General features: G+C 59.2%; 833 protein-coding genes, 27 tRNA genes, 1 other RNA gene, 27 pseudogenes and 5 riboswitches (2 of these 893 running past the window's edge). Of the genes and pseudogenes, 499 read left to right on the top strand and 389 right to left on the bottom strand.

Annotation, left to right across the window (positions count from 1 at the left end):
- A protein-coding gene (locus tag WE862_RS20645; RefSeq protein ID WP_042029882.1) for a 3-phenylpropionate MFS transporter crosses the window boundary here: on the top strand, positions 1-1110 show its 3' portion. Its footprint begins 45 nt before the window's first position; 1110 of the gene's 1155 nt are visible here — the last part of the coding sequence; its start codon lies off the left edge, out of view; the stop codon is at positions 1108-1110.
- Between the two features lie 77 nt (positions 1111-1187).
- Here WE862_RS20645 and WE862_RS20640 read toward each other — a convergent pair whose 3' ends face one another.
- The 3 genes from WE862_RS20640 to WE862_RS20630 are packed head-to-tail and all read right to left on the bottom strand — an operon-like array spanning position 1188 to position 3177.
- Positions 1188-2405: a hypothetical protein gene (locus tag WE862_RS20640; RefSeq protein WP_042029881.1), complete on the bottom strand. Its 1218-nt coding sequence runs from the start codon at positions 2403-2405 to the stop codon at positions 1188-1190.
- A gap of 6 nt (positions 2406-2411) precedes the next feature.
- Positions 2412-2621, bottom strand: a complete 210-nt coding sequence (locus WE862_RS20635; RefSeq protein WP_033112641.1) for a helix-turn-helix domain-containing protein — start codon at positions 2619-2621, stop codon at positions 2412-2414.
- A gap of 7 nt (positions 2622-2628) precedes the next feature.
- Complete coding sequence (locus WE862_RS20630) at positions 2629-3177, bottom strand: DUF2975 domain-containing protein (protein ID WP_041210868.1); 549 nt, start codon at positions 3175-3177, stop codon at positions 2629-2631.
- A gap of 217 nt (positions 3178-3394) precedes the next feature.
- On the opposite strand from WE862_RS20630, the pseudogene WE862_RS20625 reads away from it, so the two are divergent.
- From WE862_RS20625 to WE862_RS20585, 9 genes and pseudogenes are all read left to right on the top strand, one after another.
- Positions 3395-6868: pseudogene (locus WE862_RS20625) on the top strand (NahK/ErcS family hybrid sensor histidine kinase/response regulator).
- 201 nt (positions 6869-7069) lie between these two features.
- Positions 7070-7157: riboswitch (cyclic di-GMP riboswitch) on the top strand.
- A gap of 106 nt (positions 7158-7263) precedes the next feature.
- The gene (locus tag WE862_RS20620; protein WP_042029877.1) at positions 7264-9858 is read left to right on the top strand and encodes a glycosyl hydrolase family 18 protein; all 2595 of its coding nucleotides are present in this window, start codon (positions 7264-7266) and stop codon (positions 9856-9858) included.
- A 72-nt stretch (positions 9859-9930) separates the two neighbouring features.
- On the top strand, positions 9931-12915 hold the full coding sequence (locus tag WE862_RS20615) for a M66 family metalloprotease (protein ID WP_269780156.1): 2985 nt from the start codon (positions 9931-9933) through the stop codon (positions 12913-12915).
- Between the two features lie 79 nt (positions 12916-12994).
- A complete protein-coding gene (locus tag WE862_RS20610) occupies positions 12995-14911 on the top strand; it encodes a glycoside hydrolase family 19 protein (protein WP_042029876.1) in 1917 nt (638 codons plus the stop codon).
- Positions 14912-15646: 735 nt separating this feature from the next.
- Positions 15647-15722: transfer RNA gene (locus WE862_RS20605), tRNA-Ala, on the top strand.
- A gap of 28 nt (positions 15723-15750) precedes the next feature.
- Positions 15751-15826: transfer RNA gene (locus WE862_RS20600), tRNA-Ala, on the top strand.
- A gap of 63 nt (positions 15827-15889) precedes the next feature.
- Positions 15890-15965 (top strand) — tRNA-Ala (locus tag WE862_RS20595).
- Between the two features lie 48 nt (positions 15966-16013).
- Positions 16014-16089: transfer RNA gene (locus WE862_RS20590), tRNA-Ala, on the top strand.
- A 33-nt stretch (positions 16090-16122) separates the two neighbouring features.
- Positions 16123-16198, top strand: a tRNA-Ala gene (locus WE862_RS20585).
- Between the two features lie 168 nt (positions 16199-16366).
- On the opposite strand, the gene WE862_RS20580 is transcribed toward WE862_RS20585, so the two are convergent.
- The gene (locus WE862_RS20580; RefSeq protein ID WP_042029875.1) at positions 16367-18553 is read right to left on the bottom strand and encodes an ExeM/NucH family extracellular endonuclease; all 2187 of its coding nucleotides are present in this window, start codon (positions 18551-18553) and stop codon (positions 16367-16369) included.
- 295 nt (positions 18554-18848) lie between these two features.
- A riboswitch (cyclic di-GMP riboswitch) is annotated at positions 18849-18937 on the top strand.
- 116 nt (positions 18938-19053) lie between these two features.
- On the opposite strand from WE862_RS20580, the gene WE862_RS20575 reads away from it, so the two are divergent.
- Together WE862_RS20575 and WE862_RS20570 are read left to right on the top strand one after the other, a co-directional pair.
- Positions 19054-22023, top strand: coding sequence for a glycosyl hydrolase family 18 protein (locus tag WE862_RS20575; protein WP_339058671.1), 2970 nt, complete (start codon positions 19054-19056; stop codon positions 22021-22023).
- A gap of 197 nt (positions 22024-22220) precedes the next feature.
- Complete coding sequence (locus tag WE862_RS20570; RefSeq protein WP_033112748.1) at positions 22221-23165, top strand: chemotaxis protein CheV; 945 nt, start codon at positions 22221-22223, stop codon at positions 23163-23165.
- Between the two features lie 94 nt (positions 23166-23259).
- On the opposite strand, the gene WE862_RS20565 is transcribed toward WE862_RS20570, so the two are convergent.
- A complete protein-coding gene (locus tag WE862_RS20565) occupies positions 23260-23871 on the bottom strand; it encodes an arylesterase (protein WP_042029874.1) in 612 nt (203 codons plus the stop codon).
- A 56-nt stretch (positions 23872-23927) separates the two neighbouring features.
- Here WE862_RS20565 and WE862_RS20560 point away from each other — a divergent pair, with 56 nt between their 5' ends.
- Both WE862_RS20560 and WE862_RS20555 read left to right on the top strand, forming a co-directional pair.
- The gene (locus tag WE862_RS20560) at positions 23928-24623 is read left to right on the top strand and encodes an ABC transporter ATP-binding protein (protein WP_042029872.1); all 696 of its coding nucleotides are present in this window, start codon (positions 23928-23930) and stop codon (positions 24621-24623) included.
- A 36-nt stretch (positions 24624-24659) separates the two neighbouring features.
- A complete protein-coding gene (locus WE862_RS20555; protein WP_339058670.1) occupies positions 24660-27107 on the top strand; it encodes an ABC transporter permease in 2448 nt (815 codons plus the stop codon).
- 90 nt (positions 27108-27197) lie between these two features.
- Here WE862_RS20555 and WE862_RS20550 read toward each other — a convergent pair whose 3' ends face one another.
- The gene (locus tag WE862_RS20550) at positions 27198-28103 is read right to left on the bottom strand and encodes a TIGR01777 family oxidoreductase (RefSeq protein WP_042029870.1); all 906 of its coding nucleotides are present in this window, start codon (positions 28101-28103) and stop codon (positions 27198-27200) included.
- Positions 28104-28369: 266 nt separating this feature from the next.
- On the opposite strand from WE862_RS20550, the gene WE862_RS20545 reads away from it, so the two are divergent.
- On the top strand, positions 28370-29902 hold the full coding sequence (locus WE862_RS20545) for an EAL domain-containing protein (protein WP_042029869.1): 1533 nt from the start codon (positions 28370-28372) through the stop codon (positions 29900-29902).
- Between the two features lie 77 nt (positions 29903-29979).
- Here WE862_RS20545 and WE862_RS20540 read toward each other — a convergent pair whose 3' ends face one another.
- Entirely contained in the window at positions 29980-31161 is a 1182-nt protein-coding gene (locus WE862_RS20540) for a PLP-dependent aminotransferase family protein (RefSeq protein ID WP_042029868.1), read from the bottom strand.
- 350 nt (positions 31162-31511) lie between these two features.
- Here WE862_RS20540 and trmB point away from each other — a divergent pair, with 350 nt between their 5' ends.
- From trmB to WE862_RS20510, 6 genes are all read left to right on the top strand, one after another.
- Positions 31512-32225, top strand: coding sequence for a tRNA (guanosine(46)-N7)-methyltransferase TrmB (gene trmB, locus WE862_RS20535; protein ID WP_042029866.1), 714 nt, complete (start codon positions 31512-31514; stop codon positions 32223-32225).
- Between the two features lie 48 nt (positions 32226-32273).
- On the top strand, positions 32274-32606 hold the full coding sequence (locus WE862_RS20530; RefSeq protein WP_033112740.1) for a YggL family protein: 333 nt from the start codon (positions 32274-32276) through the stop codon (positions 32604-32606).
- Between the two features lie 131 nt (positions 32607-32737).
- Complete coding sequence (glsB, locus tag WE862_RS20525; RefSeq protein ID WP_033112739.1) at positions 32738-33658, top strand: glutaminase B; 921 nt, start codon at positions 32738-32740, stop codon at positions 33656-33658.
- A 29-nt stretch (positions 33659-33687) separates the two neighbouring features.
- On the top strand, positions 33688-34980 hold the full coding sequence (locus WE862_RS20520) for a sulfurtransferase (protein ID WP_042029865.1): 1293 nt from the start codon (positions 33688-33690) through the stop codon (positions 34978-34980).
- Positions 34981-35181: 201 nt separating this feature from the next.
- Positions 35182-35391, top strand: coding sequence for a YgdI/YgdR family lipoprotein (locus WE862_RS20515; protein ID WP_033112737.1), 210 nt, complete (start codon positions 35182-35184; stop codon positions 35389-35391).
- Between the two features lie 173 nt (positions 35392-35564).
- Positions 35565-35966 (top strand): DUF2541 family protein, encoded by a 402-nt coding sequence (locus WE862_RS20510; RefSeq protein WP_033112736.1) that lies wholly within the window; start codon positions 35565-35567, stop codon positions 35964-35966.
- Positions 35967-36056: 90 nt separating this feature from the next.
- Here the strand turns inward: WE862_RS20510 and mog are convergent, their stop codons facing one another.
- Positions 36057-36587 (bottom strand): molybdopterin adenylyltransferase, encoded by a 531-nt coding sequence (mog, locus tag WE862_RS20505; protein WP_042029864.1) that lies wholly within the window; start codon positions 36585-36587, stop codon positions 36057-36059.
- 402 nt (positions 36588-36989) lie between these two features.
- Between mog and WE862_RS20500 the strand changes: the two genes are divergently transcribed.
- From WE862_RS20500 to folA, 4 genes are all read left to right on the top strand, one after another.
- On the top strand, positions 36990-37325 hold the full coding sequence (locus WE862_RS20500) for a DUF3135 domain-containing protein (RefSeq protein ID WP_042029863.1): 336 nt from the start codon (positions 36990-36992) through the stop codon (positions 37323-37325).
- Between the two features lie 233 nt (positions 37326-37558).
- Positions 37559-38356, top strand: a complete 798-nt coding sequence (locus tag WE862_RS20495; RefSeq protein WP_042029862.1) for a threonine/serine exporter family protein — start codon at positions 37559-37561, stop codon at positions 38354-38356.
- On the top strand, positions 38353-38820 hold the full coding sequence (locus WE862_RS20490) for a threonine/serine exporter family protein (protein WP_042029861.1): 468 nt from the start codon (positions 38353-38355) through the stop codon (positions 38818-38820). Before WE862_RS20495 ends, WE862_RS20490 begins: the two co-directional genes overlap by 4 nt.
- Before the next feature lie 18 nt (positions 38821-38838).
- Positions 38839-39330, top strand: coding sequence for a type 3 dihydrofolate reductase (gene folA / locus WE862_RS20485; protein WP_042029858.1), 492 nt, complete (start codon positions 38839-38841; stop codon positions 39328-39330).
- Positions 39331-39386: 56 nt separating this feature from the next.
- On the opposite strand, the gene WE862_RS20480 is transcribed toward folA, so the two are convergent.
- From WE862_RS20480 to prfB, 5 genes are all read right to left on the bottom strand, one after another.
- Positions 39387-40148: a phosphoadenylyl-sulfate reductase gene (locus WE862_RS20480; protein WP_198493564.1), complete on the bottom strand. Its 762-nt coding sequence runs from the start codon at positions 40146-40148 to the stop codon at positions 39387-39389.
- 6 nt (positions 40149-40154) lie between these two features.
- Positions 40155-41879 carry an assimilatory sulfite reductase (NADPH) hemoprotein subunit gene (cysI, locus tag WE862_RS20475; RefSeq protein ID WP_042029855.1) on the bottom strand — a complete coding sequence of 575 codons (1725 nt, stop codon included), beginning with the start codon at positions 41877-41879 and terminating at the stop codon, positions 40155-40157.
- Positions 41879-43669, bottom strand: coding sequence for an assimilatory sulfite reductase (NADPH) flavoprotein subunit (locus tag WE862_RS20470; RefSeq protein WP_042029852.1), 1791 nt, complete (start codon positions 43667-43669; stop codon positions 41879-41881). The genes cysI and WE862_RS20470 overlap by 1 nt, the downstream gene beginning before the upstream one ends.
- Before the next feature lie 197 nt (positions 43670-43866).
- A complete protein-coding gene (gene lysS / locus WE862_RS20465; protein WP_033112728.1) occupies positions 43867-45402 on the bottom strand; it encodes a lysine--tRNA ligase in 1536 nt (511 codons plus the stop codon).
- 16 nt (positions 45403-45418) lie between these two features.
- Positions 45419-46517 (bottom strand): peptide chain release factor 2 gene (gene prfB, locus WE862_RS20460; RefSeq protein WP_339058669.1). Its coding sequence is split into 2 segments (ribosomal slippage): positions 45419-46441 and positions 46443-46517, totalling 1098 coding nucleotides; the frame shifts between segments, so codons are not numbered across the junction.
- A 255-nt stretch (positions 46518-46772) separates the two neighbouring features.
- Here prfB and WE862_RS20455 point away from each other — a divergent pair.
- A complete protein-coding gene (locus tag WE862_RS20455) occupies positions 46773-48644 on the top strand; it encodes a methyl-accepting chemotaxis protein (protein ID WP_042029851.1) in 1872 nt (623 codons plus the stop codon).
- A 199-nt stretch (positions 48645-48843) separates the two neighbouring features.
- Here WE862_RS20455 and gltS read toward each other — a convergent pair whose 3' ends face one another.
- Positions 48844-50043, bottom strand: coding sequence for a sodium/glutamate symporter (gene gltS / locus WE862_RS20450; protein WP_042029850.1), 1200 nt, complete (start codon positions 50041-50043; stop codon positions 48844-48846).
- 441 nt (positions 50044-50484) lie between these two features.
- Between gltS and ansA the strand changes: the two genes are divergently transcribed.
- On the top strand, positions 50485-51492 hold the full coding sequence (gene ansA, locus WE862_RS20445) for an asparaginase (RefSeq protein WP_005354141.1): 1008 nt from the start codon (positions 50485-50487) through the stop codon (positions 51490-51492).
- Between the two features lie 235 nt (positions 51493-51727).
- Here ansA and WE862_RS20440 read toward each other — a convergent pair whose 3' ends face one another.
- Positions 51728-52021 carry a YeaC family protein gene (locus tag WE862_RS20440; protein ID WP_011707127.1) on the bottom strand — a complete coding sequence of 98 codons (294 nt, stop codon included), beginning with the start codon at positions 52019-52021 and terminating at the stop codon, positions 51728-51730.
- Between the two features lie 40 nt (positions 52022-52061).
- The gene (locus tag WE862_RS20435) at positions 52062-53495 is read right to left on the bottom strand and encodes a glyceraldehyde-3-phosphate dehydrogenase (protein ID WP_042029848.1); all 1434 of its coding nucleotides are present in this window, start codon (positions 53493-53495) and stop codon (positions 52062-52064) included.
- A 211-nt stretch (positions 53496-53706) separates the two neighbouring features.
- On the opposite strand from WE862_RS20435, the gene WE862_RS20430 reads away from it, so the two are divergent.
- Both WE862_RS20430 and WE862_RS20425 read left to right on the top strand, forming a co-directional pair.
- A complete protein-coding gene (locus WE862_RS20430) occupies positions 53707-54507 on the top strand; it encodes a DUF2989 domain-containing protein (protein WP_042029847.1) in 801 nt (266 codons plus the stop codon).
- Positions 54508-54514: 7 nt separating this feature from the next.
- Positions 54515-55075 (top strand): NUDIX domain-containing protein, encoded by a 561-nt coding sequence (locus tag WE862_RS20425; RefSeq protein WP_156128647.1) that lies wholly within the window; start codon positions 54515-54517, stop codon positions 55073-55075.
- A 393-nt stretch (positions 55076-55468) separates the two neighbouring features.
- Here WE862_RS20425 and lipA read toward each other — a convergent pair whose 3' ends face one another.
- The 14 genes from lipA to leuS all read right to left on the bottom strand — a co-directional run bounded on the left by lipA (position 55469) and on the right by leuS (position 69902).
- Entirely contained in the window at positions 55469-56434 is a 966-nt protein-coding gene (gene lipA / locus WE862_RS20420; RefSeq protein WP_041209955.1) for a lipoyl synthase, read from the bottom strand.
- Positions 56431-57108 carry a lipoyl(octanoyl) transferase LipB gene (gene lipB / locus WE862_RS20415; RefSeq protein WP_042029845.1) on the bottom strand — a complete coding sequence of 226 codons (678 nt, stop codon included), beginning with the start codon at positions 57106-57108 and terminating at the stop codon, positions 56431-56433. Before lipB ends, lipA begins: the two co-directional genes overlap by 4 nt.
- A 63-nt stretch (positions 57109-57171) precedes the next feature.
- Positions 57172-57435, bottom strand: coding sequence for a DUF493 family protein YbeD (ybeD, locus tag WE862_RS20410; RefSeq protein WP_005348100.1), 264 nt, complete (start codon positions 57433-57435; stop codon positions 57172-57174).
- A gap of 282 nt (positions 57436-57717) precedes the next feature.
- The gene (locus WE862_RS20405; protein WP_339058668.1) at positions 57718-58914 is read right to left on the bottom strand and encodes a D-alanyl-D-alanine carboxypeptidase family protein; all 1197 of its coding nucleotides are present in this window, start codon (positions 58912-58914) and stop codon (positions 57718-57720) included.
- Positions 58915-59101: 187 nt separating this feature from the next.
- Positions 59102-60079, bottom strand: coding sequence for a septal ring lytic transglycosylase RlpA family protein (locus tag WE862_RS20400; RefSeq protein ID WP_042029844.1), 978 nt, complete (start codon positions 60077-60079; stop codon positions 59102-59104).
- Complete coding sequence (gene mltB, locus WE862_RS20395; protein WP_339058667.1) at positions 60018-61019, bottom strand: lytic murein transglycosylase B; 1002 nt, start codon at positions 61017-61019, stop codon at positions 60018-60020. Before mltB ends, WE862_RS20400 begins: the two co-directional genes overlap by 62 nt.
- Positions 61019-62122: a rod shape-determining protein RodA gene (rodA, locus tag WE862_RS20390; RefSeq protein WP_042029841.1), complete on the bottom strand. Its 1104-nt coding sequence runs from the start codon at positions 62120-62122 to the stop codon at positions 61019-61021. The genes mltB and rodA overlap by 1 nt, the downstream gene beginning before the upstream one ends.
- The gene (gene mrdA / locus WE862_RS20385; protein WP_041209959.1) at positions 62115-64037 is read right to left on the bottom strand and encodes a penicillin-binding protein 2; all 1923 of its coding nucleotides are present in this window, start codon (positions 64035-64037) and stop codon (positions 62115-62117) included. Before mrdA ends, rodA begins: the two co-directional genes overlap by 8 nt.
- Positions 64038-64136: 99 nt before the next feature.
- On the bottom strand, positions 64137-64604 hold the full coding sequence (rlmH, locus tag WE862_RS20380; protein WP_005335166.1) for a 23S rRNA (pseudouridine(1915)-N(3))-methyltransferase RlmH: 468 nt from the start codon (positions 64602-64604) through the stop codon (positions 64137-64139).
- A gap of 21 nt (positions 64605-64625) precedes the next feature.
- Positions 64626-64967: a ribosome silencing factor gene (gene rsfS, locus WE862_RS20375; RefSeq protein ID WP_033112713.1), complete on the bottom strand. Its 342-nt coding sequence runs from the start codon at positions 64965-64967 to the stop codon at positions 64626-64628.
- Between the two features lie 97 nt (positions 64968-65064).
- Positions 65065-65715 (bottom strand): nicotinate-nucleotide adenylyltransferase, encoded by a 651-nt coding sequence (nadD, locus tag WE862_RS20370; RefSeq protein WP_041209960.1) that lies wholly within the window; start codon positions 65713-65715, stop codon positions 65065-65067.
- Positions 65709-66746, bottom strand: a complete 1038-nt coding sequence (gene holA / locus WE862_RS20365; protein WP_042029835.1) for a DNA polymerase III subunit delta — start codon at positions 66744-66746, stop codon at positions 65709-65711. The genes nadD and holA overlap by 7 nt, the downstream gene beginning before the upstream one ends.
- Entirely contained in the window at positions 66746-67228 is a 483-nt protein-coding gene (gene lptE / locus WE862_RS20360) for an LPS assembly lipoprotein LptE (protein WP_033112710.1), read from the bottom strand. The genes holA and lptE overlap by 1 nt, the downstream gene beginning before the upstream one ends.
- Positions 67229-67325: 97 nt before the next feature.
- Positions 67326-69902: a leucine--tRNA ligase gene (gene leuS, locus WE862_RS20355; protein WP_042029834.1), complete on the bottom strand. Its 2577-nt coding sequence runs from the start codon at positions 69900-69902 to the stop codon at positions 67326-67328.
- A gap of 145 nt (positions 69903-70047) precedes the next feature.
- On the opposite strand from leuS, the gene WE862_RS20350 reads away from it, so the two are divergent.
- Together WE862_RS20350 and WE862_RS20345 are read left to right on the top strand one after the other, a co-directional pair.
- A complete protein-coding gene (locus WE862_RS20350; RefSeq protein ID WP_042029833.1) occupies positions 70048-70542 on the top strand; it encodes a zinc ribbon-containing protein in 495 nt (164 codons plus the stop codon).
- Between the two features lie 158 nt (positions 70543-70700).
- On the top strand, positions 70701-71822 hold the full coding sequence (locus WE862_RS20345; protein WP_042029831.1) for an AAA family ATPase: 1122 nt from the start codon (positions 70701-70703) through the stop codon (positions 71820-71822).
- A gap of 83 nt (positions 71823-71905) precedes the next feature.
- Here the strand turns inward: WE862_RS20345 and WE862_RS20340 are convergent, their stop codons facing one another.
- From WE862_RS20340 to fldB, 3 genes are all read right to left on the bottom strand, one after another.
- On the bottom strand, positions 71906-73246 hold the full coding sequence (locus WE862_RS20340) for a TldD/PmbA family protein (RefSeq protein ID WP_042029830.1): 1341 nt from the start codon (positions 73244-73246) through the stop codon (positions 71906-71908).
- Positions 73246-74646 carry a TldD/PmbA family protein gene (locus WE862_RS20335; RefSeq protein ID WP_339058666.1) on the bottom strand — a complete coding sequence of 467 codons (1401 nt, stop codon included), beginning with the start codon at positions 74644-74646 and terminating at the stop codon, positions 73246-73248. Before WE862_RS20335 ends, WE862_RS20340 begins: the two co-directional genes overlap by 1 nt.
- A 243-nt stretch (positions 74647-74889) precedes the next feature.
- Positions 74890-75408, bottom strand: coding sequence for a flavodoxin FldB (gene fldB / locus WE862_RS20330; RefSeq protein ID WP_033112705.1), 519 nt, complete (start codon positions 75406-75408; stop codon positions 74890-74892).
- A gap of 217 nt (positions 75409-75625) precedes the next feature.
- Between fldB and xerD the strand changes: the two genes are divergently transcribed.
- Positions 75626-76525: a site-specific tyrosine recombinase XerD gene (gene xerD / locus WE862_RS20325; protein ID WP_042029828.1), complete on the top strand. Its 900-nt coding sequence runs from the start codon at positions 75626-75628 to the stop codon at positions 76523-76525.
- Here the strand turns inward: xerD and WE862_RS20320 are convergent.
- The gene (locus tag WE862_RS20320; protein WP_042029891.1) at positions 76522-78057 is read right to left on the bottom strand and encodes a sensor domain-containing diguanylate cyclase; all 1536 of its coding nucleotides are present in this window, start codon (positions 78055-78057) and stop codon (positions 76522-76524) included. The genes xerD and WE862_RS20320 overlap by 4 nt on opposite strands.
- A gap of 89 nt (positions 78058-78146) precedes the next feature.
- Positions 78147-78557 (bottom strand): large-conductance mechanosensitive channel protein MscL, encoded by a 411-nt coding sequence (gene mscL, locus WE862_RS20315; protein WP_033112703.1) that lies wholly within the window; start codon positions 78555-78557, stop codon positions 78147-78149.
- 318 nt (positions 78558-78875) lie between these two features.
- Between mscL and WE862_RS20310 the strand changes: the two genes are divergently transcribed.
- The 4 genes from WE862_RS20310 (at position 78876) to nqrE (ending at position 82645) form a co-directional block, all read left to right on the top strand.
- The gene (locus WE862_RS20310) at positions 78876-79523 is read left to right on the top strand and encodes a disulfide isomerase DsbC N-terminal domain-containing protein (RefSeq protein WP_042029826.1); all 648 of its coding nucleotides are present in this window, start codon (positions 78876-78878) and stop codon (positions 79521-79523) included.
- The gene (gene recJ / locus WE862_RS20305) at positions 79489-81219 is read left to right on the top strand and encodes a single-stranded-DNA-specific exonuclease RecJ (RefSeq protein ID WP_042029825.1); all 1731 of its coding nucleotides are present in this window, start codon (positions 79489-79491) and stop codon (positions 81217-81219) included. The genes WE862_RS20310 and recJ overlap by 35 nt, the downstream gene beginning before the upstream one ends.
- 262 nt (positions 81220-81481) lie before the next feature.
- Positions 81482-81892, top strand: coding sequence for a hypothetical protein (locus tag WE862_RS20300; protein ID WP_042029823.1), 411 nt, complete (start codon positions 81482-81484; stop codon positions 81890-81892).
- A 153-nt stretch (positions 81893-82045) separates the two neighbouring features.
- Positions 82046-82645, top strand: coding sequence for an NADH:ubiquinone reductase (Na(+)-transporting) subunit E (gene nqrE, locus WE862_RS20295; protein WP_042029821.1), 600 nt, complete (start codon positions 82046-82048; stop codon positions 82643-82645).
- Positions 82646-82705: 60 nt separating this feature from the next.
- Here the strand turns inward: nqrE and lnt are convergent, their stop codons facing one another.
- From lnt to miaB, 5 genes are all read right to left on the bottom strand, one after another.
- Complete coding sequence (gene lnt, locus WE862_RS20290) at positions 82706-84250, bottom strand: apolipoprotein N-acyltransferase (protein WP_042029820.1); 1545 nt, start codon at positions 84248-84250, stop codon at positions 82706-82708.
- 140 nt (positions 84251-84390) lie between these two features.
- Positions 84391-85275: a CNNM family magnesium/cobalt transport protein CorC gene (corC, locus tag WE862_RS20285; protein WP_033112698.1), complete on the bottom strand. Its 885-nt coding sequence runs from the start codon at positions 85273-85275 to the stop codon at positions 84391-84393.
- A 99-nt stretch (positions 85276-85374) separates the two neighbouring features.
- Positions 85375-85839, bottom strand: a complete 465-nt coding sequence (ybeY, locus tag WE862_RS20280; RefSeq protein WP_041209973.1) for an rRNA maturation RNase YbeY — start codon at positions 85837-85839, stop codon at positions 85375-85377.
- Positions 85836-86885, bottom strand: coding sequence for a PhoH family protein (locus tag WE862_RS20275; protein WP_042029819.1), 1050 nt, complete (start codon positions 86883-86885; stop codon positions 85836-85838). The genes ybeY and WE862_RS20275 overlap by 4 nt, the downstream gene beginning before the upstream one ends.
- Positions 86886-86939: 54 nt before the next feature.
- Positions 86940-88373 (bottom strand): tRNA (N6-isopentenyl adenosine(37)-C2)-methylthiotransferase MiaB, encoded by a 1434-nt coding sequence (gene miaB, locus WE862_RS20270; protein WP_033112695.1) that lies wholly within the window; start codon positions 88371-88373, stop codon positions 86940-86942.
- Positions 88374-88640: 267 nt separating this feature from the next.
- Here miaB and WE862_RS20265 point away from each other — a divergent pair, with 267 nt between their 5' ends.
- From WE862_RS20265 to WE862_RS20250, 4 genes and pseudogenes are all read left to right on the top strand, one after another.
- Positions 88641-89804, top strand: a complete 1164-nt coding sequence (locus WE862_RS20265) for an FAD-dependent oxidoreductase (RefSeq protein ID WP_042029818.1) — start codon at positions 88641-88643, stop codon at positions 89802-89804.
- A 144-nt stretch (positions 89805-89948) separates the two neighbouring features.
- The gene (locus WE862_RS20260; protein ID WP_042029817.1) at positions 89949-90515 is read left to right on the top strand and encodes an isochorismatase family cysteine hydrolase; all 567 of its coding nucleotides are present in this window, start codon (positions 89949-89951) and stop codon (positions 90513-90515) included.
- Between the two features lie 188 nt (positions 90516-90703).
- Positions 90704-90841 (top strand): annotated as a pseudogene (locus tag WE862_RS20255) (excalibur calcium-binding domain-containing protein); the annotation flags it as partial.
- A 197-nt stretch (positions 90842-91038) separates the two neighbouring features.
- Positions 91039-91977, top strand: coding sequence for a sensor domain-containing diguanylate cyclase (locus WE862_RS20250; protein ID WP_042029816.1), 939 nt, complete (start codon positions 91039-91041; stop codon positions 91975-91977).
- An 88-nt stretch (positions 91978-92065) separates the two neighbouring features.
- Here WE862_RS20250 and WE862_RS20245 read toward each other — a convergent pair whose 3' ends face one another.
- Entirely contained in the window at positions 92066-92974 is a 909-nt protein-coding gene (locus tag WE862_RS20245; protein ID WP_042029813.1) for a LysR family transcriptional regulator, read from the bottom strand.
- 115 nt (positions 92975-93089) lie between these two features.
- Here WE862_RS20245 and WE862_RS20240 point away from each other — a divergent pair, with 115 nt between their 5' ends.
- Entirely contained in the window at positions 93090-93335 is a 246-nt protein-coding gene (locus WE862_RS20240) for a hypothetical protein (RefSeq protein WP_042029812.1), read from the top strand.
- Positions 93332-94021 carry an HAD-IA family hydrolase gene (locus WE862_RS20235; protein ID WP_404800997.1) on the top strand — a complete coding sequence of 230 codons (690 nt, stop codon included), beginning with the start codon at positions 93332-93334 and terminating at the stop codon, positions 94019-94021. Before WE862_RS20240 ends, WE862_RS20235 begins: the two co-directional genes overlap by 4 nt.
- 82 nt (positions 94022-94103) lie before the next feature.
- Here the strand turns inward: WE862_RS20235 and WE862_RS20230 are convergent, their stop codons facing one another.
- The 4 genes from WE862_RS20230 to WE862_RS20215 all read right to left on the bottom strand — a co-directional run bounded on the left by WE862_RS20230 (position 94104) and on the right by WE862_RS20215 (position 99040).
- Complete coding sequence (locus WE862_RS20230) at positions 94104-94706, bottom strand: nitroreductase family protein (protein WP_005348028.1); 603 nt, start codon at positions 94704-94706, stop codon at positions 94104-94106.
- Between the two features lie 184 nt (positions 94707-94890).
- On the bottom strand, positions 94891-96252 hold the full coding sequence (dcuC, locus tag WE862_RS20225) for a C4-dicarboxylate transporter DcuC (protein ID WP_042029811.1): 1362 nt from the start codon (positions 96250-96252) through the stop codon (positions 94891-94893).
- 54 nt (positions 96253-96306) lie between these two features.
- Complete coding sequence (gene rihC / locus WE862_RS20220) at positions 96307-97224, bottom strand: ribonucleoside hydrolase RihC (protein ID WP_225628339.1); 918 nt, start codon at positions 97222-97224, stop codon at positions 96307-96309.
- A 16-nt stretch (positions 97225-97240) separates the two neighbouring features.
- The gene (locus WE862_RS20215; protein WP_042029809.1) at positions 97241-99040 is read right to left on the bottom strand and encodes an adenine deaminase; all 1800 of its coding nucleotides are present in this window, start codon (positions 99038-99040) and stop codon (positions 97241-97243) included.
- 136 nt (positions 99041-99176) lie between these two features.
- Here WE862_RS20215 and WE862_RS20210 point away from each other — a divergent pair, with 136 nt between their 5' ends.
- Complete coding sequence (locus tag WE862_RS20210; RefSeq protein WP_042029808.1) at positions 99177-100118, top strand: LysR family transcriptional regulator; 942 nt, start codon at positions 99177-99179, stop codon at positions 100116-100118.
- 268 nt (positions 100119-100386) lie between these two features.
- The gene (locus WE862_RS20205) at positions 100387-100863 is read left to right on the top strand and encodes a YMGG-like glycine zipper-containing protein (RefSeq protein ID WP_042029807.1); all 477 of its coding nucleotides are present in this window, start codon (positions 100387-100389) and stop codon (positions 100861-100863) included.
- A gap of 66 nt (positions 100864-100929) precedes the next feature.
- On the opposite strand, the gene WE862_RS20200 is transcribed toward WE862_RS20205, so the two are convergent.
- The 5 genes from WE862_RS20200 to WE862_RS20180 all read right to left on the bottom strand — a co-directional run bounded on the left by WE862_RS20200 (position 100930) and on the right by WE862_RS20180 (position 105877).
- Complete coding sequence (locus WE862_RS20200; protein WP_042029806.1) at positions 100930-101886, bottom strand: D-2-hydroxyacid dehydrogenase; 957 nt, start codon at positions 101884-101886, stop codon at positions 100930-100932.
- A 131-nt stretch (positions 101887-102017) separates the two neighbouring features.
- Entirely contained in the window at positions 102018-102782 is a 765-nt protein-coding gene (locus tag WE862_RS20195; protein ID WP_042029805.1) for a DUF3530 family protein, read from the bottom strand.
- 134 nt (positions 102783-102916) lie between these two features.
- Entirely contained in the window at positions 102917-103483 is a 567-nt protein-coding gene (gene efp, locus WE862_RS20190; protein ID WP_005335100.1) for an elongation factor P, read from the bottom strand.
- Between the two features lie 45 nt (positions 103484-103528).
- Entirely contained in the window at positions 103529-104737 is a 1209-nt protein-coding gene (gene earP / locus WE862_RS20185) for an elongation factor P maturation arginine rhamnosyltransferase EarP (RefSeq protein ID WP_042029804.1), read from the bottom strand.
- Between the two features lie 96 nt (positions 104738-104833).
- Positions 104834-105877 (bottom strand): GMP reductase, encoded by a 1044-nt coding sequence (locus WE862_RS20180; RefSeq protein ID WP_005348017.1) that lies wholly within the window; start codon positions 105875-105877, stop codon positions 104834-104836.
- 395 nt (positions 105878-106272) lie between these two features.
- On the opposite strand from WE862_RS20180, the gene WE862_RS20175 reads away from it, so the two are divergent.
- Positions 106273-106767 carry an ATP-dependent zinc protease gene (locus WE862_RS20175; RefSeq protein ID WP_042029803.1) on the top strand — a complete coding sequence of 165 codons (495 nt, stop codon included), beginning with the start codon at positions 106273-106275 and terminating at the stop codon, positions 106765-106767.
- Between the two features lie 38 nt (positions 106768-106805).
- Here WE862_RS20175 and WE862_RS20170 read toward each other — a convergent pair.
- The 7 genes and pseudogenes from WE862_RS20170 to WE862_RS20140 form a co-directional block, all read right to left on the bottom strand.
- Positions 106806-108242, bottom strand: a pseudogene (locus WE862_RS20170) (ATP-binding protein).
- Entirely contained in the window at positions 108239-108925 is a 687-nt protein-coding gene (locus WE862_RS20165) for a response regulator (protein WP_033112677.1), read from the bottom strand. Before WE862_RS20165 ends, WE862_RS20170 begins: the two are co-directional and overlap by 4 nt.
- Positions 108926-109008: 83 nt before the next feature.
- Positions 109009-109641 carry a tetratricopeptide repeat protein gene (locus tag WE862_RS20160; RefSeq protein WP_042029801.1) on the bottom strand — a complete coding sequence of 211 codons (633 nt, stop codon included), beginning with the start codon at positions 109639-109641 and terminating at the stop codon, positions 109009-109011.
- Position 109642: 1 nt separating this feature from the next.
- Entirely contained in the window at positions 109643-110503 is an 861-nt protein-coding gene (locus WE862_RS20155; RefSeq protein ID WP_042029800.1) for an SDR family oxidoreductase, read from the bottom strand.
- Between the two features lie 18 nt (positions 110504-110521).
- A complete protein-coding gene (locus tag WE862_RS20150; RefSeq protein ID WP_042029799.1) occupies positions 110522-111175 on the bottom strand; it encodes a TenA family transcriptional regulator in 654 nt (217 codons plus the stop codon).
- Positions 111172-112650 (bottom strand): AMP-dependent synthetase/ligase, encoded by a 1479-nt coding sequence (locus tag WE862_RS20145; RefSeq protein ID WP_042029798.1) that lies wholly within the window; start codon positions 112648-112650, stop codon positions 111172-111174. Before WE862_RS20145 ends, WE862_RS20150 begins: the two co-directional genes overlap by 4 nt.
- Positions 112647-113318, bottom strand: coding sequence for a thermostable hemolysin (locus WE862_RS20140; protein ID WP_042029796.1), 672 nt, complete (start codon positions 113316-113318; stop codon positions 112647-112649). The genes WE862_RS20145 and WE862_RS20140 overlap by 4 nt, the downstream gene beginning before the upstream one ends.
- Before the next feature lie 133 nt (positions 113319-113451).
- Between WE862_RS20140 and WE862_RS20135 the strand changes: the two genes are divergently transcribed.
- Positions 113452-114099: a class I SAM-dependent methyltransferase gene (locus tag WE862_RS20135; RefSeq protein ID WP_042029794.1), complete on the top strand. Its 648-nt coding sequence runs from the start codon at positions 113452-113454 to the stop codon at positions 114097-114099.
- A 31-nt stretch (positions 114100-114130) separates the two neighbouring features.
- Here WE862_RS20135 and WE862_RS20130 read toward each other — a convergent pair whose 3' ends face one another.
- Complete coding sequence (locus tag WE862_RS20130; RefSeq protein WP_042029792.1) at positions 114131-115519, bottom strand: NAD(P)/FAD-dependent oxidoreductase; 1389 nt, start codon at positions 115517-115519, stop codon at positions 114131-114133.
- Between the two features lie 14 nt (positions 115520-115533).
- Positions 115534-116469 (bottom strand): ABC transporter six-transmembrane domain-containing protein, encoded by a 936-nt coding sequence (locus WE862_RS20125; RefSeq protein WP_042029790.1) that lies wholly within the window; start codon positions 116467-116469, stop codon positions 115534-115536.
- Between the two features lie 107 nt (positions 116470-116576).
- On the opposite strand from WE862_RS20125, the gene WE862_RS20120 reads away from it, so the two are divergent.
- The 3 genes from WE862_RS20120 (at position 116577) to WE862_RS20110 (ending at position 119346) form a co-directional block, all read left to right on the top strand.
- Positions 116577-117170, top strand: coding sequence for a TetR/AcrR family transcriptional regulator (locus WE862_RS20120; protein ID WP_042029789.1), 594 nt, complete (start codon positions 116577-116579; stop codon positions 117168-117170).
- 87 nt (positions 117171-117257) lie between these two features.
- On the top strand, positions 117258-118505 hold the full coding sequence (locus tag WE862_RS20115; RefSeq protein ID WP_042029787.1) for a winged helix-turn-helix domain-containing protein: 1248 nt from the start codon (positions 117258-117260) through the stop codon (positions 118503-118505).
- Positions 118506-118554: 49 nt separating this feature from the next.
- Positions 118555-119346, top strand: coding sequence for a substrate-binding periplasmic protein (locus WE862_RS20110; RefSeq protein WP_042029786.1), 792 nt, complete (start codon positions 118555-118557; stop codon positions 119344-119346).
- Between the two features lie 92 nt (positions 119347-119438).
- Here the strand turns inward: WE862_RS20110 and WE862_RS20105 are convergent, their stop codons facing one another.
- The 10 genes and pseudogenes from WE862_RS20105 to mscM form a co-directional block, all read right to left on the bottom strand.
- Positions 119439-120563, bottom strand: coding sequence for a M20 family metallopeptidase (locus tag WE862_RS20105; RefSeq protein ID WP_042029784.1), 1125 nt, complete (start codon positions 120561-120563; stop codon positions 119439-119441).
- Positions 120564-120589: 26 nt separating this feature from the next.
- Positions 120590-121057 carry a YjiG family protein gene (locus tag WE862_RS20100; protein WP_041210001.1) on the bottom strand — a complete coding sequence of 156 codons (468 nt, stop codon included), beginning with the start codon at positions 121055-121057 and terminating at the stop codon, positions 120590-120592.
- Entirely contained in the window at positions 121054-121785 is a 732-nt protein-coding gene (locus WE862_RS20095; protein WP_042029783.1) for a nucleoside recognition domain-containing protein, read from the bottom strand. The genes WE862_RS20100 and WE862_RS20095 overlap by 4 nt, the downstream gene beginning before the upstream one ends.
- 255 nt (positions 121786-122040) lie before the next feature.
- The gene (gene frdD / locus WE862_RS20090) at positions 122041-122397 is read right to left on the bottom strand and encodes a fumarate reductase subunit FrdD (RefSeq protein ID WP_005347976.1); all 357 of its coding nucleotides are present in this window, start codon (positions 122395-122397) and stop codon (positions 122041-122043) included.
- A 10-nt stretch (positions 122398-122407) separates the two neighbouring features.
- Complete coding sequence (locus WE862_RS20085; protein WP_033112664.1) at positions 122408-122806, bottom strand: fumarate reductase; 399 nt, start codon at positions 122804-122806, stop codon at positions 122408-122410.
- A gap of 16 nt (positions 122807-122822) precedes the next feature.
- Positions 122823-123558, bottom strand: a pseudogene (locus tag WE862_RS20080) (succinate dehydrogenase/fumarate reductase iron-sulfur subunit).
- On the bottom strand, positions 123551-125335 hold the full coding sequence (gene frdA, locus WE862_RS20075; protein WP_041210004.1) for a fumarate reductase (quinol) flavoprotein subunit: 1785 nt from the start codon (positions 125333-125335) through the stop codon (positions 123551-123553). Before frdA ends, WE862_RS20080 begins: the two are co-directional and overlap by 8 nt.
- Positions 125336-125845: 510 nt before the next feature.
- A complete protein-coding gene (locus WE862_RS20070) occupies positions 125846-127723 on the bottom strand; it encodes a methyl-accepting chemotaxis protein (protein ID WP_042029782.1) in 1878 nt (625 codons plus the stop codon).
- Between the two features lie 153 nt (positions 127724-127876).
- Positions 127877-128560, bottom strand: a complete 684-nt coding sequence (locus WE862_RS20065) for a glycerophosphodiester phosphodiesterase (RefSeq protein WP_042029781.1) — start codon at positions 128558-128560, stop codon at positions 127877-127879.
- A 26-nt stretch (positions 128561-128586) separates the two neighbouring features.
- Complete coding sequence (mscM, locus tag WE862_RS20060) at positions 128587-131868, bottom strand: miniconductance mechanosensitive channel MscM (RefSeq protein ID WP_042029780.1); 3282 nt, start codon at positions 131866-131868, stop codon at positions 128587-128589.
- Positions 131869-132023: 155 nt separating this feature from the next.
- Here mscM and WE862_RS20055 point away from each other — a divergent pair, with 155 nt between their 5' ends.
- The gene (locus tag WE862_RS20055; protein ID WP_042029778.1) at positions 132024-133358 is read left to right on the top strand and encodes an MATE family efflux transporter; all 1335 of its coding nucleotides are present in this window, start codon (positions 132024-132026) and stop codon (positions 133356-133358) included.
- A 56-nt stretch (positions 133359-133414) separates the two neighbouring features.
- Here the strand turns inward: WE862_RS20055 and WE862_RS20050 are convergent, their stop codons facing one another.
- Positions 133415-134236 (bottom strand): peptidoglycan DD-metalloendopeptidase family protein, encoded by an 822-nt coding sequence (locus tag WE862_RS20050; RefSeq protein WP_042029777.1) that lies wholly within the window; start codon positions 134234-134236, stop codon positions 133415-133417.
- Positions 134237-134499: 263 nt separating this feature from the next.
- On the opposite strand from WE862_RS20050, the gene WE862_RS20045 reads away from it, so the two are divergent.
- Positions 134500-135276, top strand: coding sequence for a BPSS1780 family membrane protein (locus WE862_RS20045; RefSeq protein WP_042029776.1), 777 nt, complete (start codon positions 134500-134502; stop codon positions 135274-135276).
- A gap of 65 nt (positions 135277-135341) precedes the next feature.
- On the opposite strand, the gene WE862_RS20040 is transcribed toward WE862_RS20045, so the two are convergent.
- Positions 135342-136241 (bottom strand): LysR family transcriptional regulator, encoded by a 900-nt coding sequence (locus tag WE862_RS20040; protein WP_041210011.1) that lies wholly within the window; start codon positions 136239-136241, stop codon positions 135342-135344.
- 123 nt (positions 136242-136364) lie between these two features.
- On the opposite strand from WE862_RS20040, the pseudogene WE862_RS20035 reads away from it, so the two are divergent.
- From WE862_RS20035 to oxyR, 4 genes and pseudogenes are all read left to right on the top strand, one after another.
- Positions 136365-137224, top strand: a pseudogene (locus WE862_RS20035) (Vmh family MBL fold metallo-hydrolase).
- A 78-nt stretch (positions 137225-137302) separates the two neighbouring features.
- Entirely contained in the window at positions 137303-137941 is a 639-nt protein-coding gene (locus tag WE862_RS20030; RefSeq protein WP_042029775.1) for a DsbA family protein, read from the top strand.
- Positions 137942-138112: 171 nt separating this feature from the next.
- Positions 138113-139753 (top strand): methyl-accepting chemotaxis protein, encoded by a 1641-nt coding sequence (locus WE862_RS20025; protein ID WP_042029773.1) that lies wholly within the window; start codon positions 138113-138115, stop codon positions 139751-139753.
- 151 nt (positions 139754-139904) lie between these two features.
- Positions 139905-140804, top strand: coding sequence for a DNA-binding transcriptional regulator OxyR (oxyR, locus tag WE862_RS20020; RefSeq protein WP_042029771.1), 900 nt, complete (start codon positions 139905-139907; stop codon positions 140802-140804).
- 49 nt (positions 140805-140853) lie between these two features.
- Here oxyR and WE862_RS20015 read toward each other — a convergent pair whose 3' ends face one another.
- Positions 140854-143313 (bottom strand): penicillin-binding protein 1A, encoded by a 2460-nt coding sequence (locus tag WE862_RS20015; RefSeq protein ID WP_042029770.1) that lies wholly within the window; start codon positions 143311-143313, stop codon positions 140854-140856.
- 298 nt (positions 143314-143611) lie between these two features.
- On the opposite strand from WE862_RS20015, the gene tapM reads away from it, so the two are divergent.
- The 19 genes and pseudogenes from tapM to WE862_RS19920 all read left to right on the top strand — a co-directional run bounded on the left by tapM (position 143612) and on the right by WE862_RS19920 (position 161907).
- The gene (tapM, locus tag WE862_RS20010) at positions 143612-144676 is read left to right on the top strand and encodes a PilM family type IVa pilus assembly protein TapM (RefSeq protein WP_042029769.1); all 1065 of its coding nucleotides are present in this window, start codon (positions 143612-143614) and stop codon (positions 144674-144676) included.
- Positions 144664-145242 carry a PilN family type IV pilus biogenesis protein TapN gene (gene tapN / locus WE862_RS20005; protein ID WP_042029768.1) on the top strand — a complete coding sequence of 193 codons (579 nt, stop codon included), beginning with the start codon at positions 144664-144666 and terminating at the stop codon, positions 145240-145242. Before tapM ends, tapN begins: the two co-directional genes overlap by 13 nt.
- A complete protein-coding gene (tapO, locus tag WE862_RS20000) occupies positions 145239-145835 on the top strand; it encodes a PilO family type IV pilus biogenesis protein TapO (protein WP_033112649.1) in 597 nt (198 codons plus the stop codon). Before tapN ends, tapO begins: the two co-directional genes overlap by 4 nt.
- Positions 145835-146368 carry a pilus assembly protein PilP gene (locus tag WE862_RS19995; protein WP_042029767.1) on the top strand — a complete coding sequence of 178 codons (534 nt, stop codon included), beginning with the start codon at positions 145835-145837 and terminating at the stop codon, positions 146366-146368. The genes tapO and WE862_RS19995 overlap by 1 nt, the downstream gene beginning before the upstream one ends.
- A 16-nt stretch (positions 146369-146384) precedes the next feature.
- Positions 146385-148595: a type IV pilus secretin PilQ gene (locus tag WE862_RS19990; protein WP_042029766.1), complete on the top strand. Its 2211-nt coding sequence runs from the start codon at positions 146385-146387 to the stop codon at positions 148593-148595.
- A 191-nt stretch (positions 148596-148786) separates the two neighbouring features.
- On the top strand, positions 148787-149305 hold the full coding sequence (gene aroK / locus WE862_RS19985) for a shikimate kinase AroK (protein WP_033113859.1): 519 nt from the start codon (positions 148787-148789) through the stop codon (positions 149303-149305).
- Positions 149306-149319: 14 nt separating this feature from the next.
- Complete coding sequence (aroB, locus tag WE862_RS19980; protein ID WP_042029765.1) at positions 149320-150399, top strand: 3-dehydroquinate synthase; 1080 nt, start codon at positions 149320-149322, stop codon at positions 150397-150399.
- Positions 150392-151972 (top strand): SPOR domain-containing protein, encoded by a 1581-nt coding sequence (locus WE862_RS19975; protein ID WP_042029764.1) that lies wholly within the window; start codon positions 150392-150394, stop codon positions 151970-151972. The genes aroB and WE862_RS19975 overlap by 8 nt, the downstream gene beginning before the upstream one ends.
- A 70-nt stretch (positions 151973-152042) precedes the next feature.
- Positions 152043-152915, top strand: coding sequence for a Dam family site-specific DNA-(adenine-N6)-methyltransferase (locus tag WE862_RS19970; protein WP_033113856.1), 873 nt, complete (start codon positions 152043-152045; stop codon positions 152913-152915).
- A gap of 163 nt (positions 152916-153078) precedes the next feature.
- Positions 153079-153753: a ribulose-phosphate 3-epimerase gene (rpe, locus tag WE862_RS19965; protein ID WP_041210023.1), complete on the top strand. Its 675-nt coding sequence runs from the start codon at positions 153079-153081 to the stop codon at positions 153751-153753.
- Positions 153740-154409 (top strand): annotated as a pseudogene (locus WE862_RS19960) (phosphoglycolate phosphatase). Before rpe ends, WE862_RS19960 begins: the two are co-directional and overlap by 14 nt.
- Before the next feature lie 42 nt (positions 154410-154451).
- The gene (gene trpS, locus WE862_RS19955) at positions 154452-155456 is read left to right on the top strand and encodes a tryptophan--tRNA ligase (protein WP_042029761.1); all 1005 of its coding nucleotides are present in this window, start codon (positions 154452-154454) and stop codon (positions 155454-155456) included.
- A 119-nt stretch (positions 155457-155575) separates the two neighbouring features.
- Complete coding sequence (locus WE862_RS19950) at positions 155576-155791, top strand: hypothetical protein (RefSeq protein ID WP_019446358.1); 216 nt, start codon at positions 155576-155578, stop codon at positions 155789-155791.
- Between the two features lie 21 nt (positions 155792-155812).
- Positions 155813-156394 (top strand): aminodeoxychorismate synthase component II, encoded by a 582-nt coding sequence (locus WE862_RS19945; RefSeq protein ID WP_042029759.1) that lies wholly within the window; start codon positions 155813-155815, stop codon positions 156392-156394.
- Positions 156395-156670: 276 nt separating this feature from the next.
- Positions 156671-157888, top strand: a complete 1218-nt coding sequence (locus WE862_RS19940; protein ID WP_041210025.1) for an aspartate aminotransferase family protein — start codon at positions 156671-156673, stop codon at positions 157886-157888.
- Between the two features lie 75 nt (positions 157889-157963).
- Entirely contained in the window at positions 157964-158983 is a 1020-nt protein-coding gene (gene astA, locus WE862_RS19935; protein ID WP_019446361.1) for an arginine N-succinyltransferase, read from the top strand.
- A gap of 72 nt (positions 158984-159055) precedes the next feature.
- Positions 159056-160525, top strand: coding sequence for a succinylglutamate-semialdehyde dehydrogenase (gene astD, locus WE862_RS19930; protein ID WP_042029757.1), 1470 nt, complete (start codon positions 159056-159058; stop codon positions 160523-160525).
- Between the two features lie 64 nt (positions 160526-160589).
- Positions 160590-161387: a DUF1338 domain-containing protein gene (locus WE862_RS19925; RefSeq protein WP_042029756.1), complete on the top strand. Its 798-nt coding sequence runs from the start codon at positions 160590-160592 to the stop codon at positions 161385-161387.
- A 262-nt stretch (positions 161388-161649) separates the two neighbouring features.
- Positions 161650-161907, top strand: a complete 258-nt coding sequence (locus WE862_RS19920) for a hypothetical protein (protein ID WP_042029754.1) — start codon at positions 161650-161652, stop codon at positions 161905-161907.
- Between the two features lie 110 nt (positions 161908-162017).
- Here WE862_RS19920 and WE862_RS19915 read toward each other — a convergent pair whose 3' ends face one another.
- Positions 162018-162614 carry an HAD family hydrolase gene (locus tag WE862_RS19915; protein WP_041210029.1) on the bottom strand — a complete coding sequence of 199 codons (597 nt, stop codon included), beginning with the start codon at positions 162612-162614 and terminating at the stop codon, positions 162018-162020.
- Positions 162615-162785: 171 nt separating this feature from the next.
- On the opposite strand from WE862_RS19915, the gene WE862_RS19910 reads away from it, so the two are divergent.
- A complete protein-coding gene (locus WE862_RS19910) occupies positions 162786-164150 on the top strand; it encodes an MDR family MFS transporter (RefSeq protein ID WP_042029753.1) in 1365 nt (454 codons plus the stop codon).
- Positions 164151-164261: 111 nt separating this feature from the next.
- On the opposite strand, the gene nifJ is transcribed toward WE862_RS19910, so the two are convergent.
- From nifJ to pnuC, 8 genes are all read right to left on the bottom strand, one after another.
- Positions 164262-167807, bottom strand: a complete 3546-nt coding sequence (nifJ, locus tag WE862_RS19905; RefSeq protein ID WP_198493476.1) for a pyruvate:ferredoxin (flavodoxin) oxidoreductase — start codon at positions 167805-167807, stop codon at positions 164262-164264.
- 228 nt (positions 167808-168035) lie between these two features.
- Positions 168036-169676: an alpha-glucosidase gene (locus tag WE862_RS19900; protein WP_042030036.1), complete on the bottom strand. Its 1641-nt coding sequence runs from the start codon at positions 169674-169676 to the stop codon at positions 168036-168038.
- Between the two features lie 200 nt (positions 169677-169876).
- The gene (locus WE862_RS19895; RefSeq protein WP_042030037.1) at positions 169877-170257 is read right to left on the bottom strand and encodes a DUF1622 domain-containing protein; all 381 of its coding nucleotides are present in this window, start codon (positions 170255-170257) and stop codon (positions 169877-169879) included.
- 61 nt (positions 170258-170318) lie between these two features.
- Positions 170319-171239, bottom strand: a complete 921-nt coding sequence (locus tag WE862_RS19890; RefSeq protein ID WP_042030038.1) for an alpha/beta hydrolase — start codon at positions 171237-171239, stop codon at positions 170319-170321.
- Between the two features lie 87 nt (positions 171240-171326).
- The gene (gene yqfB, locus WE862_RS19885; RefSeq protein ID WP_042030039.1) at positions 171327-171647 is read right to left on the bottom strand and encodes a N(4)-acetylcytidine aminohydrolase; all 321 of its coding nucleotides are present in this window, start codon (positions 171645-171647) and stop codon (positions 171327-171329) included.
- Between the two features lie 43 nt (positions 171648-171690).
- Complete coding sequence (locus WE862_RS19880; protein ID WP_042030041.1) at positions 171691-172362, bottom strand: Crp/Fnr family transcriptional regulator; 672 nt, start codon at positions 172360-172362, stop codon at positions 171691-171693.
- Positions 172363-172466: 104 nt separating this feature from the next.
- The gene (locus tag WE862_RS19875) at positions 172467-173192 is read right to left on the bottom strand and encodes a nucleoside phosphorylase (RefSeq protein ID WP_042030042.1); all 726 of its coding nucleotides are present in this window, start codon (positions 173190-173192) and stop codon (positions 172467-172469) included.
- A gap of 3 nt (positions 173193-173195) precedes the next feature.
- Positions 173196-173912, bottom strand: coding sequence for a nicotinamide riboside transporter PnuC (gene pnuC / locus WE862_RS19870; protein WP_042030044.1), 717 nt, complete (start codon positions 173910-173912; stop codon positions 173196-173198).
- 259 nt (positions 173913-174171) lie between these two features.
- Here pnuC and WE862_RS19865 point away from each other — a divergent pair, with 259 nt between their 5' ends.
- Positions 174172-176004 (top strand): SLC13 family permease, encoded by a 1833-nt coding sequence (locus WE862_RS19865; RefSeq protein ID WP_042030045.1) that lies wholly within the window; start codon positions 174172-174174, stop codon positions 176002-176004.
- A 175-nt stretch (positions 176005-176179) separates the two neighbouring features.
- On the opposite strand, the gene WE862_RS19860 is transcribed toward WE862_RS19865, so the two are convergent.
- The 8 genes from WE862_RS19860 to WE862_RS19825 all read right to left on the bottom strand — a co-directional run bounded on the left by WE862_RS19860 (position 176180) and on the right by WE862_RS19825 (position 177013).
- A tRNA-Leu gene (locus WE862_RS19860) sits at positions 176180-176263 on the bottom strand.
- Positions 176264-176270: 7 nt separating this feature from the next.
- Positions 176271-176347 (bottom strand) — tRNA-Met (locus WE862_RS19855).
- A gap of 37 nt (positions 176348-176384) precedes the next feature.
- A tRNA-Gln gene (locus tag WE862_RS19850) sits at positions 176385-176459 on the bottom strand.
- A gap of 46 nt (positions 176460-176505) precedes the next feature.
- Positions 176506-176582, bottom strand: a tRNA-Met gene (locus WE862_RS19845).
- Between the two features lie 38 nt (positions 176583-176620).
- Positions 176621-176695, bottom strand: a tRNA-Gln gene (locus tag WE862_RS19840).
- Positions 176696-176737: 42 nt separating this feature from the next.
- Positions 176738-176812 (bottom strand) — tRNA-Gln (locus WE862_RS19835).
- Positions 176813-176853: 41 nt separating this feature from the next.
- Positions 176854-176928, bottom strand: a tRNA-Gln gene (locus WE862_RS19830).
- Positions 176929-176936: 8 nt separating this feature from the next.
- A tRNA-Met gene (locus WE862_RS19825) sits at positions 176937-177013 on the bottom strand.
- Between the two features lie 631 nt (positions 177014-177644).
- On the opposite strand from WE862_RS19825, the gene WE862_RS19820 reads away from it, so the two are divergent.
- The 6 genes from WE862_RS19820 (at position 177645) to WE862_RS19795 (ending at position 184061) form a co-directional block, all read left to right on the top strand.
- Positions 177645-178568, top strand: a complete 924-nt coding sequence (locus WE862_RS19820; RefSeq protein ID WP_033115308.1) for a LysR family transcriptional regulator — start codon at positions 177645-177647, stop codon at positions 178566-178568.
- A gap of 135 nt (positions 178569-178703) precedes the next feature.
- Complete coding sequence (locus WE862_RS19815) at positions 178704-179831, top strand: ABC transporter substrate-binding protein (RefSeq protein WP_033115309.1); 1128 nt, start codon at positions 178704-178706, stop codon at positions 179829-179831.
- A 44-nt stretch (positions 179832-179875) separates the two neighbouring features.
- Positions 179876-180874 (top strand): ABC transporter ATP-binding protein, encoded by a 999-nt coding sequence (locus WE862_RS19810; protein ID WP_041210697.1) that lies wholly within the window; start codon positions 179876-179878, stop codon positions 180872-180874.
- Positions 180871-181824 (top strand): ABC transporter permease, encoded by a 954-nt coding sequence (locus WE862_RS19805; RefSeq protein ID WP_041210698.1) that lies wholly within the window; start codon positions 180871-180873, stop codon positions 181822-181824. Before WE862_RS19810 ends, WE862_RS19805 begins: the two co-directional genes overlap by 4 nt.
- A complete protein-coding gene (locus WE862_RS19800; RefSeq protein WP_033115312.1) occupies positions 181814-182611 on the top strand; it encodes an ABC transporter permease in 798 nt (265 codons plus the stop codon). The genes WE862_RS19805 and WE862_RS19800 overlap by 11 nt, the downstream gene beginning before the upstream one ends.
- Before the next feature lie 19 nt (positions 182612-182630).
- Positions 182631-184061: a gamma-aminobutyraldehyde dehydrogenase gene (locus tag WE862_RS19795; protein WP_042030047.1), complete on the top strand. Its 1431-nt coding sequence runs from the start codon at positions 182631-182633 to the stop codon at positions 184059-184061.
- 125 nt (positions 184062-184186) lie between these two features.
- Here the strand turns inward: WE862_RS19795 and ychF are convergent, their stop codons facing one another.
- From ychF to lolB, 7 genes and pseudogenes are all read right to left on the bottom strand, one after another.
- On the bottom strand, positions 184187-185278 hold the full coding sequence (ychF, locus tag WE862_RS19790; protein WP_033115314.1) for a redox-regulated ATPase YchF: 1092 nt from the start codon (positions 185276-185278) through the stop codon (positions 184187-184189).
- A 61-nt stretch (positions 185279-185339) separates the two neighbouring features.
- Positions 185340-185930 (bottom strand): aminoacyl-tRNA hydrolase, encoded by a 591-nt coding sequence (gene pth, locus WE862_RS19785; RefSeq protein ID WP_033115315.1) that lies wholly within the window; start codon positions 185928-185930, stop codon positions 185340-185342.
- Positions 185931-186123: 193 nt separating this feature from the next.
- The gene (locus WE862_RS19780) at positions 186124-188112 is read right to left on the bottom strand and encodes a bifunctional metallophosphatase/5'-nucleotidase (RefSeq protein WP_042030049.1); all 1989 of its coding nucleotides are present in this window, start codon (positions 188110-188112) and stop codon (positions 186124-186126) included.
- Positions 188113-188213: 101 nt separating this feature from the next.
- The gene (locus tag WE862_RS19775; RefSeq protein WP_005343846.1) at positions 188214-189161 is read right to left on the bottom strand and encodes a ribose-phosphate pyrophosphokinase; all 948 of its coding nucleotides are present in this window, start codon (positions 189159-189161) and stop codon (positions 188214-188216) included.
- 187 nt (positions 189162-189348) lie between these two features.
- Positions 189349-189423 (bottom strand) — tRNA-Gln (locus tag WE862_RS19770).
- A pseudogene (gene ispE, locus WE862_RS19765) lies at positions 189403-190273 on the bottom strand (4-(cytidine 5'-diphospho)-2-C-methyl-D-erythritol kinase). Before ispE ends, WE862_RS19770 begins: the two are co-directional and overlap by 21 nt.
- A complete protein-coding gene (lolB, locus tag WE862_RS19760; RefSeq protein WP_042030052.1) occupies positions 190273-190851 on the bottom strand; it encodes a lipoprotein insertase outer membrane protein LolB in 579 nt (192 codons plus the stop codon). Before lolB ends, ispE begins: the two are co-directional and overlap by 1 nt.
- A 126-nt stretch (positions 190852-190977) precedes the next feature.
- Between lolB and hemA the strand changes: the two genes are divergently transcribed.
- From hemA to WE862_RS19725, 7 genes are all read left to right on the top strand, one after another.
- The gene (gene hemA / locus WE862_RS19755; RefSeq protein ID WP_042030053.1) at positions 190978-192234 is read left to right on the top strand and encodes a glutamyl-tRNA reductase; all 1257 of its coding nucleotides are present in this window, start codon (positions 190978-190980) and stop codon (positions 192232-192234) included.
- A 56-nt stretch (positions 192235-192290) separates the two neighbouring features.
- Positions 192291-193379: a peptide chain release factor 1 gene (gene prfA / locus WE862_RS19750; RefSeq protein ID WP_033115320.1), complete on the top strand. Its 1089-nt coding sequence runs from the start codon at positions 192291-192293 to the stop codon at positions 193377-193379.
- Between the two features lie 61 nt (positions 193380-193440).
- The gene (prmC, locus tag WE862_RS19745) at positions 193441-194280 is read left to right on the top strand and encodes a peptide chain release factor N(5)-glutamine methyltransferase (protein WP_042030054.1); all 840 of its coding nucleotides are present in this window, start codon (positions 193441-193443) and stop codon (positions 194278-194280) included.
- A gap of 57 nt (positions 194281-194337) precedes the next feature.
- A complete protein-coding gene (locus WE862_RS19740) occupies positions 194338-194727 on the top strand; it encodes a SirB2 family protein (protein WP_081849396.1) in 390 nt (129 codons plus the stop codon).
- Positions 194728-194739: 12 nt separating this feature from the next.
- The gene (locus tag WE862_RS19735) at positions 194740-195540 is read left to right on the top strand and encodes a SirB1 family protein (RefSeq protein WP_042030055.1); all 801 of its coding nucleotides are present in this window, start codon (positions 194740-194742) and stop codon (positions 195538-195540) included.
- Between the two features lie 104 nt (positions 195541-195644).
- The gene (gene kdsA / locus WE862_RS19730) at positions 195645-196499 is read left to right on the top strand and encodes a 3-deoxy-8-phosphooctulonate synthase (RefSeq protein ID WP_041210704.1); all 855 of its coding nucleotides are present in this window, start codon (positions 195645-195647) and stop codon (positions 196497-196499) included.
- Positions 196500-196847: 348 nt separating this feature from the next.
- Positions 196848-198128, top strand: coding sequence for a dicarboxylate/amino acid:cation symporter (locus WE862_RS19725; protein WP_041210705.1), 1281 nt, complete (start codon positions 196848-196850; stop codon positions 198126-198128).
- 99 nt (positions 198129-198227) lie between these two features.
- Here the strand turns inward: WE862_RS19725 and grcA are convergent, their stop codons facing one another.
- The gene (grcA, locus tag WE862_RS19720; RefSeq protein ID WP_033115325.1) at positions 198228-198608 is read right to left on the bottom strand and encodes an autonomous glycyl radical cofactor GrcA; all 381 of its coding nucleotides are present in this window, start codon (positions 198606-198608) and stop codon (positions 198228-198230) included.
- A 379-nt stretch (positions 198609-198987) separates the two neighbouring features.
- Between grcA and WE862_RS19715 the strand changes: the two genes are divergently transcribed.
- From WE862_RS19715 to WE862_RS19705, 3 genes are all read left to right on the top strand, one after another.
- On the top strand, positions 198988-199728 hold the full coding sequence (locus WE862_RS19715; protein WP_042030057.1) for a substrate-binding periplasmic protein: 741 nt from the start codon (positions 198988-198990) through the stop codon (positions 199726-199728).
- A gap of 69 nt (positions 199729-199797) precedes the next feature.
- Complete coding sequence (ung, locus tag WE862_RS19710) at positions 199798-200475, top strand: uracil-DNA glycosylase (protein ID WP_041210707.1); 678 nt, start codon at positions 199798-199800, stop codon at positions 200473-200475.
- 72 nt (positions 200476-200547) lie between these two features.
- Complete coding sequence (locus WE862_RS19705) at positions 200548-201099, top strand: hemerythrin domain-containing protein (protein ID WP_033115328.1); 552 nt, start codon at positions 200548-200550, stop codon at positions 201097-201099.
- 85 nt (positions 201100-201184) lie between these two features.
- On the opposite strand, the gene ygjK is transcribed toward WE862_RS19705, so the two are convergent.
- The 4 genes from ygjK to WE862_RS19685 all read right to left on the bottom strand — a co-directional run bounded on the left by ygjK (position 201185) and on the right by WE862_RS19685 (position 206666).
- Positions 201185-203665, bottom strand: a complete 2481-nt coding sequence (ygjK, locus tag WE862_RS19700) for an alpha-glucosidase (protein ID WP_042030058.1) — start codon at positions 203663-203665, stop codon at positions 201185-201187.
- Between the two features lie 195 nt (positions 203666-203860).
- Entirely contained in the window at positions 203861-204661 is an 801-nt protein-coding gene (locus WE862_RS19695) for an AraC family transcriptional regulator (protein ID WP_042030059.1), read from the bottom strand.
- Positions 204662-204671: 10 nt separating this feature from the next.
- Positions 204672-205208 (bottom strand): YbhB/YbcL family Raf kinase inhibitor-like protein, encoded by a 537-nt coding sequence (locus WE862_RS19690; protein ID WP_042030061.1) that lies wholly within the window; start codon positions 205206-205208, stop codon positions 204672-204674.
- 201 nt (positions 205209-205409) lie between these two features.
- Positions 205410-206666: an adenylosuccinate synthetase gene (locus tag WE862_RS19685; RefSeq protein WP_033115332.1), complete on the bottom strand. Its 1257-nt coding sequence runs from the start codon at positions 206664-206666 to the stop codon at positions 205410-205412.
- Between the two features lie 172 nt (positions 206667-206838).
- Between WE862_RS19685 and WE862_RS19680 the strand changes: the two genes are divergently transcribed.
- The gene (locus tag WE862_RS19680; protein WP_042030063.1) at positions 206839-207765 is read left to right on the top strand and encodes a LysR family transcriptional regulator; all 927 of its coding nucleotides are present in this window, start codon (positions 206839-206841) and stop codon (positions 207763-207765) included.
- 73 nt (positions 207766-207838) lie between these two features.
- Here the strand turns inward: WE862_RS19680 and WE862_RS19675 are convergent, their stop codons facing one another.
- Both WE862_RS19675 and WE862_RS19670 read right to left on the bottom strand, forming a co-directional pair.
- Entirely contained in the window at positions 207839-209116 is a 1278-nt protein-coding gene (locus WE862_RS19675; RefSeq protein ID WP_042030064.1) for a TAXI family TRAP transporter solute-binding subunit, read from the bottom strand.
- Between the two features lie 60 nt (positions 209117-209176).
- A complete protein-coding gene (locus tag WE862_RS19670; protein WP_042030066.1) occupies positions 209177-210322 on the bottom strand; it encodes a MalY/PatB family protein in 1146 nt (381 codons plus the stop codon).
- Between the two features lie 186 nt (positions 210323-210508).
- Between WE862_RS19670 and WE862_RS19665 the strand changes: the two genes are divergently transcribed.
- Complete coding sequence (locus WE862_RS19665) at positions 210509-211681, top strand: MFS transporter (RefSeq protein ID WP_042030068.1); 1173 nt, start codon at positions 210509-210511, stop codon at positions 211679-211681.
- Positions 211682-211698: 17 nt separating this feature from the next.
- Here the strand turns inward: WE862_RS19665 and WE862_RS19660 are convergent, their stop codons facing one another.
- Both WE862_RS19660 and WE862_RS19655 read right to left on the bottom strand, forming a co-directional pair.
- Entirely contained in the window at positions 211699-212598 is a 900-nt protein-coding gene (locus WE862_RS19660; RefSeq protein ID WP_041210717.1) for a LysR family transcriptional regulator, read from the bottom strand.
- 130 nt (positions 212599-212728) lie between these two features.
- Positions 212729-213484: a YciK family oxidoreductase gene (locus tag WE862_RS19655; protein ID WP_042030069.1), complete on the bottom strand. Its 756-nt coding sequence runs from the start codon at positions 213482-213484 to the stop codon at positions 212729-212731.
- 221 nt (positions 213485-213705) lie between these two features.
- Here WE862_RS19655 and sohB point away from each other — a divergent pair, with 221 nt between their 5' ends.
- Positions 213706-214713, top strand: a complete 1008-nt coding sequence (gene sohB, locus WE862_RS19650) for a protease SohB (RefSeq protein ID WP_042030070.1) — start codon at positions 213706-213708, stop codon at positions 214711-214713.
- Between the two features lie 202 nt (positions 214714-214915).
- Positions 214916-216139: an MFS transporter gene (locus tag WE862_RS19645; RefSeq protein ID WP_042030072.1), complete on the top strand. Its 1224-nt coding sequence runs from the start codon at positions 214916-214918 to the stop codon at positions 216137-216139.
- Positions 216140-216143: 4 nt separating this feature from the next.
- On the opposite strand, the gene WE862_RS19640 is transcribed toward WE862_RS19645, so the two are convergent.
- Both WE862_RS19640 and WE862_RS19635 read right to left on the bottom strand, forming a co-directional pair.
- Positions 216144-217226, bottom strand: coding sequence for a protoglobin domain-containing protein (locus WE862_RS19640; RefSeq protein ID WP_042030073.1), 1083 nt, complete (start codon positions 217224-217226; stop codon positions 216144-216146).
- Positions 217227-217386: 160 nt separating this feature from the next.
- Positions 217387-217740, bottom strand: coding sequence for a DsrE/DsrF/TusD sulfur relay family protein (locus WE862_RS19635; RefSeq protein WP_041210722.1), 354 nt, complete (start codon positions 217738-217740; stop codon positions 217387-217389).
- A 158-nt stretch (positions 217741-217898) separates the two neighbouring features.
- Here WE862_RS19635 and WE862_RS19630 point away from each other — a divergent pair, with 158 nt between their 5' ends.
- A complete protein-coding gene (locus tag WE862_RS19630; RefSeq protein WP_042030074.1) occupies positions 217899-218294 on the top strand; it encodes a DUF1090 domain-containing protein in 396 nt (131 codons plus the stop codon).
- Positions 218295-218348: 54 nt separating this feature from the next.
- Here the strand turns inward: WE862_RS19630 and WE862_RS19625 are convergent, their stop codons facing one another.
- From WE862_RS19625 to WE862_RS19610, 4 genes are all read right to left on the bottom strand, one after another.
- Positions 218349-218597, bottom strand: coding sequence for a YfhL family 4Fe-4S dicluster ferredoxin (locus WE862_RS19625; protein WP_041210724.1), 249 nt, complete (start codon positions 218595-218597; stop codon positions 218349-218351).
- Position 218598: 1 nt separating this feature from the next.
- Positions 218599-219963, bottom strand: a complete 1365-nt coding sequence (gene yegQ, locus WE862_RS19620) for a tRNA 5-hydroxyuridine modification protein YegQ (protein ID WP_042030075.1) — start codon at positions 219961-219963, stop codon at positions 218599-218601.
- A gap of 226 nt (positions 219964-220189) precedes the next feature.
- Positions 220190-220924 (bottom strand): EAL domain-containing protein, encoded by a 735-nt coding sequence (locus tag WE862_RS19615; RefSeq protein ID WP_042030076.1) that lies wholly within the window; start codon positions 220922-220924, stop codon positions 220190-220192.
- A gap of 654 nt (positions 220925-221578) precedes the next feature.
- A complete protein-coding gene (locus WE862_RS19610) occupies positions 221579-222217 on the bottom strand; it encodes a response regulator (RefSeq protein WP_042030077.1) in 639 nt (212 codons plus the stop codon).
- 122 nt (positions 222218-222339) lie between these two features.
- Between WE862_RS19610 and WE862_RS19605 the strand changes: the two genes are divergently transcribed.
- Positions 222340-225747 carry a transporter substrate-binding domain-containing protein gene (locus WE862_RS19605; protein WP_042030078.1) on the top strand — a complete coding sequence of 1136 codons (3408 nt, stop codon included), beginning with the start codon at positions 222340-222342 and terminating at the stop codon, positions 225745-225747.
- Positions 225748-225756: 9 nt separating this feature from the next.
- Here the strand turns inward: WE862_RS19605 and WE862_RS19600 are convergent, their stop codons facing one another.
- From WE862_RS19600 to astB, 5 genes are all read right to left on the bottom strand, one after another.
- A complete protein-coding gene (locus tag WE862_RS19600) occupies positions 225757-226041 on the bottom strand; it encodes a hypothetical protein (RefSeq protein WP_042030079.1) in 285 nt (94 codons plus the stop codon).
- Positions 226042-226179: 138 nt separating this feature from the next.
- A tRNA-Tyr gene (locus WE862_RS19595) sits at positions 226180-226264 on the bottom strand.
- A 31-nt stretch (positions 226265-226295) separates the two neighbouring features.
- A tRNA-Tyr gene (locus WE862_RS19590) sits at positions 226296-226380 on the bottom strand.
- A 31-nt stretch (positions 226381-226411) separates the two neighbouring features.
- A tRNA-Tyr gene (locus WE862_RS19585) sits at positions 226412-226496 on the bottom strand.
- Between the two features lie 261 nt (positions 226497-226757).
- The gene (astB, locus tag WE862_RS19580) at positions 226758-228095 is read right to left on the bottom strand and encodes an N-succinylarginine dihydrolase (RefSeq protein WP_042029404.1); all 1338 of its coding nucleotides are present in this window, start codon (positions 228093-228095) and stop codon (positions 226758-226760) included.
- Between the two features lie 344 nt (positions 228096-228439).
- Between astB and topA the strand changes: the two genes are divergently transcribed.
- Entirely contained in the window at positions 228440-231061 is a 2622-nt protein-coding gene (topA, locus tag WE862_RS19575) for a type I DNA topoisomerase (protein ID WP_042029403.1), read from the top strand.
- 97 nt (positions 231062-231158) lie between these two features.
- Entirely contained in the window at positions 231159-231323 is a 165-nt protein-coding gene (locus tag WE862_RS19570) for a hypothetical protein (protein ID WP_339058665.1), read from the top strand.
- 40 nt (positions 231324-231363) lie between these two features.
- Here WE862_RS19570 and WE862_RS19565 read toward each other — a convergent pair whose 3' ends face one another.
- The 10 genes from WE862_RS19565 to WE862_RS19520 all read right to left on the bottom strand — a co-directional run bounded on the left by WE862_RS19565 (position 231364) and on the right by WE862_RS19520 (position 245993).
- The gene (locus tag WE862_RS19565; RefSeq protein ID WP_042029407.1) at positions 231364-231708 is read right to left on the bottom strand and encodes an MGMT family protein; all 345 of its coding nucleotides are present in this window, start codon (positions 231706-231708) and stop codon (positions 231364-231366) included.
- Positions 231709-231864: 156 nt separating this feature from the next.
- Complete coding sequence (locus tag WE862_RS19560; protein ID WP_042029402.1) at positions 231865-233730, bottom strand: beta-N-acetylhexosaminidase; 1866 nt, start codon at positions 233728-233730, stop codon at positions 231865-231867.
- Entirely contained in the window at positions 233715-234587 is an 873-nt protein-coding gene (locus tag WE862_RS19555; protein WP_042029401.1) for a BadF/BadG/BcrA/BcrD ATPase family protein, read from the bottom strand. The genes WE862_RS19560 and WE862_RS19555 overlap by 16 nt, the downstream gene beginning before the upstream one ends.
- Positions 234580-236295 (bottom strand): glycoside hydrolase family 9 protein, encoded by a 1716-nt coding sequence (locus WE862_RS19550; protein ID WP_042029399.1) that lies wholly within the window; start codon positions 236293-236295, stop codon positions 234580-234582. Before WE862_RS19550 ends, WE862_RS19555 begins: the two co-directional genes overlap by 8 nt.
- A 114-nt stretch (positions 236296-236409) precedes the next feature.
- On the bottom strand, positions 236410-237402 hold the full coding sequence (locus WE862_RS19545; RefSeq protein WP_042029397.1) for an ABC transporter ATP-binding protein: 993 nt from the start codon (positions 237400-237402) through the stop codon (positions 236410-236412).
- A gap of 11 nt (positions 237403-237413) precedes the next feature.
- A complete protein-coding gene (locus WE862_RS19540) occupies positions 237414-238433 on the bottom strand; it encodes an ABC transporter ATP-binding protein (RefSeq protein WP_042029396.1) in 1020 nt (339 codons plus the stop codon).
- Positions 238430-239350 carry an ABC transporter permease gene (locus WE862_RS19535; protein ID WP_041208962.1) on the bottom strand — a complete coding sequence of 307 codons (921 nt, stop codon included), beginning with the start codon at positions 239348-239350 and terminating at the stop codon, positions 238430-238432. Before WE862_RS19535 ends, WE862_RS19540 begins: the two co-directional genes overlap by 4 nt.
- 1 nt (position 239351) lies before the next feature.
- Entirely contained in the window at positions 239352-240335 is a 984-nt protein-coding gene (locus tag WE862_RS19530) for an ABC transporter permease (protein ID WP_033115357.1), read from the bottom strand.
- A gap of 119 nt (positions 240336-240454) precedes the next feature.
- A complete protein-coding gene (locus WE862_RS19525) occupies positions 240455-242140 on the bottom strand; it encodes an ABC transporter substrate-binding protein (protein ID WP_041208961.1) in 1686 nt (561 codons plus the stop codon).
- A 415-nt stretch (positions 242141-242555) separates the two neighbouring features.
- Entirely contained in the window at positions 242556-245993 is a 3438-nt protein-coding gene (locus tag WE862_RS19520) for an ATP-binding protein (RefSeq protein WP_042029395.1), read from the bottom strand.
- 249 nt (positions 245994-246242) lie between these two features.
- Between WE862_RS19520 and WE862_RS19515 the strand changes: the two genes are divergently transcribed.
- Positions 246243-246318: transfer RNA gene (locus tag WE862_RS19515), tRNA-Gly, on the top strand.
- 57 nt (positions 246319-246375) lie between these two features.
- Positions 246376-246449: transfer RNA gene (locus WE862_RS19510), tRNA-Cys, on the top strand.
- Between the two features lie 36 nt (positions 246450-246485).
- Here WE862_RS19510 and WE862_RS19505 read toward each other — a convergent pair.
- Positions 246486-246779, bottom strand: a complete 294-nt coding sequence (locus tag WE862_RS19505; protein ID WP_042029394.1) for a hypothetical protein — start codon at positions 246777-246779, stop codon at positions 246486-246488.
- A gap of 211 nt (positions 246780-246990) precedes the next feature.
- Here WE862_RS19505 and WE862_RS19500 point away from each other — a divergent pair, with 211 nt between their 5' ends.
- The 5 genes from WE862_RS19500 (at position 246991) to WE862_RS19480 (ending at position 251485) form a co-directional block, all read left to right on the top strand.
- Positions 246991-247191, top strand: coding sequence for a YbfA family protein (locus WE862_RS19500; RefSeq protein WP_005334863.1), 201 nt, complete (start codon positions 246991-246993; stop codon positions 247189-247191).
- 184 nt (positions 247192-247375) lie between these two features.
- Complete coding sequence (locus WE862_RS19495; protein ID WP_042029393.1) at positions 247376-247843, top strand: GNAT family N-acetyltransferase; 468 nt, start codon at positions 247376-247378, stop codon at positions 247841-247843.
- Between the two features lie 170 nt (positions 247844-248013).
- Entirely contained in the window at positions 248014-249309 is a 1296-nt protein-coding gene (locus WE862_RS19490) for a methyl-accepting chemotaxis protein (RefSeq protein WP_042029392.1), read from the top strand.
- A 160-nt stretch (positions 249310-249469) separates the two neighbouring features.
- Positions 249470-250024 (top strand): DUF3332 domain-containing protein, encoded by a 555-nt coding sequence (locus WE862_RS19485; RefSeq protein ID WP_042029390.1) that lies wholly within the window; start codon positions 249470-249472, stop codon positions 250022-250024.
- Positions 250025-250111: 87 nt separating this feature from the next.
- Positions 250112-251485: an HD-GYP domain-containing protein gene (locus WE862_RS19480; protein WP_042029389.1), complete on the top strand. Its 1374-nt coding sequence runs from the start codon at positions 250112-250114 to the stop codon at positions 251483-251485.
- A 76-nt stretch (positions 251486-251561) separates the two neighbouring features.
- Here WE862_RS19480 and WE862_RS19475 read toward each other — a convergent pair whose 3' ends face one another.
- The 6 genes from WE862_RS19475 to WE862_RS19450 all read right to left on the bottom strand — a co-directional run bounded on the left by WE862_RS19475 (position 251562) and on the right by WE862_RS19450 (position 257351).
- On the bottom strand, positions 251562-252620 hold the full coding sequence (locus WE862_RS19475) for an FUSC family protein (RefSeq protein WP_042029388.1): 1059 nt from the start codon (positions 252618-252620) through the stop codon (positions 251562-251564).
- Positions 252621-252681: 61 nt separating this feature from the next.
- The gene (locus tag WE862_RS19470) at positions 252682-254427 is read right to left on the bottom strand and encodes a bifunctional molybdopterin-guanine dinucleotide biosynthesis adaptor protein MobB/molybdopterin molybdotransferase MoeA (RefSeq protein WP_042029387.1); all 1746 of its coding nucleotides are present in this window, start codon (positions 254425-254427) and stop codon (positions 252682-252684) included.
- Positions 254424-255059 (bottom strand): molybdenum cofactor guanylyltransferase MobA, encoded by a 636-nt coding sequence (gene mobA / locus WE862_RS19465; RefSeq protein WP_042029385.1) that lies wholly within the window; start codon positions 255057-255059, stop codon positions 254424-254426. Before mobA ends, WE862_RS19470 begins: the two co-directional genes overlap by 4 nt.
- Entirely contained in the window at positions 255031-255726 is a 696-nt protein-coding gene (locus tag WE862_RS19460; RefSeq protein ID WP_042029383.1) for an energy-coupling factor ABC transporter ATP-binding protein, read from the bottom strand. The genes mobA and WE862_RS19460 overlap by 29 nt, the downstream gene beginning before the upstream one ends.
- 28 nt (positions 255727-255754) lie before the next feature.
- The gene (locus WE862_RS19455) at positions 255755-256456 is read right to left on the bottom strand and encodes an ABC transporter permease (RefSeq protein ID WP_104014170.1); all 702 of its coding nucleotides are present in this window, start codon (positions 256454-256456) and stop codon (positions 255755-255757) included.
- A gap of 64 nt (positions 256457-256520) precedes the next feature.
- The gene (locus WE862_RS19450; protein ID WP_042029382.1) at positions 256521-257351 is read right to left on the bottom strand and encodes a substrate-binding domain-containing protein; all 831 of its coding nucleotides are present in this window, start codon (positions 257349-257351) and stop codon (positions 256521-256523) included.
- Positions 257352-257602: 251 nt separating this feature from the next.
- Between WE862_RS19450 and WE862_RS19445 the strand changes: the two genes are divergently transcribed.
- The gene (locus WE862_RS19445) at positions 257603-258958 is read left to right on the top strand and encodes a sigma-54-dependent transcriptional regulator (RefSeq protein ID WP_198493477.1); all 1356 of its coding nucleotides are present in this window, start codon (positions 257603-257605) and stop codon (positions 258956-258958) included.
- A gap of 26 nt (positions 258959-258984) precedes the next feature.
- The gene (locus WE862_RS19440; protein WP_198493566.1) at positions 258985-261099 is read left to right on the top strand and encodes a sensor histidine kinase; all 2115 of its coding nucleotides are present in this window, start codon (positions 258985-258987) and stop codon (positions 261097-261099) included.
- Positions 261100-261490: 391 nt separating this feature from the next.
- On the opposite strand, the gene WE862_RS19435 is transcribed toward WE862_RS19440, so the two are convergent.
- Both WE862_RS19435 and WE862_RS19430 read right to left on the bottom strand, forming a co-directional pair.
- On the bottom strand, positions 261491-262357 hold the full coding sequence (locus tag WE862_RS19435; RefSeq protein WP_081849330.1) for a helix-turn-helix transcriptional regulator: 867 nt from the start codon (positions 262355-262357) through the stop codon (positions 261491-261493).
- Between the two features lie 15 nt (positions 262358-262372).
- On the bottom strand, positions 262373-263230 hold the full coding sequence (locus tag WE862_RS19430; RefSeq protein WP_198493478.1) for a formate dehydrogenase accessory sulfurtransferase FdhD: 858 nt from the start codon (positions 263228-263230) through the stop codon (positions 262373-262375).
- A gap of 210 nt (positions 263231-263440) precedes the next feature.
- Here WE862_RS19430 and WE862_RS19425 point away from each other — a divergent pair, with 210 nt between their 5' ends.
- The 10 genes from WE862_RS19425 (at position 263441) to WE862_RS19380 (ending at position 273536) form a co-directional block, all read left to right on the top strand.
- Positions 263441-264001 (top strand): hypothetical protein, encoded by a 561-nt coding sequence (locus WE862_RS19425; RefSeq protein ID WP_156128734.1) that lies wholly within the window; start codon positions 263441-263443, stop codon positions 263999-264001.
- A gap of 61 nt (positions 264002-264062) precedes the next feature.
- Positions 264063-264713, top strand: a complete 651-nt coding sequence (locus tag WE862_RS19420) for a hypothetical protein (protein WP_042031594.1) — start codon at positions 264063-264065, stop codon at positions 264711-264713.
- Positions 264714-265095: 382 nt separating this feature from the next.
- On the top strand, positions 265096-265662 hold the full coding sequence (locus tag WE862_RS19415) for a DUF3305 domain-containing protein (RefSeq protein WP_198493479.1): 567 nt from the start codon (positions 265096-265098) through the stop codon (positions 265660-265662).
- Entirely contained in the window at positions 265655-266254 is a 600-nt protein-coding gene (locus WE862_RS19410) for a DUF3306 domain-containing protein (RefSeq protein WP_042031590.1), read from the top strand. Before WE862_RS19415 ends, WE862_RS19410 begins: the two co-directional genes overlap by 8 nt.
- A gap of 103 nt (positions 266255-266357) precedes the next feature.
- Positions 266358-268103 carry a 4Fe-4S binding protein gene (locus WE862_RS19405; RefSeq protein ID WP_198493480.1) on the top strand — a complete coding sequence of 582 codons (1746 nt, stop codon included), beginning with the start codon at positions 266358-266360 and terminating at the stop codon, positions 268101-268103.
- Between the two features lie 9 nt (positions 268104-268112).
- Positions 268113-268730 (top strand): TorD/DmsD family molecular chaperone, encoded by a 618-nt coding sequence (locus WE862_RS19400; RefSeq protein ID WP_042031587.1) that lies wholly within the window; start codon positions 268113-268115, stop codon positions 268728-268730.
- A 100-nt stretch (positions 268731-268830) separates the two neighbouring features.
- Positions 268831-269034 carry a transcriptional initiation protein Tat gene (locus WE862_RS19395; protein ID WP_005347650.1) on the top strand — a complete coding sequence of 68 codons (204 nt, stop codon included), beginning with the start codon at positions 268831-268833 and terminating at the stop codon, positions 269032-269034.
- A gap of 23 nt (positions 269035-269057) precedes the next feature.
- Entirely contained in the window at positions 269058-271934 is a 2877-nt protein-coding gene (locus tag WE862_RS19390) for a formate dehydrogenase subunit alpha (RefSeq protein WP_042031586.1), read from the top strand.
- 4 nt (positions 271935-271938) lie between these two features.
- Positions 271939-272568, top strand: a complete 630-nt coding sequence (gene fdh3B, locus WE862_RS19385) for a formate dehydrogenase FDH3 subunit beta (protein WP_042031585.1) — start codon at positions 271939-271941, stop codon at positions 272566-272568.
- On the top strand, positions 272565-273536 hold the full coding sequence (locus WE862_RS19380; protein WP_042031584.1) for a formate dehydrogenase subunit gamma: 972 nt from the start codon (positions 272565-272567) through the stop codon (positions 273534-273536). The genes fdh3B and WE862_RS19380 overlap by 4 nt, the downstream gene beginning before the upstream one ends.
- A 73-nt stretch (positions 273537-273609) precedes the next feature.
- Here the strand turns inward: WE862_RS19380 and WE862_RS19375 are convergent, their stop codons facing one another.
- Positions 273610-274758 carry a hybrid sensor histidine kinase/response regulator gene (locus WE862_RS19375; protein ID WP_042031582.1) on the bottom strand — a complete coding sequence of 383 codons (1149 nt, stop codon included), beginning with the start codon at positions 274756-274758 and terminating at the stop codon, positions 273610-273612.
- A gap of 246 nt (positions 274759-275004) precedes the next feature.
- Here WE862_RS19375 and WE862_RS19370 point away from each other — a divergent pair, with 246 nt between their 5' ends.
- The gene (locus WE862_RS19370; RefSeq protein ID WP_042031581.1) at positions 275005-276720 is read left to right on the top strand and encodes an NAD-dependent malic enzyme; all 1716 of its coding nucleotides are present in this window, start codon (positions 275005-275007) and stop codon (positions 276718-276720) included.
- An 84-nt stretch (positions 276721-276804) separates the two neighbouring features.
- On the opposite strand, the gene WE862_RS19365 is transcribed toward WE862_RS19370, so the two are convergent.
- Entirely contained in the window at positions 276805-277146 is a 342-nt protein-coding gene (locus WE862_RS19365; RefSeq protein WP_042031580.1) for an RT0821/Lpp0805 family surface protein, read from the bottom strand.
- A complete protein-coding gene (locus tag WE862_RS19360) occupies positions 277143-278420 on the bottom strand; it encodes a hypothetical protein (RefSeq protein ID WP_225628342.1) in 1278 nt (425 codons plus the stop codon). The genes WE862_RS19365 and WE862_RS19360 overlap by 4 nt, the downstream gene beginning before the upstream one ends.
- A gap of 304 nt (positions 278421-278724) precedes the next feature.
- Between WE862_RS19360 and WE862_RS19355 the strand changes: the two genes are divergently transcribed.
- The 5 genes from WE862_RS19355 (at position 278725) to WE862_RS19335 (ending at position 284362) form a co-directional block, all read left to right on the top strand.
- Complete coding sequence (locus WE862_RS19355) at positions 278725-279963, top strand: uracil-xanthine permease family protein (protein ID WP_042031576.1); 1239 nt, start codon at positions 278725-278727, stop codon at positions 279961-279963.
- Between the two features lie 533 nt (positions 279964-280496).
- Complete coding sequence (locus WE862_RS19350) at positions 280497-281228, top strand: substrate-binding periplasmic protein (RefSeq protein ID WP_042031631.1); 732 nt, start codon at positions 280497-280499, stop codon at positions 281226-281228.
- A gap of 40 nt (positions 281229-281268) precedes the next feature.
- On the top strand, positions 281269-282795 hold the full coding sequence (locus tag WE862_RS19345; protein ID WP_339058664.1) for a methyl-accepting chemotaxis protein: 1527 nt from the start codon (positions 281269-281271) through the stop codon (positions 282793-282795).
- Between the two features lie 258 nt (positions 282796-283053).
- Positions 283054-283854, top strand: a complete 801-nt coding sequence (locus WE862_RS19340) for a winged helix-turn-helix domain-containing protein (protein WP_082035470.1) — start codon at positions 283054-283056, stop codon at positions 283852-283854.
- A gap of 10 nt (positions 283855-283864) precedes the next feature.
- On the top strand, positions 283865-284362 hold the full coding sequence (locus WE862_RS19335) for a hypothetical protein (protein ID WP_042031573.1): 498 nt from the start codon (positions 283865-283867) through the stop codon (positions 284360-284362).
- Here the strand turns inward: WE862_RS19335 and WE862_RS19330 are convergent.
- Positions 284359-284775, bottom strand: coding sequence for a GNAT family N-acetyltransferase (locus WE862_RS19330; protein WP_082035469.1), 417 nt, complete (start codon positions 284773-284775; stop codon positions 284359-284361). The two genes, WE862_RS19335 and WE862_RS19330, sit on opposite strands and share 4 nt — an antisense overlap.
- Before the next feature lie 158 nt (positions 284776-284933).
- On the opposite strand from WE862_RS19330, the gene WE862_RS19325 reads away from it, so the two are divergent.
- Positions 284934-285434, top strand: coding sequence for an SRPBCC family protein (locus tag WE862_RS19325; RefSeq protein WP_041208927.1), 501 nt, complete (start codon positions 284934-284936; stop codon positions 285432-285434).
- Positions 285435-285630: 196 nt separating this feature from the next.
- On the opposite strand, the gene glk is transcribed toward WE862_RS19325, so the two are convergent.
- Positions 285631-286647, bottom strand: a complete 1017-nt coding sequence (gene glk, locus WE862_RS19320) for a glucokinase (protein WP_082035468.1) — start codon at positions 286645-286647, stop codon at positions 285631-285633.
- A 293-nt stretch (positions 286648-286940) separates the two neighbouring features.
- Between glk and WE862_RS19315 the strand changes: the two genes are divergently transcribed.
- From WE862_RS19315 to WE862_RS19110, 42 genes and pseudogenes are all read left to right on the top strand, one after another.
- On the top strand, positions 286941-287798 hold the full coding sequence (locus WE862_RS19315) for a MurR/RpiR family transcriptional regulator (RefSeq protein ID WP_005347620.1): 858 nt from the start codon (positions 286941-286943) through the stop codon (positions 287796-287798).
- A gap of 162 nt (positions 287799-287960) precedes the next feature.
- On the top strand, positions 287961-289400 hold the full coding sequence (gene pyk, locus WE862_RS19310) for a pyruvate kinase (protein WP_033114470.1): 1440 nt from the start codon (positions 287961-287963) through the stop codon (positions 289398-289400).
- Positions 289401-289610: 210 nt separating this feature from the next.
- On the top strand, positions 289611-290387 hold the full coding sequence (gene befA / locus WE862_RS19305) for a beta cell expansion factor BefA (RefSeq protein ID WP_042031571.1): 777 nt from the start codon (positions 289611-289613) through the stop codon (positions 290385-290387).
- A gap of 165 nt (positions 290388-290552) precedes the next feature.
- Positions 290553-290870: a flagellar hook-basal body complex protein FliE gene (gene fliE / locus WE862_RS19300; RefSeq protein ID WP_042031570.1), complete on the top strand. Its 318-nt coding sequence runs from the start codon at positions 290553-290555 to the stop codon at positions 290868-290870.
- A gap of 62 nt (positions 290871-290932) precedes the next feature.
- Entirely contained in the window at positions 290933-292636 is a 1704-nt protein-coding gene (gene fliF, locus WE862_RS19295) for a flagellar basal-body MS-ring/collar protein FliF (protein ID WP_042031569.1), read from the top strand.
- Entirely contained in the window at positions 292629-293690 is a 1062-nt protein-coding gene (gene fliG, locus WE862_RS19290; protein WP_033114465.1) for a flagellar motor switch protein FliG, read from the top strand. Before fliF ends, fliG begins: the two co-directional genes overlap by 8 nt.
- Positions 293691-293759: 69 nt before the next feature.
- Positions 293760-294575: a flagellar assembly protein FliH gene (gene fliH / locus WE862_RS19285; protein WP_042031568.1), complete on the top strand. Its 816-nt coding sequence runs from the start codon at positions 293760-293762 to the stop codon at positions 294573-294575.
- A gap of 52 nt (positions 294576-294627) precedes the next feature.
- Positions 294628-295959, top strand: coding sequence for a flagellar protein export ATPase FliI (fliI, locus tag WE862_RS19280; RefSeq protein ID WP_042031567.1), 1332 nt, complete (start codon positions 294628-294630; stop codon positions 295957-295959).
- A 27-nt stretch (positions 295960-295986) separates the two neighbouring features.
- Positions 295987-296427, top strand: a complete 441-nt coding sequence (gene fliJ, locus WE862_RS19275; RefSeq protein WP_033114462.1) for a flagellar export protein FliJ — start codon at positions 295987-295989, stop codon at positions 296425-296427.
- A 67-nt stretch (positions 296428-296494) separates the two neighbouring features.
- Positions 296495-298378, top strand: a complete 1884-nt coding sequence (locus tag WE862_RS19270) for a flagellar hook-length control protein FliK (RefSeq protein ID WP_042031566.1) — start codon at positions 296495-296497, stop codon at positions 298376-298378.
- A gap of 57 nt (positions 298379-298435) precedes the next feature.
- Positions 298436-298951 (top strand): flagellar basal body-associated protein FliL, encoded by a 516-nt coding sequence (gene fliL / locus WE862_RS19265; RefSeq protein WP_042031565.1) that lies wholly within the window; start codon positions 298436-298438, stop codon positions 298949-298951.
- 7 nt (positions 298952-298958) lie between these two features.
- Complete coding sequence (gene fliM / locus WE862_RS19260) at positions 298959-300029, top strand: flagellar motor switch protein FliM (RefSeq protein ID WP_041208918.1); 1071 nt, start codon at positions 298959-298961, stop codon at positions 300027-300029.
- A 50-nt stretch (positions 300030-300079) separates the two neighbouring features.
- The gene (gene fliN / locus WE862_RS19255; protein ID WP_005298791.1) at positions 300080-300472 is read left to right on the top strand and encodes a flagellar motor switch protein FliN; all 393 of its coding nucleotides are present in this window, start codon (positions 300080-300082) and stop codon (positions 300470-300472) included.
- A complete protein-coding gene (fliO, locus tag WE862_RS19250) occupies positions 300469-300852 on the top strand; it encodes a flagellar biosynthetic protein FliO (RefSeq protein WP_042031564.1) in 384 nt (127 codons plus the stop codon). The genes fliN and fliO overlap by 4 nt, the downstream gene beginning before the upstream one ends.
- Positions 300839-301600, top strand: a complete 762-nt coding sequence (gene fliP, locus WE862_RS19245; protein ID WP_041208916.1) for a flagellar type III secretion system pore protein FliP — start codon at positions 300839-300841, stop codon at positions 301598-301600. Before fliO ends, fliP begins: the two co-directional genes overlap by 14 nt.
- Positions 301601-301623: 23 nt before the next feature.
- Positions 301624-301893, top strand: coding sequence for a flagellar biosynthesis protein FliQ (gene fliQ, locus WE862_RS19240; protein ID WP_033114455.1), 270 nt, complete (start codon positions 301624-301626; stop codon positions 301891-301893).
- Positions 301890-302687 (top strand): flagellar biosynthetic protein FliR, encoded by a 798-nt coding sequence (fliR, locus tag WE862_RS19235; RefSeq protein ID WP_033114454.1) that lies wholly within the window; start codon positions 301890-301892, stop codon positions 302685-302687. The genes fliQ and fliR overlap by 4 nt, the downstream gene beginning before the upstream one ends.
- Positions 302680-303810: a flagellar biosynthesis protein FlhB gene (gene flhB / locus WE862_RS19230; RefSeq protein WP_033114453.1), complete on the top strand. Its 1131-nt coding sequence runs from the start codon at positions 302680-302682 to the stop codon at positions 303808-303810. The genes fliR and flhB overlap by 8 nt, the downstream gene beginning before the upstream one ends.
- Before the next feature lie 107 nt (positions 303811-303917).
- On the top strand, positions 303918-306023 hold the full coding sequence (gene flhA, locus WE862_RS19225) for a flagellar biosynthesis protein FlhA (RefSeq protein WP_042031563.1): 2106 nt from the start codon (positions 303918-303920) through the stop codon (positions 306021-306023).
- Between the two features lie 16 nt (positions 306024-306039).
- The gene (gene flhF / locus WE862_RS19220) at positions 306040-307461 is read left to right on the top strand and encodes a flagellar biosynthesis protein FlhF (protein WP_042031562.1); all 1422 of its coding nucleotides are present in this window, start codon (positions 306040-306042) and stop codon (positions 307459-307461) included.
- 34 nt (positions 307462-307495) lie between these two features.
- The gene (locus WE862_RS19215; RefSeq protein WP_370689164.1) at positions 307496-308338 is read left to right on the top strand and encodes a MinD/ParA family protein; all 843 of its coding nucleotides are present in this window, start codon (positions 307496-307498) and stop codon (positions 308336-308338) included.
- On the top strand, positions 308331-309050 hold the full coding sequence (locus tag WE862_RS19210; protein ID WP_042031561.1) for an RNA polymerase sigma factor FliA: 720 nt from the start codon (positions 308331-308333) through the stop codon (positions 309048-309050). The genes WE862_RS19215 and WE862_RS19210 overlap by 8 nt, the downstream gene beginning before the upstream one ends.
- Positions 309051-309161: 111 nt before the next feature.
- A complete protein-coding gene (gene cheY, locus WE862_RS19205) occupies positions 309162-309545 on the top strand; it encodes a chemotaxis response regulator CheY (RefSeq protein ID WP_010634617.1) in 384 nt (127 codons plus the stop codon).
- A gap of 12 nt (positions 309546-309557) precedes the next feature.
- Complete coding sequence (locus WE862_RS19200; protein WP_033114448.1) at positions 309558-310298, top strand: protein phosphatase CheZ; 741 nt, start codon at positions 309558-309560, stop codon at positions 310296-310298.
- Between the two features lie 11 nt (positions 310299-310309).
- Positions 310310-312517 carry a chemotaxis protein CheA gene (locus WE862_RS19195; protein ID WP_042031560.1) on the top strand — a complete coding sequence of 736 codons (2208 nt, stop codon included), beginning with the start codon at positions 310310-310312 and terminating at the stop codon, positions 312515-312517.
- 32 nt (positions 312518-312549) lie between these two features.
- A complete protein-coding gene (locus tag WE862_RS19190) occupies positions 312550-313665 on the top strand; it encodes a protein-glutamate methylesterase/protein-glutamine glutaminase (protein WP_042031558.1) in 1116 nt (371 codons plus the stop codon).
- Between the two features lie 2 nt (positions 313666-313667).
- The gene (locus WE862_RS19185) at positions 313668-314405 is read left to right on the top strand and encodes a flagellar motor protein (protein WP_041208907.1); all 738 of its coding nucleotides are present in this window, start codon (positions 313668-313670) and stop codon (positions 314403-314405) included.
- Between the two features lie 2 nt (positions 314406-314407).
- Positions 314408-315325 (top strand): flagellar motor protein MotB, encoded by a 918-nt coding sequence (locus tag WE862_RS19180; RefSeq protein ID WP_042031557.1) that lies wholly within the window; start codon positions 314408-314410, stop codon positions 315323-315325.
- A gap of 4 nt (positions 315326-315329) precedes the next feature.
- Positions 315330-316124, top strand: a complete 795-nt coding sequence (locus WE862_RS19175) for a ParA family protein (RefSeq protein WP_033114443.1) — start codon at positions 315330-315332, stop codon at positions 316122-316124.
- Positions 316121-316993: a chemotaxis protein CheW gene (locus tag WE862_RS19170; RefSeq protein ID WP_042031556.1), complete on the top strand. Its 873-nt coding sequence runs from the start codon at positions 316121-316123 to the stop codon at positions 316991-316993. Before WE862_RS19175 ends, WE862_RS19170 begins: the two co-directional genes overlap by 4 nt.
- A 69-nt stretch (positions 316994-317062) precedes the next feature.
- The gene (locus WE862_RS19165) at positions 317063-317551 is read left to right on the top strand and encodes a chemotaxis protein CheW (protein ID WP_033114441.1); all 489 of its coding nucleotides are present in this window, start codon (positions 317063-317065) and stop codon (positions 317549-317551) included.
- Positions 317552-317569: 18 nt separating this feature from the next.
- Positions 317570-317956, top strand: a complete 387-nt coding sequence (locus tag WE862_RS19160) for a DUF2802 domain-containing protein (protein WP_104014990.1) — start codon at positions 317570-317572, stop codon at positions 317954-317956.
- Positions 317957-318149: 193 nt separating this feature from the next.
- Positions 318150-318785 (top strand): cytochrome c biogenesis heme-transporting ATPase CcmA, encoded by a 636-nt coding sequence (ccmA, locus tag WE862_RS19155; protein WP_042031554.1) that lies wholly within the window; start codon positions 318150-318152, stop codon positions 318783-318785.
- 4 nt (positions 318786-318789) lie between these two features.
- On the top strand, positions 318790-319458 hold the full coding sequence (gene ccmB, locus WE862_RS19150) for a heme exporter protein CcmB (RefSeq protein WP_042031553.1): 669 nt from the start codon (positions 318790-318792) through the stop codon (positions 319456-319458).
- Between the two features lie 168 nt (positions 319459-319626).
- Positions 319627-320367: a heme ABC transporter permease gene (locus WE862_RS19145; RefSeq protein WP_041208901.1), complete on the top strand. Its 741-nt coding sequence runs from the start codon at positions 319627-319629 to the stop codon at positions 320365-320367.
- A 2-nt stretch (positions 320368-320369) separates the two neighbouring features.
- On the top strand, positions 320370-320576 hold the full coding sequence (gene ccmD / locus WE862_RS19140; RefSeq protein ID WP_042031551.1) for a heme exporter protein CcmD: 207 nt from the start codon (positions 320370-320372) through the stop codon (positions 320574-320576).
- The gene (ccmE, locus tag WE862_RS19135) at positions 320573-321064 is read left to right on the top strand and encodes a cytochrome c maturation protein CcmE (RefSeq protein ID WP_033114435.1); all 492 of its coding nucleotides are present in this window, start codon (positions 320573-320575) and stop codon (positions 321062-321064) included. Before ccmD ends, ccmE begins: the two co-directional genes overlap by 4 nt.
- Positions 321061-323016: pseudogene (locus tag WE862_RS19130) on the top strand (heme lyase CcmF/NrfE family subunit). Before ccmE ends, WE862_RS19130 begins: the two are co-directional and overlap by 4 nt.
- Positions 323013-323543: a DsbE family thiol:disulfide interchange protein gene (locus tag WE862_RS19125; RefSeq protein ID WP_042031549.1), complete on the top strand. Its 531-nt coding sequence runs from the start codon at positions 323013-323015 to the stop codon at positions 323541-323543. The pseudogene WE862_RS19130 and the gene WE862_RS19125 overlap by 4 nt, the downstream one beginning before the upstream one ends.
- Positions 323544-323554: 11 nt before the next feature.
- Positions 323555-324034 (top strand): cytochrome c-type biogenesis protein, encoded by a 480-nt coding sequence (locus WE862_RS19120; protein WP_042031630.1) that lies wholly within the window; start codon positions 323555-323557, stop codon positions 324032-324034.
- Positions 324031-325299: a c-type cytochrome biogenesis protein CcmI gene (gene ccmI / locus WE862_RS19115; protein WP_042031548.1), complete on the top strand. Its 1269-nt coding sequence runs from the start codon at positions 324031-324033 to the stop codon at positions 325297-325299. Before WE862_RS19120 ends, ccmI begins: the two co-directional genes overlap by 4 nt.
- Before the next feature lie 85 nt (positions 325300-325384).
- Complete coding sequence (locus WE862_RS19110) at positions 325385-326200, top strand: MlaA family lipoprotein (protein WP_042031547.1); 816 nt, start codon at positions 325385-325387, stop codon at positions 326198-326200.
- Between the two features lie 124 nt (positions 326201-326324).
- On the opposite strand, the gene sodB is transcribed toward WE862_RS19110, so the two are convergent.
- Positions 326325-326909, bottom strand: coding sequence for a superoxide dismutase [Fe] (gene sodB / locus WE862_RS19105; protein ID WP_005331469.1), 585 nt, complete (start codon positions 326907-326909; stop codon positions 326325-326327).
- 287 nt (positions 326910-327196) lie between these two features.
- Here sodB and WE862_RS19100 point away from each other — a divergent pair, with 287 nt between their 5' ends.
- The 6 genes from WE862_RS19100 (at position 327197) to WE862_RS19075 (ending at position 334461) form a co-directional block, all read left to right on the top strand.
- Positions 327197-327541, top strand: a complete 345-nt coding sequence (locus WE862_RS19100) for a Grx4 family monothiol glutaredoxin (protein WP_005353650.1) — start codon at positions 327197-327199, stop codon at positions 327539-327541.
- A gap of 359 nt (positions 327542-327900) precedes the next feature.
- Positions 327901-328905: a bifunctional threonine ammonia-lyase/L-serine ammonia-lyase TdcB gene (gene tdcB / locus WE862_RS19095; RefSeq protein WP_041208895.1), complete on the top strand. Its 1005-nt coding sequence runs from the start codon at positions 327901-327903 to the stop codon at positions 328903-328905.
- Between the two features lie 11 nt (positions 328906-328916).
- Positions 328917-330248, top strand: a complete 1332-nt coding sequence (gene tdcC, locus WE862_RS19090; RefSeq protein ID WP_042031545.1) for a threonine/serine transporter TdcC — start codon at positions 328917-328919, stop codon at positions 330246-330248.
- Positions 330249-330454: 206 nt separating this feature from the next.
- Positions 330455-331663, top strand: coding sequence for a propionate kinase (tdcD, locus tag WE862_RS19085; protein ID WP_042031542.1), 1209 nt, complete (start codon positions 330455-330457; stop codon positions 331661-331663).
- Positions 331664-331707: 44 nt separating this feature from the next.
- Positions 331708-334002 (top strand): formate C-acetyltransferase, encoded by a 2295-nt coding sequence (gene pflB, locus WE862_RS19080; protein WP_042031540.1) that lies wholly within the window; start codon positions 331708-331710, stop codon positions 334000-334002.
- A 69-nt stretch (positions 334003-334071) separates the two neighbouring features.
- The gene (locus WE862_RS19075) at positions 334072-334461 is read left to right on the top strand and encodes a RidA family protein (protein WP_042031539.1); all 390 of its coding nucleotides are present in this window, start codon (positions 334072-334074) and stop codon (positions 334459-334461) included.
- 105 nt (positions 334462-334566) lie between these two features.
- Here WE862_RS19075 and WE862_RS19070 read toward each other — a convergent pair whose 3' ends face one another.
- Positions 334567-335778: an RsmB/NOP family class I SAM-dependent RNA methyltransferase gene (locus WE862_RS19070; protein WP_042031537.1), complete on the bottom strand. Its 1212-nt coding sequence runs from the start codon at positions 335776-335778 to the stop codon at positions 334567-334569.
- A 171-nt stretch (positions 335779-335949) separates the two neighbouring features.
- On the opposite strand from WE862_RS19070, the gene WE862_RS19065 reads away from it, so the two are divergent.
- The 6 genes from WE862_RS19065 to WE862_RS19040 all read left to right on the top strand — a co-directional run bounded on the left by WE862_RS19065 (position 335950) and on the right by WE862_RS19040 (position 341829).
- Positions 335950-337926 carry a reprolysin-like metallopeptidase gene (locus tag WE862_RS19065; protein WP_042031536.1) on the top strand — a complete coding sequence of 659 codons (1977 nt, stop codon included), beginning with the start codon at positions 335950-335952 and terminating at the stop codon, positions 337924-337926.
- On the top strand, positions 337917-338234 hold the full coding sequence (locus WE862_RS19060) for a hypothetical protein (RefSeq protein ID WP_042031629.1): 318 nt from the start codon (positions 337917-337919) through the stop codon (positions 338232-338234). The genes WE862_RS19065 and WE862_RS19060 overlap by 10 nt, the downstream gene beginning before the upstream one ends.
- Before the next feature lie 144 nt (positions 338235-338378).
- Complete coding sequence (gene pdxH, locus WE862_RS19055) at positions 338379-339017, top strand: pyridoxamine 5'-phosphate oxidase (RefSeq protein ID WP_041208889.1); 639 nt, start codon at positions 338379-338381, stop codon at positions 339015-339017.
- 36 nt (positions 339018-339053) lie between these two features.
- Entirely contained in the window at positions 339054-339668 is a 615-nt protein-coding gene (locus WE862_RS19050; protein WP_042031535.1) for a glutathione S-transferase family protein, read from the top strand.
- Positions 339668-341272, top strand: a complete 1605-nt coding sequence (locus WE862_RS19045) for a GNAT family N-acetyltransferase (protein WP_042031534.1) — start codon at positions 339668-339670, stop codon at positions 341270-341272. The genes WE862_RS19050 and WE862_RS19045 overlap by 1 nt, the downstream gene beginning before the upstream one ends.
- A 32-nt stretch (positions 341273-341304) precedes the next feature.
- Positions 341305-341829 (top strand): GNAT family N-acetyltransferase, encoded by a 525-nt coding sequence (locus WE862_RS19040; protein ID WP_042031533.1) that lies wholly within the window; start codon positions 341305-341307, stop codon positions 341827-341829.
- Positions 341830-341880: 51 nt separating this feature from the next.
- Here WE862_RS19040 and WE862_RS19035 read toward each other — a convergent pair whose 3' ends face one another.
- The 4 genes from WE862_RS19035 to WE862_RS19020 form a co-directional block, all read right to left on the bottom strand.
- On the bottom strand, positions 341881-342300 hold the full coding sequence (locus WE862_RS19035) for a hypothetical protein (protein ID WP_042031532.1): 420 nt from the start codon (positions 342298-342300) through the stop codon (positions 341881-341883).
- Positions 342301-342502: 202 nt separating this feature from the next.
- Positions 342503-343447: a PfkB family carbohydrate kinase gene (locus WE862_RS19030; RefSeq protein WP_042031531.1), complete on the bottom strand. Its 945-nt coding sequence runs from the start codon at positions 343445-343447 to the stop codon at positions 342503-342505.
- A gap of 1 nt (position 343448) precedes the next feature.
- The gene (locus tag WE862_RS19025; protein WP_042031530.1) at positions 343449-344831 is read right to left on the bottom strand and encodes a purine-cytosine permease family protein; all 1383 of its coding nucleotides are present in this window, start codon (positions 344829-344831) and stop codon (positions 343449-343451) included.
- A gap of 2 nt (positions 344832-344833) precedes the next feature.
- Positions 344834-345856, bottom strand: coding sequence for an ADP-ribosylglycohydrolase family protein (locus WE862_RS19020; protein WP_042031529.1), 1023 nt, complete (start codon positions 345854-345856; stop codon positions 344834-344836).
- A 152-nt stretch (positions 345857-346008) separates the two neighbouring features.
- On the opposite strand from WE862_RS19020, the gene WE862_RS19015 reads away from it, so the two are divergent.
- Entirely contained in the window at positions 346009-346767 is a 759-nt protein-coding gene (locus WE862_RS19015; RefSeq protein WP_042031528.1) for a GntR family transcriptional regulator, read from the top strand.
- 67 nt (positions 346768-346834) lie between these two features.
- Here WE862_RS19015 and WE862_RS19010 read toward each other — a convergent pair whose 3' ends face one another.
- The 13 genes and pseudogenes from WE862_RS19010 to WE862_RS18950 form a co-directional block, all read right to left on the bottom strand.
- The gene (locus WE862_RS19010; protein WP_042031527.1) at positions 346835-347965 is read right to left on the bottom strand and encodes a cupin domain-containing protein; all 1131 of its coding nucleotides are present in this window, start codon (positions 347963-347965) and stop codon (positions 346835-346837) included.
- 165 nt (positions 347966-348130) lie between these two features.
- Positions 348131-349501 (bottom strand): adenylosuccinate lyase, encoded by a 1371-nt coding sequence (gene purB, locus WE862_RS19005; protein ID WP_042031526.1) that lies wholly within the window; start codon positions 349499-349501, stop codon positions 348131-348133.
- Positions 349502-349625: 124 nt separating this feature from the next.
- Positions 349626-350240, bottom strand: coding sequence for a high frequency lysogenization protein HflD (gene hflD, locus WE862_RS19000; protein WP_041208876.1), 615 nt, complete (start codon positions 350238-350240; stop codon positions 349626-349628).
- 23 nt (positions 350241-350263) lie between these two features.
- The gene (gene mnmA, locus WE862_RS18995; protein ID WP_005353619.1) at positions 350264-351370 is read right to left on the bottom strand and encodes a tRNA 2-thiouridine(34) synthase MnmA; all 1107 of its coding nucleotides are present in this window, start codon (positions 351368-351370) and stop codon (positions 350264-350266) included.
- A gap of 150 nt (positions 351371-351520) precedes the next feature.
- Entirely contained in the window at positions 351521-352024 is a 504-nt protein-coding gene (locus WE862_RS18990) for an NUDIX hydrolase (RefSeq protein WP_005344044.1), read from the bottom strand.
- A gap of 95 nt (positions 352025-352119) precedes the next feature.
- Positions 352120-352998 carry a 23S rRNA pseudouridine(2457) synthase RluE gene (rluE, locus tag WE862_RS18985; RefSeq protein WP_042031524.1) on the bottom strand — a complete coding sequence of 293 codons (879 nt, stop codon included), beginning with the start codon at positions 352996-352998 and terminating at the stop codon, positions 352120-352122.
- A gap of 118 nt (positions 352999-353116) precedes the next feature.
- Complete coding sequence (locus WE862_RS18980) at positions 353117-353884, bottom strand: PTS sugar transporter subunit IIA (protein WP_042031523.1); 768 nt, start codon at positions 353882-353884, stop codon at positions 353117-353119.
- Complete coding sequence (locus WE862_RS18975; protein ID WP_042031522.1) at positions 353884-354189, bottom strand: PTS fructose transporter subunit IIB; 306 nt, start codon at positions 354187-354189, stop codon at positions 353884-353886. Before WE862_RS18975 ends, WE862_RS18980 begins: the two co-directional genes overlap by 1 nt.
- Positions 354190-354395: 206 nt before the next feature.
- Positions 354396-355803 (bottom strand): annotated as a pseudogene (gene uhpT, locus WE862_RS18970) (hexose-6-phosphate:phosphate antiporter).
- A gap of 516 nt (positions 355804-356319) precedes the next feature.
- Positions 356320-358230: a PTS fructose transporter subunit IIABC gene (locus WE862_RS18965; RefSeq protein WP_042031521.1), complete on the bottom strand. Its 1911-nt coding sequence runs from the start codon at positions 358228-358230 to the stop codon at positions 356320-356322.
- A gap of 634 nt (positions 358231-358864) precedes the next feature.
- Entirely contained in the window at positions 358865-359641 is a 777-nt protein-coding gene (locus tag WE862_RS18960) for a phosphotransferase family protein (protein ID WP_042031520.1), read from the bottom strand.
- An 11-nt stretch (positions 359642-359652) separates the two neighbouring features.
- On the bottom strand, positions 359653-360168 hold the full coding sequence (locus tag WE862_RS18955) for an ATPase AAA (protein WP_042031518.1): 516 nt from the start codon (positions 360166-360168) through the stop codon (positions 359653-359655).
- Positions 360169-360273: 105 nt separating this feature from the next.
- On the bottom strand, positions 360274-360990 hold the full coding sequence (locus tag WE862_RS18950; RefSeq protein ID WP_042031517.1) for a sugar isomerase domain-containing protein: 717 nt from the start codon (positions 360988-360990) through the stop codon (positions 360274-360276).
- Between the two features lie 36 nt (positions 360991-361026).
- Between WE862_RS18950 and WE862_RS18945 the strand changes: the two genes are divergently transcribed.
- Positions 361027-361179 (top strand): hypothetical protein, encoded by a 153-nt coding sequence (locus WE862_RS18945; RefSeq protein ID WP_156128731.1) that lies wholly within the window; start codon positions 361027-361029, stop codon positions 361177-361179.
- A gap of 130 nt (positions 361180-361309) precedes the next feature.
- Here WE862_RS18945 and WE862_RS18940 read toward each other — a convergent pair whose 3' ends face one another.
- Both WE862_RS18940 and WE862_RS18935 read right to left on the bottom strand, forming a co-directional pair.
- A complete protein-coding gene (locus tag WE862_RS18940) occupies positions 361310-361573 on the bottom strand; it encodes a hypothetical protein (RefSeq protein ID WP_005334591.1) in 264 nt (87 codons plus the stop codon).
- A gap of 121 nt (positions 361574-361694) precedes the next feature.
- Positions 361695-362732, bottom strand: a complete 1038-nt coding sequence (locus WE862_RS18935; protein WP_042031516.1) for a Mal regulon transcriptional regulator MalI — start codon at positions 362730-362732, stop codon at positions 361695-361697.
- A 280-nt stretch (positions 362733-363012) separates the two neighbouring features.
- Between WE862_RS18935 and malX the strand changes: the two genes are divergently transcribed.
- Both malX and WE862_RS18925 read left to right on the top strand, forming a co-directional pair.
- The gene (gene malX / locus WE862_RS18930; RefSeq protein WP_042031514.1) at positions 363013-364584 is read left to right on the top strand and encodes a maltose/glucose-specific PTS transporter subunit IIBC; all 1572 of its coding nucleotides are present in this window, start codon (positions 363013-363015) and stop codon (positions 364582-364584) included.
- Positions 364585-364671: 87 nt separating this feature from the next.
- Positions 364672-365862 (top strand): MalY/PatB family protein, encoded by a 1191-nt coding sequence (locus WE862_RS18925; protein WP_042031513.1) that lies wholly within the window; start codon positions 364672-364674, stop codon positions 365860-365862.
- 13 nt (positions 365863-365875) lie between these two features.
- Here WE862_RS18925 and WE862_RS18920 read toward each other — a convergent pair whose 3' ends face one another.
- The 12 genes from WE862_RS18920 to ascN form a co-directional block, all read right to left on the bottom strand.
- Positions 365876-366325, bottom strand: a complete 450-nt coding sequence (locus WE862_RS18920; protein ID WP_339058663.1) for a DUF3142 domain-containing protein — start codon at positions 366323-366325, stop codon at positions 365876-365878.
- Positions 366326-366586: 261 nt separating this feature from the next.
- The gene (locus WE862_RS18915) at positions 366587-368719 is read right to left on the bottom strand and encodes a hypothetical protein (RefSeq protein ID WP_156128730.1); all 2133 of its coding nucleotides are present in this window, start codon (positions 368717-368719) and stop codon (positions 366587-366589) included.
- A gap of 208 nt (positions 368720-368927) precedes the next feature.
- Positions 368928-370109, bottom strand: a complete 1182-nt coding sequence (locus tag WE862_RS18910; RefSeq protein WP_052448118.1) for an anthrax toxin lethal factor-related metalloendopeptidase — start codon at positions 370107-370109, stop codon at positions 368928-368930.
- A 3-nt stretch (positions 370110-370112) separates the two neighbouring features.
- Positions 370113-370541 (bottom strand): type III secretion system chaperone, encoded by a 429-nt coding sequence (locus WE862_RS18905; RefSeq protein WP_042031510.1) that lies wholly within the window; start codon positions 370539-370541, stop codon positions 370113-370115.
- A gap of 116 nt (positions 370542-370657) precedes the next feature.
- Positions 370658-371716: a SctU family type III secretion system export apparatus subunit AscU gene (ascU, locus tag WE862_RS18900; RefSeq protein WP_042031509.1), complete on the bottom strand. Its 1059-nt coding sequence runs from the start codon at positions 371714-371716 to the stop codon at positions 370658-370660.
- The gene (gene sctT / locus WE862_RS18895) at positions 371713-372501 is read right to left on the bottom strand and encodes a type III secretion system export apparatus subunit SctT (RefSeq protein WP_042031508.1); all 789 of its coding nucleotides are present in this window, start codon (positions 372499-372501) and stop codon (positions 371713-371715) included. Before sctT ends, ascU begins: the two co-directional genes overlap by 4 nt.
- Positions 372498-372764 (bottom strand): SctS family type III secretion system export apparatus subunit AscS, encoded by a 267-nt coding sequence (gene ascS, locus WE862_RS18890; RefSeq protein ID WP_033113185.1) that lies wholly within the window; start codon positions 372762-372764, stop codon positions 372498-372500. Before ascS ends, sctT begins: the two co-directional genes overlap by 4 nt.
- Before the next feature lies 1 nt (position 372765).
- Positions 372766-373419: a SctR family type III secretion system export apparatus subunit AscR gene (ascR, locus tag WE862_RS18885; protein WP_029302711.1), complete on the bottom strand. Its 654-nt coding sequence runs from the start codon at positions 373417-373419 to the stop codon at positions 372766-372768.
- Positions 373416-374342, bottom strand: coding sequence for a type III secretion system cytoplasmic ring protein SctQ (gene sctQ / locus WE862_RS18880; RefSeq protein ID WP_042031507.1), 927 nt, complete (start codon positions 374340-374342; stop codon positions 373416-373418). The genes ascR and sctQ overlap by 4 nt, the downstream gene beginning before the upstream one ends.
- Positions 374339-375592 (bottom strand): type III secretion system needle length determinant, encoded by a 1254-nt coding sequence (locus WE862_RS18875; RefSeq protein ID WP_225628350.1) that lies wholly within the window; start codon positions 375590-375592, stop codon positions 374339-374341. Before WE862_RS18875 ends, sctQ begins: the two co-directional genes overlap by 4 nt.
- Positions 375593-375598: 6 nt before the next feature.
- Positions 375599-376060, bottom strand: coding sequence for a type III secretion system stalk subunit SctO (gene sctO / locus WE862_RS18870; protein ID WP_042031506.1), 462 nt, complete (start codon positions 376058-376060; stop codon positions 375599-375601).
- The gene (gene ascN, locus WE862_RS18865; protein WP_033113180.1) at positions 376057-377379 is read right to left on the bottom strand and encodes a SctN family type III secretion system ATPase AscN; all 1323 of its coding nucleotides are present in this window, start codon (positions 377377-377379) and stop codon (positions 376057-376059) included. The genes sctO and ascN overlap by 4 nt, the downstream gene beginning before the upstream one ends.
- Before the next feature lie 191 nt (positions 377380-377570).
- On the opposite strand from ascN, the gene sctW reads away from it, so the two are divergent.
- The 30 genes and pseudogenes from sctW to WE862_RS18715 all read left to right on the top strand — a co-directional run bounded on the left by sctW (position 377571) and on the right by WE862_RS18715 (position 399106).
- Positions 377571-378449, top strand: a complete 879-nt coding sequence (gene sctW / locus WE862_RS18860; RefSeq protein WP_042031505.1) for a type III secretion system gatekeeper subunit SctW — start codon at positions 377571-377573, stop codon at positions 378447-378449.
- Positions 378430-378711, top strand: coding sequence for a TyeA family type III secretion system gatekeeper subunit (locus WE862_RS18855; RefSeq protein ID WP_033113178.1), 282 nt, complete (start codon positions 378430-378432; stop codon positions 378709-378711). Before sctW ends, WE862_RS18855 begins: the two co-directional genes overlap by 20 nt.
- Positions 378708-379079, top strand: coding sequence for a SycN family type III secretion system chaperone Acr2 (acr2, locus tag WE862_RS18850; RefSeq protein ID WP_042031504.1), 372 nt, complete (start codon positions 378708-378710; stop codon positions 379077-379079). The genes WE862_RS18855 and acr2 overlap by 4 nt, the downstream gene beginning before the upstream one ends.
- On the top strand, positions 379076-379441 hold the full coding sequence (gene ascX, locus WE862_RS18845) for a type III secretion system protein AscX (protein ID WP_042031502.1): 366 nt from the start codon (positions 379076-379078) through the stop codon (positions 379439-379441). The genes acr2 and ascX overlap by 4 nt, the downstream gene beginning before the upstream one ends.
- A gap of 2 nt (positions 379442-379443) precedes the next feature.
- On the top strand, positions 379444-379788 hold the full coding sequence (gene ascY, locus WE862_RS18840; protein WP_042031500.1) for a type III secretion system chaperone AscY: 345 nt from the start codon (positions 379444-379446) through the stop codon (positions 379786-379788).
- Positions 379721-381886: a SctV family type III secretion system export apparatus subunit AscV gene (gene ascV / locus WE862_RS18835; RefSeq protein ID WP_269780157.1), complete on the top strand. Its 2166-nt coding sequence runs from the start codon at positions 379721-379723 to the stop codon at positions 381884-381886. The genes ascY and ascV overlap by 68 nt, the downstream gene beginning before the upstream one ends.
- Positions 381883-382323, top strand: a pseudogene (locus tag WE862_RS18830) (LcrR family type III secretion system chaperone). The gene ascV and the pseudogene WE862_RS18830 overlap by 4 nt, the downstream one beginning before the upstream one ends.
- 36 nt (positions 382324-382359) lie before the next feature.
- Complete coding sequence (locus WE862_RS18825) at positions 382360-382647, top strand: type III secretion protein (RefSeq protein WP_269319547.1); 288 nt, start codon at positions 382360-382362, stop codon at positions 382645-382647.
- 9 nt (positions 382648-382656) lie between these two features.
- Entirely contained in the window at positions 382657-383517 is an 861-nt protein-coding gene (locus tag WE862_RS18820) for a virulence-associated V antigen (RefSeq protein WP_339058662.1), read from the top strand.
- Positions 383518-383526: 9 nt separating this feature from the next.
- Complete coding sequence (locus WE862_RS18815) at positions 383527-384030, top strand: SycD/LcrH family type III secretion system chaperone (RefSeq protein ID WP_042031494.1); 504 nt, start codon at positions 383527-383529, stop codon at positions 384028-384030.
- Positions 384011-385183 (top strand): type III secretion system translocon subunit AopB, encoded by a 1173-nt coding sequence (gene aopB, locus WE862_RS18810; protein WP_041208848.1) that lies wholly within the window; start codon positions 384011-384013, stop codon positions 385181-385183. The genes WE862_RS18815 and aopB overlap by 20 nt, the downstream gene beginning before the upstream one ends.
- Before the next feature lie 12 nt (positions 385184-385195).
- Positions 385196-386086, top strand: a complete 891-nt coding sequence (locus WE862_RS18805; protein WP_042031493.1) for a YopD family type III secretion system translocon subunit — start codon at positions 385196-385198, stop codon at positions 386084-386086.
- A gap of 134 nt (positions 386087-386220) precedes the next feature.
- A complete protein-coding gene (locus WE862_RS18800; RefSeq protein WP_033113167.1) occupies positions 386221-386664 on the top strand; it encodes a type III secretion system chaperone in 444 nt (147 codons plus the stop codon).
- Positions 386665-386666: 2 nt separating this feature from the next.
- Positions 386667-386900: a T3SS regulon translocated regulator ExsE family protein gene (locus WE862_RS18795; RefSeq protein WP_033113166.1), complete on the top strand. Its 234-nt coding sequence runs from the start codon at positions 386667-386669 to the stop codon at positions 386898-386900.
- The gene (locus tag WE862_RS18790; RefSeq protein WP_042031492.1) at positions 386897-387295 is read left to right on the top strand and encodes a YscW family type III secretion system pilotin; all 399 of its coding nucleotides are present in this window, start codon (positions 386897-386899) and stop codon (positions 387293-387295) included. The genes WE862_RS18795 and WE862_RS18790 overlap by 4 nt, the downstream gene beginning before the upstream one ends.
- Before the next feature lie 344 nt (positions 387296-387639).
- Positions 387640-388455 carry a helix-turn-helix transcriptional regulator gene (locus tag WE862_RS18785; protein ID WP_042031490.1) on the top strand — a complete coding sequence of 272 codons (816 nt, stop codon included), beginning with the start codon at positions 387640-387642 and terminating at the stop codon, positions 388453-388455.
- A 120-nt stretch (positions 388456-388575) separates the two neighbouring features.
- Entirely contained in the window at positions 388576-389391 is an 816-nt protein-coding gene (locus WE862_RS18780; protein ID WP_042031488.1) for a T3SS regulon anti-activator ExsD domain-containing protein, read from the top strand.
- Between the two features lie 15 nt (positions 389392-389406).
- Entirely contained in the window at positions 389407-389832 is a 426-nt protein-coding gene (locus tag WE862_RS18775; protein ID WP_042031486.1) for a YscB family type III secretion system chaperone, read from the top strand.
- Positions 389805-391658 carry a type III secretion system outer membrane ring subunit SctC gene (gene sctC / locus WE862_RS18770; protein WP_167334750.1) on the top strand — a complete coding sequence of 618 codons (1854 nt, stop codon included), beginning with the start codon at positions 389805-389807 and terminating at the stop codon, positions 391656-391658. Before WE862_RS18775 ends, sctC begins: the two co-directional genes overlap by 28 nt.
- Entirely contained in the window at positions 391655-392956 is a 1302-nt protein-coding gene (sctD, locus tag WE862_RS18765; protein ID WP_042031626.1) for a type III secretion system inner membrane ring subunit SctD, read from the top strand. The genes sctC and sctD overlap by 4 nt, the downstream gene beginning before the upstream one ends.
- On the top strand, positions 392919-393122 hold the full coding sequence (locus WE862_RS18760) for an EscE/YscE/SsaE family type III secretion system needle protein co-chaperone (protein WP_033113160.1): 204 nt from the start codon (positions 392919-392921) through the stop codon (positions 393120-393122). Before sctD ends, WE862_RS18760 begins: the two co-directional genes overlap by 38 nt.
- Before the next feature lie 3 nt (positions 393123-393125).
- Positions 393126-393374, top strand: coding sequence for a type III secretion system needle filament subunit SctF (gene sctF, locus WE862_RS18755; protein ID WP_042031485.1), 249 nt, complete (start codon positions 393126-393128; stop codon positions 393372-393374).
- A 2-nt stretch (positions 393375-393376) separates the two neighbouring features.
- Complete coding sequence (locus WE862_RS18750) at positions 393377-393727, top strand: YscG family type III secretion system chaperone (protein ID WP_042031484.1); 351 nt, start codon at positions 393377-393379, stop codon at positions 393725-393727.
- On the top strand, positions 393724-394275 hold the full coding sequence (locus tag WE862_RS18745) for a YopR family T3SS polymerization control protein (RefSeq protein WP_339058661.1): 552 nt from the start codon (positions 393724-393726) through the stop codon (positions 394273-394275). Before WE862_RS18750 ends, WE862_RS18745 begins: the two co-directional genes overlap by 4 nt.
- Entirely contained in the window at positions 394275-394613 is a 339-nt protein-coding gene (gene sctI, locus WE862_RS18740; protein WP_033113156.1) for a type III secretion system inner rod subunit SctI, read from the top strand. The genes WE862_RS18745 and sctI overlap by 1 nt, the downstream gene beginning before the upstream one ends.
- A gap of 6 nt (positions 394614-394619) precedes the next feature.
- On the top strand, positions 394620-395357 hold the full coding sequence (gene sctJ, locus WE862_RS18735; protein ID WP_185430698.1) for a type III secretion system inner membrane ring lipoprotein SctJ: 738 nt from the start codon (positions 394620-394622) through the stop codon (positions 395355-395357).
- Positions 395357-395983, top strand: a complete 627-nt coding sequence (locus tag WE862_RS18730; RefSeq protein WP_042031482.1) for a Yop proteins translocation protein K — start codon at positions 395357-395359, stop codon at positions 395981-395983. Before sctJ ends, WE862_RS18730 begins: the two co-directional genes overlap by 1 nt.
- Positions 395962-396600, top strand: a complete 639-nt coding sequence (locus WE862_RS18725; RefSeq protein ID WP_042031481.1) for an HrpE/YscL family type III secretion apparatus protein — start codon at positions 395962-395964, stop codon at positions 396598-396600. The genes WE862_RS18730 and WE862_RS18725 overlap by 22 nt, the downstream gene beginning before the upstream one ends.
- Before the next feature lie 95 nt (positions 396601-396695).
- Entirely contained in the window at positions 396696-398705 is a 2010-nt protein-coding gene (locus WE862_RS18720; protein WP_082035465.1) for a patatin-like phospholipase family protein, read from the top strand.
- Between the two features lie 2 nt (positions 398706-398707).
- Entirely contained in the window at positions 398708-399106 is a 399-nt protein-coding gene (locus WE862_RS18715) for a hypothetical protein (RefSeq protein WP_033113152.1), read from the top strand.
- 141 nt (positions 399107-399247) lie between these two features.
- On the opposite strand, the gene ruvC is transcribed toward WE862_RS18715, so the two are convergent.
- From ruvC to WE862_RS18700, 3 genes are all read right to left on the bottom strand, one after another.
- Positions 399248-399769 carry a crossover junction endodeoxyribonuclease RuvC gene (gene ruvC / locus WE862_RS18710; protein ID WP_041208829.1) on the bottom strand — a complete coding sequence of 174 codons (522 nt, stop codon included), beginning with the start codon at positions 399767-399769 and terminating at the stop codon, positions 399248-399250.
- Between the two features lie 145 nt (positions 399770-399914).
- Positions 399915-402239 (bottom strand): acyl-CoA dehydrogenase, encoded by a 2325-nt coding sequence (locus tag WE862_RS18705; protein ID WP_042031480.1) that lies wholly within the window; start codon positions 402237-402239, stop codon positions 399915-399917.
- A gap of 48 nt (positions 402240-402287) precedes the next feature.
- A complete protein-coding gene (locus WE862_RS18700; RefSeq protein ID WP_041208826.1) occupies positions 402288-402941 on the bottom strand; it encodes a TetR/AcrR family transcriptional regulator in 654 nt (217 codons plus the stop codon).
- A gap of 473 nt (positions 402942-403414) precedes the next feature.
- Here WE862_RS18700 and WE862_RS18695 point away from each other — a divergent pair, with 473 nt between their 5' ends.
- Positions 403415-404155: a phosphatase gene (locus WE862_RS18695; protein WP_042031479.1), complete on the top strand. Its 741-nt coding sequence runs from the start codon at positions 403415-403417 to the stop codon at positions 404153-404155.
- Positions 404156-404244: 89 nt separating this feature from the next.
- Positions 404245-404320, top strand: a tRNA-Thr gene (locus WE862_RS18690).
- A 157-nt stretch (positions 404321-404477) separates the two neighbouring features.
- Here the strand turns inward: WE862_RS18690 and fdhF are convergent.
- Together fdhF and WE862_RS18680 are read right to left on the bottom strand one after the other, a co-directional pair.
- Positions 404478-408668, bottom strand: coding sequence for a formate dehydrogenase subunit alpha (fdhF, locus tag WE862_RS18685; RefSeq protein ID WP_339058660.1), 4191 nt, complete (start codon positions 408666-408668; stop codon positions 404478-404480).
- 428 nt (positions 408669-409096) lie between these two features.
- Entirely contained in the window at positions 409097-410302 is a 1206-nt protein-coding gene (locus tag WE862_RS18680) for an ROK family transcriptional regulator (protein ID WP_042031477.1), read from the bottom strand.
- Positions 410303-410421: 119 nt separating this feature from the next.
- Here WE862_RS18680 and WE862_RS18675 point away from each other — a divergent pair, with 119 nt between their 5' ends.
- The 3 genes from WE862_RS18675 (at position 410422) to WE862_RS18665 (ending at position 416111) form a co-directional block, all read left to right on the top strand.
- Positions 410422-413709: a DUF5107 domain-containing protein gene (locus WE862_RS18675; RefSeq protein ID WP_042031476.1), complete on the top strand. Its 3288-nt coding sequence runs from the start codon at positions 410422-410424 to the stop codon at positions 413707-413709.
- 72 nt (positions 413710-413781) lie between these two features.
- On the top strand, positions 413782-415236 hold the full coding sequence (locus WE862_RS18670; protein ID WP_042031475.1) for a sugar porter family MFS transporter: 1455 nt from the start codon (positions 413782-413784) through the stop codon (positions 415234-415236).
- A complete protein-coding gene (locus tag WE862_RS18665) occupies positions 415233-416111 on the top strand; it encodes an aldose 1-epimerase (protein WP_042031474.1) in 879 nt (292 codons plus the stop codon). The genes WE862_RS18670 and WE862_RS18665 overlap by 4 nt, the downstream gene beginning before the upstream one ends.
- 155 nt (positions 416112-416266) lie before the next feature.
- On the opposite strand, the gene WE862_RS18660 is transcribed toward WE862_RS18665, so the two are convergent.
- The 22 genes from WE862_RS18660 to WE862_RS18555 all read right to left on the bottom strand — a co-directional run bounded on the left by WE862_RS18660 (position 416267) and on the right by WE862_RS18555 (position 429963).
- Entirely contained in the window at positions 416267-417442 is a 1176-nt protein-coding gene (locus WE862_RS18660; protein WP_042031473.1) for a site-specific integrase, read from the bottom strand.
- Positions 417409-417606 (bottom strand): hypothetical protein, encoded by a 198-nt coding sequence (locus WE862_RS18655; RefSeq protein ID WP_017411491.1) that lies wholly within the window; start codon positions 417604-417606, stop codon positions 417409-417411. The genes WE862_RS18660 and WE862_RS18655 overlap by 34 nt, the downstream gene beginning before the upstream one ends.
- Complete coding sequence (locus tag WE862_RS18650; RefSeq protein WP_042031472.1) at positions 417599-418039, bottom strand: hypothetical protein; 441 nt, start codon at positions 418037-418039, stop codon at positions 417599-417601. The genes WE862_RS18655 and WE862_RS18650 overlap by 8 nt, the downstream gene beginning before the upstream one ends.
- Positions 418040-418249: 210 nt before the next feature.
- Positions 418250-418504: a hypothetical protein gene (locus tag WE862_RS18645; protein WP_042031471.1), complete on the bottom strand. Its 255-nt coding sequence runs from the start codon at positions 418502-418504 to the stop codon at positions 418250-418252.
- 88 nt (positions 418505-418592) lie between these two features.
- Positions 418593-418898 carry a DUF4406 domain-containing protein gene (locus WE862_RS18640; RefSeq protein WP_042031470.1) on the bottom strand — a complete coding sequence of 102 codons (306 nt, stop codon included), beginning with the start codon at positions 418896-418898 and terminating at the stop codon, positions 418593-418595.
- 2 nt (positions 418899-418900) lie between these two features.
- Positions 418901-419119 (bottom strand): hypothetical protein, encoded by a 219-nt coding sequence (locus WE862_RS18635; protein ID WP_042031469.1) that lies wholly within the window; start codon positions 419117-419119, stop codon positions 418901-418903.
- Positions 419113-419331, bottom strand: a complete 219-nt coding sequence (locus tag WE862_RS18630; protein ID WP_042031468.1) for a hypothetical protein — start codon at positions 419329-419331, stop codon at positions 419113-419115. Before WE862_RS18630 ends, WE862_RS18635 begins: the two co-directional genes overlap by 7 nt.
- Positions 419295-420143 (bottom strand): zinc finger-like domain-containing protein, encoded by an 849-nt coding sequence (locus WE862_RS18625; RefSeq protein WP_052448116.1) that lies wholly within the window; start codon positions 420141-420143, stop codon positions 419295-419297. Before WE862_RS18625 ends, WE862_RS18630 begins: the two co-directional genes overlap by 37 nt.
- Complete coding sequence (locus WE862_RS18620; protein ID WP_042031466.1) at positions 420140-420751, bottom strand: hypothetical protein; 612 nt, start codon at positions 420749-420751, stop codon at positions 420140-420142. Before WE862_RS18620 ends, WE862_RS18625 begins: the two co-directional genes overlap by 4 nt.
- The gene (locus WE862_RS18615) at positions 420748-421263 is read right to left on the bottom strand and encodes a hypothetical protein (protein WP_042031465.1); all 516 of its coding nucleotides are present in this window, start codon (positions 421261-421263) and stop codon (positions 420748-420750) included. The genes WE862_RS18620 and WE862_RS18615 overlap by 4 nt, the downstream gene beginning before the upstream one ends.
- Complete coding sequence (gene rdgC / locus WE862_RS18610; RefSeq protein WP_042031464.1) at positions 421260-422171, bottom strand: recombination-associated protein RdgC; 912 nt, start codon at positions 422169-422171, stop codon at positions 421260-421262. Before rdgC ends, WE862_RS18615 begins: the two co-directional genes overlap by 4 nt.
- A gap of 22 nt (positions 422172-422193) precedes the next feature.
- Positions 422194-422370 carry a hypothetical protein gene (locus WE862_RS18605; protein WP_162852131.1) on the bottom strand — a complete coding sequence of 59 codons (177 nt, stop codon included), beginning with the start codon at positions 422368-422370 and terminating at the stop codon, positions 422194-422196.
- A 58-nt stretch (positions 422371-422428) separates the two neighbouring features.
- Complete coding sequence (locus WE862_RS18600) at positions 422429-423031, bottom strand: DNA N-6-adenine-methyltransferase (protein ID WP_042031463.1); 603 nt, start codon at positions 423029-423031, stop codon at positions 422429-422431.
- Complete coding sequence (locus tag WE862_RS18595) at positions 423015-423347, bottom strand: hypothetical protein (RefSeq protein ID WP_042031462.1); 333 nt, start codon at positions 423345-423347, stop codon at positions 423015-423017. The genes WE862_RS18600 and WE862_RS18595 overlap by 17 nt, the downstream gene beginning before the upstream one ends.
- Positions 423344-424564, bottom strand: a complete 1221-nt coding sequence (locus WE862_RS18590; protein ID WP_042031461.1) for a hypothetical protein — start codon at positions 424562-424564, stop codon at positions 423344-423346. The genes WE862_RS18595 and WE862_RS18590 overlap by 4 nt, the downstream gene beginning before the upstream one ends.
- 50 nt (positions 424565-424614) lie before the next feature.
- Positions 424615-424773, bottom strand: a complete 159-nt coding sequence (locus WE862_RS18585; RefSeq protein ID WP_156128729.1) for a hypothetical protein — start codon at positions 424771-424773, stop codon at positions 424615-424617.
- A 369-nt stretch (positions 424774-425142) separates the two neighbouring features.
- Positions 425143-426189: a RecT family recombinase gene (locus WE862_RS18580; RefSeq protein WP_042031460.1), complete on the bottom strand. Its 1047-nt coding sequence runs from the start codon at positions 426187-426189 to the stop codon at positions 425143-425145.
- Between the two features lie 11 nt (positions 426190-426200).
- A complete protein-coding gene (locus tag WE862_RS18575; protein ID WP_042031459.1) occupies positions 426201-427610 on the bottom strand; it encodes a PD-(D/E)XK nuclease-like domain-containing protein in 1410 nt (469 codons plus the stop codon).
- A gap of 69 nt (positions 427611-427679) precedes the next feature.
- Positions 427680-427871, bottom strand: coding sequence for a PA3496 family putative envelope integrity protein (locus tag WE862_RS18570; protein ID WP_042031458.1), 192 nt, complete (start codon positions 427869-427871; stop codon positions 427680-427682).
- A gap of 306 nt (positions 427872-428177) precedes the next feature.
- A complete protein-coding gene (locus WE862_RS18565) occupies positions 428178-428429 on the bottom strand; it encodes a hypothetical protein (RefSeq protein WP_042031457.1) in 252 nt (83 codons plus the stop codon).
- Positions 428430-428638: 209 nt separating this feature from the next.
- Positions 428639-428715: transfer RNA gene (locus tag WE862_RS18560), tRNA-Pro, on the bottom strand.
- 537 nt (positions 428716-429252) lie between these two features.
- Entirely contained in the window at positions 429253-429963 is a 711-nt protein-coding gene (locus WE862_RS18555) for a helix-turn-helix domain-containing protein (protein ID WP_225628355.1), read from the bottom strand.
- 37 nt (positions 429964-430000) lie between these two features.
- Between WE862_RS18555 and WE862_RS18550 the strand changes: the two genes are divergently transcribed.
- The 45 genes and pseudogenes from WE862_RS18550 (at position 430001) to WE862_RS18330 (ending at position 460959) form a co-directional block, all read left to right on the top strand.
- A complete protein-coding gene (locus tag WE862_RS18550; RefSeq protein WP_042031456.1) occupies positions 430001-430216 on the top strand; it encodes a Cro/CI family transcriptional regulator in 216 nt (71 codons plus the stop codon).
- Between the two features lie 38 nt (positions 430217-430254).
- Complete coding sequence (locus WE862_RS18545; protein ID WP_042031455.1) at positions 430255-430653, top strand: hypothetical protein; 399 nt, start codon at positions 430255-430257, stop codon at positions 430651-430653.
- Positions 430654-430658: 5 nt separating this feature from the next.
- On the top strand, positions 430659-430877 hold the full coding sequence (locus tag WE862_RS18540; protein ID WP_042031454.1) for a hypothetical protein: 219 nt from the start codon (positions 430659-430661) through the stop codon (positions 430875-430877).
- Between the two features lie 49 nt (positions 430878-430926).
- A complete protein-coding gene (locus WE862_RS18535) occupies positions 430927-431085 on the top strand; it encodes a hypothetical protein (protein ID WP_167335502.1) in 159 nt (52 codons plus the stop codon).
- Entirely contained in the window at positions 431078-432682 is a 1605-nt protein-coding gene (locus WE862_RS18530) for a DNA cytosine methyltransferase (RefSeq protein ID WP_198493483.1), read from the top strand. The genes WE862_RS18535 and WE862_RS18530 overlap by 8 nt, the downstream gene beginning before the upstream one ends.
- A pseudogene (locus WE862_RS18525) lies at positions 432679-433880 on the top strand (DNA cytosine methyltransferase). The gene WE862_RS18530 and the pseudogene WE862_RS18525 overlap by 4 nt, the downstream one beginning before the upstream one ends.
- The gene (locus tag WE862_RS18520) at positions 433877-434848 is read left to right on the top strand and encodes a replication protein (protein ID WP_052448115.1); all 972 of its coding nucleotides are present in this window, start codon (positions 433877-433879) and stop codon (positions 434846-434848) included. The pseudogene WE862_RS18525 and the gene WE862_RS18520 overlap by 4 nt, the downstream one beginning before the upstream one ends.
- Entirely contained in the window at positions 434848-435519 is a 672-nt protein-coding gene (locus WE862_RS18515; RefSeq protein WP_042031449.1) for a replication protein P, read from the top strand. Before WE862_RS18520 ends, WE862_RS18515 begins: the two co-directional genes overlap by 1 nt.
- Positions 435506-435808, top strand: a complete 303-nt coding sequence (locus WE862_RS18510) for a hypothetical protein (protein ID WP_042031447.1) — start codon at positions 435506-435508, stop codon at positions 435806-435808. Before WE862_RS18515 ends, WE862_RS18510 begins: the two co-directional genes overlap by 14 nt.
- Before the next feature lie 75 nt (positions 435809-435883).
- Entirely contained in the window at positions 435884-436180 is a 297-nt protein-coding gene (locus WE862_RS18505) for a hypothetical protein (protein ID WP_042031446.1), read from the top strand.
- Positions 436177-436356 carry a hypothetical protein gene (locus WE862_RS18500; protein WP_156128728.1) on the top strand — a complete coding sequence of 60 codons (180 nt, stop codon included), beginning with the start codon at positions 436177-436179 and terminating at the stop codon, positions 436354-436356. The genes WE862_RS18505 and WE862_RS18500 overlap by 4 nt, the downstream gene beginning before the upstream one ends.
- A gap of 2 nt (positions 436357-436358) precedes the next feature.
- Positions 436359-436802 carry a recombination protein NinB gene (locus WE862_RS18495; protein WP_042031445.1) on the top strand — a complete coding sequence of 148 codons (444 nt, stop codon included), beginning with the start codon at positions 436359-436361 and terminating at the stop codon, positions 436800-436802.
- Positions 436799-437458: a hypothetical protein gene (locus WE862_RS18490; RefSeq protein ID WP_042031444.1), complete on the top strand. Its 660-nt coding sequence runs from the start codon at positions 436799-436801 to the stop codon at positions 437456-437458. Before WE862_RS18495 ends, WE862_RS18490 begins: the two co-directional genes overlap by 4 nt.
- Positions 437455-437772 (top strand): Ref family recombination enhancement nuclease, encoded by a 318-nt coding sequence (locus WE862_RS18485; protein ID WP_042031443.1) that lies wholly within the window; start codon positions 437455-437457, stop codon positions 437770-437772. The genes WE862_RS18490 and WE862_RS18485 overlap by 4 nt, the downstream gene beginning before the upstream one ends.
- Positions 437769-438008 carry a hypothetical protein gene (locus tag WE862_RS18480; protein ID WP_042031442.1) on the top strand — a complete coding sequence of 80 codons (240 nt, stop codon included), beginning with the start codon at positions 437769-437771 and terminating at the stop codon, positions 438006-438008. Before WE862_RS18485 ends, WE862_RS18480 begins: the two co-directional genes overlap by 4 nt.
- On the top strand, positions 438005-438325 hold the full coding sequence (locus WE862_RS18475) for a hypothetical protein (protein ID WP_339058658.1): 321 nt from the start codon (positions 438005-438007) through the stop codon (positions 438323-438325). Before WE862_RS18480 ends, WE862_RS18475 begins: the two co-directional genes overlap by 4 nt.
- Before the next feature lie 101 nt (positions 438326-438426).
- Positions 438427-439125 carry a TIGR02642 family protein gene (locus WE862_RS18470; protein ID WP_339058657.1) on the top strand — a complete coding sequence of 233 codons (699 nt, stop codon included), beginning with the start codon at positions 438427-438429 and terminating at the stop codon, positions 439123-439125.
- Between the two features lie 85 nt (positions 439126-439210).
- A complete protein-coding gene (locus tag WE862_RS18465) occupies positions 439211-439705 on the top strand; it encodes a hypothetical protein (protein ID WP_156128727.1) in 495 nt (164 codons plus the stop codon).
- Between the two features lie 5 nt (positions 439706-439710).
- A complete protein-coding gene (locus WE862_RS18460; RefSeq protein ID WP_042031438.1) occupies positions 439711-439905 on the top strand; it encodes a DUF3283 family protein in 195 nt (64 codons plus the stop codon).
- A gap of 22 nt (positions 439906-439927) precedes the next feature.
- Positions 439928-440113, top strand: a complete 186-nt coding sequence (locus WE862_RS18455; RefSeq protein WP_156128726.1) for a hypothetical protein — start codon at positions 439928-439930, stop codon at positions 440111-440113.
- Positions 440114-440258: 145 nt separating this feature from the next.
- Positions 440259-440576, top strand: coding sequence for a phage holin family protein (locus WE862_RS18450; protein ID WP_042031437.1), 318 nt, complete (start codon positions 440259-440261; stop codon positions 440574-440576).
- Positions 440576-441055, top strand: a complete 480-nt coding sequence (locus tag WE862_RS18445) for a TIGR02594 family protein (protein WP_042031436.1) — start codon at positions 440576-440578, stop codon at positions 441053-441055. The genes WE862_RS18450 and WE862_RS18445 overlap by 1 nt, the downstream gene beginning before the upstream one ends.
- Positions 441056-441110: 55 nt before the next feature.
- Positions 441111-441335 (top strand): hypothetical protein, encoded by a 225-nt coding sequence (locus WE862_RS18440; protein WP_042031435.1) that lies wholly within the window; start codon positions 441111-441113, stop codon positions 441333-441335.
- 1 nt (position 441336) lies between these two features.
- Positions 441337-441567, top strand: a complete 231-nt coding sequence (locus WE862_RS18435; protein WP_042031434.1) for a hypothetical protein — start codon at positions 441337-441339, stop codon at positions 441565-441567.
- Between the two features lie 53 nt (positions 441568-441620).
- Entirely contained in the window at positions 441621-441800 is a 180-nt protein-coding gene (locus WE862_RS18430) for a hypothetical protein (protein WP_225628359.1), read from the top strand.
- A gap of 336 nt (positions 441801-442136) precedes the next feature.
- Positions 442137-442697: a hypothetical protein gene (locus WE862_RS18425; RefSeq protein WP_225628360.1), complete on the top strand. Its 561-nt coding sequence runs from the start codon at positions 442137-442139 to the stop codon at positions 442695-442697.
- Between the two features lie 34 nt (positions 442698-442731).
- The gene (locus tag WE862_RS18420) at positions 442732-443094 is read left to right on the top strand and encodes a hypothetical protein (protein ID WP_042031431.1); all 363 of its coding nucleotides are present in this window, start codon (positions 442732-442734) and stop codon (positions 443092-443094) included.
- A complete protein-coding gene (locus WE862_RS18415; protein WP_042031429.1) occupies positions 443091-443441 on the top strand; it encodes a hypothetical protein in 351 nt (116 codons plus the stop codon). The genes WE862_RS18420 and WE862_RS18415 overlap by 4 nt, the downstream gene beginning before the upstream one ends.
- Positions 443442-443502: 61 nt before the next feature.
- Positions 443503-445200, top strand: coding sequence for a terminase (locus WE862_RS18410; RefSeq protein ID WP_042031428.1), 1698 nt, complete (start codon positions 443503-443505; stop codon positions 445198-445200).
- On the top strand, positions 445200-447326 hold the full coding sequence (locus WE862_RS18405; RefSeq protein WP_042031427.1) for a hypothetical protein: 2127 nt from the start codon (positions 445200-445202) through the stop codon (positions 447324-447326). The genes WE862_RS18410 and WE862_RS18405 overlap by 1 nt, the downstream gene beginning before the upstream one ends.
- A 119-nt stretch (positions 447327-447445) precedes the next feature.
- Positions 447446-448060 (top strand): Gp49 family protein, encoded by a 615-nt coding sequence (locus WE862_RS18400; protein ID WP_052448114.1) that lies wholly within the window; start codon positions 447446-447448, stop codon positions 448058-448060.
- Between the two features lie 136 nt (positions 448061-448196).
- A complete protein-coding gene (locus WE862_RS18395) occupies positions 448197-449126 on the top strand; it encodes a hypothetical protein (RefSeq protein ID WP_042031425.1) in 930 nt (309 codons plus the stop codon).
- 72 nt (positions 449127-449198) lie between these two features.
- Positions 449199-450416 (top strand): DUF4043 family protein, encoded by a 1218-nt coding sequence (locus WE862_RS18390; RefSeq protein WP_042031422.1) that lies wholly within the window; start codon positions 449199-449201, stop codon positions 450414-450416.
- Between the two features lie 68 nt (positions 450417-450484).
- Positions 450485-450874 (top strand): hypothetical protein, encoded by a 390-nt coding sequence (locus WE862_RS18385; protein ID WP_042031421.1) that lies wholly within the window; start codon positions 450485-450487, stop codon positions 450872-450874.
- A gap of 66 nt (positions 450875-450940) precedes the next feature.
- The gene (locus WE862_RS18380) at positions 450941-451384 is read left to right on the top strand and encodes a hypothetical protein (RefSeq protein ID WP_042031420.1); all 444 of its coding nucleotides are present in this window, start codon (positions 450941-450943) and stop codon (positions 451382-451384) included.
- Complete coding sequence (locus WE862_RS18375; protein WP_042031419.1) at positions 451384-452013, top strand: hypothetical protein; 630 nt, start codon at positions 451384-451386, stop codon at positions 452011-452013. The genes WE862_RS18380 and WE862_RS18375 overlap by 1 nt, the downstream gene beginning before the upstream one ends.
- Positions 452014-452024: 11 nt before the next feature.
- A complete protein-coding gene (locus tag WE862_RS18370) occupies positions 452025-452684 on the top strand; it encodes a DUF6682 family protein (protein ID WP_042031418.1) in 660 nt (219 codons plus the stop codon).
- Between the two features lie 2 nt (positions 452685-452686).
- The gene (locus WE862_RS18365) at positions 452687-454660 is read left to right on the top strand and encodes a prophage tail fiber N-terminal domain-containing protein (RefSeq protein ID WP_052448113.1); all 1974 of its coding nucleotides are present in this window, start codon (positions 452687-452689) and stop codon (positions 454658-454660) included.
- Between the two features lie 113 nt (positions 454661-454773).
- Positions 454774-456384, top strand: a complete 1611-nt coding sequence (locus tag WE862_RS18360) for a hypothetical protein (protein ID WP_042031416.1) — start codon at positions 454774-454776, stop codon at positions 456382-456384.
- Entirely contained in the window at positions 456381-457892 is a 1512-nt protein-coding gene (locus WE862_RS18355; protein WP_042031415.1) for a phage tail tip fiber protein, read from the top strand. Before WE862_RS18360 ends, WE862_RS18355 begins: the two co-directional genes overlap by 4 nt.
- 89 nt (positions 457893-457981) lie before the next feature.
- Positions 457982-458248, top strand: coding sequence for a hypothetical protein (locus tag WE862_RS18350; protein ID WP_225628362.1), 267 nt, complete (start codon positions 457982-457984; stop codon positions 458246-458248).
- Between the two features lie 81 nt (positions 458249-458329).
- Positions 458330-458896 carry a hypothetical protein gene (locus tag WE862_RS18345; protein ID WP_225628364.1) on the top strand — a complete coding sequence of 189 codons (567 nt, stop codon included), beginning with the start codon at positions 458330-458332 and terminating at the stop codon, positions 458894-458896.
- Between the two features lie 9 nt (positions 458897-458905).
- Entirely contained in the window at positions 458906-459286 is a 381-nt protein-coding gene (locus WE862_RS18340) for a hypothetical protein (protein ID WP_042031412.1), read from the top strand.
- Entirely contained in the window at positions 459286-459546 is a 261-nt protein-coding gene (locus WE862_RS18335) for a bacteriocin (RefSeq protein ID WP_042031411.1), read from the top strand. The genes WE862_RS18340 and WE862_RS18335 overlap by 1 nt, the downstream gene beginning before the upstream one ends.
- A gap of 12 nt (positions 459547-459558) precedes the next feature.
- Complete coding sequence (locus tag WE862_RS18330; RefSeq protein ID WP_042031410.1) at positions 459559-460959, top strand: hypothetical protein; 1401 nt, start codon at positions 459559-459561, stop codon at positions 460957-460959.
- 50 nt (positions 460960-461009) lie between these two features.
- Here the strand turns inward: WE862_RS18330 and WE862_RS18325 are convergent, their stop codons facing one another.
- Both WE862_RS18325 and WE862_RS18320 read right to left on the bottom strand, forming a co-directional pair.
- Complete coding sequence (locus WE862_RS18325) at positions 461010-461531, bottom strand: hypothetical protein (RefSeq protein ID WP_042031408.1); 522 nt, start codon at positions 461529-461531, stop codon at positions 461010-461012.
- Between the two features lie 2 nt (positions 461532-461533).
- Complete coding sequence (locus tag WE862_RS18320) at positions 461534-462004, bottom strand: hypothetical protein (RefSeq protein ID WP_156128725.1); 471 nt, start codon at positions 462002-462004, stop codon at positions 461534-461536.
- Between the two features lie 17 nt (positions 462005-462021).
- On the opposite strand from WE862_RS18320, the gene WE862_RS18315 reads away from it, so the two are divergent.
- Both WE862_RS18315 and WE862_RS18310 read left to right on the top strand, forming a co-directional pair.
- Positions 462022-468459: an LPD38 domain-containing protein gene (locus WE862_RS18315; protein WP_042031404.1), complete on the top strand. Its 6438-nt coding sequence runs from the start codon at positions 462022-462024 to the stop codon at positions 468457-468459.
- A gap of 73 nt (positions 468460-468532) precedes the next feature.
- Positions 468533-468736 (top strand): hypothetical protein, encoded by a 204-nt coding sequence (locus WE862_RS18310; RefSeq protein ID WP_042031403.1) that lies wholly within the window; start codon positions 468533-468535, stop codon positions 468734-468736.
- A gap of 12 nt (positions 468737-468748) precedes the next feature.
- On the opposite strand, the gene WE862_RS18305 is transcribed toward WE862_RS18310, so the two are convergent.
- Both WE862_RS18305 and WE862_RS18300 read right to left on the bottom strand, forming a co-directional pair.
- Complete coding sequence (locus WE862_RS18305; RefSeq protein WP_042031401.1) at positions 468749-469258, bottom strand: hypothetical protein; 510 nt, start codon at positions 469256-469258, stop codon at positions 468749-468751.
- Between the two features lie 199 nt (positions 469259-469457).
- A complete protein-coding gene (locus WE862_RS18300; protein ID WP_042031399.1) occupies positions 469458-469763 on the bottom strand; it encodes an Arc family DNA-binding protein in 306 nt (101 codons plus the stop codon).
- A 205-nt stretch (positions 469764-469968) separates the two neighbouring features.
- On the opposite strand from WE862_RS18300, the gene WE862_RS18295 reads away from it, so the two are divergent.
- From WE862_RS18295 to WE862_RS18280, 4 genes are read left to right on the top strand one after another with little or no spacing between them, the layout of a single operon-like run.
- A complete protein-coding gene (locus WE862_RS18295; protein ID WP_082035462.1) occupies positions 469969-470136 on the top strand; it encodes an Arc family DNA-binding protein in 168 nt (55 codons plus the stop codon).
- Entirely contained in the window at positions 470129-470278 is a 150-nt protein-coding gene (locus WE862_RS18290; RefSeq protein WP_082035461.1) for an Arc family DNA-binding protein, read from the top strand. Before WE862_RS18295 ends, WE862_RS18290 begins: the two co-directional genes overlap by 8 nt.
- The gene (locus tag WE862_RS18285; RefSeq protein WP_198493485.1) at positions 470259-471179 is read left to right on the top strand and encodes a Rha family transcriptional regulator; all 921 of its coding nucleotides are present in this window, start codon (positions 470259-470261) and stop codon (positions 471177-471179) included. The genes WE862_RS18290 and WE862_RS18285 overlap by 20 nt, the downstream gene beginning before the upstream one ends.
- The gene (locus tag WE862_RS18280) at positions 471176-471301 is read left to right on the top strand and encodes a hypothetical protein (protein WP_263975057.1); all 126 of its coding nucleotides are present in this window, start codon (positions 471176-471178) and stop codon (positions 471299-471301) included. The genes WE862_RS18285 and WE862_RS18280 overlap by 4 nt, the downstream gene beginning before the upstream one ends.
- A 34-nt stretch (positions 471302-471335) precedes the next feature.
- Here WE862_RS18280 and WE862_RS18275 read toward each other — a convergent pair whose 3' ends face one another.
- From WE862_RS18275 to smpB, 3 genes are all read right to left on the bottom strand, one after another.
- The gene (locus tag WE862_RS18275; protein WP_042031398.1) at positions 471336-471698 is read right to left on the bottom strand and encodes a helix-turn-helix domain-containing protein; all 363 of its coding nucleotides are present in this window, start codon (positions 471696-471698) and stop codon (positions 471336-471338) included.
- Positions 471699-472412: 714 nt separating this feature from the next.
- Positions 472413-472772, bottom strand: a transfer-messenger RNA (tmRNA) gene (gene ssrA, locus WE862_RS18270).
- A 162-nt stretch (positions 472773-472934) separates the two neighbouring features.
- A complete protein-coding gene (gene smpB / locus WE862_RS18265; protein ID WP_005344095.1) occupies positions 472935-473423 on the bottom strand; it encodes an SsrA-binding protein SmpB in 489 nt (162 codons plus the stop codon).
- Positions 473424-473592: 169 nt separating this feature from the next.
- Between smpB and WE862_RS18260 the strand changes: the two are divergent.
- A pseudogene (locus WE862_RS18260) lies at positions 473593-474027 on the top strand (SRPBCC family protein).
- The gene (locus WE862_RS18255) at positions 474020-474382 is read left to right on the top strand and encodes an RnfH family protein (RefSeq protein WP_005344097.1); all 363 of its coding nucleotides are present in this window, start codon (positions 474020-474022) and stop codon (positions 474380-474382) included. Before WE862_RS18260 ends, WE862_RS18255 begins: the two are co-directional and overlap by 8 nt.
- A 97-nt stretch (positions 474383-474479) precedes the next feature.
- Here the strand turns inward: WE862_RS18255 and WE862_RS18250 are convergent, their stop codons facing one another.
- Both WE862_RS18250 and fadE read right to left on the bottom strand, forming a co-directional pair.
- Positions 474480-475754, bottom strand: coding sequence for an amidohydrolase (locus tag WE862_RS18250; RefSeq protein ID WP_042031397.1), 1275 nt, complete (start codon positions 475752-475754; stop codon positions 474480-474482).
- A 156-nt stretch (positions 475755-475910) separates the two neighbouring features.
- The gene (gene fadE, locus WE862_RS18245) at positions 475911-478367 is read right to left on the bottom strand and encodes an acyl-CoA dehydrogenase FadE (RefSeq protein ID WP_042031395.1); all 2457 of its coding nucleotides are present in this window, start codon (positions 478365-478367) and stop codon (positions 475911-475913) included.
- Between the two features lie 256 nt (positions 478368-478623).
- On the opposite strand from fadE, the gene lpcA reads away from it, so the two are divergent.
- From lpcA to WE862_RS18230, 3 genes are all read left to right on the top strand, one after another.
- Complete coding sequence (lpcA, locus tag WE862_RS18240) at positions 478624-479202, top strand: D-sedoheptulose 7-phosphate isomerase (protein WP_033114978.1); 579 nt, start codon at positions 478624-478626, stop codon at positions 479200-479202.
- A 134-nt stretch (positions 479203-479336) separates the two neighbouring features.
- Positions 479337-480128, top strand: a complete 792-nt coding sequence (locus WE862_RS18235) for a class II glutamine amidotransferase (protein ID WP_042031394.1) — start codon at positions 479337-479339, stop codon at positions 480126-480128.
- A gap of 297 nt (positions 480129-480425) precedes the next feature.
- Entirely contained in the window at positions 480426-480761 is a 336-nt protein-coding gene (locus WE862_RS18230) for an Hpt domain-containing protein (protein WP_042031393.1), read from the top strand.
- A gap of 29 nt (positions 480762-480790) precedes the next feature.
- Here the strand turns inward: WE862_RS18230 and WE862_RS18225 are convergent, their stop codons facing one another.
- Entirely contained in the window at positions 480791-481705 is a 915-nt protein-coding gene (locus WE862_RS18225) for a gluconeogenesis factor YvcK family protein (RefSeq protein WP_042031392.1), read from the bottom strand.
- A 116-nt stretch (positions 481706-481821) separates the two neighbouring features.
- Here WE862_RS18225 and WE862_RS18220 point away from each other — a divergent pair, with 116 nt between their 5' ends.
- Positions 481822-483006, top strand: coding sequence for an FIST signal transduction protein (locus tag WE862_RS18220; RefSeq protein ID WP_042031391.1), 1185 nt, complete (start codon positions 481822-481824; stop codon positions 483004-483006).
- Between the two features lie 15 nt (positions 483007-483021).
- Positions 483022-485119: pseudogene (locus WE862_RS18215) on the top strand (ATP-binding protein).
- A gap of 248 nt (positions 485120-485367) precedes the next feature.
- Here WE862_RS18215 and WE862_RS18210 read toward each other — a convergent pair.
- The 3 genes from WE862_RS18210 to narQ form a co-directional block, all read right to left on the bottom strand.
- Positions 485368-485943: an LON peptidase substrate-binding domain-containing protein gene (locus WE862_RS18210; protein ID WP_033114984.1), complete on the bottom strand. Its 576-nt coding sequence runs from the start codon at positions 485941-485943 to the stop codon at positions 485368-485370.
- 103 nt (positions 485944-486046) lie between these two features.
- Positions 486047-486685 (bottom strand): two-component system response regulator NarL, encoded by a 639-nt coding sequence (gene narL / locus WE862_RS18205; RefSeq protein ID WP_033114985.1) that lies wholly within the window; start codon positions 486683-486685, stop codon positions 486047-486049.
- Entirely contained in the window at positions 486685-488397 is a 1713-nt protein-coding gene (gene narQ / locus WE862_RS18200) for a nitrate/nitrite two-component system sensor histidine kinase NarQ (RefSeq protein ID WP_041208739.1), read from the bottom strand. Before narQ ends, narL begins: the two co-directional genes overlap by 1 nt.
- A gap of 84 nt (positions 488398-488481) precedes the next feature.
- Positions 488482-488622, top strand: a riboswitch (molybdenum cofactor riboswitch).
- On the opposite strand from narQ, the gene moaA reads away from it, so the two are divergent.
- The 18 genes from moaA (at position 488610) to WE862_RS18110 (ending at position 503554) form a co-directional block, all read left to right on the top strand.
- The gene (gene moaA, locus WE862_RS18195) at positions 488610-489605 is read left to right on the top strand and encodes a GTP 3',8-cyclase MoaA (protein ID WP_042031616.1); all 996 of its coding nucleotides are present in this window, start codon (positions 488610-488612) and stop codon (positions 489603-489605) included. Its footprint overlaps the riboswitch before it by 13 nt.
- Positions 489606-489843: 238 nt before the next feature.
- Complete coding sequence (gene napF, locus WE862_RS18190) at positions 489844-490377, top strand: ferredoxin-type protein NapF (protein WP_042031388.1); 534 nt, start codon at positions 489844-489846, stop codon at positions 490375-490377.
- 13 nt (positions 490378-490390) lie between these two features.
- Positions 490391-490648, top strand: a complete 258-nt coding sequence (locus tag WE862_RS18185) for a chaperone NapD (RefSeq protein ID WP_033114988.1) — start codon at positions 490391-490393, stop codon at positions 490646-490648.
- A gap of 154 nt (positions 490649-490802) precedes the next feature.
- Entirely contained in the window at positions 490803-493292 is a 2490-nt protein-coding gene (napA, locus tag WE862_RS18180) for a nitrate reductase catalytic subunit NapA (RefSeq protein WP_198493486.1), read from the top strand.
- Between the two features lie 14 nt (positions 493293-493306).
- Complete coding sequence (gene napG, locus WE862_RS18175) at positions 493307-494041, top strand: ferredoxin-type protein NapG (RefSeq protein WP_104014318.1); 735 nt, start codon at positions 493307-493309, stop codon at positions 494039-494041.
- Positions 494038-494913: a quinol dehydrogenase ferredoxin subunit NapH gene (gene napH, locus WE862_RS18170; RefSeq protein WP_198493487.1), complete on the top strand. Its 876-nt coding sequence runs from the start codon at positions 494038-494040 to the stop codon at positions 494911-494913. The genes napG and napH overlap by 4 nt, the downstream gene beginning before the upstream one ends.
- Positions 494913-495368 carry a nitrate reductase cytochrome c-type subunit gene (locus tag WE862_RS18165; RefSeq protein ID WP_033114992.1) on the top strand — a complete coding sequence of 152 codons (456 nt, stop codon included), beginning with the start codon at positions 494913-494915 and terminating at the stop codon, positions 495366-495368. The genes napH and WE862_RS18165 overlap by 1 nt, the downstream gene beginning before the upstream one ends.
- An 11-nt stretch (positions 495369-495379) precedes the next feature.
- Positions 495380-495973 (top strand): cytochrome c3 family protein, encoded by a 594-nt coding sequence (locus tag WE862_RS18160; protein ID WP_042031377.1) that lies wholly within the window; start codon positions 495380-495382, stop codon positions 495971-495973.
- 257 nt (positions 495974-496230) lie between these two features.
- Positions 496231-496737 (top strand): molybdenum cofactor biosynthesis protein B, encoded by a 507-nt coding sequence (moaB, locus tag WE862_RS18155; protein ID WP_041208733.1) that lies wholly within the window; start codon positions 496231-496233, stop codon positions 496735-496737.
- Between the two features lie 9 nt (positions 496738-496746).
- Positions 496747-497256 (top strand): cyclic pyranopterin monophosphate synthase MoaC, encoded by a 510-nt coding sequence (gene moaC / locus WE862_RS18150; protein WP_042031375.1) that lies wholly within the window; start codon positions 496747-496749, stop codon positions 497254-497256.
- Positions 497253-497498, top strand: a complete 246-nt coding sequence (moaD, locus tag WE862_RS18145; protein WP_042031373.1) for a molybdopterin synthase sulfur carrier subunit — start codon at positions 497253-497255, stop codon at positions 497496-497498. Before moaC ends, moaD begins: the two co-directional genes overlap by 4 nt.
- Positions 497499-497598: 100 nt before the next feature.
- Positions 497599-498072 (top strand): molybdopterin synthase catalytic subunit MoaE, encoded by a 474-nt coding sequence (gene moaE / locus WE862_RS18140; protein ID WP_042031371.1) that lies wholly within the window; start codon positions 497599-497601, stop codon positions 498070-498072.
- Between the two features lie 85 nt (positions 498073-498157).
- Entirely contained in the window at positions 498158-498886 is a 729-nt protein-coding gene (gene modA / locus WE862_RS18135; protein ID WP_042031369.1) for a molybdate ABC transporter substrate-binding protein, read from the top strand.
- 104 nt (positions 498887-498990) lie between these two features.
- Positions 498991-499671: a molybdate ABC transporter permease subunit gene (gene modB / locus WE862_RS18130; protein ID WP_042031368.1), complete on the top strand. Its 681-nt coding sequence runs from the start codon at positions 498991-498993 to the stop codon at positions 499669-499671.
- Positions 499668-500744 (top strand): molybdenum ABC transporter ATP-binding protein, encoded by a 1077-nt coding sequence (gene modC / locus WE862_RS18125; RefSeq protein ID WP_042031366.1) that lies wholly within the window; start codon positions 499668-499670, stop codon positions 500742-500744. The genes modB and modC overlap by 4 nt, the downstream gene beginning before the upstream one ends.
- A gap of 76 nt (positions 500745-500820) precedes the next feature.
- Positions 500821-501597 carry an alpha/beta fold hydrolase gene (locus WE862_RS18120; RefSeq protein ID WP_042031365.1) on the top strand — a complete coding sequence of 259 codons (777 nt, stop codon included), beginning with the start codon at positions 500821-500823 and terminating at the stop codon, positions 501595-501597.
- Positions 501598-501702: 105 nt separating this feature from the next.
- Positions 501703-502746 carry a plasmid segregation protein ParM domain-containing protein gene (parM, locus tag WE862_RS18115; RefSeq protein WP_185226818.1) on the top strand — a complete coding sequence of 348 codons (1044 nt, stop codon included), beginning with the start codon at positions 501703-501705 and terminating at the stop codon, positions 502744-502746.
- The gene (locus WE862_RS18110; RefSeq protein ID WP_225628366.1) at positions 502739-503554 is read left to right on the top strand and encodes a hypothetical protein; all 816 of its coding nucleotides are present in this window, start codon (positions 502739-502741) and stop codon (positions 503552-503554) included. The genes parM and WE862_RS18110 overlap by 8 nt, the downstream gene beginning before the upstream one ends.
- A gap of 96 nt (positions 503555-503650) precedes the next feature.
- Here the strand turns inward: WE862_RS18110 and moeB are convergent, their stop codons facing one another.
- Complete coding sequence (gene moeB, locus WE862_RS18105; RefSeq protein ID WP_042031364.1) at positions 503651-504406, bottom strand: molybdopterin-synthase adenylyltransferase MoeB; 756 nt, start codon at positions 504404-504406, stop codon at positions 503651-503653.
- Positions 504403-505629, bottom strand: coding sequence for a molybdopterin molybdotransferase MoeA (gene moeA, locus WE862_RS18100; protein WP_042031362.1), 1227 nt, complete (start codon positions 505627-505629; stop codon positions 504403-504405). Before moeA ends, moeB begins: the two co-directional genes overlap by 4 nt.
- Positions 505630-505856: 227 nt before the next feature.
- On the opposite strand from moeA, the gene folE reads away from it, so the two are divergent.
- Both folE and WE862_RS18090 read left to right on the top strand, forming a co-directional pair.
- Positions 505857-506513: a GTP cyclohydrolase I FolE gene (gene folE / locus WE862_RS18095; RefSeq protein ID WP_033115004.1), complete on the top strand. Its 657-nt coding sequence runs from the start codon at positions 505857-505859 to the stop codon at positions 506511-506513.
- A 366-nt stretch (positions 506514-506879) separates the two neighbouring features.
- The gene (locus WE862_RS18090) at positions 506880-508529 is read left to right on the top strand and encodes a methyl-accepting chemotaxis protein (RefSeq protein ID WP_042031361.1); all 1650 of its coding nucleotides are present in this window, start codon (positions 506880-506882) and stop codon (positions 508527-508529) included.
- Positions 508530-508653: 124 nt separating this feature from the next.
- Here the strand turns inward: WE862_RS18090 and WE862_RS18085 are convergent, their stop codons facing one another.
- On the bottom strand, positions 508654-510384 hold the full coding sequence (locus WE862_RS18085; RefSeq protein ID WP_339058656.1) for a formate--tetrahydrofolate ligase: 1731 nt from the start codon (positions 510382-510384) through the stop codon (positions 508654-508656).
- Between the two features lie 66 nt (positions 510385-510450).
- Here WE862_RS18085 and WE862_RS18080 point away from each other — a divergent pair, with 66 nt between their 5' ends.
- On the top strand, positions 510451-510864 hold the full coding sequence (locus WE862_RS18080; protein WP_042031358.1) for a hypothetical protein: 414 nt from the start codon (positions 510451-510453) through the stop codon (positions 510862-510864).
- Here WE862_RS18080 and WE862_RS18075 read toward each other — a convergent pair.
- Complete coding sequence (locus WE862_RS18075) at positions 510861-511757, bottom strand: LysR family transcriptional regulator (protein WP_042031357.1); 897 nt, start codon at positions 511755-511757, stop codon at positions 510861-510863. The two genes, WE862_RS18080 and WE862_RS18075, sit on opposite strands and share 4 nt — an antisense overlap.
- A 109-nt stretch (positions 511758-511866) precedes the next feature.
- Between WE862_RS18075 and WE862_RS18070 the strand changes: the two genes are divergently transcribed.
- The 4 genes from WE862_RS18070 (at position 511867) to WE862_RS18055 (ending at position 514835) form a co-directional block, all read left to right on the top strand.
- The gene (locus tag WE862_RS18070; protein WP_041208710.1) at positions 511867-512427 is read left to right on the top strand and encodes a YceI family protein; all 561 of its coding nucleotides are present in this window, start codon (positions 511867-511869) and stop codon (positions 512425-512427) included.
- Positions 512427-513164: a hypothetical protein gene (locus WE862_RS18065; protein ID WP_042031355.1), complete on the top strand. Its 738-nt coding sequence runs from the start codon at positions 512427-512429 to the stop codon at positions 513162-513164. The genes WE862_RS18070 and WE862_RS18065 overlap by 1 nt, the downstream gene beginning before the upstream one ends.
- A 197-nt stretch (positions 513165-513361) precedes the next feature.
- The gene (locus WE862_RS18060) at positions 513362-514483 is read left to right on the top strand and encodes an adenosylhomocysteinase (RefSeq protein ID WP_042031354.1); all 1122 of its coding nucleotides are present in this window, start codon (positions 513362-513364) and stop codon (positions 514481-514483) included.
- A gap of 40 nt (positions 514484-514523) precedes the next feature.
- Positions 514524-514835: a SelT/SelW/SelH family protein gene (locus WE862_RS18055; RefSeq protein WP_042031353.1), complete on the top strand. Its 312-nt coding sequence runs from the start codon at positions 514524-514526 to the stop codon at positions 514833-514835.
- Between the two features lie 77 nt (positions 514836-514912).
- On the opposite strand, the gene WE862_RS18050 is transcribed toward WE862_RS18055, so the two are convergent.
- Positions 514913-516625 (bottom strand): lysophospholipid acyltransferase family protein, encoded by a 1713-nt coding sequence (locus tag WE862_RS18050; protein ID WP_042031351.1) that lies wholly within the window; start codon positions 516623-516625, stop codon positions 514913-514915.
- 143 nt (positions 516626-516768) lie between these two features.
- Positions 516769-517992, bottom strand: a complete 1224-nt coding sequence (pepT, locus tag WE862_RS18045) for a peptidase T (protein ID WP_339058655.1) — start codon at positions 517990-517992, stop codon at positions 516769-516771.
- Positions 517993-518959: 967 nt separating this feature from the next.
- Between pepT and speA the strand changes: the two genes are divergently transcribed.
- Positions 518960-520861 (top strand): biosynthetic arginine decarboxylase, encoded by a 1902-nt coding sequence (speA, locus tag WE862_RS18040; protein WP_041208699.1) that lies wholly within the window; start codon positions 518960-518962, stop codon positions 520859-520861.
- Positions 520862-520944: 83 nt separating this feature from the next.
- Here the strand turns inward: speA and WE862_RS18035 are convergent, their stop codons facing one another.
- The 4 genes from WE862_RS18035 to WE862_RS18020 form a co-directional block, all read right to left on the bottom strand.
- Positions 520945-521469: a hypothetical protein gene (locus tag WE862_RS18035; protein WP_042031348.1), complete on the bottom strand. Its 525-nt coding sequence runs from the start codon at positions 521467-521469 to the stop codon at positions 520945-520947.
- The gene (locus WE862_RS18030; protein ID WP_042031346.1) at positions 521466-523448 is read right to left on the bottom strand and encodes an alkyl/aryl-sulfatase; all 1983 of its coding nucleotides are present in this window, start codon (positions 523446-523448) and stop codon (positions 521466-521468) included. Before WE862_RS18030 ends, WE862_RS18035 begins: the two co-directional genes overlap by 4 nt.
- 104 nt (positions 523449-523552) lie before the next feature.
- Positions 523553-524314 (bottom strand): hypothetical protein, encoded by a 762-nt coding sequence (locus WE862_RS18025; protein ID WP_198493489.1) that lies wholly within the window; start codon positions 524312-524314, stop codon positions 523553-523555.
- A gap of 241 nt (positions 524315-524555) precedes the next feature.
- Positions 524556-525494 (bottom strand): LysR substrate-binding domain-containing protein, encoded by a 939-nt coding sequence (locus WE862_RS18020; protein ID WP_042031344.1) that lies wholly within the window; start codon positions 525492-525494, stop codon positions 524556-524558.
- A gap of 260 nt (positions 525495-525754) precedes the next feature.
- Between WE862_RS18020 and WE862_RS18015 the strand changes: the two genes are divergently transcribed.
- Positions 525755-525943 carry a hypothetical protein gene (locus tag WE862_RS18015; RefSeq protein ID WP_033115019.1) on the top strand — a complete coding sequence of 63 codons (189 nt, stop codon included), beginning with the start codon at positions 525755-525757 and terminating at the stop codon, positions 525941-525943.
- A 49-nt stretch (positions 525944-525992) separates the two neighbouring features.
- Here WE862_RS18015 and WE862_RS18010 read toward each other — a convergent pair whose 3' ends face one another.
- The 3 genes from WE862_RS18010 to WE862_RS18000 all read right to left on the bottom strand — a co-directional run bounded on the left by WE862_RS18010 (position 525993) and on the right by WE862_RS18000 (position 530054).
- Complete coding sequence (locus tag WE862_RS18010; RefSeq protein WP_042031343.1) at positions 525993-526283, bottom strand: hypothetical protein; 291 nt, start codon at positions 526281-526283, stop codon at positions 525993-525995.
- Between the two features lie 276 nt (positions 526284-526559).
- A complete protein-coding gene (locus tag WE862_RS18005; RefSeq protein ID WP_042031342.1) occupies positions 526560-528566 on the bottom strand; it encodes a methyl-accepting chemotaxis protein in 2007 nt (668 codons plus the stop codon).
- A gap of 192 nt (positions 528567-528758) precedes the next feature.
- Positions 528759-530054, bottom strand: a complete 1296-nt coding sequence (locus tag WE862_RS18000) for an amino acid permease (protein WP_042031340.1) — start codon at positions 530052-530054, stop codon at positions 528759-528761.
- Positions 530055-530304: 250 nt separating this feature from the next.
- Here WE862_RS18000 and WE862_RS17995 point away from each other — a divergent pair, with 250 nt between their 5' ends.
- The 4 genes from WE862_RS17995 to WE862_RS17980 all read left to right on the top strand — a co-directional run bounded on the left by WE862_RS17995 (position 530305) and on the right by WE862_RS17980 (position 533468).
- The gene (locus tag WE862_RS17995; RefSeq protein WP_042031339.1) at positions 530305-530688 is read left to right on the top strand and encodes a Rid family detoxifying hydrolase; all 384 of its coding nucleotides are present in this window, start codon (positions 530305-530307) and stop codon (positions 530686-530688) included.
- A gap of 22 nt (positions 530689-530710) precedes the next feature.
- Positions 530711-532000 carry a serine dehydratase subunit alpha family protein gene (locus WE862_RS17990; RefSeq protein WP_042031338.1) on the top strand — a complete coding sequence of 430 codons (1290 nt, stop codon included), beginning with the start codon at positions 530711-530713 and terminating at the stop codon, positions 531998-532000.
- Between the two features lie 65 nt (positions 532001-532065).
- A complete protein-coding gene (locus WE862_RS17985; RefSeq protein WP_033115023.1) occupies positions 532066-532719 on the top strand; it encodes a helix-turn-helix transcriptional regulator in 654 nt (217 codons plus the stop codon).
- Positions 532720-532880: 161 nt separating this feature from the next.
- Positions 532881-533468, top strand: a complete 588-nt coding sequence (locus WE862_RS17980) for a histidine phosphatase family protein (protein ID WP_042031337.1) — start codon at positions 532881-532883, stop codon at positions 533466-533468.
- A 124-nt stretch (positions 533469-533592) separates the two neighbouring features.
- Here WE862_RS17980 and WE862_RS17975 read toward each other — a convergent pair whose 3' ends face one another.
- Both WE862_RS17975 and WE862_RS17970 read right to left on the bottom strand, forming a co-directional pair.
- Positions 533593-534342 (bottom strand): substrate-binding periplasmic protein, encoded by a 750-nt coding sequence (locus WE862_RS17975; RefSeq protein ID WP_042031336.1) that lies wholly within the window; start codon positions 534340-534342, stop codon positions 533593-533595.
- An 8-nt stretch (positions 534343-534350) separates the two neighbouring features.
- A complete protein-coding gene (locus WE862_RS17970) occupies positions 534351-535244 on the bottom strand; it encodes a sugar ABC transporter substrate-binding protein (protein WP_225628368.1) in 894 nt (297 codons plus the stop codon).
- 299 nt (positions 535245-535543) lie between these two features.
- Between WE862_RS17970 and fabV the strand changes: the two genes are divergently transcribed.
- Both fabV and WE862_RS17960 read left to right on the top strand, forming a co-directional pair.
- Positions 535544-536737 carry an enoyl-ACP reductase FabV gene (gene fabV, locus WE862_RS17965; protein WP_005361765.1) on the top strand — a complete coding sequence of 398 codons (1194 nt, stop codon included), beginning with the start codon at positions 535544-535546 and terminating at the stop codon, positions 536735-536737.
- Between the two features lie 163 nt (positions 536738-536900).
- Positions 536901-538376 (top strand): YfcC family protein, encoded by a 1476-nt coding sequence (locus WE862_RS17960; protein WP_042031335.1) that lies wholly within the window; start codon positions 536901-536903, stop codon positions 538374-538376.
- A 63-nt stretch (positions 538377-538439) separates the two neighbouring features.
- Here WE862_RS17960 and WE862_RS17955 read toward each other — a convergent pair whose 3' ends face one another.
- Positions 538440-539654: a pyridoxal phosphate-dependent aminotransferase gene (locus WE862_RS17955; protein ID WP_043851260.1), complete on the bottom strand. Its 1215-nt coding sequence runs from the start codon at positions 539652-539654 to the stop codon at positions 538440-538442.
- A gap of 386 nt (positions 539655-540040) precedes the next feature.
- Here WE862_RS17955 and WE862_RS17950 point away from each other — a divergent pair, with 386 nt between their 5' ends.
- Together WE862_RS17950 and aqpZ are read left to right on the top strand one after the other, a co-directional pair.
- Positions 540041-540250: a DUF1653 domain-containing protein gene (locus tag WE862_RS17950; protein ID WP_042031330.1), complete on the top strand. Its 210-nt coding sequence runs from the start codon at positions 540041-540043 to the stop codon at positions 540248-540250.
- Between the two features lie 274 nt (positions 540251-540524).
- Positions 540525-541214 (top strand): aquaporin Z, encoded by a 690-nt coding sequence (gene aqpZ / locus WE862_RS17945; protein WP_042031328.1) that lies wholly within the window; start codon positions 540525-540527, stop codon positions 541212-541214.
- 80 nt (positions 541215-541294) lie between these two features.
- On the opposite strand, the gene WE862_RS17940 is transcribed toward aqpZ, so the two are convergent.
- Positions 541295-542041 carry a lytic transglycosylase domain-containing protein gene (locus WE862_RS17940; protein ID WP_198493490.1) on the bottom strand — a complete coding sequence of 249 codons (747 nt, stop codon included), beginning with the start codon at positions 542039-542041 and terminating at the stop codon, positions 541295-541297.
- 271 nt (positions 542042-542312) lie between these two features.
- Between WE862_RS17940 and WE862_RS17935 the strand changes: the two genes are divergently transcribed.
- A complete protein-coding gene (locus WE862_RS17935; protein ID WP_042031610.1) occupies positions 542313-542753 on the top strand; it encodes a GNAT family N-acetyltransferase in 441 nt (146 codons plus the stop codon).
- Between the two features lie 9 nt (positions 542754-542762).
- Here WE862_RS17935 and WE862_RS17930 read toward each other — a convergent pair whose 3' ends face one another.
- The gene (locus WE862_RS17930; RefSeq protein WP_033115032.1) at positions 542763-543305 is read right to left on the bottom strand and encodes a DUF1439 domain-containing protein; all 543 of its coding nucleotides are present in this window, start codon (positions 543303-543305) and stop codon (positions 542763-542765) included.
- Positions 543306-543400: 95 nt separating this feature from the next.
- Here WE862_RS17930 and cls point away from each other — a divergent pair, with 95 nt between their 5' ends.
- Both cls and WE862_RS17920 read left to right on the top strand, forming a co-directional pair.
- Positions 543401-544882: a cardiolipin synthase gene (gene cls / locus WE862_RS17925; protein WP_042031325.1), complete on the top strand. Its 1482-nt coding sequence runs from the start codon at positions 543401-543403 to the stop codon at positions 544880-544882.
- Between the two features lie 103 nt (positions 544883-544985).
- Positions 544986-546247 (top strand): annotated as a pseudogene (locus tag WE862_RS17920) (DUF945 family protein).
- A gap of 67 nt (positions 546248-546314) precedes the next feature.
- Here WE862_RS17920 and purU read toward each other — a convergent pair.
- Positions 546315-547151, bottom strand: a complete 837-nt coding sequence (purU, locus tag WE862_RS17915) for a formyltetrahydrofolate deformylase (protein ID WP_041208675.1) — start codon at positions 547149-547151, stop codon at positions 546315-546317.
- A 229-nt stretch (positions 547152-547380) separates the two neighbouring features.
- A riboswitch (FMN riboswitch) is annotated at positions 547381-547536 on the top strand.
- A 106-nt stretch (positions 547537-547642) separates the two neighbouring features.
- Here purU and ribB point away from each other — a divergent pair.
- Together ribB and WE862_RS17905 are read left to right on the top strand one after the other, a co-directional pair.
- Positions 547643-548296, top strand: a complete 654-nt coding sequence (gene ribB / locus WE862_RS17910) for a 3,4-dihydroxy-2-butanone-4-phosphate synthase (protein ID WP_042031318.1) — start codon at positions 547643-547645, stop codon at positions 548294-548296.
- A 225-nt stretch (positions 548297-548521) separates the two neighbouring features.
- Positions 548522-548764 (top strand): Lpp/OprI family alanine-zipper lipoprotein, encoded by a 243-nt coding sequence (locus WE862_RS17905; RefSeq protein WP_033115038.1) that lies wholly within the window; start codon positions 548522-548524, stop codon positions 548762-548764.
- Positions 548765-548897: 133 nt separating this feature from the next.
- Here the strand turns inward: WE862_RS17905 and WE862_RS17900 are convergent, their stop codons facing one another.
- Both WE862_RS17900 and WE862_RS17895 read right to left on the bottom strand, forming a co-directional pair.
- A complete protein-coding gene (locus tag WE862_RS17900; RefSeq protein ID WP_041208672.1) occupies positions 548898-549746 on the bottom strand; it encodes a tetratricopeptide repeat protein in 849 nt (282 codons plus the stop codon).
- A complete protein-coding gene (locus WE862_RS17895; RefSeq protein ID WP_042031317.1) occupies positions 549746-550465 on the bottom strand; it encodes a 4'-phosphopantetheinyl transferase family protein in 720 nt (239 codons plus the stop codon). Before WE862_RS17895 ends, WE862_RS17900 begins: the two co-directional genes overlap by 1 nt.
- Before the next feature lie 275 nt (positions 550466-550740).
- Between WE862_RS17895 and WE862_RS17890 the strand changes: the two genes are divergently transcribed.
- From WE862_RS17890 to WE862_RS17875, 4 genes are all read left to right on the top strand, one after another.
- On the top strand, positions 550741-551229 hold the full coding sequence (locus WE862_RS17890; RefSeq protein WP_033114246.1) for a C40 family peptidase: 489 nt from the start codon (positions 550741-550743) through the stop codon (positions 551227-551229).
- Between the two features lie 150 nt (positions 551230-551379).
- Positions 551380-552324 (top strand): 23S rRNA (adenine(1618)-N(6))-methyltransferase RlmF, encoded by a 945-nt coding sequence (gene rlmF, locus WE862_RS17885; protein ID WP_042031315.1) that lies wholly within the window; start codon positions 551380-551382, stop codon positions 552322-552324.
- Positions 552325-552567: 243 nt separating this feature from the next.
- On the top strand, positions 552568-553293 hold the full coding sequence (locus WE862_RS17880) for a MaoC family dehydratase (protein WP_041208669.1): 726 nt from the start codon (positions 552568-552570) through the stop codon (positions 553291-553293).
- Positions 553294-553517: 224 nt separating this feature from the next.
- The gene (locus WE862_RS17875) at positions 553518-554933 is read left to right on the top strand and encodes an SLC13 family permease (RefSeq protein ID WP_041208667.1); all 1416 of its coding nucleotides are present in this window, start codon (positions 553518-553520) and stop codon (positions 554931-554933) included.
- Positions 554934-554999: 66 nt separating this feature from the next.
- Here the strand turns inward: WE862_RS17875 and WE862_RS17870 are convergent, their stop codons facing one another.
- On the bottom strand, positions 555000-555986 hold the full coding sequence (locus tag WE862_RS17870) for a DUF481 domain-containing protein (protein WP_042031313.1): 987 nt from the start codon (positions 555984-555986) through the stop codon (positions 555000-555002).
- Positions 555987-556010: 24 nt separating this feature from the next.
- Positions 556011-556922: a L,D-transpeptidase family protein gene (locus tag WE862_RS17865; RefSeq protein ID WP_042031312.1), complete on the bottom strand. Its 912-nt coding sequence runs from the start codon at positions 556920-556922 to the stop codon at positions 556011-556013.
- Between the two features lie 382 nt (positions 556923-557304).
- Here WE862_RS17865 and WE862_RS17860 point away from each other — a divergent pair.
- A tRNA-Ser gene (locus WE862_RS17860) sits at positions 557305-557394 on the top strand.
- A 508-nt stretch (positions 557395-557902) separates the two neighbouring features.
- Positions 557903-561739: a DEAD/DEAH box helicase gene (locus tag WE862_RS17855; protein WP_042031310.1), complete on the top strand. Its 3837-nt coding sequence runs from the start codon at positions 557903-557905 to the stop codon at positions 561737-561739.
- Between the two features lie 110 nt (positions 561740-561849).
- On the opposite strand, the gene WE862_RS17850 is transcribed toward WE862_RS17855, so the two are convergent.
- Positions 561850-562743: a DNA replication terminus site-binding protein gene (locus WE862_RS17850; protein ID WP_042031309.1), complete on the bottom strand. Its 894-nt coding sequence runs from the start codon at positions 562741-562743 to the stop codon at positions 561850-561852.
- A 526-nt stretch (positions 562744-563269) separates the two neighbouring features.
- Here WE862_RS17850 and WE862_RS17845 point away from each other — a divergent pair.
- Complete coding sequence (locus WE862_RS17845) at positions 563270-563479, top strand: DUF1127 domain-containing protein (RefSeq protein WP_042031307.1); 210 nt, start codon at positions 563270-563272, stop codon at positions 563477-563479.
- A gap of 272 nt (positions 563480-563751) precedes the next feature.
- Positions 563752-564778, top strand: a pseudogene (astE, locus tag WE862_RS17840) (succinylglutamate desuccinylase).
- A gap of 384 nt (positions 564779-565162) precedes the next feature.
- Here the strand turns inward: astE and WE862_RS17835 are convergent.
- On the bottom strand, positions 565163-566713 hold the full coding sequence (locus WE862_RS17835) for a LysM peptidoglycan-binding domain-containing protein (RefSeq protein ID WP_042031303.1): 1551 nt from the start codon (positions 566711-566713) through the stop codon (positions 565163-565165).
- A gap of 70 nt (positions 566714-566783) precedes the next feature.
- Positions 566784-567548 (bottom strand): hydroxyacylglutathione hydrolase, encoded by a 765-nt coding sequence (gloB, locus tag WE862_RS17830; protein ID WP_042031302.1) that lies wholly within the window; start codon positions 567546-567548, stop codon positions 566784-566786.
- A 72-nt stretch (positions 567549-567620) separates the two neighbouring features.
- Between gloB and WE862_RS17825 the strand changes: the two genes are divergently transcribed.
- Positions 567621-568343 (top strand): methyltransferase domain-containing protein, encoded by a 723-nt coding sequence (locus tag WE862_RS17825; protein WP_042031301.1) that lies wholly within the window; start codon positions 567621-567623, stop codon positions 568341-568343.
- On the opposite strand, the gene rnhA is transcribed toward WE862_RS17825, so the two are convergent.
- Positions 568331-568795 carry a ribonuclease HI gene (rnhA, locus tag WE862_RS17820; RefSeq protein ID WP_042031299.1) on the bottom strand — a complete coding sequence of 155 codons (465 nt, stop codon included), beginning with the start codon at positions 568793-568795 and terminating at the stop codon, positions 568331-568333. The two genes, WE862_RS17825 and rnhA, sit on opposite strands and share 13 nt — an antisense overlap.
- A 52-nt stretch (positions 568796-568847) precedes the next feature.
- On the opposite strand from rnhA, the gene dnaQ reads away from it, so the two are divergent.
- Entirely contained in the window at positions 568848-569582 is a 735-nt protein-coding gene (gene dnaQ, locus WE862_RS17815; RefSeq protein WP_043849544.1) for a DNA polymerase III subunit epsilon, read from the top strand.
- Positions 569579-570844 (top strand): TIGR03503 family protein, encoded by a 1266-nt coding sequence (locus WE862_RS17810; protein ID WP_042031295.1) that lies wholly within the window; start codon positions 569579-569581, stop codon positions 570842-570844. The genes dnaQ and WE862_RS17810 overlap by 4 nt, the downstream gene beginning before the upstream one ends.
- An 81-nt stretch (positions 570845-570925) precedes the next feature.
- Here WE862_RS17810 and WE862_RS17805 read toward each other — a convergent pair whose 3' ends face one another.
- A complete protein-coding gene (locus WE862_RS17805; RefSeq protein WP_042031293.1) occupies positions 570926-572443 on the bottom strand; it encodes an HD domain-containing phosphohydrolase in 1518 nt (505 codons plus the stop codon).
- A 321-nt stretch (positions 572444-572764) separates the two neighbouring features.
- Here WE862_RS17805 and WE862_RS17800 point away from each other — a divergent pair, with 321 nt between their 5' ends.
- From WE862_RS17800 to WE862_RS17780, 5 genes are all read left to right on the top strand, one after another.
- Complete coding sequence (locus tag WE862_RS17800; RefSeq protein WP_042031292.1) at positions 572765-573568, top strand: siderophore-interacting protein; 804 nt, start codon at positions 572765-572767, stop codon at positions 573566-573568.
- Positions 573569-573744: 176 nt separating this feature from the next.
- Positions 573745-574761, top strand: a complete 1017-nt coding sequence (locus tag WE862_RS17795; protein WP_042031291.1) for a FecCD family ABC transporter permease — start codon at positions 573745-573747, stop codon at positions 574759-574761.
- Positions 574762-574768: 7 nt separating this feature from the next.
- The gene (locus WE862_RS17790; protein ID WP_042031290.1) at positions 574769-575806 is read left to right on the top strand and encodes a FecCD family ABC transporter permease; all 1038 of its coding nucleotides are present in this window, start codon (positions 574769-574771) and stop codon (positions 575804-575806) included.
- Positions 575806-576609, top strand: a complete 804-nt coding sequence (locus WE862_RS17785; RefSeq protein WP_042031289.1) for an ABC transporter ATP-binding protein — start codon at positions 575806-575808, stop codon at positions 576607-576609. Before WE862_RS17790 ends, WE862_RS17785 begins: the two co-directional genes overlap by 1 nt.
- Positions 576610-576694: 85 nt before the next feature.
- Positions 576695-577612 (top strand): iron-siderophore ABC transporter substrate-binding protein, encoded by a 918-nt coding sequence (locus WE862_RS17780; RefSeq protein WP_042031288.1) that lies wholly within the window; start codon positions 576695-576697, stop codon positions 577610-577612.
- A gap of 104 nt (positions 577613-577716) precedes the next feature.
- Here the strand turns inward: WE862_RS17780 and WE862_RS17775 are convergent, their stop codons facing one another.
- From WE862_RS17775 to WE862_RS17705, 15 genes are all read right to left on the bottom strand, one after another.
- The gene (locus tag WE862_RS17775) at positions 577717-578079 is read right to left on the bottom strand and encodes a copper-binding protein (protein ID WP_042031287.1); all 363 of its coding nucleotides are present in this window, start codon (positions 578077-578079) and stop codon (positions 577717-577719) included.
- Positions 578080-578150: 71 nt separating this feature from the next.
- Positions 578151-581291: an efflux RND transporter permease subunit gene (locus WE862_RS17770; protein ID WP_042031286.1), complete on the bottom strand. Its 3141-nt coding sequence runs from the start codon at positions 581289-581291 to the stop codon at positions 578151-578153.
- A gap of 76 nt (positions 581292-581367) precedes the next feature.
- On the bottom strand, positions 581368-582900 hold the full coding sequence (locus tag WE862_RS17765) for an efflux RND transporter periplasmic adaptor subunit (RefSeq protein WP_042031285.1): 1533 nt from the start codon (positions 582898-582900) through the stop codon (positions 581368-581370).
- A 272-nt stretch (positions 582901-583172) separates the two neighbouring features.
- The gene (locus WE862_RS17760) at positions 583173-583673 is read right to left on the bottom strand and encodes a hypothetical protein (RefSeq protein WP_042031284.1); all 501 of its coding nucleotides are present in this window, start codon (positions 583671-583673) and stop codon (positions 583173-583175) included.
- Between the two features lie 155 nt (positions 583674-583828).
- Positions 583829-586939 (bottom strand): efflux RND transporter permease subunit, encoded by a 3111-nt coding sequence (locus WE862_RS17755; protein ID WP_042031282.1) that lies wholly within the window; start codon positions 586937-586939, stop codon positions 583829-583831.
- A 9-nt stretch (positions 586940-586948) separates the two neighbouring features.
- Entirely contained in the window at positions 586949-588211 is a 1263-nt protein-coding gene (locus tag WE862_RS17750; protein WP_225628371.1) for an efflux RND transporter periplasmic adaptor subunit, read from the bottom strand.
- A gap of 129 nt (positions 588212-588340) precedes the next feature.
- Positions 588341-589081: an energy-coupling factor ABC transporter ATP-binding protein gene (locus tag WE862_RS17745; protein ID WP_082035460.1), complete on the bottom strand. Its 741-nt coding sequence runs from the start codon at positions 589079-589081 to the stop codon at positions 588341-588343.
- On the bottom strand, positions 589068-589886 hold the full coding sequence (locus WE862_RS17740; RefSeq protein ID WP_339058654.1) for an energy-coupling factor ABC transporter ATP-binding protein: 819 nt from the start codon (positions 589884-589886) through the stop codon (positions 589068-589070). The genes WE862_RS17745 and WE862_RS17740 overlap by 14 nt, the downstream gene beginning before the upstream one ends.
- Complete coding sequence (locus tag WE862_RS17735; protein WP_042031279.1) at positions 589883-590584, bottom strand: energy-coupling factor transporter transmembrane component T; 702 nt, start codon at positions 590582-590584, stop codon at positions 589883-589885. The genes WE862_RS17740 and WE862_RS17735 overlap by 4 nt, the downstream gene beginning before the upstream one ends.
- On the bottom strand, positions 590584-591162 hold the full coding sequence (locus tag WE862_RS17730) for an ECF transporter S component (protein ID WP_041208635.1): 579 nt from the start codon (positions 591160-591162) through the stop codon (positions 590584-590586). The genes WE862_RS17735 and WE862_RS17730 overlap by 1 nt, the downstream gene beginning before the upstream one ends.
- Positions 591163-591170: 8 nt before the next feature.
- The gene (locus tag WE862_RS17725) at positions 591171-591602 is read right to left on the bottom strand and encodes a PPC domain-containing DNA-binding protein (RefSeq protein WP_042031277.1); all 432 of its coding nucleotides are present in this window, start codon (positions 591600-591602) and stop codon (positions 591171-591173) included.
- A gap of 134 nt (positions 591603-591736) precedes the next feature.
- Positions 591737-592543 carry an exodeoxyribonuclease III gene (gene xthA / locus WE862_RS17720; RefSeq protein ID WP_005337776.1) on the bottom strand — a complete coding sequence of 269 codons (807 nt, stop codon included), beginning with the start codon at positions 592541-592543 and terminating at the stop codon, positions 591737-591739.
- A 115-nt stretch (positions 592544-592658) separates the two neighbouring features.
- On the bottom strand, positions 592659-593621 hold the full coding sequence (locus tag WE862_RS17715; RefSeq protein WP_042031276.1) for an ion channel: 963 nt from the start codon (positions 593619-593621) through the stop codon (positions 592659-592661).
- A gap of 61 nt (positions 593622-593682) precedes the next feature.
- A complete protein-coding gene (locus WE862_RS17710) occupies positions 593683-595329 on the bottom strand; it encodes a response regulator (RefSeq protein ID WP_042031275.1) in 1647 nt (548 codons plus the stop codon).
- A 156-nt stretch (positions 595330-595485) separates the two neighbouring features.
- Positions 595486-596532 (bottom strand): FAD:protein FMN transferase, encoded by a 1047-nt coding sequence (locus WE862_RS17705; protein ID WP_198493493.1) that lies wholly within the window; start codon positions 596530-596532, stop codon positions 595486-595488.
- Between the two features lie 271 nt (positions 596533-596803).
- Between WE862_RS17705 and azu the strand changes: the two genes are divergently transcribed.
- Positions 596804-597244, top strand: a complete 441-nt coding sequence (gene azu, locus WE862_RS17700; RefSeq protein ID WP_041208630.1) for an azurin — start codon at positions 596804-596806, stop codon at positions 597242-597244.
- A gap of 84 nt (positions 597245-597328) precedes the next feature.
- Here the strand turns inward: azu and WE862_RS17695 are convergent, their stop codons facing one another.
- From WE862_RS17695 to WE862_RS17640, 12 genes are all read right to left on the bottom strand, one after another.
- On the bottom strand, positions 597329-597886 hold the full coding sequence (locus tag WE862_RS17695; RefSeq protein ID WP_042031273.1) for a HutD family protein: 558 nt from the start codon (positions 597884-597886) through the stop codon (positions 597329-597331).
- Positions 597887-597972: 86 nt separating this feature from the next.
- Positions 597973-598632: a YceH family protein gene (locus WE862_RS17690; protein ID WP_041208627.1), complete on the bottom strand. Its 660-nt coding sequence runs from the start codon at positions 598630-598632 to the stop codon at positions 597973-597975.
- 250 nt (positions 598633-598882) lie between these two features.
- A complete protein-coding gene (locus tag WE862_RS17685) occupies positions 598883-599098 on the bottom strand; it encodes a YdcH family protein (RefSeq protein WP_041208625.1) in 216 nt (71 codons plus the stop codon).
- Positions 599099-599370: 272 nt separating this feature from the next.
- Positions 599371-599982 carry a hypothetical protein gene (locus WE862_RS17680; RefSeq protein WP_042031271.1) on the bottom strand — a complete coding sequence of 204 codons (612 nt, stop codon included), beginning with the start codon at positions 599980-599982 and terminating at the stop codon, positions 599371-599373.
- 11 nt (positions 599983-599993) lie between these two features.
- Positions 599994-601340: an MATE family efflux transporter gene (locus tag WE862_RS17675; RefSeq protein ID WP_033114349.1), complete on the bottom strand. Its 1347-nt coding sequence runs from the start codon at positions 601338-601340 to the stop codon at positions 599994-599996.
- A gap of 121 nt (positions 601341-601461) precedes the next feature.
- A complete protein-coding gene (locus WE862_RS17670) occupies positions 601462-603285 on the bottom strand; it encodes a SulP family inorganic anion transporter (protein WP_033114283.1) in 1824 nt (607 codons plus the stop codon).
- A 71-nt stretch (positions 603286-603356) separates the two neighbouring features.
- A complete protein-coding gene (locus tag WE862_RS17665; protein ID WP_042031270.1) occupies positions 603357-603947 on the bottom strand; it encodes a nucleotidyltransferase family protein in 591 nt (196 codons plus the stop codon).
- On the bottom strand, positions 603934-604194 hold the full coding sequence (locus WE862_RS17660; RefSeq protein WP_033114285.1) for a GNAT family N-acetyltransferase: 261 nt from the start codon (positions 604192-604194) through the stop codon (positions 603934-603936). Before WE862_RS17660 ends, WE862_RS17665 begins: the two co-directional genes overlap by 14 nt.
- Before the next feature lie 176 nt (positions 604195-604370).
- Positions 604371-605555, bottom strand: coding sequence for an iron-containing alcohol dehydrogenase (locus WE862_RS17655; protein WP_042031268.1), 1185 nt, complete (start codon positions 605553-605555; stop codon positions 604371-604373).
- 17 nt (positions 605556-605572) lie between these two features.
- Positions 605573-606091: a hypothetical protein gene (locus tag WE862_RS17650; RefSeq protein WP_042031267.1), complete on the bottom strand. Its 519-nt coding sequence runs from the start codon at positions 606089-606091 to the stop codon at positions 605573-605575.
- Positions 606072-606662: a TetR/AcrR family transcriptional regulator gene (locus WE862_RS17645; protein WP_042031266.1), complete on the bottom strand. Its 591-nt coding sequence runs from the start codon at positions 606660-606662 to the stop codon at positions 606072-606074. The genes WE862_RS17650 and WE862_RS17645 overlap by 20 nt, the downstream gene beginning before the upstream one ends.
- Before the next feature lie 11 nt (positions 606663-606673).
- On the bottom strand, positions 606674-608119 hold the full coding sequence (locus tag WE862_RS17640) for a coniferyl aldehyde dehydrogenase (RefSeq protein WP_019446629.1): 1446 nt from the start codon (positions 608117-608119) through the stop codon (positions 606674-606676).
- Between the two features lie 212 nt (positions 608120-608331).
- Between WE862_RS17640 and WE862_RS17635 the strand changes: the two genes are divergently transcribed.
- The 3 genes from WE862_RS17635 (at position 608332) to WE862_RS17625 (ending at position 610263) form a co-directional block, all read left to right on the top strand.
- Positions 608332-608625 (top strand): hypothetical protein, encoded by a 294-nt coding sequence (locus WE862_RS17635; RefSeq protein WP_019446630.1) that lies wholly within the window; start codon positions 608332-608334, stop codon positions 608623-608625.
- A 198-nt stretch (positions 608626-608823) separates the two neighbouring features.
- Complete coding sequence (locus WE862_RS17630; RefSeq protein ID WP_042031265.1) at positions 608824-609807, top strand: nucleoside hydrolase; 984 nt, start codon at positions 608824-608826, stop codon at positions 609805-609807.
- Between the two features lie 126 nt (positions 609808-609933).
- Positions 609934-610263 (top strand): DUF3634 family protein, encoded by a 330-nt coding sequence (locus WE862_RS17625; RefSeq protein ID WP_033114291.1) that lies wholly within the window; start codon positions 609934-609936, stop codon positions 610261-610263.
- A gap of 87 nt (positions 610264-610350) precedes the next feature.
- On the opposite strand, the pseudogene WE862_RS17620 reads toward WE862_RS17625, so the two are convergent.
- Positions 610351-611556: pseudogene (locus WE862_RS17620) on the bottom strand (c-type cytochrome).
- Positions 611553-613478, bottom strand: a complete 1926-nt coding sequence (locus WE862_RS17615; RefSeq protein ID WP_042031262.1) for an NAD(P)-binding protein — start codon at positions 613476-613478, stop codon at positions 611553-611555. The pseudogene WE862_RS17620 and the gene WE862_RS17615 overlap by 4 nt, the downstream one beginning before the upstream one ends.
- A 613-nt stretch (positions 613479-614091) precedes the next feature.
- Here WE862_RS17615 and cyoA point away from each other — a divergent pair.
- From cyoA to WE862_RS17580, 7 genes are all read left to right on the top strand, one after another.
- Complete coding sequence (gene cyoA, locus WE862_RS17610; protein WP_081849317.1) at positions 614092-615135, top strand: cytochrome o ubiquinol oxidase subunit II; 1044 nt, start codon at positions 614092-614094, stop codon at positions 615133-615135.
- A 2-nt stretch (positions 615136-615137) separates the two neighbouring features.
- Positions 615138-617114 (top strand): cytochrome o ubiquinol oxidase subunit I, encoded by a 1977-nt coding sequence (gene cyoB / locus WE862_RS17605; protein WP_041208606.1) that lies wholly within the window; start codon positions 615138-615140, stop codon positions 617112-617114.
- A 4-nt stretch (positions 617115-617118) separates the two neighbouring features.
- Complete coding sequence (locus tag WE862_RS17600) at positions 617119-617733, top strand: cytochrome o ubiquinol oxidase subunit III (RefSeq protein WP_041208604.1); 615 nt, start codon at positions 617119-617121, stop codon at positions 617731-617733.
- Entirely contained in the window at positions 617734-618063 is a 330-nt protein-coding gene (locus WE862_RS17595; RefSeq protein ID WP_339058653.1) for a cytochrome o ubiquinol oxidase subunit IV, read from the top strand.
- A gap of 11 nt (positions 618064-618074) precedes the next feature.
- Complete coding sequence (gene cyoE / locus WE862_RS17590; protein ID WP_042031260.1) at positions 618075-618968, top strand: heme o synthase; 894 nt, start codon at positions 618075-618077, stop codon at positions 618966-618968.
- 167 nt (positions 618969-619135) lie between these two features.
- Positions 619136-620506, top strand: coding sequence for an MFS transporter (locus tag WE862_RS17585; protein WP_042031259.1), 1371 nt, complete (start codon positions 619136-619138; stop codon positions 620504-620506).
- 60 nt (positions 620507-620566) lie between these two features.
- Positions 620567-620941, top strand: coding sequence for a DUF805 domain-containing protein (locus WE862_RS17580; RefSeq protein ID WP_042031257.1), 375 nt, complete (start codon positions 620567-620569; stop codon positions 620939-620941).
- A gap of 65 nt (positions 620942-621006) precedes the next feature.
- Here WE862_RS17580 and tauD read toward each other — a convergent pair whose 3' ends face one another.
- The 7 genes from tauD to WE862_RS17545 all read right to left on the bottom strand — a co-directional run bounded on the left by tauD (position 621007) and on the right by WE862_RS17545 (position 629109).
- A complete protein-coding gene (gene tauD, locus WE862_RS17575) occupies positions 621007-621858 on the bottom strand; it encodes a taurine dioxygenase (protein WP_042031256.1) in 852 nt (283 codons plus the stop codon).
- Positions 621855-622682 carry a taurine ABC transporter permease TauC gene (gene tauC, locus WE862_RS17570; protein ID WP_339058652.1) on the bottom strand — a complete coding sequence of 276 codons (828 nt, stop codon included), beginning with the start codon at positions 622680-622682 and terminating at the stop codon, positions 621855-621857. The genes tauD and tauC overlap by 4 nt, the downstream gene beginning before the upstream one ends.
- Complete coding sequence (tauB, locus tag WE862_RS17565; protein WP_404801000.1) at positions 622679-623473, bottom strand: taurine ABC transporter ATP-binding subunit; 795 nt, start codon at positions 623471-623473, stop codon at positions 622679-622681. Before tauB ends, tauC begins: the two co-directional genes overlap by 4 nt.
- On the bottom strand, positions 623474-624448 hold the full coding sequence (tauA, locus tag WE862_RS17560; RefSeq protein ID WP_042031253.1) for a taurine ABC transporter substrate-binding protein: 975 nt from the start codon (positions 624446-624448) through the stop codon (positions 623474-623476).
- Positions 624449-624833: 385 nt separating this feature from the next.
- Positions 624834-625937, bottom strand: coding sequence for a YdcF family protein (locus tag WE862_RS17555; RefSeq protein WP_042031251.1), 1104 nt, complete (start codon positions 625935-625937; stop codon positions 624834-624836).
- 282 nt (positions 625938-626219) lie between these two features.
- Positions 626220-626972, bottom strand: coding sequence for a DNA/RNA non-specific endonuclease (locus WE862_RS17550; protein WP_042031250.1), 753 nt, complete (start codon positions 626970-626972; stop codon positions 626220-626222).
- Between the two features lie 241 nt (positions 626973-627213).
- Positions 627214-629109 (bottom strand): PTS fructose transporter subunit EIIC, encoded by a 1896-nt coding sequence (locus tag WE862_RS17545; protein WP_042031249.1) that lies wholly within the window; start codon positions 629107-629109, stop codon positions 627214-627216.
- Between the two features lie 559 nt (positions 629110-629668).
- Here WE862_RS17545 and WE862_RS17540 point away from each other — a divergent pair.
- Positions 629669-629815: a hypothetical protein gene (locus WE862_RS17540; protein WP_165791294.1), complete on the top strand. Its 147-nt coding sequence runs from the start codon at positions 629669-629671 to the stop codon at positions 629813-629815.
- 151 nt (positions 629816-629966) lie between these two features.
- Here the strand turns inward: WE862_RS17540 and WE862_RS17535 are convergent, their stop codons facing one another.
- From WE862_RS17535 to manA, 3 genes are all read right to left on the bottom strand, one after another.
- On the bottom strand, positions 629967-631607 hold the full coding sequence (locus tag WE862_RS17535) for a methyl-accepting chemotaxis protein (RefSeq protein WP_042031245.1): 1641 nt from the start codon (positions 631605-631607) through the stop codon (positions 629967-629969).
- Positions 631608-632516: 909 nt separating this feature from the next.
- Complete coding sequence (locus WE862_RS17530; RefSeq protein WP_042031243.1) at positions 632517-633023, bottom strand: hypothetical protein; 507 nt, start codon at positions 633021-633023, stop codon at positions 632517-632519.
- Between the two features lie 267 nt (positions 633024-633290).
- A complete protein-coding gene (gene manA, locus WE862_RS17525) occupies positions 633291-634490 on the bottom strand; it encodes a mannose-6-phosphate isomerase, class I (RefSeq protein WP_042031242.1) in 1200 nt (399 codons plus the stop codon).
- Between the two features lie 129 nt (positions 634491-634619).
- Here manA and WE862_RS17520 point away from each other — a divergent pair, with 129 nt between their 5' ends.
- Both WE862_RS17520 and icd read left to right on the top strand, forming a co-directional pair.
- On the top strand, positions 634620-635492 hold the full coding sequence (locus tag WE862_RS17520) for a helix-turn-helix transcriptional regulator (RefSeq protein ID WP_042031240.1): 873 nt from the start codon (positions 634620-634622) through the stop codon (positions 635490-635492).
- A gap of 170 nt (positions 635493-635662) precedes the next feature.
- On the top strand, positions 635663-636916 hold the full coding sequence (gene icd / locus WE862_RS17515) for an NADP-dependent isocitrate dehydrogenase (protein WP_033114311.1): 1254 nt from the start codon (positions 635663-635665) through the stop codon (positions 636914-636916).
- Between the two features lie 76 nt (positions 636917-636992).
- Here the strand turns inward: icd and WE862_RS17510 are convergent, their stop codons facing one another.
- Both WE862_RS17510 and dsdX read right to left on the bottom strand, forming a co-directional pair.
- Positions 636993-638324: a D-serine ammonia-lyase gene (locus tag WE862_RS17510; RefSeq protein WP_042031239.1), complete on the bottom strand. Its 1332-nt coding sequence runs from the start codon at positions 638322-638324 to the stop codon at positions 636993-636995.
- A gap of 16 nt (positions 638325-638340) precedes the next feature.
- On the bottom strand, positions 638341-639678 hold the full coding sequence (gene dsdX / locus WE862_RS17505; protein WP_042031238.1) for a D-serine transporter DsdX: 1338 nt from the start codon (positions 639676-639678) through the stop codon (positions 638341-638343).
- A gap of 223 nt (positions 639679-639901) precedes the next feature.
- Between dsdX and dsdC the strand changes: the two genes are divergently transcribed.
- Positions 639902-640852 carry a DNA-binding transcriptional regulator DsdC gene (gene dsdC / locus WE862_RS17500; protein ID WP_042031236.1) on the top strand — a complete coding sequence of 317 codons (951 nt, stop codon included), beginning with the start codon at positions 639902-639904 and terminating at the stop codon, positions 640850-640852.
- Between the two features lie 96 nt (positions 640853-640948).
- On the opposite strand, the gene WE862_RS17495 is transcribed toward dsdC, so the two are convergent.
- The 3 genes from WE862_RS17495 to WE862_RS17485 all read right to left on the bottom strand — a co-directional run bounded on the left by WE862_RS17495 (position 640949) and on the right by WE862_RS17485 (position 642990).
- Entirely contained in the window at positions 640949-641125 is a 177-nt protein-coding gene (locus tag WE862_RS17495; protein ID WP_104014414.1) for a hypothetical protein, read from the bottom strand.
- A gap of 325 nt (positions 641126-641450) precedes the next feature.
- Positions 641451-641900, bottom strand: a complete 450-nt coding sequence (locus WE862_RS17490; RefSeq protein WP_041208586.1) for a C40 family peptidase — start codon at positions 641898-641900, stop codon at positions 641451-641453.
- 181 nt (positions 641901-642081) lie between these two features.
- A complete protein-coding gene (locus WE862_RS17485; protein ID WP_042031235.1) occupies positions 642082-642990 on the bottom strand; it encodes a hydrogen peroxide-inducible genes activator in 909 nt (302 codons plus the stop codon).
- Between the two features lie 145 nt (positions 642991-643135).
- Here WE862_RS17485 and WE862_RS17480 point away from each other — a divergent pair, with 145 nt between their 5' ends.
- Positions 643136-643738: a peroxiredoxin C gene (locus WE862_RS17480; RefSeq protein ID WP_033114317.1), complete on the top strand. Its 603-nt coding sequence runs from the start codon at positions 643136-643138 to the stop codon at positions 643736-643738.
- Positions 643739-644202: 464 nt separating this feature from the next.
- On the opposite strand, the gene WE862_RS17475 is transcribed toward WE862_RS17480, so the two are convergent.
- The 6 genes from WE862_RS17475 to WE862_RS17450 all read right to left on the bottom strand — a co-directional run bounded on the left by WE862_RS17475 (position 644203) and on the right by WE862_RS17450 (position 650468).
- On the bottom strand, positions 644203-645168 hold the full coding sequence (locus WE862_RS17475) for an alpha-L-glutamate ligase-like protein (RefSeq protein WP_042031233.1): 966 nt from the start codon (positions 645166-645168) through the stop codon (positions 644203-644205).
- A gap of 3 nt (positions 645169-645171) precedes the next feature.
- Positions 645172-646710, bottom strand: coding sequence for an inactive transglutaminase family protein (locus tag WE862_RS17470; RefSeq protein ID WP_042031232.1), 1539 nt, complete (start codon positions 646708-646710; stop codon positions 645172-645174).
- A gap of 3 nt (positions 646711-646713) precedes the next feature.
- Complete coding sequence (locus tag WE862_RS17465) at positions 646714-647502, bottom strand: ATP-dependent zinc protease (RefSeq protein ID WP_033114320.1); 789 nt, start codon at positions 647500-647502, stop codon at positions 646714-646716.
- Positions 647503-647554: 52 nt separating this feature from the next.
- Positions 647555-648532, bottom strand: coding sequence for a tRNA 5-methoxyuridine(34)/uridine 5-oxyacetic acid(34) synthase CmoB (gene cmoB, locus WE862_RS17460; RefSeq protein WP_042031231.1), 978 nt, complete (start codon positions 648530-648532; stop codon positions 647555-647557).
- Entirely contained in the window at positions 648529-649275 is a 747-nt protein-coding gene (cmoA, locus tag WE862_RS17455) for a carboxy-S-adenosyl-L-methionine synthase CmoA (RefSeq protein ID WP_033114322.1), read from the bottom strand. The genes cmoB and cmoA overlap by 4 nt, the downstream gene beginning before the upstream one ends.
- Positions 649276-649619: 344 nt before the next feature.
- Positions 649620-650468 (bottom strand): DUF72 domain-containing protein, encoded by an 849-nt coding sequence (locus WE862_RS17450; protein ID WP_042031230.1) that lies wholly within the window; start codon positions 650466-650468, stop codon positions 649620-649622.
- Between the two features lie 162 nt (positions 650469-650630).
- Here WE862_RS17450 and WE862_RS17445 point away from each other — a divergent pair, with 162 nt between their 5' ends.
- From WE862_RS17445 to WE862_RS17435, 3 genes are all read left to right on the top strand, one after another.
- Entirely contained in the window at positions 650631-650882 is a 252-nt protein-coding gene (locus WE862_RS17445; RefSeq protein ID WP_005337686.1) for an FmdB family zinc ribbon protein, read from the top strand.
- A gap of 32 nt (positions 650883-650914) precedes the next feature.
- Positions 650915-652681 (top strand): aspartate--tRNA ligase, encoded by a 1767-nt coding sequence (gene aspS, locus WE862_RS17440; protein ID WP_042031229.1) that lies wholly within the window; start codon positions 650915-650917, stop codon positions 652679-652681.
- Between the two features lie 101 nt (positions 652682-652782).
- Positions 652783-653523, top strand: coding sequence for a YebC/PmpR family DNA-binding transcriptional regulator (locus WE862_RS17435; RefSeq protein WP_042031227.1), 741 nt, complete (start codon positions 652783-652785; stop codon positions 653521-653523).
- Positions 653524-653970: 447 nt separating this feature from the next.
- Here the strand turns inward: WE862_RS17435 and adhE are convergent, their stop codons facing one another.
- Complete coding sequence (gene adhE, locus WE862_RS17430; protein ID WP_042031226.1) at positions 653971-656637, bottom strand: bifunctional acetaldehyde-CoA/alcohol dehydrogenase; 2667 nt, start codon at positions 656635-656637, stop codon at positions 653971-653973.
- A gap of 754 nt (positions 656638-657391) precedes the next feature.
- Between adhE and WE862_RS17425 the strand changes: the two genes are divergently transcribed.
- The 7 genes from WE862_RS17425 to WE862_RS17395 all read left to right on the top strand — a co-directional run bounded on the left by WE862_RS17425 (position 657392) and on the right by WE862_RS17395 (position 665192).
- Entirely contained in the window at positions 657392-658027 is a 636-nt protein-coding gene (locus WE862_RS17425; protein ID WP_042031225.1) for a YchE family NAAT transporter, read from the top strand.
- A gap of 279 nt (positions 658028-658306) precedes the next feature.
- Positions 658307-659926 (top strand): ABC transporter substrate-binding protein, encoded by a 1620-nt coding sequence (locus tag WE862_RS17420; RefSeq protein ID WP_339058651.1) that lies wholly within the window; start codon positions 658307-658309, stop codon positions 659924-659926.
- 96 nt (positions 659927-660022) lie between these two features.
- Positions 660023-660943 (top strand): oligopeptide ABC transporter permease OppB, encoded by a 921-nt coding sequence (oppB, locus tag WE862_RS17415; protein ID WP_041208574.1) that lies wholly within the window; start codon positions 660023-660025, stop codon positions 660941-660943.
- Positions 660944-660957: 14 nt separating this feature from the next.
- The gene (gene oppC / locus WE862_RS17410) at positions 660958-661869 is read left to right on the top strand and encodes an oligopeptide ABC transporter permease OppC (protein WP_041208573.1); all 912 of its coding nucleotides are present in this window, start codon (positions 660958-660960) and stop codon (positions 661867-661869) included.
- Between the two features lie 99 nt (positions 661870-661968).
- Positions 661969-662949 carry an ABC transporter ATP-binding protein gene (locus WE862_RS17405; protein ID WP_041208572.1) on the top strand — a complete coding sequence of 327 codons (981 nt, stop codon included), beginning with the start codon at positions 661969-661971 and terminating at the stop codon, positions 662947-662949.
- Positions 662950-663945 (top strand): murein tripeptide/oligopeptide ABC transporter ATP binding protein OppF, encoded by a 996-nt coding sequence (gene oppF, locus WE862_RS17400; RefSeq protein ID WP_033114332.1) that lies wholly within the window; start codon positions 662950-662952, stop codon positions 663943-663945.
- Between the two features lie 302 nt (positions 663946-664247).
- A complete protein-coding gene (locus WE862_RS17395) occupies positions 664248-665192 on the top strand; it encodes a TerC family protein (RefSeq protein WP_042031224.1) in 945 nt (314 codons plus the stop codon).
- 56 nt (positions 665193-665248) lie between these two features.
- Here the strand turns inward: WE862_RS17395 and alr are convergent, their stop codons facing one another.
- Entirely contained in the window at positions 665249-666475 is a 1227-nt protein-coding gene (gene alr, locus WE862_RS17390; RefSeq protein ID WP_042031223.1) for an alanine racemase, read from the bottom strand.
- 175 nt (positions 666476-666650) lie between these two features.
- Between alr and WE862_RS17385 the strand changes: the two genes are divergently transcribed.
- Positions 666651-667100, top strand: a complete 450-nt coding sequence (locus tag WE862_RS17385; protein WP_042031222.1) for a methyltransferase family protein — start codon at positions 666651-666653, stop codon at positions 667098-667100.
- 66 nt (positions 667101-667166) lie between these two features.
- Here WE862_RS17385 and tapW read toward each other — a convergent pair whose 3' ends face one another.
- Positions 667167-668306, bottom strand: a complete 1140-nt coding sequence (gene tapW, locus WE862_RS17380; RefSeq protein ID WP_041208567.1) for a type IVa pilus ATPase TapW — start codon at positions 668304-668306, stop codon at positions 667167-667169.
- 59 nt (positions 668307-668365) lie between these two features.
- The gene (locus WE862_RS17375) at positions 668366-668722 is read right to left on the bottom strand and encodes a DMT family protein (protein WP_005302630.1); all 357 of its coding nucleotides are present in this window, start codon (positions 668720-668722) and stop codon (positions 668366-668368) included.
- Positions 668723-668834: 112 nt separating this feature from the next.
- Here WE862_RS17375 and WE862_RS17370 point away from each other — a divergent pair, with 112 nt between their 5' ends.
- The 3 genes from WE862_RS17370 to WE862_RS17360 all read left to right on the top strand — a co-directional run bounded on the left by WE862_RS17370 (position 668835) and on the right by WE862_RS17360 (position 671451).
- Positions 668835-669569, top strand: a complete 735-nt coding sequence (locus tag WE862_RS17370) for a substrate-binding periplasmic protein (RefSeq protein ID WP_042031221.1) — start codon at positions 668835-668837, stop codon at positions 669567-669569.
- A 102-nt stretch (positions 669570-669671) separates the two neighbouring features.
- Positions 669672-670679 carry a vitamin B12 ABC transporter permease BtuC gene (btuC, locus tag WE862_RS17365; RefSeq protein WP_042031219.1) on the top strand — a complete coding sequence of 336 codons (1008 nt, stop codon included), beginning with the start codon at positions 669672-669674 and terminating at the stop codon, positions 670677-670679.
- On the top strand, positions 670666-671451 hold the full coding sequence (locus WE862_RS17360) for an ATP-binding cassette domain-containing protein (protein ID WP_042031218.1): 786 nt from the start codon (positions 670666-670668) through the stop codon (positions 671449-671451). The genes btuC and WE862_RS17360 overlap by 14 nt, the downstream gene beginning before the upstream one ends.
- A 407-nt stretch (positions 671452-671858) precedes the next feature.
- On the opposite strand, the gene WE862_RS17355 is transcribed toward WE862_RS17360, so the two are convergent.
- Positions 671859-672923 (bottom strand): 3-deoxy-7-phosphoheptulonate synthase, encoded by a 1065-nt coding sequence (locus WE862_RS17355; RefSeq protein WP_041208564.1) that lies wholly within the window; start codon positions 672921-672923, stop codon positions 671859-671861.
- 144 nt (positions 672924-673067) lie between these two features.
- Here WE862_RS17355 and WE862_RS17350 point away from each other — a divergent pair, with 144 nt between their 5' ends.
- Positions 673068-673448, top strand: a complete 381-nt coding sequence (locus tag WE862_RS17350; protein ID WP_033114340.1) for a diacylglycerol kinase — start codon at positions 673068-673070, stop codon at positions 673446-673448.
- A gap of 119 nt (positions 673449-673567) precedes the next feature.
- Here WE862_RS17350 and serA read toward each other — a convergent pair whose 3' ends face one another.
- From serA to WE862_RS17330, 4 genes are all read right to left on the bottom strand, one after another.
- Entirely contained in the window at positions 673568-674800 is a 1233-nt protein-coding gene (serA, locus tag WE862_RS17345; protein ID WP_033137987.1) for a phosphoglycerate dehydrogenase, read from the bottom strand.
- 208 nt (positions 674801-675008) lie between these two features.
- Complete coding sequence (gene rpiA / locus WE862_RS17340) at positions 675009-675662, bottom strand: ribose-5-phosphate isomerase RpiA (protein WP_040067849.1); 654 nt, start codon at positions 675660-675662, stop codon at positions 675009-675011.
- Positions 675663-675835: 173 nt separating this feature from the next.
- On the bottom strand, positions 675836-676432 hold the full coding sequence (locus tag WE862_RS17335) for a 5-formyltetrahydrofolate cyclo-ligase (RefSeq protein WP_042031215.1): 597 nt from the start codon (positions 676430-676432) through the stop codon (positions 675836-675838).
- Between the two features lie 118 nt (positions 676433-676550).
- Positions 676551-677876, bottom strand: a complete 1326-nt coding sequence (locus WE862_RS17330) for a Na+/H+ antiporter NhaC family protein (RefSeq protein WP_041208560.1) — start codon at positions 677874-677876, stop codon at positions 676551-676553.
- A 333-nt stretch (positions 677877-678209) separates the two neighbouring features.
- Between WE862_RS17330 and dapB the strand changes: the two are divergent.
- From dapB to carB, 3 genes and pseudogenes are all read left to right on the top strand, one after another.
- A pseudogene (gene dapB, locus WE862_RS17325) lies at positions 678210-679023 on the top strand (4-hydroxy-tetrahydrodipicolinate reductase).
- Positions 679024-679690: 667 nt separating this feature from the next.
- Positions 679691-680827 carry a glutamine-hydrolyzing carbamoyl-phosphate synthase small subunit gene (gene carA, locus WE862_RS17320; RefSeq protein WP_042031214.1) on the top strand — a complete coding sequence of 379 codons (1137 nt, stop codon included), beginning with the start codon at positions 679691-679693 and terminating at the stop codon, positions 680825-680827.
- A 20-nt stretch (positions 680828-680847) separates the two neighbouring features.
- Positions 680848-684072, top strand: coding sequence for a carbamoyl-phosphate synthase large subunit (carB, locus tag WE862_RS17315; RefSeq protein ID WP_041208558.1), 3225 nt, complete (start codon positions 680848-680850; stop codon positions 684070-684072).
- A 124-nt stretch (positions 684073-684196) separates the two neighbouring features.
- Here carB and WE862_RS17310 read toward each other — a convergent pair whose 3' ends face one another.
- A complete protein-coding gene (locus WE862_RS17310) occupies positions 684197-685231 on the bottom strand; it encodes a sterol desaturase family protein (RefSeq protein WP_042031604.1) in 1035 nt (344 codons plus the stop codon).
- A gap of 257 nt (positions 685232-685488) precedes the next feature.
- On the opposite strand from WE862_RS17310, the gene WE862_RS17305 reads away from it, so the two are divergent.
- Positions 685489-686670: a DUF1615 domain-containing protein gene (locus WE862_RS17305; protein WP_042031603.1), complete on the top strand. Its 1182-nt coding sequence runs from the start codon at positions 685489-685491 to the stop codon at positions 686668-686670.
- Between the two features lie 36 nt (positions 686671-686706).
- Here the strand turns inward: WE862_RS17305 and WE862_RS17300 are convergent, their stop codons facing one another.
- Positions 686707-687705: a DUF1176 domain-containing protein gene (locus WE862_RS17300; protein WP_042031212.1), complete on the bottom strand. Its 999-nt coding sequence runs from the start codon at positions 687703-687705 to the stop codon at positions 686707-686709.
- 555 nt (positions 687706-688260) lie between these two features.
- Between WE862_RS17300 and katG the strand changes: the two are divergent.
- Positions 688261-690447 (top strand): annotated as a pseudogene (katG, locus tag WE862_RS17295) (catalase/peroxidase HPI).
- A gap of 341 nt (positions 690448-690788) precedes the next feature.
- Here katG and WE862_RS17290 read toward each other — a convergent pair.
- The gene (locus tag WE862_RS17290; protein WP_225628421.1) at positions 690789-691709 is read right to left on the bottom strand and encodes a hypothetical protein; all 921 of its coding nucleotides are present in this window, start codon (positions 691707-691709) and stop codon (positions 690789-690791) included.
- Between the two features lie 253 nt (positions 691710-691962).
- Between WE862_RS17290 and WE862_RS17285 the strand changes: the two are divergent.
- A pseudogene (locus WE862_RS17285) lies at positions 691963-692839 on the top strand (flagellar protein MotY).
- A 98-nt stretch (positions 692840-692937) separates the two neighbouring features.
- Here WE862_RS17285 and gloA read toward each other — a convergent pair.
- The 9 genes from gloA to WE862_RS17240 all read right to left on the bottom strand — a co-directional run bounded on the left by gloA (position 692938) and on the right by WE862_RS17240 (position 700951).
- Positions 692938-693351, bottom strand: coding sequence for a lactoylglutathione lyase (gene gloA, locus WE862_RS17280; RefSeq protein ID WP_005337610.1), 414 nt, complete (start codon positions 693349-693351; stop codon positions 692938-692940).
- A 56-nt stretch (positions 693352-693407) separates the two neighbouring features.
- On the bottom strand, positions 693408-694049 hold the full coding sequence (nth, locus tag WE862_RS17275) for an endonuclease III (protein WP_042031207.1): 642 nt from the start codon (positions 694047-694049) through the stop codon (positions 693408-693410).
- Positions 694050-694065: 16 nt separating this feature from the next.
- Positions 694066-694827 (bottom strand): electron transport complex subunit E, encoded by a 762-nt coding sequence (locus WE862_RS17270; protein ID WP_404801002.1) that lies wholly within the window; start codon positions 694825-694827, stop codon positions 694066-694068.
- Between the two features lie 18 nt (positions 694828-694845).
- On the bottom strand, positions 694846-695478 hold the full coding sequence (gene rsxG / locus WE862_RS17265; RefSeq protein WP_033113576.1) for an electron transport complex subunit RsxG: 633 nt from the start codon (positions 695476-695478) through the stop codon (positions 694846-694848).
- A gap of 43 nt (positions 695479-695521) precedes the next feature.
- Positions 695522-696574, bottom strand: coding sequence for an electron transport complex subunit RsxD (gene rsxD, locus WE862_RS17260; RefSeq protein WP_041208552.1), 1053 nt, complete (start codon positions 696572-696574; stop codon positions 695522-695524).
- Between the two features lie 44 nt (positions 696575-696618).
- A complete protein-coding gene (gene rsxC / locus WE862_RS17255; RefSeq protein WP_042031205.1) occupies positions 696619-698949 on the bottom strand; it encodes an electron transport complex subunit RsxC in 2331 nt (776 codons plus the stop codon).
- A 14-nt stretch (positions 698950-698963) separates the two neighbouring features.
- Complete coding sequence (gene rsxB, locus WE862_RS17250) at positions 698964-699542, bottom strand: electron transport complex subunit RsxB (protein ID WP_042031204.1); 579 nt, start codon at positions 699540-699542, stop codon at positions 698964-698966.
- A gap of 2 nt (positions 699543-699544) precedes the next feature.
- Positions 699545-700126 carry an electron transport complex subunit RsxA gene (gene rsxA / locus WE862_RS17245; RefSeq protein ID WP_042031202.1) on the bottom strand — a complete coding sequence of 194 codons (582 nt, stop codon included), beginning with the start codon at positions 700124-700126 and terminating at the stop codon, positions 699545-699547.
- A gap of 180 nt (positions 700127-700306) precedes the next feature.
- A complete protein-coding gene (locus WE862_RS17240; protein ID WP_082035459.1) occupies positions 700307-700951 on the bottom strand; it encodes an HNH endonuclease in 645 nt (214 codons plus the stop codon).
- Between the two features lie 249 nt (positions 700952-701200).
- On the opposite strand from WE862_RS17240, the gene WE862_RS17235 reads away from it, so the two are divergent.
- The 3 genes from WE862_RS17235 to rluF all read left to right on the top strand — a co-directional run bounded on the left by WE862_RS17235 (position 701201) and on the right by rluF (position 703727).
- Positions 701201-701668, top strand: coding sequence for a hypothetical protein (locus tag WE862_RS17235; protein WP_042031201.1), 468 nt, complete (start codon positions 701201-701203; stop codon positions 701666-701668).
- A 226-nt stretch (positions 701669-701894) separates the two neighbouring features.
- Positions 701895-702263 (top strand): VOC family protein, encoded by a 369-nt coding sequence (locus tag WE862_RS17230; RefSeq protein WP_040067818.1) that lies wholly within the window; start codon positions 701895-701897, stop codon positions 702261-702263.
- A 432-nt stretch (positions 702264-702695) separates the two neighbouring features.
- Positions 702696-703727 carry a 23S rRNA pseudouridine(2604) synthase RluF gene (gene rluF / locus WE862_RS17225; protein WP_042031198.1) on the top strand — a complete coding sequence of 344 codons (1032 nt, stop codon included), beginning with the start codon at positions 702696-702698 and terminating at the stop codon, positions 703725-703727.
- A 68-nt stretch (positions 703728-703795) separates the two neighbouring features.
- On the opposite strand, the gene WE862_RS17220 is transcribed toward rluF, so the two are convergent.
- Together WE862_RS17220 and WE862_RS17215 are read right to left on the bottom strand one after the other, a co-directional pair.
- Positions 703796-705070, bottom strand: coding sequence for a cyanate transporter (locus tag WE862_RS17220; RefSeq protein WP_042031196.1), 1275 nt, complete (start codon positions 705068-705070; stop codon positions 703796-703798).
- Positions 705063-705593, bottom strand: a complete 531-nt coding sequence (locus WE862_RS17215; protein WP_042031194.1) for a nucleoside deaminase — start codon at positions 705591-705593, stop codon at positions 705063-705065. The genes WE862_RS17220 and WE862_RS17215 overlap by 8 nt, the downstream gene beginning before the upstream one ends.
- A 109-nt stretch (positions 705594-705702) precedes the next feature.
- On the opposite strand from WE862_RS17215, the gene WE862_RS17210 reads away from it, so the two are divergent.
- The gene (locus tag WE862_RS17210; protein WP_041208542.1) at positions 705703-706545 is read left to right on the top strand and encodes a LysR family transcriptional regulator; all 843 of its coding nucleotides are present in this window, start codon (positions 705703-705705) and stop codon (positions 706543-706545) included.
- A 76-nt stretch (positions 706546-706621) separates the two neighbouring features.
- On the opposite strand, the gene rsmS is transcribed toward WE862_RS17210, so the two are convergent.
- Entirely contained in the window at positions 706622-706777 is a 156-nt protein-coding gene (gene rsmS / locus WE862_RS17205; RefSeq protein WP_005337582.1) for a pleiotropic regulatory protein RsmS, read from the bottom strand.
- A gap of 94 nt (positions 706778-706871) precedes the next feature.
- Positions 706872-707339, bottom strand: a complete 468-nt coding sequence (locus tag WE862_RS17200) for an acyl-CoA thioesterase (RefSeq protein ID WP_041208541.1) — start codon at positions 707337-707339, stop codon at positions 706872-706874.
- Positions 707340-707487: 148 nt separating this feature from the next.
- Between WE862_RS17200 and WE862_RS17195 the strand changes: the two genes are divergently transcribed.
- Positions 707488-708126, top strand: a complete 639-nt coding sequence (locus WE862_RS17195; RefSeq protein WP_042031193.1) for a tellurite resistance TerB family protein — start codon at positions 707488-707490, stop codon at positions 708124-708126.
- Positions 708127-708196: 70 nt separating this feature from the next.
- On the opposite strand, the gene WE862_RS17190 is transcribed toward WE862_RS17195, so the two are convergent.
- Positions 708197-709615, bottom strand: a complete 1419-nt coding sequence (locus WE862_RS17190) for a PLP-dependent aminotransferase family protein (protein ID WP_042031599.1) — start codon at positions 709613-709615, stop codon at positions 708197-708199.
- Between the two features lie 122 nt (positions 709616-709737).
- Between WE862_RS17190 and WE862_RS17185 the strand changes: the two genes are divergently transcribed.
- From WE862_RS17185 to WE862_RS17150, 8 genes are all read left to right on the top strand, one after another.
- Positions 709738-711309 (top strand): cytochrome ubiquinol oxidase subunit I, encoded by a 1572-nt coding sequence (locus WE862_RS17185; RefSeq protein ID WP_042031190.1) that lies wholly within the window; start codon positions 709738-709740, stop codon positions 711307-711309.
- Positions 711309-712448: a cytochrome d ubiquinol oxidase subunit II gene (gene cydB, locus WE862_RS17180; protein ID WP_042031189.1), complete on the top strand. Its 1140-nt coding sequence runs from the start codon at positions 711309-711311 to the stop codon at positions 712446-712448. Before WE862_RS17185 ends, cydB begins: the two co-directional genes overlap by 1 nt.
- Positions 712449-712464: 16 nt before the next feature.
- A complete protein-coding gene (gene cydX, locus WE862_RS17175; RefSeq protein ID WP_041208534.1) occupies positions 712465-712575 on the top strand; it encodes a cytochrome bd-I oxidase subunit CydX in 111 nt (36 codons plus the stop codon).
- A 112-nt stretch (positions 712576-712687) separates the two neighbouring features.
- Positions 712688-713653 carry an MBL fold metallo-hydrolase gene (locus tag WE862_RS17170; RefSeq protein ID WP_042031187.1) on the top strand — a complete coding sequence of 322 codons (966 nt, stop codon included), beginning with the start codon at positions 712688-712690 and terminating at the stop codon, positions 713651-713653.
- Positions 713646-713972, top strand: coding sequence for a hypothetical protein (locus WE862_RS17165; protein WP_042031186.1), 327 nt, complete (start codon positions 713646-713648; stop codon positions 713970-713972). Before WE862_RS17170 ends, WE862_RS17165 begins: the two co-directional genes overlap by 8 nt.
- Positions 713960-714817 (top strand): DUF692 domain-containing protein, encoded by an 858-nt coding sequence (locus WE862_RS17160; protein WP_042031185.1) that lies wholly within the window; start codon positions 713960-713962, stop codon positions 714815-714817. The genes WE862_RS17165 and WE862_RS17160 overlap by 13 nt, the downstream gene beginning before the upstream one ends.
- Complete coding sequence (locus WE862_RS17155) at positions 714810-715604, top strand: putative DNA-binding domain-containing protein (RefSeq protein ID WP_042031183.1); 795 nt, start codon at positions 714810-714812, stop codon at positions 715602-715604. The genes WE862_RS17160 and WE862_RS17155 overlap by 8 nt, the downstream gene beginning before the upstream one ends.
- Positions 715601-716209, top strand: coding sequence for a DoxX family protein (locus tag WE862_RS17150; RefSeq protein ID WP_042031182.1), 609 nt, complete (start codon positions 715601-715603; stop codon positions 716207-716209). The genes WE862_RS17155 and WE862_RS17150 overlap by 4 nt, the downstream gene beginning before the upstream one ends.
- Positions 716210-716285: 76 nt before the next feature.
- Here WE862_RS17150 and WE862_RS17145 read toward each other — a convergent pair whose 3' ends face one another.
- The 5 genes from WE862_RS17145 to WE862_RS17125 form a co-directional block, all read right to left on the bottom strand.
- Positions 716286-717464 carry an MFS transporter gene (locus tag WE862_RS17145; protein WP_042031181.1) on the bottom strand — a complete coding sequence of 393 codons (1179 nt, stop codon included), beginning with the start codon at positions 717462-717464 and terminating at the stop codon, positions 716286-716288.
- Between the two features lie 537 nt (positions 717465-718001).
- On the bottom strand, positions 718002-718805 hold the full coding sequence (gene dkgB / locus WE862_RS17140) for a 2,5-didehydrogluconate reductase DkgB (protein ID WP_042031180.1): 804 nt from the start codon (positions 718803-718805) through the stop codon (positions 718002-718004).
- 46 nt (positions 718806-718851) lie between these two features.
- Positions 718852-719148, bottom strand: coding sequence for a putative quinol monooxygenase (locus tag WE862_RS17135; RefSeq protein ID WP_042031179.1), 297 nt, complete (start codon positions 719146-719148; stop codon positions 718852-718854).
- A gap of 136 nt (positions 719149-719284) precedes the next feature.
- Positions 719285-719647, bottom strand: a complete 363-nt coding sequence (locus WE862_RS17130; protein ID WP_042031178.1) for a VOC family protein — start codon at positions 719645-719647, stop codon at positions 719285-719287.
- On the bottom strand, positions 719634-720032 hold the full coding sequence (locus tag WE862_RS17125) for a DUF6404 family protein (protein WP_042031176.1): 399 nt from the start codon (positions 720030-720032) through the stop codon (positions 719634-719636). The genes WE862_RS17130 and WE862_RS17125 overlap by 14 nt, the downstream gene beginning before the upstream one ends.
- Positions 720033-720225: 193 nt before the next feature.
- Between WE862_RS17125 and WE862_RS17120 the strand changes: the two genes are divergently transcribed.
- Positions 720226-721128, top strand: a complete 903-nt coding sequence (locus tag WE862_RS17120; RefSeq protein WP_042031175.1) for a LysR substrate-binding domain-containing protein — start codon at positions 720226-720228, stop codon at positions 721126-721128.
- Positions 721129-721210: 82 nt separating this feature from the next.
- Here the strand turns inward: WE862_RS17120 and WE862_RS17115 are convergent, their stop codons facing one another.
- From WE862_RS17115 to WE862_RS17100, 4 genes are all read right to left on the bottom strand, one after another.
- Positions 721211-721429: a hypothetical protein gene (locus WE862_RS17115; RefSeq protein ID WP_042031174.1), complete on the bottom strand. Its 219-nt coding sequence runs from the start codon at positions 721427-721429 to the stop codon at positions 721211-721213.
- Between the two features lie 184 nt (positions 721430-721613).
- The gene (locus WE862_RS17110; RefSeq protein WP_042031173.1) at positions 721614-723590 is read right to left on the bottom strand and encodes a methyl-accepting chemotaxis protein; all 1977 of its coding nucleotides are present in this window, start codon (positions 723588-723590) and stop codon (positions 721614-721616) included.
- Between the two features lie 197 nt (positions 723591-723787).
- Complete coding sequence (gene glpK / locus WE862_RS17105) at positions 723788-725290, bottom strand: glycerol kinase GlpK (RefSeq protein ID WP_339058650.1); 1503 nt, start codon at positions 725288-725290, stop codon at positions 723788-723790.
- A 54-nt stretch (positions 725291-725344) separates the two neighbouring features.
- Positions 725345-726193 (bottom strand): MIP/aquaporin family protein, encoded by an 849-nt coding sequence (locus WE862_RS17100; RefSeq protein ID WP_042031172.1) that lies wholly within the window; start codon positions 726191-726193, stop codon positions 725345-725347.
- A 491-nt stretch (positions 726194-726684) separates the two neighbouring features.
- On the opposite strand from WE862_RS17100, the gene glpT reads away from it, so the two are divergent.
- From glpT to WE862_RS17055, 9 genes are all read left to right on the top strand, one after another.
- Complete coding sequence (gene glpT, locus WE862_RS17095) at positions 726685-728040, top strand: glycerol-3-phosphate transporter (RefSeq protein WP_033112911.1); 1356 nt, start codon at positions 726685-726687, stop codon at positions 728038-728040.
- Positions 728041-728142: 102 nt separating this feature from the next.
- Positions 728143-728901: a DeoR/GlpR family transcriptional regulator gene (locus WE862_RS17090; protein WP_033112910.1), complete on the top strand. Its 759-nt coding sequence runs from the start codon at positions 728143-728145 to the stop codon at positions 728899-728901.
- Positions 728902-729195: 294 nt separating this feature from the next.
- Positions 729196-730683, top strand: a complete 1488-nt coding sequence (glpD, locus tag WE862_RS17085) for a glycerol-3-phosphate dehydrogenase (RefSeq protein ID WP_042031171.1) — start codon at positions 729196-729198, stop codon at positions 730681-730683.
- Positions 730684-730778: 95 nt separating this feature from the next.
- Positions 730779-731867 carry a glycerophosphodiester phosphodiesterase gene (glpQ, locus tag WE862_RS17080; protein ID WP_042031170.1) on the top strand — a complete coding sequence of 363 codons (1089 nt, stop codon included), beginning with the start codon at positions 730779-730781 and terminating at the stop codon, positions 731865-731867.
- A 219-nt stretch (positions 731868-732086) separates the two neighbouring features.
- Entirely contained in the window at positions 732087-732569 is a 483-nt protein-coding gene (gene eco / locus WE862_RS17075) for a serine protease inhibitor ecotin (protein WP_033112907.1), read from the top strand.
- Positions 732570-732868: 299 nt separating this feature from the next.
- Entirely contained in the window at positions 732869-733240 is a 372-nt protein-coding gene (maoP, locus tag WE862_RS17070) for a DUF413 domain-containing protein (protein WP_033112906.1), read from the top strand.
- Positions 733240-734112 carry an HTH-type transcriptional regulator HdfR gene (gene hdfR, locus WE862_RS17065; protein ID WP_041208513.1) on the top strand — a complete coding sequence of 291 codons (873 nt, stop codon included), beginning with the start codon at positions 733240-733242 and terminating at the stop codon, positions 734110-734112. The genes maoP and hdfR overlap by 1 nt, the downstream gene beginning before the upstream one ends.
- Before the next feature lie 183 nt (positions 734113-734295).
- Complete coding sequence (locus tag WE862_RS17060; RefSeq protein ID WP_042031167.1) at positions 734296-735237, top strand: hypothetical protein; 942 nt, start codon at positions 734296-734298, stop codon at positions 735235-735237.
- 145 nt (positions 735238-735382) lie between these two features.
- On the top strand, positions 735383-736573 hold the full coding sequence (locus tag WE862_RS17055; RefSeq protein ID WP_042031165.1) for an amino acid aminotransferase: 1191 nt from the start codon (positions 735383-735385) through the stop codon (positions 736571-736573).
- A 77-nt stretch (positions 736574-736650) separates the two neighbouring features.
- On the opposite strand, the gene WE862_RS17050 is transcribed toward WE862_RS17055, so the two are convergent.
- Positions 736651-737148, bottom strand: coding sequence for a DUF2062 domain-containing protein (locus WE862_RS17050; RefSeq protein WP_041208510.1), 498 nt, complete (start codon positions 737146-737148; stop codon positions 736651-736653).
- A complete protein-coding gene (locus WE862_RS17045) occupies positions 737142-737660 on the bottom strand; it encodes a DUF2062 domain-containing protein (protein WP_042031164.1) in 519 nt (172 codons plus the stop codon). Before WE862_RS17045 ends, WE862_RS17050 begins: the two co-directional genes overlap by 7 nt.
- Before the next feature lie 27 nt (positions 737661-737687).
- On the opposite strand from WE862_RS17045, the gene WE862_RS17040 reads away from it, so the two are divergent.
- From WE862_RS17040 to WE862_RS16915, 26 genes and pseudogenes are all read left to right on the top strand, one after another.
- On the top strand, positions 737688-739904 hold the full coding sequence (locus tag WE862_RS17040) for a DNA internalization-related competence protein ComEC/Rec2 (protein WP_042031163.1): 2217 nt from the start codon (positions 737688-737690) through the stop codon (positions 739902-739904).
- Positions 739905-740344: 440 nt separating this feature from the next.
- Positions 740345-742108, top strand: a complete 1764-nt coding sequence (gene msbA, locus WE862_RS17035) for a lipid A ABC transporter ATP-binding protein/permease MsbA (protein ID WP_042031161.1) — start codon at positions 740345-740347, stop codon at positions 742106-742108.
- Positions 742108-743103, top strand: coding sequence for a tetraacyldisaccharide 4'-kinase (gene lpxK, locus WE862_RS17030; RefSeq protein ID WP_042031160.1), 996 nt, complete (start codon positions 742108-742110; stop codon positions 743101-743103). Before msbA ends, lpxK begins: the two co-directional genes overlap by 1 nt.
- A 121-nt stretch (positions 743104-743224) precedes the next feature.
- Positions 743225-743413, top strand: a complete 189-nt coding sequence (locus WE862_RS17025) for a Trm112 family protein (protein ID WP_005347033.1) — start codon at positions 743225-743227, stop codon at positions 743411-743413.
- Positions 743410-744159, top strand: a complete 750-nt coding sequence (gene kdsB / locus WE862_RS17020) for a 3-deoxy-manno-octulosonate cytidylyltransferase (protein WP_042031159.1) — start codon at positions 743410-743412, stop codon at positions 744157-744159. The genes WE862_RS17025 and kdsB overlap by 4 nt, the downstream gene beginning before the upstream one ends.
- Positions 744160-744371: 212 nt before the next feature.
- Positions 744372-745016 (top strand): UvrY/SirA/GacA family response regulator transcription factor, encoded by a 645-nt coding sequence (gene uvrY / locus WE862_RS17015; RefSeq protein ID WP_033112896.1) that lies wholly within the window; start codon positions 744372-744374, stop codon positions 745014-745016.
- 129 nt (positions 745017-745145) lie between these two features.
- A pseudogene (uvrC, locus tag WE862_RS17010) lies at positions 745146-747000 on the top strand (excinuclease ABC subunit UvrC).
- A 223-nt stretch (positions 747001-747223) separates the two neighbouring features.
- Positions 747224-747778 carry a CDP-diacylglycerol--glycerol-3-phosphate 3-phosphatidyltransferase gene (pgsA, locus tag WE862_RS17005; RefSeq protein ID WP_041208501.1) on the top strand — a complete coding sequence of 185 codons (555 nt, stop codon included), beginning with the start codon at positions 747224-747226 and terminating at the stop codon, positions 747776-747778.
- Positions 747779-747958: 180 nt separating this feature from the next.
- Positions 747959-748034: transfer RNA gene (locus tag WE862_RS17000), tRNA-Gly, on the top strand.
- Positions 748035-748069: 35 nt separating this feature from the next.
- A tRNA-Cys gene (locus WE862_RS16995) sits at positions 748070-748143 on the top strand.
- A 41-nt stretch (positions 748144-748184) separates the two neighbouring features.
- A tRNA-Leu gene (locus WE862_RS16990) sits at positions 748185-748271 on the top strand.
- A 261-nt stretch (positions 748272-748532) separates the two neighbouring features.
- A complete protein-coding gene (locus WE862_RS16985; RefSeq protein WP_339058649.1) occupies positions 748533-748730 on the top strand; it encodes an Arm DNA-binding domain-containing protein in 198 nt (65 codons plus the stop codon).
- A pseudogene (locus tag WE862_RS16980) lies at positions 748660-749742 on the top strand (tyrosine-type recombinase/integrase). Before WE862_RS16985 ends, WE862_RS16980 begins: the two are co-directional and overlap by 71 nt.
- A 243-nt stretch (positions 749743-749985) precedes the next feature.
- Entirely contained in the window at positions 749986-750195 is a 210-nt protein-coding gene (locus tag WE862_RS16975) for a helix-turn-helix transcriptional regulator (protein ID WP_042031156.1), read from the top strand.
- Positions 750196-750205: 10 nt separating this feature from the next.
- On the top strand, positions 750206-750619 hold the full coding sequence (locus tag WE862_RS16970) for a hypothetical protein (RefSeq protein ID WP_156128718.1): 414 nt from the start codon (positions 750206-750208) through the stop codon (positions 750617-750619).
- A gap of 14 nt (positions 750620-750633) precedes the next feature.
- The gene (locus WE862_RS16965) at positions 750634-751128 is read left to right on the top strand and encodes an ash family protein (RefSeq protein ID WP_082035458.1); all 495 of its coding nucleotides are present in this window, start codon (positions 750634-750636) and stop codon (positions 751126-751128) included.
- A 195-nt stretch (positions 751129-751323) separates the two neighbouring features.
- The gene (locus WE862_RS16960) at positions 751324-751584 is read left to right on the top strand and encodes a hypothetical protein (RefSeq protein ID WP_042031153.1); all 261 of its coding nucleotides are present in this window, start codon (positions 751324-751326) and stop codon (positions 751582-751584) included.
- Positions 751585-751707: 123 nt separating this feature from the next.
- Positions 751708-753783, top strand: a pseudogene (locus WE862_RS16955) (DUF927 domain-containing protein).
- A gap of 508 nt (positions 753784-754291) precedes the next feature.
- Entirely contained in the window at positions 754292-754975 is a 684-nt protein-coding gene (locus tag WE862_RS16950) for an START domain-containing protein (protein WP_318780488.1), read from the top strand.
- Between the two features lie 518 nt (positions 754976-755493).
- Entirely contained in the window at positions 755494-756012 is a 519-nt protein-coding gene (hcp1, locus tag WE862_RS16945) for a type VI secretion system effector Hcp1 (RefSeq protein ID WP_042031152.1), read from the top strand.
- Positions 756013-756196: 184 nt separating this feature from the next.
- Positions 756197-756484, top strand: a complete 288-nt coding sequence (locus tag WE862_RS16940; RefSeq protein ID WP_042031151.1) for a type VI secretion system PAAR protein — start codon at positions 756197-756199, stop codon at positions 756482-756484.
- A gap of 11 nt (positions 756485-756495) precedes the next feature.
- Complete coding sequence (locus WE862_RS16935) at positions 756496-758538, top strand: type VI secretion system tip protein VgrG (RefSeq protein ID WP_042031150.1); 2043 nt, start codon at positions 756496-756498, stop codon at positions 758536-758538.
- Positions 758535-759329 carry a DUF4123 domain-containing protein gene (locus WE862_RS16930; RefSeq protein ID WP_042031149.1) on the top strand — a complete coding sequence of 265 codons (795 nt, stop codon included), beginning with the start codon at positions 758535-758537 and terminating at the stop codon, positions 759327-759329. Before WE862_RS16935 ends, WE862_RS16930 begins: the two co-directional genes overlap by 4 nt.
- Positions 759329-761932, top strand: a complete 2604-nt coding sequence (locus tag WE862_RS16925; RefSeq protein WP_082035457.1) for a phospholipase effector Tle1 domain-containing protein — start codon at positions 759329-759331, stop codon at positions 761930-761932. The genes WE862_RS16930 and WE862_RS16925 overlap by 1 nt, the downstream gene beginning before the upstream one ends.
- Positions 761932-762630, top strand: coding sequence for a DUF2931 family protein (locus WE862_RS16920; RefSeq protein WP_042031148.1), 699 nt, complete (start codon positions 761932-761934; stop codon positions 762628-762630). Before WE862_RS16925 ends, WE862_RS16920 begins: the two co-directional genes overlap by 1 nt.
- A gap of 8 nt (positions 762631-762638) precedes the next feature.
- Positions 762639-763340 (top strand): annotated as a pseudogene (locus tag WE862_RS16915) (DUF2931 family protein).
- A 297-nt stretch (positions 763341-763637) separates the two neighbouring features.
- Here WE862_RS16915 and WE862_RS16910 read toward each other — a convergent pair.
- Genes WE862_RS16910 through WE862_RS16900 form a run of 3 tightly spaced genes read right to left on the bottom strand, consistent with a single transcriptional unit; the run spans position 763638 to position 766609 of the window.
- Positions 763638-765170 (bottom strand): tripartite tricarboxylate transporter permease, encoded by a 1533-nt coding sequence (locus tag WE862_RS16910; RefSeq protein ID WP_042031146.1) that lies wholly within the window; start codon positions 765168-765170, stop codon positions 763638-763640.
- A gap of 9 nt (positions 765171-765179) precedes the next feature.
- The gene (locus tag WE862_RS16905) at positions 765180-765611 is read right to left on the bottom strand and encodes a tripartite tricarboxylate transporter TctB family protein (RefSeq protein ID WP_041208499.1); all 432 of its coding nucleotides are present in this window, start codon (positions 765609-765611) and stop codon (positions 765180-765182) included.
- A gap of 11 nt (positions 765612-765622) precedes the next feature.
- Positions 765623-766609 (bottom strand): Bug family tripartite tricarboxylate transporter substrate binding protein, encoded by a 987-nt coding sequence (locus WE862_RS16900; protein WP_042031145.1) that lies wholly within the window; start codon positions 766607-766609, stop codon positions 765623-765625.
- 221 nt (positions 766610-766830) lie between these two features.
- On the opposite strand from WE862_RS16900, the gene tctD reads away from it, so the two are divergent.
- Together tctD and WE862_RS16890 are read left to right on the top strand one after the other, a co-directional pair.
- Positions 766831-767505, top strand: coding sequence for a transcriptional regulator TctD (gene tctD, locus WE862_RS16895; RefSeq protein WP_042031144.1), 675 nt, complete (start codon positions 766831-766833; stop codon positions 767503-767505).
- Positions 767506-767548: 43 nt separating this feature from the next.
- The gene (locus WE862_RS16890) at positions 767549-768904 is read left to right on the top strand and encodes a sensor histidine kinase (RefSeq protein ID WP_082035456.1); all 1356 of its coding nucleotides are present in this window, start codon (positions 767549-767551) and stop codon (positions 768902-768904) included.
- Between the two features lie 68 nt (positions 768905-768972).
- Here the strand turns inward: WE862_RS16890 and WE862_RS16885 are convergent, their stop codons facing one another.
- The 4 genes and pseudogenes from WE862_RS16885 to WE862_RS16870 all read right to left on the bottom strand — a co-directional run bounded on the left by WE862_RS16885 (position 768973) and on the right by WE862_RS16870 (position 771378).
- Positions 768973-769221, bottom strand: a complete 249-nt coding sequence (locus WE862_RS16885; RefSeq protein ID WP_042031142.1) for a GlsB/YeaQ/YmgE family stress response membrane protein — start codon at positions 769219-769221, stop codon at positions 768973-768975.
- 224 nt (positions 769222-769445) lie between these two features.
- Positions 769446-770180 (bottom strand): UDP-2,3-diacylglucosamine diphosphatase, encoded by a 735-nt coding sequence (gene lpxH, locus WE862_RS16880; RefSeq protein WP_042031596.1) that lies wholly within the window; start codon positions 770178-770180, stop codon positions 769446-769448.
- Positions 770172-770891: pseudogene (locus WE862_RS16875) on the bottom strand (DUF4269 domain-containing protein); the annotation flags it as partial. The gene lpxH and the pseudogene WE862_RS16875, both read right to left, overlap by 9 nt.
- Positions 770881-771378 (bottom strand): peptidylprolyl isomerase, encoded by a 498-nt coding sequence (locus WE862_RS16870; RefSeq protein ID WP_033115878.1) that lies wholly within the window; start codon positions 771376-771378, stop codon positions 770881-770883. The pseudogene WE862_RS16875 and the gene WE862_RS16870, both read right to left, overlap by 11 nt.
- A gap of 212 nt (positions 771379-771590) precedes the next feature.
- Between WE862_RS16870 and cysS the strand changes: the two genes are divergently transcribed.
- Together cysS and WE862_RS16860 are read left to right on the top strand one after the other, a co-directional pair.
- The gene (gene cysS, locus WE862_RS16865; protein ID WP_042031141.1) at positions 771591-772967 is read left to right on the top strand and encodes a cysteine--tRNA ligase; all 1377 of its coding nucleotides are present in this window, start codon (positions 771591-771593) and stop codon (positions 772965-772967) included.
- A 118-nt stretch (positions 772968-773085) separates the two neighbouring features.
- Positions 773086-773727 (top strand): hypothetical protein, encoded by a 642-nt coding sequence (locus tag WE862_RS16860; protein ID WP_198493495.1) that lies wholly within the window; start codon positions 773086-773088, stop codon positions 773725-773727.
- A gap of 163 nt (positions 773728-773890) precedes the next feature.
- On the opposite strand, the gene WE862_RS16855 is transcribed toward WE862_RS16860, so the two are convergent.
- Positions 773891-776188, bottom strand: coding sequence for a UvrD-helicase domain-containing protein (locus WE862_RS16855; RefSeq protein ID WP_082035514.1), 2298 nt, complete (start codon positions 776186-776188; stop codon positions 773891-773893).
- A complete protein-coding gene (locus WE862_RS16850; RefSeq protein WP_042032851.1) occupies positions 776188-777036 on the bottom strand; it encodes a hypothetical protein in 849 nt (282 codons plus the stop codon). The genes WE862_RS16855 and WE862_RS16850 overlap by 1 nt, the downstream gene beginning before the upstream one ends.
- Before the next feature lie 1363 nt (positions 777037-778399).
- Between WE862_RS16850 and WE862_RS16845 the strand changes: the two genes are divergently transcribed.
- Complete coding sequence (locus tag WE862_RS16845) at positions 778400-779755, top strand: 8-oxoguanine deaminase (protein ID WP_042032855.1); 1356 nt, start codon at positions 778400-778402, stop codon at positions 779753-779755.
- Positions 779756-779826: 71 nt separating this feature from the next.
- Here the strand turns inward: WE862_RS16845 and WE862_RS16840 are convergent, their stop codons facing one another.
- From WE862_RS16840 to WE862_RS16810, 7 genes are all read right to left on the bottom strand, one after another.
- The gene (locus WE862_RS16840; protein ID WP_185226938.1) at positions 779827-780582 is read right to left on the bottom strand and encodes a substrate-binding periplasmic protein; all 756 of its coding nucleotides are present in this window, start codon (positions 780580-780582) and stop codon (positions 779827-779829) included.
- 142 nt (positions 780583-780724) lie between these two features.
- A complete protein-coding gene (locus WE862_RS16835; RefSeq protein WP_042033136.1) occupies positions 780725-781471 on the bottom strand; it encodes a substrate-binding periplasmic protein in 747 nt (248 codons plus the stop codon).
- Positions 781472-781542: 71 nt separating this feature from the next.
- Positions 781543-782052, bottom strand: coding sequence for a GDYXXLXY domain-containing protein (locus WE862_RS16830; protein WP_042033138.1), 510 nt, complete (start codon positions 782050-782052; stop codon positions 781543-781545).
- Positions 782049-783053 (bottom strand): DUF4401 domain-containing protein, encoded by a 1005-nt coding sequence (locus WE862_RS16825; protein WP_042033142.1) that lies wholly within the window; start codon positions 783051-783053, stop codon positions 782049-782051. The genes WE862_RS16830 and WE862_RS16825 overlap by 4 nt, the downstream gene beginning before the upstream one ends.
- The gene (locus WE862_RS16820; RefSeq protein WP_042033143.1) at positions 783046-783984 is read right to left on the bottom strand and encodes a DUF2157 domain-containing protein; all 939 of its coding nucleotides are present in this window, start codon (positions 783982-783984) and stop codon (positions 783046-783048) included. The genes WE862_RS16825 and WE862_RS16820 overlap by 8 nt, the downstream gene beginning before the upstream one ends.
- Before the next feature lie 165 nt (positions 783985-784149).
- Positions 784150-784707, bottom strand: coding sequence for a TMEM165/GDT1 family protein (locus WE862_RS16815; protein WP_033113701.1), 558 nt, complete (start codon positions 784705-784707; stop codon positions 784150-784152).
- A 246-nt stretch (positions 784708-784953) separates the two neighbouring features.
- Positions 784954-785283, bottom strand: a complete 330-nt coding sequence (locus WE862_RS16810) for a translation initiation factor (RefSeq protein ID WP_041208481.1) — start codon at positions 785281-785283, stop codon at positions 784954-784956.
- A gap of 119 nt (positions 785284-785402) precedes the next feature.
- Between WE862_RS16810 and WE862_RS16805 the strand changes: the two genes are divergently transcribed.
- The 3 genes from WE862_RS16805 to WE862_RS16795 are packed head-to-tail and all read left to right on the top strand — an operon-like array spanning position 785403 to position 788192.
- The gene (locus tag WE862_RS16805) at positions 785403-785630 is read left to right on the top strand and encodes a FeoA family protein (protein ID WP_033113699.1); all 228 of its coding nucleotides are present in this window, start codon (positions 785403-785405) and stop codon (positions 785628-785630) included.
- A 55-nt stretch (positions 785631-785685) separates the two neighbouring features.
- Entirely contained in the window at positions 785686-787956 is a 2271-nt protein-coding gene (gene feoB, locus WE862_RS16800; protein ID WP_042033145.1) for a Fe(2+) transporter permease subunit FeoB, read from the top strand.
- Positions 787953-788192 (top strand): FeoC-like transcriptional regulator, encoded by a 240-nt coding sequence (locus WE862_RS16795; protein ID WP_041208478.1) that lies wholly within the window; start codon positions 787953-787955, stop codon positions 788190-788192. The genes feoB and WE862_RS16795 overlap by 4 nt, the downstream gene beginning before the upstream one ends.
- A 100-nt stretch (positions 788193-788292) precedes the next feature.
- Here WE862_RS16795 and WE862_RS16790 read toward each other — a convergent pair whose 3' ends face one another.
- Both WE862_RS16790 and WE862_RS16785 read right to left on the bottom strand, forming a co-directional pair.
- The gene (locus WE862_RS16790; protein WP_042033146.1) at positions 788293-788943 is read right to left on the bottom strand and encodes a DUF2913 family protein; all 651 of its coding nucleotides are present in this window, start codon (positions 788941-788943) and stop codon (positions 788293-788295) included.
- Between the two features lie 90 nt (positions 788944-789033).
- Positions 789034-790329: a DEAD/DEAH box helicase gene (locus WE862_RS16785; RefSeq protein WP_041208476.1), complete on the bottom strand. Its 1296-nt coding sequence runs from the start codon at positions 790327-790329 to the stop codon at positions 789034-789036.
- A 281-nt stretch (positions 790330-790610) separates the two neighbouring features.
- Between WE862_RS16785 and WE862_RS16780 the strand changes: the two genes are divergently transcribed.
- The 5 genes from WE862_RS16780 (at position 790611) to WE862_RS16760 (ending at position 794181) form a co-directional block, all read left to right on the top strand.
- Positions 790611-791237: an O-methyltransferase gene (locus WE862_RS16780; protein ID WP_042033148.1), complete on the top strand. Its 627-nt coding sequence runs from the start codon at positions 790611-790613 to the stop codon at positions 791235-791237.
- Between the two features lie 32 nt (positions 791238-791269).
- A complete protein-coding gene (locus WE862_RS16775) occupies positions 791270-791665 on the top strand; it encodes a nuclear transport factor 2 family protein (RefSeq protein ID WP_041208475.1) in 396 nt (131 codons plus the stop codon).
- Between the two features lie 270 nt (positions 791666-791935).
- The gene (locus WE862_RS16770; protein ID WP_042033150.1) at positions 791936-792709 is read left to right on the top strand and encodes an amino acid ABC transporter substrate-binding protein; all 774 of its coding nucleotides are present in this window, start codon (positions 791936-791938) and stop codon (positions 792707-792709) included.
- 57 nt (positions 792710-792766) lie between these two features.
- Positions 792767-793423, top strand: coding sequence for an amino acid ABC transporter permease (locus WE862_RS16765; protein WP_156853465.1), 657 nt, complete (start codon positions 792767-792769; stop codon positions 793421-793423).
- Positions 793420-794181 (top strand): amino acid ABC transporter ATP-binding protein, encoded by a 762-nt coding sequence (locus WE862_RS16760; protein ID WP_042033151.1) that lies wholly within the window; start codon positions 793420-793422, stop codon positions 794179-794181. Before WE862_RS16765 ends, WE862_RS16760 begins: the two co-directional genes overlap by 4 nt.
- A gap of 149 nt (positions 794182-794330) precedes the next feature.
- Here WE862_RS16760 and WE862_RS16755 read toward each other — a convergent pair whose 3' ends face one another.
- Positions 794331-795746, bottom strand: coding sequence for an FAD-dependent oxidoreductase (locus WE862_RS16755; RefSeq protein WP_042033153.1), 1416 nt, complete (start codon positions 795744-795746; stop codon positions 794331-794333).
- A gap of 12 nt (positions 795747-795758) precedes the next feature.
- On the bottom strand, positions 795759-800216 hold the full coding sequence (gene gltB, locus WE862_RS16750; protein ID WP_042033155.1) for a glutamate synthase large subunit: 4458 nt from the start codon (positions 800214-800216) through the stop codon (positions 795759-795761).
- A 612-nt stretch (positions 800217-800828) separates the two neighbouring features.
- On the opposite strand from gltB, the gene WE862_RS16745 reads away from it, so the two are divergent.
- The 9 genes from WE862_RS16745 (at position 800829) to WE862_RS16705 (ending at position 824019) form a co-directional block, all read left to right on the top strand.
- Complete coding sequence (locus tag WE862_RS16745) at positions 800829-801758, top strand: TIGR01212 family radical SAM protein (RefSeq protein ID WP_042033156.1); 930 nt, start codon at positions 800829-800831, stop codon at positions 801756-801758.
- A 358-nt stretch (positions 801759-802116) separates the two neighbouring features.
- Positions 802117-804261: a type I secretion system permease/ATPase gene (locus tag WE862_RS16740; RefSeq protein WP_042033157.1), complete on the top strand. Its 2145-nt coding sequence runs from the start codon at positions 802117-802119 to the stop codon at positions 804259-804261.
- Entirely contained in the window at positions 804254-805684 is a 1431-nt protein-coding gene (locus tag WE862_RS16735; RefSeq protein ID WP_042033158.1) for an HlyD family type I secretion periplasmic adaptor subunit, read from the top strand. The genes WE862_RS16740 and WE862_RS16735 overlap by 8 nt, the downstream gene beginning before the upstream one ends.
- 37 nt (positions 805685-805721) lie before the next feature.
- Complete coding sequence (locus WE862_RS16730) at positions 805722-807050, top strand: TolC family outer membrane protein (protein WP_042033160.1); 1329 nt, start codon at positions 805722-805724, stop codon at positions 807048-807050.
- Positions 807051-807247: 197 nt separating this feature from the next.
- Complete coding sequence (locus tag WE862_RS16725) at positions 807248-807934, top strand: transglutaminase-like cysteine peptidase (RefSeq protein ID WP_198493568.1); 687 nt, start codon at positions 807248-807250, stop codon at positions 807932-807934.
- A gap of 3 nt (positions 807935-807937) precedes the next feature.
- The gene (locus tag WE862_RS16720) at positions 807938-809863 is read left to right on the top strand and encodes an EAL domain-containing protein (RefSeq protein ID WP_041208464.1); all 1926 of its coding nucleotides are present in this window, start codon (positions 807938-807940) and stop codon (positions 809861-809863) included.
- 269 nt (positions 809864-810132) lie between these two features.
- Entirely contained in the window at positions 810133-822609 is a 12477-nt protein-coding gene (locus WE862_RS16715) for a retention module-containing protein (RefSeq protein WP_339058648.1), read from the top strand.
- A gap of 85 nt (positions 822610-822694) precedes the next feature.
- Entirely contained in the window at positions 822695-823255 is a 561-nt protein-coding gene (locus WE862_RS16710; protein WP_042033565.1) for a hypothetical protein, read from the top strand.
- 56 nt (positions 823256-823311) lie between these two features.
- Positions 823312-824019, top strand: a complete 708-nt coding sequence (locus tag WE862_RS16705; protein ID WP_042033563.1) for an SIMPL domain-containing protein — start codon at positions 823312-823314, stop codon at positions 824017-824019.
- A 111-nt stretch (positions 824020-824130) separates the two neighbouring features.
- Here WE862_RS16705 and ahpF read toward each other — a convergent pair whose 3' ends face one another.
- Both ahpF and ahpC read right to left on the bottom strand, forming a co-directional pair.
- Positions 824131-825711, bottom strand: coding sequence for an alkyl hydroperoxide reductase subunit F (gene ahpF, locus WE862_RS16700; RefSeq protein ID WP_042033561.1), 1581 nt, complete (start codon positions 825709-825711; stop codon positions 824131-824133).
- Positions 825712-825852: 141 nt separating this feature from the next.
- On the bottom strand, positions 825853-826419 hold the full coding sequence (ahpC, locus tag WE862_RS16695; RefSeq protein ID WP_005299724.1) for an alkyl hydroperoxide reductase subunit C: 567 nt from the start codon (positions 826417-826419) through the stop codon (positions 825853-825855).
- Between the two features lie 343 nt (positions 826420-826762).
- Between ahpC and WE862_RS16690 the strand changes: the two genes are divergently transcribed.
- Entirely contained in the window at positions 826763-827014 is a 252-nt protein-coding gene (locus WE862_RS16690; protein WP_156128836.1) for a hypothetical protein, read from the top strand.
- Between the two features lie 223 nt (positions 827015-827237).
- On the opposite strand, the gene WE862_RS16685 is transcribed toward WE862_RS16690, so the two are convergent.
- Positions 827238-827684, bottom strand: coding sequence for a CBS domain-containing protein (locus tag WE862_RS16685; protein ID WP_040066530.1), 447 nt, complete (start codon positions 827682-827684; stop codon positions 827238-827240).
- 230 nt (positions 827685-827914) lie between these two features.
- On the opposite strand from WE862_RS16685, the gene queA reads away from it, so the two are divergent.
- From queA to nlpI, 7 genes are all read left to right on the top strand, one after another.
- Positions 827915-828967: a tRNA preQ1(34) S-adenosylmethionine ribosyltransferase-isomerase QueA gene (gene queA / locus WE862_RS16680; RefSeq protein WP_042033560.1), complete on the top strand. Its 1053-nt coding sequence runs from the start codon at positions 827915-827917 to the stop codon at positions 828965-828967.
- A gap of 71 nt (positions 828968-829038) precedes the next feature.
- Positions 829039-830175, top strand: a complete 1137-nt coding sequence (tgt, locus tag WE862_RS16675; RefSeq protein ID WP_041207406.1) for a tRNA guanosine(34) transglycosylase Tgt — start codon at positions 829039-829041, stop codon at positions 830173-830175.
- 50 nt (positions 830176-830225) lie between these two features.
- The gene (gene yajC / locus WE862_RS16670; RefSeq protein ID WP_041207407.1) at positions 830226-830561 is read left to right on the top strand and encodes a preprotein translocase subunit YajC; all 336 of its coding nucleotides are present in this window, start codon (positions 830226-830228) and stop codon (positions 830559-830561) included.
- 18 nt (positions 830562-830579) lie between these two features.
- The gene (gene secD / locus WE862_RS16665) at positions 830580-832433 is read left to right on the top strand and encodes a protein translocase subunit SecD (RefSeq protein ID WP_041207408.1); all 1854 of its coding nucleotides are present in this window, start codon (positions 830580-830582) and stop codon (positions 832431-832433) included.
- Between the two features lie 10 nt (positions 832434-832443).
- Positions 832444-833391: a protein translocase subunit SecF gene (gene secF / locus WE862_RS16660; RefSeq protein ID WP_033114488.1), complete on the top strand. Its 948-nt coding sequence runs from the start codon at positions 832444-832446 to the stop codon at positions 833389-833391.
- A gap of 86 nt (positions 833392-833477) precedes the next feature.
- Positions 833478-833846 carry a rhodanese-like domain-containing protein gene (locus tag WE862_RS16655; protein WP_033114489.1) on the top strand — a complete coding sequence of 123 codons (369 nt, stop codon included), beginning with the start codon at positions 833478-833480 and terminating at the stop codon, positions 833844-833846.
- A gap of 90 nt (positions 833847-833936) precedes the next feature.
- Positions 833937-834881 carry a lipoprotein NlpI gene (gene nlpI, locus WE862_RS16650; RefSeq protein ID WP_280136025.1) on the top strand — a complete coding sequence of 315 codons (945 nt, stop codon included), beginning with the start codon at positions 833937-833939 and terminating at the stop codon, positions 834879-834881.
- A gap of 62 nt (positions 834882-834943) precedes the next feature.
- On the opposite strand, the gene WE862_RS16645 is transcribed toward nlpI, so the two are convergent.
- Both WE862_RS16645 and ubiU read right to left on the bottom strand, forming a co-directional pair.
- Entirely contained in the window at positions 834944-835816 is an 873-nt protein-coding gene (locus WE862_RS16645; RefSeq protein WP_042033557.1) for a U32 family peptidase, read from the bottom strand.
- A 13-nt stretch (positions 835817-835829) separates the two neighbouring features.
- Complete coding sequence (gene ubiU, locus WE862_RS16640) at positions 835830-836825, bottom strand: ubiquinone anaerobic biosynthesis protein UbiU (protein WP_041207411.1); 996 nt, start codon at positions 836823-836825, stop codon at positions 835830-835832.
- A 190-nt stretch (positions 836826-837015) separates the two neighbouring features.
- Here ubiU and ubiT point away from each other — a divergent pair, with 190 nt between their 5' ends.
- Positions 837016-837549, top strand: a complete 534-nt coding sequence (ubiT, locus tag WE862_RS16635) for a ubiquinone anaerobic biosynthesis accessory factor UbiT (protein WP_082035550.1) — start codon at positions 837016-837018, stop codon at positions 837547-837549.
- On the opposite strand, the gene WE862_RS16630 is transcribed toward ubiT, so the two are convergent.
- The gene (locus WE862_RS16630; RefSeq protein WP_042033555.1) at positions 837502-837918 is read right to left on the bottom strand and encodes a hypothetical protein; all 417 of its coding nucleotides are present in this window, start codon (positions 837916-837918) and stop codon (positions 837502-837504) included. The genes ubiT and WE862_RS16630 overlap by 48 nt on opposite strands.
- A gap of 186 nt (positions 837919-838104) precedes the next feature.
- On the opposite strand from WE862_RS16630, the gene trmJ reads away from it, so the two are divergent.
- The 20 genes and pseudogenes from trmJ (at position 838105) to WE862_RS16530 (ending at position 856959) form a co-directional block, all read left to right on the top strand.
- Positions 838105-838830: a tRNA (cytosine(32)/uridine(32)-2'-O)-methyltransferase TrmJ gene (gene trmJ, locus WE862_RS16625; RefSeq protein ID WP_041207414.1), complete on the top strand. Its 726-nt coding sequence runs from the start codon at positions 838105-838107 to the stop codon at positions 838828-838830.
- A 92-nt stretch (positions 838831-838922) separates the two neighbouring features.
- Positions 838923-839426, top strand: coding sequence for a Fe-S cluster assembly transcriptional regulator IscR (gene iscR, locus WE862_RS16620; protein WP_041207415.1), 504 nt, complete (start codon positions 838923-838925; stop codon positions 839424-839426).
- Between the two features lie 53 nt (positions 839427-839479).
- Entirely contained in the window at positions 839480-840694 is a 1215-nt protein-coding gene (locus tag WE862_RS16615) for an IscS subfamily cysteine desulfurase (RefSeq protein ID WP_339058647.1), read from the top strand.
- 37 nt (positions 840695-840731) lie between these two features.
- Complete coding sequence (gene iscU, locus WE862_RS16610; protein WP_033114498.1) at positions 840732-841115, top strand: Fe-S cluster assembly scaffold IscU; 384 nt, start codon at positions 840732-840734, stop codon at positions 841113-841115.
- Between the two features lie 15 nt (positions 841116-841130).
- Entirely contained in the window at positions 841131-841454 is a 324-nt protein-coding gene (gene iscA, locus WE862_RS16605) for an iron-sulfur cluster assembly protein IscA (RefSeq protein WP_041207418.1), read from the top strand.
- A 9-nt stretch (positions 841455-841463) separates the two neighbouring features.
- Entirely contained in the window at positions 841464-841982 is a 519-nt protein-coding gene (gene hscB / locus WE862_RS16600; RefSeq protein ID WP_042033553.1) for a co-chaperone HscB, read from the top strand.
- Positions 841983-842010: 28 nt separating this feature from the next.
- Complete coding sequence (hscA, locus tag WE862_RS16595) at positions 842011-843858, top strand: Fe-S protein assembly chaperone HscA (RefSeq protein WP_042033552.1); 1848 nt, start codon at positions 842011-842013, stop codon at positions 843856-843858.
- Position 843859: 1 nt separating this feature from the next.
- The gene (gene fdx / locus WE862_RS16590; protein ID WP_033114502.1) at positions 843860-844198 is read left to right on the top strand and encodes an ISC system 2Fe-2S type ferredoxin; all 339 of its coding nucleotides are present in this window, start codon (positions 843860-843862) and stop codon (positions 844196-844198) included.
- 150 nt (positions 844199-844348) lie between these two features.
- Positions 844349-845653 carry an aminopeptidase PepB gene (pepB, locus tag WE862_RS16585; protein ID WP_042033551.1) on the top strand — a complete coding sequence of 435 codons (1305 nt, stop codon included), beginning with the start codon at positions 844349-844351 and terminating at the stop codon, positions 845651-845653.
- The gene (gene pepB, locus WE862_RS16580) at positions 845650-846933 is read left to right on the top strand and encodes an aminopeptidase PepB (protein WP_042033550.1); all 1284 of its coding nucleotides are present in this window, start codon (positions 845650-845652) and stop codon (positions 846931-846933) included. Before pepB (WE862_RS16585) ends, pepB (WE862_RS16580) begins: the two co-directional genes overlap by 4 nt.
- A 267-nt stretch (positions 846934-847200) precedes the next feature.
- Positions 847201-847629: a nucleoside-diphosphate kinase gene (gene ndk / locus WE862_RS16575; RefSeq protein WP_041207423.1), complete on the top strand. Its 429-nt coding sequence runs from the start codon at positions 847201-847203 to the stop codon at positions 847627-847629.
- A gap of 168 nt (positions 847630-847797) precedes the next feature.
- Entirely contained in the window at positions 847798-848901 is a 1104-nt protein-coding gene (locus WE862_RS16570) for a bifunctional tRNA (adenosine(37)-C2)-methyltransferase TrmG/ribosomal RNA large subunit methyltransferase RlmN (RefSeq protein ID WP_041207424.1), read from the top strand.
- Positions 848902-848912: 11 nt separating this feature from the next.
- Complete coding sequence (gene tapF / locus WE862_RS16565) at positions 848913-849704, top strand: PilW family type IVa pilus biogenesis/stability lipoprotein TapF (protein ID WP_104014527.1); 792 nt, start codon at positions 848913-848915, stop codon at positions 849702-849704.
- Positions 849694-850659, top strand: a complete 966-nt coding sequence (rodZ, locus tag WE862_RS16560) for a cytoskeleton protein RodZ (protein WP_042033548.1) — start codon at positions 849694-849696, stop codon at positions 850657-850659. Before tapF ends, rodZ begins: the two co-directional genes overlap by 11 nt.
- 10 nt (positions 850660-850669) lie before the next feature.
- Positions 850670-851785 carry a flavodoxin-dependent (E)-4-hydroxy-3-methylbut-2-enyl-diphosphate synthase gene (gene ispG, locus WE862_RS16555; RefSeq protein WP_042033547.1) on the top strand — a complete coding sequence of 372 codons (1116 nt, stop codon included), beginning with the start codon at positions 850670-850672 and terminating at the stop codon, positions 851783-851785.
- A 138-nt stretch (positions 851786-851923) separates the two neighbouring features.
- Entirely contained in the window at positions 851924-853201 is a 1278-nt protein-coding gene (gene hisS, locus WE862_RS16550; RefSeq protein ID WP_042033546.1) for a histidine--tRNA ligase, read from the top strand.
- A 3-nt stretch (positions 853202-853204) separates the two neighbouring features.
- The gene (locus WE862_RS16545) at positions 853205-853855 is read left to right on the top strand and encodes a YfgM family protein (RefSeq protein WP_041207428.1); all 651 of its coding nucleotides are present in this window, start codon (positions 853205-853207) and stop codon (positions 853853-853855) included.
- Positions 853848-855032 (top strand): outer membrane protein assembly factor BamB, encoded by a 1185-nt coding sequence (bamB, locus tag WE862_RS16540; RefSeq protein WP_339058646.1) that lies wholly within the window; start codon positions 853848-853850, stop codon positions 855030-855032. The genes WE862_RS16545 and bamB overlap by 8 nt, the downstream gene beginning before the upstream one ends.
- 74 nt (positions 855033-855106) lie before the next feature.
- Positions 855107-856604, top strand: a pseudogene (gene der / locus WE862_RS16535) (ribosome biogenesis GTPase Der).
- A 124-nt stretch (positions 856605-856728) separates the two neighbouring features.
- Entirely contained in the window at positions 856729-856959 is a 231-nt protein-coding gene (locus WE862_RS16530) for a zinc ribbon domain-containing protein (RefSeq protein ID WP_042033573.1), read from the top strand.
- 360 nt (positions 856960-857319) lie between these two features.
- On the opposite strand, the pseudogene mltF reads toward WE862_RS16530, so the two are convergent.
- Positions 857320-858805, bottom strand: a pseudogene (gene mltF, locus WE862_RS16525) (membrane-bound lytic murein transglycosylase MltF).
- Positions 858806-858953: 148 nt separating this feature from the next.
- Between mltF and purL the strand changes: the two are divergent.
- The gene (gene purL / locus WE862_RS16520) at positions 858954-862859 is read left to right on the top strand and encodes a phosphoribosylformylglycinamidine synthase (protein WP_042033543.1); all 3906 of its coding nucleotides are present in this window, start codon (positions 858954-858956) and stop codon (positions 862857-862859) included.
- A 233-nt stretch (positions 862860-863092) separates the two neighbouring features.
- Here the strand turns inward: purL and nuoN are convergent, their stop codons facing one another.
- The 24 genes from nuoN to WE862_RS16400 form a co-directional block, all read right to left on the bottom strand.
- A complete protein-coding gene (nuoN, locus tag WE862_RS16515; RefSeq protein WP_041207431.1) occupies positions 863093-864556 on the bottom strand; it encodes an NADH-quinone oxidoreductase subunit NuoN in 1464 nt (487 codons plus the stop codon).
- Positions 864553-866097 (bottom strand): NADH-quinone oxidoreductase subunit M, encoded by a 1545-nt coding sequence (gene nuoM, locus WE862_RS16510; RefSeq protein ID WP_041207432.1) that lies wholly within the window; start codon positions 866095-866097, stop codon positions 864553-864555. The genes nuoN and nuoM overlap by 4 nt, the downstream gene beginning before the upstream one ends.
- Positions 866098-866196: 99 nt before the next feature.
- On the bottom strand, positions 866197-868044 hold the full coding sequence (gene nuoL / locus WE862_RS16505) for an NADH-quinone oxidoreductase subunit L (RefSeq protein ID WP_042033542.1): 1848 nt from the start codon (positions 868042-868044) through the stop codon (positions 866197-866199).
- Positions 868041-868349, bottom strand: coding sequence for an NADH-quinone oxidoreductase subunit NuoK (nuoK, locus tag WE862_RS16500; protein WP_033114519.1), 309 nt, complete (start codon positions 868347-868349; stop codon positions 868041-868043). Before nuoK ends, nuoL begins: the two co-directional genes overlap by 4 nt.
- Positions 868346-868897: an NADH-quinone oxidoreductase subunit J gene (nuoJ, locus tag WE862_RS16495; RefSeq protein WP_033114520.1), complete on the bottom strand. Its 552-nt coding sequence runs from the start codon at positions 868895-868897 to the stop codon at positions 868346-868348. Before nuoJ ends, nuoK begins: the two co-directional genes overlap by 4 nt.
- 10 nt (positions 868898-868907) lie before the next feature.
- Complete coding sequence (gene nuoI / locus WE862_RS16490; protein WP_033114521.1) at positions 868908-869450, bottom strand: NADH-quinone oxidoreductase subunit NuoI; 543 nt, start codon at positions 869448-869450, stop codon at positions 868908-868910.
- Positions 869451-869458: 8 nt separating this feature from the next.
- On the bottom strand, positions 869459-870427 hold the full coding sequence (gene nuoH / locus WE862_RS16485; protein ID WP_042033541.1) for an NADH-quinone oxidoreductase subunit NuoH: 969 nt from the start codon (positions 870425-870427) through the stop codon (positions 869459-869461).
- Positions 870424-873147 carry an NADH-quinone oxidoreductase subunit NuoG gene (gene nuoG / locus WE862_RS16480; RefSeq protein WP_042033540.1) on the bottom strand — a complete coding sequence of 908 codons (2724 nt, stop codon included), beginning with the start codon at positions 873145-873147 and terminating at the stop codon, positions 870424-870426. The genes nuoH and nuoG overlap by 4 nt, the downstream gene beginning before the upstream one ends.
- A gap of 56 nt (positions 873148-873203) precedes the next feature.
- Positions 873204-874589: an NADH-quinone oxidoreductase subunit NuoF gene (gene nuoF, locus WE862_RS16475; RefSeq protein ID WP_042033539.1), complete on the bottom strand. Its 1386-nt coding sequence runs from the start codon at positions 874587-874589 to the stop codon at positions 873204-873206.
- On the bottom strand, positions 874586-875128 hold the full coding sequence (nuoE, locus tag WE862_RS16470; protein WP_042033538.1) for an NADH-quinone oxidoreductase subunit NuoE: 543 nt from the start codon (positions 875126-875128) through the stop codon (positions 874586-874588). Before nuoE ends, nuoF begins: the two co-directional genes overlap by 4 nt.
- Positions 875129-875218: 90 nt before the next feature.
- Positions 875219-877024: an NADH-quinone oxidoreductase subunit C/D gene (nuoC, locus tag WE862_RS16465; protein ID WP_042033536.1), complete on the bottom strand. Its 1806-nt coding sequence runs from the start codon at positions 877022-877024 to the stop codon at positions 875219-875221.
- Between the two features lie 2 nt (positions 877025-877026).
- The gene (locus WE862_RS16460; protein ID WP_033114527.1) at positions 877027-877701 is read right to left on the bottom strand and encodes a NuoB/complex I 20 kDa subunit family protein; all 675 of its coding nucleotides are present in this window, start codon (positions 877699-877701) and stop codon (positions 877027-877029) included.
- Between the two features lie 29 nt (positions 877702-877730).
- Positions 877731-878135, bottom strand: coding sequence for an NADH-quinone oxidoreductase subunit A (locus tag WE862_RS16455; protein ID WP_033114528.1), 405 nt, complete (start codon positions 878133-878135; stop codon positions 877731-877733).
- A gap of 363 nt (positions 878136-878498) precedes the next feature.
- Positions 878499-879377, bottom strand: coding sequence for a flagellar motor protein MotB (locus tag WE862_RS16450; RefSeq protein WP_033114529.1), 879 nt, complete (start codon positions 879375-879377; stop codon positions 878499-878501).
- Positions 879352-880110, bottom strand: a complete 759-nt coding sequence (locus tag WE862_RS16445; protein WP_033114530.1) for a flagellar motor protein — start codon at positions 880108-880110, stop codon at positions 879352-879354. The genes WE862_RS16450 and WE862_RS16445 overlap by 26 nt, the downstream gene beginning before the upstream one ends.
- 230 nt (positions 880111-880340) lie before the next feature.
- Positions 880341-880428 (bottom strand) — tRNA-Ser (locus WE862_RS16440).
- A gap of 145 nt (positions 880429-880573) precedes the next feature.
- Positions 880574-881191, bottom strand: a complete 618-nt coding sequence (locus WE862_RS16435) for a TPM domain-containing protein (RefSeq protein WP_041207438.1) — start codon at positions 881189-881191, stop codon at positions 880574-880576.
- Positions 881192-881212: 21 nt separating this feature from the next.
- The gene (locus WE862_RS16430; RefSeq protein ID WP_042033534.1) at positions 881213-881938 is read right to left on the bottom strand and encodes a TPM domain-containing protein; all 726 of its coding nucleotides are present in this window, start codon (positions 881936-881938) and stop codon (positions 881213-881215) included.
- A complete protein-coding gene (locus WE862_RS16425) occupies positions 881935-882540 on the bottom strand; it encodes a LemA family protein (protein ID WP_042033572.1) in 606 nt (201 codons plus the stop codon). Before WE862_RS16425 ends, WE862_RS16430 begins: the two co-directional genes overlap by 4 nt.
- A 44-nt stretch (positions 882541-882584) precedes the next feature.
- Positions 882585-883322, bottom strand: a complete 738-nt coding sequence (gene mepA / locus WE862_RS16420) for a penicillin-insensitive murein endopeptidase (protein ID WP_042033532.1) — start codon at positions 883320-883322, stop codon at positions 882585-882587.
- Positions 883316-884197, bottom strand: a complete 882-nt coding sequence (locus WE862_RS16415; RefSeq protein WP_042033530.1) for an amino acid ABC transporter permease — start codon at positions 884195-884197, stop codon at positions 883316-883318. The genes mepA and WE862_RS16415 overlap by 7 nt, the downstream gene beginning before the upstream one ends.
- On the bottom strand, positions 884197-885018 hold the full coding sequence (locus WE862_RS16410; protein ID WP_042033528.1) for a transporter substrate-binding domain-containing protein: 822 nt from the start codon (positions 885016-885018) through the stop codon (positions 884197-884199). The genes WE862_RS16415 and WE862_RS16410 overlap by 1 nt, the downstream gene beginning before the upstream one ends.
- Positions 885015-885818: an amino acid ABC transporter permease gene (locus WE862_RS16405; protein WP_042033525.1), complete on the bottom strand. Its 804-nt coding sequence runs from the start codon at positions 885816-885818 to the stop codon at positions 885015-885017. The genes WE862_RS16410 and WE862_RS16405 overlap by 4 nt, the downstream gene beginning before the upstream one ends.
- Entirely contained in the window at positions 885811-886581 is a 771-nt protein-coding gene (locus WE862_RS16400; protein WP_042033523.1) for an amino acid ABC transporter ATP-binding protein, read from the bottom strand. Before WE862_RS16400 ends, WE862_RS16405 begins: the two co-directional genes overlap by 8 nt.
- A 106-nt stretch (positions 886582-886687) precedes the next feature.
- Here WE862_RS16400 and WE862_RS16395 point away from each other — a divergent pair, with 106 nt between their 5' ends.
- Positions 886688-887230 carry a hypothetical protein gene (locus WE862_RS16395; RefSeq protein ID WP_042033520.1) on the top strand — a complete coding sequence of 181 codons (543 nt, stop codon included), beginning with the start codon at positions 886688-886690 and terminating at the stop codon, positions 887228-887230.
- A gap of 216 nt (positions 887231-887446) precedes the next feature.
- Positions 887447-887728 (top strand): RNA recognition motif domain-containing protein, encoded by a 282-nt coding sequence (locus tag WE862_RS16390; RefSeq protein ID WP_071910610.1) that lies wholly within the window; start codon positions 887447-887449, stop codon positions 887726-887728.
- Positions 887729-887798: 70 nt separating this feature from the next.
- On the opposite strand, the gene WE862_RS16385 is transcribed toward WE862_RS16390, so the two are convergent.
- Complete coding sequence (locus WE862_RS16385) at positions 887799-888698, bottom strand: aldo/keto reductase (RefSeq protein ID WP_042033517.1); 900 nt, start codon at positions 888696-888698, stop codon at positions 887799-887801.
- 124 nt (positions 888699-888822) lie between these two features.
- On the opposite strand from WE862_RS16385, the gene WE862_RS16380 reads away from it, so the two are divergent.
- The 3 genes from WE862_RS16380 (at position 888823) to ltaE (ending at position 891151) form a co-directional block, all read left to right on the top strand.
- Positions 888823-889230, top strand: a complete 408-nt coding sequence (locus WE862_RS16380; RefSeq protein WP_042033515.1) for a transcriptional regulator — start codon at positions 888823-888825, stop codon at positions 889228-889230.
- A gap of 87 nt (positions 889231-889317) precedes the next feature.
- A complete protein-coding gene (locus WE862_RS16375; protein ID WP_042033570.1) occupies positions 889318-890019 on the top strand; it encodes an SDR family oxidoreductase in 702 nt (233 codons plus the stop codon).
- A 112-nt stretch (positions 890020-890131) separates the two neighbouring features.
- Positions 890132-891151, top strand: a complete 1020-nt coding sequence (gene ltaE, locus WE862_RS16370; RefSeq protein ID WP_082035548.1) for a low-specificity L-threonine aldolase — start codon at positions 890132-890134, stop codon at positions 891149-891151.
- A gap of 95 nt (positions 891152-891246) precedes the next feature.
- Here ltaE and WE862_RS16365 read toward each other — a convergent pair whose 3' ends face one another.
- Genes WE862_RS16365 through WE862_RS16355 form a run of 3 tightly spaced genes read right to left on the bottom strand, consistent with a single transcriptional unit; the run spans position 891247 to position 893703 of the window.
- On the bottom strand, positions 891247-891678 hold the full coding sequence (locus tag WE862_RS16365) for a PAS domain-containing protein (protein ID WP_033114543.1): 432 nt from the start codon (positions 891676-891678) through the stop codon (positions 891247-891249).
- An 8-nt stretch (positions 891679-891686) separates the two neighbouring features.
- The gene (locus WE862_RS16360) at positions 891687-892709 is read right to left on the bottom strand and encodes a response regulator (protein ID WP_042033512.1); all 1023 of its coding nucleotides are present in this window, start codon (positions 892707-892709) and stop codon (positions 891687-891689) included.
- Between the two features lie 55 nt (positions 892710-892764).
- A complete protein-coding gene (locus WE862_RS16355) occupies positions 892765-893703 on the bottom strand; it encodes a LysR family transcriptional regulator (RefSeq protein ID WP_033114545.1) in 939 nt (312 codons plus the stop codon).
- Between the two features lie 855 nt (positions 893704-894558).
- On the opposite strand from WE862_RS16355, the gene WE862_RS16350 reads away from it, so the two are divergent.
- The 5 genes from WE862_RS16350 (at position 894559) to WE862_RS16330 (ending at position 900519) form a co-directional block, all read left to right on the top strand.
- Positions 894559-896499: a putative bifunctional diguanylate cyclase/phosphodiesterase gene (locus tag WE862_RS16350; RefSeq protein ID WP_042033507.1), complete on the top strand. Its 1941-nt coding sequence runs from the start codon at positions 894559-894561 to the stop codon at positions 896497-896499.
- Between the two features lie 155 nt (positions 896500-896654).
- Positions 896655-898220 carry an AbgT family transporter gene (locus tag WE862_RS16345; RefSeq protein ID WP_042033506.1) on the top strand — a complete coding sequence of 522 codons (1566 nt, stop codon included), beginning with the start codon at positions 896655-896657 and terminating at the stop codon, positions 898218-898220.
- A gap of 71 nt (positions 898221-898291) precedes the next feature.
- Positions 898292-899017, top strand: coding sequence for an oxygen-insensitive NADPH nitroreductase (gene nfsA, locus WE862_RS16340; protein ID WP_042033505.1), 726 nt, complete (start codon positions 898292-898294; stop codon positions 899015-899017).
- A gap of 189 nt (positions 899018-899206) precedes the next feature.
- Positions 899207-899971 (top strand): hypothetical protein, encoded by a 765-nt coding sequence (locus tag WE862_RS16335; protein WP_041207454.1) that lies wholly within the window; start codon positions 899207-899209, stop codon positions 899969-899971.
- Positions 899965-900519, top strand: coding sequence for a VOC family protein (locus WE862_RS16330; protein ID WP_042033503.1), 555 nt, complete (start codon positions 899965-899967; stop codon positions 900517-900519). Before WE862_RS16335 ends, WE862_RS16330 begins: the two co-directional genes overlap by 7 nt.
- Positions 900520-900583: 64 nt before the next feature.
- Here the strand turns inward: WE862_RS16330 and WE862_RS16325 are convergent, their stop codons facing one another.
- Positions 900584-901798 (bottom strand): MFS transporter, encoded by a 1215-nt coding sequence (locus WE862_RS16325; protein ID WP_198493496.1) that lies wholly within the window; start codon positions 901796-901798, stop codon positions 900584-900586.
- A gap of 95 nt (positions 901799-901893) precedes the next feature.
- On the opposite strand from WE862_RS16325, the gene WE862_RS16320 reads away from it, so the two are divergent.
- Both WE862_RS16320 and WE862_RS16315 read left to right on the top strand, forming a co-directional pair.
- Positions 901894-902769 (top strand): LysR family transcriptional regulator, encoded by an 876-nt coding sequence (locus tag WE862_RS16320; protein ID WP_042032300.1) that lies wholly within the window; start codon positions 901894-901896, stop codon positions 902767-902769.
- A 76-nt stretch (positions 902770-902845) separates the two neighbouring features.
- The gene (locus WE862_RS16315; protein WP_042032301.1) at positions 902846-903790 is read left to right on the top strand and encodes a LysR substrate-binding domain-containing protein; all 945 of its coding nucleotides are present in this window, start codon (positions 902846-902848) and stop codon (positions 903788-903790) included.
- 93 nt (positions 903791-903883) lie between these two features.
- Here the strand turns inward: WE862_RS16315 and ribA are convergent, their stop codons facing one another.
- Positions 903884-904477: a GTP cyclohydrolase II gene (ribA, locus tag WE862_RS16310; protein WP_033114555.1), complete on the bottom strand. Its 594-nt coding sequence runs from the start codon at positions 904475-904477 to the stop codon at positions 903884-903886.
- 258 nt (positions 904478-904735) lie between these two features.
- Here ribA and cmk point away from each other — a divergent pair, with 258 nt between their 5' ends.
- The 6 genes from cmk to pyrF all read left to right on the top strand — a co-directional run bounded on the left by cmk (position 904736) and on the right by pyrF (position 909909).
- Entirely contained in the window at positions 904736-905428 is a 693-nt protein-coding gene (cmk, locus tag WE862_RS16305) for a (d)CMP kinase (protein WP_041207460.1), read from the top strand.
- A gap of 95 nt (positions 905429-905523) precedes the next feature.
- Positions 905524-907194, top strand: coding sequence for a 30S ribosomal protein S1 (rpsA, locus tag WE862_RS16300; RefSeq protein ID WP_005299919.1), 1671 nt, complete (start codon positions 905524-905526; stop codon positions 907192-907194).
- Positions 907195-907286: 92 nt separating this feature from the next.
- On the top strand, positions 907287-907571 hold the full coding sequence (gene ihfB / locus WE862_RS16295; protein ID WP_005299934.1) for an integration host factor subunit beta: 285 nt from the start codon (positions 907287-907289) through the stop codon (positions 907569-907571).
- 157 nt (positions 907572-907728) lie between these two features.
- Entirely contained in the window at positions 907729-908013 is a 285-nt protein-coding gene (locus WE862_RS16290) for a LapA family protein (protein ID WP_041207461.1), read from the top strand.
- Between the two features lie 9 nt (positions 908014-908022).
- Positions 908023-909189 (top strand): lipopolysaccharide assembly protein LapB, encoded by a 1167-nt coding sequence (lapB, locus tag WE862_RS16285; protein ID WP_042032302.1) that lies wholly within the window; start codon positions 908023-908025, stop codon positions 909187-909189.
- Between the two features lie 18 nt (positions 909190-909207).
- Positions 909208-909909: an orotidine-5'-phosphate decarboxylase gene (gene pyrF / locus WE862_RS16280; protein WP_033114559.1), complete on the top strand. Its 702-nt coding sequence runs from the start codon at positions 909208-909210 to the stop codon at positions 909907-909909.
- Here the strand turns inward: pyrF and rrtA are convergent.
- Positions 909884-910477, bottom strand: a complete 594-nt coding sequence (gene rrtA, locus WE862_RS16275; RefSeq protein ID WP_082035497.1) for a rhombosortase — start codon at positions 910475-910477, stop codon at positions 909884-909886. The genes pyrF and rrtA overlap by 26 nt on opposite strands.
- Here rrtA and WE862_RS16270 point away from each other — a divergent pair.
- From WE862_RS16270 to WE862_RS16250, 5 genes are all read left to right on the top strand, one after another.
- Positions 910476-911099, top strand: coding sequence for a tRNA-uridine aminocarboxypropyltransferase (locus WE862_RS16270; RefSeq protein ID WP_042032304.1), 624 nt, complete (start codon positions 910476-910478; stop codon positions 911097-911099). The genes rrtA and WE862_RS16270 overlap by 2 nt on opposite strands.
- Positions 911100-911119: 20 nt before the next feature.
- Complete coding sequence (queC, locus tag WE862_RS16265; protein WP_042032305.1) at positions 911120-911827, top strand: 7-cyano-7-deazaguanine synthase QueC; 708 nt, start codon at positions 911120-911122, stop codon at positions 911825-911827.
- A gap of 61 nt (positions 911828-911888) precedes the next feature.
- Positions 911889-912560 carry a 7-carboxy-7-deazaguanine synthase QueE gene (queE, locus tag WE862_RS16260; RefSeq protein WP_042032394.1) on the top strand — a complete coding sequence of 224 codons (672 nt, stop codon included), beginning with the start codon at positions 911889-911891 and terminating at the stop codon, positions 912558-912560.
- A 1-nt stretch (position 912561) separates the two neighbouring features.
- Positions 912562-912792: a DUF3820 family protein gene (locus WE862_RS16255; protein ID WP_033114563.1), complete on the top strand. Its 231-nt coding sequence runs from the start codon at positions 912562-912564 to the stop codon at positions 912790-912792.
- Entirely contained in the window at positions 912789-913352 is a 564-nt protein-coding gene (locus tag WE862_RS16250) for a cob(I)yrinic acid a,c-diamide adenosyltransferase (protein ID WP_042032306.1), read from the top strand. The genes WE862_RS16255 and WE862_RS16250 overlap by 4 nt, the downstream gene beginning before the upstream one ends.
- Before the next feature lie 68 nt (positions 913353-913420).
- Here WE862_RS16250 and WE862_RS16245 read toward each other — a convergent pair whose 3' ends face one another.
- Positions 913421-913825 (bottom strand): H-NS family nucleoid-associated regulatory protein, encoded by a 405-nt coding sequence (locus WE862_RS16245; protein ID WP_042032307.1) that lies wholly within the window; start codon positions 913823-913825, stop codon positions 913421-913423.
- Positions 913826-914127: 302 nt separating this feature from the next.
- Positions 914128-914299, top strand: a riboswitch (Lysine riboswitch).
- A gap of 88 nt (positions 914300-914387) precedes the next feature.
- On the opposite strand from WE862_RS16245, the pseudogene WE862_RS16240 reads away from it, so the two are divergent.
- Together WE862_RS16240 and WE862_RS16235 are read left to right on the top strand one after the other, a co-directional pair.
- A pseudogene (locus WE862_RS16240) lies at positions 914388-915968 on the top strand (Na+/H+ antiporter NhaC family protein).
- 91 nt (positions 915969-916059) lie between these two features.
- Positions 916060-916641, top strand: coding sequence for a thymidine kinase (locus WE862_RS16235; RefSeq protein WP_041207468.1), 582 nt, complete (start codon positions 916060-916062; stop codon positions 916639-916641).
- A 67-nt stretch (positions 916642-916708) separates the two neighbouring features.
- Here the strand turns inward: WE862_RS16235 and WE862_RS16230 are convergent, their stop codons facing one another.
- Positions 916709-918046, bottom strand: a complete 1338-nt coding sequence (locus WE862_RS16230; RefSeq protein WP_339058645.1) for a flavohemoglobin expression-modulating QEGLA motif protein — start codon at positions 918044-918046, stop codon at positions 916709-916711.
- Positions 918047-918234: 188 nt separating this feature from the next.
- Between WE862_RS16230 and WE862_RS16225 the strand changes: the two genes are divergently transcribed.
- Entirely contained in the window at positions 918235-918660 is a 426-nt protein-coding gene (locus WE862_RS16225; RefSeq protein ID WP_033114573.1) for a YbjN domain-containing protein, read from the top strand.
- 134 nt (positions 918661-918794) lie between these two features.
- A tRNA-Ser gene (locus WE862_RS16220) sits at positions 918795-918882 on the top strand.
- An 84-nt stretch (positions 918883-918966) separates the two neighbouring features.
- Here WE862_RS16220 and WE862_RS16215 read toward each other — a convergent pair.
- A complete protein-coding gene (locus tag WE862_RS16215) occupies positions 918967-919743 on the bottom strand; it encodes a membrane protein (RefSeq protein ID WP_042032310.1) in 777 nt (258 codons plus the stop codon).
- A 329-nt stretch (positions 919744-920072) separates the two neighbouring features.
- Between WE862_RS16215 and WE862_RS16210 the strand changes: the two genes are divergently transcribed.
- Positions 920073-920169 carry the 5' portion of an MCR-3-related phosphoethanolamine--lipid A transferase gene (locus WE862_RS16210; protein ID WP_042032311.1) on the top strand. 1520 nt of this gene lie beyond the right edge of the window, so 97 of the gene's 1617 nt are visible here — the first part of the coding sequence; it begins with the start codon at positions 920073-920075; its stop codon lies off the right edge, out of view.

Here is a 920169-nt window from a genome sequence, read left to right as displayed (position 1 = left end):
TTCGTCTACGGCGCTTACTTGCCGTTCTGGTCGCTCTGGCTGGAGGGGGTGGGCGTCAGCGCCGAGATGATTGGTCTCCTGCTGGGGGCTGGGATGGCGATCCGCTTTGCCGGCAACCTGATGGTGATGGGGCAGATCAAGGGGGCGGGCCATCTGCTGCCGGTTACTCGATTGCTCAGCCTGCTCAGCCTGCTCGCCTTCCTTGGCTTCTATCTCAGCCATCACCTCTGGTGGCTGGTCGGCCTTACTCTGATTGCCAACTTTATCTACCCGACCCTGATGCCGGTGGGTGAGGCGCTGGCAACCCGCATGGTGGTGCAGGCGCACATCGACTACGGCAAGGTGCGGCTGTGCGGTTCGTTTGCCTTTATCGTCGCCTCTACCCTGGTGGGGGCGCTGGTGGGCAACTTCGGCAGCGACTGGATTTTGCACACCATGGTGGCGGGGCTGGTGCTGATGCTGCTGCTCAGCTGGCTGCCACTTAGTCCCGCGCCACAGGATGTGCAGGGGGATCGCGCCAAGGCATCCCTGCTGGCGACCCTGCGCAGCGCGCCGGTGCGCAGCTTCCTGTTGCTGACAGCGCTGCTGCAGGGAAGCCACGCCGCCTATTACGGTTTCAGTGCCATCTACTGGAAGGCGCAAGGATATAGCGGCACCATCATCGGCTATCTCTGGGCGATCGGGGTGGTGGCCGAGATCTGTATGTTCGCCGCCGACAAGCGCTTCCTGCAACGCTTCGGGGCGCAGAGCCTCTTTATCGCCGGAGCCATCGGTTGCGTGGTGCGCTGGGTATTGCTGGGGGCGTCGACCGAGCTGTGGGTGTTGGTGCTGGGGCAACTGCTCCACGCGGTGACTTTCGGGGTGAGCCATCTCGGGGCGGTGCGCTTCATGACTCGTCAGTTACCGGCCGAGCAGTTGATCCCGACCCAGTCCCTCTACGCAGCGCTGGGTCTTGGCATGACGGTAGCGGCTCTGATGGCACTCTGCGGCATGCTGTTCGAGCCCCTTGGCGGCGGCATCTTCTTCCTGATGGTGCTGGTGGTCTTGCCGGTTTTCTTCCTGCGGTTGCGACCCTTTGCCCCCTCTGCGCAGGAGGGGGCTACGGCCTGATACAGCTCTATCTGAATCATCATCTGGAAAAAGGGAGAGCCACGGCTCTCCCTTTTTCGTTGCTGCGGTTTGCGGTGTTACTGTGGCTCGCCAAGATAGTGGCGGCTGAGGCGGCGCCAGGTATCCGAGCCGATGGTGCCGGCAAGCAGTTCACTGGAGGCGGCATCAAAGCGGCCATCCGGTAGCCAGCCCAGTTGGGGCAGCAGTCGGGCCAGAGTGGCGTCATTGTGTTGCAGCTCCCGCTCCAGTGCCTCCCAGAAGGCGCTCCCCTTGACGTAAAAGAGCGGGTAGTAGGAGCGATCGCCAGCCATCACTTCGCGGGCAGCCCGATAGAGGCCGCTCTCGCTATGAGGCAGTTGTTTGCCTCGCTCGGCCAGTTCGTTGAGCGCCGAGACCTGATGCAGTCGAAAGCGGCGCAGTGCCTTGATGGCGAGGTATTCGGCGAGGCTCTCGTTGACCCAGGTGGGTTGTGGCGCAGTATGGTGAGCGCTGAGGATATGCACCGCCTCGTGGGCCGAGGTGCGCAGCAGGCGCAGGGGCGCCTGTGGCGTCGGTTTGCCAGCATCGGTGGGGTAGTTGGCGACAAACACCTGATCCCCGGCGGCTCCGCCAAGGGAGTGGGTTGCCACATCTCGCCCGAGCCACACCAGTTGCCACGGGTGAGTGGGCGGGGCCACATCGAGCTGAAAGGCCAGATAGTCGATGATCTCATTCAGTTGTTGCTGCAAGGCCGGCAGATCGAGTTGGTTGGCGGTCTCGTCATGGCTCAGCACCAACCGCGGATCCGGTTTGGTGACGGGCACAGTTTGCAGACCAAATGGCAGGATCAGCGGTGGCTGGTTGACATCCGGTAACGGTTGGCAGCTGCCATCCGGCAGACACACCTTCCCTTGGTGGCTCCCCTGCTGGCGCACAAAGTTACCCCACTCGGTCAATAGCCACTGGTCGGGGGCAAACAGCAGTGACTGTTGGGCCGAGGCATCCACCCCTTGCGTTGGCGCCAGTGTGAGAGCGACCTGCCAGCCAACCTCTTTGCAGGAGAAGGGTTGGTTGAGGGCAACCGGCTGGTTGTCTGCAAGGCAGACCAGCGCGGGGGAAGCCGGTGTGGCACTGCCCGGCAAGTAGCGGGTTGGGAGCAGGGTAAAAGGGGGCTCGCCCTGCATGGTAAGGCGCACTTGCAGCACATTGGCGCTGGCGCCCTCTTCGATAAGGTAGCGGGGGCCGCTCGCGTTATCGCTGGCGCAGGCCCACAGTGGCAGCAGCCACAGGGCAAACAGGGTGATATGACGACTCATAAAGGGTTAGCGCTCCTGCTCGTAGCCCAGCAGATCGCCGGGTTGGCACTGGAGTTCACGGCAGATGGCCTCCAGAGTGGAAAAGCGCACCGCCTTGGCGTGACCATTCTTGAGGATCGAGAGGTTGGCTTCGGTGATGTCGATGCGCTGGGCCAGTTCGCGAGCGGTCATTTTGCGTTCGGCCAGCAGGGCATCGAGCCGGATGATGATGGGCATGGGATCCTCACACCGTCAGTTGCTGTTCATCGGCCAGCAGTTTGGCCTCGCGCATGACCAGTGCCAGCGCCAGCACGATGAGTCCCGCCAGCAGTACCCGAAAATCGGAGGTACTCAGCGCTATGGTACCGAGTACTTCCGGACCTCTCATTGTGAGCACCGTATCCAGCAGGGGCAGGTGGATCAACTCGACCACGAAGGTTGCACAGAGCAGCAGCCCGATCTGCCGGTAGCGGCGGATCTGCTCGAAGGTGAAGAGCAGGCCGTGGCGGTAGCCGCGAAACAGCTGGCGCAGTTGCCAGAGCATCATCATGAAGACCAGATCCGGCAACAGTTGTACCAGAGTGCCGAGCAGCCGGGTGGAGAAGTGCAGCGGATAGTCAGCCGGGTTGATGCCGGGACGGCTCAGAATGGTGTTGAGCTTCTCCTGCAGCAAATCGGCGCCACCGAAGGGGGTCCACACCTCCAGCAAGGTGATCAAAGGGGTCGCCAGCAGAGCCAGTAGCAGCAGCCATTCGATCAGCATGCTCGAGCGTTCGAGTTTGTTGGATATCATCTCATTCCTCGCCGTGATGGGTGTTGTCTGAAAGGTAAAGTTTATCGTTTATCAATATTTACGGCGGCGATGTTTATTGTTTTACGATATACAGTCAAGATAAAACTTATTGAAAAACGATAATTTCAATCTGTCTGAAGGTGATGACTTTTAGCGGCCACCTCTCTAGACTGGCCGAACCTGCATACAAATTCTCAACATGGACAAGGGGTTGCAGATGCACCAGGGATGGTTGCTGATCGGATTGTCGCTCTCCTATCTGGGGCTGCTGTTTCTGATTGCCTTCGTGGCGGACAAGCACAAGCGGCATCGCATGAAGGGGCAGCCGCTGCTCTACAGCCTGTCGCTGGCGGTCTACTGCACCTCCTGAGCCTTCTTCGGCACCGTGGGCCAGGCGAGTGAATCGCCCTGGTCGCCGGTGCCCATCTACCTTGGCCCCATGCTGGTCTTTCTGTTTGGCTGGCGGCTGCTGGCGCGCCTCATTCTGGTGGCCAAGCGGGAACACATCACCTCCATCGCCGACTTCATCGCCGCCCGTTACGGCAAATCCCAGCGCCTCGCCATGCTCATCGCTCTTATCGCCATCATGGGGATCCTTCCCTACCTGGTGCTGCAGCTCAAAGCGATCGTGACCGGGCTCGATCTGCTGATGGTCAACAGCGCAGGGACGGGGCACGCCAGCGCTATATCGGGCAATACCGCCGAACTGGCGCTTGGGGTCGCCATGTTGCTGGCGCTGTTCAGCATCCTGTTTGGCACCCGCCATCTCGATGCCACCGAGCACCACAGGGGTATGGTGGTAGCCATCGCCTTCGAGTCGGTGGTGAAGCTGCTCGCCTTTATCTCGGTGGGGGGCTTTGCCCTCTGGCTCATTCTGAGCAAGCCGAGTCAGGCACGCAGCGAGGTGGCGGGGCACTTCTTCGATGCGGTGATGGCGGTGACGCCTGGCAGTCTGCTGGAGCTGGCTATTTACACGGTATTGGCGATGTGCTCGGTCATCTGCCTGCCGCGCCAGTTCCATGTGACTGTGGTGGAGAACAATCAGGGGCAGGATCTGCACTGGGCGCGCTGGATCTTCCCGCTCTACCTGTTCGTGATGGGGCTCTTTATCTGGCCGCTGGCGCTGGCGGGCAAGCAGTGGGTGGGGGCGGACATGGCCTCCGACACCTATGTGATCAGTCTGCCGATGGCCCTTGGTTTTGACGGGGTCGCCATGCTCGCCTTCCTTGGCGGCACCTCGGCAGCGACCGGCATGGTGATCGTCTGCACCATCGCACTGGCCATCATGGTGAGCAACGATCTGGTGCTGCCGGTGCTGCTGCGCCGTTTCTGGCAGCAAGGGCGCGATGAGCGGCTGGTGCGATTGCTGCTGCAGGTGCGCCGCGGCGCCATCCTGTTGATCCTGCTGGCGGCCTGGTTGCTCTACCTCTGGCTTGGCGATCTCACCAGCTTGTCGCGCATTGGTTACCTCTCCTTTGGCGCCGTGGCCCAGTTTGCGCCCGCCCTGCTGCTCGGTCTCTATTGGCGGCACGGCAACCGCAAGGGGGTTTATCTCGGCCTGATCCTCGGCGTGAGCCTCTGGTTCATCACTTTGCTGGCGGAGAGCGGTCTGCTGGCCGGCTCGCCGCTGGAGGCGTTGCTGGCGCCACCCGACTGGCCCGCTTTTCGCGATCTCAGCCTCGGGGCCTGGTGCATCTTCCTGAGCCTGCTCTTCAACCTGCTTGGCTATGTGGCGGGCTCGCTGCTCTCCCGTCCGGCGGTGAGCGAGCGGTTGCAGGCGGCCAACTTCGTCGGCAAGCCGAGTCGCGATACCACTGCGCTCTATCAGGCGCGGGTGTCGGTGAAGGAGCTGGAGATGCTGGCGGCCCGCTTCGTCGGGTCGAGCCGGGTCAAGCGCGCCTTTGGCCGCTTTGCCGGTGAGCATGGCGGCACGCTGGCACCGCAGATGCAGGCGTCGGCCGAACTGATTGCTCACACCGAACGGCTGCTGGCCGGGGTATTTGGCACCTCGTCGGCGCGGCTGGTGCTCGCCTCTGCCCTGCAGGGGCGCAACATGCAGCTCGAGGAGATCGCCACCATAGTGGACGAGGCCTCCGACGTATTCCGCTTCAACCGTGGTCTGCTGCAAGGGGCGATCGAGCATATCGGGCAGGGGATCTCGGTGGTGGACAGGGAGCTCAAGCTGGTGGCGTGGAACCGGCGCTACATCGAGCTGTTCCACTATCCGCCCGGGCTTATCCAGGCGGGGCGCCCCATCGAGGAGATCATCCGCTACAACGCTCTGCAGGGGCTGTGCGGCCCCGGCGATATCGAGGAGCATGTGGCGCGCCGGGTCGCGTTTATGAAACGGGGCAGTGCCCATATCTCGGCGCGGGAGCGCCCCGATGGCCGGGTGATCGAGATGCAGGGCAATCCCATGCCGGCCGGTGGTTTCGTCATGACCTTTACCGATATCACGCCGTTCCGTGATGCCGAACGGGTGTTGCGCGAAGCCAACGAACATCTGGAGGCGCGGGTTGCGGAGCGTACTCGCGAGCTCTCCGAACTCAACCGCCAGCTGCTGCTGGTCAACCAGCAGGTGGAGCGGGCCAATCAATCCAAGAGCCGTTTTCTGGCGGCGGTCAGCCACGATCTGACCCAGCCCCTCAACGCGGCCAAGCTCTTTACCTCCTCCCTGCTGGAGATGCTGCCGGCCGAAGAGGAGCCTGCCCGGATCGCCCGTCATATCGACGATGCGCTGGGAGCGACCGAGGATCTCATCAGCGATCTGCTCGATATCTCGCGCCTTGAGGCGGGCAAGTTCAAAGCCAAGAAACTCGACTTCGCCCTGCACGAGCTGTTCGACAACCTGAAGGCGGAGTTCGGGGTGCTGGCGCAGGCGGGGGGGATCCACTTTTCGGTGGTGGAGAGCAAGCTGGCGGTGCACAGCGATGTGCGCCTGCTGCGGCGGGTGCTGCAAAACTTCCTTACCAACGCGTTTCGCTACAACCCGGGCGGTCGGGTGCTACTCGGCTGCCGCAGGCTGGGGGGCAAGATCCGCATCGAGGTGTGGGACAACGGCCCCGGCATTCCGCAAGACAAGCAGGAGGCGATCTTCGACGAGTTCTCCCGCCTCGATCACTCCCGTACCGCCAGGGAGCAGGGGCTGGGTCTGGGGCTCGCCATTGCCCGCGGCATCTCGCTGGTGCTGGGCCATCAGCTCACATTGCAGAGCTGGCCGGGCAAGGGATCGGTCTTTGCGGTGACCCTCAATCTGGCCACCCGGCGGGTGGCTGCCCATCCGGTCGCCGCGCCCGCTCTGCGTGACAGCCAGCTGGAGGGGGTCAGGGTGCTTTGCATCGACAACGAGCGGGATATTCTGGCGGCGATGAGTTCGCTGCTTGGCCGCTGGGGCTGCGAGGTGCGTTGTGCCGTCGATCTGGCCGAGGCCGAGGCGCTGGTGGCGGAGGGGTTTGTGCCGAGACTGGTGCTCTCGGACTATCACCTCGACGACGGCAAGACCGGGCTGGAGGCCATTGCCGCGCTGCAGCAGGCTTGTGGTGACGAGCCGGGTGGGATCATCATCAGCGCTGATCGCAAGAGCGAGTTGCAGGCGCAGATCCGCGAGCGGGGATACGGCTACATCAGCAAGCCGGTCAAACCGCTCAAGCTGCGCGCTCTGATGAACAGCTTGTTGTTGCCGGTGCAGTGAGCCAGCTCACAAAATTAATCAAATGATGGAGGGAGGGGAGTGGCGCGAAAGGGGGAGGGATAGAGGCTGATGTCGGAATAATCCTCACCATATCGAGCCAGTTCCCCGGAAATGAGTCCCATCACCTGTCATTTTTACTAGGTAGCACTTCGCAAATCGCCCCCCTATAGTCGAGGGGCGATTTTTCTTGTCGCGAATGAAGTGTGTTAAGGGCAAACCGGTCGAAAGGCCGGGACGCAAAGCTTCCGGTCTAAGGGTCAGCAGTACCTAAGATAGCGGGGCCACCACAGGTTGTTGCGCTCCTTTTGCCAAGGAGGAGCACTGCTGTCTGCGTTACCTGTCAGGCGCGTCGCCCTTTTCGTTGCAAACAATAACGAAATAGGGAAATACAACAAATGCCAAGTCCAAAACCTACCTTGCTGGCCCTTGCGGTCGGTCTTTTCTGTACCTCTGCTGCTTACGCGGCTGCGCCCGGCAAACCCACCATCGGCTGGGGCCCCACCAAGTTCGCCATTGTCGAAGTCGATCAGGCGGCAACCTCCTACAACAATCTGGTCAAGGTGAAAGATGCCGCCGATGTGGAGGTAAGCTGGAACCTCTGGAGCGGTGACGTTGGCCAGACCGCCAAGGTGCTGCTCGATGGCAAGGAGGTGTGGTCAGGCCCCTCCGCCGCGGCAGGCACCGCCAAATTCAAGGTGAACAAGGGGGGCCGCTACCAGATGCAGGTAGCCCTCTGCAATGCCGACGGCTGCACCCTCTCCGACAAGAAGGAGATAGTGGTCGCCGATACCGATGGCAGCCACCTTGCACCGCTAAAGGCTGCGCTGCAGGAGAACAACAAGCCCTACGCCAACAAGTCCGGCAAGGTGGTCGGCACCTACTACGTGGAGTGGGGCGTCTACGGGCGCAAGTTCACCGTGGACAAGATCCCGGCCCAGAACCTGACCCACATTCTCTACGGTTTTACCCCCATCTGTGGCGGGGATGGCATCAATGACAGCCTCAAGGAGATCGAAGGGAGCTTCCAGGCGCTGCAGCGTGCCTGTGCCGGTCGGGCCGACTTCAAGGTGGCGATCCACGATCCCTGGGCTGCCGTCCAGATGCCACAAAGCGGCCTGACCGCCTATGACGAGCCCTACAAGGGCAACTTCGGCGCCCTGATGGCGCTCAAGCAGGCCTACCCCGATCTCAAGATCCTCCCCTCCGTCGGCGGCTGGACCCTCTCCGATCCCTTCTACTTCCTCGGCGACAAGAGCAAGCGCGATACCTTCGTCGCCTCGGTCAAAGAGTTCCTGCAGACCTGGAAATTCTTCGATGGCGTGGACATCGACTGGGAGTATCCGGGTGGACAGGGCGCCAACCCGAAACTGGGCAGCCCGAGCGATGGCGCAACCTATGTGACCCTGATGAAGGAGCTGCGCGCCATGCTCGACGAGCTGGAGTCGCAGACTGGTCGCAAGTATGAGCTCACCTCCGCGGTTGGTGCCGGTTACGACAAGATTGAAGATGTCGATTACCGCGCGGCCCAGCAGTACATGAGCCACATCTTCATGATGACCTACGACTACAACGGCGCATGGAGCAACACCGAGCTGGGTCACCAGACCAACCTCTATGCGGCGAGCTGGGATCCCAACACCAAGTACACCACCGACAAGGCGGTCAACCTGATGCTGGCGCAGGGGGTTGACCCCGGCAAGCTGGTGGTCGGTGCCGCCATGTATGGCCGTGGCTGGACTGGCGTGAGCGGTTATCAGGGCAACAACCCCTTCACCGGCAAGGCGACCGGCAAGGTGAAAGGCACCTGGGAAGATGGCGTGGTCGATTACCGCGACATCGTCAACAACCGCATGGGCAGCGGCTGGGAGAAGAGCTACGACGAGGTGGCCGAGGCCCCCTATCTGTTCAAGGCGTCGACCGGCGATCTCATCACCTATGACAACGACCGCTCGGTCAAGGCCAAGGGGCAGTATGTGCTGGCCAACAAGCTGGGTGGCCTCTTCTCCTGGGAGATTGATGCCGACAACGGCGACATCCTCAATGCCATGCACGAGGGGCTGGGTCATGGCGAGGGAACCACTCCGCCAGCCAACAAGCCGCCGGTGGCCAACGCGGGCAGCGATCTGAGTGTCACCGGCCCGACCGAGGTGACGCTGAACGGCTCCGCGTCCCACGACCCGGAAAATGGCGCCCTCACCTATAGCTGGAAGCAGGTCTCCGGCCCGCAGGCAGCCCTGCTGGATGCCACTCAGGCCAAGGCCCGGGTTGTACTAGATGCGGTGTCCGCCGACATCAATCTGGTGTTCGAGCTGGCCGTGACTGACGACCATAACCTCACCGCCCGCGATCAGGTGGTTGTCACCAACAAGGCGCCGCAGCCCAACCTGCCGCCACTGGTGAGCCTGCCGGCTACCGCTTCCGTGGAGTCTGGCAAGCAGGTGACCCTCAAGGCGACCGCATCTGACCCAAACGGTGATCCGCTCACCTATCAGTGGACGGTACCTGCCGGTCTCACCGCCAGCGGTCAGAACAGTGCCACCCTGGTGGTCACCGGTCCGAACGTTACCAGCGATACCGCCTATGACCTGAGCCTCACCGTCTCCGACGGCGCGCTGGATGCCAGTGCCGCCACCCGGCTGACGGTCAAGCCGGTCAGCGGTGGTGGCGGTTGCTCGGCCACCGATCCGGATGCCGCCAACTGGCCTGCCTGGCAGGCGAGCAAGGTCTACAACGGCGGTGACAAGGTGAGCCACAACCAGCTGGTGTGGCAGGCCAAGTACTGGACTCAGGGCAACGAACCGAGCCGCACTGCCGATCAGTGGACGCTGGTGAGCAAGGTGCAACTGGGGTGGGATGCCAATGTCGCCTATAACGGTGGCGACCTGACCAACCACAATGGTCGCCAGTGGAAGGCCCAGTACTGGACCCGCGGTGATGAGCCCGGCAAGGCTGCGGTCTGGCAGGATGTCGGCGCCGCCAGCTGCAAGTAACACCTCCCGCTTGATGACAGGGGCATGGCGACATGCCCCTCCTTCCCGGTAGCCATCAACACGAGAAAATAAATGACTACAACATACATGACCCCGATAGCCGGCCTCATTATGGCGACGCTGGCGGCAGCCCCTTTGTCTGCTGGCAGCACGCCCCTGATATTCAATGACACGACCCCGCAAAGCGATCTGGCGGGCAGTCTGGCTGCCAGAGTGCAGTTTGCCCAGAGCCAGATCCTGCCGTCCCACCCCAAAGAGGGGGATCGCCAACCCATCCTGACCAGCCTGCGCAAGAGCCTGCTGCTGGTGCAACCGCTCCAGGCCGACGGGGTGACCCCCATGACGGTGGAGGCCCGCGACGGCAGCGGCAAGCTGCTTGGCTCCCTGACCTTGTCGCCGCCCTCGGCACTGCCCGAGACGGTCTACCACATCGCGGGGGTTCCCGAAGGCGGGGTGAGCTTTGTCCCGGAGAGCGGCAGCACTGCCATCATCAGCAGCAGTGCTGATTTGGCCAAACTGAGCGACAAGAGCGGCGCCTTCCTCAAGGAGCGGCTGACTGGTCGCGCGCTGGTGGAGATCCAAACCGCCGACGGCCGCTGGGTTCGGGATATCTACCTGCCCGTGAGCCCGGAGCTGGAGGGCAAGATGGTGCGCTTGCGCTCCAGTGCAGGCTACAACTCGACGATCTTCTATGGCGAGCGGCAGGTGACGATCTCCCGTGGCCAGACCCTGCAGTTCAAGTTTGCCAAGGGGCAGTGGTTCCGTGAGGGGGAGCTGGAGAACAACCGCATCACCTATGCCCCGGATACCTGGAGTGGCGAGCTGCCTGCCGGGTGGATCCTGCCCGGACTGACCCTCTCCGTGCGACAGGGCAATCTCAGTGGTGAACTGCGTGATATCAAAGTCGGCGCTCCCGGCGAGCTGCTGCTGCATACCATCGACATCGGCATGCTTACCACGCCACGGGATCGCTTTGCCTTTGCCAATGACAAGGAGGCCCATCGCGAATACTTCCAGACCATCCCGGCCAGCCGCTTGATCGTCAGTCAGTACGCGCCGCTCTCCCTGCCTGAGGTGATGCTACCCAACGGCACCTTGCTGACCGATTTTGACCCGAGCGAGGGGGGTTGGCATGGCGGCACCATGCGTCAGCGCATCGGCAAGGAGCTTATCTCCCACGGCATCGACAATGCCAACTACGGCATCAACAGCAGTGCCGGTGAAGGGGAGGGGAGCCATCCCTTTGTGGTGGCCCAACTGACGGCGCACAACAGCCGCGGCAAATATGCCAATGGGGTTCAGGTGCACGGTGGTTCCGGTGGTGGTGGCATCGTCACCCTCGATAGCTCCCTTGGCAACGAGTTCAGCCACGAAGTGGGCCATAACTTCGGCCTTGGCCACTATGTGGATGGCTTCCGTGGCTCGGTTCACCGCAGTGCCGATCAGCTCAACTCCAGCTGGGGCTGGGACAGTGACAAACACCGTTTCATCCCCAACTTCTCGCCGACCCGCACCAATGAGGATGCCTGTCTGGATGGCCAGTGCCAGCCACCGTTCGATGGCCGCAAGTTTGGCTACGATGCGATGGCGGGCGGCAGCCCTCTCTCCGGCGCCAACCGTTTCACCCTCTATACCCCCAATTCGGCCGCCATCATCCAGCGCTTCCTGGAGAGCAAGGCGGTGTTCGATGCCAACTCGGCCACCGGCTTTAGCAAGTGGAACAGTGCGACGGCCAGGATGGAGCCCTATCAGCACACAATCGAGGGGATCGAGAAGGTCGATGCTCCCATGGATGCCCTGAGCGAGGCCGGACTGAGTGCCCTGCTGGCGGATTACGGCTTGGTCAGGGTCGCCATGTGGGACGGTCGCTGGACTCGTGATATCCGGGTGCCGGTTGCCTCTGCGGACAACCGTGGGCGCAGTCTGACCATCGATCACGGGGCCGGTTACAACAGTCGCCTCTTTATCAACGGCAAGGAAATTGTGGTGAACCGGGGCTTCAAGAAGAGCTTCACCTCGGATGGCCAGAGCTGGGTGGAGGTCTCCCCCATCGATACCAAGGTTGCGCGCAAGCCCGAGCAGTTCGGAGTGCCGGTGACCACTCTGGTGGGCTATTACGACCCGCAGGGGAGCCTGCCCAGCTACATCTATCCGGCGCTGCACGGCGCCTACGGCTTCACCTATCCGGATGACAGCAGCACCCTGTCCGGCAGTGACTGCCAGTTGCAGGTGGAGACTCGCGATGGTCTGCAGCGCTTCAGGCTGGCCAATCACCGGGCGGCCAGCAGCGTCATGAACAAGTTCCACATCAACCTGCCCACCGCCAGCGAGCCCGGCCGCGCCACCATCCAGTGCCGTGGCCAGACACTGGTACAGCAGAGCTTGCTGCCACCGCAGCAGTCACTCTCCTTTACCGTCAACGGGCGGCCGCTGGAGCAGGGCGTGGTTGAGAACCAGCCTCCAGTGGTGACCGTACCGGCGCAGCTCGGCGGCATCGGCGGTGAGTGGCTGACCGTCACCGCTGAGGCGAGCGATCCCGAGGACGACGCGCTGAGCTACCGCTGGCACTTTCCGGCGGGCTGGCAGGCGGAAGGCGAGACCAGTGCCAACCTGCGTCTGCTACCGCCGGCTGTCACCACCAGCGAGCAGCATGAGCTGAGTGTGAGCGTCTCGGACGGAGTACATCAGAGCGAAGGGCGCATCGTGCTGACGCTGGCGCCCGTGGTCGACGGCTCTTGCAACACCACAGATCCGGAAGCGGCCAACGTTCCCGCATGGCAGGCCAGCAAGGTCTACAACGGCGGCGACAAGGTGAGCCACAACCAGCTGGTATGGCGTGCCAAGTACTGGACTCAGGGCAATGCGCCGAGTCGCAGTGCCGATCAGTGGGCGCTGGCGAGTCAGGTTGATCTGGGGTGGAGCGCCGCCGTTGCCTACAACGGCGGGGAGCTGACCAACCACAACGGCCGTCGGTGGCAGGCCAGGTGGTGGACTCAGGGTAATGAGCCGGGCAAGCACGGCGTCTGGCTGGATGTCGGGGCGGCAAGCTGCCGTTAAGCCGGGATCCCTATGATGGTGGCGGGGTCTTATGAGGCCCCACCTTTTCTGCTGAAAACCTAGACAGAGAGCAACAATAATGAAAAAAAATCGCATATCCCTTCTGCTTGCCGGCTTGATGCTGAGCGGCCACCTGTGGGCGGCCGAGGCATACGACATCAACAAATCCTACCCGGGCGGCAGCCAGGTCAATTACAACGGCCAGGTTTTCGAGGCCAAATGGTGGGTCAACCCGGGTCAGACTCCGGGCATGGCGGCCGCCAATGAGTGGGATACCCCGTGGAAGCTTGTCGGCGAAGGGGAAGTGACTCCGCCGGATACCGGCGGCGATGACAAGCCCAATCCGCCGACACCTACCCCGCCGGATGGCAGCACCACCCCCGTCTATATGAGCCAGGCCGAGCTGGATGCCAAAGAGAAGGCGCTGACCGACTTCCCGGCGATGGAAGCGGTCAAGGCCTCCATCGCTACCCGGGACAATCTGGTGGTCGAGGCAGTGCAGCCGGGCCGTGCCGACAACCCGGGCAACGTCAAGCGGGTTGAAAGCCTGCTGAGCGAGAGCCAGTTCAACTACCTCTTCCCGCTGCGCGCCCCCGAGTACACCTATCGCGGCCTGCTGCAGGCGGCGGCCAAGTTCCCGGCCCTGTGCAGCGACTACAGCGACGGCCGCGATGCCGATGCCATCTGCCGCAAGACGTTGGCAACCATGTTCGCCCACTTCGCCCAGGAGACTGGTGGCCATGAAAACTGGCGCCCGGAAGCCGAGTGGCGTCAGGCGCTGGTCTACGTGCGCGAGATGGGATGGAATGAGACCATGCGCGGCGGTTACAACGCAGAGTGCCGTCCCGATGTGTGGCAGGGTCAGCAGTGGCCGTGCGGTACTTTCGACAATGGCGAGTTCAAGAGCTACTTTGGTCGCGGCGCCAAACAGCTCTCCTACAACTACAACTACGGCCCCTTCTCCGAGGCGATGTTCGGTACGGTGCGCACCCTGCTCGACCGTCCCGATCTGGTGGCCGACACCTGGCTGAACCTGGCCAGCGCGGTGTTCTTCTATACCTATCCGCAGCCGCCCAAGCCCTCCATGCTCCATGTCATCGATGGCACCTGGCAGCCGAATGACCATGACAAGCAGAACGGTCTGGTGCCGGGCTTCGGGGTCACCACCCAGATCATCAACGGTGGGGTGGAGTGCGGTGGCCCGGTCGAGCACGCCCAGTCCCAGAACCGCATCAACTACTACCGCGAGTTTGCCAACTACCTCGGGGTGGCGGTGCCATCCGACGAGGTGCTGGGTTGCAAGAACATGAAGGTGTTTGACGACAAGGGCGCCGGTGCCCTGCCCATCTACTGGGAGCAGGACTGGAGCTATGTGGCAGAGAACCCCAACGGCGGCAAGAGTTACGCGTGCAAGCTGGTGGGTTACCAGACCCGTTTCAGCGCCTTCAAGGAGGGAGATTACAGCCGCTGTGTTCAGCACTTCTATCCGGAGGTGGTGATCGAGGATAACGGCGGTGGCACCAACCTGCCGCCGGTGGCCAATATCACCGGCCCGGCGCAGGCCGAAGGTGGCAGCAAGGTGACCCTCTCCGGCCAGCACTCCAGCGATCCGGAAGGCAAGCCGCTCACTTATGCCTGGACTATCCCGGCCGGTGCCTCTGCGCCTGCGCTGGATCAGGTGACGCTGGAGTTGACCCTGCCCAAGCCGGCCAGCGATACCAGGCTGGAGATCAAACTGACGGTCACAGATGAAGGTAATCTGAGCCGCAGCACCACCCATAGCCTGCTGGTGAAAGGAGAGGAGGGGGGCGTAACGCCGCCTGACTATCCGGCCTATAAAGAGGGGACTCCCTACAAGGCGGGCGAGCGGGTCAGCAACGGCGGTGCCAGCTACGAGTGCAAACCGCACCCCTACACCGGCTGGTGCGCCGGTGCCGCCTGGGCTTATGAGCCGGGCAAGGGAACCGCGTGGAGTGATGCCTGGATCAAGCTGTGATCCGGCATTAAGCCGAAGCAATAAAAGATGGGGCCTGCGGGCCCCATTCTTGTTTGGTGGAGTTCAGGTTTGGCCGTGGAACATCTGGCCCGGACAGGACAGCGCCTCGAGAGGGCTGTGTGATGATGTGTGTTGTAGTTTTATTACGTTTTCCGTGAAAGGCTTTCAGCAATTACTTGCCGTAGCGGAAGTAGTATTCACGGGTGGACGGAGCGTAGGTATCTTTCTCGACTACGCCGCTTTTTCTGGTTGCACCGCGCAGGTGGAACAGAACTGCCAGATTCTCGAACATGGTTTCACCTCATATCTCTGTTGGTTTATTGCTTTGTGTGACCTGGGTCACGGTTTGATCCTATGGCTATTTGTGAGCCAGATCAACTTTGTGTGTTGTAAATTTACATAAATCATGGAAAGGGTTTTCAAATTCAATCCTCTTTATGGAAAGGCTTTCTTGAACCGCCTCCTGCTGGGCGCTTCTGCCTTGCCATCTCGTAGTGCGGCTTCTCCTGTCGTCATGACTGGGTGAGTGGCGGCCGAGGCTGTGGTGTTGCGAGCAGCACGCCAAAGTGCCGGTTAAATGGCCGGATTGCGGCATTTAGTCGATAAAAACAACGACTTGCTGCAATTTTGATTAAACGCGCCAATCGGGGTGATTTTAGGGTTGACACTGAAGCGGGTGATGCCTATCATGCGCCTCCGTTGCCGGAGATAACTTCGTCAGCGCCGAGGTGAGTTGGGGTTATAGCTCAGCTGGGAGAGCGCTTGCATGGCATGCAAGAGGTCCGCGGTTCGATCCCGCGTAGCTCCACCAAATTCTCCTCGAACAATCTGGAATCAAAGGGGTTATAGCTCAGCTGGGAGAGCGCTTGCATGGCATGCAAGAGGTCCGCGGTTCGATCCCGCGTAGCTCCACCAGGTTCCTGATTGAAATGAAGTACCCAGGGCAGTGCGGTGTGTATCACCCAGGCCGACCTTTGTGGGGTTATAGCTCAGCTGGGAGAGCGCTTGCATGGCATGCAAGAGGTCCGCGGTTCGATCCCGCGTAGCTCCACCATTATTGAGGATGAATGGCCGCCAGAACCATTCATTCAGTGCCGAATTTGGGGTTATAGCTCAGCTGGGAGAGCGCTTGCATGGCATGCAAGAGGTCCGCGGTTCGATCCCGCGTAGCTCCACCAAATTCAGAGTGACATCAGTCATTCACACACATCGGGGTTATAGCTCAGCTGGGAGAGCGCTTGCATGGCATGCAAGAGGTCCGCGGTTCGATCCCGCGTAGCTCCACCATCTTTCGTAAAGAAAGTCGAAAAGGCCACCGCATTGCGGTGGCCTTTTTGTTTTCTCAGGCATTTATTTTCCCCATACTTTCCAGCCTTTCATTTGCAAATCAAATGGCCAAAACTGAAAAGCCCGCGGGTATCGCGGGCTTTTGGCTACTTTCAAGCAGGTTGCCGGTTAGCGCCGACGGCGCCAGGCCAGCGGCAGCAGGGCCAGCAGGCCGAGCCCCAGTGCACCACCGCCACTTGAGCCGTGGTCCGGTTTGACGGCATCACCCTTCATTTTCAGATCGACGATGATGGGGTCGTGGTCGGAGGCGCTGAACGGATTATCCGATTTCAGCAGGGGGCCGGTGTACTGGTTGCCGTACTCGAACAGGCTGCTCTCGAAGGAGTTGATGTGCCAGTCGGCCACGTTCGCCACCTTGCTGGCCAGCGCCGGATTGGCAAGGGCATAGTCGAGGGTACCGAGTTCACTGTCATAGCTGTAGGAGATGGCTTTCTCCTTGTTGAACTTGACGTTGAGATCGATCAGGCCATAGTTGCGAGTCACCTCGCGACCGAGCTGTTCATAGGACTGGTCGCCGATAAAGGTGTGAGAGGCCGATATGATCTTCCGCTCGCTGGTGGCCGGGTTGTAGTCGGTCAGTACCCGGATCGGGTCTTCTTTGGCGTAGGAGTTGAAGTCGCCCACCAGCAGCACCTGTCCCGGCAGCTTGCTGACCGCTTCACCCAGCACCTTGGCCGCACTCACCCGGAACTCGGTACACTTGCCCTGCAGGTCGGCCGGTTCTGTCTTGCCATCGCCGTTTTCATAGCAGCCCGAGCCCTTGGACTTGAGGTGGTTGACCACCAGCGTCAGCGGATCCTTGCTGCCAGCTACGGTAAAGCTCTGTACCAGTGAATCGCGCTGGCCGGCAGTTTTGGCCACGCCACTCGTGGTATAGCGCTGCTCCGGCATGCGGATGACATTGGCCTCGCTGGCCGGGGTGAGCAGGGCCGGACGATAGATCATGGCCACCATGATGGCGTCGCCACCGAAGAATTTCTCGCTGGTGAGGAGGCTTGCTGGCAGGCGGACATAGGCGTAGCGCTTGCTCGCATCCTTCTGTTGCTCGTTGAGGCGGGTCACCAGATTGTTGATGGCGGAGTTGTCGCCAAAGCCGTTGTTCTCCATCTCCATCAGGCCGAGCAGGTCGGCATCCATCTCGGTGATGGCGTTGACGATCTTGGTGCGCTGCTTCTCGAAGTCGGCCAGGCTCTTGGCGCCGCGGTTGCACCCTTTGGCGTTGTCGGCATCCGCCTGATCTTTGCACAGCACGTTGAGCGCGCCGCCAATGCTGGAGTGGCTGGTGAAGTAGTTGAGCACGTTGAAGCTGCCAATCCGCAGATCGCTGCCAGTGGCCCGGGCGGGTGCCGGCTGGCGGTCATCTTCCGGTGTACGCAGCAGGGCGCCGGTGCTCAGGGTGACATCGCTGGGTACCACCAGACGGAAGGCATCCTTGTTGTAGACAATGACGCCCTCCAGCCCGGTCAGTTGATCACCGATACGCAGATAGCCCTGATCGGCATCCCAGCCCGGGAACCAGGGCAGTACGCCATCCGGTGCCTTGTAATCAGACTCGACCACCAGCCGGTTGCTGCCATTTTTGGCAGCCAGAGCGACCGCTTCCGGGCTGCTGGCAATATGGAGCTGGGTCGGCTTGAGCAGCGGCGCCTTGTGGGAGAGCTCGACGTTGTTGCGATAAACCTTGTAGTCGAAGCCGTAGTTGCGGGTCAGGTGGAGATCGCTGCTGCTGTCGAGCCGTACCCGCATCCCTTCGTGGCGATTGAGTGCCTGCGCCAGCGTCTCCCCTTCATTGACCTGCAATACGCTGGTCGGCACCGTCAACCCCTGTGCTGTGACCTGCAGGCGGGCTTTGTTGGCCTCGAAAGTGGGTTTGAGCTGGGTGCCGCCGTAGTACTCCTCGACCCTGGCTTCGAGGCAGACTTCAGCCCCCGGCTTGAGGGCCGGGTAGTTGGTCGCAAGTTTGCTGTCATTGAGATAGACAAAGATGCCATCGGAGGTGGCCGGGTTGCCATCTCCCGCCGGATCAGTCAGATAGAAGCCTTTGGTCAGGCTCTGGCCGAGGGTGGTGACGACACCGCGCACCATGAAGGTACCCGGACTGATTTTTCCCGTGATGTTGCCGTTTTTATCGGTCACGGTGTCGGTCGCGAACTGGCTCCCTGAGCCTGTTCCCTGAATGGTCGGAATGGGGGTGAGTTGCGCCGGATCGGAGGGGCAGACGAAGGCTGCGTGGGCGCCGGGGGCAGCGAGGGCCAGCCCCACGGCCAGAGACAGCAGGGTGCGAGTACCTTTCATAAGTGTTCCTTTTTTATTTTTGCCAGTGTTTCCATAGTCCTGGTCGCTGACCAGGGGCGCGCATTGTCACATTTTCGGCATCTCGTACCAGTGAGCCAACGCACATTACCGGGATACAAATGAGCGCAGGTTGGCGTTTTTTGACTTGGCTAACATTCTGAAATTACTGATAAAACACTTACCGGTTGGTGTGGTGGGAAAGTGTGATCCCGCTGGCAACCACATATTTTTCTCCGAGAATGAAGATTGAGACTCGGCTGCATGCTTTCTATACTCGGCTTGTTCCTCACGGAACCCAGGTAAAGGGCAAACCGGTTGAAATGCCGGGACGCAATACCTCCGGTCTTCCGATCAGATGATGATCCAGATAGCGGGGTTTCCCCGGGTGAAGAGGCAGTGTGCGGCGAGTCCATGGCCGGTAGTCTCCCTCCCTTCACGCAGGTTGCGCTTGTGCTTTGCCTTGGTCACCAATGCCAAGACAAAACAAGGAAGATAACAATATGCAACAGTTCCTGAGGCCCAGCCGGCTTGCCGTGCTGGTGGCCATCGCTGCCATGCCCGCCTGGGCGCAGGCAGCCTATCCCGCCTACAAGGCCGGTACTGCCTATAAAGCCGGTGACATCGTCAGCAATGCCGGCGCTCTATATGAATGCAAAGAGTTCCCCTACTCGGGTTGGTGCGGGGCATCACCCTATCACTATGAACCCGGTGTCGGGGTGGTCTGGGCGGATGCCTGGAAGCTCTACGGCGGTGAAGTGCCGCCACCGGCGCTCGGCGTGGCCGTCAGCTCTCCGGCTGCCGGTGCCAGCTTCAACGAAGGTGCCAGCGTTGCGCTGGCGGTGACCCTGAGTGGCCCGGTGACGGCGCTGGTTCGGGTGGAATACCTTATCGACGGCAAGCTTGCTGCCACGGCCAGCGCCTCGCCCTGGGGCGCCAGCTGGAGTGCTGCGGGCGTTGGGGCGCACGCCCTGAAAGCGCGGGCGCTGGATAAGGATGGCAAGGTACTGAGCGAGGCTGATTCGAGCTTCAACGTTGCTGCCGTGGTGGCGCCAGAGGCGCCCAAGGTGAGCATCAGCAGCCCGGCCAGCGGTGCCAAAGTAACGCTCGGTCGCAGCGTGGCGGTGAGCGGCAATGTCACCGATGCCAACAACGATGTGGCCAAAGTCGAGCTGTTTGTCGATGGCAAGAAGGTAGGGGAAGACAATGCCGCCCCCTGGCAGGTCAACTGGACACCCGATGCCAAGGGCAGTGCCGCCCTCAAGCTGGTTGCTACCGACAAGACCAATCTGGTCGGCGAGTCGGCGGCAGTGAACGTCACTGTCGAGGAGGCCGCGCTGCCACCATCCGGTGGCAACCTCTCCTGCGATATCCGTCAGATCTATCGTTCTGATGGCTACGAGTGCATGGGGGATGACCATGCCCGCCGGGTCATCGGCTACTTCACCTCGTGGCGCACCGGCAAGAATGGCCTGCCCGCCTATCTGGTGAGCGACATTCCGTGGAGCAAGATCACCCACATCAACTACGCCTTCGCGGCGGTGGACGAGCAGAGCCACACCATCAAGGTGGATGACTCGGCGACCAAGATGACCTGGGATGGCGTGCCGGGTGCCGAGATGGATCCGGAGTTCGCCTACAAGGGGCACTTCAACCTGCTGTCGAAGTTCAAGAAGCAGTATCCGGACGTGAAAACCCTGATCTCGGTCGGGGGCTGGGCCGATACGCGCGGCTTCTACACCGCCACCACCAAGGGCGACTGCTCGGTCAACACCGATGGCATCAATGCGCTTGCCACGTCGGCGGTGAGCTTTATCCGTCAGTACGGTTTTGACGGGGTCGATATCGACTATGAATATCCCACCTCCATGAAGGATGCGGGCAACCCCAACGACTTCCCGCTCTCCAACCAGTGCCGCGGCAAGCTCTTTGCCAACTACAAGGTGATGATGCAGACCCTGCGCAGCAAGCTGGATACGGCGGGCAGCGAGGATGGCCGCAAGTACATGCTGACCATCGCCTCGCCAGCTTCCGCCTATCTGCTGCGCGGCATGGAGAACTTCCAGGTCACCCAGTACCTCGACTACGTCAACCTGATGACCTACGACTTCCACGGTGCCTGGAACCACTTTGTCGGCCACAACGCCGCCCTGTTTGACAACAAGGCAGACGCCGAGCTGGCGCAGTGGGGCGTCTACACCCAGAAAGAGTTTGGCGGCATCGGCTACCTCAACGCCGCCTGGTCTGCTCACTACTTCCGTGGTGCGCTGGCGGCCGGCAAGATCAACGTGGGCGTACCCTATTACACCCGCGGTTGGCAGGGGGTCAGCGGTGGCACCCACGGTCTGGGTGGCAAGGCAGCACTGCCGAGCCAGAGCAATTGCCAGCCGGGTACCGGTGGCGGCACCATTCCGTGCGGTAACGGGGCGGTCGGCATCGACAACATCTGGCACGATCTGGACAAGAACGGCAAGGAGATCGGCGGTGGTGCCGTCCCCATGTGGCATGCCAAGAACCTGGAGCACGCAGCCGATTTGGGGATCACCACCATGCCGAGCTACGGTCAGGCCTGGGGTCTGGATCCCAACAACCCGGCTCACGTGATGCAGGGCAAGTATGTCCGTTACTACGACGACAAGGCTCATGCGCCCTGGCTGTGGAACGAGGAGAAAAAGGTGTTCCTCTCCACCGAGGATGAGGAGTCCATGGGTCACAAGCTCGACTACATCGTCAATCGTGGTCTGGGTGGCGTGATGTTCTGGGAGATGGCGGGTGACTACGCCTACGATCCGGTGAAAAAAGAGTACGGCATGGGGGATACCCTGACCACGCTCGCCTACGACAAGTTTGCCAAGGCGACCAAGTACAACACCAAACAGAACGATCTGGCGGCTCCTGCAGCCCAGCTCGACATCGCGGTGAGCCTCTCCGGCTTCAAGGAGGGTGATTCCAACTATCCGATCAACCCGACCCTGAAGCTCACCAACAACTCGACCCAGACCATTCCGGGCGGCGCCCGCATCGAGTTCCTGGTGCCCACCTCTACCTCGGACACCATCACCGACCAGAGCGGGATGGGGTTGAAAGTGGTGGAGAGCGGCGGCAACCAGAACTCCGACGGGATTGCCAACGAGAAGGACTTCCACAAGGTGGCTCTGACGCTGCCGACCTGGAAAGCCTGGACGCCGGGCAGCGATGTGGAAGTGGCGATGACCTACTATCTGCCGGCCGCCGGTGTGCCGAGCGGTATCCGCATCATCAGTGGCAGCCAGACCGCGGGTCTCAAGGCCGAGTTCCCGACCCTGCCGGAGGCCGTACTGGGCTCGGGCGGTGGTGAGGGCGGTGCGACCTGCAGCAGCCAGAACATCAATCCGGCAGCCTACAAGGCTTATCCGACCTGGCCGCAAGGGGATCATGCCAATGCGGGCGATCGCATCACCCACAACAAGGTGGTGTGGCAGGCCAACTGGTGAACCAGCAGTGAACCCAAGACCACCGATGGCAGCTGGAAGTCTGTCTGCAGTTATTGATTTTTAAATCAAGGAGATAAGTGAGGCTTAGGCCTCACTTTTTTTATCTGCATGGTCGATCTGGTTGAAAATGCGTCTGCCTTTCCTGGCAGGCAGCCTCTATAATAGAAGTCGATTAATAATCAGATGGATGTCAGCATATGGCGAGTATATTGGATTCAGTTGATCAACGAACCCAGCTGGTAGGGGAAAACCGCCTGGAGTTGTTGATGTTCCGTCTCGGCACCCGCCAGATGTTTGCCATCAACGTCTTCAAGGTGCGAGAAGTGGTCAAGCTGCCGCACCTCAACAAGATGCCGGGCTCTCACCACAATATCAGCGGGGTGGCCAATATCCGCGGCACCTCGATCCCGGTGATCAATCTGCGCAGCGCCATCGGCATGCGTCCCATGCCGGTCGACAGCGAATCCAACCTCATCATCACCGAATACAACCGCACCATTCAGGGCTTTCTGGTGGGGCAGGTAGCCAACATCGTCAATATGACCTGGAAGGATATCTTGCCGCCGCCGCGCTCGGCCGGGCGCGCCAACTACCTCACCGCCATCACCCGCATCCCGGAAGACGGGGTAGATCAGATTGTCGAGATCATCGACGTGGAGAAGGTGCTGGCGGAGATCATCACCTACGACATCAGCATCTCCGAAGAGGTGCTGGATCGGGATATTCTGCCCGAGATGCATGGTCGCAAGGTGCTTATCGTCGATGACTCCAGCACAGCCCGCAATCAGGTGCGCGAGACGCTGGGCCAGCTGGGGCTTGAGGTTATCGAGTGTCAGGACGGCTTGCAGGCGCTGACCCTGCTCAAGGGGTGGTGCGATGCCGGCAAGAAGGTGACCAACGAGATCCTGTTGATGATCACCGATGCTGAGATGCCGGAGATGGATGGCTACCGCCTGACCCACGAAGTGCGCAGCGATCCGCGTATGGCCGATCTCTTCATCACCCTCAACACCTCCCTGAGCGGCAACTTCAACGAAGCCATGGTCAAGAAGGTGGGGTGTGACCGTTTTATCTCCAAATTCCAGCCCGATTTGCTGGTCGGCGTGGCGCAGGAGCGGCTGCGTCAGGTTCTGGAAAAGTAACCCGCCATACCATTTGCAATAAACAAGCATCCCGCCTCGGCGGGATGTTTGTTTATCTGTCGTCGTATATATGACACAGCCTGTTGCCAAGGTGTCAGCGGCTCATCAGTGGTTCCATGAAGCGGGCTACCTTGTCGCGGATCTGCGGCTGCGCCGCCGGGGTAGGGTGAATGCCATCGTTCATCATAAGTTCAGGGCGCAGCGCAATATCATCCATGAAGAAGGGGAGCAGGGGCAGCTTGTTGGTCTCGGCGAGTTCCGGGAATATCTGCTCGAACTGGCGCAGATAGCGAGCACCGTAGTTGCGAGGCAGCTGGATCTGGGTCAGCGCGACCTGAATCCGCTTCTCTTTGGCAAGGGCAATCATGCTGGTCAGATTCTGGCGGGTGATGGCAGGGGCAAAACCACGCAGGCCGTCGTTGCCTCCCAGTTCAATCAGCAGCCAGTCCGGCTGATGCTGCTCCAGCAGGGCGGGCAGGCGCGCCAGTCCGCCCTGGGTGGTCTCACCGCTGACGCTGGCATTGATGAGGGTGTGCTCGCCCCCCTCCTTCTGCCATTTTTGTTCAAGCAGGGCAGGCCAGCTCTGCTTCTCCTGCATCTGATAGCCGGCGCTCAGGCTGTCACCGAGTACCAGCAGGGTTTGCGCCTGAGCGGATGAGAGCAGGCTGCCGAGGCCAACCAGCAAGGCAAACAGAATACGCACCATCAATTCAACTCCCGCTATGGATTGCCATCAAGGGATTGGGACAAAGGATATCGAGCATGAGTTCAACCCCCATTATTGTCGTCAAGGGCCTCGGCAAATCGGTCAGCCTCGGCCAGGAAAGCCTCACCATCCTTGAAGGGATCGATCTGCAAGTCAATAGCGGCGAGACGGTGGCACTGGTCGGCGCCTCCGGGTCAGGCAAGTCTACCCTGCTCGGATTGCTGGCCGGACTCGATCTGCCGAGCCTTGGCGCCATCGAAATTCTCGGCAAGTCACTCGGCGAGCTGGATGAGGAGGGGCGGGCCAGATTGCGCGCCGAGCAGATCGGCTTTGTCTTCCAGTCATTCCTGCTGCTCCCGACCATGACGGCGCTCGAGAACGTGATGCTCCCTGCCGAGCTGCGCGGTGAGCGGGATTGTGAGCCAAGAGCCCGTGAACTTCTGGCGGCGGTCGGGCTTGGCGAACGTCTGCACCATATGCCGCCGCGCCTCTCCGGTGGCGAGCAGCAGCGGGTGGCCATTGCCCGCGCCTTCATGACCCGGCCCAGCCTGCTGCTGGCGGACGAACCGACCGGTAACCTCGACAGCAAGACCGGTGACAAGGTGATCGAGCTGCTGTTTGAGCTCAACCGCAAGCACGGCACCACTCTGGTGGTGGTGACCCATGACCAAGAGCTGGCCAGTCGGTGCCAGCGTCAGCTGGTGATGGTGGCAGGCAGGCTGGAGCGCGAGGTGAGTCATGCAGTGGTGTAACGCAGGAGGCAGGCGAGTGAGCGGAGGTGGTCAGGGATGATGCAGTGGCGATTGGGATGGCGACTGCTGCGCCGGGAAGGATGGAGCGGCGAGCTGCGCTGGTTTGTGTTGGCGCTGGCCCTGAGCGTGGCGTGCGTTTTGAGTGTGGCATTGGTGGCGGATCGGCTGGAGGCGGGGCTCAAGGCATCTGGCCGCGACTTTATCGGGGCGGATCGGGTGCTGCGCACCGCCACTGCGGTTCCGGATGGCTGGTTGCTGCAGGCACAAAAAGATGGCCTGGCGCTGCAGACCACGGTCAGTTTCAACAGCATGCTGTTTCACGGTGATGTGCTGCAGCTCGCCTCCATTCGAGCGGTACCCGACGGCTTTCCCTTTTATGGCAAGCTGGAGCTGACCCCGGCCCGGACTCCTGCCCCCGGTGAAATCTGGCTCTCCGCCCGGGTAATGCAGTTGCTGACGGCCAAGGTGGGGGATGAGCTGGAGGTGGGCAATACGGTGCTCAAGGTGGCTGGTCTGCTTGGCGAGGAGCCTGATCAGGGCTTCAGCCCCTTCCTGCTGGCGCCGCGGGCGCTTATCCACCGCGCCGACATCGAGGCGACCGGCGCCCTGCTGCCGGGCAGTCGTCAGCAGTGGCGCTATCTCTTCAAAGGGTCGCGAGAGGCGCTGGCCCGCTATGAGAGCTGGCTGGTTCCTCAGCTGCAGGCCGGGCAGAAGTGGATCACCCCCGATGATAGTGAATCCCAGGTGGGCCGCTCGCTGGTCAATGCCGAGCACTTCTTCCGGCTGGCGTCCCTTTGCGGCGTGCTGCTGGGAGCGCTGGCGATGGGCATTGCGGTACGTCACTTTGCCGAGCGCCAGACCAATATGGTGGCGCTGCTCAAGACGTTGGGGGCATCGCGCACCAGTCTGTGGCAACTGATGAGCGGGCTGTTGCTGTCGCTGACCCTGATCGGTGCCCTGCTGGGGCTGGTTGCGGGCACCATCATGCAGTGGTTCACGTTGCAACTGCTGGGTGAGTTGCTGCCACCGGATCTGCCGCCCCCCTCTTGGCGCCCCTTTGCGCTGGGAGTGGCGGTTGCCCTCTTTATCACCCTGCTGCTCGCCTTTATCCCCTTCTTGCGGCTGCTGAAAGTGCCGCCGCTACGGGTGTTGCGCCGCGAGCTGGAGGCTGGGATTCCCCCTTGGCTGGCGCTGCCGGTCGGTCTGCTCGGCCTGTTTGCGCTGGTATGGGGCTTTACCGCCGATGTGCGGTTGGCGCTGGGTCTGGTGGGTGGCATGGGCCTTCTGATGGGGCTGCTGGCTCTGCTGGCCTCCCTGATGTTGCGACTGGGGGCGCGGGTGAGCGGCTCGCACGCCCTGCGGCTGGCGCTGGCCCATCTGTCGCGCGAGCGGCGCAGTGGTCTGTTCCAGCTGGCCGGTTTTGCGCTGGCGCTGATGCTGTTTGGCTTGCTCTGGGCGGTTCGCATCGATCTGCTGGAGGAGTTCTCCGCTCGTTTGCCGGCCGATGCCCCCAACCGTTTTCTGGTCAATGTGGCCGAGAACGAGCGGGAAGGGATCCTGAGCGAACTGGCGGGAGCCGGCGCCGTTACCTCCGACTTCTATCCCATGGTGCGCGGGCGCCTGACCCATATCGCCGGCGATGCGGTGGGGGAAGGGGCTCGCAGTGGTCGCGAAGGGGTCGATCGGGAGCTCAACTTTACTACCACTACGACCCTGCCAGCCGACAACAAGCTGGTGGCAGGGAAGTGGCTCTCCGGCCCCGGCGAGGTATCGGTCGACAGCGAACTGGCCAAGCGGCTCGATATCAAGCTGGGTGACATGCTTGCCTTTACCATCGAGGGGCGCAGCTTCGGGGCCCGGGTCACCAGTCTGCGCAGTATCAAGTGGGACAACATGCGGCCCAACTTCTACATGATCTTCTCACCCGATCTGCTGGCCCCCTTTTCCCGCACCTGGATCGGCAGCTACCGGCTGCCGCCAGAGGGGCGTACCGCCGAGGTGGGGCTGATCCGCCACCATCCCACGGTGAGCCTGATTGATGTGGATGATCTCATCGTGCGGCTGACCCGGGTTTCGGAGCAGGTGAGCCGGGCGCTGGCCCTGATGCTGGGGCTGGTGACGGTGGCGGCGCTGCTGGTGCTGCTGACCCAGACTCAGGCCAGCATGGCCCAGCGGCGGCGCGAACTGCTGTTGATGCGCACCCTCGGGGCTGGCAGCGCGCTGCTTGGCAAGATGCTGCGCTGGGAGCTGGTGGCGAGTGGCTTGCTGGCCGGACTCTGTGCCGCCATGGTGGTGGAGTTGTGTGCCTTTGCTCTGCAGTTCTGGTGGTTTGATGGCCAGTGGCAGTTCCACTGGCGCATCTGGCTCGGATTACCAACCTTGGGGGCGCTGCTGGTCACCCTGGCCGGTCAGGGAATGCGGCGCCAGCTGCTGGCGGGCACCCTCAGTGATCGGCTGCGTGGTCTGGGTCAGGGGCTTTTGTAATCTGTCCCCGGATAGTACCTGTGCAAGACGCAATCAGCCCGACCAGTGGTCGGGCTGATTGCTGTACGAGCTTTGGTTATTCGGAAAGTGTTAGCGAGTCTCTCGCAACAGATCGGTCAGTGCCTGCGGCAGCTGCGGGTAGGTAAAGTGGAAGCCGGCCTGTTGCAGATGCGCGGGCAGTACGTTTTGCCCGGTCAGCAGCAGGTCGGCAGCCTCTCCCATCACCAGTTGCAACAGCGGCGCCGGGACGAAGAAAAGGTGCGGGCGATGGAGGGTGCGAGCCAGAGTCTGGCTGAATTCCCGGTTGCTGACAGGATGAGGCGCTGTGCCGTTGAATATGCCGTTGCACTCCTCGTGCTCCAGCAGAAACAGCATAGCGCGCACCAGATCCTGCACATGGATCCAGCTCATCATCTGATGGCCACTGCCCATGGGGCCGCCAAGACCGAGCCGATAAGGGGGCAGCATTTTGGGCAGAGCGCCGCCATCCATGCCGAGCACCAGCCCGATCCGCACGATGCAGACCCGGGTCTGTTTGCTGCCGGCTTCCTGCGCCAGCGTCTCCCACTGCTGACAGAGCTGGTGGGTGAACTCCTGATGGGGCGAGCGGCACTGCTCGTCGAGGGGCTCTGCCCCCTGCCTGCCATACCAGCCGATGGCGGAGGCGTTGATCAGCACTTTAGGGGGCGTTGTGGAGAGCTTGATAAGGTCGACCAGCTGCTCGGTCAGTAGCCAGCGGCTGTCGCAGAGCAGTTGCTTGCGCTGCTCGCTCCAGCGGCCTGCGGCTATGGGTTCGCCTGCCAGATTGATCACCGCATCCACATCGTTGAGGTCATCGAGGCTGTCGAGGTTATCGATGATCTGGACATCGTGGCCAAGCAGGGAGTAGGCGCGACTGCCTTGTCGGCTCAGGACGACCACGTCGTGATTGACCTTGAGGTGGGCCACCAGACGGCGGCCAATAAAACCGGTTCCTCCGGTAATCAGAATCTTCATCGTTGCGCGCTCCTGCGGTCGTTTGTTCTACTCTAATGGCCCTGATCCCGATGGACAAGTTGCGTGCCAACCTCGGGCTGGTGGAGCAAGATGGATGAGCCTTTTCCCTGCTGCCGGGTAATACATTTAATCCCTGGCCTATGTTGATGGATTTTTGTGATGTGAGAGGCTGTTACTGAATCGTTATCATTGCTACTGCTTGTGGCCAAGGCCCGGGCTGCCATCTGCTACTTCTGTAGCCACTCCCTGTATATGAAGAGCCAACCATGCCATTTCATCGTCTGAAAACCAGCAAGCTGCGCGCAAGGCTTTTTACTGCCCTGCTCGCTGGTGGTGCGCTACTGGTGCTGGGGGAGTTGACCGTGGCCTGGCAGACCATGTCGGAAGTGAACAAGGATGCCCGGCAGCGGTTGCAATATGCCCTGACCCTGTTTGACCGCACCATGGATCATGCCCGTCAGGCGGCAAGCAATGTGCAGGATGAGGTGGGCAAGCCTTGTCCTGATGTGGCGCAACGGCTGCGCGAGCAGGCCGCGACCATCCCCGATGTCCGCTCCGTCACGCTGACGCGCGGCAGTCGGCTCTACTGCTCCTCGCTGTATGGCGATTACGACGGGGCGTTCAATGTAAACAACTATGTTGCGGGCCGCCTGCAACTGCTCAAGGGTAACGCCGTCACGCCAGATCACCCGCTGATCATTTTTCGCCATGCCGCAGAGCAGGGCAGCGTACTGATCGGGGTCGATGGCTACTACCTGCGCAACATACTCGATATCTCCAGCAAGAACTCGCCGATGGCGCTTATCGTCGGCACCCGTGCCATGTTTGGTACCGGACAGGTGGCTGACGCGCCACCGGCCACAGATCCCGGCTATCTGGCTTTCTCTTCGACCCGTTATCCCTATCAGGTGGCAACCCGGGTGATGCGAGCGGATTATCTCAATCACGCCTGGCGCCACTCCTGGGGCAGTATTATGCTCTATCCCCTATTGGGGCTGCTGGTCGGCGTGGGGACATTCCGGCTGATGGGGCGCAGCCACTCGCCGGAAGAGGAGCTCAAGCGAGCGCTGGTCGCGGAGGAGTTTATCCCCTATCTGCAACCCGTGGTCACCGGAGAGGATGACCACTGGAGTGGCTGCGAGGTGCTGATGCGCTGGCAGCATCCCAAGCAGGGGATGATCTCGCCCGATCGCTTTATTCCGCTGGCGGAAGACAGCGGGCTGATCGTGCCCATGACCAGCCTGATGATGGCTCAGGTGCGGAACTACTTTGCCCCGTTTGCCCTCGAGTTGCCCAAAGGGTTCCACTTCGGCTTCAACATCAGCGCCAGCCACTGCAAGGATTTGAGTCTGGTGGCCGATTGCCGGGCCTTTATCGAGGCGTTTCGCGACAACCCGATCAAGCTGGTGCTGGAGCTGACGGAGCGGGAGCTCATCGTAGCCGACGAGATGACCGATCGCCTCTTTGCCGAGTTGCAGCAGTTGGGGGTCTTTATCGCCATCGACGATTTTGGCACCGGCCACTCCAGCCTCACCTATCTGCAGCAGTTCAAGGTGGACTTTCTCAAGATCGATCAGAGCTTTGTCGGGATGATCGGCTCCGATGCCCTCTCCAGCCATATCGTCGAGAACGTCATCGATCTGGCGACCCGGCTGGGCTTGCAGCTGGTGGCAGAGGGTGTCGAAAATCAGGTGCAGGCCGATTATCTGCGGGCCCGGCACGTCGATTTCCTGCAAGGCTATCTTTACGGTCGGCCGATTCCCATCGAGCAGTTCAGCCAGCGGCTGTTTGCCAGCTAGTCAACGCCGCCATCACCGTGGCCATAAAAAACCAGCGAACAGTTCGCTGGTTTTTTGTTTTAGTGCGGTGGCTTGGGTCAGAGCATCCGCTGGAGGGCGCGAGCCAGCCGCTTGACCCCCTCCTCAATGGTCGCTTCATCGACGCAGGAGAAGCTCAGACGCAGGGTGTTCTGAATTTCGGGGCGCACATAGAAGGGGGCGCCCGGCACGAAGGCTACCTTCTCCTTGATCGCCTCGTCAAACAGGGCCATGGCGCTGATATGAGCCGGCAGGGTCAACCAGAGGAACATGCCCCCTTCCGGTCTGGTGTAGCTGACACCTGGCGGGCAGTGACGAGTCAGGGCGGCTTCCATGGCGGCGCGCTGACGGCCATAGACCTCCTTGATCTTCTCCAGATGGGTATCGAGGGAGTTATCCATCAGGAAGCGGTGCAGCACCTGCTGGCTGAAGGCGTTACTGTGCAAGTCGGTCGCCTGTTTGGCGATGGTCACCTTCTTGCGCAGCCACTCCGGCACCAGCATCCAGCCCAGACGGAAGGCGGGCACCACGGTTTTGGAGAAGGAGCCGAGCAGCACTGTATTGTTTGGCGCCAGCTTGGCAATCGGGGGCAGATGTTCCCCCTCGAAGCGAAGCTCGCCGTAGGGATCATCTTCCACCATCAGGAGCTCGTGGCGCACCAGTCGCTCGGCCAGTGCCTCGCGGTTGGCGCGGCTGTAGGAGACGCCACTCGGGTTCTGGAAGTTGGGGACGCCGTAGAGCAGCTTGGCATTGGAGCCGCTTGCCAGCAGCGCATCCAGCGCCGCCAGATCCAGCCCGGCTTCGCCGAGGGTGATTGGCTTGAAATTCGGTTGATAGACAGAGAAGGCCTGAATGGCGCCCAGATAGCCCGGCTCTTCGATGATGAGATCCTGATCCTCGTCGATCAGCACCTTGCCCAGCAGATCCAGCGCCTGCTGGGAGCCGCTGGTGATGAGGATGTTGTCCGGATTGACCTGCATGCCGTGGCGGGCCAGATAGCGGTCGGCAATGTACTGGCGCAGCGGTGCATACCCTTCGGTCGCCGCATATTGCAGGGCAGCAGCCCCCTGTTCGCGCAGCACATCCTGACAAGCCTGATCGATTGCCTTGACCGGAAACAGGTGAGGATTGGGCAGGCCGCCGGCGAAGGAGATGATCTCCGGATTGGCGGCAACTTTGAGGATTTCACGGATAAAGGAAGGCTCGACCTTCTCGAAGCGCTGGGCAAAAAACGGCTGCATAGGCAATTCTCTCGGCATGTGGGCGGTCGCTCCATTCGACCGCCAGGTTATCCGTTTGTATCAGATTTCAGAAATGAGGCAATGATTGTCACAAAAATCGCTAAAAAAGGGCTGGATTGGCTCTACTGCGGATTATATTGGGCGGTTAGTCGGAGTAGTGATGCCAGTAAGGGGACAGGGGATCGGTCGGCTGGAATATTTGTTGCTCGAAACACTTGCGCCTTGGGCCCATCTTGGGATAATTCGCTCCCCTGTTTTTGCGGTGCGATGAAATAGCGGGCCGCAAGCGATCCCCCGGCGGGATCGGACACCAGATGTATTACCCGGATTGATGAAATAACGAGACCATTATGCCTGTGACCCAAGATGTATTTAACGAAGACGGCAAGTTCATGCGCAAGATCCGCAGCTTTGTCCGTCGCGAAGGCCGCCTGACCAAAAGGCAGGAGAAGGCCCTAGAAGAGCTCTGGCCGGTCATGGGCATCGATTTCGAGCCAAAGCAACTCGATCTGGTCGCACTGTTTGGCCGTGAAGCACCAGTGGTGCTGGAGATCGGCTTTGGCATGGGCGCCTCTCTGGTCGAGATGGCCAAGAATGCCCCCGAGAAGAACTTCATCGGCATCGAAGTGCACTCCCCGGGCGTGGGTGCCTGTCTGGGTACCGCTCAGGAAGCGGGTGTCACCAATCTGAAGGTGATCTGCCACGATGCGGTCGAGGTGCTGGAGCACATGATCCCGAACGGTTCACTCTCCTGCCTGCAGCTCTTCTTCCCGGATCCCTGGCACAAGAGCCGTCACCACAAGCGCCGCATCGTGCAGCCTGCGTTTGCCCAGGACATTCGCCAGAAGCTGGCCATCGGTGGTGTATTCCACATGGCCACCGACTGGGAAAACTATGCCGAGCACATGCTGGAAGTGATGAGCGCTGCCGAGGGTTACGAGAACACCTCCGTGACCGGCAACTGGGTGCCGCGCCCTGACTGGCGTCCGCTGACCAAATTCGAGCAACGTGGCCATCGTCTGGGGCACGGGGTTTGGGATCTGATTTTCAAGCGTGTCAGCTGAGCTGGCACGTCAACACACCTAGCGTATCAACTAACTTGAGGAGCTATCATGGCCAATCGTAGCCGCCGCCTGCGCAAGAAACTGCGCGTCGATGAATTCCAGGAAATGGGTTTCGACATCAGTTTCAACTTCCCGGTCGGCACTGCCGAAGAGACCATCGATGCCGTAGTCGATGCGATGATCGATGAAGTGATCGAGCCCCGCAAACTGGCTTTTGCCGGTTCCGGCCACCTGGCCTGGGAAGGGATGATCTGCACCCAGCAGCTGGGCAAGTGCAGCGAAGAAGACCGTGCCGCCGTCAAATCCTGGCTGGAAGGCAAGGGGATGGAAGCTGTCGTGGTCACCGAACTGTTCGACCTCTGGTACGGCGAACCCGCCTGATACCAGACTCGCTGTGGCAGGCGAGCCGGTGTCGACTGCCTGCCGCAGTCAGATAGACAAATCCCGCCACTGGCGGGATTTTTGTCAGTGGGGATGGGATCTCCACACCCGCATTAGTCATGGAATTGCTTATGGTGTTGTCATCCGAATTACTGGCCAGCATTCTGGAAGAGGTGCGCCCGCTGCTGGGGCACGGCAAGGTGGCCGACTATATTCCTGCGCTGGCGCAGGTGCCGGCCGACCGGCTCGGCATTGCGGTCTGTACCGTGGAGGGGGAGCTGTTCACTGCCGGTGATGCCTTCGAACCCTTCTCCATCCAGAGTATCTCCAAGGCCCTGAGCCTGACGCTGGCACTCACCCTCTATCAGGAGGAGGAGATCTGGGCCCGGGTCGGCAAGGAGCCCTCCGGCCAACCCTTCAACTCGCTGGTTCAGCTCGAGTTCGAGCAGGGGATACCCCGCAACCCCTTTATCAATGCCGGCGCTCTGGTTGTCAACGATCTGCTGGAGACCCGCCTCACTGCACCGCGCCAGCGTACTCTGGAGCTGGCTCGCCGCCTCTCCGGCAATCCGGCCATCATGGCGGATCAGGTCGTCGCCCGCTCCGAATATCAGCACTCGGCCCGCAACGCCGCCATCGCCTATCTGATGAAGGCCTATGGCAACTTCGAAAACGAAGTGGACAAGGTGCTGCAGAGCTATTTCAATGCCTGCGCCATCCGCATGAGTTGCGTCGATCTGGCGCGAACCTTTATCTATCTGGCCAACCGCGGCTTGCCGCTTGGCGAGACAACCCCGCTGCTGCCGGCGCGCACCACCAAGCAGGTCAACGCCCTGCTCGCGACCTGCGGCCTCTATGACGAGGCGGGAGATTTTGCCTACCGGGTGGGCATGCCGGGCAAGTCCGGGGTCGGCGGTGGTATCGTGGCCCTGATCCCGGGAGAATTGTGCGTCTGTGTCTGGTCGCCCGAGCTTAACAAAGCGGGCAATTCGCTGGCAGGGACGGCAGCGCTGGAGTTATTGGCCGAGCGTCTGGGCCGCTCCATTTTTTAACCTTGTTCACTATGAATCGAGAAATCACCATGAAACGACATCTTCGCTTCTTGCAGGCCGCGCTGGCGACCTTGCTGCTCTGGTGTGCCCTGCCCACCTTTGCAGCCGAGTTGCCACCGCTTTCGCTGGCTGATGCCAAGGCCAAACAGGCGGTCATCCTGGATACTCGCGCCAGCTACTTCTATCAGGGGTGGCCCATGGAGGGCGAGAAGCAGGGGGGCCATGTGGCCGGCGCCGAGAACCTCTCCGCCGAGTGGAAATACCGCGATGCGGATTGGCCTGCCGCCCTTGCCATCAAGGGGCTGAAAGCCGACCGCCCGGTCGCACTGTATGGTGCGCCGCGCGAGGTGGCCGAAGTGGCGCGCATGCTGCGCATGCAGGGCATCAAGCAGCTGTTCGAGCTGCAGGGCTGGCAAAGCGCCCCGCGCGAACACCTGGCTCGCTGGCAACAGCTGGTCTATCCGCGCTGGTTGCTCGACCTGCAGGAAGGCCGGCCGGTAGCTGCAGCGCCCAAGGGGGACTGGAAGCTGTTTGAAGTGGATTGGGGTTCACCCAAGGCCTATCTGCTGAGCCATATTCCGGGGGCGGGTTATATCGATACCAACCGTCTGGAAGAGGAGCCGCTGTGGAACAAGGTCTCTGACGAGGCGCTCAAGGCGCTGCTGCTGGAGAACGGCATCCGCCACGACACCACCGTGATCCTCTACGGTCGCAACACCATGGCGGCTGCCCGCGCTGCGCATCTGATGATGTATGCCGGCGTGGAAGATGTCCGCCTGCTGGACGGCGGCCTGGATGCCTGGTTTATCCAGCATCTGCGCACCGAAACCGGCCTGCCCAACAAATATGAGCCGGTGAAGGATTTTGGCGTGGCCATTCCCGCTCACCCCGAGTACTACACCACTTTGGATCAGGCCAAGACCCTGCTCAAGCAGCCCGATAGCGCGCTGGTCAGCGTGCGTACTTGGGACGAGTTTGTCGGCAACACCTCCGGCTACAGCTACATCAAGCCGAAGGGCGATATCCCGGGGGCCAAGTGGGGTCATGGTGGTGTCGATGCCAACAGCATGAGCGACTTCCATAACCCGGACGGCACCATGAAGCCGGCCCGCGAGATCCTCGCCATGTGGGATGAGTGGAACATCGAGCCGACCCAGCAGGCCGCTTTTTATTGCGGTACCGGCTGGCGTGCCTCCGAAGCCTTCTTCTACGCCTGGCTGATGGACTGGAAGCGGATCAGCGTCTACGACGGCGGCTGGTATGAGTGGAGTTCCGATCCCAAGAACCCGACCGTGACCGGCGAGCGCAAGCCTGCCAAGTAACGGATAGAGATCGCATAAAAGGCCGGACAGTTGTCCGGCCTTTTTCATTCTGGCGCCTGACTCATCGCCGTCATAAAGGCTAACTCACTGATTTTTGACGCAGATCCCGTTCCCGAAATCGATGCAAACGGGGCCATGATGTTGAGCTAGGCTTCACTCATCATCCTCGTGGTGAGGGTGCAGAGGGAGGCAAAAGCGGCGATGAAACAACTGATGATGATCCTGATCTGTGCGCTGGGGCTGGTGGCATGCAGCTCCCAATACATCATGAGCACCAAAGACGGCAAGATGATCACCACCGATAGCAAACCCAAGCTGGACGAGAGCACCGGCATGTATCGCTACTACGATACCGAAGGGCGCGAAGTGATGATCAAGAAGGATGATGTCACCCAGATTATGGAGCGTTGAGCCAGCCATGAGATGACAAGGGCTGCCAGTGGCAGCCCTTGCTGTTTTTAAATCCGTGCAAATTGCCGACATTCGCAGCAAATCACTATCAATTCGCTGCTTTTGGCCGCGGGGTACAGCTTCCGTTATGGTTGTTTCACTATCATGACGCTCCATTTTTTATTGGAGGTGTTATGTCCCTGCTCGCTCTCTGGCGTTCCCGTTTTTCCGTTCGTGCCCTGCTGGGAACTGTTCTGCTGGTTGTCGCTACTGCCAGCCATGCCGGTGAAGATCAATTCACCCTCGGTCGCACCATTTTGCTGGGGGCCGGTGATCATGGTGCCACCATTCCCATGGTGATTTGCCGCCAGACCAAATATATCAAGGTGAAGGCAGAGCGTGATTTGACCCTGGATCGAGTCGTCGTCACATATGGCGGTGATCGCACCAAGACGATCTATTTCGATCAGGATATGCGTGGTGATACCGAGACCGGCTGGAAATCCCTTGGCTCGCGCCGCTGTGTAAAGAAAATCGAAGTGTACGGTAATTCCGAGCGCAGCAAGGCCGGCGTGAAAGTATTTGGCCGTAAATAAGCGAAGCGGTTTGTTGGTGTGAAAAACCGGATAAAAAAATAGTGGTGAGCAATGCTCGCCACTATTTTTTATGGCCTGTTCAGAAGTGCGTTATTTCTTTGGCCTAAATGGCTTGATGACGCTTTCGTCGCACTCCAGATAGGGCCCTTCCATCAGGTCGATGCAGTAGGGAATGGCGGGGAAGACCGCATCCAGACACTCGCGGATCGATTTGGGCTTACCCGGCAGGTTGACGATCAGGGTATCGTCGCGCAGGCCAGCCGTTTGGCGCGACAGAATGGCGGTCGGAACAAACTTGAGGGATTCGGCCCGCATCAGCTCGCCAAAGCCCGGCATCATGCGATCGCATACCGCTTCGGTTGCTTCCGGGGTGACGTCCCGTTTGGCCGGGCCGGTGCCGCCAGTGGTGACGATGAGGCAGCACTGCTCCTCGTCCGCCAGCCGGATCAGGGTCGCTTCAATCTGATCCTGCTCATCGGGGATCACCTGATAGACGGGCTCCCACTCCGATGTCAGATAGGCGTTCAGGGTGTCGATGATGGCCTTGCCGGAGAGGTCTTCGTAGATGCCGGCACTGGCGCGATCGCTGACGGTAACGATACCGATTTTTGCCTTGCTCATGGTCTGCTCTTGGATATCCGAAAAAGTGGTAATTAAAATAACATAATCAGTGAGATAAGTTAAATCGCCAGAAAAGCTGAGCCTTCCGGACTAGGATTATCCAGCGTCGAATGAAGCAAAATATCCAGCAACAATTCATTAATCAGCAATAAAAAACAAATTACATCAGACAAAATTTTATAAGTGGCAGGTGGGCCGGATTATAAAAATAATCGTTTGATCCTTAACACAATTAAAATAGAGAGAAGCGGCCAATACCGATAATACCCCGAAGGTCGTCATCAGGCAGATTGAACCCTTTATATTGGCATTGTATACAGAGAAAGAGATGCGCGGGGAATGAGTGCGAGATAGGGATGCAGCACAGGCTGTGCTGCCCGTTGGCGTTGCCTGGGAGGGCATATGGAGTTGCCTGATTTTGACACCCTGAAAGAGCTGGCTGCGAGTGAACCCTCCCGGCTGGATGCCATTCTGGAGCAGCAGATTGAACAGCTGATGGCTCGAGCCAACCCCGAGCAGCGGCGCCGTTTGCGCGGGCTCCAGTTCAAGATTGACGGACAGCGCAGGTTGGCAAAAAACAACCTCGACAGCTGTATCCGCATTGCCAATATGATGCGGGACTCCTTTTATCTGATGGGCAGTGAAATGCGACAATTTCGCGAGGAGGAGATACCTCCGCCTGAAAACGATGGCAGTGGTAAAATAATCCGGCTGATCGACTATAAACGGCCCAAATAATCTGTCGCAATATTTAATATTGAAACTTGATTTGATGGAGAGTGGCAAAATAAGAACCTGCCACTCTCTTTTTATTTGTTATAGGTTTTTATGTTGCTGGTGATGAAATTGTGATGAGGTTTTATTTTATTGGGCCAAAATAGATTATTCAGGGAGTTGTGATAAGGGTGGATGAATAGCGATAAAAGTTAAGCTAATATGGCCAAAATTTATTGCTACGACTCGAAGGGATTATGAGAAGTATCACACCAAGACGGGTGCTGTCGCGGGAGCAACAGACAGAGATCACCCGCATTATCGTCAAGGTGGGGCAGATGCTGGCCCAGTTTGGTGCCGAGAGCCGGATCATCGAGCAGACCACGGTACGCCTTGGCATGGCACTGGGTCTGGAGAGCGTCGAGATGGCTATCTCCTCCAGTGCCATCGTGCTCACCAGCCTCTATCAGGGCAGTTGCGTCACTACCACCCGGCGGGTGCGCGAACACGGCATCAACATGCAGGTGGTGTGCGAGATCCAGCGCATCTGCATCATGGCGGAGAAAGAGCTGATCGGTGCCCGTGAAGTGCGCCTGCGACTCGAAGCTATCGTCCCTTTTCATTACCACCCCTGGCTGGTGGTGCCCATGGTGGGGCTCTCCTGCGGTGCTTTCAGCCTGCTGTTTGGCGGTGACTGGCCCATCTTCGTGGTGACCTGTCTCTCTGCTGCGATCGCGATGCGGGTGCGCCAGCTGATGGCCCGCCATCACCACAGTCCGCTTATCAACTTTGCCGTGACCGGCTTTATCGCCACCCTGCTTGCCTCCAGCGCCACCTTCTTTGGCTGGGGCAGTCAGCCCTACCTCGCAATGGCGGCCAGCGTGCTGCTGCTGGTGCCGGGTTTTCCGCTCATCAATGCCGTCTCCGACATGGTGAAGGGCTACTTCAACATGGGGTTGGCACGCTGGGGCACGGCGACCCTGCTCACCATCAGCGCGGCCATTGGCATTATTCTCGCCATGTCGGTGACCGGGATCTGGGGGTGGAAGGTATGATGGATCTGCTCTGGCTACTGGCCAAGGATGCCTTCTGGTCGGCCATTCCGGCCGTCGGGTTCGCCATGTTGTTCAACGTGCCGCCGCGAATGCTGAAGTACTGCGCCATGGGTGGTGCGCTGGCCCACAGTCTGCGAACCCTGCTTATCCATTACGGCATGCCTATCGAGTGGGCAACCCTGACTGCATCGACCACCGTGGGCTTTGTCTGCGTCTACTGGTCGCGCCGTTTGCTGGCGCCGCGCCCGGTGTTCAGCGTTGCCTCCATCATCCCGATGATCCCGGGTAGCTACGCCTTCAAGACCATGATCGCTGTGGTGGAGCTCAACATCAACGGCGTGACCATGAACTTGCTCCAGAGCGCAGTGGAGAACGGCCTCAAGGCGCTCTTTATCGTGGGAGCCCTCAGTTTCGGTTTGGCGATCCCCTCCCTGGTCGTGTACCGTAACCGCCCCATAATCTGACGGATGGTGAGAAGCCCAATGAAGATTTCCATGATTGCCGCCATGGCCCACGATCGGGTGATCGGCAAGGACAACCAGATGCCTTGGCACATGCCGGCCGATCTGGCCCACTTCAAGCGGGTCACCCTTGGCAAGCCGGTATTGATGGGGCGCAAGACCTTCGAATCCATCGGTCGTCCGCTGCCCGGTCGCCGTAATCTGGTGATCAGCCGCAATCCCGTCTATCAGGCCGACGGTATCGAGGTGGTGGGTTCCGTCGAGGCGGCGTTGGCGCTGCTGGCCGACAACGAAGTGGCGGAAGTGATGGTGATCGGGGGCGGGCACCTCTATGCCGAGTTGCTGCCCAAGGCCGATTGCCTCTATCTGACTCGCATCGAGCTGGAGGTGGAAGGGGATACCCGCTTCCCTGCCTTTGCGGATGAGCAGTGGCAGTGTGTCGAGCGTGAAGCTCACCAGGCCGACGAGAAGAATCCGCACCCTTACAGTTTCGAAACCTGGCTGCGCAAGTAACGTCTCATGACACAAACAACAAGGGCACCTTCTGGTGCCCTTGTTGTTATGGGGGTTCAGATACCCGACCCGCCGTTTTCAGCGCTCTCTTCGTGCAGGCCGCACTCGCGCTTGAGGCCGAAGAAGCGGGTCTGCTCCTCGCTCATGCCCGGCTCCCACCTGGTGGTGGTGTGTACGTCGCCCACCGAGAGGTAACCCTGCTCCCACAAGGGGTGGTAGGGGAGGTCGAACTCTTTGAGGTAGTAGTGCACATCCTTGTTGCTCCAGTCGATCACCGGCAGGAACTTGAAGCGGCCGCGCTGGATGGCCAGTACCGGCAATCCTTGGCGGCTGCCCGATTGCTCGCGGCGCAGCCCCGAGAACCAGGTGCGGGCCCCCAGCTCCTGCAGGGCGCGCTCCATGGGTTCGACCTTGTTGAGCTGGTTGTAGCGGGTGATCCCCTCGACGCCCTGCTCCCAAAGCTTGCCATAACGCGCCTCCTGCCAGGCCGGGGTTAGCGCCGCCCGGTAGGTTTGCAGGTTGAGCCCAAGACGCTCGGTCAGCTCGTCGATAAAGCGGTAAGTCTCGGGGAAGAGATAACCGGTATCGGTCAGCACCACCGGAATCTGCGGTTGCTCGCGGCTCACCAGATGCAGCATCAGCGCCGCCTGAATGCCAAAGCTTGACGACAGGATATGGCCACCCGGCAGGTTGGCCAGCGCCCAGCGTACCCGCTCGGCAGCACTCATCTGCTCCAGCTCCCGGTTATGGGGAGCCAGTGCCTCAATCTGTTCGTCCCGGGTCAGGGTCAGCAGGTGGTCGAGATCGAGAGTCATGATATCCCCTCAGGCGGCGTAGAAGTCGATGGCCGAGTTGACCACAGGTGCGACGATACCAGCACGGATAACGAAGTCGCCGAAGCACTCGCCCGGGTTGCGATCCTTGGCCCAGCGGCCGATCAGGGCATCCAGCTCGGCCAGGATCTGCGGCTCGGTAATGTTCTCCCGGTACATTCGCGGGATACGCGTCCCTTCGAGGTTGCCGCCCAGATGCAGGTTGTAGCGGCCGGGCGCCTTGCCCACCAGACCTACTTCCGCCAGCATGGCGCGGCCGCAGCCGTTGGGGCAACCGGTGACCCGGAAGACGATGGCATCGTTCGCCAGCTCGTGCTTGGCCAGCAGCCCTTCAAGTTCGGTGACGAAAGCGGGCAACATGCGCTCCGCCTCGGCCATCGCCAGCGGGCAGGTGGGCAGGGCCACGCAGGCCATCGACTGCTTGCGCTGCTCGCTGACGCCGTCATCCAGCAGGCCGTACTGGCGTGCCAGCCCTTCGATGCGGGCCTTCTCGCCAGCCGGAACGCCTGCGATGATCAGGTTCTGGTTGGCGGTCAGGCGAAAATCCCCCTGATGCACCTTGGCGATCTCCAGCATGCCAGTCTTGAGCGGCTTGCCCGGGAAGTCGAGCAGGCGGCCGTTCTCGATAAACAGGGTGAGGTGGTGCTTGCCGTCGATCCCTTCGACCCAGCCGAAGCGATCGCCACGGCTGGTGAACTCATAGGGACGCACTTCGCCAAACTGGATGCCGGCACGGCTCTCCACCTCGGCCTTGAACGCTTCGACGCCAACACGTTCGAGGGTGTACTTGGTCTTGGCGTTCTTGCGGTTGACCCGGTTGCCCCAGTCGCGCTGGGTGCTGACCACGGCAGCCGCCACCTCCAGCACGTGGGAGAGCGGAATAAAGCCAAAGTCGCTGGCCTTGCGTGGATAGGTGCTGGTGTCGCCGTGGGTCATGGCCAGGCCACCGCCCACCAGCACGTTGAAGCCCACGAGCTTGCCGTGTTCGGCAATCGCCACGAAGTTGAGATCGTTGGCATGGATATCCACGTCGTTGTGAGGCGGGATCACCACAGTGGTCTTGAATTTGCGCGGCAGGTAGTTGGAACCCAGGATCGGCTCCTCGTCCTGCCCCAGTTTTTCACCGTCCAGCCAGATCTCCACGTAGGCGCGGGTCTTGGGCAGCAGATGCTCGGAGATCTTCTTGGCCCACTCGTAGGCTTCCTGATGCAGCTCGGACTCCACCGGGTTGCTGGTGCAGAGCACGTTGCGGTTCACGTCGCCCGCAGTGGCGATGGAGTCGATGCCGGTGCTGTTGAGAGTCTGGTGCATCAGCTTGATGTTGCGCTTCAATACCCCGTGAAACTGGAAGGTCTGCCGGGTGGTGAGACGGATACTGCCATAGAGGGTGTTCTCTTCGGCGAACTTGTCGATCACCTGCCACTGAGCCGGAGTAATGATGCCGCCGGGCAGACGGGCACGCAGCATGACGTTGTGCAGCGGCTCCAGCTTTTGCGCCGCGCGCTCCGGGCGGATATCGCGGTCATCCTGCTGGTACATGCCGTGGAAGCGGATCAGCTGGAAGTTGTCGCCGTTGAAGCCGCCGGTGAGCGGATCCTGCAGATCCTGTTCTATGGTGCCGCGCAGAAAGTTGCTTTCGCGTTTGAGGCGCTCGTTGTCGGCCAGCGGTCCTTCGACCGGTCCCGCTTTTGGGTGAGAAAGAGGTTGTTTGCTCATCAATAGACATCCCTTTGATAACGTTTGGCACGACGCAATTCGCTCAAATACTCTTCTGCTTCCTCACGGCTCTTGTGACCGTGTTCGGCAATCACATCCAGCAGGGTCTCCTGCACATCCTTGGCCATCTTGTTGGCATCACCACACACATAGAAGTGAGCGCCTGCTTCCAGCCACTGATAGAGCTCCTGGCCCGCTTCGCGCAGGCGGTCCTGCACATAAATCTTGTGGGCCTGATCCCGACTGAAGGCCAGCGAGATCTTCGACAGCAGCCCCGATTTCACATAACGCTGCCACTCCACCTGATAGAGGAAATCCTGGGTAAAGTGGGGGTTGCCGAAGAAGAGCCAGTTCTTGCCCGAGGCCCCGATGGCTTCCCGCTCCTGCATAAAGGCGCGGAACGGGGCGATGCCGGTACCCGGGCCCACCATGATGACGGGGGTATCGGGATTGGCGGGCAGGCGGAAGTTGTCGTTGTGCTCGACAAACACCCGTACCTCGGCGCCCTCTTCAAGGCGATCAGCGAGGAACGAAGAGGCGCCGCCACTGCGCACCGTGCCGTCCTCTTGCGGATAGCGCACCACCCCGACGGTCAGGTGCACCTCCTCTTCCACTTCGCGCTGGCTTGATGCAATGGAGTAGAGGCGCGGGGTGAGGGGGCGCAGCAGGCCGATGAGCTGCTCGGCCGTGAGGTCGGTTGGGAAGCGCTTCAGTACATCCACAATCTGGGCTGAAGCGACCAGCGCATTGACCTGAGCCTTATCGCCGGCCAGATCTTTCAGCGCCGCGTTGCCTGATATGTCAGCAAGTCCTGTGATAAAGCCACCGTGCAACCGGGTCAGTTCGAAGTGACCGGTCAGGGCTGCACGCAAGGTGCCGTGGGCCGTGGCTTCATCGCCGGAGAGGCCGGTCAGGGCCTGCACTTCATTAACCAGCTCGGCATCGTTGTCAAACCAGATGCCGAGGGCATCCCCCGGTTGGTAGCTGAGGCCAGACTCTTCAAGGTTGATCTCGATGTGGCGGATATCCTTGGTGGAATCTCGGCCGGTGATCTTCTGATTGACCGACAGGCGGGCAGGGAAGGGGTTCTCCTTGCTGTACTGGCTGTGACCAACCGCCTGCTGCTCCGCGTTGGCCACGCTGCTGCTTGCCGCTCCGGTGGAGAGGGTCGCGGCAATGGCGTTGATGGCCTGCTCGCCCCAGCTCCTGGCGGCATCCTGATAATCCACATCGAGGCTGGTGAGTTCCTGAATGCGCTCGGCCCCAGCTTTGGCGAGGAAGTCGTCAAAATCTTTGCCGGTCTGGCAGAAAAATTCGTAGGAGCTGTCACCCAGCCCCAGCACGGCGAACTTGAGGCCCTCGAGTTTACCTATCTTGCCTTTCTTCAGCTGGTCGTGGAGGTCGACGGCACTCTCAGGCGGTTCACCCTCCCCGTAAGTGCTCACTACCACCAGCAGGTGGCTCTCTTTCTTGAGCTGCTTGGGTTTGTAGTCTGCCATCGACGCGAGGGTGACGGGTAGGCCACGGGCCTCGGCCTGCGCCTTGATGGCACTGGCGACACCTTTGGCGTTGCCGGTCTGGGAGCCGTAGAGAATGGTCAGGCTGCCACTGGGCGAAGACACAGCCGCACCGGTCACGGCAGGCTGCAAGCCGCTCTGGGAGAGCCCGTAGAGATAACCGCTCACCCAGGCAAGCTGCTGGGTATTGAGGGTGGCGAGCGCCTGGCTTAGCTGGCGTTGCTGCTCGTCGGAGAGGGGAGTCAGGTTGATCAGGGAGTCCTTCAATTGCATCACACACGTCTTCCATGGTCTGAGTTGTGGTCAGGTTAAGGTGTGTGATGGATAGCAACAAAGAATAAAAATTTAACCTTTATTCCATTATTGCATTTAGAAAGGTATGCAGTGGCAAACGGGATAAAAAAACGCCCCGCAGTGGCGGGGCGTTTTCAAGCTATCGCGTTCGGGATGGCTCCCGGCGGGCATGAACCTTACTTCTGCGGACGCAGAGCCGGGAACAGGATGACGTCGCGGATGGTGTGGCTGTTGGTGAACAGCATCACCAGACGGTCGATACCGATACCCTGACCGGCAGTCGGCGGCAGACCGTGCTCCAGCGCGGTCACGAAGTCGGCGTCGTAGAACATGGCTTCGTCATCGCCTGCGGCTTTCTGGTCAACCTGAGCCTGGAAGCGTTCGGCCTGATCTTCTGCATCGTTCAGCTCGGAGAAGCCGTTGGCCAGCTCGCGGCCACCGATGAAGAACTCGAAGCGGTCGGTTACATCCGGGTTCACGTCGTTGCGACGGGCCAGCGGAGAAACGGCAGCCGGGTACTCGGTGATGAAGGTCGGTTGCAGCAGCATGTGTTCAACGGTCTCTTCGAAGATCGCGGTGATCACGTGGCCCAGTTCCCAGCTCTTCATCAGCTCGATCTTCAGGCGCTTGGCGACGGCAGTCGCCTTCTCCAGAGTGGCCAGATCGTCACGGGTCACATCCGGGTTGTACTTCAGGATGGAGTCAACCATGGAGAGGCGCTGGAATGGCTGGCCGAAATCGATGGTCAGACCCTCTTCGCCCTCTTTGGCGTAACGGATCTTGGTGTCGCCCAGAATGTCCTGTGCCAGAGTGCGCAGCATCTCTTCGGTCAGGTCCATCAGGTCGATGTAGTCGGCGTAGGCCATATAGAACTCGAGCATGGTGAACTCGGGGTTATGGCGAACGGAGATACCTTCGTTACGGAAGTTGCGGTTGATCTCGTAGACACGCTCGAAACCACCCACCACCAGACGCTTCAGATAGAGTTCCGGAGCGATACGCAGGTACATGTCGATGTCCAGCGCATTGTGGTGAGTGATGAACGGACGGGCAGAAGCGCCACCCGGGATGACTTGCATCATGGGGGTTTCCACTTCCATGAAACGCTTGTCGTTCAGGAACTTGCGGATACCGGCAACCACTTTGGTACGGGTCACGAAGGTCTTGCGGGACTCTTCGTTGGCGATCAGGTCCAGATAACGCTGACGGCAGCGAGCTTCCTGGTCGGTCAGACCCTTGTGCTTCTCGGGCAGCGGACGCAGTGCCTTGGTCAGCAGACGGATGTCGGAGACATGGATGGAGAGTTCACCGGTCTGGGTCTTGAACAGAGTACCTTCGACACCCACGATGTCGCCCAGATCCCACTTCTTGAACTGCTCGTTGTAGAAACCTTCCGGCAGGTCGTCGCGAGTGACGTAGACCTGGATCTTGCCGGCCATGTCCTGCAGGGTGGCGAAAGAAGCCTTGCCCATGATCCGGCGGGTCATGATGCGACCGGCAATCTTCACCCGTTTACCCAGGCTCGTCAGCTCCTCGGCGCTCTTGTCGCCAAACTCTGCCTGCAGATCGCCGGAGAGGCTGTCACGACGGAAGTCGTTGGGGAAAGGATTGCCCTGGGCGCGCAGGGCGGCCAGCTTGGAACGACGCTCAGTCATCTCGTTGTTGAGTTCGAGTGTTTGATCGACTTCCGGAGTGATGGTTTGTTCAGACATGGTGATTCCTGCTTGTTTACAGACCTGATTTCAGGCTGGCTTCGATAAACTTGTCCAAGTCACCGTCGAGCACCGATTGGGTATTACGGGTTTCGACGCCGGTGCGCAGATCCTTGATACGGGAGTCATCCAGCACATAGGAACGGATCTGGCTGCCCCATCCGATATCGGACTTGGTCTCTTCCAGGGCTTGTTTTTCGGCATTCTGCTTCTGAATTTCCAGCTCATAGAGCTTGGCTTTCAGCTGCTTCATACACTGGTCTTTGTTTTTGTGCTGGGATCGGTCGTTCTGGCACTGTACCACGACACCGGTCGGAACGTGGGTAATACGCACCGCAGATTCGGTACGGTTAACGTGCTGACCACCGGCACCGGAGGCGCGGTAGACGTCGATACGCAGGTCGGCGGGGTTGATATCGATTTCGATATCGTCGTCGATTTCCGGGTAGACGAACACAGAACAGAAAGAGGTGTGACGGCGGCCGCCCGAGTCGAACGGGGACTTGCGTACCAGACGGTGCACGCCGGTTTCAGTACGCAGCCAGCCGAAGGCATATTCGCCGGTGAACTTGATGGTGGCGGACTTGATGCCGGCCACGTCGCCCTCGGAGCATTCAATCAGCTCGGGCTTGTAACCGTGGGCATCGCCCCAGCGCAGGTACATGCGCAGCACCATGTTGGCCCAATCCTGCGCTTCGGTACCACCGGAGCCGGATTGAATATCGATATAGCAGTCGGAGCCGTCGTGCTGGCCGGAGAACATGCGGCGGAACTCGAGGTTCACCAGCTTGGCTTCCAGTTGCTCGGATTCGGCGATGGCTTCGTTGAAGGTCTCTTCGTCTTCCCCTTCCACGGCCAGGCTGACCAGCATCTCGACGTCATCAACACCCTGGGTCAAGGTGTCGATGGTGCCGACTACGTTTTCCAGCGCTACGCGCTCTTTGCCCAGCGCCTGTGCGCGCTCGGGTTCATTCCATACATCCGGCTGTTCCAGCTCGGCATTGACCTCTTCCAGACGCTCTTTCTTGGCGTCATAGTCAAAGGTACCCCCTAAGAAGCTCGGTCCGCTCAGACAGCTCCTTAAGTTTATTTAAAACGGGATTAACTTCGAACATCGTGAAAACTCTCAGGATCGATGTGATTTGAAAACGGGTCATTCTAGCCAATTGTGGAAGGAATAAACAGGGTTGCCTGAGTTTACGCGCGCCAGGTGAGCAATTTCTGATGCAGTTTTCCGCGCATCGGGAGAAAATATCGCCCGTCGATCCATTTTCCTGTTCAGTTTTGGAGCAGGGGGTCGCTAATGACTACTAGCGTTCGGTGTACATACGAGATAACTGCTTCCTAACCTCAAATAAGAAGAACAGATGATGAAAAACCTATCACTCAAGCAGAAGATACTGTTGTCGGTGGTGATTGCCCTTTCCTTGGTGATCCTGCTGCTCTCCTGGCAGAGCTATAGCAGCCAGAAAAACCTGTTGCTGCAGGGCAGCCAGGAGCAGGTTCAGCGTCTTGGCAACCAGCAGGCCACCAGCGTCAGCGACTGGCTCGCAGCCCGCCGCGACGTCATTCAGGCACTGGGCAGCAAGGCGGGAGCCGAGCCCCTCAACGCCCTGCAACAGGCCCAGGTTTCCGGCCGCTTCCAGCTCACCTATTTTGGCGAGAGCAGCGGCAAGATGAACGACTCCGATCCCTCCATCAACCGCAGTGGCTATGACCCGCGCTCCCGTGGCTGGTATCAGGAAGCCATGGCCAAGGGTGGTCTCATCGTGACCAAACCCTATCTGGATGTAGCCTACAACATCATGGTAGTGACTCTGGCCCAGCCGGTGTCTGGCGGCGTAGTGGGGGGCGACCTCTCCATCGCCTCGCTGGTGGAAGACGTCACCAAGATGAAACTGCCGGCCGACGGCTTTGCCATCATGATGCACAAGGATGGTACCGTCATCGCCTACAAGGATGCCGCCAAGGCGATGAAGCCAGCCACCGAGATCGACAACGATCTGACCAATGCCCTGATCGATCAGAGCAAGGCGAGTCAGGGGCTGGTACCGGCATACTTCGAAAACGAAGGGCGTGACAAGCTGCTGTGGGCGACCGACATCCCCGATACCGACTGGGAGCTGGTACTGGTGCTGGACAAGGATACCCTTGAGGCGCCGCTCTCCTCCCTGCTGATGACCCAGCTCGGTCTGGCGCTGCTGGTGCTGGTGGGCAGCATCCTCGCCATCTCCTGGCTGGTCAGCATGCTGCTTGGCCCGCTCAGCAAGGTATCCCAGGCTCTGGCTCGCATCGCCGACGGTAATGGCGATCTGACCCAGCGCATCAAGATCGACGCCAACGATGAAGTGGGTCAGCTGGCCAACAGCTTCAACCGCTTCGTCGGCAGCCAGCACCAGCTGATCGCCAATATCCGCCAGCTCGCCAATGAGCTGAACGCCGATGCCGAGCGCAGTCTGGTGACCAACCAGGCTGCCGTGGACGAGCTGCAGCGTCAGCAGCAGGAGGTGACTATGGTCGCCACTGCGGTCACCGAGATGGCGAGCGCCACCATGGAGATCGCTGGCAACGCCGAAAACACCGCCGCCGCCGCCCAGCAATCGACCATGAGCAGCGAGCAGGGCAAGAAGCTGGTGCACAAGACTCGCGCCTCCATCAACAATCTGGCGCAAGAGGTGGGGCAGGCCACCGAGGTTATCGGCGAGCTGAGCCGTCATGCTCAGGCCATCTCCGGCATTCTCTCCACCATTCAGGGCATTGCCGAGCAGACCAACCTGCTGGCACTGAACGCCGCCATCGAAGCGGCTCGTGCCGGTGAGCAGGGCCGCGGCTTTGCCGTGGTGGCCGATGAGGTGCGGGTGCTCTCCAAGCGTACCCAGGACTCCACCCAGGAGATCCACGCCACCATCGAGACCCTGCAGCAGACTACTGCCCGCGCGGTAAGCCTGATGCAGACCAGTCAGGGGCTGGCGGACAACAGCGTACAGGATGCCGATGCCGCCGCCGCTGCGCTGGAGGAGATCACCCAGGCCGTATCGCTCATCTCCGACATGGCTGGCCAGATCGCCACCGCTGCCGAGGAGCAGACTCAGGTCACCGGCGAGATCACCCAGAACACCACCGCCATCAAGGATGTGAGTGACGAGATCACCGCCGCCGCGATGCGCGATCTGGATCAGGCCGAGAGCCTCAAGGGGCGGGCAACCGACCTCAACAAGCAGGTCTCGACCTTTATCCTGTAAGTTCTGAATCGCGGCGAGCACGGCCGCCCGGGAAAGCCCCGCACTCTGCCGAGTGCGGGGCTTTTTATTTACCTATCTCGCAGGAATGACCGAACGAATGAGGTGCAGAAAGAGTGACGAGCCGAGGTCGCCCGCGTGCAGAAATGGCAGAGCCCACCAAAGGTGGGCTCTGTTCTTATACGTCTGACAGGAAGGGGTATTAGAGGAATGGCATCGCCATAAACAGCTTGATCACCATGGCGTTGATGATGTCGATAAAGAAGGCGCCCACCATGGGCACCACCAGAAACGCCAGGTGGGAGGGGCCGAAGCGCTGGGTGATGGCCTGCATGTTGGCAATCGCGGTCGGGGTGGCACCCAGACCAAAGCCGCAGTGACCCGCCGCCAGCACGGCTGCATCGTAATTTTTGCCCATGACCCGGAAGGTGACGAAGATTGCGTAGAGCGCCATCGCCACGGTCTGGGCGGCCAGCAGGATGAAGATGGGCAGCGCCAGGCTGGCCAGATCCCACAGTTTCAGGCTCATCAGTGCCATCGCCAGGAACAGCGACAGGCTGACGTTGCCGAGCAGGGAGACTTCGCGATCGCTTACTTCATGCCAGTTGAAGAGGGTGAGCAGGTTGCGCAGCAATACGCCGACAAACAGCACGCAGACGAAGATGGGCAGCTCCAGCGCACTCCCCTTGAGATAGGCGGAGAGCAGCTCGCCCCCTTTCAGGCTGATGGCGATGAGGGCCAGGGTCTCGATCAGGCTGAAGGTGGTCAGCGGGCGCTCCATATCGGGCATCTCGAAGCCTTGCGGCGCGTCGTCGCGGTTGTGCTCCTCGCCGGGCACTTCCACTTTTTTGACCAGATAGCGGGCTACCGGGCCACCGATCAGACCACCCAGCACCAGACCAAAGGTGGCGCAGGCGATGGCCAGCTCGGCGGCGGATTGCACCCCGTACTTCTCGGAGAAAGTGGCGCTCCAGGCCGCGCCGGTACCGTGACCGCCGGAGAGGGTGATGGAACCAGCCAGCAGCCCCATGTGGGGATCAAGGCCCAGCATGGTGGCCAGCGTGACACCCAGACTGTTCTGCACCAGCAGCAGGCCGGTGACCACCATCAGGAAGGTGACCACCGCCTTGCCGCCGCGTTTCAGGCTGGCGAGATCGGCAGAGAGACCGATGGAGGCGAAAAATGCCAGCATCAGCGGGGTTTGCAGGCTGGTATCGAATTGCAGCTCCAGCTGCATGGTAGAGCGCAGCAGCAGCAGGATCAGGGCAACGACCAGGCCGCCAGCGACCGGTTTGGGGATGTTGAAGGTGCGCAGCAGTCCGACACGGGTGACCAGCATGCGGCCAAGCAGCAGTACCAGAGTGGCAGCGACCAGGGTTGCGTAGGAATCAAGTTGTAACATTCAGTACTCCCATGTTGATTGGCTGTGCCTTCGGGGTGAAGACTCACAGATTCAGCCGGGATAAAAACAGTGTGGCTTATGTGCCAGCAAAGAAGGGGAAACATCTCCCCGCCCCAGCAAATATGGGGCTTGTGCGGGCCTGAAATGCTCAGGCATCCAGATGAGATTTTAGTAAAATCCGGCGGATTGTAGCAAAAAGCATCGTTTAATTCCATCTTTGTCGTATTAATGCTCGTTTTAGTGTCTTATTGTGAAATTTAACACCATTGAGGTATGGCAACTAAACGCTGAAAAGGCGCAGAGAACGGCTGTCATTTGAGGCGTCAGTCTCTATAATTCGCCGGTTTCCAGCCCGCGGCGGAAACGGACGGGATCCGAGCAGTTGGTTCGCCCCGCATGGTTTATCATTCGCGGGTTTTCGGCCCATAGAGAGGAGAGGGTGTGAAGAAGTCCATCTACATCGCCTACACAGGCGGCACCATAGGGATGCAGCGTTCCGACCACGGTTATGTGCCGATGGCGGGCTTTATGGAAGACTGTCTGGCGCGGATGCCCGAGTTCCATCGTCCCGAGATGCCGGATTACCATATCCACGAATATGCCCCTCTCATCGACTCCTCCGACATGACCCCGGCGGACTGGCAGCGCATTGCCGAGGATATTCGCGACAACTACGACAAGTACGACGGTTTCGTCATTTTGCACGGCACCGACACCATGTCGTTCACCGCCTCGGCGCTCTCCTTCATGCTCGAAGATCTGCACAAGCCGGTCATCATCACCGGCTCCCAGATCCCACTCGCCGAGCTGCGCTCCGACGGTCAGCAGAACCTGCTCAACGCCCTCTATATCGCGGCCAACTACCCGATCCACGAGGTGACGCTGTTCTTCAATAACCAGCTCTATCGCGGCAACCGCAGCAAGAAGGTACACGCCGATGGCTTCCACGCCTTCGATTCGCCCAACTATCCGCCGCTGCTCAACGCCGGGATCGCGATTTCGCTGGAAGCGGGCGAGCTGGGCGTGCCCTCCGAGCGGCCGCTGGTGCTGCACGACATCACCCCCCAGCCCATCGGCGTGGTGACTCTCTATCCGGGTATCTCCAGCGAGGTGATCGCCAACATCCTGCAACAGCCGGTGAAGGCGCTGATCCTGCTCTCGTTCGGGGTCGGCAATGCGCCGCAGAACCCGGCCATGCTGGCGCTGCTCTCCGAGGCATCGGCCCGCGGCGTCATCATCGTCAACCTGAGCCAGTGCCTGCACGGCAAGGTCAACATGGGTGGCTATGCCACCGGCAACGCCCTGTCGCGGGCCGGGGTTATCTCGGGCTTTGACATGACCGCCGAAGCGGCGCTCACCAAGCTCCACTTCCTGTTGAGCCAGGATTTGCCCTCCCACCGCATTCGCGAGTTGATGCAGCAGTCCCTGCGCGGGGAGCTGACTCCCTGAGAAACTGTCCGCGACCTTACTGCGAAGCCGTGATCAAGGCTCATGTGCTGCTCGGAATCCTCACGTATATCTATACGCTCTGGTTCCTGCGCTGCTTTTCACCTTGCTGACGTCTTCTCGCTACAGGTCGTGAACAGCTTCTGACCTCCCCACCATGGGGAGAGTGGAAAAAGAGGGGAGCCATTATGGCTCCCCTCTTTGCTGTGGCCGCCGCGGGCGGCCTGCCGGGTCAGGCTCAGTGGTTGAGGTCGACCCGAACTATCTCTTCCTCGTCGCGATACTGACGTTTGAGCTCGCTCTTGCTCTTCATCACGATCTCGCCGTCGCGGCCGATGTTCATGTGCTCCGGGTTGTCGAGGTGCATCGCCTGCCAGGCCATCACGGCTTGCAGCGATGTGGCCTTCTGCTCGTCGGTGAGGGGCTTGCCATCGGGCCACTTGCCCAGCTCGACTGCGGTCTTGAGCCGCTCGTACACCTCTGCGGGCATCTGCCTGATTGCTTGCAAAAACTCACCCTGTTGAAACGACATCCGGCCTTCTCCTTGCACATTGAGCCATGACGAATCGGGATCAGGCAGGCAGATCCTGGCGGACTACGCCAGCCATCTGCTCCATCACCCGCACTACCTGACAACTGTACCCGAACTCGTTGTCATACCATACGTAGAGCACACAGTGATCCCCCTCGGCGATGGTCGCCTGGGAGTCGACGATGCCCGCATAGCGGGAACCCACCATGTCGGAGGAGACCAGCTCGGTGCTGGCGCTGAAGTCGATCTGGCGATGCAGGGCCGAGCTTAGCGCCATCTGTTGCAGATAGGCGTTGAGGCTCTCCCGATCGGTGGCCTGCTCCAGCGACAGATTGATGATGGCCAGCGAGACGTTGGGGGTCGGCACCCGGATGGCGTTGCCGGTCAGCTTGCCCTTGAGTTCCGGCAGCGCCTTGGCCACCGCCTTGGCGGCGCCGGTGCTGGTCATCACCATATTGAGGGCGGCGCTGCGACCGCGGCGCTCCCCCTTGTGATAGTTGTCGATGAGGTTCTGATCGTTGGTGTAGGAGTGGACCGTCTCCACGTGGCCGTGGCGGATGCCGTACCGCTCCTGCATCACCTTGAGCACCGGGGTGATGGCGTTGGTGGTGCAGGAGGCGGCGGAGATGATCTTGTCATCCGGGCCTATCACCTCATGGTTGACGCCGAACACCACGTTCTTCATCTCCCCCTTGCCGGGAGCGGTCAGCAGCACCTTGCCGGCACCGCGTGCTTTCAGGTGCTCGGAGAGACCCGCCTCATCGCGCCAGACCCCGGTATTGTCGACGATCAGCGCATCGTGAATGCCGTAGGCGGTGTAGTCGATGTCGGCCGGGCTGTTGGCGTAGATCACCTGAATGAAGGTGCCGTTGGCGATGATGGCGCTGCGCTCCACATCCACTTCGATGGAGCCGTTGAAGGGGCCGTGCACCGAGTCGCGGCGCAGCAGGCTGGCGCGTTTCTCCAGATCCCCGTCGCGACCACCACGTACCACGATGGCGCGCAGGCGCAGCGGATTGGCGGCGCCGGTGCGCTCGATGAGCAGGCGGGCCAGCAGGCGGCCGATGCGGCCAAAGCCGTAGAGCACCACGTCGGTCGGCTGCGGCATCTGGCTGCGGCCAAGGGCCGGTGCCAGTCGCGCTTGCAGATAGTCCTCGATCCCCGCCTCATCCTGATGATCCTGCCAGTAACCGACCGCCAGCTTGCCAAGGTCTACCTCGGCGGCGGTGGGTTTGAGGGCAACGATGGCCTGGAGCAGGGGGAAGCTTTGCTGAATGGGGAGGGGAGCGCCCTGGTGGCGGCGAACGACCCGGTGGGCCTTGAGGATATCGATGGTGGAGGCGTTTTGCAGCGGGCGGCCGTAGAGGGTGATCTCGACCCCTTGTTGTCGGTAAAGGCGACCAATCAAGGGCTGCATGGCTTCGGCGAGCTCCTGGCTCTCCTGCCACGTTTGCAGATAGTGCTCGTGGGTCATTGACCAGATCCTTTATTTCACGTTGTTGGTGCAAATAGAAAATTCGTCGAATGCAGATCAGTGTAGGGGTGTCGATTTCGTTATAGTATTCTGCAATCGCGGCCTTATACGGCGCGCGCATTGTAATGGATATGTAACCGGTTTGCTAGCCGAAGGTGGCCACATAAGACTCCAGTTGTTGCCAGTCACTGTTATCAACCAGATGTGAGCCATGATCCCCACTGCCCTGCGACAACCTCTCTTTATCCTCTCGGCCGGCCTTGCCGTCGCCGGTTGCGATAACGATCGGCTCCACACCATCTGCAGCAATCACCCCGAGCTCTGTCAGGATCTGGTGGACGACGGCTGGTGCCGCTACGAGCGCACCGATGTCATCCGCAGCCGCTTCTATCTGCAAGAGGAGCAGAGCGATCGCCGCAGCTACGAGCTGATGCGCAGTCTGGAGCGTTACATCAAGTGCGCCGAGCACTCCACCAACATCGAGTACAAGCGGGCCCGCGAGCAGAAGAGCCCGCGGGTGGAGGGGATGCTGGCCGCCGGCGATCAGCTGGCCCGGCTCGATGCGGCGACCCGCAACTCGCAGGATCCCTATCTGCTGCTCTGGCACTGGACCAACAACAGTGACGAGCGGGCTCGCCAGCAGTTTCTGGCGCAGGAGGGGAGCAAGGGGCTGGAAGAGCCCGACCTGCAGCTGGTGCTGGCCGGTATCTATGCCAAGAGCGAGCCGGACAAGGCCATCGCCATCCTGCACCACGGCCTCTCCCTCTCTCGCGAGGGGGAGCAGGTCAACAGCCGTCTGCTCACCTCCCTCAGCACCCTCTACATGGGCCAGAAGCAGTATGAGCAGGCCTATCTGTGGGGCAAGGTGAGCGAAGCCTTCCCGAACAACCCCGAGGTCTCCGCCAAGCGTTTTGGCCTCTACTACAGCCTGAGCAAACCCCGTCAGGATGCCCTCGATGCCCAGGCGGCCGAGATCGTCCGGCAACTGCAAGGCGGCAGCTACCGACCCTGAGGAGATGATGAGCAACCCATCCGGGGCCAGCGTCTGGCCCGAGCCCTTCGACCTCTCGTTTGTGCATGGCGAGATAACCACCGATGGCCGCACCCTGGAGCGCCTCACGGTGCGCGCCGTGGTGCTGCGCGGCGACGAGCTGCTGCTGGTTCACTCCCGGGTCAACGGCGATCTGATGTTCCCCGGTGGCGGCATCGAGGCGGGGGAGAGCCACCATGTGGCGCTGGCCCGCGAGCTGCTGGAGGAGTGTGGCGCTGAGCTGCTGGACGTTGGCGCCCTGCTTGGCGAGACCCGCGAGTATCGCGCCGCCCGCGAGCTGGGGTTCGATGCCTACTGCATCCGCTCGCTCTACTATCTGTGCCGGATTGGCGAGCAGCTGGTAGCGCCGCAGCCGCAGCCCTACGAGATCCGGCTTGGCTTTGTACCCGGCTGGTTTGCGATCGACGAGGCGCTGCAGACCAACAAGACCCAACTGGCGGGGCCATGCCCCCAGTGGACGGCGCGGGAAACTCGGGTGCTGGCCCAGTTGCAGCGCTGGTATCAGCAGGGGCGCTTCGAGGAGGAGTAACCATCAGGAGTGACAAGGGAGCGCTACGCCTCTCGTTGTCGTCTATATCGGGGGTGGCACCGCGCCTCACCTACTCGTATAGAGGGCGGCTTCACGATTCAGATTGTTGCAAATAAATCGGTTGGAATTTTCTATCTGTTGCACTGGTGAGACAACTTGCCTTGCCGATGCGTCCGGCTTGCCGGCCATGCTGGCCAGAAAGCAGTGCCCGACCTGCCGCCATGCCAGCATAAATCGATGTATTCGGGAGTGTCGGCGGTCTTGATAGCGCAGCATCAGCCAGCCCAGAGATGAGCCATAAAAAGAGTTGAGTCATAAAAAAGAGCGCCTCGGGGCGCTCTTTCTATTGCTGCTGGCGAGAGGAGGTTTTTTTGACCCCTCTTTGCTGCGAGGTTATTTGACCTCTTCGCCCTTGGCTTGCAGATCCGCGTGGTAGGAGGAGCGCACGAAGGGGCCGCAGGCGGCGTGGGTAAAGCCCAGCTCCATGGCGACATCTTTCAGCTCGTCGAACTCTGCGGGCGGCACGTAGCGCTTCACCGGCAGATGGTGGCGGCTCGGTTGCAGATACTGGCCCAGAGTCAGCATGTTGACGCCGTGGGCGCGCAGATCTTTAAGTACCTCGACGATCTCTTCGTTGGTCTCGCCAAGGCCCATCATCAGACCGGACTTGGTCGGTACGTGAGGGTGCATCTCCTTGATGCGGCGCAGCAGCTCCAGCGACCACTTGTAGTCGGCACCCGGGCGGGCAACGCGGTACATGCGCGGGGCGGTTTCCAGGTTGTGGTTGAACACATCCGGCGGGGTCTCGCGGAACACCTCAAGGGCCTGCTCCATCCGGCCGCGGAAGTCCGGGGTCAGGATCTCGATGCGGGTCTGCGGGCTGTGCTCGCGGATCTCGCGGATGCAGTCGGCGAAGTGCTGGGCACCGCCGTCGCGCAGATCGTCGCGGTCCACCGAGGTGATCACCACGTACTTGAGGTTCATCTCCTTGATGGTCAGCGCCAGCTTCTTCGGCTCTTCCGGATCGAGGGGGAGCGGACGGCCGTGGGCCACGTCGCAGAAGGGGCAGCGACGGGTGCAGATGGCGCCCATGATCATGAAGGTGGCGGTGCCATGGTTGAAGCACTCCGCCAGATTGGGGCAGGAGGCCTCTTCACATACCGAGTGCAGCTTGTTCTTGCGCAGGGTGCTCTTGATGTGCTCGATCTTCTGGCTGGAGGGAGGCAGCTTGATCCGCATCCAGTCCGGCTTGCGAAGAAGTTCCTCGTTGGGATCCGGCATGAATTTCACCGGGATCAGGGCCATCTTGTCGCCATCGCGCAGCTTGACGCCCGGCTCCATACGAACGGGTTTGCTCATGATTCACTCTCGGTGTTTGTTATTGTTTGATAGCCAATCAGGCGGGCCAGCTCGGCCACCAGAATGGATTGCGCCTCGGCCACGCTTTGCGGGCCGCCCAGGGCGCTGGTCTGGGTCATGGCCATGCCCGCATAGCCGCACGGATTGATGTGCAGGAAGGGGGTCATGTCCATGTTGACGTTGAGGGCCAGCCCGTGGAACGAGCACCCCTTGCGGATGCGCAGGCCGAGCGAGGCCAGCTTGGCCTCCATGCCGAGGTCGTTTTTCACATAGACCCCGGGAGCATCAGCCTTGGCGTAGGCGACGATATCGCTTTTGGCCAGGGTGTTGATGATGGCCGTCTCCAGCGCAGTCACCAGCTCGCGCACCGAAAACTTGCAGCGGCGTACATCCACCAGTACGTAGAGCACCAGCTGGCCCGGGCCGTGATAGGTCACCTGACCGCCGCGATCACTCTGCACCACCGGGATATTGCCCGGATTGAGCAGGTGTTCGGCCTTGCCGGCCTGACCCTGGGTGTAGACGGGGTCGTGTTCGACCACCCAGAACTCGTCCGGGGTGTCGCCGGTGCGGTTGTCGGTGAAGGCTTTCATGGCGTCCCATACCGGCTGGTAGGGGCGGCGACCCAGATGTCTGACGATAAGCGTGTTCTGGGCGGGGATCCCGGATGACATGGCTTCCTCACGGCGGCTCAATGGCCAAAAACAGTCGCCCCGCAGAACGGGGCGAGAGAGACATTACAGTACGTACTTCACCAGCTCGATCTTGCCAAGGGCTGTGTACATCGCTTCGATGTGCTCCTTGCTCTGGGCAGTCACGGTCACGCGAACCGAGTGGTAGTTGCCCTTGGAGCTGGGCTGGACGGTCGGGCTGTAGGTGCCGGGGGCGTGCTGCTGCAGCACTTCAACCACCATGTCCGGCAGCGCCGGGTCGGCAATGCCGAGTACCTTGAACGGGAATTTGCAGGGAAACTCCAGCAGTTCGTCAAACTTGGTATTCATTTACTCACCTTTGGGTGTCTTCATGGCGTCGTCACGGGATGACGCACTCTTGTTTGGCGCTTGGCCGATGGCCCGCGAGGGCCGCCATCTCAAGTCTATATGGGCATGGCCCGTGCCGGGATCAAGGCCCGGATCGTCAGACATGAGTGGGGGTGGTGCTTTTTACCACAAATCGGCATGGGGCGGAACCTGCAGTTTACAGGGTTATTCACTGGCTGGAGCCACCAGAAACAGCAGCGGCGCCTGTTGGCGCCGCTGTATGGTGAGGATTGTGCGTCCCGATTACTTGAACCAGCTGGAGACCAGCATCACCAGGTAGTCCCACAGACGGCTCATCAGGCCACCCTCTTGTACATCTTCCAGGGCAACCAGCGGAACCTGCTTGATCTCCTTGTCACCCTGTTTCAGGAACACGGTACCGACGCGCTGACCCTTGGCCAGCGGCGCTTTCAGTTCGCTCTCAAGCTGGAAGTCCGCTTTGAGGTTGTTGCCCTGACCGCGGGTGACCAGCACGGAGATATCCTTGTCGACGCCCAGTTTCACTTCCGGCTTGTCGCCCATCCAGATCTTCTGGGTGACCAGTACGGTGCCCGCCTTGTAGGGGGTCAGGCTCTGGAAGAAACGGAAGCCGTAGGTGAGCAGCTTCTTGCTCTCGGCGGCGCGGGAGGCTTCGCTGTTGGCACCCAGCACCACGGCGATCAGGCGCATGCCTTCGTTGTTGGTGGCGGAGGAGACCAGGTTGTAGCCGACCTGGCTGACATGGCCGGTCTTGATGCCGTCAACTTGCAGGGACTGGTCCCACAGCAGACGGTTGCGGTTGTGCTGGGTGATGCCGTTGAAGACGAAAGACTTCTGGGAGTAGATCTTGTACTCCTCCGGCAGGTCGCGGATCAGTGCCTGACCCAGACGGGCCATGTCGTGAGCGGTACTGTAGTGACCTTCCGCATCCAGACCGTGCGGGTTCATGAAGTGGCTGTCTTTCATGCCGAGCTTGGCGGCCCAGCTGTTCATCAGGCTGGCGAAGGAGTCGGTGCTGCCAGCCAGGAATTCGGCCATGGCGACGCAGGCGTCGTTGCCGGACTGGATGATGATGCCCTTGTTCAGGTCATCGACGGAGACCTGCTTGCCCACCTCGATAAACATCTTGGAGGAGTCGGAGTAGTTCTTGAACCAGGCATTCTGGCTGATGGTCACCATGTCGGTGCGCTTGATGTTCCCCTTCAGCAGCTCCTGGCCGATGATGTAGGAGGTCATCATCTTGGTCAGACTGGCGGGCGGCAGGCGCTCTTCGGCGTTCTGCTCGGCCAGCACCTGACCGGAGTAGTAGTCGATCAGAATATGGGCCTTGGCGGAGATCTCGGGTGCGGCGGGAACAACAACCGGGTTGCTGTTCGGAGTAGGAGCCGGCATCGGGGTATTGGCCTGAGCGGTGGCGCTGATCAGTGAGGCCAGAAGAACTGAACGGGCAAATTTGGACATCTTGAAATTCCTGCGATCCAGATGGGGATAAAATGCGGGCCTAACTATACCAGATGCGCCCGCAGGTTATAGCCCGACATGGCGATCAGAACTGGTTTTTTATCCATCACTTAACGCCAGCACGCCATAAAACGACGTGATGGCGGTAAGTAAGCGGTTAGTCACACCCGCAGCAAAAGGGTAACGATCAGGGAACGATAAAGGCCTGTTCGAGGCCACCCTGACGCACTTTTTCCAATGTTTCGGCTTGCTGGTCGGCCGCAACAGGGCCAATCAGCACCCGGAAAATGGCACCATGGCTATCGATCCGGTAGGGGAGGCCATAACGCTGGGTCATCACCTTGCCCATCGCCTCGGCCCGCTGCTGGGAGCCGCTGGCCAGTACCTGGATCATCTTGCCGTCACCGCTGCTGGCAGGGGCTGCCGCCTTGGCCGGAGCCGGTTTGGTCGGTGCCGCTTTGGCGGCGGGTGCCTTGACGGGCGCGGCTTCTGCGGCCGGCGCAGCCATGGCGAGCTCGGTCGGTTGACCGATGAAGCCATCCTGTGACATCGCCTGAGGTGCAGCGGCGGCAGCCGGGGCGGTTGGCGTCATCTCGATGGGCTTCATCGGCTCCATGATCACCATCTGATCCGGGGTGTCGTTGATGAGTTCGAGCCGCACCCGCGCCTCGCCCCCCTCGATCATCTCGAGCTGTTTGGCGGCAGCGGGAGAGAGGTCGATCAGGCGACTGCTGTCAAACGGGCCGCGATCGTTGACTCGCACTATGGTCTCCAGCCCGTTGTCCAGATTGGTGACCCGCACGTAGCTTGGCAGCGGCAGGTTGCGGTGGGCGGCGCTGAACAGCTTGCTGTCCTGCACATCGCCATTGGCGGTCTTCTGGCCATCGAGGGAGGGGGAGAGCCAGCTGGCTGTGCCCTCTTCGCTGTAGTGCTTGATATCGCGCCACACCTCGAATTTCTCCTGGCCGCGCCAGTAGTCCCGGTTGCCGCTGGCACTCAGGGGCTCGGGGCGCGGGATGGCGCCGGTGGCTTGCGGGATCTCGATAACGGGCGGTTTGCTGGCGGGCGGCAGATCGACCGGGGCGGACTGTTCCGGCTGGCTGCTACTGCAGGCGGCCAGCAACAAGCTCAGGCTGAGCGGGAGGAGTTTGTGACGAAGATGCATACGCTTCCTGAATGGCTTGGCTAAGTTGATACACCGCCATCGCGTAGAGCGGGCTGCGATTGTAGCGGGTGATCACATAAAAGTTATGCCGTGCGACCCAGTATTCCGGTTCATCGGCTTGATCAAATGCCAGTAACTTGACCGGCGTCTGCGGGGCCAGCGGCGTGGCGAGCTCAATCCCTGCCGCCGCCAGTTCTGACCACTGTTGTGTCAGCTCGGGCTCTCGCCTGAGCAGGGGATCAACCGCCATCAGCCCGATCTGGGCCGGCTCGACCACCGCTTCGCCCCAGCGCCACTGGTGGCTGGCGAAGTAGTTGGCCACGCTGCCGATGGCATCAGCCGGATTGGCGAAGAGATCCCGTTTGCCATCGCCGTCAAAATCGACGGCGTAGTGGCGATAGCTGGAGGGCATGAACTGCCCCATCCCCATGGCCCCGGCATAGGAGCCCTTGAGGGTATCGAGTTGCCACCCCTCCTCTTTGGCCAGCAACACCAGCTGGGCAAACTCCTTGGCAAAGAAGTCGCTGCGCTCGGGGTAGTGAAACCCCAGGGTGTAGAGGCTGTCCAGCACCGGATGACGGCCCATCTGGCGACCGTAGAAGGTCTCGATACCGATGATGGCGACGATAAGCGAGGCCGGTACCCGATAGGTCTGCTCGGCTCGCGCCAGCGTGGCGGCATGCTGCTGCCAGAACTGCAGGCCATCCCGGATGCGATCCGGGGTGACGAACAGCGGCCGGTAGCGGTGCCAGGGCTTGGCCTCCCACGGCCGACTGATGGTGTCGAGCACCTCCTGCCTTAGCCGGGCGCTGGCCACAGCCGCCTGCAACTCGGCCAGCGGCACTTGCTGCTGTTCGGCAAGCCGAGCGAGCCCGGCAGGTTCGACGGCCGCCTCTGCCGTAAGGGCAACGAGCGAGAGCAACAACCCAGCCAGACGCATCAGGCAAGCAGTCTTCTATGAGTCTGGATGGACATCAGGATACCGAATCCGGCCATCAGGGTCACCATGGAGGTGCCGCCATAGCTCACCAGCGGCAAGGGAACACCTACCACCGGCAGGATGCCGCTTACCATGCCCATGTTGACGAACACATAGACGAAGAAGGTGAGGGTGATGGCGCCACCGAGCAGCCGTTCAAAGCTGTTCTGGGCCTGCATCGAGATAAACAGGCAGCGGCTGATGACGTAGAGATAGAGCACCAGCAGCAGCGCCACCCCCACCAGACCGAACTCCTCGCTGAATACCGCGAAGATGAAGTCGGTGTGGCGCTCGGGCAGAAACTCGAGCTGGGACTGGGTGCCCTGCAGCCACCCCTTGCCAAAGACGCCGCCGGAGCCGATGGCAATCTTGGACTGGATGATGTGGTAGCCGCGGCCGAGCGGGTCTTTCTCCGGGTCGATCAGCATCATGACCCGCTGGCGCTGATAGTCGTGCATCAGGAAGAACCAGAGCACCGGCATAAAGGCCGCGATCAGCAGCGCCGCCAGTCCGATCAGCCACCAGCTGAGCCCCGCCAGGAAGATGACGAAGAAGCCGGAGGCCGCCACCAGAATGGAGGTGCCAAGGTCGGGCTGGGCGGCAATAAGCAGGGTCGGCAGTAGCACCATGATGAGGGCTATCACCACATGACTGAGTTTGGGAGGCAGCGAGTGACGGCTGAGCCAGGCGGCGACCATGATGGGCATGGAAAGTTTCATCACCTCGGAGGGCTGAAACTTCATAAAGCCTAAGTCGAGCCAGCGCTGGGCCCCCTTGCCGATATGGCCGAATACGTCCACTGCGATGAGCAGCAGTACCACCCCGACAAACAGCGGCACCGACCAGCGGGCGTAGAGGGAGGGCGGCAGCTGGGCCATGCCGATCATCAGGGCGAAGGCAAGTCCGCCGCGCACCAGCTGGCGCACAATGGAGTCCATATCCTGGCCGGAGGCGGAGTAGAGCACCACCATGGAGAGGGCGATGACGGCCAGCAACCCCAGCAGCAGGGGCAGGTCGATGTGCAGCTTGTACCAGATACTCTGCTGGCGGGCTGAATTACTCATTGGTAGCAACCTCACTCGGTTTGGACGGCTTTTCCGGTGCCGGTGGCAGTTGTGGTTCGGGCGGCAGCAGGAAGGCATCCATCATCTGGCGTGCGATGGGCGATGCGGCACGGCCACCACCACCACCAATGGAGTTCTCCAGCACCAGCGCAACGACCGCCTTGGGGGCTTCAAAGGGGGCGTAAGCGACGAATAGCGCATTGTCGCGATGTTCCGCCTTGACGGTTTTGATGTTGTAGACCTGGTTCTCTTTCAGACCGACCACCTGAGCGGTGCCCGACTTGCCACCCGAGGAGTAGGGGGCCTTGGCAAACGACAGGCGACCACTGCCTTCGCTGCCATGGTTGACGCGCCACATCCCCTCTTGCGCCACTTTCCAGAAGCTGTCGTTCTTGAGCTTGAGGGCGATGTTGGGGTTGACCGGGGCATCGACCACGCCCGCCTGCGAGGCGGTACTCTTGAGCAGGTGCGGGGTGACGTCGTGACCGTTCTGGGTCAGGATGCTGATCGCCTTGGCCAGCTGCAGCGGGGTGGCACTCCAGTAGCCCTGCCCGATACCGATGGAGATGGTGTCCCCCTGATACCATGGCTGACGCCAGCGAGCCATTTTCCAGTCCCGCGACGGCATGACCCCCTTGCTCTCCTCATAGAGGTCGACACCGGTGTACTGACCGAAGCCGAACTTGGTCATGTAGCTGTGGATCTTGTCGATGCCGACCCGGTAGGCGAGATCGTAGAAGTAGGTGTCGGCCGATACCTCGATGGCCCGATAGACATCGAGCCAGCCATGACCCCAGCGGCGCCAGTCGCGGAACTTCTTGGTGGTGCCGGGAATGGAGAAGCTGGGGCCACCGAAGTAGCGATAGCCCGGGGTTATGGCCCCTTCGTTGAGGCCCATGATGGACATCATGGGTTTGACGGTGGAGGCGGGAGCATAGATGCCCTGGGTGGTGCGGTTGACCAGCGGCCGCGCCGGATCGTTGAGCAGCGCCGAGTAGTTGGGGCCCGAGATGCCGGTCACGAACAGGTTGGGGTCGTAGCTCGGGCTCGACTCCATGGCCAGAATGGCGCCGGTTTTGGGATCCATCATCACGATGGCACCGCGCTGGCCGGCCAGCAACTGCTGGGCCTTGAGCTGCAGCCGCACATCGATGTTGAGGTAGATATCCTTGCCCGGAACCGGTGGCTGGAATTTGAGGGTGCGGACAATCCGGCCGCGGTTGTTGACCTCGACCTCCTGATAGCCCGCCACGCCGTGCAGCTCATCCTCGTAATACTTCTCCACCCCCTGCTTGCCGATATCCTTGGTGGCTGCGTAGTTGGCGAGCTTGTCTTCCTTGTCGAGGCGCTCCACGTCGCGGGTGTTGATCTTGGCCACGTAGCCCAGCGCATGGGTGAGGGTGTCGCCAAACGGGTAGTAGCGCTTGAGGTAAGCCTCGATGCTGGCACCCGGGTAGTTGTGCTGGTTGACCGAGAAGAGCGCCACCTGATACTCGGTCAGCTTCTCGTAGAGGGCGACCGGCTTGAAGCGGCGCTGGCGCTTCACTTCAGCCAGAAACTTCTCTTTTGTTCCCTCCGGCAGACCCAGCAGGGCGACCAGCTCATCGGCGGTTTTGGCCAGATCCGGCGTCTCTTCAGGGACAATCTCCAGACTGTAGACGGGGCGGTTTTCCGCCAGCAGCACGCCGTTGGTGTCATAGATGAGGCCGCGCGGCGGCGCCACCGGCACCACCCGGATGCGGTTGGAGTTGGAGCGGGTCTGGTAGGTGTCGTAAGACTCGACCTGCAGGTAATAGAGATTGCCCAGCAGCACCAGCATCAGCACGACGATGCCGATGTAGGCTACCAGAGTGCGCCGGAAGAACAGATTGCCCTCGGCACTGTGATCGCGCATCTCGATGCGTTGTTTCAGCATGCCTTTACCTCAGAACCATTGGGGCAATAACAGCAGGAGCGGCATTGTTCACTCTCTGTGATTCGCATGTGTGTCGGGGAGGGTGAGCCACATCCTGGCTCACTCCCTGTGATACGGGTGATTAGTGGTAATGCTCCAGGCACGGTAGAGGCTCTCGGCGACCAGTACCCGCACCAGCGGGTGGGGCAGGGTCAGCGGCGAGAGCGACCAGCTCTGCTCTGCGGCTGCCTTGCACTCCGGCGACAAGCCTTCCGGCCCGCCTACCAGCAGGGCGACATCGCGGCCATCGAGCTTCCACGCCTCCAGCTGGGTAGCCAGCTGCTCCGTGGTCCATGGCTTGCCCGGAATGTCGAGGGTGACGATGCGCGAGCGCCCGGCGGCGGCCAGCATGGCCTCCCCCTCTTTTTGCAGAATGCGGGGAATATCGGCATTTTTGCCCCGTTTGCCGGCGCCAATCTCCACCAGCTCAAACGGCATATCTTTCGGGAAGCGGCGGCGATACTCTTCAAAGCCATGCTCTACCCAGGCGGGCATCTTGGTGCCCACCGCGATCAACTGAATCTTCATGTCGGTACTTTGCTGCTCTCGTTATTGCGTGTTCACTTGAGCGGCACCGCCCCACAGTTTTTCCAGCTGGTAGAAGTCACGATGTTCATCCTGCATCACATGCACGATCACCGATCCCATATCTACCAGTACCCACTCTCCGCTCAGCTCGCCTTCCACGCTCAGCAGGTCGAGCCCGGCATGACGGGCTTCACTGGCCAGATGGTTGGCGATGGCGCAGACGTGACGGTTGGAGTTGCCGGAGCAGACGATCATGGTGTCAGTGATGCTGGATTTGCCGCGTACATCGAGGGTGATGATATCGCGGCCTTTCATGTCATCAATCTTGTCGATGATAAAGGCGTGAAGTTCTTGGCCTTGCAATGAGTCTCTCCTGTATTCCGGCGCCTGACAGCGTGAGGGCGGCGGATTATATCATGGTCACTCCCGTTTCCTACCGGAACGGGACAGCTGGGGAGTCTTACCGGCAGATGGCGCGGTAGAGCCCCTGTTGATCAATATAGTGCGCAACCGGCTCGGGCAAGAGGTAGCGGGGATCTTCTCCCGCCGCCAGCAGCTCGCGCAGCCGGGTAGCAGACAATTCAATGGGTTGGTTGCTGGCCAACCAGATATGGCCTGCCCGTTGCCGGTGCAGTGCGGCTACCTCTTTGACCTGATGACGGGCCAGCAGTTCAGCCAGTTCGGCCGGATAATCGGGTTGCCAGCCGGGGCGGGTGCTCACCACCAGATGGGCGTAGTCGAGCAGCTCCCGCCAGCGGTGCCAGCCGGGCAGGCCAAGCAGCGAGTCCATCCCCATCAAAAAGCAGAGCGGCGTATCGGGCAGCTCCTGACGCAGCTCGATCAGGGTATCGATGGTGTAGGAGGGCTTGTCGCGCCAAAGCTCCCGCTCATCCACCACGAAGTGGCGGTTCTCTGCCGCCGCCAGCCTGACCATGGCCAGACGCTGCTCGCTGGAGCAGTGCGGGTTGGCGCGGTGGGGCGGTATATGGTTCGGGATCAGCCGCACTTCGGCCAGACCAATGGCATCGCGCGCCTCGATGGCGGGGCGCAGATGGCCGATATGGATAGGGTCGAACGTGCCCCCCAGCAGGCCAATAGGCGCCTTCAGCATGGCGCACTCTCCATCGCCAGCGGCAGGGGCGTACCGTCACGAAAGCCGAGGGCTATGGTCTGCAGCATCAGCCAGGCCTGCTCGGTATCAAAGCGGCGCTGGGCGTCATCCAGTTGTGCCATCAGCTGCCACAGCTGCTGCAGCTTGGCGAAGGGAAGCCGGGTCAGCGCCTGTTGAATGAGCTGCTGGCGGCTCTGCCAGATGCGCAGGCGGTTGAAGTGTTCCCCCAGTGGCTGGCCGTTGCGCATCGCCAGCGACAATTCGGTCAGTTGCTCCAGCTCGCGGCAGAGGGTCCATGCCAGCATCCCCGGCTCGGTGCCTTCGGCCCGCAGAGCGGCCAGAATGCGCTGGGCCCGGTTCACTTTTCCCTCCAGCAGGGTATCGACCAGCTGGAACGGGGTGAAGTGGGCGTGGCGGATGATGGTCTCCTGCAGATAGGTGACGCTGATGGGCTGTGGCGGCGAGAGCAGGGTCAGCTTCTCGATCTCCTGGCTCGCGGCCAGCAGGTTGCCCTCGTAGGAGTGGCACATGAAGTTGATGGCATCCGGCAGCGCCTTGAGGCCAAAGCGCTGGAAGCGGGCGCTCATCCAGCGTGGGAAGAACTTGGGCTCCGGGTGGTTGACCGGCACATAGGTGCCGATCTGGTAGAGCTTGTCGAACCAGGCTGCTTTCATCTGGGTCTGGTTGAGGCGACCGCCGCTCAGTACCAGCAGCAGATCGGGGTGGAGCTGCTTGCCAATGTCGCTGATACGGGCAGCGAGATCCTTGTCGACCTTGGCGGGCAGTTCCAGTTCAATGATTTGGCGGGCAGAAAAAAGGCTCATTGCCTGACAGGCGTCGTAGACCTGATTCCAGTCCAGCCCCTGTTCCACCACGAAGGTGTGGCGTTCATCGAATCCCTGTTTGCGGGCGACCTGACGGATGGCGTCAATGGCCTCCAGTCGCAGCAGGGGTTCATCACCAAAAACGAGATAGCAGGGCCGAAGCCCTGCTTTGAGGTGGTCACCAAATTGTTCAGGATAAATCCGCATCAGAAGCTGACCTGGCTCAACTGCCGGATCACCTGATTGGCCGCCTGCTCCTGCATCTCGCGGTTGAGCTGCTCCTGCTCACGGGAGGAGGCGAGCGCTGCATCCGGCTTGTTGAGGAAGCTGCGGTTGAAGTTGATGGGGAAAACCTGAGTCGGTTTGCCGGGCACCGAGACGGTGAACTGGGTGCTGAAGCCCAGTACATACTCGGTGTCGACACCCTGTGCGTTGACCGAGGCGACCTGACTGCTGGCACCGATGCCGCCCAGGGTCAGTACCGGGATCCCTTCCTTGTCGGCCAGGGTAACCCCTGATGCCTTGAGGCGGGTGGTGACCATCCGGTAGAAGTCGCTCTTGTTGTCGCCCACGACCTTCATGGTCTTCAGCTCGGCCGGAATGCCGGTGCCGCGCATGTGAAAACCGCAGCCTTGCAGCAGCAGGGCTGCCAGCATGATAGCCATCCAGCGGGTGAAGATGGTGCCCATAGAAAATCCTCTTTGCATTAAGGGAAAGCGGCGGGCGCAGGGCCCGCCGTTATCATCCGTTTGCTGTCACAGATTGGCAACGCTCGTTGACGACCGATCAGTTGGCGACAATGTTGAGCAGCTTGCCCGGTACGTAGATCACCTTGCGCACGGTCAGACCGTCGGTGAACTTCTGCACGGAGGCATCGGCCATAGCCAGCTTCTCGACATCAGCTTGGCTGATCTCGGCCGGAACGGTCAGCTTGCCGCGCATCTTGCCGTTGATCTGCACCACGACCAGCTTCTCGGTCTCGACCATGGCCGCTTCATCGGCCACCGGCCATGCGGCGTGATCCACGTCGTCGCCCTTGCCCAGCATCTTCCACAGCTCGAAGCCGATGTGCGGGGTGATGGGGTAGAGCATGACCACCACAGCTTCCAGCGCTTCCTGCATCAGGGCGCGATCCTGCTCGTCGTTACCCAGCTTGGAGAGATTGTTCATCAGCTCCATGATGGCGGCGATGGCGGTGTTGAAGGTCTGACGGCGACCCACGTCGTCGCTCACCTTGGCGATGGTCTTGTGCAGTTCGCGGCGAATGGCTTTCTGCTCGCTGGTAAGGGCGGCTACGTCCAGCGCGGCAACGGCGCCACCGGAGACGTGCTCGAAGGTAGTGCGCCACAGGCGACGCAGGAAGCGCTGGGCACCCTCTACGCCGGAGTCGGACCACTCCAGCGTCATCTCGGCCGGAGAGGCGAACATCATGAACAGACGGACGGTATCGGCGCCGTAACGCTCGACCATCAGCTGCGGGTCGATGCCGTTGTTTTTGGACTTGGACATCTTGGTCATACCGGAGTGAATCACTTCGCGGCCTTCGTTATCGATGGCCTTGGTGATGCGACCCTTCTCGTCACGCTCTACCTTGACGTCGGTAGGGCTGACCCAGACGTTGCCGCCCTTCTCGTCCTTGTAGTAGAAGGCGTCGGCCAGCACCATGCCCTGGCAGAGCAGGCGCTTGAACGGCTCGTCGCTGTTGACCAGCCCTGCGTCACGCAGCAGCTTGTGGAAGAAGCGGGCATAGAGCAGGTGCATACAGGCGTGCTCGATGCCGCCGATGTACTGATCCACCGGCAGCCAGTGGTTGGCAGCAGCCGGGTCCAGCATGCCCTTGTCGTAGTCCGGGGAGCAGTAGCGCGCGTAGTACCAGGAGGACTCCATGAAGGTGTCGAAGGTATCGGTCTCGCGGAACGCTTCCTGACCGTTGTAGGTGGTCTTGGCCCACTCGGCGTCGGCCTTGATCGGGCTCTGGATACCGTCCATCACCACATCTTCCGGCAGCAGCACCGGCAGCTGATCTTCCGGAGTCGGCACTACGGTACCGTCAGCCAGAGTCAGCATCGGGATGGGGGCACCCCAGTAGCGCTGACGGGAGACACCCCAGTCGCGCAGACGGAAGTTGACGGTGCGCTTGCCCTTGCCCAGCGTTTCCAGCTTGTTGGCGATGGCATCAAAAGCGCCCTGGAAGTCGAGACCGTCAAACTCGCCGGAGTTGAACAGCACGCCCTTCTCGGTGTAAGCGGCTTCGCTCACGTCTACGTCGCCATCAACCGGCTTGATGACCGCCTTGATGTCGAGGCCATATTTGGTGGCGAATTCGAAGTCACGTTGATCGTGGGCCGGAACTGCCATCACGGCGCCGGTGCCGTAGTTCATCAGCACGAAGTTGGCGACCCAGACCGGCACCTTGCGGCCATCCAGCGGGTGGATGGCGTAGAGGCCGGTGGCCATGCCCTTCTTCTCCATGGTGGCCAGTTCGGCTTCGGCTACCTTGGTGTTCTTGCACTCTTCGATAAAGGCGGCCAGTTCCGGGTTGTTTTCGGCGGCCTGCAGGGCCAGCGGGTGGCCAGCGGCGATACCGACATAGGTGACGCCCATGAAGGTGTCCGGACGGGTGGTGTAGACCTCCAGCTGCTCAGCCTGACCCTCGATGGCGAAGCTGATGTTGACCCCTTCGGAGCGGCCAATCCAGTTGCGCTGCATGGTCTTGACCATCTCCGGCCAGCCTTCGAGGTTGTCGATGTCGTTCAGCAGCTCTTCGGCGTAGTCGGTGATCTTGATGAACCACTGGGGGATCTCTTTCTGCTCGACCGGGGTGTCACAGCGCCAGCAGCAGTTGTCGACAACCTGCTCGTTGGCCAGTACGGTCATGTCGTTCGGGCACCAGTTGACAGAGGAGGTCTTCTTATAGACCAGACCCTTCTCGTAGAGCTTGGTGAAGAACCACTGCTCCCAGCGGTAGTAGTCCGGCTTGCAGGTGGCGACTTCACGATCCCAGTCATAACCCAGACCCAGCATCTTCAGCTGGTTCTTCATGTATTCGATGTTTTCGTAGGTCCAGGGGGCCGGCGCAGTGTTGTTCTTGATGGCGGCGTTTTCCGCCGGCAGACCGAAGGCATCCCAACCGATGGGTTGCAACACGTTCTTGCCATTGAGGCGTTGATAACGGGAGATCACATCACCTATGGTGTAGTTGCGAACGTGCCCCATGTGTAGACGACCAGACGGATAGGGGAACATGGAGAGGCAGTAGAACTTCTCTTTGTCTACTTTCTCCACGGCCTTGAAGGTTTTCTTGGCATCCCAGTGCTTCTGCACTGCTGGTTCGATTGATTGGGGAACGTATTGCTCTTGCATTGGTGACATCCGGATCTGTGAAATGAATAGATAAATCAGCTGGGAAATCGCAATAGAATACCCATATCCTGCGGCGGCAACAACCGCCAGCATCCGTCAAGCCTGAAGCCGGGCCAGAAAGGGATTTAGCAGAGGAGTAACAGCCATGGACAAACGTCAAAAAGGGTATGAAACCTTCATTGCCGAACTGCAAAAGCAGTGGCAAGAGACAGAGCAGTTCCAGGGGGAGCGCCTCAACCGGATGATTGCCCGCGTTCAGGCCTATCTGGAAGCGGCCAGTGACCTCACTCAGGACGAGCTGGCGCTGATTGCCGAGTATGTGAAGCGGGATCTGGGCAACTATGACGAGGGGCGCCATGACGATAGTGCGCAGGTGGAAGAGTCTGCCTTTATGCTGGCCCTCAAAGATACCGCCTGGTCATGGCTGGCGGATGTGACCGACCGCGCCCAGGTGGAGTGGCGCGAGCTGGCTGACGAGCTGGAGCACAAGGGTGTTTACGAAGCGGGCGATTGGGTGGGGCTGGGGGTCATGGTGTGTGATCAGTGTGGTTGGCGCCATACCGTGCTCCATCCCGAGCAGCTCGATACCTGCCCCGAATGCGGCTGCGCCGAATATCACCGCGAACCGCTCTCGCCCTGATCCCGTCGTTTTAGTAAGGCTGCTTGCAAGAGGCACCTTCGGGTGCCTCTTCTCATGTGGCTAAGGGGGCTGCTTTCCCGAGCGGATCACAGTAGCCTTGTGGCCCGGCGGGGTTGGCTCGCCTTCAGGGCGTTTATCAGGTGCAAGGAGTCATCCCCATGTTGAGCGAGATCTGGATCCGGGGCTATCGGTCGGTGCGCAAGCTATCCATGCCCCTTGGCAGGATCAATCTGGTGCAGGGGGCAAATGGCTGCGGCAAGAGCAACCTATACAACGCCATTCATCTGTTGGCGAGCGCAGCCAGCGGAGAGCTGGCGCGAGCCATCTGCGCCGAAGGGGGCATCAGCCAGACCATGTGGGCAGGAGGCCTGCGTCCTGGCGATCGGGCGGATGCCCCCAAACGCATTATTCTCGGGATGCAGGCAGATCTGTTCGGTTATGAGCTGCAGATAGGTTTGCCCCCACCGCCGGTCAGCCCCTATTTCGCCTTCGATCCCGAGATCAAGCAGGAGGAGGCGTGGCTGGGGGAGCGCCGCTCCCCCTCCAACCGGTTGCTGATGCGGCGCAATCAGGCGGTCAAGGTGCTCGGCATCGACGGCGACAAGGTGGACTATGCCCCCGGCATGCTGCCCCACGAGTCGGTCTTTGGCCATCTGGCCGAGCCGGAGCGCTATCCCGAACTCGCCAGATTGCGCCACCTGCTGAATCAGTGGCGCTTTTATCACCACTTCGATATCGCTCCCGGCTCCCCCCTGCGCAGTCCGCAACCGGCGATCCGCACTCCGGTGCTGAGTCATGACGGGCGGGATCTGGCTGCGGCCTTTGCCACCATCGTCGAAATTGGCGATGCCCGATTGCTGCACGATATTCTCGCCCGTGCTTTTCCCGACGCCAGCTTCCACGTGGGGAACAGCGAAGCGGGGCTCGAGATGATGATGACGCGGGAGGGGTTGCGTCGTCCGCTGCGGGCGCGCGAGTTATCCGATGGTACCCTGCGCCTGCTCTGCTTGACAGTGGCCCTGCTCAGCCCGCGCCCGGCACCGCTGGTGGTACTGAACGAGCCGGAGAGCAGCCTGCATCCCGATATGCTGCCGGCACTGGGCCGGCTGATTGGCGAAGCGTCGCGCCACTCCCAGCTCTGGGTGACTACCCATAGCCCGGTGCTGGCACAGGCGATCGAAGCCCATGCGCCGTGTCGCCACATCCCTTTGCAGATGATTAACGGGGAGACCTGCCTGCATGATCCAGCTCGTCGCGAGTGGCGATTTGACGAGGATTAAAGGGTCTGAAATTGCGGGGCAAGAGATGAAAAAACGGCGCCCCGGGCCATGCGTTGACCCGGGGCGCCGTTAGTCAGGCAGGATTACTTGCCAGCGACGGAGAGTCCACCAAAACGGATAAGCGGGGCGTAGAAGCCCTTGCCATCGTTGTGGTACAAGGTATCGCCGACCGCTTCCAGCTCACCCAGCAGGCGGTAGAAGTTGCCCGCCACCGTGATGCCGCGTACCGGCTGCAGGCGAACCCCATCGCGGCAGAGGAATCCCGATGCGCCAAAGGAGAAGTCGCCGCTCACCGCATCGGCCCCCGAGTGCAGACCGTCCAGCTTGACCAGCTCCAGGTAGTCGCCGCTCCGCACCTCTGTTTCGCTGTGGGGGCCGGCGCCAAACACCAGATGGCGAGCGGTCACATCGAGGGCGCTGCGGGCGCCGCGGGCGGCCGAGCCGTTGCTGGCCACACCAAAGTGACGGGCGGTGGCGCTGTTGTGGAGCAGGGTTTTCAGCTCACCGTCGCCAATCAGCAGCAGATCCGAGGTAGCTGCTCCCTCGCCATCAAACGCCTTGATGTTCATGCCGCCCGGCATATAGACCCGGCTCTCCAGAGTGAGCCAGCGCGAGGCGACGCTCTGCCCCACCTTCTCCCGCCATGGGTTGATCCCCTGCTGGGCCCACTTGCCGGACAGCACCCCCTGAAAGCAGCCAAACAGGCTGGCGAAGCAGTTGGTACTGAAGATGACGCTGTAGCGACCGCTTGGTACCGCTTCGCCCGGCAGCAGGTCGCTGGCGACGGCGTAGATCTGCGCGATGAGCCGCTGGCTATCCAGCTCGTCGAAGCGACGGCCATACTGCCCCTGCGAGTGCATCGACTGGCGACCATCCCGTTCGACCAGCGCCGAGGTGTAGCAGCCGACGCTGAACTCGCCGTGCTGACAGAGGGTACCCTGACTGTTGGCGAGCCAGAGCTGGCTCTCCCCTTCAAAGAAGCTGTTGTAGGGGGCGCCGCTCACATCGGGCATGGCCAGCATGTCTGACTCCAGGCGCAGGGCCAGAGCGATCTTCTCCTCAGCCGGCGTGGTATCGGGCTGGTTGATCTCGGCGCAATCTGTGGTGATCCGGCTATTGGCCACCGAGATGCGCTGATCCGGATCCACCTTGGCAAAGCGGCTGGCATCCAGCGCATCCTGCAGCATGGCATCGAGCGCCGCCTCATCGAGCGCTTCCGAGTAGGCGATGCCGACCCGGCCCTCTTTTATCAGGCGAATGCCAAGCTGCTGACTGCTGGTCACCTTGTATTCGCCGAGCTCGCCCTTGTCGGCCTTGAGGGAGAAGGCTCTCTCCTGATTGGCGATGATGTCTGCTTCGGCGTTGAGATCGGCCACTTTGTCCAGCAGGCGGGTGAGCAGTTGATTCATGTCGATGGTGCTCATCAGGCGTTCCCTCCCACCAGAATATTGTCCACTTTGAGGGCCGGCTGGCCCACCGAGGTGGTGACTGAGCCCGAGACCGAGCCGCACATGCCGGCGGCCAGCGCCAGATTGCTGCCCACCATGGAGATCTCTTTAAGCACCTGCGGGCCGGTGCCGATCAGGGTGGCCGACTTGAGCGGCTTGGTGATCTTGCCGTGCTCGATGAGGTAGGCCTCCTGCACGTTGAAGTTGAATTCACCGGTGCCGGGCTGTACCGAGCCGCCCCCCATCTTTTTGGCGTAGATGCCGTGCTCCACCGTGGCCAGCATGTCGTCGAGGCTGTGGTTGCCCGGCTCGATATAGGTGTTGCGCATGCGCGAGGTGGGAGCGTACTTGTAGGATTCACGCCGCCCGGAGCCGGTGCGGGCGTAACCGGTTTTGAGGGCGCCCATTCTGTCCACCAGAAAACCGGTCAGCACGCCGTCCTTGATGAGCTGGGTGTGCTGGGTTGCCATCCCCTCGTCATCGACGTTGATGGAGCCCCAGACGTTGCCTTGCAGCCCCTCGTCCACCGCATTGACCACCGGATTGGCGATAAGCTGGCCCATCTTGTCGTGGAATACCGAGGCCTTTTTGGCCACCGAGGTGGTCTCCAGCAGGTGGCCGCACGCCTCGTGGAAGATGACGCCGCCAAAGCCGTTCTCCATGATGACCGGCAGGGTGCCGCTCGGGCAGGGGGCCGCTCCCAGTTTCACCAGTGCCTGACGGGTGGCGGTGAGCGCCAGCTCGCGCGGATCGATGCGCTCGGCATGTTCCCAGCCCATCAGGGCGCCCGGCGCCTCATAGCCGACGCTCTGCTCGCTCCCTTCCCGGGCGATGGTCTGGGCCATGATGCGGTTGTAGTGGCGGCGATCGGCTACCTGTAGCCCTTCGCTGTTGAAGATCTCCACCTCCTGCTCCCAGCCCAGCACGTTGCCGGAGAACTGGCTCACTTTGTCGCTCTCGGCGCGGGCCACCGCATCCATGGCGTGCAGATAGGCGATCTTCTGCTCCAGCAGCTTGTCGGCCGACAGGGGCAGCTCGACCGGGTTGCGGTCGGTCAGGCGGGTGAAATCGAAGGCGGTGGCGGTCACCACCGGGTCGCGGCGGTCTTTGGCCGCCAGCAGGGTGACGATACGCAGCAGCTCGTCGCGGCTGGCCAGATTGGTGTAGCCGTAGAGCACCTTGTGGCCATAGCAGAGGCGCACGCCGATGCCGAAATCGAGGCCACCGCTGATGTTCTCTATCTGGCTGGAGAGCAGGCTGAGCTGGCTGCGGCGCTTGCGCTCGACAAACAGCTCGGCGAAATCAGCCCCGAGCGCCAGCGCGTGATCGAGCACGTCGCGGGCGATGGCGGGGGCCAACAGGGAGAGTGGCGTCATAGGATCTCCTTTTCTGGGCGGGTCTCAGCCTTCGCGACCCGGATTCGAGCGTGATGGTGTAGCTGCCCCATTGTTGCAGAGCGTTACTCAAATGTCGCTATGGCGTCAGCGGATGATACCGATTGAAAAAAGCGATGCGATAACTGCGACCGCATTGGCGGCAAAGGAGGATTTAAGCGAGCGGAGAGAAGGGGGAGGAAGCCGGCATCCGCACAGGCTGGGATGCCGGACAGGCCGCTCGGGTCAGAGCAGTTCGTGAATTTCGGTCAGGATCTGGTCGACCCACTGCTCGATGCGGGAGTCGGTCTGGTCATACTGGTTGGCATCGTCGAGGGCCAGGCCGACGAAGTGGCGGCCATCATCGATCAGCGCCTTGGAGGCATCGAACTCGTAGCCTTCGTTGGGCCAGTAACCCACCAGCTTGACCCCTCTGGGCACCAGCTGATCGTGCAGCATGCCGAGGGCATCCTGGAACCATTCGCCATAACCCAGCTGGTCGCCGAGGCCAAACAGGGCGACAATACGCCCCTCCAGATGGAGGTCGCCAATATCTTCCCAGCGGGACTCCCAATCCTCCTGCAGCTCGCCGAAATCCCAGGTGGAGATGCCGAGGATCAACACCTCGTAATCCTCCATCAGGCGCAGGGAGACATCCTTGATGTTGTGGATATCCACCAGCTCGGGGCCGATAAGGGCGCGGATCTTCTCGGCAGCCATCTCGGTGTAGCAGGTGGTAGAACCGTAAAACAGACCAATCTTCATCGCTCTTTATCTCTTTTGGCGCTTTCTCGCTTGCTCGTGTGGGCTGCACCTGTTGGCAACACGATGGGCAACATAAGGGGAGGGCGCCAGTCTAGCAGATTGGCTGCGTCCCTTCACCGCCCGATATCACGGGCAGATCAGGTCGCGGCAAGCGGCTTGCACATCCGCCAAGCAGAGGCGTTACAATGGGCCACTGTTCTTCTGACTGCGACCGACCATGAGCAAGCCCGAGCCACATCCCCTGATTGAACCCTTTCTCGATGCCCTCTGGCTGGAGCGGGGCCTCTCCGACAACACGGTCAGCTCCTATCGCACCGATCTGGAAAAATTCTCCCTCTGGCTCGACGAGCAGGGCAGCTCCCTGCTGCTGGCGGGGATGGACGAGATCCAGCACTATCTCGCGTGGCGGGTCGATCATCAGTTTGCCGCCAGCAGTACGGCCCGTTTTCTGTCGGCCCTGCGCCGCTTCTATCAGTACCTCAACCGCGAGAAGCTGCGCAGCGACGACCCTACCGTACTGCTGGAGGGGCCCAAGCTGCCCAAGAAGCTCCCCTCCGATCTGAGCGAATCGGAAGTGGAAGCGCTGTTGACGGCGCCGCTGGTGGATGATCCGCTGGAGCTGCGGGACAAGGCGATGCTGGAGCTGCTCTACGCCACCGGCTTGCGGGTCTCCGAGCTGGTGGGGCTGACTGCCGAGCATGTCAGCCTGCGGCAGGGGCTGGTGCGGGTGGTGGGCAAGGGCAACAAGGAGCGGTTGGTGCCCATGGGGGAGGAGGCGATGTACTGGCTGGAACGCTACTACCGGGAGGGGCGAACCCTGCTGCTCGGCGGTACCAGCTCGGATGTGGTTTTCCCCTCCAAACTGGCCCGGATGATGACCCGCCAGACCTTCTGGCACCGCATCAAGCTCTATGCCCAGCGGGCCGGGATCAACGGCGAGTTATCCCCCCATACCCTGCGCCACGCCTTTGCCACCCACCTGCTCAACCACGGCGCCGATCTGCGGGTGGTGCAGATGCTGCTGGGCCACGCAGATCTCTCCACTACCCAGATCTACACCCATGTCGCCAACGAGCGGCTCAAGGCGCTGCACGGCGAACACCATCCCCGTGCTTAAGCCCGTTGCAGGCGATTCTTGCCCGCTTGTTTAGCATGATAGAGGGCTGCATCGGCGCGAGCCATCACACTATCTGGTGCATCATTCTGGGATTCGGCAATGCCACCGCTAAAGGAGACGCTCAATCCCTTTTCCCGCCAATCCTGTTGCCCCATACTGGCACGCCACGACTCCATTAACTGTTGCGCACTGGCAATATCTGTCTGTTCGAAAATAGCGACCAGCTCTTCCCCCCCAAAGCGGCACAGGGTTGCTTGTTCCTCCAGCAATTGGCTACCGAGCTGAGCTGTGCGTTTCAAAACGGCATCACCGATGGGATGACCATAGGTATCATTTATTTTTTTGAAGTTATCAATGTCGATAATCGCCAATATGTATTGGCTATTTTCTTTATGCAGAGTGGCGAGCGTCTCTTCCAAATGACGGCGGTTGTACAAGCCGGTTAATGCATCACGCAGCGATTTTTCTGTTTCAGCCTGCATTTTGTCTGAAATCATCACAATTTCATCCTCCAGCTCCTCTATGCCCGCCAGCTTGGGGATAATAATCTGTTGCCCCGGTGGGGTTATACGCAATTGTCTAACAACTTGTACCAACGTGCTGATGGTATGTTCCAGACGTTGCCTGAAAATAATGGCAACCAGTGTGAATATCGATAGTGACAATACAAGAGTGATAAATATGGTAGGCAGTATCTCACCAATCAGGATATCGCTCTTGAATGGAAATATAGTAATAACCAGCCATGATGGATTGTTGTGAAGGGCGTGATATGAGATGAGATCGCCATTTTCACTCATTAATGTTCCGTTTCTGCCTTTCAATTCGGAAATCCATGATTGATCAAGTCGACTGCCATTTTCCTGAGGGTCACTATGAGCCACAATCATCTTGCTGCCTCGGTCAAAGAGCATATATACAACATGGTTACTACTCTCCAGAATCCGCCCTATACGTGCTGAAAATACTTTCAAGTTCAGGTCGATGCCAATCACGCCAAGAAATTCCCCCTGGTTATTGAATACAGCATGGGAAAGGGTGACGACCGGCGTTTTTTCAATCGCGTCAATGTAAGGGGAACTCCAGATATTGATGCCGGGATGCTCGATGGCATTGCGGTACCATGGACGTTCCGACTCTTTGAACTCTATCGGGGTTGGATGAAGAGAGAAATTGATATGCTTGTTATCCTGAAGCATGTAGTACACGGTTTTTATTGGGCCATCAGGGTAAAGAAGGTATTGCCAGATATCGCGATAACGTTGTTTTAATTCCGGAGGGAGGTCTCCATTGTTTTCAGTGATGTCTGCAATGATGATATTTATTTGCCTCTCAACCGAAGAGAGTGAGTTATCCCATTGCTGCGCAGTACTATCGTTAAAAAATCTGGCGGTGCTTAGCAAGGTATTTTTCTGCATAACAGAAAATAGGTACGCACTACCCAATGTGGTCAAAATCAGTGGTAGGGCTAGCAGAAAAAGATAGCGGAGAATAAAACTGTGATTGGAGTTTGTAGCAGAGGATGTTTGCATAGTCACGATGCCCATAGAATACATTGACGCCATGTAACCATAGCCTACAGGCATCGTGACACATATACACACCAGTCCGGGAAGTCGGCTTAACGCTCCTGTTGGGCTTTCAGCAGGTCGCGGATCTCGGTCAGCAGCTCCTGATCCTTGGTCGGTGCTGCGGGGGCGGCTGCTTCCTCCTCCTGCTTTTTCTTCAGGGTATTGATGGCCTTCAGCCCCATAAAGATGGCGAAGGAGATGATCAGAAAATCGATGATGGTCTGGATGAACTTGCCGTAGGCAATGACCACGGCAGGAGCGCTGCCTTCGGCAGCCTTCAGGGTGACTGCCAGGTCGCTGAAGTCCACGCCGCCCAGGATCAGGCCGATAGGCGGCATGATCACGTCACCGACGAAGGAGGAGACAATCTTGCCAAAGGCGGCACCAATAATGATACCGACCGCCATATCGATCACGTTGCCTCTGGATGCAAAGGCCTTGAACTCTTGTATCAGACTCATTCTTTCCTCCGAAATTAAGCACGCTAGCGTAGCGGTCACGCCTTGTTCTGGCTGTGATCCGCTATCGGGAGCAGGGTAGCAAGAGCACATGCCACCTGTTCTCCCTGACTAGCTTGCTGAGGTTGGCTCTGCTTGGCAATCAGGGGGGCGTGATTTTTTGGTTCAACCTGATATTAATTTTTCGATAAATAGCAGGTTGAATGCTGAACTGTGCTGCTGTACTTTGTTGAGTCCATTCATTCATGCCACGTGAGTAAAAGAGTGAAGTATTTACTACTGGGAATGATGCTTTTGTGCACATTTACTGCCAAAGCGGGGATGGATCCCCAGGCCTTGAAAACAGCCATATCCACCAGGCTGGGGATATCCGTATATACGGTGGATCAGACGCCTATTGCGGGCCTGTATATGCTGGGCACCTCCAAAGGGGTGCTCTATAGCGATGCCAAAGGGGATTATCTGGTACAGGGGGTCATGCTGGATATGACCCGGGATATGAAGAACCTGACCATCTCCGGCATGCGCACTCAGCGTCGACTGGGATTGGCGCAGGCAGCCCATGCTCCCATTGTGCTCAAGGCCCGGGATGAGCGTCATTGGGTCGCGTTGTTTCTTGGCGAGAAGGATGCGGCACGGCGTCAGCTATCCGGTACTCTGCAACATCTGCAGGCATCCGGGGTGAGCATCGCGATCTATCCGGTCATTGACCATGCAGAGCGAGCCACCGACTGGTGCAGCGATCCCCTGCTGCAAAATTCGCCCTTCAAAGCTTATTTGCCTCAAAAGGAATGTAGTGAGACCCTTATCCAAAATATTGGCCTGAGCCAATGGTTGGGGGTAAAGGTACTGCCGGCCTGGATCTCCTCTGAAGGAGATCTGGTGCGGGGTTACCAGAGCCCTGAACAACTGCTCAAGATACTGGATAATTTTGATGCCTCTGCACATTCGTCGTCGTCCGCGAGTTGATGATTCCCATCTGCCCGCCAACCTGCATCCGCTGCTTCGCCAAATCTTCGCCAGCCGTGGCGTAGACGATCCCGTCCTGCTCGAGCGCAGCGCCAGCTCGCTGCTGCCACCCCAGCGCCTGTTTGGCATGGCGCAGGCGGTGCCGCTGCTGGCCGATGCGCTGGCCGCCCAGAAGCGGATCCTCATCGTCGGTGACTTCGACTGCGATGGCGCCACCAGCTCGGCGCTGTGCGTGCTGGCCTTGCGCGCCATGGGCGGCCGCCATATCGATTTTCTGGTGCCCAACCGCTTCGAGTTCGGGTATGGCCTTACCCCCGAGATCGTCGAGCTGGCGGTGGCCCGCGGCGCCGAGTTTCTGATTACGGTGGATAACGGCATCTCCAGCATCGCCGGGGTGGCGGCGGCCAAGGCGGCCGGCATGCAGGTACTGGTTACCGATCACCATTTGCCAGGTCAGGAGTTGCCTGACGCCGATGCCATCGTCAATCCCAACCAGCACGGCTGCGATTTTCCCTCCAAGTCGCTGGCCGGGGTCGGGGTCGCCTTCTACCTGATGGCGGCGCTCAACACTCACCTCAAGCACTCCGGTTGGTATGAGCGGCTCGGCATCGTGGCTCCCAATGTGGCGGATTACCTCGATCTGGTGGCTCTCGGCACTGTTGCCGACGTGGTGGCGCTCGACGGCAATAACCGCATTCTGGTGCATCAGGGCTTGCAGCGGATCCGGGCGGGCCGCTGCCGCCCCGGCATTCAGGCGCTGGTGGATGTGTCGGGCCGCGATGGTCGCCGCCTCACCGCCGCCGACCTCGGTTTTGCGCTGGGGCCGCGCCTCAACGCGGTGGGGCGCCTCGATGACATGTCCCTCGGGGTCGCCTGTCTGCTCTGCGATGATCTCAATCTGGCGCGCCAGCTCGCTTCCGAGATGGACAGCCTCAATCAGGAGCGCAAGGAGATCGAGCAGGGGATGCAGCAGGAGGCGCTTGCCACCCTGGAGCAGATCCGGTTTCGCGATGGCGAGGTGCCGTCGGGCATCGTGCTGCACCGCAACGAGTGGCATCAGGGAGTAGTGGGGCTGGTGGCCTCCAAGGTGAAGGAGAAGTACTACCGCCCGGTCATCGCCTTTGCCGAGAGCAGCGAGACCGAACTCAAGGGCTCTGGCCGCTCCATCCCCGGGGTGCATCTGCGCGATGCGCTGGAACTGCTCGATACTCGCCACCCGGGACTGATGGGCAAGTTTGGCGGTCACGCCATGGCGGCGGGACTGACCCTGCCCAAGGCCAATATCGAGGCGTTCGGTCGGGCTTTCGAGGCGGTTATCAGTGAGCTGGTGACCCCTGAGCTCTTGACCGGGGTGCTGCTCACCGATGGCGAGCTCTTGCCGGACGAGCTAAATATCGAGCTGGCGGAGCTTATTCGCGCCTCTGGCCCCTGGGGTCAGGCCTTCCCCGAGCCGCTGTTCGACGGCGAATTCGTGCTGGTGCAGCAGCGGCTGGTGGGGGAGAAGCACCTCAAGATGATGCTGACCACAGATTCCGGCCATGCGGTGGATGCCATCGCCTTCGGGGTCGATCTCAAGCGCTGGCCCGATGCTTCGGTGAAACGGGTGCGGCTGGTCTACCGGCTCGACGTCAACGAGTGGCGCGGTAACCGCAGCGTGCAACTGCTGGTGGAGCATCTGGAGGCCGCCGGTCTCTAATCTTCAGCGCTGTTTTGTTGCGGATGACGGCTACCTTCGGGTGGCCGTTTTTGTTTTGCCCTGCGGTGCAGAGTCACTCTGGACAATGGTTTTAAATTGCGGATTTCATGATGCGGGTGATGTTAAGTATCGCAAGTTACCGCTTGATATAGTGAAAAATGCAATAAAGCGATGGGTCGTGATATATTCGTCCTGTTTTAACTTCTCTCTCCTGAACGGGACTGATCCCTTGCCGCCTTTTGGCCGACTCTCGACCCAAGCGATGGCCCTCGCCATTGCCTGTCTCTTGTGGCTTGCCGCCTCTGCTGCTGCAGGGGTTGTTGCAGCCCCCCGTCAGGAATCTGTTGGGCAGAGGGTTGCCCTGCAACTGCACGAACCCTCCGATCAGGGCTTGGCCAACAGTGTCAGCTTGCCACCCGCGACCCAGTGGCGGCTTGGTTTCGAGCAGGGGCGACGACTGGATGGTGCCCCTCATCCCGAGCTCTACCAGATGGTGCTGGCCTGGTTCCAGCACGAGATCCTGGGCGTGCTCTGCGGCCTGCTGTTTTTCCTCCCGCTCGTCTATGTCAGGCAGTTGTCCGGCTATTTCGGTTATCTGCACCGACGGCTGCTGCTCTGCCACCACCTGCAATATCGTTTCTGCCACAGCGACTCCACCCCGGCTGCTTGCTAAGCGCCCGTCCGGTTGCGGTCTCTGCTCTGGCTGACTGACTCGATTCCGGCTGATTCCGCTCTCCGGTTACGGGCCCTGTTGCCCTCTTGTTTCGTGCCTGCCAGCTGGCGGGCACACAGAGGGGTCTATCCCTCATACCTGTGAGCAGACCCGATGGAATATTACGCAAACCTCTTTATCCAATCGATTTTTGTGGAAAACCTGGCACTCGCCTTCTTTCTTGGCATGTGTACTTTTCTGGCCGTATCCAAGAACATCAATACCGCTTTTGGCCTTGGCATGACGGTGCTGGTGGTGATGGTGATTGCCACCCCCCTGAGCAATCTTATCTACCGCCATATCCTGCGTCCCGGGAGCACTTTTTTTGGGGAGTTCGATCTGAGCTTTCTCGATTTCATCGTCTATGTCGGGGTGCTGGCGGCGCTGGTGCAGGTGATGGAGATGGTGCTCGACAAGCACTTTCCGGCGCTCTATCACGCCCTTGGCATCTATCTGCCGCTGCTGACTGTGCACTGCGCCATCTTCGGCGGGGTGATGTTTATGGCGCAGCGCGATTACGATTTTGTCGAGTCGCTGGTCTACAGTGCCGGTTCCGGGCTGGGTTGGCTGCTGGCCATTGTCGCGCTGGCCGGTTTGCGTCAGAAGCTGAAATATGCAGATGTGCCACAGGGGCTGCAGGGTATTGGCATCACCTTCATCGTGGCCGGGCTGATGTCCCTCGGCTTTATGTCCTTTTCCGGCATGTCGTTTTGACGCCGCAAGATAAAAAAGAGGCGCCCAAGGGCGCCTCGTTTGTTATTCAGAGCGGATGGCTCAGAGCTCGCGGGCCCAGGGGTGCGCCTTGGGGCGCAGCGCCAGTGCCAGACCCAGCAGCAGCACGGTCAGGCCGTAGAGGGGCCAGTTGCCAAAGCGCATATAGGGGGTGGCACCGTGAGCCGGGCGCACTTCGCTGCGCAGTACACCTGCTTCGAACTGCGGGATCTGGCCGATGATGCTGCCATCGATCTCGGTAACGATAGTGATGCCGGTGTTGGTGTCGCGCAGCAGCGGACGAGCCAGCTCCAGCGCACGCATCCGGGCGATCTCCATATGCTGCCAGGGACCGATGCTGGTGCCGAACCAGGCGTCGTTGGAGACGGTCAGCAGGAAGTCGGTATCCGGGTTGACGTTACGGCGCACCTCTTCCGGGAAGATGATCTCGTAGCAGATGGCGGCGGCAAACTTGAGCCCCTTGGCGATCAGGTTCGGTTGCACCTCGTCACCCCGGCTGAAAGAGGACATCGGCAGGTTGAAGAAGGGGGCGATGGGGCGCAGCAGATCTTCAAACGGCACAAACTCGCCGATGGGCAGCAGGTGGTACTTGTTGTAGCGGTTGGGGTGGCCGTAGAAGTAGGACTCCTTGCCATCCGCATCCTGTACCCCCATGCCGAGCACTGTGTTGTAGAAGCGTTGCTGCTCCTCGTCGTAGTGGATGATCCCTGCCAGCAAGCCGGTCTCGTTCACCTTCATCGCCTTGTCGAGGTTCTCCAGATAGGGGCCCATGGTCTTCTCGAGAGCCGGGATCGCCGATTCCGGCCAGACGATGATGTCGGCATCCTGATTGTCGCGGCTCAACTCCTGATAGGTGCGCACCGTGGGGGCCAGTGCCTCCGGATCCCACTTGAGGGACTGGGCGATATTGCCCTGCACCAGCGCCACCTTGACCGGTTCGCCACGGGTTACCCAGTTGAGCTGCATCAGGCTATGAGCGCCGGCAGCCAGCAGGGCGGGCACCGCCAGCCACAGTGGCGAGCGGGACTTCCAGACCAGCCAGATGGCGGAGGCGGAGAATAGCAGTGCCAGGGTGATGCCCTGTACCCCGAGAATGGGAGCAAATCCCTTGAGCGGGCCGTCGATCTGGGTGTAGCCAAACCAGAGCCATGGGAAGCCGGTCATCACCCAGCCTCGCAGCCAGTCGGCCAGCAGCCAGAGTGCCGGGAAGGCGAGCAGCCAGCGGCTCCAGTGACGACCGCTGAAGAAGCGGGCAAAGGCCCAGCAGGCCAGCGTCGGATAGAGCGCCAGATAGGCTGACAGACCAGCCAGCAGCACGAAAGCGACCGGCAGCGGAATGCCGCCAAATTCGGTCATGCTGATGTGGATCCACCACAGACCCGGCAAGAACAGCCCCATGGCGTAGCCAAAGCCGCGCCAGGCCGCCTGTTTGGGGCTGGCCTTGTCCAGCAGGGTGTAGAGGCCGAGCAGGGAAGGAATAACCAGCGGCCAGTAGCCGAAGGGGGAGAAGGCCAGCACAGCGATGGCACCAGAGGCCAACGCACTGAGGCTTAACAGAATTTTTGAAGTAACAGGGGATAATCTCACGGGCGATGGTGCTCGTCTTGGTCTGCAACTGGGTCGAATGGCCGGTATCTTACCCTGTACGGTTGCCAACGGCGAGCCTCCTGCCGTCCGGATAGCACAACGCCCCGAGGTCGGGGCGTTGTTCAATGCACTCAGGCGACTTACTGGGGTTCAGATTGCGCCACTGCATGGTTCTCGGGGATCTTCACCTGCAACTGCTGCAGGCGGCGCTTGTCAGCATGCATCACCTTGAACAGGTAGCCGTCCAGCTCGATCTCCTCGCCCTTCTTGGGCAGGTGGCTGAAGGCGTGCATCACCAGGCCACCGACCGTATCCACCTCTTCATCGCTGAACTTGGTGCCGAAGAAGTCGTTGAAATCCTCGATCTCGGTCAGGGCGCTGATGGAGAAGACCCGTTTGCTGAGGCGGCGGATCTCGTCCGGCTCATCCTCGATGTCGTCAAACTCGTCGTCGATTTCGCCAACGATAAGTTCCAGAATGTCTTCAATGGTCACCAGACCGGAGACGCCACCAAACTCGTCGACCACGATGGCCATGTGGTAGCGCTCTTCGCGAAACTCCTTGAGCAGACGATCAACGCGCTTGCTCTCGGGGACGATCACCGTGGGGCGCAGGATCTTCTCCAGTTGCAGCGGTTCGCTGGCATGGTGGCCACCGAAACCGAAGGGGAGCAGATCCTTGGCGAGCAGAATGCCCTCGACATGGTCCTTGTCCTCGTTGATCACCGGGAAGCGGGAGTGACCCGACTCGATGATCACCGGCAGGATCTCGTCGATCGGCTGGGACTTCTCGATAGTGACCATCTGGGAGCGGGGGATCATGATGTCGCGAACCCGGAGATCGGCGATCTCCAGCACCCCTTCGATCATGTCCTTGGTGTCCTGATCGATAAGGTCACGCTCTTCGGCATCGGCTATCACTTCCACCAAATCATTGCGGTCTTTTGGCTCGCCCTGGAAGAGTTGGCTGAGCTTGTCGAGCCAGGTTTTCTTCGGCGAGCCGGTACTAGGGTGATCGTCGGTCATTTTTTCTCTTGGTTACTCATTGAATATACGGGGATTTCACTTCAGCTATATGAGGATGGCAGCCATCTGTTTCAAGCCGATGAACCGCCATGTTGCACATTACTCTTCGTCGCTCTGATAAGGGTCGGCAAAGCCCAGCTCCTGCATGATGTCGCGCTCAAGCGCTTCCATCTCTTCGGCTTCCTCATCCTCGATATGGTCATAACCTAGCAGATGCAGACTGCCGTGCACAACCATGTGGGCCCAGTGGGCCATGAGGGGCTTGCCCTGCTCTTGTGCCTCGCGCTCCACCACCTGACGGCAGATCACCAGATCGCCCAGCAGCGGCAGCTCCAGACCGGGTGGCGCCTCGAACGGGAAGGAGAGCACATTGGTGGGCTTGTCCTTGCCGCGATAGGTTAGGTTGAGCTCGTTGCTCTCCGCCTCGTCGACGATGCGCACCGTCACTTCGGCCTCCTGCTGGAAGCCGAGAATGGTGCCGTCGAGCCAGCCCTGCAGCTGGGCCTCGCTTGGCAGGCCGTCGGTGCTGGCACTGGCCAGTTGCAGATCCAGGGTTACGCTCATTGCTCGCTCTCTTTGCTGGTGTTTGCTTGGCCGGCCAGCTTCTCGGCTGCCTGCTTGGCGTCGAATGCCTCATAGGCCTGCACGATGCGGGCCACCACCGGATGGCGTACCACGTCGGTAGACTGGAAGAAGTTGAACGACAGACCATCAACGCCCTGCAGCACTTCCAGCGCGTGGCGCAGGCCGGACTTGGCGTTGCGCGGCAGGTCGATCTGGGTGATGTCGCCGGTGACCACCGCCTTGGAGTTGAAGCCGATCCGGGTGAGGAACATCTTCATCTGTTCGGTGGTGGTGTTCTGGGCCTCATCGAGAATGATGAAGGCATCGTTGAGGGTACGGCCGCGCATATAGGCAAGCGGCGCCACCTCGATGATGTTGCGCTCCATCAGCTTCTCGACTCGCTCAAAGCCCAGCATCTCGAACAGGGCGTCGTAGAGCGGGCGCAGGTAAGGGTCGACCTTCTGGGAGAGATCGCCGGGCAGGAAGCCGAGCTTCTCGCCCGCTTCCACCGCCGGACGGGTCAGCAGAATGCGGCGGATCTCCTGACGCTCCAGCGCATCCACCGCCGCTGCCACCGCCAGATAGGTCTTGCCGGTACCGGCCGGGCCTATGCCGAAGCAGATGTCGTGGCGCACGATATTGGCGATGTACTGGGCCTGATTGGGGCTACGTGGCTTGATGAGACCGCGCTTGGTCTTGACCGTTACCTCCTTGCCATAGGGGATGGAGGGGGCCGGTTCGTCATCTTGCTCCAGCACCCGCGACTCCAGAATGGCCAGATGAACCATGTCGGGGGTGATGTCGGTCACCTTGCCACCCTTGAGGGGCTGGGTTTCCACATAGAGATGCTTGATGATGACGGCGGCGGCATCCACCTGGGCCTGCTTGCCCAGCAGCTGGAAGTGGTTGTCACGGTAGCTGATCTCGATGCCGAGGCGGCGTTCCAGCTGCTTGATGTTGTCGTCGAAGGGGCCGCAGAGACTGGCAAGACGCTGGTTGTCGGCGGGTTCGAGATGCAGGTTCAGGGTCGAGAGGTGTCGGCTCACAATATCCTCGTATCAGGGCGCTCCCCATCCGCCGGGCGGATGGGGAGGGGGAGATTAATGGGGTGTGAAGGCGGCCACGCCCAGCTCGTCCGGCACGTTGTCGGGACGACGGGCCAGAATGTCGCTCGGGGCGGTGGCGATGCGCAGGTTCATCTCGCTCTCGCCGCGGATGAATTTGCCGCGCAGGGAGTTGGGCAGCACTTCGGTGATCTCCACGTCGGCAAAACCGCCAATCAGGGTATGGGCCCCTTCGAAGTTGACCACCCGGTTGTTCTCGGTGCGACCGCACAGCTGCATCGGGTCGAGCTTGGAGGGCCCTTCCACCAGAATGCGCTGGGTGGTGCCCAGCATGGAGCGGCCAATCTGCATCGCCTGATTGTTGATGACGTGCTGCAGGCGGGCCAGACGGGCTTTCTTCACTTCCATGTCGACATCGTCGGGCATGTCGGCGGCCGGCGTACCGGGGCGCGGACTGAAGATGAAGCTGAAGCTCATGTCAAAGCCCACATCCTCGATCAGCTTCATGGTGGCCTCGAAATCCTCGTCGGTTTCGTTCGGGAAGCCAACGATGAAGTCGGAGCTGATGGTGATGTCGGGACGGGCGGCGCGCAGACGACGGAGCTTGGATTTGTACTCCAGAATGGTGTGCGGGCGCTTCATCATGGTCAGGATGCGGTCGGAGCCGCTCTGCACCGGTAGGTGCAGGAAGCTGACCACTTCCGGAGTGTCCTTGTAGACCTCGATGATGTCGTCGGTGAACTCGATGGGGTGGCTGGTGGTGTAGCGGATACGGTCGATGCCGTCGATGGCGGCCACCAGACGCAGCAGCTCGGCGAAGGTGCAGATGCCGTCGTCATGGGTCGGGCCACGGTAGGCGTTGACGTTCTGGCCGAGCAGGTTCACTTCGCGCACCCCTTGCTGGGCGAGCTGGGCGATTTCATAGAGCACGTCGTCGAGCGGACGGCTCACCTCTTCACCGCGGGTGTAGGGCACCACGCAGTAAGTACAGTATTTGGAGCACCCTTCCATGATGGAGACGAAGGCGGTCGCCCCTTCGGCGCGCGGCTCGGGCAGGCGGTCAAACTTCTCGATCTCGGGGAAGCTGACGTCCACCTGGGCGCCACGTCCCTCCTGAACCTGTTTGATCATGGTGGGCAGGCGGTGCAGGGTCTGCGGGCCGAACACGATATCGACATAGGGAGCGCGTTGGCGAATGGCATCGCCCTCCTGGGAGGCCACGCAACCACCGACGCCGATCACCAGACCGGGCTTGTTTGCCTTGAGCTTTTTCCAGCGGCCCAGCTGGTGGAACACCTTCTCCTGCGCCTTTTCGCGGATGGAACAGGTGTTGAGCAGCAGCACATCTGCCTCTTCCGGCTCCTCGGTAAGCGTGTAGCCATTGCTGGCATCCAGCAGGTCGGCCATCTTGGACGAGTCGTACTCGTTCATCTGGCAGCCCCAGGTTTTAATGTGAAGTTTCTTGCTCATTGCTACTCTTGACTGGTTTTGAATTAGGCATGGTCAAAGGACCGGGCATTTTACTCCGCAATCGTGAGACTGCCTAGCGAATATCCAGTCCGGCCCCTTTGCCAGCGGGGGCGCCGCGTGCGTGAGAAAATCGGCTTTCCCCTTGATTTGACGCAGCAATTCTCCACCCCCTTCACTGTTTATCCCGCCCCCTTGCGGTATCATGGCGCCATTCGGTTTGGCCCCGGCCACCCATGAACGGGGCGCCCCTTTTGCAGGAATAAAGTTATGGAACAGTGTGATATCGCCATCGTCGGCGCCGGCATGGTGGGGGCGGCTACCGCCTGTCTGCTGGCGGCCCAGGGCCTCTCGGTGCGGGTCATCGAAACCCAGCTGCCGGAGCAATACGCGCCGGAGCAGCCGCTGGATCTGCGGGTCTCCGCCATCAGTCAGGCCTCGGTGGCGCTGCTTGAGCAGGCTGGCGCCTGGCACTATCTGCAGCAGATGCGGCTCTGCCCCTATCGCCGACTGGAGACCTGGGAGCTGGATGGCTTTGCCACCCGCTTCAACGCCGCCGATCTCGGCCTGCCCCAGCTCGGCTACATCATCGAAAACCGGCTGGTGCAGCTCGCCCTGCTCAAGCGGATGGAGGATTTTCCCAATATCCAGACCCACACCCCGGCGGCGGTGACCAGTCTGCGCCAGAGTGCGGATGAAGCTGTGCTGACTCTGGACGACGGCACTGAACTGGCCGCCCGCTGGGTGCTGGCCTGCGACGGCGCCGAATCCCACACCCGCAAGCTGGCCGGCATCGGGGTATCGCGCTTCGAGTACCGCCAGCACTGCATGCTGATCAATATCGACACCGACTTTGCGCAGGAAGATATCACCTGGCAGCAGTTTACCCCGAGCGGCCCGCGCGCCTTCTTGCCGCTGACTGGCCAGCACGGCTCCCTGGTGTGGTATGACAGCCCGGCCCGGATCCGGTCGCTGGCGGCCATGAGCAACGAGGCGCTCGCCGCCGAAGTGCGCCGCCACTTCCCGAGTCGGCTCGGCGGCTTTACCGTCACCGGCAAGGGGAGCTTCCCGCTGGTGCGCCGCCACGCCAACGACTACCACGCCGGTCGGGTGGTGCTGCTTGGCGATGCCGCCCACACCATCAACCCGCTGGCGGGGCAGGGGGTCAACCTCGGCTTCAAGGATGTCGCCTGCTGGGTCGACTTGCTGCAAGGGGCTGGCGCCGACTGGCATCAACTTGTGCTGGCCGAGCGCTACGAGCGCCGTCGCCGCCCCGACAACCTGCTGATGCAGTCGGGGATGGATCTCTTCTACGGGGTGTTCAGCAACGAGATTGGCCCGCTCAAGCTGGCTCGCAATCTGGCCCTCAATCTGGCTGATAAAGCTGGCCCCCTGAAGGAGATGGCCCTGCGCTACGCGCTTGGACTTGTGTAAGCGGGGAAGATGCAGAAGGTCAATTGCCGCTCTGGCGGGTTTGCCTGCGCTGTTCATGTCTGCAAGGTTGGCTGGATGGGCTGTGCAGGCGCGAAAAAGCGAGTATAACGGGTCGGCTATCAACCACGATTTGGGAGAGAAGGGATGAACAAGGCACTACTGGTGATCGATTTTATCAACGACATCGCCCATCCTGACGGTCGCATCGCGACCACGGCCAACCATGTGATGGAGCAGAACGCCATCGCGCATGCCAATAAGGCGATGGCTTATGCCCGCGCCCACGACTGGCTGGTGGTGCTGATCAAGGTCGGTTTCGACAGTCGTTATCAACTGCAACCCAAGGGTTCCCCCATGTTTGGCCGGGCCCATCAGCTTGGCGCCCTCTCACTTTGCGACAGCGGCACCGATTTTCATGCAGACCTCGATGTGCAGCCCGGTGATCTGGTGCTGGCCAAACCCAGAGTGAGCCCATTCTATGGTACTGCGCTGGAACCCGCCTTGCGGGCCAACCACATCGACCACCTCTATCTGTGCGGCGTAAGCACCAGCTGGGCCATTCAGGCGGCGGCGCGAGATGGTCACGATCGCGACTACGCCATCACCATTCTGGAGGATGCCTGCGCGGCGGCGGATGCCACCGAGCACCACACCTCGCTGCGGATGCTGAGTCGTATTGCCGAGGTCATCAAGGTGTCCCAGCTCGACTGACCCTTTGGCAGCAGGCTGCGCTTGTTCACTGTTTTGATATTTATGTCTGCGGCCCTCTGTTGGGCCGCAGCTGTTTCCGCTTCTCGGCCAAGTCGGTGACTCCCGCGCCTGCCACTCCTGCCAGTAGTGGTGAGAGCCGTATGGGGTTGTCTGCCGACTCGACTGCATCGCTGCCAACCCGCAGCTATCAGTGCGATGGTCGTCAATATTGCTCCCAGATGACCTCTTGCGAGGAGGCGACTTGGTTTTTACAAAACTGCCCTGATACCAAAATGGATGGAGAGGGAGATGGCATCCTCTGTGAAAATCAGTGGTGCAGGAATTAAATACTATTTCTAAATAAAAAATGGATGATTTGTTCTATTTTTATCCGGTTTGGGATCTGGCCTGAAACCTTGCCGGATGGTGTGACATGGTGACATTTGGTCTCAGTTGGCTAAGTGAGAATTGGGTGCTTTACTCTACCTGCTGACTTAATTGTTAATAGCTGGCGAGGCGCCACTTTTGCCACAGGATGGCCACCATGATTGATAACATGCCGGGGGGGATGCGTCGCTTTGCCGAGCGAGCTCAGGATCTGGTTGCATTGCTGGATTCACTGGATGACCAGTTTGCAGTAATAGACGGCAACGGGGTGATCCATTATACCAACCTCGCCTGGAATCGATTCGCCGAGCAAAATGGCATGGCAAAGGGGTATAACTGGCTTGGCGTCAATTATTTAAGCGCTTGCGATGGCTCTGCTGAACCTTCGGCGCTGAGCGCTATTGAGGGGTTGCGACGGGTCATGCTGCGCCAGCAGGAGAGCTTCTATCTGGAATATCCCTGCCACAGCCCGGATACCCAGCGCTGGTTCATGATGCGCATTGTTCCGGTCAAAGGGATAGATGCCGAGTTTTATGTCATCACCCATTCCAATATTACCGAACGGAAATTGCTGGAGTTGGAGGTGGAAAGCCTCTCCCTCCATGATCCCCTGACCGGGTTGGCAAACCGCAGACTGTTCAACAGCTTCCTGAATAACGAGTGGCGCCGCAGCATGCGCGAACATACCCCCCTCTCCCTCATCATGCTCGATCTCGATAACTTCAAGGCCTGCAATGACCATCTTGGCCATCAGATGGGGGATGGCTCCCTCCAGCTGGTGGGCCATCTGTTGCAATCCTTTTGCCAGCGTCCGGCGGATCTGCCCTGCCGCTTTGGTGGTGACGAGTTTGCTCTGATCCTCGGTAATACCAACAGAGAGGCTGCACAACGGATTGGCGAGGAGATCCGCCTGGCCATCCACGATCTCGACATCGTAGTAGCGGACAATATCCAGCTCAGTGCCAGCATTGGCATTGCCACCTATACGGCAGAGCAACCGCTGGAGGGGGAAGGGGAGTTGCTGGCTGTGGCCGATGCGGCGCTCTATAGCGCCAAGGGGGCGGGTAAGAACCGTAGTTATTGCACCAACTGTTGAGCCTGACCGCCGATTTTGTTGTTAATGCGCCCCCTTCCGGGGGCGCACTGTTTTGGCTGGGTATTGAACAAACCCATAGCCGCAGCCATCAGCGCTCGGGCGTGGCCGAGATTGGCGTAGGGTGCGCGGCGATCACCAGCTTGACGAAGCTGTCGCGGATGGGATCGGCAAACAGGGGATTCCATACCAGACTGACCTCCCACTCGGAATTGGGGCCAGAGAGAGGATAGAGGGTGACGTCAGGGCCGGCGATAAAGCTGACACTGCGCGGCAGGATGGCGTTGCCGATCCCGGCGGCGACCAGCGCTACCAGAGTCTGGATATCTTCGGCCTCCTGGATCATCCCGGTCAGCCGGTTGGCGCCGAGAAAGCTGGCGATCTGCTGGCTGAGGCCGGGGCAGCGATGGCCCACCATCTGCAGCAGCGGTTGGCTGGTCAAGGCCTGCTGGAGATCAAATGCAGCCGGATCTGGCTGGGTCATCCGGGTTGGCACCGCCAGCACCAGCCGATCGATCAGCAACCTGTGTTCGCGCAACTGCGGCAGCTCGGGGCGGCGCATAAAGCCAAGCTGGAGTTGACCGGAGAGCAGCTGCTCCTGCTGGATAGCGGAGGGCATGTCCTGCAGATGCACCATCACATCGGGCACCTGCTGTTTGAAGCGGGCGACCAGCGAGGGGGCCAGCGCAAAGCTCGACAGACCAAAGCCAATCTTGAGCCGACCGGCAACTCCGCTCGCCACCGCCAGCGCATGGCTCTCGAACTCCCGCCCGTGTTCGACCAGCGCACTCGCCTGGGTCAGCAGCTGGGCGCCGACGGCGGTCAGTTCGGCGCCGTGACGACCGCGATTGAAGAGGGTGCTGCCGAGGGTCTGCTCCAGTCCCTGGATCTGCTTGGTGAGGGCGGGCTGGGTAATGAAGAGGCGATTGGCCGCTTCCCGGTAGTTGGCGGTCTCGGCCAGCATCACGAACGCCTGCAGTTGTTTGAGGTCGAATTTCATTCCGTTTGATTATCGAAAGTGGCCATTTGCTCATTATAAATTATCTAAACGCCCTGTTCTAATGGCGCTGAAAGGGGAGCCGAGTCCCCTCCGGTCTGGAACAAGGAGTCATATCATGTCGACCCAACGCTATCTCTTTTTGATCAAAGGCACCCTGGTGCTGGCCCAGCCGCTGGCCGCGCCTGAAACGGGGGAGCTGCTCGCCAGCCTGCTGCAACAGGGGTTTGTGGTCGGCCCGCTGCAGGTGTGGGCTGGCTGCGCCGAACAGGCGCTCGCCTGTTATGAACGTGCCGCCCAGCAGCAGGCTTTTGCCGATGCGTTGCAGGGAGCTGAGTCTGAGCTTACGGGAGTATCGGCATGATTACCGGCATGAGTCGCGAACCGGCCGTTTGTATAGGTGGTACAAAAACCATGGCGGTCGCCGCCCTGCTGCTCGATATGGATGGCACCCTGGTCTGCTCGACCGACGATGTGGAGCAGGTATGGCGGATCTGGTGTCGTGAACATCAGCTCGATCCCGAGCCGGTGCTGGCGATGTGCCACGGCATGCGCTCGCGGGAGGTGATCCGGGCGCTGGCCCTGCAACTGGATGTGGAGCGGGAGGCGGCGCGGCTCGACGAGCTGGAGATGTTGCACACTGGCGGCGAGGCCATCGCTGGGGCTGGCGAGTTGCTGCGCCGCTTGCCGCCAGAGCGCTGGGCTATCGTGACCTCCGCCAGTGATCGGGTGGCCCGTCACCGCCTGCATTGTGCCGGTTTGCCACTGCCCGCTGTGCTGGTGGGGGCCGAAGCTGTGGTCAATGGTAAACCCGATCCCGAGCCCTATCTGCTGGGGGCTGAACGGCTTGGCGTCTCGCCCGCTCGTTGTCTGGTGTTCGAGGATGCCCCGGCCGGTATCGAGAGCGCCCTGAACGCAGGCTGCGCCGTGGTACAGGTGGGGGGCGATGCGCCGCTCAATCCGGCGGTGGTGGCGGTGATCCGCGACTGGCGCGAGGTGAAGGTGGAGTTGGGGGAAGATGACTCCCTGCTGGTGACGCTGCCCGCCTGAGCGGTGGAGAGATCACGTTGCAGCCACAGCCAGCCGCAATAAAAACGCCCCCGAACTGCGGGGGCGTTTTGCTATCTGACCGTTATTTGAAAACGCGGAAACGAGTGGCGTCGTCGATAAAGGTCTTGTCTCCGGCCGGTTGCTTGATGCTGCCAAAAGGCATCTGGGCGCGCAGCAGCCAGCTGGCGGGCAGGTTCCACTCCTTGCGTACCGCCTCGTCGATAAGCGGGTTGTAGTGTTGCAGGGAGGCGCCGACCTTCTCCTGCGCCAGCGTCGTCCACACCGCAAACTGGGCGATGCCGGTGGCATGTTCCGACCAGATGGGGAAGTTGTCGGCATAGAGGGCGAACTTTTGCTGCAGATCCTTGATGACGTCGGTGTCCTCAAAGAACAGCACTGTGCCGAAGCCTGCGCGGAAGCTGCCATCCACCTTGGCCTCACTCTGGGCGTAGGCCTCCGGCGGTACGATCTTTTTCAGCTCGGCTTTGACGATATCCCACAGCTTGTGGTGCTGGGCGCCAAACAGGATGACGGCGCGGGAGCTCTGGGAGTTGAAAGAGGAGGGGCTGTGCCTGATGGCATCCTGGATCAGGGCCGTCAGCTGCTCCGGCGTATGGGAGACCTGGTCACCCAGGGCATAGATGGTACGACGTGCTTTGATCTGCTCGATAAACGGACTGCTCATAACATCTCCTTTGCTTGATAGTCACCGGGCGCCAGCCTTGTGGCCAGCCATCCCCTGTTGTTCAAGCTATAGACTATACCACCCGATTATCTTCCGGGCGTTTACATGCAGTGGGTTCACTTTCAACCGGGGGTAAAAAACCGTCTGCAGGCGACCGGATTGATCGCCTGCAGATGGAGCTGGTTTAGCTGAACAGCAGGTAGGAGAGGGTCATGCAGCAGATGATGCCCGAGATGATGGGTACCGAGGTGCGCTTGATAATCTCGATGGGGTTGCTGCCGGTGATCGAGGCGATGACGATGATCACCGCGGCGACCGGCGACATGGAGCGGATCAGGTTGGCGGTGAGCTGCATCGGCAGGGCCACCGCGACGCTGTTGACCCCGACCTTCTCGGTGATCTCGGGAATGATGTTGATAAAGGAGTAGAAGACCGCCAGGCCGCTGCCGCTGATAAAACCGATCAGCGCCGCCGTGCCGGAGAAGAAGAACATCAGGATGGAGCCGACGCCATCGATGTGCTTCACGCTATCGACCAGGGTATCTATGATGCCGATGGCTTTCAGTCCCTCCACCAGCATGCTGGCCGCCACGATGAGCGAGACCACCTGAGCGAGCCCCGTCCCCATACCGGTGAAGAAGATGGCGAACTCCTTGCTGGTCTCCTTGATATTGCCTTTGCGCAGCAGCTCCACCCCTATGGTGAGCAGCAGGCAGACGAAGGTGATCTCCACCAGCCCGAGGGAGATATGGGTGAAACAGATGCCGAACAGCAGCACCAGCACCAGTGGCAGCACCGGAAAGAGGCCGTAGTAGGCGGGCGGCAAGCCGGTGGGAACGGCAAGCGACTCCTCTTTTTCCTCCAGTCCGCCGCGCGCCTGCTGGCGCTTGTCCATCGCCTTTTGCCAGAAGTAGTGCACCACCGCCATCAAGGCCAGCGTCGGTAGCGAGATGGGAGCGTGGTAGGAGACGATGTACTCCACCAGCGGGATCCCCAGCTTCTGGGCGGCCAGCACGTTATCGGCCCCCAGCGGGCTGGGCATGATGGTGGCAGTGGTGGCAATGACGGCCCCCGCGGTAAGGGAGGACATGTTCGACGCCTTGAGCACCGGATAGAGGGTGGCCATCAGCAACACTGCCAGACTGGCAGCGCTCGGCACCACCAGCGAGAGCAGGTTGCCCAAGAGGAAAATCACCGGCACCAGCAGATAGGGGGAGCGGATACGGCTCAAGGGGCGGGTCAGCAGCATGACGGTGACGTCGTTGGCGCCGATGTGGCTCATGTAGCTGGAGAAGCCGAACAACACCATGATGGTGAGGCCGACATTGCCCATCTGGCTGATGAAGATCTGCTTGATCTGGACGAAGGGATCAAGCCAGCTGAGGCCGCTGCTTTGCGCCGCAGGCAGCAGGGGGTGGCCGAGTCCGACGGCGGCAAACATCAGCAGCAGTCCGGCGCCAAACAGCACTATCTTGGCATCGTAGTTTTTGGCGATGAGATAGCCGCAGATGACCAGGATCAGGGTGCTGACAATTATTTCCAGCATGTTTCCAACACTCTCTTCTTGATGTGAATGGGCCAGCGAGCTGGCGGTTCGGGATCAGATGGCGCGGGCAAGGGTCTCCATGCACCAGGCCCTGAATCCGGGCACGTCGATATCGAGGCACACCTCGGCGTTGGGCGCTCGCTTGAGCCGGTTGTTGATATCCACCGAGGTGGTGCCGAGGGTGTGCTCACCCCGGGTCTCGATGGCCACATGGCAGGCCCGGGTGATAAAGAGGTCGGGGCGTACCAGATAGGCGATGGCGCAGAGATCGTGCATCTTGAGCCCGGTCTGCATGCTGCCGCCGCGATAGTGGCCGAACAGGGCGTGGAGCATGGCGCCGGTGCGGTTGAGGGCGGGCAGCGCCGCAATCATCTCGCCGGTCAGGGTGGCCCGGCTGGTGACATCGAGCCCGCACATCACGATGGGCAGACCGCTGCTGAAGACGATGTGGGCCGCCTCGGGATCCACGTAGATATTGAACTCGGCATTGGGGGTGTGGTTGCCCCGACCGGCCGAGCCGCCCATCAGCACGATCCGCCCGATCTTCTCCCGACACTCGGGGTGCAGGGTGAGCAGCAGGGCGATATTGGTCAGCGGCCCGATGGGCACCAGCGTCATGGGTTGTTCGCTGGCGAGCAGGGTGGCCTTCATGGCTTCGACGGCATGCATAGGCAGCGGCTGTTGCCCGGGCTCGGCAAACTCGTAACCATCGAGGCCGGAGTGGCCGTGGATATGACTGGCATTGTCGAGGGGGCGCACTAGGGGCTGGCTGGCCCCCTGTGCCACTGGCACCTCTTTGCCGAAAAAGTGCAGCAGGCGCAGGGCGTTGCGGGTGGTCTTGCTGACATCGACGTTGCCGGCGACCGTGGTGATGAGCGCCAGCTCGATCCCGGGATGAAACAGGGCGGCGGCGATGGCAACGGCATCGTCGATGCCGGGGTCGGTATCCAGAATAATGGCGACAGGGTTCACGCTGTTCTCCTCGGTGTTAATCGGCTTGGCTGGCATCGTGGGGCCAGCAGCAGATGAAGGGATCGACAATCTCGCGGGTCAGGCCATCGGTGAGGCCGAGATCGGTCAGATGGGGCCCCGCATTGCAGGCAAGACAGGTTCCCTCGATGGCCTTGAAGACCCGGTAGGGGGGCACCCACTCCACCACCTTGCCGCTCACTTCGCGCAGGGCGTGGAAGCTGGCGGCCAGCTCGCTGGCAGGCAGGTCGGAGAGCATGCCGGCGATGGGCATGGCAACGTGGGCCAGCACCTCACCCTGCTGGACGACCGCCATGCCGCCTCCGCTGGTGATCAGGGTGTTGGCGGCCAGCATCATCTCTTGCGGGTCGCGCCCCAGCACCACCAGATTGTGGGAGTCGTGGGAGTAGCTGGTGGCGATGGCCCCCTGCAGCTCGCCCCACCCCTCCAGTAGTGCCAGCCGGGTGCCTGCCTGATGGCGGCCGTGACGGTGTTGCACCGAGATAAGGCTAAATCCCGCTGGCACGATCACCTGACCATCCCGAACCTCAACTTCGGTTTCACTCCACTGGGTGAAGCGAGCCCCCTTGATGGTTTTGAAGCGGGCCCGCCCCGCAGTCAGCCCGGGCACCCGGATGATGAACTCCTCCAGCGTGCGCAGGGGGATCTGCATGGTATCGCGTGGCGCCTGACAACCTGCGACAGGCTCGGAGGGTTTGAGAATGGCGCCATGGCGGGCGACCCGCTGGCCACCGCTGTAGACCCAGATCGGGTTGAGATCGGTGAGGTTGTCGAACACCACCAGATCGGCGCAGCGGCCGGCGGCAACCAGCCCCAGATCGTTGCGCTGCAGCCGGATGGCGGCATTGAGAGTGGCCATACGCAGCACGTCGGGCACCGCCAGCCCCAGCTCTGCCAGCAGCTTGACCAGCGCGATCATACCTCCCTTCTCCAGCAGCATGTCGGGCGGCACATCGTCGGTACAGAGGGTGATTTGGGAGGAGAGGTGGGGCAGCTGTTTCAGCGCCGCGACGATCTCCGGCAGCAGATAGGGGTGGGAGCCGCGCAACTGCAGGGTGAGGCCTGCCCGCAGCTTCTCCAGCGCATCGGCAGCCGAGGTGAGTTCGTGATCCGAGCTGACTCCGGCGGCCAGATAGGCTTGCAGCCGGTTACCACTGAGGCCCCGGGCGTGTCCCTCAATCAGGGCATTGCGCTGCAAACCGGCGTGCAGGATGCCGGTCATCCGCTCGCTGCCGCCCAGCACCCCCTGCATGTCCATCACTTCGGCGATCCCCGCCACCTCCGGCCACTCCAGCATGGTGGCCATCTCGGGGCCGTGGAAGTCGGCGCCCGACATCTCGAGACCCGGGGTGGAAGGAACGCTGGAAGGTGCGGCGCAGATGACCCGCAGCGGCAGATTGCGGCTGGCGTCGATGGCATAGCGCACCCCTGCCAGCCCGAGCACATTGGCCAGCTCGTGGGGATCCCAGAAGATGGTGGTGGTGCCCTGCGCGACCACCACATCGGCGTAGCGCTCAGGTGTGAGGTGGGAGCTCTCCACATGGACATGGCTGTCGATAAGACCGGGCGAGAGATAGGCACCTGCCAGATCGTGGGTCTCGCGCGCCTGCTGGAAGGTGCCGACCGGATGAACGCTGGCGATCAGCGGGCCGACCAGCCCCACGTCGACGGGGCGGATCTCGCCGGTCACCATGTCGATCAGGTTGGCATTGGTCAGCAGCAGATCGAAGGGCGCTTCGCCGAGGGCAGCCTGTACGGCGCGGCGGCGCAATTCAAGGGAAGCATCTTGTTCACACATGGGCAGAGGGGGCCTGACAAGGGGAATAATGGGCACACTTTAGGGAGGGGATTGGCCCGTGCATAGCGCAAAGAATTTATAACTGGATAAGAAAGGGTTATGCTGTTGCAAACGTTTTTCTCCGGTTGTCGATTTCATGTCCGAACCTTGGCGCCGTCTGCCTGCGCTCTCTCTCAAGCAGATCCAGTATTTTGTCACGCTGGCCCAGCTGCGCCACTTCACCGAAACGGCCAATCAGATGGCCATCAGCCAGCCTGCCCTGAGCAGTGCCCTGCGCCAGATTGAATCTGTGCTTGGCGGCAAACTGTTTCACCGCACCGCGCAGGCGGTCACCCTGACCGAACAGGGGGAGGCGATTTTGCCCCACGCCAAGGGGCTGCTCAATGTGGCCCACGCCGCTTTTGCCGACATGCAGCAGGTGATGGCAGAAGGGGGCTATGGCACCCTGCGCATCGGTCTGATCCCGTCGGCCTGCACCCTGATGTTTCCGCTGGCGGCCGCCCGTCTGCAGCAGCAGTTTCCGGGCTTGCGGGTCGAGTTTCAGGATCACACCAACGACGGTCTGTTGCAGGCGCTGGCCGAGGGGTCTCTGGATGCGGGGATTGGCGTGCTGGATGGCGAGTTGCCCGATTCGCTGGAGGTGACGCCGCTGCTGGACGATGCGCTGGTGGCGGTGATCAACCGGCAGGATCCGCTGGCAGGGGAAGAGGCCATCAGCTGGCAGGAGCTGACCCGCCGCGACATAGCCCTCTTTGCCAGAGGCAACGTCAGCCGGCAGGTCAATGGACTGGCCCAGAGCCAGCTGCCCAGGCTCAAACCCAGATACACCACAGAGTATGTCGAGACGCTTTACGGCCTAGTGCGCTCCGAGCTGGCGGTTGCCATCCTGCCCGGGCTCTATGCCGCGAACCAGTGCGATCCCCAGCTCAAGGTCGTGGCGTTGCACGAACCGGTGCTGAGCCGCACCCTGGCGCTGATGTGGGCGAAGGGGATCTCCCGTTCAACCCGCATCGATGAGGGGCGCGCGCTGCTGCGTCAGGTCATCATGGCGCAATACGCCGCATCCTCCTCTCGCTAACCGGCTGCAGGGCTGGTGACAGGAGCTGTCCGATGGCCGCTTGCCCCTGACGGGAGCAAGTTGTGGCAACTGCCTTTGGTTGCTCGCCTCCACTTCTGATATTTCACCGGTTTCCCCTTCTGATTCAATTCGTTGCATCGATGGCTCCGCCTGCATTCCTGATTTGGCGCAACTTGAGCAGCATGGGGGGCGATTGTCCCCCATCTGGCGCTGGCCCCGCTGCTTTGTATAGTGCCGGTGGAATTAATCAGGTTTGACAGGAGTACCCATGGAGATGAATTCGTGCGCGCTTCGCACACTGGCCCTGTTGGGCGCCTTGCTCGCTGGCAGCACGACCGTGCACGCCTCCGAGACCCTCAATGCCATTCTAGGTGGCGGCGCAGGCGGGGTAGCGGGCACCATGATCGGCAAGGAGTTGGGGGGCGATACCGGTGCGCTGGTTGGTGCGGCCATTGGCGGCGCAGCTGGTGGCGCGGCGACGGCCAACAAGGGCAACAAGAATGAAGCGGCCCTTGGCGGAGCGGTGGGGGCGCTGGGTGGTGCTGCTATCGGCAAGAGTGTCGGTGGTGATACTGGCCAGCTGATCGGCGCAGGGGTTGGCGGAGCAAGTGGCTCGGCCATCGGTGCCAAGACCGGCGATGGCCACCAGAGTCAGGATCGCTATTACGATGATGATGACCACCATCACAAGCACCACAAAAAGCACAAGAAGCATAAAAAACACAGATGGCATGACGACGATTGATCGCCATCTGTCGTGAATGGTGGGAATGAAACAACGGGGCCAGTGGGCCCCGTTTTGCATGTTTGCTCAGACCAGCCGGTGCTGGCGGCGACCGGCGGCAAAGGCGTTGATGTTGTCGATCAGCTGGTCGGCCAGCCGCTGCATCGACTCCTCGCTGGCCCACGCTACATGCGGGGTGAGGATGAAGTGGGGGTATTGCAGCGCCTTCATCAGGGGATGGTCAGGGGGCGGGGGTTCGACGCTCGCCACATCGAAACCGGCACCGCCGAGGCGGCCGTTGGCCAGCGCCCGCAGCAGCGCCTCTTCATCCACCAGACCGCCGCGGCCGACGTTGATCAGCAGGGCGCCCGGTTTCATCAATCCCAGCTCCCGCTCGCCAATCAGGTTGCGGGTGTAGGGGGTGAGCGGGCAGTGCAGGCTGATCACATCCGAGCTCTGCAGCAGCTCGTCGAGCGGCAGGCGATCCTCGTCGTGGCTGCCACCGATCTGGCTCTGGGCGTAACGTACCGTCATCCCCATCCCCTTGGCCCGTTCGCCGAGCGCCTGACCCAGGGTTCCCTTGCCGATGATGCCTAGCTGCTTGCCGTGCAGATCCATGATGTTGTGATCGAAGAAGCAGAACTGGCCGCTCTGTTGCCAGCGCCCCTCCAGCAGCGACTGGCGCCAGCAGAAGAGGTTGCGCGACAGGGCCAGCATCAGTGCCATGGCGTGTTCCGGCACCGAGGGGCCCGAGTAGTTGCGGATGTTGCATACCCCGACGTTGGCGGCGCGGCACGCCTCCAGATCCACGTTGTCGCTGCCGGTGGCGGCCAGGGCGATGAGTTTGAGTTCCGGCAGTTGGGCCAGCTCGGCGGCGCCGATGCGCACCTTGTTGATGATGGCGATGCTGGCATCTTTCAGCCGCTCGACCACCTGTTCCGGGGCCGTGCTGGGATAACTCTGCCAGTGGTGGGGAAAGTCGGGATGATGCAGGGTGATGCCCGCATCCAGGGTATCGCTGTCGAGAAACACAATCTGCTGCATGTACCTTCCTGCCATATTCGGGTTTGAATCGTCATGATGCCAAAAAGGGCGCCATCAGAGCCAGTGTACCGCGCCATGGCGGGTGGGCTTTCTCCGGCAGATGTGATGTTGCGCGTGCTTTGTGGCCCTGGTCAGAGCCAGCCCAGATGGTTGAGCCACCCCTGAATGCGGGTGGGGGTTTCGCCCAGTTCCATCAGGGCGTAAGGACGGTAATTGAGCTTGTGGCTGCGTCGGCTCTCGGTCTGGCGAGCCTCGGCTGCCAGCAGCGGCCAGCGGCCGCCATCCTCCTGATAGAGATCCAGAGTCGGGATGGTGCCCTGTGCTATCTCTTTTGCGAGGATCTGGTTGCTCTGCTGGTCGGGGAAGAAGCCATCGAGCAGCACCAGCGCATCGGGGGCGGGCAGCTGTTCGCTGGCGATGAGGTTGGCGGTCCAGGCTGCGCCGGTGCCTTGCGCCAGGATCAGCTTGAAGCCCCCCTCCTGCAGTTTGGCATCGGCCAGTTTGCTGATCCGCTCGGCCAGTTGTTTGCGAAAGGCGTCGCTTTCCTTGGCTTTTTTCTCGGCGGCAGGGTCGAGCTCGGTTTGCTGGGGAGAGGGGAGCAGCAGCAGGGTATCAAAGCCCAGCTGGCTGAGGGCACGGGTCAGTTGCCAGAGCTGGCCGCTGCGCTGCCAGTCGGGCAGCAGGATGGCGAGACCCACATAGTTGTCGCTATCGTGCTTGGCAAACAGCACCGTCTGCTTGTCTATCTGGGTCGCTTCGGGTTGCCCTTTCCAGTCGCTCGCTTGCCAGTGATCGAGGGGGAGTGGCTCCGCGATGGGAGGGGCAACGTCGCTCGCCTGCGCGACATGGCCAGCCAGCATGGTCATTAACAGCAGTGATAAGGATAATCTGGCCATAGTGTGCTCCCCCGGTTATCTGGGTTAGCGGCGGCGGTGGGATTTTCTGAAGGAGGTTGGCGTTATAGCTGCAAACAGGCAATAAAAAAGCGAGCCGGAGGCTCGCTTTTTTGCAATCAATTCAACGTGGTCAATTAGTTGACGCGACGCTTGAATTCACCGGTGCGGGTATCGATTTCGATCTTGTCACCGATTTCTACGAAAGCGGCAACAGCCAGCTCGTAGGTAGTGCCTTTCAGACGGGCAGGCTTGGTCACTTTACCGGAGGTGTCGCCACGGGCAGCCGGTTCGGTGTACTCAACTTCGCGCACGATGGTGGTCGGCAGTTCTACGGAGATGGCTTTCTCGTTGTAGAAAGTCACTTCACACAGATCTTCCATGCCGTCTACCAGGTAGTTCAGCACGTCACCCAGGTTGTCTTTCTCTACGTCGTACTGGTTGTACTCGGTGTCCATAAAGACATACAGGGGGTCGGAGAAGTAGGAGTAGGTGCACTCTTTACGCTCCAGCTGAACAACGTCCAGCTTGTCGTCGGCCTTGAAGACAGTCTCGGTGGCGCTGCCGTTCAGCAGGCCTTTCAGCTTCATTTTGACCACGGCGGAGTTACGGCCGGATTTGTTGAATTCAGCCTTCTGGACCACCATCGGCTCGGTGCCGATCATGACTACGTTACCAGCGCGGATTTCCTGAGCGGTTTTCATGTAAAAAATTCCTGTTCGTGAAACGGACGGATAAAAACTGCCAGATTATATACGGCTTTCCAGAAATTTCACCAACCTCGTGACGAGATCCCCATCCCGGAGCAGCTTCTGTGACCAGAGTCGCCCATGTTGTTGCCAAATCGCGCTGTATTGCGGCCATTGGGCCCAGAGTTCGCGGCAATCTTCACCACGGTTGAGAGCCAGATTGAAGCGGCGCAGCCATTGGGCACAATCGGCAGGCAGATCAGCAAGATAGTGATCGAGGAACTGCTCCAGCTTGACCAGATGGGCCTCCTCCTCCTGTTGGTAGATATGCCAGAGGAAAGGACGAGCCGCCCACTGGGCCCGCACGAAGGAGTCCTCCCCGCGCACCAGATTGAGATCGCAGCTCCACAGCAATCGATCGTAACCAGCCTGATCGGTCATCGGCAGCAGCTTGATGGTGAGGTTGCCCGAGTGGAGCAGCTCCCCCGCTTGGGCCGCAGGGATGGCATCTGCCAGACCGGCGCCGGTGAGCACATCGTTGAGAGAACGCCCCAGCGGCAACAGCAGGGTGACGGGCGTGGTGCTCTGGCACCAGCTCTCGACCAAGCTTTGCAGCGCATCGCTCTCGTAGGTAAAGAGGCTGACCCGCAGCTCGTTCTCTTGTCTGGGCGGCAAACCGAGGCTGGCCCAGTAGGCTGCCAGTCCCGCATCATCTTGCTGCCACAGCTCCCGTTCGGCGATGAGGTCGTGCTCGCACAAAAGGCCGCCGGTTTTAGCGGTAAAGCCCGGGAAGAAGAAGTATTTGTTGAGGCTCTGGTTGCCAACTCGCTGTGGCGAGGCGAGGCCGTGGCAATCCTCGACCCAGCTCTCCGCCGAGAGGTACTCCAGATTGATCCAGCAGGGGGGCCTGGGTTGGCTCGCCATCAGCTCGGCCATTCGTTCAATGAAGGGGGCGGGCAGTTCGCAGGCAAAGGCCTCGATCACCACTCTGGCCGGTGTCATGTCGGTCGGCAGGGTCTCATGCCAGTGCTGGATATAGATGCCATCGACCCACTGGCCATCCCGCGCCGGGTCGAGCCCGGGGCAGATGCGGGCGAAACTTGCCAGATCGTCCACCCAGAGCCGCACCTGAACCTCATCGCCATGTGCCGCAATATTCCCCTCCCGTTTTAGCTGGCGGGCGAGTCGCCAGGTGACGCCGATGTCACCGAAGTTGTCGACGACGCAGCAGAAGATGTCCCAGTCAAACGGGGGCAGGGGAGTTGTCATGGCTCGGGGTTCCAAATGCAAAAAAACCGGTGCGCAGGGTAGCACACCGGTTGACTGGCTTCTAACCGTCAGCGTGTGACGGCGGTCTGTGGCAGGTTACTCCTTGCCATAGACGTTGTTCTCTTGCTCGCGAACCCGGATGAAGGTAGTCCGTTTTGTCAGCTCTTTCAGCTGGCTGGCGCCGACGTAGGTACAGGTGGAGCGCACGCCGCCCAGAATGTCGCGCACGGCATTCTCGACCGGGCCGCGGTATGGCAGCAGCACGGTTTTACCCTCGGAGGCGCGGTATTCGGCGACGCCACCAGCGTGCTTGTCCATGGCGCTGGAGGAGCTCATGCCGTAGAACTTCATGAAGGGCTCACCGTCTACATCGACGATCTCGCCACCGCACTCTTCGTGGGCTGCCAGCATGCCGCCCAGCATCACGAAGTCGGCACCGCCGCCGAAGGCTTTGGCGACGTCGCCCGGGCAGGTACAGCCGCCGTCACCGACGATCTGGCCGCCGAGGCCGTGGGCCGCATCGGCACACTCGATGATGGCAGAGAGCTGCGGATAACCGACGCCGGTCTTGACGCGAGTGGTACAGACCGAGCCCGGGCCGATGCCGACCTTGACGATGTCGGCGCCGGAGAGGATCAGCTCTTCGACCATCTCGCCGGTGACCACGTTGCCCGCCAGAATGACGTGGTTGGGGCAGGCTTCACGAATTTTGCGCACGAACTCGACGAAGTGTTCGGAGTAGCCGTTGGCCACGTCGACACAGATGAAGCGCAGCGCTTCGGACATGGCGAGGATTTGGCGGGTCTTGGCGAAATCTTCAGCCGAGGTGCCGGTGGAGACCATCACATGGCCCAGCAGCGCCGGGTCGGTCTCGTTGACGAAAGCTTGCCACTGCTCAAGGCTGTAGTGCTTGTGTACCGCGGTCATCATCTCGAAACCGGCCAGCGTGCGCGCCATGGCAAAGCTGCCGACGGTATCCATGTTGGCGGCGATAACGGGTACGCCTTGCCATTGGGTCTGAGTGTGTTTGAAGGTGAACTGACGGGTCAGGCTTACTTGGGAACGGCTCTTGAGAGTAGAGCGCTTGGGGCGGAACAGGACATCCTTGAAACCGAGCTTCAAGTCTTCTTCGATACGCATTACAAATTCCTTATTGAGCCTTGTTGAAAGTCACTTTTGCAGTGGCAAATTTTCGGCAGGCGCAAAAAAACCGGTGGTTTTCAGGCCCTCCGGTTTACAACAGTGTAGGCAAAAATCCCTTCAGAACAAGACTGATAATTCGCTCATTGTTGTGGTAGCCTTTGGCGTCACAACCTGAGGCTGGCCACAAGCTTCATCCAGCACCTTATCTTGCCTCCCATTTACCTCTTTTCCCCCTGTTTTCAACCCTATGCAATCGGCGTCGTTGCTGCCACCGACTGTCGTCTGCCGTTGCGGTTTGCAGGGCTGGTTGCGGCTGGTCACTACAAATCGGGTTGACCCCCGGGTTGGCTGTGATAGATCTGGGCGCAATATCGACAATGCGAGAGATCGTGATGGGCAAAAGATTGTTGAGTGCCGCCATCCTGTGGGGGCTCTGTGGCAGCGCACTTGCGGCAACAGCGACCAGCTATGGCTGGGTTGAGAAGGGACTCATCATGCCGATCGGTGTGGCGGTGAAGATGAAGCTCGATACCGGTGCGCTCACCTCCTCTCTTGATGCGCGCTCCCTCGTCCACTTCAAACGGGATGGCAAACCCTGGGTGCGCTTCATGCTGGATGTGACCGATGCCGACAGCGGTGAGCGGGTCAAACAGCAGTTCGAGCGTCCGGTGGAGCAGAGCGTGACCATTCGCGGCGCCGGGGGCATCGAGCAGCGGCCAACCGTCACCATGTCCATCTGTCTGGGGGACAGGGTGTACGAGGAGTGGTTCACCCTGCGGGATCGCAGCGACATGATCTATCCGGTGCTGCTTGGCCGCCGCCTGCTGGCGGATCTCGGCCCGGTGGATGCCGGCCGAACCTTTACCGTGCAGCCAAATTGTCATTGATAGCAAACAGCCCGCATCGCGGGCTGTTTGCTTATCGCTTATCTTGCCGGCGGAAGCGGGAGGAACACACTCACTTCCAGCCCTCCCTCCGGCCGGTTGTGGACATCAAGCTCGGCGCCGTGCAGCTGGGCGATGCGCGAGACAATCGCCATGCCAAGGCCTACGCCATCTCCCTGCTGGGGATTGACCCGAAAGAAGCGCTCGCACAGCCGTGACAGCGCCGCGGTCGGAATACCGGGGCCGTTGTCGCGGATATCGACCCTGACCCTGTGCCCCTCCTGCCGTACCTCGACGGTGATCTCGCCCCCGGCCTGGGTGTAGCGCAACGCGTTGTCGATAAGGTTGCTGAACAGCAGATCGAGCAGGGTGCCCTGACCCATCACCATCAGATTCTCCTCCCCCTCCAGCGAGAGCTGTTGATCCTTTTTCAGGGCGATGGGGGCCAGCGTTGCCAGCGAGGTTTGCAGCAGCTGGCTCAGGTTGAGCTCGCTCTGCACCACCCCTTGCTGGTTGTCGATGCGGGCCTGGGTCAGCAGCTGGCGGATCAGCCGGTCGCTGCGATCGAGGGCCTGCAGCATCTTGAGCATCGATTGCTGGCGGCTCTCCTCATCCTCGGCACTCAGGGCGTTTTCACTGTGGATCCGCAGCACTGCCAGCGGGGTGCGCAGTTCGTGGGCTGCCTCGTTGGTGAACTGTTTCTCCCGTTCGATGGTTTCGGCCAGCGCATGCATCAGGCGGTTGATCTCGTTGGTGAGCGGAGTCAGTTCGTGGGCGCCGATCTTGAGGTTGAGCGGGCTCAGGTTGGCGGGGTGGCGCTCGCTGATCGCTTGCGCCAGCAGGCGAAGGGGCGCCAGACCGCGGGTGATGAGCCACCAGAGCAGCACCAGCAGAAAGGGGAGGGTCAGCAACAGGGGCAGCATGGTAAGGGCCGCCATCTTGCTGGCCAGTTCACTGCGCTCGTCATCCCGCTCGGCCACCACCAGCCAGGTGCGGCCATCCTCATTGTAGAGGGTGAAGGTGCGCCACTGATGGTGATCCTTTTTCACCGTACTGAAACCGCGGGTGAGCTCGACCAGTGGCTGGTCCGGGGCACTGGGGGAGCGCAGCAACATTACCCCCTTGTCGTTGAGCAGCTGGAAGTAGAGGTTGCGCTCGAACTCGTGACCATAGGGGGTGAGTTCCCGATCCTCACCACTCAGATTGAAGCTGGGATCCTTGGTTCACTCGTCGGGGTTTTGCACCTCCCAATCCTGATAGATGGTGCCATTGGCTGGCAGCGCCCCTTGCTGGGCCAGATAGCGCTCCAGCAGCTGGTCGGTAATGCGGGCGGACTGGGCCAGCCGCGCATCGAACAGCTCCTCCATCTCGTGGCTAGCCTCCAGATAGCCGATGACGGCGCTGATAGTGAGGCTGAGCCCCACCAGCGTGAGAATACCGGTGAGCAGAAAGCGGCGGATGGAGCGCGGTTTTTTCATCGGGTGACACTCCGGCTGGCCTGATCAAGCTGGGGAATGATGTAACCGACGCCGCGAATATTGCGGATAAGGTCGCTGTAGAACTTCTTGCGCAGGTGGTGGATGTGTACCTCCACCGCATTGCTCTCAGCCCCCTCGTCCCAGCCGTAGAGGCTCTGTTGCAGCTGCTCCTTGCTCAGCACCCGGCCGCTCTGGCTGATGAGCTCTTGCAGCAACTTGTATTCGTGTGGGGTGAGCTTGACCGGTTCACCCCGATAGGTGACCTGCTGCGCCTCGGGGTAGATGAGGATCTCCCCATACTCCAGCACGGCCTGTACCTGCCCCTTGCTGCGGCGCACCAGCGCGCGCAGGCGAGCGTTGAGCTCCTGCAGGGCGAAGGGTTTGACCATGTAGTCGTCGGAGCCGGCATCAAGGCCGATGACCCGATCGTCGAGGGCATCGCGGGCGGTGAGGATCAGCACCGGCAGCTGGTGCCCTTCGCGGCGCAGCTTGCGCAGCAGGCTGAGGCCGTCGATATCGGGCAGGTTGAGGTCCAGAATGAGGGCGGCAAACTCGTCGCTCTTGAGGGCCGTCAGGGCGGGCAACCCCTGTTGCAGCCAGTCCACCGTATAACCGCTGTGGCGCAAGGCATCCTGCATGCCATCACCCAGCATCACATCATCTTCAACCAGCAGGATCCGCATTGTTATTCCCCTTGAAACGACTCTGCCCACCAGTATGCAAGCTGGTGGGCAGAGTTTAAATAGATCTCTGATACGGCAGAACTTTACAGCTTGGCGAGCCGCTCGCGGATCTCCATTTTGCGGCCCTCGTCCGCCACTTCCCGGCCCGGGCGCGCTGGAGCTGCCATCGCCTTGTCCAGATAAGTTTTGGCCTCAGCCTTGCGCCCCTGATCCAGCAGGAAGTCGCCGTAGAAGAAGTTGGGGTCGATGCCGGTCGGGTTGATGGCCAGCGCCTGCTTGAGCAGCTGCTCCGCTTTCTCGTCATCACCGAAGCCGACTGGCCAGCCGGGTACCTGATAGTAGAGCGAACCCAGGCTGGTGTAGGCGGAGCCCTCCAGCGCCTTGGGATCCTGCTTGATGGCCAGCTCCAGCTTGGCCTTGGCCTCTTTCACCAGCCCCAGCGCCCCCAGTCCGCCCTTGGCGCCAGCCCAGGTACTCTTGACGATGGCCGACCAGATGAGCAGGTCGGTGCGAAATGGCTCCTTGGCGCTGGCCGCTTCGGCCTGGGTGCTCAGGGTTTCGAGGCAGCTCTCTTTCCCTTTGCCGCTCTGCTGGTACTGGCAGACGGCCCACTGCTGCTGGATGGGGGCGAGGGCATCTGTGGCTGCCTGGGCGCAGGTCGAGCCAAGCAGGAGGGCGATGACGCAGGAGGTGGCGGATTTTAGCGCAACGTTCATATCAAAGTTCCTTTTTGGTCGGGATGGGGCGTGAGAGATCGGGCTGCAGCGCCGCGCTGCTCTCGGCCATGCCCGGCTGTTGGCGGGCATAGCGTTTAATGATGGGCAGCTGTTTGGCCAGCGCCTTGTCGACGATGCCGGGCAGCAGGGCATTGAGTCGCACGAACAGCTTCTCCGGCCAGCCGAGCCAGCTGCGGCGGGTCTCGTTGCACAGGGCGATGATGGCCGCTTCGGCTACCTCCTGCGGGCTGTCGGTCTGGGTGCCGAGCGCCGCATTCATCTCGTAGGCCGCTTCGGAGTTGAGTTTGGTACGGGTGGCGCGGGGGGCAAAGTGGAGCACCTTGATGCCGCTGCCCTCCAGCTCCCGCCCCAGCGCCTCGCTAAAGCCGCGCAGGGCGAACTTGGTGGCGCAGTAGACGCTGTAGCCCGGGTAGCCGATGCCGCCAAACCCTGACCCCATGTTCATGATGATCCCCGGTTTGCGCAGGCGGGGCAGCAGGGCGCGGGTCAACTGGATCGGCGCCTCGATATTGAGCAGCAGCTGGCGTTCGACCTGCTCGCTGCTCTGATCTTCCAACCAGGCAAACTGGTTGCAGCCGGCATTGTTGATCAGGATGTCGAGCCCGTTATCCAGCGTCGGGTGTTGCAGCAATTTGGCTCGCTCGTGGGGCACGCCAAGGTCGGCGATCACCACCTGATGGCGCTCGGGGTGTGGCAGCGACTTGCACAGGCGCTCCAGTGCCGGGGCGCGGCGGCCGTGCAGCAGCAGATGGGCGCCCTGGGCGGCCAGCTCCTGGGCCAGCTCCTCGCCAATCCCGCCGCTGGCGCCGGTGAGCAGCACCGTTTTTCCTTCAAGTTTCATGATGCGGATTCCTTCTGGTCACGGCGTGGCGGTGAGGTTGTAGAGCATCTCGCCGTAGAGGCGATAGACCACCTTGGTGGAGTGGATGATGGCGGCCTGATCTGCCGGGCTCTCGACCTTATCCATCAAGGATTCAAAGAACTTGAGGTGCTCCTGATCCAGGGTGCCGTGGGAGCTGAGATAGCTCATCGCCTGCGGGGGCAGCCCGAGGCCGCTTTTCAGCTGGTCGGCTACGGTGAGGGCGATGGCGACGCTGGTGCCTTCCAGCACCTGTACCATGCCGAAGAAGCCCATGGGATTGCCCCGCTGGATCTGATCGTAGAGGAAGGCGACCATCAGCTCGATGGGCAGGCCGGGCTGGCCGTGACGCACCGCCTCGGCATCGCCGCCACAGGCGCGGATGTCATTGAGGATCCACTCCTGATGGCCGTACTCCTCGTCGATGTACTCGGCAATGGCGCCGCGTACCCACTCATACTCCTGACCCAGCTTGCCGCCGGTTGCCATCAGCAGCGGGACAGTGTGGTGCACGTGATAGTAGGCCTGCGCCAGAAAGGCGAGATAGGTGTCGCGACTGATGTCGCCACGGCGGCAAGCTTCGATGATGGGGGCCTTGAAAAGGTGCTCGCGCTCAGTGGCAGTGGCTTGTTGCAGAGTCTGATAGAAGCTCATGAGGATTCTCCTGTTGTGCCGGTTGCAAGGCACTGGCTGATCTGTTGGGCAAACTGGCGATAGGTCTCTTCCCGGCGCACCCGCCCGTTGGCGGTGAGCAGCCCGGGATGCTGGTCGAGTGCCACCGGCAGCCAGTGGTGCAGGCGGGCGTAGTCGGGGAGACGACGATTCAATACTTCGATCTGTTGTGGCAGCTCTGCCTCTTTGCCCGGCAGGGGCTGGATCAGCGCCACGTTGGCGGGCTGGCCATCGCCGAACACCACGATACGGGCGATGGCGGGGCAGAGCTGGGCTTCAGCCTCGACCCACTCGGGGGAGAAGTTGCGGCCAAAGGCGGTGATCTGGACATTCTTCTTGCGCCCGGTGATGTGGAGGTAGCCCTCTTCATCGAGGCGGCCCAGATCCCCCGTGGCAATCTGCTCGGGGATTGACTCATCGCTACCCAGATACCCCAGCATGGCACTGCCGCGTACCAGGATCTCGCCATCGTCGCCGATGGTGACACGGGTGTGGGGCAGGGGGCGGCCAACGCTGCCCGGCTTGTCAGCACCCATGGTGTTGAGGGCCACCACCGAGCAGCACTCCGAGAGGCCATATCCCTCGTAGACCGGCAGACCAAGCTGGCGGGCATGGGCGATAAGATCGGGGGCAACCTTGCCACCGCCGACGGCGATAAAGCGCAGACCGCGCAGCTGCTGGGCCAGCACCGGGGTACTGGTACAGAGCGCCAGCAGCAGGCGCAGCAGCTCGGGCACCAGCACCAGACTGTGAGTTGACCAGCGCAGCAGCGCCTCCCCCAGCATGGCGGGATTGAGCGAGCTGGAGCCGGTGAAGCCGAGTTCGCCGAGCGATGGAATGCGGCTGCAGGCACCGGTCAGCAGCGGCACATAGAGGCCGGTGAGGTTCTCAAGCAGGGTGGCCAGCGGCAGCAGAGTGAGGTGTTTTTCCACCTTGGCTGGCGCGACACGCTCGGCCAACGACTCGCACACCGCCATCATGCTGGCCAGCGAGAGGCAGACCCCTTTGGGCTGGCCCGTGGTGCCGGAGGTGTAGGTGATCTTGGCAGTGCCCTGTGGCAATGCCGGGAGGCTTGCCGGTTTGCGGCGCCAGAGCGGCAGTTCGCCGCTGACCAGCAAGAGCGGCTCGGCAGCGTGCCATCCCTGATGGGCCGGGCCAACCAGCGCATCGGCGCCGCTGCTCTCCAGCAGCCACTCTTGCTGTTCAAGGCTGAAGAAGTGGGGTACCGGTATGACCACGATCCCGGCTTTGGTGCAGGCCAGATCCATTAGCGCCCATGGCAAGCCGTTGTCGAGTTGCAGGGAAAGGCGCTTGATGCCAGCTTGCTGCAGCTTGCCAGCCAGATGCTGGATCTGCTGCCAGAGGCTGTGGTAGTCGAGCCGCTGCTGGCTGCTCAGCAGCGCAGGTGATTGCGGATTCTCGCGGGCATGTTTGGCGATGGCGTCGAACAGGCTCATTGGGCGCACCTTTTCTCACTGGTCAGGGTTGCATCGGTAAAAAGCACTGGCATGGGGGCCAGCAGGTTGAGCAGCAGACTGCTCTGGGCGAGCACTGCCCGCCCCTGATTGATATCTCCCACCATCACCTTGGGCTGGCAGCGGTAGTACTCGCCCCAGGCAGCGGCATCGGCACCGACCTGATGGGCCTGGGCGGGGGCCAGTTCGACCGGATTGAGGCGCAGGCGGGTGAAGCTGTTGCGCAGCTTGGCGGTGCCGGTAAAGACCACATAGTCGAGGGCGTTGTCACACAGCATGCGGCAGAGGGCGGCAAACATCAGGCGGGCATTGCCCGGCTCGCGACAGGCGAGATTGCCCACTTCGATGATGCGCTGGCGGTCGGGGCGAACGCCAAGGCGAGTCTCGATGGAGGCTTCAATCGGTTGCTCCAGATACTGCTCCAGATAGAGGCGATGCTCGCCGGCCTGGCTGCTGGCACGGTTGAGGCCACAGGCACCAACCAGCGTCCCATCGGCGCGATAGAGTCCGATCAGGCAGGGCAGGAAATGGGGAATGCGGGCATTGAACTCCAGGGTGTAGGCATCCTGGATATAGGCTTGCAGCGCCATGACCTGCTGCTCTGATTCGGCCAGGATCAACCGGTAGGGGGCTTGGATCTCGGTGGTCATGGGGAGGCTCCTTCTCTTGCGATGGATTCAGAGTAAAAGCCCAAACTTAAGAAACCCTTAAGCGGCAAAAAAAAGTTGTCAGCATCCGGTACCGCAGGCAAGCTGCCCCCCTGTCGTCATCCCGAGGTACTCCATGTCATCGACTGCCTGTTGCCCCCTCTGTGCCAGCCATCACTCCTATCCCTTGCCGGTGGCGGGCAAGCGCTATCACCGCTGTCGCCAGTGCGAGCTGGTCTGGCTGGATGCGGGCGATCATCTGGATGAGGCGGCGGAGAAGGCGGTCTACGACGGTCACGACAACCGGGTGGATGATCCCCGTTATCGCACGTTTCTGATGCGGGCTTTTGGCGAGGTGCTGGCGCGGGTGCCGCTACCTGCCAGCGGCCTTGATTTTGGCTGCGGTCCCGGCCCTGCGCTGGTGGCGATGGGACGCGAGGCGGGTTACGACATGGTTGGATATGACAAGTTCTATGCCGACTTTCCCGAGTTGCTGACGCGTCAGTATGACTTCATCACCAGTACCGAGGTGATCGAGCACATTGCCGAACCGCGCGCCGTGCTTGACCGGTTGTGGGCCTGTCTCAAGCCCGGCGGCATGCTGGTGCTGCAAACCCAGCGGGTGCTCGGTGACGAGCGGTTCAAAAACTGGCGCTACCGCCACGATCCTACCCATATCGTCTTCTTTGCCGAGGCGTCGTTTCGGGTGCTGGCTGCTCGCTGGCAGGCCGAGCTTGAGTTGCCTCATGCCGATGTGGCGGTATTGCACAAAGGCACGCCCTGAGGCGTGCCTTTTTCTGTTGCTCGTTGGTGGGTTACTGGTCGTAGCCCTTGTCTTGCCACTGGTAGTACATCAGGGCCGACTTGACGCCGATTGACTTGAATGGCTCCGGCGGTAGCCACATCGGCAGCGTCTGCTCGGCGTGGTTGAACCAGGGGTGCTCCTTGCCTTGATAGAGGCTGGCCACAATGTCGCCAAACAGGAAGGAGAGGTTGATGCCGTGGCCGTTGTAGCCGAGGGCGTAGTAGATGTTCTTGTGCTCTCCCATCACCCCCACCGCTTCGGTGCTGTCGCCGGTCATGCCGAGTACCCCGTCCCACACCTGTTCAAACTTGATTCCCTTGAGGGCCGGATAGAGTGTCACCAGCTCCTTCATCATCATGGCGCTGACCCGGTTGAGGTCTCCCTTGTAGTTGAGGCCGTCGTTGAAGACGTACTCGGCATTGCCACCGCCGATGACGATCCGGTTGTCCGGGGTCAACACCAGATGAAACAGGATGTTGCGGGTGTCATAAAAGGGCATCCGGCTCTGCCACTGGATGGCGTTGAGCTGATCCCGGGTAAGCGGTTCGGTCACGGCGCTCTGGGCGTGTACCGGAAAGACCCGGCCGCTGAAGTAGCCAAGTTTTGAGGTGTAGCCGTTGGTCGCCAGCACTATGCTGTCGGCGGTCACCTTGTACTTGTTGGCCACGTTCAGTTCGATCTGCTTCCCCTCCTTGATCCCGAGAACCGGGCTCTGTTCATAGATGGTGACGCCCGCCTGCTCCACCGCCTTGTGCAGGGCGTTGACCAGCTTCATGGCGTGTACCTGACCGCCATTGGGGTCGTAGACGGCGCCTGCGTAGCGGTCGGTGCCGAGTTTCTCTTCGGTGGTGTCGGCGTTCCAGTATTGCAGCGGGATGCCGAGGCGATTGGCGGTTTTTACATAGTCGCGGTACTCGGGAATATCCTCCTCATCGAGGATCGCCTCCACATAACCATCGAGCCTCATATCGGCATCGATGCCGGTCGATTCAACCAGTGCTTGCAGCTTGTGCATGCTGGCGACCGTCAGATCATAGTGGCGCTTGCTCGCTTCCCCCTCTTCATAGAGATCCATCACCTCGGAGCCCGGCAGCACCATGCCGCCGTTGCGGCCCGAGGCGCCGCTGCCGACCTGTTTGGCCTCGAAGATGGCAATCTTGAGCGACGGATTGGCCTTTGCCAGATGCCAGGCGCTGGAGAGGCCGCTGTAGCCGCCACCTATGATGGCGATATCCACCTTCAGATCTTGTGCCAGCGGGGCACTCTCCTCTGCCGGTTTCTCCTTGAACCAGTAGCTGGTGTTGGGCTCAAAGTCGCTCATTTTGGGGCCGCAGGCGGCGAGGAAAAAACAGCTGATACACATGGTCAACGCTCGTTGGCAGAGGGTGGTCGGGTTCATGGTTTGCTCCGGGTTCAGATTGCTTGTTCGGTGTTGCTGGCTGGTTGCGCCGTATTGACCCGGCGTCCGATATCCCGCAGCCGGGCGAGCTGGTCGGCAAGACCGGGCCCTTCATCCAGGCTGCTGACAAAATTCCAGAGGTAGGTCATCACAGCATAGACATGGCCTGCGGAGACCTGGGGTTGGGCCATCAGCATGGTGATGGCGAGCAAAAAGAGCAGGGCCGCGCTGACGCCGACCGCCAGAAAGGCGAGCGCCTCCCGATCCGATACCCGGATACGGATCCATGCGAGGGTACGGTAGTGACGGGCCAGCCTGATTTGCTCGGCATGCGTCACCAGCTTGACCTCGTGCTCCAGCCGGTCGTTGAGGCGCTCATGCAGCAGCTGGTTCTTGCGTGAAAAACCGGGCAGCAACAGACCGAACAGCAGCAGAACCCCCATACAGGCGATACCGACCCAGAACTCGATCACCGTCAGCATGATGGCGGCACCCATGATGGAGACCAGGCTGGTGGCCAGGATCGGGATATGTTTCTCGAAGAAGTCGACAAACTCCCGTGCCAGGGTGACCCGCGCCACTATGGTGGATTGCCCCTCCTGCTGCTGACGCTGGGCCAGGATCACCGGCACCGCCAGCGCTGCATAGATATGGGTAAAGGTGCGGGTATCGACCGCCCGGCGCAGGGCGCCGATGAGCCAGAACAGCAGCACGATGAGGGCATAGCTCGAGGCTTGCCACCACTCTCCCTTGACGATGGCGTCGATGGCAAAGCCGGCGAACAGGGGATAAGCCACCAGCAGGATGTTTTCGAGGGCGACCAGTGAGAAGGTGCCCGCCAGCTTGAGGGGATTGGCCCGTGCAATCGCACCCAGCGAACGACCGGCCGAGTGTGGCAACGGCGTGGCCTGCTCGTTGCAACTGGCTGCCGAAGTGGTTGGTGTTGTCATGGGTTATCTCCTAAGATGTCGGAAATGCTAACTTTGAGCAAGTGCTCAAAGTTTGTTTGAGCGGTCGCTCAAAGTCAAGCGGAACGATTGATATCGCAGGAGGTCAGATGGCACGCCCATCAGCAGAACAGCGCAAAGAGATGATCATCGGGGCCGTACTGGCCCTGTTTCGGGAGAAGGGGATGGCCGCCTCTTCTACCCGTGATGTGGCCGAGCGCACCGGTCTGGCGCGCAGCCACGTCTACCACTACTTCAAGGATTGGAAAGAGCTCTGTCTCTGCGCCGTGGAGCGCTTCACCAGTCAGGAGATAGCCGAGCAGCGGGAGTGGCTGTTGCCGCTGCCGGCCCGCGAAGCGTTGCCACTGTTCGTGCGGGACAACCTGCCGACCAGTCAGGATGCCTCCTGGGCCATCTATCTCGATGCATGGAACGAGTCGCTACGCGACCCGGTATTTGCCGAGAGTTACCGCAAGACCATTCAGGCATGGCGCGAGGTGCTGGAGCAGATCCTGCAAAAGGGGATCGACAGCGGCGACTTCATGGCCGCTGATACCGGACGACTGGCGCGCCAGATCACCTCCCTCATCAACGGCTATGCCGATGACCTCATTCTGGAGCCAACCCCCGAGACGGTAGAAGCCACCTATCAGGAGATCATGGCGGTGGTGAACCGGCTGGTACTGCCAAACAACCCGGCATAAAGCTGGAGTAGGGGCCATCAACTCTTCCCCATGTTTATTTGGCCGTTGTTCGGGCATGCTGGAGGTCGGTTACCAAGGAGTGGTTTGATGTCTATTCCCCATTTATCGCTACAGGATGCCCGTCATTTACAGCTGGCGGCGCAGGGGTTGCTGGTGCCGCGCCGCGGCAAGGCTGCCCCGGCCGATCTGCTGGCGACCATCCGCCGCATGGCGCTGCTGCAGATAGACACCATCTCGGTGGTGGCCCGCAGCCCCTATCTGGTGCTCTTTAGCCGCCTCGGCCACTATGATCCGCGCTGGCTGGAGCAGTTGCTGGCCGCGGGCGAGATCTTCGAATATTGGGCCCACGAGGCCTGTTTCGTGCCCCGCGAGGATTACCGGCTGTTGCGCCACCGGATGCTCGACCCTGCCGCCATGGGCTGGAAGTTTTCGGCCAACTGGCTCGCTACCCATCAGCAGGAGATTGGCCAGCTTATCGAGCGCATTCGCCACCATGGCCCGGTACGGGCGGCCGATTTTGAGCGCAAAGAGGGGAAGGGCAATGGCTGGTGGGACTGGAAGCCGGAGAAGCGCCATTTGGAGGTGCTCTTTACCACCGGTCAGCTGATGGTGCGGGAGCGGCGCAACTTTCAGCGGGTCTATGACCTGGCCGAGCGGGTGCTCCCCGAGTGGAGCGACCAGCGGGATCTGCCGAGCATCGAGCAGGCGCAGCGGGATATGGTGCGCGCCAGCTGCCGGGCGCTGGGGCTGGTCAAAACTGGCTGGGTGGCGGATTACTACCGGCTGCGGCGTGGCAAATATGACGCCTTGCTCCATCAACTGGCGGACGAGGGGAAGTTGTTGCCGGTACGGGTGGAAGGATGGCAGCACGGCGCTTTCGTGCACGCCTCGTTGGCCGATGAGCTGGCAAGGGCGCAGGCGGGTAGCCTCAAGGCGACCCACACTGCGGCTCTTTCGCCGTTCGACCCGCTGGTATGGGATCGCAAGCGAGCCAGTGAGTTGTTCAACTTCGACTATCGCATCGAGTGCTACACCCCGGCGCCCAAGCGTCAGTACGGCTACTTCGTGTTGCCGCTGCTGCATCGTGGCAAGCTGGTGGGCCGGATGGATGCCAAGGCCCATCGCCAGCAGGGGATCTTCGAAATCAAGAGCCTCTATCTGGAAGCCGGGGTGAGAGTGACCCGCCAGCTTGCGCAGGATCTGGCGAAGGCTCTGCAAAAGTTGGCCGAGTGGCACCAGACGCCGGCGCTGCACTATGGCGCCATTCCGGCGCCCTTGCTGGCCATGTGGCAATCCGGTGTTGCGCAAGGCGGTGAGGTAGCGGCACTGGACTAATCTGCACAGTAACGCGTCGCTAGATGATGGCATGAGTGGGGAGAGAGGGATGAGACGAACCCGATTGCCGCTGGCAGGGCTGGGCCTTGCCATGCTGATACCGGCGAGCTTGGCCAGCGCGGCAGAGAAGCCGGTACAGATCTGTCTGGGGGAGGGGAATGAGTGGGCCCCCTTTACTTACTGGGAGCGCAAGGATGGGGTGCCCGATACCAGCCGGCTGACCGGCTCGGCCACCACGCTGGTGCTCGATGCCATCAAGAAAAATGGCTTGTCCTACCAGATCCGCTATCTGCCCTGGGCGCGGGTGCAACAGGAGCTGGCGGATTATCACCAGAATGGCCTGTGCGAGCTGACCTGGGATGCCAGTTACAAGCCGGAGCGTGCCGAGTTCGCCTTCTACAGCGTGCCGCTCTACTACACCCATCTCGGTTTCTTCTATCTCAAGCGCCGCTATCCTGAAGCGCCCGATCTGCAGACGGTCAACAGCTCACGGGTATGCGGCGTGATTGGCTATAACTATGCCCCCTATGGGCTCTCGCAGGATCCACGCCGGGTCAAGCAGCTGCAACAGGCGCTCGACATGATGGGGCGGGATCGCTGTGACTTCCTGCCAAGCGAGATTGAGCCGCTGGTTGGCGGGTTAACCCTGGGCATCTACCAGAGCGAACCCGGTCTGCTCAATCTCGCCCTGCCAAGTCGCAAGGGATTCTATCTGCTGGTCAGCAAGGGATCGCCTCGTGCCTACGAGCTGGTTACCCGCCTGAATCAGACGTTGGTGGCATTTCAGGAGCAGGGTCATGCGGAGGAGGTGATGCGCCGCTTCCTGCCGCCGATGGAGTAAGTGCCAAGAAGGCTAATCACTCAGATTTATCAGATGAAAAAAGAGCCAGCCGGTGCAAACCGGCTGGCTCTTTCGTTTTATGGGGAAACACATCAGGCCGCGATGCGGGTCAGTACCTTCACCAGCAGTTCGATGCGTGGGCCAATGCTGGCCAGATCGAGATACTCCTCGTCACTGTGGAAACCAGCACCGATAGGGCCCAGACCATCCAGCGTCGGAATGCCGAGGGCGGCAGTGAGGTTGGCATCGGAGCCGCCCCCTACCTCTTGCCAGCGAATGGGCAGCCCCAGTTCGGCGCCGCACTCCTCCACCAGCTGCATCAGTGCCTGAGTGCCCTCTGACGGTACCATTGCCGGTTTATGCGCCTCGCGGGTCAGCTTGATGGTGACCCCTTCCAGATGAGGCCGCTCGACCAGGGTCAACAGATGATCGTTGACCTGGCTGTACTCCTGATTGTCCCAGAAACGGACATCCACCACCGCGCTGGCGTGGGCCGGCACTATGTTGGCACCGTTGCCCCCCTCGACGATACCGATGTTGAGAGTGGTGCCGCTCTCGAAGTTGGTCAGGGCATTGATGGCGAGGATCCAGTGACCCAGCTCGGTGATGGCGCTGCGCCCCTTCTGCGGCTCGTTGCCGGCGTGAGCCGCCTTGCCGGTGAAGTCGATGCGATAGCGTGCCATTCCCTTGCGAGCCTTGACCAGCGTGCCATCGGCACGGGCCGCTTCGGCCACCAGCACCTGCTTCGCCTGTTTGGCCACTGCAGCCAGCCAGTCGCTGGAGTGGAGGGAGCCGATCTCCTCATCCGGGTTCATGCAGACGCAGATGCTCAGGCGATCGCGCACCTCGCGGGGCAGTGCACGCAGGGCATAGACGATGTTGAGCAGGCCGGATTTCATATCGGAGACGCCGGGGCCGTAGGCGCGCTCGCCATCGAGACTCATCGGGCGGGCGGCGGCGGTGCCGACCGGGAAGACGGTATCCATATGACCGATCAGCATGATGTCGATCCGCTCGGCCTGCGGCTGGTTGCGGATCTCCAGCCCGACCCCGGCGATGCCGCAATCGACCCGCTTGATCTGCCAGCCGCCCATCGCCTCGAATTTGGCGGCCATCAGGTCGGCCACTGCCGCAATGCCCGGCTGGTGCAGAGAGCCGCAATCCAGATTGATCAGGGGGGCCAGCTCGGCCAGATATTGATCCAAAGAAAAAGTCATTGTTTGCTCCGCTATCAGATCCGGGGTCAGAGGATGATGTTCATTACCAGCATGGCGCCAAAGGCGTTGAGTACCGAGATGGCGATCATGACCGGGATATAGCGCCCTTCGGTGCCGATGCAGCCGAGGATACGGCCCATGTACTGCACCTGTGAACCCATCAGGTAGATGGCTGGCGCCAGAATGGCGATGTGAGTGCCGTTGAGGATCCCCTGATCGAACAGGGTGATGACCACACCGACTGCACCACCCATCGACATCCAGGCGCCGATCAGCACGGCTGCCGCTTCACCGGGCAGGCCGAAGATGGCCATGACGGGGGAGAAGATGGCGCCCATGGCGTCCAGCGCGCCGGTGATCTGCAGCGCCTTGATGATGACGAAGGCCATCAGCACGTTGGGAACGGTGGAGGTGGTGGCGATGACCCATCCCTTCTTGGCCCCTTCGACGAAGATATCGGTGACGATGGGTTTCTTGACGTTGGCCTGGCTCATTTGGCTTGCTCCTGGGTGGTAAGGGTCTGATCGCGTTTGCTGTTGTCGGCACTCTTGCCTTCGGTGAGGTTGAGATAGACCCGGAACAGGTTGGCTCCAATGAACTTGAAGACGAACATTACGGCGACTGCCAGCCCGATGGAGGAGCTGACTGCCTGGGTGCCGTCAGCCAGGGTCAGGGTGAAGAGCACGGCACCAGAGGAGAAGAAGTTGACTATGGTGGCGCCAGCGGAGAACTGGAACATGGTGAACACGTCGGTCTCGCGCTTGGTGATGAGCCCTTCATCTTTGAGCTGGCGAGTCATGGCGGCACCCGCATCGGTACTCTGCAGTGAGGCGATAAGGGCGAGACCGGTGTTGCCCGGGATCCCCATCAGCGGGCGTAGCAGCGGAGTCAGCAGCTTGCGGGCGGCATCCAGTGCGCCGTAGTGCTCCAGCACATTGATCATGCCGAGGGCAAACATCACGGTGGGGATCAGGGTCAGGGCGAACAGGAAGCCATCACGAGCGCCGTTGCCTCCCTTGCCACGCATGTCGGTCATGGCTGTTTTGATGCCATCCCCGTTCTCGCTGACGCTCTGCACCATGGTGCCGAACGAACCGTTCAGCGTGGTGAAGTCAAATACCCCGTACCACTGGTTGGACTGCAGTAGCCCGGAGAAGAAGACAACAGCAAAGGCCAGTGCCAGATAACAGCCGATCGTCACCGGACGGTTTTTATCGCTCATAGATAGCTCCACATGAATAATTATTTAATCGGATTAATTATGGTTGATACGGCTATCAATTATTTGATGGGGGTCAAGAAGCCTTGCTGATATGCGGGGTGATGTTAGTGATATGTGAGGATGATCGTCCCCTGAAAAGAAGAAGATCCGGTTTTTGTTTAATTTGTTGAAAAAGTCAGCGGCAAGAATGCGTGGAGACGCGGCAATAAAAAAACCGAGCACTTGGCCCGGTTTGTTCAATCAGTTGCGCGGTGATTACTGGAGGACCAGCACCATCAGCAGACCAACGGTAATGGCGGATACCAGGAAGGCAAAGCCATAGAACACATAGTGGTGCAGCTTGGTGGTGTGGATCCCCAGATCATGCAGACCGTGGTAGATACGGTGCATGCCGTGCCAGATCGGCAGGGCGATGATCACCAGCAGGATGCAGGCACCCCACCAGGAGCTGGCGAATTCGAGCACGCGCTCGTAGCTCATGGTCTCTACGTCCATGATACCCATGGGTACCAGCAGACCGGTGATGAGGACAATGACCGGCAGCAGCATGGCAACGACCATGCCACCTGCACCAAACAGACCCCAGTAAATTGGCTCGTCAGAACGTCTCATTGTTTTCTCCTCAGGCCACGATGATCAGGACAAGCAGGGATACCACAGCCAGCGCCACATACTGGGCGATGACGATCGGTTTCTCCGGCACCAGGTCTTCACCACGGAAGATACGCATGGCTTTCGGCGCCAGTGCGAACCAGGTCTTGGCGTGGAACAGGCAGGCTGCCAGCGCAATCACGTGGAACAGGATGGCGATCGGGCTTTGCAGGGATTCCAGCCAGCCGTTGAACGCTTCCTGACCCTGTACCAGACGCATCAGACCCCACATCAGCACAACAGCGTAGATGGAGACGAAGATACTGGTGCCTTCGCGGATCATGTAACCGGTGTAGAAGGCGTTCTTCAGCCACCAGTCTTTCTTCATTTCGCGGACGTAAGGTTTACGTTTGCTTTCAGTGTTGTTCATGGTCTCAATCCTGCTCTCAATCTGGCTTGAACATGGCGATCATGTAGTCCTTGGCACTCTCTACCTTGCCAAGCTGGATGGCCGCTGCCGGATCGACGCCCTTCGGGCACACTTCGGAGCAGTAGCCCACGAAGGTACAGCCCCAGACGCCTTCGTCCTGGCTGATGATGCGCATACGCTCTTTGGCGCCGGCATCACGGTTGTCGACGTTGTAGCGATAGGCCAGAGCCAGTGCCGCCGGACCGGTGAACTTCTTGTTGATGCCGTACTGCGGGCAGGCCGCGTAGCAGAGACCACAGTTGATGCACTGGGAGAACTGCTTGTACTTCGCCATCTCTGCCGGAGTCTGGATGTATTCGCCATCGCACAGGTTGCGCGGCTCGCTCGGGATGATGTAGGGCTTGATGCTTTCCAGCTTCTCGATGAAATCGGACATGTCGACCACCAGGTCACGCTCGATCGGGAAGTTGTTGAGCGGCTCGATGGTCATTTTGCCCGGCAGATAGTCGCGCAGGAATGCCTTGCAGCCCAGCTTGGGAACACCGTTGACCATCATGCCGCAGGAGCCGCAGATCGCCATCCGGCAGCGACCAGCGGAAGCTCAGGGTAGAGTCCAGGTGATCCTTGATGTATTGCAGCGCATCCAGCAGAGACATCTCTCTCTGGTAGGGCACCTGGAAGGTCTGCATCCAGGGCTCGTTATCCTGCTCCGGACGATAGCGCAGGATTTCAATTTCAATCATCTCAGCCATTCTTCTTAGCCTCGTCTTGTTTCTCACCCTCGGAGCCGTACACGCGTTTTGCCGGCTGGGACTTAGTGATCTTCACATCGGAGTAATCGATGGAGGGCGTTTCGCCATTGTTGTAGAACGAGAGCGTGTGCTTGAGGAAGTTCACGTCATCACGCTCTTCGTAACCATCCAGACGCTGGTGGGAACCGCGGGACTCTTTACGATTGATGGCGGAGTGAGCCATGGCTTCCGCCACGTCCAGCATGTAGCCCAGTTCGATGGCGTACAGCAGATCGGTGTTGAAGACAGAGGACTTGTCGTTGATCTTGACCTTTTTGTAACGGGCTTTCAGCTCGTTGATCTTGTCGATGGTGCCCTGCATCAGCTCTTCGGTACGGTAGATACCGACACCGGCCTCCATGGAGGTGCCCAGTTCGTTGCGGATGTCTGCCGGGTTTTCGGTGCCATCGATGTCGAGCAGGGAGAGGTGCTGCTTGACCAGAGCCTCGGCCTTGGCGACCAGCGCTTCGGTATTGCCATGCTTCTGGGTCTTGGCGAATTCACCGGCCTGTTCACCAGCCAGCTTGCCGAATACCACGATCTCGGACAGGGAGTTGGAACCCAGACGGTTGGCGCCGTGCAGACCAACGGAGGCACATTCGCCAGCGGCGTAGAGGCCGGCCAGACGGGTGGCACACTTGTTGTCAGTCTCGATACCACCCATGGTGTAGTGGGCTGTCGGACGTACCGGGATGGGCTCTTTGGCCGGATCGACGTTGACGTAGGCTTTGGCCAGTTCGCAGATGAACGGCAGGCGCTCTTTCAGGTACTTTTCGCCGAGGTGACGCAGGTCGAGGTGAACCACATCGCCCATCGGGCCCTGGATCACGCGGCCTTTCTGCTGCTCTTGCCAGAATGCCTGGGAAACGCGGTCGCGCGGACCCAGTTCCATGTATTTGCTCTTCGGCTGGCCGATCGGAGTTTCCGGGCCCAAGCCGTAGTCTTGCAGGTAGCGGTAGCCATCCTTGTTGAGCAGGACGCCACCCTCACCACGACAACCTTCGGTCATCAGGATGCCGGTACCCGGCAGACCGGTCGGGTGATACTGAACGAATTCCATGTCACGCAGCGGTACGCCGTGACGATAGGCCAGCGCCATGCCGTCACCGGTGACGATGCCGCCGTTGGTGTTGTAACGGTAAACACGACCAGCACCACCAGTTGCCAGAATCACTGATTTGGCCTGGATGAAGCGGGTGATGCCGTTCTGGATGTCAAAGGTCAGAACGCCCTGCACGCGACCATCTTCCACGATCAGGTCGAGGCAGAAGTGCTCGTCGAAGCGCTTGATGCTCGGGTATTTGACGGAGGTCTGGAACAGGGTGTGCAGAATGTGGAAACCGGATTTGTCAGCGGCGAACCAGGTACGGGGAACCTTCATGCCACCAAAAGGGCGCACGTTGGCTTTGCCATCCGGCTTGCGGCTCCAGGGGCAACCCCAGTGCTCCAGCTGGATCATCTCTTTGGTCGCATTGTTGACGAAGTAATCGACAACATCCTGCTCACACAGCCAGTCACCACCGGAGACGGTGTCGTTGAAGTGGTTTTCGAGGGAGTCGTCATCACGAACGACACCGGCGGCACCACCTTCGGCTGCCACGGTATGGCTACGCATCGGATAGACTTTGGAAATCAGGGCGATATCCAGGTCTGGCTGTGATTCGGCTATAGCGATAGCGGCGCGCAGGCCAGTACCGCCGGCACCGATGATGGCTACATCGGTCTTGATAATATCCACATCTGCCTCCTTAGGGATAGATTTGCTGGGCACGATTTTGCTCTATGAAAAAAATTCAGGCTTGATGCAAGTCAAACAGCTTGGTTTTATTCCATTTTTCGTAGTTATTTTTTTCTAAAACACCCTGATCCCTGGATGAAAATGTCGTAATTTTCGTCATTTTTTGGTGTTATTGAGCAGTAAAACACCTTGCTACGAAGACTTTAACTTCCGGATTATACGTAGTTTTCTTTCAATAAAATGCGAATCACCTCTCTTTTTAGGTACTCACGAAAAAAATTTTAAGTTTTTTATTAAAACTTTTTAATGATAATTATTGGCATTTAAATATATCCATAAAAATTACTAATCCTTTTTGTGGCTGAAAAAGTGGAACATATCCGATAGGAGCTACTGAATGGCGGGGGCAACAGGAAGGAGGAGAGGCGACGGTAGTGTTAGATTACTCACTGATAATTAAGCGATATTTAAAAAAGTAAAGGGGCCTGTACGACCCCTTTCTTATCATCGTCAGATCCGGAACATACCGACCTGATTACTCAATTCACCCGAAATATTTTTAAGTTGTTCAGAGAGATGGCGTGAGCTGTCGGCATCTACGGCCAGCTCGTCAGACACATCTTTCACCGCCTGAATGTTGCGGCTGACCTCGTCAGTAACGGCTCGTTGCTCCTCGGCGGCGCTGGAGATCTGGGTCGCCATGTCGGAGATTTGGTTGATGGAAGCGGTGATCTGCTCCAGCGCTTGGGTGGCGTTGTTGGCATCATCCACGCTGTTCTGGGCCAGCAACTGCCCTTCATGCATGGTACTGACCGCACCCTGGGTATTGCGCTGCAGGGTTTCGATCATGCTGCGGATCTCGACGGTGGAGCTGTGAGTACGCTGTGACAGCACCCGCACCTCGTCCGCAACTACCGCAAAGCCACGACCCTGTTCGCCGGCGCGAGCAGCTTCGATGGCTGCGTTCAGTGCCAGCAGGTTGGTCTGCTCGGCGATGCCCTGAATGGTGGAGAGGATGGTATTGATCTCCTGCGCGTTTTTCTCCAGCTCTTGAATGATGTTGGAGGCCTGCTCGACCTGAGTCGCCAGATCGGTGATGGAACGCTGGTTGCGGGCGATGACCTGCTTGCCATGTTCACAGCTGCTGCTGGAGGAACGCGCCGCTTCGGCAGTCTGCTCGGCGTTGCTGGCTACCTCGACGGCTGTGGCCGACATTTCGTGAACGGCCGTTGCAATCTGGGAGATCTCGTTTTGCTGGCGAGCCAGCCCCTGATTGGCCTTCTCTGCCATGTTGTGTGAGGACTTGGCCTGTTGGTTGAGTTGGCCGGAGGAGTTAGATATATCCTGCACCATCACATGGATCCGCTCGATAAAGGTGTTGACGTGTTTGGCGACTACGCCGACCTCGTCTTCACGCTCGATCTTGATGCGGCGAGTGAGATCGCCATTGCCACGGGAGAGATCGGCAATCGCTTCACCCAGGGTTTTCAGCGGAGCCAGAGAGCCATTGATGGCGACATAGGAGAAACCCGCCACGATGATGATGGTGAGCAGGCCTTGCAGAAGTGCTGACGTGACCATGCGTTTGACCGACTGATAGGCCACCGCCTCATCGACCACAATGCCGTAGTACCAGTCGGTATTGGGGATCTGGTTCAGGTCAAACACGCTCAGTTTGCCGCTGATATCCATCTCTGAAATGGTGCCGTCATGAGCAATGCGATTGACCCCGGAGGCAGTCAGCTCGGGGGAGAGGGCGGTGGCGGGTTTCAGGGTCAGGGAAGCATCCGGATGGGCAATGATGGTGCCACTGCTATCGATAAGTACCGCGTAGGTGCCTTCGGTATTGACCGCCAGAATGTCGGAAACCAATCCGCTGATGGATACGTCGCCGGCAATGACGCCTTGGGTATTACCACGCTGGAACGGTTCGGCGATGGTGATGATCAGCTGCCCGGTGGAGATATCTGCATAGGGCGCGGTGATGGTCATTTTACCTGCGGCCATGGCGTCCTTGTACCAGGGGCGCTGGCGCGGGTCGTAGCCAGCGGGCAGATCGGTCGGCTTGCTCTGGATCATCTTGCCATCATTTGTGCCCACATAGACGAGATCAAACCCGCCCGCATTCATGGACTGGGCCAGATGGCTGATGGGGTTATCCTCTTTGGCAAACGCCTCCTTGGTAGAGCTGACCATGTTGACGCGGGCATCGAGCCAGCGGGATATCCCCTTGACGTTGGCGGCTGAACTTTCGTCGATAAAGCTCCAGATCAGTCGCTGGGTTTCGCTGCGCAGCTGCGAGGTGTTGTACCAGACCTGCAGGCCGGTGATCACCAGAATGATGAGCCCGATAGCCAGAACAAGTTTGTTTTTAATGGATAAGTTCATAGTTACTTCCTTGTGAGCGTCAGTCTGAAGTGTGTTCGAGCGAATTATTGTTATGTGCCATCTCTTATCGGCCGAAGTTGGACTCTTTTTATCCCGGTCTACGACTTAAAGTTAGCGGTTAACCTCACGCTTATCCATCCGGATGCGGGTTGCTCACAGTGTTAAAAAACGGTCGGGCCGATTGGTGAATATGCCGTCGACCCCCATAGCAGCCAGCTGTTGCTGGTCGGCAAGGTGATCGACCGTATAGACCAGTACCTTTAATCCACGGCGATGTGCATCATCGACCAGCGCAGCGTCAATGAAATCAACATCACAATTGATGGACCAGGCTCCCAGCTTTTCGGCAAAGTGCGCCAGTTCGAGCGGCAGATTGGCCGTAAGAGCGCCAATCCGGATATCGGGTCGCAGGGTCGCAAAGCGAGCCAGCTCTGGATGGTGGAATGAGGAGACCACCCATTGGTTGGCGGTGAAGCCGAGCTCGTTCTCGGCCCGTTTGGTCAGTGCCGCGACGGCATCGGCGGTATTGGTACCCTTAAGTTCGATATGCAGCTCACAGCTGCCGTCAATCAGGCTCATCACCTGCCACAAGGTCGGAATGCTCTCCCCCTCGCCAGCATCGAGCTGCTCCAGATAGGAGCGGGATTGTTCGGTCAATACCCCCTTGCCGTTGGTACAGCGCTCGAGCCGCCGATCGTGGAATACCCACAACTCTCCATCGGCCGCCTGCACGTCGATCTCGATGGCGGGGGCTCCCAGTTCCAGCGCTTTGGCCATCGCTTTGAGGGTGTTCTCGGGGGCCAGGCCGCTGGCCCCCCGGTGAGCAATGATCTGCATGGTTTGCTCCTTTCTCATTGGCCGGGTTAGCCCCTGCTCAAGTGAATATCGATCTGTTGGTGGGGCAGGGTGAGCCCCTGTTGCTGCATCTTCTCCAGCACCAGCGAGTGAACTTCGTGGGTGATGGGCATCCGATGATCCATGTTGTTCACGTAGAGCCGGATCTCGTAGATCAGTGCCGAGTCGGTGAACTCGATCAGGAACACTTCGGGAGTCGGGGTATCGAGCACCAGTGTCGATGCTTTGACCGACTCTTCCAGAATAGTCTGAACCAGTTTGGGATCCCGGGTCAGGCCGATGCGGATCCGTAGTCGTACCCGGGTGATGGCATCGGAGAGCGACCAGTTGATGAACTGCTCGGTGATGAAGGCCTTGTTGGGGACGATGATCTCCTTGCGATCCCAATCCACTATGGTGGTGGCGCGCGTCTTGATCTTGGTGACGGTGCCGGTCAGATCGCGGATGGTGACGGTATCACCCAGCCGGATAGGTTTCTCGAACAGGATGATGAGGCCGGAGACGAAGTTGGCGAAGATCTCCTGCAGACCGAAACCCAGACCGACCGAGAGAGCGGCAACCAGCCACTGGGTCTTGGACCAGTCGATGCCGAGCATCGAGAAGCCGGTGAGGGCGCCGATCAGGATCACCAGATACTTGCTGGTGGTGGTGAGCGCAAAGCCGGTACCGGGGGAGAGGCTCAGATGCTGCAGCAGGGTCAGCTCCATCAGGCTCGGCAAGTTGCGAGCAGTGACCACGGTCAGGATGAAGACGAAGGCGGTCAGCATCAGATCCTGCAAGGTGATGGCCGAGAGCTGCTCTATACCGCCAATCTTGCTGCTGACCTGCCACACCTCGATGTTGCTGAGGAAGCTGAAGGCGGAGTTGAGATCCGACCATTGCACTACCACCAGCAGGGTGAAACCGAGCATCAGCAGAGTGCGGATCAGCCCCAGCGACTGGGTGCTGAGGGTATCGAGGTCGAGTTCGGTCTCCTCAACCACATCGGGGATCTCAGAGCTCAGCTCTTCATGTTGATCGTCCCGTTCACGTTGGGCAAGGATCTCCGCTCGCTTGCTTTTGGCTCGCTCGAAAGCCAGCCGACGGCGCTGGATCAGCATCCAGCGTCTGGCCAGATAGTAGACAAGCAGGCAGCCAAGCCCCATCAGCAGGCTCAGCTCCAGCTGGCGCAGCAGAGTGCGCGAGGTATAGAAGTAGCCAAACAGGGTGCCAATAACCGCCAATAGCGGCGCCAGCATCAGGCTGTTCCAGATGAAGTGGTGGAGCAGATGGGGCTTGGTCATATCGCTCTGGCCCCAGGTGAGCGGCAGTCGCTCCCGGTTGAGACGGGCGAAGAAGAGCAGCAGCCAGAGAGCGCCGATGATAAAGGCCAGCCGGCCGAGAGAGTCGTAGAAGGCGTGTTCCTGATAGCTGTTGGCCATCCCCTGCACGAAAAAGCTCGGGATCAGTACCAGCAGCAGGGTGCGAAACTGTCCCCACACTTTCTGCACCTGCTCTTTTGGCCAGCGGAAATGGTGGATCAGGATCCCCTTCTCGAGGGTGAGATGACGGGCCAGCACCAGTGCCAGCAGCAGAAACCAGATCTCGCCAAGGCCACGGCCGATAGCCACGGCAAAGGGGTATTGCCAGGCGCCGCCCAGCAGTCCCCGCACCATCAGTACCATGGCGGGGAGCGGCATGGCTGCAAGCAGAGAGCGCAACAGCAGCCGGCTGGTAAGGCTGAACTTGTCCTGGGTTACCTTGCCGATCCGTGGTGCTATGTGGTCGCAATATTGGGTCAGATGGCGAGCCAGTTTGAACCAGCTCCAGGCCAGTACCAGTAGTCCCAGCGTGGCCAGAGTCAGACTGAGCGGCGTGTTTTCGGCGATAGCGTGGGGGACTTGCAGCCAGTTCTCCGGATTGAAAGCCAGCGAGAGGGCGGCAGGCACCCCGAGCATGACGGAGGGGGTGAGCGGCCGTACATCCGGCATCCAGAACAGGTGGCTGGCACTGATCTCGCGGATCTCGTCGATCTTGCTGTTGCGGTGGCTATAGAGCAGCTTGAGCCGGGTCTGCTCCTGAATCAGGGTGTCGGACGCGTCGTTGAGACGGGTCAACAGCTGGCGACGGGCCTTGAGCAGGTTGTCGAGCACCGCCAGTTGCTGGCGATCGAGTGTGACCTCTTCGCCGGAGATAAGCTGGTCGCGCAGCTGGCGGGGATCCTTGAGGGTATCCTGCTCGGTCTCGTACTGGTATTTGGCCATGCGGGCACTGACAATGGCGGACTCCAGCTTGTCCAGTGGGTAGTAAGCAGGCAGGTCAGCCAGCTTGCTGCGCAGGTTTTCGCCATAGGCGTCACTGATCTGCAGCCACTCCAGTTGCTCGCGCACCGAGTTGACCAGCTCGTTGAGTTCAAACAGGTTCTTGTCGACGCTGCGTTGCTCATCCTGCACCTCCTCGATCTGCTCTTCGAGGGTGCCGAGCTGGATGGAGAGAGCCTGATTCTGCTGCTGTTGCTCCTGCAGCAGAGGCATATCGCTGGAGAGCTGCTTGCGCAGTCGCTCGCTCTCGGCGAGGGTCTGCTCGGTTTTCTCCCGGCGCAGCTGGTTCTGCTGGGTCAGCAGGCTCGACTGCCATTCATCCTCGTCGGCAATGGTCAGGTTGAGCTCCTGCAACTTGAGCTTGCCCAGATCGTTGCGCTGCTGGGCCGAGAGCTGCTCCAGCTCCAGCATCTGGATCCGGTCGGAGAGACTCTGCTCCTTGATCTTGGCCAGCAGCAGTTGCGCCTCCTGCAGCCGATCCGATTCGCTGCTGAAGTTGAGGCGCTCCAGCTGGCTGCGGGTGACTTGCAGCTGTTTGCGCAGGTCATCCACCCGCAGGTGATAATCCTGCCCCGTGCTCTCTAGCTGATTGAGACTGTCCATGATGGCCTGACGCTCTTTGCGCAGCATCATCTGGCGGTTGCTGCTAAGGCCAATGGCTTGGCGCAGGCTCTCCTCCTTGAGCGTGGAGAGGGAAGGGCGTGCCTTGGGCTGATAGTTGCGCAGGCTCTCCTTGAGGCGGGCCGACTCTTTGGGATAGTCGATCAGAACCTGCTGATATGCCTTGCTGTGCTCCCGATAGCGCTCTGCTTCTCTGGCAAACTGCAGCGCCTGCTGATAGCTCTCCCTCAGTTTCTGGTTTTCCGGCGTGTCGCTCTTGGGGACGCTTTGCAGCAGCGCTTCGGTCTGGGCGATGGTGTCATCAGCCTGAGCCGTGGTCGTGAGCAGCGTGAGGGAAAGGAGCAGGAGGGTGAGCAGGCGTTGCAACATGAAGCACGTGTCCGTTCATAAGAGGTTGCCCTAGCCTAAAGCAGGGGCAGAAGAGGGTAAAGCGTTCAATATTAATGATTTGTAACACAAATAACGGGCGATCCCGGCCCGATTTGGCTATTATTCTGGCCGTTTTTCCCTCCATTGAGCGTTTTATGTCCGCAGTCGATCTGGGCACCGCCCCTCTTTCCCGCCTCTTTTGGCGCTATGTCACCCCGACCGTGGCCGCCATGCTGGTCACCGGCATCTATGTCACCATCGATGGCATCTTTGTCGGCCATATTCTGGGGCAGGATGGCTTGGCCGGCCTGATGCTCGCCTATCCCATCTGCGCCGTGCTCTACGCCGTTGGTGCGCTGATCGGCATGGGCTCCTCCTCGCTCGCCTCTTTCTACCTTGGCAAAGGGGAGCAAAAACGGGCGCGCCACATCGTCGGCAATGCACTGGTGATGGTGCTGGTGGCTGCGGCCGTGCTCGCCTTCATCGGCATCAACTATGGCGATGAGATGCTGGCATGGATGGGGGCCGAAGGGGATATTTTTACCGCCGGTCTGGCCTATCTGCAGTGGTATGCCTGGCTCGGCGTCTTTGCCGTGCTCTCCATGGCCTTTACCGCCCTGCTGCGCAACGACGGGCGGCCGGGACTGACTACCTGGATCCTGGTCGGGGGCGGCCTGCTCAACGTGCTGCTCGACTATCTGCTGATGGCAGTTATTCCATGGGGGCTGGCGGGTGCCGCGATTGCCACCATGCTCTCCCAGGCGGTTACCGGTGGCCTCTGTCTGTGGCACTTCTTTACCCCGCGCAGCAAGTTGCGCATCGGTTGGGATACCCTGCTGCCCGACTGGCGGTTGATGCTGGAGACGGTGAAACTCGGCTTCTCCAGCTTCCTGATGTACCTCTACCTCTCGGTGGTGCTGGCGCTGCATAACAAGGCGTTGCTGGCTGTCGGCACCTCTTTGCATGTCGCGGCCTATGGGGTGATCAGCTATACCGAGGCCTTCTTCTATCTCATCTTCGAGGGGATCGCCATGGGGATCCAGCCCATTGCCAGCTTCAATGCCGGCGCGGGCAACTGGCAACGGGTGTTGCGGATCCGCAATCTGGCGCTGGGGGTGACCGTCGCCATCGCTCTTTGTGGCATGGTGCCGCTCTACCTCTGGCCCGAGGGGGCTGTCTACCTCTTTGCTGGCGACAATGCGACTCTGCTGCCGGTGGCAACGCTCGGGATCTGGCTCTACTTCTGGGGGCTGCCGATGGAGGGATTGCTGCTGGTGGGCGCCACCTATTTTCAGGCGATCAACCGCCCACGCATCGCCTCGCTGCTGACCGGTGGCAAACTGCTGCTGATCGGTGGCTTCCTGTGGGGATTCTCGACCCTGTGGGGCGTGGCCGGGGTGTGGCTGGCACTGCCGACCTGCAGCACTCTGCTGGTGTTGCTGATGTGGCGGGCGATGCGTCAGGAGTCAGGCTCCCACAGGCAGGACTAGTCAGAGTAGCGGGCGTTTTATACAACAAAGGCAGCCATTGGCTGCCTTTGTCATTATCAGGGCTTGAATGCGCCGATAAAGATGGCGGGATCGACCCGGGTGTCGTTGAGGCTGACGTTCCAGTGCATATGGGGCCCGGTGGCGCGACCGGTTGAACCGACCCGTCCGACAATGCCGCCGCGCGGCAGACTCTGGCCGAGCGTCACATCGATTTTCGACATGTGGCAGAACATGCTGATGAGCCCCTGACCGTGGTCGACAAAGACGGTATTGCCGTTGAAGAAGTAGTTGCCAATCAGGATCACCTTGCCGGCGGCAGGGGATTTGATCGGGGTGCCGGCGCCGACGGCGAAGTCGAGCCCGGAGTGGGGATTGCGCTCCTCGCCATTGAAGAAGCGGCGCAGGCCAAACGGGCTCGACAGCGGGCCATCGACCGGCTTGTCGAACATCAGATTGCTCGGCTGGTTGGGACTGAAGGTCTGGTAGGCATGGGTTTGCTCGGCCAGTTCACGGTTGATGCGGGTCATGTCTTCGGCGAGCGGATTGACCTGACGGCTGTTCTTGAGCTTGATGTGCTGCTCGCGGTAGTGCTTAGGTGTCACGGTAAAGGCGAGGGTGCGACCATCGCTGGTGGTCAGTTGTTGGGCCCCAAGCGGGCTTTTGAGGGAGATGCCGATGATGGCGATCCACTGGCCATCTTCCTGCACGACCAGTACAGGCTTGCCTTGATAATGGGCTTGTGGCGCCGGGGATGCCTTGCCAAGGGGGACGACGGCCACGCCGCCCGGCACCGGATGGTTGAGCAGACGGCTGATAAAACCTTCGGCAAGCGCCGACTGGCTGGCCAGCAATAACAACAGACAACACACAACTCTCATGACGATACCACTCGCTGTTAAAACGCCTCAGATGGCGGAAAGTGCGCCCCGTGGGCTGGCTGATTGGCCTGCGGGCGCAGGGAGACGATTTTGCCCTCTCTGCGTAGTTGCAGCCAGTGCCGGGTGGTGAAAAGAGCGGACAATCGGGGTCGGCTGCGTCAGGTTTTATGTCGCTGACATCCCGCTTCGCCATTGAGTCACTGGTGCCCAGCCTCTAGAATCGGCATCCGGCACTGATGCCTGCGATACACCGAGGAGACGACATGAATGGATTATCCCCTTTGCGCCAAGCACCGGCCCGCCACCCGCTCAGCCGTGGCTGGGTCTGGGTTCGCAGCGGGTTCGATATCTTCAACAAGGGGATGGGTGCTAGTGTCACCATGGTGGTGTTCTGGTTCGGCGTTGGCATGGTGCTCGACCTGCTGCCAGCCGGCGGGCTGATCTCCCAACTGCTCTATATGGTGTGGGGGGCGGGGTGGGCCGTCGTGGCTGCCAGGGGATACCGCGGTGAAGCGCTCAACTTCAACGATCTCTTTGCCGGTTTTCGCCATAAGCTGACCCCCCTGATGCTGGGTGGTCTGCTGGTCTTGGCACTCTTCACCCTGATTGGGCTGGTTTGTGTGGGACTGCTCTCCATGTGGGGTCTGCTCTCGGTGCTGACCCAGGATCCCGATAGCATGGTGGTCTCAGCCCTGCAGGTGCAGCAGCTGTTGATCGTGCTGCTGGTGGGGATGATGCTGGTTATTCCGGTGCTGATGGCGGTCACCTTTGCGCCAGCCCTCATCTATTTCCACGATATCGGTATCTTGCAGGCGGCTCGCCTCAGCTTTGCCGGCTGTTGGCGCAACATGTGGCCCTTCTTCTGGTGGGGGATCCTCTGCGCCATCCTGCTGCTCTTTGGTGCTGTGCTGTTACTGGTGGGTCTGCTGGTGGTGATCCCGGCGCTCAACTACTCCATCTATGTGGCGTACCGCGACATTTTCGTCGACGAAGAGGGGGAGGTGACGCCTCCGGTTACTCCGTTCGGTTTTGAAGCCTGACGCAGCCTTGAACAGCTGATTAAAGAAGGAGCCCTTTGCGGCCCCTTCTGCATTGCTGGATATTTTCACTCCCGCCAAAGCGGGTCTGCCGCCATGCGAGCCAGCAGAAAATCGAGGAAGCTGCGCAGCAGCGGTGACATCTGCTTGCGGGTGGCATACACCCCGTAAACGCCGAGTCGCTTGGGTTGCCACTGGGTCAGCAGCGGAACCAGTTCTCCCCGCTCAAGATAGGGCTGGGCCGAGTAGCGTGGTTGCAGGCTGATCCCGGCACCGCCCAACGTCGCCTCCAGCAGCAGGTTGGAGATATTGGCACTCAGGTTGCCGCTGACCGGCACCGACTCGGGGCCGTCCGGGCCGTTGAACTCCCACAGGCTCTTGCCGAAGTAGGTGTAGGTGAGGCAGTTGTGCAGCGCCAGATCCTGCACCTTTTGCGGTGCCGGGTGGTTGGCCAGATAGGCCGGGCTGGCGCAGACCACCGAATGGCAGGTGCCAAGTCGGCGAGCCACCAGATTGGGGTCGAGATCGTTGGTGATGCGCACGGCCAGATCGATCCGCTCCTCCACCAGATTGACGGTTCTGTCCAGCAGCAGGATATCGATGGCGGTGCCCGGGTATTGCGCCAGATAGTCGTTGGCCGCGCCAACCAGCAAGGCTTCCGAGAGGGAGTAACTGCTGGTGATCCGCAGTTGCCCCTTGGGGGCATCATCCCCCTTCACGGCGATCTGCTCCATCTCCTCTCCCAGCGCCAGCATGGCACGGGCCCGGTTCAGCGCCTCCTCACCCGGGCCGGTCAGGCTAAGACGCCGGGTGGTGCGATGCAGAAGGCGGGCGCCCATCCAGCTCTCCAGCTCGGCCAGGTAGCGCGACACCATGGCGCGTGACATATCCAGTTTCTCGCCGGCGCCACTCAGGCTCCCCTGTTCGACTACGCTGACGAAGACCCGTAAAGCGGTCAGTCGATCCATGTATGGCTCTCTATATGTTCGATTTGTGCAACAGTGATGCGCTGTTAGTGCTGTATTTGCACCTTAAGTGATCTAATAAACTCTGTCCATCAAATGAACCCCCGAATGATTAATGAGGAAAACATGATGAACAACCTGATCCGCAACCTGACTCTGACCACCACCCTGCTGAGTGGCGCCGTTCTGGCGGGCCCGCTGAGCGTGACCGTCTACAACCCCGGTGAAAAGGCGATCTTCCCGGTCTCCTCCTCGCTGGTAGCGGGCGATAAAGAGGCCATCCTGATCGATGCCCAGTTCGACGTACAGAATGGTCAGGCGCTGGTCGACATGATCAAGAAGAGTGGCAAGCAGCTGACCACCGTCTATATCAGCGCCGGTGACCCCGACTTCTACTTCGGTCTGGAGCCGGTACTGGCAGCCTTCCCGAACGTGAAGGTGCTGGCCGACCAGCACGTGGTCGACCACATCAAGGAGACCAAGGATGCCAAACTGGCTTACTGGGGCCGATCCTGGGCAAAGGGGCACCGAAGAGCCTGACCGTGCCGCAAGTGATGACTGCCAGCCAGCTGACCCTTGATGGCGAGAAGATCGAAATCAAGGAGATGAACACGCCGAATGCCTACCTCTGGGCACCTTCCATCAAGACCGCTTTTGGTGGTGTGCCGGTTTACCACGGTGTGCATGTCTGGATGGCCGACAGCCAGACCAAAGCGGCCCGCAGCAACTGGGTTCAGGCTCTCGACAAGCTACTGGCGCTGAAACCCGAGCGGGTAGTGCCGGGCCACTTCCTGGGTGCTGAACCGAAAGGGAGCGAAGCTGTGACCTTTACCCGCGGCTATGTGCAGCGTTTCGAGCAAGAGCTGGCGAAAGCGAAGAACTCCGGCCAGCTGATCGATAGCTTGAAGAAAGCCTACCCCTCCCTGCCGGTTGACGATGGTCTGGCCATCGGTGCCAAGGTCAATACCGGCGAGATGAAGTGGTAATTCACTGAGCCGTATCCCTGTGTTTTTTTACCGGGCCAGAGGGCCCGGTTTTTTATCCTGAATGTGAAGAGAGATACCATGAAGCAACAGAATCCCGTTCTCCATTATGTTTACGACCCCCTCTGTGGCTGGTGCTACGGTGCGGCGCCCCTGCTGCAAAGTGCTGCCACCATTACCGGGCTGAAGATTGAGCTCCATGCTGGCGGACTCTGGCTGGGTGTGCGTCGTCAGCCGATGGGCGAAGCGCTGCGCGACTACGTCCGGCCTCATGATCAGCGGATCGAAGCGCTGACCGGTCAGCCTTTTGGCGAGCGTTATTTCAACGATCTTCTGCTGCGTGAGGGTTGTCTGCTGGACTCCGAACCGCCGATCCGTGCGGTACTGGCAGTCACCGCACTGGGTGGTGATGGCCTGACCATGCTGCACCGGATCCAGCAATCCCATTATCGGGACGGGATCTGGGTGGGCTCTGCCGAACATCTGGCCACGCTGGCAGCAGAGCAGGGGATCAGTGAAGACGCGTTCCAGCAAGCCTATCTGCAGGCCCCTCTGCTGCAACATCTGGCTGACAGCCAGGGGTGGATGAAGAGGGTTGGTGGTCAGGGCTACCCCACGCTTGGGCTGGAGTGCGATGGCAAGGCGAGCCCTGTCCGAGTGTCCGACTTCTTGGGCGACCCGGCCGGGTTGCGTCAGCAGCTGCTGGAGCTGATGAAATAGTTATTAAAGTGTGAACAGATAATGCACCTTTAGCGCGGAGGGGGCAGGCCGATATTCCGGTATGCAGAAGCGATATGAAACACTTCGATTTTCTGCTTGCAGGCTATGCTCTATATGACCATTCCCGAAGGATGTCGCGGGAGTGCAGACCTATTTCAAGGAACCCCTCCTATGTTCAAAAACATGTCTATTGGTCAGAAGCTGAGTGCTGGATTTGCCATTCTGGCTGTGCTGGTGCTGGGCTTGGCCTGGTTCTCCATCAGCCAGTTGGCCAAGCTCTACGGTGATACCGAAACCATTACCACCAATTTGCTGCCTTCCACCCGTTATGCCAGCCAGATGCACGTGGCAATTCTGGATGCACGTCGCTCCGAGCTGTCTCAGGTGATTGCGGGGCTAAACAAGGATGCCCAGGAGGTGAGTGAACGGACGCTCACCTTCAACAAGGCCAAGCTGGCGTTTGATACTGCGGCTCAAAAATATGGTGCAATGCCCTTTGCTACCGATGAAGAAAAGCAGACTTATGAGCAACTGCTTAATGCTGGTGCCAAATATTTCTCGGTGCATGAGGAGTTGGTCAATGCGTTTGCTGCCGGTGATCTGGATAAAGTCAGAAGTCTGCGCAAAAACGAGACCAGAGCTGCGTTGGAAGAGGCGGGGGCTAAATCACTGCGACTGCGCGAAATCAACAATGAAATCGCCGAGCAGATGACCAAAGGGGTGGCCGATCTCTACGACAGCGCCAGAACCATGAGCATTGTTGTCAGCCTAATCACCCTTGGCTTTGTCGTTGTGATTGCCTGGCTGCTGACCGGCCAGATCCGCAATCCGGTTATGGTTCTCCTTGAGCAGACTCGCAGAGTCTCTGCCGGGGATCTCACCTCGCGTATCGATATGCAGCAGTTCAACAACGACGAATTGGGAACGCTGGCCAAGGGGTTTGGCGAGATGCAGACCAATTTGCGTACTCTGGTCAGCGAAGTATCAGGTTCAGTAGTGCAGCTGAGTTCTGCTGCCGAGGAGATTAGCTCGGTCGCCAGCCAGTCTGCCAACAATATGCATTCCCAGCAGCATGAGCTCAATCAGCTGGCAACGGCGATGAACGAGATGCAAGCCACGGTGCAGGAGGTATCACGCAATACCAGCGATGCCGCCAGTGCTGCCACTTCTGCCAGTGAAACTGCTGAACTGGGGGCCAAGACGGTCAATGACTCCATCCAGCGCATCGAGCGGGTGGCGAGCGCTATCGAGAGTACCGCGGTGGTGATCCGCCAGTTGGGTGATGACAGTCGCAACATCGGCATGGTGCTGGAAGTGATCCGCGGCATTGCCGAGCAGACCAACCTGCTGGCGCTTAACGCGGCTATCGAGGCTGCCCGTGCCGGTGAACAGGGGCGCGGGTTTGCGGTGGTGGCGGACGAGGTGAGAACCCTGGCCAAACGTACTCAGGACTCCACTTCCCAGATCAACAACATCATCGCCGAGCTGCAACAGCGTGCCGAGCAGGCTGGCAGCACCATGCAGCAGAGCCAGGATCTGATGAATACCACTGTGGCTACGGCGCGGGAAGCTGGCGAGTCTATCTCCCAGATCAGTGGCTCGGTCAGCAGCATTTCTCACATGAATATCCAGATCGCGACAGCGACCGAAGAGCAGGGGGCTGTGAGCGAAGAGCTCAACCGCAACGTGGTCAATATCAGCCACGCCTCCGAGGAGGTCGCTTCCGGTGCAACCCAGATGGCGCAGGCGTGCAACGAACTGAACCATCTGGCGACCCAGTTGCAGGAGATGGTGCGCCGTTTCCGGGTGTGATTATTACAAAAGCAAGGCCGACAACCGCAAGGTTGTCGGCCTTTTTTATTAACGTAGCAATATGGCGTGAGTCCTGGGATGGCGATGGCTTGTTCCTGGTGCGGATATTGGGCATTCTGTTGACCCATTTGCCGGGCAGGACTCTTGCTGTATGAACCTTCGTGATCTCGAATATCTGGTGGCACTGGATGAGGAAAAGCACTTTCGCAAGGCGGCCGAGCGCTGCTTTGTCAGCCAGCCAACCCTGAGCGGCCAGCTGCGCAAGCTGGAGGATGAGCTCGGGGTGATCCTGATTGAGCGCACCTCACGCAAGGTTCTGTTTACCCCTGCAGGGGATGCCATGGCCCAGCAGGCGAGACGTGTGCTCAAGGAAGTTCGTGAGCTCAAGAGTATCGGTCAGCATTTTTCAGAACCCATGTCGGGAGAGATCCATATCGGATTTATCCCGACGGTGGGGCCTTACCTGTTGCCTCGTATCATTCAAGCCCTGCGCGAGAGCTTCCCCCAGCTGGAATTCTACCTCTATGAAGAGCAGACCCAGAGCTTGCTCAAGCGGCTGGAGGAGGGAGAGCTGGATTGCGTCATTCTGGCCGAGATGGCTGGCATGGAGGGCTTTGGTTCCATCCCGCTTTATCACGAGCCGATGTGGCTGGCAGTGCCTTGCCAGCACCCGGAGGCAAGCGCCAAAGATGTGCCGCTCGGGCATCTCAAGGGTAAAAAGCTGCTGATGCTGGAGGATGGCCACTGCCTGCGGGATCAAGCCATGGGCTTCTGCTTTGCCGGCGGCATCGGTGAGGATCAGCGGTTCAAGGGAACCAGTCTGGAGACACTGCGCAACATGGTGGCTGCAGGTAGTGGCATGACCCTCATCCCCCGTCTGGCCGTGCCTGCCGATCGTGATGAAGGGGGCGTCAGTTATCGACCTGTTATCGATCCGGTTCCCGGTCGCACGATCTCTTTGCTCTACCGTCACTACTCGGTACGTCGCCCATGTTTCAATGAACTGGCAACCAAAATTGCGGGCTTGATGAAGGTCGCTCTGGCGCAATAAAAAAACCGGCAGCGCAGGCTGCCGGTTTGATTTGAACCATTGAGCTGATTTAGAAGATATCGTCGGTGGAGACGGGGCCTTCTACATTCGGATTATCTCCGCCATACACCTGATTGCCATCAGAGGTCGGTGTCGCATAGCGGGTTGGTTCGGTTCCTTCCTTGAAGTATTCATCGGTACCGCCACCCGTGGCCAGCAGTCCTGTCTCACTGTCAATCTTGACGGTCATGATCCCTTCCGGCACCGGCATCTTGTGCTCGGGGATATTCTTGAGCGCCACCTTCATGAAGTCGATCCAGATAGGCTGAGCAGCGCCACCACCAAACTCGGCACGGCCCAGACCGCGCTGGTGGTTGTCAAACCCGATCCAGGATGTGGCGACAATATCCGGGGTATAGCCGGAGAACCAGGCATCACGTGATTCGTTGGTGGTACCGGTTTTACCGGAAATATCGTGACGTTTAAGGTCACGCGCTGCACGCCAGCCGGTACCGCGCCAACCGTTGCCGCCCCAGATCGCGGTGCTCAGGGTATCGGTAATGAGGAAAGAACTCTGGGCACTGATGGTATGCGGAGCTATAGCAGCAGTGGCACTGGCTGGTGCTCCTTCAGTGGCAGGTGCAGTTTGTACGGTCTGTTGCTGCGGGTCATTCTGCTGTTCGCAGGTGGGGCAGGCGATCGCCGGATTGGCTTGATAGAGGGTGTTCTCCTGGCTGTCGGTTACCTTGTCGATAAAGTAAGGGGTGACCAGGAAACCGCCGTTGGCCAGTACCGAGTAGCCGCGCACCACTTCAAGAGGCGTGAATTCAGCTGCGCCCAGCGCCAATGCTTCATGAGGTGAAATGAAGTCGCGCGGGAAACCGAAGCGGGTCAGGCCGTCGATATAGGTATCGAGGCCAATGGCGCGCATCAGGCGTACCGACATGACATTCTTGGACTTGGCGAGACCCAAACGCAGCGGTGTCGGACCATCGTAGACTGCCGGCGAGTTCTTGGGTTGCCACATCGGCCCCTTGGAGGGATCCCACTGGTTGATGGGGGCGTCGTTGATAAGTGACGCCAGGGTATAACCATGCTCCAGCGCGGTGGCATAGAGGAAAGGCTTGATGTTGGAACCAATCTGGCGACGTGCTTGATCAACCCGGTTGAATTTGGAGAGTTCGAAGCTGAAGCCGCCGACCAGCGCTTCCAGCGCACCATTTTTCGGGTTCATGGCAACCAGTGCCGCGTTGACGTCCGGGATTTGAGCCAGTAGCAGCTCTTCACCCTGCTCGCGAACCCAGATCCGAGCGCCGACTTTCAACACATCCCGTGCGGATTTGGGGGCATAGCCTTGGCGGTCGTCGGTAATAAAGGCGCGAGCCCACTTGATGCCGTTCCAGCCAAGGGTGGCTTCTTTGCCATTTTTTAGAACCAGGGTGGCATTACGGTCATCCAGCTTGGTGACGACGGCAGCCATCAGCGGATCATAGGTAGGCTGTTTGGCCAGATGGGCGACGATCTGCTCGTAATCCCAGCTCGGCTCACCAGCTTTCCACAATTGTTCGCTCGGTCCGCGGTAGCCGTGGCGCATGTCATAGGCAAAGACACCATCCAGCAGGGCCTGTCTGGCCGCGCGCTGACGTTCGGCAGAGACGGTGGTGTAGACATGCAGGCCCATGGTGTAGGCATCTTCACCAAACTGCTCGACCATTTTCTGGCGCACCATCTCACCCAGATAGGGGGCATGCAGGGTCACTTCGGCACCGTGATAACGAGCCTTGATCGGCATCTTGGAGGCTTCGTCAAACTGGGCCTGAGTGATCTTGCCTGTCTCCAGCATCCGACCCAGCACAACATTGCGGCGTGCAAAGGCGCGCTCCGGCGAACGGATTGGGTTGAGCATGGAGGGGGCTTTTGGCAGACCGGCGATGATGGCGATCTCGTCGAGTCCCAAATCTTTTACTTCTTTACCGAAGTAGACTTGGGCTGCTGCGCCGACACCAAATGCACGGTAACCAAGGGGAATCTTGTTGAGATAGAGCTCGAGGATTTCGTCTTTGGAGAGGTTCTGCTCAATCCGCCAGGCAAGGAAGACCTCCTTGATCTTGCGGATCAAGGTTTTCTCGTTGCTCAGGAAGAAGTTGCGGGCAACCTGCTGGGTGATGGTACTGGCACCCTGACGGGCTTGGCCGGAGACAGCCCAGACAGTTGCTGCGCGCAGGATGCCGATGGGGTCGATCCCCGGGTGCTCATAGAAGCGGGCATCTTCCGTTGCCAGTACGGCATCGATCATCGGCTTTGGAATTTCATCCAGACGCAACGGAATGCGACGGATCTCGCCATATTGGGCGATCAACTCGCCATCACGACTATAGACCCGCATCGGAGTTGCCAGTTTGACGTCACGCAGTGCAGTAACGTCAGGCAGTTGAGGCTTGATGTAGAAGTAGATACCGATGAGGCTGGCAACACCCAGCACAGCACCTAGCATCATGACAATAAACAGGCGAACGAGCCATTTCAGCATGGAAGAACTACCAATCGTCTTAAAATTAGCCAACGGGCGCAGAGTATAGCCCTTTTGCTATCTGGAATTCGAGGTTTTCCTGTGGCGAGCCACCCACCTCGAAGGATGCGAGAGGTTAGCACTCCGGGGCGCAATAACCAAGGAGATGCCTTCCGATTAAGAAAGCGAGGCAAGTCACTTTTCGGTATAAACTTTATGACATTGATAGATAGAGCATTTAGGATAGCCAAAGACCTCTTCGGGTGGGCTGTCCTACACTCAACCCAGAAACCAAACCCAATAACGCATGGATGTGTATATGTTTGGGCTATTCAACAAGGGATCCCTCCTCCCGTTGGTGGGCGTTGATTTTGGCAGTCAGACCATCAAGGCGGTCACCCTCAGTGGACGTCCCGGCAAGCTGCATATCGATTCCGTCGCAAATATCGTTACCCCGAAGGGGACGCTGGTGGATTACCAGTTGCAGGATATCGAGCGAGTCAGCCAGTCCCTAAAAAGTCTTAAACGCCTGCTCCCCGGTAACAGTGACTATGCCGCCACGGCTGTGACGGGTTCCAATGTGATCACCAAAGTTATTCAACTTGATGCCGCTCTCAGCGACAAGGAGCTGGAGAATCAGGTTCAGCTCGAGGCCGAGCAAATCATTCCCTTTCCGCTTGATGAGGTCAGCCTCGATTTTGAGGTGCTGGGTAATAGCCTTAACAATGAAGAACGTCTTGATGTGCTGCTGAGTGCAGCACGAACTGAAAGTGTGAATGGCAGGGTTAGTGCGCTTTCCGAGTCAGGTTTTATGGTCAAAGTGGTTGATATCGGGTCACATGCGCTGGGACGCGCCGTGGTGACTTGTCTGCCTGAGCTGCTGGAAAACGAACGGCCTGTGGGGGTAATTGATATCGGTGCCAGCTCAATGACCTTTGCTGCACTGGTTAAGGGAGAGGTTATCTACTCGCGGCTGCAAAACTTCGGTGGCGATCAATATAGCCAGGCACTCTCCTCCTTTTATGGCATGACGCTGGAAGAAGCAGAGCAGGCCAAGATCAAAGGCACGCTACCGGTAGATCATGAGCTGGATGTGCTGATGCCCCATATCAACTCACTGCTTCAGCAGGTTCGCCGCAATATTCAGCTCTTTTGCAGCTCTTCCGGCTATCGGGAAGTATCCAGGCTGGTGTTGAGCGGTGGAGGGAGCTTGTTGCCGGGTCTGGTGGTGCAGCTGAAAGAGGAAGTCAACTGCGAGGTATTGCACCCGGATCTCTTTGCCTTGTTTGGCAAACCAAAAAGTGAAGTCGAACAGTCACATGGTGCGAAATATATGACTGCGTTCGGGTTGGCCTTGAGGAGTTTCACTCCATGTCAAATATAAACCTCCTGCCTTGGCGCGAGGTACGAGCACAGCGCCAGAAGAAACAGTTCGGTGTCTTACTGGGGGCCTTTGTGCTGGCGACGGTTGCACTTGGTTTTTTTGTCGACTGGTTGGTTGAACATCAGGTGGGCTCACAGCAGCAGCGAAATCAGCGTCTTGTTCAGGAGATGGCTATTTTGGATGCGCATCTGGGAGAGATTCGGTTGCTCAAGGAGCGGCGCAAAGAGCTGATCGACAGGATGCAGCTTATCGAGCAGTTGCAGATGCGCCGCAACTTGCCGGTTCGCCTCTTCAACCAACTGCCATCTTTGGTGCCTAACGGGGTCTATCTCAATACTCTTGCCTTGCAGAACAATATGATAGATGTAAATGGCAAGACGGAGGCATATGGTCGGGTAGCCAGCATGATGCGCAGGATTGATGCTTCCGGTTGGCTGGGACAGTCCAAGATCAGCACTATTTTTACTGCCGACGTTGAGCCTGTTTCCCTCAGCCAGTTTTCCATGATGTTCCTTATCGCCAACAATGCGGCAGCTGCCGATGATGCGAACAAGGAGAAAAAATGAATCTGCAGCAACTCAATGAGCTGGATTTCAACAACATAGCGAGCTGGCCCAAGGCTGCAAAAGTGATCTTTATTCTGTTTTGCTGTGTGTTGACTGGTGGGCTCCTCTACTACTACGTGATAGCCAACTCACTGGCTGTGCTGACACAAGAAACGGAGAAGGAGACTGAACTGAAGTCTCAGTTTGAGAGCAAAGCGATGCTTGCTGCGAACTTGGGGGTATACAAGGCTCAGATGGTTGAGCTGGAGCATCTGGTTGATACCCAGCTAAAGCAGCTGCCCAATACCCATGAAGTAGCGGGGTTGCTGGATGACATCAGTTTTATTGCCACTGATAACGGCTTGAAGCTGAATCGAATTAATTGGGAACCTGAAGTGAAACACGAATTTTCGACCGAGCTTCCCATGCGTATCGAGGTGGTAGGAACCTATCATGAACTGGGCAAGTTCACGGCTGACATGGCGGCGTTACCTCGTATCGTCATCCTCGACTCCTTTACGCTCGATCAGAACAAGGATTCGGGAGACCTGATCTCGATGTCGATGCTGGCCAAGACCTACAAATATAACGGCAAAACAGTGGGGTCTAAATAATGAAGCGTATCTGCTGGTTGTTACCTGCTCTCCTGCTGGCGGGGTGTGGTGGCCAGGAGGACATGGATTCCTATATTGCCGACGTCAAAGCAAGGCCGCCGATCCCCATTGAACCATTGCCGGAGCTCAAGCCATTTTCTCCCATGCACTACCAGCAACAGGAGTTGCGTAGTCCCTTCATGATGCCTCAGCCCGAGGCGAGCAGTGGGGCCGAGAATAGTGCCAAGCTAAAGCCTGATTGTGCACAAGTAGTAAGCGCTCGGGAAAAAGAGGTGCTGGAGAATTACTCGTTGGCCAGCCTGTCGATGCAAGGTTCATTGGCCAAGGCCGGGCAATTGTGGGCGTTGATCCGAACTCCCGATGGTCAGTCTATGCGGGTCGGGCTAAACCAGTATATGGGGCTTGATCAGGGGCGGGTCATCAAAATTACCGATACTGCAGTGGATTTGCTGGAAACCATACCGGATGGGAAGGGGTGCTGGGTAACAAGAGAAACCCAGTTGGCCATGGCCAATACGCAGGCAAAACAATAATCAGGGATGAGCAGCAATGAGAAGAACAATGGAACATGTAACCAAGGTGGCCCTGCTGTTTTGTGCCAGTGCCTTTACTCAGGCCTGGGCGGTTGCAACCCTGCAAGAGATCAAGGTCAATCCTCTGCTTGCTGACCAACTGCAGCTTGAATTGAGTTTTAGTGAACCAGTCAGCAGTTTTACCGATCGCCTCTCCTACCAACCCAATCAACTGCTGTTACATATTCCCGGTGCAGTCGGTGCCCTCAAGGTCAATCCGTTACCAATCCAGAGACAGGGGGTTGATAACATCAAGGTGGAGGGTAAAGGAGCCGGACTTGATATCAAGATCGCTCTTGATCAGTTGGCCCCCTACCAGGTACAGCAGCAGGGCAGTAAATTGCTGGTATCGCTGGGGGAAGGGGCATCAACGGCGTCTTTTAATGCACAGAGTGCTCTGCTGACCCCCGCTGCGACACCTGTTTCTACTTCTGCTGCTCCTGTCACCACATCGGCATTGATCAATTCCAACGTTGTAGGCAGTTCGCAGCCTATTCAAACGCAGGCGATGCCTGTTGCCTCAACGGCCTCAGCCAAACCCGTTCTCAATAATTATCAGAACAGTGGCAGTGGCGCCTATTTCAATACGGTAACTGGCGTTGATTTTCGTCGTGGCAAGGATGGTCAGGGCGAATTTCTGGTAACACTGGACAACAGCTCCGCTGCGGTGGATGTGAGCAGTCGCGGCCAGACTGTGATGGCCAAATTCCACGGTACCAGCGTGCCTGATGGCTTGCTCAATCTTATCAATGTGCAGGATTTCGCGACCCCGGTTTCTCAGGTCGAAGTGTCCCGTCAGGGCAGTGATACCCTGTTCGAGTTATCGGTAAATGGTCAGTTTGATTATCGCTATGATCAGGCAGACAAAATGTTCATTATCGAGGTGAAAAAGCGCACGGCTGCGGCTGGTTCCAAGCAGTATCAAGGAAAACCCATCTCATTGAACTTTCAGGATATTCCTGTAAGGACCGTGCTGCAGCTCATTGCTGACTTCAATAACCTCAATCTGGTTACCACCGATTCTGTATCCGGTAACATCACGCTGCGTCTTGATGGCGTACCCTGGGAGCAGGCACTCGATATCATCCTGAAGGTGCGCGGGCTGGATAAACGACTGGACAACAATATTCTGCTGGTCGCTCCCGCTGACGAGATTGCCACCCGTGAAAAACAACAGCTGGAGAGTCGCAACCAGGTTGCCGATCTGGCACCGCTCTACACCGAATATCTGCAGATCAACTATGCCAAAGCATCTGAAGTCGCGGCATTGCTCTCCTCCCAGAGCACCAAGCTGCTCTCGTCCCGCGGTGCGGTCAGTGTGGACGAGCGTACCAACGTGCTGGTGGTGAAGGATACGGCTGAGGTGATCAGCAATATCAAGCGAATGCTGGATATTCTCGATATACCGGTCAAGCAGGTCGTTATTGAAGCTCGCATGGTGACCATTGACGATGGCTTTGACGAGGCGCTCGGTGTGCGTTGGGGCGTGACCAAGAATGATGGCCATGGCAACAGCACCTCGGGCTCCATTGAAGGGAATGATACTTCGGGTAACAACAACGGTACTTCGGCGATCACCAGACCTACCGCCGATGATCGTATGAACGTCAATCTGCCTGTGACCAATGCTGCTGGCACACTGGCCTTCCAGGTGGCTCGTCTGGCCGATGGCACGCTTCTGGACCTTGAACTCTCTGCGCTGGAGAAGGAGAGCAAGGCCGAAATCATCGCAAGCCCCCGGGTAACCACGGCCAACCAGAAACCGGCGCTGATTGAGCAGGGTACCGAGATCCCCTATGTAGAATCATCTTCCAGTGGTGCCACCTCTGTTACCTTCAAAAAGGCGGTACTGAGTCTGAAGGTTACTCCGCAGATCACGCCCGACAACCGGGTGATCCTCGATCTGACCGTGACGCAGGATACTAAGGGTGAGACAGTGCCAACCGGCACAGGCGATGCCGTATCCATCAACGCCCAGTCCATCACCACCCAGGTGCTGGTGAACAATGGCGAGACCTTGGTGCTCGGCGGTATCTACCAACAGACCATCAAGAGCGATGTGACCAAGGTGCCTCTATTGGGTGATATTCCCGGATTGGGGGCCCTGTTTCGCAAGACAACCAGCGAGAACAAAAAGCGTGAACTGCTGATTTTCGTGACACCCAAGATAGTCACCGACGCTTTTTGAATGCTTTACATGTGAGGGTAAAACACATATAACCTTACGCCCCGACACGGCTGGGGCGTAAGGGCTGCGGTTGCCAGTCCCGATTTCTATTGAGATAATCCCCCACCTGATCCATCGCAAGATAAGGTTCACAGGTACCCCGATCCAGTATTTATCGGGGTCGTACAGTTTGTAATTACTAACGAAAAGACATGGCTGAGAAACGCAATATTTTCCTGATAGGTCCCATGGGTGCGGGCAAGAGCACCATAGGTAGACATCTGGCAGAACAACTGCACATGGAGTTTTTCGACTCAGATCATGAGATTGAGCGCCGCAGTGGTGCTGATATCAGCTGGGTGTTCGATGTTGAAGGCGAAGAGGGTTTTCGGATCCGCGAAGAGAAGGTGATCGGCGAGCTGTCCGAACAGCAGGGTATCGTGCTGGCGACCGGTGGCGGTGCCATCAAGAGTCGTGAAACTCGCAATAAACTCTCTGCTCGTGGCATCGTGGTCTACCTCGAAACCACCATTGAAAAGCAGCTGGCGCGTACACAACGCGACAAGCGTCGCCCTCTGCTGCAGACCGAAGAGCCAGCTCGTGAAGTGCTTGAGCGTCTGGCACAAGAGCGTAATGCCCTGTATGAAGAGGTTGCCGATTTTGTGGTGCATACCGATGAGCAGAGTGCAAAAGTGGTTGCCAATCAAATCGTCAAGCTGATCGGTATGTAAACAAGAGGACGTCCATGGAACGGTTGAAGGTTGAACTGGGTGAACGCAGCTATCCCATCGAGATAGCTGCAGGCTTGTTGCAGCGTGCTGATGTGCTGACATCGGCTATCAAGGGCAAGCGGGTAATGATAGTGACCAACACGGTCGTTGCCCCGCTCTATCTTGAGCTGGTTACCTCCCGACTCTCCAGTTTTCAGGTCGAGCACCTGATCCTGCCGGATGGCGAGGCTTACAAGAACTTGGCAACCTTCGAGCAGATCATGTCTGCTCTGCTTGAAACCAACCATGGGCGCGATACGACACTGATCGCTCTGGGGGGCGGTGTGATCGGGGATGTGGTGGGCTTTGCGGCAGCAAGCTATCAACGTGGCATTCCTTTTATCCAGATCCCGACCACCCTGCTCTCCCAGGTTGACTCCTCTGTGGGCGGTAAAACCGCTGTTAACCACCCCCTCGGCAAGAACATGATTGGGGCTTTTTATCAGCCCAAACAAGTTGTTATCGATACCGAGTGTCTCTCTACCTTGCCCGCCCGCGAATTTGCCGCAGGGATGGCCGAGGTGATCAAGTACGGCATCATTTGGGATGCAGATTTCTTCAGCTGGCTGGAGCAGAACATGGTTCTGCTGCAACAGCTTGATCCTGCGGCTTTGGCCTACGCCATCAAGCGCTGCTGCCAGATCAAGGCGGATGTGGTTGGTCAGGACGAGACCGAGCATGGCGTACGAGCACTGCTCAATCTGGGCCACACCTTTGGTCACGCTATCGAAGCGGAACAGGGCTACGGCAACTGGCTGCACGGTGAAGCGGTGGCGGCAGGTATCATGCTGGCTGCCTGGACGGCTCAGGCCCGTGGCGAGATGACCGAGCTGGAAGTTGCTCGCGTTCGCGCTCTGCTGCTGGCGGCAAACTTGCCGATCAAGGCACCGGCCGAGATGGATTTTGCCGCTTTTATTCGCCATATGCGTCGCGACAAGAAGGTACTGGAAGGCAAGCTGCGTCTGGTTTTGCCGGTTGGTATCGGTCATGCACAGGTGGTCGCAGATGTCTCCGACGCAGAACTATTGGCGGTGATCGAGTCAGGTCGTGAGTAAACTCCTTCAATTTCCTTCCCAGCGGCAGCTGGTTGACCGGCTGCTGCATCTGATTGAATTCAATCACCCTTTTATCTTTCTCTCCGGCAAGCCCGGGAGCGGTCGCGGTACCCTCTGCGAGTCACTGCTCGGCAAACTGCCGGAAAAAGTACGCGTCGTCAGCCTGATAGGCACTCCTGCCATGAAGATGGTGGATGTGCGTCAGCTGTTGTTGCCTCAAGTGGTGGCGCGCCCGCTGTTCAACCCGCAGGATGCGCTGGCTGACAGCTTCTTTCGCATGCTGGAGGGGAGCAAGCCTGCCACCCTGTTGCTGATGATTGAGCGGGCAGACGAGCTGCCTGCCGAGCTGCTGGGTGAGCTGTGGGCCATCAGTCGCCACAACAATACGCTGGCGACACCGCATCGCCTGGCCATCATCGTCTCAGGGAGTGATCACTGGTGTCGCAGCCAGCGGCCTCTGCTCAAAGGGCGAGCCATGCCGGCGCTGGAGCTGGAGGTGCCGCCACTGAGCCCACCGGAGCAACGCATCTTCTTGTATGAAAAGGCCAAAGAGCTCAAGATCCCGACGACCCTCTTGCCCAAGGTCAAAGTGGAAGAGATCCTGACTACGGCGAATGGACATCCGTCCACCATCATGCAGTTACTGGAGGATATCATGACCGACAGAAGGCCCAAGAAGCGTCAGGCCGAGTTGCCCGTCAAGAAGATTGCCACCGTCATCGCGGTGGTGGCTGGTGGTCTGCTGGCGATGAGCTATCTGCTGCCTGCGCTGTTTAGCAGCGACAGCAAACCTGCCATGCAAGACCCGGCTCAGACAACCCCCTTGCCCATCCCGGTTTCAGGCGGCGATCCCCTTACCGTCGGCAGTGGCAATAGCAGCCAGCAGGCTGCGCAGGATAATGGCAGCGGCGATGCAAGCAGTGCTACTGGCGTAGTGAAGGATTGGCAACCGGAGGCCAAGGTGCTGCCCAAGTCGGTCGACAGCGATACTGTCACGACCGAATCCACCAACTACGAGGGGCGCCGGGTGGTGATCTCCGACGAGGTGGTGCAAAAGCTGATGAGCGAGCCCAAGGTGAGCGGTGCATTGCCGACCGATGTGGTTGACGAGCTGACCGGCAAAGGCCAGGCGGTGACGAGTGGTGCTGCCGCGACTGGCACGGCCACGACCACTGCCAAGGCAGCGACCAGTGCGCCGGTTACCACAACGAGCAAAACCGCTACGCCTGCGGCAACTACCCGCAGCGAACCGGCTGCCGCGCCAGCGCCCAAGGTGGAGCTCACGCCCGTGGCGACTCTCACTAAAAAGCCGCGCAACCACTACAGCATCCAGTTGATGGGGGCGAGCAACACCAAAGCGGTTGATCAGTTTGTTGCCGAGCATGGTTTGGCGGGCAAGGTGTGGGTCTATCAGACCAAGTTCCGCGGTAGCCCCTGGTATGTGGTTCTGCAGGGGGATTACGCCGGTCTGAGCCAGGCCAAAAGCGCCATTCGCAAACTCTCCCCCGAGCTGCTTAAAGGGCAGCCCTGGCCCAAGTCGTTTGCACAGGTACAAAAAGAGCTGAAGCAATAGCCTTGATACCGGATAAGGGGGTAGAATCGACCCCCTTTTTGGGTCTTGCCTTCTTACACACCGGATTTCCATGAAAAAAACACGCGCTTTTTTAAAATGGGCCGGGGGAAAATACTCCCTGGTTGAAGAGATCGCCGAGCGTTTGCCAGCCGGGCGTGTGTTGCTGGAGCCTTTCGTCGGGGCCGGTTCTGTCTTCCTCAATACCGACTACGACGCCTATGTGCTCAATGACATCAATCCGGATCTGATCGCCCTCTATAACCATCTCAAAGAGACACCGGATCACTTCATCGACGAAGCGCGCAAGCTGTTTGTGGCCGAACATAACCACAAGGCTGCATACTACCGGCTGCGTACCCAGTTCAACCAGACCGATACCAGCTTCGAGCGCTCCCTGCTGTTCCTCTTCCTCAACCGCCACGGCTTCAATGGCCTGTGCCGTTATAACAAGAAGGGGGGATTCAACGTCCCGTTCGGTTCCTACAAAAAGCCCTACTTCCCGGAGAAGGAGCTGTGGGCCTTTGCCGAGAAGGCGCAGAAAGCGACTTTTATTTGCGAAAGCTACGCCGATGCCATCAAGCGGGCCGAAGAGGATTGGGTTATCTACTGCGATCCTCCCTATGCGCCGCTCTCTACCACGGCGAGCTTCACCACCTATGCAGCCGGCGGCTTTACGCTGGACGATCAGGCGGTACTTGCCCGTCTGGCGCGGCACACCGCAGCCCACAAGGGGGTGCCGGTACTCATCAGCAATCACGACATCGAACTGACCCGCGAGCTCTATCGCGGCGCCCGTCTCGACGAGATCCTGGTTAAACGCACCATCAGCCGCAATGGGGGCACCCGCAACAAGGTGGCCGAATTGCTGGCGCTCTATCCGCCCGGAATCGAACCGGAGCAGGGCTACTATCCCAGCGACAGCGAGCTGTTGCCGCTGAGCTAGCAACAAGACGGCACCTTCGGGGGCCGTTTTTGTTTGGCGAGCCGACCTGAATGGAAGCAGGGTAGGGGATTGCCCCATTTCTCCCGCTTTCGAGTCGTTTTCGCCCGCCATTTACGTTAAAATTGCGCCGCTTTTTCTCCCTGGCTGCCAATGGATGATGCTGATGAAAGACTTTCTGATTGCCCCCTCGATCCTCTCTGCCGATTTTGCCCGTCTGGGTGACGACGTAGCCAAGGTACTGGCTGCCGGTGCCGACGTGGTTCACTTCGACGTGATGGATAACCACTATGTCCCCAACCTGACCATTGGCCCCATGGTCTGTCAGGCTCTGCGTGACTTTGGTATCGAGGCCCCCATCGACGTGCATCTGATGGTCAAGCCGGTGGATCGCATCATTCCCGATTTTGCCAAGGCGGGTGCTTCCCTTATCACCTTCCATCCGGAGGCGTCTGACCACGTCGACCGTTCTCTGGGCCTGATCAAGGAGATGGGCTGCCAGGCGGGTCTGGTGCTCAATCCGGCTACCTCGCTCTCCTGCCTCGAGTATGTGATGGACAAGCTGGACGTGATCCTGCTGATGTCGGTCAACCCGGGCTTCGGTGGCCAAAGCTTCATCCCCGGCACCCTCGACAAGCTGCGTCAGGTTCGTCGCCTGATCGACGAGAGCGGCCGCGACATTCGCCTCGAGATCGATGGCGGGGTCAAGGTCGACAATATCCGTGAAATCGCCGAAGCGGGTGCCGACATGTTCGTCGCCGGCTCTGCCATCTTCGGCAAGCCCGATTACAAAGCGGTGATCGATCAGATGCGTGCGGAGTTGGCTCATGTCAAACGCTGAGCGCGCATTTGACCTGGTGCTGTTCGATCTGGACGGCACCCTGATCGACAGCGCCGCCCAGCTGGCGCTGGCAGTCAATCTGACTCTGGCTGATCTGGGTCTGGACACAAGCTGATGAAGCGGTTATCCGTACTTGGGTCGGCAATGGTGCTGACAAGCTGATCCAGCGGGCCCTTGCCTATCGCGAGGCCGACCCCGAGCTGTTTGCCAAGGCCCGTCCGATCTTTTTCCAGCATTACAACGCCTGTTTGCTGCAGGGACTGGCCATGTATGATGGGGTTGCCCGGAGTCTGCGCCGCCTGCAAACCCTGGGTTATCAGCAGGCGATCGTCACCAACAAGCCGAGCGATTTTGTCGCGCCTATTCTTGATGCCCTCGGTATCAGCGATTGCTTCGCGCTCTGGCTCGGTGGCAACTGCGTACCGGTCAAGAAGCCGAGTCCGGAGCCCTTGCTGCACGCCTGCCAGGAGCTGGGAGTGAGTCCGGCTCGCACCCTGATGGTAGGTGACTCCGAAAATGATGTGCTGGCTGCCAAGGCTGCCGGCATGAAGGTGGTGGGCCTGACCTACGGTTACAACTATGGTCGCCCCATTGCCGACTCCCGGCCCGACTGGGTGTTCGAACACTTTTCCCAGCTCGATGCGCTGCTGAGCTAAGCGCATCGCCGGACTGGCTGAATTACAAGGATTACTACTCTCATGACCAAACCAATCGTATTGAGCGGGGCGCAGCCCTCCGGTCAGCTGACCATCGGCAACTACATGGGCGCGCTGCGTCAGTGGGTCAACATGCAGGATGAGTACGACTGCCTCTACTGCATCGTCGACCTGCATGCCATCACCACCCGCCAGGATCCGGTGGCCCTGCGCAAGGCCTGTCTCGATGCGGCCGCCCTCTATCTGGCGGTCGGTATCGATCCCAAGAAGAGCACCGTTTTCATCCAGTCTCACGTGCCGCAGCACGCCGAGCTGGGCTGGATCCTCAACTGCTACACCCAGATGGGTGAGCTGTCGCGCATGACCCAGTTCAAGGACAAGTCCGCCCGTTTCGAGAACAACGTCAACGTCGGCCTGTTCGGTTATCCGGTGCTGATGGCCGCTGATATTCTGCTCTATCAGGCCAATCAGGTGCCGGTCGGCAACGACCAGAAGCAGCATCTCGAGCTGACCCGCGATATCTGCACCCGTTTCAACAACCTCTATGGTGAGGTGTTCACCATGCCGGAGCCCTTCATTCCGACCGAAGGGGCGCGGGTGATGAGCCTGCAGGATCCGACCAAGAAGATGTCCAAGTCGGATGACAACGAGGCCAACTTCATCGGCCTGCTGGAAGATCCCAAGCAGATCATCAAGAAGATCAAGCGTGCGGTAACCGACTCCGACGATCCGGCCGTGGTGCGTTTCGATCCGGAAAACAAACCGGGCGTCTCCAACCTGCTGACCCTGATGTCCGGTGTGACCGGCCGCTCTATCCCCGAGCTGGAACAGCATTTTGAAGGCAAGATGTACGGTCACCTCAAGACCGAAACCGCCGAGGCGGTTGTCGCACTGCTGGAGCCGATTCAGGCCCGTTTCAATGAGCTGCGTCAGGATGAGGCCCATCTGATTGCGATTTTGGCCGAAGGGGCACAAAAGGCGCGTGAAAGGGCTGAAAAAACTTTGACCAGCGTATATGATGTAGTCGGCTTCGTTCCTCGAGCCTGACATACTGGGAAGGTGTAGTAGAAGAGAGCTGGGTATTTGCCTGGCTTTCTTTATTTTCCCCAGCTCTATTTTTGTTTGATTTTATTATTCCAACCCGGGATATATCCCCAAGAGTACCCATGTCTGTTCAACCGAATATTTCAATTGAAGAGCTGAGTGACAAAGGTCACTGGCTGCGCAAGTTTCGCAAGGCGAAAAACCTCAATACCCTGCAATTGATGGTCTCCAATGCCATCGACAAGCATCACAAGACCGCTGCCATCGCTGCCGCCATCTATCTGGCCGAATGTCAGCGTGAGCGGGAAATGGAGCAGGGTCGTTTTCTCGATCGTTAATTCTCCGCTGCTGGTTATCTCATGTTGCTGTTAATTGATAACTACGACTCCTTTACCTGGAATCTGGTGCAATATTTTGGTGCGCTGGGTCAGGAGGTAGAGGTCAGACGCAATGATGAACTGACGCTGACCGATATCGAGCGGTTATCTCCCCGTTTTCTGGTTATCTCTCCCGGCCCCTGTACTCCCAACGAGGCAGGTATCTCTCTCGACGCCATCACCCATTTCGCTGGCAAGCTGCCCATTCTCGGCGTCTGCCTTGGTCATCAGTCGCTGGCGCAGTCGTTTGGTGCCCGCGTGGTTCGCGCGCGTCAGGTAATGCACGGCAAGACCTCCCTCATCCGTCATCGCGGCGAAGGGGTATTCTGCGGTCTCAAGGATCCCTTGCGGGTGACCCGATATCATTCGCTGGTGGTGGAGCGCGAGACGCTGCCCGACTGCTTCGAGATCACCGCCTGGAGCGAGCATGCCGATGGCTCGTTCGACGAGATCATGGGGCTGCGCCACAAGACGCTCAACATCGAGGGTGTACAGTTCCATCCGGAGAGTATTTTGAGTGAACAGGGCCATTTGCTACTGGCCAATTTTCTGACCTGTTCATAAAAAGTTGTGACCGCCTTCTCAATATCGAGAGAAGGCAAAAAAAATTTCTCTGACACTTTATTCACCCCCTCTCCTGCCCAAATTATCTCTTGCCAAGCCCCCCTGAGTCGTTATGCAATGCGGTTGCCTAAAATATCAGGGGCAGTCGAACATTGTTCCTTACAGGCCCTCTTGTTACAGACTTTTTACTTTATTTCTGTGATAATCCCGTCACGTTTACACGGATTTAACTTTTGGGCGGTGGATTATTCTGTCGCCGAATCGAAGGAGAGCTATATGTCAGAGTTGTTGGCAGTGACACGTGAAGTGTTTGATGAAGTGATGGTTCCCAACTATGCGCCGGCCAAGATCATCCCGGTTCGTGGCGAAGGATCACGTGTCTGGGATCAGGATGGTCGCGAGTATGTCGACTTTGCCGGGGGCATCGCCGTAAACGGCCTTGGCCACTGCCATCCCAAGCTGGTCGAGGCCCTGAAAAGCCAGGGCGAGAAGCTGTGGCACCTCTCCAACGTGATGACCAACGAGCCGGCCCTGCGTCTGGCCAAGAAGCTGGTCGCCGCCACCTTTGCCGACAAGGTCTACTTCTGCAACTCCGGCGCCGAGGCCAACGAGGCCGCCCTCAAGCTGGCCCGCCGCTACGCCATCGAGAAGTTCGGTGAGCAGAAGACCCAGATCATCGCCTTCAATCAGGGCTTCCACGGTCGCACCTTCTTTACCGTGAGCGTCGGCGGTCAGGCTGCCTACTCCGATGGTTTCGGGCCCAAGCCCGGTGACATCACTCACGTCCCCTACAACGATCTGGCCGCGCTGGCTGACGTGATCTCCGACAACACCTGCGCCGTGGTGATGGAGCCGCTGCAGGGGGAGGGGGGCATCATTCGTCCCACCGACGAGTTTGCCAAAGGGGTGCGCGAGCTGTGCGACAAGCACAATGCCCTGCTCATCTATGACGAAGTACAGTCCGGTGTCGGTCGTACCGGCGAGCTCTACGCCTACATGGGGCTTGGCGTCACGCCGGACATCCTCACCAGCGCCAAGGCACTGGGTGGCGGTTTCCCCATCGGCGCCATGCTGACTACCAACGAAATAGCCTCTTACCTGAAAGTGGGTACTCACGGCTCTACTTACGGTGGCAACCCGCTGGCCTGTGCGGTGGCGGAAGCGGTGATCGATGTGATCAACACCCCGGAGGTGCTGGCGGGTATCAAGCAGCGCGAGCAGCTGTTCCGTGATGGGCTTGAAGCCATCAATGCCAAGTACCACTGCTTCAGCGAAATCCGCGGCAAGGGGCTGCTGCTGGGCGCCGCTCTGAGCGAAGAGTACAAGGGGCGCTCGCGCGACTTCCTGCTGGCCTCCATCGATCAGGGGCTGATGGCGCTGGTTGCCGGCACCAACGTGGTTCGTTTTGCTCCCTCATTGGTGATCCCGGAAGCGGACATCAAGGAGGGGTTGGCCCGCTTCGAGAAGGCGGTCGCCCAGGTGGTTAACGCCTGATCCAAATTGAGGTGGGGAGCCCTCCCGGCAGGAGCCGGGACCCCACCTGACGTCAATGAAAGGGAGTTGTCATTTATGTTGGTTATCCGTCCCATCGAGCAAAAAGATTTTGCCGGGCTCAAGACCTGCGCCATCGAGTCCGGCACCGGCATGACCTCGTTGCCCGTCAACGATGAGCTGCTGCAGCGCAAGATCGACGCTTCTACCCAAACTTTTTCCGACAAGCCGGCCGGCAAGGGGGACTGCCTCTACTTCTTTGTGGCCGAGGATCTCGAGACCGGCGAGATGGTAGGGACCTGCGCCATAGATGCGGCAGTCGGTCTCTCCCAGCCGTTTTACAACTACCACATCGGCAAGGTGGTGCACTCTTCGCCCAAACTCGGCATCTACAACGTGGTCGAGACGCTGACTCTCTCCAATGACTACACCGGCAATACCGAGCTTTGCACCCTGTTCCTGCGCGAATGTGCCCGCGAGGGGCTCAACGGCCGCCTGCTCTCCAAGCACCGCTTCCTGTTTATGGCCGAGCACCCGGAGCTGTTTGACGAAACCGTCTTTGCCGAGATGCGCGGCGTCTCCGATGGCAATGGCCACAGCCCCTTCTACGAGTGGCTGCAGACCCATTTCTTCTCGATGGATTTTCCCACCGTCGACTACCTTACCGGGATCGGCAAGAAGCGCTTTATCGCCGAGCTGATGCCCAAGTACCCCATCTACGTCAACTTGCTGAGCAAGGAGGCGCGCGCTGTTATCGGCCAGACCCACGAGAAGACCCGTCCGGCCATCAAGATGCTGCAGGACGAGGGATTCGTGAATCGCGGCTATGTCGATATCTTCGATGCGGGGCCGGCGGTCGAGTGCGAGTTGAAGAACATCCGCAGCGTGCGTCGCAGCCAGAAACTGCGGGTGCTGATCGGCGAGCCCATCGGCGGCCGCACCCACCTGCTCTGCAACAGCCGTTTCGAACAGTACCGTGCCTGCTATGGCAATATCCGCGTCGATCTCGACAAGCACGAGGCCATTATCCCGCCCAAGATGGCGGCAGCACTCAAGGTGCAGGATGGCGACATGGTGCGGGTAGTCGACCTCGACTGAGGCAGACAGGACAAGCAAACCGATTATCAAACAGGCAGCCGAGGCTGCCTGTCAGCGACAGGGAGTGAATGGATGAGCCAGTTAGTGCAATTTATCGACGGTCAGTGGCTTGCCGGTGAAGGCAAGCCGTTCGAGTCACGGGATCCGGCCAAAAACGAGGTGATCTGGCAGGGCGCTGCCGCCAGTGCGGCTCAGGTCGATGCAGCCGTCAAGGCCGCCCGCGCCGCCTTCTACCACTGGTCTGATATGGATCTCGAGGATCGCCTGACCATAGTGCGTCGCTATGCCGACCTGCTGGGTGAGCACAAGGAGGCGCTGGCACTCACCATCGCCCGCGAAACCGGCAAACCGCTGTGGGAGACCCGCACCGAAGTGGCCGCCATGCAGGGCAAGATCGCCATCTCCATCCGCGCCCATGACGAGCGCACCGGGATGGTGGAAAACCCCATGCCGGGCGCCAAGGCGTTTGTCCGTCACAAGCCCCACGGTGTGGTGGCGGTCTTTGGCCCCTACAACTTCCCGGGCCATCTGCCCAACGGTCATATCGTACCGGCGCTGATCGCGGGTAATGCCGTGGTGTTCAAACCCTCCGAACTGACCCCCATGGTGGCGGAAGCCATGCTCAAGGTGTGGCAGGAAGCGGGGCTGCCCAAAGGGGTCATCAATCTGGTGCAGGGCGAAGTCGAGACCGGTAAGGCGCTGGCGGGCAACCCCGATATCGATGGCCTCTTCTTTACCGGTTCCTCCCGTACCGGTCATTTCCTCCATCAGCAGTTTGCCGGCCAGCCGGGCAAAATTCTGGCCCTCGAGATGGGTGGCAACAACCCGCTGATCGTGAAAGAGGTGAGTGACATCGACGGTGCTGTCCATGCCATCGTCCAGTCGGCGTTTATTACCTCCGGTCAGCGCTGCACCTGCTCGCGCCGTCTGTTTGTCGAGCGCGGCGAGCGTGGCGATGCCCTGGTCAAGCGACTGGTCGAGGTGGTGGGCAAGATCAAGGTCGGCCTCTATGACGCCACAGAACAGCCGTTTATGGGGGCGATGATCAGCGAGAAAGCTGCGATTGGCATGGTCGAAGCACAAGCCAACCTGCAACAGCTGGGCGGCGAGAGCCTGCAGGTGCTTGAGCACCTGAAAGCGGGCACCGGCTTTGTCTCCCCGGGCATCATCGATGTCACTGCGATCAGCGCGCTGCCGGACGAAGAGTACTTCGGCCCGCTGCTGCAGTTGATCCGCTATGACGATTTCGATGCGGCCATCGATCTGGCCAATGCCACTCGCTACGGCCTCTCGGCCGGTCTGCTGGGTGACAAGGAGGCGGACTGGAATCACTTCTTCAAGCGGATCCGTGCCGGCATCGTCAACTGGAACAAACCCATAACCGGTGCCTCCAGTGCCGCGCCGTTTGGCGGTATCGGCGCTTCCGGCAACCACAGGGCGAGCGCCTACTACGCCGCTGACTACTGTGCCTATCCGGTTGCGTCGGTCGAAGACAGCAAGGCGGCTATGCCTGAGCAGCTCTCGCCGGGCCTCTTCTTCTAAACAGACAACTACAAGGGGCACCCATCGGGGCCCCGTTTCGTACCCGCAATCAAAGGAAAGAGAGATGCAAAAGGATATCGACACCCTGTTTAGTCATCTGTGGGACAACTACATCAAGGTGACACCAAGCGCCCTTAAAGTGCATGCCCTGCTGGGGGGCGGTGAGCCCATCATCAACGACCACATTGCCTTTCGTACCTACAACCTGCCCAAACTGGGGCTGGAGAAGCTGGCCGCCCACTTTCTGGCACTCGGTTACGAGCAGAAGGGAGAGTATGTGTTCAAGGCCAAGAAGCTCAACGCCAAGCACTTTGAGCACAAGGATCCCGATGCTCCCAAGGTGTTTATCAGCGCGCTGAAGGTCGAAGAGCTCTCCGCAGGCGCGCAGGCCATCATCCACAAGCTGGCGGATCAGGTGCCCGAGCATCTGACCGATACCCCGGCATTTCTCTACGCCGGTGCCCCCTGGCAGGTCTCTTACGCTGATTACCAGACCCTGCTGGCGGAGAGCGAGTATGCTGCTTGGATGGCAGCCTGGGGTTATCGTGCCAACCACTTCACGGTCAATATCAACAAGTTGAAGGACTTCGACACCATCGAGCAGGTCAACGCGGCGCTCAAGGCGGCGGGTTTTGTCCTCAACAGCGTGGGTGGCGAGGTGAAAGGGGATCCGCAGGTCATGCTGGAGCAATCCTCCACCATGGCCGACAAGGCGGATGTGCCGTTCAGCGATGGCGTGCGTACCATCCCGAGCTGCTTCTACGAGTTTGCCCTGCGCTACCCGCAACCAGACGGCGTGCTCTATCCGGGTTTCGTCGAGGCGTCGGCCGACAAGATCTTCGAATCGACCAACGCGATGTAAAGTTCGGTGAGCGGCACGGGTTGTGCCGTGCCACTTGGCATGAGAACGCCTCCCCTGTGGAGGCGTTTTGTTTGCAGTTGGTGGCGGTGCCCTCTCTGGTTATCAATGACTTAAGAGGAGAGGGGTTATGATTTTTGCTGGTGTTTGGTGTGGTCGAATTGTTGATAAAAATGTGAACGAGATCACTCGATACGCCACAGATTGACGCAGGCAAGTGGGCAAAAAGGAGTAGAATGACGCTTTATTTTTGCGGGGCCAATCGATGCCTAACTATCACTTTTTCAAGCAAGGTCAGTCGCTTACCTATCTCGATGCGAATGCACCCAGCTATAGCGATGAGCGTCGACATCTGGTTGCACAGGGTTTTGCTGCCATTGCTGCGCCCACCTTCGCGGATAGTCCGAGCAAGGCGCTGGAGTTGCTGTGCGCTCATCAGAAGCAGCATGAGTTGCATGCCGATGGCTTTACTCTCACGGTGTCTGAAGTACCTGCGTCTGCGGCCTCCCTCTCGGGCAAATAGGTCGGGCCAATAGGTCGGGCAAACAGGCGTCAGCCAGTTACGAGTCGGGGAGCTGACAGGCTCCCCGAAAATGATTGCAGTTGTGCCCTGGCACGGTGGCTATGCCCCTGTTATCTCGGGTGCCACTCTCCCTCAAGCACCAGCACGGTATCCATACCTGCCGCCTTGCCTGCCTCAAGCCCGATCTGGGTATCTTCAAACACCAGACAGTTGGCCGGATTGGCCCCCAGCTGTTCGGCTACCTGCAAGAAGGTGTCCGGGTGCGGCTTGTGGTTGATGACGTCATCGGCGCTCACCACCACAGAGATATAGGCGTCGAGACCGGTACTCTTCAGGATCGACTCCGCCTGATTGCGCGGTGAACCGGTACCAATCCCCATCGGCACCTTGCCGTGGTAGTGCCTGACCAGCTCCCACATCCGGGGGAAGACGCTGACCTTGTCGATATGCTCCATGTAGAGGGCAATCTTGCGGCGGGCGAAGGCGTCGGTATCTACCTCCAGTCCCTGCTGCTCGGCCAGCATGGCGATGATCTTGCGAGTCGGAATGCCGCCGTACTGGTAGAGCTGCTCCCGCTTGAAGGGGATGCCGAATTCGGCGCAGGTAAGCTCCCAGGCATCGAGGTGGAGGGGCATGGAATCAACCAGAGTGCCATCCATATCGAAAATAAGGGCATCGTAGTGATCAAACCGGTACTGCTCGCTCATGGGGACTCCTTGGCTAAATAGGGCAGGCTAGCAGATCGGGAACCAGGATTGTGGGATCGGCCTCATGGTTGAGGATGGCCGGCCGTGGTTTTTTCTCTCTCTTGCTGATTTGTGAGACAATAATTCGCTCAATGCCGGATCCTTTGGCATATCAGATTAGCGAGTCCTCTTATGTCCCCGAAAACCATCTTCTCGAGTGTGGCGCTGGTGATCGCACTGGGATCACTGGAAAAAAGCATCGTCACTACCCCGCTGCCCATGATTGGCGCCGAACTGCATGCCGGTGGCGCCCTCACCTGGGTGGTCACCGCCTACCTGTTGGCGGCCACCGCCGTGTTGCCCCTCTACGGCAAGCTGAGCGATCTCTTTGGTCGGGTACGGATGCTCAATATCGGCATCGGCCTGTTTCTGGCAGGCTCGGTGGCCTGCGCCCTCTCTCAGGATCTGCAGACCCTGCTGGCAGCGCGGGTGCTGCAAGGGCTGGGGGGCGGCGGTCTGATTGCCCTCGCGTTTACCGTGATTGCCGACACCATTCCGCCGCGGGAGGTGGGCAAGTATCAGGGCTACATTTCGGCGGTCTATGCGGTCTCCAGCATCGCCGGCCCCTTGCTCGGCGGCTACTTCACCGAGCAACTCAGCTGGCGCTGGATCTTCTGGATCAATCTGCCGCTCGGGGCGCTGGCAGTCTTTCTCATCAACCGCAACCTCAAGCAGCTCAACGTGCGCCGCCACAGTCGCTTCGACTGGAAGGGGGCGGGTCTGCTGATTACCGTCACCACGCTCACCCTGTTGCTGCTCTCGCCGGAGGCGGCGCTGCCCGCCGTCTGGCTCTCGGCGGCGCTGGGCGTTGCGTTGCTGTTGCTCATTCTGATTGAGCGGCGCGCCCACGACCCCATATTGCCTGCCCATCTGGCCCGGTTGCCCGGCTATCTGGTGAGCGTGCTGCTGGTGATGCTCTCCCAGCTGCTGATGTTTGCCGTGCTGGTCTATCTGCCGTTGCAGATGCAGTGGCAGAAGGGGATGAGCGCCAGCGAGAGCGGCGCCATCATGGTCATCTTCATGATTTGCATCACTGCCGGCGCTTTTGTCGGCGGCAAGTTGATTGGCCGTACCGGTCACTACAAGAGCTTTGTCGCGGTGGGCTTTGGCCTCGCGGCGGTGGCGCTCTGGCAGATCCACTTCGATGCTTGGGTCAGGCTGGCGCTCGGGTTTGCCGGTATCGGTCTGGGTCTGGTGCTGCCCGCCCTCTCGGTGGTGGTGCAAAATGCCCTGCCACGGCAGGATCGCGGCATCGGCATGTCGCTGTTCAACTTCGGGCGTGAGCTCGGCGGTGCCGTCGGCGTGGCCATTTGCTCCATGCTGTTCCACTTCCGCCTGCCAGCCGGTAGTGATGGCGATTTGAGCCGGCTCGCCCCCGATCTGCTGGCCCCGGGCTTCAGCGCGACCTATATCGGTATGGCACTGATCGCCACGCTGGCGCTGCTCATCACATTGCTGGCGTTGAAGCGCCATGAGCTAGCCTCCATCAGCGCCTGATTTGGCCTGCGCCGACATTGGCTCACCATAGATAGCATCAGGGCTCCCCGCGGGGAGCCCTGATGGTTATTTGGCGAATAGAGTGGCTGTTGCCATCAAGCCATGTGCGGCTTACTCCTGCGCCGGGCTCTCCTTGCCCGCCAGCTGGCTCAGCCAGGCGAAGCGGCGGTTGGCCTCCTGCTCCGCCTCTTGATAGAGCTGGCTGGCCACCTCAGGCAGCTGGCGCTCCAGCCGCTGGAAGCGGGGCTCATGGCGCAAGGTCTCGGCCAGCGAGGCATTGGGTGCCCGCGAGTCGAGTGCCAGCGGCAATTTACCCTCGTCAGCGCGGCGCGGATCGAAGCGGTAGAGCGGCCAGAAGCCGGTGGCGGTCAGCTGCTTCATCTGCTCGTGGCTCTCGGCCATGTCGTAGCCATGCTCCTCGCAGGGGCTGTAGGCGATGATGAGCGACGGCCCCGGGTAGGCTTCCGCTTCCTGAATTGCCTTCACCGTCTGGTTCATCTGGGCTCCGAGGGAGATCTGCGCCACATAGACGTGGCCATACATCATCACGCTGGCGCCGAGATCCTTGCGTGCCTTGCGTTTGCCCTGCTCGCCAAACTTGGTGATGGCACCAAGCGGGGTTGCCTTCGACTGCTGGCCGCCGGTGTTGGAGTAGCACTGGGTGTCGAGCACCAGCACATTGATGTTCTCCCCCAGACTCAGCACATGGTCGAGCCCGCCAAAGCCGATGTCGTAGGCCCAGCCATCGCCGCCGATGAGCCAGACCGATTTTTCCACCAGATAGTCCGCATCGCGGGCCAGTTCAAGGGCTGCCGGGATCTGGCTCCCCTGCAGCAGTGCTCGCAACTGCTGGATATGGGCCCGCTGCTCGGAAACCGGCAGGGTGGTATCGCCGAGCGCCTCGCGCAGCGCTGCCGGTATGGTGTCGCCCAGGCTCGCCAGCAGACGGCGCACCCGCTCCCTGTGCTGATCGACGGTAAGACGGAAGCCCAGTCCGAACTCGGCGTTGTCTTCAAACAACGAGTTGGCCCAGGCTGGCCCGCGCCCGTCGGCGTTGGTGGTGTAGGGGGTGGTAGGCAGGTTGCCGCCATAAATGGACGAGCAGCCGGTGGCGTTGGCAATCAGCAGCCGATCGCCATAGAGCTGGGTCAGCAACTTGATATAGGGAGTCTCGCCACAGCCGGAGCAGGCGCCCGAGTATTCAAACAGCGGCGAGATGAGCTGGGAGGTGCGAATGTCGATGCGCTCCAGCTGCTCGGCGCTGCGCTCTGGCAGGTCGAGGAAGAAGTCGTAGTTGGCCTTCTGCTCGTCGAGGTGATCGAGGCGTGAAGCCATATTGATCGCCTTGCGATCCGGGTTGCTGCGATCCTTGGCCGGGCAGACTTCGACGCAGAGGTTGCAGCCGGTGCAATCCTCCGGCGCCACCTGCAACACGTACTGTTGGCCGCGCATGTCACGGGATTTCACATCCAGCGCATCGAGAGTGGTGGGAGCAGCGGCCAGCGCATCCGCTTCCACCACCTTGGCGCGAATGGCCGAGTGGGGACAGGCGGCGACGCAGTAGTTGCACTGGGTGCAGAGCTCCGCCTCCCAGATGGGGATCTCCTTGGCGATATTGCGCTTTTCCCAGCGGGTGGTGCCGACCGGCCAGGTGCCATCCGGCGGGAAGGCGGAGACCGGCAGGCTGTCACCCAGTCCCGCCAGCATGGCGGCGGTGACGGTCTGGACAAAATCGGGGGCCTTGGCCGAAACCACCGGCGGGCGGGGGCGGCTGGCGGGATCCAGCTCGCCAAGTGGCACCCGGGTCAGGGCAGCGCAGGTTGCCTCCAGTGCCTGCCAGTTGCGTTCGACCAGCGCTTGTCCCTTGCTGCCATAGCTGGTGGCGATGGCCTGCTTCAGCAGGCTGGTCGCCTCTGCGGGGGGAATGATGGCGCTGAGCTGGAAGAAGGCCATCTGCATCACGGTATTGATGCGGTTACCGAGCTGGCAGTCGCGGGCAATTTTGGCGGCGTTGATGATGTAGAAGCGCGCCTCTTTCTCGCGCAGGGTGTGCTGCACCTCGCTGGGGAGGCGCTGCCAGATCTCCGCTTCGCTGTAGGGGGTGTTGAGCAGGAAGATGCCACCCGCCTTCAAGCGCTCCGCCATCCGGTACTTGTCGATGAACTGCCACTGATGGCAGCCGATAAAGTCCGCCTCTTCCACCAGATAGGCCGATTGCAGCGGCCGCTCGCCCACCCGCAGGTGAGAGACGGTGAGGCCGCCCGCCTTCTTGGAGTCGTAGACGAAATAGCCCTGCGGATAGAGGTCGGTGTGGTTGCCGAGGATCTTGATGCTGTTCTTGGCCGCCGAGACGGTGCCATCGCTGCCAAGACCGTAGAAGAGTGCCTCCAGCTTGTGTTGCTGGTTGTGGATGGGGCTTTGCGAATCCAGCGCGGGCAGCGGTAGCGAGAGACCTGTGATGTCATCGAAGATGCCGACGGTAAAGCGCTGGCGCGGGTTTTCTTGCGCCAGTTCGGCAAACACCGCCAGCGCGCAGGCGGGGCCGAACTCTTTGGAGGAGAGGCCGTATCGACCGCCGATGACCCGTGGCAGGCTTGCCCGCTCGCCCCGGCTGACCGCTTCGGCCAGCGCCGTCATCACGTCGAGATAGAGGGGCTCGGCCTGTGCGCCCGGCTCCTTGGTGCGATCCAGTACGGCGATGGTGCGGGCACTCTCGGGAATCGCGGCCAACAGGTGATCGGCCGAGAAGGGGCGGAACAGCCGTACCTTCACCAGCCCCACCTTCTCCCCTTGGGCCAGCAGGCGCTCGATCACCTCTTCACAGGTGCCAATCGCCGATCCCATCAGCACCACAATCCGCTCCGCCTGCGGGTGGCCGACGTATTCAAATGGCCGGTAGTGGCGGCCGGTCTGTTCGCCAAAAGCCTGCATCGCCTCGCTCACATGGCCATAGGCGGCGTCATACCAGGGGTTGCTCGCCTCCCGGCACTGGAAGTAGGTGTCCGGGTTGGCGGCGGTACCGCGAATGACCGGTTTGTCGGGGGTGAGCGCCCGGTCACGATGGGCACGGATGGCATCTGCGGGCAGCAGGGCGCGCAGGGTGTCGTCAGCGAGCGGCGCTATCTTGGCGATCTCGTGAGAGGTACGAAAGCCGTCGAAGAAGTGGATAAAGGGAAGGCGGCTGTTGAGGCTCGCTATCTGGGAGATCAGGGCAAAATCCTGCGCCTCCTGCACATTGCTGGCACAGAGCATGGCGCAGCCGGTCTGGCGCACCGCCATCACGTCCGAGTGATCGCCAAAGATCGATAGCGCGTGGGTCGCCACGGTGCGCGCCGCCACATGCAGCACAAAGGGGATAAGCTGACCCGCCAGCTTGTAGAGGTTGGGGATCATCAGCAGCAAACCCTGCGACGAGGTAAACGAGGTCGCCAGCGCGCCGGTCTGCAGGGCGCCGTGGACGGCGGCGATGGCACCCCCTTCCGACTGCATCTCGACAACCCGGGGGACATCCCCCCACAGGTTCTTGCCCCGTTCGCTCGACCAGGCCGACGACTGTTCAGCCATGGCCGAGCTGGGGGTGATGGGGTAGATGGCGATGACTTCGCTGGTGCGGTACGCCACCGAGGCGACTGCGTTATTCCCGTCTGTGGTGATCATGTGTTTTCCACTTTGCTATGCCAGTTTGAAGGCCGATAGTTGCATCGGCAATGGATAGGTCGCTGGCATAGTAAGAGGGGCAATGAGAGCGTATCAAACGGGATAAATAATCAATTAATAAGTCAGTAATAGTGGTTAATTTAATCCCGCCGCGTGGGTGCATGATTTTCTGCTGACAGCAAACGGGAGGTGGTTGACGGGCCATTGGTATGGCCCGTCAACACGGGGTTAACCCTGCTCTACTTGCAGCCAGATGGCGCACTGATAAGGGGCGAAGAGTGGCAGCGGTTCGCCTGGGTAATTGGCCAGCAGCAACCGCATCTTGTCTGTCACCTTGTCGAAGTGGGGCATCGGCAAGGGGTTCGCCGTGAGATTGGCGAGCAGCAGCAGGGTGTGCCGCTCTCCGCTGGCCGGATCCTGCCAGTGGCGGCGATAGCTGATGCGCTCGGGATCATCCCCATCCAGCAGTTCGAAATTGCCGTGGCGAACGACAGGGTGAGCCTTGCGCAGGGCGATAAGCTGGCGATAGCAGTGAAACGGCGAGTCGGGGCGGGCCAGCTGCTCGGCGGCATTTATCTCGACGTGATTGGCGTTGAGGGCAATCCAGGGCGTGGCCGTGCTGAAACCGGCGTGGGGGCCTGCGTCCCACTGCATCGGGGTGCGGGCGTTGTCGCGGCCGATGGCATCGAGCCGCCGACTCAGCTCGGCAGGATCCAGCCCTGACTGGCTGGCGCGGTAGTTGATGGCCTCCACATCGCGCAGCTCGTCCGGCTGCCAGTGGCGGTTGGTCATGGCCAGCTCCTCCCCCTGATAGATGAAGGGAGTGCCCTGCATCATGTGCAGCACCATGGCCCACAGCCTGGCGCTGGTTTCCCGCCACTCTGGTCTGTCGTCGCCAAAGCGGGAGACGGCGCGAGGCAGGTCGTGGTTGCCGAGAAACAGGCTGTTCCAGCCACGCCCGTGCAGCCCTTGCTGGTGGCGGGCCATGGCTCGCTTGAAGGCGAGGGGAGCAAAACGGGATGACCACTTGTCACTGCCGAGCCCCAGATGCTCGAAGTTGAACACCATGCTGAACTCGCTGCCGTCGTGGTTCGAATAGTTCTGCATATGGGCGAGATCGGCCCCCCAGGTCTCCCCCACAGTGATGATCCCCTTGCCGCCGAAGCTCGCGGCATTGAGCTCGTGGATATAGTCGTGCAGGCGCGGGCCATTGCTCATGGCCAGCCGGTCCCACTCCTTGCTCACCATGTCGATCACATCGAAGCGAAATCCCTTGATCCCTTTGCCCAGCCAGAAGTTGATCACCGCCGCCATTTCGGCCCGCACCGCCGGGTTATCCCAGTCCAGATCGGCCTGACTGGGATCGAAGTTGTGCAGGTAGTAGCGATCAAGCGCTGGCACGTACTGCCAGCCGCTGCCGCCAAAAATCGAGGTAATGGGGTGAGCATCGACAAAGGCTTGATCCCGGAATACGTAATAACCCTGATAACGGGGATCGCCAGCCAGTGCCTTCATAAACCACTCGTGCTCGGTGGAGGTGTGGTTGGCGACGATATCCATCATGATGCCGATGCCGTGAGCGGCCGCTTCGGCGATCAGCTGCTCCATCTCGGTCAGGGTGCCGAAGGCGGGGTCGATGGCACGGTAGTCCGCCACATCGTAGCCGTTGTCCCGTTTGGGGGAGCGATAGATGGGGGTGAGCCAGAGCATATCGACCCCGAGGGTGGCCAGATAGTCGAGGCGCTGACGGATGCCGTTGATATCGCCCATGCCGTCGCCATCGCTGTCCTGAAAACTCATGGGGTAGATCTGGTAGATGACGCAGCTATCGAGGTCGATATCGGGCGTGTGAAGGGAGTGCGTATTCATCAGCTTGGCCGGTTGGGGGAGAAGATTTTCTATCTTACGCAGATGAACGGGTACTCGACAGGGCAGGGGAAACCTTGAAAAGGGTTCCATAGTTGGCTGATTGCCAAAAGTGCGGGAAGGGTCACAAAGGTGCCATCCCGGGCCACGGCTGTGGTCGGGATGGCACGGCACTTAGCGTTGATGCTATGCAGGAATACAGGTTATTGAGCAGCCTTGGCCTGCTCGCTGCGCTGTTCCTGCTGGCGTTCCGCTTGTGCTTCCAGCTCCTTGCCGAGGAAGTAGTTCAGGAAGGTGCGGATCACCGCGATGATGGCAAGGCGGATCAGCTCCTCCTTGCTTGGCGCGACCGTGGTGGCCAGGATGTCGGCGGCGAGCTGGAACTCCAGCGCCAGAATGAGCCAGCTGCCAAAACAGAGGCGAATGCGCGGAAAGCCCGGTTCGTGATCCTCCATCCGTGCCGCCAGCCAGAGGGTCTTGCCAAGCCCTATCACCACACAGGCGATGGAGATGATCTCCAGCAGCAACTGGAACAGCTCGACCCCGTGCATCATCCCTTCTCTCAGGCTCGCTATCTCAAACACTCGGGTCACCTCCATGATTCAAAAGAGGACACTATTAACACATCGCTCGGCAAAGGCCAAATCAGAGTCTCCTGATAAACAGTGAGAGCTGTTCAATGAGCTGACGCGCAGCGGGGCTGACTCCGGCCAGTTGAAAGAAGCCGTGTATAACCCCCAGTTGCCGCTGACAGGTAGCCGTGACTCCGGCTTGCAGCAGTTTGCGATAGAGGGCTTCCCCTTCATCGCGCAGCGGATCATATTCCGCCGTTACGATATGGGTCGGCGGCAATCCTGACAGGGCAGGATGGTGGAGCGGGCTGGCTTCGGGGTGAGTGGCGGGCAGTTCACCCAGATAGGCGTGAAAACCGCTTAACAGCATGTCGCGGGTGATGAGGTAGTCATCCCCTAGCTGCCGATAGCTGTCACTGTCGCCCGCAGCATCGAGCATCGGATAGATGAGCAGTTGGGCTGCAGGCAAGGGTGCGCCTTGCTCCTTGAGTCGCAAGGTGGTGATCAGGGCGATGTGCCCGCCGGCACTGTCGCCCGCAAGGACAATCCGTGCCGGATCCCCATGCCATTTCTCCACATCGGCCATGATGGCGAGCGTAGCAGCCAGTGCGTCGTCGTGTGCTGCAGGATAGGTGTGTTCAGGGGCAAGGCGGGTATGTACCGCGAACACCAGTGCTTCGGCGCGATTACACAGCATGCGCATCTGGCGGTCGTGGGTGTCGAACTCGCCGCTGACAAAACAGCCGCCATGAAAGTAGATCAGGGCCGGATGGTTTGCGCTTGAGGTGGGCGCCGGCTGATAGAGGCGAATGGAATAATGGCCATGTTGCCACTCTTCGACAACGCCAACCTCCTCCCGTTCACCGCCCAATATGGCCGAAGCAAGATAGCCTTCACGTCGTGCCTGCCAGCTCAGGCTACTCGCCTTGGGGCGGCCTGCAGCGATGAACTCCGCCACCATGGCCGCAATGGCCGGTTCAAGTTGTATATCCATAACGCACCAATAACTGTATATAAAAACAGTTATTTTGCGCCTTTAGCCAGAGAGCGCAACCGGCGTTAGCTGAGGCAGCTCACAAAATCAGACTTCAAGCAGCTGGAATTCAATCACATAGAGCGGCGGCAGATCGGGGTAGATATCGCGGATCACCTGTTTGAGCTCGGGGAGGGTCATGTTCTCCTGGCGGGCGTGCTCGTCATTCAGTTCATCGAAGGCTACAGCATTGACGGAGAGCACCTCGATGGTGCCGAAGGGCTGGTGCTCCGGGTTGGTGAACAGCGCCAGCCGCTGGCCGGGCTGCCAGTTGGCCTCGCTCTCGTCGCGGATGGTGATGGTCTTGCGGCCCGCCTGAATGTCGGCAACGAAGCGGCTGAAGAAGGTGAATTCGGGATGGGTAGACATGGCTCTCTCCTGACAGGGTGAATCGAAATGGGATGAATGGAAATCAAAGGTCGAGATAGGCGCGCAGCCTGGTCAGATCGGCGATAACGGGGCCGTCGCTGCCGTCGGCCACTATGCCCTGTTCGACCAGCTCCTTGAGGGCGCGGCGGTAAACCCGCTCTGTGGTGCCGAAGCGCGCCGCCTCGTGGGCCCGCTTGCGTGACCCCAGCATGGGGGTGCGCTGGCGTTCTCGCCACAACTCATAGGCGATGTTGTAGGCGATGGGGTGGAGCAGTCGGCTGGTGGTGATCTCCAGCGTATCGAGATAGTCGCTGGCAAGCGCCGCGGCGAAGAAGAGGGTCAGCTCGGGCTCGGCCAGCAGGCGCTGGGCCAGTTTGTGAGCACAGATGACCCGGGCGTCCAGTTCGGTCTCGGCCACCACGTTCCACTGCACCGGGGTGGCGCTGAAGAACTCCATTTCGCCGAAGATCTGGCTGTGACACTCAATCTCGCCAAGCTGGAAGATGCGGCCCGAGTGGACGGCGCTATTGAGGGAGACCCGCCCTGCGCCCACCAGATAGAGCTGCTCGCTCAGCTCCCCCTGCCGCATGATCGATTCGCCCGGCAGGTAGCGACGCAGAAACAGGGTGCACGCTTCCAGCGCCGCGGCAAAGCGGGGTTCCAGTTTGGCGAGTTCGGCGTGAAAACGACCGAGGGGATAGGGCTGTTGCTGCATGACGTACCTGTCGCACCGATGACGAGGGCCATGAGGCTAGCAAGAGCGCGGGCCGGATACCAGCCCGCCTCCTGTCGAATGTGCCGTGATTAACGGTTTGCGGGTTATTGCACCAGGGCGTGGAGGGCGGCGGCGATGGCGTTTCGCTCGCCGTTCATCATAGCCTGCTCGGCGTTGGCGTACTCATTGACCCCATCCTGCACATCCTGCTCGAACAGCACCACGTTGCAGAGCACGGCGGCAACCCGCACCTTGCGCAGGCGCCCCACGGCAAGCAGGGAGGCGGTCTCCATGTCTGCGCCCAGCACACCACGGGCATGCCAGTAGCGGCACACCTCCTGCTCATCATCCCGATAGAAGCTGTCGTGGGAGCGCACCAGCCCGTGCCAATGAGGCTGGCCGCTGGCCGCCACCTGATTGAGCAGGGCAGCCTGCAGCCAGATGTCGGCGCAGGCGGGGTACTCGGCGGGCAGGTAGGCCTGCGAGGCCCCCTCATTGCGTACCGCCCCTTCCACCACGATAAGGTCGCCAAGACCGATGTCGTGCTGCAGGGCGCCGGCAGAGCCGACCCGAATAAGCGAGCGGGCACCCGCCTGCACCAGCTCCTCCAGCGCTATGATGGCCGAGGCACCGCCGATGCCGGTGCTGCAAACCGTGATCGGCACTCCCTGATAACGGCCATTTATGAGACGAAACTCCCGGTGCTGGCCCAGCACTTCGCACTCGTCGAGCTGGCTGGCGATGCGATCAACCCGGGCCGGGTCGCCGCACAGCACCACCCGCTCGGCAATCTGGTCGGGGCGGCACTGGAGATGGGGTAGCAGCGTCATGGCTTATACCCCCTGTGGCTGGCGCTTGGCGGCAATCACCCAGAGGCGGGTGCCGTTGGCGGCGATAAAGAGCAGGATCAGGTATTCGAGCGACATGGCGTAGACCCCCTGCGCTGCATAGATACCGATGCTGATGATGTTGATAACCACCCAGAGGATCCAGTTCTCCACATATTTGCGGGTCATCAGGATCTGGGCGACCACCGAGAGAACCGTCATAGTGGCATCCCAGAACGGGAAGGCATCGGGGGAGGGCTCGGGAGTGGCAAGTCCGGCACCACACAGGTTGAGCAGGGCGACCGAGGTGCGCGCCAGCGCCGCGAATACCGGGTCGATGTAGCGGGTCAGCAGGGCGATGGCCAGCACGCTCACCACGGCAGTGACGATGAGCTTGGATTTGCTGAGCCAGCGGATCTGCAGGGTATCCCCCTGATCGTTGGCCGGGCGGGTCCAGGCGTACCAGCCGTAGACGTTGGCGCAGAAGAAGAACAGCTGCAGCAGTAACAGCCCGTAGAGCTGGATCTGGAAGAAGATGATGGCAAACAGGGTGACGTTGATAAGACCGAACAGGTAGTTGATGGTCTTCTCCTGACTGGCGAACCAGATGCAGGCCAGCCCGAACAGGGTACCTATGGCTTCAATCCACGACATGGCGTAGCCGCCGCCCAGCGGTATGGTCACTAGCGTGTTATTGATGCTGAACAGCTCGAATATGCTCATTTTCTGATCCTTGGCATGGAGGTAGTGCGAGGGTGCCATTCTAGGTGGTGCGGCCGCTGCCGGGCAGGACTTTTGTCCCCCCTGTGCTTGGCACACATCAAAGAAATCCAATCCGATGACCGCCTATTCAAGCGCTGATGGGTTATGGTGCGATAGCTGGCCGGACTTTATTGATATGTAACAAGACCATAGCCTCACGGCTGTGGTCTGATAGAGTCCACTCTCCGGGAGGAGAATCGTGTTGTAAAAGGAGGTTTCATTGAATTCCGAGCTTGTCTGGGTGCTCTCTCTGCTGGCGGGTGCCATCTATCTCTTCATGACCAATAAAGTCCGGATGGACGTGGTCGCCCTGTTGATCATCATTCTCTTTGTGCTGAGCGGCACCCTCACTCTGCCGGAGGCGCTGGCGGGCTTCAGCGATCCCAACGTTATTCTGATTGCCGCCCTCTTCGTGGTCGGGGATGGGTTGGTGCGCACCGGTATCGCCTATCAGGTGGGGGATGCGCTGGTGAAGGTGGCGGGCAGCAGCGAGACCAAACTGCTGGTGCTGCTGATGGTGGCGGTGGCAACGCTGGGGGCGGTGATGAGCAGCACCGGGGTGGTGGCCATTTTCATCCCGGTGGTGCTGAGCGTGGCGAACCGGATGGGGATCCCGGCCGGTCGCCTGATGATGCCCCTCGGTTTTGCCGGGCTGATCAGCGGCATGATGACGCTGGTGGCCACGCCCCCCAACATGGTGGTCAACAGCGAGCTGATGCGTCACGGCATTCACGGCTTCACCTTTTTCAGCTTCACACCGCTCGGCGCCCTGATCCTGCTGTGCGGGATTGTCTACATGCTGCTGGTACGCGGCTCCCTGGTGGGCGAGGGCGAAGAGGGCAAAGGCAAGCAGAGCGGACGCCGAACCTTTCGCGACCTTATCCGCGACTATCGCCTTACCGGCCGGGCTCGCCGGTTGGCGCTACGCCCCGATTCACCACTGATTGGCCATACCCTGGATGAGTTGCAACTGCGCGCCCGCTATGGCGCCCACGTCATCGGGGTAGAGCGCTGGCGCAAGTTTCGCCGGGTGATGGTGCCGGTCTCGGGGATCAGTGAATTTCAGGCCAGGGATGTGCTGCTGATCGACATGTCCGATCCTGAAATCGACATTCGCGAGTTTTGCAGCGAGGCGCGGCTCGAACCGATGATCCTGCGCGGCGAGTACTTCTCCGATCAGGCGCGGGAGGTGGGGATGGCCGAGGTGTCGCTTATTCCCGAGTCGAGCCTGCTTGGTAAAACCGTGCGCGAGGTGACCTTCCGCTCCACCTACGGTTTGAGCGTGGTGGGGCTGCGCCGGGATGGCGAGACGATGGGGGGCAAGCTGGTGGATGAGCCGCTGCAGATGGGGGATACCCTGCTGGTGGTGGGCAACTGGAGTCATATCCGGCTGCTGCAAACCCACAGCCGAGACTTTCTGCTGATGGGGCTGCCGGCCGAGGTAGACGAGATGGCGCCAGCGCGCAGCCAGGCCATTCACGCCCTTATCTGCCTCGGGGTGATGATCCTGCTGATGGTGACCGACCCGGTGCCCAACGTCATTGCCGCGCTGATCGCCTGTCTGCTGATGGGCAAGTTTCGCTGCATCGACATGGAGAGCGCCTACAAGTCGATCCACTGGCCGACCCTGATCCTGATTGTCGGCATGTTGCCCTTCGCGCTGGCGCTGCAAAAAACCGGCGGGGTGGATCTCATCGTGGGCGGGTTGATGAGCGCAGTGGGGGATATGGGGCCGCGAGTGATGCTGGCCAGCCTGTTTGCTCTCTGCGCCGTGATCGGTTTGTTCATCTCCAACACGGCGACGGCGGTATTGATGGCGCCGATTGCCTTGGGCACGGCGCAGCAGATGGGAGTCTCGCCCTATCCATTTGCCATGACCATCGCCATCGCCGCCTCGGCTGCCTTCATGACGCCGGTCTCGTCACCGGTGAATACCCTGGTATTGGGGCCGGGCAACTACAAGTTCGCCGACTTTATCCGTATCGGCGTCCCCTTCACCCTGTTGGTGATGGCGGTGAGCGTGGTAGCCATTCCCTGGTTCTTCCCGTTCTGACCATTTGAGGCAAATAGGTGTTTATCTGGCGGCCTGCGGGCCGCTTTTTTGTGGGCGAGTGAAAGCCGTATCGGGAAGATCGGGAAGGGGGATCAGCAGGAAAGTGGGCAAAAAGAGGCAAATTTCAGATACAAAAAAACCAGCATAAAGCTGGTCTGTTTGGTACTTCGTTCAATGGTGCGGAAGGAGAGACTCGAACTCTCACGCCTAGGGCGCCAGAACCTAAATCTGGTGCGTCTACCAATTTCGCCACTTCCGCAAATTGATGGTGGCTATGACGGGATTCGAACCTGTGACCCCCGCATTATGAGTGCGATGCTCTAACCAACTGAGCTACATAGCCTTTGTTATCGACCACAAGGTGGAAGAGAACAGAATAATGGCTGGGGCACTAGGATTCGAACCTAGGTATGGCGAGATCAAAACCCGCTGCCTTACCGCTTGGCGATGCCCCAACAGTGTTCTTTGCAATCAGATGATTGAAGGAACGTTTTTCAAAAATGGTGGCTATGACGGGATTCGAACCTGTGACCCCCGCATTATGAGTGCGATGCTCTAACCAACTGAGCTACATAGCCGTTTGTTATCAACCACAAGGTGGAAGAGAACAGAATAATGGCTGGGGCACTAGGATTCGAACCTAGGTATGGCGAGATCAAAACCCGCTGCCTTACCGCTTGGCGATGCCCCAACAGTGATGCCTGACAGAAACTATCAAACACCATTTAAAAAATGGCTGGGGCACTAGGATTCGAACCTAGGTATGGCGAGATCAAAACCCGCTGCCTTACCGCTTGGCGATGCCCCAACAGTGATGCCTGACAGAAACTATCAAACACCTTTTAAAAATGGCTGGGGCACTAGGATTCGAACCTAGGTATGGCGAGATCAAAACCCGCTGCCTTACCGCTTGGCGATGCCCCAACTAAGGATGGTGGCTATGACGGGATTCGAACCTGTGACCCCCGCATTATGAGTGCGATGCTCTAACCAACTGAGCTACATAGCCAACCTTGCTTCCGGTGAGTCGTTACCTCGTCACCGTGCGGGCCGAATTATGCGTATCTGGCTCTGGGGCGTCAACCATTTTTTTGCCAGAAAAACTCAATTTGAGTGCGTTTGGCCAGTTATTGGTCTCTGTTGCGCAAAAGCCCAACAATCTGCATTTTTTTACGTCATCTCCTGCTTTGGTGTAACGGCAAAAGATAAAAAGGGAGGCTCGTGAGGGTTGCCTTGTCATAGGGGAGAGAGGAGAGGAAAGGGGGCTGCCACTGGGAGAGAAGAGTGTTTGGCTCCTTTCTATGTCGTCCAGTTGCTACTTTTTAAATCAATATCTTATTCGATGGTCACTCACGGCAGCGTTGTCTTGTGGGGATTTGCCTCTACAAACGGGTCAACAGGGAGATTTTTGGCATGCCATTGGCTTTTCAAAGGCGCTTTTTGCGCTTTTGATTGCTGCCAGCGTAGCCGCGCTCCCCGATGGCAATATGGGTTGTTTTCATTTGAGTTCTACATAAGGGGTTCTGGCCGACAAGTCGGGAGTGAACGTCATTTTTGCGAGCCGTCTCACCCCTCTTCCCCCTGACGCAACCCGGTCAAGTCGGTAAGCTTGGCAGAGTCACCAAAGGCAAGGACGCCCGATGAACTTCACTTTTCGCCAGATCCGCTATTTCGTGGCCGTTGCCGACAGTCTGTCGGTCAGCCGTGCAGCCCAGGAGCTGCACATCTCCCAGTCCGCTGTCACTGGCGCCATTCGCGAGCTGGAGGAGGGGGTAGGCGCCACCCTGTTCGAGCGTGGCCCGCGCGGGGTGACGCTCACCCCTCAGGGCCACCAGTTTCTGCTCCATGCCCGGCGCATCCTCGGCGCCATGAGCGATGCGGCCCACTCCCTCAAAGGAACCGCACGCGAAGAGGAGGGAAGTCTCACCATAGGTGTCACCAGTCTGGTGGCGGGTTACTACCTCTCCGATGCCCTCGGCCGCTTTCGCCGCCTCTTTCCGGCAGTGCATATCGAAGTGAAAGAGGATGAGCAGGCGTTTCTCGAGCACCAGCTGGTCAATGGCGAGATCGATGTGGGGCTCTTGATGACCAACCGCACCATCCGCCATGAGGCGTTCGATACCGAGCTGCTGACCCGCTCACCGCTGCGGCTCTGGCTGCCGGTCAATCACCCCCTCTGCGCCCAGCCCTCCATCTCGTTGACCGAACTGGCCAACGAGCCGCTCATCGCCCTCACTGCCGACCAGATGGAGCAAGTGATTCAGGCTGGCCTGCGTCGTTATGGCCTGCGGCCGCGTATCGTGCTGCGCACCGGTTCGGTGGAGGCGGTACGCAGTCTGGTGACCAGCCACCTCGGTCTGGCCCTGCTGCCTGATTTTGCCTATCGTCCCTGGTCGCTGGAGCAGGAGCGGGTGGAGGCGCGGGAGATCAAGGAGCCGATCCCCGCCATCGATATCGGACTGGTGTGGCGACGTGGCTCGCGTCTGCCGTGGGCGGCGCGCGAGTTTATTGAAATAGCCAAGGAGCAGGGGCGGCTGCGCGCCCGGCTAGGGCCGGCCAGATAGGCTTCATACGACGTCGATATCACTTTTCCCGATAGCTTGGCCCCTGAAAATTGAAATTCTCATTGCTCTCTCCTTCCCATACGCTCACTCAAGCGTTAACAGGATGTTAATTCACTACTGGAGAAGGAGATCACCATGAGACTGACCGCACTCTGTCTCGGATTGCTGGCGTCGTCCCTGCCGCTGCACGCAGCGCAGAAAGGGGAGGGACAGGTCGACATCGTCGCCTGGGCCGGCTACGTGGAGCGGGGCGAAACCGACAAGAACTATGACTGGGTGACCGGTTTCGAGCAGGCTACCGGCTGCAAGGTGACGGTCAAGACCGCCGCTACATCGGACGAGATGGTCGCCCTGATGAATGAAGGGGGCTTTGATCTGGTGACCGCCTCGGGAGATGCCAGTCTGCGGCTCATCGCCGGTGGCAAGGTGCAACCCCTCGATCTGTCGCGCATCCCCAGCTGGAGCAAGGTGGATCCCCGTCTGCAAAATGCCCCTTGGCACACGGTAAACGGCAAGCACTACGGCGTGCCCTACCAGTGGGGCTCCAACGTCCTGATGTACAACACCAAGGTCTTCCCCAAGGCCCCCGACTCCTGGTCCGTGGTGTTCGAAGCCCAGACCCTGCCCGATGGCAAGCCCAACAAGGGGCGCATTCAGGCCTTTGATGGCCCCATCTATATCGCCGACGCCGCTCTCTATCTGATGACGCACAAGCCGGAGCTGGGGATCAAGGATCCCTATGAGCTGAACGAGGATCAGTACAAGGCTGCGCTGGAGTTGCTGCGCCAGCAACGGCAGCTGGTCGGTCGCTACTGGCACGACGCCTTCGTGCAGATCGATGACTTCAAGAATGAGGGGGTGGTGGCGTCGAGCTCCTGGCCGTTCCAGGCCAATACCCTGGCCGCGGACAAGCAGCCGGTCGCCACCGTGGTGCCCAAAGAGGGGGTCACCGGCTGGGCTGATACCACCATGCTGCACGCCGAAGCCAAACACCCGGTTTGTGCCTATCAGTGGCTCGAACACTCCCTCGACAACAAGCTGCAGGGGGATCTCGCCTCCTGGTTTGGTTCCGTGCCTGTGGTGCCCGCGGCTTGCCAGGGCAATGCCCTGCTCGGCGCCGAGGGGTGCAAGACCAATGGGGCTGACAACTTTGCCCGGGTGCACTTCTGGCGTACCCCGGTCAGCCAGTGCAAGAGCCAGGGTACCTGCGTCCCTTACTACCGCTGGGTCTCCGATTACATCGCCATTCTTGGCGGCCGCTGACACGTCCGGGCCGGCTTGCCGGCCCCTCACTCTGGAGTCAATTCATGCACGCAGTTCAGTTTGAACGGGTGAGCCGTCACTATGGCGCCGTCAAGGCGGTGGACGAGGTGTCGCTGGCCATCGCGCCGGGGGAGTTCTTCTCCCTGCTGGGGCCGAGCGGTTCCGGCAAGACCACCTGTCTGCGGATGCTGGCCGGGTTCGAGTACCCGACCGGTGGCACCATCCGCCTCTTTGGCGAGGAGTGCTCGACGCGTCCACCCTACGAGCGCCCTCTCAATACCGTTTTTCAGGATTACGCCCTCTTTCCCAACATGAATGTGCGGGACAACATCGCCTACGGGCTGATGATCAAGGGGATCGACAAGGCCACCCGCCACCGCCGCGCCGACGAGATGCTCGAACTGGTACGCCTGCCCGGGGTGGGGGATCGCCGGCCGGGTCAGCTCTCCGGTGGTCAGCGCCAGCGCATCGCCATCGCGCGGGCCCTCATCAATCAGCCGCGGGTGCTGCTGCTGGATGAACCGCTCGGCGCTCTCGATCTCAAGCTGCGCGAGCAGATGCAGCTTGAACTCAAGGCGCTGCAGCGCCAGCTCGGCATCACCTTTATCTTCGTGACCCACGATCAGCAGGAGGCGCTCTCTATGAGCGACCGCATCTGCATCTTCAATCAGGGTCGCATCGAGCAGGTCGCCTCTCCCGAGACCATCTACGACACGCCAGCCACCCCCTTCGTGGCCCGCTTTGTTGGCAGCGTCAACCTGTTTGAAGGAGAAGCCGCCCGCCGTCTCACCGGCCAGAGCGGTCAGGTGATGGTGCGCCCGGAGCGGATCCGGCTCGCCACGGCCGGTGTGCCCGGCTGGTCCGGCGAGGTGCGCGAGGTGGAGTATCTCGGCCCCTATGTGCGTTACCGGGTGCGCATCGACAGTGACATCGAACTCATCGTCAACCACCCCAACGAGGGACAGGCGCGCCTGCCGCTCGGGGAGCGGGTCTCGCTGAGCTGGGCGGCACCCGCCGTGCATGCTCTGGGAGCGACCCCATGAACAGTGCGAGTCTGACCATGCCAACCGTGCTTCCCCGTGCGCCGCTGCGTCGGCGCCTCTCGAACCTGCTTTATGGCCGCTCCGGTCTGCTGCTGGGGATCCTGCTCGGGCCGCCGCTCATCTGGCTTGGCCTTATCTATGCCGGCTCCCTGCTGATGCTGCTCTCCAACTCCTTTTTCGGGCTCGACGAGTTCAGCGGCCAGATCCGCCACGAGTTCACCTGGCAGAACTTTATCGATCTGGCGCGCCCCGAAAACCGGGATGTGATCCTGCGTACCGTGGTCATGTCCCTGCTGGTGACGCTGGCCTGCGCCCTGATCGCCTTTCCGATTGCCTATTACATGGCGCGCTACACCAGAGGGCGGCAGCGAGCTTTTTTCTATATCGCCATCATGCTGCCGCTCTGGTCGAGCTATCTGGTGCGGGTCTACGCCTGGAAGCTGATCCTCGCCAAGGAGGGGGCGGTGAACTGGCTGGCGGGTCAGCTGGGGCTGGACGGGGTGTTGCAGGCGCTGCTCAGTCTGCCGGAGATTGGCGGCCCCTCGCTGTCATTCTCACGGATCGGCACCTTTATCGTCTTTGTTTATGTCTGGCTCCCCTTCATGATCCTGCCCATTCAGGCGGCCGTGGAGCGGATCCCTCTCTCCCTCATCGAGGCGAGCGCCGATCTCGGAGCCACTCCGGGGCAGACCTTCCGTACCCTGCTGCTGCCGCTGGCGCTGCCGGGGGTAGTGGCCGGCTCCATCTTCACCTTCTCGCTGACCCTTGGCGACTACATCATCCCGGGAATTATCGGCAACTCCACCCTCTACATCGGTCAGGTGGTCTACATGCAGCAGGGGACGGCGGGCAACCTGCCTTTCGCCGCGGCTTTCTCGCTGGTGCCCATTCTCATCATCGCCGTCTATCTGATGGTGGCAAAACGTCTGGGGGCTTTCGATGCGCTTTGATCAACCGGGTCGTACCCTGCGGGTGGCCGCTTACGGCGGACTCGCCTTCCTGCACTTTCCGATCCTCTTTATCTTTCTCTATGCCTTCACCACCGAGAGCAAGAGTTACCAGTTCCCGCCGCCGGGTTTTACCCTCCACTGGGTTGCGGTGACCTTCGAGCGGCCCGATGTCTGGCGCGCCATCCAGCTCTCGCTGGAGGTGGCGAGCCTTGCCACTCTGGTTGCCCTGTTGTTGGGGACGCTGGCAGCCGCCGCCATCGCCCGCAGCCGCTTCTTCGGTCAGGAGATGGTCTCGCTGATGCTGATCCTGCCTATCGCCCTGCCGGGGATAGTGACCGGTCTGGCGCTGCGTTCGGCCTACGGTGCGTTGGAGATCCCCTTCAGCTTCTGGACCATCGTCATCGGCCACGCCACCTTCTGCGTGGTGGTGGTCTACAACAATGCGCTGGCCCGTTTTCGCCGAACCAACCGCTCGCTTATCGAGGCATCGATGGATCTCGGGGCCGACGGTTTCCAGACCGTGCGATACGTCATCCTGCCCAACATCGCCACAGCGCTGCTGGCGGGGGGCATGCTGGCCTTTGCCCTCAGTTTTGACGAGGTTATCGTCACCACCTTTACCGCCGGCCAGCAGACCACGCTGCCCATCTGGATGTATCAGGAGCTGATCCGGCCGCGAGATCGCCCGGTCACCAACGTGGTTGCCCTTATCATCGTCGCCGTCACCACGGTGCCGATCCTGCTCGCCTATTACCTGACCCGCGATGGCAACGACGCCGTGCGCTAATTACCAAGGAAGGTTATTCATGAACATTTCGACCCAGCAACTTATCGACGGCCAGTTTGTAACAGGGGAGGGCCCGAGCGAACCGGTACTCAACCCAGCTACCGGTGAGCTGATTGTCCAGCTGCCGGAGGCCTCCTTCGAGCAGGTGAGCCGCGCCGTCAACGCCGCCCAGCGCGCCTTTGGCACCTGGCGTCACACTACGCCGGCGACCCGCAGCAACCTGCTGCTGCGCCTTGCCGCCGCCATCGAGGAGCGGGCCGAGGCCTTCGCAGCCATCGAGTCCCTCAACTGCGGCAAGCCTTATGCGGCCGTGCTGGGTGACGAGTTGCCGGCGGTAGTGGACTGCTTCCGCTTCTTTGCCGGAGCGGCCCGCTGTCTGCACGGGCCGCTGGCGGGCGAGTACCTCGACGGCCACACCAGCATGATCCGCCGTGACCCTATCGGGGTGGTGGGCAGCATCGCCCCCTGGAACTATCCGCTGATGATGGCGGCCTGGAAGATTGCCCCCGTGCTGGCGGCCGGCAATACGGTGGTGCTCAAGCCATCGGAGCAGACCCCGCTGAGCGCCCTGCTGCTGGCGGAGATTGCCAGCGAGATCTTCCCGCGCGGGGTGATCAACATCATCTGCGGCCGTGGCGAGAGTGTGGGGGCGCCGATGGTGGAGCATCCGCTGGTGCGGATGGTGTCGCTCACCGGCGATATCGCCACCGGCCAGAAGATCCTGCAGAGCGCGGCGCGCACCATGAAGCGTACCCACCTCGAACTGGGTGGCAAGGCGCCGGTCATCATCTTTGACGATGCGGATCTCGATGCGGTGGTGGCCGGCATTCGCACCTTCGGTTTCTACAATGCCGGACAGGATTGCACCGCCGCCTGCCGCATCTATGTGCAGAACAAGTTGCACGACCGCTTTGTTGCCGCCCTGACCGATGCCGTCTCCTCCATCAAGGTGGGTACCCAGCGCGAAGAGGGGGTCGAGATGGGGCCGCTTATCTCCGATCGCCAGCGCCATCGGGTGGCGAGCTTTGTCGAACGGGCCGTCACCAGCGGCCATATGGAGGTGACTACCGGCGGGCGGATGCGCCCCGGCAGCGGCTTCTTCTACGAGCCGACCCTGATCGTGGGAGCCCGACAGGAAGACGAGATCGTGCGCCGCGAAGTGTTCGGCCCTGTGGTGTCGGTGACCCGTTTCAGCGACGCCGAGCAGGTGGTGCAGTGGGCCAACGACTCCGACTATGGCCTCGCCTCTTCGGTCTGGACTCGGGATCTGGGGCTGGCCCACAAGGTGGCGGCGGGACTCCAGTATGGCTGCACCTGGATCAACACCCACTTCATGCTGGCCACCGAGATGCCTCACGGCGGGATGAAGATGTCCGGTTACGGCAAGGATCTCTCCCTCTACGCGCTGGAGGATTACACGGTACCGCGCCACATCATGGTCAAGCTCTAGCAATCGGCTCTGAGCTACGGCCTGGTGAAAGTGGCAAGGCCGCGTTGCAATGCGCAAAAGAAAAAGCCCATCCGTTGCCGGATGGGCTTTGTTTTCCCGGGCCGCAAACTGCGGCCAGCGCAGGATTAGACGTTGAACAGGAAGTTCATGATATCGCCATCTTTGACGATGTAGTCCTTGCCTTCGGCGCGCATCTTGCCCGCTTCTTTGGCGCCCTGCTCACCCTTGTAGGTGATGAAGTCTTCAAAGGCGATGGTCTGGGCACGGATAAAGCCCTTCTCGAAGTCGGTGTGGATCTTGCCAGCCGCTTGCGGGGCAGTGGCGCCGACCGGAATGGTCCATGCACGCACCTCTTTCACGCCAGCGGTGAAGTAGGTCTGCAGGTTCAGCAGCTGGTAGCCGGAGCGGATAACACGGTTCAGACCCGGCTCTTCGATGCCAAGGTCGGCCATGAACTCGGCGCGATCTTCGTCGTCCAGCTCGGCGATGTCAGCTTCGATGGCGCAGCAGACGACCACGACAACTGCGTTCTCGGCAGCAGCGATCTCGCGCACCTTGTCCAGATAGGGGTTGTTCTCGAAACCATCTTCCGCCACGTTGGCGATGTACATGGTGGGCTTGAGGGTCAGGAAGTTGAGGTGGCTGACAGCGGCCAGCTCTTCCTTGTCCAGCTTCATGCCGCGGATCATCTGGCCATTTTCCAGCGCGACCTTGATCTTCTCCAGGGTTTCGACTTCCAGCTTGGCATCCTTGTCGCCGCCTTTGGCGCGCTTGGACTGGCGGTGAATGGCGCGCTCGCAGGCGTCCAGATCCGACAGGGCCAGCTCGGTGTTGATCACTTCGATGTCGTCGGCAGGGGAGACCTTGCCGGCAACGTGGATGATGTTTTCATCGTCGAAGCAGCGCACAACGTGGCCGATCGCTTCGGTTTCACGGATGTTGGCCAGGAACTGGTTGCCCAGACCTTCACCCTTGGAGGCTCCGGCTACCAGACCGGCGATGTCGACGAATTCCATGGTGGTAGGCACAACGCGCTGCGGATTGATGATGGCAGCCAGCTGATCGAGGCGCGGATCCGGCATCGGTACTACACCGGTGTTCGGTTCGATGGTGCAGAACGGGAAGTTGGCGGCTTCGATACCGGCCTTGGTCAGCGCGTTGAACAGGGTGGATTTGCCTACATTGGGCAGGCCCACGATACCGCATTTAAAACCCATGGATTGTTACCTTACTTGATGGATGCTGTGAGGCTCGCCCGCAGGCGGCCCGTGTCATGCTTTATTCGGCCTTGAAGCTGTGCAGCCGGTTCATGGCCTTGGTCATATCTTGTTTGAACAGGATGTCGGTAGCACGCAGGGACTCGTCCAGTGCGGCATCGATCAGGTTCTGTTCACTGCTGGGCGCCTTGGTCAGCACGAAGCCGGCGACCAGCTCCTTGGCTCCGGGATGGCCGATCCCGAGGCGCAGCCGGAAGAAGTTATTGTTGTTGCCCATCTTGGCGATGATGTCCTTGAGGCCGTTATGGCCGCCGTGACCACCGCCCTGCTTGAACTTGGCGATGCCCGGGGGCAGATCCAGTTCATCATGGGCCACCAGAATCGCTTCCGGCTCAATCTGATAAAAACGTGCCAGAGCGGCGACCGCCTTGCCGGAGAGGTTCATGTAGGTGTTCGGGATGAGCAGTCGCACATCCTGCCCATCAACCAGAATGCGGGCAGTGTGGCCGAAGAACTTGGGCTCTTCGCGCAGGCTGACATTGTGCCAGCGGGCCAGTTGCTCCACATACCAGGCGCCCGCATTGTGGCGGGTTTTGGCATATTCCGGGCCGGGATTGCCCAGTCCGACGATCAGTTTGATTTGGCTTGTCACGCTTGATGTCTTCACTCGCAGCTGCCGTGGGCACACTACCCAGGGCAATAGGACGCAATATTCTAGCCGCCGAGTGGCGATCACTCAACCAATGCGCATGTTATGGCGGGATTTGAGCGATTTTGGCGGCCAATGGATGACAAACGGACCTCTTGCGAGAGGCCCGTTCTCTGTCGATTTGCTGATGACCCGGTTATTTGGCGCGTAGCAGGGTGACAGTTTCCTCATCCAGCGCGGTCAGGGTGGGGCGGGCATCGCGCACATACTCCACGAAGGAGGCAGCATCGGTGCCGCAATCGACCCCGGCGGCCTTGCAGTCGAGGGATTTGCCCGGGGCGTAGACGGCGCCGAGCAGCTCGCCATTTTGTGCCACTTTGAGCACCGGGAAGGCGGTCAGCTTGCCGTTGACGCTGGCGATGTCGACCCGCTCGCTCTTCTGACGCTGGGCATTGGCCAGTGCCTGCCAGCCGTCGTTGCCGTTGGCGCTGTAGGCGTTCATCACCACGCGATAGCGCTGACTATCCACCAGATCCTGCCACTCGCCGTTCGCCGTCTTGTGCTGCAACTGGGTCAGAGAGCCTGCCTTGCCTGCGCTGGTCTCCTGGAAGGTGTAGCGCAGGTGGCCACCATAGGGGAACTTGCCGGCATGGGCGCTGGCGGGCAGGGTGGCGGTGATGGTTTCGGTCAGAAGAGCACGCACCTCGGCACCGGTCAGGGTCAGCACCGCGAGCTGGTTCTTGAACGGCAGCAGGGTGAGGGAGCTGTCCCCCTCGCGCCACTCGCCGGCCGGCAGCTCGGCGCGCACGCCACCCACAGCTACCAGTGCGAAGTCGACCGGACCACCAGTCAGGGCCTGAACAGCCGGGGTATTGGCCCAGTAGAACTCCCCTTCGGCAACCAGCGGTGCCACGTCGGAGCCGTGGTTGTCGCTGCCGTTGTCGCCGGGGCGACGGGCATTTTGCAACTGCTCGGGAATGGTGCCGATCACCGGGCCATAGGCCTTCTCCAGCGCCGGCTTGTAGTGGCTGTCGATGATGCCGCGCAGGCGGGGATCTTCATCCACGGTAACCAGATTGGGCTGGTTGTCGACGAACTGGCTCGCCTCCTTGCTGCGGTTCTCGTCGAGGGGCTGCTTGCGCGCCGCATCGGAGAAAAAGTCGCGGCTGGCCAGCAGGCTGTTGTGGCCCTGACAGTCGGTCACATGACCCTGACCATCAAAGCTTACCTGAGCCAGACCAATGGCCTGGGCGTAGGAGCCAGCCTGCACCACGCAGGTCTTGCCGATGCCGTCCGGGTTGGTCACCAGCTTGGCGTATTCGCCGGTGTTGCCCCAGCCGATATTGCGAAAATCACCGAGCAGGCTGTGGGAGTGACCACCGACGATGGCATCAATGCCGTTTACCTTGGCGGCCAGCGCCAGATCCCGCTCGTTGCCGATGTGGGTGAGCGCCACGATCTGGTGGATCCCCTTGGCTTGCAGCATATCCACCGTGGCCTGGGCAGATTCAACCTCTTTGGCAAAGCGCAGCTTGCCGACGTTGGGCGCAATGTTGCCCATATCTTCCAGTACCAGACCGATGACAGCGACCAGCTGTTTGCCTTGCGGCAGGTTGTTGATGTCGGTGACCGGGCTCTTCTGGTTGCCGTCAAAGGCGTAGACAGTGAAAGGCTTGAGATTGGCCACCTTGCTGAGAGCGGGATCGGCCTTGGTATCGAGGTTGGCGGCCAGAACCGGGAAGTTGACCCCCTTGATGAAGCGGGCCAGCTTCTGGTTGTCGAGATCGAATTCGTGGTTGCCAAGGGCCATGGCATCGAGGCCGAACTGGTTGAGTAGCTCGGCGTTGGCCATCCCCTCGTTGAGCTTGAAGTAGCCGCTGCCCTGCCAGGCATCGCCGCCGTGCAGCAGCAGCATGGCGTGGTTCTGGGCCAGCGCATCGGCCTGATAGGCCTTGGCCATGGTCAGCAGCCGCGGGTAGCCGCCAAAACGGGTGTAGAGGGTATCGGTCTCTCCCTCCTTGGCAAAGATATGCCCCTTCAGCTCGGCGTTGGCCGGGTCAAACTGGGAGTGGGTATCGTTCATGTGAGCCAGCGTCAGCACGAAGGGCTGATTTTCTTTGGCAGGCTGACAGGCGAAGAGGGCGGAGGTCAGGGTCGCAAGCAGGAGGGGGCGCAAGCCATTCATGGGTAAATCCTTAACACCTGCCACAGGCAGGGTCGTACATATAGCCGGGGTCTAGAAAGACGAAAACCGCCTGATGGCGGTTTTCGTTATTGCTGAATCTATCAATGCTCAAACATGGCAGAGATGGACTCTTCGTTGCTGATGCGACGAATGGCTTCGGCCAGAACAGTCGAGAGGGTCAGCTGTTTGACTTTGCCAACTGCCTTCATCTCCGCGGTGAGCGGGATGGAGTCAGTGATGATCAGTTCGTCGATCACGGAGTTCTTGATGTTCTCGACTGCAGAACCGGAGAAGACAGGGTGGGTAGCGTAGGCGAATACACGCTTGGCACCGCGCTCTTTCAGGGCTTCTGCAGCTTTGCACAGAGTGCCGCCGGTATCGATCATGTCGTCAACGATGATGCAGTCGCGGCCGGCAACGTCACCGATCAGGTGCATGACCTGGGAGACGTTCGGGCGAGGACGACGCTTGTCGATGATGGCGATGTCGGTATCGTCCAGCAGCTTGGCGATGGCGCGGGCGCGCACTACGCCGCCGATGTCCGGCGATACGACGACAGGGGACTCGAGGTTCTTGGACTTCATGTCTTCGAGCAGCACCGGGCTACCGAATACGTTGTCTACCGGAACGTCGAAGAAGCCCTGGATTTGCTCGGCATGCAGGTCAACGGTCAGCACGCGATCCACACCCACGCTGGAGAGGAAGTCAGCGACAACCTTGGCGGTGATGGGCACACGGGCGGAGCGGACGCGACGGTCCTGACGGGCATAACCAAAATAGGGGATTACGGCAGTGATACGGCCAGCTGAAGCACGACGCAGTGCATCCACCATGACGATCAATTCCATCAAATTGTCGTTAGTCGGGGCACAGGTGGATTGAATGATGAAGATATCGCCACCACGTACATTCTCGTTGATCTGTACGCTGATCTCGCCGTCGCTAAAGCGACCTACGGCAGCATTGCCGAGTTTGATAAACAGGCGATCTGCGATCTTCTGGGCTAGTTCCGGCGTTGCGTTACCAGCAAACAGCTTCATGTCAGGCACGGTTTGAAACCTCGGGGTTGCATCCAGTATGTGGGGGAGTCTGAAATCAGACCCTTATCGTTTTGGGGCAAACGATTTAGCCAGACAACGAGCAAGGGATTAGCTGCATCGGGATGGCAGAAATGGGGGTGAGCCCTGCGACGTGGGCGAGCACGACATCGCCCGCGTCACTGCCATCAGATCAAATTGGCTGGGGTACTAGGATTCGAACCTAGGGATGGCGAGATCAAAACCCGCTGCCTTACCGCTTGGCGATACCCCAATCATTTGAATTGTTGCAAAGTGGCGAGGAGTGGTGATATGTTCTCGCCCTTGGCGACAAACCCATCCAGCCCCTTCGGCACTCTGGCCAACACTTCCCGAGCAGTCACTTCGTCTTCAAACTTAGCAAAGACGCAGGCTCCTGTGCCCGTCATTCTTGACGGCGCGTATTCTAGCAACCAGCCGAGCGCATTGGCAACCTCGGGGTGGCGCTTTTTCACGAGAGCTTCGCAATCGTTTTTCCACTCCCCCTCCATCAGGTTGTGCAAAGCCATCTTCGGAGTGGCTCTGGGCAGGTCCGGATCCTGGAACACGACAGCGGTTGCCACATGGCAATCCGGCTTGAGCACCAGATACCATGACTCGGGCAATTCGACCGGTTGCAGCCGCTCGCCAACCCCTTCGGCAAAGGCCGCCCGGCCACGGACAAAGACCGGCACATCGGCCCCCAGCTGCACGCCAAGCGCTGCCAGTTCATCTTCATCAAGACCTGCCTGCCAGAGGTGGTTAAGCGCCACTAACGTGGTTGCCGCATCGGATGAGCCGCCGCCGATGCCGCCGCCCATGGGCAGCACCTTCTCCAGCCGGATATGGGCTCCCTGCGGGCTCGGCAGCTTTGCCTGCAGCAGGCGGGCAGCACGGATGATGAGGTTCTGTTCATCCGGTACGCCGGGAATGGCCGGGCTCAGGGTGAGGGTGTCGCTATCTGGAATCACCTCGAATTCGAGCCAGTCACCGTGGTTGAGGAAGATGAACAGGGTCTGCAGCTCGTGGTAGCCATCCGGACGACGGCCATTGACGTGCAGGAACAGGTTGAGTTTGGCCGGTGCCGGCCAGCGTGTGGAAGCCATTAGCGTGCAAGAGTCCATTGGTTGATCTGAAGCTTGAGGCGGCTGCCCTGACCGGTCATGGTCAGCTGGTGGGGCAGGCGGTAGCCATCCTGATCCCGATAGTCGCCATAGACGATCTGCCACTGGCCATCGCGGACGCGGGCCAGACTGCTGTCGGGGCTGAGCTCGAAGTCGGCCTCGCCCGGCAGCCCCTTGATCCACTCCGGCAGACCGGCGACCGGAATGTTCCAGCCGGTGAGTTGATAGACAAGCCCTTCGGCATCCTGGCTCTGGTGACGCTTGCCCTCGCTGTCGATCAGGGTGATTTCGCCCTTGCTGCGAGAGAGCTCGAGAATGCTGGTGCCGATCAGGCTGGTGAGGTTGAGCCGATAATCATCGCCATCCTGCTGCCAGTTGAGGCGGGCGCTGCCCTTTTGCTGGGGGGTGATGATGGCCATCTTGCCGGAAAGCTCCCAATGGGTGAGCTGTTCGAGGCGGGTTCGCTCCTGATCCCAGTTCACCTGGGCCCGCTGGGGCTGGGTGGTGGCACAACCGCCAAGGATCAGCAGGCAGGCGAGGGTAAAAATACGTAGCAGCAAGAGAAGGCTCCAGAGAGAGGAATTTGCCACAGTATACGGGGCGGCCGTATTGCTTTTAAAGACTTACCCTTTCTCGTACAATTGGCAGCCTTTGCACCCAGCGTATGAAATGATCGTCGCCCACTCATGAGTTTGCTTGCCCTCGGAATCAACCACAACACCGCCAGTGTCGCCTTGCGGGAGCGGGTCGCCTTTGGCCCGGACTGCATCGATCGCGCCTTGCGTGAGCTGGTGAACCAACCCGGCATCAACGAGGCGGTGATCGTCTCCACCTGCAACCGGACCGAGCTCTACTGCAATCTGGCCGGTGAACAGCAGGGCGAGGTGCTGCGCTGGCTGCAGCAGTTCCACGGGCTGGATGCGGCCGAACTGGTCAGCGCCATCTACCAGCACCATGACGAAGAGGCGGTGCGCCACCTGATGCGAGTGGCGTGCGGGCTCGACTCGCTGGTGCTGGGAGAGCCGCAGATCCTCGGCCAGATCAAGCAATCCTACGCCCATGCCCAGCAGGCGGAGTCGGTGAAGGGGGCGCTTGAGCGGCTGTTCCAGAAATCCTTCTCGGTGGCCAAACGGGTGCGTACCGATACCGAGATTGGCGCGAGTGCCGTGTCGGTGGCTTTTGCAGCTGTCAGCCTTGGCCGCCGTATCTTTGCCGATCTCTCCCAGACCAAGGTGCTCTTGGTCGGTGCTGGCGAAACCATCGAGCTGGTGGCCCGCCATCTGCGCGAACAAAACGTGACCCAGATGATGGTGGCCAACCGGACGCTGCAACGGGCCCAGACCCTGGCTGCCGAATTTGGTGCCCAGGTGATGACGCTCGAAGAGATCCCCGATTATCTGCATGAGGCGGATATCGTCATCAGCTCGACCGCGAGCCCGCTGCCCATCATCGGCAAGGGGATGGTGGAGCGAGCCCTCAAGGCCCGCCGCTTCAAGCCGATGTTTCTGGTCGATATCGCCGTACCGCGCGACATCGAGGCGGAAGTGGATGAGCTCTCCGACGCCTATCTCTACACGGTGGATGACCTGCAAGGGATCATCGAGCAGAACCTGGAGACCCGCAAACGGGCCGCGGCACAAGCCGAGGTGATCGTGCAGGAGGAGCGCGACGAGTTCATGGGCTGGTATCGCGGCCAGAGCTCGGTTGATCTCATTCGCGACTACCGTCAGCAGTCCCAGCAGGTCGCTGACGAAGAGTTGCAACGCGCCCTGCTGGCACTGGCCCAGGGCGAGAGTGCCGAGCAGGCGCTCAAGGCGATGGCCCATCGCCTCACCAACAAGTTGATCCATGCGCCGACCCAGGCCCTGCGCCAGGCGGCCTCCCAGGGCGACGAGAGTGCGCTGTCCCGTCTGCGGCAGGCACTGGGGTTGTCACAAGAGTAATTTTTCGGGGCTACCATGCTGGTGGTGCCCGTCCTCCATTTGAGATTGCAAGAGTTATGAATCCGTCACTGATCAGAAAGCTGGAAGGCCTCATCGAGCGCCACGAAGAAGTTCAGGCCATGCTCGGCGAGCCCGACGTGGTTTCGGATCAGGAGCGCTATCGCGCCCTGACCCGTGAATATGCCCAGCTGGAAGATATCGTTCACGCCTTCCAGCGTTTCCGTCAGGCGCAGGATGATCTGGAGACGACCCAGATGATGCTGGAAGAGGATGATGCCGACCTGCGCGAGATGGCGCAGGAGGAGCTGCCGCTCGCCAAGGCCAATCTGGAGGCGCTGGAGCAGGAGCTGCAAGTGATGCTGCTGCCCAAGGACCCCAAGGATGACAACAACTGCTATCTGGAGATCCGGGCCGGGGCTGGCGGTGACGAAGCGGCCATCTTCGCGGGCGACCTGTTCCGCATGTACTCCCGCTTTGCCGAGCGTCAGGGCTGGCGCGTCTCCATCGTCAGCTGCAACGACGGGGAATATGGCGGTTACAAGGAGGTCATCGCCAAGATCGACGGCGAGCGCGTCTATGGCCGTCTCAAGTTTGAATCCGGTGGTCACCGGGTACAGCGGGTGCCGGAGACCGAATCTCAGGGTCGGGTGCACACCTCCGCCTGTACCGTCGCCGTGCTGCCGGAAGTGCCGGAAGCCGAGCAGATCGAGATCAACCCCTCCGATCTGAAGATCGACACCTTCCGCGCCTCCGGTGCCGGTGGTCAGCACGTCAACAAGACTGACTCGGCCATTCGCATCACCCACCTGCCGACCGGGCTGGTGGTGGAGTGTCAGGACGAGCGCTCCCAGCACAAGAACCGCGCCAAGGCGATGTCGGTACTCTCTGCCCGCCTGCAGGCGGCTGAGGATGAGCGCCATCGCGCCGCCGAGCAGAGCACCCGCCGCAATCTGGTGGGCTCCGGTGATCGCTCCGAGCGCATCCGGACCTACAACTATCCGCAGGGCCGTCTCTCCGAGCACCGTATCAACCTGACCCTGTACCGTCTCTCCGAAATTTTGGAAGGGGACCTGGACTGCGTTATCACCCCGCTGGTGCAGGAGTATCAGGCCGACCAGCTCGCCTCGCTGGCCGAGAGCAATTGATGCAAATGCGGAACCGGCAAGTTCGCATTAAGTGTTGTGCCCATAACATGGAGCAGCACTGATGCAGATCCAGCAGGCTCGTGCCCATATCATGACCGTACTGGCTGAGGGGGAGTCCCCTCGCGCCGATGCCGATGTGCTGCTCTGTCATCTGCTCGACTGCCGGCGCAGCTATCTGATGACCTGGCCCGAGCGCGAGCTGGATGCAGCCCAGCAGGCCACCCTGCAGACGTGGCTGGCCCGTCGTCTCAACGGCGAGCCCATCGCTCATCTCGTTGGTGAGCGGGAGTTCTGGTCGCTGCCGCTGAAAGTGAGCCCGGCGACCCTGATCCCGCGCCCCGATACCGAGGTGCTGGTGGAGCAGGCGCTGGCGAAGATCCCGCAAGGGCCCTGCGCCGTGCTGGATCTCGGTACCGGCACCGGTGCCATCGCGCTGGCCATCAAGTCCGAGCGACCCGAGCTTGATGTATGGGCGGTGGATAGGATGGCGGACGCTGCTGCACTGGCGCGCGAGAACAGTGCGGCGCTGGGGTTGCCCATCGAGGTGCGTGATGGCAGCTGGTTTGCCCCGCTCGATGAGCAGGCTCCCCGCTTTGCGGTGATTGTCTCCAATCCCCCCTATATTGATGGCGCCGATCCCCATCTCGAGCAGGGTGATGTACGCTTTGAACCGCGATCGGCGCTGGTGGCGGACGAAGCGGGATTGGCGGATATCCGCCACATCGCGACCCATGCCCCGGCCCATCTGCACAGCGAAGGGTGGCTGCTGCTGGAACATGGCTGGGATCAGGGGATGGCGGTGCGCCAGCTGTTGCAGGATCTCGGCTATCGCAGCGTAACCACGGTGCGCGATTACGGGGAGAACGAGCGGGTCACTCTGGGCATGTGCCCGACCTGCTGAATCTCTTAACTACCGGTTTGACGGGCAGGGGCGCGGCCTCTGCATCGAGGATTGATATTGAATAGTTATCTTGTGCTCAAGCATCTGCATCTCACCCTGATTGGCGGGGCCGTGCTGATGTTTATGCTGCGTTTTTACTGGGTTCAGGCCGGCTCTGGCCGGGCGTTCAGCGCACCCGTGCTGAAAACCAGCGGTCTGCTCAACGGACTGGTGGTGCTCTCCGGCATACTGCTTTGCGTGGTGCTGGGCCTCAACCCGCTCAATAACGGCATTCCCTGGCTCAGCGAGAAGCTGACGGGGATCCTTGTATTGGTCTTTCTGGCGGCGATGGCGCTGCGGCTGGCCAAAAGCAATCTGGTGCGCTGGTGCTCCTTTCTGGGGGCGCTCGGCTGGATCTACTTTATTGCCAAGTTGGCAGTGCTCAAACAGGCGAGTTTGTTCGGTTAAGGCATGAAGAGCATGTTACGTATAGACGAATGGACCGATTTTGAAGCCCATGAGCTGACCGAGCTGGCCCTGGCGGTCAGCGACGAAATCTATGGTTCGGCCGAGCAGGGGATCCGCGAGCTGCAGCTGCTGGACGAGTGGCTGGATGAGCAGATCGAAGAGGGCACCTGCGACGAGGTGCGCCAGCAACTGCTGCGCGGTTTCTATCAGAGCCTCGGGTTTTACGGCGACTGGCAGGATTACTTCTCGGCTGACAATTGCGACATCAATCAGGTGTTGCTGCAGCGCAAGGGGATCCCGGTCAGTCTCGGCATCCTCATCATCCAGCTGGGGCGCAAGCTCGGGCTCGATGTAGAGGGGATCTGCTTCCCGGGTCACTTCCTGGTGAGCTTTGCCGGCGGCGAGGGGGAGGTTTATGTCGATCCCTTCACCGGCGATGAGCTGAGCATGGCCCGAATTGAACTGCTGCTGCGCGGTGCGCTCGGCGATCTGGCGACCCTGACCCCGGACTACCTGCAGCCCTCTGGCCAGTGGGAGATCATCGAGCGGCTGCTCAATGTCAGCAAGGGCGCCCTGCTGCGGGAAGACCGCATGTCCGAGGCGCTGCGCTGCAGCGAGTTGTTGCTGCGGATGAAGCCGGGCGATCCGCTGGAGACGCGGGATCGCGGCTTTATCTACGAGCAGCTCGATTGTCCCCGTCAGGCTGCCGACGACTTTGAATACTTTATTGAACAATGCCCGGACGATCCGGTAGCCGACGTGCTGAAAGTGCAGCTGGCTGCGCTGGATTTGACCCCCAAGCCCCTCCATTAAGGATGGCTTGGTACTGCAACAGAAGAATATCCAGGCCGCTGCGCCCGGTCGCAACGGACTAACTTGGCTTCAGGCCCCAAGACCCATAATTAAGGATGTCTTAGATGGAACAGAAGAATATCAAGATCAACGAGATCAACGTTGCCAATGACAAACCGTTCGTGCTGTTTGGCGGCATGAATGTGCTGGAGTCTCGCGACATGGCGATGGCGGTGTGCGAGAAGTACGTGGAAGTGACCAGCAAGCTGGGCATCCCGTTTGTCTTCAAGGCGAGCTGGGACAAGGCAAACCGCTCCTCCATCCACTCCTATCGTGGCCCGGGTCTGGAAGAGGGGATGAAGATTTTCCAGGAGCTGAAGGCGACTTTCGGCATGCCGGTCATCTCCGATCTGCACGAGCCCCATCAGGCCAAGCCGGTCGCCGAGGTGGTCGATGTCATCCAGCTGCCCGCCTTTCTGGCGCGCCAGACCGATCTGGTAGAGGCGATGGCCCGCACCGGCAACGTCATCAACATCAAGAAGCCGCAGTTCCTCAGCCCAAGCCAGATGAAGAACATCACCGACAAGTTCGAGGAGTGTGGCAACGATCGCCTGATCCTGTGCGAGCGCGGCGTCAACTTCGGTTATGACAATCTGGTGGTAGACATGCTGGGTCTGGGCGTGATGAAGAAGAGCACCGGTGGCTATCCGGTTATCTTCGACGTGACTCACTCCCTGCAGTGCCGCGACCCGCTGGGGGCTGCGTCCGGCGGTCGCCGCGAGCAGGTCACCGAGCTGGCGCGTGCCGGTATGGCGGTTGGTCTGGCCGGTCTCTTTATTGAGTCCCACCCGGATCCGAAAATTGCCCGCTGCGATGGCCCGAGCGCGCTGCCACTCGACAAGCTGGAAGGCTTCCTCAAGCAGATGAAAGCGATCGACGATCTGGTCAAGGGCTTCGAGCCGCTCGATACCTCTGTCTGATTGGCTCCATAACGCTGGTTAAGACTGACAAGGCCCCGCATGCGGGGCCTTGTCATTGGTTCAATCCCCTCTGTTTTTCCCTCCTGTCAGACAGTTTCCCCCTCATTGCGTACCCCCCATCAATTAATAATCAGTGAATAAATATTTATAAATGGTTACTAATGTTGCGTGATCGGTGTCGCTTAACTCCATTTTTTAACATGAGATGATGGCGCTACAGTTACCAGAGCACGGCATCAGCCGATCCAGGATTCGTTACGTCTCCTGCGGGTTGCTTTTGTCTGATGCATCGGGGCTGCATACCAATAAAACAGAACAACACACCGACAACGGAAGGGATGAAGCAGCATGAGTAAAAAGATTATGGGCAGCCTCTATTTTCAGGTACTGCTCGCCATAACCCTCGGGGTATGTCTTGGCCACCTCTATCCCCAATTGGGGGCTGACATGAAACCCCTTGGCGATGGTTTCGTCAAACTGATCAAGATGATTATCGCCCCCGTCATCTTCTGTACCGTGGTAACAGGGATTGCCGGTATGGAGAGCATGAAGGCCGTTGGCAAGACTGGTGCCATCGCTCTCGTCTATTTCGAGGTGGTCAGCACCATCGCCCTGATCATCGGGTTGTGTGTGGTGAACCTGCTGCAGCCGGGGGCTGGCATGAACGTTGATCCTGCCGCACTGGATGCCAGCGCCATCGCCGTCTATGCCGAGCAGGCCAAGTCACAGGGGATCATTCCATTCCTGCTCGACATCATTCCGGGTAGCGTGATCGGTGCTTTTGCCAGCGGCAACATTCTGCAGGTTCTGCTCTTTGCCGTGCTGTTTGGCTTCTCCCTGCACCATATCGGTGAGAAGGGGAAAATTATTTTCGGGGTCATCGAGAGCTTCTCCACCGTCATCTTCGGCATCATCAACATGATTATGAAGCTGGCGCCGGTAGGAGCATTCGGTGCCATGGCGTTTACCATCGGCAAATACGGGGTGGGTTCTCTGGTGCAGCTGGGCCAGCTTATCGCCTGCTTCTATATCACCTGTCTCTTCTTCATCTTTATCGTGCTGGGCAGCATCGCCAGAGCTTCCGGTTTTAGCATCCTGCGCTTCATCTCTTACATCCGCGAGGAGCTGCTGATCGTGCTGGGAACCTCTTCCTCCGAGTCTGCTCTGCCGCGCATGCTGGACAAGATGGAGAAGCTGGGTTGCCAGAAATCGGTAGTAGGGCTGGTCATTCCGACCGGTTACTCCTTCAACCTGGATGGTACCTCCATCTATCTGACCATGGCTGCCATCTTCATCGCTCAGGCGACGAATACCCCGCTCGATCTGTTCCATCAGATCACGCTGCTGGTGGTGCTGCTTATCTCCTCGAAAGGGGCGGCTGGGGTCACCGGGAGTGGCTTCATTGTGCTGGCGGCGACCATCTCCGCGGTTGGCCACCTGCCGCTGGCCGGTCTGGCGCTGATCCTGGGGATCGACCGCTTCATGTCGGAAGCGCGGGCGCTGACCAACCTGATTGGCAACGGGGTTGCAACCGTGGTGGTGGCAAAATATTGCAAGCAGCTGGATGTGAAGAAAATGGAGGGCGTGCTGGGCCGCAAGGGCGGGGTTCTGGAAACCGAAAAGGTGTAACGGAGCCTGTCAGGCTGAACGCAACGCAATAAAAAAACGGCCCTCGGGCCGTTTTTTAGTGACATCCATGGATGCCATCACTTCATGACAGAGCGGGAATTACAGGCTCTGGGTGAAGGTACGGGTAACAACGTCACGCTGCTGTTCCGGGGTCAGGGCGTTGAAGCGCACTGCATAGCCGGAAACGCGGATGGTCAGCTGCGGGTACTTCTCCGGGTTGGCGATGGCATCTTCCAGAGTTTCGCGACGCAGTACGTTGACGTTCAGGTGCTGGCCACCTTCAACGGCAGGTTCAGCTTGAACAGGCAGCTCGCGGTATTCGAACTGACCCAGATCAGCCAGTTGAACTTCCTGATCGGCAGCAAAGGCATCGCCTTTGACACAGATGCAGCGAGCCTGTTGCTTCTCTTCGTCCAGCAGCCAGAAAGAGTTCAGCAGAGCGGTGTTGGCGGCCTGGGTGATTTGAATGCCTTTGATCATGGTATGACTCCTCAATGGGAACGCGAATCCAACTGTAAGGAAATTACCCTGATGTATTTAAGCTACCGAGGATATCGACGACTTAAAGGGCCCTTGCCTTACACCTTTACTTTGTTGGGGTCATATATACCACGGTGGTAATATTACCAAAATTGATCCAGATCAATAAAAATCAACAAATCACCATTTCAATGGGATTAAATTCTTGAGTTGAATCAAAAATAGGTCATTTTTCTGATTTTGTAAGATATCCAGATTATGCATCTTTTGTCTTTTAAATCTAGTAATTTAACTACACCTTATGGTGTTTGTGGTGCGTATCAGGGAAGGGTGACTCGAGAGAACTACACTTGATGGAAAATAAAGAGGAGAGTCGCGGGTGAAGAGTGGGTGGCAAAAATGGCGCTGGCTGATAGTTGCCTGCTGCCTGGTTGTGGCTGGAATGGGGCGGGCCGAAACAGTCAGGATCGCCGTGGGCGAGTGGCCACCCTATATCAGCGAGTCTCTGCCCGAGCAGGGGTTCCTCTGTCAGGTGGTGCGCGAAGCCTTTGCCGCCGAGGGGCTTGATGTCAGCTTTCACTTTTACCCCTGGGCTGAAGCCTACAAGCTCACTCTTGCCGGGGATTATGTTGTGACCATGCCCTGGTTTCGTTCCCGCGAACGTGAACAGAGCTTCTATCTCTCCGCATCGCTCGGCCAATTCACGACCCGTCTTTTTACCTTGTCCGGTTCGCCGGTCGTCAATCTCGGGGAGATCAAACACGAGCCGGTGGGGGTGACCCGCGGCTATTTTTACGGAGATGGTTTTGCCGCCCGTCAATCCGAATTGGCTCTTGAGTGGTCTGATTCTGATCAGGAGAGCCTTGAGAAGCTCGTCGCCGGGCGTATTCGCTATCTGGTGATGGATGAGCAGGTGGCCAAGGCCCTCTTCCTGCAGATGCCATCCCGCCATCCCGGGGCGCTGGCGTTGACCAGCGCGCCCGATCCTATCTGGTCTCAACCCGGTTATCTGCTGATGCGCAAGGCGGATCCCGATGCGCGTCGTCTGATGCTGCTGTTCAATGCGGGTCTGCACAAACTGGAGCGTTCCGGGCGGCTCGCCAGGCTCTGGAAAGTGTGAGTCACGGTTGCGTCTTGCGGGCTGCCCCCCTATCCTGACTCCTTCGCCGTATCAAGTGAGGAGTTCGGGGTGCTGACCTGGAGTGATGTGATTGGCTCTGAAAAAGAGCAGGACTATTTCAAGAGTACGCTGGCGACTGTCAGGGCAGAGCGGGAAGCGGGCAAGGTAATCTATCCCCCTGCAGCCGATGTGTTCAATGCCTTCAAACTGACCGAGCTGGATCAGATCAAGGTCGTCATCCTGGGGCAGGATCCCTACCACGGCCCCAACCAGGCGCATGGTCTCTGCTTCTCCGTTCTGCCCGGCGTGCGCACGCCCCCCTCTCTGGTCAACATCTATAAAGAGATGCAGCGAGACCTGCCAGGTTTCGTCACACCCAATCACGGTTTCCTCGAATCCTGGGCCAAGCAGGGGGTATTGTTGCTCAATACCGTGCTGACGGTGCAGGCCGGCCAGGCTCACTCTCATGCCCATCTGGGGTGGGAGACCTTTACCGACAGGGTTATCGAGCAGATCAATGCCAGCTGCAACGGGGTGGTGTTCCTGTTGTGGGGCTCCCATGCCCAGAAGAAGGGGCGTTTTATCGACCGGCAGCGCCATCATGTGCTGACGGCCCCCCATCCCAGCCCCCTCTCCGCTCATCGCGGTTTCATCGGTTGCGGCCATTTTTCGCAAACCAACCAGCTGCTGGAGCAGCAGGGCAAGAGTCCCATTGAGTGGCAATCTGTCTGCCGCCCACTTGATTGAGTGCAAAGTTCGGGCGACAAATGACCGTATACTCAGGAAAATAACATCTTATTTCAGCGCCAAGGAGTGCCCATGTTATCGAGTCTGCACAAGGATCACCTCAACATCGCCCGACTGCTGGAGCTGCTCAAGCAGAAGCTGGCAGCCATTCACGCCGAGCAGCCCATCAGCTATTTTCTGGTGCGCGACGTCATCGACTATCTGCGGGAGGTTTCTGACAAGTACCACCATCCCAAGGAAGACCTTATCTATGACTACTACCTGAAATACCGGGTGGTAGAGGGGGAGGTTGCCAACCGGTTGCAGGAGGAGCACGTCAAGCTGCTGGAGGCGGGTGGCGAGCTCAAGGAGATGGTGGAGATGATCCTGATGGATGCAGTGATCCCGCTCGACCAGTTCACCGCCAAGCTGGAGCGTTTTGTTGAGCTGCAGGAGGCGCACATGAATTACGAGGAGGGAATCATCTTCCCCCATCTGCGCGATTCTCTGACCGAGGATGACTGGCGTCATCTGGAGCAAAACTGGCAAAACCGTGCCATCGGTGACCCCCTGTTCGGGGCCGAAGTGAGCCAGAACTTCCAGGCTCTGGCCAAACGCCTCTCTCTGCCGCTTACCACTCACTGACAGAAACTCTTGCGGCCAGCAATGCCGCCTGTCAGCCAAGCATAAGAAAGGCCTCCCTATGGAGGCCTTTTGCATATGCGCAGCTTTACTCCTGCGGCTTGAGAAAGTTGCGATAGAGCATATAGAGGTGGGCCGAACTCCAGCTGAAGTTGCTGGCTCCCTGCATAGCACCGCTCTCCGGGTTGTAGTTCTCGCGGATGGGGCCGCTGCCGGCCAGCCCTTCGGCGTTGGCAAACAGCTTGTTGACCAGCATCTGGGCATCGCTGCGATAACCGTAGTTCTCCAGCCCCTTCACCCCGAAGTAGAACTGATCCAGCCATACCCGGCCGCGCCAGTAGATGTTGGGGTCGTAGGCCGGGTTGGTCAGCGCCGCCGTGCCGAGCGGTACCTTGGTGTTGAATTCCTGAGAATTAAGCATCACTTCGCGCACTCGTGCTGCTTTTTCCTGGTCGGCGACTTCGGCCCAGAGCGGGCTCCACCCCTCGGGGCCGCGGCCGCGGGCGGTCAACAGCTTGCCGACACAGCCGTTGCTGTCGGCTACATCACCAGCAGCGATCTGTCGGTCGTAATAGAACCCGGAGGCGTCATCAAACATACAGGTGTTGATGTAGCTGGCGAGCTTGGTCGCGCCATCGCGGTAGCGGCTCGCATCGCCCGGCTTGCCGAGCAGGTCGGCCATATCTGCCAGAATGCGTTTCTCCTTGGCGAGGAAGGCGTTGAGCTCTACCGACTCCTGATCGATGGAGAAGCCGATAAGATCGCCATTGTCCTGATGGTTTTCAAAGAAGAATACGTTCCAGTCCTGGCGAGCCTTGGCGATATCGCCGCCATAGGTCTTGTCGGCATATCGCTTGAGCTGATCCGGCTCGATAAAGCCGAAGCGGGCGGCGTTGTCCATACCGGACTCCCAACCGGCGCCGTGTTGGGCACCGATATCCATATCGCTGTAGCCACCAACGCTCAATACCTGCTGGTAGAGCGCCATGCCGGTGCAGCCATACCAGTTATCTCCCTCGTTACTGCAACCAGAGAGTGAGATGCCTCCCGGCACGCCGTTGGCATACTGCACTTTGAAGGTGATATTGCCGTACTCGTCGTTATGTTCGACGTGCTTGGTAGCGCCATATTCGATAATGCCGTTGCGGTTGTTGTCACGTGCGCGGTACCACCAGTCGTGGTAGGCCTGCAGCTTGGGATACATCTCGGCAATGAATGCCTTGTCTTTGGTGGCGCTATAGATCTCCCAGATGGCCCAGGCGGAGAGGGGCGGCTTGGTGTCGCGCTCGTTCCAGTTGCCGCCATCGCCACCGCGATCCGATTGCTTGTTGTAGAAGACGGCGTCGATCACCATGCCGGCATCCTGCGGGCGAACCGGATCATCCGGCTGCACCTGATAGTCATACATGGCGCGAACGTTGTTTTTGGCTACTTCCGGGTTGAAGTGAGCCATGGCGTAGGCGTGCTTCCAGCTGTCCCAGGCCCAGACGCCGTCGAACCAGCGAGCGGTATTGGAAGGGGTCACCCCGTCGTGCAGGATGGCGCCAGCCGGCGAGCGCCAGTTGCCGTTGAGGGTCTCCATCGCCTTGACCGCGATGCGTCGTTCCGATTCCGGGATCCCCTGATTGGAGAGGCCCCTGGCAAGATAGCCTTCCCAGCGGCGGATGGAGTCGGCGAAGTAGGTCGCCGGGTCGGCCAGCAAGGCCTGACGGCTCTGCTGGTGGCGGTTGGCATCCTCAGTGGAGTGGAGGTAACTCTGCAGGGTATAGATATCCTCACTCCCCTTGGCTGCCAGCTGTATGGTGGCTTCGCTTTGGTAGCCCAGTGCCTTTTCGTCGATGGTGGTGCTGCTTGGCAGGGTACGTTCGATGCGGTAGCGAGCGCTGCCGCTCTGCATGATGTTCCAGGTACTGCGCAGCTTGCCGAACTGGAACTCAACCCCCTGCTTGTTCTGGCTGATGGTGCGGGTCCAGTCAGGATACTGCTCGGCGATCGTCTTCTTGGCGTCCCACTGATTGAGCAGCTCCCCCTGCCAGTTGAGGTTGAGGGTGAGCGGGGCATCGGTGTGGTTTTGCAGGCGAGTGCGGATCAGAGCGGTGCGGGCATCGCCGTAGCGCAGCTCCAGCTCCAGCGTGAAGGGCTCGAACTCGAAGCGTTGCACCAACGCACCTGGAATGGCGTACACCTCCTGCTTGCTGGCGCTGGTGAGCGGGAAAGCCCGACCGCTCGCATCGCTCAGGGTGAGCTTGTCCAGCTCGCTTGCGAAGAAGAGGCTGTACTCCTCCGAGATGACCATGGGGCCGGTGAATCCCCCCCACTCCTTGTCGCTGGCTGGCAGCAGGAAGCCGTGCCAGGCGCCCAGATCGAGCAGCGGGTTGTATTTGAGGTTGGAGTAGCTGTCAAAGTCGCGGAATTGGGTCGGTGTTCCCCGGCGGTCGATCACGTCCTTGTACTGGATGGCCTGCTCCGGTTTGGCGACGGTGCTGCTCTCTGTCTGGTTATCGTTGCAGGCAGTCAGTCCGAACAGGGCGGTGCCGAGGGCTACTGAGAGTAAAGTTTTACGAAACATTTCTCGCTCCAATTCCGTTTATGTAGGTTAAGAGGAAGGTTTTTTACGCTTGTTTTTAGTGAAAAGGTTTTCGGTAGCCATTGTATGGCAAGGGAAAAGGGAGCGTTGGCGCGAGATCACATTCTGAAGAGGTGGCAATGTGAGCATGATCACCTGGTTACATCAGGTTACACAATGGACTTGTTTAGTAATGTTTTACTTTGTGTTACCGAGTCGTACGGCAGGGCAGGTTTGCAGGTATTGGTATGGGGTCAGGCCAAACTCCTGTTTGAAGCGGGCTGCAAAGCGGCTGAGGGAGTCATAACCGCAGGCGATGGCTACCTCTTGCAGGGAGAGTGATTGTTGCAACAGGGTGAGTGCATGGCTCATCCGTACCTGAGCCAGCAGGTGACGGAAGGTGCGCCCTTCGGCTGTCAGTTTGCGAACCAGCGAGGCTCGGCTCATCGAGAAGTGAGGGGCAACAGTTTCCAGCGTGTGATCGGCTCCGGGCTCAACGCCGAGGTAACGGGCCAGCCGCTCGCCGAGGGTCATGGTGCTGGCGGGAAAGAGCAGATGAAGCGCGCCAGCAGCCCTCAACTCCGCATAGAAGGCCCGCAGCAGCTCGATCTGGGTCGCCTCACTCAGCCCCCGTTCTATCATGGTGCAGACCATCTCGAAGCAGTAGGCGAGGTTTGTCGTCACCTTTATCGCGGGATCTGCCATCGCCTGAGTTGCGGAGGGCGTATCGGGCAGCCACTCGGCGGGTGGCGGCGTCAGCAGGGTAAGGACATGGGAGCGAAACTTCTCCTGCTCCGGCTGGTTGACGAAGGTGAGCTGGTGACCCGCCGGGATCAGCAGCCAGCTCTCCTTGCCAAACGAGAGACGTCGCTCCTGCCACCAGAGCAGCTTCCTGCCCTGTTTGACCCAGATGATGGTCGGCGCATAGATGAGTACGCGGTGCAGCGGCTGCTGGCGGATCCCGAGATAGTGGTGCTGTTGCAGCAGCGGCGTGCTCATCCGGTTGCTCCTAGGGGGTGACGAAAGTGGCGGTCAGAGTAGCCTTACCAAGGGCCATGCTGTTGAGCATGTAGCCTACCATGGCGGGCGGGGTGTCTGCTTTTACCTCCAGATTCTGGGGCAGGGCCCAGGCGGTGAACTGATAGCGATGCATGCCGTGGCCAGCGGGCGGGCAGGGGCCGCCGTAGCCCTGGCTGCCGAAGTCGGTTCTCAGCTCCAGCCCCTGTTGGAGTTTGCCGGAGGCATTGCTGGCCAGCTCGCTCTGGGTGGCAGGCAGGTTCACCACCAGCCAATGCCACCAGCCGCTGCCGGTGGGGGCATCGGGGTCATAGGCTGTGATGGCAACGCTTTTGGTGCCAGCCGGTAGATCCTGCCAGCTCAGCTGGGGTGAACGGTTGTCGCCGCTGCAGCCAAAACCGTTGAAGCTGAAGGCTTTGTCCATCAGCTGGCCTTCGTGGATATCGCTGCTCTTCAGGGTCATGGCGGAAGCGGGCAGGGTGGCCATGCAGAGCAGGGAGAGCAGTACGGGGCGTTTGGTCAATCTCATGGTGTGACTCCTCGTGTGGTAACGGGTTCACTTTAGCGAGGGTGGTGCAGGATGTTGTTGCAGATCGGCTCAATGTTCTGTCGATTAGTGAGTTAATTGAGCCTTTTGGTTGTTTTTATGGCGAGAGAGTAAATCGCAGCCATAAAAAAACCGGCATCATGGATGCCGGTTTTTCACAGTGCTGGCAGCTGATCGCGCGGATTAACGCAGGATCATCTCGTCACGGCCCGGGCCGACGGAGACCATCGGAACCGGTACGCCCAGCAGCTCTTCGATACGCAGTACGTACTGCTGGGCAGCTTTGGGCAGCTCTTCGAAGGTGCGGCAGCCGGTGATGTCTTCGCTCCAGCTTTCCATCTGCTCGTAAACCGGCTTCAGGGCAGCGGTTTGCGGCCAAATCGGGTTTTCGGTGTGGGCACCTTCGTAGGCCACGCAGATCTTCAGATCCGGCAGACCGGTCAGGCAGTCCAGCTTGGTCAGGGCGACTTCGGTCGCAGCCTGCAGCTCGACACCGTTCTTGGTGGCAACGGCATCGAAGTAGCCTACGTCACGGGGACGACCGGTGGTTGCGCCGAATTCGTTGGCGATCTTGCGGAATTCGTCCTGGTTCTCCATGGCGGTCAGCAGGGTGCCGGTACCGACGGAGGTGCTGAATGCCTTGGCAACAGCGATGACGCGCTCGGGACGCAGGCCCGGCAGACCGCCACCGATGCCGGCGTAGGCACCGGATACGTGGGAGGAGGTTACCCAGGGGTATTCGCCGTAGATCAGGTCACGGCCGGCGCCCAGCTGAGCTTCGAACAGCAGGGTCTTGCCTTCGGCCTGCAGCTCTTTGAGCGGCATGCTGACGTTGCAGACGGAGTCGATCCAGGGAGCGGACACTTCCAGCAGCCAGTCAGCCATCTCCTGGGCGGTCTGGTTGAATTCGAAGGTCGGGTAGAGAGCTTTAAGTTGCGGCAGTTTCCAGTCGAGGAAGAATTGAATGCGCTCGACCAGTACTTCCGGCTGCTTCAGCCAGCCAACCAGGATCGCTTTCTTCATGACGCGATCGCCGTAGGCCGGCGCAATGCCCTGACGGGTGGAACCGTAGGCACCGTCACCCAGACGCTGCTCTTCCAGGGTATCTTCCATGGCGTGCAGCGGCAGGCAGAGGGTAGCGCGGTCAGAGATGGCCAGCTTGGGAACGACACCGGAGGCTTTCACTTCGTCGAGTTCGACGGTGAGCTTCTCGGGGCTGATCACCATGCCCGGGCCCAGCACGACCAGGCAGTTCGGGTTGAAGACACCGCTCGGAACCTGGTGCAGCTTGAAGGTGCCAAGGTCGTTGACGACGGTATGGCCGGCGTTGTTGCCGCCCTGGAAGCGAATGCTGGCGCCAGCTTGGCCTGCCAGATAATCCACGATGCGGCCTTTGCCTTCATCACCCCAGTTGGCACCTACGACTACGATAGACGACATGACTCTTTCTCCTAAGACGTTAGGCGTTCATCCTAGGAGCCTGCTGCGGATTAGAAAAATTAATTATCTTTATAGTTCCGATAATAAAACCATATAATGATGGCCAATTTATCGGCATGTGGCCGCAAGATCGCCGCGCAGAGCCCAATGAACAGTGAGTTGAGGGAGTCTTATGCTGGACATCCACTGGCTGCAAACCTTCGTCACCCTGGCCCGGTTGCAGCACTTTGGCCAGACCGCTACCGAACTGCACATGACCCAGCCCAACGTGAGTCTGCATATCAAGCGGCTGGAGCAGGCAACCCGGGTGCGGCTTATCGAGCGCAGCCCCTTTCGTCTGACTCAGGCTGGCGAGCGGTTGCTGCAAAGCGCCGAACGGGCCATCGCCGAACTCCAGCTTTGCCAATCCGATCTCAATGCCCTCAACCAGTTGAGTCAGGGGACGCTGGCCATCGCTGCCAGCGACATCATCTCGCGCCTGTTGCTCATTCAGCCGTTTCAGCGCTTCAAGCGGGAGTTTCCCGGCATCGACCTCACCCTGTTCAACACCACTTCGGATCAGGCGGCGGAGCTGGTCAAAAGCGGCAAGGCGGATCTGGGGTTTGTGATGGCGCAAAAGCGCAGTGAACCGCTGTTCTACACCGAACTGCAGCAGGTGACCTGGTGCGCGCTGGGCCATGGTCTCACCCGTTGGCAGGCGCGGGCCAGAGCGGGGGAGAGCGACCCCCTCGACGAGCCGACCCTGATCCTGCTTGGTCATGACACCCGCACTCGGGCTTTGATCGATCCCTCGCTACCGCTGCTGGCGCTGCCTCCTTGTCGCATCATGGAGGTGGGTAGCGTGGATGCCCAGCTGGACTGGGCCGAAGCCGGGTTTGGCGTCGCCATCGTGCCCGACTTCTCCCTGCATCCTCGCCTCAACCTGACCGCGCCGGTTGCCAGCCTGACCGATTTCCCGGGCACCAGCCTGGGTTATGTGGTGCGCCAGAATCAGGTGCTGTCGCGCGCTATCAAGCAACTGCTTGTCTGGGTGGAGGAGGAGATCCACAAACCCAACCCCTATCTGGCAGGGGCTGATAAACAGCCCGAGCAGAGATAGGGAAGAAACCGAGATAAACAAACAGAGCAGCCTTGGCTGCTCTGTTTGTTTGATATACCCGCCCGGCGTCGCTTTAATGCGCCGCGGCAGCGCTGCTGGTCGCTACAGGCTCGGTTGCTGGCATGGTCTCTGTTGCTGCACTGGCTTGAATGGCTGGTGCCACCACTTCTCCGGTTGTCGGTACCGCGTCAGAGGGGGCAGCCGCAGGTGCCGCTGCGGTTGTGGCTGGTTCGAGCTGGGTCGGTTGTGGCTCGGAGGCTGGTTGCGTCGCGACCGCCGCGCTGCCGGTGGTCGGTTCAGCGCTGGAGACGGCACCGGAAGCCACGTCAGAGGCGACCCCGGTCGAGATGGCCGCACTGGTGGCTGCAGAGGGAGCTTCTCCCTCGGTCAGCTGCTCGGGGGCGAGCGGCAGCGGTTCGGGCACTTCATCCGACATGCCCGGGTGCAGCGGCAGCTCGGTCTGCGCCTGCAGCTGTTCCGGCGTCACGGTACTCAGGGCCGGGTGGAGGCGGCTGAACTGCCTGACCCGCGCCAGCAGAGTGTCGCGCACGGTGCGAACGATGGGGTCCGGCAGGCTGGCCAGCGCCACCAGCTCGGCGCTCATCCCGATATTGTTGATGGCGGTGAGCTGCCCCGGATAGAGGTTGGCGGCGATCTGGCTGCGCTGGTAGTAGGGATGCTGCTTGAGCAGTTTATCGATCTGCTCCCCTTCGATAGGGATGAGGCGCACCTGGCAGCGGCTAATCAGATCGCCGATCGCCTGGCTCGGGTGGCCAACCACCACGAAGGCGGCGTCCAGTGTGCCGTCACAGAGCCCCTCCAGCGGGGTTTGCGGTGATTTGAGCTTGTAGGCGGCAAACTGCTTGGGATGCCACCCCATGGCGCCCATCAGGGCCTGACTGGTCACCATGTCGCCAGCACCGGCATTGCCTGGGTAGACCCGCTTGCCCTCGATATCTGCCAGAGTGGTGATATTGCTGTTGGCACTGGCCAGCAGGGTCAGCGACTCCTGATAGAGGCGAAACAGGCTGCGCAGCTTGTGATTGGCTCCCTGTCCGCTGAAGGGGCCGGTGCCATGGAGTGCGTGGTGGAGCACGTCTGATTGCACCAGTGCCAGCTGCACCTCGCCCTTGTTCAGCGCCTTGAGATTGGCCAGAGAGCCGCGGGTGCTCTGCACCGTACAACTGTCGCCATGCAGGGCGTGATCGACATTGAGCACCCGGCAGATGGCACCTCCCGTGGGGTAGTAGACGCCATTGAGGGGGCCCGTGCCGATGGTCAGCGCCTGACTGCCGAAGGGGAGCAGGATGCCGAGTGAGAGCAGGAGGTGACGCAAAATCCGTGGGTACATAGTTAACCGCTGGCTGGTGGTGCAGGAAAAGGGGACGGGCACTGCCCGTCCTGTCAGTTGTTACTGTTTGCCGTGGCTCAGGATGGCCCGTTCCATCCGCGCCAAAGCCTCGACCAGACGCGCTTTGGTGCAGCCGAAGTTGAGGCGCACGAACTGGCCATTGCCAAACTGGGCACCCGGCGAGAGGCCTACCCCAGCCTGTTCAAAGAAGGCGACGGGATCGTCTAGCCCGAGTGCGCTCACATCGATCCAGGCCAGATACGTCGCCTGATGGCTGGCCAGCTCGACACCGGGCCAGCGGGCGACGGCCTGCTGGATCAGGGCCAGATTGGCCGCCAGATAGTCGAGTTGTTCGCAGAGCCACTGATCGCCGCCCTCATAAGCCGCTTCAGCCGCTACAAAACCGAGCAGGTTGACGTCGGCGCTGATGCCGCGCATCGCCTGTTGCAAACGGAAGCGCAGACGGGCATTGGGTACCACGGCAAAGGAGCAGCAGAGGCCGGCGATGTTGAAGGTCTTGCTCGGGGCCATCATCACGGCGCAGCGCTCGGCAGCCTCCTGGCTGATGGCGCCGTAGGGGATGTGGCGGGCCGACTTGTCCAGCAGCAGATCGCAGTGGATCTCGTCTGAGCAGATCACCAGATTGTGGCGCTCGGCGATGGCATCGATGGCCAGCAGCTCGTCGCGGGTAAAGACGGTACCGCCCGGGTTGTGGGGGTTGCAGAGCAGCAGCAGGTCGGCCGAGGGGGCTTGGCGCTCCAGTTCTGCAAGATCCAGCACCCAGCGACCGGCCTCTTCCACCATGGGGACGGTGAGCAGGGGACGGTCGTTGAAGCCCGGCGCCTGCAGGAAGGGGTAGTAGACCGGCTTGGGGGTGATGATGCCGCGGCCATGCTGGCTCCACGCCTTGCAGGCAAGGTTGAGCCCCGGTACCACGCCGGGCAGGAAGACTAGCCACTCCGGCTGGATGGCCCAGCCATAGCGGGTGGCCAGCCGTTCGATGATGAGTTCGATCAGGCGGGGGGAGGGGCGAGAGTAGCCGAAAATGCCGTGAGCAACCCGTTGGGTGAGCGCCTCGATCACGGATGGCGGAGAGACAAAGTCGGTGTCGGCAACCCACATGGGCAGCACATCCTGGCCCTTGTACTTGTCCCACTTCAGACTCATGGTGCCACTGCGGTCAACTTCCCGATCAAAATCAAACATGCGAACTCCTTGTGCTGGCCAGATGGGCTTTCACTCTACGGGGTCGCGGCCCGCCCCGCAAGCGACAACCCCGGGGTGAGCAGCCTTGAGCCGGCTCTTGATAATGACATAAGATAAGTGCGGTTTTTTCATGCGGTTGCTGCTCTGACCTTCCGTATTTTTTGCTTCGCGACGAATGGTAATCCTATGGCCTTGCTGACGGCGGTAACAAGACGCCCCGATCCCGTATCCCTCTCCTTTCTTGCTGTCACCTTCATGACTGGTGTGGCGGTGGCGCTTCAGGTGCCAACCTTGAGCCTCTTTCTTGCTCAAGAGGTTCAGGTGCGCCCCTTTCTGGTGGGCTTCTTTTACACCATCAATGCCGTGGTCGGCATCCTGATCAGCCAGTGGTTGGGCCATCGCTCCGACAACCGGGGGGATCGCAAGCGCCTCATCCTGCGCTGCTGTTTTGCCGGCATCGCACTCTCCCTGCTGTTTGCCTGGAACCGCAACTACTGGCTGCTGGTGAGTCTGGGGGTATTGCTGGCCAGTCTGGCGGCTACGGCCAGCCCCCAGCTGTTTGCACTGGCGCGGGAGTACTCCGACAGCCGCAACAAGCGGGCTGACATGTTCAGCTCGGTGATGCGCGCCCAGTTCTCGCTGGCCTGGGTGATCGGCCCACCCATCGCATTTGCGCTGGCCATCGGCTACGGCTTCGAGGTGATGTATCTCGCCTCTGCGGTTGCCTATCTGCTCTGTACCCTGGTGGTCTGGCGCTGGCTCCCCTCTCTGCCGCTGCCCAAGATGGCCGAAGAGAGCGAGCGGGTCAGCAGCTGGCGGGATCCTTCGGTGCGGGCGCTGTTTATCGCGTCTACCCTGATGTGGACCTGCAACAGCATGTACCTCATCAATATGCCGCTCTACATCACCCGCGAGCTGGGGATGGACGAGAAGCTGGCGGGGGTGCTGATGGGGACTGCGGCGGCCCTCGAGATCCCCTTCATGCTGCTGGCGGGCTACTACACGGCGCGGTTTGGCAAGCGGCCGATGATGTTGCTGGCGGTGCTGGCCGGCGTCATCTTCTATGGCGGGCTGGTGAGCTTCACCAGCCACTATGCGCTGATCGCGCTGCAGCTTTTCAACGCCATCTTCATCGGTATCGTCGCGGGGATCGGCATGTCCTATTTTCAGGATCTGATGCCGGGTCGGGCAGGGGTTGCCACCACGCTCTTCTCGAACAGCATCCGCACCGGCTCCATCATGGCGGGCGCCATTGCCGGCATAGTGGCGGAGGTGTGGAGCTTTCACGGTGTCTTTATGGTGGCACTGGTGCTGGCCATGGTGGCGCTGGCCGCCTGCTGGCGGGTGCCCAATGTCTAGGAGAAAAGGGTAGCGCCTTATTTACCCTGTGCGGAGAGGCTCTGCTCGCCCTGATACTCGTTGCGCAGGCAGCGCAGCAGCAGCTCGGTGGCGGGGCCTAGTGATTCGGGGGAGAGGGTAAGCAGGTAGGTGTAGAGGTGGCGTTCGTTGCCGCTCTCCAGATCGAGCTGCACCAGCGTGCCGGAGGCCAGCTCCGCTTCCACCAGATGGCGTGGCAACCAGGCGTAGCCAAGCCCCTGCAGGATCATGCTGATCACCTCGTGGTAGTGCGTCGCCTTCCAGCCGGTATCATCCGCGTCGTTCCAGTCCACCGAGCGGTGAATGGGGGGATGAAGGCTGATCTGGTTGTGGCTGGTGAGGTCATCGAGGCTGATGGGCCCCTCCAGTTGGGCCAGCGGGTGGCTGGCGGCGCAGAGCGGGCGCAGGCACACCTCGTCCAGCACCAGCCCGGTGCGATCCCCCGGCAGATGTTCCGAGAGCATCAGATCCCCCGGCTGCAGCGCGTTGAAATGGCAGTGAATTCGCTCGTGCAGATTGACCCGGCAGCCACGGCTGCGGGGGTAGAAGTGGGCCAGCGCACGGTAGAGGCGCTCCCTCGGCTGCAGGGCCGAGACATAGAGGTTGATCTGCGGTTCCCACTGCCGCTCCAGGTTATTGGCCAGATTCTCCAGCTCCTCCACTTGCTGGCTCAACTGGCGCGCCCGCTTGAGGAAGATCTCCCCCGCCGGGGTCAGCACCGCCTTGCGGCCGCGCACCTCCAGCAGGGGCACCCCCAGACTCTGCTGCAACTTCGCAACCGCATGGTTGAGGGAGGACTGGCTCTTGTTCAGCGCCTCGGCCGCCTGGGCATAGCCGCCACAGTCGACCACTGCCTGAAAGATCCGCCATTGCTCAAACGTGCTTTTGGGACGAAACATAGTTCAACCTGATTGGAGAGGGTGGAGTCAGGGAGATGCAGGGAGCCGAGGCTCCCTATTCAATTTAATCCCTGTCTCGCAATAACCCGGTTATTTTGTTGATTTATTTGGGCTGCGCCGCTTTCCTGGCTTATTTGGGCTGTGCCACAAAGGTCTGGCCGGTTTTGCCCCGGCTGTCGCTTCCCATCAGATAGAGGTAGAGCGGCATCAGGTCGGCCGGAGTCTTGAGGTTCATCGGATCTTCCGCCGGGAAGGCGCTGGCCCGCATCTTGGTCCGGGTGCCACCCGGGTTGAGGGTATTGACCCGCACGCCGGTGTTTTCCAGCTCGTCGGCCAGCACTTCCATCATCCCCTCGATGGCAAATTTGGAGATGGCGTAAGTGCCCCAGTAAGCCCGTCCTTTGCGGCCCACACTGGAGGAGGTGTAGACGATGGAAGCATCGCCGTGCTCTTTGGCGCTCTGGCGAACCAGCGGCAGCAGCGCCTGGGTCAGCAGAAATTCCGATTTGACGTTGACCTGCATCACCTCGTCCCACTCCTTCTCCTGAATGTGCTCGAAGGGGGAGAGGGTGCCGAGCAGCCCGGCATTGAACAGAATGCCGTCGAGGCGACCAAACTGGCGGGTGAAGGTGGTGGCTAGTCCACGATAATCGGCGGCGGTTGCGGTTTTCAGATCGAGCGGGACGATGGCGGGCAGCGGGTGACCGGCAGCCTCAATCTGGTCATAGACGGCTTCAAGTTTGGCGCTGGTGCGGCCGAGCAGGATCACGGTAGCGCCGTGGGCGGCATAGGTGAGGGCGGCTTCGCGGCCGATCCCGTCTCCGGCACCGGTGACCAGAATGACCTTCTCCCTGAGCAGATCGCGGGGGGCCTGATAATCGAGCATGGCAACTCCTGTTAACAAATTCCGGCCATAAGTGCATGGCAATCGAGGGCAAGTGTACTGATCCGCGCCTCGGTTTGACCAGCTCATCCCCGAAAAAATGTGAAGAAAATAGAGGGGTTGTGAGTATCAGGTTGGATTTTTAACGGCTTGATGCAGAGTTTTTGCGCGCGTCCCGCAAACTCCCTAGAATGTGACAAAACCGATCCTCTCTGGAGTCCACCGTGACATTTTTGACCGAATATGGCCTGTTTCTGGCCAAAACCGTGACCTTTTTGCTGGCCATCGGCGCCATCGTCCTGATGGTGGTCAGCAGTCGTCAACCCAAGGCGCGCAAGGGCGAGCTGGTGGTGACCGATCTTTCTAACGAGCTGGAGCAGGGGCAGTTTGCACTCAAGAGCGCACTGGCCAGCAAGGCTGAGCGCAAAGTGCTGGAGAAGCAGCAGAAAGAGGAGCAGAAAAAGCGTGCCAAGGCGGGTGACGAACGCAGCCGGCTCTTCGTCATCGATTTCAATGGCAGCATGGATGCCAAAGAGGTTGCATCACTGCGCGAAGAGGTGAGCGCGGTGATCGGGGTGGCGCAGCCGGGCGACGAGGTGCTGCTGCGCCTTGAGTCCGGCGGCGGTGTGGTGCATGGCTACGGTCTTGCCGCTTCCCAGCTGCAGCGGCTGCGTGACAAGGGGATCAAGCTCACCGTGGCCATCGACAAGGTGGCAGCGAGCGGCGGATACATGATGGCCTGCGTGGCGGATCAAATCCTGGCTGCACCCTTTGCCATCGTCGGCTCCATCGGGGTGATCGCCCAGATGCCGAACTTCAACAAGCTGCTGAAAAAGCACGACATCGAGTTCGAGATGCACACCGCAGGTCAGTACAAGCGTACCATCACCATGTTTGGCGAGAATGACGATCTGGGGCGCGAGAAGTTTCGCGAGGAGCTGGCCGCCATCCACGAGCGCTTCAAGCAGTTTGTTGCCGAGCACCGGCCGCAGCTCGATATCGATCTGGTCACCACCGGCGAGCACTGGCTGGCGAGTCAGGCCAAGGGGTTGGGGCTGGTGGATAGCCTCTGTACCAGTGATGACTACCTGCTGGCGCAGGCCAGCCAGCACAAGGTGGTGGGCATCCGCTACAGCCGGCCCAAGAGCCTGACCCAGAAATTGGGGCAGCAGGGCGCACAGGCGCTGGAAGCCGGGTTTGGCCGTCTGTGGCAGCAGAGCCCCTGGCGTTGAGTCGCGACCCGCAACGGGCGTGACAAGTGATGAGCGAGGCCAGTCGGGGCAACCCGGCTGGCCTCGTTTTTTGACCACGTTGCAGGCCGTGTTGCCGATGGGGTAATGCCGTGGCGAGGATGGTTGTTTCCATTCAACTCCTCTGTTACAACTGAGGGCTTTCCCCTTTCATTGCAGGCCCTACGGGCTAGGGAGCATGCCAATGCCATGGAGCACCTTCAGGCAATTTACCCCGCTGGTCTGGATCGTCATTCTGGGCACCTTCATGGTGCGCACCAGCTACTACATGGTGTGGCCCTTTCTCTCCATCCTGCTCTATCGGGAGTATGACCTCTCGGCAACCCTCATCGGCCTGCTGCTGGGGGGCTCGGCAGCGCTCTCGACGCTGGTGAGTTTCTACGGCGGCTGGCTTTCGGACCGCTTCGGGCGGCACAGTATTCTGCTCGGCGGTTGTCTGGTGGCGATGCTCTGTTTTGGTTTGCTCGGTTTTTCCCACTCCGTACTCTGGCTTGGCGTCGGAGTGATGGGGAGCGGGCTTGCCTCCGGGCTTATCGATGCGCCCGGCAAGGCGCTGATGGCTGATAGTCTGGCGTCGGCCAAGGCGCGGGAGCTGGCTCTGCACCTGCGCTATTTCCTGCTCAATCTTGGTGCCGCACTGGGGCCACTGCTCGGGGTGACGCTCGGGCTCAATGCCCAGCAGGAGACCTTCCTCTTTCTGGCAACGAGCTATCTATTGCTGGGGGCTGCCTTTGGCTGGGGTTTTCGTCGGGCGAGTTCCTCTCACCGTCATGGCGCTGCCGGCCCCGGTTTGCGCGATGCGATCAAGGTGTTGCTGGCAGATCGTGCCTTCCTGCTGCTGGTGATGGCCAATCTGCTGATGGTGCTGGTCTACTCCCAATTTCACTCGCCACTGGTTCAGTACCTGACTCGCGCCGGTATGCCGCAGGTAGCCGAGCTGGTTGCCTTGCTGGTGGCGACCAATGCTCTGACGGTGGTGTTGCTGCAGTTCCCGCTGCTGCGGCTGCTCTCGCGCTGGCCGGTGCGGGTGCGGCTTCATATCGGCATGGCTCTGTTTCTGGCGGCCCAGCTGCTGTTTGCCGCAGGGGATCCGCTGGTGCGTAGCCACTGGTTTGCCGCTGTGCTGCTGCTCAGCATCGGCGAGACCATCCTCTTTCCACTGCTCAACGTGCTGATCGACCAGATGGCGCCCGGCCATCTCAAGGGGAGCTATTTTGGTGCCAGTGCGCTTGCGGGCTTGGGTAGCGCCGTCGGGGCTCTGCTGGGGGGCTGGATCCTGGAGCAGTGGAGTGGACAGCTGCTATTCCTGCTGATGGCGCTGCTCTGCGTGGCCATCTTCTGGCTCTACGAACGGGGCGCCCGCGTGCGGCACCCTGTGGCAGCAGTGTCGAAGCCCGGCAGCAACTGAGTGCTCAATGGCGCTCTTTGGGGGAAACCGTCTTGAGGGCTCGCTTGGCGGCATACATCCGCTCGTCCGCCAGCCGGATCAGGTTTAGCCCCTCGTCGTAATGTTCGGGGCCGGTCTGCACTATGCCGATACTGAGGGTGATCCCGGCCAGTTGATCTTTTATCGCCTGGGTCAGCCGCTTGAGATAGATATCCCGCGCCTGCGCCTCGTTGCAGTTGGGCAGGATCAGGCAGAACTCATCCCCGCCATAGCGAAAGCAGCAGTCCTCGGTGCGAAAGACCTGACGGATGCAGGTGCCGACGGTGCGCAGGATCTCGTCCCCGCGCTGGTGCCCCTCGTTGTCGTTGATCTGCTTGAAGTTGTCGATATCGAGGTAGGCGATGGCCACCGGTTCGGCCCGTCGCTGGCAGGAGCGCAGCGTCAGCTGCAGCTGATCATTGAGGTGGCGAACGTTGAGCAATCCCGTCAGCGCATCGGTGCGATTGAGCTCCTCCAGCTGATGGGTGCGCTCGCGAACCTTCTGTTCGAGGCTTTTCGCATAGTTCTCCGATTTCTCTCTGGACGACTCGATCTCTGACACCAGGCTGCGGATATAGGTCTCGAAGACCAGCGTGATGTCGAACAGGATCAGCTTGTCCAGCGCCGCCAGCATGGCGATCCGCTCGCTCTCGTTGCCGATTTGGTCAAAGATGTTTTCGATCAGCAGCGCCTTGAGGGTGTTGATGGCGGCCAGATAGAGCTTGGGTTCGACGCCGATCCGCTTGTGCACCAGCCCGATCCGCAGCCGGTTGTTGACGTACTCCAGATCGTAGAGACCGCTGAACAGATCGAGAATGTAGCGCCGCTGGGCGGCTCGCAGCCGGTTGAGGGTATCGGCATCACCTATCAGCAGGGCAATCTCGGTTATAGCTGTTTGCTGCTGGTAAAAATTGTCGACCAGCTCATCGATATGGGGCTCGATCTTGCCGCTGTAACTTGCCAGCAGAGCGACATCCTGTTCGTTCAGCAAAAGCAGCTCTTTGCGATGGGCAATTTCAAATTCGGTGATCCGCATCTGCTCCAGCAGGGTCTGTTCCGTGGGTTTCATCGCCGCTCTCTATCAAGGGGGCCGGCAGGACTCCGTGTCGCTGCCGTAGCCTTATTGGAAATAATTTGCAATTGATAGTGTAGACACTTGTGGGGTGGAGACTGAAATGGCTCTTGTCGACAGAGCCATTTCATCGGCCTGGATAGTAAGGCGAGCGGTATTAGAAGGTCAGTACCTTGTCGGCGGCGAGGGTCCACTGGGCCAGCATCGGCAGGGTGCCGATCTCGATGCCCTCGATCAGCGGCAGGGCAGTGATGCCACGGGCATCGGTGCAGGTTTTGCACAGGCGAATGGTGACCCCTTGAGCCAGCAGGATCTCCAGCATCTGGCGCAGGTTGTACCCTTCGGCAGGCGCCTGACCGGCCAGCGCCGCGCTCACCGCATCGGACATCAGGAACAGCTTGAGGCTGGCACCGCCCTGTTCGTTGAGGGCAATGGCCAGACGCAAGGCATTGAACAGGGATTCGCTGCCATAGGGGGCACCATTGGCAATCACCACAATTTGTTGATTCATAAGAGACTCCCGATTGGAAAGAGCGCCATTGTAGAACCAATAAGGTGGCAATTGCGTGATATGACACAACTTCTGTCGCACCTTTTTCCCGCTTGCTTGACCCTGCTGCCGATCGAGGTTTTTATGGTCAGCTCGCAAACAAGACCGGATGAATCGAGATGTGGAAAGTATTGGGAGCCGGCTTGCTGCTGTTGGCGGGCTCGGCCTGTGCCAGTCAGCCTGTCGGTTGCAAGGCCCGCCTGCAGGCGGTCAATGAGCAGCTGGTGTTTGCCAAAGCACACAACAATGCCGGGCAGATTGCCGGGCTGGAACAGGCCGCGCGCAATATCAAGGCCTACTGTACCGACGAAGGGCTCCTCAAGGAGCAGAAACAACGGGTAAGCAAGCTGCGGGGAGAGGTCAATGAGCGCCTGCTTGAACTGCAGGAGGCCAGAGTGTCCGGCAAACCGGGCAAGGTGGCCGACAAGCAGAACAAGCTGGAGCAGGCTCAGACCGACTTGCTGGAGGCTCAGCGGGAGCTGGGTGAGCTGAACCGGTTGGTCAACAAAAAGTAGCGCCCATTCGATGAGCGGGGATCAAAAAGGCCGGGATAACCCGGCCTTTTGCATTTATTGCCTGTGCATCCGCACAAACTTCTCCATCAGCTGATCTTCGGTCTCCACATGGGCGGGATCCCAGATGATGCAGTCGATGGGGCAGACACTGATACAGGTCGGCTTCTCGTAGTGACCGACGCACTCGGTGCAGCGACCGGGATCGATCTCGTAGATCTCCTCCCCTAAGCTGATTGCTTGGTTCGGGCACTCGGGATCGCACATGTCACAGTTGATGCACTTGTCGGTGATGAGCAGCGCCATCTCAAGCCGCCGTATGGGGGTTGCGGGTGTCTTCGCGATCCCCGAGGTTGCGCAGCAGGATACCGAAGTTCACATCCAGATCTTTGGGGACCGGCACATAGACCACGTGACCGTTGCCCGGCGCGGTGTCGATGAGCTCGCCCTTGCGGTTCTCCATCTGTGCCAGATTGAAGCGGACGTTGCCCTGCGGGGTCATCAGCTCCAGGCTGTTGCCCACCAGGAACTTGTTCTTCACTTCCACTTCCACCATGTCACCACGGCGACCGGTGATCTCGCCGACAAACTGCTGGGTGTCGGAGACGGAGTAGCCGTAGTCGTAGTTCTGGTATTCGCTGTGGTTGTGACGGCGCAGGAAGCCCTCGGTATAGCCGCGGTGAGCCAGATTCTCGAGGGTGCCCATCAGGCTGCGATCGAACGGACGACCCGCCACTGCATCGTCGATGGCCTTGCGATAGACCTGAGCGGTACGCGCGCAGTAGTAGAAGGACTTGGTGCGTCCTTCGATTTTCAGCGAGTGCACACCCATCCTGGTCAGACGCTCAACGTGCTCGATGGCGCGCAGATCCTTGGAGTTCATGATGTAGGTGCCGTGCTCGTCCTCAAACGCGCTCATGTACTCGCCCGGACGGTTGGACTCCTCCAGCAGCACCAGTGCATCGCTCGGCTTGCCGAGGCCCAAAGTCGGGTCAACTTTCTGCACGGCGATAGGCTCCTGACGATGGACTATCTGGCCCACTTCGTCTTCCTTGCCCTCGTGTACCTTGTACTCCCAGCGGCAGGAGTTGGTGCAGGTGCCCTGATTGGGGTCGCGCTTGTTGATGTAGCCGGAGAGCAGGCAACGGCCGGAGTAGGCCATGCACAGCGCCCCGTGAACGAACACTTCCAGCTCCATCTCCGGCACTTGCATGCGGATCTCCTCGATCTCGTCCAGCGACAGCTCGCGAGAGAGGATGACCCGGGTCAGGCCCATCTGATGCCAGAACTTCACCGTGGCCCAGTTGACCGCGTTGGCCTGCACCGACAGGTGAATGGGCATATCAGGGAAAGCTTCGCGCATCATCATGATGAGACCGGGGTCGGACATGATCAGCGCATCCGGCTTCATCTCCACCACAGGACGCATGTCGCGGATAAAGGTCTTGAGCTTGGAGTTGTGGGGCTGGATGTTGGCCACCACGTAGAACTGCTTGCCGAGGGCATGGGCTTCGTTGATACCCAGTTGCAGGTTCTCGTGATCGAATTCGTTGTTACGCACCCGCAGGCTGTAACGGGGTTGGCCGGCATAGACGGCATCAGCGCCATAGGCATAGGCGTAACGCATGTTCTTGAGGGAACCTGCGGGGGAGAGCAATTCTGGTTTAAACATGTCGGACTCTTCGTATCTGATTGCAAATCAGGACGACGCCACCTGATGGCGCCGTATGGGTTGAGCAGCAGTGCGAGCCATTATATGGTGCTCTGCCACCCGATAACGGCATATCCAGCCTGCACGCTTATAAAATATGCGCCAGATATTCGGGGTGCGAGATTGTACTCGCCCCCACGCCATCATGCAATTTGGCAGGGATAAAGAGGGACGGGGTGTATCGCTGTCAGGCCCAGCGAGACAGGGGTGCTGGCATGGCGTGGGCATAGCCCTGTTGATAGTCGCAACCGAGCTGGTTGGCGATCTCGATGTGCGTCAGGGTCTCGACCCCTTCGCACACCACCTTCATGCCAAAGCGCTGCAGATACTCCACCAGACCGCTCAGCATCCGCAAGGCATGGCTGCTCTTGCTCGCCTGCAGCAGCAGGGAGCGATCCAGCTTGATGATCTCGTAGGGGAGCGCCATCACCCGCTGAAAATTGCACTCCTGGGTGCCGAAATCATCGCAGGCGATATGAGCGCCGTGGCTGCGCAGCACTTCGATCAGCTCCCGATGTTTGCGATAGAGCGGCGCATGTTCCAGCACCTCGAACCAGATCGCTATCCCCAGCTTGCGAGCCTGCAGGATCACCAGCAACAGCAGGTTCTGGTATGTAGAGTTCTCAAGTGCAGGATTCAAGTTGATGGAGAGAGAGCAGGGCGCATGGCGTGCCAGTACGGGCAGGTCACGCCAAATTGCTCTCAGTATCACTATATCGATGTCCAGAGCTTCACCCGGGCTCAGAGTCAGGAAGTCGATGCCCTGGTAGCCCTGCCGTGCGGGATCCCAGCGTCTGGCCAGCGCTTCAAAGCCGATGATCTGGCGATCCTTGCCGATGATGGGCTGATAAAACGGCATAGCGACATCGGCCGCCAGCGGGGCTATCTCATAACTTGGGGGCTCTTCTTTGAATGCCAACATGGCACTGGTCTCAACAGGCTGACAAATATGGGGGATCATAAAATAGAAGGTCAAAAGGGGATGTAGGAATACTCCGATTGTTAGTTGTTAAATGGGATGAATGAATCGGAATATTCCGATTACTTCGCTGAATGTAACCCTCTAGACTGTTGCTGGATAAAAATATGAAATGAGTTAGCAAGCATTATTTATATGGTTTCGTTAAACAGCTATTGGGATTTAACTCCACACCAACAACAGGGGAGTTGAATGTATATCGTACAGATAGAACGTTATTTGCACAACCAAGGTGCTTTTTTGTAACGAGAATATTCGGCTTCTTGTTAGTGGTAAAGGAACAAACAGATATGTATGAGCGACAAATAAAATCATACATTTACGGTGCTGGCATGTTCTCCTGTTATTACTGGTTTTGAAATTTATGGTGTGGCAGTGAGAGAACGATATCAATGTATTTAAAGTATAGGCCTGATTATCCATATCAATAAACAGAAAATATGGTTAATTTTATATTGGTTGTTGTTTTATAGCTATAAATATCATCGATATTGGCTTTTCCATTGCCATTTCTTTTATATAGCTAGCCGGATTTTAGTTCGCAGAGAGGGCGCTTGGCGTAAATTTCCATAGGCAAGCGCCCGATTTTATATCTGATTAGCACAGGCCACTGCTGCGAGCATATTCAAAGAGAGCACTGTCACTGCTGATGCCCAGACGCTGCATGGCACTCTTCTTTTGGGTACTGATGGTCTTGATGCTACGGTGCAGGTAGTCAGCGGCTTGGGTAACGGACATACCACTGGCCAGCAGCCGCACCACTTCAGTCTCTTTGGGGGTCAGTTGATTGATCCCTGCCTGCTGGGGCAGGCCCGCTTCGGCCAGCAACATTTTGACCGAACTGCCGATATAGGTACGGCCAAGCAATACCTGACGAATGGCATCCGAGAGTTCGCCGATGACCGATTTCTTCAACAGCAGGCCGCTTATTCCTGACTGGATAAGTGACTGCAAAATGGCGTTATTGTGGAGCTGGGTCAATACAATAATAGGCAGAGAGGGATAATCGCGTCTTAACTGCTGGATCATTACCAAACCGTCGCTGCGAATATCACCTGGCATACTGAAGTCGGTGATAAGCAGATCACATGGGTGTTGCTGCAATAAAACCAGCAACTCAGATACTTGATAGGCCTCGGCAATCACTTCGCAGCGGGGTTGAATCTGCTCGATAAGAGCACGGATCCCGGTCAAGATCAGCGGATGGTCATCAGCAAGTATAATCTTGAAGGACATAAATGAGCCTCTTATAAAACAGCGAATAATATTCAGGCTATCAAACCTAGCATTTCTATACTACCGTGCGCACCCATTTTTTTCATGGTCTCCTCTTGTTGGGGAAATATATTTGAATCGTTATGCGTATATGTCATTCAATCATGCCGATAATCAAGCGGTTCATAATTATTGCCACTCTCTTTTCCTTGACACCATATGTTATCGCCGCTGACACCATTGCTATTCCCACTATAGATGTGGGGATATTGGCTGGTGGGTGGGGGCCATTTCAGCAGTGGGATGGTAAAGTGCCCTCCGGATTCAGCATCGAACTGATGGAGCTGCTGGCCAAGAAACTGGATTATCACATTGTCTGGCGGATTTATCCTGAATGGGCCGATATGTATGCGGATGCCTGCCGCGGCAAGGTGGACATTCTGCTCGATGCCTTCAGTTCTGATGAACGACCCTGCATTTCGTTCAGCCAGCCTTATTACACCTCGCCAACCGTGGTGGTGGTGCGTCAGGACAGCGCATTGTTTCGCGATGTGAGTCAGCTGCAGCGGGCCAGCATTGCCATTGAGCGGGGCTTTTTGACGGAAAAGCTTGTTCGCCTGCACTACCCGAATGTCACGCCCCGGCTGGTCGTCGATACGCGTAGCGCCTTGCAGGCGGTCGAACGGCGCGAGGCAGATGCCTATATAGGCAACCTCCATGTGGCCAATCTTTTCATTCAGCGTCATCCCGATCTGGCTGTGGTGGCTCAATCCCCCCTGTTGATGGAAACCCTTCATCTGGGTGTGAGTAGCCAAAAGCGCAGCTTGGCCATCAGGCTGGATACCGCTATTCAGGCGCTGACGGTCGAGGCGCGCAGTGAACTGGAGAAACGCTGGCTAGGGGAGAGTCTGGCGCCCAATTTCATGGGGCACAGCAATTTTTTGCTGCGTCCTGATGAGCGTGGCTGGCTCTCGACGTTGCCACCGTTGAAGCTGGGATTGCTTCCCAGCTGGATGCCCTTCTCTTATCAGGATGAGAATGGTAACCCGGTCGGCTTGATGTTGGATTATCTGAACTTGCTGCAGGAGAAGTTGGGGTTGGCTTACAGCCGAATACCGGTAAAGGATTGGCCTGACCTGCAACAGCAACTGCTGCATCACGATGTGGATCTGGCAGTACTGCCCACACGGATCATCGAGCGGTTGGTGGGTTGGCATGCCAGCGAGCCCTTCGCATCATTCCCGTTGGTGCTGGTGACGGCACGCGGTAGCCTCCCTATCGGGGATCTCTCCGATCTGGCCGGCAAGCAGCTGCTGCTGACCGACAGCATGCTGATCCCCGAGCTCAGGGCACTGGTGCCCGGCCTTAAACTGACCACGACCCGTGATGCCAGCGATGGACTCGCCCGTGTCGCCGCTGGGCAAGGGGATGCCTATATCGGCAATCTGGTGGTGGTCTCCCGTCTTGTCGCCGAGCAGTTTGATGACCGTCTTCATATCGCCGCGCCAACCCCTTTCAAGGATGAACTGGCTGTGGCGGTACGTGAGCCATTCCCTCCCTTGTTGCCTTTGGTGAATCGGGTGCTGGCCAGCATGAGCGACAAGGAGCAGCGCCAGATCCGCAACAGCTGGTTGGCACTCAATTACAGCGAAGGGATCCCCAGGGCGAAACTGGTGCGCACCCTGCTGCCGGTCGGGCTGGCCGTCAGCTTGTTTATCCTGACGCTGCTGGTCGCTTACTGGCGCTTGCGGCAAGAGATCATCCGCCGGCATCAGGTCGAGCTGGCACTGGCCAGCGCCAAGGTGCGGGCCGAGTCGGCTGCCACCATAAAGGGTGAATTTCTGGCCACCATGAGCCACGAGATCCGCACCCCGATGAATGGTATCGTCGGCATGGCGGAGCAGCTCTCGTTGACCGGACTGAGCGAAGATCAGCGCCAGATGGTGGAGATCATCAACCGGGGAGCACAGGGGCTGCATGCGCTGATCGACAACGTGCTCGACTACGCCAAGCTGGAGGCGGGCAAGATGGTGCTCGACGAAGTGCCGTTCCTGATGCGGGAGCTTATCGACAGCGTGCTGACCATGACCGTCAGCGAGGTGCAGCGCAAGGGGCTGCGGGTCTATCTGCTGGCGGATCAGGAGGTAGCAGCTCGCTTGCGTGGCGATGTGCTAAGACTGCGCCAGATCCTCTTCAACTTTGTCAGCAATGCCATCAAGTTTACCGAGCGCGGTTTTATCGAGCTTTCCCTCGTAGTATTGCAGGAGGCTGAGGGGAGGCAGCGGCTGCGGTTCGGGGTGCGAGATAGCGGGATTGGTATGAATGACGAGGCGCAAAGCCGGATCTTCAACGCTTTTGAACAGGCGGAGGGCTCGACTACCCGCAGTTACGGCGGCAGCGGGCTGGGGCTCAGCATCTGTCACACCCTTGCCGGATTGATGCAGGGAGAGATTGGGCTGCAGAGCTCGCCGGGCCTTGGCACCTTTATCACGCTGACCGTGACTCTGCCGGTTGTGGCCCACTCCGAGCCAGATCCGCACCTCGCCGGGATGCGCGCTGTCATCGAGCTGCGCGATGAGAAATTGCGTCACACCCTGTTACTGCACCTCGGTGCGTTGGGGGTGAGTTGTGCCGGGCAAGCGGGCGGGGCGGATCTGCACTTTAGCGACAGCGAACAGGCACTGGGCGATGCCATCAGGCTGGTGGCGCTCGATTCCCCCATGGGTTATCGGCGCGAAGCGGGACGTTATCTGCTCAACAGCAATCCCCTGACCTGGCATGCGGTGCGCGAGGTGTGCTATCGCCAGCTGGGACTGGCCGATGCCCTGTTGCCATCCCCGCTGCGTGAGCAGGCTGAAACTGGTGAGCTGCTGCCCTACCGGATCCTGCTGGTGGAGGATAACCCGCTAAACCAGTCGCTGGTGATGCGCCAGCTGGGCCAGCTTGGCTTGCATTGCGATCTGGCCGGGCAGGGGGAGCAGGCGCTCGAAATGGTGGCGCGCACTTCTTACGATCTGGTGCTATGCGACTGTCAGATGCCGGTGATGGACGGCTACGAGTTCACCCGCAAGGTGCGCGAGCAGGAGGATCAGGATGAGCGCTTGCTAATCATCGCCATGACCGCCAACGTGTTGCCGGAACAGCGCGAACGCTGCTTTGCCGCCGGGATGGATGATCTGCTCGGCAAGCCGGTACTGCTGGCGGGATTGCGCCAGATGCTGCAGAAGTGGCATATCCTCCCCTCCGAGCGGCTGCTCGAACTCGCTGTGATGAGCTCGCTGTTTGGTGCGGGTGAACCGTTGCGACAGGCATTGCAGCAGTGTCGTCACGAACTGGTGCGTGGACTGGGCATGCGTCCGCAAGAAGATAAGGCCTTGGCCGAGTGGGTGCACCGTCAGGCGGGCACTGTTGCCATGATGATCCCGGAGGCTGCGGAGCAGGGTTGGCTGCTGGAGGAGCGGATCCGTCAACAGGGAGCGGATGGGTGTAGCGATGAGCTGGCGCAGTTTTGTGCGCTGTTACAGCAGCTGGCTGATGAGCTGGCGGGGTGAGTCGGTAATTTAGTGGGTTGCCGCGAGCGCCATCTCGAAGCGCTGTTCGCGAATAGTGCGGGGCATGGCGCCGTTGGTTGCGCCTGCCAGCCACTCCCAGTCAAGTCTGGGGCTGCCCGCTTTGAAGCGCTGGTAGGGAATACCCTGCTTCACTGTCACGAAGAGCGTCGTGGGCAGGCCAACCTTGTTGCTGTAGCGAACCATCAGATCGCCCTGATAGCCCTCCATGCGCTTTTTCAGCGCTTGCAGCGTGAGCCCGGTGGCATGGCCATGTTCGTCCCAGATCTCAAACATGATGTGAATACTCTGACGATGATGGTGACAAAGTGAACAAAACAGGTTGCAAACGCAACTGTCAGATCTGACAGGATGGTTAGGTAGCATGGGCTGGAAAAGCGAAAACCCGGCGCTAGGCCGGGTTTTCTTGAATGATGGTGGAGGGAGAAGGATTCGAACCTTCGAAGGCAGAGCCGTCAGATTTACAGTCTGATCCCTTTGGCCGCTCGGGAACCCCTCCACAGGGGTATTGCATATTGTGTTCTGGAAGATGGTGGAGGGAGAAGGATTCGAACCTTCGAAGGCAGAGCCGTCAGATTTACAGTCTGATCCCTTTGGCCGCTCGGGAACCCCTCCACGGGGTATTTTCCTGATTGTTGCACTTGAATGGTGGAGGGAGAAGGATTCGAACCTTCGAAGGCAGAGCCGTCAGATTTACAGTCTGATCCCTTTGGCCGCTCGGGAACCCCTCCCCAAGTGCGAGGCGCATACTAACAGATCTTCGCTCTTTGTGAACCCCTTGAAGCGTTTCTGGCAGCAAAAAATGACTGTTCGTCGATTTTTTGATACATCGTGCTCAAAATTCAGACTTATCAGCAAGTTGTGCGCTGCTTTTCTATGCAGTCCCGTTGCGGGCTCTGGTCGAAAAATTCAGAATTTGTTGAGAGACAGACAAAAAGACCGCCGGACATGGCGGTCTTTTGCTGAATTGAGCTTGAGCTCTGGTGCGATGATTAGCGCTGGAACGGGTAGATGGACCCCAGTTTCAGGATCTGGGTCAGTTCGTCCAGTGCGCTGCGAGACTCCTGCACCAGTGCCGGATCCCGCAGATCATCGAGGGTCAGGCGGTCACGATAGTGGCGATCAACCCAGCCATCGAGGCGGGCGAATTGACTGTCGTTGATCAGGCAGGCCTGATTGACCGCTGCGAGTTCGGCATCGTTCATGGCGACCCGTAGCCGCAGACAGGCGGGGCCGCCGCCGTTGCGCATGCTCTGCTTGACGTCCATGTAGTGAACGGCCTTGATAGGCGTGTTCATGGTCAGCAGTTTGTTCAGGTACGCCGACACCGCCGGATTGTCGCGGCACTCGGTAGGGGCGATGATCGCCATTTCGCCATTGGGCAGGGTGAGGATCTGGGTGTTGAACAGATAGGATTTCACTGCATCCAGCACAGATACCTCGGCGGTCGGCACCTCGATAAAGTGCAGCTCCCCTTCGCCAAACTTGGTCTGCACCTCGGCCAGCGCCTGTTTGGTGTTGAGAAATGCCTGCTGGTGGAAGAAGAGCACGTTCTGGTTACCCACAGCAATCACGTCGTTGTGGAATACCCCCTGATCGATCACCTCCGGATTCTGCTGGATAAAGACCACGCTCTCCTCATCAAGACCATGCAGGCGGGCGATGGCCTGACTCGCCTCCAGAGTCTGGCGGGCCGGATAGCGCTTTGGTGCCGGACGGGAGAGATCAAAGGCGCTGCGGCCATAGACGAACAGCTCGACCCCCGCTTCGCCATAGGCGCGGCAGAGCCGGGTGTGGTTGGCCGCCCCCTCGTCGCCGAAGTGGTCGTTCTCCGGCAGGTGGAGGTGGTGACTGAAGTGGCGCTCGTTATTGAACACGGCGCGCAGGATCCGGCCAGTGACATCCGGCTCGAGTGAGCGGTGAAACTTGTTGGTCAGGTTGGCGGGGGTGAAGTGAATGCGGCCATCCTGAGTATCGGCACTCGGGGAGACGGTGGCGGCGTTGGCAGTCCACATGCTGGAGGCCGAATAGCAGGCGGCCAGTACGGCAGGAGCCTGTTTGGCGGCCTGTTCCAGCACCCGGGCATCGCTGCCGGTGAAGCCGAGGCGGCGCAGGGTGGCAAGGTCAGGGCGCTCTTGTGGCGCCAGCACCCCCTGGGTCATGCCGAGCTCGGTCAGCGCCTTCATCTTGCGTAGCCCCTGCTTGGCTGCCTCTTTCGGGTTGGAGGCTTCCTGAGCGTTGTTCTGGGAGGCGACGTTGCCGTAGGAGAGACCGGCGTAGTTGTGGGTCGGGCCGACCAGTCCGTCGAAATTGACCTCGAAGTGCTTCATTGAGTACATCCTTTCGATTTTTATGATGGGTAGCGGATTCCTTCCGCGCACAATGCGTCGGGGTGGGGCCATTATAAAGAGATTTTATGTTTTTGTAACAAGCCGGTAACCAGCAGACGTTTTTATGTCGTTTCAGATATAAAAAGAGGGGCCGTATGGCAGAAAAATGAAAAAGCGGTTGCACCCGACGCTGACCCTTCGCATTAATAAATAAAGAAGCAGCGCGGTAGGGGCTGGTCAGGCAAATTGAGTCACAAGATTGCTTTTTCCCGTCAAATCTCTTATACAGCCCCACAAAACCGCACACCAACCCCGTCGGGTGCAATGAGGATAATAGTTACAGCATGGGCAAATCACTGGTCATAGTGGAGTCTCCGGCCAAGGCCAAGACCATCAACAAATATCTGGGCAAGGACTACGTGGTGAAATCCAGCGTGGGTCATGTTCGCGATCTGCCCACCAGCGGCAGCGCCAGCACCGAGCCCAAGAAACCCGTCATTCGCGGCATCAAGTTGAGCGAAACCGAAAAGGCAGCCAAGGAGCGCAAAGCCCTGTTTGCCCGGATGGGGATCAACCCGACTGCGGGCTGGCAGGCCAACTACCAGATTTTGCCCGGCAAGGAGAAGGTGGTCAGCGAGTTGCAAAGTCTGGCCGAGAAGGCAGACACCATCTATCTCGCAACCGACTTGGATAGAGAAGGGGAAGCGATCGCCTGGCACCTGCGCGAGATCATCGGTGGCGATGAGAGCCGCTACAAGCGCGTGGTATTTAACGAGATCACCAAAACCGCCATCAAGGAGGCATTTGCCCAGCCCTCCGAGCTCAACATTGACCGCGTCAACGCCCAGCAGGCCCGTCGTTTCCTCGACCGCGTCGTAGGTTACATGGTCTCTCCGCTGCTGTGGAAAAAGCTGGCTCGCGGCCTCTCTGCCGGTCGGGTACAGTCCGTCGCGGTGCGTCTGATCGTCGATAAAGAGCGCGAAATCAAGGCGTTCGTACCGGTCGAGTTCTGGGATCTCAATGCCGACCTGCTGACCGCCGACAAGAGCGAGCTGCGCATGGAGGTGGTCAGCCGCAACGGCGCCGACTTCAAGCCGGTAACCCAGGCCGAGACCTTCGCCGCCGTCGCAGCCCTGGAAGGGGTCGACTACAAGGTAGTGAACCGGGAAGACAAGCCGACCGGCTCCAAGCCGTCCGCGCCCTTCATCACCTCCACTCTGCAGCAGGCGGCCTCTACCCGGCTTAGCTTCGGGGTCAAGAAGACCATGATGATGGCCCAGCGTCTCTATGAAGCGGGTTACATCACCTATATGCGTACCGACTCGACCAACCTCAGCAAAGAGGCGGTGGACGCGGTGCGGGAATATATCGGCGAGCACTATGGCGCAGCCTACCTGCCGGCCGAGCCGAATTTGTATGGCGCCAAGGCCAATGCCCAGGAGGCACACGAGGCGATCCGCCCCTCCAGTGTGCTGGTGACTGCCGAGATGCTGGAAGGGATGGAGCCGGATGCAATGCGCCTGTATGACCTCATCTGGCGTCAGTTCGTCGCCTGCCAGATGACCCCGGCTCAGTACGACTCCTCCACCCTGACCGTCAAGGCGGGTGAGTTCGAGCTCAAGGCCCGTGGCCGTACCCTGCGCTTCGCCGGTTGGACCAAGGCGCTGCCGCCGATGGGTCGCAAGGGTGAAGACAGCCAGTTGCCGGCGGTGACTGTCGGCGAGGTGCTGAAACTGGTCAAACTGGATCCGCGCCAGCACTTCACCAAGCCCCCCGCCCGCTTCACCGAAGCAGCGCTGGTACGTGAGCTGGAAAAACGCGGCATTGGCCGTCCGTCTACCTATGCCTCCATCATCTCCACCATCGTCGATCGCGGGTATGTGCGGGTCGATAGTCGCCGTTTCTTCGCCGAGAAGATGGGCGAGATCGTCACCGACCGTCTGGTTGAGAACTTCGTCGAGCTGATGAACTACGAGTTCACCGCCAAGATGGAAGACAAGCTCGATGGCATCGCCGAGGGGAGCCTCGAGTGGAAGAAGGTGCTGGATGCCTTCTACGCCGAGTTTACCCATGAGCTGGAGAAAGCGGACAAGGCGCCGGAAGAGGGCGGCATGCGTGCCAACCAGATGGTGCTGACCGATATCGATTGCCCTGATTGCGGCCGCAAGATGGGTATCCGTACCGCCACCACCGGTGTCTTCCTTGGTTGCTCCGGCTATGCCCTGCCGCCGAAAGAGCGCTGCAAGAAGACCATCAACCTGGTCTCTGCCGACGAGTTTGTCTCCGCCACCGATGGCGAAGAGGCGGAAACCGAAGCGCTGCGCGCCAAGCACCGCTGCGGCGTGTGCGGCACCGCGATGGATGCCTACATCATCGACGACAGCCGCAAGCTGCACGTCTGTGGTCGCAACCCCGATTGCGATGGCTACGAAATTGAAAAAGGTCAGTTCAAACTCAAGGGCTACGAAGGGCCGAGCATCGAGTGTGACCGCTGTGGTAGCGAGATGCAGCTCAAGAACGGTCGTTTCGGCAAGTACATGGGCTGCACCAACGAGACCTGCAAGAACACCCGCAAGATCCTGAAAAACGGTGACATCGCGCCGCCGAAAGAGGATCCGGTACCGCTGCCCGAGCTCAAGTGCACCCAGTCCGACGCCCACTTCGTGCTGCGCGACGGGGCTGCCGGTCTGTTCCTGGCGGCCAGCAACTTCCCCAAATCGCGCGAGACCCGCGCGCCGCTGGTGGAGGAGCTCAAGCGCTTCAAGGATCGCATCTCGGCCAAGCACAAGTATCTGGCGGGAGCCCCGCTCACCGATCCGGATGGCAACCCGGCCATCGTACGCTTCAGTCGCAAGACCAAGGAGCAGTACGTAATGACCGAGGTCAACGGCAAGGCGACCGGCTGGACCGCTCACTACGATAACGGTACCTGGCAAGAGAGTTTGCCAAAGGCGAAGAAAGCTTGATGAGAAAGAGGCCCCGACAAGGGGCCTCTTTGCTTGTTGAGCAGCATATACTGAGTACCAGCTGCAAGGAGTGCAGCGTTGTAACAAGGAGGTGGTGATGGAAATTAACGAGATCCGGCCCGGCATGAGCTGCATGACCCGTGAAGGGGCGGCCTATGTGCTGGAAGTGAACCGGCAGAGCTTGCTGGTGCTGCTGCAGCGCGAAGATGAAACCATTCCGGTGCAGGTACGCAGCGACGAGATCCTGGCACCGCTTGAGTAAGCGTCAGGCCAACAATCACCACTTCAGGTGAAGAACAACATCAAAACGGCAGTAGAAACAGCAGCTCGGCCAGGTCGGGCTGCCACTGCCAATCCCGCATTCTGACTCGCCCGCCAATCACGGCAACCCCCTCTTCCTGCAACAAGCCGACCTGGGTGGCAAATCCCTCTGAACCCTTGGGCAACGAAATGGTACCGGCAGCGCCCAGCACCCTGTGCCAGGGCAGCACCTTGTCGGTCTCACGCAGCACCTTGCCCACCAGCCTTGCCCGCCCGGGCAGACCTGCCAGATCGGCTACCTGACCGTAGCTGGCCACCTTGCCTGCAGGAATAAGCGCGATAATCGCCTCGATTCTGGCCACTTTTTCATGGGAGGGGTGATACATGGATATGCTGCTGTTGCCGTTGAGTGGATGGGTCATTGTGGCTTCTCGGCTGGGCCGGAAGCAAGGCGTGGCAGAGGTTGGAATATCTGATATCAGGGGATGGTGGGGGTCTAAATGAAAAAAGGCGGCCTGAGGGCCGCCAAAGTAAAGACAACATTACCTCTGTGGCATCCGGTAGCGCACCTGCAGCTGGTCGAGGATCTGCAGCTGGCCGGGCAGGCGGGCGGTGAAGTGCTCCCACCCCTTGCGGGCGGGTTCGCTCCAGGCCACCTCGGCCGTGGCCAGCATGCGCGGGAACAACATGTAGTCGAGACGATCGCGCGAGGTGATCAATTCTGACCACAAGGGGCTCAGCACCCCGAGGATGTTATCGCTGGCATGGAAATCGGCTGGGGCAGGATCGCATGAGTAGATCTGCTCCAGATTGAGGGTGCCCGCCCAGTAGAGGCCGGGTTCGTGAATATCGGCGCTCCAGGCGAGGTCCAGATAGAGGAACTGGGCGGGCGCCATCACCACCGGATAACCGGCTGCGGCCGCGTCCAGTCCCGCCTGAAAGCTGGTCCAGGCGCAGATCGCCGCTTTGCGGCTCACCTTGTCACCATGGAGGATCTCCTCCCAGCCGATCATCTGTTTGCCTCGGGCGGCCAGATAGCGCTGGCAGTGGCGCAGCAGATGGCCCTGCAGTTCGCGGCAGTCGGCGTAACCTTGCTCGATCATCAGTTGCTGGCAGGCGGGACTGTCGGTCCAGACGCCGCTTGGAACTTCATCTCCCCCCATGTGGATCTGGGAGCCGGGGAAGAGCTCGCACACCTCGTCCAGTACCGCTTCCAGGAAACGGTAGGTGCCGGGCAGCGCCGGGTTGAGCACATTGTCGTCAAAGTGCTGCACCGAGCGGTAGCGGGAGCGATCAGCCTCCTCCACCAGCAGCTTTGGCAGCGCCTTGATGGCTGCGTGGCAGTGACCCGGAATGTCGATTTCGGGGATGATGGTAATGCCAAGCCCTTCGGCATAGGCCACCAGCTCGCGCACCTCGCTCTGGGTGTAGTAGCCGCCGTAGGGGGTGGGGCCGCCGCTCAGCTGCGGATCTATGGCCAGATCATGGCCGCGCCAGGCACCCACGGTGGTGAGCTCGGGGAAGGCATTGATCTCGAGGCGCCACCCCTCGTCATCGGTCAGATGCCAGTGGAAGCGGTTGAACTTGTATAGGCTCATCAGCTTGAGCAGTCGCTTGATGGTCGCCATGCTGTGAAAGTGGCGGGCGCAGTCGAGAAAGATGGCGCGAAAGCCAAAGCGCGGGCTGTCCTCCAGCGTCAGGCAGGGCAGGCTCTCGCCGTGCTGCAGATACCACTGGGCCAGCGTGACCAGAGCGTGGCGCCAGCCACTCTCGCCCGCAGCGGCAATCACTATCTCCTCTTCGGTGATGGTGAGCCGGTAGGCTTCGGGGGCCAGCGCTGTCTCAACCAGCCGGATCTCGGCGTCGTGATCCTGCTCCAGTGCCAGCGATGTGAGCTCGTTGAAGTGGCCAAGCAAGCCGCTGATATCGCGGATGGCGCTCACGTGGGCCCGCTCGGCGAGGCGAAAATACCCCTCCTGCAGCACCAGATGAGCCGATTGCGGTACTATGCCGGGCAGCGGCTCGACGTCCGGCAGGTCTGGCTTGCGGACAGGCTGATTCTCCAGCCCTAGCTCTTCTGCTGCCAGGGTTACTGGCAGCAGCTGGGGGCCGGTGGTGGCGTCGGGCAGGCTCAGGAAGAAGCCCTGCGGCATGTCGGAGATCTTTTTAATGGGGGTCTGGCGGCAGCAAAACAGGATCTCGTTGCTGCCAGCCTGCGGGATCAGCACCTTGTAGCTGCCGCTCTGGCGCTCAAGCTCACCTCCTTGCAGCGATTCCGGGTCGATATGGCGTGCCAGACAGAAGTGCAGCTTCCACGCCTCTGCCGGCAGGTTGGACAGGGTGAAGGCAAACCAGACATCCTCGCCGTCACGTCGGGTGACCCGGGAGTGGATCAGGGGTGTAGACATGGATAATCCTCTGATTGGGCAAACAGGATGGCCCCGTCGAGTGCATCGCTTCTGGGGGCCACAAGGTTCAGCTCGCCAAGGCGAGGGGCGAGGCGGGTGCCGATACCACCCAGCAGGGCGATCTCGGTGGCACCCAGCAACTTCATTCCCTCCAGCAGGGTGGTGAGTTGGGCGCAAGTCTCATCCAGCAACTGGTTGGCGAGGTCGTCGCCGTCGCTGGCCGCATCGAATACCCAGGGGGCGAAGCGGCCGTAGTCGGCGGGAATGGCGCGAGCAGCCCAGTGCACTACCTCGGTCTGATCCCGTTTGAAGTGGTCGAGCAAACGGATGGCCAGGGTGCTGGGGGGCAGGATGCCGTCGTGGCAGAGCAGGGATTGCTGGATGGCGCGTAAGCCCAGCCAGGCGCCGCTGCCGAGATCCGAAATGGGAAAGCCCCGCCCGGAGCAGGTGCGGATCCGGTGATTCTGATAAACCAGCCCGACCGAACCGGTGCCGGCGATCAGGATTGCTCCCTCCCGGCCACCAAAGGCGCCGAGGCAGGCGCCGAAGGCATCGGAGGTGAGCCTGACGCTGGCAAAGGGGAAGGGCATCTCGAGCAGGGCGTGATAGCAGTCGGCCAGCTCGGCGGAGGCGAGCGCCAGCCCGACCCCCATCTGTTGTTCGCACTCGATGCCGAGTCCGGCCGTAAGGCGGGCGCTGGCGATGGCAGCCAGCACATTGGCGTGAGCGTGATGGATGCCCAGCTCCAGATTGGATCCGGCGGCGCGCCCTTCGCCGAGCAGCTTGCCGGCCCGATCCCGAATGCGGGCGCGGGTGTGGGTGCCACCGCCATCGACCCCGACCCAGTACTCAATCATGGCGACCTCCTGCGGCATTTTGCCAGCTGATGGCCAGGGCAAACCAGGCTGCATGGGGGAACCACTGCTCGCCCCAGCGCCAGTTCTGATCCAGCCGTTCCCTGTACTCCTCTGGAATAAAGGCCACCTCATTTTCGTCCTCAAACCCTGAGGTGATGCCGTTGCAGATGCCCCCCAGCGCATTGGGATAACCGGCGGTGTAGGCGGGATTATTGATGCCGTGACCGGCCAGCATGCAGGTGTTGAAGGGGTTTTGCCCGAGGATCCAGTCGAGCTGGTGCTGACCGAAAGTGCGCAGCAACCTGCTCTGCTGGGGCAACTGTGCCGCGGCGGCAAAGGCCATGGCGGCCAGCGAGGCCAGGCGAGCGTTCTCCCCCTGCCACCAGTAACCGGACTCGTTGTTGTGGGGCATAAAGAAGCTGACGTGTGGTGCTTCATCCACCCCTTTCACATATTGGCGGGCGAGGGAGAAGGGATTGCCCGCGCTGGCGCAGAGCGCCAGCTCGGCAGCCAGCGCCTGCTGCACTACGGTTTGTACCCGAGCCTTGTGCTCCTGATCCGGCTCCACGCCCAGGTATTCCAGCAGTGCCAGCACCGGCAGCCCCGCTTCGGCTGCGTGGTAGTAGGGACGCGAGCCATCTTCGTTGGCAGACCAGTAGTGACCCAGCTCAGGATGAATGCGCTGACGGGCGCAGAGTTTGCTGGCACGGACTCTCGCCTCGGCCAGCCACTCGGCGCCGAAGGTGCGGGTCAGCTCCACCGCCGCCAGCAGGGCGCAGTAGTCGTCGATGATGTTTTCGACCCCGTCGTCCAGATAGGCGAGGTTGTGCTCACGCAGATGCAGGTAACCGCGTCTGGCCGCCTCGGCGTAATGGTTGGTATCGAAGTCACCGCCGATGTGCTCGCGAGCAGCGCGGGCCAGTGCGGCAATGGCCATGCCGCCCCCCTGGCGGAAACCGGCGTGCCAGTTGGCGGATTTGATCCCCTGCTGGGTGGCATAGGCGCACAGCTCGCGCTGGGCGGGATCCTTGCTCCACTTGTCGAATAGGGTCATGTAGAAGAAGCCCGACTCATCCTGCATCCGGCAGAGAAAGTCGGCGCCGTGCAGCGCCTCGTCATTGAGCCGCTTGCAGAGGTTCACCCCGTCGATATCGCGGCGCGGGGCCAGCAGTTCCCGGCACTTGAGCAGCGACCAGACCACCATGGGGGTCTGCTGGGGGTTGAGGTAGTTGGCGTAGGATAGGTGGCTCAGGTACTTGCTCATGTCGCCGCTGGCATCGAACCAGCCGCCGTGCACATCTCTGTGCTGGTCGGTGCCAAACAGGCGGGCGCTGCGGTCGGCGCGATCAAAGATGCCGCTGGCGCGCTGCCCCTTGAAGTAGTGAATGACATCGGAGAGGCAGCGGCTGGCCAGCAGATCCTGGCCGATGGCAAAACGGGTCGAGCGGACAATGCCTTGGGCAGTGATCGCCTCCAGCCGATAGTGGCCGGGCTCCTTGAAGGCGGAGAAGTCGGCGCGCCAGTAAGCACGCCCCTGCCAGCCGGGGACGCTGCCAGCCGCTTGTAGCGGGGTTTCAAACAGGATCTGGCCATCATCAAGGCGTTGCAGCCTGACGTAGCCGCCGAGATCATGGGCGGGGGAGGCTTGCAGCAGGGCGACCTTGTGCCCGTCGCACTCGTAGCCCACCTGATTGATCAAGAGTTCCATCAAGGTATTACTCCTGTGGTTCACCGTCGGGCGGTGAGGCACATCACGGGGCTATGGCCGCCCCGTATCGAGGCATGGCCGGACTGTGCAGTCCGGCCGGTCTAAGGCTTACCCTCACTCGTAGAGGTAGCAGCGCACGAAGTGGTTGTCGGCAAGCCTGGTGATGGCAGGCAGACTCTCCTTGCAGCGGGGCATCGCCTGATTGCAGCGCCCGGCAAAGGGGCAACCGCAGGATTCCGGCGTCCAGAGCGGGATCTCCCCTTTTCGGCCGCCCTCCAGCTCGGCGTGGATACTCTTCTCGGGGTCGGGCACCGCCGAGATGAGCAGCTGGGTATAGGGGTGCTGCGGGTGGTGCAGGATCTCGTCCACCTCGCCCCACTCCACCATGTGTCCCACGTACATGACCGCCAGATCTTCCGCCACATAGCGGGCGGTGGCGATGTCGTGGGTGATGTAGAGCATGGAGACGCCAAGCTCATCCTTCATCTGCTCCATCAGGTTGAGGATGCCGATGCGAATGGAGACGTCGAGCATGGAGGTGGGTTCGTCCGCCAATACCACTTCCGCCTCCACCGCCAGATTGCGGGCGATGTTGACCCGCTGGCGCTGGCCGCCGGAGAGCTGGTGCGGATACTTGGCCGCCGTTGCCTTGGCGGGGGTCAGGCCGACCTTCTCCAACAGTGCGTAGACCATCTCGGGCAGCTCTTTTTTGTCGATCACCTTGCTGTGCAGCAGCAGGGGGCGGGCGATGTGGTGATAGATGGTGTGGGTCGGGTTGAGCGAACCAAACGGATCTTGCCACACCATCTGTACGCTCTGGCGATAGTCCAGCAGGGCGGTGCCCTTGTTGAACTCTTCCAGATCGTGGCCGCGATAGAGAATGCGCCCGGCACTGAGCTTGTACATCTTGGCAATGATCTTGGCGATGGTGCTCTTGCCGGAGCCCGACTCCCCGACCACAGCCAGGGCGCGGCCCCGGTGCAGGTTGAAGGTGATGTCGGAGAGCGCCCGCATCTTGCCACTCTTGATGGCATTGGAGTTGACGGGGAAGTCCTTGTAGAGGTGCTGGACTTCGATGATGGGTGCATCGGTTTTGGCGATTTGCATGACAGACATCCTTAACAGCCAGCGGCCTTGTCCAGATAGATCAGGGGATCTTGTTGTTCATCCTGCATGTCATAGAGATGGCAGGCGGTCTGTTGTCCGGGGCGGATCTCGGCCAATCTGGTGTACTCCTGACGGCAGCGATCGTGCACCTTGCCGCAGCGGGCCTGAAAGCGGCAGCCGACCGGCACCTCCAGCAGGTTGAGCGGGGTGCCCGGGATCCCCTCCAGCACCTTTTTCGGCCCGTGCAAAGGCGGGAAGGAGTTGCCGAGCCCTCTGGTATAGGGGTGCAGCGGCGCGGTCAGGATCGCCTTGGAGGGGGCAACCTCCACCAGTTCACCGGCATACATGATGCCGATGCGATCGCAGAATTCGACCATCAGGGAGAGGTCGTGGGTGATGAACAGGATGGAGAAGTTGAACTTCTCTTTCAGGGCATAGACCTTCTGCAGGATCTCCCGCTGCACCACCACATCGAGCGCCGTGGTCGGTTCATCCATGATGAGCAGCTCGGGGTTGAGCGCCATGGCGATGGCGATCACCAGCCGCTGGCGCATGCCGCCGGAGAACTGGTGCGGGTAATCCTTGAGCCGGCTCGGGTGGATATCGACGATGGTAAGCAGCTCCTGGGCGCGCTTGATCGCCTCGTAGCGGGTCATGCCGGGGTTGTGGGCCAGCAGCACGTCGCAGAACTGTTCCTCCATCCGCAGTACCGGGTTCAGGGCGTTCATGGCGGACTGGAACACCACCGACACCTGTTGCCAGCGATAGGAGCGCAGCCGCTCGTCGTTGTAATGGAGGATGTTCTCCCCCTTGAACAGGATCTCGCCGCCGCTGATGTAGGCCGGCGGCTTGTGCAGCCGGGCCACCGAGAAGGCGACGGTGGATTTGCCGCAGCCCGACTCGCCGGCGAGACCGAAGATCTCGCCCTGTTTGATATCGAAGCTCACCGAGTTGACGGCGCGCACGTCGCCATTTTCGGTGATGTAGTCGACGCAGAGATTGCGTACTGACAGCAGGGGTTGCTTGTTCATGCTGTCTTCTCCTGTACAGCTGATACCGCAGAAGGGGTTGGCGCGGCAAGTTTCTTCCAGCGGTTGAGCCCTTTGTGGGAGCGCAGCTGCGGGTTGGCGATTTCGTCGATGGCGAAGTTGAGCAGGGCCAGACCGGCGCCAAGAGTGGCGATGGCGAAGCAGGGGGCCAGGATCTCCCACCAGGCGCCGACCAGAATGGCGCTGGAGGTCTGGGCGTTGTAGAGCATGATGCCCCAGCTCACTACGGTCGGGTCGCCAAGGCCGAGGAACTCCAGAGTCGCTTCGGTGACAATGGCGTAGATGATGGAGCCGATAAAGCTCACCCCGATGATGGAGATGAGGTTGGGCAGGATCTCCACCAGAATGATGCGCCAGGCCGGCTCGCCCAGCACTTCGGCGGCGATGACGAACTCTTTCTCGCGCAGCGCCAGAGTCTGGGCGCGGATGACCCGCGCGCCATAGGCCCACGAGGTCAACCCTATTATCACCGCAATGACCGCCGGCGACGCCTCCCCGATAAAGCTCGCCAGCACCAGTAGCAAGGGGAGGTTGGGGATCACCAGCACCACGTTCATCAGGAAGGTGAGGCACTCATCAACCAGACCGCCAAAGTAGCCGGCGGTGATGCCGATGGCGACGGCCAGGGTACAGACCAGCAGGCCTGCGCTAAAGCCCACCAGCAAGGAGATGCGGGCGCCATTGGTGAACTGGGACCAGATGTCGTGGCCCATGCGGGTAGTGCCCATCACAAACTCGGCGCTGGGCGGCTGGTGGGGGCGGGCAACCCGTTTGGTCGGCTCGTTGCTGGCCAGCAGCGGGGCAAACAATGCCATCAGTACGAAGGTAACGACGATGACGAGGCCGCAGGCAGCCTTCTTGTTGCCCAGCAGGATCTTGAGAATGGTCGGCATACGCATCTTATTTGCCTCCTGTACGCAGACGGGGATCCAGGAAGACGTAGAGCACGTCGGCCAGGAAGTTGAAGCTGAGCATGGTGATGGTCATGATGAGCAACTGCCCCTGAATGAGCGGGTAGTCGCGGGCCAGAATGCCCTGATAGAGGGTCAGGCCCAGGCCGGGATAGTTGAAGATAACCTCGGTGATGAGAGAGCCACCGATGACGAAACCGAGCGCCATGGAGAGGGCGGTAACGCTTGGCAAAATGGCGTTGCGGGCGCCGTAGTTGAAGATCACCCGGTTGCTGGAGAGCCCCTTGGCTTTGGCCATGGTGATGTAATCCTCGCCCAGCAGGTTGATCATGTTGTTGCGCATGGTGATGAGAAAGCCGCCTACTTGCACCATGGCCAGAGTGCCGACCGGCATGATGGCGTGGGTCAGGATGCTCTTGATGTGCTCCCAGCCCCAGTCCGGCGTGATCTCCGGGCTGTAGGCATAGCCAATCGGCAGCCATTCAAGACTCACCCCGAACAGGAACAGGGCAAGCAGGGAGACGACTACCGGCGGAATCGCCTGCATCACCAGAGTGAGCGGGGAGAGGATGCTGTCCATCCGGCCGCCGCGATACCAGGCGGCGAAGATGCCGACGATGGAGCCGACGGAGAAACTCAGAATGGTGGAGGTGCCCACCAGAAACAGGGTCCAGCCGATGGCGCGGCCCAGCACGTCCGAGACCTGCTGCGGATAGAAGCGCACCGAGGTGCCGAGATCCCAGGTGAAGACACTCTTCACATAGGTAAGAAACTGGGTGCCGATGGGGCCGTCGACAAAGCCGAAGGTGGCCTTGAGCGCTTCCAGTGCGGCGGGTTCCATCATGGCGCCAGCGCGGGCAAACATCACGGATACGGGATCGCCTGGCATGGCTCGGGGTAACAGGAAGTTGATGGTAGCGGCTACCAGAAAGGCAACCAGATAGAAGGAAAAGCGTCTCAGTATGAATCCCATGATGATACCTTTTACTGCAAGTCCGCCCCGCGTCGGGCATGGCTACCCCAACCCCGGCAGATGCGGGCAGAAGGGGGGATCAACGGGGAAGATGGCCCCCCGCAGGGGGCCGGGATTGTTTAGCTGTTTGGCTTGAGTGCCAGGATGTGCAGCAGACGCTCGGGGGTGTCCGGGTGGAGCTGCGGCTTGGCAACCGGGTTGTCAGCGCTGAACCAGCCGTGGAAACGCTTGGTGCTGTACTCATACCAGGTCGGGTTGTTGAAGACCGGAATGATGGTCTGGTTGGCACCGACCCGCTCCTGAATCGCGAACATGATGTCCTTCTGCTTGGCTGCATCGGCGGTCTGGGTGAAGTCGTCGATCAGTTTGTCCAGCTCGGGATCCTTGTAGCGGGGAGCCGCAAAGCGGTTGCCACGCTCACCCATGTTGCGGGAGTGGAAGGCGGTCTCGAAGTACTTGTGCGGGTTGGCACCGGCAAAGTAGCCCTGCAGCGCCACATCAAAGTCGCCAGTGATGAGGTTCTCGGTCCAGACGGTCGCTTCCGGGGTGGCGGTCTTGGCATTCAGGCCCAGTGCCTGCAGCCCTTCCACGCCGATCTGTACTGTGTTGACCCAGTCGGTCCAGCCGTTCGGCACCAGTACCTTGAACTCGATCTTTTTGCAGCTCGGGGTGTCGAGGAACTTGTCGCCGTCACAATCCTTGTAGCCAGCCTGCTTCAACAGGGCCTTGGCGCCTTCCAGATCGTACTTGTTGAACTTGCCGTATTTCTTGTCCACATCCGGGTTGTTCCAGGAGGCGAACGCTTTGCCAAGCCCTGACGGGTATTCGTTGACGGTCGGGTAGCCGTAGCCCGCGATATCCACCATGGACTGGCGATCCATCGCCATGGAGAAGGCGCGGCGGAAGTTGACGTCATTGAAGGCTTCGTGGTTGCCCGGGTTTTTGGTCTGGAAGTTGACGTTGAACGCCACGGTACCGGAGGCCGGGAACCAGTATTTGTTGTTCTTCGGATCGTTGCCGACGTAGAGACGCTCGATATCCGGTACGAAGGAGCCGAACCAGTCGATGTCGCCCTTCATCACAGCAGCCAGCACCTGATCGTTGGTGGCCATCTGCGGCATGCGGATACAGTCGATGGAGAGGTTGGCGTTATCCCAGTAGTGCGGGTTGCGGCACTGGGTGTAGAGCTGGGCGGAGAAGTTCTCCACTTCGGTGAAGGGGCCGGTACCGACCGGTTTGTCGTTGGTAAAGGCAACCGGGTCTTTCACCGACTTCCACTGATGCTCCGGTACGATGGGCACCAGTACCAGATCGTTCACCACGTTGGTGTTGACCTCGGTCAGGTCGAACTTGACCTTGTTCGGGGCCAGCTTCTCGACGCTCTTGATCTGGGTCCAGATCGAGCGCTCATCCAGCGCCTTGTTGGCTTTGACCAGATTGAAGGAGAACAGGATGTCATCAGCGGTAAAGGGCTGACCATCTGACCACTTCACGCCGTCACGCAGATCGAAGGTGACGGATTTCAGGTCTTTGCTGAACTCGTAGTTGGTGGCCAGACGATAGACGGGTTTACCACCCTGCATATCGTTGAAGATCACCAGCGGTTCATAGATGAAGTGACGGGTAGTGTGCAGCAAGCCTGCTTGCAGGAAGGGGTTGAAGTTCTTGACCCAGGCGGTTTCCTGCTGTGCAACCATGGTCAGCACAGTCTTGTTTTCGGCAGCCATGGCATTGCCGGCAGCACCGGCAAGCATCATGGTTCCCAGCATTACAGCGGTAGAGATTTTGGATACTTTGGCAAGCATATGTTTTCCTTTCTTATTTTTTTGGCATTCCCGAGGGTTCGCCTTGTTTGTGTGAGCACCGGTTTCGCATGCTGATGAGACCGGCCCTCGTTGTTGGTTGGGTGTCTGCACCCTTGTCGTTTTGTTTTCCAACGCCATTAGCAAAACAGAGTTAACAGGAAAACAACAACTGTTGATTTCGTTGTTTTCGTAAAAATCCCAGGTCTTACGTCAATTTCGTCAAAATGGATTTTTATCTGTTGTAAATCATATCGTTAAGTTAGTTCTCTCTGCGCTAAAAGTCGCCTTGAAAACAACGTTCATGACAAATATGTGACGTGGATCGGCTCGGATTTCAGGGGGGATATCGGACTTTGTTTTGCTGGAAAAAGAAACCGGTTTGCCAAGTGTGAGCCAGCGCGCATCCTGCGCCGACTCACACCTTGCGGTTGGCAAGCTGACGCAGGGTCTGGGCACTCTGTTGCAACTGCTGGCGCTGCTGCTCGTTGAGCGGGCAGTGGCCCAGCACATACTCGGTGGTGGCAACGACCGTCTTCCAGCGCGGCGATTTGGGCAGGGTGTCCAGATTGAGGTACTTGTCGAGGGTACGGGTCTGTGGGCTGGATCTGTCCATGTAGACGCGCCACAGCTTGCTCTTCTCCGCCAGCACGATTTTGCCCTTGCCGGTGCCCTGCTGCCAGGCATCCAGGGTGAGCTGCATGGTCTCCACCAGGGCGCGGCGCAGGGGCTCGTCATCCTGCTGGCGAATGAGGTTGTCGGCCAGCGAGCGGAATTCGCCGCCCAGTCGGCTCAGCTCGCCCAGCAGCTGCTCATCTTCGATGATGGCTTGCCGGGAGAGGTTTTTGAGGGCGTTCTCCAGCGCCACGATACGGCTCTCATCCTGGCGCTGTTCAGTGGTAAAGGTAAGGGCAAAGGCCGCTTGTCCCCCGAGGGTGATGGGCAGGGCACGGGCGTTGAGCTCATCTTTCTGGCCTGCCACCAGAAATTCGACAATATGTTCCCGCTGGCCAGCCAGATCGGGCCACTGCTCTTTCAGCGGCTCTGCCAGCCACTCGTCGATAGCTTGTCCCTCCATGGTTTCCGGCTCCTGACCCAGCAAGCGAGCCAGTACCCGGGAGGCGAACAGCACTGTACCCTGCTCGTCGATAAAGAGCATGGGGTCGGCCCCTTCGCCGAGCAGGGCCAGCAGGCGCATCTGATCCTGATGGAGTCGCTCCTGCAGGGTGAGGCGGTGCTCTATCTCCTGTTTGAGCAAGCGGTTTTCCACCAGCGAGGCTCGTCCCTCCTTGGCCTCCAGCAAGGCTTTGACCCGGGCGAACAACTCCTCTTTGCAGAAGGGTTTGACCAGATAGTCGTTGGCGCCGGCGTTGAATCCTTCCTCGATATCCTTGGGCTGGTTGAGGGCGGTGAGCAGCAGCACCGGCAGCTTCTCTTTGGGATGGAGCTCCCGGAGCCGGCGGCAGACATCGAAGCCGGAGAGGGTCGGCATCATTACATCGAGCAGGATGAGATCCACCGGCTCCTGGGTGAGCTTGGCCAACGCATCGTGGCCATCGCTGCTGGGCAGAATGCGATAGCCGCAAGGTTGCAGCAGGTGGCGCAGGATGTGCAGATTGATGGGTTCGTCATCCACCACCAGGATGAGGGGGGCCCCTTCGGGCGGGGGAGGCAAATCCTCGCTCTCCCAGTCGGGCAGGATGAGCGGCTGCTGGCGCACCAGTTGCAGCTCTATCTGGCGGCTGCCCTGAGTCAGCGGAGCACTCTTGCCGGTCGCGAGCGGCAGGGTGAAGGCAAAAGTGGAGCCGACGCTCGGCTCGCTCTGCACACTCAGCTCGCCACCCATCAAGTGCACCAGCTGCCGAGTAATGGAAAGGCCAAGGCCGGCTCCCTGCTTGCTTACCTCCGGGCTCATTTGTACCAGCGGTTCGAAGATATGCTCCAGATGCTCGGGGGAGATGCCGATGCCGGTATCGGTCACCTTGATGCGCAGGAAGTTGCCCTCCACCATGGCGCTCAGCACCACCTTGCCCTGCGGCGTGTACTTGATGGCGTTGCCGACCAGATTGTAGAGCACCTGTTCGAGGCGCTGCTCGTCAGCCAGCACAGGGGGCAGCTCGGCCGGGCTGATATCCACCAGAGTAAGCGGTTTGGCCTGTACCAGATGCTGGCAGAGATCGAGCACCAGCCGGATAACCCCCTTGGAGGAGACGGGCTGGGGGTGGATCTCCAGCTGGCCGTAGCGCATCTGGTGGTAGTCGAGCAGATCGTCCACCAGACGGGCCAGACCGTCGGCGCTCTTGATGATGAGGCCAAGCTGTTTCTGCTGTCCCTCGGTCAAATCTTGCTGGCTGGCGAGCATCGACTCGGCCATCCCCTTGATGCCATGGATAGGCGTGCGCAGCTCATGGGAGGTATTGGCCAGCAGTTCATCCTTGAGCTTGTCTGCCTGCTGCAGGCTGAGGTTCTGCTTGTGGGTCAGCTTGACCTGCTGCTGCAGCTCTATGGTCTGCTGCTCGATAAGTTCGATCTTCTCCTTCACCGAGCGCTGCATATGGCGAAACGCCTGCGCCAGCCGGTCGATGTCATCGCCGGTGCGCTCGATGGCGATGGGGTGGTCCAGCGCGCCATCGGCAACCTGCTCGGCCGCCTCGGTCAGGGAGCGCAGCGGCGCCGTGATGGAGTGAGAGAGCCAGCGGGAGAAGAGGATCAGCAGCAGCAGGGAGCCAGCACCTAGCACGATGACCAGCGTCTCCAGCTGGCGGATGGGGGCATAGGCCTCGCGGGTGGAGATCTCGGCGATAAAGGCCCACTCGGTATCGAATACCTTCACCTGGGTGTAGGCGGCGAGTACATCGTCATCCTGATAGGAGCGAAACAGCCCGACCCCTTGCTCGCCAGAGAGGGTCTTGGTGACGAGAGGGGTCTGCAGCAGGCGGAAATTCTGGCTGAAACTGTTCTCGACGCTGTACTCCGGCGCCAGCCAGGCATCGGCCCGCATCCGTTTGTCGGGGCCGATGAGAATGGTCTCGCCGGTTTTCCCGAGCCCCTCCCGCTCCGCCATGATCTGGTTGAGCTTGTCTGGCAGCAGCTCGAAGATGACCACCCCGCGCACATAGTCGTACTGCATCACGGGGGCGGCCATGTAGGCGACCACCTGACCGGTCAGCTCATTGCGGCCAAAGTCGGTGAATTCAAAGATCTGTTGCGGTTTCTGGCCGCCATCGAGGCGCCGCTTGATCTTGGCGAAGGTCTGACCGAGGCCACTGCCCTGATAGGGGCCGGAGAGCAGGTTGGTGGCAAAGTTGGGGTGTTTGGTGACCGAATAGACGACATCACCGTTGAGGTCGACCAGAAAGATGTCGCTGTAGTTGGATTTGCGCACCATGTCGGCATAGCCGCGATGAAAGCGCTGATGCACTCGGCCATACATCTCGTCAGCCAGAATGAGGGCACTGATGGAGGGTTCGATTTCGACTTCGGGATCCGGCTTTTGCAGCTGATCCCAGGAGCCCGGCACATAGCGGGCCTGTGCCCGGGCACGGGCCTCTTGAGGCGTGGTGCCCAGTTTTTCAAAGGCACCGGCAAAACCGTAGAAGCGACCGATACTGTTGCCCGCAAAGTCCTGTTGGGAGAAGTTGGTGATCTGCTCCTTGAGGTTGTTGAAGTAATCCTCAAGCTGGCTTTTTTTGATGTTGCGAACGGAGACCAGATGGTTGGAGGTCTGGGTGGTGAGGTCCTTGCCGTGGCTGTAGAGGAAGAAGAGGGTGACGACCAGGAATGGCACCATTCCCAACATGAAAAAAGCCAACATTAGTTGCGGCCTGAGTCCACGAAGCCTGAAGATCCATTTCATCTTGTGAATTTCAATTGAGAATCCGGTTATTAAGCGGCTCAAGTCTCGAACTAAAGCGTAATCATTTCAACGACTTTATCCCAAATTCGCTTGGTTGGTCACAGCTGAACGGCTGATTTTGCAGCAACCCGTCTAAAGGGTGAGCAAACGATCCTGTTGCGGCGCTTAAATGCGAAAAAAGGGTTGTGCTGTCGCTCGGGGTACGTATAATGCGCCTCGTTGTCAGGCAACTGGCACGAAAGCAGTAATGCGGGAATAGCTCAGTTGGTAGAGCACGACCTTGCCAAGGTCGGGGTCGCGAGTTCGAGTCTCGTTTCCCGCTCCAATTTTCCATCGCACCAACGATGGATATCACTTTCAAGACAATCAGTCTTGTCAGCATGGCGCGTTAGCAAAGCGGTTATGCAGCGGATTGCAAATCCGTTTAGTCCGGTTCGACTCCGGAACGTGCCTCCATCTTTCTTTTCAAAAAATCATCTCAAACCGAATTTATCAGTAGCTCTGTTGCAGCATCAGCCGTTCGCAGCCTGCTTCTCGCCACTGCCGTTCAAGATAGTGATTCACTTCGTCCACGTTTTGGCCCCGATTCTGAAACTGGCTTTCTGCACTGTATTGGGTGAGATCCGCCATCTGTTGTTTCAGTGTGCCGCACTGCCACAGACTGACGGTGGTTGGCCCTTGTCGGGCAAGCACGATGGCATCCCCCTGATTGAGCTGCCACTCATCGATTTGCGCCTTGGTCAAGGCGAGCATCAGCACCAGCAGAGCAACCTCTGAAAGCTTCATACGAATCTCCATGCTGCACGTTTCCGCACTCATAACTGTGGCAGAGCGCACGATTTTCGCAAATGTGTTAACTGTTGGTTAATAACGTTTCTCAATTTCATTTATCCCGCTAATTTGCCGTTTTTATGAAAAAATATGGCTGAATATGTAGTAATCCTACAGATAGTGGAGTAATCTTTGTTCAGTGGTCGTACCAGTAAGGAGTTGCATCATGTTTCATCCCTTTTCTCTGACTCAGATTATTCTTCGTCGCATTTATGTATTGCTGGTGGGCATTCTGGCGTTTCCAGTGATGCTGTTTCGTAGTGATCGCGCCCGCTTTTATAGCTATCTGCACCGCATCTGGAACAAGACCAGTACCAAGCCGGTCTGGCTCAAGATGAGCGAACGTGGCGAGCGGATCTTCTACTAAGGACCCTCTTCGATAAAAAAGACAGCTTCGGCTGTCTTTTTTTATGCGTTTAAAAACAGATGGTTAATGCTCGACTCTGTTACTATCGCTGGTGCAACAAGGGGATGTCACAATGTGGCGGCAGCTGCGCTATTTCCCCTGTTAGTTGCTCATTTTATGGATCCCGATGACGCAAGGAGCTGCGATGCTGATCCGTCAGGCCACCGAGGCCGATATTCCGATGCTGGTTGCCATGCGAATGGCGCTCTTCTGTGAAGTGGGGGAGTTACCGCACCCCGCAGCCGACCCCGCCCTGATGCAAGCAACCGAACGTTATTTTACCAACGCATTTTTGAGTGGATCCGCTTTATCCTGGCTGGCCGAGGTCGATAAACAGGTTGTCGCGGCGGGTACTCTGGCGATGTTCGTGCGGCCACCCTATCCCGGCAATCTGGCGGGAAGAGAGGCCTATCTGCTCAACATGTATACCTTGCCCGATTATCGCAAGCAGGGTACAGCCAGTGCACTGCTCGATGCCATGGTGGCAGAGGCCATAGCCTGCGGGCTTGGCAAGGTATGGCTCCATGCCAGCGAAGCTGGCCGGCCTCTCTATGAGCGGATCGGTTTTGTCGCCAATCCGGCTTATATGGAGTGGCAACCACCTGCCCGGTGAGCCGTGACATGTCAGCCATCAGCCCGTCGTGTGATGGGTGACAATAAATAGCTTGTCAAAAGGGAGTCTGATGGCCCAGCCAGCTATGCTGAGGGTACACGCCGTCATTATCTTGTTGATCCACCATGTGGTTTGGCCATGGCGGGTGCCTGTCTGGAGGATATGTTTCGATGTTCAATAACAAATTGAAAGCCGAGTTGCAGCAGTGTCAGGAGCAGCTTCTGGAGCAACAGGGATTTTACGATGCAGTGCATGGCAGCGTCGCGACCATCACTTTCAGCCCTGATGGCACCGTGCTGGCCGCCAACGATCTCTTTCTCAACGTGGTGGGATTCAGCGCATCCGAGGTCGTGGGCCAGCATCACAGGATCTTTTGCGACAAGCAGTATGCCCAGAGCAGCGCCTATCAACAGTTTTGGGCTGACCTGAAACAGGGGCGTTCCCGTACCGGGGTCTTTCAGCGCTTTAATCGTCGCGGCGAGCCCATCTGGCTGGAGGCCACCTACTTCCCCGTCAAATTGCGCGGCATAGTGACCAAGGTGATCAAGATTGCCGCCGACATCACCGAGCATCATCTGCAGCTGCTGAGCCAGCAGGCGGTGGTAAAGGCCCTTGATCGTTCTTTGGCCGTCATCGAATTCACGCCGACTGGAGAAGTGCTCACTGCCAACGCCAACTTCCTTAACACCATGGGCTACACCCTGGCTCAGGTGCAGGGCAAGCACCACCGCATCTTCTGCGATGACCACTTCTATCAGGAAAATCCCCACTTCTGGGAAGAGCTTGGGCGCGGCCAGTTCAAATCCGGCCTCTTCTGCCGTTTCAACAGCCACGGCAGCAAGGTGTGGCTGGAGGCAACCTACAACCCGATCCTGGATGACAGCCGCCGGGTGGTGAAGGTGATCAAGTTTGCCAGCGACATCACGGAGCGGATCAACAAGAGCGATGCGGTGCGTGAGGCGGCCATGCTGGCTCATGATGCAGCTCGGGAGACCCTGAGCTGTGCCGAGCGCGGGGCTGGGCTGCTTGCTTCGGTGGTTGACACTTCCAGCCTGATTGCCAGCCAGCTGACTCACAGCATCGGCCTTATCAATCAGCTGAACGAGCAGTCGCGCAGCATAGAGGCGATTGTCTCCACCATCAGCAGCATTGCCGATCAGACCAACCTGCTCGCCCTCAACGCGGCCATCGAAGCTGCCCGGGCCGGGGATCAGGGGCGTGGCTTTGCTGTGGTGGCTGACGAGGTTCGCCAGCTGGCGGCGCGCACCTCGCTCTCTACCGACGAGATTGCCAAGGTGGTGCAGAACAACCGTGAACTGACCGCCAAGGTGACCGCCGAGATGTCTGATGTGGCGGGCAGTGCCGAGCTGGGCAAGCAGCAGGTTGGCGAGGTCAACGAGGTGATGAGCGAGATCCGCCGCGAGGCAAACAATGTCTCCGCCACGGTTTCGGGTCTGGCCATGTGACTCATCCGACCACAATCAAACCGGGGCACTGATGCACTTCTGACCAGTCAGTGCCCCAATCTGAACTCTTCCTGTATCACCCCGCCATTGTGAATTGTCCCCACCTCCTCTCTTGCTTAGGCTTGCCGCCTCATTCATAACCGAGCAGGAAAAGAACAAGATGGTACGACAACAGAAGGGGCGGGCGGCCGCGTTGCTGATGATGGTTGCGAGCATGGGTCTGAGTGGCTGCATGGGGCAGATGGGGCTCTCCGGCATGGTGACCAAGGGCAATCTGAGCGTAGTGGATAACCGCTACGGCCGGGCTGGCGTCTTCATGCTGCTCTCCCCGATTTATGGTCTGGCGGCGACTGCCGACCTGTTCGTCTTCAATACCATCGAATTCTGGACTGGCAAGAACCCCATCACCGGCAAGTCACCGGCGGTGGTGGATATGAAGGTCGACCCGGTGATCAAGGTGAACCAGCACCTCGACCCATCTCTTCACAAAGTGCCGCTTGCCATGTTGCCGCAAGGGGTGCGTGAGGTAGAGGTCAGCTATCCCGACGAGCATACCGCCCAGATGGAGGTGCACTATCTGGATGGTCGCAGCAGCATGATGCGTGGCGAGAAGCGCGGCGAGCTGATGGATATCTACTTCGACGGTCGCTTCGTCTCTACCCTGAGCCGTGCTGAGCTGGAAGAGCGGGTGAATCAGGGCAAGGCTGCTGCCTAAATTCAACTGAATCCAGATCTATCCGGCACCAGATGGGGTATACATAAGCAGCTGGCAAAATCGCCATGATGTCTAAGGGAGTAGACTATGACGGTGAATGGATTGCGATTGGCGGAGTTGATTGGTTCCCTCAGTCATGCGCTCGACATGACCGAGGGGCAACCAAGGGGGCACTGCATTCGCTGCTGCTGGATAGGTTCCCGTCTGGGGGAGCGGCTGGGACTGGATGCCCGGCTGCGCCATGATCTCTACTACACGCTCCTGCTCAAGGATCTTGGGTGCAGCAGCAATGCTGCCCGCATCTGCGAGCTCTATCTCACCGACGATCTTCACTTCAAACGCGATTTCAAACTGGTAGATGGCTCCCTCTCCGAGGTAGTCAACTTCGTGCTGGGCCATACCGGCCTGCAGGCGGATCTGCTGGGACGTTTTCGCAGCCTGTTTCATATCTTTCGCAACGGCGACCAGATTGCCAACGAACTGATCCAGACCCGTTGTCATCGGGGGGCGGATATCGCTCGCCAACTCCGTTTCAGTGATGATGTAGCCAATGGCATCCTCTCTCTTGATGAGCACTGGAATGGCAAGGGTCGGCCTTTGCAGCTGGCTGGCGAGGCGATCCCGCTCTTCTCCCGCATTGCCCTGCTCTGCCAGGTGGTGGATGTGTTCCACGCGGCCGCCGGCCCTGATGCTGCGCTTAAAGAGCTGCGCGAGCGCAGCGGCAGCTGGTTTGATCCGGCACTGGTTCGCGAATTTGAAGCGCTGGCCGATGAGGAGTTCTGGCAAGGGCTGGCCGATCCCCGGCTGACCGAGTGGGTACTGGTTCACCCGGCCGGACAGGGCGAAGTAGCGCTGGATGAGGATTATCTGGACGAAATCGCGGCGGCCTTCGGGCAGGTGGTGGACTCCAAAAGTCCCTACACCGCCGGTCACAGCGGCAGGGTGGCGCTCTATACCGACATTCTTGCCGCCCAGATGGGGTTGCCCGAGCCGCGTCGACGCTGGCTCAAGCGGGGCGCTCTGCTCCATGATGTGGGCAAGCTCGGGGTGAGCAACGCCATTCTCGATAAGCCAGGCAAACTCGATGCGCAGGAGTGGGCGGCGGTGCAGATGCATGCCGCCTACACCGAGGAGATCCTGAGCCGCATCGGCGCTTTCGAGGAGCTGGCACAAGTAGCGGGCGCCCACCATGAACGGCTCGATGGCAAAGGTTACCCCAAGGGCTTGAAGGGGGACGAGATTACCCTTGAGACGCGCATCATCACCACGGCCGACATCTTCGATGCCATCACCGCCAAGCGCCCTTACCGCGGTGCCATCCCCGTGCCGCAGGCGCTGGAGATGATGGCGGAGAATCTGGGCACCGCCATCGACCCCGACTGCTTTGCCGCCCTGCAGGCGGGTATTCAGGATTTCTCCCTCTACCTCACCCCCGAGCAGCCGCTGGCCAATGCCAGTTAAGGTTTATAGCACTCACCGCCCAAGCGGCCAGTCAGATAGCAAAACGCCCCGCAATGCGGGGCGTTTTTTATGGCGATCAGGTCGGCTGTTTGCGATGGGGCACGGTGAGGATAAGCCCCAGCAGGCGGCGCAGGTGGGTGAGCTGTTCGGTCAGCTGCACGTTGAGCCAGAGATAGCCGATGATGGCCGTCTCCGTATTGGCGGGCAGGTTGACCCGGGTCGCCAGCTCGTGCAGACGGGCGATGGCGGCCTCGGCGCCGCGTCCGTCGCCGGTTTGCAGCATCCGGGCAAGCTGGTTTATCGCCTCTTCGGTCGCCTGATGGCACTCGTGCAGCTCGCGGGTGCTCTGCATCAGGAAGTGGCTCTCCCGATCGTTCCAGTAGGTGTTGGCCAGCATCTCAAGGGTGCAGAGGGTATTGCGCATGGTGACCTGCACCGCATCAAACAGGGCGATGCTGTGGCGGGTCTCCTTGGCTGCCGGTGCCAGCAGGGCCCGCAGTTTGCCGGTTTGGGCCAGCAGCTGGGAGAGATTGTGTTTGAGCTGCGGCCGCTCCAGCACGTTGGGGGAGAGGTGGGTGTGATAGAGCCGTCCCGACTGCTGCAGGATCTGGTGCAGTTGCAGCCGCCAGTGGCTGTAGGCCCGCTGGGGGTAGATGCTGCAAAAGAGCAGTGCCAGCAGTGAGCCCAGCACCACGTCACCGCTGCGCCAGAGGGCGGTATGGATATCTCCCGGCTGGGCCCCCATGGTGACGCCGAGGGTGATGCCGATCAGCAGTCCCACATAGGGGCGTTTGCCGAGCGCCAGATAGCCGCACAGGAACATGATACAGCCGCACCAGATCAGGGTGAGCGGCAGGGAGTAGATCTCGAGATAGAGCGCCACTATCCCGCAGCTGGCGCCGAAGATGGTGCCCACTACCCGCTGCAGGGCACGGGAGAGCACATTGCCCCAAAACGAGATGGGGCCCATCACCACCACCAGCGTGATCAGCGGCCAGGTACTCTCCGGCAGTTGCAGCTGGCGGGTGAGCAGAAAGGTGAGCATAAAGGCGAGCGCAATGCGCAGGCCATGGACGATGCGATAGTGGCCGTAGACCAGCAGATCGAGCCGGGATAAGGGGGCATCAAGACGCACAGTGAGCCTCGTGTAAAGTGACCTGGGGGCGCATTGCATCCGGCCTGCGCCCCGTCGGGATTCAGGCCAATCGTCCTTGCAGGGGGTGGATCCAGACCCGCTCACCAACGGCGATGCCGCTCTGAGCGGGGACGATTTCAATCAGACAGTTGGCATCGGCCATGGAGCTCAGGATGCCGGAGCCCTGTGGCCCCGTGGTGCGCACCCGCAGCTGGCCGTTGCCATCCTGATGGAAGATGCCGCGCAGGAACTCGGTGCGACCCGGGCGGCTCTTCATCTTCTCGTCTGCCAGTGCCGACAGGCGCAGCGGCTGCCACAGCTTGCCCTGCAGGCGGGCGATGGCTGGCTCGACAAACTGCAGGAAGCAGACCATGGCGGCCACCGGATTGCCGGGCAGGCCGAAGAAGGGGGTCTGCCCCAGCTTGCCAAAGGCGAGCGGGCGGCCCGGCCGCATCTGGATGCGCCAGAAATCGATCTGGCCAAGCTCAGCCAGCACCAGCTTGATAAAGTCGGCGTTGCCCACCGAGACCCCGCCGGAGCTCAGCACCAGATCGGCGCTGGCGGCAGCTTGCTCCAGCTGCTGGCGCAGGATGGTCTTGTCATCGGGGATGATGCCAAGGTCCATCACCTCGCAACCGGCGGCGCGGATAAGGGCCATCAGGGTGAAGCGGTTGCTGTCGAAGATATGGCCGGGGGCGAGCAGTTCGCCCGGCGCCTGCACCTCGTCGCCGGTGCTGAACAGTGCCACTTTCAGCGGCGTGCGCACCGGCAGGCTGCCCAGCCCGAGCGATGCCGCCAGCCCCAGCTGGGGGGCTGCGAGTCGGGTACCGGCCGGGATGGCGACCGCACCTTTGGCCAGATCTTCCCCGGCCTGACGCACGTTCTGCCCTGCGTGAACGGGGGCGGTGACCGTGACCCACTCACCCTCAATATGAGTCTCTTCGCGCATCACCACGGTATCGACCCCGGGGGGGAGCGGGGCGCCGGTCATGATCTGCACCGCCTGACCGGCCAGCACCGGCTCATGGCGCTGCTGGCCCGCCAGCACTTCACCCACCAGTTGCCAGCGACCGGCGGCGAGATCGTCACCGCGCAGGCCAATGCCGTCCATCGCCGAGTTGGCGTGGGGGGGCACATTGATGGGGCTGATCAGATCGGTGGCCAGCACGGCGCCGTGGCACTCGGCCAGCGGTTTGTCGCTGCAGGCGGTGCTTGGGGTGAGGGCTGCCAGAATGGCGTTGCGGGCCGCTTCGACCGACAAAAAGCCGTTGCCAGCCTCCTGCTCGCGAGTCTGGCAGCCGTCAAGCCAGCTGCAGACGAAGTCGGCGATAGCCTCAAGGTCGTTGATATCGAGTTGCGGCAGGGTGGTCTCTGCGGGCTGATCGCTGGCCAGCGCTATGATGTCCCGGTCTTCGGGGAAGAGCAGCGACTTGCCAATCTCGGCGCGGTGCAGCTCGATTTTCGGGAAGTGTTCGTGCTTGAACCCCTCGACCAGCAGCAGGTCGAGTTCACTCTGATCGAAGCTTGCCAGCAGCTGGCGAAAATCGGCTTCGGCCAGCTCGGTTTCAATGATGCGAGCATGACGGCGGCGGGAAGCCACCATCATCTGCCGGGCGCCCGCCTTGCGCAGGCGATAGCTGTCCTTGCCCGGCTGGTCGATATCAAAGTCGTGATGGGCGTGCTTGAGCACCCCAATGCGCAGGCCACGATCCACCAGCAGGGGGATCAACTGCTCCAGCAAGGTGGTCTTGCCGGTACCGCTCCAGGCGGCGAAGCCGAGCAGGGGAAGGGTGGGGGCCGGGGTCATGAGGTGGCTCCTTGTCCGGTGGCGTCTTGCAGGCGCGCCTCGTAGGCGGCCAGCTCGTCCGGGCTGTTGAGATTGATAAAGGCATCCGGCTGATCGGCAAAGCTCACCACCGCCATATTGTGGCGGGCAAACCAGATATCGATTTTGCGCTCCCCCCCGGCCAGTGCAGCGCTGAGGGAGGGGAGCAGGGATGTGTGCAGCAGAGCGACCACGGGTTGCAGCCAGTCGCCATCGTGGGCCACTACCAGCTCGGTATCCGGGGTCAGGGCGGCGCGAAAGCGGCTCATCAGATCGGTTGGCAGTGCTGGGCCATCACAGGGGACGAACAGCACCCAGTCGTGGCGGGCGGCGGCAAGGCCAGCCTGCATGCCCGCCAGCGGGCCGAGGTAGTCGCGATTGTCATCGCTGATGACGGGAGCCAGCGCCTGATAGCGGTCGTGGCTGCGATTGGCATTGATAAGGAGCTCGTCCACCTGGGGGCGCAGCCGCTCCAGTACGTGGACGATCAGCGGGCGTCCTGCCAGCTCCACCCATCCCTTGTCTTCGCCCCCCATCCGGGTGGCGCGGCCGCCGGCGAGGATCACTGCCGACACGGGAAATGGGCTAGAGGGGGATTCGCTTCTTGAAGTCATGTCGCTCGATGATTTTTAAAGGGGTCGTCTCTTGCAGCTGGCCACGGGCGAGGGTCCATTGCCGCTCGCACAGGTCGGTCAGGGCGTTGTGCTGGTGACTGATCACCACCAGGCCGCTGCCATGTTCCCGCAGATCTTGCGCCAATGCGGCCATCAGGGCAACCGAATGTGCATCCAGATTGGCGGTGGGCTCGTCCATCAGCAGAAAAGCGGGTTGCAGTGCCCAGGCACGGGCCATGGCCAGCCGTTGCCGTTCGCCACCCGAGAGAATGCTGATGTGCTCCCGTGCCAGCCCCTCCAGCTCGACCCGGCGCAGCGCCTCGAACACCCGCACCTCGCTGCCGAGCTGCTTGTCCAGCGCCCAGGCGACATTGTCGTGCACCGTGCGATCAAACAGATAGGGGGTCTGGTGCAGATAGGTGACCCGGCCCGGCCCCAGATCCCGTTTGAGCAGGCGGTTGAGCCGCCGTTGCCAGCGCCCCGGCAGGTTGGTGTGGCCGCGGGTCGGGGGGAGCAGCCCCGCCAGGATCTTGAGCAAGGTGGTCTTGCCCACCCCGTTGGCCCCGTGCAGCCAGATGGCGTCTCCCGCCGCGATGGAGAGGCGCTCAATCTCGAACAGCTGACGATCGCCAAAGCGCATCGTCAGCTGGTGGGCGGTCAGAGCCATGAGGTACTCCTGTGGGTTGCGGGCATGGTCAATTCTTCAGATAGCTCTGGCCGCGACAGGCGGTGAGCAGCAGGTTGAGCAGCAAGGCGAGGGTGAGCAGCACAATGCCGAGGGCGACCCCCTGAGTGAAGGCCCCTTTCTGGGTCTCCAGTGCGATGGCGGTCGGGATATTGCGGGTAAAGTGCAGGATGTTGCCCCCCACCATCATGGAGCAACCCACCTCGGTGACGATGCGGCTGAAGGCGCCGATCACCGCCGCCAGCAGGCCAAAGCGGCATTCGTGCATCAACCCGAGCAGCGCCTTGGGCCAGGAGACGCCCAGGGTCAGGGCGGTCTCCCAAGCGCGGCGGTCACTCTGGACAAAGGCGGCGTGAGCCATGGTGGCGATGACCGGAAAGGCGATCAGCATCTGCCCCACCACCATCGCCTGCTGGGTAAAGAGCAGCTTCCAGTCGCCAAAAGGGCCGGCTCGCGACAGCAGCATATAGAGCAGAAGACCGATCACCACGGTCGGCACCGACTGCAGGGTGTTGATGCAGGAGAGCCAGAGCCAGCGGCCGGGCAGCGGCAGATAGGCCAGGGCAAAACCCAGCAGCAGCGCCGGCAGCAGCACCAGCAGCAGGGCGATGCCAGAGACGGAGAAGGAGACCCCCACCACCTGCCACAGCTCGGTATCGCCGTTGAACAGCAGGGCGAGGGCCGCCAGGGTCGTGTCGAGCAGCGTCATCAGGCACCTCCCCCGTCAGCATGCAGGGGGAGGGCCAGCTGCGCCGCCATGTCGGTCGGTGCGGGCATTACTGGGTGTTGGCGTCGGCCACGAACAGCGCCTGACCGGCTACCTTGAAGTCGCCGATCAGCTTCTGGCCATGCTCGGAGACCAGCCAGTTCTTCAGGGTGCGGGCCCCTTCGGTGTTGAGATCCGGGTAACGCTTGGGATTGACCAGGATCACCTGATAGGGGTTGAACAGGCGCTTGTCACCCTCCAGCAGCACGGCGAGATCCAGCTTGCTCTGGTAGGCGAGCCAGGTGCCGCGGTCGGTCAGGGTGTAGGCTCCGAGCTCGGAGGCCATGGTCAGGGTCGGGCCCATCCCCTGGCCGATGGATTTATAGCCGGCAAACTCGGGTTTGACGTCAGCCGCCTGCCACAGGGTCTTCTCCTTGATGTGGGTGCCGGACTCGTCACCGCGGGAGATAAAGGTCTGGCCCTTATCCTTGATGGCTTGCAGCGCTTTGGCCGCGTCGTGCAGCTTGGCCAGACCCGCCGGATCTTTGGCCGGGCCGACGATGACGAAGTCGTTGTACATCAGGTGCACCGGCTCGATGCCAAAGCCCGCGTCGACAAACTTCTTCTCGGCAGAGGGGGCGTGGGTCATCACCAGATCCGCGTCGCCATTCTCGCCCATCTTCAGGCTCTGGCCGGTACCGGCCGCCATCACCTGCACCGGATAGCCGGTCTCCTTGGTGAACTGGGGCAGCAGCCAGCCCAGCAGACCGGACTGTTCGGTACTGGTGGTGGTGGCGAGGCGGATTGGCGCCTTGGTAGTGTCAGCATGGGCCGCTCCGGCGAGCAGCAGGCTGGCGGCGAGAGAGAGGGCAAAACGTTTGAAGTTGGTTTTTATCGTCATCGTGATGCAACTTTCAGGGTAGGTGAGAGAGGAAACAGCCAAGCAAGCGGGGTGCCAAACTGTTCCATACCTCTTGAATTCGATATTTACCCTTTAAAAACAGTCATTTAATTGCGGCAATTAGGTGAGCCGGTTATCGCTTTTAATAATTGGGGTTGGTGATTTTGATACGGGAAGGACAAAATGTCCCACAAAGGTTCCGGTTATCGGGACATTCTCCGACCTTACCTGTATTCGAGGTGCTTTTTTTCATGACAGTCTCTTCCGGCCGCTGGTCTGCCCTCTCCCTGCTCATCGTCGACGATGAGCCCGGCATGCGCAGTTTTCTGGCCAAGGCGCTGGCCAGGCGCTTCGCCCAGATAGAGACCGCCGCCAGCGTGGAGGAGGCGGAAGCCCTGCGCTGCCGCCTCCATTTTGATCTCATCATCGCCGATATCCGCTTGCCGGGGCGCTCCGGCATCGAGTGGCACGAGGCCATCGAGCCCGGCACTCGCCGCAGCGACATCATCTTCATGACCGGTTTTGGCGATATGGAGACCGCCCTCAAGGCGCTGCGTCTGGGGGCCAGCGACTTTATTCTCAAACCCTTCAATCTCGATCAGATGGTGCAGGCGGTGGACAGGGTCATCGAGCGCCGCCAGATGGAGCGGGAGAACCTGCTGCTGCGCCGGGAGGTGAGCAAGCTCTTTCCGCCGACCCTGATTGGCGACAGCGCCAAAACCTGCGAGCTCAAGACCCTGATCGCCCGGGTCGCCCCCTCCAACGCCGCCGTGCTGGTGGAGGGGGAGTCCGGCACCGGCAAGGAGCTGGTGGCCCGCGCCCTGCACCAGCTCTCCGGTCGGGTGGGGGCCTTTGTGCCCCTCAACTGCGCCTCCATCGCGCCGGAGCTTTTGGAAAGCGAGCTGTTTGGCCATGTGCAGGGGGCCTTTACCGGCGCCCGCAAGGGGCGTGACGGTCTGTTTCGGGTCGCCCATCAGGGCACGCTCTTTTTGGACGAGATCGGCGAGATGCCGCTCGCCATGCAGGCCTCGTTGCTGCGGGCGCTGGAGCAGAAGGCCATTCGCCCGGTCGGCGCCGAGCGCGAACTGGCGGTAGACGTGCGTATCGTCGCCGCCACCAACCGCAACCTGAAAGCCGAGGTGGAGGCGGGGCGCTTTCGCGAGGATCTCTTCTATCGTCTCAACGTGGTGGCGCTGCCGGTCGCCCCGCTGCGCGAGCGCATCGACGACATCCCCGCGCTGGTGCATCACTTCACCCGCCAGCTCACCGCCGAGATGGGGATGGGCTCCTTGAGCTGGACTCACGAGGATGTGGTGGCGATGCAGGCTTACCCCTGGCCCGGCAACGTGCGCGAGCTGCGCAACCTTATCGAGCGCTGCCTGCTGCTCGGCAAGCCCCCCGCCGACTACTGGCAGAGCAGCCAGCCAGCGCCGCAAAGCGATGGCGGAGACGGTTATCCGCTGGAGTGGCCGCTGGCCGAGGTGGAGAAGGCCCACATCCTGCAAGTGGTGGCGAATCACGATGGCAACAAGTCGGCCGCCTCCCGGGTGCTCGGGGTGGCGCGCAAGACGCTGGAGCGCAAGTTCAAGGAGTGGGCCATCGAATGAGGTCTGCCGATGCCAAGGGAGTGGCGATGAAAAAGAGCCTGTTGTCACGCTGTATTCGAATTCTGTTGCCGCGCTGTGTGCGCACCAAGGTGCGCTGGCGCCTGCTGCTGCTCACCTCCATGCCCATCATGCTGAGTCTGGCGGGCATGGTAGCGCTCACCCTCTACTGGACCCTCACCTACAGCTGGCAGAACCTGCTCACCACGGTCAGAAGCGATCTGGCGGGCGCCCACCACGCGGTGATCGTGCAGCAGACTCGCCAGAGCGAGCACCTCGAACACCTGCGCGATGCCTGGGCCTTCCAGCTGCGGCTGCGGGAATCGCCGGATCAGCTGCAGGACTGGGTGATGCCGCTGGCATCCAACTACGGCCTCGATTTTCTGCGTCTGCGCCGCGGCGCCGAGCTGGACACCCTGACGGCGCAGGAGCTGACGGCCCTGCGTGCCGGACGCAGCGTCAGCCACTTCGTGGTCTGGTCGCAGCAGGAGATGCGCGCCCTCTCGCCGCTGTTGGCCAAACGGGCCGTGCTGTGGCAACGGGATGGTACCAAAGTGGTGGAGAACCGGGGGCTGATCAGCCTCTCGCTGACGCCGGTGATGGGCCACGACGGTTCCCTTTGGGCGGTGCTGGAGGGGGGCGAGCTGATCAACGGCAGCACCCGGCTGGTGGACGAGATCAAGGGGCAGGTGTTTGCCAAGAACACCTTGCCGGATGGCAGCGTCGGCACCGTTACCTTGTTTCTCGACGATCTGCGGGTGAGCACCAACGTCCCGATCAGCAGCAGCCATCAGGTGGGCCGGGCGGTCGGCACCCGGGTCTCGCCGCCGGTGCGCGAGCAGGTGCTGAAGCGGGGCGAGCTCTGGATTGACCGCGCCTTCGTCCATGACGCCTGGTATGTGTCGGGCTACGAGCCGCTCTTGGGCGCCAAAGGCGAGCGGATCGGCATGCTCTATGTCGGTTTCCTCGAGTGGCCCATCATCCGCACCTACCTCACCAATCTGGTGGAGCTCGGCTCCGGCGTGGTGCTGTTGCTGCTTATCTCGGGCCTGCTGGTCTATCGCAGCGCGCGGGATCTCTTCACCCCCATCGAGCGGATGCACAAGGTGGTGCGGCAGGTGCAGGCGGGGCAGTCGGCCCGCATCGGCGAGCTGGCCCTCGACCCCGACCACGAGCTGGCCCAGCTTGGCCGCCAGTTCGATGCCATGCTGGACCGGCAGGAGGCGCACCAGCAGCAGATGGCCCGCAGCGCCGACGAGCTGGAGCAGAAGGTGGCCGAGCGCACCCAGAGCCTCAAGCAGAAGACCGCCGAGCTGGAGGAGCATATCCAGATGCTGACCGAGGCGCGCCAGCAGCTGCTCATCAACGAGAAGCTGGCGGCCCTTGGCGAGCTCTGTGCCGGGGTGGCCCACGAGATCAATAACCCCTTGGCGGTGATCCTCGGCAACGTGGAGCTGATGAAGCTGGAGCTGGGGGAGGCGGCCGAGCCGGTCAGCGAGGAGCTGGCGCTGGTGCTGACCCAGATCGAGCGCATTCGCGCCATCACCCGCAGCCTGCTGCAATACTCCCGCCCCGGCGACTACGAGACGGCGCCGGTGTGGCAGCACCTCAACCCCATCATCGAGGAGAGCCTGACTCTGGTGCGCTCCGCCCTGCGCCAGCAGCAGGTGGCGCTGGTGGCCGATCTCAAGGCGCAGCAACCCATCGAGGCGGATCGCCAGCAGCTGCTGCAGGTGCTGATAAACCTCCTGGTCAATGCCAGCCACGCGCTGGGGGAGCAAGGGGAGATCCGGGTCGAGAGCTGCGACTGGTTCGATGAGGCGGGCGTGTTGCAGGGGGCGCTGGTGCGGGTCATCGACAACGGCAGCGGTATCGAGGCGGCCATCATGGACAAGATCTTCGACCCCTTCTTCACCACCCGCGCCACCGGCACCGGGCTGGGGCTGGCCCTGAGTCACCGCATCATCAGCCGCTGGGGCGGCGAGCTCTTGGTGGACTCTACCCCGGGGCAGGGGAGCTGCTTTACCGTGCGGCTGCGCAGCCACGCCCTGCTGCCAAGTGGCGGCGAACCGGCCCAGCTCGAAGGGTGGCGCATTGCCCTTCATGCCGAGGGGTTTGATTCCGGGGGCGAGCGCGGTCAGTAACCCTTCACCTGCGCGCAACGGCAAAGATCCCCAAGCAAGTCTTGGGGATTTTTTTATGGCGGCTCTGGTTGCTGTAGCGGATCGGAGGAGGCTGCTGCAAGGCTGGCTGGGCCGACTTTGCTGCCCTCGGTGGGATAAAATCGGCGGTATAAATTAAATTTATGGGTTTTCCCATAATGACCCGATTTTAACTTATACCGATCGCTGACCCATTCTGAGCCCTTGTCAGAGCTGGCTGGGGGTCGCCAGCGCACGCCCTCCGGTCCGGGGGAAGGTGATGAAGAGGCGTAGAAGAGCGTCAGGCAGAGGCAGGCAAACCGTCTCGCAGGCCGGGCAGCCAGCGAGACGGGAATGACGGGAGAGGGGGAAGGGTTAGGTCGTGCCGGGCCGCTTACTGCGGGCTCCACACCAGCTTGCCGCTCTGGCTCAGGTCATAGCCGCCGAGGCGGGCCGCCAGCTCGCGCCCCTCGGGGGATTGCAGCCAGCCGATCAGCTGTTGCAGCAGGGTGCGAAAGAAGACCCCCTGCGGCATCACCAGATCGAAGCACTCCTGCGACAGCGGCATAAAGCCGAGGCCAAACTCGGTGGCGGTGCTCTGGGCGCCGGGCCCGACGTCCGCATCGCCACGGCTGATGGCGGCGGCCAGCTCCCGCTCGCTGTTGACCTCGAGAGTGCGCTCCAGCCGGGTCAGCGACTCTCCTTGCGTTTGCAGCCACTCCTGCAGGGCGCGCTGGCTGCCAGCCCCCTCCTGACGCATGGCCCAGCGCCAGTCGAGCGCCTCTTTCGCCTCCTTGGGTTGCAACCCCTGCCGTAGCACCAGCCCCTGCACCCGGCGAAATCCATGAACGATCACCCATTGCCGGTGACCCTGATACTGCTGCACCAGCGCGGGATGGCGCAGGTGGGCCTCCTCGGCCTGCCCCCAGTGAATGGCGCACAGATCCACATGGCCGCGTGCCAGCATCGCCAGCCCCTGCCGGGTGCCGCACGGGGTGTAGCCCACCAGTGCCTGGGTGCCGAGCTGCCGGGCCAAGCGGCTGCTGGCATAGTGCAGCAGCACATCGTCCGAGCCCGCCAGCAGCAGCCGGTCGTTCATCACCCCTTCGTGGCAGCTGCCGAGCAGCCAGCGATCGAGCAGGGATCGCGGAAACAGCCACTTGCCGGTCGCCTTGGTGGCGGGGATGCGCGCCTCGTTGGCGAGCTGGTAGACCTTCTTCTCGTTGAGATCGAGGTACTCGGCTACCTGCTTCACATTCATAAATTCGTTCATGGCTTAGTCCCGCATCCCGCGACCGGCCGGACTGGGCGCCAGCACCGGCGGCTTCTCGTCCAGCACCATATGGTCGTGGCCGCTAAAGACCTCAAAGTGGCGCCCCTTGGCGCGGGCAATCATGGTGATGCCGAGCTGGCGCGCCAGATCCAGCCCCATCTGGGTGACGCCGGAGCGCGACAGCAGCACCGGAATGCCCATCTGCGCCACCTTGATCACCATCTCCGAGGTGAGTCGCCCGGTGGTGTAGAAGATCTTGTCGTGGCCTGCCTCGCCGCGCATCCAGAGCTCGCCAGCCAGAGTATCCACCGCATTGTGGCGCCCCACATCCTCGACAAAGGAGAGGATGTCGCTGCCACGACAGATGGCGCAGCCATGGACGGCTCCGGCCATCTTGTAGGTTTCGTTATGGGCCGACAGCGCCTTGAGCAGGGCGTAGAGGGTGCTCTGTTTAAGCTCGGGCGCCGCCAAGACCACCCCTTCGAGCTTCTTCATCACGCTGCCATACATGGTGCCCTGACCGCAGCCGGAGGTGACCGTCTTCTTCTCCAGTGACTTGTCGATATCGGCGGCCTGCTGGCTGCTCACCACGGCGGCGGCCTCGCTCTCCCAGTCGACAATCACCGACTCGATGGCCGAGATATCCTCGATAAAGCCCTGATTTTTCAGATAACCCAGCACCAGTGCCTCGGGCCGGGCCCCCAGGGTCATCAGGGTTACTATCTCCTTCCAGTTGAGATAGACCGTCAGTGGCCGCTCACAGGCGATTTGGCGGGTTTGCAGCGTGCCCTGCTCATCCATCACCTCGACGGCCATGGTGAGCTGGGCTGCGGCATTGCTTTTGATAAAGGTCGGTGTCATGGGCCCCTCGCGACCGGTTGCCGGGATCTAAGGGGAGGGATACAGCAAGTTTTGTTCCACGTTGTTGGGAAAAACATTAGGGGCGGCAGGTCCATTAATCTATGGTAGTAACTTATGTTTATTTATTATAAATTGACATCTCTTTTGTTAATCATCTTGTGTTTATGACTAGGCTTGGATTATTTTTATACCAGCTAGTTTGGAGGGGTTGTGGATAGTGCATTAATAGGTTTGGTCGGTGTTTTAATTGGTGCATTGATTACAGAATACTTTAGACGAAAGTCAAGGCTTGAGAGCTTTTCAGGACCTATTTTTGAGAAAAGACTGGCAATATATGAAAGCCTAATGAATGAATTCACTCTCTCATATGGAGTGATTTTTCATCTGTATGAAGATAATGAGATTTCATTAAGTGAAAAAAATGATATAGCTTTCCATTGCGGTCTAAAACTAATGCAATTCCTTGACGATAATGATTTCTATCTAAGTGAAGAAGTTGTTGTGCATATAGGAATGATTTTTGTCGGAGTTGGTGATATTTTTTGCGAAGAAAAAACTGATGAGTGTAGAAAGATTGCTTATGAAGAGTTTAAGCGTGATTGTGGAGAAACAAAGCTCTTAATAAAAACGGCATCGGGGATTTCGACAATTGATAAGTTATTAACTGAGATCACAGATGCAAAACCTAACTCCGAGTACATAAAATATTTTATAAAAATCAAAAAAAGTATCAGCAGGGAAAAGGTGAAAATAAAATCTGATATTTTATAAATGACAATCGTGTTTTAGTGGGTTTAATCGGTGGTTTTTTGTTTTGTAAAAGGAGTTAGTAATGAAAGACTTCATGGATAAGCTTGTCGATAGTTTGAGTAATGGTAATTATCTTCTAGGGATAGTGATAGTTGTGGTTGCATTTATTTTTAACTATAAAACGATAGTTGATTTCTGGGAGGAGAGAAAAAAAGCAAGAATATCGAAACTAACGGATGCTGTAAAATGCGATTTTGTTTCGGGGCTAACAGAATCGCATCTGCAAGAAGAGTTGGCTACAGAGCACTTTAAAATAACCACTGGCATCCGTCTTGAAAAACAATTCAGAGAAGCTGTAATTAAAGCACATCAGTCAACAAATGGAGCTGTTTCATTTGTCCATTTCAAAAGAGCTATACCTCATTTTTCTTATGATGGCGATAGTGGGAATGTGACAGTTTGTATTTCTAAGCTCGATCTGTTCATATATTGGTTTAATTTCATTTTTGGTGTTGGAATGGCGTTATTTGGGTTGCTTTTAACGGGTATTTCTAGTCAGATTCCTAACATTAGTTTAATTCAAGTGTTTTCGGTTATTTTTATTGGGGTGTTTTTCATTTTTACATCTATTTTTATGCTCTCGCAAACATTGCCAGTTGTATCTGCCAAAATAATAGAAAAAGAGCTATCTAGTGTTGCTAAAAAAGAAAGTAAAAAGTCTGCTGCAAGTTAGTTATGTTATACATTGGGTTAAATCGTAGGTTGATGCTGAACGCAGTGAAGCCCAACGTTTACCGTGGAATATTTCAAAAGCAATAATCGAATAATTTGGTGTTATTCGATTATTGCCAGCCCCTCAATCAGACTTTGGCTGATTGGTTTTACGCCGCATGTTGGGCTTCGCTGCGCTCTGCACCAACCTACGCCCGCGCCAACCTATGTCTCGCACAACGTCCCAACCCGCATTAAAGCCCCCATCAACCTCCAAACCGGCCTTGGCCCCACTCTTGCTAAGTCTTATCCCATTGATGGCCGTGGCCGCCATAAATCTCCTGCTCTGAACCGCCCCGAACGGGGTGGTTCAAGGGGGAGGGTGGCCCGGCAGAGACCTTCTGATGGGAGCCGTGACAGTGCAAGAGACAACCAATACCTTGCCCCCGCAGCGCTGGCTGCAACTGGAGTTAAAGGCCATCGACAGCCAGGTTGGCCGCTGGCAGAGCCGCCGTTTCGAGATTGCGGCGCTCCACCCCGCTGAACCTGAGGCTGCCGGTGCCTTGCCCCTTACCCTGTTTCGCGATGAGCGGGGGGATTATCGCTTCAACCTGAGCTCCGGCTCGCCCCGCCTTTTTGTTACCGGAAGTGTCACCGGAAGCCGCGTGGACAGTGGCTTTGTGGCCGATGGCCTGACCCTGAGCCAGACCGTGGCCGCCGCCTATATGGATGGCGAGCGGCAGGTGCTCTCCTGCCCGCTGCCCGAGGCGCTGCAAGCCTGGGTGGAAGCCTTTATCGGCCGCCACGGCGAGCTGCTGGAGGCCCGCCGCAAGGGCAAGAAGGGCAAGGGACGGGCGCAGGATCAGCTCGGTGTCGATACGGTAGATCAAGCCAGCTGCGGCGCCGTTAAAGCCACCGGCCCCGATGGCCGCGAGCGTGGCAGCGACGCCGGAACCAGTGCCCATGAGTGAGTTCCTCAAGCGCTGGTCGTCTCGCAAGAGTGAGGCGCGCAAGCATCAGGTATTGCAGCCGAGGGAAGAGGTTAGCCCCGAGGCGGTTGCCGCCCCTATCGAAGGCAGTGGCGAAGGTGAAACTCCAGATACTGCGCTGGATAGCCCCGTAGTCAGCACTGACAAGGGGAGCTGTGAACCCCTTGCCGTTGAGGGGGCTGGGAGTGGCGAACCGCCGCTAATAACGGCTCAGCCGGGCAAGGCCAAACTCCCCGACAGGGAGGCGCTGCGGGCCATGTTTCGCACTCACAAGCCGGATGGGCTCGACGACTACACCCAGGATTTCAGCCAGCCCGAATTGCTGCCTGCGGCCCTGACCGCCGGGCTGCGCAACTGGCTGGTGGATCAGGTAACCGCCCCGGAGAGCGAATCGGCCAATCCGCCAACCGGATCCGCTGAACCGGTTGCGCTTGCCAGCGAACCTGCCGCCGAGCCGCATGGGCTGGCTGATAACCATTCTCAAACCCACATCGACGATCGGGACATTTTGGTTTCCTCTGGTGGACAAAATGTCCCAACCAAAGGTGGGGGAATGGAACCCTCAGGATCCTGACTCCCTGTCAGTCACTTTTTTTCCGGGGGAGTTGGCTCGCCTCTTGCTCTCTCGGCTTACCAACAAGCGCCCATCCCATGAGGTGGCGCGCGCAGGAGTGTATGTGAGCACTGAACAAACATTGCCAAATCTGAGCCCAAATCTGGCCCACGGGGCGGGGGCAGCCGAGCATAACGCGCGCGCTCGCGCCTATGCCCTGCAGCATACGGTCAAGACCGACAACCTGATCCCGGCCACTGTCTCTTACCAGAGTCAGGGGCGCCTGCTGCTGGTCGGCCCGGAAGATCGCATTCGCCGCGCCGCCAGCCTGCTGCCCGCCGGGGTGAAGCCGACTCTGCTGGTGACCGAAGCGGTCCACGATGCCGAGGCGGCCGATCTCGAAGCCATCTTTGATGCTACCGCATCCCTCGCAGCCCTGACCCTGCGCGAGCCGAGCCTGACAGGGTATCTGGGGCAGTTCCAGCTTACCGGCCTCAATGGGCTGAGTGAGTGGGTTAATCTGGCTGGGCTTTGCCTCCCACAACAAGGCTTTCCACAACAAGCGGCTGCTGTCAGTGAACAGCCACGCTTCGATCTGGTGGCTGATCTGGGTCGCGCCCCGCTCTTTGCGCTGGAGCGCCCGCCGGTCGGTTATCTGCATCTTGCCGATGATCAAGGGCTGGCCGAACGGCTCGCCGAGCTCTGTGCGCTGACCGGTATCTTCGACAAGCCGCGCTATTTTCGCCTCGACCCAGAGGCCTGCGCCTTTACCGCCCGCGGCGTGCCCGGTTGCAGCCGCTGTCTCGATGTCTGCCCGACCGATGCCCTCAAGCCCATCAATGGTCGCATCCAGATCGATCCCCATCTCTGTCAGGGCTTTGGCAGCTGTGCCTCTGCCTGTCCGACCGGGGCGATTGCCTATCACCAGCCTGATGCCAACACCAGCGGCGACTATCTGTTCCGATTGCTCAAGCACTACCGGGAGGCGGGCGGCGAAGCGCCCCAGCTCCTGATCGCCGGTGAAAACGAGCGCGAATGGGTGGAGGTCGAACTCACCCGCCTGCCCGCCAACTGGCTGCCGATCTGGGTGGAGGAGAGCGCGAGTTTAGGCATCGAGAGCTGGTTTGCCGCCCTCGCCTATGGCGCCTGCGGGGTGCGCATTGCGCTGGGCGATGATGCCCCCGCAAGTGTCCGTGCGCTGGTTGAGCGGGAGCTGGCGAGCGCGGCCGTGCTACTGGCGGGCGCCGGCCTTGCTGCCGATCGCATTGCTCTGTTTGACGCAGATGCTGGTGAGCCTGTTTCCGGCCAGCCAGCCCTTGCCCTGCTGGATAAGCCGCTGAAGGGGGATAAGCGGGAGAACCTGTTTGCCGCCTTCGATGCCCTCTGGCAGGCCAATGAGGGGAGCCGTGAGCCGCTGGCGGTGCCCCACGGCGCCCCTTACGGCAGCGTGGAGCTGAAAGACGCAGACTGCACCCTCTGCATGGGCTGCGTGGCGGTCTGCCCGAGTCGCGCCCTGCATGCGGTGGGGCACACGCCCGGCCTCAACTTTATCGAGCAGGATTGCATCCAGTGCGGCATGTGCGAAAAGGCGTGCCCCGAGCAGGCCATCGTGCTGGTGCCCCGTCTGCAACCTGTGCCCGAGGCGCGCCGCGCCGTGCAGAGCCTGAAAGCCGAAGAGGCTGCCTGCTGCATTCGCTGCTCCAAGCCGTTCGCGCCCGCCTCGATGATCCGCCGCATCCAGCAAAAACTGGCCGGCCACTCCCACTTCCAGAACGAGGCCGCCCAGCGGCTGCTGATGTGTGAGGAGTGCCGGGTCAAGGATGTGTTTGCCGCGCTGGCGGCGGATCCCGTCTCCCAGCTCAAGGTGTGAGGGTCAGTGATGAGTGAACAACATAACGAAAAGGCTGGCGAACTGACCATGACCGAACTGGAACAGAGCAGCGCCGATCTCTACGCCCTGCTGGCAAGCCTCTGGCGCGCCGCCCCCCGTGGTGAACAGCTCGCCTGGCTGCAAGGGTTGCAGGCTATGCCGGGCCCCTTTGTCAGAGGGCTGGGGCTGGTGCAGCTGGCGGCCAGCAGCCACCACGAAAACGAGCTTGCCGAGGAGTATCAGGATCTCTTTATCGGGCTGGGGCGAGGGGAGATCGTGCCGTTTGCCTCCTGGTATCTCACCGGCTCTTTGATGGAGCTGCCGCTGGCGGTGCTGCGCGCAGATCTCCAGTCCCTCGGTTTCGAGCGCCAGAGCGGAGTGTGCGAGCCGGAAGATCATCTCGCCGCCCTCTGTGAGGTGATGGCGGTGTTGATCGCCGAGCAGCACCCGGATCGCAACCGCTTCTATGAGCGCCACCTTGCCCCTTGGGTACTCGCCTGCTGCCGCGATCAGCAACAGGCGAAAGGGGGCAGCTTCTACCGGGCGGTCGGCGCCCTTGCCGAAGATTTCTTCAAGCTGGAAAACGAATTGCGCCTGCCGTTGGGCGCCTGCGTGGTGACGGGCTGAATGCCCTTATCCACCCATAACAAACGAGCAGACGAGATATCCCATTGGACGCGAAGCTGGCGCGCAGGCGCCGGCAAGAACAACAACAGAGGTCACAAGAATGAGCGATGAACAGCTGAAAGACCCGTCCCGCCGCAATCTGATCAAGGGTGTTGGCGTGGTCGCCACCATAGGCGTACTGGCCGGTGCTGCCGGTCGGGTGGTGAGCAAAGAGGCGCTGACCCACGATACCAAGCCTGATCAGGGCTATCGGGAGACCCCCCATGTTCACGACTTTTATCGCACCCTGCGCGGCACCGACTGAGCCGGATCAGTGAAGGAGAACTCATGAAACTGACAAAACGTGCCGAGCAGCCCCAGGCGGGCGAGCAGGGCAATGAGGCCATTCGCGGTCAGGGGCTGACCCGTCGCGCCTTTATGGTCAATTCCGGTCTGGTGGCCGGTGGCGCCGTGGCCGCCGGTTGGCTGGCGCCAGCCATGATGCAGCGGGCCGAGGCCAAAACCGTGGCGGCTGAGGTGCCGGTCGAAGTGAAGCGCACCATCTGTTCCCACTGCTCGGTGGGCTGCGGCGTCTATGCCGAGGTGAAGAACGGCGTCTGGACCGGTCAGGAGCCGGCGTTTGATCACCCCTTCAACCTTGGCGGTCACTGCGCCAAAGGGGCAGCCCTGCGCGAGCATGGCCACGGTGAGCGTCGCCTCAAGTACCCGATGAAGCTGGTGGGTGGCAAGTGGCAGCGCATCAGCTGGGATCAGGCCATCGAAGAGGTGGGCAATGAAGTGCTGCGTCTGCGCAAGGAGTCCGGCCCCGACAGCGTCTACTGGCTCGGCTCCGCCAAGCACTCCAACGAGCAGGCCTACCTGTTTCGCAAGATGGCGTCCCTGTGGGGCACCAACAACGTGGATCATCAGGCGCGCATCTGCCACTCCACCACGGTCGCCGGGGTCGCCAACACCTGGGGCTACGGCGCCATGACCAACAGCCTGAACGACATGCACAACAGCAAGTCGATCATGTTTATCGGCTCCAACCCGGCGGAGGCCCACCCGGTCGCCATGCAGCACATCCTGCTGGCAAAAGAGCGCAACGGCTGCAAGATCCTGGTGGTCGACCCGCGTCGCACCCGCACCGCCGCCAAGGCGGACATGTACCTCTCCCTGCGCCCGGGCACCGACGTCGCCTTTATCTGGGGTATGCTCTGGCACATCTTCAAGAACGGCTGGGAAGACAAGGAGTTTATCCGCACCCGCGTCTATGGCATGGATGAGGTGCAAAAAGAGGTGGCGCGTTGGACCCCGGCAGAAGTAGAGCGGGTAACCGGCCTCAACGAACAGCAGGTCTATGGCGCCGCCAAGCTGCTGGCCGACAACCGCCCCGGCTGCGTGGTCTGGTGCATGGGCGGCACCCAGCACACCACAGGCAACAACAACACCCGCGCCTACTGCATCCTCGAACTGGCCCTCGGCAACGTAGGCAAGAGCGGGGCGGGCACCAACATCTTCCGTGGTCACGACAACGTGCAGGGTGCCACCGACTTTGGCGTCACCTCCGATTCCCTGCCCGGCTACTACGGGTTGGAAGAGGGCTCCTGGAAGCACTGGGCCCGGGTGTGGGATGTCGATTACGAGTGGATCAAGGCCCGCTTCGACAACAAGGCCTACAACGGCAAGTTGCCGATGAACAACAACGGCATTCCGGTCTCCCGCTGGGTAGATGGTGTGCTGGAGAACGCCGATCTCATCGAGCAGGGCTCCAATATCCGCGCCATGTTCTACTGGGGCCATGCGGTCAACTCCCAGACTCGCGGCCCGGAGATGAAGAAGGCGATGCAAAAGCTCGACATGATGGTGATTGTCGACCCGTACCCCACCGTCGCCTCGGTGATGAACGATCGCACCGACGGCGTCTACCTGCTGCCGGCCACCACCCAGTTCGAGACCTATGGTTCCGTCACCGCCACCAACCGCTCCATGCAGTGGCGTGACAAGGTGATAGAACCCCTGTTCGAATCCAAGGTCGACCACGAGATCATGTATCTCTTGAGCAAGAAACTCGGCTTTGCCGACCAGCTGTTCAAGCACATCAAGGTAGAGAACAACCAGCCACTCTTGGAAGACATCACCCGCGAATACAACCGCGGCATGTGGAGCGTGGGCTACACCGGCCAGAGCCCGGAGCGGCTCAAGGCGCACCAGCAGAACTGGCACACCTTCCACAAGACCAACCTCAAGGCCGAAGGCGGCCCGGTCAGTGGCGAAGTGTATGGTCTGCCCTGGCCCTGCTGGGGCACCCCGGAGATGAAGCACCCCGGCAGCCACATCCTCTACGACACCAGCATTCCGGTCTCGGAAGGGGGCGGCGGTTTCCGCGCTCGTTTCGGCATCGAGTATCAGGGCGTCTCACTGCTCGCCGAAGACTCCTGGCCGAAGGGGAGCGAGGTGGAAGATGGCTATCCCGAGATCACCGCCGATCTGCTGAAACAGCTTGGCTGGTGGGATGAGCTGACCGAGGCCGAGAAGAAAGAGGCCGAGGGCAAGAACTGGAAGACCGATCTCTCTGGCGGCATCCAGCGGGTCGCCATCAAGCACGGCTTCGTGCCCTACGGCAACGCCAAGGCGCGCTGCGTGGTGTGGACCTTCCCAGATCAGGTGCCCAAGCACCGCGAGCCGCTCTACACCCCGCGCCGGGATCTGCTGGCCGACTATGCAACCTGGCCTGATTCGAAGAGCCTGTGGCGCCTGCCGACCCAGTACGCCTCGGTGCAGGAGAAGGACGTCAGCAAGGAGTTCCCCATCATCCTCACCTCCGGCCGTCTGGTGGAGTACGAGGGAGGGGGCGATGAGACCCGCTCCAACCCCTGGCTGGCCGAGCTGCAGCAGGAGATGTTCGTCGAGATGAACCCGGCGGATGCCAACGACGTCGGCGTGCGCGACGGTCAGGACGTGTGGGTTGAGGGGCCGGAAGGGGGCCGGGTCAAGGTGAAGGCGCTGGTGACCCCGCGGGTCAAGCCGGGGCTCGCCTTTATGCCGTTCCACTTCGGCGGCCACTTCGAGGGCAAGGATCTGCGATCCAAATATCCGGAAGGGTCTGACCCCTATGTGCTGGGGGAGTCGGTCAACATAGTCACTACCTATGGTTATGACCCGGTCACCCAGATGCAGGAGACCAAGGTCACCCTGTGCCGTTTTCGCAAAGTAGGAGCCTGATCCCATGGCCAGAATGAAATTCATGTGTGACACCAAGCGCTGCATCGAGTGCAACGGCTGTGTGACGGCGTGCAAGAACGAGAACGACAATGCCCTGGAGTGGGGCATCCAGCGCCGCCGGGTGGTGACCCTCAACGACGGCCTGCCGGGGGAGACCTCCATCTCGGTCGCCTGCATGCACTGCACCGACGCCCCCTGCATGGCGGTCTGCCCGGCCGACTGCTTCTATCACACCGACGACGGCATAGTGCTGCACAACAAGGATCTCTGTATCGGTTGCGGCTACTGCCTGTTTGCCTGCCCGTTCGGTGCCCCCCAGTTCCCGAAGACCGCCGCCTTCGGCGATCGGGGCAAGATGGACAAGTGCACCTTCTGTGCCGGCGGCCCGGAAGAGGATCACAGCGAAGCGGAGCGCCAGAAGTACGGTGCCAACCGCATCGCCGAGGGCAAGCTGCCGATGTGTGCCGAGCTCTGCTCCACCAAGGCACTGCTGGCAGGGGATGCGCAGGTTATCTCCGATATCTTCCGCGAGCGGGTTGCCTATCGTGGCGCTCCTCATGCGGGTTGGGGTGAGGATGATAAGGCGCTCTATCGCGATGCCAGCAAGGTGAATAAGCAGGGAGGGTCGGCATGAAAACCTGGCTAATGGCCCTGTTTGCTGCCCTGCTGCTGGTGAGTACCGCAAGTTTCGCCGATGCCGAGAAAGAGGCAGTCGGTTTTGCCGGCGCCGATTACTGGCGGGCGGTGAAGGATGGGCAGGAGGGGGTGACCACCTCCCGCTCGCCGGAGCACGGGGTGCTTATCTCGGTGCCGGGCCAGCTCTGGTTCGAGGTGAAGACCAAGTGGGTGTCGCCGCTCGGCGCCATCGCAATCTTCGGCTCCTTGGCCATGTGCGGCCTGATGTACTGGGTGGTGGGGCCGACCAAGCTCTCCAAACCGCGCACCGGGCGTAAGCTCAAGCGTTGGAGCCGGCTCGATCGGGCGCTGCACTGGACCACGGCGGGCATGTTCCTGACCCTTTCCGGCTCGGGGCTGGCCATCATCTATGGCAAGCACTTCATCAAGCCGGTAGTGAGCCTCGGGGTATGGGAGAACTGGATCTGGTTCGCCAAGGTGTTCCACAACTACGTGGGGCCACTCTTCTTCCTCTGCCTGATGGGGGTGCTCATCAAATGGTTCCGCCACAACATCGTCAACATGGTGGATGTGCAGTGGTTCATGAAGGCGGGCGGCATGCTGGGGCCCCACAAGGGGAGTCACCCCTCGGCGGGCTTCTCCAACGGTGGCGAGAAGGCGATCTTCTGGCTGCTGATCTGGTTTGGCGGCATCGTGGTGGCGACCGGGCTGTTCCTCGACTTCCCCATCTTCGGCCAGCTGCGCCGCCAGATGGAGTGGGCCAGCTTTATCCATATCGTCGGAGCGCTGATCCTTATCTGCGGCTTCATATTCCATATCTACATGGGCCTGTTCCAGCTGGAAGGGGCGCTGGAGGGGATGGTGACCGGCGAGGTGGACGAGACCTGGGCCAAGGAGCACCACGACCTCTGGTATGAAGAGGTGAAGCACACCCTCGATGAGCCCAAAGCGGGTAAATCAAGCTGACGGTCTGACAAAGGTAATGTGAAGGGGCGCTGATGCGCCCCTTTTTGTTGTTCGCTTTCCTCTGCTCGGTGGATCAGGTCACCGGTTTGAGCGGCAGGTGGATCTCGTAGCGCAATCCCTCACCCGGCGGGCTGGTGACGTTGACCGAACCGCGCAAGTTGTTTTCCACCAGATTGTGGATGCGGCAGGCGCTGAGCCCGCAGTGGCTGGTGTTGCCGCGCAGGGTGGTGAAGAAGGGTTCAAACAGGCGGGGCAGTTTCTCTGGCGGCATGCCGGGGCCCGAGTCCTGATAGGTGAGCAGCAACGACTCCTCATCCTGGGCGACGTGGATGGTGAAGCTGTGCTCCCCGTTGCCGTGAAAGGCGTGGTCCATGCTGTTTTTGACCAGCTCCTGCAGCAGGTCGACAAAGAGCGTCTCGGGGGCGGTCAGGGTGACTTCGTTCCCCTCAAGGCGGGGGGTGACTCTGGCAATCTGCAGCTCGGTGGCGAATGCCTGCAGCATATGCTCGGCACACTTCTTCACTGCGAAGGGGCGCGCCTCCTGTTCATTCTGGTCGCGGGTCAGCTCTTTGAAGCGGGTGATGAGCAGGGCGACCCGGCGCAAGCTGGACTCCACCAGCTCGGTGCCCTCCTTGATATCGTTCAGCTGCTGGTTGAGCAGGCGCTGGCCCAGTACCCCGTTTTTTACCGCATTGGCCAGCAGATCGCCGGCGCCCTGAATCAGGCTGGAGGCGGTGATGCCAACTCCGACCGGGGTGTTGATCTCGTGGGCGATGCCGGCGGTGAGCTGAAACAGGCTCTGATAGAGCTGCACCTTGGCCTGTTGGCGACCAAGCTCGCGCAGGCGCAGCTGGTTTTGTACCCGGGCCAGTACCTCGAGCTGGTGGAACGGCTTGGAGACATAGTCGCAGCCGCCCGCCTGAAAGGCCTGCTCAAGGGCACTGATCTCGCTGTTGGCGCTGATGAAGATGACGGGCAAGCCCCAGTGTCCCTGCTGCTGCTTGATACGGCGGCACGCCTCGTAGCCATCCATCACCGGCATGTTGATGTCCATCAGGATAAGGTCGGGAGTGGCTTGCGCGACCGCAGCAACCGCCTGCTGGCCATCCTCCGCTTCCCGCACCTGATAGCCCTCCTCTTCGAGCAGGCTGCGCAGGATATAGCGGTTGGAGGCCATATCATCGACGACAAGAATGTTGTGTATGGTGTTGGTGCCTGGCATACCGGTTGGCGTTTCCGTGCAATGGGTCTGATGTTCAGCATAGTTCTTCATCAACCGCAGCGTGGTCTGATGCCGTCGCCATTGGTGCGGAAAATGGATGTGTTTGAGCCACGTTTGGGCATCTTTTTGGCCGCAGGGTATGGCCAAGCTCACAAAACCGAACGACTAAACGTCATATGATTGATTTCATTATCACTCTTGCTCTCCTGCCGAACGGCAACTTCACGTAAATCAAAGAGAATGACTATGGCTACCGGACAATATCTGCTGTGGAAAGATGCACAGGGACAGGATTTTCGCCCCGTTGCACTGACAGGCACTGATCTGCTCAACAATCGTTATCTCAACAAGGGCACTGCCTTTACCGAACAGGAGCGGGCCGATTTCGATCTCGATGGCTTGCTGCCTCCTCAGGTGCAAACCTTTGAAGCCCAGCTGGATCGGGTTTATGAAGGGTTCAAGAGTGCTGGCAGTGACATAGAGAAGTACCAGAACCTGCGTGCGCTGCAGGATCGCAACGAGACCCTCTTCTATGCCCTGTTGTCTCGCCATGTGGAGGAGATGACCCCCTATATCTATACCCCGACCGTCGGCAAGGCGTGTCAGGAGTTCAGCCACCGCTTCCAGAAGCCGCGCGGCCTCTACATCACCCCGGACAACGTGGATGACATGGGCAGCCAGGCCCGTCACTTCGATGCCAAATCGATCCGCATCATAGTCGTGACCGACAGCCAGGGGATTCTGGGGATCGGCGACCAGGGGGTGGGCGGCATGGGTATTCCCATCGGCAAGCTGGCGCTCTATACCCTGGGGGCGGGCATCCATCCGGCCTGCTGCATGCCGATTGCGCTGGATGTCGGCACCGACAACCAGAAACTGCTGGATGATCCCATGTATCTGGGTCGCCCGCACAAGCGGATCCGCGGCAAGGAGTATGAGGAGTTCATCGACAAGTTTGTGCAGGGGGTCAAGCGTCACTTCCCCAATGCGGTGCTGCAGTGGGAAGACTTCAGCAAATCCAACGCCTTCAACAACCTGGCCCGCTATCAGCAGTCGCTGCCATCGTTCAACGACGATATTCAGGGTACGGGGGCCGTGGTGCTGGCCGGAATCATAGGCGCGGTCAAGGTCAAGGGGGAGACGCTGGGCCAACAGAACTATCTGGTCTATGGCGCGGGGGCTGGCGGGGTCGGCGTGGCGGATCAAATCTGCGCGGGGATGATCCGCGAGGGAATGGATCCGCAGGCCGCGCGGGATCGCATCTACATCCTGGATACTCAGGGACTGGTGTGCGACAACCGCGAGGGGCTCGACGAGTACAAGCGCCGCTACGCCAAGCCGGGCCTGCTGCTGGCTGGCTGGGACACCGAAGTGCCCGGCAAGGCCAGTCTGACCGATGTGCTGCGTCATGTGCCGATCACCGTTTTGTTGGGAACCAGTGGTTCAGGCGGCGCCTTCAAGGAAGAGCATGTCCTGCTGATGCAAAAGCATTGCGAGCGCCCTATGGTGTTCCCGCTCTCCAACCCTACCGCCAACTGCGAAGCCTTGCCGGAAGATATCTACAACTGGAGCAAAGGCAAGGCCATCGTCGCCACCGGCAGTCCGTTCAAGGATGTGAATTATGACGGACAGGATTTCCGGGTCGGGCAGGGCAACAACGTCTTTATCTTCCCCGGAGTGGGGCTGGCGGCGATTGTCAGCCAGATCCGCGAGATCACGCCCGATATCTTCACCACCGCCGCCTTTGCGCTGGCCGAGTGCGTGAGTGAGGTCGATCTGGCGAAAGGGGCTGTCTATCCGCGCATTCGCGAGCTGCGCAGCATCTCGGTGCATGTGGCGACCGCAGTGCTCAAGGATATCGTGCGCAAGGATCCGTCCCACCCGCTGATCGGTCAGGATCTGCAGCAGCATATCCTCAATCACATGTGGGAGCCGGCCTACCTGCCTTACCGTCGGGTATAACCGCGTATCCACCACCCGGATAACGGGTCGGCCAAAATGACAAGGGGGTAGCACTGCTACCCCCTTCGTTTATTCCGTCACGCACTAAGTGCGTAGTGGCCGCCAGCTCCCTTGCTGATTGCGGCAGGCGGTATCCTGCCACTGCTGGCTGGCATTGCCGATATAGAGTTGCTCGCGATAGTCGCGACACCACTCCCCGCTGGTATGGCGGAAGGTGCGCAGCGGGGTGACGCTACCCGAGTGACGGTTAGCCGGATTGAACCAGGTGAGGCTCTGTCCTTTGGTGCGGGTTTCCAGCGCCTTGGCGAGAGCCTGATTGGCCAGTTGAACATCTGCCTTATCCATTTGATGGTAAAGCGGCTGGGTATCGACCGTGGCGCAGCCAGCGAGGCCGAGCAGGAGGAGTGTTAGCAGATAACGCATTATGGTTTTCCCTGTTGGCGAAAGCCGTTGTCAAGCAGAGCACGCTCCTGCTCATCGGTAAGCACTTGCTGGCGATCATCGACCGTACCATCGCCTCTGAGTTTTTTGCCATTGGCATCGACGGCATCCACACCGTTATCATCGACCGTACCATCGCCTCTGAGTTTTTTGCCGTTGGCATCGACGGTGTCTACGCCATTATCATCGACCGTGCCATCACCTCTGAGTTTGTTGCCGTTGGCATCGACGGCATCTACGCCGTTGTCATCAAGCCCGTTGCCAAGGCCACGACCACCGGCATGGCGCTCTCCACCAGCATGTTGGTCTCCTCCAGCGTGTTCACCACCTCCATGTTCACTGCCACCGCCGCTATTGTCTCTGCCACCTCCTCCGTGGTCACTGCCACCACCGCTATGGTCGCTACCACCGCCCCCGTGGTCACCGCCACCGCCGCTATTGTCGCTACCACCGCCCCCGTGGTCACTGCCACCACCGCTATTGTCGCTACCACCGCCTCCGTGGTCACTGCCACCTCCGCTATTGTCGTTACCACCGTCCCCGTGGTCACTGCCACCTCCGCTATTGTCGTTACCACCGCCCCCGTGGTCATTGCCACCTCCGCTATTGTCGTTACCACCGCCTCCGTGGTCGCTGCCACCCCCATTACCATCCTTGTTATGCACGATTAATGAATTGGCTATATAGCTGTGGGTACCATTAAGAACCAGGTTGAACAGCTCGGTGGTAGGTGGCGCGTCAATCCAGTAGATGGATTCCACCAGCAGCTCAACCGGTTGCGGTGCCAATGCCAGGTTGCCAGTGTTAGCGGCGGCCGACCATCCCAGTAGTCGCATGCCGGTAAAGAGGGGCAATACAATCAATGTCGGGTTTTCGGCACGAGTCATGGCTGGTGAGATAGCAGCCCAACCGCGAGTGGTCAGGAATGGGTGTTCGCCGGTAAAGAAAGGAGGCAGTTGGTTGATGCCATAGAGTCTGCGATCTCCCAAGAGCACACGCTCTACCGCCAAGATCTGGTTGGTATGGCCATATTGATCCAGAACTCGTTCACCTGCTTGCAATGTCTCTATGAGACGTTCGCTTCCATCGGCCATGGTGATGCGGGTGCCAGCAACGAAGCAGGACTCGGCATATGCCTTGGTCACCTGCCACTCTTGATGGGCAAAGTCATAGCTAAACGGGTTGGCAAATAGGGCTAATGCAATGGCAGAACCAATCAGGAGCCTGCGTTGTGTTGGTTTGAAAGGGGGCTTTGGCATGGAGGACTCCTTGTCCATTTTGAACCATGTGGTCAAGTATAGAGCTGTGTTCGGCGACCTTGAGCGGAGAGCTGTAAAGCAAACATGATGGAAAAACGATTGGCGTTTGTCACAAAAGTACGTAAAATCGCATACTCGATGCTTGTAGCAACGAATCCCGCCTAAAAAGCCAGTTTCATGCCCTCCCCAAGCAGTAAGAAGTAATCTGTGATGCCAAGATGCTCACTTTTTACCTTGAAAGCGTCTTTCGATAACTGAAAAGTGTCAAATATCCCTGTCAGTTATCAAAAAATTAAGGACATCCATGTTTTCCCTAGTCAAGCAAAGTGTCGCCGGGCTGCAGATCTTGTTTGTTGCCTTCGGTGCCATGGTTCTGGTGCCTCTGCTCACCGGACTGAACCCCTCCATGGCCCTGCTTGGCGCCGGTGTGGGCACCCTGTTGTTCCAGCTCTGTACCCGCCGCCAAGTGCCCATTTTTCTGGGCTCCAGCTTCGCTTTCATTGCTCCCATCATCTATGCCACCCAGACCTGGGGCTTGCCGTCCACCATGTTCGGTCTGTTTGCTGCCGGTTTCATGTATTTCATTCTGGCTGCGCTGATCCGGGCGAAAGGGATGGGATTTGTCCATAAATTGCTGCCGCCGGTGGTGATTGGCCCGGTGATCATGGTGATTGGTCTCTCCGTGGCACAGGTGGCCTGCAACATGGCAATGGGGCGTGCCGGTGGCGAGCAGGTTGTTCCCGCATCAACCGCGCTGACTCTGGCCGGTATTTCGCTGGCGGTGACCCTGATTGCTGCGGTGTTCTGCAAGGGGTGGATCAAGCTGATCCCCATCCTGTGTGGCGTGATTGCCGGTTATGTCTCTGCCGTACTGATGGGACAGGTTAACTTCGAGGGTCTGATCAATACCCCTTGGCTGGCGTTGCCTCACTTTGAAACCCCTGAGGTCAACTGGGCCGCAGCGCTGTTCATGCTGCCGGTGGCGATTGCTCCCTGTATCGAGCATATCGGTGGCGTGCTCGCCATTGGTGGTGTGACTGGTCAGGACTACACCAAAAATCCGGGTCTGCACCGTACTCTGGCCGGTGACGGTATCGGCGTCTGTTTCGCTGGTCTGATCGGTGGCCCTCCCGTCACCACCTATGCAGAAGTAACCGGCGCTGTGATGATCACCCGCAACTTCAATCCGGTTACCATGACCTGGGCTGCGGTATTCGCCATCATTCTGGCCTTCTTTGGCAAGTTCAATGCGCTGCTCACCTCCATCCCGATGCCGGTGATGGGTGGGATCATGCTGCTGCTGTTCGGATCCATCGCTGCCATCGGTCTCAAGACGCTGGTCGAATCCAAAGTGGATCTGGGATTGTCGCGCAATATCGCCATCGTGGCCGTAACCCTGACCGTGGGTGTAGGTGCGCTGGAGATGAAGATCGGTGACTTCGCTTTGGCTGGTGTTGGTCTGGCTTCTGTTGCCGCTATCCTGCTCAACCTGATCCTGCCAGCCCACTCCGAAGAGGGGGTTATGGACTCCGCCAAGGATTGATTTTTGCCAGACGTCTCAAGCGGATAAGCATAAAGCCACCTCGCGGTGGCTTTATGCTTTCTCTTTTTTGTCATGGATCAAGGATTGCCTCGCCAGCGACTTTATGTCGCTGCACCTATTTGACGGATCTCTCTTCGTGGCCTTAGCTAAAGGACAGGTTTGGCTCTTAGGCAGTCTTGAGCAGGGACGAGAAAATGGATGTTGGTGTTCTCACTCATTCTTTCCTGATCACGTGTTGGCACCTTATCAAGGTGCCTTCGTATATCACATCAAGGTTGGATGCATTTCACGTCGTAACTCATCCACGGTTACTTGCCCCTATCTCTTTCATTGCCATCTGGCCACTGATTTTGTTCGAGCCACATTGCTCCAAATGGTGGCTCGCTAACACCATTCGAATCTGTTTGCTGCTGCGTATCTGATTTGCGGGTAGCGAGCCGTGAAAACCGGCACGGTCCGAATTCGGGCCATACAGCCCAGCCATCAATGACGGCGGGGGTTTAGGGATGAATGGCAAGCAAAGCGAGGTCGCAATGAACTATCAATTGTTGTGGAAAGGTGCCCTGTTTTCAGTCTCTTCCGTGCTGGCGTTGGGAGCGGCACAGGCTGCACCGCTAAACGTGATGACTGAGGATTACCCACCGTTCAACATGCAAGGGGAAGGGGGCAAGATTGTAGGCCTTTCTACCGAGGTTGTTGAAGAGCTGTTCAAGCGCGCGGGAGTGGAATACAAGATTACCCTGATGCCTTGGAAACGGGCTTATGAAGATACCCTCAGTACTCCCAACACCGCGCTCTATTCCACGACTCGCACGCCGGAACGTGAAACTCTGTTCAAATGGGTTGGCCCCTTGGTCAACAATAACTGGGTCTTCTTCTCCAGCTCCACTGCCAATATTTCGATCAAGTCGCTGGACGATGCCAAACAGTATTCGGTCGGTGGCTATAACGGCGATGCTGCTGCCGAGTATCTGAAAGCACAGGGTTTTTCCAAGTTGCAGCTGGCCGCCAATGATACGGCAAACGTGAAAAAACTGGAGGCTGGACGTATCGATCTGTGGGCGACTGGTCAGTATCTGGCCCCCTATCTGGCGAACAAGGAGAAGGCAGCCAATCCCAAACCGGTGTTCGTGTTCAAGGAAACCCAGATGAGTTTGGCGTTCAACAAAGATACGCCTGATGAGCTTATTAAAAAGTTGAATGAAATCCTGGCAGCCATGAAAGCAGATGGCACCATCGAGAAGATCAACGCCAAGTACCAGTAAGTCTTACTGCTCGGGCTGCCGTTAATACCGGGAGGAAGCCATGGATTGGAAAAGTCTGAAATTCAGGATCGCCGTGCTGACCTCCCTGTCGGTGAGTCTGCTGTTGGTGTTGTTTGGGGGGTACAATTACAGTGCCTCCAGGGCGGAGAGCTACAGCAAACAAGCGCAGCTGGTGAACCAGGCCATCAGCAGGCTGCAGCTCTCTTTGCCCGGACCTTTGTGGAACTACGAATCTTCATTTATCGAGGCATCGCTCAAGTCCGAGCTGGCTGCCGACATGCTGAGTGCATTGCTGGTGGTCAGCAAGGACAAGTTGGTAGCCGGTTTCTCTCGTGATGAGGCAGGGTCGATTGCACCGGTCAGTACAATCCCCGCTGATATCAGCATATACAGTGGTCATGATCTGGTTTATGACGACAGCGGCCAAAAGACGACGGTTGCCCGCTTGTTGGTCCATACCAGCGATGCCGCTATTCAGGCACACCTGCGGCAGCAACTGATTACCACAGTTTGGCAGATTGTGGTGCTTGATATCTGCATCATCGCCTTGCTGATGGTTCTGATGCATCGCAATGTGCTGCGACCGCTCAACCAGATGAATCAAGCCGTGTTCGATTTGGCCCAAGGAGATGGTGACCTGACCCAGCGTTTGAAAATCAACCGTCAGGATGAGATGGGTACGCTTGCTATCAACATCAACCACTTTATTGCCAAGCTGCAGGAGATGGTGGCGGAGATTAACGAGTTGTCGGCCGGGGTACTGCAAACGGCAGAGCTGTGTGACAATTTGTCTGCTGATACCCGCAGTGGTAGCGATGCCCAGCAATCCGAACTGGATCAGGTCGCAACGGCTATCACCGAGATGAGCCAGGCAGTGCAGGAAGTAGCAGGGAATGCAGTGAAAACCTCTACGGCAACTGACGAAGCCAATCTTTATGTAGAGCAGGGATATAGTCTGGCAGGTCATGCCAATGAGGCGATCAGACAGCTGGTGGGTGAAGTTGAACGGGTTGCGACACTGATGCGTTCTTTGTCTACCGAGAGCAACAGCATCGGCAATATTATCGAAGTGATCAACGGCATTGCCGAACAGACCAATCTTCTCGCTCTAAATGCAGCTATCGAGGCCGCGAGAGCCGGGGATCAGGGACGAGGTTTTGCCGTAGTGGCCGACGAGGTGAGGACGCTGTCCGGACGAACTCGCCAGTCAACGGAAGAGATCAGCGCCAGCATTAAGCGTTTGCAGCAGGCTACCCAGAATGTGGGGGCCGGGATGCAACAGAGTCAGGATAGAGCGTCACAGGCTGGCGCTGAAGCTGCTGATGTGCAGATGTCGGTTGAGAAGATAAAGAATCAGGTCAGTCTGATCCGCGAGATGAACATGTATATTGCGCAGGCTTCGGAGGAGCAGCACTCGGTTGCCGAGGCGGTGAGCCACAGCGTAAACCGGATTGCGACACTCAATAGTGAAAATGCTGGAAGAGTTGCCCAGGTTGCCGAAGCAAGCAGCGATCTGCGTCAGTTATCAGCCCAGCTGGACACATTGTTGAAGCAGTTTAGGGTCTGAAACGGTTCTCTTTATGACATACCAAACAACGGATTCATCCCGCCTGTTCCCCCGGTCTGGCCGGGGGAACCTTTGAAAGGTGATACAGATAGATACTGCCCTGATTTTCCCGTTGTACACTTCTCTCGCTCCTATTGTGAAGCAGATCCTTACCCATTAGAATTTCCCGCGATGGCAGGCCGTTTTCGGAGCTGTTTGATTCTATCTGGATGTGGATTCCGGTTTGCTTGACGATGAAGAAAATAGCAAGGGGTTGATATGACGGGCGTTGCGACAGGCAATAACATATCAACCTACCATTTCGGTGATTGTGTTTTTGATGTTAAAAGGCGGGAGCTTGTTTTTGGTGCGGATTCAAATGCTGCACAAGCCAGCAAGGCAGCTCGGTTTTCATCGGCTGAGTCTCTCATCTTCTGCTATTTACTGGATCATCCCGATGAAGTGTGTGACAAGGATTTGTTGCTGGATATTGGTTGGCAAGGGCGTCCTATCAGCCCCAATTCATTGAACGTAGCCATTGCCAATATCCGTCGCCACTTCGCCCTGACTCCCCAGATCCTCGATATAAAAAGTACGCCTAAAAAGGGTTATTCCTTGCACCTGAACTGCAAGGTCATCGCGGGATATGGCTATCAGGAACCCGAAAATGTGGTCACTGACGTATATCCCATATCGGATGAGATAATTGCTGCATCCTCCCATCTTCCATCTGCAGAAACGGCCTCTTCATCAGGTGATAAGGTAGTTGCCCCCACACCAGCCGAGGCAACATCTCTAATGCAACGTATCAAGTTTGCATTGCTGCATCGACTGGGTCGGCCTGTGTTGGTAAAAGCCTTGACCTATATAAATCTGGCACTGCTCTTGTTATTGCTGTGTGTTGCCAGTTATTTGCATTTTGAATGGCTCCACGTTAGCTGTGGCGAGGGCACTTCGGGACTTGTTTGCCGGATGGAAGCCAAAAGCGAAGTACCTGTCACCAAACCTGACTCTCTGGTTCTGATCTCGGGCCATCAGGTGCGTATCTTTTCCTACCAAGAGTTAGAACAAACGCCTTAAGGGATGGCTGATGAAACGAACGTTGAAAAATGCCTTGATGTTTCTACCACTGTCCTTGGTACTGCTTTTTGTCGCGGGGATGTTCATCAATAGCCTGGGATGTCATTACGAACTTCGAATGTCTGCAAATGGCGTCAATTATCATGGGGTATGTCGTTGGGGCAAGATCACCGTGATTGAGGAGGAAGAGTCCACCAAGGAGAAATGGCGGATAACCGGATTTCAACTGACGTTGTTTGACCAGCTGATATATCTCATCGACAGCAGGGTACAGCTACACGAGTCTGGCAAGGACGACTCTTATCTGAACGAATACAATCTCATCCAGTCCCAGTACGCATTGGTTAACTATGCTTGGGTGCCGTTGACGGAAAACAAGGTGGCGATTTTTCAGCGAGATCCGGTACACGAGGTTGTGATTGCGCAGCGTGATGGGTGGTTTGATCTCTACCGCTGGTTCTTTCCCCCAGCACCGCTATTGCCAAGCAAAGGGCAGAGTGAAGGTTAAGCCTTGATTAGTGTGCACCAAGGGCCGGTAAGATCGCAGTGACCTCTCTCTTCGGTCTCTATCCAGCCAAGCCGGTGATAAAAAGCAACAGCTGCAGTATTGCGAGTGGCGACTTTAAGTGAGCCTGGGCCGGTAGCTAGGCCCTGTTCAAGCAGGGCTCGTCCAATCCCGTGGCCATGCCAGTCTGTTGAAACATAAAGATGGTGGACAAAATTATCGGGTTTCCAGATTGCAATAAAGCCGCAGATATTTCCTCCATGTTCGGCAATCCATATTTCTTCTCCTGCTGTTTGCTGCTCAAAATCATCGAGCTGGAACCTGGCTGGTTCTACCCAATGAAACGTGTCTCTGCGACTTTTCAGGAAGAGCTGGGCTAGTTGGGGAATATCTTTTTGTTCCATTACTCGGATCATTGTGGCCTCCCTGGTCAGGCTGCGGCACATCATATGTGCCTGGTTTTTTGTTGTTCAGAAGTAAATGACAAGGACGTGATTAAGCTCTGTCTATTGTCATGAGCATGGGGCTATACTGCCGAAGTCCCCTGTATGGATGGCTTGAGGCTCGCTGATTTATGGACAATAAACAGATTGAAGGCAACATCTTTGTTCCGGCTCATATAGACGATGTCTGGCATGCCTGGACAACAGAGAGTGGCCTGCGCAGTTTTCTGGCGCCCGAGTGTTTGATGGTTGCCGAACCGAATGGCCCGTTCGAGATCTACTTCAGACCGGATGCTCCGCTTGGGGAGCGAGGCAGTGAAGGATGCCGGGTGATGGCTGTGATGCCCTATGACCTGCTCAGTTTCAGCTGGAATTTCCCTCCCTCTTTCCCGCACATCCGCCAGCAAAAGACCCAGGTGTGTCTTCGCTTTGTACCGGAAGGGCAGGGTACCCGTCTCTATTTCCTGCAAACCGGTTGGGCCAATGATCCAGACTGGGATCAGGGCTACGCCTATTTCCGGGAAGAGTGGCTGGAGACCAGCTTGCCGCGGCTGCAGTACCGTTTTACTCACGGCCCTATCGACTGGAGCAATCCACCTGACAAGGCGCAGTTGAAGTCGCTGGCGCAGTAATTTTCAGATAAAAAAAACCGGCCAAAGGGCCGGTTGAAACAGTTCAGGCTTGTCAGGTGACAAACGTATCCAGTGGATGAAAGTGGTTTCCACTCCTTGTGAATCCCAGCTCTCTTGGTTACGTGCCGACACTATATGTCCGGATCACTGAATTGAGGCTGAACCATGGATCATTCAGCCCCATTCCCGCCTTGGATCAGATGGCCATACCCATCGATTGACGCAAGTATGCGCCAGCGCCAAGCAGCCCCGGGCCCTCATGGGTGATGAGGAAAACCGGGATCTCCTTGAGATAGGATTTGAAGCGGCCTTTGTCTTCAAACGCCACTCGAAAACCCGAGTTGATAAAGAACTCCTTGAAACGCGGCACTATGCCGCCGGCGATATAGACGCCGCCGAACGTGCCCATATTGAGGGCCAGGTTACCGGCAAAGCGACCCATCAACACGCAGAAGAGGCTAAGGGTACGGCGGCAATCGAGGCAGGATCCGGCCAATGCCCGCTCGGTGATCGCTTTGGGTTCAAGAGCTTCAGGTTCACGCCCGTCTGATTTGACCAGCCCGCGATAGAGATTGACGAGGCCCGGGCCAGAGAGAAAGCGTTCGGCCGAGACATGGCCGAGTTCGCCGCGCATCACCTGCAAAACGGCATCTTCTTCTTCATTGTTGGCTGCAAAATCCACATGACCGCCTTCACCCGGCAGGCTGAGCCACTGCTCGCCAGCTTTCACCAGATGTGCCACGCCAAGCCCAGTGCCAGCACCATAGATGGCGATAGGTTTCCCTACAACGGGAGCCGCACCACCCAGCTGGATACGCTCTTCCTCAGCCAGTACCGGTACTGCCATGGAGACGGCGGTGAAGTCGTTGATCACCTGCAGACGGCCAAGGCCAAGGCTGGCCTGCATCTCGCTGATGGAAAATTCCCAACTGTGGTTGGTCATAGCGACCCAGTCACCGTTGATGGGACAGGCAATCGCGATACAGGCTTCATTGACTTGAGCCTTGTGCTCTTCCAGATAAAGGCGGACGACCGCTTCCAGAGATGGGTGCTCCAGACCTGAGTAAGTCTTGGCTTGAGAGATTGCGCCGGTGGCCAGTTCGCACAAGGCCAGGCGAGCATTGGTTCCGCCGACATCGCCGACCAGTGCATGGGTATGCTGCATAACAACTCCTTCGTTACAAGGTGTGGACGACCAGTGGCGCCCTGACATTATTATTTGCCGCCAATTCTAACCGAGCCAAAGCGATGGTCGTCTGTTGGAGACGCACAAACGTGCGCCCGCTCACAGTGTTGTTGCTTTGCAACATTTGTAAGCGGTTTCAATCGGCAGTGACATTTTGTAACGAAAAGAACGAAATAATTAGAGATGAGTCATACTTTGTATTGTGGGTGTTAGTTGCGTTAACCGCTTGTCTTGTATAGTCATCAGGTTGATTGGAAACCTGCTTAGCCGTAAATTGAGTGCAAAGACACTGAAGCTAAATTACAAAATGCCTGGTGGTGATGATGAATACCCTTGATAAAATTACAAACAACTTGGAAAGTTTCAGTAAATCAGAGCGCAAGGTCGCCGAAGTGATTTTGGCATCCCCACAGACGGCTATTCACTCCAGTATCGCCGCCCTGGCCAAGATGGCTGATGTCAGCGAGCCGACCGTCAACCGCTTTTGCCGTCGCCTCGACACCAAAGGGTTCCCTGATTTCAAACTGCATCTGGCCCAGAGCCTGGCCAATGGCACCCCTTATGTGAATCGTCATGTGGAAGCGGAAGATGGTCCGGATACCTATACCGCCAAGATCTTCGAATCCACCATGGCTTGTCTTGATGCAGCCAAAAACAGTCTGGATATTTCCGCCATCAATCGTTGTGTCGATATTCTGACCCAGTCCAAAAAGATCAGCTTCTTTGGCCTTGGCGCCTCCTCCGCAGTGGCCCGCGATGCCCAGAACAAGTTTTTCCGTTTCAACATACCGGTGGTGAGCTTTGACGACATCGTCATGATGCGCATGAGCTGCATCAACAGCAGCGAAGGGGACGTGGTTGTTCTCATCTCCCACACTGGTCGCACCAAGGCGCTGGTGGAAATTGCAGCGCTGGCCCGTGAGAACGACGCCACCGTCATCGGCATGACCGCCAAAGACTCTCCGCTGGCACGTGAGTGCAATCTGGTGCTTTCCATGGATGTGCCGGAAGATACCGACGTCTATATGCCGATGGCATCCCGCATTGCCCAGCTGGCGTTGGTTGATGTGCTGGCAACCGGTTTTACCCTGCGCCGGGGAATGAAATTTCGCGAAAACCTGAAGAAGGTTAAAGAGGGACTGCGCGAATCCCGCTTCGAAACCCCGCACTCTTCCTGAATGGTTGGGGGCTGTGCCCCCGACTGTCTATGCCACCCGCCTTGGTGTAGTATTGTAATTTAGTAACAAAAGCCACCCAGAGGGCTTGCAAACGGGTGCATCGAGCCATTGGCTTGATGGGGCAGAATCTCAACTCGTATCAACTTCATATCGGAGTCTTTCATGCCTAGACGTACAAAGATTGTAACCACACTCGGTCCTGCTACCGACCGCGAAGGGATCCTCGAAGGGATCATCCGCGCCGGTGCCGACATGGTGCGGATGAACTTCTCTCACGGCACTCCTGAAGATCACATCCTGCGCGCCAATCAGGTGCGTGAAATTGCTGCCAAGCTGGGCCGTCACGTTGCCATCATGGGTGACCTGCAGGGGCCGAAAATCCGCGTTTCCACTTTCAAAGACGGCAAGATCTATCTGGCAATCGGTGACAAATTCGTGCTGGATGCGGCCCTTGGCAAAGGGGAAGGTTGTCAGGAGCAGGTTGGTATCGACTACAAGAGCCTGCCAAACGATGTAGTGCCGGGCGATATCCTGTTGCTGGATGATGGCCGTGTGCAGCTGAAGGTAGAGAGCGTCGAAGGCACCCGTATTCTGACCACTGTCACCGTGGCTGGCCCGCTCTCCAATAACAAGGGCATCAACAAGAAAGGGGGCGGTCTCTCCGCGCCGGCGCTGACCGAGAAGGACAAGGAAGATATCAAGACTGCTGCCCGTATGAACGTGGACTATCTGGCAGTCTCCTTCCCCCGTTGTGGCGATGACCTGCGCTACGCCCGCGAGCTGGCCCGCGAAGCCGGTTCCAACGCGAAGATCGTGGCCAAGGTTGAGCGCGCCGAAACTGTCGCCACCGATGAAGCGATGGAAGACATCATCCTCGGCTCTGACGCCGTCATGGTTGCCCGTGGCGATCTGGGTGTCGAGATCGGTGACCCCGAGCTGGTCGGCGTACAGAAGAAGCTGATCCGCTTCTCCCGTCGTCTGAACCGGGTTGTGATCACCGCGACCCAGATGATGGAGTCGATGATCAACGCGCCGCTGCCGACCCGTGCCGAAGTTATGGACGTGGCTAACGCCGTGCTGGATGGTACCGATGCCGTGATGCTCTCTGCCGAGACCGCTGCCGGTCAGTTCCCCATCGAGACCGTGACCTCCATGGCCAGCGTCTGTGTCGGTGCCGAGAAGCATCCGAGCCTGAACGTCTCCAACCACCGCATGAACTACACCTTCACTTCTGTCGAAGAAGCGGTAGCCATGTCGACCATGTATGCGGCCAACCATCTGGAAGGGGTCAAGGCGATTGTGGCGCTGACCGAATCCGGTACCACCCCGCTGCTGATGTCCCGTATCAGCTCAGGTTTGCCGATCTTTGCCATGTCTCCGCATAACAAGACCCTGGCCTGGACCAACCTCTACCGCGGCGTTACCCCTGTGCTGTTTGACGGCGACGAGACCAAGCCGGTCTATGAAGTGTGCCGCGATGCGCTGGATGTCCTGAAAGCCAAAGGTCTGCTGCAGAGCGGTGACATGGTGTTGCTGACCCACGGTGACAAGATGGAGACCGTTGGCAGTACCAACACCTGCAAGGTGATGATGGTCGAATAAGCGGTTTGACTTGCTGACTATCAAGGCTGCCCACCTTCGGTGGGCAGCCTTTTTTATGTCGGTTGGGCACATATCTCACTTATGGGCATGGACTCGAAGATTGCTTATGGCGGAGCCCATCCCGATAATGCGCAAGATTGTCCAAGGTGTTTGCCCTGACCCGCGCGGATAGGTGAATGCCATGAAGCCGAAGCATATGGGAGCAAAAGGATGAAGAATCACAAGTGGTTGCTGGGTCTGGCCGTGAGTCTGGCTATCTCCCCCTGCTATGCCGACTGGGCAAAGCTCAAGGCGGCGGCATCCGATCTCGGAAGTGCGTTGAGCGAAACCGGCAAGGAGGTGTGGCAGGATGTCAGCGATTTCTCCAAGAAGAGCTGGGCCTCTATTTCGACCTGGGGTGAGGAGGCGTTCAATTCCGCTGGTGTCTGGACTGACAAGAGCATAGCGACCGGTAAGGAGTGGTTGGTTGTCGCCGACAAAAAACTCACGGAAATGGTCAACCCCAAGACGGCACAAGAGGCAAGGATTGCGCTCAACACCATGTCTGATACTGCGCTGATACATCTCTTCAATGAACAACCATCAGCCAAGTTGTTGTTTGACAAGGCTTATGGTTACGCCGTCTTCGACTCGCGCAAGTTCTCCCTGATGCTTCACACCAATCAGGGGGCCGGTGTGGCTGTTAATCGGAAAACCGGCAAACACACCTATATGAAGATGTTTGGTGCGGGTCTTGCAGCCGGGATCGGTGGCAAGTTTTATCAGCAGGTGATCCTGTTTGAAGACAAGGCCAGATTCGATGCCTTCGTGACCCAGGGTTGGGAGGCCACCTCCGAAGTGGGCGTGGTGGCCGGCAAGGAGAGCGCTGAACTGACCGCCAAATACAACGGCGGCATGGCCATCTATCAGATTGGCGAGAAGGGGCTGCTGCTCGATGCCAATATCTCCGGATCCAAATACTGGATCGACAAGGATCTGACCCAATAAGGTAGCCTCAGAAAGGGTTCACCCTCTCTTTGCTCTGGCGTTATCCCTTCATCGGGTTGCAGTGCTTTCCCCTCGCTGTAACCCTTGTCCAGACTTGGCTCAGTTGTTTGGCATCATAATTGCTTGTTGGCTGTCAGCGTCAATGATTTGTCTGGGGATGGAAAAATGGAAATTAGTGCAAGCAGCCTGATGCAAGAGATGCAGGCACTCAAGGTAGAGGCCGGTGCAACCCCGCTGGCACAGCCGGGCCATCAGGTCAGCTCCGACTTTGGCCTGCTGCTGCAACAGGCATTGGGCAACGTCAACGAATTGCAAGGCGCCGCCAACGATCTGCGCACCCGCTTCGATATGGGTGACAAGTCAGTGGATCTGGCCGAAGTGATGATTGCCGGGCAGAAATCCTCCATCGCGTTCGAGGCCACGGTACAGGTACGCAACAAGATGGTCGATGCCTACAAGACCATCATGAACATGCCGGTATAAAGGATTTCAACGAATCATGACGACCGGGCATCATGAACATGTCAGCAATAAGGACATAAATCGTGGCTACTGACCAAAACGGCGATCTGCTGCTAAACGATGAGGGTACTGCCGCCCTCGATGAGAATGAGCAGAAGAGTTCGGCACTGGGCTTTCTGTCCAATACCGATGTACTGCGCCAGATCACCCTGATCCTGGGACTTGCCATCTGTCTGGCCATTGCCGTGTTTATCCTGCTCTGGGGCAAGGAGCCGGACATGCGTCCCCTCGGCACCTACACCACCCAGGAGTTGGTCAAAACCCTCGACTTCCTCGATCAGCAGAAGATCCCCTACGAGGTGGATGGCAAGAGCGTGCTGGTCAGTGCCGAGAACTACCCCAACATCAAGCTGGCGCTGACCCGTGCCGGTCTGGCCAATGTGACCGACGCCAGCAGTGACGGCGAAGATATCCTGCTCAAGGACTCCAGCTTCGGTGTGAGCCAGCGGATGGAGGCGGAGCGCCTCAAGCTGAGCCGCGAGCGCCAGCTGGCAAGCGCTATCGAGCAGTTCCAGAATGTAGCCAAGGCCCAAGTGCTGCTGGCCATCCCGAAAGACAATGTCTTTGCCCGCAACGAACGTAAACCCAGTGCGACCGTGGTCGTCAATCTGAAAGGGGCTGCGCTTGGTCAGGGCGAGGTGGACTCCATCGTCGATATGGTCGCCTCGGCAGTCCACGGCCTCGAACCGACTCGTGTCACCGTTACCGACCAGAACGGCCGCCTGCTCAACTCCGGCTCGCAAGATCCTCTTGCTGCCCAGACTCGCAAAGAGTTTGCGATGCAGCAGAAGCAGGAGCTCGAATACAAACAAAAAATTGACGCCATTCTGATCCCGGTACTGGGGGCTGACAACTATACGGCGGAAGTGGATCTCTCCCTCGACTTCTCCCAGCAGGAGCAGACCCGTAAAACCTACAACCCGGATCTGCCGGCGGTGCGTTCCGAAATGACGCTGGAAGAGAACAGCTCCGGCAGCAGCAATGGCGGTGTGCCGGGGGCGCTCAGCAACCAGCCGCCAGCAGCATCCACTATTCCCGAGCAGGCGACTGCCGGCGAGAGCAGCTCCGCTGCCAATGGCCGTTCACGCAAAGAGGCCACCCGCAACTTCGAGCTGGATACCACTGTCAGCCATACCCGTCGCCAGATGGGGGGGATCCGCCGCATGACCGTCTCCGTGGCGGTCGATTACAAGTCGATGACTGCCGCTGATGGCAAGGTGACTCGCGAGGCGCGCAGCCAGGCTGAGCTCGATACCCTGCGTCGTCTGTTGAGCGGTGGCCTGGGTTTTGATGTGACCCGTGGCGATACTCTGGAAGTGGTTGCCATCCCGTTCAACCGCCCCGAGCTTGAAGCCGTGGCGGCCACCCCTGTCTATGATGAGCCCTGGTTCTGGCGTGCGGTGCGCATCGCGGCCTCCGTGCTGGTTATTATCGTCTTGATCGTGACCGTGGTTCGCCCCATGCTCAAGCGGTTGCTCTATCCGGATGCCAAGCCGGAAGGCGAATTGGATTTCGACAACCACACTGTGCTGGGTGGTGACGACGAGTTGAGTCTGCTGGCGGCTCAGGCCGAAGCAGAGCCGGTGTTCGGATTGCGCGATGGTCAGCTCAAGCTGCCTGATCTGCACCGGGATGAAGATTTGCTCAAGGCCGTGCGTGCCCTGGTGGCGAACGAGCCGGATCTGGCCGCTCAGGTCATTAAAGAGTGGGTAACCAAAGATGCCTGAAGAGAATAAGAGCCAGGTCACTGGCAACGACATCACCGACAGTCAGCGCCAGCTGCTGGAGCAGATGTCCGGGATGGAGATGGCGGCAGTACTGATGCTGAGCCTAAATGAAGAAGATGCGGCCCAGATCTTCCGTCATCTCGAGCCCAAGCAGGTGCAGCGGCTCGGTATGTCGATGGCCTCCATGTCCGACTTCAGTCACGATCGGGTGGCGGCGGTGCACCGTCAATTCATCGACGATATCCAGAAGTACACCAACATCGGTATCGGCAGCGAAGATTTCGTGCGCAAAGCGCTGGTGGCTGCCCTTGGCGAAGACAAGGCGAGCAACCTGGTGGATCAGATCATTCTGGGTTCCGGTGCCCGCGGCCTCGACTCGCTCAAGTGGATGGATGCCCGTCAGGTGGCCAGCATCATCCAGAACGAACACCCGCAGATCCAGACCATCGTGCTCTCCTATCTGGAGCCGGAGCAGTCAGCCGAGATCCTGAGCCAGTTCCCCGAGCAGGTGCGCCTCGATCTGGTGATGCGTATCGCCAACCTGGAAGAGGTACAACCGGCGGCGCTGCAAGAGCTGAACGACATCATGGAGAAACAGTTCGCCGGTGCGGCGGGTGCCCAGGCAGCCAAGATGGGCGGCCTGAAGGCTGCGGCCAACATCATGAACTACCTCGACACCAACATCGAAGGCCAGCTGATGGACTCCATCCGCGAGTCGGACGAGGAGATGAGCCAGCAGATCCAGGATTTGATGTTCGTGTTCGAGAACCTTATCGATGTGGACGACCGCGGCATCCAGACCATGCTGCGGGAAGTGCCGGGCGATCTGCTGCAACGGGCCCTCAAGGGCTCGGACGATCAGATGCGCGAGAAGATCTTCAAGAACATGTCCAAGCGTGCCGCCGAGATGCTGGCAGACGATCTGGAGGCCATGGGGCCGATCCGGGTTTCCGAAGTGGAAGCCGCCCAGAAGGAGATCCTCTCCATTGCCCGTCGTCTGGCGGATGCCGGCGAGATCATGCTGGGTGCCGGTGGTGGCGAGGAGTTCCTCTAAGCCATGGGCCACACACTCTACGGTTTTGCCGGGACTGTAACCGGCGGTGGCGAGGAGCTGCGCTAATCCATGAACAACAAACTGCGTGGCTATGTGCGGCCTGACGGGGACGAGGCCCGGATCGAAACCTGGGGTTGGCCCGAGATGGAGGTCGAGGCCGAGGTCGAGACCAACGCTCTCGGCCTGGCTCCCGACTGGTATCAGCAGGAAGAAGAGGTCGTCGAGCCGGAACCCGAACAGGAGCCGACCCCCTCCATCACCGCCGAGGAGCTGGAGGCCATTCGCCAGGCTGCCTGGGAAGAGGGGATGGCTGAAGGGCGTGAGGCCGGTTATGCCAAGGGGCTGGAAGAGGGCAAGCTGGAAGGGCTGCAACAGGGCCATTCCGCCGGTCTCGAGCAGGGGCGCGAAGAGGGGCTAGCCATGGGGCGCGAGCTGGTGGAGCAGGAGATAGCTCACTGGCAAGCACTGGTAGCCCGGTTGGCCAATCCTCTCAACGAGCTGGATCAGGCGGTGGAGCAGCAGCTGCTCTCGCTGGTGTTGCAACTGGCTCGGGCCCTCATCCGCCATGAGGCCGAAACCTCTCCCCGTATTTTGCTGGAGGCGCTCAAGCAGGGGATTGCCCTACTGCCTGCTGCCGAACAGGGGGTGACGCTGATGCTGCATCCCGACGATATTGCCCGGGTCGAGCAGGCGTTCGGGGCCGAGGAGTGCGTCAAGCGCCAGTGGCGGTTGCAGAGCGATCCCACCCTCTCTCCCGGCGATCTGCAACTGGCGACCGAGCTCTCCAGTATCGACCTGACCCTCTCCGGACGTATTGATCAGCTGCTGCGCAACTTCTTGCGAGACAATGCGCCCAATAACTCCTCGCCGGATCCGCACCCGTAATCAACGCCGGACACTGCTGTCCGGTTGACTGTTTTCTACCTCAGGAGGCCAGATGAGCGGCTCGCTACTTAACCGGTTGCAAGGGTACAAGGTGCGCGATAGCGCCCCCAAACCGCCGGTTGCTGGCAAATTGACCCGGGTGGTGGGGTTGACCCTCGAAGCCATTGGTTGCCGTGCCGCCATCGGTGCGCTCTGCCGCATCGATACCCTTGATGGGACGCTGGAGGCTGAAGTGGTCGGCTTCTCTGGCGATCGCCTCTATCTGATGCCGAGCGAGCAGCTCAAAGGGGTCATTCCCGGTGCCCGGGTGGTGCCCATCACTGAAGAACACGGCATTCCGGTCGGCATGAATCTTCTCGGTCGGGTGATCGACGGTATCGGTCAGCCGCTGGATGGCCTCGGCCCCATTCTCTCCTCCCAGACGGTGCAGTTTGCCCAGCACCGCATCAATCCGCTTGCGCGTCGCCCCATTCATCAGCCGATGGATGTCGGGGTGCGCGCCATCAATGCGGTGCTGACCGTCGGTCAGGGCCAGCGGATGGGGTTGTTTGCCGGCTCCGGCGTTGGTAAATCCGTGCTGCTCGGCATGATGACCCGCGGCTCGGTAGCCGATGTGGTCGTGGTAGGGCTTATCGGCGAACGGGGCCGCGAGGTGAAGGAGTTCATCGAGGATATCCTGGGCGAGGAGGGGCGTGCCCGCTCCGTGGTGGTGGCAGCTCCCGCCGATGCTTCGCCGCTGATGCGTCTCAAGGGGTGCGAAACCGCACTGGCCATCGCCGAGTATTTCCGCGATCAGGGGCTCAACGTGCTGCTCTTGATGGACTCTCTTACCCGTTATGCCCAGGCCCAGCGCGAGATTGCGCTGGCCGTGGGCGAGCCGCCGGCTACCAAGGGTTATCCGCCCTCGGTGTTTGCCAAATTGCCGGCGCTGGTTGAGCGGGCCGGTAACGGCAGCGATGGGCAGGGATCCATCACAGCTTTTTTCACCGTACTGACCGAGGGGGATGATCTGCAGGATCCCATCGCCGACGCTGCGCGGGCGATCCTCGATGGCCACATCGTACTGTCACGCGAGCTGGCCGATGCGGGCCACTATCCCGCCATCGACATCGAGAAGTCCATCAGTCGGGTCATGCCCATGGTGACTTCGCCGGAACACATGGATCTGGCGCGTACCCTCAAGCAGTTTTACTCCCTCTATCAGCAGAACCGGGATCTCATCACCATAGGTGCCTACAGCCAGGGTTCTGATCCCCGTATCGACCGTGCCATCATCCAGAAACCCTATCTGGATCAGTTCTTGCAGCAGGGGATGCGCGAGGTTATCCCTTATGACGATGGCCTGCAGGCCCTGCAGATGGTGGCGATGCCACTGATGCGTTGATGAGTCGCTGGATGGTGGAGCAGATCCATGAGTAAAGGGTTGATATTGTTGTCGGAACGGCTGGTGGAGGCGGAGCAGCAGTGTGCGCTGGCACTGGCGAAGGCCCAGCAGGATCTCAAGCTGTTCATGGAGCAGCAAAATGCCCTCAACCAGTACCGCCAGATCTATCACCAGCAGTGGACCGATCGCGGCTTGCAGGGGATCTCTCCGCAGCAGAACGCCCAGTATCACGCCTTTATCAACAAGCTCGAGCAGGCGGCGACCCAGCAGTACGAAGGGGTGTTGCAGGTGCGGCAGGCGCTGGAGCAGCGCCGCGAAGAGTGGCTGGCAGCCCAGCAGCGGCGCAAGGCGGTGGAGTTGCTGCTGGAAAAACAGGCAAGTCGCGAACAGCAGAAGGCCCAGCGCCAGGAGCAGAAGATGCTGGATGAGTACGCTATCTTGCGGCGCTTCCATCAATCTGGCCTGTAACTTGCTTTGAACTGAACATGGTCGGAGGTCATCTCGCAGGGAACCTCCATAATTCAGGGACTCCATCATGATGCAGACAGTGTTGACACAAGCGCCTTCGGCTCAGACGAACGGGTTGGACAAAGCCGCCCTGAACGGTACACCCGAAACTGCCAATCTGGATAGCGCCGGAGCCCTCGACAGCAAGGGTGACTTCGCCTCTCTGATTGCTAAGGCGCAGAGCAAGGATAAGGGGCCAGCAGATAAAGGGTCCGCAGAGAAGGGAGCAGCAGAGAGTGCCGTCAACAAATCCGGCAGCAGCGACCGATCAGCCAAATCTTTGGCGACAGAAAGCGATAGCAGCATCAAAGAAGATGGCGAGAAGAAGGGGGACGAGCTGCCTCCCAACGATTTTCTGCTGCGTCTGCAAGACTCCCTCAAACTCGACACTTCTTTGGTAACGCCTGCCATCGTTGCCGCGGCTCCTGCTGACGGCAATCTGTTGCCGCAAGAGGGTGAGCCGCATGCGCTTGAGGCTGGTGATTACGTCAAACCGAGCGCGACTGACAAGCCGGCGCTGCCGTCCTCAGTAGCTGCTGGAACCATGCTGGAGAAGCTTGCTGCGGCGTCCGCACAAACTGGCTCCATCGCTCAGAAGAGTGAATCCTCACAGGTTGTAGTTGAAGAAGAGGTAGTTGAGAAGACCGGCGAAGGGCAGAGCGCCAGCACTCTTAAGGGAGAAACTGAACTCAAGGGGCAGGGGGAACCAGTACCTGCCTCCAAGGGGGATAAACCTCTCTCCGGAGCCGAACGTGTTGCCCAGTTGGCCAAACTGATGCCAACTGGCGAGTCTGCCCCGGTTAGCAAGCCGGAAACGGCTTCCGGTTCGCAAGTCGTGCCCGACAGTGAAATGGATAGTGCTGTGCCGCTGAACAAGGGACAAGCTGCCCAGACGACCCCGGCTCAGGGGCAGAGCGAGGCGCTCAAGACCTTCCACGAAGGGCTCAAGCAAGCCGATGGTACGGCTCAGAATGGGTCACAAGGTGGCGCACAAGGGGATGGCAAGAGCGCCGGGCAGCAGACAACGGCAGATAGCAATCCGGCGCCGACAGCCCAGAGTGCTCGCGAAGGGGCTGCAACTGCTCCCGTCTCTGTCACGACCCAGAGCGCTCAGGCACCTGCTCCTGCCAGCGCGGAACCCGTGATGGTTGCGCCACAGCAGGTGTTGGCACAGGTTGAATCGCAGGGGCCACAGGCCCCCTTGTCGACTATCTCCGCAGGCATTCAGCAGATGGAGGCGGCTGGAGCGACTCCGCTTCGCAAATCAGCCCAACTCGATGTAAAACCCAAAGTGGATAGTGCCAACCAAAGTGTGGTGGTGACCGAGGCGGCCAGCGAAAGCAGCCAGAGTCAGTCGGTGCAACATAGCCAGAACAGCCAGCCGCAGGTGCAGGTTGCCGAAAACCGTACCCCGTCAGCCGCCGAGGGCGCACTGCGCCGCGAGCCTCAGAATTTGCCTCACCTCAAGCTGGCTGGCCAGGAAGCCCCTGCCGAGTTGCACCAGAAGGTCAACCTGATGCTGGCGGACAAGTTGCAGCAGGCGGAGATCCAGCTCGACCCCATCGGCCTTGGCAAGATGAAAATCCAGATCCAGATCGATGCTTCCAGTCAGGCCAGCGTCCATTTCGTGGTACAACATGGACAGACTCGTGAGATGCTGGAGCAGGCGATGCCACGTCTACGCGACATGCTGGCGGGGCAGGGGATCCAGCTTGGTCAAACCCAGGTGCAGCATCAGTCCCAACAGCAGCAACAGCAAGGTCAGGCAACCTCTGGCGGTCAGGGGCAGCAGGGCCAGAGTGGTGGTCAGTCAGGCTCCGGCAGAGGGCAGGAGACGGGGGATGTGACTACATCTACCCTCAATGTGCTGGTGGAATCGACAAACGGTTCCGGAATTGATTTCTATGCTTGATGCAATCCCGAGTAAGTTTATGATATCGAACAAGTTTGATATGAGGGTGGACAAGGGATGGCAGACGATAACGAATTAACCCTGAAAGACCCGGCCGCGGGCAAGAAAAAGAAGCTGATCATTATCATCGTCCTTGCCGTTATCCTGCTGGGTGGTGGCGGTGCTGGCGCCTTTCTGATGCTCTCCGGCTCGGAGAAACCGGCTGCCGAAGCTGCCGAGGGGAAAGAGGCCAAACCCAAAGAGGAGGCGCCCCAGCCTTCACTTTATGTATCGATGCCGCGTCCCTTTGTCTTCAACGTAGCTGGCGTACAGCGAGATCGTCTGGTGCAGATCAAGATCCAGCTGCAGGTGCGCGGTACCGCCGATGAGACGCTGGCCAAGCAGAATATCCCCCTGATTGAAGGCACCTTGCTGCGGGTGTTCAGCGCAGCAACGGCTGAACAGCTGATGACCTTCGAAGGCAAGGAGAAGCTGCGCAAGGATTCACTGGAAGAGTGTCGCCGGGTGCTCAAGGATCTGGTCTCTTCCCCCGTTATCGAACAAGTGCTGTTTACCGGCTTTGTAATGCAGTAGGTGAAGCGTGAGCGATCTGTTAAGTCAGGACGAAATTGATGCCCTCTTGCACGGTGTCGATGATGTCGAAGAGGAGGAGATAGGCTCGGCGGGGGATCCCGGCGTAGCCCAGTTCGACTTCTCCTCCCAGGACCGCATCGTCCGTGGCCGCATGCCGACGCTGGAGCTGGTGAACGAACGTTTTGCCCGCCACATGCGGATCAGCCTGTTCAACATGATGCGCCGTACCGCCGAGGTATCCATCAACGGCGTACAGATGCTCAAGTTTGGCGAGTATGTTCATACCCTGTTTGTGCCAACCAGTCTCAACATGGTGCGTTTCCGCCCTTTGAAAGGGACTGCGCTAATCACCATGGAGGCTCGGCTGGTCTTCATCCTGGTGGAGAACTTTTTTGGTGGCGATGGTCGCTACCACGCCAAAATTGAAGGGCGTGAATTTACCCCCACCGAGCGACGCATCATCCAGATGCTGCTCAAGCTGGTGTTTGAAGATTACAAGGATGCTTGGGCTCCGGTGATGGATGTGGGCTTCGAGTATCTCGACTCCGAAGTGAACCCGGCGATGGCCAACATTGTGAGCCCGACCGAAGTGATCGTGGTCAGCTCGTTCCACATCGAACTGGATGGTGGTGGTGGTGACTTCCATGTGGCCATGCCTTACTCCATGCTGGAGCCTATTCGCGAACTGCTGGATGCCGGTGTACAGAGTGACAAGGGTGATACCGATGTGCGCTGGAGCAAGGCGCTGCGCGACGAGATCATGGACGTCAAGGTTGAGTTGCGGGCCAAACTGCTGGAGACCGAGCTCACCCTGCGCGAGCTGATGGAGCTGCAACCTGGTGATATCATCCCGGTCGAGATGCCGGAAAACCTGCTGGTTTTCGTGGAAGACCTGCCGACTTTCCACGCCAAGATGGGGCGCACCAAGGATAATGTCGCCCTCAAGATCACCGACAAACTCAAGCGCCCGGAAGGGGTCAAGACCGAGATGCATCTGGTGACCCGGGGCGGTGTACGTATCGATGGCGAGGCCGAGCTGGAAGAGCTTGAACGCAGTATCGAGGATCAACAGAGATAATCGACGGTTTATTGCGATAAACGGTCATGAAGTAGCGATAAGGAAGCAAGATGAGCGGAACTGAGGAAGAGGATCTGATGGCGGACGCATGGGCTGCCGCCCTGGAAGAGCAGGTGACGGCGGAAGCCAAGCCAGCCCCGCTGGAAGAGTTGAAAGATGACGCTCCCATCAGTGCCGAGGAGCGCCGCAAGCTCGATACCATTCTGGATATTCCTGTCACCATCGCCATGGAGGTGGGCCGCAGCCAGATCAGCATCCGCAACCTGCTGCAACTGAACCAGGGCTCCGTCGTGGAGCTGGATCGGGTGGCCGGTGAGCCGCTGGATGTGCTGGTCAACGGTACCCTGATCGCCCACGGCGAGGTTGTAGTGGTAAACGACAAGTTCGGTATCCGTCTGACCGATGTCATCAGCCAGATTGAGCGGATCAAGAAACTCAAATGATGCGAATGCTGCTGTTACTACTGCTGCCCTTGCCGGCATTGGCCGATGTCGGGGCTGCAGTCAATGCCCCCAGCCTGAGCTCTTGGTTGCTCTCCAGCCTGATGGTGATCGGCCTTATTCTGGTACTGGGCTTTCTGCTCAAGAAGAGCAAGATTGCCACCGCCATGGGAGGCAGCCAGATGCGGGTGATCGCCAGCTTGCCGGTGGGCTACAAAGAGAAGTTGCTGGTGGTCAAGGTAGGTGAACAGCAGTTGCTGGTCGGGGTCACGCCACAGCAGGTCAACTTCCTCTATCGACTGGAAGATCCGCTCGATGAAAATCAGCCTCAGGTTTTTTCCCAGCAGCTTGGCAAATTGATGGGCAAGCATGAAAAAAGCTAACTGGATCTGGCTGTCGATCAGCCTGCTGACCCCGCTGCTCTTCTCCTCGCTGGCCGTGGCACAGGATGCCATGTCGGCTGTGACCGTCAAAACCATGGCTGATGGCAGTCAGGAGTACAGCCTGACCCTGCAAGTACTGGCGCTGATGACGGCGCTCTCGTTCTTGCCCTCCATGGTGATCATGATGACGTCGTTTACCCGCATCATCATAGTGCTGGGGATTTTGCGTCAGGCGATCGGGTTGCAGCAGAGCCCTTCCAACCAGGTGCTGATCGGCATCGCCCTCTTCATGTCGTTTTTCATCATGTCGCCAGTACTCGATCGCATCAACAATGAAGCGTTGCAGCCCTATCTGGCAGAGACCATTCAGGCGAAAGAGGCGCTGGAGCGGGCTGAATTACCCATCCATCAGTTCATGCTGGCGCAAACTCGGATCAAGGATCTCAACACTTTCATGGAGATCGCCAACGTGCAGGTGGAGAAACCTGCCGATGTGCCGCTGCGGGTGTTGATCCCGGCGTTTGTGACCAGCGAGCTGAAAACCGCCTTCCAGATAGGCTTTATGCTGTTCTTGCCGTTTCTGGTCATCGATCTGGTGGTAGCCAGTATCTTGATGGCGATGGGTATGATGATGCTCTCGCCAATGATTGTTTCATTGCCATTCAAGCTGATGCTGTTTGTCATGGTGGATGGCTGGAACCTGATCCTGGGTTCTCTGGCCAACAGTTTCGGACTGGGTACCGGTTAAGCCGGGCCGAAGGAGCAGGCAGTATGAGCCCTGAAACCTTTGTCGACGTATTTCGCGAGGCGCTCTGGCTGGTCACAATCATGGTGACGGCCGTGATCCTGCCCAGCCTTGCTATCGGGTTGGTGGTGGCTATTTTTCAGGCGGCCACCTCCATCAACGAACAGACCTTGAGCTTTCTGCCTCGTCTGATTGTGACCCTGTTTGCTCTTGGTGCTGGTGCTCATTGGGGCTTGCAGAGTCTGATGGACTTTTTTGTGCTGATGGTGAGTCAAATCCCCGAGGTGGTGGGATGACCTATACAACCGCTCTTATCATGGAGTGGTTGTCTTCCATCCTCTGGCCACTTGCTCGGGTGAGCAGCCTGTTGATGGTGATGGCGGTATTTGGCAGCCGTCTCGCCCCTGCCAGGATACGAATTGGCTTGGCCCTTGCCATTACCTTTCTTGTTTCGCCTCTTTTACCCAAGATGCCACCCATCGAGCTCTTCTCCGTCGGCAGTTTTCTGGTGTTGGCCCAGCAGCTGTTGATTGGCATTGCGCTGGGACTGATGACCCAGTTTCTGATGGAGTGTTTCGTGATGGCGGGTCAGGTTATCGCCATGCAGACCAGCCTGGGTTTCGCCACTCTGGTCGATCCCATGAATGGCCAGTCAGCCCCTGTCGTCGGCCAGTTTTATCTGATGCTGGCGACACTGGTATTTCTGGCGCTCGATGGCCATCTGGTGATGCTGCGGCTGGTCATCCTCAGTTTTGAAACGCTGCCTGTCTCCGATAGTGGGCTCTCTCTGCCCGCCATCCGCACTCTCGCAGGTTTCCTTGGCGTGATGTACCAGGCCGCTCTGGTGATGGCGCTTTCTGCCATTGTTGCGCTGCTGCTTATCAATTTCGCTTTTGGTGTGATGACCAGGGCTGCTCCCCAGCTCAATATTTTCAGCATCGGTTTTGCCGTCAGCATGATGTCAGGTCTGCTGATCCTCTGGCTCACTATTGGCGGCTTTCTTGGCCATTTCGATACCATGTGGGAACGGGTACAGGAGGTTAGCTGCGAGCTGATCGATACCCAGTGTCTGGGGGGCGCCCATGGCTGATACCGATCAGGAACGTACCGAACAACCCACGGGCAAACGGCTGCAACAGGCCCGTGATAAAGGGCAGATTGCACGTTCAAAGGAGCTGGGTACCGCCAGTGTCCTGTTGGCAGGTGTGTTCGGATTGCTGATGCTCAAGGGATCGCTCGCCAATGCCATGGTGAAGGTGTTGACGACTGGCTTTACTCTGGACAGAGAGCAGGCTTTCGACCCCAACGCCATGCTTGCTATGGTGCCTGCATTGCTGGGGGAATTGCTCCTTCCGCTAGGTCAGCTCTTTGCGTTGGTTGCGATAGTCGCATTTATTGGCAACATCCTGATGGGAGGAATGAACTTTTCGACCGAGGCGATGACACCCAAGTTCAGCAAGTTGAGCCCGCTCAACGGCCTGAAGCGGATGTTCGGCGTGCAGTCCCTGATCGAATTGATCAAGTCGATCGCCAAAGTGGTCTTTATCACGCTGTTTGCCTGGTGGATGCTCTCAAGTCAGTTCAACCATCTGCTCAATCTCTCCATGGAGGGGTACCCCGGTGGCATCATAGATGCGCTCGAGCTCTTTCTCTGGATGCTGATAATTCTCTGTTGTTCCCTCCTGCCGATCGTGGCCATCGATGTGCCATTTCAGAAATGGAACCACATGCGTCAGCTCAAAATGACCAAACAGGAAGTGAAGGACGAATTCAAGGACAGTGAGGGCAAACCCGAGGTGAAAGGGCGGATCCGTCGTCTGCAGATGGAGATGGCTGCACGTCGGATGATGGGGGAGGTGCCGAAGGCGGATGTGGTGATCACCAACCCGACCCACTACTCGGTTGCCCTCAAATATGAGGCGGGCAAACCGGGCGCCGCACCCAAGGTCATCGCCAAGGGGACTGACGAGGTGGCGATGAAGATCAGGGAGATCGCCCGTGAGTACAATATTCCCATCATGCCCTCTCCCGAGTTAACTCGTGCCATCTACCACTCCACCGAACTTGGGCATGAGATCCCTGAGGGATTGTTTGCTGCTGTGGCTCAGGTTCTGGCCTATGTATTCCAGCTCAAGAAGTTCCGTCGTGGACACGGCCGTCGCCCGCAACCGCTGGCAAAAGATCTCCCGATCCCGCCTGAATATCGCAAATGACAAAGATCTGACGCAGTAAAAATAAAATGATTTAAAATCAATGAATTGAATTCTTGGCTTGATGTTTGCTTTAATCTGGAACCAGCGAGTAAAGATCGAGAAAAGCGATGGAATTCAAGGCAACATTGGGCCGCTTAAAAGAGTACAGATGGCTGCTGAGCAAAGGGGTCGGTACCCCGTTGCTGGTGCTGGCCTCTATGGGAATGGTGGTTTTGCCCATCCCGCCTCTGATGCTGGATATCCTCTTCTCCTTCAATATCGCGCTCTCCATCGTGGTCCTGCTGGTTGCCGTCTATACTCGCCGTCCTCTGGAATTTGCCGCTTTTCCTACCGTACTGCTTATTGCGACTCTGCTTCGTCTGGCACTTAACGTGGCCTCTACCCGGGTGGTCTTGCTGGAAGGCCACAACGGCAGTGCGGCTGCAGGGCACGTGATCGAAGCTTTTGGTAACGTGGTGATCGGCGGTAACTACGCGGTCGGCATCATCGTCTTCATGATCTTGATGATCATCAACTTTGTGGTGGTCACCAAGGGTGCTGGCCGTATCTCCGAGGTGAGTGCCCGCTTCACCCTGGACGCAATGCCGGGCAAACAGATGGCCATCGATGCCGACTTGAACGCCGGTCTTATCAATCAGGAAGAGGCTAAAAAGCGTCGTCAGGAGGTAACTCAGGAGGCTGATTTCTACGGATCCATGGACGGTGCGTCCAAATTCGTGAAAGGGGATGCGGTTGCGGGCATCATGATCCTCGGTATCAACATTCTGGGGGGCTTCATCATCGGTATGGCCCAACACCAGCTGACCTTGAGCGAATCTGCCCAGATTTACACCCTGCTGGCTATCGGTGACGGTCTGGTTGCCCAGATCCCCTCCCTGCTGCTCTCTATTGCTGCGGCTATCATAGTCACCCGGCAAAATACCGATCAGGATATGGGTACTGCGGTACTGGGACAGCTGTTCGACAATCCCAAGGCACTGATCATCTCATCCGGCATTTTGCTGATGATGGGGTTGGTACCCGGGATGCCGCACTTTGCTTTTCTGAGTCTCGGAGGCGTTGCTGCAGCTGGGGCATGGTGGCTGCTGCGCCGTGAGAAGCTGGCGGCTGCGCGTGCAGCCAAGGGCGAGTTGATGCCGGCAAATGCTGAGCAGCCTACCCATGAGCAAAAAGAGCTGAGCTGGGACGATGTGATGCCGGTCGATGTTATTGGTCTGGAAGTTGGCTATCAGCTCATTCCGCTGGTGGATCGCAATCAGGGGGGCGAGTTGCTCAACCGGATTAAAGGGGTTCGCAAGAAACTGTCCCAAGAGCTGGGTTTCCTGGTTCCGGCGGTACATATTCGTGACAATCTTGATTTGGCGCCCAATCAATATCGGATCACCTTGATGGGAGTCAGTACCGGCGAAGCCAATGTTTACCATGATAAGGAGATGGCCATTAACCCGGGTCAGGTCTTTGGTCAGGTGCAAGGGATTGCCGCGCGGGATCCCGCCTTTGGACTGGAAGCTGTCTGGGTTGCCAAGGATCAGGTCTCCCAGGCACAGACTCTGGGCTATACGGTGGTGGATACGGCGACAGTGGTTGCTACCCACCTTAGTCAGATCCTCACCAACCATGCCTCACTGCTGCTCGGTCACGATGAAGTGCAACAGCTGCTCGATATGATCGGCAAGCACCAGAGCAAACTGGTTGAAGGGCTGGTGCCTGAAGTCATCAGCATGGGTAACCTTGTGAAGGTATTGCAGAATTTGCTCAATGAAGGCGTGCCAATTCGCGATATGCGCACTATCCTGCAGACCCTGGTCGAGTACGCACCCCGTAGCCCAGATCCGGAAGTGCTGACAGCCGCCTGCCGGATTGCCCTGCGCCGTCTGATCGTGCAGGAGATTGCCGGCCCGGATCCCGAGCTGCCGGTTATTACCTTGGCACCAGAACTGGAACGTATATTGCATCAATCCTTGCAGGCGGGTGGCGGTGATGGTGCCGGTATTGAGCCGGGCCTAGCGGAGCGGATGCAGCGCTCACTGGTGGAGGCCACACAGCGGCAAGAGTTGGAAGGTCAACCAGCCGTGCTGCTGACATCGGGGATCTTGCGCAATACCCTGGCCAAATTTGTGAAGAATGCCATTCCTGGATTGCGCGTTCTGTCGTATCAGGAAGTGCCTGATGACAAGCAGATTCGTATCGTCAGTGCAGTCGGACAGAACTAGTTAGCGGAGATGACGGGTGAAGATTAAGCGGTTTTTTGCCAAGGACATGCGAACGGCTCTGGCCGAGGTCAAGGAGACTCTCGGGCCGGATGCCGTCATCATGTCCAACAAGAAGGTGACCGGAGGGGTCGAGATAGTCGCCGCCGTTGACTATCAATCCCAGGTTCCGGGACCGAGAGATACGCCGGTTCGCCGTCAGCTGAACGATGAGAGCGTCAATATTTCGTCTGCTGCGCGGCAGATGGGGCGCCCTGAACCAGCACCCAACCAGAACGAACACTATGCCGATACGCTGGCAGCCTTGCTTGCTCGTCAGCAAAAGCTGCAACCAGGCAATGCGGCCGGTATGAGCGGCGCTCAGCCAGCCGCAATAGCAGCCACAACTTCTGCGCCGAAAACCCTTGCCGAACAGGGACAGTGGGGAGCCGCTCCCGAACCAGCCAAACCTCGGGCTCGTGCCGCATCAACTTCTCCTCGTGCCCCTCAATCCAATCAACGTGATCAGGAGATGGAGGGGATGCGCAAGGAGATGGCCAGCATCCGCAAGTTGCTGGAGCACCAGATCTCCGGTCTGATGTGGCAGGAGGTGGAACGCCGGGAGCCGATGCGTGCGCTGCTCATCAAAGAGCTCAAGAAAATGGGGTTTGACGATGCCTTTGCCGATCAGCTTGCCGGCATGATCCCGGAAGATATGTCGATCCACCAAGGAATGGCTCAACTGGCAGAAGTGCTTACTGCCCAGCTCAAGATCAGTGAAGACGAAATTTTGCGGCAGGGTGGGGCAGTAGCCCTGCTCGGTCCGACGGGGGTTGGCAAGACCACCACCATTGCCAAACTGGCAGCACGCTTTGCCATGAAATATGGTGCCGAGCAGGTGGCGCTGATCACCACTGACAATTACCGGATCGGTGCCCATGAGCAGTTGCAGACCTATGGTCGCATCATGGGATGTCCGGTTCGTCAGGTGCGCGATGCCGAGGAGCTGGCCAGCGCGCTTTATCAGTTCCGCCATCGTCGATTGGTATTGATCGATACGGCAGGGGTCGGTCAACGGGATATTCGCTTGACCGAGCAGCTCGATACCTTGGTCAAGAATGCCAAGGTGCGGATCCGCAGTTATCTGGTGATGTCGGCAACCTCCCAACGTCGGGTGATGCAGGAGGCGGTCGACCATTTCCGGCGTATTCCGCTTAGCGGCTGCATACTTACCAAATTGGATGAAAGTCTGAATCTGGGCGAAGTGATCAACGTGTGTATCCAGAATTCATTGCCCATCAGCTATATCACTGACGGACAAAGGGTTCCGGAAGATATTCAGGTTGCCAATGCGGCGCAGCTCGTTGGAGCCGCCATGGGGTCGCTGGAGCGAGAAACAGAAGAGCCCTATTTCTGGGGTGCAGGCTTTGGCGAGGCCGAAGATTCGGAGTTTTATGAGTAACATGTATATGGATCAGGCGAGTGGTCTGCGCAAAATGCGTCAAAACAATCGAGTTAAAGTAATCGCCGTTTCCGGAGGCAAGGGGGGCGTCGGCAAGACCAACGTCACTCTGAACGTGGCTGGAGCCATGGCTGCGCAGGGCAAACGGGTAATGGTACTGGATGCTGACCTCGGTCTGGCAAACGTGGACGTCATGCTGGGGCTGCGGGTACACCGCAACCTATCCCACGTACTGGCCGGTGAATGCACGATCGACGACATCATTGTCGAGGGGCCGTACGGCATGATGATTGTGCCGGCGACCTCCGGTACCCAGTCGATGGTCGAGCTCTCGCCAGTACAGCATGCCGAGCTTATCCGAGCTTTTAGCGAAATGAAGACTCAGGTCGATATTTTGCTGGTGGATACCGCAGCCGGTATCTCCGACATGGTGCTGAGCTTCACCCGCGCAGCGCAAGACATCATGGTCGTGGTGTGCGATGAGCCGACTTCCATTACCGATGCTTACGCTCTCATCAAGATCCTCTCCAAGGAGCACGGGGTGTTCCGCTTCAAGGTGGTGGCCAATATGGTACGCAGCCTGCGTGAGGGCCAGGAGCTCTTTGCCAAGCTGACTCGGGTAACGGATCGTTTCCTGGATACCTCTCTTGAGCTGGTAGCCTGCGTGCCTTACGACACCAATTTGCGGGCATCAGTGCGCAAACAGAAGCTGATTGTCGAAGCATTCCCTAAATCTCCTGCTGCGCTGGCGTTCCGTGCGCTGGCCAACAAGGCGGCAAGCTGGCCAGTTCCCAATCAGCCGGGTGGTCATCTGGAGTTTTTCCTGGAGAATTTGCTGCAAAAGCCGGCCACAACACAGGAAGGTTCCCGTGAATAAAGCCCAAGCGTACTTGCGTCATCAGGATTCCTATGTGCTGGTGGAGCGACATGCTCCGCTGGTCAAGCGAATAGCCCAGCATCTGCTGGCTCGTCTGCCCAGCAGTGTCTTGCTGGATGACCTGATCCAGGCAGGTATGATTGGGCTGCTGGAAGCCTCTCGCAACTTTGACGGCAGCAAGGGGGCCAGTTTCGAGACTTACGCAGGGATCCGCATTCGTGGTGCCATGCTCGATGAAATTAGGCGTGGTGACTGGGTGCCTCGTTCCGTACATCGCAACAGCCGAGCGATCTCCGAAGCCATCGAAAATGTTGAACAAGCCAATGGTCGAGATGCGCGTGATACGGAAGTCGCGGCTCAAATGGGAGTCTCGATTACTGACTATCATGTCATGCTGCAGGATGTTTCCTGCGGAAAAATTATCGGGATTGAGGATCTGGGGGTCAGTGAGGATGTGATTGGTCATCCTGATGACGCTCCCTCCGGGTCAGGTTTCGATGATTTGGCAGCAGAACGATTTCAGATTGCATTAGCCGAGCAAATTGGTCGCTTACCAGAGAGGGAAGCCCTGGTTCTCTCTCTTTACTACGATGAAGAGCTGAATTTGCGCGAAATCGGCGAGGTTTTGAATGTCAGTGAGTCACGGGTGAGTCAGATCCACAGTCAGGCAATGCACAGATTACGTGCTCGTTTGCGAGATTGGCATCTATAAGTGTTTGTACTGGCTACACTGAGACTAAACTCTAAGGCATAATCCGCACGACACAACCCGTTTTTAGCATCATGTAAGTGAGCCGCCGAGGCGGCTATTTAGGAGGGAATTTTGGACAAGAACATGAAAATCCTCATTGTTGATGACTTTTCAACGATGCGCCGGATTATCAAGAACTTGCTGCGCGACTTGGGATTCAACAACACCCACGAGGCGGATGATGGCAATACAGCATTGCCGATGCTGAAAAATGGTGATTTCCAGTTTGTTGTAACTGACTGGAACATGCCCGGCATGCAAGGTATTGACCTGCTCAAGGCCATTCGGGTTGATGACAAACTCAAACATCTTCCGGTTTTGATGGTTACAGCTGAAGCCAAACGCGAACAGATCATTGAGGCCGCACAGGCTGGCGTTAATGGCTATATCGTCAAGCCTTTCACTGCAGCGACGCTCAAAGAAAAACTGGACAAGATTTTTGAACGAATCGGCTAAGGAGCTGCAGGGATGATGGCCAAAACGAGAGCAATGATTTCGCTCGACCAGGCAAGGATGCTTGTTGCTCATCTTGAGCAAGGTGAATTTGAACTGGCCGATGATCTGCTTGCCGAAGTGTGTGCCCCCAATGCCTCCGATCTGTTTGACAAGGTCGGTCAGCTGACAAGACAACTGCATAATTCACTACAAGAGTTTCGCCTTGATCCGCGGATTCCCGATCTGGCTACTCATGATATCCCCGATGCTCGGGAACGCCTTAGCTACGTTATCGATATGACTGACAAGGCTGCAAACCGCACCATGGATGCGGTAGAAGCCAGCCTGCCGATTGCAGATCGTCTTAATGACAATATCCAGCTGGTTATGCCGAACTGGAATGCCTTGATGTCCCGCGACATGAATGTTGGGCAATTCAAATCGCTCTGTCACCAACTCGATGATTTTATTAAGGCTTCAGAGTCTGATGCCGATAAATTACGGCAACTGCTGACAGAGATCCTGATGGCGCAAGATTTTCAGGATCTGACCGGGCAGATGATCCGCAAGGTCATCAAACTTGTGCAGGAAGTAGAAACAAAATTAATAGAAATGCTGACTATGTTTGGTGAGGCTTCTGCAGAGCATTCAACTCGCAGCCTTCCTGTCAACGGGATTGAAGCTGAAGGCCCCATCATGAACCCCGAGGCCCGTGCCGATGTGGTCAATGGTCAGGATGATGTGGACGATCTGCTGTCTAGCTTGGGATTCTAATGGAGTGACGCATGGCCTTCGAAGTTGATGAAGACATACTGCAAGACTTTCTGGTCGAAGCATCCGAAATATTGGAACAGTTGTCTGAGCAACTGGTCGACTTGGAAAAGCGGCCCGATGACAAGAACTTGCTGAACGCGATTTTTCGCGGCTTTCATACCGTGAAAGGCGGTGCTGGATTCTTGTCGCTGGGCGAACTTGTTGACGTATGCCACGGTGCCGAGAACGTGTTTGATATCTTGCGCAACGGCAAGCGTACAGTGACTGCAGAATTGATGGATGTAATCTTGCAGGCTCTGGACGCCATCAACGTCATGTTTGCCCAAGTGCAAAATCGTGAAGCGCCGAGTCCTGCGTCAGAAGATCTCCTGCACGACCTTCATGAGCTGTGCAAGCCTGAGGGTGAAGAGCAACTGAGGACTGCAACCAGCAGTGCTGCCTCTGATGTTGCTGCCGATCCCGAACCAGTTGCCCCTCAAGTAGACGTTTTCGTTGCTGAGCCTGAAGTTCCAGAAGCTGTTGTTTCAGCAGAGAGCGTTGAGCCAGCAGCTGTTAATGGCGGTGGTTCTATTGACGAGATCTCTGCTGACGAGTTCGAACGTTTACTGGATGAGCTGCATGGTGTTGGCGGAGCCCCAACCAAAGCGGCTTCAACATCTGTGACCACAGATTCCGGTGACATTACGGATGATGAGTTCGAAGCCTTGTTGGATCAGCTGCATGGCCAGGGACAACATATAGGTGCACCAGAAGTTAATCCCCTTAAGTCGGTGCAGAAGGAAGTAGATGAGCTGATCGATGATGATGAGTTCGAACGCTTGCTTGACGAACTTCATGGGCGTGGGCAAGGGCCGCAGAGTACAATGGCACCTGCCGCACCTGCCGCACCTGCTGCGGTGCCAGCTCAGTCCAAACCTGCTGTGCCTACTCCCGCAGCCAAGCCCGTGACCAGTGCCTCAGCAAAACCTGCAGAGTCGCCATCCAAGCCCGCAGCGCCAGCAGCAGCTAAGTCTCCAGCTCCAGCTCCGGCTGAAAACAGTGCCGTACAAAGTGATACTACTGTTCGGGTGGATACCAAGACGCTTGATGTCATCATGAATATGGTGGGGGAGTTGGTATTGGTGCGTAACCGCTTGGTTAGTCTTGGTATTGCCAGCAACGATGAAGAGATGTCAAAGGCTGTTGCCAACCTGGATGTTGTGACTGCGGATCTGCAAGGGGCGGTCATGAAGACCCGGATGCAGCCGATCAAGAAGGTCTTTGGTCGATTCCCGCGCGTTGTTCGTGATTTGGCTCGTACTCTCAAAAAAGAAATCGAATTGGTCATGGTCGGTGAAGAGACCGATCTCGATAAAAACTTGGTTGAAGCATTGGCTGACCCCCTTGTTCACTTGGTTCGTAACTCCTGTGATCATGGGGTTGAGTTGCCCGAGATCCGTGAAAAAGCGGGTAAACCACGTCAGGGAACAATTACCCTGAGTGCTTCTCAGCAAGGTGATCATATCCTGCTCTGTATCGAAGATGATGGTGCAGGTATGGATCCCGAAAAACTCAAGTCTATAGCAATCAGCCGTGGTGTACTGGATGCAGATACTGCTGCTCGCATGAGTGACAATGATGCCTACAACCTGATTTTTGCTCCGGGTTTCTCTACCAAGTCAGAGATTTCGGATATATCAGGCCGTGGTGTCGGTATGGATGTGGTGAAAACCAGCATTGTTGGCCTCAATGGCTCAGTACACATTGATTCCACATGGGGTAAAGGAACGCGTCTTGAAATCAAGGTGCCACTGACGCTGGCTATTTTGCCGACCCTAATGGTAGAGGTGGGGGAGCAAACTTTTGCTCTGCCGCTTGGCTGTGTGAATGAGATTTTCCATCTGGACCTGAAAAAGGCAAATATGGTGGATGGTCAGCTCACCATCATTGTTCGTGAGAAGGCAATTCCGCTCTTTTATCTGCATAAATGGCTGGTGCGTGGTCCCAACAAACGCTCCCGTCAAGATACAGGTCATGTAGTCATTGTGCAGATTGGGACACAGCAAATTGGTTTTGTTGTTGATAGCTTGATTGGCCAGGAAGAGGTGGTTATCAAGCCACTTGACAGCTTGCTGCAAGGAACGCCAGGTATGGCGGGGGCCACAATTACCAGTGATGGTGGAATAGCCCTGATTTTGGATGTGCCGAGTCTGCTCAAAGCATATGCGCGTAGACATTAATAGCTCAGGCCCAAGGAGTTAGAAAAATAACAATGGCAGTCAAGGTATTAGTTGTCGACGATTCGAGTTTCTTCCGCCGTCGGGTAAGTGAAATCATTAGTCAGGATCCCATGCTGACAGTGATTGATACCGCTCAAAACGGACGTGAGGCCGTGGACAAGGCCATGTCGCTGCGCCCTGATGTAATCACCATGGACATCGAAATGCCCGTGCTCGATGGCATCAGCGCTGTGCGCGAGATCATGGCCAAATGTCCAACACCTATTTTAATGTTCTCCTCTCTGACCCATGAAGGGGCAAAGGCGACTCTGGATGCACTGGATGCCGGGGCCCTAGATTTCTTACCTAAAAAGTTTGAAGACATCGCCAGAGACAAAGATGAAGCGGTCAGATTGCTGCAGCAGCGGGTGAAGGAGATTTCCCGCAAGCGCTTTTTGATGAGCTCTGCTCGTCCCAAAGCTCCTGAGCCGATGGCCAGATCGCCACTGAGTTCTTCAGCTGCATCGCGAACTGCTGAGCGTGTGCCAGAAACGCCGCGCATGACACCAGCTCCGGCATTCAAGCGTAGCGGTAAAACTTATCAACTGGTTGCTATTGGTACCTCCACTGGGGGACCGGTTGCATTGCAAAATGTGTTGACCAAGCTGCCAGGAGATTTTCCTCACCCGATTTTGCTGATTCAGCATATGCCTGCGACCTTTACTGCGGCATTTGCAGCTCGACTCAATGGCTTGTGCCAGATCGGTGTCAAGGAAGCTGAGGATGGTGACGTGCTCAAACCTGGCCATGCCTATCTGGCACCGGGTGGCAAACAGATGTTGCTTGAAGGGCGCGGAGTTGGTGCTCGTATCCGGATAATCGATGGCAATGACAAAGTTAACTACAAACCCTGTGTTGACATTACCTTTGCTTCTGCAGCTAAAACCTATGCTGACAAGGTGCTTGCGATTGTCTTGACTGGCATGGGGGCTGATGGCCGCGATGGAGCCAAGTTACTGAAAGAGCAAGGCTCTACTATCTGGGCTCAGGATGAAGCATCCTGTGTGGTATATGGGATGCCTCAAGCGGTTGCCAAGGCCGGTATTGCCAGTGAATCACTTCCTTTGGACAAAGTGGCACAGCGTATCTTGGTTGAGTTGGGGCGCTGATCATGGGCTTGTTTGGCCTGCTCCTGGCTTTGGGGGCCATTGCCATTGCTCAATTGTGGCATGGTGGCTCCCTGCTAACTCTGGTTGATGGCCCTGCTTTTCTGATCGTATTGGGCGGCACCTTCGGTGCCGTTACTCTGCAAACTCCCGTCAGATATATCTTGCTTGCGCTCAGGCAAGCACTCTGGATTTTTGTTCCCCCACGTCAGGAGCTGATGCTTCAGGCTGAGCGTTTACAATCCTGGGCTGTGTTTGCCCGGCAGCAAGGGCTGCTGGCTTTGGAAGATCAGGCGGAGCAAGAAGAAGATGAATTTACCCGCCAAGGGTTGAACATGATTGTTGATGGTGTGTCGACAGAAGATATCCGCATGTTGCTGGAGGCCGACATCGACATCGAGCAAGAGCGTAATGAGCATGCAGCCAGGGTATTTGAATCCATGGGGGGTTATAGCCCCACCATCGGGATCATTGGCGCCGTGATGGGGCTTATCCAGGCGATGTTCCATCTCGAAGACCCTGCGGCACTGGGCGCGGGAATTGCGGTAGCCTTTGTTGCAACCATTTATGGAGTGGGGTTTGCCAACCTGATTTATCTGCCTGTTGCCAATAGATTAAGGGCTTTCCATTACCATTCTGCGCTTTTCCAGGAGATGACGCTGGAGGGGCTCATTGCGATTGCCCATGGCGAAAATGGTTTGCAGGTAGAACGGCGGCTCAAGGCATATCTGAAGGGAGAGTAGCCATGCGTAAGCGTTATCGGTTGCACTTGCAAGGGCGTGAGCATCTGGATCGCTGGCTGGTCTCCTACGCCGATTACATGACTCTCATCTTTGCCCTGTTTGTTGTGCTCTATTCCGTAGCCTTGGTTAACAAGGACAAGTATCGTGCAGTCATTGACGGTATGAGTCAGGCTTTCAGTGTTATTCAGCCGCACAGCGACGGTTTGCTGGATGGTCAAGGTAATTCGCTATTGGAAAATTCGGCCTCTTCCGCACCTTCAATACTTGATGGAACAAGCGGGCCGGCTCCCTCTCTTGCACCTATTTCCGGTGTCCCTATTTTGCAAAATGGCACAACACTTGCGACGCTTGGTACGCAGCTGCAGGCAAGCATGGGATCGTTGGTTGAGTCTGGGATAGTCAAACTGACCCAAGATGAGAACTGGCTGACTATCGAGTTGAGTTCAGGGCTGTTATTTGGCAGTGGAAGTGCATTTATGGGGCCCAATGCAGCACCGGTTATCAATACTCTTTCAAGTATTCTCAAACCGGTCGATAACTATGTAAGGGTCAGGGGTTATACCGATAACCAACAGATTAATAATGAAATTTATCGCTCAAACTGGGCTCTGTCTGCGGCTCGGGCTGAGGCAGTGCTAAACGGTTTGATTGCCAATGGTATTGCACCTCAGCGCTTGGCATTCGAGGCATATGGTGAGTTTTCTCCTTTTGCAGACAATGGTAGCGAAGAGGGGCGGCTACAGAACCGTAAAGTGGTGGTCGCTATCTCCAAGTTTGCCTGGGTACCTGCAAGACCTGTAGTCAAAACTCCGGCAGCCACAGAGGCTGTGCCGGAAGTGCAAAAAGCGGCGGATGCTGGTGAGGTCAAGGTGATCTCGCTACCCGGTGGCGGCATGCGTATAACAACAAGGCAGGATTGATACAGTGATTGTTTGGACGGTTGCCAACCAGAAAGGCGGTGTCGGTAAAACCACCACAGTGGTCTCTCTCGCCGGGATCCTGGCTCAGCGTGGCCAACGAGTGCTGCTGATTGATACGGATCCGCATGCCTCGTTGACCGCTTATCTCGATTACGATTCGGATCGTCTTGATGGCACGCTCTATGAGCTTTTTCAAGCAGTCAAGCCGACCACCGAGCTTGTCAATAAACTGACGCTCAAAACCAAGTTCGACAATATCAATCTGCTGCCTGCATCTATCACGCTGGCAACGCTCGATCGGGTCATGGGGAACCGGGAAGGGATGGGGCTGGTGCTCAAACGCGCGTTGCTGCGTATTCAGGATCAGTACGACTACGTGCTCATTGACTGTCCACCAGTATTGGGAGTGATGATGGTCAATGCGCTTGCTGCATGTGACCGCATTCTGGTGCCTGTTCAGACCGAATTTCTGGCGTTGAAAGGGCTGGAGCGGATGATGAAGACGTTTGAAATCATGCAGCGCTCAAAACGGGATAAATTTCGTTTTACTGTTATTCCGACCATGTTTGACAAGCGTACACGAGCATCGTTGATGACGTTGAAATCAATCAAGGAACAGTACGGTGATGCGGTGTGGAACGCGGTGATCCCTATCGATACCAAATTTCGGGATGCCAGTTTGCTGCATATTCCCCCCTCCATTTATTCACCCGGGAGTCGTGGAACCTATGCCTACGAAACTCTGCTCAAATATCTTGACGCGCTTGAGCGGCAGCGGACTCATGAGGTGACGGCATGAGAGATACCATTCAAGTTCGGGCAATGGATGATTATTTCCATTCGCTGCTCCTTGATGACCCGTCAGGGCTTGATGAAATCGAAGAAGCTCCTGCTGCGCCAGTAGTGCAGTTGCAGCGGCAACCTCAAAGTGTGCCGGAGGTAGTTGCGCCTCCCTACATGGAGAGTGACCCGCGTCTTACCCAACTGAGTGAATTGCTGGCTCAAGTGGGGCAGGTGCAATTTGAGAATGACGCGTTTACCAATGAGCTAACAGTGTCAGAGCCACTGCAGATTGTGGCTGAAGAGTCTCTGTCGCCAGTAGAGCCTGAGTGGCCTGCTGAGGTATTGAGCCCTGAGATTGCAGAACCGATTACGACGGTCGTAACCGAGACGGCGGTAGAAGTTGCACCGGAAGTAGCAGAGTCTCCTGTCAGTTGGGAAAATATCGAGACGGGCAAGGAGTTCCAGGCTCTCTTCTTTGAAGTGTCTGGCGTGACGTTTGCTGTGCCCTTGACCGATCTTGGCGGGATTCATCAGCTGGGAGAGGTGACCTCTCTTTTTGGTCAGCCAGGCTGGTATAAGGGGATCATGACCTCTCGCGAGCAAAAAATGAATGTAGTGGATACAGCCCAGTGGGTGATGCCTGGGCAGCATTTGGAGATGGATCCTTACAAATATCTGATTATGCTTGGAGAGTCACCTTGGGGACTGGCGTGTCATCACCTCAAAGGAACCGAATTGTTACACCGCGATCAGGTCAAGTGGCGCCACCAGGAGGGCAAGCGCCCCTGGCTCGCGGGCATGGTTAAAGAAAAAATGTGTGCCTTGTTGCATGTTCGCGAATTGCTCCTTTTATTGGAGCGTGGGGTCAACATAGAAGGTCGCTGATAACTTCTGCAATCGAGCTGTTTTATTGCTAGTTTTAGCAGTAGACGTTTTCATAAAAGGAATAAAAACATGACAGAAAAGCGCAATATTGCACAGAATCTGGCTGAAGATGAAGTGCTGCAATGGGTAACCTTCCAACTGGAAAATGAGACCTATGGCATCAACGTGATGCAGGTGCAGGAGGTATTGCGCTACACCGAAATCGCGCCTGTGCCGGGTGCTCCCGAATATGTACTCGGGATCATCAACTTGCGTGGTAATGTGGTGACTGTCATCGATACCCGTTCCCGTTTCGGCCTGCCTTCCGGCGATGTGAGTGAAAACTCCCGCATCGTCATCATCGAAGCCGAGAAGCAGGTGATTGGCATCATGGTTGATAGCGTTGCCGAGGTTGTTTATCTGCGCTCCTCCGAGATCGATGCCGCTCCCGCAGTGGGTACCGAAGAGAGCGCCAAGTTCATCCAGGGTGTTAGCAACCGCGATGGTCAACTGTTGATCCTGGTTGACCTGAACAAGTTGCTCTCTGATGAAGAGTGGGACGAAATTGGTTCTCTCTAACAATAAGGTGATGTTTTGATCATTGAGATAGTTGCCTTGGTGGTGTCCCTGATTGCACTGGCGTTTGCTTTTTATGTCTGGTCAAGAAGCAAGCGCAGCAAGCAGGAGTCCGAGGCAAGCGTAGCTACTTTGCAGGGGCAACTTGAAAGCTTGCGCAAACAGATGATGGAGCTGCATACCGGCGCCATTGGCATGGGGCAACGCCTGCAAGCTGTGGAGGGGGCGATGCAACAGATCAATGATCGCCAGCAAGAGCTGACCATGCAGGATCCAGAGCGCAGGCTCTACAGCCGTGCTGCCAAGATGGTTGAATTGGGGGCCGACCTGGATGAAGTCATGAGTGAGTGCGAGTTGCCAAAGGCAGAAGCCGAGCTCTTGATATCCTTGCGAAAAGGTCGTTCTTGATACTGAGGGAAGGCTCATGCCTTCCTTTATTTTTATATGTAATGACGGGAACAGATCAGAGCCATATCGACATCCCCTTTACCTCTTTTCGCGATCCCCATCGCGACTTGCGCCAATTGTTGCATCTATGAAACGACGTATCCCAATACTGTGTTAAGATGCAGGCCGCTTAATTCTATTTGATAACATCCTCATGCTGCTTCAAGTCAACAATCTGAGCTGCGTGCGTGAAGATCGCACTCTGTTTGAACATCTCTCCTTTACGGTTTCACCCGGCGATCTGGTGCAAATAGAAGGCCCCAACGGGGTTGGCAAAACCAGTCTGTTGCGTTTGCTGACTGGCCTCTCACAACCCTTTTCTGGTGAGGTGCTCTGGAATGGGGAGAATATTCGCGCTTGCCGCGACGAGTATCACGCCTGTTTGCTCTATCTGGGTCATCAACCCGGGGTAAAAGCAGCCCTGACCCCCTTTGAAAATCTGACTTTTTATCAGCAACTTCATCATTCAGCTCAGGCTGAGAGCGACTTGTGGCAGATCCTGGCTCGAGTTGGTCTGGCCGGTTTTGAGGATAACCCCACCGGTCAGCTCTCAGCAGGTCAGCAGCGACGCGTAGCACTCGCCCGCTTGTGGCTCTGCAACAAGCCTTCGCTCTGGGTCCTGGATGAGCCCTTCACTGCTATCGATAAACAGGGAGTCAAGGTGCTGGAGCAACTCTTCCTTGCCCATGCCGATCGGGGTGGCATGGTGATCCTCACTACCCATCAGGATCTTACCCTGATGCAGGGGCGTCTCAAGACCCTGTCACTGACCCCCATGATGCAGGAGTGACACCATGCTGCGCGCCGTTCTTCATCTCATTCGACGTGAACTGCTGATCGCGCTGCGCCAGCGTTCCGATATTCTCAACCCGCTCTGGTTTTTCCTGATCGTCATCACGCTTTTCCCGCTGGGTATTGGCCCTGAGCCGAAACTGCTGGCTCGTATCGCTCCCGGCATCATCTGGGTTGCCGCTTTGCTGGCGGCCATGTTGTCGCTGGAGCGGCTGTTTCGTGATGACTTCAGTGATGGCTCGCTGGAGCAGATGATGTTGATGCCTCACCCTCTGGGCCTGCTGGCGCTGGCGAAAGTAGTTGCTCACTGGCTGCTGACCGGTTTGCCGTTGTTGCTCATCTCGCCGCTTATCGCAATTTTGCTCTCCCTCGATATGCAGAGTTATCTGGCTGTGGTAGCGACGCTGGCACTGGGGACGCCGGTATTGAGCCTGCTCGGTGCCATCGGCGTGGCCCTGACAGTTGGCCTGCGTAAAGGGGGGGTATTGCTCAGTCTGTTGATCCTGCCGCTTTATATCCCGGTGCTGATTTTTGCGACCTCGGCAATTGATGCGGCCGGGATGGGGCTGCCTTACGGTGGTCAGCTTGCCATTCTGGCAGCCATGCTGGTGGGGGCATTGACACTGACCCCGCTGGCGGTGTCGGCGGCTTTGCGAGTCAGCCTCAACTGATGGTGTTGGCGCAAGAGTAACAAGCCTCGTATGGGGCAATGTTGGAAAAATTAAGTTGCGATGGATCAAGGAGAGCGCCGCTTATTGCTTTCGGGGTATTTGATGCAGCCCTGCGGTCGGTATGGTAGGCCTCGCCAAATGATTAATAACAAAAAGGTTTTGTGAGCTATGTGGAAATGGTTGCACCCTTATGCCAAACCGGAGCGGGCCTATCAGTTGGCTGGTACCCTGCTGCCCTGGTTTGCGGTGATTAGTCTGCTTTCGTTCATCATCGGTTCTGTCTGGGGGCTGGCCTTTGCCCCTGCAGATTATCAGCAGGGTGACTCCTTCCGGATCATCTATATCCACGTCCCTGCTGCCATCCTCTCCATGGGGGCTTACTCCACCATGGCGATTGCTGCGTTTATCGGGCTGGTATGGCAGCTGCGGATGGCTGACATGACGGTAGCAGCCATTGCTCCGGTCGGTGCCATCTTTACCTTTATCGCTCTCTTTACCGGTGCGGCCTGGGGCAAGCCCATGTGGGGAACCTGGTGGGTCTGGGATGCCCGTCTCACCTCCGAGCTGATTTTGCTGTTCCTCTACCTCGGCGTCATCGCCCTCTACAACGCCTTTAGCGACAAGGTGCTGGCTGGTCGTGCGGCCGGCATTCTGGCGCTGGTCGGGGTGATCAATCTGCCCATCATTCACTACTCGGTAGAGTGGTGGAACACCCTGCATCAGGGGGCCACCATCACCAAGTTTGCCAAACCCTCCATCTCTTCCGACATGTTGTGGCCGCTGCTCGTCATGATCCTGGCGTTTGCCACTTTCCTCGGGGCATTGACCCTGATGCGCTTTAGAAACGAGCTCTTGATGCGGGAGTGGCACCGCCCCTGGGTCAAAGAGATAGCCGAGCAGGAGAAGTAAGCATGCACTTTGCCTCTTTCAGTGACTTCCTGGCGATGGGCGGATACGCCTTCTATGTCTGGCTCTCCTTTGGCCTGACTTTGGTCTGCCTCATCGGTATCCTCATTTCCACCCGAATGAAAACCCGCAGCCTGCTGGGCGAATTGCGCAGCAAGCAGGCTCGCGAGGCTCGTCGCAAGGCGGCCCAGCAGATGGAGAACACCCTATGAATCCGAGACGTAAAAAACGCCTCACCATTATCCTGGCCATCACGCTGGGGCTCGCAACCGTCTGTGGGCTGGTGCTCTATGCCCTGAGTCAGAACATCGATCTCTTCTACACGCCGAGCGAGTTGGTGGAAGGGAAAGGGCCGGACAAGATCAAGCCGGAAGAGGGACAGCGTCTGCGCATCGGTGGGCTGGTTGTGCCCGGCTCGGTTCAACGAGATCCCCAAAGCCTCAAGGTAGCCTTCAAGCTGGTGGATAACGGCGGTCATCTGGTAACGGTGGAGTATGACGGCATCCTGCCGGATCTGTTCCGCGAAGGGCAGGGCATCGTGGCACAAGGCACCCTGAAGGATGCCACTACAGTCGAGGCCTTCGAGGTGCTGGCCAAGCACGATGAGAAATACATGCCGCCGGAAGTGGCCGATGCCACCAACGGCATGCACTTCAAGCCGCAATATACCGAGGCGCAGTTGAAGGGGAGCAAGCAATGATCCCGGAATTAGGACAGTTTGCACTGATCCTGGCCTTTGCCACCGCCATATTACTGGGCAGCTACCCGCTGCTTGGCGCCAGCTGGGGGCGCCTTGGCATGATGTCGGCGGCGCGTCCGCTCGCTTATGCTCAGTTTCTGCTGTTGTTGCTGTCGTTCCTCTGCTTGACCTGGGCATTTATCGATAACGACTTCACCGTGCAGTATGTGGCCACCAACTCCAACAGCCTGCTGCCACTCGCTTATCGTATCTCTGCAGTATGGGGTGCCCATGAGGGCTCTCTGCTGCTGTGGGTGCTGACGCTGGGGGGCTGGACTGCGGCCGTCGCCATGTTCAGCCGCCGTTTGCCGCTCGACGCGGTAGCGCGGGTACTCGGCGTGCTGGGCCTTATCTCGGTCGGTTTTACCGCCTTCGTGCTGTTTACCTCCGACCCCTTCATTCGCACCTTGCCCTACTTCCCGGTAGATGGCCGCGATCTCAACCCGTTGTTGCAGGATCCGGGTCTCATCTTCCACCCGCCGATGCTCTACATGGGGTATGTGGGCTTCTCGGTCGCCTTTGCCTTTGCCATCGCCTCCCTGATGACTGGTCGCCTCGATGCGACCTGGGCGCGCTGGTCCCGTCCCTGAACCATGGCTGCCTGGGTATTCCTGACGCTGGGGATCGTGCTGGGCTCCTGGTGGGCCTATTACGAACTCGGTTGGGGTGGCTGGTGGTTCTGGGATCCGGTAGAAAACGCCTCCTTCATGCCCTGGCTGGCGGGTACCGCCCTGCTGCACTCGCTGGCGGTGAGTGAAAAGCGCGCCACCTTCAAGGCCTGGACCGTGCTGCTGGCGCTCTCCGCTTTCTCCCTGAGCCTGCTCGGCACCTTCCTGGTGCGTTCCGGGGTGCTGGTCTCGGTGCATGCGTTTGCCTCCGACCCGACCCGTGGTTTGTTCATTCTGGGCTTCCTGCTGGCGGTAATCGGCTCATCCTTGCTGCTGTTTGCCTTCAAGGGCTCGCAGGTGAAGAGCCACGGCAAGCATGAACTGTGGAGCCGCGAGACCCTGCTGCTTTGCAACAACATCATGCTGGTAGCGGGTCTGTTGACCGTGCTGCTCGGCACCCTGCTGCCGCTGGTTCACAAGGAGCTGGGTCTGGGCAGCATCTCCATCGGTACTCCCTTCTTCAACCACATCTACAGCTGGCTGATCATTCCGTTCGCCCTGCTGCTGGGGATTGGCCCGCTGTTTCGCTGGCGCCGCCAGGAGCTGGGCGAGCTCAAGAGCAAGGTAGTGATTGCGCTGTTCCTGAGTCTGGCAGCGGCCTTCCTGCTGCCGCTGACCCTTGCCGAGACATTCAAGCCGTGGGCGGCATTGGGCATCGGTCTTGGCGCCTGGATCATCGTCACCAGTGCGCAGGAGACCTGGGCGCGCGCTACCCACAAGCACAGCTTTGCAATCGGGCTTCGCAAGCTGGGCAACAGCCACTGGGCTATGATCCTGGGCCATGTCGGGCTTGCAGTCAGCATCATCGGCATCGCCTGTACCCAGAACTACAGCATCGAGAAAGATTTGCGGATGCAGGCGGGTGATCGGGTCCATTTTGCCGATTACGAGTTTGTCTTCACCGGCATCAAGGAGAAGAACGGCCCCAACTACGACGGTTTTAAAGGTGTGCTGGAAGTGCACAAGGATGGCAAGCAGGTGGCCCTGCTCAAGCCGGAGAAGCGGATGTACAAGGTGACCCGGATGCCGATGACCGAGGCGGCCATCGATGCCGGTATTACCCGTGACCTTTACGCGGCCCTTGGCGAACAGCTCGACAACGGTGCCTGGGCTGTGCGGATCTACTACAAGCCTTTCGTGCGCTGGATCTGGTTTGGCGGCGTCTTTATGGCTATCGGTGGCGTGCTGGCAATGCTGGACAAGCGCTACCGTTTTGGCCGTCGTGAGGAGGAGAGCAAGGCATGAATCGCAAGACCTGGCTGTTTTTAATTCCCTTTATCGTTTTTCTGCTGGGCGCCGTCTTTCTGTTTAAGGGACTTTACTCTGACCCCACCAAACTTGAATCCGTGATGGTGGGTAAAGAGGTGCCTGTCTTCACCCTACAGGACATTTACGATCTGAACAAACAGCACGATCGCAGTATCCTGACCGGTCGTCCCATGCTGCTTAACGTCTGGGCGACCTGGTGCCCGACCTGTTATGGCGAGCACACCTATCTCAAGGAGCTGGCGGGGCAGGGGATCTACATCGTCGGGATGAACTACAAGGATGAGCGCAACAAGGCGATCAAGTGGCTGGCGGAACTGGGCAATCCCTACCAGATCAATCTCTATGATCCGGACGGCATGCTGGGGCTGGATCTGGGGGTATACGGCGCACCGGAGACCTTCTTCATCGACAGCAAGGGGATCATCCGTTATCGCCACGTCGGGGATATCAACCCCGAAAACTGGGCATCGACCCTCAAACCCATCTTTGATGCCATGAAGTGAGGGGCGTGCTGATGAGAATGTTAATTGCTTCCCTGCTGCTGTTGCTGGGATGGGTGGTGCAAGCGCCGGCCATGGCCGCCATCGATGTCTATACCTTCGACAACGACAATCAGGAGCAGGTCTTTCGCGAGCTGACCAAGGAGCTGCGTTGCCCCAAGTGTCAGAACCAGGATATCGCCGACTCCAATGCGGGGCTGGCCAAGGATCTGCGCGACAAGACCTACCAGATGGTGCGTCAGGGCAAGGACAAGGATGAGATAGTGGATTACATGGTGGCCCGCTACGGCAACTTTATCCTCTATAACCCGCCGTTGATGGCATCTACCCTGATCCTCTGGCTTGGCCCTCTGCTGGTCATCGTCATCGGTCTGGGTGTGGTGGTGATGCGCAGCCGGCGACCTGTGGCTGCAGCCAAGCCCGTGGATAGCGCCCTGAGCGAAGAGGAGCAGCGCCGGCTCGCCGAACTGCTCAAAGAGGAAGAGAAACAATGACCGCTTTTTGGATTGTGATTGCGGCCCTGCTGGTGTTGGTGAGTCTGGCGCTGGTCGTACCGTTGTGGCGTGGTGAAGGCAAGCAGAGCATCAGCCGTTCGGCCCTTAACAAGCAGCTCTATCGCCAGCGTCTGCTGGAGATCGGCGAGGAGTGCGAACAGGGTGTGCTTGCCGAGGAGCCCGATTCACTCATCGAGTTGCAGCGCAGCCTGCTGGATGACATTCCCGATGTGGAGCAGACCGCCCGCAGCGGCAAGAGTCTGATCTGGATACCGGGTGTGGTGGTGCTGGTGGTGGTGAGTCTGGGCCTCTACTTCAAGCTGGGCAGCTGGCAGGAGGTAAGCCGCTGGCAGGATGCCAATAGCCGTCTTGGCGAGCTGAGCAACCGTATTCTGGTGGAGCGCGATGCCAAGGTGACTGAACAGGATCTGCTCGACTTCACATTGGGGCTGCGCACCCGCCTCAAGGAGGAACCGAACGACTACCGTGGCTGGCTGCTGCTGGGGCGCTTGGCGCTGGATGGCAACGATCCCGAGATGGCTAACGACGCGCTGGAGCGAGCTTACAAGCTGGCCCCGCAAAAATCGCTGGTGGCTGTTCCCTACGCCCAGGCGCTGATGATGACGGGTAATGAGGCGCAAGCCGATGCCTTGTTGCAGGCTGCTATCGCTCAGGAGCCGGGCAACATCGAGGCGCGCTCTGTCTACGCGTTCATGGCGCTGCAAAAAGAGGACTTCCAGACCGCCCTTGATCGCTGGCAGGCGATGCTGCCGCTGATGGAGAAGGGCTCTCCCCGCTATGTGATGGTTGAGCGTTCGATGGATTATGCCAGGGCGCAGCTCAAGCAACGTGGTATGGCGGTGACGCCTTCTGGCGCAGCGGATGCTCGGGATAACCAGCAAGCACAGCTTGAGGTGAAGCAGGGGGAGTTCCCGATCCATATCTCGCTGGCGGCCGGTATTCAGATGCCGGAAGATGCCTATCTCTTCGTGTTTGCCGTGGTGCCCAACGGGCCGCCCATGCCGATTGCCGTCAAGCGCATAGCTGGGCCTACCCTGCCTCTGACCCTCTCGCTGGGTGATGGCGATGCCATGATGGAAGGGAGCAAGCTCGCTTCCTATCCCGAGCTGCAATTCAAGGCACGGCTCTCCCGTGGTGGCAACGTCATGAACAAGGAGGGGGCCTTTGAGGGGGTATCTGCACCGATCAAGAGTGCAGATATTCCAAGCGCTCCGATTGACATCCGTATCGATCACGCCCTCTAATATGTCCTTTGATAACCCGGCCACCGGAGGGTGGCCGGGTTATCTATACTTCTGATAAATCAAAATAAAACGTCGGGACTTCCATATGTATCTTCGTGCAGGGGCCTTGCTGTCAGCCCTGTTGCTGGCTGGCTGCGCCGGTGGCCCACCCAAACCGGGGCCAGAGAGCCTTGATCTCAATCCTGGAATGAATCATCCGGGAGCTACCAGTACGGCAGCAGATCCTCGTGACCCCTTCCAGGGACCAAACCGGGCCATGTGGGCAGTTAACTACGATGTGCTGGAGCCCTATGTCGCCAGACCCGTGGTACACGGCTATGCCCGTTACGTACCGCAGGGGATGAAGGATGGCATCGAAAATCTGGTGGAGAACTTCAACGAACCGAGCAGCATGGTCAACCACCTTATCACCGGTGATTTGAAGGGGGCAGGGGTCAACCTGGGTCGTTTTACCCTCAACACCACGGTCGGCCTGCTGGGTATTTTCGATGTAGCTAAACATGCCGGTCTTGAGCGCGACAAGCTGGAGATGGATACAGTACTGGGCAAGGCGGATATTGGCGAAGGTGCCTACCTGATGGTGCCGGTCTATGGCCCGACCACGACCCGCAAGCTGGTAGGTGATACGGTCGATACCATCTACTTCCCCTACGCCTTGTTGACCTTGCCACTGCGAGTGGTGCACTGGGCGCTCGATGGCCTCGGCTCCCGCTCCAAGCTGATCGATCAGGAACGGATCATCGACAACTCGCTCGATCCTTATGCATTGACCAAAGATTTCTACCTGCAGTACAACCAGAGCAAGGTGACTGGCAAGCAAGCCGAGCTCAAGGAGACGAAGCAGGAGCAGTCTGATGATGCCAATCTCGACCAGTATATGGACGAGATAGATGACCAGTAGACTGGTTGTCTGATGACCTGAAAAAGGCGCCTTATGGCGCCTTTTTCATCTCTATTGTGCTGCCACACAGATATAAAAAACGCCTCGCAGGTGCGAGGCGTTTTGGCAAGAAGAGGGGCCGTTATCAGGCCGCCAGGTTCTTGGCCACGAATTCCCAGTTAACCAGAGCCCAGAAGGTTTCCATGTACTTCGGACGCAGGTTGCGGAAGTCGATGTAGTAGGCGTGCTCCCACAGGTCAACAGTCAGCAGCGGGGTGGTACCGGCTTCAGTCAGCGGGCAGCCAGCGTTGGAAGTGTTGACGATGGCCAGAGAGCCGTCAGCCTTCTTCACCAGCCAGGTCCAGCTTGAACCGAAGTTGCCGATGGCAGACTTGGTGAAGGCATCCTTGAACTCGGCGAAGGAGCCGAATGCTTTGTTGATGGCATCAGCCAGTGCGCCAGTCGGCTCGCCACCGCCGTTCGGGGAGAGGCAGTGCCAGTAGAAAGTGTGGTTCCAGATCTGGGCTGCGTTGTTAAAGACGCCACCAGTGGAGGTCTTGATGATCTCTTCCAGAGACTTGCCTTCAAACTCGGTACCCGGCACCAGATTGTTCAGATTGACCACGTAGGTGTTGTGGTGCTTGCCGTGATGGTATTCCAGGGTCTCCTGGGAGATGTGCGGTTCCAGAGCATTGATTGCATAGGGCAGAGCGGGAAGTTCGAATGCCATTTTCTACTCTCCATTGGCTGGACCGTGCGAGCGCGACGGTTGCAAGACATTGCGTACTCTTTTCCAATGTGAAAAGAGTTGTTTTTAAAATGGTGGGACAGGAAAGTCCAAAGCCAAGGGATTGTAGCAGTATCAAAGATGGGCTAACAACCCTTGATTGGCGCCATGATCAGGATCAATCATCTGTCTATTCTGGCAGCGATTCGTGCCGTTCTTGCCTTTTGTCAGGTTGTGATCGGGCCAGATTGCAGTAGAATGGCCGCCATCATTGCTCTAGTGAGGCATCTATGGAAACTATCGAAAAGATCAAGCAGCAGCTGGCTGACAACCCCATCATCATCTACATGAAGGGCTCTCCCAAGCTACCCAGCTGTGGCTTCTCTGCCCAGGCCTCCCAGGCGCTGATGTCCTGCGGTGAGCCGTTTGCATATGTTGATATCCTGCAAAACCCGGATATCCGTGCTGAATTGCCGAAATTTGCCAACTGGCCGACCTTCCCGCAGCTGTGGGTTGAGGGCGAGCTGATTGGTGGCTGCGACATCATGATCGAGATGTTCCAGGCTGGCGAGCTGCAGGCTCTGATCAAAGAGACTGCTGCCAAGTACAAGAAAGATGATGCTGCAGCCGAGTAATCGGTCCGGTGTTGTCGAGAGGGAGCCACACAGGCTCCCTTTTTTATTGTCCCGGTTCTGGCAGGCAAGCAACTGATTGCCGGTTGCAAAAAGCAACGCAATTGCCCTGAAAAATCTAATCTTTGCTGCTTTGTGTTGAAGTTGTTAATTATATTGTTCGCCAATCTCTGATTACTTTTTTTAATCCATTTGGATTCAAGTGTTGCTGCCATCACATTTTTTGATAATTTCACCGTAACGCAGTCTCTTTGTAGATTTTTTTGTGTTTATGCTCACATTAATTGCAAGTGATAGAACCTAGTATCGCTTCGCCCAGTGAAATAAAACCCTACAAATTAATAAATAAAAAGAGATTTGCGATGAAGATGTATAGCAATCTGCCCATTGGTCTTCATGATATTACCGAAGCCAAAAAAAGACTGACCAACCATATATACAAGACCGCGCAATTACCCTCTAACTACATCAGCGAACGTTGCCATGGCGAGGTTTACCTCAAGCTTGAAAACATGCAACGTACAGGCTCTTTTAAAATTCGCGGTGCCTTCAACAAACTCAGTTCATTAAGTCTGGAGGATCGTCAAAAAGGTGTTGTCGCCTGCTCTGCCGGTAATCACGCGCAGGGGGTATCTTTGTCCAGTGCCATGCTGGGAATTGATGCCAAGGTGGTCATGCCTTGCTGTGCACCAAAATCAAAAATTGCTGCAACCAGCGATTATTCGGCGGAAGTTATTCTGCATGGCAATAGTTTCAATGACACCATTGCCAAAGTCAGTGAAATCGTGGAAATGGAAGGCCGCGTATTTATCCCCCCCTTCGACGATGCAAAAGTGATTGCCGGTCAGGGCACCATTGGCTTGGAAATCATCGAGGATCTCTATGATGTGGACAACATCATAGTGCCGATTGGCGGCGGTGGTCTGATTGCCGGCGTCGCAATGGCCATCAAATCCATCAACCCGACTATCCGTGTGATTGGCGTGCAGTCGGAGAATGTCCACGGCATGGCGGCTTCATACTACGCAGGTACCATTACCAATCACAGAACCAGCAGCACGCTGGCTGATGGCTGTGACGTGGCAAGACCCGGCACCCTGACCTATGAAATTGTCAAAGAGCTGGTCGATGACATCGTTCTGGTCACTGAAGATGATATTCGCCACAGCATGGTTGACCTTATTCAGCGCAACAAGGTGATTACCGAAGGGGCGGGAGCTCTGGCCTCGGCAGCGCTGCTGAGCGGCAAGCTGAAACATTATGTCGAAGGCAAAAAGACCGTCAGCATTATTTCGGGTGGCAATATTGACCTGACCCGAATCGCCGAAATTATCGAACAGAACAATATCCGTCAATTTAGCCTGTAAGGAATACAGTCATGATATTGGATAGTGTCGTTAGCAGCAGTAAAGAGAGTATCAAAGCATGGCGTAAGTCGGATACAACCTGGGGACTCGGTCTATTTGGTACAGCGATCGGTGCAGGTGTTCTATTTTTCCCAATTCGGGCCGGATATGGTGGTCTGATACCAATATTAATCATGTTGGTGCTGGCTTACCCTATCGCATTTTATTGCCACAGGGCGTTGGCAAGATTATGTCTTTCTGGCAGCAATCCATCGGCAAATATTACCGAGACCGTTGAAGAGCATTTTGGCAAAATGGGTGGGGTAGTGATTACCTTCCTCTATTTCTTTGCCATCTGCCCACTGCTGTGGATATATGGTGTGACAATCACCAATACCTTCATGGCATTCTGGGAGCATCAACTGCAAATGGCACCGCTCAATCGGGGTGTTGTCGCCCTTGGGCTGCTGCTGTTGATGGCCTTCGTGATCTATTTCGGCAAGGATCTGATGGTTCGCGTGATGAGCTATCTGGTATTTCCTTTCATCGCCAGCCTGGTGGTCATCTCTCTCTCCCTAGTTCCTTACTGGAACAGTGCCGTCTTTGATCAGGTCAATCTGAGCGAGATATCGATGTTCGGTCACGACGGTATTCTGGTCACCGTCTGGTTGGGGATCTCTATCATGGTCTTCTCCTTCAACTTCTCGCCGATTGTCTCCTCTTTCATCGTCTCCAAACGGGAAGAGTATGAGCAGGAGTTCGGTCGTGATTTTACCGAGAAGCGCTGCTCGAAGATTATCTCCGGTGCCAGCATGCTGATGGTGGCCGTGGTGATGTTCTTTGCCTTCAGCTGCCTGTTTACCCTGTCGCCGCAAAATATGGCGGAAGCCAAGGCCCAGAATATTCCGGTGCTCTCCTATCTGGCCAACCACTTCTCCTTGCTGGCTGGCAGCAAGTCTGCATTTGCCACCACCCTGGAGTATGCCGCTTCCATCATTGCGCTGGTTGCCATCTTCAAATCCTTCTTCGGCCACTATCTGGGGACGCTGGAAGGGTTGAACGGCCTCATCCTCCGCTTTGGCTACCAGGGCGACAAGAGCAAGGTTTCCAGTAAAAAACTCAACATGGTCAGTATGTTGTTCATCATGGGCTCGACCTGGCTGGTCGCTTATGTGAACCCCAACATCCTCGACCTGATTGAGGCAATGGGGGCGCCGATCATCGCGTCACTGCTCTGTCTGCTGCCGATGTATGCCGTCAATAAAACACCTGCGCTGGCCAAATATAAAGGCCAGGCCAGCAACGTGTTTGTCACCATCATCGGTGTGCTGACCATCCTGAATATTGTTTCCAAGCTGTTCTGAAAACCTTTTCTGTAAGTCATCAGCCATTCAGACCCTGACCTCTTGGCGGGGTCTGCATGGCGCAGTCAGAAGCGCGCAATAACCGGTTCTTGGTTGGTTCAATTATTTGGGCCCAGGGCAAGACTATCCGTTATTTGGCCACCACAAACAGTGGTAAATATATTCTGACTGCAGTGACTCGACATCATAAATATCGAGGCGATGTAATGAAGTTTGATTCGTTGGTTCTGGTTATCAATTGCGGCTCTTCGTCGGTCAAATTCTCGGTACTGGATAGTAAAACCTGCGAGGTGGTCATCTCCGGCATGGCCGATGGTATCGAGACCGAAAATCCCCAGCTGAAAATTGATAAAAACCCGGCCACCCCCTTGCCGGAAAACAACCATAGCTGCGCACTGGCGGCGATTGCAGAAGAGCTGAAACTGCGCGGTTTGCTCGATGCCATCACCCTGGTGGGCCATCGCATTGCCCATGGCGGCAATGAGTTCAGCGAAGCGGCCATCATTGACGAGCGGGTACTGGCCAAAATCAGGCAGGTCTCGCCACTGGCCCCGCTGCACAACCACGCCAATTTGAGCGGCGTGATGGCCGCCCGCCAGCTATTTCCCGACCAGCCCCAGATTGCGGTATTTGATACCGGCTTTCACCAGACCCTGAAGCCGGAAGCCTATATCTATGGGCTGCCTTATCAATATCTGCAGGATTACGGCGTGCGCCGCTATGGCTTCCATGGCACCTCCCATCGCTATGTGGCCGAGCAGGCCTGCGTATTCATGGGGCTGGATGAGCAGCATGCCGGTCTGGTCATCGCCCATCTGGGCAATGGCGCCTCTATTTGTGCGGTACAGGATGGCAAGAGCGTCGATACCTCGATGGGGATGACGCCGCTGGAGGGGCTGATCATGGGCAGCCGCAGCGGTGATATCGATTTTGGCGCGCTGGCCTATATCGCCAGCAAGACGGGGCAATCCATCGAGGATATCGAGCGGGTATTGAACAAGCAGTCCGGACTGCTGGGTATTTCGGGGCTCTCCTCGGATATGCGGGTATTGGAAGCTGCCTATCACGAAGGACATCCCGGGGCAAAATTGGCCATTCACGCTTTTGTCCATCGTATTGCCCGTCATATCGGCGGCCATGCCACCTCATTGCGCCGGCTGGATGCCGTTATTTTCACCGGCGGGATCGGCGAGAACTCGGCCTTTATCAGAAAACTGGTATGCGAACGACTTCAGGTATTTGGCGTAGCGATCAGCGAGCCGTTTAACCAGCGTCCCAATAGCGAGGGCTGCCGGGTGATTTCGGCGGCAGAGTCCATGGTGCTGGCGGCAGTTATTCCCACCAATGAAGAGAAAATGATCGCGCTGGATGCCATTCGTCTGGGGCAGCAGGTTCGTCAGGCCGAGTGCGTCTGACATCTTCCACTGTAGTGTCATGAGTAGTGAATGAGGTTTATTTGATGAAAGTTGATATGCAATTGGATCAGGATAAATTCCGTCAGGCATGGCAAGGGTTTGCCGGTGAGAACTGGAAGCACGAGATTAACGTCCGTGATTTTATCCAGCAGAACTATACCCCCTATGAAGGTGACGAACAGTTTTTAGCTGATGCGACCGAAGCGACCACTACCTTGTGGAACAAGGTGATGGAGGGGATCCGTATCGAGAATGCCACCCACGCACCGGTCGATTTTGATAGCAATATTGCCACGACCATCACCGCCCACGGGCCGGGTTATATCGAACAGGGGCTGGAAAAAATCGTTGGCCTGCAAACCGACAAGCCCCTTAAAAGAGCGCTGCACCCGTTTGGTGGCGTAAATATGATCCGCAGTTCTTTTGAAGCGTATGGCCGGGAGATGGATCCCGAATTTGAATACACCTTCAGCGAATTGCGCAAAACCCATAATCAGGGGGTGTTCGATGTCTACTCTCCCGAGATGTTGCGCTGCCGAAAATCAGGGGTATTGACCGGTTTGCCGGATGGTTACGGCCGTGGTCGCATTATCGGAGATTATCGTCGGGTTGCGCTCTATGGCATAGATTATCTAATCCGTGAACGGGAGCTGCAGTTCGCCGATCTGCAACCGGCTCTCGAACGTGGGGAACAGCTGGAGCAGGTGATCCGCCAGCGTGAGGAGCTGGCCGAGCACAAGCGGGCACTGGTGCAGATCAAGCAGATGGCGGCCAACTACGGCTTTGACATCTCCGGGCCAGCGCGCACTGCCCAGCAGGCGGTGCAGTGGCTCTACTTTGCCTATCTGGCGGCAGTGAAGTCGCAAAATGGCGGGGCCATGTCCCTCGGTCGTACCGCCACCTTCCTCGACATCTATATCGAGCGGGATCTGAAGGCGGGGTTCATCAGCGAGCAGGATGCCCAGGAGCTGGTCGATCACTTCATCATGAAGGTCCGCATGGTGCGTTTCCTGCGTACCCCCGAGTTTGATTCCCTCTTCTCCGGCGATCCCATCTGGGCGACCGAGGTGATCGGCGGCATGGGGCTGGATGGTCGCACCCTGGTGACCAAGAACTCCTTCCGCTACCTCCACACCCTCAAGACCATGGGGCCGGCGCCCGAGCCCAACCTCACAATCCTCTGGGCGGAAGGACTGCCGCGGGCCTTCAAGACCTATGCGGCCCGCGTCTCCATCGATACCTCATCCCTGCAGTATGAGAACGATGACTTGATGCGCAGCGACTTCGAGAGCGATGACTACGCCATCGCCTGCTGCGTGAGCCCCATGGTGATCGGCAAGCAGATGCAGTTCTTCGGTGCCCGCGCCAACCTGGCCAAGACCCTGCTCTATTGCATCAACGGCGGGGTGGACGAGAAGCTGAAGATCCAGGTCGGCCCGAAAGTGGCGCCCATCATGGACGAGGTGCTGGATTACGCCACTGTCATGGCCAGCCTCGACAGCTTTATGGACTGGCTGGCGGTGCAGTACATCAGTGCGCTCAACCTTATCCACTACATGCACGACAAGTACAGCTACGAGGCCTCACTGATGGCGCTGCACGATCGCGACGTCTATCGCACCATGGCCTGCGGTATTGCCGGTCTGTCGGTGGCGGTTGATTCGCTGGCGGCCATCAAGTACGCCCGGGTCAAGCCGGTGCGCGATGCTGACGGGCTGGCGGTCGATTTTGTGATTGAGGGGGAGTATCCCCAGTACGGCAACAACGACGAGCGGGCCGACTCCATCGCCTGCGATCTGGTCGAGCGCTTCATGAAGAAGATCCAGGCGCTGCCGACCTACCGCAATGCGGTGCCGACCCAGTCGATCCTGACCATCACCTCCAACGTGGTCTATGGCCAGAAGACCGGCAACACCCCGGATGGCCGCCGCGCCGGTGCCCCGTTTGCGCCGGGGGCCAACCCGATGCACGGTCGGGATCGCAAGGGGGCGGTCGCTTCGCTCGCCTCGGTGGCCAAGCTGCCGTTCAAATATGCCAAGGACGGGATCTCCTACACCTTCTCCATTGTGCCGGGAGCGCTCGGCAAGGAACCCGCCAATCGCGAGAACAATCTGGTGGGGCTGATGGATGGCTACTTCCATCATGAGCGGGATGTGGAAGGAGGCCAGCACCTCAACGTCAACGTGATGAACCGCGAGATGCTGCTGGATGCCATCGAGAATCCGGACAAGTACCCCAGCCTGACCATCCGGGTCTCCGGCTATGCGGTGCGCTTCAACGCCCTGACCCGCGAGCAGCAGCAGGACGTCATCTCCAGAACCTTCACCAACATGATGTAACTCTGATGCCCGGGGTGAGCAGGCTTGCTCCGGGCCTACTTTTTGTTTGTCAGCACGAGGAAGTAACAGATGCGACAGGTTATCACTACCAAAGCGGCGCCGGGCGCCATCGGCCCCTATGTGCAGGCCACCCGGATTGGCAACATCCTCTACACCTCCGGCCAGATCCCGCTGGACCCGGTGACCGGCGACATTGCGGAGGGTATCGAAGCGCAAACCCTGCGCTCCCTGCAAAACGTCAAGGCGATTGTCGAGGCGGCAGGCGGCGAGGTGCGCAATATCTTCAAGACCACGGTGTTTGTCTCGGATTTGAACGACTTTGCCGCGGTCAACCGGGTCTACAACGACTTCTTCACCGAGCGCGATGCCATGTATCCGGCGCGTTCCTGTGTGGAGGTGGCCCGCCTGCCCAAGGATGTGAAGATCGAGATAGAGGCAATTGCTGCGCTGGAGTCCTGACGCGGTGATCCTTATCAATAAAAAGAGCGGCAGCCCTCGGGCTGCCGCTCTTTTTCATCGAACCCGCCGTGCGCGATAAGGGCGCAAGGAGTGGGTCACGCTGGATCAGGCGATCCGCTCGATGCGTGCCAGATAGAAACCGTCGAAACCGGTGGCCGCCGGACTCACGGTGTGATCACCAAGCAGGCGGAAGTTTTCGTTGGCTGCGAGGAACTTGTCCACCTGTTGGCGGTTCTCCTCGGGCAGGATAGAGCAGGTAGCGTAAACCAGCATGCCGCCCACTTTCACCATCTGGCTGTAGCGCTGCAGGATCTCTTCCTGCAGGGCGACCAGCACCGGCAGACGCTCGGCGGTATCGCGCCACTTGGCATCCGGATTGCGCTTGAGCACGCCAAGACCGGAGCAGGGGACGTCCAGCAGCAGGCGATCTGCGCTCTCTTTGAGGCGCTTGACGGTCTTGCTGCTGGTGATGACCCGGGTCTCCACGTTGTGGGCACCGGCGCGGCGGGCACGCTGCTTGAGGTTCTCCAGCTTCCACTCTTCCACATCCATCGCCAGCAGGCGGCCTTTGCCTTTCATCATGGCGGCCAGATGCAGGGTCTTGCCACCGGCACCGGCGCAGGCGTCGATCACCCGCATGCCGGGCGCGACGTCGAGTGCGGCAGCAATGTGCTGGGAGCCGGCATCCTGTTGCTCGAACCAGCCGTCGGCAAAGGCGTTGGTGCGAAACAGGGCAGCATCGGAAGTGACTTCCAGAGCGCTCTCAACCCCTGCTACCGGCACAGTGTTGACCTGCTCTTTCGCCAGAGCGGCCTGCAGCTCCTCGCGGGTGCACTTGAGGGTGTTGACCCGCAGGTAGCGCTTGGGCATGGCGGTCAGGGCGGCACGCTCGGCCGGCCAGGCTTCGCCCAGCTGCTCGCTGCCGAGTTTTTCCAGCCAGGTCGGGCAGCCATCCATCAGCACCGGGTTCTTTTTGGCTTCGTTCAGGCGGCGACGGAACGCCTCTTCGTTGAAGCGATCCAGGGTCGGGTGGTTGGGCTGGGGGATCTTGTGGAAAGCGTGCCAGCTGTGCAGCAGCGGCCAGACGTTCTTCTCGGCCTGACGCACCTGAATACCGGTCAGGGCGCAGTAGAGGCTCAGGCGACGCAGCAGGTCGCCGGTGACCAGGGCAATCCTTGCCTGTTCTTGCGGTTTGAGTTCGATGCCGGAGAAGTGACGGGCATAGGCGCGATCCAGGGGGAGACCCTGACCCAGCACGTCATCAACAATGGCAACGACCAGATCCCCGAAACGGGGCAACAGTGGGGATTTGAGCATGAGATTAACCTTGGCCAGATAAAGATGAATCACCCCGGTAGCGGGATGATTCTGAAACAGACAAACGGCGCAATGATAGGTGGAAGGGGGATGCGGTGCAAGGTGGATATTCGGCGAGCCATGTGGGGCTGGGCCATACTTGCAGCGATAACAATAGAGCATGGAGGCGCTATGAAGTATGGTCTGACCCTGTTTATCTCCTGCCTGGCAATGCCGGTGCTGGCATCACCGGAGTGGTTGTTTCAGGATGCAAAAACTGCTGCAAACGTCGCTTTTGATGTGAGGGCCGATGAGGTGAAGGTGGTAGTGCCAGAACCCCCTTTCGCTACGGGGGAGTTGCCATCTTCTCTTAGTCTGCCGCTGACCGATGGCCGTATCGTCACCTTCTCGCTGCATCCCAACGCCCTGTTGCCACCTGCGCTGGCACTGCGTTACCCCGCCATCAAAACCTATTCGGGCAGCGCCGCAGACGATCCCCGAAGCAGCGGTCGCTTTGACCTGACGCCACAGGGGTTTCACGGCATGTTCACCTATCGGGGGAAGACCTTCTACATAGACCCGCTTTTTGATGGCACCTCGTACGCCGTTTATACCCAGCAGGAGAGTTGGCGCCGGCTGGATGATGATGAAGTGCTCTCGTCGCAGCTTGGGGCGCAGGCCGCCCGCTCGGTGCTGGTCAGCGGCAACCAGCGCAAGCGCTATACCATCGCTATCTCGGCGACCGGGGAATATACCCAGTTTCACGGTGGCACCAAAGCCGCCGCGCTGGCCGCCATTGCCACCCTGCTTAACCGAGTCAACGAGGTCTATCGCCGCGATGTAGGGGCCGAGTTTCAGTTGGCTGCGGATACGGACAAGGTGATCTTTACCGATCCGGCCACCGATCCCTTCACCAATTCCACTCAGGATCTGACCATCAACCAGACCCAGCAAGCCTTGCTGCTAAGCTCTGGTTTCGATGTGGGTCACGTATTGACCACTTCGGGAGGCGGGCTGGCTACACTCGGGGCGCTCTGCAACCCCTTTAGCCGGTCTCAGGGGATGACGGGGAGCCCGCAGCCGACGGGCGATGCCTTCTATATCGACTATGTGGCTCATGAACTGGGCCATCAGATGGGGGCGGAGCACTCTTTCAACGGCACATCGGGCAGCTGTGGTAGCGGGCGTGAGGCAAGCTCGGCCTGGGAGCCTGGCAGCGGTTCCTCCATCATGGCGTATGCCGGGATCTGTGGAGATGAAGATCTGCAGAGCAACAGCTCTCCTTTCTTTCACAGCAAGTCGATAGAGCAGATCCGCACCAAGATGGCCTCGCAGCCATCTTGTGGAACCAATCTGGTGCTCTCCAACAATGCCCCGGTCGTGGATGCTGGCGTGGATCGGGTGATTCCCGCCAACACCGCTTTCACCCTGAGCGGCAGTGCGGTGGATCTTGATGGCAACCCGCTGAGCTACAGCTGGGAGGAGCTCGATCTCGGCACTGCATCTACCGGAGCTGCCACCATGGTGGATGACGGTTCACGCCCGCTGTTTCGCATGTTGTCGCCAACCCAATCCCCCAGCCGCAGCTTGCCTGCGATGAGTTCACTCATTGCGGGTGTGCTTGCCAGGGGTGAGGCCTGGCCAACCACTAGTCGTGACCTTCACTTTCGCCTTGCGGTGCGTGATGGCCAAGGGGCTGTCAGCAGCGACGAGATGGTAGTACAAGTGGTCAACACCGGGGCCATTTTCGCCATCACGGCTCCCCTTGCTGGCAAGATGGTTGCTGGTGCAACCCAGACGTTGAGCTGGAATGTGGCGGGAACGAATCAGGCGCCTATCAACTGTCAGAAAGTGGATGTGGCCCTGACCCAGGATAGCGGCAGCAACTGGACTACGCTGGTGGCCGGTGTACCGAATAGTGGCTCGGCCAGCATTACTTTGCCAACACCTTTGGCGAGCGGGGCCTTGCTGCGGCTCTCTTGCAGCGACAATATCTTTTTTGCTCTCAATGCGGCGACGCGGGCGAGCTCAGCTTCCGATAGTTCGACAGGAAGCACTACCACTGTCAGCTCTGGTAGTTCTGGCGGTGGGGGAGGTGGCGGCAGTGTTGATCCGCTTTGGCTGGTGCTGATGGCAGGAGGTCTTTTATGGCGCAGACGTTGCGCGTAGCGGCTGGTTTGCTGCTGATCTACATATCGGGTTGTCATGCCATACCTGATGGGGCCGAACAGGCGGTCGAGCAGAGCCTCAAAGTGCAGGATTATCGGCTTATCGTACGGGCAGGGCGGGGCGGCAGTGCGCCCGGCATCGCCGAGAGTGAGCAGGCGCAGGCAAAAAGTCGTTGCGGAGTGCGTTATCTGACAGGATTCGCCGATGTGATCACTCCGGGCAAGGAGGGGGAATATGCCAGGCTGGAAGCCTATGCCACGGACTATAACCGGCGCATGTTGCCGCACTGTCAAAAGTCACAAAAGTAGGGTTAGCCCATCATAGAGTGGACGGGGGAGGCGAGAGCCTCCCCCGTTCGTTATGGCTTGTCACCGGCAAAAGGGCAGCGCACAATGCCTGCAATCATTCTCTTGATGGTCGTGGAACCATTATTTATTTGAAGGAAAATCAAGATGATGGATGTTGCTGATCTGCGCCGGGAGTATACCCGTGGCGGGCTGCATCGGGCCGATCTGCCCGCCGAGCCCCTCGAGCTGTTCGAGAAGTGGCTGGCACAGGCCTGCGAAGCCAAACTGACCGATCCCACCGCCATGGTGGTTGCCACCGTGGATGCCGATGGCCAGCCGTGGCAGCGTACCGTGCTGCTCAAACACTACGACACCCAGGGGATGGTCTTCTACACCAACATGGGCAGTCGCAAGGCGCATCAGCTGGAGGGGAATCCCCGTATCAGTCTGCTCTTTCCCTGGCACACCCTCGACCGTCAGGTGCATGTGACCGGTCGGGTGGAGAAGATGAGCACCTTCGAGGTGATGAAGTACTTCCACAGCCGTCCCAAGGATAGCCAGATCGCCGCCTGGGTCTCCAAACAGTCGACCCGCATCTCGGCGCGCGGTGTGCTGGAGGCCAAGTTTCTCGAGCTCAAACAGAAGTTTGCCAACGGCGAAGTGCCGCTGCCGAGCTTCTGGGGTGGCTTTCGGGTGGTGATCGAGACGGTCGAATTCTGGCAGGGGGGTGAACACCGTCTGCACGACCGTTTCTACTACACCCGTGAAGGGGATGGCTGGCATATCGAGCGTCTGGCTCCCTGAGCGGTTTCTCAAATCTGTTTTTCACAAGGAGTGTGCATGCGTCTGCATGGTGATCTGCGCTCCGGCAACTGCTACAAGGCGTGGTTGCTGGCGCGCTGGCTTGAACTGCCCCTCGAGTGGGTGGCGGTCGATATTGCAGCGGGGGAGACTCAAACCCCCGATTTTCTGGCGATGAACCCTAATGGCAAGATCCCGGTACTGGAACTTGCTCCCGGCGATCTGCTGGCCGAATCCAATGCCATCCTCTTCTATCTGGCGCAGGGCTCGTCTTTGTGGCCGACCGATCCACGCCAGCAGGCCGACGTGCTCAAATGGATGTTCTTCGAGCAGTACAGCCATGAGCCCTATATTGCGGTGGCCCGTTTTATCGTCCGTTATTTGGGGCGGCCCGAGTCGCAGGAGGCGCGGCTCGACGGGCTGAAGGCCGGTGGCGAGAAGGCGCTGGCGGTGATGGAACAACAACTGAAAAAGAGCCCCTATCTGTGCGGCGAGGCGCCGACCATCGCCGATATCGCCCTCTACGCCTACACCCATGTGGCGGAGGAGGGGATCTTCTCCCTGCAGGGGTGGCCCGCCATTCGTGACTGGATTGCCCGCATCGAGGCGCATCCTCATCACATGAGCCTGCCAGCGGCCTGTCAGGCGGGCTGATGGAGCTGTTGATCGAGGGGAGCCTGTGGCAACCCCACTGGAACGAGGTAGTGGGCCACTGGCAGCAGCAGGGCCATCGCTGGCAGCTGCTCTTGGGCAAGGAGGCTGCCGCCACCCTTGATCACCACTATGCCCCTTGGGCAGGTCTGACCCCTGATGGCGTGATCTGTCCCGGCGCCCTGCTGGCCGCCTGGCTTGATGGGGATTTGTTGCCGCAACACCACGCCGATCCTACCCAGCAGATCCTTCTCAGTGGTTCAGCTTCCTTGCTGACGCTGGCCCGGGAGCAGGGACTGCTCACGCTGGGGGCGGTTGGCGCCGATCTGACGCTGGATGCACATGCGGATCTGGGCGCTCTGCTCAATCGTCTGCTTGCACGCCGCCTGCGGATACCCTCTTTACGGGAACAAGATTGCGATGCTCCACTGCAACTGCGGGCTCTACGCGCCGAGGATGAACAAGAGATCGTGCGCTATTGCAGCGATGAGGCGATCGCCCGCTACACCCTCAATATTCCCCACCCCTATCCACCGGAGGGGGCCCGCGACTGGCTGGCCCTATGCTGGCGCAGAGCGGCGCTTGGCCTTGGCTGGAGCTGGGCCATCACCTTGCCGCAAGGGGAGGTAGAAGCGCCCCTTGTCGGCGTTATTTCGCTGCACTGGAATGGCGAGCTGGCCTGGTGGGTCGGTGTCCCCTGGCAGGGTCGTGGCATTGCCACCCGGGCGGCCAGACTGGTCAAGGCATTTGCATTTGACCCGCTGCATCTGCCCGCCATCACGGCTCGCCATATGCCGCTGAATCTGGCCTCTGGCCGGGTGATGGCCAAGCTTGGCATGGTTGAACAGGGGCTGCGTCTGATTGATGGCCATCAGCCGTGCGAGGTGCGCTACTGGCGGCTGGATCGCCGTCCAGCCCTGACCGGAGCGTTGCAGCAGGCGCTGGCCAGATGGCAGCCGGATGAGCGGATCGCGGTAGTGATCCTCTGCGATCCTGCTGTGTGCGAAGCGACGCTGCCAGTTATCTCCCTCTTTCTGGCCGACATGGATGCTGACGAGGCTCGGCTATTTACTGATCCGCAGCTGGAGGCCGAGGGATATCAGCTGCACTGCTATCCCCTCTCCCGACTGGAGGTAGCAGAGCCCGAGCTGTTCCACCATGCTGGCGGCGTGCTGCTAAAGGATGAGGGGGATATGGGGCTGGAGTGGTTGCTGCAATTCGCGGCACTGCTGCGCCAAGGGCCCACTCTGCTGACGCTGACAGAGCGGCGCGAGCGGCTGGGCTGGATCATCCGGCTACTTGCCGAGGGGGATGGATTGACGGCTGAGAGCGCGCTTCCCCTGCGCCATCGACTGATGAGGCTGCTGGTGGAGTTGCCGGAGCTGATGGATGAACTGGATGGCTGCTGGCATCTGGGGCCGGAGCTGACGTTTGCGCGGCTGGCACGGGAGTCCCCCTCCTTGCTGAATGCCTATCAGAGGGTGCTGGCCCAGCCTGCACCGGACAACTGGCGAGCCTTGCGAGAGCAGTTTGCCGATCGTTTTCCTGAGTGCACCCTCCCATTTCTGGACAAAGGTGCTCAGGAGCAGAGGCAGTTTGTGGAATAATGGCCGCTCTGCTGTACGAGGAGTAATACCTGATGTTGAGAACCGAGCGCCCCGGTGACATGCTGCCGGTCTATGAGCTGGTCACTGCCGCTTTTGGCCGCACCGATGAGGCCGAGCTGGTCAACCGTCTGCGCGAGTGTGGTGCCGCCGTGGTGACCATGGTCGAAGAGGAAGAGTACGAGTTCATGGGCCACCTGATGCTAAGCCCGATCACCATTAACGGTGTCGAGGGGCCCTGGCTTGGGCTGGCACCGGTTGCGGTGCATCCTGATTGGCAGGGGCAGGGGATTGGCTCCGATCTCATCCGTGAAGGGCTGGATACTGCGCTCGAGATGGACTGGAAAGGGGTGGTGGTGCTCGGCGATCCGGCCTACTACAGTCGCTTCGGTTTCCGTCCCGCCAGCGAATTTGGCCTGCGCTGCATCTACGAGGTGCCGGCAGAGTGCTTTATGGCGATGGAGCTGCAGCCGGGTGGTCTTGCCAATGTGGCGGGCGAGGTGCTCTACCATCCTCTCTTTGACGAGTTGCCCGACGAGGTGGCGGAAGGATCTCACTGATAGCAAAAAGCCCTCATGAAGAGGGCTTTTTCATTAGCGGATGTTGGTCTGTCAGGCAGTGATATCGAGCAGGGAGCCCTTGGGCTTCTCTTCACCGACCATACTGCCCATCTGCTGGCCGAGCGGGCTCTGCTGGAATTGCAGGTAGTCGCTCAGGTTCTGCTGGCGCTGGTAGCGGTTGGCTGCCTGATAGACGTCACTGGCGCTCGGGCCGCTATTTTCGTTGCTCTCTGTATCGCTGGCTTCCATATAGCGTTCGACTACCGCCTTGTTCTGCTGCGCAGCCGAGTAGGAAACTGCCATGGTGCGGCGGGCAGTTGCCTGATCCTCACGCTGACTTTCAACCTCGTCTTTCTTGTCCAGCACCTTGTTTTGCGCCTGATTGATCTGCTCCGGTGTGACCTCGGGATAAGAGGAGTATTTGCCGTAATCGGGGCGCATGATGGGCATGGAGGCTGAGTTGATTTGCATGATCGCTTCTCTGACTGATCGGGAACCTGCTCATAATACTAGCTCTCCGCTGGTCAATAAAACACCAGATGAAGAGCCGTCAAGATCCGGTTCAGCTTCGCAAATCGTCTGTGACAGAGGGGGGAGGTGAACAGTGTGGGGGAAGTGGTTGCTGCCATTGAAAAAATGCCCGCTCCGGCGGTGCCGGAGCGGGCCAAAGTAATCACGCAGCGGTGATCACAGGCAAGTCGTAATTGACCAGTTCAGCGCGGGTTGGTGCGCCATCGGCGCCTGGACGGCTGACCACGATGGCGGCCACCAGATTGCCGAGGCGAACCGCCTCTGCCAACGGCAGGCCGCTGGCGAGCCCCATCAGGGTGCCGCCGCCGTGGGCATCGCCCGCCCCGACGGTATCGCAGAGAGTCACCGCAACGGGATGTACCCGCTGGCATTGACCATCCGGGGTGCCGACCAGTGCACCCTCTTTATCTTCCCGCACAATAAGAGCAGCCCTGTGCTGCTGGCAGAAGCTGGCTACAGTTGCTGCGCTGGCGGGGGCCCCCAGCAGCACGGCCGCCTCTTCACGATTGAGAGAGAAGAGGGCGCCACGGGCCAGCAGAGCGGCAATCTCGTCAGCGCTCAGATCACCGATGCGGGGACCCGGATCGATGAACGGTGTGATGCGCTCGGGCAGCTGGAGCAACCACTCCAGCAGCGGAGCCCCCTGGGTACCGGTCAGCTCGTAGCCGGAGGCATAGACCCAACCTGTGCCTGCGGGTAGCAGACGACTCAGCGCCGCGGTATCCCAGTACTGCTCGCACCCCTCCACCGTGATGAAGGTACGCTCGCCATCGGGCTCGACCAGTGCCAGACACCAGCCATTGTCGTGAGCCGGATCGCGCAACTGGACTGGTAGCGACTCCGCTGCCATCGCTGCTTCCACCGCCGTTCCCCAGCTGCCCTGACCGACAGTAATACCGTTGATCACCGGGGCGCCGAGCCGTGCGAGGGCGCGAGCCACGTTGAAGGCGCAGCCACCAATCTGGCGGCCGCTCTCGCGGGCGACTTCATCGCCGCCCGAGACGGGGAGGCGGTTCATCTCCAGCATCACGTCGCCAAAGGCGGCGCCAATCACCATGACCGGCATGGTCGGAACGGGCGGAGTCATCTCAGACGCTCCTCATGCGGGGCAGCAGCAGGGCATAGAGCACCAGACTGACGGCAAACGAGACAAACAGACCGAGGCTGGAGTCGGCAAAGACGCCGATGGCCAACGGGCCGTCGATAAAGCCGGTCTTGGTGACCATCAGGCCGCTGATGGAGCCGGCGAGCCAGCAGAGCAGCGGCCCTTTGCGCACCCCGGTATCACCGTAGAGAGCCAGATAGTCGTAACCCTGATGACGGCGCAGCGCCAGATAATCGAGGATGAAGATGGCAGCCCAGGAGGCCAGGAAGAGGCCGCAGAAGATCAGGAAGGCGATAAAGGGGCCAAGGAAGTCGCCGGAGACAAACAGCACGTAGAGCGCGACGCCGACGACCAGCACGGCATCCAGCATGACGGCGTGGGACTGGCGCAGCTTGACCCCCATGCTCAGCAGGTTGAGGCTGGCGGAGTAGAGGCTCAGCACGGCGATGGTGACGATACCGGCAACCGCGGCGGCCAGATAGGGAATCGCCATCCAGGCCGGCAGCAGCTTGCCGATGGCCGCGATGGGGTTCTCGGTAGAGGCGAGATCGGGGATCTGGGCGGTGAGCAGAATACCGGCGAACATCAGCAGGATGAGGGGCAGGGAGGCGCCCACCACCACGGATGAGAAGATGGTGCCGGGGCGTGATTTTTCGCTCTGGTCGCGGCTGTAGTCGGCGCCGGCGATGGCCCAGCTGATGCCGGTACCGGCGGCAATCACCGACACGGCGGGCAGGAAGCCGGTCAGCCAGTCACCGGAGGGGAGCGCCATGATCACCTGCCAGTTGGCGTTGGCCATCAGATAGAGCACTACGATCAGGGTCATCACCCCGAAGGTGCGGGTGATCCACTTCTGCATCATCAGCACGGTATTTTGCCCCAGCAGCGAGACCACCACAGTCAGGCCGCCAAAGAGCAGCAGGGAGAGGGCGGTGATCCAGTGGGACTCCGCCAGCCCCGTGGCGGCAAACAGTGCCGCCAGCGTCAGGGTACCGGTGACCAGATTGACCGCTTCCCAGCCCATCAGGTTGATCCAGCAGAAGGCGGTGGGGGCGATATTGCCCCGTTTGCCAAAGCAGATGCGGGAGAGGGTGAGGGTGGTGGTGCGGCCGCGCTTGCCCGCCATGCTGGTGATCCCTACCAGCGCGAAGGAGGCGACCCCGGCAATCGCCGCCAGCAGCGATTGCCAGAAGGAGAGACCAAAGGAGACCACCACGGCGCCGTAGACGACCCCCAGAATGCCGATATTGGCGGCACACCAGACGAAGAAGAGCTCCACCGGTTGCTTGGTTCGCTCGTGGGGAGGGATGAGATCGATGCCGCTGGAAGCCTGTTCCGGCTGCATCTCGGTTGCTTGCTGGCTCATAGTCATACGTCCTGTTGCCGATAGTGAGCAAGGGCTTCGGCATAGGGGCCGAAGTCAATCCGGTTTGCTTGATCAATCAGTTGGCGCGCTGCCAGCGGCAGGGCCGAGATGCCGCTGAGGGCACCGCAGATGGCGGTGGCCATGGCACCTATGGTGTCGGTATCGCCACCGAGGTTGGCGCACAGCTGGGCGCAGAGCATGGGATCCCCTTCGGAGAGCTCCACTATGCCCAGTGCGGCGGGGATAGATTCAATCACATCCATGCCGGAACCGATCAGGTCATAGATATCGTCCAGACCCGATTCGATGGTCGGTGCCTTGTCGACAGCGGTGAAGGCGAGTTCGATGCGGCGGCCAAGGGAGGCGCTGAAGGTGGAAGCAAAACGGCTCTGCACCTCTTGCGCGAGGGGGGGCAGTTCGGTACGAATGGTTGCCCACTTGGCCCCTTCGATGGCGCGGCTGATGGCCCAGGCAATCACCACTGAACCAGCGATGGCGATATCCGACTTGTGGGTCGGCACGCAAGCAAGGCGCACGGCCTCGATAAAGGCCTCCTTGTCGCTGGTCGGCATCAGGCAGCCGATGGGGGCGATACGCATCGGGGCGCCGTTGGTCACCCCGTTGGCCTGGATCTCCTCAAGGGGGATCCCCTGCTGCAGGGCGATAAGGGCTCCCTTGGAGGTCGGGCCCAGAATATTTTTGCTAAAGGCGTCGATCCCCTCGGCCCACTTCATGATGTGGCGGGCGATGGTCAGTGGTTTGATCTCCCCCTGCTCCTCGATGATGGCATCCATAAGGGCAACCATCTGGCTGGTATCATCGGTAAACTGGCCGCGCACGAATTCGTTGGCGGCGATGTTTTCCTCGGGGCCGTCGAGGAAGTCATGGATCCAGCCGAAGAAGGCACGCACCTTCTCGCGGGACCAGAGCTCCGATGGCATGCCAAAGGCATCGCCCACCGCTTGTCCATAGAGACAACCCAGAATACGCTGCTGTAGAAGTGAGGTAGAGCTTGATGGGGTCATGACGATATCGATCACCTTTTTGTGTAGTCCAGTTGCAGTCCAGTGGGTATTATACACATCCAGTGCCAGTCCAGTGTGAACCATAACGCATTTTAAAGTAAAGTGGACTGGACCCATTTGTTTATGTTTTTGCATCTTTAGACGAGAGCGCCATGCAGAGAGAGAGTGCTGAACACCTGTTTGACGAGTTGAAACAACGGCTGGCCTGTGCAGGGGATGAGCCGCTCTATCTCATTCTGGCGCAGGGGCTGCAGCAGGCTATCGAGCGCAAACTGCTGCCCCACGGCTGCGTGCTCCCCTCCGAGCGTCAGCTCTCCGACAGCCTCGCCCTCTCCCGGGCCACCGTGGTCAAGGGGATCTCCCTGCTGGCGGAGCAGGGGTTGGTGATCAAGCAGCAGGGCAAGGGCACCGTCGTGCACGCTCCGTTTACCTACAATCTGGCCGGTGGCAGCTTTACCGCCCAGCTGAGCCAGCTCGGGGCGCTGAGCGATCGCTGGCTGGCGCGCGAGCTGGTGGCCGCCAGCGCCGAGCAGGCCGCCCTGATGGGGGTGGCTGAGGGCACCGAGATCGCCAAGATCCGCCGGGTACGCTGCGTCAACGATGACCCCACCTCCATCGAGACCACCTATATTCCTCGTCAGTTCCTGCCCCGTCCCGATCTGCTGGAGGGCTCGCTCTACGCCCACTGGCGTGAGGAGGGGATTGAACCCGTTGCCCAGCAGTACCAGATCCGCCGGCAGGTGCCGAGCCAGACCGAGAGCGCCATGCTGGGATTGCCGGTTGGCATGCCGGTGCTGGCCGTGATGCAGCGCAGCTACACGGCGCTGGGGGAGCTGCTCGAGGTAAGCCAGAGCCTCTGCCGTGGCGATAGCTACAGCTTTACCTTCAACAGCGGCGCCATTCCCGGCTGAACCGTTGGGCACATAGCAATAAAAAAGGCGCCATAAGGCGCCTTTTTATCGTTCAGTCATCACTGGATCAGTTGAAGAACCAGTACCCGCGGTTGACCAGTCGGGTCAGCAGTTGCAGGAAACCGGCCTGATCGGCCAGCTCCACCATGTCGGCCTGAGTGATGATGTCCTTGTCGCACAGCAGGGAAATGGCGGCCGCATCTTCGCTCTGCAGAGTCCAGGCTTCCCCATCGATATAGCACTGCTGGCTTTCGCCGCTGAACCAGACGCTGCGCAGGCCCGGTACCTTGATGGCTGGCTCTCCCTGGGTCAGCAGGTCGGCTACCTCCTCGGCGCTGTAGTCCGGCTCGACCGGATTGACGTCCAGATCGTGCTTGGCCTCGGAGATCATGGTGCCGAACCACTCCTTGAACAGGGTCTCGTCATCGAGGGCCTGTTGCATCAGCTCGCGCAGACGGTGCAGCTCGTGGGGCTGGATCTCGCCGTGACGGGCACGGGGCTTGAGATCGGCATCGCCGTAACGCTCGGTACGCACCTCGTTGTCGATCAGGTGATCGGCAAAGGAGGAGATAAGCGCCTTGGCATCTGGCGCGCGGAAGCCCACCGAGAAGTTCATGGAGGGCTCGATGGCGTAGCCTTCGTGGGGGAATCCGGGCGGAATGTAGAGGATGTCGCCCGGCTCCATGATGACGTCAATGATCGCCTCGAACGGCTCGCAGTGCAGCAGGGCTGCGTGGGCGGCAAACTCGTTGAGCGGCTTGGCATCGCCAACCCGCCAGTGACGCTTGCCGATACCCTGGGTGATGAACACGTCGTAGTTGTCGATGTGGGGGCCGACACCCGCGTGAGGGGTGGAGAAGCTCACCATCACATCGTCAAAGCGCCAGCCCGGAATGAACTGGAACGGCACCGCCAGCTCGTTCACTTCGGGGGCCCAGTGGTTGCAAGCCTGTACCAGAATGGTCCAGTTCTCTTCGCCCAGATGGTCATAGGATTCGAAGGGGCCGTGGGCCGCATCCCACTTGCCGTCGAAACGGGTGACCAGACGGGACTCTACCACCTCTTCCATGGCCAGACCCGCCAGCTCATCCGGGCTGATGGGATCCTGAAAGTCTTTGAAGCCACCCTTGATAAGGAGCGGGCGCTTCTGCCAGTAGTGCTCGAGGAAGTGAGCGATATCCAGATTGAGTTCGTACATAGATCTTCTCGTCAAAGGGTTCGACAAAGGTCAGGAGAGGTCTTGCCAGAGGCGGCTGCCGGCCTCGGGCAAGCCCTCTTGCAAACCGTGTATAGGGTGCCACATAAAATAACCGGGGCCCTGTTGCAGATCATGCACAGGGCCCCGGTAGTGTCATTTATCCGCTTATTTCAGCAGATCAACCAGACGCTGGGCGTCACCGATGTAGTTGGCCGGGGTCAGCTTCTTCAGCTCAACCTTGACCGCTTCCGGCAACTCCAGGGTGTCGATAAAGGTACGCATCCCTTCGGCATCGACGCGGCGGCCACGGGTCAGCTCCTTGAGCTTCTCGTAGGGCTTCTCGATACCGTAGCGGCGCATCACGGTCTGGATCGGCTCGGCCAGCACTTCCCAGTTGGCATCCAAGTCGGCAGCCATGGCGGCGTCGTTGGCTTCCAGCTTGGAGATACCCTTGAGGGTGGACTGATAGGCGATAAGGGAATAGCCGATGGCAACGCCCAGATTGCGCAGTACGGTCGAGTCGGTCAGATCCCGCTGCCAGCGGGAGATGGGCAGCTTGCTCGCCAGATGCTGGAACACGGCGTTGGCCAGACCCAGATTGCCTTCGGAGTTCTCGAAGTCGATGGGGTTGACCTTATGCGGCATGGTGGAGGAGCCGATTTCGCCAGCGATGGTGCGCTGCTTGAAGTGGCCCAGGGAGATGTAACCCCACACATCGCGGTCGAAGTCGATCAGGATGGTGTTGAAGCGTGCCATGGCATCGAACAGCTCGGCGATATAGTCGTGCGGCTCGATCTGGGTGGTGTAGGGGTTCCAGGTCAGACCCAGGGAGGTCACGAACTCCTCGGAGAACTGGTGCCAGTCCACTTCCGGATAGGCGCTGATGTGGGCGTTGTAGTTGCCGACTGCGCCGTTGATCTTGCCGAGGATCTCCACCGCCATGATCTGCTTGTACTGGCGCTCCAGACGGTAGGCGACGTTGGCCATCTCCTTGCCCATGGTGCTCGGGGTTGCCGGCTGGCCGTGGGTGCGGGAGAGCAGCGGCATATCGCGGTACTCATGGGCCAGACGCTTGATCTCGCCGATCAGCTTCTCGCAATAAGGCTTGATGACCTCTTCGCGGGCGGTTTTCAGCATCAGACCGTGGGAGTTGTTGTTGATGTCTTCCGAGGTGCAGGCGAAGTGGATGAACTCGCTGACAGCCGCCAGCTCCGGGTTCACTTCGACTTTCTCTTTGAGGAAGTACTCCACCGCTTTCACATCATGGTTGGTGGTGCGCTCGATCTGTTTGATGCGGGCGGCGTCGCTCTCGTTGAAGTTGCTGACGATGCCGTCGAGCAGGGCGTTGGCGGCCGAGCTCAGGGCTGGGACTTCCGGGATCCCGGCGTGGCTGGCCAGTTTCTGCAACCAGCGCACCTCGACTTCAACGCGAAAACGCAGCAGGCCGAATTCGGAGAAGATAGGGCGCAGGGCATCGGCCTTGTCGCCATAACGACCGTCAATCGGGGAAACAGCAGTCAGCGCGGACAGCTCCATGGGGTGAACTCCTGATGATTGGTGTGGGGGATCCGTATTCACTCGCGCGTGGGGCTGAGTCGTCATCAAGGCGGATGTGCGGCTGTTCACCTTGTCCTCCCTCTGCCTGCGCGCAAGCCGATGATTAGTAACGCTTGGCCAGTTCCACCATCTTCTTGCGAGCGAAGATGATCTGGGTGCGGCTGCCACCGAGCTGGCGCCACAGCACCACGGCGCGGATGCCTGCCAGCAGCAGGGCGCGCACCTTGTGCTGCACCAGCGGCTGCTGCAGGAACAGCGGGGTGCCTGCCACCTGAATGCGCGGCCCGATGGGGCTGATAAGGTCGCTGTAGATGCTCGCCATGTTGGCCAGGATCTGCTCGTCGAGCAGATCGAAGTGCTGTTGCTGGCGACCGATCTGACTGATCCGCTCACCCAGCATGTTGAGAATGTCCTTGCGCTTGGCCAGCTTGCGCTCCAGCGCAATCAGGCTCACCACATAGCGGGTCAGCTCGGCATTCTTCTGGCTGCCGTCGGCACCCAGCTGCTCGACCAGCGCACGGTAGCCGTCGCGAATGGCCAGATGGGTGTTGTTGAACACCTCGAGGGGGTGGCTCGGGTTGGTCACCAGAATGCTGGAGAGGCTCTCGCGCAGGGCGGCCTCGTCACAGCTGCCGTCGCGGGCCACCTTCTGGACCAGCGCGGCCGCCTGGCAGATGCCGGCAAAGGCCATGGTTCTGTCTTGGAATTTATCGCTCACGTATGCTGCCTTCTGCTATTGGCTCAAACCGGATGGCTGAAACGCTGTTCGATGATGCCGCCACCCAGACACACTTCCCCGTCGTAGAAAACGGCGGACTGGCCCGGGGTTACCGCAGCCTGTTTCTCGTCGAAGATGACCCGGATGGTCTCGTCGTCGATGGGCTGGATCAGGCAGGGAATATCCTGCTGGCGGTAGCGGGTCTTGACGGTGCAGCGACGCGGCTCGCGAATGGGGGTGCGATCCACCCAGTGCAATTGGCTGGCAATCAAACCATCGGAGTAGAGGCGGGGATGTTCGCCCTGCGCCACCACCAGTACGTTGCGTTCGACCTCTTTGTCGACCACATACCAGGCCTCTTCGGTGGCATCTTTGCGCCCGCCAATACCAAGCCCCTTGCGCTGGCCCAGAGTGTGATACATCAGACCCTGATGCTCGCCGATCACCTTGCCATCCACGGTCTCGATCTTACCGGGCTGGGCGGGCAGGAACTTGGCCAGGAAGTCCTTGAACTTGCGCTCGCCGATAAAGCAGATACCGGTGGAGTCTTTCTTCTTGGCGGTGATGAGATCCAGCTGCTCGGCGATGCGGCGCACCTCCGGCTTCTCCAGATCGCCAACCGGGAACAGGCTCTGACCCACTTGCTTCTCGCTCAGGGTGTAGAGGAAGTAGCTCTGATCCTTGTTGGTATCGAGACCGCGCAGCAGGCGCGGGCGGCCGGTGCTGTCGTCACGGCGCACATAGTGGCCGGTGGCGATGTAGGTGGCTCCCAGCTCTTCGGCAGCAAATTCGAGGAATGCCTTGAACTTGATCTCCTTGTTGCACAGGATATCGGGGTTTGGCGTGCGGCCAGCCTTGTACTCTTCGAGGAAGTGCTCGAACACATTGTCCCAGTACTCGGCCGCGAAGTTGATGGTGTGGAGTTTCATCCCCAGCTTGTCGCAGACGGCCTTGGCATCAGCCAAATCCTGGGCGGCAGAGCAGTACTCGTCCGTGTCGTCTTCTTCCCAGTTCTTCATGAACAAGCCTTCGACCTGATAGCCCTGCTGCTGGAGCAGGTAGGCCGAGACGGAAGAATCCACGCCGCCGGACATGCCGACGATCACCTTGATTTGGCTGTTGTCTGTCATTAGTCGAAGTTACCAGTTCGTTTAAACGGGGCGTATTCTACCAGAGTTTTGCGCCCCCGGTCACATCTCCATACCACTGTCCCCATCAGGAACCTTGCGGCAGGAAATCGTTTTTCTTGTGGCGATTGCCAGCGGATGCCTGCTCTGTCCCTAGCTCTGGATAAAGGCCTTGAGCGCCGAGAGCGGCAGGCGTGTTCCCGCCAGATAATCCTCGATGCACTGCCATACCAAGGGGCTTCTCAGGGCCGGTTTGCACTCGGCGATCTCCTCCAGGGTGAGCCAGTGGCAGGCGAGGATATCGCCGTCAGGATCCTCTGGATGGTGCTGACCCGGCGCTTTTTCAAGGTCGAAGATGATGGCGGTGCGCACATAGGTGGCCTCGCTGTCGGCCGGTTTGTAGAGATAGGTGCCAAGCCAGGCGGTGGGCGTGGCGGTCAGTCCCGTCTCCTCTTTCAGCTCGCGGCAGGCGGCGGTGAGCAGATCTTCACCGGCCTCCACATGGCCGGCGGGCTGGTTGAAGCGGCGCTGGCCTTTTATCTCCTCTTCCACCACCAGAAAGCGGCCCTGCCACTGCACCAGCGCGGCGACGGTCAATCTGGCTTGCATGCGCTCGTGCGGCGTTTTCTCCTGCGATGCAGGAAGGTTATCGCTCATAAGGACTCCTTGTCTCGTTACCGGTTTGGCCCCGGCCGAAGCAGGGGCTCGATTCAGCGCTGTTCTTTAGTGTTCGATTGCCAGCAGGCTGCACGTTATTCCGAGGGTTTGCTGCGGGCCGGTCGGCGCGCGGTGCCACGGCCACTGCTGCGATTGGCCGGGCGCGGGCTCGCGTCGCGACTGTCGCGCCCCTGACCCTGACCATGGGGGCTTCGGGTCGGTTGGGCAGAGCGCGGATTGTTGCTGCCCGAGCCCTGACTGCGCGGTTTGTTTGGCGTCTGTGCCCTGCGCGGGGCTGGCGCCAACTCGGGTGCGGGCAGGGCGCGGCTCTCGCCGGGGGCCAGTCCATCTAACGTCCAGTCACCGATGGCGTAGCGAATAAGGCGCAGGGTGGGGTGGCCGATATGGGCGGTCATCCGCCGTACCTGCCGGTTGCGCCCCTCCACTATCTTGATCTCCAGCCAGCAGGTGGGGATCTCCTTGCGCTCGCGAATGGGCGGATTGCGCGGCCACACCGCAGGTTCATCCATGATGCGCGCCCCGGCAGGCAGGGTCATGCCATCGTTGAGCTCGACACCGGCGCGCAGGGCGGCCAGTTGCTCCTCGCTCGGGATGCCTTCTACCTGTACCCAGTAGGTTTTGGGGGTCTTCTCCCCCGGCTGGGTGAGGCGCGCCTGCAGCTTGCCATCGTTGGTGAGCAGCAACAGCCCCTCGCTGTCGCGGTCAAGCCGGCCTGCGGCGTAGATGCCGGGCTCTTTGATGTAATCCTTGAGGGTCTCGCGGCCCGCCTCGTCGGTGAACTGGCAGAGCACCATATAGGGCTTGTTCAGCAGCAGCAGCTTGCGATCCTCGGGGGCCCGCTCCGGCTTGCGCGCCGCAACGTGGCGGGATTCGGCTGGCCGGGCAGCAGAGCGGGGGGCGCCATCGCGGGCGGGACGGTTTGGCAGCGAGAGTCGGGAGCGGGCAGATTTCATCGGATAGCGGATTGGCAAGTGGGAATGGCAGCGAGTGTACCACAGGGGGCTGACGGCAGGATGAATGGGAGGTGTCGGTAAAGAGAGCCCAGGAAAATTGGCAGCTTTCGGCCGAGGGTCAACCGAGCAGGTTTTCAATCACGATGGCTTGTCTGGCGGGGGCCGAGCTTGCTTGCAGCAGGGCGCCGCTTATCACTTCGTCCATCAGGGCGCGGGCCAGCCGGGTGAGGGGAAGCAGGGTGTCGCGCCCGCAGCCGGTCGGCACCGCCAGCAAAATGATGGTCTGCACCGGCCCGAGCTGCGAGCCCCACTCGATGGGGGCCGGGCTGCTGAGCAGGCTGAGGGCAGGCTGGCTTATCCCCTCGCAAAGCACGTGGGGCATGGCGAGGCCCGGGCAGATGATGGTGGCGGCGATCTGCTCGCGCCGACTGATCGCCTCCTCCAGCGCGGCTCTGTCGCTGACCAGCTCGGCGGGCAGCAGGTCGATCAGGTGTTCGAGCGCCTCGCTCTTGGTCAGGAGGGCGGGACTGTGAGCCAGCTGGCGCAGGGCGAAGTGGTAGTTGGGCAGGGCGCTTGCCAGACGGAGCTCGGCCAGCGCGGCGCTGGCGGGGCGCACCAGCGGCTGACCCAGCTCGCCGCACCAGCAGGTGAAGGCCATATGGGCCAGCTCGGCGTCGTTGCCCTCGATCTGCAACTGGCAGAGATCGCCGGGCTGGGTGGCGAGGGTGAGCAGGGAGAGCTGATTGCTGGCGATAACCGTCTGGCGCCGGGTGAGGTTGGCGCAGCGAATGCAGGATTTGAACATCCCCGCCAGCCGGCTCAGCTGCTTGGTGCGGGCAATGCTCATCCCCTGATGGCAGTAGAAGGTGATCTCGCGGCTTAGCATCAGCTGGGCCGGGGCAGTGATCTCAGCACCGCCTGTGCATCGAGCAGTACGGTTTCGAGGCTCACCCGATGGATGGGGCAGCCGAGGAAACGCTCCTTCTGCTCGATGTCGATGTCGGAGGCGATCAGCACCAGATCGGCGCTGGCGATGTCGCGGGCGGTGAGGGAGTTCTCCATCCCCATGGCGCCCTGGGTTTCGACCTTGATCTTGAGACCGAGGGCGGCGGCGGCTTTTTGCAGCGCTTCGGCTGCCATATAGGTGTGGGCGATGCCGGTCGGGCAGGCGGTGACGGCAATGATCTTCATTGGCTCTGAACTGTGCGAAACGGGGGGCCAACAAGATAACGCCGGCGGGGATTTTTTGCCAAAAGCCCCGGCCAAAAGTGGGATCTCGATAGGGCTTTGGGCCGCAAAAATGGCGCAAAAGGGCCACTTGAGTATTTAGTTTGGCTAAACAAAAAGGGCTACCCGTGTGGGTAGCCCTGAACAATCTGCGTCTGTTGTTATGATTATCAGGCGGTCTGGGTCGCCAGTTCGGCGGCTTTCAGCTCGCGCTTGATGCGGCGGATCTTGCGCTCTTCGGCAATCGCCACGCAGGCCATCAGCACCAGACAGGCGGCTGCGGCCATGTCCAGCGCCGCGAAGGTGCCGGTTCCAGCCGGTCAGGCCGAAGATGGGGGTGCCGTCGGCAATCATGCCCAGACCCAGTTTGGCGAAGCTGTCACCAATCAGGTAGGCGAAGGTGCCCTTGACGCCATCGGCCACACTGATGCCCTGCTTGGGTACGAAGCCCACGGCGGCAACGCCGATCAGCAGTTGCGGACCGAACACCAGGAAGCCCAGGGTGAACAGGGAGCCCAGGAACATGAACTGGGTGGTGGCGTGCTGGTAGAGACCCAGAGTCGCGATGATGAGCGCCAGTGCCACGCAAGCCACCAGACCACGACGGCCGTTGGCCAGATCGGAGAGGTAGCCCCACATCAGGGTGCCGACCAGAGCGCCCACTTCGAAGAAGGTAAAGCCCTGAATGGCCACGTCTTTGGAGAAGCCCAGCTCCTGGTGGGCATAGACGGTGAACCACTGGTCGATACCGATACGCACCACGTAGAGGAAGATGTTGGCAAAGCAGAGCAGCCAGATCACCTTGTTCAGCAGCACGTACTTCACGAAGATCTGCCACTTGGTCAGCTTCTGCTCCTCGGTGGCGATATCCTCTTCGCTCGCCACTTCGTCAAACAGCTCTTCCACCTTGCCAAGGCCGTAGGCTTCCGGCGAATCGCTACCAAAGCGCAGGCCGATAAAGCCGACGATCAGCGCAATGATGGAGGGGAAGATGAACATGCCGAGCACGTGGCCATCGAACAGGTAGTTGGCACCGAACAGCGCCACACCGGCCGCACCGGCACCGCCCACGTTGTGGGAGAGGTTCCACATACCGAGATAGGTGCCGCGCTTGTTGCGGGGAGTCCACTTGGTGATGGTGGAGTAGCTGCAGGAGCCGCCACAGCTCTGGAAGAAGCCGCTCAGGGCGTAGAAGAAGATCATGAAGTAGAGGCTGAAACCGGTGCCGCCCATGCTGGCACTGAAGCCCAGCATGCAGAGTGCGGAGAGGATGAGCATCAGTGGCAGGAACTGCTTGGTGTTCTTGCCGTCGGCATAGTAGGAGACGATGGTCTTGCCCACCCCGTAGGTGATGGAGAAGCCAAGGCCGATCATGCCGAGCTCGGTCATGGAGAGACCGTAGGACTGGATCATGTCATTCTGCGCAATGTTGAAGTTCTTGCGGATCAGATACATGGTCAGATAGCCAATAAATACAACCAGATAGGATTGCATAAACGGCTTGAACCAGAGTTTGCGCCGGGCTTCTACCGGCAGGTCGAGGGTGGGAACCCGGACCTGTTCGAGAAATTTCAACATTTTCGTTCATCCTCTGCGAGATAGACGCTATTCCGCCGCGCCCCTTGCGTTGTTGTGCAGTTATGGGAGGTCACGCCACGGAAAGGGGGCAAAAGGGTGGCCGGCTGGCCTGCTTCTGCCCGTGTAAACCCGGGCCCGCTGCCGAAGGACGGGGCATGTCGCCCGTCGTGGTGCGGGTCACGACATCAGGTGGGGTGACTCTAATCAGAGGGGCAATAAATGGCTTGAGAGCCATCCCTAGGGCAATTAGGAAAATTTCCTAGTTTTTGCGATTTCGCGGGCAAAGCGTGAGTGCAATCACAGAGCTGACCCGGAATTGGCGATATTTCCGCCGGTATCCAGGTGAGAGGAGAGGGAATGGCGCGGCAAACGCGGCGCTGCTTTGGCGTGGCAAGAGAGGGCGCGATAAAGAGGGTGTTGAGGCCGGCAAGGAAAAAGACAGGAAAAAGCAGAGGCCACCCCGGGGTGGCCTCATTGTTATGGTTCGCGAGCGTGAGCAGCTCGGGGAGGAGGAACTCAGGCCGCCTTGGCCAGGGTTACCTCGTCACTCTTTTTTACCCGCAGCTTTTTCAGGGCAACCGCGACCACGCCGGTGACGATGGCACCGCAGATCATGCAGAGCAGGGCCAGCAGCGGCTTGTTGACGGCACCCAGCAGAGCCACGATGGGGCCACCGTGGGCAACGCTGTTGGTGATGCCCAGCAGGAAGGCCATCACAGCAGCAGTCATGCTGCCCAGCACGTTGGCCGGAATGACGGCCAGCGGATCACGGGCGGCGAACGGAATCGCACCTTCGGAGATACCCACCAGACCCATGGCACCAGCGGCTTTGCCCGCTTCGATCTCGGACTCGTCAAAGATGCCGAGCTTGCGACCAAGTACGGTAGCCAGCGACATGCCAAGGGGCGCAGCCGGGATGGCGCAAGCCATGGCACCCATGAACTGGGTCTGACCGGAGGCGATCATGCCGACGGAGAAGAGGAAGGCCACCTTGTTGACCGGGCCACCCATATCAAAGCCGGCCATACCACCCAGCACGATACCCAGCAGCACCAGACTGCCACCGCTCATGGAGAGCAGCATGGCGTTGAGGCCAGTCATCATGTCGGCAATCGGGGCGCCGATGATGAAGATAAAGACCGCAGCGATAAAGAGCGAACCGACGATGGGAGCGATCAGGATCGGCACCAGCGGTTGCACCATCTTGTGGTACTGACGGGTGGCAATCCAGCGCACCAGATAGCCGACCAACAGGCCCGCAATGATGGCACCGATAAAGCCGGTACCGGCATCAGCGCCGTAGAAGCTGCCGTTGTTGGCGATCCAGCCGCCGATAAAGCCCGGTGCCAGTGCCGGACGATCACCGATGGCGTAGGCGATATAGCCCGCCAGAATGGGGATCATCAGGGTGAAGGCGGCCACGCCCACGTTGAGGATCTGGTTCCACATGCTCCCTTCCGGGATCTGCATGCCGCTCGGAGTCGGGTTGCCGCCGATGGCCAGTGACAGGGCGATAAGCAGACCACCGGTCACCACGAACGGGATCATGTGCGATACGCCGTTCATCAGGTAGCGATAGAGATCCGAGCTGCCGCCGCTGGCGCGCTTCTCGTCACCCTTCTTCTCATCCTTGTCCGCCACATAGGCGGGGGCTTTCAGGGCCTGCTCAATCAGACCCTTGCCATCCTTGATGGGGGCTTTTACGCCGGTCTTGATGAGGGGTTTGCCAGCGAAGCGGGCCATGTCCACCTGCTTATCACAGGCCACCACGATGGCGGCGGCGCGGGCGATCTCGTCTGCGGTCGGGCTGTTCTTGACGCCGATGGAGCCGTTGGTCTCCACCTTCACCTCATACCCCAGCTCCTTGGCGGCGCGCTCCAGCGATTCGGCCGCCAGATAGGTGTGGGCGATACCGGCCGGGCAGCCGGTGACACCGATGATCAGCCCCTTGTTGGCCGCAGGTGCGGCAGCCGCTTCCTCTTTCTTGGCCAGCAGCAGTGCCAGCGCATCGGCCGGGGTTTTGGCTGCCAGCAGGGCATCGATAAAGCCCTCTTCAATCAGCTTGGCGGAGAGCTCGGCCAGCACCTCGATATGGTGGTTGGCGCCACCGGCAGGGGAGGCAATCATGAAGAACAGCTTGGACGGCTTGCCATCTTCGGCGCCGTAGTCGATGCCGTTGCGGCTGATGCCGATGGCGACTGCCGGGGTGCTGACCGCCGCACTCTTGGCGTGGGGCAGGGCAACACCCTCTTCAAAGCCGGTGTTGTCCAGCTCTTCACGGGCCCACAGATCCTTGACGAACTGCTGCTCGTCGCTGACCTTGCCTTGCGCGACCAGCAGGCGGGCCATCTCGGTGAAGACCTCTTCCTTGGCGGTAGCTTTCAAATCGAGATTGATCAGATGTTCATTGATCAAGGTGGTTATCATGGCGCTCTCCCCGCTCCGTTGCCGGAGCCTGTTGGCATGCCGCCCTTGCAGGCCGGCATGCAGACAAAATTGACCCGACTATTATCGCGCCGGGGCAGAGGTCACCCTATCGGACAAATGTGCGAATAACTGGATTTTTGTGCGCCATCACCTTGAGTGTGACCCTGATCGCAAAGCTGAAGAGCTGCTGAGACGGGGGAAGATTGAATCACTCATATTTTTATTGATGATTAAAATCAATCAGTTGTGTTTTGTCGTGGTTCAGCGCCTTGGCCGTGTGGTGATTTTTTACTCAGAGAATGGGAGTGCTCTTCCTATAAATTTGTGAGGTGAAAAACGGCGGTGGGATGTGAGCCAACGCACAGAAATGGCCCCGCTGGCGGGAAGCGAGGGGCGGACGCAGGGGAGGCGTGAGCAGAGCAAGCTGGAGAAATGAGTTGCGCCATCGGTGCCAGACAGCTCACCACAATGGGCAAGAACAACCACAGCCATCGGCGCACCGTAGGGTGCAATGAACGAAGTGAATTGCACCGCTTGTTTGGGCAGGCTGGGTGGTGGCAAGAGCGGGGATGGCCGAAAAGAGAGAGGTGATAACGCGAACGTTCGAATACGCTGCGCTATTCGAACCTACGGACTACACCATATGCGCCACCGACTCCAGCCAGTGGGGTACTTGTTGTCGATACCACTCCAGATATTGCTGTGCCTGCGGCTTCTCTCTTCTGGTCAGCAGATTGGTGACTTCAATAATCAGCCAGCACTTGGCCATGACGAGATGGCGTAGCAACCGGTCGCCAGAGAGAAGCGAACTGTGGCGTAGATAGCGTTCAATGATGGTTTCATATTCAGCCAGCGAACCCATCCGCGGCACCAGCGGGGCCAGATCGATGGCCGGACTGCCATAACCAAATCGCTCCCAGTCAAATAACACCAGCTCACCATTGTTGCGGGTGCCCCAGTTGCCCTCATTGCTATCTCCCGAAATCAGGCATGACTCCTCGAATAGTTCGTGACCAAGTTGCTGGATATGGCGGATCTTCTCGTTTACCGCTTCCGGCAAGCAGAGTACAGAGAGCGCCTCGTTGGTGTCGACGAGCGACCAGCCGTGAGTTTTCACCGCAAAGTCGGGCTGATAGTTGGCGTTATGCAGGCTGGCCAGCTGAGCAAAGGTCTGTTCGTTGTGGTGCAACTGCGTGAGCGTGACCGGATGAGGGATCTGCTCAAGGAACAGGGTCTCCCCTTCGACCTTGAGCAGGGCAGGAGTGTTGAGTCCGCTCAAATGCAGTGCGGCGCGTTGGTAGAAATGGCGCTCGACAAGCGATGCGCCGCTTTTTCTGATACAGGGTTTGCCATCCAGCAACTGGAGATTTACCGAAGCGCCCCCCATTTTCGCCAGCTCCTGTTGCGTCATCCTCTACTCCGTTAGCTATGAGTGGTCAGGTGCGTGAGATAGCTATTTACCTCTGCCCGAGTCGTAAAACGGTGCTTGTCGTTTGGGAATCGATCAAACAGCTCGCGATGGAATTGGCGAGAGCTTTTACCGGCTCGCTGCCCATATTCAGATGCCCACACCAGCAGTTGTTGAAAGCTCTCTTCGGCGGCCACTGTATCCCGTTGTCTGGCACTTTGTGATCCACGCGATAGCAGTGAATCACGGCATACTGACCAGTCGAGATCCAGAAAGAGCACGGTATCAGCGGCATCAAGCAGTTGCTCGGCCAAGGCACCAAATACCCCTTCGACCACCCATGAGGGCTCTTGAGCAAGTGTTTGAATGGCATGATCAATCTCATGCTGGGACCGTTTTTGGTTAAAGCCGCCCGGCTGCCAGACAATGGTGTCCAGATTGACCTCGTGGATAGTTAACCCCTCAGCCAATCGAGCCGCCAACCAGCTCTTGCCCGATCCCGAGTTGCCAATAATCAGAATACGTTTCATCTATGAGTGCTCTTTTCTGGAACATCTCGTATTTTGGGCCAAACATCGTTGGTTGGAGCTGAACGAAGTGAAGCCCAACGTTTACCGCGACAATATCTTAATTGCTTACATCGACTTCAATCGCCCTTGGAAATGGTGGTAAACATCATCGTTATTAAAGCCATCCACATTCTGGCTGGAGAAAATAAGCGGGGTGACGCCTTGTGCCAGCGCCAGTTTCTGCGCTTCGACTACCAGCGTATTGATCAGCACCATGCCGGAGATGGAGGAGAAGGCGCCAGTGACCCGATCATTGACCTCGCACAGGCCATCGCCCGGCGGCACGCAGTTGTCCAGTACCAGATCGGCCAGCTCCATCAGTTTTTGGCCAGAAGGGTGACGACTCGGGTTTTGCGCCGATTGTGCCACTGAGGTAATAGCGATCACCTTGTGGCCGCGCGCTCTGGCAAGCTGGGCCCACTCGATGGGCAGAGCGTTGCGCCCCGAATTGGAGATGACCACCATCAGATCCCCCGGCGCAATCGGCTGATCCTCCCACAAAATGGCGGCAAGCCCGGGCAGTTTTTCCAGCGCCGAGCTGCGCAGGGCTCCATCGGCGGTGGTGACGGTGGAGTCGAGCACGGCGTTGATATTGCCAAGGCCACCGGCACGGATAAACCCCTCCAGCCCGACCATATGTGAGTGCCCGGTGCCCAGCATATGGATCATCTTGTTGTGAACGATGGCCTCGCTAAACCAGTGGGCCGCCTGCCGGATCCCGGCTTCGTTCTGACTGACCATGGTAGCAATGCGCGCTTGCAGTTTTTCGACGTACTCAAACATAACGGCGGGGATCCTTGTGGATTACTGGAGAGGGGGTTGTGGCCCAGGTGTCGCCAATCGGCACGCTACCGCCCCTGGACGACAGCCTCCACTCTGCTGCTGTTAACCGGCGATGTGGTGGGAGGGGATGGCGCTATGGTGGCCAGAGCGATCTCGGCAACGCCCTTCCCAATCCCGGTTGCCAAGTGAGCCATGGTAATCAAGGTGGGGGCGATGCAAAACCGGCAGCAGGTAAAAACCTGCCAAGGATCAACAAACTACTTGCTTGATGGCGGGACTTGATTCGGTTGTTTGTGTGACGGATGACAGGCTGGAGCCGTCAATACTCCAGAAACTTCTCCCCGCAGCGTTCGCAAATTAGATGTTTTACATGGGTGGTCTGGTAGGCCAGTGTTTCACCAAACGCCCAGTTGGTGATGCTGCTGGAAGTAAAGGCTTGCCAGAAGGCTTTGCGCGGATCCTTGGGCATGATGTCCTGGCTGTGATCGCGGGCGACCAGCACCACGATATGGCGGGTGCGCTCCCTGCATTTGTCACAGCGATGGATTTCACTCGGTGGATTCTGGTCGTGCGGGTTGCTCATAAAAAGGCTCGTGAAGAGAGTGGACGCCCATCATATTTCTCTTCACTTGGCACTCAATCTCTCCTTGCCGGCGCAGTGAGCAGCCTCACGTTTTGCGCTGCTGCAGGCTTGCCCAGCCAGCTCAGGCCGACTCCCGCTTTTGTAGATTGGGGGTGATGATATGGCGGTTGGGGGCGAGATCGGGTTGCTGCATCCGGGTCAGCAGGCGCCTTGCTGCCTGACGGCCGATTTCGCGGGCCGGTGAGCTGACAAAGGTGAGGGCGGGGGAGGTGAGTTCGGCCTCCGCCACGTCGTCAAAACCGAGCAGGGCCACCTGCTGGCCGATGTAGTTGTCCTTGCCCACGGTGCGGCCGCTCGCCTCGACGCCATAGATGGCGCCGAGGGCCACCTCGGGGTAGTGGCAGAGCACGGCGGTCACCTTGGGGTGCTGGTGCAGCAGTTGGGCGATGGTGTCGGCGGCGCTGCGCTGGGTGCGCTCGCACTCCAGTACCCACTCCGGTTTGAAGGGGAGGCCATATTGCAGCAGGCTGGCGCAGTAGCCGCCGATCCGCTCGGCGCGGGTGAGGGAGTCGGCCCGCCCGCCGACGTAGGCGATATGGCGGTGGCCCTGCTCGATAAGGTAGGTGGTGGCCTGCTTGGCGGCGTGGGTGTTGTCGGGGCCGATAAAGTCCACGTCATCCCGATAGTAGGAGCGGGCGGCGCACACCACCGGCAGCTCGGAATCGAGCAGGGTCTCCAGGGTTTTGGCCGCCGCGCCGCGCACCGGATTGAAGATTATGCCCGCCACCCCTTGCCGTGACAGGGAGTGGATGCTCTGCTGCAGCCGCTCCGGGCTGTGGCCGCACTGGGTCAGAAACAGCAGATAGCCCTGCTGCTCCAGCACCTCGCTCACCCCGGCGGTCACCTCGGTATAGAAGGGGTCGGTGATGTCGCGCAGGATCAGCCCCACCAGATTGGACTGCTGGCTGCGCAGGTTGGCGGCGGCGCTGTTGGGCACATAGTCGAGCTCCTTTATCGCCTGCTGCACCCGCTCGGCGGTGGCCGGCGAGATGCGCCCCTTGCCGTTGAGCACCATGGAGACGGTGGTGACCGACACTCCCGCCCGCTGGGCGACATCGGTGATCTTGGTGGCTTTGGCAGAGAGGGATTTGGGCGACATAGGGCGAACGGACGATGGACAGTTGAAAGCGAGGCTCAAGCATACCTGCTCAGATGCTCAAGTGAAACGTTACATCACCATCTGGCCGATCCGGCTCACAAATTTGGATCCTGCTGCCAGCCAGCCCCTGATTCTGTGATCCTGTCGGCACTTGTAAATTGATAAAACGTTTTATCATTCGGCAAAACCTGATGCTGACCCGCGCCTCTGCGTCGAAATTGCCACGAGCAGCCACGGGGAAAGCCGCAGACATTGCTGTCTATTCACAAGGAGCCGTTTCATGGCCAAGCCTCAAGCCAAATCAACCATCTGGGAGTTCCTGCAGAGCCTCGGCAAGACCTTTATGTTGCCGGTCGCCCTGCTGGCCTTCTCGGGCATCCTGCTCGGTGTCGGCAGCTCGCTCACCAGCGATGCGGTCAAGCAGAGCATGCCTTTCCTCGACAATACCGTGCTGCAACTGCTGTTCCTCTGGATGACCAAGGTGGGGTTGGTAGCCTTTATCTACCTGCCGGTGATGTTTGCGGTGGCCATTCCGCTCGGGCTGGCACGGGAAGAGAAGGGGGTCGCGGCCTTTGCCGGTTTCGTCGGCTATGCGGCGCTCAACCTCTCCATCAACTTCTACCTCACCGTGGCCAACGTCATCGGTGACGCAGCGGCGGAGAAGGCCTACGGGGTGAAATCGATCCTCGGCATCAGCTCCATCGACACCGGGATTCTGGGGGCCATCATCGTCGGGGTGATCGTTGCCAAATTGCACGCCCGTTTCTACACCTACAAGATGCCCGATGCGCTCGCCTTCTTCGGCGGCGCTCGCTTCGTGCCCATCATCACCGCGCTGGTGCTGGGTGTAGTCGGCTTGGTCGTGCCGTTCGTCTGGCCCTGGTTTGCTGCCGGTATCAACGGCATCGGGGCGCTGATCTCCCACGCCGGTTCCTTCGGCCCCTTCCTGTTCGGTACCGGTGAGCGTCTGCTGCTGCCGCTCGGTCTGCACCACATTCTGGTGGCGCTGATCCGCTTTACCGAAGCGGGCGGCACCCAGCTGGTATGCGGTCACGAGGTGAGCGGCGCGCTCAATATCTTCTACGCCGAGCTCTCCTGCGCCGACACTTCCGGATTCTCGGTCTCTGCCACCTCCTTCCTCTCGCAGGGCAAGATGCCTGCCTTCCTCGGCGGTCTGCCGGGTGCGGCGCTCGCCATGTATCACTGCGCCCGTCCGGAAAATCGCGGCAAGATCAAGGCGCTGCTGGTCTCTGGCGTGGTGGCCTGCGTCATCGGCGGTATCACCGAGCCGCTGGAGTTCCTGTTTCTGTTCGTGGCACCGGTACTCTACGTTATTCACGCCATCCTGACAGGTCTGGGCTTTATGACCATGGGGCTGCTTGGCGTCACCATCGGCAACACCGACGGCAACCTCATCGATTTTCTGGTGTTCGGCGTGCTGCAAGGCACCGCCACCAAGTGGTATCTGGTGCCGGTCGCGGCGGCCATCTGGTTTGCCATCTACTACAGCGTGTTCCGCTTCGCCATCGTGCGCTTTAACCTGAAGACCCCGGGCCGCGAGATTGAAACCAGCGAGGCTGCCCAGCCCGCAGGCAAGAAGGCTGGCAACAGTGGTTACAACGGTGAAATCATCCTCAACGCCCTGGGCGGCGCCGATAACATTCTGGCGCTCGATAACTGCATCACCCGCCTGCGGATGTCGGTGCAGGACATGAGCCGGGTCGATGACAAGGTACTGAAAGCAAACGGCGCCATCGGGGTGATCAAGCTCGACGAGCACAACCTGCAGGTGGTGATCGGCCCGCAGGTACATCTGGTGAAAAACCAGCTGCAGAGCCTGATGGGGGCCTGAACCGGCCAATAAGATCCGAACGGGGGGCGCAAGCCCCCCTTGTTTGCCTCTCCCAATATGCCTCCTGTTTATGGAGGGAGAAACTTCATGCACGATATTTATGACTTCGACCATGTGGTCGACCGCCACGGCACCTACTGCACCCAGTGGGACTATGTAGCCGACCGTTTTGGCCATGCCGATCTGCTCCCCTTTACCATCTCCGACATGGATTTCGAGACCGCCCCCTGCATTCGCGCAGCCCTGGCCAAGCGCCTTGAGCACGGGGTATTTGGCTACAGCCGCTGGAATCACGACGACTTCAAGGGGGCGGTGAGCGACTGGTTTGCCCACCGCTACGGCGCGAGCCTCGACCCCGAGACGCTGGTTTACGGCCCCTCGGTCATCTATGTGATTGCCCAGCTGGTGAGCCTCTGGTCGGCGCCGGGCGAAGGGGTGCTGGTGCATACCCCCGCCTATGACGCCTTCGGCAATATGCTGGCTGCCAACGACCGGGTGCTGCTGCCTTGCCCGCTCAAAAAAGCAGAGGGGAGTTACCAGATCGACTGGCAATGTTTCGAGCAGCAAGCGGCTCGTCCCGATTGCCGGATTTTGCTGCTCTGCAGCCCCCACAACCCCACCGGCCGGGTCTGGACGCGGGATGAACTCGGCCGGATGGCCGCTATCTGCCAGCGCCATGGGGTCAAGGTCATCTCGGACGACATCCATATGGATGTGAGCTTTGCCCGCTACCTGCCGTGGAGCGAGGTGGCACCGGACGATCACTGGGCGCTGGTGAGCTCGGGCTCCAAATCCTTCAATATTCCCGCCCTTGGCGGCGCCTACGCCTTTATCGCCAACGCAGCGGCGCGGGCCGCCTATCTGCAGCGGCTCAAGGCGGCCCACGGCCTCTCATCGCCGCCCATTCTCGGGGTGCTGGCCCATATCAGTGCCTATCGGGACGGCGCTACCTGGCTCGATGCCCTGAAAAACTACCTGCACGGCAACCTCGCCCATGTGGCGGCGCGGCTCAACGCCGCTTTCCCCGCCATTGACTATCGGGTGCCCGAGGGAACCTATCTCGCCTGGATTGACCTGCGCGGCCTTGGCATCGACTCCCCCGAGCGGATGGATGCGCTGCAAACCTTGCTGGTGGAGAAATACCGGGTCGCCATCATGCGCGGTGACACCTATGGCCCGGAAGGCACAGGCTATATCCGCCTCAACGTCGGCTGCCCGCGCTCGAAGGTTGACCAAGGGCTCGACGCCCTGATCGGTGCGCTGGGGGAGGTGGTGTAAGGGATATCCTGGACTAGCGATTGAGCAAGAAGACGACCTCCCCCCGGTAGTGGGGGGAGGTTGCAAGCGTTGCCTGCCACGAGGGTTCCCACTCTCCCTCCTGCACCAGGCCAACCTTGAATGGAATGGTGAGCTGCATCATTGCGGGTAGATAGGCGCTGTAACCCGGTACCGTATGTTTGCCCTGATAGGTCTGGATCACTATCTCATCAACCGGAAGGCTGTTGAGTTGTGCCACATCCCCCGTCTTGGCCCAGTCGAGCAGGCCCGTTACGCTGAGCTTGCACTCTGCCGGCAACACTTGTCGCAACTGCCGCAAAGAGGTGGCGTAACGGTTCAGTTGGCGGGTGGCTGCATCAAAGTCGATCTGAATACCCGTTACTTTGGCTCCGGCCTTGCGCCACTTCTGATACAGCCTGACCAGCAACTTTTTGTGATCGGCAGAGAGCGGCAGCGTATTCACTCTCACCACAAGCCAGAGTTGTTCGGTCTGAAGTGGTGTTGGAGCGCGCCCCAGTTTGATAAAACGGGGGCCGGATGGCCTGTTCAGGATCTCCCCCTGATGCAAATAGAGGGTGGTTGCCTGTGCCAGGACTGGCTGATGCCGTGTGGCAGACCAGAGCCAGAATGCGTGATAGCTGCTGGCATCGACACTTGCCTTAAGTGGCGCAGCAAGTGTCGATAACAGAATTAACAGGCTAGGCCCGAGGGGTTGCGGCATGGTTTACCAGTAGTATTTGAGTGATTTGGCCCATACCGAGTTGCCATAACGCTGCTTGAGCGTGTTGAACCAGGTTTGCCGCATGCTCTTGGGGATCTCCTGAGAGTCACACCCGTTGTTGCCTGATGGTGCGTAGCAGTTGATGGCTCTGTAAAGGGCATAACTCTTGTCTTCGGGCTCTGCTTTAGGGTTGGCCATGACTGCCTGATATAGTTTGAGCCTGCTTGGCGCGGTGGCTGACTCAGGTTTTGGCAATCCCCAAACCATCTCTTTTCCTTGCCACAAATTGATCTGGGGATCCTTGCTGCGCAGATATTCACCCAGGCAGTTGAGTGCATGTCCATCTCCGGGGCGCTGCAGCAGTGTGCCGAGAGTGGAGGTCAAATCACGGCAGTAATAGTCCTGCGGTGTGCCTTCACCTCCCCACTTGAATGCTGACAGGGGCACATCACCGTTGGGTACCGGTTGCCACGGCTCATCCTTGGGTGGGGTAGCCTCCTTGTAGTCGGCCGGAATAAGTGTCACGTCTTTCAGGAATGTTGCGTAATCCTCTGCAATCAGGTCTCTCACCAGCAGGGTATGCAGGGCGATTTGTCTTTCCAAGGCGCTTGTGGCCTGCCGAGCCTGCTGACGAAGCAAGTCCGGATCGGCCGACTGTTTTAACACGACGGTGCGGATCCGCAACTGAGTGACAGGGCTCTCTTTGCTGAAAATGGCCGCAGTATTGCCGGTACGCACCCACTGATCTGCCAACATGTTCTCCACATATGCCTGTTGGGCTTGAGTAAGAGGTGCCGCTACCAGCGTCATCAGGGCTTGCTCTGCCTGGTCAAACGCCTTCATTCCTTGCTGTGCCCAGATTCGCAGCAACTGGCGGCTGAACGCCAGGGTTGATGCGTTTTGTCCTTCTGTTTTGGGTAACAGCGCCAGCACAGCGTCAAACTGTTGGTTCTGCAGCAATCGATAAGCTTGCAGATAGGTGGCTTCTTCTGTTTTACCCATCTCTTGCAGCTGTTTGATGGCGTCATCGAGCTGCTCGTTACTCCAGTTGCGTTTCTGGTCATAGCCAGTTCTGAGGCCACGCAGTGCATTGATAAACAGCAGCTCAGGCTGGGTTTTATCCTCGTAGGCGAGTTCATTGCGATAGGCGTCAGCGCTCAGCAAAGAGAGATCTATTTCGTTAACCAGCGCCTCAAGTTCCGGCAGGGAGTGGTCAGCGGCTATCGCTTCGCTATAGGTATCGCGTAATGAAGCCTGATCACCCGCCATCCAGTTGATGCGTCTGAACATACCCTTGGTCGAGCTGACGTAACGTCCTTGCGGATAGGCGGCCAGATACGCCTGCCCCTGCGTCATGGCCTGTTTCAGCGCCTCTTTATCACTCTTGGTAAAATCGGTATCACCATACTCGCTCTGTGCATCTTTCACCGCTGCATTAAGGTGTGTTCGCATCACCATATAGTTCGCGGTTTCGGCAACCCACTGCGCTTTTGCCCCTTGCAGAGCCATAAAGCCGGTCAATGCCTCGGAGAAATGACCTTGGTAGAAGTGGCGTGCCGCATCCAGATAAGCCTGCCACTCCCTGGCAGACTCGCTCATTGTGACGTCGGAAGACTGGGGGCTATCTTCCTGCTGACCAAGGAGCTGTAAGCGGGTTTTGAGCAGAAGCGTGCGCTCGGTAGATGACAGGTCGCTCTGCTCAAGGGCATCAAGAAATTGACTGACAGATTGCAGCGAGTTGGAAATGGCTCGGCCGTAAAGGGCATCCCGACCAGCATAGTGTTCCAGCAAAGCCGGGAACGAGGCGTCATGGGCTGTGAGCCGGCTAACCAGCTGTTCACGCAGTTCCGGGCTTTCCATCTCGTCGGGAAGTGGCAGGCGTTGCAGAGAGAAGAGCTCCATATCGCGTTCGTTGGCCGGATCGGCCGGAAGCATAAAGGGGAGGGAGAGTCGCTGCTTGTCAGCCAGCAGCATCAGCAAGTTGCTCTTGGTGTCATTGTCGGAAAGGAATATTGGATAGGCTGGCAATGGACAATCTGTCAGCCAAAAACTGCACCCGTCTTGGTCGAATGAGGCAACCGAAGGAAAAGCAGCAAGCGTGAGTGCCAGTGCCGAACAGTATTTCAAGATCTTCATAAGAGGCGGTATCCACTATCTGCCGAGTGACAACTCCTTGAATCACGAGCCAAGAAGCCTGAAGCACAATGGCTGGCAATAGTACGTAAATGGGCTGCAATCGACAACCTAACAGTGATTGACGGGGGGGCATCAAGCAGATGACAACAACGGGGCCATCAGTGATGGCCCCGTTCTTTTGGCTGGTTTGTTGGACAGGAACGTCCTGTCAGAGCGTCAACAGTTGTGCCTCGATATGGCTCCAGTGAGCGAAGGCATTGTTGTCGCCATAAAGGCGCGCCAGACCTTCGGCAAAGCTCTCCTCCAGTCCCGGTTCGTAGTTCCCTTTTGGGCCCGCCTGCTGAAAGTAGGCATCCCCCAGTTTGTGGTAGTCGTTGTACCAGGCCGCATAGAAAGAGCTGTCCTGACTCAGGTTGGCACCTGTGGTGCTGGCGCCCACCAGACGATCGATGGAGTGGCCAAATTCGTGCAACACCAGATTGGCCGAGCCGTGGTGGCTACCCACTTGCCATTTGCCCGAGCGATCCTGTTCCATGGCGATAACGGTCTCTTTACTGCCGCCGAAGGCACCGACGCCCGGCAGCTTGTCCCACCCGCCACCACCATGACCACGGGCGCTCGTTCCGGCCAGATGGGTATGGTAGGTGGTCACATTGTCATGGGTGACCCGGATCGTCAGCCCTTCGGCATCGGCCTGCTTGAGCAGGTTCATGGGCAGCTTGGCCAGTTCGATGGCAACGGCGCGGGCTGCCTGACTGTCGACCGGGCTCTTGGCGTTGAGCGTGACCATGGTGATGGCTTGCTGGAAGCGGGCCACTTCGCCGGAGTTGAGCAGTTGGCCGATGGTCTCGATATGGCGCGGAGTCAGCATCCCCTTGCTGTGCATGAAAGAGGGGAGTTTCTCGTCGAGCAGGGCGAGCGTTTGCTCACCATGTTGCCGGGTGATGGCGTTGCGCAGCTGCTCATGGGTGCGAATATCGGGGGCGAGCCCCTGAGCGCGGGTAGCTGAGGCGAGCTGCTGTTTGCGCAGGTCGGCGACTTGCTGCAACTCTTGCGAGCGTTCGCTCTGGTGCCGGGCCCCGAGGGTGAGTTCGTTGTGCAGCTGACGCACATCCGCCACCGTCACTTTGCCGCTATCTGCCTGTACGCTGCGCAGCAGGCTGCCAGCCTCTTCCGTGCTCATGCCATATTCCCGGCTCATGGCGGTGATCACCTGGGCAATGGCGGCGTCCCGGTGAGCCAGCCTGTGGCTCTCGACGGAGATCAGCCCCTTGCCCTCCTTGAGGTAGAGATTGCCATTGCTGGCGCGCAGCTCCTGCTGGCTGCCGGCGGAGGATAAGTGGAGGTCACGATAGAGTGACGTCAATGAGGTCGCTGAGGTGGTATTCATGAGTTATCCCTTGATGGCAGACAGCATATTAAGAGAGCCGGGTTCGGAGAGGGTTGGCTGGCACGGCGCAAGCAGCCGCAACTGCCACTCCCGTACCAGTTGCAGGAAGTTGAGGGTCACGCTGGCCAGTGCATCGGCATCTGCGATGGCGACCGGTAACTGCATCAGCAGGCGCTGGTTGCCGGTCAATCCCATCACCATGCCTCCCGTAGTGGTCAGCAGGCCGTTATAGCTGAGCAGCAGCGGCATCCAGCGGGGATCCAGCTCCCGGTCATCGGGGCGGCAAGCCAGCACAAGGCCGGTGTCGGTTCGGGTGATTTGCAGGGCGAGGCCATCCGTGGCAAGCAGCAGCCACTCGTCGGCAGAGAGCTGATTGAGCTGGTCGGCATCGAGCTGCCGGGCAAGCCGGGTCAGTATAGTATCGAGATCCATGCACATCTCTGGGTTGATGATTGTGATGCACAGGATCGCAAAAAGAGGGATCGGCCGGATATTAACCCGGGTCGCGGTTTTTTAGGTGACGCGCTCTGGTGATCTCCCGCAAGGGGTTACCACTGCGGCCCTTCGCTCTGGCGCCACTGCTCCAGCCAGCGCAGTACCTCGGCGGTCGCTTCGATCTGGTCGGCGGGGATGTAGTTGTTGATCAGCGCATCGCGATAGAGGGCGCGGGCCAGCGGGATGCGCTGCAGCACCGGAATACCCTCCTCTTCGGCAATCTTGCGCACCAGCAGTGCCTGGGCATCGGTGAACTTGAGGGTGACCACCGGCAGCGGGGTTTCTCCCCGCTCGTAGCGAATGCCGATGGCGATATGGGTCGGGTTGGCGACGATGACCGAGGAGCGCTTCACATCGGCGCGCATGTTGCTCGATTGCAGCTCTTGATGGAACTGGCGGCGCTTGCTTTTGATCTCCGGGCTCCCCTCCATCTCCTTGTACTCCCGCTTCACCTCGTCCTTGCTCATCTTGAGCTGCTTGATGTGCTGGTAGTGTTCGAAGGCGTAATCGGCGATGGCGATCACCACAAACCCCATGGCGCAGACCGCCATCAGCTGGCCCAGCATGCCCCCCAGTACCGGAGTGATGCAGCTCATGCCGCAGCCGGGCAGTTGCAGCATCGCCTGCAGGTTGCCCTCGATGGTGACCCATACCAGCAGGCTCAGGAGGCTCACCTTGAGCAGGGATTTGACGAACTCCATCAGGCTCTTGATGGAGAAGATCTTCTTGGCCCCCTCCACCGGATTGACATGCTTGATGTCGGGCTTGATCGACTCGCCACTCAGCAGAAAACCGTACTGGGCGATATGGGAGGCGAGCACCACCAGCGCCGACACCGCCAGGATCGGGATGCAGAGGTAGGCCATCTCCTGCATCAGGTTCTCCACCACATGGTTGAGGGCCTGGGCAAAGGGGAGGTTGAGGTGGGATTCCGGGATCAGCATCAGCTTGCCCAGATGTTCGAGGTAGTAGTCGGACATCGCCATCAGCATACCCACCAGACTGAGGATGATGGCGGTGGAGACCACCTCCTTGCTCTTTACCACCTGCCCCTTCTTGCGGGCATCGCGCAATTTTTTGGCGGTGGGCTGTTCGGTCTTCTCGCCGCTCATCGCGCCTCCAGAATGGGGGCCAGCAGTTGCAGCGGATCCATCACCGCCAGCACCTGGCGGTAGGCGTGATCCATCATCAGCTTGATGTAGATGACCAGCAGCAGGCTGGCGACGGCGCTTTTTATCGGCATCGCCAGTACGAAGACGTTGAGGGAGGGGGCGAAGCGGCTGATAAGGGCCAGCCCGAACTCTGCCAGAAACATGGCGATCAGCAGGGGGGCCGCCAGCAGGGCGCAGAGCAGCAGCATCTGGCTGAACTGGCTGTAGAAAAAGCTCACCCAGAGATCTCCGATAGCGGGAAAGAAACGGGTCACCGGCCAGCTGGCATAGCTCTGGAACAGGGCCGAGAGCAGGGCGAGAAAGGCGCCGCCGGAAAAGAAGAGGGTGATCAGGGTCTGGGTCAGCAGCAGACCGGTGGGGCTGGTCTGGCTGGCGAGGCTCGGGTTGAACAGGGATGCCATGGCCGCGCCGCGCTGGTTATCCACCAGAAAGCCGCTCGCCTCGACGGCCCAGAAGGGGATGGCGGCGACAAAGCCGATCAGCAGGCCGAGCAGCACCTCCTTGGCTACCAAGAGCGCCAGATCGAGGGCATCGATGGCGGGAGGCAGGGTGTCGGCCACCATGGGGTAGGCGAACAGCGCCAGCGAGCAGACCACGCCGTTGCGGATCATCGCCCCCCCCAGCATCAGCTTGCTCAGTACCGGCAGCATGACGAAGCAGCTGATAAAGCGTGGCAGCAGCAGGGTGTAGGCCAGCATCTGGCCCTGCAGGCTCTCGAGGGTCATTGGATCTGCGGCACCTTGAGCAGCACCATGTCGGCAAAGCTGTAGAGCTCGTTGCCAAGCCAGGCGGTGGTGGCAAACAGGGTGATCACCACGGCGATGAGCTTGGCGACAAAGCCCAGGGTCTGCTCCTGGATCTGGGTCAGCGCCTGCAGCAGAGAGACAAGGGTGCCCACCAGTGCCGCCACCAGCACCGGCGGCATCGAGAGGATCAGCACCAGCCAGAGGGTCTGGCTGGTGAAGTGGAGAATATCGGCGTGACTCATCCTAGCCTCCGTAACTGGTGACCAGCCCGTGGGTGAGGCGGGCCCAGCCATCGAGCAGCACGAACAGCAGCAGCTTGAAGGGGAGCGAGATGGTCATGGGGGAGACCATCATCATCCCCATCGCCAGCAGAATGTTGGAGATGATGAGGTCGATGGCGATAAAGGGCAGATAGATGAGAAACCCGATCTCGAATGCGCGGCTCAGCTCGCTCACGGTAAAGGCGGGCAGCAGGATCAGCAGGCTGTCGGGCTCCAGCCGGTCGGCATATTCGCTGGGCCAGAGCTGCTTGGTGCTGTCGATGAAGAAGGCGTGCTCCCGCGGCTTGATCTGCTTTTTCAGAAAGGCGCGGTAGGGGGCCATCCCCTCGTCGAGAAACTTCTCCACCGACTCGGACTTGGCCAGCGATACCTCGTTCTGGCGCAGGTAATCCTGGGTGGCAAAACCGACCGGTGCCATCACATAGATGCTGAGGATGATGGCCAACCCGTACATCGCCATGTTGGGGGGGATCTGCTGCACCCCGAGGGCGTTGCGCAGCAGCGAGAAGACCACCGCCAGCTTGACGAAGGAGGTGGCCATCACCGCGATAAAGGGGAGCAGGGCCAGCAGCGCCAGCCCGACGATAAGGTTTAGCTCGTCCGGCAGCTGGATCATGACGGCGACTCGCTCTTGAGGCTTTCGACCCGCACCCCGAGTCGTCCCTGGATCTCCACCAGCCGGCCCACTCCCAGCGAATGGCCGTTGCTGATGATCCGCACCTCGCCATCGATGGGGGCGCCGAGATCGATAAGTGAGCCCGGTTGCAGGGTGGTGAGGGTGTGCCAGTCCAGGGTCTGGCGGCCCACTTCAAAGGTGACCTGCACCGGCAGGTGCTCAAGCATAGTGGCATCGAGGGCATCATCGGGGGCGGCGTTGTGCATGGCGGTCAGTTCCAGATGTTGTGGATGGGGTTGGCAGTAGGCATAGGGGCGTCCCTCGATGCAGAGCAGCAGCTGCTGGCCGAGCCGAGGGTGGGGCGGCGGCAGCAGCACATCGCCACAGGTCAGTGTCTCGAGCTCGCCGATGGCAACGCCCATCGCCCCCCACTGCAAGGAGAGGGTGAGAGGGAGCGCCAGGCGTTGCTGGCCGGGTCGCGCAGGCAATTTGCCAAGCAGTGGGCACGGCTCGGCCAGCCAGAGGGCGAGGGTTGCTCCCTCCCGCTTGAGCAGCAGTTGCAGCGCGGCCTCACCGGCCGCTTCGCAGGGGGTGTTCGGTATCAGCGCCGAGCAGCTGAGGCCGCCAAGGGGTTGCCCGAGGCGCTCGATCAGCGCCAGTTGCAGCGATGCTGGCAGACTGAACAGGGCCGCCTGTTGCAGGTCTGGCGCAAGCCAGCGGGCCAGCTCGGCGTCATGGCAAAACAGCGGCAGGGAGAGCCCCTGCCACTGCAGTTGCAACCGGCAGTCGAGGGTCGCCGGCAGCGGCGCGATGGCGAGCGTCAGCTCGCCACCACTCCAGGCATAGTGGTGGCGGCACTGGCTGAGCCGCTGCTGCAGAGTCAGCTCCGCCGCCGAGGCAGAGGGAAAGGCTATCGATGTCATGCGTCGGCATCCCACTCGTCATAGATGGATCGTTTCTGGCGCGACCCCTGTTCGCTGTCGCCCCGGGTAAAGAGGTCAAAGGCGACCCGCTCGCCGGGGTAGAGCCGTTGCAGGCGGTCGATCAGCTCGCCGCGTCCCTGATTGAGCAGCTGGGAACCCTGTTCGCTGGCCAGCATCTCCACCTGCAGCGAGCCCTGATGGTGCTCGATGCGGATGGCAAGCGCCCCGAGCGCGGGCAGGGTGAGCTGGAGCATGGGGGGACGCTCCGGGCGACCCAGCTCAAGGTGAATATCCACCGCCAGTCGGCTGAGTAGTTGACCCAGCTCGTGATGATCGACGCGGGGGGCAACCCGTGCCAACAGCAGATCCCCCGGTGTTGCCGCGAGAGGGGGAACCCGGATGGCCGAGCTGGCAAAGCTCTCTTGCGCAAGCAACTCCTCTTCGCTGGTCGCAGGTAGCTGTTCGGTAGGCTCGTCTGCTATCTGCAGCCGCTCCCCCACCTCAAACAGGGCGGTCAGCTCGCTCTGCTCCTGCAGCATGTGGCTATCGGTCAGCTGGCTGCTCTCCATTGGCTGTTCACTCTGCTCTCGTTTGATGAGTGCTTCGGTTGGCATAGCCAGTGGCAGGTCAACGGGATGTTCATCGACACGCTCTTGAGTGCTAGAGTCGGCAGCGTCGGGTCGTCTGTCGCTATTGGCCAGAGGGAGGCGCTCCATTGGTAGCTCTGCGGTATTTTCATCAAAGCACTCTTTGGTCTCAGGCTCGGTTGCGCTCAGCAACTCACGACCGCCAGCGACATCACGCGGTAACATCCAGGCCAGAGCAGCGGGTGCTGTCTCACGCCCTTGCTGCGCAGTGGGAGCCTGCATGTCTTCACGTATCTGTGGCAAGGTTGCGGGGAGCGGCTGGAGTTCCTGCCGATCGTTTCCCTCCTGCTTGTCATGCTGGGTTTTGCTGCGCGGGGCCGGGTGTGTCAGCTTTCTCTCCGCCAGCTCCTTCTCCTTGTCCGCCGCTTTGTTGCTGGCAAGGGGGACATCCTGCTTTGTCCGGCGGTGCTCATCCCGTTTGCCGATGGGGTTGCCGGTCAGCGCTTTGTGGTCCCGTGCTCTCTTCTGTTGTGCGGACTCGAGGCGCAGAGCCTGCTCGAAGCGCTGCTGCTGCGCCAGATCCGCCTTGTGCGGTTCGCGCGGCAAGCCTTGCTGTTCGTCAGCAACCCGGGGTTCTGCGCGGGGGACGGTGAGTCGGTTCATCTCTGGTTACATCCTGATCTGCTGGCGGAACTCTTCCTGTTCCTGCTCTTCGTTGTAGTCGCGCAGTGCTTGCTGTGAGGCCAGCTCCTGACGGTGTAATTCGGCAAATTTCTGTTGCTGCTGGCGGGCGCGGTGTACCGCCTGCTGGCGCTCCTGCAAGCGGATGCGCTCTTCAGCCACCCGTTCGCCCTGTTCGGCGGCCAGTTGCTCAAGGTGGGCCTCTTTCTCCCGCAGCAGGGCAACCTGTTGTTGCCACGCCTTGAGCCCCTTGCGATCGAGTTGCTCCGCCTGACAGATGGCAAATAGCCGATCTTCTTCGGCCTGGCGCCACTGGCGGTAGTCGAGACTCTTCTGCTCCGCTTCGCGCTGGCGGATGCGGGCGAGTTGCAGCCGGGCCTGTTGCGCGGCGAGCTGTTGCTCGGCTCGCTCCAGCCGCAGGTCTTTGATCCGTTGCAGGCGGCCAATCATCGGGTCAGCGCCTCCAGGGTGGCGAGCGCCTCGGGCAGTGAACTCGGCTCATGGGTGCCCTGTTTCAGCCACTGGCGAATGGCCTCGATACGGGTGATCGCCTCGTCGGCCACCTTGTCCTGCCCCTTCTGGTATTCGCCGATCTGCAGCAGCAGTTCGACCTCTTCGTACTTGGCCAGCCAACTGCGTAGGCGACCGGCTTGCGCTTGATGCCCGGGCGCGATGATTTGGTTCATCACCCGACTGGCAGAGCGCAGTACGTCGATGGCTGGGTAGTGGTTGGCCGCCGCCAGCTTGCGCGAGAGGATGATGTGGCCATCGAGGATCGAGCGGGTCTCGTCAGCCACTGGCTCGGTCATATCATCCCCCTCCACCAGCACGGTATAGAGGGCGGTGATGGAGCCCTTGTCCGACTGACCGGCCCGCTCCATCAGGCGGGGCAGGGCGGCAAACACCGAGGGTGGATAGCCCCGTCGGGTCGGCGGTTCGCCGGCGGCCAGACCAATCTCGCGCTGGGCACGGGCAAAGCGGGTGACGGAATCCATCAACAGCAACACCCGCTTGCCCTGATCCCGGAAATATTCGGCGATGGAGGTGGCGACAAAGCCCGCCTTGGCGCGCTCCATGGCGGGGCGATCCGAGGTGGCCACCACCAGCACCGCCTTCTTGAGCCCCTCTTCCCCCAGATCTGCCTCGATAAACTCCCGCACCTCGCGGCCCCGTTCGCCGATCAGCGCCAGCACGGTGACATCCACCTCGGCGCTGCGAATAAGCGACGCCAGCAGGGTACTTTTGCCGCCGCCGGCGGCCGCGAAAATCCCCATCCGTTGCCCCTCGCCACAGGTGAGCAGACCGTCGATGGCGCGAATGCCCAGCGAAATGGGCTGCTCAATCCGCTTGCGACTCATGGGGGCGGGGGCATCACGATAGACCGGATACCAGGCCGCTGGCTCCTGCTGCTGGCCGCCGCCAAAGGGGTTGCCAAGGCCATCGAGCACCTGACCGAGCAGGTGCTCACCGACTCCGACCTGATGCATGGCACCGGTCGGGCTCACCTCGGTGTTGGAGGAGATGCCGAACATCTCCCCCAGCGGGGTGAGCAGCGCCTGATGCTGGGCAAAGCCGATCACCTCCGCCTGCAGGGAGAGAGTGTTGTCGGGATTGCGCAGATGGCAGAGCTCGCCGATGCGCACGCCGGGCACCACCGCCTTGAGCAGGGTGCCGGTCACCTGGGTGACCCGGCCGCGGATCTGGATCAGGCGGCACTCGTCGATGGCGTGACGCAGCTGGCCGGGAATGTGATCGAGGGAGAGGGACATCGGGAGATCTGCACCATTAAAAACGGTGGCCACTATAGGCGATGGGGGCGCGCGGGGATTTCAGCGCGAGTCGGGACTTTTTAGAAAAGCGTTGCGAGCCGGCTAAAAATTCACGGCCGATTTTGGCATAGGCGCCCGAGGACGATTTTTATAATGCCATCCTCGTCAATCCACTCATTACGGGAGCCGCCATGGCCACTATCCAGAGCAATCCCTATCTCCCCACCGCTCAACCTGAAGCCCGTGGTGCCGAGAATGCCCCCCGTCAGGTGCCCCTGCAGGGAGGACAGTTTCAGGGGGAGCAGGTCGTGCTGGCCAGCGCGACCCAGTCGCTGGGCGACATGGCAGAAGAGCTCACCTTCGTCTTTTCCGAGCGCTCCGAGCTCTCCCTGGCCAAGCGCAAGCTGAGTGACAGTCAGGCCCGCATCAGCGAGATAGAGGCACTGGTGGGGGACTACCTCGACAAGGTGCCGGAGCTCGAGCGCCAGCAGAAGATCAAGGAGATGATCAGCCACCTCGGTAGCGGCCGGCTGGCCAACCTCTCCCAGCTGCTGGCCTACCTCGAGAGCTACTCGGGGGAGGTGAGCGAGCAGTTCGAGGCGCTTACCCAGGCACGCAAGGCCCTCGCCGGTCGCCCCGAAATGCGGGGTACGTTGGCACTTGTTGAACAGGCGCTGGCCAAACTGGCCGACGAGCAGGGCAGCGCCATCGTGCTGGGCGCCCGCATTACCGGCCCGGCTCAGGAGGCTGCCCGTGAGGGGCTCGGTCAGGTGCAGGATCTGCGGGATCTCTATCGCGATGCGGTGCAGGACTATCGCGCCCTCTCCACCGCCTGGCGCGATATTCATAGCCGTTTTGGCAACGGTGCGCTGGAGAAGGTGACCGGCTTCATGATGAAGGCCTTAAGCGCCGATCTCGACAGTCAGCAGCGCTGGCTCGACCCGGTCAAGCTGGAACGGGTGATGAGCGACATGCACAAGCTGCGGTTGCTCAACACCCTCTCGGCCCAAGTGGACGAGTTGTGGCTGCGGGTGAAGGAGGGGGCGGCCCATGGCATACGGGCCTTCTGATCTGATGGGCGATCTCATTGCGCTGGTGGAGAAGCGCTGGTCTTCGGTGCACGACGTGGAGCAGATCGGTGTCGCTCTGGAGCTGACGCAAACACATCAGCAGGTGCAGCTCTATCAGGAGCTCAAGCGGTTGATCCGCCTGCTGCCGGTGGAGCTGTTCAGTGAGGAGGATCAGCGCCAAAACCTGCTGCAGTGCTGTCAGGGGGCGCTCGATAACGCCATCGAGCGGGAAGAGGATGAGTTGTCCGGAGAGTCGTCATGAACTGGATCGAACCCCAGCTGGTGCAGTTTTGCCAGGATCTGGGCATCACCATCGGTGATAACCCCCACTACCTGATCCAGCTTGAGCTGGAGCAGAGCGGTACCCTGCAACTGGAGCGCCATCAGGGGCAACTGACGCTCTGGCTGGCCCGCACGCTGCCGTGGCACCAGAGCGGCGAGGCCATTCGCCGCGCCATGAGTTTCACCGCCGCCGCCCAGGCGCCCGCCCTGCCGGTGCGCTGCGGTTGGCTCGGGGAGGATCGGCTGATCCTCTTCGTGACCCTCGATGAGCGGGCCGTGACCCTGCCGCTGCTCCATCAGGCGCTACGCACCCTGACCCGACTGCAACAGGACGTGGTAGCGCCATGAGCCGGATCACCGCGGCCCATATCGGGATTGAGCAGCTCAGCGCCATCCGCCTCGACGAGCAGGAGCAGAGCCTGCCGGGGCGCTACGCACTGCTGCCGGATGGCCACTCCATCGAACCTCACATCAGCAGACTGTATCCCGCCAATCTGGCGGAGCGCACCCTGCTCGACTTCGCCACCCCGGATCGCGGCTTTCACGATCTGCTGCGTCCGCGCGATTTTGCGCAGGCGATGGCGGGGCTGCGGGCTGTGCTGGCCGAAGGCGCCACCCCCGAGCTGCAGGCGGCCAGCGCGCTGCTCGAGCAGCTGCACGGAGATGAACAACTGATGCAGATGACCCTCCATCTGCTGCACAAGGTATGACCATGATCCTCTCGTCACAGCAGCAGGATGCGCTGCTGCTCACCGGCTGGCTGCACCTGCAGTATGGTCACCCCGATCGTGCCAGCACCCTGCTGGTGGCGTTGTTGCAGCTCCACCCCGCCAATCAGGCGGCCCGCCGTACTCTGCTGGTGGCCCTGCTCAGGCAGGGATTTGGCGAAGAGGCGCTCGGTCATGCCGATCTGCTGATGGCAGAGGGGGGGGCAGACGGCCCGCTCTGGCTCTGCCGCAGCCGCGCCTGCCAGTTGGCAGGCAGGCTGGATGAAGCCCGTTTCGCCTACCAACAATATCTCGAACTGGAAGAGCAGAATGAACCAACGCTCCCTTGAGCTGCTGCGCCGGATCGGCGAGCGCAAGGACATCATGCTGGCGGTACTGCTGCTGGCCATCGTCTTCATGATGGTGTTGCCGCTGCCACCGGTGGCCCTCGATATTCTTATCGCCATCAACATGACCATCTCGGTGGTGTTGCTGATGATGGCGGTCTATATCAACTCGCCGCTGCAGTTCTCCGCCTTCCCGGCGGTGCTGCTCATCACCACCCTGTTTCGGCTCGCCCTCTCGGTGAGCACCACCCGGATGATCCTGCTGCAGGCTGATGCGGGGCAGATCGTCTACACCTTCGGCAACTTCGTGGTGGGGGGCAATCTGGTGGTGGGGATCGTCATCTTCCTCATCATCACCATCGTCCAGTTTCTGGTCATCACCAAGGGCTCGGAGCGGGTGGCAGAGGTAAGTGCCCGCTTCTCGCTCGATGCCATGCCCGGCAAGCAGATGAGCATCGATGGCGACATGCGCGCCGGGGTGATCGATGTCAACGAGGCGCGCGAGCGGCGCAGTGTCATCGAGAAGGAGAGCCAGATGTTCGGCTCCATGGATGGCGCCATGAAGTTCGTGAAGGGGGACGCCATCGCGGGCCTCATCATCATCTTCGTCAACATCCTCGGCGGGGTCACCATAGGGGTGACCCAGAAGGGGTTGTCGGCGGCTGATGCGCTGCAGCTCTACTCCATCCTGACGGTGGGGGATGGCATGGTCTCCCAGGTGCCGGCCCTGCTGATCGCCATCACCGCGGGCATTATCGTGACCCGGGTGTCGTCCGAAGAGTCCTCCGATCTCGGTTCCGATATCGGTGCTCAGGTGGTGGCCCAGCCCAAGGCGATGCTGATCGGCGGCCTGCTGCTGGTGCTGTTTGGCCTGATCCCGGGCTTCCCCATGATCACCTTCTTCTCGCTGGCCGCTGTGGTGACGGCGGGGGGCTACTTTATCGGCCTGCGCCAGCGCAAGGCGCAGAGTCAGCAGAGCCAGGATCTGCCCACCATGCTGGCACAGGGGGCAGGCGCTCCTGCCGCCCGCAGCAAGCCGAAGGCGGGCAGCAAACCGCGTGGCAAGCTGGGTGAAAAGGAGGAGTTTGCCATGACGGTACCTCTCCTGATCGATGTGGATGCCGCCCTGCAGGCCGAGCTGGAGGCCATCGCCCTCAACGATGAGCTGGTACGGGTGCGCCGTGCCCTCTATCTCGATCTCGGGGTACCTTTCCCGGGCATTCACCTGCGTTTCAACGAGGGGATGGGGGCGGGCGAATACCTGATCCAGCTGCAGGAGGTGCCGGTGGCCCGCGGCCAGCTGCGGCCGGGCCATCTGCTGGTGCAGGAGAGCGCCTCCCAGCTCGATCTGCTGGGAGTCGCCTACGAGGAGGGGACGCCGCTGTTGCCGGGGCTGCCCACTCTGTGGGTGGCCAGCGAACATCAGGCACGGCTCGACACCTCGCGCCTTGCCGCGCTCACCCCGGATCAGGTGATGACCTGGCACCTCTCCCATGTGCTGCGCGAATACGCCGAGGACTTCATCGGCATTCAGGAGACCCGCTATCTGCTGGAGCAGATGGAGGGGAGCTATGGCGAGCTGGTGAAGGAGGCGCAACGCATCATCCCGCTGCAACGGATGACCGAGATCCTGCAGCGGCTGGTGGGGGAGGATATCTCGATCCGCAACATGCGCGCCATTCTCGAGGCCATGGTGGAGTGGGGCCAGAAGGAGAAGGATGTGGTGCAGCTCACCGAGTACATCCGCAGCAGCCTCAAGCGTTACATCTGCTACAAGTACGCCAACGGCAACAACATCCTGCCCGCCTATCTGCTCGATCAGCAGGTGGAGGAGCAGATCCGCGGCGGCATTCGCCAGACCAGCGCCGGCAGCTATCTTGCCCTCGATCCCGCCGTGACCCAGGGCTTCCTTGATCAGGTGCGCCATACCGTGGGGGATCTGGCACGGATGCAGAACAAGCCGGTGCTCATCGTCTCCATGGATATCCGCCGCTATGTGCGCAAGCTCATCGAGGGGGATTACCACGCTCTGCCGGTGCTCTCCTATCAGGAGCTGACCCAGCAGATCAATATCCAGCCGCTTGGCAGGGTCTGCCTGTGAACGGCGATCCGCTCATCCCCTGGCTGCTGGCCCGCGGCGTGACAGTGACTCCTCACCATCTGGGGGCGACCCCGATCCAACTCGGCCATGCCCTGCACTATCGCCACATCTCTCTCGCCTGGCGGGTCGATAGCGACACGCGCCGGGTCTGGATCCTGCTGGTACGCCGTGAGGGCGAGCGGGATGGTCTTGCCAACCCCTTTGCTGCCCTCTACCTGCTGGCGGAGGCGACGTTGGCGGTGCTGGGAGTGGGTTACGAGCTCTATGGCAACGTCAATGTGTTTCGTGGCAGCGCCCTCAGCGCTGAGCGGCTGGGCCGCTTCTATCGCCACTGAACCGGCGCCAGCGAACCCGAACCCGGCTGGTTTGCGCTTGCGGCCGAGCAGGTCTGCTCCCTGCGCGAGATGCGAAAACGACAAAAGGACGGCCTTGCGTGACAGGCATGCCCAAAAGGGCCTCATAGAATAGGAGCCATGATGAAACAACCCCGTTTTGCCCACCACAGCGATGTGATCGAGCGAGCCGAACAGGCCATCGCCGACAGCGAGCAGCGCAATGCCCTGCTGCAGGAGATGCTGGCCGGCCTGGCGCTCTCGGAGCAGACCTGCCAGCTGCTGTTCAATGCCCCCGGCGAACAGGTCGCCGTGGCCGAACAGGAGTTGCTGGCGGAGTTTCGCCGCAGGCAGGCGATGTTGCCGGAACAACAGGGAGAGAGCCGCAAGAGCCGGCGCCCCACCATGATGCGTGGACTGATGATTTAAGGAGACGCGATGAGCATTATCTCTGATTACACCCGCAACAAAAATCATATCCAGATTGATCAGTGGCTAACCAGCGAGTCAGGCACCCTCAATGCAAAACAGCGGGCACTGGTCGACAAGCTGAAAGACAACGTCTCCATCAGCAAGGAGGATTCGACCTGGCTGACCCGGGCACAACTGGAGAGGCTGGTTGCCCGCTACCTGAGCAACGATGACGTGCTCGATGAGGTCAGCAAGCAAGTCGACACGCTGGTGCTACCGGTGGCGCTCCCCGATGTCGTGGCGCAGATCAGTCGCTATACCGATGATCGTATCGATCAGGAGGTCATCGACGCCTTCACCTGGGTGATGTTTACCCAGAACAACAAGCGTACCGGTATCAACGAAGAGCTCAAGGCGCTCACCGCCGAGCTGAAGATCTACGGGGTTATCCAGTCAGAGATCAACAAGGCGCTCTCTTCCTCATCCAGCCAGACCTTCAAGACAGATTTCAATCTGATGGATTACAAGCTTTATGGCTATGAGAGCGACGCCAAGTTCCGCGAGGAACCCGAGTTCAAGCTGCTGGGTCAGATGCCAAAGGACGCCTCGGGTCATGTGTCGGTCAAGACATTCCTCGAGAGTGACAAGAAGCAGAGTGGGTCGATGACAGGGGTCGAGAACGAGTACAAGTACGACAAGGACAACAACAAGCTGGGCAACTTTGCCACCAGCGTGAGTGACCGCTCACGTCCGCTCAACGATCAGGTGAGCGAGAAGACCACCCGGCTCAACGATGTCAGCTCCCGCTACAACTCGGCCATCGAAGCCCTCAACCGTTTTATCCAGAAATACGACAGCATCATGCGCGACATTCTTGCCGCCATTTAAGGAGATTACATGCAGACCGACACCACCCTGACCCCGGAGTATGAAGCCGAACTGGAGTCCTTCCTCGCCGATGGCGGCACCATCGCCATGTTGAAGGATATCTCCGGCGATACCCTGGAGCAGCTCTATGCGCTGGCATTCGGGCAGTACCAGTCAGGCAAGTGGCAAGATGCCCACAAGATTTTCCAGGCCCTCTGCATGCTGGATCACTACGAGCCGCGTTACTTCCTCGGGCTCGGTGCCTGTCGTCAGGCGATGGGCGAATTCGAGACGGCGGTTCAGAGTTACAGCTTCGGCGCCATGCTCGATTTGAAAGATCCCCGTTTCCCGTTTCATGCAGCCGAGTGCCGGTTGCAACAGGGGGATTTGACTGGGGCCGAGAGTGGCTTCCACTCGGCCCACCTGCTGGCGGGCAGTGACCCGCAGCTGGCTGATCTGGCGGCAAGCGCCAAGGTCATGTTGGAAGCCATCGCAATCAGAAGGGATCAGCAAGATGAACCCGATCAGCAATGAAAGAAGCGTTTCCCCGCTGGGAAACATCGGTAATGTAGCTGGCTTGCAGCCAGCTGCCGAGCCGCGCAGTGAAACCCGGCTCGATGCCGCGGTTACGCAGGCGAGCGGTGCAGCCCGCACCGCCGGTGTCGCTCTGACTCCGCCGCTGGCGGCCAGCAATGATCGTCCCGGCCAGAAAGTGCTGGCAGAGATCAGCCGGCTGGTTCGCGAGACCGTGGAGAACAGCGGCAAGCTGCTGCCCCGTGTCGGCGCCCTGGTGACGGCTGCCTTTACCTCGCCGGCCGCCTTCGAGATTGAGCTGGGCAAGCTCACCAGCGATCTGGAGCGGACCCAGACCAAGCTGAAGCTCGACGATATCAAGCGCGCTCGTGAATTGAACGAGAAGAAGATTGGCGAGAACCAGGAGAAGATCAAAGAGGCTGAGGAGAGTGCCAAGGAGGCCAAGAAAGCGGGCATCTTTGGCAAGATTTTCGGCTGGCTCAGCGCCATCGCATCTGTGGTTATCGGCGCCATCATGGTGGCGACCGGGGTGGGTGCTGCCGCTGGCGCCCTGATGATCGCCGCCGGCGTGGTCGGCATGGTCAATATGGCAGTGCAGCATGCCGCCGAAGCAGGCCTGATCTCCAAGGAGGTGATGGAGAAGCTGGGGCCTGCTCTGATGGGGATCGAAATAGCCCTTGCCGTCATTTCCATGGTGGCCAGCTTCGGTTCCTCCATCGGTAGCCTCATTACCAAGGTGGGGGCGAAAATTGGCGGGACGGCTGCGGAGATGAGCGCCAAGCTGGTGACCAAAGTGGGTGATCTGGCTGGTCGATTTGCGGCCAAGGGGTCGGTCGAGGCGATGAAACTGACAGGCAATACGGCCAAGGTGATGAAGATGGGCACCCAGGGTACTGACGTGTTGCTCGATGTGAGCGGTGGGGTGACCAAATCGGTTCAGTCATCCAAAGAGTCTGCTGCGCTTTATGCGCAGGCCGATTTGCAACAGAGCAAGAGCGAGATGACCCAGTTGCAGGCGGTGATCGACAAGCTCAAGGAGGCTATCTCACAGATCATGGAGGCGTTCCAGCAGACCATGGAGATGATCTTCGAGATGATCAGTGCCAGAGGCGAGATGATGAGCAATCTCGCCCGCAGACCGGCCGCCATATAAGGAGATGGATCTATGAACATTAACGACAGCACCTTCAATCCGATCCGTGCCAATGCCCTGTTCAGCGAAGGGATCGAGCAGCCTCTTGCGGCAGGCAATCGTGAAACGACCCATGCGGCCGGCGGCATCACCTCCGGCAGTGAGGTCAAGCGTCAGGGCGGCCCCGAGTTGCCTGCCCCGACCCAGCGGCTGGACGGTGCCAAGCTGGAACAGGCCCGTGCGGTGCTCAACGATACTCTCGACCTGATGTCGCAGCTCTTCCAGCTCGCTCGTCTGGCGCGCCAGATGGGACTGACCCAGCGCGACATGGAGAACCAGCAGGTGATCGACAGCCAGAAAGCGCAGGTCGCCGAGATGCGCAGCGGCGCCAAGCTGATGATCGCCATGGCGGTGGTATCCGGTGTAATGGCCGGTTTTTCGGCCATTACCGGAGGATTCTCCCTGAGCAAGTCTGCCAAGGCGATCAAGCAGGACAAGGCACTCAATGCCAATATTGCCGGGCGCCAGCAGGAGCTGAAGCAGATAGGGGATATCAAGAAGTCTGCAGGCCTCGAGATGGGGGACGCGGGACAAGAACTGACGGCAAGGATCAAAAACGACAAGGCAACGCTCAAGACGCTGAACAAGTCGTTTGATGCCAATAACAGCCGGCAACAGATTGCCAGTACCGTGATCCAGTCCATCGGGCAGATGAGCAACTCGGCAGTGCAGGTTGCCCAGGGCGAGAGTCAGGCGACGGCCAAGGAAGATGAAGTCAAGGCGACCATCAGCCAGACCGAGAAGCAGAAGATTGAAGACAACATGGCCTTCAACGCCAACTTCATGAAGGATGTGCTGCAGCTGATGCAGCAGTACTCCCAGACCCTCAACCAGACGCTCAAGGCAGCCTTCGGGGTTGCTTGACGCGAGCAGGCAGCAAGGCGCCCGACGGGCGCCTTTTTCGTGTGCCGACCACTTTTCTTAAAAGAGCCGCCTCTGAGTGACAGCCGCAATCGGGATGGCGAGCTACCATCCTCTCCTCTCTGCTGGAGGAAATCATGGACGCCACTGTCATCATCAATCGGCTGCTCGCCGAGTTTGCCACCAAATATGGTTTGCCCTCCCTGACCCTGAACCGGGAGGGGGTGGCAGCACTCTGTTTTGACGAGCACTTGCAGCTCTCTCTCATTCTGGTGCCCGAACGGGATCACCTGGTGATGCAGGTCGATGTGGCCGAATTGCATCAGGTGGGTGAGGGGATCTTTCGCCAGTTGGCCAGCTTCAACCGCAATTGGTATCAGTTCAATCTCCACTTTGGTTTCGATGAAGAGAGCCTGACGGTGCAACTCTACCGCCAGATGTCGGCCTCGCGGCTGACCCTGACCCAGCTTGAAGAGAGTCTGGCCAGCATGCTGGAGCACGCCGAATTCTGGCAGGAGCTGCTGCAGCCACGACCTGGCCCGGTCAGCAAGAGTGACGAGGTGATGGGAGTACGGGTGTGACCATGAAGATCCAGGAATCGAGCGCCAGCCAGCTGGCATCTGCGGCAGAACGCTCTGCGACGGGTTGCTTTGCCGGTAGGGCCGTGAGCGGCCGTGATGCGTTGGTTGAACCTGTGCCGCTGGCGGCGGCATTGCGACGCACTCTTGCGCTGAGCAGAGCGCAGGAGCAGATGCTGGATCGCCTGCAGCAGGGCGAGCACAAGCCGCTGACCGAGAGAAGGATCCGGTTGTTATGAGAACGCTGCTCTTGCTCGCGCTGCTGACTCTCGGTGGCTGCGTCAGCACCACGGTTGTCCCTCCTGTATCGCAGAGCCTGACAGGGGAGGTGCACCTCAATGCCGATTTACCTCGTCCTGCCACCGTGGAGGTGACAGTTCTGAGTGTGATGGAAGGACGGCCACTGCAGGTAGCCTCAACCCGTTATGAGCTGACCATGCTGCCTCTGGTTTTTGATATGCGGCTGACGCCTCTGCAGTGGGGAGAGGGCGAACTCTATGTGCGTACCCGGTTGCGGTTTATTGGCAATGACGCGATTCAGGCAACGGCTCAGCAAAAAGTTTTTAAGGTTTTAAATGGTCGCCCATTGGTAATTTCATTGCAACCACGTCCTTGTTATCCATTGTGTCAATAATAAGCCGTATCTAATAAACAAGTTGGAAATCAACTGGTTATTAATTTATCAGCTTGATTGCAGCGTTTCTTTCTGTAACGAACTATTTAATGACGTAAGAAAAAGGCCTGACAAATGCGTTATCAATTGTATCAGTAGTGTCATGACTCTAATTTTTGGCTGGTTTTTATGCTGGTGATTGTTGTAGGATTTTCTTCTGATTTAAGTGTTGATTAAATTCATGGTCATCACTTAACGATGACATTCATAACTAAGAAAAATAAACACCAATAATAAACCACCCGGACGGAGCCTTTTTCTGCCGAGGTGCTACTTGCAATACACGCAGATTCAGGAAAACAAAAATGAAGGGCATTACAACCACAGAGAAGGGCGATATGGCCCTGCTCCAGTGGTGCATGTCTGCTTTCAGCGTCATTGAACACCGCCAGGAGGGAATATATGTTCTCCTGGATGGCGCGATGAGCTGGCAGGACTGCACCGATACCTATGAGTTATCCCCCAACGAATTGATATTCGTGCGCCGTGGCAGCTATGCGGTTGCAACCGGCGACGAGCCTTGCCACCTGCTCTGGATCCCCCTTTCCAACTCCTTTTTGCAGGGTTTTCTGCAGCGTTTCGGTTCACTGCTGAGCGAGGTCAGCCGGGTTGAGGGGATTGCTCCCAGCCTGCTGCCGTTTCATGCATCCCCTCTGATCAACCAGTCCATCCAGGGCTTGCAGGGGTTGATCGAGCATGAACATCCTCCCGAATTGGCCCGGTTGCGAACCGAAGAGCTGCTTTTTCTGCTCGCTTTTGGCGAACAGGGACCGCAATTGATGTCTATTTTGCGCCAGCTGAGCAATCGCCAGGTCGAGCGGTTGCAGCAGTTCATGGAAAAACATTATCTGATGGAGTGGAAGCTCAGCGAATTTGCCAAAGAGTTCGGCATGGGGCTGACCACATTCAAGGAGTTGTTTGGCGCAATATATGGCGTATCGCCCCGAGCCTGGATCAGCGAACAGCGGATCCTCTACGCTCATCAGTTATTACTCAATAGCGAGATGAGCATCGTCGATATTGCGATGGAGGCGGGATTCTCCAGCCAGTCCTATTTCACCCAGAGTTATCGGCGCCGTTTTGGCTGTACCCCTAGCCGTGCCCGTCATGGCAAAGATTAACGCCGGACTAAAATAATCTGACGTTTTTTATAAGTCGCAGGGCAGAGCCATGGGTAGAATAGCCAGCATACCGAAACATTATTCCATAAATTGCCCGCAGCAAGATGAGCAAGGCATAGCATGAGTCAGCAAGATCACACATCACCCAATCATGGCCTCTTTGCAGGTCGCCGGGTTGCCGTTGTCCAACCAGAGAGCCTCAACCTGGCCCAGCTGGTGGGGCGACAGTCCGTGCTCCGTTATCAGGACGCCGGCGTGATCAGCTCCCAGCAGATGGCATTGCTGCAGCGTCTGCTGCCAAGAACCCGTCTGGAGCGCCTGCTCGGGTCCATCTGGTTTCAGCGCCGTCTCGATATTGCGCTGGCTGTCTCCCGTGATGAGCTGCAACAGCTGCTGCGCCTTGCTGGCAGTGAGCGTGATGACTGGTTGCAGCAACTGGGGGATAACATCAATCTGGCCGACCCGCAGCGGCTGTGGCACTGGGTGCTTTATCCCCTCCACCGCTGGTGGGTACAGCGTCTGGAGCCGCTGTATGGCGCCTGGCTCAATGAGCTGGATCAACTGCAGTTGATGCGCCGTCAGCTCCATGCCCAGTCCATCTTCTGGCAAACCGTGGTCGATGTACCGTCCGGCCTCGAGCGCCGGATTGCCGAACAGCTTGCAAGCTTGAACGAACGCGAGCAGGAGCTGGCGCAGTTGCAGGTGCAGTGTGAAGCGCGGTTGCAACAGGCCTGGCCGGCCTGGTACGCAGAGCAGGGGCAGCAGGTCCCCTTTGAGCGGCTGCTGCCGGTGCCGATTGAGCTTGGCACCTGCTGGCAAGCCCTGCAGGCGCTGCCCCACGATGCCGCTGCTGGCGACACACTGCATGAGTGGCTGGCGGGCCGGGGCATCGCCCTTGCTCAGGATCACTTCTACTGGCAGCCTCCCGCGCCCTAGATAGCCCGAGGAACTATGCAAACGCTACTGAATCGATTGGCCGCAAAACTTGGCCAAGGGCCTTTTGTTGCCGACGCACAGGGTAGATACCATCTGCGACTCGATGGTTATCCCCTCTTTTTGACCCCCGGAGCGAGCGAATTGCTGCTCGGCACCCCTCTCACCTCAACCCGCCACGGTGAGGGGGAGAGCCATGATCCGGCCCTGCTCAAGCGCCTGTTGCAACAGGTGGTGGCCTGGGGGCGTCACACCCCGCATGCCCTGGTGCTGGATGAGCTGGGCAACCTGCAGCTGGAGGCCCGGTTGGCGCTGGAGTGGCTCGACGAAGCACAACTGGAGCTCAGGATTAGCCAGCACATCACCCTGCTGGAGCGGCTGGAGCCCCAGCTGACCGAGGCCGCGCTGGCCCCTCAATGGAGACAGATGATATGGCACCCTTGAGCGTGCAAAGAGTGATCCGCCCGCTCTGCTGGCTGGTGCTGGTCTGCATGGCCTGGCAGCGTCCGCTGATGGCACAGGAGCTCGACTGGGTGCCAATGCCCTACAGCTATGTGGCAGAGGGGGAGAGCCTGCGGGATGTGCTGGTCAACTTCGGGGCCAACTACGAAGTTTCCGTGGTCGTCAGCGACAAGGTCAACGATCAGGTCAACGGCCAGTTCGAGCATGATGAGCCGCTCGCCTTCCTGCAGCAGCTTGCCTCTCTCTACAACCTGGTCTGGTACTACGACGGCAACGTGCTCTACGTCTTCAAGAACAGCGAAGTGCAGTCTCGCCTCATCAATCTGGAACAGACCGGTGCCGCCGAGCTGAAACAGGCGCTGCAGCGGGCCGGTATCTGGGAACCCCGCTTTGGCTGGCGACCCGATGCTGATAACCGGCTGGTCTATGTCTCGGGCCCGCCGCGCTATCTCGAACTCATCGAGCAGACGGCGGTGGCACTGGAGCAGCAGTCCCAACTGCGCAGCGAGAAGACCGGGCCGCTCGCCATCGAGATCTTCCCGCTCAAATATGCCTCTGCTACCGATCGCTCCATCCAGTATCGCGACACCAGCGTGGATGCCCCCGGCGTGGCAACCATCCTCTCCCGACTGCTCTCCGATGCGGGTGTACAGATGGTGAACGGCGAGGGGAGCAAGGGGGGGCAAGTTGCCTCCGGTCAGGCCATCGTACAGGCCGACCCCTCTCTCAACGCCGTGATTGTGCGCGATGCACCGGAACGGATGGCGATGTATGGCAAGCTGATTGCGGCGCTAGACAAACCGGCGGCCCGCATCGAAGTGGCTCTCTCCATTATCGACATCAATGCCGAGGATCTCTCCCAGCTCGGGGTGGACTGGCGTGTGGGGATCCGCACCGGATCCAACCAGCAGGTGATCATCAAGACCACCGGCGATCGCAAGGGCATTGAAGGGGGCGCCGCCCTCGGCAGTCTGGTGGATTCCAAAGGGCTCGACTATCTGCTGGCCCGGGTCAATCTGCTGGAGAACGAGGGCAATGCCCAGGTGGTCTCCCGCCCGACCCTGCTGACCCAGGAGAATACCCAGGCGGTGATCGACCACAGCGAAACCTACTACGTCAAGATCAGTGGGGAGCGGGTGGCAGAACTGAAGGACATAACCTACGGCACCATGTTGCGGATGACGCCACGAGTGATCCAGATGGGCGACAAGCCCGAGATCAGCCTGAGCCTCCATATCGAGGATGGCAATCAGAAGCCAAACAGCTCCGGCATCGACGGCATCCCGACCATCAGCCGTACCGTGGTGGACACCATAGCCCGGGTCGGCCACGGCCAGAGCCTGCTGATCGGTGGTATCTACCGCGACGAGATGAGCGAAAACCTGAGCAAGGTGCCTTTCCTCGGCGACATCCCCTATCTGGGAGCCCTGTTTCGCAGCAAGGAGACCCAGACCCGTCGCTCCGTGCGTCTCTTTATCATTGAGCCTCGTCTGATCGATGACGGCATCGCCCACTATCTGGCGCTGGGCAATGGCCAGGATCTGCGCGCCGGAGTGCTGGGTGTCGACGAGATTTCCAACCAGAGTCTCTCCCTTGGCAAGGTGCTGGGCGGCGCCCAGTGCCAGCCGCTGGCAGCGGCGCGGGACGTGCAGAAACTGCTGCATCAGGGGGGCAAGAGCTCCGCCCTTACCCAGTGCCGGATGGGCAATGAGCTGGGCTGGCGTCTGGTCGAGATGGCGAAGGATCAAAAATGCACCCCGGCGGCCAGCTGGTGCATGCAGGCGACTCCGGCCGGAGCTGGCCGATGAGCTGGAAGTGCCGCGTATATCGCGGGCTTAACCGCGGGGTAGAGGTAGCCCTGTCGGAAGGGCGTCTGGTCATCGGTTCCGATCCGCTGCTGGCCGATCTGGTGCTGGTGGATGAGGGGATGGCCCCCGAGCATCTGGTGCTGCTGGTGTCGGCCGAAGGGATCAACCTGCAGGGGTGGGCTGAGGGCATCACGCCAACTCAGGATGGCGCGGCACTGGAGGCAGGCGCCCAGCTGATGGCAGGTACCCGGCTGGAGGCTGGCCCCCTGCTCTGGAGTTTTTGCGACAGCAGCCGGTCGCTGCCTGAACAGCTGGAGGCGTTGCCTGCCATGGCGGCACCGGCGCGACCACGACGGCGTGCCGGCAGTGCCGAGTGGTGGCTGGTTGGCCTCTGCCTGTCGCTGGTCATGGCGGTGGTTGTGATGCTTGGCCACGGCTGGTGGCAGGGGAGCAGCGAGAGCGATACCGCTCGCAATGAGCAGGAGCTCAAGCGCTTTCTGGCCGCGCCAGCCTATCGCCAGGTGGTGCTCAACAGCAGTGACCCCGAACTCTGGTTGCTCTCGGGATATGTGGATGAGAACGGCAACCGCCTCGCCCTGCAGCAGTATCTCGATGGCAAGGGGCTCAGCTATCGCCTTGACCTGCGCACCATGGAGGATCTGCGTCAGGGCGCCGGGTTCATCCTGCAAAAACTCGGTTACGAGCAGTTGCAGATCCGCAATGGCAAGGAGCCCGGCTGGCTGCGCTTGAGCGGAGCCATCAGCGCGCAGGATGAACGCTGGAACAGCATTGAATCCCTGCTCAAGCAGGAGGTGCCGGGGCTACTCGGCATCGAAAACCGGGTGCAGGTAGCCGGAGCACATCGCAAGCGACTCGATGCCATGTTGCAGGAGCAGGGGCTGGCCGGTTTGCTGCGGGTGAGTGAATCGCGCGACCGGATCGAGCTGTCAGGTCAGCTGGATGAGGCGAGATTGGCGCAATTTCAGCAACTGCAGTTGCAGTTTCGCCGCGAGTTCGGCTCTCACCCCATGCTGGAGCTGATCAACCAGAGCCGTTCGCCCCGTCAGGATGAGCTGGAGTTCGAGGTGCGCAGTGTCTCCCTCGGCAGGGTGCCCTACGTCACCCTGGCCGACAACCGCCGCTACCCGGTCGGAGGGGCGACAGCCAACGGAGTTCGCATCCTCTCTATCCAGCGCGATGCGGTGGTGGTGAGCAAGGGCAAGCAGCAATACATCGTCAGATTGAAAGGGGGCGAAAGCCATGATGACCAGTTTGGAAACGCGACTGTCCGGCGCTGATCCCGCCTTCGCCCGCGCGCTGCAGGAGCAGCTGGTGCAGGCGCTGGGGGAGGTCAAGCGCCAGCTGATGCGCGGGGGATCTCCGCAGCAGTACCGGCAGTGGCAACAGGAAGCGGACGCCATCGAGGCGGGCATGCAGATACTTGAGCAGATCAAAGGAGCATAAGAGATGGCAGAACCCATTTTTAACCCGGGGAATACCCTGGATAACGTCGCCGAGGCGCTGAAGAAGCAGGCGAACGATGCCAACAATGACGTAAAAGCTGCGATTGACGCACTGAAAGATAATCCCGATGACCCCGCCAGGCTGGCTGAGCTGCAACACAAGATCAACAAGTGGTCGGTGATCTACAACATCAACTCTACCGTGACCCGCAGCATGAAAGATCTGATGCAGGGCATCTTGCAGAAGGTGTGACGATGGATCGCCAACTGAAACGGCAACTGGCCGAACTGGCGGTGGCCGGCACCGGTCATCATTGTCACTCGCAGGCCGCCACCATCGCCGACTGGCTCGCAAGCGATCCGCAGATGAGCGAGTGTGTCACCCTGATCCGCCTCTCCTCCCTGATGAACCGGGGAGATTACGAGGGGGCTCTGGCGCTGGGCAAAGGGTGCGATACCCCCGAACTGGAACCCTGGCTCGCCCTGTGCGAATGGCGGCTGACGCGGCTGGATGCACTGCAGAGCCGGTTGGCCCGGCTTGAACAGAGCGAGCTCTCCTCCTTGCAGCAGTTTGCCGCCGGCATGCGCGAACAGATCGCCTCATGAAGGTCGATGGTAACGAGCTAGGCACTCGTCCGCTGGCGGTGACGCCGCCGGGCTTGCCCCCGCCTGCAGCGGCAGAGCGGCAACAGTTTGAGCGGCTACTGGCCAAAGAGGAGAGCAGTGCCCTGCTGACGCGCTGGAAAGAGGGGACTCCACTGGAAGCGCTGCTGGAGGGACACTCTCCCGCCACCCGGCGCGAGCTGCTCTGGCAGGTCTATCAGCAGGATGAGAAAACGGCCGGGGTAGCCGACCAGCTCTTCAAGCCGGTAGCGAGCAAGCTGATTGAGCGCTTTGGCGAGCGCCAGTTGCCAGTGGTGGCGGCCATCGACCTGCCAGAGCTGCGTGCCCTGATGCGGGAGTTTGACCCGCTCTCGTCACGGCGGGAGACGGTGCTGCTCAAGGTGATGGCAGAGCTGCGGGGGCAGGGGGCATGGCTCGGTAACGACTATCTGGCCGAGCTGGCCCGACGTGAACTGATGACCCTGATCCCGCACAACGGCATGGTCAACAATCTGGTGCGTCACGCACACAAACTGGATCTGGAGGAGTGATGGAGATAGCACAAAGCGCGCAGGCCGTGGTGACCAGCCTGGATGAGCTGAAAGCGGCGGATGTTCCCGGTGCCCAGATCGCCACCTTCGAGCAGGCGATGGGCGGCAGCGCTCAGGGGATCGGCGGTACATTGCTTGGCGAAATCGGCGAGATCAAGCAGCAGTTTGTCGAGGCCAAACAGAGCCTGCAGGCCGAACTGGCAACGCCGGGTGATGATCCCAACAGTTTGATGCAGATGCAGTGGTCGCTGATGCGGATCACCATGCAGGAGGAGCTCATTGCCAAGACCGTGGGCAAGATGAGCCAGAACGTAGAAACCCTGTTGAAGACCCAGTGAGGTAGTGTGAAGAGATCGATGCTGATGGGGGTGCTGTGCACCTCCCTGCTGCTCAGTGGCTGCAAGGTGGAGCTCTATACCGGGGTGAACCAGAAAGAGGGCAACGAGATGCTGGCGCTGCTGCGCACCGAGGGGATCTCCTCGGACAAGCAGCCTGACAAGGATGGCAACATCAAGCTGCTGGTCGAGGAGTCCGATGTGGCGCAGGCGGTTGAACTGCTCAAGCGCAAGGGGTATCCGCGCGAGAGCTTCTCCACCCTGCAGGATGTCTTTCCCAAGGATGGCCTCATCTCCTCGCCCACCGAGGAGCGGGCTCGCCTCAACTACGCCAAGGCCCAGGAGATCTCCCACACCCTCTCGGAGATCGACGGCGTGCTGGTGGCCCGCGTCCATGTGGTATTGCCCGAAGGGAACGAGGGGATCAGCAAGAAGCCATCTCCCGCTTCGGCCTCGGTCTTTATCAAACATGCGGCGGATATCCAGCTCGACACCTACATCCCGCAGATCAAGCAGCTGGTCAACAACAGCATTGAAGGGCTCGCCTACGACCGGATCAGCGTGGTGCTGGTACCCTCGGCCGATGTACGCCAGAGCCCCCTGATGCCGCGCAATACCACCCTCTTCTCCATCGAGGTGAGCGAAGGATCCAGATGGCGGCTGGGTGGACTGATCGCGCTCCTGCTGGCGTTGGTGGTGACCACCAACCTGGCCCAATTCATGTGGCACCGGCGTCGGAGTCGTTGATGGCGGTCGGCCTTACCCCCTATCAACTGCGCTTTTGTCCGGCCAGCTATCTGCACGAAGAGCACTTCCCCGCCTCGTGGCGCTGGCTGCAGGCGAGTGTCCCCGAGTGGCGCACTCTGCCTGCCTGCAATCAGGCCCTGCTCGACGAGCTGGCACTGGCTATCGACTACGAACTGCCCGCGCAGCTTGGCGGGCTGGCGCTCTTTCCGGCCGAGGCGCTGGCGCTCGTGCTGCGCCAGCTTGGCGCCGTGCTCCATGGCGAGGCGATCCGCCACTGCCTGCAAGCGCCTGTGCTGCGCCAAATCATCGCGGTGTTGGGGGAGGAGGGGCACAGGTCGCTGCTTGCTCGCCTCGACCTCTTGATCGGCCCCTGGCCTGCCGGCTGGCAGCAACCGCTGCCAGCCACGCTCGATAGCGCCTCGCTGGAGGCGGCAGGTTTGGGATTCTGGCTGGCTGCGGCGGGGGGGGCTCATCCCGCCTGGGCCCGTCGCCTTGCGCTACGTTTGCCGGTATCACCCCTGCGCCCAGGCTGGTCACTGGCTGATGCCGAGCTGCCACTCGCTCGCGCACTCTGTCTCAAAATTGCCAAACAGGTAACGCCACAATGCTGCCATTTGTTGAAATAAAGAGTGAACACCTGCAACTGGCTCCCGGTCAGCGGATCCTGCGCAGTCACGACTATCAGGCCTATCTGAGTGCTCAGGCGCTGGTCGATGCCGCCCGGGCACAGGCTGCCGATATCGTCGAGGAGGCGCGTGCCGTTTATGAGGAGCAGAAGCAGCTCGGTTGGCAGGCCGGCATCGAGGAGGCTCGCCGCGAGCAGGCCGTGCTGGTGCACCAGACCCAGCTGCAGTGCCAGCAATACTACCGCACGGTGGAACAACAGATGAGCGAGGTGGTGCTGCAGGCGGTGCGCAAGATCCTGCACGATTACGATCAGGTGGCGCTCACCCTCAAGGTGGTGCGCGAGGCGCTCTCGCTGGTGAGCAACCAGAAGCAGGTGACGGTGCGGGTCAATCCCGAACAGGTGCAGGCGGTACGCGATCAGATTGCCCGGGTGCACAAGGATTTCCCCGAGATCGGGTATCTCGAAATCTCTGCCGATGCCCGCCTCGATCAGGGGGGCTGCATCCTCGAAACCGAGGTGGGGATCATCGATGCCAGTCTCGATGGCCAGCTTGACGCGCTCTCGCGGGCGATGGCGGTGACGCTGGAGCGCGCCGATGTTCACGAGAGAAAATAAATCCCCCCATTGACAAAATCGCGGCTTCTGTTGCCAAACGACCATGGGTTGCATCCCTAGAATGGGGACAATTCCATCGTAACAGGAGAAGCGCCATGCAGATTCAGCAAGCCCCCAGTCTTTCACCATCGACCCACACGCCTGCTGTCGAGCCGCAACCTGGCCGACCGCAGGAGAGTGCACCCAGCCTTGTCGCGACTCTGGGTGGCGTATCCGGCCCCCGGCTGGAGAGTGTGAGCCATGCCCCGTTGGCGGCTTCTGCCAAGAGCGATGTGATCTGTGAGGGCTGCGGCCCGCGTCAGGTGACCATCACCCGCCAGCAGGATGGCTCGGCATCCGTTACTCTGGCCCGGCCGCCCATCACCAGCCTGGTGCTCAGCGGTGGCGGCGCCAAAGGGGCTGCCTATCCGGGCGCCATCCAGGCACTGGAGGCGCAGGGGAAGCTGGAGGGGATCCGTACACTCTCTGGCTCCTCGGCCGGCGCCATTACGGCCGCACTGCTTGCTGCCGGCATGAACGCGAGCGAGTTCAAGGCGCTCTCTGACGAGATGGACTTCATCAGCCTGCTTGATTCGCCGGTTAAAAAGATCAGCCTGGCCCAGCACATGAGTGGCGAAGCAGGCAAAGCGATCGCCAGCGTGCTCGAAAAACTCAAGCTGGGTAAACTTGGCAGCTTCGTACAACTGCTGAGCAACATCTTTCCACGTCTGCAGTCGGATGCCGTCCCGCTCGAAAGGATACTCAAGCAGGAGTCACGCAGTTCGGTTCTGGCGCAATTGAAGGCTCACCCAGAGCTGGCCAGCAGACCCGACGTCGCAGCCATTCGTCAGCGCCTCGAACAGGGGGGCGGTGTGACCTTCGGCGATCTGGCTCTGCTTGGTCGCCATATTCCGGCCATCAAGGAGCTGAACATCACGGGGACCGGCATGTTTGATGGTCGTCCCCAGATGATCCTGTTTAACGCCCGCCTGACGCCAGACATGGAGATTGCCCGCGCCGCGCACATATCGGGCTCATTCCCGGTGGTGTTCAGTCGCCCGGAGGAGCAGCATCAACCTTTCCTGGCGCAGGGGGAGAAGCTGTCCTTGCAAGATGGCGGTGTCATGCTCAACGTCCCGGTGCTCGAGCTTATCCATCCCGAGGCCAGGGGGGCCACCATCGCCGAGCACGAGAACCTGATCCTCAAGTTTGAAGAAGAGGGCGGGAAACCGGCCGATCGTGGTACTCGCAAGGGGGCGATTGCAGACTGGGTAGTTGGGGCTCCCGTTGGCGCACGCTCGGCGTTGCAAACCAGAGGGCTTGACGGGTTGACCGATCAAGTGGTGACAGTGCCGCTCAAATCAGAGCGCGGTGATTTCAGCGGCACGTTAAGTGGCACCCTCAACTTCACCATGAGCGATGCGGACAAGCAGCATCTGCAGGAGAGGCTGGCCGATGTGGTCGGGCAGCATCTGGAAGGACGGGAGAGCAGCCGCAAGGATTATCAGTTCCAGGATCTGGAGTCGGCGCTGCTGGCGCTCCCGGATCGGGACTTTGCCGCGGTGGCCGAAGAGCGCACCCCTGATGTCCAGGCAACTGCCCTTTTTCGTCAGGAAGTTCAGGATCAGCTCTCGGTACTGGTTGCATCTGTACTGGAGCAGGATCCCTCGGCGCGACTCGATCTCTCTGGCTCGCTGGCGCAGGCTCTGGAGCAGCTCGGCACACTCGCAGACTCGCCGGCCCGGCAGCAGTGGCTTGCCGCGCAGCTCAATCAGGCAGACAACCCGGCGCTGGCCAGGTTGCTCGATACTCCGAGCCCGGCAGGGCGTTTCGCCGCGCTGGATCTGGGCAAGGAAGAGGCCAGCCGTCGTCAGGTGGCCACGGTCGCGAACAACATCATTCATGAGGTGATCTACCCCTCCCTGTTCCGTCCCGGTCAGCCGGACAGCAATGTGGCGCTCCTGCGTAAAACCGAGCACGCACTTGTCGGCGCGACCACGTCGGCCGAGGTCAATGAGGCCCTGCGGGAGCTGGCTGATAACTATGGGGCCCGCAATAAACCGTGGAGCAAGCCTCTCTCCTCTACCACTGTGACTCAGGCTCGCTCCTGGATGATGAAGGAGTAAATATGCTGATTGATTGGTTGGGTTCACTGGGATTGGCTCTACCCGCCGCGGGCGAGAGCCGGGTGATCAGGTTTGAGGATGCACCAGAGCTATGGTTCGAGAAGATCGACGGGCAATATGTGCTGGCACTGCCGCTCGCCCCGCTTCCCACCAGAATGCTTTCCGGCGTCATGCTGCTGCTGCTGCAGGTCAACAGCCCACTCTCTACCTTGCAACCGGCCAGACTGACGGTGGATGGTCGAGGGCATTTGCTGTTGTGGTGCACTCTGGATGAGCATGCGGATCCAGAAGTATGCCAAGCTGCCTGCGACAAGCTGCATGCCGGTTACCACGAACTGCTGCCTTTATTGCAGGCTCAGGAGGAGAGTATTCCGGTACGCTCGGGTAGCTTGTTCGTCTAGCCAAACGCAGAGTGCCAAGCCGAGCGATTTCGTCTTTAGCGACGTCCCGGCTTGCTGATGGGCCAAACAAAACCGCCCCGGATATCCGGGGCGGTTTTTTTATTTGGCGATCCCGAGGTGAGCAGGGCGGGTGAACAAGGTTTAGCGATAGCGGCCACGTACCGAGCTGCTGGCGCGCCCTGCCATCTTGATCAGGCTCTGGCGGGTGTGCAGGTGGCAGAGCGCGACGCCGAGGGCATCCGCTGCATCCGCCTGCGGGGTGGCGGAGAGTTTCAGCAGATGGGTCACCATGTGCTGCACCTGCTCCTTGCTGGCGCCGCCGGTCCCCACCACTGCCTGCTTGATCTGGGTGGCAGAGTATTCGCTCACCGGTAAAAAAGCGTTGACCGCCGCGACGATGGCGCTGCCACGGGCCTGCCCCAGTTTCAGGGCCGAGTCGGCGTTGCGGGCCATAAAGACCCGTTCGATGGCAAATTCGGTGGGCTTGAACTGGGTGATGATCTCGCATACCCCGTCATAGACCTGCTTGAGGCGCTCTGGCAGCTCGCCGCAATCGGTGCGGATACAGCCCGACCCCAGATATTCGGCCTTGCCGCCGACGACCCGGATAACCCCGTAACCGGTGATCCGCGATCCCGGGTCTATGCCCAAAATAATGCTCATGGGTTGTGCTTGCTCTAAACGCAAATGATGGCCGCAAGATAGCAAACTCCGGCCTGCTTGGCTGTACGCAGGATGTGCGAACGGTCAGTGCGTGGCGATTGCCATAAAAAAAGGCCCCGAAAGGGGCCTTTTTGATTATCGCTTGTCAGGCGGCGTGATGGATGGGGTTGGCCTGCGCCATTCCCTCCAGCTCGCCCGGGGCGAAGTTGTCCACTTGAATGGCTTCGTAGCGCAGGGCATCGGCGGCCAGCAGCTTGTCCGCCTCGTCCTTGCTCAGCACCGATTTGGCCAAAGCGGCTTCCACCAGTTCCGGCAGCGCCAGTTTGCGAGGCAGTTTGCCCTCTTTCTGGGCCTGCACCAGTTTCTTCTCGTAGGGCTGCACTGCGACCATGGCCTGGAAGGCACGCTCCATCAGGCCGACCGGATCCGCCTCGTCCTTGCCCACATAGCAGAGGGCCGTCAGACGGTCGCGGAACTCGCCCGGCTTCATCATGGCCAGACAGATGGCGTGGCAGCGATCGTCGGCCGGCATCTTGTAACCGACGCCGAACGGGAACACCACGCGCTTGAGCACGGCACCCACCACCTTGTTCGGGAAGTTCTGGAAGAAGCCCTCGAACGCCTTGCCAATCAGGTAGAGGTTGCGCTCCACCGCGTACTGCACGAACGGCAGATCGGAGACCATACGGCCCTGATCCTCGTAATGCTTGAGGGTGGCGGAGGCCAGGTAGAGGTGGCTCAGCACGTCACCCAGACGGGCGGAGATCATCTCCTTGCGCTTGAGATCGCCACCCAGCATCAGCATGGAGACGTCGGCGCACAGGGCCAGCCCTTTACTCATGCGGGAGAGCTGCTTGTAGTAGCGAGCGGTTTCACCGGTTACCGGAGCGCTGTTGAACTGGCCAAGGGTCAGCCCCTGGAACAGGGAACCGAAGAAGTTGCCGGCGCCGAAGGCGATGTGTTTCATCAGCAGGGCGTCAAACTTCTCGAGACCGCGCTCCACGTCGGTATCAGCCGCCGCTTCCAGCTCGGCAAAGACGTACGGGTGGCAGCGAGTGGCCCCTTGCCCGAAGATCATCAGGTTGCGGGTCAGGATGTTGGCCCCTTCCACCGTGATGGCGACCGGAATCCCCATGTAGGCGTAGCCGGTGTAGTTTTTCGGGCCCAGCTGGATGGCACGACCGGCGTGGATATCCATGGAGTCATCCATGATCTGGCGCGCCATCTCGGTCATGTGGTACTTGGAAATCGCAGTGACGATGGCCGGCGCCTGACCCAAGTCCAGCGAACCTGCGGTCATGCGACGGGCCCCTTCCAGCTGATAGGTGAGGCCACCGATGCGGGCCAGCGCTTCCTGCACACCTTCAAACTTGCCGATGGACATGCCGAACTGTTTACGCACGTAGGAATAAGCGCCCACGGTGCGGCTCGCCATGTGACCACAGGCGGTGCCCAGAGCAGGCAGCGAGATGCCGCGACCGGCGGAGAGGCACTCCACCAGCATGCGCCAGCCGCGACCGGCGTAATCCGGGCCGCCGATGATCCAGTCGAGCGGAATGAACACATCCTTGCCGAAAGTCGGGCCGTTCAGGAACGCCAGACCCATGGGGTAGTGGCGATCGCCGACGCGCACGCCCGGGTGGCTGGTGGGGATGAGCGCGCAGGTGATGCCGAGCTCTTCCTTGTCACCCAGCAGTTTCTCCGGGTCATAGAGTTTGAACGCCAGCCCCAGCACGGTGGCGCGCGGCGCCAGGGTGATGTAGCGCTTGTTCCAGTTGAGGCGAATACCCAGCACCTCTTCACCCTTGTGCATCCCTTTGCAGACGATCCCCTTGTCAGGAATGGCACCTGCATCGGAGCCAGCTTCCGGCCCGGTCAGGGCGAAGCAGGGCACCTCTTTGCCGTTGGCCAGCCCCGGCAGCCAGAAATCTTTCTGGGCCTGGGTGCCGTAGTGCATCAGCAGCTCGCCCGGGCCAAGGGAGTTCGGCACCATGACGGTGACCGCCACGCTCAGGCTCTTGGTGGCAATACGGGTGACGATGGTGGAGTTGGCGATCGCCGAGAATTCGCGGCCGCCGTAGGATTTCGGGATGATCAGGGAGAAGAAGCCTTCCTTCTTCAGATAGTCCCAGACCGGCTCCGGCAGGTCTTTGGTTTCGTTGACGATCTTGAAGTCATCAACCATGGCGAGCAGGGTTTCGACCTGATTGTCGATAAAGGCCTGCTCCTCTGCGGTCAGCTCGGCCTTGCCGTAGCCGTGCAGTTTTTTCCAGTCGGGGTTGCCGCGAAACAACTCGCCATCCCACCAGACGGAGCCGGCTTCCATGGCCTCCCGCTCGGTGGCCGACAAGGGCGGCAGTATCTTCTTGAAGATGCCGAACACAGGACGGGTTACCCACTGTTTGCGCAGTGAGGGGACGCCGAGCACAACGGCAATCGCCAGCACTAGCAGGATAAGCAATGTGATCATACCGAAGTTCCTTCTATTTCACTGTTTCCGTTGATTTATTGTTGGTTGTTACACGGCCAGGGAGAGCCTGGTCGACTCCACTGGTGCCCCGACTCCGGACGCCAGATAAGGAATAACGTTGCGTACCAGCCCCTCGACATCGAGCTGCTGGCCAAAATCGGCCAGGGCGATGTCGCGCAGCGCATCGGCAGAGGCCATGGTGAAGACGACGGTGCCCAGGGTGAAGTGCAGGCGCCAGAAGAGATCTGCCGGCGAGAGGGCCGGGTTGGCCTTGGAGATAGCCTGGGTGATCCGCTGCAAAATGGGGCCATAGTGGGCAGTGATAAAGCGGCGCAGGTGGCCCTGGCTGTCGATATAGCCGCGCCCCAGCAGCTGCATGAAGATGGCCGGGCCATTGGCCCGCACCGCCGAGAGTTTCATCAGCGGTTCGACAAAACTTTCAAAGAGTTGCAGCAGGGTCAGCTGATCCTGCTCCATCAGTACCCGCAGGCGGGCATCCAGATCGGGCATGAACAGGCTCAGATAGCGGTCGAGCACCGCCTGGATCAGCTCCTTCTTGGAGCCGAAGTGATAGTTCACGGAAGCCAGATTGACATCGGCCTCGCTGGTGATCAGACGCAAAGAGGTATCGGCGAATCCCCGCTCGGCAAACAGCACTTCAGCGGCGTCGAGAATACGGTTTTTGGTATCGATTTTACTCACTGGACACCTCACTTAAACGAATGTTTAAAAAGTACGTTTCATAACGCGAGGTGTCAAGAGATTGTGAACTGGTGTTAGCAGAATGTTTTTTGTGAAAAAGCGCAAAAAGGTCGGAACTAACTCCGCAGCGCGAGACTCTATATCTATGCCACTGCAATTAAACATTAAGTCTCGCCCAACCTGCTTCTTGCTAGTTGGGCATTTTTTTGCCCGGTTGAGAGTGGCAGAGGGTAACAAACAGGCAAAAAAAACCGCCGCGGGGAGCGACGGTGGGGAAAGTGAGTTTGCATCATCCTGATGACAAACTGTCGATGCGAGTTCAGGCATGTATCGACGGGAGCCAGTATGCCAGTCAGCCCGGCTCAGACTATGTCAGTTCCTCGGTATTTTGTGACAAAGTGTGGCAAGTGCCGGCGTGGCCCAATTCCCCCTACTTTGTTATGCTGCCCCTTCAAAATATGAGGGGAGAGAAGATGAAGTACCCGGTCGATACCCACACTCACACCATTGCCAGCACCCACGCCTACAGCACCATCCACGACTATCTGCCCATCGCCAGAGCCAAAGGGATCAAGCTGTTCGCCACCACGGATCATGGCCCCGAGATGGCCGATGCCCCTCATGTCTGGCATTTTGCCAACTTGCCGATATTGCCAAGAGTGGTGGATGGGGTGGGGATCCTGCGGGGTATCGAGGCCAACATCAAAAACCTCGACGGGGAGATCGATTTCCCCGAGCGCTATGAGTCGCGTCTCGATATGATCATGGCGGGTTTTCATGAGCAGGTATTCCCTCCCTGCGATCAGGCAACCCATACCCAGGCGATGATCAACGCCATCAAGAGTGGCCGGGTCGATATGATCAGCCATCCGGGCAACCCCTCATTTCCCATCGACATTCAGGCGGTGGTCAAGGCGGCTGCGGACTATCGGGTGGCGCTGGAGATCAACAACTCCTCCTTCATTCACTCGCGCCCGGGTAGCGAAGGCAACTGCCGCGCCATCGTGGAGGCCGCGCGAGATCTGGGGGCCTATCTCACCTTCGGCTCCGATTCCCACGTCGCTTTCAGCCTCGGCGATTTTGACCATTGCCACCGGCTGGTGACCGAAGCGGGCTTCCCGCTGGAGCGGATCCTGGTGCGCTCCCCCCGGGCCCTGCTCGATTTCCTCGAGAGTCGCGGTCGCGCCCATATCCCCGAGTTTACCGATCTGTAGATCGGGCGCTAACACCATGAGCCAACTCATAAAATCGAGTTGGCTCGATTGACACGCCAGCCATTTATCATGAATCTGGCTGGCAACAAGCCGGTATAGCTCAGTTGGTAGAGCAGCGCATTCGTAATGCGAAGGTCAGGAGTTCGATTCCCCTTATCGGCACCATATAAAACAAAGGGTTAGCTTCTCAGTGAAGCTAACCCTTTGTGCTTTTTGGTTGGTGGCCCCTTCTCATACCCCTCTTTTGCTATTGCAACACCAAGGAGGAAGGCCTGCGGGCCAACTCTCCCGGCAGGCGGCTACTCAGGGTTTGCTATTCCCCTCAGGCAACCTCGATGTCTGGCTTGGCTGGTTCCGCCTGCATGGTGTGTTGCTCTCCTTCTCTCGGGCACACCAGCTTGTCGATGCGCACTGCCGCTACCTTGAATTCGGGGATCTTGGCGTGGGGATCGGTGGCATTGATGGTGAGCCGGTTGGCCGGGGCTTCGGCGAAGTGGAACGGGATAAAGACCACGCCCGGTTGCATCCGCTTGGTGACGAAGGCGGGTAGCTCGATATGGCCGCGGCGGCTGGTGACCTTCACCCGCTCACTGTTGCTGATCCCCATCCGCTCGGCGTCCGCCACGCTCATCATCACTCGCGGGCCAGCCAGTTTGTCGAGCCCCCTGGTCTTGCGGGTCATGGTGCCGGTGTGGAACTGCTCCAGCAGGCGGCCGGTAGTGAGCACGATGGGATAGGTCTCGTCGGGCAGTTCGGCGGCATAGCGGAACGGGGTCGCGACCATCTCCCCCTTGCCGCGGGTGAACTGCTTGCCGTGGAGCAGGCGAGTGCCTTCGGGCGCCGCGTCGTTGCACGGCCACTGCAGCCCCTGTACACCCACCTTATCCCACTGGATGCCGGCGTATTGCGGGGTGACCCGGCAGATCTCGGCGGTGATCTCCTGCGGGCTTTGATAGCGCCAGTCGCCACCCATGGCGTTGGCGATCTGCTGGATGATCCACCAATCCTCCCGCGCGTCACCCGGCGCCTTGAGAGCGGGGGAGATGCGCTGCACCCGCCGCTCGGTGTTGGTGAAATGGCCGCTCTTCTCGGCAAAGGAGCAGGAGGGGAGCACCACATCGGCGAGCTGGGCGGTTTCCGAGAGGAAGATATCCTGCACCACCAGAAACTCCAGCTGCTTGAGCCCTTCGATGACGTGGTGCTGATCCGGATCGCTCAGCACCGGGTTTTCCCCCATCACATAGAGCCCCTTGATGCTGCCCGCACAGGCGGCATCTATGGTTTCGGTGAGGGTTAGGCCCGGTGTGCGCGGCAAGTTCGGCTGCTGCCAGGCGGTTGCGAAGCGGGCATGCACCTCTGGGTTTGCCACCTTCTGATAGCCGGGCAGGCAGTTGGGCAACGCTCCCATGTCACAGGCCCCTTGTACGTTGGACTGGCCCCGCAGCGGGTTGATGCCGCCCCCTTCGATGCCGATGTTGCCGCACAGCAGTTGCAGGTTGGCGATGGCTCGCACGTTGTCGTGGCCGGTTGTGTGCTGCGTGATCCCCATCGAGTAGTAGATGGCGGTACGTTCGGCGGTGCCGATGAGGCGCGCGAGCTCGATCACCTGTTCAGCCGGTACGCCGGTGACCAGAGCCACCTTGTCCGGGGCATAGGCCGGGGAGAGCACCTCCGCTTGCAATGCCTCGAACCCTTCCACCCGCTCGGCGATATAGGCCTTGTCGTGCCACTCGTTCTTTATGATCTGCTGCATAAGGCCGTTGAGCAGCATCACGTCGGTGCCGGGGCGGTGGGCCAGATAGAGGCTGGCGTGGTTCGCCATCTCGATCCGTTTCGGATCGGCCACTACCAGCCGTGCCTTGCCCGTTTTCACCACCCGCTTGATATGGGAGCCGATGATGGGGTGGGCCGCCGAAGTGTCGGAGCCGATGATGAAGATAAGGTCCGAGTGATCAATGCTCGGGATGTCGTTGGTCATGGCGCCGCTGCCGAGTGACGCTTCCAGCCCGGTGACGGTGGAGGCGTGGCAGAGCCGCGCGCAGTGATCCACGTTGTTGGTGCCAAGCTCCCGGCGCATGAACTTCTGGAACAGGTAGTTCTCTTCGTTGGTGGTTTTGGCCGACGAGAAACCTGCCAGCACATCGCTGCCATAACGTTGGCGCAGGGCGGTGAAGCGTTCTGCAACCAGCTCAATGGCATCTTGCCAGCTGGCGGGCACCAGCTCGCCATCCTTGCGAATGAGCGGGGTAGTGAGGCGCTCCTCGCTCTGGATAAAGTCAAAGCCGAAGCGTCCCTTGACGCAGAGCAGCCCCTGGTTGACCGGTGAGTTGCGGTTCCCCTCCACATAGCGGATGCGGTTGCGCGCCTCATCGACATAGAGGGTGACGCCGCAGCCGACCCCGCAGTAGGTGCAGATGGTATTGACCGGCGTGAGCAGCTCGGTGCGCCCCTGCGACTTGTCGCGGGCATCCACCAGGGCACCGGTGGGGCAGACCTGTACGCAGGCGCCGCACTGCACGCAGTGGGAGTCACCCATTGCCAGCCCGCTGTCGAACTGCGGGCGGTTCGAGAGGGTGCCATCGCTGTGCTTGGCAAAGTGCAGCACTCCCTGCACCGCTTGCTCACCACAGGTCTGCACGCACTGGCCGCAGCCGATGCAGCGGTTGGCATCGAACACGATAAATTCGCTGCTGTTATCCACTGCAAACTTCTGACACTGGCTGGTATCGAGGGCGCTCTGATCGACCTCGTATTCGGTGGCATAGTCGCGCAGCGCGCAATCGGTGTTGGCCTGACAGCCGCACTCGAGGCAGCGGCTGGCTTCGCTGCGGGCATCGGCATCACTCAAACCACGCTCCACCTCGGCAAAGCTGCCCTCGCGATCTTTATCTGCCAAATGAGGCATGATGGTACGGGCGACTTTTTTCAGGTGAGCAAACTGGGCGGGATCGACCTGCTTGAGTTTGGGGGCCTTGCAGGCGTTGAAAGGACGAACCGGATCGATCATGTCACCGTGGAGGAACTGATCGATGGCCTGCGCCGCCTTGCGCCCATCGGCAACCGCCTCAATGGCGGTGGCGGGCCCGCGGCGCAGATCGCCGATGGCGAACAGGTTGCCGTGGCCGCTGTGCATGGTCTCGGGGTGGGACTCCAGCGTCTGCCAGCGGGTGAAGGGGAGGGGGAGGGGCTCCCCTTCCATAAAGCTAAGATCCGGCTGCTGTGACACAGCCGCAATCACGGTATCAAACTCTTCAATGAGGTACTCGCCGGTTGGCTCCGGGCGGCGGCGACCGGAGGCGTCCGGCTCGCCGAGGGCCATCTTCTCGAGGCGCACCTGACAGACGCGGCCACGGCTGTCCGGCAGATTCTCCACCGGATTGGTCAGCATCAGGAAGCGCACCCCTTCATGCTCCGCCTCGTCGATTTCGTAGGCTTCGGCGGGCATCTCGGCGCGGGTGCGGCGATAGATAAGGGTGGTTTCGGCGCCGAGGCGTACCGCTGTGCGGGCGCAGTCGATGGCCGTGTTGCCGCCGCCGATCACCGCGACTTTCTTGCCGGTGGTGAGCCGCTTGGCCAGCATCCGATCCTTGAGGTAATCGACCCCGAGATAGCAACCGGCCAGAGTGCTGCCTGGGTAATCCATCGGTACGGCCTTGGAGGCGCCGACTGCCAGACAGACCGCATCATAGTCGCGGCACAGTGCCGAGAGGGTGATCTGGTGGCCCAGTCGCTGCCTGGTGTGGATCCGCATGCCGCTTTGACACATCAGGTCGATCTCCTGATCGAGGATCGCCTTGGGCAGCCGGTATTCGGGGATGCCGTAGCGCAGCCAACCACCCGCTTCGGGCATCGCCTCGAACAGATCGACCTCGAACCCCTCGTAACCCAGATAGTAACCGCAGGTGAGTCCGCCCGGGCCGCTGCCGATAATGGCCACCCGCTTGCCCTTGGCGGGCTTCTTTGCCGGTTGATAGGGGGCAATTTCGGCCAGATCGAGATCGGCGGCATGGCGCTTGAGCTGACGAATGGCCAGCGGCTCATCCACCAGAGCACGGCGGCACTCCGCTTCACAAAAAGCGGGGCAGACCCGGCCGATGGAAAGAGGCATTGGCAGGGTCTGCTTGATGACGGCCATGGCCGCCTCGTGCTCCCCCATGGCGATGTGGTGCAGATAGGATTGAATGTCCACCCCGGCCGGACAGGCGCGCTGGCAGGGGGCTTCGCAATCGGCGTAGTGATCTGCGAGGATGCGGCCGAGCGCCTGCTGGCGGTGTGCGCGCAGGGCATCGCTTTGGGTCGTGACCATCATCCCTGCCTTGGGGCGCGTCTCGCAGGCGCGCCGGATGCCTAGCCCGGCAATCTCTACCACGCAGAGATCGCACGGCGTCTTGGGAGCGCTGGTGTTGTCACCGCACAGGGAGGGGATATCGATCTGGTGCTGTTTGGCTATCTGGAGCAGGGTTCTGGTCGGGTCAACCGTCAACTGAGCCCCATCGAGGGTGATGGTGATCATGGCGTCATAACTCGCTTTCAAGGCGCAGAAAATGCTGCATCTGGCGGAGCCAGCAGGGGAAGCGACAGAGAGGATCGCTTGGTATCTCCTCACCATACCAAAGATGATATGCAACTTTATTTGATTTAACTCAGGTTCTCTGTCTAAAAAGAAAACGATTTCACAGGTGACGCACTCTGCGGAACGATAACCCGATGCTGGCTACCTATATCGAGTTAAAACATGGTGTTGTATTGATGTTTATGGCTATTTAAGCAGCTTTAAACTGTATTTTTGATGGTGCTTATCTGTGGTGGAGTGGTGAAGTACATCATAAAATGTGCAACTTTTGTTTCGGTTTGTGGGGCGACAAGCGACATCGGGAGCAGCCGACCAGCAGTGTTGGCTACTCCTGTTTTGTGCGCTCAATTTGATGTGCGGTCGTAGCGCTATCTGGCGGCGGGCTGACTCGCCCCCAGCTCGCGCTCAACGTAGAGATAGCCAATCCCCATCACTTGCTGGGCGCGGCTGAGCTGGCCAAAACGGATGTGGGTGGCATTGACGGCATCGCTGCAGTCGAACGGGTTGGCGCCGGTCTGGTGGATGATGGCCTGCAGCCACTCCTCGCCAAAACCGCAGCTGCGGCCATAGAGCCAGATACGGTTGATGTTGAGGATGTTGAGGAAGTTGTAGAGGCTCAGGCCAATGGCGCGTGCTCCCTCGTCCACCATGGCCCGGATCATGGGATCCCCCTGCTGGTAGCGTGTCAGCAGCTGGGCTGTGCCGACACGCCCCTCCGCCAGCGCAGCGGGATCTGCCCCCTGTTGCTTGAGAAAGACCCGGGCCCGCTTCTTGATGGCCGAGAGGGAGGCGACCGTCTCCAGACAGCCGTAACGGCCGCAGGCACAGGCGCTGCCATCCGGGTTGATGATGGTGTGGCCGATCTGGCCGCTGCCAAACAGGGCTCCCCGGTAGATCTGGCCATTGATGATGAAGGCCGAACCGATGCCGTAATCGACGTTGATGACGCAAAAATCGCCGACGTTTTCCGCTCCCTGCCACTTCTGGGCCAGCGCCAGCATGATGCAGTCGTTGTCCACCATCACCTCGCAGCCGAGGCGCTCCTCCAGCAGATACTTGAGCTCGACCGGCGCGTGCCAGGGAGCCTGGGGCATGGTCTGTGACACCCCGGTCGCCGGGTTGACCTGACCGTGTACCGCGATGGCCAGCCGGATCGCCAGCCCCTTGTGGCGGCGCTTGTGCTGGTAGTAGCAGGTCTCGATCAGGCGCAGCAGCTCGTCCGGGGTTTGCGGCGCAATTTTCTGGCCGGCGTAGTCGTCGAGGGGGGTGATCAGGTTGTCCACCAGAATGCTCTCCAGACTGGTGGGGCTGATATTGAGGCAGAGGATCGCCCCCTGGCCGCTGGCGATGCGGTAGCTGCCGCCATTGATGCCGCGTTGGGAGAGGTTCTGGTCGCTGTGGCTGATGGCCCCCTCGGCCACCAGCTCGTCGAGGATCTTGCTGACCGCCGGAATGGAGAGCTCGCAATGGCGCGCCAGGGTGGACTTGCTCGCCTCCTTGAGCTGGTATAGCAGGGCCAGCAGTACCTGCTTGTTGTGGTGGCGTACCTTCTGGTTGTTCAACCCTGTGCTCATCACTTCACTAAACTCCGCTTACTGTATTGCGTGATCTTTCGGCAATTAATAGTGGTTTAACCATTCTAATCTGGTCTCACTGAAATTTTTACTAACAAGTATTAAGTGAGGCGAGATTGATGAGAGCTGATGTCAAGGTCTGGGTCGAAACCATCACCCTGCCGACCTACGAGGTAGGCGCCGAAGATCCCAACCCCATGTTTCTCGAGAAGCGGGTCTATCAGGGCTCCTCGGGGGCTGTCTATCCCTATGGCGTTATCGATACCCTCACCGGCCAGAAGCAGATGAAGTCCTATCGGGCGGTCTGGCTGGAGAACGACTTTATCAAGGTGATGCTGCTGCCGGAGTTGGGTGGCCGTATCCACCGTGCTTACGACAAGGTGATGCAGCGGGATTTCGTCTATTACAACGAAGTGATCAAGCCCGCGCTGGTGGGGCTGGTGGGGCCCTGGATTTCCGGCGGCATCGAGTTCAACTGGCCGCAGCACCACAGACCCACCACTTTCATGCCGGTGGACTTCACCATTACGGAACTGGAGGGGGGCGCCAAGACCGTCTGGCTCGGCGAGGTGGAGCCGATGCGCGGTCTGCAGGTAATGGCGGGGTTTACCCTCTATCCCGACAAGGCGCTCATCGAAATCACCGGCAAGGTGTTCAACGGCAACGACACGCCGCGCCATTTCCTCTGGTGGTCCAACCCGGCGGTGAAAGGGGGCGATGCCCACCAGAGCGTCTTCCCGCCCGATGTCACCGCCGTCTATGACCACGGCAAGCGCGACGTCAGCGCCTTCCCCATCGCCCGTGGCACCTACTACAAGGTGGACTACTCCGCCGGGGTCGATATCTCCCGTTACCGCAATATTCCGGTGCCCACCTCCTACATGGCGGACAAGTCCGACTACGACTTCGTCGGTGCCTACTACCATGACGAGCAGGGGGGCTTGTTGCACGTGGCGGATCACCACGTTTCGCCAGGCAAGAAGCAGTGGAGCTGGGGCAATTGTGACTTCGGTCTGGCTTGGGATCGCAATCTGACCGATGACAATGGCCCCTACATCGAGCTGATGACCGGGGTCTATACCGACAACCAGCCCGACTTCACCTGGCTGGATGCCGGGGAAGAGAAAGTGTTCGTGCAAAACTTCCTGCCCTACAACACCCTTGGTACTCTGCAAAACGCCAACACCCGCGCCGCCATCAAGCTGGAGCGCAGCGATGACGGCCTCATCTGCGGGGTCTATGCGGTAGCACCACTTCGCGGGGCCAGCTTCGAGGTAAGCGACGAGGGGGGCGTGCTGTTTACGCAACCTCTGGATCTGCAGCCGGGTCAGGCATGGCTGGAGCCGTTCGCCATCACCAGTGAGGGGCGTTTGCAGGCACGCCTGCTGGATGAGCAGGGTCAGTGCGTGCTGAGTTACCTCGAGCATCAGCCCGCTGGCGAAGCCCTGCCGGATCCGGCCACGGCGCCGGAGCCCGCCGTCAATCTCGACTCGGTCGACGAGCTCTACTTCATCGGCCAGCATCTTGAGCAGTATCTGCACGCCAGCCGCTCGCCCTTTGATTACTACCAGCGGGCGCTGGAGCTGGATGGTGGCGACTATCGCTGCAACCTGGCACTGGCGACGCTGGAGTACAACCGTGCCAACTATGAGCTGGCGCTGGTCTACGTCAATCAGGCGCTAACCCGTGCCCATCGCCTCAACAAGAACCCCCAGTGTGGCAAGGCCAGCTTGCTGCGCGGCCATATCGAGGAGCGTCTCGGCCAGTTCGATGCAGCCTTTGATGACTTCTACAAGGCGACCTGGAGCGGCAACTGTCGCGATGGCGGCTTCCTCGGGCTGGCCCGTATCGCCATGGTGCGCCGCGACGCCTCGCAAGCGCTGCAATTTGTCGAGAAGAGTCTTGCCGTCAACGGTACCCACTACGGCGCCATCGCTCTCAAGGGATTGGCCCTGCTGGAGTCTGGTGAGCCGGAGGCAGCCATCGCCTATATCGACGAGCAGCGCGTTCGTTATCCACTTCACTATCAGCTGGCCTTCCTGCGCTGGCTGGCAAGCGAGCAGCCGAACGATCTTGAAGCGCTGCGCACCCTGTGCAACGGGCGTGGCACCAACCTCTGCTTCCTCGTCAGCGAACTGCTGAGCTGGGGTCGCCCCGAGCTGGCGCAGCAACTGCTCTCAACACTGCCGGTGGAGGAGACCCTGCCGCTGCTGTTCCAGGCTGCATTGTTGCCGGAAGGTGAGGCGCAGGATGCCCTGCTGGCGCGAGCCGAGCAGGCGTTTGGCCGCAAGGTACGTTTTCCCAACACACTGGGCGAGGTGGCCATGCTGGCGCAGCTTTCCCACAGCTGGTTTGCCAGCTATCTGCTGGGCTGCTTTCACTACAGCAAGCGCAACTATGTGCAGGCGATTGCCCTGTGGCAGCAGGTGTGCGAACAGGCACCGGACTTTGCCCCGGTCTGGCGCAACCTCGGTATCCACCACTTCAACAAGGCGGGTGATATGGCGGCGGCCGAGCGGTGTCTGCGCCGGGCCTTTGCCCTCAAGCCGGACGATGCGCGGCTGCTGTTCGAGCTGGATCAACTGCACAAGCGTTGTGCCATGGCTCCGGCAGAGCGGCTGGCGCTGCTGGAGGCGCACCGTGCGGTCGCCCTCAAGCGCGACGATCTGACCGCCGAACTGCTCAGCCTCTATCACATCACCGGTCAGCTGGATGCGGCGGCAGAGATCTTGCGGCTGCGCGAATTCCACCCCTGGGAGGGGGGCGAGGGCAAGGTGACCGGCCAGTACCTCATCAACCAGCAGCGCCGTGCCTTGGTGTTGATGACTCAGGGACGCCACGAGCAGGCTATTCCGTTGCTGCAACAGGCGTTGAACTATCCCCTCAATCTGGGGGAGGGGCGTCTGGTTGGGCAAACCGACAATGACATCCACTTCCTGCTGGCGCTCTGCCATCTGGCCTGTGACAACCAGAGTCTGGCGGCCCAGTGCCTGCAATCGGCTTGTCTTGGTCAGGGGTCGCTGGGGGCCAGCCGCTACTACAACGATCAGCCGGTGGATTATCTCTTCTATCAGGGTATGGCGCTGGCTCGTCTTGGTCGGGTTGCCGAGGCGCAGCGTCTGTTTGAAGGGATGGTCGGCTGGGCCGAGCAGGCTATGGGCGAGTCGGTCGAGGCGGACTTCTTCGCCGTTTCGCTGCCGGATCTCATCGTGCTGGACGACGACCCGCAGCACAAACACCGCCAGCACTGCCTGCTGGTCCGGGCCCTCGGCCTGCTGGGGCTGGATCAGCGCGAAGCGTGTGCCCAGACCCTGCGCGAGCTGCTGACCCTCAACCCGGCCCACGACAAGGGGCAGCTGTTTGCCCTGATCTGCCGTGAGCTGTCACTCAATCCATCACAGCCATAACAACAACGGGCGCCCCGCCACGGTACGGGGCATCACTGCACCCTACAATCGACAAGATAATAAGGATGAGTCATGGAACACACTCAACATCGCTCGGATACGCACCGGCTCAACATGGGCTACGTCTGGATGATCTGCCTGGTGGCCGCCTGCGGAGGTCTGCTGTTTGGTTACGACTGGGTGGTCATCGGTGGGGCCAAGCCCTTCTATGAGGCCTATTTCTCCATCACCGATCCGGCCCAGTCCGGCTGGGCAATGAGCTCGGCGCTGGTGGGTTGTGTGCTGGGGGCCGCCATCTCCGGCTGGTCGGCGGATCGCTTCGGCCGCAAGAAGCCGCTGATCCTGGCTGCCATCCTGTTTACCATCTCGGCATGGGGCACGGCTGCGGCCAGCAATTTCGATCTGTTCGTGGTCTATCGCATCGTGGGGGGGATCGGTATCGGTCTGGCTTCTGCGCTCTCGCCTATGTACATCGCCGAGATCAGCCCGGCCGACAAGCGGGGCAAGTTCGTTGCCATCAACCAGCTCACCATTGTCATCGGTGTGCTGGCCGCCCAGCTGGTCAACCTGATGATCGCCGATCCGGTTGCGAGCAACGCCACCCAGGCCGATATTCTGGCGACCTGGAACGGTCAGTCCGGCTGGCGCTGGATGTTCGGCGCCGAACTGGTCCCTGCGCTGGCGTTTCTGGTACTGATGTTCTTCGTGCCGGAGTCACCGCGCTGGCTGGCCAAAGATGGTCAGTATGAGCTGGCGGCCCGCATGCTCGGCAAGATTGGCGGGGATGCCTATGCCAAGCAGACGCTGGCCGAGATCCGCCAGACTCTGGTGGGTGAGTCGGCGCACAAGGTATCGCTGGCGGAGCTGGGCAAACCCTCGGTGCGCCCCATCCTCATCATCGGCATGGTGCTGGCGGTGTTCCAGCAGTGGTGCGGTATCAACGTCATCTTCAACTATGCGCAGGAGATCTTTGCCTCCGCCGGGTTTGACATCAACAGCACCCTCAAATCCATCGTCGCCACAGGTCTTATCAACTTGCTGTTTACCCTGATCGCGCTGCCCATGGTGGACAAGATTGGCCGTCGCAAGCTGATGCTGATTGGCTCGATGGGGCTGACCATCATCTACGGCATGATGGCCGCGGCCTATGCCGCAGGCGTACTGGGCTTGCCGGTATTGCTGCTGGTGCTGGCAGCCATCGCCATCTATGCCCTGACGCTGGCGCCGGTGACCTGGGTGCTGCTCTCCGAAATTTTCCCGAACCGGGTACGCGGGCTGGCGATGTCGGCCGGTACGCTGGCGCTCTGGATCGCCTGCTTCGTGCTGACCTACACCTTCCCGCTGCTCAATGCCGGGTTGGGGGCCGCAGGTAGTTTCCTGCTCTACGGTATCATCTGTTTCGCCGGTCTCATCTTTATCTATCGCAAGGTGCCCGAGACCAAGGGCGTCACGCTGGAGGCACTGGAAGCCCAACTGGCGCAGGGCAAGGTCGAACTGACGCCGACCAAGGCGAGCGCCTCGGCATGACGGTTTACACATTGAGCAACCCGCATCTTAGGATGCGGGTTTCAACCCAAGGGGCCTGTCTGCTGGGTCTTGAGGATGAGCAGGGGCGCCCGTTGCTGCGCGATAGTGACCCCGGTGCATCTTGTCATCCCGGCGAAAGCGCCCTCCTTCCCATGGTGCCGCTGGCCAACCGGGTTGCAGGCAACTGTTTTGAGTTGTGGGGGGAGGAGCACCGTTTGCCAGAAAGCCCGGTTGATCCCGACTTCTTCCTGCATGGCGATGGCTGGTTGCTGCCATGGCAGCGGGTGGCAGGCTCAGCCAGTTCGGTGACGCTGCAGCTTGCCAGCCAATGCGGCCCTTTTCACTATCTGGCCGAGATTGACTATCGACTGCAGGGGGTGAGCCTGCTGGCACGCATCAGTCTGACCCATCTGGGGGAGGTGCCCTGTCTCTACGGCGCGGGCTTTCACCCCTTCTTCTGGCGCGACGAGCAGACAAAGATTCGCTTTCTGGCAAGCGGTGTCTGGCAAGAGGGGCCGGATCATCTGCCGACCGACTGGTCGAGCAGGCTTGCACCCCACCTCGACTTTCGCCAGTGGGCTCGCCCGCAAGGGTGGCTCAACCACTGTTACGGCGGCTGGCATGGTACGGCCGAGCTGGTTCACCCCGCCCGCCAGCAGTGGTTGAAGGTGGCCAGCGACGCCCCCTTCTTGATGCTCTATCAGCCGGATGAAACGAGCGGTTTTGTTTGTCTTGAGCCTCAGAGCCACGCCGCCAATGCCCACCACATGGCCGGTCACCCCGGTTTGCGGCTGCTGCAGCGCGGCGACACCATGAGCATCGCCATGACCATCACCCTGATGTCTGAACCGACAACACTTGTAAGCCATAGCTAGATCAGCGGTGATATGTGCGGGTTGGGAGTTTGCCGAAAACCGAGAAATAAAAAGGGCCACCTCTTGCGAGGTGGCCCTTTCCAAACGTTTGGTGGAGCTGGGGGGATTTGAACCCCCGGACCGTGCAGCTTTACCAATTGAACTATAAGGATTTTTTATTTTCCGGTTGGATTTTGGATCAGGATTGGCGCTTTTGCTGTCTGGCCGTCGTACTCGGCGAGGTAGGATCCGTAGTGCCGAAATAGCATCTCCGGCCCCTTGTGACCCATCTGTGTGGCGAGCCAAAACAGGTTGCAGCCGCGGCTGATGTTGGCCGTAGCGAAGGTGTGGCGGGTCTGGTAGAGGTGGCGATAGCGAACACCTGATCGCCGGAGGGTGTAGAGCCAGGCTTTCTTTCTGATGGACTCAGCCCCAGACCATGGCTCGTTGAGCTTCGGATCTTCAAACACGTACTCGCCGCGCATAAAGGTAAAGCGCTTCTGGCTGATCAGCGCCGCCAGCGCATCACTCGTCAGCTCAATGGTTCGCGTCCCGGCCCGGGTCTTGGTGGTCTTGATGACACCGACCACTTTGGCGGCCGACACCTGGATGGTGTTACCAATCCAGTCGATTGACCCCCAGCGCAGGGCGCAGATCTCGGACGGGCGCATGCCGGTGGCGAACGCAAACGCGAACAGGTTTGCCCACTGCTCATTGATGCCGTGAGCGGTCGATATGATGGCGGCCACTTCATCCGGGCTGAACGGGTCCACAGATTTGGCTCCCTGTTCAGGAGCTGAATCCACGTCCAAATATCTGGACACGGTGACCAGCGACACCGGGTTTGATGGCAACAGCCCATCTGTAACCGCCTCGTCAATGGCACTGCGCAGGAACGACAGCCGGTTGCGGGCCGTCTTGGCGGTGGTGCTGCTTCTTACCAGCCAGTTCTTTACCTGTGCCGGGGTCAGCTCGGATACAGTGATCCCATGCAGATCGGCCAGCGCCTTGTGGCATTTGCGGTACCCGACCATGGTTGACGGGCTCAGCCCGCGGCTTTCGCAGCGGTGCAGGTACTCATCCAGATAGTCAGATACCTTGGCAGCGATCGACGCGCCGCCGAACATGCGCAGCTTCTTCGATTTCGGGAAGTAGTCTGCGTAGGCGAACTGGCCACGCTCTATCTTGCCCTGGATCTCGCCGAGCAGGCGGGAGGCATAGCGCACGTTTGCCGTGGTGTTTGGCAGGTTGGACAGGGGCTCACGGCAGCGAACCCCCTTGAAGGTAAAGGTGATATTGATGGTCTCACCACGGACCGTCACGCCGCGTGGGAGCTGTTTTTCATTGCCCACTTTGTCACCTCTGCGATGTTAACCCAGCGTTCTTTCACCCCGTCCACGTTGACGATATGAACCCCCAGTTGCCAGATGCCGCGCTGGATCCGCTTGTTGATGGTATCCCGGTCGGTGATCTCGATGGTGCTCAGGTAGGTGCTGAGCGGGATGGCGTCAGGCATTCTCATTATGATGAGCTGGCCCTGAATATGGCTGACTGCCGGATCTGCTGCTGTTCCCATGGTGTACGGTCCTCGCGGTTAAAAGAGACTCGAGCCGGTGACGCCCGAGCTGGTTGTAGTAAAAGGTTTGAACTTGCTTGCGGGAGTTGGCCGCCTGGTCAAGGCGGTATTCTCCCAGTTCGGTGGTTTTCAGGTTGTGCTGGTTGGCGAGCCTGCCGATGGCTTGGGCGCTCACCCCCAACTCCTTGCCCAGATCAGTTGCGCTCCAGAGCTGACCGGTTACCCGCGGCGCTTCGATTGGCAGGTCGAAGTGTGCCAGGATGCGGCCGATCTCGGCGAGCTTGGCCGATTGAGAAAGGGTGGGGGAGAGTACGGTATTAACCAGATCATCCAGCAGTTGGTTGCTCTGGTCGATGAGTTGTAGCTGTTGCATGGCGTGGCCCTCCTGTCCTTGAGGATGGGGCGCCAATTGGATTGAAGGAAGGGCCGTTAATCCTTCCGCTTTCCTGCCTTGCGTTGGCATCCATTGTTCACAAACGCGACAATACAGCCACTGCTGCAAAATCCTCGTGAATCACGACGAATCAAATGCTCCTCTTCGACGCGCTTGCGGCACCAATAGCATGTGTAAATAGCCATCAGCTCACCCCTCCCACTCCGGCAGCTTGTCGAACTGGTCTTTGGTGAGCATCACGGTTTCAACATGGTGCGGCCCGTCGATGTTCTCGAGCACGCCATCACGCTCATCCGCCGGCACGATAAAGCTGGCGTTGTCGAACTTGATGCAGGCGAACTCCAGTTGCTTGAAGTCCTCGCACTTCGGCGCGTGGGTGCTTGGCGGAAAGCGCCCGCCGAGCGTTTCGGATAGGTCGCGCGCCATTGTCTGGCAGTTGCACATACTCACCCCTTCACAAACAGGTCGGCCGCCACGATGACGGCCAGAATGCTAATGGCCAGGATTGCGATCCCGGCCGCCTTTTGTTTGGTCACGCTGCCTCCTCATGCGGGATGGAGGTCAGGATCACCGGCTTGCCGAGCTTGATGGCCAGCGCATGCTCAGCGGTAGCCCCGGCGCTGCGCTCCCAGTTGGGTAGTAACACCAGCTGATCGGCCATCTTTACCATTTCGATGCAGATGGCCATGTATTCGTGCTGCTCAAGGCCATCCGGCAGGATTGCTGGGTTTAGCGCCACATGGCCAAGGCCTTGCAGGCGCAGAGCCTCCTTGTTGAAGGCGTCGCGGTTGAAGTTGGGCAGGCCGGACATCGGGCCGGCTATGTAGATTTTCGCCATGGCTATTTCACATCCTTCATGCTGATCGAGATCCCGACGTAGGGGCACTGGGCGCGGTACACATCGCGGCCGTGCTCGAGCTCGATGCTCTTACAGCGAAAGCCGGAGCGGGAGCGGGACTCGGTGGAAATAGGAAGGCCAGCTGGTTGGCTGGCCTGTAGTTGGGCTATCTGGTGCAGGGCGCGCTCGAGAGCCGCCTGCTTGTTGGGGTCAGTCAGCATCGCCACCCCCGATAACCGATAAAGCCGGGCTCCATGACGCGCCGGAACGGCAGCACTGGGAGGTGGGCTATCAGGGTCTTGAGTTGGGGGTTATCTGGCTGGCTGTCGATGGTGACTTTAGCGCCGGGGTTGATCTTTAGGTATCGCTCCCGGGCGTCGGCGGCTTCTTCCCTGGTCAGGCCTGGCTGGATGATGGGCTCGCGATAGCGCACGGCTCACCTCCTTGGCGTGACGGAAGCTGGAAGGAATCACCATCCCACGGCACTTCACCGGTAATCCGCTTGAGCAGCGCTGCCGCATCATGGGCAGGATCGTCGCTGAATCCGTTCACGATGGACTGCAGCACGGTTATCAGCTCAAGCTCCTGACCTTCGGTGATGGTGCGGCATTCAACCTTTACCTTCCCTCTTCCGCTGCAATCAGGACACTCAGCCTCCCAGAAATCAATGCTCTCAGGCGTCTGACCGGTAACACCACCAATCATCCCATGACCTTTGCATCTGGAGCATGTTGTCATGGTCGCTGAATGTGCCAGCACGGCTGGATCTGCGCCGCGTTGGTGGAGCATCATGGCGAAATTCGCCACATCCTCGAACGTCCCGCAATTCCCCTTGCCTACATGATCTACCAGCAGGTCGGCCAAGTATTCAACGGAGCAGGCTGCAGGGTCATCCCATCCACCACGCCCCTTGGCGCGAGCGGCGGCCAGCTTGACCTTCATTGCAGCAGCAAAGCGGTCAACTGCCGCATCGTCAGAGTGTTGCTCTGGCAGTTTGCCAGCCAGCACCACTTCCACTCGCTCAAGAAAGGCATCAACAACCGGCAGGTCGTCAATTGCCACGCCGATCGCCGGCACTATTTTGGTCACCTCACGCAGCAGGTCGGCCAGCAACGTGCAGCGGCCGCCCATCTTCATGACTGTATCGGCCATCCCGCTCACTTCGGAAAAGGGGACAAAAGCCCCCTGTTCACGCTCTTCCATGACCGGCCCTGTTGCGGTCAGCTCAAGATCGTATCGCTTCACGATTGCTCTCCTTCCACAAATTCGAGGGCGGCGGGCACTTCCGGGAGCAGCTCGTCCCAGGTGGCGATGTCGCCGTTCTTGTGCCAGCCAGTCACGCCTTGGCTGTTGTTCATCACTCCCTGCACACCATTCAGCGCCTCTAGCAGCACATCCCGCTGCTTGGTTATGGCGGCCAGTTTCTCTGCAGGGGTTAGCCCATGCTTGCGCTGCATGGTGATGGTGAAGGGACCGGTTTCCGGGTGGTTACCACTCAGCTCAAGGTAGTTGGTGGCACCACTGGCCTTGAACTGGCCAGCGAACGAGGCCGCCAGCAGTTGCACCGCGACGCCTGAAATGGTGAGGTTGATCCCGTCATTGGCGCCAAACTGGCTGATGAAGGCTTGCTTGGCCACAAACTCGGCCAGCGTCACCCCCTCCAGCTCCTCGGTGGGGTAGCCGTCCAGCAGGTTCCAGCAGGCGACGATGCGACGGGCATTGGCCTTGCCTTCGCTGTCTGGAAAGCCGCTCTCATCCCGCGGCCATACTTCGCAGACTCCGGTGCCATCGACAGACCCGACCGACTGGCCGTTACGAAAAAGGGCCAGAAGGCCCTTGGTGTGTTCGGTCATGCTGCCTTCTCCTGTCCAAGGCTTTGCTCAGCCGCATGGAACTCGCTACCCAAGATCTCGGTCATCATCGGCCCGACCTTGGCACCGGTGCGCAGGTAAATCGCGCCGTCATGGGCAAACATGGTGAAGCCACCGCCAAACAGCAGCTCACCCCAGTTCAGTCCCATTGACTCGTAAAGTGGATTGGCCTCAACAGATTCGGGGAACATATCCCAGTAGCGATCCTGCAGCTCACTTTGCTCCTTGGCCTTACCCTTCACCTTCCCCCGGCGTGGCTTTGACAGGTAGTTCTGGTCAGGCTTGGTCCAGAGGTCTTTATCTTCACGCTGGTAGTAGTTGTTCAGCACCAGATGAGCGCACTTGAACCGGTTTACGTCGCTGCAGAACTTCGGCTTGCCATCGAACTCCTTGCCCAGTGCGCTGGCCTTCTCAATCAGGGCGCTCTTTGCGGCTTCAAAGGTTGCGTGGGCAGCCAGCACGCTGGCGTCGGTGGTCTTGTAGAAACTGGTCATAGCGGAGCCTCCTCGCCACCCAAGGCGGCAAACAGTGCCGGGATAAACTGGGACAGCTCGCCGGTCACCAGTTCAAAGTCGGCATCCAGACGGGAGGCCGGATCCTCGCTGGTGATGTCGTCGTTCTGCTCGCGCAGCTCCTCGCTGAACTTGAGGCGCTTGATGGAGAGGTCATCACCCAGCACGAAGCTGATGCTTTCACCCCAGCAGAGGGCCAGCTTGGTGACCAGCTTGTCGTTGGCGAGGTGGTTTTTTACCTCATCGGTCATCAGATCCTGCTGCTTGAAGCGGGCGATCCCGCCGTGTTCCATGGCGCTGCGCAGCTCGGACTCATCCTCAAGGGTGAAAGCTGCCGGCAGGTTGCCCTCTTGCAGCCACTCGGTCATGGTGATTTCGGGCGGGTTCTTGAGCGCCACCGGCACCACTGGCAGGCTGCCGATGGACTTGCGCAGCAGGGCCAGCACGTCCTCGGCCTTCTTGGCTGATGGGGCATCGACCATCAGCAGGCCGTCGGCTGGATTGATCCACGCGTAGGTGTTGGCGGTGCGGCTGAATGCGCGGGGTAGCAGGGTGTGCAGCAGCTCCTCTTTCAGCGCCTCCTTCTCTTTCTTCTTGAGGGGGCGCCCCTGCTCGAACTCGATCGCTTCTACCTTCTCGGCCAGCGCGTCCTTGATGACAGTGGATGGAATGGGCTTTTCCTCCTTGCGTGCGCAGATGAGGATTTGGCCGTTGGCGGAGTGGGTCAGGGTGCTGCCGAACTTGCCGAGCGGGCGAGTCCAGCCGAAGCGGGACATATCCTGACTGCCGCAGGGGGTGAAGGTCAGGGTTTCGAGCTGGGTTTCCAGTTGTTCGGCGGTCAGGTCGAACGGGCGGGTAAAGCGGTACACTTGCAGGTTTTTAAACCACATGGTCAGAGGTCCTTTTGGTCGGTTAGTTGCGGGCTTTCGCCTGCAGATCGTGGAGTTTCTTGGCGGCTGCTTCGGCTTGTGACCGGCTGCAGATGGTCCCGCCTGGTAGTACAAACTTGCCGCGCAGCTTGGGGTGGGGCATGACGACGCCCAACCCGATGACTACCGCGCCGCAGTAGGGGTTTTCAGTGTCTTTCATGGGGTTCCTCGACTTATCAACAGAAACTGTGATGGAGGCGGTTAGTAACTGGTGGGTATCAGGCTGCCTTTTTGGCGCCGATGCCGCGAACAAAGGGGATGCGGGGTGATGCGCCAACCTTCATGGTGGGGAAGGCAATCAGAGCGCAACCGAAGTTGGCCCCGCTCTTTCTGGTCACGCCATCGCGCTCGTAGAACTGGTAGCGGCCATCCGGCTCGTAGATGATCACATCATCGGCCAGCAAGCGGCGCCACCACGTCGTCAACGGCTCGTATGGGAGCAGCATCATCCCTGGCCTGCCATTAGCTTGCTGCTGGCGGGCCTGCGTGATGAACTCGGGTTTCAGGTCGAACGGCGGGTTGCACCACCAGTGCTCCGGCCAGTCAAGGTTGAGGCTGTCGATACCCATGCAGACCGTGCCTGCCAGCTCAGCCTCGCGCATCTGGGCGCGAACATCATCACTGGTGCGGTAGTCCAGCAGTCGCTCCAGCAACAGATGACTGGTGAAGTAGCGGCTGCACTTGGCTGTGAGCGGCTCGGCAGCCACATCGCACTCGAAGTTGCGACCGTAGAGCGCCTGCGCATCGGCAAAGCACTCCCAGGTAGTGGCCCAGAAGTTCTTATCGCTGGCCGGGGTGCCGCTATCAATCAGAATTGCCATCGTCTGGCTCCTCCTCGTCAACTGCAGGGCGATGGTTGAGCCAGCTCATGGCATCTTGCTTGGCAGCCTCGGCGCTTTCACTGAATCCGGCCTGATACATCACCTTGCCAAACTCTGTTGCAAGGAACTCGTAGGCACTGGAAAGGTTCTTGATAGCGACCGCAGCGTGCTCAGCTGTTTCGGTGATGGATTCGGTGCTCCACCCCTCGCGGCCAAGGTCGTCTTCCCACACCATATCGAAGCCGTCGCCATCAATGTCATCAGCATCAGTGCTGGCGATAGTCTCCAGCAGGTAAAGCAGGATCTCCTGTTTCATGCCGCCTCCTTGTGCTGTTCCGGTTGCTGGCTGGCTGCGAACTGCTCCTCCCACAGCTTCACCTTGAGATCGCAGGCGTAGACGATCTGGCCTACCAGCTTCTCTCCGATCACCCTTACCTTGTTCAGGGCTGCACCCTGATTGCTCAGCACCTTGTAGAGGGTGTCGAGCCCGGCTTGCTCCAGCGGTCTGATCACGCGAGGCGGCAGGCCGCATTCATGGATACTGACCGTCTTGGCCCAGGTGGCGCGCGGCAGCAGGTGCGGGTGACTCTTCTCCAGCGCTTCGAGCATGAAGTTGAAAATGTCCTGCGTCATGGCGTCAGGGGCGCCGGCACCGAACGGGGTGGGGTAGATGGGGTTCATCCACTGGCTCAGCATGACCGAGCAGCCGGAGCCATCGGATTTCATGGCGTGCAGCTTCCAGTTGAGGTCGTTGATGAGGTAGGGGAGGTTTGACTGCAGGCCGTGATCTACCAGATAGACATTCCAGAGCGTGCCATCCTCTCCCTTGTAGGTCTTGGCCAGGTGCTTGAACCATACCAGCTTGGCATCACGGCAGCTCTCAAGCTCCATGATTACGCCGTGTCGGCTTTCCAGCTCGCGATCCTGCTCGTTGATGGCGTCCAGCAGGTCTTTGATGCGGCGCTCGAGTTTCAGCACCTCGGCGCGGTAGGCAGCCTCGTTGCTCTTGTGCTTGGCGATCGCGGTGCGCTGCTGCTCCAGCAGGTCGTTTTTCTCCTTGATGCGGCGCTTCATGCCTGCCGGATCCATGGCCTTGAGGTCGGCAAGTTGGCGATCGGTCTGGCGGGAGGTGAATTGCAGGGCGCTGAATTTGGTATCGATCTCGTTCAGGGCGCGCTGCGCCTTGTAGAGCTCATCTGCCTTGGCTTCCAGCTCGGCTGCGCCTTCTTGCCGTGCTGCTGCGATGCGCTGCTCGGCTTCGGCTACCTGCTGGCGCAGCTGGCTGACCAGTGCGATCTGGTCATTCAGCTCTCCATCCCGGGCTTCCAGCTGGTCGATGAGCCCGTTGAACTCGTCGATATGGGCGTTGGCCGACTCGCTGATCATGGTCAGGTTGGCTGTGAGCAGGGTTTCAAAGCTGCCGATGGCGGCCTTGGCAGGGCCGTCAGGCATCAGCAGGATGTTGCGGAACTGGCTAGTGAGGGTGTTCAGGGCAAGGCTGGTTGCCTCACTGGGGTTCAGTTCGGTGGTCATGGTTCTGGTCCTGTTGTAAAGCGAAAGCCCCGTTGGCGGCGGTGCTGTGGTTAATCCGTGTAGGCGATGAATTTGAAGACTCTTATTTGCTTTCCATGCTGGTTTGTTGCTTCGTTCCAGTTGTCAAAACGTCCGCCGAATGTGCCATTAACCTTTTCCCTAACTTGGTCCATGGTCATCTCTAACGGGCATTTTCCTTTCTTGATCATTGAGCAACTGCTGTGCGAAAAACTTAGCCAATCAAGCTTTGAACCATCCATTTCTGAGAAATGATCAACTGGCGGTTTTATTGGTGTTACCGATTGGTCTACGGCCTGCTTTGGTTTGTGCAGCTGGGTCTTAGATGAATCAAATTCCTCTCCGCACTTATCACAGCAAACCAAGTACTCGGTGCAGTGACCACATGGGGCACAAATGTGACAGGAGCAGCAGCTGCCGCTATCAACTATTCGCATAACCCCGTCACACCCGTCGCGACCGCATGTCTCGCCATCATCCGTTCCAATGCTCTTTACGTTCATGTTTCTTTACCTAAAGAAAAGCCCGCAAGATAGCGGGCTGGATTGGTTTGATGTTGGTTAGGCGGCTCGCTTCTTATCGAGGCCAAGGCGCGCAATGTTGGTGCGGTAGACTTCGTTTGCCTGAGCCTTCTGCTCTTTGTTCAGCTTGTCGCCCATTTCAGTAATGACTGACAGCGCTGAGCGCAGCTCAGTTGCAGACTCGGCGATGTCGAGCTTGAACAGGGCATCTGCGAACTGATCTGCAATCTCTGGGTCAACATCAGGCACCACCGGCTCTGGTTCGCTATGCTGCTGATCAATGACGCTTTCTGCCTGCCCCTCGATGACAGTCCCCTTGTTTGCCTCTGCTTGCTGCTGCGCCCGCTTGACTGCTGCTCTCTCAGCGATGTTTTCGGTGGCAGACTTGTTGCCGCCATCCGGCGTGAAATCAGGGTTGATTTCGCGCTCTTCCAGCTCATCGACTGAGTAAACGCCAAGGATAACGTCAGGGGTGTAGAGGCGGGCCCAGCGTTTTACGCCAAGATAGGCCAGCTGTTGTTTCGGATCGTCGGCCCATAGCGTCGAGTTGCGGGTGCGAGCCTGCTGCAGCATAAGCTCAACTTCGCGCACCTGGCCGCTAGTCAGCGTTGCAGTGACCTTTACCCCGCAACCTTTCTCATCCGCAAAGCTCCAGTCAGGAACACGGTAAACGGCACCTTTTTTATCCGGGTCCTTGCTCTGGACCTCTTTGAACTTGCCGATGACACGCTCCCAAGGTCCGAAAAACTCATAGTCAAAGCGCCCTTTGATGACGCCGGAGTTAACCACCACGGCGTTGACCAGCTGAGCCTCATAACCGAGCGTTCCGTTGACAAGGTGGGTTTTTTGGGCAACAGGGAAGGGGTTCATGCCCCACTGAACCGCCTGCAAGCAGATGGCGAAGCAGTCTGCCTGATTACCGCGCAGATGTTGTGGCACGGTAGTCTTGCCGCTGGCCATCATGGCTGCCATCTTGTCGATGCTCGCCATGAAATCCATATTCATCATCAGGCTAAGCATGCTGGCCTGACCGCGCTCATTGGCCAGCACAGGGGCCGAGCTCTGGGTTGCTACTGTATTTTCCATGTCGATGTTCCTTAGAAGAGGCTGTCTGGGAGTTCTTCGGCCACCGGCTCATGACTGATCATGGTGGGGTTGAATGGCTCTTCGTTGTTGATGCGGTGGCGCTCTGCTGCAGCCTGGTACTGCGGCACGTTGATTTCACCCATGCCATCGTGTCCCGGGTAGTAATTCGCCTTGCGCCATGTGACGATGTTGCGCACTGCCATATCGCGCAGCTCGAGGCCGCGGCGCCGATCCTCCTGCCCGTAGAAGTAGACGCCGACCATGATTGGCTTGTAGACGTCGTGACCAAGTGGGCCGTCCTTCTCTACCGCGATAAACACTAAGCTGGCCGGGTGGCCGGTTACCGCTTCATAACCGTCGGTGTAGTGGGCGTCCTGAATGTGGTAGTTGTGGGCCGAGCCATCTCGGGCAAATGCCGCTTCGCTGGCGTTGCGCACAAATTTCAGGTCAGCCAGCACATGATCCGGGCGTTTCCAGTCAGGCCGGCATTTCAGCAGTTCACCGGTTTCAGGGTGGTGCCAGTAGATGCTGGTCTCTGCCTCGCCTTCATCCAGCAGCACGGCCGCCTCCGGATGATTCAGGACAGCTTCGCGGTAGCGCAGGGCGTGGATGTATTCGTTATTGGTCACGATCACCTTGTTGCCCGCCTGCTCGCGGAACTGCTCTTTCAGCTCATCGAGGAATTTCGCGTCAGGCTTGAAGGTGCGGATCCGCTCTGCCATTTCTGCTTTGGTGCCGCTCAGAGGGAGGGGGTCCGGCAGCGTGGCAATGCGCTCGGCGCGCTCCAGCTCTTTAGCGCCGATCTTGGCGTAGTTCTCTAGCACGGCCTGATAGCTGCCCTTGCTCTTGAGTGGCTTGGTCAGCGTGTCGTTGTAGGCTTTGACGCATGCCTTGAGTGCTGTGGCGGTGCGCTTGTCATCTTCGCTGATGGTCTGGAAGCTCTCGGGGAGCTGGCAGTATGCTGCCTCGGCATCACCCACTGTGGCACCCAGCTCGATGGGCTGGGTCAGCTTGGCGTTGTACGCCTCAATGGCATCAGCCAGCTCCTGCAGCTCCGGACGCTTCTCGAGACCGGCGTTGTACTCCTCGATTGCTGCCTTCATCTGGTCTGCGCCGACAAAGGCATCTTCCGGCCATACCGGCTCGATGGCGTATTCGTTTTCGAAGTCGTCAAACTCCAACACGATCTTGTGCAGGATCTTGCCTTCACGGAACGGCACAGTTTCTTTCTGCTGGTTACCGTCAATCTTGTAGTAGCGGTAGTGCTGGCCGGATATCAGTGCCAGATCCAGGCTGCTTTTCGATTCTCCTGCACTGCCGTGGTAAACATCGCTCGGGATGTCGCTATACATGCAGGGAGCTACAGGGATAAAGGCTTCAATCACCTGCTCGGCGATCTCGGTTTTTGCTGGTGCATTCATGGTGGTTGGTCATCGGGTGGTCAATCTATGCGCCCCTTACGCAATGGGCGCGTGGTCAAACTTTCATGACTACAGTTCGAGCTCATGCCGCAGGGCGCGCTTCTCGTGATACTCCTCGATGGCGCGGCGGGTGGCGGTGCGTTCGTGGGCGCTGCGGCGTTCTGCTGCGCTTGGTTCGACGTTCACGCTGTAGCGGTGTTCAGTGCGGGGCGGCATGGAGCCGCGAAAGCCCATTACCTGGGCCTCGGTCAGGTGTTTCATGGTCGTGGTCCTCTTGGTTATCCGAAGGCGGCCACAGCTTCGACGCTATGGTGTTGCCAGCTCCACCGGAGCCGCCTTGGGATACCGGCTCGCAAGCCGGGATCCGTTCACTTTCACGCACCGCTTTCCGAATTGACGGGTTATCGGCGCATCCCTACCGGCATCGGGATTCGTGGTTGTGAGCCGGTTCCAGACTGTTAAAGAGCGAGCTCAGCCGAATTTGGCGTGAGCGAAGCCAAAGCATCCTTGCGGTGCTTGAAAAAGAGGCTTTGGCTACGGCGCTATGAGGGAAGCGCCAGACCCGGGTCAGACGGCGTTACTGTGGTTCTGTGCTGTCAGGATCAGCATCAGGCGGTGGCCTTGTGGGATACGGCCAAGGTGCTTGTTGGCGATGGCGCGCTTTTCTGCCAACTTCTGGCGGCGGATGTCGTCTGCGATTTCGCTGACGCGGCGGTGGAGGCGTGCTCTGCGAGCTTTGTTGCCGCTTACGTGGTCAGCGATAGTGGCGATGATCTGGTCTGCGCTTTTCGCGGCTCTGGATAAAATGCTCTTGGTCATGGTACATTTACTCCTGTTGGCGAGTTGGTCCTCGCTGATACTCACTGGCTTTGGCTGGTCGAGGTCCTGATTGCTGGGGTTGGTCCCCCGGCATTCTATGACCGGGTGGTACCCGGTCACTTCAAAGCCCGCCTCGTGCGGGCTTTGTCGTTCTTACGCGCTGGTCAGGCGCTTTACTTCTGGTCGTCCTGATTGCTGGGTGTCTAATTTGGTCCGCCTTGCAGGACTTGAACCTGCGACCCTCTGGTCCCAAACCAGATGCGCTACCAGACTGCGCTAAAGGCGGATGTGGTGCCGGTTACCTGATCCGGCGACCGCTAGCGTCCAGTTAAATGCTGTAGCTCGGCCGGTTTGTTGTGGTGTCCGGGTCTGACACCGGACTTGGTCTGAGGGGTATCCCTGCGAATACCGACTGGCGCAAAGACCGTCCATTCACCACAACTGCGGATTGCACTGCGCCGGCTAGACCAGAGGTCGTCATCCCCGTGTGTATCAGCGTGAATAGCGCTGACTGCCAGCTCCATCTGCAAGGCTTTTGCCGCAATGCAATCCCAGTTGTGTTCTGGCCTTTTACTCCGCCAGAGCGGGAGGTTTGTTTCCCAAGACCTTCACCACGATTGGCCGCCTTCCACGCTGCCCCTTGCTGTTACCGGTCTTGGTTCGGCTGATTACGTTACCGAACAAGGCAAAGGTTAATATTGGTGAACTAAGGCGTCAAGATGTTTTGTTCATTATTGTGAATCTTTTTTTCGTGAAGGGATTCCGCTCCGAACCGCGGACACAAAAAAGCCCGCATGAAGCGGGCTTGATGTGGCTATGGTGGTTACTCTTTCACGTCTCGGCGCAGTTCGATCATGCGGCCGTACACCAGCGCGTCCTTGATTGGTACCACTCCAAGGCGGGGGTCATCGGTTACCAGGGTGATTCCGGACAGGCCATCCAGAGCCTTGAGCAGCCTTTCCTGCTTGTTGCTTGATAGCCTAACCAGAACGATGTCGTTATGACGCGGCTCGCGATCAGCGAGGTCAATAACGCAGATGTCGCCAGCTCTGATACCGGTATTGGATAGGTTATCGTCATCAGCAACAACCCCTATCAGGTGGCCATTGGCCTCACTGAAAATGCTCCTGCCGCTGTCGAGCGTAGACAGGGCGTCAGTGGGGTGTTTGGCCATCTCAGCCATTTCCCATACCGGAACCTTACCGAGGTTGGTATCTGATACGTAAGTTCCGCTCTCTTTGCCTGTGTAGAGCCATAGCGGGTCACAGCCAAGAGCCTTTGCGATAGAGAGCAGGCTACTTACCCGCAGGTCTTTCAGCGGGTCAGACAAGATAATTGATACCGCGGCCTTGCTAACCCCTGACTTGCGCACAAGGTCAGCCTGACTGAATCCGCGCTCACTCATCATGTATTTCAGCCGATCTCTAAACGAGGTCATGTCTTTTCCGTTCTTATAACTAAACACATGGCCATTCTGTCTCATTTCTCGATCACTATGTTGATCGTTGATTTGTTCATAATTAGGAACTAACATGAAACCTCACCACTTATGAGAACAAGGGCCTAGACCAATGAAAAAAAGTGATGTCATCAATCATTTCGGCAATATGGCCCGCGCCATGAAGGCGATAGGTGTATCTCGCAGCGCCGCTGTGAAGTGGGGCGATATCGTCCCTGCTCAGCACGCCATCAGCTTCGTCGTGGCAAGCAATGGCGAGATCCCTATCGGCATTGAGGATTACCAGCTTAAAAGCAATCAGGACCAGCCAACCCTGCAGGCCGCCTAACCACCGGCCTGTCACATAACCACCAGAGGACCAACACAATGGGAAGAGTATCGCTTCCAGATCACGAAAAACTCGACACCTGCTCCCCGCTACGGGTGCGCGGCACTGTCGGCCACCGCCAAGTGTGGCAAGAAGTCGGCGCCGAAGTCGGCATGACTGAAACCGCATTTGCCCGTACCTCGCTGCTGATGCTACTTAACTCCATATCGAAGCACGAGCCGCAGATCCTGGCGAGAGCCGTGAAACGAGCCAACCGGAGCCTCATCGAGCAGGGTTACCCGCCCGTTACAGTCGATGAAATCCTGAAAGGGGATGGCCTGCCAGAGCGCGGCCTGCTCACGTTCACCGCTGCCGACGAGGCTGCATACGACGAGGAGCGCCCCAAGAAGCCGGTGCAGAAGCTCATTGGCCTGATCAACTTCGTTTTAGGGAGATAACCACCATGACTATCCAAGCAAGACCGCCTCGCCCGGAAGCCAAGCCCGTCACTGATCGGGAAAACATCATCCTGAAAGCTGTGATCCACGAGCTGTCGCTCGAGCTGGACACTGCGCTGATCCCGACCGCGCACGCTGCCGGCACCGATAAAACAGCCCTCCGGCTCTCCCGCGAGCTGATGGCCCGCAAGATCGAGCGCGCCGAGAAGCAGCCAAGCGCCTAACCAGTAGCAAACAAGCCCGCCTAACCACCGGGCTTACAGGACCAAGACCATGACTATTGAACCCAAGGCCCTGGGGGCCTCCTATTTTTCCACTTCCGATCTGTGCCACTGCCCGCGCTGCGGCAGCGAACTGCGTACCGGTACCGATGACCGCTCATTTGAATGCTCTTGGTGTTACTACACCGAGCAGGAGGTGGTCAATGCGTAAGTCGCCAGTCGCTGCGGTATGCCGCAACACCTTCAACCTGTTCGACGAGATCGTGGTGGACAACTTCGCTGGCGGTGGCGGGGCCAGCACAGGTATCGAGATGGCCCTGGGCCGCAGCCCTGAGATCGCCATCAACCACGACCCAGACGCGATCTCCATGCACACCGTCAACCACCCGACCACAGAGCACTATTGCGAGTCAGTGTGGGATATCGTGCCGCGCGACGTTGTTGCTGGCCGACCTGTCGGGCTGGTCTGGCTGTCACCTGACTGCAAGCACTTCTCCAAGGCCAAGGGCTCTACACCGGTAAGCAAGAAGATCCGGGGCTTGGCGTGGGTCACCCTGCGCTGGGCTGCGACTGTTCGCCCACGGGTGATCATGCTGGAAAACGTCGAGGAGTTTCAGACATGGGGGCCGCTGCTGATCGACTCTGAGGGCAACGCCCGCCCTGACCCGGCCAAGAAGGGGCGCACCTTCAACAGCTTCATCAACGCCCTGCGCCGCCAAGGCTATAAGGTGGAATGGCGGGAGCTGCGCGCCTGCGACTACGGCACCCCAACCATTCGCAAGCGCCTGTTTTTGATTGCCCGTCGGGATGGTGCCCCCATCGCGTGGCCAAAGCCGACCCATGGCGATCCCGCCAGTGCCGAAGTGAAAGCTGGCAAGCTACTGCCGTGGCCAACCGCTGCCGATGTGATCGACTGGTCTATCCCCTGCCCATCCATTTTCGAGCGTAAGCGGCCGTTGGCAGAGAATACCCTACGCCGGATTGCCAAGGGCCTGGATCGGTTCGTTATCAACGCTGAGCAGCCATTTATTGTTCCGATAGATGGCAAGTCTGCTTTCGCGCCCTTCATCACGGAGCACGCCAACGCCAGCCATCAGCGCAACATGCCGGCTGATGAGCCCCTGCGTACCATCTGCGCCCAAGTCAAAGGGGGTCACTTTGCGCTGGTTTCTCCGGTTATCTCCCGCCAGTTCGGTCGATCTGTAGGCCAATCAGTGGAGGAGCCGCTGGGGACGGTAATGGCAAAGGCCGACAAGAGCCAGCTGGTCACCGCCTTTCTGGCCAAGCATTACACCGGCGTTGTCGGTGCAGAGCTGACCCAGCCGCTGCCGACTGTGACCACCGTTGACCACAATGCGCTGGTCACCAGCCACCTGGTAAAACTGCGCGGCACATGCCAGCACGGCCAGCCAGTGACCGAACCAATGCCTACCGTAACTGCCGGCGGGCTGCACGTCGGAGAGGTGCGGGCTTTCCTGCTCAAGTATTACGGCAACGACTCGACCATCCCATGTTCTGAGCCACTGCATACCGTGACCACCCGGGACCGCTTCGGTCTGGTAACCGTGCGCGGAGAGGATTACCAGATCATCGATATCGGTATGCGGATGCTGGAACCCCATGAGCTGTTCGCTGCACAGGGTTTCCCTGCCGACTACGTGATCGACCACGACGCCAACGGCAAGAAGTTCACCAAAACAGCGCAGGTGGCCCGCTGCGGCAATGCAGTGTGCCCGCCACTTGCTGCGGCTCTGGTGCGAGCAAACCTGCCTGAGATGTGCGCAGATGCGCAGGTGGAGGCAGCATGATCTACGGCAGCGTTTGCAGCGGCGTCGAGGCCACCTCGCTGGCTTGGGAGACTCTTGGTTGGACCCTGCGTGGTTCGCCGAGATTGATCCATTCCCGAGCGCGGTGCTGGCGCACCATTGGCCGAACGTCACCAACCTTGGCGATATGACCAAAATTGCTACCGCCGTCCTCAAGGGGGATGTCGCGGCGCCAGAAATCCTTGTCGGCGGAACGCCATGTCAGGCGTTTTCCGTTGCCGGTGCCCGCGAGGGGCTGGCTGATGACCGTGGTTTTCTGACTATCAAGTACGTGGAGCTTGCCAATGCCATTGATCAAAAACGAGCAGCAGCTGGAGCTGTTCCCTGCATCACCGTCTGGGAAAACGTCCCAGGCGTCCTCTCGTCCAAAGACAACGCTTTTGGCGCATTCCTTGGCTTCCTTGCCGGGGAAGATTGCGAGCTCGTCCCACCAGGGAAGAAATGGGAAAACGCTGGTTGTGTGCTTGGCCCCCAAAGAGCAATCGCGTGGCGGATCCTCGATGCCCAATATTTCGGAGTGGCCCAACGCCGCCGCCGTGTGTTCGTTGTCGCAAGTGCTCGAGAAGGGTTCGATCCCGCAAAAGTTCTTTTTGAGTGCGAAGGCATGCGCCGGGATTCTGCGCCGAGCAGAGAAGCGGGGGAAAACGCTACCGCCACTGCTAGCGCAAGCTTTAAGGTCGGTTCTCACTGGGATGGAGACGGATACGCACCCCCAACCCTGAGCCAATCGCACAATACTGGAGGGATAGGTGCCAGTAATCAGGAGCTGTTTAGCCAGAGAGGGGCTGGGCTGGTACCAGCAGGCAGTAGCGAAGACGATAGCCATGCCAATGCAGGTGCTACCCCTGCGATTGCTTACGGAATTCGCACAGCAAACACCAGCAGCAATGGGTGGGGAATTCAGGAAGAGGTTACTCACACCTTGGATACTGCGCAGGGGATTGCAGTGTCTCATCACATGGCAGTTCGCCGCCTTACTCCAGTAGAGTGCGAGCGGCTGCAGGGATTCCCTTATGGCCACACTGACGTGCCATATCGCGGCAAGCCAGCAGCTGACGAACCGAGATACAAGGCGATCGGCAACTCCATGGCGGTTCCGTGCATGGCCTTCATTGGCCAGCGTATAGACCAACACCTGTCCGATATCGGCATCCCGGCTGTAGATGAGGAGGCTGCATGAACACCGTTATCCAATTCCCGGGGCCTAGTGCCCCGCAATCACCCCAGAAGGAGGTTCGTGTGGCTGACCTTGATGATGGGTATACCCGCACGGCGAATGAGATCCAGAAGGCCAAGTGCAAGCTGCGCATGGCAGGTAGAGAGCTCAATGTCCTTGATGCGGTGATCTACTCAACCTATGGCTGGAACAAGAAGCGCGACCGCCTCACAAACACCTATTTGGCAGACCTGTGCGACATGGACCCGTCAGATGTAAATAAGGCTCTTCTGGTGTTGGCTAGACGTCGCATTATCACTCTTGAGAAGCTCGGCCATATGAAAATTGTAGGCGTAAACAAGGTAATCAGTGAGTGGGTATACGCCAGAGAAAAGACCCAAAAGGGTATTGGCAATTTCACCAAAAAACCGGGTAATTCCACCCAAAATAGTGGGCGTTTTGACATTTCAAATCAGGTGAAAACACCCAACACCCAAGACAGTCTTACCCAAGACAATATAAAAACCTCTTCGTCGAAGAACGCTGACGCGCTCCCCGACGCCGGAGCTGTTGAATCGGTTTCTGCCACTGTCGAGAAGATCCGTCCAGATGCTGCCATCCAGACCAAGAGCGGAAAATTCTGGGGCACTCAGGATGATCTGACCTGCGCTGAATACATCCACGGCAGGGTGCTTGTGGTTAACCCAACGGCCAAGGCCCCCAACTGGGCGCAGTGGGCGAACGATATCCGCCTGATGCGAACCCAGCTGGGGTACACCCACCACGATATCTGCTCGCTGTTCAAATGGGCCAACCTAGACCCGTTCTGGTCTGCCAACGTGCTGTGCCCAAAGACCCTGCGCAAGCAGTGGGACAAGCTCACTGCCAAGCGCGCAGGGGTGGTGCGCCAGCCAGTGCGTGGCGATGAGTGGGATCTGACTAAGACCATGAACGCCGACAAGCTCAACCAGTTGATTCAGGAGGGGTTCTGATGGCTATGAAACCGTTAAGCGAAGTGCTGGCAGATATGCCGAGCGAGTTGCCTGCAACACCGGTACGCCAAGCTGCCGCCGTGGTTACCGAGCGCGACACCTTGGTCGTGAGCAAATTACTCGAGCAGCTCAAGGTGATATTCCCTGCCTGGCAACGCTCGTTCCCCACGCCGAAGATGCAGGACCAGGCCCTGCGGGAGTGGACGATTGCGCTGGTTGAGGCCAACTGCACCAGCCGTGAGCAGTTGAGCTTGGGGATGCGGGTTGCGCGATCTCAGGAGATCCCGTTCTTCCCGGGGCCGGGCATGTTCATCAAGTGGTGCGAGATCACGCCTGAGTCAATGGGGCTGCCGTCTCTGGAGACCGCTCTGGTCGAGGTTCGCACCCGGCGTTACACCCATCCAGCCGTCGAGCTGGCCGCCAAGGCGACGAGCTGGGAGCGCCAAACGCTCAGCCTGGATGCGTACCGCCCTGTGTTCGAGCAGGCATACGCCCAGCTGCTGCGCCGGGTTGTTTCCGGAGAGGATCTTGGGGAGGAGGTGCGCAAGGGACTGCCAACGCGTGAGCAGATCCAGCACAGCCCGGAGTATTACCAGCAAACAGGCCAGCGCGGCGTGGAAAGCCTCAAGGCCCTGTTCAAGCGTGGAGGGATGGCCAATGTTCAATCCTGACGTGATCGCCGCGGTCAAGGCCGCAAAGTTTTGCCGGGTGGTGATCTATCCGCCCGTGCGCGGCTGGTGCGGGGAGCGGGTGCTGCTTGAGGTGGCAGACGAGATCGCCGTGTTGGGGCACACCGATTGCCAGCGTGGAGCAGGGCACTGGCTGGTGATCGACACGACGCCTGAGCAAGTGGCGGAGGAGGCTGAACGGCTGAGAGGTGCGCCAGTACTGGTGTTGAGAGGCGGTGTTGCAAATGGAGCTGTGGATAACTTTGATGGGGAGGGCCTTGCCAACCAGTGACAACCGGTATATCGCGCCGTAACATGTTCATGCCGGACTTAGACCACCCGGCTGTTTGACCAAAAGGACCCGACCATGACCGCAAAATCGAATACCAGAGATCTATCCGTTGCGACCCAGCTGGGGCGCGTCATCGCGATAATGCGCGACGGAAAAGCCCGCACCCTGCGCGACATCGAGCGCGAGTGCTGGAACCGCTTCGGCCACGCCGACACTCAAGCCGCCATCAGCGCCCGCCTGCGCGAAGTGTGCTGCCATGGCTGGGTGAAGCACTCAACCTGCCAGACCATCGACAGCAAGCAGGTTTGGCATTACAGCCTATCGCCGTTCCCCACTGCGGAAGCCGTTGCGGATAAGGCGGTGGCAGCATGAGAATCTCACTCGCCATCGCAGCTGTGATGGCTGCAGCGTCAGCCAATACTCCATGGATGCGCTTGCAGGATTTCACTCCAGCAAGCTCATTCTGCATCCCCAACCCGCGCAATGACAGGGCCGCAAAACGCCAGCGTGCCGCAGCCAAGCGCCGCAACAAAGCCAAGCGGGGGTGAGGATGAGCAACTATCCAAAGCACTTCCTGCGCAGCCCAGAAATCCGCACCCGAGCCTGCCAGCTGGTCGCAAGCCTGCCGGTTGACCAGGGCAAGCCACTGATCATCGAAATCAAGGAGATGACCCGCAGCCTGGCCCAGAACGCCCTGTTTTGGGCGGTCATGACCGACATCTCCGAGCAGGTCAACTGGCACGGCCGCAAGCTCTCCAAGGAGGACTGGAAACACGTCCTCTCCGCCGCCCTGTACCAGCAGGACGTGGTACCGAACATCGACGGCAACGGGTTCGTGGTGCTGGGCAAGTCCACATCCAAGATGACCGTGCGCGAGATGCGCGATCTCATCGAGCTGGCCCAATCGTTCGGCGCCCAGCAGGGCGTGAAGTTCGGAGATGAATCCCGCCGAGGCTTCGACTGGGTGGCGGCATACGGGAGGGCGGCTGCATGAGCGACCAACTCACCCACTCCCGCCTGTCTGAGATTGCCTGCTCATGGCTCAAGCGCCCGATGAGCAACAAGGGGCCGGCCTGCCAAATAGCCATGATTGAGGTAGGCGGTCTCTATGGCGGAGAGCGCGCTGACGCATGGGGATACCGCTGGGGATGTAACGGCGGATCGGTCCTCGTAGAGGTGAAGGTATCTCGCTCTGACTTTCTCGTCGATGCCAAGAAGCCGCACCGCAATGGCAAAGTTCTTGGAATGGGAACCTATCGGTACTACATGTGCCCCGAGGGCATCATTACCCTGGACGACCTGCCGCATGGCTGGGGGTTGCTGTGGGTCAACAGCCGCGGCCATGTGAAGTTGATGGCCGGGCATGTGGGCATGCTGCTTGGCCACAATGGGCGAGGAGCCGAAACCGTCTGGGCTCACCAGAAGAATGACCAGCTTGAGCTGGAAATGATGGCCCATGTACTGAGCCGGATCGGCGACCCTGAGGTGATGAATCGCCGGTTGCGTGATGCAGAGCTGAAAGCGCAACGTCTGGCACGCTATCACGATGATTTCCACCGACAGGAAAGCGAGATGCGATCCCTGCGCTGGAAGGTGAAAGGCCTGAGCGAAATGCTTGATGCCCATGGTGTGGAGGTGAACGCAGCATGAGCAAAACCAAGGCTGACAAGAAGTGGCTGGACGACGTGAGCTCGCTTGGCTGTATCGCCTGCCGCAATGCCGGGTATGGCGCCACACCAGCTGAAATCCATCATGTGCGCTCTGGGTCTGGCATGGCCCAGCGTGCCGAGCACACCAGAGTGCTGCCACTGTGCCCCCGGCACCACCGCGCTTGCTACCCCACCGGATTCCACGCTGCTCCGCGCACCTGGCAGCAGGAGCACGGTAGCGAGGAGGATTTGCTGGAGCAGGTAGCCCGGGAAGTGGCAGAGATGCGCAAGAACACCATCGGGAGGGCGGCATGAGCGACAAGGTTGTCAATCTCGCAGAGGTGAGCAAGGAGAGCGGCATCAATGTCGTCTCCACCCTTGAGCAGATACTCGAGAGAGCCAAGCGCGGAGAGGTCATCAACTGCCTCATCGTGACGGTAAACAGCGATTACTCCTGCTCGCGTGCCTGGGCGAACGGCTATCAGCCTTTCTCCCTGATCGGGCAACTGGAGAACGCCAAGGCCAGCTTCATGGAGGCGCATCTCGAATGATCTACCTCTCCGCCATCGAAGCAGGTCGCCTGCTCGGCAAGCACCCGAAAGCCAAGGCTGTGGTGAACAAGGTCAAGAAGGCGCAGCAGGTTGATGCCTTGCACCAGCGCGTGCTGGCCCAGCTGGTCGGCTTCCCTGACCCAGCCACCGAGCTGGTATTTCACCCCAAGCGCAAATGGAGACTCGACTACGCCTGGCCAACCCGCATGATCGCCGTCGAGATCCACGGCGGGATCCACTCCGGTGGCCGGCATACTCGCGGAAAAGGTTTCATAGAGGACCGCGCCAAGATGAACGAGGCCCGTTTTCTCGGGTGAACCGTCATCGAGGCCACGCCAGAGCACATTCAATCCGGCCAGCTGCGCGCCTGGCTGCTTACCGCTTTCAAACAGGACCAAGACCAAAAGAGGACCAATCCATGAGTAATTCACTGGAAATGGCACTGCGCCTGTTCTCACCCAAAGGGGCGCTATATGAGAAAACATCAAGAAACTTCAACGATTTGGGTAGTGATGACATTATCGGGGCCCTGCAGGTGGCCGCCAAGTCAAACCAGCAGGGGCTCCAGTTCCTGATGGCTGATCACCTGCTCGATACCTCCGCCATCTCTGAGCTGCTGGCGCACTTTGAGTACGCTACCGGTAATGAAGAGGCCGGTGGAATGGCGCTGGCTATCCTGCTGCGCCGCCCGCTGCCTGAGCAACTGGATCGGCTGGTATCCTCCCACCCCCATTACGACAAGGAGCGCCGCCGCGCTGCCGTGGTGATGGAGAAGGCCAAGCGCGCCCACCGGGCCGGTAATGACCACGAATATCAGCGCCTGCTGGCTGAGCGTAACGGGATCTTGTCTCTAGCCCACGACCACTGTGTCGCCGAGATGCTGCAATCCGGCCGCTGCCCGCACTGCAAGGGCACCGGGATCCGCCCCCGCAAGGGTGACGAGTGCCCCAAGTGCCACGGTACCGGGCGAGTAGTGCCCCATGCCGATATGGTCGCGCGTCGGTTCGGGCTGGAGATGCGCCAGCGCGTCGAGCGGCTGGTTGATGAGGTGATCCACCAAGCGTCAGATCTGTCCAAGATCATGAACCGGCAGGTGCGCCAGATGCGGGCAGCTTGATTAGGGGTGGCTCAGCAGTTTGTCCATCCGCCCTCAATAGTGCAAAATCGTGCCACAACATAGGCACGAGCATTTTGGGGGCATTATGATTGAGACGGGAAGAGACAAGCACTGCACGGTATGTGGTGATAGACCAGCCAGCGCCAGCTGGGTTTGTAGTGGTGATGGCGGTATGGAATTCGCGGTGTGTGTAGTGTGCGCCACTAATAAACTGCCACAACTCATCGCAGATGCGGTGTTTAGCTCTATGCAAGGAGCAAGAAATGACGCTGCCGATTACTCAAAAAAAGCCTTCAATGATGTATCAGAAAATTACCACCGAGCATTATCACATGCCGCCCTTAGCGGAATGATTAAGCCATTGATATTTAATTGCCTCAAATGCAATAAGCAGCAGACAGTGTCTGATGCCAGGGTGTCTGTTTCTGCCAAAAAAGAATTTGTCGAGTGTGTAGAGTGTGGTTACGCGCACGAGGTATCGTGGGCATTGACAGAAGATGTGACTGCTGTTGACGACGAATTCATTCAGTCTATTTCCATTAACCGTGCTGAGCGTTCAAATACAGATACGGTGGAGTGAGCAAAATGTCATTTAACCTATGCTCACTGCCAAAAGAAGAGCAGGAGAGGGTTGAGGTAGAGAAGGCCGCAGCCTATGCAGTGTGGAAGGAGCGAAACCCCGAGATCAAGATCCCAGCAGAGAGCGAGGCCGGGAACTACAAGGGGGAGATGCAGGCTTACTTCCTGCAGCAGGTTGAGCGGTATAGAAAAATCAAATAACCATCACAACAAGGAGATACATATGGATATGAAAGATGCGGCAGAACTTAGAGCGAAGTGGGATGGATCGCCATGCGAACACGCCAATCTTGCGAAAGAGTTTTATTCTGGCTCACCTACTGGTGACTATGTGTGCACCAAGTGTGGCTCAACAGGGTGGGGAAAGGATTGGGCAACTAAAGAAGTTAAAGAGTCGCACAGGTCTTAATATTCGGCATGCGCAGTTTGCTGCTGGTTGAATCCCAGCCGCCCCAGCGTTAGTATCTATCAAAGATGGCCAGATTCCCCCGGGACTCTGGCCTTTTTCATTTCTGGCCCGCCACCGTGCGGGCTTTGTCGTTTCTGGAGGGGCGATGACGCCTGACAAGGATCCACAGAACTACAGCATGCTCGCCTATCTGGCGTTTGGCGGGCTGAGCGTATGGGGAGGGCTTGTGACCTACATACAGACAGTGAAGCGCGAAGGGCGGCAGTTCCGCTGGGCGGAGGCGGCGCTGCAGGTTGTGGTGTCAGGCTTCGCCGGGATGCTGACCATGCTGCTGAGCTGGTATATCGCCGCACCGCTGCCGCTGTGTGGCTTTATGGCTGGCCTGGCTGGTCTGATGGGGTCGAAGGCCCTGGAGCTTTACGAGCGCCGGGCAACCGGCTGGATGACTGGGGGGAAGGAGTAATGGCACAGCGTTGGGTAGAAGAGGCCCGCCGACATATCGGGCTGACTGAAATCAAGGGGCCGAAGCACAACCCTGAAATCGTGGCGATGTGGAAGGCTATCAAGCGTGGCGGCATCCAAGATGACGAGACGCCGTGGTGCGCGGCATTCGTGGGAGCCTGCCTGGAGCGGGTAGGTGTTCAGTCAACCCGATTCGAGGGGGCGCGCTCTTATGCCTCTTGGGGTGAGAAGCTGGATAAGCCGGTGGCCGGCTGCGTGGTGGTGTTCAGCCGTGACGGTGGCGGCCATGTCGGTTTCGTCGTGGGGCAAGACAAGGCTGGCAATCTGCTGGTGCTGGGTGGCAATCAGGCTGATGCCGTAAATGTGAAGGCATTCCCCCGATCCCGGGTTACCGCATACCGCTGGCCTGCTGGTGAGCCGATGCCTGGTGGTGAGTTGCCGGTGATGGCTGCCGCCGAGTTCTCGAAGTCAGAGGCATAGGCGAAAGCCGTGCCGATATCGCCGGGTAACCGGTAACCGCAGAGAGGAGAGTGCGATGGAACACATCGTTGAGGTGGTCATCAACTGGATTGTCATCCTGATGGCCGTGGTAGGGGGCGCATCACTGGTGGTACAGGGTCTGGCCAAGATTGCGGCCGTCACCCCGTCCACCCGAGATGATGAGATTATCGGGAAGGTTGATGCCTTCTTGGTCGGTCTCGCCAAGATCCTGGACAAGCTGGCCCTGAACCTGCCGGCCGACAAAGCCAGGAAGCAATAACATGAATAGCTTGCTCCAACTGCTCGACATTCTAACGGCCCTTCTGGGCCGTTGGCTTAAGCAGGAACGGGCAAGGGAGGCGCAGGAAAGCTATGACCAAAACCATAGTGACCCACAAGGGCGCTTTGCTGCTCGCTTCGGTGCTGCTTCTGGCCAGCTGCCAGACGGCGCCAAGCCAACCGGCGAACTGCCCGCCACCAACTCCCAGGCTGACATGGAGCCCCGCCAATAACGGCGGGGTTTGTCTTTCTGGGGAATCAACAGCCGACCTACTGGACTATCTCGATGCATTGGAGCGATGCAGTGGTTAATGGCATTACCGTGACCGGGGTGATCACTCACGTGAAGGAGTATGACGGCAGTCATGCCCTGGTTGTTCTCAATACCGGCGTCTCTGTAGTGGTACCGGCAACCCATCAGCCCGTACCCGGCGACACCGTTGTCGAAGGCGAGCTATCTCTCTAAATGGCAAAGACCGACTGGGCACAGCTCAATGCAGAATACCTGCGTGAGCACGAAGCGACCGGCATCAGTGCAAAAGACTGGTGTGACAGCCGCGGCCTGAACTACAACTCGGCGCGTCGCTATTTGAAATCTCGGGGGCAATCCCCAGCACAACCTGAAAAATATCGCGCAGCTGCGCAATCTGCGCAATCAGAAGTGCGCAAAACTGCGCAATCTGCGCAAAGTGCGCAACCAAAGGGGAATGAAGGCAAGGCCAAGAGAGGAGAGGGAAGAGGGGAAAGGTCATCTTCATCCCCACACACCTCGGCTGATTCAGGTCAGGAACCCAAAAACAAGATGGGGGGCGGCAGGGATGGCAGCGGCCGCTTTACTCTTGGGCACAAAGAGTCAGTAGGTAATTCAGGCAACCCGAACCCGCCTGCCAACATCAAGCCAGGCATGCAGATAGCCAAGACCCACGGCGGTTACGCCCAGTTCCTCGAGGCCGATGAGCTGTTCGACCAAGCCGAGGAGTTGAGGCTGCGGGACGAGCTGATATTCACCCGGGCTCGCGTTATCTCTGTCACCAAGACATTGAAGAACCTGCAGCAGGACTTGCTGGACGCCACCGAGATGACCGACCGGATTGCGCTCTATGACAAGATCCTGAAAGCCGAGCAGGCGCTGGATCGCAACATCCAGCGGATTGAGTCCATCGAGCGCACCCTTAGCACACTGCGCATTGATGCGGTGACCGGACCCAAGATTGAGGCGGACACCAAGCGCATTGAGGCGGCCACCCGCAAGCTTACGGCAGAAGCCGATCGGCTGGAGAAGGATGGCGGCAGCGATACCACTCCGGTCAGCGAGATGGTTTCAGAGCTGCACGACATGGGGACTGGCGGGCTGATGTCATGATAAAATATGCCGTCGCTATCAGCTGGGGGATGTAATGAGAATTTACCGCAAGGACGAGATGGGGAAGGCTGTTTACATCGCTGACTACCCGTTACCAAGAGAGGTGTGCGACGCCATCTATTCAGGCCGCGAGGGATGCGAGGTGTGGTACGAGCTGCCGCCTGTCATGGTGGGATTGCGACTGATTGGCAGTGACGAAGAGCATGATTATGCTGCCACCGTTACCCATGAGCGCATCATTCTTGAGCCATATCGTCTTTACCGTGACGGCGTGCTGTTCGAGATTGGAGCTATGATCGCCGACCCCATCCATGTGACGATGTTGGCTGATAACGCAAAGCAGCGCGCCGCAGCCAGGGATGAGGTGATTAGCATGACAGAGGAGGCGTCACAATGATGGTCTATGCAATAAGCGGCAATGGTGAGTGGGTGCAACTTTGTGGTCATCATCTGCTTCCGAGCAATGTTATTGCCGAGGTAAAGTCTGGCGACGTTGCGTGGCACACCTTTACGCTAGCAGCCAAACCGCAGCACCAGCCATGCCAAGAAGGCTGGCAATCAATGAAGAGTGATGACGGTCACATGTCAGTGCGCTTCGACATTGACCGATATGGCCCAAATGGGGCGATGTGTCTCCTTATCAGCCACCCTGGCCAGTCGCTTTTCTTCGTTGATTGGTTAGCTGGAAATGGCATCGATGAGCAAGAAGCTAATGAGCTTCGCCAAGCCATCAACGACCGGTAACCCAACAGCATCGACAACACCAACCCGCTTCGGCGGGTTTTTTATTGCCTGAGGCCAATCAATGACCGAACTCGACATCTCCGCCATGACTGAGCAGGAGCAGATGGCCTACATCCGCGCAAAGCTAAGCGATAAGTGGTGGCGGATGAACAACCTCTACATGATCGAGAACGAGCAGGGCCAGCTGGTGCGCTTCCGGCTGCGCCCGGCGCAAGAGCTGCTGTTCAAGACCATGTGGTGGCTGAACATCATCCTCAAGGCCCGTCAGCTCGGGTTCTCCACGGCCATCGATATCTACCTGCTGGATGAGGCGCTGTTCAACAAGAACCTCAAGTGCGGGATCATCGCCCAGGATCTGACGGCTGCCGGCGAGATATACCGCACCAAGATTGAAGTTCCGTTCGATAACTTGCCCGGCTGGCTCAAGGCCCAGTTCAAGGTGGTGACCAGACGCGGCGGGGCCAACGGCGGTCACATCCTGTTCCGGCATGGCTCCAGCATTCAGGTGGCCACCTCTTTCCGCTCCGGTACCGTCCAGCGCCTGCATGTCTCTGAACACGGGAAGATCTGCGCCAAGTACCCTGAGAAGGCCAAGGAGGTGCGGACCGGTACCCTGCAAGCCATCCACCCGGGCGCCGTGGCATTCATTGAGTCCACTGCCGAAGGTGTTGGCGGCGACTTTCACGCCATGAGCATGAAGTCACTGGAGCTGGCCAGGGCATCCGGCGAGCTCAGCAAGCTGGATTGGAAGTTCCATTTCTTCGCCTGGTGGCAGGATCCCAAGTATCGCGCCGACGTTCCGGCGTCAGGTGTGGTGGCCAGCAAGGCCAAGCTTGAATACTTCTCCGCTGTTGAGAAGGCGATGAACTGCACCATCATCGACGAGCAGCGTCAGTGGTACGTGATGAAAGAGTCCACCTTGGGCGCAGAGATGAAGCAGGAGTTCCCCAGCACGCCGCTGGAAGCGTTCCTGACCTCTGGCCGTAGGGTATTCGACCCCGTCGCCACCATGGATGCAGAGGGCGACTGCATGCCGCCTCTCATCGTCTACGACATGGACCCGGTAACCGGCCGGCGCGAGAAGGCCAGCAAGCCGGACAAACTGGACGAGCGGGGCCAGCGCTCCCTCGAAAACATGCTGCTGGTGTGGGAGTTGCCAGATCCCGATGAGGATTACGCCATTGGCGCCGACGTGGCGGAAGGTCTCGAGCACGGCGACCGCTCCAGCTTTGACGTGATCGCCAAGAGTGACGGGCGTCAGGTGGCCCACTGGTTCGGTCATCTGGATCCCGGTCTCTTTGCCCAACTGCTGGCCCACGTAGGTAAGTTATACGGCACCGCAGAGCATGGCCCTGCCTATATCGGCCCAGAGCGTAACAACCACGGCCACGCCGTATTGCTCAAGCTGCGCGAGCTCTATCCTACCCGACGCATCTACACCCAGGAGTATATCGACCGGGATCGGGACGATGAGACCCTGCGCCTCGGCTGGCTGACCACCCGCCAATCCAAGCCGATCGTGGTGGATGGCCTCAAGGCCCTGCTGCGAGCCGGGCAGTCCGGGATCCGCTGGATAGGCACCATTCACGAAGCAACCACCTATGTCTACGACAAGAGCGGCAGCATGAACGCCCAAGACGGCTGCTACGACGACCAGCTGATGAGCTACATGATTGCCCAAGAGATGCGCGCCCGCATGCCAGCCCGCGTCGTCAAACACGAATCCTCCCGTAAACCCAAGCACTGGATGGCCAACTGATGATCAACGCCCAACCAAAGGCCCCAAAGAAAGGCGGCCTCGACACCCAGCAACTGCTCAAGCTGATGAGCGATATCAATGGCCAGCCTGACTGGCGAAGCCTCGCCAATCGTGCCTGCGCCTACTACGACAACGATCAGCTGCCGCCCGAGGTGGTTAAGGCGCTCAAGGAACGCGGTCAGCCAATCACCGTCCACAACCTGATCGCCCCTACTATCGACGGCGTGCTGGGCATGGAGGCCAAGAGCCGTACCGATCTGATGGTTGTCGCTGATGACCACGATGACGAGCTCGAGCAGTTGGCCGAAGCCGTGAATGCCGAGTATTCAGACATGTGCCGACTGGGCGGTCTTGATCGCGCTCGTGGCGACGCATATGGCGGCCAGATTAAAACTGGCGTTGGCTGGGTGGAGGTGTGCCGCCGTGATGACCCGTTCGGCCCGCGCTACAAGTTCAGCAGCGTACACCGTGACGAGGTGTATTGGGATTGGCATAGCCGTGAGTCAGACCTGAGCGACTGCCGCTGGCTGATGCGCCGGCGCTGGGTCGATCTGGATGAGGCAAAGACCATGTTCCCGAGCAAGGCTGAGGCTCTGGAGTGGGGGGTTAACGATTGGAACGGGATGGTTAGCCTGACCTCAATCGAAGGGATGGATCCCAATCTGGTCAGCGCTTACGACGAATGGAGCCATTTCAGTGGCAAGGAGGTCGAATGGTGCAGCCGTGAGCGGGATCGTGTCCTGCTGCAGGTGGTTTACTACCGCACCTACGACCTGCGCGAGGTTCTTCTGCTCGACTCCGGGCGGGCGCTGGAGTTCGACAAGACCAATCAGCTGCATATCGCCGCCATCTCCATTGGCAGAGCAAGACTGGATCGCCGCCCTGTGGCCGTGATCCGTGAGTCGTGGTTTGTTGGCCCTCATCACCTTGTCGATCGCCCTTGTTCTGCTCCGCACAACATGTACCCGCTTGTGCCGTTCTGGGGCTACCGCAAGGACCGCACCGGAGAGCCATATGGCTTGATTGCCAGGGCGATTCCGGCACAGGATGAGGTTAACCTGCGCCGTATCAAACTTACCTTCTTGCTACAGGCCAAGCGCGTCATCATGGACAAGGACGCCACCAACATGAGCCGGGATCAGGTGCTGGAGCAGGTAGAGCGCCCGGATGGCTATATCGAGCTCAATCAAGACCGAGTCAACAAGACCAGCGTGAGCGACGCCTTCAAGGTGGAGCAGGATTTCAACGTGGCCGCCCAGCAGTTCCAGGTGATGCAGGACTCGGTGAAGCTCATTCAGGATACGATGGGGGTTTATGCCGCCTTCTTGGGGCAGGGATCGACTGGCCAATCTGGCGTTGCCATCAGTAATCTGGTGGAGCAGGGGGCGACAACCCTGTCGGAGATCAACGACAACTACCGGATGGGGTGCCAGCAGGTAGGGCAGCTGGCTCTGGCCTATCTGCTGGAGGATATGGCCAGCAAGCGCAACTACAAGGTGACCGTCAACCGTGACGACCCGCGCCGCCGCAAGGCTGTGGTGATCAATGTGGAGCAGGAAGACGGCAAGCTGACCAACGATGTGACCCGGTTGCGAGCCCATATTGCCCTGGCGCCAATCCAGCAGACTGCCGCCTACAAGCAGCAGCTGGCCGAGCGGATGACGCAAGCTATGTCCCAGTTGCCGCCGCAGGCTGCAGCGGCATGCTTTGATCTGCTGGTAGAGTTGATGGACGTGCCTCGCAAGGCGGAGTTTGTTGAGCGGATTCGCAACGCCCTGAACATCCAGAAAGACCCTGACGAGATGAGCGATGAGGAGCGCGCCGCCGCAGAGCAGCAGGCCCAGCTTGCCCAGATGCAGCAGCAGATGGCCATACAGGAGATGCAGGCCAAGCTGGCAGAGCTTGAAGGCAAGGCCGCCAAGTTGCAGGCAGAGGCCCATCGCATCACCAGGATGACAGACTCTATCCGCCTCGATGACGCCCTCAAGCAGGCCCAGACCGGTAAGACGCTGCAGGAGATGGAGCAGCTGGCAGCCCAGCAGCAGGCGATGCAGACCGAGCAAGCAGCACTGCGAGCCCAGCTTCTGGACACCATTCAGCAGCAGATTGACGCGATCGCACTCTGATGGTTGCTTTCCTAATCGCCCAGCGTTAGGATTTCTCCATCATGGCCCAGTCTCTCGAGATTGGGCCTTTTCATTTCCAGACCCGGCCATAGCGCCGGGTTTTTTATTTGGAGCAGGCCATGACTGACCGCCAGCAGATTGATGCCGAGATGGAGCGCGATATTCAGGCGCTTGGGTTGACCGCGCCGCGCGTGACACCTGACCAGATCGAGGCGCTGATGCAGGGAGTTCGCTATGAGGTGCTGGTTGTACCAGGCACCACAACCACGACGGCCACCGCCATTGCTGCCAACGGCTTTACCCTTGCCATCGGCATGACAGCCTGCGCCGACCCGGCCAACTTCAATGCAGAGCTTGGCGCCAAGTATGCAATCAAGGATGCAGAAACCAAGGCCCGCCAAGAGCTGTGGAAGCTGGAAGGTTGGCGGCTCAAGTGCCACCTTGATGGACCTATGCTAATGGTGAGCGATGATTGCCTGATAACAGGAGTAATCCGCACGAGCAAAGTACGCGGTGTTGATGGTGGAATCCCCAAGCCCAGTCACATTGAGCGCATGTGCCAGGAGCAAGAGCAACTGGCCGAGCGCACCGGCAAGCTGGAAGCCTTTATTCCGAGCGAAACATTCAAGCAGCTCCATCATCAGGAGCAGAACCGCATGAAGCGCCAGCTTGTTGCAATGCGTGAATATCTGGCCGTGCTGAATGAGCGCATTGCCGCAGTAACGAATCCATAGCGATAGACGATAGCAGCAGCAATTGCCCGCCTTGTGCGGGCTTTTTTATGCCCAGCCCCAGCCGGGGAGCGCTTTTACGAGAGCGTTCCCCCGCTTGGGCAGCGATACCACCCACTGAAAACCCACGAGGACGACCATGAGCAAAACCATCGATAACCTGACCGGAACTGAAAGCCTGGACGAACTGGAAGCCATGCTGGCCGATATCGAGCGCGAGCCCGATGCCGAACTGGACAATGGCACTGACACCAAGCAAACGGACGTACAACCCGCGCCGTCGGCGGGCGAAGTGGCAGCCGGTAGCGAACAAGCCGCAGCCGCTCAGGTTGAGGAACAGGCCAGCACACCTGAAAAGGTCGTTATGGCCAAGAACGGTCAACACACCATCCCGTATGAAGTGCTGGAGCAGGCGCGCAACGAGACCAAGCAACTGCGTGAGAAGCTGGCTCAGGCGCAGCAGGCCCAGGCTGAGCGGGATAAGTTGCAGGCGCTGTTGGAGAAGAATGGGATCGACCCATCGGTTGACCCGGACGACATCAGCCAGGAAGAGCTGGAGCAACTGGCGCAGGACTACCCTGATCTCGGAAAGTCCATCGCGGCCATTGCCCGCAAGCTCCAAAAGCTGGAGCCACAATCCGCGCCGCAACAGGTTCAGCCAGTCGCCAACCCGGTACAGGCCGCACTGCAGGCGGTACCTGACCTTGCCGCATGGCGTGATGGCGACCAAGACCGCTTCGATATGGCCCTCACTATCGATGACAAGTTGCAGGCCGACCCCGCGTGGAACAACAAGCCGCTGGCAGAGCGATTCGCAGAGGTAGCTCGCCGTACCAAGCTGGCCTTTGGTGATGAGGTTGAAGCGCCTCCCGCTAAGGCACCCAGCAAGGCGGCAGAGAAGCCGGCTGACTTTATCCCGTCCAGCCCGTCAGCACTCGGCCAAACCCATCAGGCTCCGGCAACTGGTGTTGAGCGTTATGGTTCCATGTCCCAGACCGAGCTGGTCGGGGAGTTTGGCGCCATGACCGATGCCCAGATTGACGCCCTGCTGGAGCAGTCCGGGTTCTAACCAACAACCCTGTGTATATCAACCAACCCCGACCACTGTGTCGGGGTTTTTGTTTTCATGTAGGAGAGGATCATGACCCAAGTCACCTCGGCGCAAGCCAACAAGATTTTGCAGGCCGCCCTGTTTACTGCGGCAAACCGTTCCAACTCGTTTGTGAACATGCTGACCGAAGAGGCACCCAAGGGCGCCAAGGTCAACGGCGGCAAGCAGACCAGCGCTGGCGCCCCGGTAGTTCGCATCACCGATCTGGCCAAGCAGGCTGGCGACTCCGTTGACATGCAGCTGTTCCATCAGCTTTCTGGCCGCCCGACCATGGGTGACAAGAAGCTGGATGGTCGTCTCGAGTCCCTGTCCTTCGCTGACTTCTCGCTCAAGGTTAACCAGACCCGTCACGGCGTGGATGCCGGCGGCAAGATGAGTCAGTCCCGTACCAAGCATGACCTGATCAAGACTGCCCGAGTGCTGCTGGGTGATGGCTACTATGGTCGCCTGGTTGATCAGCGCGGCTTTGCCCAGTTGGCTGGCGCCCGTGGCGATTATTCCGCTACCGACATCATTCTGCCGCTGGCTGATGATCCGGAGTTTGCCGACATCATGATCAACACGCTTACCGCGCCAACCTACGAGCGTCACTTCTTCGGCGGCGATGCGACCAGCTTCGAGGGTATCGATGCCTCTGACCGCTTCAACCTCGGCTGCGTTGACAACATGTCGCTGTTCCTGTCGGAGATGGCCAACCCCATCCAGCCGATCCGCATGGTCTCCGACCCGTCTGGTGGCGAACCGCTTTACGTGCTCTACGTCACCCCGCGCCAGTGGCACGACTTCTATACCTCCAGCTCCGGCAAGGACTGGCAGGCAATGCTGGCATCCGCGATGGAGCGCAGCAAGGGCTGGAACCATCCCATCTTCCGCGGTGAAGGTGCGATGTGGCGCGGCATTCTGGTCAAGCCATACAAGGGCATGCCGATCCGTTTCAACCAGGGCAGCACCGTCAAGGTGTGCGCAGCAAACTCCGCGACCGGCGTGGAAGTGGACAAGGTTGCTGGCACCACCATCGACCGCGCCGTGCTGCTGGGCGGTCAGGCGCTGGCTAACGCCTTCGGCTCTGGCGAGCAGGGCGGTTCCTTCGGCATGCACGAAGAGAAAACCGACCACGGCAACAGCACCGAGATCTCCATCAGCTGGGTATCCGGCCTGCAGAAGATCCGCTTCAAGCAGCGCAACGGCAACATTCAGGACCATGGCTGCATGGTGTTGGATACCGCCGTCAGCGCAGTAGGCCGCTAAGCCACCCACCGTAGCGAGGGGGTTGATACCCCCTCCTGTTGATATCTGACCAGATAAGGAGCCATGTCATGGCCAAAACTACCCTGATCGCCCGAGCTTACCGCTGGTTTGTTGGTTCGTTCGGCAACCTCTCTATCTCCCCGACCCTGGTGGCCAAGCTGGCGGCCGTGCCGTCCGGTGATGTAGTCGCGTTCGGTGACAAGGTGGAGCCCAACCTGAAAGTGGTTGGCGCCACCCTCATCAGCGGCGCGCTGGGTGCCAGCACCACGCTGACCGTAAATATCGGCGCCACCACCATCATCAACGCCGAGAGCACGGTGGCGGCAGTGGCCAAGTATTTCCCGGTGGATGACCTGCTGACCGATGTCGGGCAGGAGATCACCCTCACCGTCGGCGGTGGCGCGGCGACCGGCACGGTCAAGCTCAAGCTGCACTATGAGGTGATCGGCAACCTGTAAGGCTGCCCGTCACGCCATGCCCGGCCAAGTGCCGGGCTTTTTCATTTCTGGATTGGAGATATTGCCGTGAGCGACAAAATTGCCGTGGTTTATATCGGCGACAAGCCGAGCAAGAAAGACACAGTGACCGGATCCCGCCTGGTGTTCCCACGCCACACGCCAGTTGATGTGGAGAGCCACATCGCCATGCAGCTGCTGGAGTTCCCCACCGTCTGGGTCAGCAAAGAAGCGCTGGCCGGCACGCTGGAGCGACAGGAGACTATCGCAAGAAAGGAAGCGGAAGAGCAGGAGCGCCTTGCTGCCGAAGCGGCCCGCCTGGCCGAAGAGCAGAGCATGGTGGTTGGTGATATCGATCTGGCCAAGCTCACCTCTGCCCAGCTGGCGACCCTCGTTGAAGGTGAGGATTTGGGCATCGAGAAGCAAGGTGCGAAAGAGAACGTTGGTGAATTCCGCATTCGCGTTCGTGATGCCATGAAAGCCAAGCTGGCTGCCGGTCAAGGTGGTGAGTAATGGTGCCGGTGCTGGATAGCCGTCTGGTTAGTCCGGACACCCTGATCCCGCTGGTTCGCCAGCGGGTTTCTGGCCCGCTCGACAGCATTATTCGGCAGGCCATCATTCGGGCTGCAATCGACTTCTGTAAGCGTAGTGCGCTGATCCACCTTGAGCGCCAGTTTGACGAAGTGCTCGAGGGGCAGACGGTGAGCTTTGCCAAGATGAGCAGCATCAATCGCCAGGCTCGTCAGGATGTGCGAGATCCGCAGGTGACAGGATCGGTGATCCACCGCATCACATCGCAAGGCGCACCTCTACAGCCAGGCACCGACTACCACGTCCAGTCAGCGGAGTCTGTGCGGTTTCTTGTGGCATTGAAGAATGTCTGCATCATCGGGGCCATTGAGCCGCTGCCAAGCGCAACACTGATCCCGGCCGCGCTGGTAGAGGATTACGCCGAGGCTATGGCTGACGGCGCAGCAGCAATCCTGCAGTTGCAACCAGGAAAGCCGTGGGCAAGCCCGGAACTGGCGCAACTGAACAAGGCTCATTTCAATGAAGCGGTGCGTGATGCCCACCGATTCCGAATTGAGCAAACACCTAACGCCCAGATCCATAACCCTGTGCGTCGCCATCAATTCTTCTAGGGGGTCTCAAGATGACTACCGTCAAGGCGCTTCTTGAGCGGATCTCTATCGAGCTAACCGACAAAACCCGGGTGAGCTGGTCAGCTGCCGATCTGGTCAGCTACTACAACAGCGCTATCGCTGCGATCGCCAATTACCGGCCTGATGTTTTCGCCCAAACACAGGAGTTCACCTGCGTGGCCGGAACCCGCCAAGCCATGCCTGCAGGTGCTGTAAAGCTCATCGAGGTAGAGCGCAATACTGGTGGTCGCAAGATCAGGTTCTATAAGCGCGGCGAACTCGACGACCTTGACCCTGAGTGGATGACAGGCACCGGTGCGGCGGCGGCAGAAGCATACCTTCACGAGCCAACCAACCCGCGCACCTTCTGGCTGTACCCAGGGGTTGCAGCCGAAGTCAAAGTGGATCTGGTACTCAGCTCCCTGCCTGCGCCGGTTGACGTGGCACAAGTGGAGTCTGGCGTTGCTCTGCAGGTGGATGACACCTTCCTCACCCCCTGCATGGACTGGATTATCTACCGTGCCTACCTGCGCGACTCTGACGACACTGCCAACTCAGCACGCGGCCAGCTCCACCTCCAGGCATTTGCCCAGTACCTTGGCATCAAGTTGCAGATGGAGCGCGCAGTAATCGCTTTACGTGACGACAAGTTTCAAACCAATCAGGGGTAACCATGATCCGCATTTTCGGCACCATGACCGACCCGTCAGGCTCACCAGTTCCCGGGGCCATCATTGAACTAAGGTCAATCAGCAGCACCAGCGAGGTGCTGCTTGGTTCCACCGTCAACCATAAGTGTGATCAGCAAGGTGCTTATAGCTTCCAGTTGGCTGCCGGAATGTATGATGCCTATGCGCAGAATGATCGCTGTGGAGACATGGATTACCTCGGCACGGCCAAGGTTTCCGCTAACAGCGCAGATGGCGACCTTCATAGTATCCTGGTTGATGGTGGTATCAATATCACCCCACCAATGCTTGATAGCGCATTAGCAGCAGCGCAGCGAGCCGAGTCAGCAGCAGACATGACTGCGGCAGACAGGGTTATCACCAGTCAGAATGCAGAATCTGCCAAGACAGACTCTGCTTCCGCCAAAACAGCAAAAGATGGGGCAGTCTCGGCAGCTAGCACAGCGGTTTCTGCCAAGGACAGTATCGTATCTGACGCTAAAGATGTCAGAAGCCTTGCTACTCAGGTAGCAAATCAGGCAACAGATGTGTCTGCCAAGCATGGTGATGTGGTAGCCAAGGCTGCGCAGGTTTCTGGTCAGGCCGATATGGTATCTGCCAAGCATGCGGAGGTTATAACCAAGGCGCAGCAAGTGTCTGGTGATGCGGCTGCGACCCAGTCCGCAAAGAGCATATCTGTTGCGGCTGCGGATACTGCCACACAGAAAGCTGCGTCAGCTGCGATCCATGACGCCTCGGCTCAAGATGCTGCGACTCGGGCTGAAAATGCGGCATCAGCCGTTGTTGGTGCAGTTCTTGACGGTGGGGAGTGTGACCTGTCAACTGGCGCATACCCACAACCAATAACAGTAGCAGGCAAGAAGTATTCAACTATTTGGTATGTAGCTGTAGCAGGATCAGTATCAGGCGTTGCTTTTGATGTCGGTGATCTTCTGCGCTACACGACAGCCAAAACTGGATACTATTTCAAAGTTGACGCTAAAGATGAGGTTTATAGCGTTAACGGCGAAAAGGGTGCCGTTCAAGTTACACCTGCAAAAATCGGAGCGGAGGTTGCTGGCGTAGCCCAAAGCCTAGTTACGCAACACGAAGCGAAAAACGGGGCACACTCTATTGCCGGGGTTTCCGAGTTGCAGGGCGCATTAGACGCAAAACTTAACGCTAATTTAGTTAGTTCGTTTGGTAAAACCCTTATAGACGATGCGGACGCACCCACTGCTAGAGCGACACTTGGCTTAGGCACTTCAGCAACAAGAAATACTGGAAATGACGCAGGGCAACTCCTGCCGCTTGGATCTGAGTCGCTTAATAAAGTCGTAACTGGGGCACTAGTGCCTAGCACTCTTGTCGCTGGTCAGCAATTTCAGCAGAATGGGGCGGGTGGTGACACCTCTACGCAGATGGGGATCGGTTATTGCGTCGGTACTTCAATGCGCTACTCTGGCGCACCCATTTACGCTGTTTGTATGTTTGGCAACCTTGGGGCAGGATATATCTTGCACAATGCATTGGCCGCAGAGCAAGGTGGTATATGGCGGCAGGCAAAGTTCCGTGACGACAGAAACACAACAGTTGATGCGAACGGGTTTATAAAAAACGCATCACCAATTGTAAGAGTTGGAGCAGTTGATATTCAAACAAGCGGCGACGAACCCTGTGGTCATGGTGTATGTAACTCAGAAGCCGTTGGTGTAACCGTTGAACGAATCAAAACTGGCGTATACAAAGTTACTGGTTCAAATGGGTTTGCCAAAGAAGGCTGGTATATCGAAACCCCGCATGACGCAAATGGAAATAAGCTTCTGCATGTGAGATACAACCAGAACGCGGATGGGTCTGTAGACATATTCACGTCAACTCCCGACTATAGCTCTGGAAAATGTGACGCAGGCGAGCCAGCGGATATACCTGTTGGTAGATGGATTGATATTCGGTTAGACATGCCTGATGTAGTCTGAGTAACCTCAGATGATATTCTTGCCTGAATGCGAGCATATCGTTAGGATGTGCAAATAATGGCCCTGCTCTACCGAGTGGGGCTTTTTCATTTCTGCCTTTCGAGAAAATCATCATGCCGCTTATCGACATCGTAACCATGCGAGGTATGGTGCCGCGCGTGGAGGATCACCTACTGCCTGATGAGGCGGCAACATTGGCTCAGGACTGCCAATTTGACCGCGGCTCTGTGGCCCCGCTCATGCAAGACAAGCAGGCTGGCATCTCCTTCCCTGTCAATCCTGTTACGCTGTTTCACTACTATGGCGACCACTGGTTTGCTTGGAGCAAGCTGGTTGAAGTAATGCGGTCTCCGATCGCGCAAGATCAGTACAACAGGGTCTACTTCACCGACGGCGAGTTCCCAAAGCTGACCTATGACGCCATAGCTACAGCCGGAAGCAGCAAACCTACCAGCTGGTACCGTCTTGGCGTTCCAGCACCAGAAACCCCTCCAAACATGCAATCTGTAACCCCTCCAAGTGGCAGTAAGGATGACGACCCTACAGACGATGAGACGCGCTTCTACGTTGAGACCTATGTGACAGGTCTGGGAGAAGAGGGGGCTCCGGGTCCGGCCAGTGGCAAAATAACCATTACCATTCCGGGATCTACTGTCGTTGTGGGTCTGTCACCAGCGCCAACCAACAACAGCAATATCACTCGTCGCCGGCTGTACCGCTCTGTTTCTGGTGGCGGGCTTGCTGACTACCTGCTGGTTGCAGACTTGCCGATCGCCACCGTGAGCTATAGCGACAGCAAAAAGGATGGGGAGCTTGGCCCGGTGCTGGAAACTTATGGCTATTCGATGCCGCCAGAGAAGATGCGCGGGATCTGCCAGATGGCTAACGGCATCTGTGCCGGCTTTGTTGGCAATGCCGTGCTGTTCTCTGAGCCATACCTGCCGTATGCGTGGCCGGAGAAGTACAAGCTGACCACTGAGCACGATATTGTGGCGGTCGCTGCTATCGACACGGCTTTGATAGTAGGGACGAAGGGTTACCCATACCTGTTTCAGGGCGCGTCCCCATCGTCCATTACAGGGCAAAAGCTGTCATCTGTGCAGCAGGCATGCGTGAGTGCTCGTTCCATGGTAGCGCTGGATGGTCTGGTGCTCTATGCATCCCCAGATGGTTTGGTTGGTGTCGGCGCAGATGGTGGCCACCTTGTCACTGAGGGGATCATCACTCGGGAGCAGTGGCAGACGTTGAAGCCAGACACCTTGCGAGCCTGGTACAGCGAGGGGAAATATGTTGCCCTAACCGACACTCATGGATTTGTGTTCGACCCGAAATCTGGCGATCTGCGCTGGTTGAGCGGGCGGTGGGATGCCGCGGTGCCAGACATGCAGCTCGATGCACTGATGCTGGCCAAGGGAAGCCAGTTGTACCAGTGGCGCGGCGGAATCTCTCCGCTCTCAATGCGTTGGAGATCCAAAGAGTTTGTCTTGCCTCCTGGCGTTCGCCTTGGTGTGGCAAGATTGATGGGTGAATCGCTCAACTCAGTTGGTTTTTCGCTGTGGCTGGATGGCGTGAAGGTGTTCGAGCTTGCAGCAGGGTCTGTTCCTGAAACTGCGTTCAGGTTGCCTCCGCTACGAGGCCGGCGTTGGCAGGTAGAGGTAACGGGAACTGCTGCAGTAGAGCGGATCATGCTGGGCGGTAGCGTCTCGGAGGTGTCTGCATTATGAGTGGCGCATCATTTCGAGCTAGCAACACCCAGCAGGGCCTGACTGAGAACATGCAGATCCTGACTGGGCAGAAAGGGGATCGGCTAGATAAAGCCCTGACATTGCGTGAAGCCGCTGCGCTTGGGATGGTTAACTTGCGGCGTAATGGGTCTGGCCAGATTGTGCCGGAGCTTCCTCCTGACAAGCCGACCGACCCGGAGTGGTCTGGGGTACAGCAGCCTGTGGCGCCAACTGGGGTAACAGCTGATGGCGCATTCCACACCATCACGCTGACCTGGGATACCCCGGCATACAAGGGGCACTCCTATGCTGAGATCCTGCGAGCGGAGGTTGATAACCCATCAAAAGCTGTATCAATTGGCACAACGCTTGCCAATGTTTACTCAGATGCTGTTGGCAAGGGGTTCTCTGCCTTCTACTGGGTTCGGTTCGTTAACAAGAATGGCATGGTTGGCCCATATCATAGCGCTATCGGCCTTCATGCTGAGACCAGTAAAGATATTCAGGACATCATCAATGAACTGGATGGAAAAATAAAGATTAGCCATTTTGATCAGTGGCTAAAGCAGGATTACGAAGGAGTAAAAGAAACTGCAGCCAGCCTAGAAAGTGGTGTTGGTAGCATGTGGGCAGTCAAGGCCAGCGCCAGCCAGATTAACGCAGGCATTGGTCTGGTTGCTAAATCAGATGGTACCAGTCAGGTTTTTATAGCAGCAAGCCAAGTGTTTGTTTATGACCCAAATAACCCAAACAATAGCACCGCACCGCTATTTGCCATTGATCAAGGCAAGGCTGTCATTCAAGAAGCCATGATTAGAAGCGCCACAATACAGATAATTCACTCAGAGAAAATTACCGCTGACTATATCAAGGCAGGGGTTAGCATCAGTGCTCCGCTTATCACTGGCGGACAGATAGATATGGGTAACGCCTTTATGTCTGGCGGATCGGCTGGCTTCGGTAAAGGTGGGCCATATGCCGCCTGGGGCTGGGGTTGGTACACCATGATTTATGCCGACGGCAGTGTGTATACCAATCGTCTGCGGGCAGAGGGTGGCTATGTTCGCAATATGACCATAGGTAATTGCACGATTGAGCAGGATTGCATTGTAAAAGGAACTGTTTATGCCGACAGGATCGTTGGCGATGTAACAAAAATGCTCACCAATAAGGCTGGCTTCAATATTCCTGCATACAGCAGGTCAAGAAATCTAATTCTTGTGCAGGGTGGAATAGTATATCGACGTCGGTTGTCTGGCTCTGGGAGCATTAGCCTTAACCTGCATACCTACCTTAATGGGGTATTAGTAGAAACATCAGTAACAACCGTTAACCTTCCAACAGGTGGTGGTGTGGATGTATCAGTGACAGCGCAGCCATTTATGGTTATTCCAGCTAATACAGATGCTGTAATTTCTTTTACAACAACAACGACTGGAAATGTTAGTGATACAGGACCTGAATACAATGACACATCTAGGGCAGTATGGCTGATGGCATTGGCATGATTAGAGAAATAAACCGAATTGCCAACGATATAGGCAACCCAAGGCTATCAGCAGAACTGCAAGACGCCATCCGTAACAGGGTGGCGTTTTTGTTTGTACGCGGAGGTGACGGATTTGTCCTCAAGCCGCTGGCTGAGAATGGCGTTACCGGAGTGCTGGTATGGGTCGGCTGGGGGGATGGAGGGGCGCCAGAGCGGCACCTGCCGGAGGTAAAGCGCCTTGCGCGCCTGATAGGTGCCCGCTGGCTGCGCTTCCACTCATCCCGCAAGGGGTGGCTAAGGGTTGCACCGAGAATGGGGTGGGTGCGTCAGCCTGATGATGCTGACGGGCTCTATGTGTTTCAAATCAACCTGTGATGGGGTGAGGTATGGGTAAGGGTGGCGGGCTGCAATGAGATCCAAGAGACGGAGGCCCAGCGAGCAGCTGCTGATGTGGCTATGGAGCAGTGGAACCTCTACAACTCCGACTTGAAGCAGTATGAGGACATCTTCATGAACAAGGTGGATGACCTCAATAGTGGCAAGGAGTACGACAAGCTTGCCGGCACCGCGGCACTTGGTACTGCTCAATCATTTGGCGAGGCGCGTTCGAGCTTGGCCGACTCCATGGCGGCTGGCGGCATTGACCCTACCAGCGGCAAGTATCAAACCGCCATGTCTGACTTGGAGACAGATCAGGCACTGAGCCAGACCGACACCACCAACCGCGCCCAGTCAAGCCAGCAAGACAAGTATGTGGCTGGACTCAAGGATGTGGTGAGCATTGGAGCTGGCCAGAAGGCCGAGGCGCTGGCCGGCATGGGTGACGTGGCCAGCACCAGCTTGCGCAAAGCGGCCTTTGACGCGCAGAACTCATTTGCCGACAAGCAGGCTACAGCAGGGTTGGTTGGTGCTGTGGCTGGAGCAGGAACTGCATACGGCCTCAACGAATTTAAATCTCCTGCGCCAGCAGCAACCAAGAAGATCAGCCCTACAGCATCGGTGCTGCAGGGCAAAGGCTACTAAGGGGGAGTCATGGGATACGCCGCCGACACTTACGCAAAGATCACCAGAGACCAGTACCAGGACTGGAAAACTCGATTCTACCCCAAGCAGAAGGAGCTGATGGAGCTGGCTACCAACGGCCAGTTGCTGCGTGACCAGCTTGGCCGGGTGGATGAGAACAACGCCAATGCGCTGCGCTCTGCCCAGCAGGCCACGGCAAACCGCAATGCCCGCATGGGGGTGGATGCTCAGCAGAACCCGGGAGACAACAGTCAGGGTTTGCGCATGGCATTGATGACTGCCGGCACCGAGAACGGCTTGCGTGAGCAGGAACAGGCTCGCCAGATGGGGATCTTGACCGGTGCTGATGCTGGGCTGCGTGAAGCAATCAAAACAGGTGGGGGTATGTGATGGGGTACGGACTGCTTGATATTGGCGCCCAGACGCGCCAGCAGGGTATGGCAGGGTTGCGCGATGCGGCCAATCGAGAGCAAGAACTCGAGCTTGGCAATAAGCAGCTCAAGACCCAGGAGAAGCAGGCGAAGATGTCTGCAGCTGGCGCAGGGGCTGCCACTGGCGCCATGATTGGCGCATCTTATGGTTCGGTTGGCGGCCCTGTAGGTGCTCTTATCGGTGCCGGCGTTGGATTTCTGGCAAGCAGCTTGTTTTAAGGTGAGGTGAGTATGGGTGTATCAGGATTGGCGGAAGGCTTTCTGGCCGGCTTCAACACCATGGACCGCTATCAGCGCGGCCAGAAAGAGGACGAGCGCGCCGATAAGGCAATGAGCCTGCGTGACGCAATGTGGCAGAACGAGCAGGAGCGGCAGAAGGTTGCGGATGATCGCTACCAGAGCGAGCTTGATTACAGGAGCGGACGTGATAAACGTGCCGATGATAACTATGAGCGTGAGTTTTCGTTGCGAGAGCAGGAGGCCAAAGGTCTGCGTGATTATCGGAACGCTCAACTAGGGATTTCAATGGCTGAGGAAGGGCGCCGCAAGCAGGAGTATGACTGGCAGGTGCAGGATCGCAAAAATCAGGAGTTCCAGAAGGAAAACATGCCGATCATTCAGTCTGGTTGGCAATCCGTGTCAGAGGGAAAAGACCCTGGGCAGCAGTTCTGGAATGTGGTGCGGGATCCTCGAGCAGGGTCATTCAACCCGGAGCGCTACCTGCAGCAGGATTATGCAGACGCCGGCAAGACCTTTGTCACCTACGCTGGCAACCTGATGCGCCAGGCTCAGGAAGGCAAGCTCGACCCGACCACGCCAGAAGGGCATGCGGCCGTGAATAACCCGCAGTTCATCAAGGCAGCTGGCACCCTCTATCAGGACGAGGTAAACAAGGGGGTTGGCGACATCGACCCTGACAGCGGCAAGACCATAACTGGCAAGCAACTGAGCAACATCATGATCACCCCTGATGGGCGCGGTGTGGTGCTTGGGGTAGAGGTGACTTACGACGACGGCAGCAAGGCAGTCCGTCCGGTAACCGACAACCGGACCTCTGCACCTGACGACCACCCCAAGGTGATCCCCATCAATGACTTCTTGAAACCGGCCTACCAGCGAGCAGCTCTGGCGCAGCACATGATCGGCAACGCTGACCAGCTGCGCACCTCCCTTGGCCTGACAGCAGGGCCGGATCAGGCAGGCTACAAGAAGGCGGTTACTGATCTTGAGAAGCAGCATGGCCAGAACCGAGCCAGGATCTCCTCCAGCAACGCAGAGGACAAGGATCTGCAGCTTGATGCGCTAGACACCCAGCTTGAGCAGAGTAAGGCTGCATTGGCTGAAACATACGGCATGACAGGGAAAACAGACGAACCTAAGCAGGCTGCCCCACTCAAGGAGTGGGCCGGCGGCGATCCGGATCGCTTGCAGTTCATCAAAGAGGCAAACCAGCACGGAAAGCTTGGTGGCCTGATGGATAATCCTACTCGGATGAACACGGCGTTCGAGCTGTGGCGCCAGCAGGCGACCAAGCAGAAGCAGGCAGAGCAGGCAACGGTAACGGCAGGTCGGCTACGTGATGCAGAGACCAACGCCTATCAGGCAATTAGCCTGGCGCAGGCAATGAAGTGAAATTAAAAAAAGCTCCCATACATGGGAGCTTTAAATACGACCTAGCGCTACTAGGTTTTTGAAAAATTATTGAACAACTGCACAACCATCCAAGCAACGGATGGGAACGCCACCGCCAGGCCAATCACCCATTTCATTGTGTCAAATCTGGCGTCAGAATGAGCTTTTCCTACCTTTAACTCTGCATTTTCAATCTTCGCCATTAACAAGGAGTGATTCTGAATAATGCGCTCTTCGATTGCTCGATGCTTTTCGATTAATCGCTCATCCATTGCACTGATCTTGGCGTCAATTGTGTCGTTCTTTTGTGCCGTAGTCGTTTTCAGCAGCTCAAGCTTATGCTCAATGGAAGTAGCTAAAGATTCTTTGCCAGTTCTGACTTCTACCGTCAGGGATTCGTGATCAGCTTTTAGCTGACGACCAATGGCCTCATGGCTAGCCTTTAGTTGAGTGATTGACTCAATCACCCATTGTAGTTGGGCGTTGTCACCACCTCGACTTGGGGTGCCTTCCTGTCTTGGCAGCACACCAAGATCGCTATCAAGCGCTGTATGTCTCGGCGATGTGTTCAAGATTACACCCCCTTACCAGCCAACCAATCCCAGGCGTCTTTTGAGTGATAGCCATAGTAGGTTGTCACATAAAGAATAAGAACTCTGCCAGCACCACCGGTGCTAACATCCAAGAAATCCGACATCTCTTTTGGGGTGACTACGTTGGCGTTGTTAACAAACCAAGTGCGGTCATCAACCCGGTGGTAATCAATTGGCGCCAGTTTTTTTGCAATGAAACTCTCAAGCATTGCAGGATCGCCTGATGCCAATACTGCAAACACTGCCATGTATACCTCTTTGTTCTTATTTGATGCGCTTTTACCAATCTTAACCGCAACATGCGTTAGTTTAAAGATAAAGAAGGAAAGGCTTGGTTGAATCTTTACCAACCCAGCGTTAGCATCTCTCCATAGTCGGCCAGTCTGCTTATTGGCCAGCACTCCCCATATCAAGCCCTGATTGGTTCGCCGATCGGGGCTTTTCTTTTGCACAAAAAGCCGAGGACACCATGGACAAGCCTGGACTGCGCGACGCCTTGCCACAACCGAAACTATCCGACACCCGCACAGACCCGTTCTGGAGCAATCTCGATAGCAGCCTGTCTGCTGCCACCTCTGCTCAACCACAGATCCAGCAGCCAACAGCAAAGAGAAATTTGGATGTCGGCCTTGGTGATGTGGCGCGCGGGGTAGGGGCTGGAGCGCTTGATCTGGTTGGTGGCATTGGCGAGCTGGCAAGACAAGCCAGCCAGTTCGGCAAGGAGCGTGGTGGCCGCAATGCCGAAGATGTTGCCAGAGATGGAGGCGACTACCTGGAGCAGGCTCGCGCCAACATGGCCAACAAGTTGAGCCCTGTGCTTGATGTAGTGGCCGGAGCAGGTGATCTTGCCACATCTGGCTCAAAGTCTCTGAACGACGGGATGAGTGCTGATGCCAAGGAGGCGCTTGGTCGGCGCTTGGTCGATGAGACGCCGGAAGGCCGCCTGACCATCGGTGATGGTGCAGGTGACATCGATGTGTGGGCCATGAAGATGGCGCAAGGTGTTGGGTCGCTGGTTCCAACGCTGCTAGCTGGCGGTGTTACCGGCGTTGCAGCCAAGGCTAGCATTGGGCGCGCTGTCACCGCCTCGATGATCAAGCGAGGTGCTACCCAAGAGGTGGCCGAGGCGGTTGCGGCCAAGACGGTATCCAAGCTGGCCACCGGAGCAGCAGCAACTGCAGGTGCTACCGGGTCTGTTGGTAGTGCCGGGGTGAACACCAGAGACTCAGTGCTTGGCATGAGCTTTGATGAGTTGGCGCAGAGCGACACCTTCCGCCAGGCGTTCACCCGCATCGACCAGGATCAGCAAACTCAGCACCTTTCTGATGAGGAAAAGCTGGCCAAGGCCAGGGAAGAGACTGCCAACATTGCCAGTCGTGCCACCATGAGCGATGCCAAGACATGGGGCGCAGCAGCAATGGGGTCCATGATGGGCGATGCCATGCTGTTCAAGATGCTGGCAGGAAAGGCTGCAGCTGGCGGAGTGCTGAAAAGCGCAGCCAAAGGGGCTGCAGGAGAGGGGATCGGAGAAACCATTGAGGAGGGTGTGCAGCAATATGCTGTGAACGAATCTCTCAACGACGTGGCCGCGGCCAATATCGACCCGATGAAAGGGGTTGTATCCAGCGCTCTTGAAGGTGGCTTGATCGGCATGGGTACCGGTGGTGCCGTCGGCGCCGGTGGCGGATTGCATGGCGGCAAGGCGAAGGTTGAAGGGGAGAGTGGCTCACAGGTAGAGCCAGCCACCGCTGAGGAGGTTGCGCCTGTTGAGCAGAGTGAACAGGTGCAAGCCAACCCTGCCGCGGCACCGGTAGAGCAGGATTTGGCATCCGCCGTTGATGCCATGGCAGAACCAGTCGTGCAGGAGACAGATAAATCACCGCTCGGCCCCGGCGCCAGCAAGTTTGACGAGCTGCGTGATGTGCCGGCCTATCTGCGCCGCGATGGTACCGCTGATCGCTTCAAGGGCATGGCAGAGAACAGCCCGGTGCAGGAGGCGCTTGCCGGAACGCCTGCGCCAACAGTTGATGATCTCCTCTCGCAGGCCATGTCTCAGCTGGGCGAGGATATTGCAGCCCCAGCCATTTCTGGACAGCAGTCAGTTGCTGCAGAAAATGCGGTGGGTCAACCGACAGCAGCCACAGATACAGCCGTAGAGCCTGTTGCTGACGATGCAGCTCAAGCACAACCACAGGAGAAGAACGCCGCGCCATCTGCGCTGGATGCAGTAGTTGGCCCGCTCCAGACACTCCGCATAACCCGCAAAGGCAAGCCTTTTGCCAGCGAGAAAGAGGCCGCCATGGCCAGCCGCAAGGGCAAGGAGATGCCGGTTCCGCTCAATGGTGGTGGCTTTGGGGTGGCCGAGAGCGCCGAGGTTGAGCAGGTGAAGGCTGCCGCAACCACGCAGCCAAGCGATCCGCAACTCAACAACATCGGTGTCACAGACCCGAATCGACCATCTGATCAGCCAGCTGCAAGCGTAAGCGCTGAAACAGTTCAGGCGCCGCCTGCCACGGCTGGCGAGGCCAGCCAACTAGCACCGGCTATCGATACCGGATACCGCGAGGTGATCCCCGTCAACCAACCCCAAGCAGAGGTGAGCAATGAGCCAGTTACCCAAGTACCTGCAATCAGCAGTGAAGGACAAGGCGATCAGCCTGGCGCAGGCGAACCGGCTGCAGCAGGCGCTGGACCAGCCATTGCCGGACTCACCTACCGAGCTGGATCCCGAGATCCGGCAGACAACACTCCTGCTCCACCTGTACCTGATGGACAGCAGCAAAATGACCAAACACTAACAGCCCCGGCCCCTGACGCCGGGGCTGCTGTTTCTGAGGTGTCGCAACCTAATCCTGTAGCAAATGATCCTGCTGCCGCTCCTACGCCGTGGGAGGAAGCCATTGATAACCCGGATGGCACCATCACCCTGAAAGGCGATGTGCCGCTGCTCAAGCAGTGGGCCAAGGAGAGCGGCGTGAAGGCGATCCAGGGCAAGGGTGGCCTGTTGGTGGCCAAGTCATCGGCGGCCAAGGTGCGCGAGTATGTGGCACCTGCTGCCAGTGAACCTGTTCAGCAGATCGAGGCCGCCCGCGCCGAGGTGGCTCCTGATCCGACCGAGGCGCAGAAGGAGGCTGGCAACTACAAGAAGGGACACCTCACGCTGCATGGGCTGGATATCGCGCTCGAGAACCCCAAGGGCTCTACCCGTTCCGGCACTGACAAGGATGGCAAGGCTTGGCAATCCACCATGGCCCACGACTACGGCTACATCAAACGCACTACCGGTGCGGACGGGGATCATGTCGATGTGTTCATCGGAGACCAGCCGGATAGCGAAATGGTCTATGTAGTGGATCAGGCAGACCCAAAGACCGGCAAGTTTGACGAGCACAAGGTGATGATGGGCTTTGCCGACGAGCAGGCTGCCAGGGATGGCTACCTTGCCAACTATGAGAAGGGGTGGAAGGGGTTGAGCGCTATCAAGGCCATGCCGATGGAGGAGCTCAAGCGCTGGGTGAAGGATGGGGACACCACCAAGCCGGTTACCGATGCTGCGCCAGCCAATGAGCCAGAACAGACCAATCCACAGCAGTATGTGTCAACGAGGATGCCTGACCGCGCTATCGCGTTCTCCAAGCAAGCCATGGCTCAAGGCGACAAGCCGGCCAAACACCTGACCCGCAAAGAGGCGGAGCTGGTCACCAAGGAGTGGTTCAAGCAGTACCGGGGCGCCAGCGGCATTGATGTGCAGATCCACGCCACCCAGGCCGAGCTGGAGAAAGCACTGGGGCTGGCTGCCAAAGATGGTCTGATCCGCCGCGCTGCCTTCGATGACGACACCGGCACCTTGCATGTGGCAGCCGATACCATCTCCAATCCCAAGAGGATGCGCGAGATCCTGCGCCATGAGGTGCTGGCCCACTACGGTCTGGCCAATGTGTTGGGCGATGGCGAGTACACCAAGCTGATCAGCCGCCTCATCAAGTCCAAGCAAGACCCGAGCATGAAGGCGGTGTGGGAGTGGGTTGACACCCACTATGCCGACGAGGATATCGGGGTGCAGGCCGAGGAGGTGATCGCCCATCTTGCTGAGCTTGAGCCAAGCGCATGGCGCCGTGGCTGGGATACTGTGGCGGCCTGGGTGACCAAGGCGCTGCGCATGGTTGGCTTTGCGCCTGATGGCATCACGGCAGCAGAGACCCGGAACCTGATTGAGGCGCTTGGCAAGAAGATGAAGCGCGGCTCGCCTGATGATGGTGGCCCGGATGGCGGCAAGAAGTTCAGCCAGGAGGCAGAGCAGTCAGCCAAGAAATCCGGCGTCAAAATGAGCCAGACCAATACGGCTGCTGCCGATGCGGCCATGGAAAAGCTAAATCTCGGCGCCAAGCCTGACATCATCGACAAGACCAAGGCCAATCTGGACAAGCTGCGCAAGGTGGATCGCGGTGTGGTTGAGTCATGGGTAGACCGCTTTATCAAGAAAGCCAACACCGAAGTGCTCGATGCGCTGGCCCCCATCAAGTACGCAGAGGACGCGGCCGGCATCACCGATGCGGCCGACTCCGGATACGTTGCGGCGCGGATGGCAACCGGGGCGGCCTCCACCATGCAGGCGACCATGCTCTATGGCCTGCCAGAGTGGAAGGATGGGGTAATCCAGCGCAAGGCTGGTACCGGTGAGAAGGACGCACTGCTGGGCATCTTCTCCGATCTCGGCGCCGATCTGCACAACTGGCTGGGCTGGATGGCTGGCCACCGGGCCGAGATGCTGATGAAGCAGGGGCGTGAGAACCTGTTGAGCGAGCATGACATCGAAGCACTGAAAGGTCTCGGCAAGGGCAAAGAGGCCAAATTCAACGAGGCAAAGGCTCGCTGGAACCGGCTCAACGCTGCCACGCTGGATCTGGCGCAGGAGGCAGGCCTATTCACCAAGGAGGCACGCTCTGAGTTTGAAAGCGAGTGGTACATCCCGTTCTTCCGGGAATCTGAGGATGGCGATGTACTGGCGCCATTCAAGCCGAAGGGGATCGCCAACCAGAACGCCGGCATCAAGAAGCTCAAGGGAGGGGAGGCCAATACCGCTGACCTGCTCGAGAACATCTTCACCTCAACATCCAAGCTTATCGACGCATCCATGAAGAACATGGCGGCACAAAAGACCGTCTGGAACCTGGCTGACACCGGCATCATTGAGGCGGTAGCCAAGCCGAATATGATGGACTGGCGTGCTCTCAAGAACGGGAAGAACCTGATCACCGTCAAGATAGAAGGTGAGGACTACATGATCAAGGTGGAGGATCCAGACCTTTACCGGGCCATGACCTTCTTCGATCGCCAGCCGTTCGGCACCATGGTGAATATGGCAGCAAGCGCTAAGCGCATTCTTACTGCCGGGGTGACCGCCTCGCCTGAGTTTATGCTTCGCAACTTCCTGCGCGACTCACTATCCAGCTGGGCGATCAGCAAGGACGGATTCACCCCGGTGATCGACTCCATCAAGGGGGTGAAAAAGACGCTGGCAATGGATGGCAGCACTATTGATGTGATGTTCAGTGGCGCCAGCTTCCTTGGCGGCTATGTCAACGGCAACGACCCGGGGGCCATGGCTGACACCGTGCGCAAGTCTCTGCGCCGCAAGGGCATGACACCTGAGCAGATTGCCCGCTACGAAAAGAGCATCATCCGCAACGTGGCACACGCCAAAGGAGTGGTGGCCGATGCGTGGGAGAAGTACAGCCGCTATGGCGAGGCGCTTGAGAACGCCAACCGCGAGGCGGTATACGATGCAGCCATCAAGGCCGGCAAGAGCCATGCGCAAGCGGCGTTTGAGTCGAAGGATCTGATGGACTTCTCGATGATGGGCGGGGCAAGAGCAATACAGGCTGCATCAATGGTGCTGCCGTTCTTCAACGCCCGCATCCAGGGCCTTGGTAAGTTGACCAGGGAGCTGAGAGATAACCCGCGCGAGATTGCCAAGCGGGCAGGCATGATCACCGCCATGTCGCTGGGATTGCTGGCTGCCAACTGGGATGACGAGCGTTATGAGGAGCTGCCAGATTGGGACAAGGATGCCAACTGGCACTTCTTTGTCGGTGATCAGCACTGGCGCATTCCCAAGCCGTTTGAGATCGGGGTGATGTTCGGCACCATCCCTGAGCGTATGGTGCGTGCCATGGGCGACAAGGACACCGGCGCCCAGTTCGGCAAGGCTGTGGCCAGAGCGATCGGAGACACCTTCGCGCTCAACCCGACCCCCCAGATCGTCAAGCCAATGGTTGAAGCTGCGTTCAACTACGATACCTTCCGCGGCGGCCCCATCGACTCGCCGCAGGATCTGGCGGTGCAGGCCGAAGCCCGCTACAACGAGCAGACCAGCCTGCTGATGCGCAAACTTGGCGAGGTTTCCGGATTCTCGCCCAAGCAGCTTGAGCATTTGGTGATTGGCTATACCGGCACGATTGGCGGCTATGTCATGGCCACTGCAGATGGCCTGATCCGCGCAGCAAGCCCGGGAGAGTCGGCCAGCTGGCGCGCTGACGAGATCCCGCTAGTCAAGTCGGTGTACCGTGGCACCGGGCCAGCGAAGTCAACGCAGCACATGGAGCAGTTCTACCAGATGCTGAATGAGGTGAACCAGCTCAAGCGCACTATTGACCAGTACCGTAGCGAGGGGCTTACCGATAAGGCCAACGAGTTATTGGATGAGCAGGGTGGCATCTTGAAGTCTCGCCGCAGCCTGAGCCGCACCCAGCAGCAGGTAAGGGTGGTACGCAACAAGATTGAGCTGATCCAGCGTGACCGCACCATGAATGCAGAGGAGAAGCGCCGGCGCATTGACGAGCTATTGGCACGCCGTAATGACCTGGTGTATCAGGCAGTGAACAAGAACAGGGTTAACTGGGAGTAAGTGGAATAGCGGCCCTGGCTGAGCCTCTGCAAAGGGGTTAAGCTGGGGCACTTAACCAGTGAGGACCCTGACCATGTGGATACTGTTTGCGTTGATAATGATGGTGGTGGCGCTCAAGGCGTTCAGTTTCAGCTTTACGCTGGCGCTGATCCCATTCGCGGTCGGGTGTTGGTGTTTTAGCAAATCCAGCAGGAGCGATCTGAATGACTTTATGGCATTCAGTTTTTTCTTTGTCCTGGTTGGATTTGCCGTTATTTTTATCAGCTCGATATGGTAGCTGTTGATATATTTATTTTGCAGTTAAATAACCATCAGCACCACTAATTGCCCATGTGTAGTCACCGGCTGGCTTTTCAATGTCAAAGTATGCTTTTGATATTGAAAGCGGAGTTATCTCCACTTTTTTGTAATAGCGTTTGATGGTTTTATTTCCATCTTTATCGGCATATTCAATGGTTATATATATGCCGCTTATAGTTGTGTCATCATTGCCATTGTAAGCTGTAACATTGAATGTGTAAGGGTAAGTATCACCAAGGTAAGCCTTGCCGTCTAAGAGGTTTACTTTGTCTATTGATAGTTTTTTTGATGGAACTTTTATTTCACCACCAAACATGTCAAAGCATGCCTGTTTAATGAATGAAGCGGCCCTATCACTTGAAACGTTATTCATGCTGCCAATAATGCATTCACTAGATGATGAATAACCTTTCAGGTGTTTATATGAAAAGGAAAGCAAGGCAATAACAGCCGACAAAGTAATAACCAAAAGAAGATGTTCTTTTCTAATTTCCATCATTTATCGCTTCCTTTATTTATCATTTCGCTTGTTACCAAATCCAACACCTAGCTAATCTCATCGACAAAGCATTTGTTCAACTTCGGCGCAGTGTGGCAGCCAGTAAGGCCCATACCATGCCTCATTTGGAGCATAAAAACAGAGAGGTGTGCCACACAGGAAGAGTAAGGGCTGGATGATGCCATCTGGCAAGGGCCGCTTATTTGTCTTGGGCAGCCTTGTATTTGTCCCACACCTCCTGGATGCGGGCCATCAGCTCCTGCATAACTTCATCTGGCATGTCTGACCGGAGCTCGTATTTTTGCTTTCGCTGGTATTGGCGCGGCACGCTATCGGTTGGCGCTGCCTCCTCGTCGAAAGTCTTTTGTAGTCGATAGACGATCTCGGCGTTCATGGATCTTCCGCTCGCCTTGGCCAGCTCGGAGATGGTATCCCTCATACCATCAGGCATCCTCAAAACAAACTTATCTGAGTCTCTGCTTGTCGGGGTTGTTCTTTTGTTCATCTTGCTATCTACCTGATTTTGATTGGATCAAGCATACAGGCACAGTGCCATCAATCAATGGTGGCACATGGCCATCAAAAATTATTGACAGCCTTTGCTGCTGGGCATAACCTGATGTTGATGGCACATGGCCATTATCAATGTAAAACTCGGTGTCAATGTATGTTTTGATGAAAAACAAACATAGGAAACAAGGGAGCATTTAGTGAAACTGACCAGAGATGTAAAGCAAACCAAGTTCCGCATTCCGGAAGAGATGCTGACTTACCTGAAAGAGCAGGCGGAGAAAAACTTCCGCTCGGTGAATGCCGAACTGATGGCGCGACTGGTACGCACCATGGAGCAGGACAAGGCGGGGGAGAGCCATGCGTGATTGGGACAAGTTTATGGTGCGACTGCCGCCAGGATTTCGGGAGCAGATCAAGGAGTTGGCAAAAGAGAATGGCCGCTCTATGAACTCGGAGATTGTACAGCGCTTGAAGGAGGTGCTGAAAAATGAAGGGAAGCTGGCCTGATGCCAAAAAGAATTCGGCCAAAGCGGCTGCCACCGCCAAGGCCGAGGATGTAAACCAAAACAACCACGTTAAGGACTACGGTATGACTATACAACAACAGTATCAGCAAACCAAAGTTTTGACAGGGCCGCAGAATGTTGGCGCTGTCACCATGACCAGCCAAGAGATCACTGATCTGGTTGGCAGCCGCCATGACAATGTGAAAGTGGCCATTGAAAGGCTCGCCAAAAAGGGCGTAATTCAGCTTCCTGCAATGCAGGATTGTGGAAGAATCAATGGGTTAGGCATCACCCAGTCGTTTTCCGTCTACGTGTTCACCGGCAAGCAAGGCAAGCGTGATTCACTGATCGTGGTAGCCCAGCTTTGCCCAGAGTTCACCGCTCGTATTGTGGATCGCTGGCAAGAGCTTGAAGAGGCGGTATCAACACCAGCCGCTAACCTTCCTGATTTCAGCAACCCAGCCGCAGCAGCTCGCGCTTGGGCTGAGCAATATGAACTCGGGCAGGTGCTGGCCATCGAGAACAAGCAGCAGCAGGAGCAGATCCACTCACTGGAAAGCCTGTTCCGCCAAGGGATGACCATCCCGCAGTTCTGCAAGATGCTCAACGGCGTCAACTCCCAGCAGGTTTGCACATTCTTTGAGGATCGCAGCTGGCTGTATAACGAAAGCCGTTCAGGCAAGCGCTGGCGAGCGGCGTCTTACGCTCGTGACAGATACCTCACAGAGGAGCAGCACGAGCAGAAGCGGCATGGTTTCGAGTCATTCATCGTGTTCACCCCGGTGCTGCTGCAGAAGGGGGCGGTGAGGATCTACCAGCTCTACCTGAAAGGCGAGCTCCCAATGAAGAAGGACTGGGATGGTTTGTTCACTCAGGACAAAGTGATCAAGGGGGCAGCATGAGCGCCGCACAACTGAAAGCTGAACTCACCTATCTGCTGAGATTGCTGGAAACAGAGGATTTATCCCCTGAGACGCGGCAGGATGCCACCGATCGCATCATGCGAATGATGCCGGAGCAGTAGGCTTAATACTGATGGGGCTTCGGCCCCATTTTTGTTACCCGACTCTCACCCCAAGAATCTCCGCATAGCAGTTCAGCATTGAGGCAAGGTGCGGCTTCGGCAGCATAGCGGCCCGGTTGATCAGCCCCATGTGCTCGTCATCTGACACGCTCCAATCTGGATCAGCCAGGATGGCCTGAACAGATATCCCCATCACACTCGAAATCATCACAGCCTCAGCCAGCCCCATAAAGTCATCATGGTGCGGTGATAGCCATCTCGAGATGCTTGAGCGTGGGATGTCAGTCAGTTTACTGATCTTGGTCTGGCTGAGCTTTCGCTCGGCCATCAGCTTGCGCACCTTTGTCTTGGTGCGATGGACATAGGCAAGGCTAGAACTGGTCAGATACAGCTTCATACGTGTTCCTCGTTTGTATGTTCTAACCGTGCTCTAGATCATGTTTTTATTGTTGTCCCAAATTTGAGACACCTATTGCGCAATTGCTCAGTAATGGCACATGTAGGTCATGTAGATTGTAGTCAAAAAAATGAGTATGACGCGCCAAGAGTCGCCGCGGATCACCAGTAACGATGGAGTGTGAGCGGGTTATGATAAGTCATATAGGACGGGATTTTTCGTTAGGAAATAACAAGATAGCGGAGGTGATAAAAGATAGTGCTCCCATCTGGAGAAGGAAAGTTGTAAACTCGCTTCGTTACTGTATAAGCATACAGTGTTTCACAGTCGAGAGACTGGGAGTTGATAAGCGAGGACCTGATCGGATGGATTCACTAGCTGAACTTGAGGACTACTTAGAGACGCTTGACCTGGCGCCGGAGGAGGGTGAGGAGATCGCGCGCATTCTTGAAAAACTACGCGATGAAGTAGCCGTTCAGTGATGTTCGGCATTGAGCAGAAGCCCGCCATTGAGCGGGCTTTTCTATGGCCTGTTTCTTGGTGGCAGGAGTAGTTGCGGAGTGGAAAAGAAAAAAGCCTGCATTTCTGCAGGCTTTCTTGCTCTTGGATCACCAGTGGATCATTTTAGTTCCCGTTTTGGGCCAGTCGCTGTCGCCGTTATTTGGCTAAGTGGCTGTTTTAACTCATTTTGTCCTGTCTGTGTCCTAGTTAAATTGGTGGAGCTGGGGGGATTTGAACCCCCGTCCAAAATTACTACATCCTTGGCACTACATGCTTAGTCACTCTTTACATTCGCCAACCCGCTGCGGAGAGACACGCCACGAATTGACTAGCTCGATTGGTTTTAATGCTTCCGCCCCGAGCAGGACTTCCACACGATCCTGTGAAGGATGACCTTCCGATTCCCTAGGACACAGGCAAGCTAGGGTAGAAGGGCTCAGCGCAGGTTATTAAGCTGCGAGTGCGTAGTTTTCGTCGTTTGCGACTATTTTTTTGCGGTTTATTAACGAGGCCTACCGCACCTCGGCATGCACCTTGGGTTTCGTGAATCTTGTCGAATCCAGAATCAGCCCCAAGTTGTTAAGAGCGATTGTACGCAAAAATGCTGGTATGGCAAGGCGTTGATGGCTATTCCCGCCAGCTGGTGGTCTGTTTGCCGATTTATTGTGCGCAGTGGCCGGGGGTGGGGAACCGGAAGTGAGGTGTCCGGACTGGAATCGTCCGGACATCAGAGGGTTAGCCGCGGTACTTGTTCTTCATGATGCGGGCTTTTTCCCGATCCCACTCGCGGGCCTTGGTATCTTCGCGCTTGTCGTGCTCTTTCTTGCCCTTCACCAGACCGATCTCGACCTTGACCCAGCACTGTTTCCAGTAGAGGGCGAGGGGGACGACGGTATAGCCCTGACGGGCAATCAGGCTTTCGAGTTTGTCGAGTTCACGACGGCTCAGCAGCAGTTTGCGGGTACGGGTCGGGTCACACACCACATGGCTGGAGGCCGCTTGCAGTGGCAGGAAGCTGGAGCCGAACAGGTAGGCTTCGCCATCGCGGAAGATGACATAGGCTTCGCTGATGTTGGCCTTGCCCGCCCGCAGGGATTTGACTTCCCACCCTTGCAGGGACAGACCCGCTTCGATCTTTTCTTCGATGAAGTATTCGTGGCGCGCGGTTCTGTTGAGTGCAATGGTGCTGGACCCGGCTTTGTTTTTACTGTTTTTTTTGCTCATGACGGGCGATTTCCGGCAATGACTAGGAGGCTCGTATTATACGTAGGCGGGGGCGGCTGTAAAACGCGCGACGGGTCAAGTGACCGCTTTCTGAGCAGTTTGGCCGAGGTTTTACCTCCAAAAGCGCCAACATGGTGATAAAATCGCGGCGATTGGATGAGGAAAAGCCATGCCCCGTATTACTCGCAGTGCCCTGGTGATGTTCAGTGCCGAACAGATGTTCAAGTTGGTCAACGATGTGAATGCCTATCCGCAGTTTTTGCCCGGCTGTGTCGGCAGCCGTGTTCATGAGGCGGGTGACGATTACATGATGGCGTCGGTCGATGTGGCCAAGGCGGGCATCGCCAAAACCTTTACTACCCGCAACCAGCTGGATGTAAACCGCCAGATCAGGATGGAGCTGGTGGACGGCCCCTTCAGCAAGCTGGCTGGCTGGTGAACCTTTACTCCCCTCGACGTGGATGCCTGCAAGGTGGAGTTTGACCTCGATTTCGAATTTACCTCCAAGCTCATCGAAGTGGCCTTTGGCCAGGTGTTCCGCGATCTGGTGAGCTCCATGGTCTCCGCCTTCTCAAACCGTGCCAAGGTGGTGTACGGTGCCTGATCAGCTCAATATCGAAGTGGTCTATGCCCTGCCGCAGCGCCAGACGGTGATTGCGCTGCGGGTATCTCCCGAGACTTGCGTACAGGCCGCTATCGAGCAGTCCGGCATCGTGCAGAAGCACCCCGAGATCGACTTGTCGGTCAACAAGTTCGGCATCTATAGCCGTCCGGTAAAAGGGAGCGATCTGCTGCAGGATGGCGATCGCATCGAGATCTATCGCCCGCTCATCGCCGATCCGCGCGAGATGCGCAAAAAGCGCGCCGAGAAGGCCAAGGAGGAGGGGCGTGCCGATGCTGTGACCGGCGGTCGTCCCAATACCAACCGCAAGCGCGGTGATGGCCAACCGGCTGAGTGACATTGCGCCGCGGCAAGCGGTTAGCAAATAAAAAGGCGCCGATGGGCGCCTTTTTTGATCCTGTTTGCTCAGGTTTCCGAGCTGATAGCCACCGGGTTTATCCCTTGATATGAGCGCAATTCCCCAGTCTGGCATGGGCCCACGCCGCCAGCAGATCGACCCCGCTCTGCATCACCCGCTCGTCGAAATCGAAGGAGTTGTGGTGGTGCGGCGCAGCCAGATCGGCGCCAAGGATCAGGTAAGCCGCTTCGCCCCCCTGCTTTTGCACCCGCTCCATCAGAAAACCGGCATCTTCGCTGGCGCCAAAGCGGCGAGTCTGGATGGTGGCGAGCCCCTGCTTGCGAGCCAGCGCCGCCAGCTCGGCCTGCAGCGCCGGGCTGTTATCGAGCGCGATGGCCTCACCCTGCTTGATGATGCGGTAGGTGACGCCGTGGGCAAGGGCGGTGCCTTCGACGATGCGTTGCACCTGGCTGAACATGTAGTCGTTGAGGGCGCTGTCGGCGCCGCGGGTTTCACCGTGCAGTTCGGCATGGTCGGGAATGACGTTGCGCCCGCTGCCGGCGTGGAGTTGGCCGATGTTGATGCGGGTCATGCCGTCGCGGTGGCGCGGAATGCCGAGCATCGCGGTGGTAGCCATGCAGGCGGCAGCCAGCGCATTGCTGCCGGCATTGGGCTCGAGCCCGGCATGGGCGGCGGTGCCCATGAAGTGGACGTCGAACTTGGTTGAGCAGAGGAACTCGGTGGGGTTGATCACCAGCTCGCCGCTGCCGGCGTGAATGCCGATATGGAGCGAGAGCAGGGCATCCACGTCATCGAGGGCACCGCCTGCGGCCAGCGCCTTGCCACCGCGGCACCCCTCTTCAGCGGGTTGGAAGAAGAGCTTGATGCGCCCGCACAGCTCCTCTTTCATCGCCATCAGGCGGCTGGCCAGCCCCAGACCGATGGCGGTATGGCCATCGTGGGCGCAGGCGTGCATCCACCCTTTGTTGTGGGAGGCAAAGCCCTCCTGCTGCGGCAGGTGCTGCTCGGCGGCAGACTCCTCCACCTCCACTGCGTCGATATCGAAGCGAAAGGCCAGGGTAGGGCCGGGGCGGCCGGTATCCAGCTCTCCCATCAGCCCGGTCACGTCGCCAATGCGCTCCAGCCAGTCGGGGTGGGCTCCCTGACGGCGGGCGCGGGCTTTCTCGGCGGCCACATCGACATCGCGCCCCATCATCAGATTGCTGGCCAGCAGCTTGTCGCCAAGCACGATGTGATAGCCAAGTTCATTCAGATGGTGGGCAATCAGGCTGGTGGTACGAAACTCTTTCCAGGCCGCTTCCGGCAGGCGGTGCAGGTCACGGCGCCACTGGATCAGGTGCTCAAGGGTCATCCTGGCTTCCTTTGTGATTCGGTTTGCCGGCTATTGTGCACTGTTTTGTGGGCGAGGACACGGGGAAGGGCGCAGGTCGGGGGAGCTGGGCAAGCTGTTGCAGTCATGAAATAAAAAACGCCTCCACAAGGGAGGCGTTGTCAGATTGCCTTGATATCAGGCGGCGCGATGGTAAGCCGAGGCTTCAAACAGCTTCTTGTTGGCTACCAGATCGATGGGGTCAAAGTCATCGACGTTGATGGTGCGCAGGCGACTTACTTCGGCGCGGCGCAGCAGCTCCGCTTCGCTCTGGCTCAGCACGCCAGCGGCCAGGCCGATGTCGGCCACCTTGTCCAGTGCCAGGAAGGGGCGCTTGACGCCGTCAGCCTTGCACACCTTGTCAAACAGCGGCTCGGCAGCCAGCACGTCATCGAGCGCCTGCTCCAGCAGACCGAAGGGGTTGCCTTCTTCGCGGGTCAGGTACTGACCCTTGGCCAGGCGGCTGCGGGTCTCGCTCGGAGTTTGCAGCAGGCGGGCAACCTGGTTGTCCAGCTTGTCGCTCGGACGCTTCATGTCGCGACCCAGCGGCAACACCACGGCGCGCAGGGCAAGGCCAATCCAGCGGTTCGGGAAGTTGCGCAGCAGCTCGTCGATCGCCTCTTGTGCCTTGAACAGGGCATCTTGCAGTGCCCAGTGCAGCAGCGGCAGGTCGGCCTGCTGGCGTCCCTCGTCCTGATAGCGCTTGAGGGCGCTGGAGGCCAGATAGAGCTGGCTCAGCACATCGCCAAGGCGGGCGGAGACCCGCTCCTTGCGCTTGAGCTCACCACCCAGGGTTCCCATCGCCATGTCTGACAGGAAGGCCAGGTTGGCAGAGAGGCGGGAGAGCTTCTGGTAGTAGCCTTTGGTCTGGTCGCCATAAGGTGCCGCGGCAAAACGGGCGCCGGTCACACCCAGCCAGAAGCTGCGTACCATGTTGCTGATGGCAAAACCGACGTGGCTGAATACCGCCTTGTCGAAGTCCTTGAGGGCCTGCTCCTGATCCGGGTGGCTGGCCGCCAGCATCTCCGGCAACACGTACGGATGGCAGCGGATGGCGCCCTGACCGTAGATGATCATGCTGCGAGTCAGGATATTGGCCCCTTCCACCGTCACGGCGATGGGGGCTCCCTGATAGCCGCGAGCCAGATAGTTGTTGGGGCCCATGCAGATGGCCTTGCCGCCGTGGATGTCCATGGCATCGATGATGCACTTCTGGGCGCGGTCGGTGAGGTGGTATTTGACGATGGCGGAGATGACCGAGGGTTTCTCGCCAAGGTCGATGCCGGTCACGGTCAGGTTGGCTGCGGCGCCCATGATGTAGGCGTTGCCGCCGATGCGGGCCAGCGGCTCTTCAATCCCTTCCATCTTGCCGATGGGCAGCTTGAACTGGCGACGGATGCGGCTGTAGGCGCCGCTCGCCAGGGCCAGCATCTTGACGCCGCCGGTGCTGTTGGAGGGCAGGGTGATGCCGCGACCGACCGACAGACACTCGACCAGCATGCGCCAGCCCTGACCGGCCATGGCCGGGCCACCGATGATGAAGTCGAGCGGGACGAACACATCCTTGCCCTGAGTCGGACCGTTCTGGAACGGCACGTTGAGCGGGAAGTGGCGACGGCCGATGCCGACCCCCTTGATGTGAGTAGGGATCAACGCGCAGGTGATGCCGAGCTCTTCCTCGTCACCCAGCAGGTGCTCGGGGTCACGCAGTTTGAAGGCGAGACCCAGGACGGTGGCGATGGGGGCAAGGGTGATGTAGCGCTTGTTCCAGGTGAGGCGCATACCGAGCACCTCTTTGCCTTCCCACTCGCCCTTGCAGACGATGCCAAAGTCGGGGATGGAGCCGGCGTCAGAACCCGCTTCCGGGCTGGTCAGGGCGAAGCAGGGGATCTCTTTGCCCACCGCCAGACGGGGCAGGTAGTAATCCTTCTGCTCGTCAGTGCCATAGTGCTGCAGCAGTTCGCCCGGGCCCAGCGAGTTGGGCACGCCGACGGTGGAGGCGAGCACGGCGCTGGCGCCGCACAGCTTTTGCAGGACGCAGGACTGGGCGTAGGCCGAGAATTCGAGGCCGCCATATTTCTTCTTGATGATCATGGCGAAGAACTTGTTGTCCTTCAGGTATTGCCACACCTCGGGGGAGAGATCCGCACGCTCGTGGGTCACTTCCCAGTCGCTGACCATGCGGCAGACGGTTTCCACCGGGCCGTCGAGGAAGGCCTGCTCTTCGGCAGAGAGGGTACTGACCGGAATGGCGTGCAGTTTTTTCCAGTTCGGGTTGCCCGCGAACAGATCGGCTTCCCACCAGGTAGTACCCGCTTCAATCGCCTCTTTCTCGGTGCGGGACATCTCCGGCATGATCGATTTGTAGAGTTTGAACAGCGGCTTGGTTATCTGGGTGCGGCGAAATTCCACCAGGTTGAGCGGGATGGCGATCACCGCAAACAGCGCCCAGACCAGCAAGGGCACATGACCATAGATAGCACCAAGCACCAGCGCCGCGCCGGTGACCAGGGTGGAGATGAACAGGGATGTCCGGCGGTAGGCCAGGGCTCCGATAACCAGGATCACCCCGAGCAGAGTGAGGGTCGTCGTCATTGCTTGCTCCTTGCGTGAAAGATTGCCAACGTGGCGTCACTGATCCAGAGGTCAGACCTGTTGGATATGGCCCCTGTTGTAATTCATACGCACAAAGTTATCAAGCTGTTTACATCTTCATTACCTTGTGACTGTGATCCCCGTAACGCTCGTGGCAACAGGGTTGTGTTGCAGGGGGGAGGGGGCGACTCCGGGATTGGCTTGTGCGAGAATGGCGGTGACTTACACGCACACTAAAAACAGTGGAAGAGACATCATGTACCAAGAATTGATCCGCAACGAACTGACTGAAGCTGCCAGCGTGCTGCAGGCTTTCCTGGCTGACGAGCAGAACCTGAAAAACATCGAGGCGGCTGCCAAGCTGCTGGCCGACTCCTTCAAGGAGGAGGGCAAGGTGCTCTCCTGCGGCAATGGCGGTTCCCACTGCGATGCCATGCATTTTGCCGAAGAGCTGACCGGTCGCTATCGCGAGAACCGCCCGGGTTACGCCGGTATCGCCATCTCCGATCCGAGCCACCTCTCCTGTGTCTCCAACGATTTTGGCTATGACTACGTATTCTCCCGTTATGTGGAAGCGGTCGGCCGTCGTGGCGACGTGCTGCTCGGTATCTCCACCAGCGGCAACTCCGGCAATATCATCAAGGCCATCGAAGCTGCCCGGGCCAAGGGGATGAAAGTGATCGCCCTGACCGGCAAGGATGGCGGCAAGATGGCCGGTCTGGCCGACATCGAGATCCGCGTGCCGCACTTTGGCTATGCCGATCGCATTCAGGAAGTGCACATCAAGGTGATCCACATCCTGATCCAGCTGGTCGAAAAAGAGATGGCCAAGTAATCGGCAACTCGTCGATAAAGGAGTAGGGAGGAGTACCAGTGATGCACTCCTCTCTGCTCTTCTAATCCGGTTTTTGCTGGCCAGCCCGAGTGCTAAGCCAGTTGTTATGTAGTCAAGGAAGGGGGCATCCGGATATGTGCGAACTGCTCGGCATGAGTGCCAATGTGCCGACCGATATCTGTTTCAGTTTTACCGGCCTGATGCTGCGTGGCGGCAAGACCGGCCCCCACAAGGATGGCTGGGGCATTACCTTTTACGAAGGGAAGGGCTTTCGCACCTTCAAGGATCCCGAACCCAGCGCCCAGTCACCCATCGCCAGACTGGTACAGGCGCTGCCCATCAAGAGCTGCGCTGTCGTCAGCCATATCCGCCAGGCCAACCGTGGCTGCGTCTCGCTGGAAAATACCCACCCCTTTACCCGCGAGCTGTGGGGCCGTTACTGGACTTTTGCCCACAATGGGCAGCTCACCGGCTACAAGAAGTTGCCAACCGGGCGACATCGTCCGGTGGGAGACACCGACAGCGAACACGCCTTCTGCTGGCTGCTCGACCGGTTGGAGCAGAAGTACCCCAAGCGTCCCGCCAACTTTCCCGCCATGTTTCGCTACATGGCCACCTTGTGTGATGAGCTCAGGGGGCTTGGGGTATTCAACATGCTGCTCTCGGACGGGGAGTATGTGATGACCTACTGCAGCAACAACCTGCACTGGCTGACTCGCTGCGCACCTTTTGGCGAGGCGAGTTTGCTGGATGAAGAGGTGGTGATCGATTTCCAGAGCGAGACCACGCCCAACGATGTGGTAACACTGGTCACGACGCGGCCGCTGACCGGCAATGAGAACTGGATCAGGATGGCCTCCGGCGAATTCAATCTGTTCCGGCTTGGGGTGCGGGTGGCGACTAACCAAATCAGCGTCACACCATAAAAAAATACCAGGGTAGAAAACTACCCTGGTTCTTCGCAGCAGCCATAAAGGCAAAAAGGGATGAGAGGTGTTGCTGAGCAATATCACTCTGACAAAATGGATTGTTATTTAATTGTTAATTGATGGCAACTTTTTTGTATCCTTTGCCATTTGCACTGTATCGATAGTGAGAGATCTCTCACGTTTTCCACCTTGGAGCTCACTTCATCATCAGAGGAATAATGGCTGTGCAGGCGATCTTGTTGATGGAATTATCTATAGTATGGTCTGTTTGAATACCTTTCAGGGGAGGCACACATGGAGTGGGTAGATCGCAAGGTATTGCAGCAGTTGGCCGATGACATTGGTCAGGAGATGTTGCCGGTGGTGATCTCTGTCTTTATCGAAGAGGTGGGTGAGCAGTTGGGTCAGCTCAGGCCACTCTATGAGCAGGGCGATTGGGCACAACTGGCCAGAGTGGCCCACAGCATGAAATCATCCTGTGGCAGCTACGGCGCCATGCCCAGCTACCAGCAGGTGATGGCGCTGGAGATGGCCTGCAAGCAGGCCGATGCCGGTGAAGCGGGGCGTCAATTGCAAGAGTTGGAGCACTCCCTGCCCCAGGTTCTCTCTTTTCTCGCAGCCTATCAGTGAGGCTGTTTGGTTCGGCGCATGCAGATTAGTCAGCGTGCGTTGAGCAGATGCTGGATCACTCTGTCCAGCGCAAGTTTCAGCTTCAAGCGATCGTGGCGGTGAGGCAATTCGCTCTCCCCCAACTCCGCCTCGATCAGTTTTCCTTGCCACTCCCCTGCTTCTCCGGTCTCGCTGGGGGCGAGGATGGCGTCAATCCGTCCCTGACCTATTCTTGATTCCAGCCAGCGACACTGGCTCTTCAGATCAAGCTGGCCTGCCGGCCCTTTCTCCGCTACCAGATTGCAGATAAAGACCACCATGGCGTAGCTCTCGTTGATGGCCTGGGCGATCTCGGCCAGCAGCAAGGGGGGCATGATGGAGGTGAGAAAACTGCCCGGCCCGAGGATGACCATATCCGCCTGTTGCAGCGCCTGTACCGCCTCTCTGGTGGCCTGCACTTCGGGCATCAGGCCAAGAGAGAGCGGTGGGGAGGCGAGCTGGTCGATCGAGACCTCTCCCAGGATCCGGGTGCCACACTCCATGTTGGCGCAAAGATCGGTCGGAAATTCAGACATGGGTAGCAATTGTGACTCTATTTTGAGCATGTCGCTGATCAGCTTGATAGCATCAAGAGGACGGACGCAGAGGTTATCGAGTGCCAGCAGCATCAGATTGCCGAGGTTGTGCCCCGCCAGTTCGCCCCGGCCGGCGAAGCGATATTCAAACAGCATGCTGCCGATACTGGGATCGGTCACCAGCTGATTGAGGCAGTTGCGAAGATCGCCCCAGGCAATGCAATCCTGGCTCTTGCGCAGGCGTCCGGTGGAGCCACCATCATCTGTTGTGGTGACTATGCCGGTCAGGCGTTGACCCAAGAACGAGAGGGATGAGAGCACTCGTCCCATACCGTGGCCACCACCGATGGCTACGACCCGCTCGAAGTCATTGATGTTTTTCTGCCACATGAAGGCATCCTGTCATTGGTCTCAGTTGACCGCTATATTAGCAAGTGGGCCGAGGTAATTGTTTGATAAGGGTATGATTTTTGCTTGCGACTGGCATCCGTTAATACGACAAGGAGATGGTGTTGAAATTTCTGACCGTTCACTCCCTCGCTGAAAGTTCAGCGCTGGCGGCTCAAGAGATCTGTGCGCGACTGCGCCACCATTCCATGCAGGCTCCCTCCCTGTTGCTGATCTATTTTACCGAGGCCCATGAGGGCGAGATAGTCTGTTTCGAGCTAAAACGCCAATTCCCGACCACCCGTGTGCTGGGGTGCAGCTCCTGCGGCGGGGTGATGACCGAAGTGGGCCATCATGCCAGACAGGGATATGGTCTGGCTGCGGCGGCATTTTACGATGAGGCGGGTGCCTATGGCATAGCAGGGGCCAGCGGTAGTCAGGTCGATGTGCGGCAGTTGCTGCGTCGCGCCATGAGTGATTGTGGCCGACCCGGCGAGTTGCCCCAGCTTATCCTCTTTCATGCCAGTCCCGGCCAGGAAGAAGGTCTGCTGGCCGGCATTGAGGCAGAATTGGGTGCATCCGTACCCGTGGTGGGGGACTCTGCGGCCGACAACAGCGTCAGCGGCAACTGGCAACTCTGTTGGGATGAGTCGATGACCCGCGATGGCATCGTGCTGGCGGTGCTCTATCCCGATTGCCAGCTCGCGTTTCAGTTTCACTCCGGCTACGTCCCCGCCGAATGCAGCGGCGAGATCACCGCCTGCCATGGGCGGGAGGTGCTGACTATTGATCACCAGCCTGCCGCAGAGGTCTATGCCCGTTGGTGCGGGCGCGAGTCCCCCTGGCCTGTGGGCCCCATCTTGCGCGAAACCACGCTCAATCCACTGGCTCGTCAGGTGGGCTCCCTTGATGGCATTCCCTATTACAAGCTCTCTCATCCGGAGGCGGTCACCGAGCAGGGAGGCCTGCGCCTCTTTACCGACGTGGCGCCGGGCGAACGGTTGCTCCTGATGTACAGCAGTCAGGAGGGATTGCTGCAACGTAGCCTCAATGCAATCCGGATCGAGCCGGGCTATGGTGTCGATGTTGAATTGCAACCTATCGGCGCGCTTATCATCTTTTGTGCTGGTTGTCGTTTGGCGCTTGGTGATATGTTGTGCGAGTTTGTCGAACAGAGCCGTGCTCGTCTCGGCAAGATCCCCTTTATCACTCCCTTTACGTTCGGCGAGCAGGGGCGGCTGCCCCATGGTGAGCTGGCTCACGGCAACCTGATGGTATCGAGCGTGATCTTCCTGACCCGTTAGAGAACAGGCAACAAGATGATTGGCAACAGCGAACTGGAAGCCCTGGGCGACAAACTGCAGACCACTCTGGTCGATCTGATGCGTTGTCGTGAACGCGAGGCCAAATACCGGCATGAATCCCAGACCCTGTTGAGCGGGGTAGCGACGCTGGCCGATGCCCAGACGCCGGATCAGGTGCTGGAGAGCCTCATCCAGGTGCTCAAGCCCTTTATCGGATTTGAGCATGCGGATGTGGTGGCTTGGGAAGGAAAAACGGGGATTACTCACCTCACTACCGATCCTGTGGAGCAGGGGCGTAACTGGGCTATGACGCCGGCATTTACCCGAGCGATTGCGGGAGAGACGCTGGTGATCTACGACCCTTCCCAGTTGCCGGAGCTGGCGGATCTCGCTGCAGTTCCGGGATGGGCGAGCCTGATGCTCACCGGGCTGCAGGCCCCAGGATTCAGCGCCACCATCATCTGCCGCCACTCCCGTGCCGGCACGTTCGATCTCACCAGTAAGGCGGCGATGCAGCGCTGTCGCCCGCTCATCTCGCAGGCACTGGTCAACATCACCTATCGGGCTCGCTTGCAGGAGCAAGTTGCGGCCAAGACCGAGGCGCTGCAGGCCAGCAAGCGCCGTTTTCGCAGTTTTGCCGCCATGGCGTCGGACTGGTTTTGGGAGACGGATGCCGAGCACAGACTCAGCTACGCCTCCGAGCCCGGCTATCTTGATGAGCAGATGCCGCTCTCTACCCGGCCGACCCTCTATGACTATGTTTGCAACAAGGGCAGCCGGGAAGCCAACGTCTACCTCGAATTGCTGGAACAGCGTCAGCCGGTTCGCGCAGTGCGGATGCAGGTCGCTCTGCAGGGATGAACCTTGCTGGATGGAGGTGAGCGCCGAGCCCAGCTTCGATGAAGAGCGCAACTTTATCGGCTATCGCGGCACTGCCCGGGACATCAGCAGCCAGATCCGGCGTGAGGAGGAGCTGGCTCGGGCGCGGGACGAAGCCGAGGCGGCCAACCGCGCCAAATCCCAGTTTCTGGCCATGATGACCCACGAGATCCGCTCCCCGATGAATGCGGTGCTGGGCATGCTCGATCTGTTGCAACATGCCGAGCTGGCACCGGATCAACAGAGCCTGCTGCGTCATGCGACCCATTCGGCCAGATTGCTGCAAACCATTATCGACGATGTGCTCGACTTCTCGAAAATCGAATCCCAGACCCTGGTATTTCACTGCGAGACGATGCAGACAGAACGCCTCTGCCAGTCGCTTATCGAGCCGCTGCAGGCAAGGGCCGATGCAAAGGGGATCGAGTTGTGCTGTGAAGTAGACGATGTAGTGCCCGGGGAGTTGCAGGGAGACCCGATGCGGCTCTCCCAAGTGATTGGCAATCTGCTCGACAACGCCCTCAAATTTACCGATGAGGGGAGGGTGACCCTGCGGCTGAGTTGGCATGAGGATAAATTGCGGGTTTCGGTGAGTGATACCGGGATCGGGATTGCCCCGGAGGATCAGTCCCAGCTTTTTGAACCCTTCTCGCAGGTTGATAACTCGGCCACCCGTCGCTTCTCGGGGACCGGCCTTGGCCTTGCCATCAGCAAGCGGCTGGTTTCCCTGATGGGTGGGGAGATCCGGCTGGAGAGTGAGCCAGGCAAGGGGAGTTGCTTCTGGTTTGAGCTCAGCAACATGGCGCTGCCCTGTCACTGCCAGCCAGCGCGGGAAGAGAGTGCTCCCGCCCTGCTGCCGCTCGATGTGCTGGTGGTGGAGGATAGTCCGGTCAATCAGCTGGTGGTGTCACTGATGCTGCAAAAACTGGTGAGCCATGTCCGGTTGGCCGTCAATGGGCTGGATGCGCTGGCGCAAGTGGAGCAACAGCAGCCGGATCTGATCCTGATGGATATGCGGATGCCGCAGATGGACGGGCTGGAGGCGACCAGACGGCTGCGGGAGATGGGTTACACCATGCCCATCGTCGCGTTGACGGCCAATGCAATGGCAGAGGACAAGGCCTGCTGTCTGGCGCAGGGGATGGATGATTTTCTCGCCAAGCCGATCACCTTGTCACGACTGCGTGACTGTCTGCAGCGTCACTTTGGTCAGCGTTTGCCAACGCGCGGATAAAAAAAATGGTCAACTTTGTGGGTTGACCAGATCTTCAGCAAATACTGAAGAGAGCACGGGATAAATCGGGTTGTACAAATCTATATGAAAAATCTGTGCCAACTTTTAAATGACTCTTTTATGTTCAATTTGGCCGTTTAGCGCAGCGGCTCTCTCTTGTTATGGCTTGTTGTGTTCCTACTCATTTGCAAAATGAGAAATTTCGATTTTCATTGTTGGAATAATTGCATTTTGCAAAGCTGTTTTTGTCATTGTGAAATCAGGCGATGCAGAAATTTGCGAGCCGCTTCGCTGTTTTGTTTGGCTATCAGCATCTGCTTTTCATAAATCGGCATCGGCAGGATTTCGAGCCAGCGCTGACAGAGCCAGGCGGCATCTTCAAAGCGCTTCTCCGGGTAGAGTTCATCAAGTTCCGGATACTGCTCGAACACCTCGCGCAGGCGATTCACCAGCAATTTGTCGTGGAAATCTGAGTGGGTGCTGGGCCAGTTGGGCAGCGTTTCCACTTTGGCGCGACGCAGTCCCAGCTCGTCGGTCTCCATCTCGTGGATGCAGAAGCGCTCCAGCCCCAGTACGGTGATCCCCAGCATCCCATCGTTCAGGGTGTAGAAGTCAGTCACCTTGACCCGGGTACCAACCGGCAGGATGCGACCTGCTTGTCCCGAGGTGGTCGACTCTTCCATCACGATGCCAAAGCCCTGATCGTTGATGAATGACTCTTTGAGCATCTGCAGATGACGGGGCTCGAACAAACGCAGAGGCAGCTTGCCGCCCGGGAGTATGTGGGAAGGCAAGGGGAACAGGGCCAAAGGTTGCAGTTTCATGTTCCATCCTCCATTGAGTAGTTGCTGAATAGGTCAATGCAGCGACTGTGCCAGAGAATGAAAAAAGCCACCGGAGGGTGGCTTTTCGGGCGGTTGAGGGCGTTTAGTTTCGCTGCTCAAGATACATGACAGCCGCTTCCACGCGGCTTTGCGCCTCGAGTTTCTTCAGCAGGCTCTTCACGTGAACCTTGACCGTACCCTCGGAGATATGGAGCACGGAAGCGACCTGTTTATTGGAGAGGCCTTTTGCAATTTCACGCAGGATTTGCATTTCGCGACGCGTTAAGCTCTCAAGCTTCTGCTGCAGGTGATCCAGCTCGTAGATATTCTCGAGGTAGGGGCGCAGTGGCTCGCTCAGGATCTGCTTGCCGGTCATTACGTCGGCCAGTTGGGCCAGCAGCAGATCCGGTTCGGTGTCCTTGAGCAGGTAGCCATCGGCACCGGCCTTGAGCAGGGCGACTACATCCTGGCGGGCGTCGGAGACAGTCAGGATGACGACCCGGGAGGTGACCTCTTCGGCCCGCAGCGCCTTGAGGGTATCGAGACCGGAGAGGCCTTTCATATTGAGGTCGAGCAGGATCAGGTCCGGCTCGGACTCCTTGGCCAATGCCACGGCGTCAGTACCGTTGGAGGCTTCACCGATCACCTCCATGTTCTCTTCCAGAGCCAGTAACTGCACAATCCCTTTGCGCATCAGGGGATGGTCATCTACGACCAGAACACTGTATTTCATCTCGTCCATCAGGCGTCTCTCGCTAGACTGGTGGGAAAAGTCAGATGCACACGGGTGCCTTGTGGCTGCTGTTCGTTGATGGTCAACAGGCCGTGCAGTTTGTTGGCGCGTTCGTTCATGATACTCAAGCCGTAATGGTTGATCGCCGAGCTGGCGAGTCCAATACCGACACCGTCATCTGAAATCTGAACCTCGATGTTACCACTGGCGAGGGTCTCACAGCTAACATCAATCACTTGCGCATTGGCATGTTTGATGGCGTTGAGCACTGCCTCACGGATCAGCTGCAGAATATGGATGTGCTGGCCCGCTTCAAGATCCGAGTCGGCCAGACCGTAGTGGAACCGGATCTCGGCGTTGGTCTGAGGCTGCAGCTGATCGAGCATTACCCGGATCGCTTCACCCAGATTGGCGTCCCCTATGGTGAGGCGGAAGGTGCCGAGCAGCTCGCGCAGCTGGGTGTAGGCGTTGCTGAGCCCTTCGTCGATCTGCTGCATCGCCTCCTGTGCCTTATCCTGTTGCCCCTTGGCGTAGGATCGTTTGAGCAGGGTGGACTGGATCTTGAGGTAGGAGAGTGCCTGTGCCAGCGAGTCGTGCAGCTCACGGGCGATGACGGCCCGCTCCTCCATCAGCAGCAGCCGCTGGTGTTGCAGCAGGGTCTGATCCTTGTGCAGCACCTGGGCCAGCAGCATGGTGAAGTTTCTGATCAGCCGCTCGTCAATGGGGTGCTGACTGATGATGTCGAGCCGGCCAAACTCCTGATCATCCATCTGCAGATAGAAACTGGCTACCGCATCGAGATCGCCGGGCCAGCCGGTGCGCCCGGAGGTGTAGACCGGCATGGCGTTATTTTCGAAGCGGGTCAGTCGGATGTAATCGATATGCTGGTGAGCTGCCGCCCTGTCCAGCAGCTTGATGAGGGTGCGGGTGCTGAGCGGTGCTGCGTGCAGCTTCTGGGCAGTGCTGTAGAGGAAGGAGAGAGTGTCGTTGGCCTGTTGCAGCTTGGCGGTTTTCTCCTCCACCTTGTTCTCGAGCTCCCGATAGAGCTTGCCCAATTCGTCGGCCATGGTGACAAAGGCGCGCGACAGCTCCCCCAGCTCGTTTTCACCGTGGCTGGGCAGTTGCAGATCGAAATCCTGGCGCTGGATCTGGCGGGCACAATAGACCAGCTGATTGAGCGGGGCGACCACCTGCTTGCGGGTAAAGCGCACGGTAAACCAGGCGATGAGGATGATGGCGAGCAGACCGAGCCCCTCAGCCAGTGCCAGCATCCGTACCTTGAACTCGACGTGGTACTGCATCTGATTGACGAAATTGTCGATGGCCGCCACAAACTTCTCTGTGTTGTCGGTGTACCGTCTGGGGGTGCTGTTTTCGATGTGCTGGCGCATCTCCTGCCACTGATCGAGCACTTCGCCGTAGGTCCGGCGCAGGGAGGCGGGGGTGATCCAGCGCTGGGTCTCCTGCAGCTCTGCGGCGTGCAGCGTCTCTTCAAACTGGGAGAGTCTGCCGAGTACACTCTCGCCCCGCTCGATTTCGTAAGCCATCCGGTAAGCCTGCATCCGCAGCGAACCGGAGAGGTTGATCGCCTTGGCATCGGGTACCGAGTAGAAGAGGGTGACCATGGCAACGACCGCAATAAGGCTGGCCATGAAGAGGATCAATACCATGGCGCGCCCGATGGCGCTGCTGACTGAATGGACTCTGAATCTGTGTCCCATGCTCATGTTGATATTGACCTCTGAATTGTGACAAGGCGTCGTCAAGATGCGTGGGAGTGTACTCCAACTTGTGTTAGCATCGAAAAACTAGATGAACTCCGAGCGGTTCTGCCTAAGTCCTTGGGATAGGGGAGAACCAGCCGTCAGCCGATGTTCGAGCTGTAAGGGTCAGGAAAGAAATGCCCTGGCCTCCCGTATTTGGAAAGGTGTTTATGTTGCCTCTTGAAGATGGTTTTTCCCGTCGTTTTTACTATTTGCGTCTCTCGGTGACCGATGTGTGCAACTTCCGTTGCACCTACTGTCTGCCGGATGGCTATCGCCCTCCGGAAGGTCACAAGGGAGGACAAAAATCCTTTCTCTCGCTCGACGAGATCCGCCGCGTAGTGAATGGCTTTGCCGCCATGGGAACCCACAAGGTGCGCATTACCGGTGGCGAGCCCTCCTTGCGTCGTGATTTCACCGAGATCGTCAATGTGATCGCGACTACGCCTGGCATCGAGAAAGTCGCTATGACCACCAATGGTTATCGCTTGAAAGAGCGGGCCCGCGAGTGGTTTGACGCCGGGCTCAATGCGCTGAATGTCAGCGTCGATAGCCTGGACCCGCGCCAGTTTCACCAGATCACCGGTGAGAACAAGCTGGCAGAGGTGATGGAGGGGATCGAAGCGGCGCTCGCCGCAGGTTTCAAATCGGTGAAGATCAACGCCGTGTTGCTGAAAGGGCTGAACGACTATCAGCTGGAGGCTTTCCTCGACTGGATCAAGCACAAGCCCATCGAGCTGCGCTTTATCGAACTGATGCAGACCGGCGAGATGGATACCCTGTTTCGCGATCATCATGTCAGCGGTGAGGGGATAAAGCAGCGCCTGCTGGAGAGTGGTTGGCTGCAGCAGCTGCGCGGCAAGGATGATGGCCCGGCGCAGGTATTCATGCATCCGGAGTCGCAGGGCGGAGTGGGTCTCATCATGCCCTACAGCAAGGATTTCTGTGCCGGTTGCAACCGGCTGCGAGTCTCCTCGGCAGGAAAGCTGCACCTCTGTCTGTTTGGCGACAATGGTGTCGAGCTGCGGGATTTGCTAACTGCAGACGAGCAGCAGGAGGCGTTGCAACAGCGGATCCGTTCCGCTCTTAGCGGCAAGAGTGCCGCCCACCGTTTGCACGAAGGCAATGCCGGAGCAACCCCTCACCTTGCTTCAATCGGTGGCTGACCACAAAAATAGCCATTGATTAAATAACAATCCTCATATGGAGGTATTTTCATCGATACCTCCCCTTTTGTTCTGCGCCAAGGCTTTGATCTGGCGCAAAAATCCCCCCTGTTTATCTCCCTGGTGGTATATCCCTTAACTTGTCAGGGCCGCAATATACACCCACTCTTATAATTGGTATCGAAAATGCCAATCACGGACTCGTTCCGCGCCCTTCATCACTGAAACGGGAGTCAATATGCCGGAAGAGATCGATCTTGCCCGCCGTGGCCTGTTTCGGGGCCGCTTGCGGGTTACCGAGCCTCCGGTGCAACTGCCCTGGTCGGTGGCCTGGCCGCAATTCTCGACCGGATGTACCCGCTGCGGTGATTGTCTGGCCGCCTGCCCGGAGCAGATCCTGGTCAACGGCGAGGGAGGTTTCCCCTCCGTCGATTTTCAGCGCGGCGAGTGCACCTTTTGCGGTGACTGCGTTGCTGCCTGCAAGGAGCCGCTGTTTCGGCCAGCATCGGAGACGCCCTGGCAATACAAGGCGTCCATTGCCGCCAACTGTTTGGCCAATGGTCAGGTTTATTGCCAGCGCTGTCAGGACAGCTGTGAACCGCGGGCCATTCGCTTTATTCCGACACTGGGGCGGGTACCCACCCCGGTCATTGAGCTGGATAGCTGCAACGGCTGTGGTGCCTGTGTGCAGGACTGCCCGGTTGGCAGCATCAAGGTGGATGGCTCGGCGGCCAGTGCACAGAAGAGTCAGAATGAATCAGGCATTGAATGACCCGGGAGTCACAATGAGTCAGGAGTTTCATGTTTCGAGTCTGGTGGTGCTGACCCAGCCCACCTTGCGTCACCAGCTCGCAGAAGAGATCGCGGCCCTCGACGGTGCCGAGATCCACGCCGTCACCGACGAAGGCAAGCTGGTGGTGACCCTGGAAGGGGCAAGCCAGCGGCCGATCATGGCGGCCATCGATGCGATACAGGCGATGCCGGGCGTGCTATCTGCCGCCCTGATTTACCATCAGTTCGATGAACTCGATGCCCAGCAATGAATAAGGTGCCGTGAAGTCGGGTCACCACGACCTGGCAGAGTGGTTTCTAGTTGATGCGATAAAAACGAGGCACTGGTATGCGGTTCGTAGCCTTGAGCGAGCGCCAGTTAAATACACTCGATAACTTACGCGACAAGCAATGCGAGGATATGTCATGAAGCTGAGTCGACGCGACTTTATGAAGGCCAACGCGGTGGCGGCTGCCGCTGCTGTGGCCGGTGTCAGTGCCCCCACCCTGGCGGCCAATCTCATCACCAGTACCGACAAGACTGCCATCCACTGGGATAAAGCGCCTTGCCGCTTCTGCGGTACCGGCTGCTCCGTGCTGGTCGGTTCCCAGGATGGCCGTGTCGTGGCGACTCAGGGCGACCCCGATGCGCCGGTCAACCGTGGCCTCAACTGCATCAAGGGCTACTTCCTCTCCAAGATCATGTACGGTCAGGATCGCCTCACCCAGCCCATGCTGCGGATGAAGAACGGCAAGTTCGACAAGGATGGCGACTTCGCACCCATCAGCTGGGATCAGGCCTTCGACATCATGGCCGAGAAGTTCAAGGCCACCCTGAAAGAGAAGGGGCCGACAGCCGTTGGCATGTTCGGTTCCGGCCAGTGGACCGTCTGGGAAGGTTACGCCGCCGCCAAGTTGATGAAGGCAGGTTTCCGTACCAACAACATCGATCCCAATGCTCGCCACTGCATGGCCTCCGCGGTCGTCGGCTTTATGCGTACCTTCGGCATGGACGAGCCGATGGGCTGCTATGACGATATCGAGCAGGCCGATGCCTTCGTGCTGTGGGGCTCCAACATGGCCGAGATGCACCCCATCCTCTGGTCGCGGATGTCCGATCGCCGCCTCTCCAACCCGGATGTGCAGGTGCACGTGCTCTCCACTTTCGAGCACCGCAGCTTCGAACTGGCGGATAACGGCATCGTCTTCACGCCCCAGACCGATCTGGCGATCCTCAACTATGTCGCCAACTACATCATTCAGAACGACAAGGTGAACTGGGACTTCGTCAACAAGCACACCGTGTTCAAGAAAGGTGCCACCGACATCGGTTATGGTCTGCGTCCGACCAACCCGCTGCAGCAGAAAGCGAAGAACCCGGACAGTGGCGATGCCACTCCGATGACCTTCGAAGAATTTGCCAAGTTCGTGGCCGACTACGATGTGGAGTCTGTCTCCAAGCTCTCCGGCGTCTCCAAAGAGAAGCTGGAAAAACTGGCCAAGCTCTATGCTGATCCGAGCAAGAAGGTGGTCTCTTACTGGACCATGGGTTTCAACCAGCATACTCGCGGTGTCTGGGCCAACAACCTCTGCTACAACATCCACCTGCTGACCGGCAAGATCTCCGAGCCGGGCTCTGGCCCCTTCTCCCTGACTGGCCAGCCTTCTGCGTGCGGTACCGCGCGGGAAGTAGGCACCTTTGCCCACCGTCTGCCAGCCGACATGGTGGTGACCGATCCCAAGCATCGCGCCATCGCCGAGAAGATCTGGAAACTGCCGGAAGGCACCATTCCGGAGCAGGTGGGTTACCACGCCGTGCTGCAGGATCGCATGCTCAAGGATGGCAAGCTCAACGCCTACTGGGTGATGTGCAACAACAACATGCAGGCCGGCCCCAACATGAATACCGATCGCCTGCCTGGCTATCGCGACCCGCGCAACTTCATCGTGGTCTCTGACCCGTACCCGACTGTTACCGCCCAGGCCGCTGACCTCATCCTGCCCACCGCCATGTGGGTGGAGAAAGAGGGGGCCTACGGCAACGCAGAGCGCCGCACCCAGTTCTGGCACCAGCAGGTGAAGGCACCGGAAGGGGCCAAGTCCGACCTGTGGCAGCTGATGGAGTTCTCCAAGCGCTTCAAGGTGGAAGAGGTGTGGCCAGCTGAGCTGATTGCCAAGATGCCGGAAGTGAAGGGAAAGACCCTGTTCGACGTGCTCTATTCCAACGGTCAGGTCAACCAGTTCCCGAAAGAGCAGAGCAAAGGTCTGCTGAATGACGAGGCCGAGCACTTCGGTTTCTACGTCCAGAAGGGTCTGTTTGAGGAGTACGCCACCTTTGGTCGTGGCCATGGCCACGATCTGGCGCCGTTCGATCAGTACCACGAAGCGCGCGGTCTGCGCTGGCCGGTGGTGGATGGCAAAGAGACCCTGTGGCGCTATCGAGAAGGATTTGACCCCTATGTGAAAGCGGGCGAGGGGGTGCGTTTTTATGGCAAACCCGATGGCAAGGCGGTCATCTTCGCCCTGCCGTTCGAGCCCGCCGCCGAATCGCCGGATAAAGAGTACGACCTGTGGCTCTCCACCGGTCGCGTGCTGGAGCACTGGCACACCGGTACCATGACCCGTCGGGTGCCCGAGCTCTATCGCGCCTTCCCGGATGCGGTGCTCTTCATGCACCCGGACGATGCCAAAGCCCGTGGCGTGCGCCGTGGTGAAGAGGTGATCGTCTCCTCCCGTCGTGGTGAGGTGAAAACCCGGGTCGAGACCCGCGGTCGTAACCGTCCGCCCAAGGGACTGGTCTTCATGCCCTTCTTTGATGCGAGCCAGCTGGTCAACAAGCTGACCCTGGACGCCACCGATCCGCTCTCGAAAGAGACGGATTACAAGAAGTGCGCCGTCAAGGTGATGAAGGCCTGAGGCGGGGAGTCGAGATGAGTCGTAGTCGTCGCCAGTTTCTGGCCGACATGGCCAAGGGGGCTTGCGGTGTGAGCCTGCTTGGCGTGGGGCTCGGCGGCATGGCCCGCCAGCAGGTGCATGCAGTGCCGGCTCAGGCGCTGCGTCCCCCTGCCGCCCTCGACGAAGCTGAGTTCCTCGGCGCCTGCGTGCGCTGCGGACTCTGCGTCGAGGCGTGCCCCTACGACACGCTCAAGTTGGCCCGGCTGTTTGAGCCGGTGACCACGGGGACTCCCTACTTCAAGGCGCGCGCCGTCCCGTGCGAGATGTGTGATGACATCCCTTGCGTGGTGGCCTGTCCGAGCGGGGCGCTGGATCAGCAGATGACCGACATCGATCAGGCGCGGATGGGGGTGGCAGTGCTCATCGATCACGAGACCTGCCTCAACTATCTGGGTTTGCGTTGCGATGTCTGTTATCGGGTCTGCCCGCTGATCGACAAGGCGATCACCCTGGATCTGCAGCACAATCAGCGTACCGGCAAGCACGCCATGTTCCTGCCCACGGTGCACAGCGATATCTGTACCGGCTGTGGCAAGTGCGAACATGCCTGCGTGCTGGAGGAGGCGGCCATCAAGGTGGTACCCCGTCAGCTCGCCAAGGGGGAGCTGGGTCATCACTACCGGCTTGGCTGGGAAGAGAAGGCGAAGGCGGGCAAGTCGCTCATTGGCGACAGGCTCACTCTGCCAACCCGTAAACCGGAGGGACTATGAGTCGTTATCCGGGGGCCGAGGCGCGCATCAAGCTGGGATGGTGGCGTGCCCACCGTTTCCTGCTGCTGCGCAGGCTCAGCCAGTTCGGTGTGCTTGCATTGTTCCTGCTGGGGCCGCTGGCGGGTGTCTGGATCCTCAAGGGCAACCTCTCCAGCTCGCTGTTGCTGGAGACGGTGCCGCTCACCGATCCCCTCACGCTGTTGCAGTCAGTAGCGGCGGGCCACTGGCCGATCTCCACCCTCTGGTTGGGAGCTGCCATCGTGCTGGTCGGTTACTGGCTAGTCGGGGGGCGGGTCTTCTGCTCCTGGGTCTGTCCGGTCAACCTCATCACGGATGCGGCGGCCTGGCTCAGGGGGCGACTTGGCCTCAAGAGCAACGGTCAGTTCAGCCGTGCTACCCGCTATTGGCTGCTAGCCATGGCGCTGGTGGCACCGGCGGTGACAGGCGTGCTGGTGTGGGAGCTGGTCAACCCGGTATCGCTCGCCATGCGCGGTCTGCTGTTTGGCATGGGGGCGGGCTGGGCTCTGCTGGCGGTGCTGTTCCTGTTCGATCTCTTCGTGGTTGAGCGAGGATGGTGTGGTCATCTCTGTCCGGTGGGGGCCTTCTATGCCCTGCTCAACCGGGTCGGATTCATCAAGATTTCAGCCAAGGGGCGCGAGCGATGCAACAACTGCATGGATTGTTATGCGGTCTGCCCGGAGCGTCCCATCCTGCGCGGCCCCGTTCACGGTGCCAAGCGCGGTCACGGGCCCTTGATTGCGGCTCAGGAGTGTACCAACTGTGGCCGCTGCATCGATGTTTGCGCGGAACAAGTTTTTGAAATCACTGTAGGTTTTGCCATCAAGGCAGAAAAAACGTCGGAGAACACATAATGAAAAAGCTGATTGGAGCAATGCTGGCCTGCCTGATGGCGGGTTCCCTGATGGCGGCCGTCCCCGAGATCACCAACAGCACCGGTGGGCTCAAGTCCGAGCGGGGCGCCACCGATCTGGTGACTGATGCCAATGCCGCCCCCATGAAGAATTTCCGCAAGGATGGCGAGCCCTATGATCGCCAGTACATGCATCAGCCGCCGCTGATCCCCCACGATATCCGCAACTACGAGGTGGATACCAAGGTCAACAAGTGTCTGGCCTGTCACAGCTTCAAGAATGCCAGTGCCATGAAGGCCCCCAAAATAAGCCCGACCCACTTTGAAACCCGCGATGGCATGACCCTGGGCGAAGTGTCGCCGCGTCGCTACTTCTGCCTGCAGTGCCACGTGCCGCAAGCGGATGCCAAGCCGCTGGTGGGGAATACGTTCAAACCGGTTGAAGCGCTGAACTGAGGAATCCATAGATGAAATTACCCGGCTTTATCCAGCGTCTGTGGATCACCTTCAAGTCCCCCTCCAAGGCGGCCCTCTGGGTGCTGTTGCTCATGGGCTTCTTTGGCGGCGTTATCTTCTGGGGCGGTTTCAACACCGCCATGGAGGCTTCCAACACCGAAGCCTTCTGTACCAGCTGTCACGAGATGAAGGACAACGTGTTCGAGGAGTATCGCGACACCATCCACTACTCCAACCGCTCCGGTGTGCGCGCCAGCTGCCCTGATTGCCACGTACCGCACGAGTGGACCTACAAGATCATCCGCAAGGTGCAGGCTTCCAAAGAGCTGTGGGGCATGATCACCGGCAAGGTGGACACCCGCGAGAAGTTCGAGAGTCACCGCCGCGAAATGGCGGAGCGGGAGTGGCAGCGGATGAAAGAGACAGATTCGCGCGAGTGCCGCAACTGCCACAACTTCGAGTACATGGACTTCTCCCTGCAGGGACAGCGTGCCGCCAAGATGCACTCGGCCAACCTGGGCAAGGAGGGGCAGGCCACCTGCATCGACTGTCACAAGGGGATTGCGCACCAGCTACCCGACATGACCGGGGTGAAAGGGTTCTAGCCATGCAGTACAGGCCGGGGCAACCCGGCCTGTTTTTTGGGCGTGCCGCAACAAGTCGGCATATCTGGGACAAGCATCAGATTTGTGAGTCTTTTAAATCCCATATCTCGTGAAACCTTTGATAGAATCAGCCCGCCGTCAAACGCTTGAGCAAGTAGTCCACTCTGTCCACACCGGTTCTGGTAGTGGCGGATGGCCTCTCATACTCTCTTCTCTTCCTGCCTCGTTGACGGCCCATAGCCACAAGGAGCTGCCCGATGGGACAGAAAAACAACGCATTCATCCCCCTCAAGATCGCCGTGCTGACGGTTTCCGACAGCCGCACCGCCGCCGATGACAGCTCGGGGGACTATCTGGTCTCCGCCCTGACTGAAACGGGCCATCAGCTGGCCGATCGCGCGCTCTGCCCCGACAACCTGTTTCGTATCCGGGCTCAGGTGAGCGACTGGATCGCCGATGAGGGGGTCCAGGTGGTGCTGGTCAACGGCGGTACCGGCTTCAACGAACAGAACCGGGTGCCCGAGGCCGTCGGCGTGCTGTTCGAGCGCACCGTACAGGGCTTTGGCGAACTGTTCCGCCAGCTCTCCTTTGCCGAGATCAAGGGTTCCGCCATGCAGAGCCGCGCGCTGGCGGGCCTGGCCAATCGCACTCTGATCTGCTGCCTGCCCGGCTCCACTGGCGCCTGTCAGCTGGGGTGGGAGAAGCTTATCCGCGATCAACTTGATGCCCGCACCAAGCCGTGCAACTTTGTCTCCCATCTTTGAGGGCAAGTGATGAACCAGAACCATTCCAACCTGACTCATCTTAACCAGAGCGGCGAAGCCCACATGGTGGATGTGACCGACAAGCAGGTGACCGAGCGTGAGGCTCGTGCCGAGGCGTTTATCGCCATGGCGCCGGAAACGCTGGCCCTGATCCTGAGCGGCCAGCACCACAAGGGCGATGTGTTCGCTACCGCCCGTATCGCCGGCATCATGGCGGCCAAGAAGACCGCGGATCTCATTCCCCTCTGTCATCCGCTGGCATTGACCCGGGTCGAGGTGGAGATAGTGCCGCTGGTCGAGCAGAATCGGGTACATATTCGCACCCTCTGCAAGCTCTCCGGCAAGACTGGGGTGGAGATGGAGGCGCTGACCGCTGCGTCGGTAGCGGCGTTGACCATCTACGACATGTGCAAGGCGGCGCAGAAAGACATGGTGATCGAACAGGTACGTCTGGTAGAGAAGAAAGGCGGCAAGTCCGGCCATTTTCAGTTGGGGTCAAATAGCGGGGAGCAAGCATGATCAAGGTACTCTTTTTTGCGCAAGTAAGAGAGCTGGTAGCCTGCGATGAGCTGAGCCTGCCTTGCGACTACGCCACTGCCGAGCAGCTGCGTACAGCCCTGTGTGAGCGCGGCGACAAGTGGGCGCTGGCGCTGGAAGCAGGCAAACTACTGGTGGCGGTCAACCAGACCCTGGTGCCCCTCGACACGCCCCTCAACGATGGCGATGAGGTCGCCTTCTTCCCTCCGGTGACCGGAGGTTGATGATGAGTGAAATAATGACCGTGGATCGCACCACTGAGCTTTGTCGTAGCGATGAGGTGGCCTTCTTCCCTGCCCCTCCAGTAACGACCGGAGGTTAAGGATGAGCAACGCAACCATGACCGATCGCATTCTGGTACAGCGGGAGGATTTCTCGCTGGCCGACGAATATGCTCGCCTTGCCAACCGGCAGGACACCGGCGCCGTGGTCAGCTTTGTCGGCAAGGTGCGCGACTTCAATCAGGGGGAGCACGTGAAGGGGCTGGCCCTCGAGCACTACCCCGGCATGACCGAGAAGGCGCTGGCTGCCATCGTGCAGGAGGCGCGTGAGCGCTGGCCGTTGCAGGAGTGCACCCTGATTCACCGCATTGGCGAGCTGCTGCTCGGCGATCAGATCGTGCTGGTAGTGGTGAGCAGTGCTCACCGCGAAGCGGCCTTCGAGGCCTGCCACTTCATCATGGATTTCTTGAAAACCCGGGCGCCGTTCTGGAAAAAAGAGCTGACCGCCGAAGGGGTACAACGCTGGGTCGAGGCCAAGGAGAGCGACAACACTGCCGCCGCCCGCTGGCAAGCTTGATCTGTTTGAGGGGCGCAGGTTCATCGGGAGCCGTGGCCCCTGTTTCGGGGAGTAACAAAAGCTGCCCCGGTCAGGAGGTAAAGGAATGAAACCGCTGTTATCCGTAGTCATCGCCGGGATCTGCGCCAGTGCGCTGCACGCCGGTGCCGTGCAGGCCGACGAGGTCAAGGTGGCCGTGGCCGCCAACTTCAAGGGCACCATAGAGCGCATCGGCAAGGAGTTCACCGCCAAGACCGGCCACACCCTGGCCATCTCCTCCGCCGCGACCGGGGTGCTCTACACCCAGATCAGCCATGGCGCTCCGTTCGATCTCTTCCTCTCCGCCGATGTGAAAACCCCGCAGAAGCTGGAGCAGGAGGGCAAGGGGAGCGAGCGCTTCACCTATGCCATCGGACAGCTGGGGCTATGGAGGAAGGGAGGGCCTGCTCCTGATGAGGCAACTCTGCGCAATTGGAAGGGCAACCTTGCCATCGCCAACCCGAAAACAGCTCCCTACGGCACAGCTGCCATGGCGGCCCTCGACCATCTCAAAATCGATCCCAAGCAGTACCGTCTGCTGACCGGCACCAACATCGGCCAGACCTGGCAGTTCGTCGACACCGGCAACGCCGAGCTGGGCTTCGTCGCTTGGGCAAACCTGGTGGAAGCGGGCAAGACCGGCGAAGCCTGGGCCGTACCGGCTGACCTCTATCCCCCCATCGAACAGCAGGGGCTGGTATTGAAGAGAGGGGCCGCGGTCGAGGCGCTGGTTGCCTGGCTCAAGAGGCCCGGTCAGGCACAGATCAAGGCTGCGGGCTATGCACTGCCGCAGTGATGGCATGGCAGATCTGCTAACGGCGGGCTGGCCTTCGGGTCGGCCCGCCTGTGCGATGAAGACATACTCTCCATGGTTGTCGGCATCTACCCGGGAGGAAGGCGATGAGTGAAGGGGATCTGCTGGCGGTCTGGCTCACCCTGAAGCTGGCAGCCAGCACCACCGTCATCCTGTTGCTGCTTTCGCCGCCGCTGGCCTGGTGGTTGTCGCGCAGCCAGCATCGGCTCAGACCCGTGGTGGAGGCCCTGGTTGCCCTGCCGCTGGTGCTGCCGCCAACGGTGCTCGGTTTCTATCTGTTGCTGGCCTTCTCCCCCTCCTATGGCTTGGGTGCCTGGTGGCGCGATACCTTCGGGGCGCCGCTCGCGTTCAGTTTTACCGGCCTGCTGCTTGCCTCCATCCTCTATTCGCTTCCCTTCGTGGTGCAGCCGCTCACCTCCGCCTTTGTCAACATGGGCAACAAGGAGCTTGAGGCCGCCGCCACCCTGGGGTTCGGCCCGGTTGAGCGCTTCTTTCACATCATCTTGCCGATGACGCTGCCCAGCTTTGTGATGGCGGCGGCGCTCGGCTTTGCCCACACCCTGGGGGAGTTCGGGGTGGTGCTGATGATTGGCGGCAACATCCCGGGCGAAACCCAGGTACTCTCCATCGCCCTGTTTGATCATGTGGAGGCGATGGATTACCAAAATGCCCATATTCTGGCGGGCGGCCTGATGGGCTTCTCGCTGGTGATGCTGGTGCTGGTGTACGGCGTGCTGCAACGTCGGCAACGGAGGCTGTTCGGATGAGTGAAATCCTCACGGCACACCCGCTGCAACTCAAGGTGCAGCGCAAGTTCGGCGCCTTTACTCTCGATTGCGAGCTGGCGCTGGAGCTTGGGGGCATCCTCGCTCTGTTCGGCCCCTCTGGCTGCGGCAAGAGCAGCTTGCTGCGCATTATCGCCGGGCTGGATCGAGCACTAGGCGACACCTTGAACTGGCAGGGCAGGGGGTTGAACGCTCTGCAGCCCGAGGCACGCCGCATCGGTCTGGTGTTTCAGGATTCGCGCCTCTTCCCCCATCTGAGCGTGCTCGGCAACCTGCAGCTGGCAGCCCGCAAGGGGCGAGGACGCTGGCAGCCTGAGGCGCTGGCGACTCGGCTCGGTTTTGCCGAACTGCTGGCCCAGCCAGCCCACGGTCTTTCCGGTGGTCAGCGCCAGCGGGTGGCGCTGGCCCGGGCTCTGCTTGCCGAGCCCGATCTGCTGCTGCTGGATGAACCTTTTTCCGCGCTGGACAGACGCAGCCGCATCCATCAGGCCCACGTGCTCAAGGGCTTGCAGCAGGAGAGCGGCATTCCGATGATCTTCGTCAGCCACGCCATGGAGGAGGTGAGCCTGCTCTGCGATCAGCTGGTGTTGCTGGCGGATGGCCGGGTGGAGGCGCAAGGCAGGCCGAGCGAGATTTTCGCTCGCACCGACCTCTCGCTTGCCAGTCGCGACGATGCCGGGGTGATGCTGACGGCGACCCTCTCTCACTACGATAACGACGAGCAGATGGCGACTCTGCAGCTTGGTGAGCAACAATTGCGGGTCACCATGACTCATGTGCCGGACGAGGGAGGGCCCCTGCAGATCAAGGTGGCCGGGCGGGACGTGGTGATCGCCACGTCCCCCATCGAGCACTCCAGCCTCTCCAACTGCCTCACCACCCGATTGCTGGCCGAGCGCGAGGCCCGACCCGGCCAGACCCTGTTGCAGTTGGCGCTGGGTCAGCAGATACTGCTGGCCCGGATCACCAGCCGCTCCGCCAGACGGCTGGCACTCGCCCCGAACCAGCAGATCTACGCCTACATCAAGGCGGTGAGTCTGGTCAGCGAGGGCTGAGCGGGATATATCTGGTTGAAGCATAAAAAACGATGAACAGGATGGTTCAGCGGATGAGTCGAGAGGCAATGAACTGATGCGCCGCAATCAGGTGATGAAATCCAATGGTCTTGCCCTGCGCAGTGCGGGGGAGGGCCCTTTGTTGTTGCTGCTGCATGGGCTGGGTTCCTCCAGCCTCGACTGGCAGGCACAGATAGAGCATTTTTCCGAGCACTACCGGGTGGTGGCGCTCGACCTGCGTGGCCACGGCCAGAGCATGCAGGAGGGGCCGTTTGACGTGGCCACTCTGGCGGCAGATGTAGTGCGCTGGCTTGATGAGCAGTCCGGCCCCGCCTGGGTGGTTGGGCTATCTTTGGGCGCCATGGTGGCGCTGGAGCTGGCGCTGCAACTACCCCACAAGGTGCAGGGGCTGGTGCTGGTCAACGGCTTTAGCGAATTTCTGCTGGAGACCCCCAAAGAGCAGGAGCGGCTTGCCCAGCGCCTCAAGTGGCTGCGCTGGTTTGGCATGCGTCCGCTCGCCTGGTGGCTGGGGCGCGAGCTCTTTCCCGGCCCGGAGCTGGCTCAGGTGCGCCACACCTTCCGGCTGCGTTTCGTGCGCAATAAAAAGAAAACCTACAAGGCGCTGCTGGAGGCGCTGCCCGGCTGGTCGGTACGCGCCCAGCTCGGCAACATCTGGCAGCCGGTGGCCATCATCTCGACCAGTCACGACTATCTGCCGCTCGCCAAACGGGTGGAACAGTTCGCCTCCCTGCCCAACGCCACCATCCACACTCCCGAGGGTCACCACGCCTGGCCAGCGGAAGACCCCTCCGGTTTCAATCATTTGCTTCACCGGATTTTAGAAACTCATTAAACTTGTCGCCTTTTAACTCCGTGTATGTAGTGGTCCGATCGCCTTGCCAGTGGCAGTTGGCAAGGCAATCGGACCAATTTTGCTCTATCAACAGGTGCTTCCCCCATGTCTGAAGTAATGAAAATGGCCATCGATGATGGCTCGACCAACGTCAAGGTGAGCTGGATTGAGAACAAGGTGCTCAAGACCATCATCTCTCCCAACTCTTTTCGCAAGGACTGGAAGAGCGCCGCATTGCGCAAAGACAAGAAGATCTACAACTACGAGATAGGCAATACCAAGTACACCTATGATGCGACATCGGACAAATCGCTGGCGACCACTCATGTTGAGTACCAGTATGACGATCTCAACCTGCTCTCCGTGCATCATGCCCTGCTGCAAACCGGCGTAACTCCCTGTGACGTGGCCATTACCGTGACCCTGCCCATCACCGAGTTCTATCACCCGGATGACTGCCAGCGTAACGAAGAGAAGATCGAGAAGAAGCGTCGCAACCTGATGCGTGCCATCACCCTCAACAAGGGCGAGCTGTTCAACATCGTCAGTGTGGAAGTGATGCCGGAGAGCCTGCCAGCTGCGCTCTCCCGTCTGGTCGGTTCGGGCTGCAACGAATTTACCAAGACGCTGGTGATCGACTGCGGTGGCACCACCCTGGACATGGGGATCATCGTTGGCGAGTTTGACGATGTCTCCGATGTCTACGGCAACAACGAAATCGGCGTTTCCATGGTGACCGATGCGACCCGCAAGGCGCTGGCGGCAGCAGACAGCGATTCGAGCTATCTGGTGGCCAACGAGTTCATCAAGCGTCGTCACGATATGAGTTTCGTGCGCGAGGTGGTCAATGACGAGAGCCAGATCCCGCGCATCCTCGAGAAGATGCAGAACAAGATCGACGAACTGGGCTCCCAGGTTGCCCATGAAGCGAAGAAGTTTGCCAAGAACCCGAACCGCGTCTATCTGGTCGGCGGTGGTGCTTCCCTCATCCACGATGCCATCAAAGCGGCCTACCCGACCCTGGGTGACAGAGTCGAGCTGCTGGATGATGCTCAGTCCGCACTGGCCCGCGAGATCTGCCTCTACACCACCGAAGAGGATGAGGTCTATCGCGAAGCGCCCGTGATGGCCGAGGTTGGCGATGAGTAGTCAACTCAAGCGCATGTCCTTCTCCATCTATATGGATCCGGGGGCGCTGGAGTCTGATCGCTATGCGGTCGGGGTGTTGCAGAACTGGTATCAGCGGGCGCGCAAGATCCAGGATGGCAGCGAGGAGTTCGACTTCTCCAAGAGCCGTTTCCACAAGGATATCTATCTTTCGGGCATGTTCATGTATGTGTTGGCGCCCAACCTCTGCAAGGCAATTGCCAATGCACTGGGGCCGGAGCAGGTGAGCATGACCACCCTGCGCCATGCCTTTGCCAGTTGTGGCTTCCATCTGGGCGGGGAGGGCAACGAACGCCCCGCTACGGATGCCATGGTTGAGGAGATAGTGGCGCGACTGGCCCCGCGGCTGGAGCAGGCAGATAACGGTTCGCTGGCTGACGAGATCGTGAGTCGTCTTGGCCAGCAGGGAGGAGCACCCTCTTCCGACCAGTTGGTGGAGGAGATAGTGAGCCGCCTTGGCGAGCAGCAGCCTACCGAGCTGTGGGATGAGCTGAGGCAAGGTCTGCCAACCCCCCTCGATCATGATCAACTGGCTGAAGCGATTGCGGGCAAGTTGCCATCAACTGCGGGTGAGCAGGATCTGGCGCCGCTGCAGAGCAGTATCCAGTTGCTGTCTCGTCAGCTGGAAGAGCAATCGCGTCTGATCCGCGAGCAGCACAGATTGATCCAGCGGCTGGCCAGTGCGCCAGTGCGACAGGGGAGTGATGGCGCTGAGGCTGAGCCCATAGTGGAAGATCTGTCGGCTCAAGTAGCCAACATCAAACGAGTCAAGGCCAAGGGTATTTTCTGACGGCACTTGACGTAAAAAACAATGCAAAAGCCGACCCATGGGGTCGGCTTTCTATTGGCTGCAACTGAGCACATCGCTATGCATGAGTTGCCGTGCTTACGGATGTGCGCAGACCGGGCAGTCGGGGCGCTTGGGCAGCTTCATCTCGCGGAAGGTGCCGCCAAGGCCGTCGATCATCAGCAGGCGGCCGCTGTAGTTCTTGCCCATGTCGGCCAGGATCTTGATGGCTTCGAGCGCTTGCAGGCTGCCCACCAGACCCACCACGGGGGCGAGTACCCCGGCTTCGACGCAGGTGAGCGCCTGCTCGCCAAACAGGGCGCTGAGGCAGGCGTAGCAGGGTTCATCTTCCTGCCAGGTGAAGCTGCAGAGCTGACCCTCCAGCCGGATGGCGGCGCCGCTGACCAACGGAACCCTGTGCTGGCGCGCTTTTTGGTTGAGCAGGTTGCGAATGGCCAGATTGTCGGTGCAATCCAAGACCAGCTGATGCCGTGGCAGCAGAGTATCGAGCAGCGCCTCATCGGCCGCGGTAGCGTGGGTCTCTACCTCAAGCCAGGGATTGAGGGCACGCAGCGATTGCGCTGCGGAGTCCACCTTGTAGTGGCCGATGCGCTCATCGGTGTGCAGCACCTGCCGCTGCAGGTTGGAGAGCTCCACTTTGTCGAAATCGACCAAGGTGAGCTGGCCTACTCCGGCCACGGCCAGATACTGGCTGGCGGCACAGCCAAGGCCGCCGGCGCCGATCACCAGCACCTTGGCCTGTTTGAGTGCCTCCTGCCCCTCGAAGTCGAAGGATTTGAGGATGATCTGGCGGTTGTAGCGCAGCAGTTCGGCGTCGCTCAGGATTTCGCTCACAGCAGCAATCCCCCGAATGGCTCCACGGTGACCGTCTCGCCTGCCGCGACGCGGCCCCGCTCCCGTTCAAGAACGATGTAGCAGTTGGCTCGTGACAGGGAGCTGAACACGGCGGAGTCCTGCGAGCCGGTGCTGCGTACCTCGAGACCGTTTGGTCCCTGACTCAGGATGCCGCGCTGGAAGTCGAGTCGGCCCGGGCTCTTCTTGAGCGGCTCTGTGGTGACGGCCTGCAACTGAAGCGGGCGTTCGAAGCGTTGGCCTGCCAGCTTGGCCAGCGCCGGTTGCACCAGCTGATCGAAGGTGACCATGGCGGAGACCGGGTTGCCCGGCAGGCCGAAGAACCAGGCGCGGGGCAGGCGGCCGAAGGCAAATGGCTTGCCTGGCTTGATGGCCAGCTTCCAGAAACCGATCTCGCCGAGCTCGTCCAGCAGCTGTTTGGTGAAGTCCGCTTCACCCACTGATACGCCGCCGGTGGTGATGAGCACATCGGCCTCTTCATCGGCGCGGATAAAGGCGGCGCGCAGTTGTGCCGGGTCGTCCGGGATGATGCCAAGGTCGAGGCAGTCGCAGCCCAGCCGCGCCAGCATGGCCCGTACACCGTAGCGGTTGGAGTCGTAGATGTCGCCGTGGGCCAGCGGGGTGCCAACCGGCTTGAGCTCATCGCCGGTGCTGAAGATGGCCACTTTCAGCGGTCGGCGTACCGGCACGGTCGCGATGCCAAGGGAGGCCAGCAGCGGCATCTCGCGCGGGGTAAGGCGGGTGCCAGCTTGCAACACACAGGCGCCCTTGCCGATATCGCTGCCGGCGCGGCGGATATTCTGTCCAGGTTCGGGCTGTGCCAGAAAAGTGATCCGATCGCCGTCGGCCTGCGTTTCTTCCTGCATCACCACTGCATCGGTGCCTGCGGGTACCGGGGCGCCGGTCATGATCCGCACGCAGTGGCCGGCGGGCCATTCGCCCTGATAGGGCTGACCGGCAAAGGCTTTGCCCGCCATGATGAGCGGGATGCCGGCGGCGAGATCGGCCAAGCGCACGGCGTAACCGTCCATGGCGGAGTTGTCGAACGGGGGCACGGCGAGGGGAGAGGCGATGTCGCTGGCAAGGATCCGGCCAAGGGCCTGTGGCAGGGGCAGTTGCTCGCTGTCGCAACAGCAGGCCAGTTGCTCCAGCATTCCTTGCAGGGCATCGCTTAACGGCAGTAGTCCGCTGGTATCAAATCCCATCGTCATGACCTCTTGTGATGATTGAAGGCGGGATTATCACAAAAATTGCCGGGGATGGGCAGCGGATGGGGCGGTAAAAGTCGGGCTATGGTCATAAAGTATGATGACGGACGCAAGTTGACTTGAATATTGGCGGCAATGGCCGTTTACTATGCCGCCTTACAATCATCAAGCTTGGGGTGGCCTGCGTGGCGGCCCCGACGTCCCTGAGCATGGGAGAGAAGAGAATGACAACACTGAGTCAGGAAGCCTTGCTGGTCAGGGCGGCCCTCGAGGCCCAGGGACTGGAAACCCCCCTGGTTGCCAACGAGCTGGACAGCCAGCAGAAGCGGGAGAAGATCGAAGGCCATATGCGCGCCATCATGGAGACGCTGGGGCTCGATCTGGCCGATGACAGTCTGGCCGAAACGCCGCATCGCATTGCCAAGATGTACGTCAACGAGATCTTCTCCGGCCTCGATTATTCCACCTTCCCCAAGGTGACGGTGATCGAGAACAAGATGCAGGTGGACGAGATGATCATGGTGCGGGACATCAGTCTCACCAGTACCTGCGAGCATCACTTCGTCACTATCGATGGGCTGGCCCATGTGGCCTACATTCCCCGCGGCAAGGTGATCGGGCTCTCCAAAATCAACCGTATCGTGCAGTTCTTTGCCCGCCGACCGCAGGTGCAGGAGCGACTGACCCAGCAGATCCTGCTGGCACTGCAGACCCTGCTTGGCACCAAGGATGTGGCCATCAGCATCAAGGCGACCCACTACTGCGTCAAGGCGCGCGGGGTGATGGATTCTACCTCCTATACCACCACCACCTCCCTCGGTGGCGTCTTCAAGACCCAGCCCGATACCCGCGCCGAGTTTCTGTCCGGCCTGAAGAGCTGACAGGCAAGGAGACATGGTGCCGCAGCGCCGTGTCTCCTTGATATTTCTCTCAATTTTTCCTGCTCGTAGCCCGTCAGTTTCATCGATAAATCTCCTCAAGGGATCGCCCCTCCCGGTCGATATAAGTCGCCATGGCTTGTCTGGCTCTCCTGGAGAGTGCAAGCAAGCCAGCAAGGTGCCTCCTTTCGTGCCGCTACTGCTGCCGTGGGCGGTCAGGCTGGCAGCATCTTGTTAACGCGTTCGCTTCGTTCAGGTAGGGACACAGATTGATCAAGGCTGGATGAGCCGCCATGGAGGTGGTGACAGCGAACCGTATTCATACGGTTCAGACGGGCGTTATCTGTTCACTCAAATCCAGGACATGCCATGAATACCATGACCATTGGCAAGAAACTCGCTGCCGGCTTCGCCATGCTCGGCCTGATGATGGCCTTCATCGGCGGCTTCTCACTGCTGCAGTTTGGCAATATGAACCGGGCGGCCATCGGTTTTACCGACAGCATACTGCCCGCCGTGGTACGCACCAGCACGCTGGGCGAGACCATCAACACCCTGCGCCGCTATGAACTGGATGTGTTTCTGGTAGCGGCTGATCCGCAGCAGAAGGCCCACTATCGCGATCTTGGCGAACAGAGCCTGCAAGAGGTCGCCAGGCAGGTAAAAGCCCACGATGCCACCATCTGGGCTGAGGATGTGGAAGAGCGCCGCACCTTCGACATCGTCAAACAGGAGTGGGACAAGTACGTGGCCCTGCACCAGCGTATCAGAGTGATGCAGGATGGCGGCCAGCTGGCCGAGGCCCAGCAGCTGTTCATGAGCGAGGGGGTCACCCTCTACACCAATCTGGCCAAGTCGGTGGCGGATCTGATCCGTATCAACCATGGCTACTCCGTGGGCTCCCGTGCTCAGGTGGTGGCGGCATTTGACAGCGCCAAGCTGAGCATCATCATCGCCCTGTTGTTGGGACTGGGGTTGGCGGCCGTGCTCTCTACCGTGTTGACCCGCCAGATCCGCGATCCCTTGGTGATGCTGGCCCGTCAGGCCCAGCGCATCGCAAGCGGCGCGCTTGGCAAGGGGGAGCTGCAGGAGTGGATCTGTGGCAATCGCTTCAAGCGTGACGAGCTGGGTCAGCTCGGCACGGCCATTGACCGCATGCAGGGCGCCCTTGCTGATCTGGTGAGCGAGATCGCCGGCTCGGTGAGTCAGCTCAGCAGCGCGGTGGAGGAGGTGAGCGCCATCTCCGATCAATCTGCCAGCGGCATGGCGCGTCAGCAGAGCGAAGTCTCTCAGGTGGCGACTGCCATGAACGAGATGCAGTCCACGGTGAACGAGGTGGCCCGCAATACCACGGATGCCATGAGTGCCGCCAAGGATGCCTCCCGCACCTCGACCCAGGGCAATCAGGTGGTGCGCAGCGCCATCGGCAGCATCGAGGCGGTGTCGGTCAAGATTGAGGAGGCGGGCTCGGTAGTGCAGCAGCTGGAGCAGGACAGCACCAATATCAGCATGGTGCTCGACGTTATTCGCGGTATTGCCGAGCAGACCAACCTGCTGGCCCTCAATGCGGCCATCGAGGCGGCCCGTGCCGGCGAGCAGGGCCGTGGCTTTGCCGTGGTGGCGGACGAGGTGCGTTCGCTGGCACAGCGAACCCAAAACTCCACTGCCGAGATCAGCAAGATGATCGAGGTGCTGCAGGCGCGCACCGCCGAGGCGGGCAGCGCCATGCAGCTGAGCCGTCAGCAGATGCAGGAGAGTGTGGGTCTGGCACGGGAAGCGGGACACAGCATCGATACCATCAACGGTGCCGTGGTGCACATCACCGACATGAACACCCTGATCGCTACCGCTACCGAGGAGCAGAATGCGGTGACCGAAGAGCTCAACCGCAGCATCGTCAACATCCATAACGCGGCTGATGAGAATGCCCAGGGGGCGCAGCAGATCGCTCAGGCCTGCATCGAGCTGAGCAAACTGGCCACCTCGCTGCACCATATGACCCAGCGCTTTACCCTCTAAGAGCGTTTGGCAGATAGCAAAAGGCCCCGTCCAGTGACGGGGCCTTGTTGTTTCTGGCAGGTTTTTATCGCAGTGCTGATTAGCGCAGCCTAATCAGCCGGAACCAGACCCTTTATCCGACCATTCAGCTCAGGCCGACGATGTCGCCGTTATCATCGATGTCGATGTGACGATAGGCCGGCAGGCTGCCAAGGCCCGGCATGGTCATGATGGGGCCCGCCAGCGCATAGGCGAATCCGGCACCGGCGCAGAGCTTCACCTCGTCGATGGGCACTTCGAAGTCGGTCGGTACCCCCTTGAGGGCGGGATCATGGCTGATGGAAAGCGGCGTCTTGGCCACGCAGACCGGCAAGTGATCCCACCCCTCGGCAGAGAGTTGTGCCAGCTGCTGACGCGCTTTGTCCGACAGCTGCACCCCGCGGCCACCGTAGCCGCATTCCACCAGAGTAGCCAGCTTGGCTTCGAGGCTCGCTTCGTCGGGGTAGAGCAGTTTCACCTTGCCGGGTTGCTCGCAGGCGGCGACCACGGCGCGGGCCAGCTCGCTGGCTCCGGCCCCACCTTGGGCAAAGGCGTTGGAGATGGCGCTGCCACAGGCGCCAGCCTGCATCGCCTCACGGGCCAGCAACGCCAGTTCGGCCTCGCTGTCGGTGGGGAAGCGGTTGATGGCGACCACCACGGGAACGCCGTAACGACGGGCATTGGCGATGTGCCAAGCGAGGTTGGCGCAGCCCTGCTCAAGAGTCGGCAGATCCTCACGCAGCAGGCTTTCAGGCAGCGGCTGGCCCGGGCGGATATCGAGCAGGCCGCTGTTGGCCTTGAGGCCGCGCACTGTGGCCACCAGCACCACGCAGGAAGGTGTCAGCCCGGATTGGCGGCTCTTGATGTTGAAGAACTTCTCCAGCCCCATGTCGGAGCCAAAACCCGCTTCGGTCACCACATAATCGGTGAGGCCAAGGGCCATGCGATCGGCGATCACCGAGGAGTTGCCGTGGGCGATATTGGCAAAGGAACCGGCATGTACCAGCACCGGCGTCTGCTCTGTGGTCTGCATCAGGGTCGGCTGCAGGGCGTCTTTCAGCAGCACCGTCATGGCGCCCGCCACTTCCAGTTGCTCGGCAGTGATGGGCTTGCCGTGCAGGTCGCGGGCCAGCTGGATGCGGCCGATGCGCTGGCGCAGGTCTTTCAGATCGCTCGCCAGCGCCAGAATGGCCATCAGCTCGGAGGCGGCGGTGATGACGAAGCGATCGCTGCGCTCCACCCCGTCGGCGGCGCCACCCTGACCGATGGTGAGGTGGCGCAGGGCGCGATCGTTCATGTCGAGGGTGCGTGGCCAAAGAATGTTGTCAGCATCGATATCGAGTCGCGGCAGGCCGGTTTGGGCGCTGAACTGGTCGCCGAGTTTGCGCTCATGGAACAGGCGGGCATCGAGGGCGGCCGCCGCCAGATTATGGGCTGCCGTCAGGGCGTGGAAATCGCCGGTGAGATGGAGGTTCATCTCCTCCATCGGCACTACCTGGGCGTGGCCGCCGCCGGCTGCCCCCCCCTTGACCCCGAACACCGGGCCGAGGCTCGGCTGGCGGATGGTGGCGATACTGGGTTGACCGATATGGTTGAGCCCCATGGAGAGACCAAGGGTGGTCACCGTCTTGCCCTCGCCGAGCGGGGTGGGGGTGATGGCGCTCACCAGCACCAGCTTGCCGCTCTGTTCTGGCTGTGACTTGAGCAGGTCGAGGCTGAGTTTGCCTTTGTAGTGGCCATGGGGGCTGAGCAGGTTGGTCGGGATGGCGAGGCGCTTGGCCAGTTCATGAATGGGGAGGCGGGGGGAGTGGCGGGAGATCTCGATATCGCTTAGCATCAGCACCTCGTTGGCATGGCGGGCTTAATATGCGGCGCAGTCTAGTGGAATATAATGGGTAATCCAATGACGAAAACGATTTTATTTGGTGGTGGTGAGCAGATGCAGGAGCCTCTTCTGCTGGATCTCAATGTGCTCTATCATCCACCCAAACGGCCACTGACTGCCCTTGGCATTGTCAGTGCGCTGGTGCCCCTGTTTGGTTTTGGCTGGCAGGCGATGACCGAGGATCCGCAAACCCAGCTGCGCCAGGAAATTGCCAAGCGGGTCAACAATCGCCGCAGTGATGAGGCCAACCTCATCCTGATCCTGCAGCTGGCCGCCATGTTCGATTGCCCCGAGGTGACGGTAGCGCTTCCCTATGCGCTGAGCGAACAACAGCTTGCCACCATCCGCACCCGACTGCCGCGCTGGCAGCTGATCCCGGATGAGCTGCAACTGCGGGCACTCCTGTCCCCGGCAACGCCCGCCAAGGCTTAAGCTTCCCACTGCTGCGGGGCGAGATAGCGCTCCTGCACGAATTCGATAAAGCAGCGCACCTTGGCCGAGACGAAGCGGCGGTGCGGATAGACCGCATAAAGCCCCACCTCGCCCTTCTCCCACTCCGGCAGCAGGCTGACCAGCCTGCCATCCTGCAAGGCTTCTCCGACGATGAAGGTGGGCTGCAATATGATGCCCTGATCATCACAAGCGGCGCGGGTCAGCGCTACCCCGTTGTTGGCGCGCAGCGGCCCCTGTGGCCGGATGCTCTGTTGCTCGCTTCCCCGTTTGAAGTGCCACTCCGGCTGGGTCAGGGTGTAGACCAGACAGTCGTGTTGCTTGAGATCTTCGGGCTTCTCCGGCCACCCCTTGCGTGCCAGATAGCCTGGGCTGGCGCAAAGCTCGACCCGGATGGTGGCAAGCTGGCGCGCCACCAGCGAGGAGTCGCTGAGGTGGCCGATGCGCAGCGCCAGATCGAACCCCTCTTCCACCAGCGCGACTCGCCGGTCGCTGTACTCGATATCGAGCTTGAGGCCGGGGAAGCGCTCGCGAAACAGCGGCAGGGCGGGGGAGAGGTGGAGGTAGCCAAAGTCCATCGGCACCGAGAGCTTGAGGGTGCCGTTGGGCTGCTGGTTGTGGTGGGTCAGCTGGCTGTGGGTCTCTTCCAGTTCCGCCAGCAGGGCGAGGGAGCGCTGGTAGTAAAACTGGCCCGCTTCAGTGGGATTGACCTGACGGGTGGTGCGCGACAGCAGCCGGGTGGCGAGCGACTCCTCCAGCTGTTGCATCAGTTTGGAGGCCATGGCCACCGAGATGCCAAGCTGGTTGGCTGCCTTGGTAAAGCTCTGGCACTCCACCACCTTGATGAAGGTGCGCATGGCGGCGATCTGATCCATTTTCCATCCTCAGTAAATAATGAATTTAATGAATCACTGATTATTCATTCTGACGACGAGGTTAGCATGTCAGCCAACGATGTGAACCCCAAGATGAAGGAACGAACGGATGAAAATGAGCAAAGCCCTGCTGGCCTCCTGCCTCTTTATGGCTGCCCCCCTGATGGCGGCGGAGTACGATGTCGACCCGGCGCACACCACAGTGCAGTTCAAGGTGGGCCACCTTGGCTTCTCCGAGCTGGTGGGTCGTTTCAACACCTTCAGCGGCACTTTCAGCATGGATGACGCCAATCCGGCGGCGGCCAAGGCGAGCTTCGAGGTGGATGCTGCCAGCGTGGACTCCAACCATGAGCCCCGTGACAAGCACCTGCGCAGCCCCGATTTTCTCGACGTGAAGCAGTATCCGAAGATGACCTTCGTCAGCTCTGCTTATGAGGGAACCAAGGATAAAGGGGTACTGAAAGGCACCCTGACCCTGCACGGCGTCTCCAAAGAGGTGGCCTTCAATCTGGTGAAGGTTGGTGAAGGCAAGGATCCCTGGGGCGGCTACCGCAGCGGCTTCAACGCCACCACCACCATCAAGCGCAGCGACTTTGGCGTGAACTACATGGTGCCGAACATCCCGGACGAGATGAGCATCAATCTGTTTGTTGAAGGTGTGCGCAAGTAATGGGCGCTTCACTTCTGCTGCAAACCCTGGCGGCTCCTCTGGGAGCCGCTTTGCTGTCGTGGCGCTGGCCACGGCTGGGCTATCTCTGGGGCGCGTTGGCGCTCTGGCTGGTGGGATCCTTGCTGGGCGGAGCCTATGGTCTGCCGGTCAAGGCGTGGCAGTGGCTGCCGCTCGCTCTGCTGGTGCCGGCCATCGCGGTGCAGGTGAGCGATCTGCGTGGTTCGCTGCTGCTCTTTGCCGTGGTCGGCGCCCTGATCTGGTGGCAGGGGCTGGCCTCGGTGCTGACAAGCGAGCCGATGATCTGGCTGGCGCTGCTGCCCGCCATCCTCTGGTTTGGCTGGGTGGGTCTGCGCGGTGACAGCCGCGAGGGGCTGGGTTTTGCCCTTGGTTTCATCTGGTTGGCGCTGGTGATCGGTATCGATGGCAGCCTGCTGATTGCCCAGCTGGCCGGCGCCTTGGCCGCCTTCGCCGGTTTTCGGGCACTGCTTGCCACGTTTGCCGGGGTCAATGTGGCGCCTGCCGGTCTGGCGCTGGCGCTCGCTTTCGTCCAGATGCTCGCCTGGCAATATGTGGAGGTGCCGCTGGTGGTTCTGCTGCCGGTCTGGTTGTTGCCGCTGCTGGAGTGGCTATTGCGCGGCAAGGGAGCACCACTGCGCTGGGGGGCTCTGATCCTGCTGGCCGGGGCGGGTAGCGGACTCAGTCTGTGGCATGTCTGGCCTGCCGCTTCTTTGTACTGATTTTCGCATGAAAAACAGCCAATTACGGTCATTTTTGCATACCTGCTCATACTCTTGAGATATAAAGATTGAGCCCTCCTATGTGTTTAAGATAAAAAGGATTTTCACTTATCTGGACACACACAGAACCCGGCTGCGCCGGGTTCTGTTTGCTTGCTTTGCAGCACACATTTTGGGGCAAATTAAGGAGGCCACAGTTGCGCAGTCAAGGATCTGAGCATCTGTTTTTTCGCCATTTCACCGGGCAGGGCCGTATCGAAGGTCTCTGCATTCTGCTGGTTACCCACCTGCTTCCTGATCGTCCCCGTTTCATCGAGGCTCTCAGCCAGATTGGCCGTATCGGCGCCATCCTGCCCAAACCCAAATCGGTACACGGCCCGACCCTGGAGTGGGTCTCCCGCCACTATCCGGTCGTTCCGCTGAATCGCCAGTGGACCAACTGTCCGCAGGGGGTCATCGAGCAGATCGCGCCGCTGGTGGCCCCCCATGAGAGGCTGTTGATCCTCGATATCGGTGGCTACTTTGCTACGACTCAGGTGACCCTCAGCGAATACTTTGGCCCCCGTCTGCTCGGGGTGGTGGAGATGACCGAAAACGGCCATCAGCGCTATGAGCAGGAGGTGCTGGCGACCCCGGTGGTCTCGGTGGCGCGCAGTCCTCTGAAACAGGCCGAGGATATCCAGATCGGTCTGAGCGTGGTCTACTCCGCCGAGTCGCTGGCCCGCAATCTCAACCGCACCTTCAACGTCTGCGAGGCGGCGCTGTTTGGCTATGGCAAGGTGGGGCGCAGCATCGCGCGCGACCTGCGCTGTCGCAACCTTCACCTCGGGCTGGTAGAGACCGACGTATTGCGTCAGGTGGAGGCGCTCTCCCACGGTTTTCGTCTCATCAGCAAGGCGGAGGCCCTGAGTCGCGCCGAACTGGTGATCTGCTCCACCGGCAACGGCTCGCTCGATCTGGCGGATCTGCAACTGCTGCGCCCCGGCACCATGGTCGCCTCGGTCACCTCCGCCGACGACGAGTTCGCCTTCTCGCTGGCCCAGCTCCCCTGGCCGATGGAGGAGGTGTGCCCCCATGTGCTGGCACTCAACCGGCCCGATGGCACCCAGATCTACCTGCTCAATCGGGGCGAGGCGGTCAACTTCGTCCACGGCGCCGTCATTGGCGAATACGTCTATCTGGTGCTGGCTGAGATCATGGAGGGGATCCGCATGTTGGCCGCCGGTCCGCTGGCGCCCGGCCTGTTCGAGCTGCCGGAGTCCACCATGCGCACCATCGCCCGTTACTGGCTGGCCGACTTCCACGGGGTCGAGCAGTGAGCTACCCTGCTCCCTTTCGATGCCCTTGATGGAGAACCGCATGAGCGACATGACCCTTTCCCCAGGTAAACCGCGGATCGAGATCCGCTACTGCACCCTCTGCCGCTGGATGCTGCGCGCCGCATGGCTGGCGCAGGAGCTGCTCTCCACCTTCGACAGCGAGCTGGGCGAGGTAGCGCTGGTGCCCGCCAGCAAGGGGGAGTTTCGCATTCTGGTGGATGGCGTGCTGGTGTGGGATCGGGTGGTCGATGAGGGCTTCCCCGAGGCCAAGGAGATCAAGCAGCGGGTGCGTGATGTCATCGCACCTGAGCGGGATCTGGGTCACTCGGATCGCAAACCCGCTGCCGAGTAAAAGCGGCTTGTCGGACAAGATGAGAGAGGGAGGCGCTGGCCTCCCTCTCTTTTTCCTTTGCAGCCCGTCAGTCTCGGCTATTCGCCGGTTACCGTGCTGGCGAGGGGGCCGATATAGCGTGCCTGTTTGTGGGGCTTGATGCGGCTCACATCGACCCACACCAGGCCATCGATGCAGTGGTTGAAGTCGGGGTCGATGCCAAAGTCCATGAACTGGACGCCGCCCGGTTCGCACAGCTCGGAGTACTGCTTGTAGAGGGTGGGGATGGCGCAACCCAGATTGCCGAGACGCTCCTTGAGCTCCTTGAGGTCGGTGCCGTAGTCGAGACCGGTAAACAGCGCTGGCGTGGCGGGATAGGGGCGGCGGGAGGGGGCGAGCGCCAGCTCGGGGGCAAAGTGCTGGCGGTAGAAGCTCACCAGCAGATCCTTGGCCTGCGGTGGCAGGCTGCCGGAGAGCGACACCGGGCCAAACAGGTAGCGATAGCGAGGATAGCGGGCCAGATAGGCACCGATGCCGAACCAGAGATAATCGAGCCCCCGTTTGCCCCAGTAGGCGGGTTGGATAAAGCTGCGGCCAAGCTCGATGGCAAGCTCCAGCCGCGGCAGCAGCTTCTCTTCAAAGCCGAACAGGGTGTGGCTGTAGAGGCCGCCCAGCCCCTTGCTGGCCAGCAGCTCGGCCACCGGCGCGAAGCGGTAGGCGCCGATGATGTCGAGCCGGGCTGGATCCCAGAGGATAAGGTGGTGGTAGTCATCATCGAAGGGGTCGAGATCCCGTCTTTTGCCCGAACCTTCCCCGACCGCGCGAAAGGCGATCTCCCGCAGCCGACCCAGTTCGCGCAGGATCACCGAGTGGCTTGCCTCGTGGCGGCGGTAGAGGTAGATCCCCTGTCCATCCGGGGTGGTACCGAGCTGCTCGCAGCGTTCGATGGCCTGTTTGAGCTGGCGACGATCCTCCGGCAGGGCGATGGGGGCTTCGGTCTGCAGCCGTCCCGGCTTGCCGCGGCCAATCCGGTAGAGGTGGCTGCGCACCAGTTTTGCCGCGCTCTTGGCCGGTAGCTCCTGAAAGCCGGTGACCGGGATGCGCGCCCCTATGGTGAGCGGCAGGGTGTTGCCCTGCTGGCGAAACAGCTGGCGCACCAGCAGCAAGGCGGAGGCGGGTTTATTGAGCCAGGAGGCGAGATAGAAGGCGGCACTGTTGCGCCCTCCTACGTGGATGGGTACCAGCGGGGTGGCGGTGCGTTTGGCCAGCTTGATAAAACCGCCCTGCCAGGGGCCATCCTTGATTCCGCCGGGGCCGAGGCGCGACACTTCGCCGGCGGGGAAGATCACCAGCGCCCCCTCCCTGGCAAGATGCTCCCCCATGGCCAGAATGGCCTGCCGGTCGGTCTTGCCCTCCATGTTGTCCACCGGCAGCAGCAGGGGACGCAGCGGTGCGAGTTGGGCCAGCAAGCGGTTGGCAACGATTTTCACATCGGGGCGGATGCGACCGAGCAGGCGCAGCAATGCCAGTCCGTCGATGGAGCCGATGGGGTGATTGGCAACGATAATGACCCGGCCACTGGCGGGAATGTGCTCAAGCTGCGCCTCGTTCACCCGGCAATCTACCGCCAGCTCCGCCAGCACCTGTTCGACAAAGTCGAGGCCGCGCAGGTGGGGATGGCGCTTGGCAAAGTCGTTAAAGGCGGGTTCGTTGAGCAGCCAGCCAAGGGCTCGTTTGCCGAGGCTAGCCAGCCGGGGATGGCCATTGAGGCGCGGGAAGTGCTGGGCAAGCAGGGTATCGATAGTGAACATCTGGGGGCTCCGGCGATCCTTTGCCCCCAGCATGGCGGGTTACTGTTCCCGGCAGATGTCGACCGGATGACAGTTTGATGGCAAAGAGGGGAGCCGGTTAAGCGGCTCCCCTCTTGGTTGTCACTGTGGTGACGATGGCCGGTTTAGCCGCGCCAGGCCGAGGTGAGACGCACCAGCTCGACCAGGGTGGCGACCGCTTTTTCCATGGATTGCAGCGGGATGAACTCGTGCTTGCCGTGGAAGTTGTGGCCACCGGTAAAGATGTTGGGGCAGGGCAGACCCATAAAGGAGAGGCGGGCACCATCGGTACCACCGCGAATGGGTTTGATCTTGGGCACCACGTCGGCGGCCTCCATGGCGGTGCGAGCCAGCTCGACGATATGCATGTGCGGCTCTATTTGGCTGCGCATATTGCGATAGCTGTCGGTCAGGGTCAGCTCGATGCGCGCCTTGGGATGCCCGGCCTGCATGGCGGCCACCCGGCTCTCCATCAAGGCTTTGCGCTCGGCGAAACGCTGGTCGTCAAAGTCGCGGATGATGTAGTGCAGGCTGCTCTCCTCCACGGTGCCGCTCATCTGGGCCAGATGGAAGAAGCCCTCATACCCCTCGGTGCACTCCGGGGTCTCGTCGGCAGGCATGGCGGCGTGGAAGCGGGCGGCCAGGGTCTGGCTGTTGATCATGCTCCCCTTGGCGGTGCCGGGGTGGACGTTGTTGCCGACGAAGCGGATGTTGGCGCTGGCGGCGTTGAAGTTCTCGAACTCCAGCTCGCCCAGCTCGCCACCATCGACGGTGTAGGCCCACTTGGCCGGGAATCGGCCCAGCGGGAACAGGTTGGCGCCACGGCCAATCTCTTCGTCCGGGGTAAAGCCGACCCAGACATCGCCGCGCGGTATCTCGGGGTGCGCCTGCAGATGGTCGATGGCGGAGAGGATTTCGGCGATACCCGCCTTGTCGTCGGCGCCCAGCAGGGTGGTGCCGTCGGTGGTGATGAGGTCCTGCCCCAGATAGTTTTTCAGGAAGCGGTAGTCACGGATGGCGAGTACCTCGTCACCCTTGCCAAGACAGATATCACCGCCCTGATAGTTCTCGATGATCTGCGGCACCACGTGCTCGGCTTCATAATCGGCGGTATCCATGTGGGCGATAAGGCCGATGGCGGGAGCATCCGGCTGGTTGCCCGGCAGGCAGCCGGTGAGGTAGCCGTGCTCATCCAGGGTGACCTGGGTCAGCCCCAGCGCTTCCATCTCATCTTGCAGGGCGCGGGCGAAGATCAGTTGCCCCTCGCTGCTCGGGCAGGCGGGATTGGTCTCGTCAGAGCGGGTATGAAAAGTCACGTAACGCAAAAAACGCTCAAGCAGGGTATCCATTAATCAGCCTCCGGTTGTGAGCGCTCATTTTGCGCCAATCCAGCCCCACCACTCATTGCGTCAGCGCAGGTTTTTTCCATTTTTTGCCTTGGTCGCTACCAGCGGGCACAAGCACAGCCGCTGCCGGTTTATTGCGCATAAAAGTCGCCACTTCGGGGATTTTTAATCATGGTTGGCAACGGGGTGTTTGGCCTGCAAGTCCCGCATCACAAGGGTTGCCTCTTTGGAGGGGGAAAAGCGACTCTTTTCATCGCGCATAACGGGGTGGGGCGATCATGCGCTATCCCAGCCCCCGCCTGCCCGCCAGCAAGATTTGAGTGGCTTATTAAAAGCGGATTTTGAGCACTATTTTTTATTGTCACCGCCCGCGGTAAGTGTGTACACTCCGCGCCGATCCGAAGGTAACCCTGAAGCAGGCAGAGCCGCCAGAAACCGGAAGGATCATACGCCTATAGGGCGAGGCACGCAGAAACGACAGACACTGCTGGGGAATGGTTTCTTTAATACCGGTTAGGCTCCGGTATCAGGGAGAACAACAGACACTCATCTTTCTTTTGACCGAGTGGGCCAACGGCTCATCATCTTCCCTTGTCATGGGCGGTCACTGGATATGAGCTGGGCTGTGGTTGTTGTCGTCTATCAACACGCATGCGTGCTGGCGCCTTCGCTTCTCTTCCTTGGAACCCTCTCCTGCTGTCGTGATGGCTGCCGAATGATGAACGGACGACGTGGCTGATGTCGTTTGTCATCAAAGTACCGCGGCGCAACGTAACGTAGCACCGCATACCGTTGAGCTTGATGTAAAGCCACCAGCCCCACATCAAGACTCGTTACTTCCCAAGATCCACCAGGCAGCCTCTGGCTTGCCGCGATGTGCAAAGCGCAACACTGCTTTGCACAAGATGGTCTGGATGTGATTGAGGGTAACGAAGGCGACTTCCCGTCGCTCATTTGCGAGGCATAGCCCATGACTAACTGGTCCAGCAAGGACTCCTTGAAGGTCTACAACGTTCCCTACTGGGGTGCGGGTTTTTTCAATATCAATGACGCCGGTCATGTGACCGTTGCTCCCGACAAGTCACGCCCTGACGCACAGATCGTGCTTTCTGACGCCATCGAACAGTTGCGTCAGTCCGGGCTGACCACCCCCGTGCTGCTGCGCTTCCCCGACATCCTCAAGAGCCGGGTCGATGCGCTGTTCAATGCCTTCGGTCAGGCCATCGAAAAGTCAGGCTATGAAGGGGACTACCTCTGCGTTTACCCGATCAAGGTAAACCAGCAGCGTCGTGTCATCGAGACCATCAGCCAGTCCTACAGCGACAAGCCCAGGCTTGGCCTGGAAGCTGGTTCCAAACCGGAACTGCTGGCCGTGCTTTCCCATCACCATGAGCAAGGCTCGGTGATCGTCTGCAACGGTTACAAAGACCGCGAATATATCCGCCACGCTCTGCTCGGCAACCTGATGGGCCACAAGGTCTACATCGTGGTAGAGAAGCCCTCCGAGCTGGAGATGGTGCTGGACGAGTCAGCTCGTCTCAACATCAAGCCCAATATTGGCGTGCGCGCCAAGCTCGCCTCCACCGGCTCCGGCATGTGGGAGTCGAGCGGCGGCTCCATGTCCAAATTCGGTCTGTCAGCCTCCCAGATCCTGGCGCTGATCGAGCGTCTGCGCAGTGTCGGCAAGCTGGATTGCCTGCAACTGCTGCACTTCCATCTGGGTTCCCAGATCGCCAACATCCGCGACATTCAGGGCGGTATCCGCGAGTGCGGCCGTTTCTACGCCGAACTGCGTCGCCTCGGTGCCAACATCGAAGTCGTTGACGTTGGTGGCGGCTTGGGTGTGGACTACGAGGGAACCCGTTCCCAGAGCCACTGCTCCGCCAACTACAGCCTCTCCGAGTACGCCAACAACGTGGTATGGGGTATCGGCGATGTCTGCCGCGAGTTCGACCTGCCGCACCCGACCATCATCAGCGAGTCCGGCCGTGCCCTGACCGCTCACCACGCCGTACTGGTCACCAACATCATTGGTGCCGAAGGGGTGGAGATGAACGACATCAGTGCACCGGGCGAAGATGCGCCGACCATTCTGCAGAACATGTGGAAAGGGTGGCAGGATCTGAGCGGTGAAGATCCCTCCCTGCTGGAGATCTTCCACGACTCGGTAGCCGATCTGGCTGACGTCAACACCCAGTACACCATGGGTCTGCTCAACCTCGAACAGCGTGCCTGGGCCGAGATGCTGCACCAGAACACCTGTCTGGCGCTCAAAGAGCTGCTCAATCCGGTCAACCGCAACCACCGTGCGCTGGCTGACGAACTGAGTGAAAAGCTGGCTGACAAGTGCTTTGCCAACTTCTCCCTGTTCCAGTCCCTGCCGGATGCCTGGGGTATCGGTCAGGTATTCCCGGTGATGCCGCTGGCCGGTCTCGAGCGTCCGCTCAGCCGTCGCGGCATCCTGATGGATATCACCTGTGACTCCGACGGTCAGGTCGAGCACTACGTCGACGGTCTGGGGGTCGAGAGCACCCTGCCGATGCCGGTTTACGGCGAGAACGAAGAGTGCCACGTCGGCTTCTTCCTGGTCGGTGCCTATCAGGAGATCCTGGGCGACCTGCACAACCTGTTCGGTGATACCCACTGCGCGGAAGTGTGGCTGGACGAAGAGGGCAAGATGGACATTCGCAATGTGGTGCGCGGCGATACCGTCGACCAGCTGCTGCGTTACGTCAACATCGACCCGTCCGTCATTCGCGAGAACTATCAGCGGATCGCTTCCCACCCGGCGCTGGACGACGCAACCCGCAAAGCCCTGCTCGACGAGCTGGAGCTGGGTCTGCAAGGCTACGCCTATCTGGAAGACGAATAAGCGCCTGCGCTTGACGTTCGCCGTGAAGGCATAAAAAGGGAGGCAAATGCCTCCCTTTGTTCTATCTGTTCCTCGTTTGGCGGTCAGGTCTGCGAGCTCAGCGCCTTGTGCAGATCCCGCAGCAACTGCTGGTTGTCGTCTCTTTGCAGCTCCACAACACCCAATTGCAGTCCCTGCTCAATGGTGAGCGACCCATTCAGCATGGCGTTGATGGCGGCTTCACTCAGCAGCATCACCCGGTCTTTGGGGTTTGGGCCGCTGGTGTGCAACTGGAGCAGTAGAGACTCCTTGCCTCGCACTCTTGACCAGAGTCCTGAGTCGATAAGCAGGATGGAGATCCCGCCGCCTACCCCTGCCTGCTGGAGTCGACTTTTGAGGGTCTGGAGCCATGCCTGGCTACGGGAGAAGCCGGCTTCGCCTGTCAGGGCTGCCAAAGGGGGCAACTGCTCACGGCTCACCGCAGTTGCCGTGGCCATGGCGATATTGACCGTGCCAGGCCAGCTCTGTTCGAACGGATTGGGATAAAGGGCATCATAACCACAGCTCTGCCCCATCCCGGGGATGAGGCAGAGCAGGACCATGCATGCGCGCAAGGTGCGTTGCATCATGGGGTCACTATGTTGAACCAGAAGTTGAACTTGTCGAGCAGGCTGATGAAGTCGCTGAACTTCTGCTGATCACCCTTGATTTTGATCTCGCCGCTGGCAATCTTCTGCTCCATGGTGCCCTGACCGAGCTGAATGTCATCCAGCGTCTTCTTGCTCAGGGTAATGGTGACATCAGGCTTGTCGGCATAGCGAGTAGTGTGGGTGAGTACCGAGTTTTCCAGGCTCAGGGTATGTTTCTCCCCGATATCGGTGAACTCCATGTTGATGACCATCTTCTTGCCCGCCGCCTTTTCCGGATTGATGCGTACCGACAGATAGTCAAACAGCATGCTGGGTGTCATGGCCCGGATGGTATCCGGCGATGCCGTGACGGTGCCACCGCCAGTGGGCACGCCATTGCGCAGCTCATAAGCCCCTTGCAGATAGACAGAGCGCCACGGGCCTGATTCAGCCTGATAGCCCAGTTGTTCCAGTGTATCCGCCAGCAGCAGCTTGCCCTCTTTGTTGTTCGGGTTGGCAAATACAAGGTGTTTGAGCACTTCCGCGACCCAGCGATACTCGCCTTTGTCGAACGAGGCCTTGGCCTTCTTCAGCAATGCCTCTTCGCCACCCATGAACTCGACATATTTGGGGCCGACCATTTCCGGTGGCAGGTTGTCGAGATCGGAAGGGTTGCCGGAGTACCAGCCCATATAGCGCTGATAGACGGCGCGGCTGTTGTGGCGCAGGGTGCCGTAGTAACCGCGGTTAGGCCAGAAGTCGTTGAGCTCGGGCGGCAGGGTGATCTGCTCGGAGATCTCCTCACCGGTGTAGCCCATGTTCATCAGGCGTACCGACTGGTCATGGATGTACTTGTAGAGGTCACGCTGCTTTTTGAAGTAGTCGACGATGTTGGCATTGCCCCAGCGTGGCCAGTGGTGACTCTGGAATTTGACATTGGCCTGTGCCCCCCAGGTTTCGATGGTTTCATTGAGAAAGCTCGACCATTTCAGCGCATCGCGCACCTGAGCACCACGCAGGGTAAGAATATTGTGCATGGTATTGGTGGTATTTTCTGCCATCCAGAGAGCCTTGCTGTCCGGGAACCAGGTATTCATCTCGGCGGGCGCTTCGGTGCCCGGGGTCATCTGGAAGACCATCTTGACGCCATCGACCGTCAGCGTCTCACCGGTTTTGGTGATAAAGCGGGTTGGCAACAGCAGTGAGGGGACACCAGTGGAAGTGGTTTGTCCCAGACCGCCATTGACGCCGCCCTGCGGGTTGCGCGGCAGCAGGGCGCCATACATGTAGACGGCGCGGCGAGCCATGGCGTTGCCGGCAATGACGTTTTCCGATACTGCATGTTCGGTAAATCCTTCAGGGGCGATGATTTCGACGCCCTTCTTCTTCGCCTCATCAGGTGACTTGAACAGGCCTGCGGCACCACCGTAGTGATCTACGTGAGAGTGGCTATAGACTACGGCGGTGACAGGACGCTCACCCAGCGTCTTGTTGATAAATGCCAGTGCCGCTTTGGCCGTTTGCGGCGAGATCAGCGGGTCGAAGACGATCCACCCCTTGTCACCCTCGATAAAGGTGATGTTGGAGAGGTCAAAGCCGCGAATTTGGTAAATCTTGTCGGTGACCTTGAACAAGCCGTACTGCATGTTGAGCTGGGCGTTGCGCCACAGGCTGGGGTTGACGGTGTCAGGGGATGCCTTGTCGAGCCCGATGTAGGTCTTGTACTGCTCCAGATCCCACACCACGTTGCCATTGTCATCCCTGATGGTCAGGGTATCGGGTTTGGCAATGAATCCGCGTTGGGCATCCTCGAAATCCTGCTTGTCATTGAACGGCAGGGTGTGCAGCACACCCTGGTTCGCCTTGATGGTAAATTCGCTAGCCGGTTTGGGATTGATGACTGCCCAGGCGGGCTGCAGAAGCAGGGCACCGGACAGCAAGATAGTGACGACCGTGGGTGCTGAAAACCTTGGTTTCATCAGAATTACTCCAGAGGTAGTGGTGTTGGGCGGCAGGGCTAAGTGTAGTGAGGAGATTGCAGCCTGCCGTATTTGAAATTGCCAGGCATAATTGGCAAGGTGTGTCAGAACTGGTAATTGAACTCCAGTCGATAGGTGGCCTCCTCAATTCCGGCAATATTGTTCCAGTTGATGAAAGTTCTGAAGTTAAGTCGCCCTGAATATTGATAGGAGAGTGCGACCTCGTGATACAGCGCAGCACTTTCGCCATCACCGAAGGCATTCTCTTTATAAAATTCGGAGCCTGAAAGGGTATTGGCAAACATAGGATTGTAATTCAACCACCACTTTTCATTAAGAGTCAGTTTGCTATACATTCCGACGAGATAAAATGTGCCAGGAATGGTATAACCGGCATCGATCTGTTTACGATTACTATCAATATATTGATTCATTGATATATTGGCACCAACTCCAGCCAGAGGATATAGCTGAAGCGGGCCCCAGGCCGGCAGTGCTTTAATCAGACTATAGGAGACAGAGGAGTTCTGTTCGGCCAGATAACTTTCATCAAAGTTGTAGATGATATCCAGCTGGGTGCCGAGGCCGTTCTCGGTATTGATGGTGAAATTGCGCAGCCGCAGGCTGTCGAGGGAGTTGTCACGAGTTTGATGATCAGACCAGCCCAGGCCTTCACCCATGACCCCTTTTGCTTCGATGATATTCATCGCCCGTTTGTTTTGGCTACCGCTGTCATATTGGTTGCCGAATTTCAGATTGAGACCATCGTCGCTAATGCCGCCTCCCCATTGGCTATATACCGCAAGTGGGTCAGACATATCCTGTAATGGTGCCGAATTGTCTGATGATTTGGCGATGGCAGGCATAGCCACACCTATACATAGGGGCAGGAGTATTTTTTTCATCATGTTATGGTGTTTTTATTTTGGTTGGTGAATGAGTGTCATCAGAAATGTGATTAATCGATGATGTTGATACGACATCAATTAATAGTGTGGCATCTGATAATCATCTTTATATAAGAAAGAGAGGATGCATCACTTTTTACACGCAGTTAGCGTAACTTGTTCAGCATCCCCGATCATTGCAGTTCGCAATAATCAATTTTTAAGCAGGCGTTAAACCATTGCGATTGGGTTCAGCTGTGGTGAGAAGTTGTAACTGTTGAATAAGCCAGCTGAGTGCGGGGTCTCGTTTTGCACTCTGATGCCAGTTGATGTAGACGGGGCAGGGGGCAGACTCCCAGGGGAGAGGAAAGTCCTTGAGGGCAAGTGGTTGGCGCATCATGGCCAGATGCCATTGGCTGGTGACACAGAGCCAGTCAGTCTGACTGACCAGAGAGAGCGCTGTCAGCAGGGCGTTGCTTTCATAGGCGATTTTGCGTGGTGGCAAGTTCTTGCTGGTCAGGCTGCGGATCACCCAGTCATCTTTGCGTCTCACGTCCCACACCACGTGTTCTTCGGCAAAGAAGGCCTCGAAGTCGAGCTGATGTTCAATGCGGGGATGCGCGGCACGGCACACGACTCTGAGTTCCAGATTCAGTAGTGGCTGGCTCAAAAAGCCGCTCTCTTCCAATGCAGTGCTGGCCAGTATCAGGTCGATATTGTGCTGGCGAAGGGCTTGCTGGCGAAGATGCTCCTCATAGAGCCCGGGGACTGATTCGACGCGGCAGTGAGGTGCTGTTGCGGCGAGATGGGCAAGGAGTCTGGGTAGCAGGAGCAGATCCAGATCCGGATGGCTGGCGATGCGAAAGACGCGCTGACTGGTGCCGGGATCAAACTCCTGATTGAGTTGCAGGGAGCGCTCCATGGTATTGAGGGCTGTGCGGATCTCCCTGTGCAGGGCGAGGGCCCGGCTGGTTGGTGTGATCCCGCGCCCTTCCCGGAGAAATAGTGGCTCGCCAATCTGGTCGCTAAGGCGGCGAATGGCCTGGCTTATCGCCGCAGGGGTCATATCCAGGCTGCTGGCTGCTGTTGATACCCCTTTTTCGGTCATGACGCGATCGAAGATCCGAAAAAGGTTGAGGTCTATGTGTGGACTCGCCATCAAGTCATCCTGTTTTTATCCCGTTTACCCAGTATGTCGGTTAAACAGCCGATATCTTCCATTGTTGCTGTCATGACTGACGGGGAGCTTAACAGCTCTAAAACAGAGTCATTACTTATCATGATTCAAGCAGTTGCCCACATCCTTTCAGTTTCTTGACTGGCAGTCGCGACACATCTTGATCTGTATCAAGATACCCGGTCGTCGGTTGTCTTACGGTCAGAAGTGATGTTGTGGAGATGTAACAAAAGGATGTGAATATGGAACTGGAAAGGGATCCGAGGTGCTATACCGACGTCTGCATCAATGGTAAGTGGTATCACTACGACCACTGCAGCACCAATGTCTACATGTTGATGGGGGGCGCGGCCCCCTGTCTGCAGCTTGCTTACGAGCCGAGCAGCGAAGAGGAGCTGATCGAGATGCTCCGCCAGCTGGCCTGTTGTTAAACCAGTGGCCATCGAGTCTGTGGGCGCGATGGCCAACTCTTTTTAACGATTAATGGCCCGAGTTGCGGCCAAATACTCTCTTGCCCATCTCCATCAGTGCGACGGCAAAGGCGTAGCTGCTGTCTGATTTGCCTATTTCATCGGCCACGTAGAGAAAGTTGGAGCGGTACTTCTCCACCGCCTCTTGCGGACTCCAGGCATCGATAAAATCCTCCTCGACTTCAAATCCCTGCGCCAGTAGCGCCTCTTTTTCGGGCAGAAAGGTGGGGGAGGCCATGTCGATAAAGGTGTAGTGCTGCCTGTTGGAGTCCGGCATGGTAAAAAACTGGTACTTCGCCATCTGCGATACCTCGCCTGAACGGGTTTGTCGTGATGTGACCTTCCGCGGGTTGAACTGCTTTTCTACTTTCTTGCCGATATCTTGTACTTGTGCAGGAAAGAGGTAGCGTTCGACTCTTTTTATTGCATCCGAGCTTACTCTGGCTGCATTCTTGCACGCAACAGCGATGGCGGTTTTTGCATCACTCCGCTCGGGGTTAGCGGGGCGGAAGCAGAGCATAAAAAAACCAGCCCGACGGGGCTGGTTTTAACTGATGGCTGACCCGATCGGGCCGGTTTAGAGGACGAAGTTCTGCACCATGCTGCGTAACTGCTCGGTAAGCTGGTGGATCTGGCGAGCAGCATCGCGCGCCTCGTTGGCGACCTGTAGCGCCTCGTCACTGCCATCGGAGATGCGCACCACATTGCGCTCGATCTCGTTGACCACTGCGCCCTGCTGTTCGATGGCGCTGGCGATGATGGCATTGGTATCGACCATCCGATCCACCTTCTCGGTGATGGCGCCGAAAGCGTGCTGGGCTTCTTGGGCGAGACCGACCCCCTCCTGCGCTTCGCGGCTGGCGGCAGACATGGCATTGACCGAGGCGCGGGCGCCGGATTGCAGCTGTTCAATCATCTGCTGGATCTCGACGGTGGCCCCCTGGGTGCGACTGGCCAGCGAGCGCACTTCATCGGCTACCACGGCGAAGCCGCGTCCCTGTTCACCCGCCCGGGCGGCCTCGATGGCGGCGTTGAGTGCCAGCAGGTTGGTCTGCTCGGCGATACCGCGTATCACGCTGATGACACCACCAATCTGGCTGCACTGCTGCTCCAGTTGACCAATGCTCTCGGCGGTGCGCAGTACTTCGCGGTTGATATGGTCGATCGCCTTGATGGTGCGATCGACCACGGCCTCGCCCTTACCCACCACCTGCTGGGCTTCCTGAGTCATCCGGGCAGCCTGCAGGGCGTTGCCCGCCATGTCTTGTGACGTGGCGGCCAGCTCCTTGATGGCGGTGGCCACCTGATGGGTCTCCCCTTGCTGGGCGGCGATCACCTCCTGAGAGCGGCAGGTGCGATCCTCAATCTCGGTGGCGCTCTCCACCACGGTTACGCCGTTTTCCCGTACCCGCCGCATCAGGGTGCGCAGGGTCTCCAGGGTGATGTTGTAATCACGGCTGATGGCCGCCAGCTCATCCTGACCGACAATCTCGATATGCTGGCTGAGATCCTGGGCGTTGACCCGGGCTGCGATCTCCCGTACCCGGCCCACCGTGTCTCGCAGGGAGAGATAGGCGCCGATCATCAGGTAGATATAGAGCAGCAGGATGGCGGTCAGTGGCGCCGTGACCCACCAGAAATGGCGCTGGTTGGCTGCCATGCGTTGATGCAGGTCGGCTTCCAGCCGCTGGCGCACCTGGCCTGCCAGCTTGGTGATGGTGTTGTCGAGCCCATCTCCCAGCGCCAGCACCTCCTTGGTTGAGAGCTGCACCAGCTGATCCTTCATCATCTTGTTTTCCATGGTATCGACCCCCTGACGCACCTGTTGCAGCAGGACATCGGTCTGCTGGCCCAGCTCGGCGCGATAGGCGGGTTCAATCTGGTAGAGCAGGGTCAGATCGGCTTCCAGCTCCTGCAGGGTGGCGTTGATGAGGTCAAGGCGAAAGCGCAGGCCGCTGTACCCTTCCGCCTGAAACAGGCCGAAGTCGGCGATGGTGGCGGCGCGATCCCGCACCTGAGCCAGCAGGTCGCGCAGTTGTGGCAGCCGTTCGCTGGTGAGGATCACCATGTAATAGGTGCCGAGCGCCGGATCCTGGATCAGGCTGCTGGCGGCGGTGATGTTCTTGTAGAGGTGGCGCACTTCGGTCAGTAGTTTGTCGTGGCGCAGATTGCTCTGATCAACCTCCAGCTTGCTCCCTTCGCTCTGCAGGGCAGCCCACCCCTGTTTGAGGGCGTCGAAAGCGGGATTTTCCTGACGGGTATCGGCAAAGGCGCACAGGCTATCCTCCACCGCTTGGGCAGCGGCTTTGACCTTATCCTCTCCCACCGGGCTCTGCTCGTAGGCGTGCTGGGTGACCAGATTGCGGTGGGTCAGCAGCGCCTGCTCGATGGCGGGCACCGGGGCCAGATTGATGACGCCGGCCAGCTCCTTGCGGGCCTGTTCGTTGTCATCCTGCAGCCGTCCCAGCAGATTGGCCATGCTGTAGGCCAGCGGCAGCAGCATCAGACAGGACCAGAGCAGAAATTTGTATTTGAAAGAGAGCTGGTTGCCCAGCCTGATAGCCGGGTTGAAAATCCATTTCATATGAGGCCTCGATACCCGAAAAGACGGGTGCATGCGGTTATGGCTGAATATTACTCCTCGCCGCAGCACTTCGGTCAGGGAGAGGGGGAAGTTGTGATCCCCTTGGCTTTTTGTTCTGTTGCCAGCTCAATACCAATGAAAACGGGCCACCCGAAGGTGACCCGTCTGTTGGCTATCTGGTTATTTGGCCAATCAGTTGAACGCCAGGAAAGGCGAGACGCAGAGCAGCAGGCCGGTGACGATGATGATGTAGAGGGAAGTGCCCTTGTACTTGTGCAGCGCCGGCACCTGATAGACCAGATAGGCCGGGATGAGGCAACCCACCATGCCGAAGATGGGGCTGCAGATGGAGGTGAAGCTCAGCACCGGGGCGTTGAGCACGATGGCACCCCAGGAGAGCATGACGGTGAACACCATGATCCCTTTGCCCACCAATCCCTTGTTGATGCGGTTTTCCGGCAGCACCCGGCGCAGCAAGTTCATTGCCAGCCCCTGACAGGCTTCACGGAAACCGAGGTACACGCCGAAGTAGGCGGTCATTACCGCAAAGATGTTGAGGGTCAGGCTGAGCAGCTTGAGGGTCTGGCCGGGCATCCCCTGCGCCACCATCGCCAGTGCAGAGATGTTCTCCTCGGAGGCTTTGACCGCCTGATCGTGACCCATGGCGAGGGTAAAGGAGACTGCGTAGAAGAACACCACCACAAACAGGATGCCGAAGGCGATATTCATGGCGCGCATCGCCTTGAAGCGGGCCACTTCCAGCGACTTCTCACGCGAGCGGTAGGAGATCACCATTGGGCTCAGGCTTTGGATAAAGAGGATGGAGGTGAGGGTGAAGGGGAGCATGATGATGGCATCCTTCATCCAGTCACCGGCGGCGGGCATGGCGGTGATGTTGGCCGCATCCCATTTGTCCACCATCATCAGGCCGAGCACGGCCACCACGCTGATCTTGGTCAGCACCATAAAGGTGGAGATCTTGAACAGCAGGTTTTCGCCGCGCGAGGCCAGCGCCACCAGACCGCAAATAAGCACCAGACCGTAGAGGGGATTTTCCGAGAGCAGGCCGTCGGTGACACCGAAGCTCTGCAGGAAGGAGGCGCTGTCGTTGGTGATGGCAGTGGAGTAGACAAAGACCCAGATCACCAGCATCACGAAGTAGAGGGCGCCGAGTAGCACACCCCAGTTCTTGCCAAGGTAGCCGGTGATGACGCTGGGGTAATCCTTGCATTCGGGCGAGGTGGCCAGGGTATTGATAAAGAGGCGCTGGAACATATACATGGCCGGATAGCCTATTACTGCCGAGAGCAGAAAGACCCACAAGCCCATCAGCCCCACCTGTACCGGCAGGAAGACGATCCCCGCACCGATGGCCATACCGATGCTCATGATGATCCAGCCCCAGTCGGTGCTGTCGAAGCGAACCGCCTCTTTCCATTCCAGGGTGCCCATCATGGGGCCGTTGAGTGTGGTGCTATGCGCGTCCATTAGAACCTTCTTGTCGTTGTAAGGGTAAGAGTGGGCGCAAATATAGTTGAATGAATGCGTTGCAAACAATGCGTCCGCGCTCTCTTTTATTCAAATCAGGAGGGTGATCACGGTTTACTATGAGACCTAAAGATGCCTTTTTACGCCATTTTTCTATCTTTTTGTTGAATGGATAAACTAAAAAGCAAATAATGTTGAGCGAAAGTAGAGCTATAAATGCAAAAATAATTGCAATTACGGAGTGGGTAATATGAAAAAAATCATCACTGCGGCCTCGGCTCCCGACGCCATCGGACCTTACAGCCATGGCACTGTCTATGGCGACCTCATCTTTACCTCCGGCCAGCTGCCGGTGTGCAAACAGCAGGGCGGCGTGGTTGCCGGCGGTATTGAGGCACAGAGTCGTCAGGCACTCGAAAACCTGAAAGCGGTGCTGGAGGCGGGCGGCGGCTCGCTGGAGACAGTCCTCAAGACTACCTGCTATCTCGCCGAGATCAGCGATTTTGCCGCGTTTAACGAGGTTTACAAAGCCTATTTCCAGAAAGATTGTCCGGCGCGCAGCTGCTTCGCGGTGAAGGATCTGCCGATGGGCGTCAAGGTTGAAGTGGAAGCGATCGCCCATATCGCTCGGTAACGGATAGAGAAAGGTTCAATCAATGAAACAAGCGTGGCAGCAGTATCTGCAGATTATTCAACAGGTTGTCAAACCGGCGCTGGGCTGTACCGAGCCTATCGCCGCTGCCTATGCCGCCGCAGTTGCCGCCCGGCAACTGGGCTGCGCACCGCGTCGTATCGAGGTGGCGGTGTCGGATAATCTCTACAAGAACTCGATGGGTGTCTATGTGCCGGGTACCGGCAAGATTGGTCTGGCGATCGCCGCCGCAGCCGGCGCCCTCGGTGGCAATGCCGATGGCGGACTGGAGGTGCTGGCCGCCATCACCGCAGATCAGGTGGCCCGTGCCCAGGCCCTGATCGATGCAGGTGGCGTGCTGGTCAGCCGCACTGCTGCCCCCGAGTTTATCTTCTGCCGCGTGACTGTTTATGGCTCTGATGGAAACGGTGAAGAGCACAGCGCCGAAGTGACCCTGTGCGGTGGCCATACCCGCATCGTCGAGCAGCGTCGCGATGGCGAGGTGACCTTCACCGCCGATCAGAGTCAGAGCGGTGCCACCGGCGCCATCTGCGATGGCGTGGATATCAGCATCGCCGCCATCTATGAGTTCGCCACCCAGGTGGAGTTCGAGCAGATCAGGTTCATCCTCAAGGCCTCCGAACTGAATGGCAAGCTCTCCGCCGAGGGGATGAACAACCCCTATGGTCTCGAGATCGGTCGTACCATGCAGCAGAACATCGATGCCGGCCTCATCGGCGAGGATGTGATGAACCGCATCGTGATGATGACGGCGGCTGCCTCCGATGCTCGTATGGGGGGCGCCACCTTGCCTGCCATGAGCAACTTTGGCAGCGGTAACCAGGGCATCGCGGCCACCATTCCGGTGATGGTGATTGCCGAGCGCTATGGTGCCAGTGAAGAGCAGCTGGCTCGCGCCCTCATCATGAGCCATCTGGGCGCCATCTATATCAAGTCCCACTATCCGCCGCTGTCGGCCTTCTGCGGCAATACCGTGACCAGCGCGGCAGCCGCCATGGCCATGGTCTATCTCGCTGGCGGCAGCTTCGAGCAATCCTGCTTCGCCATCCAGAACGTGCTGAGCGACAGTGCCGGCATGGTGTGTGACGGAGCCAAAGCCTCCTGCGCCATGAAGGTGAGTACCTCCTCCGGCGCGGCGGTACGTGGCTTCCTGATGGCGCTCAACAGCCACTCGGTGTCGGGGCAGGGGATCGTTTCCGACAACGTGGATCAGACCATTCGCAACGTGGGTCAGATGGTGAAGGACGGCATGTCTGCCACAGACAGCACCATTATTGATATCATGTCCGCCTGAGTGTCCCTGTCGGCTGCTGCCCGGCGTCCATCGCCCGGCAGCAGCCCTTGCAAGAAGGTCCGAATGTGAAGCTGCAAGAGTTGAGTCAGAACGATTTCCAGATCCTCAAATCGATGGAGATCATCGTGGATGGTATCGCCGCCATGTATGGTCAGCACACCGAGGTGCTGCTCCACAGTCTGGATGTGCGCAACCCCTCGATCATCAAGATTGCCAACGGCCATATCACCGGCCGCAGCGTCGGCGCCCCCATCACCAACCTGGCGATGATCAAGCTCAAGAGCGGGCAGGATATCTCCAACCCCTACATGACCAAGTGTGCGACCGGCAAGACCCTGCGTTCGCTCACCACCGTCATTCGCAACGGGGAGCACAAGGCAATCGGACTGCTCTGCATCAACACCGATATGGATGCCCCGCTGCAATCCGTGTTGCGTGCCATGATGCCCGAGTGCATGCATGCCAGCGAGAACCACGCTACCCCCGAGGTGTTTGCCCGCAACATCGACGAAGCGCTCAACAGCACCATAGATACCGTCAGTGCCGAGGTGCGTGGCAATGAGGCCGTACCCCCTTCCCAGAAGACCCGGGTTATCGTCAATCAGCTGCACGACATGGGGATCTTCGAGCTTAAAGACAGTGCCCAGATCGCCGCGCGCCAGCTCGGCATCTCGGTCCACTCCATCTACCGCTACCTGCGGGAGATCAAGAAGGGGTAGGTGCATGACACCTGCCTCCCCATACTCTGCACAAGCGACAACAGCCAGAGTCACAGGCCGTAACGCTGGCTGTGCGTTACCCTGCATGGGCAATGAAAGCCGTTACCGCCCCACCCGGGTTGTCGCCTTGTTCCCATCTCGTTGAATCAGCTGGAAATCACATGTCACGAATCATCTATCTGCTGCGCCATGGCCAGACCCTTTTCAATGCCGAACAGCGCCTGCAGGGACGCTGCAACTCCGATCTGACCGAGAAGGGCGAAGCGCAAGCTATTGCCATGGGACGGCGGCTTGCCGACGAGTTGGCGGATCCGGCACGCTGGAGTGTCTACGCCAGCCCGCTCGGGCGCGCTCGTCAGACCGCCCTGCTGGTGTGCGAGCAGTTGGGTTTGCCCGCCGATCGCATTATCTGGGATGAGCGGCTGATGGAGCTCGGCATGGGGGAGTGGGAAGGGTGCCGGATCCCCGAGCTCTGCCAGTCTCACCCTGAACTCGATACCGGCAGGGGCGATTGGTATCTGCAGGCCCCAGGGGCCGAGAGTGTCCTCAGCATTCAGCGTCGGGCACTCCAGTGGCTGCTGGATCCTGCCATCGCCGAGCGGGCCATCGTCATTTCCCACGGTCTGCTCGGCGCCATGCTGCGTGGCGTCTATGCCGACCTCGATGAGGCGGCGATCTGGGCTCAGGAGTTGCCGCAGGATGCCTTCTACAAGCTGCAAGCGGGCAAGATCACCCGGATAGCCTGCTGACTGCCTCAAGCGGGGGCACCATTGATAGCTCGAGGTGAAAGGTGGGGAGGGCGAAAGAAGGAGAGAAGACCTGTGCTGGTGTCGCTGAAGTTTGCCGCGTAGAGAAGGTTGACTAGGGATGTGGTCAGGGAATAACAATCCACTCCCGTCTGACCCCCTCATATACCGAGCTCAAACCATACCCTTGCCAGATATCGGCCATGGCATCGCCAAAGACTCCAAGAGAGAGCGATGTGCGCAGGCGTTTCACTGTGTCGGGCGGGAGTTGCGGATGGCAGGCTAGCCACCTTTCCACCCGGGCAAGGATCATCACTCGCTGGAGCCTGTTTTTATGTCTGGGGGAGGTGATCAGCTCGGGGAGCTCGTCGCTAATCAACAGGTCGAAGCGCCCGGCTTGCAGCATGGCGATCCCCAGACTGGCCTTGGGTAGCAGCTCGTAGCGGATCGCTGCGTTATCAAGCAGCTCCCTCAGCTCTGCCACATCGATGGCACCAATCCGGTAGTTGCGTAGCGCTTCTATGTTGCTCAGGGGCGGAATAGTTTCTTGCCGGGCGTAGACTGCGAGGGTGATGGGGGCGATGCGCGCAACGTAGCGCAGGGTTTCGGCATTTTCCGCCGAAAAGTGCACCCCAAGTCCGCAGCTGTTTGGCTCGGTGGCCACTATTTTGAGCAGACGCCGCATGGGCTTGGCTTGCAAATGAATCTCTATCCCTTGCTGCTTGGCCAAGCGGGCAAAGACATCGACATAAGGGCCGCTCAGCTGTTCTCCGGTAACCTGAATGAAAGGGGGGTAGGCATCGGCATAGATGTTTAGCACTGGCCCGGCCGATGCAAGTTGGCACCACAACAGCAGCAATACCCACCACCCCTTCATCTAGCCTCCTAAGGATGTGTGACCAGCTCCACAGGGGTTTGCACTATGCCGGGCAGATCGGCTTGCGTTATTTTCTGCGCCAGCGCTTTCAGGGCGAGGTCGAGCGCATATTGTGCCTGCTTGCCCGGATACTGGTCTGCGGTTGCCACCACAGATCCATCGCTGAGATAGGGGTGGATCCCCGGAATATTGTCATAGCCACCGATCAGCACCTTGCCTTTGAGCCCCAGCTCAGCTAGGGCTTGGGCGGCACCGATGGCCATATTGTCGTTACCGCAGAGCAGCGCCTTGACGTCCGGGGTTGCCTTGAGGAGATCGATAGTTGCGCTCTTGCCCTGAGCTGTGTCCCAGTAGCCGCTGCGCACGCCGGCGACAACCATGTCAGCAGCGCGCAGGGCGGCCCGGAATCCGTCACTGCGAGCCCGGCTGTTGATGGCACCGGGGGGGCCCTCGATCAGCCCGACTTTACTGCCCGCCGGGAGTTTTTTTGCGACATATTCGCCGACACTGCGCGCGCCGGCAAAGTTGCTGGGGCCGACGAAGGGGACATTGACCCCTTCCAGCACCAGTGCCCTGTCATCTAGCTTGTTGTCCATGTTGATGACCAGAATGCCGGCGCGGATCGCCTCCATCAGAACGGGCAGCATGGCGACCGAATCGGTCGGTACCACCACCAGGGCATCCACTTTCTGGCCGATCATCTTGCGGATAATCGCCTCCTGACCTGTGACATCCACCTCCTGCTGGATGCCTTCTAGCTGTAGTGTCAGAGCGTCGGGGTGGGCCGCAGCATAGGTCTCTGCCCCTTTCGCCATCTCGATGAAAAACTCGTTGCGGACCGATTTCAGTACCATGCCGACAGTCGGTTTGGCTGATACCTCACTGGCTGCAAACAGTGCCACAGCCGCCCACAACAAGCATCTTTGCCAACATCTGGTCATGTTACCTCCGCCCTGTTGGGCCAATCATCCAGCGCCACGATGTTGTCCAAGTATATGCCAGCCATGGGTGGGCAAGCGGCTTCTGGCAAGTGCCCGAATGTGCCGTGGGGCAACCAAAGCTCTGGGAGGCTATTTCTCTTTCATTTCTGTCGTGGGCTGATGGATTTTTGTTGCCGTTCAACACATCAGAGCACCTTATCGCGGCAAGATGAGGTATCTTATGCCCCGATTTCATCCATTAAACGGATCCGAGACCCCATATGATTATCAAACCCAAGGTTCGCGGCTTTATCTGCACCACCACTCACCCGGTTGGCTGTGAAGCCAATGTTCGTCGCCAGATTGCTTACACCAAAGCCAAGGGCACCATCGAGAATGGTCCCAAGAAGGTGTTGGTGATCGGCGCTTCCACCGGTTATGGTCTGGCCTCCCGCATTGCTGCCGCCTTTGGCTCTGGCGCCGCCACCCTCGGCGTCTTCTTTGAAAAAGCGGGCACCGAGTCCAAGACCGGTACCGCCGGCTGGTACAACTCCGCTGCCTTCGACAAGGCTGCCAAAGAGGCAGGCCTCTACGCCAAGAGCGTCAATGGCGATGCCTTCTCCAACGAGTGCCGCGCCAAGGTGATCGAGCTCATCAAGCAGGATCTGGGTCAGATTGATCTGGTGGTCTACTCTCTGGCCTCTCCGGTGCGCAAGATGCCGGAAACCGGCGAAGTGGTGCGCTCTGCCCTCAAACCGATCGGTGAGGTTTACACCACCACCGCCATCGATACCAACAAGGATCAGATCATCACCGCCACCGTTGAGCCGGCGAACGAGGAAGAGATCCAGAACACCATCACCGTCATGGGCGGTCAGGATTGGGAGCTGTGGATGGCCGCCCTGCGCGATGCTGGCGTGCTGGCTGACGGCGCCAAGTCCGTGGCTTACTCCTACATCGGTACCGATTTGACCTGGCCAATCTACTGGCATGGCACTCTGGGTCGCGCCAAGGAAGATCTGGACCGCGCCGCTGCCGCCATCCGTGGCGATCTGGCTGCCAAGGGCGGCACCGCTCACGTGGCCGTGCTGAAATCCGTGGTGACTCAAGCTTCTTCCGCCATTCCGGTGATGCCGCTCTATATCTCCATGGCCTTCAAGATCATGAAAGAGAAGGGCATTCACGAAGGCTGCATGGAGCAGGTGGATCGCATGATGCGCACCCGTCTCTACGCTTCCGACATGGCGCTGGACGATCAGGCCCGCATCCGCATGGATGACTGGGAACTGCGCGAAGACGTGCAGCAGACCTGCCGCGACCTGTGGCCATCCATCACCAGCGAGAACCTCTCCGAGCTGACCGATTACACCGGCTACAAGCAGGAGTTCCTGCGCTTGTTCGGTTTCGGTCTGGACGAGGTCGATTACGATGCGGATGTGAATCCGGACGTGAAATTCGATGTGGTCGAGCTCTGAGTCTGACTCAAGTGAAAATGGGGCCCCGCGGGGCCCTGTTTTTTTGGCAAAAATACCGCTAAGTTACGGAATTTTATTATCAGCGATCACCTTTTTCCCATATCAAACCCGCTAGTCTGGCGGTGATCGGATCACATGACGGCATTGCCGAGGTACGGAAGCTATGACCACTCCAAATGAAGCGCCCAAAAAGCGCCAACTCCCCACTGTCTATACCCTGCTTTTCATCATCATCGCCCTGATGGCAGCCCTCACCTGGGTGCTGCCGGCGGGCAAATACAACTATGTGACGGCCAAGACCCAGCAGCCGGTGGCGGCCGCGGCCGTGGCTGACTACAGCGGCGATGAGCGACTGTTGCCGGTGCCCGGCAGCTACACCGAGTTGCCCTCTCATCCGCAGGGGGTATTCGATGTGCTCAAGGCCCCCATTCAGGGCTTTCACAAGGCGGCCGACGTCGCACTGTTCGTGCTCATCATCGGTGGTTTTCTCGCGGTGACCATGCAGAGCGGGGCACTGGATGCCGGGGTGGGAGCCATCGTGCGCGGCTTTGCCGGGCGCGAACGGCTGCTGATCCCGGTGCTGATCGCTCTCTTTGCTCTTGGTGGTTCCACCTTCGGCATGGCGGAGGAGACGGTGGCCTTCTGGGCACTGATCGTGCCGGTGATGATGGCGGCGGGCTTTGATCGCATGGTGGCGGCGGGGATTATCCTGCTTGGCTCCGGGGTCGGGGTGCTCGCCTCCACCGTCAACCCGTTTGCTACCGGCATCGCCTCCGGTTTTGCCGGCATTCCCATCGGTGAGGGGATTGGCCTGCGGGTCATCCAGTGGCTGCTGCTGGTGATCTTCGCCTCCTGGTTCGTGATGCGCTACGCCAAACAGGTGCAGCAGGACAAGTCCCGCTCCGTGCTGGCCGACATTGTCTATGACGACGAGTTCTCCCAGATGAAGAGCGGCAACCTCGCCTTCACCGGCAAGCAGAAGCTCACCATGCTGGTATTCTTCGGCACCTTCCTGCTGATGATCTATGCGGTGGTGCCCTGGTCGGATTTGGGGATCGATGCGCTGCCCACCTTTGGCTGGTGGTTTGACGAGCTCTCCACCCTGTTCTTCAGCGCCTCTATCCTGATCGCGCTGATCAACCGGATGCCGGAGTCCAACTATGTGGCGACCTTCCTCAACGGGGCGCGAGACCTCATCGGAGTGGCGCTGGTGGTAGCGGTGGCGCGCGGCATCTATGTGGTGATGGAGCATGGCGTTATCATCGACACCATCTTGCACTGGGCCGAGGGGCTGGTGAGCGGACTCTCTTCGTCAGTCTTCATCCTGATGGCTTATCTGGTGCACATCATCCTGAGCTTCTTCATCCCGTCCACCTCGGGGCTGGCGACCGTCTCCATGCCGTTGATGGGGCCACTGGCTGACTTCTCCGGCATCTCGCGGGATCTGGTGATCACCGCCTATCAGTCCGCCTCCGGCTGGATCAACCTGTTTGCCCCCACCGCCGCCCATCTGGTGGCGGGTCTGGCGCTCGCCAAGATCCCCTACGATCGCTTCGTGCGTTGGGTGCTGCCCTTCATCATCGGGGTAGCTCTCATCACCATGGCGGTACTGGTGGCTGGCGCCCTGCTGCACGGTTGATGGTACGAATAAAACGACAGATAACAAAAAGGCTCCCGCGGGAGCCTTTTTCATGAGCCTTGCTTACTGCTTGTAGCCCTTGAGGAAGCGGGCGAGGCGGCCGATGGCATCCTCCAGCTCCTCTTCCCGGGGCAGGAACACCAGCCGGAAGTGATCCGGCGCCGGCCAGTTGAAGCCGGTGCCTTGCACCAGCAGCAGCTTCTCCTGTTGCAACAGGTCGAACACCATCTTCTGGTCGTCGCGGATGTCATACACCTTGGGGTCAAGGCGGGGGAACATGTAGAGCGCCCCCTTGGGTTTGACGCAGGAGACCCCCGGGATCTCGTTCAAGAGCTCCCATGCCTTGTCCCGCTGCTTGCGCAGGCGGCCGCCCGGCAGGATCAGCTCGTTGATGCTCTGGTAGCCGCCAAGGGCTGTCTGGATGGCGTGCTGCATCGGCACGTTGGCACACAGCCGCATGGAGGCCAGCATCTCCAGCCCTTCAATGTAACCGCGAGCACGGCCTTTGGGGCCGGTGATGACCATCCAGCCCTGACGGAAGCCGCAGGCGCGGTAGGCCTTGGAGAGGCCGTTGAAGGTCACCACCATCACATCGTCGCACAGGGTGCAGACGCTGGTGTGGGAGATATCGTCGTAGAGGATCTTGTCGTAGATCTCGTCGGCGAAGATGATGAGGTTGTGCTGGCGGGCGATCTCGATCACCTCCAGCAGGAACTCGCTGCCGTAAACGGCGCCGGTCGGGTTGTTGGGGTTGATCAGCACCAGGCCGCGGGTGCGCGGGGTGATGCGGGCGCGGATGTCATCGAGATCCGGATACCAGTCGGCCCCTTCGTCGCAGCGATAATGCACCGCATGGCCACCGGAGAGGGTGACGGCGGCGGTCCAGAGCGGGTAGTCGGGGGAGGGCACCAGCATCTCGTCGCCGTTGTTGAGCAGCGCCTGCATCGCCATCACGATAAGCTCGCTGGCGCCATTGCCGATGTAGATGTCGTCGATGTCGACCTTGCGCATCCCTTTTTGCTGGTAGTACTGCATCACCGCCTTGCGGGCGGAGAAGAGCCCTTTGGAGTCGCAGTAGCCCTGGCTCTGGGGCATGTTGAGGATCACATCCTTGATGATCTCTTCCGGCGCATCAAAGCCGAACGGGGCCGGGTTGCCGATGTTGAGCTTGAGAATGCGGTGGCCTTCGTCTTCGAGACGGCGAGCTTCTTTATGCACCGGGCCGCGGATGTCATAGCAGACATCGTCGAGCTTGTGCGACTTGTCGATTGTGAACATGGTGACAGTGATTCCTTCCCCACAGGGACGCGTTGGCGAAAAAGGCGATTTTTAGTATCAAATATCTTTTCCCCTATTCTTCACAGAATTGAATGCTAGAACAATCTTCTTTTTAGTAGAAATTCCTGATTTTTAGCCCCAAAACAGAGTTATTAAAAGGTTAAATTCAGCACGATCGTTTGTGCTTGGCAAGGTTCACCAGTGAAAGATGGGGGAGTGATTAACAAAGCTACTCTACTGTGTTGAAATCTTCACGCTCTCTGGCACGATTGGCTTGTGTAAAAAAGCCTCTTCATCGTCATTTCCGACGAGGAAAAGCTGATACAACTGGCACTGGCCAGCGATATTTCTCCTTTCCCGTCCTGTTTCATCTGCAGAGGTATCCCATGCATGCACCCACACCCGGCCGCTATCGTCACTTCAAGGGGGGTTACTATCAGGTGCTGACCCTGGCCAGCCATACCGAAACAGGCGAGCATCTGGTGATCTATCAGTCGGAGCAGGATGGCACCGTCTATGCCCGCCCCGTCGCCATGTTCATGGAGTGGATTGAGCATCAGGGTCAGGTGGTCAGCCGATTTTCGCCGATCAAGTGATCCGCCGGTGTGGCCCTGAATTGTTGATCAACAAATAGACAGAACAGGCCTTTGGAGTCACAAGTTGTCGCATGAGGCTTCTTGTTGGCAACAGCCTCTGTGTGGCTTGCTACTGATAAATACCTCTATTAATCAACTAATTGTGACTTGAATCACGTTTTGTGGCGGCTGGTAACCGGGTTCGCATCGGCCATTGCTCCTCCCATAATGCTGCGCGTGTTAACGCATGGCCCCTTTGTGGGCCTTTTTATCTCATCTTATCGGGAGACATAGTGTGAAACCTGTAGCAGCAGAGTTTTTGGGAACCTTCTGGCTGGTATTGGGAGGTTGTGGCAGTGCCGTGCTGGCTGCAGCCTTCCCCCATGTAGGGATCGGCCTCTTGGGTGTATCGCTGGCATTTGGCCTGACCGTACTGACCATGGCGTATGCCATCGGCCATATCTCCGGTTGCCATCTCAACCCGGCAGTCACCATCGGGCTGTGGGCTGGCGGTCGTTTCCCGGCTTCCGGCGTGATCTCTTACATAGTGGCGCAGGTGCTGGGGGCAATTGCCGCCGCTGCCGTACTCTATGTGATTGCCAGTGGCCAGGCCGGTTTTGATCTCTCCGCCGGCTTTGCCTCCAATGGCTACGGTGAGCACTCCCCGGGCGGCTACAGCATGATGGCGGCACTGGTGTGCGAAGCTGTGATGACCGGCTTCTTCCTGTTCGTCATCATGGGCGCTACCGACAGCCGTGCGCCAGCTGCGCTTGCTCCGGTTGCCATCGGCCTGTGCCTGACCCTGATCCATCTGGTGAGCATTCCGGTGACCAATACCTCGGTCAACCCTGCCCGCAGTACCGGTGTCGCGCTGTTTGTCGGTGACTGGGCTATCGGCCAGCTGTGGCTGTTCTGGGTTGCCCCGATCGTCGGTGCCATTCTGGGTGCGCTGGCTTATCGCCTGGTGGCGGCTGAGCAGAAGTAATCGTTCGCGAAACAAAGTGTGGTATCGACACGCCCAAGGGCGTGTTTTTTATTTTCTGGCGGTGGGAAAAACCTGAGGGCCTATAGCCCCTTGGCCTGCAGCATCTCTTTGTATCGCTGATGCAGCAGCTGGACACGCTCCACATAGGCGCGAGTTTCGGCGTAAGGGGGGATGCCACCATGTTTTTGCACGGCGCCTGCTCCCGCGTTATAGGCTGCGGTAGCCAGCGCTATGTTGCCGTCATACTGCTTGAGCAATCCCGCCAGGTATTTTACCCCGCCGAAGATGTTCTGCTCTGCCAGCAGGGCATTGCCAACCCCCAGCTCCCGCGCCGTTTCCGGCATCAGCTGGGTCAGACCCATGGCCCCTTTGCGAGAAATCGCCATCGGATTGAAGGCCGATTCGGCGTGGATGAGTGCCCGAATGAGGGCCGGTTCTACGTGATAGGTGTCTGCCGCCGCCTTGATAGTGCTGGCGTAGTCATAGAGAAAAAGCCCGGTAGTGTGCCAGTTGACGTCCGATTTCGGGTCGCAGGCGAAGCAGTCGTTAAAGAGCAGCAACTCGTAGTTGCCTTGCTCCGGCACCATGTCCGAGTAGCGGATCACGCCGTTCTTCTGCACCGACTTGTAAACATGGATCTGCTTGTTCCCCTGTTGTGCCTGTGCCTGTGCCTGTGCCTGTGCCTGTGCCTCGGGGGTTGCAAGCGGCAGGCGCAGAGGTGGAACGGGGGCTGCCGACAGAAAAACCACCTCGGCAGGAGGCGGCGCTTCGCACCATCCTGCCAAGGGGATCAACAACAGATGGCCTGTCAGCTTCCATGCTTTCAAACCGCAAACTCCTTCCTCTATGCGTGTGTTGAGTAAAGCATCATGAGGGGGGCAGAACAAGCGGGAAAACAGGGTGAGCGTTGCCGGCAGGTGAGCGGGATCACGGTGTGCAACAGAGCTGCTTCTGCTCTCGTTGGCCTCTGGTGGATATCGACTTTTTTGTTAATGAAAGGCGTGCTATCTTGCTCTCGTCATCTGGTCGGATTAGCAGCAACCACATGGCACTACTCATTGATTGCAAAAGGATTTGTTTGTGGCAAGCTCGCTGGCGATGGAACTCACCTTCGAAGAGTACTGTGACGCCGACCTCTCTCTGATCAGGGACTATTATGAAACGACCTTCTCCCACTACGTGCCGGATCTGGCCGAGCGGATCTTTGTCGTGCGCGATGCTCACTGGCTGGTCGGGGCGGTCAGGGTGCGGGACGAAGAGGATTTCTACCATCTGTGTGGTTTTCGTCTGCTACCCCACTATCAGTCACTCGGGCTGGGATCACGCCTGCTGCAGCATGCCTGCCACGGACTCGACGACAAGCCGGTGGTGTGTCAGGCCTTGCCATTCGAGAAACCCTTCTACATCAAAGCCGGTTTTGCCGATCTGCCACTGCACAGATTGCGAGGCTCTCTCTTCTCTCTTTTTGAGCGGCAACAGCAACAGGGTTATCAGGTGGAGCTGTTGGTGCGGGAGACCAGCCAGCCCCTCCCGAATTGAACGTAGGGGTCAGCGTTCTTTGGTAAGCAGATGGATCTTGCCCGGTGACAGCTCCAGCCCCAGCAGATTCTCTTTGAGCCATGCCTGCTGCGGATCCTTGTCATTGAGCTTGTAGACGGGTTGGCTCTCCAGCCTTTTTTCCATGCTTTGCAGCAGCATGCCGAGCATCAGACCAAACTTCTTCTCCGCTGCCTCCGGCTCCAGCTTGTACTCCACCAGTTTCATGTTGTCGAGAAACAGGGCACTCTGGCTCTTGTCGTAACGGGGTCTCGCTTCATAGGTCATCTGCAGGCGAGCATCATATTCGGTGTTGTCGGGCAGGGCGATCTTGAGCTTGCCCTTGCCGTAGACCCGGGCAGTGTCCGGACGCTGGCGACCGAGTTGTACATCGCTCTGCTCAAGCTTCACATGGGCCTTGATGATACCGGGCAACTCCAGCTGTTTGTCGACTTGAACCTGAGATTGCAGGTACTGGTTTATCTGTTGCTCATTGATGTCATATGAGCCTTGGCCTAGCATGGCCAGGCTGAGCAGCATAGATTGCAGAATCATGCGTGCGACCTGATAGAATGGATTTGCCCTACAGCATAACATTCCTGCCGTGTGGGATCTGCCCACCGCCCCTTGTCGATTAGAAGGAGTTCCCGTTGCTCGACGGTCTCGAATACGATCTCCACCTGCTTTTTTCCCGTTTTCTCGGCTGGCTGTTGCTGCTGTTTCACACCGTCATCGTCACCGGTGTTTCAATTCGGGTGGTGATGAAGCGGCGCCCCATCGGCGTATCCCTGGCTTGGCTGGCCCTCATCTACGCCATCCCCTTTGCCGGGGTCGGCTTCTACGTTCTGTTTGGCGAGATCAAGCTGGGACGGCGGCGCGGTGAACGGGCGCAAGCCATGTATCGCCCTTATGCCATCTGGATCCGCCAGCTGGCCCGCCTCTTCCCCCAGCACTGCTGCGAAGTGGGGGAGAAGGCCCAGCCACTGCACGACCTGATCCAGGGGCGGCTCGCCATGCCGATGCTCTCCGGCAACCGGATGACCCTGCTCAGCAGACCCGATCAAATACTGCGCGAGATTGCTCAGGACATCCGTAAATCGACTCTCTCCTGCTATATGGAGTTCTATATCTGGCACCCCGGCGGCGATGCTGACGATGTGTGCGAAGCGCTGATGGAGGTGGCCCAGCGCGGCGTGGATTGTCGTTTGCTGCTGGATTCGGTCGGGAGCAAGCACTTCTTCCGCTCGGGCTGGCCGAAAAAGCTGCGCAAGGCGGGGGTCAAGCTGGTGGAGGTACTGCCGGTCGGTGCCTGGCGCATCCCCTTCCAGCGCCAGGATCTGCGAATGCACCGCAAACTGGTGGTGATCGATGACCGGGTCGGTTACACCGGCTCAATGAACATGGTGGATCCCCGTTTCTTCAAGCAGGATGCCGGGGTCGGCCAGTGGGTCGATATCATGATCCGGGTGCAGGGGCCCATAGTGCCGCTGATGTGGTCCATCTTTGTCTGGGACTGGGAAGTTGAGACCGGCGAGCGGTTGCTCGACAGCCTGCAGCACGAGCCGGAAGTGTGGCCACAGACCAACTATCGCGCCCAGCTTATTCCGTCCGGCCCGTTCGTTGGTGGCGACTGCATCCAGCAAAGCCTGCTGCTCGCCATCTATCAGGCACGCAGTCATCTGGTGCTGACCACGCCCTATTTCGTGCCGGATGATCCGCTGGCTGCGGCGCTCAGCTCGGCGGCCGCGCGCGGAGTACAGGTGCAGCTGGTGCTGCCGGCTCGCAACGACTCCATCATGGCCAACTATGCCTGCAACGCCTTTATGGAGGAGTTGCTGGCGGCCGGGGTGGAGATCTATCGCTACGATGCCGGTCTGCTCCACACCAAGAGCGTGCTGGTGGACGACGATTTTGCTCTGGTGGGGACGGTCAATCTGGACAGGCGCAGCCTCTGGCTCAACTTTGAGGTGACTCTGCTGGTAGATAACCCGCACTTCGTTGCCCAGATGACCCAGCTGGTGCAGGGCTACATGGCGGAAGCAACGCCAATGACGCTGGCCAGCTGGCAGGCTCGCCCCTGGTACAAGAGGGTGATGGAGAACATCTTCTACCTTTTCAGTCCCTTGTTGTAATGGCCGGTTACAGAAGATTACAGACGGAGCCTCTGATCGGACTTGCCTAGTGCCGAGCTTGCCCCGTAGAGTGCAGCGACAACTCCTGGAGAGACATGAATATATGAAAAAAATAGTGGCCCTTGCCGTGGGTGCGGCACTGGTAGGTGGTGGTTTGGCTGCATGCTGGTACACGGGCAACAGTTTCGACCGCATCATGGCGGAGCAGATCGCCAAGGTCGAAAACGAGAGCGGTCTGGATCTGCAGTGGCAACCCGGCAGCAGCAACCTCTTTACCCGTGATGGGTCCTGAAGCTGGTGGTCACTCCCCAGGAGCTGGCGGCGCTCGACAGCGAGCTGGAAGGGGGGCAACCCCTTGAGCTGGAGTTTGCCGTGAAGAGCCGCATCATGCCGCTCTATATCAAGAGCCACTTCCTGCTCGACACCAAACAGGGCTCACTGGCGCCGGTCTTCACTGCGCTCGGCATGGAGCAGTGGCAGTTTGGCCTGGAGTCGGTCAGCAGCCTCTGGAACCGGGGCAACAGCAGCCGTTTCTGGGCTGACGAGTTCAAGGTGAAACAGGGGCTGGACGAGTTCCACTTCCTGCCGCTTACCGGCGAATTCCACGGCGATCTGGAGGGGACTGGCCATGTCGCCATGACCTGGCAGGGCATGACGGTTCACGAAGAGCAGAGCAAGATGGATCTGGTGCTGGCCGAGATGAAGGGCAGCGCCGATCTGGCCGAGATCAGCGGGGTCTGGCTCTCTCCGCAAAGCGAGATGAGCCTTTCTGCTCTGACCATGCAACTGCCTGACGGCGTCAAGGTGTCCCTGCAGGGGATGACTACCGGGACCCAGCTCAAGGGTGACAACGCCCAGACCCTCTCCAGCAGCTACCGGATGAAGCTGGCCAAACTCAATCTGGAGAACGAGACAGACTCGCTGGCGGTGACCGACAGTAATCTGGAGCTGCACCTCAACGGACTGGATCTGGAAGGGTATCAGGGGTTGCAGGCTGCTGGCGGCAAAGGGGTGGAGGATACTGCGATCCAGCAAGCGCTGGACAAGATGCTGGCGCGCGGCGCGACTCTGGAGCTGGCGGATCTGAGCGCCAGGTTCAATGGCGAAGTGGCAGCCATGAAGGGAGAGGTAAAACTTGCCTCTACCTCGCTCGACAAACTCTTCAACGGCGAGGAGGGAATGCAGGCGCTGAGCGGCCAGCTCCACGCCTCCCTCAGCGACAAGCTGGGCAAGGCGGTGCCGCAGCTGGCACCCATGCTGGAGCAGTTGACCGCCATGGGTTATCTGAAGGCCGATCAGCAAAAGCTCAATGCCGAGCTGAAGCTGGACAAAGGATCGATGACGGTCAACGACCTGCCACTCTGACCGGTTTTCACACTAACAACAAAGGCTCCCGCGGGAGCCTTTGTTGTTTTCGGACTATCGGGTGTTGTTACTTGAACACCACCGTCTTGTTGCCGTAGACGAACACCCGTTCGTTCAGTACCAGCTCCAGCGCCCGGCTCAGTACCGACTTCTCTACATCGCGACCCGCCTTGGCCATGTCATCGGCGCTGAAGGTGTGATCAACGTGGATCACGTCCTGCTCGACGATGGGGCCCTCATCCAGATCGTCGGTGACGAAGTGGGCGGTGGCGCCGATCAGTTTGACCCCGCGATCGAATGCCTGGCGATAGGGGCGGGCACCGATAAAGGCGGGCAGGAAGGAGTGGTGGATGTTGATGATCTTGCGCGGATAAGCCTCGACGAAGCTGGGGGTCAGCACCCGCATGTACTTGGCCAGGATCACGTAGTCCGGCGCATAGCCGTCGATGATGGCGCGTACCTGCTCTTCGTGTTCGGTGCGGCTCAGCTCATCGTGGCTGACGGTGTGGAACGGAATATCGAACTTGCCGGTCAGCTCGGCGAGGGTGTCGTAGTTGCCGATCACTGCGACTATGTCCATATCCAGCGCGCCGGCGTAGTTCTTCATCAGGATGTCGCCGAGGCAGTGAGTCTCCTTGGTCACCAGAATGACGATGCGCTTCTTGCCCGCCTTTACCAGACGGCGCTGGGCGCCAGCAGGCAGGGCATCATCGAGGTCGGCCAGCAGGGTCTCGTCATTGAAACGCCCCTCCAGCTCGGTACGCATGAAGAAGCGGCCATTCTCATGATCAACGAACTCATCGTTCTTGATGATGTTGAGCTGATGCTTGTAGCAGATGTTGGTGATCTTGGCGATGAGGCCCTTGGCGTCCGGGCAGTCCGTTAGCAGTATTTTCTTTTCCATCTCTGTCATTTTCCGTTTGTGGTGTTGGCGCCTGTCTCTGCGCAGGCTGCGCGTTTTTTGGCACTATGCCACAAACAAATTGTGGCCAGAAAGAAATTCGGTGAGCGCTACAGCCACAAGAGGAGTGCGATGGGAAAAGGGGAGAACATCGAATCCGACTGGCAAAGGTTTTTCAGCTTGAGCCGGTTTTTGGCTGGTATCTGCCGGCGCTTTTCTTTAGGCTGTCAGCGCTTATTCTCAGGGCGGGGTGAAATTCCCCACCGGCGGTATCCCGATCTGACTCGGGGAGCCCGCGAGCGCCCGACCCCGGTCTGCCGGGGCGGGGTCAGCAGATCCGGTGAGATGCCGGAGCCGACGGTCATAGTCCGGATGAAAGAGGATAAGACAGACATTGCACTCTCTGCCTCCTTGGGGGCTGGCTGCTGCATGGCCATTCCTGTCTGCCTTTCCATGCCCTGATTCTGGTCCTTTTCTTGTTTGGGAGCTTTACCATGAATCAGTCTCTACTCAGTGAATTCGGTAATCCAATTGCCCGTGTCGAAGCGGCTCTGACTGCCTTGCGGTCAGGCCAGGGGGTGCTGGTGGCCGATGATGAAGATCGGGAGAACGAGGGCGACCTCATTTTTGCCGCCGAATCCATGACCAATGAACAGATGGCGCTGATGATCCGCGAGTGCTCCGGCATCGTCTGTCTCTGCCTGACCGATGAGCGGGTGCGTCAGCTCGAACTGCCGATGATGGTGGAGGCTAACTCAAGCCACTATCAGACCGCGTTTACCGTCACCATCGAAGCGGCGCAGGGGGTCACTACCGGTGTCTCGGCGGCTGATCGCATCACTACCATTCGTGCCGCCATTGCCGATGGGGCCAAACCGGGTGATCTCAACCGGCCTGGCCATGTATTCCCGTTGCGTGCCCGTACCGGAGGCGTGCTGGTGCGCCGTGGCCACACCGAGGCGACGGTCGATCTGATGCAGCTTGCCGGACTGAAACCGTTCGGGGTGTTGTGCGAATTGACCAGGGAAGATGGCTCCATGGCCCGCTTGCCAGACCTGATTTCTTTCGGTCGTCAGCACCGGATGCCCGTGATCACCATCGAAGATTTGGTGCAATATCGCCAATTGCTGTCAGAACGAACAGCCTGAGGCTCATACGAAATTGTAATAAGCGAAAATTTTGGTTAGTCTTTGTCCGTGTCCTCATCACGCGGCACTCATTTTTTAGCCGAATCTGAACAAAAACTGTTCATTCAAAAAAAAATGAGGGTTTTAATGCATTTATCTGTGCTGGGGACTATGCAAAGTATGATTTTTTTGTGCCATAATCACGCCGCTTGCTAAACGTCTGGCGAGTTCAAGGGAGCTTTAAAAATGAAAAAATTGTTGTTGGTAGGTGTTGTTGGTCTGTCCGCTCTGCTGGGTGGTTGCGCAAACACTAGCGAACTGGAAACTTCCGTTCAGAATCTGTCTAACAAAGTTGACCAGCTGGCTCAAGATGTTAGCGCTGTTCGTGCTGATCAGTCCAAGATCGCTGCTGATGTTGCTGAAGCCAAGCAAGAAGCTATGCGTGCTAACCAGCGCATCGACAACATGGCTACTAAGTACAAGAAGTAAGCCATGCGAAAAAAATGGCGCAGTTATGCGCCATTTTTTTTTGCCTGAAATTTCCCATCCCCGCTTTCCCTTTTGACCCCAGAGGTCATGCCGGTCTCCCGGCACGCCCCTTCTTCATCCCTTCAAAACTCGATCAATAGAGCAGGCTATAGAGCTTGCGACGGTAATTTTGTGCCACCGGTGTGCTGCCCATGGTTGCCAGAATGTCGAGATAGGTCTTTCTGGCATCGCCAAAAGCAAGATCCCGCTTGAGGATGACAAGCAGCAATCCCAGCGCCTCTTCCTGACGACCTGCCTGGTTGTATTGCACTGCCAGCTCCTGTGCCAGCGCAAAGTCATCCGGATTCTCGGCATGGCGAGCTTCCAGCGCACGCAACTCCGGGCTGTCCGCCGCTTGCAGAGCCAGTGCCAGCCGTGAGGTCAGGGCATGGAAATGGCTATCTTGTGCCACCATCGGAATATTGCCGAGCCGCTCCTGTGCTTCGTCGAGCAGGTTGAGGTCGAGCGCGGCCTGAATGAGCCAGAGGCTGATGTCGTGGCGCTCCGGAGCGATCTGATGAGCTTTGCCCAGATGGGCATAAGCTTCGCCGGGCTGGCCATCGGCCAGTGCCTGTTGCCCCTTGGCAAACAGCTCCTCTTCCTCTTTTGGTGCGAAGGCTGCGAAGAACTGGCGTAGGGTCGCTTCATCCTGCGGCCCTTCAATGATCCCTTGTTCATCCGGGCGTCCCTGATGGAACAGCACCAGTGCTGGCAAGGCGCGCAGGCCGAGCTGGCTGGCCAGCGGTTGCAGCTGGGGATTGTTCATGTCCACTTTGGCCAGCGTGACCTGTTCGTTGGCAGGCCCAACCAGCGATTCGATCAACGGCGTCATTCCCTGGCACTCCGGCATCTGCGGCGCATGGAAATAGATGACGACCGGCTTCTTCATGGAGGCATCGATCAGTTCTGCGTGAAAATTCTGGGGAGTAATGTCGACGATCATCAGTTGGACTCTTCCGAAAGGGTTTGGAACAACATGGGGGTGAGGGGATGGCAATTCAAGCGCTCATCCAGCCGGTAGCCATTGACCGCTGTCGTGGCGGCGGCAAGGCTGAGCCAGCCACTGGCAAAGGGCCAATCCTGAACCTCATAGTGCTGCTCATCGAGCTGGTTATCGAGGTGCCACGCCTCGTCGGGGATGAAGCGTACTTTCTCAAGCCCGGCAGCGATGCCGCCACCGTGGGCCTTGAGCACGGCTTCCTTGCGTGACCAGAGCCGGTAGAAGGCGCTCTCCTGCTCATTCTCCGGCAGGGCGCAGAGCCACTCATATTCACTCTGTGCATAAAACCGCCGGGCAAGGGGCAGGGGAGAGTGCCGTCTTTTACCCAGCTCGATATCCACCCCGAGCGGCCCTTGCTGACAAAGTGCCAGCACCAGCCAGGATCCACTGTGGCTGAGATTGAAATGCCAGCGCCCATCCTGCAGCTGCGGCTTGCCGTGTTCCCCGTTGCTAAATTGCAACACGGATGGCGAAGTGGCCAGTCTCTGTGCCAGAAGCTGGCGCAGCAAAGCCCGGCTGACCAGATACTCCTGACGGCGCAAGTTGTGGCTCATTTGCTGCCAAATATTGTGTTCATCGGCCGATAACAGCTCGGGCAGGGTAGCGAGCGATTCCTGAGCAATCAGGGTCGGATTTAACAAAAAAAGATCGGTGGCGATCATAATTTTTCACTTAAAAAGGGTGATGAAGCAGGGATAAATGCCACTTATCTCTGAGCCGGATGGCCGCTTTTGCGATTGTATATTGTTTGGCCATGATCACATTAATTATGAAAAATCGTGCATTTCCTTGCAAAAATGTGAGCCCGATAGGGATTTTCACTTGCCTCGATAGAATTCTTGGATATAGTCGGGTGCTGTTGCCTTATTAATTGCCTTTCGGGGCCGTATTTTAACAAGATTTCTATTTTTGCGGGGATAAAGGATTGCGCCACCTGATGCTACTGCTGGTCGCGCTCGGAATGGTGGGTTGTGCCTCGGCACCCCAAACCGAGGTTGCGAGCAAGATCGAAGTTTCCATGATGGAACCCGTTATTGAACCGGAAGCTTCGCAAACACCTGATGTGAATGAAATTCTGACAGTTTATAAAGAGTGGCGTGGAGTTCCGTACCGGATGGGTGGCAGTAGCCAGCGTGGTATCGATTGTTCCGCCTTTGCCCGTGAAGTGTTCCGCAATGCCGTCGGTGTCGAGTTACCCCGTGACACTCGCTCTCAAGTCCATGAAGGGACTCGTGTTTCCAAGAAGGATCTGGTCGAGGGTGATCTGGTCTTCTTCAAAATCAATCGTCGTCTCAATCATGTCGGCATCTATGTCGGGAATGGCGAGTTTATCCACGCTTCGACCCGAGCCGGTGTGACCCGCTCCAAGCTGGACAGCCAATACTGGCGCAGCAAGTTCTGGCAAGCGCGCCGGATCGATATCTGAGTCAGGCTGGACAAACGGCTCGCAGTACGGACTGTTTTTCCAACCTCACTTGAACCGGGCTCCTGAAGCCCGGTTTTTTATGGCTGTGATTTAGACTTTCGCAGGCCAAATCACTATAGTGTGGGCCCGTTTTTCTTCGGCAGGCCCAGCATGACATCCCGCAATGACCGCAAATCCGGACTCCATCCCCGCAACCGCCATCTCGATGGTTACGATTTTGAGGGGCTCTGCCGACAGACTCCGGAGCTGGCCACCCATCTCTTTACCAACGACTACGGCAATCTCACCATCGATTTTGCCGATCCCGCTGCGGTCAAGGCCCTGAACCGGGCTTTGCTGGCCCACCACTACGGCATTGTTCACTGGGATCTGCCCGCCGGTTACCTCTGTCCACCCATTCCGGGGCGGGTCGATTATCTGCACCGGGTTGCCGATCTACTGGCCGAGAGTGCTGGCAAGGTACCTGCCGGCAAAGGGGTGAGGGTGCTGGACATCGGGGTCGGAGCTAACTGTATCTATCCGCTGCTCGGTAGTCGTGAGTATGGCTGGCGTTTTGTCGGCTCCGATATCGATCCGGTATCGGTGAAAGCGGCGGCTCTGCTGGCCAAAAGCAACGGACTTGGCAACCAGATCGAGTGTCGCCTGCAGGGCAATGCCGAACATGTCTTTCGCGGTATCATAGGGCCGAAGGAGCGCTTTGCGCTGACCCTTTGCAATCCTCCCTTCCACGCCTCGCTGGCTGAGGCGAGCAAGGGGAGCGAGCGCAAGCTGCGCAATCTGGGCAAAGAGGTGAAGGGGGCGCCGGTACTCAATTTTGGCGGCCAGAAAGCCGAGCTTTGGTGTGACGGGGGCGAGGCGGCGTTTCTGACCAGGATGATCAATCAGAGCAAGGAGTTTGCCAGCCAGTGCCTCTGGTTCAGCTCGCTGGTCTCCAAGAAGGAGAATCTGCCGGTTGCCAAAAAGGCATTGACCTGGGTCGGGGCACGTCAGGTTCGGGTGCTTGAGATGGCGCAGGGCAACAAGGTGAGCCGGGTATTGGCCTGGACCTTCTTCGATGATGCCGGCATGCGTGAATGGTGGTCAGCCCCGCGCTGAGCTGATTGAACAAGGCCCGTTGCGGGCCTTTTTTGATCGCCACAGGGATAGAAGGGAAGGCGAGATCTCTGTTGGAAATCGATTTCCTCATTGGTAGATAATGCTTTTTGATGTGATATGAGTAGTGACTTCTGCTTTGGTACAGGTGTACGCCGAGATTTTTTTGCACTTTCAGCTGTAACTTTAATAAAATAGGACTGGTTAGACCTCTTTACCGGCATTGAATCACATAGGGATCGGAACATGAAAGTTGTCGATTTTCTGAAGCGCAAGCGCGAAATTCTGGCGCAGCACCCCTTTGAGCTCAAGGATTGGCTCTCTCCGGCTATCCGCGACTACTGGCGTGAGTTTCAGCAAAAGGCACATCTTCACCCTCTGCTGGGACGGGTGCTGGACTTGCAAAGCGAAGCCCAGAACGCACAGCAGCAGAATGCCGACACCGTGGCTCAGGTGGCTAACGGTCAGCCTGCTGTGGCGCAGGATCCTGCCATCGAGCTGGAAGGCGAAGCCGCTGCGCTCTATGCCGAGCTGCAGGGCAAGATCGGCGAAGAGACCCATGTCGGCGAGTGGCTCCATATCAGCCAGCAGATGATCGATCAGTTTGCCGCGGTGACCGGCGATCATCAGTGGATCCACACCAATCCGGAGCGTGCGGCTGCCGAGTCGCCCTTCAAGACCACCATTGCGCACGGTTTCCTGACGCTGGCTCTGCTGCCGCAGCTGACCGGCTCGGTGGATGAGTCCACCCCCGAGTTTCCGACTGCTCGCATGGTAGTGAACTTCGGGCTGGATCAGGTGCGCTTCCCGTACCCCATCAAGGTGGAGAGCAACATTCGCGCTCGTACCAAGCTGGCACGGGTTACCCCCATCAAGGGTGGACTGGAGCTGCTCAAGGAGATCAAGGTGGAGATCGAAGGGATCCGCCGCCCGGGTTGCGTGATTGAGTCGGTGACTCGCATCTACTTCTGATCCCTCGTCGTTGACGATGAGCAAACGGGTTCGCAATAGCGAGCCCGTTTTCATTTTGGCCGTCAGGCGCGGCATGAACGTTCAGAGACGCTGCTTGTGCTTGATATGACTCACAAAATCGCGTTGTATGCGGTTAGCCAGCTCTCATTTTGGCAAGTCCGTTTCCTGAAACGGCAGCATCTTATGCCACTATCGATTTCTCAATCCCTATTCTGGAGACGATAGTGCCCATCAATCACAAGATTATTTTGCCACTGTTGTTCAGTCTCTTTATCCTGCTGATCCCGACGCACTGGATCCCGCTCGAGGGAATTACTGTGGTCGAGCAGCGGGTGGTCGCTATTTTCGTGCTGGCGGCGCTCTGCTGGATCCTGGAGCCCATCCCCATCTTCGCCACCTCTGTGCTGATCATCGTGCTGGAGCTGCTGTTGCTCTCCGACAAGGGGCTCTGGTTCATGACGGCAGGCAAGAGCGAGCCCGGGTTTGGTTCGCTGCTCAAGTCGACCGAGGTGATGGCAACCTTTGCCTCACCGGTCATCATGCTCTTTCTCGGCGGCTTTTTTCTGGCCATCGCCGCGACCAAATACCATCTGGATGTGAATCTGGCGCGGGTGCTGCTGCGCCCTTTCGGTCGCAACCCCAGAGTCGTGATGCTGGGGCTGATGCTCATTACCGCCACTTTCTCCATGTTCATGAGCAATACCGCTACCACGGCCATGATGCTGGCCATTCTGGCTCCGGTGCTGGCGGTATTCCCGGAGCGGGACCCGGCCAAGGTGGGATTTGTGCTGGCCATTCCGCTGGCGGCCAATCTGGGCGGAATTGGTACCCCCATAGGTACGCCGCCCAACGCAGTGGCTCTCAAATATCTTACTGGCGAGCATGCTATCTCGTTTGGTCAGTGGATGGGGTTTGCGGTGCCCTTCGTCGCGCTCTTGCTGCTGCTTGGCTGGTTTCTGCTGGGGCGTTTCTTCCCGAGCCCGCTCAAACAGATCGAGCTGAAAATCGAGGGGCGTTTCATGCAGACGCCCCGGGCCTGGGTGGTCTATCTCACCTTCATTACCACCATAGTGCTCTGGTTGCTCGGTGATCTGCACGGCATGAACTCCTACGTCGTCGCCATGATCCCGGTCGCCGTATTCCTGACGACAGGGATCATCACCAAGGATGACCTGCACAAGATCTCCCTCGATGTACTCTGGCTGGTGTCGGGCGGGATTGCGCTGGGTCTGGCGCTGGAAGACTCAGGGTTGGCGGAGCGTCTCATTACTCACATACCGTTCCATGAGTACTCCACGCTCGCCGTACTGGTCGGGGCCTGCCTGTTGGCGGTTGTGATGGCCAACTTTATGTCCAATACGGCGACAGCCAACCTGTTGCTGCCGCTGGTGGCGGCACTGGCGGTCAGCATGCCGGAGCTGGCCGAGTGGGGCGGCAGCCATACCCTGATCCTGGCGGTGACCATCTCGGTATCGTTGGGCATGTCGCTCCCCATCAGTACGCCGCCTAATGCGCTGGCCCACGCCACCGGTCTGGTGGAGAGCCGTCAGATGGTGCGGATCGGCGTCATTATGGGGATGGTGGGCACAATGCTGGCGATGCTGTGGATTTACCAGATCGCGGCTTGGGGGCTGATCTAGCTGCCAGTCTGTGTGTCTCATAAAAGGAGGAGTCAATCTGGCTCCTCCTTTTGATTACTCTTGGGCCTAGAAACTGGCTCCCAGACTGAGAAGGTGTTTGTAATCAGTTTTGTTGAGAGACAGGCTGAACGGGCCCAGGTTGAACACCCCTTCCTCTCGTTCGACTTCAGTGCTCCACGAGAGGCGCAGATGATCGTTGAAGTAGTAACGCATGCCAATGCTGCCAGAGATATCCTGGTTGAGAGTGATATAGGGGGAGGGCTGAGCCAGATACTTGGTATAGCTTCCTTTGCTGAACAGCTCGAATGGCTGCTGCCAGAAGGATAGCGGTTGGCGGTAGTCCCAGAGTAGCTCCCCGATGGGATAGCTGATGGTATGTGAGCTTGAATAAAAGATGCTCACCAGCTCATTGTTGCGATAGTAGGCTCGCTGCATGCCACCCTGGGTAATAAGCTCGAGCCGCCGTTTTTTGTCATTCCAGAATCGATAACCGGGGCCCGAACCAAAGTCGAGTTTGAAATAGTTGTCGGCCAGCATGTCATATTCGGCATTGACCGAGCTGCGAATAAACCAGTGTTGATCGAAGAAATAGTCGAGGGTGGGCGTCACCTTGTAGTCATGGCTATCGGTGACGTTGTTGGAGGTCTCGTAGTTATATTCTCCCGAAAGGGTGTAACGCCAGTCGAGATTGGCCACTTCGGTCGTGCCTTTGACGTTGACATTGTTGGTCTTCTTGTCGTTGTCCCTGATCTTGACGTTGAGATCGCCGCTACCGCTCCAGAGCCAGGCATTGCGCTCATCACTCCCATCCTCGAACAGTTTTATGCCTCCCTTGGCTGTCGCCTTGGGCTTCTCCTGCTTTTCGAGTCGCCAGCGTTTGATAGCATCACGTTTGACGGTCACTGACCCGCTATAGGGCAGGGCAATCCGTACCGACTGGTCGGTGATCTCTTCAATGGTACCGGTTAGGCGATCACCATTTTGCATCCATAGGATGTCTTTGGCCCAAAGCGGCGGGCTGGAGAGCAGCAAAAAGAGCAGCAGGTATCTCATGGTTTGGGGCGACTCCGTGCAGTGTCAGCCGCTGATGGGCTTGGGCAAGCCATTCTTCAGTGCCAGAGTCTCAGCGACTGCACTCTGTTCTACTTCGGGGGCCGCAATAAATTGTTCTACCTCCGGGGTGAGAACAAGAGGCGCGCCCTGCTCCATCTCCTCTTCCGTGCGTGACAGAGGAGAGTGCACTTCCAGCCAGCGACGGCCGTCGGGCTCGATGGCAACCTTGACCGGTTGATTGATGACCCGCACCGGCGTACCGATCGGCACCATCTTGAAGAGGGACTCGATATCATCAGGGCGCAGGCGGATACAGCCCGCGCTCACCCGCAGGCCTACACCAAAATCCTTGTTGGTACCGTGAATGAGATAGTCCCGCTTGCCATAACCCAGGCGCATGGCGAATTTGCCGAGAGGATTGTCCGGTCCCGGTGGTACAACCGCTGGCAGCGTGATCCCCTGCTGCTCCAGCCAGGATTTGCGCACCATGGGGCCGGGTACCCAACTCGGATCCGGGGTCTTCTCGATGATGGTAGTGGCCATCTCGGGTGTCTCGCGACCGATGTCGCCGATCCCGATGGGCAGCACGATCACTTCCTGCTTCCCTTTCGGGAAGTAGTAGAGGCGCAGCTCGGGCAGATTGATGACGATCCCCTCGCGCGGGACATCGGGCAGCAGCATCTGGGTCGGCAGGGTCAAGCGGGTGCCCGGCTTGGGTAAATAGGGATCAACACCGGGATTTGCTTCAAGCAGCGCCAAAAAACCAATTTGGGTGTGTTTGCCAACCAGCTCCAGATACTCATCCTGCTGGATGAAGTAATCCTCCAGCTCGCCAATCAGGCGGCTGCCAGCTGCGGGAAGTGGATAACTTCTGGCCTGCACGGGGAGTGTAGACATCAGGGTCAGCAGCAGAAAGAGGAGGGGTTTTATTGGCATCGGTATTCCATCGGTTGGCGCGGGGCAAGGTGATTGCGACTTAATGCCCCGACAGTTATCTCTGTTCTTTTTTGGCCTTGTTGCGCAAGGCTATTTGCGACAAAAGCGCGTTGAGGCGACAGTAAACCAGCCAAAAGCGGCGGCTGTCACCCATTTTGTCGCAAGGGGCTGATAAACCGCGAAAAACTGACTCGAATGGCAAACAGGACAAGATGGATAAATCTTTTTATCTGGCCAGACAATCCTGTCTGGATTGTTTGGTGCCGACAGGGTTTGCATGGAGAGTAAGGGAGAGATTGCTGGCTAAAAAGCATTCACTCGATTGATAAGTAAGAAATTTTCATTGCATTATTCCCCTCGCTTGGGTAAAAAATCATCCCACGGAGAGATGCCGGAGCGGCCGAACGGGATTGACTCGAAATCAATTGTGGCAGCAATGCCACCCAGGGTTCGAATCCCTGTCTCTCCGCCAAATCGTTGCCCGGAACAGTCCGGGAAATACCTGAAACCCGCGTAGCTTATGGCTTTGCGGGTTTTTTGTTTTGGCTTGTTTGTCCGGGCAGTTTTCTCATATGCAATGGGCTTATCCAAGCAAGATGATTGGTTGATAACATCAAAGATGGTGCCGTCAACCAACAGGCGATCAGCACTATGGCTTCTGGTCGCGCTGTGACTCATTTGGCTTGAACCCTACTGTTTTCCTGCCTGAAATTTGAAAGCGCTTTCAGAAATCCTTTTCAACTGTGATCCGCTTCAAAGCTTTTTGAAGCGCCAACCTCTAGCATTGGCTCCACGAATTAGGGGCTAGCGCTCCCGATTTTCCCGCTGTGGGAGATAACTGGTAAATCCGGCTATTTCCTTCGTTACTTTCGACGGTCATCACGGATGGCCGTTTTTTTTTGAGTTATTTCACTGTAAAGGGTCGAGTGGCCGGCGCTTTACCGTTAAAATTCCGCTTTTGCATCTGCCCGTGAGTTTTGATGTCTGCCTCCACCCTCTCTTCGGATAGTTATCTCCTGCTCAGTACCTTGCAACTGCAGCGTGTCGCCAGTACCCGTCTGTTACAAGAGACGCTGGAGGCGGGCCATGAGCTCGCCAGCCACCTGACCCGGCTCCATGACGCTGGCCTTGTCAGATTGCGTGGGGAGCAGCAGTGGAGCCTGACTGCCGAGGGGACGCTGGCGCTGATCCTGGGCGTGCGGGCCGGTGTGTGCGCCGCTCCAGACTGGAGCCGTGTCTCCTCGGTGACCGGTCAGGATCTGGTTCACGGAGTGGTGCGCGAACTGTGCCGGGGCAAGGCGGGCGAGATCCCGGCCTTCTTCTCTCCCGGCGAGCTTCTCACCCTGCTCGATACCCCCGATGCCCATCAGCTGCTGGCTGGCTCCAGCCCTGCCTGGCAGCAACTGCTGCTGGAGCACTTCTCGCTGCAACTGCTGCTCGATGCCCCCTATGAAGAGCGCTGGCCATTGGCGAGTGCTCTGACCCGCTGTGCCCCCGAGGTACAAGCGCAAGGGCGGGCATTCGAGGCGGAGTGGCGCTGGCTTTGCGGTGATGGCGAGAGCTCCGACTCCAGCCTCTTGTGGCCTGCCCTGCAGGCGGTTGCCTCGCAAGGAGAGAGCGGCCCGCTGGGTGAGCGGCTGCTCACGGCCCTTGGCCAGTGGCAGGCCGAGGGTCATGAGGGGCAGTGGCCCCGAGCCTTCAGTGCCCTGCTCTGGCTTGGCTGGCTGCAACAGGCTGACCCCGTTATCGCCAGCGAGCAGCGCAAGAAGTGGCAGCGCAGCCTCGGCGGGCAGTTTCCGCTGCTGGCCGACTTGCTTAGCCAGTGGGCCGGGGAGCGGCACGGCCAGGCGGTCGGGCTGTTCGATACCCTGCAACTGCCGGTAGAGGAGCTGCACTGGGGCTATCTCTGGCTCGATCTCTGCGCGCTGGCCCGTCACGGCGCCCAGAGCCCGCAGGTGGCCATGCTGCACAAGTGGGATCTCTCCCACCTGCTCGATGCCGAACCCCATCACCGGTTGATGGCGTTTTGTCAGGATCTGCTGCGCCTGCTGCTGGGCGAGGCGGCCACAGGGGCACCGCTATGCCAGCTGCGCAGCAGCGATGCCGATGATGACGCGGAAGAGGAAGAGTCCGGCGAGGAGAAGGGGGCCGCCTCCGCCAGCTGGCTCAACTGGCTGCAGGGGCTGGGCCGCGCCAGTGGCGTCCGCAAGCCGCAGGAGCGGCTGGTGTGGCTGCTCCATGCCGATGGCCCCGAGCTGGAGTGCAAGATCCAGAAGCTCAGTACCAAGGGGGAGTGGACGGCGGGCCGCCGGGTCGATCCTACCCTGCTCTCCACCCAGTATGCGGCGCTGCTCGATGAGCACGACTGGGCGGTGGTACGCACCCTGCCGCGGGTGGTGGGGCGCTTGCCCCGGGATGTCTGGGCGCCGCTCGCCGACCATCCGCGCCTGTTCAACGCCAAGGGGCAGAAACTGCAGCTCGCCATCACGGCGCCGCTGCTGCAGATTATCGCGACCGAAGAGGGGATGAGCGCCCTGCTGATCCCCGCTGCTGCCGCACGCGGCGCTCACATCATGCCGCTGGCGCAGGATCTGTGGCAGCTCATCCTCACCCCGCAGCCGCTGCTCGACCGCTTGCCGGCGCTCGAATCCATCCCGCTGCTGCCCGCCGAGGGGATGAGCGAGTTGCAGCGCACCCTGGACGGGATCGCCGATCTGCCCTGGCACAGCCAGGTTGAGGGATTGCACGGCAATGCCGAACTGGCCCCCTGGCCGGGCATTCCTTCAGTGCAGCTCGATTGGCAGGATGGTCAGCTGGCGGTCAAGCTGGTGACCCGTTTTGACGAGCTGCCTCCCCAGCCTCTGGGCAAGGGGGAGACCATCATCCGTCAGGGGATCAAGGGCAACCACTACTGGCAGCGGGATCTCGGGGCCGAGAAGGGGCAGGCCCAGCTGCTGCGCAACCAGCTTCCCATCGATCTGCCCGGCAGCGAGTGGCGCCTCGAAGGAGAGCAGGCACTGGCGCTGGTCAACGCCCTGCCCGAGCTGGTGGATGCTGGCGTGGTCATTCACTGGCATCAGGACAGTGCCCGCCTCAAGAGTCTCGATGAGGCGGCCCTGAGCCTGCGCATCGAGCGGCGGCAGGACTGGTTTCAGGTAGAGGGGGCGCTTGCCCTTGATGAGCACCAGATCCTCGATTTGCGCCTGATCCTGCGCCAGCTGACCCCGGGCCAGCGCACCGTCCAGCTCGACGAAAAGACCAGCCTGATGCTGAGTGACAAGCTGGTGGAGCGGCTCTCCATGCTGGGGGCCATGCTCGACGACGAGCAGCGGATCAACCACAAGTTGGCTTACCCGCTCACCCGTCTGCTCTCGGTCATTACCACCGAGGGGGACGCGGCGTGGCAATCCCTGCAGCAGGAGTGGCAGCAGGAGGTGTCTTGCCCGCCCGAGCTGCTCACTGCGCTGCGGGATTACCAGAAGGAGGGGGTGCGCTGGATGGCGACCTTGGCCCATCATGGCTTTGGCGCCTGTCTGGCCGATGACATGGGGCTTGGCAAGACGCTGCAGGCCCTGATCGTGCTGCGGATGCGCCAGCATCTGGGGCCTGCGCTGGTGGTGGTGCCCAAGTCGGTGGTCACCAACTGGCAGGAGGAGGTCGCCCGTTTTGCCCCCGAGCTGGAGGTGGTGATCTTTGACAATCCCGCCGAGCGCGAGCGCATTATTCGCGATGCCAAAGCGGGGCAGGTGATCCTCATCAACTACGGCATGCTCGGCAGTCTGGCGGAGGCGCTCAAGGCGCGGCGCTGGTCCTCCATGGTGCTCGATGAGGCGCAGCAGATCAAAAACGCCGGTACCCAGCGCGCCAAGCTGCTGTTCCAGCTCGACGGCGATTTCCGCCTCGCCCTCTCCGGCACACCCATCGAGAACCATCTGGGGGAGCTGTGGAGCCTCTTCACCTTTATCAACCCGGGGCTGCTCGGCAGTCTCGGCGAGTTCAAGCGCCGCTTTGGCAAGGCGGTCAAGGATCCCCAGCACATGGCCTTGCTGCGGGCGGTGATCAGCCCTTTTATCCTGCGCCGCCTCAAGCAGGAGGTGTTGACCGAGCTGCCGGACAAGACCGAGATCATTCACCACATCAGCCTCTCCCCCGAGGAGCGTCAGCTCTACGAGGCAACCCGGCGCGAGGTGGTGCAGCAGGTGCAAAGTGCCGATGGCCGTGCCCTGATGCACGTGTTGAGCGGGTTAACCCGACTGCGCCGGCTCTGCTGTTCGCCGGAGCTGGTGATGCCCGAGTGGTCACAGACCAGCAGCAAGCTGGATGAGGCGATGGCGCTGCTGGAGGAGGCGATCGATGGCGGCCATCGGGTGCTGGTGTTCAGCCAGTTTGTCGATCTGCTGAGCCTGCTGCGTGCCCGCATCGAGCAGAAGTCCTGGGACTACTGCTATCTGGATGGCGGCTGTTCGGCCAAGGCGCGGCAGGACTCCATCCTGCGTTTTCGCCACGAGGCGGTACCGCTCTTTCTCATCAGCCTCAAGGCGGGGGGCACCGGTCTCAACCTCACCCAGGCCGATACCGTGCTGCACCTCGATCCCTGGTGGAACCCGGCGGTGGAAGATCAGGCGAGCGATCGGGCCCACCGGATGGGGCAGACCCAGCCGGTGACCGTTTATCGGCTGGTGTGCGAGCAGACGGTGGAGGAGAAGATTGTCGCCCTGCACGACGAGAAGCGGGCGCTGGCCGATGGTCTGCTGAGCGGCCAGTCCGAGGTGCGCGGGTTGGATGTGGAGAGCCTGCGGGCCCTGCTGATGAGCTGATCCGCTGTATCACCAGCGACATGGCCATGCCATATGGAAGAGGGGAGCACATCTTGCCGATGTGCTCCCCTCAGTCGTTTCTGCGTGCCGGTTTTAGCAGGCTCGTCGCGTCAGCCCTGATAGAGGTAGAGGTGCAGCCGCTCGATGATGGGGTCGCAGCCAATCTTGCGATCCCGCCGCGCCTGCCGGCTCTTGGGGGGATAGTTGCCCAGATGGGTGAATGCGGGCGGGCTGTCCGAGCAGAGCAGCAGCGGCAGGCTCGCCTTGAGCTGCTGCTTGCGCGGGGTGCGATCCTGCCAGAGCAGGTTGATCATCGGGTGGGTCTTGACCGGGCGGCGGATCCGCAGCTCAGCATCGGCGGGCAGGCGGCGAATGTCGTACACCTCCTGATCCACCATCTTGCTCCACTCCTCGTTGTTGGAGAGGGCCGGTATGTAGCGGCGGCTGCGCTCCAGCATCTCCAGCACCTGTTCGCGGGTGAGGCGATTGATGGTCTGCTTGTCAGCCCAGGTAAAACCGAGGGAGTGGAGCTCTCCATGTAGCCACGTCAGCTTGCGGTAGACCTGCAGGGTGATCACCCCGGGCAAGGCGGTATGTACCAGCTCGAACTTCTCGTCCCGTCCGCCCGCTTGCTGCACCAGCGCTTTGAAATCGAGCTTGCGCTGGTTGATCTCCTCAACCAGCGGCTGGATCAGCGGAGCGGCGGCGGCGGGAAAGCGCAGCCAGCCCGGCAGACGACGGGTGGCCTTGGTGGAGCAGCCGGGGCGGGCGCTGTGATCCCGATAGGCCGACAAGGTGGCAGCCAGTGCCTCGTCGCCGCTCAGGTAACCCACCTCAATCTGGCTGATGGGATCGTGCTCTTCGCCCTGCGCCACCGGGGGGAGGGGATAGACATGGGCCTCCTGCAGTTCGAGCTGGCCGAGCAGGGTGGCCAGCTGATCCAGAGAGGCTTCAATGGCCTCCATCTGTTGACGCAGGGCGGCGGTAGGGGTAAAGGTATCCATCGATGATCCTGTGGTCTGACCCGCTGTTGACGACATCAGGTATGACATCAGCTGCGGGTAGCAAAACTACTGTATAAATAAACATACCAGTATGCGGCTGGAGTGCCAAGAGGCACTTTGGGGAGGGGCAATGTGCGCCTCTGAATGGGGATGCGGTGCTGGTTTTATTTATGTTTCATTGTGTTAAATAAAGATCGCCGCAAGATCATTAAATTAACAATCATGTGTAACTCCGCTGTTGCCAGCTGTTCACACCTTGCTCGTCCCTGCATATGTAAAGCAGTAAAATGCATATATAGATGGGTGCCATGCAGCACAATATGCTGTGCGACTCTGCTGGCCAACTGTGAAGATAATTAGTTGTTTAAAATCAAAGCGTTAAAATTAAATCCTGCCGTTTTTAGACATTAGATTTACTAATGTAACGTATCAAAATTCGTCAATTGAGTCGGTCTGACTCCCTGACTAAGCTTTGCGCATCAAATTGAAGCCCAGTGCGTAAACAAATATTCAGAGGAGCCACATCATGGCCAACATGACTTATACCGAAACCGGTTACCAGCATTCCAGCCAATTGAATCTGGTTGCTCGCGTTAAAATGACCGTTCTGACCTGGCTGGAGCGCAGCCGCGGCCGTCGCCAGCTCTCCGAGCTGCCCGAGTACCTGCTCAAAGACATCGGCCTGAACGAAGCTGACCGCTATCAAGAGACCACCAAGCCGTTCTGGCGTGGTTGATCAGCCGGGCATGGATGCCTCGTTTATCTGCTGATACTTGTATGCTGGCGGCCGGGTGCCATCAGGTCACCCCGTCAACCCTGCTGTTGTTTGCCCCGTTATTGCTCTCGTTTCCCCGCCTTCATATCCCGTTGTTGCTCCGCCCGGTGCTGCCGTTTTACCTTGCCGCAATTTGTATCGTTAATGTTTGAATTTGTTTAAAAATCGGTTTTAAGCCGCAACGCCTTGCGTATAATCCGGCCATAGTATTCCAGCGCAAGAGGGTGAGACGGATGATTCCCCAGCACGATTTTTTGGCCATGACCCGCAGCCATGAGTGGCAGCTCGATCCCTTTGATTTTGCGCTGCCGGACGGCACGAAAGTCAGCGTCTGGGATACCGGTGTCATCTGTCTGGAGCCTGCCAGCGGAGCGGGCGGCCTGCCCGGAGGGCGCAAGGATATCGTCCTCTCCTGCGGTATTCACGGCAACGAGACTGCCCCTATCGAGATTTGCAACCAGCTGCTGAGCCGTCTGCTCTCTGGTGAGCTGACCGCCCGCCATCGGGTACTGTTCCTGTTTGGCAATCCGGCGGCGATGAACCTCGGGCTGCGGGAGGTGGAGGAGAACATGAACCGGCTCTTCTCCGGCGCCCACAGCAAGGGGGAGGGGCTCTGCAACCGGGAGCGGATCCGTGCCATGCGTCTCGAGCAGTATGTGAGCCGCTTCTTTGCCGATCCGGCCCGTCCCCGCTACCACTACGACCTGCACACCGCCATTCGCGGCTCGCGCCACGAGAAGTTTGCCGTCTACCCCTTCCCCCACGAGCGGGTCCCACTGCCGCGAGCAGGTGCAGTTCCTCGGTGCCTGCGGGGTGCGCACCATACTGCTCTCCGCCAGCCCGACCACCACCTTCAGCTACTACAGCTCGCGCCAGCACGGCGCCCATGCCTTCACGGTGGAGCTGGGCAAGGTGCGGCCATTTGGCGAGAACGACATGACCCGCTTTATCGAGACCCGCCAGGCGCTGCAGGAGCTGGTCACGCAAGATGAAGTGGCGCTGGAGCCGTGGCGAGCGGATGATTTCACCCTGTTTGTCATCGATCGGGTGATCACCAAAAAATCGGAGCAATTTCGCTTCCTGTTTGCCAGCGATGTGGACAACTTCACCGAATTCCCGCAAGGGTTCGTGCTGGCCGAGGATGGCGAGTTGCGCTACACCGTCGAGCAACCGCGTGAGGCGGTGGTCTTCCCCAACGCCAACGTGGCGATTGGTCAGCGCACCGTGTTGCTGGTGGTGCCGACCCGGCTCTGGGAATAAGCCGTGCAATAGCCCCCTGGTTGCGGGGGGAGAGGAGCGGGCATGAATCGTATGCAGACGAGCGGGCGAATGGGGTTTTCCACTCTCTTTCGGCCGGTTTGGTCATGCCATGGGATGAGAGGTGCGGTATAAGCAAAAGTTGGGGCATTTTGGGAAATGCCATAAATCTAGCTTATAGTGACCAGTAAGCTCTCCGCGAAGGCCACAGAGAGTACCTGCAAGGCCGCTCAAGGGGTTGGCCGATCTGATGGATATGGTGGTGGCTGCGCTTGGCCAGCACAGCGAGGGGTGAAGGGGGTGAGTTTTGTGATGGGAAATAGAGGGAATAAAAAAACGGAGCCAGTCATCTGACTGGCTCCGTTTTTTAATGGCGTTGGCGGAGGATCAGCTGTTGTTCTTCACAAACAGGGTGATCTCCTGGCCCGGCTTCAGGTAATCCCCTTTGTCGAGCTGATTCCAGCGCATCACATCGTTGATGGCGACCTGGAAGCGCGCGGCGATGGAGGAGATGGAGTCACCACGGCGAACCTGATAGACCATCGACTTGCCGCTCTGCTTGCCACCCTTGGGGTAGACCACCAGCTGCATGCCCGGCTTCAGGGCCGACTTGGCGTTCAGACCGTTCCACTTGGCGAGCTCCTCGTGGGAGACGCCGTGAGCCTGGCTGATGCTCCACAGGTTATCACCTGCCCGCACCTTGTAGCTCACCTTGCTTTTCTGGCTGCTGCCACGGCTGGCCAGCTGTTGCGGGGCAGCACTTGCCTTGCTGCTGACGGTATGGCCGCTGGTCGGAATGACCAGACGCTGACCACGACGCAGGCTGTTGCCACGCAGATTGTTGGCCAGTTTCAGCTCGCTCACGCTGACGCCGTGATTCTGGGCGATGCGTGACAGGGTGTCGCCACTGGTGACCTGATAGGAGCGGGTACGGATACGCTCGCTCTTGGGTAGATCGGCCAGTGCCAGCTCCAGGGTATCGGCATATTCAACCGGTACCAGCAGGCGGTAGGGGCCGCGCGGTGACATCACGCCACGGCTCAGGGCAGGATTGACCTCCTTGAGCAGCGAGGTGCGCACACCGGCCAGCTGGGCCGCCACGTTCAGATCGATCTGGCTGCCGGTTTCCACCACCCGCAGCTTCGGCTCGTTGGCGAGCACCGGCAGCTGGACGTTGTACTTGTCGGCATTGCTGATCATGTCAGCCATGGCCAGGATCTTGGGCACATACATCTGGGTTTCGCGCGGCAGGTCGAGCGACCAGTAGTCGGTCGGTTTGCCGGCACGCTGGTTACGCTGGATGGCGTTGCGAACCCGTCCTTCACCGGCATTGTAGGCGGCCAGCGTTTGCAGCCAGTCACCATCAAAGAAGCGGTTCAGGTATTCCAGATAGTCGAGCGCCGCATTGGTGGAGGCCAGCACATCGCGCCGTCCGTCATACCAGTTGTCGTGGCGCAGACCGAAGTTCTTGCCGGTGGCGGGCACAAACTGCCACAAACCGACGGCATTGCTGCGGGATCGGGCATGCGGATCAAACATGCTCTCGATCATCGGGACAGTAATAAGCTCCATTGGCAGCTCACGCCGTTCAATCTCCTCTACCATCAGATAGAGGTAGGGTTCAGCCCGGCTGGCAATGGTCGCCAGATGCTTATCATTGCGCAACAGCCACTCACGTTGTTGGCGGATGCGCGCATTGTCCGGAGTTTCCAGTTGCATATCATCGCTGATACGCACCCACAGATTGTCCGTATCTTCCATTTCGTCCAGCTGTTCATCGCCAAACAGAAATCGTGAAGAGTGTTTTTTATGCGCTTTTTTGTTGACCTGGGGGGACTTGATCGGCTCGATTGCCGTTAGCGCCCGGTCATCCTGATGGCTCAGGTTTTGGCAGCCGCTGAGCAACAGCGCTGCCAATAAGGCCGTTCGTACCTTCATCTCGTTCCGGTCATTTTTAAGAAAAACAGCTCGCATCATAAGGGGCAATCCCCCCCTGATCAAGGTTTGTTCAAAAAACATCCTTCCATTGGCGCAGGATCGTGAAGGTATCTACCGGATTTTCCACGCATTTTAGCCCCTGCTTTTCAGCAGAAAATTTCACTGAATCGAGCTCGCAGCGCAGAAAAACATTAAACCTGCGTTCGTCCCCCAGTCGGCTGGGCAGGCTTGGCAGCCCCTGTTGCCGCAGTTTGCTGATCAGCCCGATCTGATCACGGATCGCCGGGTTGTCCGGCTCGACCGCGTAGGCGAAGCGCAGGTTTGACAGGGTGTATTCGTGGGCACAATAGATGAGGGTGTCATCGGGCAGGGCGGCGAGCCGTTGCAGCGAGTGATACATCTGCTCCGGCGTCCCTTCAAAGAGGCGACCACAACCGGCCGAGAAGAGGGTGTCACCACAAAAGAGCATGCCGCTGCCATGGTAGGCGATATGGCCGCGGGTATGGCCGGGCACATGGATCACCTCGAGGGCAAGACCGTGCCAGTTGATCTGATCGCCATCTTCGAGCCACTGACCATGGTGGGCCGGCATGGGGTCAAGTTTGGGGCCATATAGCCGGGCATGGGGGAACTGTTCGAGCAGTTCGCCAACCCCGCCCACATGGTCGTGATGATGGTGGGTCAGGAGGATGGCATCGAGCACCAGCCCCAGCGCCGAGAGCCGCTCCAGCACGGGGGCTGCGTCGCCCGGGTCGACAACCAGACAGTGATTTTCGTGTCTAATCAACCAGATGTAGTTGTCATTAAAGGCAGGAACTGTGATCACTGGATACATGAGTCTGCTTCTCTTTAGGGAGGGTATCTTATATAACAGGATGGCGTTCGAAACCGCGAGTTGAGCCCTATTATGCAGGTGGCACGTACCGAACAACAAATCGAGATCCCGACCAGCTGGTCCGCGTTGCCTATGGGGGACTGGGTTGCCGCCGAGATCCAGGAGCGGCTCGACAGCTGGTGTCCCAACCTGTTTGGCTATCATTTGCTCAAGATTGGCGCCCTGAGTGCCGAACTCTCCTGCAAACGCTCATCCATTCGTCATCAGGTAGGCGTCGCTTCCGAAGGACGGCTGCTCGACTTGTATGGCGATCCGCTGGCATTGCCGGTGCGTACCGGCAGTGTCGATGCCTGTCTGCTGGCTCATTGCCTCGATTTCTCGGCCGATCCCCACCAGGTGTTGCGTGAAGCTGAAAGGGTGCTGACCGACGATGGCTGGCTGATTATCAGTGGCTACAACCCCATGAGTCTGGTGGGCATAGGTCACTGCATCCCTTTTCTGCGGCGCAAGGTGCCCTGGTCGGCGCGGATGTTTACCCCCGGGCGGGTCACCGACTGGCTCCATCTGCTGGGGTGCGAGGTGATGTTTGACGAGCGCTTCGGTTACTCGTTTATGGGCAAACAGAGTTGGCACAGCTGGTGGCAGGAGAGTGTAGGGCGGGACTATTGCCGGGCGTTTGCTTCTGTCTATGTGATTGCCGCCCGTAAACGGCGCTTTCCGCTGATCCCGGTGCGCCGCCGCTGGCAGCTGCCAAAGTCCCTCGCCACACCGGGTATGGCCCGTCAGGGCTGGTAGCCGGTATCCTCGGCCAGCTCCTTGCCGCAGGCCGCCTCGCGGGCCAGCTCGTCACAGCGTTCGTTCTCCGGATGGCCCGAGTGCCCTTTAACCCAGAGCCACTCGATCTGGTGACGGCTCACTTCCGCATCCAGCTCTTTCCAGAGATCGACGTTTTTGACCGGCTGACGGTTGGCTGTCATCCACCCTTTCTTCTTCCAGCCGATGATCCACTGGGTGATCCCCTGACGGACATACTGGCTGTCGGTAGTGAGGCGTACCTTGCAAGGCTCGTTGAGGGTGCGCAGGCCCATGATGGCGGCCATCAGCTCCATCCGGTTGTTGGTGGTGAGGCGAAAGCCGGCCGCAATCTCCTTGCGGTGCTTGCCATAGACCATGACGGCGCCGTAACCGCCCGGGCCCGGGTTGCCGAGGCAGGAACCATCCGTATACAAATCAATCTGTTTTAACATGAGGCTTGGGGTAAACTAGCGAGTAAAGCCGAAGTTTGACATAGATTGGATCATGAACACACCCCAACTGAATCGCCAGATCATCCTGGATACCGAAACCACAGGTATGAATACCGGTGGCGGCCCTGTTTACCTTGGCCACCGCATCATCGAAATCGGCTGTGTGGAGGTGATCAACCGCAAGCTCACCGGTAACCACTACCACGTCTATATCAAGCCGGATCGGTTGGTGGACCCGGAAGCCATTCAGGTTCACGGGATTACCGACGAGTTCCTGCGCGACAAACCCTCTTTTAGCCAGATTGCCGACGAGTTCCTCGACTTTATCCGCGGCGCCGAGCTGATCGCCCACAACGCGCCGTTTGACGTGAGCTTCATGGACTACGAGTTCAGCAAGCTCGGACTCAACTTCAAGACGGCCGATATCTGCACCATCACAGATACCCTGGCGATGGCGCGGGATCTCTTCCCGGGCAAGCGCAACAACCTGGATGTGCTCTGCGATCGTTACGGTATCGACAACTCGCACCGAACTCTGCACGGGGCTTTGCTCGATGCGGAGATCCTGGCGGATGTCTACCTGCTGATGACCGGTGGCCAGACCAAACTCAATCTGGCCACCGAAAGCAGTGAAAACGAGAGCAGCCAGGACACCAGCATCCGTCGCCTGGAGAGCAACCGACCGGCGCTCAAGGTGATCAGAGCGGGCGAAGAGGTGCAGGCGTTGCACGAAGCGAGACTGGATCTGGTGCAGAAGAAGGGAGGGAGCTGTCTGTGGCGGCAATGAGCAAGTGGCTGGCCTCTTTTTTACTGCTGGGGTCGCTTGGCGCTTCGGCGACCGAGGTATTTGCCCCTTCCGATATTCCGTTGCTGGATAACCGCTTTCGCATCGATTACGGGGTGAAGGAGATCACCTTTATCATCAAGCGCAAGCCGGGTACCCCCTCGGTGATCCTGGTGCGCCCAGATGGCAGCAAGCTCTACGTGGGCAAGGTCAAACCGGATGATGTGGGCTGGCTGGCGCTGCCGGTGCATGATCTCATTACCCTGCGCAATCCCATGCCGGGCCCGTGGCAGGCGATTGGCGAGGTGGATCCCGACAACCGGGTGCGGATCCTCTCCGATATCCGGATGGATATCGCCGCCTTGCCGATGCAGCTCTATCAGGGAGAGGTGGTCAAGCTCAAAGCGTGGCTCTCGATCGATGGCCAGCCGCCCAAGGACAAGTACTACCTCTCCGATCTGGGGATGAGGGTCAAACTGCAGTCCTTCAGCGACCCAGGCAAGCAGAATACGGTGCTCGATCAGGAGATTGGCCACTACCTTGACGACGGCAAGGGGCTTGATGAGGTGCCGGGTGATGGCGTCATGACGGCGGAGGCGATCCTGCAGGATATTCCGGCGGGCAAATACCGCGCCATGTTCAGTACCGGCAATCAGGTGTTTGTCCGGGCCCGCTATCAGGAAGTGCTGCTTTATCCTTATCCCTTTACCTACAATCTGGCGCCTCCCTCCGAAGAGCTGGGTGCCAAGTTGTCACTGCTGGTTGACCGTGACGAGCTGGATCCCGCCTCTGTGGCGCTCAAGGGCACAGTCACCAGCAAAACCGGTGGCTACTACTCGTTTAGCGAAGTGGCGACTGCGCCCAAACTGGATGTCGATTTTTCCGTCATCAAGGAGCCTGGGCAGTATCAGGTAGAGGCCGCGCTCTATGGCACCACCCGCCTTGGCCGTGAAGTAAAGATTGCTATGCCGGTGAAAACCTTCAATGTCTTTCCGCCAGCACCTCCACCTCCGCCGCCGGTCTCTGCTGCCGAGCCAACCTCCAGCGCTAAAGCGACCGGGGAAGCGGAAGAGAAGGGGGGAATGGGCTGGTTGATCTGGGCGCTGGCCGGTGGTGGCGGGTTATTGGTTATTCTGGGCGGGGTCGGGTTTATCATCCTGCAAAAACGCAAGGCGTTGAAACGCGCCCTGGCAGCAGCTCAAGCGGAAAGCCAGCAAGCAGAACAACCCGCCGCCAAGCTGGATCTCAACTTGCCAGAACAATAACGGCAAGTTCAAACAATAAAAAAACCGCCCTTGGGCGGTTTTTTTATTGTGCATTCTCGAATGTCAGTTGGTAAATCAGGGCTAGTGTTCGCCGATATAGACATCCTTGTTCTGCTCGCGGATCTCGAGAAACTTGTCGAGATTGGCCATCATCAGCTCGACCAGCTGGGGATCGAAGTGTTGTCCCTTCTCCTCTTCGATGAGAGCCAGCACCTTTTCCAGCGGCCATGCCTTCTTGTAGCAGCGATCAGACCCCAGCGCATCGAACACATCTGCCAGCGCCACGATACGCCCCTCCAGCGGGATATCCGCCCCTTTCAAGCCACGTGGATAGCCGCTGCCATTCCACTTTTCATGGTGATTGCCCGCTATGGTGGCGCCGATCTGGAACAGTGCCAAGTCGCTGCCGGAGAGCATGTCCTGCCCAAGCTGGGCATGGGTTTTCATTATTTCCCACTCTTCCGGAGTGAGCTTGCCCGGCTTGTGCAAGATGGCATCGGGGATGCCGACCTTGCCGATGTCGTGCAGCGGTGAGGCGCGTTTTATCAGCTCGCTCTGTTCTTCGCTCATCCCAAGCAGATGGCAGAACTGCTCGGTATAGAGTGCGACCCGTTTGACATGCAGTCCCGACTCTTTGGAGCGGGTTTCGACCAGTTCACCGATGCGGTAGATGATTTCGCGCTGGTTATCGGCGATCACTTCGTTGAGACGGATGTTCTCCAGCGCCACTATGATGTTTTCGGTAAAGAGAGTGAGCAGGCTGGTATCGATCTGGCTGAGCTGGCGCGTTGTCTCAATATGGAACAGCAGGTGGTGACGCGGGTTCTGGCAGTAGAGCACCATCTGGTTGGTATCGTAGACGTTGCTGCTTTGTGCCATGGCCTGGCGCAGGATCTCGGGAGCGTCTGTCAGCCGCATCGCGGCATGGCCCGGCAGCAGAGGTTCAAGCAGCTGATCCTTTACCTCGTAGGTGTATTGTTTTACGTCGTAGATCTGGGTTTCACCCAGATGGAGCAGGGCACTCAATTGTTCCTGTGCACCTTCGACAAACTGGCGCAGGGCCCGCTTCTCGAAAATTCCCTTGGAGGCTTCGATAACTTTTTCGAGCCCCTGCCGGTTGCTCTCCAGAGTGCGGATATCTCTATATGAACGCAGACTGGCACGCAGCAGGGTTCGTAGCTTCTGGGAGGTAAGCTCGGTCTTGTCCTTGTAGTCGTTGATGTCGTAGTTGGTGACAACGTCATCTTCCGGTGCCTGACCGGGCTGGCCGGTTCTGAGCACGATGCGCACCATCTTGTTTTGCAGCTCTTCGCGGACGTATTTGACGACGTCGAGACCGGCATGGTCGACTTCCATCACCACATCCAGCAGCAGCAGGGCGACATCCGGCGTAGTCGCCAGCAGCTCCTTGGCTTGTGCTGCGGAATAGGCGTGCAGAAAGTCGATGGGGCGATTGTCAAACTCGAACTTGTTCAGGGTGATCTTGGTGATGCGATGAACCTCGGGTTCGTCGTCAACGATCATCACTTTCCAGCCCGCTTGCTGCACATCGGTGAGAGCAAGATCGTCGTCATCAATAATCAGGATTTCGTCATCCATCATACAATCCTGTTTGGCATCCTGTGCTTACATTAACTGCTCAACTAAGGATAGGAAACTTATTGAGAAATAAAATTTGATCTCGCAAAACTATGGTCGAAATAAGCAAATGGAACCCTTTGGCCAATCCAGATGAGGTGCGAGCTTTCTGTTGTGAATCAAGGTGTCCCAATCCACCACCTTGTGTCCCTCGCCCGGTTGAGCCGCAAGAGGGAAAAGCCAATCCGGCTCGGGTCAATGATAAAGACGAGAATAGATCTTATTTGATAATTATTCCTATTTAAGGGTAGCATGCAGGCTGATTCGAAGAGGAGTTTATTCGTGACCCAGAGCCTGCCTCCCAATCGCCCCCGTCCGGTGACGGTCAAGCGAGTGCAACAACTTACCCCTCATCTGCGGCGCATCACGTTTGGCGGCCGTGAACTGGCCGATTATCCCTTTACCTGCGGTGGTGCCCATATCAAGGTGATGCTGGCCCAGCCTCACCAGAGCGAACCCGTTATGCCAGCCATGACGGCGGGCGGCCCGCGCTGGAGCAATCCGGCGGACAAGCCGGTCATCCGCACCTACACCATCCGTGCATTTCGCCGCGATGAGCTGGAGCTCGATATCGACTTTGTTCTTCATGGCGATAGCGGGCCAGCCAGTGCTTTTGCTACCCACGCCAAGCCGGGGGATAAGGTGATCCTCTCCGGGCCGGGTGGCCCCAACCCCATGCTGCAACCGGCAGAGCACTACTGTCTGGTGGGCGATCTCACCGCCTTGCCCGCCATCATGGCGATGTGCGAAGTGATGCCTGCCGATGCCTGCGGGGAGATTGCCATCCTGTTGCCGGATCAGGCGGATGCCCAGCCACTGACACTGCCGTTCGGCGTACAGTGTCACTGGTTTGTGGGAGAGCCTGCGACCAGCGGTATTCTGGAGCATGTGCAGGCCTTGCCTCTCTCTCGGGATGGCGGTTTCTTCTGGCTCGGTGGGGAGGAGGCGCTGGTGCTGCCACTGCGTCGCCGTTTTCGTTCCGTGCTCGAGGTGGATCGCCAGTCGCTCTATGCGGTTCCTTACTGGCGCAGAGGCAAGAGTGAAGAGGCCTATCATCAGACCCGCCATGATGTGATGGATAGCTGAGAAGAAGAGAGCCAGCAACACATCAAAACTTGCAAATAAAAATGATTTGCATTTAGTATTGCGCCGTCCGGGTATTCGTCCGGGCGGCGTTTTTATTTCCGTTGACACAAGAGCGCCCTGTTTTCACGTCGGTTTGGCTGGATGTTGTCAGACCCCAACGCAAGGAGTCGTAAAGGGTGGTTAAGTACCAGACCCCTCTGTTCTGGCTGGCATTGTTCCTTCTCTGCACGCTGTTTTGCCTCTCGCTGGCCACCGGGGCCGGCGTCTATGGTGCCCGCGAGGTGTTCGGGTATCTGACGCACAATCCCCTGTGGGTCAGTGACGAGAAGCTTGCCATAGTGCTCAATACCTTGCGACTGCCGCGCACACTCTGCGCCATGGTGGTCGGCGCCTCGTTATCTCTGGCTGCCTCCTTGTTGCAGAGTGCGACCCGCAATCCGCTGGCGGAGCCCGGTCTGCTGGGGGTCAACGCCGGGGCCGTCTTTGCGCTGGTGGTGGGGCTCACCTGGTTCGGGGTGGAGTCCGCCTACGGCTATCTGCTCTGGGCCGGACTCGGCGCGCTGCTCGGCAACGTGATTGTGCTGGGGCTTGGCATGATGATTGGCCGCTCCAACCCCCTCAAGCTCATTCTGGTCGGGGTGGCGCTCTCCGCTACCTTCGGCGGTCTCTCCAGCTTTCTGCTGCTCTCCAACAAGATGGTGCTGGAGCAGTACCGCTTCTGGAACCTCGGCTCCCTGTCGGCGGCCAATCTCGATGCCATCATAGCCGTACTGCCCTTCGTGCTGGCGGCGTTTGTCATCACCTTGCTGCTCTGTCGCCAGCTGACCCTGATGCAGATGGGGGACAGTCAGGCCCAGGCGCTGGGGATCCGCCCCAACCGGGTGCGAATTGGCGTGCTGCTGGCCGCCACCCTGTTTACCGCCAGTGCCATCGCCATCGCCGGCCCCATCGGCTTTGTCGGCTTTCTGGCCGCCTACTGTGGCCGACTGGTGGAGCCGGTGAAGCTGTCGGTGCAGATCTGTTTCTCCGCCCTGTTCGGCATGCTGTTTCTGCTGTTGGCCGATATTCTGGCGCGCTGGCTGATCCAGCCGTTCGAGCTGCCCAACGGGGTCATTCTGGCCCTGATCGGCGCACCAGTGCTGATCGCCATCGTCCATCGCGGGGGCTTTCGTACCCTGCTGACCGTCAAGTGAGGGGCTGATGCGTACACCTACCGATATGCTCTGCCTGCGGGCCGGCAACCGCTCTTTGCTGCTCCATCTGCCAAGCTGGCGCTGGCTGGTACTGCTTGCCGGGGTGCTGGTGGCGCTGGGTCTGCTGGCCCTGAGCGTTGGCGGCGGCAAGCTCGGCTTTGCCGGGGTGGTCAACACCCTGCTGGGGGAGGGGACGCGGCTTGAGCAGCTCACTCTGTTCAAGATCCGGCTGCCGCGCATCCTTGGGGTGGTGGTGGCGGGGGCCGCCATGGGGCTCTCCGGCTGTCTGGTACAAACTCTGGTTCGCAATCGGCTGGCTACCCCCGATATGGTGGGGGTCAATAACGGCGCCTCTCTGGCCATCATCATCTTTTCCCTCTATCTGACCGTGGGCAGCTGGCCCTGGTGGGCGGCACCTATCGGAGCCATCTTCGCGGCGCTGGTGCTCTATGCCCTCTGCCGCAAACCGGGTGAGCAGGGCTATCTGTTCGTGGTGATCGGTATCGGCCTCTCCGAGCTGTTCGAGGCGCTCGGCCAGTTTGTTATGTCCACCCAGGCCCTGCTGCACCTGAGCTCCCTCTATCTGTGGAATATGGGCAGCTTTATAGCCGTGGGTTACAGCACCATCACACCCATCGCCATCCTGTTGCTGCTGCTCTGCCCCTGGATCGTCTATCTCTCCCGCTCGCTGGCGGTGCTGCGCTTTGGCCCCGAGATGGCCAGAGGGCTTGGCGTCAACGGCGATCGGGTGCAGCTGGGCATTCTGGCGCAGGCCATTCTGGTGGCTGCGCTCGGCACCGCCATCGGCGGTCCCGTGGTCTTTATCGCCATGGCGGCCCCCATTCTTGCCTCCTGGCTGGTAAAAGACCGGGTGGTGCCGCTCTGGCTGGCGGCACTCAGCGGCGCCTTGCTGCTGCTTGCCAGCGATACCCTGGTCCGGGTACTGGCTAGCCCCCACGAGGTGGCGACCGGCATCATGACCCGCATTCTCGGCGGCCTGTTGCTGCTGTTTCTTCTTGTTAACGATCGCCAGAGGGCTGACTGATGACGCTCACCGTAAATCGCCTCCACTTCGCCTATCAGCAGACCCCCATCCTGCGGGATATCTCCTTCAGCGTGCCAAAGGGCAAGCTGGTGGGGATCGTCGGCCCCAACGGCTGCGGCAAATCGACCCTGCTCAAGCTGCTCTCCGGCCAGATGCAAGCCCAAAGTGGCGAGATCCTGCTCAAGGGCAAGCCGCTCACCAGCTACCCCATGAAGGGGCTGGCGCGGGAGCTCGCCTATCTGCCCCAGCGGCCGACTCTGCCTGCCGGCATTCTGGTGGAGCAGCTGGTGCAGTATGGCCGTCACCCCCATCAGGGCTGGTTCAATCAGTGGGGCGAGGAGGATGCCCGCATGGTGCGTATCGCCTGCGAGCGGATGCAGCTTGAAAGCATCTGGCAGCAGAGCGCTGCGTCCCTCTCCGGCGGGCAGGCACAGCGGGCGTGGCTGGCGATGATCCTGGCGCAGGACAGCGACATGGTGCTGCTCGACGAGCCCACCAGCGCCCTCGATATCGGCCACCAGACCGAGGTGATGGAGGCTATTCACCGCATCACCGCCGAGGGCAAAACCGTGCTGCTGGTGATCCATGATCTGGCGATGGCGGCCCGCTACTGCGACGAGCTGATCGCCATCGGCAATGGCGAAATTGCCGCCATGGGCCCGGCCCGGGAGGTGGTAACCAAGGGGCTCATCGACCGGCTCTACCAGACCAGTGTCGACATTCTGCATGCCCCCGGTGACGGGGCGCCCATTATCGTGCCGCGCCGCCATGACCAAGTCAGCCAATGGCGGTCGGCCAGTTGAGATTGAGCGAAACCGGCATCGGCCTGTTTCGCGAACCTTCCCACCGCTGACTTGCATGCAAGCAGCACAACACAGGAGTGAGATGATGAAGCATTTTGCCGCCCTGGCAACAGCCATCCTGATGCTGGCCGCGCCGCTGGTTCAGGCGCAGGAGATGCGTGAAGTGACCGATGCGTTTGGCCAGAAGGTACAGGTGCCGGTCAAGCCACTGCGAGTGGTGACCTTGAGCGAGTTCGATCTCGACAGCGCCCTGACCCTGGGGCTGACCCCCATCGGTGCCGTCAATGGTCGCGGCCAGCCCACCATGCCACGTTACCTGCTGGAGAAAGGGGTCAGCGACATCAAGGTGATCGGCGATCTCGACAGCCCCAATCTGGAGTCGCTGATTGCGCTGGAGCCCGACCTTATCCTGACCGGCCAGACCCGTCCCGAGCTGCTGACCCTGCTTGGTGAAATTGCGCCGACCGTGGTCACCGGCAAGTGGGGCGAGCCGTGGCAGGATATGTTCCGTCGCACCGCACATACCCTCAACCGCGACAAGGAGGGGGAGGCCTTCCTCAAGCGTTATGAAGAGCGGCTGGCAGAGGCGCGCAGCAAGCTGGCAGACCATCAGGGGGAGAGCATCAGCATAGTGCGCTGGAACCCCAAGGGGCCGAGCTTCATGTATCAGGGCACCTTTGCCAGCAGCGTGGTGGAGTCGATGGGGCTGGTACGCCCAAGCAAGCAGCAGGGTAGTGGCGCACCCCACTCACCGGCGCTGAGTCTGGAGTCCCTCAACCTGCTGGATGCCGACTGGCTGGTGATCGGTACCCTGAGCGCTACCGGCGATGCGGTGGATGCCATGCGTCAGGCGGAGCAGACCCCGGCGTTCCAGCAGCTGCCGGTGATCAAGGCCAAGCGCTTTGGCGCTGTGGACGGGTCGCTCTGGACCTCCAGCGGTGGCCCGCAGGCGGCATTGCAGGTAATTGCAGATGTGGAGCAGTTGCTGGCAACCCGCAGCTGAGCTGACATCGCACCGCTGGGGTTGACCAAAAAGTTGACCAAGAGAAGAGGGAGGCCGATGCCTCCCTCTTTGCTTATCCGCGCGGCCCGGAGCGAGCCGGGTGTTTACTGCGGCTGGATCTGGGTGATGGTGAGTTTGCCGCCCGGGTTCTCGGCGTGAAAACGCACCGCATCCCCCACCTTCAGATCCTTGAGCAGGGCCGGATCTGCCACCCGAAACACCATGGTCATGGCGGGCATCTTGAGGTTGTCGATCGCCTCGTGTTTGATGCCGATCTTTCCATTAGGGGCGTCGATGCGGCTGATGACCCCCTTGGTCATCATCATATCGCCCATCTTGCCCATGCCTTCCGTTTGCCCCATCTGGCTCATGTCGTGGCCCTGATGGCTCATCATCTCGGCAGCCTGCAGGCTGGTGTGGGTAGCGAGGCCCATCAGCAGGGTCAGTGTCAGCGTCTTGTAGTTCATCCTGGTTTCCTTGTTTAGCTTATGGAGTTGCAACGGGGTTGCTGTTTGTCCGCTTGAAAATGGTCGGTTCATCAGAGTGATGACCCCTGCTGATCCCCGGTGATCAGCTGCTGCAGGCTTCGGCTGCGCCACAGGTAGTAGGCGGCAGGCAGCACCAGCAGGGTCAGCACCAGCGCGCTCACCATGCCGCCAATCATGGGGGCGGCGATGCGCTGCATCACCTCGGAGCCGGTGCCGTGGCTCCACATGATGGGCAAGAGGCCGGCGATGATGGTCACCACCGTCATCATCTTGGGACGCAGGCGCAGGGCGGCGCCGTGGATCACCGCCCGGTGCAGGCCCGCCTTGTCCGGCTTGCCGCTGGCGACGAGCTCATCCCAGGCGTGGTTGAGGTAGACCAGCATCAGGACGCCGGTCTCTACCGCCACCCCGGCCAGGGCGATAAAGCCTACCCCGACTGCCACCGAGAGGTTGAAGTCGAGCAGCCAGAGGGTACAGATCCCGCCCACCACCGCCAACGGCAAAGTGGTGAGAATGAGCAGCACCTCCTGAACGCGGCGAAACGCCAGATAGAGCAGCAGCACGATAATGGCGACGGTTAATGGCACTACATAGGCGAGGCGCGCCTTGGCCCGCTCCATGTATTCGTATTGGCCGGACCAGGTGAGGGCGTAGCCCGCCGGCAGCACCAGCTGCTTGCCCACCTCAGCCTTGGCTTCATCGACGAAGGATCCGATATCGCGGCCGCGAATATCGACGTAGACCCAGCCGTTGAGGCGCGCATTTTCACTGCGCAGCATGGGGGCCTCGTCGCTGATATAGACCCGCGCCACATCCGCCAGCGCGATGCGTGCGCCACTTGGAGTCACCACCGGCAGCAGCTCGAGGCTCGCCACTGAATCGCGATAGCTCTGGGGGTAGCGCAGGTTGATGGGGTAGCGCTCGCGCCCCTCGATGGTCTGGCCCACCTCCATGCCACCCACCGCAGTGGCGAGCACCGCCTGCACGTCGGCGATATTGAGGCCGTAGCGGGCCGCCTTGAGCCGGTCGATGTCCACCTTGACGTAACGGCCGCCCGCCACCCGCTCGGCGTAGACCGATGAGGCGCCCTCCACCTTGCCGACGATCTGCTCCAGCTGCTGGCCGAGCTGCTGGATCACCTTGAGATCCGGCCCCGCTATCTTGATGCCCACTGGGGTTTTGATGCCGGTGGCCAACATGTCGATGCGGGTCTTGATGGGGGGCACCCAGGCGTTGGTGAGGCCGGGGAAACGGATGAGGGAGTCGAGCTCCTCTTTCAGCTTCTCCGGGGTCATGCCGGGGCGCCACTGATCGCGGGGCTTGAGCTGGATGCTGGTCTCCATCATCACCAGATCGGCGGGGTCGGTGGCCGATTCGGCGCGCCCCGCCTTGCCAAACACGTTCTGCACCTCGGGCACGGTGCGAATGAGCTTGTCGGTTTGCTGCAAAATCTCCCGCGCCTTGCCCACCGAGATATTGGCCGCGGTGGTGGGCATATACATGATATCCCCCTCATCGAGCGGCGGTATGAACTCGGAGCCCAGATACTTGAGCGGCCAGAAGCCCACCACCGTCACCACGGCGGCGACAGCCAGAGTGGTTTTCGGACGGGCCAGCACGGCCTTGAGCAGCGGTACATAGCATTGACTCAGCCAGCGGTTCAGCGGATTGGCCTGCTCCGCCAGCACCTTGCCACGGATGAAGTAACCCATGATCACCGGCACCAGGGTGATGGCGAGCCCGGCCGCCGCCGCCATGGCGTAAGTTTTGGTGTAGGCGAGCGGGTGGAACATCCGCCCCTCCTGCGCCTCCAGCGCGAACACCGGCAGGAAGCTGATGGTGATGATGAGTAGGGAGAAGAAGATGGCGGGCCCCACTTCTATGCTCGCCTCGGTGATGATACGCCAGCGGTTCTTGTCGGTGAGCGTCTCCCGCTCCATGTGCTTGTGGACGTTCTCGATCATCACGATGGCGCCATCCACCATGGCGCCGATGGCGATGGCGATGCCGCCGAGCGACATGATGTTGGCGTTGATCCCCTGCAGGTGCATCACGATAAAGGCGGTCAAAATCGCAATAGGGAGGGAGATGACCACCACCAGGGATGAGCGCAGGTGGAACAGGAAGGCGAGGCAGACCAGCACCACCACCGCGAACTCCTCCACCAGCTTGCCGGAGAGGTTGTCGATGGCGCGCTGGATAAGGTCGGAGCGATCGTAGACGGTGACGATCTCTACTCCTTCCGGCAGGCTGCTCTTCAGCTGGGCGAGCCGCGCCTTGACCCCGTCGATGGTGTGCTGGGCATTCTCGCCGTAGCGCATGACGATGATGCCGCCCACCACTTCCCCTTCACCGTTGAGCTCGGCCAGGCCGCGCCGGCTCTGGGGGCCGGTGACCACATCCGCCACGTCACCCAGCAGCAGCGGGGCGCCGCGCACAGTGGTACCGAGCGGGATCTGCTTCAGATCCTCGACGCTTTTCAGATAGCCGTTGGAGCGCACCATGTACTCCGCTTCCGCCATCTCGATGACGGAGGCGCCGGTCTCCTGATTGCCCTGTTTGATGGCGGTCTCGATAAGGGAGAGCGGGATGCCGTAGGCGCGCAGCTTGTCCGGATCGACCCGCACCTGATACTGGCGCACCATGCCGCCCACGGTGGCGACCTCGGAGACCCCCTCCACCGTCTGCAACTCGTACTTGAGGAACCAGTTCTGCAGCGAGGTGAGCTGGCTGAGGTCATGCTTGCCGGTTTTGTCTACCAGCGCGTACTGATAGATCCAGCCCACCCCGGTGGCATCGGGGCCGAGTTGGGGTCGGGCAGAGGCGGGCAGGTTGGGCGCAACCTGGCTTAGGTACTCCAGCACCCGGGCGCGGGCCCAGTAGAGGTCGGTGTTGTCGTCAAACAGCACATAGACGAAGGAGTCGCCGAAGAAGGAGTAGCCGCGCACCGTGGTTGCCCCCGGCACCGCCAGCATGGCGGTGGTGAGCGGGTAGGTCACCTGATCCTCTACCACCTGCGGAGCCTGGCCCGGGTAGGAGGTCTTGATGATCACCTGCACGTCGGAAAGATCCGGCAGGGCGTCCACCGGGGTCTGTTTGACCGACCAGAGCCCCCAGGCGGTGAGCATGAGGGTCAAGAGCAGCACCAGAAAGCGGTTGCCGATGGACCAGCGAATGATGGCAGGGATCATGATCTGGCTCCTCCCTCTTGGCGTGGCGTGAACGGCAGGACAGGGTTGCTAGTAAAGCGGCAAGAGATCGACGGGATCATGACTTCTTCTCCATCTCGGGCATCGTCATCTGATGCTGGCTATGGTCCATGCCTTCCATCTTGCCCATCTCATCTGCCGCAGGCTTGGCGCCGCCGTCAGTAGCGGATGCCTTCTCCTGATGGATGGTGGTGATGCGGTACTCATCCCCCTCCTGCATCACCTGCAGATGCAGGGTCTGCCCCTCGGCCAGCTTGCTGATATCGACCCCTTCGGCGACGGTGAACTCCATCTCCATGGCGGGCCACTGCCACTCGGGGATGGGCTGGTGGGAGACCATCAGGGTGCGGTTGGCCAGATCGATGCTTTCAACCTCGCCCTGGGTCCACACCTGGGCGGGGCGCACCGCCGTCATGCGCTGGAAGTCGGAATCGATGGCCGATTCGGAGTCGAGCAGGAACTGGGCAGAGCTGACGATGTTATCCCCAGCCTCTACCCCTGCCTTGATGGCGACCTTGTCGCCAAACTGGGGGCCCAGAGTGACAGCGACCGACTTGAAGCTGCCATCCCCCAGCGCCAGCACCAGCCGATCCTGGCTGCCGGTGCGGATCACCGCTTCGCTCGGCGCGACCAATTGCGGCTCTCCCTTGCCCGCCTGAATCGTCACCTTGGCGAACATATTGGGTTTCAGGAACTCGTCCGGGTTGGCAAAGCGCAGCCGCACCTTGAGAGTCCGGGTGGTGGCATCCAGGGTCGGGTAGAGGTAATCGACCCGACCCTGCCAGTGGCGGCCGGGGGCGTAATCCAGGGTCATGGTGACCGGATCCCCCACCTTCAGCTGGGCCGCCTGGCGTTCGAACACCTCGGCGCTCACCCACACCTGCTTGAGGGTGCTGATGTTAAAGAGCGCTGCGGCAGGCTCCACATACTGGCCTTCGCGCACTTTCAGCTCGGAGACATAGCCGCTGCTGGGGGCATAGATGCGCACCGTCTCCTGCACCTGGCGGCTGCGCTTGAGGGCCGCTATCTGATCCGCCGGCACCTGCAGGGATTTGAGCTTGCCCTCGGCGGCACGCAGCAGCAGCGGGTTGGCGGTATTGAGGGCGAGCAGATACTCGTGCTGGGCGTTGACCAGATCCGGGGCGTAGAGCTCGTAAATCAGGCTCCCCTTGCTCACCTGCTGCCCCTCGCTCTTGATGGCGAGGGTGCGGATCCAGCCCGCCATGCGGGCGTTGACGGCTTCCAGCTTGTCCTCGTCATAGCCGACGTAGCCCACCGTCTCGATCTGCTGGTGGATGGGGAGCTTCTCCACCTTGGCGAGCCGCACCCCCAGGTTCTGCTGGATCTCTGGGCTGATGGTGACGGTGCCCGGTGAGCCGCCCTGTTTTTCCTCATAGACGGGGATAAAGTCCATCCCCATGTTGTCCTTGGCGGGGGCATCGCGCTTGTCGCGCGGATCCATGGGGTTGACCCAGTAGAGCGGCGTCTTCTCCTTGGCCGCGGGGCCAGCGGTGGTCTGTTTGGCGGCCCAGTAGCCGCCACCGGCGCCGAGGGCCAGCAGCAGGGCCGATACCAGCAGTTTCCGGCTCATCGCACACCTCCACTTAGTGGCTGGGTGGCAAGGTTTTTAGCGGCGATAAGGCCGGTAACAGGGGCAAGTGACATCATATCTCTTCTCTTGTGCAGGCCGCCGGACGGGAGATGGACAAGGCATCACCCAAGGGATTGGCGGCAAACGGGGCGCAGCTGTATCAGCGCGCACGGCTCCCTGCGAGCGGGCCGGTTTGGCCGGGGCACAGGGTCAGGCAAGGCGGCAGAGAACGGGCAAGCCGAGGCTTGCCGCTGCCGCAAGAGAAGATCTTTCTAGTGGCGCAGCACCGACAACATCAGGTGTCGGCGTGGCCAGGAGGGGGGATGGGTACCGCGGGATCGCAGGAAGGGATCCCGCAACCAGTTATCAAGCAGTGACGTTGCGAAGTTGCTGCCAAGCAGCAGGGGGAAGATCAGCAGGGCGACCAGTACACCCAGCAGAGCCATCGCCCCAAAGGAGAGGGCATTGACGCCAGTTTGCATCTGGCACTCATCGCCCATGGCTGACCCATCGTCCCCCTGATGGCAGGAGAGGGTCATGCCATCGCCCGGGTGAGCCATGGTGGCCATCGCATGAGAGATCTCGCCATCCGCCATCGCCATGGATGAATCGAACATCACCATCGGCAGGGGGCTGTTTTGGGTTGTCTCGGAGGAGAGGGGAGCAGCATGCCAGCTGATGCAGAGAGTCAGATTGCACACGAGCAGCAGCGCCAGCAATAGCCGGGCCAGTGCAACGCTGGGCAATCTTGCAGCAAGCTGGATGAGTGACAAACTGGATATCCTTCTGGATCAGATGGTTGGACTGTAAACCTTGCCACAGGGATAAGGTCAAGGTGCGCTCACAGGCTCCATGAGGGGAAGAAGAGATAAAAAATACCCCCGCAGGTGCGGGGGCAGGGGTTATCAACGTGGCAACAGGCTCAGCCTTACTGCTTCGCGCCTTTTTCCGAGCCTCGCATGATGAGGCGGAAGAAGAGCGGGATAAAGAAGATGGCGATAAAGGTCGCGGCCAGCATGCCGCCGATGACCGGCCAGCCGAGGGCGTGACGGCTCGCCGCCCCGGCACCACTGGAGGTGACCAGCGGTACACAGCCGAGGATAAAGGCGAGCGAGGTCATGACGATGGGGCGAAAACGCAGCCGCGCCGCCTCCAGTGCTGACTCGATGAGGCTCATCCCCTCTTCGTGCTTCATCACCGCGAACTCCACGATCAGGATGGCGTTCTTGGCCGCCAGCCCGACCAGCGTCACCAGACCGATCTGGAAGTAGACGTTGTTGGTCAGACCCACCAGCCAGGTGGCCAGCAGGGCGCCAAACAGGGCGAACGGCACCGCGGTGATCACCGCGAAGGGCAGGCTCCAGCGCTCATACTGGGCGGCCAGAATGAGGAAGATCATCACGATGCCAAAGCCAAAGGCCATGCCTGCACTGCCGGCCGCCGCTTTCTCCTGATAGGCGGAGCCGGTCCACTCCAGCTTGGCGTCGTTGCCAAGGGTGTTGTTGGCCACCTCTTCCAGCGCGGCGATGGCTTGACCCGAGCTGTAGCCCGGCGCCGGCTGTGCCATGATCTTGGCCGCCTGGAAGATGTTGAAGCGCTCGACCAGCTCGGGGCCGGTGGCGTCACGCACCGTGACCAGACTGCTCAGCGGGATCATCTCCCCCTTGTTGGAGCGGACATAGACATTGCGAATGTCGCTCTTCTTGGCGCGGTAGTCCGCCTCGGACTGCAACTGTACCCGGTAGGTGCGGCCGAACTGGTTGAAGTCGTTGACATAGACCTGACCGAAGGTGGCCTGCATGGTGTCGAACACCGCGTTGATAGGCAGCCCCAGCGCCTTGGCTTTCTCCCGATCCAGGTCGAGATAGACCTGCGGCACGTTGGCGCGGTAGGTGGTGGTTACGCTGGCAAACTCCGGGCGCTCCTTGGCCGCTTCGAGGAAGCGCTGTACTTCGGCCGAGAACTCCTGGGCATTGCCTGAGCCGCGGTTCTGCAGATATCCCTCAAGGCCGCCGGTGGTGGACATCCCCTGAATGGGCGGCGGGTTGAAGGAGGCGACGAAGCCGTCAGCCAGCCCCATCAGGCTCATCCCCTGCAGGGTCTTGGCCAGCGAGAAGGAGTCGGCTCCCGCCTCTTTGCGCTCGCTCCAGTCCTTCAGGGTAATGAAGGTGAGGCCGCTGTTGCTGACGATGGCGCTGGAGAGGATGTCAAAGCCCGAGAAGGTGATGACATCCTTCACGTTGGGGTTGGCCATGGCGATCTTGTCGAACTGGTTGGCGACCGCCTGGGTACGGGTCATGGCGGCGGCATCCGGCAGCATCACTGCGGAGATGAGGTAACCCTGATCTTCGTTCGGGACCAGCTCGCCCGGCACCTTGAGGAAGAGGCCGTAGATGGAGAGCAGCAGGACGGCGATGATGCCAAAGGCCACGGCCACCCGACGGTTGAGGAAGGCCACGCCACGCACATAGCCACGGGTCAGCTGATCAAACTTGTCGTTGAACCAGACGAAGAAACGGGCCGGTTTGTGGTGCCCCTCTTTGAGCAACACGGCGCACAATGCCGGTGACAGGGTCAGCGCCACCAGACCGGAGATGGCCACCGACACGGCAACCGTGATGGCGAACTGTTTGTACATCACCCCTGTCATGCCGCCCATAAAGGCGACCGGCAGGAATACGGCGCAGAGCACCAGCACGATAGCGACCACCGGGCCGGAGACCTCCTGCATGGCGAGAATAGCTGCCTCTTTGGGCGAACACTTCTTCTCCTGCATGATCCGCTCGACGTTCTCCAGCACCACGATGGCGTCATCCACCACGATACCGATGGCGAGCACCATGCCGAACAGGGTGAGCAGGTTGATGGAGAAGCCCAGCACCAGCATGCCGGCGAAGGTACCGATCAGCGATACCGGCACCGCGATGCAGGGGATCAGGGTGGCGCGGAAGTTCTGCAGGAACAGATAGACCACCACGAACACCAGCACGATCGCCTCGAACAGCGTGTAGACCACCTCCTCGATGGAGATCTTCACGAACTCGGTGGTGTCGTAGGGGATCTGGTACTCCACATCCTGCGGGAAACGGGCCTTGAGCCGTTCCATGGTGTCGTGTACCGCACCGGCCACCGCCACGGCGTTGGCGCCCGGTTGCAGATAGGTGGCGATACCGATGGCCGGTTTGCCGTTGGCCCGGGCCAGGACGTCGTAATCCTTGCCGCCGAGCTCGACCCGCGCCACATCCTTCACCCGGATCTTGGAGCCGTCAGGCATGGAGCGAACGATGATGTTTTCGAACTCCTTGACGTCCTCAAGGCGCCCTTTGGTCTGCACCGTGTAAGTAAAATCGACCGGAGCCGAGGTGGGCTGGGCACCGATCTTGCCTGCCGCAAACTGGGTATTCTGCTCGCGAATGGCGCCGATCACGTCGCTCGGGGTGAGTTCGAGCTGGGCCAGTCGATCCGGCCGCAGCCAGATACGCATGGCGTAGTCGGTACCGCCAAACAAGGTGGTATCGCCGATGCCGGGAATCCGCTTGAGCTCGTCGATGATGTTGAGCAGGGCGTAGTTCGAGAGATAGGTGGTATCAAACGAGCCGTTTGGCGATTGCAAAGTCACCACCTGCAGGATGGCGGTGGACTTCTTCTTGACCGTAACCCCCTGCTTTTTCACCTCTTCCGGCAGCTGGGCCATGGCGGCCGAGACCCGGTTGTTGACGTTGATGGTGGCCTGATCCGGGTCGGTGCCGATCTCGAAGTAGACGTTGAGGTTCATCTGACCGTTGGAGGCAGAACCCGACTGCATGTAGATCATCTGTTCCACGCCGTTGATCTGCTGTTCAAGCGGCGCGGCAACGGTCTGGGAGATCACCTCCGGGGTAGCGCCCGGATAGAAGGCGGTCACCGAGACCACCGGCGGGGTGATCTGCGGGTACTGCTCGATGGGAAGCGATCGCATCGCCGCCAGTCCGCCCAGCACGATAATGATCGAAATCACGCTGGCGAAGATGGGGCGTTCGATAAAGAACTTGGAAAACATGCGAACTCCTTACTTGGCCGCGGACTGTCGAACCAGCTTGGCACTGATGGCCTGCATCTCTTCGGCAGAGACCGGCTTGACCACGCTGCCGGGGCGGGCCTTCATCAGCCCCTCGACGATGTAGTGCTCGCCCGGCTCAAGGCCGCTGTCGATCAGCACGCCATCGGCAACCACGGCGCCCAGCTTGACCGGACGGGGAACGACCTTGTTGTCGGCATCCACCACCATCACCATGCGGTCAGCCTGGGACTGAACGATGGCGCGCGGCGGCACCACGATGGCGTTTTTGCGGGTGCCCAGATCGATGGTCATCCGCACGAACTGGCCCGGCATCAGCACGCCATTTTTGTTGTCGAAGATGGCGCGGGCACGGATGGTGCCGGTCTGCGGATCGACCCGGTTGTCGGAGAAGTTGAGCTTGCCCGCCTCGGGATAGACGGAGCCGTCAGCCAGACGGATGTGGGTGCGCCAGTTGGTGGCATCCTTGGATTCGATCAACCCTTTTTTCACCGAGTTCTCGAAGTTGAGGCGATCCTGCTCCGAGTAGGAGAAGTTGACGTAGAGCGGGTTGTACTGGGTGATGGTGGTCAGCAGGCTGCTGTCGCCGCTGGTGGAGATAAGGCTCCCCTCGGACTGGGAGCTCTTGCTCGCCATGCCGTCGATGGGAGCGGTCACCTGGGTGTAGCTGAGGTTGAGTTCGGCCTCTTTGACCTTGGCCTGAACGGCCTGCAGACTGGCGACGGCCGCCTCGTAGTTGGCGAGGGTGTCGTCATAATCCTTGCGGCTCACCACCTGACGCTTGAACAGCGGGATGATGCGATCCCGATCGGCGCGCGCCTTGTTGAGACGGGCCTGCTCCTGGGCAAGGGAGCCCTTGGCCTGTTCGAGGGCCACCTTGTAGGGCTCGGGGTCGATGAGGAACAGCTGCTGACCGGCGGTGACCGGCTGGCCCTCGACATAGGTGCGCTTGAGCAGAATGCCGCTCACCCGCGAACGCACTTCAATTTCACGAAAACCAGCGGTCTCGCCCACCATCTCGGTGGTGAGCGGCACATCGGTCAGGGTCACTTCATTGACCACGACAGGGAAGGCCGGAACACTCTGGGCCGCCGGGGTGGATTCACCGCCACAACCGCTCAGTCCGCCGATCAGTGCCAGCGTCAGCAGGGCGCGCTTGAGCGGGGCATCTGCACCAGCCCTGCCAATCTCTTTGCTGGCACCATAGCGGCGAGGGTGTCCGGTATTTTTCTCCATCTGGATCATTAACGTCATGATAAAAAACAGCTTCTCTTGGGGTGGAAGGGCGATGATAGGCGGGCAACCTTGAACCGAACCTTCTCAAGGGGACAATTTGTCCCCAAATGGCGAGGTTTCGTGCTGTTTTGATGGAAAAAGAGGGCGTTAGCTGCGCTGGTCGAGCGTGGCCAGCAGCATGGCACTACAGTGGTGGGGGCGGTAACCGTTGAGGGCAGCAAGTCGTTCGCTGGTGTGGCCGTGGCCAACCAGACGCCCTGCTTTCAGCTCGATCAGGGTAGTGAAGTTGCGTCTGACAAATTCGGCGTCGTGACTGATGGCCACTATGGTGGTGCCCTTGGCCCGCTCTCTGGCCAGCCAGCGTTCCAGAATGGCCAGCCAGCGGGGATCGAAATCCCGGCTCGGTTCGTCGAGCAACAGCAAGGCGGGCTGCATGGCATGGAGGCAGGCCACCGCCACCATGCGCCGCTGACCGGCATCGAGATCGAGCGGATGGGAGGCCGCCCACTTTGTCAGCTCGCACTCTTCCAGCGCGGTGGCGACCCGCAGCCGGATCTCCTCGCGCGGCAGTTTCTGCAGGCGCAGGCCAAAGGCGATTTCATCCTCGACCCGACTGTGAAACAGCTGACGCTCCGACTCCTGAAACAGAAAGCCGATTTGACTGGCACGGGCCAGTGCTCGCTGCTTGCAGAGCGCCTGCTGTTGCCAGCTCACCGTGCCTGAGGTGGGGGCCAGCAGCCCCGCCGCCAGTCGTAGCAGGGTTGACTTGCCTGCACCGTTATCCCCGACGATGGCGACCTGTTCCCCACTGGCAATTTGCAATGTGATGTCGTGCAGGCAGGGATTGTCCGGTGCCCATGAGAAGCAGAGGTGGTCAAAGCTCAGCATAAAACTCCCGCAACATGGCCAAGGGGTAGGGGTGATGGCGCGGGTCGCGCACCTGTAGCGTCTCGCGCAGGGAGTCCGGCAGGATCACCCGCCCGGGCAGATGGGGCAGCACCTCGCCGAGCTCACCGCAGGCCAGCTGGCGGCCATGGTCGAGCTGCAGGAATCGCTCGCAGAAGTGAGCGGCCGGAAAAAGCCGCTGCTCCAGCAAGATGACGCTGCAGCCGCTTTCCTCGCTGTAGCGGCGGATCTGCCGCAGCATGGTTTGGGTTGCCGCCGGGGTCAGACGGCTAAAGGCCTGATCGAGGATCAAGAGCTTGGGAGCCATCGCCAGGGCACAGGCCAGCACCACGCGCTGGGCTTCACCTCCCGACAGATCGAGGGGATGGCGGGTTGCCAGCGCCTCGCAGTGACATAGCGCCATGGCATCGGATACCCGCCGGCTGACCTCATCGGGTGGCAACCCGAGATTGGCCGGGCCAAAGGCCACCTCGTCGACGACCGAAAAGCAGCAGCCGGAAAATTGCAGATAAGGGGATTGCTGTACCCACTGACGCACAGCAGCATGGTGATTGAGCTGGCCGCTATCATGGGGCTGCCCGAGAATGACGCCCTCTCCCGTCAGCGTGTCGAGGTGCAGCTGGAGCCAGCCCCCCGCCAGCAGTTGGGCCAGCAGGGATTTGCCTGCCCCGTTGCCACCCAAGATGGCCAGCCATTCGCCCTCTTTCAGTTCGACATCGAGTGCGCCCAGTTGAAAGTGGTCTGGGTGGGCCGTATGGCCGATGGTCAACCCTTGCAGCGAGATCATGGCCACCACCTGCAGACAATCTCCAGCACTACCAGCAACAGCAGCAGATAGCGCAGTCGCGGCTCGTAACGTTGCTGCGGGATCTCCGTCATGCGGGTGCGAGCCGGCTGGCTGCGAAAGCCGCGCAGATCCAGCGCCATGCTGCGGGTGGCCAGCTCGCTCAATGCCTGCCCGACCAGCGGCGAGAGCAGCGGAAGCGTGGCCTTGAGCCGGGCCAGCGGATGGCCGTCAAAGGGTACGCCGCGGGCTAGCTGGGCTTCCCTGATAGCGCGCAGCTGGTGGCCAAGCTGCTCCTTGAGCAGCAGCGGGCCGCAGCAGAGGTAGGAGAGGGCGATGGGCAGCCGGCTGGCAAAGAGCGCATGAACAAACCGCTCGGTCGAGACCGCCCTGAGCCAGAGCTGGGCGCTGGCGAGACAGGCGAGCAGCCGGCACCAGAGGGGCAGAATGGGAAACGCTTCGCTGGCTGGAACCGCTGGCATGCCGAGCAGGATCCGCAACCAGGGGCCGTGTACCAGATAGAGCCCCAGTCCCAGCGGCAGCATTACCGCCAGCACCAGCTTGAGCCGGGCGCGGGAACCCGGCAGCAGCACCAGAACAAGTAGCGGCAGCAGGCTCCAGCCCCAGAGCCAAGGGGGCGGCAGCACGCTGGCCGTGACCGAAAACCAGAGCCAGAGTGCGAGGGAGGTAAACGGGTGCATCAGCGCACGGCGGCCATCTGCGGGAAGTGGCGCAGGGTGCGCTGCGGCAGGCGGCGTACCAGCCCCCAGGCGATCAGCACGGTCAGCAGCTTGTCCAGCAGGTTGGTGCCGAGCACGGTGACGGCGACCGACTCCTGCAGATCGCTACCCATGGCGTGCAGGTAGGCAACCACGAAATCAGCACCGCTGCCGGTGGCGCCACCAAACAGGTAGGAGCGGATAGGAATGGCCACCAGGGTGAGCGCCAGGGTGATCACCACGCTGCTCACTACCACCTTGGGCAGATTGTTGAACCAGCCGGCCCGCGCCAGCAGACCGGCACTGAGGCCGATCATCATGGCGACCGGGGCAAAGGCTGCTGCGATGGGGCCGGTGAGCAGGCCCCACAGCAGGTTGGTGAGCAGACCGGTGGCGATCGCCATCCAGGGGCCCGCCAGAATGGCGCAGAGCACAGTCCCGATGGAGTCGAGGAAGATGGGCAGCTTGAGCATGGAGACGGCCTGTCCCGCCACCATGTTGATGGCGATGCAGATGACCATAAAAGCCAGGTTGTAGCTGGAGAGTTTACTGACGGACATAGTGATCCTCACAAGGTTCTGGGGGTAATGAGCAGCTCTTCATAACCGGATTGGGGGCAGGGGGCACGGCCAAAACGGTACGCCTCCAGCTCTCCGACTACCAGTTCGAGGGTGGTGCGCACCCGGCAACCGGGCAGCACGTGGCCGCCGCGCATCAGTCCCAGCTCGTCAGAGATGGAGAGATGCAGGTGTTCGCACTCCGGGTCCAGGGTGCCGCCAAGGGCGATCACCTCGAAGGCCCCCTCCAGCAGGGTGCCATCGGGCTGGGCGGCATAGCGCAGGTTGGCGTGGGTCAGGCTGCCGACCGCCCCGGCGATCCAGGCCGCCTGCAGGCCGTGTCGGGCCATTTGGGCACGCAATCCGGCGATAAGATCCTCCCCGGGCAACAGGCGCAGGGCCAGAAAACGGGCGGGGGAGAGAGGAAGGTGAGTTGGGGTCACTGCTGGCACTCCTTGCTGCAAAAAGAAGGTGCCCTGAGGCACCTTGTCTGGATAGGCTGTTTACGCCCTTTTATCGCAGGCAACCGCGAGCCGCTTCACAGATTGGCGATATCATTGCGGCATCCGGCGCCACATCAGGCGAAGCAGGCCCAGATGGGGGCGTGGTCGGAGGGTTTCTCGATACCGCGCAGCTCGTAATCGATGCCGGTCTCGGTCACCTTGTCCTTGAGAGCATCGGAGGCCATGATGAGGTCGATGCGCAGGCCACGGTTCTCGTCAAAGCCCTTGGAGCGGTAGTCAAACCAGGAGAAACGCTCGCACTCGGTGGGGTTGGCGGCGCGGAAGGTGTCGGTCAGGCCGAACCCTTTCAGCCGCTCCATCCATTCACGCTCGATGGGCAGGAAGGAGCACTTGCCATCCCGCAGCCAGCGCTTGCGGTTCGCTTCGCCGATACCGATGTCGAGATCGGTGGGGGAGATATTCATATCCCCGATCAGCACCAGCTGGTCATCCGGGGTGTGGTTGGTCTCCAGATAGTGCTGCAGATCCTCGTAGAACTTCTGCTTGGCCGGGAACTTGGTCTCGTGATCCTGACTTTCACCCTGCGGGAAGTAGCCGTTCATCACCTTGATGAGGGAGCCGTCTTCACGTTCGAAGGTGGCCATGATCATCCGGCGCTGGGCCTCTTCGTCGTCGGTGGGGAAGCCTTTCTCCACCTTGACCGGCTTCTGCTTGCTCATGATAGCCACCCCGTAGTGGGCCTTCTGGCCGTGAAACTCTACGTGATAACCCATGGCCTCCACATCGGCCAGCGGGAAGGCTTCATCGTGCACCTTGATCTCCTGCAGGCCGATCACATCGGGCTGGTGCTTGTCGATGATGGCTTGCAGTTGGTGCAGACGGGCACGCAGGCCGTTGATATTGAAAGAGATGATCTTCATGTCCGGGATGCTCATGTCATTTTTATAAGTCGCTATTGGACTAGGAATCGGCGGTGGATGCAAGTTTGGGGCGCGGGCCTGCGCCAGTGGCCGGCCCGCTTGGCAGGGAGAGACGTCAGCGGGTCATCTTCTTGACAAACACCACCACAAACAGCGCCAGCGTGAAGCTGCCGGTGAAGGCCTCGAAGGCCGCAAAAAGGCGCGAGAGGCCGATGGGGGTGAAGTCGCCGTAGCCCAGGGTGGTGAAGGTGACCACGCTGTAGTAGAGGCACTCCAGCAGAAAGATGGCGTTCTGTTCGAAGGGGGCGCCCGGGTGGTAGGCGAGGTGGTTGCCGTTGAAGCTCAGGCCAAAGAAGAAGTAGAAGATGCTGCAGATAAAGATGAGCAGCAGGGAGAAGAGCACCACCCGCATCGGGGCTTCACCGTAACCGCAGAAGAGATCGACTATCCAGGAGGTGAAGCGCTGGCTCGACCAGAACGGCAGTTGCAGCCGGCGCATGGTGAGCTCCTGCTGGATATAGTTGCCGGACATGGTGAAGATCCCCTGCGCCTCGGAGGCTTTGCGCAGATCCCGGTAGGTCTCTTCGGCCTCTTTGAACCAGACCCTGGCCTGCTCGGGATCCCGCTCGCGGCGCCCCTTGCGATCCTGCATCACCCGTTTGCCGGTCTGCATGTTGTCGAGCCGGGTATTGTGCCAGCGAATGCCGAGTAGGTTGACGTCATCAAGGATGGCGCAGTGCAGATTGGCATCGCTGAGATCGGCCTTCATCAGGCTTCCCCCCTTCATGCGCAGGCCGTAGAGGTGACCACCCCGCAGGTTGGCGCGATAGAGGTTGCACTGCTCCAGCAAAAATCCCTGTTTGGACCCCTTGTTGACCAGATTGAGACCGGCCAGATTGGCGCGGGCCAGCTGCAAACCGTGGCAGAGGCCGCCAGCACGGACATACTGCTCAAGCGCCTCTGCGGTGTGGGGATCCTGTTTATTGGTATGCGGGTCGTGCCAGTGGCAGAGATCGTGCTCGCCAGCCTCCTCGTTGCAGTGGCGGCCATCGGCCACCAGATAACGACATATCGCCATCCTTGTTTCCCCTCTGCTGCCAGTCTGGTTTCAGCATAGGCGCCCCGAGGGGAGTGCGGGGTCAGCTGAACTGGTTGAACTCCTGGCGCAGCTTGCGAAAACGATCCTGCTGGGCGGGGTTGAGAGGGATGCCGTCGAGCATGTCCAGAGTGTCCTTGCACTCGGTACCAAACTCCGGGCTCTTGCGGTTTTTCTGCATCAGTTGCAGCAGCACCTGGATCTTGTTGAGGGCGGCACCTGTGTTGGCTGGCGCCCGGCGCAGCGCCTCGCGAAAGTGACCGAGCGCCTGTTCCAGCTCGCCCGCCTGATAGGCCTTGATGCCCAGTTCGTTGAGCTGCTGGTAGCGCTGACGGCGCTCGAGCACCGTCTTGTCATCCCGGGTCGCCTGAATGCAGGTGGTGAGCAGGTGATCCTCATCCTCGGCCAGCAGGCTCTGCAGGCTTTCGGCATATTCGAACTCGCCGAGTTGATAGAGGGCGAGGATGGTCTCCCCGAGCAGGGTCGGCGGCATGGTGGCCGGTTCGTCGAGCCAGTTCTGGTTGGCGCGATAGAGCATCTTCTTGCCCTTGAGCAGCTCCCCCAGCGCAATCTGCACTCGCGCCTGACAGATCTGCTCGAACACCGGGTAGTTGAACTCCGACATCATCAGCGAATCGCGGATGCGCGACAGGGCTGAGTTGACCTGCTTTTGCAGGTTGGCGATGTGGTAGCTGTCGTTGCTGTTGAGGGCGTAGAGGGTCAGGGTCTGGATATAGGCCCCCAGATAGTGGGGGGTGCGGTGAATCGAGTTGCGCGACAGATCGATGAGAGAGAGCAGTACATCCTTGGCTTGAGCGTAATCGTGGCGCAGCAGGCACACCTCGGCCAGTCGGCGAGCCAGCTGGACTGACTGGGGCGAGATGTCGACGGCCCGTTTGAGCTCCTGCTGGGCGACCTCATCGTTGCCAAGGGCGAGCTGGGACTCTGCCAGCCAGCGGTAAGCCTCCACCATCAGAGGGGTATTCTTCAGGGTCGCCTGCAGGTGGCTGACCGCCTCTTCATGGAGCCCCAGGGTGTTGCACGCCTTGCCCAGCGTCAGGCGGGCCCAGCTGTTCTCCTGCCCGGCCAGCAGCTGGCGCATCAGGGAGCGCGCCTCCTGAGCCTGACCCAGTTTGAGGTGGGTATCGGCCTGCAGGCAGCGGCAGTAGTTGGCATAGCGCGGAACCGTATCGGCCCGCTCGGCGCAAGCGGTAATAAGTGCGGGCAGGTCATCCTCCGCCATGGCGCTAAAAACGCTGGCGAGTGCCTGACGGCGGGCGAGGGCCCGTTTGATGCGAAACGAGAACTGCTCCTGAGAGAAGGGCTTCATCAGGTATTCGTCGGGTTCGGCTTCCAGCGCGCTCAGCACCATGGCGCGGGAGCTGTCGCCACTCACCATGATCACCACGCTTTGGGGAGGAACCAGGTGCTGATCCCGCAGGCTCTCCAGCAGCTGGCGGCCATTCTCGCCGACCCCGAGATCGTAATCGATGAGATAGATGTCAAAACTGCCTTTCTGGCAGCGGCGGCGCGCATCCTCGGCGCTGTTGGAGAAGGTGATGTTGCTGATGCCGATATTGATCAGCATCGCCTTCATCATGACCTGAAACGAGCGTTGCTCGTTGACCATCAGAATGCGTTGGGGCTTGGCTGGGCTTTTCTTTTCGGGCTCGGTATCCGGTATCTGCATCTGTCTGGTCGAGGCGCTACGGGCTGATGGGGAAAGTGTGCCACCAAATCGGCTGAAGAGGCAATTGGCCAAGTTGTCGTTTGTATACCTTGCTCTGCTGTCGTCGCGGGAGAAACGTCGGGAAACAGAGAGGGCCCGGTTGTGGGCCCTCTCTTTTTATTTTTTCTTCTCTGCCAGATAGGGGGCAAATTGGGGCGTGTGGATGGCCTGGAATCCCTTGTCCGTTTTGACGATGAGATAGACCGCAAGCTTGTGCTCCTTGGCAAAAGCCATCGCCTCAGCGGGGCCCATCACCATCAGGGCGGTATCGAGGGCATCGGCCTCCAGCGCAGTGGGGGTGATGACGCTTGCCGAGACCAGCTTGTGGGTGATGGGCTGGCCGGTAGCGGGGTCGATGATATGGGAGTAGCGCTGGCCATCGAGCTCGTAGTAGTTGCGATAGCTGCCGGCAGTGCTGAGTGCCATGCCGTTGGGGATGACGATGTCGGAGAAGGCACCCGGCTGATCGGAGGGCTCGACGATGGCGACTCGCCACGGCGAGCCCTTGCTGTTGTGGCCCTTGCTGCGCACCGCACCCGCCACCTCGATGAGGTAGTTGTTGACCCCCTTGCTCTCCAGCAGGGCGGCGATTTCATCCGAGGCAGCCCCTTCACCTAGGGTGGAGAGGTCGAGATAGAGCTCCGGGATAGACTTCTCAAGCAGGAAGTGATCTCCCTGTGGTGTCAGGGTCAGCTTGTCGATGCCAACCTTGTGGCGGGCGGCGGCGATGGCCGCCTCATCTGGCCGTTTGATGGGGCGTTTGTCCGGACCAAAGCCCCACAGATTGACCAGTGGCCCGACCGTGACATCAAGCTTGCCATTGGTCAGGTGACCTGCATCGATCCCCTGCCGGACGATTTTGGCCATGGCTGCGGGGATGATGAACGGCGTATTGGCCGGCCCCTGATTGAAGCGGGAGATGAGCGAGTCGGGGTCATAGGTGGAGATCTCGCTGTTCATCCTGGCCAGCAGGTTCTCCACCTCGCTCTTGAGCGCGGGTTCGCCACCGGGGAAGGGATCGCTCAGGGTGACCACATAGTAGGTGCCCATGGTTTTGCCCTGAATGCGGGTTTGGGCCGGGGGCTGGGGTTGGCAGCCGGTGAGCGCCAGCAACAGGGTCAGCAGCAGGCAGCGCAGGGCGGTAGCGGGGGTTATGGCCATCATCAGCAGGTCTCTTGTTGGCGAAGGGCTGGTCGGGGCGCTAGCTTAGCCAAGGGGCTGGCGACGGGCGAGCCCCGCCCGGAGAAAATGGCGGAAAAAATTAAACAGACTTTGCTTATTCTGGTGAGCTGGCCCACAGCTTCGGGCTAAATTCATAGCCGATTGAATACAGGTGAGTAAAATAAAGGTCGATTTTGACAGCATCTTTGCGGCCATTCTTGAAGAAGTGTTGCGCAAACCTGTTGCCATTCATTGCCAATCAAAGGAGAAGATAATGAAAAAGGCGATTACCCTGCTGTTTCTGAGTACCCTGGCTGCCCCGGTACTGGCCGATGAGTGCGCATTGGTCATCGAGGGCAATGATGCCATGCAGTACAACCTCAAGGAGATGAGCGTACCTGCGACTTGCAAAGAGGTAACCGTCACCCTGAACCACACCGGTAAACTGCCGGTCACCGGCATGGGCCACAACTGGGTGCTGGCCACTACTGCCGACTATCAGGCCGTGGCGACCGCCGGGATGAGCGCTGGTGCCGAGAACAACTATTTGCCCAAGGATGACCCCCGCGTACTGGCTCACACCAAGCTGATTGGCGGTGGCGAGAGCACCAGCGTGACCTTCAAGACCGACGGTCTGGCCGGCAAGGATCTCACCTTCTTCTGCTCCTTCCCTGGCCACTTTGCCATGATGAAGGGCACCTTCAAGGTGAACTAAGGCTATGACTGGCATCGCGCCGGGCGCCTGAATAGAAAAAGCCGGGATTGCCCGGCTTTTTCATGCTCTTTTGCTGTCCCGCCGCTACTTCCCTTGCAGGGTAAAGAAGGCAATGGTGCTCTTCTTCTGGCAGTCGAAGTGAATGCTCTCCTCGCCACTCACCACCAGTGTTTCGTTGATAGCGACCACTTGCCCCTGCACCGTGAGCTGGCCGCTCAGCAGGTGGCAAAGGTAAGTCTTCTCTGGCTCGAGGGTGAGCGTCAGGGGGAAGGGGAGGTTCAATACCCGCACGTTGGCCGCAACCCTGTCCGGGTGGTAGATAAGGCCAAGATCGGTCACCTCTTTTTTCAGCAGTTCGCAGTGGGTCTCCTCGTCACCGCCAAAATGGGCCGCTTCAAAGGTGGCGTAGGGGTGGCCGTTCAGTACGAAGCCGGCGCCGCTCACCGGCAGCAGAATGCGCTGATAGCCCGGGAAGGTAGAGAAGCGGCCGGCCTCCTTGATGGGGGCGGAGCTGAGCCGGTAGTCAAAGTCGAGCTTGTCGAGGCTCGCTCCCTTGGGGGAGATGAGGATCTGGGCTGTGGTGCCCTGCTTGTTTTTCCAGGGCATTTTCTGGTGGTCAGACTCTTTGATCAGGGTGATCACGGGCACTTCCTCAGCATGAAAAAACAGAGGGAGCCTGGGGGTTGGCCCCGGCTCCCTGACAAATAGAAAGATGGAGTGGCAGGGTCTCAGCCCTGACCATCCAGCGCCGCCAGCCTGGCTTCCATGGCGGCGAGACGGCTCTTGAGTTCGCTCACCTCCTGCTCCAGCTCGCTCAGGCGATCCGCCGCAGGAGAGGCGTAGGCTGCTGCCGGAGCGGCTTCCATCATCGCCTGAATATCCACTTCACCGCTAAAGAGGTGGGCGTAGCGGGATTCGCGCTTGCCCGGTTCACGCGGCAGTTTTACCACATAGGGGCCGCGTTCGATGAGCTGGGTCAGCACCGCATCCACTTCGGTGACGTCATCAAAACTGCACAGTCGATTGGTGCGCGAGCGCAGTTCACCCGGGGTTTGCGGGCCACGCAGCAGCAGCTCGCAGATGATACCGAGCTCCTGAGCGCTGAATTTGAGTTCGCCAAATTCGGTGTTGCAGAATCGGTGCTGATAGCGGGGTACCCGGGCATTGAAACCGGCGGTATTGACCACCAGTCGCCGGCGGATCAGCTCGTCAACCACGGCGCGGATGTCGAGCTCGGCAAGCTCCAGTACCGGCTCGCGGTTGCTCTTCTGGTTGCAGGCATTGACCAGTGCATTGAGGGAGAGGGGATATTGATCCGGGGTGCAGATCTCTTTTTCAATCAGGCACCCGATGACACGGGCCTCCAACGGGCCAAGTACTAACTCCATTTCCTACTCCCTAGCAAATCGCGATATCAAGAGCCCCTATCTTAGCCATGACCTCTGCTCCGTCCAGTTTTGTCAGCCATTTTTGCGAGCGTGCAGAGGGGTTGGCGAAACCGTCGCCAGCAGTAGGAGCCATTTGATTGCTATTTCTTGGCATGGCATGGCATGGCGTGAGGTTGAGTGGGTAATGAAAAGCCCGGCTCTCTGGCCGGGCTGAAGGATAAGTTGCTTATCCTGATATTCGTCGAGGCATCTATTGTGGATGTTGCTTGAGGATCTCGTATATCTCCTCTTTCAGTTTAAGTTTCTGTTTTTTCAGATCCTTCACCTCGGAGCTGTAGTCACTGGCGTGATGCTTTTCCAGCTTCCTAATCTCCTCATCCAGGTCGTTGTGCAAGTCAAACTTCTTCTGGAAATGGACATCACTGCTCTTCAGTCTCGAGATGAGTTCTCTGTACTCTGGGAACATGTAATGGAGCCTCCTTGGTTTCGTTTGATTGTGCCTGTAAGACCAAGCTACCCCTTAGCGACGGTGATAAACGTGATCGTGATCGAATTTAGGGGCAATGATGGGATATACTTGAAAGGCTATTTTTAAGGCATTGAATTGATTCGGAATAAATGAGTTTTCAATTCAAGGCATGGGTCAAAACGTGGCTCGGATCACATCATTGGCATGATGCCGGTGAGCGGCAGAGAGCAAAAAGGGGCCTTGTGGCCCCTTTTCAGTGATGAGGGGAATTACCCCTTATCCTTGTCTGTCTGATCTTTCTTCTTTTTCTTTTCAGGCAATGGCTTGCCGTCGCGATGGATCACCTTGCCCGCTTCGAAACCGATCTGGGCGGCCAGCTCTTCAAGATCCGGCGACTTGGCCTGATCGCCAACGGCGTAACGGTAGTTGGCCACGGAGAGGCGTTCGGCCACCGGGGTATTGGCAACAATCGGCTCACGCCAGCCCTGCCCGATGTGGGCCACCAGAGTGCCGTTCATCAGCAGCTCACCGATGATCTCCTGAGTCGGGTTACCCTTGCCGTAGGTGAGCCCCTGCGGGTGCTTCTTGCCGACCAGCGGCTCATTGCTGGCGGGGATCAGCTTGGTGCGGATCAGCCACTTGGGATTTTTGGTGTTGCCCACCGCTTTGCCGGTCTGGTACTCGTTGATCTTGATGGTCTTGATCATCTGGGCCATGAAATCCTTGGTCAGCGCCTTCTGGGCCTCGCTGCTCTCATCGATGACGATGGGGGCCACATACCAGGTCATGGTGGCTTGAGTCTTGGGGGCTGCGGGCGCGGTTTGCGCCATGGCCAGAGGGCTGAGCAGCAGGGCAGTCAGCAAGAGTCCGATTTTCTTCATTCTGATTCCGCTTATGTTTCAACTAGGATTTTGTTTTGCCAGCGACGACTGCGCCAGCGCCAGAACATGGCCAGACCGCGAACCCACTCGTCGCAGGCGAGCGCCAGCCAGATGCCTACCAGTCCATAGCCCTGCATGATACCAAGGAAATAGGAAAGGGGTACGGCAATTCCCCACATGGAGAGCAGTGCCATGTAGAGGGGGAAGCGGGCATCACCCGTCGCGCGCAGGGCGTTGATCACCACCAGATTGAAGGTGCGGCCTGGCTCTAGGATGAGGCTGATGAGAAAGAGCTGCGCCACCTGGGTGATGATGTCGGGGTCATCGGTAAAGAGGCTGATGATGGTGCGGCCATTAAGTGCCGCCGCCACTGCGATGACGCAGGTGACCGCGAGCCCGAGCTTGAGGCTCTTGAGCAGCTGTTGATAGGCCCGGTCAAACTGTCTGGCGCCCGCCAGATGGCCGATGATGATCTCGTTACCAAGACCGATGGAGAGGCCAAACAGCAGGATGAACAGGCAGATCTGGAAGAAGTAGGACTGGGTTGCCAGCGCCTTGTCCCCCAGCAGACCGACAAAAGCGGTCACCACCATAAACTGCAGCATCCAGGAGAGGTTCTCGCCGGCGGCAGGCAGGCCGATATGGAGTACCTTGCCCAGCATCTCCCGGCTGGGGTGAACGATGTCGCGGATCTTGAGGTGGATGCCGGTTTTGCGGGCCACCAGCCAGACCAGCATCACCACGCCCACCAGACGCCCGGCTACCGTGCTGATGGCAACCCCCGCCACGCCCATCTGGGGCAGGCCGAACCAGCCGTAGAGCAGCAGCAGGTTGCCGACAAAGGTGATGAGGTTGACGATGAGAGTCACATACATCGCCTGACGGGTATGGCCGTGGGCGCGCAGCGTCGCCGCCAGACAGAGCGCCGCCGCTTCCGGCAGCAGGCAGAGGCCGATGATCTGCAGGTAGAGGGTGCCATCGCTCATCAGGTTGGCTGGCAGGTTCATCAGCGCCAGCATGGTACTGGCACCGGCCATCACGCCGACAGCCGCCACCAGACCGATCAACAGGTTGAAGCCGATGGCGGTGTGGATCACCACCCGGCTGCGCTCCCTGTCACCTGCCCCCAGATACTGGGTGATCACCACGCTGGTACCGATACTGACGAAGCTGAACAATGTGATGGCCAGATCGAACACCTGATTGCCGACCGCCAGCGCCGCGACCCCCTGATAGGAGACATGTCCCACCATGAAGGTGTTGAGTGCGCCGGTCAGAAAGTGGAGGGCGAGATCGATAAAGAGCGGCCAGGTCAGCGCAAAGAGCGTGCCCGGGCCTGCGTGGGATTGAGTTTGCATGGCATGTCCAACAGCTGGGACGGCACGATCTGGTGCCATCTGGTCGGGCATTTAACACCAAGCGCGGAGCGGGTGCAATCCTTGGCCGGAGACTCTCCGGCCAGAGGAGCTGGTCGGCAGATCAGGCCGGCGTGGTGCCCGCCTCCTGCTCGCAGGGGAGGGTAAGACGCGCCGAGTCGGGCAGGGCATCATCCTGTGGCCAGCGGGAGAGGATGGCATCCGTGGTACTTTCGACCACATCGTCATCCCTGAACACCGGCTCGCGGTAGCAGCGGGTCATGCGCAGCGCCTGATACATGTCGGGGCAGAGGATGATCCCCTCGTCGCCCACCCGCACGCCAGCCTGCTTGAGCCAGTGGGTCATCTGGCCATGGCGTCCCGCCATCACCATATGGATGCCGCGTCGTTTCAGATCCTTGTGCAGCTCTCCCACCATGCTCATCACGCTGATGTCCTGATGGGTAAAGCAGGCGACGGCATCGATCACCAGACACTTGGGATTGTGGGGATCCTGCACCAGCAGGGCCATGACTCGCCGCTTGAAGTAGGGGGCGTTGAAGTAGGTGAGCGGCGAGTTGAAGCGATAGACCAGAATGCCCGGGATCGCCTTGGCCTGCTCGTTGTCCCCCAGGGTGCGCACCACCCCTTCGTCATCCATGCCGAGCAGCTGGTCGGTGGGACGCATCACATTGCGCAGGAACTGGAACAGCCCCAGCAACACGGCAAGGGTGATCCCCGGGATCACCCCCATGGTGAGCACGCTGATAAAGGTGACCAGCGCCAGCCAGAAGGCGGCGCGGTCGGAGTGGCGCAGCGCCCAGAGGCCGCGAAAGTCGGTGAGCGACAGGGATGCCATCACCAGCACCACCCCGAGGGCGGCGGTCGGGATGTATTGCAGCGGCGCTGTCAGGTAGAAGGTGATGAGAGCGATTACCCCGGCGGCGATGATGGAGACCAGTTGGCTCTTGCCGCCGTTGGCGTCGTTGACCGCGGTACGCGAATCCGCACCGCTGATGGCAAAGCCCTGGGAGATGGCAGAGGCGAGGTTGGCCATGCCGAGCGCCCGGAACTCCTTGTCCGCATCGATTTCATAGCCGTTCTTGGCGGCAAAGCTGCGGGCGGTCAGCATCATGGAGACGAAGCTCACCATGGCGAGGTTGAGGGCCGGCAGCACCAGCTCCCGCATCAGTCCCGGGGGAAACTCCGGCATCTGGAAGGCGGGCAGGCCGGAGCCCACCTTGCCCAAGGTGGCGATATGGTACTGACCGAGGTTGAGCGCCCACACCAGTGCGGCGGTGATCACCATGGCCACCATGGAGGAGGGCCAGGCTGGCCGGAAGCGTTTGGCCAGCAGCAGGGTGGCCAGTGCCACCAGACTCATGGCCAGGGTCGGCAGATGGGTCTGGGTGATGTAGGTGGTACCGTTGGCGATCCGCTCAATGAGATAGCGCTCGCTGAAGGTGAATCCGAAGATCTTGGAGAGCTGGCCCACCATGATGGTGATGGCCACACCGTTGAGCAGCCCCATCAGGATCGGGCGGGAGAGAAAGTCCGCCAGCACCCCCAGCTTGAAGCGGCTGGCAATCAGGCACCAGAAGCCGGTCATGGCGGTCATGGTCATCACCAGCTGCCAGTGGCGGGTCGGGTCGCCAGCGGCCAGTGGCGTCACCACGGCGGCGATGACCGCGCAGGTGGCGGCATCGGGGCCGACGATCAGCTGGCGGGAGGTGCCGAACAGGGCGTAGACCAGCATGGGCAGGATGCAGGAGTAGAGGCCGACGATGGCGCCCACACCGGCGAGCTCGGCATAGGCAATGGCCACGGGCAGGGCCACCGCAGCGACCGAGAGTCCAGCGCGAAGGTCAGGCATCAACCAGGCGCGCTGGTATTGCAGCAGGGCGGCGAGGCCCGGTAGCCAGCGTTCGAGAGAGAAGAAGTCGCGCATTATTTAACCCATTGAGTTACAACCAGCTTTTACCCTAGTGTGCCCAAGGTTATCGAAAGATTGCAATCAGGTTATGGCCAGTTTACCTGAAGGTCAGGCCAGAGAGTCTGCCACTGCTTCTCCTTGATGCGCTGGGTGAAGATCTGTTTGTCCTGGCGACATCTGGGGTTGGCACTCACTTGCAGCGACCAGTTTATGGCAAAGCCGTAGGGGGCAAGCCACTCGAACTCGCCATCTTTGGTCAGGCGCACGCCGATGCAGGTGGGTACCTCGACCCAGTGGCTGAGCGCCTCCATGCTGCTGGTAAACGGTGCTGCCAGCTGGCGAGTGTGCATGCGGGCCTGATTGCGCACCTCCCACTGCTGGCCGGGCAGCCGTTTGGCGAGCCAGGCTTCGTGCTCTGCTTCGGCCAGCCCTTGCGGGTCGCTGCTATCGAGGTAGATAAGGTCGATATCGTTGAGCGGGGTGGGCTCGGTTTTGTGGTGGAGATGATCCCAGATGAGGTTGCGGATAAAGCCTGCCCCCAGCGCCCAGTCGGGCAGATCGAGCTCGGCGGCTGCCTGCAGGCAGGCCATCCGCTGTGGATCGGCCCGCAGCAGCGCTTCGGTTTTGGCTTGGAAGGCGTGTTCTTGTTTGGGATCTAATGGCTCAACTATTGGCATTTCGGCGTAACCAGACGTCAATGTAACTGCAGCTGGGCACTATAGTGAGCCCCTCTGCCTGAGTCCAGTTGAAGAGGGCGCGGGCCAGCTGATCGGCAATCCCCTGCACCCGCAGCTCGGGGGGGACAAAGGTGCTGTAGGCATCGATGGTCTTGGCATCGAGGCGCCGGTAGCGCAATCTCGACTCCTTCCCCTCCACCATACAGATGAATTGCTGCTGGTTGGCCTGATGAATGATGTCGCTCATGGTGGGCACCTCTGGCATGAAGATGGCTGTCTGCACAATAACTGTTAGCCAAGGTATAGAACAGATAACGACAGCATGGGGTCAATATCCTACCCTGATGTGCCCTCTCTGCGTCATATCGGGATCCTGCTCAAAAGATACCCGGCGCTCTGCCGGGTATCTTTTGTCGGAGTGGTTCAGGCCCAGGCCCGCTCCAGCAGAGTGAGCAACTGCTCACGGTCGGCATCCTTGCGATTGAACAGCATGGCACCGTCGTTGACGGCCAGATCCCGTATCTCCCCGAGCAGCGAGCGATCGCTTACCCCCGCCTCGCTCATGGTGCGCGGCAGCTTGACCGCCTGCCACAGGGTATCGCGCAGGGTACGAATGGCGGTGATGGTCGCCTCGGCCCGCAGGTGGGCCGGGGTGGCGGCAAAGCGCTCGGCTCCCACCAGCGGCAGCAGCAGGCGGGCCAACTCGTTATCTACCTCGGGGCGGTTGAAGTCGAGCACGGTCGGCAGGAAGAGGTTCATGCACAGGCCGTGGGGGAGATGGCAGCGAGCCCCCAGACTGTGGCCGAGGGCATGCACCAGTCCCACCATGGAGTTGGAGAAGGCCATGCCCGCCAGGGTGGAACCTTCGGCCAATTGCAGCCGCAACTGCTTGTTTTGCGGATCCTTGAGGATGAGAGGCAGGGCATTGGCTATCTTCTCTACCGCCATCAGGGCCAGCGCATCGCTCACCGGGTTTTTGGCGGTGCCGATAAAGGCCTCGATGGCATGGGTCATGGCATCCATGGCGGTGGCTGCGGTGATATTGAGGGGCAGTCCCTGAGTCAGACGCGGGTCGAGCACCGCCAGCTGCGGCAGCAGGAAGGGGGAGGTGAAGGGCACCTTGCGCCCGCTCGCCTCATCCTTGATCACCGCCACCAGCGTGACCTCGGAACCGGTACCTGCCGTGGTGGGCACCACCGCCAGCGGCTTGAGGGGACGAGTCAGGCAACCGGCGCCCGAGTAGTCGAGCAGGTGTTCACCACCCATGGATGCCAGGATATTGACCGCCTTGGCGGTATCGATGACCGAGCCGCCCCCCAGCGCCACCAGACTGTCGCAGTCTAGCTCGGCGTAGCGCTTGGCGATCCGCTCCACCACGGCAGTGGAGGAGTCGGCCGGGATCTCGTCCCAAATGGCGGCGACCGGCAGCTCCCCTTCGGCCAGTACATTGGCCAGCAGGGTGGCAAGACCAGTGGCATTGACCCCCTTGTCGGTCAGCAGCAGGGGGCGGCGAGCACCAAGGCTTGCCAGCTCGCTGGCCAGCTGCTCCAGCGCCTGTTCACCGGCCAGCAGTTTGACCGGACAGAAAAAATCGTAATAGCGGCTCATATCAAGGCTCCTTGCGCTCAGCCGGTTACCAGACCCAGATAGATGTTGCAGGCACGGCCAAGCTTGTTGCGCTGGGCCGGATAGTGGCGCAGCAGCGGCCGCGCGATAAAGGCAGGCAGGATCAGGGACTGCAACTGCTCAAGCCCCCGCACCAGATGCATGGCGGTGGTCAGGTCCCCCTCTACCAGCAGCCGGTTTTCACTGAACGCCTGATTGACCCCGAGCCGAAAGCTCAGGGCGCGAAACGCGATACTGGGGTGCTTGAAGCGCACCCGCAGCGGATGGATGGTGGCATGGGGTGCAGCCGGCGCACCGGGATACCAGCGCCCTCCTTCTTTATGCATGTTCATGGCGTAATCAAGTCCCCCCACCTCAAGGCGAATGGCCAGGCCATCCGGCAAGGGGGCCAGTTCGCGGTGCACCGCCTCGTCGATACGGGCGGCGCGGCAGAGAGTTCGGCCCACCACCCAGAGCAGAGTGGTGATCCAGAGGCGGCGGCCCAGTGCGGCCAGAGATTCAACGGTCGGAGTTGTCATAGGGGTTGGCTCCTGAGATGGCTGACCAGAAGAGGGCAAAGGCACTGGCTTGCCAGTGGGCATCCTGCCCAAGCTCGGGTTGATCGACAAAGAGTGATGCGCAGGCGAGGAACTGCCCCTGACACACCTCCAGCAACAGCGGCGCGGGGGCCTGCATCAGCTCGCCACTGGCCTGCCCTTTTACCAGCAGAGCGGGCAGAAAGCGCAGAGTGTCATTCAAGATCTGGCTGCGGGCCGGGCGGGCCAGCAGGGGGGAGTGAAAGAAACCCAGCACAAATTTGATCTCGTTGGGGTGGGCCAGCATCCAGCTCATCGCCTGCTGCCAGTAGTGGTGGATCTGCTCGCGTAGTGCCAGCTCGGGATCGGCTTCGCAGATGGCAGCCCCCATCCTGGTCTTCACATCCTGATAGAGCTGAAGGATCAGTGCCTCCTTGCTCGGAAAGTGGTGGAACAGGGTGCCGTTGGCGACCCCGGCCGCCTTGGCAATGCGGGCGGTGGCTGCCCCCTGCAGACCATCTTCGGCGCAGAGGGCGAGGGCGGCATCCAGAATTTGGCGGCGCTTGTCGGTCATGGCGGGCTCCGTCAGCGCAGGAAAAAAGCCATCATCAGCTTCTGGATCCAGCTGTTGTAGGGCGGATGGATCAGGGAGCCGGTGGTGAACTTGCCGCGGGTCAGCACGGTTTTCGCCTTGGAGAAGGTGAGAAAGCCCTCGTGCCCGTGGTAGTGGCCCATGCCGGAGGCGCCGATGCCGCCAAACGGCACATCATCGGCTGCCACCTGGAACAGACTCTCGTTGATGGCCATGCCGCCGGAGTGGGTCTCCCGGGTCACCCGCGCCTGCAGCTCGGGATCGAAGCTCATCAGATAGAGGGCCAGCGGGCGGGGACGTTCGGCGATATAGGCGAGCGCCTCCTCCAGCGTGTCGTAGGGGATGAGCGGCAGCAGCGGGCCGAAGATCTCCTGCTGTATCACCTGACAGTGGCCCGGCACCCCGGTCAGCAGATGCGGGGCCAGAAGGCGGCGCTGATCATCCCGCGCCGGAGTGGCACAGGGGTGGAGCTGGGCTCCCGCCTGTTTGGCCTCATCGAGCCAGCTGACCAGCCGCTGATACTGGCGATCGTTGATGATGGCGCCGTAGTCGGGGCTGGCGAGCCCGGCAGGGTAGAGCTTGGCAAAGTGGTTGCGATAGGCGGCGATAAAGTTCTCCACCTCGCTGCGGGGCAGCAGCACATAGTCGGGGGCAACGCAGATCTGGCCGGCGTTGAGGCTCTTGCCGAAGATCATCCGCTCGATGGCGGTCTCAACTGGCATGTCGGGGGCGATGAGGCAAGGGCTCTTACCACCCAGCTCAAGGGTGAGCGGGGTGAGCTGGGGCGCGGCGGCGGCCATTACCAGCTTGCCAACCATGGTGGAGCCGGTGAACAGCAGGTGATCGAAGGGGAGCGAGCTGAATGCGGCCGCCATCTGGGCATCCCCCTCGATGACGGCGATCTCGTCCTCGTTGAAAGTGGTGGTGAGCAGGGTACGCAGCACGGCGTTGGTATGGGGAGTGAACTCGGAGAGTTTCAGCATCGCCCGGTTCCCTGCCGCGATGGCGGTGATGAGCGGGCCGAGGCTCAGCATCACCGGAAAGTTCCACGGCACTATGATGCCGACCACCCCGAGCGGCTGGAAGTGTACCTCCACTTTGGCGGGGGCGAGCAGCAGACCGGCATGGCGACGATGGGGCTGCATCCAGCGCTTGAGCCGCTTCTGGGTGTAGTTGATCTGCATGATGCAGGGGAGGATGTCGGCGATCTGGCTGTCGTAGTGGCTGCGCTGGCCATAATCCTGCGCCAGCGCCGTGCAGAGCTGCTCCTTGTGAGCCAGCAGCGCCCGCTTGAGTTTGGTCAGCTGGGTTCGCCGCTCGGCCAGCGTCGGCATCGGGTGTTCCCGGCTCGCCCGTTTGAGCCGCTCCAGCTGCTCGGGCAGGGCCAGCTTGATGGCGAGGATATCCTCCGGACTGTGCTGATGCGGTGCGACTCCCATGATCTTCTCCGTCTGAAAAACAACCGACTGATTGGTCGGTCTAAATCTAGTCGTTTGTTGCGCAAGTGTAAAGCTGGCATCATCTGCCTCTGTCACCGGCAGCTGGACGCAAGAGAGAACTGTGTTCCTCCCCACACTTTTGTGGTTTGCTCGTTGGTGACTTATCTAATAAGAGGTAGTTTTTGGCTATTCACATGCATGGAGGGAGCACTATGACCAGGGAATTGAACAGCTTGTTGACCCGGCTTGAAGATGTGGTTGAGCGGATGCCGGATTGCTTCAACACTTACGAATTTGCCCAGAAGCTGGCGCTGCAGTATCAGCCGGAGTTCTTTGCCGCCGGCCACTCGCTGGCCGAGCACGAAGGCAAGGTGTTGCGGGTGCTGCATCAGAAGATTGCCGAGGCGCTGGCCAGCTGCGATGCGGTGATTGAAGGGGCTCTGCTCCCCTGTGTGACCCCCTGGGGAGAGAAGTCCACCTCGCCGCGTTGGCACCGTAAACGCTGAGTGCCGGGAACCTGGTTCCAGGGCAATGAGATAATGAATCGTCATGGCGCGGCCCCAAGTGGCCGCGCCATTTTTTGTGGCGGGGATTGTGGATGTGATGCCGGAAAGTGCGAGCAAAGGTTCAGGGTGTGATCCCCTGCCGGGATAAAGGGCGGTGAGCCCGGTAGACTCCCCCTTTTGTCGTTGCAGGGAGGTCATATGACTGACAAGATCCAGACTCACAAGATTATTCTCGACACCGATCCGGGCATCGACGATGCCATGGCCATCCTCTTTGCCGAGGCCCACCCCGCCATCGAGCTGCTCGCCATCACCACCGTTTTTGGCAACGCCACTATCGCCAATGGCACCCGCAACGCCCTCTGGCTCAAGCAGAAGTACGGCATGAAAGCGGATGTGGCCAAAGGCGCTGCCGCCCCGCTGCTGCGCGAACCGGTCGGCCCCACCACCATAGTTCACGGCCCGAGCGGCTTTGGTGACCTGGAGGCGGGAGAGGTGAGTATTGCGCCCGACCCCCGTCCCGCGTGGCAGTACATTGTCGAGGCGGTCAAAGCGGCGCCGGGGGAGATCACCCTCGTTACCATCGGGCCTTTGACCAATCTGGCGCTGGCGCTGCAGCAGGCGCCCGAGATTGTTTCACTGGTGAAACAGGTGGTGGTGATGGGGGGCGCTTTTGGTATCAATGGTCATCGCGGCAACGTCACCCCCTATGCCGAGGCCAATATCCACGATGATCCCGATGCTGCCGACCGGGTCTTTACTGCCGACTGGCCGGTGGTGATCATCGGGCTGGATGTGACCCAGCAGAGCTTTTTCAGCGGCGACTATCTCGATGCGCTGCGCGACGAGGCGGGCGAGCCGGGCCAGTTCCTGTGGGATGTCAGCCGCTTCTATCTGCGTTTTTACTCGGAGAAGCTGGGACTCTCCGGCTGCCATGTCCACGACCCGTCCGCCATCGCCTATGTCATTGACCCGACTCTCTTTACCCTGCGTGAGGGGCCGGTGCGGGTGATCAACAGTGGCCCGGCCATCGGTCATACCCTGCAAAAGTTCGATGGCAAGCGCCACTCCCATGATGGCTGGGCCGATTTTCGTCCGCAGCAGGTCGGGGTGGCTGTGCGTGATGAGGCGCTGCTCGCCCTCTATCGCGAGACGCTGGTGGCCTGGGGCAAGCGCCGTTAAACGTCCCCGACGGTCTGGCGGTGATTCGTGGTGGCGCGCGTTGCGTTGCGGCTGTGATCCCCGCCAAACAATCGCGGCGCACAGGCGCTTATACTGCCTGATATCAAGACGTTAGGAGGGATTGGGATGGCCTGGATTTCCTTGATAGTGGCGATAGCCCTGATCTGGTGGTTGATGAAGCTGGGGCGTGGTGCCCTGTTCGAGATCCGCCTTGCACCCGGCAAGGTGGTGGTCAAGCAGGGCAAGGTATCGCCCGCCTTTATTGAGCATGCCAAGCAGATCCTGCGCCACGAAACAGTGCGTGGGCGCATTGTGGGACATCGCGATGGTGACGGGGTCAAGCTGGTCTTCTCCCGCTCCATCCCCGAGCCGGTGGCCCAGCGTTTTCGCAATATCTTCCCCTATGGCGACTATCGTCACGTCGCCGCCCCGGGTGCCAAGCCGCGCAAAGGGTAAAAGCAGTCCGAGTGCATCAGATAGCAAACGGGCCTCCAGTGGAGGCCCGTTTTTTATGGCGCTTGGCCAAGCGAGAGCGGCTTGCCCTTACTCCTTGCCGTGCAGCTCGCGCTGGGCCTTGACGGCAGCAGCCTTGATCGCCTGCCCCTCGTTGCCCCAGGAGGCGCGCAACGTATTGACCAGCTCGGCGATCCGCTCGTCATCCATGGTTCAGCCATAGCCCGGCATGTGGTAGCCGAGATGACCGCGGGTGATGGGCGTCTCGGCGCCATGCAGCAACACGTTGAGCAGGCTCGCCGGATCGTCCGCCAGCACGGTGCGGTTGTTCCCCAGCGAGGGGATGACGTGGTCATTGCCCTTGCCATCGACCCCGTGGCAGGTGGAACAGTACATGGCGTAGTCCGCCTTTCCGCCGGCACTGGCATAGGCGCGGGCACCTTTCGCTACCGCCGGCTCCGCTTTCAGGTCGGTGAGGTAGGTGGCGATGCTGGCCAGATCGGCGTCGCTGAAGTACTGGCTGCTGTGAGTGATCACTTCCGCCATCGGGCCTGCGACAGCCTGATGCTGGCTGCGGCCGGTTTTCAGCAGGTCGATCAGCGCCTGCTTGTCGTAGCGGCTGCCGCGAATATCGGGAGCATACCAGCCGTCGAGGGCGGCACCGCTCAGGTAGACGGGATCCGCCTCGGTCAGCGCTTTCTCCTGCATGCCGAGGCCGCGCGGGGTGTGGCAGCTGCCGCAGTGACCGGCACCCTGTACCAGATAGGCGCCGCGGTTCCACTCTTCGCTCTTGCCAGCGACCGGGGTGAAGCGGCTGTCATCGTGATAGACCCAGTTCCACCCCATCAGCGGCCAGCGCATGTTGAGCGGCCAGGGGATGTCGCTCTCCTTGTTGGCCACCGCCAGCGGCTGCACATCCTGCATCAGGTAGTGGTAGAGGGCGGTAAGATCCTCGTCGCTCATCTTGGCGTAGGCGGTGTAGGGCATGGCCGGATAGAGGCGATGCCCATCGCGGGCTACCCCTTCGCGCATCACCTTGAGGAACTCCGGCAGGCTGTAGTTGCCGATGCCGTAACTCTTGTCGGGGGTGATGTTGGTGGCAAATACGGTGCCGATGGGGGTCGGGAACCCTTTGCCGCCCGCCAGCGGTTTGCTTGCCTCGCTGGTGTGACAGGCGGCGCAATCGCCGAGCTTGGCAACGTACTCACCCGCCGACATGGCGGGAGCCGCGTGGGCGGCAAGGGCGGGCAGCGCCAGCATCAGGGCGCTGGCAGTCAGTGACAGGGCGCGGCTCATTGGGCACCTCCCTTGGTCATGGCGACCAGCTCGTTGACGGCGCGCCATGCCTCGTCAATGGCGGCGTGAGCGTAGGGGCTCCAGCCCGAATCCGAGTTGGCGATAGTGATGTTGCCGACCGGCTTGCGCCCCAGCTCGACCCACTTCTCGCACTGCTCCTCGTCATCAAACAGGGTGTTGGTGACATAGGAGTAGCCGTGGGACCAGCGGTTGACCGTGATGGCGAGGATATCCTGCTCATGGTTGAAACCGGCGCTGCCCAGCATCCCCTGCAGCTGTTCGCGGATCATCTGTTCATGCTGCTCGAACGGCATGCCAAGGATCATGGCGCGCCCCTTGCGGGACTGTTCGCGGGCCGACAGGCCGCTGCCCGGCAGGGTCGGCACATAGACCATGTGCAGGCACATCGGCTGATCCGGGCTCTTGGGATGCTCATAGCCACCCATGCTGACCGGATAGTCGAGCTTGACCCGGCTGTAAGGGGCTGCCGGGGAGTAGACCTCGTGCACCCCGAGCTTGACGAAGGCTTGCCAGTTTTTGATCACCACCTTGGTGTAGACCAGCGGTGCCTTGACGTTCTGGCGCAGCGCCTCTTTCTGGGGCTCCGGCATCTCGGGCACCATGTAGGGGATCATCATGTTGTAGCCAGCCATGATCGACTGTTTGGCGCGCACCCGGTGCAGTTTCCCTTCTTTGATATAGGTGACGTCCACAGCCAGCTTGCCATCGGCGAGGCGCACGTTTTTCGCCTGCAGGGCGGTACTGCCAAGGCGCAGCTGTACCTTGTGCTCCGGCAGATCGAGCTTGCTGTAGTCAAACTTGGCCAGCACCACATCCTGCATGGTGTGACCCGGTGCCACCTGCGGGATGAGCTTGCGCACCATCAGGCGGGTGAGACCGGCGTTGCCATCCGGGAAGTGGAAGATGTAGGGATCGTCCAGCTCGGCCTGCTCCTCGGCATCGAGCGGCGTCAGGTTGAGGCCGCCAAAGCCGGGCAGGGCACAGAGGCGGGCGTCAGCGCAGGCGGTGGCATCGATGCCGACGGCCTGAAAATCGTTGGTACGTTGCTGGAAGTAGGTGATGGCACGTTCGCTCAGGCCCACCTTGTCGCGCAGGAAGGTGGTGTAGCTGTTGCGGGTGATCCACTCGTCCTGCTGCTCGCGGGTCATGCCGCTCAGGTAGTCGGTCTTCTCCTCGTGCAGGGCCAGCAGGGCAGCCTTGTCGGCATCATCGAGCGGGAAGTCACCGATAAACTCCGCCAGCGGACGGCCATTCAGGCGATCGCGCGGGATGTCATCCGCCACGTTATGGCCCGGATCGCCGTTCACTATCTTGTTGACGCCAAAGTGCTTTTCGTCGAAATAGACACCGCGGCTGAGCCCCAGATCCGGATAGAAAGTCTGCTGGAAGCCGGCGGCCAGCTCGTCGATGTTGACCTCCAGCGCCTTGAGCAGGCCGAGCGCCACCGGGCTGTAGACCGAGCGCGGCGATTGCAGGGATTCACTGCCGCCGTAACCCAGACGCAGGCCATCGGGGGTGGTGAACTCGTTGCGCTTGGCGTGGCCGCCGAAGTCATCGTGGTTGTCGAGCAGCAGGATCTTTTTATCCGCGCCGAGCAGTTGCTGATAGAAGCAGGCGGCGGCCAGACCGCTGATGCCGGCGCCGACGATCACCAGATCGTACTCTCCCTCAAGGGGAACATTGGCAAAGTCATACTGTTTGCCATCGCGGGCAATGCTGTGGGCCGGTTCGAAAGAGCCCGGGTGGTTGCCGCGCAGGCCGGTGAGGGCGGGCGGGTAGACCAGCGTCTTGTCAGCCAGCGCGCTGCCGCCTTCGGCAGCCTTGAGCAGGTTGATGGGGGCGATGCCTGCTGCGATGGTGATGGCGACGCCATTGAGAAAATCTCTGCGTGTGATGCTCATGGCAATCCCTGTTGTTTGAAGCGTTGAAAAAAAGCACAGAGCTGAAATGGTAGCTGGCAAGCAGCAAGGGGACGCAACCTACCGTCATATCCCGGTAGAGTCCATGGCTTTGATAATAACTTATTAAACAAAATGATGAAGCTTGTAATGGCCAAAACAGGGGTAGATGTCTCCACTTTGCATATTTATGAGACAAAACCTTGCCGAATCCATGGAATTAATTTGAAATCATTTTGATTAATTATGGTTTTGATTGAGTTCCTTTTCGTTTTTCATATTTCCAGAGGGCACAAAAACAGTGCGGAAATAGTGCATGTATTTTATGCAGATAGTTCAAATTCCGTTATTTGACCACGAATAGTACAAGGTTAATTGCGGTTGGTTCTCCAGCTCTGGTGCCAAGCTGATTGAAATAAAAGCAGGGTGTGATGAATTAATGACCAGCGTGTTTTATGCAGCCGGTTATTGGTCACGGGTTAACAACTGTTACATGCAAACGCCAACCTGGGCACAACATCGAGATTAATTTTTCATGTTGTTCACATAGTCAGGTTTTGTTCAGAATGATGCGTTTTTTTTACAACTTTAGCCTTGCGAAGATAAAGGACGCTGCATGAAACCTTTTGCATTAAAGAGGGGTTTGGGTGCTTTGCTGTTGCTCGCGGCCGCCGGCATGCTGACTGGCTGTGACATGGCTCTGATGAGCCCCAAAGGGCAGATTGGTCTGGAACAGAAATCACTGATACTGACGGCCCTTGGCCTGATGTTAATCGTGGTGATCCCTGTAATTATTATGGCCGTGGTATTTTCTCGTAAATACAGAGCTTCGAATACCGACGCCAAATATACCCCTGACTGGTCTCACTCCAACAAGATTGAAGCGGTTGTCTGGACCGTTCCCGTCATTATTATCGTTATTCTTGCCACTATTACCTGGAAAACATCTCACGAACTGGATCCTTACAAACCGCTGGATTCCACGGTGAAACCGATTCAGGTCGATGTTATTTCCCTCGACTGGAAGTGGTTGTTTGTCTATCCAGAACTGGGTATTGCATCGGTGAATGAATTGGCTTTCCCGGTCAATACGCCGGTCAATTTCCGGGTCACCTCCGATACCGTGATGAACTCCTTCTTCATTCCGCGTCTTGGCGGCCAGATATATGCGATGGCGGGCATGCAGACCAAGCTGCACCTCATTGCCAACGAGCCGGGCCAGTATGACGGCATCTCCAGCAGCTACAGCGGTGCCGGTTTCTCGGGCATGAAGTTCAATGCCATCGCTACACCGGATCAGGCAGGTTTTGATGCCTGGGTTGCCAAGGTAAAGGCGTCGCCAAAACAGCTGATCACCATGGATCAGTTCAATGCGCTGGCCAAACCGAGCGAGTTCCATCCGGTGGAGTACTTCTCCAGTGCCGATCCGAAACTGTTTGTCACTCTGATCAACAAGTTCATGGGGGACATGAAGCACGGCCAGCATCAGGGGATGACCCATGAGATGCCCATGGCACAGGGGGAGACCATGACCCATCAGGGGATGGATCACTCACAGATGAACCATGGCGACATGGCGCAAGACGAACACATGGATCATGCCAGCCATATGAAGATGGCAATGGATGACAACTCTGTGAAAGCGGGATCCGAGGAATAACGATGTTTGGAAAATTAACGCTCGACGCCATTCCGTACCATGAACCCATCATCATGGTGACGGTGGCCGGAATCATTCTGGGGGGGCTGGCTGTCGCCGGTCTCATCACCTATTTCGGCAAGTGGCAATATCTGTGGAAAGAGTGGCTCACCTCGGTGGATCACAAGCGCCTCGGGATCATGTATCTCATCCTCGGCATGGTGATGCTGCTGCGCGGTTTCGCCGATGCGGTGATGATGCGCACCCAACAGGTGATGGCTTCGGCCGGCAGCGACGGCATTCTGCCACCGCATCACTATGACCAGATCTTCACCGCCCACGGCGTCATCATGATCTTCTTCGTGGCGATGCCACTGGTTATCGGTCTGATGAACATTGTGGTACCGCTGCAGATCGGTGCCCGTGACGTGGCCTTCCCCTTCCTCAACAACGTGAGCTTCTGGTTCACCGCCGCCGCCGTGGTGCTGATCAACATCTCCCTCGGGGTTGGTGAATTTGCCCAGACTGGCTGGCTGGCCTATCCGCCGCTGTCGGGGCTGGAGTACAGTCCGGGGGTCGGGGTCGACTACTGGATCTGGAGTCTGCAGATCTCGGGGTTGGGCACTTTGCTGACCGGCGTCAACTTCTTCGCCACCATCATCAAGATGCGTGCCCCGGGCATGACCATGATGCGTCTGCCGGTGTTCACCTGGACCGCCCTGTGCGCCAACATCCTGATCATCGCCTCCTTCCCGATCCTGACCGTCACGGTGGCCCTGCTCACCGCCGACCGTTACCTTGGCACCCATTTCTTTACCAATGACATGGGTGGCAACATGATGATGTACATCAACCTGATCTGGGCCTGGGGTCACCCCGAGGTGTACATTCTGGTGCTGCCGGTGTTCGGGATCTTCTCCGAAGTGGTGGCTACCTTCAGCAAGAAGAAGCTGTTCGGTTATACCTCGCTGGTGTGGGCGACCGTCGCCATTACCGTGCTCTCCTTCATTGTCTGGCTGCACCACTTCTTCACCATGGGCTCCGGCGCCAACGTGAATGCCTTCTTCGGCATTACCACCATGATCATCTCCATCCCGACCGGGGTGAAGATCTTCAACTGGCTGTTCACCATGTACCGGGGGCGTATCGAGTTCACCTCACCCATGTTGTGGACCGTCGGCTTCATCATTACCTTCAGCATCGGCGGCATGACCGGGGTACTGCTCTCGGTACCGGCGGCCAACTTCGTGCTGCACAACAGCCTGTTCCTGATCGCCCACTTCCACAACGTCATCATCGGCGGTGTGGTGTTCGGCTGCTTCGCCGGTATCACCTACTGGTTCCCGAAAGCGTTCGGCTTCAAGCTCAACGATGTCTGGGGCAAGCGCGCCTTCTGGTTCTGGATTGTCGGCTTCTTCGTTGCCTTCATGCCGCTCTACGTGCTGGGCTTCATGGGCATGACCCGTCGCGTCAGCCAGCATCTGGATCCCCAGTTCCATGGCTGGCTGGTAGTGGCTGCCTGTGGTGCCGCGCTGATTGCCGTGGGTGTGCTGTGTCAGGTGATCCAGCTGGTGGTCAGCATCCGCGACCGCGAGCAGAACCGCGATCTGACCGGTGACCCCTGGGGTGGCCGTACCCTGGAGTGGGCAACCTCTTCCCCGCCGCCCTTCTACAACTTCGCCATCGAGCCGAAGATCAAGGGACTGGATGCCTTCTGGGAAGCCAAGCAGGACGGTTCTGCCTATCAGCAGCCCGAGCACTATGACCCGATTCATATGCCCAAAAACACCGGGGCCGGGGTCATCATCGCAGGCTTTGCCACCGTGTTTGGTTTTGCCATGGTCTGGCACATCTGGTGGATGGCCATCGCCGGCTTCATCGGCATGATTGCGAGCTGGATCATCCACAGCTTCAACGACGACGTGGATTACTACGTGCAGGTTGACGAGATCGAGCGGATCGAGCGTCAGCATTTTGAAAATATCAACAAGGTGGCGTGAAGCAATGGCGACCGACGTTCTACATCACACTCACGACGGTGCCCATGACCATGGGCACCACGATGCCGGTGCCAACAAGGTATTCGGTTTCTGGATCTACCTGATGAGTGACTGCATCCTGTTTGCATGCCTGTTTGCAACCTATGCAGTCCTGGTCAACGGCACCGCCGGCGGCCCGAGCGGCAAGGATATCTTCGAGCTGCCGTTCGTGTTTGGCGAAACCATGCTGCTGCTCTTTAGCAGCATAACCTTCGGTTTTGCCATGCTGGCGATGAACAAGAACCAGCTATCCGCCGTCAATGGCTGGTTGCTGGTGACTTTCGTGCTGGGTGCCGGCTTTATCGCGATGGAGATCTACGAGTTCCATCACCTGATCGCCGAGGGCTACGGCCCGGATCGCAGCGCTTTCCTCTCCGCCTTCTTCACCCTGGTCGGTACCCACGGTATCCACGTGACCAGCGGCCTTATCTGGATCATCGTGATGATGGTGCTGGTGAGCAAGAAGGGGCTGACCGACCGCAACCGTTCCCGCCTGATGTGCCTGAGCCTGTTCTGGCACTTCCTCGACGTGGTGTGGATCTGCGTCTTTACCGTGGTCTATCTGATGGGGGCAATGTAAATGAGTCATTCCGTTGACAATCACGGCGCCAGCCACGGCAGCGCCAAGAGCTATCTGACCGGCTTCGTGCTGTCAGTCATTCTGACCGCGATCCCGTTCTGGATGGTGATGGATGGCTCCGCCTCCCACGGGCCCGTGCTGGCCACTGTGGTCGGCATGGCGGTGGTGCAGATCTTCGTCCATCTGGGCTACTTCCTGCACATGAACACCTCGTCCGAAGATCGCTGGAACTTGGTTGCACTGGTCTTTACCGTGCTCATCATCGCCATCGTGATCGTGGGCTCCCTGTGGATCATGTACAACCTCAACATCAACATGATGGTCCACTGAGCAGGCTGGCAATGATGATGAAGCAATACCTGCAAGTGACCAAGCCGGGCATCATCTTCGGTAACCTCATCTCGGTTATCGGGGGATTCCTGCTGGCCTCCAAGGGGAGCATGGACTTGCCCCTGTTCATTCTGACCATGGCCGGTGTATCACTGGTGGTCGCCTCCGGTTGCGTGTTCAACAACTACATCGACCGGGATATCGACTGCATCATGGAGCGCACCAAGAACCGTGCTCTGGTGAAGGGTCTGATCGCCCCCGGCGTATCGCTCTGGTACGCCACGGCGCTCGGCATTGCGGGCATTGCACTGCTCTATTGGGCGGCCAATCCGTTGGCCGCCTTGCTGGCAGTGCTGGGCTTCATTGTCTATGTGGGGGTCTACAGCCTCTACATGAAGCGTCACTCGGTCTACGGCACCCTGGTTGGCAGTCTCTCCGGCGCTGCGCCACCTGTCATCGGCTACTGTGCGGTGAGCGGTCAGTTCGACTCGGGGGCGCTGATCCTGCTGGCGATCTTCAGCCTGTGGCAGATGCCGCACTCCTATGCGATCGCCATCTTCCGCTTCAAGGATTATCAGGCGGCCAACATCCCGGTATTGCCGGTGGTGAAGGGGATCCCGGTGGCCAAGCTCCACATCACCCTCTACATCCTGGCCTTTATGGTGCCGACCCTGATGCTGTTCCTCGGCGGTTATGCCGGCTACAAGTATCTGGTGGTGGCCACCGCGGTGAGCGTCTGGTGGCTGGGGATGGCGCTGTCTGGCTACAAGCAGCTGGTGGATGATGCGCTCTGGGCCCGCAAGCTGTTCATGTTCTCCATCGTCACCATCACTTGTCTCAGCGTGATGATGTCGGTGGATTTCCAACCGGAAGCAGCTCCCGTGCTGGTGAGCATGCTGCCCTGATAGTGTGACTTGCCCCCCTAAAATGCATGAAATCCAGAGCCGGGAACTTTCCCGGCTCTGTTATTATGGGGCCGCCCCGTCGGGCACTTTTCCCGTATATCGGGTGTGGCATGGCAGCTGTCGGCCACCCCGTTACTCTTCTTTTTCTCTGACCTATCGAGGCCATCATGAATGATTTCACCATGACGAGGGGCGAGCGCCGTGCCACCTGGGCGCTCGGCTCCGTCTTCTCGTTGCGCATGCTCGGCATGTTTATGGTGCTGCCGGTGCTGACCACCTACGGCATGTCTCTCGCGGGGGCCTCCGAGGCGCTCATCGGCCTGGCCATCGGCATCTACGGTATGACCCAGGCGCTGTTCCAGATCCCGTTTGGCCTGCTCTCCGACAAGGTGGGCCGCAAGCCCCTCATCGTCGGCGGCCTGCTGATGTTTGCTCTCGGCAGCGTGATCGCGGCGCTGACTCACTCCATCTGGGGGGTGATCCTCGGCCGCGCCCTGCAGGGGAGCGGTGCCATCTCCGCCGCCGTGATGGCGCTCTTGTCTGATCTCACCCGCGAGCAGAACCGCACCAAGGCGATGGCTTTTATCGGGGTGAGCTTTGGCATCACTTTCGCCATCGCCATGGTGACCGGCCCCCTCATCACTCATGCGCTGGGGCTCTCCGGCCTGTTCTGGCTGATCGCCCTGCTGGCGCTGGCGGGCATCGCCGTTACCCTCTGGCTGGTGCCGACTCCGAGCGACCACCTGCTCAATCGCGAGTCCGGCATGGTGAAAGGGGGGATGCGCACCGTGCTGACCAACCCGCGCCTGCTCAAGCTCAACTTCGGCATCCTCTGTGTACACACCCTGCTGATGTCGAGCTTCGTGGCGCTGCCGCCGCTGCTGGAGCGTGCCGGCTTGCCCCGCGACAGCCAGTGGCAAGCCTATCTGGTCACCATGCTGATCGCTTTCGTCAGCGTGGTGCCCTTCATCATCTATGCCGAGAAGCGTAGAAAGATGAAGCGGGTGTTCCAGATTTGCGTGCTGGTGATGCTCGTCGCCGAGCTGGTGCTCTGGCAGAGCGGGCTGCAGCTGTGGGGCCTGCTCGCCGGCCTGCAGATCTTCTTCATCGGTTTCAACGTGATGGAGGCGTTGCTGCCCTCTCTTATTAGCAAGGAGTCGCCCCCCGGCTACAAGGGCACCGCCATGGGGATCTACTCCACCAGCCAGTTTATCGGGGTGGCCATCGGCGGCAGCCTCGGTGGTCTGCTCTACAGCCTGGGTGGCGCCTCGCTGGTGTTTGGCGGCTGCGCCGCGCTGGCGCTGCTCTGGCTCGGGGTCAGCCTCACCATGGCCGAGCCCCCTTACGTGAGCAGTCTGCGCATCGTGCTGCCGGAAGGGGTGGAGGCCAATACGGCTCTGGAGCAGAAGATCCGCGCCTGCGACGGGGTGAGCGACGTGCTGCTGGCCGCTTCCGAGCGCTCTGTCTATGTCAAGGTGGACAGCAAGCGCATCAGCCGCCGGGATCTGGAGCTGCTGGTCATCGACGGCTGGCACTGATCGCGCTAAGCTCGGTTCGGATCTGCAACTACTTGTTTTTGAAAACAGTCTGGAGGCGAAATGAACTGGTATATCTCGGTACTCAAGCAATATGCGGTATTCAGCGGGCGGGCCCGTCGCACCGAATACTGGATGTTCGTGCTCTGCAACGTCGTATTCATGCTGCTGGTGGGGATGGTGGATCGCTTGATTGGCAGCGACAAGGAGATCCTGAGCGCCATCTACTCGCTGGCAGTGTTGCTCCCGTCCCTCGCCGTGGCGGTACGCCGTCTGCATGACACCGACCGCAGCGGCTGGTGGCTGCTGATCGGCCTTATCCCCGTTATCGGTACCCTGGTGCTCATCTACTTTATGGTCTGCAACGGCCAGCAGGGGCCGAACCGCTTCGGCGATGATCCCAAAGCTGGATCCTCGCAGGGCTTTATCGCCAGCTGACAGGTGCGGCGAAACGTACAAACGAAAGAGGGAGGCATCATGCCTCCCTCTTTCGTTGTGGGGCTTCAAGAGGCGCGCCAGAACGGTTTGTCGCCGAGCACGGTCGCCCGATGCATGATGCGCCGGGCTGGCAGATAGTCGGCGTTGGCATAGTGCTGAGTGACCCGGTTGTCCCAGATGGCGATGTCGTTTTCTTGCCAGCGCCAGCGCACCTGATACTCGGGCTTGCTGACATGCTTGAACAGGAAGGCGAGCAACGCCTCGCTCTCTTGCCTCGGCAAGTCGGGCAGGCGAGTGGTGAACCCTTCGTTGACAAACAGGGCCTGACGGCCACTGATGGGATGGGTGCGGATCACCGGGTGGCGCAAGGGAGGATGGCGGGATACTGCCTCCTGCCAACGTCCGTACTCCTCCGGGCTACCGGTGTGGCGATGAGCCGGGAACGACTTGCTGAAGTCGTGTTCGGCCTCCAGTCCCGCCAGCAGTTGTTGCAGTCTTGGGGATAGCCCCTCGAAGGCGGCGATGCCGCTGGCCCACAGGGTGTCTCCGCCGACCGGCGGCAATTGCTTGGCAGCCAGAATGGCCAGCGCCGGGGGCGTCTCGATAAAGGTCACATCGGTATGCCAGTTGTCGTTGTCTGGTGGATTATCGTTGTGGGTGTCGAGCACGATGATCTCTTCGGCCTCGGGCGCATGGGGATAGATGGGGTGGATGTGCAGATCGCCGAAGCGGTTGGCCAGCGCCCGTTGAGCCAGAGGGGTGATGGGCTGGTCCCGAAAGAACAGTACCTGATGGCTCAACAGGGCCTGATGGATCTGCCCAAAGTGGCTATCGCTCAAAGGTTCGGCCAGTTGAATGCCGCTGATCTCGGCACCGATGTGGGGGCCGAGGGGGGTGATACGCAGGGTATTGCTCATAGTCCTTCTCCATGCCACGGCGTCAGGCGACGCTGCAGCGCACGTAAACCAAGTTCCAGAATGAAGGCGATCAGGGCGATCACCAGAATGCCCGCCAGCACCACGTCGGTGGCGAGAAACTCGCCGGCGGATTGCACCATAAAGCCCACGCCACGGGTGGCGGCGATGAGCTCGGCCGCCACCAGGGTGAGCCAGCCGACCCCGAGCCCGATGCGCAGCCCGGTCAAAATTTCCGGCAGGGCGCCGGGTAGGATGACGTACCACAACACCTGCCAGCGGGTGGCGCCCAGCGCTTGCGCGGCCCGCAGTCGCACCTGCTGGGCGCTCTGCACTCCCGTCAGGGTTGCCATGGCCACCGGCGCGAAGATGGCGAGATAGATGAGCAGCACCTTGGAGGTCTCGCCTATGCCAAACCAGATCACCATGAGTGGCAGGTAGGCGAGCGGGGGGACCGGTCGGTAGAGCTCGATCAGCGGATCCAGCATGCCGCGCACCGTGGGGCTCAGCCCCATGGCAATCCCCACCGTTACCCCGAACAGGGCCGCAGCTATCAGGGCGATCAGGATGCGCTGCAAGCTGGCCGCGAGATGCTGCCACAGGGTGGCATCCATGAATCCCTGCGGCCCGGCAATGGTGATGAACTGGTGCAGTACCTGCTCGGGGGGCGGCAAAAATAGAGGGCTTATCCAGCCAAGGTGCGCCACCAGCCACCAGATTGCCAGCAGGGTAGTCAGGCTAAGCAGGCTCACGCCAAGCCGGCGTGACAGGGGCCAGCGCAGGCGTACATTGGCAGGGAGTGCCGAGGATGAGAGGGCGGCTGTCATGCAAACACCTCCCGTTCGGCGAAGACCCGGCTGAGCACATATTCACGCTGCTCGATGAAGGCGGGATCCGACTTGATGCTGCGGCACGACTCCCCGGCGGCGAAGCGGCGGCCAAAATCCAGGGTCAGCCGCTCGGTGATCCGGCCCGGGGCAGGGGAGAGCAGCACCAGCTCGGTCGCCATGAATACCGCCTCCTCGATATCGTGAGTGATGAGCAGCACCTGGCGGCGCTGCTCGTGCCACAGGCGCAGCAGCAGGGTCTGCATCTGCTCGCGGGTAAAGGCGTCGAGTGCGCCGAAGGGCTCGTCGAGCAGCAGCAGTTGCGGCTGGGTGGCCAGCGCCCGGGCAATACCGACCCTCTGACGCTGACCGCCGGAGAGCTGCCAGATGGGTTTGGCATGAGCCTCTTCCAGCCCCACCTTGCGCAACATGGCCAGGGCTCTCGCTTCGCGCTCCGGGCGGGGCAGACCGGCCAGCTGTAGCCCGAAAGCCACGTTGTCCAGCACGTTGCGCCAGGGCAGTAGTCCCTCGTGCTGGAACACCACCCCCCGCTCGGCACCGGGGCCGGTCACCGGTTTGCCTTGCAGGCTGATCTCGCCCTGATGGTGGGTGAGAAAGCCTGCGATAAGGTTGAGCAGAGTGGTTTTGCCGCAGCCGGAGGGGCCGAGTACCACCATCAGCTCCCCCGCTTCCAGCGTGAGGTTGATGTTGTCGAGCACCCTTTTACCGTCGTAGTCGGCACAAAGGTGGGTGAGTTGCAGCATGGCAGCCTCCGGGTTAGTAGGGGTCATTCAGCGGGCTTGAGCCTTGACGAAACGGTCGGTGACGTACTGGCTGTAATCGTTGCCGGCGTTCTGTACCTTGCCTTGCTCCTTGAGGAAGCGGGCGGTGTCCACTATGGTCCGGTTCACCAGTGCGGCGAGCTCGTCGCTCTGCTGCCGGGCAGTCAGATAGGTGTTGCCTTTGACCAGCCCGGGTACCTCTGCGGCGGGTACGCCGCTCAGTGTTGCCAGCTTGGCGAGGTTGTCCGGTTGTGCCAGCCAGCCAGCCGGGTTGTCCAGATAGCCGCGCTGGGCCGCCAGGGTGCTGTTGACGAAGGCCTGCACCACCTCGGGGTGAGCCTTGGCAAACTCCTTGCGAACCACCCACACATCGAGTGTGGGCGCGCCCCATTCACCCACCTGGGCCGAGTCGGTCAGCACCTTGCCCTCCTTGGTCAGTTCATTGAGGGCCGGTGCCCAGACGTAGGCGCCATCTATGTCACCCCGTTGCCAGGCAGCGATGATGGCGGGCGGCTGCAGATTGACTATCTGCAGGCTGGCCGGATCCACGCCCCAGTGTCTGAGGGCGGCCAGCAGGCTGTAGTGGGTAGTGGAGGTAAAGGGCACGGCGATGCGTTTGCCAGCCAGTGCTTTGGGAGAGGCGAGCTCAGGCTTGACGACCAGCGCTTCCGAATTGCCGAGTTTGGAGGCAAGCAGGAACACCTCGATCGGTACCTGCTGGCTGGCGGCCACCGCCAGCGGGCTGGAGCCGATGTTGCCGATCTGCACATCGCCGGAAGCGAGCGCCCGCACCACGCTGGCACCACTGTCAAACTTGAGCCACTTCACCTTGGCGCCACTGTCGCGGGCAAAGGTGTTGTCGGCTTGAGCCACCTTGGCTGGCTCGGCCGAGGTCTGGTAAGCCACGGTCACGTCGACGGCGTGGGCCTGCAGGCTGAGAAGGGCGAGGGCTGTCAGCCAGAGAGAATATCCTTTTCCTATCATGATGCTATTCCGTTATCCGGGGGGGGGAATAGCCGTTTTCCCATTTATTGGCCTGATAATGAAATAACGAAAATATTGTTGTGGCGAGCAATGGTTCTTAGAAAAAGAGCGGTAAATCAATGCGTTTATTTATATATCCCAATCATCGCAGTCGATATTTGTCAGGCGAGAAACGTCGTCTGAATATGTTACTCGTCATGAGATTGTCCACCCGATACATGGGGGATGGCCACCTCGCCTTGTCAGACAAAAGACGGGGCGAGCAATAGCGATACGGAACGATAAACGATGGCGGCAAAACGAAAGCCGTTGGGGCAATGCTAAAACCCGCCGGGGTGGCGGGCTTTATGGTTTATCACGGATGGTTCAGCGTGAACCCGGCTGATCAACGTTCAATCAGCGGGGCCGAGCGGTAGCTCCACATACCGTAGGTACGCAGCACGTCGCGGTAGATACCGAGCAGCTCGCTCTGGCTCACGCTTGCCAGATCCTCGAGCGGCTTGTCTGGGAAGCTGACGCTCACCACCTGCAGCCCGGCAGGGCCGGTCTGGTCGCAGGCGGTTTCAAGCACCGCCTGACCGCGGCGCACATGGCTGGCGGAGCTCACCAGCACCGCGTAGTTGATCTGATGGCGGGCGAGGGCATAGGCGCTGTAGAGACCATTTTCCACCGTACTGGTGGCGTAGTTCTCCTCGATGAGGCGGCTGCGGTCGATGCCGTGATTGGCCAGCCAGTCGGCCATCAGCTTGCCCTCGGTCTGGTGATTTTGCGGCACTCCGCCGGTGAGGATGATGAGCGAATCGGGATCCGCCTTGGCGAGCTTGAGGGTGGCTTGCAGCCGGCCCAGCAGGATCCGGTCCATGGTGCCGTCGGGGTTGAGGGCGTAGCCCAGAGTGACGATGGCGCGTTTACCCTCTTTGCTTGCCTTGAGCTGATCCTCGGTCAGCTCGGTCTGCAGCGCCATGGTGGTGACCCGCTGCACCCTTGCGATGATCTTGTCCAGATCGGCGGCGCGCCCGCCGTTGCGATCTGCCACCTTGGCCAGGGCGGTGCGCGACGCCTCCTTGTTTCCTTTCACCAGCTGCCAGATGGCGAGGTAGCTGTTGATGTCGAGGTCATCGGGGGCGACCGCCTGCGCCTGCTCCAGCAGCGAGATGGCGCGGTCGATATTGCCGTTGTAGATCTGGGCGTTGGCCGCCGAGATAAGCAAGTCGGTGCGATAGGGTTCGAGCTGGTAGGCGGCCAGCAGCCGGTTGGTGACCAGCTCCATGTTGCTCGGCATCTTGGCGGTAAAGCCGGCGTGGGAGATCTTGGCCGGCGACTTGTAGATCTGCTGCGCCTCGGCCAGCAGCATGTCCACCACCTGGCGCTTGCTCACCAGGGTATTGAGGTCGCTCTCTATCTGCATCGAGCTTTCGGCCGCCTGCAGGGCGAGGGGAGAGAGAGCCAGCAGGCCGCTCAGCGTCAGGGCGAGAAGGGTCTGTTTCATCGAAGATTCCTCGGTCGGGCTGATTGCCACTGTGCGCCGCCAGTTGGCAGCGCCAAGCAAAGTCGCGTCAATTCAGTCGGTTAGTACCAAAACAGGCGGGCAATATAGCAGTTATCGGGGCGTCAAACTGTGAGTCGGGGCGAGTCGTGGGGGATGAACCGCGTACTCGGCTGGACTCCAAAAACGGCAGGGGGAGCGGTTTTCCCCCTGCCATCGGGAGCATGGCTCCCCCAACCTATCTGTTATTTGGATAGGTTGATTCTCAATCTATCGAGTTTCGAGTTAGTTCCACATCGGGGAGACACGGGCTTCCAGCGTCTCCTGCTGCTCTTCGGGCATATCGCTGAAGAAGTTGAGGTGAGTCTGCTCCTCCACTTCACGCACCGACACCCGGTAGTCGGCGATCTTGCTAACGGGAATATCCTGTTGCGGCATGATAAAGGCGATGGCCTGCAGTTTGGCCGGATCCATCACGATCTTGTAGTAGGCGCTCGGGATCGTCACACCCTGACCGATGGACTCTTCAGAGCCGGTAAAGATGGGGCCGGTGATGACCTGCACATCCTTGCGGCTGATAGCCCATTGGCGTGCCTTCTCCTCCAGAATGCGCCACGCCTTCTGGTTGAGGGCTGGCAACTGGGGTGTCATGTTGGTCAGCAGGAAGCTCTGCTTCATGGTGATATCGGTGGCGGCCATGTCGGCCGCGGGAGCCTGATGGCCACGGTCGTAGCCAGACCCCTTATAGTCCGACAGGGTTGCGCGATAGGCGACCGGCACCTCCTTGTCCTCGGCAAAAGCATCCTTGCGCTTGATCTTGCCCTGTGCGCTCTGGGCGGTCATCCGGTAAGACACCCACTCGGAGACCTTGTGGTCGTAGTTGTAGCCTGCGGCATAGCCGTCGCGGCACAGTTTCTGATCCGCTTCGGAGGGGGTGCCAAAGCGCATGTGTTCCCCGCAGACAAAGCCCGCAGCAAAGAGCGGTGCAGTGCCGAGGGATAGGGTGACAGCCAGAACCAATTTATTGATTTTTATCATTTTTGTGATGCTCCAGTTTAGTAGGCCGCATCATTTGATACACATCTCGAAGGAGCTTCAATTGCAGCTTGATGACACTTTCCGGATTTGTGACGTCTCGCCAAGATCTGTCGCGTGGATGGCTAATGTGTTTTAAATCAACGCCTTTCACCATGAGATGATGGAGAGTTGATTGAGGCTAAAAACAAGAGGCCCACAGCGGGCCCCTTGATTTGGTACAAGATTGCGAGGGTCAGTCGGCTCAGGCCGCCTGCTCTCCCTTGTCTGCCAGCGTGCGGGCCAGCAGCGCTTCCGGGTTGTGGATCGCCTCCTTGGTCTTCACGTCGATGACCTCGATATCGGTGAAGCGCTCGCGGTTCTTGATCGCTACGTCGTGGGCGAAGATGACGCAGCGGGCGTTGGCGACATCCTTGGCGGTGATGCGGTTGATGATGCCGTTGGCGCCCTGGGTCTCGACCTTGATCTTGATCCCCTGCTTGGCGGCGGCCTTCTGCAGGCTCTTGGCGGCGAGGAAGGTGTGGGCCACACCGGACGGGCAGGCGGTGATGGCCAGTACGTCCGCTTCCCCTTCCGCTTCAATCACCTGATAGTCGCTATCTGTGGTGGTGACTTCTTCCTCTTCACTCACCGGTTTTTTCAGAATGTTGACGATGACGGCTGTGGTCAGGGCGCCGAGGATGGTGCCGAGGATATAGCCCATCTTGCCTTCCACCACCGGCAGCACAATCCAGCCACCCCAGGGGGCGTGGTTGATGCTGTGCATCATGAAGCCGGTGATGTTGCCGACGATGCCGCCTGCCACGATGGCCGGGATAACGCGGACGGGGTCAGCGGCAGCGAACGGGATGGCACCTTCACTAATACCGATCATCCCCATGATGGCGGCCGCTTTGCCGGATTCACGCTCCTCTTTCTTGTAGCGCTTCGGAGACATGAAGGTGGCCAGCGCCATGCCGAGCGGCGGCACACAGATGGCGATACCGACGCCGCCCATCAGCCAGGGCTGGGTGTTGACCTGAGTCTGGGCAAACAGGGTGGCAACCTTGTTGACCGGGCCGCCCATATCGAAGGCGGTCATACCACCCAGAATGGCACCCAGCATCACTTTACCTGAGCCCGCCATGCTGGAGAGCCAGTTGTTCATCCCTTCCATCATGGCGGCGATCGGGGCGCCGATCCCCCACATCACGATGCCGCACACCAGGAAGGTACCGATCAGCGGGTAGATGAAGATGGAGCCAAGGGAACTCATGGAGTCCGGCAACTTGATCCGTTTGAGTTGATTGACCACGAAGCCGGCGATAAAGCCCACCAGAATCGCGCCGAGAAAACCGGTCTGATAGTGCTGCACGGCAATCCAGGAGCCGATCATGCCAGGCGCCAGACCCGGTTTGTCAGCCAGCGAGTAGGCGATATAGCCGCCCAGCACGGCGGTAAACAGGGTCAGGCCGGCGATACCCATGGTGGCCATGTCTTTGAGGAAGCCCGTTTCCGGCACCGCGCCTTTACCACTCATCATCACCGACAGCGACAGCAATACCCCGCCCGCCACGATAAAGGGGATCATGTGGGAGGTACCAAACAGCAGGTGCTGCTTCATGGTGTTGAGGCGATCCTTGAAGGAGCGCTCGGTGGGTTCAACCGGGGCAGTGGCCGCCGGTTTGGCGGTCGGGGCCGGTTTTGCAACGCTCGGGCCTTGCTTGAGCAGATCCAGCGCCTGTTCTGTGGTAGTGGCGGCCTTCATCTGCTCGATAAAGCCCGGCTCCAGCAGACGGGTCGAGAGCTCGGCCAGCACCTCGATGTGGTGGTTGGCGCCGCCATCCGGGGAGGCGATCATGAATATCAACTGGGTCGGTTTGCCATCTTCGGCACCGTACTCGATCCCTTGCTTGCTGATCCCGATTGCGATGGCGGGACGGCTCACTGCCGCGCTCTTGGCGTGGGGCAGGGCCACACCCTGCTCGAACCCGGTGCAGTCGAGTTGCTCGCGGGCCCAGACATCTTTCACAAATTGCTCTTTATCGGACACGGCGCCATCGCGCGCCAGCATCTGCGCCATCTCGTCAAACAGGGCCTCCTTGCTGGTGGCCTTCAGCTCCAGACAGATAAGTCTGCCGTTGGTTATGGTGGGTAACATTGCACTCTCCTGGCTCCGTTCCTGAGCTCGCTGGGTGGGGATTGGGTTGACTGGAATATTGTTCTCCCGTTGCCCCCTCGTCGAAATCGGACAAATGTGCCGTTTACTGGATTTTTGTGTGACATCCTCTGCCCTGTGACCCTGCTCGCAATTTACACAGCCTTGGGTTTAACCATGATGAATAAATAAAATCCTTTATAAACATATGGTTAAATTGCTGCTCATTATTAATCTCTGTTTGAGTGACGCCATTCTGGCAATCCTGCAGATGGAGATTTGTGTGAGTGGATCCGCCATAAAAAGTGTGAAGAGGGCAGCAAAAAACAGGATTTGGGTGAGGGACCCGCTGAGCAATGTCGTGACGAGAGTGAGGAGCAAAGGGAGGAGGAGAGAGTGATGACCAGCCCAAATATTCGATTGGTTCAGCTAAAAGCAATCGTTTATTTGATTGGGCAGTTGGCGGGATCCGGTTGTCGAAACAGGTGATACATTGGCCAAGTGCCGTCAGCCCTGAGTCGCGTTCAACATGTGTGACTCGCTAAAACAAGGAGATATTCTGATGGAAAAACTAGACCAAGAGGTCGACACCATGCGCCAGGAGCTGGAGCGTCAGCTACAGCAGCAAGCCCACAACAAGTGGCAGGCGAGAGTCGATGCACTGCAGCAGGAGCGCTCCGGTGATTATCAGGAAGAAGAGGTAGGGTAACCGCTCAATTTATCGTGTGAGCCGATAAGAGCCACAGTCCGGTTTTGCTATCGGCAACTCTGCGTAATAACGCAACCCCGCAGCGCTTGTACGCTGCGGGGTTGTTTATTTGGGGAACGCGTCAGATTGACTTGCCCTCGGGGAGTGGTCGTCAGATCCGGAACTTGCGCACCACATCCTGCAGCTGGCTTGCCAGCAGGTTGAGGTCGTTGCAAGCCTGAGCCATTTGCTTGGCGCCGGTGGCGACCTCTTCCGAGGCGTTGCTGATATTGACCACGTTGCGGTTGAGCTCCTCGCTGACAGCTCCCTGCTCTTCGGTTGCGGTAGCGATCTGGATATTCATATGGGAAATGCTATTGACCGAGCTGCTGATCTCGCCAATGGCGGCACCCGCCTCGCGGGCTGTATGAACCGTCTCCGTCATCATATCCTGACTCTGCTGCATGGTGACGCCCGCTTCGTTGGCGCGCAGCTGCAGTTCGGAGATGATGCGATTGATCTGGGAGGTGGAGTCCTGAGTGCGTTTGGCCAGAGTGCGTACTTCATCGGCGACCACGGCGAAACCACGACCCTGTTCACCTGCCCGTGCGGCCTCGATTGCTGCATTCAGTGCCAGCAGGTTGGTCTGCTCGGCAATCCCCTGGATCACCTCAAGCACCATGCCGATATTTCTGCTGTCATCACCCAGCTGGCGGATTACCAGAGCCGTCTCTTCGATGGCGGTAGCCACTTTCTCGATCCTGCCGATGGAGTCATTGACGGTCTCGCTGCCCTGTGCAGCAGTATCGCTGGCGGAGGTTGCTGCGCTGGCGGCGTCGTTGGTGTTGCGGGCAACCTCGAGTACCGTGGCCTGCATCTCGTTCATGGCAGTGGCCAGCTGGTTGAGCTCATGCTGCTGAGCCCCCATGTTATTGGCCGATTGCAGTGCCACCGCGCTGATCTCTTCGGCGGCCGCTCCCAGCTGCACCACCGAGCCAGAGACCTCGTTGACCAGCATGCGAAGATTGGATTGCATCTCGTTGAATCCCTGGGCCAGTTTGCCCAGCTCGTCATGGGAGAAGCATTGCATATCGAGCTGGCTGGTGAGGTTGCCTGCCGCCACCTGGCGGGTCTGCTCCAGCAGGGTCATCACCGGATTGCGGATCTGCCGGATCAGCAGCCAGGCCACAATAATCACGAACAGCAGGGTTAGCGCACCGATCGTAGTGCTCAGCAGTTTGGCTCGCTCATAGGAAGCCTCACTCTGTTTGGTCAGTTGATTGGCGACCCGATCGTTCTCCTTGCGTAGTTCCAGACCATCCTGTCCGGCCTGTTCAAGTGCTGTGCGAGACTCATTTTTGATCAACGACTGCACCCGAACCATGTCGCCCTGTACGATGGCCGTTTGCAGGTTGTCATGGACGGAGAAGTATTTGGCTGCAGCAGCCTGCAGGTCGGCGAAGATATTGCGATCTTGTTCCGAGACAAAAGGCATAGATCCATACCGTTGTTCGGCGGCAGTGAACTGGTTTTTTGCCGCCTCGAAATTCTGTGTGCTGTTGCTGAGGGAGGCGGAATCCTTACCCAGAGCATCGATCACCATGTTCAGCTCGGCACGGCGAGCATCCAGCAAGGCCACGTGCATCTGGCTGGATGCACGGATGGAGGGGACAATATTGTCAGTGACCTCGCTGGCATCACGGTAAATATTGGATAGTTGCGCAGTGGCGAACCAGGCAAACCCCAGCATCAACAATGCGAGAGTGGTAAACGCCATTATCAGCTTTTGCCCTATTGTCATTTTTGTCAGCATATGGCCTCTTGTATCTATTATTTTCCAAGGAAATCGATATGTGAAATTTTTATATCGACCACGGGATGTGATACCTTAAAAATAAATCAAATAAAAGCGAGTTTAATCACAAGGGAAATGAAATGTTCATTTTCTGACATCAACCGTGTTTGGCTGACATGCCAAAAATAAATATCAGATCCATCACTAGTCATTTTTATTATTGATAGAACCATCTAGTTATTTTTGTCGAATCACTTTTTATTTTTAAATCCAGCGTGGTCATGGTTATCAAGGTTTTTTGATGTTTTTCCTTTTAATTCAATAGCTTTTTTTATGATGCTGATGATCGTTGGCTGGCTATGTCCGTTTGACACTATTTGTCTGCTAAGTGAAATGACGGCGAGCAGGTTTTGGTAAATCAAAAGAGAACTCTTTCATTTCACTGAGGCTTGCTTTGTGGTTGTACCAGAATGACATATGACGACATCTAGGAAATGGCATGAAAAAATGCATCGGCGAGCTATCTCCATGGTGATTTTGGTTCTTATTGGAACCGATAAATAAAAGAGATAAGGAGTGCACTATTATTTTTCTCTCCTCATATTATCCAGATGATCCGGATATCATTCCTGTTTGAGCGGACGCCCAATATTTTCCTCCAGCAGAGTGAGCTCTCTGAATCAGGAGTTAATCAAGCACTGACGGCCAGTGGGAAGCGCAGCAGGGTTGAGTTTAGTGTGAGGTTCAAGGTGCGATGGCAGAGCCAAGCTGAGCCGCCAAAAGAGAGTAAGCAGAGGAGAGGCATTCCGAAAAACTGAGCGGCTTGCCAAATAGTTCATATATGTTGTGTGAGGGATAGGGAATATCAGCCCCTTTTCATTGAGCGCCGGGAGTGCTGGCCTTACCCCGCAGCCCTTCCAAGGTCGTTTATTGTTGCCCGCCATCATTTTGCAGTTGCCACTGCTGCAGCTGCTTTTTCAGGGAGCCTTCGCCCGGGGGGATAAAGTCGTCGAGTAAAAAGCAGCGTTGATCGCCCGATTTTTGCAGCTGGAGGGTGACCTCCTGCGGCTCCTGCCGGGTATCTGTCATCGCCAGACGGTAGCGCATGGTTACGGCCACCGCGCTGTCGCTGCTGCTGGTTGCACTGAAGGTGATAGGCTCGACCACATCGCCATCCTGCGCGTTGGTCCAGGGATCGGCATCAATGGCGCACACCTCCCCGTCGGCATTGCACTCGGCCTCGCGGCTCAGCACACTGAAAAAGTCCGGGGTCAGCAACTCTTTGATCCTGGCCGGATCGGTGTAATAGAAGTTCCGGTGATGCTCCCAGAACGCCTTGGCATGCTTGATGGCAACGCCGTCATCGCAAGCGGCATAAACCGGGTTGCCCAGCAGTGCCAGCAGCAACAGCGGGAGTGCAGTGCCGGCTTTCATTGTGTGGTTCCTGACCTGTACCGGTTGACGAGGAAGGGTCATGGCGGTCTCCGGAAAAAGGGGGTGGTTAAACGGGCATCATAGTCAACGCTAGGCGCAGCGAAAGAGGAATGTGGTGAATTTATGCCGCACATCAAGAATTTTGGCAGTAAAGTCGTATCCGAATGGAGTCTATTCTTCGGCTGAAAACTGCGCAATGAACTGATTCGCAAGAAAAAGGGCCATCGATGATGGCCCCTTCGTTTATTCGGTAATGGCGTTTGCGCCTTAGCTGCGGTTGCCGGCGCGAGCGACTCGCCCTTCGGCCAGCAGCTGGTAGCTGCCGGTGGCGGCCGGGATAAAGGCAGACTGGCCCTTCTCGAGACGCAGCGTCTCATCGCCGCACTTGAGGATCACGGTTGCATCGATGGCAAACAGGATCTCGGCGCTGGCGGTGGTGAGCTGGTGCTCGCCCGCCGGATAGACGCTGAAGGTGAAGTCAGGTACCGGTACCTCGAAGTGCTGCACCGATCCTTCAACATGGGGAGCAAGCAGGATCTGGTCGTCCGGTTTGGCCTGGCAGCGGGTACAGTCCAGCAGTTCTGCCACATCGATGTATTTGGGGGTGAGGCCGGCGCGCAGCACGTTGTCCGAGTTGGCCATGATCTCGAGGCCGGTGCCGCGTACATAGGCGTGCGGGGTGCAGGCATCGAGGAACATCGCCTGCCCGGGCTTGAGGGTCACCACGTTCAGCAGCAGCGGCGAGAAGAGTCCGACGTCGCCCGGATACTGGGCCGCCAGACTGGTGATAAGGGCAAAGGTCTCCTCATCCTGATGGGCGGCGGCATAGGTCAGCAGACCTGCAAGCGCCTCCTCCTTGCGCGCCCCTTCCAGTACCAGCAGCTGGTGGAAGAAGTGCTGCAGCCCCGCTTCATTCTGGTTGGCGGCAAGGGCTGCGGTCAGATCGGCGATGGCCGGCAGATTGACCCGCTCGAACAGTGCCAGAATGGCGGGGATGGCCCGAAAGCCGTTCATCGCCTGATAGGGGGTGAGGGCAAACACCAGCTCCGGCTTGTGGTTCGGGTCCTTGTAGTTGCGATTGGCTGCCTTGGCATCGATGCCGGCAGCCTCTTCCTTGGCAAAGCCCGCTTCGGCCTGAGCCTTGCTCGGGTGCACCTGAATGGAGAGGGCTTTCTCGGCGCACAGCACCTTGAACAGGAATGGCAGGCTGCCAAAACGGGCGAGGGTGGCCTCACCCAGCACGGCGGCGGGGGTGCGTTCGATCAGGGTCGAGAGCTTCTGGGTCTGGCCCGCCACTACTACGTCGGAACAGCCGTTGGGGTGGGCGCCCATCCAGAGCTCGGCCTGGGGTTTGCCCTGGGGATTGGCAATGCCAAACAGGGTGGTGAGGGAGTCATGACTGCCCCAGTCATAGCCTTGAATCGGGTTTTGCATCAACAGAAAGGAGGGCAGATCGCTACTGCTCATAAGGGACGCCTCGTCTAGTTTGAAGAAAATCGGGTGCAGAAAAGGGTGGCATTGCTGCTGTGGACCAGACTATAACATGGGCGGTCGCGCGCGCCGCAACCGCTTGCCTCTCTCTTGATCAGGATCACCATGTCTCTCATCTTCAACCAACTGCTCGACGGAGCCCTGAGCGAACAGGTTCCATTTGACCAAATCTGGTTTGCCAGTGAACAGGGGGTACCCCCAGGTTTCAGCTATCAGGTCAACTTTCCCCGTCTCGAACTGGTGTTCAGCGGCGAGTATCTCAACCAGATCTGGGACAGGGAGGAGGGAGTCAGGGAGATCTGCGTATTGCCGGGACAGGCGCTCTACATCCCCCCCAACGGCTGGAACAAGCCGCTCTGGACCACCGACTGCTCGGTGCTGAGCCTGCTCTTTGGCAAGCGCCAGCTGGGCTTCAGTCTGGTGAGCAAGCGACGGGAAGACCCCGATTTCTTCGATGTGCAAAAGCACAGCATCATGGCGCGAGCGGGTCACGTCATCGAACACATACTGGCGGCGCTCAACGTGTTGGCCGAGGATCCCGGTCGCTCTCCTACCGATGACCACCTGCTGCAGGCGTTGTTGTCGAGCGCCCGGCAACTGCTGATCGCCTCTGCCACAGATCGGCCGCGGGGGGCAGATCTCTTTCACGGGATCTGCATCTATATCCAGGAGAACTTTCACCGCCCCATCACCCGGGATTCCATCGCCCACCGCTTCAACGTTTCTGCCAGCCATCTCTCCCACCTGTTTCGCGAGCAGGGCCATATGCGCCTTGCCGATTACATCAGCTGGGTACGGATCGATCGGGCCAAATTCATGCTGAAAAAGTACCGCTTCCGCCTTGAAGAGGTAGCAAGCCGCTGCGGTTACAGCGACGTGAACTATTTCTGCCGGGTGTTCAAGCAGAAGACGGGATTGACCCCGACCCAGTATCGCTCCCTGAGCCAGCCCCAGAACCAGAGTCATGAGCGGGCGTGATAAAAACGGGGGCGAAACAGGAGCTCGGCCGGGATGCAATCGCCACTGTCAAAGAGGCTCTACCTCTTTGGTCTGACATGCGAGCTCGCCATTTTATTATGAAAATGAATGGGCTAAGATGGCCGCGCGCAACAAACAAGTTGATAACAAACGGAAGTTAGGAGATGCCGATGGAAAGCAAAGTAGTTATCCCGACCCAGGGCCAGAAAATCACAGTCGACGCCAGCGGCAAGCTGCAGGTTCCCAACCATCCGATCATTCCGTTTATCGAAGGGGATGGCATCGGTGTTGACGTAACCCCGGCCATGTTGAATGTGGTGAATGCTGCGGTCGAGAAAGCCTACAAGGGCGAGCGCAAGATCGCCTGGATGGAGATCTACACCGGCGAGAAGTCGACTCATGTCTATGGTGAAGGTGCCTGGCTGCCGGCCGAAACCCTCGATTTCATTCGCGAATACTGCGTGGCCATCAAGGGCCCGCTGACCACGCCGGTCGGTGGCGGTATCCGCTCTCTCAACGTGGCTCTGCGTCAGGAGCTGGATCTCTACATCTGCCTGCGCCCGGTGCGTTACTACGACGGCACCCCGAGCCCGGTGAAGCGTCCTGATCTGACAGACATGGTGATCTTCCGCGAAAACGCCGAAGACATCTATGCCGGTATCGAGTGGAAGGCCGACAGCGCCGAAGCGAACAAGGTGATCGCCTTCCTGCAAAACGAGATGGGTGTGAAGAAAATTCGCTTCCCCGAGTCCTGCGGGATCGGCATCAAGCCGATGTCCAAGGCCGGTACCGAGCGTCTGGTGCGTGCCGCCATCGAGTATGCCATCGACAACGATCGCGACTCCGTGACTCTGGTGCACAAGGGCAACATCATGAAGTTCACCGAAGGTGCCTTCAAGGATTGGGGCTATGCTCTGGCCCAGAACGAGTACGGTGCCCAGCTGATTGACGGCGGCCCCTGGTGCTCCTTCAAGAACCCGAAAACCGGCAAGACCATCGTCATCAAGGATGTCATCGCCGACGCCTTCCTGCAGCAGATCCTGCTGCGTCCGGCCGAGTATGACGTCATCGCCTGTATGAACCTCAACGGCGACTATATCTCCGATGCGCTGGCTGCTCAGGTGGGCGGTATCGGTATCGCACCGGGTGCCAACATCGGTGACGGCGTGGCCCTGTTCGAGGCAACTCACGGTACTGCGCCGAAATATGCCGGTCAGGACAAGGTTAACCCGGGCTCGCTGATCCTCTCCGCCGAGATGATGCTGCGCCACATGGGCTGGGTCGAAGCGGCCGATCTCATCATCAAGGGGATGGAAGCGGCGATCCGCAACAAGACCGTCACCTATGACTTCGAGCGTCTGATGGAAGGGGCCACCCTGCGCTCCTGCTCCCAGTTTGCTCAGGACATGATCGACCAGATGTAATGTCTTCTGCTTGCCAGAAAAGACAAAACCGGCGCCATGAGCGCCGGTTTTTTTTATCTCGCGTGAGTGAAGAGGATCAGATGTTGGCCGCAGCCAGATACTTGGTCATCTCCTCGGCCGGGACCATGCCGCCGCCGGTGGCCCACACCAGATGGGTGGCGCGGGCCATGGTTGCCGCGTCCAGTCCCTGCGCGGTTTGCCATGCCGGATCGGCGGCTACGCGCCACGGGCCAGCCATGCCGGCCAGCGCCGAGGGTTCCAGCTTGATCTGCTCATCGCGCGCCAGCAGTCCCAGCAGGTCATACATCTCCTGATCGCTCAGGGTGTAGAAGCCATCGAGCAGCCGCTCCATGGCGCGACCGACGAAGCCGGAGGCGCGCCCCACAGCAAGGCCGTCGGCCGCGGTGAGGTTGTCGATACCCAAATCCTGCACCGCAATGGCATCGTGTAGTCCGGTGTGAACCCCCAGCAGCATGCAGGGGGAGTGGGTCGGCTCGGCAAACAGACAGTGGACATGATCACCGAACGCGAGCTTGAGACCAAAGGCCACCCCGCCCGGGCCGCCGCCTACGCCACAGGGCAAATAGACAAACAGCGGGTGGTCGGCATCCACCTTGATGCCCATCTGGTCGAACTGCGTTTTCACCCGCTCGCCCGCCACCGAGTAGCCGAGGAACAGGGTGCGGGAGTTCTCGTCATCGATAAAGAAGCAGTTGGGATCCCGCTCGGCCTCTTTGCGCCCCTGTTCCACCGCAACCCCGTAATCTTCGGCATATTCGACCACGATGGCGCCATGTTCGCGCAATTTTCGCTTCTTCCACTCCCGCGCATCGGCCGACATGTGGACGGTAACGGTAAAGCCCAGCTTGGCGCTCATGATGCCGATGGACATGCCAAGGTTGCCGGTGGAGCCCACTGCGATGCTGTACTGGCTGAAGAACTGGCGGAACTCGTCGCTAAAGAGCTTGCGGTAGTCATCCTCTTCTCGCAGCAGACCGGCTTTGATGGCCAGCTGCTCGGCATGGGCCAGCACCTCGTAGATGCCGCCGCGCGCCTTGATGGAGCCGGAGATGGGCAGGTGGCTATCTTTTTTCAGCAGCAGTCTACCGGTGACTTCAACGCCGTAACGCTGGTTGAGCGTGGCCTGCATCGCCGGAATGGCGGCGATGTCGGACTCCAGAATACCGTTGCTGGCGCGGGTCTCGGGGAAGGCTTCGCACATGTAGGGGGCGAAGCGGGCCAGCCGAGCGGAAGCGTCCGCCACATTGTTATTATCGAGCCCCACATAGGGCAGACCGGCAGCCAGAGTGGTGGTGTTGGGGTTGAACCAGGTGACTGGCTCTAGCGCGATCAGGGATTGCACCAGTGGAAATTGCGCTGTGAGCTGTTGTACGTCGATGTTTTTCATAGTGTTCTCGGTCTTGTTACACGATAAAGGAGAGCAGGAAAGTACCGGCCAGCGCCATCAGGGAGGCAACAAAGGTGGCGGTGGTGTAGTACTTGAGTGTTTCGTTCAGGGTGGCACCGCAATACTGTTTGACCAGCCAGAACAGAGAGTCGGTCACCATGGTGCAGCCAATGGCGCCTGAGCCGATGGCCAGGGTCATGATCTCCGGGCTGATGTTCGGGTAGTGCACCATGATGGGGGAGACGATGGCGGTGGCGCCCATCATGGCGACGGTGGCGGAGCCCACGGCGGCGTGCAGCACGATGGCAACCAGCCAGGCCAGAAGAATGGGGTGCATATCCAGCTGGGAGAGGATGGTGGCCAGGCTATCGCCCAGGCCGCTTGCCTTGAGCACCCCGTTGAAAGCGCCACCCGCACCGATGATGAGCAGAATGTTGGCGATGGAGGAGAAGCACTCCTCGGTCTTGTTAAGCAGTCCCTCCATCTTCATCTGCTGGCGGATCCCCAGCACGTAGTAGGCGGTGAAGGCTGCGATAAACATGGCGGTGATGGGGTTGCCGATAAATTCCAGCACGGTGTAGAGGTGGCTGGCGTGATCCATGTTGAGCTCGGCGACCGTCTTGGCCAGCATCAGCAGGATGGGCAGCAGCACGGTAAAGAGCGAGGCGCTCAAGGTCGGGAGAGTGGCCTCATCGCGCGCCTTGATGTCGGCAAAGGCATCGGGTACCCCCTTGAACGGGAGCCGGTTACCCAGCAGTTTAAGGAACAGAGGGCCGCCGATAAGAGAGGCGAAGAGGCCGACCGCCAGACCATAGACGATGACGGAACCCACATCGGCGCCCAGCTGATTGGTGACATAGAGGGCAGCAGGGTGCGGCGGTACGATGCAGTGCACGGCCATCAGGGCGGTGCAGAGCGGAATGGCCAGCTTGAGCAGCGAGGTGTTGGTCTTGCGGGCGATGGAGAAGGCCAGTGGGATCAGCAGTACCACGCCAACTTCGACGAACAGGGTGATGCCACATACCAGACCAACCAGCACCATGATGACATCCGGCGAGAGCCAGTGGCATCTCTGCAGGGCGAGGCCGATACGCTCCGCCGCGCCCGACACCTCCATCATCTTGCCGAGTATGGTGCCAAGGCCGATGACGGCGGCGAGAAAGCCGAGCGTGCCGCCAATTCCCTCTTCCATGGCGCTGACCATCTTGAGGGGCTCCATCCCCATCAGGGTGCCCACATAGAAGCTGGCCAACAGCAGGGCAAGAAAGGGGTGGATCTTGCCCTTTACTATGGTGACCACGATAAGAACGATGCTACTTAGCAAGGTAGCGATGACCCATACCTCTGAACTCATACTGCGCCTCGACATCTGTTGTATGTGATTGTTTATGCGCTATTGAATGAAAATGAGGCGGGGCTGACAAATGATGAAATCGACCACTTGGGTGAGCTGAAGTGATGCAAAATAGCCTTATTGGTCACATTTTCTGTAAATGGTGTTTATTGGGTCTTTTCATTGCATCTGGAAAGGGGGGGCTGCGCGGTATGATGTACGTGAACCGGTGAGAGGAGTTTGAATGTATATCGCGGATCACTACATATCGCGCAACAAGCTGCTGAATGGCTACCAGCTGGCCAAGCTGCACACCTTCGAGGCGGCAGCGCGCCACGGATCTTTTGCCATGGCAGCCGATGAACTGTCGCTGAGCCCGAGTGCCGTCAGCCACCGGATAAGCGCGCTGGAGGAGGAGCTGGGCTTTCAGCTCTTTGAGCGTTTCCATCGCAAGGTGGTGTTGACGGCGGAAGGGCAGCGGGTGTTCTGGGCGCTCAAGTCATCGCTGGAGTTCATCAATCAGGAGATCCTGGAGATCAGAAATCAGGAGCTCTCGGGCACTCTGACCATCTACTCGCGGCCCTCCATCGCCCAGTGCTGGCTGGTGCCAAGGCTGGCCGACTTCTCAAGACTGCATCCCCAGATCGAGCTGAACATTGTGACTGGCAACGAGAACATCAATCTGCACGGTTATGGCATCGATCTGACCCTCTACTTCGACGAGAAGGTACCGGAGCGGCTCGCCATCCACCATCTGATGGATGAGTTCATAGTGCCGGTTTGCAGCCCCGAATATGCCATGCAACACAACCTGTTGGAGAATCCCGGCAACTTGAAGCACTGTCGGCTGCTGCACGATCGGCAGGCCTGGGGGTATGACTCCGATGGCGATGAGTGGGAGAGTTGGGCACGCCACCACGGAGTGAGCCTCGCTGAATGTCGGCTCAATATGGGCTTTGATCGCTCCGATCTCGCCATCATCGCCGCCATGAATCACGGGGGCATCGCCATGGGACGCAAGAATCTGGTGAGCAAGCGGTTGGCGCGCAATGAACTGGTTACCCCGTTTTCGGGCCGTGAGGTGAAGTGCGAGCAGCGTTACTACATTGCGACCCTGCCCAATCGCCAGTGTCCCAAGATCCAGGCGTTTATCGAGTGGGCGCAGCAAACGGCGCAAGAGACTGCATCGGCCTGATGGGGCCCGCAGCTGGAAAAACAAAATAGAGGTTATTGGGGGAGGAGATAAACAAGCGCCTTGCAGCTTGGTGCTGCAAGGCGAATAGTCGAAGGATCAGGTAGTTCTTTCCAGATGGTGCTGGTAAATCTGCTGCCACTTGTCCAGCTCGGTCTCATCCCCTTGCTGCTGCCAGAACTCGCAGATGGAGCTGGCAAGCTCGGATGCCATGGCGTGGTCGCCATCGCGGCGGCTCATCAGATATTGTCCAAGCCAGCTTTGGTACTGTTTCATTGCACGATCTCCTTATCAATTTGACGATTGATACTGCGGCAGCGACGGCTCCACACCCTGAACGGGCCCGGTCGCAGGCACCTTGCGCCTTGTCTGCGGATCTTCCTGTTTTTCGCCGTTATAAGTGTCAATTCAGACAGATAGCGGTCGAGAAAAGAGCGAAGGTGTCAAAAATTGGCCACCACCTTATCACAAAAAGATGTGAAGATCAGGTTTTGGGGTCAATTGGGTTATAAATCGGGCGAAAATTGGGCCTGATAGCGACAAAAGGGGCCAGAAAGCTTGCGCCCCTCTCTGGTCTGTTACGGGCTGTATGGCTGGAAAATTATTGAGTGAGGCGGCGTGCCTGCCAGTAGCGGCTGTTCCAGTAGACATTGTCGAGCCGCGAGCGGATCACCCCCTTGCTGGTGGAGGCGTGGATAAACTCCCCGGCACCGGTGTAGACACCCACGTGATACTGCTGCCAGCCGGTCTTGAAGAAGACCAGATCGCCGTGCTGCAGCCGGTAGCGATCGACGGGTTGGCCGATATTGGCCTGGGATTCGGTGGTTCTTGGCAGGTTGACCCCCAGCACCTGGTTGTAGGCGAGCTGGGTGAAGGCAGAGCAGTCGAGCCCGGCGCGGCTGGTGCCGCCCATCCGGTAGGGCACCCCTCGCCACTGCTGATAGAAGCCGTCGAAGGCGCTGCTCTGGCGCGGGGCCGGCGGTGGCTCAGGCGTACTGGAACAGGCGGCCAGCAGCAGGGTCAGCAGGATGAGCAGCAACGGACGGTACATCGGGGCACATTCTCCAGAACAAACGTGGCAAAACAGGTGCGACAGGACACGTTCGGCACGACAACTTTTCCATCATAAACAAGGTATTGGTCAGATACCTAGCTACATGTGACAAAAATGGTCGTTTTGTTGCAAAAAAACGCCAGCACGGTGGCTGGCGCTTGGGGTCTGGCGTCACAGATCAGGAGGCTGGGCTGATCAGCGGTTTGAGCAGCTCGGCCAGCTTGTAGAAGGTCTGCACCCGGGTAGTGCTGGGGCGCCACACCAGCCCGATCTCGCGATAGGGGTGTTCGCCGGGCAGCGGGATGGCCACCAGATCGGAGTTGTCGAGAATACCGGCATCGATGGCCATCTGGGGCAGGAAGGTGGTGCCAAGACCCGCCTCCACCATCTGCACCAGGGTGTGCAGGCTGGTGGCGGCGAACGGGTTGATCTTGCTCTTGTCCCGCAGTCGGCAGGCGCTCACCGCATGCTCGGTCAGGCAGTGCTCCCGCTCCAGCAGGAAGATGCTCTGGTTGGGCAGCTCCTTGTAGTCGAACGGGGTGTGCAGACCGGCCGCCATGCTGGCGGGCATCACCATGTGGAAGGGGTCCTGACCGACCGTCTTGCAGTGAAAGCCGCCAATCTCGATGGGCAGGGCAAGGATCAGCAGATCGAGCTGCCCCTGCTCAAGTTGTTTGAGCAGATTGCTGGTGGTGTCTTCCCGCAGCAACAATTCGAGGTCAGGATAGGCCTTGCTGCACTCTTTGAGCAGCTTGCTCAGGAGGAAGGGGGCAATGGTGGGGATGCAGCCGAGGCGCACTGTGCCCTGCATCACCCCACCCTGATTGAGGCCAAGTTCCATCAGATCCCGCGCATCGGAGAGCAAATTGCGAGCTCGCTCGACGATTTCCATGCCGACCGGGGTCATAATGAAGCTCTTGTGGTCACGCTCCACCAGTTGCAGGTTCATCATGTCCTCCAGCGTCTGGATCCCGGTACTCAGGGTCGATTGACTGACATGACAGGCCTTGGCGGCGCGATTGAAGTTTTTGTGCTCGTCGAGAGCAACCAGATATTGCAGCTGTTTGAGGCTGGGCCAACGTTGCATAGAAAAACCCGATTAATGCTATCTATTTAATTTGATTTACTAATCTACCACCGGGTATATAGTTTGTCGCTTGAATTAGACGGACTTGGCTCTAGGTAGCCCAATCCTGACTGGATTGTTCACTTCACATAAAGAGGAATTGAATATGGTATTGGTAGGCCGTCCCGCACCCGATTTTACCGCTGCAGCTGTTCTGGGTAATGGTGAGATTGTTGACACTTTCACCCTGTCATCCCACATCAAAGGCAAAGCTGCCGTTGTCTTCTTCTATCCGCTCGATTTCACCTTCGTTTGCCCGTCCGAGCTGATTGCCTTCGACCACCGTTATGAAGAGTTCCAGAAGCGTGGCGTGGAAGTGATCGGTGTTTCCATCGATTCCCAGTTCTCCCACAACGCATGGCGCAACACCAAAGTGGAAGATGGTGGTATCGGTCAGGTCAAGTACCCGCTGATCGCCGACGTCAAGCACGAAATCTGCAAAGCCTACGACGTTGAGCATCCGGAAGCCGGTGTTGCTTTCCGTGGCTCCTTCCTGATCGACAAGAACGGTGTTGTTCGTCACCAGGTTGTCAACGATCTGCCGCTGGGCCGCAACATCGACGAAATGCTGCGCATGGTCGACGCCCTGCAGTTCCACGAAGAGCACGGCGAAGTGTGCCCGGCTCAGTGGGAAAAAGGCAAAAAAGGTATGCAAGCCTCTCCGGACGGCGTTGCCAAGTACCTGTCCGAGAACGCTGACTCCCTGTAATAGAGTTAGCTCTCTGCTTGAAAAACCGGTGCCAAGGCACCGGTTTTTTTATATCAGCAATTCATTGCTCCGATGTTCATAGCGCAAGGTCATGCAGGTCTTGCTCATTGCCATGGCAGGGGCCCGGGATGATTGGGTCGGGCAAGCGATCGGACGCAGTTTGCCAGCAGGTCATGGCGCGTCGGGCCGCTATCTGGCACTGAAATTGTTTCACCTACGCAACGGATCTCAAGATTTCCCATCTTAATTTGCAACAATATGAGTCCGGGAGGGGGCAGCAGAGTCGCCGGGATAGGCGCTAGTGAAGCGCCGTGTTGGCCCTTATCAGCAAAAGGATGGCTGACAGGCTCTGGGCAAGTGGCATGGCTGCGAGAGTTGAGCGGTGCGCAGTGGGTTTGCCCGCAGAGAAATGCGAAGGATAAAAAAAGCGCGCCATGGGCGCGCTTGTTTGCGGGCATTAGCGGCTATTCGTCAAAGACCCCGAAGTGCTCCTTGGCGAAGTTGACCCGCTGCTCCACGTTCATCTTCACCTGACCCAGCTTCTCGATGGTCTTGAGGTTGGGCACCAGACCACGGCCGTTGGCGATTTGAATGGCCAGACCCGGGCGGGCGTTGAGTTCCAGCAGCATGGGGCCGCGGAACTTGTCGAGCACCATGTCGGTACCGATATAGCCCAGACCCGACATCTCGTAGCAGGAGGCGGCCAGCGTCAGCAGGGTATCCCAGTGGGGCACCTTGAGCTCATAAAGATCGAGGCCGGTATCCGGATGGTGGCGCAGCGGATTGCCAAACTGCACCGCCCGCAGGGCACGACCGGTACGCAGGCAGAGCCCGACACCTACTGCACCCTGGTGCAGGTTGGCCTTGCCATCGGAGGCTGAGGTGGAGAGGCGCATCATCGCCATCACCGGGAAGCCCTTGAAGATGATCACCCGTGCATCGGGTACCCCTTCAAACGAGTAGCCGTCGAACACGTCATCGAAGTTGATGAGGCCTTCGACCAGCGCCACGTCTGGCTTGCCTCCCAGCGAATAGAGCCCCGCCAGAATGTTGGAGACATGGCGCTCCAGATCCTGACCGTTGCTGGCACTGCCGTTGGGTTTGTAGAAGAGGCCATCTTCCTGACGGAGGATCACCAGGATCCCCTTGCCGCCGGAGCCGCGCGCAGGCTTGATGCAGAAGCCCGGCCACTCCTTGACCAGCTCGGTAATGCGACCCACGTCGTGCTGGGCGCGGATGGTGCCGATCAATTCCGGCACCGTCACGCCCGCATCGAGCGCAATACGCTTGGTCTGCAGCTTGTCATCCACCAGCGGATAGAGGCTGCGCGGATTGTAGCGGCTGATATAGGAGTGGTTTCGCTTGTTCATGCCGAGGATGCCTGCCTGCGACAGGCTCCACGGGGTGGTGTACTTTTCCCAGAACCACATCTGTTACTTGTCCTTACCCGGGGTGGCACCGGAACGCATCTCGTCTACCAGCGGCTTGAAGCGCTTGAGTTCGCTCAGCTTGTAGCCGGTGTAGTTACCCATCAACAGCACGGTCGCCATCAGCACCAGCTGCAGGCCGAGGAAGTTGAAGGTGAGGTGACGAATGAGCTCGTTATCCATGGCCAGATAGGCGATGACCGCCACCAGCAGGGAGCCGCCACCCTGGCGGAATACCTCTTTCGGGCCCTCTTCTTCCCACAGGATGGACATCCGTTCGATGGTCCAGGAGAGGATGATCATCGGGAAGAAGGTGATCTTCATGCCGTCGGTCAGCCCCAGCTTGAAGGCGAACGCCGAGAAGACCCCGATCAACGAGATAACCATGATGATGATGGCCGATATCCGCGCGACCAGCAGCAAGTTGAGCCGCGACAGGTAGGAGCGGATCACCAGACCGGTGCCGACGATAAGCAGGAAGCCCACCAGACCGGTGATCAGCTGGGTCTGGATAAAGGCGACCGCGATCAGCACCGGCATAAAGGTACCGGAGGTCTTGATCCCGACGATGACCCGCAGGAATACCACCATCAGCACGCCGATGGGGATCAGCAGCAAGCCCTTGAACAGGGTCTGCTCTTCCAGCGGCAGGCTGTGGATGGAGAAGTTCATCATCTCCGATTTTTCAAACTTCTGGGCCAGCGCCACGCTCACCGGTTGCTCCTGCTCGATCATCGAGAAGCTTACCTTGGAGTTGTGGCCGCCAGTCACATCCAGCAGTGAGCCGGAGTTGTATTCCCACAGCAGCAGGTTGCCAGGACGGCCCTGTTCGCCGGTCTGGGGGTTGAACAGCTTGTAGTCGGTCGGGCTGTTGAACACCTGCAGGTAATCGACCAGCTCCTGACGACGGCGACCATCTTCCAGGCTCAGGGCGTGGACGACGCGGGCCGGTACGTCAGCATTGTTGAGCAGCTCGGCGATCAGGTTGGCGCGGCTCTTGTGCTTTTTCAGCAGCTCGGCGTTCTGCTCCTGCTTCTCGATCTCCTTGATGATCTCGCGAGTCAGGGTGTAGCCGTCGGCAGAGCGCTCCTGAGCGCGTTCCAGGATCTGCTTCATGGCGGTGGCGTAGGGCTCGCTCTCGATCTGCTTTTCGATGGCGGGCGGCTGCGGGTTGGCAGCCGGCTTGGCGTGCGCATCCGCCATCATGTCGACGCGGTAGTAGAGCTCCTGACGGCCGGAGGCGGTGCGGATCGACCACTCGGCGCGTGCATCGCCATCCTTCTCGACGAAGGAGAGGCCGTAGCCGGGGCTGGCGGCGTTTTCGTTCATCAGGGTAAAGCCGGGCTGGGTACCCGGAATGGCCAGGGAGGCGATCACCGGCTCACCGGTGGCTTCAAACTCCAGCTTGGCTTCGATAGACCAGATCTGGCGCTTTTCACCGGGCGTGAGCGGAACGTCCAACGCGATGTGGTGATAGATCGTCATCCCCAGGCCGACAATGTACAGCAGGGCTACCAGCAAATAGAACGGCTTACGGGAAACCATGGATTATTTCACATCCTTGAGCTTGGGTTTTGGTTGGATATATTCGCGGGCCACATCGACCACAGCGATATCTTTCAGGAATTCACGACCCAGCAGCACGGGGAAGGCCATGTCGCTACGATCTTTCAGGGTAAATTCGGCCTTCTCGGTCATGTCGCCGATGCGCACGGTCAGACGGACCACGGGACGGCGGTCGAGATCGTCGGCAGAGGCCTGACGTACCCGCACGTGGCGTACCAGCGGGGCTTCGATCTGGATCTTGTCGTCGGCGTCCTGATGGCTCAGCAGGAAGCGAACCCAGTTTTTGCCGTTGCGCTCGAAAATGGTGATCTCCTGAGCGCTGATGGAGGAGGTGGTGGCACCGGTGTCGACCCGCGCCTGGAAAGCGTCGTTGGCGGCATCGACCCAGATCCACTCCGCTTCACCCACCATCAGCTTGCCATCGATGGTGTGACCCTGATTGGGCACCGGGCACTTCTCGGCTGGTACCGCCATCGGCTTGGGCGGCTCGGAGGGAAGGGCGGCGATCTTGTGATCTACTTGTTTGACGGACTCTTTCATATTGGTGACATCTGTATTGAGCTGAACCAGCAGGTGCTGTTGCTGCACATACTGCTTCTGTTGCTGCTCCATGGATGTTTGCAGGCGCTGCTCGCTCTGGCTCAGCTCGCTACGCAACTCGGCCAGTGTCAGTGCAGGAACCTGGGGCGCTTTTTCCATATTGACACACCCGCCGAGACTGAGCAGGGAGAGCAGGGTCATTCCTTTTAATTTGCTTTTCATGTCATTCATTTAACTGTGCTTCCTGGAATTGGGTCAGTGTAACTTCCACAGCCGCCATCGGCTAGTCTTTGGCCTTTCTGGCAATCAGTACGGCACGTTTCGGTGCCGGATGTCCTTCTACAGTGAGTGCCGTATTGTCTGGGTCCAGATAATCACTCAGGGATTCATTAATCATCCAGTCGGTACGACGCTGTTCGTCCGTGCTGGTCATATTTTCATCGACAATCCGCACATCGGTGAAGCCGCAACGCTCGACCCACAGTTTGAGGGCGGCGCTGGATGGAATAAACCAGACGTTGCGCATCTTGCCGTAGCGGTCGGTGGGCATCAGCACATCATTGACACCGCCGTCAATCACCAGCGTCTCCAGCACCAGCTCGCCATCATCCTTGAGCTGGTTGCGCAGCTGCTCGATGTGCTCGATGGGGGATTTGCGGTGATAGAGCACCCCCATGGAGAAGACGGTGTCAAACGCCCGCAGCTCCGGCAGCTCCTGAATCCCGAGCGGCAGCAGGTGGGCACGCTGGTCGTTGCCGGCGAAGTGGCGAATCGCCTCGAACTGGCAGAGGAACAGCGGGCTCGGATCGATGCCGACCGCGAGCTTGGCCCCTTCACCCACCATGCGCCAGAGGTGATAGCCGCTGCCGCAGCCCACATCCAGCACGTAGCGGCCTTCGAGCGGGCTGATATGGGGCAATACCCGATCCCACTTCCAGTCGGAGCGCCACTCGGTGTCGATATGGATGCCGTGCACGGTGAACGGCCCCTTGCGCCAGGGCATGAAGTGGCGCAGCAGGCTCTCGACCTTCTTGCGCTCCCCTTCACCCAGGCTCTCGGCCGAGCCTATTTCGACCCGGCTTTTCAGCTCGACGTGGTCGGGGGCGACGGCCGGCAGCTTGTTGAGGGCGCGGTTCCAGCGCGGCAGATCGCCGTGCTGGTTGTCGTGTTGCCAGGCGTGCAGCTGGGCGGGCAGGGTATGCAGCCAGTGGCTCAGCCGGTTCTTGGCGATCAGTTGATAGAAGTTGGCAAAGTCGATCATGGCTGGGCGTCGCTGGATTTGATGGCAATCATGGAGCCGAAGTTGAAGCACTGGAACCAGAGATCCTGATGGACGAAACCGGCGTCGCGCAGGCGCGCCTGATGCACCGGCAAGCTGTCGGTGCGCATCACGTTCTCGAGGGCGGTGCGCTTCTGGCTGATCTCCAGCTCGCTATAACCGTTGGCGCGCTTGAAGTCGAGGTGCAGGTCGATGAGCAGCTCGTTGACCGGCTCGTCCTCGAAGCGGAACTTCTCGCTCAGGATCAGGATCCCGCCCGGGCGCAAACCGTCGTGAATGCGCTGGATCAGGGCAGCCCGTTTCTCGGGCTCGACAAACTGCAGGGTGAAGTTGAGCACCACGACGGAGGCGTTCTCAATCTCGATGTCGCAGATATCCGCCTCCACCAGCTCCACCGGCACCTCGGATTTGAAACCGGAGAGGTGGGCACGGGCGCGCTCGATCATGGGGTGGGAGAGATCCACCGCCGTGATGCGGCAACCGGGCTGGCTGATATGGCGGCGCATCGCCTGAGTGGCGGCGCCCAGCGAACAGCCGAGGTCATAGAGTCGACTCTCGGGTTGGGCGTAGCGGGCGGCCATCATGCCGATGGCTGAGATGATGTTGCTGTAACCCGGCACCGAGCGCTGGATCATGTCGGGAAAGACATCGACGACCTGTTCGTCAAAACAGAAATCACCCAAACGGGCGATGGGGGCGGCAAATATTTGATCTTTGGTATGCATGCTGGCGCAACCTGACAGCCGGCATATCGGCCGACTGCTTTGTTCAATTGAATCGTTGGGTGGCACCCGTCTGGGGGTGGCTCATCACCTGTTTACGAACGGGGTGGCCGGTCATGAGCTCCTGGTGACCGGTCCTGTTCGTAGGGGTCATCTCCGGACCCTTATCCGGAGCCGAGTCATTTGTTACCACTGATTAACAGTAACGGTGACAGGGCTCCTTGCATGGGGCGCTAGTGTAGAGGATTGACGGCCATTTGTCTTGACGCCGGGCCCCGCCAAACCACAAAAATCGCCCTTTTTTTACTGCGTTTTCGAGGCTCTGCGAGGGTTGCTTGTGCCACTGGTTAAAAGGGCAGCACTCCCTGCCGCGCGCGATCGTTTTCCCCCGGCCAGGGGGCCATCTCTTGCCCCAGCAGACGGCTTACTTGGCGGGCCAGTTCGGGGGCTTGGGCGTTGTCGGCGGTGTGGATGTAGAGGTAAAGATCCTTCCCCTCGGCCAGCCATTGGCGCCAATGGGGTATCCAGCTGGGCAGGAAGGGGTGGTTGGCCGCCGGATCCGGCAGGCCAATCAGGCGCACCATGGGGGCGTTGGCGGTGGCCAGCAGATGCACCGGCAGGCGCGGCTTTTTACCCTGGGCATCAATCAGGGCCGCTGTGGTGGCTGGTACCGAGAAGAGTGGCCGGCTGTCGAGCATCACCCGGTTGACCCCTTGTTCCATCAGCAGCCGGTTCAATGCCCGTTCAGCCTCCCCCTTGGCGAAGAAGTCGGGGTGGCGCACCTCGAGGGCGTAGCGAAACGTCCGCGGCAGCCGCTCGATAAAGGCCGCGAGCCGGGGCAACCCTTCGGAACCAAAGCGGGCAGGCAGTTGCAGGGTGAGCAGCCCCAGCTTGTCGTGGAGCGGCGCAAGCAGGTGGATAAAGTCGGCAACCTGTTTCTCTGCGCTCACCAGATCGCTCTGGTGGCTGATGGTTTGTGGAAACTTGAAGTTGAAGCGAAAGTGGTCAGGCACCGCATCGGCCCAGCGCTGCACCGTATCGGGGGTCGGCAGGGCGTAGAAAGTGGTGTTGCCCTCCACCGAGTTGAAGACGGTCGCGTAGTGGGCTAGGTGCTCGGCGGGCTTGGCGCCCAGACCCAGCAGCTGGCCGGGCCAGGCGGGGTGGGACCACTGCGGCAGGCCCAAATAGAGGCTCATGGCGACGTCTCTCTCTGATCTTGGTGAATTCGGGCCCCTTTTTTTGCCACTTTTTGCCATCCAGAGCAAAAAACTGGTGAAAGGAGGCTGCTGGCCATTTTACCCAAAAGGGGGTTTTCCTCTATAATGCCAGCCCTTTTGTTTTTCAATTTCTTGTGACCCATGCCTATCTACGAATATCGTTGCGACGTCTGTGGCCATGAATTGGCAAAACTGCAAAAGCTTTCCGATGCCCCCCTGACCGACTGTCCGGCCTGTAGCAAGCCGAATCTGGTCAAGCTGATATCGGCGGCAGGCTTCCGGCTCAAGGGAACCGGATGGTACGAGACTGATTTCAAACCGGGTAAGAAAAAGAATCTGGCCAGCTGTGAGACAGACGGTGCTTGCCAGTCGTGCCCGGCGGCCCAAGGTTAACCGTCTCTCTACAATTTCGAAGGAAGAAGTCCATGCGCTCTATCTATTGCGGACAGGTCAATGAGGCCCATGCCGGGCAGACCATTACATTGTGCGGTTGGGTCCATCGTCGTCGTGATCTCGGCGGTCTGATCTTTATCGACATGCGCGATCGCGAAGGGATCGTGCAGGTGTTCTTCGATCCGGACAAACCGGAAGCGTTCGCCCTGGCCTCCGAGCTGCGCGGCGAGTTCTGCATCCAGGTGACAGGTGTAGTGCGCACCCGTCCCGAGTCCCAGCGCAACAGCGACATGGCCACCGGTGCCATCGAAGTGTTCGCTCACGAGCTCAATATCATCAACCGTGCCGAGCCGCTGCCGCTGGACTTCAACCAGGTCAACAGCGAAGAGATCAGCCTCAAGTATCGCTACCTGGATCTGCGTCGCCCCGAGATGGCCAAGTACCTGAAGACCCGTGCCAAGGCCAGCGCCTTCGTACGCCGCTTCATGGACGAGCACGGCTTCCTCGATATCGAGACCCCGATGCTGACCAAGGCCACCCCGGAAGGTGCCCGTGACTATCTGGTACCGAGCCGCGTGCACAAGGGCAAGTTCTACGCCCTGCCGCAATCTCCCCAGCTGTTCAAGCAGTTGCTGATGATGTCCGGCTTCGACCGTTACTACCAGATCGTCAAGTGCTTCCGTGACGAAGACCTGCGTGCCGACCGCCAGCCGGAATTCACCCAGATCGACGTGGAGACCTCCTTCATGACCGCACCGCAGGTGCGTGAAGTGATGGAAGAGATGATCCGCAAACTGTGGCTGCACATCCTGAACGTGGATCTGGGCGACTTCCCGATCATGACCTTCGACGAAGCCATGCGTCGCTACGGCTCCGACAAGCCGGACCTGCGTCTGCCGATGGAGCTGGTCGATGTGGCCGATCTGCTGACCGCTGTCGAGTTCGCTGTGTTCGCCGGCCCCGCCCACGATCCGAAAGGCCGCGTGGCTGCCCTGAAAGTGCCGGGCGGTGCCGAGCTCTCTCGCAAGCAGATCGACGAGTACACCAAGTTTGTCGGCATCTACGGTGCCAAGGGCCTGGCCTGGATGAAGGTCAACGAAGCGGCCAACGGTATCGAAGGCGTGCAGTCTCCGGTTGCCAAGTTCCTCTCTGACGCCATCGTGCGCGAGATCCTGACCCGTACCGGCGCGGCCGACGGCGACATCATCTTCTTCGGTGCCGACTCCAAGAAAGTGGTCTGCGATGCCATGGGCGCCCTGCGTCTGAAAGTGGGCCGCGATCTGGGTCTGCTGGAAAACAGCTGGAAGCCGCTGTGGGTTATCGACTTCCCGATGTTCGAGGAAGATGGCGAAGGCGGTCTGGCTGCCATGCACCACCCCTTCACCGCGCCGAGCGGCCTGAGCCCGGAGCAGCTGAAAGCCAACCCCCTGGGTGCTTACGCCAACGCCTACGACATGGTGATCAACGGTTACGAAGTGGGTGGCGGCTCTGTCCGTATCCACAACAGCGAGATGCAGGCCACCGTGTTCGACATCCTGGGTATCACCCCGGCCGAGCAGCGCCTGAAGTTCGGCTTCCTGCTGGATGCGCTGAAGTACGGTACCCCGCCGCACGCCGGTCTGGCCTTCGGTCTGGACCGTCTCAGCATGCTGCTGACCGGCACTGAAAACATTCGGGACGTCATTGCCTTCCCGAAAACCACTGCGGCCGCCTGTCTGATGACCGACGCCCCCAGCCTTGCCAACGCCGCCCAACTGGGCGAGCTGGCGATTGCAACCACCGTCAAGGGTGATGAGTAAGCCCTTCCGGGCACCGGAGGTCGCGTAGCGGCCTCCCTGTTCCCCTTGCGTTAGCAATGACGTGTGTTACTGAAATTTCAAAAATATAACGGAGAGTCTCTATGGCAGGTCACAGTAAATGGGCCAACATCAAACACCGCAAGGCCGCTCAGGATGCCAAGCGTGGCAAGATCTTCACCAAGCTGATCCGCGAAATCACTACCTCCGCGCGTCTGGGTGATGCAGATCCGGCCAACAACCCGCGTCTGCGTGCTGCGGTGACTGCCGCCCTGACCAACAACATGACCCGCGACACCATCAACCGTGCCATTCAGCGTGGCGCCGGTGGTGGCGATGGCGAGCAGCTCGAGACCATCGTATACGAAGGTTACGGCCCGGCTGGCTCTGCCGTCATGGTTGAGTGTCTGACTGACAACCGCAACCGTACCGTAGCCGAAGTGCGTCACGCCTTCAGCAAGTGCGGTGGCAACCTGGGTACCGACGGTTCCGTCGCCTATCTGTTCAGCAAGAAAGGTCTGCTGACTTTCGTGGGCGTGGACGAAGATGCCCTGATGGACGCCGCGCTGGAAGCGGGTGCCGATGACGTGGTGACCGAAGAGGATGGCACCATCGAGGTGTATACCACCCCGAACGATTTCGGCTCCGTGCTGGACGGTCTGGAAGCTGCCGGCTTCAAGGCCCAGAGCGCCGAAGTGACCATGATCCCCTCCACCGAAGCGGAGCTGGATGCCGAGACCGCGCCCAAGCTGATGCGCCTCATCGACATGCTGGAAGATCTGGACGACGTGCAGGAGGTGTACCACAACGGTTCCATCTCCGACGAAGTGGCAGCGACCCTGTAATCGCTCCCCGCACTTCTTGCCAATGGCAGCCAGATGGCTGCCATTTTTTATTGTCGCAAAGGTGAAACAGACATTACCTTGTTTGTTTCATCAGTGAAACAGCTCGTGGCCAGCATTCATCTCCACGTCCGGCTATCACACTCCGGCAGGCTCTCCGAATTTCCCCTTTCCTATCCCGATTTCCATTCAGCCCTTATATCAGTGGCTTGCAGATACCCTCGACAGGGCCAGCGCTGTCTGCATGGCTAAGAAGATCTGTGGGGATTGTTCGCACATTTTGTACCGGCAGCCCAATCCCGAACCAGGGAGGCCTGTGGTATGGATTACCTGATGGATGGAGGGGTAACGGGTTGTCTGGTCGGGGAGGGAGGAGAGCGGGGGAGTGCAGGGCGGCACATATAAAAAAAGCCCGCGCAGTGCGCGGGCTTGTTATCTCAGGACCGGTTATCAGGCCTTGGATTTCTTCTTGCCTTCAACCTTGGCTTCAACCGGTGCAGCAGCTACCGGAGCGGCTTCGGTGAAGGGACGGCCGTAGTAGGAGTCCAGCAGAACCTGCTTCAGCTCGCTGATCAGCGGGTAGCGCGGGTTGGCGCCGGTGCACTGGTCATCGAAGGCTTCAATGGACAGCTGGTCAACCTTGGCCAGGAAGTCAGCCTCGGCAACGCCAGCTTCGCGGATGGAGGCCGGGATACCCAGGGTAGCCTTCAGCTCGTCCAGCCAGGTCAGCAGCTTCTCGATCTTGGCAGCGGTGCGGTCACCGGCAGCAGTCAGACCCAGGTGGTCAGCGACTTCGGCGTAACGACGGCGAGCCTGCGGACGGTCGTACTGGGAGAACGCAGTCTGCTTGGTCGGGTTGTCGTTCGCATTGTAGCGGATGACGTTGCTGATCAGCAGGGCGTTGGCCAGACCGTGCGGAATGTGGAACTCGGCACCCAGTTTGTGAGCCATGGAGTGGCACACACCCAGGAAGGCGTTGGCGAACGCGATACCGGCGATGGTGGCAGCATTGTGCACCTTCTCACGAGCGATCGGGTCGTTGGCACCGTTCTGGTAGCTGGACGGCAGGTACTCTTTCAGCATTTTCAGGGCTTGCAGCGCCTGACCGTCGGAGTACTCGTTGGCCAGTACGGAAACATAGGCTTCCATGGCGTGAGTCACGGCATCGATACCACCGAAGGCACACAGGGACTTCGGCATACCCATGACCAGGTTGGCATCAACGATGGCCATGTTCGGGGTCAGCTCGTAGTCAGCCAGCGGATACTTCTGACCAGAGACTTCATCGGTTACTACCGCAAACGGAGTCACTTCAGAGCCGGTACCGGAAGTGGTGGTGATACAGACCAGTTCGGCCTTCACGCCCATTTTCGGGAACTTGTAGATACGCTTGCGGATGTCCATGAAGCGCATGGCCAGATCTTCGAACGCAGTGTTCGGGTGCTCGTACATCACCCACATGATCTTGGCAGCATCCATCGGTGAACCACCGCCCAGTGCCAGGATAACGTCCGGTTTGAAGGAGTTGGCCATCTCGGCACCCTTGCGAACCACAGCCAGGGTCGGGTCAGCTTCTACTTCGTAGAACACTTCCACTTCCATATTCTGTGCTTTCAGCAGGCTGACCAGTTCATCGGCGTAGCCGTTGTTGAACAGGAAGCGGTCGGTCACGACCATGGCACGCTTTTTACCTTCCAGGTCGCTCAGAGCGATCGGCAGGGAACCACGACGGAAGTAGATGGATTTCGGAAGTTTGTGCCACAGCATGTTTTCTGCCCGTTTTGCGACTGTCTTCTTGTTGATCAGGTGCTTCGGACCGACGTTTTCAGAGATGGAGTTACCACTCCAGGAGCCGCAACCCAGGGTCAGGGACGGTGCCATTGCGAAGTTGTACAGGTCACCGATACCGCCTTGAGTAGACGGAGTGTTGATCAGGATACGCGCGGTCTTCATCTTGTCGCCGAAGTACTTGATGCGGTCAGCGTTGCGGTCCTGGTCGGTGTACAGACCTGAGGTGTGGCCGATACCACCGATGTTGACCATGTCACAGGCCATATCAACGGCGTTTTCGAAGCTGCTTGCACGGAACATACCGAGCAGCGGGGACAATTTCTCGTGAGCAAACTCGTCTTCTGCACACAGCTTGACGCCTTCACCGATCAGGATCTTGGTATCAGCCGGTACAGTCACGCCTGCCATCTCGGCAATCTTGGTGGCTGGCTGGCCAACGATGTTGGCGTTCAGGGCACCGTTGATCAGGATGACTTTACGTACCTTGTCAGCATCTTCTTTGGAGAGCACGTGGCCCTTGTGGGATGCAAAGCGCTCTTTAACCTGGTCGTAGATGGCATCAACAACGATGACAGCCTGCTCGGAAGCACAGACCACGCCGTTATCGAAAGTCTTGGACATCAGGATGGACGCAACGGCACGCTTTACGTCGGCGGTTTCGTCGATAACGATAGGCACGTTACCGGCACCTACACCGATAGCAGGCTTACCGGAAGAGTAGGCTGCTTTCACCATGCCCGGGCCACCGGTGGCCAGGATCAGGTTGATGTCGTCGTGTTTCATCAGGGCGTTGGAGAGCTCAACGGACGGTTGGTCGATCCAGCCGATGATGTCTTTCGGTGCACCGGCGGCAACAGCTGCATCCAGTACCAGCTTGGCTGCGGTATTGGTGGAGTTTTTGGCACGGGGGTGCGGGGAGAAGATGATGGCGTTGCGGGTCTTGAGCGCGATCATGGATTTGAAGATCGCAGTAGAGGTCGGGTTGGTGGTCGGAACGATACCACAGATGATACCTACCGGCTCGGCGATGGTGATGGTGCCCATCTGAGTGTCTTCACTCAGAATGCCGCAGGTCTTCTCTTCTTTGTACTTGTTGTAGATGTATTCGGAGGCGAAGTGGTTCTTGATAACCTTGTCTTCGATGATACCCATACCGGATTCTTCCACGGCCATCTGGGCCAAGGGGATACGGGCGTTGTTGGCGGCCAGGGCGGCGGCACGGAAGATCTTGTCTACCTGCTCTTGAGAGAAGCTGGCGAATTCACGCTGTGCTTCCTTAACGCGGGCGACCAGTGCATCCAGTTCAGCCAAATTGGTTACTGCCATGTTTATCTCCTGATTATTTGAAAACTGTTTAGTAAGACGTTGGCAATGCCCGGCAATTATAGTCGCCCTGTCAAGGCGGTATCGTTGCAACAGCTTTTTCACATGCCTTACTAAATCGCTTTCTGAGTCGATTATAGAGCGGGGCTGACTCAGAAAAACTTGATCTGGATCATGTGTAACAAAAGAACAAAAGAAATTTTATTTCATGATCCATGTTTGATGGATGTTAACGGAATGTGCATCCTGAAGGAAGCAAAGAGGATTGTAAATGGACGGTAATAATCGCTTTGTATCAAATGGTTAAATAAGCTTTAGCCAGCTTGCAGGAGGTGAAACAGGCGCTTCAGGTTATAAAACATGAATGTTGTGGTTACGAAGTCACCATTCAACCTCTCCTAAAACCCCATTTGTTACGAAATTGCATGTTGTTTTAATCCATGACTAATCCAATTGATGGCTGTGACAGCGATCTTTGGGGCGTGGCTGCTGGCCGTTCTATGCCATCTTTGCCATCGCAGCAAAGACGATAAGCCAGGATATGGGAACATAGACAAGTGTTGGGTGGCAATCGAGCCCTTTTGCGCAAGTTGGCACCGGTTTATGCCACGTTGCGACCATGCATTAGCGAAACTAACTAAAAAACCCTGTAAATGGTGAGATTATTTGATTGGTGCCCGCTCTGGGGATGATGTAAATTTACGCGCGAAATTAATGGACTGGCCCGATGGGCCCTGCACACGTTTGGAAGGCGCCTATGGCAGCAATTGACATCTCTTTGTATCTGAAGTTTTTTGTCGGTTTGTTCGCAATCATTAACCCCCTGGGTCTGCTGCCGGTTTTTGTCAGCCTGACCAGCCACTACACCCAGGCTGAACGGATGAAGACCAACACCACCGCCAATATCGCGGTGATGATCATCCTGCTGGTCTCCATGTATATGGGGCAGCTGATCCTCGACGGTTTCGGCATCTCGCTGGCATCGTTCCGTATCGCCGGTGGCTCGCTGATTACCCTGATCGCCTGGTCGATGCTGCAGGGCAAGCTGGGCGAGGTGAAGCACAACAAACAGGAGAAGGGCGAACTGGCGGTGCGTGAATCGATCGCCGTGGTACCGCTGGCTCTGCCATTGATGGCAGGCCCGGGCGCCATCTCCTCGGTCATCGTCTATGCCAGCCAGAGCCACTGGCAGCAACTGCTCGGCATGTCGGTTGTTGTCGTGGTCTTCTCCTTCTGCTCCTGGCTAATTTTCCGTGCCGCGCCGCTGCTGTTCAAAATCATGGGCAATACCGGTATCAACGTGGTGACCCGTATTATGGGTCTTATCATGATGTCGCTCGGTATCGAGATCATGGTGGCGGGTATCAAGGGTGTCTTCCCCAGCCTGATGTGAGCCAGGTCTGTTTTATGAAAGCCGGTCCTCGTGACCGGCTTTTTATTGGTTGCTTTTTGGTCACCGTTTTTTAGAATCGGACGCTTGTTTAAAAAATGAACATGTCGTTGGCATTTTCATTCTGAAAAACAGGCTGGCAGCTGGTTTTTTGACCGGAAAGTAATGATTGCCCTGACAATATCTATTGCAATATCGGAATTGGCAGGGAATTATGCTGGGAGCGGGGTCAATGCCCGCCACTTAAATGAACGCATGGAATGTTCTTGTTGGAGTATGGAAATGACTCATAAAAAAACAATTATTAACACATTGCTGATGGCTGCACTGTTTGGTGGCATCAATATGGCACAAGCTGCCGATGTCCCGGCGGGAACCAAGCTGGCTGATGTTCAGCAGCTGGTAAAAGGCAACGGCTCCGAGCCCGCGACCCTTGACCCGCACAAGACCGAAGGAACGGTCGAATCCAATATCCTGCGCGACCTGTTTGAAGGTCTCGTTGCCTCCGGTTCCAAAGGCGAGATCCTGCCTGCGGTAGCCGAATCCTGGGAAACCAAGGACAACAAACACTACATCTTCCATCTGCGTAAAGATGCCAAGTGGTCCAACGGTGATCCGGTCACTGCCCACGACTTCGAATTTGCCTTCAAACGCGCAGTCGATCCGAAAACCGCCTCTCCTTACTCCTGGTATCTGGAGATCCCGACCATCATCAACGCCTCCGAGATCATTGCCGGCAAGAAACCTGCCGACACTCTGGGCGTGAAAGCGGTGGACGACTACACCTTCGAGGTGCAGCTCGAGAAAGCCATTCCTTACTTTGTCAGCATGCTCTCCCACACCACCACCTACCCGGTACCCAAGAAGGTGATCGAGAAGTTTGGTGACAAGTGGACCCAGCCCGGCAACATGGTATCCAACGGTGCCTATCAGCTGAAGGATTGGGTCGTGAACGAGCGGGTTGATGTGGTGCGCAACCCCAACTACTGGAACAACGCCAAGACTGTGATCGAGAAGGTGACTTACCTGCCGATCCAGTCCACCAACTCCGATCTGAACCGCTATCTGGCCGGCGAAGTGGACATGACTTACCAGATGCCCATCGAACGCTTCAAGCAGATGAAGAAAGAGAAGCCGGATGAGCTGAAGGTGACTGGCTACGTTGGTACTTACTACTACCAGTACAACTTCAAGAAGAAGCCGTTTGATGACGTACGTGTGCGTACTGCACTCTCCTATGCCATCGATCGTAACGTGATCGCCGACAAGGTGATGGGTCAGGGCCAGACTCCGGGTTACACCCTGGTGCCGGACTTTGTGGATGGCTTCAAGCCGGTGGCTCCGGAATGGTCGAAGATGACCCAGGCCGAGCGCGATGCCAAGGCCAAAGAGCTGCTGAAAGAGGCCGGTTTCGATGCCAGCAAGCCGCTGAAGTTCGAGCTGCTCTACAACACCGACGACAACCACAAGAAAGTAGCGGTCGCCGTTGCTTCCATGTGGAAGAAGCTGGGCGTGCAGGTAAGCCTGGTCAACCAGGAGTGGAAAACCTATCTGGAGACCAAGAAGCAGGGTCAGTTTGATGTGGGTCGTGCCGGCTGGATTGCCGACTACAACGAAGCCTCTTCCATGCTGGATCTGATGCAGACCACCCACGGCAACAACGACGGCAAGTACTCCAATCCGGAGTTTGACAAGCTGATGGACTCCTCTCGCGATCAGGTCGATGTGGCTGCCCGCAACAAGCTCTATGTTCAGGCTGAAGAGATCCTGGCCAAGGACATGCCGATTGCCCCCATCTACCAGTACGTGACTGCCCGTATGGTGAAACCCTATGTAGGCGGCTACCCGGCCAACCCGCTGGATAACCTCTACAGCAAAGACATGTACATCATCGCTCACTGATTTTCGTTACAAGTCGCATAACAAGCAGGCCCGCCAGACGGCGGGCCTTTATTACAACCGCGACCCTTTGGAAGCAGTACAGGACAGGAATTGTCTATGTTGAAATTCATTTTTAAACGTCTACTGGAAGCGATCCCGACTCTGCTGGTCTTGATCACCGTCTCCTTCTTCATGATGCGTTTCGCCCCGGGTAACCCCTTTAGTAGCGAGCGCTCGCTCCCCCCCGAAGTAATGGCCAACATTGAAGCCAAATATGGCCTCGACAAGCCGATCGGGATGCAATATCTCACCTATCTGGGCAACCTTGTGCAGGGTGACCTCGGTCCCTCCTTCAAGTACAAGGACTTCACCGTCAACGATCTGGTGAGCCAGGCGCTGCCGGTTTCCGCCAAGATCGGTACCTTCGCCTTTATTTTTGCCGTCACGCTGGGGGTCACTTTCGGCACCATAGCGGCGCTGAAACAGAACTCGATCATCGACTATTTGTTGATGTCGTCGGCCATGGCCGGGGTGGTGATCCCGGGCTTTGTGCTGGCGCCCTTGCTGGTGCTTATCTTCAGTATCCATCTTGGCTGGTTGCCTGCCGGTGGCTGGCAGGGTGGTGGCGTACAGTTTATGGTGCTGCCGGTGTTTGGCATGATGATGTACTACATCTCCGCCATCTCGCGGATCATGCGGGGCAGCATGATTGAGACCATGAACTCCAACTTCATCCGTACCGCCCGTGCCAAGGGCTTGCCGCTGCGCCATATCATCCTGAAACACGCGCTGCGTCCGGCCATGCTGCCGGTGGTCTCCTATCTTGGCCCGGCCTTTGTCGGCATCATCACCGGTTCCGTAGTGATCGAAACCATCTTCGGTCTGCCGGGGATCGGTCAGCTGTTCGTCAACGGTGCCCTTAACCGTGATTACTCCATGGTGCTCGGTCTGACCATTCTGGTCGGCGCCCTCACCATCACCTTTAACGCAGTGGTCGATATTCTCTACGCCTTTATCGATCCCAAGATCCGTTACTAATTCGGGAGTGCATCATGGTTGTTTCAACTGAAAAACGCGAAGCCGTCGAGGCGTTCGCGCAGAAAGTGGAAGTGGTGGAGGGACGCTCCTTGTGGAAGGATGCCCGTCGTCGTTTCCTGCGCAACAAGGCTGCGCTCACCAGCCTGATCATCCTGACCATCATCGGTCTGGCGGTCATTGTCGGGCCGCACCTCTCCCAGTACACCTTTGACGATCCCGACTGGGGGGCCATGCAGAGTGCGCCGGATATCGAAGCGGGTCACTACTTCGGTACCGACAGTCTGGGCCGCGATCTCTTTGTGCGTACCCTCTTGGGTGGCCGCATCTCGCTGATGGTTGGCATCATGGGGGCCATGGTGGCGGTCATCATCGGCACCCTTTATGGCGCCGCCTCCGGTTTTATCGGCGGCCGGGTCGACAGCCTGATGATGCGGGTACTGGAGATCCTCAACGCCTTCCCCTTCATGTTCTTCGTCATCATGCTGGTCACCTTCTTTGGCCGCAATCTGGCGCTCATCTTTATCGCCATCGGGGCGGTAAGCTGGCTCGACATGGCGCGGATCGTGCGCGGCCAGACCCTGAGCCTCAAGAGCAAGGAGTTCATCGAGGCGGCCCACGTCTGCGGCGTCTCCAAGTGGAAGATCATCACCCGTCACATCGTACCCAACGTGCTGGGGATCGTGGCGGTCTACGCCACCCTGCTGGTGCCCGGGATGATCATGTTCGAATCCTTCCTGAGCTTCCTTGGTCTGGGCGTACAAGAGCCTATGACCAGCTGGGGTGCTCTGCTGGATGAAGGCTCCAAGTCGATGGAAGTGGCCATCTGGCAACTCCTGTTCCCCGCCGGTTTCATGGTGGTGACCCTGTTCTGTTTCAACTTCCTCGGGGATGGTCTGCGTGACGCCCTCGATCCGAAGGATCGCTAATCAAGGTGGCAAGTGGCTGCCGCAAGAGCGCGGCCACCCAGCGCTGATAGCGAATCGGATCGACAGGAAAACGTCACGAAAGATCGATAAGGAGTTTTTATGAAATTACTGGATGTAAAAGATCTGCGGGTCGAGTTCAAGACCCCGGATGGCAATGTGGTGGCGGTCAACGACCTCAACTTTTCTCTCTCTGCCGGTGAAACCCTGGGGATCGTCGGCGAGTCCGGCTCCGGCAAATCCCAGACCGCGTTTGCCATCATGGGCTTACTGGCCAAGAACGGCGTGATCACCGGTTCCGCCAAATTTCAGGGTGAAGAGATCCTCAATCTCCCCGAATCCAAGCTCAACAAGATCCGCTCCGAGAAGATCGCCATGATCTTCCAGGACCCCATGACCTCGCTCAACCCCTACATGAAGGTGCAGGATCAGCTGATGGAAGTGCTGATGCTGCACAAGGGGATGAACAAGGCGGCGGCGTTCGAGGAGTCAGTGCGGATGCTGGATGCGGTGAAGATCCCCGAAGCGCGCAAGCGGATGGGGATGTACCCCCACGAGTTCTCCGGCGGTATGCGCCAGCGGGTGATGATCGCCATGGCACTGCTCTGCCGGCCGCAACTGCTGATCGCCGATGAGCCGACCACCGCGCTCGACGTGACCGTACAGGCCCAGATCATGACCCTGATGAACGAGCTCAAGCGCGAGTTCAACACCGCCATCATCATGATCACCCATGACCTTGGCGTGGTCGCCGGTATCTGCAACAAGGTGCTGGTGATGTATGCCGGTCGTACCATGGAGTACGGCAAGGTAGACGATATCTTCTATCGCCCGAGCCACCCCTATACCGAAGGTTTGCTGCGCGCCATTCCCCGTCTCGATACCGAAGGGGAAGTGCTGCCCACCATCCCGGGCAATCCGCCCAACCTGCTGCGTCTGCCCACCGGCTGCCCCTTCCAGGAGCGTTGCCACCGGGTGAGCGAGATTTGCGGCCAGCAGTCGCCAATCCTGACGCCGTTCAATGACGGCCGGGAGCGCGCCTGCCACTGGGTATCGGATGCCATGAACAAGGGGGCCAACTAAATGGGTGCCGAGAAGAAATTGCTGTTGGAAGTGTCTGACCTCAAGGTGCACTTCAGTATCAAGAGTGGCAAGGCGTGGCCATGGGCCAAGCCATCCGATTTGAAGGCGGTCGATGGTGTTACCCTGCGCCTCTACGAAGGGGAAACCCTCGGGGTGGTGGGGGAGTCCGGCTGCGGCAAATCCACCTTTGCCCGCGCCATCATCGGTCTGGTGCCGGCGACGGCGGGCAAGGTGGTGTGGCTGGGGGATGATCTTACCAAGCTCGACCAGAATGCCCTGCGCGAGAAGCGCAAAGAGATCCAGATGATTTTCCAGGATCCGCTGGCCTCCCTGAACCCGCGCATGACCATCGGCGACATCATTGCCGAGCCGCTCATCACCTTCTATCCCAACCTGCCGCGGGAAGAGGTGAAGGAGAAAGTGCGCGCCATGATGAGCAAGGTGGGACTCTTGCCCAACCTGGTCAACCGCTACCCGCACGAGTTTTCTGGCGGCCAGTGTCAGCGGATCGGTATCGCCCGGGCGCTGATCCTCGAGCCCAAGATGATCATCTGCGATGAGCCGGTGTCGGCACTCGACGTCTCTATCCAGGCGCAGGTGGTCAACCTGCTCAAGTCGCTGCAAAAGGAGATGGGGCTGTCGCTTATCTTCATCGCCCACGACCTGTCGGTGGTCAAGCACATCTCCGATCGGGTGCTGGTGATGTATCTGGGCAACGCCGTTGAGCTGGGGACCCGCAAGGAGATCTTCGCCAATCCGCTGCACCCCTACACCAAGGCGCTGATGTCGGCGGTGCCGATCCCCGATCCGGAGCTGGAGCGCAACAAGGTGATCCAGATCCTGGAAGGGGACTTGCCATCGCCGATGAATCCGCCGTCAGGCTGCGTGTTCCGCACCCGCTGCCCGGTGGCTGGCCCCGAGTGTGCCAAGACCCGCCCTGTGCTGGAGGGGAACTTCGATCACGCCGTCTCCTGCCTCAAGGTGGATCCGCTCTGATTGTGCAGGTTGCAATGCAAATAACGGGGCGCTCTGGTGGCGCCCTGTTTTTTTGCTGTCAGGGCGAAGATGCCTCTTGGCGTTATCTTTGGTCGCTGTTAATATCCGCGCAACAAGGGGAGTAACTTCTCGCCGGTTTGTCGTCATTACGGTGCACCCATTTCCTGCAGTGCACCCGGCTGCCGGGCGGTTGATGCAAATCAGCTGTAAGTGAGACCTTGCCGAGAGGCAAGGTGTATCTGCTCCAAACGCAAACCCACGCCTCTCGGTCGTGGGTTTTGTCGTTTTTGGGAGAAGTGAAAATGGGTGAATGGTGGATGTGGGCCGGTTTCTTCAGCATAGTGCTGGTCCTGTTATGGATTGACATCCGCTTTGTCGGCGGTGGCAAGGCGCACAAGGTGTCGCTCAAAGAGGCAGGCATCTGGTCCCTTATCTGGGTCAGCGTGGCGCTGCTCTTCAATCTGGCTATCTGGCTCTGGCTGGATCACAGCGCAGGCCGTGAAATTGCCAACCAGAAGGGGCTGGAGTTCCTCACCGGCTACCTCATCGAGAAGGCGCTGGCGGTGGACAATGTCTTCGTCTGGCTGATGCTGTTCGGCTACTTTGCCATTCCCGCCGAGCTGCAGCGCCGGGTGCTGCTCTACGGGGTACTGGGTGCCATCGTGATGCGGGCCGGTATGGTGTTTGCGGGTAGCTGGCTTATCGAGCAGTTCCACTGGATCCTCTACCTGTTCGGCACCTTCCTGCTGCTGACTGGTGCCAAGATGTTGTGGGCGGCCGACAAGGAGCCAGATTTGGCCAACAACCCGCTGCTGGGCTGGATGCGCCGTCGCTTCAAGGTGACGGAGACGCTGGAGGGGGAGAACTTCTTCGTCTGGCGTGACGGAGTGCGCTATGCCACCCCGTTGCTGCTGATCCTGGTGCTGGTCGAGGTGAGCGATCTCATCTTTGCGGTAGACAGCATCCCGGCCATCTTCGCGGTGACCACGGATCCCTTTATCGTGCTGACCTCCAACATCTTCGCCATCATGGGTCTGCGTGCCATGTACTTTCTGCTGGCGGGCGTGGCCGAGCGTTTTGCCCTGCTCAAATACGGCCTGGCGCTGATCCTGATGTTTATCGGGGTCAAGATGCTGCTGCTGGATATCTTCAAGATCCCGACCGGCATCGCATTGGGCGTGGTCGCGCTGATCCTGCTGGCTTCCATGGGGTTGAGCCTCTGGGTGACCCGCAAGAAAACGGCATAATAGGCAAACAAGCAAAAGGGCTCCCGCGGGAGCCCTTTTCTATTGCCAGTCGGCGATCAGTGCTTGAGCTTCTTGGGGTTGGTGTAGCCCCAGATGGTATACATGTCCGCCAGCAGGGCGCCGTTGTACTCCTCCAGATCCGCCTGTTTCACTTCGGCGTCACCCTGACGGCCAAACAGCACCACCTCGTCACCGGGTTTCACCCCTTTCAGGTCGGTCACATCCACCATGATGGTGTTCATGGAGGTCTTGCCGACCACCGGCACCTTCTGGCCCTGGATCAGCACATAGGCCTTGTTGCTCAGGGAGCGGCGATAACCGTCGGAGTAACCGAGTGGCAGGTTGGCAAGCCAGGAGTCGCGCTTGAGGGTAAATGTGCGGTCATAACCGACGGTGTTGCCGGCCGGGTAGTGGTTGACGGAGGCAACCTGGGTCTTGAACGCCATTACCCGCTTGTACTCGGTGTAGGAGGGGATGGAGTCACCGTAGAGCAGGCCACCCGGGCGCACCATGTCGAAGTAGGCGTCCGGCACTTCAAGTGTTGCGAAGGAGTTGGCGGCGTGGATGGTGATCTTGCTGCGATCCAGCTTGCCCGCTTCCAGCAGCCACTGGGAGTCCAGCTTGAACTGGGCCAGCCCCATCTTGACGTCCTCTTTCTCCTCCACCGGGAAGTGGGTCATGATGCCGACCGGGGTGATCCCCTTGAGCTTGAGCATGGCCAGCGCATCCTGCTTGGAGTCGGCCAGCCGCAGATCGATACCGTTGCGGCTCATGCCGGCGGAGTTGAGGGCGATATGTACCGGAATGGTGGTGTGGTGGCGCTGGGCGATATCGGCGATGCCCTGGGCACTCACCAGACTGCCGATGAGCTCCTCCATCTTGTAGGGCAGGGCCTGCTCCACTTCATCCGGGGTGGCGGCACGTACCCGCATCAGACGGCCGGTGAAGCCCTTCTCGCGGGCGACACGAGCTTCTTCATTGCTGGCGATACCGATGCAGGGGATACCCGCTTTCACCACCGAGGGAACCAGCAGATCGATACCGTGGCCATAGGCATCCGCCTTCATGATGGCGCAGATCTTCGGCCCCTTGTCACCGAGGCGATCCTTGAGGGTCTGGATATTGTGCTCGAAGGCGCCGAGATTGACTTCCAGCCAGGCATTGCTGGCGGTCTGGACTTCGCCGTTGCGGTGATCGCTGGCCAGCGGCAGGTAGGGGGCTGCAACCGCTTGCCCGGCCAGCAGGCCGAGGATCAGGGTGGCCAGCAGTGTTTTCTTGTGCATGGTGGTTCCTTTTTGTTGTTCGCGTGAGGATAGTGTGGGTCGAGTTGGTCACATTGGCTGTAGCTCAACGTCAACTTGTTGTTATTATTATGATCTTTGTCACTCTCGGCAGACTTGGACAAGCGATTGAGTCTACCGCAGGCGTGGTTGTTCCGACACTTTTCAGGGGAAAAAAATGGTCAATCTGGAGTTGCGCCTGCCGCCGCCACTGGTGTTTGTCTGCTGTGCCGCCGCCATGTGGTGGGTCAGGGGAGAGACACACCCCGGCATGGGGATGTGGGCCTTCATCGCCCTTCTGTTTGCTGCGGGAGGCATCATGGGCTTTGGCGCCCTGTTTCGCTTCAGGCATCACAAGACCACCGTCAGTCCCACCCGGCCTCATGAAACCCGTCATCTGGTTACCGGCGGCGTCTATCGCATCAGCCGCAATCCCATGTATCTGGGGCTGTTCTGCTGGCTGGCCGCCTGGGGCTGCTATCTCGGGGGAGTCTGGGTCTGGGCTGGCCCGGTACTGCTGGCGCTCTGGCTGACCCGTTTCCAGATCATGCCAGAGGAGCGGCTGCTCAGTGCCCGGTTCGGCGAAGAGTATGCTCGCTATTGCCAGCAGGTGCGGCGCTGGTGTTAAGACGGTGAGTGGATTGAGGGGAGGGATTGCCGGCGCAGCAGAAGCGTTGCCGGCAGATAAACGGGGTTAGAAATGGTCGCCCTTCTCGTCCTTGGTTGGCTCCAGACTCCAGCCGGTGGCATCGCTGCTGCTGGCGATCTGGCCCTTCTCCTTCCATAGCTTGATCTTGAGGCGCAGGTTGTTGGCCGAGTCGGCGTTCTTCACCGCCTCCTCCTCATCGATCACTCCCTCCACCACCAGATCGAACAGGGCGCTGTCGAAGGTGACCATGCCGAGGGCCTTGGATTTCTCCATCACCTCCTTGAGGCCGCCAAACTCGCCGCGCTTGATCATGTCGCGGATGGTGTGGGTGCCCAGCATGATCTCCACTGCGGCCCGGCGCCCGCCATCGGTGGTCTTCACCAGCCGCTGGGAGACAAACGCCTTGAGGTTGTTGCCAAGGTCGTTGAGCAGCTGGGGGCGGCGTTCTTCCGGGAAGAAGTTGATGATGCGGTCCAGCGCCTGGTTGGCGTTGTTGGCGTGCAGGGTGGAGATGGCGAGGTGGCCGGTTTCGGAGAAGGCCAGCGCATGCTCCATGGTTTCGCGGTCGCGAATTTCCCCGATGAGGATGACGTCGGGTGCCTGACGCAGGGTGTTTTTCAGGGCGGCGTGGAAGCTGCGGGTATCCACGCCCACTTCCCGCTGATTGATGATGCTCTTGCGGTGGCGATGAACGAACTCCACCGGATCTTCGATGGTGATGATGTGGCCGCCGCTGTTGCGGTTGCGATGGTCGATGAGGGCGGCCAGCGAGGTCGATTTACCCGAGCCGGTACCGCCGACAAACAGCACCAGTCCGCGCTTCTCCATGATGGTATCGAGCAGCACGGGGGGCAGTTTCAGATCTTCGAAGCGGGGGATCTCGGTCTTGATGTTGCGGGCTACCAGCGACACTTCATTGCGCTGCTTGAAGATGTTGATCCGGAAACGGCCGATCTGCGGTAGCGAGATGGCGAGGTTCATCTCCAGCTCCCGCTCGAACTGCTCCTTCTGCTCCTTGTCCATGATGGCCTCGGCAATGGCCGCCACATCGCCCGGGTTGAGCGGTGTCTCATTCAGGGGACGCAGCACCCCGTTGAATTTGGCGCAGGGGGGGGCGCCGGTCGACAGATAGAGGTCGGAGCCATCCTGTTTGGCCAGGGTCTGTAACATGTCTCGCAATTCCATGGTTTTGCCTCGTCTATCAAGCAGATGCCATTACTTCGAATGTCCTTGAGTGTACAGCCTCAGGCGCCGGTCAGTTTCTCGCGGAAGACAAAAAAGACGGCGCCCAGAATACAGAGCCCGGCCCACAGGTAGTCCCATTTCAGATCTTCTTTCAGATAGAAGATGGAGAAGGGGACAAACACGGTGAGGGTGATCACCTCCTGCAGGATCTTGAGCTGTCCCACGGAGAGCACGGTATGGCCGATGCGGTTGGCGGGCACCTGCAGCAGGTATTCGAACAGGGCGATGCCCCAGCTCACCAGGGCGGCGATGATCCAGGGTTTGTGATTCATGCTCTTGAGGTGGGCGTACCAGGCGAAGGTCATGAAGACGTTGCTGCAGAGCAGCAGACCGATACTGGTGAAAATCGGGTTCATTGGGTTCTCCTCGCAAATTCGGCGCATTTTATCCCTGAACCGATAGTTTTCATACGCGGTGGGGCAGGGTATTTTTAAGCTATCAGGATGAGCCGTGCGAGGTTGGTGCGGAATGGGCAAGTTATACAGGATTGTGCTGTTACTGTTGTTTGCCGCGGGGTGGGTCAATGCGATGCCGACGCTGACGGTCGCGACCGATGTCTGGCCCCCCTTTCGCATTTTGCAGCCAGATGGTCAGCTGCAGGGGATCGATATCGAGATCCTGCACCGGCTGGAGCAGGAGAGCGGCATCCGGCTGCAGGTGAAACGGATGCCCTGGGGGCGGGCGCTCAAGCAGATGCAGACCGGACAGGTCGATCTGATGATTGGACTGGCCCACACCCCGGAGCGGGCTCAATTTATCGATTACCTGCAACCGGCCTACTACCAGTGCTGGCCCGCCTTCTATGGCAAGCGCGAGCAGGTGGCCCGGCTCGATCAATACAGTCACCTGCTGGGCGTCAAGGTGGGATTCGTGCTCAACTCCGCCTACTTTGAACCGTTCGACAGCGACATCCGGCTCGACAAGCACGGGGTCGCTACCGAGGATCAGCTGCTGCGCATGGTGCAGCGCGGCCACCTGCCGCTGATGATTGGCACCGACTGTCAGGTTGATTACGCCCTGAGCCGCGAGCCGGCTCTTGCCCTCGTCAAAGCCCCTTACCGGCCAGCCCGTCCCATCACCCTGTATCTGGGGATGAGCAAACGCTCACCCTATCAGGATCTCAAGTCGCCGCTGGCGCAGGCGCTGCAAACGCTGGTGGTAAACGGCGAGATCCAGCAAATCGCCAGTCCCTATCAGCCTTGACCTCGGGTGGCACGGCGCTGTTATCATTCCCCCTCTCGATTCTCCTCCGCGGCCAGAGTGGCCAACCGGGGGAGAAACCCTCTTTCGTTGCGGGGAACCTGCTTGTATCTCTCACTTGTTGCGCGTCAGCAGCGCTGGCAGCGGCGCTGGCTGCTTGGCCTCTTGCTGCTGACCCTGCTGCTTTTTCTCTTCTCCCTCGCCTGGGGTGAATTTGTGCTGCTGCCCTGGCAGCCGCTGGGGGAGCTTGAGCAGCGCATTCTGCTGGAGCTGCGTCTGCCGCGTGCCCTGCTGGCCTTGCTGGTAGGGGCGGCACTGGCCTGTGGTGGCGCCGTGCTGCAGGTGATGCTGCACAACCCTGTGGCCGAACCCGGTCTGCTTGGCGTCTCGAGCGGCGCAGGGCTGGCCGCCATGGTGGCGATGGCGGTGGCCAAGGCGCTCGGCGTCTATCTGCCCGGCTGGGGGCTGTCGCTGGCAGCCTTTGGTGGCGCCTTGCTGGTGACCATGCTGCTCATTCGACTGGCGCGCCGCGCCCGGCTCGGCCATGCCCGCCTGCTGCTGTTTGGCGTCGCCATCGGCATTCTCACCAATGCCGCCATGACCTGGCTGCTCTATTTTGCCGACGACAGCTCGCTGCGCGAGTTCATGTTCTGGATGATGGGCAGCCTCTCCTATGGCAGCCAGCAGCTTGGTTGGTGGTGGCTGCTGTTGCCGCTCACCCTGCTCTGGCTCTGCCGCCAGGGCAAGGTGCTGCAACAGTTGCTGCTGGGGGAGACCCAGGCCCGCCTGATGGGGCTGGATGTGGACAGGATGCGGGTGCGGCTGGTGCTGGCGGTCTGTCTGCTGACCGGTGTGGCGGTGTCGTTGTGTGGTGTCATCGGTTTTGTTGGGCTGGTGGTGCCCCATCTGCTGCGACTCTGTGGCGGCAGCGATCAGCGCTTCCTGCTGCCCGCCTCGGCGCTGGGTGGCGGGGCCCTGCTGCTGGCCGCCGATCTGGTGGCACGCTCCGCCTTGAATGCCGGCGAGCTGCCCATCGGCGTCATCACCGCCTCGGTCGGTGCGCCGCTCTTTATCTATCTGCTGCTGAGACAAGATGCCCATGCTGCCTCGTGATGCACTGCGGCCAAGCCTTCCCCTGCTGGCCGCGCAGGGGCTCACCGTCGCCAACCGGCTCGCCCCCCTCGATATCGTCTGGCAGGGCGGCCAGCTGGTGGCTCTGCTCGGCCCCAACGGCAGTGGCAAATCGACCCTGCTTGGCGCCCTGGCCGGCATCTTGCCAGCTGGCGGGAGTGTGCAGATCGGCGGCGAGCCGGTTGCCGATCTGAGCTGGCCGGAGCTGGCGCAGCGGCGCGCCATGTTGCCCCAGCGCCAGCCCCAGCTGTTTCATATTCCGGTGTTTCAGGTGCTGAGTCTGGGGCTCGCCGAGACCACCCCGGCCAGCAGGCAGAACGAGGCGATCACCGCCTTGTGTCAGGCGCTGGAGCTGGATAGCTTGCTGGCGAGGGATTTCAGCCGGTTGTCGGGAGGCGAGCAGCAGCGGGTGCTGATTGCCCGCACCCTGCTGCAGGTGTGGCCGAGCCTCAATCCGGTAGGCAAGGTGCTGCTGCTGGACGAGCCGCTGGCAGGGCTCGACTTGCATCATCAGCTGGCGCTATTGCGGCTGCTGAAAACCCTGGCCGGGCAGGGCTTGCTGGTGGTACTCGCCATCCACGATATCAATCTGGCCATCGACTGGGCCGATCGCATTCTCTGCCTGCAACAGGGCACCGTAGTGCGCGAGGGGGGCGTCGAGCTGGTGGATGAGGCGCTGCTGGAGCAGGTGTTCCAGATCCGCACCGACCGCATCGAAGCGGCAGGGCGGGTCTGGTTTATGCCGACGCTGTGAGTGACGCAGGCGCCGACAAGGGCGCCTCTGCATGTACTCTCTGTTTGCCTGTATTGTCCTGTTGCCGGGGCTCCCAGCTTCACGATTTCCCACCTTGTGCCGGTTGCCAATTTATCCCCTTGATCGGAAGTTGCTCTCTGCCGGGTTGCAGTGACCAATCGGGAGCAGCCTGAGTGGTCAATAGCTCGGTATAAGTAAAAGTTTGGTTATGTAGGGAAAATCCATAAATTCAATTTATGCCAATCGTGTTGGCTGTGAGTCGGCCTTTTGCAGGCAGTGGCGGGCCCTGTGAGCGGGTTGCCCGATCTGACGAGAGGGATTGTGCGCACGGATAAGGGTGGCAATGCAAAAAAGAAGGGCCGGATATCACGGATATCCGGCCCTTTGTGTATCTCGGGTAACGCGGGTTAGCGCGCCAGTTTGCTCAGGCGTACCTGCGCGGCTTCTGCCAGCATGGTCAGCAGGGTTTCGGTGTCGCTCCATGACAGGCAGGCATCGGTGATGCTCTGGCCGAAGGTGGCCGCGCAGCCGTTCTCCACATCCTGCCGCCCTTCCACCAGGAAGCTCTCGGCCATGATACCGGCGATGCCGGTGCGGCCGCGGCGCAGCTGATCGCAGATATCTTGCGCCACCAGCAGCTGGCGACGGTGATCCTTCATGCTGTTGCCGTGGCTGAAGTCGACCACCAGCCGCTCCGGCAGGCCCACATCGGCCAGCGCTTCGCACGCTTCGTCGATGCTGGCGGTGTCGTAGTTGGGGCGGTGGCCGCCACGCAAGATCACATGACCAAAGGGGTTGCCGGCGGTGCGGTAGATGGTCATCTTGCCGTCCTTGTCCGGGGAGTAAAAGATGTGGCTGTGGCGGGCGGCGCGCACCGCATCGATGGCGATGCGGGTGTTGCCGTCGGTGCCGTTCTTGAAGCCGACCGGGCAGGAGAGGGCGGAGGCCATCTCGCGGTGTACCTGGGATTCGGTGGTACGCGCGCCGATGGCGCCCCAGGTGATGAGGTCGGCAATGTACTGGCCGGTCACCATGTCGAGGAACTCGGTGGCGGTGGGCATGCCGAGCTCGTTGATATCGACCAGCAGCTTGCGCGCCAGTTTGAGCCCTTCGTTGACATCGAAGCTGCCATCGAGGCGCGGATCGTTGATGAGCCCTTTCCAGCCGACGATGGTGCGCGGCTTCTCGAAATAGGTGCGCATCACGATGCAGAGGCTCTCTTTATACTGCTCGCGCAGGGCGTTGAGGCGCTGGGCATATTCGCGGGCGGCCGCAGGATCGTGGATGGAGCAGGGGCCGACAATGACCAGCAGGCGCTGATCTTCTCCGGCCAGAATGGCTTCCACTTCGCGACGGGCATCCAGCAGATTCTGGGCAACGGTGTCGGTGATCGGAAACGCGTGGGCAAGCTCGCTCGGAGTGATCAGTGACTCCAGGCGACGGGTGCGCAATTCATCTGTGTGAATGGACATACAACTCAAGTCTCGAGTGGGTGGTGTCAGCCGCAGGGGGCGAAAATGCAAAGGGATAAAATAAAGCAAAAGTCCACCGATTGAAACCTTGGGGGGCTCTGATAGGATGTGAAGCCAAAATCGATTCCAAATGAGGTAGATAGCGTGGCAAAGCCAGGGGCAACCGGGGTCACCCGCATCATCAATGCAGCCGGTTACAGCATGAAAGGACTCAGGTCAGCCTGGATCAACGAGGCAGCGTTTCGGCAGGAGCTGATGCTGATCCTGCTGTTGATGCCACTGGCCTTCTGGATTGGCGACTCCCTCAACCAGATCCTGCTGCTCATCATCATCAGCTGGCTGGTGGTGATCGTCGAGGTGCTCAACTCCGCCGTAGAGGCGGTGGTCGATCGCATCGGCCCCGAGCATCACGAGCTCTCCGGCCGTGCCAAGGATTTGGGCTCTGCCGCGGTATTTATCGCGCTGGCCCTCAATGCGCTGGTGTGGGGGGCGCTGGTGGGGCGCAATCTGTTGGGATTGTGGTAGAGCACATATCTTGTCCCCCTTCTCCCGTGAGGGGGGAAGGGAGCGAACACGATTTAGGCTCTGCAACATGAAAAAGCCCGTCATCACGACGGGCTTTTTGCTGCTCAGATAAGGGTCTATCAGTGGAGGATGCGGGCACGGATGGTGCCGTTGATCTCCTTGAGCTTGGCGAGCGCCTTCTCGCTGTGCTCGGTCTCCACGTCGATCACCACGTAACCGATATGGCTGCTGGTCTGCAGGTATTGGCCCGCGATGTTGATCCCCTCTTCGGCGAAGATCTGGTTGATCTGGTTCATCACGCCCGGCTGGTTGCGGTGAATGTGCAGCAGGCGGCTGGAGCCCTTGTGGCCCGGCAGCGACACTTCCGGGAAGTTGACGGCAGAGAGGGTGGAGCCGTTGTCGGAGTATTTGACCAGCTTGTTGGCCACTTCCAGCCCGATGTTCTCCTGCGCTTCATGGGTGGTGCCACCGATGTGCGGGGTCAGGATGACGTTCTCCAGGCCACGCAGCGGGCTTTGGAACTCCTCGTCATTGGACTTGGGTTCGACCGGGAAGACGTCGATGGCGGCGCCGGCAATATGGCCGCTCTTGATGACGTCAGCCAGCGCGTCGATATCCACCACGGTACCGCGGGCGGCGTTGATGAAGATGGCGCCCGGTTTCATCATCCGCAGTTGCTCGGCACCGATCATGTTCTTGGTGGAGGCGGTTTCCGGCACGTGCAGGCTGATGACGTCAGACATATTGAGCAGTTCGACCATGCTCGGCACCTGAATGGCGTTACCCAGCGAGAGCTTGTTCTCGATGTCGTAGTAGTAGACCTTCATGCCGATGCTCTCGGCGATGATGCCAAGCTGGGTGCCGATATGGCCGTAGCCGATGATGCCGAGCTTCTTGCCGCGCGCTTCCACCGAGCGGTTGGCCAGCTTCTCCCACACCCCGCGATGGCACTTGGCGTTCTTCTCGGGAATGCCGCGCAGCAGCAGCAGGATCTCGCCCAGAACCAGCTCGGCGACCGAGCGGGTGTTGGAGAAGGGGGCGTTGAAAACCGGAATGCCGCGGATCTGGGCCGCTTCCAGCTCGACCTGATTGGTACCTATGCAGAAGCAGCCGATGGCGACCAGCTTGCTGGCGGCGTCGAGCACCTTCTCGGTGATCTGGGTGCGCGAGCGCAGCCCGATGAAATGCACGTCACGGATCTGCTCGATCAGCTCCTCTTCGGAGAGCGAGGTCTTGAGATACTCCACACTGGTGTAACCTGCGGCACGAAAGGTCTCTACGGTGTTGGGGTGAACCCCCTCCAGCAGCAGTACCTTGATTTTATCCTTGTCCAATGAAAACTTGGCGGTCATGACGATCCCTCTGTATGTGCAAACGTAAGTGCAGATTTGGTGTGCGAAGAAAACCGTAAAGTAGCAAAAACGTTTGGGAGAGGGAATATTTGTGACGAAAGTCAAATTCTTTGAAGTTATCAACGATTGTTGTAAACAGGGCTTTGCAACTTGTTGAGGAATAAATAAAAACGGCGCCATGAGGCGCCGTCTTGCATCCGAAGGAGGATTACTGGATAACCACACCTTCCGGGGTGCCGATCACCACCACGTCTGCGCCACGGTGGGCGAACAGGCCGTTGGTGACCACGCCAACGATGGCGTTGAGCTGTACTTCCAGCCCTTTGGCATCGGTAATGGCCATATCCTTCACATCCAGGATGTGGTTGCCGTTGTCGGTGACCACACCTTCACGCCAGACCGGGTTGCCGCCCAGCTTCTTGATCTCGCGGGCCACGTATTCGCGAGCCATGGGGATCACTTCGACCGGCAGCGGGAACTTGCCCAGCACGTCGACGGTTTTGGTGTTGTCGATGATGCAGATGAACTTGTCGGCCACGGCGGCGACAATTTTCTCGCGGGTCAGGGCTGCGCCGCCGCCCTTGATCATGTCGCGGGTGCCGTTGATCTCGTCGGCGCCATCCACGTAGACGGAGAGGGCATCGATCTCGTTGAGATCATACACGGTGATGCCGAAGCCCTTGAGGCGTTCGGTAGAGGCCACGGAGCTGGATACCGCCCCCTTGATCTCGTCCTTCATGGTCGCCAGCGCGTCGATAAAGTGGTTGACGGTAGAGCCGGTGCCCACCCCGACGATGGTGCCGGGAACCACATACTTGAGCGCAGCCCAACCGGCCGCCTTCTTCATTTCATCTTGAGTCATGATCGTTCCTTAAGAAAAAAGCGGGCGCATTATATCCAACCCCGTAGCCCGTCGCGACCATGTTGCTCACGTTCCGGGGCAAAAAGGGGCAGGAAGTAAATCGTTTGCCTGTTTATTCTGCGTTTGCGCGCACAGAAGGGGAGCCAGCCCCCCAGCTGGTGGCCTGCAACCGCTTATTCAAAGCGCCAGCAGCGGCTCGGGGTGATGATCTGCGGCAGCGGCACATCCCACACCTCCTGCGGCACCGCATCCACCTGTTGACAGTCGTGGGCAATCCCCAGCGGTTTGGGGCCCATCCTGTGCTCATGCCAGATGGCGAGGGTGCGATCGTAGTAGCCGCCCCCCATACCGAGGCGATTGCCATCGCCATCGAAGGCGACCAGCGGGGTGCAAATGAGGTCGAGGGTGCTGTGGGGCACCACCTGCTGCATATCCAGCTCGGGCTCTTCGATGCCGTAGCGATTGCGCACCATGGGACTGGTGGCGGTGTAGCGCAAAAAGAGCAGGTGACCGGGGGTAAAGGGGTGGAGCACCGGCAGATAGACCTCTTTGTGCTGGGCCCACAGCCAGTGGATGGCGGGTAGGGGATTGATCTCCCCGTCATTGGCCAGATAGAGGGCAATGCGCTTGGCGGCGAGGATCTCGGGGTGCTGTTTGAACTGGGCCAGCAGCTGTTGGGCTGCCTGCTGCTGTTCGAGCGGGCTAAGGCTCTTTCTGCGTTGACGTACCAGTTGGCGAAGAGATTGACGTTCGGGCTGGGACTCTTGCATGGGGAACCTCCGGGCTGACTGCAATGGACGGCAGGGCGTACATGGCCCTTACCTTAACATATTCTCTCGTGGGGACGGGGTGAAAAGCGGGTACCGACGAGGGCCGGTACCCGCAGGATCAACGCTGGCGCATCTGGTGTTTGACAAAGACGGCGACCAGCGCGGCCAGTGCCAGCGCCATCGGGTAGAAGCTCATGCTCACTACCGCCAGCGGTGACAGGGCGAAGATGGAGCCCAGCAGCAGCGCCTGAGCGCCCCAGGGGATGAGACCCTGGATCACGCAGGAGAAGATATCCAGCATGGAGGCGGCGCGGCGCGGGGTGACGCCGTGATGCTCGGCCAGATCGCGGGCGACCTTGCTCGCAACGATAATGGCGACGGTATTGTTGGCGGTGCAGAGGTTGGTGAGGCTCACCACCCCGGCGATGCCGAGCTCGGCGGCTTTCTCGTTCTGCTCGCCATGGTGGCTGCGGGTAAAGCGGGCAATCAGGGCGCCGATGCGATCGCTTATCCAGGCCAGTCCACCCTGACGCTCCATCAGGGCGCCGAGGCCGCCGATGAGCATGGAGAGCAGGAAGATCTCCTGCATGCCGGTAAAGCCCTGATAGATATCCTTGCTGAACTGGCCGATGGCGTAGCCATTGATCATGCCTACGGCGCCAGCGGCGACAATGCCGATCCCCAGCACCACGAACACGTTCATGCCAGAGAGTGCCAGACCGAGGATCAGCAGGTAGGGCATCACCTTGAGCAGGTCAACTGCCCCGGCCTTGGCGGGCGCCGCGCCGACGGAGCCGAGCGCCAGATAGAGCAGGATCACCGCAATGGCGGCAGGGGCGGCAATCTTGAAGTTCTCGCGGAACTTGTCCTTCATCTCGCACCCCTGACTGCGGGTCGCCGCTATGGTGGTGTCGGAGATGATGGAGAGGTTGTCGCCAAACATGGCGCCGGAGAGGATGGTGCCTGCCATCAGTACCGGATCGATACCTGCAGCCTGCGCCACACCGAGGGCCACCGGCGCCACGGCACCTATGGTGCCCATGGAGGTACCCATGGCAGTGGCGATAAAGGCGGAGATGAGGAACAGCCCGGGCAGCAGGGCCCAGCCGGGGATAAGCGACAGACCGAGCGCCACGGTGGCGTCAACGCCGCCAGTGGCCTTGGCCACGCTGGCAAAGGCGCCCGCCAGCAGATAGATAAGGCACATCGCCATGATGTTGCTGTGGCCGACCCCTTTGAAGAAGGTCTCCAGATTGCTGTTGAAGCCCTCTTTGCCAAGCAGCAGCGCCAGCATCACGGCTGGCAGGGCGGCAACAGGGGCAGGCAGTTGATAGAAGGCGAACTCGACCCCTTGCAGGGTCAGCCAGGTACCGGTACCGATAAAGAGTGCGAGAAAGACCAGTAGCGGCAGCAAGGCCCTGGCACTGGGTTGGGTCTGGATCATGTGTTCCTCTGAAATTGAACAATGACCTCCTGTCGTGAACTGCTTTGTGCCTTTATCGGATCGGGATAGGGGGAAAACAGCGCGGGCATCCTGCCGCATCGGGGGGCCCACAGTAGTGAGTCAACCCCGCCCGGTCAAGATAGACGTCCAGATGGATAAGGTTTTTTGTCAGTCGATTTGGCTGTTCTGATTAAATCCGTTAAATATTCGGATTTAAAAGAAAAGTCTGTCTATTTGTCGGAGTGGTCTGCTGGCGCACGGCGGGCTTTTCAAAGCAGACGCAGGCTGGTAAAACGGTCTCTTTCCATAATTAAAAGAGATGAGAGGGTGGAGATGGACAATCCGATCCGTGTGGCCGTGATGGGCTGTAATGGTCGTATGGGCAAGGTGCTGCTGGAGGCTGTCACCAACACCGAAGGGGTGGTGGTTGGCGCGGCGCTGGAGCGGCCGGGGTCGGCGGTGATCGGTCTGGATGCGGGCGATCTCAACGGGCTGGGTCATCTGGGTGTGGCGATTAGCGACAGCCTCGACAAGGTGCGTGACCAGTTCGACCTCATCATCGACTTCACCCGTCCCGAGGTGACCCTGGCCAATCTGGCCTTTGCGCTGGCCCACAATAAGCAGATGGTGATTGGCACCACCGGCTTTGACGAGGCAGGTAAGGCAGCCCTTAAAGAGGCAGGCAATCAGATCGGTATCGTGTTCGCCTCCAACTACTCGGTCGGGGTCAATCTGGTGTTCAAACTGCTGGAGCAGGCCGCCAAGGTGATGGGCGACTATACCGACATCGAAATCATCGAAGGCCACCATCGCCACAAGGTGGATGCGCCGTCCGGTACCGCCCTCTCCATGGGCGAGGTGGTGGCCAAGACGCTGGGCCGGGATCTGAAAGAGTGCGCCGTCTATGGCCGCGAGGGGATCACCGGCGAGCGGGCACCGCAACACCATCGGCTTTGCCACCATCCGCGCCGGCGATCTGGTGGGTGAGCACACCGTCATGTTTGCCGATATCGGCGAGCGGGTAGAGATCAGCCACAAGGCCTCCAGCCGTCTGACCTTTGCCAACGGTGCAGTGCGCGCCGGCAAGTGGCTGCGTCAGCAGGGCGCCGGTCTTTATGACATGCAGGATGTGCTCAATCTGAAGTAATTCTTCCGCTTTCTTCTGTCTGATTATCCTGTCTGACCAAACCCCGGCTTGCCGGGGTTTTTGCTGTTTGCTGAGCAAAAAGTTACACAAATACTGGTTAGTGTGCTTTTTTTGATTTAGTCAGGCAAAAACAGTCATTTCATTTTCCCCACTCCTTTTGTTGCCTTGAAATGTCATCACAAGGTAACAATCTTTGATGTGTTTACGGCGTCTGCAGCCATTTTTTCACATCACCCTAAATGGACTAAAAATTCAAACGCAGAAAAACGTTTGCTGTTTTTAGTGTCAACAAAACCACACGTAGAACGCACAAATTCGCACTTTGGTTGTTCTTGTGGTGCTTTTTAATGTTTTGTTTTTAAGGGATTTAATGTTGTATTGCGTCTGTTTTGTCGTGGTTTGTGAAGGTTTTTGGTCTGGTTTCAAATTTTCTTTTGCTGCAGGGGCTTGAAAAGCAATTGAGTGCATAGATAATGGGTAATGTTGCTTTTTTATTGAATTTAGATGCATTTCATCTGAGAAAAGACGTTGAAATGCCACTTTTTTTAAGTAGAATGCGCCCAATTTGCCAGAAATCTGCCGGGTTCGAGTCCTGTCCAAGGCCGGAACCGAGCCCGCAACACCCAGGTAAATTGCTGAATTTAAAGCTAAATAACTGGAGGTTGTCTTGAATCACACTGCATTGCTAGTGCTGGAAGATGGAACTGTATTCAAAGGCGTGTCGATAGGCGCCGAGGGATGTTCCGTTGGTGAAGTGGTTTTCAATACGTCGATGACGGGCTATCAGGAAATCCTCACCGATCCCTCTTATTCCCGTCAGATAGTCACCCTCACTTACCCCCATATAGGCAACACCGGCACCAACAGCGAAGATGAAGAGTCCAGTCAAATCCATGCTCAGGGATTGATCATCCGGGACCTTCCGATACTTGCCTCCAATTTCCGCAATCAGCAATCCCTCTCCGAATACCTCAAGTCTCACAACATCGTTGGCATCGCCGACATCGACACCCGCAAACTGACCCGCATCCTGCGCGAGAAAGGCGCCCAGGCTGGCTGCATTCTGGCCGGGAAGCAGGTTGATGAAGCCTATGCCCTCGAACAGGCCCGCGCCTTCCCCGGCCTGAAGGGAATGGATCTAGCCAAAGAGGTGACGGTTGGTGAGGCGTACAACTGGACCGAGGGCAGCTGGCAGCTTGGCAAGGGGCACGTCACCCCGGCTGCCGACCAGCTGAAATACCACGTGGTGGCCTACGACTTCGGCGTCAAGCGCAACATCCTGCGGATGCTGGTTGACCGTGGCTGCCGCCTGACCGTAGTGCCGGCCAAGACTCCGGCTGCCGAGGTACTGGCGCTGAACCCGGATGGCATCTTCCTCTCCAACGGCCCCGGCGACCCCGAGCCGTGCGACTACGCCATCGAGGCCATCAAGGCTTTCCTTAATACCAACACGCCGGTATTCGGCATCTGTCTGGGTCACCAGCTGCTGGGTCTGGCTTCCGGTGCCAAGACCGTCAAGATGAAGTTTGGCCACCATGGTGCCAACCACCCGGTCAAGAGTCTGGACGACAACACAGTGATGATCACCGCCCAGAACCACGGCTTTGCGGTAGATGAGAACAGCCTGCCGGATTGCCTGCGCGCCACCCACGTCTCCCTGTTCGATGGGTCACTGCAGGGCATCCATCGCACCGACCGACCGGCCTTCAGCTTCCAGGGTCACCCCGAGGCGAGCCCGGGCCCGCACGATTGTGCCGGTCTCTTTGACCACTTTATTGAATTGATTAAGCAGTATCGCGCCTAAGGAAAAGAGGAAAGAGTTTCATGCCAAAACGTAACGACCTTCAGAGCATCCTGATCCTCGGCGCCGGCCCCATCGTCATCGGCCAGGCCTGCGAATTTGACTACTCCGGCGCCCAGGCGTGCAAAGCCCTGCGCGAGGAGGGTTACCGCGTCATTCTGGTCAACTCCAACCCGGCCACCATCATGACCGACCCGGAGATGGCGGACGCCACCTACATCGAGCCCATCACCTGGGAAGTGGTGCGCGAAATTATCAAGAAAGAGCGCCCGGACGCCATCCTGCCCACCATGGGCGGCCAGACTGCGCTCAACTGCGCACTGGCGCTGGAAAAACACGGCGTGCTGGCCGAGTTCGGCGTCGAGATGATCGGTGCCACTGCCGATGCCATCGACAAGGCCGAAGATCGCTCCCGCTTTGACAAGGCGATGCGCAGCATCGGCCTCGAGTGCCCGCGTGCCGGTATCGCCCACAACATGGAAGAGGCGTGGGGCGTGCAGCAGATGGTCGGTTTCCCCTGCATCATCCGCCCCTCCTTTACCATGGGTGGCTCAGGTGGCGGCATCGCCTACAACACCGAAGAGTTCGTCGAGATCTGCGAGCGCGGTCTGGATCTCTCCCCGACCAAAGAGCTGCTCATCGACGAGTCGCTGATCGGCTGGAAAGAGTACGAGATGGAGGTGGTGCGGGATCGCAACGACAACTGCATCATCGTCTGCGCCATCGAAAACTTCGACCCCATGGGTATTCACACCGGTGACTCCATCACGGTCGCACCAGCCCAGACGCTGACCGACAAGGAGTACCAGCTGATGCGCAACGCCTCCATGGCGGTGCTGCGCGAAATCGGCGTCGAGACCGGCGGCTCCAACGTCCAGTTCGGTATCAACCCGAAAGATGGCCGCATGGTCATCATCGAGATGAACCCGCGGGTGTCGCGCTCCTCCGCGCTGGCCTCCAAGGCGACTGGCTTCCCCATCGCCAAGATCGCCGCCAAGCTCGCCATCGGTTACACCCTGGACGAGCTGATGAACGACATCACCGGTGGTCGCACTCCGGCCTCCTTCGAGCCGGCCATCGACTACGTGGTGACCAAGGTGCCGCGCTTCAACTTCGAGAAGTTCGCCGGTGCCAACGACCGTCTGACCACCCAGATGAAGTCCGTCGGCGAAGTGATGGCCATCGGTCGCAACTTCCAGGAGTCCCTGCACAAGGCGCTGCGCGGTCTCGAGACCGGCAAGGCGGGCTTCGACCCCATGGTGGATCTGAACGCCCCGGACTCCCTGACCCGCATCCGTCACGAGCTGCAGGATGCCGGTGCCGAGCGTATCTTCTACATCGCCGACGCCTTCCGCGCCGGCCTCTCCATGGACGGCATCTTCAAGCTGACCAAGATTGACCCCTGGTTCCTGGTGCAGATTGAAGAGCTGGTGAAGCTGGAAGAAGAGGTGAAAGAGCGCGGCATGGCCGGTCTCGATGCCGACTTCCTGCGCGCCCTCAAGCGCAAGGGCTTTGCCGATGCGCGTCTGGCCAAGATCCTCGGTGTGGCCGAAGGGGAAGTGCGCAAGCTGCGTGCCCGCCACAACATCTTCCCGGTCTACAAGCGGGTCGATACCTGCGCCGCCGAGTTCGCTACCAACACCGCCTACATGTACTCCAGCTATGACGAGGAGTGCGAGGCCAACCCCACCGACCGCGACAAGATCATGGTCATCGGTGGCGGCCCGAACCGCATCGGTCAGGGCATCGAGTTTGACTACTGCTGCGTGCACGCCGCGCTGGCCCTGCGCGAAGACGGTTACGAGACCATCATGGTCAACTGCAACCCGGAGACCGTCTCCACCGATTACGACACTTCGGATCGCCTCTACTTCGAGCCGGTGACCCTGGAAGATGTGCTGGAAATCGTGCGCATCGAAAAACCCAAGGGCGTTATCGTCCAGTACGGTGGCCAGACCCCGCTGAAACTGGCCCGCGCACTGGAAGCCAACGGCGTGCCGATTATCGGTACCAGCCCGGATGCCATCGACCGCGCCGAAGACCGCGAGCGCTTCCAGTCTGCCGTCGAGCGCCTCGGTCTCAAGCAGCCGGAAAACGGCACTGTCACCGCGCTGGAACAGGCGGTTGTGGTGGCCGAGCGCATCACCTACCCGCTGGTGGTTCGCCCCTCCTACGTGCTGGGTGGCCGCGCCATGGAGATCGTCTACGACGAGACCGACCTGCGTCGCTACTTCGCCGAGGCGGTGAGCGTCTCCAACGAATCGCCGGTACTGCTGGATCGCTTCCTGGACGATGCCACCGAGCTGGACGTGGATGCTATCTGCGACGGCACCGACGTGGTTATCGGCGGCATCATGGAGCACATCGAGCAGGCCGGTATCCACTCCGGTGACTCCGGCTGCTCCCTGCCGCCGTACACCTTGTCCAAGAAGATTCAGGACGAGATCCGCGAGCAGGTGCGCAAGCTGGCGCTGGAGCTCGGCGTTATCGGCCTGATGAACGTGCAGTTCGCGGTCAAGGGCGATGACATCTACCTCATCGAGGTGAACCCGCGTGCCGCCCGTACCGTGCCGTTCGTCTCCAAGGCGACCGGTGCGCCGCTGGCCAAGATTGCCGCCCGCGTGATGGCCGGTCAGAGCCTGAAAGAACAGGGCTTTACCAAAGAGATCATCCCGCCCTACTACTCGGTGAAAGAGGTGGTACTGCCGTTCGCCAAGTTCCCGGGGGTTGACCCGCTGCTGGGGCCGGAGATGCGCTCCACCGGTGAGGTGATGGGTGTGGGCAGCAGCTTTGCCGAGGCCTATGCCAAGGCGCAGCTGGGTGCCAACCACGCCGTACCGAAAGAGGGTCGTGCCCTGCTGTCTGTTCGTCACAGTGACAAGGCACAGGTGGTCGATTTGGCCGCCAAGCTGCTGGAGCTGGGCTACGAGCTGGACGCCACTCACGGCACCGCTGTCGCGCTGGGCGAAGCGAGCATCAACCCGCGTCTGGTCAACAAGGTGCACGAAGGTCGCCCGCACATTCTCGACCGCATCAAGAATGGCGAGTACACCTACATCGTCAACACCGCCGAAGGGCGGGTGGCCATCGAGGACTCCAAGCAGCTGCGCCGCGCTGCCCTGCAGAACAAGGTGGCGTATACCACCACCATGAACGAGGCATTCGCGACCTGCATGGCCATCAGCGTTGATGCCACTGCCAGCGTCAACTCGGTGCAGGAGCTGCATGAGCGGGTGAACAACCGCTAACGCTCTGCGAGCGAGCCAGACTCGCTCTGCATAGATGACAAGCCCCCGCCAGCAATGGCGGGGGCTTTTTTATAACGACGGGTTGGGGGCTGCGCGGAGCGGACTTATGGGGCGCAGAGCGTAACTACCGTAAATCAGGCTGCGGCTTGCGGCTGCGAGGACGGGGCAGGGCATGCCACAGCTTGCGGGCCGTGACCAGAAAGGGGCGCAGGATCAGCGCGCTCAGGCGGCTGTAGTGCAGATTGTCTTTCGGGCCGACCCCGAAGGTGAGGGGCTCTGGCTGGTGGCTGGTGACGTAAAGAGTGCCGAACCACCAGTCCCACAGCGACAGATTGATCCCGAAGTTGTGGTTGAAGTGGCGGGGATCCCGGCTGTGGTGGATCTGGTGCTGGGCCGGGCTGTTGACGATATGCTCCAGCCGCGGGCCAAACGACAGCCAGATATGGCTATGGCGCAAATTGGCGGCCAGCGAGTTGAAGATCAGCACCAGATAGCCCACCCCAAACAGGGTGTAGGGGCGCACGGTTCCTCCGCACAGCCAGTAGAAGGCACCGGAGTAGAGGGCGAGCGCGCTCCCCTTGAGCAGGATTTCAGCGAGCTTCTCCACCAGATGAATGCGGCTGGCGGTCGGCGGCACCAGCACGGTGGCGCTGTGGTGCACCTTGTGAAACTCCCACAGCCAGCGGCTGTGAAAGACCCGGTGCAGCCAGTAGTGGACGAAATCGCTGACCAGAAATACCCCGAGACCGTAAAGCATCATCAGCCAGCTCGCCTCGGCCAGACGGGGACGCGCCCCCCACAGACGGGTGAGTGCAGAGGTAATATCCGTTGCCTGCAAAAGCCAGGGGTTGAGCAGAGTCAGGATCGGCACGATCAGGGCCACATGGAGCAGGGCGCGCACCAGATAATACTGATAATCGAGCAGGGCGGAGGGATGCAGCCAGATGGCCCGGCCGCCGAGAAAACCGGCGAAACTGCCTGCTGCGGGGCCTTGCTGGTGCCGGCGCACACGGTAGAGGAGGTAGGCAATGAGGCCGGATATCAGCAGGAAGGGGAGCCCAAGTCGCCCGTTGAAGTCAAACAGTCCGGTCAGGCAGTGCCAGATCGGAGTGAGCAGCCACTGCTGCACGTAAGCAAAGAGATGGGCGAGCGTATCCATAGGGTCCATACCGTGAGCATCCTGGCGGCGGCATTCTAAATGTAAACAACTCTCGATAAAAGCCCATGTCTGTTGTCGGGTCATACCTGTTGTCGGGGTATATCTGGGGGCGCTCCTGTTGCGGCAACCCCTGTCTGGTCAGGGAGAGGGGCGAGGCGATGGGACTTTAGCCTTGTGGATCAATTCTCTACAATGAGCCATCATGTGTGCGCCCGCCGCCGGGCGGGTTTGCCTCCAGCCTCAGTACCGGATATCCGATGACGCTCTCTCTCTTTTCTGTTTCCCCCGCCATGCGCACGCTGGCGCTGCTGATCCCCTTGCTGCTGGCCGGTTGTGCCAGCGATCCCGCTTCTGCCCCTGCACCGAGCGACACAACGGGCGCGACAGTGCCCGCCAAAAAGGCGACCCCGCCAGCCATGCAGCCGCGCAAGCCGGCGGACATGAAGAGCCGCATCGTGAGGTTTCTGCCCCGCCATGTGGTCGACAAGCAGGGGTGGGCCAACGATGTGGTGACGGCGCTCACTACCCAGGGTGTGACAGTCAACGATCACAACGTCTGTACCGTGCTGGCGGTGGCGGAGCAGGAGGCGACCTATCAGGCCGACCCCGTGGTGCCGGGCCTTGGCAAGATCGCCTGGAAGGAGATCAACTCGCGGGCGGCCAAGCTGCTGATCCCCGAGTTTATGGTGCGGGCCGCGCTCTCCATCAACTCTCCGACCGGCAAGAGCTATGCCGAGCGCATCGATGCGCTTCGCACCGAGCGGGAGATGAGCGAAATTTTCGAGGACATGATCAGCATGCTGCCGATGGGCAAGACCCTGTTTGGCAACATGAACCCGGTGCATACCGGCGGCCCGATGCAGGTGAGCATCGCCTTTGCCGAGGCCAATACCCGTGGTTACCCCTATCCGGTCAAGGAGTCCATCCGCCACGAAGTCTTTACCCGCCGCGGCGGTATCTGGTTTGGCACCAAACATATCTTCGGCTATGAAGCGGAGTACCCCGATACCCTCTACCGCTTCGCCGACTTCAACGCCGGCTGGTATGCCAGTCGCAACGCCGCCTTTCAGGCCGCCGTCAGCCGTTTGAGCGGTACCACGCTGGCTCTGGATGGCGATCTGATCCGCTATGACTCCGACCTGCCGGGCAAGACGGAACTCGCGGTCTATACCATCGCCAGCCGGATCAACATGAGCCAGCAGGCGATCCACCAGAGCCTCAAACTCGGTGATACCGCCGAATTTGGCCAGAGTGACCTCTATCATCGTGTGTTCACGCTGGCAGACCAGAAAGCGGGCAAGCGGTTACCCCGCGCCATCCTGCCGGGTATTCAGCTGAAAAGCCCCAAGATCACCCGCAACCTCACCACCGCCTGGTTTGCCAAGCGGGTGGATGACAGGGAGCAGCGCTGCGTGCGGCAGATGGCGACCATTCGCTAAGAAACACAACAAGGGCGGCCAATTGGCCGCCCTTGTTTACTGTGCTTTGACTACCTTGCTGGTCAGGGTCGGTAGATGCCAGGTTCCCCCCAGTGCAATCATGCGGCAGCTTCCGGTAGTGCTTTGCTCACTCTGCACGAAGGTTTTGCCATCCCACACCCAGCTTTCGAAAGAAAAACAATCTCCTATCCCTCTTCCTTTATGTGAGGCACTCAGTTCACCCATTCCATAACCGTTTGCATCAGTACTGATGAGGGTCGCACTGGCGGTATCAAGATTCGTGTCAATCACAATGAAGGCGGAACCGTCGTTGTAAGCTGCGAGCCAGCAGGGTAGCTGAACCAAGGCTCGTTCTTGGTTCAGGGGATAAAGCATGCCACCCTCTGAATTTTCGTTGACCATGGGACAGGTGTCTTTATCGACTTGCAGCTTCAGCCACTTGCCAATGCTCTGTTGTTCCGGCTTGGTGAGCGGGCGGGAGAGGTTGCCTGCGGCTACGGCGCCAGCGTGGATCACGGGAGCCGTCAAGGCAGGAGGAATGGATGTGGTGGGTAATGGGCCCTGTTTGGTCAGGGCTGTACTGGTATTGAGGCGGCCTTGGAAATCATCCATTTTGAGAAAAACGGCATAGGCTCCGGCGCCGGATAGCTGTTCCTGATGCTTGCTCCATTCAAATACCACTTTGCCAGTCCCCTTGATCGCTCGGACGAGTGCTGCGATTTGGGGCTGGCTGAACGGAGTCCGCTCTTTTACGGTGCCAAGCACTTCACCATTGATGCGCAGTGTGATCAAACCATCAGCGGGGGCTGCCGGTGCCTGTCCATCAACTTCTGCGATGGCAAGCTCTGCATGCAATGTGCCTTTGGCACCAGCCTCTCGGGTGAGCAAAACCGAGAGTCCCCCTGATTCTGCGCTATAACCTGCGGCTCGGCATGTACGTGTATTGTCGCAGGCGATCTCCCAGTCTTTATGGGCAAAATATAGGGCTTCGGGTTGTGTGGCCAGTATGGTGGCCAAGAGGGTAGATATAAGCATCGATGGATTCCAGTGAGAACTTTAAAGAGCATACCATGGCTCTTGCATTGCTTTGACCCCCATCTGGACTGTATCCGTCTGTCTGCTCTGTGTTGTGCGTGATGACAATGAAGGTCATCAAAGCGTGGAAGACCTGAAGGTGCTTATCGCAGCTTGCGCATAACCCATCCTAAATGACCTCAGTTTGAGGATCTGGGAATGTCTAGGAAAGTAGCGGAATTCAGGGGCGCAATCAGCAGCTGGGGCCGCAGATACCAGAGCTGGTCCAGCAGAACTGCAATAACAGGTGTGAAGTCCATTTCAACGTTGTCGTCTGATGTGTAATGGCCACATGTTAACAGTGGGTTCAACAAGCGTGTGTGATCTATGCCATGACTACTCTGCCCGCACCTGCATTGTTCTGTTTGTTACCCGGTGACGAGATAGTTCAATCGTAAAACCAGATTGAATTGAACTTTTTTATTCGGTTTTTTAAGTGGGTGGTGGGGGGTAGGCTAGTCTCAACTGCGAAGCGAAGGGTTTCGCCGTCATTATGACCACAATGAGGATCTGAAGATGGACAAACACGCTAGCGGGGCCGGTCAGTGCCCCTTTGCCCACGGTGCCAATACCTCTGCCAGTCAGGAGCATCAAGTCTGGTGGCCCAATGCCCTCAATCTCGACATCCTGCATCAGCATGACCGCAAGACCAATCCGATGGATGAGACTTTCGATTATGCCGACGCCTTCAACAGCCTCGATTACGATGCCCTCAAGGCCGATCTGCATGCCCTGATGACTGACAGCCAGCCCTGGTGGCCCGCCGACTGGGGTCACTACGGCGGCCTGATGATCCGCATGGCCTGGCACTCTGCCGGCAGCTATCGCGCCACCGATGGCCGTGGCGGTGCCAACACCGGCAACCAGCGCTTCGCCCCCCTCAACAGCTGGCCAGACAACGGCAACCTCGACAAGGCCCGCCGTCTGCTGTGGCCGATCAAACAGAAGTACGGCAACAAGATCTCCTGGGCTGACCTGATGATCCTGGCGGGCAACGTCGCCTATGAATCCATGGGGCTCAAGACCTTCGGTTTTGCCGGTGGCCGCGAGGATATCTGGCATCCGGAAAAAGATGTCTACTGGGGCTCCGAGAAGGAGTGGCTGGCGCCGAGCGGCAGTGAAGGGAGCCGTTACAGCGGCGAACGGGATCTGGAGAACCCGCTGGCAGCGGTGATGATGGGGCTGATTTACGTCAACCCGGAAGGGGTGGATGGCAACCCGGATCCCCTGAAAACCGCCCACGACATGCGCGTCACCTTCGCCCGCATGGGGATGAATGACGAAGAGACAGTGGCGCTCACCGCCGGTGGTCACACTGTCGGCAAGGCCCACGGCAACGGCAGCGCAGCCAAACTGGGGCCTGCTCCCGAAGGGGCCGATGTGCACGAGCAGGGGCTGGGCTGGATCAACCACGAGAGCCGCGGTATCGGCCGTGACACTGTGACCAGCGGCCTTGAAGGGGCCTGAACCAGCAACCCGACCCGCTGGGACAACGGCTACTTCAAGATGCTGCTGGGCCACGACTGGTGGCTCAAGAAGAGCCCAGCCGGTGCCTGGCAGTGGGAGCCCGTCGCCATCAAGGAGGAAGATCGTCCGGTGGACGTGGAAGACCCCTCCATCCGCTGCAACCCCATCATGACCGATGCGGACATGGCGCTGCGCTTTGACCCGGTATACCGGGAGATCTCCGAGCGTTTCGCCGCGGATCAAGCGCTCTTCTCCGACGCTTTTGCCCGCGCCTGGTTCAAGCTGACCCACCGCGACATGGGGCCGCGCAGCCGCTATCTGGGGCCGGAAGTGCCGGGCGAAGTCATGGTATGGCAGGATCCGGTTCCGGTGGTGGATTACCAGCTCTCCGATAAGGAGGTGAGCGAGCTCAAGGCCAAGCTGCTGGGCTGCGGCGTGGCGCCAGCCGATTTGATCGCCACCGCCTGGGACAGTGCCCGCACCTTCCGCGGCTCCGATTATCGCGGCGGGGCCAACGGTGCCCGCATCCGCCTCGCGCCAATGAAAGCGTGGGAAGGCAACGAGCCCGCTCGCCTCGAGAAGGTGCTCAACGCCCTGATCGCCCTGCAGGCCACCCTGAGCAAGCCGGTCAGCATCGCCGACCTGATTGTGCTGGGCGGTAGCGCAGCGGTGGAGCAGGCGGCCAAGCTGGCCGGCGTTGATATCGTCGTCCCCTTTGCGCCGGGTCGCGGCGATGCCTGCGCCGAGCAGACCGATGCCGAGTCGTTCGCCTTCCTCGAGCCGGTTCACGATGGTTTCCGCAACTGGCAGAAGGGGCACTACAAGGTGCAGCCGGAGGAGATGCTGCTCGACCGTGCCCAGCTGCTGGGGCTCACCGCCCGCGAGATGACGGTACTGGTCGGCGGGTTGCGGGTGCTTGGCACCAACCATGGCGGCTCGGCCCACGGCGTCTTTACCGACCGGGTCGGGGTGCTTAGCAACGACTTCTTCGTCAACCTGACCGACATGGCCTATAGCTGGCAGCCGACTGGCCGCAACAGCTACCAGATCGTGGATCGCCAGAGCGGCGCGGTGAAGTGGACTGCCACCCGGGTTGATCTGGTGTTTGGCTCCAACTCGGTGCTGCGTGCCTACGCCGAGGTCTATGCCCAGCAAGATGGCAAGGAGAAGTTCGTCCGCGACTTCGTCAAGGCCTGGGTCAAGGTGATGAACAACGACCGTTTCGATCTGAAATAAGTCGCTTCAACCCCAATCAGAACGCCAGCCGCAAGGCTGGCGTTTTTGTTGGCGGCAAGATGGGCGAAAAGGGAAATTTTGTGGCCCGATCACCCTTTGTCATCAGATCGGAGGGGGGCCGTTTGTCGGCCCTTTCGAGCGGATGAAGGCCGCTTTGCTCCTTGGGTCGCTCCCTTGCTGGCTGAATAGCGCGGAATTAATAAACATTTTACTTTATTAATTCGGCGCTATCCGGGCGGTTGCCTCATCAAAAATAGCGCCACTGGCGGTACATATGGCCGGGAACCCGCCCGGAAAAGGCTGCCCGATCTCTCTTTTATCCCGCGCATCTCCCGCTCAGCTCAGAAGCTCATGGCCAGACCGACCGAGTAGCCGCGGGTGTTGTTGCTGAACATATAGCGGGCGACCAGCCGGGTGCGGCTGACGATGATGTGGTACTTGCTGCTGTCTATCTCAAGACCGAGCCCCAGCGAGTTGAGGGCATTGAAGCCGAGCAGCCCGCGCTGCTCGCCGAGGTACTCGGTGCGGGCACCCTCCATCACATAGCGCAGCGGGCGATCGAGCAGGGTCCAGTCAAACACCGGCGCCCGGCGGCGCAGATAGAGACCAAGGTTCTCCGCCTCGGCGCTGCCACGCACACTCTCCGAGGTATTGCCGAAACTCTGCAGGTGCTGGTAGGAGTAACGCAGCTCGGCATCGATATCCTGAGTTTTGGAAAAGAGCTCGTAGTCGACCATCAGCGAGCCACCCAGCCCGTACATATTGAGCTGACCGTTTTCGAGAAAGTCGAGGGAGTAGCCTTTGGTACGATCGAGCAGCCAGTTGCCGATGCGAATATCGCTGGCCATGGTGCCCAGCGAGACATTGGCGATGGGGCGCAGTACCCAGTGGCCGCCCTGTTTATCCCTGTGCAGGGAGATATCCCAGCCAACGCCGCCCGAGGCGGTGGCGCTGTTCCAGCGAGTGGGGATGGTGCGGCTCTCGCTGCCGTTGCTCATCACGAACTGGGGATCGTAGCGGCTAAAGCCGAGTGCCCCCTCCAGATAGATAGGGAACGATTCGCTCATCGTCGCGCCACCGCCCAGCTGCGCCATGCTGAGGGCGGCCGACTGGCCACTGCCGCTGCCGAGGGAGAGATCGCTGGCGGTGATATCCGGCACCACGGTAAAGCTCATCAGGGAGAGCACCGCATTGGCCCGCTGCTGCGCCCACTCTTCATCCTGAGTTGCGCTCTGGGCGGCGTTGCCGAGCATGGCCAGCATAAGAGGCCACAAGGTCGGTAAGGGTCTGAACATGCGTCTTGCTCCTGCACGGCGACATCCTGTCACTCTGGCTCTACTGTAGCGAGATCCGCTGCCGTTGGCGCGCATCAGATGTTGCGATTGCTACTGCTATCCCGATTTTTTTCAACAGAGGCAAGGGGTTGCCGCCAGCGGCAGCCCTTTGCAGTTTTGCCGCTAAAGGTTGCCTGTCCGCGGCCGATACTCCATATGAGATCGTGTGGAGGACAAGCCGTTGGACGCTTGGAAGTTGGGGTTGATCAGCATATCGGTGAGTATGCAGGTACAGGCTGGGGTGACCGAATTCGGTGCCGGTCTGGATCAATCCGTCTGGCGTTTGACCTCCGATACCCAGATTGAGTGCCGCCTCGAACACCCGATCCCGAACTGGGGAACGGGGGCCTTTGTCAGCCGCGCCGGGCGCAAGATCAATCTCGATTTCGAGCTCAAGGGGAAACGGCCACAGGCCAGAACCGAGACGGTGAGCCTTGGCATCATGCCGCCGGTCTGGCGTCCCGGCATTGCTGGACGGGAAGTGAGCCAGCTCCACTTCTATCAGCAGTTTGATGGACTGGTTGAGGGACAGACCGCCTGGACCATGCTCGACGAGCTGGAGGGGGGCAACATGCCCACTTTCCAGTACCGGGACTGGTATCGCCAGAACCGGCCGGTGCGGGTGTCCCTCTCGTCGGTCAACTTCCGGGTTAAATATCAGGCGTTCCTTGACTGTCAGAGCGGGCTGCTGCCCTACAGCTTCAACGATATCGCCTTTAGCGTGCTCACCTACGACAAGAACAGCGATCAGCTCTCCATCTCATCCAAACGACGGCTGGCGATGATCGGCGAATATATCAAGGCGGACAAGAGCATCGATGTGGTGGTGATCGACGCCTACAGCGACAGCTATGGCGGGCGCTGGGCACAACCAGAAACTCTCGGAAAAGCGGGCCGATGCCATCAAGAAGGTGTTTGTCGATCTGGGGCTCGATCCCGGCAAGGTCTCGGTGGAGGGGCATGGCGAGAAGCAGCACGTTGCCTCCAACGAAACCGAGCAGGGGCGTGCCAAGAACCGGCGGGTGGTCATCAGCATGGGGCGTAATGGCGAGATTTAGCCCGGCAGCCCAATCAGACAAGCATAAAGACAAGCATAAAAAAGAGCGCCAGCGCGCTCTTTTTTGATCCTGCCATCGGGCGTTTTTACCCGGGCCGCTTAGAAGCTGTCGCCAAGGCCGGTGCCGGCATCTTTCTTGGCAATCAGTTCAATCTTGTAACCGTCCGGATCTTCGACGAAGGCGATGACGGTGGTGCCGCCTTTGACCGGGCCCGGCTCGCGGGTGATCTTGGCTCCGGCGGCGCGCAGCGCTTCGCAGGTGGCATAGATGTCGTCCGCTTCCAGCGCGATGTGGCCGTAGGCGGAGCCCAGTTCGTACTCGCTCACCCCCCAGTTGTAGGTCAGCTCGATCACCGCTTCATCCTTCTCGTCACCGTAGCCGACGAAGGCCAGGGTGTACTTGTACTCGCTGTTCTCGCTCTTGCGCAGCAGCTTCATGCCAAGGACGCGGGTGTAGAAGTCGATGGAGCGTTGCAGATCGCCGACACGCAGCATGGTATGCAGAATTCTCATTGCTCAGTTCTCCGGGTTGGTGATGTGTACTGCTTTCAATCTCGGTTGCGAGGCTATCAGTTATCGGGATAGATCTTCTCTTTGTACTCGCACAAGTCCTCGATGATACAGGAACCACAGCGGGGCTTGCGAGCCAGACAGGTGTAACGCCCGTGCAGGATGAGCCAGTGGTGGACATCCAGCTTGAACTCGGCGGGTACCACTTTAAGCAGCTTCTCCTCCACCTGATCCACATTCTTGCCCACTGCAAAGCCGGTGCGGTTCGATACCCGGAAGATATGGGTATCGACGGCGATGGTGGGCCAGCCAAAGGCGGTGTTGAGCACCACGTTGGCGGTCTTGCGGCCGACACCCGGCAGGGCTTCCAGTGCTTCGCGATTCTCCGGCACCTCGCCGCCATGGCGCTCCAGCAGGATGGCGCAGGTCTTGATGACGTTCTCGGCCTTGGTGTTGAAGAGGCCAATGGTCTTGATGTAGCTCTTGAGCCCCTCGACCCCGAGATCCAGCATCGCCTGCGGGGTGTTGGCCACCGGATAGAGCTTGTCGGTCGCCTTGTTGACGCTGACATCGGTTGCCTGCGCCGAGAGCAGCACGGCGATCAAGAGCTCGAACGGCGAGTTGAAGTTGAGCTCGGTGGTGGGGTGGGGATTGTGCTCCCGCAGTCGCTCCAGTATCTCTCTGCGTTTCTGGTTGTTCATGCAGCCTCGCGTGGTGTCATAGCTGGGTCGCCCGGGCACGGACGGGGGGCACATTGCAGTGAGCCACTGTGGTCGCCTGCTTGCGGTCACGCCACTCGTTGATGGCGTTCTTGGCGGCGATCAGCAGCCCCAGCCCGATAAAGCCGCCCGGCGGCAGAATGGCCAGCAGCAGGCTGGCATCAGCGTGGAACAGCTCTATACGCAGGGACTTGGCCCACTCGCCCAGCAGCAGATCGGCGCCATCAAACAGGGTGCCCATGCCGATGATTTCGCGCATGGTGCCAAGCACCAGCAGCACCAGAGTAAAGCCCAGCCCCATCATCAGACCGTCGAGGGCCGCCAGCAGCGGCGGGTTCTTGGAGGCATACGCCTCGGCGCGGCCGATGATGATGCAGTTGGTAACGATGAGGGCGATAAAGATGCCGAGCGCCTGATAGAGGCCATAGGTGTAGGCGTTCATCAGCAACTGCACGCTGGTCACCAGCGAGGCGATGATCATCACGTAGACCGGGATGCGGATATCCTTCGGCACCCAGTTGCGCACCAGCGAGATGGCGAGGTTGGAGCAGACCAGCACCGCCATGGTGGCAAGGCCGAGCCCCAGCGCATTGGTAAAGGTGGAGGAGACGGCGAGGGTAGGGCACAGACCCAGCACCTGTACCAGCGAGGGGTTGTTCTTCCACAGCCCCTGTACCATCAGCTCCTTGAGCTCGCTCTTGCGGCTTTCCAGCTCGGCGATCGGGGCGCTGCCCGTTTCAATCTGTTCCATCTGTGTCATGACGGGGTCGACTCCGGTTTATTGTGCGGCCGGACAAGCCGGGGCGTTGCTGAGCAGTTCCGGGTGCTCGTGCTGCAGTTTCAGCAGGTTTTTCACCGCCTTGACCACGGCACGGGGAGTGATGGTGGCACCGGTAAAGGCATCGAACTCGCCGCCATCCTTCTTCACTGCCCACTCGGATTCATTGTCGGCGGTCAGGGATTTTCCGGTAAAGCTGTTGATCCAGTTCGATTTTTTCAGCTCGATCTTGTCTCCAAGGCCGGGCGTCTCTTTGTGAGCGAGCACTCGCACCGCGCTGACGGTGCCCTTGGCATCAAAGCCCGCCACGATGCGGATGGCTCCGCTGTAGCCGTCCGGCGCGATCGCCTCCAGCGCATAGCCGGTCACCACGCCATTCTTGCTGGCGGTATAGAGGGCTTGCGGCTGATCGCTGCCCAGATACTTCCTGCTGGTCACCAGCTTGCAGCTGGTCACCAGATCGTTGTCATAGCTGCCGGCAGGCAGCAGTGCCTCCAGCGTCTGCAACTTCTCCAGCTGCTGCTGGTGGGCGATCTTGTCCTTGGTCAACTCGTTGGTCAGCACCACCAGTGCGGTGCAGCCCAGCGCGAACATGGCCAGGATCAGGCCGTTCTTGCGCATGCTCTTTAACATGTCCGGGCTCCGTCAGCTGTGATGGGGAAAGAGGGCAGAAACATCATTGGCGACGGGCTCCATACACTTTCGGGCGAGTCAGGCTGTCGATAAAGGGTACGCAAAGGTTGGCCAGCAGCACGGCGAAGGCAAAGGCATCCGGATAGCCGCCAAAGCGGCGAATGATGTAGACCAGCACCCCGATCAGCACGCCATAGACCAGCCGACCGCGCGGCGTGGTGCAGGCGCTGACCGGATCGGTGGCGATAAAGAAGGCCCCCAGCATGGTGGCGCCGCTAAAGAGATGGAACATCGGCGTGGCGGTGGCATCCGGGCTCATCAGGTAGCCGAGGGTCGCCGCTGCCAGCAGGGAGCCCAGAATGGCGGTCGGAATGCGCCAGTTGATCACCTTCTGCTGCAGCAGGAAGAGGCCGCCCAGCAGATAGCCGAGGTTGACCCAGCTCCAGCCGATGCCACCCCAACCCTCGAACAGCGGGCCGCTCAGGATCTCGCCGGTGGTGAGCCCCTGAGTCAGGCCGGTTTTCAGGGTATCGAGCGGGGTTGCCATGGTCAGCCCATCCACCCCCTGCTTGAGCTGGGCCATGCTGTAGCCGTCGAGGCTAAAGCCGGTGAAGATGACCGACGCGGCATCGCCAAAGCCGAGGCTGTAGGCGCGCACGCTCTCCGGCGGCAGCCAGCTGGTCATCTGCACCGGGAAGGAGACCAGCAGCAGCACGTAGGCCACCATGGCCGGGTTGAACAGGTTCTGGCCCAGCCCGCCGTAGAGCTGCTTGGCGATGATGATGGCGAAGGCAGTGCCCACTACCATCATCCACCACGGCAGCAGCGGCGGCAGGGAGAGACCGATCAGCACGGCGGTGAGGGCGGCGCTGCCATCCATCAGGGCCGGTTTGACGGGGCGGCCCCGCAGCTTGAGCACCAGCGCCTCACTCACCAGCGCGGTTACCAGCGCAATCAGGATCTGGATAAAGGAGCCCCAGCCGAAGAACCAGGTCTGGGCCAGCAAGCCCGGCACACAGGCCAGGATCACCAGCAGCATCAGGGTTCGGGTCTGTTTGCGGTTATGGGCAAACGGCGCAGTCGCGATATTGAACATGGATTAGTGCATTACCTCGTTGTTTAACGATGGGCCAGCGAGCATCAGCGCGGCTCGGCGTCGGATGATGATCCCTCATCCGGGGTGGCCCCACTGGCCCTGGCCGCTTCAGCAGCCAGTTTTTTCGCCTTGGCGCGGGCGACGGCAGCGGCGATGGCTGCCTTCTTCGGGTCAACGCTCGCCTCGGCAACGGCCGGCTCGACCACGGCCTCGCTCACCGGCTCGGCGAGTGCTTGCTCACCGCGAGCCCCTTCTGCTGCCTGCATTGGCTCACCTTGTTCAGTTGCCTGCTGGGCTGCCTTTTTGGCCTTGGCGCGGGCAATGGCTGCGGCGATAGCGGCTTTCTTGGGATCAACCACTTCGCTGGCCGCAGATGGCTCATCGCTTTGGGTGGCTGCCGTTTCGCTGGTGCCTGCGGTTGCAGTCAGAGAGCCCTCAGCGCTGTCACCCTGCTGGGCGGCCTTCTTGGCCTTGGCCCGCGCAATGGCTGCGGCGATGGCAGCTTTCTTGGGATCAACTGCTTCGCTGGCAGCAGATGGCGCATCGCCTTGCGTGTCTGCGTCGGCTGCCGCGCTGTGATCGGCGCTTACCGACTCACCACTGGCTTCGGCCTTTTTGGCCTTGGCACGAGCCAGAGCCGCGGCGATGGCCGCTTTTTTGGGATCGCTGGCGGGGTCAACCGCTTCGGCGGATTGCGGCGCAGCGGCTGTTTCGCTGTTTGCGCTCTCCGCCAGCTTGGCTGCGCGGCGCGCTTCCGCTTCCCGTTTACGGGCTTCGCGGGCAGCGATCACCGCGCTATTGTCGGGCACGCCCTCTCCGGTGGCTGCAATAGCGGTGATGGGCGCATCCTGCTTGGCCTTGATGCGGGCCAGCGCCGCTGCCACCGGATCTTCTCCGCCAGCGGCAGTCATCGCCTGCCGGCGCTGGGCGGCGGCTTCGGCGTGGCGCGCTTCGCGGGCCGCTTTCTCCCGCTCGAAACGGGCCTGCTTGGCTTCGAAACGCTGCTTGGCGCGCTCGGCTTTCTCGGCCTCGGCGCGGGCTTCGCGAATGTCATCCTTGGCGATCTTGTAGTACTGCACCAGCGGGATCTCGCTCGGGCAGACCCAGGCGCAGGCACCGCACTCGATGCAGTCCATCAGGTTGAGCTTCTCGGCCTTGTCGTACTCTTTGGCCTTGCTGTACCAGTAGAGCTCTTGCGGCAGCAGGCTGGCCGGGCAGGCATCGGCACAGGCGCTGCAACGGATGCAGGCCTGCTCCGGGCCGGGGGCGGGCAGTTCGGCTTGCGTCGGCGCCAGCAGGCAGTTGGTCGCCTTGACCACCGGCACCATGGCGTGGGGCAGGGTAAAGCCCATCATGGGGCCCCCCATGATCACCCGCTGATCCGCTTCCGGTTGCAGCTCGAAACGCTGCAGCAGCCAGCGAACCGGCGTACCGAGGCGCACCCAGGCGTTGCCGGGCTTCTTGAAGCTGTCGCCGGTGAGGGTAACGATCCGCTCGATCAGCGGCTCGCCGTCGATAATGGCGCGCTTGATGGCAAACACTGTGGCGACGTTGAGCACCATGATGCCGATATCGACCGCACGGCCGCCCTTGGGCACCTGACGGCCGGTCAGCAGCTCGATGGTTTGCTTGGCACCGCCCGAGGGGTACTTGGTCGGCACCGTCTTGACCAGCACATCTTCGTCTGTGGCGTGACGGGTCAGCTCGGTGATCGCCTCGGGCTTGTTGTCTTCCACCCCGATCAGGGTGAGTTTCGGTTTGAGCAGGTGCTTGAGCACCCGGATGCCATCCATGATCTCGTCGGCATACTGCTGCATCAGCCGATCGTCGGTAGTGATATAGGGTTCGCACTCCAGCCCGTTGACGATCAGGATCTCGGTGAGCTGGCCGCGGCCATCGAGCTTGCTGTGGGTGGGGAAGACGGCGCCGCCAAGACCGGCAATGCCCGCCTGCTGGATGCGCTCGAGCAGTTCGCCCCGCTCCAGATTCCAGTAATCGGGTTTGCCATCGAGCTCGCCCCACTCATCCTCGCCATCGGGGGTGAGGATGACGCAGAGATCGTCAAGCCCCGAAGGGTGAGCGACCGTGTGGTTGGCAATCTCGGTGATGGTGCCCGAGGTGGAGGCGTGCACCGGCACCACCCGCCCTCTGGCATAACGGGTCAGCGGCTGACCCTTCTTGACCTTGTCACCCACCTGCACCAGCAGGTCGCCAGCGGCGCCTGCGTGCTGGCGCACCGGAATGATCAGGCGCGGCGGCAGACCGGCCTGCTCGACCGGGCTCTGGCTCGATTGCAGTTTGTTGTCGGCGGGGTGAATACCACCGTGAAAGTCCCAGAGCGTGCCGGCTTTGATACGTTCGAGTAAGGAATGCATGGTTGCTCCGCTGTTTATTCCACTATCTTGACCGGAATCTTGCCCGGAACATGCACGTTATTGAGATCCCACTTCCAGTTATCGACCGTGGTGGGCACCGGGATCATCTCGATGCAGTCGGTCGGGCAGGGATCGACACAGAGATCGCAACCGGTGCACTCGCTGGCAATCACGGTATGCATCGCCTTGGTGGCGCCGACGATGGCGTCCACCGGGCAGGCCTGAATGCACTTGGTGCAGCCGATGCACTGATCTTCATGGATAAAGGCGACCTTTTTGACCGGCACCGCGGCCTCGTCACTGCCGCCCAGCGGCTGGGGTTCGACCCCCATCAGGTCGGCAATCTTGCGCATGGTGGCCTCGCCACCGGGTACGCACTTGTTGATCTGATCGCCGTTGGCAACCGCCTCGGCGTAGGGTTTGCAGCCGGGATAGCCGCACTGGCCACACTGGGTCTGGGGCAGCAGGGCATCGAGCTGATCGACGATGGGGTCTGCTTCCACATGAAACTTGACGGCGGCAAAGCCCAGGATAATCCCGAACGCCAGCGCCAGCAGGGTGAGCACCAGAATGGCAAAGAGAATATGGATCATGGTTATATCTTGATGAGGCCGGTAAAGCCCATAAAGGCCAGAGACATCAGACCGGCGGTGATCATGGCAATGGAGACCCCGCGAAACGGCGCGGGCACATCGGCGGCGACCAGACGCTCGCGCATGGCGGCAAACAGGATCAGCACCAGCGAGAAGCCGGTGGCGGCGCCAAAGCCGTAGATCACGCTCTGCACGAAGTCATGACGCTCGTTGATGCTCAGCAGCGCCACCCCGAGCACCGCGCAGTTGGTGGTGATGAGGGGCAGGAAGATCCCCAGCAGGCGATAGAGGGTCGGGCTGCTCTTGCGCACCACCATCTCGGTAAACTGCACCACCACGGCGATCACCAGAATAAAGGCGAGGGTGCGCAGATAGGCGATCTCCAGCGGCACCAGAATGTAGTGCTCCACCAGATAGGAGCAGGCACTGGCCAGGGTCATCACGAAGGTAGTGGCGAGCCCCATGCCGATAGCGGTTTCCAGCTTGCCCGAGACCCCCATAAAGGGGCAGAGGCCGAGGAATTTCACCAGCACGAAGTTGTTAACCAGCACTGTGCCGATCAATAAAAGCAGGTATTCAGTCATCGAAGGTCGGGTATCCGGTTTGAAGGCCGCAACATTATCTGATGTTAGGGCACGTTAAACAACCGCAAGGCCGCATGGTTATTATGCAACTGGATAATTTCCCGGCCGTTTTGACCAAGTTAGCAACGGAGTTTTCGTCAAAGCACGAAGATAGAGGCTTATCTACCTAAAAGCGGGTAGCTATTCTCGAATAAGGCGAGAGAGCCGCAGATAGAGCCTCTCCTGCATGGCGGTTCTATGGCAGCCGTGATGGATCTCACGATGACAATTTGGGCATAGAGCGACCGTATTGTTAATCGTGTCTGAGCCACCTTCAGCCAATCCTTTCAGATGATGTACTTCTAAATAAACCTCACCGGAGTCAGTCACAAACGGTGCTGGATAGTTACACGCTTCACACCGCTGCGCTGCGTTTTTTAGCACCCACTCTCGTACTTGTTGATCTCGCCCATAGCTATTAGCCGCAGTTGAGCGAGCTTGTGGTTCTAATACTCCTTGGGGAACGCTGGAGGTATCCGAGGAGAGATAAGCGGCCGCAGTGCTCTCCTGTTGGCGAATAAGCCGCTTGATATGAGCAAAGGTGTGAGCACCGACATGGGTCGCCGGTTTTAACCCTGAGACCCAGCTTCGTCCCATCTCGTGGTAGACGTGAGATATATTTTGCATCCGAAACTCAAAGGATTTTTCAGTTCGCCCGAATTGGCTGGCCAACGCTTGGTAATAGCGTTTTTTCACGAAGGGTTCGCCACGCTGCTCTTTGGTATACATCTCCTGATAAGCCGCCACGGCAGCGCGCAATTCCTCTTCTGTCCAGTGATCGCTCAATGTTTGCTCCTACTCATGGGGAAAATGCACGACGCTGTGGCCAAGAGGGTATAGGGGGATAGGGTGCCATCCGAGCGCGCTCATATCGCTGAGGATGTTAATTCAAACGACACCATTTTTCTTTGGGTATTTTGCGATAACGTGCGCATCATCCATAAATTTTCACAAATAAATCAGTAGTCTACTCTGCTTTAGTTCGGGCAAACAGTCATCAGGATGATGGCTGATTAACGTCACAGGGAGGTGGTGATGGATCCGGTTTCCTATCTTTTTTCGGCTTATCTCAATCTGGTTCAGCAGCAGGTTGCAGATATCTATGGCACTGAGCTTAAAACGGTGGCGGTGCAGTATGAGGGGGAATCAGTACCCTTTTCGTTTCAGCTCTGGCAGATCCAGCAGCCGAGCGTTTGTCGCCCCTATGAGCAGGATGTTCGTCGTTTTAGCCAGTGCACGGTCAAGGCCTCAGCTCTGTTTCACAAGCTGTGTGATGACCTGACCCGGCAGGATGACAGCAGTTGGCAGCTGCCCAAATATCGCGGCATGTATTGTTCGGCCGCCGTCAGCTACAGGCCGATGATTGCCGAGATTGGGAATGCCAAACAGAGTCCGGCCAAGCTGGCAGAGCGGGCCTGCAATCAGGCGATTCTGGCAGCGATGGATAGCGAAGATGAAACCCTGCTGGCCCAGCGGGACAAGGCATGTGCCGCAGTGCGCTGATGGAGATTTATCGCGCCCGCCAAGTCGTCGGAGCATCTTTGCGCGCCATACCACAGTCGCGGGTGGTTTGGCCCGGTATGATGGAGGGGCTAGCGGGGCGTTCCTGTATCTGTGATGTCTATGGCAAACGAGCGGGGATGCAGCTGGCAAGGCGGACAGCCGGGTTGGCTGGCTGCATGTTTATCACCACCGGCAGCCTTGCCGGCATCAGCACCAGGAGGGAATCATGATCAGCCATATCGACCATCTGGTATTGACGGTAAGTGATATCGAGCGCGCCGTGGCGTTTTACAGCTCGGTGCTCAATATGGAGGCCATCACCTTCGGTGCAGGGCGCCGGGCGGTGGGGTTTGGCAACCAGAAGATCAATCTGCAACTGCTGGGACAGGAGCCGCGCAACCGGGCGCAGGTGGGATCGGGGGATGTCTGCCTTATCACCCGCTGGCCGCTGGAACAGGTGATGACTCAGCTTGCCTGCCACGGGGTGGAGATTGTCGAGGGGCCGGTGACCAAAAGCGGGGCTTGCGGGCCCATCGAGTCCATCTACTTCCTCGACCCGGATCAGAACCTGATCGAGATAAGTCGCTACCCCTGAGTCCGCCGCGACAGAGGGAGTTGGGTTGGCGTATCAACCGCTGGCCCCGGCCGCTGGTCGGGGGCAACCATTCCCTCGTTTGCCTCTCTTGGCGCGCCCTGTCTCGTCACTGCTGACTCTTTTATTGGCCATGAAATCGGGCAAACCCCGTTTGCCCCATCGCCCCTGATGCGGGGCTTGGCGCTGTGAGCTGGCCCGCAATTGTGTCGCCGGTGCGCCGGAGTTGGCGATAATCCGGCGTGCTGTGGCGGGCGATGTGGTAATGTGTCGCACTTTTTTGCCGGATGGGCCGGCATTGGCCTCGTTGAAATTGGAGCCGTATGCAAAAAATCGACGTAGTGGAGAGGGTGATGCCGCAGATCATGTGTCCGGCATGGCCGACGCACGCAACCGTACAACAGGATGGGGTTCAGCCCCTCTGGGAGGTGACTCATGCTGGCTAACGAATCCATGCGCCTGAACAAATACATCAGCGAGAGCGGCATCTGCTCGCGCCGCGAGGCCGACCGCTTTATCGAGCAGGGCCACGTCTTTATCAACGGCAAGCGGGCCGGGATTGGCGATCAGGTGCAGGTTGGCGATCTGGTCAAGGTGAACGGTCAGGTGATCGAGCCGCGCGAGGCGGACAGTCTGGTGCTGATCGCCCTCAACAAGCCGGTGGGTATCGTCAGTACCACGGAGGCGGGCGAGAAGGACAACATCGTCGATTTCGTCAACCACAGCACCCGGGTCTTCCCCATCGGGCGTCTCGACAAGGATTCGCAGGGGCTGATTTTTCTCACCAACCACGGCGATCTGGTCAACAAGATCCTGCGGGCGGGCAACGATCACGAGAAAGAGTATCTGGTGACCGTCGACAAGCCGGTGACCGACGAGTTTGTGCGCGGCATGGCGGCCGGGGTGCCGATCCTCGGTACTGTGACCAAGAAGTGCAAGGTGAAGAAAGAGGCGCCGTTCGTCTTTCGCATCACCCTGGTGCAGGGGCTGAACCGCCAGATCCGCCGCATGTGCGAGCACTTCGGTTTTGAAGTGACCAAGCTCGAGCGCATCCGCATCATGAACGTCAGCCTCAAGGGGCTGCCGGTGGGCGAGTGGCGCGATCTCACCGACGATGAGCTGATCGATCTGTTCAAGCTGATTGAGGACTCCTCCTCCGAGGTGAAACCGGCCAAAGGCGACAAACCCAAGGCGGCCAAGGCTCCTGCGGCGCAAAGCGCCAAGCCGGGGCAGGGCAAGAAGCCGCGCCGCGATGATGATCACGAGATTGGCGGGCGTCCCAATGTGCCGGGCCCGGAAGCCTTCGAGAAGAAGCTGCCGGTGGGCAAGGGTGGCGCGGGCAAAGGTGCTGCCAACAAGGGCGGCGCTGGCAAGGGAAGTGCAGGCAAAGGGGCCCCCAAGGGTGGCAAACCGGCCGCAGGCAAGCCGCGCACCGCTAACACCGGACGGCAAAAGAAGGGACGCTGAGTTGCCCCTCTGAGTGGCGTCAGCCTCGTCTTGTTATCCCCAACACTGCTATCCCCAACACACCGGCCTCAGGCCGGTGTGTTGCTTTGGGTCGCAGCGCTGGCCGGGAGGGGCGCTGAAAGGGTTGGCTCGCTGGCGGTCGGTAACCCCATGACGCGAGGGTAGTGGCGCGGGTCGAGGCGCAGCACCAGCAGGCTCATCAGCAGCAATCCCCCCAGCTGCCACTGCCAGGCGGCGGCGAAGTCACCGAACAGGTGATAGAGGCGGGCGGCGACCCAGGGGCCGGTGGCGGCCAGCATAAAGCCGAAGCCCTGCATCAGGGCGCTCAGGGTGCCGGCACGGCGTGGGTCGGGCAGGTGATCGAGCGCAATCACCATGATGAGGGAAAAGCTGCCGCCCAGACCGGCACCGCACAGCATGCACCAGAGAATGGGGGCACTGGCTGGCGCCAGCCAGAGGCCGCCAAATCCCGCCAGCTGCATGGCGATGGCAAGCCCCATCCACGGCCGCCGATCCAGACTGCGCGCCGCCAGCAGCGGCAAGCCGAGGCCGCTGGCGGTCTGCGCCAGTGCCAGCCAGGCGACCAGCTCGCCGGCCTGCGCGGCGTTCCACCCATTCGCCATATAGGCGGGGGCCAGCCAGGCCACTGCGATGCCGTAACCGCTGTTGATGATGCCAAAGCAGACGATCAGCAACCAGCTGCGGGGCAGGGTGATCAGCCGCTGCTCGTCGTGGGGAATGGCGACCGCTGCGGCCCGTGGCAGACGCACTTTCCACCCTAGCCAGATGAGGGCCAGCAGCAGCGGCAGGCTCCAGAGCGCCAGTGCCTGCGACCAGTCGAGGCTCGCTGCCAGCCGTGGCGTCAGGCTGGCACCCAGCGCCCCGCCTCCCATCATGCAGGCAGAGAAGATCCCCATCACTTGCGGCACCTTGCGGGCAAAGTGCTGCTTGATAAGGGCGGGCAGCACCCCCTGCACCAGCGCCGAACCCAGGCCGCAGAGCGCGGCGGTGGTGATCAGCAGGGCGCCGCTCTGGACATAAAAACGCAGGGCACTGCCCGCCGCGAGCAGCAGCAGGGCCAGCCCCAGCAGGGTGGTGGCGCTGGCAAGGCTGCGCAGGCGCGGGGTGAGCAGCACGCCGACCCCGATCAGCCACAGCGGCAACAGGGTGAGCCAGGCCAGGGTATCCATCCCGAGCGAGAGGGCGCGGCCAATCTCGCCGCTCAGCGGGCCGATGGCGGTAAGAAAGGGGCGCAGGTTAAGGCCAGTCAGGATCACCAGCACCAGCAGGGCAAACTGCTGGCTGCGAGCCTCTGCCGGGCGTTCGCTTGTCCCCTTACTCATGATCAGGCGCTGCTTGTGTGGCTTGTTGTAACTGGGAACCGTAGAGATCCGCCGCCGTCATGGTCACGGCCAGTTTGACCAGTGGCAGAGGAGGCGGTGCCAGCGGCAGCCCCAGCTTTTGATAGGCGGCGGTGCTGTCAAAGCCGAACGGCGCTGCATCGGCGTTATCAAAGGCGTAATAGACGGCGGCGATGCCGTTCATCACCAGCGCGCCGAGGCACATGGGGCAGGGGTGACCACTGGCATAGACGATGCTGCCCGCGAGCGGCCCGCTCTGGCTTGCCTTGCGCAGCGCCTCCAGCTCGGCGTGACGGGTCGGATCCCCATCCAGATGGATGCCGTTGACCGCGCTCGTCACCAGCTGGCCATCGCGCACCAGCAGGGCGGCGAAGGGGCGGCCACCCTGCCGGTGATTGGCTCTGGCCAATTGCACCGCCTGCTCCAGCCAGCGCTGATGAGTCGGGAGAGTGGTTGATGAGGGGGTCGGGCGGGCGTTGGCAGAGGCAACAAGGGGCGCAGACATGATGAAAAACCCTGATTTGACAGAACAAATGCCAGCCTAGCGGCGAAACAAGCCATTTGGAAATTAAATGATAAAATGAGTTTCAGTGGTTTTATAAATGGAGAAACCCATGCTGGATCCCCTGTTACTGCGCAGTTTTGTCGCCATTATCGACACCGGCAGCTTCACCCGGGCCGGTGAACGGGTCCATCTGACCCAATCCACCATCAGCCAGCAGATGCGCAGGCTCGAACAGCAGATCGGTTGCCCGCTGCTGGATCGCTCCGGTCGGCAGGTGGTGGCGACGGCCGAGGGGGAGCAGCTGCTGGGGCTGGCCCGCCGCATTCTGGCACTGCTGGCGCAGGCCGAGGAGCAGGTGAGCGAGGGGAGCATATCCCTCAGCCTCGGAGTGCCGGAGGATTTCGCCGCCGGTGCCATCACCCCGGTGCTGGCTGCCTTTGCCCGCGACTATCCCGAGGTGCGGTTGGAGGTGGAGAGCGGCCTGAGCCACCACATCTGGCAGCGTTTTGCGGCGGGAGAGCTGGATCTGGCGCTGGTCAAACAGGTGCGCGGACAGGGCTCGCCGCTCGCCAGCTGGCGTGAGCCGCTGGTGTGGGTCGATAGCCGCGACTGGCCGGCCAAGGGGCGTGATCCGTTGCCGCTGGTCGCCTTCCCGAGTGAAGGGCTCTATCGCCAGCAGATGACCGAGGCGCTCGATGGTCTGGGTCGGCGCTGGCGTATCGCCTATGTCAGCGCCAGCCTCGCCAGTTTGCAGGGGGCGGTGAGCGCGGGTATCGGGGTGAGCTTGCTGCCCAAGCGGCTGATGCCCGCCGATCAGCTGGCCCTGACCCAGTGGCCCAAGGTTGCATCGGTGGAGCTGGCGCTCCATGCGGCAAAGGATGGGGGCGAACCGCTCAGCCGCCTGAGTTCGGCCCTGATCGCCCTCTGCGACGAGGTGATGGGGCCGCAGTGAGTGGCTATGTGGGGAAAAACTTCTGTGGGGAAAAACTGAAGTCGGAAAGATAAGGCGGAAAAAGTGCGGGGAGGGATCAGTGATCCTTCCCCTCCGCCAGCTTGCGCTCGTAGTCATTTTTTACGATGGCCAGCGCCGCCAGCACCAGCTCGGGGGCCAGCTCATTGGTTTCCAGCAGTTCGATAAGATCCACCGCGAGTTTCACCTCGGGCGGGGCAGTTTCCAGTGACATGGGCAGGGTTCCGGTTGCGGGAAGAGGGGGGATTATACAGGGGCGCCGCCGTTGGCCGAAAGCGCCCGTTCTGTCGGGCTGTGAGGCATGAAGGTTACAGGTGCTGACGCATCTCCTTGTCGATCTCCTCGCGCAGGGCGATGAGCTTTTTGGCGTACTGCTGCAACTGCAGATCGCTCTCGCTCAGCGGCTGCCACTGGGGCACCGGGGTCGGTTTGCCCTGCTCATCCATCGCCACGAAGATGATGATGCAGTGGGTGGTCTTGTGGCGCTCGGTCTCGGTGGGGTGGCGGCTGTAGACATCCACCGCCAGATGCATGCTGGTGGTGCCGGTGTGGATCACCTGAGCGTGCACCTCCACCAGCTGGCCAATCTGGATGGGGCGCAAAAAGCGGATCCCCCCCACATAGACGGTCACTGCATAGCCGCCGCACCAGCCGGCGGCGCAGGCGTAGCCCGCCTGATCGATCCACTTCATCACCATGCCGCCATGCACCTTGCCGCCGAAATTGACGTCAGAGGGTTCGGCCAGAAATTGCAGGGTCAGTTCGCGATTGGGCACAGTCACATCCTTATTGCCTGAAGAGTTTCCCTGAGCTTTGCCCCATCGGCCTGCCCGGTCAAGGGTTCATCCCCGATTCAGGGGGGCGGGGTCACTATCTGGCTCTATTCATCCCGATTTCACTTTTTTGACCCGCAGGAGTGACACCATGAAACAGATGCTGGAACAGTTGCTGGGGGCTGGCAAAGGCTGGCTCAACGAAGGCGGTGACAAGCGCAAGGGGCAGATGCAGGGGGCGCTGGCCGGTGGTGCGCTCGGTCTGCTGCTGGGCAACAAGAAGATGCGCAAATATGGCGGCAAGGCGGCTGCCGTGGGCGGCGCTGCGGCCCTTGGCGGGCTGGCCTACAAGCTCTATCAGGATTGGCAGGCCCAGCAGGCGGCGCCCGCCCAGCCGACCCATCCTGTCAGTACCCTGGAAGGCAATGCGCTGGATGCCCGCTCGGCTCTCTTGGTGCGCGCCATGGTGGCTGCAGCTCGGGCCGATGGCCATATCGACGGCGCCGAGCGCCAGAAGATTCAGGAGTACCTGACCGAACAGGGCCAGAGCGATGCGGCCCGCTGGATTGACGCCGAGCTGGCTCGCCCCCTCGACCCCCACGCGCTGGCGCGGGAAGTGACCGACATGGAGCTGGCCACCGAGGTCTATCTCGCCTCCCTGCTCGCCATCGAGGTGGATCACTTTATGGAGCGCGGCTATCTCGACGAGCTGGCGCGCGCCCTCAAGCTCGATGACAACCTCAAGGGGAGCATCGAGCGGCAGGTGGCTCAACTTAACGCCCCCGTCTGATACCCCTCATTGCCATGGATTGCCGATAACGCCCCGTTCAAGGGGCGTTGTTGTTTCTGCGCTTTGGTGATCACCCCTCTGTTGCAAGCTGCCGGTTTATCAGGCCCGCAAGCTGGTGGAGCGCCTGCTCCAGCTGCTCGCTCCATGGATGGGAGCTGTTGAGGCGCAGGCAGTGGTTGTGTTGCCCCTGACTGGAGAAGAGGGCGCCGGGGGCGATGGAGAAGCCGCAGTCGAGCGCCATGGCGTGGAGGGCTCGGCTGTCGAGGCGGGGCGGAAACTCCAGCCAGAGAAAGTAGCCGCCATCGGGGGAGGAGATCCGCACCTCGCTTGGTAACAGTCGCTGCAGCGCGGCCCGCATCTGCTGCTGGCGCTGGGCCAGAGTGTGGCGCAGGCGGCGAAAGTGGGCATCGACCCCGCCCTGACGCAGCATCTCGGCCAGTGCCAGCTGGCTCGGCACATTGGTGGAGAGGGTGGACATCAGCTGCAGCCGCTGGATCCGCTCGGCATGGGGCCCCGCCACCACCCAGCCGACCCGAAAGCCCGGCGCCAGACACTTGGAGAAGGAGCTGCAGAGCAGGCTGTCACCACGCAGATCCCAGTGCTTGATGGGTTTGGGGCGCTCGCGGCCGAAGTAGACCTCGGCATAAACGTCATCCTCCACCAGCGGCACCTTGTGGGCGTTGAGCAGCGCCATCAGCCCCTGTTTGTGCGCATCGGGCATGGTGTGGCCCAGCGGGTGCTGCACATTGCCCATCAGCCAGCACGCCTTGATGGGCATCTGGCTGAGGGCATCTTCCAACAGCGCCAGATCGATACCCACCCCGGGGATCACCGGGATCTCCACCGCCTTGAGTTTCAGTCTCTCGATGGCCTGCAGAGCGCCATAGAAGGTGGGGGACTCTACCACCACCCAGTCACCGGGCTCGGTCAGCACCTGCAGGCTGAGGGAGAGCGCCTCCATGGCGCCGGTGGTGATGATGATCTCCTGTGGATTGACCGCCACTCCGTCGCTGGCGTAGCGCTGGGCGATGGCGCGGCGCAGCGCCTCGTTGCCGGGGGGCAGGTCGGCCACCGTGCTGAAGGGGTCGAGCCTGCGCATGCAGCTGGCCAGCGCCCGCCCGAGCTGGGGATGGGGGAACAGGGTCGGGTCGGCCACCGACATGCCAAGAGGCACCAGTGCCCGCGATTTGCTTGCCTGCAACACCTCGAACACCAGATCGTTGATATCCACCGAGCCGCTGTAGTGGGTCTGGCTCGGGGTGTGGCGCGCCACCTTTGGCGACGCGGCCTTGACGTAGTAACCGGACTGGGGACGGGCGAGGATCCGCCCCTGACTCTCCAGCAACTGATAGGCCTGCAACACCGTCATCGGGCTCAGGTTGTGGGTCTTGCAGCTCTGGCGGATGGAGGGGATGCGCTCCCCCGGTTGCCAGATACCGTCATCGATCTCGCGGCTCAGGCGTTCGGCCAGTTGTTGGTAAAGAGGCATGATCTGGATCAACTGTTATAGGTGCTATTCACTATAACTGCATCTGTTATAGGTGTCATGACCCGTGGTGTACTTGTCCTGCATGAAACGTGTAAGGCAAATACAACAAAAGAGAGTGACGCATGATCAATCCGGATGACGTGGTCAGCCTGTCGCGCCTGCAATTTGGCGCCACGGCCCTGTTCCACTTCCTGTTTGTCCCCCTCACCCTGGGGCTGTCCTGGATCCTGGTGATCGCCGAGTCGGCCTATGTGATGACCGGCAAGGTGATCTATCAGGACATCACCCGCTTCTGGGGCAAACTGTTTGGCATCAACTTCGTCATGGGGGTCACCACGGGGATCACCATGGAGTTCCAGTTCGGCACCAACTGGGCCTATTACTCCCACTACGTGGGGGACATCTTCGGTACCCCGCTGGCCATCGAGGGGCTGATGGCCTTCTTCCTCGAATCGACCCTGGTGGGGCTCTTCTTCTTCGGTTGGGACAAGCTCTCCCGCGGCAAGCACCTGCTGGTGACCATGCTGGTGGCGCTCGGCTCCAACCTCTCGGCGCTCTGGATCCTGATCGGCAATGGCTGGATGCAAAACCCGGTGGGGGCCGAGTTCAACCTGCTGACCCAGCGGATGGAGCTGGTGGATATCGCCGCCGTGCTGCTCAACCCGGTGGCGCAGGTGAAGTTCGTGCACACCGTCGCGGCGGGCTATGTGGCGGCCTCAATGTTTGTGATGGGGGTGAGCAGCTGGTATCTGCTGCGCAAGACCGAGGTGCAGTTTGCCCTGCGCTCTTTTGCCATCGCCTCCGGCTTCGGGCTGGCCGCCATCCTCTCGGTCATCGTGCTCGGGGATGAGTCGGGCTATCGCACCGGCGAGGTGCAGAAAGTGAAGCTCGCCGCCATCGAGGCGGAGTGGCACACCGAGCCTGCGCCTGCGTCATTCACCCTGTTCGGCTTTCCGGATCAGCAGGGGGAGACCACCCACGCCGCCATCAAGATCCCGTATCTGATGGGGATCATCGCCACTCGCTCCCTTGATGAGGCGGTGACCGGCATCAAGGATCTCAAGGTGCAGCACGAGGCGCGCATTCGCAGCGGTATGGTGGCGTCCGGTGCGCTCGAAGAGATCCGCGCCGGCAACGATTCTGCCGAAAACCGGGCGCTGTTTGCCAGGCACGGCAAGGATCTCGGCTATGGTCTGCTGCTCACCCCCTATGCCAGCAATATAGCCAAGGCGGGGGAGGCGGAGATCGCCAAGGCGGTGGAGGACTCCATCCCGCAGGTGGCGCCGCTCTTCTTCGGTTTCCGTCTGATGGTGGGGCTGGGCGTCGCGATGCTGGGGCTGATGGTGGTGAGCTTTGTCCAGCTCTGCCGCAACCGGCTGCAGAGCTCGCCACGCCTGCTCAAGACCCTGCTCTGGAGCATTCCGCTGCCCTGGATCGCCATTGAGGCGGGCTGGTTTGTGGCCGAGTTTGGTCGCCAGCCATGGACTATCAGCGATGTGCTGCCAGTCTCGGCCTCGGTCTCCCTGCTTACCCCGGGCCAGCTCTGGTTCAGTCTCATTGCCATCTGTTCCATCTACACCCTGTTGCTGGTGGTGGAGCTGTTCCTGCTGCGCCGGGTGATCCGCAAGGGGCCCGCCATTCTCCATACCGGCCGCTACAGCGGTGAACAACCCGAACTTGCGAGGATCGCCTGATGGATTACGCAACCCTGAAACTCATCTGGTGGGCGCTGCTGCTCTTCATGATGGTCGGCTTTATCGTGATGGATGGCTTCGATCTCGGCATCGCCATGCTGCTGCCGGTGGTCTCGCAGGATGACGACGACCGGCGGCTGGTGATCAACAGCGTGGGGCCGGTGTGGGAGGGCAATCAGGTATGGCTGATTGCCGGTGCCGGCGCCCTGTTCGCCGCCTGGCCACTGGTCTATGCCGCCGCCTTCTCGGTGCTTTACATCCCCATGGTGGTGCTGCTGCTCGGCCTCTTTCTGCGCCCGGTCGGCTTTGACTACCGCAGCAAGCTGACCGACCCGCTGTGGCGCCGCTGGTGGGATCGGGCGCTGGTGGCGGGGGGCCTGATACCGACCCTGATCCTCGGCGCCGCCATCGGTCTGGTGATGCAGGGCTTGCCGTTTCGCTTCGACACGGCGCTGCGTCTGCACTACGGCGCATTCGACTTCCACTGGGGCTGGCTGCTCTCGGTGCTGGCCACCGCCATCACCTTGCTGCTGCTGCACGGCGCCAGCTTTTTGCAAGCCAAGGTCACGGGGACGCCCGCGCAGCGCGCACGGGGCATCGCCATTCTGCTGGCCCCGCTGGTCACCTTTTTCTACCTGCTGGCCGGTTGGCATCTGGTGGATCTGCAAGGGTTTCAGCTGACCGGTCTGGCGGGTCAGCCCTTTGACGGCAACGCCGTGCTGAGCCCGCTGATGAAGGGGGTCACCCCCCATGTCGCCGGTTGGCTGCGCAACTACCACGAGCAGCCGCTGCTGTGGCTGGTGCCGCTGATTGGCGCGCTGGCGCCGCTGGCGAGCGGCGTCGCCGCCTGGCTGGAGCGCGGACGGCTGGCTCTGGTGGCAAGCGCCGTGGCCTGCATCGCCATGCTTGGCTCGGTGGCCATCTCGCTCTTCCCCTTCGTGCTCCCTTCAACCCTTGATGCCGCGAGCAGCCTGACCCTGTGGGATGGCACCTCCAGCTACAAGACCTTGGCCATCATGTTCGGCATCGTGCTGGTGCTGATGCCGGTCAACCTCGGCTACACCGGCTGGGTCTATCGGGTGGTGCGCGGCAAGCTCGACCGTGCCCGCATCAAGCGCGACGGCCATCAACTCTACTGACCATAAGGAGGACGCCATGTGGTACTTCACCTGGATACTGGGGCTCGGCTTTGCCCTGTTGCTGGGGCTGTGCAATCTGCTCTGGCTGGAAGCGCGCTGGGAAGCGGCTGACCGCGACCAGATCTGATCTGCGGGGTTGACCCGCATGCCCGGTCGGGCTGCCTGTGGCGCAGCCCGATCACCCACCCTGCCACTCCACTGACAGTCGCGGACTGTCACTCAACCGACAGGTAATCAATATGAAACAGACATTGAAAGCGGTGGCGCTGGCCATCGGCTGCGCCCTTGCCGCCGCGCCGGCGGGTGCCGCCAGCCAGGGCGTACAACTGACGCCACTGGACAAGAACTTCACCCTGCAGGTGCTCGGCAGCGGCGGCCCCATCTCCGACGATCAGCGTGCCTCCTCCAGCGAGGTGATCTGGTGGAAGGGGAAATCCCGCATCCTGATCGATGCCGGTGGTGGCGTTTACCTGCGCTTCGGTCAGGCGGGGGCCAAGCTCGAAGAGGTCGATTTTATCGGCATCACCCACTTTCACACCGACCATGTGACCGACCTGCCCGCCCTGCTCAAGGGGGCCTACTTCTTCGAGCGCAGCGATCCGCTGGATTTGGCGGGGCCCGAGGCAGGTTCGGCCTTCCCCAGCATGAGCGGCTATTTTGACGCTCTCTTCAACAAGGAGAAGGGCGCCTATGCCTACCTGAGCGGCTTCAAGGATGGTACTGATGGCCTCTTCCCCATCACCCTGATTGATGTTCCCTATCGGGGGCCAAAACCCCACACCGTCTATCAGCAGGATGGCTTGACCATCACCGCGCTCGGCATCCCCCACGGTGACGTGCCCTGTCTGGCCTACCGGATCCAGAGCGCCGAAGGGAGCATCGTCATCTCGGCAGATCAGAACGGTTCCAACCCCGCCTTCCTCGATTTTGCCAGGGGCGCCGACATTCTGGTGATGCCGCTTGCCATCCACGAGGGGGCCGACCCGGTTTCGGCTTCGCTTCATGCCAAGCCATCTGTGGTGGCCAAGATTGCCGCCGAGGTGAATCCCAAGCTGCTGGTGCTGAATCACTGGATGGGGTTGGGGCTGAGCCGCAAGAGCGAGGCGCTCGACATCGTCAAGTCACAGTTCCGCGGTCAGGTGATTGCCGCCCGCGATCTCTCCAGCTACCCCGTTTCATCCGTCAAGGAGTCCGCTCATGAGTAACTCAAGCAGCAACAAAACCAACAAACTGACCCTCTCCATCGCAATGACCAGCCTGATTGCCCTGACCCCGGGACTGGCGCTGGCAGCCACCCCGAGCGATGCGCCGGTCAAGGCAGCCCCCAGCGAACAGCACGGCGGCAAGTGTGCGGCGGGCAAGTGCGGCACCGAGAAGCGCTTTGAGAAGCAAGCCCTCGACAGTGATCCGCAGGGTCGGCTGGTACGTGCCCGCGACGGCAAGTGTGGCGTGGCGGGAGAGGGGATTGATGGCGACAGATCCAGCAACGGCAGCAAGATGACGGAGGGGGTATGCGGCCAATAAGCTCCCGCAGTCGCGGGATCGGGCTGCGGCAGGAGCATCTGGATGCGCTCTGCTCCGGCCCCATCCGCCCCGGTATCGACTTTCTCGAGCTGGCGCCGGAGAACTGGATGGCCATCGGCGGCGCCAGGCGGGCGCAGCTGCACCGGATCGCCGAGCGTTACCCGCTGGTGGCCCACGGCCTCAGCCTCTCCCTCGGTGATTGCCAGCCGCTCAATCGCACCCTGCTCAACCAGATCCGCACCTTTCTGGACGAGTTCGGCATCGGGATCTACAGCGAGCACCTGAGCTTTTCCCGTGACCAGCAGGGTTATCTCTACGAACTGCTACCTGTGCCGCGTCAGTGGGAGAACATCCCCTATCTGGCCGAGCGGATCGCGCAGGTGCAGGAGGCGCTGGCCCGCCCGCTGGTGCTGGAAAATATCTCCTACTACCACGGCTATGACCACGAGATGCCGGAGGAGGATTTTCTCGCCGAGCTGGTGGCGCGCAGCGGCTGCGAGCTGCTGCTCGATATCAACAACGTCTTCGTCAACAGCCGCAACCACGGTTACTGCCCCAAGCGGATGATCGCCGGGCTGCCGAGTCACGCGATCCGCTACTTCCATATCGCAGGTCATCTGGAAGAGGCGGACGGCACCTTGCTGGATACCCATGGCAAACCGGTATGCGAGGCGGTGGTAGCGCTGGCCCGTTATACGGTGCAGACCCACGGCCTGCGCCCCCTGTTGCTGGAGCGGGATCACCATCTGCCACCGCTGGCCGAGCTGGAGGCCGAACTGGCGCGGGTGCACGGCGCCTGTTGCGAGGCGATCGACAGTCAGGTGCGGGAGGTGCGCTATGGATAGAAGGTTATCTCTGATCAGCGCGCCCAAAACGGCGCCGCAGCGGATGCAGCAGCAGACAGCCTGGCTGGCGAGCCGGGTGCGGCTGCCGCAGGATGGCATCGCCAGCCACTATGCCCGCAGCGTGCGAGCCAATGTGGAGTCGGTGCTGGAGAGCGCCTTTCCGCTCACCCACGCTCACTGGGCGCCGGTGGACAGAGGGCAGCTGGTGGAGGGCTTTGTCATCGCGCACGGCGCCGAGGCCCCCGAGTTTCACCATATCGCCACCGAGTTTGTCCGCTATGTGCAGCATCGCCACGGAGAGGGCTCTCTCAACTGGCCCAGGCAGCGGCTGGCGCTGCTGGAGTACGAGTGGGCCTGCCTCTGTGTCGAGATTGATCAGGGGGTGGTGCCGCAAGTTATGGCGGGGGCGGAGGTGACGGCGGAGAGTTCGCTTGTGCTCAACCCTACCCTGCAACTGCTAGAGCTCCCCTTTGCCATTCGTCGCAGCGGCGTGGTGCCGACCCGGCAGGGCAACCACTTCTATGGCCTGTTTCGCAGCCCGGATCATCAGGTGGTGACCCAGCGGCTGCGCGAATGGGATGTGGTGCTGATCCAGTTGCTGCAACAGCAGCCGGGGATCACCCAAGCCGCGTTCCAGCAACAGGTGCAACAGGTTCGCAGTGACTTTGATCTGACCGGGTGGGCACGCCATTTTTACCGGCTTGGTCTGCTGACGCAGCCTGTTGGCGAGTGCCAGTCCGGCGCGCCCTTGCCCTCATCTAGTAAACACCAAGGAGAATTCCCATGAACAACACCCTGATCCAGTGGTACGAGCGGGCGGTAGCCCAGTGCAAGCGGCTCGATTTTCTGGCCCTGCTGGCCATTCGCCTCTATCTCATTCCGGTCATCTATGTGGGGGCCCACTCCAAGGTGGTGGGCTTTGCCGGCACGGTCGCCTGGTTTGGCGCCCCGGTCTCGGAAGGGGGGCTCAACTTGCCGTTCCCGACCCTGCTCGCCTTTCTGGCTGCGGGCACCGAGGTGCTGGGCTGCATCTGCATCGCCCTTGGCCTCTTTACCCGCATCATGGCCATTCCCACCATCTTCCTGATGAGCGTGGCGAGCGCCATGGTGCACTGGAAGCACGGCTGGGACGCCATCGCCACCGGCAGCATGGAGGCCACCTTGCGCCTCAACGGCTTTATCGGGTGGCTGGCTGCCAACTTCCCCGGTCGCTACAACTACATCACCGAGCTCGGGGATCCCGTGATGCTCAACAACGGGATGGAGTTCGCCGCCACCTACTTTGTGATGCTGCTGGTGTTGCTGGTTTACGGCGGGGGCCGCTATGTCAGCTTCGACTACTGGCTCAAGCGTGCGGTGAACAAGGGGGAGGTGGTCTCCCGCACGGCATAACAACACATAACAGAGCGTGAAAAGTGACGAGCGGCATAAGCCGCTCGTTTTTATGTAGTGACGGGAGAGGCACAGCTTATGCCTGACAGGCGGCGAGCCGGAGGGCTTCGCGGCGCTCGCTGACATGGGTCAGTCCGTAGGCCAGCAGCACGATAAGGGCGCCGATCCAGGGGGTGTGCATCAGGCCGAGGTGTTCCACCACCAAGCCACCGACGACGGAACCGAGCGCAATGCCGACGTTGAAGGCGGCGATATTGAGGCCCGATGCCACATCCACCGCCTTGGGAGTGTGCAGTTCGGCCTGCTTCACCACCAGTACTTGCAGACCCGGCACATTGCCGAAGGCAAAGGCGCCCCACACCAGTACGGTGAGCACCGCCAGCACCGGGTGTGGCGCGGTGAAGGTGAGGGCCAGCAGCACCAGCGCCAGACCGGCAAACAGCAACTTCAGTGCCGGCAGGGGGCCCATCTTGTCGGCCAACTTGCCACCCCAGATATTGCCGACGGCGACCGATACCCCGTAGACCAGCAGGATCAGGCTCACCGCACCGGCGCTAAAGCCGCTCACCTGCTGCAGGATCGGGGCGAGGAAGGTAAAGGCCGTGAAGGCGCCGCCATAACCGAGGGCGGTTTTGGCGTAGACCAGCAGCAGCGGCTTCTTGGTCAGTACCGAGAGTTGCTCGCGGATGGTCGAGGCCGCCCCCTTGGGCAGGTTGCTCGGGATCAGCAGCAGGCTGCCCACCATGGCGACGAGGCCGAGCAGGCTCACCACCAGAAAGGTTTCACGCCAGCCAAAGACCTGACCAATCCAGGTGCCGAGCGGTACGCCGGTCACCAGCGCCACAGTCAGGCCGCTGAACATGATGGCGATGGCGCTCGCCGCCTTCTCTTTGGCGACCAAGCCGGTGGCAATGGTGCTGCCCACCGAGAAGAAGACCCCGTGGGCCAATCCGGTCAGGATGCGGGCCACGATCAGGCTCTCGTAACCCGGGGCCTGCCAGGCGAGCAGGTTGCCGGCGGTAAAGAGTGCCATCAGTCCCACCAGCAGCCACTTGCGCGGCACCTTGCCGGTGAGCGCCGTGAGCACGGGGGCGCCGATGGCTACGCCAAGGGCATAGAGGCTGACCAACAGGCCCGCCGAGGGGAGCGAGACATTTAGCTGCTCGGCGATGGTGGGGATAAGCCCCACAATCACAAATTCGGTGGTGCCGATCGCAAAGGCACTTAAGGTAAGGGCAAATAACGCCAGTGGCATAACAACTCCTTGGTTAGGGACTCCCGACGGGAGAATGGCGCCAGTATGCCTAGGCGGTTTGTTGGCAAAAATGATGGTGACAGCAAATTACTTTTGCCAAATAAGCAGCAATGGTGATGGGGAATGGGAGAGACAAACGTTGCCGCAAAGGGGGGAAGAGAGTGGGGGGCGAAGTGACAGGAGAGCAGAGACAAAGCGTGCTGAGCGAGTAGGGCACAAATAGGGAATGGTGACTGAGCAATGGAAGGCGACAGGGTTCGCTGAACCTGCTGTGCGTGCGGGAGTGAGTAAAGAGTGAGATTAAAGGGCAAAAAAACGGGAGGCATGATGCCTCCCGTTTTTGCTGAAAAAATGTGATTGAGCGTTATTTGCTCCCTTCTCCCCTTGAGGGAGAAGGGTTGGGGATGAGGGGCGGTCGCTTGCCCCTGACCCTAACCCTCTCCCATAGGGAGAGGGGATAGTTCGTGGTTGCAATAGGCTCGTGAGGGCTGGCTGTACCCGCCGTCGAAACGAGAGAGCCTATGTCTCCCTTCCCGTTTAATCCCAATCCGGCGCAAAGTCCGGGTTGGCGCAGCGCTCGCCCCGCTCCAGGGTAGCGATGGCGGCCATCTCTTCGGCTGTGAGTTTAACCTTGAGGGCTGCAAGGTTAGCTGCGAGATTCTCCCGCTTGGTGGAGCTCGGGATCACAGCCATATTCTGCGCCAGCAGCCAGGCCAGCGACACCTGCGCCGCCGAGACGCCGTGGTGCTGGCCGATCTCCATCAGCAGCGGCTCGGTGAGCACCTTGCCATAGGCGAGCGGCATATAGGCGGTGATGGCGATACCGTTGGCATGGCAGAACTCCACCACCTTGCGGTTTTGCAGCAGGGGGTGGATCTCCACCTGCTGGTGAGCGATGGCCCCAGGCCCCAAAATTTCGATGGCCTGTTTGAGTTGTGCCACGGTGAAGTTGGAGACCCCGATCTCGCGGGTCAGGCCCCGGGCTTTGGCCTCGGCCAGCTGCTCCAGATAGACCGCCATCGGCACCTCATCCTTGGGGGAGGGCCAGTGAATGAGCGCCAGATCCAGATAGTCGGTGCCCAGTTTTTCGAGGCTCACTTCAAGGCTCGGGATCACCTTGCCCGGCCCAAATTCACTGGTCCACACCTTGGTGGTCAGATAGATATCCTGGCGGGTCACGCCGCTCTCGCGCATCAGCTGGCCCACTTCAGCTTCGTTGGCGTAGACCTGGGCGGTGTCGATGTGGTGGTAACCAAGTTCCAGCCCCTGCAACAGAGAGTCGCGCAGGGGTTGACCGGCCAGGCGAAAGGTTCCAAGACCCAGGTTGGGCATCTTCATCATGCTACTCCTCAAACGGGTTGCAAAAAGCGCTCAGCGGCGCGGCAAATTAGGCGTCCAGCGGCTGATAGCGGCGAATGGTGCTGCTGGCAAACCAGGGCTCGGCCTTGGCGACAAATTCGGTAAAGTGGGGCTGGCCCTGATGGGCGGTGAGGGCCGCTTTGCTCTCCCACACCTCGTAGAGCATCCAGCTGTGGGGATTGTCCAGATCCTGATGTAGCTGGTAGCGCTGGCAGCCAGCCTCCTGCAAGGTGGCCGCAATCAGCGGCTCAAGGGCGGCGCGAAACTGCTCGGCATATTCGGGTTTGGCTTCAAGCTGGGCAATCACAATCACGGGTGACGACATCTGAACCTCCTTGGCAAAAACGAAGGGTCAGTATGCCTGCCGTGACTTGCCGGAAACAGGGTTAATGGCGCAGCAGTGAATTGAGAGAGGCACAGCAATCGGGGGCCGTGGCTCCCTATTATCAGGAGCTGGCTTATCAGGCGCCGGCGGGTTCCGACCAGACGGCAAACTCATTGCCGCTGGGCTCAACGAAGTGAAAACGACGGCCACCGGGAAAATCGAAAAGAGGGCGGTTGATGGTGCCTCCATGTTGGCTCACCTTGGCTTGGGTCGCTTCAATATCCGCGCTGTAGAACACCAGCAGGGCGCCGCCCTGAGCTGTCAGGCTGCACTGATCCGCCCGATAGAAGCCGCCATCCAGCCCCTCATCGGTAAAGGCGCAGTAGTCGGGGTCGTAATCGACAAATTGCCAGCCAAATACGGCCTGAAAGAAGGCCTTGGTCGCGGCAAGATCTCGCGCAGCAAACTCCACATAGTTCAGTTTTTCATGGGATTTCATTCAGCTCTTCTTCCTCATCATCAGCATCGGCGGGGTTAGCCAGTTGCTCCCAAGGGGTCAGTTTCAGCTGCTTGCGCCGCAGCCAGAGCCAAGATGCCATGGTTAGGCCGAATAATCCCGCGAACAGGGTTGTGTGGCGCAGAGCTAATAGCGGATCAATCCCCATGGATTGCCAGCTGAACAACCACATCATCGTGCTCCATATCAGGCCAAGGCCAACGCCAAATACCAGCAAGTTGGTTAGCCAGCTCTCGTAGTGAGGCGGTTTGACAGGCCAGCCAAGTTGGCGCAACAACCAGAACAAGGGGGGATTGTAGTTGGACTGCCATACTCCTTTGCTTGCCAGTTCCTGATGGGCAGCCGTCAGCCGCTCTTCAAATGTCATCCTGTTCTTCCTTGTGTCTATTCGGTTTCATACGAACCAATATGGTCCCATTCTACCGGCAAACACCGAACAGAGTTTGAGCGGGCCATCACGTTATCTCTTTGCTGTGATGGTGAAGCCATATCAGGCAATGCTTGCCAATACAGAGCGGCTACGCCTATAAAAGCCCATTACTCTTGTCCGGATAACAGCAATGAAGACCCATTCTGATGAACTGACCCTGTTTGTGGCGGTGGTGGAGGCGGGCAGTTTTCGCCAGGCGGCGGAGAACCTTGGCATGGACAACTCGGTGGTGAGCCGCGGCATCAAACGGTTGGAGGAGAAGCTCTCCACCGTGCTGCTCAATCGCACCACGAGGCGGGTCAGTTTGACCGAGGAGGGGAGCTGGTTCTATCAGCGGGCGGTGAAGATCCTGACCGAGATGAGCGAGGCGGAGGGGCTGCTGCTGATGCGCCGCGAACAGCCGGAGGGCATATTGCGGGTCGATGCGGCCACGCCTTTTATCCTCCATCGGCTGGTGCCCATTATCGGCGAATTTCGACGTCGTTATCCGGCCATCGAGTTGCAGTTGCACAGCTCGGAGGGCTTTATCAATCTGATGGAGCGGCGGGTAGACATGGCCATCCGCATCGGCGAGTTGAGCGACTCCTCTTTGCGCGCGCTGCCCCTTGGCCGCTCTCGGCTGCGGCTGCTGGCCTCTCCCGGCTATCTGAGTGAGCGTGGTACGCCGCGCCAGCCGGCAGATCTGCTAAATGGCCACGAGCTGCTTGGCTTTTTGCATCCCGATCACCTCAACCACTGGCCGCTGCTCAGTGCCGAGCAGGGGGATCGCTTTCCCATCACTCCCAGCCTGCGTGCCAGCAGTGGGGAAACCTTGCGTCAGCTGGCGCTGGCGGGGCAGGGGATCGTCTGTCTGTCGGACTTTATGACCGGGCCGGATCGGGCGAGCGGGGCGCTGCTGGAGGTGCTGGCACGCAGCAACAGCGGCGCCTCGCGTCCCATCAATGCGGTCTTCTATTCCGATGCCCAGCGCGATATCCGGCTGCGGGTCTGGCTCGATTTTCTCAAAGAGCAGCTGGGCAGCCATACCCTCTAGCCGATGAATGGCATTTATGGCCGGATAGACAAACGGCCGACATAGGGTCGGCCGTTTTGCGGGAAGGTGGGGGGGGGCCGGTTTAGCGCGGCAGCTTGCCAAAGACCCGGCTAAGCAGGGCGCCGCCGATGACGGGGGGAACTGCCAGCAGCAGGGTCCACTGCCATGAGATCCCACCCAGCGTAGCGGCCAGAACGATGGTGGTCAGGACCACCAGTTGGGCGACCATCATCAGAAAGGTGCCTTCGCGGGGGGTCAGTGCATTCTCTTCTTGGGTGGTGCGGGTGCTGGTCGGTTTCATGATCTCATTCCTCTTATTGAGCCTGATATCACTAAGCAACCGCCGTTCCATCTTTTTTCATGTTAATAATCAATAGGTTGTATTTTTCATCGTCATTCCTGTTATGAGAGTGCTAGCAAAATGATTCGCAAAATGAAAACGCCACCTTGCGGTGGCGTTTTCATTTGCATGAGAGGCTGGCAGGTCAACGAATGCGGTATTGACGGATCTGCTCATCGATCGCTTTTGCCAGCTCGAACAGCTCGCGACTGGCGGCATTGCTCTCCTCTGCATGCTCGCGCTGATGCTCAGCCACCATGGCCAGTTCGTCGAGGGCGGCTTTGGCTTGCCCCATCTGCTGATGCTGGGATTGGGCCAGCGCACTTATCTCGTTGATCTCGAGTGCCGCCTGATTGATCTGGCTGGTAGCATCGATCAGTACCTCCTTGGCCTGACTCATCCGGTTGTATCCCTCTTCGCTCAAGGTGCGCGAGTCGGTCATCGAGTTGCTGGCCTGGCGGGTACCCTCCTGCAGGCGCAGGATCAGATCCTGTACATCCTTGGTTGCGGTCTGGGTGCGCACTGCCAGCTGGCGCACCTCGTCGGCCACCACGGCAAAACCGCGTCCCATGTCGCCCGCCCGGGCCGCTTCGATGGCGGCGTTGAGGGCCAGCAGGTTGGTCTGGTTCGAGACGTCGCGAATGAGGTTCATGATCTGGGTAATGTCGTTGCTGTCCTTGACCACTTCATCGAGCAGGGTTGATGAGGTGCTGATGCTGCTGCGCAGCGTTTCAAGCCGGTTGGCACTCTGGGTGACATCCTGCTCGATGGTGCGCATATGGCCGGCGATATGGTGGGTCACCTCGTTGACCCCCATGGAGCGGCTGGCTATCTGCTCGGCATTATCCCCGATGAGAGCGACCACGTTGGTCAGCTCCTGAATGCTCTGTGCCTGCTGGCACGCCTCACCCGCCAGCGCTTGCGCCTGATGCAGTGACTGGGAGGATTGGGCCGACAGGGCACTGCCCGATTGCTGGAAGCGGTAGAAGCTCTGGTTCAGGCTCTGGATCAGCCGGTTGAAGCTCTGGGCCATCAACCCGAGCTCCGACTCGTCCGAGAAGTCGAGGCGGGTTGCCAGATCCCGGTCAGCAGTGATGTGGTGCATGCCATCGGCGGCTTGGCGAATGGGGCGGCTGATGGAGTGGGCTAGCCAGGCCGACGCCAGCATCGCCAGGGTGCCGATGGCGAGCGAGACCATGATGATGAGCTGGCGGGATTCATGCAGTCCCTCCTCCAGCTCAGCGCCGTTGATCTCGCCGATCAGCACGCGGTTGAGCGCCGGTATGTAACGCACCGCGATAAGGTAGGTTTCACCATTCTGCGAAAGGGATTGGACGGCAACCTGTTCATGGGCGTTGGGAATGAGCTGTTTGACGGTGTCGAGAAACGCAGCCTGATGGTGGGCTGCATCCTCCTGCTCCTGATCTGGATGGATTTCGATGGAGCCGTTCATATCGGCCAGATAGACCTGACCGCTTTTGCCGATCCGGTAGCTGCTGATGAGCTTGCGCAGTGAATCCATATTGATGGAGGTGCCCGCCACCGCCAGCGTCTTGCCTTCGGACGTGACAGCCGTATTGATGTAGAGCGACGCACGTTTATCAAAGTCAGAGATATCGAGGTTCAGCTCGTAGGGGTGCTTACGTTTGAGAAAGCCGTAGAACCAGTCATCTTTCAGATCTGACTCGTGCAGCTGTTTCTGGGCGGTGGGGCCGCCGTTGAAGTTGATCAGGGTATTGGTCTGGAGCGGCGCGATAAAGACATTGCCGCCAATGCGCTGCTGCAGTGCCTGAAAGTAGTGCTCCATCTTGGGCCACTCTGCTGCCGGCATACCCTGCGCCAACCAATCGATGACGAAGCTGTTGCTGGCCAGCGCCTGTGCTTCGGTCAAGTGGTGGGTCAGCTCGGCAGTGAGCTGGTTGGCGATACGATCCACGCTGCTTGGCAGCTCATAGCGCTCGACCCGCTGCTGCGCCTGAGTGTGGGAGATCTGTTCCAGGATCAGGGTGATACAACTGATGGCGATGACCATCAGTATGGCGACACCGGAGAGGATCCGGGTTCTGATCCCGAGTCCTGACCAGAGGAAGTTAAGTGAAAATCGGTTTATCGCTCTGTCCATAATCCCTAGCTCCTGTAAAAAACAGGTCGCAGATGCGACCCAGAAGTAAATTATAGATAAACAACTCAATTACGTTGTGCCGAGTGCATAAGTGAATAGCGACGACGGATGGAGAGGGGAGATAGAGGTAAAAAGAGAGGCCGACATTGCTGTCGGCCTCTCACGTTTTTCATCTCAAGGCTGTGTCGGTGACCCGATCACTCCTCTTCTGCCCAGCGGCGCGAACGCTCGACCGCTTTCTTCCAACCGCTGTAGCGTTTGGCACGGTCGTCGCGGTCCATCTGCGGGATGAACTCACGGTTCACGCTGAACTTGTCTTCCAGCTCGTCCGAGCTTTTCCAGAAGCCGACGGCCAGACCTGCCAGGAAGGCGGCACCCATGGCGGTGGTCTCGATACGGGTCGGACGTACCACCGGGGTGTGCATCATGTCGGACTGGAACTGCATCAGGAAGTCGTTGGCCACAGCGCCGCCGTCTACTTTCAGGGCTGCCAGCTTGATGCCGGAGTCCTGCTGCATCGCATCCAGCACATCGCGGCTCTGATAGGCGATGGATTCCAGCGCGGCACGGATGATGTGGTTGCGGTTGGCACCGCGGGTCAGGCCGACCATGGTGCCGCGAGCATACGGATCCCAGTAGGGAGCACCCAGACCAACGAAGGCCGGTACCAGATAGACGCCGTTGGTATCGCCCACTTTGGAGGCGAAGTAGTCGGTGTCGCGTGCATCGTGAATGATCTTCAGTTCGTCACGCAGCCACTGGATGGTAGCGCCGCCCATAAACACCGCACCTTCCAGCGCGTAGTTCACTTCCCCTTTCGGGCCGATGGCGACCGTGGTCAGCAAGCCGTTACTGGAGCGAACCGGCTCGGTACCTGTGTTCATCAGCATGAAGCAGCCGGTGCCGTAGGTGTTCTTGGCCATCCCTTTTTCGAAGCAGAGCTGGCCGAACAGGGCTGACTGCTGGTCACCGGCGATACCGGCGATAGGGATGCGGGAGCCGCCGCCACGGGTGGTGTAGCCATACACCTCGGAAGAGGGTTTCACTTCCGGCAGCATGGACATGGGGATGCCCAGCTCGTCCAGCATGCGCTGATCCCACTTCAGGTCGCGGATGTTGTAGAGCATGGTACGGGAGGCGTTGGTCGGGTCGGTGACGTGCACTTCACCGTTGGTCATCTTCCATACCAGCCAGGTGTCGATGGTGCCGAACAGCAGCTCGCCGTTCATCGCCTTCTCGCGGGCACCTTCCACGTTGTCGAGGATCCACTTCACCTTGGTACCGGAGAAGTAGGCATCCAGCACCAGACCGGTGTTTTCACGCACGTACTCTTCCAGACCGCGTGCTTTCAGCTCTTCACAGATGGCTGCGGTGCGGCGGCACTGCCAGACGATGGCGTTGTAGATGGGTTTGCCGGTGGCCTTTTCCCACACAACTGTAGTTTCACGCTGGTTGGTGATACCGATGGCTGCGATCTCTTCGCTGCGAAGGCCAGTCTTAGCCAGCACTTCGGTGAAGACGGAGGATTGGGTTGCCCAGATCTCCATCGGGTCGTGCTCTACCCAGCCCGCTTTCGGGTAGTGCTGGGTGAATTCGCGCTGGGAGGTGCCAACGATATTGGCATCCTGATCAAAGACGATGGCGCGGGAAGAGGTAGTACCCTGGTCCAGAGCGACGACATATTTCTTTTCAGCAGACATGATGTTCTCCACGTTTTTATTTTCCACGTTTTTACACGTTGGGGAGGGGCGCTCTTAGGCGGCGGCCTCTTCTTTGGCGGTTTGGGCAGCTTGCTCGGTGGCGGCAACACGGTTGCCCGGTACACAGGGAGCCAGCACTTTGACATAGAGGGCAGTACCAATCTGGGCACCGACGATGGGGCCAAGGATGGGAACCCAGAAGTAGGGGTTGTCACGGCCACCGGTCATGGCCACATCACCCCAGCCGGCCAGGAAGGCGAACAGTTTGGGGCCGAAATCACGAGCCGGGTTCATGGCAAAACCGGTTAACGGGCCGAGAGAGGCACCGATCACGGCGATCAGGATACCGATCAGCAATGCGGCGGCAAAGCCTTTGGGGGCGCCGTTGTTGTTGTCACCCAGTGCCATGATGCCCAGCATCAGGACGGCGGTGATCACCAGCTCGACGGTGAAGGCCTGCAGGTTGGAGATGGCGCCATTGGGATAGGTTGAGAAGATCCCGGCGGTGCTGAGGCTCTCGATGCTGCCGCGCACCACGTTGTGGGTCACTTCCCACTGGGTGAACAGGTTGCTATAGAGGAAGTAGACCAGCGCGGCGAAGCAGAAGGCGCCGGCGATCTGGGCGATGATGTAGGGCACGACTTTGCGCTTGTCAAAACCTGCGAAGGTCATCAACGCCAGGGTGACGGCCGGGTTGAGGTGGGCACCCGAAATACCGCCGGTCACATAGATGGCGATGGCAACGCCCAGACCCCAGGTAATGGAAATTTCCCACTGCCCGAAGTTGGCTCCCGCCAGTACCAGTGCGGCGACACATCCGACACCGAAGAAGATCAGCAGGCCGGTTCCGATAAACTCGGCGATGCACTCGCCAAGCAGGGTATTGGGTCTTTGTATGCTCATAAGTATTCCTTAGGTATCCACCCGTAGAGGTTTGATGTTCCGTTTTATCTTTATTGTGGCTATCCATTGCGACCGAAAACGTTTCCTTGTTCTTTATTCTTCTTGCGCAAACGTTATGTTCGTTTTCGCTCGTTCTCGGACGTGAGAGAAAATAAACCTTCCCATAAATTTCACCATCCCCCCGCCATGGGAAATGTGGACAAGATCCCACTCATTGCTAAGAAAATGTGACGTAAAGCAATATGTAATCTCCATAATACCCCCTATGGGGTAGTCGCTAACCCTTGCTGTACAAGGGATGACGCTTGATGAGCGTTTTCTCATTTGGAGCTTTTTTTTGTAATAAAACTGCAATATTTGAGCATGCATCACAGAACTTATGAGCGTATATGAGCACAATTGGCTCGCTTACGAATCAATGGACTCACCTGATTCGTCTGACTGTTCAAGGGCCCCCTCAACAGCCCATAACAACAATAAGGAAGCAGAACATGCTTAGTCTCTTCAGGCCTGCGGCGCACATCGACAGGCTCCCGGCCGACAAGGTCGACCCCTTCTACAAACGCATGCGTTGGCAAGTGTTCTTCGGGATCTTCTTCGGTTACGCCGGCTACTATCTGGTGCGGAAAAACTTCAGTCTGGCCATGCCCTACCTGGTCGAGCAGGGTTTTTCCCGCGGAGATCTCGGCTTTGCCCTCTCCGGGGTGTCCATCGCCTATGGTCTCTCCAAATTCCTGATGGGGAACGTCTCTGACCGCTCCAACGCCCGTTACTTCCTCTCTGCCGGCCTGCTGCTGTCAGCTGCGCTGATGTTCATGATGGGTACCATGCATTGGGCTACCTCCAGCATCGGTATCATGTTCGTGCTGCTGTTCCTGAACGGCTGGGCACAGGGGATGGGCTGGCCGCCCTGCGGTCGCACCATGGTGCACTGGTGGTCACAGAAAGAGCGGGGCGAAGTGGTCTCGGTCTGGAACGTGGCCCACAACGTGGGTGGCGGCATGATTGGCCCGCTGTTTATTCTGGGGATGGGTTGGTTCAACGACTGGCGCAGTGCCTTCTATGTTCCGGCAGCCGCTGCGGCGGCCATCGCGGTGATCGCCTTCTTCGTAATGCGCGATACCCCGCAATCGGTCGGCCTGCCACCCATCGAAGAGTACAAGAACGATTTTCCCAAGGATTACAACGAGAGCCATGAGCAGGAGTTTTCCGCCAAGGAGATCTTCGTCAAGTACGTGCTGCACAACAAACTGCTGTGGTACATCGCCATTGCCAACGCCTTCGTTTACCTCATTCGTTACGGTGTGCTGGACTGGGCGCCGACCTACCTGAAAGAGGCCAAGGATTTCAGCGTCGACAAATCCTCCTGGGCTTACTTCCTCTATGAGTGGGCGGGTATTCCGGGCACCCTGCTGTGCGGCTGGATCTCTGACAAGATGTTCCAGGGCCGCCGTGCGCCGGCCGGTATCCTGTTCATGGTGCTGGTAACCCTGTTCGTGCTGGTCTACTGGCTAAACCCGGCTGGCAACCCGACCGTCGACATGCTGGCACTGGTGGCCATCGGCTTCCTCATCTACGGCCCTGTCATGCTGATCGGTCTCTATGCGCTGGAGCTGGCACCGAAGAAGGCGGCCGGTACTGCGGCTGGTTTCACCGGTCTGTTTGGTTATCTGGGCGGTGCCGTGGCGGCCAACGCCATGCTGGGTTACACAGTTGACCACTTTGGCTGGGACGGCGGCTTTATGGTGCTGACCGTATCCTGCGTGCTCTCCATCATCCTGCTGGCGATGACCCTCAAGCACGAGAACCTTGCCGTGGCAGCCAGAGCCGAGGCTCATAAGGCATAAAACGTGATCCTCAGCTTATTGATCCCCAAGGGGATCGGGTAAACTGCCAAAAGGCCCCGCACCTGCCGGGGCCTTTTTTCGTCTCATCATCGGAGTGCAAGCGTGAAGCAAACCCAACGACATCTGGAGATCCTGGACGTCCTGACGCGGCAGGGATTTGTCTCGACCGACGATCTGGTGACCCATTTTGATGTCAGTCCCCAGACCATTCGCCGGGATCTCAACGATCTCGCCGAGCAGAACAAGATCCGGCGCCATCATGGCGGTGCCTCCCTGCATTCGAGTACCGTCAATACCGCCTACAGCGCTCGCAAAGTGATGCAGCTCAAGGAGAAAGAGCGTATCGCCCGCGAGGTAGCCGCCAATATTCCCGATGGCTCGTCCCTCTTTATCGATATCGGCACCACTACCGAAGCCATTGCCCGCGCCCTGCTCGATCACCGCGAGCTGCGCATCGTCACCAACAACCTCAACGTGGCCAGCATTCTGACTGCCAAGGATGACTTCACCGTCATCATCGCCGGTGGCGAGATCCGCAACCGGGATGGCGGCATCGTGGGGGAGGCAACCCGCGACTTTATCGGCCAGTTCCGCATGGACTATGGCGTCATCGGCATTTCGGGTATCGACAACGACGGCTCCCTGCTCGATTTCGACTATCACGAGGTGAAGATTGCCCAGGCCATCATCGCCCACTCCCGCCAGGTCTTTCTGGCCGCTGACCACACCAAGTTTGGTCGCAACGCCATGGTCAACCTCGGCAACATCAATCAGGTTCACGCGCTCTTTACCGATCAGGAGCCGCCCGAGAAATTGACAAGGTTGATGGCCCAGCATCAGGTCGCCTGCCATATCTGCTGATATAGCGCCTGTGTTGTGGAGTTCAGGTCGCCCTGGCGGGCGGCCTCCCTTTCGTTATTATCCCCTTTTGGGGTATTGCCTTCCGACTCTTCCTCCCTTCGTTTTTTGAACGTCATTGCCATGGTATTGGCAACACCTCCTTTCATTGCCCAACGCGAAGCGCCAAGCCTGTTTGGCTGCACATTGTGATCACACTTTTACAACTAAATGTTCGTTTGATGTTTTTTTATGTTCTAAAATGAGCGAAATCAAACATTGCTGTTATAGCAATCATAAAAATGAAAGTAGGTGAACATGAGCGAACATTATGATCTGGTCGTCGTTGGTGGCGGCATCAACGGGGTAGGCATTGCAGCTGATGCGGCAGGGCGGGGTTTGAAAGTGGCCCTGTTCGAGGCGCAGGATCTCGCCTCAGCCACCTCTTCCAACTCCAGCAAGCTGATCCACGGTGGTCTGCGCTATCTCGAACATTACGAATTCCGGCTGGTGAAAGAGGCGCTGGCGGAGCGGGAGGTGCTGCTCGGCATGGCGCCCCATATCGCCCGGCCGATGCGTTTTCGTCTGCCGCACCGCCCGCATCTGCGTCCGGCCTGGATGATCCGCGCCGGCCTCTTCCTTTATGACAATCTGGCCAAGCGCGACAAGCTCAAGGGCAGCTGTGGCGTGCGCTTCCTGCCGCAAGATGGCCTCACTTCCGGTATCAACAAGGGGTTCGAGTATTCAGACGCCTGGGTCGACGACGCCCGGCTGGTGGTGCTCAATGCCATGATGGCGCGCGACAAGGGTGCCGACGTGCAGACCCGCACCAGCTGCGTCAAGGCGGAGCGCGGCTCAAAGCACTGGACCTTGACGCTGGAGCGGGAAGGGGGCGAGCAGTTCAGCGTCACCTGCCGTGGTCTGGTCAATGCGGCCGGCCCCTGGGTCAAGACCTTCTATGACGAGAGCCTGCATGAGAAATCCCCGCGCGGTATTCGCCTCATCAAGGGCAGCCACATGATAGTGCCGCGCATCCATGAGCGCGAAGAGGCCTACATCCTGCAAAACGAGGACAACCGCATCGTCTTCGTTATCCCTTATCAGCAGGACTACTCCCTCATCGGCACTACGGATGTGGAGCACAAGGGCAGTCCGCGCGAGGCGAAGATCAGCGACGCCGAGATCAACTACCTGTGCAAGGTGGTCAACGCCCACTTCACCCGCCAGATCGCCCCGAAAGATGTGATCTGGACTTACGCCGGGGTGCGCCCGCTGTGCGATGACGAATCCGACTCGCCGCAGGCGGTGACCCGCGACTATACCCTCGAACTCTCCGGTGAATCTGACGGCGCGCCGCTGCTCTCGGTATTTGGCGGCAAGCTCACCACCTATCGCAAGCTGGCCCAGGCAGCCTGCAACAAGCTCAAACCCTGGTTCAGTCAGATGGGGGAGGACTGGACTGCCAGCAGCCGTCTGCCGGGGGGCGAGTTTGACTGCTCGGTCCGCGAGCTGGCGCGCGCCTTTGCGCTGGAATTTGACTGGCTCGATGATCGCAGCGCCCTGCGTATCGCCGAAGCCTATGGCGCCCATGCCCGGCTCTGGCTCAAGGAGCCCCGTGGCCAGCACTTTGGTGCCGGACTATACGAATCTGAGGTGAGCTACCTTATCGAGCGGGAGTGGGCTTGCACCCTTGAAGATATCCTCTGGCGTCGCAGCAAGCTGGGGCTGCGCCTGTCCGATTCCGAGCAACAGCAACTGGGTGAGTGGCTGGTACACCATCACCACGGCCTGCGCAAAGCAAGCTGAATCCTCTGAAGGGCGGCCCTGCGTCGCCCTTCCCATAACTGCAATAAACCTCTGATATAACAACTACCTACACACAATAATAAAGAGTGTCACATATGAAAAAACTCACCGTCTCCCTCATTGCGCTAAGCCTTGGGGCATCCCTCTCATTACCTGTTCTGGCCGTCGATGAAGGCAAGATAGTGATTGCTCACCGGGGCGCTTCCGGCTACCTGCCCGAGCACACCCTGGAGTCCAAGGCATTGGCCTACGGCATGGGTGCCGATTATCTGGAGCAGGATCTGGTGATGACCAAGGATGACCAGCTGGTGGTGATGCACGATCACTTCCTCGATGGCATCACCGATGTGGCCGAGCGCTTCCCCGGCCGGGCTCGCCCGGATGGGCGCTACTATGTGGTGGATTTCACCCTGGATGAAGTGCGCTCCCTGCGCATGACCGAGCCGTTCCAGCTGGTGGATGGCAAGCAGGTGCCGGTCTATCCGGCGCGCTTCCCGCTGTGGAAGTCCAGCTTCAAGATCCACACCTTCCAGGAAGAGATCGAGATGATCCAGGGGCTCAACAAGAGCACCGGCAAGAACATCGGTATCTACCCGGAGATAAAAGCGCCATGGCTGTTCCGCCACGAAGGCAAGGACATCTCCAAGGCGGTACTCAAGGTATTGAAGCAGTACGGCTACACCAGCAAGGATGACAAGGTCTATCTGCAGTGTTTCGATACCAACGAGCTCAAGCGCATCAACAGTGAGCTGATGCCCGCCATGGGCATGGATCTGAAACTGGTGCAGCTGATGGCCGAGACCGACTGGAACGAGACCATGGTCTATGACGCCAAGGGCAAGGCAACCCCCTACAGCTATGACTGGATGTTCAAGCCGGGCGCCATGAAGGAGATCGCCAGCTACGCCGAGGGGATCGGCCCGTGGAAGCCGATGATAGTGCCGGAGCCGGGTACCCTGGGTAAACCGACCTTCACCGGCATGGTAAAAGAGGCGCACGCGGCCGGCCTCAAGGTGCATCCTTACACCTTCCGTCAGGATGATGGACAGATCCCGGCCTATGCCAAGGACTTTACCGATCTGCTCAACATCTTCCTCTATCAGGCAGATGTGGACGGGGTGTTCAGTGACTTCCCCGACAAGGCGGTTGCCGTCATCCAAGCCCATGAAGGGACACGGAAATAGTTGGCAAAGTGTCATTTGAATTCAGAGCGGGGCCAGATGGCCTCGCTTTTTATTTAGCGGGAGCAGCAAGGGAGTGTGCGCGGTGTCAGAAAATAGCCAAATCACGTCATCGGGTGCCGGATCTGCATCATTTTACGTACTTTTTACGTTGCAGAGCGCTGGCATGAAATCGGCAGAGCGGTTAGTCTAGCGGCGTTGAACCAACCCCAAGAGGTACAGATGAAAACCGTATTGCGTTTTAGCCTGCTGGGCGCCTTGTTGCTGGGTGGCCATGCCTTCGCCGCCGAGCCGAAAAAATTTGATATCAGCATGTTCCCAGCCGCTGACGTGAATCAGGAACGTGTGGTAATCCGCCTGCCTGAAGTCGAGAACGAAGCCGACATGATGGTCGAGCTGCAGGTCGGCAAGAAGATGATGGTTGACTGCAACGTGCCGCGTTTTGCGGGCAACCTGGAACAGCACAGCGTCAAGGGCTGGGGCTACAACTATCTGCAACTGGGTCAGGTTTCCGACCCCATCAGCACTCTGATGGCTTGCCCGGATGGTCAGAAGAAAGAGACCTTCGTCCAGATCTATGGTCAGGGTTTCTTTGTGAACTACAACTCCAAGCTGCCGTTCGTGATCTATGTGCCGCAGGAGTACGAAGTGCGCTACCGTTTGTGGCGTGCCGACAACCTGGCACAGCCGGCCATGATCGAGTAACGATCTTTGCACCAAAAGTTCAGCTGGTTCACCTGACGAAACAAATAAAGCGCCGTATGGCGCTTTATTTTTTGCCCGATTTATCTGAAAACAGCCCGGCAATGTTTACGAAATTTTACATAAGCCTGTTATTTATCAACGATTTTTGTGTGCTTCCCCGCAAAATCGGCCCTGTCTGACGGATAATGCAGCTTCGATGAAAGATATTTATTAACATAGTAAGAAAATTGATTTTGCACTCGGCGATGGCCTGATGATACTTGCCCGCAAAGGTCAAACTAACCAGAAAAAAGAGCATTATGAGCTTCGAATCAGACAAGCGTTTCAACGACTTCAAACATTTTCCCCGTGGCCTGCGTCGCAGTGGCGAATTCACTGTGGCCGAAGCGGATAGTCTGGAAAAATACGGCACAGCCATGCTGTCACTCTATCAGGGCACCCTTGCCCCCCGTGACGATGTAGAGGCTGCTTTCATCGAGCAGGTTAAATCCGGTGCTGCCGGTGCCAACCCCCACGCCAAGGTATGGTTCAAGTACCTCAAGGTGATCGGGCCCAAGCGTGTTCACCGTCTCTGCACCGTCGTTGGCGGCGCCAGCGAAGAGAGCAGCGGTGGCGGCAGCTTTGATGTCGGCGGTGGCAGCGGCGGTGGCAGTGACGAGTCCATCGATTAATGGATACCGAGCTGCTTCGGACCTTTATCGAGGTGAGCAAGACCCGGCACTTTGGCCGGGCTGCTGAAAATCTCTATCTGACCCAGTCGGCGGTGAGTTTCAGGATCCGCCAGCTTGAACAGCAACTCGGGGTCAGTCTGTTTGCCCGTCATCGCAACAACATCCGTTTGACAGCCTCCGGTGAGCGTCTGCTGCCCTATGCAGACGCCATCCTCCATACCCTTGGTCGTGCCAAACAGGATGTGGCGCTCTCGCCAGGTTTCAGCCAGCAGCTGGCCATCGGTGCTCCCGCCGTCTTCTGGGAGCTCGATTTCAATGACTGGCTCAACCACATCTATGCGCTGGCGCCCGGCTTGGCGGTACGGCTGGAAACGGCTTCCCGCGAGCACCTCTGTCGCCAGTTGCTTGAGCGCTCCCTCGATCTGGCCCTGCTCTCCGAGCCGACCAAGATCGACGAGATAGCTCTGCACCCCATCGGGGAGCTGGTGTTCGAGCTGGTGAGCCGGGATCCGGCGGCCAACGCCGACAACCTGATGCAGATGCCCCACATCCATCTCGACTGGGGTACCAGCTTCGAGCCGCAGCCGAGCAGGCTGCAGAGCCTGCAAAAGACCCCGGTGCTGCACTCCAGCTCTGCCAGCATGGCGCTGCAATTTGTGCTGGCCAACGGCGGTGCCGCCTATCTGCCGCGGCGCATGGTCAGCCCCTTCCTCGAGAAAGGGGCGTTGCATCTGGTAGAAGGGGGCCAGCCGCTGAGCCGTCCGCTCTATCTCGCCTATCTGGAGAAATCAGATCGCCGCGAACTGATCGATCAGCTGCTGACGCTGCCACTCGGTTGGCACGATGCCGAGCTGCGGCTCGCCGCCGAATAGCTTCAGCTTTATCTTCCGTTACAGCCCACCTCCCGGTGGGCTGTCTATTTCTGGCGCAAAGGCGGGGGAGAGGTCACGTAATTGACGTAGAAGGGTTGGCGTCATCTGCCGGTAATTGTACCTTTTCAGGCTCTTTGTCTGTCAGCCAGTTACAGGGATGCGATTTACAGGGATGAAGTGCACATGATCGACTTTAGTCACCCCGAATGGCGGGCGTTGGCACAACAGCTGCTCGAGTGTTCGCCAGCGGTGATCCGCGGCCGGCAATGGCAACCGCTGATAGGTCTGCTCAAGGATAACCAGCTGCTGCTTGCCCACGGCAACCACAGCTATGAATTGACCCCGGCCGGGCGCCGCTATCTGACTCGCGAGCTGATGCTGGCGGAGATCGCCACGGCGCCGCCTGCGCCGGAGGAGTGGCTACACGGACAGGGGTGGCAGCTGGGGGAGCTGGTCAACGAACGGGTGCTCGCCGCGCTCTATCGCAAGAGCGAGGTGAACTTCACCCCCAACGAACAGATCGACTTCGAAGACAAGGGGATCCGGCTCTGCGCCGATCAGCTGCTGCGCCTGCGCGCAGCCCAGCCGTTCAGCCTCTTTTTCAGCGGTGGCACCCTGCTCGATGCCGCTCCCTGGCTGCAGGCCCTCGGTGAGATAGCACTCCCCGAGCGTACCCTGACCGGCCTTGGCAAGATCCTGTGGGGGGAGGGGGAGCTGCTGCGGGTGGTTACCACCGACAGCGTTGGTGCATTTGCCGAGCTACAACTGCCTGCCGGTACTCTGCTGGTGTGGGCACCGGCGACGGCCCAGCTGGCGCTGCAACAGGTGATCGCTGCCCTGCCGCCCAATGTGCAGTGGAGCCACCTGACCTCGCTCGATCCCGCCGGGGTCGACAGGGTGGTGGCGCTGGCCCAACGCTTGAGTCGTCCACCGAGCTGGTGGCTGCCCAGAACACTGGCTCCCATTATCACCACCTACGCTAGCCCGCTCGGGGAGGCTCGCCGCTGGGAACCGAGCCGGATCCCCAAATCCTTGTTGGCAATTTGTAACGGTTTGGTTGAGTCAAATGGTGCCTTGTCGGCCGAGGTGTGCGCCCTTGCACCCGAGTGGCATGCCGTTGGTTGAAATCCCCGCCAGAGCAGGCCAAAAAGCGGTTTTCCCCCACGGAACGCGATGATATAAAGAGTTGACGAAGCGCTCGCCGGATGAGCGCTTTTGTTTACCACGCCGCTTTGCCACCCAATGAACTCAACGGAATACAGGGAATACCATGTTTGAAAAGGTTGTTGCCGCCCCAGCGGATCCGATCCTGGGCCTGACCGAAGCCTTCCGCGCTGACTCTCGCAGCCACAAAATCAATCTGGGAGTCGGGATCTACAAGGATGAGACCGGTGCCACCCCCATTCTTCACTGCGTCAAGCAAGCCGAGCAGAAGCTGCTGACCGACGAGAAGACCAAGAATTACCTCGGTATTGAAGGCAATATCGAATATGGCCGCATCGTGCAGCAGTTGCTGTTCGGGCAGAACTCCGCGCTGGTCGCCAGCGGCCGCGCCAAGACCGCTCAAGCGCCGGGCGGTACCGGTGCCCTTCGTATCGCTGCCGAATTTGTGGTGCGCAACGGTCTGGCCAAGACCATCTGGATCTCCGATCCCACCTGGGCCAACCACGTCAGCGTGTTCCAGGCCGCCGGTCTGACCGTCAAGTGGTACAAGTACTACGACGCCGCCACCAAGGGGCTCGACTTTGCTGCCATGCAGGCCTCGCTGGCTGAAGTGCAGGCAGGCGATTTGGTGCTGCTGCACGGCTGCTGCCACAACCCGACCGGTATCGACCCCACTAGCGATCAGTGGCGCGCACTGGCCAAGCAGAGTGCTGCCGCCGGCTGGTTGCCGCTGTTTGACTTTGCCTATCAGGGCTTTGCCCGCGGTATCGAAGAGGATGCCGAAGGTCTGCGCATCTTCGCCGAGTGCCACGACGAGCTGCTGGTAGCGAGCTCCTTCTCCAAGAACTTCGGTCTCTACAACGAGCGGGTCGGCGCCTTCACTCTGGTCAGTGCCACCAAGGAGATCGCCGACGTCGCCTTCACCCAGGTCAAGACCGTCATTCGCGCCAACTACTCCAACCCGCCGTCACATGGCGCCGCCGTCGTCACCGCCGTGGTGAGCGATCCGGCCCTCTATGCCGAGTGGGTGGAAGAAGTGGCTGCCATGCGGGTGCGCATTCGCGAGATGCGCGAGCTGCTGGTGGAGAAACTGGCTGCGCGCGGTGTGAACCAGGATTTCAGCTTTATCCGCGAGCAGAACGGCATGTTCTCCTTCTCAGGTCTCTCCAAGGATCAGGTTGAGCGCCTCAAGAGCGAGTTTGCCATCTATATCGTCGGCTCCGGCCGGATCAGCGTGGCCGGTATTACCCGTGCCAACATAGATCCGCTTTGCGATGCCATCGCCAAGGTGCTGTAACGCCAGCCGTTAACCGCAATACTGAAAAAGCCCGTCACACCAGTGACGGGCTTTTTTGATCCAGCCGTGTGAGCAGTTCAGCGAAGGCCCTGCAACCAGCGGCGCAGCTGAAGCACCAGCAAGGTGAGGGCGCCACCCAGCAGTGCGGTGAGCACCGCCAGCAGCATGCTACCGAGCAGGAAGGGGGGAACAAGAGTTGCCGCTTCCTGCTCCAGCCAGTGGAGCGTCCAGGTGAGATGGAAAGGCTCCGGCGTCTTGTGCAGCACCAGACAGCCGGTGCGATAGGCATAGAGGTACATGAAGGGCAGTGTGAGCGGGTTGTTGAACCAGACCGCCAGCAGCGCCAGCGGCAGGTTGAGGCTGAACGCCAGCGCCAGTCCGACCGCGATCAGCGAATGCATCGGGATAGGGAACCAGCAGGCGAAGATGCCGGCGGCCACGGCGCCGCTCAGGGCGCGGGTGCCCCCTTGCCAGAGGGCGGGAGCGAGCAGTCGCTCACCAAACAGGGCAAACCACTTCTGCTTGCGCAGGGTATCGGGATCGATCTTGAAACGGGAGAACCAGCGACTCAGCATGGGCGTGCCACCTTGCGCTTTTGCCACTGACGCACCGTGCTGATGCGCCAGAAGGTGCGGATCACGGCGTATCCGATGAGCGAGCTCAGCAGGGCCAGCACCAGCGAGCCCAGCAGGAGCGGCGGGGCGACGGTTTCAAATACCGATACCAGCCAGGCCCAGGTGAACTGGATGTCGACATGTTGCGAGGTTTGCCCCAGCAACTGGCAACCGACCAGATAGGCGCCATAGAACATAGGGGGAATGGTCAGTGGATTGGAGAGCCAGACCAGCGCCACTGCGAGGGGCAGATTGACCCGGCAGGCGATGGCGAGCCCGGCGGCCAGCAACATCTGGCAGGGGAGCGGCACCCAGGCCATGAACAGCCCCACGGCGAAGGCGCCCGCAGCCGAGCGCCGGTTGAGATGCCAGAGATTGGCATCGAGCAGCAGGCGACCAAAGAGCCGCAAGTGCTTGTGTTCTTTCAGTGTTTGCGGGTCGGGCATCCAGCGTTTGATGAGTCGTTTGGGCATATTGAAACCTTGCTAAATACTTGCACCATGGATCTGCGTCTGTTGTCGTTTGCCCTCGGGGCAAGCTCCTCACTGCTCTGGCCATGGTTACCTTCACTTGCATGGGGGGGCCTGTTGCTGTCCCTGCTGGTTCCCCTTGCCTGTTGCCGCGCGTGGCGGCTGCTGTTTCTGCTGCTTGGCATCCTCTGGATGCAGGCCACTCTCTCGTATCATCTGGCCTGGCTGGAGCTGCTTGACAAAAAAACGAGCCATATCATAACCGCACAGTTGCAAAGTGCAGAGTCCGAAGGGGAGAAATTTGTCCGGCTGACCCTCAGCGTCCATGAACTGGATGGTCGGCCGCTCCGTCCGTCCCCCCTGATCCGGGTCAATGCCTATCAGCAGTTGCCCCCCCTGACGGCGGGGAGTGAACTGACACTGGTGACCACTCTCAAGCCGGCCCACGGCCTTGCCAACGAGGCGGGGATGGATGGCCGCCGCCTGCTGCTTGGCAAGGGCATTACGGCTACCGGCAACCTGCGCCGGGTGATCCATATCGCGCCGGTGGCACCCGGTTTGCGCGAGCGCTGGCTGGCGGCGGCCAACGCGAGCTGGCGACCTCTTTCGCAGGGCCCCTTGCTGGCGGCGCTCACCTTCGGCGAACAGAGTGGTATCACCGATGAGCAGTGGAGCCTGTTTCGCGGCAGCGGGCTGACCCACATCATCGCCATCTCAGGCCAGCACATCGCGCTGGTGGCGGTGCTCGGCTGGTGGCTGGGCCGTTTGTTCGGGCTGCGCGGAGCGATCTGCGTGTCGCTGCTGTTTGCCGCCACTTACAGCTGGCTGGCGGGGTTTGCTGTGGCGACCGAGCGGGCGCTCATCATGGTACTGGTCTGGAGTGTGCTGCGCTGGCGACGGCGGGAGTGGCCGGCCTACCGCATCTGGCTCTGGGCTTTTGTGGTGCTGACCCTCTGGGATCCCTTTGCCCTCTACTCGGTCGGCTTCTGGCTCTCGTTTCTGGCGGTCGCTATCTTGCTGCTGGTCGGTTACTTCCATGAAAAGCCAACCCTCTGGCAGATCCAGCTCTGGATGCTGCTCGGTCTGCTGCCGCTGCAGTTGGCGCTATTTGAGGGGATTGCGCCGCTCGCCATGGTGATCAACCTGCTGGCGGTACCGCTCTTTTGCATCGTCATTATTCCGTTGGCGCTGATTGGCGTGCTACTGGCGCCGCTCTCTGGCACGCTCGCCTACGGGTTGTTCTGGTTGGCAAATCTGGGTCTGGAGTGGGGGCTCACCCTGCTCGATATACTCGCCTCCCGGGTCCAGCTCTGGTGGCCACTACCGGGCTGGTGGCTGCCGGTGAGCACGCTCTTGCTGTTGCTCTGGCTCTGCTGGCTGTGGCGGGCGGCCCGTTGGTTCTTGCTGCCGGGGCTGCTGGCCCTGACGCTCTTTCTCTGGCCGGCACCGCCGCGCTGGCAGGTGCGGGTGCTCGATGTGGGGCAGGGGTTGGCAGTGCTCATCAGCAAGGGGGATCGTGCCATCCTCTATGACACCGGCGATCGCTATCCCGGCGGCTACAACATGGCGGATGCGGTGATCCTGCCCACCTTGAGCCACCTTGGCATCCGGGTCATCGATCGCCTCATCATCAGCCACAAGGATCGGGATCATGCGGGCAACCGCAAGCGGCTGCTCAGCGCCCTGACGGTGCGCAGCGAGCTATCCTCCTACCCTTTCACCCCGTCAACCACCCTCTGCCAGCGCGGTCAGGCATGGTCATGGCAAGGGTTGCTGTTTCGCGTGCTCTGGCCAGAACAGCCCGGGGCAGGGCACAACAACGATGGTTGCGTGGTACGCATCAGCGATGGCGAGCGCAGCGTGCTGCTGAGCGCTGACATCGAGCGGCAGGCGGAGCAGCGGCTGGTGGCGCTCGAGGGAGCCGGGCTTGCCAGCACCCTGCTGGTGAGCCCGCACCACGGCAGTCGCACCTCCTCCACCCCGCCTTTTGTCGCCGCCGTGGCGCCTCGTTATGTGGTGCACAGCGCCGGTTTCATGAACCAGTGGGGCTTTCCCCGTCCCGAGGTAGTCGCTCGTTATCAGGGGACGACCCAGTGGGTGACCGGTCTGGACGGGGAGGTAGTAATTGCGCCGGTCGCAGGTGGTATGCAGGTCAAAGCCGAGCGGGATCATGGCCCCTGGTACCGGCAAGCCGGCAACTGGTGGCAGCCGAAAGTATGGGGAGATCGGCCAGACTCATCACCCTGAGCGGACGTGTTTCTGCCCCTCGTTTTTCCCGCTGGCGTCCTCTTGCACCGCCCATACTGTTGCAAATTTCTACGTTTGAAATTGAATTCAGTCTTACTGGTGAAACAATCAAGGGGTGGCAAGTCGAGCCTTGTGGGCCTGAGTGACCAATCACTGGGTGGCCGAATTGCCCCGCAGTGATGTTGCCGGTCGGCCGCGGCCTGTATGGCGTCGGGATGCAGAGACTATGAGTGGGCCGGGTTGGTGCAAGGGTAGCCCGCGTGCGCCGTGGCATGGCCGGCCGTCTTATGAAAAGGCGAATACGCGGGATAATCGGGGCGTGATGAAGGCATCTCATCCCTGATTTGGGGGGCGAATCCCTGCTATCTGTATGGTGGCGCTTGGTGGATGTCTACTGTTTGGCTAGAATACCCCGTCATTTCCATTACCAACGGCTATTCATGCAACAAGAAACTTCACAAGGTAGCTGGCCAGTATTCAAGCGCCTGCTCGGTTATGTCCGTGACCGCAAGCTTGGCCTGATCGGCGGCATCATCGGCATGCTGGGTTATGCCGCTGTCGACACCACCTTCGTCTACTCAATCAAGCCGCTGATCGACCAGGGGATCAACGGCAACGATCCGACCGTGCTCAAGTGGATGCCCTTCTTCGTTCTGGGCATCGTGGCCCTGCGCGGTGTCGCCAACTTCCTCTCCAACTACTGCATGGCCTGGGTTGGCAACCACGTGGTGATGCGTCTGCAACAGCAGGTGTTCAATCACATGGTGGCGATGCCGATGAGCTTCTTCGACCGCCAGAACACCGGCCACCTGCTCTCCAAGGTGACCTATGACGCGAGTCAGGTCTCCTCGGCGGCGAGCACCACCCTGGTGACCCTGGTGCGGGAAGGGGCGACCGTGGTCGGCCTGCTCGGCCTGATGTTCTGGCACTCCTGGCAGCTGTCGGTGATCTTCCTGGTGGTGGGCCCGCTGGTGGGCATCATCATCGGCCTTATCAGCCGCCGTTTCCGTCAGATCAGCCGCCATATCCAGCAGGCGGTAGGTGATATCACCACCTCCACCGAGCAGATGCTCAAGGGGCACAAAGAGGTGCTGATGTTTGGTGGCCAGAAGGTGGAAGAGAAACGCTTCTTCCAGGTCAGCAACAACATGCGCCAGCAGACCATGAAGATGGTCGCGGCTGATGCCATCGGCAGCCCGGTAGTGCAGATGGTAGCCTCCATCGCGCTGGCCGCTTTCCTCTATGTGGCCACTGTCGACAGCGTGCGTAGCACCCTGACCGCCGGTACCTTCACCGTCATGATCACCTCCATGATGATGCTGCTCAAGCCGCTGAAAAGCCTGACCGACGTCAACAACCAGTTCCAGCGCGCCATCACCGCCTGCCACAGCCTGTTTGGGCTGCTCGACACCGAGCCGGAGCAGGATACCGGTACCCGCACTCTGGATCGTGCTCGTGGCGAGATCGAGTTTCGCAACGTCACCTTCACCTACCCGACCAAGGACACCCCGGCGCTGCACAACGTCAGCTTCAAAGTGGAGGCAGGTAAATCTGTGGCGCTGGTGGGCCGTTCCGGCTCAGGCAAGAGTACCATTGCCAGCCTGCTGACCCGCTTCTACGACATCGATCAGGGGGAGATCCTGCTCGACGGCGTCAACATCCGTGAATACAAGTTGAGCGAGCTGCGCAAGCAGTACGCGCTGGTCTCCCAGCATGTTCACCTGTTCAACGACTCGGTGGCCAACAACATCGCCTACGCCGCAGAAGAGAAATACAGCCTCGACGAGATCAAGCAGGCAGCCCGCATCGCCCATGCCGACGAATTCGTCAGCAAGATGAGCCACGGTTACGACACTGTGGTTGGCGAGAACGGTGCATCCCTCTCTGGCGGTCAGCGCCAGCGTGTGGCCATCGCCCGCGCCCTGCTGCGCGATGCGCCGGTTCTGCTGCTGGATGAGGCTACCTCGGCGCTGGATACCGAGTCCGAGCGCCACATTCAGGCGGCTATTGACGAGCTGTGCAAGGCGCGTACCTCGCTGGTGATCGCTCACCGCCTCTCCACCATCGAGAAGGCGGATGAGATCCTGGTGATCGACGAAGGCCATATCGTCGAGCGTGGCAACCACGCAGCACTGATGGAACAGCGCGGCACCTATGCCCAGCTGCGTGCCATTCAGTTTGGCAATGCAGGAAACAAGGCCTGATGCTGGAACGGCTCTGGTATCGCAAAAGTGGCTGGCGCTGGTTGCTGGCCCCTTTTGCCCTGCTGTTTGCCATCATCAGCGGCACCCGCCGCTACGCCTATCGCCACGGCTGGCGCAAGGGGTATCGATCCTCCTTGCCGGTGATCGTGGTGGGCAATATCTCGGTGGGCGGCAACGGCAAGACCCCGGTAGTGGTCTGGCTGGTGGAGCAGTTGCAGGCACGCGGCTATCGCCCCGGGGTGGTGAGCCGTGGTTATGGCGGCAAGGCGCCCCATTATCCTTATCGGCTCGATGCCGCCAGCACCACGGCGCAGGCAGGGGATGAGCCGGTGCTGATAGCCCGGCGCTGCGGCTGCCCCGTGGTGGTTGCCCCGAAACGGGCCGATGCGGTACGACTGCTGGAGCAGAGCGGTGAGGTTGATATCATCATCACCGACGACGGTCTGCAGCACTATGCGCTGGCCCGCGACATCGAGCTGGTGGTGGTGGACGGAGCGCGCCGTTTCGGCAACGCCTGCCTGTTGCCGATGGGGCCGCTGCGCGAGCCGGTCACCCGGCTCAAACGGGTGGACGCCATCATCTGCAACGGCGGCGAGCCGGGCAAGGGGGAGTACCCCATGCAACTGGTCGCCGATACGCCGCGTCGGGTATGCGATGATGCGCCGCTGGCGGCCCCTCTCGCAGGCCCGGTCGATGCGCTGGCGGGGATTGGTCATCCGCCCCGCTTCTTTGCCACCCTAGAAGGGCTCGGCTACCAGCTGGATCAGCAGGCCGCCTACGGCGATCATCACCCCTTCGACCGGGATGAGCTGGTGGGCCGCTTTGCCAGCAAGCCGCTGCTGATGACCGAAAAGGATGCGGTCAAATGTCGCCCGTTTGCCCTCGATAACTGGTGGTATCTGCCGGTCAGCGCCGAGTTGCCCGCCTCCCTGCTCGATGCCCTGCTGCACAAGCTGGGGACAAAGGGGAAGGGCGCGATCAGGGCGCAAGATTAATCTCTCTCGCCTCGGCGGGGGAGCAGGGGGTTGATATGCCCCGTATGGAATAGCTGGTTGCTCGACATCCATCGCTGGCGTGATGAAGCCGCCAGCGCGACATCGTTGAAGGAGTATCGTTTTGGCTTTGGACATCAAGTTGCTCGACATCATCGCCTGCCCGGTCTGCAAGGGTAAGCTGCACTACAACAAGGCCGTGCATGAGCTGGTCTGCCGCTTTGACAAGCTGGCCTATCCGCTGGAGGAGGGGATCCCGGTACTGCTGGAGAACCGCGCCCGTCCGCTCAATAGCGACGAGCTGCCGTCATGAGTTTCGTCGTCGTCATTCCGGCCCGCTACGCATCCACCCGGCTGCCGGGCAAGCCGCTGGCCGATATCCATGGCAAGCCCATGGTGCAGCACGTGGTGGAAAAAGCGCTGCAATCCGGTGCCGATCGGGTGATCGTTGCCACCGATGACGAGCGGGTGCAGCAGGCACTGCTGAGCACCGGCGTCGAGGTGTGCATGACCTCACCGGATCACCAGTCCGGCACCGAGCGTCTGGCCGAGGTGTGCCGTCACTACGGCTTTGCCGCCGATACCATCATCGTCAATGTGCAAGGGGATGAGCCGCTCATTCCGCCCGCTATCATTCGTCAGGTGGCGGACAATCTGGCCGCTGCCACGGCGCCGATGGCGACTCTGTCGGTACCGATCAGGGATGCCGAAGAGGCGTTCAATCCGAACGCAGTGAAAGTGGTGACTGACAAGGATGGCTACGCCCTCTACTTCAGTCGCGCCACCATCCCGTGGGATCGGGATCGCTTTGCCAACAGCCATGAGCAGATTGGCGACCACTATCAGCGCCATATCGGCATCTATGCCTACCGCGCCGGCTTTATCCAGCGTTATGTGGACTGGGCGCCGAGCGTGCTGGAGCAGGTCGAGGCGCTGGAGCAGCTGCGGGTGCTCTGGTACGGGGAGAAGATCCACGTGGCTCAGGCGCTCGAAGCGCCACCGGTGGGTGTCGATACCCAGGCCGATCTGGAGAAGGTGCGAGCCTTCCTGGCGGGCTGATCCGGCAGGCTGAAGATAAGAAAAACGGTGTCGCAAGACGCCGTTTTTTGTTTTGAGTATCTCGATAATTATCTGATTACAAACACTATAAATGCGCTTTATCAAACTTTTGGCGTGCATGGTTTGCCAAAGCGGCGAGTTTGGTTATGATGCAAGACGCCCTGTTAACCCTAACCGGGCGGCCAAAACGAGATAAAAAACGGGGTGTTTGGGTGATAAATGTATTCCTGGTCGATGACCATGAGCTGGTGCGTACAGGGATAAGACGCATTCTGGAAGATGTTCGCGGGATCAAGGTGGTAGGCGAAGCACAGAGTGGCGAAAATGCAGTTGCTTTCTGTCGTCAGCACCATCCGGACGTGATCCTGATGGACATGAACATGCCGGGTATTGGTGGTCTGGAAGCGACCCGCAAAATTCTGCGGATCCGCCCCGATGTGCGCATCATAGTGCTGACCATCCACTCAGAAAATCCTTTCCCGACCAAGGTGATGCAGGCTGGCGCTGCCGGTTACCTGACCAAGGGGGCCGGGCCGGACGAGATGATTCAGGCGATCCGGTTGGTGCACTCCGGTCAACGCTATATCTCTCCGGAGATCGCCCAGCAGATGGCACTGAGCCAGTTTGCCTCGGCGGACGAGAACCCCTTCAAGTCCCTCTCCGAGCGGGAGCTGCAGATCATGATGATGATCACCAAGGGGCAGAAGGTGACCGATATCTCCGAGCAGCTCAACCTGAGCCCGAAAACAGTCAACAGCTACCGTTACCGCCTGTTCAGCAAGTTGGGCATCAATGGTGATGTGGAGTTGACCCATCTGGCCATTCGCTACGGCATGCTGGATGCCGACACCCTGTAACCGGGGTCGTGTGGTCACCAAGGCGGCATCTGCCGCCTTTTGCTTTTTTAGCCCCCTTTTGCATTTCCATGAGTGGGCGCAGTATGCTCTCCCCGTCTTTTTGCCTTCATCCGTTGAGTCGAGTTGCCGATGACCCTCTCTCCCGAGCCCCTTTTTGACAGCAAAGCCTTTCTCGCCGCCGTGACGCACCAGAGCGGCGTCTACCGCATGTATGACAGCGGCGGTATCGTCATCTACGTGGGCAAGGCCAAGGATCTGAAAAAACGGCTCGCCTCCTACTTTCGGGCCAATGTCGACAGCATCAAGACCCGTACTCTGGTACGCCAGATCGCCGACATCCAGGTCACCGTCACCCACACCGAGACCGAGGCGCTGATCCTCGAGCACAACCTGATCAAGCAGTACCAGCCCCGCTACAACGTGTTGCTGCGGGACGACAAATCCTACCCCTGGATCATCATTACCGCACACCAGCATCCGCGCATCGGCGTCCATCGCGGTGCCCGCAAGATCAAGGGGGAGTACTTCGGCCCGTACCCCTCTGGCGGCGCAGTGCGCGAGAGCCTGCACCTGATGCAGAAGATCTTTCCGGTGCGCCAGTGCGAAGATGCGGTCTACGCCAACCGCACCCGTCCCTGCCTGCTCTATCAGCTCAAGCGCTGCGCCGGTTCCTTGCGTGCCCGGACTGGTGAGCGAGGCCGAATATGCCCAGCAGGTGGAGCTGGCGAAACTTTTTTTGGCGGGCAAGAACCAGCAGGTGATAGGCGAGCTGGTGGGCAAGATGGAGTCCGCCAGCGGCGATCTGCGTTTTGAAGAGGCGGCCCGCTATCGGGATCAGATCCTGGCGTTGCGTCGGGTCACCGAACAGCAGTCGGTGAGCGGCAACGTGCTGGACGAGCTCGACGTGGTGGGGGTCGCCTTCGAACAGGGGGCGGCCTGTATCCACGTGCTCTTTATTCGTCAGGGCAAGGTGCTCGGCTCGCGCAGCTACTTCCCGAAAGTGCCGGCCGATACCCAGCTTGACGAGGTGGTGCAATCCTTCCTGCTGCAGTTCTATCTGTCGGGGCAGGGGGGACGGCAGATCCCGAGCGAGGTGCTGCTCGACGTGGCGTTGGAAGATGAGAACGTCATCGCCGAGACCCTGAGTCAGACCGCCGGTTACAAGGTGCGGGTGGTGAGCCGTACCCGTGCCGAGCGGGCCCGTTTCATCAAGCTCGCCTCCATCAATGCCGAGACGGCGCTGCGCTCGCGGCTTGCCCATAAGAGCACCATCACCGCTCGCTACGACCAGCTGGAAGAGCTGCTGGAGCTGGAGCGCCCCATTGCCCGCATGGAGTGTTTCGATATCTCCCACACCATGGGGGAGCGCACGGTGGCTTCTTGTGTGGTGTTCAACCGGGAGGGGCCGCTTTCCTCCGAATATCGCCGCTTCAATATCGATGGCATCACCGGCGGCGATGACTACGCGGCCATGGAGCAGGCGCTGGAGCGCCGTTTTGGCAAACAGCAGGAGCCGGACAAGGTGCCGGACGTGCTGTTTATCGACGGCGGCCTCGGCCAGCTGCGCCGCGCCGAAGAGATCTTGGCGCGCCAGCTGGAGTTCCTCGGCGGCAAATATCCGCTGCTGGTGGGCATTGCCAAAGGGGTGACCCGTAAGGCCGGGCTCGAGACCCTGATCATGGGAGAGAGTCACGAAGAGCTGCATTTGCCGGCAGATATGCCCGCTTTGCACCTTATTCAGCATATTCGCGATGAATCCCACCGTTTTGCCATTACCGGCCACCGGGCACGGCGAGCCAAAGCCCGCACCAGCAGCACGCTGGAGGATATTCCGGGAGTGGGGCCGAAGCGGCGTCAGGCACTGCTCAAATATCTGGGCGGTTTGCAGGAGGTGAAAAAGGCGAGTGTGGATGAACTGGCCAAGGTGCCCGGCATCAGTCAGGAGCTGGCCCAGGCCATCCACGATGGCCTGCATTCAGCCTGAGTGTTGAATGACACTGTTTTTTTCATGAGATGATTAACCGGGAACATTCGCTAACTCCTTGATGCACAAGAGCCGTGACGCAGGGGGGCCGTAAATGCCATAATGGCGCGGTATTGCGAAAGGGTTGATGGATTAAAAAAGACCAAGACGGGCGTCAGTGCGGTTGCATCGCAAATCGGCTTTGGCGCACTATGTAGCGACGTACAAGAAGTGGCTGAAAATAATGACAAACATACCTAACATGCTGACGTTTTTCCGGATTTTGCTCATTCCCGTCTTCGTCATCCTGTTCTATCTGCCTTACCAGTGGTCCTATCTGGCCGCTGCCATCGTCTTTATTCTGGCCGCTGCCACCGACTGGTTTGATGGCTATCTTGCCCGCAAGCTCAATCAATCCACCGCCTTCGGTGCCTTCCTCGACCCGGTCGCCGACAAGATCATGGTGGCCACTGCACTGGTCATCATCGTTGAACACTACAACACCATCTGGGTCACCATTCCCGCCATGACCATGATTGGTCGCGAGATCATCATCTCCGCCCTGCGCGAGTGGATGGCTGAGCTCGGCAAGCGCTCCTCGGTAGCGGTGAGCTGGATTGGCAAGTGGAAGACTATGATCCAGATGGTGTCGCTGACCGGTCTTATCTGGCAGTACAACGTCTGGATGGTATGGCTGGCCTACGTGCTGCTCTATGTCGCTACCGTGCTTACCTTCTGGTCGATGTTCCAGTACATGAAGGCGGCCTGGAGCGATCTGACCCATCACTCCAGCTTCTGAGTTATCAGGCAGTAACAGGCTGTTTCTCGCAATTTCAGACAAGAAACGGCCAAAGGCGCTAAAAGTGTGCAAAAAGGGCAAAAAACGCCCGAACGATCAGTTAATTAAATATTTCTGGTTGACTGGGCGGGGAACATCGCTAGAATGCGTCCTCGTAGTCAGGCAGTCAGCCAGACCGATGCGGGAATAGCTCAGTTGGTAGAGCACGACCTTGCCAAGGTCGGGGTCGCGAGTTCGAGTCTCGTTTCCCGCTCCAAATTCAGACAATAGAGAGCCAACTCTCTTTTGCATGGCGCGTTAGCAAAGCGGTTATGCAGCGGATTGCAAATCCGTTTAGTCCGGTTCGACTCCGGAACGTGCCTCCATATTGACAAGCCCGCGGCGCGAGCTTGATACCGATTACGGTGCCCGAGTGGTGAAATCGGTAGACACAAGGGATTTAAAATCCCTCGACGTTCGCGTCGTGCCGGTTCGATTCCGGCCTCGGGCACCAAACTATAGTTTCATACAGTCTCAAGACATACCATAAACCCGCATAGCTAAAGGCTTTGCGGGTTTTTTGTTGTCTCTCGTCGTATCATAAGGCCTCATGACATCCCCCCTAGTTTGGGGGTACTTTTGGGGGTACATGTTCCCACAGGGATAAAAAGTACCCCCACATGCCCGCAATCCCGCGCCATTCCTGGCCTGTGAGGTGGAGGCTTATACCCCCAGCGTCTGTCATGTACCCCCAATTGAATCGGGAGATACCCCCATGCCGCTATCTGATACCGCAGCTCGACAAGCCAAGTTCACTGGTAAGCAGCAGAAGCTGTCTGATGAAAAGGGACTCTTTTTACTTATAACTTCATCGGGGAAGTACTGGCGCCTCAAGTTCCGCTGTGGTGGAAAGGAGAAGGTGCCTAGCGCTAGGTGTCTATCCAGAGGTTTCCTTGAAAGAAGCAAGGGTTAAGAGAGAGGAAGCACGGAGGCTGCTGGCTGATGGCATCGATCCAAGTCTTGCTCGAAAGCAGAGCAAGGTGGCCAGCCGGCTTGCCAGCGAGAACAGCTTTGAGGTCATTGCCAGGGAGTGGCACCAGAGTCAGCTAGCTCGCTGGAGTCCAATCCATGCCCAGCGAGTTATAGAGTCTTTGGAAGCTGATGCTTTTCCTGATCTTGGGCTAGTTCCGGTAGCAGAACTAACAGCGCCGATCATGTTGGATGCTCTGCGCAAGATAGAGGCTAGGGGAGCTACAGAAACTGCTGGGCGGGTGCTGCAACGGATCAGTTCCGTAATGCGTTACGCCATCCAGACTGGGCGGGTCAGCTACAACCCAGCCCAAGGCCTGAAAGGAGCGCTAAGGGCTACCAAGCAAGAACACCGTCCAGCACTTCCACGTGCTGACTTACCGGAGTTTTACCGGCGCTTGGCTGCTGAGCCACTGAATCCTGCAACTCGTCTAGCTATCCATCTATTGATGTTGACGATGACTCGCCCTGGTGAGGTGCGCTTTGCTCGCTGGGATGAGTTCGACATGGCGCGAGCAGAATGGCGGATCCCTGCTGAACGTATGAAGATGCGGGTACCTCATATCGTACCTCTTTCCCGTTAGGCTCTTGCTGTACTTGAGGAGCTACGTCAGATATCAGGACATTGTGAGCTGTTGTTCCCGAGTGAACGGAAGTTGACCAATCCCATCAGCGAAAACACTCTGAGTTATGCTATGGGACGAATGGGTTACAAAGGAATTGCCACACCACACGGTTTTAGGGCCTTGGCATCCACCATCCTCAATGAGGAGGGCTTTGACCCTGATGTGATCGAACGCCAGCTTGCCCATGCTGAGCGTAACAAGGTTCGGGCGGCCTATCACCGGGCTGAGTACCTTGATGACCGCCGTAAGCTATTGCAGTGGCTGGCTGATTTCTATGAGTCACAACAGGGCAGCAATGTTCGTCCTGTGAACTTCAATAGAGTAGGGTAGGTAGCAGGAGGATGTGACACGTTACGCGACTGCTTGACTCGTTATCACACCAACGTATGGATTTCCCCATAATGGCCCATTCTTTAGAGATTGGGCCTTTTTCATATCCAAACCCGGCCATCGTGCCGGGTTTTTGCATTGGAGGAGACGAAACCAAAACTGACCCCCATTCATTATCGATAACTGTTTACCCCCCTTAAGCCCGACCACTGTGTCGGGCTTTTTCATTTCAGGAGAGCACACATGAAAATTCCAGAAACAGGGTTTATTCGAGAGGCACAACTGGTAACGACGGCCAGCAAGGTGGGTCCATTGCCGTTCAGCAAGTCCACGTTGTGGAGGATGGTTGGTGAAGGAAAATTCCTTAAGCCAATCAAGTTGGGTGCGCGAGTCACTGCCTGGCGCTGTGAAGATGTTCATGAGTGGATCAATGCTCAAGGCAAAGCTGCCTAAGGAGGGGAAGATGCAAAAAGAAAAAGGCCGCATCATGAATGGTTCGACCCAGCTTGAACAGGGTCAGCATATCACCAAGTACGAATTGGTTGCTCTCCACTTGCTGGAACAGGGGGCTCAGGGTGTCAGTGCCTTGTCTGGCCTGGCTGGACTCCATGATCTCAACTTGCGCAATAGCATTGGCTTGCTCCGTCGAAACCACGGGATAGACATCACCGATGCGTTTTTCGAACACCAGCACTGCGGCGGCGGGACCACCCGCTTCAAGCGCTATTGGCTAGCCGACCGAGATCAAGCCTATAAGCTAGTGGCCCTGGTCAACCACTGGCGATACCAGAGGCAAGCAACCCCTTTGGACGATGACTACGCTGCCATTCTGTGTGCTCGTACACCTGTATCCAACCCCCTCCCTCCTGCAGCTTAATTCCGAGGTATGCCATGAAAAAACAATATGGGCTCACTGCCCAGAGCGAAGCTTTGCCCAAATCCCAAGATGTGGGCTTGTTCCTCAATGTTCAACGGGGTACGATTCGCCCTGCAACGGCAAAATCCGTTGCCGAGATTGGCGTCTCGAAACTATCTACGGAGCCGACCCACGCTCTTGCGTGGTTTTTTGTCGGTACTCGACCCTCATCTCTTGGGGCTGCTTCGCTATATCCGCTTGGCAGCTTCAGCTGTGTTATGGCGGTTCGGGCGAGGGCCTCGCAAGGGGCGCTGGGTTCCGTAGTGACCAGTTACGCCAACCTTGTCCGGGCTGCCACCATACTTAGATTGGCGTCTTCTGGTGGCAGAGAAAATCTGACCACTACGGAGGCTGCCATTATGGCTACTGTCCCCACCCAGGCTTTATCTAGCCGACTCAGATCCCTGATTGTTCATCCGTGTCACTCGGCCGCACTTTGGCGCCTTTGCACTACCCTCCCTGTTGCATGACCACCTACCGGGTTACCCCACCTGATGGGGGGCTCATCGTATGAACCTCATTTATCCACTCCCTCTTTACGCCTTGCTCGACCAGTTTGAGGCGCTGCTAGAACAAACCGACCTCAGCATTCAGGAGCGAACACAGTTTCGATTTCTGCTTGATGCCTTGCGTAGCGAGGCTGCTATCTGCCAAAGGAGGTTGTCATGACTTACTTCGCATGGGCCAATGGCACGAATCCACCGACCTTTATTGGCCCACCTAACCCCAGAACAGGGAAGCGTTCACAGCGGGGTACCCTGAGTGCCTTCCTCTGCCGAAATGACCGTGATCGTTTTATTGCCCAGACCCTGGGCGCCGCAGTGGCGATCACCGCGAAAGAGGCTCGGGAGCTGAAAGCCGGCTTGGATGAGCGGGCGTTCAAGGAGCTGGTTACCGTTTTGCTGGGAGGGACATGCCATGAGTAAGCGACTGCTCAACACTCTAAATCGCCGCATGTGGTGCGAATTATCACGTAATCCACTTCGCCCCGCGGTGCTACGAGAACTCTTCAAGCGGTTGACCAAGGAGAGCAAGCGGAGGGAGATGCAATGACAACGGTATTCCAAAGAACTGTTGGTTCCGGGAATCGTAGTAGTCCTCCATCCCGGGCCGGTGCCTTCCTCAAGTTTGCAGACCTGGATGACCTGCAGGTTGTCGTGATCCACACCGGTGAACAAGCCAGCAGGGATGCTGGCATCAGGGCGACCCTGCAGCGTGCTCATAATGACGCGATAGCAGCAGACAACCCGATTGACCCAGAGCTCGAACCGGAGCAAGTGCTGTACGTGGGGCCAGCCCAACTGGACGAAAGGGGCAAGCTTTACAAAATGGCAGATCGTGATGCCACCAAGCGGGTCATCGTTCACCAGTATGGCAATCTGCACTCTAAGAAAGCCAAACGATTGATCATGGCTCTACGTGAGCAAGCTCCGAGGGCTGAGATCTATCGTGGCTACCAAGGGCAGAATGCTGAGCCTTGGCCGCTGGTGGATATCGTTGCTTTCGAACAGACATTGGAGGTGACCCAAAACACCGATGAAGCGCCCTGGATGGTCAATGTAGCCCCACTTCATCTGGTGAAAGGTGAGTCAGAGGAGGGGCAAGCGTCACCGGCTGGATTTGAGGTCAGAGGCTCGCGTTTGTGTGCCCTGACGACGGTCGGTAGAGGGGAGGATGCCCGGCAAGAGTGGCTCCCAATTGCCAGCCCCATCTACGTGCTGGCTGAAACCTCCGATGAGCAAGGCCGAGGCTATGGCCGCTTGCTCGAGTGGCGAGACAGTGCCGGGCGCGTGCGCCAGTGGGCCATGCCTGTGCGTTCCTTGGTACCGCGCAATGGTGAAGAGGTGTTTGCCGCACTACTGGATGCGGGGCTGCCCTTTATCGAGCTCAGCCACAAACGCAGGCTGGCGGCCTACCTGATGAGCTGCCAACCAAAGCGGCGTATCACCTGTGTCGAGCGAACAGGATGGCATGGCAAGGCTTATGTGCTGCCAGGGGGCGCTATTGGGCCGGATGCCGAGCGGGTCATTCTGCAGACTGCCGGCTACACCAGCAGCGACTTTACTGAGCACGGTACCCTGACCGGCTGGCAACAGGGGATCGCAGGGCTGGCCGTGGGCAACTCTCGGCTCTGCTTTGCGCTGTCCCTGGCCTTTGCGGCCCCTCTGCTCTCCTTGGTCGGCATGGAGGGCGGAGGCTTTCACCTCAAGGGGGAGAGTACCGATGGTAAAACCACCGTGATGAAGGCGGCCGCCAGTGTCTATGGTCACCCGGACCGCTATGCCCAAACCTGGCGGGCTACCGGCAACGCCATCGAGGGGATCGCCAGCCGGCGCAATGATGCCCTGCTCTGTCTGGATGAACTGGGCGAGCTGAGAGAGCTGAAAGCCTGGCGGTTGCTATTCCTCTCTACCGGTGAGCTGAGCCTTGAGGCAGCATGCCGCCAGTGCTGGGAAGAGTACCCAGGCCGGAATGGAGGTGCGGACTATCCAGATCCCCAGCGATACCGGGCACGATGGCTCCTTTGAATGGCTTCATGACATGGATGGCGGCCGGAGTTTTGCCGACACCCTGAAAACCAACTCAGAAGAGCATCATGGCATCGCTTTTCGCATCTATGCGCAAGCCCTGACCCAGGCGATAGATGAACACAGAGAGCGGTTGAGGGCTGAGATTAAGCAGTTGGCTGCCGAGCTGACACTCAAGGGGACGGGTAATCAGGTAGGGCGAGCCATCAACCGGTTTGCGTTGGTAGCTGCGGCTGGGGAGCTGGCTACCCGATTGGGTGTGACCGGCTGGCCAGAGGGAGAAGCCATCAGGGCGGTGAGGGTCTGCCTCAAGGCTTGGCTGGCAGAACGGGGGCACCTGGGAAATCAGGAGGACGCAGCCACCCTGATGCAGGTACGTGGTTTTGTCTTTGCCCACCAGTTCACACGTTTTGCTGACTGGTTCGACGCCAACCACCGGCCATCTTGTGCCTTGAGGCCGGTTATCTTCTCACTGGCAAAGACAAGAAGCGGTTACAGCGACAGGTCAGATTGCCGGGGATGGGGAAGGGGATGAGGGTGTATGTGCTTGGAGAGAGAGTATTGGGTGATGAAGGAGATGGCTTAGAGGACGATTAACCCCAGTTGGCAGGAGCCAAGGGCCACCGAGTGTGGCCCTTTCCATTTCGGCCTCGTGCGCGCGCGTGAAAGAACAAGCAAAAATGGTGGCTACAGTGGCTACAGTGGCTACAGTGGCTACAGTGGCTACACCACAATAAAACACCGCTGTGTGCCTTATGTATCAAGGGATAGAGGTGTAGCCACTAGGCTTATTTTTAGTGGCTACACAATGGCTACAGTGGCTAAAAAAAGGGGCTGTAGCCACCACTTTTTTGAGTAGTGGCTACACGACAAACCCAGCAATGATGCGGCCTAGAGGGGGGCTGTAGCCGCGTAGCCACTGTAGCCACTGTAGCCACCGTTTTTTCATATATAAAATGCAATCAGTCGATCGAGATCACACGTTTGTCGGGAAGGCATTTTGCTGGGGAGCTGTATATAAGAGAAGCAGAGTGTAATTTGTTCTTTATCGAGAACCCTTCCCTCAGGTTGTGTTTTTTTTGATCCAAAACCAGACAGATTGCCTATGTCAGGCGTGAAAGAAAATATCGACCAACTAGCCTCTAAAAAGGTCTCTATTAGGGCTGTAACATCTATGCGTAAACACTGGCTGATAGCCCTATTACTCTTTGCTCAAGTCTGCTGGGCACAAACATGGTTACTCCAGCAGCAAGATGAGGGGGTCACACTGTGGGTCCGCCCCCATCCGCCTGGCTCGTTTGTGGAGATGAGGCTGGAGATGTTGGTGACTGCCTCGCCATTGACCTTACTCGATGTGTTACGGGATACCGAAAACCATCAAGTCTGGTTGCCAGAAAGCCGTGAAGTGCGGCTGCTCGCACGACCATCCGCCAATGAGGATATTGTCTACACCTTGCTTTCTGCTCCTTGGCCGTTAGAAGACCGGGAGTTGATCACTCGCTCTCTGCTGACCAGAGCCGTGGATTGCACACTGAGTTTAAAGGTTTGGGCTGTTCCCGATGTACTGGTGCCACATGTGGGATTTAAGCGGATTCGCATCAGTAAAGGGGTATGGGAAGCGATACCACAGCCAAATGGCTCAACTCTGATCCGTCTTCAGAGCTATACAAATCCCGGTGATAATCTGCCTGGTTGGCTGGTTAATCCTGTCGCGACCAAGGCTGCAGTACGGAGCTTTAAAGCAATTCGTCAGTTAATGGAAGCCAAACCAGCTCACCCGTGCTCTTAAACCCATAAGGGGATAATTTACCCACCAACTGGTGAAGATGAGCTGCTGTAGGAAGCGCAAGACAAGGTATGTATTTACCTGTTCAGCCACACAGGTCTTGGCGTCGAGACTTAAAAAGTAATGCCGGTATGAAAGTACAGAACAGCTGCGTTTATGTGCCTCGCACCCGCGTGCGATCACACTTTTCATTAAAGGATCGGATAGCCTAAACAAGTTAGGAGCGCTATTACGTCAATAGCAGAGTCGAGAAAGTAAGAATACATAATCAACAACAGTCTATGGTGCAATCGATCTGCAGGAGGCAATAACTTGCGCAGTAAGTGAACGTAATCACTCAAGGCGCCACTTTTATTAGCGGATTTGTCTGATTGAAGCAAAGTATTGCGGAGAAATGAGGTGTACAAAATAGACGTTCACATAACTGCATGATAAATAAGAATTAAGTGAAGTGGCATGGTCACTGCTTAAAGATTGGGCGAGTGCTATCTCATTTAACCAATCTATTTAGGAGCATACACATGCCAACTCCATGTTATATCAGCATTGAAGGTAAAACTCAGGGCAACATCACTGCCGGTGCCTTCACCTCTGATTCCGTCGGCAACATCTTCGTAGAAGGTCACGAAGACGAGATGCTGGTACAAGAGTTCCAACACGTTGTGACTGTCCCGACCGACCCGCAATCCGGTCAGCCGGCTGGTCAGCGTGTCCACAAGCCGTTCAAGTTCACCGTTGCCCTGAACAAAGCCGTACCGCTGATGTACAACTCCTTGGCCTCCGGCGAAATGCTGCCGAAAGTGACCCTGAAGTGGTACCGCACCTCCGTTGAAGGCAAGCAGGAGCACTTCTTCTCCACCGTGCTGACCGATGCCACCATTGTTGACATCGACTGCCAGATGCCGCATTGCCAGGACCCGGCGAAGTCTGACTTCACCCAGCTTATCCAGGTTTCTCTGGCGTACCGCAAGATTGACTGGGAGCACACTGTTGCCGGTACCTCTGGTGCTGACGACTGGCGTGCGCCTATCGAGGCCTAAGCCTCCCTTTCTTATTTTGGAATTCCTTGTAGTAAATCTTGTACTGTCTGGCCGGTGTGCAGCCGGCCTATCAGCCCGCGTTTTCTCCGGTCAGTCTTTGGCTGCCGGAGCTTTTATGTTTTGCCATCCCCCTGTTTTCAGGTTCGGGGCGGAGTGATGGCAAAGCACACAAGAGGTTTCAGTTATGTGTCCTTCCATTGCACTGCTCGGTGACATCGGCACCGACCACGATGGCTTTCCACCGACCCCGGTGATAGCCGCCAGCCCTGATGTTTTCCTCGATGGTAAACCTGTGGCCCGTCAGGGCGATCCGCTGGAGCCTCATGACAAGCCCAACAACCCGCCTCATCCCCGCGCCATTGCCGATGGGGTCGGCTCGGTGCTGGTAAACGGCAAACCCATCGCTGTCACAGGCGTGGCAGTGGATTGTGGTGGCGTGGTGATTGGTTCCGGTAGCGGACAGGCAGGATAAGGAACAAGGTCATGGCACAGAGCACAGGATTACAATTCACCGTCAAGGTTGGTGCGCTGGCTGACAGTACCTTTGTGGTTGCCAGCTTCAAGCTGGATGAGGGGCTGAACAGCCCGTTTAACCTTCACCTCGAGGTTGCCAGTCAGCAATCAGATATCGATTTTGGTGCCGTGCTGGATCAGCCCTGTGAACTGTTGGTGTGGTACAACGGCGAGCTGCAGCGCAGGCTGTGCGGGGTGGTGAGCGAGTTTGCCCAAGGGGACAGCGGCTTTCGCCGTACCCGCTATAGCCTTGAGGTCAAACCGGCTCTGTGGCGGTTGGGGTTGCGCCAAAACGCCCGTATCTTCCAGGCGCAGAAGCCTGACGAAATCCTCAGTATCCTGCTGCAAGAGCATGGCATTACCGACTACGCCTTTGCGCTCAAGAACGAGCACGCCCAGCGGGAATACTGCGTCCAGTATCGTGAGACCGACCTCGATTTCGTGAATCGTCTCGCAGCCGAAGAGGGCTTGTTCTACTTCCACGAATTTGAAGCAGGCAAACACCGCATCGTGTTTGCCGACGCAGCAGCAGCCCTGACCGCAGGCCCCGAGCTCTTCTTCAACCTTGGCAACCGCTCGCTGGAACAAGGCCCTTACGTGCGCCAGTTCCACTACCGCGAGGCAGTGCGGCCAAGCGATGTAGAGCTCAAGGATTACAGCTTCAAGACCCCGGCCTATGGCCTCTTCCACAAGAAGCAGGGCGCAGAGCTTTCGCATCAGCGCGATACCTATCAACACTTTGACTACCCGGGCCGCTACAAGCAGGACCCGAGCGGCAAGGCCTTTGCCCAGCACCGGCTCGATGCGCTGCGTAATGACGCGGTAGCGGGCAGTGGCAAATCCAACAGCGCAGCCTTGTTGCCGGGCCAGTACTTTTCATTGACCGAACACCCCAACGGCAGCCTCAACACCGACTGGCAAATCGTCCATATCCGCCATACCGGTGAACAGCCGCAGGCGCTGGAGGAAGAGGGCGGCAGCGGCCCGACCGTCTACCACAACGAATTTGGCGTGGTGAAGGCAAGCACCACCTGGCGGGCCCGTATCGGCACTCCGGAAGCACCTCACAAACCCATGGTGGACGGCCCGCAAATCGCCATCGTGGTGGGGCCCGAGGGCGAGGAGATTTACTGCGACGAGCACGGTCGGGTGAAGCTGCAATTCCCGTGGGACAGATATGGCAGCTCCAACGACCAGAGCTCCTGCTGGGTGCGAGTGAGCCAGGGCTGGGCCGGTGGCCAATATGGCATGATGGCCATCCCCCGTATCGGCCACGAGGTTATTGTCGAGTTTTTGGAAGGTGATCCCGACCAGCCCATCGTGACGGGCCGTACCTTCCATGCCACCAACCGACCGCCTTACGAGTTACCCGCCAACAAGACCCGCACTGTGCTGCGCACCGAAACCCACCAGGGTGAAGGTTTCAACGAGCTGCGTTTTGAAGACCAGGCGTGGCAGGAAGAGATTTACATCCACGGTCAGAAAGACCTGAACGCGCTTATCGAAAACGATGCCGCTTGGCACATCAAACATGACCAGCACACCGATATCGACAATGAGCGCGTGACCCGCATCAAGGCCAATGACCACCTGACGGTGGAGGGTGAGAAGCGTGATCACATCAAGGGCGACTTTTCCCTCACGGTAGACACATCACTTCACCAGAAACTGGGGCAGTCGCTGCTGGTTGAAGCAGACCAAGAGGTCCACATTAAGGCTGGTAACAAGATTGTGCTGGAGGCAGGCTCCGAGCTGACCCTCAAGGTTGGCGGCAGTTTTGTGAAAGTTGACCCAAGCGGCGTGACCCTGGCCGGTTCCAGCATCAAGATGAACTCCGGGGGGAGCCCGGGAGCAGGCTCTGGTTGGGCAGGTCAGATGCCTAACTTGCCTGGCTCAGTCCAGGTACCACCCGCACCGCCTGCCACTATCCCTGCGAGCGCCATTCAAAAAAGCATGGAGTCTATGGCTCCGCTGGTGAAACCCTGCCCCTTTGCCCAAGGAGGTAAGGCATGACTTTTCAAGAATGGCGCAGCCAATATCCCGGCAAACTGTTTGCTATCGTCGATGCTGCGCTCGATACCACCGCGGTGGCGGACTACTGCAACCATGGTGGCGCAAACGCTATTCCCTTGTTTGCCGGCACTGCGTTTGCAGACCAAGCAGAACAAGGTCCTTGGCTATTCCCATCTCCGACTCCCGAGTTTATTGCTGCCCACCCACAGTTGGGTGGCGTATATGTCGCGAGCGATGCCGCTATTGATGTCGTCCTGCAGCACTGGCAAAGCCTGATAGAAGTGGCCTTTGAAGGAGATGTGATGTGGCTGCGCTATGCCGATAGCCGGGTCTTTCCCAAGATGCTTGCCACCATGAGCCAGCAGGAGCTTGATGATGTGCTGGGGCCCTGCTCAAGCCTCTGGGCCACCGACAGTGTGTGGCAACGCTCGCCTGAGGCCGCATTTACCCCTCGCCAAGCCCCCTGGTTTCGCATTCAGTCTCACCACCTGGCGCAACTGTATGACGAAAGCCGTCACGCCTACATCCTCTCTCGCCACCTCTGGCAACGGATGGAGGATATGATGACGCGTCATCCTAACCCGGAGGCAGCCATTGCGCGTGTACTCAAACAAGTCAATCAAGCTGGGCTGGAAGGTGATGTTCGCGATGGCGCTGTGGCCGGGGCGATCTCATTGCAGGCACGCATGTCACTCGATGCCATCAGAGCACCCTTGATGCTTAACGACGAAGAGATGGCTCAGGTAAATAACTGGCTGAGCAAACATCCTGAATTGATAGGAGCCGCGTAATGCCCAAAAATGAATTAAGCAATCTTCCCACACGGGTTTACCGGAGCGATTTAAGAAGCCCAGATGAGGTATTTAGCAATGGGATGCCAATCAGTGGAACTGATGATGATATCTATCGCCATGTGAATGGTAGTAGCTGCAAAAAAGGAACATCTGCATTTCTTGCAACCTCAGATAATCTTGAATTCCTGAAAAAGCATTGGGCTAAAGATGGTTTGCTCATGAGCAAGCAGGACTTTATCTACATTTATGAAATTATACCGGATGCTCGCTTTTTCAATGCGTACCACAGCTTAAGTTATACCAGCAAAAAGAATAAAGATAGCTCGCTCCAGAGTACTGCAGAGAGGTTCAAACACCAGGGCGAATGGCTTGCTAAAGGCGGTGTTAGTGCAGAAAATATTGCTTCAGTTGAGGTGTATGGTCGCACAGATAAAGGAAATGACATTGTATTTATCAAGAGGGTTGAAAATAGCCGTGTTACAGCCACCCCTTCTGCAAATGCATACCCTTATCAATATAAATCCTCAAAGGATAAATCAGGTTCTTTATTGAGCTGCTTCGGTTACGGAAAAAAAGAGCCGAAAGAACAGCATGCTGCCGGGGGTATTAGTCCTCACTGCATTCCCTGCGAGAAGAATAATTGCTGGATTGAAATAGATGTTCGTGATGAGCACAACCACTCATTCCAAGGGCTTAAAGCCACGTTGACTGATGCCACCGGCACTGCCAAGACGGTGACGCTGCAAAATGGCCCGACGTTGGTGGAGGGCTTTGCCGTGGGGCCGGTGACAGTCAAGCTGGAAACCAAGTCATGGCTTAAAGCAGCTCAGTCCCGTGAAGCGCTGAAAGAGGGCGAAACCAGCCAGGTTCCCGCTTATACCGACAAACTTTTCGGTCACGACGATGTAAAGCGCGAGCATGTCAAAGTAACTACTGGCGACCTTTGCCTTACTGACCCTGAACAGCCGCTACCGGAAGGACACAAAGTCGGTCAGGCCCAGCCGCCGCGCTTTATCACCAAGCACTCCTATGTGATTGAAGTTAAAAGCTATCAGATCAATATCTTGCGGATTGGGGTGTTTTTTGACGGCACAGGTAACAACACCCACAACGCCCAGGCGGGGCTACAAAAAGTAGAGCAGTGGCTTCTGGAAACCTGCTCAGATCCTGTGCAGCGTGAGAAAGAGCTACGGGGCTGCCAGATGGGGAAAAGCCCAGTTGAAGGGAGTTCGGCTAACGACGTAACCAATGTTTGGAAACTTAATGACCAATATTTATTTGGCGCAGAAACGTTGAGTGCGAGAGCCTATATCAGTGGTATTGGAACTCGCGATCCTATTGCGGGAAAAAATGGCCCTAAATATCGTTCGGACGATACCCTGACCCAAGGCTTTGATCTCGATTTTGGTGGAGAAAACACCTCCATCATTGGAAAGGTGACGCAAGCTTGCACAGATACAATTCTGATGGGGATTCAAGATGATCTCCGTGATGTTTTACCAAGTATCGGCTGCATCCATCGCATCGTATTCGATGTTTTTGGCTTTAGTCGGGGCGCCGCTGCTGCTCGCCATTTTGTTAATACTGTCGACCAAAAATCCGATCATCCATTGGTGCAGGCTATGGCGAATAGCCCGGATATTCGCCTTAAGGCAGGATTTGATTGGGCTAGCCGCGACGATGTGCGCTTTACCTTTGTGGGGCTGTTCGATACCGTTGTTTCCTCTTACAACCGCAGTGTCAATATTCAACTAAAAGCGGATTGTGCAGAGCGGGTGGTACATCTCACCGCGTTGGATGAAGTTCGCAAATACTTCCCACTATCACGAATTACAGAAGATGCTGCCGGCACCAGCACTCCTGATCACTTTACTGAGCTGGCGCTACCGGGGGCTCACTCAGACATAGGTGGCGGTTATTATAGCCGCTGGAGCTTGAGCAATCCCAACAGCGATCCAGCCCTGATCGAGTGCATTGAGTTGGAGCGTTTTATGAGTGTGGAAACGGTTATAACACCAGATGCCGAGAGCATTGCCTATCAAAAAGCTAAGGCGTATGCCGAAGAGAAACGAACGTTGGGCTGGGTCACTCGTATCAACCCCAACCTGTCTCGTGGCGCCGTGCCACCGCTGGGAGCGATCAGTCTGAAACCTTACTCGTTCCGGCGTCCCGAGGGGAAAAATAGCATAGGTCCCGGCAAAAAGTCGGTCTATGTAGAAGTGCTGATGAGCAGGGTAGTTGAGGGGGAATACTCCCGAATTCCGTTACATATGATGGTTGAGGCGGGCCGAGCTGTGGGGGTGCCGTTTAAAGCGTGGGTGCCAGATGATAGGGCATTGCAGCTTGAGCCGCTCTCTATCAAGCGGCCAGAGGCTGACTTGAAGGCGCTGGATAAACTTTGGGCCTTATCCGCCATCGAACAGAAGGTTGCTAAGAATTTGGCTCATCAATTATCGCCCGATGTTTACCGTGCCTTGCGTCGTGACTATCTCCACCACAGTGCCAGCAACAAGGGCATTGCAAATCCGGCCCATACCAATAAAGACGAAACGAGTATTAGTAAAGAGAGGCGCGAACTGATAGGGAACAAGGTGTCATGATGTTAAAACGATGGATATTAGTGCTTGGCCTGCTTTGTCCTCTGTTGGCTTGTGCTGCGAATACACAGATCAAACCTTTTTCTTGGCGTTATGGTACAGGCTCTAATGTTGATAGTTTTTGTACAACCAAAGCAGAGTTTTACTGGCAAGGTAAGAAGGTGGTGGGTTATCCAGGAGGGGGCTGCAACGCTGGCATTCTGCAGAGTAAACTTATCAATAAAAAGTATTACTGGGCTGGTGGTGGAGGACTGCCGACAGACGGTGTACCCGTACCCGATAAAGCCGTGATTGAGATGGTTTCGTTCCATGATCGAAAACGATACCGCATCAAGGTAGATTTACCTATCGATCTAGAGCAGAAAATGCGTCAGGTGTATTTGATTGAAGGGCGTCATGATAGACGAAATCGCCTCTATTTTGGTTTGGCTCCTGGTGGTTATTTCGAGGTCATATTAACCGGAGGAGGATTGCAGCTCAGTCCTGACCTACTGCTTGTCCGCGGCATAGCCGAAGAGGTAACCGATGATTGGTATGACAAGAAAGTACCGGTAGCACGCCAATATGGAATGGATGATTTTGACAAGAAATATGGTGAGCTATTCAAGCAATACCCAGTTCCCAATGGCATGGACTGGGCCCCGATCATGGACGCTTACCGCGCCGCTCAACCCAAGACAGATACTGACCCAGTGCAATGATGACTTGTATGCGCTGGATACTCCTACTGCTGCTGTTGCCATTAGTTGCAGCCTGCCAAGCAGCCCCCTCTGGCCCCAAACAACTGGACTGGCGCCATATGGTGGGTTCGAACGCTGATTAGCTCTGGGTGACTAAAGTTCTCTTTTATCGCCAAGGTAAGTTGGTCGATGCCTCGACCAATGGTTCTGCCGGATTTTTTGGCGCGGAAGCGCTCAAAGAAAAAGACTATCGTTGGCGTATCTCAAAAGGAAGCCACACAACCCGCCCAATACCTGATCAGGTGGACATTGAGTGGGTTTCATTTCATGACAAGAAACGCTATCGCATCAGCCTTACATTGCCAGCAGAACTGGAAAGCATGATCGCACAGCGTTACCGGGTAAAAGTGGGCAAGGAGTTGCGAGAAGAGAGGCGGGATAATATTGGCTTAGGCATGGCGACAGGTGGTTATGTTGAGGCCTTTTTAACCAGTGTCAGAGCCACGCCCGATATCCTGTTGGCTAGGGGAATAGCTAAAGAAGTAACGGATGATCCCTTTGACAAGCGCTTCCCGCTCTCCAGTCAGTATAAAAATGCTTGGGCAGACTTTGATGCGAAGTACAGCAAAGTCTATCAACAGTACCCCGTTCCCATGGGCATGGACTGGGCCCCGATCATGGACGGTTACCGCGCCACCCAACCCAAGACAGATACTGACCCAGTAAGGTAATACCTACGGAGCTTAAAATGTCGGTAAAATTACAGAAGGCCGCTAGCAATAGCGGCCTTTTTGTTTTGTCCGAATGTCGCCAATGTGTCCACTGCGCTTTTCGGTTCGGCTGCTCTATTTTTGCGAACAGCAATCTGCGCATCCTTTTGCGTGGCATCGTCCAGCCTGTTGATGGACTTTATCTGGCGGCCTCCTTTGGCCATGGTTTATGGCTCGAAGTGCGTGCTGTTAGATGAAATAAGAAGGGCCTCACATGGTGGGGCCCTTTTTGCTTGTGTGTACAGAACACCCCGGTTATCAGGAGCTTTGTTCTGCGCTGGCATCCGTGGCGGCCACGACTGTGTTGCGGCGTCGCAGCAGGCGTACCAGCGGGGGTAGGGCGATCACCACGATCGCCAGCACCAGCAGGGTTTGGCTGATGCTGCTGCTCCACAGGATGGCAGTGTCGCCATTGCTGATGGAAAGGGCGCGGCGCAGGTTCTGCTCCAGCATTTCACCCAGCACGAAGCCCAGAATGAGCGGTGACATGGGGAAGTGCATTTTGCGCAGCAGGTAGCCAAAGACCCCGAGGCCCACCATCAGCAGCAGATCGAAGGTGGTGCTGTGCACCGCATAGACCCCCACCGCCGAGACGCTGGCGATGGCGGGCACCAGAAACCAGAGCGGGATGGAGAGCATGCGGGTGAAAATGCCCACCATGGGGATGTTCATCACCAGCAGCATGACGTTGGCCAGCAAGAGGGCGGCGATCAGTCCCCACACCACATCGGGTTGTTCGGTGAACATGGTGGGGCCCGGGGTGATGTTGTAGAGGGTCAGCGCCCCCATCATCACCGCCGTGGTGCCCGACCCCGGCACCCCCAGGGTGAGCATGGGGATAAAGGAGCCACAGGCGGAGGCATTGTTGGCCGCCTCTGGCGCGGCCACGCCGCGAATATCCCCTTCGCCGAATTTGGCATTCGGGCCGGCCAGCCGCTTCTCGCTCATGTAGGTGATGGCGCTCGCAATGGTGGCGCCGGCGCCCGGCAGAATGCCGACGAAAAAGCCGATGGTAGAGGAGCGCAGCATGGTGCCGGTGCAGTAGACCAGCTCCTTGAAGTTGAACAGCATCCGCCCGGTGGTACGCACCAGCTTGCCGCCGCCGCTGGTGTGCTCCAGCATCAGCAGGATCTCGCTCACCGAGAAGAGACCGATCACCACCACGATAAACTGCACCCCGTCCGAGAGGTGCACGCTGTCGAAGGTGAAGCGATAGATGCCGGTGTTGGCATCCACCCCGACGGTGGCGAGCCCCAGCCCAATCAGTGCCGCCATAAAGGATTTGAGCGGATTCTGGCTCATCATGCTGCCAAGGCAGGCGATGGCGAACACCATCAGGGCGAAATACTCCGCCGGGCCGAAGGCGAGCGACCAGCGCGCCAGCGCCGGAGCGAATAGAATGATCCCGCCGATGGCGAGCATGGAGCCGACAAAGGAGCTGACAGCCGAGATGGAGAGGGCCACTCCCGCCTTGCCCTGCTGGGCCATGGGGTAGCCATCCAGCGCGGTCATGATGGCGGCGGCATCCCCCGGTACGTTGAGCAGGATCGAGGAGATCCGCCCGCCATATTCGCAACCGATATAGACGGTGGCGAGCAGGATCAACGCCGATTCGGGGGGCAGTTTCAGGGCAAAGGCCAGCGGCAACAGGATGGCGACGCCGTTGATGGGGCCAAGGCCCGGCAGCAGGCCGACCACGGTGCCGACAAAGCAGCCGATGAGGGCAATCACCAGATTCTCCGGGGTGAGCGCCACCGCAAAGCCCTGGGAGAGGTACATCCAGGTATCCATATTGACTCCTTAAGAGAACCAGACGCCGAGGGGCAGGGTGACATCCAGCAGCCTGTCAAAGGCGAAATAGAGCACCAGCCCGCCGACGATGCCGGAGAGCAGGGCGGCTTTGGCCGAGGCGCCAAACAGGCGCCCCAGCACAAAGGTGAGCAGGGCGGTAGCCAGCGGAAAGCCCAGCCACTCGAAGCTGGCGCCGTAACCGGCCAGCGCTGCCACCATGATGGCAAGGTGGCGCAGGGTACGCAGCGGTGGCCAGCTGACGGTGTCCGGCTGGCGGCGCAGCAGGAGCAGGGCACAGAGTGCCATCAGACCGAGGATCCCGAGCGGAAAGGGACGTGGCCCCAGCGGCTCATAGCTGTATTCGCTCTGGTACTGCCAGGCGAGGGAGGCCCCCGCCAGACAGAGCAGCAGCCAGATGGCGGCGAAGATGCGATCGCTCATGGCTGCGGCTCCTATTTGGCCAGACCGAAGGCCCTGGCCTGCTCGCGATATTGCGCCACCTGGGTCTTGACGTAGCTGTCGAGCGCATCCCCTGTCAGGTCAAACTCGAACAGGCCGCGCAGATCCCGCTGCGCCTTGAAGGTATCGGTCTTCACCAGCTGATCGAAGGTTTGCTTCCACCACTGGTATTCGCTGTCGCTCACCTTGGGGCCGACATAGAAGCCGCGGATCACCGGCCACTCCAGGTCATAACCCTGCTCTTTGGCGGTAGGAATGGTGGCCAGCTTGCCGGGCAGCCGCTCTTTGGCGAACACCGCCAGCACCCGCAGCTTGTCGCCACCGATATAGGGCACCATCTCGCTCAGATCGCCGGAGACCGCCTGCACATGGTTGCCCAGCAGCGCGGTGACCGGCTCGCCGCCCCCTTCAAAGGCGACGTAGCGCATCTTGTGCGGATCAACGCCCGCCTGCTTGGCCAGCAGCGCCGTCTTCATCCAGTCCTGACTGCCGATGGAGGCCCCCGCCCCGATGACCACGCTGTTGGGGTCGTTTGCCATGGCATTCACCAGATCCTTGAGGTTCTGATAGGGGGCATCATGGCGCACCGCGATCATGCCGTAGTCGGTCCCCACCGCCGCCAGCCAGCGCACATCATCCACCCCGTAACGGCCAAATTTCCCCTGTGAGAGGTTGAGCAGGGAGCCGCCGGAGAAGGCGACCACAGTCCCCGCCTCGGCAGGGCGCTGCGCCACGATGGCGTTGTAGGCAACGGCACCGACCCCGCCCGGCATATAGGTGACCCGCATCGGTTTGTCGATGGTGCCGGTCTCCTGCAGGCTCACCTGCAACAGCTTGCAGGTGAGATCGAAACCACCGCCCGGTTTGGCCGGTGCGATACATTCGGTACGGCTCGGGGCGGTGACACTCTCGGCCGCCTGCAGCGGCAGGGCGCCGAGCAGGGTCAGCAGGGCGAGGGCATGACGTGTGCGTTGCTTCATGGTTGTGTGCTCCATCTTGTCGTTGTTTTTTCTCGGTGTGACTCCGTCGATGGACGAAGTGATGCGAAATTGTTAAAACAACAACCTTTCATTCACCTTTCAATCACTGACCAATTGGCGGGAGTGTGACCGTGATCGCACCTTGTTCCGCTCAGGCAGAGTGAATGGATGCAGTTGCTGCACTGTGGTTGCACGCCGTCGTTAAGAACAAGGGGATAGGGATGCGCTTGCTGTTGGCAGAAGACAATCACGAACTGGCCCACTGGCTGTCGCGGGCGCTCACCAGCGCCGGTTTCGCAGTGGATTGGGTGGCTGACGGCGCCCGGGCCGATCACCTGTTGCGCCACGAAAAATACGCGCTGGCGGTGCTCGATATCGAGATGCCCAAGCTTGACGGGCTGGCGGTACTCGGCCGATTGCGCAGCCGGGGGCAGGGGTTGCCGGTGCTGCTGCTCACCGCTCGCGGCGCCGTGGAGGAGCGCATCTGCGGCCTCAATGCCGGTGCCGATGACTATCTGGCCAAGCCGTTCGATCTGGGGGAGCTGGATGCCCGGTTGCGGGCCCTGCTGCGGCGCAGCGAAAGCGGTGGCGCCGAGCTGCGGCTGGGACGCCTGACCCTGCATCCCGACGGCTATTTTCTGCTGGCGGATGCCCGGCTGGCCCTGACTCCGCGCGAGCAGGCGCTGCTGACCGCGCTGATGTACCGCCACGGGCGCCCCGTCGCCAAAGGGCAGCTGTTCGAGCAGGTGTTCAATCTCGATGACGAGGCGGGGCTCGACAGCATCGATCTCTATATCCACCGATTGCGCAAAAAGCTGGTAGGCAGCGGGGTGGTGATCACCACTTTGCGCGGGCTGGGCTATCTGCTGGAAGCGGCGCCGGAGGCTTCCCATTAGTCGCTCCCTGCTCCATCAACTGCTGCTGTTTCTGGGCGGCCCCTTGCTGATCCTCTGGGCCGCCTCGGCCTGGTACAGCTACTACGGCGCGCTGGCGGCGGCCACCTCGGCCTATGATCGCACCCTGCTCGCCTCGGCCCGCACCGTCGCCGAGCGGCTGACGGCAAGCGATGGGGTTCTCAAGGTGGATGTGCCCTACGTGGTGCTCGACAGCTTCGAGCGCAACATGCGCGATCGCCTCTTCTATCAGGTGCGCGGCATCGACGATGGGGTCATCTCCGGCTTTGACGATTTGCCCCCCATGCCGGTTGGCACGCCGCTGACCGACCGCTATCCGGCGCTCGCCTACTTCTACGACGGGCTCTATCAGGAGGCGCCAATTCGCGCCGTGATGCTGCTGCAACCGGTAGGCGAGGGGGGAGTCACCGGCATGGCCCGCATCACGGTGGCGGAAACCCTGCTCGGCCGCCAGCAACTGGCACAGCAGCTGCTCTGGTCGGCCCTGCTGACCCAGGGGGCGCTGGTGGTGCTCACCCTGCTGCTCGCTTATCTGTTGCTCAAGCGGCTGCTCACCCCGATGCGCCGTTTGTCGCGGGAGATCCTGCGCCGCGATGCCGCCACGCTCGCTCCCTTGCCGGATCTGCTCCCCTGGCAGGAGACCCGGCCGCTGGTGCAGGCGTTCAACCGCCAGCTGGCCCGCTTGCGTCAGCTGGTGGCCCGGCAGGAGCGCTTCAGTGCCGATGCCGCCCATCAGCTGCGCACGCCGCTTACCATCCTGAAAACCCAGGTTGAGGTAGCGCGCGGCAGCGGCGATCCCGCCCTGATGAGCGAGAGCCTCGATGCCATGGCCGTGCGGCTCGATCACACCATCGCCCTGACCGAGCGGCTCCTGCTGCTGGCCCGACTCAAATCGGACGAGTGCTCCGGGCTGCGCCAGCGTGAGCCCATCGAGTTGACGACGCTGGTGCAGCAGGCCTGTCTGTCACGGTTGGCGCAGGCGCGCAGCAAGGGGATCGATCTCGGTTACGAGGGGGAGGAGTCCGCCATCATGGTGGCGGGGGAGCCGCTGCTGCTCGGGGAGCTGTGTGCCAACCTGCTCGACAACGCCATCAAATACACCCCGCCCCACGGCACGGTGACGGCGCGGGTGGTGCACGGCAACGGGCAGATCTGGCTGGAGGTAGAGGATAGTGGCCCCGGCATCGCCCCCGAGCTGGCAGAGCGGGTCTGGCAGCCGTTTCAGCGCCTCGAGCAGGGCAGCGAACAGCCGGGGGCGGGGCTTGGTCTGGCGCTGGTGCGCGACATCGCCCACTACCATCACGGCGAGGTGCTGCTGCTGCCTGCCACCCAGCTGGGGGGCTTGTTGGTCAGGCTGATCTTGCCGCTGGCAAAATCGTGAGGAGGATAAAAAAAGAGAGGGCACCTCGCGGTGCCCTGTTTATCTACACATAAGATGGCGTTGGGTTGTCAGCTGCGGATCTTGTTGAAGACAAACAGGACGATAAGGGCACCCACGGTGGCGATGGCAATGCTCGAAATATTGAAGCCGGTCACCGAGCCCAGACCCAGCAAGGTGCCCACATAGCCGCCGACCATGGCGCCGACAATCCCCAGCAGGGCGGTCATGAAGAAGCCACCACCGTCGCGGCCCGGCATGATCCACTTGGCCAGCATGCCAACCAGCAATCCCAAAATAATCCAGGTGATGAAACCCATGAGTCACTCCTCTCTGTTTATGTGAGGGGCACATTATAGGGATGCGGCTGGCGATGCGAAGGGCTCCAACCCCTTGGCTGGTCACAAGCTGTCGGACTTGTTATGACGCAGGAGATGCGGCGACGGCCGCGCCTCTTTGAGCCAAGCGCCTGTTTTGCCCATGAACAAGGGGCGCGTCACTGCTGACGCGCCCCTCTCTTTATGGATGCCTTGTGAACCTGCTGTCAGCTCGCGGCTGCCAGTGGCCTTGTCTCCAGCAGTTGCTCGCCGGGGCGCCAGACCAGCACCGAGCCCTGCTCGAACCAGTCACCCAGCACGATGCGCCGGGCAGGCGCGCCATCGAGCTGGAAGTGGTGGATGGCGGGTCTGTGGGTGTGGCCGTGGATCATCACCTTGCAGCCGTGCTGGCGCAGAATCTCGTCAACGGCAGCTGGCGTCACATCCATGATGCGCTGGCTCTTGTGGGCGTTCTCCATCTGGCTTTGGCCGCGCATCTTGCGGGCGATGGCCTGACGGCGGGCGAGCGGCAGGCGCAGGAACAGCCAGCGCAGCCACTTGAGCTGGGTGATGCGACGAAACTTCTGATATCCCTCATCCAGGGTGCAGAGCAGATCGCCGTGGCTCAGCACCACCCGCTCGCCATAGAGTTCGATAACGCACGGATCCCCCAGCAGGGTCATCCCCGCGCGCTTGGCAAACTCTTGGCCCAGCAGAAAGTCGCGGTTGCCGTGGATAAAGTAGATGGGCACATTCTGCTGGCTCAGGGCCAGAAAAGCGTCAGCCATCTCCTGGTGGAGCGGATTGGGATCATCATCGCCAATCCAGAATTCGAAGAGATCGCCGAGCACATAGAGGGCATCGGCGCCCACCGCCTCCTTGGTCAGAAAGTGCACCAGTGCGGCGGTCATGTCGGGCCGATCGCTGCACAGGTGAATATCGCTGATAAAGAGGGTACGCATGGCCGAGCCGTTGCTGCTGGTCGCATCCGCTTCGGGAGTCGCGATAGCGGCGGGCCACACCAGATGGGCCAGATCCTGCCCCTCCAGCGTCAGCAGCGCTGCATAAGGATCGCCCGTCAGCCCCAGCAACCGGCACATGGCCGCTTCCCCTTTCAGTCCCTCTTCAAGACGCAGGCGCAGCACTTCGCGGTAGAAAGCATCGCCAAAGCGCTCGAGCAGGGCCGCCATCAGAGTGAGGTGGCGCCAGCCATTCTGCGTCTCGATGGGGGCAGGGGTGACATACAGCTCCACTGGCCAGCAGGCCTCGCTCTTGTCGCAATCGCTATCGGCACTGTGCTGCTCGAGGCGGGAAAAGGTGCGCTCAAGCAGCCAGATATTGTCGCCTTTGGCGCTTGCCAGCCAACCTTGGGCTGCAAGCGTAGCGGCAAACGCCGCCGGATTGGGATGCTGGCAGAGGATATCGAGATCGCTGCCCGGCCGATCGAGGCCGATGGCGAGCGTGCTCACCAGCGCCATATCGGCGCACTGCGCGGCCAGCTCATCCCACACACCGGCGGTGAGCAGGGCATGGGCCGAGCGCTGGCGCGGGTTGCCGTGGGCCAGATAGTCGAGGCGGCGCCAGTTTGGGCTGGCAGTGGGGGAGGCAGATGGAAAAACTGCGGCCGGGGCCGCAGTTTTGTCAGTGCCGAGTCGGCAGAGATCAGTCAGCAAGGGTCACCTTGGTGATCACCACGTCTTCGGTCGGAACGTCCTGGTGGATACGGCCGTAGTTGCCGGTCTTGACGCCCTTGATCTTGTTGACCACGTCCATGCCGGCGGTCACTTCACCGAATACGCAGTAGCCGAAGCCCTGAGTGGTAGCGGATTTGAAGTCGAGGAAGTCGTTGTTGTTCACGTTGATGAAGAACTGGGCGCTGGCAGAGTGCGGCTCCATGGTGCGGGCCATGGCGATGGTGCCGATCTTGTTGGAGAGGCCATTGGCCGCTTCGTTCTTGATGGGGGCGCGGGTGTCTTTCTCTTCAAAGCCCGGAGCATAGCCGCCGCCCTGGATCATGAAGCCGTCGATAACGCGGTGGAAAATGGTGTTGTCGTAGTGACCGTCACGGCAGTATTGCAGGAAGTTGGCCACGGTTTCCGGGGCTTTTTCAGCATTCAGGGTGAGGGTGATGTCGCCGTGATTGGTGTGCAGAGTGACCATGATATGTCCTTTCATTTGATGCGGACGACGAAGTGCCCGCAGGTGTATGGCATAAAGTGGTGGCAATTCTAGCCCATCAGGGGCTGGCGGCATAGTCTCTCAGGCGCCGTAACCGTGCTGGCAGGCGGGATTGGCCACGTTTTCTGCCTCGTTTTCTGCCCCTGAACGGGGTATCATGACCAACCATTTTACTCACAGGCAGTGGTTAGAAGATGCTGAAGATATACAACACACTCACTCGTCAAAAAGAAGAATTCAAACCTATCCACCCGGGCAAGGTGGGCATGTATGTGTGTGGTGTCACCATCTACGATCACTGTCATATCGGCCACGGCCGCACCTTCGTCGCCTTTGATGTGGTAGCTCGCTACCTGCGTTACGCCGGTTATGACCTCACCTATGTGCGCAACATCACCGACGTGGATGACAAGATCATCAAGCGTGCCGCCGAGACCCAAGTGACCTGCGACGAGCTGACCGAGCGTCTGATCGGCGACATGCACGCCGACTTCGACGCCCTCGGCATGGTGCGCCCGGATATCGAACCGCGCGCCACCCAGCACATCGAAGAGATCATCGAGCTGGTGCAATCCCTGCTGGAAAAAGAGCACGCCTACGTGGCGGACAACGGCGACGTGATGTTTATCGTCGAATCCTACGCCGACTACGGCAAGCTCTCCGGTCAGGATCTGGAGCAGCTGCAAGCCGGTGCCCGCGTTGACGTGGTGGATGCCAAGCGCAACCCCCTGGACTTCGTGCTGTGGAAGATGTCCAAGCCGGGCGAGCCGACCTGGGAAAGCCCCTGGGGCCCGGGCCGTCCTGGCTGGCACATCGAGTGCTCCGCCATGAACTCCAAGCACCTTGGCAACCACTTCGACATCCACGGCGGCGGCTCCGATCTGCAGTTCCCGCACCACGAGAACGAGATCGCCCAGTCCTGCTGCGCTCACGGTGGCGACTACGTCAACACCTGGATGCACAGCGGCATGGTGATGGTGGATAAAGAGAAGATGTCCAAATCCCTTGGCAACTTCTTCACCATCCGCGACGTTTTGGCTCACTACGACGCCGAAACCGTCCGTTACTTCCTGATGTCTGGCCACTACCGCAGCCAGCTCAACTACTCGGAAGATAACTTGAAGCAAGCCCGCGCCGCGCTGGAGCGCATGTACACCGCCCTGCGCGATCTGCCGCTGGCCGCTGCTGCCGGTGGCGACGAGCAGGTGGCGCGCTTCAAAGAGGCGATGGATGACGACTTCAACACCCCGGAAGCCTACTCCGCCCTGTTCGATCTGGTGCGCGAGATCAACCGCCAGAAGGGTGAAGATATGGCCGTTGCCGCCGCGCTGGGCGCCCGTCTGCGCGAGCTGGGCGCCGTGCTCGGCATCCTGCAACAGGATCCGGATGCCTTCTTGAAGGGTGACGAAGCGGACGAAGAGGTTGCCGAAATCGAGCGCCTGATCGCCGAGCGCAATCAGGCCCGTGCCGACAAGAACTGGGCCGCCGCTGATGCCGCCCGCAACCGTCTCACCGAGATGGGTATCGTGCTAGAAGACAGCGCCGGCAAGACCAGCTGGCGCCGTGCCTAAGGCCCGCCGGTTGACGACCTGACGCAGAGCGCAGCCCTTGGGCTGCGCTCTTTTTTTCAGGGCCCGGCGCTTGGTTCAAGGCGCGGCCCATGCAAGCGAACATAAGGAAGATGGCACCATGAAGATACATCGCTGGCCCGTGCTGGCACTGGCCCTCTCTGCGGCGGCCCTGATCGCCCCGGCCCATGCGGGCACCACCACCAGCGGCAAACTCGATCCGGCCGCCAGTGCCCGCGCCAGGGCCAAGGTGGCCCAGTTTCTTGACTGGGAGCGCGCAGTCAAACCGAGCGGCCTCTATCAGAGCGATCTTGGCGGCGCGCTGCCCACTATCGTCTCCCCCGAGCTGCTCTGCCTGCTCAATGCCGCCTCCAGGGCGCGCGAAATAGCCACCCGCCAGGCCCCCGACGAGAAGCCCCCCTTTGTCGAGGGCAACCCCTTCCTGCCCAACGCCTGGGATAACCTGCTGGGCTCGGAGATCCTCTCGTCGCGCGCCATCGCCGGCAGCCGGGATCGCAGCGAGGTCAAGGTGCGCTTCACCTTTGGCGAGTCGGGCACCCCGCTTGACGCCCCCAGCGGCACCTACCGTTTTGTCAGTACCTATCTGGTACTGGACGGGCCGCAGGGCGCCCGCATCACCGATATTGACGCCGGCGGCAGCTGTGATTTCTGCCAATCCGGCAGCCTGCGCGCCGCCCTCTATGAGACGCTCACCGCCTATCCCGCCGCAGGGGGAGAGCAGTGCAAGGGGTTGGGGAAATAGAAGTCAGGAATAAAAAAACCGCAGCCAAGGCTGCGGTTTTTATTTGATAACTCTTTAAATATATAGTTAATAACTATAATGGAGGTTTTTGATGATTTAAAATCCCCTTCTGTCTGAGGGGGATAAACTCCCATTGTAATAATAAATACATGTTGCAATGAATTTATTTATCCAGTAATCCAGCACTTACCGCATCCGATAATATATCATTTTCAGTTGCTAGCTTAGGTATTGCAAATATGACGTTTTGTTTGGCTCTCGTAACAGACAAATAAGCTTCTCTAATCATCTGTTGTTCAATGGCTGAGCTTAGGGCGGGGTTGTCACTTAAAGATAAGGCTCCTTTTTCTAACCCAATGATGATAACAGCATCAAACTCTTGGCCTCCCACTTGTGCGGGTCTGCACAATACAACCGTTGGTTGTTCAGATCTTATTTTTTCTCCCCTTTCTCTTAAAATTTGCAATGGTAGATCGGTATTTGATAATGCCTTCTCTATATCGTCCCAATAAGACTCAAGATGACAGATGACGGCTATCTGACGAATGTTTTCCCGTCTTAGCTCTCTTATTTTTCTGACTAAGAAACGTTCAAATGAAGGGGATTCATTTCCTTCTTTTTCTATTTTTGGTTTATGACATCGATTGTTTTCTCTAAACTCGTTTATCTGAGTGAAGTCAGGAAAGTCAGAGCTAAACAAATTTGTACTTCTTTGAATAATGAAAAAAGCAAGTTTTGCAATATCTTTTGATGAGCGATGAATAGACTCTAGTCGCTCATTACTTATGTCTAATATACCAAGAGTCGCAAAGCCAGAACTATTCTGTCCATAAAAGCTTTGAGCTTCATCAAGTGCTAATGCTATGGGGATGTGAGAATTTGTTTGTTTAGATAGTAGTGAAAAAAGACGCCGTTCATTTTCATTGAATAGTTGTGCTTCATCAACAAAGACATAATCAAAACCTTCGTTCTTTCTTTTCATTCTCCATATGGGAGTTTTTAAACTTCCATAAAGCGAAATTGCTAAATCATCAGGATCCAACACATTATATGTTTCGAAAACGTTATTGTGATAGTTTTCAAAGACACTGAATATAAAGTCCCTTTCAGACGCATTTAATACACCATGTAAACGACTAAAGGAACGGTCTGATTCAACATATCTTCTTTTGCTATCTTCCAGTCCATGGCCTTTAATTGCTATAGATATCTCAGCTAAAACCATAACTGAGAAAACTTTTACCAGATTAGAGTTATTAAATATTGATGATAAAAAAGGACTGTTTTCAACAACTGTATTCTGCGCATTACTTACATCTTTCAATGCAGCTTCCACTTGCTCTAATTGGAATTTTTTTGCATCTGTGGCATCGGGATCAAGGATTGACTGTATATCTAAATCAAGTTTCTTTCTGGAATATTCAGATAGTGTTGTAACAACGATGTTTGCCATAAGTTCTTGATTGTCAACTAGCAATGTTTCGAAACGATTAATTACCTTTGACCTCATTTTATCACTATGAACTACGTATAATATATTTGGGGTGTGACCTGCTTTATGTTTAGTGTAGAGCTTATGTACGGCGAGAAGCTGCATTAATAATGTTTTCCCAGAACCGCCAGGACCAATAATCCTGATCGGATAGCAGTCTAATGCTTCTGAATTCAATATTCGCCTTTGAGTATCAGTTAGTTGGCTCGATTCATCCATCCATGATTCATATGAGTTATTTAATGTTTTATAGATAGCTTCATCATTTATAACATGAGAAGAGGTTTTTACTTCTATATCAGAGAAGTCGTGCTTGCGTGGTTCGGTGAAGAATAGTTTTATTTTATCTTTCAGTGCGATTAAATCATCTAGTTTTGGTGTTTCTTGAAACGGAGATGAGATCAATTGGTTTGCTTTATTTGTAAGCGAAGCTATTATTCCTTTATGTTTTTCAGTGCTGGTAACTAAGCTTTTAAAACTATCACTCGGGCCTATTATTAATATATTTCTTTTTATGTCATATTCGCCATCATCTATGGAGTCATAATAACTTAGACTGTATTGTCTTGCTTCGCTACCTCTTCCGGCAATAAGAGTATGTATATTTTCAGCATGCTTCCTGTGATAGAATGCACCGTCAATCAATAATCCTTGGAGTCTCTGGTTTATTATGTATATAGCGCGTTCCAATGACTCTCTTGAGAATGATTGGTAATTTTGTAGTGACATATCACCATGTATTTTTATTAGGCCTACAGATTCATCACCATTTCCTATGAGATAATCTTCATGCCACATAGAGATCATGTCATCTTTGCTCGAGAATGAAATCCTTATTGGGCCCTCTGATATAGTAAAGCTTTTTTGGTGTTGCGTATCAGTCTTTACGAATGATTCGCAGATGCTATTTATTAAGCTTGTTTTCGGCAGAAGCCATTCTGCCATTCCTTGAGTAATAGCTAAGTACATTATAAGTCCTTAATAATTTCTTGTGTGTAAGAGTTGATATCATCACTGCTAAAGTCTCGTGAGCCAAATCTAAGATGCATATTCAGATAGCGAGACATGAAATCTGATAAAAAATCGTCTTTTAATGTTAAGGTATTTACAGGGTATTTCTTAAAAAATTGAGCCGTCTTATTAGTTGCACTTAATCTTTTTATATCATCATCCCAAAGTTCTTCAAGGCTACTCATAGCTGTGTAGAAAATTTCATATGGATATGAAACTGAGTATTTAAATAGTGCGACAGAGTGCTCTTCAATCGTTGAGTGAGCGGGGTGCTCGTTATCTGGAGGAAGGTAGTGAATGTCTGATGAATAAGAGTTTTTTATAATTTTTTCGATTACAGCTTTGATGTTTATTATTTTTGAAACGTCAGGTTTATTGTTTTTTTGTGGCGTTCTTTGATATGTAATATATTTGGCGAACTCTTTGAGCTTATTGTTAATCTTTTTGTTTGCCTTATCTGCACTGAGATCCTCTATAATTTTAAGTATGTCGGTATATTGTGGTAGGTTATATCGATCATATTTTAAATTGTATTCTGAGAAAAGTTTTGAAAAATCTTTTTGCATCTCATGATAAAATTCAGGTGAATAAATGTAGTCCTTTATTTTTATTATTGGAAGAAGTGTGATTATCCTAGTTTTCTCTTGTGCTAAATCACAAGATGGATTAATTATTATTGCGTTAGAAATCTCTATGTCAAGAAGGCCAAGTGTTGGAATGTTGGTCCAAATATCACCTGTTTCTATACTGAATGATGGTAAGGTAAGATAATAATCTGATTGTGTGATTTTTAATTTTTTTACCATTGTTATATCCTTGGCAAAGGTTGATAAGACATCAATATACCTGTAGGTTCAATTAGCAAAGCGTAATCGGACGTTCGAGAAATAAGGTGTTATTACGGTGAAATACTCACTATCGGGCCTTCAATATAAAACCTTTTCCCGATAGGGATGGGTGCAGCCTGCTGTTGCATTCGCCATGATTTTTTCACCTATGCAACCATGTCGATGGTGCTTGTTGCATAGGTGCGACAATCTGATCTCGCCATGGGGTGGGCGAGGGAGTGGCTGTGAGATAACAACTCGCCCGATCTTTGCCCCGAATAGGCTGGGGGCTGTTAGCGCGGTGCAATGCGCTGCGCTTGTTGCACCCTACGCCTGTTAACCGGCCTCGGGGCTGCGGGTTGGCTGTTGCCCCCTGTTGTTCGCCGGGGTGATCCCGTTTGCCCAGGCCGCGAGGCAGGACGCCGAGCGAGCGCCGCTGGGCCATGGATGGCCCATCGGCGCGTGCCGTGGGACAAACGGGTGAACCGAGGGAACCCTACGCAGGAGGGCGAACAAGTGGGGGTGGCCTTTCTTTTGGTGACTTTTCTTTGGCCACGCAAAGAAAAGTCACTCGCCAAGCCGCGCAGCGGCGGCGAAACCCCGTCGAGGACGGAGTCCTCGTGTCCTGCATGGCGAAGCCGTGCCTATCAGGCTAGTGACCCCTCACCCTGGCCCTCTCCCGCAAGGGGAGAGGGGACGGTTACCTTGGTGCAATTCGCTGCGCTTATTGCACCCTACGCTTCTCCCGCAAGGAGAGAGTTACCGCGGACGATTACGCTTCGCTAATCGACCCTACTCGACCCCGTTCGACCCGATTCGACCTTACAAATTGCCCCAAGCGTCGCATCCGTATGGTGGCATGGGCACAGCCTCGGGGGCTGACGGGAACGCCCGTCGAGGGTGCAACCCTCGCACCCTGGCGCAGGGGCGGGAGACCGGCTGGTCTCCGTTAAAGACGCTACCGCCCCTGACTGTCGCTGCCACATTGCGCCGTAGACCTTGGTTTGGGAAAAGGGGCCAACAGGCGCCGCCAAATATCTTACGGATTCATTGAGCGCTTAACTATGGCGGCCATCACGCAACTATCAGAAACCAGAGGTTTTTTTGCGCTGGCACAAGCTTTTGTTAATTACTGATTGATTAATTACGGGGTAAACCTTGTGCGGCTGGTCGCCTTGGGCAATCCATTGCTATCACCTTGATTCAAAACGGCGATCACAGACTTTTTGCGCCGTATGCCTAGACTGGGTTGGCCGCGGTCGCAGACCGCCGCCTCTGGATCAGCAGACAGGGTATAACTGAGCTGGCTCACCCCTATGTGTCACTGATGGAGGAGTCGGCCATGTCCGCTACCCGTATCTGGATTAAAAACCCCCTTGCCACCTTTACCCCCGAAACGGTCGATGGCCGCGGCGGGCTGGTGATTGAAAACGGCCTGATAAGCGAGGTGCTGGCGGCAGGCCAGCAGCCTGCCCGACCGTGTGATCAGCTGTTTGATGCCCGCGACCATGTGGTGCTGCCGGGCCTTATCAATACCCATCACCACTTCTACCAGACCCTGACCCGCGCCTGGGGGCCGGTGCTCAATCAGCCGCTCTTCCCCTGGCTCAAGACCCTCTATCCGGTGTGGGCCAGATTGACGCCGGATGCGCTGGCGCTGGCGAGCAAGGTGGCGATGGCGGAGCTGCTGCTCTCGGGCTGCACCACGGCGGCGGATCACCACTACCTCTTCCCGCGCGGGATGGAGGAGTCCATCGATATTCAGGTGGCGACGGTGCGTGAGCTGGGGATGCGCGCCATGCTGACCCGCGGCTCCATGAGTCTTGGCGAAGATGAGGGGGGCTTGCCGCCGCGCCACACGGTGCAGGGGCAGCAGCAGATCCTCGATGACAGCTTGCGGCTGGTGCGCCAGTATCACGAGCGCGGCGCCGGGGCGCAGATCCAGATTGCGCTGGCTCCTTGTTCCCCCTTTTCGGTGACCGAGGAGATCATGGTGGAGAGCGCCAGACTCGCGGCCGAGCTCGATGTGCGGCTGCACACCCATCTGGCGGAGACGCTGGATGAGGAGGCGTTCTGTCTTGCGCGCTTTGGCCTGCGCACCGTCGATTATCTGGAGAAGGTGGGTTGGCTGGGCGATCGCACTTGGCTGGCCCACGGCATTCACTTCAATCCGGACGAGATTGCGCGGCTGGGGGCGGCGGGCACCGGGGTGTGCCACTGTCCGGTCTCCAATATGCGGCTCGCCTCCGGCATCTGCCCGACCCTGGATCTGGAGGCGGCCGGTGCGCCGGTGGGGCTCGGGGTTGATGGCTCGGCCTCCAACGATGCCTCGAACCTGATCCAGGAGGCCCGTCAGGCCCTCTATCTGCAGCGGCTGCGCTATGGCGCCGAGCGCATTACTCCGCGCAAGGTGCTGGAGTGGGCGACCGTTGGCTCGGCCCGGCTGCTCGGGCGCGGCGATCTCGGTGAGCTGCTGCCCGGCAAGCAGGCGGATCTGGCGCTGTTCAAGCTCGACGATCTGCGCTTTAGCGGCAGTCACGACCCCATCGCGGCCCTGATCTTGTGCGGCGCCGAGCGGGCCGATCGGGTGATGGTGGGCGGCAAGTGGCGGGTGGTGGATGGCGCCATCGAGGGGCTGGATATCGAGGGGCTTATCGCCCGTCACAAGGTGGCCGCCGCGGCGCTGGTGCGCGGCTAGGGAAGCGCAAACGGCAAAAAGAGAAGGGGCCCGCAGTGGGCCCCTTGTTGTTGCTGTTTGGCGCGGCGGCGCTATTTGGCGGCGGGCGCCGGAAAGTATTTGTTGTGCAGCAGCGGGTATTCGCTGCCCGCCAGCACCTGGGTCAAGCCGTTCTGGAACTCCTTGACCAGATCGTCGCTCACCGGATGGCTGAAGGCGTAGCAGAACTGCTCCGAGCTCAACTGCCACTGCTCCTTGAACTTGGCGGGGTCGAGTTTTTGTTCCTGAATTTGCTGCTCCATGGTGGTCTTGTTGGTGGAGACCATGTCTACCCGGCCGGAGGTGAGCATCTTGAGCGCCTGGGAGAGGCGGTTGGCGGCGATGATTTTGGTCTCGTCAAAGCCGTTGTTGAGCAGCAGCTGCTCGCCCACATCGGCTCGCACCGCCCCGATATTGAACGCCTTGGCATCATCGAGCTTGGTGATGTTGATCTTGTGCTCGGCCAATCCGACCAGCACGATTTCGGCGTAACCGATGGGGCAGGCCCACTTGAACAGAGGATCGCGCGCCTGGGTGCGGGCGGTGGAGAAGAGCACCGCATTGGGTTTTTGGGTCAGCAGGTAGTAGCCACGGGCCCAGGGCATGATGGTGACGGGCTGCTCCGGGGTGTTGGTCTTCTGCCATACCAGCTTGAGCAGCTCGACCGCAAAGCCGGTCGGATTGCCCGCTTCGTCGGCGTAGTTATAGGGTTTGTAATCTTCGGTCAGGTAGTGAAGCTTGGCCAGCTCGGGGCTGGCGTGGGCGAAGGAACTCACAAGCAGTGCGGCCAATCCAATCCATGGTTTCATTTTTTCCATCCTGCTCAAGGGAATATATATGCTCAATTGTGACCAAGCCGACCGGTTTCGCCAAGGTTGAGCGGTCAGGTTCTTCAATAATAGCGAGGGATGCCGTTGGCATCCCTCGTCTGTTTCTGGTCTTCGCTGCTCGTCAGCGAATGGGCAGGTATTTGGCCTGCAGCTTCAAAAACTCCTGCGAGGCGAGGGCGCGGGTCAGGCCGCTCTGGAACAGCTTGATCTCCTTGTCATCCACCTGACGGCTGAAGGCGTAGCAGAGCTGCTCGGCGCTCAGCACCATGGCGACGTTGAAGTCGTCGTTGTTGAGCTTCATCTCGCGCAGAGCGTCATAACCGGCCAGCTTGCTGGTGGCTAGCAGGTCGGCGCGGCCGGAAGTGAGCATCTTGACCGCCTGATTGAGGCGGTTGGCGGGGATGATGTTGTTGTCATCCATGCCGTTGTTGAGCAGCAGCTGTTCGGCGGCATCGGAGCGCACCGCGCTTATCCGGTATTTGCTCATCTCATCGACGGAGGTGAGGGTGATGTTTTGCGCCTTGCGCCCGAGCAGGATGTACTCCGAATAGCCGATGGGGCAGACCCACTTGAAGAGATCTTCCCGCGCCTGGGTGCGGGCAGTGGAGAAGAGCACCACGTTGGGTTTCTGGGTCAGCAGGTAGTAGCCGCGCGCCCACGGCAGGATGCGAATTGGCTGGGGGGCCACCCCGCTGTTTTTCCACACCATCTGCAGCAGTTCAACCGCAAGGCCGGTGGGCTGGCCCTGCTCATCGCTGAAGTTGTAGGGGGGGTACTCTTCGGTGAAGTATTCGAGTTTGCCCAGATCGGCCCGGGCCATCGAGGCCCAGGGGAGCAATAGCAGCAAGCAGGTGAGCCAAATCCTCATGGGGAACATCCTCAGCGGTCAACCGTGCTTTGAGTGTGACCATGAACCGCTCAAATAGCCACTTTGCCCCGTTACCAACGTGACCGGCTTCTCCCAATCGGCTGATAAGCCTCATCGCGTAGCCCCACCAGCAACGTCTTGCCATCAGGCTGCAGGCGAAACTCGCCGTAACGGGCACGGCTCAAGGCCTCGCCATCCCCCTCTTCGAAGAAGAAGGCATCGGGGCCGATCAGCCACTGGCGATCGCTGCGGTGTACCTGCAATAGCCGCTCGTCGCTGGCGAGCTGATCCGGCTTGCCATCGGCAACCCGGCTCGCTACCTGATGGGCATCGAGGCGGATCACCAGGGTGTCGCTCTGCTTGTCGCGGCCATCGCTGCTGGCCAGCTCGCGGGCGATCTCGTAGTTGAGGCGCATGTAATCCCCCTGCATCAGGGAGCGGGGATCGACCGGGGCGAGCCGCAGCAGCACCACTTCGCCACTGCTCATGGCGCGTTCAAAACGCCAGACGGTGAGGTTGATGCCCGCCAGAATGGCAAGGCCAGTCAGCAACAGGCCGAGTTGTCGGGTCGCGGGTCTCATGAGTCGCTCCTTGCCGAGAGGGTCTTGAGCAGCTGACGGGCGGCCAGCAACAGGGCCCCCGAGCCCAGCAGCAGCCAGGATTTGGTCATCAGGGTGAGCCCGAGATCGTAGTAGTAGAGAGCGCCATACCCCACCAGCAGCAGGGCGGCGAGGGTTATCAGGCCAAGGCTGCCGGCATAGAAGCCGAGGATCAGCACCAGCGCACCTGCCCCCATCCCCGGAATGACGGCGCTGAGCAGCACCAGCGGCAGACCGTACCAGAGTGGCAGCTTCAGTTTCACCATCACCGCCAGCAGCAGGGCGGCGCAGAGCAGCGGATTGAGCCAGAGTGGCAGGCGTGACAGCCCCAGTTCATCGAGCACACTGCTGCCACCTTCCCACAGCGGTTGGTGCAGGCGACCCAGCACCAGCAGGGAGAGGGCGAGCCCCAGAGTGATGGCGTGGTAGAGCTGGTGGCGGGCGGGGTCGTGATCGGCACGCAACCAGCAGAAGGTGATGGCTGCCATCACCAGCGGCAGGGCCAGCAGTTGCAACCCGAGGCAGGCAAGGGCGAGGGTCAGCAGCAGGGCCGCAGCCACGCTGTGAAACAGCCGCACCAGCCAGTGATCGAACAGCACCGCGATGGCGAGCGACAGCAGGCAGAGGCCGAACCAGACCAGGCTCTGGTGGCTGTCGGCCTGATCCAGCAGGCCGTAGAGCAGCCAGGCATCGGCCGCCAGCGCGAGCGCCAGCACGAACTGATCCCAGAGATCGCCGCTCTGGCTGCGGTTGATGGCGTAAGCCACCCCCAGCAGCACGGCGCCCAGCAGCAGGGCGCTGTTGGCCTCGCGGGTCAGCTGCTCGAAGGTCATAAAGAGAAAGAAGAGCAGGAACAGGGCGGCGATCCATCCCACCAGCCCGAGCAGAAAACGGCTCGACCAGTGCGGCTGGTTGTTGCGGGGCATCTCCCCTTCCACCAGATTGGCCTGTTGCAGGGTTTGCCAGAGCGTCAGATCACTCATGGGACCTCCGTTGTTGATGCAGCCAGCGGCTGGCGGCGACCGAGAGGCCGATGGCGATGAGGCTGAGCAGCAGGAAACCGTCCACATCCGGCTTCATCCACTTGCCAAGGGCGGCGAGGATAACGGCAATCAGGCTGAGGCACCCCATGGCGAGTCCGGCGATAAATCTGTGATGCCAGAGCAGGTAGGCGGCAGCGAGCCAGCCCAGCCAGAGCGGCCACACCAGCGGGGAGGCGGCATCGAAGAGCGCCAGCAGGGCGAGCAGGGTGGCGCCAAGCCCGGCGGCAAGACCCGCCAGCCAGCCCGGCATCAGGCGCCAGCGGGCAGGGGCGAGCAGCAGCAAGCCCCAAAGGGCGGCGTTGAGCAGGGTGAGGCACCAGCCGAGCCCCTCCTCATCAAAGGCGAAGAAGAAGCTGAAGAGACCGAGCCGCCAGTAGAGCACCAGCGCCAGCTGACCTAGCAGCCAGCCCAGAGTCCAGAGCAGAGGGCTCTGGCCAAGGGCGGCCAGCGGTACCAGCATCAGCGCCCAGGTGGCGAACAGCTGCCAGGGATCGGCGCCGGTCTGGTAGGTCTGGCCGACCAGCGCCAGCAGGGCGCCGATATTGAGAGCCACAGCAAAGAGCAGCGCCTGACGCGGCGTATCGCCAAGGGGCTTGCGCCACAGCAGAAGCAGCATGGCGAGCAGCGGCGCCTCCAGCAGGGCGAGGCGGGGCAGTCGTCCCAGCGCCTGCCAGTTGAAGGCGACGAAGAAGATAAGGCCGGCCCCGATGCAGAGGGCACCGAGCCAGAGCAGCAGGCGATCGAACAGCCACTGCCAGCGGGCGTGGGCAGGGGGCAGGTCGGCGAGGGTGAGGGCGGCGGCCAGCTTCTCTGGCGCCAGTCGTCCCTGTTTCACCCATTCGAGTAGCGTCTCTCTTGATACGTTGTGCATGGGGTGCTCCACGAGGTTTGCCCCATTATGACATGGCAGCCCCACTCCCGTGCAGTGGCAGCTTGCGGCTGCGACAACGGCGGTTGCCGGAGTGATGGAGGCGGGCGCCAGAATGCAAAAAGCCCTCCGAAGAGGGCTTGTGTAGAACCGGTGGCCAGAGTGCCGCTAGACGAAGATAAGGGTGCTGACCCCGAGCCCGACAAAGAGCAGGGCACAGGCGATGCGGATCGCCTTGAGTGGCAGCTTGTCCGCCCCCAGCTTGCCGATCAGCACCACAGGGACGTTGGCCAGCATCATGCCGAGGGTGGTACCGGTCACCACCTGAATGAGGGAGTCATATTTGGCGGCCAGCAGCACGGTGGCAATCTGGGTCTTGTCGCCAATCTCGGCAATAAAGAAGAGCACGAAGGTGGCCATGAAGGGGCCGTACTTGTCGAGGGAGCTCTCCTCATCATCCATCTTGTCCGGCACCAGGATCCAGATCGCCATGGCGATAAAGGCGGCAGCGACCAGATAGGTCATCACCTTGGGGTCGAGCCAGCGACTGATAAACTCGCCAATCCAGGCGGCGCCCGCATGGTTGAGCAGGGTCGCGGCCAGCATGCCGGCGATGATGGGCCAGGGTTTGCGAAAACGACAGATGAGCAACAATGCCAGCAGCTGGGTTTTATCGCCGATCTCGGCAATCGCAACGCTGAGGGTTGAAGTTAACAAGGCTTCCATAGATATGACCGGGGGACGGAATTGTTATAAACCAAAGACAAGCCGACGCCATCCGTCCCCGGTATTGGCGCTGGCCCGTCAAAGGTCTTGTCAAATCCACGGATAAACTGGATCACCCTGACCATGGTGAGTTGGCACCAAGTATGTTGATCAGGGTCGCAGGCCGGTGCGGATCCGGTATGCGAGACTACTCCCCCTCGATGGGAGCGGGCATTCTAGGGAAAAACCGCATGGGTGACAAGGGGATCAGCCACCCACCAGCTTGACGCTGAAGCCGGCCTTCTCCAGCTCGGCCTTGATCAGCTCCCGTTTGTCCCCCTGGATCTCGATAACACCCTCCTTGAGCCCGCCACCGGTGCCGCACTTTTTCTTGAGCAAGGTGGCGATTGCCTTTTGCTGTTCGGCGGGTACGCCGTGGATGGTGATGACCCCGGCGCCCTTGCGCCCCTTGGTCTCGCGGCGCATGCGCACCACGCCGTCGGTGGGGAAGGGAGAGGAGGATTGCGGAGCGTTCTGCTCCTTGATTTGACCGCCATCTGTGCTGTAAACAAGGCGGCTGTTGCTGTCGTGACTCATGAGGTTACTTTACGGGTTAGCTAAGCGGAGTTTGATTTTACTCAAATAAAAGTTGAAGACACAGATTATAATGCCCCAAGTAAAAGCGAATTATTATTGTTTAACTTCAGGAGTCAGTCATGGTACTCACGCAGTTGTCACCTGGACAGAGTGCTCGCATCAAGAATATGAATCAGCTGTCCCGGCCGTTGCGTCGCAAGCTGATGGTGATGGGCTTGTTGCCACAGACTGAAGTCATCTATCTGCGGTCCGCCCCGCTGGGGGATCCGCTCCAGATCCAGTGTCAGGGGATCTGTCTCTCCATGCAAAAGAGTCTGGCCCAGCAAATTGAGGTCGAACCGGTATGAGTTGCTTGTCCACCCGCAAGAGCCCGGTTCAGAAGAAAATAGAGGTAGCGCTGGTATGAATTATTCACTGGTTACGGTCGGCAACCCCAATAGCGGCAAGACCTCCCTGTTCAATGCCCTGACCGGCGCCCGCCAGCAGGTCGGCAACTGGAGCGGGGTCACCGTCGACAAGAAGATGGGCGAATTTTCCGCCGATGGTCACGATTACAAGCTGATGGATTTGCCGGGCATCTATAGCCTCGCCAATCAGGAGGCGAGCCTTGATGAGCAGATCGCCAGCCGCTATGTGCAGGGCCATCAGCCCGACCTGCTGCTCAACGTCATCGACGCCGCCAATCTGGAGCGCTCCCTCTACCTCACGCTGCAACTGCGCGAGCTGGGGCTGCCGATGGTCGTCGTGCTCAACAAGATGGATATCCTCAAAAAACGCCGCGTCACCATCAATGAAGGGTTGCTCAGTCAGGCGCTCGGCTGCCCCGTGGTAGCCCTTTCTGCCCACAATCGCCAGCAGGTTGCCGCCTTCAAGAGCCAGATCCACGGCTTTATCGGCAAGTCCCAGCAGGCACTGAGGCTCGATTACGGCACTGATCTTGAAAAAGATCTGGCGGAGCTGGAGACCCTGCTCGCCCCGCACCACCTCACTACCCGTGGCCGCGCCCTGCGTCTGCTGGAGGAGGATGCCGCGATGCAGGATACCCTGCTGCCCGGTCAGCAGGCTGCCGCGACCAATGTGGTGACCCGTGCCCATCAGGGGCAGGATATCGATCTGCAGCTGGCGGACATCCGCTATGGCCACATCCATCTGTGGGCCAGTCAGGCGTGCCAGCAGAAGGGCAAACTCACCGTGGCCCAGAGCGAGAAGCTCGACCGGGTGCTGCTCAACCGCTGGATCGGCATCCCCTTCTTCCTGTTCGTCATGTACCTGATGTTCATGTTTGCCATCAAGGTGGGCAGCGCCTTTATCGACTTCTTCGACATCATGGGCAACGCCCTGTTTGTCGAAGGCGTGCACCACCTGCTGGGGCTGGTCAATGCGCCCGACTGGATGGGCGCCATTCTGGCTGATGGCTTTGGCGTTGGCTTGCAGACCGTCGCTACCTTTATCCCGGTGATTGGCTGCCTCTATCTCTTCCTCGCGGTGCTGGAGAGTTCAGGCTATCTGGCCCGCGCCGCCTTCGTGGTGGATGCCCTGATGCGCCGTCTCGGTCTGCCGGGCAAGGCGTTCGTCCCCATGCTGATGGGCTTTGGCTGTACCGTGCCCTCGGTGATGGCGACCCGCACCCTCAACTCCGAGCGCGAGCGGTTGATGACCTCGGCCATGGCACCTTTCATGTCGTGCGGTGCCCGTCTGCCGGTCTACGCCCTGTTTGCGGTGGCCTTCTTCCCCGAGTCCGGCCAGAACCTGGTGTTCGGTCTCTACCTCATCGGCATTCTGGTGGCGGTGCTCACCGGTCTGTTGCTGCGCAGCACCCTGCTGCCGGGCAAGAGCGACTCCATGGTGATGGAGATGCCGGATTACGAGTGGCCGCGTCCGGTCAACGTTGGCATCAAGACCTGGCAGAAGCTCAAATCCTTCGTCTTTGGCGCCGGTAAAACCATCGTTCTGGTGGTCGCCGTGCTGAGCGTGCTCAATTCGCTGGGCACCGATGGCAGCTTCGGCCATCAGGAGCAGGAGAGCTCGGTGCTGAGCAAAATCAGTCAGGCTGTTACCCCTGTGCTGCACCCCATCGGCGTGCGCGATGACAACTGGCAGGCCACGGTCGGCATCGTCACCGGCATCTTCGCCAAAGAGGCGGTAGTCGGTACTCTCAACAGCCTCTACGCTGGTGGTGGCGCAGAGGAAGAGAAGGGCGAGTTCTCCCTTGTCGCCAGCTTCCACGAAGCGGTGGATGCCGTAGCGACCAATCTGGCCGAGATCAACCCGACCGACCCGATGGGCCTTGCGGTTGGCAATCTCGACGACCAGAAGGCGGCTGCCGAGGAGCAGGAGGTGGATGTCTCTACCTACGGCAACATGCAGACCCACTTCGACGGTGCGGCTGGTGCGTTTGCTTACCTCTTGTTCGTGCTGCTCTACATGCCCTGCGCCGCCGCCATGGGGGCCCTGGTGCGCGAAACCGGCCGCCAGTGGGCGCTCTTTACCGCCGCCTGGTGCAACTACATGGCCTTTATGTGCGCCACCGTCTTCTATCAGCTGGCCACTTTCGCCGCTCACCCCGAGCAGAGCCTGTTCTGGGTAGCGAGCTACGGCCTCTCCCTGCTGCTGCTCTGGTGGGCCGGTCGCCGTCACGGTGACATCGTCGCCCGCAAGGTGGTGACATTATGATCCTGCGCGAGCTGGGGGATTACCTCGCCGCGCAGCAGAAGGTGAGCCGGCGCGAGCTGGCTCGCCACTTCCACACCTCGGAAGATGCGGTGGAGGCGATGCTCGGCGTCTGGATGCGCAAGGGGCGGGTCATCAAGCGCGAGAGCCGGGTCTGTGGCGGCAGCTGCTGCGGCAAGAGCGAGGAGGTGATGTTCGAGTGGTGTGCCCCGGGCCAGATTGGCATCAAGGTAAGTTAAACAGCAACCGAATATCATCAGGTTAAACTGAACAATAAAAAACGGCAGACCTTGCATCCAAGCAGGGTCTGCCGTTTTTTATTGGCGCAATCTGACGGGATCAGGCGCTCTGGCGAGCCTCGCTCAGCAGCGCCAGGGCTGGCTGTTCGTTGCCCGGCATCAGCCGGTAGGCCTTGTGGTGCTTGATGAGGGTGGTTTTCTTGTTGCCCTGACTCAGCAGCAGCCCCTGTTTGCCGGCCGCACTGGCCAGCAGTTGCTCATCGCCACGCACATAGAGGGTGAGGGGCTTGATAAGCTCGCCGCCCTCGATATGCCCTGCATATTCGCTGTGGCTTACCACCAGACTGGCCTGACCGCCCGATTGCAGGCGCAGCCTGGCGTTCACCTCGCTCTCGGTCAGTACCAGCCAGCCCGCCTGTTCCAGCTCAGCCAGCATGTTGGCCAGCTTGCTCCCCAGTTGCTGCGGATTTGCCATGGCGCTCTGGTACTGGCTGACGATGCGCTCAAGCAGCCCCTTGAGATCGGCGCCGGCCCCCAGGGTGCGGCCCAGCTGTACCCATCCCTTGAGATCCTCCATCACCAGCCGCGAGAAGCGCTTCTCCTTGAGGGAGTCCGCCATCCAGGTGCAGAGGAAGTGGCTCTCCTGCGCCGGGGTGCGCTTGCCAGCCTTTTGTTCGCCGGTGCGGGCCAGCTCGGCCAGACTCTGGGTGGCCATCTCGAGCAGGGCCTGATTGTAGGTTGATGGGGTCATGGTGCCTCCTCCGGTGGGGCGAGTCGTCATCACAGGGCAAGAGAAAGGCGCCGGTGGCGCCTTCATCATATCAGAACAGCGAGTGGCTGCTTACTTGGGCTGGCGCGGCTTCTTGGCGGCGGCCAGACGCTTGAGGCGTTGCCCCTGCAGCTTGGCTTCGGCCATCGACTGGGCGGCGGCGTTGTCGTCGCGACGGGCACGACCGCCAAAGCGGCGACGCTCTTCGAGCTGCTTGATCAGCATCTCGCGGCTGCTTACCTCGTAGCCCGGCACCATGATGCGACGCAGTTTCTGGCCGATCAGCTTCTCGATCTCGAGCAGGGTGCGCTCCTCCTCGCGGCTGACGAAGGAGATGGCCTGACCACGCTTGCCGGCACGACCGGTACGGCCGATGCGGTGGACATAATCTTCGGCGAGGAAGGGGAGGTCATAGTTGACCACGTACTCCAGATCCGGGATATCCAGACCGCGGGCGGCCACTTCGGTGGCGACCAGCACCCGCACCTTGCCCTCCATAAAGTCGCGCAGGGCGCGGCGACGGCTGCCCTGAGCCTTGTCACCATGCACCACGGCTGACTTGATGCCGTCGAGGTTCAGCTCCTCGACCAGCTCGTCGCAGCTCTCGCGGGTACTGGCAAAGACCAGCACCTGCTGCCAGTTCTGCTTGCCGATGAGCTCGGAGAGCAGCTCGCGCTTGCGCTTCTGCTCGACCGGATAGACCACCTGGCTCACGGTGTCGGCGGTGGTGTTCTGTTTGTTGACGCTCACCACTTGGGGCTTGTCGAGCATCACATTGGCGAGCTTCTTCACCCCTTCGGAGAAGGTGGCGGAGAAGAGCAGGTTCTGGCGGCCCTTGTTGGCGGCTTGCAGGATCTGCTGCACATCGGCGCTAAAGCCCATGTCGAGCATGCGATCCGCTTCATCCAGCACCAGACACTCCACGGTGGAGAGGCTGAGGTTGCAGGCGGTGAGGTGTTCGACCAGACGGCCCGGAGTGGCCACGATGATGTGAGCGCCCGCTTTGAGCTTCTTGGCCTGCACATCCTGCTTGCCGCCACCCACCAGAGTGATGACGCCAAGATCCAGATAGCGGGCAAACGCCTTGATGTTGTCGGCGATCTGGGCTGCCAGCTCGCGGGTCGGGGTGAGGATCAGCACCCGGGTGCTGGAGGGGGCTGCCGCAGCAGGGGTATCGACCAGACGCTGCAGGATGGGCAGGGCGAATGCAGCGGTTTTGCCGGTGCCGGTCTGGGCGCTGGCCAGCACGTCGCGGCCACGGCGAATGGCCGGGATCGCCTGCTGCTGCACAGGGGTCATCTCCTGATAACCGCACTCCGAGACGGCGCGCAAAATCTCGGGGGCAAAATCGAATGCTTCAAATCTCATATCGGTTTCCTGTGATCCAGCTGGATTGTGTTCGGCTTGACAAGCCGGCATGGGCGAACGGTCGCGGATTGCCACTGGTGGCCGCCCCTGATACAGCATCAGCGCAGCCTGAAAATGGCGGGCGCGAAGTGTAACAGATAGGCGCAGCAAATTCTGCCTCAATTGGCCAGAGTTTTTTATCGGTTTTTTTAACCGGCGCAAGGTTTTGGTCGCCGCCATTTGACTCCAAAAATGCCAGCCGTAAGGATAGTGGCTATTGATAGTCATGAAAGGAGAGGGCGATGAGCGGGTGCGAGAGCGGTTTGCCACAGCAGGCGGCGAGGGCCAATACCCCCCTTGAGCGTCTGAAGCAGGCGCTGGAGCAGTTTGGCGAGCAGCACGACCTGGCGCAGACGGATCGCGCCGACAAGATGCTCAACATTACCCGCGATACCGGCGAGCTGCTGGCGGTACTGGTGCAGACCCGCGGGGCGCAGGCGGTGCTGGAGATAGGCACCTCCAACGGCTACTCCACCCTCTGGCTGGCCGAGGCGGTGGCCCGGCTCGATGGTCATGTCACGACCATCGAACGGGATGAAGCCAAGCGGGCGCTGGCACAAGCCAATTTCGAGCAAGCCGGTCTTGCCGGGCGGATCACCCAGCTGGCCGGGGAGGCGGGAGCGCTGTTGCCCACCCTGCCATCGGCGGGCTTTCCGCTCATCTTTCTTGATTCCGATCGCCGGCAATACCGGGCGTGGTGGCCGCAGTTACAACGTCTCTTGCCTCCGCGCGGTTTGCTGGTGGTCGATAATGCCATCTCCCATCGGGAGGAGCTGGCGGAATGGATGGCCGAAGTGGCGCAGGATCCCCGTTTTGTCACCTCGCTGGTGCCAGTGGGCAAGGGGGAGTGGCTGGTGGTGAGAGTGTGAGCAACCTGAACATGAAGAGGGAGGTGGCAGTGATGAAACCGGTGGCAGTGGTGGAAGCTTACTGGCAGGCGATGCAGAGCAATGATTTTGCCAGGGCGGCGCGATGGCTGGGGGATGAGTTTGTCTGTGACTGGCCGCAATCGGGGGAGCGGATCCTCGGGCGCTGCAACTTTGTCGAGATCAATCGCCGTTATCCGGCCGCCGGGCCGTGGAGCTTCACCATAGTCCGCCTGCTGGCACAAGGAGACGAGGTGGTGAGCGAAGTGCAGATCACCGATGGGGTCGTGCATGCCCGGGCCATCACCTTTCATCGGGTCGAGGGCGATCGCATTGTGCAGCAGACCGAATATTGGCCGGAACAGTATGAGGCCCCCGCCTGGCGCCGTCCCTGGGTGAGCAAGCTAACCCGCACGCCAGAACTCGTCTAAAAAGAGCACCGCCGGTCACTCTGATGGCTGGCGGTGTTTGCCATGTTCAAGCCATCCCACCCTCGTTATCCATTATTTCGCTAAATATCACCATATTTCATGGTTTGGCCATGGGATATGGCGCGATATGTTTTGCCCAAGCCAGCTCGATATTTGCAAGGCATACATCTGAGTTCACAGATATTTGCATCATCCATGCAAGAGACGGTTTCATTAATACGGTTGTCGTTGGCGACTCATGGGAAATAAAAATATAACGAGGTAAATAATATGAACAAGTGGCACACTCTCTTTTTACTGGCATCCCTTCCGTTGACCCTGGTGACTTCTGCCGAGGCACAATCCTCCCTTGCGGCGATTCAGCATAGTGGCGTGATCAAGATTGGTACCGAAGGGGCTTATCCTCCTTTCACCTATCACGACAAGAGCGGCAAGCTGGTTGGCTTTGATGTGGAGATTGGCGAGCTGATTGCAAGCGGCCTCGGTGTGAAACCGGAGTTTGTCGAGGGCAAGTGGGATGGCCTCATCGCCGGGGTGGATGCCAAGCGCTACGATCTGGTGCTCAACGAGGTGGCCATCACCCCGGAGCGGCAGAAAAAGTATGATTTCTCAGATCCCTATATCACCTCCAAGGCCGTGGTAGTGGTGCACAGCGACAACCACAGCATCAACAGCTTTGCCGATCTGAAGGGCAAGAAATCCTCCCAGTCCCTGACCAGCAACTTTGCCCAGCTGGCCAAAAAGTCGGGGGCCGAGGTGGTCGCCACCGAGGGCTTCAACCAGTCGCTGGCGCTGGTACTGACCGGGCGAGTGGATGCCACCATCAACGACAGTCTCTCGTTCCTCGACTTCAAGAAACAGAAACCGGATGCCAAATTGAGGGTGGCGGCGACCGAGGCGAAGGGGGATCAATCGGCGGTGCTGCTCGCCAAGGGGCAGCCGGAATTGCTGGCCGCCATCAATCAGGCGCTGCGTACTGCCAAACAGGATGGCAACTATCAGAAAATATCTCATAAATATTTTGGTACTGATGTCTCGCAATAATATTACCGAAAAATAATAACTAGCGAGGAAATTAACGTGCCAGCCTGGTTGCAGTTAATGATCGACTCTTTTTGGCCCCTGCTTAGCGCGGGGCTTATTTTTACCGTGCCACTGACCCTGATCACTTTTGTCTTGGGAATATTGCTCGGCTTGCTGGTGGCGCTGGCCAGATTATATGGCCCGACACCATTGGTGGCACTGGTCCGTTTTTATGTCTGGCTTATTCGCGGCACGCCGCTGCTGGTGCAGCTCTTTCTGATTTTCTATGGCTTGCCGAGTGCCGGCATTGTGCTGGACGCTTTCACCGCCGCGGTGATCGGCTTCACCCTCAACATCGGCGCCTACAGCTCGGAGATCATCCGCGCCACTCTGGCGGCGATCCCGAAAGGGCAGTGGGAGGCAGCCTATTCGATTGGCATGAACTGGCCCCAGGTGATGTGGCGGGTGATCCTGCCGCAGGCGGCGCGTATTGCGGTGCCACCGCTCTCCAACACTTTTATTTCGCTGGTCAAGGACACCTCGCTGGCGGCGGCAGTGACCGTGCCCGAGCTGTTTCAGGCGGCCCAGCGGCTCGCCTCTGTCACCTATGAGCCGCTCATTCTCTACAGCGAGACGGCCCTCATCTATCTGATGTTCAGCTCGGTGCTCTCCACCTTGCAAGACCGGCTGGAGCGCAAGTTGACCCACAAAGAGACCCGGGAGGTCGCCCTATGATCCGGTTGCGTGGTATCGAGAAGCAGTTTGGCGGGCAGCAGGTGCTCAAGGGAATTGATCTTGCCATGGTGGCGGGCAGTGTGACCGCCCTGATTGGCCCCTCCGGCAGTGGCAAGAGCACCCTGTTGCGCTGTGTCAATGTGCTGGAGCGGCCGGATGCGGGGCACCTGGTGCTGGGGGGGAGCGAACTTGATTTTTCTCACCATCTGCCTCGCCAGAGCGTGCAGGCATTGCGCCAGCAGACTGGCATGGTGTTCCAGAATTTCCAGCTGTTCCCGCACATGACGGTGCTGGAAAACGTGATTGAGGGGCTGGTGACCGTGTTGAAGTGGCCAAGAGCGAAAGCGGAGGCGCGCGGCTTGCAACTGCTCGACAAGGTGGGGCTCAGGCACAAGGCCGAGGCGGTGCCTGCCACCCTCTCCGGTGGCCAGCAGCAGCGGGTTGCCATTGCGAGGGCGCTGGCGCCATCGCCCAAGGTACTGCTCTGTGATGAACCCACCTCGGCGCTGGATCCCGAGCTTGCCCAGGAGGTGGTGACCGTGCTGCGCCAGCTGGCCCGGGAGGGAACCACCATGCTGATTGCCACCCACGATCTGCGGCTGGCAGCACAGATAGCGCAGCAGGTGATCTTTCTGGAGGCGGGTGAGGTGGTGGAAGCAGGCAGTGCACGCCAGATGTTCACCACTCCCAAGCGGGCGCGTACCTTCGAGTACATCTCCACCCTCACCGAGCGGTTGCCGGAGAGCTGGAGCATCTAGCCGCACCCCGGACGAGGTTGAGGGAGTGATAGGTGACAAGCTGCCAGCGAGAACTCCTAGCCTTAAATTCCGAGCCTTAAATTCCTAGCCTCAAAAGAAGAGCCCCGCACTGGCGGGGCTCTGTTTTGGGTTGACTGAGGAAGTGCAGGTTAGACCGCCAGATAGTCCATGATCCCTTCGGCTGCCTTGCGCCCTTCGTAGATGGCAGTCACCACCAGATCGGATCCGCGTACCGCATCGCCACCGGCGAACACCTTGGGATTGCTGGTCTGGAAGGCATATTCCGCCTGCTCGCGCGCCTTGATTCGATCCCGGTTGTCGAGCTCGATGCCGAACTCCGCCATCCAGGGCTGGGGGTTAGGCTGGAAGCCGAACGCCATCACCACGGCATCGGCGGCCAGCACCTGCTCGGAGCCTTCGATAACCACCGGATTGCGGCGGCCATTGGCATCGGGTTCACCCAGCTCGGTGCTCACTACCCTGATGCCAACGGTGCGACCACTGGCATCCAGCTCGACCGCTACCGGTTGCAGGTTGAACATGAACTCAACTCCCTCCTCGCGGGCGTTTTTCACCTCCCGCTTGGAGCCCGGCATGTTCTCCTCGTCGCGGCGATAGGCACAGATCACCTTGGCGGCTCCCTGACGGATGGCGGTACGCACGCAGTCCATGGCGGTATCGCCACCGCCCAGCACTACCACCTGCTTGCCAGCGAAGTCGATGTAGTCGGCTTGCGCCTTCTCGAACCCCAGCAAGCGGTTGGCGTTGGCGATGAGGTAGGGCAGGGCGTCATAGACGCCCGGCGCCTCTTCGTTGGCAAAGCCGCCCTTCATGTACTTGTAGGTGCCGACTCCGAGGAAGACCGCATCGAACTCGCCGAGCAGGTCGGCGAAGGTGATGTCCTTGCCCACTTCGGTCTCGAGACGAAACTCCACACCCATCCCCTGGAAGATCTCGCGGCGACGCTGCATCACCTCTTTTTCCAGCTTGAAGGAGGGGATACCGAAGGTGAGCAGGCCACCGATCTCCGGGTACTTGTCAAACACCACCGGGGTGACACCGTTGCGCGCCAGCACGTCGGCACAGGCGAGACCAGCAGGGCCGGCACCGATGACGGCGACCCGCTTGCCGGTCTTGACCACGTTCGAGAGGTCGGGCTTCCAGCCCATCTCGAACGCCCTGTCGGTGATGTACTTTTCGATATTGCCGATGGTCACCGCACCGAAGCGATCGTTGAGGGTACAGGAGCCCTCGCAGAGGCGATCCTGCGGGCAGACCCGACCGCACACTTCCGGCAGGCTGTTGGTCTGGTGGGAGAGCTCCACCGCCTCAAGAATGCGCCCCTCTTTGGCCAGTTTAAGCCAGTTGGGGATGTAGTTGTGGACCGGACACTTCCACTCGCAATAGGGGTTGCCGCACTCGAGGCAGCGATCCGCCTGCATCTGTACCTGCGGCTGATTGAAGGACTCGTAGATCTCCACAAACTGGATTTTGCGGATCTTGAGCGGCTTCTTGGGCGGGTCGACCCGCTGGACATCGATAAATTGAAATACGTTCTGGCTCATAGGGTTCCCTCCTTATTGCGCCTGGATTCTGAGTTCTGCACTGGAACGGCTGGTGTGGCCCAGCAGCGATTTCACGTCGCTGGACTTGGGTTTGATCAGCCTGAACTTGGGCACATAGGAGTCGAAGTTGGCCAGGATCTCCTCGGCGCGCGAGCTGCCGGTCTCATTGAGGTGCGCCGTGATGATGCCGCGCAGGTGCTCCTGATGGATGGCGAGATCCGCCACGTCCAGCAGTTCCACCAGCTCGGGGTTGGTGCGCTTGGCGAAGTTGCCGCACTCGTCGAGCACGTAGGCAAAGCCGCCGGTCATGCCCGCCGCGAAGTTGACGCCGGTCTGACCGAGCACGGTGACGATGCCGCCGGTCATATATTCACAACCGTTGTCGCCAATCCCCTCGACCACCGCGAGCGCACCTGAGTTGCGCACCGCGAAACGCTCGCCGGCAGTGCCCGCGGCGTAGAGTTTGCCGCCAGTGGCGCCGTAGAGGCAGGTGTTGCCGATGATGGCTGCCTCGTGGGATTTGAACGCCACGCCGACATGAGGCTTGATCACCAGCTTGCCGCCGGTCATCCCCTTGCCCACATAGTCGTTGGCGTCACCGGTGAGGATCATCTCAAGGCCGCCAGCGTTCCAGACGCCGAAGCTCTGGCCTGCGGTGCCGTTGAAGTGCACCTTGACCGGATCCGCTGCCATCCCCTGATTGCCGTGACGTTTGACGATCTCGCCCGAGAGACGCGCACCCACCGAGCGGTCGGTGTTGCGAATGTCGTAGCGGAACTCGCCGCCGCTTGAGGTTTCCACCGCCTCCAGCAGATCCTCCACCATTTTCAGGTTGAGTGGCCCCTTGTCGAAGGTGGGGTTGTGCTGCTGGCTGAACAGGCTGGAGCCTGCCGGTGCCACCGGACGGGCCAGAATGCCGGAGAGATCCAGCTTGGCCTGACGGGCGGTGAGGCCGGGCAGGGCCTCCAGCAGATCGGTGCGGCCAATCAGGTCGGTCAGCTGGGTGACGCCGAGCTGGGCCATCAGCTCGCGGGTCTCCTCGGCGATGAACTTGAAGTAGTTCATCACCATCTCCGGCAGGCCGGTGAAGTGCTCGCGACGCAGCTTCTCATCCTGAGTGGCAACGCCGGTGGCGCAGTTGTTCAGGTGGCAGATGCGCAGGTATTTGCAACCGAGCGCCACCATGGGGCCGGTGCCAAAACCGAAGCTCTCGGCGCCGAGGATGGCCGCCTTGATGATGTCGAGGCCGGTTTTGAGACCGCCATCCACCTGCAGCCGCACCTTGTGGCGCAGACCGTTGGCGACCAGCGCCTGCTGGGTTTCAGCCAGACCCAGCTCCCACGGGGAGCCGGCATATTTGACCGAGGTGAGAGGGCTCGCGCCAGTGCCGCCGTCATAGCCGGAGATGGTGATGAAGTCGGCATAGGCCTTGGCCACGCCGCAGGCAATGGTGCCGACGCCGGGTTCTGAGACCAGTTTCACCGACACCAGACAGCTTGGGTTGATCTGCTTGATGTCGAAGATGAGCTGGGCCAGATCCTCGATGGAGTAGATGTCGTGGTGCGGCGGCGGCGAGATCAGGGTCACGCCGGGCACGGAATAGCGCAGCTGGGCGATCTGGGCAGTCACCTTGTCGCCGGGCAGCTGGCCACCTTCGCCGGGCTTGGCCCCCTGCGCCACCTTGATCTGCACCACATCGGCGTTCATCAGGTAGTGGGGGGTGACGCCAAAGCGGCCGGAAGCCACCTGCTTGATGCGGGAGTTCTTTTCGGTACCGAAGCGCTTGGGATCTTCGCCACCTTCGCCGGAGTTGCTCTGACCGCCGAGGCGGTTCATGGCGACAGCCAGCGCCTCGTGGGCCTCAGGGCCGAGGGCACCGATGGACATGGCGGCGGAGTCAAAGCGGGGGAACAGCTTGTCGGCCGGCTCAACCTGATCCAGTGCGACCGGATTGTCGACCTTCTTCAGGGCCAATAGGTCGCGCAAGGTAGAGACCGGGCGTTCGTTGACCAGACGGGCGTACTCCTTGTAATCGGCATAGTTGCCGGAGCGCACCGCGGTTTGCAGGGTCTGCACCACATCCGGGTTGTAGGTGTGGTACTCGCCGCCGTGAACAAACTTGAGCAGGCCGCCGTGGGCGAGGGGCTTGCGGGCCAGCCAGGCCTGACGGGCGAGCTTGAGTTGATCCTGCTGGATGTCTGCAAAGTCGGCGCCCTGAATACGGCTCGATACGCCGCGGAAACAGGTCTCGACCACGGCTTTGGCCAGACCCACTGCCTCAAACAGCTGGGAGCAGCGGTAGCTGGCGACCGTGCTGATGCCCATCTTGGACATCACCTTGTAGAGCCCCTTGTTGATGCCGTTGCGGTAGTTGACCATCGCCTGGCGCAGGGGCATGGCGAGCACCCCCTCTTCAACCTGTTTGGCGAGGGTTTCGTAGGCGAGATAGGGGTAGATGGCGGTCGCGCCAAAGCCCAGCAGCACCGAGAAGTGGTGCGGGTCGCGCACGCTCGCGGTCTCCACCAGAATGTTGGCGTCACAGCGCAGGTTGTTGTCCACCAGAGTACGCTGCACCGCACCCACAGCCATGGCAGCCGGGATGGGCAGGGTATCGATGCTGATGTCGCGGTCCGACAGCACCAGCAGCACGGTACCGCTCCTGGCGGCAGCCTTGGCCTCCTCGCAGATGCGCAGGATGGCGGACTCCAGCCCCTCTTCGGGCTTGAAGTTGAGGCTGATCACCTTGTGGCGGTAGTACTCTCCCTCCAGTGCCAGCAGCTGGTGGAAGTCGGAGTAGAGCAGGATCGGTGACTGGAACAGCACCCGGTGGGCGTGGCCGAAGGTCTCGTTGAAGACGTTCTGCTCGCGACCGATACAGGTGGCGAGCGACATCACGTGATTCTCCCGCAGCGGATCGATGGGCGGGTTGGTCACCTGCGCAAACATCTGGCGGAAGTAGTCATAAAGGGTGCGAGCGCTGGAAGAGAGCACTGCCATCGGGGTGTCATCCCCCATGGAGCCCACCGCTTCCTGACCATTTTCACCGAGAACCCGGATGATCTGATCCAGCTCCTCGAAGGAGTAGCCAAACAGCTTCTGATAGGTTTTCAGCTGCTCATCGGAGAATTCGCGGCTACCGGTCTGGCTGTCGTCCATCTGCTCGAAGGGGACCAGCCGGCGGCAATGTTTGTCCATCCACTGCTTGTAGGTGTGGCGGCTCTTGAGATCGTCATCGATCTCGAAGCTGGTCCACACCTTGCCGTTGCTGGTATCCACCACGAACAGCTCGCCCGGGCCGACCCGACCCTTCTCCAGCACTTCGTCCGGGGTGTAGTCCCAAGTGCCAACTTCGGAGGCCAGCGTGATGAACTTGTCTTTGGTGATGACGTAGCGCGCCGGACGCAAGCCGTTTCTGTCAAGGGCGCAGGTGGCGTAGCGGCCATCGGTCATGACGATACCGGCCGGGCCATCCCACGGCTCCATGTGCATGGAGTTGAAGTCGTAGAAGGCGCGCAGGTCGTCATCCATGTTCGGGTGTTTTTGCCATGCAGGCGGGATCAACAGACGCATGGCACGGAACAGGTCCATGCCACCGGCGAGGAAGAGATCCAGCATGTTGTCGAGGCTGGAGGAGTCAGAGCCGGTGGTATTGACGAAGGGGGCCGCTTCCTGCAGATCGGGAATGAGCGGGGTGGCAAACTTGTAGCTGCGTGCCTTGGCCCACTGGCGGTTGCCGGCGATGGTGTTGATCTCGCCGTTGTGGGCCAGATAGCGGAACGGCTGCGCTAGCGGCCAGCGCGGACTGGTGTTGGTGGAGAAGCGCTGGTGGAAGACGCAAATGGCCGCCTGCATGCGGATGTCGGCGAGATCCAGATAGAAGCGCGGCAAGTCCACCGGCATGCACAGCCCTTTATAGACGGTGACCAGATTGGAGAGGCTGACCACATAGAAGTAGTCGTCGTTGACGCGCTTTTCGATGCGGCGACGCACGATATAGAGGCGACGCTCGAGATCCTTGTCGACCCAGCCGGGCGGGGCGTTGACAAAGACCTGTTCAATGCTGGGCAGGGAGGCTTTGGCGATAGTACCGAGTACGTTGGTATCGACGGGCACCTTGCGCCAGCCGACCAGACTCAGGGTCTCTTTTTCCAGCTCCTCGTCGATGATGTCACGAGTTGCCTGGGCCAATACGGGATCCGGGTTGAGAAACAGCATGCCGACCGCATAGTTGCGGCCAAGGTGCCATCCCTTCTCCTCGGCGACAGCTCTGAAGAAGCTGTCCGGTTTTTGCAGCAACAGGCCGCAACCGTCGCCGGTCTTGCCATCGGCGGAGATCCCGCCGCGGTGCTGCATGCGAGCCAATGCTGACATCGCGAGACGGACAAGCTTGTGGCTGGCTTCCCCTTCCATGTGGGCCAACAGGCCGAAGCCACAGTTATCCCTCTCCAGCTTTGGATCATATAGTGACATTGCATATCTCCCTTGCTCGGCCTTGCATCGCACAGTCATCGTTTGACTGCATAAATTGCGACTGGCTCTTGTGGTTCCGTCTGCCTGACGTGGCGAATCTCCAAACTAATGGGATTTTTCAGCAAGGTCAATTGGACTTCCGGGCTCTTTGCAATGTTACATTCACATAACAAAATATGGGTTTGCGGCGATGAATTACGCCTTGCGTTGATTTTGTTCTGATTAAAATGTCTTTTTTGGTTTAATAGTCTGCATATGCTCGTTTTGGTGGTTTACTCCATGGGTATCGAGAACTGTAGTAATTTTACTAAATCATGGATGCCAAGGACGAAGGTGATCACATTTCACAATCCTGTCTCTTGCATTTGCCCGCAAGCCGTACTCTTAAATTTTTCCATTGTTCAACAATAGTTTATATCCCATTGCGGATATGGTTGCTGGCGCAGCCCCGTGGCAGGCAAGGTCTCAAAAGCATCAATAATCGGCCGATTTCATATATTTATCCGCAAAATGGTGCATATTTATATGAATTCTGACCCTTTCTTCCCTTGATCCAGCTCAGCGCCGTATTTGCGCAAGCTCGTACAATGGCGCTCCTTTAGCGGAGGTGTCATGCAGTTACACGAACTCGTCAATACATTCGGTCAGGATCTCAAGCAGCGTCATGGCCAGAAGATCCACAAGCTCTCCATTCACGGCGCCTTCACCTGCCCAAACCGGGACGGTACGCTGGGCCGTGGCGGCTGCACCTTCTGCAATGTCTCTTCCTTCGCCGACGAATCGGCCCAGCAGCTATCTGTGGTGCAGCAACTGCTGGCCCGTCGGGACGAGGTGACCCGTGCCAAGCGTTATCTTGCCTACTTTCAGGCCTATACCAGCACCTATGCTGAGGTCGAGTATCTGCAGCGGATGTATGAAGAGGCGCTGTCGGTGAGCGATATGGTGGGACTTTGTGTCGGCACTCGACCTGATTGCGTGCCGGATGCCGTATTGGATCTGCTGGCAGGCTATCAGGCCCGTGGTTACGAGGTGTGGCTGGAGCTCGGGCTGCAAAGCGCCAACGACAAGACCCTGCAACGGATCAACCGGGGTCACGGTTATGCTGCCTATGTGGATGCAGTGACGCGGGCCCATCAGCGCGGTATCAAGGTGTGTGCCCATCTGATCGTCGGTCTGCCGGGCGAGGTGCCGATGGATAGCCTCGATACCCTGCATCGCATCGTGGAAACCGGAGTTGAGGGGATCAAGCTCCATCCGCTTCATGTGGTCGAGGGCAGTACCCTTGGCAAGGCATGGCAGGCGGGTCGGCTTGAGGTATTGACGCTGGAGCAGTATGTGGAAGCGGCTGTCGCCATGATCCAGCACACCCCCCCCGAGGTGGTATATCACCGCATTTCTGCCTCAGCTCGTCGTCCGACTCTGCTGGCTCCGGTCTGGTGTGAAAATCGCTGGACGGCCATGAGCGAGATCGCCAAGGCCCTCGCAAGCCAGGGGCCACAAGGGTACGCACTGGGAAAACCCTTTATGCTTTCTGAGCTGTAGTTGAGCGGAGAGTTACTATTTTCCCATAAAACATAGGCTTATATAAAAAGCTTCATAGATTTAGCTATAGTCTTGGTGCGTACGGATTGATATAGTGATGCACCATAATAGATATCGCTATCAATTACGTTCAGCCACATTTAATGATGAGCTAAACGTCAGCAGAGTATTTCACTCGCTCTTTTATCGATAATGAGCCATGCCGCTGTTTAGAACGAACCGGGTTAACGACCCCGGATGCGCCGTTCCCCTCCGCGGTATTGCCAGTGGCGGCAGTTGTTCTTGATCTGGATTGGCAAGAACAGGTTCTGGTGGCAGCGGGGTTATCTCGACCTCATTCATGCAGTGACAGGATGCTATGCAAGCAGAAACAAGTCGTATTGATGAGTTATTGGAGTGTCTGGTCTTTCTGACCCGCTTTTACGGCGTGCCCAACAGTCAGGATGCCCTGACGACCGGTTTACCCTTGGTATCGGGGCGTCTGACCACGTCGCTTTTTGGTCGTGCTGCCGAGCGGGGAGGATTGTCTGCCCGTGAAGTCATTCAACCGCTTGATGAGATCTCCCCACTGCTGCTGCCCTGCGTGCTGCAGATGCGCAATGGCGGCGCCTGCATTTTGCTGGAATGGAATGAAGATCGAAGCCAGGGAAAAGTGATTTTTCCGCAGGCTGGGGATGCGACCCAGTGGGTTGCGGTCGCCCAGCTGGGAGACGAATATATCGGGCGCCTCTTCTATGTGAAGAAACAGTTCAAGTTTGATGAACGTTCGCCCAAGGTGCTGGAAACCCGTGACGGTCACTGGTTCTGGAGTACATTGTTTGAATCCCGCGGAATCTATCGTGATGTATTGATCGCGTCCATTCTGATTAACCTGTTCGCAATAGCCAGCCCGCTCTTCACCATGAACGTCTATGACAAGATTGTACCCAATCTGGCGTTTGACTCGCTCTGGGTGCTGGCAGTGGGTGCCATGGTGGTCTTTACCTTCGACTATGTGATGCGGCAGCTGCGTAGTTACTTCATCGATATTGCCGGCAAGAAGTCGGATGTTCTGCTCTCTGCGAAGATTTTTGCCAAGGTGATGGGCATGCGGATGGAGTCTCGCCCCGCTTCGACCGGTGCTTTTGCCAAACATTTGCAGGAGTTTGAGTCGGTACGGGAATTTTTTACCTCAGCAACTGTTTCAACGCTGATTGATCTCCCCTTCGCCATCTTCTTCCTCTTTATTATCTGGATCTTTGCCGGTGCCATGGTGGTGGTGCCCATTGTTGCCATGCTGATTTTGATCGCTTACAGCTTCTATATTCAGGAGCCGCTCAAAAAGTCGATTGAAGAGGGATCGCGGCTGGCTTCCCAGAAAAACGCCAACCTGATCGAAAGTATTTCGGGCCTTGAGACTGTGAAGATTTTTGGTGCCGAAAGCATGTTCCAGCATCGCTGGGAGCAGGCGGTATCTCATATCTCTACCTGGGGCGTACAGACTCGTCGCATCACTAACTCCATGTCGTCACTGGCGAGCTATATCCAGCAGGTGGTGACAGTCGGGTTGGTGATTGTCGGGGTTTATCAGATATCCGAGGGCAATGTGACCATGGGAGGGATGATCGCGGCCGTGATGCTATCCAGCCGTGCCATCGCGCCCATGGTGCAGCTCTCTGTACTCTCGACCCGCTATAACCAGGCTAAGTCTGCGCTGGATATTCTGGAAAAGATCATGGTAACGCCGGGTGAACAGGAGGAGGGGAAACAATATATCCATCATCCGGTTATCTCCGGCCGGATTGAGTTCGAGAATGTCTCCTTCAAATATCCGGGGATGGAGACCAGCACCCTGCATAATATCAATTTGCGCATCCAGCCGGGTGAGAAGGTGGCGATTATCGGCCGGATCGGTGCGGGTAAAACTACCCTCGAGAAGCTCTTGATGGGCCTCTATCGTCCGACTGATGGCTCGGTCAGAATCGATGGTTTTGAACTCGATCAGCTGCCCCCCTCGGTGATCCGCCGCAATATTGGCTGTGTGCCGCAGGATGTCGTGCTCTTTTTTGGTTCGGTGCGTGACAACATCATGCTGGGTAATCCGCTGGTGGACGATGTGCGGGTATTGCGCGCAGCCAAACGGGCCGGTGTGACCAACTTTACCAACCGGGATCCCAATGGTCTGGATCGGCAGATCGGTGAAGGTGGGCGCCAGCTTTCGGGTGGCCAGCGTCAGGCCATCCTGTTGGCCCGAGCTCTACTTAATGATCCGCCCATTCTGGTGATGGATGAACCGACCTCCAATATGGACAACCAGTCTGAAATGCTGGTGAAACAGGAGTTGGCCAGACTGGGTCCGGAAACGACCTTGATTCTCATCACCCACAAAACCTCCATGCTTGATGTCGCATCCCGAGTGATAGTGATCGAGCAGGGGCAAATCGTGGCTGATGGCCCGAAAGAGGCGGTGTTGCAACAGCTCAAAGAGGGCAAGGTACGGCTGCAGGAGGTATCCCATGGCTAAGTTGTTAGGCTGGTTCAAGGGATTAAAAAAGCGCCCTTCCGATGAAGTGTTGCCAGCCCCCGAGCATCTTGCCTTTGTCGATGATGGTGCCGCAGCCGTTTTGCTGACGACACCGACCCGGGCGCGCATTCTGCTTTGGTGCTGCTTCTTCTTCTTTATGAGCGCGATTGTGTGGGCTGCTTGGGCGCAGTTGGATGAAGTGACTGTTGGGCAGGGCAAAGTCATCCCTTCTCGCCAGTTGCAGGTGATCCAGAACCTGGAAGGGGGGATCGTCAAGGAGATCTTCGTCAAAGAAGGCGACATCGTCGAAAAAGGCCAACCACTGCTACGTATTGATGACACCCGTTTTCGTTCCGATTTTCGCGAGCGTGAGCAGGAGCTGGTGACGCTGAAAGGGGACATTGCTCGGCTACATGCAGAAATGGCTAGCGTCGAGGTGAAAAACGAGCCGAATCTGGGATGGCGTGAACAGGTTGTGGTGGGCGAAGCACCCATTGAGTTTCCGGATGGTTATGAAACTGTCTTTGCCGAATATGCCAACCGTGAACGCTCAGTCCAGAAGGATCGTCTCAATAACCTGAAGAACCAGCTCTATATTCTAGGCCAGCAGATTGAGCAGAATGAGCAGGAGTTGATTGAGCTCAACGCCAAAATCCGCACCGTCAATCGCAGCGTGGAACTTGCAAGACAAGAGCTCAATATCAGCCGTCCGCTGGCGAAAGAGGGTATTGTGCCACAGGTTGAGCTGATCAAATTGGAGCGGCAGGTCAACGAAATGCAGGGGGAGCTTGAGAGCAACCATCTGCTGATCCCCAAGTTGAATGCGGTATTGCGTGAGACCATCTCCAAGCGCAACGACATTGCACTTAAGTTCAGGGCTGATTCGCAGACCGAGTTGAATGAAAAACAAGGCAGACTGGGGCAGTTGTCGGAAGGGCAGGTTGGGTTGCGAGATCGGGTTGATCGTACCAGTGTCATTGCTCCGCTCAAAGGCACCATCAAGAAGCTCAAGGTCAACACTCTGGGCGGTGTTGTTCAGCCCGGTATGGATTTGATGGAGATAGTTCCGCTGGAAGATACCCTGCTGGTGGAGGCAAAAGTATCTCCGAAAGATATAGCGTTCTTGCGGCCAGGGCTTGATGCAGTGGTCAAGATCACAGCCTACGACTTCACCATCTATGGAGGCTTGCATGGTAAGGTTGAACAGATAAGCGCGGACTCGATCCAGGATGAAGATGGCAACTCCTTCTATCTGGTTCGGGTGCGCACCGAGAAAAGTTACTTGGGCGATGAGCTTAATGCACTTCCCATCATCCCCGGTATGTTAGCCAGTGCAGATATAATTACTGGTAAAAAAAGTGTCCTAGACTATTTGCTTAAGCCGATATTACGGGCAAAACAGTCGGCACTGAGAGAACGATAAGCCAACAATCTAAAAACAAGACATGACTGGAGATAACATGAAAAAAACGATTGTTGCCATGCTGGTCAGTGGCGTAACTATGTTACCGGCATTGGTGCAGGCCCAGACTCTGGAAGAGTCGGTAGGGCAGGCACTTGCGACTCATCCCAAGATCAAAGAGGCATTTGATCTTTATCAGGCTCGTCTTTATCAGCATGATGGCGCCAAAGGGGGTTATTATCCCACCATCGATTTGCGCGGTGGTGTGGGCTACGAAAAGGTTGATAGCCCGACAACTCGGGCTGCTGGCTCCAACTCGACAACGATTGATGACTCCATGACTCGTAAAGAGGCGGGGATCAGTCTGCGTCAGATGTTGTTTGACGGTTTCAATGTCAGCAACAACGTTTCCAGAACCGAGGCAGAGGCCAATGCCCAGCGTCTGGCGATGATCTCCGAAGCTGAAAATACGGCTCTGCGTGTGGCTGAGGTTTACCTCAATATGCTGCGCCAGCAGGAGATCCTGGAACTCTCCAAGCAAAACCTCGAGACCCACGAGCAGATCCGCAGCGATATCCGCAAGCGTACTGACTCCGGCCTTGGTTCTACTGCTGACCAGACCCAGATCGATGGACGTGTGGCTCGAGCCTATTCCAACCAGGCTGCGGCAGAAAACAATTATCGTGATGCGGAAAGTGAATTTATTCGAGTCGTCAATGAAGTGCCAAAAGACTTGGTTCAACCGACACCGAATACAGAGTTGCTTCCGCCGTCACTCGAGAGTGCTTTGAAGACAGCCACCGAGGTTCACCCCACTCTGCTCTCCTCTTTGCAGGATATTGAAGCCGCCAAATACCAACATGAAGGTGCCAAGTCAGGTTTCTATCCTGATGTGACTTTTGAGGTCGATCAGAACTGGAACGAAGATATCAATGCTGTTAAAGGCCGTAACGACGATCTGACCGCGATGGTGCGGATGCGCTACAACCTGTTCCGTGGTGGTTCCGATGTGGCACAAAGCAATGCGACATCTGCGCTGTACTCTCAGGCAAAAGACATTCATATGAATGCTTTCCGTCAAGTTGAAGAGGGAACTCGTCTTGCGTGGAACGCCAAAGAGTCACTGGCCAAACAGAAAACCTTCTTGAAAGAGCACGTAGATGCCAGCTATGACACTGTTCAGGCATACAAGAAGCAATTTGGTTTGGGACAGCGAACCTTGCTGGACGTATTGAACACCGAGAACGAACTGTTTGAAGCGCGCCGCAGCTATATCACAGCAGAGTACGACTCATTGCTGGCCGACTACCGCATTTTGAATGCGACGGGTAGCCTGCTTAATGCGTTCAACTTCAAACAGCCTACCGAGTGGCAGGCCAAGCAGTAAGTTGGCATTCAGTTGCCCTTTCTTGGTTAGGGCAATTGCAGACAGGATGGCGGTACCGATCATGCCATCCTGTCTGGCTCAAACCGGGTGATTTGTGTAGGAGTGTTTAACCAACGATGCGGCAGGAAAATGATGTGACTTTCTGGTTGTCATCTGTTGGTATTTCTCATGCCCGGTTTGGCGCTAGTCGCAGCTTGATGCGAATGGTGCGTGCTGCTCTGTGGCTATTCCTGCTCCCTCTCTCTTTATTGCTCTCAGCCAGCCAACCGTTGACTCAGGAAGATATGCAGTTGATCAAGCGAGCTGAGCAGACCTACGGCATTCGGGCAGGGAAGAGAGTCACCACTTGGCGCACACTGGTGCAGCAAAACAAGGATGCTGGATTAACTGAACGCCAGAAGCTGGAAAAGGTGAATCAGTTCTTTAATCAGATGCGTTTTATTGACGATATAAAGTTGTGGCGTAAAAAAGATTATTGGGCGACCCCATTGGAGTTTTTGGGGGCTTCCGGTGGTGATTGCGAAGATTTCAGTATTGCCAAGTATTCCACCTTGCTTGAACTCGGTATTCCGGATGAGAAAATGCGCATGGTATACGTCAAGGCACTCGACTATAACCAGTTTCATATGGTCGTAGCCTATTATGAAACACCATCGTCAGTTCCGGTTATATTGGACAATTTAATAGGCTCAATTCGTCCTGCTACCCAGCGGCATGACCTTGTGCCTGTTTTCAGTTTTAACGGTAGTCACTTGTGGTTGATGAAAGCGCGAGGCCAAGGGGAACTGGCTGGTGATTCATCCCGCTTGGGGTTATGGAATGATTTACGCAATCGCATGACATCAGGGCGATTGGCTCGGCCTGTGGTGAATTTGGATGATTAACCTATGACGCTCTACAGACAGTTATTGGCCACCATGTTGCTGTTGTTTGGATTGTTGTTTGCAGCCACCTATTGGGTGCAATTCAATTCGACACGCTCCTATCTTGCACAACAGCAGGAAACAACGGTGATAAACACCGCGACGTCACTGGGGCTGGCTCTGACTCCCTATCTGGAAAACGGAGACAAAGTCGGTGCCGAGTCGGTGATCAAGGCGATATTTGACGGTGGTTATTATCGTATTGTGCGGCTTGATCTGCTTGCCTCGAAAGATGTGATTGAAGAGGAGAACAGTAGCCGTATTCAGGGCGTACCGGACTGGTTTATTAAATTGGGATTATTTCCCGAAGTCTCCAACGAGTCGATTCTGACATCTGGTTGGCTACAGCTTGGCAAATTGAAAGTGGTCGGTCATCCGGGCCAGGCTTATCATGAGCTGTGGGTGGGCATGAGCGAATTGGCAACCTGGTTTGTGATTGGCTTTCTGATTACTACTATTTTGTTGATGCGAGCGCTGAATTTCCTGTTAAAGCCGCTCAAACAGATTTGTGACCAGGCCGTCGAGATTGAGTTGCACCATTTTGGTCATACCATCCCCGAACCTCGGACTCATGAGCTGAAGCAAGTTGTTCAGGCCATCAATATTCTCTCCGGCAAGCTGGCTGTGCAGTTCAAAGAACAGGCTGAAGAGGCAGAAAAACTGCGTGAGCGCGTCTATGTGGATGCGGTGTCCGGTTTGGGTAATCGAGCCTATTTTGTTGGCCAGGTAAATGCCTGGATTGCTGAAGCTGGTCAAGGCGGGGTTATGCTGGTTGCGGTGGATATGCTGGAAGATATCTACCGTGATGAAGGTTTCGCGGCTCGTGACAACATGGTCAAGTCCATCGCCCAAGTGTTGCGCGAGCAGCTTAAGGGATGGGATGGAGCCGCTGTTGCACGCATTTCGGCAACCGAGTATGCACTGTTATGCCCGACTGATGATTTTGAGCAGCTCAAAGAGCTGGCCGAGATTATTAACTCCCGTATTGCAGACCTGGTGGTTAATCCGATGGAGGAGGGCAATCCGCTCTCTGTTATCGGTATTGCGGGTCGTGATGGCAACGATGATCTCTCAGCTCTGTTGACCAAGGCAGATAATGCACTTGGTAAAGCCCGTAATGAGCGTCGTGGGGCTGTTGTTATTGAAGGTGGAGATAGCCAGGGCATGATGGGGCGTCTGGCATGGCGCGACTTGGTACAAGATGCGATTAACCGTCATCTATGGCGCTTCAAGGCACAACCCGCCTGCCGCTTTGATAATGGTTCGCGCATGCATGCCGAGTTGTTTGCCTCTATTTCGCGCGACGGAACGGATTACTTTGCAGGACAATTCTTGCCTGCTATTGAACAGTTCAAACTGGGGAGTGAATTTGACCAGGCTATCTTGGAGTCGAGTACCGGCTTGTTGCAACAAGATGCCGAGTTGACACTGGCTATCAATATTACCGCTGGTTCACTTTGCTCTGATGATTTCCTGGCGTGGTTGCCAGAATTCCTCTCGGAGCATGTAAATCTGCAGGGGCGTCTGCTGTTTGAAATTCCGGAGGCGGCGATTGTGAAACATCGGGAGCAAGTGACGGCATTGGTTCAGGTATTGCGTCAGCTTGGTTTCGAATGGGGTGTGGATCATTATGGTCGCCACTTCCAGTCTCTCGGTTATCTGGAAGAGTTGGCCCCTGCTTATGTGAAGGTGGATCATGGCTATACCAGCCAGGTGATGGAGCCGGGGGCAGATACCTCCTTCCTTGCCGCTGTTTGTCGTGCAGCTCACAATGCCGGTGTTCTGACCATTGCCACGCGGGTGGAAGACCAGCAGCAAGTGGAGCTACTCTCCAAATTGCATATCGATGGATACCAGGGATTTGTCCACCCGGCATTCCCCCTATCCTGAAACGATGTTTTCTGAATCAAAGCGGCCTTCAGGGCCGCTTTTTATATTGTTCATAAAATCAATTTGTCATTAGTGAATGAAAAAGTGAATAAGGCCTCAATAAGGTCTTTTTCTAGTGTTTTGATATTAAAGGAAAAAACAGCTTCATTCGATTTGGTTCATTCTTGAACATCCCTGTCCCGCCAATATGTTTATTTTTTGCAACGGTTAGAGTTGGCAAGTGCTTCTAAGGTGTATCCAGCGAGATCCGCCACCTTGGAGCAATGGATATGCGTACTCAAGTCATCGATAAAACCGTCGTTGTATCGGGTGTTGAAGGCAACGTAGAGATAGTGCTGGCTGATGGAACTCAGCGTCCTTTGCAAAAAGGCGAGATTTTACAACCCGGTGCCAAATTGGTCATCGCCGATGATGCCAAGTTGGCCCTTTCGCCCTACGATGATTCCCCTGCAAAGAACCAGCCAACCGGTGCCGATGAGGCTCAACCCGATCAGCCGCAGGGTGGTACAAATGCCAATGGTGATGGAGCGCCTTCCGATATAGCGGCTTTGCAAAAATCAATCTTGCAAGGTGTTGACCCGACTCAAAACTTTGAAGCGTCAGCCGCAGGTGGTGCTCCTGCAGCCGGTGGTGGCGGTGGTGGGATTGGTGGGGTCGCGGGAACGAGTGGTAATGGTGGCTTTGTCACTATCGACCGTGTCGGAGACGCCACAATAGCTGCTGCCGGTTTTGATACAACCTACGATACGACACCTGTGCTCGATCAAGCTCAGGCTGCAGACCCGCTGTTGGTAAATGTACTGGCAGATCTGGATGAAACAGTGACTACCCAGGAGGATTCGCCTATCAGCGGCAATCTTCTGGATAACAGTACCAACCCTGACGGGCCGGCTACCGCCACGATCGTCTCTTATGACTGGGGGATTAATATCGGGGTTACGGCTGGTGTTGCTGCAACAATTACCGGTGTTGGAACCCTGATCATCAATGCAGATGGTAGTTACACATTTACACCGGCAACCAACTATGACGGGGCTGTTCCTGCTGTCACTTATCAAGTAACCGATGGGCAGGACACCGTATCGTCAACTCTTGTTATTACTATTACTCCGGTCGATGAAGGGGTAAATCTGCAAGGGTTGGCAGTTGAAGGTGGGGAAGTGCAGGTGAGTGATGCCAATCTGGCAGATGGCTCTGCACCAGATGCCGCTAAATTGACTCAAAGCGGCACATTTACCTTCAATGCTCCTGATGGGGTTCAGCTACTGAGTGTGGGGGGACTTCAGCTGATCAGTAATGGTGCAGTCGTGACCTTGCCGCAGTCGGTTGATACCCCTTTGGGTAACACATTGCAAATTACGGCCATCACCTACGACCCGGTTACGGGGAATGGCTCAGTGACCTACAGCTATACCCTTCTTGATAACGAAGCTCATCAACAACCGGCCAACAACACTCAGTTGGGTGAAAACCTCGTAGTGACACTGACGGACGATGATGGAGATACGACCAGCGCCACTCTGGATATTACAGTGCTGGATGATGTTCCAAACCAGAGTGTGGGCGTGGCGGAAGAGGCTGACTTTGGCGGCTTGTCGGTGAGCCTGGACGAGACTGTTGGCAAGGGAGACACCTATAACAGTAGCGATGTGGATGATGGTTACGTCAGTGACGATGTGAGCGGGGCACTGGCACAGGCCACCACTGCGATCGCTGGTGGTCTTTTGTCGCTCTTTACCAGCAGTGGCAGCTATGGTGCTGATGGCGCAGGCAGTACGACAGGTAGCTTCAGTTTTGTGGGCGTGGGCAGCGAGGGTGTCGAGACCAACCTGTCGGCGACCGATGGCGGTGCGATTACTCTCAATGCCGTGAGCGCGACCGAGCTGCAAGGGGTGGACGGTGACGGTGATGTGGTGTTCAGCATCAAGATCGTGACCGTGGATGGCGTTGCCCAGCTACAGACCACCCAGTTTGAGGCACTGTCTCATGGTAACATCGGCCTGTTTGATGAGTCGCTCTCACTGTTGTTGAGCGGCCAGAACTCTCTGGGTTTGCAATACAGCGTAACCCGGGTGGATGGCGATGGGGATAGCGTCACAGACAGCGCCACAATTAGTCTGGTAGATGGCGAGCGTTCGGTATTCAACTTTGACGATGACGGCCCGCGTGCCGGGCTGGCAGAAGAAGCCCCGCGTCTGGGTGCAACCGTGGATGAAAGCCTGGCCAGTCTGGGCGGCGTTGGCGGTGACGGGGTGGTCAATGCCAGCCTGAGTGCGGCCGACGTACAGGCCCAGTTCGCGCCGGCCTTCGGTGCCGACGGGGCGGGCAGCATCGGCTACAGCCTGGCGCTGAGCGGCAGCAACGTGGCGAGCGGCCTGTATGCGGTCGACCCGCTGGCTGCGAACGGGCAGGGTGCGGCCATCGTGCTCAATCAGGTGGGCAACGTCATCACCGGCAGCGCCGGCGGGGTGGACTACTTCACCCTGACCATCAACCCGACCACCGGGGAAGTGACCTTGGCTCTGCTGGACAACGTTTGGCATGGCGATACCAGCAATGCAGATGACAGCGTGGCGCTGACCGTGGGGCAGGGCGTGCTGACGTTGGTGCAGACCGTGACCGATGCCGATGGCGATAGCGCCAGCGCGTCTGTGAACCTTGGCACCAACGGTGTGTTCCGCTTCGAGGATGACGGCCCGCGTGCCGGGCTGGCAGAAGAAGCCCCGCGTCTGGGTGCAACCGTGGATGAAAGCCTGGCCAGTCTGGGCGGCGTTGGCGGTGACGGGGTGGCCAATGCCAGCCTGAGTGCGGCCGACGTACAGGCCCAGTTCGCGCCGGCCTTCGGTGCCGACGGGGCGGGCAGCATCGGCTACAGCCTGGCGCTGAGCGGCAGCAACGTGGCGAGCGGCCTGTATGCGGTCGACCCGCTGGCTGCGAACGGGCAGGGTGCGGCCATCGTGCTCAATCAGGTGGGCAACGTCATCACCGGCAGCGCCGGTGCAGTGAGCTACTTCACCCTGACCATCAACCCGACCACCGGGGAAGTGACCTTGGCTCTGCTGGACAACGTTTGGCATGGCGATACCAGCAATGCAGATGACAGCGTGGCGCTGACCGTGGGGCAGGGCGTGCTGACGTTGGTGCAGACCGTGACCGATGCCGATGGCGATAGCGCCAGCGCGTCTGTGAACCTTGGCACCAACGGTGTGTTCCGCTTCGAGGATGACGGCCCGCGTGCCGGGCTGGCAGAAGAAGCCCCGCGTCTGGGTGCAACCGTGGATGAAAGCCTGGCCAGTCTGGGCGGCGTTGGCGGTGACGGGGTGGCCAATGCCAGCCTGAGTGCGGCCGACGTACAGGCCCAGTTCGCGCCGGCCTTCGGTGCCGACGGGGCGGGCAGCATCGGCTACAGCCTGGCGCTGAGCGGCAGCAACGTGGCGAGCGGCCTGTATGCGGTCGACCCGCTGGCTGCGAACGGGCAGGGTGCGGCCATCGTGCTCAATCAGGTGGGCAACGTCATCACCGGCAGCGCCGGTGCAGTGAGCTACTTCACCCTGACCATCAACCCGACCACCGGGGAAGTGACCTTGGCTCTGCTGGACAACGTTTGGCATGGCGATACCAGCAATGCAGATGACAGCGTGGCGCTGACCGTGGGGCAGGGCGTGCTGACGTTGGTGCAGACCGTGACCGATGCCGATGGCGATAGCGCCAGCGCGTCTGTGAACCTTGGCACCAACGGTGTGTTCCGCTTCGAGGATGACGGCCCGCGTGCCGGGCTGGCAGAAGAAGCCCCGCGTCTGGGTGCAACCGTGGATGAAAGCCTTGCCAGTCTGGGCGGCGTTGGCGGTGACGGGGTGGCCAATGCCAGCCTGAGTGCGGCCGACGTACAGGCCCAGTTCGCGCCGGCCTTCGGTGCCGACGGGGCGGGCAGCATCGGCTACAGCCTGGCGCTGAGCGGCAGCAACGTGGCGAGCGGCCTGTATGCGGTCGACCCGCTGGCTGCGAACGGGCAGGGTGCGGCCATCGTGCTCAATCAGGTGGGCAACGTCATCACCGGCAGCGCCGGCGGGGTGGACTACTTCACCCTGACCATCAACCCGACCACCGGGGAAGTGACGCTGGCCCTGCTGGACAACGTTTGGCATGGCGATACCACCAGTGCAGATGACAGCGTGGCGCTGAGTGTGGGCAAGGGCGTGCTGACGTTGGTGCAGACCGTGACCGATGCCGATGGCGATAGCGCCAGCGCGTCTGTGGACCTTGGCACCAACGGTGTGTTCCGCTTCGAGGATGACGGCCCGCGTGCCGGGCTGGCAGAAGAAGCCCCGCGTCTGGGTGCAACCGTGGATGAAAGCCTGGCCAGTCTGGGCGGCGTTGGCGGTGACGGGGTGGCCAATGCCAGCCTGAGTGCGGCCGACGTACAGGCCCAGTTCGCGCCGGCCTTCGGTGCCGACGGGGCGGGCAGCATCGGCTACAGCCTGGCGCTGAGCGGCAGCAACGTGGCGAGCGGCCTGTATGCGGTCGACCCGCTGGCTGCGAACGGGCAGGGTGCGGCCATCGTGCTCAATCAGGTGGGCAACGTCATCACCGGCAGCGCCGGCGGGGTGGACTACTTCACCCTGACCATCAACCCGACCACCGGGGAAGTGACCTTGGCTCTGCTGGACAACGTTTGGCATGGCGATACCAGCAATGCAGATGACAGCGTGGCGCTGACCGTGGGGCAGGGCGTGCTGACGTTGGTGCAGACCGTGACCGATGCCGATGGCGATAGCGCCAGCGCGTCTGTGGACCTTGGCACCAACGGTGTGTTCCGCTTCGAGGATGACGGCCCGCGTGCCGGGCTGGCAGAAGAAGCCCCGCGTCTGGGTGCAACCGTGGATGAAAGCCTTGCCAGTCTGGGCGGCGTTGGCGGTGACGGGGTGGCCAATGCCAGCCTGAGTGCGGCCGACGTACAGGCCCAGTTCGCGCCGGCCTTCGGTGCCGACGGGGCGGGCAGCATCGGCTACAGCCTGGCGCTGAGCGGCAGCAACGTGGCGAGCGGCCTGTATGCGGTCGACCCGCTGGCTGCGAACGGGCAGGGTGCGGCCATCGTGCTCAATCAGGTGGGCAACGTCATCACCGGCAGCGCCGGTGCAGTGAGCTACTTCACCCTGACCATCAACCCGACCACCGGGGAAGTGACCTTGGCTCTGCTGGACAACGTTTGGCATGGCGATACCAGCAATGCAGATGACAGCGTGGCGCTGACCGTGGGGCAGGGCGTGCTGACGTTGGTGCAGACCGTGACCGATGCCGATGGCGATAGCGCCAGCGCGTCTGTGAACCTTGGCACCAACGGTGTGTTCCGCTTCGAGGATGACGGCCCGCGTGCCGGGCTGGCAGAAGAAGCCCCGCGTCTGGGTGCAACCGTGGATGAAAGCCTTGCCAGTCTGGGCGGCGTTGGCGGTGACGGGGTGGCCAATGCCAGCCTGAGTGCGGCCGACGTACAGGCCCAGTTCGCGCCGGCCTTCGGTGCCGACGGGGCGGGCAGCATCGGCTACAGCCTGGCGCTGAGCGGCAGCAACGTGGCGAGCGGCCTGTATGCGGTCGACCCGCTGGCTGCGAACGGGCAGGGTGCGGCCATCGTGCTCAATCAGGTGGGCAACGTCATCACCGGCAGTGTCGGTGCAGTGAGCTACTTCACCCTGACCATCAACCCGACCACCGGGGAAGTGACCTTGGCTCTGCTGGACAACGTTTGGCATGGCGATACCAGCAATGCAGATGACAGCGTGGCGCTGAGTGTGGGCAAGGGCGTGCTGACGTTGGTGCAGACCGTGACCGATGCCGATGGCGATAGCGCCAGCGCGTCTGTGGACCTTGGCACCAACGGTGTGTTCCGCTTCGAGGATGACGGCCCGCGTGCCGGGCTGGCAGAAGAAGCCCCGCGTCTGGGTGCAACCGTGGATGAAAGCCTTGCCAGTCTGGGCGGCGTTGGCGGTGACGGGGTGGCCAATGCCAGCCTGAGTGCGGCCGACGTACAGGCCCAGTTCGCGCCGGCCTTCGGTGCCGACGGGGCGGGCAGCATCGGCTACAGCCTGGCGCTGAGCGGCAGCAACGTGGCGAGCGGCCTGTATGCGGTCGACCCGCTGGCTGCGAACGGGCAGGGTGCGGCCATCGTGCTCAATCAGGTGGGCAACGTCATCACCGGCAGTGTCGGTGCAGTGAGCTACTTCACCCTGACCATCAACCCGACCACCGGGGAAGTGACCTTGGCTCTGCTGGACAACGTTTGGCATGGCGATACCACCAGTGCAGATGACAGCGTGGCGCTGAGTGTGGGCAAGGGCGTGCTGACGTTGGTGCAGACCGTGACCGATGCCGATGGCGATAGCGCCAGCGCGTCTGTGGACCTTGGCACCAACGGTGTGTTCCGCTTCGAGGATGACGGCCCGCGTGCCGGGCTGGCAGAAGAAGCCCCGCGTCTGGGTGCAACCGTGGATGAAAGCCTGGCCAGTCTGGGCGGCGTTGGCGGTGACGGGGTGGCCAATGCCAGCCTGAGTGCGGCCGACGTACAGGCCCAGTTCGCGCCGGCCTTCGGTGCCGACGGGGCGGGCAGCATCGGCTACAGCCTGGCGCTGAGCGGCAGCAACGTGGCGAGCGGCCTGTATGCGGTCGACCCGCTGGCTGCGAACGGGCAGGGTGCGGCCATCGTGCTCAATCAGGTGGGCAACGTCATCACCGGCAGCGCCGGTGCAGTGAGCTACTTCACCCTGACCATCAACCCGACCACCGGAGAAGTGACGCTGGCCCTGCTGGACAACGTTTGGCATGGCGATACCAGCAATGCAGATGACAGCGTGGCGCTGACCGTGGGGCAGGGCGTGCTGACGTTGGTGCAGACCGTGACCGATGCCGATGGCGATAGCGCCAGCGCGTCTGTGGACCTTGGCACCAACGGTGTGTTCCGCTTCGAGGATGACGGCCCGCGTGCCGGGCTGGCAGAAGAAGCCCCGCGTCTGGGTGCAACCGTGGATGAAAGCCTGGCCAGTCTGGGCGGCGTTGGCGGTGACGGGGTGGCCAATGCCAGCCTGAGTGCGGCCGACGTACAGGCCCAGTTCGCGCCGGCCTTCGGTGCCGACGGGGCGGGCAGCATCGGCTACAGCCTGGCGCTGAGCGGCAGCAACGTGGCGAGCGGCCTGTATGCGGTCGACCCGCTGGCTGCGAACGGGCAGGGTGCGGCCATCGTGCTCAATCAGGTGGGCAACGTCATCACCGGCAGCGCCGGTGCAGTGAGCTACTTCACCCTGACCATCAACCCGACCACCGGAGAAGTGACGCTGGCCCTGCTGGACAACGTTTGGCATGGCGATACCAGCAATGCAGATGACAGCGTGGCGCTGACCGTGGGGCAGGGCGTGCTGACGTTGGTGCAGACCGTGACCGATGCCGATGGCGATAGCGCCAGCGCGTCTGTGAACCTTGGCACCAACGGTGTGTTCCGCTTCGAGGATGACGGCCCCAAAGCAAGCAATGTTCAGGCTGCCTTGGTTCTTGACGATGAAGGCCTTGTTGGCGGGATCAATGGTGGTTCTGGTGATGTTGCAGGGGCCAATACCAGCGTCACGGGCAATCTGGTTTATCAGGCTGGGGCTGATGGCCTCAAATCGCTTGAACTCTCCGGGCCTACTGCGTTGGGAAGTGAAAGTGTGACCTCAACGTGGGATGCCCAAAGTGGAACCTTGTCTATCAGTTCCACTCGCGGTCTCTTGATGACGGTCACCATTACCGACCCGAGCACTGGTGCCTACTCGGTGAAACTTCTGCAGCCCTTGATGCACACAGGGACTGATACCGAAGATAATCTCACCCTCAATGTGGGCTACAAGGTGACAGATGGCGATGGGGACAGTGCCAGTGGCGTACTTGCCGTCACCATTAACGATGATACACCGACAATCCAGGTGGGTGAGCTGTCCCTGACTTCCTCAGTCACCTTCCTGGGTAGCAACGCCGGTTATTCAAATAGCTATGGCTACTACGTCAAAGGTGATGATGGCACTCCGTTGTCCGGCAAAGTCATCTGGGCAAATGTGCACAGTCAGAGTGTGGGAAGCCAGACAGATATCAGTTCGCTGGATCCTGCTCATACCGGATTCTTTGTTATCCCCAATGGAGGAGCCAATCCCGGTCTTGTAGATGGTGCCGCTGTCACATTCCAGTTTATTAATGGCAAGTGGCAGGCATTCGTTGGCAGCACTGCGTTGAGTGGGGCCGATGGTGCCAACATCGTGTTCAGCGATGCGAGCCTCAACCCTGGCGGTTCACATTTGCAGGATACCGGTAGCGCAGGCAACCAGAACTGGGAGGATATGACCCTCAACTCGGATTACGACTACAACGATGTCAGCACCACTGTTACTTGGGGCGGTGCTGTGCAGTTGCAGGTCGATGAGTCCAACCTCAATCATGATGCAACAGCTGACTTTAGTGGTGTGTTCAACGTACAGCCGGGGGCTGATGGTCTGGGATCCCAGAGCTACAGCCTGAATGTACAAAATGCCAACTCTGGTCTGATTGATACCGCCACTGGTGAGCAAGTTCAGCTGAGAATGAATGGTTTGATCCTCGAAGGTCGCACGGCCACAACTGGCCAGCTGGTATTTAGCCTCACGGTCGACAGTAGCGGCAAGGTGACCCTTGATCAGCTGCGGGCTGTAGTTCACCCAACCTCTGATCCCGATGAAGCCACCTTTTTGGGCTCTGGCCACGTTAATTTGACTTTGACCGTCACCGATAAGGATGGAGATCACGCAAGCGGGGTTCTGGATATCGGTAAGGTCATCAGCTTCAAGGACGATGGCCCGAGTATCAGCGCCAACGCAGTAGTGCAACTGGACGATGATGCCTTGGCGGGCGGCATAGCTGGTGGCACGGGCGACGACCCGAACGCGGTCAATGTCAGCGGAACCCTGGGCCACAGCTTCGGTGCCGACGGCGCTGGCAGCATCCAGTGGCTGACCAGTGGTGCACCGGGCGGTTACACCTATGAAGCGGGGTCTGGTGGTTCACTGCTGGTCAAACAGGCTGGCGTGACCGTGCTGACGGTGACGCTGAACAGCGCCACGGGTGCCTACAGCGTGACGCAGAATGCGCCGATCAAGCATGCCGACGGCAATGACGAGAATAACGCCACCTTCACGCTGAGCTACCGTGTTACCGATGCCGACAAAGACAGCGTGGATGGCAGCCTGACCATCAACGTCGACGACGACACCCCGACGGTCAGCGCTAACGCAGCAGTGCAACTGGACGATGATGCCCTTGCGGGCGGCATAGCTGGCGGCACGGGCGACGACCCGAACGCGATCAATGTCAGCGGAACCCTGGGCCACAGCTTCGGTGCCGACGGCGCTGGCAGCATCCAGTGGCTGACCAGTGGTGCACCGGGCGGTTACACCTATGAAGCGGGGTCTGGTGGTTCACTGCTGGTCAAACAGGCTGGCGTGACCGTGCTGACGGTGACGCTGAACAGCGCCACGGGTGCCTACAGCGTGACGCAGAATGCGCCGATCAAGCATGCCGACGGCAATGACGAGAATAACGCCACCTTCACGCTGAACTACCGTGTTACCGATGCCGACAAAGACAGCGTGGATGGCAGCCTGACCATCAACGTCGACGACGACACCCCGACGGTCAGCGCTAACGCAGCAGTGCAACTGGACGATGATGCCCTGGCGGGCGGCATAGCTGGCGGCACGGGCGACGACCCGAACGCGATCAATGTCAGCGGAACCCTGGGCCACAGCTTCGGTGCCGACGGCGCTGGCAGCATCCAGTGGCTGACCAGTGGTGCACCGGGCGGTTACACCTATGAAGCGGGGTCTGGTGGTTCACTGCTGGTCAAACAGGCTGGCGTGACCGTGCTGACGGTGACGCTGAACAGCGCCACGGGTGCCTACAGCGTGACGCAGAATGCGCCGATCAAGCATGCCGACGGCAATGACGAGAATAACGCCACCTTCACGCTGAGCTACCGTGTTACCGATGCCGACAAAGACAGCGTGGATGGCAGCCTGACCATCAACGTCGACGACGACACCCCGACGGTCAGCGCTAACGCAGCAGTGCAACTGGACGATGATGCCCTTGCGGGCGGCATAGCTGGCGGCACGGGCGACGACCCGAACGCGGTCAATGTCAGCGGAACCCTGGGCCACAGCTTCGGTGCCGACGGCGCTGGCAGCATCCAGTGGCTGACCAGTGGTGCACCGGGCGGTTACACCTATGAAGCGGGGTCTGGTGGTTCACTGCTGGTCAAACAGGCTGGCGTGACCGTGCTGACGGTGACGCTGAACAGCGCCACGGGTGCCTACAGCGTGACGCAGAATGCGCCGATCAAGCATGCCGACGGCAATGACGAGAATAGCGCCACCTTCACGCTGAGCTACCGTGTTACCGATGCCGACAAAGACAGCGTGGATGGCAGCCTGACCATCAACGTCGACGACGACACCCCGACGGTCAGCGCTAACGCAGCAGTGCAACTGGACGATGATGCCCTTGCGGGCGGCATAGCTGGCGGCACGGGCGACGACCCGAACGCGGTCAATGTCAGCGGAACCCTGGGCCACAGCTTCGGTGCCGACGGCGCTGGCAGCATCCAGTGGCTGACCAGTGGTGCACCGGGCGGTTACACCTATGAAGCGGGGTCTGGTGGTTCACTGCTGGTCAAACAGGCTGGCGTGACCGTGCTGACGGTGACGCTGAACAGCGCCACGGGTGCCTACAGCGTGACGCAGAATGCGCCGATCAAGCATGCCGACGGCAATGACGAGAATGACGCCACCTTCACGCTGAGCTACCGTGTTACCGATGCCGACAAAGACAGCGTGGATGGCAGCCTGACCATCAACGTCGACGACGACACCCCGACGGCGAATGCAGTAACCAACTCGGGGCAGGCCACTCAGGTGCAAAATACCAACCTGATGTTGATCCTCGATATCTCCGGCAGTATGGGTAATGCATCCGGCTATCAGGGGATGACCCGGATGGAGGTAATGCAGAAGTCGGCGCTGGAGCTGCTTGATCGATACGATGCCAGTGGCAATGTCATGGTTAACATTGTGACGTTCAGTACTGCAGCGGCCAATCCGACAGGTACCTGGGTCACTGTGGATGCGGCTAAAGCAATTATTCTGGGCCTGTCACCGACCGATTCGACAAACTATGACGATGCGCTCAATGATGCCATCAATGCCTTTGGCGCTGGCGGTAAGCTGGCAGGAGCGCAGAACGTCTCCTACTTCATGTCGGATGGGGCTCCCAACTATTCGACGGTCAGCAACTCGGCAACTGTCCCCGACGGCTCCAATAGCTTCGGCGATGGTTCCGGGATCAGCACTGCCAATGAGAAGGACTGGACGGATTTTCTCAGAGTAAACAGCATCAACTCGTTTGCTCTGGGAATGGGGTCAGGGACAACGTCGTCACAGCTGGATCCGATCGCCTATAACGGTGTAACGGCAACCAATACATCGTCGATTATGGTGACTGATTTCAGTCAGTTGGCATCGACCTTGGTCAGTACGGTAGTGGCCCAGCCGGTTTCCGGGCAACTGCTTAATGGTGGGTTGACCGCGAGTGCTGGTGCAGATGGTGGCTGGCTGGAATCCATTACGGTGGCTGGCGTGACCTATCACTACAACCAGAAGAGCGACAGTGTGAGCGTTACCGGAGGAACCTCTGTCGGGACATTCGATACTGCTACCAACGAGTGGTCGATTGCCGTGGCAGGAGGGGTTCTCAAGGTGGACATGGATAACGGCATGTATACCTATACCCCGCCGTTAACCATTCCTGCCGGCGGGATCAATCAGGTATTTGGTTACAGTGTGAGTGACTACGATGGTGATACTGCATCGAGCACTTTGGCGATAACCATCAATCCTGCTGTTGCCCCCATGGTGGTGCGTGACGACTTTGTCATCACCAATCAGGATCCTGTCTCCATTCCGGATTGGGCTCTGCTTGCCAATGACTCCGGGCCACTTGTTGGCACCCAGGCGATCAGTGGTGTCTCCAATGCCGTTGGCGGCACGGTTACCGACAACACCGGGTTTGTCTCGTTCGATGACGGTTCGGGCAGTGCAACGCCGAGCTCGTATGACGGTTCGTTCGTCTACACCAACAGTACGACCACCGATACCGGCAAGGTCTATGTCGATGAACAGAGCGGAACCACCCTCACGGGGGGCTACCTCGACGAGATCCTGATTGGCGGTTCTGGCGACGAGACGCTGAACGGCAATGGCGGTAACGACATCCTGTTTGGCAATGGTGGCAAGGACACCCTGAATGGTGGTGTGGGTGATGACATTCTGGTTGGTGGCAGTGGCAGCGATACGCTGACCGGCGGCTCGGGCAGCGATACCTTCAAGTGGGGCGCTGGTGATGTGGGTGGCACCGATGTGATCAAGGACTTCACCACCGGAACTGGCGGCGATGTGCTGGATATCAGTGAGTTGCTCAGCGGCGAGCATGCCAACAAGACATCGCTCGATGCTTATCTCACCTTCACCACAGGTCCGGGCACTGGCAAATCCACCCTCACGATTGACCTTGATGGCTCAGGCAGCGGCAGTTCGACCCACGTTATCCAGTTTGACAACATCGACCTGACACTGGGAGGAACACGCAATGACCAGACCATCATTGAAGACCTGTTGAATCAGGGTAATCTGAAGGTTGATCCGTAATCTTGTCTTGGGGCCGGGCTTGCCTGGCCCCTGTTTTTTCCCCTGAGGGATGGATAAGATAGCAGCAGTAGAGGAGAGGGGCGTCATGCAGTCATTCAACTGGGTCGACATTGATGGTATCCGTTATAGCTGGGATGGGCAGGGAACCATTACCTGCGCAGGCCAGTTTGGCTATCAGGCATCGATCGCGGGGGATCAGCTGGATGGTGTGGAGATCGAGAACGACGCCGGTGATGTAGCTGGCTCGCTCAGTGTCGATTTTGCCGCGGCATCGATCACCTACACCCCGGCAATGGATGCTGAAGAGTCTCATGGTGTCATCCTCGTAGGGCATGATCTGGGTCAGCAGGAGTACTCGCTGGCCAGTCTCTACTCCCCGCAGCTGCAGGATCTGCTGGGGCACTCCGAGACTATTCCCTGGTCTGTGGCAATGGAGGAGAGTGTACCGACAGAGGTTCACGCCCAGCCACAAGGACATATTCTGTCGTGGGATTCGTTCCACTTTGATGACGAGGTGCTGGTCGCACAGGTCAGCAACACACCAGTATCTGCAGGGGGAGAGCATGAGTCCGCCCCGGTTGTCACCATCAGTCTTGATTTGACCAATCAGGTGCTGGATCAGATCCCGCCACTGCACGATATATGAATCTCACTTTGCTGCGGGCATAATGGCCTCAATCTTGTTGATTGAGGCTTTTTTCTATGTGGCGTCCCCTTCTTACCCTGTCGGCTCTGGTTGTCAGTGCCCCCCTGTTTGCCCTTGAAGTGCCGCAAGCGCCCCATCTGATGGTGAGTGGTTACGCAGAGCAGAAGGTGGAGCCGGATATGCTGACGCTCAATGTGTCGGTTACCGCGCAGGAAAAACAGGGGCTCAAGGCCAAGCAGCTGGTCGATACCAAGGTTGCCGCGTTTTTTGGTCAGCTTGAAGGGCTGGGCATCAAGCGCTCCGATGTGGAGGCCGGCAATCTGGTGGTCTCCCCCGAGTATCAATATGCCGAGAACAAGAAACCCGAGCTGCTCGGGTACCGTGCCCAGCGCCAGCTGGCGGTCAAGCTCTACCAACTCGACAAACTGAGCCAGCTGATGGATACCGCGCTCAAAGCCGGGCTCGAGTCAGTATCGCAAATCGAATATGGCCTGAAATCGCCGCAAACCGTCAAGGAGCAGGTGCGACTGGGGGCGGTGGAAGATGCCAAGAGCAAGGCCGAGTCGCTGGCCAAGGCGTTTGGCATGAAGCTGGGCAAGGTGTATAGCGCTGAGTACCGCAATGCATCCCCGATGCCGCTCTATAGCCGCAACTTCAAGGCACAGGCGATGGCCGCGCCTGCAGCGGATATGGCGGCCAACAGCTATCAACAGCAGCAGATCACGGTCACTGACAATATCGACGCCGTTTTTCTGCTCGAATGATACAGATGTCGTGATTGATGAAAGCCCGCACCTGTTGCGGGTTTTTTTATGAAGCAAGAGATGCAAAAAAGCCGACACGCAGGGTGTCGGCTTGTGCATTTGGCGGGGCTATCAGGCGGTGACTGCGTCAGCCTTGCTCGCCTGCGGGGCCGGATTGCGAATGAGGTAATCAAACGCTCCCAGCGCGGCGGTCGCTCCGGCGCCCATGGAGATGATGATCTGCTTGAACGGCACCGTGGTAGCGTCCCCTGCGGCGTAGACGCCGGGCAGGGAGGTAGCGCCCCTGGTGTCGATTTCGATCTCGCCGAAGCGGGTCAGGGCCACGTCGCTCCCCTTGAGGAACTCGGTGTTCGGCACCAGACCGATCTGGACGAAGATGCCTGCAACGGCCAGATGCTTGATCTCGCCGGTAGTGCGATCTTCGTAATCCATGCCCACCACCTTGCTGCCGTCACCGATCACTTCGGTGGTGCGAGCACTCATGATGATGTCGATGTTGGCCATGGAGCGGGCCTTCTTCTGCAATACCTCGTCGGCGCGCAGAGTGTCGGCGAACTCCACCACGGTAACGTGTTCGACAATGCCAGCCAGATCGATGGCGGCCTCGATACCGGAGTTACCACCCCCGATCACCGCAACCCGCTTGCCCTTGAAGAAGGGGCCGTCACAGTGCGGGCAGTAGGCCACGCCCTTGGTGCGGTACTCAAGCTCGCCCGGCACGTTCAGGTCGCGCCAGCGGGCACCGGTCGCCAGGATCACGGCGCGGCTCTTCAAGGTAGCACCGGAGGCGAGATCCACGTTCACATACCCATCTTTGCGGATGGCGGCGGCGCGCTGCTCGGTGATCACTTCCACGCCGTACTGCTTGACGTGCTGCTCCAGGCTTGCGGCCAGTTTGGGGCCTTCGGTATAGGGCACGGAGATGAAGTTTTCGATGCCGACAGTGTCCATCACCTGGCCACCGAAACGCTCGGCGACGATGGCAGTGCGAATACCCTTGCGAGCGGCATAGATGGCTGCGGCGGCGCCAGCCGGGCCACCACCGACGACCAGCACGTCGTAGGGTGCTTTTTCGCTCAGCTCCTCAGCTTTGCGCTCGGCGGCGCCGGTGTCGAGCTTGGCGACGATCTCTTCCAGCGAAATGCGGCCCTGGCTGAACGGCTGACCGTTCAGGTAGACGTTCGGTACCGCCATGATCTGACGCTCGTTGACCTCGTCCTGGAACAGGGCGCCATCGATCATGGTGTGGGTGATGCCAGGGTTGAGGGTGGCCATCAGGTTGAGGGCCTGCACCACGTCCGGGCAGTTGTGGCAGGAGAGCGAAATATAAGTCTCGAAGTGGAACTCGCCCTTGAGATTGCGGATCTGCTCCTGCACGGCCGCATCGGCCTTGGAGGGGTGACCGCCGCTTTGCAGCAGGGCGAGTACCAGCGAGGTAAATTCATGACCCATGGGGATGCCGGCAAAATGAACGCGCGGGGCCTGGCCCTGCGGCGCGACGCTCATGGAAGGCTTGCGGGCATTGGTGCCATCGGTCAGAGAAATCTTGGGGGACATCCCGGCGATCTCGCTGGCCAGCGCCAGCAGTTCAGCGGATTTGTCGCTGTCATTGCCGGACACGCTGATCTCGATGGGATTGACGATGTACTGCAAGTAACCGTTGAGTTGTTGTTTGAGGTTGGTATCTAACATGGTCGAATTCCTTCTTGTGATTGCGGGTCGGCACTGTGACCGGGTACAGAAAATGGCGGTCCATAAAACAGACCGGCGCGTTTTCTGAGGTCCGTAAATAAGACCGGCCCTTGAACGGGCCGGTCTTCAGAGCGGGGAGGCTTAGATTTTGCCTACCAGATCCAGGGACGGGGCCAAGGTGGCGTCGCCTTCTTTCCACTTGGCCGGGCACACTTCACCCGGGTGAGCGGCAACATACTGGGCAGCCTTGACCTTGCGCAGCAGCTCCAGTGCGTCACGGCCGATGCCGCCAGCGTTGATCTCGACGATCTGGATGATGCCCTGCGGGTCGATGACGAAGGTACCGCGGTCAGCCAGACCGGCTTCTTCGATCATCACGCCGAAGTTGCGGGTGATGGTGCCGGTGGGGTCGCCAATCATCGGGTACTGGATCTTCTGGATGGTGTCAGAAGTGTCGTGCCAGGCCTTGTGGGTGAAGTGGGTGTCGGTGGAGACAGCGTAGATCTCGACGCCCAGCTTCTGGAATTCGGCGTAGTTGTCGGCCAGGTCGCCCAGCTCGGTCGGGCAGACGAAGGTGAAGTCAGCCGGGTAGAAGAACACCACGGACCACTTGCCTTTCAGGTCAGCGTCAGACACCTGAACGAATTTGCCATTGTGGTAGGCGGTAGCGTTGAACGGCTTGATTTCAGTGTTGATGTAGGTAGACATGGATTTGCTCCTTGGTGATGTACATATGCCTGTCCGGGTTTGCAGAGTCGTGCCGGACGAGGCGTTTAACTTTCGATGGAGTCATCATAGGAGGATGTTCTAATCGATTAAAGCCACAAAATTGAATCGCTTTAATCGGTATATTGGATTTATACGCGGTGGCCTATCGTCGGTGCCGCTGGTAGCAACCGTCGGGCATCCCCCTCGCAAGGCCGCTTGCTGCCGTCAAAGAGGGGGTTGCGGACCAAATCGGTCGCTATAAATCAAATTTATGGGTTTGGCGAGAATGACCCGATTTTAATTTATACCTCCCCGATGCCAGGTAAAAAGCGGCGGGGAGGGCTTGCCGAAAGAAGATGAGGATATCGCCCGATCTGGGGTATCGCACTGTCAGCTGTATCGGGAGCAAAGAAGAGCGGCACAAGCAGCAAGAGGGGGAGGCGGGGGAGATAAGAAAGCAGAAGCCGACCCGACCTGGCGCAAGCGGGCTGCGCGTTTTGCGCAGATAAAAAAATCCCGGCGCTATCGCAACGATAAAGCCGGGTCATCAAACAAGGAATGGCTATATAAACAAATGCTTTACAGCAAAGACTAACTACGGGGTGTGCAAACTTGCAGACATATGAGAGGAAGAGGATGGGTGCACACTCCTTCATCTCCCCCTCGGCAACTATTGCATGAGGGGGATAATAGTGTGATGGAGATCACATGGCAAGTAATTGGTGTAATTTTTCAATCAAAATGAAACACTTTCACCATTATTGCTCCTTTTTACTGCTGAAAACGCTTTTTCTGTAATTAAATTACAGGTTGTTGTGTCAGAAATCGGTTGGGGGCTCCTGCTCCTCCATCAATTCCAGCAGATTGATGGCTACCGAGATGAAGTCTGACTCAGTGACGATGCCGATGAGCTTGCGTCCCTTGAGTACCGGCAGACAGCCATACCGGTGGCGCTGCAGATAGAGCGCTGCCTCCTTGATGCCGGCATGGGGATCCACGCTCGCAACCTGGCGGGTCATGATCTCGTCAAGGTGGACGCTGTCGGTAAATTCCGCCTCCCGCTCCGGGCTTATCAGCAGCAGCTTGGATTCGCGGGTGGCCAGGATATCGGTGAGGGTGACCAGCCCCTGCAGATGGTGGTGTTCGTCAACGATGGGAATGTGGCGGATCCGCTCCTGCTGCATCAGATCCATCGCCTGTTTGACGCTGTTTTCCGGCCCCAGGGTAAAGGGATGTTCCGTCATGATTTCGGATATGGTCATCATGGTAGGCCTCCTGATTACATAGGTTTTTCTTCTCCGCCTGTCTCCACCCTAGCCCAGCCATGGGTGGCAAAACATGATCAGGGTCAATACAAAACATTAAAGAGTCATTAACCGGTTGGTGGTCACAAAATTGCCCGCTACCCCTTGTCTCTCTTGGGTTTTTGGTCTTTTGGGTTGCCTTGGAAGATGGGGATAACTAGACTAGCCGCCGATTCCCCCCGAGGTGAAAGATGCAAGTATCCGATTTTCATTTTGATCTGCCAGACGAGCTGATTGCCCGCTATCCGATGGCGGAGCGTACCGCCAGCCGTTTGTTGCAGCTCGACGGTCAAACCGGCGCCCTGCGCCACGGTCAATTTGTCGATGTGCTGGACCAGCTCAACCCGGGCGACCTGCTGGTATTCAACAACACCCGCGTCATTCCGGCCCGCATGTTTGGCCAGAAGGCCAGCGGCGGCAAGCTGGAGGTGCTGGTCGAGCGCATTCTGGACGAGCACAGCGTGCTGGCTCATGTGCGGGCCTCCAAGGCGCCCAAGCCGGGCACCCGGATGATCATGGATGGTGGTGTGGAAGCCGAGATGCGCGCCCGCCACGATGCCCTGTTCGAGATCCATTTCCTCGACGCCCGTCCGGTGCTGGAGATCCTGGAGGCCATCGGCCACATGCCGCTGCCCCCCTATATCGACCGTCCCGACGAGGATGCCGACAAGGAGCGCTACCAGACGGTCTACAACCAGAAGCCGGGCGCCGTCGCTGCGCCGACCGCCGGTCTGCACTTTGACGAGCCGTTGCTTGAGAAAATTCGGGCCAAGGGGGTTGAAACTGCCTTTGTCACCCTGCATGTAGGGGCGGGGACCTTCCAGCCGGTGCGGGTGGAGAAGATTGAAGATCACCATATGCACTCCGAGTATGCCGAAGTGCCGCAAGAGGTGGTCGATGCCATTGCCGCTACCCGTGCGCGCGGTGGTCGGGTGATTGCCGTTGGCACCACCTCGGTCCGTTCGCTGGAGAGCGCCGCCAAGGTGACTCTGGCGCAGGGCAAGCCGCTGGCCCCCTTTTTTGGTGACACCGACATCTTCATTTTCCCGGGCTACCAGTTCCAGATTGTCGATGCCATGGTGACCAACTTCCACCTGCCGGAGTCGACCCTGATCATGCTGGTCAGCGCCTTCGCCGGGTATGATAACGTGATGACCGCCTACCAGGCCGCCGTGGCCGGGCAGTACCGTTTCTTCAGCTACGGGGACGCCATGTTCGTCACCCGTCGCCGGGGCGAGGCATAAGCTTCGCCTTTTATAGCGGGCCGAATGGCCTTTAATTGTCAGACTGTTTCTCTGACTGAATCGAGGTAGCAATGAAATTTGAACTGAAAACCACCGACGGCCGTGCCCGTCGCGGTCAGCTGGTATTCGAGCGTGGCACCGTGCAGACTCCGGCCTTTATGCCGGTCGGTACCTACGGCACCGTCAAGGGGATGACCCCGGAAGAGGTGCGTGAGACCGGTGCCCAGATCCTGCTTGGCAACACCTTCCACCTCTGGCTGCGTCCGGGTCAGGAAGTGATGCGTGCCCATGGCGATCTGCATGACTTCATGAACTGGCAGGGCCCGATCCTGACCGACTCCGGTGGTTTCCAGGTATTCAGCCTGGGCGACATCCGCAAGATCACCGAAGCGGGCGTCCACTTCCGCCACCCTATCAATGGCGAGAAGATTTTCCTCGACCCCGAGAAGTCCATGGAGATCCAGTACGATCTGGGCTCCGACATCGTGATGATCTTCGACGAGTGCACCCCGTATCCGGCCACTTACGAAGAAGCGCGCAAGTCGATGGAGATGTCCCTGCGCTGGGCCAAGCGCTCCCGCGACAAGTTCGATGCCCTTGGCAACAAGAATGCCCTGTTCGGCATCATCCAGGGTTCCGTCTACGAGCCGCTGCGCGACGTATCGCTGGAAGGTCTGCTGGAGATCGGTTTCGACGGCTACGCGGTCGGTGGTCTGGCGGTGGGTGAGCCAAAAGAGGACATGCACCGCATCCTTGAGCACGTCTGCCCGAAAATCCCGGCCGACAAGCCGCGCTACCTGATGGGTGTCGGCAAGCCGGAAGATCTGGTGGAAGGGGTGCGCCGCGGTATCGACATGTTCGACTGCGTGATGCCGACCCGCAACGCCCGCAACGGTCATCTCTTTACCACCGATGGCGTGGTCAAAATCCGCAATGCGAAGTATCGCAACGACACCAGCACCCTGGATGCCGACTGTGATTGCTACACCTGCAAGAACTACACCCGCAGCTATCTGCACCATCTGGACAAGTGCAACGAGATCCTCGGTGCCCGTCTGAATACTATCCATAACCTGCGTTACTACCAGCGTGTTATGCAGGGTTTGCGGGACGCGATCGAGCAGGGTAAATTAGACGACTTTGTAACAGAGTTTTACCGTCGGCAAGGGAAGCCCGTGCCTCCGTTAGCTGTAAATGACGTTAAATAACAATAATTTATAAGCTAGTTTTCAAATCTACATCAATAAGAGGTTGTTAAATGAGCATTATCTCCAAGGCGTATGCAGAAGGCGCAGCTCCGGCGGCACAGGGTGGTGGCATGGAAATGATCATCATGCTGGCCGTATTCGGTCTCATCTTCTATTTCATGATCTACCGTCCCCAGGCCAAGCGCGCCAAAGATCATCGCAATCTGATGACCTCTCTCTCCAAGGGTGACGAAGTGCTCACCTCCGGTGGTCTGGTTGGCAAGATTGCCAAAGTGGCTGCCGACAGCGATTACCTGGTGATCGCCCTGAACGACCAGACTCAAGTCACCATCAAAAAGGACTTCGTTTCTGCCGTTCTGCCCAAGGGTTCTATCCAGTCCCTTTAATCTCCCAAGGAGCACAGCGTGTTGAATCGCTATCCGCTGTGGAAATACCTGATGGTGATCGTGGTGATCGCCATCGGTTTTCTATATGCAGCCCCCAATCTTTACGGCGAAGACCCGGCCTTGCAGGTTTCTGCCAGCCGTGGTGCCGAAGTCAAGCTAGATACCCTTGACCTGGTGAAAGAGAGTCTCGATGAGGCCAAGATCCCGGTCAAACATGCTGCGTTCGAGCACGGTCTGATCCTGATCCGTTTCAAGAACACCGAAGATCAGCTCAAGGCGCGCGATATCGTCGCCAACAAGCTGGGTGACAACTTCATTACCGCTCTCAACCTTGCCCCCTCTACTCCTGCCTGGCTCGAAGCCATTGGTGCCAACCCGCTCAAGCTGGGTCTGGACCTGCGCGGTGGTGTGCACTTCCTGATGGAAGTGGACATGGCCGAGGCGCTGACCAAGCAGCAAGAGCAGATGGTGCAGGATTTCCGCTCCGAGCTGCGTACCCAGAAGATCCGTTACTCCGGCGTGCGCCGGGTCGGTGACAAGGTACAGGTGGTATTTCGTGACGAAGCGGATCAAGAGCGTGCTGTCACCCATCTGCGCCGCCAGAACCCTGATTTGACCTTCACCACCGAGCAGAAAGGGGATGAATTCATCCTGATGGCCGGTCTGAGCGAAGCGAAGATCAAGGAAGTGAAGAAGTACGCCCTCGAGCAGAACATCACCATCATCCGTAACCGGGTCAACGAGCTGGGTGTCGCCGAGCCGTTGGTACAACAGCAAGGCGCCGAGCGCATTGTGGTTGAGCTGCCCGGTATCCAGGATACCGCCCGTGCCAAGGAGATCCTCGGCGCGACCGCGACCCTGGAGTTCCACATGGTTGATGAGACTGCCGACATTCAGGCTGCGGCCGACGGTCGCGTACCGCCGAGCTCCAAGGTCTACAACGATCGCAATGGTCGTCCAGTCGTGCTGCAAAAGCGGGTGATCCTGACCGGTGACCACATCGTGGGGGCCCAGTCCGGTTTCGACGAGTACAGCCGTCCCCAGGTCAACATCAAGCTTGATGGCCAGGGTGGCAACAAGATGGCCAACTTTACCAAGGACAACGTTGGTAAAGGGATGGCGACCGTCTTTATCGAGTACAAGCCGGTCGGTCAGCCTGGTCCGGATGGCAAGCGCAAGTTCCGCAAGCAGGAGGAGGTGATCAACGTCGCCACCATCCAGTCGCGCCTTGGCAGCCAGTTCCGCATCACAGGTATCGACAACGCCAACGAAGCCCACAACCTGGCGCTGCTGCTGCGTGCCGGTGCCCTGATCGCCCCGATCCAGATCGTGGAAGAGCGCACCATTGGCCCGAGCCTGGGTCAGCAGAACATCGACAGCGGTATGCAAGCCATCGGCTGGGCCATGCTGGTGATCGTGCTGTTCATGGGGATCTACTACCGTGCGTTCGGCTGGGTTGCCAACCTGGCGCTCTGTATGAACCTGGTGCTGATCGTCGGTATCATGTCGATGATCCCGGGAGCCACCATGACCCTGCCAGGCATCGCCGGTATCGTGCTGACGCTCGGTATGGCGGTGGATGCCAACGTGCTGATCTACGAACGTATTCGTGAAGAGATCCGCAACGGTCGCGGGGTTCAGCAGGCCATCCATCTGGGCTTTGATCGGGCATTCTCGACCATCGCCGACTCCAACGTCACCTCGCTCATCACCTGTGTGATCCTGTTCGGTATCGGTACTGGCGCCATCAAGGGCTTTGCCCTGACGCTGGGCATCGGTCTGACCGCCTCCATGTTTACTGCCATCACGGTCTCCCGCGCCATTATCAACCTGGCTTGGGGTGGACGGCGCATCGACAAGTTGCCCATCTGAGGATAGAGAGATGTTTCAGATTCTACATTTTGAAAAACCGATCCCGTTTATGCGCTATGCCAAAACGGGTGTGGTCTTCTCTTCCGTGCTGATGGTGATCGCCCTCTTCTTTCTGTTTGATCGGGGCCTGAACTGGGGTCTGGACTTCACCGGTGGTACCACCATCGAAGTGGGGTTCCAGCAGTCGGTGAGCCTGGACAAGATGCACCAGGTGCTGGAAGAGCAGAAGATTGAAGGGGCGAGCCTGCAACACTTCGGCTCCAGCCGTGATGTGCTGTTCCGCCTGACCCCGAAAGAGGGTGTCAAGGTCGAGGAGCAGGGTAACGAGGTACTGGCGGCAGCCAAGCTGCTGGATCCCGGTGCTGTGCTCAAGCGCGTCGAGTTCGTCGGTCCCTCCGTGGGTGACGAGCTGGCGACCGATGGTGCACTGGCCATGCTGGCTTCCATCATCTGTATCCTGATCTACGTGGCGGTGCGCTTTGAATGGCGTCTGGCCATGGGCGGCATCCTCTCGCTGGTGCACGACGTGGTGATCACCCTCGGCGTCTTTGCCTACTTCCAGTACGAGTTCGACCTGACCGTACTGGCGGCATTGATGACCCTGGTGGGTTACTCCCTGAACGATACCATCGTGGTGTTCGACCGCTTGCGGGAGAACTTCCGCAAGGTGCGCAAAGGGGATACCGACTACATTCTGGATCTCTCCATGACCGAGACCCTGAGCCGTACCATCATCACCTCCGGCCTCACCTTCGTGGTGGTGCTGGCGCTGCTGCTCAAGGGCGGCGCGCTGATCCACGGTTTTGCCGTGGCCATGGTGATCGGTGTGGCCTTCGGTACCTACTCCTCCATCTATGTGGCGAGTGCGTTTGCCATGTTCCTCGGCGTCAAGCGCGAGCACATGCTGCCAACCCAGGTAGAGAAAGAGGGTGCGGATCAACAGGAAATCCTGCCGTAAACCACAAAAGAGCGCCGCAAGGCGCTCTTTTCTTTTTCGCTGTTGTCGTATGCTGACGCAGATGATTTCAACAAAAGGAGCTTGCCATGCAACACAATCCCCGTTTTCTGGCGCTGGTAGAAGGGATCCGCTCCCGCGTAGCCGAGACCGATGTCCACCAGATCAAGCGCTGGCAGGATGAGGGGCGCGCTTTTCATCTGATCGATGTGCGGGAAGAGAGCGAGTGGGCCAAAGGTCATCTGCCCGGCGCCCTCTATCTGGGCCGAGGCGTGATTGAGCGGGATATCGAGACCCGTTTTCCCGATGTCGATACCGAGCTTTACCTCTACTGTGGCGGCGGTTTTCGCTCCATTCTGGCGGCGGACAATCTGCAACAGATGGGTTATCGCAAGGTGATCAGCGTCGACGGTGGTTTTCGCGGCTGGCTGGAGGCCGGATACCCTGTCGAATCCTGATTTATTTGAGAGAGATAGGCTGAGCTACATGACAAAGCGACGGTTGACCTTTACCATATGCGGGGTCAAGCGTAAGCGTCGGAGTGTTCATTGAACGTCAGGAAAGGGATTGGATACCTCCTCGGTATCCTGTTGCTGCTCCCTATGTGGGGTTGCAGCAGTAGCAGTCAGGTTAATGCCCCTCAGGTTCCCAAGCCGCAGCCTGCATCTCTGGTGTTGGCGACCCCTTTGCAGGTCTCCTACCAGAGCGAGCTGGCGCTAGCTCGACTCGGGCAGATGCTCAGCGAGATGGAGTTGACCACGGAGCAGCGTGCCGAGCTGTTCTATGAGCGTGCAGTGGTCTTTGATCGCGTTGGTTTGCGCTCCCTTGCGCGGCTCGATTTCAACCGTGCCTTGCGGGAGAAGCCCGATTTCGCCGAAGCCTACAACTTCATCGGCGTCTATCTGGTGCAACAGCAGAATTATGACGAAGCCTACGAGGCATTCGATTCGGCGCTCGAACTGGCGCCCGATTACGACTACGCCTACCTGAACCGTGGCATTGCGCTCTACTACGGCAATCGTCCCGAGCTGGCTGCCGCCGATATGAAACGCTTCTATGAGGCGCAGCCGGAAGACCCTTACCGGGTGATCTGGCTCTATCTGGCCGAGCAGAAACTCGATCCTGCAGCGGCCATGAGCCGGATGCGTGAGCGTCTCAACAAGTACGATGACGATGCCTGGAACTGGGATCTGGTTCGTCTCTACACCGGCGAGATGAATGCCACCGAGTTGATGGGCAATGTGGTCAAAGGGGTGAAAGATAACCGGGAGCTCGCCGAGCGCCTGTGCGAAACCTACTTCTATCTGGGCAAGTACGAGCTGGGTCGGGGCAACCGCAAGGAGGCGATCAGCTACTTCAAGCTGGCGCTCTCCAACAACGTCTACGACTTCATCGAGCATCGCTATGCCTTGCTGGAGCTGGAGCTGATGGCACGCAAGCCGCTGCCTCCCGGCGCCCAGAGTGGCCAGAGCAAGAGTGACCGCCCCTCCTGAGGGAGCGTGAAAGTGTAAAAAGGCCTCATTGCGAGGCCTTTTTGTTTTTGCGTGGTTTGCGTTTACTCCACCAGGCTCATGCCGGGGATCTGGCGCCAGTAGCCGTTGCACTCGCTCCCTTTGTGCAGGGGGAGGGGCGCGTCACCTTGCTGGTTGGCCTTGAAGCGAGCCAGCATTTCGAGGGTCTCCATCCCTTGTGGAGAGAGACGCACCACATCCACCAGACCTGCCATTCCGGCCAGATCGTTGCACAGGTTGTAGCAGTAACCGGACTGGGTCTGGATACCGTTGAGGTTGAAGACGCGTTGCCCCTCGCGGCTGTTGGCCAGCCGTCCGGTGGGGTAGTTGATACAGGCGAGTTCGCAGTTGTCTTTCGGCTTGTCGAGAGAGCGGGCGGTGAAGCAGCGTGCCGAGTAGGCGAGCGGCAGGTGGCCGTAGGCGAACACCTCCACTTCGAACTGTTGGCGTGTTGCCCCCAGATCCTGCTCAAGCTGTACCAGCCAGTCCCGTGAAAGTTCCACCGGCATGACCCAGCGCTTCATCCCCTGCTTGAGCAGCATGCGCAACACATCGGCGTTGTAGGCGTTGATGGCCGGGCCACAGACAAATGGAAGGCTCGCTTCATGGGCAAGCTGGACTGTGCCCAGATCGTTGGCTTCGACCATCAGATCGCCATTGTCGACCAGCCGTTTCACCTCTTTCAGCTCGGAGGGCGCGGAGATGAGCGCCAGCGTCGAGAGCACCACCTGTTTGCCGGAGCTCGCCACTTCGCGGGCGAGGGAGATCCAGTCATCGACTTTCAGTTCGCGTCGCTTGCTGCAGACGGTTTCCCCGAGATAGACGATATCTGCTTCGCTTTGGGCTGCGGCGCGGTAAAAGGCTTCGGTATCGGCTTTGGGCCAGTAGAAGAGCAGGGGCCCGAGAGAGAAGTTCATGGATTGGGGCTCCTTATTGCCACTGACGATGATAGGCGCCAAGGGTAGTCTGGCTACCTTCGGAAACACGGGCGAGCTGGGCATCCCATTCGGCTTTGACCTGATAGGCTTCGGGATTGGCCTGATAGGCGTCGATAGCGGCGCGCCAGACCCGGGTCACTTGCTCCACGTAGGCAGGGCTGCGCTGACGACCTTCGATCTTGACCGACTGGATGCCGGTCTGGAACAGCTCGGGCAAGAGACCCAGGGTATTGAGACTGGTGGGCTCCTCCAGCGCGTGGTAGGTCTGGCCATCCACTTCGAAACGCCCCTTGCACAGGGTCGGGTAGCCGGCATTCTCACCGGGGCCATAGCGGTCGATCAGCACCTCGTTGAGCCGTGATTCGAGGCCGTTCGGGGTCTCTTCCCAGCGCACGAATTTGGCCGGCGAGCAGGCACCGACGGTATTGGGGCTCTCGCCCGTCATGTAGGAGGAGAGGTAGCAACGCCCCTCGGCCATGATACAGAGACTGCCAAAGGCAAAAACCTCAAGGCCGACATCGGTCTCGCGGGCCAGCTGTTTCACCTGATGCATGGAGAGCACCCGAGGCAGCACCACCCGTTTGACATTGAACTGCTGCTGATAGAAGCGGATGGCGGCTGCATTGGTAGCGCTGGCCTGTACCGAGACATGCAGCTCCATGTCGGGATAACGGCGGCTGGCATAATCGAGCACGGCAAGATCGGCGATGATGAGAGCATCGGCACCGAGAGCCACCCCGCGGTCGACCGCCTGCTTCCAGCGGGCATCGGCGCCAGGATGGGCGAAGGTGTTGATGGCGATATGAAGTTTGCGATCATGCTGATGCACATAATCTACCGCCTTCTCCAGCTTGCTGTCGGTAAAGTTGAGACCGGCAAAGTGGCGGGCATTGGTGTCATCCTTGAAACCGATATAAACGGCATCGGCCCCGTTATCCACGGCGGTTTTCAGTGCCGGCAAACTGCCTGCCGGACAGAGTAATTCCATTGGTACGCTCCGAGAGTGCATATGAAGGGCAAACGAGCCCTGATTGTATGCACCGCCGCCCCTTGGCTTTTTGACCTGAGGCAGCTTTGTGTGGCTTTCCCCATCTTGACCCAACTCTGCACAAGTTTGATTTCCAACAGGATCTTGCCGGCATCCCTGTGCTTGAATGCGCAAAACAAAGGAGTCCATCGTGTTTCAACAACTGCAACGTCGCCTGGTCGAGCAGGCGCCCCGTCTCTTGCGTCATCCGCTCAAGCTGGTTCCCTTCAATCTGCAAAAGCAGTTGATGGAGAGTTTGCTGGCACGGGTATTCAAGGAGGCCATCGCGGATGGCGATTTCGAGTTCCTGGCAGACAAGTGGCTGAAAGTAGAGGTCACCGACCTGGAGCTCTGCTGGTATATCAGCGAGCAGAGCGGTCAACTGGTCGTGGCAAAAAGCTGCGAGCAGGCCGATGTCTGTTTTAGCGGCACTGCCAACGATCTCATCCTGATTGCCGGTCGCAAGGAGGATCCTGACGCGCTCTTCTTCCAGCGCAAGCTGAAGATTGAAGGGGATACCGAGCTGGGGCTGGAAGTGAAAAACCTGATGGACAGCCTGGACATCGATGGGCTGCCGGTGCTGATGAAGTACCCCCTGATGGATCTGGCCACCTTTATCGAGCAGGCTCGAACTGAATCAGCGCAGACTCCGGTTCAGACGGCGGCGGGCGGGATCCCGTCGTAAGTGAATCGTCACGCCGTGGGCATGGCGACGGTAACGATGCCGTGCCCAAAGGCAGTGACAGGCCCACAGGCAAGGCACCAGCGCCAGCAGGGCTTGTGGCGCTGGCAACTGTGCAATGGCCATTCCCAGCGCGAGCCAGACAAAGGGCTGGGCTTCATAAAGCCATTCCGGTTGCAGCCAGCGTTTGGCTGGAAAGATGATGAGGTCGGTGCGCCGGTAGCTGGAGCGCATCATCCAGGTAACCGCTCCTGCGATATATAAGAGAGCACCTGCAAACCAGAGCAGGGGCTGGTTACCGAGGGTGATAATGGCAGTGGCCGCCAGCAGATAGAGGCTGGGCAATTTCTCATAGATAAGCGGAGGAAGCATAGCCGGATCTCTCCCGTGAACAATTCTACATATCCATTAAGTCTAGTTTTTCCTCCTCTTTGCCTCATGCCGGTTTGTTATACCGACGCCCGCTTTTGTTCTGAAATGGGATTCCTTTAACGGTGCCAAAATAGCGCTCTCTTATGTTATAATTGCGCGCCATTTTTGACTGAAGATTGATAGGGCATGTTGGATCAGATTCGTATCGTTTTGGTAAATACCTCTCATACCGGCAACATGGGTTCTGCGGCGCGCGCCATGAAGACCATGGGGCTCACCCAAATGGTACTGGTTGATCCGCAAGCTTTACCGGATGGCAACGCCAACGCCCTTGCAGCAGGTGCCAGCGACATTCTGGCCAATGCCCGTATCGTCCCGACCCTCGATGAAGCCATCGCTGACTGTGGTCTGGTGATTGGCACCAGCGCACGCTCGCGCACTCTGAGCTGGCCCATGCTCGATCCCCGCGAAGCGGGCAAGATGGCCGTAGCCGAAGGGATGAAGCATCCTGTTGCGCTGGTTTTTGGTCGCGAGCGAACCGGCCTGACCAACGACGAGCTGCAGAAGTGCCACTACCATGTGGCCATTCCGGCCAACCCCGAATACAGCTCCCTCAACCTGGCCATGGCGGTACAGACCCTCTGTTACGAAGTGCGGATGCACTGGTTGCAGGGTCAGGAAGAGGTTGCTGAAGATATGGCTCAGGATTACCCCAGTGCCGAACAGCTGGAGGGGTTTTACCGGCATCTGGAGCAGACGCTGCTCAAGACCGGTTTCATTACCGACGACCATCCGGGGCAGGTGATGAACAAGTTGCGCCGCCTGTTCAACCGGGCTCGTCCGGAGTCGGTTGAGCTCAATATTCTGCGGGGCATTCTTACCTCGGTGCAAAAGACGAGACCGCAGGGCTAAACCTGACTGGATTACTCAACCATATACTTGACTGATTTGGTCGGGTATGTGACCATGTGCCCATTGAATTGGTTCGCAAGACGGTAAGGCACATGAGACTGACTTCAAAAGGACGTTACGCTGTAACCGCCATGCTCGACGTGGCGCTGCATGCAGAGCAGGGGCCTGTTCCCCTCGCCGATATTTCCGAGCGCCAGGGCATCTCCTTGTCCTATCTCGAGCAGCTGTTTGCTCGCCTGCGCAAACATGGCCTGGTGAGCAGCGTGCGCGGTCCCGGTGGCGGTTATCGCCTCGGGTTGGCCCCTGACGAGATTTCGGTCGGCCAGGTGATCACTGCGGTTGACGAGTCGGTGGATGCCACCAAGTGCCTCGGCAAAGGGGGTTGTCATGGCGGTACCCAGTGCCTGACCCACTCCCTGTGGCGTGATCTGAGCGAGCGGATCTCCAGTTTCCTCGGCGAGATCACATTGGCCGAGTTGGTTCGCCAGGCCGATGTACGCCGGATTGCCGGCAAGCAAGATGAACAGATGAAAAGCGTGTTGTCCCTTATTGAACGGGCAGAACACGGCGATGTGAGCTTGAAAGTCCAACTATAAACGTGCTTTCCACAGCGGGATTCTGTATGACCCGAACTGTGACGGAGAAAAACATGAAACTGCCTATTTACCTTGATTATTCGGCAACCTGTCCGGTGAACCCGCGTGTCGCAGAAAAAATGATGCAGTGTCTCACCATGGATGGCCTGTTTGGCAATCCGGCTTCCCGTTCTCACCGTTTCGGCTGGCAAGCCGAAGAGGCGGTAGATCTGGCCCGTAATCAAGTGGCAGAGCTTATTGGTGCTGACCCGCGCGAGATCGTCTTCACCTCCGGTGCGACCGAGTCTGACAACCTGGCAATCAAGGGTGTTGCCCACTTCTATGCCAGCAAAGGCAAGCACATCATCACCTCCAAGACCGAACACAAAGCGGTGCTCGACACCTGTCGTCAGCTGGAGCGTGAAGGCTTCGAGGTGACCTATCTCGAGCCGATGCCCAACGGTCTCTTCACCCTCGAGATGATCGAGAACGCCATGCGTGACGACACCATTCTGGTCAGCATGATGCACGTGAACAACGAGATCGGCGTGATCCAGGACATCAAAGGGCTGGGCGAACTGTGCCGCTCCCGCAAGATCCTGCTGCACGTCGATGCCGCCCAGAGCGTGGGCAAGGTAGAAATCGACGTTGAAGCGATGAAGATTGACCTGCTCTCTCTCTCTGCCCACAAGATTTACGGTCCGAAAGGGATCGGTGCGCTCTACGTTCGCCGCAAGCCGCGCGTACGTATCGAAGCCCAGATGCACGGCGGCGGTCACGAGCGCGGCATGCGTTCCGGCACCCTGCCGACTCACCAGATCGTTGGCATGGGTGAAGCCTTCCGTATCGCCAAGGAAGAGATGGCAAGCGAGCACGAGCGCGTGATGACCCTGCGTCAGCGTCTGTGGGATGGCCTGAAAGATATCGAAGCCGTCTACCTCAACGGTGATCTGGAGCAGCGTGTCTCCGGCAACCTCAACGTCAGCTTTGCCTATGTGGAAGGGGAATCACTCATCATGGCGCTCAAGGATCTGGCGGTCTCTTCCGGTTCTGCCTGTACCTCTGCCAGTCTGGAGCCCTCCTACGTGCTGCGTGCGCTGGGTCTGAACGACGAGCTGGCTCACAGCTCCATCCGTTTCAGCATCGGTCGCTTCACCACCGAAGAAGAGATTGACTACGCGGTCAAGCTCATTCGTGACTCCATCGGCCGTCTGCGCGAGATGTCTCCGCTGTGGGAGATGTACAAGGATGGCGTTGATCTGAACACGGTCGAATGGGCTCATCACTGATTACTTCAGTGAGCAACAGAATTAGCAGGAGTTAGATATGGCTTACAGTGAAAAAGTAATCGACCACTACGAAAATCCGCGCAACGTCGGTGGTTTTGACAAGAATGACCCCAGCGTTGCAACCGGCATGGTGGGCGCACCTGCCTGTGGCGACGTGATGAAGCTGCAGCTGAAGATCAGTGAAGAGGGCATCATCGAAGATGCCAAGTTCAAAACCTATGGTTGCGGCTCTGCCATCGCCTCCAGCTCCCTGGTGACCGAATGGGTCAAGGGCAAGACGCTGGACGAAGCGGCCGGCATCAAGAACACCGACATCGCCGAAGAGCTGGCTCTGCCGCCGGTGAAGATCCACTGCTCCATTCTGGCCGAGGATGCCATCAAGGCCGCCATCGCCGATTACAAGCAGAAGAAAGGTCTCTAAGCGCCGGAGAGCAGTATGGCTATTACCATGACAGATGCCGCCGCGGCACGGGTTTCCTCTTTTCTGACCAACCGGGGCAAGGGCATTGGCCTGCGCCTCGGCGTCAAGACCACCGGCTGCTCGGGCCTTGCCTATGTGCTCGAGTTTGTCGATGAGCTGACCGGAGAAGATCAGGTATTCGAGCAGCAGGGCGTCAAGATTATTGTCGATGCCAAGAGCCTCATCCATCTGGATGGCACCGAGCTGGATTTCGTCAAAGAGGGGCTCAACGAGGGCTTCAAATTCAACAACCCCAACGCCAAAGGCGAGTGTGGTTGTGGCGAAAGCTTCAGTGTCTAAGAGGATTGCATGAACCATTTCGAGCTGTTTGGGCTGGTTGAAGGCTTCGAGCTCGATACCCGGCAGCTGGCCGATACCTACCGTCAGCTGCAGACCCAGTTTCATCCCGATCGTTTCGCCACTGCTCCCGAGCGGGAGCAGCTGGCAGCGGTACAGCGTGCCGCCCAGATCAACGACGCATTCACCACCCTCAAGGCGCCGCTGCGCCGTGCCGAATATCTGCTCTCTCTGCGTGGCACCGATATTCGTGGCGAACAGCAAACCCTGCAAGACACGGCTTTTCTGATGCAGCAGCTTGAATGGCGCGAGCGTCTGGCCGATCTGAAAGGTGACGCTGACCCTGAGCGCGCCATCAAGGATTTTCGCAGCGAGATCAGGCATGATCACCAGCTGTTGATGCAGCAGCTGACCGACTCGCTTGCCACTGGCAACGATCCTGTCGCCGCCGACTGCGTTCGCAAACTCAAGTTTGTCGACAAGCTCCTCGAAGAGCTGGAACGATTCGAAGACTCGCTCCTCGAGTCTTGATCCTTTAACGCTGGAAGTCTCATTACCCATGGCATTACTGCAAATCGCCGAACCCGGCCAGAGCGCTGTACCCCATCAGCACAAGCGTGCCGTCGGCATCGATCTCGGTACCACCAATTCTCTCGTCGCTGCAGTACGCAGCGGTCAGGCCGCCACTCTCAGTGATGAACAGGGGCGCGACCTGCTCCCCTCAGTCGTTCACTATCAGGCGGATGCAATCCGGGTGGGCTTCGATGCCAAGCGTGAAGCGGCGCTCGACCCGCACAATACCATCGTCTCGGTCAAACGGATGATGGGCAAGGCGCTGGCCGATATCGATACCCGCCAGCAGCCTTACCAATTCGTGGCAGCCGACAACGGTATGCCGCAGTTGCAGACCCGTCAGGGGCTGGTCAACCCGGTCCAAGTGTCGGCCGAAATTCTCAAAAAACTGGCCGAGCGCGGCGCCCAGACCCTGGGTGGCGATCTCGATGGTGTGGTTATCACAGTGCCCGCCTATTTTGATGATGCCCAGCGTCAGGGCACCAAGGATGCGGCCCGTCTGGCCGGTCTGCACGTGCTGCGTCTGCTCAACGAGCCGACCGCCGCAGCCATCGCCTATGGCCTCGACTCCGGTCAGGAAGGGGTTATCGCGGTTTATGACCTGGGTGGCGGCACCTTCGATATCTCTATTTTACGTCTGCACCGCGGTGTATTCGAAGTGATGGCGACCGGCGGTGATTCCGCCCTCGGTGGCGATGATTTTGATCACCTGCTGGCTGACTGGATTAAAGATCAAGCCGGTTTGACCGGCGAGCTGGATGCCCGTCTGCAGCGTGAGTTGCTGGATGTGGCTGCCGCCGTCAAACACGGTCTGACTGATGCCGACAGCGTTCCCTGCACCTTTGCCGGCTGGCAGGGCTCTGTGAGCCGCAGCCAGTTTGATGAACTCATCGCGCCGCTGGTGAAACGCACTCTGCTGGCTTGCCGCCGCGCCCTGCGCGATGCGGGTCTCGAGCAGGTGGAAGTGCTGGAGGTGGTGATGGTAGGGGGCTCCACCCGGGTGCCGCTGGTGCGCGAGATGGTAGGCGAGTTCTTTGGTCGCACACCGCTCACCAGTATCGATCCCGACAAGGTTGTGGCCATTGGCGCCGCTGTTCAAGCCGATATTCTGGTGGGCAACAAGCCAGATGCCGAGATGCTGCTGCTGGACGTCATCCCGCTCTCCCTGGGTCTTGAGACCATGGGGGGACTCGCCGAGAAGGTGATCCCGCGCAATACCACCATACCGGTGGCCCGCGCTCAGGAGTTCACCACCTTCAAGGATGGTCAGACTGCGATGGCCATCCACGTGGTGCAGGGCGAGCGTGAGTTGGTGGCGGATTGCCGCTCCCTGGCCCGTTTTACTCTGACCGGCATTCCGCCGATGGCCGCCGGTGCCGCCCATATTCGCGTCACTTTCCAGGTGGATGCGGATGGTCTGCTCTCGGTCAGCGCCATGGAGAAATCCTCCGGCGTGCAGGCCGAGATCCAGGTCAAGCCCTCTTACGGGCTGGCAGAGGAAGATATCCTCAACATGCTGAGCGCCTCCATCGAGAATGCCCAGCAGGATATGGATGCCCGCATGCTGGCAGAGCAGCAGGTCGAGGCCGACCGGGTGGTCGAGAGCCTGAATGCCGCGCTGGCTGCCGATGGCGATGCACTGCTCAGTGCGACAGAGCGCGCCGAAATCGACGGCGCCATTGCCCATCTGCTGGCCATGCGTCAGTCGGGGAGTACCAACCAAATCAAAGAGGCCATCGAGGCGGCGGATGCTGCCAGTGGCGAGTTTGCAGCCCGCCGGATGGATGCTTCCATTCGCAAGGTGCTGACCGGACAAAACGTCAACAAGGTGTAATATGCCAAAACTGATCATTCTTCCTCATCCCGTGCTCTGTCCGGATGGCGCTGCCCTCGAAGGGGAGAGCGGCGAGACCATTCTGGATGTGGCGCTGCGCAACGGCATCGAGATTGAGCATGCCTGCGAGAAGTCCTGTGCCTGCACCACCTGCCACTGTGTGGTGCGTGAAGGCTTTGACTCCCTCGAGCCGAGCGACGAGCTGGAAGACGACATGCTGGACAAGGCGTGGGGGCTGGAGCCGGAATCGCGCCTCAGCTGCCAGGCCAAACTGGCTGATGAGGATCTGGTGGTGGAGCTGCCCAAGTACACCCTGAACCTCGCCTCTGAACGCCATTAATTACACACAAGTGAATTGCACGTGCAGCATCCATCGGTGCTTCAGTGATATGGTGAAGGCCGTGACCCCTTTGGGGCACGGCCTTTTTTGTATTCGTTCTTACCTGTTTGCGCATTAAAACAGTGCCAGTAAAAAAGGAAGCAAGAGAAGATGGCTGACATGATGAAGGTAGGGTTGTCCACCCAGGCTGCGGCCGCTCACTGGGGCGAGGGTGCCCTGCTCAGTTTCAATGGCGATGAAGCCACTATTCACCTCGGCGCTCTCTCTGTTGAGAAAGAGGTGCTGCGCGCGGTGCAGCGTGCTGCCCGTCGTCTCGAGTCGAGCGGGATCAAGCGGGTTGCGCTGGCCGGTGAAGATTGGGATCTGGAACGTCGCTACGCGTTTGCTCAGGGTTTCTACGCCGCCAAGGGAGCCCGTGAACTGGATTTCGGCCAGCAGAGCGACGCGGATGCCCGCGAGCTGGATGGCTTGCTCAAGGCGACCCGCTGGGTGCGCGAGATCACCAATGGCACCCCGGAGGAGATCTACCCCATGAGTCTGGCGGAGTCGGCGCTGCTGCTGATCCGCGGTCTGGCTGGTGACAAGGTGACAGCCCGCATCACGGCCGGTGAAGCGCTGCGGGAGTCTGGCCATATCGGGATCTGGTCGGTGGGCCGTGGCAGCGAGCGCGAGCCGGTGCTGCTGGAGCTTGACTACAACCCGACCGGTGATCGCAACGCCCCGGTCGTGGCGGCGCTGGTGGGCAAGGGGATCACTTTTGACTCCGGTGGCTACTCCATGAAGTCCTCTGACAACATGCTGCCGATGAAGTCCGATATGGGCGGTGCCGCCATGGTGACCGGTGCGCTGGCGCTGGCCATCAGCCGCGGTCTGAATCAGCGGGTGAAGTTGATCCTCTGCTGCGCCGAGAACCTGGTCTCGGGCCACGCATTCAAGCTGGGCGACATCATCACTTACAAAAACGGCATTTCGGTCGAGATCCAGAACACCGATGCCGAAGGGCGTCTGGTGCTGGCCGATGGTTTGATGGCAGCCTCCGACAGTGGCGCGGTCTATATCCTCGATGCCGCCACCCTGACCGGTGCTGCCAAGATGGCGCTGGGCCGCGACTACAATGCGGTGTTCGCCCTCGATGAAGCCGAGCAGGCTCGCACGTTGGCCGCCGCCAAAGCGGAAAACGAGCAGGCCTGGGCGCTGCCGCTGGAGCCCTGGCATGCCGGCCAGCTCACCTCGGCCTTTGCCGATCTGGGCAACGTCGCTTCGGCTGAAGGGACAGCTGGTGCCACTACGGCAGCGGCTTTCCTCTCCCGCTTTGTGCGCGATGAGGGCAAGGGCTGGGTACACCTGGATCTGGCCGCTTCTTACCAGAAAGCGGGCAACGATCTGTGGGCGACCGGTGCCAAGGGCCATGGCCTGCGCACTATCGCCCGTTGGTTGCAGGAGGTGAGCGCATGAACGTCTGGTTGAGCCGGGAGTTGGCCCCTGCCGAGTGGGGGGAGGGGGCACTGCTTTCGCACCGCGCCGATGGCATGGTGATCCATCTGACAACGACCAATGCCTTGCTGGATATCCAGCAAGCGGCGCGTCGTCTCTGCCAGCAGGGGATCCAGAAAGTGACGCTGGCTGGCCACTGGGAGCGTGAGCAGCAGTGGGCCTTTGCCCAGGGCTTGCAAACCCCCAAAGCCGAGGTGCAACTGCAGTGGGCCATGTCCTCGGAAGATGACAGAGAGGAGCTGGAAGCACGCTGGCTCTGTGGCCGCTGGGTGCGGGAGATGACCAATGCCACACCGGAGCAGCTGGGGCCGCTGGAGCTGGCTGTTGAAGCCGCGTCCTTTATTACCGAGCTGGCACCGGACAAGGTGAGCCACCGCATTCTCAAGGGTGAAGCGCTGCAACAGGCGGGTTGGGTCGGCCTCTATCAGGTCGGGCGTGGCAGCGCGCGCGAGCCAGTGCTGCTGGAGCTCGACTTCAATCCGGGGCGGGATCCCAAAGCGCCGGTGGCTGCGGCTCTGGTGGGCAAGGGGATCACCTTTGACTCAGGTGGCTACTCCATGAAGAGCTCCGAGGGGATGCTCACCATGAAGTGTGACATGGGCGGCGCCGCCATCGTGACCGGCGCATTGGCGCTGGCCATGCTGCGCGGGCTCGACAAGCGGGTGAAGCTTATCCTGTGCTGCGCCGAGAACCTGGTCTCCGGTCACGCCTACAAGTTGGGGGATATCCTCACCTACAAAAACGGCACCACGGTCGAGATCGTCAACACCGATGCTGAGGGGCGGCTGGTGCTGGCTGATGGCCTGCAGCTGGCTAGCGAGTCCGGTGCACCGCTGATCATCGATGCCGCAACCCTGACCGGTGCGGCAGTGATGGCGCTGGGTGGACGTTACAACGCCCTGTTCGGTCTCGACAAGGGGCTGGTGAGCCGGGCCATGGCGTACGCTGATGCTGAGCAGGAGCCGGCCTGGCCGTTGCCGCTGGAACCCTGGCACCGCCAGCAGTGTCCTTCTCACTATGCCGACACGGCCAACAGTCGTCCGGTCAAGGGGGGCGGGCCGGGTGGCGCCTCCAATGCTGCGGGCTTCCTCTCCCGTTTCGTCGGCAATGAGGGGGAGGGGTGGCTTCACATCGATCTGGCTGCCTGCTTCAGTGACAACGGCGATAGCCTGTGGGCACCAGGGGCCAATACCTTGGGGATGCGTACCATAGCTCACACCCTGCTGGCAGAAGTACTTTAAGCATGACAAGGCACCTTCGGGTGCCTTGTTAGTGATGGTTGAATAGTGAGCAAAAGATGGCGTTTTGTTGGTTTCAGGAGACTATCGTGCGCAAGCGCACATATTTTCCCGCTCTGCTCGGTCAAGATGAGTATGAATGTTGAATGCAGGGGAGTGATGTTTAATAAAAAGTTGCTTGTTTGTGTGTTTTTCCGGTTTTTGTTTACGTATAATCGCCAGCGAACATGGATTCTAACAATAAAACACTGTAGTTAAGGAAAGATATCAATGGCCATCGAACGTACCTTCTCTATCGTCAAGCCGGATGCTGTCAGCAAGAACCTGATCGGTGCCATCTATAGCCGTTTCGAAAGCGCAGGCTTGAAGGTGGTGGCATCCAAAATGCTGCGGATGAGCAGCGAGCAGGCAGCCGGTTTCTATGCCGAACATCAGGGCAAGCCTTTTTATGACGCACTGGTCAGCTTCATGACTTCCGGCCCCGTTATGGTGCAGGTGCTGGAAGGGGAAGATGCCATCCGTCGCAACCGTGAAATCATGGGCGCAACCAACCCGAAAGAGGCGCTGGCCGGTACCCTGCGTGCCTGCTACGCCGAGAGCATCGATCGCAACGCCGTGCACGGCTCCGATGCACCGGCTTCCGCTGCCCGTGAAATTGCCTACTTCTTCTCTGACAACGAGATCTGCCCGCGCGGCTGATTTTCGTGGATGATGACCCAAGGGAGCCTCGGCTCCCTTTGTTGTTTTGGTCGTTCTGCCAATATCCCTCTATTCTCCAGGTGGAAAGCCGCACCCATAATTTGTACAATGCCGCCCCCTGACGTCGTCAGCCAATAATTGATTGAAGTGTTTGAACCGAGGCCATTGATGAGCGAAACAAAAATCAACCTGCTGGATCTTGATCGGGATGCCATGCGTGCCTTCTTCGTCGAACTGGGCGAGAAGCCGTTCCGGGCAGATCAGGTCATGAAGTGGATCTATCACTTTGGTTGTGATGATTTCGATCAGATGACCAACGTCAACAAGGTGCTCAAGGAGCGCCTGAAAGAGATCGCCGAGATCAAGGCGCCCGAGATCAGCCGCGAGCAGCGCTCTTCCGATGGCACCATCAAGTGGGCGCTGCAGGTGGGCGATCAGGAAGTAGAGACTGTCTACATCCCCGAAGATGACCGCGCGACCCTCTGCGTCTCCTCTCAGGTTGGCTGTGCGCTGGAGTGCAAGTTCTGCTCCACGGCTCAGCAAGGCTTCAACCGCAACCTGAAAGTATCCGAGATCATCGGTCAGGTGTGGCGTGCGGCCCGTGTCGTGGGTGGCAAGCGCCCCATCACCAACGTGGTGATGATGGGGATGGGTGAGCCGCTGCTCAACCTCGCCAACGTGGTGCCGGCCATGCGCCTGATGATGGATGACTACGGCTTTGGCATCTCCAAGCGCCGCGTCACCATCTCCACCTCCGGTGTGGTGCCGGCGCTCGACATGCTGGGCGACCAGATCGACGTGGCGCTGGCCATCTCTCTGCACGCACCGAACGACAAGCTGCGCTCCGAGATCATGCCGATCAACGACAAGTACAACATCGAGGCCTTCCTCGCTGCGGTTCGTCGCTATCTGGGCAAATCCAACGCCAACGGCGGTCGGGTGACCGTCGAGTATGTGCTGCTCGATCATATCAATGACGATATGCAGCATGCTCATGAGCTTGCCAAAGTGCTCAAGGATACCCCGAGCAAGATCAACCTGATCCCGTTCAACCCCTTCCCGGGCAACCCCTACGGCAAGCCGAGCAACAGCCGGATCGACCGCTTCTCCAAGGTGCTGATGGAGTACGGTTTCACCGTGATCGTCCGCAAGACCCGTGGTGACGATATCGATGCCGCTTGCGGCCAGCTGGTGGGCGACGTGATTGACCGCACCAAGCGCACCATCAAAAATCGGATGCAACAGGATGGGATTTCCGTCAAAATGGTTTAATTGCTAAGCCATTGTATAGACAGGGAATGGATACACGTACATTGATGGTAGTGGCAGCGCTTAGTGCGCTGCCAGGTTGTGTGACCGAGACCACTTACGCTGGCCAGAATTCCACCCAGCGTGAGTCGGGGCCCGATCTGAAGGCGGCGGCCCAGACCCGCATCGATCTCGGTATTCAATATCTGCAGCAGGGCAATGCCGAACAGGCCAAGTTCAATCTTGATCGCGCCCTCAAATATGATCCCTCCAATCCAGCGGTTCAGATCGGTTTCGCCTATTTCTATCAACAGGTCGGTGATTTCAAGGCGGCAGAGACCAGCTACAAGAACGCCCTGGCCATGGATCCGTCCAATGCTGACGCAATGAACAACTATGGCGCCTTTTTGTGTGACCGCGGCCGCTATGACGAGGCAGACAAGGCGTTCAACCAGGCTGTTATTCAGCCAGGCTACGTGAAAATTGCCGATACCTATGAAAATGCGGCACTTTGCGCCCAGCAAAATCATAGAAATGATAAAGCAAGCGAGTACTATCGCCTGGCCTTGGGGTATAATCCCCGCAACCCAAGGTTATTGCTGGACTTGGCCGAGCTTTCCATGAAAGATGGCAAGCTGCCTGATGTGCAGTCCTACCTCGCCCGTTTTGCAGAAGTGTCAGACGAGAACGAGGACAGTCTCTGGTTGAGATTGCGGCTGGCACAGGCAATGGACAAACCGGCATTACTCCACCAATTCGGGAATGAGCTGGTAAGGCAATATCCCACTTCGCAACAAGCCAAGCGTTATTTAGCCAATGACTACTGAACAGCAACACGATTTTCAAGACGACACCCAGGCAGTGGGCCCAGGCCAGCTGCTGCGCAACGCCCGTGAACAGCTCGGCTGGACACGAGAACAGGTTGCGTCCCGCATTCACCTTCGTCTGACCCTGATTGCCGCTATCGAATCGGATACGTACGACAAGCATACGTCTCATACCTTTATCCGGGGCTATCTGCGCACCTACGCCAAGCTGGTGGGGATCCCGGAGGAGACCATTCTTGCCGCCTACGACAAGCTGGGGCTGACGCCGCCCGACAATATCGACATGCAGAGCTTCTCGCGCCGTTCCCGTCAGCAGGCGAGCGACAGTCGTCTGAAAGTCGTGACCTGGCTGGTGATCCTGGTGCTGATTGCGCTCTCCGTTGCCTGGTGGTGGCAGAGTACGACCCGCCGCTCTGCCGGAGATGAGGCGCTGGCCGCGACCGAAATGAGCACAACCGCAGCGCCAACTGCCGACACAGCAACCGTTGCGGTGGCAAATGATGCCACTGCGCCGGCTCAGGATGTCTCTGCCGCGGCAGCTACTATCGTTGCCCCGGCTGCTGCTGTTTCTGACGCGGCTGCCACCCTGGCTCCGGCTTCTGCTGCCGTGGCATTGACCGACGCCAGCGGCGCTGTCAGCACGGTAGCTGATGTTGCCGCCTCCGGTGCCACTGCGACCGAATCTGAAGAGACTGTCGTAGATCCGGCAACTGCGCCGCAACTCAAGATGAGCTTTACCGCCGACTGCTGGCTGGATGTGAAGGATGCCAAGGGCAAGACTCTCTTCAGCGGTCTGAAGAAGGCAAATGACGAGCTGGTACTGGAAGGTGCCGAGCCCCTGAAGTTCATCATTGGCGCGCCGATGGCGGTCAAGCTCGACTACAAGGGCAAGTCCTTTGATATGAGCCGTTACAACAACGGTCGTACTGCCCGCTTCTCACTGCCGCAGGAGTAATCTGTTCGTCATGTCCGCACACGAATCTCCCATTATTCGTCGTAAATCACGGCAGATCATGGTTGGCAATGTACCGGTAGGGGGTGATGCCCCCATTACGGTGCAGACCATGACCAACACCAAGACCACCGATGTCGCCGCCACTGTCGAGCAGATCCAGCGGATCGAGCGGGTCGGTGCCGATATCGTCCGGGTTTCCGTGCCCACCATGGAAGCGGCGGAAGCGTTCAAGCTGATCAAACAGCAGACTCGGATCCCCATCGTTGCCGATATCCATTTTGACTATCGCATCGCCCTGAAAGTGGCCGAGTATGGCGCTGACTGCCTGCGTATCAATCCGGGCAACATCGGCAACGAGCAGCGAGTGCGCTCTGTTGTCGATTGCGCGCGCGACCTCAATATCCCGATCCGTATCGGGGTCAATGGCGGGTCGCTCGAGAAGGATATTCAGGAGAAGTATGGCGAGCCAACCCCAGAGGCACTGGTGGAGTCCGCCATGCGTCACGTCGAGTATCTCGATCGCCTCGATTTCCAGAACTTCAAGGTGAGCGTCAAGGCGTCTGATGTATTCCTCGCCGTGGGCGCCTATCGCCTGCTGGCCAAGCAGATTGAGCAGCCGCTCCATCTGGGCATCACCGAAGCGGGCGGTTTCCGTGCCGGTGCGGTGAAGTCCTCCATTGGTCTTGGCATGCTGCTGGCTGATGGCATCGGCGACACCCTGCGCATCTCGCTGGCGGCTGATCCGGTAGAAGAAGTGAAGGTCGGTTTCGACATCCTCAAATCCCTGCGGATCCGCTCCCGTGGCATCAATTTCATCGCTTGCCCCTCCTGCTCCCGTCAGGAGTTCGACGTCATTGGCACAGTCAATGCGCTGGAAGAGCGGCTCGAAGACATTATCACCCCGATGGATGTCTCCATCATCGGCTGTGTGGTGAACGGGCCGGGCGAAGCGCTGGTTTCCGATCTGGGTCTTGCCGGTGCGGCCAACAAGAGTGCCTTCTACGAAGGGGGCCAGCGTGTTGACCGGCTCGACAACAAGGATCTCATCCCGACCCTTGAGCGCCGCATTCGTGCCCGCGCCGCCATGCTGGACCCGGTTAACCGGATCCCGGTGGACAAGGATTGAACGGACAGGGGCCACTTCGGGTGGCCCTATTTCCAGGTGACTGATTTTACACCCCGCTTGCGGATTCCCTGATTTTACCTCGGGGGTGAAAATCCCTATAATGCGGCCAAATTTTACCTCTTTTTCTCGAGTATCAACGTGGCAAAACAGATCCAAGCTATTCGCGGTATGAATGATTGCCTGCCGGAGCAGAGCCCGGTATGGCAGAAGGTTGAACAGATCCTGCGCCAGGTCGTTGCCAGCTATGGCTACAGCGAAGTGCGCATGCCGATTGTCGAGCAGACCCATCTGTTCAAACGCGCCATCGGTGAAGTGACCGACGTGGTCGAAAAAGAGATGTATACCTTTGAAGATCGCAATGGCGACAGCCTGAGCCTGCGTCCGGAAGGGACCGCCAGCTGCGTCCGCGCCGGTATCGAGCACGGCCTGCTCTACAACCAGGAGCGCCGGATGTGGTATATGGGCCCCATGTTCCGTCACGAGCGTCCCCAGAAGGGCCGTTATCGCCAGTTCCACCAGTTTGGTGTCGAGCTGTTTGGCATCAACGGGCCGGATATCGACGCCGAGCTCATCATGCTGACCAACCGCCTGTGGCGCCTGTTCGGTATCAGCGAGCATGTGACACTGCAGCTCAACACTCTGGGCCAGAGCGCCGAGCGTGCCGCTTACCGCGATGCGCTGGTGGCCTATCTGGAGCAGTACAAGGATCAGCTGGATGAAGAGAGCCAGCGCCGCATGTACAGCAACCCGCTGCGAGTGCTCGATTCCAAGGACGAGAAAGTGCAGGCCGTGCTGGTCGGTGCACCCCGTCTGTTCGACCATCTGGGCGAAGAGAGTCTGGCTCACTTCGAGGGGCTCAAGCGCATGCTCGACTCTGCCGGCATCAAGTACGAAGTGAACGAGCGTCTGGTGCGTGGCCTCGACTATTACAATCTCACCGTATTCGAGTGGGTGACCAACAGCTTGGGTGCCCAGGGCACCGTCTGTGCCGGTGGCCGCTATGACGGTCTGGTGGAGCAGCTGGGTGGCCAGCCGACGCCTGCAGTCGGGTTTGCCATGGGCATGGAGCGTCTGGTGCTGATGCTGGAGACCCTCGAGCTCAACGGCGACATTCGCCCGGCGGTCGATGTCTATCTGGCGATGGTGGGCGAGGGAACCGAGCAGGCTGGCTTCCAGCTGGCCGAGCGTCTGCGTGATGCGCTGCCGGATTTGCGCCTGATGAGCCACTGCGGCGGCGGCAACTTCAAGAAACAACTCAAGCGTGCCGACAAGAGCGGCGCGTCCATCGCCCTGATCCTTGGTGAGACCGAGGTGCAAAACGGGGAGATCACTATCAAATATCTGCGTGGTCAGGCCGAGCAACAGACCGTCAAGGTTGACGCCGCCATTGCCCTGCTGGCAGCCAAAGGAGAGTAAGCTGTGGAAGTTTATACCACCGAAGAACAACAGGTTGAGGTTATCAAGGAGTGGTGGAAAGAGAACGGGACCTCGGTGATCGCCGGTACCGTGATCGGTCTGGTCGGCCTGTTTGGCTGGCGCTACTACAACCAGTACCAGCAACAGACCATGGAGGCCTCCTCCCACGCCTACAACCAGGTGATTACCCAGCTGGCTAAAGGCGACGCCGCCGGTTTCGAGCAGGCAGCGCAGTTTGTCTCCGCCAACAAGGGCGACTCCTATGGCGAGCTGGCCGCGCTGCAACTGGCTGCCGCCGCCGTCAAGGCCGGCAAGCTGGATCTGGCTGCCGAGCAGCTGACCCAGGTCGCAACCAGCGGTGACGAGAGCATTCGTCCCATCGCTGCGCTGCGTCTGGCTCGCGTATTGAACGATCAGGGCAAAGCCGATGACGCGCTGGCCCAGCTTGGCAAAATCAACAGCGACGCCTTCAAGGCCCAGGTGGCCGAAGTGCGCGGCGACATCCTGCAAAAGCAGGGCAAGATTGAGGAGGCTCGCGATGCCTATCAGGCAGCAGCCGATGCCGGCGGCCTGCAGGGCAGCCAGGAGCTCAAGTTGAAGATGGACGATCTGGCCCTGCCGGCCATGACCACGGGTGAGGCACCGGATGCGTAATCTATTCAAAATGGTGGCGCTGGGGGCTGCGGTCTCCTTCGCCCTGCAGGGCTGCTCCCTGTTCAGCTCGGAAGAGGATTTGAACCCCATGGCACCGCTGCCCAAGGTCGAATCCGCTTTCAGTGCCGATACCGAGTGGTCTTCCACCGTCGGTGACGGCATCGGTGACTTCTACTCCCAGCTCAAGCCGGCAGTGGAAGATGAGCGCATCTATGCCGCTGCGCGCGATGGCGATGTCACCGCCTTCGACCGTGCCAGTGGCGATCGCCTCTGGACCGTCGATCTGGCCGATCTGCCGGTCAACGCCGACAAGCGCAGCGCTCGTCTCTCCGGCGGTCTGGTCTCCCGTTACGGCAAGCTGTTCCTCGGCTCCGAGAACGGGGTGGTCTACGCCCTGAACGAAGAGAACGGCGAAGTGCTGTGGCAGACCAATGTGCCCGGCGAAGTGGTCGCCAGCCCTGCGGTTGAAGATGGTCGCGTGGTGGTACTGACCACCTCCGGTCGCCTGATTGCGCTCGACACCGACGAAGGCAAGATGCAGTGGACGCTCTCCGAAGAGCAGCCGCCGCTGACCCTGCGCAGTGCCGGTGCCCCGGTGATCACCAATGGCGCCGTCATCTATGGCCGCGCCGATGGCAAGGTGGGCATTGCCCTGCTGAGCAACGGCCAGCCGGTGCGTCAATCCAAGGTGGCCGACCCGCGCGGTGCTACCGAGCTTGACCGCATGGTGGACGTCGATGCCAGCCCGCTGATCGCCGGTGATGAGCTCTACGCCATCGCCTACAATGGCCAGTTGATGGCGCGCAAGCTGATGAGCGGCGATGAAGTGTGGAAGCGCAAGTATTCCGGCTATCGCGATCTCGCTATCACCGGCAACGCCATCGTGCTGACCGACAGTCGCAGCCACCTGTTTGCCATCGACCGTCGCAATGGTCTGGAGCTGTGGTTCAACACCCAGCTGGAGAATCGTACCGTCACTGCACCTGTCATCTTCGGTGACTATGTGGTGGTGGGTGATGTGGAAGGATACCTGTACTGGCTTGATCGTACCGACGGTACCATCAAGGCGATGCAGCAGCTCGACAGCAGTGGTCTGTATGCCGCCCCGCTTGTGGATGGTGACACCCTGTATGTGCAGAGCCGTGGCGGCAAGCTGTACGCACTAAAGCGTCCTTGATCGTCCGTTAATTTGAATATCCGGCTCCTGGTCTTCGGAACCGGAGCCTTTGTCGTCTTGAGAATGAGGCTTTTATGACTCCTGTTGTTGCCCTGGTGGGCCGCCCCAATGTGGGGAAATCCACCCTGTTTAACCGCCTGACCCGTACCCGGGATGCCCTGGTTGCCGACTTCCCCGGCCTGACCCGGGACCGGCAAATATGGCCAGGCGAAGCTGGGCGAGCTGGAATTTATCGTGGTCGATACCGGCGGTATCGATGGCACCGAGGAGGGGATCGAGCTGAAGATGGCCGAGCAGTCCCTGCTGGCCATCGAAGAAGCCGATGTGGTGCTGTTCATGGTGGATGCTCGTGCCGGTTTGACTGCTGCAGATCAGGCCATCGCCGAGCACCTGCGCAAGACTCACAAGAAGGTGTTTCTGGTCGCCAACAAGACCGACGGCATCGACGGTGACTCTGCTGTCTCCGAGTTTTACGGTCTGGCGCTGGGTGAGGTTTACCAGATGGCGGCCGCTCACGGTCGCGGCGTATTGAGCCTGCTTGAGCTGGCGCTGGCTCCTCACCTGGAGACGCTGGTCGAAGCCGCTGGTGATGAAGAGGTGCAGGACGAGGAAGAAGAGGACTTCGACGAAGAGGCCCTGCTGCGCATGGTGGCTGCGGGTGAACTCGATACCAAAGAGGACACCAAGGAGACGCCGTTCGCCGATCTGCCCATCAAGTTCGCCATCGTCGGTCGCCCCAACGTCGGCAAATCAACCCTGACCAACCGTATGCTGGGTGAAGATCGGGTCATCGTCTATGACATGCCGGGCACCACCCGTGATTCCGTCTACATCCCGATGGAGCGTGACGATCAGAAGTACGTCATCATCGATACCGCCGGCGTGCGTCGCCGCGGCAAGGTGCACGAGACGGTGGAGAAGTTCTCCGTCATCAAGACCCTCAAGGCCATCGAAGATGCCAACGTCTGCCTGCTGGTGATCGACGCTCAGGAGACCATCACCGATCAGGACTTGAGCATCCTCGGTTTCGTCCTCAACACCGGCCGCTCTGTGGTGCTGGTGGTGAACAAGTGGGATGGTCTGGATCAGAAGGTGAAAGAGGATGTGAAGAACGAGCTGGATCGTCGCTTGGGCTTCATCGACTTTGCTCGCGTTCACTTCATCTCCGCCCTGCACGGCAGCGGTGTTGGCCATCTGTTTGAATCCATTCAGGAGGCTTACCAGTCCGCCACCCGCCGTACCAGCACCGCCATGCTGACCCGCATCATGCAGATGGCGCAGGAAGATCACCAGCCGCCTATGGTCAACGGTCGTCGCGTCAAACTCAAATATGCCCACGCCGGTGGTTACAACCCGCCGCGCATCGTGATCCACGGCAACCAGTTGAACGACTTGCCGGACTCCTACAAGCGGTATCTGATCAACTACTTCCGCAAGTCCCTCAAGATCATGGGCTCACCGATCCGGGTAGAGTTCCAGGAGTCGGTCAACCCGTTTGAAGGCAAGAAGAATACCCTGACCCTGAGTCAGGAGCGCCAGCGCAAACGGCTGCTGAAGATGAAGAAGAAATAAGCCCTGGCGGCTGCCCTCACCGGCAGCCGCTTTGTTATCCTCGCCATGTCAAGGTGAGGAGCAAGGGGAGGGGGATCTGCCATGGAGCCAGACCATGGCAGATCCACTTTTCGAGGAGTTGATTATGGAAGCCCTGCTTTGTCCATCCTGCCAGAGTGAACTGGATACCCGCAGCAAGGAGCAAACTTGCGGTAACTGCAAGGCCATTGTGCGGGTCACCGCACTCTGCCCCACCTGCCAGCAGGAGCTGGAGCGGCTCAAGGCGTGCGGTGCGGTCGATTACTTCTGCAATCACTGCAACTCGCTGGTCTCCAAGCGCTCGGTGCAATTTAGCGCCGACATCCAGCAAGCCTGAAAAATCCAGAGCATAAAAAACCCGGCTAATGCCGGGTTTATGCTGTGTGCTCTGCGATAAGCAGGGTATAGGATCGATTTCTGCGCCACAGGTTGCGCTTGATGTCATTAAGCTTGAGTTTGCGTCTGGGGCTCCAGCTGCACTTTGCTTTTCTGACCAGACTGATTTTTCTACGTTTTTGCATCTTGGTCTCCTCCCAACTTAGGTGGCCATCCGGGCCTTGGGTCATTGATGGAGCCCATCCGAAATTGCTGTTATTTAATCTCTCAACATAATGAAAACAATGCGATTTCGGATAGGCTCCGATGTAATTCGATGGTAACAGAGAAGTTTGCGTGAAAACAGTCGAATAATAGTTTGTTAGCGCATGGTGATCTGATTGACTACCTCGGCGATGACGGTGGGGCGCTCCGCCAGCTCGGGTTCGCTGGCGTTGTCGATGTTTTCGCGCTGCTGTGCTCGCTGCTTCTCGTTGTCGAGCCAGAGCAGGCTCTGGTAATACTGGCGCACGTTGTTGACGTAGTTGCGCGCCTCGCCGCCACGGGCATAGCCGTAGCGCACCTTGCGATGCCAGCGCGCCTGCTGCAGCAGCGGCAGCACCTCTTTCACGTCGCCCCAGGCATCCGGGTTCTTACCCAGATCCTTGGTGAGGCGACGGGCATCCATCATGTGGCCGTAACCTATGTTGTAGGCGGTGAGGGCAAACCACACCTTCTCGTCATCAGGCACCGAGTCAGGCACCTTCTCCATCATCTGCTGCAGATAGAGGGCTCCGCCCTTGATGCTCTCTTCCGGATGGAGCCGGTCGTTGACCCCCATCGCCTTGGCGGTGGGCTCGGTCAGCATCATCATGCCGCGCACGCCGGTGTAGGAGCGGGCCTGCGGATCCCAGTGGGATTCCTGATAGCTGATGGCGGCCAGCAGGCGCCAGTCGATGTTCTTGGCATGGTTCTGGAACAGCGACTGGTACTTGGGCAGCAGGCTCTTGGCCCGCTGCAGGAAGGTGCGGGTATCGACGAAATCGAAGTTCTGCACGTGGCCGAAGTACTTCTCATCGAGCTTGGCGATGGCACCGTCCATGAAGCGCTGGCCGAAGAAGTCGATGACGCTGGCGTAGAGACTGTCGTCGGGCAGCTTGCTCATGGCCCAGGCGACGGTCTGTTTCTGGGCCAGGGTCAGCCCTTCGGTAAGCTCCGGGTAGTAGCGCTGGCTGCGGGCGAGCACTGTATCCTGCACTACCGTGTAGTCAATCTTGCCATCCACCACCTGCTTGAGCAGCTCCTCCAGGTCGGCCGTGTTGCTGACGCTCCAGTTGAGGTCTGGATTGGTCTTGCTGATCTCCTTGAGCAGATCTTCACCGGTCGAGCCGGCAGCAACCACCAACTTGCCCTTGATATCATCCAGAGAGTCCGGCTTTGGCTTGCCGTTGCGATAGACCAGCTTGGGCGAGACCTGATAGAAACCCGGGCCGAAGCGAAACAGCTGGCGCCGCTCCGGGGTGACCATGATGGCGGCAGCAGCCAGATCGAGTTTGCCCTTCTTGAGCAGTTCTACCAGTTCATCCGAGCTGTCGACCGGAATGATGGTGAGTTTGACCCCCAGCCAGTCGGCGTAATTTTTGGCCAGCTCGTAATCGAACCCCTGGGCGGTGTCGTCACGCTGGTAGTAGGAGGTAGCGACCGTAGATGGTGCCAACCCGGATCTCGCCCCGTTGGCGGATCTGCTCCAGCTGGCTGGAGGGGGTGTAGAAGTCACAACCGACCAGGGTCAGCAGCAACGTCAGCCCGATAAATAGTCGAAAAATGCAGCGCAAGTAGGTGAGTACCTTTGTTGAAAAAATCGGCATTTGTCAAAAAAGAAGCACCTTTATACCAGAGAGTGTGCGCCGAGTCACACTACACAAAACGAGAAAAACGTTTGTCCGCTGTGGGCCAGCTCCCTATAATACGCGCGTCTCAATTCCCCCCACTTCAAAACTTGGTGAGAAAGGTCATATGGATATCTTGCGTGGTGCCCCTGCACTGTCTGAGTTTCGTGTCCAAAAACTGCTGCAGCGATTTGCGCAGATGAAACAGGAGAGAGGAGTAGAGATAGAGGATGTCTATGCCGAATACGTGCACTTTGCCGAACTTTCGAGCCCGTTGTCGCCCCCGGAGCGAGCGACCTTGGGCCAGCTTCTGCGCTACGGCCCGACTATCCCCGAACACACCCCCAGCGGTCAGCTGTTTCTCGTTACCCCCCGCCCCGGCACTATCTCCCCCTGGTCTTCCAAAGCAACCGACATCGCCCACAACTGCGGCCTGAACAAGGTCAAGCGGCTCGAACGCGGCATTGCCTATTACGTGCAGGCCAAGGGTGAGCTGAGCGCCGCCCAGCGCGCCGATGTGGCGGCCGTGCTGCACGATCGCATGATGGAGGCGGTGTTTGCCGACATGGAAGCAGCGAGCGCCCTGTTTGCCCATCACGAGCCGCGCCCATTTACCCAGGTCGATGTGCTGGGCGGTGGTCGCGCAGCCTTGGCAGAGGCCAACGTGGCGCTGGGTCTGGCGCTGGCCGACGACGAAATCGACTATCTGGTGGAGAATTTCACCAGGCTGGGTCGCAACCCCAACGACATCGAGCTCTACATGTTTGCTCAGGCAAACTCCGAGCACTGTCGCCACAAGATCTTCAACGCCGACTGGACCATCGATGGTGAGCAGCAGCCCAAGTCGCTGTTCAAGATGATCAAGAACACCTTCGAGCAGACGCCGGATCATGTCCTCTCTGCCTATAAAGACAACGCCGCCGTGATGGAAGGGAGCCAGGGTGGCCGTTTCTTCCCGAGCCCGGCCAGCGGCGAGTACCAGTATCATCAGGAGCAAGTCGACATCCTGATGAAGGTGGAGACCCACAACCACCCGACCGCCATCTCCCCCTTCCCGGGGGCAGCCACCGGCTCAGGCGGCGAGATCCGCGACGAGGGTGCCACCGGTCGCGGTGCCAAGCCCAAGGCGGGTCTGGTCGGTTTCTCCGTCTCCAACCTGCGCATCCCCGGCTTTGAGCAGCCCTGGGAGCAGGATTTTGGCAAGCCGAGTCGCATCGTCAGCGCGTTTGACATCATGCAGGAGGGGCCGCTCGGCGGCGCCGCCTTCAACAACGAGTTCGGCCGTCCGGCCATTCTCGGTTACTTCCGTACCTTCGAAGAGGAGGTGCCGGGCCACAACGGCGTCGAGGTACGTGGCTACCACAAACCCATCATGCTGGCGGGCGGCATCGGCAATATCCGCTCCGAGCACGTCCAGAAAGGGGAGATCCCGGTCGGGGCGGCCCTCATCGTGCTGGGTGGCCCGGCGATGAACATCGGTCTGGGCGGCGGCGCAGCTTCCTCCATGGCTTCCGGCCAGTCGGCCGAAGATCTCGATTTTGCCTCGGTGCAACGTGACAACCCCGAGATGGAGCGCCGCTGTCAGGAGGTGATCGACCGCTGCTGGCAGCTGGGGGACGACAACCCCATCGTCTTCATCCACGACGTGGGGGCGGGCGGTCTCTCCAACGCTATGCCGGAGCTGGTGAGCGACGGCGATCGCGGCGGTCGCTTCGATTTGCGCGCCATCCCGAACGATGAGCCGGGCATGAGCCCGCTGGAGATCTGGTGCAACGAATCCCAGGAGCGTTACGTGCTGGCAGTGGCCAAGGAGAAGCTGCCGCTGTTCAAGGCTCTGTGCGAGCGCGAGCGCGCACCCTATGCCGTTATCGGTACTGCCACCGAAGAGAAGCACCTGACGCTCTCCGATCAGCATTTTGACAACCACCCCATCGATCTGCCGCTGGATGTGCTGCTGGGCAAGACCCCCAAGATGCATCGCGATGTGGTGACCCTGCCTGCACAAGGCAAAGCGCTCCAACTCGATGGCATCATCCTGGGCGAAGCTGCCGAGCGGGTGCTGCGTCTGCCCACCGTGGCGGAGAAGTCCTTCCTTATCACCATCGGCGATCGTAGCGTGACCGGTCTGGTCAACCGCGACCAGATGGTTGGCCCCTGGCAGGTCCCGGTTGCCGATTGCGCCGTCACCGCCGCCACCTACGACAGCTACCACGGCGAAGCCATGTCCATGGGCGAGCGCACCCCGGTGGCCCTGCTCTCCCACGCTGCTTCTGCCCGTATGGCGGTGGCGGAAGCACTTACCAACCTGGCACCGGCTCACATCGGTTCCCTCAAGCGGGTCAAGCTCTCCGCCAACTGGATGGCCGCCGCCGGTCACCCGGGTGAAGATGCCGGGCTCTATGAGGCGGTCAAAGCGGTGGGCGAGGAGCTCTGCCCGGCACTTGGCATCACCATTCCGGTGGGCAAGGACTCCATGTCCATGAAGACCCGATGGCAGCAGGATGGCAAGGAGCACAGTGTCACTTCGCCGCTCTCCCTGCTCATCTCGGCGTTTGCCCGGGTTGAGGATGTGCGCAACACGGTTACTCCGCAGCTGCGTACCGATCTCGGTGAGACCGACCTTATCCTCATCGACCTTGGTAACGGCAAGCAGCGCCTCGGCGCCTCTGCGCTGGCGCAGGTCTATCGCCAGCTGGGCGACAAGGCGCCGGATCTCGACAATCCGGTTCAGCTCAAGGGCTTCTTCAACGCCATTCAGGCGCTGGTGGCCGATCGCAAGCTGATCGCCTATCACGACCGTTCTGACGGCGGCCTGTTCGTGACACTGACCGAGATGGCGTTTGCCGGTCACTGCGGTCTCGACATCCAGCTCGATCGCATCGGTGGCGAGCTGCTGCCTGCGCTGTTTAACGAAGAGCTGGGCGCCGTCATCCAGGTGCGCCGCGAAGATAAGGAAGCGGTGATGACCCTGCTGGCCGGTCACGGTCTGGCGGCTTGCTCTCACGTGCTCGGCACGGTGCGCGAGGGGGATCTCATCACCCTGCAACGTGCCGGTCAGGAGGTTTATCGCGCCAGCCGCACTGCCCTTCGCACTATCTGGGGCGAGACCAGCTGGCAGATGCAGCGCCTGCGCGACAACCCCGAGTGCGCGGATCAGGAGCATGCTGCTCGTCAGGACGCCACCGATCCGGGCCTGCAGGCCAAGCTCAGCTTCAACCCGGCCGAAGATGTGGCTGCACCTTACATTGCCCGTGGGGTCTCCCCCCGTCTGGCGGTGCTGCGCGAGCAGGGGGTCAACTCCCACGTGGAGATGGCGGCGGCGTTTGACCGCGCCGGCTTTGCTGCGGTAGACGTCCATATGAGCGACATCCTCTCCGGTCGCATCAAGCTGGAGGAGTTCCAGACCCTGGTGGCTTGTGGCGGCTTCTCCTACGGCGATGTGCTGGGGGCGGGCGAAGGCTGGGCCAAGTCCATCCTGTTTAACGACGGTGCCCGCGAGCAGTTCCAGCGCTTCTTCGAGCGTGGTGATACTTTGTCGCTGGGCGTGTGTAACGGTTGCCAGATGATGTCCAACCTGCGGGATCTCATCCCGGGCGCCGAGCTGTGGCCGCGCTTTGTGCGCAACCGCTCCGAGCGCTTCGAGGCTCGCTTCAGTCTGGTGCAGGTACAGGAGTCACCGTCGGCCTTCTTCGCCGGCATGGTTGGCTCGGTGATGCCGATTGCCGTCTCCCACGGGGAAGGGCGCGTCGAGGTGCGCGATGCCGCTCACCTGAACGCACTGCAAACCAGCGGGCTGGTGGGGCTGCGCTTTGTCGACAACCGAGGCTGCGTGACCGAGCAGTACCCGGCCAACCCGAATGGCTCGCCGGACGGCATCACCGCCGTGACTACCACCGACGGTCGCGCCACCATCATGATGCCGCACCCGGAGCGGGTGTTCCGCACAGTGGCCAACTCCTGGCACCCGGACAACTGGGGCGAGGATGGCGCCTGGATGCGGATGTTCCGCAACGCTCGGGTTCGTCTGGGTTAATAGAGACGGCGCTAGCGCGTAACAACAGAAACCGGCCAATTGGCCGGTTTTTTTATGGCGCAACTGAGTGGGTTAGGCAAACGAGGTGGCAAGTCAACCAATGGCTTTGTCACAGAGTACGTTGATGAGGGAGAGAGTTGATCCAGGCTCTGCAAATGGGTTCGGGGGAGGGGAAGGATGAGGATAAAAAAACCGGCAGCCAAGGCTGCCGGTTTTGATTTAGAGAAGGGGGATTATTGCAGAACCACGTTCTGGAAACCCTGTACCAGCGAGATGACTGGTTGTGGGTAGAGGCCGAGCAATACCACCAGAGCGGCCGAGAGCAGCACAACCACGCCACCGGAGGAGAGCGCCCAGTTGGCGCTGGCATCGCGTTGCTGCATGCCCGGCTCACGCAGATAGAGGGTCACCATCACACGGAGGTAGTAGTAGAGACCCAGCGCACTGCCCAAGATGATGGCGGCGGAGAGCCACCAGAGCTGGGCCTCGACAGTCACACCGATGAGGTAGAACTTGCCGATGAAGCCGAGGGTCATCGGGATACCGGCCAGAGAGAGCATCATCACGGTCAGTACGGCGGTCAGGTAGGGACGCTTCCAGAACAGGCCACGATAGCTGTGCAGAGAGTCCGCATCCTTGCCGCGATAGGGGCTCGACATCATGCTGACGACGCCAAAGGCGCCGAGGCTGGTGAAGAGATACATCAGCAGGTAGACCCCGGCCGCTTCCACCGGCATCTGGCCGATACGGCTCGCCACGATCACCGCCAGCAGATAACCAAAGTGGGAGATGGAGGAGTAGCCCAGCATCCGCTTGATGTTGCTTTGCACCAGGGCCAGCAGGTTGCCGATCAGGATGGAAATGAACGCCATGGCGGCCAGCAACCAGTGGATCATGGGATCGGCTGCAGCCGGTACGGCCAGATAGAAGCGCAGCAGTACGGCAAACACGGCGACCTTGCTGACGGTCGCAAGGAAGGTGGCGACCGGTGCCGGTGCACCTTCGTAGACATCCGGCGTCCAGAGATGGAAGGGGGCCAGCGAGAGTTTGAAGGCAAAACCGACCAGCATCAGACCGAGGCCACCCATCAGCAGCGGATGGTGAGCCGGGCTCTGGGCCATGGTCACCCCGAGGGCATCAAAGCTCAGGCTGCCAGCCTGGGCATAGAGCAGCGCCATACCAAACAGCAGGAAGGCGGTGGCGGCGGCAGAGAGCACCATGTACTTCACCGCGGCTTCCAGCGAGTGGCGCTCGCGGTAGGCGTACCCGACCAGACCGAACATCGGCAGGGTCAGCATCTCGATCCCGATAAAGAGAGAGGCGAGGTGGCGGGAGCAAGCCAGCACCAGACCACCGGCCGTGGCGATTAGCAGCAGCAGGAAGAACTCTTCCCGGTTATCCGGGTAGGCTTTCAGCCACGACTGGCCGAAGGTACAGGTTGCCAGCGCACCAATCAGCACCAATCCCATGTAGAAGACGGCATAGCCATCGACTTGCAGCAGCGGGGTGACCCCCTGATCTCCTTGCGCCATCACGATGGGCAGGGAGAAGAGCGCTAGGTTGAGACCAATGATGGTGACGGTAAAGGCGGTAGTGACACAGCGGCGCCACGCGATGGCCAGCATCAGGGCCGCCATGGCCCCGGTGGTCAGCAGCAGGGGAAGCAGTGCCAGCAGTTGGGAAGCGGAGAAAGTCATTGCAGAGCTCCAGCAGTTGGCAGCAGATACCAGTGCAGCACGTTGATAAGGCTGCTGCTGGCGGTATCAATCACGGGTTGGGGATAGAGGCCCAGCAGAACCAGCAGGCCCGCAATCACCATCATCATGGTCAGCTCGCGGCGATCCAGTCCTTTCAGGATGCTCTCGTCCTTGGCCGGGCCAAAGCAGGCGCGCTGCAGCATGATGAGGGAGTAGACCGAGGCCAGCACCAGACCGAAGGTAGCGACCGCAGTGATCACCGGGGCGACCTGGAAGCTGCCGATCAGGATCAGGAACTCGCCGACGAAGTTGCCGGTGCCCGGCATGCCCAGAGAGGCGACCGAGAAGAAGAGCATCACACCCGGCAGATAGCGTAAGCGTCCCCACAGACCACCCATCTGGCGCAGGTCGCGGGTGTGCAGCCGCTCATAGAGCTGACCGCAGAGGATGAAGAGGCCGGCAGCGGAGAGACCGTGGGCGATCATCTGCACAACGGCACCCTGCAGGGCCACTTCGCTACCCGAGTAGATGGCGATCATCACAAAACCCATGTGGGAGATGCTGGTGTAGGCCACCAGCCGTTTGATGTCGGTCTGGGCAAAGGCCACGATGGCGCCATACACGATGCCGACAAGACCCAGCACCATGGCGTAGGGGGCAAATTCGGCTGAGGCCTCCGGGAAGAGGGGCAGTGCGAAGCGCAGCAGACCATAGGCCGCGGTTTTCAGCAAAATACCGGCCAGGTCCACCGAGCCTGCGGTCGGCGCCTGACTATGGGCATCCGGCAGCCAGCCGTGCAGCGGCACCAGCGGCATCTTGACCGCGAAGGCGATGAAGAAGCCCAGCATCAGCAGCCACTGTACACCCTTGCTCATCGGGGTATTGAGCAGATCCAGATAGTTGAAGGTGAATACACCGGTGGCATGCTGGTGGGTCAGCACCAGCCCGATGATGGCCACCAGCATGATCAGGCCGCTCACCTGGGTGTAGATGAAGAACTTGGTCGCCGCGTTGATCCGTGATTTGCCGTCAGTGACCGAATGGCCCCATAGCGCAATCAGGAAGTACATGGGAACCAGCATCATCTCCCAGAAGAAGAAGAAGAGGAACAGATCCAGCGCCATAAAGACGCCGAGCACGCCACCCAGGATCCAGAGCAGGTTCAGATGGAAGAAGCCGATGCGTTGCACGATCTCTTTCCACGAACAGAGGATGGCCAGTACCCCGATAAAGCAGGTGAGGATGACCATCAGCAGTGACAAACCATCCACTGCCAGATGCAGGGAGATGCCGAAGCGGGGGATCCAGGGCAGACGCCATTCGGCAGCCCATGGGGAAGCGGCACCAGTGACGCCTGCGCTATCGAGGCCGGTGGTGGCAAGAGAGAAATCACCACTTAGCCAGATGGCACAGGAGAGCAGTAGGCTGGCGCTCATGGAGAGGAGGGCAACCCAGCGGACAAACTGCCCGCCGAGACGCTCCATCTGCCAGCAGAGCAAGCCGCCGATAAAAGGAATTAACAAGATCCAGAGTAAGGTCACGGTATCAGCTCTCGTTCAAGTTCATATGAGATTGCACGCCCTGTTCCATCAAGGTCGGCAAACAGCCCGGCTGTACGATTTTCGTGTTGTTCATCGCGTTTACCCCAGTAGCAGCAGTGCCAGCACCAGTGCGGCACCGATCCCCATGGAAGCGGCATACCAGCGCAACTTACCGGTCACCGTCCAGGCCAGCAGCTGGTTGCCACGCAGGGCGAACCAGGCGGGCAGGCCCATCATCCAGTCCAGCGGATCCTGCCCGACCAGACGGGTAGCCAGCAGATAGGGCTTGACCCACAGCTGGTCGTAGAGCCAGTCAAAGCCCCAGGCGTTGAACCAGAGGGTGCTGAGCAGACGGCCCGGGGCGCTGTTGGCAATGGATGTGGCCAGACGGCGCTCACCAAGGAACAGAAACGCGGCCAGCGCGATCCCTGCAATGGCGATGATGCCGGAGGTTATCTCCAGTGCATGACGACCCTCTTCGATATGATCCCCCGGGCCTGCCGGCAGCACACCTGCCAGCGGTGGGGTGATAAGAGCCCCAATCCCGGTGGAGAGCACCAGCAGAACCAAGAGCGGCAGATGGTGAGCCAGACCGTGACCGGCGTGGGCTTTGGTCTGCTCTTTGCCATGGAAGGCGATAAAGATCAGTCGGAAGGTGTAGAGGGAGGTGAGGAATGCCCCTACCAGACCGGCCCACAGCAGAGCGCTTTGGCCAGAGGCTTCTACTTGCCACAGGATGGCGTCCTTACTGTAGAAACCGGAGGTGACCAGCGGCAGCGCGGCCAGCGCCGAACCACCCACCAGGAAGCAGGCATAGACCAGCGGCAGACTCTTGCGCAGGCCACCCATCTTGAAGATGTTCTGCTGGTGGTGGGTCGCGACGATAACGGCACCGGCGGAGAGGAACAGCAGCGCCTTGAAAAAGGCATGGGTCATCAGGTGAAAGATGGCACCTTCCCATGCGCCGACACCGAGAGCCAGGAACATGTAGCCAATCTGGCTCATGGTGGAGTAGGCGAGGATCCGCTTGATATCGGTCTGTACCAGCGCCGCAAAGCCGGCCAGCACCAGGGTGATGGCGCCAACCAGCCCGACCAGATGGAGGATCTCCGGCGCAAGCAGGAACAGACCATGGGTGCGGGCAATCAGGTAGACACCGGCGGTCACCATGGTGGCAGCGTGGATCAGCGCGGAGACCGGGGTCGGGCCTGCCATCGCATCTGCCAACCAGGTTTGCAGCGGCAGCTGGGCCGATTTACCGACCGCACCGCCCAGCAGCATCAGGCAGGCGAGTGACAGGGCAGGGGAGCCTTCGGCAAACATGGTCGGGGCGCGAACCAGCAGCTCGTGAATATTGAGAGTGCCCAGTTCGCGATAAAGGATAAACAGGCCGATGGCGAGGAACACGTCACCTACACGGGTCACGATGAAGGCCTTGAGGGCCGCCGCGCCATTGTTGCGATCCTTGTAGTAGAAGCCGATCAGCAGGTAGCTGCACAGCCCCACCCCTTCCCAGCCGAGGTAGACAAACAGCAGGTCATCGGCCAGCACCAGAAACAGCATGCTGGCGATAAAGAGGTTGGTATAGGTGAAGAAGCGGGAGTAGCCCTCTTCACCGCGCATGTACCAGGAGGCGAACAGGTGGATGAAGAAGCCCACCCCTGTCACTACGCCCAGCATGGTCAGTGACAGGCCATCCAGCGCCAGGCTGAAGGTGGGGGTGAAGTGGCCTACCGCCATCCACTGCCACAGGTGCTGGATATAGACGCCACCCTCGGGCGGGTTGGCCAGAAAGTCCATGCCGACCCAGAGTGTGGTAAGCGCCGAGAGACCAATGGAACCTACCCCGATCAGCGCCGAGGTGCGCTCCCCCAGACGGCCGAGGGAGAAGGCCAATACCAGCCACCCCAGCAGCGGAAATAGAAAAGTCAGATATAATAGGCTCATCCGTGCATCTCGCTCACAGTATCCACGTTAAGGGTGTGGTAACGACGATAGAGCAGCAGTAACAGGGCAAGGCCGATACTGGCCTCCGCTGCTGCCAGAGAAATCACCAGTATGTACATGATCTGGCCATCGGCCTGAGCCCAGCGGCTACCCGCCACCACAAATGCCAGTGCCGACGCATTCATCATGATTTCGATGCTCATCAGGATGTAGAGCAGGTTGCGGCGGATCAGCAGGCCGCATAACCCGATGCAGAAGAGCACCGCGGCCAGCAGGAGGCCGTGCTCCATGGGGATTCCATTCATTGCTGACCTCCTTCATGTGACGGACGTGATTGATTGCGGGGGACGGAGAGCACTTCGCCGCTCTTGTCTTCCCGGCCCAGATGGTAGGCGGTCACCAGACCCGCCAGCAGCAGGATGGAGGCAAGCTCCACTGCCAGCACATAGGGGCCAAAGAGTTCGACACCCACCTGTTTGGCGGTGACATCGGTCACCCCGAGCAGGCCGCCGGTAACACCGAGGATGCCGTGGGCCAGGAAGCCCAGCAGGATCAGCGAGAGCAGGGCTGGCCCCACCCAGGTCATGGGGGTGAGCCAGTTTTTCTCCTGCGCCTGTGCTGAACCCAGGTTCAGCATCATCACCACAAACACGAACAGCACCATGATGGCGCCTGCGTAGACGATCACCTGCAGGGCGCCGGCAAAGGCGGCACCCAAGCAGAAGAAGATCATGGCCACGGCGATGAGGGAGATAATTAGATTAAGCAGCGCATGCATGGGGTTGCTGGTGCTGATCACCCGCAGCGTGCTGTAAATGGCCACCAGGGCCGAGGCATAAAATGCCAGTTCCATGATTGACTCCTCAGGGCAGCAGGCTCTTGACATCGATGGGTTTGGCTTCGTTTTCGGCTTCCCCTTTCGGTTTGCCGTCGATGGCCATCCCGCTCATGCGATAGAAGTTGTAGTCCGGGTATTTGCCTGGCCCGCTGATCAGCAGATCTTCCTTCTCGTACACCAGATCCTGGCGGCGATACTCGCCCATTTCGAAATCCGGCGTCAGCTGGATAGCGGTGGTAGGGCAAGCCTCTTCGCACAGGCCGCAGAAGATGCAGCGGGAGAAGTTGATGCGAAAGAATTCCGGGTACCAGCGGCCATCTTCCCGCTCGGATTTTTGCAGCGAGATGCAGCCGACCGGGCAGGCAACCGCGCAGAGGTTGCAGGCCACGCAGCGCTCGTCTCCGTCCGGATCGCGAGTCAGCACGATACGGCCGCGGTAGCGGGGCGGCACATAGACCGCCTCTTCCGGGTAGTTCAGGGTTTCACGAGGCCGCCAGGCATGGGAGAAGACCATGGCCAGACTGCGTAACTGGGTGCCAACACCCTGGATAATGCTAAAAATTTTCATCTCGTGCCTCACTGCACATTCATCAGCACTACTGCCGCGGTGACCAGCATATTGAGCAGGGTCAGCGGCAAGCAGACTTTCCAGCCAAACGCCATCACCTGGTCAAAGCGCGGGCGAGGCAGGGAGGCCCGCAGCAGGATGAAGAACACCATGAAGCAGGCGGTCTTCAGAGCAAACCAGATGAAGGGGGGCAACCAGGGACCGTGCCAGCCACCAAAGAAGAGGGTCACGATGAGCGAGGAGATCAGCACGATGCCGATATACTCGCCCACGAAGAAGAGACCCCATTTCATCCCCGCATACTCGATGTGATAGCCATCGGCGAGCTCCTGCTCTGCCTCCGGCTGGTCAAACGGATGGCGGTGGGTGACGGCAACGCCGGCAAACAGGAAGGTGACAAAGCCAAGGATCTGCGGGATCACGTTCCACAGACCAGCCTGAGCCTCGACGATGTCGCGCAGGTTGAAGCTGCCGGTCTGGATCACCACGCCCATCAGGGAGAGGCCGAGGAACACCTCGTAGGAGAGGGTCTGGGCCGAGGCGCGCAGACTACCCAGCAGGGAGTACTTGTTGTTGCTCGACCAGCCGGCGAACAGCACCGCATAGACCGCCAGCCCCGCGATGGCCAGGATGTAAAGCAGACCCACGTTGAGATCCGCAACGCCCCAGGTCGGGCTGATCGGCACCACCGCAAACGCCAGAATAAAGGCGGTGAAGGCGATGATGGGAGCCAGGATGAAGATCCGCCGATCGGCGAATGGCGGGATCCAGTCCTCCTTGAAGAACATCTTGACCATGTCGGCCGCCAGTTGCAGCAGGCCGAATGGGCCAACCCGGTTGGGGCCGTAACGATCCTGCCACAGCGCCAGCAGGCGGCGTTCGATGAAGCTCATGAAGGCGCCAGCCCCCACGATCCCCACCAGCACGAGCAGTGCCTTGCCGACCTCCAGCAACAGATCAATCAGCGAGTCGCTCATGCGATGACCTCCTGCAGGTTATTGAGATATGCCTGTTGCAGCGCAGTTGGCAGGCCGTTGACGCCAAGGGGCAGACCCACCAGACCGGCCGCCAGCTGCTCGCTCAGACGCAGACGCAGTTGCCAGTGGCTGCCACCCCAGGAGAAGGAGACCTGATTGCCGGCATGCAGGGCCAGACGCTGCGCATCGGCCGGATTGAGCACCAGCTCGGGCTCGTTCATCCGGGTCTGGATGACCGGGCTGCGGGCGGAGAGCTCCTCGCCACCAAACAACTGGACATAGTTGACCACTTGCAGTGCATCCTCTGCCTTGAAGGAGGAGGGGATGGTAGTAAACCAGCCAAGGGTATCTTCGCTTGCTTCCAGCAGACGGCGACCCGGATCACCGGCGCGCAGTTTGCCACCCACCTCATCCTGGAACTTGTTCCAGGCGGAAGGTGAGTTCCAGCCTGGAGCCCAGGCGAACGGTACTTGCGGCAGCGGTTGACGTGCCCCGGCATACCCTTCCATGGAGAAGTTGAAGGGGGAATCCGGATCCTGAGCTACCCGCGGCTCGCTGACGTTCTGGTTGGCCAGCATGGAGGTGCGGCCACTGTAGCGGTGCGGTTCACGAGCCAGACGCATGCCGCGGATGCGCAAGCCTGCGTTGGGGGCTGCTTCAAGCATGGTGGCCAGCAGCGGATTGCTGCTGGCGCAGTCATGGTTGATCTGGTCGAAGTTCTGCCAGCGCAGAGATGTGTGCTCAAGAGCACCTTGCAGTGCCGCCAGCCAGCGCCACCCTTCACGCACCTGAATGTCGGTGTTGTAGAAGGCCGGAGCATAAACCTGGAAGAAGCGCTGGGCGCGACCTTCCATGTTCACCAGGGTGCCATCGGCTTCGGCAAAGCTGGCTGCCGGCAGGATCAGATCAGCCTTTTGTGCAGTCCGGGTGTCCTGATGATCGATGACCAGCAGGTGCTGCAGTCTCGCCAATGCAGCATCCACACGGTTGCGCGGAGCACGGCGATAAAGATCGTTCTCCAACGTCACCAGAGCCAGCTTCTCTTGCGCTTCAATGCGCTCGAAAGCATCTTCAAGCGGCTTGCCACCCAGCATGGCCAGGCCGAGCGAGTTGGCCTCCTGGGCAACCAGCGCGATGCTGGCTTCCAGACCACGCCCTTTCAGTGCACGAGCAATATTGCTGGCTGCTTCAACCAGCGCCACGCTGCGTGCGCTGGAGCCGGCGATGATGAGCGGCTTTTTGGCGTTGCCCAGCAGCTCGGCCCAGCGTGCAGCCTGAGCCTGCTGCTCGGCAGAGAGGTCGGCGATAGCTGGCGCCGCATTGTCGAGCAGGTTGGCGATGGCAAAGCCAAGGCGCGCCTGATCGGCGTAGGGAGCGTGCAGTTTGTCGGCCGCTACGTCATCGAGACGGGTGTTGTCGAGACTGGTGATGAGCAGCGGATAGCGCTCGTTCTGGCCCAGAGTCTGCACCGCGGCAACCTGCCACAGGTCGACCTTCATCTTGCGGGCCAGTTCGCGGGCCTTGCCCTTGACGGCTTGACGCAGGGCCAGCGCAATTCGAGCCGCGCTCATGGTGACATCTTCGCCGAGTACCAGAATGGCGTCGGCCTCTTCCATGTCGCGCAGGCTTGGTGTTGATACGCCACCATGCTGCAAAATCTGCAGGATCTTCTGCTGGCATTCCCACTCGGCCTGCTCCATGCCGCAATAGAAGTTCTCTTCACCCACCAGTTCGCGCAGAGCGAAGTTGCTCTCCAGCGACGCGCGGGGTGAACCGATACCGATCACTCCGCTGGCGGTACGCAAGGCATCGGCGGCGCGGTTGAGGGCACCATCGACCGTGATGGCCAGTTTGTCGTTACCTTCACGCAGCAGCGGTTGGCGCGGGCGGTCGGCCAGGTTGACATAGCCATAGCCAAAGCGGCCGCGATCGCAGAGGAAGTAGTGGTTGAGGCTGCCGTGGAAGCGGTTTTCGATACGGCGCAGTTCGCCATAACGTTCGCCCGGGCTGATGTTGCAGCCCACGGAACACTGCTGGCAGACGCTCGGGGCAAACTGCATGTCCCATTTGCGGTTGTAGCGCTCAGAGTGAGTCTTATCGGTGAAAACCCCGGTAGGGCAGATTTCCACCAGGTTGCCGGAGAATTCGCTCTCCAGCGTGCCATCCTCAACCCGTCCGAAATAGACGTTGTCGTGGGCACCGTAGACGCCAAGATCCTCGCCACCGGCATAATCCTTGTAGTAACGGACGCAGCGGTAGCAGGCGATGCAGCGGTTCATCTCGTGGCTGATGAAGGGGCCGAGATCCTGATTCTGGTGGGTGCGTTTGGTGAAACGGTAGCGACGGCTGTTGTGGCCGGTCATCACCGTCATATCCTGCAGGTGGCAGGCACCACCCTCTTCACACACCGGACAGTCGTGGGGGTGGTTGGTCATCAGCCACTCCACCACGCTCTTGCGAAACTCCTTGGCCTCTTCATCTTCGATGGCGATATAGGTGCCATCGGTGGCCGGTGTCATGCAGGACATCACCAGACGGCCACGCTTGTCATCGGCATTTTGATACTGTTTGACCGCGCACTGGCGGCAGGCTCCCACGCTACCAAGCGCCGGGTGCCAGCAAAAATAGGGGACGTCCAGACCGAGGGACAGACAGGCTTGCAGCAGGTTATCTGCCCCGTCTACCTCGTACTCTTTACCGTCTACATGAATGGTCGCCATACAACTTCCCTGAAACCTGTTTTGTGAATTCGGCTATTGTCTGATGCGCTTGGCGTTTACCAGCGTTCACCCAAGAGATTGGGCTGGATCCCTTTGACCGGCTTGCGGTTATCGCCGCTGCCCTTGATCCCCGCTTCGAATTCGGAGCGGAAATACTTGATCGCGCTGGCAAGCGGTTCGACGGCGCCCGGAGCATGGGCGCAGAAGGTTTTACCCGGGCCCAGGAAATTGCAGAGCTGCTCCAGCGTAGCCAGATCGCCTGATTGCCCCTCGCCACGTTCCAGCGCGCGCAGCAGCTTGACGCTCCAGGGCAGGCCATCGCGACAGGGAGTACACCAGCCACATGACTCGCGGGCGAAGAACTCCTCCATGTTGCGCAGCAGGGAGACCATGCTGATGGAGTCATCCACCGCCATGGCGAGGCCGGTTCCCATCCGGGTGCCTACCTTGCCGATACCAGCGGTGTACATCTGGGCATCGAGGTGCTCAGGCAGCAAGAAACCGGTTCCCGCGCCGCCCGGTTGCCAGGCTTTCAGGCGATAGCCGCTCTTCATGCCGCCGGCATAGTTTTCAAACAGCTCGCGGGCGGTAATGCCAAACGGCAGCTCCCACACCCCGGGGTTGTTTACCTTGCCGGAGAAGCCCATCAGCTTGGTACCGTGGTCTTCAGAGCCCGGCAGGGCCAGCCCGTGATACCAGGCCACCCCGTTGCCGATAATGGCGGGCACGTTGCAGAGGGTCTCGACGTTGTTGACGCAGGTGGGCTTGCCCCAGACGCCGGAAACTGCGGGGAAGGGGGGTTTGGCGCGCGGGTTGGCGCGGCGCCCTTCCAGCGAGTTGATAAGGGCCGTCTCTTCGCCACAGATGTAGCGACCGGCGCCAGTGTGAACAAACAGCTCGAAGTCAAAACCCGAGCCCAGAATGTTCTTGCCAAGCAAACCGGCGGCTTTTGCCTCTTCTACCGCACGACGCAGGTTGATGGCGGCATCGACATACTCGCCGCGCAGGAAGATATAACCGCGATAGGCTTTCAGCGCCCGGGCCGAGATAATCATCCCTTCGATCAGCAGGTGGGGCAGTTGCTCCATCAGCAGCCGATCTTTCCAGGTGTTGGGCTCCATCTCGTCGGCGTTACAGAGCAGGTAGCGGATGTTCATGCTCTCGTCTTTGGGCATCAGCCCCCACTTCACGCCAGTGGGGAAGCCCGCGCCGCCACGCCCCTTGAGACCGGCATCCTTGACGGTACTGACGATCTCGTCCGGACTCATCTGGCCGAGCGCTTTGCGCACCGCTTCATAACCCTGCTTGGCCTGATACTCCTCCAGCCATACCGGCTGGCCGTCGTCACGCAGCCGCCAGGTAAGCGGATGGGTCTCGGCCGCACGTGGGGTGCGGTTTGCGGTGCCAAAGGAGGTAAGGATCTTGCTCTGCTGCAGGCTCATGGGTATGCCTCCAGTGTTTTCAGCAAGGTAACGGGGTCGAGCCCGCCATAGGTGTCGTCATCGATCATGATGGCCGGCCCCTTGTCGCAGTTGCCCAGGCAGCAGACCGGCAACAGGGTGAAGCGGCCATCGGCTGTGGTCTGGCCGGGAGCGAGGTTCATCACCTCCTTGAGGCCAGCCAGCAGCTCTTCGTGACCGTTGATGTAGCAGACCATGCTGTCGCAAACGCGGATGACATGGCGACCAACTGGCTGACGGAAGATCTGGCTATAGAAGGTGGCAACTCCCTCCACGTCGCTGGCGGGAATGCCAAGTTCGGTGGCAATCGCTGAAATGGCGCCGTCAGGCACCCAGCCACGGGCCTGCTGCACTATCTTGAGCGCTTCGATGCTGGCAGCACGGGGATCTTCGTAATGGTGTTTCTCATGTTCGATGGCATCGCGTTCAGCCTGACTCAGGACAAAGTCGTCCTGTTTGCTGCTGCAAGCCCCTTGCCCCTGCGGGGTCTGATTATTGTGACACTGACATTGCTGGCTCATGACTTGACCTTTTGTGGCTTGTCCTTTTACTGCGAGTCCTGTTGTCTCGTCATTGCGGGTCACTCGCCTTGGCGAGCAACCCGTGATGAGTTAACGGTCCACATCCGACATAACGAAATCGATACTGCCCAGATAGACGATGAGATCCGACACCATGCTGCCCTTGATCACCGAGGGGATCTGTTGCAGGTGAGCAAAGCTCGGGGTGCGGATCCGGGTCCGGTAGCTCATGGTTGAGCCATCGCTGGTCAGGTAGTAACTGTTGACGCCCTTGGTCGCCTCAATCATCTGGAACGATTCGGCTGCCGGCATGACCGGGCCCCAAGACACTTGCAGGAAGTGGTTGATCAGGGTCTCGATGTGCTGCAGCGTGCGCTCTTTGGGCGGCGGAGTGGTCAGCGGGTGATCCGCCTTGAATGGCCCCTCCGGCATGTTCTTCATGCACTGCTCGATGATGGAGAGGCTTTGACGGATCTCCTCGATGCGAACGGTGGCGCGATCATAGGCATCGCCGTTGCTGCCGACCGGTACTTCGAAGTCGAACTGATCGTAACCGGAGTAGGGACGCCACTTGCGCACGTCGAAGTTGAGGCCGGTGGCGCGCAATCCGGCCCCCGTGGTGCCCCAGGACAACGCCTGCTCGGTGGTATAGGCAGAGACCCCGATAGTACGGCCGCGCAGAATACTGTTGCGCATCGCAGCTTTCTCGTAATCCATCAGCCGCTTGGGCAGCCAGCTCAGCAGGTTGTCCTGGATCAGACGTTGCCATCCGTTGGGCAGGTCGTGGGCAACACCGCCGATGCGGAACCAGGCCGGATGCATACGGGCGCCGGTGATCGCCTCGATGATGGTGTAAATCTTCTGGCGGTCGGTAAAGGTGAAGAAGACCGGGGTCATGGCCCCCACGTCTTGGATATAGGTACCGAGGAACAACAGGTGACTCTGGATGCGGAACAGCTCCGCCATCATCACCCGGATCATGTCGACCCGCTGGGGCACCTTGATACCGGCCAGCTTCTCGACCGCCAGCACGTAGGGGAGGTTGTTCATCACCCCGCCCAGATACTCGACCCGGTCGGTATAGGGAATGTAGCTGTGCCAGGACTGGCGCTCGCCCATCTTCTCGGCACCGCGATGGTGGTAACCGATATCGGGCACACAGTTGCGGATCTCCTCGCCATCGAGTTGCAGTACCAGCCGGAAGGCGCCGTGAGCCGAGGGGTGGTTGGGGCCGAGGTTGAGGAACATGTAGTCCTCGTTCTCGTTGCCACGTGCCAGACCCCACTCCTCCGGCTTGAACAGCAGGTTCTCCTGCTCCATGTCCTGCTTGGCAGCATCGAGCATAAAGGGATCAAATTCGGTGGCGCGTGCAGGGTAATCTTTGCGCAGCGGATGTCCCTGCCAGCTTTTGGGCATCATGATACGGGTCAGGTGGGGATGACCATCGAAGGTGATGCCCAGCAGATCCCATACCTCCCGTTCATACCAGTTGGCATTGGGGAAGTGGCCGGTGACGGTTGGCAGATGTAGATCGCTTTCGGTAAGCGGCACCTTCAGCATTACATCGGCGTTACGGTCGATGGAGATGAGGTGATAGAAAACGGTGAAGTCGCTTTGCGGCAGACCTTCGCGGTGGGTGCGTAGCCGTTCGTCAGTCGCACTCAGATCGAAGAGCATCACGAACGGGGAGGGCACCTTGCGCAAAAAGCTCATTACATCAAGCAGCAGCTCCCGGGCAAGCCAGACGACAGGCACGCCGGTACGGGTAGTCTGCACGGTGAAATGCTGCGCCCCGAAATGGGCGAACAGTTCGCCAATGACCTTGGCATCCTTATGATCGGTGGGTTGCCACTGGGCCATTGCATAATTGCTGGGAAAATCGCGAGTCAGTTTCATGGTCAGATCTCATCCGGCGTGCGCAGGTTGGTCACATCAATCCGCTCGCCGCGCTTGCGGTCCTTCTCGGCCGGCATCTCGGGACGATAGATCCCCTGATCGCCAACCACCCAGGAGAGGGGGCGACGCTCCTTGCCGATAGAGTCTTGCAACAGCATCAGGGCTTGCAAAAAGGCTTCGGGACGGGGCGGGCAACCCGGAATATAAACATCGACCGGCAGAAACTTGTCGACGCCCTGAACCACCGAGTAGATGTCATACATACCGCCGGAGTTGGCACAGGCACCCATCGAAATCACCCATTTGGGCTCGAGCAACTGCTCATAGAGACGCTGGATGACTGGCGCCATCTTGATGAAGGGTGTACCTGCGATCACCATGAAATCGGCCTGACGGGGAGAGGCTCGGATAACTTCGGCCCCGAAGCGGGCCACATCGTGGGGTGAGGTGAAGGCGGTACACATCTCCACGTAGCAGCAGGAGATACCGAAGTTGTAGGGCCACAGGGAGTTCTTGCGACCCCAGTTGACGGCATTTTGCAACACCTCCTCGACCCGTCCCATCAGGATGCCGCGCTCGGCTTGCTGCATCAGAGGGTCATCGACGGTTTGGCTCTGCTCCTGGGGATAGCGTTCAACCGGTGCATCCGGGTCTATCCGGGTAAGGGTGTACTTCATGGTGCAACCTCAAGGAAAGGGTCTGTGATTCAGTCACTGTTTTTGTTGTTCAGCTGCGGTTTGCGCGGCGACCACTCCAGCGCACCGATGCGCCAGAGGTAGACCAGACCGATCAACAGCAGACCGATGAAAATGGTGGCTTCAATGAAACCGACCCAGCCGCTTTCGCGAACGGAAACGGACCAGGCGAACAGGTAGAGTGCCTCGACATCGAAGATGACGAAGAACATGGCGACCAGATAGAACTTGGCAGAGAAACGCAGCCGGGCACTGCCGACCGAGTCAACGCCTGATTCGAAGGGTTTGTTTTTGGTGCGGCCATGAGCACGGCCACCCAGCACGGCAGCAAGGCCGATCATCCCCAGGCAGAGGCAAATAGCTGCAATGACGTAGATGGCAAAAGCCCAATGTTGAACAGCAATATCAGCAAACATAGAGGTTTTCCCTAACCGAATTAATCATGCGGTGTAACAATGATGTCACGCATTATGACACTTTAGTACTGATTTACATGTCATTTTTATGGATTAATTATTAATCGGTTAAGTGGAAATTAAATTTTGTTACGGAGCTCAATTTTATTGAGAAAAATGTATGTAATTGACGCTGGTCAGATCAGATGACATGTCTGAAATTTGAGCTTTCGAAGGTTGATTATTATCCAGCGACAATTGGCTGTATTTCTGTCTGAAATAGCCATTTCAAATAAGTGGCTATATGTCTGTGCTTTTTGAAAGGGGTAACCCGCCGCCCTGTGTGAAGTCAGGGCGGTGGTTGTATGCGGAGGGTGTTATCGCTCAGGGTTTGAGCAGGGGAAGAGCCTGTTCGGCGGCTTTGCCTTGAGAGAGAGTGATCTCGACCCGGCGGTTGGCCTGCCGGTGATCTGCTGTGTCATTGGCATAGCGTGGCTGGGTATCAGCTACGCCCTGGGCGATAACCCGCTTGGCATCCAGTTTGGGATTGCCAAGCAGTGTCTGCACTATCGCGGAGGCGCGCAGTACTGACAGTTCCCAGTTGTTGCGGTAGAGCTCTACCGGAGCCTGCGAATCATCGGTGTGACCGGTGACGACTATGGCCCCCGGAATATCGGCAAGAATGCCCGATATCTTGTTGACCAGCGGTACAAACTGGGGCTGCAGAAATGCCGAGTCGGCCGGGAAGAGCGCCTTCTCACCGATGCGGATCACCAGCTGACTGCCAAGCTGCTCGACTTCCAGATCCTTGGATTCAATCTGTGCCTTGAGTTGTTGTTCAAGTTTCTTCTTGGTGACCTGAACCCACTCCTGCTCTTTGGTCTTGTGTGGCCAGGACTCGGTGGCACTCGGCTTCTCCGAGGCACCTATGGTCTCGTTGAACGGGTCAGATGCCGCCATCGGAGCATCCTTCTCCAGCACCGTCTCTTTCTTCGGGCTGCTCGGTGTGGTTTTGGATTCCGGCTCGAGGATGCCTGTCCCCCCCTGCATGACAGGTGAACCTGCGGGAGGGGAGACCAGACCAATTTTACCCAGCGACTCGATAAAGCCCTGGATCAGCACCCGGGTCTCTGACTGTTTGGCCATCGCAAAGGAGTAGAGCACCACGAACAGGGCGAACAGCAGAGTCATGAAGTCGGCATAGGAGACCAGCCAGCGTTCGTGGTTCTCTGGTGCTTCAGCCTTTTTCTTTTTGGCCACCATGACCTCCCAGATAGGGTTCGAGGGTTACTTGCAGTCTTGCTTGAGACTCGCCATCCACGATGCAAAGAATGCCGGTGAGGGTCATCTCCTTGTAGTGGCGGATCTGGTGAGCAAACGCCTTGTAGCGGTTGCCAAATGGCAAAAATATGAGGTTGGCGGCTGATACCCCGTAGATGGTTGCGATAAAGGCTACCGCGATGGCACCACCGAGTTTGTCCGGTGCATCCAGCAAGCCCATCGCGTGGATGAGGCCGAATACCGCACCCACGATCCCCATCGTCGGGCAGTAGCCCCCCATGGCTTCATAGAATTTGACGGTTTGTTCGAGATCTTCCTGTTCAAATTCGATCTCGTTTTCCAGCACCTCGTGGATCTTGGTCTTCTCGTAGCCATCGACCATCATCTGTACCCCTTTTTTCAAAAAGGGATCCTTAATCTCTTCAATCATCCCCTCAAGTGCCAGCATACCGCTGCGCCGGGCATTGCCTGCCAGAGTTTCGAGCAGCTGGGCCTGTTCCAGCATGTCGAGTTTGAGGGGAGCAAGCAGCCATTTGAACCGTTTCAGGCTGTTACCTACGACGGAGAAGGGAAACTGGGTCAGTGCGGCGCCGATGGTACCGCCGATTACGATAAGAAAGGCGGGCAGGTCAAGTAGCGCACTGGGATGGCCGCCCTCGATCATGTTACCGCCCAAGATGGCGATCAACGCCAGCACCAAGCCGATTAAGCTCATTTTTTACACATCCCTGAATGTTGATAATGGCTAGTTTAGCTATTTAAGTATCAGTTTTTCAAAATGATATCCAATCTGCGAGCAATAAATTAGAGCTATGGCCAAGTCTGCATGGCATGGATATCGAGGGCGCTTAAAAAGCAGGCAGTGCAGGATAAATAATAGGGAAGATAGAGCGAGCAAGCAGTAGAAAAGCAAAAAGCCGACCCTGAGGTCGGCTTTTCTAAATTTGGCGGTGAGGGAGGGATTCGAACCCTCGATACGTTGCCGTATACACACTTTCCAGGCGTGCTCCTTCAGCCACTCGGACACCTCACCAAATTTTCGTTCGTTGCGCCGTTGCGCTGGAACGGGGCGTAATTTAGGGGAAATGGCTGGGCGGGTCAACCATTTTTCCCCTTATTTTTCATAATCTTTCTCGAGTGCCTAACCCTTGAACAGAAAGCCGTTTTTTTAATCCGATTCAGGGCTTGTCGAGGATGATCAGGCTGTCCGGCAGCTCGTTCTGGTCACGGGTTGCAGGGAAGGCGTCGGTCAGAATGGCGCTGGTGCGCTCCACACACTCCAGAAAACCTTGCTCGATCTCGTTGTTGCGTACCCGCATCACGAAGTCGTTGATGATCTCCTGCCACTGGCTGTTATCGATATGCTGGGCAATGCCGTCATCCACCAGGATCTCGACATAGTGCTCGGCAGCCGAGACAAAAATGAGCACCCCCAGACGATCGCGGGTGCGGTGCAGCCCCTGCTCGACAAATTGCAGGCGAGCCATCAGGGCGGCCCTGTGCTGGCGTACCTGTTTCGGGATCAGCCGCATCTTGATAGGGGTCCAGTGGAACAGCAGACTCAGCAGCAGCCAGACCGACCACTGCACCAGCAGGATCTCGTACCAGCCGAGCCAGAAGCCGAGCTGGAATACCAGCAGCGGGGTCAGCATGGCCAACAGAGCGGCCCAGAGGGTGGGAATATAGCGATATCCATCGCTGGCCGGGGCCAGCACGGTCACCAGTTCGGCATCCGTGGCCTGTTCGGCTTGTCTGACCCTGGCCTGAAGCGTGTGATAAAACTGTTTGGAAATCATGTTGTCGTCTCTTAATCCCTGTTACCAACCACCGGAGGCACCACCGCCTCCAAAACTGCCGCCACCGCCGCTGAAGCCACCGCCAGAGCGGTTGCCAAAGGAGCCAGCTCCAAATCCCCCTGCCATGTAGGCCGAACGACGTCGCCCGCCCGGGCCACCGCCGCCGCCCCGCAGGTTATGAAGCACGATCATCGCAATTACCATCAGGATGAATAACCAGGGGCCACCGAGTTTCTCCTCCTTGCTCGCGTTGTCGGTCGGCTGATACTGGCCGCCCAGCGCCTGCATGATGGCCTGACTGCCGGCAACGACCCCGGCCACCATGTCACCCCGTTTGAACGCAGGCAGGATCCGGGTCTGAATGATGTTGGCGGCAATGGCATCGGGCAGATCACCTTCCAGCCCATAGCCCACTTCGATGCGAACCTTGCGCTCGTCCTGAGCGATGAGTAGCAGGACGCCGTTATCCTTGCCCTTCTGCCCGATCCCCCAGTGCCGGCCCAGCTGATAGCCATACTCTTCGATGGTCTCGCCCTGCAAGCTGTCGACGGAGACCACCACCAACTGGATGCCGCTGCGCTTTTCAAAAGCGGCCAGCTGCTGGGTCAGCTGGTGGGCCTGTTTGCGGGACATCAAACTGGCTTCATCCACGACCCGTCCGCTCAGCGTCGGGAAGTCCGGCGCCGCTTGCAGGGCACTGGCCCAGAGCAGCAGACAGGGAAGAAACCAGCGCAGCATCATGTTCATTGGAAGCCCACCTTGGGCGCTTCGTCAGCACCAGGTTTGGCACTGAAGCTGGGTTTTGCCTCCAGATCGGAGTAGAGCATCTTGTGCCAGATCACTCCGGGGAAGGTGCGGATCTCGGTGTTGAACTGGCGCACCGCCTCGATATAGTCGCGGCGGGCTACGGCGATACGGTTCTCCGTCCCTTCCAGCTGGGCCTGCAGGGTGAGGAACTGTTGATCCGCCTTGAGCTCCGGATAACGTTCCACTACCACCATCAGGCGGGAGAGGGCGCTGGTGAGCTGATTCTGCGCCGCTTCAAACTCCTTGAGCTGGGCCGGGTCGCTCACCTGCAGGCTGCCAACTCGGGCGCGGGCATCGGTGACCGCCTGGAGGGTCTCCTGCTCATGGCTGGCATAGCCTTTTACGGTTGCTACCAGATTGGGGATGAGATCTGCCCGGCGCTGGTACTGGTTTTCAACCTGTCCCCACGTGGCTTTGACCTGCTCATCCAGCGTCGGGATGTTGTTCATACCGCAGCCGGTCAGGCCCAGCAGCAGGGTCAGAGTCAGCAGGCTCTGCGTGGTTTTGCGCCAGATTGATATGGCCATCTTGTCGTTCTCCATCATTAATGGCTTGGGAAACAGGGAACCACCATAACAGCTTGGGGTCAGTTGCGACAACGCGCAGGCAGCACAGGCATCTTGTTGATACTGGACACCTTGGGCAGCTGCGGTTTGTCTTTCAGCCAGGAGGCCAGCTCGGCTCCGCAGCCGTTGCCGGGGGGAATAGGCGCTTGCTGCTCACAATCAGGGCTGCCCGCCGGGCAGCGCAGCCGCACGTGAAAATGGCTGAAGTGGCCAACCCAGGGGCGAAGCTTGGCAACCCAGGGTTCATCACCAACCTGCTGGCAGACCGCCGACTTGATCACCGGATTGACAAAGATGCGGGCCACCTCGGGTTTGCTGGCCGCCAGCCGCAACAGGGTGAGCTGTTGCGGCCCGAAGCGGCCCGGCAGCATCTTGTAGCTGGGCTCGTCGATCAGCGCCCACTCCTTGGGAGCATCCTGTTCCCATTTGCTGATGGGGCGGTTGGCCATGCGAAACCAGATATCGGCATCAAGGCCGGTCTGGTGGCTGCGATGGCCGGTGGTAAAGGGGCCACCATGGGCCATCGCCAGATCGGCGATGTAGAGATCCGGCAATCCGGCCATCCGGGTCTGGTTGGCCAGTGTCTGCAGATAGTGGATGAGATCGGGATGGCCGTAGTAACGTAGCCGCTTGGTGCGGATCACCTGATAGCCAGGGCCCTCCAGCGGCAGTGCCATTCCGTTTTTGAGGCAGCCTGCGGTGTATCCGCCGATCGCTTCGGCTTGCAACACAGTAGCCAGTAACAGGGACGTCAGCATTTGCGTGCTCCTTGTCTTGCTTCGAGTCGGCTGAGCAGAATAAACAGACTCAAACATATCAACAAATAGGCAGCCGCCACCAGCAGCCAGATCTCGTAAACCAGCCCGCTCGAGTTGGCCATCTCGGTACCGACGAAGGTGAGCTCCTGCACCGAAATCAGCGACACAATGGCCGTATCCTTCACCAGTGCGATGAGCTGGCCAGTGAGGGGAGGCAACATCAGCAACATCGCCTGCGGCAGGATCACATGGCGCAACCGCACCCAGGGGGATAACCCGAGGCTGTGGGCCGCTTCCCACTGTCCTTTGGGGATGGCTGCAAGACCGGCGTGGACGATCTCGGCAACAAAGGCGGCGCTGATCATGCCGACGCAGAGGGTACCGGAGATGAGGTTCTCCCAGCGAGCGAGCGGGCCAAACAGCACTTCCAGCCAGGTGGGAATTGAGATGTTGCCGAGCCAGCTTGATAGACCGCTCGCGGGCAACAGTTGGTTGGCGATAAAGAAGTAGAAGATGAAGATAAAGACCAGCGGCGGCAGATTGCGGATGAGCTGGATAAACAGGGTGGCTGGCAGAACCAGAAACGGGCGACGACTGAACGCCGCCACCCCCAGCGTAGTGCCGAGCAGCAGCGCCAGCACCATGCCAAGCAGCGCGATACGCAGGGTAGTAAGCAGACCGCTGAAAAAGTAGGGCGTCTCGCCGTGGGGGCCATGCGTAAAGAGCAGCGCGAAGGCATCGTGCCAGTGCCACTCATAGGCGACCCCGATGTGGATGCGGCTGGCCAGCCAGAGTCCCGCCAGTGCCAACAACAGCACTATGACTCCGTCCAGCCAGCTGAATCGTTTGAGAGTACGGCTTATCAAACGTTGCATCAGGGGTTGGCGACCTGTGATTCCCATGCCAGCGACTTGAACCAGTAGTCGTGACGGGCCTTGAGCCAGCCATCGGCCTGACGGGCGGCGATCCACTCGTTGAACTGTTCAGCCAGCGCGTCATCCCCCTTGCGCAGGGCAAACCCCTCATCGCCCTGAGCCAGCTGCTTGGCAAAGGGCATGAACAGGGCATCGGGGTGGCGCAACGTCTCCTGCTCCGGTTTTGGCGAGGAGGAGAGAGCGCCGTGGGCGCGACCGTTCAACACCTCCTGAAATACCTGAGATTCATCGTCAAACTGGCGCAGGGTTGCTTTGGGGAAGTTGGCCTTGGCCACCTGTACCGGCGATGCGCCACGGCGTACCGCCAGGATCACCCCGCGCTGGTTGAAGTCAGCAATGGTTTTCTTCTCTTTGGCCAGCGTGCTGGAGGCGGCCAGCTGAACGCCCGAGTGGGAATAGGGGTGAGTGAAGCGCACGCTCTTCTCCCGCTCCGGGGTGATGGTGAGGCCACCGATGATGACGTCGTACTTTTTCGCCAGCAGAGAGGGGATGATGCCATCCCAAGCGGTGGGTACAAACTCCACTTGCCAGCCGAGATCGGTAGCGAGGCGCCGGGCGACATCGATCTCAAAGCCGATCAGCGCCCCTTGCTTGTCCCGCATCGCCCAGGGGGCGAAGGTGGACATGCCGACCCGCAGGGTGCCGCTCTGCTCGATCCGGGCCTGGGTAGCGGAAGGGGCCGTGTCTGCATGTGCCGGTGTCAAAAGGGTCGCCAGCAGCAGGGCGGCACCCGATAGCGCGGTTTTGATGGAAATCGTCATGATTGGCGTCCTTGTTGTTCCGGATCCAGATGCCGGGCAAGCAGCCGGGCACAACCGGAGAGGGTCAGCGTTAACAGCAAATAGAGGGCGGCCACGGTGAACCACACCTCGAAAGTCAGAAATGTATCGGCCACCAGAGTACGCCCTTCGTTGGTCAGATCGAAGATGGCAATGACGCTGACCAATGCCGAATGTTTGATCAGTGATACCAGCTCGTTGGTGAGGGGCGGCAGTGTGATACGCACCAGCTGCGGCAGGATCACCTTGCGCAGGGTAATTGCTCGCGACAGGCCGAGGGTACGCGCCGCCTCCCACTGGCCTTGGGGGATCGCCTTGATCCCCGCCCGCAGCACTTCGGCGGTGAAGGCGCCCTGATAGAGAGAGAGACTCAGTACGGCGCAGGTCAGTGGCGCCAGCCCCAGCATGGGGCCGAGCAGGAAGTAGAGAATATAGAGCTGTACCAGTTGTGGCGTGGTCCGCACCAAGCCCAAATAGGTGATGGCAAGCAGTGGCCCGAGGCGGGAGGGGAGCAGACGCAGACTCACCACGCAGATCCCGACCACCAGCGTACCCAGCAAACTGAGCAGCGCGACCTGCAAGGTCACCAGCAAGCCGTTTAGCAGGGGGCCGGCATAAAAAGTTCCTTCATCCCATTCGCCTAAAAAAGGCAGCACGCGTGGCCACTGCCACTCATATCCCATCGCTTGCGCACCGCTATATATGCTCCAGCCGAGCAGCAGAGAGAGCACAAGAGTGCCACAGAGCCAGCCAAGCAGTCGCACGGGTTTTGCGTTAGTCATGGTAGCTGAGCACCTGCTCCAGAAAGGCTCTGGTTCGAGGCTGGGCCGGGTTGCCAAACAGCTGGGCGGGTGGGGCCGATTCGATGATCCGCCCCTCATCCATAAAGATGACCCGATCGGCCACCTGGCGGGCAAAGCCCATCTCGTGGGTAACGCAGATCAGGGTCATGCCCTCGTCCGCCAGCTCGCGGATCACATCCAGCACTTCGCGGATCATCTCGGGATCGAGGGCGGAGGTGGGCTCGTCGAACAGCATTAACTCAGGCTGCATGCAGAGAGAGCGGGCGATGGCGACCCGTTGCTGCTGACCGCCGGAGAGCTGGTGGGGGTATTTGTCAGCCTGTGCCTGAATGCGTACCCGCTCGAGCAGGCCGAGCGCCCTCTCCCGCGCCGCTTGTGGCGACAATCCCAGGGTATGCATCGGTGCCACCATCAGGTTTTCCAACACCGTCATATGGGGAAAGAGGTTGAATTGCTGAAATACCATGCCGACCCGCCCCTTGAGGCGGCGCACATAGGCGGGGCTTACCGGTTCGCCAAAGAGGGATAGCTGGCCGCTATCGATCCCCTCCAGCCCGTTTATGGTGCGGATCAGGGTCGATTTGCCGGAGCCCGAGGGGCCGCAGATCACCCACTTTTCTCCCCGCTCTATGGTGAGGTCAATCTGATTGAGGGCCTGAAAGTCGCCGTAGAATTTGTTGACGCCACAAAAGCGTACGCAGGGTTGCGAGCTGAGCAATGAGCAGGTTCCACTGAGAATCATTTACGCCATGGTATTGATTTTATAGGAGGATGACAAAGAAAAGCCCCTTGTCAGTCGCGCTAGGGCTATTCACAATGGCGCCATTTCGTGATGACAGGAGCTTTTCATGCCTATTACATCCTTGCTGGCCAACAAGCAGGTACAACTGCTGATGCCGCCGGCAGTCCGCTATCGCTGCGTCATTTTTCTGCTGTTGCTGGTGAGCTGGAGCGTAGTGGCGGTCTCCTTGTGGCATGGTCGGGAGGGGATGGCGCTGCTCAACTGGGTGGGCGCCATTTTCGGCGGCATCATAGCACTGATGGTGGCCCTGCCGCGCAGCTGGCAACCGTGGCGGCTGGCAGAGCTTGGCTGGGATGAAGCTCACATTTATTTGCTCAATGGCAACAAGAACGAGGCGTTGGCGGTGCCTCGCAGCCAGCTGGTCGTTCTCGAGCAGGAGCGGCGGGTAGGCCACGATGGCCAGTGGCTCGATTTCAGTCTGGATCTGCAGTTGAGCGAGCCTGAGCTTGCCGCTGCCATGGCACTGCTGGATCTCAAGGCGGGTGAGCTGCATCTGGTCAGCCCCTCTGTCTATCGCTTCGGGTTTAAACGGGCCTGGCATGGCCGCCGCGCTCTGCTGCGGCAGCTGTCGGCGTTGCAGTCAGCCTGAACAGACTATTTTCTCGACAATTCCCGGTAAAGCTCGGATACTGCCAGTGACTCGAATTGATCTTGTCTGCACTGTTCACCCAAGAGATCAATCACTTGAAAACAGTGTGGAGAGAGCCACGGCATGAAGCCATGGCAGGGCTGGCATAGGGGTTGTGCCCTTACCGTTATGCTGGTGATTGCATAGAGAAGGCACCTTGAATCGAGAGTGGATGGCATGAAGATTTACGTAGGTAATCTGTCGTACCGCATGACGGCCGACGAACTGAAAACTCTGTTCAGCCAGTTTGGACAGGTCGACAAGGTTGATATCATCATCGACCGCGATACAGGCCAGTCAAAGGGGTTTGGTTTCATTGAAATGCCGGCCAACGCTGACGCTGAAAAGGCGATCGCGGGCCTGCATGGCACTGAAGTTGGTGGGCGCACCGTAACGGTCAACCAGGCCAAACCGAAGACAGATGCCCCCCGTGGCCGCCCTCAGCAGCGCCATCGCTAAGGTGCCTCAGTAATGCAAACGGCATGGGTTATCCCCATGCCGTTTTTGTTTTTGGTGGTTTTCGCCCGGATCAGGGTACGTCGTAACCGAGTGCAGCCTTGCGAATGCGGAACCACTGTTGACGATCAAGTTTGATGGACTCCGATGCAACGGCAGCTGCAATCCGTTCCCGTTTGCCTGAACCGATCAGTGGCAGCGGCTGGCTTGGCAGCATCATGACCCAGGCATAGACCACCTGTTCGATGGTCTGGGCTCCCACTTCAGCGCGGATCCGCTCAAGCTCAGCCCGCAGCGGCTCGCAAGCGTGATCGTTGAACAGCCGGCCACCGCCCAGGCATGACCATGCCATCGGTTTGATATTGAGCTGTTGGCATTGGTCCAGAGTGCCATCGAGCGTCCCCTCCTGATGCAGCGGCGAGATCTCCAGCTGGTTGGTTACCAGCGGGAAGGGGAGGCGGGATTGCAGCAGTTCAAACTGGCGCGCGGTGAAGTTGGAGACCCCGGCATGTTTGATCTTGCCAGCCTGCTTCAGGGTGATGAAGGCATCGGCGACCTCATCGGCGTTCATCAGGGGATCCGGACGGTGGATCAGCAGCAGATCCAGATAGTCGGTGCCGAGCTTGTGCAGCGAGGCGTCGGCACTGGCGATGATATGGGCCTTGCCGGTGTTGTAGTGGTTGAGAGCGTGCTGCGGTTTGGCAGTGAGGGCGATACCGCACTTGGTGACGATCTCCATCCGGTCACGTAGGGAAGGCTCAAGACGCAGAGCGTTGCCAAAGGCCTCCTCGCACTGGTAGCCACCGTAAATGTCGGCGTGATCGACAGTGGTAACACCCAGATCCAGATGGTATTTCATCAGATCGAGCAGGGCGGCCGGGGTGAGATGCCACTCCATCAGGCGCCAGTACCCCATGATGATGCGGGAGAAGGTGGGGCCTTGCGGGTGCAGGCTGATGCGGGATACAGACATGGTTGACTCCTTGAAAGGTCAGAAGGATAAATTGCGGCTGCCGGCATCTTGGCCCCATGTCGCTGGCAAAGCAATAATGTGGGTTGGCACGGTTCGTACTTTAGTTCTGATTGGAGAGTGATAGATGGATGGGTTTGCCGAGCGGCTGCAGAGTCTCATCGGAGAGGGGAGCATCAGCGCCTTTGCCCGCAAGGTAGGATTGAGCGAGGCGCTGATCCGCAAATACCTGAAAGGGGCCGAGCCCGGGTTGGCGCGGGCCAACCAGATTGCGATGGGGGCCAACTGTTCGCTCGAATGGCTGGCAACCGGCTGCGGTTATCTCTATCGACAGGCTGAAGTTGTGGATAGAGAGGCGCTCGGGGCGGCGCAGCAACTGCTCCGGGAGCAGCAACCCGAGGCCGTGCTGCCGGATGAGGAGGCGCTGGTGATCCTGCTCGCCTACTACCAGTTTTTGCGCACCCATAAAAAGGGCGACGGGTTTCTCGATCTGGCGCTGGCTCGCGAGTTTGGCCGGCACATCGGAGAAGCTTAGGTGGGTTAACGAGCGGTGTTCAGGCCGGGTCACGGGCCGTGATTATTCTGATACGCTCTAAACAAATTCATGAACCAGGGAATGGCGATGAGTTATCTGATCCTCGGAAGCGGTGCGCTTGGCTCGGCGCTGGCAAGAGAGCTGATGGCAAGGGATGAGACTTTTCTGCTGGCTGGGCGCGACTATCCAAAAGGGCTTCCTGTCGGATCCTTTTTCCCGCTGCAGGAGGTTGATGTCATATCGTTTGATGCGCTGTTTACGACCTATGATGTGGATCCGCTCCCCTCCGTCGTCATCAACACCATAGGACTGCTCCATGATGCCCGCTCCATGCCGGAGCGACGGGTGGAGGAGGTAGTGCCCAAGTGGTTGTGTGACAGCCTGCTGGCCAATGCCTGGCCGACGCTGGCTTTGGCGGCGCGCCTGAGCCGGATGATGAAGGATGATCACCAGATCTGGCTCTGCGCCATCTCGGATCTGGCGGGCTCTATCAGTGCCAACGAGTCGGGGGGGCGTTACAGCTATCGGATGAGCAAGGCGGCGCTCGATATGGGGGTGAAGACCCTCGCACTTGAGTGGGCGGAGCGTTTTGCGCAGGCGGGGGTGATTGCGATTGCGCCCGGCTTGATGGACTCTCCGATGAATGCACCCTTTCTGGCTGAACTGCCAGCAGACCAGCTGCAGGATCCTGCCGAGGTGGCGAGCAAGCTGCTCAACCTGATCGATGGCTTGTCTTTGTCTCAATCGGGTCAGCTACTGGATCTCAATGGTCAGCAACTCCCCTGGTAAAGGGAGTTGCATGGCTATCTGTGCCCCCGTTTACCTCACATAATCCGGCCTCTCCCCTTGCCAAACAGGGGGGCCATGGCTAACGTCACTCTCCTGTTTCAGGAGGGATCTCATGCGCTATATCGATTTACGAAGTGATACGGTTACCCAGCCGACAGATGCCATGCGTCAGGCCATGCTCCATGCCGAAGTCGGTGACGATGTTTACGGCGAAGATCCGAGCGTCAATGTGCTGGAAGCATATGGGGCCAAGTTGCTTGGCAAGCAGGCTGCTCTGTTTGTGCCATCGGGAACCATGTCCAATCTGCTGGCGGTCATGAGCCATTGCCAGCGCGGTGAAGGCGCCATTCTTGGTGCTGGCGCCCATATCTACCGCTTTGAAGCACAGGGGAGTGCGGTGCTCGGCTCTGTGGCGCTGCAACCGCTGCCCATGCAGCGTGATGGCACCCTGGCCTTCGACGAAATCAAGGCCGCTCTGGCGCCTGATGATGCACATTTTGTCCAGACTCGCCTTATCTGTCTTGAGAACACCCATAACGGCAAGGTGCTGCCACTCTCCTACCTGCAAGAGATGGGGGCCTTCGTTGCCAAGCATGGTCTGAAACTGCATCTCGACGGGGCCCGGTTGTTCAATGCCGCCGTTGCCAGCGATACCCCGGCGGAGGCTATTGCCGCGCCGTTTGACAGCATCTCGATTTGTCTTTCCAAAGGGCTGGGTGCCCCGGTGGGATCTCTGCTGGTCGGTGATCGTGACTTTATCGCCCGGGCTCGTCGTCTGCGCAAAATGGTAGGTGGTGGCATGCGTCAGGCGGGGATGCTGGCACAAGCAGGCCTGTTTGCCCTCGAGCAACATGTTGCGCGCTTGGCCGATGATCATCGCCGTGCCAAACGGTTGGCCGAAGGGTTGGCTGCGCTGCCGGGCATCGAGCTCGATCTTTCGCTGGTACAGAGCAACATGGTATTTCTGCGCCTTGCCAAAGGGGAGCCGGCACAGCTGCTCGCTTTTATGAAGGAGCGGGGCATTCTCTTCTCCGGTTATGGCGAGCTGCGTCTGGTGACCCATCTGCAGATCAATGACGACGATATCGAAGAGGTGATCGACGCCTTTACCGAGTATCTCGGGGCGCGTTGATAGCGCTTGGTGATACAGACTCTCGTTTATTGCGAGATTTGTTGATATCGAAATAAAACAGGGCGCCACGGCGCCCTGTTTTGTCAGCTGCACGCTCACGCCTGCCGCTGGCCGCTCATCAGCATGGCTTCATCAGTGGCATCGTAGATCATCACCGCGATGTGGGTCACCTGACCACCGAAATCGGCGAGTGGCACTAGCGTCAGATTCTGGAACATATGGGGGGCCGAGCCGGTGATGGGGCGGTAGTTGGAGAAGCGCAGCAGATAGGGTTTCTGTTCCCAAGTGCTGAAGGCGCGGTTGTTCAGCTTGAATACCATATTGGCCTTGCGCTCGAACCAGGCCCGATCCACATCGGGGAAGAGGTCGAACAGCACGCCATCGCGGACTTCGCCGGCCAGCCGTCCGCTGTGGCTCTCCATAAAGCCGTTCCACACCTGAACCTTGTACTCCTTGTCGAGCACCACCAATCCAACGTCCAGGTTCTGGACTATGTTCATCAACCAGTGAAATTCGCGGATTTCCATAGTCACTCCTAGAGCATGTGCATGATTTTGTTGTTCATGGTGGCGATGGAATCTTCGGTAAACAGCAGCAGCAGATCGCACTGTACCGCGTAATCCTGGATCCGGTAGTTGATCTCGATGGCGAGCGTGCGGCGCCAGCGGCTCTTGTTGGTGTTGATGAGCTCGTTGATGGGCCTGTGCTGGCCGAGAACCACCGGGTGGCCCTGACTGAAAGGGGTGTCGAGCTGGTTGGCGTAGCCGCGCAGGAAGGCACCGATCAGCACGTTGGCGGTATCCATCAGCAGCTCCAGCTCGGCAGTGCGATCCAGCGTTCCCTGATGGTTCATCAGCTTGGCCAAATCTTTGAAGCTGGAGTCATGGAACAGGATCAGCGCTTCGCCGGCGATCCCCGCTCCGATAAAGCCCTGACAGACGGCGGAGAGGGTATCCGAGTCGGCTGCGGCAGAGAGGGCCATATGCAACTCTGATACTTCCAGCACGTTGACGTTCGGGATCGGCAATACCACGAAGGCGTTGAGCAGCCGGGCCAGCAGGTCGGCGGCCTGGCCCATGGAGACGTTGGCCAGCTCCTGATAGACGTCGCGGATCTCCGGAGTGATCTTGACGCCTGCATCGGCGGCGACGCCACCGGTTGGCGCCGCAACCGTTGCGGCTGTGTTGCCTGGCTCAGCGTTCCAGAAACCGTGCTGTTTGAGCAGGGCAAGCAGGGTTTCGGGGGCGGCGGGTTTCTTGATGAAATCAAGCGCGCCCAGCCCCATCACCCGTTGATAGGCCTCTGGCTGGATGTCGCCGGAGACGACGATGACCTTGTTGCGCAGCCCTTCCCGCTGGAGGGTCTCCAGCACGCCATAACCATCCATTTCCGGCATGGTGAGGTCGAGAAAGATGAGGTCACCATGGCCCATCAGCACCTGCTCGATCCCTTCAAGACCATTGGCTGCATAGTGCAAGTCGACTTTCCAGTCGGCGGGGAGGGCCCGCGCCAACTGTTTGCGGGCGAACCCGGAGTCATCACAGATCAATACATTCATGGTGTTAGGCAGGCTCTGTTGGCAAGGAGTGCTATTAAGTGTGGCCCGCTAACGGTCAGATGCAATGGGTGAGGGTATCACCTTGTGAAAATTGATTGTCCCACTGTCTGTTGCGATAGCGCGCGGAATATTTTTCAACAAATTCAGCAAACATCTTAACACGCAACGGGGCGAACTGGTGCTGGCAGCAGAGCATGTAGAAGGGGCGATTGCCGGTTTGCCAGTCGGGCAGCACAGGGCGCAACTGCTCATCCTGCAAGAAGCTATGCACGTAGTGGAGCGGGGCATTGACGATCCCGAGGTGGCGTCTGGCGGCACGTACGGCCGCCTGGGTCTGGTTAACCGCCAGCTTGGCCCCCCGTTTGATGCAGACAAGCTGCCCCTCCTTGTCGGTCAGCTGCCAGTGCTGGTGAGGCCAGCAGTAGATGAGATCGTGCTCTTCCAGCTGATTGGGGTGAGCTGGCGTCCCTTTTTTGGCCAGATAGAGCGGCGAGGCAAAGAGTCCGTACTCGATGTGGCCAAGACAGCGCGCATTGGGCAGGGATTGGGGCAGCTCGCCGTTGAAGAAAACCAGATCGCGGTCGTTATCGAACAGGTGCTGGTGATCGTTGGTCTGGGAGATCTCGAATTGCACTGCGGGATAGTGCAACCCGAACTCGGCCAGCATATCGATCAGGATGGTATTGGAGAGGGCGATGGGCGCAGCAATCCGGATTATGCCGGAGATGTCGGCCTCTTTGCCCTGGATCTCGCCGGTGGCCTGTTCGATTTCGCCAAGTGGGGTGCAGAGGCGCTCATAGTAGCGCAGCCCCTCGTCGGTCATTCGAAGTTTGCGGGTCGAGCGGTGTAGCAGGGAACATCCCAGATGCTCTTCAAGCTGGGATATGCGTCGACTGATGGTGCCTGTTGGCATGCCCAGTGCGGCTGCGGCGTGGGAGAAACCTCCCTCTTGCACCACCTTGACGAACAGGTAGAACTCTTCGATGTGCTTCATAAACGCTGTTCTTGGTGTAACAAGGGGGCCACCTTAAAAAGAGCATTCAGGGTTGGCAAGCGTAATTCAGCGTTTAATTGATCTGGGTTCGATTTCTATTGATACTATTTTGTTACTCACTTATAGGTAGTGTGAAGGCCGACTGCTGGTACGGGCAGGAGAGATTAGTTTCGCAGGGTGCTGATTGGCGATACAAGGATGTGCTGATCAGCAAAACAGCCGTTATCTCTTGCCAGAAACTGCAACCGGTGGGTGACAGAGGGGATGATCGCTCCCTCTGGTCGGCTATTTTCCATCGCAAGAAAATGTGAGCCAGATCATATATTCGCAGTTTTGTCTCTTTTCAAGCATCACCTGAATTTATGAACCGACATTTTACCGTTCTTGCTTCATTTTTGCACATGCTGGCGTCTTTTTGTCTGTTTAACCATCCGCTTGGTTAATTAATGAAAGTTTTATCGCAGAGTAGAGAGAGAGTTATTGTTTTTGATTAGTTTATTGATAGTAAAGATATTGTATTGAATTGCAAAATTGACATGTATGGTCTCGAGTGAGCAACTCTTAGTGCTTGTTTTATCTGAGAAAAAAAGATAAAAATCGAGCAGGCAATGTTTTTTGACAGAGTGAGCTTCGGATTGCGTCATTGCCAGTAATTCAAGGTATGCAGCTCTGTCGTCGATATATGAAATGGTTTTCCTGCTCTTGACCAGGTTAGTGAGATACGAGTCGAGAGATATTTGCATCTTGCATTCTGCCTGTAGCAGCTTGCGTGATCCGTTTTCCGGTGGCCAGTGACCCTTCCGCATGAATGACATTAACCAGATGAATACGCTTGATGAACGGTTACTGAAAACCATGGACGTGCTGCATACACCGATCTGGGTGTATGACATCGAGCATCACCATATTTTCTGGGCAAACCGTGCCGCACTCTTGGTGTGGGAGGCAGCCTCCCTTGACGAGCTGTGTGCGCGGGATTTCTCTGCCGATATGGCAACCGCCATCGACCTGCTGTTGCAGCGTTATCTCGGCGATTTTCAGCTGGGGCGCAGCTACAACGAGTGGTGGACCCTCTCGCCAAAGGGGATAAAAAAGCAGATTTATCTGCGTCTTTCCGGGGTGCAGATCGCGGGGCGTTTGATGATGATGACCGAGGCGGTGCTCGACTCGGATACCCTCTATCAGGAATCTTCTCTGGCGACTGGCGATACCCTGGCCTGTCTGTTTGACAGCAAAGGGGCGTTCGAGAGTGGCAATTACCACTTCGAGATGTGCTTTGGCCACAGGATCACCCAGCTCTCCCAGGTTTTTGCCAACAAGGATGGCGGCTTTTACCAGAAGCTGTCCCGTCTTGATGAGGTGGTGACCGAGGGGGAGTGCCGCACCCTCAAGGGGATGCGCTGGTTCCAGTATCAGTTCCGTTACATCCAGCAAGGGGCGCGGATCCTGCTCACCATGCGGGATATCACAGATCGCAAACTGGAAGAGCTGGAGCATCGCCACCTTGCCTGGCACGACTCCCTGACCGGATTGCTCAACCGTTATGGCTTGATGAAATCCCTCGAGGCCTATTGCGGCCTGGGTGAGCGTTTTGCTCTGGTCTTCATGGATCTGGATAATTTCAAGCTGGTCAACGACAACTACGGCCACAAGGCGGGCGATCGCCTGCTGGAGCGGGTCGCCGGTCGTCTCAAGCAGATTTGTCCGCGAGACGTGGAGCTGGCGCGCCTTGGTGGAGACGAGTTTACTGCGCTGGTACCGCTTGGCAGCAACGGCGAACGGGCTCAGGAGATCGCCGATCAGATGCTCTCCCAGATGACTCGCCCGCTGCAACTGAGTGGCCTGCCGGAAGTGACCATTGGCGGCAGTATCGGTATTGCCATCTATCCCGATGACGCGGATGACGGTGACAACCTGATCACCCGGGCCGATATGGCCATGTATCAGGCCAAGCAGATGGGACGGCTGCGTTGGCAGCGTTTTACTCCCAGCATGCAGCAGACCCTGCAGCGCAAGTTGAACCTCAAGCAGTTCCTGGCCAAGGCAATTGGCCGGCAGGAGCTGAGTCTCTGTTACCAGCCGCAGGTGGATACAGCAAAAGGCGCGCTGATTGGCTACGAAGCGCTGCTGCGCTGGTACAACCCGATACTGGGTCATGTCTCGCCTGTGGAGTTTATTCCGCTGGCGGAGGAGATGGGGCTGATCCGCGAGATCGGCAGCTGGGTGCTTGGCACCGCGCTGGCTCAGGTGGCGCAGTGGGAAAAGCAGTTTGGCAAGCGAGTGCCCGTTTCGGTGAATCTCTCCGGTTTCCAGCTATCTTCCTCGTTGCCGGTGCAGGTGCGTCAGCTGCTTGAGCTGTATGGCGTTGAGGCATCGCTCCTGACTCTGGAGCTGACCGAAACCGTATTGATGCTCGATATGAAGGGGTGTCTCGGTATTCTGGATGCCTTGAGCGATCAGGGAATCAATATCGCCATCGACGATTTCGGCACCGGCTACTCATCACTGGCCTACCTCAATCGGCTGCCTATCGACACCATCAAGCTGGATCGCTCCTTTGTGGTCGGGCTCAATCTGCCGGTGATCCGGGCGACAGCCGCCATGGCTACCAGCCTTGGTCTCGGCATCATGGCCGAAGGGGTAGAGGAGCCACATGAGCTTGATGCGCTGCAGACTCAGGGGTGCCATGTGTTCCAGGGCTATCTCTTCAGCAAGCCGCTGACGGTGGCGCAAGTCGAGGAGAGCGGCTTTGTGGTCGAGTGTCCGGTAGGGCGTTATCCACTGGTCAGCATTTGAATGGCAGGATAGCGAATGTGCGTCAGGCCACAATTTGGCATTTTATATTGAATTAATTAATCTAAATTAATCGATTCTTTGCAGTGCGTCATGGGTGTTAACGGTAAGGATTGCTAGCATGCGGCCTCATTTCTAGGGAAAGGAGTATCGCAATAATGAGTCATGCTGCAACCAAGGCCCGCCCGGCCAGCCCACCCAGTGGCTGGCTGAACCGTTTCCTCAATGGCGTCGAGAAAGCCGGGAACAAGTTACCCGACCCCGCCATGCTGTTTCTCTACGCCCTGCTGATCGTCTGGATCGGCTCCTGGGTGTTGTCCCAATTCCAGTTTGATCTGGTCAATCCCCGTACTGGCGAAGCGGTAGTGGTCAACAACCTGCTGACCGGCGCCGGTCTGGCCGAGTTTCTCTCCACCATGGTCACGACCTTTACCGGCTTTGCCCCGTTAGGGATCGTGTTGGTGGCCATGCTGGGGGTAGGGGTGGCCGAGCAGTCCGGTTTTATCAATACCGGCCTGAAAAAGCTGCTGAAAGTGACCCCGGCCCGTTTCCTCACCCCCATGTTGATCCTGGTGGCCATCGTCAGTCATACCGCAGCGGATGCGGGTTATGTGCTGGTGATCCCCATTGGTGGCATCATCTTCCACGCCGCGGGGCGTCATCCGTTGGCGGGTATCGCTGCCGCGTTTGCCGGTGTTTCAGGCGGTTTTGCCGCCAACTTCCTGCCATCCGGTGGCGATGCCTTGCTGCAGGGCTTTACCCAGTCTGCTGCCCAGATCCTTGACCCGGAGTACATGGTCAATACCCTGTGCAACATCATCTTTACCGGTGCATCCTCCCTGCTGATCATCTGCGTCGGCTGGTTTGTCACCGAGAAGGTGGTGGAGCCCCGTCTCAAGCATGTCGAGCTCAATGACGATCTGGAGAGTGCCGACGAAATGGGCAGCTACACCGCTCAGGAGAGCCGTGCTTTCAACTGGGCCGGGTTTGCCATGCTGGCTGCCATCGTGCTGCTGGCGCTGGCGCTCTCCCCGAGCGATTCCCCGCTGCGTGCTGCCGATGGTTCGCTGACCACTTTTGCCGCCCCCGTGATGAAATCCATCGTGCCGCTCATCTTCCTGCTCTTTATCCTGCCCGGGATTGTCTACGGCTTCGTGGCGGGCAACTTCAAGAGTGGCAAGGATGTGATCGACGCCATGTCGGCCACCATGAACAAGATGGGCTCCTACATGGTGATGGCCTTCTTCTGCGCGCTCTTCATCAAGGCGTTTGGCGATTCCAATTTGGGAACCCTGTTGGCCCTTTCCGGTGCCGAGGTGCTTCATGCACTGGCGTTGCCCGGTGAAATCACCATTGTCGGAATGATCCTGCTGACTGCGACCGTCAATCTGGTGGTGGGGTCGGCATCCGCCAAGTGGGCGCTGATCAGCCCCATTCTGGTGCCGATGCTGATGGCTGTCGGGATCTCCCCCGAGCTGACCCAGGCGGCATACCGTGTCGGTGATTCCGCCTCCAACATCATCACCCCGCTGATGGTCTTCTTCCCGCTGGTGGTGGTCTATTGCCAGCAGTATGTGAAGAGCACCGGGATCGGCACTCTGGTCTCCATGATGCTGCCTTACTCGCTGGCCTTCCTGGTGAGCTGGACCATCTTCCTGCTGCTCTACTGGGCGCTTGGCTTCCCGCTCGGGTTGCAAGCACCGTATGTCTATCCGGCCCCCTGAACGGGGTATGCGAGGGAGCCTTGGGCTCCCTCATTTTTTTCGCTATGGTGTTACCTCACTCTGGAGGTGCCATGAATCAGACCATCGATCTTATCCTTTCCCATCGTTCCATTCGCCAGTTCACTGCCGAGCCCATCAGCTCGCAGCAGCTGGATGCCATTCTGGCCGCCGCCCAGTCGGCATCGACCTCAAGTTTTCTGCAGGTGAACAGCATCATTCGGGTGACCGGGCCTGAAGCGCGCAAGCAGCTGGCAAAGCTTGCGGGCAATCAACCCTATGTTGAGCAGGCGGCAGAGTTTCTGGTGTTTTGCGCCGATTACCACCGCCACAGCCAGATAGTGCCCGATGCCCAGACCGGCTATGCGGAGCAGCTGCTGATCGGTGCCATCGACGGTGCCATCATGGGACAAAATGCCCTGCTGGCGGCGCAGTCGCTGGGGCTGGGTGGGGTTTATATCGGTGGGCTTCGCAACCATCCAGCCGAGGTGAGCGAGCTGCTGGGCTTGCCTGATCGGGTGATCCCGCTCTTTGGCCTCTGCCTCGGTCATCCTGCCCAGCAGCCTGAGCAGAAACCCCGTTTGCCACGGGCACTGGTTGTGCATCAGGAGCGCTATCAGCGCGAGCTGGATCGCGACCTGCTGGCTCACTACGATCAGCAGATTGAGGCCTACTATCAGGCTCGCAGCAGCAACAACAAACAGCAGACCTGGAGCGGCCAGATCCGCGCCATCCTGACCAAGGAGTCCCGTCCTTTTATGCTGGGCTTCCTGCAATCCCGAGGCTTTAACCTCAAGTAATGAGCCTGATGGGCGATACTAAAAGGGAGCGTGCATCTTGTGCGCTCCCTCTTGATCCTGCCATCTCCCCGGGAGCTGCCGCCCAGCTTGGTGACAAATCGTGGGCAAGGGGGGATCTGCAGGCTACCTTAAGTGGGTAAGCTGTTGTAGGATCACGCAATTGGATTGGGACAGGGGTTTGAACATCCTATGATTTTAACTTTGGTATTGCTGTCTATTGGCGCACTCCTGTTTTTGGTTATCGCCTATAACGTGGTGCAGCAATATAAGCAGAAAGCTGAGTCGGACAAGCGCCACGCGGTTGCCAGACACAAAACGGTGGCTGACGAGACCGAAGAGGTGCTGCTGAACGTCAATCTGGTGCCCTTTTCCAAAAACATGGTGCTGCTGATGCAACACCGCATTCTGGATGCCTATCGCGCCATTGCCCAGGTGATGCCAAACAGCCAGATCAAGCAGCGCATCGTTGATGTCCAGACCCAGATCAAGAATGTGCAGGAGAACTACAGCGCGCAGGATGAGGGGCACTTCAAGACGCCCGAGTCCGATCGCCAGGCCATCCAGATGCTGCAGCTGGTCAAGAAGATGCGGGCCGTGCTGCGGGTCGAGCACAACAAGGGCAAGATTGATCCGCAAGGATTTGCCCAGGAAGATCGCCGCCTCGAGCTGATGCAGCTCAAGATCAACATCTCGAATCTGGTCAAGCGGGCGATGGACGCCCGCATTCAGGGCCAGTACGGCACTTGCCGCCAGCTCTACACCAAAGGGCTCTCTGCCATGGCCAGTGTAGTGGACAAGGATCCCTATCTGCTGGCTCGTGAAGAGGATATGCGGCAGGGGCTCAAGGAGCTCGAAGAGCTGCAGCAGCAAAACAGCGCGCAGGATCTGCAAAACATCAAGGACAAGGAAGCCGACGAGCTCGATGTTCTGTTTCAACCCAAGAAGAAATGGTAAGCATGTCTCACCCACTCGATTCTACTCTGGGGCCGATGGCCCCTTTTGTTGCCCGGTTGCTGGCTGAATTGGCCGAATGTGGCCTCTCTTTCGCTGAACCTCACATTGACCACCTCTGCTATCGTGCCGCTACCTTGCCCGAATATCTGCACCTCGACGAACTCTTGGCAGGGGCAGGGGAGTTGCTGGTGGAGGGGATGATTGGTGGCCGTCCCATCGCTACTTATCAGCTGCATCAGCCAGTACAGGCCGGAGCGCTACGCGTTCCCTGCATCGAGCTGGCGGCGCCCAAACCGGGCCGCACTCATCAGGCCGGGCTTGAGCATATCGAGCTGGTGGTGCCTTCCCTTCAGGCGCTGGTGGAGCGTCATCCCGAGCTTCCCTTCAAAACCGGCAACATGCTGGATAGTCGCAATCCCGATGTGGCGCTGATGCTGCCTTCCGGACAGATCAAGTTTCACCTGCGCCCGCTGGCGGAGGTGATCGCCGAAGAGGTGGCCACTGGCGCAGTAGTGGCGGTACCTGACGACTATTTCGAGACCCACTAAGGGCTTGGAAGATTGATATCGGATGAAGAGAGGGGCACCCGGGTGCCCCTCTCTTTTTCTTTGCTTATGCGAAGTGGTGAGGCGTCAGCCCATGCTCGCTGCGTTGTTTCAGGCGGCCGAGCCAGATACCAAGACCTGCGGTCAGGAGCAGCACCAGCTCGATCCCCAGCACCAGCCCGCCCAGCCCTCCCTTCTCCCAGAAGGGGTGGAGGTAGAGCCCGCCCAGACTGGCGCCCAGATAGTAGGCCACCAGATAGAGGGAGGAGGCGAGCGCCCGGTTGTGCTCGACATGGTGGCCGACCCAGGCGCTGGCACAAGCGTGCGCCATGAAAAAGCCGAAGCTCGAGATGAGCAGGCCGCTCAAAATGGCGGGCAGAGTGCCTTGCAGCAAGCAGAGGCTACCGAGCGCCATGAGGGCAATGCCGCCAAGCAACATGCGCTGTGCTCCCCAGCGATTGGCGCAGCGACCGCTGAGAGAAGAGGCGACCGTACCCGAGAGATAGGTGAGAAAGAGCATGCCGAGCCACTGGGTCGGCAGGGAGAAGGGGGGGTTGGCCAGCAAAAAGGTGAGATAGCTGAACTGGTTCAAAAAGACCATGAAGTTGAGCCCGCCAATCAGATAGGCCCCCACCAGCAGCGGGTTGGTCAGATGACCACGCAGGGCGCGGGCAAACTGGCCCGGAGCCGGATTGACGGGAACAAAACGAGCCTGTTTTGGCAGTAGCCAGAAGACCAGCGGCAAGAGCGACAGGCTGATCACCCCGACCCCGAGGAAGGTGTGTTGCCAGTCGCCAAACCAGCCGGCCAGCAGCCCTCCTACTACTCGTCCTGCGATCCCGCCAAGGGAGTTGGCGGCGATATAAACCCCGACCGCCGAGAGCAGTGCCCGCTTGCTGAACTCCTCGCCCATATAGGCGATAGCTGTTGCCGGCAGGCCCGCCAGCAGCGCGCCTTGCAGCACGCGCAGTATGAGCAGGGTGCGAAACTGTTCGACGAGAGGGAGCAGCAGGGAGAGCAGGATGGCCAAAGTGAGGGTTCCCAGCATGATCTGGCGACGGCCATGGCGATCCGCCAGTCGGGCACACAGCAGCAGGGAGGCAGCCAGCCCGGCAGTACAACCGGCCAGCGTCCAGCTGGCGGCGAGCGAGTTGACCGAGAAGACCTGAGCCAGCAGCGGGAGCAGGGGATGGGTTTGATAGAGATTGAGAAAGACCAGAAAGGATCCCAGGCTGAGCGCCAGGGTGGCGCGTATCCATTCACGACTACCGGCTTCGATCATTGCATATCATCCTGACCATTTTTCATCAGGGTAAGGTACGCCTAGATATAAATATAATATATTTAAGTTATCCATCTCATAAGATGAATTGATACATGGATCTGAAACAACTCACCTATCTGCTGGCGGTCAGGGATGCCGGCTCTTTTACCCGGGCGGCCAACAGCCTGCATGTGGCCCAGCCAGCCATCAGCATGGCCATTGCCAAGCTGGAGCAGCAGCTCGAGCTGCGCCTGTTCGACCGTCAGGACCGGGCGGTACGGCTGACGCCGGAGGGGGAGGTGCTCTGTCGCCACGCCGAGCGTCTGTTGTTGCAGATGCACCAGGCTGAGGCCGAGATGGCTGAGCTCAAGGGGCTGGAGCGGGGGGAGGTGCGTATCGGGATCCCCTACATGATGGGCTCTTACTACTTTCCTTCGCGCCTGATGGCTTTCAAACACCGCTATCCCGGACTCAAGATCCGGGTGGAGGAGGCGGGCACCCGGGAGCTGCTGAGCCGGATGGTGGATGGCACTCTGGATCTCGCCATCCTGATCACCAGTGATCTGCCCCCGGCCATTGAAGGGGCCCATCTGCTGAGCGAAGAGATGCTGATGGTGGTGGGGGAGGATCATCCGCTGCGCGGCGCAGCGTCCGTCACGCTCGCCCAGTTCTTTACTCAGGAGTTGGCACTGTTCCGGCGTGGCTTTTACCACCGGGAGCACATGGAGGCGCTGGCACAGAAGCTCGGGGTTGAGCCCGATATTGCCTTCGAGAGCAACCTGATCCCCCTGCTCAAGGCGGTGGTGCGTCAGGGTTTTGCCGTGACCACCTTTTTGCGGATGGTGCTGGAGGAGGAGCCTGACTTGTGCGGCGTGCCTTTCGAACCTCCGATTTTTCTCGATCTCTGCGTAGCGTGGCGACGGGGTGATCCGCTCTCCATGGCCAACCGTGCCCTGCGCGATTTCTTGCTCAAAGATCGCCCTGCCTGATGGGGCCGGGCCGTGTCGACAGTGGGCTGGCAAAAGTTGATTACTATTAGTGGTGTCTCCGCCAGAGGATTGCGCCATGAAGCTGCAGCAACTGCGTTATATCGTCGAAGTGGCGAATCACGGCCTTAATCTGTCGGCGACAGCCGAGAGCCTCTATACCTCCCAGCCCGGGATCAGCAAGCAGGTACGGATGCTGGAAGATGAGCTTGGCATCCAGATCTTCGAGCGAAGTGGCAAGCATCTGACCCGGATCACCCCGATCGGTCAGGAGGTGATCAAGGTCGCGACCGACGTGCTGGAGAAGGTGGCAACCATCAAGACGATGGCAAGGGCTCATATCCACCCGGAACAGGGACAGCTCACCGTCGCCGCGACCCATCTGCAGGCCCGCTATATCCTGCCCGACCTTATCAAGGGATTTACCGCGCGTTTTCCCAAGGTGACGCTCACCCTGATGCAGGGAGATGCAGCAACATGCTGCAGTGCGCTGCAAAACGGTAGCGCTCACCTGATGTTGCTTGATGATATCGAAGATCATTGCGACGAGGGGTTGCTGATCCTGCCGAGCTTTCGCTGGTTGCGGGGGCTGGTGGTGCCGGCGAGCCATCCTGTGGCGGCACGCTCGCCGAGTTCACTGGCTGACTTGGGCAATGTGCCGCTGATCAGTGACGGACGATCATTGGCACCCACGTCAGCCCATGAGGAGCATCGCATTGTCTGTCTGGCCAGTGACAGCGACGTGCTCAAAACCTATGTCAGGCAGGGAATGGGGTTTGGCATCATGGCAATGCTGGCCCGGGAAACGGGTCGCGATGATGATTTGGTGATGAAGGCGCTGCCCGATCTGCCGGCCGGTATGGCGGCAATTGGTTTGCGCAGAGGGGCATTTGTACCTGCTTATCTTTATGATTTCATTGCGCGGCTTGTTCCGACGCTCAGCCATGAGCGCCTTGATGAGTATCTTGCCGCACCTAATCAGCGGGAGTGGCAGGCGCTGCTGGCCACCTTGCCCGAGCGTTGAGAAGCCTGTAGTCCAAATACCTGGAGTACAAATAAAAAACGCCTCCGCAGGGAGGCGTTTTTCATTGCCGGTCAGCATCACTGTCAGCCAACATCACTTTTTCAACATGTGATCCAGTTTGCTGGCCTTGGTCGAGAGGTAGAATTCGTTGTGGGGATTGCGCCCCTCCTGCAGGGGAACTCGCTCGGCCACCGGAATGCCAAAGGATTCCATCGCCTTCATCTTGCGCGGGTTGTTGGTCATCAGCTTGAGGGATTGCACCTCCAGCTGTTTGAGCATGTCGGCACAGATGGTGTAGTCGCGCATGTCGGCGGCAAAGCCGAGCGCTACGTTGGCCTCAACGGTATCGGCGCCCTGATCTTGCAGGTGATAGGCGCGGATCTTGTTCAACAGACCGATACCGCGACCCTCCTGACGGACATACAACAGCACGCCACGGCCGGCCTTGGCGATGTTCTCCAATGCGGCCTGCAGCTGGAAACCGCAATCACAGCGCAAGCTGAACAGAGCATCACCGGTCAGACATTCGGAGTGAATACGCCCGAGAACGGGTTCGGCGCCAGTGATATCGCCCATCACCAGGGCTGCGTGATCCTTGCCTGTGCCGGTTTCCTGAAAACCTACCAGCGTGAAGGTGCCCCAAGGGGTTGGCAACTTGGATTTGGCCACTAGGGTAACGCTGCTCATAGGTTGCTCCTTACTACAACTGCTCAGAAAAAGGGGCCCAGTTTAGCGCGCCTTCAGGATGACGACCATAAGAACAAGTCCCTGCATTGATTAATGAAATAGTGAAGCAAATCAACAGATGGCGTCGTTGGTATCCCTATTTTCCCCTTTTGCGCAAATCTGGTGACAGATAACTGCCAGCGCCGGCACATTCGGGTATAATCGGCGCCCATTAACTCGCTCCAAGGAGCGGGAGCAACATTGTGCAGGAGAGAAGTTATGCCTCAGATGGCCCCCGTAATGACAATTGATGGCCCAAGTGGTGCGGGCAAGGGCACCTTGTGCCAGTTGCTGGCAGAAAAGCTGGGTTGGCACCTGCTCGATTCCGGCGCCATCTATCGGGTGTTGTCACTGGCTGCCCTGCATCATGATGTCGAGCTCGATTCCGAAGCCGCGCTGGTGCCGCTGGCTGCCAATCTGGATGTGCAGTTTCAGGTGGAAGGTGATCTGGTCAAGGTGATCCTGGAGGGGGAGGATGTCTCCCGTACCATCCGGACCGAGCAGGTCGGCAACGCCGCCAGTAAAATCGCGGCATTCCCGCGCGTGCGTGAAGCGCTGCTGCGCCGTCAGCGGGCATTTCGTCAGGCGCCGGGGCTGATTGCCGATGGCCGTGACATGGGTACAGTGGTTTTCCCTGAAGCCGAAGTGAAGATTTTCCTCGACGCAAGTGCCGAAGAGCGGGCTCAGCGCCGCTATAAGCAGTTGCAAGATAAGGGCTTTGATGTTAACTTTGAGTGTCTTTTAACCGAGATCCGTGAGCGTGACGATCGCGATAGAAATCGCGCCGTTGCCCCCCTGAAACCGGCAGAAGATGCTCTCGTGGTGGATTCAACCACCATGACCATAGAAGAGGTACTGGCAACAGTACTCGCCTATGCAGAGCAACAACTCGGAGATGCCAGCGCAAGCTGACATCCGGTCGTCTGCACCATGGATGGCGCAGATTATTAAAAACAACCCCGCTTGTGCTGGATGACAAGTGGATGTTTCATTTGTGACATAAACTAATGATCGAATCTTTTGCTCAACTCTTTGAAGAGTCCCTGAACGCCGTTGAAACCCGTCAAGGTTCCATCGTCAAGGGTACTGTCGTTGCTATCGAGAACGGTTTCGTACTGGTTGACGCCGGTCTGAAATCCGAGTCCGCTATCCCGGCTGAAGAATTCAAGAACGCCATGGGCGAGCTGGAAATCAACGTAGGTGACTCCGTTGACGTGGCTCTGGACTCTATCGAAGATGGTTTCGGCGAAACCAAGCTGTCCCGCGAAAAAGCCAAGCGCCACGAAGCCTGGCTGCAGCTTGAAAAAGCTTACGAAGAGCAAGCTACCGTTATCGGTATCATCAACGGCAAGGTCAAGGGTGGTTTCACCGTTGAACTGAATGGCATCCGTGCCTTCCTGCCGGGTTCTCTGGTTGACGTGCGTCCGATCCGTGACACCGCTCACCTGGAAAACAAAGAACTCGAGTTCAAAGTCATCAAGCTGGACCAGAAGCGCAACAACGTTGTTGTTTCCCGTCGCGCAGTGATCGAAACCGAGAACACCTCCGAGCGTGAAAGCCTGCTGGCTAACCTGCAAGAAGGTCAAGAAGTTAAGGGTATCGTCAAGAACCTGACCGACTACGGTGCATTCGTAGATCTGGGCGGTGTTGACGGCCTGCTGCACATCACCGACATGGCGTGGAAGCGCGTTAAGCATCCTTCCGAAATCGTCAACGTTGGCGACGAGATCGCTGTCAAGGTTCTGAAGTTCGACCGCGAGCGTACCCGTGTATCTCTGGGTCTGAAGCAACTGGGCGAAGATCCGTGGGTTGCTATCGCCAAGCGTTACCCTGAGACCACCCGTCTGTCTGGCCGCGTGACCAACCTGACCGACTACGGCTGCTTCGTTGAAATCGAAGAAGGCGTTGAAGGCCTGGTACACGTATCCGAGATGGATTGGACCAACAAGAACATCCACCCGTCCAAAGTTGTTAACGTTGGCGACGTGGTTGACGTGATGGTTCTGGACATCGACGAAGAGCGTCGTCGTATCTCCCTGGGTCTGAAGCAGTGCAAATCCAACCCGTGGCAGCTGTTTGCCGAAACTCACGCCAAAGGCGACCGTGTTTCCGGCAAGATCAAGTCTATCACTGACTTCGGTATCTTCATCGGTCTGGACGGCGGCATCGACGGTCTGGTTCACCTGTCTGACATCTCCTGGAACAACCAGGGTGAAGAAGCAGTTCGTGAATTCAAGAAAGGCGACGAGATCGAAGCCGTTGTTCTGCAAGTTGACCCGGAGCGTGAGCGCATCTCCCTGGGCGTCAAGCAGATCGAAGAAGACCCGTTCAATAAGTACCTGTCTGACAACAAGAAAGGTGCTATTGTGAAGGGTAAGGTTACCGAGGTTGATGCCAAAGGTGCCGTTATCGAACTGGCTGACGGTGTAGAAGGCTACCTGCGTGCCTCCGACGCTGCTCGTGACCGCGTAGAAGACGCCACTCTGGTGCTGTCTGTTGGTGACGAAGTTGAAGCTAAATTCATGGGCGTTGATCGTAAGAACCGCACCGTAAGCCTGTCTGTCCGTGCTAAGGACGAAGCTGACGAGCGCGTTGCTATCGATAACCTGAACCAGCAAGAAGAAGTTGTGTTCAGCAATGCTATGGCTGAAGCGTTCAAAGCCGCCAAGGGTGAGTAATCCTTGATGCAAGAAAAGGGCGGCATTGCGCCGCCCTTTTTTATCCTGGCAAAATGATTATTGCATGTGATCGGGGAAGGAGATTTAACGTTATGACCAAATCAGATCTCATCGAACAACTGGCAGCCAGCCGCATGCATATGCCGGCCAAGGATGTCGAAGCCGCCATCAAGGAGATCCTTGAGCAGATGGCGTCGACCTTGCAAAACGGCGACCGGATTGAAATCCGTGGATTCGGCAGTTTTTCGCTGCACTATCGTGCCCCTCGTGTGGGCCGTAACCCCAAGACCGGGGACAAGGTTGAACTGACCGGGAAATATGTCCCGCACTTCAAGCCTGGCAAAGAGTTGCGCGAGCGCGTCAACATCATCGAATAATGCGAAAATGGGCATACCTCGGGTATGCCTTTTTTGTTTTTGGCACACAAATCGTGCCAACCATCTTGTTTATCAAACTCTTTTCCCATTCACTCTAGAGTCTGCCTGTGATTTTAAGGATAATCAGCCTCTCATTAGATACTGACAGGGAGCTCTTATGAAGCGTATTTTGGCCCTCATTCCGCTGGTACTGGTGTTTGTCCTCACCCTGGCGTTAGGCTCACAAAATGGCCAACTGGTTCAGTTCAATTACCTGATTGCTCAGGGCGAATTCTCCCTCGCCATGCTGCTGGGATTCTTTTTTGCCGGTGGTTTCATGCTGGGGTGGCTGGTATTCGGCCTGCTTTTCCTGCGTTTGAAGCTGCAAAACCGCACCCTCAACCGCACCATGCGTCGTCAAACCCGCGAGTTGGAGCTGGCCCGTTCAGCGGGTAAGGAATAATGTTCCTCAATGCTTGAACTGCTTTTCCTGCTGCTGCCCATTGCCGCCGGTTATGGTTGGTACATGGGGCGCAGGAGTGTTCGCCAGGACACCCAGAAACAGAGTAACCAGTTTTCCCGCCAATATGTGGCGGGCCTCAACTATTTGCTGTCCGATGAATCTGACAAGGCGGTGGATCTCTTTATCCAGCTGCTGGAAGTGGACAGTGAAACCATCGAAACCCATCTCTCTCTTGGCAACCTGTTTCGCCAGCGTGGCGAGGTAGACAGGGCCATCAAGATCCACCAGAACCTGGTCACCCGCCAGTTGACTCGCGAGCAGCGCCAGCTTGCGCTGCAGGAGTTGGCCCGCGACTTTCTTGCCGCTGGCTTGCTGGATCGGGCCGAAGCGCTCTGGAACGAGCTGTGCGAAGACAGTGACTTCGAAGAGACGGCGCTGGCCCAGCTGTTGATCATCCATCAGCAACTGCGTGACTGGGACAATGCCATCTCGGTGGCGGTTCGCCTGCAAAAGTATCAAGGCAAGAAGCTGGCCGAACCTATCTCCCACTTTTATTGCGAGCAGGCTGAAAGCGCGCTGCGTGACGGCGACAAGTCCACTGCGCTTGCCAAGTTCAAGCGAGCGCTCAGCGTCAATGCAGGCTGTGCCCGGGCCAGTCTGCGTCTGGCTGAGCTGGCAATGGAAGAGGCGGAGTATGAACAGGCAAGCAAGGAGCTGCTGCGGGTATTTGAGCAGGATATCGATTTTGCCTCGGAAGCGATGCCCAAGCTGCTTGAGTGCTATCAGCAATTGGGGCGTACTCACACCCTGATCCCGCTGCTCGAGAAAGCTGTTGAAGAGCATGCTGGTGTGACGGTTACGCTGGCTCTTGCCCAGCTGGTCGAGGAGCGTGATGGCCTGAGTCAGGCTCGCTCTCTGGTGCTTCGCCAGTTGCGCCGTCACCCCTCCATGAAAGGGTTTTACCAACTGGTCGGCTTTCAGCTGGCCAGTGCGGAGGAGGGGCCGGCCAAGGAGAGTCTCGAGCTGTTGCAACAGCTAGTTGGCGAACAGATCAAAATCAAATCAACCCACAAGTGTCGGCAGTGCGGCTTTGCCACTCACTCGTTGTTCTGGCAGTGCCCATCCTGCCGGCAGTGGGGTTCCATCAAGCCGATCCGTGGTCTGGACGGTGAATAACCATCAATAGGAAGTGAGATGCTCGATCCAAAAGTACTGGTAGCGCTGGATTATCAGAACGAAGCAGATGCCTTGGCGTTCGTTGAACGTATTTCTCCGGCCGAGTGCCGTCTCAAGGTTGGCAAGGAGATGTTTACCCTGTTTGGCCCGCAGTTTGTACGCCAGCTGGTTGCCAAGGGATTTGATGTCTTTCTGGATCTGAAATTTCACGACATTCCCAATACCGTAGCCAAGGCGGTAGCAGCCAGTGCCGAGCTCGGCGTCTGGATGGTCAACGTGCATGCCAGTGGTGGCGAGCGAATGATGCGGGCAGCCGTCGATGCGCTGCAGCCTTACGGTGACAAGGCGCCGCTGCTTATCGGGGTGACCGTGCTGACCAGCATGGAGCAATCTGACATGGCACCGCTAGGCCTTGATGTGACCCCTGCCGAGCAGGTGATCCGGTTGGCCAGGCTGACCAAAGAGTCCGGGCTTGACGGTGTGGTTTGCTCGGCCAATGAAGCGCGCGAGCTGAAGGCGCTGCTGGGCGCGGATTTCAAGCTGGTGACCCCGGGGATCCGTCCAAGCGGCTCCGAAGCCGGTGATCAGCGCCGCGTGATGACGCCGAAAGCGGCAGTAGATGCGGGGTCCGACTATCTGGTGGTTGGCCGCCCCATCACTCAGGCTGCTGATCCGGCCGCGATGCTGGCTGCCATCAATCGCGAGTTGGCGGGGGAGTAAGCCCGGCAGTCACCGAGACCGGGTGCAGGCTGAGTAGCAGGCCTGCACCTGCACCGATCAGATGAGATTCTATGTGGACTCTGGCGCCGATCAGGGTCGATATCGGGCTCTCGCCTGCATTGTAGAAATCCATTGCCAGCTTGAGTCCCACGCCAGCCAGCAGCAGCCAGCCCGATGTACGGCGACCATGCCGGATATCCTGGATGGCTCCCCAGACAAACAGTCCGTGCAGTGAGCCCGACAGCCCCATATACCACTGGGTGTGGGGGTACCAGAACCAGATCCCGAGCCCCACGGCCCCCCAGAGCAGCAGCATCAGGAGTGGTAGCCGATTATTGCCCAGATAGTCGCGAAACAGGCAGTAGAGAATAATTAAACCTGCCAGATTGAGCAGCAGATGCCACAGATTGGTATGAGCCAGATTGCCTGTTATGATCCGCCACCCTTCACCTTGAGCAATCTCTGCCCGGTCGAAGGAGAGCTGAAGATCCGGTACGGTAACAAAAAGCAGCAAGCTGGTGAGAGAGAGCGTGATAACCCAGAACAATCCAGATTTTTCTGACGACATGAAACAGCCCAACGACAAAAACAGTCGATACTGTACACGCTGTACCCGAGCCCTCAAAGCGTGCCTATGCGAATATATCGTGCCACTTGAAAACCGTACGCCTCTCTACATTCTTCAGCATCCCTATGAAGTGGCCCACCCAAAGGGCACGGCAGCACTGCTGGCTGCCTCGTTGCAACAGGCAGAGATCCGGGTCGGGGAGGATTTTTCCGGCGATACGTGGCTCAACGACCTGCTTGCCGACCCCTCTTTACGCTGTTATCTGCTCTGGCCGGATGAAGAGGCTATTTCGCCAGTAGAACTGAGACAGCAGATGGAAAGTGTCTCATCAGGTGCGACATCCGTGGCTTTTATTCTGCTCGATGGCACCTGGCGCAAAGCCTTTCGGATGTTGCAGAGCAACCCGGCGCTTGCCCGCTTGCCGCGGATCGGACTAGGTGCCATCGCAGGGCAATATGCGATTCGTAAAAAGCCGTTTCCTGAAGCCCTCTCGACCATAGAGGCGGGCTACCATCTGTTATCTCAATGGGAGGGCGAGCCCGAACGCTATGCCCCCCTTCTTACCCTTTTCGAACGGCTCAATACCCAGTGGCAAGCCTTTGCCGAGGGGCGCCGGACATGACATTGCAAGGAGTTCTCCGTATGAAAAAAGCAGTTGTGGTATTTAGTGGCGGTCAGGACAGCACTACCTGTCTGGTGCAGGCGCTGGCCAATTATGACGAAGTCCATGCGATCACATTCGACTATGGCCAGCGCCATCGGGAAGAGATCGATACCGCCCGCCATCTGGTGCAACTGCTGGGTGTCGCTGCCCACAAGGTGATGGATGTTACCTTGCTCAACGAACTGGCTATCTCGGCACTGACTCGTGACGATATCCCGGTGAGCTGTGATCTGCAGGATAATGGCCTGCCCAATACCTTCGTGCCGGGCCGCAATATCCTGTTCCTCACGCTGGCCTCTATCTATGCCTATCAGGTCGGTGCCGAAGCGGTGATCACCGGGGTATGCGAAACCGATTTTTCCGGTTATCCCGACTGTCGCGACGCGTTCGTGAAGGCGCTCAATCAGGCGGTCTCCCTGGGGTTGGATCGCGGTATCCGTTTTGAAACACCGCTGATGTGGCTAGACAAGGCCGAAACCTGGGCGCTGGCGGATCACTATGGCCATCTCGATACGGTGCGCCAGCAGACGCTGACCTGCTACAACGGCATCGCTGGCGATGGTTGCGGCACCTGTCCCGCATGTAATCTGCGTAGCCGCGGATTGCATGGCTATCTGGCAGACAAAGCGGGGATCATGGCCAAAATGCGTGAGAAAACCGGACTGGGTGAGAAAAGCGGAGCATGAGCCTGCCTCTGGCTGATGATTGGGGTATAATCCGCGGCTTTTGCAACAAGCTGTGACCAAGATGCACTACCCAATCAACGAGATATTCCAGACCATCCAGGGGGAGGGGGTCTTTACCGGCCTGCCTGCCATCTTCGTTCGCCTGCAAGGGTGCCCGGTGGGCTGCCCCTGGTGCGATACCCGACATACCTGGGTGGTCGATCCTGCTCGTGAAGTGGGCAGAGAGCATGTGCTGGATCGCTCCAACGAGTCGGATTGCTGGAGCCAGCTCACTACCGAGCAGATCCTCGCCAGCTTTGTCGAGCTTGGCTATCAGGCGCGTCATGTGGTGATCACCGGTGGCGAGCCCTGTCTCTACGATCTGACCGAGCTCTCGTCAGCGCTGTTGGCAGCGGGTTATCAGGTTCAGATTGAAACCAGTGGTACTAGCGAAATCAAGACTCATGAGCAGACCTGGGTCACGGTATCACCCAAGATCGGCATGAAAGGCGGGTTGCCGGTGCTGGTCTCTGCACTTGAGCGGGCCAACGAGATCAAGCATCCGGTGGCAACAGAACATCATATTGAAGAGCTTGATGCTCTGTTGGTTACCGCAAACCTGCGTCCGGATGTTGTTATCGCATTGCAGCCTATCAGTCAGAAACCACGAGCCACCCAGCTCGCGATGGCAACCTGTATTGCCCGTAATTGGCGACTCTCTATTCAGACCCATAAATATCTGGATATCGATTAATATGGAGTGGCTATCCGATGAGCAGGTGCTGCTTACCCTGAGCCATAAAATGCCTTACGGCAAATATCAGGGGCGGCGTATCATCGATATTCCGGAGCCTTATCTGGTGTGGATGGCCCGCAGTGGTTTTCCGGCGGGTAAGCTGGGCCAGACATTGGCTCTTGCATACGAGATCAAGCTCAACGGGTTGGAGTCAATGATTATTCCCATTATTAACAGGATGTCAGAATGAGAATATATACCCGGCAGGGTGACAAGGGGATGACCCGTTTGGCCGATGGTACCCGTTTGGCCAAGGATCATTTGCGGGTAGAAACCTATGGCTATATTGACGAGCTCAACTCTCATATAGGTCTGCTGATTTGCGAGATCCCCCAGCAAGAAGCCGGTTTATTGGCGGATCTGCAGTTGTTGCAGCAAGAGCTATTTGATCTGGGCGGTGAATTGGCATTTTCCAGCGCAGCCCAAAATGAGTCAATTTGGCAAGTCAATGAGAGCTGGATTGTCAGACTGGAACAACAGATCGACAGCTACAGCGAACATTTGCCGCCGTTGCGCCAGTTTATTCTGCCTGGCGGCTCCCGTGCGGCGGCGCAGGCCCATGTGGTGCGGACGCTAGTTCGTCACTGCGAGCGCCTGCTGTTGACCCTGAGTCGCGAAGAGTGCGTCAATCCCGATGCGCTGGCCTATCTCAACCGGATGAGCGACTGGTTCTTTACCATTGCCCGCTATCTTATCTGCCGGTCAGAGGGACAAGAAGTATTCTGGGTCAAAGCCACTGATCGCAGATAAACATTCAGAACGTAGCCAATAAAAAACCTCGCAATAGCGAGGTTTTTTATTGGTATCTATCACTGAAATCAGATAGCGAAATCTTCCAGTGATTTACCTGCTTCAACTGCTTTGGCAATAGCAGAAGGCATACGACCCTGACCGATCCAGGTCTTCTCTACACCGTTATCATCATAACGATATTTGGCAGGGCGAGGGGCGCGCTTGGCTTTTTCTGCCTTGGCTGGAGTAGCTGCAACAGCGCTGACCAGCTCTGCAGGATCAATACCGGCAGCTTTCAGCATTTCGGTATATTCATTGATTTTACGCAGATGCTCTTCACGAGCCTGACGCTCAGCGGCTTCATCCTGCTGACGTTCGGCAACGATTGCTGAGAGTTTTTCCAGCGCTTCTTCCAGCTGCTCCAGAGAGAGTTCACGGCAGGTGGCACGCAGACTGCGGATATTAAGCAGCACTTTCAAAAATTCATTCATAGGATTGTCCACGTCAAGTCAGAAGGAAATATTATGTTCATCCTGATTTTTACGTGTCACTTTAAATAAGTCAAGAAGGGCAAAAATAATAAGTAGAAGATAAATCGTCATCACGAGTGATTATATTCGGCATTCAATCATATTAATGGATGCTTATGAGGCTTTGATTGGTTAAATGTGTCGCAAAAAGAAGCTAGGCTGCATCAATTGACTACCTTTTTGGGTACTAACGTCATACATCATGATTATTTAATCAAAAAACTTGCTATAAGCCGCCAGCTGGATAAAATGTCTCTCGAATACCTTTAAGTAGAGGCGCGCTGCCTATGACTACTTGTGCGGAGGGTGATGCCGATGATGCACAAGGAAAGGAGTCAGCGCCGAAGTGGCCAGGCCATCATACCGGGCTGCTGGTTCTGCATCTAATAGGTGCAGGACTGCCATAGTCATCCACTATGGAGCGCTACCTGAAGGGGCTGAGGAGTATAACCTCCCCATAGGTTTTGTTTCTTTAGATCCTCTCGGTAGATCTCCACCTGTTTTCTTTAGGTGAAAAGAGATCATGGACATTAGTCATTTTGCCGACTCCGGTTGGTCCGTACTTCCCCCCTTATTGGCTGTCGCCCTAGCGATCCTGACCCGCCGTGTGCTGCTGTCACTTGGCGTCGGGATTTTAACTGGCAGTCTGTTGCTCAATCAGTTTTCCCCCCTCGACTCCCTGCAATATCTGCTGGGTACCGTGCTGAAGATTTTCTGGGTTGATGGCGCACTTAACCGTGACAACATCAACATGCTGCTCTTTATGCTGCTGCTTGGCGGCCTCATCAGTCTGATGAGCGTATCCGGTGCAACCCGTGCCTTTGCCGAGTGGGCCGCCAAGCGCGCCAAGACCCGCAAAGGGGCCAAGACCCTCACCGGCATGATGGTGTTTGCCTTCTTTATCGATGACTTCTTCCATAGCTTGTCGGTGGGCGCTATCTGCCGTCCGGTGACCGACCGCTTCCAGATCTCCCGTGCCAAGCTGGCTTATCTGCTGGACTCCACTGCTGCGCCAGTCTGCGTACTGATGCCGATCTCTTCCTGGGGCGCTTATATCATCGCGCTGGTTGGTGGCATCATGGCGGCGCACGGTCTGACCGATCAGAGCCCCATCTCTGCGTTCGTCGAGATGATCCCGATGAACCTCTACGCCGTCTTTACCCTGATCATGGTGCTGGTCGTCATCGCGTTTCAGCTCGATATCGGCCCGATGCGTCAACACGAGCAGTGGGCGCTGGAAGGCAAGCTGTGGGATGAATCCAAGGGGCGTCCCATCGGGCTGGATATGGATAGCCCGGAGGAGAGCAATGGCGGCATGATCGACATGGTGCTGCCGATCCTGACTCTGACCGCCGCCACCGTCTATTTCATGATTGACTCGGGTGCCGCTGCCCTGAGCGAAAAAGGGCTGCCATTTAGCGTGCTCGGTTCGTTTGAAAACACCAATGTGGGCTCCTCGCTGGTCTATGGCGCGATCTGCAGTCTGGTGGTCTCCATCGGTCTGGCGATGCGTCTGAAGCTCGGCGCCAAGAACTGGATCAAGGCTGCCCCGCAAGGCGTCATGGCCATGTTGCCGGCCATCAATATCCTGCTGTTTGCATGAGCCATCGGTGCCGTAGTGCGCGATGTGGAGACCGGTAAGTACTTGGCATCTCTGGCCAACGGCAATCTGCCAATCGAGGTGCTGCCGGCTGTGGTCTTCATCCTCTCCTGTGCCATGGCGTTTGCCACCGGCACCAGCTGGGGCACCTTCGGTATCATGTTGCCGCTGGCTGGTGACATGGCTGCGGCCAGCGATATCAGTCTGATGCTGCCGATGCTGGCTGCTGTTTTGGCGGGCTCGGTGTTCGGGGATCACAGCTCTCCCATCTCCAGTACCAGCATCCTCTCTGCGACGGGGGCAGGTTGCCATCACATCGATCACGTGATGACCCAGCTCCCCTATGCGCTGGCCATCGCCTTCGGTGCCGCTCTCGGTTATCTGGTGATGGGGTTGATGCACTCCGGTTTTGCCGGTTTCAGTGTCAGCGCCCTCTGGTTTGTGCTCTTTACCAGTTACCACCTGAAAAAGGCCAAAGCGCAGCCAGCGCTCGCGACGGCATAACATTAATAGAGCAAGGGGCCCACGGGCCCCTTGGTTTTGGCGGGGGCTTTGGTTAGCATGCGCCCCATAAATTCAGTTTCGGAACAGTATCATGGCTTCACTGCACTACAAGTTTGCCACCATGAATTCAGGCAAATCGACCCAGCTCATTCAGGCACACTTCAACTATCTGGAGCGGGGGATGCACCCGCTGGCCATGACCCCTGCCATCGACGATCGTTTCGGTGTCGGCGTGATCAGTGCCCGGGTGGGTCTCGAGCTGAGAGTGGAAGTGTTCAGCGATACCTGCGATCTGTTCGAGATGGTCAAAGAGCGCCATGCCAACAAGCACATCGATGTGTTTATCGTGGATGAGGCTCAGTTCCTGACCAAGGAGCAGGTCTATCAGTTGGCCCGTATCGTTGACGAGCAGGATATTCCGGTGATTGCCTACGGCCTCAAGACCGATTTTCGTGGCGAGTTGTTTCCCGGCTCCTACCATCTGCTCTGTCTGGCCGACAAGTTCGAAGAGCTGAAGAGCATCTGCTGGTGTGGCAACAAGGCGCATATGAATTCCCGGGTCAATGAAGCCGGGCAGGTGATGCGCGATGGCGAGCAGGTAGAGATCGGTGGTAACGATCGCTATGTGTCGCTCTGCCGCAAACACTATCTGGAGGGGCGGGCGTTCAAATAACCCGAGCTTTGGACAAGGTACGAATAAAAAGGGCGCCAATCTGGCGCCCTTTTTCTCTATTGGCAGTTCAGTCGATCTCGATATCGACGGGGGCAATAATGGGATCAGCCACCGGCAAGCGGTGAAACAGCTGACGAAAGTGCTGCTGTACCCGGCCGATATCGACCAGCGACATGCCGGAGGCAAAGCCAAACCAGACATAGAGGCCGGTGAGATCGCGAAACATCGGCGGCAGGTAGCGGGGGGTGGCGATCAATCCCTCCAGATAGTGCTGATAGATCACCGGAATATCGTCCAGCGTCACCTTGCCGACAAACAGCATCGGCAGGATCTCGGGTACTCCTTCCAGCACGGCGCTGCGGATGAAGTTGACCGTCTCCACATAACCCCTCACATAGGAGAGGTCCTTGGTAAAGCAGGCCCCCCCTTCGACCATGCCGCCACGAAATACCCGTTGGGTGATCTTGTAGGCATCGTGCTCGCTGGTGCCCTGTCTCACAAAGTGCTGAAACACCTCGATAAAGTCGGCACCACGCTCGGCCATGTCGATGGCCATCACCCGATCGGAGATGCGCTTGGCCCGATCCGGGAAGGAGCTAAAGGTGAGGGTCTCTATCAGGACGGCCAACCCCTCCTGACAGGCGGTAATACGCGGCGAACCTGCGCTCAGCCAGGTGGCATAGGGCTGCTGGCGGCCGTTTAGGGTGGTGCCTACATGTACCCACCCCTCATGTACTTCCAGCACTTGCAGATCGAGCTCGGAGAAGCGGGCGTGGGAGTTGAGCTTGATGTAATCGCCGCCGGCCGCTGCATCCGACACGATGCCATCGCTCAGCTTGACCTGCACTGTGCCGTCACTGAAATAGCTCGACAGCTTGCCCTGCAATTTGGCCACCGCCGCTTCCCCTTCGAACTCCTTGGGGTAGGGGCGTACCAGATGGCGAGCGCCGGGCAGGGAGAAGATATCGCACAGGCGAGCACCCAGCTCCTTGAGGGTCTTGCGATCGCCGCGCAGATGATCGCTGGCCGAGCCGTAGAGCAGCTGGCTATAACGCTGAAAATCGGACTGGCCGCGCTGGCGCAGCATCTCGATCACCACCATGTACTGATCGACCGTCTCTTGCAGGATGAGCCCCAGATCATCTTGTGGTGCCAGTTTTCTGCGGATCCTGTCTCGCAGCGCCTTGAGTTCGAGGTATTTGTTGCGTGGCTCAAAGCCAAGGGGGAGGGACTCGTAGAAGCGGTGGTCGATGGCAGGCAGGGTGCGCCCCCCATCGGCCAGAAAGCGTTCCTGGGTCTGTCGTGGCCACTTGATGGCATCCAGAATGCGAATGGGTTTTTGCAGGGCGAGCAGTTCATCCGAGAGGGATTTCAGATGGAGGCGATACTTTTCTTGGATGGTCATGGGGCCCCCTGTGGGGCAAGCGTAGCCGTGGATTGGGCTGAGTATATGCATAGCGCTTGCCAAAAAGAAGCAAGCTGCGCGGTTATTGGGCTGGCGTGCTTTTGGTTGCCGGAAAATTGGTTTAGACTGCGCCCCTCGATCCCAATCTTATCGTGGAAATAATGAATATCCCCAGCTCCGAAATGATCATGCGTTGGTTGCAACAGGCTCGTATCGAGCACTACGTTTGCGATCAGTGCCATGGTATCCACATTGTCTCCTTGCAGTCGGTCGATGGCATTCAGGAGAGCCGGATCTTCGTGGAAGAGGAAGGTCTGCTGTTCTCATCCGAGCTGGAAGTGCGTCCTTCGGCCCTGTTGCCGCTGGTGGCTGAACTCGGTCGCTTCAATATGCAGTACCCCTCGCTCAAGGTATTCCTCGATATCATCGACGACAACCTGCCGCGTCTGGTCATTGGCCACACCGTGTTTACCAAGGCGGGCCTGAGTGTCGAGCAGTTCCTGCTGTTTGTGCAGAGCACCATTGCCGCGACCCATGAAGTGGTTTCCGAATGCGAGCGTTTGGGCTTCCTCAACCTGCCTGAAATGCAGGTTGCGCCGGAATCTGTACATTAATTCCGCGAACGATCTGTTTTGCCAAAAAAGCCGTTGACGCGGGCGGGGCTTTCCCCTAAATTACGCCCCGTTCCAGCGCAACGGCGCAGCGAACACCGTGTTGGCTGAACACGTTAAACAACAGACCAAAATTTGGTGAGGTGTCCGAGTGGCTGAAGGAGCACGCCTGGAAAGTGTGTATACGGCAACGTATCGAGGGTTCGAATCCCTCCCTCACCGCCACATTGCAAAGCCCTGACGGAAACGTCAGGGCTTTTTGCTTTTCTGCTTTTTCACCGGTAGGCCTCTGGCTATAAGGCTGTCGCCTTACTCAGGAGCCAGCTCCTGCTGGATAACTGTCCGTTTTTTCAGGGTGGAGAGATAGACCAGCAGGGCAATGGCGGCCAATAAGGCTGCCGAGGCGGAGTATCTGTTAAGCTCCAGCCCCCCTTTGCCAAGCGGCTTGTCGAGGAAATCCCCCACCACAGCCCCCAGCGGGCGAGTGATGATGAAAGCCGCCCAGAAGAGCAGGGTGCGTGAGACCCGGGTCAGCAGGTAGGTTGCGACAATGGCCAGCAAGATACCGCCAAAGAGCACCATGCTGCCGGTATAGCCAAAGCCACCATCATCGGCCACCCAGTCACCCAGCGCGGTACCCAGCGTCTGGGAGAACATGATGGTGATCCAGTAGAACATCTCGGTTCTGGATGAACTGATGTCACTGGTCGCTATGCTGCCCTGAAATTTGTACCACACCAGAAAAGATCCCATCAGCAGCAGGAACAGCAGGGTTGACCCGCCTGCATAGCCCATCCCCAGTGAACGGTCGGCAAAGTCTGCCAACGTGGTGCCCACTGTGGTGGTGGCGATAATGGTTGTCCAGTAGAGCGCCGGGTTATAGCGCTTGGCAGAAATCTGGGCGCCGACGGCAATAAAGAAGATAACGGCAAAGATGCCGGTACTGACCAGATAGCCGAGATCCATCGACATGGATACCGCATCTCCTCCGGTTTCTCCCAGGGTCGTTGCCAATATTTTGGTGAACCAGAATGCCAGAGTGATCTCCGGCACCTTGCTGACTGAGTGAGCGACGCTGTTATGCATAATGCACCATCCTGTGGTTTGACGAAGAGCCGTCAGCAATGAGCATGTCGGGGATTTCTTAAGAGAGGCTTAAGGTTACAGAGGGGATGGCAAGAAAAGATCATTTTTGACCAGATGCAAACTTTGCGGGTATCAGCGGGCTCTTAATTATTCCTTAAGGTTCAAGTTTTATTGTCCGCCAGCAATTCAATAGTTGATAAAGCTCACATTGTAACAAGGTGTTACTGACTAGTTGAGAGAGTTCTCAACTAGCTCTGTTAATATCCCGATGCAGCCTTGGTTCAGGCTGCGTTCAATTTTCCGGCATTTGATTCAAGAGGTCAGTTTCAGTGGTAAAAATCAGAGTTGTACCCTTTATTTTCCTGTTGGCACTGATATTTGCCTTCCTGCTTAACTGGCCCGTGTTGCTTCACTTCTACGATATCC

The sequence above is a fragment of the Aeromonas jandaei genome (assembly GCF_037890695.1).
In the GTDB taxonomy this organism is placed as follows: domain Bacteria; phylum Pseudomonadota; class Gammaproteobacteria; order Enterobacterales; family Aeromonadaceae; genus Aeromonas; species Aeromonas jandaei.
This window is presented reverse-complemented; position numbering and strand designations above follow the sequence as displayed.

Coding starts and splice junctions, on each gene's coding strand:
- WE862_RS20250 (WP_042029816.1), top strand. CDS start 91,039: ATGATTGATAACATGCCGGGGGGGATGCGTCGCTTTGCCGAGCGAGCT.
- WE862_RS20545 (WP_042029869.1), top strand. CDS start 28,370: ATGCCATTTCATCGTCTGAAAACCAGCAAGCTGCGCGCAAGGCTTTTT.
- WE862_RS16235 (WP_041207468.1), top strand. CDS start 916,060: ATGGCTTCACTGCACTACAAGTTTGCCACCATGAATTCAGGCAAATCG.
- narL (WP_033114985.1), bottom strand. CDS start 486,685: ATGGACGAGATGAAATACAGTGTTCTGGTCGTAGATGACCATCCCCTG.
- flhA (WP_042031563.1), top strand. CDS start 303,918: ATGGAATTCAAGGCAACATTGGGCCGCTTAAAAGAGTACAGATGGCTG.
- aroK (WP_033113859.1), top strand. CDS start 148,787: ATGGCTGAGAAACGCAATATTTTCCTGATAGGTCCCATGGGTGCGGGC.
- WE862_RS18925 (WP_042031513.1), top strand. CDS start 364,672: ATGCACGATATTTATGACTTCGACCATGTGGTCGACCGCCACGGCACC.
- WE862_RS20015 (WP_042029770.1), bottom strand. CDS start 143,313: ATGCTGAAATGGCTCGTTCGCCTGTTTATTGTCATGATGCTAGGTGCT.
- lpxK (WP_042031160.1), top strand. CDS start 742,108: ATGCTGGAACGGCTCTGGTATCGCAAAAGTGGCTGGCGCTGGTTGCTG.
- WE862_RS18165 (WP_033114992.1), top strand. CDS start 494,913: ATGAAAAAGCTGATTGGAGCAATGCTGGCCTGCCTGATGGCGGGTTCC.
- WE862_RS18430 (WP_225628359.1), top strand. CDS start 441,621: ATGCATTGGAGCGATGCAGTGGTTAATGGCATTACCGTGACCGGGGTG.
- rpiA (WP_040067849.1), bottom strand. CDS start 675,662: ATGACTCAAGATGAAATGAAGAAGGCGGCCGGTTGGGCTGCGCTCAAG.
- WE862_RS18335 (WP_042031411.1), top strand. CDS start 459,286: ATGGGGTACGGACTGCTTGATATTGGCGCCCAGACGCGCCAGCAGGGT.
- WE862_RS19815 (WP_033115309.1), top strand. CDS start 178,704: ATGAGACTGACCGCACTCTGTCTCGGATTGCTGGCGTCGTCCCTGCCG.
- WE862_RS17995 (WP_042031339.1), top strand. CDS start 530,305: ATGAAAAAAATCATCACTGCGGCCTCGGCTCCCGACGCCATCGGACCT.
- WE862_RS18600 (WP_042031463.1), bottom strand. CDS start 423,031: ATGGCAATTCTGATTGATAGCGGCACCCCGGCCAGCGATAAGAACTTC.
- WE862_RS17040 (WP_042031163.1), top strand. CDS start 737,688: ATGGATCTGCGTCTGTTGTCGTTTGCCCTCGGGGCAAGCTCCTCACTG.
- WE862_RS18490 (WP_042031444.1), top strand. CDS start 436,799: ATGAGCGACCAACTCACCCACTCCCGCCTGTCTGAGATTGCCTGCTCA.
- WE862_RS17055 (WP_042031165.1), top strand. CDS start 735,383: ATGTTTGAAAAGGTTGTTGCCGCCCCAGCGGATCCGATCCTGGGCCTG.
- WE862_RS20105 (WP_042029784.1), bottom strand. CDS start 120,563: ATGACTTTTTCTTTGGATCAATATCTGGCCGAGCTGGCCCCCCTGATC.
- WE862_RS17895 (WP_042031317.1), bottom strand. CDS start 550,465: ATGATCGCCACCGATCTTTTTTTGTTAAATCCGACCCTGATTGCTCAG.
- cydB (WP_042031189.1), top strand. CDS start 711,309: ATGGATTACGCAACCCTGAAACTCATCTGGTGGGCGCTGCTGCTCTTC.
- ccmB (WP_042031553.1), top strand. CDS start 318,790: ATGCTGCGCGCCGTTCTTCATCTCATTCGACGTGAACTGCTGATCGCG.
- WE862_RS20130 (WP_042029792.1), bottom strand. CDS start 115,519: ATGAACCCGACCACCCTCTGCCAACGAGCGTTGACCATGTGTATCAGC.
- WE862_RS16655 (WP_033114489.1), top strand. CDS start 833,478: ATGCAACACAATCCCCGTTTTCTGGCGCTGGTAGAAGGGATCCGCTCC.
- WE862_RS19480 (WP_042029389.1), top strand. CDS start 250,112: ATGACGGTGAATGGATTGCGATTGGCGGAGTTGATTGGTTCCCTCAGT.
- WE862_RS17805 (WP_042031293.1), bottom strand. CDS start 572,443: ATGGATGACGAAATCCTGATTATTGATGACGACGATCTTGCTCTCACC.
- ihfB (WP_005299934.1), top strand. CDS start 907,287: ATGACCAAATCAGATCTCATCGAACAACTGGCAGCCAGCCGCATGCAT.
- WE862_RS19690 (WP_042030061.1), bottom strand. CDS start 205,208: ATGAGATTGACCAAACGCCCCGTACTGCTCTCCCTGCTCTGCATGGCC.
- WE862_RS18965 (WP_042031521.1), bottom strand. CDS start 358,230: ATGATAACCACCTTGATCAATGAACATCTGATCAATCTCGATTTGAAA.
- ahpF (WP_042033561.1), bottom strand. CDS start 825,711: ATGTTAGATACCAACCTCAAACAACAACTCAACGGTTACTTGCAGTAC.
- nuoH (WP_042033541.1), bottom strand. CDS start 870,427: ATGAGCGACTCGCTGATTGATCTGTTGCTGGAGGTCGGCAAGGCACTG.
- WE862_RS19360 (WP_225628342.1), bottom strand. CDS start 278,420: ATGCCAAAGCCCCCTTTCAAACCAACACAACGCAGGCTCCTGATTGGT.
- WE862_RS18495 (WP_042031445.1), top strand. CDS start 436,359: ATGAGCAACTATCCAAAGCACTTCCTGCGCAGCCCAGAAATCCGCACC.
- WE862_RS18015 (WP_033115019.1), top strand. CDS start 525,755: ATGGAACTGGAAAGGGATCCGAGGTGCTATACCGACGTCTGCATCAAT.
- WE862_RS19880 (WP_042030041.1), bottom strand. CDS start 172,362: ATGCAGCAACAGCCCTATCCCCTCGGTCGTTTTCACGCCGAACTCGCC.
- WE862_RS18565 (WP_042031457.1), bottom strand. CDS start 428,429: ATGACCAAGAGCATTTTATCCAGAGCCGCGAAAAGCGCAGACCAGATC.
- WE862_RS19500 (WP_005334863.1), top strand. CDS start 246,991: ATGTTTCATCCCTTTTCTCTGACTCAGATTATTCTTCGTCGCATTTAT.
- WE862_RS19920 (WP_042029754.1), top strand. CDS start 161,650: ATGCCTAACTATCACTTTTTCAAGCAAGGTCAGTCGCTTACCTATCTC.
- earP (WP_042029804.1), bottom strand. CDS start 104,737: ATGACAACTCCCCTGCCCCCGTTTGACTGGGACATCTTCTGCTGCGTC.
- WE862_RS17545 (WP_042031249.1), bottom strand. CDS start 629,109: ATGTTACCCACCATAACCAACGGCAGACTTATCTGTCTGGAGCTGAAG.
- flhB (WP_033114453.1), top strand. CDS start 302,680: ATGGCTGATACCGATCAGGAACGTACCGAACAACCCACGGGCAAACGG.
- secF (WP_033114488.1), top strand. CDS start 832,444: ATGTTTCAGATTCTACATTTTGAAAAACCGATCCCGTTTATGCGCTAT.
- WE862_RS18050 (WP_042031351.1), bottom strand. CDS start 516,625: ATGTTCACTATCGATACCCTGCTTGCCCAGCACTTCCCGCGCCTCAAT.
- WE862_RS17585 (WP_042031259.1), top strand. CDS start 619,136: ATGAATGATTTCACCATGACGAGGGGCGAGCGCCGTGCCACCTGGGCG.
- WE862_RS20135 (WP_042029794.1), top strand. CDS start 113,452: ATGTCATCGACTGCCTGTTGCCCCCTCTGTGCCAGCCATCACTCCTAT.
- grcA (WP_033115325.1), bottom strand. CDS start 198,608: ATGATCAAAGGCATTCAAATCACCCAGGCCGCCAACACCGCTCTGCTG.
- ybeY (WP_041209973.1), bottom strand. CDS start 85,839: ATGAGCGTAACCCTGGATCTGCAACTGGCCAGTGCCAGCACCGACGGC.
- xerD (WP_042029828.1), top strand. CDS start 75,626: ATGAGCAAGCCCGAGCCACATCCCCTGATTGAACCCTTTCTCGATGCC.
- WE862_RS18635 (WP_042031469.1), bottom strand. CDS start 419,119: ATGCTGACTGACCCCAACAAGCAGGCGGCTCTCGAGCGCGCCCTGCAC.
- WE862_RS17835 (WP_042031303.1), bottom strand. CDS start 566,713: ATGAAGGTACGAACGGCCTTATTGGCAGCGCTGTTGCTCAGCGGCTGC.
- WE862_RS17690 (WP_041208627.1), bottom strand. CDS start 598,632: ATGGAGTTAGTACTTGGCCCGTTGGAGGCCCGTGTCATCGGGTGCCTG.
- ybeD (WP_005348100.1), bottom strand. CDS start 57,435: ATGAATACCAAGTTTGACGAACTGCTGGAGTTTCCCTGCAAATTCCCG.
- WE862_RS20630 (WP_041210868.1), bottom strand. CDS start 3,177: ATGATATCCAACAAACTCGAACGCTCGAGCATGCTGATCGAATGGCTG.
- WE862_RS16405 (WP_042033525.1), bottom strand. CDS start 885,818: ATGACTAACGCAAAACCCGTGCGACTGCTTGGCTGGCTCTGTGGCACT.
- WE862_RS16615 (WP_339058647.1), top strand. CDS start 839,480: ATGAAACTGCCTATTTACCTTGATTATTCGGCAACCTGTCCGGTGAAC.
- ltaE (WP_082035548.1), top strand. CDS start 890,132: ATGCGCTATATCGATTTACGAAGTGATACGGTTACCCAGCCGACAGAT.
- WE862_RS20210 (WP_042029808.1), top strand. CDS start 99,177: ATGTCCGAACCTTGGCGCCGTCTGCCTGCGCTCTCTCTCAAGCAGATC.
- hemA (WP_042030053.1), top strand. CDS start 190,978: ATGAGTTTGCTTGCCCTCGGAATCAACCACAACACCGCCAGTGTCGCC.
- WE862_RS19560 (WP_042029402.1), bottom strand. CDS start 233,730: ATGTCTACACCCCTGATCCACTCCCGGGTCACCCGACGTGACGGCGAG.
- hcp1 (WP_042031152.1), top strand. CDS start 755,494: ATGCCAACTCCATGTTATATCAGCATTGAAGGTAAAACTCAGGGCAAC.
- folE (WP_033115004.1), top strand. CDS start 505,857: ATGACAACACTGAGTCAGGAAGCCTTGCTGGTCAGGGCGGCCCTCGAG.
- WE862_RS20195 (WP_042029805.1), bottom strand. CDS start 102,782: ATGGCCAGATTATCCTTATCACTGCTGTTAATGACCATGCTGGCTGGC.
- mobA (WP_042029385.1), bottom strand. CDS start 255,059: ATGACTTCAAGAAGCGAATCCCCCTCTAGCCCATTTCCCGTGTCGGCA.
- ribB (WP_042031318.1), top strand. CDS start 547,643: ATGAATCAGTCTCTACTCAGTGAATTCGGTAATCCAATTGCCCGTGTC.
- WE862_RS16365 (WP_033114543.1), bottom strand. CDS start 891,678: ATGGAAATCCGCGAATTTCACTGGTTGATGAACATAGTCCAGAACCTG.
- WE862_RS19070 (WP_042031537.1), bottom strand. CDS start 335,778: ATGCTCAAATCCCCACTGTTGCCCCGTTTCGGGGATCTGGTCGTTGCC.
- WE862_RS17310 (WP_042031604.1), bottom strand. CDS start 685,231: ATGGATACGCTCGCCCATCTCTTTGCTTACGTGCAGCAGTGGCTGCTC.
- WE862_RS16230 (WP_339058645.1), bottom strand. CDS start 918,046: ATGACCATCCAAGAAAAGTATCGCCTCCATCTGAAATCCCTCTCGGAT.
- fdhF (WP_339058660.1), bottom strand. CDS start 408,668: ATGATCACCATCACCCTCGATGGGGCTCAGTTGACGGTTGACCCGACC.
- smpB (WP_005344095.1), bottom strand. CDS start 473,423: ATGAGCAAAAAAAACAGTAAAAACAAAGCCGGGTCCAGCACCATTGCA.
- hscB (WP_042033553.1), top strand. CDS start 841,464: ATGAACCATTTCGAGCTGTTTGGGCTGGTTGAAGGCTTCGAGCTCGAT.
- WE862_RS17300 (WP_042031212.1), bottom strand. CDS start 687,705: ATGCTTATATCTACCCTCTTGGCCACCATACTGGCCACACAACCCGAA.
- WE862_RS16940 (WP_042031151.1), top strand. CDS start 756,197: ATGTGTCCTTCCATTGCACTGCTCGGTGACATCGGCACCGACCACGAT.
- WE862_RS17675 (WP_033114349.1), bottom strand. CDS start 601,340: ATGCAAACTCAATCCCACGCAGGCCCGGGCACGCTCTTTGCGCTGACC.
- WE862_RS18780 (WP_042031488.1), top strand. CDS start 388,576: ATGAGTCAGCAAGATCACACATCACCCAATCATGGCCTCTTTGCAGGT.
- WE862_RS18160 (WP_042031377.1), top strand. CDS start 495,380: ATGAAATTACCCGGCTTTATCCAGCGTCTGTGGATCACCTTCAAGTCC.
- WE862_RS16930 (WP_042031149.1), top strand. CDS start 758,535: ATGACTTTTCAAGAATGGCGCAGCCAATATCCCGGCAAACTGTTTGCT.
- fliQ (WP_033114455.1), top strand. CDS start 301,624: ATGAGCCCTGAAACCTTTGTCGACGTATTTCGCGAGGCGCTCTGGCTG.
- WE862_RS17645 (WP_042031266.1), bottom strand. CDS start 606,662: ATGACCGACAAGCGCCGCCAAATTCTGGATGCCGCCCTCGCCCTCTGC.
- pyk (WP_033114470.1), top strand. CDS start 287,961: ATGCCTAGACGTACAAAGATTGTAACCACACTCGGTCCTGCTACCGAC.
- narQ (WP_041208739.1), bottom strand. CDS start 488,397: ATGGGACACAGATTCAGAGTCCATTCAGTCAGCAGCGCCATCGGGCGC.
- mltB (WP_339058667.1), bottom strand. CDS start 61,019: ATGCGTCTGGCTGGGTTGTTGCTCTCGCTCGTTGCCCTTACGGCAGAG.
- WE862_RS19625 (WP_041210724.1), bottom strand. CDS start 218,597: ATGGCGCTGCTCATCACCGACAAGTGCATCAACTGTGACATGTGCGAT.
- WE862_RS19875 (WP_042030042.1), bottom strand. CDS start 173,192: ATGACGCTGCTACCCCATCTCCAGTGCCGCCCCGACCAGATTGCCGAG.
- WE862_RS19615 (WP_042030076.1), bottom strand. CDS start 220,924: ATGTTGGCATTCAAAGAAGAGCCCCCAAGTTATGAGATAGCCCCGCTG.
- WE862_RS17155 (WP_042031183.1), top strand. CDS start 714,810: ATGGATAGAAGGTTATCTCTGATCAGCGCGCCCAAAACGGCGCCGCAG.
- purU (WP_041208675.1), bottom strand. CDS start 547,151: ATGGAAAAGAAAATACTGCTAACGGACTGCCCGGACGCCAAGGGCCTC.
- WE862_RS18445 (WP_042031436.1), top strand. CDS start 440,576: ATGGCACAGCGTTGGGTAGAAGAGGCCCGCCGACATATCGGGCTGACT.
- WE862_RS17470 (WP_042031232.1), bottom strand. CDS start 646,710: ATGGTTTCCCGTAAGCCGTTCTATTTGCTGGTAGCCCTGCTGTACATT.
- lpxH (WP_042031596.1), bottom strand. CDS start 770,180: ATGCGTACCCTCTTTATCAGCGATATTCACCTGTGCAGCGATCGGCCC.
- WE862_RS16735 (WP_042033158.1), top strand. CDS start 804,254: ATGGCTAAGTTGTTAGGCTGGTTCAAGGGATTAAAAAAGCGCCCTTCC.
- WE862_RS17215 (WP_042031194.1), bottom strand. CDS start 705,593: ATGTCTGCGCCCCTTGTTGCCTCTGCCAACGCCCGCCCGACCCCCTCA.
- WE862_RS20205 (WP_042029807.1), top strand. CDS start 100,387: ATGGAGATGAATTCGTGCGCGCTTCGCACACTGGCCCTGTTGGGCGCC.
- WE862_RS16360 (WP_042033512.1), bottom strand. CDS start 892,709: ATGAATGTATTGATCTGTGATGACTCCGGGTTCGCCCGCAAACAGTTG.
- feoB (WP_042033145.1), top strand. CDS start 785,686: ATGAATTATTCACTGGTTACGGTCGGCAACCCCAATAGCGGCAAGACC.
- WE862_RS19725 (WP_041210705.1), top strand. CDS start 196,848: ATGAGTAAAAAGATTATGGGCAGCCTCTATTTTCAGGTACTGCTCGCC.
- WE862_RS20455 (WP_042029851.1), top strand. CDS start 46,773: ATGAAAAACCTATCACTCAAGCAGAAGATACTGTTGTCGGTGGTGATT.
- WE862_RS19345 (WP_339058664.1), top strand. CDS start 281,269: ATGGATTGGAAAAGTCTGAAATTCAGGATCGCCGTGCTGACCTCCCTG.
- WE862_RS18235 (WP_042031394.1), top strand. CDS start 479,337: ATGTGCGAACTGCTCGGCATGAGTGCCAATGTGCCGACCGATATCTGT.
- WE862_RS17950 (WP_042031330.1), top strand. CDS start 540,041: ATGCATGCACCCACACCCGGCCGCTATCGTCACTTCAAGGGGGGTTAC.
- WE862_RS17680 (WP_042031271.1), bottom strand. CDS start 599,982: ATGAAGAAAATCGGACTCTTGCTGACTGCCCTGCTGCTCAGCCCTCTG.
- WE862_RS17665 (WP_042031270.1), bottom strand. CDS start 603,947: ATGCCAATAGTTGAGCCATTAGATCCCAAACAAGAACACGCCTTCCAA.
- WE862_RS18210 (WP_033114984.1), bottom strand. CDS start 485,943: ATGAAACTGCAACCTTTGGCCCTGTTCCCCTTGCCTTCCCACATACTC.
- WE862_RS19045 (WP_042031534.1), top strand. CDS start 339,668: ATGGAGCTGTTGATCGAGGGGAGCCTGTGGCAACCCCACTGGAACGAG.
- rlmH (WP_005335166.1), bottom strand. CDS start 64,604: ATGAAGATTCAGTTGATCGCGGTGGGCACCAAGATGCCCGCCTGGGTA.
- WE862_RS20335 (WP_339058666.1), bottom strand. CDS start 74,646: ATGACGCCACTCTCCCTGTTGGCCCCCGCCATCGCCCGCGACGTGCTC.
- WE862_RS20555 (WP_339058670.1), top strand. CDS start 24,660: ATGATGCAGTGGCGATTGGGATGGCGACTGCTGCGCCGGGAAGGATGG.
- icd (WP_033114311.1), top strand. CDS start 635,663: ATGGAAAGCAAAGTAGTTATCCCGACCCAGGGCCAGAAAATCACAGTC.
- WE862_RS18410 (WP_042031428.1), top strand. CDS start 443,503: ATGACCGAACTCGACATCTCCGCCATGACTGAGCAGGAGCAGATGGCC.
- WE862_RS17625 (WP_033114291.1), top strand. CDS start 609,934: ATGGCCTGGATTTCCTTGATAGTGGCGATAGCCCTGATCTGGTGGTTG.
- WE862_RS17810 (WP_042031295.1), top strand. CDS start 569,579: ATGAGCAAGTGGCTGGCCTCTTTTTTACTGCTGGGGTCGCTTGGCGCT.
- WE862_RS17395 (WP_042031224.1), top strand. CDS start 664,248: ATGGGTGAATGGTGGATGTGGGCCGGTTTCTTCAGCATAGTGCTGGTC.
- ndk (WP_041207423.1), top strand. CDS start 847,201: ATGGCCATCGAACGTACCTTCTCTATCGTCAAGCCGGATGCTGTCAGC.
- WE862_RS18730 (WP_042031482.1), top strand. CDS start 395,357: ATGGCGGTCGGCCTTACCCCCTATCAACTGCGCTTTTGTCCGGCCAGC.
- glk (WP_082035468.1), bottom strand. CDS start 286,647: ATGTCAGGGCGCCACTGGTCGTCCACACCTTGTAACGAAGGAGTTGTT.
- WE862_RS20340 (WP_042029830.1), bottom strand. CDS start 73,246: ATGAGCACCATCGACATGAATCAACTGCTCACCCGCCTGCTGGACAAA.
- ribA (WP_033114555.1), bottom strand. CDS start 904,477: ATGAGCAGCGTTACCCTAGTGGCCAAATCCAAGTTGCCAACCCCTTGG.
- WE862_RS17635 (WP_019446630.1), top strand. CDS start 608,332: ATGACCAGGGAATTGAACAGCTTGTTGACCCGGCTTGAAGATGTGGTT.
- WE862_RS18385 (WP_042031421.1), top strand. CDS start 450,485: ATGGCCAAAACTACCCTGATCGCCCGAGCTTACCGCTGGTTTGTTGGT.
- WE862_RS16845 (WP_042032855.1), top strand. CDS start 778,400: ATGTCCGCTACCCGTATCTGGATTAAAAACCCCCTTGCCACCTTTACC.
- fdh3B (WP_042031585.1), top strand. CDS start 271,939: ATGGCCAGAATGAAATTCATGTGTGACACCAAGCGCTGCATCGAGTGC.
- WE862_RS18120 (WP_042031365.1), top strand. CDS start 500,821: ATGCGCCGCAATCAGGTGATGAAATCCAATGGTCTTGCCCTGCGCAGT.
- WE862_RS19020 (WP_042031529.1), bottom strand. CDS start 345,856: ATGACCCCATCAAGCTCTACCTCACTTCTACAGCAGCGTATTCTGGGT.
- WE862_RS17780 (WP_042031288.1), top strand. CDS start 576,695: ATGAAGCATTTTGCCGCCCTGGCAACAGCCATCCTGATGCTGGCCGCG.
- WE862_RS16335 (WP_041207454.1), top strand. CDS start 899,207: ATGATTTTAACTTTGGTATTGCTGTCTATTGGCGCACTCCTGTTTTTG.
- fldB (WP_033112705.1), bottom strand. CDS start 75,408: ATGAAGATTGGTCTGTTTTACGGTTCTACCACCTGCTACACCGAGATG.
- rnhA (WP_042031299.1), bottom strand. CDS start 568,795: ATGTTAAAACAGATTGATTTGTATACGGATGGTTCCTGCCTCGGCAAC.
- lpcA (WP_033114978.1), top strand. CDS start 478,624: ATGTACCAAGAATTGATCCGCAACGAACTGACTGAAGCTGCCAGCGTG.
- nuoJ (WP_033114520.1), bottom strand. CDS start 868,897: ATGGAACTGGCATTTTATGCCTCGGCCCTGGTGGCCATTTACAGCACG.
- WE862_RS20165 (WP_033112677.1), bottom strand. CDS start 108,925: ATGCGGATCCTGCTGGTTGAAGATGATGTGATGCTGGGTGATGGCATG.
- WE862_RS17450 (WP_042031230.1), bottom strand. CDS start 650,468: ATGAGCCTCTATTTGGGCCTGCCGCAGTGGTCCCACCCCGCCTGGCCC.
- ascN (WP_033113180.1), bottom strand. CDS start 377,379: ATGTCCCTCTCCCTCGATCACATTCCCGGCCAGCTGCGTCACGCCATC.
- aopB (WP_041208848.1), top strand. CDS start 384,011: ATGAACCCGATCAGCAATGAAAGAAGCGTTTCCCCGCTGGGAAACATC.
- WE862_RS18420 (WP_042031431.1), top strand. CDS start 442,732: ATGAGAATTTACCGCAAGGACGAGATGGGGAAGGCTGTTTACATCGCT.
- WE862_RS16710 (WP_042033565.1), top strand. CDS start 822,695: ATGCAGTCATTCAACTGGGTCGACATTGATGGTATCCGTTATAGCTGG.
- WE862_RS18620 (WP_042031466.1), bottom strand. CDS start 420,751: ATGACCGAACACACCAAGGGCCTTCTGGCCCTTTTTCGTAACGGCCAG.
- nfsA (WP_042033505.1), top strand. CDS start 898,292: ATGAATCAGACCATCGATCTTATCCTTTCCCATCGTTCCATTCGCCAG.
- WE862_RS18080 (WP_042031358.1), top strand. CDS start 510,451: ATGACGAAAACGATTTTATTTGGTGGTGGTGAGCAGATGCAGGAGCCT.
- rrtA (WP_082035497.1), bottom strand. CDS start 910,477: ATGTCGTCAGAAAAATCTGGATTGTTCTGGGTTATCACGCTCTCTCTC.
- cyoB (WP_041208606.1), top strand. CDS start 615,138: ATGTTTGGAAAATTAACGCTCGACGCCATTCCGTACCATGAACCCATC.
- WE862_RS20150 (WP_042029799.1), bottom strand. CDS start 111,175: ATGAGCTTCTATCAGACTCTGCAACAAGCCACTGCCACTGAGCGCGAG.
- WE862_RS20435 (WP_042029848.1), bottom strand. CDS start 53,495: ATGACCCACGAGCACTATCTGCAAACGTGGCAGGAGAGCCAGGAGCTC.
- WE862_RS17580 (WP_042031257.1), top strand. CDS start 620,567: ATGAACTGGTATATCTCGGTACTCAAGCAATATGCGGTATTCAGCGGG.
- WE862_RS17740 (WP_339058654.1), bottom strand. CDS start 589,886: ATGATCTCGCTGCAAGGGTTGACCATCGGCCATACGGCCCACCCAGAC.
- serA (WP_033137987.1), bottom strand. CDS start 674,800: ATGACCGCCAAGTTTTCATTGGACAAGGATAAAATCAAGGTACTGCTG.
- WE862_RS16755 (WP_042033153.1), bottom strand. CDS start 795,746: ATGAGCCAGAACGTATTTCAATTTATCGATGTCCAGCGGGTCGACCCG.
- WE862_RS19355 (WP_042031576.1), top strand. CDS start 278,725: ATGTTTTCCCTAGTCAAGCAAAGTGTCGCCGGGCTGCAGATCTTGTTT.
- WE862_RS18370 (WP_042031418.1), top strand. CDS start 452,025: ATGACTACCGTCAAGGCGCTTCTTGAGCGGATCTCTATCGAGCTAACC.
- WE862_RS20040 (WP_041210011.1), bottom strand. CDS start 136,241: ATGGATCGACTGACCGCTTTACGGGTCTTCGTCAGCGTAGTCGAACAG.
- WE862_RS18440 (WP_042031435.1), top strand. CDS start 441,111: ATGGAACACATCGTTGAGGTGGTCATCAACTGGATTGTCATCCTGATG.
- WE862_RS19100 (WP_005353650.1), top strand. CDS start 327,197: ATGGAAACTATCGAAAAGATCAAGCAGCAGCTGGCTGACAACCCCATC.
- WE862_RS19035 (WP_042031532.1), bottom strand. CDS start 342,300: ATGCAAATCAACTCAGCCTCCATGCCCATCATGCGCCCCGATTACGGC.
- pyrF (WP_033114559.1), top strand. CDS start 909,208: ATGCTCGATCCAAAAGTACTGGTAGCGCTGGATTATCAGAACGAAGCA.
- WE862_RS19435 (WP_081849330.1), bottom strand. CDS start 262,357: ATGAATGTGAAGCAGGTAGCCGAGTACCTCGATCTCAACGAGAAGAAG.
- WE862_RS18905 (WP_042031510.1), bottom strand. CDS start 370,541: ATGGATCTCGATACTATACTGACCCGGCTTGCCCGGCAGCTCGATGCC.
- cyoE (WP_042031260.1), top strand. CDS start 618,075: ATGATGATGAAGCAATACCTGCAAGTGACCAAGCCGGGCATCATCTTC.
- ascU (WP_042031509.1), bottom strand. CDS start 371,716: ATGAGCGGCGAGAAGACCGAACAGCCCACCGCCAAAAAATTGCGCGAT.
- WE862_RS16785 (WP_041208476.1), bottom strand. CDS start 790,329: ATGAGATTTGAAGCATTCGATTTTGCCCCCGAGATTTTGCGCGCCGTC.
- gltS (WP_042029850.1), bottom strand. CDS start 50,043: ATGTTACAACTTGATTCCTACGCAACCCTGGTCGCTGCCACTCTGGTA.
- msbA (WP_042031161.1), top strand. CDS start 740,345: ATGCAACAAGAAACTTCACAAGGTAGCTGGCCAGTATTCAAGCGCCTG.
- WE862_RS18950 (WP_042031517.1), bottom strand. CDS start 360,990: ATGTTTGAGTACGTCGAAAAACTGCAAGCGCGCATTGCTACCATGGTC.
- WE862_RS19910 (WP_042029753.1), top strand. CDS start 162,786: ATGTCCCCGAAAACCATCTTCTCGAGTGTGGCGCTGGTGATCGCACTG.
- WE862_RS16705 (WP_042033563.1), top strand. CDS start 823,312: ATGTGGCGTCCCCTTCTTACCCTGTCGGCTCTGGTTGTCAGTGCCCCC.
- WE862_RS17465 (WP_033114320.1), bottom strand. CDS start 647,502: ATGAATGACATGAAAAGCAAATTAAAAGGAATGACCCTGCTCTCCCTG.
- WE862_RS16290 (WP_041207461.1), top strand. CDS start 907,729: ATGAAGCGTATTTTGGCCCTCATTCCGCTGGTACTGGTGTTTGTCCTC.
- pepB (WP_042033551.1), top strand. CDS start 844,349: ATGGCTGACATGATGAAGGTAGGGTTGTCCACCCAGGCTGCGGCCGCT.
- WE862_RS17355 (WP_041208564.1), bottom strand. CDS start 672,923: ATGTCCATTCACACAGATGAATTGCGCACCCGTCGCCTGGAGTCACTG.
- WE862_RS16775 (WP_041208475.1), top strand. CDS start 791,270: ATGAAACCGGTGGCAGTGGTGGAAGCTTACTGGCAGGCGATGCAGAGC.
- WE862_RS20055 (WP_042029778.1), top strand. CDS start 132,024: ATGTCCGCAGTCGATCTGGGCACCGCCCCTCTTTCCCGCCTCTTTTGG.
- moaA (WP_042031616.1), top strand. CDS start 488,610: ATGTTGCCTCTTGAAGATGGTTTTTCCCGTCGTTTTTACTATTTGCGT.
- queE (WP_042032394.1), top strand. CDS start 911,889: ATGCACTACCCAATCAACGAGATATTCCAGACCATCCAGGGGGAGGGG.
- WE862_RS20120 (WP_042029789.1), top strand. CDS start 116,577: ATGGCACGCCCATCAGCAGAACAGCGCAAAGAGATGATCATCGGGGCC.
- moaC (WP_042031375.1), top strand. CDS start 496,747: ATGAACCAGAACCATTCCAACCTGACTCATCTTAACCAGAGCGGCGAA.
- WE862_RS18715 (WP_033113152.1), top strand. CDS start 398,708: ATGCTGATTGATTGGTTGGGTTCACTGGGATTGGCTCTACCCGCCGCG.
- fliN (WP_005298791.1), top strand. CDS start 300,080: ATGAGCGGAACTGAGGAAGAGGATCTGATGGCGGACGCATGGGCTGCC.
- WE862_RS18025 (WP_198493489.1), bottom strand. CDS start 524,314: ATGCCTGCCATCGCCAAATCATCAGACAATTCGGCACCATTACAGGAT.
- aspS (WP_042031229.1), top strand. CDS start 650,915: ATGCGCTCTATCTATTGCGGACAGGTCAATGAGGCCCATGCCGGGCAG.
- WE862_RS18455 (WP_156128726.1), top strand. CDS start 439,928: ATGGATATGAAAGATGCGGCAGAACTTAGAGCGAAGTGGGATGGATCG.
- WE862_RS19530 (WP_033115357.1), bottom strand. CDS start 240,335: ATGGGATTCATACTGAGACGCTTTTCCTTCTATCTGGTTGCCTTTCTG.
- WE862_RS19025 (WP_042031530.1), bottom strand. CDS start 344,831: ATGAGCCAGCAAGCAACCGAGATGCAGCCGGAACAGGCTTCCAGCGGC.
- WE862_RS17235 (WP_042031201.1), top strand. CDS start 701,201: ATGGATCCGGTTTCCTATCTTTTTTCGGCTTATCTCAATCTGGTTCAG.
- WE862_RS17555 (WP_042031251.1), bottom strand. CDS start 625,937: ATGAAACAGACCCTTCTCGCCCTGACGCTGAGCGGCCTGCTGGCTCTC.
- WE862_RS19570 (WP_339058665.1), top strand. CDS start 231,159: ATGGAAATTAACGAGATCCGGCCCGGCATGAGCTGCATGACCCGTGAA.
- WE862_RS16910 (WP_042031146.1), bottom strand. CDS start 765,170: ATGGATACCTGGATGTACCTCTCCCAGGGCTTTGCGGTGGCGCTCACC.
- tapO (WP_033112649.1), top strand. CDS start 145,239: ATGAATCTGCAGCAACTCAATGAGCTGGATTTCAACAACATAGCGAGC.
- recJ (WP_042029825.1), top strand. CDS start 79,489: ATGCCTCTGCACATTCGTCGTCGTCCGCGAGTTGATGATTCCCATCTG.
- WE862_RS19995 (WP_042029767.1), top strand. CDS start 145,835: ATGAAGCGTATCTGCTGGTTGTTACCTGCTCTCCTGCTGGCGGGGTGT.
- WE862_RS20095 (WP_042029783.1), bottom strand. CDS start 121,785: ATGAGCGATAAAAACCGTCCGGTGACGATCGGCTGTTATCTGGCACTG.
- WE862_RS16810 (WP_041208481.1), bottom strand. CDS start 785,283: ATGAGTCACGACAGCAACAGCCGCCTTGTTTACAGCACAGATGGCGGT.
- WE862_RS16870 (WP_033115878.1), bottom strand. CDS start 771,378: ATGGTCACTCTGCACACCAATCACGGCGACATCACCCTCACCCTGAAT.
- WE862_RS17405 (WP_041208572.1), top strand. CDS start 661,969: ATGAAATTACTGGATGTAAAAGATCTGCGGGTCGAGTTCAAGACCCCG.
- nuoK (WP_033114519.1), bottom strand. CDS start 868,349: ATGAATGGAATCCCCATGGAGCACGGCCTCCTGCTGGCCGCGGTGCTC.
- WE862_RS18665 (WP_042031474.1), top strand. CDS start 415,233: ATGACGGTTTACACATTGAGCAACCCGCATCTTAGGATGCGGGTTTCA.
- WE862_RS18250 (WP_042031397.1), bottom strand. CDS start 475,754: ATGACCCTTGAGCACCTGATCCAGTGGCGCCGTGACCTGCACCGCCTG.
- WE862_RS18975 (WP_042031522.1), bottom strand. CDS start 354,189: ATGAAGATCATTGCCGTCACCGCCTGCCCGACCGGCATCGCCCACACC.
- fliO (WP_042031564.1), top strand. CDS start 300,469: ATGATGCGAATGCTGCTGTTACTACTGCTGCCCTTGCCGGCATTGGCC.
- WE862_RS20520 (WP_042029865.1), top strand. CDS start 33,688: ATGAAACGACATCTTCGCTTCTTGCAGGCCGCGCTGGCGACCTTGCTG.
- WE862_RS18085 (WP_339058656.1), bottom strand. CDS start 510,384: ATGCTAAGCGATATCGAGATCTCCCGCCACTCCCCCCGCCTCCCCATT.
- WE862_RS17050 (WP_041208510.1), bottom strand. CDS start 737,148: ATGCTGAGTCGCTGGTTCTCCCGTTTCAAGATCGATCCCGATACCCTG.
- kdsB (WP_042031159.1), top strand. CDS start 743,410: ATGAGTTTCGTCGTCGTCATTCCGGCCCGCTACGCATCCACCCGGCTG.
- WE862_RS16355 (WP_033114545.1), bottom strand. CDS start 893,703: ATGAAGCACATCGAAGAGTTCTACCTGTTCGTCAAGGTGGTGCAAGAG.
- WE862_RS19640 (WP_042030073.1), bottom strand. CDS start 217,226: ATGAAACCCACGGAACAGACCCTGCTGGAGCAGATGCGGATCACCGAA.
- cyoA (WP_081849317.1), top strand. CDS start 614,092: ATGAAACCTTTTGCATTAAAGAGGGGTTTGGGTGCTTTGCTGTTGCTC.
- WE862_RS20500 (WP_042029863.1), top strand. CDS start 36,990: ATGGAGTTGCCTGATTTTGACACCCTGAAAGAGCTGGCTGCGAGTGAA.
- WE862_RS18805 (WP_042031493.1), top strand. CDS start 385,196: ATGAACATTAACGACAGCACCTTCAATCCGATCCGTGCCAATGCCCTG.
- WE862_RS19415 (WP_198493479.1), top strand. CDS start 265,096: ATGGGAGCCGTGACAGTGCAAGAGACAACCAATACCTTGCCCCCGCAG.
- WE862_RS18785 (WP_042031490.1), top strand. CDS start 387,640: ATGAAGGGCATTACAACCACAGAGAAGGGCGATATGGCCCTGCTCCAG.
- WE862_RS16435 (WP_041207438.1), bottom strand. CDS start 881,191: ATGATTTCCAAACAGTTTTATCACACGCTTCAGGCCAGGGTCAGACAA.
- WE862_RS18225 (WP_042031392.1), bottom strand. CDS start 481,705: ATGTGGCAGAAAAACATCAATGACTTCGAGCGGGTCGTAGCCATCGGT.
- WE862_RS18935 (WP_042031516.1), bottom strand. CDS start 362,732: ATGTCGCCCAAATCCCTCTCTGCCAAAGCCACCAAGATCACCGATGTC.
- sctW (WP_042031505.1), top strand. CDS start 377,571: ATGGCCACTATCCAGAGCAATCCCTATCTCCCCACCGCTCAACCTGAA.
- WE862_RS18470 (WP_339058657.1), top strand. CDS start 438,427: ATGAGTAATTCACTGGAAATGGCACTGCGCCTGTTCTCACCCAAAGGG.
- dsdC (WP_042031236.1), top strand. CDS start 639,902: ATGTATATCGCGGATCACTACATATCGCGCAACAAGCTGCTGAATGGC.
- gloA (WP_005337610.1), bottom strand. CDS start 693,351: ATGAGAATTCTGCATACCATGCTGCGTGTCGGCGATCTGCAACGCTCC.
- kdsA (WP_041210704.1), top strand. CDS start 195,645: ATGGAACAGAAGAATATCAAGATCAACGAGATCAACGTTGCCAATGAC.
- WE862_RS19820 (WP_033115308.1), top strand. CDS start 177,645: ATGAACTTCACTTTTCGCCAGATCCGCTATTTCGTGGCCGTTGCCGAC.
- WE862_RS16460 (WP_033114527.1), bottom strand. CDS start 877,701: ATGAAGTACACCCTTACCCGGATAGACCCGGATGCACCGGTTGAACGC.
- WE862_RS18485 (WP_042031443.1), top strand. CDS start 437,455: ATGAGCAAAACCAAGGCTGACAAGAAGTGGCTGGACGACGTGAGCTCG.
- WE862_RS17750 (WP_225628371.1), bottom strand. CDS start 588,211: ATGACGTTAATGATCCAGATGGAGAAAAATACCGGACACCCTCGCCGC.
- mepA (WP_042033532.1), bottom strand. CDS start 883,322: ATGCTGACGTCCCTGTTACTGGCTACTGTGTTGCAAGCCGAAGCGATC.
- rdgC (WP_042031464.1), bottom strand. CDS start 422,171: ATGTGGTTTAAAAACCTGCAAGTGTACCGCTTTACCCGCCCGTTCGAC.
- WE862_RS16455 (WP_033114528.1), bottom strand. CDS start 878,135: ATGTTTGCTGATATTGCTGTTCAACATTGGGCTTTTGCCATCTACGTC.
- WE862_RS19390 (WP_042031586.1), top strand. CDS start 269,058: ATGAAACTGACAAAACGTGCCGAGCAGCCCCAGGCGGGCGAGCAGGGC.
- WE862_RS18185 (WP_033114988.1), top strand. CDS start 490,391: ATGAGTCAGGAGTTTCATGTTTCGAGTCTGGTGGTGCTGACCCAGCCC.
- WE862_RS17710 (WP_042031275.1), bottom strand. CDS start 595,329: ATGCAGATACCGGATACCGAGCCCGAAAAGAAAAGCCCAGCCAAGCCC.
- rsxA (WP_042031202.1), bottom strand. CDS start 700,126: ATGACTGAATACCTGCTTTTATTGATCGGCACAGTGCTGGTTAACAAC.
- WE862_RS18450 (WP_042031437.1), top strand. CDS start 440,259: ATGACGCCTGACAAGGATCCACAGAACTACAGCATGCTCGCCTATCTG.
- WE862_RS19485 (WP_042029390.1), top strand. CDS start 249,470: ATGGTACGACAACAGAAGGGGCGGGCGGCCGCGTTGCTGATGATGGTT.
- eco (WP_033112907.1), top strand. CDS start 732,087: ATGAAAACCGTATTGCGTTTTAGCCTGCTGGGCGCCTTGTTGCTGGGT.
- ubiU (WP_041207411.1), bottom strand. CDS start 836,825: ATGGAATTACTCTGTCCGGCAGGCAGTTTGCCGGCACTGAAAACCGCC.
- WE862_RS19635 (WP_041210722.1), bottom strand. CDS start 217,740: ATGAATCAACAAATTGTGGTGATTGCCAATGGTGCCCCCTATGGCAGC.
- WE862_RS17595 (WP_339058653.1), top strand. CDS start 617,734: ATGAGTCATTCCGTTGACAATCACGGCGCCAGCCACGGCAGCGCCAAG.
- WE862_RS17900 (WP_041208672.1), bottom strand. CDS start 549,746: ATGATCGTCGACATTACTCCCCAGAATTTTCACGCAGAACTGATCGAT.
- WE862_RS16645 (WP_042033557.1), bottom strand. CDS start 835,816: ATGAACTTCTCTCTCGGGCCCCTGCTCTTCTACTGGCCCAAAGCCGAT.
- nuoG (WP_042033540.1), bottom strand. CDS start 873,147: ATGGCGACCATTCATGTAGACGGTAAAGAGTACGAGGTAGACGGGGCA.
- WE862_RS19655 (WP_042030069.1), bottom strand. CDS start 213,484: ATGCTCGATTATCAGGCCCCCCGCGATCTGCTCAGGGAGAAGGTCATT.
- WE862_RS19805 (WP_041210698.1), top strand. CDS start 180,871: ATGAACAGTGCGAGTCTGACCATGCCAACCGTGCTTCCCCGTGCGCCG.
- lipB (WP_042029845.1), bottom strand. CDS start 57,108: ATGTCATCCGGGATCCCCGCCCAGAACACGCTTATCGTCAGACATCTG.
- nth (WP_042031207.1), bottom strand. CDS start 694,049: ATGAACAACCAGAAACGCAGAGAGATACTGGAGCGACTGCGGGAGCAC.
- purB (WP_042031526.1), bottom strand. CDS start 349,501: ATGGAGCTGTCCGCGCTGACTGCTGTTTCCCCGATTGACGGTCGTTAT.
- trmJ (WP_041207414.1), top strand. CDS start 838,105: ATGTTGGATCAGATTCGTATCGTTTTGGTAAATACCTCTCATACCGGC.
- hdfR (WP_041208513.1), top strand. CDS start 733,240: ATGGATACCGAGCTGCTTCGGACCTTTATCGAGGTGAGCAAGACCCGG.
- WE862_RS18650 (WP_042031472.1), bottom strand. CDS start 418,039: ATGCAACAGCTACAACTCATCGACCAGAGCAACCAACTGCTGGATGAT.
- WE862_RS19970 (WP_033113856.1), top strand. CDS start 152,043: ATGAAAAAAACACGCGCTTTTTTAAAATGGGCCGGGGGAAAATACTCC.
- WE862_RS17660 (WP_033114285.1), bottom strand. CDS start 604,194: ATGAGCGACATCATTCATCAGGCCAACCAGCAGCAATTCATCTGTATG.
- parM (WP_185226818.1), top strand. CDS start 501,703: ATGTCTGAAGTAATGAAAATGGCCATCGATGATGGCTCGACCAACGTC.
- cmk (WP_041207460.1), top strand. CDS start 904,736: ATGCCTCAGATGGCCCCCGTAATGACAATTGATGGCCCAAGTGGTGCG.
- WE862_RS19380 (WP_042031584.1), top strand. CDS start 272,565: ATGAAAACCTGGCTAATGGCCCTGTTTGCTGCCCTGCTGCTGGTGAGT.
- WE862_RS17195 (WP_042031193.1), top strand. CDS start 707,488: ATGAAACAGATGCTGGAACAGTTGCTGGGGGCTGGCAAAGGCTGGCTC.
- nuoC (WP_042033536.1), bottom strand. CDS start 877,024: ATGAAACTGACTCGCGATTTTCCCAGCAATTATGCAATGGCCCAGTGG.
- WE862_RS16765 (WP_156853465.1), top strand. CDS start 792,767: ATGATCGACTCTTTTTGGCCCCTGCTTAGCGCGGGGCTTATTTTTACC.
- WE862_RS17165 (WP_042031186.1), top strand. CDS start 713,646: ATGAGTAACTCAAGCAGCAACAAAACCAACAAACTGACCCTCTCCATC.
- queA (WP_042033560.1), top strand. CDS start 827,915: ATGCAAGTATCCGATTTTCATTTTGATCTGCCAGACGAGCTGATTGCC.
- WE862_RS17865 (WP_042031312.1), bottom strand. CDS start 556,922: ATGCCAATAAAACCCCTCCTCTTTCTGCTGCTGACCCTGATGTCTACA.
- nqrE (WP_042029821.1), top strand. CDS start 82,046: ATGGAATATTACGCAAACCTCTTTATCCAATCGATTTTTGTGGAAAAC.
- WE862_RS17640 (WP_019446629.1), bottom strand. CDS start 608,119: ATGGGAGTCGCACCGCATCAGCACAGTCCGGAGGATATCCTCGCCATC.
- WE862_RS16315 (WP_042032301.1), top strand. CDS start 902,846: ATGAAGCTGCAGCAACTGCGTTATATCGTCGAAGTGGCGAATCACGGC.
- WE862_RS19330 (WP_082035469.1), bottom strand. CDS start 284,775: ATGATCCGAGTAATGGAACAAAAAGATATTCCCCAACTAGCCCAGCTC.
- xthA (WP_005337776.1), bottom strand. CDS start 592,543: ATGAAGATCATCTCTTTCAATATCAACGGCCTGCGTGCCCGTCTGCAC.
- WE862_RS16410 (WP_042033528.1), bottom strand. CDS start 885,018: ATGACGATTTCCATCAAAACCGCGCTATCGGGTGCCGCCCTGCTGCTG.
- WE862_RS19340 (WP_082035470.1), top strand. CDS start 283,054: ATGACGGGCGTTGCGACAGGCAATAACATATCAACCTACCATTTCGGT.
- ascR (WP_029302711.1), bottom strand. CDS start 373,419: ATGATCCAGCTGCCGGACGAGCTAAACCTTATCGTCGGGCTGGCGCTG.
- WE862_RS16225 (WP_033114573.1), top strand. CDS start 918,235: ATGCGTTGGTTGCAACAGGCTCGTATCGAGCACTACGTTTGCGATCAG.
- WE862_RS17230 (WP_040067818.1), top strand. CDS start 701,895: ATGATCAGCCATATCGACCATCTGGTATTGACGGTAAGTGATATCGAG.
- WE862_RS17935 (WP_042031610.1), top strand. CDS start 542,313: ATGGAACTCACCTTCGAAGAGTACTGTGACGCCGACCTCTCTCTGATC.
- WE862_RS17420 (WP_339058651.1), top strand. CDS start 658,307: ATGACTCATAAAAAAACAATTATTAACACATTGCTGATGGCTGCACTG.
- befA (WP_042031571.1), top strand. CDS start 289,611: ATGAAGAATCACAAGTGGTTGCTGGGTCTGGCCGTGAGTCTGGCTATC.
- astB (WP_042029404.1), bottom strand. CDS start 228,095: ATGAAGCACTTCGAGGTCAATTTCGACGGACTGGTCGGCCCGACCCAC.
- WE862_RS19540 (WP_042029396.1), bottom strand. CDS start 238,433: ATGAACAAGCAACCCCTGCTGTCAGTACGCAATCTCTGCGTCGACTAC.
- WE862_RS20495 (WP_042029862.1), top strand. CDS start 37,559: ATGAGAAGTATCACACCAAGACGGGTGCTGTCGCGGGAGCAACAGACA.
- WE862_RS18500 (WP_156128728.1), top strand. CDS start 436,177: ATGAGAATCTCACTCGCCATCGCAGCTGTGATGGCTGCAGCGTCAGCC.
- WE862_RS17475 (WP_042031233.1), bottom strand. CDS start 645,168: ATGTGGTTCTGGGAAAAGTACACCACCCCGTGGAGCCTGTCGCAGGCA.
- WE862_RS17425 (WP_042031225.1), top strand. CDS start 657,392: ATGGCAGCAATTGACATCTCTTTGTATCTGAAGTTTTTTGTCGGTTTG.
- prfA (WP_033115320.1), top strand. CDS start 192,291: ATGAATCCGTCACTGATCAGAAAGCTGGAAGGCCTCATCGAGCGCCAC.
- WE862_RS20260 (WP_042029817.1), top strand. CDS start 89,949: ATGAACAAGGCACTACTGGTGATCGATTTTATCAACGACATCGCCCAT.
- dkgB (WP_042031180.1), bottom strand. CDS start 718,805: ATGATGAAGATGCCCAACCTGGGTCTTGGAACCTTTCGCCTGGCCGGT.
- WE862_RS20065 (WP_042029781.1), bottom strand. CDS start 128,560: ATGCAGATCATTGCTCACCGGGGGGCCAGCGGCCTGGCCCCCGAGAAC.
- WE862_RS20030 (WP_042029775.1), top strand. CDS start 137,303: ATGAAGCAACAGAATCCCGTTCTCCATTATGTTTACGACCCCCTCTGT.
- WE862_RS16245 (WP_042032307.1), bottom strand. CDS start 913,825: ATGAATGAATTTTTGAAAGTGCTGCTTAATATCCGCAGTCTGCGTGCC.
- WE862_RS20470 (WP_042029852.1), bottom strand. CDS start 43,669: ATGCAATTGAAGGACTCCCTGATCAACCTGACTCCCCTCTCCGACGAG.
- WE862_RS18020 (WP_042031344.1), bottom strand. CDS start 525,494: ATGGCGAGTCCACACATAGACCTCAACCTTTTTCGGATCTTCGATCGC.
- nadD (WP_041209960.1), bottom strand. CDS start 65,715: ATGCTGAAGGCGCCTATTGGCCTGCTGGGGGGCACGTTCGACCCTATC.
- WE862_RS18075 (WP_042031357.1), bottom strand. CDS start 511,757: ATGGATCAGATCGCCGCCATGCGCACCTTCATCAAGGTGGTGGAGTGC.
- WE862_RS20110 (WP_042029786.1), top strand. CDS start 118,555: ATGAGACGAACCCGATTGCCGCTGGCAGGGCTGGGCCTTGCCATGCTG.
- WE862_RS19610 (WP_042030077.1), bottom strand. CDS start 222,217: ATGTCCTTCAAGATTATACTTGCTGATGACCATCCGCTGATCTTGACC.
- WE862_RS16970 (WP_156128718.1), top strand. CDS start 750,206: ATGCAAAAAGAAAAAGGCCGCATCATGAATGGTTCGACCCAGCTTGAA.
- WE862_RS19185 (WP_041208907.1), top strand. CDS start 313,668: ATGGGCTTGTTTGGCCTGCTCCTGGCTTTGGGGGCCATTGCCATTGCT.
- mrdA (WP_041209959.1), bottom strand. CDS start 64,037: ATGCTGAAACAACGCATCGAGATGCGCGATCACAGTGCCGAGGGCAAT.
- WE862_RS19735 (WP_042030055.1), top strand. CDS start 194,740: ATGTTACGTATAGACGAATGGACCGATTTTGAAGCCCATGAGCTGACC.
- WE862_RS17360 (WP_042031218.1), top strand. CDS start 670,666: ATGCTGCCTCGTGATGCACTGCGGCCAAGCCTTCCCCTGCTGGCCGCG.
- WE862_RS18280 (WP_263975057.1), top strand. CDS start 471,176: ATGAGCGCCGCACAACTGAAAGCTGAACTCACCTATCTGCTGAGATTG.
- WE862_RS17535 (WP_042031245.1), bottom strand. CDS start 631,607: ATGCTGACAAAAATGACAATAGGGCAAAAGCTGATAATGGCGTTTACC.
- rluF (WP_042031198.1), top strand. CDS start 702,696: ATGCTGGCTAACGAATCCATGCGCCTGAACAAATACATCAGCGAGAGC.
- astA (WP_019446361.1), top strand. CDS start 157,964: ATGTTGGTTATCCGTCCCATCGAGCAAAAAGATTTTGCCGGGCTCAAG.
- WE862_RS19600 (WP_042030079.1), bottom strand. CDS start 226,041: ATGTTTGAGATCTGGGACGAACATGGCCATGCCACCGGGCTCACGCTG.
- WE862_RS18345 (WP_225628364.1), top strand. CDS start 458,330: ATGGAGCAGTGGAACCTCTACAACTCCGACTTGAAGCAGTATGAGGAC.
- dcuC (WP_042029811.1), bottom strand. CDS start 96,252: ATGCTGGAAATAATTGTCAGCACCCTGATCCTGGTCATCTGCGGCTAT.
- ychF (WP_033115314.1), bottom strand. CDS start 185,278: ATGGGTTTTAAATGCGGTATCGTGGGCCTGCCCAATGTAGGCAAATCC.
- WE862_RS20300 (WP_042029823.1), top strand. CDS start 81,482: ATGGCCCTCGCCATTGCCTGTCTCTTGTGGCTTGCCGCCTCTGCTGCT.
- tdcD (WP_042031542.1), top strand. CDS start 330,455: ATGAAGTTTGATTCGTTGGTTCTGGTTATCAATTGCGGCTCTTCGTCG.
- nifJ (WP_198493476.1), bottom strand. CDS start 167,807: ATGATCACCACAGACGGGAATAACGCAGTCGCCTCGGTGGCGTACCGC.
- aroB (WP_042029765.1), top strand. CDS start 149,320: ATGGAACGGTTGAAGGTTGAACTGGGTGAACGCAGCTATCCCATCGAG.
- WE862_RS18360 (WP_042031416.1), top strand. CDS start 454,774: ATGCCGCTTATCGACATCGTAACCATGCGAGGTATGGTGCCGCGCGTG.
- WE862_RS19900 (WP_042030036.1), bottom strand. CDS start 169,676: ATGAATACGCACTCCCTTCACACGCCCGATATCGACCTCGATAGCTGC.
- WE862_RS20145 (WP_042029798.1), bottom strand. CDS start 112,650: ATGAGCCTGTTCGACGCCATCGCCAAACATGCCCGCGAGAATCCGCAA.
- WE862_RS19350 (WP_042031631.1), top strand. CDS start 280,497: ATGAACTATCAATTGTTGTGGAAAGGTGCCCTGTTTTCAGTCTCTTCC.
- WE862_RS17130 (WP_042031178.1), bottom strand. CDS start 719,647: ATGAAATCCCATGAAAAACTGAACTATGTGGAGTTTGCTGCGCGAGAT.
- sctQ (WP_042031507.1), bottom strand. CDS start 374,342: ATGACATCGATAGCCTTTCCCTCTGCCTCGGCGGCGGAGCTGACTCTG.
- WE862_RS20400 (WP_042029844.1), bottom strand. CDS start 60,079: ATGCATCTTCGTCACAAACTCCTCCCGCTCAGCCTGAGCTTGTTGCTG.
- WE862_RS16250 (WP_042032306.1), top strand. CDS start 912,789: ATGAGAATATATACCCGGCAGGGTGACAAGGGGATGACCCGTTTGGCC.
- tdcB (WP_041208895.1), top strand. CDS start 327,901: ATGAAGATGTATAGCAATCTGCCCATTGGTCTTCATGATATTACCGAA.
- WE862_RS16935 (WP_042031150.1), top strand. CDS start 756,496: ATGGCACAGAGCACAGGATTACAATTCACCGTCAAGGTTGGTGCGCTG.
- WE862_RS18405 (WP_042031427.1), top strand. CDS start 445,200: ATGATCAACGCCCAACCAAAGGCCCCAAAGAAAGGCGGCCTCGACACC.
- WE862_RS20125 (WP_042029790.1), bottom strand. CDS start 116,469: ATGACAACACCAACCACTTCGGCAGCCAGTTGCAACGAGCAGGCCACG.
- WE862_RS18720 (WP_082035465.1), top strand. CDS start 396,696: ATGCAGATTCAGCAAGCCCCCAGTCTTTCACCATCGACCCACACGCCT.
- WE862_RS18725 (WP_042031481.1), top strand. CDS start 395,962: ATGCTGCCATTTGTTGAAATAAAGAGTGAACACCTGCAACTGGCTCCC.
- WE862_RS20235 (WP_404800997.1), top strand. CDS start 93,332: ATGATTACCGGCATGAGTCGCGAACCGGCCGTTTGTATAGGTGGTACA.
- cydX (WP_041208534.1), top strand. CDS start 712,465: ATGTGGTACTTCACCTGGATACTGGGGCTCGGCTTTGCCCTGTTGCTG.
- WE862_RS19555 (WP_042029401.1), bottom strand. CDS start 234,587: ATGATTGAGTACTGGGTCGGGGTCGATGGCGGTGGCACCCACACCCGC.
- folA (WP_042029858.1), top strand. CDS start 38,839: ATGAAGATTTCCATGATTGCCGCCATGGCCCACGATCGGGTGATCGGC.
- WE862_RS19505 (WP_042029394.1), bottom strand. CDS start 246,779: ATGAAGCTTTCAGAGGTTGCTCTGCTGGTGCTGATGCTCGCCTTGACC.
- WE862_RS19420 (WP_042031594.1), top strand. CDS start 264,063: ATGAAAGACTTCATGGATAAGCTTGTCGATAGTTTGAGTAATGGTAAT.
- purL (WP_042033543.1), top strand. CDS start 858,954: ATGGATATCTTGCGTGGTGCCCCTGCACTGTCTGAGTTTCGTGTCCAA.
- WE862_RS20550 (WP_042029870.1), bottom strand. CDS start 28,103: ATGAAGATTCTGATTACCGGAGGAACCGGTTTTATTGGCCGCCGTCTG.
- WE862_RS17930 (WP_033115032.1), bottom strand. CDS start 543,305: ATGATTCTGCAATCTATGCTGCTCAGCCTGGCCATGCTAGGCCAAGGC.
- WE862_RS16215 (WP_042032310.1), bottom strand. CDS start 919,743: ATGCATAACAGCGTCGCTCACTCAGTCAGCAAGGTGCCGGAGATCACT.
- tauA (WP_042031253.1), bottom strand. CDS start 624,448: ATGATAGGAAAAGGATATTCTCTCTGGCTGACAGCCCTCGCCCTTCTC.
- WE862_RS18705 (WP_042031480.1), bottom strand. CDS start 402,239: ATGATCACATTGCTTATCCTGCTAGTGCTGGCGATTGCCGTTGTGCTC.
- WE862_RS18645 (WP_042031471.1), bottom strand. CDS start 418,504: ATGTGCAACTGCCAGACAATGGCGCGCGACCTATCCGAAACGCTCGGC.
- WE862_RS18980 (WP_042031523.1), bottom strand. CDS start 353,884: ATGCTAAGCCGCGAGATCACCTTCTACTGCCATCAGGGGATGAGCATT.
- WE862_RS20515 (WP_033112737.1), top strand. CDS start 35,182: ATGAAACAACTGATGATGATCCTGATCTGTGCGCTGGGGCTGGTGGCA.
- oppF (WP_033114332.1), top strand. CDS start 662,950: ATGGGTGCCGAGAAGAAATTGCTGTTGGAAGTGTCTGACCTCAAGGTG.
- gltB (WP_042033155.1), bottom strand. CDS start 800,216: ATGTCACTATATGATCCAAAGCTGGAGAGGGATAACTGTGGCTTCGGC.
- WE862_RS16795 (WP_041208478.1), top strand. CDS start 787,953: ATGATCCTGCGCGAGCTGGGGGATTACCTCGCCGCGCAGCAGAAGGTG.
- cysS (WP_042031141.1), top strand. CDS start 771,591: ATGCTGAAGATATACAACACACTCACTCGTCAAAAAGAAGAATTCAAA.
- WE862_RS19010 (WP_042031527.1), bottom strand. CDS start 347,965: ATGTACGAACTCAATCTGGATATCGCTCACTTCCTCGAGCACTACTGG.
- WE862_RS17790 (WP_042031290.1), top strand. CDS start 574,769: ATGCGTACACCTACCGATATGCTCTGCCTGCGGGCCGGCAACCGCTCT.
- WE862_RS19495 (WP_042029393.1), top strand. CDS start 247,376: ATGCTGATCCGTCAGGCCACCGAGGCCGATATTCCGATGCTGGTTGCC.
- nuoN (WP_041207431.1), bottom strand. CDS start 864,556: ATGACTTTCTCCGCTTCCCAACTGCTGGCACTGCTTCCCCTGCTGCTG.
- sctO (WP_042031506.1), bottom strand. CDS start 376,060: ATGATTGGCCGCCTGCAACGGATCAAAGACCTGCGGCTGGAGCGAGCC.
- WE862_RS16375 (WP_042033570.1), top strand. CDS start 889,318: ATGAGTTATCTGATCCTCGGAAGCGGTGCGCTTGGCTCGGCGCTGGCA.
- corC (WP_033112698.1), bottom strand. CDS start 85,275: ATGACCGACGATCACCCTAGTACCGGCTCGCCGAAGAAAACCTGGCTC.
- WE862_RS19490 (WP_042029392.1), top strand. CDS start 248,014: ATGTTCAATAACAAATTGAAAGCCGAGTTGCAGCAGTGTCAGGAGCAG.
- WE862_RS18540 (WP_042031454.1), top strand. CDS start 430,659: ATGACTATCCAAGCAAGACCGCCTCGCCCGGAAGCCAAGCCCGTCACT.
- WE862_RS19170 (WP_042031556.1), top strand. CDS start 316,121: ATGAGAGATACCATTCAAGTTCGGGCAATGGATGATTATTTCCATTCG.
- WE862_RS18035 (WP_042031348.1), bottom strand. CDS start 521,469: ATGATGCAACGCACCTTGCGCGCATGCATGGTCCTGCTCTGCCTCATC.
- yegQ (WP_042030075.1), bottom strand. CDS start 219,963: ATGTTTAAACCAGAATTGCTCTCCCCCGCAGGTTCCCTCAAGAACATG.
- WE862_RS19460 (WP_042029383.1), bottom strand. CDS start 255,726: ATGGCTCTGACCGCCCACCAGCTGACGATGCGCTTTGGCGATCGTCAG.
- WE862_RS19520 (WP_042029395.1), bottom strand. CDS start 245,993: ATGAAATGGATCTTCAGGCTTCGTGGACTCAGGCCGCAACTAATGTTG.
- WE862_RS17905 (WP_033115038.1), top strand. CDS start 548,522: ATGAAAAAATTGTTGTTGGTAGGTGTTGTTGGTCTGTCCGCTCTGCTG.
- efp (WP_005335100.1), bottom strand. CDS start 103,483: ATGAAAACCGCTCAGGAAATCCGCGCTGGTAACGTAGTCATGATCGGC.
- WE862_RS20100 (WP_041210001.1), bottom strand. CDS start 121,057: ATGAGCCAGGCCAACGTCAAGAAACCCATCGTCACCGATATCTTCGTC.
- WE862_RS16770 (WP_042033150.1), top strand. CDS start 791,936: ATGAACAAGTGGCACACTCTCTTTTTACTGGCATCCCTTCCGTTGACC.
- WE862_RS17145 (WP_042031181.1), bottom strand. CDS start 717,464: ATGCCACTGGCGTTATTTGCCCTTACCTTAAGTGCCTTTGCGATCGGC.
- WE862_RS18065 (WP_042031355.1), top strand. CDS start 512,427: ATGGGCGCTTCACTTCTGCTGCAAACCCTGGCGGCTCCTCTGGGAGCC.
- miaB (WP_033112695.1), bottom strand. CDS start 88,373: ATGAGCAAGAAACTTCACATTAAAACCTGGGGCTGCCAGATGAACGAG.
- WE862_RS17715 (WP_042031276.1), bottom strand. CDS start 593,621: ATGGCGATATGTCGTTATCTGGTGGCCGATGGCCGCCACTGCAACGAG.
- pepB (WP_042033550.1), top strand. CDS start 845,650: ATGAACGTCTGGTTGAGCCGGGAGTTGGCCCCTGCCGAGTGGGGGGAG.
- WE862_RS17160 (WP_042031185.1), top strand. CDS start 713,960: ATGCGGCCAATAAGCTCCCGCAGTCGCGGGATCGGGCTGCGGCAGGAG.
- WE862_RS18030 (WP_042031346.1), bottom strand. CDS start 523,448: ATGAAACCAAGGTTTTCAGCACCCACGGTCGTCACTATCTTGCTGTCC.
- oppC (WP_041208573.1), top strand. CDS start 660,958: ATGGTTGTTTCAACTGAAAAACGCGAAGCCGTCGAGGCGTTCGCGCAG.
- ccmD (WP_042031551.1), top strand. CDS start 320,370: ATGCACTTTGCCTCTTTCAGTGACTTCCTGGCGATGGGCGGATACGCC.
- napF (WP_042031388.1), top strand. CDS start 489,844: ATGCCGGAAGAGATCGATCTTGCCCGCCGTGGCCTGTTTCGGGGCCGC.
- WE862_RS18460 (WP_042031438.1), top strand. CDS start 439,711: ATGTCATTTAACCTATGCTCACTGCCAAAAGAAGAGCAGGAGAGGGTT.
- rodZ (WP_042033548.1), top strand. CDS start 849,694: ATGACTACTGAACAGCAACACGATTTTCAAGACGACACCCAGGCAGTG.
- WE862_RS20240 (WP_042029812.1), top strand. CDS start 93,090: ATGTCGACCCAACGCTATCTCTTTTTGATCAAAGGCACCCTGGTGCTG.
- WE862_RS16860 (WP_198493495.1), top strand. CDS start 773,086: ATGAAGATACATCGCTGGCCCGTGCTGGCACTGGCCCTCTCTGCGGCG.
- WE862_RS16855 (WP_082035514.1), bottom strand. CDS start 776,188: ATGTACTTAGCTATTACTCAAGGAATGGCAGAATGGCTTCTGCCGAAA.
- WE862_RS18615 (WP_042031465.1), bottom strand. CDS start 421,263: ATGACCAGTTTCTACAAGACCACCGACGCCAGCGTGCTGGCTGCCCAC.
- WE862_RS18590 (WP_042031461.1), bottom strand. CDS start 424,564: ATGACCACCGAACTGAACCCCAGTGAGGCAACCAGCCTTGCCCTGAAC.
- WE862_RS16430 (WP_042033534.1), bottom strand. CDS start 881,938: ATGAACATGATGCTGCGCTGGTTTCTTCCCTGTCTGCTGCTCTGGGCC.
- WE862_RS18435 (WP_042031434.1), top strand. CDS start 441,337: ATGAATAGCTTGCTCCAACTGCTCGACATTCTAACGGCCCTTCTGGGC.
- WE862_RS18790 (WP_042031492.1), top strand. CDS start 386,897: ATGAGAACGCTGCTCTTGCTCGCGCTGCTGACTCTCGGTGGCTGCGTC.
- tapN (WP_042029768.1), top strand. CDS start 144,664: ATGTCAAATATAAACCTCCTGCCTTGGCGCGAGGTACGAGCACAGCGC.
- WE862_RS20610 (WP_042029876.1), top strand. CDS start 12,995: ATGAAAAAAAATCGCATATCCCTTCTGCTTGCCGGCTTGATGCTGAGC.
- WE862_RS17600 (WP_041208604.1), top strand. CDS start 617,119: ATGGCGACCGACGTTCTACATCACACTCACGACGGTGCCCATGACCAT.
- WE862_RS17955 (WP_043851260.1), bottom strand. CDS start 539,654: ATGTTCACAATCGACAAGTCGCACAAGCTCGACGATGTCTGCTATGAC.
- WE862_RS16780 (WP_042033148.1), top strand. CDS start 790,611: ATGAGCGGGTGCGAGAGCGGTTTGCCACAGCAGGCGGCGAGGGCCAAT.
- WE862_RS18555 (WP_225628355.1), bottom strand. CDS start 429,963: ATGTTAGTTCCTAATTATGAACAAATCAACGATCAACATAGTGATCGA.
- WE862_RS19370 (WP_042031581.1), top strand. CDS start 275,005: ATGGCTACCGGACAATATCTGCTGTGGAAAGATGCACAGGGACAGGAT.
- WE862_RS17685 (WP_041208625.1), bottom strand. CDS start 599,098: ATGTTCCCAGAGTACAGAGAACTCATCTCGAGACTGAAGAGCAGTGAT.
- WE862_RS20310 (WP_042029826.1), top strand. CDS start 78,876: ATGGATCCCCAGGCCTTGAAAACAGCCATATCCACCAGGCTGGGGATA.
- rsmS (WP_005337582.1), bottom strand. CDS start 706,777: ATGTCACTGGAAACTGCCCCGCCCGAGGTGAAACTCGCGGTGGATCTT.
- WE862_RS17305 (WP_042031603.1), top strand. CDS start 685,489: ATGACGCTCTCTCTCTTTTCTGTTTCCCCCGCCATGCGCACGCTGGCG.
- WE862_RS18745 (WP_339058661.1), top strand. CDS start 393,724: ATGAAGGTCGATGGTAACGAGCTAGGCACTCGTCCGCTGGCGGTGACG.
- WE862_RS17530 (WP_042031243.1), bottom strand. CDS start 633,023: ATGAAAGCCGGCACTGCACTCCCGCTGTTGCTGCTGGCACTGCTGGGC.
- WE862_RS19525 (WP_041208961.1), bottom strand. CDS start 242,140: ATGCTTGCCAAAGTATCCAAAATCTCTACCGCTGTAATGCTGGGAACC.
- cmoB (WP_042031231.1), bottom strand. CDS start 648,532: ATGATCGACTTTGCCAACTTCTATCAACTGATCGCCAAGAACCGGCTG.
- WE862_RS17485 (WP_042031235.1), bottom strand. CDS start 642,990: ATGCAACGTTGGCCCAGCCTCAAACAGCTGCAATATCTGGTTGCTCTC.
- rpe (WP_041210023.1), top strand. CDS start 153,079: ATGAAAGACTTTCTGATTGCCCCCTCGATCCTCTCTGCCGATTTTGCC.
- WE862_RS18595 (WP_042031462.1), bottom strand. CDS start 423,347: ATGAAACAGGAGATCCTGCTTTACCTGCTGGAGACTATCGCCAGCACT.
- WE862_RS19945 (WP_042029759.1), top strand. CDS start 155,813: ATGTTGCTGTTAATTGATAACTACGACTCCTTTACCTGGAATCTGGTG.
- azu (WP_041208630.1), top strand. CDS start 596,804: ATGAAAAAGGCGATTACCCTGCTGTTTCTGAGTACCCTGGCTGCCCCG.
- manA (WP_042031242.1), bottom strand. CDS start 634,490: ATGAGCAGTAGCGATCTGCCCTCCTTTCTGTTGATGCAAAACCCGATT.
- frdD (WP_005347976.1), bottom strand. CDS start 122,397: ATGAGACGTTCTGACGAGCCAATTTACTGGGGTCTGTTTGGTGCAGGT.
- WE862_RS17765 (WP_042031285.1), bottom strand. CDS start 582,900: ATGAGCCGGAAACTGCTGGTATCGGCCCTGCTGCTGGCCCTCGGCGCC.
- WE862_RS17480 (WP_033114317.1), top strand. CDS start 643,136: ATGGTATTGGTAGGCCGTCCCGCACCCGATTTTACCGCTGCAGCTGTT.
- WE862_RS18910 (WP_052448118.1), bottom strand. CDS start 370,109: ATGAATACCACCTCAGCGACCTCATTGACGTCACTCTATCGTGACCTC.
- WE862_RS20580 (WP_042029875.1), bottom strand. CDS start 18,553: ATGAAAGGTACTCGCACCCTGCTGTCTCTGGCCGTGGGGCTGGCCCTC.
- WE862_RS20565 (WP_042029874.1), bottom strand. CDS start 23,871: ATGGTGCGTATTCTGTTTGCCTTGCTGGTTGGCCTCGGCAGCCTGCTC.
- rsxD (WP_041208552.1), bottom strand. CDS start 696,574: ATGTTCAATATCGCGACTGCGCCGTTTGCCCATAACCGCAAACAGACC.
- WE862_RS19195 (WP_042031560.1), top strand. CDS start 310,310: ATGGCCTTCGAAGTTGATGAAGACATACTGCAAGACTTTCTGGTCGAA.
- fliP (WP_041208916.1), top strand. CDS start 300,839: ATGAAAAAAGCTAACTGGATCTGGCTGTCGATCAGCCTGCTGACCCCG.
- rsxC (WP_042031205.1), bottom strand. CDS start 698,949: ATGCATTCCTTACTCGAACGTATCAAAGCCGGCACGCTCTGGGACTTT.
- WE862_RS16885 (WP_042031142.1), bottom strand. CDS start 769,221: ATGGGTTTCATCACCTGGATTATTTTGGGATTGCTGGTTGGCATGCTG.
- WE862_RS19375 (WP_042031582.1), bottom strand. CDS start 274,758: ATGCCAGGCACCAACACCATACACAACATTCTTGTCGTCGATGATATG.
- WE862_RS19075 (WP_042031539.1), top strand. CDS start 334,072: ATGCGACAGGTTATCACTACCAAAGCGGCGCCGGGCGCCATCGGCCCC.
- ascY (WP_042031500.1), top strand. CDS start 379,444: ATGATCCTCTCGTCACAGCAGCAGGATGCGCTGCTGCTCACCGGCTGG.
- queC (WP_042032305.1), top strand. CDS start 911,120: ATGAAAAAAGCAGTTGTGGTATTTAGTGGCGGTCAGGACAGCACTACC.
- WE862_RS18005 (WP_042031342.1), bottom strand. CDS start 528,566: ATGAAATGGATTTTCAACCCGGCTATCAGGCTGGGCAACCAGCTCTCT.
- sctC (WP_167334750.1), top strand. CDS start 389,805: ATGGAGACAGATGATATGGCACCCTTGAGCGTGCAAAGAGTGATCCGC.
- WE862_RS19315 (WP_005347620.1), top strand. CDS start 286,941: ATGATGAATACCCTTGATAAAATTACAAACAACTTGGAAAGTTTCAGT.
- WE862_RS18585 (WP_156128729.1), bottom strand. CDS start 424,773: ATGATCAAGAAAGGAAAATGCCCGTTAGAGATGACCATGGACCAAGTT.
- WE862_RS16400 (WP_042033523.1), bottom strand. CDS start 886,581: ATGATTCTCAGTGGAACCTGCTCATTGCTCAGCTCGCAACCCTGCGTA.
- rluE (WP_042031524.1), bottom strand. CDS start 352,998: ATGAAATCTGCCCGCTCCCGACTCTCGCTGCCAAACCGTCCCGCCCGC.
- WE862_RS16415 (WP_042033530.1), bottom strand. CDS start 884,197: ATGCAACGTTTGATAAGCCGTACTCTCAAACGATTCAGCTGGCTGGAC.
- WE862_RS17385 (WP_042031222.1), top strand. CDS start 666,651: ATGGTCAATCTGGAGTTGCGCCTGCCGCCGCCACTGGTGTTTGTCTGC.
- WE862_RS20115 (WP_042029787.1), top strand. CDS start 117,258: ATGTCTATTCCCCATTTATCGCTACAGGATGCCCGTCATTTACAGCTG.
- WE862_RS16330 (WP_042033503.1), top strand. CDS start 899,965: ATGGTAAGCATGTCTCACCCACTCGATTCTACTCTGGGGCCGATGGCC.
- WE862_RS18915 (WP_156128730.1), bottom strand. CDS start 368,719: ATGAAGATCTTGAAATACTGTTCGGCACTGGCACTCACGCTTGCTGCT.
- WE862_RS18330 (WP_042031410.1), top strand. CDS start 459,559: ATGGGTGTATCAGGATTGGCGGAAGGCTTTCTGGCCGGCTTCAACACC.
- WE862_RS16840 (WP_185226938.1), bottom strand. CDS start 780,582: ATGAAACCATGGATTGGATTGGCCGCACTGCTTGTGAGTTCCTTCGCC.
- WE862_RS17435 (WP_042031227.1), top strand. CDS start 652,783: ATGGCAGGTCACAGTAAATGGGCCAACATCAAACACCGCAAGGCCGCT.
- WE862_RS16950 (WP_318780488.1), top strand. CDS start 754,292: ATGTCAGGCGTGAAAGAAAATATCGACCAACTAGCCTCTAAAAAGGTC.
- WE862_RS20425 (WP_156128647.1), top strand. CDS start 54,515: ATGAGCAACCCATCCGGGGCCAGCGTCTGGCCCGAGCCCTTCGACCTC.
- WE862_RS18110 (WP_225628366.1), top strand. CDS start 502,739: ATGAGTAGTCAACTCAAGCGCATGTCCTTCTCCATCTATATGGATCCG.
- WE862_RS18305 (WP_042031401.1), bottom strand. CDS start 469,258: ATGATGGAAATTAGAAAAGAACATCTTCTTTTGGTTATTACTTTGTCG.
- WE862_RS18510 (WP_042031447.1), top strand. CDS start 435,506: ATGTTCAATCCTGACGTGATCGCCGCGGTCAAGGCCGCAAAGTTTTGC.
- nuoI (WP_033114521.1), bottom strand. CDS start 869,450: ATGAAAATTTTTAGCATTATCCAGGGTGTTGGCACCCAGTTACGCAGT.
- WE862_RS18940 (WP_005334591.1), bottom strand. CDS start 361,573: ATGAGCAACCCGCACGACCAGAATCCACCGAGTGAAATCCATCGCTGT.
- WE862_RS18670 (WP_042031475.1), top strand. CDS start 413,782: ATGGAACACACTCAACATCGCTCGGATACGCACCGGCTCAACATGGGC.
- ccmI (WP_042031548.1), top strand. CDS start 324,031: ATGACCGCTTTTTGGATTGTGATTGCGGCCCTGCTGGTGTTGGTGAGT.
- mog (WP_042029864.1), bottom strand. CDS start 36,587: ATGAGCAAGGCAAAAATCGGTATCGTTACCGTCAGCGATCGCGCCAGT.
- fabV (WP_005361765.1), top strand. CDS start 535,544: ATGATTATCAAACCCAAGGTTCGCGGCTTTATCTGCACCACCACTCAC.
- pflB (WP_042031540.1), top strand. CDS start 331,708: ATGAAAGTTGATATGCAATTGGATCAGGATAAATTCCGTCAGGCATGG.
- WE862_RS18800 (WP_033113167.1), top strand. CDS start 386,221: ATGGACGCCACTGTCATCATCAATCGGCTGCTCGCCGAGTTTGCCACC.
- leuS (WP_042029834.1), bottom strand. CDS start 69,902: ATGCAAGAGCAATACGTTCCCCAATCAATCGAACCAGCAGTGCAGAAG.
- gloB (WP_042031302.1), bottom strand. CDS start 567,548: ATGTATCCAGTGATCACAGTTCCTGCCTTTAATGACAACTACATCTGG.
- WE862_RS17335 (WP_042031215.1), bottom strand. CDS start 676,432: ATGCAAGAGTCCCAGCCCGAACGTCAATCTCTTCGCCAACTGGTACGT.
- WE862_RS16830 (WP_042033138.1), bottom strand. CDS start 782,052: ATGAGACCCGCGACCCGACAACTCGGCCTGTTGCTGACTGGCCTTGCC.
- WE862_RS19950 (WP_019446358.1), top strand. CDS start 155,576: ATGTCTGTTCAACCGAATATTTCAATTGAAGAGCTGAGTGACAAAGGT.
- bamB (WP_339058646.1), top strand. CDS start 853,848: ATGCGTAATCTATTCAAAATGGTGGCGCTGGGGGCTGCGGTCTCCTTC.
- fliH (WP_042031568.1), top strand. CDS start 293,760: ATGAACAACAAACTGCGTGGCTATGTGCGGCCTGACGGGGACGAGGCC.
- sctD (WP_042031626.1), top strand. CDS start 391,655: ATGAGCTGGAAGTGCCGCGTATATCGCGGGCTTAACCGCGGGGTAGAG.
- WE862_RS18815 (WP_042031494.1), top strand. CDS start 383,527: ATGCAGACCGACACCACCCTGACCCCGGAGTATGAAGCCGAACTGGAG.
- WE862_RS19050 (WP_042031535.1), top strand. CDS start 339,054: ATGCGTCTGCATGGTGATCTGCGCTCCGGCAACTGCTACAAGGCGTGG.
- WE862_RS18545 (WP_042031455.1), top strand. CDS start 430,255: ATGGGAAGAGTATCGCTTCCAGATCACGAAAAACTCGACACCTGCTCC.
- WE862_RS19120 (WP_042031630.1), top strand. CDS start 323,555: ATGAGAATGTTAATTGCTTCCCTGCTGCTGTTGCTGGGATGGGTGGTG.
- WE862_RS19180 (WP_042031557.1), top strand. CDS start 314,408: ATGCGTAAGCGTTATCGGTTGCACTTGCAAGGGCGTGAGCATCTGGAT.
- WE862_RS17870 (WP_042031313.1), bottom strand. CDS start 555,986: ATGAGATACCTGCTGCTCTTTTTGCTGCTCTCCAGCCCGCCGCTTTGG.
- fadE (WP_042031395.1), bottom strand. CDS start 478,367: ATGACGACGACCCTCACTCTGCTCGGGGTGATCCTGGTTATCGGAGCC.
- fliL (WP_042031565.1), top strand. CDS start 298,436: ATGGCAGACGATAACGAATTAACCCTGAAAGACCCGGCCGCGGGCAAG.
- WE862_RS16385 (WP_042033517.1), bottom strand. CDS start 888,698: ATGTCTGTATCCCGCATCAGCCTGCACCCGCAAGGCCCCACCTTCTCC.
- WE862_RS18605 (WP_162852131.1), bottom strand. CDS start 422,370: ATGAAAGACACTGAAAACCCCTACTGCGGCGCGGTAGTCATCGGGTTG.
- WE862_RS17120 (WP_042031175.1), top strand. CDS start 720,226: ATGAAGACCCATTCTGATGAACTGACCCTGTTTGTGGCGGTGGTGGAG.
- WE862_RS19605 (WP_042030078.1), top strand. CDS start 222,340: ATGCGTATATGTCATTCAATCATGCCGATAATCAAGCGGTTCATAATT.
- WE862_RS17125 (WP_042031176.1), bottom strand. CDS start 720,032: ATGACATTTGAAGAGCGGCTGACGGCTGCCCATCAGGAACTGGCAAGC.
- dnaQ (WP_043849544.1), top strand. CDS start 568,848: ATGAACACACCCCAACTGAATCGCCAGATCATCCTGGATACCGAAACC.
- WE862_RS20640 (WP_042029881.1), bottom strand. CDS start 2,405: ATGAGTCGTCATATCACCCTGTTTGCCCTGTGGCTGCTGCCACTGTGG.
- dsdX (WP_042031238.1), bottom strand. CDS start 639,678: ATGAGTTCAGAGGTATGGGTCATCGCTACCTTGCTAAGTAGCATCGTT.
- glsB (WP_033112739.1), top strand. CDS start 32,738: ATGGTGTTGTCATCCGAATTACTGGCCAGCATTCTGGAAGAGGTGCGC.
- WE862_RS18570 (WP_042031458.1), bottom strand. CDS start 427,871: ATGAAACACCTGACCGAGGCCCAGGTAATGGGCTTTCGCGGCTCCATG.
- WE862_RS17270 (WP_404801002.1), bottom strand. CDS start 694,827: ATGACACAGATGGAACAGATTGAAACGGGCAGCGCCCCGATCGCCGAG.
- WE862_RS18220 (WP_042031391.1), top strand. CDS start 481,822: ATGGTGTTGAAATTTCTGACCGTTCACTCCCTCGCTGAAAGTTCAGCG.
- WE862_RS19685 (WP_033115332.1), bottom strand. CDS start 206,666: ATGTCGTCTATCGTAGTCGTAGGTGCCAACTGGGGTGATGAAGGCAAA.
- WE862_RS17370 (WP_042031221.1), top strand. CDS start 668,835: ATGGGCAAGTTATACAGGATTGTGCTGTTACTGTTGTTTGCCGCGGGG.
- WE862_RS16395 (WP_042033520.1), top strand. CDS start 886,688: ATGCCTATTACATCCTTGCTGGCCAACAAGCAGGTACAACTGCTGATG.
- nuoF (WP_042033539.1), bottom strand. CDS start 874,589: ATGAGCCTGCAGCAGAGCAAGATCCTTACCTCCTTTGGCACCGCAAAC.
- WE862_RS17630 (WP_042031265.1), top strand. CDS start 608,824: ATGACTGACAAGATCCAGACTCACAAGATTATTCTCGACACCGATCCG.
- WE862_RS19670 (WP_042030066.1), bottom strand. CDS start 210,322: ATGTTTGATTTTGATCGGGAAGTTGACCGCAGTGGCACCATGAGTCTG.
- WE862_RS17060 (WP_042031167.1), top strand. CDS start 734,296: ATGATCGACTTTAGTCACCCCGAATGGCGGGCGTTGGCACAACAGCTG.
- WE862_RS19890 (WP_042030038.1), bottom strand. CDS start 171,239: ATGGATATACAACTTGAACCGGCCATTGCGGCCATGGTGGCGGAGTTC.
- WE862_RS16685 (WP_040066530.1), bottom strand. CDS start 827,684: ATGATGACCATATCCGAAATCATGACGGAACATCCCTTTACCCTGGGG.
- iscA (WP_041207418.1), top strand. CDS start 841,131: ATGGCTATTACCATGACAGATGCCGCCGCGGCACGGGTTTCCTCTTTT.
- tauC (WP_339058652.1), bottom strand. CDS start 622,682: ATGACAGCCGCCCTCTCATCCTCGGCACTCCCTGCCAATGTACGCCTG.
- WE862_RS16925 (WP_082035457.1), top strand. CDS start 759,329: ATGCCCAAAAATGAATTAAGCAATCTTCCCACACGGGTTTACCGGAGC.
- WE862_RS17890 (WP_033114246.1), top strand. CDS start 550,741: ATGCTACTGCTGGTCGCGCTCGGAATGGTGGGTTGTGCCTCGGCACCC.
- WE862_RS19270 (WP_042031566.1), top strand. CDS start 296,495: ATGATGCAGACAGTGTTGACACAAGCGCCTTCGGCTCAGACGAACGGG.
- yqfB (WP_042030039.1), bottom strand. CDS start 171,647: ATGTCTACCCATCCCGAATTCACCTTCTTCAGCCGCTTCGTTGCCGAC.
- WE862_RS17220 (WP_042031196.1), bottom strand. CDS start 705,070: ATGAGTAAGGGGACAAGCGAACGCCCGGCAGAGGCTCGCAGCCAGCAG.
- modC (WP_042031366.1), top strand. CDS start 499,668: ATGAGTGAAATCCTCACGGCACACCCGCTGCAACTCAAGGTGCAGCGC.
- WE862_RS20575 (WP_339058671.1), top strand. CDS start 19,054: ATGCAACAGTTCCTGAGGCCCAGCCGGCTTGCCGTGCTGGTGGCCATC.
- WE862_RS17045 (WP_042031164.1), bottom strand. CDS start 737,660: ATGCCCAAACGACTCATCAAACGCTGGATGCCCGACCCGCAAACACTG.
- WE862_RS18535 (WP_167335502.1), top strand. CDS start 430,927: ATGACTATTGAACCCAAGGCCCTGGGGGCCTCCTATTTTTCCACTTCC.
- WE862_RS16745 (WP_042033156.1), top strand. CDS start 800,829: ATGCAGTTACACGAACTCGTCAATACATTCGGTCAGGATCTCAAGCAG.
- tauB (WP_404801000.1), bottom strand. CDS start 623,473: ATGACCCCTACTAACCCGGAGGCTGCCATGCTGCAACTCACCCACCTT.
- WE862_RS16630 (WP_042033555.1), bottom strand. CDS start 837,918: ATGCTTCCTCCGCTTATCTATGAGAAATTGCCCAGCCTCTATCTGCTG.
- WE862_RS18680 (WP_042031477.1), bottom strand. CDS start 410,302: ATGAGCACAGGGTTGAACAACCAGAAGGTACGCCACCACAACAAGCAG.
- tauD (WP_042031256.1), bottom strand. CDS start 621,858: ATGAGCAATACCCTGCGTATCACCCCCCTCGGCCCCCACATCGGTGCC.
- WE862_RS19630 (WP_042030074.1), top strand. CDS start 217,899: ATGTGGAAAGTATTGGGAGCCGGCTTGCTGCTGTTGGCGGGCTCGGCC.
- WE862_RS19040 (WP_042031533.1), top strand. CDS start 341,305: ATGTTGAGAACCGAGCGCCCCGGTGACATGCTGCCGGTCTATGAGCTG.
- cmoA (WP_033114322.1), bottom strand. CDS start 649,275: ATGCATACCAAAGATCAAATATTTGCCGCCCCCATCGCCCGTTTGGGT.
- WE862_RS16725 (WP_198493568.1), top strand. CDS start 807,248: ATGCGAATGGTGCGTGCTGCTCTGTGGCTATTCCTGCTCCCTCTCTCT.
- WE862_RS20490 (WP_042029861.1), top strand. CDS start 38,353: ATGATGGATCTGCTCTGGCTACTGGCCAAGGATGCCTTCTGGTCGGCC.
- WE862_RS20155 (WP_042029800.1), bottom strand. CDS start 110,503: ATGAAACTTGAAGGAAAAACGGTGCTGCTCACCGGCGCCAGCGGCGGG.
- astD (WP_042029757.1), top strand. CDS start 159,056: ATGAGCCAGTTAGTGCAATTTATCGACGGTCAGTGGCTTGCCGGTGAA.
- WE862_RS17185 (WP_042031190.1), top strand. CDS start 709,738: ATGATCAATCCGGATGACGTGGTCAGCCTGTCGCGCCTGCAATTTGGC.
- WE862_RS20615 (WP_269780156.1), top strand. CDS start 9,931: ATGACTACAACATACATGACCCCGATAGCCGGCCTCATTATGGCGACG.
- WE862_RS18775 (WP_042031486.1), top strand. CDS start 389,407: ATGCAAACGCTACTGAATCGATTGGCCGCAAAACTTGGCCAAGGGCCT.
- sctT (WP_042031508.1), bottom strand. CDS start 372,501: ATGACCCTCGAGAGCCTGCAGGGCCAGATGCTGGCCTACACCCTGCTG.
- WE862_RS20570 (WP_033112748.1), top strand. CDS start 22,221: ATGGCGAGTATATTGGATTCAGTTGATCAACGAACCCAGCTGGTAGGG.
- yajC (WP_041207407.1), top strand. CDS start 830,226: ATGAGCATTATCTCCAAGGCGTATGCAGAAGGCGCAGCTCCGGCGGCA.
- WE862_RS17100 (WP_042031172.1), bottom strand. CDS start 726,193: ATGAGCATACAAAGACCCAATACCCTGCTTGGCGAGTGCATCGCCGAG.
- holA (WP_042029835.1), bottom strand. CDS start 66,746: ATGCGGATTTATCCTGAACAATTTGGTGACCACCTCAAAGCAGGGCTT.
- lptE (WP_033112710.1), bottom strand. CDS start 67,228: ATGGGCACCATCTTCACCCGCTGGATGGCTATCATGCTGGCAGCCCTG.
- modB (WP_042031368.1), top strand. CDS start 498,991: ATGAGTGAAGGGGATCTGCTGGCGGTCTGGCTCACCCTGAAGCTGGCA.
- WE862_RS18505 (WP_042031446.1), top strand. CDS start 435,884: ATGACCGCAAAATCGAATACCAGAGATCTATCCGTTGCGACCCAGCTG.
- ccmA (WP_042031554.1), top strand. CDS start 318,150: ATGCTGCTTCAAGTCAACAATCTGAGCTGCGTGCGTGAAGATCGCACT.
- WE862_RS17850 (WP_042031309.1), bottom strand. CDS start 562,743: ATGGATACCTTTACCCCTACCGCCGCCCTGCGTCAACAGATGGAGGCC.
- WE862_RS16820 (WP_042033143.1), bottom strand. CDS start 783,984: ATGCACAACGTATCAAGAGAGACGCTACTCGAATGGGTGAAACAGGGA.
- WE862_RS20350 (WP_042029833.1), top strand. CDS start 70,048: ATGGACAAACGTCAAAAAGGGTATGAAACCTTCATTGCCGAACTGCAA.
- WE862_RS20440 (WP_011707127.1), bottom strand. CDS start 52,021: ATGTCGTTTCAACAGGGTGAGTTTTTGCAAGCAATCAGGCAGATGCCC.
- WE862_RS16720 (WP_041208464.1), top strand. CDS start 807,938: ATGACGCTCTACAGACAGTTATTGGCCACCATGTTGCTGTTGTTTGGA.
- acr2 (WP_042031504.1), top strand. CDS start 378,708: ATGAACTGGATCGAACCCCAGCTGGTGCAGTTTTGCCAGGATCTGGGC.
- lipA (WP_041209955.1), bottom strand. CDS start 56,434: ATGAGCAAACCCGTTCGTATGGAGCCGGGCGTCAAGCTGCGCGATGGC.
- WE862_RS17550 (WP_042031250.1), bottom strand. CDS start 626,972: ATGATAAAAATCAATAAATTGGTTCTGGCTGTCACCCTATCCCTCGGC.
- WE862_RS19915 (WP_041210029.1), bottom strand. CDS start 162,614: ATGAGCGAGCAGTACCGGTTTGATCACTACGATGCCCTTATTTTCGAT.
- nuoE (WP_042033538.1), bottom strand. CDS start 875,128: ATGAGCCAGCAATGTCAGTGTCACAATAATCAGACCCCGCAGGGGCAA.
- moaE (WP_042031371.1), top strand. CDS start 497,599: ATGAGCAACGCAACCATGACCGATCGCATTCTGGTACAGCGGGAGGAT.
- mnmA (WP_005353619.1), bottom strand. CDS start 351,370: ATGACAGACAACAGCCAAATCAAGGTGATCGTCGGCATGTCCGGCGGC.
- WE862_RS17520 (WP_042031240.1), top strand. CDS start 634,620: ATGTCTCTCATCTTCAACCAACTGCTCGACGGAGCCCTGAGCGAACAG.
- maoP (WP_033112906.1), top strand. CDS start 732,869: ATGAGCTTCGAATCAGACAAGCGTTTCAACGACTTCAAACATTTTCCC.
- WE862_RS17755 (WP_042031282.1), bottom strand. CDS start 586,939: ATGTTTTCCAAGTTCTTTATCGAACGCCCCATCTTCGCCAGCGTGATT.
- WE862_RS20540 (WP_042029868.1), bottom strand. CDS start 31,161: ATGCAGCCGTTTTTTGCCCAGCGCTTCGAGAAGGTCGAGCCTTCCTTT.
- WE862_RS18675 (WP_042031476.1), top strand. CDS start 410,422: ATGAGAGCTGATGTCAAGGTCTGGGTCGAAACCATCACCCTGCCGACC.
- WE862_RS16380 (WP_042033515.1), top strand. CDS start 888,823: ATGGATGGGTTTGCCGAGCGGCTGCAGAGTCTCATCGGAGAGGGGAGC.
- WE862_RS17190 (WP_042031599.1), bottom strand. CDS start 709,615: ATGCCTCTTTACCAACAACTGGCCGAACGCCTGAGCCGCGAGATCGAT.
- WE862_RS18090 (WP_042031361.1), top strand. CDS start 506,880: ATGAATACCATGACCATTGGCAAGAAACTCGCTGCCGGCTTCGCCATG.
- WE862_RS16815 (WP_033113701.1), bottom strand. CDS start 784,707: ATGGAAGCCTTGTTAACTTCAACCCTCAGCGTTGCGATTGCCGAGATC.
- glpT (WP_033112911.1), top strand. CDS start 726,685: ATGCTTAGTCTCTTCAGGCCTGCGGCGCACATCGACAGGCTCCCGGCC.
- alr (WP_042031223.1), bottom strand. CDS start 666,475: ATGCACAAGAAAACACTGCTGGCCACCCTGATCCTCGGCCTGCTGGCC.
- WE862_RS19200 (WP_033114448.1), top strand. CDS start 309,558: ATGATGGCCAAAACGAGAGCAATGATTTCGCTCGACCAGGCAAGGATG.
- ccmE (WP_033114435.1), top strand. CDS start 320,573: ATGAATCCGAGACGTAAAAAACGCCTCACCATTATCCTGGCCATCACG.
- fliE (WP_042031570.1), top strand. CDS start 290,553: ATGGAAATTAGTGCAAGCAGCCTGATGCAAGAGATGCAGGCACTCAAG.
- WE862_RS19410 (WP_042031590.1), top strand. CDS start 265,655: ATGAGTGAGTTCCTCAAGCGCTGGTCGTCTCGCAAGAGTGAGGCGCGC.
- WE862_RS19335 (WP_042031573.1), top strand. CDS start 283,865: ATGAAACGAACGTTGAAAAATGCCTTGATGTTTCTACCACTGTCCTTG.
- WE862_RS19125 (WP_042031549.1), top strand. CDS start 323,013: ATGAATCGCAAGACCTGGCTGTTTTTAATTCCCTTTATCGTTTTTCTG.
- WE862_RS17745 (WP_082035460.1), bottom strand. CDS start 589,081: ATGCTGAGCTTTGACCACCTCTGCTTCTCATGGGCACCGGACAATCCC.
- WE862_RS18000 (WP_042031340.1), bottom strand. CDS start 530,054: ATGGACGCGCATAGCACCACACTCAACGGCCCCATGATGGGCACCCTG.
- WE862_RS17445 (WP_005337686.1), top strand. CDS start 650,631: ATGCCTATCTACGAATATCGTTGCGACGTCTGTGGCCATGAATTGGCA.
- WE862_RS20560 (WP_042029872.1), top strand. CDS start 23,928: ATGAGTTCAACCCCCATTATTGTCGTCAAGGGCCTCGGCAAATCGGTC.
- WE862_RS19810 (WP_041210697.1), top strand. CDS start 179,876: ATGCACGCAGTTCAGTTTGAACGGGTGAGCCGTCACTATGGCGCCGTC.
- napG (WP_104014318.1), top strand. CDS start 493,307: ATGAGTCGTAGTCGTCGCCAGTTTCTGGCCGACATGGCCAAGGGGGCT.
- WE862_RS17615 (WP_042031262.1), bottom strand. CDS start 613,478: ATGAGCATCACACGCAGAGATTTTCTCAATGGCGTCGCCATCACCATC.
- WE862_RS20025 (WP_042029773.1), top strand. CDS start 138,113: ATGTTCAAAAACATGTCTATTGGTCAGAAGCTGAGTGCTGGATTTGCC.
- WE862_RS20160 (WP_042029801.1), bottom strand. CDS start 109,641: ATGAACGTTGCGCTAAAATCCGCCACCTCCTGCGTCATCGCCCTCCTG.
- WE862_RS20345 (WP_042029831.1), top strand. CDS start 70,701: ATGTTGAGCGAGATCTGGATCCGGGGCTATCGGTCGGTGCGCAAGCTA.
- ascV (WP_269780157.1), top strand. CDS start 379,721: ATGAAGCCCGTTTCGCCTACCAACAATATCTCGAACTGGAAGAGCAGA.
- WE862_RS19795 (WP_042030047.1), top strand. CDS start 182,631: ATGAACATTTCGACCCAGCAACTTATCGACGGCCAGTTTGTAACAGGG.
- rpsA (WP_005299919.1), top strand. CDS start 905,524: ATGATCGAATCTTTTGCTCAACTCTTTGAAGAGTCCCTGAACGCCGTT.
- WE862_RS18530 (WP_198493483.1), top strand. CDS start 431,078: ATGCGTAAGTCGCCAGTCGCTGCGGTATGCCGCAACACCTTCAACCTG.
- WE862_RS19660 (WP_041210717.1), bottom strand. CDS start 212,598: ATGTTTCGTCCCAAAAGCACGTTTGAGCAATGGCGGATCTTTCAGGCA.
- WE862_RS17880 (WP_041208669.1), top strand. CDS start 552,568: ATGAAAGTTGTCGATTTTCTGAAGCGCAAGCGCGAAATTCTGGCGCAG.
- WE862_RS17990 (WP_042031338.1), top strand. CDS start 530,711: ATGAAACAAGCGTGGCAGCAGTATCTGCAGATTATTCAACAGGTTGTC.
- WE862_RS18340 (WP_042031412.1), top strand. CDS start 458,906: ATGGGATACGCCGCCGACACTTACGCAAAGATCACCAGAGACCAGTAC.
- WE862_RS17210 (WP_041208542.1), top strand. CDS start 705,703: ATGCTGGATCCCCTGTTACTGCGCAGTTTTGTCGCCATTATCGACACC.
- WE862_RS19470 (WP_042029387.1), bottom strand. CDS start 254,427: ATGACCCCGGCCCCCACCCTTCCCCTGCTCGGCTTCGCCGCCTGGAGC.
- WE862_RS19780 (WP_042030049.1), bottom strand. CDS start 188,112: ATGAATGGCTTGCGCCCCCTCCTGCTTGCGACCCTGACCTCCGCCCTC.
- WE862_RS19550 (WP_042029399.1), bottom strand. CDS start 236,295: ATGGAACTCTTGATCAATCAGGTGGGCTACGAGTGCGACGGGCACAAG.
- WE862_RS18955 (WP_042031518.1), bottom strand. CDS start 360,168: ATGAAACGTATTCTGATTATTGGCAACTCGGGATCGGGCAAGAGCTGG.
- WE862_RS17730 (WP_041208635.1), bottom strand. CDS start 591,162: ATGTCCGTCAGTAAACTCTCCAGCTACAACCTGGCTTTTATGGTCATC.
- WE862_RS20045 (WP_042029776.1), top strand. CDS start 134,500: ATGAATGGATTATCCCCTTTGCGCCAAGCACCGGCCCGCCACCCGCTC.
- WE862_RS19430 (WP_198493478.1), bottom strand. CDS start 263,230: ATGACACCGACCTTTATCAAAAGCAATGCCGCAGCCCAGCTCACCATG.
- WE862_RS17735 (WP_042031279.1), bottom strand. CDS start 590,584: ATGCACCCGTTTACCTCCCTCGCACTCTGGCTCTGGTTTTCGGTCACG.
- topA (WP_042029403.1), top strand. CDS start 228,440: ATGGGCAAATCACTGGTCATAGTGGAGTCTCCGGCCAAGGCCAAGACC.
- WE862_RS16905 (WP_041208499.1), bottom strand. CDS start 765,611: ATGAGCGATCGCATCTTCGCCGCCATCTGGCTGCTGCTCTGTCTGGCG.
- WE862_RS19680 (WP_042030063.1), top strand. CDS start 206,839: ATGCTGGACATCCACTGGCTGCAAACCTTCGTCACCCTGGCCCGGTTG.
- WE862_RS16450 (WP_033114529.1), bottom strand. CDS start 879,377: ATGGTGGCCAAAAAGAAAAAGGCTGAAGCACCAGAGAACCACGAACGC.
- WE862_RS17115 (WP_042031174.1), bottom strand. CDS start 721,429: ATGAAACCGACCAGCACCCGCACCACCCAAGAAGAGAATGCACTGACC.
- napA (WP_198493486.1), top strand. CDS start 490,803: ATGAAGCTGAGTCGACGCGACTTTATGAAGGCCAACGCGGTGGCGGCT.
- ahpC (WP_005299724.1), bottom strand. CDS start 826,419: ATGTCTACCTACATCAACACTGAAATCAAGCCGTTCAACGCTACCGCC.
- ispG (WP_042033547.1), top strand. CDS start 850,670: ATGTCCGCACACGAATCTCCCATTATTCGTCGTAAATCACGGCAGATC.
- WE862_RS18070 (WP_041208710.1), top strand. CDS start 511,867: ATGAAAATGAGCAAAGCCCTGCTGGCCTCCTGCCTCTTTATGGCTGCC.
- tapM (WP_042029769.1), top strand. CDS start 143,612: ATGTTTGGGCTATTCAACAAGGGATCCCTCCTCCCGTTGGTGGGCGTT.
- WE862_RS18990 (WP_005344044.1), bottom strand. CDS start 352,024: ATGAGCGATAACCTTCCTGCATCGCAGGAGAAAACGCCGCACGAGCGC.
- WE862_RS16345 (WP_042033506.1), top strand. CDS start 896,655: ATGAGTCATGCTGCAACCAAGGCCCGCCCGGCCAGCCCACCCAGTGGC.
- fdx (WP_033114502.1), top strand. CDS start 843,860: ATGCCAAAACTGATCATTCTTCCTCATCCCGTGCTCTGTCCGGATGGC.
- WE862_RS17775 (WP_042031287.1), bottom strand. CDS start 578,079: ATGAACTACAAGACGCTGACACTGACCCTGCTGATGGGCCTCGCTACC.
- WE862_RS19645 (WP_042030072.1), top strand. CDS start 214,916: ATGCCATGGAGCACCTTCAGGCAATTTACCCCGCTGGTCTGGATCGTC.
- WE862_RS20245 (WP_042029813.1), bottom strand. CDS start 92,974: ATGAAATTCGACCTCAAACAACTGCAGGCGTTCGTGATGCTGGCCGAG.
- iscR (WP_041207415.1), top strand. CDS start 838,923: ATGAGACTGACTTCAAAAGGACGTTACGCTGTAACCGCCATGCTCGAC.
- speA (WP_041208699.1), top strand. CDS start 518,960: ATGACTAACTGGTCCAGCAAGGACTCCTTGAAGGTCTACAACGTTCCC.
- WE862_RS19215 (WP_370689164.1), top strand. CDS start 307,496: ATGCGTCAAAACAATCGAGTTAAAGTAATCGCCGTTTCCGGAGGCAAG.
- WE862_RS17490 (WP_041208586.1), bottom strand. CDS start 641,900: ATGTACCGTCCGTTGCTGCTCATCCTGCTGACCCTGCTGCTGGCCGCC.
- WE862_RS16960 (WP_042031153.1), top strand. CDS start 751,324: ATGACTTACTTCGCATGGGCCAATGGCACGAATCCACCGACCTTTATT.
- WE862_RS18640 (WP_042031470.1), bottom strand. CDS start 418,898: ATGGCGAAAATCTACATAGCCGGCCCGATGTCCGGCCTGCCCAACTTC.
- WE862_RS18575 (WP_042031459.1), bottom strand. CDS start 427,610: ATGAATGCACCAGCAAAAACCGAGATCGCCGAGCAGGTGATTGAAGCC.
- lapB (WP_042032302.1), top strand. CDS start 908,023: ATGCTTGAACTGCTTTTCCTGCTGCTGCCCATTGCCGCCGGTTATGGT.
- WE862_RS20320 (WP_042029891.1), bottom strand. CDS start 78,057: ATGCAAACATCCTCTGCTACAAACTCCAATCACAGTTTTATTCTCCGC.
- WE862_RS16715 (WP_339058648.1), top strand. CDS start 810,133: ATGCGTACTCAAGTCATCGATAAAACCGTCGTTGTATCGGGTGTTGAA.
- WE862_RS17705 (WP_198493493.1), bottom strand. CDS start 596,532: ATGATGGCCATAACCCCCGCTACCGCCCTGCGCTGCCTGCTGCTGACC.
- WE862_RS19800 (WP_033115312.1), top strand. CDS start 181,814: ATGCGCTTTGATCAACCGGGTCGTACCCTGCGGGTGGCCGCTTACGGC.
- WE862_RS18290 (WP_082035461.1), top strand. CDS start 470,129: ATGCGTGATTGGGACAAGTTTATGGTGCGACTGCCGCCAGGATTTCGG.
- WE862_RS18655 (WP_017411491.1), bottom strand. CDS start 417,606: ATGCCTGACGCCATCCCGCTCAGCACCTACCTGAGCACCATCGAGATC.
- WE862_RS17975 (WP_042031336.1), bottom strand. CDS start 534,342: ATGAAGGGGTGGTGGGTATTGCTGCTGTTGTGGTGCCAACTTGCATCG.
- WE862_RS16920 (WP_042031148.1), top strand. CDS start 761,932: ATGTTAAAACGATGGATATTAGTGCTTGGCCTGCTTTGTCCTCTGTTG.
- WE862_RS18055 (WP_042031353.1), top strand. CDS start 514,524: ATGAGCGACATGACCCTTTCCCCAGGTAAACCGCGGATCGAGATCCGC.
- WE862_RS16390 (WP_071910610.1), top strand. CDS start 887,447: ATGAAGATTTACGTAGGTAATCTGTCGTACCGCATGACGGCCGACGAA.
- WE862_RS16790 (WP_042033146.1), bottom strand. CDS start 788,943: ATGACCCCATCAACCTACAATCAGGCCCTGCTCGAGATGGCCACCCAG.
- ruvC (WP_041208829.1), bottom strand. CDS start 399,769: ATGAGCATTATTTTGGGCATAGACCCGGGATCGCGGATCACCGGTTAC.
- WE862_RS18875 (WP_225628350.1), bottom strand. CDS start 375,592: ATGAACCGACTCACCGTCCCCCGCGCAGAACCCCGGGTTGCTGACGAA.
- WE862_RS19190 (WP_042031558.1), top strand. CDS start 312,550: ATGGCAGTCAAGGTATTAGTTGTCGACGATTCGAGTTTCTTCCGCCGT.
- WE862_RS20140 (WP_042029796.1), bottom strand. CDS start 113,318: ATGACCACCGAGATCCAAGCCCCCTACCGGTTGATCCTGGCCGAATCA.
- moeA (WP_042031362.1), bottom strand. CDS start 505,629: ATGGGATTTGATACCAGCGGACTACTGCCGTTAAGCGATGCCCTGCAA.
- WE862_RS18355 (WP_042031415.1), top strand. CDS start 456,381: ATGAGTGGCGCATCATTTCGAGCTAGCAACACCCAGCAGGGCCTGACT.
- glpD (WP_042031171.1), top strand. CDS start 729,196: ATGAGCGAACATTATGATCTGGTCGTCGTTGGTGGCGGCATCAACGGG.
- WE862_RS19165 (WP_033114441.1), top strand. CDS start 317,063: ATGACAGAAAAGCGCAATATTGCACAGAATCTGGCTGAAGATGAAGTG.
- fliJ (WP_033114462.1), top strand. CDS start 295,987: ATGAGTAAAGGGTTGATATTGTTGTCGGAACGGCTGGTGGAGGCGGAG.
- WE862_RS16530 (WP_042033573.1), top strand. CDS start 856,729: ATGGAAGCCCTGCTTTGTCCATCCTGCCAGAGTGAACTGGATACCCGC.
- WE862_RS16825 (WP_042033142.1), bottom strand. CDS start 783,053: ATGAGTGATCTGACGCTCTGGCAAACCCTGCAACAGGCCAATCTGGTG.
- WE862_RS18375 (WP_042031419.1), top strand. CDS start 451,384: ATGGTGCCGGTGCTGGATAGCCGTCTGGTTAGTCCGGACACCCTGATC.
- WE862_RS19030 (WP_042031531.1), bottom strand. CDS start 343,447: ATGACTCCGCCCGTTCCGACCATGCCGGTCATGGTGATTGGCGCCGCC.
- WE862_RS20215 (WP_042029809.1), bottom strand. CDS start 99,040: ATGTGTGAACAAGATGCTTCCCTTGAATTGCGCCGCCGCGCCGTACAG.
- WE862_RS18515 (WP_042031449.1), top strand. CDS start 434,848: ATGGCTATGAAACCGTTAAGCGAAGTGCTGGCAGATATGCCGAGCGAG.
- WE862_RS18580 (WP_042031460.1), bottom strand. CDS start 426,189: ATGGAAAATACAGTAGCAACCCAGAGCTCGGCCCCTGTGCTGGCCAAT.
- WE862_RS16270 (WP_042032304.1), top strand. CDS start 910,476: ATGAAACAGCCCAACGACAAAAACAGTCGATACTGTACACGCTGTACC.
- WE862_RS19445 (WP_198493477.1), top strand. CDS start 257,603: ATGACAGTCTCTTCCGGCCGCTGGTCTGCCCTCTCCCTGCTCATCGTC.
- trpS (WP_042029761.1), top strand. CDS start 154,452: ATGACCAAACCAATCGTATTGAGCGGGGCGCAGCCCTCCGGTCAGCTG.
- WE862_RS19940 (WP_041210025.1), top strand. CDS start 156,671: ATGTCAGAGTTGTTGGCAGTGACACGTGAAGTGTTTGATGAAGTGATG.
- WE862_RS19110 (WP_042031547.1), top strand. CDS start 325,385: ATGTATCTTCGTGCAGGGGCCTTGCTGTCAGCCCTGTTGCTGGCTGGC.
- sctI (WP_033113156.1), top strand. CDS start 394,275: ATGGAGATAGCACAAAGCGCGCAGGCCGTGGTGACCAGCCTGGATGAG.
- WE862_RS19145 (WP_041208901.1), top strand. CDS start 319,627: ATGTGGAAATGGTTGCACCCTTATGCCAAACCGGAGCGGGCCTATCAG.
- WE862_RS18390 (WP_042031422.1), top strand. CDS start 449,199: ATGACCCAAGTCACCTCGGCGCAAGCCAACAAGATTTTGCAGGCCGCC.
- mscL (WP_033112703.1), bottom strand. CDS start 78,557: ATGAGTCTGATACAAGAGTTCAAGGCCTTTGCATCCAGAGGCAACGTG.
- WE862_RS18425 (WP_225628360.1), top strand. CDS start 442,137: ATGGGGGGCGGCAGGGATGGCAGCGGCCGCTTTACTCTTGGGCACAAA.
- WE862_RS17290 (WP_225628421.1), bottom strand. CDS start 691,709: ATGCTGGCCATGCTCGGCAACGCCGCCCAGAGCGCAACTCAGGATGAA.
- trmB (WP_042029866.1), top strand. CDS start 31,512: ATGCCTGTGACCCAAGATGTATTTAACGAAGACGGCAAGTTCATGCGC.
- WE862_RS19450 (WP_042029382.1), bottom strand. CDS start 257,351: ATGACGATAAAAACCAACTTCAAACGTTTTGCCCTCTCTCTCGCCGCC.
- moaB (WP_041208733.1), top strand. CDS start 496,231: ATGGGACAGAAAAACAACGCATTCATCCCCCTCAAGATCGCCGTGCTG.
- WE862_RS18475 (WP_339058658.1), top strand. CDS start 438,005: ATGATCTACCTCTCCGCCATCGAAGCAGGTCGCCTGCTCGGCAAGCAC.
- WE862_RS19695 (WP_042030059.1), bottom strand. CDS start 204,661: ATGAGCACGCCGCTGCTGCAACAGCACCACTATCTCGGGATCCGCCAG.
- WE862_RS16730 (WP_042033160.1), top strand. CDS start 805,722: ATGAAAAAAACGATTGTTGCCATGCTGGTCAGTGGCGTAACTATGTTA.
- iscU (WP_033114498.1), top strand. CDS start 840,732: ATGGCTTACAGTGAAAAAGTAATCGACCACTACGAAAATCCGCGCAAC.
- WE862_RS16350 (WP_042033507.1), top strand. CDS start 894,559: ATGGACGTGCTGCATACACCGATCTGGGTGTATGACATCGAGCATCAC.
- WE862_RS20175 (WP_042029803.1), top strand. CDS start 106,273: ATGGGCAAAAGATTGTTGAGTGCCGCCATCCTGTGGGGGCTCTGTGGC.
- WE862_RS19535 (WP_041208962.1), bottom strand. CDS start 239,350: ATGCGTATGCCGACCATTCTCAAGATCCTGCTGGGCAACAAGAAGGCT.
- WE862_RS16965 (WP_082035458.1), top strand. CDS start 750,634: ATGAAAAAACAATATGGGCTCACTGCCCAGAGCGAAGCTTTGCCCAAA.
- WE862_RS19015 (WP_042031528.1), top strand. CDS start 346,009: ATGCAGAGAGAGAGTGCTGAACACCTGTTTGACGAGTTGAAACAACGG.
- WE862_RS17650 (WP_042031267.1), bottom strand. CDS start 606,091: ATGACAACTCCGACCGTTGAATCTCTGGCCGCACTGGGCCGCCGCCTC.
- WE862_RS16445 (WP_033114530.1), bottom strand. CDS start 880,110: ATGAGCTTAATCGGCTTGGTGCTGGCGTTGATCGCCATCTTGGGCGGT.
- WE862_RS18275 (WP_042031398.1), bottom strand. CDS start 471,698: ATGAAGCTGTATCTGACCAGTTCTAGCCTTGCCTATGTCCATCGCACC.
- adhE (WP_042031226.1), bottom strand. CDS start 656,637: ATGGCAGTAACCAATTTGGCTGAACTGGATGCACTGGTCGCCCGCGTT.
- WE862_RS18825 (WP_269319547.1), top strand. CDS start 382,360: ATGATGAAACAACCCCGTTTTGCCCACCACAGCGATGTGATCGAGCGA.
- WE862_RS16805 (WP_033113699.1), top strand. CDS start 785,403: ATGGTACTCACGCAGTTGTCACCTGGACAGAGTGCTCGCATCAAGAAT.
- WE862_RS19565 (WP_042029407.1), bottom strand. CDS start 231,708: ATGTATCACCCCTCCCATGAAAAAGTGGCCAGAATCGAGGCGATTATC.
- WE862_RS19325 (WP_041208927.1), top strand. CDS start 284,934: ATGGACAATAAACAGATTGAAGGCAACATCTTTGTTCCGGCTCATATA.
- hscA (WP_042033552.1), top strand. CDS start 842,011: ATGGCATTACTGCAAATCGCCGAACCCGGCCAGAGCGCTGTACCCCAT.
- WE862_RS17110 (WP_042031173.1), bottom strand. CDS start 723,590: ATGGACAGAGCGATAAACCGATTTTCACTTAACTTCCTCTGGTCAGGA.
- WE862_RS20510 (WP_033112736.1), top strand. CDS start 35,565: ATGTCCCTGCTCGCTCTCTGGCGTTCCCGTTTTTCCGTTCGTGCCCTG.
- malX (WP_042031514.1), top strand. CDS start 363,013: ATGGCCAAGCCTCAAGCCAAATCAACCATCTGGGAGTTCCTGCAGAGC.
- WE862_RS20050 (WP_042029777.1), bottom strand. CDS start 134,236: ATGAGAGTTGTGTGTTGTCTGTTGTTATTGCTGGCCAGCCAGTCGGCG.
- WE862_RS20405 (WP_339058668.1), bottom strand. CDS start 58,914: ATGTCCAAATTTGCCCGTTCAGTTCTTCTGGCCTCACTGATCAGCGCC.
- ascS (WP_033113185.1), bottom strand. CDS start 372,764: ATGAGTCACGCCGATATTCTCCACTTCACCAGCCAGACCCTCTGGCTG.
- WE862_RS20265 (WP_042029818.1), top strand. CDS start 88,641: ATGGAACAGTGTGATATCGCCATCGTCGGCGCCGGCATGGTGGGGGCG.
- rsxB (WP_042031204.1), bottom strand. CDS start 699,542: ATGATCCATATTCTCTTTGCCATTCTGGTGCTCACCCTGCTGGCGCTG.
- WE862_RS18310 (WP_042031403.1), top strand. CDS start 468,533: ATGTGGATACTGTTTGCGTTGATAATGATGGTGGTGGCGCTCAAGGCG.
- WE862_RS20070 (WP_042029782.1), bottom strand. CDS start 127,723: ATGAACTTATCCATTAAAAACAAACTTGTTCTGGCTATCGGGCTCATC.
- WE862_RS17510 (WP_042031239.1), bottom strand. CDS start 638,324: ATGAAAAACATCGACGTACAACAGCTCACAGCGCAATTTCCACTGGTG.
- WE862_RS18415 (WP_042031429.1), top strand. CDS start 443,091: ATGATGGTCTATGCAATAAGCGGCAATGGTGAGTGGGTGCAACTTTGT.
- WE862_RS16985 (WP_339058649.1), top strand. CDS start 748,533: ATGCCGCTATCTGATACCGCAGCTCGACAAGCCAAGTTCACTGGTAAG.
- WE862_RS17960 (WP_042031335.1), top strand. CDS start 536,901: ATGACCACTCCAAATGAAGCGCCCAAAAAGCGCCAACTCCCCACTGTC.
- WE862_RS20200 (WP_042029806.1), bottom strand. CDS start 101,886: ATGCAGCAGATTGTGTTTCTCGACAGCGATACCCTGGATGCGGGCATC.
- WE862_RS16760 (WP_042033151.1), top strand. CDS start 793,420: ATGATCCGGTTGCGTGGTATCGAGAAGCAGTTTGGCGGGCAGCAGGTG.
- ascX (WP_042031502.1), top strand. CDS start 379,076: ATGAGCCGGATCACCGCGGCCCATATCGGGATTGAGCAGCTCAGCGCC.
- WE862_RS16425 (WP_042033572.1), bottom strand. CDS start 882,540: ATGGAGAACGACAAGATGGCCATATCAATCTGGCGCAAAACCACGCAG.
- tdcC (WP_042031545.1), top strand. CDS start 328,917: ATGATATTGGATAGTGTCGTTAGCAGCAGTAAAGAGAGTATCAAAGCA.
- WE862_RS17375 (WP_005302630.1), bottom strand. CDS start 668,722: ATGAACCCGATTTTCACCAGTATCGGTCTGCTGCTCTGCAGCAACGTC.
- WE862_RS18230 (WP_042031393.1), top strand. CDS start 480,426: ATGGAGTGGGTAGATCGCAAGGTATTGCAGCAGTTGGCCGATGACATT.
- WE862_RS20620 (WP_042029877.1), top strand. CDS start 7,264: ATGCCAAGTCCAAAACCTACCTTGCTGGCCCTTGCGGTCGGTCTTTTC.
- pepT (WP_339058655.1), bottom strand. CDS start 517,992: ATGGATACCCTGCTTGAGCGTTTTTTGCGTTACGTGACTTTTCATACC.
- WE862_RS19925 (WP_042029756.1), top strand. CDS start 160,590: ATGCAAAAGGATATCGACACCCTGTTTAGTCATCTGTGGGACAACTAC.
- glpQ (WP_042031170.1), top strand. CDS start 730,779: ATGAAAAAACTCACCGTCTCCCTCATTGCGCTAAGCCTTGGGGCATCC.
- WE862_RS16900 (WP_042031145.1), bottom strand. CDS start 766,609: ATGAAGCAACGCACACGTCATGCCCTCGCCCTGCTGACCCTGCTCGGC.
- WE862_RS18820 (WP_339058662.1), top strand. CDS start 382,657: ATGAGCATTATCTCTGATTACACCCGCAACAAAAATCATATCCAGATT.
- WE862_RS18010 (WP_042031343.1), bottom strand. CDS start 526,283: ATGGCGAAGTACCAGTTTTTTACCATGCCGGACTCCAACAGGCAGCAC.
- WE862_RS18760 (WP_033113160.1), top strand. CDS start 392,919: ATGATGACCAGTTTGGAAACGCGACTGTCCGGCGCTGATCCCGCCTTC.
- cysI (WP_042029855.1), bottom strand. CDS start 41,879: ATGAGCAAACAACCTCTTTCTCACCCAAAAGCGGGACCGGTCGAAGGA.
- nuoL (WP_042033542.1), bottom strand. CDS start 868,044: ATGAGCCTATTATATCTGACTTTTCTATTTCCGCTGCTGGGGTGGCTG.
- WE862_RS19440 (WP_198493566.1), top strand. CDS start 258,985: ATGAAAAAGAGCCTGTTGTCACGCTGTATTCGAATTCTGTTGCCGCGC.
- glpK (WP_339058650.1), bottom strand. CDS start 725,290: ATGTCTGCTGAAAAGAAATATGTCGTCGCTCTGGACCAGGGTACTACC.
- WE862_RS20430 (WP_042029847.1), top strand. CDS start 53,707: ATGATCCCCACTGCCCTGCGACAACCTCTCTTTATCCTCTCGGCCGGC.
- rodA (WP_042029841.1), bottom strand. CDS start 62,122: ATGAGTAATTCAGCCCGCCAGCAGAGTATCTGGTACAAGCTGCACATC.
- WE862_RS19665 (WP_042030068.1), top strand. CDS start 210,509: ATGGCCTTGCTGACGGCGGTAACAAGACGCCCCGATCCCGTATCCCTC.
- prmC (WP_042030054.1), top strand. CDS start 193,441: ATGCAGATCCAGCAGGCTCGTGCCCATATCATGACCGTACTGGCTGAG.
- WE862_RS18550 (WP_042031456.1), top strand. CDS start 430,001: ATGAAAAAAAGTGATGTCATCAATCATTTCGGCAATATGGCCCGCGCC.
- sodB (WP_005331469.1), bottom strand. CDS start 326,909: ATGGCATTCGAACTTCCCGCTCTGCCCTATGCAATCAATGCTCTGGAA.
- WE862_RS20635 (WP_033112641.1), bottom strand. CDS start 2,621: ATGCCCATCATCATCCGGCTCGATGCCCTGCTGGCCGAACGCAAAATG.
- WE862_RS17980 (WP_042031337.1), top strand. CDS start 532,881: ATGTCACGAATCATCTATCTGCTGCGCCATGGCCAGACCCTTTTCAAT.
- WE862_RS19400 (WP_042031587.1), top strand. CDS start 268,113: ATGAGTGAACAACATAACGAAAAGGCTGGCGAACTGACCATGACCGAA.
- WE862_RS16975 (WP_042031156.1), top strand. CDS start 749,986: ATGAAAATTCCAGAAACAGGGTTTATTCGAGAGGCACAACTGGTAACG.
- WE862_RS19705 (WP_033115328.1), top strand. CDS start 200,548: ATGTTATCGAGTCTGCACAAGGATCACCTCAACATCGCCCGACTGCTG.
- WE862_RS17785 (WP_042031289.1), top strand. CDS start 575,806: ATGACGCTCACCGTAAATCGCCTCCACTTCGCCTATCAGCAGACCCCC.
- WE862_RS18855 (WP_033113178.1), top strand. CDS start 378,430: ATGGCATACGGGCCTTCTGATCTGATGGGCGATCTCATTGCGCTGGTG.
- WE862_RS18750 (WP_042031484.1), top strand. CDS start 393,377: ATGGATCGCCAACTGAAACGGCAACTGGCCGAACTGGCGGTGGCCGGC.
- pnuC (WP_042030044.1), bottom strand. CDS start 173,912: ATGAGCATATTCGAGCTGTTCAGCATCAATAACACGCTAGTGACCATA.
- tgt (WP_041207406.1), top strand. CDS start 829,039: ATGAAATTTGAACTGAAAACCACCGACGGCCGTGCCCGTCGCGGTCAG.
- napH (WP_198493487.1), top strand. CDS start 494,038: ATGAGTCGTTATCCGGGGGCCGAGGCGCGCATCAAGCTGGGATGGTGG.
- WE862_RS17845 (WP_042031307.1), top strand. CDS start 563,270: ATGGCCAACATGACTTATACCGAAACCGGTTACCAGCATTCCAGCCAA.
- WE862_RS18400 (WP_052448114.1), top strand. CDS start 447,446: ATGACTGACCGCCAGCAGATTGATGCCGAGATGGAGCGCGATATTCAG.
- oppB (WP_041208574.1), top strand. CDS start 660,023: ATGTTGAAATTCATTTTTAAACGTCTACTGGAAGCGATCCCGACTCTG.
- WE862_RS16320 (WP_042032300.1), top strand. CDS start 901,894: ATGGATCTGAAACAACTCACCTATCTGCTGGCGGTCAGGGATGCCGGC.
- WE862_RS18795 (WP_033113166.1), top strand. CDS start 386,667: ATGAAGATCCAGGAATCGAGCGCCAGCCAGCTGGCATCTGCGGCAGAA.
- WE862_RS18315 (WP_042031404.1), top strand. CDS start 462,022: ATGGACAAGCCTGGACTGCGCGACGCCTTGCCACAACCGAAACTATCC.
- rsxG (WP_033113576.1), bottom strand. CDS start 695,478: ATGTTAAAGAGCATGCGCAAGAACGGCCTGATCCTGGCCATGTTCGCG.
- WE862_RS17495 (WP_104014414.1), bottom strand. CDS start 641,125: ATGAAACAGTACCAAAGCTGGCTTGGACAATATCTGATGAGCCGCCGC.
- fliG (WP_033114465.1), top strand. CDS start 292,629: ATGCCTGAAGAGAATAAGAGCCAGGTCACTGGCAACGACATCACCGAC.
- WE862_RS17825 (WP_042031301.1), top strand. CDS start 567,621: ATGCAGGTGGCACGTACCGAACAACAAATCGAGATCCCGACCAGCTGG.
- tapW (WP_041208567.1), bottom strand. CDS start 668,306: ATGGAATTGCGAGACATGTTACAGACCCTGGCCAAACAGGATGGCTCC.
- modA (WP_042031369.1), top strand. CDS start 498,158: ATGAAACCGCTGTTATCCGTAGTCATCGCCGGGATCTGCGCCAGTGCG.
- tctD (WP_042031144.1), top strand. CDS start 766,831: ATGCGCTTGCTGTTGGCAGAAGACAATCACGAACTGGCCCACTGGCTG.
- WE862_RS18395 (WP_042031425.1), top strand. CDS start 448,197: ATGAGCAAAACCATCGATAACCTGACCGGAACTGAAAGCCTGGACGAA.
- WE862_RS16835 (WP_042033136.1), bottom strand. CDS start 781,471: ATGAGGATTTGGCTCACCTGCTTGCTGCTATTGCTCCCCTGGGCCTCG.
- pgsA (WP_041208501.1), top strand. CDS start 747,224: ATGACAAACATACCTAACATGCTGACGTTTTTCCGGATTTTGCTCATT.
- WE862_RS17330 (WP_041208560.1), bottom strand. CDS start 677,876: ATGATCCAGACCCAACCCAGTGCCAGGGCCTTGCTGCCGCTACTGGTC.
- WE862_RS16740 (WP_042033157.1), top strand. CDS start 802,117: ATGCAAGCAGAAACAAGTCGTATTGATGAGTTATTGGAGTGTCTGGTC.
- WE862_RS20530 (WP_033112740.1), top strand. CDS start 32,274: ATGGCCAATCGTAGCCGCCGCCTGCGCAAGAAACTGCGCGTCGATGAA.
- rlmF (WP_042031315.1), top strand. CDS start 551,380: ATGACATCCCGCAATGACCGCAAATCCGGACTCCATCCCCGCAACCGC.
- WE862_RS18480 (WP_042031442.1), top strand. CDS start 437,769: ATGAGCGACAAGGTTGTCAATCTCGCAGAGGTGAGCAAGGAGAGCGGC.
- WE862_RS16325 (WP_198493496.1), bottom strand. CDS start 901,798: ATGATCGAAGCCGGTAGTCGTGAATGGATACGCGCCACCCTGGCGCTC.
- WE862_RS18695 (WP_042031479.1), top strand. CDS start 403,415: ATGAAGTACCCGGTCGATACCCACACTCACACCATTGCCAGCACCCAC.
- fliI (WP_042031567.1), top strand. CDS start 294,628: ATGAGCGGCTCGCTACTTAACCGGTTGCAAGGGTACAAGGTGCGCGAT.
- WE862_RS17855 (WP_042031310.1), top strand. CDS start 557,903: ATGTCTGCCTCCACCCTCTCTTCGGATAGTTATCTCCTGCTCAGTACC.
- WE862_RS16570 (WP_041207424.1), top strand. CDS start 847,798: ATGAGCGAAACAAAAATCAACCTGCTGGATCTTGATCGGGATGCCATG.
- WE862_RS18465 (WP_156128727.1), top strand. CDS start 439,211: ATGATTGAGACGGGAAGAGACAAGCACTGCACGGTATGTGGTGATAGA.
- WE862_RS18365 (WP_052448113.1), top strand. CDS start 452,687: ATGATCCGCATTTTCGGCACCATGACCGACCCGTCAGGCTCACCAGTT.
- WE862_RS17655 (WP_042031268.1), bottom strand. CDS start 605,555: ATGAGCCGCTATTACGATTTTTTCTGTCCGGTCAAACTGCTGGCCGGT.
- WE862_RS19395 (WP_005347650.1), top strand. CDS start 268,831: ATGAGCGATGAACAGCTGAAAGACCCGTCCCGCCGCAATCTGATCAAG.
- WE862_RS17135 (WP_042031179.1), bottom strand. CDS start 719,148: ATGTCGTCACCCGTGATTGTGATTGCCCAGCTTGAAGCCAAACCCGAA.
- ygjK (WP_042030058.1), bottom strand. CDS start 203,665: ATGTTTCGTAAAACTTTACTCTCAGTAGCCCTCGGCACCGCCCTGTTC.
- WE862_RS20180 (WP_005348017.1), bottom strand. CDS start 105,877: ATGCGTATCGAAGAAGACTTGAAGCTCGGTTTCAAGGATGTCCTGTTC.
- WE862_RS17670 (WP_033114283.1), bottom strand. CDS start 603,285: ATGCGCGACTTCTTCTCTCTCGAACGCTGGCTACCGGGCCTCGCCGCC.
- WE862_RS19675 (WP_042030064.1), bottom strand. CDS start 209,116: ATGTACCCACGGATTTTGCGTCACCTCCTGCTCTCACTCGGCATCCTG.
- WE862_RS20230 (WP_005348028.1), bottom strand. CDS start 94,706: ATGAGCAGTCCGTTTATCGAGCAGATCAAAGCACGTCGTACCATCTAT.
- WE862_RS17540 (WP_165791294.1), top strand. CDS start 629,669: ATGGAAAAACTAGACCAAGAGGTCGACACCATGCGCCAGGAGCTGGAG.
- oxyR (WP_042029771.1), top strand. CDS start 139,905: ATGAACCTTCGTGATCTCGAATATCTGGTGGCACTGGATGAGGAAAAG.
- lysS (WP_033112728.1), bottom strand. CDS start 45,402: ATGTCTGAACAAACCATCACTCCGGAAGTCGATCAAACACTCGAACTC.
- WE862_RS19545 (WP_042029397.1), bottom strand. CDS start 237,402: ATGCAAATCGCCAAAACCGATGCACCCATCATCGAAGTCCAGCACCTC.
- WE862_RS19065 (WP_042031536.1), top strand. CDS start 335,950: ATGAAGTATGGTCTGACCCTGTTTATCTCCTGCCTGGCAATGCCGGTG.
- WE862_RS18300 (WP_042031399.1), bottom strand. CDS start 469,763: ATGAACAAAAGAACAACCCCGACAAGCAGAGACTCAGATAAGTTTGTT.
- WE862_RS17770 (WP_042031286.1), bottom strand. CDS start 581,291: ATGATCCCTGCCATCATTCGCTGGTCCATCGGCAACCGCTTTCTGGTG.
- WE862_RS18285 (WP_198493485.1), top strand. CDS start 470,259: ATGAAGGGAAGCTGGCCTGATGCCAAAAAGAATTCGGCCAAAGCGGCT.
- WE862_RS20085 (WP_033112664.1), bottom strand. CDS start 122,806: ATGAACAACACTGAAAGCAAACGTAAACCTTACGTCCGCGAAATGAAG.
- moaD (WP_042031373.1), top strand. CDS start 497,253: ATGATCAAGGTACTCTTTTTTGCGCAAGTAAGAGAGCTGGTAGCCTGC.
- WE862_RS16850 (WP_042032851.1), bottom strand. CDS start 777,036: ATGGTAAAAAAATTAAAAATCACACAATCAGATTATTATCTTACCTTA.
- WE862_RS19990 (WP_042029766.1), top strand. CDS start 146,385: ATGAGAAGAACAATGGAACATGTAACCAAGGTGGCCCTGCTGTTTTGT.
- carB (WP_041208558.1), top strand. CDS start 680,848: ATGCCAAAACGTAACGACCTTCAGAGCATCCTGATCCTCGGCGCCGGC.
- WE862_RS18520 (WP_052448115.1), top strand. CDS start 433,877: ATGAACACCGTTATCCAATTCCCGGGGCCTAGTGCCCCGCAATCACCC.
- WE862_RS16255 (WP_033114563.1), top strand. CDS start 912,562: ATGGAGTGGCTATCCGATGAGCAGGTGCTGCTTACCCTGAGCCATAAA.
- fliR (WP_033114454.1), top strand. CDS start 301,890: ATGACCTATACAACCGCTCTTATCATGGAGTGGTTGTCTTCCATCCTC.
- sctF (WP_042031485.1), top strand. CDS start 393,126: ATGGCAGAACCCATTTTTAACCCGGGGAATACCCTGGATAACGTCGCC.
- pdxH (WP_041208889.1), top strand. CDS start 338,379: ATGATGGATGTTGCTGATCTGCGCCGGGAGTATACCCGTGGCGGGCTG.
- mscM (WP_042029780.1), bottom strand. CDS start 131,868: ATGTTGCAACGCCTGCTCACCCTCCTGCTCCTTTCCCTCACGCTGCTC.
- WE862_RS18960 (WP_042031520.1), bottom strand. CDS start 359,641: ATGACGCAACAGGAGCTGGCGAAAATGGGGGGCGCTTCGGTAAATCTC.
- WE862_RS17170 (WP_042031187.1), top strand. CDS start 712,688: ATGAAACAGACATTGAAAGCGGTGGCGCTGGCCATCGGCTGCGCCCTT.
- WE862_RS17150 (WP_042031182.1), top strand. CDS start 715,601: ATGAACAACACCCTGATCCAGTGGTACGAGCGGGCGGTAGCCCAGTGC.